The organism is Stenotrophomonas sp. P2112, assembly GCF_041897515.1.
In the GTDB taxonomy this organism is placed as follows: Bacteria; Pseudomonadota; Gammaproteobacteria; order Xanthomonadales; family Xanthomonadaceae; genus Stenotrophomonas; species Stenotrophomonas sepilia.
In genome coordinates this window covers 1,834,650-2,741,598 of the sequence record NZ_CP169216.1, presented here as the reverse complement: position 1 = coordinate 2,741,598, position 906,949 = coordinate 1,834,650, and the positions used below count along the sequence as shown (strand labels likewise).

Genomic DNA, 906,949 nt, shown 5'->3' with positions numbered 1-906,949 from the left:
TACCCGAGGACGCCCGCCTGGGCGACTGGGAGCAGGCCGTGCACCAGATCGACGCACGCATGCGCCGGCTGGAGCCGGTCAACCTGGCCGCCATCCACGAGTACGGGGAGGCTTCGCAGCGTTCGGACTACCTGGATTCGCAGCACGCCGACCTGACCACGGCGCTGGAAACACTTGAGGATGCCATCCGCAAGATCGATCGCGAGACCCGCGGGCGCTTCAAGGACACCTTCGACCGCGTCAACGCCGGCGTCCAGGCCCTGTATCCGCGCCTGTTCGGTGGCGGCCACGCCTACCTGGAACTGACGGGTGAAGACCTGCTCGACACGGGCGTGACCATCATGGCGCGCCCGCCGGGCAAGCGCGTGTCGAGCATCTCGCTGCTGTCCGGCGGCGAGAAAGCGATGACCGCGGTGGCGCTGGTGTTCGCCATCTTCCAGTTGAATCCCGCCCCGTTCTGCCTGCTGGACGAGGTGGACGCGCCGCTGGACGAAGCCAACGTCGGCCGCCTGGCCAACATGGTCAAGGAAATGAGCGAGAAGGTGCAGTTCCTGTTCGTCAGCCACAACAAGGCGACGATGGAGGCCGCGCACCAGCTGTCGGGCGTGACCATGCGTGAGCCGGGCGTCAGCCGCCTGGTCAGCGTGGACCTGGAAGAAGCCGCGCGATTGGCGGGCGCGGCCTGACGTGCCATCCTAGTTACCTGAATGAACTAGCCGGAGAACCTATCGAATGTCCGACACGGCACTGTTGCGCATCGGCATCCTGGCCGCCGGCCTGCTGTTGATCGCCGCGATCTTCCTGTTTGGCCGTCCGAAGAAAAAGCCCCAGGGGCGCCGCGTGGAAAACGCGGAACCGACCAGTGGCGAGCGCCGCGAACCGGTCCTGGGCGAGGACGGCGTCGTGGTGGCCGAGGGCCGCGTCGAACCGGGCATGGGCGGCGAAGGCGAGCAGGCCGAACTTGGCCTGGCCGACACCGATCCGGGCGCGGCCAACGACCTCGGCAAGCGCGCCACCCAGGATTTCGACAAGATCGTCTCGCTGTTCGTGGCCGCCCGTGCCGGCGAGCAGCTGCGCGGCGAAGACATCGTGGTGGCGGCGGAGAAGACCGGCCTGGTATTCGGCCACATGAACGTGTTCCACCGCCTGGTGGAAGGCCACCCCGAGCGCGGCCCGATCTTCTCGATGGCCAGCATCATGAAGCCGGGCAGCTTCGACATGGCCAACATCCGTGCCATGGAAACCCCGGCCATCGCCTTCTTCCTGACCCTGCCGGCGCCGCTGACCGCGCTTGATGCCTGGGAGAAGATGCTGCCGACCGTGCAGCGCATGGCCGAGCTGCTCGATGGCGTGGTGCTGGATGACAGCCGCAATGCCCTGGGCCGCCAGCGCATCGCGCACATCCGCGACGAGCTGCGTGCCTACGACCGCCAGCACCAGGCACCGCCGCTGACCAAGACCCCGCGCTGGTGAGCGCCATGGCGTGCCGACCAACGGTCGGCACCCACCCCGACCAACGGTCGGCATCCACCCCGACCAACGGTCGGCATCCACCCCGACCAACGGTCGGCATCCACAACAGCAGATCCACGCCATGCGTGGATGGGGCGAACCAAGTTCGCCCCCACCAACGGGGTCAGGCCGGTACGCCGGCCACCTTGGCGAACGCACGGCGGAATGCGGCCATCTCGTCTTCGGTGCCGACGGTCACGCGCACGCGCTGTGGCCAGATCGGCCAGATGCGGCCAATGATCACGCCGTTGTCTGCCATCGCCTTGGCAAAGGCGGCACCGTCGCGCTGCACATCCACCACGAAGCAGTTCGCTTCCGACGGGACGCAGCTGAAACCACGCTTGCCCAGCCACGCGATGGTGGTCTGCCGCACCTGGGCATTCTGCAGCCGCCGCTGCGCGATCAACTGGGGATCCTGCAGGCTGGCCAGTGCTGCGGCCAGTGCTGGCACGGGCAGTGGGTTGTCGCCCAGGCTGGCCAGTTCGCGCAGGCGGTCGGGATGTGCGGCCGCCACGCCCAGGCGCAGGCCGGCCATGCCGTACAGCTTGGAGAACGTGCGCAGCACGATCAGGTCATCGCGCTGCGCTACCTGCGCGATCAGGCTCGGCTGCTCGCTGTACTGCAGGTAGGCTTCGTCGACCAGCACGCGGGTCGATGCGGGCTTGTGCGCCAGCAGCCAGGCGAGCTCATCCGGTGGGCTGATCGAACCGGTCGGGTTGTTCGGATTGCACACATACACCAGCCCGGTCGGGCGCGCTTGCGCGGCGGCGACCATCGCACGCAGGTCATGCGCGCCGTCGTCGCGCAGCGGCACCTTCTGCACATGGGCGCCGCGAGCAGCGGCGACCTCGCCCAGGGTCTCGAAGGTCGGGTCGGCCACCACCAATCCCGCCTGCGGCCCGGTCCACAGCGTGGCGGCGCGGTTCAACGGCTCGCTTGAGCCGGGATAGAGGCGCACGTGGTCGGCCGGAATACGTGCCTGCTCGATGAAGGCATCGCGCACCTGTGCGGCCAGGGCGAAGCGGTAGCGGCCGCAACTGGCGATACTGTCGCGCGCGGCCTGCTGGGCCGCCGGCGAGGGGCCGTAGGGGCACTCGTTGAAGTTCAGCAGTACCACGCCTTCGGCAGGGGCCGGGGCGACGGCAGCCGCGGGTTGGGCCTGGCCAAGCCGCGGCAGTCCGCTGCCAGCGACGGCGAGGCCGGCACCGGCCAGTTGCAGGAAGCGTCTACGGGAAGCAGGCAGGGTCACGGGTGGGATTCCGAGGAGTAGCCTTCGCACGCTAGCGCTGGTTGCGGTGGGCGGCAAGCCCGCTTTTTGTAGTGCCGAGCCATGGTCGGCTGCAGGTGTGCCAACCAAGGTTGGGCACCTGCCGGGGCGGGGAGATGGTTGGCATCCACCAGGGCAGGGGGGCGCCCGTCGAGCATGGCTCGGCGCTGCGAAGGGGGGGCATTACAGGGCCTGACGGCCGGGCGCGGTAGAATCCCCGGCCATCCCAGAACCACCGGATTCCGATGAGCTCCAGCCCCGCCGAACGCGCCGAAGATCTCCGCCGGCAGATCGCCCAGGCCAACCGCGCCTACCATGAGCTGGACTCCCCGGAGATCCCCGACATCGACTACGACCGGATGGTGCGCGAGCTGGAAGCACTGGAGCGCGAACATCCGGAACTGGCCCGGGCCGACAGTCCGACCCAGCAGGTCGGCGCGCGTCCCTCCGGCCGTTTCCCCGAAGTCCGCCATGCGGTGCCGATGTTGTCGCTGTCCAACGCCTTCAGCGATGAGGAAGTGGCGGATTTCGTGCGCCGCATCGATGAACGCCTGGGCCGCCGCAGCCTGCAGTTTTCGGCCGAGCCGAAGATGGACGGCCTGGCGATCAGCCTGCGCTATGAGGATGGTCATTTCGTGCTCGGCGCGACCCGCGGCGATGGCAGCACCGGCGAGGACGTGACCGCCAACCTGCGCGAGATCGGCGATGTTCCCAAGCGGCTGCACGGCAAGGACTGGCCGGACGTGCTGGAGGTGCGCGGCGAAGTCTACATGGCGCGCGCCGATTTCGAGGCGTACAACGAACGTGCGCGCCTGCACGGCGGCAAGGTGCTGGCCAACCCGCGCAATGCGGCGGCCGGGTCGCTGCGCCAGCTCGACCCGAAGATCAGTGCGCAGCGCAGGTTGAGCTTCTTTGCCTACGGTACCGGTGAAGTGCAGGGCGGCGAGCTGCCCGATACCCATTCGGGCACGCTGGCGCAGCTCGGCGCCTGGGGTTTCCCGGTCAGCGCGCTGTGCAAGGTGGTGGAAGGCACCGACGGCCTGCTCGGCTACTACCGCGATATCGGCGAGCGCCGCGACGGCCTGCCGTTCGATATCGATGGCGTCGTCTACAAGCTCGATGACCGTGCCGGCCAGCAGGCGATGGGCTTTGTCTCGCGTGCGCCGCGCTGGGCCATCGCGCACAAGTTCCCGGCACAGGAACAGAGCACCACGGTGGAGGCGATCGAGATCCAGATCGGCCGCACCGGTGCGGCCACACCGGTCGCGCGGCTGGCACCGGTGGCCGTGGCCGGCGTGATCGTGTCCAACGCCACGCTGCACAACGCCGACCAGATCGCACGCCTCGACGTGCGCGTCGGCGACAGCGTGATCGTGCGCCGTGCCGGCGACGTGATCCCGGAAGTGGTCAGCGTCATCCTCGATCGCCGCCCGCAGGGCACCACGCCCTGGCAGATGCCGACGCGCTGCCCGGTGTGCGGCTCGGAGATCGTGCGCGAGGAAGGGGCGGCCGCATGGCGCTGCTCGGGCGAGCTGTCCTGCCCGGCGCAGCGCAAGGAAGCCATTGCCCATTTCGCTTCGCGCCGCGCGATGGACATCGACGGCCTGGGCGACAAGTACATTGAAACCCTGGTCGACGCTGGCATCGTCAAGAGCGTGGCCGACCTGTACCGGCTCAGTCGCGACCAGCTGCTGCACCTGAAGCTGGTGCTGGACGCTGAAGATCCCTCGGCGCTGGCCGCCGCACTGAAGCTGCACCTGCCGGCTGAAGGCAGTGGCGCGGTGCTCAATGCGGTGCTCAGGCTGGACGGCAACGATCCGGGCTGGCGCGCGCAGGCGCTGGCGCAGCCGGCCCGCTTCGAATGGAACACGAAGAAGATCGCGACCAAGTGGGCCGACAACCTGATCGCGGCCATCGACGCCAGTCGTGCCGCCACGCTGGAACGGCTGCTGTTCGCGCTGGGCATCGAGCACGTGGGCGAAAGCACGGCCAAGGCGCTGGCGCAGTGGTTCGGTGACCTGGAACTGATCCGCCACCTGCCGTGGCCATTGTTCAAGCGCGTGCCGGACATCGGTGGCGAAGTGGCGCGGTCGCTCGGCCACTTCTTCGAACAGCAGGGCAACCAGCAGGCCATCGATGACCTGCTGCAGGTCGGCCAGGTCCGCATCAGCGATGTGCACGCGCCCAGCGCCAGGCTGCGCGAGGGGCTGGACCTGGCGCAGCTGTTGGTCGAATCAGAGATTCCCGGCATCACCCGCCTGCGCGCGGAGAGACTGGTGGCCGCGTTGCCCGGTGCCCAGGCGGTGCTCGACGCCGAGCATGGGCAGTTCGTCAACGCAGGATTGCCGGACGACACCGCGCGTGGCCTGGCCCAGTGGCTGGACAGCGAGGGCCATGGCGCGATGCTGCTGGCAGCCGAGAAGGCGATGCAGCAGATCCTGGCCAAGGCACCGGCGCTGGCCGAGATCGTGGCCGGCCCGCTGGATGGGCAGACCGTGGTGCTGACCGGCACCCTGGCCCAGCTCACCCGCGATGCCGCCAAGGAGCGCCTGGAGGGCCTCGGTGCAAAGGTCTCCGGCAGCGTCTCGAAGAAGACCAGCTTCGTGGTCGCCGGTACCGAAGCGGGTTCCAAGCTGGACAAGGCGCAGTCGCTGGGCGTGCCGGTGTGGGACGAAGACCGCCTGCTGGCCTATCTGGCCGAACACGAGTGACGATCCCGCCGGGTGTCCCCGCGCCCGGCATGAAACACAAAGGAACACCGATGCAGACCGCCCCGCTGGATTACCGCCTGGCCACCCGTGCCGACGAGGAGCTGTTGATCGCGCTGATGCGCGAGTTCTACGCCGAAGACAGGATCGACTTCGATGACGCGCGCGTGCGTCGCGGCGTGGACGCGCTGCTGGCCGATCCGCGCAATGGCGAAGTGCTGTTGTGGATGGACGAGGTGGGCGAGGTAGTCGGCTATGCGGTGATCGCGATGGGCTTCAGCCTGGAGCAGGGCGGCCACTTCATGCTGCTGGACGAGCTGTACCTGAGCCATCGTGCGCGCGGTCGTGGCCGCGGCAAGCAGGCGCTGGCCATCTGCGAACAGCGCGCTCGCGGTCGTGGCGTCAGTCGCCTTCGCCTGGAAGTGAACCACCACAACGAACTGGCACGCCGCCTGTACCTGGCCAGCGGCTACATCGACGATACGCGCGATCTGCTGACCCTGCCGCTCGACCATCCGCGCCCGGAGGGCATCCTGTGAGCGAGGCCCTGCTGCGCGCGCTGCAGCAGCGTGCCGAGCTCAATGCGCTGGTGCGCCGCTTCTTCGCCGAGCGCGATGTGCTGGAGGTGGAAACGCCGATCCTGTCGGTGGCAGGCAACACCGAGCCGAACATCGACAGCTTCCACACCGATTTCACCGGCCATGTCGATGCCGGTGGCCGTCGTCGCTGGCTGCGCACTTCGCCGGAGTATCCGCTCAAGCGCCTGCTGGCGGCCGGTGTGGGCGACTGCTACGAGCTGGGTCGGGTATTCCGCAACGGTGAGGCCGGCGGCCGCCACAACCCCGAATTCACCATGCTGGAGTGGTATCGGGTCGGCTGGGACCACCATCGGTTGGTACAGGAGACCGCCGAGCTGATCGGACAGGCGCTGGCCCTGGTCGGACGCCGTGCAACGCTGCACGTGCTGAGTTACCGTGAGCTGTTCCAGCAGCACCTTGGCGTGGATCCGTTCGAGGCGGATGAGTCCACGCTGCGTGCCGCGTTGGGCGAGGTGCACATTGACCCGGTCGGATTGACCCGTGATGACTGGCTCGACCTGCTGATGACCCATCGTATCCAGCCGCATTTCGACGACGCGGTGATGACCGTAGTGCATGACTGGCCAGCCAGCCAGGCCGCGCTGGCACGCATCCGCGCCGGCACGCCGCCGCTGGCCGAGCGTTTCGAGCTCTACCTGGGTGCAGTGGAGCTGGCCAACGGCTATCACGAACTGAACGACGCCGACGAGCAGCGCGCCCGCTTCCGGCGCGACCAGCAGCGCCGCCACGAACGCGGGCAGGTGCAGCCGCCACTGGATGAGGCGCTGCTGGCGGCGTTGCCAGCGTTGCCGGCCTGTGCCGGCGTGGCGGTGGGTGTCGATCGCCTGCTGATGGCGATGAACCGCACGCCACGCATTGCCGATGTGCTGGCCTACGACTTTGCCCACGCGTGACGCCCGCGTGTTGCTGAACATCCCAGGCTGAACGAAACGCGGGTTCTGCGCGCTTGCGTCGGCAAGCGGGATGATGCTTTTATCACGGCCAATGCCGGACACTGGCATGCAGTTCATCCATTCCTGCTGGGGAAGGCTTTGGTCAAGTGGTTTGCGGTTGTCGCTGCACCGGTGTACTCCATCGCGCTCTGGGGTGCCTGGCTGCCGTCGCCGGCGTCGGCCCAGCAGGTGGGCTACGACGATGAAGTGGTGACCTGCGAGTCCCACGACATGGGCTGGGTGCACTGCGACATCGATGTGGCCAACGGCGTCGATCTGGTGCGCCAGCTGTCGAGCAACAGCTGCATCCGCGGCAGCGAGTGGGGCACCGACCGCAGCGGCGTGTGGGTCACCCTTGGCTGCCGCGCCGAGTTCCGTGCGCGCCGTGCGCAGGGTGTGGCACCTGCGGCAGCGGAAGGCAAGCGCCTGGTGCGCCGCGTGGTGCGCTGCGAATCCAATGGCCGTCCGCAGAGTTGCCCGGTACGCCTGGATGGCGCGCCGGTGCGCCTGCTTCGCCAGTTGTCGGTGCTGCCGTGCCGGGAAGGCCAGGGATGGGGCTACAAGCGCAATGAAGTCTGGACCAGCCGTGGCTGCCAGGGCGATTTCGAGGTGGCCGACGAGGATGGCCGCTTCGTCGATGTGCCGCGCCGCCTGACCTGCGAATCGAAGTCGAAGAAGCGCCGCTTCTGCGGCGCGAGCATCTCGGTGGGTGCTGTGGTCTCCGAGCAGCTGTCCAGCACGCCCTGCGAGGAAGGCAGCACCTGGGGCTGGAACCGCAACGGGATCTGGGTGGATGGCGGCTGCCGCGCCGAATTCTCGGTGAATTGAGCCGGGGCAGGCTCCAACCACGCGGGGCGTGGCCCTACAATGGGCCCATGAACACTGCCTCCGACATCGACTACGCCCGTTACGACCACATCCGCCCGATCCTGTGGACCGGCGATGCCTTGCAACTGCTGGACCAGCGCAAGCTGCCGTTCGTGGTCGAGCACGTGGTCTGCCATGACAGTGGCGAGGTTGCCAGCGCCATCCACGCACTGACCGTGCGTGGCGCGCCGGCAATCGGCATTGCCGCCGCCTGGGGCGTGGTGTTGGCCGCGCGCGAGGTGCAGGCCGCAGACGGTGCGCACGCGTTGCAGCAGCTGGAGCCGGCACTGCAGCGCCTGAACGCATCGCGCCCTACTGCGGTCAATCTGGCCTGGGCGCTGGCACGGATGCGCCGTTGCCTGAACGCTGCCGGCGCCGACTGGAAGGCGTTGCTGGAGTCCGAAGCGCAGGCGATCGCAGAGGAAGACCTGGCGGCCAACCGCCACATGGGCGCACTGGGCGCTGGCCTGATCGAGGCTGGCAGCGGTGTGCTGACCCACTGCAATACCGGCTCGCTGGCCACCGCCGGCTTCGGTACCGCGCTGGGCGTCATTCGCGCCGGCATGGCCCAGCACCGCATCGCGCGCGTGTTCGCCGGCGAGACCCGGCCGTGGCTGCAGGGTGCACGCCTGACCGTGTGGGAGCTGCAGCAGGACGGTATCGATGCCACCCTGATCGCCGACTCGGCGGCCTCGCACCTGATGAAGACCGGTGCCGTGCAGTGGGTGATCGTGGGCGCAGACCGCATCTGCGCCAATGGTGATACCGCCAACAAGATCGGCACCTACCAACTGGCCATTGCCGCACGCCACCACGGCGTGAAGTTCATGGTGGTGGCGCCGTCCTCGACCGTGGACATGGAGACCCTGGACGGCAGCCAGATCGAGATCGAGCAGCGCGACCCGGGTGAGCTGTATGGCGTGGGCGGTGCCCGCACCGTGGCCGAAGGCATTGCCGCCTGGAACCCGGTGTTCGATGTCACCCCGGGCGAGCTGATCGACGCCATCGTGACCGAGCGCGGGGTGATCCTGAACCCGACCGCCGAGAACATGCGCGCCGCCTTCGGCGGCTGACGCGCGGGGAGGGGCCGCGTGACCTCCGCCCCCGATGGTGCCGGCCGCGGGTCGGCAACCCCCTAAGTTCCTGATTTGTGCAGGTAAAATAGCCGTAAAGGGAGGCGGAAAACGGCCTGTTGTGGTAATATCCGCAGGTTGAATCGAGGTTCCGGCACGACCCCCTCCCGCAGGGGGCTGCGCCGGACTGGACCGCTACCAGACAACGGAACCCGAATGGCAGAAACCGCCAAGGAAATCATCCAGGTCAACCTGGAAGACGAGATGCGCAAGAGCTACCTCGATTACGCCATGAGCGTGATCGTGGGCCGCGCGCTCCCGGATGCGCGCGACGGCCTCAAGCCGGTGCATCGCCGCGTGCTGTTCGCGATGAATGAACTCAACGCGCACAGCAACAAGCCCTACTTCAAGTCGGCGCGTATCGTCGGTGACGTCATCGGTAAGTACCACCCGCATGGCGATCAGTCGGTATACGACACGCTGGTGCGCCTGGCACAGCCGTTCTCGCTGCGTTACATGCTGGTCGATGGCCAGGGTAACTTCGGCTCCATCGATGGCGACTCCGCCGCGGCAATGCGATACACCGAAGCGCGCATGTCGCGCCTGGCGCATGAGCTGATGGCGGACATCGACAAGGAAACGGTCGATTTCCAGCCCAACTACGACGAGAAGGAACTGGAGCCGACGGTCATGCCGACCCGGTTCCCGAACCTGCTGGTCAACGGTTCGGCCGGTATCGCGGTGGGCATGGCGACCAACATCCCGCCGCACAACCTGAGCGAATCGATCAACGCCTGCATCGCGCTGATCGACAACCCGGAAATCGACGTCGACGGCCTGATGGAGTACATCCCGGGCCCGGATTTCCCGACCGCCGGCATCATCAACGGCACCGCCGGCATCGTCGCCGGCTACCGCACCGGCCGTGGCCGCGTGCGCATCCGTGCCAAGGCCGATATCGAAGTGGCCGACAACGGCCGCGAATCGATCATCGTCACTGAAATTCCTTACCAGGTGAACAAGGCGCGTCTGATCGAGAAGATCGCCGAGCTGGTCAAGGAAAAGAAGATCGAAGGCATCAGCGAGCTGCGCGATGAGTCCGACAAGGACGGCATGCGCATCTACATCGAGATCAAGCGCGGTGAATCTGCCGAGGTTGTGCTGAACAACCTGTACCAGCAGACGCAGATGGAATCGGTGTTCGGCATCAACATGGTGGCGTTGGTCGATGGCCGCCCGCAGCTGATGAACCTCAAGCAGATGCTGGAGGCGTTCGTCCGCCACCGTCGCGAAGTGGTCACCCGCCGTACCGTGTTCGAGCTGCGCAAGGCGCGCGCCCGCGCCCACGTGCTGGAAGGCCTGACCGTCGCGCTGGCCAACATCGACGAGATGATCGAACTGATCAAGACCTCGCCGAACCCGAACGAAGCACGCGAGCGCATGCTGGCCCGCGTGTGGGAGCCGGGCCTGGTCGGTGCGATGCTGGGTGCCGCCGGCGCCGAAGCCTCGCGCCCGGAAGACCTGCCCAAGGGCGTGGGCCTGATCGAGGGCGGCTACCAGCTGACCGAGATCCAGGCCACCCAGATCCTGGAAATGCGCCTGCACCGCCTGACCGGGCTGGAGCAGGACCGCCTGACCGACGAGTACAAGCAGCTGCTGGAAGTGATCGCCGGGCTGATCCACATCCTGGAAGATCCCGACCGCCTGCTGCAGGTGATCCGCGAGGAGCTGGTCAACGTCAAGGCCGAGTTCGGCGACGAACGTCGCACCGAAATCCGCCACAGCGAAGAAGACCTGGACATCCTCGACCTGATCGCACCGGAAGACGTGGTGGTCACCGTGTCGCATGCAGGTTACGTGAAGCGGCAGCCGGTGAGCGTGTACCGCGCACAGCGCCGCGGTGGGCGTGGCCGCAGTGCGGCGGCGACCAAGGAAGAGGATTTCATCGAACAGCTGTGGCTGGTCAACACGCACGACACGCTGCTGACCTTCACCAGCTCGGGCAAGGTGTTCTGGCTGCCGGTCTACCAGCTGCCGGAAGCGGGTTCCAACGCCCGCGGCCGTCCGATCATCAACTGGATTCCGCTGGAACCGGGCGAACGCGTGCAGGCCGTGCTGCCGGTGCGCGAGTACGCCGATGGCCAGTTCGTGTTCTTCGCCACGAAGAACGGTACGGTCAAGAAGACCCCGCTGGGCGAGTTCGCCTTCCGTCTGGCCCGCGGCAAGATCGCGATCAACCTCGATGAGGGCGATGCGCTGGTCGGCGTCGGCCTGACCGACGGCCAGCGCGACATCCTGCTGTTCGCCTCCAACGGCAAGACCGTGCGCTTCGGCGAGGACAAAGTCCGCTCGATGGGCCGTACCGCAACCGGCGTGCGTGGCATCAGGATGCCGGCCGGCGAGGAAGTGGTCAGCCTGATCGTGGCCGAAAGTGCCGGTGGCATCGAGGACGAGAACGAGGACGACAACGGTGTCGAGGAAGCCGCCGCCACGGGTGATGCGGTGATCGATAGTGCCGACGACGCCAGCGTGCAGTACATCCTCACCGCCACCGAGAACGGCTACGGCAAGCGCACCCCGCTGCCGGACTACCCGCGCAAGGGCCGTGGCACGCAGGGCGTGATCGGCATCCAGACCACCGAGCGCAATGGCAAGCTGGTCGCCGCAGTGCTGATGGGCTCCCGCGACGAAGTCCTGCTGATCTCCGACGGCGGTACGCTGGTGCGTACGCGTGGCTCGGAAATCAGCCGCGTCGGCCGCAACACCCAGGGCGTGACCCTGATCCGCCTGTCCAAGGACGAGAAGCTGCAGGCGGTGGAGCGCATGGATGCCTCGATCGACGAGGACGAGGACGAGGTGGCAGTCGCCGCCCCGGCCACGACCGACAGCGCCCCGGCTGCGGCCAGCAGCGAGGACGCCGCACAGGACTGATCCTGCCGCGAGCCTGAGGCACCCGACGACGCCGGCCCTGTGCCGGCGTCGTCGTATCCGGATGCCACGCATACGCGCGCGCTTCACGCAGGCGGTGGGATAACGACGCATGCTGCCCCCGGAGATCGACGATGTCCGCCACGCCGCAGTCCGCTCCTGCTCCCGTCCGCGCTTCCCGGCACCCTCTCGTTACCGTGCTGTCGCTGCTGCTGGTCGTGCTCGGCCTGGTCATCGGCGGGCTCGGCGCGTGGCTGCTCAGCCTGGGCGGGTCTGCGTACTACGCCATCGCCGGGGCCGGCCTTCTGGCCAGTGGCCTGTTGTTGTTCGGCAATCGCCGCAGCGGCGCGCTGCTGTATGCGCTGGTGTTCGTCGGCACGCTGCTGTGGACCTGGTGGGAATCGGGCAGCGACTACTGGCGCTGGGTGCCGCGGCTGGGCCTGGTGACCGCGCTCGGCATCGTGCTGGCGCTGCTCGCGCCGACCCTTCGCGAACCGGTTTCAAAGCGCCTGTCGCGCAGCGTGGCGGGCGTCCTGATGCTGGTGTTCGTTGCGGCGTTCGGGTTGGCGTTCGCGCCGCACGGCGAAGTGGACGGCCACCAGCCGTTCCCGGAAGGCGCGGCCAGCGCCGGGCTGGAACCCATGCGGGATACCACCGGCCTGCAACCGGCCGACCTGCCTGCCGAAGGGGACTGGCCGGCGTGGGGCCGCAGCAATGCCGCCACCCGCTATTCGCCGCTGCAGCAGATCACCCCGGCCAACGTGGCCACGTTGCAGCTGGCCTGGCAGTTCCGCACCGGTGACCTGCCGAAGAAGCGCTGGGGTGCGGAAACCACGCCGCTGAAGATCGGCGGCCGTCTGTACCTGTGCACTGCCCGTAACCGCCTGATCGCGCTCGACGCCGCCAGTGGCAAGGAAGTGTGGCGCTTCGATCCGAAGGTGAAGGACGCCTCGATCCCGTACACCGCGGCCTGCCGTGGTGTGAGCTACTACGAGCAACCGGCAGCGCCGATCCTGGCCGATGCCACCCTGGCCGATGCCGCGGCCGATCTGGCGTTGCCCGAGCCGCCACCCAGCGTGAGCCGCAGCGCTGCACCGGGCAGTCGTCCGGCGTGCTGGGCGCGCATCATCGAAGGCACGCTGGACGGGCGCATCATTGCAGTGGATGCAGATAGCGGCCGTCCCTGCGCGAACTTCGGCAACAACGGCCAGGTCGACATCACCCTCGGCATGGGTGAGGTGCCACCCGGCTATGTGTCGATCACCTCGCCCCCGGCCATCGTGCGCGGCGTGATCGTCACCGGCCACCAGGTGCTGGATGGTCAGCGCCGCGACGCGCCATCGGGCGTGATCCAGGCCTACGACGCGATCACCGGCAAGCTGCGCTGGGCGTGGGACATGGACCAGCCCGAGCGCAGCGGCCTGCCGCCGCATGGGCAGACCTACACGCGCGGCACGCCGAACATGTGGACCACCGCGACCGGTGATGAGGCGCTGGGGCTGGTCTATCTGCCGCTGGGCAATTCTGCGGGCGATTACTGGAGTGGCTCGCGTACGGAAAACCAGAACCGCTATGCGACGTCGCTGGTGGCGATCGATGTGGCCACCGGCAAGCCGGCCTGGCATTTCCAGGCCGTGCGCAAGGACGTGTGGGATTACGACCTGGGTTCGCAGGCCAGCCTGATCGATTACCCGACGGCGGCAGGCAAGGTGCCGGCACTCCTGCTGCCGACCAAGCAAGGTGATCTCTACATCCTCGACCGCCGCAACGGCCAGCTGCTGACCGCTGCCGAAGAGCGCAAGGTGCCGGTCGGCGGTGTCGAACCGGAACAGCGCTCACCCACGCAGCTGTTCTCGCTGTACCACACGCTGCGCCGCGAGCATGACCTGACCGAGCGCGACATGTGGGGCATCACCCCGATCGACCAGCTGATCTGCCGCATCCAGTTCCGCAAGGCCTATTACGAAGGCTTCTACACGCCGCCGAGCAGTGATCGCCATTCCATCGAATACCCCGGCTACAACGGCGGTTCGGATTGGGGCAGTGTTTCCATCGATACGCGCCGCGGCGTGATCGTGGCCAACTACAACGATATGCCCAACTACAACCGGCTGGTGCCACGTGCCGAAGCCGATCGCTTGGGCTGGCTGCCGCGCGAGAAGATCCGTGCCGACAGGGGCGGTGGCGAGGGGGCCGGCGATCCGCAGGTGGGAACGCCGTATGGCATCCAGGTCAACGCTGGCTGGCGGCTGCCGTTCACGGGTCTGCTGTGCAAGCAGCCTCCCTACGGCGGCATCCGTGCCATCGACCTGCGCACCGGCAAGCTGTTGTGGGATCGTCCGTTTGGCAGTGCGCGCGGCAATGGGCCGTTCGGCATCCGTTCCGGCCTGCCGATCGAGATCGGCACGCCGAACAACGGCGGTTCGGTGGTAACCACCAGCGGGCTGATCTTCATCGCCGCCGCCACCGATGATCTGCTGCGCGCCATCGACCTGAAGACCGGCAAGGAGCTGTGGCACGCGGCGCTGCCCGCGGGCGGGCAGGCTACGCCGATGGTGTATGAACAGGACGGACGCCAGTTCGTGGTGATCATGGCCGGCGGCCACCATTTCATGGAAACCCCGAACGGCGATTACGTGATGGCGTTTGCCCTGCCGAACTAGCGGTTGCCGGCCTGAACACGCACGCGGGGCTGTGACCGCTGTAGCCGAAGTTGCGCTGGCGACCGGGCAGCATCCATCATCGGAACAGGACGGGGCCGGCCAACCCCCCCAGGGAAGGAAACGCATGCTGAACTCTGAACGCCTATCGGGGCGTGGCACCCGGTTGCTGGCAGGACTGCTTCTGCTTGGCCCCTGCCTGTGGGCAAGCGCTCAGGCGCAGCCCCAGCCCGCCGCACGCAAGGTGCCCAGTGGTGCCGAACTGATTGCCGGCGATGCACGCCTTCTGAGCCCTGCCTATGCGCCCTGCATGGCGGCCGCGGTCACCGCACTGGACGCCCGTCGTCGTTGTGTCGACGCTGAATTCAAGGTGCACGACGATGCGCTCAACGCCGCCTACAGTGCGGCGCGCTCCACGCTGACCGCCAGTGATCAGCAGGCGCTGCGCGATCTGCAGCGGCAATGGCTGCGCCAGCGCGACAGTCGTTGCCCGGAAGGCAGCACGGCCGTTGCCCAGCTGGATTCACAGCAATGCCGCACGCACATGACCCTGCTGCGTGCCCGCCAGCTGCAGGGCGGCGGTGCGGCGGCGCTGGTGGCGGAAGCCAGGGCGGCCCCGGCGCCGGCGCAGGCCGCTGTGCATACCGCCGATGCCGCGCCCGACAAACAGGGCAGGATCGTCCTGCGGCCCGGCGAGGGCAGGATCACGCCTGCATTGCAGGTGGTCTTCCAGGTGGCCGACTGCGGCGGCACCGACAACGTGACGACCTGCAGGGTGCGGAGCATGGGCGTGACCCGTGGCGGGCGCAACGTGGCGGTCACGGGCGTGCAGCCGCGCCTGACCCGCGCTGGCGCCGATGCCCAGGGTGCGGCGGCCGTGCTGCTGACCGTTTCGGATTTCAATGGCGATGGCGTGCCGGACCTGCAGGTGTGGCAGGACAACAACGGTGTCTACAACGTTCCGGCGCATGCGTTCTACCTGTTCGACGCCAAGGTCAACCGCTATGTGCGTGCCAAGGCATTGGAAGCGGCCATCGGCGGGCGCGACATCGACCATATCGACAATGGGCGGTTCGTGCTGCGCGCGAAGGTCAGCCCGTGCGAGCGCGAGGACAAGGTCATCCAGCTGCGCGGAACCGGGCCACGCACGCTGCTGCAGCGCCGCTATGACACCTGCAGGGGCGAGGCCCCTACCGAATCGGACCTGCTGAAGTAGGTCTTCCCCCGACGAACGGATGCGTTCCGGAACTGGCGAGCTGAAGGATGAGCGAAGGCTATGGAAAAGGTGGGGTGGGCTTCGGCCTGACCCGGGACCAGTCGGTCGAGATGATCGTGCGTACCAGCATCGACAACGGCATTACCGACCATCGGCAGATTGCCTATGTGCTGGCCACAGCGCAGCACGAATCGCGGGATTTCGCCGCGCCCGAGGAAGCGGTGCGGTACCAGATCGGCATGGGTGTGGAATCGCTGCCGTATGAGCGGATCGAATGGCATCGCATCGAGGCGTTCGCCGTCACGGTCGAGGTGTTGCGGCAGAGTCCCTAGCGTGGATGCAGCTGGGGTGACGACCGTCATGGACCTGGCCAATCTGCGGCAGGTGAAGCGGTTCCAGATCGTGGGCGCTGAAACGCCGGACAAGATGAAGCTCGCCCAGGCCTGCAAAGCGGAGCGCTGGTCTCACCTGCATTGCTGCAGCGGGCCACCACGGCGCAGAACCACAAGGGCTGGTATGGCTTGGTTTCGTGGTGCAGGGCGAGGGTAGGGAGCACCGGTACGGCCACGAAGACGGTGCGCCTGCTTCCCGCGAACGGCAGTCGACCAGCGGTCGACTCTACCCAATCAATGTTGCTCGGTTGGTGCCGGTACCCGCACCATCTTCGTCATCAGGTGGTCCACCACACCCGCCGGGTCGGCAGTGCGGCCGACATGCGTGCTCGACATCTGCACAACCGAGCTGCGCTTGGCGGTGAGGAAGTGGAAGCGCGCACGCGCGGGCAGCTGCGCGATGGGGCCGGCGCTGGCGTCGCCGCGGCAGATGGCCACGATCGCATCCAGCCACGGCTGCAGCGCCTCCTGATCAAGCGCTGGAGCGAACGCGTGCAGGCGTGCCGGATCGATCTCGATGGCCGCTTCCAGATGGCGCGCGCCGGGGCAGGAGACGATCACTCCGACGTTGATGAACTCCTCGCGTTCCACCCGCGGTACCACGCGGATGACCGCATAGTCATACGTGTGCAGCGTGGGCACGGACGGCCTCCTGCACGAACACCGCACGCACTTTCAGGCGATGCTTGAGATAGTCGATGTAGCCCTGGCGATAGGCCTGCGGACTGTCGAATGCCGGCTCGTTGACCAGCCAGCTGTCCGGCACCAGGCCGACGATGCGCTCGATCTCGGCATCGCTCAGGCGCGCGGCCAGTTCGGCATCCACCCCGGCGATGCGGCTGGCGAACGACAGCAGCACATGGTCGCGGATCAGCACGAACGGCTTTTCGCAGGCATCGCCGGCGTTGGCCCAGTCGTGATGGAAATACATGGCCGCACCGTGGTCGATCAGGTACAGCCTGCGGTGCCATACCATCAGGTTGGGGTTGCGCGTGGTGCGATCAACGTTGCTGGTGAATGCATCGAACCAGACGATGCGCGAGGCCAGGTCTGCATCCACCGGCATCGCCGCCGGATCGTAATTGATCGCACCCGGCAGGTAGTCCAGGCCCAGGTTCAGGCCCTCGCTGGCGCGGATCAGCTCCTGGATTTCCGGGTCGGGCTCGGTGCGGGCGAACTCGCGGTCCAGCTCGACGAACAGGATTTCCGGAATCGGCAGGCCCAGCGTGCGTGCCATCTCACCGGCAATCAGCTCGGCGATCAACGCCTTCGGGCCTTGGCCGGCGCCGCGGAACTTCAGCACGGCCATGCCGTCGTCGTCGGTCTCGACCACGGCGGGCAGGGAGCCGCCTTCCCGTAACGGGGTGATGTAGCGGAGGGCATGTACGGTGCGCATGGGCGCATTCTAGCGTGGGTGCAGGTACAACCCTCTGATCGGCGAGGACCGATTTCGGCCTTCACCTGTCCCTTCCGCCTGCGATGGCAGCATCGTGCTCCAGGAACCCTTGGGTTCATGGGCGCACTGGCACTCTCGATGCCGAGGCTTCGGGCTGGGCACCTGCTCGGCTGCCAGCGACGCGCACTGCGAAGCGGAAACCTCATCCACGATGTCCAGCAGGCTACGGAGGTGCACCGATGAGCGATGAATTCACTCCCATGCTGCCGCCCTTGGACGATGCCAAGGTCGAGGAAATGATCGGCAAGGTGGTGCTGGTGGGCGTCACCCGCTATGGCGGTGACGGCCAGGTGCAGGGGCTGGAACAATACGCCGGTACGGTGCTGCGCATCAGCGCCGACGAAGGCGTGGTGCTGGCGGACGAGAATGACGGCCATGAGCGCTATCTGCCGCCGATGCTCGACCAGTACCTGCCCGCCGAGCCCGGCGAGTACCGCATGCGGAACAGTGGCATGATCGTGGTCGACCCCGATTACCTGACTGCCTGGGACCTGCACGCCCAGCAGTGACGACAGACCACGCCTGGCAGATGCCGGTCCATTGCCGGCCTCTCCGGGCGTGTCCCACTTTGCCCCATCCGGCCACTAGCCCTTCCGGCCCATTCACGACAACCCCTGCGGTGCTAGATTCGGGACCTTGCCCGATTCCGGGTACCCATTCACACCCAGGGGATAAGGATGCTCATCCGTCGAACCTCTCTGGCGGCGGCCGTTGCCGTTGCCACCTTCGGCCTGCTGGCCGCTGGCCCGGCGCTTGCAGACTACGCGAAGCCGCCGGAGCACCTGCTCAAGGTGTTGAAGGCACCGCCGCCGCCGGCGCCGAACGTGGCCCCGGGTGGCCAGCGCCTGCTGCTGACCACTGCGCAGACCTACCCGTCGATCAGCCGTGTCGCCCAGCCGTACCTGAAGCTGGCTGGCGTGCGCCTGGAACCGAAGAACCGCAGCCGCCATGACACCCCCGGTGGCTATGGCATCCCGGCCTGCGTGGCCGACTTCACCCTGGTCGACATCGGCAGTGGCCAGCAGACCAAGGTCAATCTGCCGCAGGGCTGTGCCACCGGCGCGCTGTGGTCGGCCGATGGCAGCCACTTTGCGTTCCAGAACGCGGTCGATACCAGCGTGCAGCTGTGGGTGGGCGATGCCGCTACCGGCCAGGTGAAGCAGGTGCCGAATGTGCAGCTGAACCCGATTTTCGGCTATACCGTGCAGTGGCTGGGCGGCAGCCAGAACCTGCTGGTGAAGCTGGTGCCGGCCAACCAGGGCCCGGCGCCGTCCAACGGTGGCGTGCCGACCGGCCCGGATGCGCAGGAGTCGCTGGGCAGCAGCGGCGAGAGCAGCACCTACGAAGCCCGCGATACGCTGACCAGCGTGCATGACGAAAAGCTGTTCGCCTACTACGGTGCCTCGCAGCTGGCCGTGGTCGATACCGTCGCCAACAGCGTGCGTCCGGTCGGCCAGCCGGCACTGTTCAACGACGTCAGTGCCGCACCCGATGGCGTGCACGTGCTGACCGAATCGATCAAGGCACCGTATTCGCACGCGGTGACCTACCAGCGCTTCGCCAACGACGTGGCCGTGCTGGACATCGCCAGCGGCAAGTCCACGCCGATCGCCAGCCTGCCGTTGGCCGACCGCGTGCCGGTGCACGGCGTACCGGAAGGTCCGCGCGGTTTCGACTGGCGTGCCACCGATCCGGCCACCCTGGTCTATGCCGAAGCGCTGGACAAGGGTGACTGGAAGGTCAGCGTGCCGCATCGCGATCGCGTGCTGATGCTGAAGGCGCCGTTCAACGGCAAGCCGGTCGAGATCACCCGCACCGCACAGCGCTTCGAAGGCTTCGCATGGACTGCCGATCCGGCCGTGGCGTTCCAGTTCGAGAACGACGAGAACCGCCACTGGATGCAGACCCGCATCGTCGATGTGGACCAGCCGAAGAAGGAAGGCCGCCTGCTGTGGGACATGTCCAGCGATGAGCTGTACGGCAACCCCGGCAACCTGGTCTTCACCCGCCTGCCGAATGGCGCGCAGGTCGTGCGCCGGGAGGGCGATCACGTGTTCCTGAGCGGCCGTGGCGCCTCGCCGCAGGGCGACCGTCCGTTCCTCGACCGCCTCGACCTGGGCACGCTGAAGAGCGAGCGCCTGTTCCGCAGCAGCGCCGATGCCTACGAGCAGTTCCTTGGTTTCAGCAATACGCCTGGGCGCTACCTGACCTGGCACCAGTCGGTGATCGATCCGCCGAATGCCATCATCCGCCAGCAGGGTGAGGCGGTGGCCGATGCGAAGACCGGCGAGGCGCAGTTCGCGTCCACCGCCACCGCGCTGACCAAGCTGGTCGACCCGACTCCGGAAGTGCGCCAGATCAAGAAGCAGCTGGTGACCTACAAGCGTGCTGATGGCGTGGACCTGTCGTTCACCCTGTACACGCCGCCGGGCTACAAGGAAGGCCAGCGTGTGCCTGCGATCCTGTACGCCTACCCGGCCGACTTCGCCAACGCCGCGCAGGCGGGGCAGGTGTCCGGTTCGCAGCAGACCTTCACCCGCCTGCAGCCGTACCGCCTGATGCTGCTGGCCGGCTACGCGATCATCGACAACGCCTCGTTCCCGATCGTAGGTGACCCGAAGAACGCCTACGACACCTACCTGGAGCAGCTGGAAGCTGACGCCAAGGCGGCGGTGGACAAGGCGGTGGACATGGGCGTGGTCGATCGCAACCGCATCGGCGTGACCGGCCACAGCCATGGCGGCCTGATGACCGCCAACCTGATCGCCCATACCAACCTGTTCAAGGCTGGCGTGGCGACCAGCGGTTCGTACAACAAGACCTTCACCCCTTTCGGCTTCCAGAACGAACGCCGTTCGGTCTGGCAGGCGCAGGACGTGTACCTGAAGGCCTCTCCGTTCTTCTATGCCGACAAGATCAAGCTGCCGCTGCTGCTGGTCCACGGCGAGGACGACGCCAACCCGGGCACTGAGCCGTTCCAGTCGCGCAAGCTCTACCAGGCGATCCGAGGCAACGGCGGCATCACGCGGCTGGTGATGCTGCCGAACGAACCGCACTGGTACACCGCGCTGGAATCGAACGAGCAGCTGGTGGCGGAAATGCTGAACTGGTTCGACACCTACGTGAAGAACGCCAAGTAAAGAACGCCAAGGCCGCCTCCGGGCGGCCTTGGCGTATCGGAGGAGGGAGTCAGACCCTGCACGTTGAATTCATTGCACATTGACAGAGAGTCAGCTCCTTTCGGATGATCGCAGCGTCAGGCAGCATCCAGGAGCGGCATGCGGGATCGGGAGCGATGGATTGTCATGGACGGCCCGGCACGGAGGGCATTGATGGTCGTCCTGCTTGTGTCACTGGCCGGTTGCGGACGCAGTGAAGCCGAGCGGGCCAAGGAAAGGTTGACGGGGGTCATCGGTGGTACTGCACTGAATGCCAGAGCCCAGGCGGTCTGGATCTGGGAGCTCGATCGGGAAGCTGATAACCAAGGCATCACGCCATGCGGGCCGACCCTGCGCAGTGCAACCTTCCAGTTGCGCTGGCCCGAGATGGCTCCTCGTACGAAAGCCAACCGCGACGATTACAACACCCATCACTCCGGTGGAACGGGTGATTCACAGTGGATCGAGATTGGGATGTCTCAAGGGGGACCGGGGGAGATCGTCTCGTTGCAGGGAACGCGGGAGCGTGCGCTCGGTCGTGATCCGGCATGGGGGATGCCATACCAGGTTTCGCTCGAGTTCGGATGGGATGAGACCTTGGGACTTGAGATGGCACGGCCCAGCGTTTCCGAGCCCAAGAGCTACAATTGGAATCGGATCAATTATTCCGATACCTTCGCGATCGGGGCAACGCCCAACGTGCTGATTCGTTGCATGACCGGGCCGCAGTACCGACCTCCGCACTGGACGCCGCTCTGCGAGGCGACGCTGGAAGATGCCAATCTGAAGCAGGTCCACCTGAGCATCAGGTATCGTCAGAACCTGCTGCCACACTGGCGCGATATCGAGCGTGATGTCCGCCAGTTCCTGCGGAGCGTCCAGAGGGAATGCCCGATGCCGGGCCACGGGCCTGGCATCGCAGCTGGTACAGCGGCTTGATCGCCTGTTTCGGCCTGCCTGCATTGCGCGGCAGTCCGTGATGCGGCAGGAGCCGGGCAGGAAGGTGCAGAGGCTGCGCAGCTGGCCGCCTGGGTACCGGTGCGGCGGGTGGCACGCGAGGCCCCCGTGGCGGTTCTCAACAGTACCTGATGGATCCGGAGGGTGACCTCGTGTCATTGGCCGTTGCGATTGCGTAACCATATGTGATGCGGGTGCCATGGCGTGCGGAAGCTGCGATACGCTGCAGGCCTGTTGCTGTCTGCCATGGGTTTCACCTATGAAGTCCAAACGTGTTGTCGCAGTGTTGGCGCTGGTGATGACGCCGAGCCTGCATGGCCAATCACTCCCCTCCGAACTGGCGCAGCTGGGCATTGTCGCCGGCATGCCTTATGCCAAGGCCAAGCGCCTCATGGATGCGGCAGGGTGGCAGGTGAGTCCGGTTCAGGGCGCGCCTGAGTCACTCGAGGGCTTTCCGGAAGTCGGATGCCAAAGGGGCGCCAAGCAGTGCGCGACGACCTTCGAAAAGGAAGGTCAGCAGATCGCGGTGCGGCTGGGCACTACCCTGGCAGGGCAGCCGTTCGTGCAGGGCGTGGACTGAGCGCTCATTGCGTTCAGGCCAGCGGTAACCGGTCCTGCGCGTGCGACAGCCGATCGTGCAGCTCGCGCACATGCTCGGCCTTGGCATGCACCCGGGAGGTGTCGCCGAAGCTGCGCAGGTAGGTGCACGCGGCAAAGCCGGCACTCTTCTTTTCGTACTCGGCAATCCAGGCCAGTCGATCCGGATTGTTGGCCTGTTCGGCTGACCACGCGGCCACCGGCGGCCGGATGCGGTACTTCAGGCCGACGCGCCACGGCTTCGGTGTCAGTCGCGCACGGAAACAATGCTGCAGCCGGCACATGCGCGCGTACAGGGTGTCGGTGCCCAGTGCCTTGAAGAATGCCTGGAGCTGCTCGTCCTCGGGCGAGAAGGTGGCATGCATCGCCAGCACGCGCAGTCCGGCGGGTGTGCGGTAGGCACGCAGGTGCCAATCGGGATGCTGTTCGCTGAAGGCGTCCACGCGTTTCAGCGCAAGCCCTTCAGCACCGCCGGCGGCGGCCAGGCGCTGCTTCCGCCGCATCAACAGTGTCGCGTTGACCAGCAGCACTGCCGCCACGCCCAGTACCAGGCCCACCAGCCAGTGCCAGAGCAGGGTGCCGATGACGGCGCCGGCAAGCAGCACGATCGCAGCCACGATGGCCGGTATCACGCAGCCGGCCGGTGGCTGCGCATGGTCGATGTCGGCAAACAGCACGTCGGGGCTGTTGAGGCACAACGCACCATAGCTGTTGCGGGTGATGATGACGTCGCCGTCGCGCTGCACGATCTGCTCGCGGATAGGTACACCTTCCACACCGTAGTTGCTGCGCACTTCGCGTCGCGGCAGCACCTGGCCGGCAAGGATGGCATTGAGTGCTTCGTTGGCACGGCGGTCGGCGTGAGCCTGGGCCTCGGCAGGGCCCTCGTCAGACCAGCCGAAGCGGCGCACGACCACCGGCCGGCCACGGAAACGGGCCTGCAGGCGGGCTTCGGCCCAGTACGCGGGAACGATCATCATCGTGCGGTGCTCCATCATCCATGGCAGGTGCCTGAGTGAGTCTGGCACAGCCCCGAAGGGCCTGCATGTGCCCGCTGCGGTGGCCTGGGCGGAGTGATAGATTGCGCGCTTCGCATGCACTCCACCAAGGACGGAGCGATGTCCAGCTTCCTGCGTTGCCTGCTTGCCCTGGCCTGTGCCGGGGCGGTTGGCGTGGCGTCGGCGGGTACCCCGCCGGGGCCGCAGATCCTCACCACCGATGCCAGCCGCTTCTACGCGCTCTACGACAGCACCGGCGGCAAGCCCAGCGTCGCCCAGCTGGCCGGTTACCTGGCCGAAGGCAGTCCGGGCCTGAGTGAACTGGCGAAGGCGCGCCGGGTCACGCCCGAACGCATGGCCGAAGCCATTGCCAGCCAGCCCGGGGTGTATGCGCAGGGCCGCAGCTGCCTGGCGGAGCTGCCGGCGGTGAAGCAGCGCCTGGTGCAGGTGTTCGGCAACCTGCAGGCGATCTATCCGCAGGCCGCGTTTCCTCCGGTGACCCTCGCGGTCGGCCGTGGTCGGCCGGTCGGGTTGACCTCGAAGAGTGGGGTGATCATCGGCCTGGAAGCGCTGTGTGCAGCCGATTTCATGAATCCCAACGTGCAGGACCGTTTCGTGCACGTGATCGCGCACGAGTACGTGCACATCCAGCAGACCGGCCTGACCGATTTCGAGCCCGGCGACCCGCATGCGACGGTGCTGCGTGTTTCGCTGGGCGAAGGCATCGCCGAATTCATCGCCGAATTGATTTCCGGCAACGTCGGCAACAGTCGCCATGCGGCATGGACGCGCGGCCGCGAGGTCCACATTGAAAGCGCCTTTGCGCTGGATGTGGACAGTACCGATCTGTCGCCGTGGCTGTACAACTACAAGCCCGGTTCGCAGGAGCCCTATGACCTCGGGTATTGGGTGGGCTACCGCATCGCCAAGGCCTATTACCTGCAGGCCAAGGACAAGCGCGATGCGGTGCGTGCGCTGATCCAGCAGGACAACCCGAAGGCAATCCTGGCTGCCAGTGGCTGGACGCCCGGCATGTGGATGCCGGCCAAGGTGACCGGCGTGGCCGCGCGGTCGGCGGCGCGGTAAGCGCGGGGCCGCGCGCTAGACTGGCCCGGACATTCAAGGGAGAGACCCCATGCGTTCCTTGTCCGGCGGCCTGGCCGCAGTTGCCCTCGGTATCGCGCTGAGCGCCCACGGGGTGGCGGCCGAGATGCCCGCGATCAACCCTTTGCTGCTGGAGCCTGTCGAAAGCCTGCGCGCGGACGAAGTGCGCTTCATGCAGCAGCGCCTGGCCGATTGGCCGCAACTGCAGCGTTATCGCGACGCCAACGCGCGACTGCCTACCGCTGTACCGGGGCAACCACGCGTGGTGTTCTACGGTGATTCCATCACCGAAGGCTGGGGCAGGGAAGGCAGCGCATCGTTCTTTCCCGGCAAGGGCTGGCTCAACCGCGGCATCAGTGGCCAGACCACGGCGCAGATGCTGGTGCGGTTCCCGCAGGACGTGCTGGCCCTGAAGCCACAGGTGGTGGTGATCCTGGCCGGCACCAACGACATTGCCGGCAACACCGGCCCGTCCACGCAGGCGATGATCGAAGACAACCTGCACGCGATGGTGGACCTGGCACGTGCGCACGGCATTCGCGTGGTGCTGGCGTCGGTGCTGCCGGTCAGCGATTACCCTTGGATGCCGGGGATCACACCTGCTCCCAAGGTGCGCGCATTGAACGCGGCATTGAAGCGCTATGCCGATGCGAAGCAGCTGGTCTATCTGGACTACTACACGCCGATGACCAATGCCGCCGGAGGGCTGGATCCGCAGCTGGCCGAGGATGGCGTGCATCCCACGGCGAAGGGCTATGCGGTGATGGCGCCGCTGGCCGAGGCGGCGGTCAAGCGCGCGCTGCAGCAGAAGTAGCGTCAGCGGGCAGGCTCGCCAGCAACCACTCGCAGAAACTGATCACCAGCGGATCCGCCGCGCTGTCCTCGTGCACCAGCCAGCTCCAGCGCGGGCCGCGCACGCGTGCATCATGCAGGGGTTGCAGCAGCCCTTGTTCGCAGGCGCGTGCGGCCAGCAGCTCGCTGACCAGCGCGATGCCCAGCCCTTGGCACGCAGCATCCAGCAGCTGCCCGGGCTCGGAGAAATTCATGCCTTCGCGGCGCTGGCCAACATCGGCGCCACCCTGGACCTGCCACTGGCTCCAGTCCATTTCGCGCTCGCCATGCAGGGTCAGTCGTTCGTGCACCGGTGTGGCGAGCAGGGCCGGATGGCAGGCCGGATAGAGGCGGTCCTGCAGCAGCACGCGGTGCTGGCACTGCGCCTGTGAGTCGAGGTCATCGCGTACCGCTACGTCCAGCGTCTGCGTGGTCATGTCCGGCGCTTCCTCGCTGGTCAGCAGCCACAGATCGGCGTCGGGATGCAGCCGGTGGAAGCTGGCCAGGCGCGGCACCAGCCAATGGCGGGCGAAGGCCGGGCTGGTGTTGACGATCAGTTGATTCGGCTTGCGGTACTGATCGAGCCGGCGGATGCCGCTGGCCAGCTGCCGCAGCAGGGACTGGGTGGTTTCCAGCAGGTCGATGCCGGCGTCGGTAAGGGTGACGCTGCGGCCCTGCCGGAAGAACAACGGCTGTTGTAGCGACGCCTCCAGGCCCCGGATCTGCTGGCTGATGGCCGACTGGGTCAGGTGCAGTTCCTCAGCCGCACGGTGGAAGCTGCCGAGCCGGGCGGCAGCCTCGAAACCCCGCAGGGCGTTCAGCGGTGGCCAGTGCTTGAGCATTCCAATAAGTAAAACTGTTCAATTGTTGGCTGAATCTATCGTTTGTTCTTATGTGTCGGCAAGCGCAGCATGGCGCCCATCCCACACCGGCCATGGAGCCTGTCATGAGCAACCGTCGTCACTTCCTCACCCAGCTGGCGGGCGCCGCCGGTCTTGGTGGCCTGGCCGCTCTTGGCCTGGCCGGGCTGCCGGGCCGCGTGTCCGCAGCGGGGCCGGGTGCGGGCATCTGGCGCATGCCGGACGAGCACGGCCCGCAGGAGCGCGTTTTCCTGGCCTTCGCCGCGCAGCCTCGGGTCTGGGGCGCGCAGGCTGATGCGGTGAACACCGCCGTGGCGCGGCTGGCCCGTACCATCGCCCCCCACCAGCCGGTCAGCGTGCTGTGCCGCCCGGCGCAGTTGAAGCAGGCGCAGGACCGCTGCGGCCGCGACAACATCGAGTTCCTCGAGGTTCCGCTGGATGACATCTGGGTGCGCGATTACGGCGGCTGCTTCGTCACGGATGGTCATGGCGGGCTGGGCCTGGTCGACTTCAACTTCAATGGCTGGGGCGGCAAGCAGAGGGCGCGCAACGATGGCGCCGTGGCGCCGTGGCTGGCGCAGGTGACCGGCGCCACGCTGTTGGAAAGCGACCTGGTGGGCGAGGGCGGCGGCATCGAAGTTGATGGCCACGGTACCGCGATCCTCACCGAGAGCTGCTGGGTGAACCGCAACCGCAATCCGGACTGGTCGCGCGCGGATATCGAGGCGGAGCTGAAGCACCACCTCGGCCTGCGCAAGGTGATCTGGCTGCCCGGCATCGCCGGCGAGGACATCACCGATGCGCACGTGGATTTCTATGCGCGCTTCGCGCGCCCGGGCGTGGTGATCGCCAACCTGGACAATGATCCGGAGTCCTACGACTACGATCTGACCCGCGAGCACCTGGACATCCTGCGCGGGGCCACCGATGCCGATGGCCGTCGCCTGCAGGTGCACACGCTGCCGCCGCCGCTGGACGGGCGCGACAACGTGCATACCCGCGACAACGACGATCTGGCCATGGGCTACATCAACTACCTGCCGATCAACGGCGCCGTGGTCGCGCCGCAGTTCGGTGACGACGAAGCCGATGGTGTCTGCCGTGAACTGCTGGAAGACATGTATCCCGGCCGTGTGATCGAGCAGGTGGACATCGATGCGATTGCCGGCGGCGGTGGCGGCATCCATTGCGTGACCAAGAACATACCGAAGGTGTAGTCGGCCAAGGTACAGTGGCGCCGAAGCTGGCCACGCAGCGTGGCCGCCAGGGACGATGGGGTGGGTGATGCGGAAGGGAATCCAGGGATGGCTGCGCCGCAGCGGCGCAACGATGGCACTGCTGCTGGCGGCCGTGCCGGCGTTCAGTGCAGACACGGCGGCGTCTTCGCCGCTGACGCGTGAGCCGGTGGCCGGAGTTTCACTGGCCGAATGGACCGCCCGCTGGTGGCGCTGGGCCGACGCCCAGGGCGGCGCGCCCTATCTCGACCCGGATGGCCGTGTATGCGATGTGGGCCAGGAAGGCCCGGTCTGGAACCTGGCCGGCACCAATGGTCGTTTCCGGCCACATCGCGAATGCGTGGTGCCGGCGGGCAAGTACCTGTTGCTGCCGATCATCAACATGGCGCACTACCAGGTGGATGAGACTGTGCCCTGCAAGGAGCTGCAGGCGGGGGCGGCGGTCAACAACGATTATCTGATCAGTGCAGTGGTGCTGCTGGATGGCCAACCCCTGGGCGACATGCGCATGCATCGGGTGCGCAGTGAAGGCTGCTTCCGCATGGATGACGATGACGCAGACTCACGGCTGGCCGCCGCCGACGGCTACTGGGTGATGCTCAAGCCGTTGCCGCCAGGCCGGCATACCCTCAGCGTGGGCGCCAACTACGGCGTGCCGGAGGGTGGCGCGTACAGCCGCATGCGGCAGTCCTTCGAGTACGTGCTGCATGTGGGAGGGCGCACCCAGGTCGTATCGCGCAAACTGCACGCGGTGCCGCTGGCCGCCCCCTGAAGCTCAGGCATCGTCCTGCTTCAACGCTGCATCGGCCGCCAGCAACGCTTCGGCGGCCGCACTGAGCGGCGGCGAGGGCGGGGCAACCACGCCGATCGCTTCCATCATCTTCGGCATGCCCAGGAACTGGCGCGCGCGGCGGTCGTAGATGCCGGTGACCAGCAACGCGCGCGTGGCGATCTTCTGCTCGGCACCGATCAGCACGCGCTGCTCCATGATGCCGCGCGAGCCGACCCAGCCCACCAGTCGTGTTTCGAGGGTGAAGCGCTGGAATGGCTTCAATTCGCGGCGGAACTGGATGGTGCCAGCGCCGACGATCGGCGCCCATTTCTCGCGCAGCGCCACCCGGCCCAGACCCATGCGCAGGATCAGGTCCAGCCGGCCCAGGTCGAAGATGTTCCAGTAGCGGCCGTTGGTCATGTGCAGGTTGCTGTCCAGGTCGTTGGGCAGCACCCGGAACTGCAGCCGCGAGACCCCGAACGGGGCCTCCAGCTTCGGCCGGAACAGGCTGCACAGCAGCAGGTGGAGCAGACGGAACCAGAGATTCATGGCTATGACGACTGTTATAGAATCGCCGGTACGCTAATCTATGACGACTGTCTTAGCAAGGAGACCGCCGTGAGCCCGCGACCGTCCGATGCCCCACAGCGCGTGATCGATGCCGCGGCGCAGATGCTGGCGCGGGTGGGCCTCAATGCCACCAGCATCCGCGAAGTGACCAAGCTGGCCGAGGCGCCATTGGGCTCCACCTACCATCACTTTCCCGGCGGCAAGCAGGAGCTGCTGGCGCGCGCCACCCACATGGCCGGCGACAAGGTGGAGGCGCTGCTGGTGGAGCTGTTGAAGGATGGGGCGGTACAGGGCCTGCAGCAGTTCCTTGCGATGTGGCGCGAGCGTCTGCTGCGCTCCGGGTTCCGCGCTGGCTGCCCGGTGCTGGCCGCTGCCGTGGAGGAGCCGGTGGAGGCGACACCCAGCCAACCCCGCGCGGCGGCCGCCGAGGTGTTCGCACGCTGGCACGGCCACCTCGCCTCGGCATTCGTCGCCGAAGGACACGCCCCGCCAGCAGCGGCTGAGCTGGCCAGCCTGGTGATCGCCAGTGTGGAGGGGGCGGTGGCGATGTGCCGTGCGCTGCAGGACATCGCCCCGTTCGATCAGGTGGCCGCGCAGCTGCTGAAGGCGGCCACGCGGCCTTGATCGGCCGGTGCCGACAGGCCAGACTCGCCAGCAGCCCACGACTGGATGCCGCCATGGACGAATTGCACCATCGTCAGTTGATCGAGCACTACCTGCAGGCCTACAACCGCTTCGATATCGACGCCATGCTGGCGGTGCTGGCGCACAACGTACGCTTCGAGAACCACAGCGGCGGCCAGCTGACGATGGTCACCGAAGGCGTCGATGCCTTTGGCGAACTGGCACGCCAGTCTGCGCGCCTGTTCCGGGAGCGCGAACAGCGCTTGCTGGCGCTGGTGTTCGATGGTCATCGGGCGACGGCGACGATTGGCTGGCGCGGCGTGTTCGCACAGGATGTTCCCGATGGACCGCGTGCGGGCACTGAGCTGGAACTGCAGGGCCAGAGCGAGTTCGTATTCGCGGGTGACCGCATCGAACGGATCGTTGATCGCAGCTGAGGAACGGCCGCTTGGAACCGCCGTCTGGACAGCGGAGCTGCCCGCGGTAGAATCCGCCCAACACCGCCTACGCGTGCCCGGCAAGGATGTCCGCATGCAGCATCAGGTTCCCGAGGTCCCTGGCCGCGATGCCTCCTGCTCCCTGGCGGCGGCGTGAAGCGCTCGCGCCATTTTTCACGCAGTTCACTGACATTGCCGATGAACCGCGGCAGCGAAGTCGTGCGTGCGCGCCGGCACCTGCAGCAGCGTGGTTGGCCACGCCTGCAGATGGCGCTGATCGTCGCCCTGACCGGCGCTGCAGGTTTTCTTGCCTCGCACCTGCTGCGCCTGGCCGGTATCGACGCGATGTGGTTTCGCTACCCGATGGCCGTCGTGCTGGCCTACGGCGTGTTCCTGCTGCTGATGTGGATCTGGATCCGCTGGCGTTGGGACAACGTACTGGATGGCCTGTCGCCGGATGTGGGCGGTGGCAGCCCATCCCCTCGCGGCAGTGCCGTGGAATCACCGTGGAGCGGCGCCGGCGGCGGTACGTCGGCCTCGTGGAACGAGCCGGCATCGGTGAGCAGTGGCGACGCCGGAGAGCTGCCGTTGGCCGGGCTCGCTGAAGACGAAGCGGGCTTGCCGTTGCTGGCCATCCTCGGCATCGTCGCGCTGGTGGCGACCGTCCTGCTGGCCAGCGTGTGGGTGGTGTGGTCGGCGCCGGTGCTGATGGCCGAACTGCTGGTGGACGCGGCGATCGCCGGCGGCCTGTACCGGCGCATGCAGGGCATGCACGAGCAGGGATGGTGGCGGGTATGCGTGTCGCACACGGTCTGGCCGCTGATCGGCCTGTTGCTGTGCTTCGCGGTGCTGGGCTGGCTTGCTCAGGAACTCGTGCCGGGTGCGAGCCACCTGCTGCAGGTCATCCAGGGGCTGTAATGCGGTTGCTTCCTTCATATGGCCCGGTCCCGACCTGTTTTCAGCCGCCCTGAACAGTGGGCTATGATCGCGGTCGCCGAGGATTCGTGTCCTGGCGGTTTCACCTATCCGGAGCTTGTCGTACTGCATCGGGAACCGGGGCGCTGGATGGCCGAACGCCCACTGAGACACACAACCACTGACGAGGAAGAGCGCATGGATGTCGCTGCACGCAGGAACAGGACGTTGTTTCGTTGGATCATGGTGACGCTGCTGGCGGTGTTGTTGCCGTTTGCAGCACTGGCGCAGCCGGCAGCCGGGCAGGGCGATGGCGCTGAAGCCGGCACTGCCGCGGAAGAGGCGCAATGCCGCGCCTGCGCCTATGAGCGCATTGGACCGAAGGTTGATATCGGCCTGGTGGCACTGGTGTCGCTGCTGGTGGTGGGTCTGCTGGTAGCGGTGTCCCGCGAGTGGGGAACCACCTCGCAGCGCTGGACCTGCCGCACGCTGTCCCTGTTGCTGGTGGGCATCGGCCTGGCGTTGTCGTGGTGGGCTGGCAGCATCCTCTACCTGGGTTACAACCCTTGGCAGGAGCAGCTCGCACCCAGCGACGGCTCGCTAGGTTCCACGCTGCTGAGTACGTCGCCGAAGTGGCTGGCGGCACTGGTGCTGATCGGCTTGGCGCCTTCCATCTGGAAGCGCAGCGAGCGCCTGCCAGCGTGGCGTATCGGCTGACCCAGGAACGGCGGCGCCGGATCACGCCCGGCGCCGCCTTCTGCCATCAATCAAAGCGCCAGCGCACGCCTGCATAGAGGCCACGACCTTCGCCCGGGGTCGAGCGCGCAACATCCCTGCCGGCGTCGTCGTAGCCCGGCGTGACCGTGGCGGCATAGTGGCGGTTGCCGAGGTTGCGCATCTCCGCCCAGGCCTGCCAGCGACCGCCGGGGGCGTCGTAGCCGATGCGGCTGCCGAAGATCACATGGCTGTCGGCCCAGTAGCTGTTGGCATAGTCCACCGCGATGCGCGAGGCGTATTCGGTGTTCAGTGCCGCGTACAGGCCGGATGCATGATCGAAGCGCAGCTCGGCCTGGTAGGCGTGGCGCGGCAGGCCGGGCAGGCGGTTGCCGCCGAAGCGCGCATCGTGGAGGTAGCGGAAGTCGCTGAAGGTATACGCCTGGCGCAGCGACAGGCGGCCCGGTGCAGCCTGCCACAGCGTGCTGTCCAATCCGGCCTCGATACCGCGGTGCACGGTGGGGCTGGCATTGTTCTCGGCGATGAACAGGTTCGGCAGCGGTTGCAGTTCGACGCTCAGCAGTTCGTGGTTCACGTGGGCGTAGTAGCCGGTCAGTTCCCAGCGACCCAGCGCCGCATCACCGCGCGCGCCCAGTTCCAGCGTGGTGGCGGTCTGGTTCTGCATCGGCACCGGCGCGCGCTGGCGGCCGGTAGACGGGCCATTGCCCGGCCCGAAGTACTGGTTCGAGCCCCAGATCATCGACCATGGGTGCGGTGCCTCCACCGAACGGCTGAGGTTGCCGAACCACTGGGTCTGCGCGCTGTGCTGCCAGGTGAAGCCCAGTCGCGGCGCATAGTCCCAGTCCTGCTCGTGCAGGCGGCCGCCGCTGCTCGGCCAGGTCACCTGCACATCGCGGCGGGTGTTGATCAGCGCCAGCCCAGCCTGCATGCGCAGGCGGTCATTGAAGGCGAGGGTGTTGCTGACGTGCAGTGTGCTGTCGGTGCCGTGGTGGCGGAAGTCGCGCGTGCGCGTGCCGGCGGTATAGCCGTTGCTGGCAAAGCGCAGCGACTCGCGCACATCGGCATCCAGGTCATGTGTGACGCGCAGGCCGACCGTGGTCTCGCTGTCCAGCCCGAACAGCCGGTGGCGGCGGCGGTAGTTCAGTGTGGCGTTGAGGTTGGCGTAGTCCAGCTGCTGGCGGTACAGGCTCTCGTTCAAGTCCATCGGGTAGGTGTGGTAGACCAGCCCGGCCTGCAGCGACGAATCCTCATCGATCTGCAGCGTGGTGACATTGCCCACCCAGGTGCTGCCCGGCTGCGGGCGGCGCGCATCGATGGCCAGGTTGGCCGCATTCGCGGCATGTGGATCGTTGCGGATCTGGTCGCGGGTCAAGCGACCGGGCGTTTCGTGATTGGTTTCGCGGTAGCGCACGAAGAAGCGCGTCTGCAGATCGGGCGTGATCTGCCAGCCGATGTTGGCCATCGCGCCCTTGCCGTCGCCGTGCGCATGGCGCTGGTAACCGTCGAACTCGGTATCGGTGTAGGCCAGGAAGTAGTCGACATCGCCGTTGACGCCGCCCCAGCTGAGGCCGCGCTTCTGGTAGCCACGGCTGCCGGCTTCGTAGTGCAGCTGCACGCCCGCCGAATCACGGCCGCTGCGGCTGACGTAGTCGATGGCACCGCCCAGCGCGAGCGCGCCGCGCTCGAAGCCGTTGGCGCCGCGCAGGACTTCCACGCGCGACAGCCACAGGGGTTCCAGCAGTTCGTAAGGCGTGCCACCTGGGCCGGTCAGCGGCAGGCCGTCGATCGACACCGCAATGCCCGAGGCATGCGCGCCCGGGCCGCGATTGATGCCCGAGCCCCGGATCGAGACCTTGGTGCCTTCGTTGCCGGGCGATTGCGCGCTGATGCCGGGCTGGTAGGCCAGCACATCGGCATTGCTGGACAGTCGGCTGTCGGCTTTGGCCACGTCGATGACGTTGCTGGCGCCGGGTACGCGCTTCAGCGCCTCGCGCGCCTGCGCGCTGGCATCAGCAGCAGTGACCTGCACCGCATCCAGCGTGGTGGCCTGCGGGGCCGCGGCGGCGGTGGAAGAAAGGCCGAGGGAAACGGTCAGAGACAGCAGCGAGGGGATGGGGCGGTACGACGAGAGCGACATGCGGAAATGCTGTAAACCACGAAGGTGGAGCGCAAGTTAACAGGTCGACGGCGCCACGTCACCCATCGGCGGCGTATGGCCGCCCGCCGTGTTCCTGTAGAGCCGAGCCGACGCTCGGCTAATCGCGCGCAGCGCGGGTTGTCTGCCATCGCGACAAAGAGCAGCCAAGCATGGGCTCGGCTCTACAGCAGGGTTTACGGCGAAGGTTTCGTCAGCGTCTTCGACTTTGCGTAGAACTGATCAGCTGCTTCCTTCTCGCCCAATGCCGCATGACACTCGGCCAGGCTGTCCCACACATTGGCCGAATCCGGATACAGCTCGGTGTTGAGGGCGAATACCTTCAACGCCCTGCGTGCACCAAGGCTCTCGCGGATGGCATAGCCGCTGGCGTTGATCGCTCGTTCCAGCTCGCTGCCCGCCACCCGGTTGTTATCGCGCAACCAACTGCGTATCGCCTGGGCAGCGCCTGCATCATCATCCAGCGCATACGCGACCAGCCCCTCGGACAGCACCGCGTGCGGAAACGCCTGCGGCGCCGCGACCGCCATCGTGCTCTCCACCAGCGTGCTGGACCAGACATTGCGGGCGCTGCCGTTGGTCAGGTACACGAACACCCAGTAGCCGCTGGCCAGCGTGTCCTTGTACGCCAGCCGCGCACGTACACGGGTGCCGCCATCATGGCCGACCTGGGTGTAGCCGTCGCTGCGGGTGGTGTCCCATCCCGTGGAGAAGAAATTGCTGCCGCCACCGCTCAGTTTCTGCGGCTGCCAGAGCTTTTCCAGGGTCTTCGTACGCACCAGCGTGCCGGTCGCCAGCGCCTGCAGGAAGCGGTTCATGTCGCCCACGGTGGTCTGCAGATCGGCATGGCCCCAGCCGTAGTCCGGCCAGGGATCTTCATTGGCAGGCTGCAGTTGGCCATCCTTGCCGATGTACGGCACCGCCGCGCGCCGGGCCGGCACGCTGGCAACGCCCCACGAGGTGCTGGCCATCTTCAATGGCTGCAGGATGCGTTCGCGCGCGATGGCCGGGTAGGACTTGCGGTAGTGCGCTTCCAGCAACGCCGTCAGCACCAGGTAGTTGGCCTGGGTGTACTGCACGCGGCTGCCGGTGGCGAACTGCATCGGTACAGCGCCGGCCACCTTCAGCGCAGTGCCAAGGTCAGGCGCTACACCGGGGTAGCCCTTGCTCACCCAGCGGTTATCCACCCGGTTGTAGTACTCGCCGATACCCGAGCTGTGGTTGAGGAAGTCGCGCACGTGGATTGCCTGCCATGCAGTCGGCAGGTCCGGCACATAGCGGCTCGCCGGCGCATCCAGATCCACCTTGCCCTGATCGACCAGTTGCATCACCAGCGTGCTGGTCAGCAGCTTGGCCATCGACTGCGCGGCGAAGATGGAATCGACGGTGGCAGGTGTGTGCGTAGCGCGATCACGTTCGCCGCTGGCGCCCTGGTACAGCACCTGGCCGTTGTGGGCGACCAGTACCGCCTGACCGGCGATGCCGTAGCGTTCGAGGTTGGCCTGCAGTTGGGCGTCAAGCTGGGTAGAGAGGCCGGCGGAGAGGTCACTCGCTGATGCGGGCGGAGCAGCGAACAGGACGCAGAGCAATGCAGCAGCAAAGGTGCGGTACATCGCGGTGATCCATCAGCGGTGATGGCGCATCTTGGCATGTAGAGCCGAGCCCATGCTCGGCTGCCTTCGGGCCAGGCATCATGCACCCGGAAAAATGAGCCGAGCATGGCTCGGCTCTACAGGTGTTTCCGGGTAGTGCCGGCCGCTGGCCGGCACCCCTGCGATCAGCCCAGGATCCCCGGTAGATCCAGTCCCTTTTCCTTCGCGCAGTCGATCGCGATGTCATACCCCGCATCGGCGTGGCGCATGACGCCGGTGGCCGGGTCGTTCCACAGCACGCGGCCAATCCGCTTCGCCGCTGCCTCGGTACCGTCGCAGACGATCACCATGCCGGCATGCTGGGAGAAGCCCATGCCCACGCCGCCGCCATGGTGCAGCGAGACCCAGGTCGCGCCGCTGGCGGTGTTGAGCAGGGCGTTCAGCAGCGGCCAGTCGGACACCGCGTCGGAGCCATCGGCCATCGCTTCGGTTTCGCGGTTTGGCGAGGCCACGCTGCCGCTGTCCAGGTGGTCACGTCCGATCACCACCGGCGCCTTCAGTTCGCCGTTGGCGACCATCTCGTTGAACGCCAGTCCGAGTCGATCGCGATCACCCAGGCCGACCCAGCAGATGCGCGCCGGCAGGCCCTGGAACTTGATCTTCTCGGCGGCCATGTCCAGCCAGCGGTGCAGGTGGGGATTGTCCGGAATCAGTTCCTTCACCTTGGCATCGGTCTTGGCGATGTCTTCCGGGTCGCCACTCAGTGCTGCCCAGCGGAACGGGCCGATGCCGCGGCAGAACAGCGGGCGGATGTAGGCCGGCACGAAGCCGGGGAAGTCGAACGCGTTCTCCACGCCTTCTTCCAGCGCCATCTGCCGCAGGTTGTTGCCGTAGTCCACGGTCGGCACGCCGAGTGCGTGGAAGCCGAGCATGGCGCGGATATGGTTGGCCATCGACGCGCGCGCTGCTTTCTCCACTTCCTTCGGCGCGGACACGCGCTTTTCGTCCCATTGCTCGACGGTCCAGCCCTGCGGCAGGTAGCCGTTCACCGGGTCGTGCGCGGAGGTCTGGTCGGTCAGCAGGTCCGGCTTCACGCCGCGCTTGAGCAGTTCGGCCAGCACGTCGGCGACGTTGCCGAGCAGGCCCACCGACTTCGGCGTGCCGGCCTTGCAGGCTTCATCGATCAGGCGCAGCGCTTTGTCCAGGTTGTCGGTCCAGGTGTCCAGGTAGCCGGTGCGCAGGCGCATGTCGATGCTGCTCTTGCGGCACTCGACGGCCAGGCAGGAGGCGCCGGCCATCACGGCGGCCAGCGGCTGTGCGCCGCCCATGCCGCCGAGGCCACCGGTGAACAGCCACTTCCCGGTCAGGTCGCCACCGAAATGCTGGCGCCCCATCTCCACGAAGGTCTCGTAGGTGCCCTGCACGATGCCCTGCGCGCCGATGTAGATCCAGCTGCCTGCGGTCATCTGGCCGTACATGGCCAGGCCCTTCCTATCCAGCTCGTTGAAGTGGTCCCAGTTGGCCCAGCGCGGTACCAGGTTGGAATTGGCGATCAGCACGCGCGGCGCATCGACGTGGGTGCGGAACACGCCCACCGGCTTGCCCGACTGCACCAGCAGGGTCTGGTCGTCGTCCAGGCGCTTGAGCGTTTCGACGATGGCATCGAAGCTCTCCCAGTCGCGTGCGGCGCGGCCGATGCCGCCGTACACCACCAGTTCCTGCGGGCGCTCGGCCACATCGGGGTGCAGGTTGTTCATCAGCATGCGCAGCGGCGCTTCGGTCAGCCAGCTCTTGGCGTTGAGCGTGGTGCCGGTCGGCGCGGCGATGGTGCGGGACGGGTCGTTGCGGGTCATGCGGCGCTCCGGTTCGTAGCGAATTCAAGGCAGGCATTGAGCACCTGCGCCAGGGTGTGGCGCAGCGGTGCGGCGTGGTCGGGGTCGAGCGGCGTGGGCCAGCTGTGCTCGTCCACCTGGTCCGGCAGGGGTTCGTGCATGTAGCCGCGGCAGGCCAGCTCCATCTGCAGGCTGTGCACGCCGCCGGCGATGTTGCTGTAGTGGCGGGTGATCCAGCCACCCTTGAAACGGCCGTTGCGCACCTGGCTCATGCCACTGATCTTCAGCAGGTTCTCCACCACGTCGCTCAAGGCGTTGTCGCAGGACGTGTCAGGTGCGCCGGACGGGCCAGCGGTGCCCAGGTTGAACTGCGGCAGCTCCCCGTCGAACAGATGCGGGATGTGTGAGCGGATCGAGTGCGCGTCGTACACCACCACGGTGCCGTGGCGTGCACGCAGGCGCGTGATCTGCGAAGCCAGCGCATCGTGGTAAGGCAGGAAATACGTGTCGCGGCGACGGGCGATTTCTGCGTCGTCCGGTTCGCGCCCGGCGTGGTACAGCGGCTGGTTGTCGAAGGTCGTCAGCGGGCACAGGCCGGTGGTGTTCTGGCCCGGGTACAGCGACACGCCGCTGGGATCGCGGTTGAGGTCGATCACCGAACGCGAGATTGCCGAGCGCACCGTGGTCGCGCCCATGCCACGCACGAAGTCGTACAGCTCGTGCACCCACCAGTCGGCGTCGCGGCGTGCCAGCCACGGCGAGTGGTAGTCGCCGATCAGGTCGTGCGGCAGCTCGCTGCCGGTATGCGGGAAGCTGACGATGAGGGGGGCGTCGCCCTCGTGTACCGTCAGCCATTCGGGAAGGGTCGTCATGCCTGCGGTTCCACGGTCGGCAACAGATCGCCCAGGCCCTGCGCCAGCGCACCGCTGCGCACCAGATTCGTGGCGGTCACCATGTCCGGATGGAAGTAGCGGTCTTCTTCCAGTGTCGGCACCTGCGCACGCAGGCTGGCGCGCACGCTTTCCAGCGCGGCACTGGAGCGCAGCGGGGCGTGGAAGTCGCAGCCCTGTGCTGCGGCCAGCAGTTCGATACCGATCACGTTGGCGGCGTTCTCGGCCATCTGCATCAGGCGGCGTGCGCCGTGCGCGGCCATCGACACATGGTCTTCCTGGTTGGCCGAGGTCGGGATTGAATCAACGCTGGCCGGGTAGGCGCGCTGCTTGTTTTCCGAGACCAGTGCAGCCGCGGTCACCTGCGGAATCATGAAGCCGGAATTCAGGCCCGGGCGCGGGGTCAGGAACGCCGGCAGGCCGGACAGCGCCGGGTCCACCAGCATCGCCAGGCGGCGCTCGCTGATCGAGCCGATCTCGCACACCGCCATCGCCAGCATGTCGGCGGCGAAGGCGACCGGCTCGGCGTGGAAGTTGCCGCCGGACAGTGCTTCGCCGGTGTCGGTGAACACCAGCGGATTGTCGGAGACGCCGTTGGCTTCGATTTCCAGCGTGGTCGCGGCCTGGCGCAGGATGTCCAGCGCCGCGCCCATCACCTGCGGCTGGCAGCGCAGGCAGTACGGGTCCTGCACGCGCACATCGTTGTCGCGGTGCGATTCGCGGATGTCCGAGCCCTGCATCAGCGCGCGCAGCGTCGCGGCAGTGGCAATCTGCCCGCGCTGGCCGCGGATGGCGTGGATGCGCGGGTCGAACGGCGTGTCCGAGCCCTTGGCCGCTTCCACCGACAGCGCGCCGGTGACCAGTGCGGCCTGGAATACGGTCTCGATCTCGAACAGGCCGGCCAGCGCGTAGGCGGTGGAGAACTGCGTGCCATTGAGCAGCGCAAGGCCTTCCTTCGCTCCCAGTTCGATCGGCTGCAGGCCGGCACGTGCCAGGGCATCGACCGCCGGCAGGCGCTCGCCATCGATGAAGGCTTCGCCCACGCCCAGCATCACGCTGGCCAGGTGCGAGAGCGGCGCCAGATCGCCCGAGGCACCCACCGAGCCTTGTGCCGGCACCACGGGCAATACGCCCTTGACCAGCATCGCTTCGAGCAGCAGCAGGGTTTCCTCGCGAATGCCCGATGCGCCCTGCGCCAGGCTGACCAGCTTCAGCGCCATCATCAACCGCACCACGCTGGCCGGCATCGGCTCGCCCACCCCGGCGGCATGCGAGAGCACGATGTTCCGCTGCAGGGTGGCCAGGTCTTCGCGCTCGATGCGCACGCTGGCCAGCTTGCCGAAGCCGGTGTTGATGCCATACACCGGTGCGCCTTTGGCGACGATGGCGGCGACGGCTGCGGCACTGGCGCGCACCACCGGCAGCGCGGCCGGGTCCAGTGCAAGCGGCGCACCGCGATAGACCTGCCGCCATTGGGCGAGAGTGACATGGCCGGGGCGAAGAACCAGGGTGTTGCTCATGTGTTGCTCCAGGAGGCAGGCAGGTCGGGCTGGCCGCGCACCACGCGCGCGTGCAGCGGGTTGAATCCAATGCGATAGACCAGGTCGGCAGGGGCGTCGATGTCCCAGATCGCCAGGTCACAGTCCATGCCGACGGCGAGGCGGCCGATGCGCTCGCCATGGCCGAGCGCGCGCGCCGCTTCACGGGTGAAGCCGGCGATGCACTCGTCCACGGTCAGGCGGAACAGGGTGGCGCCCATGTTCATCGCCAGCAGCGGGCTGGTCAGCGGCGAAGTGCCCGGGTTGCTGTCGGTGGCCAGCGCCAGCGGCACGCCGGCCGCACGCAGCGCAGCGATCGGCGGCAGGGTGGTATCGCGGGTGAAATAGAAGGCGCCGGGCAGCAACACGGCGACGGTGCCGGCGGCAGCCATCGCGACGATGCCAGTGTCGTCCAGATGTTCGATATGGTCGGCGGAGAGCGCACCGAAACCGGCCGCCAGTTCGGCGCCATGCTGGTTGCTCAGCTGCTCGGCATGGATCTTCACCGCCAGCCCGTTGGCGCGCGCCGCTTCGAAGACCTGCCGCGCCTGCGCCGGCGAGAAGGCGATGTTCTCGCAGAACACGTCCACCGCTTCGGCCAGGCCTTCGGCGGCGATGGCCGGAATCATCACCTCGCACACCTCGTCGGTGTACTCCTGTGCCTCGCGGCCCGGCGGAATCGCGTGTGCACCGAGGAAGGTGGTCACCACGTTGACCCGGCATTGCTCGCCCAGCGTGCGTGCAACCTGCAGCTGCTTGCGTTCGTCGGGCAGGGTCAGGCCGTAGCCGGACTTGATCTCGATCGTGGTCACGCCTTCGGCGCGCATCGCCAGCAGGCGCGGGCGGCTCTCGCTGGCCAGTTGCTCGGGCGTGGCAGCGCGGGTGGCGCGCACGGTGGAGACGATGCCGCCGCCGGCGCGGGCGATCTCGGCATAGCTGACGCCCTGCAGGCGTTGCTCGAATTCGTTGGCGCGGTTGCCGGCGTAGACCAGGTGGGTGTGGCAGTCGATCAGGCCCGGCGAGATCCAGCGACCTTCGCCGTCGATGCGGGTGGTCGGCTGCAGGTGCGCATCGCTGCCGGCAGCGCCGACGTGGACGATGCGGCCCTCGGCGCAGGCCAGTACGCCATCGCGGATGACACCCAGGCCCTCGCCATCGAGGGTGATCAGGTGAACGTTGGACCAGAGGGTATCGACGTGCATGGCATCCACAACGCGGCTGTGCTTATATGTCTATACAATATAGGCGTCCATTTCGGGTTGTCCAGCCATGTACGATTCGCGTTCCCTGCTCAGTTTCCATGCCACCCACGCCCTGCTGGCCGAGGGCTGGGCCCGCGATGTCCGCCTGCAGGTGCGGGACGGCCGCATCACGGCAATCAGCAAGGGGCAGGCCGCGCAGGGCGGTGACACCCGCGTCGGCATCCTGGTGCCGGGCCTGCCCAACCTGCACAGCCACGCGTTCCAGCGCGGCATGGCCGGCCTGACCGAGATCGGCGGCGGTGACGGCGACAGCTTCTGGAGCTGGCGCGAGCTGATGTACCGCTTCCTGGCCCATCTGCGCCCGGATGCGGTGCAGGCCATCGCCGCCCAGGCCTACATGGAAATGCTGGAAAGCGGCTTCACCCGCGTCGGCGAGTTCCATTACCTGCACCACGACGCCGATGGCCATGCCTATGCCAATCGCGCCGAGATGAGCGCGCGGATTGCCGCTGCGGCCGATCAGACCGGCATCGGCCTGACCCTGCTGCCGGTGTTCTACGCGCATGCCGATTTCGGTGGCGCGCCGCCGAATCCGGCGCAGCGCCGCCTGATCCACGACGTGGACGGTTTCGCGCAGCTGCTGGACGGCGCCAAGCCGGCGTTGGCCGCGCTGCCCGATGCGGTGCTCGGCATTGCACCGCACAGCCTGCGTGCGGTCACCGGCGAGGAACTGGGCGCGTTGCTGCCGTTGACCGACGGCCCGGTGCACATCCATATCGCCGAGCAGGTGCGTGAAGTCGAGGCCTGCCTGGCCTGGAGCGGCCAGCGCCCGGTGCAGTGGCTGTACGACCATGCACCGGTCGATGCGCGCTGGTGCCTGGTGCATGCCACCCACATCACCGATGACGAGCGCGCGGCCATCGTCGCCAGCCAGGCTGTGGCCGGCCTGTGCCCGATCACCGAAGCCAATCTGGGCGACGGCCTGTTCCCGATGCAGGCGTTCGCCCGCGAGGGCGGGCGCTTCGGTGTCGGTTCCGATTCCAATGTGCTGATCGATGCAGCTGAAGAACTGCGCCTGCTTGAGTACGGCCAGCGGCTGACCCTGCGCGGACGCAACGTGCTGGCGCCGGATGGCACCCGCAGCACCGGTCGTTTCCTGTTTGAAGGTGCATTGCACGGTGGCGCACAGGCGCTGGGCGTGGCCGCTGGCCTGCAGGTGGGCGCCAGTGCCGATCTGGTCGAACTGGATGCCGCACACCCGGCGCTGCAGGCGCGACAGGATGACGCATGGCTTGACAGCTGGGTGTTCGCCGCACGTAATGGCGCGCTGCGATCGGTCTGGCGGCATGGCCGCCAGTGCGTGGCCGACGGCCGCCACCTGCAGCGCGAGGCGATCACCACCGCCTTCGCCGCCGCCCTGAAGGGCGTGCTGGGCTGATCGTCTCCGCCACCGGGATCCCATTACGTGAAGGCCAGCAAGTCCGCCACGCTCAACCAGCGTATCCGCAGCGATCTGGAAAGCCGCATCCTCAGTGGGGAGTGGGCGCCGGGCTTCCGGATTCCGTACGAGCACGAGCTGATGGAGCAGTACGGCTGCTCGCGGATGACGGTGAACAAGGTGCTGACCGCACTGGCCGAGAGCGGCATGATCGAACGCCGCCGTCGTGCGGGTTCATTCGTGGCGCGTCAGCCGCCGCACCTGGAGCAGGTAGCGCTGGAGATTCCCGATATCGCGATGGAGGTCGGTTCGCGCGGCCACCAGTACGCGTACCGCCTGCTGCAGCGCGAGCTGCGCCTGGCCGACGGCGGCAATGCCGGTGAAATGGAGCTGGCCGGCAGCGAGAAGCTGCTGGCGATGCGCTGCCTGCACCTGGCCGATGGCCGTCCGCTGGCGCTGGAGCATCGCCTGATCAGTCCGGTGGGCGTGCCCGAGGTACTGGAAGTCGATTTCAGTACCACCGCGCCGGGCAGCTGGTTGCTGCAGAACGTGTCCTGGACGCGCGCGCAGCATCGCATCAGTGCCTGGGGTGCGGACACCGCCACGGCCAGGCTGCTGGACGTGAAACCGGGCACCGCCTGCCTGGTGATCGAGCGCCTGACCTGGCGCGGTGAACAGCCGATCACCCGCGTGCGCCAGGTGTTCCTGGGGGATGCCTGGGACCTGGTTGCGCGCTTCGCGCCGGGCGCTCGCTAGGGATTCCATCCACGCATGGCGTGGATCTACTGGTCCGGTACGGCTGTCGTCTTGAACTCTGTTGGTGCGTGTGTGCGATGTGTATCGTCCCTGCATGAAGAGCAGGGACCTCATCCGGGGTCTGGAGGCGGCAGGTTGGACCTGTTGCAGGATTCGCGGATCCCATCATGTATTCGTGCACCTCGCAGTGGCCTCACATCATCACCGTGCCTCACCCCAGAAAGGATCTGGGCAAGGGGCTGGTTCAGGCGTTGCGGAAGCTCGCAGGACTGACGTAGGAGGTCCCATGCGCTATCCAGTCTTGATTGAGGCCGGCGATGAACGCACCGCGTGGGGGGTCATCGTTCCCGATCTGCCGGGGTGCTTCTCGGCAGCCGACACGCTTGACGATGCACTCAGCGCGGCCGAGGAGTCTGCGCTTGCCTGGATCGATGCGGCCCTGGATGAGGGGCGCTCGATTCCGAGTCCTTCTGCGCCACAGAAGATCGTCGCCGAGGCTCCCAGTGGTACGGCCTGGATTCTTGCCTACATCTGCATTGATACATCTCTGCTGGACGACACCATCGAACGGGTCAACATCAGCCTGCCGCGTCGCATCCTGGCCAGGCTGGATGCGCAGGCCAGGGCGGCCGGCGAATCCCGCTCCAGTTACATCGCCCATCTCGCAGCATTGGGCTGAGCGGGCGCCCTGTAGAGCCCAGCCCATGGTCGGCTGCTGTTCGCGCGTTGCGCGATGAGTCGAGCGTGGCTCGACTCTGCAAAGGCATCCACGCATCGCGTGGATCTACCAGAGATTCGTGTGTCGGGATTCAGTAGGTCCACGCCATGCGTGGATGTTGCCCCATCAATACGTAGCGCACTGCCGCCAGCGCACCGGCTCATCCACGCCGGGGCGGGCATTGAGCTGGATGCGCACGTTGCGCAGGGCAGGGTAGTGCAGCACTTCCTCACAGACCTGCGGCCAGACCTTTTCCAGTTCACCGGTGCGGTTGATCGCCAGCGTCTGCCGGGTCAGCCAGACACCGCTGGCGATGCCGGGCTTGCCAGCCAGGGCACGGGCCAGATCGGCCTGGTAGCGATCCAGCGTGGCTGCATCCGGATTGGGGTTGCTGCGCGGGTCGGCCGCCGGGGCGACGGCAGCCGCGGGTGAAGAGGCGGCCGGGAGCACTGCCGCGGTGCCAGCAGGTTCCGCCGCAGGCGCGGTTGAAGGCGTCGCCACCACCGACGCTGCAGCAACCGGCGCGGCCTCTTCCACACGCAGGCCCTGCAGGCCCAGGCCAACCAGCAGCCCCAGCGTTGCCGAACCCAGTGCGGCGATGGCGATGCGGCGCAGCGCTTCGTGCCGGGCGCTGGCGCGCACGCGCGCTTCGATGTCGCCGGGCAGGTAAGGCTGCAGCAATGGCCACAGGCGCGGGCCGTCCAGCACTTCAACCGCCTGCTTCTCGGCGGCGCTGCGGCCGTCGCGCTCGATGCGGCCTTCGGTCAGCAGCACGCCGCCCTTGGCGCCGGCCAGGCGCGCGGCCGCACCCAGCTCGTTCACTGCGGCGGTGCCGATGCGGTAGGCCAGGCCATGCTTGCACGACACCAGCCAGTGGTTGGGGCCATCGCTGAGCATGAAATCGCTGCTTGGCTCGCGGGCTTCTTCCGCCGGATCGATCAGTTCACGCAGGCCGCGCTGTTCGCGCAGCATGCGCTTGACCAGAACGGAGAATTCGCGCCAATGCATGCCCGCCAGGGCCTGCAGGCCGAGTTGCATCTCCTTCTGCCGCCGCTTGACCCACCACAGATAGATAACGGCCAGGAAACAGCTAAGCAGGGCCGACAGCAGGGCCAGGATCCAGGGGAGCATGCAGGAGTAGGGCGGAAGGGGCGAAAGCGGAGAACGACAGTGTAAAGGTCGCGGTGCCTGGCCGGGTCAGGATGTTCCTGACAGAAAGCGTGATGGAGCGCGCAGATCGGCGTACAGCGGGCACGAAAAACCCGCCAATCCTGAAGCCGTGAGGGGAGGGAACAAACGGCAGCCGAAGCGATTGGCGGGTTGCTCGCGATTGTCAATCAATTTTTATTGCATTGCAACAATCGTGGTCAGGGCACGCTGTCCGGTGACTGATGGCTGCCCGGAGCAGGGGCATCGGTGCCGGACGCGGCGCGGTTTTCCAGCTTGGCCAAGCGCGCGTGCAGGGCATCAATGCGCGCCTCCAGCGCGGTCACTTCGTCGGCGGTGGGTACATGCAGGCGCTTGAGTACGCCCTGCACCTGGTCATCGAAGGCCTTCTCGACCTTGTTCCAGGTGCCGGAGGCCTTCTCGCGGGCCTCGTCCAGCGAGGTCTCGACATTGTCACGCCAGCCCGGGCCCTGGTCGCCGTTGCGTTCACGGCGGCGGGCTTCCCAGGCTTCGCCTTCCTTCACAAGGCCGTCGAAGAAGCGGCTGCCCTCGGCCTGGGCGCGACCCAGCGCACCCAACCCGGCCAGCCAGACCTGCTGGGCCGAATCGCTCAGCTTGCGCGAGAAGCGCTCGGCCTGGTCACCGAAAGAGGCATCGTCGTTACGGCGGTCGTCGTTCTCGTAGTGGTTCATCGCACTTCCCGTGGGAGTTGGGCCTGCCCCCGAGAGTAGCGCGCACCGGCGTTGCACGGCCGTGACGGCCGCCGCCGGGGTTCAGCCCAGCTTTTCCTTCAGCACACGCTGGATCTCGCCTTCGACCATGCCCTTCATCGCCGACAGCAGGAAGCCCAGCTTGGCGGTTACGCGCACCGCGCCCGGCTGCAGTTCGATCGCACCGTCCACGCCGCTGCCGGAGAAGTTCAGTACGTCGGCGGTCCAGGACGACTTCAGGCCAAAGCGCTCGGACAGCTTGGCAGCGACCTGTTCGATCGCGGCGCGCGCCTGTGCATCGGGCAGGGCGTGGGCGTGGCGGACATCGATGGTGGACATGCAGGCTCCTGGCGCAGGGCGGGGATGGTCGAAGAGGGCAAGCATTGTGCGCATCAAGGGCCGCCGCGCCAAGCACTCATCGTGGGTTCTTCTTCGTTGGCGACCAACCTGCTAGGCTGCGCCGCGTGCAGAACCTGCTTGTTCACTTCAGTCAACAACAACAGCCCGACCAGCCCTTGCGGCCCGGGGTGCAGCGCATCGTGCGCCAGGCCAACGGCAGCGTGCGGCTCGGAGATCCTGGCCACGGCGCACTGCTGCTGGCCCAGTTCTGCATGGATGATCGCGGCCTCTGGCTGCAGGTCGGCAACGGCATCCGCGGCGTCCACGTCAACGGTCGCCCGGTACGCCGGATGGCCCTGCTGCGTGCAGGCGATGCGGTGTATGTGGATGGCGTGGAGATGGTCCTGCAGGGCGAGGTCGAAAGCCTGCTGCAGGCGCCTGCGCCGAAAGCCGAAGATGGCAGCGACGAGCAGCAGCGGCTGCTGCGCGGTGTCGGCGGTCTCCATCATGGCCGCAGCTTCACCCTGTCGCGGGCCCGCCTGATCGGGCGTGGCAACGAGGCCGACATCGCCATCGATGACCCGGCTTTTGCCGAGCAGCATGCCCGCGTGGAAGTGCACGGCGAACGCGTGCTGCTGCGCGATCTCGGCAGTGCCGACGGCACCCGCGTCAATGGCGTGGCCGTGCGCCATTGCTGGCTGCAGGCCGGCGACCAGGTGGTGTTCGATGGCCAGCACCGTTTCGTGCTGGAAGTGCCGCATGATCCGCGCCGACGGTCGTTGCCGGTCGAGGACGAGTCGGGCGAGGACGTGGAACAGGCGCCGGTGCTGCCGGCCGCGCCGCGCAGGGTGCGGCGCTGGCCGTGGCTGCTGGTCAGTGCGCTGCTGCTGGCCGCGCTGCTCAGCCTGCTGCTCTGGTTCGGCGCGCGCTGACGGTAGTGCCGGCCGCTGGCCGGCAACCGCCGCCCCGAATCCGTTAGGTTGCCGGCCAGCGGCCGGCACTACCTGGTCGCGTTGCCGATGGATTCCGATGAAACCAAATTTCCCTTGCCGCACAAGGCCGCAAGGCTGGTGCACTGCGGCATACTAGGGGTCTTGCCCCACAGGTGTGACATGACGCGCGCGTTCAACTTCAGTGCCGGCCCTGCGACCTTGCCGGAATCGGTCCTGCGCCAGGCGCAGGCGGAAATGCTGGACTGGCACGGGTCCGGCGCTTCGATCGTGGAAATGAGCCATCGCGGCGCGGAATTCATGTCCGTGGCCGCCGAGGCCGAGGCCGACCTGCGTCGCCTGCTCGATATCCCCGAAGACTACGCGGTGCTGTTCCTGTCCGGTGGTGCCACCACCCAGCAGGCGTTGATCCCGCTGAACTTCGCCGCCCCCGGCCAGCGTGCCGACTACGTGGTCAGTGGCCACTGGGGCAAGACCGCGGTCAGGCAGGCCGGTGTCTACGTGGACGTCAACATCGCCGCCAGCAGCGAGGCCGATGGCTATCGCACGCTGCCGCCGCGCGCCGACTGGCAGCTGTCACCCGATGCCGCCTACGTGCACATCACCGCCAACGAGACCATCCACGGCGTCGAGTTCCGTGATGTGCCCGACACCGGCAACGTTCCGCTGATCGCCGACTTCAGCTCGTCCATCGCCAGCGAGCCGCTGGACGTGCGCCGCTACGGCGTGATCTATGCCGGCGCGCAGAAGAACCTGGGCCCGGTCGGCATCGCGGTGATGATCATCCGCCGCGACCTGCTCGAGCGCAGTGGCCAGCCACGCGCGGACATCTTCGATTACCGCTCGCATGTCGCCCGCGATTCGATGCTCAATACCCCGCCAACCTGGAACTGGTACCTGGCCGGCCTGGTGTTCAAGTGGATGCTGGCCGAGGGCGGCGTGGCCGAGTTCGCCAGGCGCAATGCCGCCAAGGCCGCGCTGGTGTACGGCGCCATCGACGGTTCCGGCGGCTTCTACCGCAATGAGGTTGCACACGCGGCCCGTTCGCGGATGAACATCCCGTTCTTCCTGCCCGATGCCGATCTCGATGCCCGCTTCGTGGCCGAGGCCAAGGCCGCTGGCCTGCTGGCGCTGAAGGGGCACAAGGTCGTCGGTGGCATCCGTGCCTCGCTGTACAACGCCATGCCGCTGGCCGGGGCCGAGGCGCTGGTCGCCTTCATGGCCGATTTCCAGCAGCGTCACGGCTGAGCAATGAACGGCGCGCACCGTCGGGTGCGTGCCCCGCAACAAGGAATTCCGATGGCAAGCAGCAAATCCAGCAAGAAGGCGCCGAAGAAGGCCGAACCGGCCAAGGACAGCGTGCCCACCAAGGCGAAGGGCAAGGCCAAGGCCACCTCGAACCCGGCACCCACCCTGGCGCCGCTGGCGCTGGCCGATGTGCGCTCGAAGATCGACCAGATCGACCGCGACATCCAGAGCCTGATCGCCGAGCGCGCGCGCTTCGCCCACCAGGTCGGCAAGGCCAAGGGCAAGCTCGCCGCCGCCGTCGACTACTACCGCCCCGAGCGCGAAGCGCAGGTGCTGCGCATGGTGGTGGACCGCAACGAAGGCCCGCTCAGCGATGAACTGCTGGTGCACGTCTACCGCGAGATCATGTCGGCCTGCCTGGCCCAGCAGGAGCCGCTGAAGATCGGCTACCTCGGCCCGGAAGGTACTTTCAGCCAGCAGGCCGTGCTCAAGCACTTCGGCCGCTCCGCGCTGGGCCTGCCGATGGCCAGCATCGAAGAGGTGTTCCAGGAAGTGGAAGCGGGCAACGCCGATTTCGGCGTGGTGCCGGTGGAGAATTCGGGGCAGGGCACCATCCAGATCACCCTGGACATGTTCCTGACCTCCAACCTGAAGATCTGCGGCGAAGTGGAACTGCGCGTGCAGCAGTTCCTGATGTCGCGCAGCGGCCGCATCGAGGACATCGAGCGCATCTACGCGCATCCGCAGTCGTTCATGCAGACCTCGGCGTGGCTGCGCGCCAACCTGCCGAAGGCCGAGAAGATTCCGGTGTCGAGCAACGCCGAAGGCGCGCGTCGTGCGCGCAACGCCGACGACGCGGCGGCCATCGGCGGCGAGAGTGCAGGCCACGTGTACGGCCTGAAGAAGGTGGTCACCAAGCCGATCCAGAACGATGCCGACAACACCACCCGCTTCCTGGTGGTGGGTCGCAACATTTTCCCGACCTCCGGGCACGACCGCACCTCGGTGCTGGTGTTCATCCATGACAAGCCCGGTGCGCTGTTCGACGTGCTCAGCCCGTTCGCCCGCCACGGCATCAGCATGAACCGAATCGAGTCGCGGCCGTCACACCACGGCAAGTGGGAGTACGGCTTCTTCATCGACCTGGCCGGCCATATCGACGACGCGCCGATGCAGGCCGCGCTGGCCGAACTGGAAGCGCACTCGGCGCAGATCAAGGTGCTGGGCTCCTATCCGGTGGCCGTGCCCTGAGTGCTGCTGTGGCGGCAACAGCCGCCGCTCCCTGATGCATCGCCGGCGCTGCCGGTGTTTACGGAATGATCGAACGATGAGCAACGCGCAACACTGGATTGCCCGCAAGGGCCAGCCGCTGCAGGGCAGCCTGACCATTCCCGGCGACAAGTCGGTCTCGCACCGCTCGGTGATGTTTGCCGCGCTGGCCGATGGCACCTCGCACATCGAAGGCTTCCTGGAAGGCGAAGACACCCGCGCCACCGCGCGCATCTTCAGCCAGCTGGGGGTGCGCATCGAAACCCCCAGCCCGTCGCAGCGCATCGTGCATGGGGTGGGTATCGACGGCCTGAAAGCACCGCAGGCACCGCTGGACTGCGGCAATGCCGGTACCGGCATGCGCCTGCTGGCGGGCCTGCTGGCAGGCCAGGCCTTCGACTGCACGCTGATCGGCGATGAATCGCTGTCCGGCCGACCGATGCGCCGCGTGACCGGCCCGCTGTCGCAGATGGGCGCAAGGATCGACACCCAGGACGACGGCACGCCGCCGCTGCACGTGCATGGTGGCCAAGCGCTGCACGGCATCGATTTCGCCTCGCCGGTGGCCAGTGCGCAGGTCAAGTCGGCGGTGCTGCTGGCCGGGCTGTATGCGCAGGGCGAAACCAGCGTGACCGAACCGCACCCGACCCGCGACTACACCGAGCGCATGTTGTCCGCATTCGGCGTGGACATCGCGTTTTCGCCGGGCAAGGCCCGCCTGCGCGGTGGCCAGCGCCTGCGCGCCACGGATATCGTGGTACCCGCCGATTTCTCTTCGGCCGCGTTCTACCTGGTCGCCGCCAGCATCATTCCCGGTTCCGAGCTGCGCCTGAAGCAGGTCGGCCTGAATCCGCGTCGCACTGGCCTGCTGCATGCGCTGCGCCTGATGGGTGCGGACATCAGCGAAGAGAACCCGGCAGAACAGGGCGGTGAACCGGTGGCCGACCTGGTGGTGCGCTACGCCCCGCTGAAGGGCGCACGCATTCCGGAAGAACTGGTGCCGGACATGATCGACGAGTTCCCGGCGCTGTTCGTGGCCGCCGCGGCCGCCGAGGGCCAGACCGTGGTGAGCGGTGCGGCCGAACTGCGAGTGAAGGAATCCGACCGCCTTGCGGCGATGGCCACCGGCCTGCGTGCGCTGGGCATGCAGGTGGACGAGACCGAAGACGGCGCCACCCTGCACGGCGGCGTTCGGCTGGGGAGTGGCACCATCGAAAGCCACGGTGACCACCGTATTGCCATGGCGTTTGCCATTGCCGGCCAGATCAGCGACGGCGAAGTGCGCATCAACGACATCGCCAACGTCGCCACCTCCTTCCCGGACTTCGACGGCCTGGCACGCAGCGCCGGCTTCAACCTGGCCTGATCGGCCGATCAGGTTTTCCGGTAGGTGCCAACCATGGTTGGCACGCGCCCCCTGTCCGGTAGGTGCCGACCTTGGTCGGCACGCTTCTCCGCATAAAAGGACGGAGGCCGAAGCCTCCGTCTAAACATCACGAACCCCTCGTCCGCGATCAACGCTGTCCGGTACGGAAATCCACCGGGACCCGCACCACACTGGCCACTGCACGGCCTTCATGCATCGCCGGCTGGAACTTCCAGTTCTGCACGGCGCTCAGCACCGCACGATCCAGGTCACGGCTGCGCTCGCCGCTGCGCGAAACAATCGCAGCATTGGTGACCTGGCCGCGGGCATCGACATTCAGGCTGGCGATCACGCTGCCCTGCACGCCATTGCGCAGCGCGGCAGCGGGGTAGGTCGGCTTGCTGTTGCCTGCCAGCGGGCGCGCCTCGCGATTGCGTACGGCAGGGGTGGCCTTGCGCTGGTTGCCGGCCGCTGCGGCCTGGCGTGCCGCAGTCTGCTGTACGTCGGCGACCGGCGCCTGCTCGGGCGCGGGCAGCATGCGCTCGCCGACCGGTGCCGGCGCCACGTCTTCCTGGTTCGAGTGACGCAGCCAGAGCAGCGCGGCGGCAAACATCGCCACGATCAGCGCGATCCACATCCAGGGCGACGTGGGCTTGTGCTGTTCGCTGGCGTCCTGCTGCAGCTGCGGCGAATGAAGGTCTTCGTGGGTGGTGGCGGTCATCGCAAACTCCTTCCGTCAATGGACGACGGGGAGAGTGTTGCGCGGGCCAGTGGCGGGAAGTGTCAGCGTTGCGTCAACGCGACCGGCAGGGTTCAGTTTGCCTGCCGGGAAACGTTCAGTTACTGGGTCTTGAAGTCGAACGGCACTTCAATGCTGCCCGGTACGGCCTGGCCGTTGCTCTGCGCCGGGGTGAAGCGCCAGCGGCGCACCGCATCGGTCGCGGCACGGTCGAGCTCGCGTGAGCCGCTGCGCTGGATCACCGTGGCATTGTTCGGATAGCCGGTGGCATCCACGTCCACGCGCACCACCACGCTGCCGGTCTCGCCGGCGCGCAGCGCGGCGGCCGGGTAGGCCGGTGGAGGCGACTGGCCGGCAATCGGCATCGGCTGGCTGTTGCCTGTAGCAGCCGGCGCCGGGGCCGGTGCGACCGGGGCCGCTTCAGCGACGGGCGCCGGCGGTGGCGGCGGGGTTTCGACCAGCTTCGGGGCTTCCTCCTCGACCGGGGCCGGCTTGGCATCGGGCATGTCGCTGGAACCGGCGGCCGCAGCCAGCGGTTCGGGCAGCGGTTCCACCTGCGCCGTCTCCTGCGGGGTCTGTGCGGCCGGGTCGGCGCGGAAGAATTCCTTGTCGCGACCGGTGTACCAGACCAGCACGAACAGCAGCACGCCCACGCCGAAGGCGATGCCCGCGATCTTCAGGGCGTTGCGCGGGATATGCACGGTAAACGATTTGGCGGACGACGAGCGGGGTGCAGACATGGACCGGACCAGTACGGAATGCCCCGATTCTGCCACGGCGGGAATGAACCGGGCGGCAGAAATCCGTATAACAAGCGATAATCCCATCCCTGATACCCACCACGACACCTGCCATGCTTGATCCAGCCCTGCTCCGCCACCAGCCCGCCGACCTCGCCGAACGCCTGCGCACCAGCCGCGGCTTCGAGCTCGACGTGTCTGCCCTGGAGTCCCTGGAGGCCGATCGCAAGCGCATCCAGGTGCGTACCCAGGAGCTGCAGAGCCTGCGCAACAGCCGTTCCAAGGCCATCGGCCAGGCCAAGGCCAAGGGCGAGGACGTGTCGGCCATCATGGCCGAGGTCGCTGCATTCGCCGACGAGCTGAAGGCCTCGGAAGTGGCGCTGGACGAGCTGCGCGAGAAGATCGAAGCGATCTCTATGGGGATTCCGAACCTGCCGGCCGATGACGTGCCGGCCGGTGCCGACGAGAACGACAATGTCGAGCAGGCGCGCTGGGGTACTCCGCGCCAGTTCGACTTCAAGGTGCTCGACCACGTTGAGCTGGGTGCGCGCAACGGCTGGCTGGACGGCGAGACCGCGGCCAAGCTGTCCGGCTCGCGCTTCACCGTACTGCGCGGCCCGATCGCGCGCCTGCACCGTGCGCTGGCCCAGTTCATGGTCGACCTGCACACCGGTGAGCACGGCTATGAGGAAACCAACGTGCCGCTGCTGGTCAACGCCGATTCGCTGCGTGGCACCAGCCAGCTGCCGAAGTTCGAGGACGACCTGTTCAAGACCGCCGTGGGCGACTCCACGCGGTACCTGATCCCGACCTCGGAAGTGCCGCTGACCAACATCGTGCGCGACGAGATCGTCGACGCCGAGCGCCTGCCGCTGCGCATGACCGCCCACTCGATGTGCTTCCGTGCCGAGGCCGGCAGCGGTGGCCGCGACGTGCGCGGCATGATCCGCCAGCACCAGTTCGAGAAGGTCGAGCTGGTCTCGATCAGCCGCCCGGAAGACAGCGACGCCGAGCACCAGCGCATGACCCGCTGTGCCGAAGTGGTGCTGGAAAAGCTGGGCCTGCCGTACCGCAAGGTGCTGCTGTGCACCGGCGACATGGGCTTCTCGGCCATCAAGACCTACGACCTGGAAGTCTGGCTTCCGTCGCAGGAGACCTACCGCGAGATCTCCTCGTGCTCGAACTGTGGTGACTTCCAGGCCCGCCGCATGCAGGCGCGCTGGCGCAACCCGGCCACCGGCAAGCCTGAGCTGGTGCATACCCTGAACGGCTCGGGCGTGGCGGTTGGCCGCGCGATGATCGCGGTGATGGAGAACTACCAGAACGCCGACGGCAGCATCACCGTGCCGGAGGCCCTGCGCCCGTACATGGGCGGCCTGGAAACCATCGCCTGATTCTCTGGCTGGGTGGGTGCCATGCTTGCATGGCACCGTATCCACGCATGACGTGGATCTACTTGAGGATGTTGCACGCGCCGGGAATGAATTCAACGATGCCCCAGTAGATCCACGCCATGCGTGGATGAACCCCCGCGATCACTCCACAGCGCGCAGCTTCTCCAGCGGTACCCATCCCGGTTCGCCGGTCTCCGGCACGCACCACGCCCAGCCATTGAGGGGGCGCAGCCCGCGCAAGATCTGCCCGGGATCCACATCCAGCTCCCGCGCGCAGTAATCCTCCGTGGCATAGGCGTCACCCTGCGCATAGCGACCGATCACCGGCGCCGGCACGAAACCGGGCTGCTGCCCTTCGGCTTGGCACAGGAACCAGTCTTCCCAGCCCTCCGGGCCTTCATAACGTTCGCCCACCACCAGCGCCTGGCCACGGCGCAGGGTGATCGGGTGCGGAAATTCGCTGCGGTGCGCAGCCGTCACGATGTAGTTCATGCCCCCAGCCTAGCGCGTCGCAAAAGAAAACGGCCCCGCACAGCGGGGCCGCCAGGGTGGGCCGGGATGGGGGAGGGGATCCCGGCCCGCGTTCAGCGCCCAGACGAGGAGAAAGGGGCGCCGAACGTTGGAACGCGTTATGCGGCGACGGGTTCGGCCGCTTCGTGCGACGGCAGTGCTGCCAGCGCACCGGCGATGGCGTCTTCACGGTGCTGCGGCGAATAGGCGATGCCCTCGGCGCGCACGAATTCGACCTCGTTGATGCCCATGAAGGCGAACACCTGGCGCAGGAACGGCTCCTGGAAGTCGGCCGGCGAGTCGGTGTAGATGCCGCCACGGCTGCTGGCGATGATCACCCGCTTGCCACCGGCCAGTCCCACCGGGCCGTTCTCGGTGTACTTGAAGGTGCGGCCGGCCACGGCCACGCGGTCGATCCAGGCCTTCAGCGTGGACGGAATGCTGAAGTTGTACATCGGCGCGCCGATCACCACGATGTCGGCGTCCAGGAACTGCTGCATCACCTGTTCAGCATCGGTCGCCTCGGCCGCGTCGGTCCTGGCCAGCGAGCTGCTGCGCAGATGCGGTACCGGATTGGCGTCAAGATCGCGATAATCGACCTGCAGGCCATCAATCTGGCTGGCGAAGCGGGCGACCACGGCGGCCGACAGCTGGCGCGAGACGGAGTTGTCGCCAAGCACGCTGGCGTCGAGATGCAGAAGCTTCATGGCAGTCACCTGTGTTCTGGGAGGAAGGGGCGGGGGGCCCCGCCGACGGAGAGAACGATAGGTTGTTGCAAAGGCGGGATAAAGGTGATTGAATGCCACGTATTGTTCTAGATATGGAACTCGGGTATGCATGACCTGAATGACCTGTATTACTTCGCGATGGTGGTCGACCACGGCGGATTCGCCGCCGCCGAGCGCGCACTGGGTATTCCCAAGTCGCGCCTGAGCCGCCGCATCAGCCAGCTGGAAACCGACCTGGGCGTACGCCTGCTGCAGCGCTCCACGCGCCGTTTCGCGGTCACCGATGTCGGCACCAGCGTGCACCGCCATGCGCAGACGATGCTGGCCGAGGCCCAGGCCGCACGCGAAGTGGTGGACCGCCTCAGCGCGGAGCCGCGCGGTGTGGTGCGCGCCAGCGTGCCGGTGTCACTGGCGCAGATGCAGCTGCCCAAGCTGCTGCCCAAGTTCCTTGAGCAGTACCCGAAGGTGCGGCTGCAGCTGAACATCAGCAACCGCCGCGTGGATATCATCAATGAAGGCTACGACGTCGCCCTGCGCGTGCGTTCGCGCCTGGATGACGACGGCAGCCTGGTGATGCGCAGCTTCGGCCAGGTGCAGGAACTGCTGGTGGCCAGCCCCAAGTACCTGGACCGCGCCGGACGCCCCAAGGACCCGGAAGAGCTCACCCAGCACGTCACCCTCAGCATCAGCGAAGACGAAGCACGCCAGCGCTGGGAACTGCATGGCCCGGAAGGCGAAGTGCGCCGGGTCGACTTGCAGCCGCGCGTGGCCGGTTTCGACTTCCCGCTGCTGCAGAGCATGGTTAAGGACGGTTTCGGCATCACCATGCTGCCGGAGACCGTGTGCGCCGACGCCGTGCGCAACGGCGAGTTGGAAGTGGTGCTGCCGGACTGGTCGCTGCCGCAGGGCGTGTGTCACGCCGTGTTCGCTTCGCGCCGCGGCCTGCTGCCGGCGGTGCGCGTGTTCATCGACTTCCTGGCCGAGCACCTGCCGCCGCAGCTGGAGGCCTCGCGCCTGGATTGCGGTGGCGCCTGTGAAAAGGCCAAGGAGCGGATCAAGGCCAGTGCGCTGGGTGCGCTGGCGGTGGATGCGGGCTGAGAGGTCTTGAAGGCAGCGCCGGGCGATGTCCGGCGTTGCTGTTCTACGGCGAAGGCCCCACCGTGCCGGATGCGGAGGGCAGGGGCATGGTGGTCTTGGGCAAATGCCCGTCACGTGCGAGAATACGGCGCTGCCCGGGCGACCGGGACCCGATTGGAGAGATGGCCGAGCGGTTTAAGGCACCGGTCTTGAAAACCGGCGAAGGGTCAAACCTTCCGTGGGTTCGAATCCCACTCTCTCCGCCAGTTGATTCAAAGAGCCCCTGGATTCAGGGGCTTTTTCGTCTCGTCAGTCCACGCCATCGATCTGCACGCGAGCCGGGGTAGCACGGCGGCCTTGCATGAGGAGCCCGACGCCGGCCACGAGGCAGGCCGCCAGCGTTGCGATGGAGAGCGGAAGCAGGAACTCGTCACGACCGGCCGCGGCGAAGCCCACATGAATCATGGCGGTGCCGGCGCCAACTGTCCCGCACAGGCTGGCATACGCCCGCGCGGAGGGCTTGGCCAGCACAACCTGGCGATAGCCATGCAGCAGGGCGCCCACAGCGATCAGGTTGAAAGCCAGAAACCCCTGGATGCCGCCGGGAACGCCGAACAGGGCCCACTCGTGCCAGAACGCTGCATCAATCTGGTGCAGGACCAACGCCAGCAGTGTTGCCAGATACCACCGTTCCATGGGGTCGTCCATTTGAATGTCGGCAAAGTCTAGCAGCCGGAGTGAGTAGTCGATCTCCGCCTGGGCGAAGCTCACGGTGACGGTGAGGGCAGTGCGCACATCGCCAGGAAAGCGCAGAGAATACGCTCACCCACGACGCTCACCCTTCGGCTTGTTATGGCACAACGGGTAACTCGAGCACGACCGGAACGCCCCGTGCGGCCCATTGCGGTCCACGAACACGCCCACCTTGCACACCGGGCAGCGCTCTTCGTGGATGGCCGCGCCTGAAATCGCGGTCACTTCTACGGCCCCGTCCTTCACCAGCTCATCCAGGAATGGCGAGTGCCTGCCCTGCAGGGTGAACATCGCAACCGACCGTCGCGCACGCGTCAGCGCGACATAGAACAGGCGCCGTTCTTCGCTCAGCGGATAGGTATCGCCGTCCGGCATCGCCAGCGAAAGCACCGGGTCATCCGCGCGCAGGTTCGGGAAGCTGCGGTTGATCATGCCCGGCAGGATCACGTAGTCCGCCTCGCGCCCCTTCGATCGATGTGCGGTCAGGAACTCGACGTCCATCGTGCTGCCAAAGGCCGTCTTCCAATCCGAAGGCACTGCACCGCGATCCGCGCGATACCGCCCCAGAACAAAGACCGTCACGCGTCCATTGCGGCCCTGCGCCACCGCGCCTGACAACAGTTGCTGGTGCAGCTTCGAAAGGTACTGGCGAACGCCATCCTGCACCTCCTCACGCCGGTTCATCTGGAACGCCTGCAGCACCGGGCCGACTGCCGGCGCAGCAGAGCGGACCTTCTTGGCCATCTGCGCGGGGTTGCGGCTGATGAAGCGGCTGGAGACGTCGCACAGTGCCTGCGGGCAGCGGAACGTCTGCTCCAGTTTCAGCACCTGGCCATGCCCCATCCATTCACGGAATCCGGTCATCACCGAAACGTCGGCGCCAGCGAAGCGATTGATCGATTGCCAGTCATCGCCCACCGCAAACAGATAGCGGCCCGGTTGGCTGACCAGCGCACGGCAGAGGCGCGCACGGGCGCGCGAGGCATCCTGGAATTCGTCGGCCATCACCAGATCGTAGGGTGATTCATAGTGGCCCTGTTCCAGCAGCCCGGCGGCCATGTTGAGCATGTCCTCGAAGTCGATGCTGCGCTCGTCAGCCAGCGCGTTGTCCCAGGCCTGGAAAACCGGCCCGGCGATCTCCAGGAAGCGCCGGTAGCGTTCCTTGAACTGATCCTCGGGCATCTGCCGCAGGCGCGCCGCCATGTCATCCAGCGTCAGGCAGTTGCTCTTGGCATGCGCAATGAAGGTGCGCATCAGGCCAATCAGGTCTGCATCCGGCATCGGCTTGGCGCCCTGGTCAGGCAGCTCGCGGTCCGGGTGCGGGTCGAGTTCGACACCAGACGCACCCAGCCGCTCGGCAAGATGCTGCAGGGCCTGTCCACTGCGCAGGCCGAACGACGTCGTTTCGACCAGTGCGGTGCCGCGTGCCGCATGCTGCTGCCGCTTCCAGTGCATCCCTTCGCTGTAGTTGGCAAAGTGCTTCGGCGGATGGCCATCGGCATCCAGCGCAAAGTGCTCGTGATACAGCCGGGCGTCCGGATAGTAGAAGTCCGGACGATACTGGCGGTGGGTATCCGTCGCGGTATCGAACTCGTAGCGCCGCTCGTAGTCGTACGCCACTCCGTTGTAGAACAGCCAGTCGGCGATGACGCACTCTTCCAGGCTCTTCACCCGCTCACCCTGCAGTGTACGTATGTAGGGTGTGCCATCGCGGTCGTAACCATCGGCCATCATGTCGGCACCCAACGGCGGCAGATCGCGTCCGAACACCAGGCGGAACATGTCCCACTGGGTGCGGAAGTGGGTCGAACGGTCCTTCAGGTCGTCCACCAGTTCGGCCAGCTTGTTGAAGCCCAGCGTTGCGTCGACCGCCCATTCCGGGATATCGGGCTTGCGCCCTGTGGCCTTGGCGATGAGGGACAGGCCCAGGGCGTGGAAGGTCCGGGCTTCCACCACGGTGTCGCCCATGCCGAGCCGGTCGAAGCATCGCTGCGCGCGCTCTTCCAGCTCCTTGGCGGCGTCCTTGTTGAAGGCGAGCATCACGATCCGTTCGGGCTCCACGAAGCCGCGATCGATGGCATAGGCGGCCTTGGCAACCATCGTGGAGGTCTTGCCAGAGCCGGCCGCGGCCACGACCTGCACCCGGTTGTCGAAGCAGATGACGGCGCGGGCCTGCTCCGCGGTCAGCGGCCTGCTCTCGACCCGGTCCAGGAAGGGCTTGGCCAGACCCAGTTCACGGGTCGCCATTGCCTCATTGGCGTCCGCCCACATGGCGGGCCAATCCAGCTGCCAGTCGTGCAGTGCATCCAGTGCCATGCGGTGGCGGTCCGAGTGCAGGTCGTCATGCACCTCCTCGTCGAGGAACAGCTGCTCCAGCTCGGCTGACGGGAGGGGCAGGGACGGGCGTTCGGCCAGCAACGCCTGCTGCTGTTCGTACGTGATCCAGCGGCGGCCGGTGGTGCCTCGGTCGGTAAGCGCATCTGCCTCGGCCAGCCACGCCTGGATCTGCGCCAGAACGTGCTCAAACAGTGCCTTGCGCCCTCGTCTGGAGCGCGCGAAAAGCACGTGCTGAACGGCAGCGGCAAGCCGGGAGCCCTGGCTGTTCGGCAGCCCATCCACGGACAGTGCTTCACCGTGCTCGGTCGTCAGTTCGACCCGGGACCAGAGCACGCCGCGAACGACCCGCACGCTGTGTTCGTTCGCCACATGCTGGTGGTATTGCCTGCCGTCGATCAAAAGCGCGAGCTGTTCGCCATCCAGCCGCAACTGCCAGTCCGGCGAGCGGGTGACACGCTGGCCCCAGACCGAGGGGCGCCATTCCATAGACATCCAGATACTGCCTTGCGTACGTCACCGGGCGTAAAGCGCCCTTGCCGCCCCATGATAAGGCGGCTTGGCGTGGCACGCTGCGTTTTCCGGTCAGTCGCGCGCGTGAGCCAGCGATGGCATTGCACCCTCGCCAGCGCGACAGGCCTCAGGCGTTCACATCCACGACGATGCGGCCGCGCACCTTGCCGGGGATGATCTGCTCATAGACATCCAGCACCTCGGCGAGGCCGATCTGCTGCACGGTGCTTTCCAGCTTTTGCGGGTCCAGGTCGGTCGCAAGCCGATCCCAGGCGCGCTGGCGAACCTCTTGTGGGGCATTCACCGAATCCACGCCGGCCAGGGTCACGTTGCGCAGGATGAAGGGCAATACCGAGCCGTGCAGAGCGTCGCTCTGCGCCAGGCCGCACGCGGCCACGGCACCGCGATACTTCGTCTCGGCGATGGCGTTGACCAGGGTAGGGCCGCCGGCCACATCCACCACGCCGGCCCAGCGTTCGGCACTCACCGGCCGCTCGCGCGGCTCCGAAAGCTGCGCACGATCGATGATCTCGGCCGCACCCAGGTTGTGCAGATACTCAGCATGCTCCGGGCGTCCGGTGGCGGCTACCACGCGATAGCCCAGCTTCGACAGGATCGCCACCGCAATCGAGCCGACGCCACCGTTGGCGCCAGTCACCAGCACATCGCCCTTCTCGGGCGTCACCCCGGCATGTTCCAGGGCCAGCACGCACAGCATCGCGGTATAGCCAGCGGTGCCGATGGCCATGGCATCGCGGGTGCTCAGGTTGCCGGGAATCCGGTTGAGCCATTCGCCGCGTACGCGGGCGCGCTGTGCCAGGCCGCCGTGGTGGCCCATGCTCAGGTCCCAGCCATTGAGCACGACGCGGTCGCCTGGCTTGAAGTCGGCCCTGCTGGATTCCAGCACCACGCCTGCCAGATCGATGCCGGGAATGAGCGGGAATGTCCGGATGATCGGACTCTTGCCGGTGAGCGCAAGCGCATCCTTGTAGTTGAGCGTGGAGTACTCGACCTGCACCAGGACGTCGCCGTCCATCAGGTCCGCCTCGTCGAAATCGACCAGCTCGGTCGAAAGCTGGTTGTTCGTCTTGCCGGTCAGCAGGGCTTTGAACGTCATGGATGGCCTCACATTGATGGAATGGGGCCATGCTAGGCTCGTGCCACTATTGCAACAAGAACGATGATTTTCCGTAGGTACTATGGTTTTCCGGAGTATGCATGCGTAGCAAACGGTGGGACGGCAAAAGCGGTTGCGCGGTGGAAGTCACGCTGTCGGTGATCGGCGGCGTGTGGAAGCCGATCATTCTTTTTCACCTGATGACCGGCAAGCGGCGTTTCATGGAACTGACGCGGCGGGTGCCCAATGCCACCCAGTCCATGCTGACCAGCCAGTTGCGTGAACTGGAAGCCGATGGCGTGGTGATCCGCCACGTGTATCCGGAAGTGCCGCCGAAAGTGGAATACGAGCTGTCCGAGTTCGGCCGCACGCTGGCGCCGGTGCTGCTGGCGATGCGCGAGTGGGGCGAGACCTACCGCGGCTATCAGAGCACCCAAGGCGATAGCTGAAGGCTGCGCGGCGTTGCGCTTGCCGCATGCGGGTTTCGCGAATGCCTACAGCCATCGGCGGGTCTTTGGCACCGCGAGCGCGCATGTCGTATACGGCTGGATAGGGCGTCCGGAAAGTACGCGTCGATGGTAGTCGCCTGCTGGCGAAGAACGCCAGTCAATGGACAACTCGACATCCACTGACGCAACTAACGTAGCGACGTGATCGATCAGGATTTCCCTGCTTTCCACCGCCGGTTCAGGGCGGTAACCATGTCCGCGCCAAGGCATTCGCCGTGGCCGGGATTGGCGTCCCGAACTTACGTAGTACAAGGCGTCGTAGTTGCAACGTATGTTGCGATCACGACAATGCACCTTCTGTCAGTTCATGGCGGATGGTGCGTGGGGGTCTTAGGGCCCGTCGGCTTTCGTACTACGTATCCGGCACGCCAACCCGCACCGTCCGCCACCTTGCATCTGCAGGTGGCCACATCGTGAGGTTGCCGTCATGCCCGAACGTCTTCCCGACCATCCCCGCCTGCATGCGCTGCTGGGCGCCGCCGTGCGCGATCTTCCCGCTGCCTTGGCCGAGACGCTGGAGGACGCGCTCCGCGAATCCGCCGAGTTCGTCACGCCATCGGCATTCTTTGCACATCTGGCAGGCCACGGCAGGAACCTGCGCGCTGATGGCGAGGCCTGGAGTGAAATGTGCCTGAGCCCCGGCCGCGCCTTCGACATGGCCCTGGCGACCCGCAGCATTTCGGGCATCACGGCGTTGACCGCGGTGCTGCACGCTGCGCATGTGGCGCGGGAGAGCGACGATCCCGCCTGCTGTCCCTCCGCCGCCGTGGTCGAGGGCCTGTTCAACGCCTGCCAAGTGCTGTCACTGCAGGTAGAGCGCTGCCTGGTTCCATGAAGGGCTGCGATGCGGTTCCTGTTCGGTTGACGCCCGGCTCCTTATAGTGGCGCTGGAACCCTGCAATGGAATGCCCATGCACGTGATGTCCCCGAGCCGTTGCCTGACGCTTGCACTTGCCGTCGCGGTGAGCGCCAGCGCATGTGCACGGTCACCGTCCACCGAACACGAAAGGAATCCCGCCATGTCCGGCGCAACGCAGACCGGCCGCACGATCAACGGCCACACCTATACCGATGCGCCCGTGGACGTGAAGCTCGGGCCGAATACCTTCCGCATTCCGGCCAACTACCTGGACAGCCAGATCGCACCGTGGCCAGGCGAGGGCGTGACGCTGGTCATCGAGTGGCCGGACATGAAGCCGACGGCGCCGGGCGCCCGGGCCAATCCGCGTACGAATGATTTCCGGAAGGAGATTGCTGTGGCGATCGACTACATCGATCGTGCGCCAATCGAAACATCATTGGAGCGCTTGTCCTCCAACCAGGCATCCACCGAGGAGGGGTCGGTGGAGCGAAAGGATCCTCGGGATCGGCTCGATCTGCGGATTGCGCAGCCCGATGTCATGGGCCTGACGCCTTACGCCATCGATGAAACGAGGATGGCGGTTTTCTCGAAGGAGTACGAGGCACGCTATGGACAACCGCCCACCCGCAATCCTGCCTATGAAGATGACTGGTACATCGCGCGCGCTCCCAACGGCAACCTGACCACATTCATCAAATGCGAAAACACGGCGTTCCGGGGGGACGGCGTTCGACTGCAGGGCGATCAGGTCATCAGTGAGCAGGGACAAGCCGCCGCGGGGTGCTTCCACTATTTCTCGGATGTGGAGAACAAGCTTTCCATCTCGCTGAACTACAAGCGGGCCTTCCTGGCGGACTGGAAGCGGATGGAAGATGCGGTGCGGGATGTTCTCGCGCGCTCCCGGGTCCGGAAGTGAGTGCATTCAGGAGCAGGCGATGGGCGGATTGACGCAAGAAAATCTCAAGATTCTGGCCAGCTATGCCAAGGCTGGAAACCGCGAGTTGTACTGGAACTATCTGTCGCAGCTGCCGGACGCGGATGGCTATGGGACGCTTGCGCTGGGCGTGGTTCGCAACGACAGCTTGCCTGGCCGCGTTGCAAACAGCTATGCACAGGAGTATGCCCGGCATCAGGAAGGCAAGGGCTCCGGCTTTCCCGACGCGCAGCTGAGCGAGCGCCAATGGGAGATGTTTGGGCAGACGCTTCTGCGCCAGGACCTGGAGCGACGCCTGTTTTGGATGGAGCAGGGGCGATCCGACCTGGCACTGAATCTTCCCGGCAAAGACGTGATGCTGGCTCACGACCGCGCATTTGAACGGCATGAACTCGATCCCAACTGCTGGACGCCGCGCGTGTTGCTGCAGGCGGCTGAACAGAAGAGCGGCCCCGAGAAGCTGGAGCAGATCTGGACCAACATGCTCAACAACGACTACGCCGGCGGCCCGCGCGTAGGCAATACCAGTGTCGATGCCATCAGCCAGATGGGATGGGCGAAGGGCGGCCAGTACCTCACCCGGTTGAGCGTGCTGGAAGCCACTCAGGCATTGGAAGGGCGCTCGGCGGTCGATCCGAACGTCATCGGTGGCAACAGCTACTACGCAATGTACTTCGCAGCGGACAGGAAGTGGGCCAGTGTCAGCGCGGGCGGCGGCCACATGTCGATGCGGGAGATCACAGACCCCGCACGCATCGCCGAGCTCAACGACGCGCGCGAGGTTCGTCTGGAGCGCCAGGAAAAACGCACCCAGTTCCACCCGGACGACCCGTACCGGACCATCACCCGCAGCCCGCTGACCGCAGCTGTGGACGACGTGCCGGATTTCTCGCAGGCACCGACCCGCCTGGCCGACATTGGTCCGGGCCACCGCGACTACGCACTGATGCAACAGGTGCGCGAAGGCGTGGCCGCGATCGATGCCGGCGCCGGGCGTACCCACGACGAGAACAGCGAGCGCCTCGTAGCGAGCGTGATGGCATTGGCCCGTCGCAACCAGCTTGAACGGGCCGACCATGTGCTGCTGAGCGCGCAGACCGCCGAGCATCCGGCCGGCCGCAACGTGTTCGTGGTGCAGGGCGAGATGAGCGATCCCGCGCATCTGCGAGCGGTCATGCCTACGGACACGGCAGTGCAGACGCCGGTCGAACACTCGCTGCGGCAGATCGAGGCCGCCAGCCTGGAACGACAGCAGGCGGCCATGCAGCGCCAGCAGGACAACGACGTCCACGCGCGTGACAACCCTGCGATGCGGATGGGCTGAGGTTACGCAGCAGAGCCGAGCGGGCGCCCGGCTCTGCTGGAAGGCCTTCTCAGAAGCTGTAAGCCGCCTGCACATACACCCGCCGCGGCTCGCCCGGGAAATGCCCGTTGCGCTCGATGAAGCCGCTGGCCGCGTACACCTTGTCGAACAGGTTCTTGACGTTGGCCTGGAACTGCCACTGCTTCCACGTGGTCTTCCAGCTCATGTCGAATACCGTGTATGCCTTGACCGCCTGCCCATCCAGGCTGACACGCTCGCCCACATGGTCGGCGCCGAAGCCGATGGCCGAGTTGATTGACGGCAGGTCGTAGCGCGTCCACACGCCGAGCTTGTTGCGTGGCGCATTGGCGAAGCGGTCGCCGGAGGCATTGGTGATGCCGTTCGGTCCGGCATCCTTCACCCGTGCGTCGTTGTAGGCGTAGGTCAGGTTCACCACCCAGCGCTCGGTCACGTCGGCCAGCAGGTCCAGTTCCATGCCCGTGCTGCGTACCAGGCCCAGTGCAGCGAGTTGGTTTACCCCGCCGATCACCTCGCCGGTGGCCTGCACGATGTTGCTGCGGTCGATGCGGTAGGCCGCCATGTTCAGGGTCACACGGTCGGCCAGCAGGGATTTCAGGCCGATTTCCCATTGCCTGCTGCGCTCCGCGTCGAAGGGCCCACCGGCCGACGGATTCTGGTTGGCGGCACTCTGCGGCACGAAGCCACTGGCGACGTTGGCGTACAGGTTCACGCCGTCCCGGGCGGCAAAGGTGCTGCCCAGACGCCAGCTGAGCGCATTGCCATCGACGCTGCTGCGACCCATGCGGTCCTCATCCTTGAAGCCATCCCAGCGCAGTCCGGCCAGCACATGCCAGCGCGTGCCCAGTGCCAGCTCATCCTGCAGATAGCCGCCGTAGCGTTTGCTGCGGGTGGCGGTGCTGCGCCAGGGTAGTGCGGCCAGGTTGTAGTCGTGCCAGGTGCTCGCGCCATAGACCGGGTTGAACAGGTCGATGCCGCGCACAGGGCCGGCGCCGCGTGCCAGGTCGGCGCTGTTGGCGGTCTGCGCGGTGAAGTCGGCGTCGAGCTGATACACGTCGGCACCGAACAGCACCTTGTGTTCGATACGGCCGGTGTTGATCCGCCAGACGGCATTGCCGCTGGCGGTGAAGGCCTCGTTGTCGCGGATCTGGTTGCGCAGCTGGCGCGTCATCCACTCGGCCACGCCGTCGCGATCACGATCAATCAGCCCCATCGGCTCGTGGTACATCTGGTGCTCGTTGTTGCTGAACCAGCGCGCGGCAATGTCCACGTCCAGGTTGTCGCGCGGTGCGAAACGATACTGCGCCAGTGCGACCTTGGCGCGCATGTCGAGGAAGTCACTGGCCTCGTTGTGGTTCCATCGCCGGTCGGTCAGGAAGCTGCCGGCATCGTTCACCGGCACGCCGCGCAGGCGGTTGCCGCCCAGGTTCTGGGTGATGTCGGTGAACTGCAGCACCAGTTCGCCGGTCTGGCCGACATCGAAGGCCAGCGAGGCATCGCCGATCACGCTTTCGCTGTCGGCATTCCAGCGTACGCCCTGCTCGCTGTCGGCATACAGGCCGGCGCGATAGCGAATGCTGCCGCTGGCATTCAAGGGGCCGGTGCCTTCGATCGATCCGGCGCGGAAGTCCCTGTCGCCTGCCTGCAGCTCGATGCGGCGTTCGGCGCGCGCCTTGGGCTTGCGCGTTACATAGTTGATGACACCGCCCGCATCACCACCGCCGTACAGCGCACCGGCCGGACCTTTCAGCACTTCCACGCGTTCGATATTGAACAGTTGCGGCACCGAGAAGCCTGCATAGGGATCACCGCGCAGTCCGTCGTAGAGCACGTTCTCCTGGCGGAACCCGCGCAGGGTGACGCCGGCATAGCTGAAGAAGCTGATGCCGCTGATGCTGCGGTACAGATCGGTGACCTGGCGCGCCGCCTGGTCGTCGATCAGCTCGCGCGGCACGACCTGGATCGACTGCGGTACCAGTTCCAGCGGGGTATCGGTGCGGGTGCCGACGGCCGCATCGTTGGTGCGATACAGGGTCTGCGCGCGGCCGCGGACTTCCACTTTGTCCAGGTCCTTCGGGGTGTCAGCGAAGGCCTCGGAAGCCAGTGCAGGTGTAGCCAGGGAAAGGGGCAGCGCCAGGCAGAGGGCGCGCTTGAGCGGGGTTGGAAAGGGCATGAGGGACGAGGCTGGGCTGCAAATGAGAAAGATTAGCATTTGCAGTGCTTCGGGACCTATCCCCCGGATGCACTATGGACGCGGGCCCGGGTCGGTATACGGGGTGCCGGCCAGGGCCACCAGCACGCCGGTGCCGCCGCGTACGATCAGCTGCAGCACCGCCTGGCGCGGATCCTCACCCTCCTGCTGGCTGGCCAGGCCTCCCTGATAGGCCGCCACCATCGACGCCAGCAGCATCGCCGCACCCAGGCGTGCCTCGGCATCATCCGCTGGCCGCCCGACCGCGCTTGCCATCAACAGCGTGAGGTCGTCGGCCAGCAGTGCCTGCAGCCGTCGCGCGTGCGCGACCAGCACCGGACTGTCGGCCACGGTGGCCCAGAAGGCCGCTGCACCGGAGTTGATCCGCAACAGGGGATGGCCGCTGTCGAGCAGCTCCCTCACCAGAGACTGGAAGGCGGCCAGCGGCGTCATGCCGCGGCGCGCCGCCATGCCCTCGCGCAGCAACGCCCGCGCCTCCTCGTCGCGGTCGAATACCAGGTCCTCCTTGCTGGCGAAATAGTTGAAGACTGTCTTGCGCGAGACCCCGGCGGCCTTGGCGATCTCGGACATCGACACCGCCTCGAAGCCACGCCGGATGATCAGCGCGGTGGCGACATCGGAAATTGCCTGTCGGGTCTGTGCCTTGCGTTGCTCGCGACGGCCTTGGGGCGGGGTCATGGCGGTTGGCTTGTGTAAACGTACACCGAGTGTAACATTGTGCGCACCAGAGCGCCGGGCCGGCGCAGGCGGGGGAACCTGATGCTGTACGACGTTGTCATTGCCGGGGCCGGCCCGGTCGGCCTGTTCCTGTCCTGCGAGCTGGCCCAGGCCGGCTGTTCGGTCCTGCTGCTGGAGCAGGCTGAGTCGCCCGATTCAGCCCTGAAGCGCCTGCCCTTTGGCCTGCGCGGCTTGAACGCGCCCACGTTGGAAGCGCTGGATCGGCGCGGCCTGCTGGACGCGGTCGCAGCCCGCCAGGTGCTGAAGCCGGACAAGGGCGCACCGCCGCCCGGCACCGCCCATTGGTTGGCACAACCGCGGCCGCTGGGAGGCCACTTCGCCGGCATTCCGTTCGCGCTGGATGACGTGGACAGCGGGCGCTGGCGTGATCGCCTGCCGACCCCGGTACCCACCCAGATGGCGGTGGAGCTGCAGTCGCTGGAGACGGTGCTGGCCGAGCGCGCAGTGTCGCTGGGTGTGCAGATCGAGCGTGGCTGTTCGGTGCAGGCAGTGCAGGCACACGACGCACAGATGCAGGTGCAGACCGGTCGCGGGCTGATGCGGGGCCGATGGCTGGTCGGTTGCGATGGCGCCCGCAGCACGGTACGCAAGCACTCCGGCTTCGAGTTCGCAGGGACGGCGCCCGAGTTCACCGGGTACACGCTGCAGGTTGAACTGGCCGATCCGTCGGTGCTCACCCCGGGGCGTCGGTTCACCAAATACGGCATGTGCAATTTCAACCCGCCGGGCGTGCTGGCGCTGGCCGATTTCGACGGTGGCGCAGGCCACCGCGGGCCACTGGACCTGCACGCCGCCCAGGCGTTGCTGCGGCGGGTGTCCGGGCGCCAGGCAACGATCACCGCGTTGCATCTGGCCACCACATGGACCGATGCCGCGCGCCAGGCCACGGCCTATCGCAGCGGCCGCGTGCTGGTGGCTGGTGATGCGGCGCACATGCATTCGCCGCTGGGAGGGCAGGGCCTGAATCTCGGCATCGGCGATGCGATGAACCTGGGGTGGAAGCTGGCCGCCGTGGCGCGAGGCGACGCCGCCGAGACGCTGCTGGACAGCTATCAGGCGGAGCGCCATCCGATCGGCGCGCGGGTGCTCGACTGGTCGCGTGCGCAGGTGGCGTTGATGCGACCAGGCCCAGGGCAGCGCGCGCTGGCGGCGGTCTTCGCCGACCTGGCCGCGACCCGCGACGGTGCCACCTATCTCGCTGAGCGGTTGTGGGGCGTGGCACAACCACCGGTGTTCAACGGCGAGCATCCGTGGGTTGGCCAAAGCGTGCCTGACGTCCAGCTGGCCAATGGCGATCGCATGGGGGAGCTCCTGCGCGCAGGGAAGGGCGTGCTGCTGGGGCTCGATACCGGCGTTTCACTCGGCCCGGTCTTTGCGCGCTGGCAACGCTCGGTTCCCTGCGTGATATCCACGGCGCGCGATGCGATGGGACTGGGTGCGTTGCTGGTCCGCCCTGACGGTATTGTGGCCTGGGCCTGCGATGCTGGCGGCGACACGTCGGGGCTGGAGTCTTCGCTGGAACGCTGGTTCGGTTTGCCGTGGTGAACGGCGCGCTAGGGGGATGCCATCATGGCCTGGGCGCGGTGCCCGGTCTCGGTCATCACCGAGGCCAGCTGCTTCAATGAGTACGGCTTGCGCAGCAGGGTGAAGCCATGGCCAGGATCCCGCGCCAGCAATTCGCTGTAGCCGCTGGTGAGGATCACCGGAAGCTCCGGGAAGCGGGCGCGGATGGCACGGGCCAGATCCAGGCCGTTCATGCCTGGCATTACCACGTCGCTGAACACCACATGGAAGCGCGCGGCATCCCGTTCCAGCTCGGCCAGGGCCTCGTCCGCATTGCGTGCAAGGACCACGCTGTAGTCGAGTTCGCGCAGGGCGCCCACCGCAAATTCGGCCACGTCGACGTTGTCTTCCACCACCAGCACGCAGACGCCATGACCATGCTGCAGCCCCGATTGCGCCGCCGGCCGTTCCGCCGTTTCTCCTGCCTGCGCCAGTGGCAGATACAGCGTAAAGCGGGTACCGGCGCCGGCCTGGCTCTGCACGTCCACCTCGCCTTCTGACTGCTTGACGAAGCCGAATACCTGGCTGAGACCGAGTCCGGTCCCAGCGCCCACGCTCTTGGTGGTGAAGAACGGCTCGAAAATGCGGTCAACCACCGCAGGGTCGATGCCCGCTCCGGTGTCGGTCACACTGATCGCGGCAAAGTCGCCCTTCATCGGCGCGGCGAAGCGCACCGAAGGCACGGCGGTTACCCGTTCCACTTCGATGGTCACCCGGCCGTGTCCCTCGATCGCGTCGCGGGCATTGACCGCGATGTTGATCAATGCGGTGTCCAGCTGGGTCCGGTCCAGCAGTACCGGCATCGGTGTATCGGGCAATGTCAACGACACCTGGATGCGCGCGCCAAGTACCGTGGTGATGATATCCGAGAGCGCGTGCACGCTTTCGCAGAGGTCGAAGACCTCCGGCGACAGGCTCTGGCGACGCGAGAATGCAAGCAGTTGCGCGGTCAGCTTGGTGGCGCGGTCCGACGCTGTTGCAATGGCCTGGATGTAGCGGCGCCGGGTGTCGTCTGCCGGCCACGTGTGCAGGAGCATGTCTACCGAACCGGTGATGACCTGCAGCAGGTTGTTGAAGTCGTGGGCCACCCCGCCGGTGAGCTGGCCGATCGCCTCCAGCTTCTGCGACTGGCGCAGCTGCTCGCGGGCGCGCACCAGTTCCAGATGGGCCTCCCGCGCCTGCTCGGTGATCGCCGCGACCTGGCGGCTGTGCAGGTCGCGCTCGATCACCCGTTCGGTCTGTTCGCTGACCACGCACAGGATGCCGGCCACACTGCCGCAGCCGACGCGCAGCGGCGAATAGGAGAACGTCCAGAATGTTTCACGCAGCGTGCCGTCGCGATCCATCATCAACGGGAGGTTCTTGAAGCTGCGGCTGGTGCCGGCGAAGGCATCGTTGACGGCCTGCACCACGTCCGGCCATACGTCCTCCCAGACATCCTCCAGGCGGTTGCCCATCGCGCGGTGCAGTTTTTCCCCCAGCATGGGCAGGTACGCATCATTGAAGAAGAACGCCTTGTCTTCCTTGCCCCAGGCAAGCCACAGGGGTTCTGGCGAATCCAGGATCATCGCCAGTAACGTGCGAAGTTCGGCGGGTGCGCTTGCGGCAGTGGCCGAGCGGGCCCAGTCACTGTCCTGCAGCAGTCGGTAGGCGAGCTGATCAGGTGCAGAGACTGGCAGGGGAAAAGGATGCATGGCCGCCATTGGCGCAGGAAGGTGGCGCAGCATAGCCGAGCGCATGTCATGACGCTCTGCACACCGCCGACATGAAGGCCTCGCCACTTCGCCGCCGACGTGGCAGCGATGCACCCCTTGTTCCGCAGGTTGCCGCTATCGCGGCGCAGCGCGAAGGGAGGCGGAGCTGGCCTGAGCGGCGGGTCTAGCCCTCACGACCTGCCTGCGCGGTGAGCGCATCCCGGCCAGCCTCGGTGAGATCGATATCCCCGTCCTCTGCCTGTACAGCCCATCCGGCGGTCACCGCCCAGGTTGCGGCATCACCGCGCACCGGTTCTGCAGCGGCGATCGCTTGGAGTATTTTCCGCTGTTCCGCAGTCATTATCACGTCGCGGTCCTCAGATACCCAGCAACGACGCCGGTTGCCAGTCCGACAGCCGGGCATGGCTGACCGGCTGATGGCAGCCGCACCCGTCGCAGCGGAACAATGCTCCACCTGGCAAGTGCACCAGATTGTCCTCACTGGCCGAACTGGTCGATGTGCAATGCCGGCAGGTGACCGTGAGCGCGGTGATGCGCTGCACGCCCCCTGACAGATCGAACACGGCCTCGAACGCGCGAATGACAGGGTGGGCAGTGTCCGGCATCTGAATCTCGACAGGGTGGGGAGACCTCATCGTCGCGCGCCGGTTGTGATGGGCCAGTCAGCCAGGTGCATGGACATGATCAAGCCAGCTGCGGCAACCGGCAGCGCTCCATTTCAGAGATCCTTTTTCTTTCCGCTCAGGTCCAGCGGCTTGTCACTGCCGCCGCGCTCGCTCGACCACACTTCCACACCCTTGTTGCAACGGCTCTCGCGGGCAGCGACCTCGCGTGGCAGATCCTTCAGATGGGGTGACTCTTGGCAGGTCGGATGCATGGCGCTGTCGTCGTAGGTGGCGCAGGCGCTGAGCGACGCCAGAGCGATGGCAGTGAGGGTGGCGCGGAATGAAGGCTGCAGGTTCATGGGGTGGCCTCGGGTAATGCCAGGATGGTCATGGAATTCAAATCCGTGACGCCGGGCATGCACAATCGGACCCATTGCACTTGTTATTCTGTAACAAATGCGCGATAGTCCGGCCCCTGCTGGGTCAGGCGATGCAGATCATCAGCACCATGCACAGCGCCACCATCAGCACGAACACACGACGGCTCAGCGCCAGGCAGGCCAGATAGGCTGCGAGCGCCCAGGCAGCCAGCAGTGCGCAGGCCACCACCCACAGCCCGATCCCCATCATCGAATCGGCTGCCAACGCGGACAAGGCGATGGCCTTGGACAACGCCACCCCCAACACGCTGCCCAGCATGCCGGCCTGCAAGGCGATGGCATCGTGGCGGGCAGGGGCGCGAGGGTGGTGCATTGCGGGTCCGGTGCAGGCCGAGAAAACGGCGTCGGCTGCACTGTGCCCAAATGCACATCCACGAAATGTGTTCATCGCGCGTCAGGAGCGCGACGAAGCCGGCTCAGTCGAACGGTTGACCTGTGGATGCGGTCGTCCGTTCTTCAGTGGTTGCCGGCGGCGACGGTCTTGCGCTTCCTGTCCAGCATCACCGCCACGCACCACAGCAGCAGGCCGCCGATCGCGGTGGCTGCACCGACATAGCCGGTACTGGCCGGGCCGAAGCCGGCGCTGATCGCCATGCCGCCCAGCCACGGGCCGAGTGCGTTGGCGGTATTGAAGGCGGCGTGATTGGAGGCCGCCGCCAGCGTCTGCGCTTCGCCGGCCACGTCCATCAGGCGCGTCTGCAGCACCGCCGCCAGCGCACCCATGGTGCCGACCGTGATGATCATCGGGCCGATGGTCCACACCGACTGTGCGGCCAGCGGATACAGCAGCAGCATCACGATCGACCACAGCAGCACCACGGCGGCGGCCTTGAAGTGGAACTTGTCCACCAGCCAGCCACCGGCGATGTTGCCGATGATCGCGCCGATGCCGAACACGCCTACTGCCAGCGGCATCCACGATTCGGCCACACCGGTGACCTGCACGAGGGTGGGTGCGAGGTAGGTGAACACGCAGAACATGCCGGCGAAGCCGACCGCACCGATCGCCAGCGCCAGCCACACCTGGGGAGTGTTGAAGGCGCGCAGTTCGCGCATCGGCGAGGTACGCACTTCGTCCGGGTCCGGCAGCAGGAAGCGCGCGATCATCGCCACCGTGGCAATGGCCAGCACGCTGACCAGGGCAAAGGCGGTGCGCCAGCTCAACTGCTGGCCCAGCCAGGTGGTCAACGGATTGCCGACCAGGATCGCGATCGACAGGCCCAGCAGCACCCGCGACATCGCCTGGCCGCGCTGGCCGGCAGGGCTGATCGCAGCGGCCACCAGCATCGCAACGCCGAAGTAGGCGCCATGCGGCAGGCCGGCGACGAAGCGTGCCACCAGCATCGTGCCGTAATTCGGTGCCAGCGCGCTGGCCAGGTTGCCGATCGCGTAGAAGCCCATCAGCGCCAACAGCAGCTTGCGGCGCGGGAAGCTGGCACCCACGAAGGCGAGGATCGGGGCACCGACCACCACGCCGATGGCGTAGGCGCTGATCAGGTGCCCGACCTGGGTTTCGGAAATCGACAGGCCGCGGCTGATCTCCAGCATCAGGCCCATGCTGGCGAATTCGCTGGTGCCGATGGCGAAGCCACCCAGTGACAGAGCGAGGATGATCAGGGTGCGCTGGCGGGGCGTCAGCCGCGCAGCCAGGGAAGAGTTGGGGCTCATGCGGGGGCGCGATGGGGCGGGGGAGCCGTTCATTGTACTGCTGCACTGCAACAGGAGCAGCAGCACTCAGAGTAAATCAGCGTTTGATCGGTGACACGCCGGCCCTCCGCGCCGCCTCGCGGCGGGCTCAGATGCCCAGCGCCGCCCGGGCATGAGCGTATTTGTCGCGAAGGCGCCCTGCCGTGGTCCCGTCCAGCATCGCCAGCCGCTGTGGATCGGCGTTGTCATCCAGATCGGCGCGCTTCACTTTCAATGCAAGCGGGTGGGCGGCAATGCGCGCGTAGTAGCTGTCCGCGTCAGGAGCTGCATCGCGGTTGAGCAGTTGCACCGCCTCGCGCAGCGGCGCCGGAAATACCTCGATCCGCGCGGCAAACGCCGGGCAGTCCTCGGCCACGTCATGCAACCAGGCCACCACTTCGGCGTCATCGTCGCCGCGCACGGCGGCCGCCACCCGCGCCACATGGCCGATATAAGGCTGGCCGGCCTTGTCGATCTGCCCCGCGTGGGCCTCGGTGGCCAGCGTACGGGCAAGTGCTACCCAGTCCATTGCAGTCTCCTTGGATATCCGCGCACAGTTTCGCGCAAAAGCCGCAGCGGTTGTGGATGCGCCCATGACGCTGCCACGGGCATGATGGCGAGGCAGGGGACGCAGTGTTGCCCCGACAAGGAGGAGTGAGATGCAGGAATTCAGGCATGTGCTGGAAACCCGTGGGCGCTATCAGCTGGTAGCGGTGTCCTACGAGCCGGTGTACGCTCCCGGCGATGTGGTCGGCCATGCGGTCGTCGCCGACGATGGGGATCGTCTGACCGACCTGATATCACTGGCCGAAGCGCGCCAACGCTTGCTGCAACTGGTGCGTGAAGAGGGCGAGGAGCCCGGGCTGGAAAACGAGAACCACCTGCGGAAGAAGGCGTCGCGCTGGCGCCACCGCTAGGCCGTCGCGCCGCGTGCGCATCATGGAGGATTCGGGTGTTGCCCAGTAAGAAGTATCTGCTCATCGCCATCATCACGCTGGCGACCCTGCTGCTCGGTTTCGTGTTTTCCGGCTATCTGACCCTGCTGTTCCTGGGGCTGGACACCCAGCTGTTCACCTGGAACACCTACTACCAGTACGTCCACGCCATCGGCCAACCGCAGGTCGCGCCCTTCGTGGGCAAGATCAAATGGGCTGGCTACGTGGGCTTCGGCCTGCCCCTGCTGGTGCTGCTGGTGGCCGGCCTGGTGCTGCTGCTGAAGAAGGACAAGCGCTCGCTGCACGGCGACGCGCGCTTCGCCACCGGCGCCGACCTGGCCAAGCACGGCATGTTCAAGAAGACCGGCCAGAGCATCGTGGTCGGCAGCCATGGCGGCAAGCTGGTGCGCCTGGATGGCCAGCAGTTCGTGATCCTGGCCGCGCCGACCCGCTCGGGCAAGGGCGTGGGCGTGGTCATCCCGAACCTGCTGGAGTACGGCGAATCACTGGTCGTGCTGGACATCAAGCAGGAGAACTTCGACCTGACCAGCGGTTGGCGCGCCAGCCAGGGCCAGGAGATCTACCTGTTCAATCCCTTCGCCGAAGATCGGCGCACGCACCGCTGGAACCCGCTCAGCTACGTCTCCGATGATCCGGCCTTCCGCGTCTCGGACCTGATGAGCATCGCCGCGATGCTGTATCCGGACGGGGCCGAGGACCAGAAATTCTGGGTCAGCCAGGCGCGCAACGCGTTCATGGCCTTCACCCTGTACCTGTTCGAGAACTGGGACGACGAGCGCAGCAGCGGTTTCCCGGGCGGCGCCGGCACGCCCACGCTCGGTGCGGTGTACCGGCTGTCCTCCGGCGACGGCACCGACCTGAAGAAGTACCTCAAGACCCTGTCGGAGCGGCCGTTCCTCAGCGCCAACGCCCGTTCGGCGTTCGCCAACATGCTGTCGCAGGCCGATGAGACCTTCGCCTCGATCCTGGGCACCTTCAAGGAACCGCTCAATCCCTGGATCAATCCGGTGCTGGACAAGGCCACCAGCTGCAACGACTTCCTGCTGACCGATGTCCGCAAGAAGAAGATGACCATCTATATCGGCATCCAGCCGAACAAGCTGGCCGAGAGCCGGCTGATCATCAACCTGTTCTTCAGCCAGCTGATCAACCTCAACACCAAGGAACTGCCCAAGTCCAACCCGGACCTGAAGTATCAGTGCCTGCTGCTGATGGACGAATTCACCTCGATCGGCAAAGTGGAGATCATCGCCTCGGCGGTGTCGTACATGGCTGGCTACAACATCCGCCTGCTGCCGATCATCCAGAGCATGTCCCAGCTCGACGCCACCTACGGCCGGGAAGTGTCACGCACCATCATCACCAACCATGCCCTGCAGATCCTGTACGCGCCGCGTGAGCAACAGGATGCCAATGACTATTCGGACATGCTGGGCTACACCACGGTGCGCAAGAAGAACGTCACCCATGCCCGCGAGAAGACCCACAACTTCACCGAGGAACGGCGCGCGCTGATGCTGCCGCAGGAGCTGAAGGCAATGGGGCCGGACATGGAGGTGTTCCTGTATGAGGGCATACCGCATCCGGTGAAGTGCGACAAGATCCGCTACTACAAGGACCGCTACTTCACTTCGAGGCTGCTGCCGAAGGTGGACGTTCCGATGCTGAACGTCTAATTCACGACGCTTAATTTGTGAATTTGATTCGAAGTTAAGAATGTGAATTCGTGATTTCGGTCAAGAATTTGGCATTTGTTCATGGATTTTCAGACTTGTCTGACATGGAATTGACGCGTGGTTGTGCGACCCTGTGCATGTCGTCCAGAAGTGTGTGCTGGATGTCGAAGATGTAGCAGCAGGGTGGCCAGGAGTTTGTGCCATGGAAACAAGGATGGTTTCGACGTTGGTGAGGTATGCGGATGTGTTGTCGGCTGCGCCGATGGCCCCGCGACCTGGTTGGCAGCCTTTGGGCTGCAGGGGAGCCGGAGTGGGTGCGCTGCACACAGCGTGTCCCTCCGATTCCGGCGTGCGCGATGCAGCGCCGGACGACCAGGGGACCAATGCTCGGGACTGCTTTTTCGTACGTCAAAGTGAAGCCCGTATGAATCAGGCGTTTATCGCGAAAATGTCCATCGCCGCAGTGGCGGCGCTGATGGTGGCCGGTTGCGCCACCAAGTCCGCTCCGGATTTCGGAGGCCGCTGGAAGCCGGTCAACCGCTTTGCTGCGACGACGACCGAAATTCCGCTGTACTCCAGCTACGTCTACCAGGCCTCGCCGATGGATGGCACGCTCAAAGCCATGCTCGAGCGTTGGGCCAAGGATTCCGGGCGCACGCTGGACTACCGCCTCAGCTCGGATTTCACCCTGTATGGCGCGGTCTCGAACATCGACACCACCAACGCACAGCAGGCCGTGATCGATCTGACCGCAGCCTATGCGGCGCAGGGCATCTCCGTCTCCATCGTTGGCAACCAGATCGTTGTGCAGAGCGCTGGCTCGACGCCGACCGCGTCGGCGCAGGGCGCTGATTCCAACAGCGGCACCTGAGTCCACCTCGAAATCATCGAACGTGCCGCTCCCCGCGCCTGTCGCAGGGGTGCCACGCCCATTGATGTTTCAGCAGTACGGAAGAATCCATGTTCCGCAAGAAGGATCCCGGCAATAGTCCCAAGGTCGAGCAGTCGGTCGCCAAGGCGGTCAGCTACGAGATCACCGTGGCCGACATGGCGCGCCGCAGCGAGCGGCGCGCGTGGTGGGTCGCCACGGGCTCGTTGTTGATGTCGCTCGCCCTGGCGGGCGGCTACTACTACATGCTGCCGCTGAAGGAGAAGGTGCCGTTCCTGGTGATGGCCGATGCCTACACGGGTACCGCGACCGTCGCGCGCCTGAGTGGCACCTTCCAGGGCGAGACGATCACCACCAACGAAGCGATCAATCGCAGCAACGTCGCCCAGTACGTGCTCGCGCGCGAATCGTATGACTCGGCGGTGATGGGCCTGCGTGACTGGGAACTGGTGTTCGTGATGTCCACCGATCCGGTGGCGCAGTCCATGCGTGTCCGCTATGCCGGCAACAATCCGCAGAACCCGTTCGTGATGTATGGCCGCGAACGCGCCATCCGGGTCAAGATCCTCAGCATCACGCCACTGGGGGCCGAGCCGAACGGCAGCTTCCGCGGCGCTTCGGTGCGCATCCAGCGCAGCCTGCTGGACAAGCGCACCGGCGTCTCTACCTACCTGGACAACCAGCTGGTGACGATGCGCTTCGAGTACAACCAGAACCTGGCGTTGTCCGAGCAGGATCGCATCCTCAATCCGCTGGCGTTCCAGGTCACCGAGTACCGCGTCGACAACGACTACTCGCGTGGCGTGCCGGTGCCGGATGACGGCGCCATGCAGGCACAGGCGCAGCAGGCCGCGCAGGCCGCGCAGCAGGCGCAGGGTGTCTACGATCCCAACAATCCGGCCGCGGCCACCATGATCGACCCGGCCACCGGCCAGCCGGTCGCGGTGCCAGCCAACGGCCAGGTACCGGGTCAGGCAATGCCGGGACAGCCTGTACAGGGCCAACCGATGCCGGGTCAGCCGGTGCAGGGGCAAGCAATGCCGGGGCAGGCCATGCCCGGACAGCCGGCCATGAGGCCGGCGCAGAACAATTCCACCGGAACTGCTGATGGAGCAAGCAACCGATGAGTAGTCGAAATATCAGGGGAAGCGCGCTGGCGCTGCTGTCGATGTTGTCGTTGCTGTTCTCAGCAGCGGCGATGGCGCAGGCGGTTGACCACTACGAGTACGAGAAGGACCGCATCTATCCGGTTCGCACCGGCCTGGGCCTGACCACCCAGATCGAGTTGAGCCCTAACGAGAAGATCCTCGACTACAGCACCGGCTTCAGCAGCGGCTGGGAACTGACCCGCCGCGAGAACGTGTTCTACCTCAAGCCGAAGAACGTCGACGTCGACACCAACATGATGGTGCGCACCGAGACCCATTCCTACATCTTTGAACTGAAGGTGGTGGCCACCGACTGGCGCCAGCTGGAGCAGGCCCGCCGCGCAGGCGTGCAGTACAAGATCGCCTTCGTCTATCCCAATGACACGGTGTTCGGCGTCGCCCAGGAAGCGGTCGAAGAAGAGGCCAAGCCGTTGTTGAGCTCGGAACTGGCCAAGGACCGGCAGTACAACTTCAACTACTCCTATTCGACGAGCAAGGCGAAGAAGATGGGGTGGCTGATCCCGGTCAACGCCTACGACGATGGTCGTTTCACCTACCTGAAACTGCCGAATTCGCCGGAGTACAAGACCGGCATCTTCCCGGCGGTGTTCGGTCGTGAAACGGAATACGGTGAAGACTTCGTGGTCAACACCACGGTTGAAGGCAATACGCTGATCGTGCACGGGACGCACCCGTACCTGGTCATCCGCCACGGCGACTTCGTCGTCGGCCTGCGAAGGAACGTGAAGAAATGAGCCAGCAGAACACTCCCGGAAACGACCCGAACAACGGACGCGACGAGAGCCAGAGCCCGTACGGCGCACAGGGTGCGGCGGACGCGCCGTCGAATCCCTACTTCGGCACGACCCAGGCCGAGCCCGCGCCGGATCTGGATGCGGCCGCGCCGCAGCTGCGCTCGGCCGAAGAGCAGCGGTTGAACCGCAAGGCGCTGCTGTTCCTCGGCGGTATCGTGCTGCTGCTTGTGGCCATGGGCTTCCTGCTGTTCCGGAAGGGGCAGGATGACAAGAATGCCGTGCAGAAGGTGCCGGAAGTTGCGCGCGTGTCTACGCCGACGCTGCCGGACGCCGTGCAGACGGATCCGGTTCCGTCGCAGGCGATGCAGCCCGCTGACCCGATTCCGATGCTGCCACCGCTGCCGCCGCAGGAGAGCAATGCCATTTCGCCAGCGATGATGGGCACGCGTCAGGAGCGCGAGATCGAGCGTGGCCCCTCGCTGCTTGATCGCCGCATTGCCGGGTCTGGCGGTGGCGTGGGTGGCATGGGTGAAGGGCAGGGTCAGGCTGGGGGTCCTCCTTCATCCTACGAACAGGCCATGCTCGCCACGCTGCAGGCGCAGAACGGCAACACCGCTCCCGCAAAGGTTCGCCGCGGCCCGGACGTCGAGGATGTCTCCAGCGCCACCTACATCCAAAGCCCCGATGCGCTGCTGGTGCGTGGCACCTACCTGCGTTGCGTGCTGGAAACCCGCATCATCACCGACCTCGCCGGCTACACCTCGTGCCTGCTGACCGAGCCGGTGTACTCGATCAACGGTCGCAACCTGCTGCTGCCGAAGGGCTCCAAGATCTATGGCGCCTACGGCGGCGGTCCGATGGGCAAGCGCGTGGAAGTGATCTGGGATCGCATCACCACACCGAATGGCATCGACGTTGCGATGTCCAGCCCGGGCGTGGATCAGCTGGGTGGCGCCGGTCATCCGGGCCAGTACAGCGCGCACTGGGGTAGCCGTATCGCATCGGCGCTGATGATCAGCCTGATTTCCGACGCCTTCAAGTATGCGGCCGCCGAGCACGGTCCGGAGACCACGACCATCGCCAACAATGGCATGACGGTGCAGTCGCCCTACGAGAGTGCTACCGCACGCACGATGGAGCGCCTGGCCAACGAGGCACTCAGCAGCAACCGTCGTCCGCCAACCGTCACCATCAACCAAGGCACGATCGTGAACGTCTACGTCGCCAAGGACGTCGACTTCACCAACGTGCTGCATCCCCGCCGGTAACCCAACGAACGATCATGGACGCCGAAGTGTCACCCCTCGCCCTCGTCTCCAGCGATTTCCTGCGCTATCAGTACGAAGTGCTGGGCATCGCCGAGTACATGACCTCTCCGGAAGTGACGGAAATCTGCATCAACCGTCCCGGTGAGCTGTACCTGGAAACGCGGGCCGGGTGGCAGCGGGTGGACGTGCCGAGCCTGACCTTCGAGCGGGCCCGGCAGTTCTGCACGGCGGTGGTGAACGAGAGCAACACCGGCCAGCGCATCACCGATGCCGATCCGGTCGTGTCGCTCACGTTCCCCACTGGCCAGCGTGCGCAGTTCGTGATTCCGCCTGCATGTGATGCAGGCAAGGTGTCGATCACCATCCGTCTGCCGTCCAAGCACACCAAGTCGCTCAGCCAGTATCACGAAGACGGCTTCTTCAATCAGATCCTGGAAAGCGATGGCAGCATCAGCGAGCAGGATCGCGAGCTGCTGGAGCTGCGTCATTCGCGAGAGTACGCCGAGTTCTTCCGGCGTGCGGTGATGTACCGCAAGAACATCGTGGTATCCGGTGCGACCGGCAGCGGCAAGACCACCTTCATGAAGGCGCTGGTCAACCATATCCCGGACAACGAGCGCCTGGTCACCATCGAGGACGCACGCGAGCTGTTCCTGACCCAGCCCAACGTGGTGCACCTTTTGTATTCCAAGGGCGGGCAGAGCACCAGCAATGTGACGGCCAAGAGCTGCATGGAAGCCTGCCTGCGCATGAAGCCCGAGCGCATCATCCTGGCCGAGCTGCGCGGTGACGAAGCGTTCTACTTCATCCGCAACTGCGCGTCCGGCCATCCGGGTTCGATCACCAGCTGCCATGCGGGCAGCCCGGAGCAGACCTGGGACCAGCTTGCACTGATGGTTAAGGCTTCAGCCGAAGGTTCGGGCCTGGAGTTCAACGTGATCAAGCGGCTGTTGATGATGACCATCGACATCGTTGTGCATATCAAGGCGCATGCTGGCTCGCGCTACATCACCGGCATCGACTTCAATCCTGGGCGTGCCCAGGGGCAGGAGGGCTGAGGGATGCTGCCAGGACTGGAAATGATGGCGTGCCCGGAGATGGCCGTGTCGATGGATGTGATGCAGCACGTCATCAACGTCGAATCGTCGCGCAATCCCTACGCCATCGGCGTGGTCGGCGGTGCACTGGTGCGCCAGCCCAAGGCGTTGGATGAAGCGCTGGCGACGGTGCGCATGCTGGAAGAGAAGGGCTACAACTTCTCGATCGGGCTGGCCCAGGTCAATCGCTACAACCTGGGCAAATACGGGCTGGATTCGTACGAGAAGGCCTTCCAGCAGTGCCCGAACCTGCAGGCCGGTTCGCGCATTCTCGCCGAGTGCTACAAGCGCTCCGGTGGTGACTGGGGCAAGTCGTTCAGCTGTTACTACTCGGGCAACTTCGAGACCGGCTTCCGTCACGGCTACGTGCAGAAGATCTACGACTCGATCCGCCGCGGCCAGCAGGTTGCCAGCAATGGTGTTGCGCCGATCGACGTGGTGAGCCGCGGCGAGCGCCGCAGCGTGAAGGTCGAACATCATCCGCAGCTGGCCTCTCCGGCGCAGGCGCGCATCGTTGCTCAATCCAACGGCCCGGTGTACGTGCCGTCGGAAGATCCCGCACGCGCCTATGTCGTGTACCCGTCCACCGGGGCGATGGCGCGGGGTAGTTTGCTGAATCTCGCCGACCAGGCGCTGTCCAAGGTGGTGCTGGGTTCGGTGGACAGGATGATGCAGCCTCAGGCGCAACCCAGCCAAGGGGCCGCCTATCCGCAGCAACAGTCCGGTGGTATGCCGCAGCAGTTGCCTCAGCAGCGTGCTGCGCAGGCCATGGCCATGCCGCAGCAGTTGCCGGGCGCCGCCGGTGCCAGCAATGAGGGGCCCGTGATGCTGCGGCCCTGGAGCGAGCGTAACCAGCCTGTGGCGGGTGCCGACAATTCGTACAACGCGCCGGTGCAGGCCGCACCGGTGCAACAGATTCCCGCAGGGGATGCGGCCTTCGTGTTCTGACGAAGTCGTGGTGCGGCCAGTCCCCCGGCTGGCCGATTCAGTTGTGTTAGTCCATCAACAAGGAAATCAATCCATGAAGCGATCCAATCTCGACCTCGTCCAGGCCCAGCGCACGCTGAAGACCCTGCTGATGGCCACGATCTTCGTTGGCGCACTGTTCGCCCCGCAGGTGTTCGCCACCGGCACCGACTTCGGCGGCACCGACAAGAAGGTCTGCGGTTTCTTCTCCAACATCAACGGCCTGCTGAACATGGCCTCAATCGCCGTGGTGACCATTGCGGTGATCTTCGCCGGCTACCAGATCGCCTTCGCGCACAAGCGCATCGGTGACGTCGCGCCGATCCTGATCGGTGGCGTGCTGATCGGTGCCGCTGGCCAGATCGCACGCATGCTGCTGGGCGAAGGTAGTGATGGGAAGTGCGGTGCTGGTACCAGCACTGGCTACTACCTGATCAAAAACGCGATCCAGTACTACAGTGCATAAGAACGTCGTGTTCCGCGGCTGCACGCGCCCGGCCATGTTCCTGGGTGTGCCTTACCTGCCATTCTTCATGGTGGCAGGCGGGTTGCTGCTGCTCAGCATGTATACGAACTTCTGGTTCCTGCTCACCATTCCGGTGGCGGTCTTCATCATGCGACAGATGGCCAAGCGTGACGAAATGATCTTCCGCCTGTTGGGCCTGCGCCTGATGTTCAAGCTGAAAGTCCGCAACGTGCAGGAACACGATGGCATGTGGGTGTTCAACCCCAACCATTACCGCGACAAGCCGGCCCGAATGGATTGAGGTCCGGATCCGGCCCGGCGGGCGCAAGCGCCCGTCGGGTCTGTTGAAACTTCTTGGCAGTACCTCTTTGGAAGCAGTCGTATGTTCAGCCCAGACACCTCCATCAGCGAGTTCATTCCATTGTCGTCGCACGTCGCCCCGAACGTGGTCAAGACCACGGGCGGCGACTACCTGCTGACCTGGCATCTGGAAGGGCTGCCGTTCGTCGGCCGTGAGGAGTGGGAGCTGGAGCATCGCCACAACACGTTCAACCGCCTGCTGCAGACGCTGCGTGCTCCCGACTTCGTGAACGTGGCGTTCTGGGTGCATGACATCCGTCGTCGCCGCACGCTGAAGGGAAAGAGCAACTACAAGCAGCGCTTCAACCAGGACGTGTCCGACCAGTACATGGGCATGCTGTCCTCGCAGCGCATCATGCAGAACGAACTGTACCTGACCATGATCTACCGCCCGGTGGTGGCGGGTAAGCGCTTCGTCGAGAAGTCGGCGAACGTGGACAAGCTGCGCGCGGAGCAGGAGCAGGCAGTCGAAAAGCTGATGGAACTGGCCGGCAACGTCGAGGCCGTGATCCGCGACTACGCGCCGTATCGCCTGGGCATGTATGAGGCCAAGAATGGCGTGGTGTTCTCGGAAACGCTGGAGCTGTTCGGCTACCTGATCAATCGCATTGACGAGCCGGTCCCGGTGCTGTCGGCACCAATCAAGGACTACCTGCCGGTCAGCCGGCACATGTTCTCGTCCAAGACCGGTGACTTCGTCATCAATACCCCCAATGGTGCCAACCACTTCGGCGCCATCCTGAACATCAAGGAGTATGCCGAGGGAACTTACCCGGGCATCCTCAACGGCCTGAAGTACCTGGACTACGAGTACGTCATCACCCATTCGTTCAGCCCGATGGGGCGTCAGGACGCGCTCAAGGTGCTCGACCGCACCAAGGGCATGATGATCTCCTCCGGCGACAAGGCAGTCAGCCAGATCGTCGAGCTGGACCAGGCGATGGATCAGCTCTCGTCGGGTAATTTCGTGCTCGGCGAGTATCACTTCATCATGGCAGTCTACGGCGACAGCCAGGCCAAGCTGTCGCAGAACGTGGCCACGACGCGCGCCGAGCTGTCCAATGCCGGTTTTGTATCGACCAAGGAAGATCTGGCGGTTACCTCGTCTTTCTACTCCCAGCTGCCGGCCAACTGGCGCTACCGCACCCGCCTGGCCAATGTCAGCTCGCTGAACTTCCTGGGCCTGTCGCCGCTGCATAACTTCGCGACCGGCAAGCAGCACAACAACCCGTGGGGCGATTGCGTCACCACGCTGCAGACCACCAACGGCCAGCCGTACTACTTCAATTTCCACGCGACCCATCCGTCAGAGAACTCGCTGGGCGAGAAGGCGATCGCCAATACCATGGTGATCGGCAAGTCCGGTACCGGTAAGACCGCGCTGATCAACTTCCTGCTCAGCCAGGTTCAGAAGTACGAGCCGTCGCCGACCATCTTCTTCTTCGACAAGGACCGTGGTGCGGAGATTTTCGTGCGCGCCTGCGGTGGTAACTATCTGGCCCTGGAGAACGGTGCGCCAACCGGCTTCAACCCGTTCCAGTGCGAGAACAATGAAGCCAACGTCCAGTTCCTCGCCGACCTGATCAAGGTGCTGGCCGGCAAGCGTGAGTACAGTGCCCGCGAGGAAGAGGATATCTATCGCGCTGTAGAGAGCATGCTCGATACGCCGATGCACCTGCGCAGCATGACCAACTTCCAGAAGAGCCTGCCCAACATGGGTGACGATGGGCTGTACGCGCGCATGCGCCGCTGGACCTCGGGCAATTCGCTGGGCTGGGTCTTCGACAATCCGGTCGACACCGTTGATCTGAGCAAGGCCAACATCATCGGCTTCGACTACACCGACATCATCGACAACCCCGAAGTGCGCGTGCCGGTCATCAATTACCTGCTGCACCGCCTGGAGTCGCTGATCGATGGTCGTCCGCTGATCTACGTGATGGACGAATTCTGGAAGATCCTGGACGGCGAGGGTGGCCTGAAGGAATTCGCGAAGAACAAGCAGAAGACCATCCGTAAGCAGAACGGTCTGGGCATCTTCGCAACGCAGAGCCCGGAAGATGCACTGAAGAGTGACATCTCCGCCGCGCTGATTGAACAGACCGCCACGCTGATCCTTCTGCCCAACCCGAACGCCAGCAAGAGCGACTACATGGACGGCCTGAAGCTGACCGAGGCCGAGTTCAGGGTGGTTACCGCCCTGGACGAGCGCTCGCGCTGCTTCCTGGTCAAGCAGGGTCATGCCTCCAGCGTGTGCCAGCTCAACCTGCGTGGCATGGACGACATCCTGTCGGTGATCTCGGCCTCGACCGACAACATCGACATCATGCATCGGGTGTTGCAGACGGCTGCAGTCCGCAATCGGATCACCGTGGACGAGCTCACGCCGGAACAGTGGTTGGAAGATTTCTACAAGAATCGAAAGGGTTCGGGCAAGACGGCGAGTGCTGAGGCCGTGGCATGAGTCGGGTGTCCCGACGCTCTTGAACGACCGACTATGGAGACGATGATGAACAGTCTGAGCAAGAACAGGAAGAAGGCCGGTATGCCGCGCAGCACTCGACTGAGCGCGTTGGCATTGGGCGCCGTGATGTCGTTGGCAACCACGACGGCGAACGCAGGCTGGCCGGTGTTTGATTACTCGAACCTGATGCAGGCCATCTATGAGTACAAGAACTCGATCACCAGTTACGCGGCCGACGCTGCCGAGTATGCCGAGCAGGCAGAGCGTTGGAAAAGGACGCTGGACCAGTACGCTCAGGCGCTGGTGAAGGTGCAGGCTCAGATGCGCAAGATCGGCCTGCCGGAGGGGCAGCCGTTGGTACCCGTGCCTGCGGACTATCTGGTGGCGGAAACCTGTGGCAGCAAGAGCAGTTTCTCGCCCGGCGATCTTTTCAAGAGTCTTGTGTTCAATCCGACCGGTGACATGAAGGAGCAGCAGACCCAGATCTGCGTGAACATCCGCATGATGCAGAATCGCAAGTACAACGATTCGGTCATGTTCCTCGCGCAGTCCATTCCCCAGATGGAGTCGGGCCTGAAGGAAATATTCGATCTGCGCATCTTCAGCAATGATCAGGGCAACGTCCAGGGTTCGGACAGCGAAGCGACCCGCATGGCCAACAACCTGGAAGTGGCAGCGCAGAGCTGGGAAGGACGCATGCGTTCTTACGATGCCTACATTGAAGTCATGGAAGCCAACCAGAAGATTGTGGCACAGGCGGCGCTCAAGGGAGATCCCACCAAGACCCTTGCGAGCGATCTGGTGAAGACAGTCGCGCTGAAGGCTGCACTGTCCATCGATTGAGGCAGGCGGTGGGGTGGCCAGAGCAAGTGCAAGGGGCGGCCACCGGTGCAAAAGCGGTATTACCAAGGGATTGCAGGAATGACGATCAGGTCGATTGCCAACTTTGATTTTTCGGGCGGGTTCCAGGATCTGATGGAGCACGCTGTGCGTATCCAGTCGATCGGCGACTTCGTGTTCTTCAAGCTGATTCTTGACTACCTGCGCGACAGGATTGGCAAGTTCGGCTTCCATTTGATGGAGAACATGATGACGTGGGTCGGCGGCATCGCGCTGACCCTGATGACCCTGTGGGTGCTGGTACAGGGCTATCGGATCGTCACCGGCCGCAGCCGGGACTCGATGATGATCCTGGTGACCAACATGGCGCGCGCCGCCCTGATCGTGGCGGTGGCGACGAGCATGGGCATGTTCGGTCGCGACCTCCATGAATTCCTGACGGAAGACGTGAAGGGGCTGATCACGCACGTTGTGACCGGCAAGGACGAGAAGCCCGAGGCGCAGATCGACAAGAGCCTTGCCTGGATGCAGGTGGCGCTGTCCAGCATCGATGGGATCAAGATTCTCAATGATCCCGAGCTGCAGGCTGACAAGACCCGCGCGATGTGGTTCATCGGCCTGGGCACGGGTGGCCCTGCGGTGACGGCAGGTTCAATGCTGCTGCTGTATGAGGTCGCCATGGCCCTGTTCATCGGCTTGGGACCACTGTTCATTCTTTGCCTTCTGTTCGACCAGACCAAGCAGCTGTTCCAGCGATGGCTGTTCTACGGCATTGGAACCATGTTCTCCATGGCGGTACTGGCGGCGATGGTATCTATCGCGCTGGACATGGTGATCCGCGTGTCGGCCTCGTTCTGGATGACGGCGCTTGTGAACAAGTTCCCGCTCATGGGCGCGTCCAGTGACGGCATGACCAGTCAGGCGATGCAGCAGGGCGGCATGGGATTGATCCTGACTACCTTGATTCTGACTGCGCCCCCAATGGCGGCCATGTTCTTCCAGGGCACCTTGGGTAGCTTCATGGCATATTCGCAGATAGGTGGTAGCGCAGCCGCTACTCCGAGTGCGGATGGGCGTCCACCCGGCACCTATACACCAGCTGCTCCTTCGAAGCAGGATTCTGTCAATCCGGAAACCAGTAATTCAGCTGGGAATGGCAGGCTCACTGTTCCGCAAGGGGGGCTGCTGTCCCCCCAGGAGACTGGGCTCCGGGCTGCGAATAAGATCAGCGGCAATTGATGAAGAGGTAAATATGTCTTTGGCTTCGCGCGTGATTCTTCTGATGATTACGTTGGTAGCTGCCGGCCAAGCATTTGCAGAAGGGCGTTGCCCGCCAGGTCAGTACCCAATCGGTGGCCCGGGTGTCGGTGGGTGCGCCCCGATTCCAACTGGGGGGGAGAGCGGCACATCTGCGCCCAGGCCCGACGGCCGTTGGATCAAGACGTGGGGTGCCATCTCTCTGTCACCTGCGTCCGGTGACATGGGGGCATCCAAGGGTCATAAGGATAAGTCGGCAGCCGAGACAGAAGCCCAAGAGCGATGTGCGCAGTATGGGGCGACCGACTGCAAAGTCCTGACAACTTACAAGAACCAGTGCGTTGCCTACGCGACCGCGCAGGAAGGACGGAAGGTAAGGACGAACACGGGAGCATCGCGCGAAAGTGCAACCCAGAATGTGCTGGCTGCGTGCAGTAAGGAGAGCATTGGGCAATGCAAGGTGCTCTATACCGACTGCACTGAGCCGCTCTTCAAGTCTTACTGAGCGAAGTGCGACCGGGGCGTACAGGCATGAGTTGTTAGAGGTCGCATTACGGCTTGTTAGCGAGTATTGACCAAACCAACATTCAGAGCGTTTGCTGTACGAGGTCGCTTTGGGCCTCGTTCTTCGTCCTGCGGTCCCTGTGCATCTTCTGTCTGCTGTTTGCCTAGGCCAAGCAGCTGTTCAAAGGTAGTTGTTCTACGGCATAGGCACCATGTTCTCGATGGTGGTTCTTGCGGCGATGGTATCTATCGCGCTGGACATGGTGATCCGCGTGTCGGCCTCGTTCTGGATGACAGCGCTTGTGAACAAGTTCCCGCTCATGGTCGCGTCCAGTGACGGTATGACCAGTCAGGCGATGCAGCAGGGCGGCATGGGATTGATCCTGACGACCTTGATTCTGACTGCGCCCCCCAATGGCGGCCATGTTCTTCCAGGGCACCTTGGGTAGCTTCATGGCATATTCGCAGATAGGTGGCAGCCCGGTGGCACAGGCGCCTGGCCCGAGCGGGCAGCCGCCGGGTAGCTACTACACGCCGGATAAGCCTTCGACGAGCAAGGGAAGTGAAGGCGCTAATGAAGTTGGTGCTCCAACAAAGATGTTCACCGGTCCTTCTAACTCCACGCCCGAGCATGATCCAGGCAGGATGGGGATTGGCAATAAACCGAGATAGAGCCAAGGTGATTGTGATGCGTGCAGCGAATAAATTCAGGGCGAAGCAACTGGTAGCAGCGTACGCCTCGATGCTGTCTTTGCTGTTGATCCTCTTCTTGGTGGATGCTCCGTCCGCTAGCGCAGAAGGTCGTTGTCCACCCGGACAGTATCCCATTGGTGGGCAGGGCGTGGGGGGGGTGTACACCGATTCCGGGCGGGGACAGTGGGGCGAATGCAACGGCGGCGCCTAGGCCAACAGGCCGCTGGTTGAAAACTTGGGGAGCTATTGCCACTGCTCCGAGCGGTGATGCCGGTGCATCAACGGGTCAGAGTTCGAAAGGCGCTGCAGAAAAAGAAGCTATTTCGCAGTGTGCCCGCGGAGGCGCTAGTGATTGCCGAGTGACGATGTCCTACAAAAACCAATGCGCTGCAATGGTTACCCCTTCGAGTCTCGAAAGAGGAGGAGCGGTGACGTGGCGAGCCGAGACGGAGGCTCTCGCGACGAAACTTGCAATGGATGAATGCACAAAGCGGGGAAGCGCAGGGTGTAAAGTATTTTATTCCGCATGCTCTGATCCGATTTTTCAGGAGTACTAGTGGAACTTCAGCGTGAGCGAATTTTGAGACTGGCTTGCAAGTATGCCTGCTTGGCAGGTGGGGTCTGGGGCTGACGGGTGGTGCGCGTTGGCGCTAGATTTAAGTGGCGTCCGTTTAGTTGAGAAGGCTTAATTCAGTTGGGCTCCTCAATATGATGTCGCGAATCGCCTCCAAGTTCGTCAGGCCGTACCGCTATCCCGCGTGCAATCCTGTGGGTGTGTTTCTGATGATGCGCGTATACGCTGAGCGCGCATTGGATTGTTAAGCTTGGGCTCACTTCGTGGGAAGTGCTCAAGGGATATCGGCTCATCAATGATGGCCTTGGTGATTCAAGAGACGAACGCCAGCCCTGATCGTGGCGGTGGCGACGAGCATGGGCATGTTCGGTCGCGACCTCCATGAATTCCTGACGGAAGACGTGAAGGGGCTGATCACGCACGTTGTGACCGGCAAGGACGAGAAGCCCGAGGCGCAGATCGACAAGAGCCTTGCCTGGATGCAGGTGGCGCTGTCCAGCATCGATGGGATCAAGATTCTCAATGATCCCGAGCTGCAGGCTGACAAGACCCGCGCGATGTGGTTCATCGGCCTGGGCACGGGCGGACCTGCAGTGACGGCAGGTTCCATGTTGCTGCTGTATGAGGTCGCCATGGCCCTGTTCATCGGCTTGGGACCACTGTTCATTCTTTGCCTTCTGTTCGACCAGACCAAGCAGCTGTTCCAGCGATGGCTGTTCTACGGCATTGGAACCATGTTCTCCATGGCGGTACTGGCGGCGATGGTATCTATCGCGCTGGACATGGTGATCCGCGTGTCGGCCTCGTTCTGGATGACAGCGCTTGTGAACAAGTTCCCGCTCATGGGCGCGTCCAGTGACGGTATGACCAGTCAGGCGATGCAGCAGGGTGGCATGGGATTGATCCTGACGACCTTGATTCTGACTGCGCCCCCAATGGCGGCCATGTTCTTCCAGGGCACCTTGGGTAGCTTCATGGCATATTCGCAGATAGGCGGTAGCCCGGTGGCACAGGCGCCGGGCCCGAATGGGCAGCCGCCGGGTAGCTACTACACGCCCGCGCAGGAGAAGAATTCATCGCAGGGGTCCAGTGGTCCCTCTCCGCAACTTGAAGGGCGCTCGGTGATGGGTTCTGGTCAAAATCAGCATGTTGAATCCAAGTCGCCGGGTGCCTTGGGCAACGCGTTGGTGAAATGAAGACCCGTTTTTCGTTGAAGGTGAAGATGATGAAGACTCTGTTGCTCTTGGCGATTTTGTCGATTCCTGCAGCGGCATATGCCGAGGGCAGGTGTCCGCCAGGCCAGTATCCCGTGGGTGGTGCTCAGGGTGTTCTTGGGTGTGCCCCGATTCCGGGGGGAGCTGATTCTTCGTCATCGCCGACCGCACCCGCTCCATCTGGGAAGTGGGAAAAGCGATGGGGCGCGATTGCGGAAGACTCCAGCGCCAATGCTCGTAGGGTCGTCAGCGCTACAGGCGTTTCGGAATCTCGCAAAAGCAAGTCCGAGGCGATCTCTGTGGCTCTGGATCAATGCCGTTTGGGAGGAGGGCAGAAGTGCCAGGTTCTCATCGTTTACAACAATCAGTGCGTGGCGCTTGCGGATACTCCTAAAGGCGCGACTTCGGCAAGCTCGATAGCTGCCCGCGCGGAAACCTTGGAGCTTGCAAGGCGTAACGCATTGGAACAATGTAAGGCGGCTGCGAATGGTACCGAGTGCAGCGTCATCTACTCGGCCTGTAGTGAGTCTGAGTTCAAGTCTTTCCGTTGATGTGATTCCTGACACTGGCTGGGCTTGGTTGCATACTGAAGGTCTGCTTTTTTTATTTTAGGGGTGGCCCGCTAAGACGTGGGCCATTTCTATTTTCGCTTTCGCTTTCGCTTTCGCTTTCGCTTTCGCTTGAGATGGCGAAGTTGCGCCAAGGGTGGGCGCTGTTGTCCACGGGTTCGGTCAACGTGAGCGCGAGGTGATTACTCTTGGAGATAAAACGTCGTTCTGTAATTCATTTGTCTACTAGCTTCTGCCTTTGGCGCTGAGTTGATTGGTTCGGGGCGCAGTTCATCCTTAGTCTATTGTTCGATCAGACCAAGCAGTTGTTCCAGCGATGGCTGTTCTACGGTATTGGAACCATGTTCTCCATGGCGGTGCTGGCGGCGATGGTCTCGATCGCGCTGGACATGGTGATCCGCGTGTCGGCCTCGTTCTGGATGACGGCGCTTGTGAACAAGTTCCCGCTCATGGGCGCGTCCAGTGACGGCATGACCAGTCAGGCGATGCAGCAGGGCGGCATGGGATTGATCCTGACTACCTTGATTTTGACTGCGCCCCCAATGGCGGCCATGTTCTTCCAGGGCACGCTGGGTAGCTTCATGGCATATTCGCAGATAGGTGGCAGCCCGGTGGCGCAGGCGCCGGGCCCGAATGGGCAGCCGCCGGGTAGTTATACGCCGGCGCAGACGAAGGACGGCAGTAGTGCGAACACAGCAAGTGGAGCCTCAGGGGCTGGCGCTGGATATACGGTCATGGGCAGCCACAATGCGGGTCAAGGTGCGCAGCAGCAGGTAGGCAAATTCGGGAACGCTGGAATGAGCGCTGGAAGTTGAGTTGATTGTTTGGAGTTGACTGCCATGAAAAGAATGTTCCTTCTGGTCTATCTGCTTATCGCTCCCTCGTTCGCGTGGGCGGAAGGGCGCTGCCCTCCTGGTCAGTACCCCATTGGCGATGATCGACAGGGGGTTGGTGGATGTGCGCCGATTCCTGGCGGCCAGAGTCAAGGCAGTGCTCAGCCAAGTGCTCCTGTACCTACCGGGAGATGGGAGACTCGCTGGGGAGCGATTGCTCAGGATACCTCTCCTGCGCAAGGGGCGATGCTCGCAATCGGCGTCTCGGAGTCGAGGGCTTCGAAGCGAGAGGCGGCTTCGGTCGCAATTTCGCAGTGTGCTAAAGCTGGGGGCGCGAGTTGTAAAATCTTAATGGAGTACCACAATCAATGTGTTGCACTCGCTGGGCCAGAAGTAAGTGAGTTCAGGATGAAAGGGGGGGCAACATATTCGTCGAGAGCTCCATCGGAGAGTGAGGCAAAAACGAATTCGCTGCGTGAATGCCAAGCGCATGGTAATGCTGCGCGCTGTGAGTTGATCTATTCGGCATGTAGCATGTCTGAGTTCAAGTCATTCCGTTGATGTGAGTTCTAGCGGCAGTAGAGCTCTGTTGCTCGTTACAATTATGCTGTGATTTTTCGAGAAAAAGGGGCCTGATCAATGCCTTTTCCTTTTTCGGTTGCGCGCCTCGGACGCTAGCTTTCTGCCAACCGGAAATGTCGCCAATTGTCAGGTCAGACTGATTCTGCATGCAGCAAACGCCCTTGGGCATGAGGGCGATTCCTGTGGTCATGGTGTCGATGGTGCTGCACACGCTGACCCGCGTGTCTGCCCCGTTATGCGTGACAGCGATTGTGAAGAGGTTCCCGCGTACGGCCGCGTCCACCGGTAACATGACCAATCGACGATCTGGCAGGGCGGCATAGGTCCGATCTTAACGACGCGTTTCCCGACTGCGCCCCCAATGGCAGCCATGTTCTTCCAGGGCACCTCGGGTAGCTTCATGGCATATTCTCAGATAGGTGGCAGCCCTTTGGCGCCGGCGCCGGGCCCGAACGGGCAACCGCCAATGCTGGTGTTTCAACCGGTACTCAGGATGCGACCGCTGGAGTATCACGCATGGGTTTGCCGCAAAACTCGACGATTGGAGTACAGGAGACGGGTCTTCGGGGAGCAAATCGTTAGGTCCTCCTTCCTCCATGATGGCCGTTGCACCGAATTGTCTTGGTCGTTGAGTAGAGCTTATGAAAATTGAGAAAGTGATCCTGTTAGTTCTGCTGCTCGCGTTCTCTGCAAGTGCATATGCGGAGGGGCGTTGTCCGCCTGGACAGTACCCGATTGGCGGCCAAGGAGTAGGCGGCTGCGCTCCGATCCCTGGGGCGGGTGACGGATCGCTCAAGACGCCGCAACCGGCAGGGAAGTGGATCAAAACGTGGGGTGCGATCTCTGTTTCTCCTGAGGGCGCGTCTGGAGTGTCTACCGGGAGGCGTAGTAAGTCTGACGCAGAGGCAGAGGCTGTGATGCAATGCCGGCAATCAGGTGGTCGTGCCTGTCGAACTTCTTTCTCCTACGAGAATCAATGCGTTGCTGCGGTGGTCCCCAGTTCGGGTTCCGGCGGCACCAGCTTTGGTGGAAAGGCGACTGTTGATGAAGCAATTCAATTGGCAACTCGTCTTTGTATAAGGGATGGGGGTCAGGGATGCCATGTCGTGTACACCGCGTGCTCAGTTCCTGAGTATGTGCGGAATTGAAGCGAGGATAGCGCCGGGCTAGCGCGCTGGTTGTTTCGTTGGCCCGGCCGTAGTGCTTCAAGGCTTTGGAAATTTTCACCGCAAACGACTGATGCCGAGCGCCGCAATGGGGCTTGTGTTCGGGCGGGTTCGTTACGGCCCCTGATCTTTGAGTTGTCGTTACTTGGAACGAGCGTCAGTTTTGTTCAGAAGCGCTTTGCCCGCTTGAGCATGTTCAACTGGTGGTGAATGCGTCGGGAGACGGTGCTCTCCGGATTCAATCCATGGCTTAATCACCCGGCTTCTTGCCCGCCGGAAAATTGAAGACGCGTGCGGTTCTCAGCTACGGCTGGGCTCCGTTCCACATTGAAGCTCGGGCTCGCTTGCGGGGACGATGACTGCGTGGCGTGTGTCACCCGATCCGTGTTCGCCGCCCCCGTTCCGCTTGCGTCTGCACGAGTGTTAAGTGCCTGATCAGCGCTGCCGTCATCTCCAAGTGGGCATCCATTCACGTTAACCGCGCTTTTTCTGTGATCAAGTGCGCTTTTCATCCCAAGCCCCCTTCGACGAGCGCCGCCTCCTCGAAGTAAGCTGCGTGCGCGTCAAAATCCCGACGCGCCGGTGCCATCGAACGCAGGAGCTTTTCCGTCCATGAGGACTGTGTCCCCCCGCGATGCGGGTGACGCTTGCCACCATCGCGGTTGCCGTGGGCTCGGGGCTATCATCCGCCATGGCGGCCGCAGGGCACGTGCGAGGCATCGCCCCGTTTCCGGCCTCCGCTCGGGAACTGGCAAGACGGGATTGAAGGAGTTGCAGGGGATGGAGAAGGGGAGTGGCGTACACATGGACAATGCCTTGGCGTTCGTTCCGTCCGGCGCGAACCTGCTGGAAGCCGTGCGCGGTGATCTGACCGGCAATGGTTTCCAGGACCAGCTCCTGGTGATCGACCAACCTCCTCCGGAGGGCTTGCTGCCCGGCGAGCACGGTCCCAACCGGGTGCTGTTGCTGCTGCTGGGCGACGCCACGGGCCGATGGCAGTTGGCGGCGCGCAACGACAAGCTGGTGCCGTGTTCCACCCGGGGAGGCATTGCCGGCGATCCTTTCGCGTACGTGACCATCGAGGATGGTGCGTTCAGTGTGATCACCAACGGCGGCAGTCGCGAACGCTGGAGCAGCGTCTACACGTTCCGGTATGCACCTGCCGAGCAGGCGTGCTGGGTGCATGGCGTGCAGCGCAGGGTGGTCGACACCGAGACCGAGGCCACCCATACGCGTGACTTCTCGGCTGCCGAACTTGGCCGGGTGCGGTTCGAGGATTTCGATCCGTCCGTCGTCGCCGACGTCAGCTTGCCCTGAGTGCCATGCCGGTGAGGAGGCGGGAGTATCCAACGATGATCGAGCAGGAGTTTCACCGTGTCGCAGGATAGGGAGTCGCAGCTGTTGCGGCAGGCCACGGAGGCCGGCATGACCTCGTCCCGGGAACTGGCCAACTTCATGGCGCAGGCCGGGCACGAGTCCCGTGGCCTGAGCCGGCTCAATGAAAGTTTCAACTTCACCCGGGGTATCTCGCAGATCCCGGTGGAAGCGGCGTGGCGCAATGGCAATGGTGCGCTTGAGAGCGCGCGCCAGGAGGCGCTGCGTGGGCGGCCGGAGAACCTGGCCGAACTGATGTATGGCGGGCGTATGGGCAATGACGCGCCTGGCGATGCGCTGAAGTATCACGGCCGTGGCTATCTGCCTCTGGTCGGCAAGGAGAATTACGAGCGTGCCGGCAAGGCGCTGGATCTGGACTTGGTGAATCACCCGGAACTGGCCGCGCAGCCCGAGCAGGCAGGCCGCATTGCCGTGTGGCAGTGGCAGACGCGGGTGCCGGAAGCGGCGCGCGAGGACGTGCGCGAAGCGACGCGCGCGATCAATGGTGGCCTGAACGGCATCGAGGCCCGCCAGCAGCGATTCGAGGTGTGGCAGCAGAAGTTGACGCCTGATGTGATGGCGCGGCTGGAGCGGGGCGAAGTCGGGGCGCCGGCCCAGCAGGCCACCGTGCGCGACATGTCGCAGCCTGGCGCGCCGGGGCATGCCCTGTTCCAGGGCGCCCGCCACCATCTGCAGCAGATGGGACCACAAAGCGGTCTGCGCAGCGTGCAGGAACTGGACAATGCTGCCGGCGCACTGGCGCTGAGCGCGCAGAAGGCGGGGATGTCGCGCATCGATCATCTCCTGGCTGGCAACGACGGCCGCACGTTGTTTGCCGTGCAGGGCGCGCTGGGTGACCCGGCCATGCTGCGCGCTTCGGTCGAGCGCGAACAGGCGGCGCAGCAGCCGCTGGCGCAGAGCAGCCAGCAGTTGGCCGCCAGTGTCGCCCAGCAGGACCTCGCGGCCGCGCTCGCCCGCGAGCAGGAGCAGCGCTCTCGATCCCTGTAGCACCTGATGCCGGCGGGCAGAGTGCCCGCCGGCGCTTTACGTACGACGCGTGGCGCCCTTTGGCGCCGACATGGAAACCCACTCGTAAGGACACCACATGCGAATCGTTCCCTCGAATACCCGGCACGCCGCTGCCCGCTGCACTGCATCCGTGCGCCGCCTGCCGCCGCTCTGGCTGCTGTCACTTGGACTTGCCGCAGCGTCGGCACAGGCTCAGGAGGCAGCGGCACCTGTGGTGGGGACGCCCCCCGCTGCCGAGGCTACCGTTGAGGCGCCTGCAGAGGCGGCGCCCGTTGCAGCGCCCGCGGCGGCCAACGCCGTTGTCGCGGCGCCCGCTCCCGAAGTGCCGGCTGCCGTGACTCGCCCTGCGACACCGCGGGTGGACGCGCAGCCGGCGCCGGCTGCGGATCCGGCGCCGGCGCCCGTTGCGCCCGCAGCGGCGGCACCTGTGGCTGCACCGCCCGCCTCCGTCGAGCCAACCGTTCCCGCAGTAGCGCCCGCTCCGCCCGCATTGGCCATCGTGCCGTTGCCGCCAGAGCAGGCGACCGAGCGGGCGCTCGGTGCCCGCTGCCCGGTGGATCTGGCCGGGCGGCTGGCGACCCAGGGCGACCTGCTGATTGGCGCCTGCCAGGGCACCATGCCGGCGCATCTGGCCGCGTTGCTGGTCGCGCTGCCCGCGCAGGACATCCACCTGCCGCGCAGCTGGCGCGAGCGTGAGGTGCGGCAGAAGGCCTGGTTCAAGGCTGTGCCGGGCTATGGCCAGCGCCCGGACTTCATCGTGCGGATGGGCGACATCTGGGTGCGTTCGCTGGAAGGGCGCGACGCCGACAGCACGTTCTATCTGGTGTCGGCGCCGTTCACCTGCAGCGACCAGGTCGCCAACCGTGATGAGTACGGCGCGGAGCCGGTTCGTGTGCCAGCGGGTGATTGCCGCGAGGCTTATGTAGCCCAGCGTGTGTACCAGGTCCGCGGGGATGCGGCGCCGAGGGATGTGACCGCCGATGCCATGCCGACGATGCCCCCGGTCACGGAGGCCGATCGTGCGCGCCAGCTGTCGCGTGAGGGCCGGATCAGCCTGGACCACAGCAAGCTGCAGTACGGCCCGGCCATGCGTTGGTTCGTGCAATACCCGGAGTCGGCGCAGAAGGGTGGTCCGCGCGCCTACAGTGACTGGAACCGTGAGCACATCGCGTTCGTGGTCTGGACCGGTGATCGCTTCGAGCTGCGCGAGAAGGTCGCGCGCGCGCAGTGGCCCTGTGACCCGGTGGCACCCGGCGATCGCGCCTGTGGCGGATTCCCGGATTCCGGGCCCGATCTGTTCGTGACGGCCGCAGCATCCGTGCCAATGGCAGCGTCCGGCCCCTGAGCCGGAGTCTCGAAGTGATGCGGGAGCCGGGCTGACCGGCTCCCGCGCTGCATCAGGCCTGCAGGCTGGGGGTCTGGTTCCGCTGCTGTTCCAGCTGCTGGTCGCGCTCCAGCGTAACGCGCTGGTCGGCGGCCTGCTGGTCGATGCGCTGGCTGCTCTGTTCCAGCGGGGTGTTCATCGCCACTGCCGTATCGACCGATACGCGAAGGTGGGCGGGGTCGCCGCCCTGGCCCTGCACGGCGAAGCTGCGCGAGGCATCGGCATTCATGACCACTTCGTCGATGCGCTTGCCGCCTGCTGCGTGCATTTCGGCGGCCAGGCTGCCTGCCAGTTGCGTGCTCATCACGTCTGGTACCCGGCCGACGCGGACATCCTGCGCGTGCACGCCACGGATCGCGTCGTTGAACAGTGGGTTGCCCACATGGTTGGCATCGTCCATTCGCAGCATGCTGGTGTGATGGCCGTTCTTCTCCGCTTCGCGGCGTGCCGGCTCACCGGGCTGCAGCGGGCCGCGGATGTGGTCGTACAGGTCGACGGCGCCGCCTGGAATGCCCCGCGCCGCGCGGGTGACACCACGGCGCAGTGATTCAACGTCGTCGCGGTACTCCTCGATCATCCTGGCGTTGTCTTTTGCCAGCTTCTGCGTTTCCGGGTGCTGCAGCACCGAGCCGTCACCGAGGAAGTTGCCCAGCTTGTGCGCGCCGAACGAGCTGCCTGCGGCGATGATCGGCCGGTCGGGGATAAGGGCGCGCAACGAGTGATTGCTGAAACCGTTCGCGGCGAGCGTGCTGATTTCATTCGGCCTGGCGTAGATGCGCACCTGGCCGAAGTGCGGCGACGCCGCGCTGACCGGATCGGAGGCCATGACATGGTTGATCATGGTGTTGCCGCCTTCCGGGATGCGGTAGCTGAGGCTGACCGCGCCATAGGCGTTGAAGGTTTCGCCCTTGACGTTGAAATGGTGCGAGGTGATCTGGGCCAGAGCGCCACCGAGGGAGTGACCGGTGACGGTGACTTGAGGAGTTGGTCCGCCGCTCAAGCGGGACTGCGCCGCTGCGGCTTCGAGCGTTCTCTGCGTCAATGCGATCGCGTCAGGTGCCTGCACATTGGTGCGGGCGACGACCATGCCTCCATCCGTCAGGATGCCATCGCGCCCGATCTGCTCGGTGCCCCGATGTGCAATGACGATTTCCTTGCTGTCTACGCGTTGATAGACCGTACCTTGATAACCATTGAGCCGATTGTCGACATGCTCAAGGATCTTGTACTCATGGCCGTTCAGTATGACCTTCTCTTCTTGACCAGGGGCGCGTCGACCGACAGCGCGATCCTTATATGCGTCATTGGATAAGGCGGCGTAGTCTTGTGAGGTGATGGTCACGGGGCCACCTCACTTGCAGAAAGACTGATCGTGAACAAATTGTCCCGCAGATCGACGGCATAACCGCTGCGATCGGACTCGCCACTTGCCGGGAAATTGGGAACACGGTCTGTCCGCGGATAGACGAGATCAGGATAGAAAAGCGTGTGCGTTTTCCCTTCGATCAGCGGTTCCGCGTCAGCGAAGGTCAGGAAGCGGGTCTCCTCTTCAGCACCCGTTGCCTTCAGCATCGCGCCTGCACCGGTGAATTCCCATTTGCAGACACCACGACCGTAGTAGTCCTCGTCCAGCATGCGGTCCACATACAGCGTGCCCCGGTACTCGCCATCGGCGACCTTGCGCAGTTCCACCGGTTCCTGGCTGGTAATCCGTGCAGCCGTGCCGGTGGCCGGCTCGATGTGGCCGCACTGGTCTTCGTTGGTGACGTCGTACTGGGCCACGCCTTCAACCACAGCGAAATCACCCGGGGCGTCCTTCAGGCGCAGCACCAGTTCATAGGCCTTGCGCGGGCTGGGGTTGAGCTTTGCGAGCCCGCGCCCACCCTGGGCGACATCGGCTTCAGCAGCGGCACGTTCCTGGTTCATGGCGGTCTCCGGATGGCAGGCGGTCAACAGAAGCAGAGCAAGGCACGGAATCATCTTGTGGCGCAATGTCGGCCTCCTTGGGGGTAGGTGTAAATGTGACACTGGCAGTTCATGGCACAAGCTTCTGCACAGTGGTGGTAGATGAGAACAGCGCATTGCGTAGATCCTCCCTGTAGGCTGACGGATCTTCTTTACCGCTGGCAGGGAAGTTGGCAGCAAGCTCGGCGCGGGGATAGGCAGTCTTCGGGTAGTAGAGAGTCAGCGGCGATCCTGCGTCCATGCGCTCTTTATTGACGTAGGTCAGGAATCGCGTATCGGCTTCGCCGTTCGTCGCACGCAACATCGCGCCAACACCGGTCAGCGTCCAGTGGCACGTACCGCGATCGTAATAGTCCTGATCCTGCATGCGGTCGAGGTAGAACGTACCGCGGTATTCGTTCTCGCCAACCCTGCGCAGTTCCACCGGTTCCTGGCTGGTAATGCGGCTTGCCGTACCGGTGGACCATATGATCCGCCCGCAGTCTTCGTAGTTACTGACGTCGTACTGGGCCACGCCCTCCACGATCGCGAACGGGCCCGGCGCGTCCTTCAGTGTCAGCACCAGTTCGTAGGCCTGCTTCGGCGCCGGGTTGAGTTTGGCCAGGCCGCGTCCACCCGCGGCGACGTCACGCTCGGCGTCGGCGTAGGGCGAACATGCCGCCAGCGGGACGAGGGCGAGCAATGCCAGGAGCGGCCGCCCCCTGGGTTCGGGGCGAGCTACACCCATGGCGCGAGCCTGCATCGTGCGTCCATGTCCATCTATCCTTCCTGGGTGGCAGGTATCTCGATTATGGAACGTGCCGGGAGCGCTGTGCCACCCTTGGAGACGGATTTTTGACGCCCCGGGGAAGCATTGCCCGGGCGGATCGCTTGCCGCACAAGGCTCGCGATCATCACGTTGGCATTGCTGCCGGAGGCAGGTCTGCGGCTGAATCCGTGACTGAAATCAATCATTCACATGTCCATCACTTCATTGAAGGCGCCCTCCTTGAACTGCACGATCCGCCCTGAAATCCGCGAAGACCGCGCTGTCATCCACGCACTCACCGAGGCAGCCTTCCGCGAAGCCCCGCACAGCAGCCACACCGAGCAGTTTATTGTGGATGCACTGCGTTCGCGTGGAGAGCTGAGTCTCTCGCTGGTCGCCGAGAAGGACGGGCAGGTCGTCGGGCATGTTGCCTTGTCGCCGGTGACGATCAGCGATGGCAGTACGGGCTGGTTTGGCCTGGGACCAATCTCGGTGCTGCCCGGATGGCAGGGGCAGGGTGTCGGCGCGGCGCTGATGCATGCGGCGCTTGATGCACTGCGTGAGCAGGGGGCGCAGGGCTGCGTATTGCTGGGAGAACCCGCGTACTACGGTCGATTCGGATTCCGCGCCGAGCCCGGCCTGGTGCTACCGGGTGTGCCGCCAGAGTACTTCCAGGCGCTGCACCTGAGGCCGTCGATGGCGCAGGGAGAGGTGCAGTACTCACCGGCATTCGAAGCCACGGCCTGATGATCGGGGGCGGGCCTCGAATATCCGTCCAATGTCAGCCGTCGTGCCGGAGATGGATCAGAGGATACGGACGGCCCTGCGAATCTAGCGGTGAGCGGCCGGTTTCGACGAAGCCCATGCGCAGGTAGAAGCCAACGGCCTGTGCGTTCTGCTCATTGACGTCGGTACTCAGCTGCGGATGCCGGGCCAGCGCGTGCTGCAGCAGTTGCCGGCCGATACCAGTGCCGCGCACGTCCGGATCGATGAACAGCGCTTCCATGTGCGTGCCGTCGATCAGCATGAAGCCCAGTGGCCGATCCTGTGCATCGACCGCAACGGTCATCGGCGCCTGCGGCAGGAAGCTGGCGACTTCGGCATCGATGGCCTGCCGGTCTTCGGCGCTGAGGAAGTCGTGGGTGGCGTCGACGGCGCGGCGCCAGAGGTCGACGAGGGCGGCGCCGTCGTCGGCGCGCGAGGGGCGAAGGGTGGTCATGGGTTCACCAAGGTGCTTGCGGAAGGGCCCAGTATGAGGCCTGCAGCCTGGCTTCAGCGCGCTCGCTGCTTGGACCGCCGGTCGCGCGCAATGGCACCGCCTGTACGCGCGCCGCCTGCACGGCCGCGGGCGTACAATGCGGCCCCGGCGGCCGTCCTGGCCCTGCAGACACGCGAGAACCGCCATGACCGATGCCCTGGGTGTACCGGTGCACGACGCCGATGAACACTGGATGCGCCATGCGCTGGCGCTGGCCGAGCGTGCGCAGCGCGAGTTCGACGAGATTCCGGTCGGCGCGGTACTGGTGGGCGCCGATGGCCAGCTGCTGGGCGAGGGCTGGAACCTCAACATCGCCTCGCACGATCCCAGTGCGCATGCCGAGATCGTGGCCATGCGCGCCGGCGGCACGCGGCTGGCCAATCATCGGCTGCTCGGCAGCACCCTGTACGTGACCCTCGAACCCTGCGCGATGTGCGCGATGGCCATCGTGCATGCACGCGTCGCCCGCTTGGTCTACGGCGCCAGCGACCCCAAGACCGGCGCCTGCGGCAGCGTGTTCGACCTGCTGGGTGATGCCCGGCACAATCACCGGGTGGAAATCCACGGTGGGGTGCTGGCCAAGGAGGCCAGCATGCGCCTGACCAATTATTTCCGCGCCAAGCGCGGCAAGCCGCCGTTGCTGCTGGAAGACCATGCGGGCGAGGGCTGAGGGGCGAACGGGTATGATGGGCGCCTCTTTCCTTCACCGGTAGGCCGCGCGCCTGCCCAGCAACGAGGCGACACAATGGCGGACACCGGCGCGGCCAACGAGCGACTGATCTGGATCGACCTGGAGATGACCGGGTTGGATACCGACAACGATTCGATCATCGAGATCGCCACCGTGGTCACCGATGCCCAGCTCAATGTGCTGGCTGAAGGCCCCGAGTTTGCCATCCACCATCCGCTGGAAACGCTGGAAGCGATGGATGAGTGGAACCGCAACCAGCACCGTCGTTCCGGCCTGTGGCAGCGCGTGGTGGACAGCACCACCACCCTGGGCCAGGCCGAAGCGCAGACGGTGAACTTCCTGGCGCAGTGGATTCCGGCCGGTCTTTCGCCGATGTGCGGCAACTCGATCTGCCAGGATCGCCGCTTCCTGCACCGCCAGATGCCGAGGCTGGAGAAGTACTTCCACTACCGCAACCTGGACGTGTCCACGGTGAAGGAACTGGCCAAGCGCTGGGCGCCGAGCGTGGCCGCCGGCGTCGGCAAGAACAGCAACCATACCGCGTTGAGCGATGTGCACGATTCGATCGCCGAGCTGCGCCACTACCGTCAGTTCATGGGCGCGCTGTCGGGCCTGCCGGCTGCCTGAACGACGCCGCCGGGTGACACGCCCACGGGTAGTGCCGGCCGCTGGCCGGCAAGGCGCCGGATCCGCCCCTTCTGACGTGACCCACGACGAACCGTTCAACTTCCGGGCGCTAAGATCGGCGCCATGAACGAGCCCATCCTGCTTCCCCGCGACATCGCCCATGACGCCCGCGACTGGTCCGACCTGCAGCGCGCGGTGGCGCTGCTGGAAGCGCCGACCCTGACCGCGCGCATGGCGAACCTGGTCGGTACGCCGCTGGAGTTCGCGGTGAAGGCGCTGCCCAGTTCGGTCTCCAACCGCATCCACGGTGCGGTGCAGGCGGCACTGTCCAAGTCGGCGCAGGCAGCCCTGTGGAGCATGGACAACTCGCCCGGCAAGGGAGCGTCGACCCGCTGGCACAAATTGGCGGCAGCCACCTCCGGTGCGGTCGGCGGTGCCTTCGGCTTTGCCGCCCTGCTCATCGAGTTGCCGGTGTCGACCACGATCATGATGCGTGCGGTGGCCGACGTCGCCCGCAGCGAGGGGTTTGACCTGTCCGAGTTCAGCACCCGCCAGGCGTGCCTGGAAGTGTTCGCGCTGGGCGGCAACTCGCCGCGTGATGACGCCAGCGAGACGGGCTATTACCTGGCCCGCGGCTTCACCACCGATGTGATGCGCCACCTGTCGGCCGAGCTGGCCGGGCGGGTGGTGACCGGCCGCGACCTGACGCTGGGCGTGGCGCCGAAGGAAGCCGGCAAGCTGCTGGCGAAGATGGTGGAGAAGGTGGCGGCGCGCTTCGGCGTGGTCGTTACCGAGAAGTTCGCCGCGCAGGCGGTGCCGATCGTTGGTGCCGCCGCGGGTGCAACGCTGAACACCATGTTCACCGACTACTACCAGGACATGGCGCGTGGTCACTTCATCGTGCGCCGGCTGGAGTTGAAGTACGGGGAAGATGTGGTGCGCGCCTGCTATGACCGCGTGGCGCATGGCGGCGTGCTGATCGAACCCACGCTGTAACCGGCTTCGGGGTCGGAGCCCTTTGCGGTGCAAAGGGATCCGACCCCGGTTGCGCGCGGGGCCGGATCCCGTTCCGCAGGAAGGGGCTCTGCCCCCCGGCTGGCCATCCTTGCCTTCGGGGAACAACTGTTTTGCCAGTGCATGCCTGTTGCCTGGCAGTTGGCATCCCCATCCTTTGCGGCAGTCCCCCCGCAAGAGATCGCCGCCATGTTGTTCACTCCCCACCGCTTGGGCGCCTTGACCCTGCCCAACCGCATCGTGATGCCGCCGATGACCCGCTCGCGTGCCGCCGACGGCAACGTCGCCACCGCGGACATGGCCGCCTACTACGCCCAACGCGCCAGTGCCGGCCTGATCGTCAGCGAGGGCACCCAGATCAGCCCGCAGGGCCAGGGCTATGCCTGGACCCCGGGCATCCACAGCCCGGAACAGGTGCAGGGCTGGCGTCGGGTGACCGATGCGGTGCACGCTGCCGGTGGTCGCATCTACGCCCAGCTGTGGCATGTCGGCCGGGTCTCGCACGTGGCGCTGCAGCCGGGTGGCGCCGCGCCGGTGTCGTCGTCGGCGTTGTTGGCGGAAGGCGTGAAGGTGTTTGTCGACCCGACCGGGGCAGGTCCCGAAGCCGGGGTGGGCGAAATGATCCAGCATTCGATGCCGCGCGCGCTGCGCGAAGACGAGATTCCCGGCATCGTCGCCGACTACGCCCAGGCGGCACGCAGCGCGCTGGACGCAGGCTTCGATGGCGTGGAGTTGCACGGTGCCAATGGCTACCTGATCAACCAGTTCATCGACTCGCAGGCCAACCAGCGCACCGACGGCTATGGCGGCGCGTTGCAGAACCGCCTGCGGTTCCTGCGCGAGGTGGTGCAGGCGGTGGTTGCGGTGGTCGGTGGTGATCGCGTCGGCGTGCGCCTGGCGCCACTGACCACGTTGCAGGGTGCGGTGGACGATACGCCGCAGGCGACCTATCTGGCGGCAGCCCACCTGTTGGGTGAGCTCGGCGTCGGTTACCTGCACATCGCCGAGGCCGACTGGGATGATGCACCGCTGATGCCGGTGGCGTTCAAGCAGGCGCTGCGCATGGTCTACCCGGGCACGCTGATCTACGCCGGCAAGTACACCGCCGAGCGCGCCGAGCAGGCACTGGCTGAAGGCTGGGCCGACTTGATCGGCTTCGGTCGCCCGTTCATCGCCAACCCGGATTTGCCGGAGCGTCTGCGCCTGGGTGCGGAACTGAATCCGCCGGATCGTGCGACGTTCTTCGGTGGCGGGGCGGTCGGCTTCACCGATTACCCGACGCTGGAAGAGAGCGTCGCGGCCTGATCCTGAAGGCTGCCGGCCAGCGGCCGGCACTACCGGTGCATGGAGATGGGTGGGTGCCGGCCAGCGGCCGGCACTACCAGGGGGCGCGGGGCAGGGTAGTGCCGGCCGCTGGCCGGCATTTCTGTTTGGGATCAGGGCTTGTCGCGCACCAGCGCGTCCGCCTCGACCACACCGCCATCCTTCCCATGCAGGTACAGGTGCATGTCCTGCTGCGGGTACGGGATGTTGATGCCGGCCCTGTCAAAGCCCAGCTTCAGCTGCTCCAGCAGCGTGACCTTGGTGCCGAACCAGTCGGCTGACTTCACGTAGCAGCGGATGCCGAGGTTGATCGCGTGCGCCCCCAACTCGTACACCACCACGTCCGGTGCCGGCGTCTGCAGCACGCGCGGGTCGGCCTTCATCAACGCCAGCGCGGTATCGCGCGCCAGCTGGATGTTGTCCTCGTAGCCGATGCCGATCACCAGTTCGACGCGGCGGGTCGGCTCGGCGGTCAGGTTGATGATCGGTGCGGCGGTGATCAGCGTGTTCGGAATGGTGGTGTGCTGGTTGTCGGCACCGGTGATGACGGTCTGGAAAATGCGCACTTCGCGCACCGTGCCGGTCTGTCCGGCAACGGTGACCACGTCGCCGACGCGGAACGGCCGCAGTGTCACCAGCATCACGCCCGAGGCGATGTTGGACAGCGAATCCTTAAGGGCAAGGCCAACGGCCAGGCCGGCGGTGCCGAGCACGGCCAGCAGCGGCGTGATCTGCACGCCCAGCGTGCCGATGGCCAGCACCACCACGATCACCAGCGATGCGGCGTACACCACGTTGCGCAGGAAGCTGCCCAGCATCGGGTCCACGCCCATGCGCGCTGTGGCGCGCGGCATCGCGTTGGACAGGCGACGCGCCACCCACAGGCCCACCAGCAGCACCACGATGGCGGCCAGTAACGGCACACCGTAGGTTTCCAGCAGGCGCTCCCAGTTGAGCGAGTGGAACCAGGGCGTTGCGGCGGGGGCGGGGGTGGGAGGTGCGGCGGCGATCATGCGGAAGTCCTTTGCTGCGTAGCGATGTCTGCGTGGGGCCCGGCGTGCGTGGACGCCAGAAACAGCAAGCCCCGCAGAGGCGGGGCTTGCGTGCAGCAGCAGTATGGGCGGACGTCGATGAAAGCGACGTCAGCCCATCACGGCATCAGCCGTTGGCCTTCAGCTTGGCCAGGCGCAGCCAGGTATCCACCACGGTGTCCGGGTTCAGCGACACCGACTCGATGCCTTCCTGCATCAGCCATTCGGCCAGATCCGGGTGATCGGACGGGCCCTGGCCGCAGATGCCAACGTACTTGCCCTTGGCACGTGCCGACTTGATCGCCATCGACAGCAGTTTTTTCACCGCCGGGTTACGTTCGTCGAACAGGTGCGCGACGATCGACGAGTCGCGGTCCAGGCCCAGGCTCAGCTGGGTCAGGTCGTTGGAGCCGATCGAGAAGCCGTCGAAGATCTCCAGGAACTCATCGGCGAGCAGTGCGTTGGACGGCACTTCGCACATCATGATGATCTTCAGGCCGTTCTCGCCCTGCTTCAGGCCGTTCTGTTCCAGCACCTCGATTACCTTGCGGCCTTCTTCCAGGGTGCGCACGAACGGAATCATGACCCACAGGTTGTCCAGGCCCATTTCGTTGCGCACGCGCAGTACGGCCTTGCACTCCAGCGCGAAGGCGGCCGAGAAGCTCGGATCGACGTAACGGCTGGCGCCGCGGAAGCCGATCATCGGGTTCTCTTCGTGCGGCTCGTAGTTGCTGCCGCCGATCAGGTTGGCGTACTCGTTGGACTTGAAGTCCGACAGGCGCACGATCACGGCGTTCGGGGCGACCGAGGCGGTGAGGGTGGCGATGCCTTCGGCCAGGCGGTCGACGTAGAAGCTGACCGGATCACCGTAGCCGGCGATCTTCTCGTCGATCTTCTTCTTGGTCGCCGCATCCTGGCGGTCGTATTCCAGCAGCGCATTCGGATGGATGCCGATGTGGCTGGCGATGATCATTTCCAGGCGGGCCAGGCCGATGCCGGCGTTCGGCAGCTGGCCGAAGTCGAAGGCACGTTCCGGGTTGGCCACGTTCATCATGATCTTCAGCGGCGCCGGCGGCATGTTGCCCAGATCGGTGGTGGTGCGTTCAAAGCCGAGCTTGCCTTCGTAGATGAAGCCGGTATCGCCTTCAGCGCAGCTGACGGTGACCAGCTGGCCATCTTCGATGACCTGGGTCGCGTTGCCCGAACCAACCACGGCCGGCACGCCCAGCTCGCGCGCGATGATCGCGGCGTGGCAGGTGCGGCCACCGCGGTTGGTGACGATGGCCGAGGCGCGCTTCATCACCGGTTCCCAATCCGGATCGGTCATGTCGGCGATCAGCACGTCACCGGGCTGCACGCGGTTCATGTCGTCCAGCGTCTTCACCACGCGGGCCACGCCCGAACCGATCTTGGCGCCGACGGCACGGCCCTCGGCCAGCACCTTGCCGCCCTTCTCGGTCAGCGCGAAGCGCTCGATCTGGGTGGCGTGGCTGCGCGACTTCACCGTTTCCGGGCGCGCCTGCACGATGAACAGCTTGCCGCTGACACCGTCCTTGGCCCACTCGATGTCCATCGGGCGGCCGTAGTGCTTTTCGATGACCAGCGCCTGCTTGGCCAGTTCCTGCACGTCCTCGTCGCTGATCGAGAAGGTGGTGCGCAGTTCGGCCGGCGTGTCTTCGATACGGACGCGCTCACCGGGGACATCCGAATACACCATGCGGATCGCCTTGCTGCCGAGCGAGCGGCGCAGGATCGCCGGCTTGCCAGCCTGCAGGGTGGGCTTGTAGACGTAGTATTCGTCCGGATTGACCGCGCCCTGCACGACCATCTCGCCCAGGCCGAACGAGGAGGTGACGAACACCACGTCGCGGAAGCCGGACTCGGTGTCCAGGGTGAACAGCACGCCGGAGGAACCGACGCCCGAACGCACCATCAGCTGCACGCCGGCGGACAGGAACACGTCCTCATGCTTGAAGCCGTGGTGCACGCGGTAGGCGATGGCGCGGTCGTTGTACAGCGAGGCGAACACTTCCTTGACCTTGTGCACCACGTCGTCGGCACCGGTCACGTTGAGGAAGGTTTCCTGCTGGCCGGCGAAGGACGCATCCGGCAGATCCTCGGCAGTGGCAGACGAACGCACGGCCACGGCCACGTCGCCGCCGCCATTCTCGGCGCTCAGCTTGGCGTAGGCGGTGCGGATGTCCTGGTCCAGCTGCGGCTGCAGCGGGGCGTCGATTACCCAGCCGCGGATTTCCTTGCCGGCGGCGGTCAGCGCGTTGACGTCCTCGACGTCCAGCGTGGCCAGCCTGTCGAAGATGCGCTTGGACAGGTCGTTGTGCGCGATGAAGTCCTTGAAGGCTTCAGCGGTGGTGGCATAACCGCCCGGCACCGAAACGCCCAGACCGGCCAGGTTGCCGATCATCTCGCCCAGGGACGAATTCTTGCCGCCTACGCGGGCCAGATCGGCCAGACGCAGTTCGTGCAACCACAGGATGTTCTCGTTCAAGCGCGATGCTCCGTTTGGCCATCGCCCGAGGCGGGCTGAGTGGCCGCGTCCGTAGGAAGAAGCCGATATGATGCCGGGCAGAGCACCGTCGGCACAAGCTTGTGCTGGCGGCCTTTTTAAGCTTCGTAGGGGGTAAAAGCGCGCATGTCGACCATCCGTCCGGTGTTCTACGTTTCCGATGGAACCGGTATCACCGCTGAAACCATTGGGCATAGCCTGCTGACCCAGTTCTCCGGGTTCAGCTTCATTACCGATCGGATGTCGTTTGTCGACGACCCTGAAAAAGCGCGTGAAGCCTGCGCCCGGATCCAGGCGGCGGGGGAGCGGTACCAGGTCCGGCCGATCGTGGTGAACTCCTGCGTGGACCAGAGCCTGAGTCTGATCCTGGCCGACAGCGGTGCCCTGATGCTGGATGTGTTCGCGCCGTTCATCGAGCCACTGGAGCGCGAACTGGCCAGCCCTCGCCTGGCCCGGGTCGGCCAGGCCCACGGCATGGTCGATTTCGACACGTACCACCGCCGCATCAACGCGATGAACTTCGCCCTGACCCATGACGACGGCATCGCAGTGAACTATGACGATGCCGACGTGATCCTGGTGGCGGTGTCGCGCGCCGGCAAGACGCCCACCTGCATCTACCTGGCTCTGCATTACGGAGTGCGCGCGGCCAACTACCCGCTGACCGACGAGGACCTGGAAAGCGACCGCCTGCCGCCGCGCCTGCGCAACTACCGGCGCAAGCTGTTCGGGTTGACCATCGATCCGGACCGCCTGCAGCAGATCCGCCAGGAGCGCCGTCCGAACTCGCGCTACGCGAACCTGGACACCTGCAAGCGGGAGGTGGCCGCGGCCGAGACCATGTTCCGCATGGAGCGGATCCCGACCCTGAGCACCACCCACACCTCGATCGAGGAGATTTCCAGCAAGGTGCTGGCCACATTGGGTCTGCAGCGCGAGCTGTATTGATCCTTTCCGGCGCGCCTGGCTGCGCCCGTAGAGCCGAGCCCACGCTCGGCTGGGCCACCGGGTTCTGGCCGAAGCGCAGCCGAGCGTGGGCTCGGCCCTGCAGGGGGATCGTCGTCGTCGGGTTGGCTGTGGCTTGAGGCGCCCCCACGTTGAAGCACCAACGTGTAGGATCGACCCATGGCCCGAGCCTTGCCCCGTACCGAACGCATTCCCCGCCTGAGCCGGCTGAGCTGGCTGATGGGCCTGTACGCGGAGAACTACCGCCATCTGGTGCGCCTGTTCGAACCGGCGGGACTGGCGGCGGGCAGCTACATTTCCTCGATCGGCGACGGCCTGGATGTCCGCCTGGACGTGATCGAGTGCCACCGCTATACGGTGGAACTGCGGCTGACCTACGACATTGCCGACCCGGTCACCGGCGAGCCGGATCCCTCGGCCTATGTTCGCCTGTACCGTGACGCGCGCCAGGCCGAGACCACCCATTGCTACGTCGGCCGCCGCTGGCAGGACACCATGGGCCTGTACCCGCCGCCGGCGGAGTTGATCAGTCATCGCATGCGGATGAACACCTTCCTCGGCAAGTGGCTGGAATACCTGGCCGAGCGCGGCCACGGCGTCGCAACGCTGCGCCGTGATCCCGATGGCGCCGGTGCGCCTGCCGAGCGCCGCCTGTCGCTCGTGCGCTGATCGGCCATAATCCAGGGCTGACCTGCCGCTGGATGCCGCCCCATGCCGTACACCCCGATCGTCGCCACTCTGGGCTATGTGCTGTCGCCCGATCGTCGCCAGGTGCTGATGATCCATCGCAATACGCGCCCCGGTGACCATCACCTCGGCAAGTACAACGGCCTGGGTGGCAAGATCGAAGCGGACGAGGACGTGGCGGCCAGCATGCGCCGCGAGATTGCCGAGGAAGCCGGCATCGACTGCACCGGCATGCGCCTGCGCGGCACTCTCAGCTGGCCCGGTTTCGGCAAGCACGGCGAAGACTGGCTGGGCTTCGTGTTCGTCATCGACAGCTTCGAAGGTACCCCGCACGGCGGCAACCACGAAGGCACGCTGGAGTGGGTAGATCTGGACAAGCTGGACACGCTGCCGATGTGGGAAGGCGACCGCAACTTCCTGCCGCTGGTGTTCGACGCCGACCCGCGCCCGTTCCACGGCGTGATGCCGTACAAGGACGGGCGCATGGTCAGTTGGTCCTACAGCCGGCTGTGACCCGGTGAATCGGGGAGGTGCCAACCATTCCGGGGAGTGCCAATCTGGGTTGGCACGCTCTTTTGGTCGATTAATGCCCGGGCAATATTGACAGCCATAAATTACCCGGGCAATATTCGCGCATCACCTCTGATGCCATTGCCATGCCTGCGTCCCGACTCCCTCCCTTCAGTTGTTTCGACGGCCATCGCCTCGTTGCCTGCGGCAGCCCGGAAGTGGCGGCACTGGCGCTCAAGCGGCTGCGCGCCGACAACGCTGCCGGACCATTGCTGGTGTTCGACAACGCCACCGGTCGCACCCGCGATTTCGATACGCGCGGCAGTGACGAGGAACTGCTGGCGCGGGTAACCGAAGCGTTTCCCGCCTCTGACGAGGCGGATGCCGAAATCACTGCCGAAGACGCTGCGACCCCGCGTGGCCGTGGCCGCCCCAAGCTGGGCGTGGTCGCCCGTGAAGTGACCTTGCTGCCGCGCCATTGGGCCTGGCTGGCCGAGCAGCCGGGCGGCGCCTCGGTGGCATTGCGAAAACTGGTGGAGACGGCCAGCCGCGCCGGTGCGGACAAGGACCGCCGGCGTCGCGATGCCGAACGCGCCTATCACTTCCTGCAGACCATCGTCGGCGACCTGCCGGGCTTCGAGGAGGCCATCCGCGTGCTGTTCGCGCACGACCGTGCGGGCCTGGAAGCGGTGCTGCATTCCTGGCCCAGGGATGTGCGCGACCACGCCCTGCGTCTGGCGTTCGACAGCGCTGACGGCTGATCCATCGCGCCGTCGTTGAACGGCGGCGCCACCTGATCGCGGGCCACGGCCCGGTCCCCTGTGCTTGCTTTGCTGGTGGAAACGCCGGGCAGGGCAGCGCCTTGCCCAGAGAACCCCATGAACTCCCCTGTACATCCCACGCCCCTGGTCGCGCCGCCTCTGTGGCGCACCTACCTGGCCCTGCTGCTGCCGATGCTGCTGACCAATGCGCTGCAGCTGGCCGCAGGCACGCTGGACAACATCTACCTCGGCCATCTGCTCGGTACCCAGGCGGTGGCCGTGGCCGCCGCGTTCTTCCCGGTCTTCTTCCTGCTGCTGGCCCTGGTGATGGGCCTAGCGACCGGCGCGATGGTGCTGATCGGGCACGCCTGGGGTGCGGGTCGGCCGCAGCAGGTGCGCGCGGTGGCTGGCAGTGCGGTGGCGCTGATCCTTGTGCTGTCGGTGCTGGTGATGGCTCTGGGGAGCGGTTTCGCACCACAGCTTCTGATGTCACTGGGTACACCGGCACCGATCCTCGGTGAGTCCATCGTCTACGCGCGCGTGCTGCTGCTGGCGGCGCCGGCGTTCTTCCTCCTGTGGCTGGCCACTGCCGTGAGCCGCGCAGTAGGCGATGCGAAGACGCCGCTGCATGCGCTGCTGCTGGCCACGGCGGTCGGCCTGCTGTGCACGCCGCTGCTGATTCTGGGCTGGGCCGGCCTGCCGCGGCTGGGATCGGCCAGTGCGGCGGTGTCGGCGGCGTTTGCCTCGCTGTTGGCCCTGGGCTGGCTGTTGTTGCGTTGGCATCGGGCAGGACATCCCCTTGCACCGGGCCCTGAGTTGTTGCATGCCATTCGTTTCGATGGCGCGATCATCCGATCGATGCTGCGCATCGGCATACCCTCCTCGCTGCAGATGCTCAGCCTGGCCGTCGCCGAAATCGTGTTGCTGGGCTGGATCAACCGTTACGGCTACACCGCTACGGCCGCCTACGGTGCGGTCAACCAGCTGATGAACTGGGTGCAGTTGCCGGCAATGTCGTTGGGGATCACCGCCACCATCCTCGCGGCGCATGCGATGGGCGCCGGGCGTACAGCACGGCTGCCGGCCATCGCCCGGACTGGTGTGCTGGTGGCGCTGGCGACGCTGAGCGTGGTGGTGGTGCTGGTTGTGGCGCTGGCGCGCGGGCTGACCGGGCTGATCCTGGCGGCAGCCGACGTGCGCGAGCTGGCTGCGTTGCAGCTGCGCACTGTGGTGTGGGGCGTGCTGGCGATGGGAATCAGCGCGGTGCTTGTCGGGGTGATGCGCGGCAGCGGCACGGTATGGTTGCCAGCGTTGCTGGGTATGGCAGCGGTGCTGCTGGTGGAACTGCCGCTGGCGATGTGGATGCAGGCGCAGCACGGGCTGGCCGGCGTGTGGTGGGCGTGGCCGCTGGGGTTGCTGGCCATGCTGGTGCTGCAGGTGTTGTGCTTCGCGCGTTGGCGGCGGGTGCAGGCTGGGTAGTTGCCTGCCGCCGTCCGGCACCCCGGAATGGCAGGGGCAGCCGGCCAGCGGCCGGCTCTACCACTTCAGCGCCGCTGCGCCAGCAGCAGGCGGAAGTACAAGCACAGGGTGTTGACCGCCAGTGCGGCGCTGCGGCGGGGCCTTCGCAGCTGCGCGGCCAGGGTGGAAGCATCCGGCATCATCATCGCCCGTCACCAGGAATCGGGCGTGGCGGCGGCGGGCCCGCCGGTGACCATAGCGCCGACCTCGCGGCTTGGGAAGTAGGGAAACCCCGCGTCAGGGTGATGAGGAAATGTCCACCGTCGCAGTCGGTGAGATCTGGTTGTCCACAGGGGGTGTGGATTACGCGTGGGCAACTTTGTGGATAAGCCGCGACAGGCGCCACCCCCCTAGGCTGTCAAGATGGGTGGCGAAAAATTCACCGCCGGTGAGGGCGGGTGAGGGGGCGGTGAAGGGTGGACCCCGTCAGCGCTGTCACCAGCGACGGCGCTCGCGGTAACCTGTGGGCCTTGATGCTCCGTGAGTCCCCATGAAACGTCACTTCTCGATGCTGCGCGAGTTCCAGCTGGCCGACTGGTTCACCCTGGCCAATGCTTTCTGCGGCACCGGTGCGGTATTTGCCGCCATGCGCTTCCTGCAGGACGGCGAGCGTGGCTACCTGCTGTTCGGCATGGCGCTGATCCCGTTGGCCTTCATCTTCGACGCCCTTGATGGGCGCATCGCGCGCTGGCGCAAGTCCAGCTCCACCCTGGGCCGCGAGCTGGACTCGCTGTCCGACGTGATCTCCTTCGGGGTGGCCCCAGCGGCGCTGGCCTATGCCTGCGGCATGCAGGGTGGCTGGGACTGGCTGGTGCTGAGCTACTTCGTCTGCTGCGGCGTCAGCCGCCTGGCACGCTACAACGTCACAGCCGAGGCAATGACCGGCGATGAGGGCAAGGTCACGTATTTCGAGGGCACCCCGATCCCGACCAGCCTGGTGCTGGTGATCGTACTGGCGATCGCCGCGGGCACCGATGCCATCGGCCAGAACATCTGGTTCGGCCAGTGGCAGATCGGACCGTGGCAGCTGCACCCGATGGTGCTGTTGTTCGCCCTGTCCGGGTCGCTGATGATCAGCAAGACCCTGCGTATCCCCAAGCCATGAGCCAGCCCTGCGGAGGCCTGCGATGACCAGCTCGGCCCACGATGCCGGCAGTAGCGATTTCGAGACGCTGGCCCGGCAGTACTTCGGCGCCTGGGGTGATGCTCTGCGCCATGCGGGCGCGCCCGCTGCACCTGCCGGTGACGACCCCGGCAGCTGGCAACGGTTGTTTGACTGGTGGGGCCAATTGCTGCCCGAACAGGCGCCCGGCGCGCCGGAAGATGCCGTGCGCCGGTTCCGCGAACAGGCGGGCAGCTGGTACGGCACCATGCAGGAGGTCGCCGCACGGTTTGCCGGCCGCGACGCCAGCAGTGCCGACGTCGCCCAGGCCTGGCGCGAGGCGGTGCAGGGGCAGGGCGACGGCATGCTGCAATGGATGCTGCAGGGCGCCCGTGGCAGCACCCACGCCGGCGCCGCGGTTCCGGAGTTCGCCGCCTGGCTGCAGCAGTTCCAGCTGCAGGCGGGCCCGTGGCTGCAGAGCCCGGCATTCGGCCCCGGCCGCGAGCACCAGGCGCGTTGGCAGGCCCTGCTGCGTGCGCAGGAGGAATACCAGCAGCATTCGCGCGCCTATGTCGATCAGATCAAGCAGGCACTGGACGAGGCCTTCGCGCTGTTCGAGCAGCGCCTGGCCGAGCACGAGCAGCCCGGCAGCCAGCTGACCAGCGCCCGCGCGATGTTCGACCTGTGGATCGAAGTGGCCGAGGAGGCCTACGCCAAGGTCGCCATGTCCGAACCGTTCCAGCAGGTGTACGCCTCGCTGGGCAACGCGCAGATGCGTCTGCGCGCCGGCCTGCAGCGCGAGGTGGAACAGATGAGTGAACGTATCGGCCTGCCGACCCGCAGCGAGATGGATGCCGCACACCGCCGCATCGCCGAGCTGGAGCGCAGCCTGCGCCGGCTGCAGACACAAGTGGCGGTGCTGGCTGGAACCGCTGCGGTCGATCCGGTGGCGCAGCCGACGCCGGCGAAGGTGAAGCCAGCCGCCCGCAAGGCCGCGAAGAGGGCCGCGCCGGCAAAGAAGGCGGCTGCCAAAAAGTCCGAATCTCGCACCACCTCACGGGCACGTGACCGATGAAGGGACCGCTGGGCTTCAACGCCGATGACCTGATGCAGGAAACCATGGCGATGCAGCGCAAGCTGATGGAAGGGCTGAAGCTGCTGCCGCAGGTGGAAGACGTTGACTATGGCGTGACCGCCCGCGAGGAAGTGTGGCGCGACGGCAAGGTGGTGCTCTACCGCTTCGTCGGCGAACAGGCGCCGACCCGGCGCACGCCGCTGCTGATCGTCTACGCGCTGGTCAACCGGCCGTACATGGTCGACCTGCAGGCCGACCGCTCCCTGGTGCAGAAGCTGTTGGCGCTCGGGCAGGACGTGTACGTGCTGGACTGGGGCTACCCGGATCGTTCGGAGCGCTTCCAGACGCTGGAGGACTATCTGCTGCGCTATATCGATGGTGCGGTGGATGCACTGCGCGTGCGCAGTGGCGGCCCGATCGACCTGCTCGGCATCTGCCAGGGCGGTGTGTTCGCGCTGTGCTATGCCGCGCTGCGCCGGGAGAAGCTGGGCAAGCTGATCACCATGGTCACCCCGGTCGATTTCCAGACGGCCGACAACATGCTCTCGCACTGGGCGCGGCAGGTGGACGTGGATCTGCTGGTGGATACGCTGGGCAACATACCGGCTGACCTGATGAATGCCAGCTACCTGATGCTCAAGCCATTCCGCCTGAACGTGCAGAAGTACGTCGGTCTGCTCGATATCCTCGACGACAAGGCGGCGCTGGAGGATTTCCTGCGCATGGAAAAATGGATCTTCGATTCGCCGGACCTGGCGGGCGAGGCGTTCCGTGACTTCATCAAGCAGTTCTACCAGGGCAACGGCCTGGTGAACGGTACGGTGCGGATCGGCGAGGAAGCCGTGGATCTGTCGCAGGTGACCTTGCCGGTGCTGAACATCTATGCCGAGCAGGACCATCTGGTACCGCCGGACGCCTCGCGCGCGATGCGTGGGCGCCTGGGCACGGACGACTACACCGAGTCCAGTTTCCGCGGTGGCCACATTGGTATCTATGTGTCCGGCCGCGCCCAGCGCGAAGTGCCGGCCACGATTGATGGCTGGTTGAAGGCACGCGACCTGTAGAGTCGAGCCATGCTCGACTGACCTGGGGGGATGATGACGTACCGGACTTTGTTGATTCTTGCGCCACTGCTGGCAGCACCACTTGTCCACGCCGCACCCAGTGCCGATGCACGCCGGGAGATCGCCCAGCTGATCTCCAGCCTGGACGGCTCGCAGTGCCGGTTCCAGCGCAATGGCAGCTGGTACGACGGCAGCGATGCGCGCGCCCATCTGCAGCGCAAGTACGACTACCTGCTGAAGAAGGACATGGTGGACAGCGCCGAGCAGTTCATCGAGCGCGCCGCCAGCCAGAGCAGCATGAGCGGGAAGCCTTACCGCATCCAGTGCCCGGGGCAGCCTGAACAGACCGCGGCCGCCTGGTTCGGTGCGCGCCTGCAGGCGCTGCGTCTCCGCACGCCGTAGACACGGAGGCGGTGTAGAGTCGCGGCGTGCTCGACTGATTCTGCCCGCAAGCCGAGGAGACACCGCCGTGAACACCACGCCCAAGACGCTGTCGCGTTCATTGAACGACCGCATGATTGCCGGCGTGATGGGCGGCATTGCCCATCGCTTCGGCTGGAACCCCACCCTGGTGCGGATCGTGTTCGTGCTGGTATCGATCGGCTCGGCCGCCTTCCCCGGCATTCTGATCTACCTGATCCTGTGGCTGCTGATTCCGAACGAGGCGGATTGAACACCGCCGCTCGATCCTGGCCGCTCTGGCTGCGCGCGCTGCAGATGCTGGGCGCCGCATGGACGCTGCCCAACACACTGATCGGCCTGATCGGCGGCTTGGCCGGCATGCTTGGCGGCGCGACGCTGCGATGGAGCGGGCGGGACTGCGCCGTGGTGTTCGATCACTGGCCGTGGGGGCCGGGCGGTGCGATCACCCTGGGCAACGTGATCCTGCATACCGGCCATGACCTCGGCATCTGCTGCCGGACCTATGCGCATCAGGCGGGGTGGGGCGTGGAGCCGCTGATCCGGCTGGACGACCACGAGCGCGCGCACGTTTACCAGTACATGGTGCTGGGGCCGCTGTACCTGCCGGTGTACCTGCTGTGCGGCGGGGTGAGTGCACGCAATCCGTTCGAACGCGCGGCCGATCATTTCGCCCGGTTCGGGCGTGGTTGGTGGCCGTAGTTTCCAGCCAACGGCGCAGCCCCTCGTGGGTGGTGATGCCTGGTTGTCAAATGCAAAACCCTCGCGCTGGTCGGTCGGGTTGGGTTCACGGCGTCCCCGGCCTACCCACCCTCCCGGCCAGCCCACAGGAAACCGGCTTTCCGCGACCAACCAAACCACCCACGAGGGGCTGCGCCGTTGGCGGGAATCCCCCACCGATTCGTTAGCCGGAAGTTAAAGATCCGTAAGCATTCTGCTGCGATCCCGCAGTCATCTGCATGCAACCGATCGTCATTAGCCTTCGTGACGTTCCAGTCAGGTTCGACGCGGTAAGCTCTTCCTTGATGAGCTCGCAGCATCGCTCATCGAGCGCAGTACGCAGTAGCAATTTGGAGGAATACATCACATGGCAATCGTTCTTTATGTCGGTGGTAGCAAGGATGGCGAGAAGGGCGTGGTGCCCTACGGCTTCAGCAAATCCCGCGCCGACACCGCGCTGGGGCCGGAGTTCTACACGGAGCGGTTCATGGAACTGCAGGGTGTCGGCAAGGTCCGCCTGATGGCCCTGGAAGGCATGCGTGACGACATCGTCATGCAGCGCGCCGCCCGCCACTACCGCTGACCGTCGCAACACGCGGCAGGGCGCGCCCACCATCGCGCGCCCGCGCCGGCATCCCAGCCCCGGGCCAGTCCGAGCCCGCTCTTTGCCAGGATGCCGGCGTCCAATCCGGCTTCGCCGCTGAACCTCGCCCCCTGTCAATGCCTTGTCCGGCTCCGTCGCGGATTGCCAGAATGGGGGCTTCCCGAAACGCGGCACAGACCTGAAGCAATGCACGACGCCAAGAACGCCCAGAGCGCGCTCGCCCAGCAGATCGCCCAGACCATCGCCGACGAAATCGGTGCCCAGTCCGCCCAGGTACGCGCCGCAGTCGGCCTGCTCGACGAAGGCGCCAGCGTTCCGTTCATCGCGCGCTACCGCAAGGAAGTGACCGGTGGCCTGGACGACACCCAGCTGCGCAACCTGGAAACCCGGCTGACCTACCTGCGCGAGCTGGAGGACCGCCGTGCGGCGGTGCTGGCCAGCATCGGCGAGCAGGGCAAGCTCAGTGACGAGCTGCGCAATGACATCCTGGCGGCCGACACCAAGAGCCGGCTGGAAGACCTGTACCTGCCGTACAAGCCCAAGCGCCGCACCCGTGCGCAGATCGCCCGCGAGGCCGGCCTGGAGCCGTTGGCCGATGGCCTGCTGGCCGACCCGACGCAGGACCCGCAGACGTTCGCGGCCACCTTCGTCGACGCCGACAAGGGCGTAGCCGACACCAAGGCCGCGTTGGAAGGCGCGCGCGCGATCCTGATGGAGCGCTGGGGCGAAGACGCCGCGCTGGTCGGTGAACTGCGCACCTGGCTGGGCGAGAACGGGGTGATCCGTGCCCGCGTCGCCGAGGGCAAGGAAACCGAGGGCGCCAAGTACCGCGACTACTTCGAGCATGCCGAGGCGCTGGCGAAGATTCCGTCGCATCGCTTGCTGGCACTGTTCCGTGCGCGCCGCGAGGAGATCCTGCTCCTGGAACTGGACCCGGGCAGCGATGCCGAGGCTGGCCATCAGTACGCCGAAGGACGCGTGGCGCGCAAGGCCGGCATCGCCGACCAGGGCCGCGCCGCCGACCGCTGGCTGCTGGATGCGTGCCGGCTGACCTGGCGCGCCAAGCTGCACACCCATCTGCTGCTGGACCTGTTCAACCAGGCCCGCGAAAAGGCCGAAGCCGAAGCCATCGCGGTGTTCGGCGACAACCTGAAGGACCTGTTGCTGGCGGCACCCGCCGGCCCGAAGACCGTGCTCGGACTGGACCCGGGCATCCGCACCGGCTGCAAGATCGCCGTGGTCGATGCCACCGGCAAGCTGGTCGCCACCGACACCATCTACCCGCACGAGCCTCGTCGCCAGTGGGAGCAGTCGCTGCAGACGATCAAGCAGCTGTGCGCCAAGCACAACGTGGAACTGATCGCGATCGGCAACGGCACCGCCAGCCGCGAAACCGACAAGCTGGCTGGTGAAGCGATCAAGGCCGCTGCCAACCCGAAGCTGCAGAAGGCAGTGGTCAGCGAGGCCGGGGCGTCGGTGTATTCGGCGTCCGAGTTCGCGGCCAGGGAGTTCCCGGAGCTGGACGTGTCGCTACGTGGGGCGGTGTCGATCGCCCGCCGCCTGCAGGACCCGCTGGCCGAACTGGTGAAGATCGAACCCAAGGCGATCGGTGTCGGCCAGTACCAGCACGATGTGGACCAGTACCGCCTGGCGCGCGCGCTGGATGCCCGCGTGGAGGACTGCGTGAACGCGGTGGGCGTGTACGTGAACACCGCTTCGGCTGCACTGTTGTCGCGGGTGTCCGGCCTGTCGGCCACGGTGGCCGAGAACATCGTGCGCCACCGTGATGCGAACGGCCCGTTCAAGCGCCGCAAGGACCTGCTGAAGGTCGCGCGCCTGGGCGAGAAGACCTTTGAACAGTGCGCGGGCTTCCTGCGCATTGCCGACGGTGATGAGCCGCTGGATGCTTCGGCGGTACACCCGGAAGCCTACCCGGTGGTCGAGCGCATCGTGGCCAGCACCGCGCGCCCGATCAAGGCGCTGATCGGTGATGGCAGCTTCCTGCGCGGCCTGAAGGCCGAGCAGTTCACCGATGCCACCTTCGGCGTGCCGACCGTGCGTGACATCCTCAAGGAACTGGAGAAGCCGGGCCGAGACCCACGTCCCGAGTTCAAGGCGGCACGCTTCGCCGAGGGCGTCGAGGACATCAAGGACCTGCGCGAGGGCATGGTGCTCGAGGGTGTGGTCAGCAACGTGGCGGCCTTCGGTGCCTTCGTCGATATCGGTGTGCACCAGGACGGCCTGATCCACATCTCGGCGCTTTCCGATACGTTCGTGAAGGACCCGCGCGACGTGGTCAAGGCCGGTGATATCGTCAAGGTGAAGGTGCTGGAGGTGGACGTGGCGCGCAAGCGCATCGCCCTGACCCGGCGCCTGGACGATACCCCCGGGCAAGCGACCAGCCGCCCGGGCCAGCGTGATGAGCGCGGCCATGGGCAGGGTCCGCGCCGCGATGCAGGCGGCCAGAACCGCGGGCCGAACCGGGGCCAAGGCAATGGCAGCCGTCCCGCCGCGCCCGCGCCGCCGGCCAACAACGCCCTGGCCGAGGCCTTCGCCCGCGCCAAGCGCAGTTGAGGACCGCGTTCCCCGTCACACTTGATTCGTGGCGGGGGACTTGTCGATTTTCCCCGTGATTGCGCACACTTGCGCTTGAGGGGAGGCGTCCGGCCACCCCGCTGTTGCTGGGGAGGGCCATGACGCCAGCACGACCCGCCATCTTCGTTGCAGGCCGCAGCGTTCCGCTGCGGTCGGCGCCTGCCCGTGCCGGCAGGGGACCGGATTGATGCCGGGCCAGGGCACCCACGGCAATGGACTGCTGGAGCGCCGCCTGCAGGAGCTGGCGGAAGAGCGTCGCCGCCTGGCGATGATCATCGACGGTACCGCCGCGGGAACCTGGGAATGGAACGTGCAGACCGGCGAGATGCGGGTCAACGCGCGCTGGGCTGAGATCGTCGGCTACCGCCTGGAAGAGCTGCAACCCATCTGCCAGAAGACGTTCCTGAAGCTGGTCCATCCCGATGACATCGCGCTGTCCGATGCGGCGCTGGATGAGCATTTCGAAGGCCGCAGCGACAACTACGCCTGCCTGCTGCGCATGCGCCACAAGAACGGGCAGTGGATCTGGATCCAGGACCGCGGGCGGGTCTTCGAATGGGATGGGCAGGGCAAGCCGCTGTGGATGGCCGGCGCGCATGCTGACGTCACCGAGCTGCAGCAGGCGAGGCAGGACGCGGCCGAGACCCGGCAACGCCTGCAGGCCGTGGTCGATGCGTCCGATGAGGTAGCGGTGATCGCCACCGATACCGATGGCACCATCACCCTGTTCAACACGGGTGCGGAGCGCCTGCTGGGCTACAGCGCAGCGGAGGTGGTCGGCCAGCGCCGGCTCGATGCGTTCCACGATCCGGAGGAACTGAAAGCCTGGCTGGAGCCGTTGGCCGATGCCGAGGGCAACCTTCCCGACGTGTTCGAAGCGCTCAGTGCTCGCGCTGACGGGCAGACCTACTCGCGGCAGTGGACGTTGCTGCGCAAGGAGGGCCTGCCACGCCAGGTGCGCCTGTCGATCAGCCGCATGGAAGGTGCCGATGGCGCACGCATCGGCTACGTCGGCATGGCCATCGACATCACCGAGATCCTGCAGGCACGGGCTGAGGCGCGGCTGTCGGCGGAGAAGTTCGCCGGTGCATTCACGTCGGCGGCGTTGGGCATGGCGCTGGTGTCGCTGGAGGGGCGTTGGCTGGACGTCAATGATGCGCTGTGCCGGATCCTGGGTTACCCGCGCGAAGAGCTGCTGCAGGTCGACTTCCAGCGCCTGACCCATCCCGATGACCTGCAGACCGACCTGGCCCTGGTGCAGGACCTGCTGGCCGGACGGCGCAGCCATTACCACCTTGAAAAGCGCTATCTCGACCGCGACGGCCGCATCATCTGGGCGCGGCTGTCAGTGTCGCTGGTGCGCAGCGAGCATGGCCAGCCACTGCATTTCGTGTCGCAGATCCAGGACATCACCGCCCAGCGCAGCAGTGAGCAACGCCTGTTCGAGAGCGAACAGCGCAGTCGCATCACCCTGGATGCGGTGGCCGACCTGGTGCTCAGCGTCAACCTTGACGGCCGCATCGACTATGCCAACGCGGCCGCGGTACGCACCCTGGCCGGTGATGGCGCGCTGTCGCTGGCCGGGCACAGGGTGCAGGACGTGCTGGCGCTGACCACCGAGTACGCGCCCGGCTCGGTGCTGGATGTGCAGGTACTCCTGGACCCGGAAAGCAACGCGGTGGACCTGCATGCCGACCTGCTGCTGCGCCTGGGCACGGCAACGGTGCCGGTGGATCTGACGCGGGCCTGGCTGCGCGATGACGAAGGCCATGTGCGCGGCGCGGTGTGGGTGCTGCGCGACGACACCCAGCAGCGGGCGCGGCAGCGCGAAGCCCGCCACCTGGCCGAGATCGATCCACTCACCGAACTGAGCAACCGCCGCGGTTTCGAGGTGCACCTGCAGCAGGCGATCACCCGCGTCGAGCGCACCGGGCAGGCCGCCTCGCTGATGTACATCGATCTGGACCGCTTCAAGCCGGTCAACGACACCTGGGGCCACCTGGCCGGCGATGCCGTGCTGTGGGCGGTGGCCAGTGTGCTGCGACATGGTGTGCGTGATTCGGACGTGGTGGCGCGGCTGGGCGGCGACGAGTTCGCGGTGATCCTGTCCGGGTGTACGCCGCGTCGTGCCGCACGGATCGGCGGTGAGCTCCTGCAGACCCTGTCAGCGCTGTCCATTCCATGGGATCAGCACCGGCTGCGGGTCGGTGCCAGCATCGGCATCGCGCCCCTGGCGGGGGGCATGAGCGTGGACCAGGCAGTGGCCGCTGCCGATGCACAGTGCTACCGGGCCAAGGCGCTGGGGCGCAACAACGTGCAGGTGCAGGGCGAGCTGTCGGGGCTTCCAGGCGACGATGCCGATGCCGCCCAGGACTGATCTCAGCCTGTGAGAGGACGCGCGCGAATACTGCGCGCATCTCCACTCAAGCAGGTGAACCCATGAATGCCTGGAACCCGGTTGCGGTGCGCATGTTCATTCCGGCCCTGATCGGCTGGTGCCTGGCGCTGGCCACCTGCCTGCGCGCCGAACAGCTGCGCGGCGACCCGTACGCGCAGGCGTTGTTGCCCGTGCTGCAGCAAGGCGCGGTCGCGCTGCTGGTCCTGAGCCTGGCGTGCACGGTTGCAGCCTGCCTGTTGCTGTGGCGGCATGGCCGCAGCGTCGGCGGGCGTCTCGCTTCCGGCACTACACCCGTGCGGCGTCCATCAGCAGGACCCGGCACGGTGCGCGCTGGAACGCGTTGATCTGAGGCACCAGACGCTGGAAGTGCTCGCTGGCGCAATGGATATCCAGTGCGTCGCGGTCCGGCCATTGCTCGATGAAGACGAAATGCCCGGGGTCCCTCTGGTCGACGAACAGTTCATAGCCGAGGCAGAGCGGCTCTCGCTGCGTGCATGCGACCAGCTCGCGGTACAGGGGAAGCACGGTATCCACGGCATCGGGATGGATGAAATCCTCGGCGATCACTTTCAGCATGTCGGCACCTGCAGACGGGCCTTGCAGGATAGTGCCAGCGCATGGCCGGCACCTATCCTGGTCAACGCAGTACTGCGTCCGTACTGACCAGCTGCACGTCGTGCATCTGATTGAGGTAGGCCTCGTAGTAGCCCTTGTGCGAGGCACCGACGATGGCCAGCATTCGGCTGCCAGGGTGCAGGCCCAGCACGTCGCGGATGTTGGCGACCATGCGCAGGTTGCGGGTTTCCCAGTAACCGACATACATCCGGCCGAACGCCTTGGAGGACGGCTCGACGAGCGTCGCGCCGAAGTCGCTCTGGTACGCTGCCATCGCTGCCGCCGGGCTGTTGTAATCCCGATACAGCGCCATGACGCCACCGGGCTTGTCCAGATTGGCCACGAGGCGTTCATCGGCCTCCCGTCGCGCCCGCAAGTACGTATTGTTCCAGGCACCGGTGATGGCTGCACTGGCCGCCGCCTTATCCTCCGCCGGTGTGGGAGAATCGGCCGTGTGGTCGTCCACGGCCCACAGCCGTTCATGCCCGAGGCGGGCGGCAACGACGGCGGCGATCAGGCTGGTTTCATTGCGGCGGACCAGGCCTTTGCGGAGGATCTCGACCAGGGCCGGCGTCAGCCCATCGCCGGCTTTGCGCTCGGACGCAGGCAGGCGCAGCCATTGCACCTGCGCCGACCCGCGTTCGCCCGCAGCCAGGAACAATGCGGCGAGCCGACGACGCTGGGCGGGCGTCGGCTCGTCCGGCCAGGTCGCAAGCAGGCGCTCGGCCTGGGCGTTCGCTGAAGGCACGTCCAGGCCGGTGGCAGCCTGCGCAGCGGTGGTGTCGAAGCAGTAGGTGGCCACGCTCTCCGCATAGCGTTCCGGGTAGCGACGCATGGAATCGCACTGGAGGCCGGACAGGTCTTCGGTGGCGATCAGCCCGGGCTTCCAGGCGACCAGTCGCTGCAGCAACGGTTCAAGCAAGGCGGGCTGGAAGGACTTGGGCAGGCCGGACAGGTGGGCGGTGCCCAGTACCAGTACCTCGTTCGGTCGCCCTGCAGGCGGCCCCTTCAGCTGGTCCGGCTGGAAGGCGGGCCGATAGGTGGCATCGGCAGCGAGGGCGCCGGTACTGCACAGGCCCAGGATCAGGAAGCTGGCCAAGCGTGGGAACATGCGATCTCCGTGTCAGTGAGCGTCCTGCGGTTCGCTGCATGCTGGCCATTTTCACCTGCCATGGAATCGCCCGTTGGTCATGCAAACCTTTTGGGCTTGAACTGCATCGGCGTGCCGGGCAAGGCTATGCCCAGTGACGGCGGCAACGCGCGATATGTTCCGTGACGACACCCCGTGCCCCGCCGAGCGTGAGCAGAATGTGAAGTACATCGCGATTGTCTACCGCGTCCCTGCAGCCGCATCTGAAGTTGCGACGGACGTCGCGTAATCCGGCTAAAGCCACCGATCGCCTCGCCGATACTCCCTCTGGATCCCGCTCCAGTCACCCGCCTCAGTACCCCAGGCCGTCCCCGATGGGCGGCCCGCGCTGTGTGTTCCGCCGCTCCCAGATGCCGATCGCACCCGCAGCAGACGTTCGTGGCAGTCGCTCGAGAGGTGCCGGTTGGCACCTGTAGTCCCTGGCACCTGAAGTTGCCGCCGGGCATCCCGCCCGTCGGGTCGCAACCGCTTACCGGACACCGAGGATCAGACAATGCTCATTCCAGGCTTCACGGCGGGCGCGCAGGCGCCGGCCGAGCTGCATACCCGTTGGTCGCCGTGGCGTGCCCTGCTGGGCGCGCTGGCTCCCCAGCACCGCACCGGCGCCGAGGCCGTGTCCGATGGCCGTGCCGAGCTGGAAGCCCAGGTCGCGGCGCTGCACCGGGTCCAGGCGGTCATCGAGTTCGCCCTCGATGGCACCATCCTGCAGGCCAATGACAACTTCCTGCAGGCGATGGGCTACCGGCTGGAGGAGATCCAGGGAAAGCATCATTCCCTGTTCGTCGATCCCGAGCAGGCGCGCAGCGCCGAGTACCACGAGTTCTGGGCGCGGCTGGGGCGTGGCGAATATGACGCTGGCCAGTACCGGCGCTTCGGCAAGGGCCAGCGCGAGATCTGGATCCAGGCCTCGTACAACCCGGTGCTGGACCGGCAGGGGCGGCCATACAAGGTGGTCAAGTTCGCCACCGACATCACTGCGCAGAAGCTGCAGGCAGCCGACTCGGCCGGGCAGCTGGCGGCGATCGACAAGTCGCAGGCGGTGATCGAGTTCGGCATGGACGGCCGCATCCTTTCGGCCAACGACAACTTCCTGGCCGCCACCGGCTACAGCCTGGACGACGTGCGTGGCCAGCACCACTCGCTGTTCGTCGAGCCCGAGTATCGTGGCAGTGCCGAGTATCGCCAGTTCTGGGAGAAGCTCGGCCGTGGCGAATACGATGCCGGCCAGTACCGGCGCCTCGGCAAGGGCGGGCGCGAGGTCTGGATCCAGGCGTCCTACAACCCGATCCTGGATCTCAACGGAAAGCCGTTCAAGGTGGTCAAGTACGCCACCGACATCACCGCGCAGGTGCATGAGAACCAGGCCATGCAACGTGCCGTGGCGCAGACCCGTGAAGTGGTGGCGGCCGCGAAGGAGGGCGACCTGACCCGGCGCGTGGCCACTGCCGACAAGAACGGGCCGATCGCCGAGCTGTGCGAAGGCGTGAATTCGTTGGTGGAGGCGATGGCCGCGATCATCGCCCAGATCAAGTTCGCCGCCGACACCATCGCCGTCGGTGCCACCGAGATCGCGCAGGGCAACAGCGATCTGTCGCAGCGCACCGAGCAGCAGGCCGCGTCGCTGGAGGAGACCGCGGTGTCGATGAAGGGCCTGGCCGAGACCGTGCAGCGCACCGCGACCAACGCACGGCAGGCCAGTCAGCTGGCCGGTGGTGCTGCTGATGTCGCTGCCCGCGGTGGCAACGTGGTGCACGAAGTGGTCGAGACCATGGCCGTGATCAACGCGTCCTCGCGGCGCATCGTCGACATCATCGGCGTGATCGACGGCATTGCTTTCCAGACCAACATCCTTGCGTTGAACGCGGCGGTGGAAGCAGCGCGTGCGGGCGAACACGGGCGTGGCTTCGCCGTGGTCGCCACCGAGATCCGCGAACTGTCGCAGCGCTCGGCCAGTGCCGCGAAGGAGATCAAGCAGCTGATCGATGCGTCGGTGGCCAATGTCGGCGCCGGTACCGCGCAGGTTGAGAGCGCCGGACGCACCATGGACGAGATCGTGGTCAATGTGCGCCGTGTCAGTGATCTGATGTCCGAGATCAGCACGGCCGCGCAGCAGCAGAGCGACGACATTCAGCAGATGAATCATGCCGTCGATCTGATCGATCAGGGCACCCAGCAGAACGCCGCGCTGGTCGAGGAAGCCTCGGCCGCAGCGCGCAGCATGGAAGAGCAGTCGGCGCAGCTGCTGCAGACGGTGGCCAGCTTCCGGGTGCAGGGCGGGGCCGGGCACCTGCACGGTGGGGCGGTGCTGCGCGCGGTCTAGGCCCGGCGGTCGGAGTGCTGTTCCCCGGCCTTGTTGGGCGGCCTGCTCATGTGCAACCTGCCAGGCTACGCCGATGCTGATGGTCACATGGGCCTCAGCGGCGGGCAGCGCGGTGGCTTCCACGGCGGCGCGCAGGCGCTCGCAGGGCGGCGATGAATTCCTCGCCGCCGTCGCGGGCCAGCAGGTCATCACCGCGTTGCGGGCAGCCGTCGAGGACCGCGGCAGCCGCCTGCAGGTTGTTGGCGTCCCAGCGCCCGGCGCTGATCGGATACGTCAGGCAGATGGCGGGCGATCTGCAGCGCCATCGCCCGTTCGGAAACGTCGCCCCAGCTGGTGTGCTCGATCACGCCTGGCAGCGAGAAGTAGTGGGACCGGGCGACGGCGTCGGACGCCCGCAGGAGGGGCAGCGCGCGGGCAGGGCATGCTGGGGCATGCTTGCCAGTGTCGGGCGCTCGGACCCGGGAAATGCAAAAAGCCAGGTCATGGACCTGGCCTTTGATGCAGTGGTGCCGGTGAAAGGACTCGAACCTTCATGGGGTCACCCCCGGCTGATTTTGAGTCAGCTGCGTATACCATTCCGCCACACCGGCAGGCAGCGTGCGAGTGTAACCGAGGTCGGCAGGCGATGCATAGTAGGAGGGCCTATGAGGGCGGTTCCTGTCGGCATTGGCCCCTTGATAGCTATACTCCCAGCGTGCAATTGCCTCCAGGAGCGGTAGCCGATGACAGTGTTGCAGGACCTGAGGGTGCTGGTGGTCGAGAACGACGAAATGAGTGCGGCCCTGCTGCAGATGCAGTTGGTGCATGCCGGCGCGACTGTGGTCGGGCTTGCAGCGAGCGTGTCCGAAGCCCTGCAGCTGCTGGAGCAGAGCACCCCGGACGTGGCCCTGCTGGACTACCGGCTGGCCCGCAACGAGACCAGTGAACCGGTGGCTGCAGCGCTTTCGGCACGTGGCATTCCGTTCGTGCTGGCCACCGGAACGCTGGCCGAGCAGCTGCCAACACCGATGTTGGCCGGCCTGTTGCTGGTCAAGCCCTACCTGTCGGCCGATCTGTCACGCGCGCTGGCGCGTGCGGTGGGTCGCTCCAGCGTCAAGGCCTGAGCCGTCCGCCACGGACCTGCAGGGGATACTGCCGGGGGGTGAATGCTCGCGTCTGCGATGTTCGGCGGCAACCCCTGATCCAGGAACCCCGCCCAGGCGGGGTTTTTCAATTGCGTCCGGCGCTCAGCCCGCTTCCTTGTACACGTAACGGATCTCCTCGCGGTCGTCGAGGATGCGGTACTGGCGCGCCAGGTCATCCGGTTCGGGGTTGAGCCAGGCGTCGAGGTGTTCCTTGCGGATCGGCACTACGCCGCGGTCATGCCCGGCAGCGGCGACGTCGCTGGGCGGTGCGTCGGTGATCGTGGCAAACGACAGCAGGCGGCCTTCCGGTCCTTCCCATTCTGCCCAGAGGCAGGCCAGCAGCAGGTCGCGCGGCGGATCGGGACGGAATTCGAGTACCACGTCCTGTTCCTTTTCGTCGGCACCGAGGGTGCGGCCGGCGATGGCGTGGCGGGGCACGTGCTCGTAGAACGCCTGTACCACCACCACGCCATGGCGCAGTCCGAACGCACCCCGCCAGTAACCTTCCAGGCTGTCGCGCCGCGCATTGTAGGTGCCGGGGTAAAGCACGTCGTTGCGCGCCGGCTTGTCCGGCAGCCGGCACTGGTAGCGCATCGGCCTGATCACGCGCTGGCCGTTCTCGCTGACCATCACCGGTGCGTAGGTGCCGGGGAAAATGCGGTTGTCACGCGGCAGCAGCTGCACCCGATGCAGGTCTTCCAGCCGGGCCTGTGCGCGCTCGATGCGGTTGCCGGCCACGCGCAGGTCGTTGCGCGCCTTCTGCGTGGGCCGGGTGGCCAGCGTGGCATGGGCAATATCGCGTCGTTCGCGTTGCCGGGCCAGTTCGGCCTCCAGTGCCTGTTGCTCCTGCGCATGCCATTGCTGGATCTTCACCACGATGTCCCGCCCCTGTTCGGTACGCGCACCGGCGAATCCGTCATCCATCGCCTTCGGGGTCTTCGGCCGCTTCTTGCCCGGATCGTGTGCGTACAGCTCGGCGAAGTCCTCCAGCGACAGGATGGCGCCGAACTCGCGTACCAGCTTGGCGTAGTCAGCGCGGATCAGGGCGGAATAGCACATGGGACTTTTTGGGCCTGGGTCGCAGCGGCTGCGACGTGGATGCGGCAGGATAGCCCGACCCATCCGGAGATGCCGCATGAATGGTTCCATCACCTGCCAGTTCCGCGAAGCCGTACCCACGGTCGAGGACTACTGCCAGTTGCGCGTGCTCGCAGGCCTCAGCGCCAAGTCCCGCGAAGCAGCCGCCCGCGCGCTGCCCAATACGTTGTTCGGCGTGTGCGCTTACCAGGGTGCAGAACTTGTGGCGATGGGCCGTATCGTCGGCGATGGCGGCTGCCACCTGCAGGTCTGTGATATCGCGGTGCTGCCGCGTTTGCAGGGGCAGGGCCTGGGCAAGGAAGTGATGCGGCGGCTGGACGGCTGGATGCAGGCCAACCTGCCGCCGTCGGCTTACGTCAGCCTGCTGGCCGATGGCGAGGCGCATCGGCTGTATGCACAGTTTGGTTTCGCACCGACTGCGCCGGCATCGATCGGGATGTATCGGCGGTTCTGAGCCGTGGGCGGGGTGAAGTCATCTACGCGCAGGGCGGTTTGATGGCAGATCGCGGGCAAAGAAAAACCCCGGCCGAAGCCGGGGTTTTCAAGAATTGGCGTCCCCACGGGGATTCGAACCCCGGTCGCCACCGTGAAAGGGTGATGTCCTAGGCCTCTAGACGATGGGGACGCACGAAAACTTCAAGTTGTAGATCCTTCGACGGCCTAATGTCGAAGTGGTGGAGCCAAGCGGGATCGAACCGCTGACCTCCTGCATGCCATGCAGGCGCTCTCCCAGCTGAGCTATGGCCCCATGAAACTCTGGATATCTGCCAGGAGCAGAGTCCGTTTTGAAACTGGCGTCCCCACGGGGATTCGAACCCCGGTCGCCACCGTGAAAGGGTGATGTCCTAGGCCTCTAGACGATGGGGACGCACGAAAAACTTCAAGTTGTAGAACTTTCGACGGCCTAATGTCGAAAGTGGTGGAGCCAAGCGGGATCGAACCGCTGACCTCCTGCATGCCATGCAGGCGCTCTCCCAGCTGAGCTATGGCCCCGTGTTACCGAGCCGCCTATCATACCTGCGTGTTCACGTTTGTGGAAGCTTTTTTCGAACTTTTTTCGTCCCGGTTCAACCTTCGCCACCAAGGGCAGGGGAACCGCAACGCCACAACCTGAATGCCGGTAGGCGGTGAACAAAAAAGACCCGGTTATCGGCCGGGTCCTCGTTGTTCGTGATGAGTGGCGTCCCCACGGGGATTCGAACCCCGGTCGCCACCGTGAAAGGGTGATGTCCTAGGCCTCTAGACGATGGGGACGCAATTCTCATCAATGTTCTTTAGCGACCTTTCGACGGCCTAATGCCGAAAGATTGGTGGAGCCAAGCGGGATCGAACCGCTGACCTCCTGCATGCCATGCAGGCGCTCTCCCAGCTGAGCTATGGCCCCACGTCGCTGAGGAGCGAAATAATAGCCTTGCCCCAGAGGGTTGGCAAGCATTTGTTGCACTTTTCTTCACGTGCGTTGCGAGGGGGGCGACGATCGCACGTACTCAGTCGGCGCCGTCGGTCAGCGCCGCCAGGATCGGGCACTGATCCAGGGTGCCGTGGCCGGGGCAGGCGTCGACCAGCTGCGAGAGCGCGCTGTGCATGCGTTGCAGTTCAGCCATGCGCTGCGCGATGTCCTGCAGTCGGGCTTGCGCCGCGTCGCGCACGCTGCCCATGTCCTGCGGATGGCGATCACTGAGTGCCAGCAGTTCGGCGATTTGTTCCAGGCTGAAGCCCAGCGTCTTGGCGCGGCGGATGAAGCGCAGCCGGCGCAGGTCCTGCTCACCGAAGATGCGGTAGCCCCCGGCCGAGCGTGCCGCGGTGGGCAGCAACTGCTGGCGCTCGTAGTAGCGCACGGTATCGATCGGTACGCCGGCCTGGCGCGCCAGTTGACCAATGTTCATGGCGGATTCCTGCGGATGCTGCCGGTCATTCTGAAGCCTGGAGTCAGGTCCAGGGTCAAGCTCCCGTCGCTGACGGCGCATTCAGCGCACTTTGCAACTTTCTTCATAGCCCCGCCGTCGTGGCAGTTCCTACCCTGCGCCTGAACCGGCCGCTGGATGGCCTGCAACGAACCGAGGAGATGCTCTGTGGAAGGATTCAGGAACGAGGGATTCGTAGAGGTCGCGGTGGTCGAGTACCCGGGAGGGGACCCGTCGGCGGCCTCGGTGCTGACCGAAATGGCACACGTCGCCAACCGGCTTGCCCAGCAGCAGCGTCGCCCGTTCAAGCGTGTCCTGGTGACCCGCTGGGTCGTGCCAGCCAGCCAGACCGGCGTGCATCGCATTGCCGGCGCGGAGATGCTCGAGGCGGACATTCCCGCCGTGATCGCCGTGCCTGGCCAGATCAGTCAAGGCGTCTGCCTGCGCGCCGATGAGGTCCTGCTGGATTGGCTGCGCGCGCATTACGATGGCGGCAGTCTGCTGGCAGCTGCCAGCGATGGTGTCAGCATGCTGGCACGCGCGGGTCTGCTTGCCGGGCGCACCGTCAGTGGGCCGGACCTCGGGCGCCATCCGGGCCTGCAGGGGCAGTCGGCCAGCTGGGTGCCCAGTGAGCGCGCGCTGGTCGACGACGGTGATCTGCTGACAGTGGCCGGTTCCCAGGCCTGGCGCTTCCTCGCCCTGCGGCTGCTGTACCGGCTGCACGGCCAGGGCGTAGCGAGTTCCGTGGCGCAGCAGTTGGGGATCACGGTGCCCGCGGCGATCCAGCAGGATCTGGAGCGTTTCAGTGCCAACTTCGCCCACGGCGATCGCGACGTACTGAAGGCGCAACGCTGGCTGCATACCACCGCTGCGCGTGGGGCCACGCTCGGAGCGATCTGCGAGGTTTCCGGACTGGAACCGCGGACTCTGCAGCGGCGCTTCCTGAAGGCCACCGGCCTGCGTCCGATCGAGTATTGCCAGCGGTTGCGTATCGCCAAGGCGCAGACATTGCTGCAGCAGGGGGCGGGTATCGATGAAGTGGCCTGGGGCGTGGGCTATGCAGACCAGAGCGCATTCCGCCGCCTGTTCCTGCGCATTGTCGGAATGACGCCGGCCAACTATCGCCGGCAGGTCAACAACAATCGGCGCGAACGACCGCTGTTGTCGTCGGTGGCGGGCAGCCTGCGCGGGCTGCAACCGGCGCCTGGCATGCAGATGCCGCGCAGCGCGGCCTGAAGCCTGCGGTGGGCGTCGCACTTGCAACCTGGGCGCGACGCTTTGACCATGCAGGCAACGAGATGATGTGACAGGTGGGTTGATGTCGAGTGTTGGACCGGTGCCGATGCCGGTGGTGCTGATCCTGATGTGCGTGCTGCTGGCCATGGCGGTGGCACACCTGTGGCCGCGGCCGAAGGACGGGATGGCAGTGCCTTCCGGGGCCAGCCTGGTCCTGGACATGTTGCTGATCGGCCTGCTGTGTGGACGCATCAGCTTCGTGGCCTTGAACTTCGCGCTCTACCGTGAGGCCCCCTGGAGCATCCTGCAGATCGCCGACGGTGGGTATCACCTTGCAGTCGTGCTGGTTGCGGGCCTGGCGTGGGGCACCTGGCGGCTGCGGTTGTGGCGCGCGTTACGTGCGCCGGTGTTGGCGGGGGCGCTGGTGGGTGTGGTGCTGTGGGCGGCGGGCAGCCACCTGCTGGCAACATGGCAGGAGCAGCGGATGCCGCTGCCGGCGGCACAGGTGGCCGATCTGCAGGGGCGCAGGATCGATCTGCAGCAGTTCCGTGGCAAACCGGTAGTGCTGAATCTCTGGGCCAGCTGGTGTGGTCCCTGCCGTCGCGAGATGCCGGTACTGGCATCCGCACAGCAGACCCACACTGACGTGCAGTTCGTGTTCCTCAACCAGGGAGAAACCCTGGACGAAGTGAAGGGTTTCATCGCATCCGAACAGCTCCGGCTGGGCAATGTATTGCTGGACGATACCGCCTCGGCGTCAACCGTGCTGGGTGTACAGGCCTATCCATCGACGCTGTTCTTCGACGCCGAAGGCCGCCTGCGTGAACTGCACCTTGGCGAACTGACGGCGGCGGGTCTTGAACACAAACTGCGCCGGCTGCGGTAGCCTGCGCGGGCATCTCACTACGGAGTTCCCATGTTGTCGACTTCCCTGCGCATCGCTTCGGCGGTGCTGTTGCTGCCGGTCATGCTGGCATTGGCCGCCTGCAGTCAGGCCCAGACCCCGCCAGGCAAGGCAACGGCAGCGCCGGCAGCGAGCGCTCAGGCCCCAGCGGCCAAGGGCGAGCGCCCCGCAGTGCTGAAAGGCATCGAGAAGCACGGTTTTGAAGTCGTTGCCGAGTTCGATGCACCGGGTGGCCTGCGTGGATTCGCTGGCGTGGTGGGTGGGCAGCAACCGGCCGCAGCCTATGTCACCGCCGACGGCAAGCATGTGCTGGTAGGCAGCCTGTTCGATGCCGAGGGCAACGACGTGGCCGCCGAGGCGGTGGAGAAGCTGGTTTCAGCACCGATGTCGGCCAAGATGTGGACCAAGCTGGAGGCCAGTGCCTGGGTGCGTGACGGCAAGGCCGATGCGCCGCGCGTGGTCTATACCTTCAGTGATGCCAACTGCCCGTACTGCCACAAGTTCTGGGAAGCGGCGCGTCCGTGGGTCGACGCCGGCAAGGTGCAGTTGCGCCACATCATGGTCGGCGTGATTCGCGAGGACAGCCCGGCCAAGGCTGCGGCCATCCTGTCTGCGCGTGACCCGAGTGCGGCCTTGCTGGAAAACGAACACCAGTTCGACCGTGGTGGCATCAAGGCCCTGCCGAGCATCAGCCGCGAGATCGCCGCCAAGCTCGACGCCAACCAGGTGCTGATGATTGAAATGGGCTTCCAGGGCACGCCGGGCATCCTGTTCCAGGATGCACAGGGCCAGGTGCAGCGTCGCGCCGGCCTGCCACAGGGCGCTGACCTGCAGACGGTGCTGGGCCCACGCTGATCGGCACCCATGTCGTGATGCGACACCACAGGCCCGCATGGCAGCATGCGGGCCTGTTGCGTTTCGTCACTTGTGCGGGTGATGCAGGCTGCGCACCACCTGTTCGTCGTCACGTCTGAATCGTGACTGACATCAAGCATCGCGCCTTGATTCCAATCAAGGCCAAAAACGACAGGCGGACTAGCCTGTGACGCATGGAATACAGCGTCAACGCGCCAGGGATGCCGCGCCTGACACGCCCTGAACCGGGGCAGTCGGCACAGCCATTCACGACGTTCTCACTCCTTGGTTGTTACCCAGACTGCTGCGGTCGCCACCTCTCCGGCAGTGCGGCCCTGATGGCGTCGATATCGGTACGGGCGGGGCAGTGTCATCGTCCTGTTGCCTGCCACGCGCAGGCTGGCCGGTGTCGTCGACGCAGTACCCGCATTTCCAGCAACGGCAACGCAACGTCGGAGCTGCGCCTGCGCGCGCGCCGTCAGTGCGCTGCGAATGTTCGTCCAGGGAGGATGCAATGCGCTTTGCGGTACTGAGTCTGGCCTGCCTGACCGCGCTGGCGGTCACGCCAGCATCTGCGCAGCAGAATGGCCAGGAGGATGCGCACGCATTGCGCCAGGAAATCGCTGCCATGCGGCAGGCACTGGAGGGCATGCAGAAGCGCCTGGATCAGCTCGAACAACGCGAGGGCGCTGTCGCGGCCGCTGCGCAGGTAGCGGCGCCGGTGACACCACCTGGCAGCAGCGCCAACCTGCTGCATCCCACCCAGGTGCCGGGTGTGGCGCAACCGGTGCTGCCGCAGCGCGAATCGGTGGCCGATCCCTCAACGGCGGCCTCGCGTCCCGACAGCGCTGCTGGGCCGACCGACCCGGATCTGAAGGGCTTCTTTGCCATTCCAGGTACTGACACGGTGATCCGCATTGGCGGCTATGCCAAGCTCGATGCGATTGCAGATTCGCGTGCGGCCGGTGACGAGGATCAGTTCATCCCTTCGTCGATGCCGGTGGGCGGCAGCCATCGCGATGTTTCCAATTTCAACATCCACGCCAAGCAGACCCGCTTCAGCTTCGAGGCGCGGCGCCCGACCACGCACGGCAACCTGCGCTTCTACCTGGAGAATGATTTCTTCGGCAGCAGCGATGGCTACGCGTTCCGCCTGCGCCACGCGTATGGCCAGCTTGGCAATACCTATGCCGGCTACGGTTACTCCAGTTTCATGGACCCGGACAGCCTGCCCGACACGCTCGACTTCGCCGGTCCCGGCGGCGCCGGCTATCTGCTGGTGGCCGGCATCCACCACAGCTTCGCGATGGGCAAGGGCAACACCCTGACGCTGGCCGCCGAAGACCCCAAGACCGAACTGGCCGGTGCCAGTGATGAACGGGCCGCAGTGAACCGGCTGCCGGATGTGACCGTGACCGCACGCATGGAGCGTGACTGGGGCCATCTTCAGCTGGGCGCGGTGGCGCGCAGCCTGGCCTATGACGGTGAGGGCGAGCGCGACCGGCGCATGGCCGGCGGCCTGCAGTTCAGTGGCTCGGCATCGGTAGGCGAGCGCGATCTGTTGCTGTTCGGCGCGCTCGGCGGGCGCGGCCTCAGCCGCTACACCGCGGACCTGACCGGCTCCGGGCTGGACGCGGTGGTCGGTGCCGATGGCCGTCTCGACGCGCTGGACCTGCACGGCGGCTTCGTCGGCTACACGCATTACTGGTCCGAGCTATGGCGTTCGAACCTGATCTTCGGCCAGCTGACCCTGGAGCGGAACGCGGCACTCGCTGCCGACGCCTTCCGGCAGAGCCGATACGGCGTGTTCAACCTGATCTGGAGCCCGGCGCCGTCGTGGACGATGGGCATGGAGCTGCTGTACGGCCGCCTGGAACAGCAGGGCGGCGCGCGCGGCGACACGGTCCGGGTGCAGGGCAGCCTGCAATACAACTTCATCAAATAAGCGCCAGCGGCGTTACGCCAGCGCAACCGTCCCCACGCCCGGCCGCACCGGGCTCATGCCAGTACAGGAGATTGTCATGGCAGAAGCAAAGAAAATCGGGGTGGTCGGAGCCACCTTCCTCGTCGCCGGCAACATGATGGGCTCAGGCGTGTTCCTGTTGCCGTCCAGCCTGGCCAAGATCGGTACCGCATCGATCTGGGGCTGGCTGATCACCACGGCCGGTGCGCTGTTGCTGGCCTTCGTATTCGCCAAGCTGGGCAAGCTGGCGCCGAAGGCGGGCGGTCCGTATGCCTATGCGCGTGACTGGTTCGGGCCTTACATGGGCTTCCAGACCAATACCATCTACTGGTTCGCCAACTGGATCGGCAACGTTGCCATACCGATTGCCGCGGTGGGCTACTTCAGCTACTTCTTCCCGATCCTGTCCGAGCCGCTGGTGCGCTGCATCGCGGTGCTGATCCTGGTGTGGGCGCTGAGCTTTGCCAACGTGATCGGCCCGGCCTTCGTCAGCCGTGTGCAGACGGTCACCACCAGTTTCGCGCTGGTGCCGATCCTGGGCATCGCCATTTTCGGCTGGTTCTTCTTCGATGCCGACATTTTCAAGGGCGCCTACAACGTGTCCGGTGAGTCCAACTTCGGTGCGATCTCCAGTGCCGCGGCACTGACCCTGTGGGCTTTCATCGGTGTCGAATCGGCTTCGGTCACGGCTGGCGTGGTCGAGAACCCGGAGAAGAACGTGGCCCGTGCCACTCTGGCCGGTGTGTTCCTGGCTGCCATCGCCTACATCGCCAGTTCCTCAGTGATCATGGGCATGGTGCCCAATGGCGAGCTGCAGACCTCCGACGCGCCGTTCGCGCTGGCGGCGGCCAAGGCGGTCGGCGGCTGGGGCGGCGCGCTGGTCAGCCTGTGCGCCTTCATCGGCGCCGCCGGTTCGCTGGGTGGCTGGATCCTGCTGACCGCGCAGAGTGCCAAGGCGGCCTCGGATGATGGCCTGTTCCCGAGCATCTTCAGCAAGACCAACAAGGACGACGTGCCGGTCAAGGGCGTGCTGATCGTGGCGGTGCTGATGACCCTGGCGGTGCTGGTGACGTCCACCTCGGAAACCGCGTCGGCCCAGTTCGACGTGATCACGTCGGCGGCCGTGGTGCTGACCCTGCTGCCCTACATCTACTCGTGCGTGGCCTGCTACTTCGTGGTCGAGCGTTCGCACACCCTGGTCCATACCGGTGCGTTCTGGACCCTCACCAGCCTGACCGTCGTGTACTGCCTGTGGGCGATCTACGGCTCGTCGGGAACCATCGTGCAGTACGCCTTCCTGTTCGTGCTGTTCATCACCGTGTTCTATCCCTTCTTCAGCGAGGAGCGCCGTCAGCAGCGGCAGCGCGCCCGCGAGGCATCGGCCATCAGCGCCGGCGCCCAGCGTTCCTGAGTTCGACAAGGAGAATCAACGTGTACTTCAAGTCCCTGGACTACCCGGTCATTGTCATCGACAACGACTACGAGTCGCCGCGCATCGGCGGCATCCTGATCCGCGCCCTGGTGGAAGAGCTGCGCAGCAACGACCAGCGGGTGCTGTGCGGGCTGAACCTGGATGATGCGCGTGCCGGAGCCCGTACCTACGTGGCGGCCTCGGCGGTGCTGATCTCGATCGATGGCAGCGAAGAGGTGGATGGCGAGTTCCAACGCCTCACCGCCTTCCTGCGCGAGCAGAGTGCGCGCCGCGCCAACCTGCCGGTGTTCCTGTACGGCGAGCGCCGCACCATCGAAAAGGTGCCGAGCAAGCTGCTCAAGTACATCCACGGCTTCATCTTCCTGTTTGAAGACACCAAGAGCTTCATCTCGCGGCAGGTGATGCGCGCGGCCGAAGACTACATGAAGAATCTCTTGCCGCCGTTCTTCAAGGCGCTGATCCATCATGCGGCAGAGTCGAACTACTCCTGGCATACGCCGGGCCATGCAGGCGGCGTGGCATTCACCAAGTCGCCGGTCGGCCGTGCGTTCCACCAGTTCTACGGCGAGAACACCCTGCGCAGCGATCTGTCGATCTCGGTGCCGGAGCTGGGCTCACTGCTGGATCACACCGGCCCGATCAAGGATGCCGAGGAAGAGGCGGCGCGCAACTTCGGTGCCGACCATACCTTCTTCGTCACCAATGGCACCTCCACCGCCAACAAGATCGTCTGGCATGGCACGGTGGCCCGCGGCGACGTGGTGTTCGTCGACCGCAACTGCCACAAGTCGCTGCTGCACGCGCTGATCATGACCGGCGCGGTGCCGGTGTACTTCACCCCAAGCCGCAACGCACACGGCATCATCGGCCCGATCAGCCTGGATCAGTTCACACCGGAATCGCTGCAGCAGCGCATCGCCGTCAACCCGCTGGCCAGCCAGGCCTACAAGGCCGGTTCCAAGCCGCGCATTGCGGTGGTGACCAACTCGACCTACGACGGCCTGTGCTACAACGCCGAGAAGATCGCCGACGAAATCGGCAGCGCGGTCGACTTCCTGCACTTCGACGAAGCCTGGTACGCCTACGCCGCGTTCCATCCGTTCTATGAGAACCACTACGGCATGGCCAAGGGCAAGCCGCGCGAGCAGGATGCGATCATCTTCACCACGCATTCCACCCACAAGTTGCTGGCCGCGTTCTCGCAGGCGTCGATGATCCACGTACGCAACTCGGCGCAGCGCGACCTGGATGCCGAGCGCTTCAACGAGTCGTTCATGATGCACACCTCGACCAGCCCGCATTATGGGGTGATCGCGGCCTGTGACGTGGCCTCGAAGATGATGGAGGGCGAGGCCGGCCGTTCGCTGGTGCAGGAAATGCATGACGAGGCGATCGCCTTCCGCCGCGCGATGCTGCACGTGCGTGACGACCTCGGGCGCGACGATTGGTGGTTCAGTGTGTGGCAGCCGACCAAGGTCGAGCGCAGCCTGGACAAGGGCGATACGCCGGCTCCGCTGGTGGCCAAGCGCGAGGAGTGGTACCTGCAGCCGGATGCGCACTGGCACGGCTTCGAGAATCTGGTCGATGACTACGTGCTGATCGACCCGATCAAAGTGACCCTGCTGACCCCGGGCCTGGCGATGGACGGCAGCATGGGCAAGCTGGGCATTCCGGCGGCGGTGCTGAGCAAGTTCCTGTGGGGCCGCGGCATCACTGTGGAGAAGACCAACCTGTATTCGGTGCTGTTCCTGTTCTCGATGGGCATCACCAAGGGCAAGTGGAGCACGCTGGTCACCGAGCTGATGGCCTTCAAGGAGCTGTACGACTGCAACGCGCCGTTGAGCCAGGCATTGCCGACGCTGGCGGCGGACTATCCGATTGCCTACGCTGGCTGGGGACTGCGTGACCTGTGCGATGCATTGCACGCGTTCAACCAGGAATTCGAGGTCGCCAAGGTGATGCGCGAGATGTACGTGGATCTGCCAACGCCGGTGATGACCCCGGCCGATGCCTACAACCACCTGGTGAAGGGCGAGATCGAGCGGGTCGACATCGAGCAGCTCAGTGGTCGCGTCGCGGCGACCATGCTGGTGCCGTATCCGCCGGGCATTCCGACCATCATGCCGGGCGAGCGATTCGGCGACAGCGACGAGCCGATCATCCAGTCACTGCGTATTGCCCGTGAACAGAATGCGCGTTTCCCGGGCTTCGAGTCGGATGTGCACGGGCTCATCATCGAGCACGATGGCGATGTGACCTCGTACAGGGTGGAGGTGCTGAAGGCCTGACCGGCGACGGTCGGCCCTTCGGCGAGCGATGGATACCGCGCGCGAGCAACGCATCCTGAAGTTCTCCATCGGGGTGACCATCGCGGTGAGCGCGGTCGGCTTCATCGGTGGCCTGCTGGTGGGATCGCAGGCCATCCTGTTCGACGGCGTGTACAGCCTGGTCGACGTTGCCTTGACTCTGGTTTCGTTGTCGGTACTGCGGCTGGTGGCGCGGGAGCAGAGCCCGCGCTTCCAGTATGGCTATTGGCACCTGGAGCCGATGGTCGAGGCACTCGGTGGGGTGATCCTGTCGCTGGCCTGCGTGTACGCGCTGGCCAACGCGGTCATCGGCTTGACCACAGGCGGGCACGAAGTGAAATTCGGGCCCGCGCTGTGGTGGGCGGCGCTGCTGAGTGCCTGCAACCTGGCAATGGCGACGTTCGTCGCGCAGCGTGCGCGGCGCCTGCGCTCGGCGTTGTTGTGGCTGGATGTAAGAGGCTGGCTGCTGGGTGGATTGATGAGCCTGGCGGTGGTGCTGGCCTTCGTGCTGGCCCTTGTCCTGCATGGCGGCAAGTGGCACCACTGGGTCCCGTACCTGGATTCGATCGTGCTGGCGTTGATCAGCCTGGCGGTACTGCCAGTGCCGGCGCGCAGTGCATGGAAGGCCATGCGCGAAGTGCTGCAGGTGGCGCCGGATGACCTGGACCGGCGCGTGCAGCAGGTAATGCAGGCATTCGTGTCCGAGCGTGGCTATGCCGGTTTCACCAGCCACGTGGCGAAGATGGGGCGGATGCGCTTCATCGAGATCCATGTGCTGGCAGACCCCGGTACGCCATTGGGCTCGGTGGGCGAGGTCGATGCGATGCGCGATGAGATCGCCGTGCGGCTGGATGCGCGGGGCAGCACGTTCTGGTTGACCATCGATTTCACTGCGGATCCGGCGTGGACGTAGCCCTGCCTCTTTCGCGCCGGGGCCTCGCCCGGCCAGGTTCTGTTCCCCTGTAGAGCCGAGCCCATGCTCGGCTGCCGTTCGCATGGAGCAGCCGGGCATGGGCCCGGCGATACAGCACGCTGCGATCGTTGCACACGGCGGACTGCTCTGTTGCGCCGGATGTGTTTGACCTGAACCTGGGTTGAGGTTGCAGACTGCAGCACAGTTCCACAACGCCTAGCGCAGGTAGTACTCCACCGGCACCACCAGTTCCTGTGGTGCCTTCAGTTCATCGGGAATGGGCGGCAGCGGCTGCGCGCGGCGGAAGGTCTGCAGTGCGGCGCCGTCAAGCATCGGCTGGCCACTGGACTGCTCCAACCGCAGGGCCAGCAGGCGTCCCTGGCGATCGATGCTGGCCCTGACCCAGGCAGTGCCCTGCTGGCGCCGTGAGCGGGCCGCAGCAGGGTAGTAGCGATAGCGCTCCAGCCGCGCCATCAGGCGGGCTTCCCACTGATCGCTGGCGGCGCCGGCCTGGAAGTCCGCCGGTGGGGCGTCGGGAGCGGGCGGCGCGGCCGTGATCGATGCCGGTGCGGGACTTGCATCGGTCGCGGCCGCAGGCGGGGCGACCGGCAGGGCTTGCCGGCCAGCGCCACTGCGTTCGCTGGCGGCCACTTCGCCCTCGCGTGCGGCGGTGGGCTTCGGTGGAGGGGGCGACTTCGTGGGTTGGGATGCGCGCGCCTGCTGCGCCTGGCTGGGGGTGTCGGCCTGGCGTTCTTCCACTGGCTGCGGCGGCGTCGCCGGTGCCAGGAGGCGCAGGCTGATGCGCACGTCCTGCTCGGGCGGCGGCAGCAATGGCGGCGCGGCCACCCAGTGCACCAACAGCAGCAGGGGCAACAGGTGAAGCCCGATGCTGATGGCGATCGCCTGCCAGTGTTGGCCGCGCTCACTCATCGTCCAGCACCCATAGCAGGTCGGCGTCGGTCGCATCGACGGATGCACCGACTGAAGCGAGCGCGATCACCAGCGCTGGTGTGCCCGCTGGCAGGTAGCCCGGCATGCCAGTACCGCGCAGTACATGCCAGCGACCGGCCACCAGCAGCGCGGGTGCCGCGGCTCAGGTTGTGGGCGACGCGGTACAGGTAGGCGCGGCCATTGCTCAGCAGGCCACTGGCGGCGATTCTGACGACGCCCAGCCAGGTCTCCTGGACGACATCATCGGCGTCGCTGCGTTGCGGGAGCTTACGGCGGACATGGGCGTGCAGCGGCTGGTAGTGGGCCGCGCACAGCTGCGCGACATCCGTCGGTTCGACAGGCGTGGACACGGGGCGGGCGACAACTGGGAAAGGGAACAGCCCGCGGCGGCAAGGGCAGCGGCTACACCTTACGGCAAAAGAGAATCATTTGCATCCATGGACGCGAGTCGCGGCATGCGTGGCCGACTGCGAGGTCAGCGCGGACGAAAGTCGCAGTGGATCTGCAGGGCTTCGGTGGGGTTGTGATGCAGCTCGAAACCGCAGTGCTGGAGGCTGCGCTTCACCCGGGCGATCGCTTCGGCATGGCGGGCGGTGCGACGCTGCTGCCAGCGCGGCGGGGTGAACACGCCCAGTGGCAGCAGCCGCAGCCGCTTGCCGTGCAATACCACTGAGACATCGATATGACGGCCATCGATGTCGTGGCCGTTGGCGCCGAAGATGGCATCGACTTCATCATGGCGCTGCGGATAGCAGGCGCGGAACACCGCGATGCCGAGCCAACGCACGCCACGACGGAAGCCGCCGAGCCGGCTGTGGCTGGGTTCGAAGCCGCGCGTGACGAGCAGGCCCAGCCCGGCAGGCAGCAATGCCTGCGCGTCGAGCAAACGTTGCAGCACTTCTTCTTCCAGCTGGATGCGGGTAGAGGGCCAGCGCGGTGCGATGAGCAGTCCGTGGTGGCTGCCGCGTTGCAGGGTCAGCATGGGTGAAGCTTCGCACGCGGGCGAACAGCCGGGGTAGTGCCGGCCGCTGGCCGGCAAATCTGTTGCCCGTCAGGTGCCGGCCAGCGGCCGGCACTACCGTGACGATCGTCAGAGGTCGCGGTACTGGATCTGCGAAGCCAGTACGCGCAGGCCATCGGCATTGCTGGACAGGATGCGCTCTTCGCCGATGCCTTTCTGCCGTTTCAGCTGGAAGCCCTGGTCTGCAGGCAGCTGTGCGGCGATGGCGTCCATGCGTTGCATGGCATCGGGGCCGCTGCAGTCGAAGTGGCCCCAGTAGGCGCCATCGCGGTGGATCTGCAATCGGTAGTTCATCGCGGTAGCTCCGGCAGGTCCTGCAGCCAATGGTCGAACATCGCGGTGGCGGCCGCGGCCAGTGGCGCGCCATAGCGACGCGCCTGCGTGCGCAGGTCGTTCGGATCGATGCCGGCCTGCGCCAGTTCCAGGGTGTGACCGATCAGCCAGCGCTCGAACTGGCGCGCGTCCAGCTCCGGATGGCATTGCAGTGCCAACGCATGGTTACCGATGGCAAAGGCCTGGTGGCGGCAGGCCGGCGTGCTGGCCAGGCGGCGTGCACCCGCTGGGAGTTCGAACGCCTCGCCATGCCAATGCAGTACCGGAATGCCCTGCAGGGCCTGCAGTGGCGAGCGCTGACCGTCATCGGTGAGCAGCAGTGGCGCAAAGCCGATCTCCTTGCCACCACTGGCGGCGACATCGGCACCGAGTGCACGTGCCATCAGCTGCGCGCCCAGGCAGATGCCCAGCGTGGGCCGCTGCTGCTGCAAACGCCCTTGCAACAGCGCGATGCTATCGTTGAGGAACGGGTAAACATCAACATCGTTGACGCTGATCGGGCCACCCAGCACCACCAGCAGGTCAGCCGCTTCGGCCGGATCGAGTGCATCTACACCCGCCTGCAGCACCTGCAGCTGCCAGCTCTGGGCCAGCAGCAACGGTTGCAGGGTGCCAAGGTCCTCGAAGGCAACGTGTTGCAGGACAACCGCGTGCTTCATGCCGGGGCTCCATTGCTGGGCCAGTAGAAACTGTCCGGGGTGGCGCGTGCGCCGAAGATGGCCTGGCCGACACGGACCACGGTGGCGCCTTCCTCGATGGCCACTTCGAAGTCGCCGGACATGCCCATCGACAGCTGCGACAGGTCGATGCCGGGTGGGGCGGTACGCTGCAGCTGCTCGCGCAGTTCGCGCAGGCGCACGAAGCACGCGCGCACACGTTCGACTTCGGGAGTGAAGATGGCCAGAGTCATCAGGCCACGCACGCGTAGCCGGTCGAAGACTGGCAGCTGCTGCACGAATGCCTCGACGGCAGCGGGTTCCAGTCCGTACTTGCTGGGTTCGGCGGAGGTGTTGACCTGCACGAAAACATCCAGCGTGCGGTCTTCCAGCTGCAGGCGCTGCTGCAGCGCTTCGGCCACGCGCAGGCTGTCAAGCGCCTGGAACTCGCTGGCGAAGCGCGCCACGTAGCGCGCCTTGTTGGTCTGCAGATGCCCGATCACCGACCAGTGCACGCCCAGATCGGCCATCGTCTCGGCCTTGCGTTGCGCCTCCTGCACCTTGTTCTCGCCCAGCTCGCGGCAACCGGCGGCCACCGCCATGCGGATGCGGGCGTCATCGACGGTCTTGCTGACCGGCAGCAGGCGCACGCTGGCCGGGTCCCGGCCGACGCGGGCACACGCATCGGCGATGCGTTGGCGCACCGTGACCAGGTTGGCGGCGATCTGTTCAACAGACTGGGCGACGGGCCAGTCGGCGGCGGCAAGGGGCATGCGGGCACCTCCAATGCAGGGCGGCCAGGGTGGGATACACTGGCACAGGACAAGAATTATTTTGGCATAGGACAAAATGAAAATCACCGGGCATAGCGCCGAGTCGATCTTCGACAGCATCCGCGATGGCATCGGCAAAGGCCGTCTGCCGGCCGGCAGCGTGCTGCCGCCGGTTCGCGATCTGGCCGATCAGTTGGGGGTCAATCGCAACACCGTGGCCGCCGCCTACAAGCGATTGGACGCGGCCGGCCTGGCCAGCACCGCAGGCCGGCGCGGCACGGTGGTGCGTGGCCTGCCGCCGATGCTGGCGCGCGAGGGCAGTACGCCGGGGTTGGCGCTGCAGGACCTGGCCGGTGGCAACCCGGATCCGCGCCTGTTGCCCAGCCTGCGCCTGGCCGCGGCGGCACCGCGGTTGTATGGCGTGGGCACGGTCGACCCGAGGTTGCAGGCGTTGGCACGCGCCTCGCTGGATGCGGATTGCCCCGAGGGGTACGCGCTGGAGCTGACCCATGGCGCGGTCGATGGCATCGAGCGCCTGTTGGCGGCATGGCTGCTGCCGGGCGATCGCATCGCGGTGGAGGATCCATGCTTCCTCGGTAGCCTCAATGTGCTCAATGCCGTCGGCCATGCGCCGTTGCCGGTGACGATGGATGCGCATGGCATGCAGGTCGAATCGCTGCGACAGGCGCTGGAGGCCGGTGCACGCGCGGTGCTGTTGACACCACGGGCGCACAATCCGACCGGGGCCAGCCTGGATGCGAAGCGGGCACGGGCGTTGCGCCAGCTGCTGGCGGCCTATCCGCAGGTGGCGGTGCTGATCGATGACCACTACGCACTGCTCTCGCAGCAGGCCTACCACTCGGTACTGCCGCTGGATGGCCGGCGCTGGGCGCTGCTGCGTTCGCTGTCCAAGCCGCTCGGCCCCGACCTGCGCCTGGCCTGGCTGGCCTGTGATGACGAGACCGCGATGCGGTTGCGGTTGCGGTTGGCGTCCGGCATCGGTTGGGTCAGTCATCTGCTGCAGGATGCCGCCACTTCGGTGCTGGCATCAGCGCCGCAGCGGGCAAAGATCGCCTCGGCAGGCGAGCGGTACCAGCAGCGCCTGCAGTCGCTACAGGAACTGCTGCGCGTGCGTGGCGTGCCGACGCCGTTGCCGATGGAGGGATTGAACCTGTGGCTGCCGTTGCCGGCCGACAGCCATCCACAGGTGCTGGCGCTGGCTGCGCGCGGATGGCATGTGCGTGCTGGCGAAGTGTTTGCGGTGGCTGCACCAGCGCATGGCCTGCGCATCACCTGCGCGGCGCTGGGGGCGGCGCAGCTGCGGCAGCTGGCCGATGACCTGGCGGCGGTGTGTGGGGTATAGCGCCCAGCCATGCTCGACGCTAGAAGCAGATCAGGGCGCGGCGTTGGCGTTGGGGCGCACGTAGTAGGACTGGCCACTGTCATCGACGAACATCAGCTCCGGCTTGCCCTGCCAGGACGTGAGCATGGCGCCGGTATTGTTCTGGTGCTTGACCATCAGGCTGGCGCCACGGTCCGGATTGGCGACGACCTTGAAGACTTCGGTGGTGCCGGTGGCATCGTCCAGAGTGAGTAGGGCTTCGCCCCCGCGGTCGCTGGTGCCATAACCGCCGCGCTCGGAACCGTCGGGGCCAAGCAGGATCAGGCCGGACAGCGCGGTTGCACGCGGTCCTTGGGTGCGGCCCCTGCTGAGGGGGTCCGGCACCGGCGCACCGAGGATCAGCCGTGGTTGGCCAGTGCCATCGTGGATGACCAGGCCGCGCGCTTCGATGATCCGCTCAGGCGATTGGCTGCGATGCAGGCTCCAGGCGGTCCAGCCGGAAACGAGCAGGGCAAGGGTCGAGACCACCAGGGTGGTCAGCAGCAGCACACGGGGCATCGGGTCGTCCTTCCTTGGATAGGCCGACGATAGCGGATGCCAGCGGGCAAAGGCCAGTTCGTTGTGTGACGATCTGTATCGTCAGTGGAAATCGCGGCTGTGGCTGCGCAGTCCCTGCAGCAGCTCATCCAGGCAGTGCATGCGCTGCACGATGACATGCTGCACGCCATCAACGCGCTCCAGGCGGCCATCGATCTGCATCAGCTGGGTGTCGACCAGCACCCGGTGCTGGCGATCGGCCAGGTGGCGCCAGACCACGGCGTTGACCATCCCGGTCTCGTCTTCAAGGGTGAGGAAGGTAACGCCACTGGCGGTCTGCGGGCGCTGGCGCATGCGCACCAGTCCGGCGATGCGCACGCGGCGGCCATGGCCGTGCCCGGCCAGCTGCGCGGCATCCAGGCAGCCGCGGCTGCGCAGCTGCGCGCGCAGGAACGAGATCGGGTGGCGGCCGAGGGTGGTGCCGGTGCTGCGGTAGTCGGCCTGCATGTCCTCCCAGGCGCTGGGCAGTGGCAGGGGCACGCGGGCTTCGGCAGTGGCACGGGCCTGGTCGAACAGCGGCAGCCGGTTCTCTACGCCCGAGATATCCCAGCGTGCACGATGGCGATGGCCACTGAGCCCGCGCAGTGCGCCGGCATCGGCCAGCAGGCCCTGCTGGCGGCGGTCCAGCGCGGTGCGCTGGCACAGGTCGCCGACGTCGTCGAACGGGCGCCGCGCGCGCTCGCGCATGATGGCCTGCACGGCATCTTCGTTGCAGCCGTCGATCAGACGCAGGCCCAGACGGATCGCCGCCGGCCCCCTGCTGAAGTCCAGCGTGCAGTCCCAGTCGCTGTGGCGTACGTCCACGGGAAGAACGGTAATGCCATGCCGCCGCGCGTCCTGCAGCAGCTGGTCAGGGCTGTAGAAACCCAGCGGCTGGCTGTTGATCAGGCTGGCAGTGAACGCGGCGGGATGATGGCACTTCAGCCAGCAGCTGGCATAGGTCAGCAGGGCGAAGCTGGCGGCATGACTTTCCGGGAAACCGTAATCGCCGAATCCCTTGATCTGCTCGAACAGGTGCTCGCCGTATTCGCGGCTGAAGTTGTTTCTCAGCATGCCGGCCAGCAGTTTCTCGCGATGTGGTTCCAGCCCACCGCGGCGCTTCCAGGCCGCCATCGAACGGCGCAGGGCATCGGCCTCGCCCGGGGTGTAGCCGGCCGCATCCACCGCCAGCTGCATCACCTGCTCCTGGAACAATGGCACGCCCAGCGTACGCGCGAACACGCGTTCCAGCTGCGGTGGGTAGAGCGGGTTGTCCGGGTCGTTCAACGCGTCCGGGCCTTGTTCGCGCAGGATCCGGCGCCGCTCCAGGTAGGGATGCACCATGTCGCCCTGGATCGGGCCGGGACGCACGATCGCCACTTCGATCACCAGATCGTAGAAGTTGCGTGGCTGCATGCGCGGCAGCATCGCCATCTGTGCGCGCGACTCGATCTGGAACACGCCGATGGTGTCGGCGGCGCTGATCATGTCGTAGGTGGGGATGTCTTCGTCGGGGATCGCATCCATGCGCCCGCTGTGCAGGCCATGCTGTTTCAGCATCGCCAGGCATTTGCGGATGGCCGTGAGCATGCCCAATGCCAGGCAGTCGACCTTCATCAGGCCGGTGGCATCCAGGTCATCCTTGTCCCACTGGATGACGGTGCGGTCGGCCATCGCCGCGTTCTCCACCGGTACCAGGGTCGACAGTGGATGCTCGGAAATCACGAAACCGCCCGGGTGCTGCGACAGGTGGCGCGGAAAATCGATCAGCTCTGCGGTGAGTGCCAGCAGGCGCCGCATCAACGGCGTGTCCGGATCGAAGCCACGCTCGCGCAGGGTTTCCGGCAGCGGGATGTTGCCGCCCCAGTGGTCCATCGCCGCGCCCAGTTCGTTGACCTGGTCCATCGGCAGGCCCAGCGCGCGGGCCACGTCGCGGATCGCGCTGCGGCCACGGTAGCTGATCGCCACCGCGGTCAGTGCGGCGCGCTCGCGGCCGTAGCGCTTGAACACGTACTGCAGCACCTCCTCGCGCCGCTCGTGCTCGAAGTCGATGTCGATATCCGGTGGTTCGTCGCGCTCGGCGGAGATGAAGCGCTCGAACAGCAGGTTGCTGCGTGCCGGGTCGATCTCGGTCACGCCCAGCACGAAGCACACCGCTGAGTTGGCCGCTGAGCCACGGCCTTGGCAGAGGATGTCCTGGCTGCGCGCAAAGCGCACGATGTCCTGCACGGTGAGGAAGTAGGAGGCATAGTTCTTCTGCTTGATCAGCGCCAGTTCGTGCTCGATCTGCGTGCGTTGCTTCGCTTCGATGCCGCCTTTCCAGCGCCACTGGATGCCGCGCTCGACCAGCACGCGCAGCCAGCTGTCCGGATCGTGTCCTTCGGGCACCAGCTCGCGCGGATAGGTGTACTGCAGCTGTTCCAGGGTGAAGTGGCAGCGCTCGGCGATGCGCAGGGTTTCAGCCAGCAGTTCGGGCGGATACAGCTGGGCCAGCGCGGTACGCGGGCGCAGGTGGCGCTCGCCATTGGGAAACAGGCGCCAGCCGGCCTCGGCCACGCTGCAGCGGTGGCGGATCGCGGTCAGCGTATCCTGCAGGGCGCGGCGGCGTCGCACGTGCATGTGCACGTCGCCACTGGCGACCAGGGGCAGGCGGTGGCGTTCGCCGAAGGCCTGCAGCTGCTGCAGGCGGCGTGCGTCATCGTGTTCGCGGTGCAGTTCCACCGCCAGCCACAGCCGATCATTGAAGCCGGTGCGCAGCAGTTCCAGGTCGGTAGCGGCCGGTTGCCGGTCCAGCCATAGACAGAGCAGGCCGTTGGGCAGGCCGAGCAGGTCCTCGCGCAGGCAGAGGTACTCGCCCTTGGCAGCCCGCCGCCGGCAGGTCGTGATCAACTGGCAGAGCCCGGCATAGGCGGCCTGGTCGGTGCACAGCAGGGCCAGCTTCGGCCCGTCCTCGACCTGGAATTCGGCACCGACGATCAGCGCCACGCCATGCGCCTTCGCCGCTTGCCAGGCACGCACGATGCCGGCCAGCGAGCATTCGTCGGTGATCGCCAACGCGCGGTAGCCCTGGCCAGCGGCGCGCGCGAACAACTCTTCGGCGATCGAAGCACCGCGCTGGAAACTGAAGGCCGACAGGCAGTGCAGTTCGGCGTAGCCGGGCAGTTCGCTGCGCATGGCGGCTCAGCCGAACCAGCCGTGCAGCATCCACGGCGCATGCGGATCGTTGCGCGCGCGGAAGGCCCAGCCGCGCTGGCCATGCGCGGTTTCCACCACGTAGTAGTCGCGGCGCGCGTCAGCCTGGTCCCACCAGCCCGATTCGATCCGCTCCGGCCCGGCGATGATGCGCAGGCGCGGGTCACGCAGCGGCTGTGGAGCGTCCAGCAGCCAACCGGGGCGCAGTGGCCAGTATGCCGGTGGCCTGGCTGCTGGCTGGGTGCCGCTGGCGCGTTCGGGGCGATGGTCGGCCTGCACTGCCAGCGGCTGCACGGCGTCATCGCCGAGCCGCGCGCGCAGGCGCTCACGCAGCTGGTTCCACGGCATCGCCTGCGCCGGACGGGTATCGAACAGGTCACGCGCGGCGGGCACGAACGGCGGCAGCTGTTCGGCCTGCAGGCGCAGTGCGCGGCTGCCGGCCGGCAGGGCGAACGCTTCCATGCGGTTGCGCGCGATCTCGAACAGCAACGCGGGATCGCGTTCGGGCGCCAACAGGCCGATGGTCAGCACGCTGGCCGGCAACAGGTCATGCTCGAAATGCAGGTCGAAGCGCTGCACGCCGCCATCGCGCGAACACAGGAACGCGGCCAGGTCGAGCAGCAGGCGGCGCAGCGGGAACAGCAGGGCCTGGCTGGATTCGATCTCGTATTCGAATTCGATGCGCGCATCGAAACGGTCCGGTGGCTGGTAGTAGCGCAATGGCGCGGTGGGCAGCCCGCGCAATGCATCCAGCTGCTGCAGGACCTCGGGGGCGAAGCGCCGGGCCAGGCTGTCGCGCGGCAGCTTGAGCACCGCGCCCAACGTGCGCAGGCCGGAACGGCCAAGCACCGTCACCGCCTCGCTGGGCAGGCCGCAGCGCGCCAGGGGCAGCTGCGCCAGCGCCGCCGGCAGCTGCTGCGCATCAAGGCCGAGGCCATCGTGGACGTTGGCCAGCACGCGCGCGGCATGTGGGGTAGGCGCGGCCACCAGGCGGTGGCGGAAGCCGAGTTCGTGCAGTTCGTTGCGCAGGCGCTGCTGGATCGTCAGCCAGTCACCGAACAGGGCGCGGCTGGCACCGATTTCCAGCACCAGCGCATGCGGAAAATCGAGGCTGACCTGCGAGCTGTAGGCATAGGCCCAGCTGGCCAGCAGCTGCCGGGTGTGCTGTTCGGCATTGGGGTCGTAGTCGTGCAGGTGCATGTCCTGCACCAGTACCTGTGCAGCCGACAGCAGCATGCCCGGGCGCAACCCCGCGGCGCGTGCTGACGGGCTGACTGCACGCACTACGCGTCGCTGTGCCGGCCCCTGCAGCAGCACCAAGGGCCGCTGTGGGTCGGGCTGCAGGCGCAGCACGCTGTCCAGCGCCAACTGCGGCAACAACAGGCAGGCCCAGTGCATGGCGCGTCCTCAGTGGGCGATGGCCAGCGGCAACGGTTGTGCCGGCGGCAGGCCGCCACGGCACTTCAGCACCCGCACCTGGCCGTGGTCGAGCTGCAGGCGCAGGCTGGCCGGGGAGGGATTGCGCGCGGCCTGCGCCTCGCGGAACACGAAGCCCAGGCACTGGCCGCTGTCGGCGGCCACCTGCAGGCGGCGCAGGGCGCGGTCGTCGGCTTGATGCGGCCAGCACAGTACCGCCGCGCAGGCCGCAGAGCGCAGGCACTGTTCGGCGGCCCACAGTGCCTGCTTCGGCGTGGCCTGGATGACCTGCAGCTGGGCCAGTTCCAGCCCGGCCGCTGCCCAGGCCGGAGCGTGCGGGCGATAGGGCGGAGCGACCAGCACGATCGGGCGGTCGCGCTGGCTCAGCCTGGCCAGTGCCGGCCATACCAGCGCCAATTCGCCAACGCCGGGCACCGCCTGCAGTACCTCGCACAGTCCGCTGGCCGGCCAGCCGCCGCCGGGCAGGCGTGCATCCAGTGCCGGATGGCCGCTGGCCAGATGGTCGCTGGCTGGGCCCTGGCGGGCCGGGCCGCGCCACAGCTGGCGCCCGTCCAGCAGCCGGTCGAGGGCAACGACCGCACCCATCAGCCGATCCTCCAGGGGAGGCGCCGGGTGGGCTGGAAGCGGCAGGAACGGGCGGAAACGGCGGGCATGGCGCGAGTATCGACGAGCCGGTATCAGGGGCTGAGACCAGACATGCTACTCGCGTTGTAAGTAGAATTACTAATGAAATCGGAGGGTCCGGTTTCAGGTTGCTGAAGGGGGAAAGCATCCACGCATGGCGTGGATCTACTGGAGAGCCACGGCAAATCCATGCCGCAGCCTGGTAGATCCACGCCATGCGTGGATAGCGGTAAAGAGCGGTGCCGACCAAGGTCGGCACCCACCCGGCATGGCCCGTTGCTACCCGGGGATGCCCCTGGTTACGGGCGCACCGGCAGCGCCACCGGGCGCAGTGGCGCGGCATCGCCACCGCGGATCTTCAGCGGGCCGCCGATGAAGGCGAATTCGTAGACCTTGTCGCGGGCCAGTTCGTCCAGCGCCACCAGCTCGATGATCGGCGCACCCTGCTGTGCCAGCAGGTAGGTGTGCAGCGGCACGTAGTCGTCGGACACCTCCGAAGGGAAGGTCTCGAAGCTGAGGTTGTCGGCGCCGACGATCATCGCGCCGCCGTCCTCGACCAGGAAGCGTGCCGCGTCCAGGCCCATGCCCGGCGGGTTGGCCATGTAGGCCCTGGGCTGCTCGAACAGGCGCATGCGGCCGGTGCGGATCAGCACCACGTCACCCTGCTGCAGTTTCACCTTCTGGCGTGCCAGCGCATCCTTCAGGTCCTGGCGGGTGACGCGGTAGCTGTCCGGCAGCATGTCCACGCCCTTGGCGCCGGCCACGTCGATCAGCACGCCACGCGCGATCAGCGGCGGGAATTTCTCGATGCCGGTGACATTCCAGCCGCGGTCGCCGAGGTGCTTGTCGGCCTCGAAGCCGTTCCAGATCTTCCCGTGGATGCCGAAGTGGTTCAGCGCATCGATGTGGGTGCCGGTGTGGCTGTACATCGAGAACGCGGTGCCGGTGTAGCTGCGGGTGAGGTTCATGGCCTCGCCCACGCCCATCGGATCGTCCATCACTGTGCCGCGCGGGGTGTGGGTCATCCAGAACTGGTAGTGCGGGTCGCCGGCATCCTGCCAGCTGGGCATGCCGACGTAGTAGTCGGTGGCCAGGTCATAGGCCTTGCCGCCGCTGACCCGCGACAGGATCGCCGCACGCGAGGCTTCGGTGATCAGGTTGAGGCGGCCGATCTCGTCCTTCGGCCCCCACGGGCTGGTGCCGACCTGCTGGCCGGAGGGAACGCGTTCGTGCGCGGACACGGTGGTGGACGCGGCGGTGGCGGCCAGCAGCAGGGCCAGCGCGGTGGACAGGGTACGTGGGGTCATGGGGAAATCTCCTTGCAGGGTGGGGGAGGGGGCGGCTCAGGCCGCGACCAGGGGCGCCAGGGCCTGGCGCAGGTGTGGGAGCGGCAGGGTCTGCAGGCGCAGGCCGTTGCCGCCGATCACGGTGGGGATGGAGCGGATGCCGAGCGCGGCAGCTTCGGCGCGATCGGCCTGCACGCGCTGGCGCACCGCGTCGCTGCGCATGTGGTCAGCGAAGGCGCCACGTGGATGGCCCAGCGATTCGGCAATATCCAGCAGCACTTCGGCATCGCCGATGTTGCGGTGCTGGTGCAGGTGCGCCCATTGCACCGCGTCGAACATCGCGCCATGGGCATCATTGCCACCGATCAGCCCTGCGGTCTGGCAGGCCAGTGCGCCGAGCCAGCCGGACGGATACTCGAAGTCCTGTGCGCGCATGCCTTCGATATCGATGCGCGCGATGTCTTCATGCGCGGCGCAGTCGGTCCAGTGGCGCAGGATGATCGCCTTGGCGCGCGCCATCGAGCCGAACACCTCGACCATCTGCGCGCGCGAGTCCTGCAGCACGAAGCTGCGGTGGCGCACCTGGATGCCGAGTTCGGCGGAGACCTGCTGCAGGCGCGGGGCCAGCACGAAGCACCAGCCGCAGACCACGTCGTGGAAGAAATCGACCACCGGCGCTGCGGTGGCGGGGGAAGGAACGGGAGACATCTGCCTGCCATCGGTGAGAGGAGAGGCGGCAGAGTAGGCAGCGCGGCGTGGCCGAAACAGCACGCTGCGGACAGCTCAGTTTTCGCTGGCAGTTACGAATCCAGGCCGGCGCAGCCGGGCAGCTCGGCGTGCAGGAAGTCGATGAAGGCACGCACCTTGGGCTGCAGGTGGCGCGAGGTGGGGTAGACCGCATGCACGAAGCGCGGCGGATAGCGGTGGTCGGGCAGCACCTGCTGCAGTTCGCCCCGCGCCAATGCCGGCGCGGCCAGGAACGAAGGCAGGGCGCCGATGCCCATGCCCGCCACCAGCAGGTCACGCAGCAGCAGGCTGTTGTTGACGGTCACGCGTGCCGGAAGGGTGATCGTCACCTGGCCATCCGGGCCGAGCAGCGGCCAACTGCCCGGTGAGTCGGACAGGCTGTAGGCCAGCACGCTATGGGCCTGCAGATCCCCTACTGCCTGCGGTGCCGGATGCTGCCGCAGGTAGGAGGGCGCCGCGCACAGCACCTGCTGCAGCGAGGCCAGCCGGCGTGCCACCAAGCGTGAATCATCCAGCTCGGCACGCAGCCGCAGCGACACATCGAAACCCTCACCGACTGCATCGAGCAGGCGATCTTCCATCACCAGGTCCAGCGACAACTGTGGATGCTGCTGCAGGAAGCGCGGCAGCAGCGGCGACAGCGTGCTCAGTGCGAATGACTGCGGCGCGTTCACGCGCAGGCGCCCGGCCACCTCGCCGCGCTGTTCGGCGATGCCGCGTTCCAGCGCTTCCAGCTCGTCGAGCAGGCGGCAGCATTCGCGGTAATAGGCGTGGCCGGTTTCGGTCAGGCTCATGCGCCGCGTGGTCCGCTGCAGCAGCACCACGCCCAGATGCGTTTCCAGCGTGCGCAACTGCTTGCTCAGGCCGGCCGGCGACATGCCCAGGTCTTCGGCGGCACGAGCGAGCCCGCCGCGTTCGACGATGCGGCGGAAGGCGCGCATCAGGTTGAAGGAGTCCATGCCGGTCCCGGGCGCGATGAGAGCGTCATTGTAGATCCACGCCATGCGTGGATGTGGGAAGCGTGGTGCCCGCAGGGTTGCGCCGTTTGTTCAAGCCAGCAACCCACACGCCACGCCAGCATGCAGGCCCCTCACTTCCCGGGTTGCCCATGAAGCACTGGATGCTCCGCCTGTATGCCCCGCTGTTCCTGCTTGGATTCGTCGCCACTGCCGTCGTCTGGGTGGGCCACTGCCATGGCGATCCGTTGTGGCTGCTGACCCTGCTGGCGATCGCCATTGCGGTTTCGTTCGTCGCCGAGCGCGCCTGGCCGTATGACCCTGCGTTCAACCGTGACCACGGCGACCGTGTGCGTGACGCCCTGCACGCGCTGGTCAACGAAGGCCTGAACCTGTTGTCGATCGCGGCGGTGCCGCTGCTGGCGGCGATCATTCCGTGGCAGTTGTGGCCGCTGCAGTGGCCGTTCGCACTGCAGCTACTGGTGGCGATCATCGCTGCCGATCTCGGCATCACCCTGGTGCACTACGCCAGCCATCGCATCGGCTGGCTATGGCGCCTGCATGCCGTGCATCACAGCGTGACCCGCATGTATGGCTTCAACGGGCTGATGAAACACCCACTGCACCAGGCCGCCGAAGCGGTGGGCGGCGTGCTGCCGCTGCTGCTGTTGGGCCTGCCGATGCCGGTGGCGGCGGTGCTGGCGTTTGCCATCGCCATCCAGCTGCTGCTGCAGCACTCCAACGTGGACATGCGCCCGGGTGTGCTGGGCCGGGTGATGGCGTGGGCACCGCTGCATCGCTTCCATCACATACGTTACGGCACCGCCGGTGACGTGAACTTCGGCCTGTTCCTGACCGTCTGGGATCACCTGCTGGGGACCGCCTTCGATGCGCCGGGCTATCGACTGCAGCAACGCGACCTCGGCATCGGCAGCCAACCTGACTATCCACGCGATTACGCGGGGCAGCTGCTGGCGCCGTTTCGTGAACTGCCGCATGGCGAGGTGCCGGAGCTGCCCGAAGGCCTGCGCAGGCGTGGGTGATCGGCCGTGTCAGGTCGCGCGCAACTGCAGGCCCTGCAGCTGTGCGGCACCGATGCCGAACATGCGGCGCAGGCTGCGCGAGAGATGGGCCAGGTCGGCGAAGCCGGCGGCATGCGCGCTGGCGGTCAGACTGTGCCCCTGCAGGTGGTGCGCGAGCGCGGTACGCAAACGCTGCCACAGCACCCAGCCGCGCAGGGTCACCGCCAGGTCGGACTGGAAACGCCGGTGCAGCTGGCTGGTCGACAGGTGCGCGGCTCCGGCGATGTCGGCAGCCGGCACCGGGCCAGGCAGGTAGTGGCTGATGCGGGCCAGCGCCGCCTCTACCCGCCGGTCCAGTGGCTGCGCGCGGCTCAGCCGTGGCAGCCAGCGGTGCAGCCCGGCCGCAGTGCCGGGCAGCGAGTGCAGGTGCTGCTGGATCTGTTCGAGGTCGGCATGCGCCGGCTCAAGGAACACCGTGCAGCCCGCGTCCGGTGCCGACAGGATCGCGTGCGGCCGGAACGACGGCACCCACAGCCGTTGGCCCTGCTGGCGCACACCGTCGATCTCGACGTGCCAGGGAGTGGCTTCGCTCAACAGCAGCTGATGGGCATAGTGCGCGTGTACATCGCTGTCACCGGCACGCCCCTGCAACACGGCCACGTGAGCATCCAGCAGCAGCGTGCCATTCCAGGGCAGGGCGGGGGAGGGCATGGAGGGATTGTAGATCCACACCATGCGTGGATGAATCTCCATCGAAATCGAGTAATTCGACGATTGATCGAAGAGCATCCACGCATGGCGTGGATCTACTGCAGATTGCGACGAACTGTCGAAGGCGGGGTGGGTCCGGTTGCGGGGGCGTGAGCGCCATGGATGGCGCGACCGAGCCTCCAGGGACGGATTCACGGCGTCCCCCGCAACCGGACCCACCCCGCCATCCCACAGGAAGCCCGCTTTTGCTTCGGCTGTTGCTTCTGAGGTTGCCGGCCAGCGGCCGGCACTACCGCGGGGGCCGGGCGCAGCCTGGCCGTTCGCCCCCTCACCGCCCCTGCGGATCCGGCCGGTGATGCACGTACTCGACCACCGTGCCATCGGGATGCACCGCATTGAACGCCGCCCCGGTCGGGACCACCTGCAACGGGAAGATGATCTCGGCGCCGGCGGCAACCAGTTTGTCGTGATAAGGCCGAACGTCATCGACCAGCAGTGTCCCCGTGGTCGAGGTGAACGGCGCCAGCGCCGCCTCGCTGCCCTCGATCAACAGGAACGCACCGACCATGGCCAGGCGCAGCCCGGCCTCCGGAAACGGAAAGCCCGCATCGGCCACCACGCCCTGCAGCTGCTCGTAGAAGGACACGCTGCGTTCCAGCTCACCGGGGGCCACGAACACCCGGATCAGCACGCGCGGTGCGCGCTGGCTGGAGGTATCGCAGCGGTCGCGCCAGAGATGGTCGAAGTCGCGGTGGACGGTCATGGGCTCGGTTCGTGGCCAGGGACCTTCATTATCGGCAGCCTCGCACGGCGCGCTGATGACCGCCGGTGATGGCCTGATAACTGCAGGCTGGGATCGCCCCTGTGACTTAGGTCCTGTTGACAGGTGTGAACGCCCTCGCACAATCTTCACAGGATTGGGTCGCCCTGCGCGGCCCGGGCAGGCAGGTTGTCACGGCGGGAGGAGGGTCCCGCGCGCAGACCGGCCCGTCCTTCGGCCTGCGGGAGGTTGCCTGGCAACCCCTGCGCGGCATGAACGCTGCACCCTTCGGCGGCACTTTCCCTGGACCGATTGCCTTGGCAACGGAATTACGCCCGTCGATGAAAACGTTTACAAAGCAGCTTGTACTGTCCCTGGCCCTGTCCGCTGCACTGGCCGCTCCGGCCTGGGCCGACCCTGCCGCGTTCACCGTGCTGACCCTGGAACAGGCCCCGACCGCCGAGGCGATGCCGGCCCTGGCCGCCCAGCTGAAGACCCTGCAGGTGGACGCGGTGAGCGTGCGCCAGGTGCAGCGCGGCATCGGCCAGGTCGATCCGCTGCAGGTGCTGGCCGACGGACTGGGTTACGAATACCGCTTCATTGCCGCGGGCAGGGATGATGGCCAGACCCAGCGCGGCCAGGCCGTACTGACCCGGCTGCCGATCGCCGCTGAATCCGGCCCGGACCAGCCGGGCCTGAACTACCTGCGCCTGGACGATGGCCGCCACACCGTGGCGGTCTATACCGATGCCGGTGCAGGTGCCGCGCAGCTGCCAGCGCTGGTCACCCGTTCGCGGCTGGGTGCACCGGCGGTGCTGCTCGGCGCGGTGGCCGGTGAATCGGCCAAGGCCGCCGGCTTCGATCCGGCGCGTGTGGCGCTGGAAGCCGATGCCAGCTATTTCAGCGATGGTTTCCAGGCCGCCAGCAGCGCGCCGTTCAAGGTGGAAGGCAGCGCCTTGCGCGCCACCCTGCTGACACTGGCCTATGCCGCCGACACGCATGGCGACAGGCCGTGGATGGACACCACCCTCAACGCCGATGCGCGCGCCGCGCTGCTGCTGAAGGCGATGACCGAGGATGAGAAGTTCCAGATGCTGCACAGCTACTTCGGGCTGGGCAAGGATGGTGGCCCACTGCCGGAAGGCGCGGTCGGTTCGGCCGGTTTCGTGCCGGGCGTGGCGCGGCTGGGCATTCCGTCGCAGCAGTCGGCCGATGCCGGTGTCGGCGTGACCAATCCGGGCGGCATCCGCCCGGGTGATTTCGCCACGGCGATGCCATCGGGCCCATCCACCGCGTCCAGCTGGAACCGCGAAGTGGCTTTCGCCGGTGGCGCGACCATGGGCCGCGAGGCATGGCAGCAGCGCTTCAACATCCTGCTGTCGGGCAGCGTCAACCTGCAGCGCGATCCACGCAACGGCCGCAACTTCGAATATGCCGGTGAAGATCCGCTGCTGGCCGGTTCGATGGTCGGCGCGCTGATCCAGGGCGTGCAGAGCCAGCACGTGATCTCCTCGATGAAGCACTTCGCGCTGAACGACATGGAGACCCGCCGCAACTTCCACGACGTGCGCATCGGCGAGCAGGCCATGCACGAGTCGGACCTGCTGGCGTTCGAGATCGCGCTGGAAGCCGGCCGCCCGGGCGTGGCGATGTGCTCGTACAACAAGATCAACGGCACCTACGGCTGCGAGAACGGCTACCTGATGAACCAGGTGCTGAAGCAGGAATGGAAGTTCCCCGGTTTCGTGATGTCCGACTGGGGCGGCGTGCACAGCGGTTCGAAGGCGGCGCTGGCCGGCCTGGACCAGCAGTCGGCCGGTGAAGTGTTCGACGCAGCGGTGTTCTTCGACGAACCGCTGCGTCTGGCCGTGCATGGCGGCGTGGTGCCGCAGGCGCGCCTGAATGACATGGTCACGCGCATCCTGCGCACGATGTTCCTGCACGGCAACTTCGACAACCCGCCGCAGCACCAGAAGGTGGATGCCGAGGCCGGCTTCGCCGTGGCCCAGCGCACGGTGGAAGAGGGCAGCGTGCTGCTGCGCAATGAAGGCAACCTGCTGCCGCTGGCCGACAGCGTGAAGCGCATTGTCATCATCGGTGGCCACGCCGACAAGGGCGTGATCGGTGGCGGTGGTTCGTCGATGGTGGGCGTGACCGCCAAGGGCACCAACGCGGTGCCGGGCGTACTGCCGACCACCTGGCCGGGCCCGGTGATCTTCCACCCGTCCTCGCCGCTGGAATCGCTGCGTGCGGCGCGCCCTGACGCAACCATCGAGTATGTGGACGGGACCAATGCCGCCGCTGCGGCCAGGGCCGCCGCGCAGGCCGATGTGGCCATTGTGTTTGCCACGCAGTGGGCCGCCGAATCGGTGGACCTGCCGGACATGCAGCTGCCGGACAACCAGGACGCACTGATCTCGGCGGTGGCCGCGGCAAACCCGAAGACCGTGCTGGTGCTGGAAACCAACGGCCCGGTGCGCACCCCTTGGCTGGGGCAGGTGCCAGCGATGCTGCAGGCCTGGTACCCGGGCATCCGCGGCGGCGAAGGCATCGCCGCGCTGCTGACCGGTCAGGTCAATCCGTCGGGCCGCCTGCCGGTGACCTGGGTGACGGACGAATCGCAGCTGCCGCGCCCGCATATCGATGGCCTCGGCTTCAAGCCGGCCAAGCCGTTCGGTGATGTGTTCGATTTCGATATCGAAGGCGCCAACGTCGGCTACAAGTGGATGGCGGTCAAGGGCCTGACCCCGACCTTCGCCTTTGGTCATGGCCTGTCCTACACCTCGTTCGCCTATGACAACCTGAAGGTGAGCGTGGAAGGCTCGCGCCTGGTCGCCAGCGTCGATATCCGCAATACCGGCAAGCGCGCCGGCGCCGATGTGGCCCAGCTGTACCTGAAGCTGCCGGCAGGCAGCACCACGCCGATCCGCCTGATCGGCTACGACAAGGTGAACCTGCAGCCGGGCGAACAGCGCCGCATCCGCATCGAAGCCGAGCCGAAGACCCTGGCCCACTACGATGCACAGGCGCGCCAGTGGAAGATCGACGGTGGCACCTACCAGGTGCAGCTGGCGCGCAATGCCGCCGAGCCGCTGCAGACCGTGGACGTGCAGCTGGTGGAGCAGGTGCTGCGCTGATGCCTGACGACACGGCCCGCACAGGGCCGTGTCTGAAAAAGGGGACGGAGGGGATTAAGTCGTTTATGCATAAACGACTTAATCCCCTCCGTCCCCTTTTTATGTGGCGAACCGGTCGCGCAGGAAATCAATCAGCTGCCGTACCTTCGGTGAGGGCTGCGTGCTGTGCGGGTAGACCGCGTAGACACTCTGCTGCGGGAAGCGGTGCTGGCGCAGCACCGGGCGCAGCCGGTCCTGGGCCAGGTCGTCCTCGATCAGCCAGCGTGGCAGCACGGTGACCCCGGCGCCGGCCAGGGCGAACGCGCGCAGGCTGCTGGCACCATCCACGCGTACCACCGCGTTGCCCGGGTTGGTGGCAAACAGGGCGCCGCTGCCATCAGGCGCGATCACCGGCACATCGGCCAGGCGCGGATAGCCCAGGCGGGGCAGGGTGCCCAGCTGTGCCGGGTCATCGGCAGCCTCGGCAGAGGGCAGACGCGCCAGCAGCGAGGGAGCGGCCACCGCGCACAGTGGGTGGCGCTCCAGTTCACTGGCGTGAAGGCCCGAATCCGGCAGGCGGCCGAGGCGGATCGCCAGGTCGAAGCGTTCGGGAATGAGGTCCGCTGGCGCTGGAGAAGTTGATAGGTGCAGCTGCAGGGCCGGGTGCTGCGCGCGGAACGCCTCCAACGCGGGAATCAGGCGTAGCTGGGCGTACTCCGGTGTGGTGGTCAGGCGCAGCACGCCCTGCAGCTGGTGCTGGTCGCGGCGCGCGGCATCGATCGCCGCCTGCGCAGCATCCAATGCCTGCACGCAATGTTGCAGGAACTGCTCGCCGGCCTCGGTCAGGGCCAAGTGGCGGGTGCTGCGCAACAGCAGGGTCACGCCCAGCTCCTGCTCCAGCCGCTTCAGGTTGAAGCTGACCACCGCGCGGCTGAGGCCGAGCCGATCGGCCGCAGCGGTCAGGCTGCCGGCTTCGACCACGGCACGGAAAATATCGAAGCGATCGAGGCTGACCATGGCGATTCATTGTCAAAACAGTTTTGACAGTGTCGCAGGTGATGTCGTGTTTTTCCAACAACCCCCCGGGCGGCATGCTGATGGCTTCTCTGTTGGAGCGCCGCCGATGCCGTCCCCCCGCCTGCGCCATGAGGCGATTTTCCTGCTGGTATTCGCCCTGGATCTGGTCAACATGTTCATCGCCACGGTGGCCTATCCGGCATTGGCAGCGGAGCTGCACGCCGACGTCAGCACCCTGGCCTGGGTCGGCACGGCGTACATGCTGGGCCTGAGCGTGGTGATTCCGCTGGCGCCGTGGCTGGCCGCGCGCTGTGGCGAGCGTCGCTTGCTGCTGGTGGCGTTGCTGTTGTACGCGGTTGCCGCTGCGCTGGCAGGTTCCGCATCGGGGATCGGCTGGCTGCTCGGATGGCGCCTGCTGCAGGGGTTGGCCGGCGGTCTGCTGATTCCCGTGGCACAAGCCGCGGCGTACCGGCAATGCACGGCCGGGCAACGTGGCGCGCTGACCCGTCGCATCCTGCTGGTGGCGCTTCTGGTGCCGGCCCTGGCACCGGCACTGGGCGGGCTGCTGGTGCAGTGGCTGTCCTGGCGCGGCGTGCTCTGGGCCAGCCTGCCATTGGCGGTGGTGGCCATCGGTCTGGTGCTGGCCTGGATGCCGGCCGACTGCGCGCGCAGTGCGCCGCGCCTGCAGGCCTATGCCCTGTCCACCGCGATGCTGGCGCTGGGCGCGCTGCTGCTGGCGCTGACCTGGCTGGGCGAATCGGGACATCGCGGTGCAGGTGCCGTGTTGCTGCTGGCCGCGCTGTTGCTGGCGGCGACGCACCTGCGGCATGCACGTCGGCAGGCGCAGCCACTGCTGCGCTGGTCGTTGCTGTCCCATCGCGGGCTGCGGCTGGCGATGCTGGTGTATCTCGCCGTACCCGGTGTGTTCATCGGCAGCCAACTGGTCAGTACCCTGCAATTGCACCACGCCGGTTACAGCGCGGCACGCATCGGCGCGCTGATGCTGCCCTGGGCGCTGGCTGCGGCCATCGCGATCATGGCCAGCAAGCGCCTGCTGGCTCGCTTCGGTCCGGCCGCGGTACTGCGCGCCGGCATGCTCCTGCAGGCCAGCGGCCTGTTGTTGATGGCGCTGCTGCCGCAGCCGGCCTTCGTGCTGGCCGGATTGTTGTTCGCGTTGATGGGCGCCGGCGGCAGCCTGTGCAGCAGCACCGCGCAGACGCTGGCCTTCCATGGCGTGGAAGGTGAGGCGTTGGGCGATGCCAGTGCACTCTGGAACCTCAACCGCCAGCTCAGCTTCTGCCTCGGCACCGCCGCCATCGCACTGCTGCTGGCATTGGCCATGCAATGGCTGCCGGCACGCGCCACCAGCGTGGCGCTGGGTTTGGCCGCTGCAATGACGCTGCTGCCGATGGCGCTGCTGCGCCGTTCGCAATCGATCTCTCTTTCCCAACCCGAGACAATGCAATGACGATGACCGCAGAGAACGAGTTCCATGATCTGATCGCCAAGCTGCAGGCCTGGTTCCGTGCGGAAGCAGCCGCCAGTACGCTGGATGCGCTGATGGATCATTTCTGCACCGACTTCAGCATGGTCGGTATTGCTGGGCAGCGCCTGGACCGCGAAGCACTGGCCGGCATGTTCGCTGGCGGCCACGGTGCCCGCCCGGGCCTGTGTATCGAAATCGATGCCCTGCAGTTCATTGCGGTGCCGGCACCGTTGGCAATGCTGCGCTACCGTGAAGGGCAGGGCGTTGCTGAAGGTGGGATGGCCTGGCGTGAAGCACTGGCCGTGCTGCGGCAGGAAGACGGCCGTTGGCGTTGGCTGGCGTTGCATGAAGTAACGGCAGCCTGATCGGGTAGTGCCGGCCGCTGGCCGGCAACTTCATGATCCTGGGGCGCGTTACGCGGCTGCCGGCCAGCGGCCGGCACTACCTTTCGCCGACGAGCGCAGCGGCACCGCAGGCACATGTGCCATCAGTCCTGCCCGCATCCACCGAAGAATGCAAAGCCTGCGCACACTTCACGGCGCCAGGCAGGAGTAGGCTTGGGGCTTTCCTGCCGGGAGGGGTTGTCCATGCGTGTGCGTGCCGTCGCTGTAGCCATTGCCCTTTGCCTGTCCAGCACCGTGCTGGCCGCCGATACCCCGCCGATGACCCCGGATATCAGCGGCAAGCCGTTCGTTGCCCCGGATGTCGGTCGCGACTACGACAAGCGCGTGGTGATGGTGCCGATGCGTGATGGCACCAAGCTGTACACGGTGATCGTGGTGCCCAAGGGCGCCCACAATGCGCCGATTCTGCTGACCCGGACCCCCTATGATGCTGCCGGTCGCGCCAGCCGCAGTGATTCGCCGCGCATGCGCGACCTGTTGCCGCAGGGTGACGAGGTGTTTGTCGACGGCGGCTACATCCGCGTGTTCCAGGATATCCGCGGCAAGCATGGCTCCGAGGGCGATTACGTGATGACCCGGCCGCTGCGCGGGCCATTGAACAACACCCAGGTCGACCATTCCACCGACGCCTGGGACACCATCGACTGGTTGGTGAAGAACGTGCCGGAGAGCAATGGCAAGGTCGGCATGCTCGGCTCGTCGTACGAGGGCTTCACCGTGGTGATGGCGCTGACCGACCCGCACCCGGCACTGAAGGTGGCCGCACCACAGAGCCCGATGGTCGATGGTTGGATGGGCGACGACTGGCTCAATTACGGTACGTTCCGCCAGGTCAACTTCAACTACTTCGCCATGCAGACCGAGAAGCGCGGCAAGGGTACGCCGCTGCCCAGCCTCGGCTACGACGACTACAGCACCTTCCTGCGCATCGGTTCGGCCGGTGACTATGCGCGCTTCACCGGCGTGGACCAGCTGACCTGGTGGAAGAAGCTGGTCGAGCATCCGGCCTATGACGGCTTCTGGCAGGGCCAGGCGCTGGACGCGGTGATGGCAAGGACACCGCTGAAGGTGCCGACCATGTGGCTGCAGGGCCTGTGGGACCAGGAGGACATGTGGGGTGCCAACCACGCCTATCAGGCGATGGAAGGACGCGATAGCGGCAACAACCGCAATTACCTGGTGATGGGCCCGTGGCGACACAGCCAGGTGAACTACAGCGGCAGCGAACTGGGTGCGCTGAAGTTCGACGGCGATACCGCGCTGCAGTTCCGCCGCGACGTGCTCAAGCCCTTCTTCGACCAGTACCTGGTGGATGGCGCGCCGAAGGCCGATACGCCACCGGTGCTGATCTACAACACCGGCGAAAACCACTGGGACCGCTTGAAGGGTTGGCCGCGCAGCTGCGACAAGGGGTGTGCCGCCAGCAGCAAGCCGCTGTACCTGCGCGCCGGCGGCAAGCTGGCGTTCCAGGCACCGGCGGCGGGCGAGGGTGATTTCGAGGAATACGTGTCCGACCCGGCCAAGCCGGTGCCGTTCGTGCCGCGCCCGGTGCGCTTCGGTGACCGCGACATGTGGACCACCTGGCTGGTCAAGGACCAGCGCTTTGTCGATGGTCGCCCGGACGTGCTGACCTTCATCACCGAACCGCTGACCGCGCCGCTGCGCATCGGCGGCGCGCCGGTGGTGCACCTGCAGGCCTCGACCAGCGGCACCGACAGCGACTGGGTGGTGAAGCTGATCGACGTGTATCCGGACCAGGAAGCGTCGACGCCGGAAATGGGGGGCTATGAGTTGCCGGTGTCGCTGGCGATCTTCCGTGGCCGCTACCGCGAGAGCTTCAGCGATCCGAAGCCGCTGCCCGCCAACCAGGTGCTGCCGTACCGTTTTGACCTGCCCAACGCCAACCACACGTTCCAGAAGGGCCACCGGGTGATGGTGCAGGTGCAGTCCAGCCTGTTCCCGTTGTACGACCGCAACCCGCAGACCTACGTGCCGAACATCTACCTGGCCAAGCCGGGCGATTACCAGAAGGCCACGCAGCGCGTGTGGCACAGCGCGGCGCAGGCCAGCTACATCGATCTACCGGTGTATTGAGGCCCGCAGGGTGACGCCGGGCCGTGCCTGGTAGCACGTGGTAGTGCCGGTCGCTGGCCGGCATCGGCGATGGCGCGAGAGCGTGTCGACCAAGGTCGACACCTACCGGGGCTGAGTCATGGCAGGTTGATTCAGGCGGGTGTGGTAGTGCCGGCCGCTGGCCGGCATCGGCGATGGCGCAGGAGCGTGTCGACCAAGGTCGACACCTACCAAAGCTGGGCCATGGCATGCCGATCGACCAAGGTCGACACCTACCGGGCAGAGGCTTTCAGCCGACCTTCGAGGGGCCCGTACGCCAGCGGCTGGGGACCAGGCCGAAGCGCTTGCGGAACGCGGCGGCGAAGTTGCTGGGGTGGCGGTAGCCGCTGGCGGCGGCAGCCTGCTCGACGGTCCATCCGTTTTCGCGCAGGCCCTGTTCGGCATGGCGCATGCGCTGCTCATGCAGGTAGTCGAACACCGAGCTTCCATATTGCTGGGCAAAATGGCGGCGCAAGGAGCTGGGGCTCATGCAGGCCAGCTGGGCCAGTTCGATCAGGCTGTGGGCATGGCTGGGGTCGTCATGCAGATAGCTGCGCACTCGCTCCAGCCGCTCGCGCTGGCCGGCGCGCAGCGTGCGTATATGCTCGGTCTGCATATCCTCGGCCTGCAGGCCGACGGCCAACACCTGCAGGGCCACGCCTTCGCGCCACAGCGCATCGATGTCGTCCTGCCAGGGGCTGTCGAACAATTGGGCGAGCGTCGGCAGCAAGGCATGCGGAATGGCCCAGTGGCGGCACTGCAGAGGGGAATGAAGGACCCGTTGTAGTGCCGGCAGGCGCAGCATGTCCACGTCCAGATCGGCCGGTACGCTCAAGCTGACCCCGCGCAGGTGGCTGCCACCGGGATGCAGCCCGGCCATCGACACAGGTTCATGGTGGCTGGTGGTCATGCCTGTGCCGGCGCGCAGGGTGAACCCCTTGCGACGAGGAAACTGGACATCCACTTCGCCCTGAAGCATCAGGCGGATGGTCAGGCCGGCACCGTGCACAGCGGTGGCCGTGTAGGTGAACCGGTTGTGCACGTCAGAGGCGATCAGGCCCAGGCCACCGCGCAGTGACTGTTCGTGGACGTCGCCACGCCCTGCCCATTGGTCGTCGCGAAGTTCACTCCCTTCGATCCGGTAGTCGTAGCCATGGCGTTCGCCGAACTGGCGGTAATCAGCAAAAGTGAAATATCGGGACATCGCTCTGCGCAAACACAGGTTGAATTGAATGTGTCGAAGAATCTGGAAGCGTTTCCCATTGTCGCCGCGATTCGCGCGCTTTTGACTTCGATAAGGTCAAAACGATTGGCGATTACGGCCAAAGTGAAAATGCCGAAGAACATACGCCGGCGTTTTGCACGCATATCCGTACGTAGTTCCATACATAAACTGCGGTTGAGGTTTCATGGCTGGAACGATCTGGAGATGCGATGTCAGCCCGACCATCACGGGCGTGCGCGTAGGGTGGGTGGGTTGGCTGTTGCAGGCCACTTTGATACCCCCACCGATGGAGAATGAAGATGATTGATTACCAGTTGACCGGCAAGACCGCGATCGTGACCGGCGGCGTGTCGGGCATCGGCCTGGCCGTGGCCCAGACACTGGCCACATCCGGTGCCCGTATCTCGGTCTGGGACCTCAAGCAGGATGCAGTGGATGCCACCGTGGCGCAGTTGCGCAGCACCGGCACACAGGCCATCGGCATCGCGCTGGACGTCACCGACGACGCGGCGGTGGAGGCAGCGGTGCAGCGCACGATCAAGGAACTCGACGGCCTGCACGTGGCGGTCAACAACGCCGGCATCAGCGGGCCGGCGGCCAGCAGCGGCGACTATCCGATTGATGGCTGGCAGCGCGTGATCGATGTCAACCTCACCAGCGTGTTCCTGTGCCAGCGTGCGCAGATCCAGGCCATGCGCGCGGCCGGCACGGGCGGCAGCATCATCAACATGGCCTCGATCCTGGGCCAGGTGGGCTATGCCGGTTCCACTGCGTACGTGGCGGCCAAGCACGGCGTGGTCGGGCTGACCCAGACCGCCGCCTGGGAGCATGCGGCCGACGGCATTCGTGTCAACGCGGTCGGCCCGGGCTTCATCAGCACACCGCTGCTGGAGAAGATGGACCCGAAGGTGCGCGCCACGCTGGAAGGGCGGCACGCGTTGAAGCGGCTGGGTACGCCGGAGGAAGTGGCCGCATTGGTAGCCTGGCTGGCCAGCGACGATGCCTCGTTCGCGACCGGCACGTACTACGCCATCGATGGTGGCTACCTCGCGCAGTGATGCGCTGAACGCGGGTTGCGGCGTCGCCGGGCATCGCCCGGCGCTACCGGGTGAACGCACTGTGGGGTGGTCTTCACCTCTGTGCCACGCATGCCACGCGACGCTCGGGGAAATACCCGGAGCCTGCCCATGGAACTCACCCAGGATGTCTCGATCCTGCTGCGCGTAGCCGCAGCGATGCTGTTCGGCGGTGTGCTCGGTGTCGAGCGGGAAATGGGCAAGCACGCCGCCGGCCTGCGTACGCACATGCTCATTGCCGGAGCGGCGGCATTGATCGTCGGTCTCGGCGACTCGGTGGCCGAGCATTTCCAGCAGGAGCGTTACCGCGATCTGCTGCAGGTTGATCCGGTGCGCCTGATCGAAGCGGTGGTGGCCTGTGTCGGCTTCGTGGCCGCTGGCACCATTCTGCGCGGCTCACGCGAGGACCAGGTCAGCGGCTTGACCACGGCCAGTTCGCTGATCATGGCGGCGGCGATCGGGATTGCGGTGGGGATCAGCAAGTACGTGATCGCGATCGGGGTCAGCGTGCTGTGCGTGCTGGTGCTGGCGGTGATGCGGCGGTTGGAGAAACGGATCTCGTAGGGAAGGTCGAGTTGTCGGCCAGCGGCCGGCACCATAATGGCTCTAATGGTCTGACCAATATGAAGACTAGCCCTATGGTCTAATAGGCTCTTCGTCGGAGAGGCGGTTAAATCCGCTGCAAGTGGTCTGATCGCGATCATTAATGGTAATACCAATGATCGACGGCCACGGCGACCCACCGCCTGCGGTGGGCTCCTTCCGTTTCCAGTCGAGAGTCTTCATGCAGCCCTGGCAACACCTGTACGACCCCGCCGGCAACCTGTGGTTGTCGAGCCTGATCGCGCTGCTGCCGATCGCGTTCTTCTTCGTTGCCCTGGCAGTGCTGCGCATGAAGGGCTGGCTGGCCGGCACGATCACCGTGGCCATCGCACTCAGCGTGGCCCTGTTGTTCTACCGCATGCCGGTGCCCCAGGCGCTGGGCGCGGCCGGCTTCGGTTTCGTCTACGGCCTGTGGCCCATCGCGTGGATCATCATCGGTGCGGTGTTCCTCTACAAAGTTTCGGTCAAGACCGGGCAGTTCGACATCATCCGGGCCTCGATCCTCTCGGTGACCGAAGATCAGCGCCTGCAGATGCTGATGGTCGGCTTCGCTTTTGGCGCCTTCCTGGAAGGGGCGGCCGGTTTCGGTGCGCCGGTGGCGATCACCGCAGCGTTGCTGGTCGGGCTGGGCTTCAAGCCGCTGTATGCCGCCGGCCTGTGCCTGATCGTCAACACCGCGCCGGTAGCGTTCGGCGCGATGGGCATTCCGATCATCGTGGCCGGGCAGGTCACCGGCCTGGACGCATTCGAGATCGGCCAGATGGCCGGCCGCCAGTTGCCGTTCCTGACCATCATCGTGCTGTTCTGGATCATGGCGATCATGGATGGTTGGCGCGGTATCAAGGAGACCTGGCCGGCGGTGCTGGTTGCGGGTGGTTCGTTCGCCATCGCGCAGTACCTGACCTCCAATTTCATCGGCCCGGAACTACCGGACATCACCGCGTCGCTCGCGTCGCTGGTGTGCCTGACCCTGTTCCTGCGCCGCTGGAAGCCGGTGCGGATCTTCCGTTTCGACACCGAAACCAGCGCCGAGGCGGCCGCACAGGCACTGGAGGCACCGCGCCACAGCGTCGGCCAGATCGCCAGGGCATGGTCGCCGTTCCTGATCCTCACCGCGATGGTCACGCTGTGGAGCATCAAGCCGTTCAAGTCGCTGTTCGCGGCGGGCGGTCCGCTGGAAGGCTGGGTGCTGAAGATCCCAGTGCCGGGCCTGGACCAGCTGGTGCAGAAGATGCCACCGATCGTGGATGCGCCGCTGAGCTATGACGCCATCTACAGGTTCGACTGGTTCTCGGCCACCGGTACCTCGATCATCCTGGCCGGGGTGATTGCCATCATCGTGCTGCGCATGCCTGCACGTTCGGCGCTGCAGACCTTCGGCGAGACCGTGCGTGAGCTGCGCATGCCGATCTACTCGATTGGCATGGTGCTGGCGTTCGCCTTCATCGCCAACTACTCGGGACTGTCTGCCACGTTGGCCCTGGCGCTGGCGCATACCGGCGACGCGTTCCCGTTCTTCTCACCGTTCCTGGGCTGGCTGGGCGTGTTCCTGACCGGTTCGGACACCTCGTCCAATGCCTTGTTCTCGGCACTGCAGGCCACCACCGCACAGCAGATCGGCGTGTCCGACGTGCTGCTGGTAGCGGCCAACACCACCGGCGGTGTCACCGGCAAGATGATCTCACCGCAGTCGATCGCCATTGCCTGCGCGGCGGTCGGCCTGGCCGGCAAGGAGTCGGATCTGTTCCGCTTCACGGTCAAGCACAGCCTGATCTTCACCACGATGGTCGGCCTGATCACCCTGGCCCAGGCTTACTGGCTGACCTGGATGATTCCCTGAGCCATGCGCGGCTGGCCGACCACCCGCTGCGCGCTTCGGGCCACAATGGCGCCATGAGCACGCAACGTATTTCGGACAAGGTGGCTGCGCAGCTGCGCGGCCTGGTGCAGGAACAACAGCTGCGGCCGGGCGACCGGCTGCCGGCCGAGCGCACCCTGGCGGTGCAGCTGGGGGTCTCGCGCACCGCGCTGCGCGAGGCCATCGCGCAGCTGGCCAGCCAGGGCCTGTTGACCGCACGGGTCGGTGGCGGCACCTACGTGGCCGAGCCTGCGGCACGCGCGCGGCAGGCGCTGGATGAACCGCTGGCGCCGTACCTGCCGCTGTTCCAGGGCGACCCGGAATACCGCTTCGACGTGCTGGAGATCCGCCACGCGCTGGAAGGTGCCACCGCCTGGCATGCGGCGCTGCGTGCCACCGACGAGGACCGCGCGCGCATCGCACAGGCCTTCCAGACCATGATGGACGCGCACGGCAAGGACGACCCCACCGGCGAGGCGGAGGCCGACGCGGCCTTCCACCTGTCCATCGCCGAGGCCTCGCACAACCTGGTGCTGCTGCAGGTGATGCGCGGGCTGTTCGAACTGCTGCAGACCAACATCTCGCAGAGCCGCGAAAAGCTCTACACCTCGGCGAGGACCTTCTCGCCGCTGTCCGACCAGCACCGCGAGATGATGGATGCGGTGCTGGCCGGCGACCCCGAACGCGCGCGCGCCGCCGCGCATGCCCACCTCGAGTTCGTGCACACCACGCTGCGCACCCTCGATGACAACGAAGCCCGGCGTGCGCGGGCCTCGCGCCTGCCTTCCCCCCACGGTTGACCCCATGATCATCTCCGCCTCCACCGATTACCGTGCTGCTGCCGAACGCCGGCTGCCGCCGTTCCTGTTCCACTACATCGATGGCGGCGCGTATGCCGAGCACACGCTGAAGCGCAACGTTTCCGACCTGTCCGACATCGCGCTGCGCCAGCGCATCCTGCGCAACATGTCCGACCTGAGCCTGGAAACCCAGCTGTTCGGCGAAAAACTGGCGATGCCGGTGGCGCTCGCGCCGGTCGGCCTGACCGGAATGTATGCGCGGCGCGGCGAGGTACAGGCGGCGCGCGCGGCCGACAGCCGCGGCATCCCGTTCACCCTGTCCACGGTGTCGGTGTGCCCGATCGAGGAAGTGGCACCGGCCATCCAGCGGCCGATGTGGTTCCAGCTGTACGTGCTGCGTGACCGTGGCTTCATGCGCAACGCGCTGGAGCGGGCGCAGGCCGCCGGCGTGACCACGCTGGTGTTCACCGTGGACATGCCGGTGCCGGGCGCGCGCTACCGCGATGCACACTCGGGCATGAGCGGCCCGAATGCCTCGCTGCGCCGTATCGGCCAGGCCATCACCCATCCGCACTGGGCGTGGGACGTGGGCCTGTTCGGCCGCCCGCATGACCTCGGCAACATCTCCACCTACCGCGGCAACCCGACCGGGCTGGAGGATTACATCGGTTGGCTGGGCAGCAACTTCGATCCCTCCATTTCGTGGAAGGACCTGGAGTGGATCCGCGAATTCTGGAAGGGCCCGATGGTGATCAAGGGCATCCTCGACCCGGATGACGCGCGTGATGCGGTGAAGTTCGGTGCCGATGGCATCGTGGTCTCCAATCACGGTGGCCGCCAGCTGGACGGCGTGCTGTCCACCGCACGTGCGTTGCCGGCCATCGCCGATGCGGTGCAGGGCGACCTGAAGATCCTCGCCGATTCCGGCATCCGCACTGGCCTGGACGTGGTGCGCATGTTGGCGCTGGGGGCCGATACCGTGCTGCTGGGCCGCGCCTTCATCTATGCGCTGGCCGCGCAGGGCGAGGCCGGCGTGGCCAACCTGCTGGACCTGATCGCCAAGGAAATGCGCGTGGCGATGACCCTGACCGGTGCGCGCCGCATCGCCGACATCGGCCGCGACTCGCTGGTCAGCCTGCCATGAGCGGCCACGACGCCGTGCTGGCACAGTTGCGCGATGCGGTCGGCAATCGCCATGTAATGACCGGCGACAAGGCTACGCGCCGCTTCCGCCGCGGCTACCGTTTCGGCGATGGCCCAGTGCTGGCGGTGGTGCGCCCGGGGACGCTGCTGGAACTGTGGCGCGTGCTGCAGGCAGCGGTGCAGGGCGGCGCGGCGATCATCCTGCAGGCGGCCAACACCGGCCTGACCGGCGGCTCGACCCCGGACGGCGATGACTATGGCCGGCCGATCGTGCTGGTCAACACGCTGCGCCTGACCGGCATCCAGTTGTTGAACGAAGGCCGCCAGGTGCTGTGCCTGCCCGGTGCCACGCTGGACCGCCTGGAGCAGACGCTGGCCCCGCTGGGTCGCGAACCGCATTCGGTGATCGGCTCGTCCTGCATCGGTGCCTCGGTGCTGGGCGGCATCTGCAACAACTCCGGTGGCGCGCTGGTGCGACGTGGCCCGGCCTACACCGAGCTGGCGCTGTATGCGCAGGTCGATGCGCAGGGCCAGTTGCAGCTGGTCAACCATCTGGGCATCGCGCTGGGTGATACGCCCGAGCAGATCCTGCAGCGCCTGCAGGCCGGTGACTACACGGCCGCCGACGTGGGCGATGGCGACGGCCGTGCGGCTTCCGATCCACGCTATGCCGAGGAAGTACGCAAAGTCGGTGCCGATACTCCCGCACGCTTCAATGCGGATCCCAGCCGCCACTTCGAGGCAGCGGGATCTGCCGGCAAGCTGGCAGTGTTCGCGGTGCGCCTGGACACCTTCGAGAAGGAGGCTGCCGAGGTCTTCTATATCGGCAGCAATCGCACCGACAGCCTCACCGCGATCCGTCGCCAGCTGCTGACCGGCTTCGAGCGCCTGCCGATCGCGGGCGAGTACATTCACCGCGATGCCTATGACATCGGCGAGCGCTACGGCAAGGACAGCTTCCTGCTGATCGATCGCCTCGGTACCTCCCGTGTGCCCGCGGCGTTCGCATTGAAGAGCCGCGTTGATGGCTGGTTCGAACGGCTGGGCCTGCGCGGGGTGACCGACCGGGTGATGCAGGTGCTGACCGGCCTGCTGCCCTCGCACCTGCCAAAGCGCATGGGCGAGTTCCGGCAACGCTACGAGCATCACCTGTTGCTGAAGGTCTCTGCCCAGGACGCTGCGGAAACCGAGGCCTGGTTGCGCGGGTTCTTCGCCGGGCACGAAGGCGGCTATTTCCACTGCACGGCCGAGGAGGGACGCAAGGCGTTCCTGCATCGCTTCGCGGTGGCCGGTGCGGCAGTCCGCTATCGTGAAGTGCATCGTGAGCAGGTGCAGGACATCGTCGCGCTGGATATCGCATTGCGCCGCGACGATACGGATTGGTTCGAGCAGTTGCCGGCCGATATCGACGGCCGCCTGCTGCACAAGCTGTACTACGGCCACTTCCTGTGCCACGTGTTCCACCAGGACTACATCGCGCGCAAGGGCGAAGACCCGGTGGCGATCGAGCATGCGATGTGGGCGCTGCTGGACCAGCGTGGCGCCGAGTATCCGGCCGAGCACAACGTCGGCCACCTGTACCCGGCCAAGCCGGCGTTGGCAGGTTTCTACCGGCAGCTGGACCCGAGCAATACCTTCAACCCGGGTATTGGCCAGACGTCGAAGGCGAAGGGGTGGGGCAGCTGCGATTGCAGTGGGCATTGAGGACGGACAGGGCAGTCGAGCGTGGCTCGACGCTACAAGGGCGATGCCGGGCAGGTCCGCCGCCGTCCGGGTAACGGTTACCATCGGAATCCCAGCCACAGGAGCCGCCCATGCCTTCCATTCCCGTCCGCGCCGCCCTGTGCGCTGCATTGCTGGCGACCCCGCTGCTGGTGCTGGCGCAGTCTTCTATCCTGCCGCAGCAGCGCGATGCCGCCGGCAACGTGATGGAACCGCTGGGGCAGGTGCTGGAACAGGGCGGGCAGGGCGAAGTACGCACGCAGTACTGCACGCTTGATCGTGTCTGGTGCGTGCGTGTGCAACCGGTGGCCGAGGACGGTGATCGGCCAACGACGCTGGAAGTCTCTGAACGGGTGGCCGGCGAAAGCGAAGCGCATACCTACCACGTCAGCATCGACGTGCCGCAGGAAAGCGAGCTGTCGCTGTGGCCGTGGATCGTGCGTCTGGCTCCGGGTATCGGCAGCGATGAGCCGGTGACCGACCCGCAGCAGCGCGCCCACCAGAATGTGCTGGTAGGCGGCATCGTCAAGTTCAACACCATGTACTCCGGTGGAGGTGCCGACGCGTCCACGCTGCAGTTGGCACGCGTGCGCCACCTGCAGGACGACATCCAGGTGGACGACGACGTGCTGACGGTGCCATGGCTGGGCAATGCGATGATCCGTGCGTGTTTCAGCGAGCAGGACATGAAGCAGCGCGCAGGCGCCTGCCACGACGAATACGGGTTCTCGGCCAGGCTCGGGCTGGATCCGGTGGCCGAGGGCATGCCGGTGCTGCGCTACCAGACGGTGGCAACCCGCTTTCCGGCGGGCGTTTCGCGTTTCGAGGATTCGCTGGCCAAGGGCCCGCTGAAGAAGAAGGACCTGCGCACCGAGCAGGACCCGGCATGCAGCTACACGCGGCTGTTCCGCTTCAATGATGGGGTGTTCCACCCCGACCAGGCGCTGCCGGACTGCGCGGGGTATACCGAACCCTGAGCCCTAGAGAGCCGAGCCATGCTCGACTCGGGTTCTCGCATGGCCCGACCGCAGAGCAGCCGAGCGTGGGCTCGGCTCTACAAAAACTAAGGCGGCGCTTACTCGCAACGGGTAGCGGTGATGATGTTGTCCTTGTCCACGTACACGCGCAGGCGATCCTGGCGGATGTCCTTCGTGGTGATGGTGCTGGGGCCGATCGGGTTGACCAGGCCGGCGCCGCTCTCGCTGGACAGGCGGCGGATGTTGGGTTCGTTGGCCGGCTGGCCGATTGCCCAGCCCAGCTGGCTGGCATCGCAGTGGCCGGTACCCTTGACCTGCGGGCCAGGGGTGCTGACGCAGGCCGACAGCAGCAGGGCCGACGCAGGCAGTAACAGGGACAGACGGAAGGCGGACATGCGAGCGCTCCTGCGCAGGGAAGATGGCGGAACGATAGCACCCGTCGCGCGAAAGGCGTCAGCACTCCGGTCATTGCCGGCACAGCGTGGTCATTGCATAGTGGGAGGGATGGCTGGCAGCACGCCAGCGGGCAGGCCGGGCCATTCCGGTGCAGGTGTTGGATACGCTATGACGGCAGGCAGTTTGCGCGACAAGCGCAGGGCGAGAAGAGTACTGGCAGTGTCGGTGCTGGGCGTGGCGTTTGCCGCCTCTGCCATCGAGCCGACGCCGGACGCCGCTGCGGAAGCGCCGGTGTTCGGTGCCTGGCGCAACCTGCAGACCGAGGCAGGCTACGCACCCGCCCAGCGCAACCTGGCGTTCGCGATGCTGCCGCAGGCCGCCACCCGCGGCGATCGATTCGCCATTGTCGATCGTGAGGGCAAGCGCGCGGTGTGCTGCCTGCAGGTGGCCAGCCCGTCGCTGGGCGTGGCCGCACTGCGCGAGCAATACCACCTGCCACAGGCCTGGGTGACCGACCTCAGCAATGGCCGCAGCCCGGCACGCCCCTACCTGCCGCACGTCTATGCGATGCAGCGCGTGGATGAACTGGCTGACTATGGTTTCACCGATGTGCCGGGGGCCTACAGCGACCTGGGGGGCTGCTGATTCCCGAAGGTGCCGCGCTGGAGGCCGATGGCAGCGCCGTGCGCCTGGGTGATGACCGTTATCCCCTGCATTTCCAGCGCCAGCCGCACGCCGAAGATGATGGCGCACTGGACCGCTACACCCTGCAGGCGGGCGAGGGCGTGGCTCCGGTCGTGGTTGAAGTGCCGTTCGGCACCTACTGATTGCAGCACCGCGCTGGCTAGAATGCAGTGCGGCGCCGCCTGCCGTGCCTGTTCCGTGAGTCGCCGCCGTGTCCCTGCGCTCGTTGCTGCTGTCGCCCCTGCTGCTGTTGTCCGCCTGTGCGAGCGCGCCGCCTCCGCCGCCCGTCCATTCCGATGCGCTGTGGCGCCTGATCGAGCGTGACTGCCAGGCAGCTGACGGCCCGCGCGGCAGCTGCCTGCGGGTGGAGACGGCGGCCGGCCGCCGTGACGTGCTGGTCAAGGATGCACACGGTGACTACCAGTTCCTGCTGATGCCGCTGGACAAGGTAAGTGGCATCGAGAACCGCGGTCTTTACCAGCGTGGGGCGCCCAACTATTTCGCGGCCGCCTGGCAGGCGCGCGCGCACACCGAACAGGCCCTGGGCCAGCCATTACCGCGCAACGTAGCCAGCCTGGCGCTGAATTCACCGCACGGACGGTCGCAGCACCAGTTGCATATCCATGTCGATTGCCTGCGCACGGACGTGCTGCAGGCCCTGGATGCACACGCCGGCGCCCTGGGGCCACGCTGGTCACCGTTGCCGGTGCTTCTGCGCGGGCATCAGTACCAGGCCTATCTGTTGCCCGGTGCGGAAATGACCGCCAATCCGCTCAACCTGCTGGCCTATGGCCTGAGCGGCGTAGGCGATGTGGGCCAGTGGAGCCTGGTGGTGGCCGGACGCGATGACGTGCAGGGTGGCCCCGGCTTCATCCTGCTGGCCACCCGCGTGGATGCCGCCAGCGGCAACGATGCCAGCGGCGAAGAACTGCAGGATCACGCCTGCACGGTGCTGACCGGCGCGGGTGCGGCACTGGAGCGGGTGCGCTAGCCGATCCGCTGCAGGTGGCTGTGCCACGCTGGCGCGGTAAGCGCCAGCAACTGGCGGTCATGCCATCCCTCGGCGTCCAGGTGGAAGTCGCGCAGGATGCCTTCACGCATGAAGCCCAGGGCCTGCAGTGCCTGGGCGAAAGGGGTGGTGCAACCCGGTGGCAGCAGTACGAAGATGCGATGCAGGCCGACATTGTCGAACAGGAACGGGCACAGCGCGCGCAGTGCGGCCTGTGGATGGGCGTTGCGGTGCTGCAGCGACTGCAGTTCTGCGCAGCGCGAATGCAGTGACTGCAGGCGGACATGCAGTTGGTCGTGCAGGATGCCCTGCGCGTCGTCGAACACGCCCAGTACCAGTAGATCGTTGTCTTCCTGTAGGCGTGAACGATGGACGCTGGCGAGGAAGCGGGCCTCTTCATCAATGCCGTAGGAAGGCCGTTGGCCGCGCTGGCGACGGTCGTCGAAGGTGCGCCAGCGCGGCAGATCGGTGCGCTGGAAGGAACGCAGGGTGATGGGCGTTGCCTGGAGGTGCAGCAGGTGGCGACGCAGGACGGGGCGCAGCGGGGCGAGGTGAGTGTAGGTGGCGCGGTTGGTCATCCATGCACGATGCGTATCGGAAGCGCGCCAGACCATGCAATTCATTGCAAAAGTGTGGCGGTGCCGTGGGTCCGTCTGATTCGGTTCAGGCATAAGCCCATCAGGGCTGGTCATTTCCGTTGAAACCACCCATTCAGGACACTTTCGTTACGGGATCGTTATGTGCCGCACAGGCCACGGCTCCCCCGTACCACCCGCCCACTCCCCCAGGAAGCCCATGTCCGCCTCCCACAAGGCGTTGCGCCCGCGTCCGCTGGTGCTCGCGCTGTCGTCCCTGATGCTGGTCTCGCTGCCGGCCTTCGCGCAGGAAAGCGCACCCACCACATTGCAGGAAGTGAAGGTCACCGGCTCGCGCATTCCCCGTGCCAGTGTCGAGGGGCCCTCGCCAGTGACGGTGATCAGCCGCGAGCAGATCGATGCGCAGGGCTACCGCAATGCCTTCGACGCGCTGAGCGCGCTGACCGAGAACACCGGCAACGTGCAGGGCGAGGACTTCGGCAATACGTTCACGCCGGCCGCCAACACCATCAACCTGCGTGGACTGGGTCCGAACCGCACGCTGGTGCTGGTCAACGGCCGCCGCCAGGCCGACTACCCGCTGGCCTACGAGGGCTCGGTGAACGTGGTCAACCTCGCCAACATTCCCAGCGCCCTGATCGAGCGCATCGAGGTGCTCGCCGCGGGTGCGTCGGCGGTGTATGGCTCCGATGCCATCGCCGGCGTGGTCAACATCATCCTCAAGGACCGCTTTGAAGGCGTGGACGTGAACGTGCGCGCCGGCGGCACCCAGCAGGGCGGGGGGGACAACCAGCGCGCGCAGGTGGTCGGTGGCAGTTCCGGCGAGCGTTGGGATGCGCTGTTCGGCTTCGAGTTCGACGTGCGCAAGGCGATCCACGCGCGCCAACGCGACTTCATGGATTCACTGGACGATGATCCGGCCGGCAAGGCGCCGCAGGCGACCGCGATCGCCTATCGCCGCAATGCTGCCACCGGCCGCAACATCGATCCGGGCGTGAGCGGCTGCGACGCAGCGTCGGGCATTTATGGCGGCAGCGTGTTCCGTGCCAACAACCCGCGCCAGGGCTGGTACTGCGGCAGCAACGAGGCCGCCGCCAGCTACTGGACCGTGCAGACCCAGAAGCGCAACCTCAATGGCTATGGCCTGTTGACCTTCCACGTCAACGACACCACCGACCTGTTCGCCGATGTCGCCGTGGGCAGCGCGCGCATCTACAACAACACGCGCGCGCCGACCTGGACGTCCTCACGCAACTACTTCTACAACCAGAACAGCGGAAGCCTGGAGAGCTGGTACCGCCGCTTCGCGCCGGAAGAAATCGGTGGCCTGCCGCGCAATGCCAATCGGTTCCTGGAGAACTCGTGGTCGTTCAACGTGGGCGCACGCGGCCAGATCGGCGACAGCGGCTGGGACTACGAGGCGGTCTACAGCCGGTCGCGCTACGAGAACCGAACCCGTCGCCCGGTGCTGCTGGCCGGCATCAACGAGTACCTGCTGGGCCCGAAGCTGGGCGTGCGCAATGGCGTGGAGGTCTATGCGCCGGACCCGGTGCGCCTGTTCAAGCCTTTGACTCCGAACGAGTATGCGGGCCTGTCCGACTATCAGGAAAGTCGCAACGCGGCGTGGCTGCAGACCTTCAGTGCCAGTGTCAATGGCCGCCTGTTCGCACTGCCGGGCGGCGATGCTGCGCTGGCCGCAGTGGTCGAGGCCGGCAGCCAGGGCTACCGCAACCGCCCGGACCCGCGGCTGGGCACCGGCGAGTTCTGGAACACCAGCGCCGGTATCGGTGCCGGCGGTGATCGCGATCGCTATGCGGCCGGCGTTGAACTGCAGTTGCCGTTGCTGCAATCGCTGACCACCACGCTGGCCGGCCGCTACGACCAGTACCGCGCAGGCGGCGAGCACATCGGCAAGGCGACCTGGAGCTTCGGCGTCGAGTTCCGCCCGATCGAGAGCCTGTTGATCCGCGGCTCTGCCGCGACCAGCTTCCGTGCGCCGGACATGAACTACGTGTTCGCCACCGAGACCCGCGGCTACAACCCGGGCATGACCGATTACTGGCGCTGCCGTACTGCAGGCCAGTCGTACGACAACTGCGACTACAACGGCCTGTCGATCGACTACAGCAACCGCGCCAACGCACAGTTGCAGCCGGAAACCGCAAAGTCGTACGGCTTCGGCGTGGTCTGGTCGCCGCTGTCCGGGCTGGATTTCAGCGCCGACTACTACGACATCCGCATCGACAACGAGGTGACCAGCCTCGATACCAGCCGTATCCTGCGTGACGAGGCCGATTGCCGCCTGGGCCGCACGCTGGGCGGCGAAGCGCGCGATATCGGTTCACCGCTGTGCCAGGACGCACTGTCGCGGGTGATCCGCAATCCGTCCAACGCCACGGTGCAGCCGGACCAGGTGACCCGCGTGCTGATCAATCCGATCAACGCGGCCTCCGAATCGGTGCGCGGCCTGGACCTGAAGGGCAACTGGCGTTTCGATGCCGGCCGCTATGGCCGCTTCACCACGCGCCTGGCCTACACCGTGGTGCTGGAGCACAAGTACCGGCAGTTCTCCGATGATCCGGAGCGTGACATCCGCAATTCGCTGGATGATTACCAGTGGCGCAGCAAGGCCAATGGCAGCATCACCTGGAACCAGGGTGACTGGACCACCACGCTGTACGGCAATCGTTTCGGTTCACTGCCGAAGACCGATGGCAGTGGCCGCATCGCGCCGTACATGACCTACAACGCCAGCGTGTTCCGCCAGTTCGGCGAGAACCTGTCGGTGGGCGTGATCGTCAACAACCTGCGTGACAGCCGCCCGCCGGCAGACAGGAACGGGGGCGGCTGGCCGTTCTACCCGGTCGGCAACTACGACCCGTATGGCCGCCAATACTGGCTGCAGCTGGACTACCGGTTCCGCTGACCGGGCGGGCAGACAGAAGGCCCGGCAATGCCGGGCCTTCTGCTGTCTAGACACCGCGGTGATGGCGCGCGCGGTCGCCTAGGGCAGCGCCTGTTGCAGGTACGACTCGATGACGTAGCTGAAAGGCTGCTGCTGGCGGTCGCGCAACAAGGCACGCACCTCGAGGATCACGCCGTGATCGCCTTCGCCCCGCGGCGGCCAGAACGTCTGGTCAGCCAGGGTCTGGCGCTGGAAACCGAGCGGGCCGACCACGCGACCGAACGGTTCGTCGGTGCTGTCCAGCACCTGGTTCATGGCCGGGCTGAGGTGGCCAGGCAGGTACCAGTTGTCGGCCTCGGACAGCACGCGGCTGCCGCAGACCAGCTGTACGCGGCGATAGCGCAGTTCGGTACCCGGCGTCGCGCCCAGCGCCTGCAGAACGTCGGCGGGGGCAGGCTTGTCCTGGCCGTGCACGCGCACCGCGCGCACCCGGGCTTGTTCGGCCAGCCCATGTTCGGCGCACCAGTGTTCCAGCGTGGCGGTGGCGCTCTGCCCGGACAGCACGCGCTGGTGCAGGCGCTCGACCAGTGCAGCCGGTGCGATGCGCTGCTGGCCCGGCGGCGACTGCAGCGGTGCAGCGGCCGCAGCATCAGTGGCGGACAGGCTGGCGATCGGGGCGGCGGCAAGCAGGGATGCGGCCTGCCAGCGGCGGAGACGATCGTGGCGGTCGGACGGGCCCATGCGGCATCACAACGGAAACAGGCGCCTATGTTACCTGTTCAGGGGTGTGCACGGCGTGGCTGCGACCGGTTGTCGCAGGCGCAATCATCGTCCTGGTGAATGCGTGCCATCCAGATATTTCGTTGGTCGATGGGTGCAGCGGGGCGCACGATGGCGGCAGTCTTGGCATTCCAGGAGTTCCCGATGACCCTCCAGTTCGTCCATGGCGGTGTCGACCGCAACGGTGCGCCGCTGCATTTCCATATCCGTGATGGCCGCATCAGCGGCCTCAATGGCGAGGCCTCGCCGGCCGACGGGGCGGAATGCGTCGACCTGCAGGGCTTCGCGGTCCTGCCCGGGCTGGTCGACGGCCACATCCATCTGGACAAGAGTTTTGTCGGAGACCGCTGGCACCCGCATCAGCCGGTGAACAGCCTGCGTGAGCGGCTGGCGGTGGAGAAGGCCGCGGTAGCGGGTGCCGCGCCGATGGTGGACCGTGCCGAGGCATTGATCCGCCAGTGCAGCCGCTTCGGCACGGTGGCCATGCGCTGCCACGTCGACATCGACGGCAGCACGGGCCTGCGTCATCTCGAGGCGGTACGCGAGGCCTCGCTCCGCTGTGCCGGCCTCATGCGCATCCAGCTGGTAGCGTTCCCGCAGGCCGGGGTGATGTCCTGTCCGGGTACCGCCGCCGTGCTTGAGCAGGCCCTTGCAGCGGGCGTGGAGGTGCTGGGAGGCATCGACCCGACCACGCTGGATGGCGATGCCGAAGGCCAACTGGCACTGCTGTTCGGCCTGGCCGAGCGCTATGGCGTGCGCCTGGACATCCACCTGCACGAGCCCGGCGAAACCGGACTGGCCCAGTTGCTGCGCATTGCCGCGCGGACCCGGGCCGCTGGCCTGCAGGGGCGGGTGGCGGTCAGTCATGCCTACTCGCTGGGCGAAGTGCCGCTGGCGCGCGCGGTGCAGGTGGGCGAGGCGCTGGCGACGGCGGGCGTAGCGATCATGAGCAACGCGCCGGGGGATCATCCGTTCCCGCCGCTGCGTGCGCTGCATGATGCCGGCGTGCGCGTGTTCGCTGGCAATGACAACATCCGTGACTGCTGGTGGCCGTACGGCAACGGCGATCTGCTGCAGCGGGCGATGCTGCTGGGCTACCGCTCGGGCTTCTACACCGATGCCGACCTGATGCTGGCGCTGGACATGGTCACCACCCACGCCGCGCAGGTGATCGGGCTGCCGCAGCACGGCATTGCCGAAGGCCTGCCGGCCACCTTCGTGGCGGTGCGCGCCGATCACGGTCCGGCGGCCGTGGCCGCAGTGCCGGTGGAGCGACGCGTGGTGGTGGACGGCCGCTGGCTGTAGATCCAGGCCGCGCCAACCTCTGTAGCACCGAGCCATGCCCGGCGGCTTTCAGGCGTAATCGTCGGCGCCGGTAGCGACGAATTCTTCCAGCCACGCCAGCAGATGGGCGATGTCGATGACCTCGCCCTGCTCCACGCGCTTGAGCAGCAGGGTGCTGGCGCCGATCTGCAGGCTGCTGTCGGCATAGCGCAGCACCGCATCGATGCCCCAGGCATCGGTGACCTGCATCCAGGCCAGGCCCGGCACGCGCTGGGCCAGAATGTCACCGAACGCCACGCCCAGCGCTTCCCAGCCGCCGCAGTCGTCACGATCGATCAGTTCGGCATCGACCACGCGCTGCAATGTGCTGGCGGCCAGCGGCCATTGCACCGGCAACGTCGGGAAGCTGGCGGCCACGCGTGAGGCGATCCGTGCACGCTGGTGCTGCAGGTGCGTCTGCAGGGCTGCAGGCAGGGGATCGAATCGGGTCGGGGGTTGGTCGGACATGGCGAGGCGCCGTGGAGCACGGAAGCAGGGGGCACTGTACGAGGCGATGATTCCCGCCGTGCGGCAAGATTGATCAGATATCGATGATCAATGCGCGAAAGGCATCCACGCGTGGCGTGGATCTATCGTGGTCAGTCCGGTTCGCGCTGTACCTGCCGCCACAGCTCGCTGGCCAGTGCCCGCACCGCATCATCGGCATCGGCACGATGCAGCAGACCGATTTCGTAGTTGTCGATCACCGGCAGCCCGCGCTCGCCATCGATGATGCGGTGCTCGCGCGTGACCGCGCGGCGCGGCAGCAGGCTGACGCCGATGCCATCAGCCACCGCGCCCTGGATGCCACTCAGCGACGAACTGGTGAAGGCAATGCGCCAGCGCAGGCCCAGCGCTTCCACGGCGTGGGTCATCTCGTCGCGGTACAGCCCTCGCGGCGGGAAGGTGACCAGCGGCAGCGGGTCCTGCTGCAGGCAGCTGCTGCGCAGGCTGTCGATCCAGTGCATCGGCTCGTGCCGGCAATGCACCGCCTGGCGGCTGTTGCGGCGTTGCTTGACCAGCACCAGGTCCAGCTCGCCGTGGTCGAAGCCCTGGGCCAGGTCACGGCTCAGGCCGCTGCTGATCTCCAGCTTCACCTGCGGGTGGCGGCGGCTGAAGGCGGCCAGCATGCGGGTGGTCTGCGGGTTGACGAAGTCTTCGGGTACGCCGATGCGGACCGCAGTTTCCACCGTCGCGCCGGCCAGCGCCTGTGCCATTTCCTCGTTCAGGTCGAGCATGCGCCGCGCATAGCCGAGCAGGGTGTGGCCGGCGTCGGTGGGGTGTACATCGCGGTGGCCGCGCTCGAGCAGGCGATGCCCGGCCAGTTCCTCCAGCCGCCGTACCTTCTGGCTGACCGTGGACTGCGTCGAATGCAGGCGCGTGGCCGCCGTGGTGAAGCTGCCGCAGTCGGCCACCATCACCAGCGCCCGCAGCAGGTCCAGTTCGAACAGGGTTCTATTCGATTTGGCACTGTCTTGCATTTGAACATTTCACTTCTGGATACCCAGGCCGACTTCTACCATGCGGGGCAGGGGCCGGCAATGCGCGGCTCCTGCGACCATCGCCCTGCGGCGATGGAGAAAAGGAGACACCGTGATGCGCTTCCATTGCCCTGCTGGCTGGCCTGCACCGTTCACGCGCGTGCTGTTGTTGTGTCTGCTGGCCATGGTCACCCCTGCCTGCACTGCCACCTCCAGAGCCGACGCAGACGCGCGCCTGCGTGATGCCGCCAGCCGCGGCGACGCCGATGCGGTGCGACAGGCGATCGAGGATGGCGCCACGCTGGAGGCGCACGATGGCCAGGGCCGCACGGCGCTGCTGCTGGCCACGCAGGGCAACAACGTGGATGCCGCGCGCGAACTGATCGAGGCCGGGGCGGACGTCAATGCCAAGGATGCGCTGCAGGACAGTGCCTACCTGTATGCCGGCGCGCGCGGCCTGGATGAGATCCTGGCGATGACCCTGGCGCACGGCGCCGATCTGCGCAGCACCAACCGCTATGGGGGCACTGCGTTGATTCCGGCCGCCGAGCGCGGCCACGTCAGCACCGTGCGCATGCTGCTGCGTGCAGGTGTGGCGGTGGACCACGTCAACCGCCTGCACTGGACCGCGCTGCTGGAAGCGATCCTGCTTGGCGACGGTGGTGAACGCCATGTGCAGATCGTGCAGCTGCTGCTGGAGGCCGGTGCCGACCCGGAGCTGGCCGATGGCGATGGCGTAACGCCACTGGCGCACGCGCGCCAGCGTGGCTATGCCGGCATTGAAACCCTGCTGCGCCAGCACGGCGCGGCGCGCTGAACCGCTACTCCTTCCACCCGCACGCTGGCCGTGCCTACCAGGATGCTGTCCATCATGTTCCGTTCCCGCCCGTTGTCCCTTGCCATCCTTCTTGCGGTGGCGCCGCTGTCGGTATCTGCTGCCGAGCGCGCCGACCTGCTGATCCGCAATGCCATCGTGGTCGACGTCGAGCACGCCAGCACGCGGGCCGGGCAGAGCGTGGTGATCCGCGGCGAGGACATCGTCGCGGTGGGCCCGGACGCGCAGCTGCGCAGCCAGTGGAGCGCGGCCCGCCAGATCGATGCCAAGGGCAAATACCTGATCCCGGGCCTGTGGGACATGCATGTGCACTTCGGTGGTGGCCCGGCGCTGATCGAAGAGAACAAGGCACTGTTGCCGCTGTACATCGCGCACGGCATCACCACCGTGCGTGACTGCTCGGGCGACCTGCCCGAGCAGGTGCTGCAGTGGCGTGGCGAGATCGCCAGGGGCACGCTGTTCGGCCCGCGCCTGCTCAGTTCCGGCGCGAAGATCGAAGGCATCAAGCCGGTCTGGAAGGGCACGATCGAAGTGGGCAGCGAGGCCGACGTCGACAAGGCGATCACCCGACTGCAGCACGACAGGGTCGACTTCGTGAAGATCACCGACAGCACGCTGAAGCCGGATCTGTTCCTGTATTCGGCCAGCGCAGCGCGCAAGGCCGGCTTCAAGGCCTCGGGCCACATTCCGATGGCGCTGACGGTGGAGCAGGCGGTCGATGCCGGCCTGGCCTCGATCGAGCACCTGGACTACGCATTCAAGGCCGGCAGCAGGGACGAAGCGAAGATCGCCGCCGACTTCGGCGCCGGCCGCATCGACCGCGCGGAAGCCAATCGCCGCCTCGACGCCAGCTTCGACCGTGACACTGCGATGCACGCTTACCGTGATTTCGCCAAGCGCGGCGTATTCGTGACCCCGACCCTCAACGGTGGCCGTGTCCTCGATTTCCTGGACCAGGATGACCACGCCAACGATCCGTACCTGGCCTACATCGGCCCGGGCCTGCGCGCGACCTACCAGTGGCGCGTGGACCGCGCGGCGAAGGCGACGCCGGCACAGATCGAGGCGCGCCACGCGCAGTACCACCAGGTGGCTGCCGTGCTGCCGTTGCTGCAGGAGGCGGGCGTGACGATCATTGCCGGCACCGATGCGGGCTTCCTCAACTCGTTCAACTTCCCGGGCATCGCCCTGCACCAGGAACTGCAGCTGTTCGTGAAGGAGGGCCTGAGCGCGCCGCAGGCGCTGGCGGCCGCAACCCGTTCCGGCCCGGCCTGGTTTGGCCAGATGGACCGTTACGGTGATGTCGCGCGGGGCAAGGCCGCCGACCTGGTGCTGCTGACCGCCAACCCACTGCAGGACATCGCCGCCACCGAGAAGATCGACAGCGTGATCCTGCGCGGCAACGTGTATGACCGCGCCGCGCTGGACAAGATGCTGGCCGACACCAAGGCCAAGGTCGCGGCGTGGAATGCCGAGGCTGCGAAGGCGCAATGATCGACAGGGTCGGATCCCTTCTCAACGGGAAGGGCTCTGACCCTGTGGTCTTGAACAAAATCCACGCCATGCGTGGATGATGGGGCCGGTGACCTAGCGCGGTGCCGGCCGCATTCCGTGCAGCTGCGGCAACGCAGCCTTCATCGCATCGATGAAGGCGCGCAGCCGTGGCGGCTGCTGGCGCGCGGCAGGAAACACGACGTGTACCGGCAGTGCCGGTGCCTGCCAGTCCGGCAGCAGCTGCACCAGCCGCCCTTGTGCGAGGTCGTCGGCCACCAGCCAGGCCGAGACCACCGCTGCGCCCAGCCCGGCGCGTGCAGCCTGCTGTACCACGAACAGGTTGTCGCTGAGCAGGCGCGGGCTGATTGACAGCGTATGCGCCCGGCCCTGCGCATCATGCAGCAGCAGGCGTTCGCGGTAGTAGGTGACCAGCGAGATCCACGGCAGTGACTGTGCCTGTTCCGGCGTACTGACCGCCGTGGCGTCCACCAGCGAGGGCGCTGCCACGACGATGCGCGGCACTTCGGCGAGCGGCAGTGCAACCATGCGCGGTTCGTCGACAGGGCCCACCCGCACCGCGCAGTCGATGCCTTCTGCGATGAAATCCGGGCGACGATCTTCAAGGATCCACTCCAGGCTCAGCTGCGGGTGCTGGGCGAGGAATGCGAGCATGGTCGGCAGCAGCTGCGCCTGGCCAAAGGCGTGCGGCACCATCACCCGCAGGCGTCCGCGCAGCGTTTCCGGTTCGCCGTTCAGCTCGGCCTGCAGCGACTCCCATTCGTCGACCACGCGCTGCGCATGACGCTGGCAGCGCAGGCCGTCCTCGGTCAGTTGCAGGCCATGGGTGGAGCGCTGCAGCAGACGCAGGCCGAGCTGCCGCTCCAGTGCCTGCAGGCGTCGGCTGACCGTCGGCTGGGTGGTGCCCAGCTGCAGGGCCGCAGCAGACAGGCTGCCGGCATCGACGATGCGCAGGAAGGTGCGCAGCAGATCCAGGCGATCAGCGCCGGTGGCGAGGTCATTCATGCGTGTGGCGTATGAAATATATGTGCCAGAGCCTACTACAGACGTTTGGCGAATACAGGCAGGATACGCTCACTTCCTCTACGGGGCTCCCCCATGTCTACCCCCTCGCTGTCTGTTGCGGCCGCACCGGCGACCGTGCCTTCCGCCCCATTGGTGCTGGCAATGGCGGCCGGTGCCGGCTTCTCGGTCGCGTCGCTGTATTACAGCCAGCCCATGCTGGGCCTGATCGCCCAGGACCTTGGCGCCGGTGAGCGCGCCGCCGGCCTGGTGCCAACCTTGACCCAGCTCGGCTACGCACTGGGCATCCTGCTGCTGGCACCGCTGGGCGATCGCTTCGACCGCCGCCATCTGATCCTGTTGAAGTCCGCGCTGCTGGCGCTGGCACTGGGCGCCGCCGCGATGGCCGGGCACCTGCCGGGCCTGCTGATGGCCAGCCTGCTGGTCGGGCTGATGGCAACGCTGGCGCAGGACATCGTTCCCGCCGCTGCGGTGCTGGCACCGGATGCGCAGCGCGGCCAGATCGTCGGCCGGGTGATGACCGGCCTGCTGCTCGGCATCCTGTTGTCGCGGGTGGTCAGTGGCGTGGTGGCTGAAGCGTGGGGCTGGCGCACGCAGTTCGTGCTGGCGGCGGTATCCGTGGCGGCGATGGGCGCGGTGATGGCGCGTGCACTGCCGCGTTTCGCGCCGACCAGCACGCTGCGCTATCCGGCGTTGCTGGGTTCGTTGCTGGCGTTGTGGCGCGAGCAGCCGCAGCTGCGCCGTGCGGTGGCCAGCCAGTCGCTGCTGGCCGTGGGATTCAGCGCGTTCTGGTCGACCCTGGCGCTGATGCTGCATGCACGTCTGGGCCTCGGCAGTGCGGCGGCGGGTGCGTTCGGTATCGCCGGTGCGGCCGGTGCATTGGCCGCGCCGTTTGCCGGCCGTTTCGCTGATCGACTCGGGTGCCATGCGGTGGCACGGCTGGCGATTGCGGTGGCGCTGCTGGGCTTCGGCCTGCTGCTGGCCGAAGCCTGGTTGCCGGCCGCCGCGCTGTTGCCGTTGCTGGTGGTGAGTGCGCTGCTGTTCGACTTCGGCTTCCAGTCGGCGCTGGTGGCGCACCAGACCCTGGTCTACGGGCTGGTGCCGCCGGCACGCAGCCGGCTCAATGCGCTGTTGTTCACCGGCATGTTCATCGGCATGGCCGCCGGTGGTGCGCTGGGGAGCCTGGCGCTGGCGCAGTGGGGGTGGCACGGCGTGGCCTGGCTGGCGGTGGTGTGTGCGGGGGGCAGCCTGGCACTGCGTTTGAAGTAGGGGGTTGTTCGGCAGGGCTTGCAGCCCTGCACCTGCTGGAGGCAACAGCAACAGCAACAGCAACAGCGGGGTTCCTGTAGGGAGGCGGGGTGGGTCCGGTTGCGGGGGACGCCGTGAATCCCCAGTCCGGCCCAGCCGCTGGCGGCTGGGCGTTCGGGCGCTTGCGAAGCAATGCTTCGCAAGCGAAGCGCCCTCACCCATGGAGGCTCGGTCGCGCCATCCATGGCGCTCACGCCCCCGCAACCGGACCCACCCCGCCTTCTGTTGGAATGGCTCTTGGGGTCAGATCCGTTTTCCGGAGGAAAACGGATCTGACCCCAGATTGATTTCGATATCTGAGAGAAGTGTCGACCAAGGTCGACGCCTACCGACAGCCGCAGGAATCTGTCAGAGGTGGGGCGGTGTCGGAGTGCGGGGTGTCAGCCGCATGGATGCGGCTGCCAAGCTTACAGGGACGTACTTGCAGCGTCCCCGCACTCCGACACCGCCGCGCCATCCCACGGAGAGCGCGCTTTTGATTTTGCTGTTGAAGTTGCCGGCCAGCGGCCGGCACTACCGCGGGTGCAGGGCTGCAAGCCCTGCCGGACAACCCCCTAATCGTGACCGCTGTCGTCCAGGCTGATGATGCCGCGCCGCAGCGCCTGGGTTACCGCATGCGTGCGATCACCCACGCCGAGCTTGTCCATCAGGCTTTTCATGTGCGCCTTCACCGTCTGCTCGGAAATCTGCATGCGCTCGCCGATGCGCTTGTTCGACAGCCCTCCGGCCACGTGCCGCAGTACCTCGGTCTCGCGCGGCGACAAGCGATCTTCCACTACATGCGCGGCGATGCTGGCCGCCACGGCCGGGGGAATCGGTGCGCGCCGGCCGCCGGCGACCATGCGGATGGTGTCGACCAGTTCATGGCGCAGCATGTCCTTCAGCAGGTACGCGCTGGCGCCGGCCTGCAGCGCCCGCACCGCACGTACGTCACCACGGTAGGTGGTCAGCACGATGATGCGCGCGCGCGGATCCATCGTGCGGATCCGCACGATGGCTTCCACACCATCCAGGCGTGGCATCTGCAGGTCCATCAGTACCACGTCTGGCTGCAGCTGCTGATAGCGCGCGATGGCTTCCTCGCCATCGGCGGCCTCGCCGAGCAGGCGCAGGTCGGAATGGGCGCCCAGCAGCGCAGCCAGGCCGTCACGCAGCAACGGGTGATCATCGACCACCAGTACGCCGATCGGGGTAGGCGATTCAGTCATGGCTCGTTCTACTCCAGGGCCAGCGCCAACGCGATGGGCGGCGGTGATACAGGCGACGGGCGGGAACCGCCAGCGCGATCTCGGTGCCCAGCCCGGGGCGGGTCCACAGCTGCAGTTCCGCGCCGAGGCGCTGGGCGCGCTCACGCATGCCCTGCAGGCCCCAATGGCCATGGCCGGCGTTCTCGTCGGCAATGCCGGCGCCGTCGTCGCGCACGTGCAGCAGGAAACAACGCGTGCCATAGGACAGTTCCACTTCAATGGCACTGGCATTGGCATGGCGCAACGCATTGCGGATGGCCTCGCGCCCGATCAGGAACACCTCTTCGGCCGCGTCGGCCTGCAGCGGTGGCGTCGCGCCTTCCACGGTCAGGCGCAGGGGATTGATGCCATGCCCGGCGTATTCGGCGTGCACGTCGGCCAGCGCCGAAGCGAGGTCGCGGCCCGCGAACGGCGCCTCGCGCAGCGCATTGACCCGCTCGCGACCCTCGGCCAGGTTGCGCTCGGCCAGCTGCATCGCTGACTCAAGCTGACTGCGCACAGGCTCCGGTGTCTGCGCTGACTGGCTGATCGCGTGCAGGCGCAGGATCAGGCCCTGGCTACCCTGCAGCAGGGTGTCGTGCAGGTCGCGCGCGATGCGTTCGCGCTCGCCGTTGCGTTCCTGCAGTCGGGCGCGGAACAGTGCGGCCAGCTGCCCGCTGCGGATGCGTACCGCCAGCACCAGCAGTGCAAGCACGGCGGCGGTGCACAGCAGCTTGAACCACACTGTCTGCATGAAGGTGGGAGCGATGCGGAAGCTGCGGCTGGCCGGTGCGGTGCTCCAGATGCCGTCCTCGTTGGCGGCTTCCACCTCGAACCGGTAGCTGCCGGGCGCGAGGTTGGTGTAGTACGCACGTGTGCTGCTGCCAGCGTCCTGCCAGCCGTCATCCACGCCCGACAGGCGGTAGCGGTAGCGGTTGCGCTCCGGACGTGCCAACGACAGCGCCACGTACTCAATCTGCAGCTGGCTGGTGCCGGCCGGGAGGCGCAGGCCATCGCGTAGCGGCGCGTGCTCGCTGCCATACAGCACCTCGCCGATGCGCACGCTGGGAGCCATCGTATTGACGTGCGAGCGGGTGGTGTCCAGCCAGGCCAGGCCCTGGTTGGTGGCCAGCCACAGCAGGCCGTCGTCGGCCAGGGCGGCGGTAGCGATCGGTCCGCTCTGCAGGGCGATGCCGGGCATGCCGTCGATGGCATCGAACAGGCGTGGCGTCACTGGCAGACCGGTGCGCAGGGCACGGCGCAGCAACCCGCTTTCCATCCGTACCAGGCCACGGCTGCCGTTTAGCCACAGGTGCCCATTGGCATCGGCGACCATGCCGGTGATGCCCTCCAGGACACCGGCCATGTCGGTGCGCACCGGAACGAACCGGCCGTTGTCCAGCCGTGCCGCCAGCCCCGCTTCGCCGGCGACCAGCAGAAGGTCCCGGTGGTGCAGCATCGCGGTGATCGGCCCTACCGACAGGCCGTTCCCGGCGTCGAAGGTCTCGGTGCCATTCGTACCCAGGCGGCGCAGGCGGCCATCGGCATAGCCGAGCAGCAGCTGGCCATCGGCATCCAGCGCCAGCGATGAGCAGGCCTGCTCTGGCAGGCGGATTTCACGTTGCCACTGGTCATGCTGGTAGTGCAGCACCCCGCGTTCTCCGGCGCAGACCCAGGCCTGTCCGTCATCGGGGAACAACAGGGCATGCAGCGGCTGCCCGGTGAACGGCGCCGGCAGCGGGATCAATGTGGTGTGGCCGGCGACCGTGCGCGCGAGGTTGACCCAGTCGAACTGCCAGATCGGCGTGGGTGCCTGCCGAGCGGCGGCCTGCAGCTGCGTGGCGCTGCCATCCAGCAGGGGGCGCCGCAGGTCGTAGGGCTTGAGGTCTTCGCCATAGCCATACACGCGGCCATCACTGGCCCGCACCAGCGAGCGGTACGGATCGCTTGGGCCGACCACCAGGGCGTGCACGCTGCGTGCGCGGAAGCGGTTGAGGCCGAGATTGGTGCCAATCCAGAGATTGCCTTCGCGATCGACGATGATCGGCACTGCCGATGTGGCGGTCAGTCCTTGCGGCGAATCGAAGCGTTCCATGCGCACGGCCCGGGTGCCGTCGAAGGTGATGCGGGCGACGCCGCCGTGCGGGCTCATCGTGGCCCACAGCGCGCCATCGGCAGTGAACTGCAGGCGCGCAGCAACCAGTTCCGGCAACCGCCGCGCCTCACGTTCGCTGTCTGCCAGCAGACCCTGCGCGTTGGCCAGCGGCGAGGTGCCTCTCACCCGGTCGGCCAGCCACACTTCACCCTGCGGGCTTTCGGCCAGCGTCGCCATCTGCGAGACCGCGATGCCGGTGTCCTCGAACGCGGTCTGGCCCGCCGCACGCATCCAGATCTTCAGGTCGGCCAGCACCCAGAACCTGCCCCGGCTGTCGTGCAGCACCCACTGCACACGGCGCTCTGGCAGGCCGGCAGCGGCCGGCAGTGGCTGCCAGCGATGTCCGTCAAAGCGGCGCAGCCCGCCATTGATCGCCGCCCAGAGCTGGCCCTGGCGATCCTGGCTGAAGCGTGGGACCACGCCGACCGGCACCCCCTGCTCGCGGCCGTAGCTGCGCAGCTGCCCATGCGTGAACTGGCTGATGCCGGCCTGGAAGTAGCCGATCCACAGCGCACCGCCGGCGGCATGCGCCAGCGTGACCATGTTGGTGGACGGGAACTGGCTGCCGGCGGGCGCTGCCTGCCGTTCGAAGCGACGGCCATCGAAGCGGTACAGGCCCGAGCCGGTAGCCAGCCACAACAGGCCCTCACGGTCCTGGGCAATGTCCCAGATATCGCCCGGCGCGCCCTGGCCGACGCGCCAGGCGGTGTGTTCGTAATCGGGCAGCCCGCCGCTCACCGGCGGGCGCTGCACGGCAAAGGCGGGCAGGGAGGTCAACAGGAGCAGGCACGTCAGCAGCGTCGGCAGGCGACGCACGGACGGGAAGGGGCGGCCACGCATGGCGCGCATTCTGGCAGGTGTGGGGAAGTCCGGGGTGACCCGAACGGGGTAGGCGGCGTGCGCCGGCGTCGGCTATCACGCCGGCATGCCCTCCGGAGCCCCGCCATGCAGCGCCTGTTCGTGATGTTCCCCGACCGCGGTCCGGGCATCGGCCTGCTGTGGTTGCGGTTGTGCCTGTCCGCTGCGCTGTTCACGCCCGGCATGCAGGCGGGCGGGTGGTCGGCGTTGTGCCTGCTGGCAGTGCTGATGCTCGTGCTGGGTGCGTTGACGCCGTTGGCGGCGCTGATGGCGGCCGTGGGCATGTTCGCGCAGCAGGCGCCGTGGCCGCAGGCGGTGCTGCCATTGGCGCTGTTGATGCTGGGCCCTGGCGCCTATTCATTGGATGCGCGGTTGTTCGGGCGCCGCCTGCTCGGCCGTCGGCCTCCCCCATTCGGGTAGGTGCTGGCCTCGACCGACGGGGGTGGGGCATCACGCAGGGGTCACGCACCATGGGGCACCCCTTCGCGGCGTCCCGCATGGCCACCCTCTTCCCGCCTGATCCGCCCGCCGCTTCACTGGCACCGCAACAGGCCGCCGCGTTGCAGCGCGCCCTGCGCTATGTCGATGAGCATCTGTCGCAGCCGCTGCGGGTGACCGAGCTGGCGGCGGCCGCCTGCGTCAGCCGCTTCCATCTGGTACGCCTGTTCCGCGCCGGTACCGGCGCCAGCCCGCTGCGCTATGTCCGCCGCCGTCGCATCGAGCGCGCGCGCCAGCTGCTGCCGGGCGCGCAGCTGCCGATGGCCTGCCTGGCCCAGCAGCTGGGCTTCTTCGACCAGAGCCATTTCGTCCGCAGCTTCCGCGCGGAGACCGGCTGCAGCCCCGGCCAGTACGTTGCCGGCGATGCCGCCCTGTTGCATCCCCTTGATCGTGTTTCCAACGGAGTCCACCCATGAGCCTTGCCACCGCCACTCCCGCCCCGGCGCTGCTGTCGCCGACCGACCACGCCCTGGTGCTGATCGACTTCCAGTCGCAGATGGCGTTCGCCACCCACACCATCGACATTTCCGCGCTGCGCAACAACGTGTCGCTGATCGGCAAGGGCGCCAAGGGCTTCAATGTACCGGTCGTGCTGACCACGGTCGCCGAGGCATCGTTCTCCGGGCCGATGTTCCCGGAACTGCCGCAGATCTTTCCGGGCCAGACGGTGTTCGATCGCACCTCGATGAACACCTGGGAAGACCAGCCTGTGATCGATGAGATCAACCGCATCGGCAAGCGCCGTCTGGTCATCGCCGGCCTGTGGACCAGCGTCTGCATCGTCGGCCCGGCACTGTCGGCGCTGGCGCAGGGCTTTGAGGTGTATGTGATCACCGATGCCTGTGGCGATGTCAGCGAGGAAGCGCACGAGCGTGCGATCACCCGCATGGTGCAGGCCGGCGCGGTGCCGATGACCAGCGTGCAGTACCTGCTCGAACTGCAGCGCGACTGGGCACGGGGTGAAACCTACGACCTGACCACCGGCATTGCGCGCGATCACGCTGGCGGCTACGGCATCGGCATCCAGTACGCCAAGCGGATGTTCGGTGCGCAGGAAGGCGGGCACTGAGCATGGTTGCCGGCCATGGCCTCGACCTGGCCCTGCTGATGCTGCGCGTGGCGGCAGGAGGCTTCCTGCTGCCGCACGCGCTGGGCAAGCTGTTCGGCTGGTTCGGGGGGCCGGGGCTTTCCGGCTTCGCCACCGAGCTGCGCGGTTTCGGGCTGCCGGCAGTGGCACCGTTGCCATTGCTGTTGGCCTTGCTGCAGGTGTTGTCCGGGCTGGCCGTGCTGCTGGGGTGGCAGACCCGCATCGCCGCGCTTGCGGCGGCTGCCTTCATCGGCTTCACCGTGCTGTTGGCCCTGCCCAAGGGCTGGTTCTGGATGCGCGGCGGCAGTGAGTACCCGTTGATGTGGACCACGGTGCTGCTGGCCCTCGCGCTGGCCGGCCCCGGCGCCTGGGCGCTGGACGGCCAACGCCTTCCGGGAGAATTCGCATGAGTCACGATCCCCTCGATCACGGCCGCCGCAACGTGGTGCTGGCCAGCGGCGCCGCTGTTGCGCTCGGCCTGGCAGGTCGCGCCGGTGCCGCACTCGATTCCACTTCCAAGGAACGTCGCATGAGCACGCTGGTCATCCGCAATGCCCGCATTACCACCCTCGACCCGCAGCAGCCGCATGCGCAGGCGCTGGCTGTACAGGAAGGCCGCATCGTGGCCGTCGGCAGCGACGAGGAGATCATGCGCGGCTGGGGCAATGAAGCGACCTTGATCGACGCCCAGGGCCGGCGCCTGCTGCCCGGCCTCAACGACAGCCACACCCACCTGATCCGTGGTGGCCTGAACTACAACCTGGAACTGCGCTGGGACGGCCTGCGTTCGCTGGGCGATGCCCTGGACATGCTGAAGGTCCAGGTAGACCGTACTCCCGCGCCGCAGTGGGTCCGCGTGGTCGGTGGCTTTACCGCCGCGCAGTTCAACGAGAAGCGCCTGCCGACGCTGCAGGAGCTCAACGACATCTCACCGGATACGCCGGTGTTCCTGCTGCACCTGTATGACCGCGCACTGCTCAACCGCGCCGCGCTGCGCGCCTGCGGCTACAGCAAGGACACGCCGGATCCGCCGGGTGGCCAGATCGTGCGTGATTCGCTGGGCAACCCGACCGGGCTGCTGCTGGCCAAGCCCAATGCGCTGATCCTGTACGCCACGCTGGCCAAGGGCCCGCGCCTGCCGATCGAATACCAGGCCAACTCGACGCGCCATTTCATGCGCGAACTGAACCGGCTTGGCATCACTTCGGTGATCGACGCCGGCGGTGGCTTCCAGAACTACCCCGAGGACTACCAGGTCATCGAGCAGCTGCATCGCGATGACCAGCTGACGGTGCGCATCGCCTACAACCTGTTCACCCAGAACAAGGGCAGGGAAGTGCATGACTTCCGTGGCTGGAGCGAGATCCTGCAGCCGCGCCAGGGCGATGACCTGCTGCGCCACAACGGCGCGGGCGAGATGCTGGTGTTCTCCGCCGCCGACTTCGAACTGTTCAACGAGCCGCGCCCGGAACTGCCGCCGGAGCTGGAGCCCGAACTGCACGACGTGGTGAAGCTGCTGGTCGAGAAGCGCTGGCCGTTCCGCATCCACGCCACCTACGACGAGAGCATCACCCGCATCCTGGATGTATACGAACAGGTCAACCGCGAGGTGCCGTTCGATGGCCTGCACTGGTTCATTGACCACGCCGAGACCATCACTCCGCGCAATATCGAGCGCATCCGCGCGCTGGGTGGGGGTATCGCCGTGCAGCACCGCATGGCCTACCAGGGCGAAGCCTTCGTCGAGCGCTACGGCGTGCAGGCGGCACGGCACACGCCGCCGGTCAAGCGCATGTTGGCCGAGGGCGTGCCGGTGGGCGGAGGCACCGACGCCACCCGCGTGGCCAGCTACAACCCGTGGGTGGCGTTGTCCTGGCTGGTGACCGGGCGCACCGTGGGTGGGTTGGCCCTGTATGGCGAGGAAAACCTGCTCGAACGCGAGCAGGCGCTGCGCCTGTGGACCCAGGGCAGCGCCTGGTTCTCCGGCGACGAAGCAGTGAAGGGAACATTGAAGGCTGGTCAGCTGGCCGACTTCATCCTGCTCTCGGCCGATTTCTTCCGCGTCGACGACGCGCAGATCGCCGACATCACCAGCATGCTGACCGTGGTCGGCGGGCGCATCGTGCACGCCGACGGCGATTATGCTGGGCTGGCGCCGCAGCTGCCGCCGGCGATGCCGGACTGGTCGCCGGTCAACCGGTTCGGTGGTTACCACGTTGGTGGTGCCGCCACCGGATTGGCCGCCGCCCATCGCCACCATCACGGTGTGGCCTGCAGTACGCATGGTGCTCACGGTCATGCCGCGCATCACGCGGCGCCGACCGATGACCTGGCCGGGTTCTGGGGCGCGATGGGATGCTCGTGCTTCGCGTTCTGAGCCTGGCGCTGCTGTCCGTGCCCTCGCTGGCACTGGCCTGCGAGGGCGGCCGCTGCAGCGACGCGGGCAACGGCGAGCTGCAGCTGGACGCATCGCTGCGCCTGCGTGGCCTGTACTACGACCCGACCCGGTTTGGTATCGGCGGCAGCGAAGATGGCTATGGCCTGCTGCGCGCACTGGCTTCGGCCACCTATGTGGAGGACACCTGGCAGGCAAAACTGCAGCTGGGCGTGCATGCCGAGAATGGCAAGGCAGGCGGCCCGGGCCGCACCGACCGTGGTGCCTTGGACGTGCAGCAGGCGTACTGGCGCTGGCAGCGCGGTGGCTTCCATGTGCAGCTCGGCCGGCAGGAAGCCGGCTATGGCAGCTCGCGGCTGTTGTCGGTACGCGATGGGCCGAACATCCGCCTGGCCTTCGATGGTGCGCGCCTGGGCTGGAAGGGGCGGCTCGGCACGCTTGACCTGATGGCCCTGCGGCCGGTCGAGAACCGGCCGGGTGCCTTTGATGATCGCAGCGAACACAGTGCGCACCTGTGGGGTGCCTATGCCACCGCGGCACGCGGTCAGGGCGTGGGACAGTGGGATCTGTACCTGCTGGACTATCGTCGCGACGGTGCGCGCTTTGCGGCGGGCTCGGGAACCGAGCGCCGGCAGACACTCGGTGCGCGCTGGTTCGGCCAGTCAGGTCTGCTGGACTGGAACAGTGAGCTGGTGGCGCAGGGCGGTGAACTGCGTGCCGCCACCGGCCCACTCGACGTCCGTGCCTGGACGCTGGCGACCGACACGGGTTGGCGCTGGAGGGAGCGGCCACTGCAACCGCGGCTGGGGCTGAAGGCCGACATCGCCAGTGGCGATGGCAACCTGCACGACCGGCGACTGGGCACCTTCAATGCACTGTTCCCGAAATCGGCCTACTTCAGCGAGGCCAGCCTGCTGGCCCCGGCCAATCTGATGGACCTGCAGCCGACCCTGACCCTGCGCCTGCACGACGCGGTGACGACGGAACTGGGCGTACAGATGGCCTGGAAGCATCGTCGTGCCGATGCGGTCTACACCACGCCGGCGCCGCTGGTGGCGTTGCCGGGCAGCGCCGGTGGCGCGCGCCGCATCGGCACCCAGTACAAATCCGAAACCCGCTGGCAGGCCAGCGAACACTGGCAATGGCAGCTGCAGCTGGCCTGGGTCGACGCCGGTCCTGCACTGAAGCAGGCTGGAGGCCAGGACACGCTGTTCGCCTCGATCGTTGGAGCATGGCAATGGTGAACGCAACCGCGTCGCAACCCCCCGTACAGGACGCAGGTGCCTGGTCCCCGCTGAAGATCCAGATGTTCCGTTCGATCTGGCTGGCGATCCTGGCCAGCAACATCGGCACCTGGGTCAATGATGTGGCCGCCGCCTGGGTCATGGCCGAGCGCACCGGTTCGCCGCTGATGGTGGCCCTGGTGCAGTCGGCCACGACGGTGCCGATCGTGCTGCTGGCGCTCGCTGCCGGCACCCTGGCCGACATTGTCGATCGTCGGAAGTACCTGTTGGCGACCCAGGGCTGGATGCTGCTGGTGGCCGCAGCGATGGCTGCGTTGACCGCGATGGACCTGCTGACCCCGCAGTTGCTGGTGCTGCTGACCTTCTGCATGGGCTGCGGTGCGGCGATGGCAATGCCCGCGCAGGCCGCCATCGTCTCCGAACTGGTGCCACAGCCGATGCTGGCCTCGGCGGTGGCGCTGAACTCGATCGGCATCAATATCGCCCGTTCGATCGGCCCGGCCATCGGCGGCGTGATCGTCGCCCAGCTGGGTGCGGTCTGGGCGTTCGGCTTCAATGCCATCACCTTCGCCGCGATGCTGTTCGTGGTGTGGGGCTGGAAGCGCGACCCAAAGCAGTCGAGCTTGCCGCCGGAAGGCTTCGGTGCCGGATTGAAGGCGGGCCTGCGCTACGCGAGCCGTGCCGGACGGCTGCAGGCGGTGCTGATCAAGTCGGTCGGCTTCTTCTTCTTCGCCGCGGCAATGAACGCGCTGTTGCCGGTGGTAGTGCGTGGGCAGATGCAGGGTGGGGCGGGGCAGTACGGCATGCTGCTGGGCTGCATCGGCATCGGCGCAGTGGGTGGTGCGTTGCTGCTGCCGAAGCTGCGCGCACGGATGGATCGCGACCTGCTGGTGCTGCTGGCGACGTTGTCGCTGGCCCTGAGCCTGGTCGGGCTGGCGCTGACCCGCAGCTGGTACGTGCTTCCGGCGGTGATGCTGGTCAATGGTCTTGCGTGGATCACCGTGCTGTCGTCGCTGCAGATCGCTGCGCAGACTGCGGTTCCGGCATGGGTACGTGCGCGTGCGCTGGCGCTGTACATCATGGTGTTCTCTGCCGGCATGGCCGCCGGCGGCCTGAGCTGGGGCGCGCTCGCTCAGCGCACCTCGCCCGAACTGGCATTGCTGGTGGCAGCGGCCGGTGCGGTGATCGGTGGGTTGCTGGTGTGGCGCGTGCGCATCGCCGGCACCGAAGACCTGAACCTGCGCCCGGCCGGGCACTGGCCGGCACCCGAGCTGTCGGTGCCGGTGTCGAACGATCGAGGCCCGGTGCTGGTCACCATCGAGTACCGCATCGATGATGCTGATCGTGCCACGTTCCAGGCGCAGATGCGCGCGCTGGGCACGATCCGCCGCCGCGATGGCGCCGTGGTCTGGGGCGTGGTCGAGGACGTGGCCAGCCCGGGCATCCACCTGGAGTATTTCGTGACCCCGTCGTGGCTGGAGCACCTGCGCCAGCATGAGCGCATCACCGCCGACGACAAGGCGATCCAGGAAGTGCTGCGGGAACTGCATCGCGGTGAGCGCGCACCGGTGGTACGCCACTTCGTGGGTGGCCATGATCCGCTGCCGAAGACCGGGGTACCACACCATCACAGCGATATCTGACACAAAAAGGGGACGGAGGGGATTAAGTCGTTTGTGCACAAACGACTTAATCCCCTCCGTCCCCTTTTTTGCGGCGGCGCTGGGTAGCGCCGCCGCGATACCTCACTTGCGTGCGAACGCCAGCAGGTCGGCGTTGAACTGGTCGGCGTGGGTGATGGTCAGGCCATGCGGCGCACCGGCGTACACCTTCAGTTCGGCATCCTTGATGATCTGCGAGGACAGCTTGGCCGAGGCATCGAACGGCACGATCTGGTCGTCATCGCCGTGCACGACCAGCGCCGGCACGTCGATCTTCTTCAGGTCCTCGGTGTAGTCCACTTCCGAGAATTCGTGCACGCAGTCGTACTGGCCCTTGACGCCACCGAGCATGCCCTGCAGCCAGAACGCATCGCGCATGCCCTGGGTGACGTTGTTGCCATCCCGGTTGGCGCCGAAGAACGGGGTGGTCAGGTCCTTGAAGAACTGCGAACGGTCGCCGCCGGTGCCCTTGCGGATGCCGTCGAAGACCTCCAGCGGGGTGCCGGCGGGGTTGCCAGCGGTCTTCAGCATCAGCGGTGGCACGGCGCCGACCAGCACCACCTTGGCCACGCGCGCGCTGCCGTGGCGGCCGATGTAATGGGCCACTTCACCGCCGCCGGTGGAATGGCCGACCAGGATCGCGTCCTTCAGGTCCAGCGCTTCGATCACCGCGGCCAGGTCATCGGCATAGGTGTCCATGTTGTTGCCGTTCCAGGTCTGGCTGGAGCGTCCGTGGCTGCGGCGATCGTGGGCGACCACGCGGAAGCCGTTCTGGCCCATGAACAGCATCTGCGGATCCCAGGCATCGCAAGACAGCGGCCAACCGTGGGCGAACACGATCGGCTGGCCGGTGCCCCAATCCTTGTAGAAGATGCGGGCGCCATCGGCGACGGTGACGAAGTTGCTCATTGCAGGTTCCTTGGCGGAAGGGAGGGAAGGCTTCGGCAGGATGCCGGTGCCTTCGGCAGTACAGCGCAGGCGCAGGCGACCGACTTGCACGGCTGTGCTGGATTGCATCGGATGTGACGCGTATCGCTCTGGCAGGACGGGAGCCGTATGCCGAGGATGAGCGCAGCCCGCCACAGGAACGCACGGATGCCCGCCATGCGATGGTCGCTGATGCTGTGCCTGCTGCTGCCCATGGCAGCGCCGGCACAGACCCATGTCTACAAGTGCGTGGATGGACCGCACCCGGTCTACCAGCAGACACCCTGCCAGGGGCGTGCCGCATGGCGCTGGGACGTGCCCGCGGAGCAGTCATTGTCCCGCGGCGCTATGGCGCCAGCGGCCTCGACACCGAAGCCAACGCCGCGGCCACGGCGTGCGGCGCGGGCGCACGGTGCGCTGATCACGATCAGCACGGATGCGGCAGCCTGCGAGCGTGCCCGGCGTGATCGTGAGAAGGCGTTGCTCAAGCGTCGGCGCCTGGATTTCGTGCAGCGCCGGCAGCTGGATGACGCGGTCTACGACGCCTGCCAGTGATGCGGGACGCTGAAGTGTCGAAAACGACAACGGCGCCATAGGGCGCCGTCGCGTGAGTACCGTGAGTGCAGCTCTCAGCGACCGTCGCTTGCGGCGGCCGGTGCGGGCACACTGTCCGGCTTGGGCAGGCTCAACTCCGGGTTGCCCTGTTCGGCCTGCAGGATCTGGATGCGGCGCTGCAGGGCGTCCAGCTGGCTGTTGGTGCTCTGCACGTCGGTGCTGAGGCTCACGGCCTGCTGCTGGGCCTGCTGCAGGGCCGCGCTGACCTGTGCCGACTGCGCCTGCTGCTGTTCCATTTCCTGCTGCAGGGTGCGCAGGCGTTCTTCGTTGTAGGCCACCAGGCGCTCGGTGTAGCGCTTGCCGGCTTCAAGACGGGTGGTGTCGATGTAGACCTGGGCGAGCTGTTCGGACTGCTGCGCGAAGGTGCGGTAGACGCGCTCGGCGTTGTCCACCGCATCGGTCTTGATCACCCGCCAGAAGTTCTTCTCCTGGAACAGGGCGACGTAGTAGGTCAGGGTGTTGGCATTGAACAGCAGGCTGGCGCCGTAGTTGCCGTTGTAAGTGGTGCGCAGCTCGGTCAGCTGGCGCGAGTCCATCAACTGCTTGAGTTCGTCCACGGTATTGCGCACCACAGGCGCGCTGCGCGCCGGTTCGGCTGCCACCTCGCGGTCGCCACGTGCAGCCATCGCTGCCGGTGCCACCAGCATCATGACCACGGCCAGCACTGCCGCGCTGCGCGCGTGCCGGGCAAAGACCGCGCCCCCTGAAGTTTCTCGCATGTCTAGACCATCCACGGATGAGTGTGGGTTGAGATGAAGGTGGTTCCCCGCCGGGAGTCTAGCATGGGTGTGGGCGCCGCCAAGGGCGCCCGTCACCGGTCAGTAGACCAGCTGTGCGGCGCTGCACTGGATCGACTGCACATTGACGTCGGTCCGGCCCAGTTCAACGCCCAGCACGCTGGCCAGCAGGTTGGTCAGCAGGGTGCCAATACTGTTGAGCACCGGCCGCAGTGCGGCCAGGATCGGCTTCAGCAGGGTGCACAGCAGTCCGCTGCAGCTGACGCTGCCATCGGGGTTGGTGACACCCGTTCCCCCGGCACCATCGAGAAAGCCGGCCGGTGCGGTCTGGATGTAGGACGCCAGATTGTTGCGCACGCAGCCGTTGTAATCGATCAGGTTGCCGAGCAGGCTGTCGCAGCGGTTGATCAGCAGGCCGCCGACCAGCGAGCCGAGCAGGCCATCGAGCAGGCCCAGGCCCTGGCCGGTGACGGTCGTCCTGTAACCGGTCCACACCGAACCGTCTTCCCAGCAGGTGGTCAGGCCCAGCAGGCAAGGCTTGGGGACGCCATTCTTCACCGTCCAGTTGCCCAGCGGGGCGAGATTGCGCGCCGGATCGCCATCGCGCAGCAGCGGGATGACCTGGTCGACGTTGTAGCGTCCGCCAGTCGGAAAGGCCGCCTGCAGGTAGCGATCGGCCAGCGCCTTGGCGGTGTCGTTGGCGTTCATGCCCTGCTTGGGCGAATTGAGCATGCCCGACAGCACCCGTAGCAGTTCGTTGACCAGGCTCGACACTGCGTCACCAATTGCGAGCGGATTGAACCGGGTCGAGCCGGTCTCGCCGGCGGCCAGGGTCAGGGTCTGCGTGCTGGTCAGGGCGGGCAGGGTAATCCTGTCGTTGATCAATGGTTGGCCCAGCAGCTTCAGCAGCTGTTCGTCCTGCAGCGTGGCATCGCAGACATTGGCCTTGGAGAAGCGCTGTGCGGGGTCGACATTGCCGACGCAGGCGCGCAGCACCGACGAGTCCACCTGGATCGTGGCCTTGGGTGGACTGCCGCCGCACTGGATGCCGGTCAAGGTGCCCATACCGTTGGCCACGTCGACGTGCAACGGCAGGTGCAGGCGCGTGCCAAGCAGGTTCAGCAGCGGCCCCAGCGCGAACAGGTTGTTGCTGTCCACGTCCGCCATCAGCCGCACCTGCGCGTTGTAGGCACGGCTGCCGACGCCGCCGATGGCGATCGATGGCGGCTCGACCACGCCGGCCTGGATCCTGATGCCCAGCAGGTCCAGTCCCTTGACCGCCACGCCGTTGCCATCGTTGGCGATGGAGATCGCGGTGTTGATCAGGTTGAGCACGTTGATCTGTGACTCCAGTGCGCTGCCGACCGTGCCGTCGGGCGAGACAACTTCGGCAAATAGGCCACCGCCGCCGGACTGGCTGCCAAGCACGATGTTGAGCTTGTTGATGTCCAGCTGGGTGGCAACCAGATCGGACAGCGCGCGCAGCTGCACCCCCACTGCGGAGTCACGGCCGACTACGGTGGCGGTAGCATCGACCAGCTGTGCCAGCGAAATCTTGTTGACCGACAGCAGGCGATTGAAGTCGGCCACGCTGAGGTTGGCGCTTACCGGTATGTTGAGCGCTTTCAGCAGGCCGGACGGAGTCACGTTGGCCTGCGCCAGGCCGTCATAGGACAGCACCGTGGCATTGGTGACGTCCAGGCCAACCAGGCGCAGGGTGGACAGCAGCACTGAATCGCCATTGGTCCGCAGCAGCTGCGAGCCGACCGCAAACACCGCGGTGGGTTCGGCACGGCGCGCCACGGCCTGCACGCTCACGGTGGGCAGGCTGGAAGTCTGACCGAAGAAGGGCAGCACGCTGCGCTCGGCGATCACCTGAACCGCATTGCGGGGATTGCTGGCATCGACGCTGGTGACGAAGCGGGTGCCGGTGCCACGGCTGGCGCTCCAGTTGCCGCAGCGGATCTGCAGGGTGCCTGCGAACCCGTTCTGGACCACCGCATTCTGCCGGGCAGCGCTGTTGTCGCTGTTGTCCGGGCTGCACAGCTCCAGCCGCTGTGCGCCGGCCAGTGCGGCAAGGTCGGCCACCTTCTGCGCGTCACGCTTGGCCCAGAACAGATAGCCGATCTCGATCAGGCCCAGCATGGCCACCAGCGCCAGCATGACCAGCATCATCGTGACCGACATGCCGCCGCGTGCGCGGCTGAAACTGAACTGTCGTGGGCGTTTCATGGCCGACCTCAGCGTCCGGAGGAGGAGGCGTCCCTGGACCGGGAGACATCGGTCTCAAAGAAGTCCGGGATCTCGTGTTCAAAGCTCTTCAGGTAACGCGCATAGCTCAGCGTGGCCTGGTCACCCAGGATCGGCAGCCGTTGGCCGGCTTGCTGCCCGGAGGCCTGCAGGCGGAACAGGTTGCGGGTCGCCTCGCCGCTCTGCAGGCGTGCACGTGGTGCGGCGGGCGGTGCTGAAAGAGGTGCGACGTCGGTTGCGATGGTCGACGCTTGCGCTCCAGTCACCTCGGCGGATGCAGCCGGTGCGGCCAACTCCACGGTGGGGAGCGGTTCGGCCTGCATCGGCGCTGTAGCCGGTGCCGACAGTGAGGGGCCACCGAGCATCTGTCCGGTCAATGGCTGTTGCTGTGCCTGCACGGCACCGGCCACAAGCAGGCAGCACAGCACGGGCAACAGGCGTCGGATCTGGCGCATCGTGGTCATGGTGTGCTTCCGGTCGGGTGGTCGGTGGCGCTGAAGCGTTCCAGCATCGAGGGTGGCAGGCGCTGCGGATCGCGTTGGTCGCGCGGGTCGCGGCGGGGTTCGCTCGCCAGCCGTGCGCCGCCCGATGCACGAGCGCCACTCTCGACGCTCGCCGTGTGTGCAGGTGTGGCTGCGTTGGCGGCGGCAGCGGCCTGTCGTTGCTGCAGGCGCGTGCGGATCTGCTGGGCCTGCTGCTGGATGCTTCGGCGCGTTTCCTCGTTGAGGCTGGCCTGTGCCGATAGCCGCTCCGCCGTGGCCTGGTCGCCGCGCAGTACCGCCCAGAGTGCAAGGTTGGCCGTTGCCTTGGCGTTGCCCGGTGAAAGTTCCAGGGCCTTGGCCAGCGGCTCGCGGGCCTGATCGAACTGGCCGGCACGCAGCCGTGCATAGCCCAGGTCGCCCAGATAGTCGGTGTTCAAGGGCTGCAGCTGCGTGGCGCGCGCCAGCGCCTGTTCGCTTCCGGCGTCGTCGTCGCGGCGTGCAGCGATCAGGCCCAGGCCGTGGGCGGCCGCCGCGGCCTGCGGCCCGCTGGACAGCTCGCGATACAGCGTGACCGCCGCGTCGGCCTGGCCGGTCTCGCGCAGTGCGTCGGCCTGCAGCAGGCGCAGGGCAGGGCGATCACCATAGCGCTGGCGGAAGGCCTCCACGTGGGCCAGCGAGGCATACCAGGCGCCCTGCTGCTGCATGCGTTCGATCAGCTCCAGATAGGCGTTGCGGCTGTCCTGCGGATCGGGTTCCGACGGCGCAAGGCTGGGCGCCCGCACATATTTCGGTGTGGTCGAGGCGCAGCCACTGGCCAGGGCGGCGAGGGCGACGGCAAGCAGCAGGCAGGAGGTGCGCAGGGCAGGCATCAGGGAGATCCCATCTTGGACAGGGTGGTGGCCAGCGCGACCAGCGCCGGGCCGGCAAGCACCAGCATCAGTGCCGGCAACAGGGTCAGCATCATCACCACGGTCATCTTCACCGAGAGCTTGCCGACCTTTTCCTTCAACGCGTTGCGGCGCTGTTCGCGCAGGCGGATGCTGAACTGGCGCAACGGCTCCTGCACTGCGCCGCCGTGCGCATGCACCTGCAGGATCAACTGCATCAGGCTGGCCAGGTCATCATCGGCGTAGACCTCGCTCAGCCGCCGCAACGACTGCGCGCGCGTGCGGCCATGGGTATAGGCCACATTGGCTTCCTGCAGTTCGCCGCCGAGTACCGGCAATGCATCGCGCAGCTTGTCACCCAGGGTCTGCAGGCTCTGGTCCATGCTGAAGCCCACGCCCTGCAGCAGGCGCAGCAGGTCGATCAGCAGGGGCAGCTCGTTCTCGACCGCGCGGCGGCGGCGCTTGACCCACGACGACAGCACGAACTTGGGCAGCAGCAGCCCGGCCGCCAGCGCACCGATCACCACCATCACCTTGGCAAGCCCGTGCGCGCTGCTGAACGCCAGCGCCAGCGCCAGCACCAACAGGGCAAGCAGCAGGCGCAGGCCGAGATAGATCGCGGTGCCACGGCGCGTGTTCCAGCCAGCCAGGTCCAACAGCAGCTTGTCTTCGTTGGCAAGCAGCGCCGCCTCCAGGCGGCCGCCACTGAGCGAGCGCCCGAAGCGCTCGATCCAGCCCAGCGAGTCGCGGCGCGTGGCCCCGGTGTCGCGGCCTTCCTCACGCGGCTGCAGGGCGGTTTTCAGTGTGGCTGAGGTGCGGTGCTCGCGATGGCTGCGCACCCAGCCGGCGATACCGAGCAGGGCGACGCCGGCCGCCAGCACCAGCAGCGAAAGGGCGAACCAGGCGCTGGCGCTCATCGGGCACCTCCGGGGCGGCTGTGGGCGGTCATAGTGATTTGGCCAGGCGGTACAGCAGGAACGCCCCTAGCAGTTCCAGGCCCAGCGCGATCAACAGGATCCTGTGACCGAGCGGGTCGTGCAGCACCGGCTGGAAAAACGCCGGGCTGGAGATTGCCATCAGCACCGCACTGGCGGGCGGCAGCAGCCCCAGTACCCAGGCCGACATCCGTGTTTCCGAGGTGGTGGCCGCCAGTTCCTGCTGGGCCTGTTCCAGGTCGCGCATGAAATCGCCCATGCGTTGCAGGATCTGGTCGGCGCGGCCACCGATGCGCACGCTCACGCCGATCACCACTGCCAGCACCTTCAGTACGTCCATCCGGTACGGCTGCGCGGCCAGGCTCAATGCACGATCCAGGTCCATGCCGCTGCGCGCATAGCGCACCGTGGTGTCGAGCAGGCCGCGCAGTGGTGCGCTGGTCTGCATCGAAGACACCTGGAACGCGGCCTGCAGGCTGTTGCCCAGCGCGGTGAGGCGGACCAGGTTGTCGAGAAAGTCCGGCATCTGGTGCAGCAGCTGCGCGCGCAGCTTCGTGATCCGGCGCATCACCCACAGCCAGCAGCCCAGCAGGTACAGCAGCAGGGTCAGCGGAAACATCCAGGCCGTGCCCAGCCGCATCGCCGCCACGACCGCAAGCATCAGTCCCGGCACCAGCAGCATCAGTGGCAGCTTCCAGCCCGGCGGAAGGCCGGCGCGCTGCAGGACACCGTCCCACGGCAGTACACGGGTTCCGGTGCTGGCCGGGCGGGTCGAATCGTTGGCCGCCGCAACGGCAGGCCCGGCCGGTACCGCGCCGGCCGCGCTGCCGCGCGCCAGTTGTTGCTCGGCATGCTGCAGCGAGGCCTGGCGCTGCTCACGGCTGGCGGCGGTGCCCCATAGCCAGACGGCCAGCGCCAGCAGCACCGAGATGATGCTCAACACGCCCAGCAGCAGGCCGGTGCCCATGCTCAGAAGTCCCCGTAGAGCGATTCACGCAGTTGCTGGCGGAACGGCTCCAGCTTGTGCGAGTGCGGATGGAAGCCCAGGCCGATCCAGCGGTCGGTCTCGCGGCCGGTGGCGTCGATCTGCACCTCGTGGCGGAACATTTCCTGGGTGGTGATCAGGTTGTCGCTGACCCCGGTGATCTCGGTGATCGAGACCAGCACCCGGCGCCCGCTGCCCAGCCGCGAGATCTGCACGATGAAGTCGATGGCGCTGGCAATCTGCCGGCGCAGGCTGTCCTCGCTGCCCTGGAAGCCGGCAAAGCCTGCCAGCATCTCGATGCGGTACAGGCAGTCGCGTGGCGTGTTGGCGTGGATGGTGGCCATCGATCCGTCATGGCCGGTATTCATCGCCTGCAGCATTTCCAGCACTTCAGCGCCGCGCACTTCGCCGACCACGATGCGGTCCGGGCGCATGCGCAGACTGTTGCGCACCAGGTCGCGGATGCTGACCGCGCCCTGGCCCTCGGCGCCGCCGATGCGGCTTTCCAGGCGCACCACGTGCGGATGGTTCAGCGAAAGCTCGGCGGTGTCCTCCACGGTGATGACGCGCTCGCTGGGTGGCACGTAGCTGGCCAGTGCATTCAGCAGCGAGGTCTTGCCGGAACTGGTGCCGCCGGAGACCAGGATGTTGCAGCGGCCCAGCACCATCGCCTTCAGCAGGGCCTGCATCGGTGCGTCGAAGGTGCCCTTGGCAAGCAGCTCGTCGGGGGTGAACGGGTCCTTGCGGAACTTGCGGATGGACACCATCGGCCCGTCCACCGCCAGTGGCGAGATGATCGCGTTGAGGCGGCCGCCGTTGGGCAGGCGCGCATCGACCATCGGATTGGAATCATCCAGCCGGCGGCCAAGCGGCGCGAGGATGCGGCGCAGGATGCGCAGCAGGTGGGTGTCATCGGTGAAGCGCTGGGTGGCACGCCGGAGCTGGCCACCCTGCGAAACGTGCACGTCCTTGAAACCGTTGATCAGGATGTCTTCGATGGAGGGGTCGTGGAGCAGGTCGTCCAGCGGGCCGAAACCGGTCAGCTCCTTGACCAGGCCCTCGGCAACCACCTGCATCTCTTCTTCGTTGATCGGGATGCGCCATTCCTGGATGAAGCCCACGGTCTGTACCTGCACCCAGCGGGCGATGGTATCCGGGGCCCAGGAATCGATGTCGATGCGCTCGTCCTCGATGCTGTTGAGCAGGTGCTCATGCGCGGCCGACAGCACCTTCTGGTACTGCTCGGTCTGTGCGAACGGCAGGTGGCCCGGGCTTTCGTGCAGCAGCGGGCGGGCAACGGCATGCGGGAACGGGGTTACCTTGTCTTCCATTGCGATCCACCCAGGGCAAGGGAGAGTCTTTCCCGCAGGCCATGCGGCTGGACCGGGCAGGCAGCCGGGTCCAGCCGTGACACGAGCGGGGCGAGGGCACGCAGGTAGGGATCGCGCGGCGCATCCTGCAGCAGCAGGCGGCCCTGGCTGGCGGCAAGGCGCACACGCGGTCGTTCAGGCAATGTCGCCAGCAACGGCAGTTCGAAGCGGCGTGCGATCTGTTCCGGGCTCATGCCGCTGCTGTCGTCGTGGCGGTTGATCACCAGTTGCAGGCGCTTCTCGCGCTCGCGCTGGCCTGCAAGATGCTTCAGTGCCTGGTCCAGCGAGACCAGCGTGGCGATCGACGCATCGGTGACCAGCCAGATCTCGTCTGCCTGGTCCAGCAACAGCGGCGGCAGCTGCCGCAGCGGGCAGCCGCCGGCATCACACAGCACGCTGGCGAACACCCCGCGCAGGCGCTGCAGCAGCGCGCCAGGGTCGGACGGGGGCACGGCATCACTGCCGCCGGCACGGTCCAGCAGCACCAGCCCGGAGTCATGGCGCGCCATCGCGGTGCGTGCGAGGGTGGCGTCGATGCGGCTGGCGTTGCGCAGCGCATCCTCGTAGTGGAAGCGGCTGTCGAGATTGAGGTACAGCGCAAGGTCACCGGTGGGCTGTGCCAGTTCCATCAGGAGGCCGTCCTGTTGCACTGCATCGCCCTGGGCGAGGGCCCGCGTCTGTTGCGCCAGCACCGAAAGATGTGCGGCCAGGGTACTGGTGCCGACGCCTGCGCGCACGCCCAGCAGCACGATCAGGCGCGCCTTGTGCGCATGCTGCGCCACCGCGGCCGGGCGCGGTGACAGTGCGCGCCGCAGTGCCGCCTCGATGCCGGCGTTGTCACTGTCCAGGTCCAGCACATCGCGCAGGCCGGCGCGCAGCGCGATCACCACGCCTTCGACCTGGCCGGCGCTGGTGGCGCCGACCGCGACCAGCGCCAGGTCCGGTTGGGTCTGCTGCAGCTGCTGTGCCAGTACGCTCGAGGCAGCCGCGTGCTCGGGCCGGAAGTCAAGCAGCACCAGGCTCTGCGGGCCGCGTTGCAGGTCCTGCGCCGACGTCGGCGCACTGCTGTCCTGCCAGTGCAGGGTGGTGGTCGGCGGCAGCTTGGCGGCCAGCCGGGGCAGCAGTTCGCGGTCGATGCCGTACAGGACCAGGTTCATCGGCGGTCCTTGCGGATGCAGCGGCTGGGCGGTGGCGTAGGGCATGGGCGTGGTTCTACAGGCATCATGGAAGTCAGCGCGAGAAGCCGGGCACCGGGTCCTGGCTGACCGGCCCCAGCAACCACGATCCCCATTCGGGAAGATGCGGCTTGGCTTCGCGCTCGCCAGGCAGCGGCAGTTCGGTATTGCGTGCCAGCGGCTGCACAAGACGCGGGGTGACGATGATCACCAGCTCCTTGTCCTGGCGCTTGTAGTCGAAGTTGCGGAAGAACGAACCAATGATCGGCAGGTCGCCCAGCAGTGGAATCTTGTTGACGTTGGAGACGATGTTGGAACTGACCAGGCCACCGATGACGAAGCTCTCGCCATCGCCCAGCTCGACCGTGGTATCGGCGCGACGGGTGGTGATCGAGGGAATCTGCACGTTGTTGAGCACGATCGCGTTGCTGTAGTCCAGGTCGCTCGCCTCCGGCGCCACCTTCAGCGCGATCCGGTTCGGCGCCAGTACCGTTGGGGTCACGGTCAGGCCGATGCCGAAGGGCTTGTAGGTGATGGTGGTGGTGCCAAGCCCCTGCGGCTCCAGGATCGGCAGCTCGCCACCGGCCAGGAAGCTGGCGCTCTGGCCGGACAGTGCCACCAGCGTCGGCTCGGCCAGCACGCGGGCCATGCCATTGCTCTGCAGCAGTTCGACATCGGCGTTCCACAGTCCCTTGGTCGAGCCGAACACCAGCCGGAACGCCGAGGAAATCGGCGACACGGCCTCGTTGCTGCTGTTGCCTTCCTTCATGCCGGGCAGCAGGCCGGTATTGCCGGGCAGGCCAGTGCCGGGCCGCGCGAAGCCATAGGCGAAGCCGCCATTGCGGTTCTGGAAGTTGATGCCGATCTGCTTCATCGCGGTCTTGTTGAACTCGACCACCTTGACCTCGACCTGGACCACGCCCCCACTGTTGATGGTGGACGCATCGGCAAGCATGCCGTCCTTGCCCAGCGCCATCGCCGCAGTGCGCTGTTCCTGCATGTGCGTGAGCATGCTGTCGGTGCTTCCCTGCAGGAGGCCCTGCTGGTCCTGCTGGGTGAACACCAGCCCGGTACCGCTGGTGCTGGCAGCGCCCTGTACGGCGCTCTGCACCCGTACCGTCAACCGCTGTGGCTCGGCCTGTCTGCGGTGCCACAGCAGCAGGGTGGTGGTACCGGGCATCTTGCCGACCAGCAGCGCCTGGCGCTGCCCGCGCAGCATCACGATGTCGGCCACACCCGGGTCGGCAATGGCCACCCGCTCCAGGTCGGCCGGCAGGTTCCAGGGACGCTGCTCGCGCGCCTGCAGCACCAGGTCATCGGCGGCCACGCTCGTTGCCGGCGCCAGCAGCACCAGCAGCAGGGCCAGCCAGCGCTGGCGGAGGGAGAGGCGTGGACGGCGGCGACGTTCGGTCATGGATGCACTCGATGCAGGTCAAAGGGAGGCACGGGATGCGGAACTGTCGCCGCGGATGATCTCGATCCCCGGCGCGCGCGGTGCACTGCGACGTGGCGCCGGCGCGCGCGACGGTGAATCCGGGGTGCCGCGTTGCGGTGCACTGCCACGTCCGGCCAGCGCGTCGCTGTCGATACCGGCAAAAGCGTGGTTCTCCGGCCGTTGCAGGGCGAGCTGCTGTTCGGCGTCGAGCCCACGCAGCGGGTCGATCACTCCGCGCGATTGCGGGAACAACGCCAGGTCGGGCAGGCCGGTATCGGCGGGATTGCGCAGGGCCAGGAAAAGCTTGCCCTGCTGCGCACCCAGCAGCAGCCGGTTGGCGTCGGCCACCGGTACCGCAAGCACCGCGCTGCGTGCGGGTTGCGGCGCTTCATTGCTGTTGCTGTGCGTGCTGCCACTTCCGGTGATGTCGGCAGCGCGCGGGTCGTTGCGGGAGTCGGCCTCGCTGTTGGAAGTAGTCTCTGTGGCCACCGGCACGATGTCCTGCTGGCCGTAGCTCAGGACGCGCAGGCGCGACAGCAGCAGGCGCGTCTGCGCGGCTTCGCCAGGGCTGTTGATGTTGGGCTGGGCGTTGCGGAGGTTGAGGAAGACGTCGACGAAATCACCGGGAAGGATGCGGTTGCCGGCACCGACCAGTTCGTCCACGGGCACGGCCAGGGCACGCTCGCCCGGCCGCAGCTGCAGCGAGAAGCCCTGAGCCAACGCGCTGCCGTTGATCACACTGCCTTCGGCAATGTCCTGCACCGGCACCTTGCCGGTCACGGCGGCAATGCTGGTAGCGGCGCCGGGGACGGGTGAGGTGCGCTGGGCCAGGCGCAGGCCGTTGGCGCTGATCGGCTCGCCCGCAGGCAGGCGTGCCACGGCTTCGACCACGGTGATCGCCTGGGCCTCGTTGTGAGCGACTGGCGCGACCGTTGCAGGTGCGGCGGGTTTGCGCCCGATCATGAAGGCGATCAGCGCCAGCAGCACGGCCAGGCCGATCAGGGCGACGGCAGCGATGCGGGTCAACTTGAGCATGGAACCGTCTCCAAAGTACCGATCATCAATTGCCGCTGCCGAGATCGAGCTGCGCGACCGCGACGCTGCGGATGGGGGCCTGCATCACCCACTTGTAGAGCGTGGCGGTGCCGGGCAGGAAGGGATGGTTGGCGTAGTCGTAGCTGACCGTCACGGTCATGCATTGGGCCGTGGCCAGACCGGCGCAGGGCGCCTGTGCCGACACCACGATGGCGTTGCTGCCCCCCGCGCTGCAGTCCACGTTCTGCCTGGAAAACTGCAGCAACCATTGCATCGAGGTGCGTGCGGCGACGCAGGCGGCTGTGCGTCGTTCGCTGGCGGTGCCGTAGCGCAGCGAGGCACGCGCGCCTTCGGCCGAGGCGGTGGCCAGGGTCTGTTGCGCCGCCATGATCATCACCCCGGAGAAGGTGAACAGCAGCAGCGGCAACAGGCCGAGCATCAGCATCAGGGCGAACTCGATGCTGGCGACACCGCGTTGCAGGCGTGGGCTGCGGATGTTCATGGTGCACCTCCGTAGATGCTGGCCAGCACCCAGCCGATGGCGGCCAGTGCCAGGTAGGCTGCATAGGGAATGCCATGTCGTCCCTGGCGGGCGGCCTGCATGTCACGCAGCACCGGATGCGCTTGCCACTGCGTGCTGGTGCGATTGACCTGCATCTGCAGGTGACCGGGCAGCAGCACGCCCAGGCGGCGACCGGCCAGCACCAGCACGGCATGCAACCCAGCCGCGAGGCTCGCTACCAGCCAGACCGGCAGCAGCGCCTGCCAGCCCAGCATCAGGCCCACCACGGCGAAGAACTTCACGTCCCCGGCGCCCATCCAGCGCAGGGCATGGAACGGCAGCAGCGCCAACAGGCCGATCGCCGCGCCGGCCAGGTGGGGCAGCCACGGCTGGCGCGGCGCACTGAACTGGCCGACCACGATCACCGCAGTGGCGATCACGCATGCGGCGACCAGCCAGGTGTTGGGCACCCGACGGGCATACAGATCACTGATCGCGATCCGCAGGCAGACGCCGATGGCCAACAATCCCAGCACTGTCATCGCACACTCCATCGTCCGTCACTGGACGGTCTTCGCCTGGTTCCATGCGCCCCGCCGTCGCGGCCCTGCCGGCCGCGCGCGGTCGCCGCTCAGGTCGTCGAGCCCGACGCCTTGGTGGCCAGTGCGGAGAGGTTCTTGAACAGCGTTTCGAAGAACCCCTTGATCTGGTCGTTGCCGACCGCAATCAGGACGCCAGCGATGACGGCAGCCAGCAGCCCGTACTCGAGCGCGGTGACGCCGTCTTCTTCCTTCAGGAATTTGCGGATCGATGCGTTCATGACCAATGTCTCCCTCTACCTGTCTGCGGATGCAGTACACCTGCGTTGGGCGGTGGCCCGGCTCCGCCGGGATCGTCCGTGGGCCTCCGCGCGTCCTGGCGGAGGAGGCACGGCGGGACTGGCCCGCTGTGCTCAAGCAGGGTGATCGTTTCCAGGCGGGACATCGGCCGCACGGTCGCGACCGGACGGCCCGGGGCCGGTGGTCGAGGCATCCAGTGATGCGTGCGTGGTCATGCTGTCCCCCTGGGTGCGGCCAGATGGCCGGATCACCGTAATGTCGACTTTGCCTGAATGGCGGTTGGCTGCAACCGGAACCTATATGCAAATTCGGCAGAAACCCCGGAAGCCTGAAAATTTCAGATGGTTTCTGTGACGAAAATCCGTTCGCACGCAAAACGATTCATTGTCGTGCAGATAATGTGATTCGCTTTGTGGTCCATGCGAAAACCGTGCCAGCCGCTCCGACATTTTCTTCACTTGTGTATCCATTTTCATCATGCCGGGCCGCGGGTTTACCTTTGCCGATTATTGGGCATACTCGCATTCAAGCTCTTGCATTGATTTGTACGATCGCATCGACGCCGGTGCTGCCGGCGTGGCAACAGAAATGGATTCTGGATCGTTGCGCGCCCTGTCAGGCAGTGGGGGCCGCAGCGGATGGCGGATCAACGGGGGGACAACACTGTCATGGTCGATGGTGGGGTAGAGGACAGCGACGACAGCGGCCTTCGGTCCATAGACCTGGCCACGCTGAGCGGCGTGCTTCGCGTCTGTGATGTCGAACTGCTGCTGCTGGATGGCAACGGGCCACGGGCGGCGTTCGCTTCGCGCGTGCACGAGGAAGCCCTGTTCTGCAGCATCAGCTGCGGCTTCCATTGCCGTGGCCGTTTCATGCTGCCGCCGGACTGGGCGATGCTGGGGTACCTGCACGCCACCGATGAAACGATGAGCTGGTGCCACGGCGTGCCGCTCACGCCGGGCATGGCGCTGACGATCATGCCGGAGGGCATCAGTGAGTTCACCCTGAGCCCGGGCACGCACATGACCCTGATGCTGGTGCCGGTGGCCCGCGTCCAGCGCAAGCTGACCGAACTGAGCCTGCGCAGCACGCCACCTGCCGGCCAGGCACTTTCGCTGTTCAACCTGGCCAGCGACGCCACGCCGCTGGCGCGCCATTACCAGCAGCTGCACCTGCAGCTGGGACAGGGGGCAGGGCTGCAGCCGGATGAAACCGAGAACCTGCTGCATGAGCATGTGCAGGCCCTGCTGGGCGCCGGTGCGGCGGATCGCCCGGGCTGCACCCGTGCGCGGCGCACGCATTATCTGATCGCGCAGCGTGCAGAGAACTTCATGCGGCTCAACCTGCGTCGCAACATCTACATGAACGAGATCTGCGATGCCGCCGGCGTCAGCGAGCGCGGCCTGCGCTATGCGTTCGAGGACCTGTTTGGAACCTCGCCGAACCGCTACCTCTCAATGCTGCGCCTGTGCGCGGCCTGCCGCAGCCTGTCGATGGCAGACTCCAGCCGTCGCTCGGTGAAGGCGATCGCCCTGAGCTGCGGGCTGTGGGACCTGTCGCGCTTCGCTGACAACTACCGCAAGGTATTCGGCGAACTGCCGCGCGACACCCTGATGCGCGCACCCGCGCAGATCGGCCAACCGGCCTGATCCAGGCCCGGCAAGGGTTTTTGCGGTGTTTATGCCGGAATTGCGTATCCGCTTGCCGATCGTGTTGCCGCTTATGCATAGCCGGCTGCCGATTCCGGCCGTGGATTTGCCGGAATGCGCGATTGCCGTGCCGGATTGAAGTGCACCGCCCTCGTTGCAACCGCTGAAATGTCAGTCACCTGCCTAGCGGCAAGTCCACAGACATTCCAGTTGTTCGCCTACGGGGGAAATGCTCATGAACCGCATCTACCGGCGTGTATGGAACCGCCAGCTCAATGCTCTGGTTGTGGCCTCGGAACTGGCCACCGGCGACAGCGGCGGCAGCGCCGCACGCGATCCGCGCGCCTTCCTGCTGATGCCCACGGCCCTGGCGCTGGCACTGCTGTGTGCGCTGGCCAGCGGTCACGCTGGGGCCTCGGAAACCAATCAATCGCTGCGTGACCTGCAAGCACTCGCGGCAAAGTATGCGCAGCCGATGCCGGTCAAGGTTGACGCGGAAGTGGCCCTGGCTGCTGCCGCGCGGCAGGCGCAGAACAGCCCCGCAATCAGTGCGGATGCTCGTCTGGGCCTGCAGTTGAGTACCACGTCGCTGCCGTTGGTACCTGACGTGTTGCCGGCCACAGTGCAGGTGAAGCTGGCAGCGAACACCGTGCCGAAGCAAGTGGCCGTGCCGGCGCTGGCGGCTGATGTCCGCGCCAATGTTGGCGTGGGCAACGCTGCGGCCAGGGCGGCACAGGTGGATGCATCGCTGGCTGCGCACGTTGCGCCCGGCGCCCAGGCGCCGCTGGGCGTCGCTGCCGATGCGCGCGCCAGGGCCAAGGTCGGCATCGCTGGCCGCCAGGTCGCTTCGATCGATACGGGTGCCCGGGCGGCCGCCGGCCTCAGCGGTGCAGCCGCCGGATCACTGCCTGGGCTGAAAGCCACCGTCGACGGCAAGGCCGACACGCATCTGGCGGTCGCTGGCCATCACATCGAAGGGCAGGGCCAGGCCCGGGCGACGGCGGCAGTCACGCTGCCCGCCAAGGAGGAGCTGCCGGGTGAGACCCATGATCGTGCCATCAGCGCCGCCTTCGATGCCGGCGTCGCCGGCAAGGTGCGCGTGCAGGCGCCGGACGGCCAGGAGGTAGTGGCCGATCGCAACCTGAAGCTGGCCGGACAGGCGACCGTCGCGGCGCAGCACAGCGCACTGGGCGTCGGCAACCTGGTGGGTGGTGCGGTGGGTGCTGTCGGTGGGACGCTTCACAGTGCCGCGGGTGCAGTTGGTAGCGCAGTGGGTGGCGCGCTGAACGGCACAGTCAGCACGGTTGGCAGCGCCGTGGGTGGCACGCTCAACAACACGGTGGGCGCAGTCGGTGACGCAGTTGGCGGTGCTCTGAACGGTACTGTCGGTACCGTTGGAAGTGCAGTGGGCGGCGCACTGAACGGCACCGTCGGCCAGGTCGGCAGCGCCGTGGGCGGCACGCTCAACAACACGGTAGGCGCAGTCGGCGGCGCAGTGGACGGTGCTCTGAACGGCACTGTCGGTACCGTTGGAAGTGCAGTGGGCGGCGCACTGAACGGCACCGTCGGCCAGGTCGGCAGCGCCGTGGGTGGCACGCTCAACAACACGGTGGGCGCAGTCGGTGGCGCAGTTGGCGGTTCTCTGAACGGTACTGTCGGTACCGTTGGAAGTGCAGTGGGCGGCACGCTCCACAACGCGGTCGGCGCAGTCGGTGGCGCAGTTGGCGGTGCTCTGAACGGCACTGTCGGTACCGTTGGAAGTGCAGTGGGCGGCGCACTGAACGGCACCGTCGGCCAGGTTGGCGGCGCCGTGGGTGGCACGCTCAACAACACCGTCGGCCAGGTCGGCGGCGCCGTGGACGGTGCTCTGAACGGCACTGTCGGTACCGTTGGAAGTGCAGTGGGCGGCGCACTGAACGGCACCGTTGGCCAGGTCGGCAGCGCCGTGGGCGGCATTCTCAACGGCACCACCGGCAGCCCCACCGGCGGCCTGGGCGGCGTGCTGGGCAGCACGCTGGGCAGTGTCGGAAGCGCGGTGGGCAACCTGCTCAACGGCAATCTCAATGGCACCGTCGGCAACCTGGGCAGCGCCGTGGGTGGCCTGGTGGGAGGCACGCTGGGCAGCCTCGGCCTGACCCAACCCTCGGCGATTCCGCCAACCAGTCCGAAGGCGCCCGCGCCGGCCGACCCGAATGCTGGCCTGATCATCGGCACCGGTGGCCTGGTCGGCAATGTCGGCCAGCTGATCGGGCCGACCACCACCAGCCTGTTCGGCGGCAACGGCTACCTGAGCAACGGCAATCTCAAGCTCAGCAACGCCAACGTCATGCAGACCTATTCGACGGTCAATGTGCTGGGCCTGCCGGTGGTCAACCTGTCGCCGGTCGGCAGCACGCTCAATGGCCTGGGCGGCGCAGCCACGGGCGGCAGCTCGCACCTGACCCTGATCGGTGGCGTGACTTCCGACAGTTACATCTACAACATCAACAACGGCAATCCCGGTGGCCTGCTGGGCCTCCTTCTGCCAACCGACTCGCCGGCGTGGGCGGCCAAGTGCCTGGACATCGCGCTGGCCGATATTTCCTGCTGGGCGGTCAACGCGGCACAGGACTACCAAGTGTTGATGGGCGATGGCGCCTTCGCCAACGGGTCCAAGGAAGTGGTGATCGGTGCCAATGCACGCCATGAACTGCCGAAGGTCGATGCCAATGTCGCCTTCCCCGGCGATGGCGTGAACGATCCCAGCAATCCGACCGGCGTGCCGACGGCCGACTATGCCGCCCGCATGGGCCACTCGGTCGTCGTCGGTGACAGTGCCGTGGGCACCGCCAACGGACAGACCCTGCTGGGTGCCGAAGCCACTTCGAACCAGGCCAACTCGGTCGCGCTGGGTTACCGCTCCGCTGCACTGCGCGGCGCTCAGGCCAGCTACAGCGCGTACGGCCTCACCGCACCCCAGGTCTCGGCCGGCGAAGTGTCGGTGGGCACAGCCGGTGGCGGCGAGCGCCAGATCACCAACCTTGCCGCGGGCAGCGCCAATACCGATGCTGTCAACGTGGCCCAGCTGAAGGGCGCCATCAGTCTGATCGACGATGTGGCCTCCGCAGCGGTCACCTATGACCTGGACGGCTCGGGCAACCCGAACTATCGCCGGGTCACGCTCGGCGCAGGCACCGGCACCACCACCATCGGCAATCTTGCCGCCGGCGCGGTCACCGCCGGTAGCCTGGAGGCTGTCAACGGCGGCCAGCTGGCGGCTACCAACAGTGCCATCGCCAGTTTCTTCGGTGGTCATGCGGCTTTCGATCCGGCCAGCGGCATCTTTACTGCACCGTTGTTCGAGATCAGCACGATCTCCACTGGTGGTGCCATCGCCAAGGGCCTGTATGAGAATGCCACCGATGCCTTCGCCGCAGTCGATGGCTCGCTGGTCAACCTCAATACGCAGATCACCGACATCCGCAACGGTGGCACCAAGTACCTGCGGGTGAACTCGACCGGTACCGAGGCGGTGGCCAGCGGCGCCGACTCGATCGCGGTGGGTACCAATGCCCGCGCCACTGCCGCCAACAGCATCGCGGTCGGCGCCGGCAGCCTGGCCGACCGTGCCAACAGTGTCTCCATCGGTGCGGCCGGTGCCGAGCGCCAGGTCACCAACATGGCGGCCGGTACTGCTGCGACCGACGCGGTCAATGTTGGCCAGCTGCAGGCATCGGAACAGGGCGCGCTGCGCTATGACCTCAACGCCGATGGCAGTGTCAACTACGCCAGCGCCACGCTGGGCCAGACCGGCACGGCAACCACGCTGCGCAACCTTGGCCCGGGCCAGGTCAGTGCCACCAGCAGTGAGGCCATCAATGGTGCCCAGCTGTTTGCCGCCAACCAGGCGGTAGCCACCCATCTGGGCGGTGGTGCCGCGGTCGATGCCAACGGCGTACTGACCGCACCGACCTACTCGATCAACAACGTCGCCGCCAACGGCACCGTGACCAAGGGCAGCTACAACGATGTTGGCACCGCGTTCGATGCCGTCAGCAACTCGCTGGCCAACGTTGCCGACCAGACCGGCGAGATCGACAAGCTGGCCGTGAAGTACGACGTCGATGGCAGTGGCAACGTGCTCAACAGCGTGACGCTGACGGGTACCGGCACCGGCGCGGTGAAGATCACCAACGTCGCCGCCGGCAGCATCCTGGCTGGCAGCAGTGATGCCATCACCGGCGACCAGCTGTTCAGCACGAACAGCACCATCGCCACCTACTTCGGCGGCACCACCGCCTACAACGGCACCACCAACGTGTGGACCGCGCCGACGTTCAGCATCTCCAGCATCGCCACCGATGGCACCTTCACCAGCGGCGACTACAACAACGTCACCGCCGCCTTCACCGCTGTCGACGGCTCGCTGAAGGTCCTAAACCAGCGCATCACCAATGGCGGTGGTGGCAGTGCGTACCTGGCGGTCAACTCAACGGCGGCCGCAGCCACCGCGGCAGGTGCGGAAGCGGTGGCGGTCGGCCCGCAGGCCAGCGCAGCCGGTGCGAACAGCGTGGCGGTCGGCAACGGTGCCAGCAGCAGTGCCGGCAACAGCGTGGCGCTGGGTGCCGGTTCGGTCGCCAGCGTCGGTGCACAGAGCGGCTACACCGGCGCCTACGGGCAGACCGGTGCCAGCAATTCGGCCGGTGAGGTCTCGGTCGGCAGCAGTGGCAGCGAACGCAAGATCACCCACGTAGCCGATGGCTCGGACACCTATGACGCGACCAATGTCGGCCAACTGAAGAACGGCGTGAACTACGCCATCGACGAGTCGAAGAAGTACACCGACCAGAAGATCCAGAACATCACCAACGTGGCGGGCAGCTTCCGCGCCAACAACACCAACAACCTGGCCGATCCGTCCGCCAGCGGCGCCAACTCGGCCGCCGGCGGCGCAGGCTCCACCGCCGCCGGTGCCAACTCGACCGCGCTGGGCAATGGTTCGCAGGCGCAGGCCGACAACTCGGTGGCGCTGGGTGCGGGTTCGGTGGCGAACCGGGCCAACACGGTCTCTGTCGGTGCCGCCGGTGCCGAACGCCAGGTGGTCAACGTGGCAGACGGCTCGCAGGCCACCGATGCGGTCAACGTGCGCCAGCTGCAGGCTTCGCAGCAGGGCACGATCCGCTACGACACCACGGTGAACGGCGCGACCAACTACAACAGTGTCACCCTGGGCAGCACCAGCAGCGGCCCGACCACGGTGCGCAACGTCGCCGCCGGTACTGCTGGCACCGATGCCGTCAACGTCGACCAGCTGAAGTCGGGCATGGCGCAGACCCTGGACTGGTCCAAGGCCTACACCGACGAGCGCATGGGCGGCTTCGAGCGCGACCTGCGCAAGACCGACAATCGTGCTTCGGCCGGTATCGCGTCGGCGATGGCCACCGCAGCGCTGCCGCAGCCGAGCGAGGCGGGCCGCAGCATGGCCTCGATCGCGGCTGGCAGCTACAACGGCGAATCGGGCGTGGCGGTCGGTATCTCCGGTGTCTCCGAAGGCGGCCGCTGGATCTACAAGTTCAGCGGTTCGACCAACAGCCGTGGCGAGGCCGGTGTGGCCGTCGGTGCCGGCATCCAGTGGTGATCCCCGCCGCCGGGCCGCACCCGCGGCCCGGTATCGCGGAAACGTCTACAGGGGGAACGACATGAAACAGCATCGCATCGCCCGCGCCGGCCAATGTGCCGCCACGCTGGGCCTGATCCTGGGGATGGGCCTGCTGGCCGCCTGCCGCAGCCATGCGCCGGCCGCCGACGGTCCTGCCGAAGCCACCGCCGTGCACTTCCCGGAGGCCTCCAAGGCCTCGCTGAAGGAAGGCATCTATCCCGACGTCGCCGACCTGCGCCGCTTCGCGCCGGGAATGAGCAAGCGGCAGCTGTACACGCTGCTGGGCACGCCGCACTTCAATGAAGGCATGTGGGGCGTGCGCGAGTGGAACTACCTGTTCAACTTCCGCACCGCGCAGGGCGCGGAGTACTTCACCTGCCAGTTCCAGGTGCGCTTCGACAGCAAGGGCATCGCGCAGGGCGGTTATTGGAAGCCGGAGTCGTGCGCGGCCGTGCTCGAACCGCCGCGGCCACCAGCGCCGCTGGCACCGGCACCGCTGCCGGAGCAGCCCCTGCGGCTGTCGGCCGACGCGCTGTTCGGATTCGACAGCGCGGTACTCAGCGCCGAAGGCCAGCAGGCGGTGCAGGGCATCCTGGCGCAGGTACGCGAGGCCGCGCAGGTGCAGTCGATCAAGGTAACCGGCTACACCGACCGCATTGGCAGCGCCAGCTACAACCAGGCACTGTCGCAGCGCCGCGCCGATGCCGTGCGCAACGCCCTGGTGCAGGGGGGCGTGCCTGCAGCCAGCATCAGTGCCGAAGGACGCGGTGCGGCCGAGCCGATCGTGCAGTGCGAGCAGCGCAACCGGCGCGAGCTGATTGCCTGCCTGGCGCCGAACCGGCGCGTGCAGATCGCCGGGATGGCACAGCCACGTTGACCTTCCTGCGCCGGGGCGATGCCCCGGCATCCCGAGTCCCCCCTGACCGCCGGCAGGCGTGGCAACGTCTCCCCCGTCGTCCACGCCTGCCTGCGGCTCAGGTTTCCAAACGGTGCACGCGATGAATGCCCAATTCCTGCCCCTCTCCATGAAGACGGAAGCTACGCTCAGCGTGTACGGCCAGCTCGGCAACCATGCCGTGGTGCGCATCCCCGGGCGGCGCCTGCCGGGCCTGATCCTGCAGGCCGATACCGTGGCCGGGTTCCTGGCCCAGCTGCAGGAAGCCCAGGCCTGCCTGCGCAGTGGCCGCGCACAGCGCACCGATGCCGAGCTGGACATGCTGATCGACGTGCTGCAGCAGTGGTACGCACTGATCGAATCGCGCCTGGCCGACGCCGGCGAGGCCCTCTAGCAGAAAAAGGGACGGAGGGGATTAAGTCGTTTCCGGCACAACCGGGGCATATGCGACTTAATCCCCTCCGTCCCCTTTTTTCAAGCGTGGGCGCGGATCAACCAACATGCGGCATCCACGCGAACGCGGTCACCTTCGATGAACGGCGCGAATGCGGCCAGTGCTTTTTCGCGAAGCACTGCGGCGCGGGCTTCCGGCATCGATCGCAGGGCCAGTCCCAACGGTCCCAGGTGACCGACATAGGTCGGCAGGTCTTCGCGGGCGAGCGAACAGGGCAGGTCCACCGCAACCACTTCCACGTCATTCCAGCCGGCGGCCTGCAACAGGCGCTGCACGCGCTCGCCATCGGCAAAAGCGAACTGTCCCGGTGCGCCGGGTACGCGGGGCGGAAGATCCAGTTCATCGCCAATGGCGCGCTCGGCGGTGGTCATGAACGGATTCTCCCCGGCACTGCGCCACGCGATGAAGCGCAGCCCAGCGCCCGGTGTCCTGGCACGATGCAGGTTGGCGAACGCGGCCTGGCTGTCCTCGAAGAACATGACGCCCAGCCGCGACTGGATCCAGTCGAAGTGCGCGGGCGGCAGCGGATGGCGCTGCGCGTCTGCCACGATGAAGTCCGCGTCCAGTCCTGCCGCCTTGGCGCGCTGATGGGCCAGCGCCAGCATCGGCGCGGAGATGTCCAGGCCGGTGCAATGTGCCGCGGGACGCGCTGCGGCCGCGGCCAGCAGGCTGGCGCCGGTGCCGCAGCCGATGTCGAGCAGTTCGGTAACGGTCTCAGGAAGTTCGGTGACCAGCAGGTCAGCCATCGGCTGGAACAGGCCGTCAAGAACAGCCTGTTGCGCAACCCACGCCTGGCCGCCAGGGCCGTTCCACAGGGCGTTCTGATCAATGGGAGATGTGCTTGCCATGGCCTTGCCTCGCCGGGTAGTTGCCCATAGCTTGGTGCTTGAAGGTCACTTGAGGTCAAGCCCGTGCGCGAACTGGATATCGGCGAGGTGGTCAAGCGCAGTGGCGTGCCGGCCTCGACCCTGCGCTACTACGAACAGCTGGGGTTGCTGCAGGCGCTGGGGCGCCGCGGCCTGCGCCGGCAGTACGACGCGCAGGTGCTGGAACGGCTGGCGCTGATCGGCCTGGGCCAGGCGGCCGGGCTGTCGCTGCAGCAGATCGGTGCAGCGCTGCCGTCGCAGCAGGGGTGCATCTCACTCGACCGCGAGGCACTGCTGGCACAAGCCGAGGTGCTGCAGCGGCAGATCACCCGGTTGCAGCGGGTGCGCCGGCACCTGCAGCGCGCAGCGGCCTGCCCGCAGGCGGAGGATGCCCGCAAGTGCGGTTCGTTCCGGAAACTGTTGCGCGCGCAGCAGCGGATGAGGGGATGAGAGAAGAGCCTCCACGCCCCGCGTGGATCATCAATCGCGGGTGCTGACTTCCCACGTGGCATGCAGCACGCCCGGCACCTGCTCCATCCGTGCCAGCACCACGTCCAGTTCATCGGCACTCACGGCCGTACTGACCAGCACCGCGATCACATCGGTAGGCGCGTCGGCATGCTCGACCACCTGCACATCGCCCACCGGATACTGCGCCGCTTCCAGCGCATCGACCAGGCGCTCGCGCACCCGCGGCACGGCGTCGGCATCCACGCTCAGGCGCACCTCGTAGGTGGCTTCGGTCGCTGCCTCGTTGATCGGAATGCGGTTGATGGCATTCACCAACGGCCGCAGCAGGGTGTTGCCGGCGATGATCAACACGGTCAGCAGCACGCCTTCGGCCAGCATGTCCGCGCCGGTGCAGCTGCCGACCGCTGCAGAGCACCACAGGGTGGCGGCGGTGTTCAGGCCACGCACGTTCATGCCTTCCTTCATGATCACGCCGGCGCCGAGGAAGCCGACACCGGAGACCACGTAGGAGATCACCCGCACCGCCTCGGCACTGCCGGCGATGCGCATGCCCAGGTCGACGAAGGCGGCGGCGCCGACTGCCACAAGCACGTTGGTGCGCAGGCCGGCGGTGCGTTGCCGGTACTGGCGCTCGGCACCGATCAACGTACCCAGCACGAAGGCGGCCAGCAGGCTGACCACGGTGTCGGCGAAGGGACCTGCCTGGAAAGTCTCAATGAAGCGCATGGCCGGAGTCTACCCGGTCGAGGTGACAGTAGATCCACGCCATGCGTGGATTTCGAAAGTGCCAGAAGCGACTTAATCCCCTCCGTCCCCTTTTTGTCGGGTCAGTCGGTGTCGTCGACGCGCTCGCCCATCAGTTCGCGCTGGCGCTTGTCCAGCTCCTCAGCGTAGCGCTTGCGTACGAAGGCTTCGGACACTACGCCCAGCACCTGGCCGTCGGCGCCGACCACGGCCAGTTCATCGGCCTGGGTCTGGTCGAAGCGCTGCATCACGCTGACCACGTCCGCGGACGGCGACAGCGACACGTCACGGTTCTCGGCCAGCTCGCCAATCGCCGTCTCCGGTTTCACGCCGTCGCCGTAGACGCGCGGAATCTGCACGATGCCGGCGTAGTGGCCCTCGCTGTCGATCAGGATCACCCGGCTGCCCGAGCCCAGCGGGAAGCGCTGGCGGAACGTGGCGGCGTCAAGGTCGGACGGGGCGGTGGCCACGCCCTTGCGCATCAGTCGGCCGGCGTTGAGGTTCTGTACCCAGCCCACGTCGCGGGCACTCTTGATGGTCTCCCCGCGCAGGTGCATGCGCCAGGTCGAGAACGAATAACCAAACCACTGCCGTACCAGCGTGCTGGACACCAGCACCGCACTCATCACCACGCTGGTCAGCAGGAAGTCGTGGGTGCCTTCCAGTACCAGCATGGCCATGGTCATCGGCGCGCCGACCACGGCTGCGGCCAGCGCTGCCATGCCGGCCAGCGCGGCGGAGGTGGCGTCGACCACCGGCACGCCGGTGGCCATGGCCAGCAGGCCGGCGAACAGCGCGCCGACCAGGGTGCCCATGAACAGCGAGGCGAAGAACAGGCCGCCACGGAAGCCGAAGCCCAGCGAGATGCCCGAGGCCAGGCACTTCAGGGTCAGCAGGCCGCCGATCCAGATCAGCGGCAGGTGCGTGGTCAGGTCCAGGTGCAGGGCGCCATGTCCGGACGACAGCACCTGCGGGCTGGCCAGGGCCAGCGGTATCAGCAGCAGTCCACCGACCACCGGCCGACCCCAGGCAGGCAGCGGGCTGCGCTTGACCGTGCCCTCGATCGAGGCGATCAGCCGCATGATGGCAATGCCGACCATCGCGCAGCAGCAGCCGAGCAGACCGTAGATGGCGTAGTCGGCGGCGCGAACGTCGATGGTCGAGGCAGCGGGCAGCAGGTAGGCCTCGATGCCAGCCTGGTCGGCCACGAACGCGCCGGCCAGTGCAGCCACCGCCACCGGCGCCAGTGCGGCCGGGGTGTAGGCGCCGATGACGATCTCGAACGCATAGAACGCGCCCGCCAGTGGCGCACCGAAGGCGGCGGCGATGGCGCCGGCGGCACCGGCGCCGACCAGGATGCGCACGTCATTGCGGCGCAGGCGCATCACCCGGCCCAGCTGCGAACCACTGCCGGCGCCCATCTGCGTATACGAAGCCTCCAGACCCACCGAGGCGCCGCAGCCATTGGACAGCAGGGTCTGGGTCAGCACGATCAGGTTGTCGCGCATCGACATGCGGCCGCCATGCAGGGCATTGGCTTCCACCGCATCGAGCAGGGGCCGCTTGAGCCGGGTCGCGGCCAGGCTGACCAGGCCGACCAGCAGGCCACCCAGCGGAAGCACCAGCAGCGCGGTCCAGGTCAGCGAGGGCAGGGAGCTCAGGCGCATACCGTCGTCCAGGCCATACAGCGTGCCCTGCAGCCAGCGCGCGATGCCCGACTGCAGCAGGGTCAGGTAGCCGGCGATCAAGCCGACCAGCAACGCCAGCGCGATGAACCACAGGTCGCTGCCACGCAGGCGCAGGCGCAGGCCCTGGAAGGCCAGATGCAGGCGCGATGGCGAAACAGGCAGTGACATGGTGGCGGCATGATACGCCGCCACCGTGAGCGCCACCGTCACCGCATCGGGTGGCTACCGCCTCAGAAGCGGTAGCGGCCCTGCACGTAGAACGTGCGCGGCGCGGCCACCATGCGGCCGGCGTTGCCATCAACGTTGCGGGTGTACCAGCGCTTGTCGGCCAGGTTGTTCACGCCCAGCGCAATCTCGCTGTCGCCCAGGCCCGGCACCTGCCAGGCCACCTGCGCGTTCCACAGGCGCACGCCCGGCACGCGGCCCACGCGCGCATCGGCGGTTTCTTCCCAGGTGTTGGCGGCATCGGAGAACTGGCCGCTCTGGTGGGTGCTGGAGACATTGAAGGTCCAGCCGGCCAGCGCGTAGCGGGCGCCGACGCTGTCGGTGTCGCGCGAGTAGAACGGCACGTCCAGGCCACGGTTGTCGCCCGACTGCTGGATCGCCTTGGTCCAGGTGTAGTTGGCGTACAGCTCCAACCCGGCCAGCGCACTGTCCTCGGCGAAGTGGTACTCCAGTGCACTCTCCACGCCCTTGTGGTCGGTGGCGCCGATGTTCTGGAAGGTCGGCGGGGTGATTCCCGGCACCTGCAGGATCTGGTTGTCGAAGCGCATCTTGAACACGGTCACTTCCGCGCGCAGGGCGCCGTCCTGCCAGCGCGCGCCCAGCTCGGTGGTCCTGGCGATTTCCGGGTTCAGCGGGTTGTTGGCCGTCTGCGAATTGAGCTGGATGTTCTGCACCGGCCCGAACGAGGTGGTGTAGTTGCCGAACACGGTCAGCTGCGGAGTCAGCAGATAAGCGATGTTGAGCGAGGGCAGAGCCTTGTCGTTGCGGCTGCTGAAGGTCGCCGCGCCACCGGTCTGGCGGCGGTCCATGTCGATCCACTCCATGCGCACGCCCGGGGTGATCCGCCACTGGCCGATCGCGATGCGGTCGTCGATGTAGAAGGCGTGCGCGTCGGTGGCGTTGTCGAAGCGGGTGGTGGCACTGGCCGCGCCGGTGCGGCGGGCGACGGTGTAGCTGCGGTCGTTGCCGCGCTCGCGCAGGAAGCGGTAGCCGGCGGTGATGTCATGCATCGCGCTGCCCCAGTGCAGGCGCTGGGTATAGCGCGGCTCGATGCCGAGCACGCGGTAGTCGCGCGGCTGCACGGTCAGCTGGGTGTTGGCGGCGTTGATCAGCGAGCTGGCTCGGCTGCTTTCGTTGTAATAGGCCAGTACCTCGAACTCGCTGTTGGCCGACAGCGTGTTGGTGTAGCCCAGGTCGACGCCGGTGCGGTGGCCCTTCCAGAAATCGGTGGGGCGGGTGTTCTGGAACGGATCGGCCTCGTACTGGGTGCGGGTCAGGCCGCCCGGGGTCAGCGAGCGCACATCGTAGTAGGACAGCTTGGCGCGCAGTTCCTGCTGCGCATCGATGGCGTAGGCGAACTTCAGCGCGAGATCATTGAAGCGGTCATCGCTGCCCCGGCGCCAGCCGCGACCATCCTGGCCGGAGTACAGCAGGGCCGCGCCCAGGCCATTGTCGCCGGTACCGCCGAGGAAGGCGTTGTACTGGGTGCTGTCACCGCCGCCATGGTCGTAGGCGGTGTAGCGCATGCCGGCTTCGCCGTGCAGGCCGGCCTCGGTGGGAATGGAGCGGGTGCTGAAGTTGATGATGCCGCCCACGTTCTGCGGCCCGTAGCGCACCGCGCCGCCGCCGCGCACCACGTCGATCGACTCGATGTTGGACAGGCTGGTCGGCGCGAACGACAGCTGTGGCTGGCCATACGGCGCCACCGCTAGCGGCACGCCGTCCAACAGTACGGTCGAGCGCGGCGAGTAGCGCCCGGTGAGGCCGCGCACGCCGATGTTCAGCGACACCGAACTGCCCGCGGTGCCGGAGTTGTCGGTGACCTGCACGCCGGGGATGCGGCGCATCGCATCGCCGAGGCTGGCCGCGCCGCTGGCCTCGATGCGCTGGCGGTCGACCACGGTGCGCGCGCCGGCGAAGCTCTTCACGCTGTCATGCAGGCCGGTGCCCAGCCAGCTGCCCGAGACCTGGATGCTGTCCAGCGTGGTGGCGCCGTCCTGGGCGAAGGCGGTGGCGGCCGGGAGCAGGCACAGGGTAAGGGCGGCGGCCAGCGGCAGGCGGGCCGGTTGCAGGGCAGGGATGGGCATCGGTGCGGGCTGTGGAAGGCGGTAAATGAGAATTATTGCTGATTCCATTCGCGAATGGAATGCGCCGCCGGTTCACACTGTTCCCCCAGTGGTAGAGTGGGCGATCGCTTCCTGACTCGCTGAGATCTGCCATGTCCCAAGCCGCCTTCTACCCCGTCGGAACCCCTGGCCAGCCGTGGGGAGCGGCGGAACGGGAGACGTGGCGTGGCCGCCAGCAGCGCCTGCGTCGCTATGACGAGGAAGTGCTGCCGCGCATCGAGGCGCTGGCCTCGCGCTTCGACAAGGTGGCCTACGGCCAGCTCGACTACGCTGGCGAGACCTACACCCTGTTCGCTCTGCGCAGCCGCGATTGGAACCCGGTGCTGCCGGCTGCCCTGGTTACCGGTGGCGTGCACGGTTATGAGACCAGCGGCGTGATGGGCGCGCTGGAATTCCTCGAAAAGCACGCCGCCGACTACGCCGGCAAGGCCAATCTGCTGGTGGCACCGTGCGTGAATCCGTGGGGCTTCGAGCGCATCAACCGCTGGAACTTCGATGCGATCGACCCGAACCGCAACTTCCGCGCCGGCGGCCCGGCGCGTGAATCAACGGCGGTGATCGATCTGATCGCGCCGTACAAGGGCCAGTTCGTGCTGCACATCGACCTGCACGAGACCACCGACAGCGACGAGAGCGAGTTCCGCCCGGCGTTGGCCGCGCGTGACGGCAGGCCGTTCGAACCGGGCCTGATCCCCGATGGCTTCTACCTGGTGGATGACAGCGAGAACCCGCAGCCGGCCTTCCAGCAGGCGGTGATCGCCGCGGTGGAGAAGGTCACCCACATCGCGCCGGCTGACGACAAGGGCGAGATCATCGGTTCGCCGCTGGTGGCCCACGGCGTGATCGAATATCCGCTGGTGAAGCTGGGACTGTGCGCGGGCATCACCGGTGCGAAGTTCACTACCACCACCGAGGTCTACCCGGACAGCCCACGGGCGACCCCGCAGCAGTGCAACGACGCGCAGGTGGCCGCGGTGTGCGCGGCACTGGATTACGCGCTCGCCCATCGTTGACCGGTAGTGCCGGCCGCTGGCCGGCAACTCGTATCACCCCAACGCGTCGGCCCACCACAGTGCGGCCGGTCCCGGCGGCGCGTCGCGGCGCCAGAGCAGGTCGCTGTGGATGCGCCGCGGCCAGCCGGGCAGCGTCAGTTCCACCAGTCGCCCGCGGTCATAACGTTGCACCAGTGCCCGCGGCAGCTCGGCCCAGCCGATGCCGTCCTCGGCCATCTCCATCACCATCAGATAGTCGGTGGCGGTCCAGGCCAGGCCGGTGACGATGTGGGATTGATCGACCTCCGCACTCAATCGCACCTGCCGGTGCCGCGCCAGCTGTGCGGCGCTGCGACGGCCGGCGCTGGCCAGTGGGTGCTCGCGCGCCACGTACACCGACAGTTCGCTGTGATGGGCCAACGGCCGGGCCATCAGGCCATCCGGATAGCTTTCCTGTTGCGGCAGCAGGCCCAGCGCGGCGCGGCCACTGCCGACCAGCTCCAGCACGTCATCGCCTTCGGCATCCAGCCATTCCAGTTCGATCTCCGGGAATGCTTCGGCAAAGCGCTGCAGCACGCGCTGCTCCGGATCGAGCTGGTACACGTCGGAGAACACCACGGTCAGCCGCGCTTCGACCGGCGCGGCCAGGCGCACACTCAACTGCTGCAGGCGGGCATCGGCGGCGAGGATTTCCTGGGCATGGCCGAGCACCTGGCGCCCGGCCTCGGTCAACCGGGGGTAGCGCCCGCTGCGGTCGAACAGGCTCACGCCCAGGTCGGCCTCCAGATGGGCAATGGCGGTACTGACCGTTGACTGGGTCTTGCGCAGGCGGCGCGCCGCCGCCGAGAACGAGCCCAGCGCGGCCGCTTCCACGAAGGCCTGCAGGGATTCGGGGGAATAGGGCATTGATCCATCGCTCCTGTCGATGGGATCCATTTTGGTGCCACCGTAAAAGGCGATGATACTGGCCGCCGTCGCCCCTGTCTGCGGGCGTTCCGGACCCTCCACGCATGCCGTGGACCCATTGAAGAGGCGGCGCGGTCCCCGCCTGCAAGGAGCTTCACATGTCCCGTACTGTTCCCGCCCGTGGCGCGCTGGCCGCCTGGGCCTGCCTGACCGTGGCGATCATCGCCGAGGTGGTCGGCACCTCGTTCATGGCCCATGCCGCCCGCGACGGCGGCTGGAGCGGCTATCTGATCATGGCCGGCGCGTTGGCGCTGTCCTACTTCTTCCTGGCGCAGTCGGTGCGCCGCATTGCTGTAGGCGTGGCCTACGCGGTGTGGGAAGGCCTTGGCCTGACCCTGCTGACCGTGGTCGGCCTCACTGTGTTCGGCGAGAGCCTGTCGCTGCAGCAGCTGGCCGGCCTGATGCTGGCCGTGGCCGGCATCGTCTGCGTCACCCTCGGGGAGGCGCACTGATGAACACCCTGGCCCTGTTTTTCGTGATCTGCTCGGCGCTGATCGACGTCGCCGCCAACATGATGGTGGCCAAGTCGGAAGGTTTCCGTCGTTGGCGCTGGGGCGTCGGTGCGATCGTCCTGGTCTGGATCGCCTTCGCCCTGCTGGGCCAGGCCGTGCGCTACATGGATCTGGCCACGGCCTATGCGATGTGGGGGGCGATCGGCGTGATCGGCACCGCCAGCTGCGGCCGCCTGTTGTTCGGCAACCGCCTGCGGCCGATCGGCTGGGTCGGCATCGGTCTGGTCACGGCGGCGGTACTGCTGCTCAGCACCGCCAAGTAGCAGCACGCCCGGACGCGAGCGGGGCGGCGATGGTGCAGCGATTTGCGAAGTCGCCCGCGCTCATCGACACTGCGGTTTTCCACATGGAGTGCCCGCATGTTCAGCCACATCACCGTAGGGACGAACGACATGGATGCCGCACATCGCTTCTACGACGCCCTGTTCGCCGCGATGGACGCGCGTGCGGGCGTATTCGACGAGAAGGGACGGCTGCTGTACTTCAAGGATGGACGGATGTTCGGTGTAACCGCGCCGATCGATGGGCAGCCAGCGTGCCATGCCAACGGCGGCACCATCGGTTTCAGTCTGGGCAGTGCAGAGGCCGTGCGTGCCTGGCAGGAAGCTGGAGTGGCTCACGGTGGCAGCGCCATCGAAGATCCGCCCGGCGTCCGCAACATGTCCGGTCGGCAGGTGTTCCTGGCCTATCTGCGTGACCCGGATGGCAACAAGCTGTGTGCGGTGCATGTAATGTCGTGATCGGACAGGATGCGCGTGGCCGCGCCGCAGGCGGTGCGCGCGGCCCGCGCAAGCAAGGGTGCGTCGCAGCGCGCGCGTGATACCACGGAATGAGCGGACGGGCCTGCGACCACAGGCCGCAACTTCATGCTCTGTCCACTGCGGTTCAGCCAGAATCGGTCGGCTAACCCTTTGATCTTCCGGAGAACGCCGCCCCATGGAAGTACTGGAGCCGCAACAATCCCCGGTGCGCACCCTTCGGCCTGTGTTCGCCTTCGCGGCGATCGTTGTCGTGGCGTTCGCGCTGTTCGTCAGCCTGTTCCCGCTCGGCGCGGGCCGCCTTCTGCTCAAGGCACAGGACTGGGCCGCCCTCAACGTCGGCTGGTACTACCTGCTGGCCATGACCCTGTACCTGGTGTTCGTGGTGGGCGTGGCGTTGTCCAAGTACGGTGGCATCAAGCTGGGTGCCGACCATGACGAGCCGGAGTTCAGTTACCTCTCATGGGCCGGCATGCTGTTCGCCGCCGGCATCAGCATCACCCTGTTCTTCTTCTGCGTATCCGAACCGCTGACCCACTACCTGCAGCCGCCGCAGGGCGATCCGGCCGCAGGCGAGGCTGGCGCGCGCCAGGCCATGCAGCTGCTGTTCCTGCACTGGGGCCTGCACGGCTGGGGCGTGTTCGCGCTGGCGGCGATGGCGATGGCCTACTTCGCCTATCGCCACAACCTGCCACTGGCCCTGCGCTCTGCGCTGTACCCACTGATCGGCAAGCGCATCAATGGCCCGATCGGCTACACCGTGGATGCGCTGGGCATCGTCGCCACCGTATTCGGCATCGGTGCCGACATGGGCTTCGGCGTGCTGCACCTCAATGCCGGCCTCTCGCACCTGTTCGACATTCCGCACTCCAACCTGGTGCAGATCATCCTGGTGGTCAGCATGATGGGCGCGGCCGTGGCCGTGGCCGTGTCCGGCGTCGAGAAGGGCGTGCGCTGGATGGCCAACATCAACATGCTGCTGGCGATCGCGCTGGTGCTGTTCATGCTGTTCGCCGGGCCGACGCAGTACCTGTTCAGCACGCTGATGCAGAACCTGGGCGACTACCTGGGCAGCGTGGTCGGCAAGAGTTTCGATGTGTACGCCTATGGCGGCCGACCGGAATGGCTGGGCGGCTGGACGGTGTTCTACTGGGCCTGGTGGATCGGCTGGGCACCGTTCGTCGGCCTGTTCATCGCGCGCATCTCACGTGGCCGTACCATCCGCGAATTCGTGTTCGGGGTGCTGCTGATCCCGCTCGGCTTCACCCTGGCCTGGCTGTCGATCTTCGGCAACAGCGCGCTGGACCAGGTGCTCCACCACGGCCAGCAGCAACTGGCGCAGCTGGCGGTGGATGACCCACCGACCGTGTTGTATGCACTGCTGGATGGCTACCCGTGGAGCCGCACGGTGATCGCGGTGACGGTGCTGGTGAGCTTCATCTTCTTCGTGACCTCCGCTGATTCGGGAGCGGTGGTGTTGTCCACGCTGTCGTCGCATGGTGGATCACCCGAAGACGATGGTCCGCGCTGGCTGCGCGTGTTCTGGGGCACAGTGATTGCGGTGCTGACCGCAGGGTTGTTGCTGGCCGGCAGCATCGATGCATTGAAATCGGCGGTGGTGCTGGCATCGCTGCCGTTCTCGGCGATCCTGCTGCTGATGATGTGGGGCCTGACCCGCGCGTTCAGTGACGAGTCGCACCGCAAGCGCGCGCTGCAGTACCGGCCGTCGCCGTTGATCGGAGACGATCGCCATCATCAGGGCTGGCGCCAGCGCCTGAGCCAGGCCATGCACTTCCCGGTGCGCGACCAGGTCTACCGCTTCATGGATGACACCGTGAAGCCGGCGATGGAGGCGGTGGCCGAACAGCTGCGCGGGCAGGGTTGGGATGTATCCACCCGCTTCGAGGCCGGCGACATGGAGCTGACGGTGAACCACGGCGAGCAGCAGGACTTCCTGTACCGGGTGATCCTGAGCGGCTACCTGACCCCGTCGTTTGCCGCGCAGCAACTGCGCAACCAGCGCTACTACCGCGCCGAGGTGCATCTGTTCGAAGGCAGCCAGGACTACGACCTGGTGGGCTACAGCCGCAAGCAGATCATCAACGACATCATCAGCCAGTACGAACGGCACCTGCAGTTCCTGCACCTGAGCCGGTGATGGTAGTGCCGGCCGCTGGCCGGCAACGCGAACGGGGCGGCGCATCATCGCCGCCCCGTTGGCGCATCAGAACCGGTAGCGCGCACCCAGCGAGACGAACTGTCCGCGCAGGTTGTACTGGCTGATGTCGAAGCCGTTGGAACCGCCAGCCGGATCGAACGGCGGATCCTTGTCGGTCAGGTTCAGCACCGACAGCGACAGCGTGGTATTCGGAATTCCCTCGTACGCCACGTAAAGGTCCAGCTGGTGATACGGCTTGACGCGGTTACGCAGCCCCGGATTGCTGGTCGCCGTCGCCACGCGCTGGTCGTAGCCGCTCACGTACTGCAGGCTCAGCGTGCTGCTCCAGTCGCCCACCGCCCAGTTCAATGAGGTGGTGCCGCGCGTACGCGGCAGTGCGCCGTGGCGGTTGTTGCCGGCGCCTTCGTACGGCGACTGGCCAGCCACCAGCGGCTGCTTGAAGCTCAGCAGGTGGGTCCAGCTGCCGGCCACGGTGAAGTTGCCCCAGCCGTGGGTACGGAAGGTGCGGCTGGCGTCCAGGTCCAGCCCCGAGGTGGTCAACTCGCCCTGGTTGGCATACTGGTTGGAGATGAACTGGATGCGTCCCTGCGCATCACGTTGCACGCGGCCCGGGAACAGGGTCGGGTTGTCGACGATGAACTGCGCGCTGTCCGGCTTGACCAGGTTGTCCTGCTCGATGCGGTACCAGTCCAGGCCGATGCTGGTATCACCATCCGGAGACCACACCGCACCCACGTTGAAGTTGCGCGAGCGTTCGGCCTTCAGGTCGGGGTTGCCGGTGCGGATGTTGGTGACGCCACGGCTGCCGCCGGGCTGCAGCGGATCCAGCGGATCGATCACCGAGCCGTAGCTGACGGTCTGGCCCGGCGCGATCTCCGGCAGCGAGGGGGCGCGGAAGCCACGCGAGAACGAACCACGCAGCAGCAGGCTGTCCAGCGGCTGCCAGCGCAGCGCCACCTTCGGCGAGAACGCCTTGCCGAAGTCGTCATAGTGATCGCCGCGGCCGGCCACCTGCAGCTCCAACGTGCGGTGCAGTGGCACGCTCAGTTCGGCATAGGCGGCACTGACCTGGCGCTCGCCGTTGACCACGTTGATGGCCGGGCGCAGTTCGGTGCCCGACAGCACCTGCGCGCTGGTGCGCGCGTCAAGCGATTCCTTGCGGAACTCGGCACCCCAGGCAAAGCCGACCGTACCGGCCGGCATCTGCCACAGCGAGGTCGAGGCCTTCAGGTTCAACGCGTGCAGCTTGTACCAGCCTGGCCGCTTGGTCTGCAGACGCAGTGCATCCAGCGCGCCCGGCGTGGCGGACGGGTTGAGGAAGTTGTAGCTTCCGTCGCGCAGGATCTGTTCGAACGCATAGCGGTTGACGAAATTGTCGACGTACTCGCGCTGCGCGCTCTGCGAGGTCAGCGCCGCGACTTCCCAGTCCCAGCGTTCACCGCTGCCGCGCACGCCGGCCAGGGCACGGTAGAACACCTGCGTGTTGTCCTTCAGGCGCGGGCCGAGATCGAAGAAGGTGTACTCGAACGGCAGCGGCGTGCTGCCCGGGTTGTTCGGGTGGCCGACCGGCAGCACCGCCGGCACGTCAATCAGCGTGCCGGTGGCCGGGTTGTACGCGCGCAGGCCGGGGCCGACGGTCAGCGGCGCGCTGAAGATCTGGTCGGCCTTGTTGTGGCTGTACAGCATATCGGCGAAGGCCTCGACGCTGTCATTGAAGCGGTAGGTTGCACTCAACGAGGCCTGCAGGCGCTCGGCGCCGGGTTGCAGGGTCTTGAACGGCTGCGCATTGAAGGCGCAGGCCTGGCCGGGCAGGGTACTGCCGAAGTCGCTGTACGGGCGCAGCTGGCTGCCCTCGGGGCAGTTGGCGAACGGCTGAGGTGCACGTGGGTTGGACAGCCAGTTGCCACCGGCGGTGGACCAGCCGGCCAGGCGTCCGCCGGGCTTGTCGCGGAAATCGCCGCTGCGGGTATAGGCGCGCTGGTCGGCGTCGAGGCGATCACGCTTGAGCAGGTCCAAGCCGAACAGCACGTTCCAGCCCTGCTGTTCGAGGTCGCCGAAGCCGGCCAGCAGGTTGGCCTTGCGTTCGTTCAGGCCGCCCTGGGTGGCGGTACCGAAGCCGCCACCCACTTCCACGCCCTGGAAGTTCCTGCGCAGGATGATGTTGATGACACCTGCGATGGCATCGGAGCCATACACCGCCGAAGCACCATCCTTGAGCACTTCGATGCGCTCGACTGCGCTGATCGGCAGCGCGTTGAGGTCGACGAACGTGTCCTGGGTATTGAGCGCGAAGCCGAAGTTGGATACGCGGTAGCCGTTGACCAGCACCAGCGTGTTCTTCGGCGACAGGCCACGCAGGCCGATCGATGCAGAGCCGGCGGCGAAGCTGCCCGTGTACTGCTCGTCGAAGCTGTTGCCGGCATTGGCCGACAGATTGCGCAGCACGTCGGTGAGGGTGGAGCGGCCGGTCTGCTCGATCTGTTCACGGCTGACGATCTGCACCGGGTTGGGCCCGGCGGTATCGCTGCGCTTGATGTTGGAGCCGGTCACCAGCACGGCGCCGAGGGTGGTGCTGTCCTTGCCGGCATCGGTGGTTTCAGAGGCGCTGGCGGTGCCAGCAGTGAGGCCCAGCGCGATCGCGCCGGCAAGCAGGTTCAGGGTGGTGCGGTACATGGAAGCGGCAACGCCGAACGGGGGGGAGCCGTCAGTACCGCATGCAGGTACCTGCGCCTTCCAATGACGAAAGCGCATTCAGTTATACATCACAGGTTCTTAACGAGCCGACTCGGTGGGTGCGGACCGTTGGTCCGCACTCCTCCTGGGGGTCACTCCTCCTGGGGGTCAGATCCCATTCCGTTGGAAAAGGATCTGACCCCGGTTGTCCGGCCATCACGGCCGCAGCAGCACCTTGCCGTTACGGCCCGAACCGGCGCCCGCCTTCGCCGCTTGGGCGATATCGTCCAGCGCGAAGATCTGCTCCACCGGCAAGGTCAGTTCGCCGCTGGCCGCGCGCTTGAGCAGCTCGCCGACCAGCCGGCGCTTGTCCTCCACCGCCATCGCCTGGCTGACCTTGCTGCCCCAGAAGCCCTTCACCGTGGCCTCCTTGTAGATCAGGCCGCCGGCGGGAATGTGCATCGGTTCGCCACTCATCACACCGAACGACACCAGCGTGCCGTGGTGGCCGAGCAGGTCGACGAGATCGCCACTGGCGTCGCCGCCGATGGAATCCACTGCGGCCGCGGCCTGTGCTTCGCCGGTCGCCTCACGCACGCGATCCTTCCAGCCGTCCACCGAGGTGTCGAATACATGATCGATGCCCAGCGCCTGCAACTGCGCTACGGCCGCGGCATTGCGCACCAGGTTGGCCACGTGCACGCCGCGCGCCTTTGCCAGCATCGCCAGCGACTTGCCGACCGCGCCGTTGGCGGTGTTCTGCACGATCCACTGGCCTGCTTGGACGTGCAGGAATTCCAGCAGCATCAGCGCGCTCAGCGGCATCGCGATCAACTGTGCGGCCATCTCGTCCGGGATCGCCTCCGGCATCGGAATCACCATGCGTGCCGGTGCGACGAAGGCCTCGGCCCAGGTGCCGTGCACCGAGGCGGCGGCTACCCGCTGGCCGATCTGCAGGCCGTCCACGCCATCGCCGAGTGCATCGACCAGGCCCAGTGCTTCACTGCCACCGATCGCCGGCAATGTCGGCTTGTACCCGTAGAGGCCACGCACGGTCAGCAGGTCGTGGTTGTGGATCGAGGCCAGCACGGTGCGGATGCGCACCTCGCCGGGGCCGGGCTCGGGCAGGGCGGCATCGGCAATGGCGAGGACGTCGGCCGGGTTGCCGAAGGAGGAGTACTGGGCAGCGCGCATGGGGCGGTGTTCCGGGGAAAGTGGATGTTGTACCGAACTGGGGACGCAGGGCATGTCGACAAGGCGTCACCGCTGCAACACGGCATCCTGCGACTGATCGTCGCGGCATGTCGTGATTACCGCATCTTGTGTTGACGGTGCGCGTCATCCCCACTATGTTGTGGCTGTCACTCCCGGTCAGCCGCCGCCGCCGGACATGCAGCAAACGTCCCGCGGCCCGCCCCTGAAGGCTTGCCGTGTCGACGCGGCCGCCATCGTGCGGACGCAGGTCGCCCCCCACGGCCCGGATACCGGCCGCAGGCGCAGGCAGATGCCGACGACCTACGTTCCCGCACCCTGGCAATCCACCCGTTCGCCCCGTGCGCCGGTATCGCGTCCAGGGCCGCCATGGCATCGAGCGCCAATGCGCGTGCGAGCCTGGAGTTTCACCACCATGACCGACAGTACCTTCCGCGTGGCCGATCCGGCCGGCGCTGGCGACGCCTTGCGCGCCGGTGGCGAGCGCGTACCGACCTGGATCACCAAGGAGGCCGGCAACCGCCGCCTGCCGTTCGACGCCGAGCGCCTGCAGCGCAGCATCGATGCCGTGCATGCCGAGTTCCCGCAGCTGGATGTGAGCGACTACCGCCGCGTGGTGCAGGCAATGGTCGAGCGCAAGCCCAGCATCAGCGCCGATGACCTGGTCGATCTGTTGATCCGCGAGGCCGAATCGCGGGTGGACCTGGTCGCGCCCGAGTGGGAACAGTTCGCCGCGCGCATCTACCTGCGCCGCCTGTACAAGCGTGCCAGCCGCAACCGCTTCTACGATGTCAGCCTGAAGTACGGCTCTTACGTGGGCCTGCAGGAAAGCCTGGCTGACCGCGGCATCTACAGCAACGACATCCTGCGCTGCTATTCGAAGGAAGAGCTGCAGCAGGCCGGTGAGATGATCGATCCGGAACGCGACCGCCTGTTCGCCTACAACGGCCTGTACCTGCTGGCCACCCGCTATCTGGCCAGCGACCGCAGCCGCGAGGTCTATGAACTGCCGCAGGAGCGCTGGCTGACCATTGCGCTGTACCTGATGCAGGAGGAAAAGCCGCGCGAACGCCGCATGCAGCTGGTTGGCGAGGCGTACTGGGCGCTGTCCAACCTGTACATGACCGTGGCCACGCCGACGCTGGCAAATGCCGGCAAGGTGGGCGGCCAGCTGTCCAGCTGCTTCATCGACACGGTGGACGACAGCCTGCAGGGCATCTATGACTCCAACACCGATATCGCGCGCGTGTCCAAGCACGGCGGCGGCGTCGGTGCCTACCTGGGCTACGTGCGCAGCAGCGGCGCACCGATCCGTGGCGTGGCCAACTCCTCCGGCGGCGTGGTGCCGTGGATCAAGCAGCTCAACAACACGGCGGTGTCGGTTGATCAGCTTGGCCAGCGCAAGGGCGCAGTGGCGGTGTACCTGGACATCTGGCATCGCGACATCGAAGCCTTCATGGACCTGCGCCTGAACAACGGCGACCAGCGCCTGCGCGCGCACGATGTGTTCACCTCGGTGTGCGTACCCGACCTGTTCATGGAAGCGGTGGAACGCCGCGCCGACTGGTACCTGTTCGACCCGCACGAGGTGAAGCAGGCCAAGGGCTGGTACCTGCAGGACTTCTACGATGAGAAGCGCGGTTCGGGCAGCTTCCGCGACCGCTATGCCGAGCTGGTGGCCGATGAGCGCATCAGCCGCCGAACGGTGAAGGCCATCGATCTGTTCAAGCGGATCATGCTCAGCCAGCTGGAAACCGGCAACCCGTTCCTGTTCTACCGCGACGAGGTCAATCGCAGGAACCCGAACAAGCACGCGGGCATGATCTATTCCAGCAACCTGTGCACCGAGATCCTGCAGAACATGAGCCCGACGCGGATGATCCAGGAGATCGTCAGCGGCGACCAGATCGTCACCACGCGCCGTGCGGGCGACTTCGTGGTCTGCAACCTGTCCTCGATCAACCTCGGCCGGGCGATCAGTGCGCCGGATGACCTGCTGGCCACCGATGTGCTGGAGCGCCTGATCCCGATCCAGGTGCGCATGCTCGACAACGTGATCGACCTCAATGCGTTGCCAGTGCCGCAGGCCACGATCACCAACCGCAAGTACCGCGCCATCGGCCTGGGCACGTTCGGTTGGCACCACCTGCTGGCGCAGCAGGCGATCCAGTGGGAATCTCCGGATGCCGAAGAATTGGCCGACCGTCTCTACGAACGCATCAACTTCCTGACCATCCAGGCCAGCGCGCAACTGGCGCAGGAGAAGGGCAGCTACCCGATGTTCGCGGGCAGCGACTGGCACAACGGGCGCTACTTCCGTGACCGCGACTACACTGGCGCCGCATGGGACAGCCTGGCCCGCGAGGTCGCCACGCACGGCCTGCGCAACGGATGGCTGCTGGCCGTGGCGCCGAACATGAGCACCGCGCAGATTGCCGGTTCCACCGCTTCGATCGACCCGATCTACAGCGCGCTCTACTACGAGGAGAAGAAGGACTTCCGGCGGCCGGTGGCAGCACCGGGACTGTCGCTGGAGACCTGGCCGTACTACGAGAAGGGCGCCTACAAGGTCGACCAGTTCGCCAGCGTGCGCCAGAACGCGCGCCGCCAGCGGCATGTCGACCAGTCGATCAGTTTCAACCTGTACGTGCCCAGCACCATCCGTGCGAGCACGCTGCTGGAGCTGCACCTGAGCGCCTGGCGCGAAGGCCTGAAGACCACCTATTACGTGCGCTCCAACGACATCGACATCAGCGAATGCGAGTGGTGCGCCAGCTGACCACCGGCGACCCACGGTAGTGCCGGCCGCTGGCCGGCAACACGATAGAAAGAGAACGAAGGCAGAAGCCCATGGCAACCCCCCTCGACCGCATCAAGATCCTCGAACCGCGCCATCCCAACCGCAGCACCGGCATCATCAACGGCCAGACCAGCGGCATCCTCAACTGGAACGATATCCCGTACCCGTCGTTCTATCGGGCCTACAAGGAGCTGTCGACCAACTTCTGGATTCCCGACGAAGTGGACATGAAGCTGGATGCGCGCCAGTACGGCGAGCTGTCAGGGCGCGAAAAGAACGCCTACGATTCAATCATCGGCCTGCTGGCCACGCTGGATTCACCGCAGACGCGCTTCATCTACAACGTGGCCGAGTACATCACCGACCCGGCCGCGCATGCCAACGCAGCCATCATCGGCCAGCAGGAAGTGATCCACAACGAGAGCTACAGCTACGTGCTGGCCTCGATCACCGACCTGCCGAACCAGAACCGGATCTTCGAGATCGCCCGCACCCACCCGACCATCATCAAGCGCAATGCCCCGATCATGGGTGCGTACGACGACTTCATGCGCGAGAAGACCGCCGAGACCCTGCTCAAGTCGTTGATCCAGTCCTCGATCCTGGAGGGCATCAATTTCTATTCCGGGTTCGCGTACTTCTACAACATGGTGCGGCAGAACCGCATGAACGGCACCGGCAAGATCATCAGCTTCATCAATCGCGACGAGCTGGCCCATACCAAGTTCATCAGCGAGCTGATCCGCGCCATCATCGGCGAGAACCCGGAGCTGCAGACCAACGAGCTGACCGCCTATGTGCACCAGTCATTCGAACATGCCATCGAACTTGAGACGCAGTGGTCGTCAGAGGTGCTGGATGGCATCGATGGCATCGACGTGGACGAGATGGTGCGCTACGTGAAGTACCGCGCCAACAAGATGGCCGGCATGCTCGGCATCGAGCGCCTGTACAGCGACACCACCGACAACGTGATGCCTTGGATCAGGGCCTACGCCGACAACTTCACCGAGACCAAGACCGACTTTTTCGAGATGCGCAATGCAAGTTACAAGAAGACCAACGTCGACAACGGCTTCGACGACCTCTGAGCCCGGCACCGCGCTGAGCATCCTGATGGTGGTCGCCTCCTTGAGCGGCAACACCCGCGAGCTCGGCCGGCAGATCGCCGAGCGCTGCCGCGCCGCAGGTCATGCGGTGCACTGGCAGGAGGCCGACGACCTGCGGCAGGCGCCGCCGCTGGCTGCCGGCGAGGCCGACCTGGTGCTGCTGGGCTGCTGGACCGACAACGCCGGGCGCACGCCAGCGGAGATGAAGGCGTGGGTGGCTGGCATTGCCGAGCGCGATCAGCAGCCACGCCAGCTGGCGGTGTTCGGCACCGGCGAAACGCAGTGGGGGCAGGAGTACTACTGTGGTGCCGTGCACCGGCTGATCCGCTATTTCCGCAGCGACTACCCGCCGCTGGAGATCGAACAGATGCCGCATGGCGAGCGTCATGCCGAAGCCATCGACGCCTGGACCGATGCGGTCCTGGCCCACTACTGGAGCAACCACGATGCAGATCATCGACGCCACCACGCCTGAGCAGTTCCAGCAGCTGCTGGCCGAGCACCCGCGGGTGCTGGTGGATTTCCACAAGGACCAGTGCCCCGGGTGCCGGATGCTGGAAGTGTCGCTGCACCGCGTGGCCAACAGCGTGGCGGGGCAGGGCACCACCTTGCTTCGCGTGCAGCTGGAAGTGCTGGGTGAGGCGTTCTTCAGGGAACTGGGGCTGCGGCAGACGCCGACGCTGTCCCTGTTCCGTGATGGTAACGAACGCACGCGCCTGGCCGGGTTCCAGTCGCCGCAGCAGATCGAGGCCGCGATCGCGTTACATTTGTAGAGCCGAGCCATGCTCGGCTGCTGTTCGTGCCGGGTGCGATGAGTCGAGCATGGCTCGACTCTTCAACGGCGCCTTGGCATTTCACGCTATGCGCCGTTGAAGGTATCCACCAGCAGCTTCACGTTCAACACCACGATCACCAGCGCGATCACCCAGGCGATCGCGCCCAGCCAGCGCGGGGCCACCAGCGCCCCCATCGTCACCTTGTCGGTCACGATCCGCACCAGCGGGATGATCGCGAACGGCAGCTGCATCGACAGCACCACCTGGCTCAGCACCAGCAGCTTCACCGCGCCCTGGTCGCCGAACAGCAGGATCACCACCACCACCGGAATGATCGCCAGTGCGCGGGTGATCAGCCGTCGCAGCCACGGCGGCATTCGCAGGTGCAGGAAACCTTCCATCACGATCTGGCCGGCCAGCGTCGCGGTCACCGTCGAGTTCAGGCCGGAGGCCAGCAACGCGATCGCAAACAACGTCGCCGCCGCGCCCACGCCCAGCATCGGCGCCAGCAGCTGGTGCGCCTGCTCGATGTCTTCCACGTCGAAACGACCATTGGCATGGAACACCGCCGCCGCCAGGATCAGGATGCTGGCGTTGATGAACAATGCGAGTGTCAACGCGAGAGTGCTATCGGTAACCGCCCAGCGCAGCGCACTGCGGCGGCCTTCATTGGTACGCGGGTAGGCGCGGGTCTGCACGATGGACGAATGCAGGTAGAGATTGTGCGGCATCACCGTGGCACCGATGATGCCGATCGCGATGTACAGCGCGTGCGGATCGGTCACCACCTGCGCGCGCGGAATGAAGCCTCCCAGCACCGCCATCACTGGCGGCGCAGCCATCGCGATCTGCACCACGAAGCAGGCGAAGATCACCATCAGCAGCGCGATCACGAAGGCTTCCAGCGCGCGGAAGCCGCGGTTCATCAGCAGCAGCACCAGCAGCGTATCCAGCGCAGTGATCACCGCGCCCCAGAGCAGTGGCAGGTCGAACAGCAGCTTCAGCGCGATCGCGGTGCCGATCACCTCGGCCAGGTCGCAGGCGATGATCGCCGCCTCGCACAGCGCCCACAGCGCCAGGTTCACCGGCTTCGGGTAGCGGGCGCGGCAGGCCTGCGCGAGGTCCATGCCGGTGGCGATGCCGAGCCGTGCCGACAGCGCCTGCAGGATCACCGCCATCAGGTTGGAAATGAGGATGACCGACAGCAACAGGTAGCCGAAGCGCGAACCGCCGGCGAGGTCGGTGGCCCAGTTGCCTGGGTCCATGTATCCGACCGAGATCATGTAGCCCGGACCAAGGAAGGCCAGCAGGCGGAACCACCAATGGCCCTTGTCGGGCACCGCGACCGAGGCGTTGAGCGCACCCAGGCTGGCCGGAGTGGAGGCCGAAGGGTCGCGGGGTGCCAGGGTGTTCATGGGTCCGAATATAGCTCCTGCTATAGTCATTAGCAATGTGAAACAATCGTCTTTATCGCGTTACTGGTCCAGAATTCAGGTTCAACACTGGATCACCCCGGAAGGACAGGCGCAGGCGTGGGCAAGACCGACGATTCGACATCGCTGAAAAGCACCCCCTTGATCGAGGCCGAGCGCCAGGTCGAGAGCTTCCGGCAAGTGCGCGAGGCGCACCGGATGGAACTGGTGGAGGACTATGTCGAGCTGATTTCGGACCTGCTGGCCGATGGCGGCGAGGCCCGCCAGGTCGACATTGCCACGCGCCTGGGTGTGGCCCAGCCCACCGTGGCGAAGATGCTGCGGCGCCTGGCCCGTGATGGTTGGGTGGTGCAGCGGCCGTACCGCGGCGTGTTCCTGACCCCGGAAGGCGAGGCGCTGGCCCATGCCAGCCGCCAGCGGCACCAGACCGTGGAGCGTTTCCTGCTGGCGCTGGGCGTGGACGCAGACACCGCGCGGCGCGATGCGGAGGGCATCGAGCACCATGTCAGCGAACAGACGCTGGCGTTGTTCGAGGCATTCGTGCGCAGGGCCGAGGGCGGCTGAGCCACGTTTCCTGTAGAGCCGAGCCATGCTCGGCTGCTGTTCGCGCGATGACAGGGAGCATCCACGCATGGCGTGGATCTACAATCCAGGCGGGCAGCGCGCCTGCTGTTGCGCGCACGCGCGTTTCGTCCATTCCTTCAACACTGGCTGCAGGCCTTCATAGCGCCGGCCCTGCCATCCGTTGGCCAGCACCTTCCCATCCGCATCGATCAGCACCAGGTTCGGTGGTCCCAGCCGGGCCAGTGCCTGCAGTGCGGGCATGCGCGCGGCGCGGCGCGGGTCCAGTACCGGCCACGGCATGTCCTGCGCGTGCATGTAGCGCCGCAATGCAGCCTCGCTCTCATCCAGGCTGACGTACACCACTTCGGTATCGGCGCCGGTCTCGCGCAACGCGTCGCGCACACTGCGCAGCGTGGGTACGAAGGCATGGCACGGTGCACACCAGTCGGCGCCGAAGTACAGCGCCACCAGCTTCGGTGGCGGCGACCATTGCATGGGCCGCAGTGACCGCTGTTCTGGCCGCATCAACGAGGCGGCGACCTGCGCGTGCAGGTCTGCCGCCATCGCCGGTACGGCCAGCAGGAGCGCGCCGGTCAGCAACAGCGTCCGCAGTGCTTCAGAACGCATAGCGCAGGTTGAGGTACCACGAGCGCGCGAAGCGCGGCCCGTAGACATAGTCGCTGTCCCGCAGCGCGCCCACTTCGAGGTCCTTCTGGCGCTGGTCGAATACGTTCTTGACGCCCGCAGCTACCGACACTTCCTGCTGCGCCTGTGCGCCCAGATGCCGGTGCCAGCGCGCACCAAGGTCGGTGACCAGGAACGAACGTGTGCGGTGCAGCTCGCCCAGCCGGTTGTTCAGCACCGACATCGGCCCGGTATGGCGCAGCGCGACGAAGGTCTCCCACGGTTCGGCCGGAATCCAGCTGAGCTGTGCCAGGCCGGTCCAGCGCGGTGTCTTCAGGTAGTCGCGGCTTTCGATCACGGTGTCACCGCCGTCGCCGGTGTCATCGAAGATGCGCTGCGGTTCGCGGAAGCGTGAGCGGTACCACGAGGCACCGGCGGTCAGGCGCCACTGCGGCGACGGCTGCCAGCCGAGGTTGGTTTCCGCGCCCAGCACGTTGGAGCCGGAAGCGTTGTAGCGCAGCTGGCTCAGCTGGCCGTCATCGCCGCGCTGGATCTCGCCCAGCGCGAAGGTGTCGCGGATGCGTGCATAGGAGGCGGTGGCATCCCAGCTCCACACCGGATTGGCCGGGTCCGAACGCCAGTCGAAGCCGAACAGGGTGGTCAACGCGCGTTCCTCTTTCAGACCGTCCGTGTTGCGCACGCGCACCTGCTCGCCACCCAGCGTATCGACATGCACGTCCTCGACGAAGATCTCCGGGGCACGGAAGCCGGTGGCGATGCCGGCGCGCCACTTCAGGTTCGGGGTCGCCTGCCAGGCCAGCGCGATACGCGGCGAGAACACTGCGCTGTCCAGTTCCGAGCTCTTGTCCACGCGCGCACCCAATACCAGGTCGACGTTGTCGCGCAGGCTCCACTCGTCCTGGATGAAGGCGCCGATGTTGTGGAAGGTGGCGTCTTCCAGCACCGCCAGGCGCTGGCCATCACCGGTACGATTGTCGTCGCCCAGCGCCTCGTGCTTGTACTGCACACCGAAGGCCAGTGCATGCGCGCCCAGCCGCCAGTTCAACTGGCTGTCGATGTAGTGCAGCGGGTTGTGGGTGTGGCCGTACTGGCGCCATGAACGCGAGGCCGCGCTGCCGGCCAGGTTGCGGTCAAGCTGCAACGGGTCATGGCCGGGCGCCGAGGGATCGGTGACCACGTCGCCCAGGCCGCCGTAGAAGCTGTCGCGGTCGATGTCGGCGAAGGCGTAGGCCAGGCGGAAATCGACGTCGGCGGTGATCTCCTGGTCCCACGACACACTGCCGCGGCGGTATTTCGTATCCAGCGATTCGGCGATGTTGGCCAGGTACTCTGGCTGGTCCAGGCGATTGCCGCCGCGGCGGGTTTCATCGGTCACCTGCAGGTCCAGGCGCAGCCGCGTGCCCGGCGTGGGCGCGTACCAGGCCTGCAGCCCGCCGACCTTGAGGTTCTTGCGGGTGATCTCGGTGTAGCCGTCACCGTTGTAGTCGATGCCGTTGTTCCAGTTGCGCTGGGCAATCACCGACAGACCGGCGTCTGCGTCCTTGGCGACCAGGTCCAGTCGAACGTCGGCGTTCTTCTGAGGTGTACCCTCCAGCACATCCACGCCGGCCTGCACATGGCCGCCGCTGCGCGCCGGCAGCGGCGGAATCAGGTTGATCACACCGGCAACCGCGCCCGGTCCGTACAGCGCCGATCCACCGCCCTTGACCACTTCGATGCGGTCGACGAACCCGGCCGGGATCTGTTCCAGGCCGTACACGCTGCCCAGCGTGGACAGCAGCGGGATGCCATCGAACAGGAGCTGGTTGTAGGCGCCGGGCAGGCCCAGCAGCTGTACTTCGCTGGTGTTGCAGTTCTGGCAGTTGCTCTCCACGCGCAGGCCGTTGATCAGCTCGGCGGCGCGCGAGAAGTCGGTGGCCGCGCGCAGCGCGATGTCTTCCTTGCGCAGCACTTCCGTGCGGATCGGCACGTCCGACAGCAGGCGTTCACTGCGCGTGGCGGTGCTGACCTTGACCTGCACACGGTCCAGTTCGGTCGGTTTCGGAGTGTCAGCCAGTGCAGGCAGCGGCAGGGCCAGGGTAATGGCGGCGGCCAGCGGCAACCTTCGGAAGCGGTGGGGGATAGAGCACATGAGGGCGTCGTCCTTGGGGGAAGAAAGGCGGCGAGGGCGACCTGGCTGATGCATATGGAAGTAGCGGCTTATCAATATAGCAAGTGCTATATAACGAAGCCGCAGCAATTCCGAGTGGAGCGCCGGCCGGGTCAGATCATGAGAGTGTTATAACATTACATATGGCAGCTGCAACCCTGCCGGTGGTCATGTCCGGAGGATGGAGTTGCCGTGTGGGCAGTGAGGTTGGGGTCAGAGCCCTTTCCTTTGGAAAGGGATCCGACCCCAGGGCGCGATCGTCAGCCGCGGCGGAATGCGGCGGGCGTGCGGGCGCCGACGATGATCATGCGGATCATCGTGGAGATCTGTTCGACCAGCTCCGGATCCTTCTCCGGCGGCAGGTCCATGGCGGTGGCGCCCATCGCGAACACCAGCCGGGTGATGGCCTTGGCTACCAGTTCCGGAGCGTGCAGCACCGCGCCATCCAGTGCGGCCAGGCGCACCAGGTCGTGCTGCAGCTCTTCCTCGAAATAATGCAGCTCGCGCTCGACTGCGTGCTTGAAGTCGTCCGAGCCGACCGCGCCTTCGCGCAACAGCACGTGCAGCAGCTTGTCGTCGGCGCGCAGCTGTTCCATGAAGGTCTCCACCGAAACCCGCACCACGCTGGTGGCGGTGGAGGTGGCGCGCTGGCGGGCCTCGCCGATGATGGTGCGCAGCGAGCGGCCGGCTGCGTCGATCAGCGCTACGGCCAGTTCGTCCATGTCGCGGAACTGCCGGTAGAAGCTGTTCGGCGCGATGCCGGCCTCGCGTGCCACTTCGCGCAGGCTGAGCGTGGACAGGCTGCGGTGCGGCCCGATCAGCTTCAGGGCGGCGGCCAGCAGATCTTCGCGGCTCACCGTACGGCGGGCCGGGCTGTTGGCATCTTCAGGCGTCGACAAGACGGTGGCGGCGGCCATGACGGTTCCGGTGGGGCGAGGCTGAATCATACCCAATCCGGTTCAATATACACATGTATACACAGGTGTATGTGCGCCCGTATAGTGCGCCCATGAGCGCTGTCGTCCGTCCATCCCTGTTCTCTCCGTACCGCTGGCTCTCGCCGTCGCTGTTCGATTTCTGGGCGGGCCAGCTCAATCCCCTGTGGACCCTGCGCGAGCCGGTGGCCCGCCTGGTCCGGCGCGAGCCGGCCGGCGAGGGCGCGGCGACCCTGGTCCTGCGCACCAACCGGCACTGGGCCGGCATGCGCGCGGGCCAGCACGTCACCCTCGGCGTGGAGATTGAAGGACGCCTGTGGCAGCGCAGCTACAGCCCCACCGCACTGGGACCGCGCGAACTGGCGATCACCGTCAAGGCGGTCGAGGGCGGCCGGGTCAGCCAGCATCTGGTCAACCATGCGCAGCCGGGCGAGCTGTTCCGCGTGGAGGCTGCGTTCGGAGAATTCCAGTTGCCGGCCGCGGCTCCGGTATTGCTGCTGGCGGCCGGTAGTGGCATCACGCCGATGCGCAGCCTGCTGCGCGACGCCTGCCAGCGCCCGCTGGCCGCGCCGGTGGACCTGTTCTACTGGGAGCGCAGTGCCGCCCAGCTGCAGTTCCGTGATGAGCTGCAGGCGCTGGCCGCGCGCCAGCCGAACCTGCGTGTGCACCTGCTGACCACCCGCGAGGGTGATGTGCCTGCCGCACGCATCGATACTCACGATCTGCAGGTCGCCGGCGATGACACCCCGTTGGCGCAGCGCCACGTGCTGGCCTGTGGCCCGGATGGATTCGTTGCCGCTGCGCGCGAACGCCTGGCGCACCAGGTCGCGGGTTTCCAGGCGGAAGCGTTTACTCCGCCGGCGCCGTTGCGCGACGCCAGCAGCGAAGGCGAAGTGTCGCTGACCCTTGCCCGCAGTGGCCGCCAGCTGAGCGTGCCGCGCGGCCGCTCGTTGCTGGAAAGCCTCGAAGCCCATGGCATCAAGCCCAAGCATGGCTGCCGCATGGGCATCTGCAATACCTGTAGCTGTGACCGCGTCAGTGGCGCCACCCGCCACCTGCGCACCGGCGACCTGCAGTCCGAATCGGCACAGCCGGTGCGGATCTGCGTGAGCGCACCGACCACCGACCTGACCCTGGATCTCTGAGGACGCCTGCCATGACCCGCGCCACCGACCGTGCCCTGAGTACTGCCGAGATGCATGCCTTCGGCGAGGAACTCGACGCGATCCGCGACCGTGTGATCGGCAGCCTCGGCGCCTCCGATACCCGCTACATCCGCCGCGTGGCCGCCGCCGTGCGCTGGTTCGGCGTGGGTGGCCGTGGCCTGCTGTTCCTGGCAGCGTTTTCGCCGCTGTTCTGGATGCCGCTGCTGTGGCCGGCCGCGATCACCGGCACGCTGCTGCTGGCGCTGTCGAAGATCCTGGAGAACATGGAGCTGGGCCACAACGTGATGCACGGCCAGTTCGACTGGACCGGTGATCCCAAGCTCAATGGCAACACCTACGAGTGGGACATCGTTGCCACCGCCGACAACTGGCGCAAGACCCACAATTTCCGCCACCACACCTACACCAATGTGCGTGGCATGGACGATGACATCGGCTATGGCCTGCTGCGCATCTTCCCCGAACAGCGCTGGAAGCCGTTCTACCTGCTGCAGCCGATCATCGCGCCGATCTTCGCACTGCTGTTCCAGTGGGGTGTGGCCGCGCAGGACCTTCGCCTTGGCCGCTGGCTGAAGGGCCGCATGAGTGCCCGTGCGATGTGGCTGCAGACCCGGCCGGTGGCGCGCAAGATGCTGCGCCAGGTGCTGAAGGACTACGTGTTCTTCCCGCTGCTGGCGGGTCCGTTCTTCCTCACCGTGATGCTGGGCAACCTGGTCGCCAACGGCCTGCGCAACATCTGGACCTACGTGATCATCTTCTGCGGGCACTTCACCGCCGAATCGGAAACCTTCCCCAAGGAGTGCCTGCGCAATGAGTCGCGCGGCCACTGGTACCTGCGCCAGCTGCGCGGTTCGTCCAACATCAGCGGCGGCTTCCTGATCAACGTGCTGTCGGGCAACCTCAGCCACCAGATCGAGCACCACTTCTACCCGGATCTGCCGGCCAACCGCTACGCGGCCATCGCCAAGGAAGTGAAGGACATCTGCCGCCGCTACGGCCAGCACTACAACAACGGCTCGCTGCCGCGCCAGTTCGGCCAGGTGGTCTGGCGCATCCTGCGCCACGCGTTCCCGAGCAAGCCGCGCCGCCTGCCGATGCCGGACATCATGTCCGCACCGGCATCGGCCAACGCGGGCTGATCGACTCAGCCCGCCTTCGCCAGGGCCGCCTGTTCGCGGTCCAGGCGGCGCAGGAACACCTGCATTTCCTTGCGTGCCTGCTGGTCGCCCTTGCTGCCGGCCACGCTCAAGCCGCGCTGCCACGCCTCACGGGCCGCCTGTGGCTGGCCACTGGCCAGCCAGGCTTTGCCCAGCAGCTTCCAGGCCGCCGAGTACTGCGGATCAAGCACCACGCAACGGCCCAGGTGGGTTGCCGCGCGTACCGGGTTGCCGGCATCCAGCCAGCCCTTGCCCAGGCCGAAGCGCAGCAGCGCGCCGTCCTTGCCGGCGGCAAGCATGCATTCCAGAGCTTCGATGTTCATCCGCGTACCTCCGCCAGCAGTTCGGCCGGACCCGGCTGGAACCGACCGCGATGGAACAGCAGCGGCGCGCCGCCGTTCTCGTGCACTTCGATGATGCGACCGGCCAGCAGCAGGTGATCGCCCACCGGCCACTGCGCGTGGCGGGTACAGGTGAGATGGGCGACCGCACCGGTGATGCGGGGTGGGGCGTCCTCATCGTCATCCAGCAATGCCAGGCCGTCGAAGCGGTTGCGGACCTGCGGATCGGCGAAGCGCCGGGCCAGCGCTTCCTGGTCGGCCGCCAGCACGCTGAGCGCAAAGCGCGTGGCGCGCTGGAAGGTGGACAGGCTCTGTGCGTGCAACGCCAGGTTCCACAGCACCAACGGTGGCTGCAGTGAGACCGGCACGAACGAGTTGATGGTCAGGCCGACCGGCTTGCCCTGTGCATCGCGCGCGCAGACGATGGCCACGCCGGTCGGGAAATGGCCGAGCAGCCGCCGCAGGGCACGCGGCGGCATCTCGACCGATGGCACCGGGGCCGGGGCGGGGAACACCCCGGCCCACGGCCCGGCGTAGGGCAGTGTCTCGCCGCTCATGAGGCCCGGGCCTGGTGGTAGCGCCGGCCGACTTCGGCCCAGTTGATGATGTTGAAGAAGGCGCCGATGTAGTCCGGGCGGCGGTTCTGGTAGTGCAGGTAGTAGGCGTGTTCCCAGACATCCAGTGCGAGGATCGGGGTGTGGCCGGACAGGCCTACGGCTGCACCCATCAGCGGGCTGTCCTGGTTGGCGCTGCTTTCCACCTGCAGGCGACCATCGCGATCGCTGGTCAGCCAGGCCCAGCCACTGCCGAAGCGGGTCTGCGCGGCCTTGGTGAAGGCCTCCTTGAAAGCATCGAAACCGCCGAGGTCACGGTCGATGGCGGCGGCCAGTTCGTCATCGGGTGCACCACCGGTGGTGCTGAGCACGGTCCAGAACAGGCTGTGGTTGGCGTGGCCGCCGCCGTTGTTGCGGACCGCGCCACGCTGGGCCTCGGGCACGGCATCGAGGTTGGCGATCAGCGCCTCGACCGGCTGCTCGGCGATGCCGGCCTGCTCGATGGCGGCGTTGAGATTGTTGACGTAGGTCTGGTGGTGCTTGCTGTGGTGGATCTCCATCGTGCGCGCATCGAAATGCGGCTCAAGGGCGTCGTAGGCGTAGGGGAGCGGGGGAAGCGAGTACGACATCGAAGCAATCTCCGTGGGAAGGCCAGGGGGCTGGCCGTGGGGAGATCGTTATCGCACCTCAACATTGGTTGAGGTCAAGGGGCGGGATTGAGGTGCGTGCGCGTTCATCGCTTTGATTCTTCCTGCAGGACAGCACTACCAGAACCCGCTTTTCTAACCTCACCGGCGCGCTGAAGTGCTGCCCGCGCTCGCAGGAAACCGTCCGGTGGCGGGGGGAGGGGCTGGCCGGGACCGTTGGCGCCATGGATGGCGCCATCGAGCCCCCAAGGATGGGTTTACGGCGTGTCCCGGCCAGCCCCTCCCCCGGCCACAACCGGCATCAACAAAGGCGCCGGCAGGCGAACCAGCCGCCCGCGTTTTCATCAACTCAACTCAACCAGTCCTTGCACGCGCCATCCACCTGTTCACCGCACGCCTGCTGCATCCTCTGCTGCAATCGCGCCAGCGTCTCGGCACCCTGGTGCTTCCCGCTCCACGCCTTCAGCTGCCCGGCCAGGCGCTCGAAACGCTGGCGGGTGCGCTGGTGGTAACCCGACGGCTGCGCCTCCAGTTCGGCGATCAGCGAGGCGGTGGCCTGCTCGATGCGCGGCGCGTCGTTCGGCGCCAGCTTCAGCAACCCTTCCACGTACAGCACGCCCCATTGCACGCGGGTGGCCGGGCCCTGCGCACCGTCGTAGGCACGCTTCAACCACTCCAGCGCACCGGCAGTGTCGCCGCGCTGCTCGGCCAGTTCGGCCAGCTCGGGCATGTAGTAGTAGGGCTGCTCGCTGCGCTTCAGCTCCGCCAGCAACAACGCCTCGGCACCGGCGTCGTCACCGACCTGGCGCAGTGCGTAGACCGCGCTGCTGATCGTGGCCTGGCGTGCATGCGCATCAGTGGCGGTGGCGTCGGCCGCGGCCACGCGCTGCTTGACCCGATCAACCAGCGGCGCGGGCAGTGCGCCCTTCGGCTGCTGCTGGCGGGCCAGCGATACTTCCGTCAGTGCGCGCGACAATGCGTCGTCGGCGCGGTCGCCGCGCTCGGCATCTGCGCGTTCCAGCGCGACCAGCAGCTGCTGGCCCAGCGTGTTGCGGGTGGCCGGCCCAGTACTGGCCTGCGTGACCAGCTGTGCGCCTGCATAGCCCAGCAACTCACGGTTGCGGCGGACTTCGGCCGGCTGCGCCAGCACGGCCTGCAGCAGCTCGCGTACTTCGGTAGGCGAGCTGGCGGGCGTGTCGGCGGTGGCCAAGGCCAGCAGGGCGAAGCGGCGCTGCAGGGCGGCATCCGGTGCCGCCTTGGACAGCTGGCGCAGTACATCCTGACTCCTGCGCTCGCCGGCCAGGCGGTTGGCGTCGACTTCCCAGCCGTAGTCGCCCAGTACCTGCCAGTCTTCTGCAGCCAACTTCTCCGGCGTGGCCAGGGCGGTGGCCAGAGTGGCAGCGATTGCACTGCGGCGCCCGGCGGCAACGGTCAACGCCCGGGTCAGTTCGGCGGCGTCGTTGCCACCGGCCACGCGGGTAAGTTCATTGCGCTGTGGGTCCAGTACGATCAGGGTCGGGTAGCCGCGCACCCCGAAGCGTTCGCCCCAGGCCTGCGCACCTTCCTCGTCGCCATCCAGATAGACCGGCACGAACTTGCCGGTCAAGGCGATGAAGGCCGGGTCCTTGAACAGGCCGGCCTTGAGCTGGTTGCACGGCGGGCACCAGACCGCGCCCCAGTACAGCAGCACCGGCTTGCCGCTGTCTGCGGCTTCGGCGAAGGCATCATCGACGTCACCCTGGCGCCACGCGATTCCCTTGGCCGGCGCAGGTGCCTCGGCGGAGTTGGCGGTGGAAACCGGGGCCGGGGCGCAGGCACTCAGCGCCGAAGCCAGCAGCAACACGGAAAGCGCGACGCGCATCGGCAGGATCTCGAAGGGCAGGGTGACAGGGCATTGTAGGAACGCGCAGGGAACCCGCTGATTCAGTTTGCTCATGACGGACATGCGCCGGGGCATGACGCCCCGGGCATTGGCCGGGGCCCGTGCCTTCAGGCGGCTGCCCGCACCATCTGCTGGTAGACCAGCCCGTTGAACTCGCCGGCCTCACCGTCAATCACGAAGCCATAGCGCAGATAGGTCGGCACAGCGTTGAGCGATGCGCGTACGGTCAGGGCCGGCTCGCGTACCTGAGGCAGCACCGCCTCGAACAGTGCATGGCCGATGCCCTGTCCCTGGCAGCCGGGATCGACGAACAGCATCGCCAGGTGGCGACCTTCCTTCAGCTCGACCACGCCGACGACACGGCCGTCCTGCTCGGCCACCAGGATGTGGTTGTCGCCGTGCAGGCGTTCACCGAACGCATCGGCGGCGGCGACATTGCCGAACGTGGCGATGCCGGTTGCGCTGAGCGAGGGCGCCACCGCCGCAGTGAACGCGGCCAGGCACACCGCGCTGATCGCGGGCAGGTCATCGACGCGGGCAGGGCGGATCGTCGGCATGCAGTGTTCTTCCCGTGGCGGGCTGCGCGTCATCGCTGCCCCGTGCCTGCACGCTAAGCTGCAGGCATGAGTGATTTCAATCCCGCGTACGCTGCGTTGTTTCCAGGGCAGGGCTTGAGCCTGGGCCTGATGACGCCGGTGGCGTCGCAGGGGCTGGCCGATCCGCATCAGGCGCGGCGCATCGCGCGGTTGGCCGACGATCTTGGTTTCGCCGCGTTGTGGGCGCGCGATGTGCCGCTGATGGTGCCGCAGGGTCCGGACGCGACAGCAAGTGCGCTGGACGATCCGTTCCTGTGGCTGGGCATGCTGGCGGCCGCGACGGGGCACATCGTGGTCGGCAGCGCGGCCATCGTGCTGCCATTGCGCCAGCCGCTGCAGGTGGCGAAGTCGGCGTTGAGCCTGGACCGGATCAGCGGCGGACGCTTCGTACTGGGCCTGGGTTCGGGTGACCGCCCGGAAGAGTTCGCCGCATTCGGCGAGGATCTGGAGGGCAGGGCGGCGACCTTCCGTGAGCGTTGGACGTTGTTGCGGGCGGCGCTGTCACCGGCCGCCGATGAGCGCACCGCCGCATTGCAGGCCACTGGTGGCTTCGACGTGCTGCCAGCGCCGGCAACCCGCATTCCGATGCTGGTGGTGGGTACCGCGCGGCAGAGCCTGCAGTGGATAGCGCGTGAGGCCGAAGGCTGGGCCACCTATCACCGCGAAGAGGCCGCGCAGGAAGGGCGCATCGGCCTGTGGCAGCAGGCGCTGGCGCAGCGCGGCGGGCCAGGCAAGCCGTTCGTGCAGTCGATGCTGCTGGACCTGCAGGCAGATCCGCAGGCGCCGCCCGAGCCGCTGCCGCTGGGCCTGAAGGTCGGCCGCGAAGGCCTGCGTGAGTATCTGCTGCGCGTGCATGCGCAGGGCGTGGCGCATGTGATGTTCAACCTGATCGATAACGGGCGGACGATGGATGACGTGCTGCGCGAGATCGGGGAGCAGGTTCTGCCGGATATGCCCGGGTAGGTGTCCACCTTGGTGGACACGCTCTCGCCGCTGCGCCCGCTGAACTGCTGAGCGTTTCCTTCAGTAGCCGAGGCAGAAGCAGTCGAGCACCGCTCGACTCTACATGCAGCAGGCATCTGCGTATCATTCGCATTTGATATCCCGATGCCGGAGCCCCGCGTGACCCAACGTTGCCCCATGCACCCGACCGGACGCCTGTTCGCCGCGGTCGCTTTCATCGAGGCCGTGACCTGGGCCGGCCTGCTCATCGGCATGTGGATGAAGTACGGCCCGATGGCCAACGTGGCGCTGGTGAAGCTGTTCGGGCCGCTGCACGGCGTGGCCTTCCTGGTCTATGTGGCAGTCACCCTGTTTGCTGCCGTGCGCCTGCGTTGGCCGTGGTGGGCCAGTGCCCTGGCCCTGCTGGCAGCGATCCCGCCGCTGGTGACGCTGCCCCTGGAGTGGTGGTTCAAGCGCCGTGGCCTGCTCGGCCTGCGTGCAATGCGCTGAACCCAGTGTTGCGCGCCCATTCAAGAGAATGGGTATCAAATGCAAATACGAGCCGTTATCATTTGAGGGTGGCATCTGGCCCTGAGCAGAGTCGGTGCCGGGTGGGGCGTGCAGGCGCGCCCGGCCAATCCTTTCCTGTTACGGCTGGTGTTTCATGCACGCACGTCCCGTCGTTCCCGGCTTGCCGGCGCTGGTGTTGGCTGCCCTGATTGGCACCATGGCGATGATGTCCTTCGTCGCCGTGATCGGCCCGGTGGTCCGCATGCTCGGTTTGTCCGAGTGGCATGCCGGGCTGTCAGTCACCGCCGCAGGCGTGTTGTGGATGCTGGCCGCGCGCCCCTGGGGCCAGCTCAGCGACCGCATCGGCCGCAAGCGCGTGCTGATGCTGGCGATGAGTGCCTACACCGTGGTCTACATCGCGCTGGCGGTGTTCATCGACGTGGCCCTGCAGGCGGTGCCGCCGGTGCTGGTGTCAGTGCTGGTGCTGGTCGCTGCGCGCGGCCTGATCGGCCTGTTCTACGCAGCGGTGCCTCCTACCGCAGCTGCGCTGATCGCCGACAAGGCACCGACCGGGCAGCGTGCGAAGTTCCTCGCCCGCCTGGGCAGCGCCAACGCATTGGGCATGGTGCTGGGCCCGGCTGCCGCGGGTTGGCTGGCCTATACGAACCTGTCGCTGGCGCTGTACGTGGCCGCACTGTTGCCACTGCTGGCGTTGGCGCTGCTGGCCTGGCGACTGCCGGCGACGCCGCCCGTGGTGGGCGTTTCCGCCCAGCGCCGCGCGCCGATGAGCTGCCTCGACCCGCGCCTGCGCCTGCCGCAGCTGGCGGCGTTCATCGCCATGGTCTCGGTGACCATCGCGCAGGTGACGGTGGGCTTTTTCGCGATTGATCGGCTGGGCCTGGATGCGGCGGCCGGTGCGCGCATGGCCGGCATCGCGCTGACGGCGGTCGGCGTTGGCCTGATCCTGGCGCAGGCGCTGGTGATGAAGCTGGAGGTTCATCCGCGCCGCTGGATCGCCCTCGGCGCCGTGATCTCAGGCATTGGCTTTGCTTCGGTGGCGGGCGTGCAGCAGGGCTGGCAGCTGCCGGCGGCGTACGCGCTGGCCGCGTTCGGCATGGGCTGCGTGTTCCCTTCGTTCCAGGCGCTGGCCGCCGACGCGGTGGAAGCGCATGAGCAGGGCGCTTCGGCAGGCACGGTCGCTGCCGCGCAGGGGCTGGGCATGGTGGCCGGGCCGATGCTCGGCACGCTGTTGTATCGCGGCGGGCCCAGCCTGCCATACCTGCTGGTCGGCGCGTTGCTGCTGTTGCTGTGCGCGCTGGCTGCAGCGCATCGGATGAAGGAGACCCCATGAACGATTCCCTGATGCAGGGCGCGTGGCCGGAGGCTGCGCCAGCGCCGCAGGAGAGCAGCGACGACGCGACGCTGTTCCTCCTGCGGCACGCTGGCCAGCACGTGCACGCACGCGGTTGCCGCGCCACGCTGCCGGCCGGTGCGCTGGCGACGTTGGCGGAACGCGTTTCGGTGTTCTTTGCCCAGCAGCGCGGCGGCCCGGGCCTGCTGGTTGGCGCAGTCCCATTCGAACCCCGTGCCGACGACGCGTTGTACCAGCCCGAGCGCCTGCTGCCAGCGCTGGCACTACAGCCACAGGCCGCGCCAGCGCTGGAGGGTGCCCTGCAGGCCGAGCCTTCGGCGCAGGCGTACGCGGCGTCGGTGGCTGCGGCGGTGCAGGCACTGCGCGCGCCCGAACTGGACCTTCAGAAGGTGGTGCTGGCGCGCAGCCTGGTGGCACGCACCCACCGGGTGCTGTCTCCGGACGTGCTGCTGGCACGGCTGGGCGCGGATCCTTCGGTGGCGACCTATGCGGTTCCGCTGCCGGTGGAAGTGGGTCAGGCGCCAGCGTGGCTGGTGGGCGCGACCCCGGAATTGCTGCTGCGCAAGCGTGGTGCTGAGCTGTTGTCGCACCCGCTGGCGGGGTCTGCGCGGCGCTGCGCCGATGCTGCCGAGGACGAGCGCGCCGCGCAGAACCTGCTGGCCTCGACCAAGGACCATGACGAGCACCGTCATGTGGTCGAGGCGATCGTCGAGGGTCTGGCGCCGTATTGCAGCCACATCGATGCACAGCCGCGGCCGGCGCTGCATGCCACCGCCAGCATGTGGCATCTGGGCACACGCATCCATGCCACGCTGAAGGATCCGCACACGTCGGCCGCCGAGCTGCTGGCGCAACTGCACCCTACGCCGGCGGTCTGCGGTACGCCGCGGTTGGCGGCGCTGCAGCGCATCCGCGAGCTGGAACCGGTGCCGCGCGGCTTCTATGCCGGCGCCGTGGGCTGGTTGGACGCGCAGGGTGACGGCGACTGGTATGTGGCAATCCGCTGCGCACGCCTGCAGGGAATGCAGCTGCGCCTGTTCGCCGGCGCCGGCATCGTTGCCGACTCGCAGCCCGAGGCCGAGGTGGCCGAGACCGCTGCGAAGTTCGCCGCCCTGCTGAATGCGCTGGGTGTCCATGAATCCGCGCCTGCGATCGAGCCTGCCGCATGACTACCTCCACTGACGCTTCCCGCCTGCCACTGCAGCAGGTGTGGCCGGATGACCTGATGGCGCGCTATCGCGAGGCTGGGCATTGGCGTGGCGAGACCTTCCCGGGGTTCCTGCGCGAACGTGCAGAACGCTATGCCGATGACATTGCGGTGGTCGCCGGCGACGTGCGCCTGAGCTATGCGCAGCTGTGGCACGAGGCCGGGCGGATCGGTGCCGGCCTGCTGACGCTCGGCCTGCAGCCAGGGGAGCGGGTGCTGGTGCAGCTGGGCAACACGGCAGGCTTCGTCACAACGGTCTGTGGCCTGTTCCGCGCCGGACTGGTGCCGGTGTACGCGTTGCCGGCACACCGCATCACCGAGCTGGTGCACTTCGCCAACAAGGCCGAAGCCAGTGCCTACATCACCACCGGGCTGCATGATGGCTTCGACCATCGCGGACTGGCGCGGGCGCTGCAGGCCGACGTGCCGGCGGTTCGCCATGTAGTGATCGACGGCGATGCGGCGGAGTTCATTGGGGTGGAGGCACTGCAGGGCGATCGCAGCCGGTTGCCGGCCGATCCGGACCCGCAGTCTGTGGCGTTCCTGCAGATTTCCGGTGGGAGCACCGGGCTGTCCAAGCTGATTCCACGCACGCATGACGACTACATCTATTCGTTCCGTGCCAGCAATGAAATCTGCGGCATCGACCGCGACAGCGTCTACCTGGTCGCGCTGCCGGCCGCGCACAATTTCCCGATGAGCTCGCCCGGCTTCTTCGGCGCGTTGTATGCCGGTGCCCGCGTGGTGCTCAGCCCCGGCCCCGGGCCGGACGCCGCATTCCCGCTGATCGCACGGGAGCGGGTGACCTGCTGCGGCCTGGTGCCGCCGCTGGCGCTGCTGTGGGCGCAGGCCGCCGCCACCAGCAAGTATGACGTGTCGAGCCTGCAGGTGCTGCAGGTGGGCGGTGCCAAACTGGTGCCGGAAGCCGCACGGCGAGTGATCGACGGCCTTGGCTGCACGCTGCAGCAGGTGTTTGGCATGGCCGAAGGCCTGGTCAACTACACGCGGCTGGATGATCCGGAGGACCTGATCGTGGCTTGCCAGGGTCGGCCGATCAGTCCGGACGACGAAGTGCGCGTGGTCGATGACCATGACCAGCCGGTGGCCGAAGGCGAGGTGGGGCATCTGCTCACCCGTGGCCCGTACACCATCCGTGGCTACCACAACGATGCGGTGGCCAATGCGCGCTCGTTCACCGATGACGGCTTCTACCGTACCGGTGACCGTGTGCAGCAGCTGCCCGGAGGCTACCTGGTGGTGCAGGGGCGTGCGGGTGACCACATCAACCGGGCGGGCGAGAAGATCTCTGCTGAAGAGATAGAGGACCACCTGCTGGCACATCCGGGCGTGTTCGATGCGGCCGTGGTCTCGATTCCCGACGAGTACCTGGGCGAGCGCAGCTGCGCCTTTGTGATCCCGCAGGGCGAACCGTTCAAGGCGCCGGCACTGAAGGCCTGGATGCGCGGGCGCGGCCTGGCGGCGTTCAAGGTGCCCGACCAGATCGTGTTCGTCGACAGTTTCAATACCACGGCGGTCGGCAAGATCAGCCGCCGCGAATTGCGCGCGCAGCTGCGTGCGCGTCATCTGCAACAGACAGGAGGAACGCGCTGATGGCGCTGCCCCGTATCACCGACTATCCCTTGCCGACCGCCGCCGAACTGCCGCAGGCGCGTGGCCCGTGGCGCCCGCAGCGCGATCGTGTGGCTTTGCTGGTGCACGACATGCAACGCTACTTCCTGGCGGCATTCGACGCCGGCAGCACGCCCTTGCGGCCGGCGGTGGACAACATCGTGCGCCTGCTGGCGCACTGCCGCGCGCAGGGCATTCCGGTGTTCTACACCGCCCAGCACGGTGACCAGGACCGTCGCGACCGCGGCCTTCAGGCCGACCTGTGGGGACCGGGCATGCGTCGCAGCGCCGATCATGAGCCGATCATCGAGGCGCTGGCGCCGCAGCCGGGCGAGCATGTGCTGGTCAAGCATCGCTATAGCGCCTTCCAGCGCAGCAACCTGGAGACGCTGATGCGGGTACGTGGGCGTGATCAGCTGCTGGTGACCGGCGTGTACGCCCATATCGGCTGTACCGCGACCGTGGTCGATGCCTTCCAGCGTGATATCGAGGCCTTCATCGCCGCTGATGCGGTGGCCGACTTCTCGCGTGCCGATCACGATCAGGCGCTGCACTGGATCGCGCGCACCTGTGGTGTGCCGATGACCACCGATCAGCTGCTGGAGGTGCTGTGATGGCTGCCATGGGTGAGGCGCTGGATCTGGAGCGGATGCGTGCCGACGTGGCGCGTGTCCTGGAGTGCACGCCGGCCGAGATCGGTGACGACGACAACCTGATCGACCTGGACCTGGACTCGATGCGCATGCTCGGCCTGGTCCTGGCCTGGGGCAACAATGGCCTTCCGCTGGAGTTCTCGCAGTTGGCCGAGCACACCACGCTGCGCCAGTGGTGGGGTGTGGTGCAGCAACTGCAGGCCGCGCAGAACGCATGAACGCCGCAGCGCTGGCCACGCCGGTGGCGTTGACCGAGGCCCAGGCGGGGCTGTGGTTTGCACAGCGGCTGGCACCGGACAATCCGTCATTCAATACCGCGCACGCGGTATGGATCGACGGCCCGCTGGACGTGGCCGCGTTCGTCGCAGCGGCAGACCGGGCTGCGCGCGAGGCCGAGGCTTTCGCATTGCGCTTTGCCGAAGGTGCCGATGGCCAGCCACTACAGTGGCATGACCCGGTACACGTACCGCTGCTTTCCGTACGCGATGTGTCCGCCGAGGCGGATCCCGCCGCTGCGGCACGCAGCCTGATGCACGCCGACCGGCTGAGCCCGGTCGATCCCACCCGCGACCGGATCAGCCAGCAGGTGCTGCTTGAACTGGGTGGGCAGCGCTGGGTCTGGTACCTGCGGGTGCATCATCTGGCTGCCGATGGCTACGGCATGGCGCTGTTCACCGATCGCGTGTGCGCGTTGTACGCCGGCCGCAAGGGTGAGCCACTGCCAGGACTGTCCGCTGTGCTGGCCGATGATGCCGCCTACCGTGCCGATCCGCGCCGCGTGCAGGCCGGGCAGTGGTGGCGTGAGCACATGCAGGGCGCACCGGCAGGCGCAGGCCTGGCCGGCACGCTCGCGGCCAGTGACGACGCGCTGCGCTGGGTGCAGCCGCTCGATGCGGCATTCCGTGAGCTGTTGCTGCAGGCTTCGGTGCGTTGGCTGCAGCCTTGGCCGGATGTGCTGGTCGCACTGGCGGCCGAGTACCTGCGGCGGATGAGTGGCGCCGATGAAGTGGTGCTGGGCGTGCCCTACATGGGGCGGTTGGGCAACGCGTCGGCGCGGGTGCCGGCGATGGTGATGAATGTGTTGCCGCTGCGCGTGGCGGCCGGCGAGGGCAGCGTCGAGGCCTTTGCCCGGGGCCTGGGTCGCCAGCTCAGTCAAGGCCGCAGGCACGGCCGCTACCGGGGCGAGCAGCTGCGCCGGGACCTGGGCCTGGTCGGCACGCAGCAGCGCCTGCACGGCCCGCTGGTGAATGTGCAGCCGTTCTACAGGCCGCCGGCCCTGCCCGGCGTGCAGGCGGCGCTGGAGGTGCTGTGCACCGGGCCGGTGGATGACCTGGCGCTGGGTTTCCGTGGCGATGGCCAGCACCTGCTGGATCTGGAGATCGAGGCCAATCCCGCGCTGTACAGTCGCGAGGATGTCGAGGCGCACGCGGCGCGGCTGCTGAATTTCGTGTCGGCGGCGCTGCAGGCTGACGATATCGAAGCCGTACCCTTGGCCACGCCCATGGAGGCGCAAGAGGTGCTGCAGGGTTTCAACGCCACCGCGCACGCGCTTCCTGAGACCACCCTGGTTGAATTGCTGCAGCAGGGCATGGATCGGGACCCGCACGCGCCTGCGCTGGTGTTCGGCGATGCTGCCATGGATTACGCAACGCTGGAAGCGCGCAGTTTCGCGCTGGCGGCACAGCTGCGGGCGATGGGTGTCGGCCCGGGCAGCGTGGTGGCGGTGGCATTGCCGCGCTCGCTGGCGCTGGTGATCGCGCTGGTGGCCGTGCTGCGCGCAGGCGCGGCCTACCTGCCGCTGGACCTTGCCCATCCCGACGAGCGGCTGGCGCGGATCTTCGCCTCGGCGCAGCCGGTGTGCGTTCTGGCTGCGGCGGAGGTTTCGGCGCGCATGGCCGGCGTACCGGTGCTCGCGCCGGAGCAGTGGACCGCGCTGAGCTTCGCCGCGCCGTGGGCCGATCCGGCGCCCAGCGATGCGGCCTATGTGATCTATACCTCCGGTTCGACCGGGGAACCGAAGGGCGTGGTCGTCGAACACCGTGCCATCGTCAACCGCCTGCTGTGGATGCGCGAGCACTACGGCATCCGCGCCGATGACCGCGTGCTGCAGAAAACCCCGGCCACCTTCGATGTCTCGGTCTGGGAGTTCTTCCTGCCGTTGCTGTGCGGAGCCACGCTGGTGGTTGCCGGGCCCGATGCGCATCGCGACCCCACCGAACTGGCGCGGCTGATCCGCGGGCATGGCATCACCACGGCGCATTTCGTGCCGTCGATGCTCGATGCCTTCCTCGCTGCACCGGCCTCCGAAGGCCTGCAGCTGCGACGGGTATTCACCAGTGGCGAGGCGCTGGACGCCGCGTTGCGCGACCGCTTCCACGCGCGCATGCACGCCGAGCTGCACAACCTGTACGGCCCGACCGAAGCCGCGGTGGACGTCAGCTACTGGCCGGCGTCGGCGCAGGATCGATCGCGGCCGGTGCCGATCGGCTTCCCGGTCTGGAATACCCGCCTTTACGTGCTGGACGCGCGGATGCAGCCGGTGCCGGTCGGTGTGGCCGGTGACCTTTATCTGGGCGGTGTGCAGCTGGCGCGTGGCTATCTCGGTCGCGAGGACCTGACTGCCGAACGCTTCCTTGCCGATCCTTTCCTGGCGGGCGAGCGCATCTACCGCACCGGCGACATAGCGCGCTGGCGCAGCGATGGCGCGGTGGAGTACCTGGGCCGCAGCGACCATCAGGTGAAACTGCGCGGCCTGCGCATCGAGTTGGGCGAGATCGAGGCGGCTTTGCGCGAACTGCCGGGCATGGAGCGGGTGGAAGTGCTCCTGCGCCACGACGCACCCGGCGATGCCCGGCTGGTAGCCTATGTGCCGTCGGCACTGGCCGACGCCAGCATGCTGCGTAGTCATCTGGCCACACGCGTGCCGGATTACATGGTGCCGTCCGCCTTCGTTGGCGTGGATCACTGGCCGGTGACCGCCAACGGCAAGTTGGATCGCAACGCGCTGCCCGTACCACCGCGGCAGGAGATCGCCGGGCTGGCGCCGCGCACGCCGTTGGAACAGGAGCTGGCTTCGCTGTTTGCCCAGGCACTCGGGCGAGATGCGCCGGTGGCGGTGGATGCGGATTTCTTCAGTCTCGGCGGTGACTCACTGTCGGCGGTGCACCTGCTGCTGGCGATCGAACAGCGCTGGCGCTGCGATCTCGGTCTGGGGGCCTTGTTTGCCCAGCCCACCGTGGCTGCGCTGGCGGTTCGCATTGCCGAGCCGCCCGCGCTGGCCGATCACGCACTGGGGCCGGTGATTGCGCTGGCCGCGACCGAACCGGCCGGGCCTACGCCGCTGTTCGTGCTGCACCCGGCCGGCGGCATCGCCTGGAACTACCGCGCCCTGGCCCGGGCACTGCAGCCGGCACGCCCGGTATATGGCCTGCAGTCGCCGGCACTGGACGCGCGGCAGCCGCTGCCGAGCAGTATCGAGGCGATGGCCAACGACTACGTACAGCGTGTGGTCGCATTGCAGCCGACGGGGGCGGTGCATCTGCTGGGCTGGTCGGTGGGTGGCATCCTCGCCCAGGCGATGGCGGTGCGACTGCATGAGATCGGGCGCGAGGTCGGCGAACTTGTACTGCTGGACGCCTATCCCAGCGAGTGCTGGCGGGCCGAGCCGGAGCCCGATGCCATCGCCGCATTGCGGGCACTGCTGGCGATTGCCGGTCATGACCCGGATGCGCATCCGGAACTGGACAGCCGGGAACGCATTCTCGCGTTCCTGCGTCGTGGCGGCAGTGCGCTGGGTAGCCTGCCGGATGTCGTGCTGGATGGCGTGGTGCGCGCCGTGACCGGCACCAATCGACTGATCCGTGAACATATCCACCGGCCGTTCGATGGCACGCTGGTGCATGTGCGTGCCGGTCGAGATCACCAGGCGCGGCCACAGTTGCGGTCGGCGTTGTGGCGGGCACACGCGCGCAGGGTGCAGTCGTTGGAACTGCCATTCCTGCACGCAGAGCTGACCGGACGCGATGCAGTGGCGCAGCTGGCGCCGTGGTTGTCGGCACGCTTGCGCCAATGGGACGAACAACAGGAGATCGCAACATGCAGTTGACCGGTTTCAAAGGCCGCGTGGCGTTGGTGACCGGCGCCGCCGGTGGCATCGGCGAGGCACTGGTACGGTTGCTGGCCGAGGCCGGTTGCACCGTGGTGGCGACCGATCGCGAGGCGCCTGTTACGGCAGATGTGCGTGTGCATACCTTCGCACTCGACGTGACCGACAGTGCCGCCGTGGACGGCTTGGTGGATCAGGTCGAGTCCAGCATCGGGCCGATCATGCTGGCCGCCAGCGTGGCCGGTGTGCTGCATGTGGGCGGCGTGACCGAGACCGGCGATGACGACTGGCGCCGGGTGTTCGCGGTGAACACCGACGGGGTGTTCCATGTCGGGCGTGCCCTGGCGCGGGTGATGTCGCCGCGCGGGCAGGGCGCGATGGTTACCGTCAGCTCGAATGCGGCCGGTGTGCCGAGGCATGGCATGGCCGCCTATGCGGCATCCAAGGCCGCCGCCACGATGTTCACCCGCTGCCTCGGGCTGGAGCTGGCGCCGTTGGGCATCCGCTGCAACATCGTCGCCCCGGGGTCCACGCTGACCCCGATGCAGACCGGCATGTGGCAGGACGAGCACGGAGCCGAACGGGTGATCGTCGGCAGCCTTGAGACCTACAAGGCCGGCATCCCACTGCGCAAGCTGGCCACCCCGGAAGACATCGCGCACTCGGCGATGTTCCTGCTCTCCGAGCAGGCCGGGCACGTAGCGATGAGCGACCTGTACGTGGACGGCGGCGCCACCCTGCGCGGCTGAGGTCTGGTAGTGCCGGCCGCTGGCCGGCAACCTCATTCAACTTCAGACATCTCCCAACCCCCATCGAGGCTTGGCCTGACAGCCAACGCCCAATGATCGACCCACCATGGCGCATGAGCAGCCATCGCCTCCGCCTGGGCCGTCACTCGATCATCGGCCAGGCCTATGTCCTGACAACCACGACCCACCAGCGCCGCCGGCTCTTTGAAAGCGAAGCTGCAGCAGCATGTGTAATCGACCAGTTCCATTACGTCGAACAGCGCGGGCTCGTATGGTCACACGCATGGGTTGTCATGCCGGATCACGTCCACTGGATGTTCGAGCTGCGTGCAGTTCACCTTCCAGACGTCGCGCGCCGGATGAAATCGTCGAGCGCACTTGCCCTGAATCGCCTGGCGGGCCGTCGAGGTACGGTGTGGCAGCCCGGCTACTTCGATCATGCAGTAAGGACCGAAGAGTCGCTGGCGCGGCAGGCCCTGTACATCCTGGGCAATCCGGTGCGCGCCGGTCTTGCTGGGCAGATTGGCGAGTATCCGTATGCGTGGTCGGCCTGGGGGTGATGCCGGCCAGCGGCCGACACTACCACAGCGCAGATCCCGTTCCGGTGCACAGGGCATCCGTAAGGGTAGTGCCGGCCGCTGGCCGGCAACCGCAGGAACCCGCAGATGCGTAGCTGCCGGCCAGCGGCCGGCACTACCATTCAACGGTCAGCGCGGCTTGCGTGTCCGTTTCGGCTTTGCGGTATCACCGCCGCTGGCGGCGCCATCCTGCAGCGCCTGTAGCCAGGACAATGTGTCCACATAGTCGATGAAGTGGCGCAGGTAGCCGGGGCTGGCGGCCTGCATCATGTCGAGCATGCGCTGCACCAGCACCGCTGAGTTCAGCGGGCCGCCGTCAGCCGGGGCCTCGGCGCGCAGCGAGCGGCGCACCTGAAGTTCGCTGCGCAGCTCCGACCATTCGCGCTGCACCTGCTGCAGCATCGGCACCTGTGGGTAATGCGGCAGCGAGCGCGACCCCGCATCAAGGTCACGCACCAATGCGCGCAGGCCTTCCAGCGCGGGCGGCTTACTTGCCATCCGCCGCCTTGGGCTTGGGGATCGGCGCGATTTCCACACGGCGATTGCGCGCGCGGCCTTCCTCATTGGCGTTGGAACTGACCGGCTGCTCGCTGCCGAACGCGGCGGCGAACACGGCGTCAGCCGGTACGCCATCGGCGATCAGGGTGCGGGTCACGGTCAGCGACCGCTGCGCGGACAGCTCCCAGTTGTCGGCGAAGCGGCGGTTGCCTTCGCGCACCGGCGCATCATCGGTAAAGCCGCTGACCATCAGGATCTCTTCGCGGCTGCCCAGATAGGCGGCCAGCGGTGCGGCCAGGCTGCGCAGCAGCTCCTGGCCCTCCGGCTGCAGCTGGTCCGAGTTCAGTGCGAACAGCACGCTGCCGCTGATGCCGATGCGGCCATCGACCAGGGTCACGCGACCGGCGGCCAGTGGGCCGGCCAGCGCCTGTTCCAGGGTCTGCAGGCGCTTGGCTTCGGCCTGGCGCTGCTTCATTTCCTGGTCCAGCCGCTGCGACAGCTCCAGCTGCACCGCGACCACACCCACCAGGATCAGCACGAACGCACCCAGCAGCACCGACATCAGGTCGCCGAAGGCGGCCCAGATCGGTGCGTGCGAGCCGCCATCGACCTCCAGCTCGTCGCTCATGCGCTACCGGCCTTGCCGCGGCGCGTGGCCAGCTGCTGCAGTTCTTCCATCACCTGCTTCTGCGACAGCAGGCTGAGGTCGACCACCTCGCGCGCCTGCGCCACGTAATAAGCCAGCTGCTCATCGCTACGGGCCAGCGAGGCATCCAGTGCGCCACCGATCTGTTCCAGGCGGCCGGAAAGCGCGGTGGCGGCACTGCCGAACTGCGCGACCGCTTCACCGAAGGCGCCGGCCAGCTGGCCGACGTCACCCGCGCTGCCGGTGAGTGCTGCCGCAATGCCATCCAGCTTGCCGGTCTCGGCCGCGATATGGTCGGTAAAGCGGTTGCCAACACGCTCCAGCAGCTCGGCCGAACCGCCAACCAGTGCGTCCACCGCGGTGCGCTGTTCGTGCGATGCGTGGTTGATTGCATCCAGCAGGGTCTGCACGGTGGCCAGCAGGCGACCGCGCTCTTCCAGCATCGCGTTGTCACGCACCAGGCTTTCAGAGAGCGTGCTGCGCAGCTCGTTGATGACGTCGGCAGCAGCTTTCGGTGCCGCTGCCGCGGTCTGCAGCAGGGTGGACACTTCGGCCAGCGTGGCGCTGGCCTGCGCGCGACCGTTCTCGCCGATCTGCTGCGCGGTCGCCGCCAGCGTGTCGCAGACCTGTTGCTGCTGCGCAGCCAGGCGTTCGCCATTGGCCTGCAGGCGCTCGGCCAGCTCGGTGGAAACGTGCTGCAGGGCATCACTCCAGCGCTGCAGGCGCTGTTCGTCGCCAGCCTGCAGTTGCGCCTGCAGGGCGGCGTGGGCCTGCTGCAACTCGGCGCTGACCGCGTCCCAGCGCGCTTGGCGCTGCTGCTCGCGGCTGTCCAGGCTGGCCTGCAGTTCGGCGTGCGCAGTCGCGGCGGCGGCCTGCGCGGCCTGCCACTGCTGCGAGCGCTGCGCTTCATGATCCTGCAGCAGTGACTGGTTGGCGCTGTGCTGCTGTTCCAGTGCCTGCAGCAGCGCCTGCGCACGCGCATCCAGATGTTCGCTGGCGGCGATCAACGCCTGCTGCTGGCGCTCGACCAGCGCGCTGTTGAGGGCCTGCTGCTGCTCGGCGGCGGCACGCAAGGCGTCTGCATTGCTCTGTGCATCGGCCTGCAGGCGCTCGCCGAGGCGCGCGATCAACGCTTCGGCATGCGTGCCCTGGCCATCGCTGAAGGCCTGCAGGTGCTGGCGCAGATCACTCACCAGCGCCTGCTGCGCCTGGGTCTGTTCACTCACCACCTTGGCCCAGCTGGCTTCGGTGGCGACCCGGCTGCGTTCGAAACCGTCGCTCAGGCCGGCCAGCTGCTGCTGCACGGCCTGCTCGACGCGGGCATGCAGTGCTTCGCCGTGATGGGCCAGGCCAGCCAGGGTGGTCTCGGCCATCGGCTGCAGCGCGCCACCGATGGCCGCGGCGCTGGCTTCAGCACCTTCGCGCAGCGACTGCTGCAGCGACAGGGCCAGGCGTTCCTGCAGCGCTTGGCTCTGGGTCAGGAACTCGGCCTGGCCAGCCAGCAGGCGCTCATTGGCGGCGGCACTGTGCTGTTCAAAGGTGCTGGTCATCGCCTGCAGGCGGTCGACCAGCGCCGGCAGCGCTGCGGACTGCGCCTGCAGCAGGCGCAGCGATTCGGCACGCTGCCAGGCCTGCGAGTACGGATGCAGGTCGCTGGAAATGGCGCGGTCCAGCTGCTGCACGGCCAGCAGACGGTCACGACGCAGCAGCGCCGCCAGCAGGCCGAGCATGGCCGAGCTGGCCACACCGGCGATCGAGGTACCGAAGGCCACCGCCAGGCCCTGCACCGGCGAGGCCAGCGAGCCGCGGATCGCGGCCATGTCGGTCGCGCTCTGCAGGGCCAGGCCGGTGCCACGCAGCGTGTCCATCATGCCCAGCAGGGTACCGAGCATGCCCAGCAGCACCAGCAGGCCGACCAGGTACGGGGTCAGCACCGGTGCGGGCAGGGCGGTGCGCTCGCCTTCCACGCGCAGGCGCACGGCGTTGCGCAGGCCTACCGGCACGCGCTCCAGCCATGGGGCGAGGCTTTCCTTCGCGCTGGACAGGTCATTCAGTGCGGCGCGCAGGCCGTTGCTGGCCTGGCGGTAGCGGTACAGCTCCACGCCGCCGGCGATGTAGCAGGCCGCAATGATCGCCGCCACCGCTGCACCCAGCGGATGCACCGAAACGTAGCCAATGCCGATCCAGCACACGGCCAGCAGGCCGACAAGGAAAACAACGACATGGAGAGCAGTTCTGGACATGGTGTTCCGGTCAGTGGGAGCGCAGGGCGTCTTGCAGCCCTTCGATCGGGTGGAAGCGCAGCTGCAGCTCGGCGAGCAGCAGCGTGCGCATGTCATGGCGGAAGGCCGCGCGCCAGCCGGGCTGGCCATGCACGCGTTCAAAACGGGCGCCGAGCACCGCCGGCGCGGTGGCCAGCAGGCTGTGCTCGCGCGGGGTGAGTGTCTGTTCCATCACCGCATCAACCTCGGCCAGTCGCGCCAGCTCCGGCGAGACCTGTACCAGCTGGTCGCGCAGGCGGCCGCGCAGGCGCCCGGTGGCGGTCTGGATGGCCTGCTGCAGCACCCGGTAGCGCTGACGCAGCGAAGCGAAGTTGGGTGCGGCAGCGGCCTCGGCCAGGTCCAGCAGGCGCTCGGCCTCGGCGTCCTCGCGGATCGAGGCCAGCAGGCTGGCATGGGCCTGGGCGCAGTCGGCCAGTACATCCTCGGCCCCCTCGGCAGCTTCGCCGGGCTCGGGCAGGCGTCCGCCCAACGCGCCGGACAGGGCCACGGCACGGCTCCAGTCCACCCACTGGCCGAGGCGATCGGTCAGGGCGGGACTGCTGGCCGGCATCGCGCCGTCGCTGAGACGGGCGAGCAGGCGGAGGAACTCCGGTCCACCCAGGACCGGCTGCGCTGCGTTCGCCATCAAGGGGTGAGGGGCCAAAAACCGTTGATTTTACAACCAGATGACCCCGGCTGGATGAAGGCGGGGCCTGGGTGGCGGTACCCACAGGCGCGACAAGGCTTAGAATGTCCGGCTGCATCCCCCCGTTCGACCCCTGGAGTACCCCCATGACTGTTGCGCAGTTCTACCCGATCGGCACCCCCGGACAGCCCTGGGGCGACGCGGAACGCGCACAGTGGCGGGCCCGCCAGCAGCGCCAGCGCAGCTACCACGATGACGTGGTGGCCGCCCTTGAGCGCCTGGACGACAGCGTTTTCGACGTGATCCAGTACGGCCAGCTGGACTATGCACCGGACCATTACCCGCTGTTCGCCGTGGTCAACCACGACTGGAACCCGGCGCTGCCGACCGCGCTGATCACCGGCGGCGTGCATGGCTACGAAACCAGCGGCGTGCACGGCGCCCTGCAGTTCCTGGAACAGCAGGCCGAGCGTTACCTGGGCCGGCTGAACCTGATCGTCGCGCCATGCGTCAGCCCGTGGGGCTACGAGCGCATCCAGCGCTGGAACCCGGATGCGATCGATCCGAACCGTAGCTTCCGTGACGGCGGCCAGATCAAGGAAGCCGCCGCACTGATGGCCTGGGTGGGCGAGCGCAAGGCGAACCTGCTGGTGCACCTGGACCTGCACGAGACCACCGACAGCGACCTGAACGAGTTCGATCCGGCGCGCTGCGCGCGCGACGGCAAGCTGTTCGAGCGCGACACGATTCCCGATGGCTTCTATGTGATCGGCAACAGCGAAGATCCGCAGGCCGAGTTCCAGAAGGCCCTGATTGCCGCAGTGGCGCCCATCACCCACATCGCCCCGGCCGATGCCGACGGCAACCTGGTCGGCCTGCCGCTGCAGTCGCCGGGCGTGGTCTGGGGCGAGTCGCGTTCGATCGGCGCCTGCGCCGGCTTCACCGACGCACGCTTTGCGACCACCACCGAGGTCTACCCGGACAGCCCGCGCACCAACCCGCAGGAATGCAACGACGCCCAGGTGGCGGCGGTGTGTGCGGGCCTGGATTTCGCCCTGGCGGCGCAGTAGCGCGCCACGTTGCGGGCGGTGACCGGCATCAGCCGGTGCCGCTTCTTCGCCGGCGCGGCGGCCACAGCCGGCGAACCCGACGGGCGGCATCCGGCAAACACATCCAGATTACGCTGGTACACCGTGCTGCTGACCCCGAACAGGCCCAGCAGCGAGTGGAAGATGTTGTCGTGGCTGTGCGCCCGTTGCAGCGCATTCCCACGCAGGCAGGCCATGTCGAGGCCCGCGTTGCGGCCGAAGTCCGATGAGAACCACATCACCATCGGCACCTGGGTCTGTTCGCGCGGGGCGATGAAGTAGGGCGTGCCATGCAGGTACATGCCGCGTTCGCCGAGCGACTCGCCGTGGTCGGACACATAGATCAGCGCAACGTCGCGCCGGTCCGAATAGCCTTGCAGCAGGTCGATGGTCTCCGCCAGCACCCGGTCGGTATGCACCAGGGTGTTGTCATAGGTGTTGACCAGCGCCTCGTTGCTGCAATGCTGGATCTGGTTGCTGTCGCAGGTCGGGCTGAAGGCCCGCGAGGCAGCCGGATAGCGCTCGAAGTAGGTCGGGCCGTGGCTGCCCAGCTGATGCAGCACGACCAGGCCGTCGCCGTTGATCGCGTCGATGCGTGTGCCAAGCTGGTGCAGCAGCACGTCGTCGTAGCAGGTGCCGTCGGTGTTGACGCACTGGCCCGCCACCTTCAGCGCAGGCATGTCCTCGGTCGGCACGCGCTCGCACACGCCCTTGCAGCCGCCATTGTTGTTGTTGCGCCAGAGCACGCTGACGCCGGTACGCTGCAGGATGTCGAGCACGTTCTCCTCGGTCGCCGCGCGAACGTTGTCGTATTGCTGGCGGGTCATCTGCGAGAACATGCACGGCACCGAGATGGCCGTTGCGGTTCCGCACGAGGAGACATCACTGAAGCTGATGACGCCTTCCGTGCGTGAGAGCCGGGGATTGGTTGCGCGTGGGTAGCCGTTGAGCTGGAAGTTCTGTGACCGCGCGGTCTCGCCGACGACCATGACCACCAGCTTCGGGCGCGGGCCGGGTATGCGCCGCGCGTCCATGCCGATCGGGCGCAGCGGTTGCTGGCGGGTGCTATGGAGGCTTTTCAGGTAACCGTGGGTATGGCGCATCACGTTCAACGGCAGTACCTGGTCGCGGATGTAGCGGTTATTGCGCAGCAGCGAGGAGTAGTCCTTGTAGAACGCAAAGCCGATCACCAGCAGCATCACCAGTGACGCCAGAACGTTGGCCGGCCACACCAGCAGCGACCGTATCGAACCCGCTCCGCTGGCGGTGCGCACCAGGGCAAGCGCTGCAGCGGGCATCGCGCCCAGCGCCAGCAGGGTCAACAGCAGCGGCAGCGAGAGATAGGCGTTCAGTTCGGCCTGATTGGTCTCGAACACGTTCTGCACCATGCTGCGATCGATCAGCACGTTGTAGTGCAGCATGAAATAGCTGCAGGCGGCGCTGGTGACGATGAGTACGGCCAGCAGCGGCTTGCGCACGAAGGGTAGTGCCAGCAATGGCGTCAGCAGCAGATTGAACAGGCAGAACAACACCAGCGGCAGGCTGGCCAGGAACAGGATGCTGCGCACACCGTTGAGATCGGTCAGTTCCCACAGCGACTTCCAGAGGGCGATGTTTCCAATCGTGGTGAAGAAAAACGCTGCGGCCCAGACCAGGATGATCGGATGGGGCCGTGGAAAACGGAGGCATTGACGCACGAGCAGGGTCCGCGGAACAGGAGTGCGCGCAGTATCGAAACGGCCTTATCAGGAAGTTGTCAGGATTGCCGGCCTAGCCCAGCAGGATCACGCCCCACACCGCGCCGACCATCAACAACGCGGTGGTCTGTGCGGCGCTGCCCATGTCCTTGGCGTTCTTCGACAGCGGGTGCTGCTCCAGCGAGATGCGATCAACCACGGCCTCGATTGCCGAGTTGAGCAGTTCCACCACCAGGCTGATGAAGCAGACCGCCAGCACCAATGCGCGCTCGACCGCGCTGATGTCCAGTACGAACGCTGCAGTGATCAACAGCGCGTGCAGGAGCAGCAGCTGGCGAAAAGCAGCCTCGCCACGAAAGGTAGCGATGAATCCGTCTCGCGAATGGATCAGGGTGTGGAAGATGCGGCCCAGGCCGGTCTTGCCATGCGGGTACTTGCCGCTGTCCTTGGGGTGCTGCATGCCGTTTCCGCCGTGAAGTGAGCAATCCCCAGCATGTGCACGCACGTGTCAGGAAACCGTCAGGCGGGCCATTCCAGGCTGAACCGGCATCCCTGCTGCGAGGAGTGCACCGTCATCCTCCAACCCAGGTGCTCGACGATGCGCTGCACGATGGACAGCCCCAGTCCCTCGCCACTGTGCGGGCTGCCGGGCACGAAGCGCTGGAACTGCTGTGGGTCGATACTGGAGGGCAGGCCGGGTCCGGTGTCGGCGAAGGTGAGTGCGGTGTCGTGGAGGGTGATCCTCACTTCGCCCCTTTCGGTGTACTGGCAGGCGTTGCGCAGCAGGTTCCAGATCACGCTGTGTGCCAGATCTGCGTTGGTGTCCAGCACGGCGTCATGCCGGGCATCAAACGCAACGATCACCGGCTTGCCGGAAATCCACAGTTGGCAGCGCTCCATGCAGGATTCGATCAATGGGCGCAGGGCCACCTTGTTGCGCGGCACGGAGCCGGGGGTACGTGAGAGCAGCAGCAGGCAGGACAGCTGGCGCTGCATCTCCTGGGTAGTGCGCAGGATACGCTCCGCGCTGGGGACCAGGTGGCTGTCGGACGGAAGCTGGCAGGCAAGGGTTTCCGCAGCGCCGCCGATGATGGCCAAGGGCGTGCGCAGCTCATGGCTGGCATCGCCGCTGAAGCATTGCTCGCGATGCAGGAACCGTTCGAGCTCATCACTGTGCCGGGCGAAGGCACGGGCGAGTACACCGATCTCGTCGCGGGCGTCCTGACAGGGAAAGGGCTTCCGCCCGCTCTGCACGGCATCGGCCAACTGCGTGATGGGCGCGATGACGTGCGATGCCACCCTGCGACCGATCAGGAAGGCGCCGAGCACGCAGATCGAAATGACCACCGCGGCAAAGGCATTGATCAGGTGTTCCAGGTAGCCATAGGGTGCAGCGTCCTGCAGCAGGTAGTAGCGCTGGCCGCCACTGTCGAACACACGCAGGTGCCACTCGTCGGGTCCCGCTTCGCCGTGGTAGCCCAGGCCGTACTGGCGCAGCACCATCGGCACGCTATGGCTGTCGTACAGGTGGCTGCCCGGGGGCAGGGCGGGGCGCTCGCCACGGGCCAGTGCCGCCTGCAGCTTGTGCACGGCACTGTCCTGGGTCCGGGCGATGACCGCGGCCCTGACCTGGTCGTAGTCCACCTGTTCGGCCAGGACGATGAAGCCCATCGCGCCGGCCATCAGCAGCACGAACGAAATCGTGATGCGGGTACGCAGGGCCAGGCGGCGGTAGAGAGCGGCAGGGGTCACGCCGGCATGCGCCAGCCGACGCTGTGCACCGTGGCGATCAACGTGGTGTCGAAGCTGCGGTCCACCTGCAGGCGCAGTTCATGGATGTGGGTACGCAGCGCGCCGCTGTCCGGTGGCTCGTCGCCCCAGACCAGGTATTCCATCTCCTGCTTGCGCACCACGGCCGGGGCCGCGCGTACCAGGCACATCAGCAGTTTGTGCGACGTAGGCGTCAGCGCGATGCAGCGTCCCTGCCGCCAGGCCTGCGGCGACCGCGTATCGACCTGCAGGTCCTTCCACGCCAGTACGCTGTCGACCTGGCGGCCCTGGGCGCGTCGCACCAGGGCCTTGATCCGCGCATCCAGCTCCTTCAGCGAGAAGGGCTTGACCAGATAGTCATCCGCGCCCAGCGCCAGGCCCTGCACGCGGTCTTCGACCGGATCGCGCGCCGTCAGCATCAGGATCGGCACCGGATTCTGGAACTCCTGGCGCAGCTTCCGGCACAGCGCCATCCCGTCCAGGCGTGGCAGCATCAGGTCCAGCAGGATGGCATCGTAGTCGTTCTGCGTGGCCCGACGCAGGCCGCTGGCACCGTCGCGGGCGTCGTCCAGCACGTAGCCGATAGGCTCAAAGAAAGCGTACAGGTTGGCTACGAGCTCGGGGTTGTCTTCGATGATCAGCAGGCGGGTCATGGCGTGCGTCCTTGCGCGTGGCCGAACTGTGCCCGATCCCTGACTGATTGCCAATGCGCATGCTGAATGGATCGCGGCCTGGGTTCGGCCGCGTCAAGCGACGTTTAATGGGCCGGCATCTTCGGAAACGAACTGCCAGCCGATATCTTCCGGTTTGTCCGAAAAGAACAGGCTCATGTAGGTCGGCTTGTCCTTGTTGATCAACGAGGTGCGGAACGATTCGACCACCTGTTCGATGGCATTCACATCAGCCGATGATGGGCGCTGGCTTGCGTGTGCCGGCAGGCCTGCGGCGAGGCACGCAGCGAGAAGCGCGTTCTGGATTCCGGTGGTTCGCATCGTTCATGACGGCCTTCGTAGGGTGGAAGCGCCGCCGGGGCCACGGCTACAGGGCCCCGGCGCGCTCCGCATTCAACGATGCAGCGCGTCGATGATCAAGCCGGTCGCGATCTCCACCAACAGGTACTCGGTGTCGGACTGGCGCACCCAACGCTGGCCGCGACCCGGATTGCGCAGGTCATAACGCGCGTAATCGTCCACCCAGTAGCGGCGGTCCACTTCGGCCCAGGGCAGGCGGTCGCCACGACGCCAGGCCTTCTTCTGCCAGCCGGGCGGCGGCGCATCACGGTTGTGCGGGCCGCCAGCATGCGGCGGCGGGCCGTTGCCGCGGGCGTGATGCGGCGGGTCAGCGAAGGCGGGGGCCGCAGCCAACGCGGTGGCGGTGGTCAAAGCGATGGCAAGCAAACGTGTGGTCTTCATGGAAGTGCCTCCGTCATGGCCGCAGCATGCGCCGCTGTGGCGGGAATATAGGGCAGTCAGTGTGAATGAATACGGGTTTGGGCGGCACTTTTCTGAACAGACGGCGCGGCCTGCAGCCGCTGCCAGTCAACGGGTCACTGGACCCCGCCCGGGGCTGAATCTGTTGCAGCCCAGCCTCCACCCAACGACAGGAAAAGATCCATCTGCCGGTCAATGCGCTCCGCGCGCGAGACGGCCAATGCGGACTCCGCATCTGCCAGCGCGGCCTGGGCCGAAAGCAGGTCGAGAAAATCGATCCTGCCGAAACGGTAGAGCTGCTGCGCCTGTCCCGCGGCCCGCGCTGCGTCCCCATGCGCCTGTGCCAGGCTGCGCTCGCGTTCAAGCGCCTGCGTGCAGGCAGAAAGCGCAGTCTCGGTCTGGCGAAGTGCCTGCAGCACCGCGCCGTCAAAGGAAGCAAGAGCCGTATCTGCATTGGCACCGGCCGCTGCGATGCGGGCCTTGGCCACGCGGCGGTTGGGCCAGTGCCATGACAGCAGCGGCCCGACGCTCGCCCCGAAACTGTCGGCGGAAAGCAGATGCGCCGGTGTGCCAGCCACGCCCGAAGAGGCGCCCAAGGTGATCTGCGGATAGAGACCCGCCGTCTCGACACCGATCATTGCAGTCGCGGCGGCCAGGCTGCGTTCGGCTGCGCGTACGTCAGGGCGCCGCTGGAGCAGCTGCCAGCCGTCACCGACCGGCAATGCCTGCTGCAGCTCAGGGGGCTGTGGGCACCCTTCGGCCTCCCTGGGATAGTCTGCCGGGACTTTGCCCATCAGTGCGGCCAGTTCGAACAGTGAGGCCTGCCGTTCCGCCAGCAGGTGCGGTACCGCCGCCGCGCTGCGATTGACGGCTGCACCGGCACGGCTGACATCGAAGTCCGTTCCGCGTCCGCCCGCAGCCAGGCGTCGGGTTGCCTCCAGCGTGGCGCGCTGTATCGCCAGCACCTGCCGGGTTGCAGCGAGCGTGTGATTGCTTGTGCACACCTGGAGATAGGCACGGGTGACGGCCGCAGCGACGACCACGCGGACCTGGTCGCGTGCCGCAGCAACCGCCTCCGCGTCCGCGTTGGCGGCTTCGATGCCGCGGCGGATGCCACCTGCAAGATCCAGTGGATAGGAGAGGTGGAGGCCCAGCGCGTACGACTGCGGCGCGGCCGACGCCTGGGTGTAGCCACCGGCATGGACGAGCGTGCCCGATGCATCCACGTCGGCCTGCACGGCACCGCGCGCGCGATACTCCAGCACGGCAGCGCTGGCGCGCCGAAGGTTGGCATCGGCGGCGCGCAGGTCGGTATTGGCCGCCAGTGCATCGCGTACGTAGGCGTCAAGCTGGGGGTCGCCATACAGTTCCCACCACCGATCCGGTGGTGGGTCGTGGCTGAACGATGCCTCTTTGCCCGAGACGAACGCCTGCGCCGCGCGTGTGGAGGCAGCGACGGCATTCGCAGGCAGGTGATAGTCGGGGCCGGAGACGCAGGCCGTCATCGGCAGCAGCAGGGCAAGCAGCCCACCGCGTAGTGTTCGCAGGCTCACTTGCAGGTTCCCTGTGCCGAGGGCGTGATGGTCACACTCGCAGTGCGACCGACGATCAGGCGGGTATCCGGCCGCGCATCATCAATGCGGATGCGTACCGGGATCCGCTGTGCCAGCCTCACCCAGGTGTAGGTCGGCGCCACCGCCGGCAGCAGGTTGTGGGTGCTTGAGCGCTGATCGTCGGCAATGCCGGCGGCGATGGTATCCACGTGCCCGCGCACGTCGTGGTCGTCGCCCATCAGCCGGGCCACGGCGGCATCGCCCTCGGTGATGCAGGCCAGCTTGGTTTCCTCGAAATAGCCCTCGATGCGCAGGCTGCGGGTGTCGATCAGCGCCAGCGCCTGTGCCCCCGGCTGCAGGTAGTCGCCCGCGTGCAGGTCCAGGTTGGTGACGATGCCATCGGTGGTCGCACGCACCTCGGTGCGTTGCACATTGAGCCGGGCAACGCGCTGTTCGGCCCGCGCCTGCGCCAGGGCGGCCAGCTCGGTATCGACCTTGGCGGCATTGCGTTCGCGGGTTTCCGAAGCGACCAGGTTGCCCAGTGCGTTGTCCCGCGTCGATTCGCGGCGGGCCAGTGCCAGCGTGGCGCGTGCGCTGCTGGCCGCTGCGTCGGCCTTCTCAAGTGCGGCAGCGAAGCGCGGCTGGTCCAGCACCAGCAGCAGCTGTCCGGCGCTGACCCGCTGGTTGTCGTGCACCAGCACCTGGGTGACCAGCCCGCCCATGTCTGACGCAACGCGCACCACATCGGCGCGTACCCGTCCATCGCGCGTCCACGGGCGTGTTTCGTAACGCTTCCAGATGGACAGTGCGGCAACGACAGCAATCGCGAATACAACCAGCGTAGTGCTCCAGCGCCCGATGACGGCAAGCAGGTGTTTCATTTCATTTCTCGAACAGGGGCGCGAGCCGGATCATCAGCTCCGCCAGGATCACGAACAGGGACAGGCCCACCAGTGGCCACGCGGCGAACAACCGGTACAGACCGAGGCTGGCGAGGAAACGTGAGGTCAGTACCGACAGCGCCAGCGCGGCGACGGCCACCGCAAGCAGGCCGGGAATCAGCACGCCGTCAATCGAAAGATCAGGAAGCATGAGGTCAGCGCCGGTGGGTGAACAAAGGTACGAGAAGGTCGCGGCGCAACCCGCAGAGCAGGTGCGACAGATGCTCCCGATCAGCCCCACTGCTGGTAACCACTGCTTCGCGCATTCGGTCCAGCACTTCCAGAAGATGGGTGTCGATACGGCGCGGCGGGTGGGCACGAACCCTGAAATGCTCGGCGATGCGTTCGATCAGCAGTGCATGAAGCGCCCGGACCTGCGGATTGTCCAGGCACCTTTCCAGTGCGCGGAGTTGGCTGGATGCACGTGCCGCACGAACATCCGCAAACAATGCCCGCAGGTCGTGTCCTGCGCTGGAACGGCTCTGCAGCCTGGGAGCGAGCAGCCCGATTCGATCCAGCATGCGGCTGAGCCAGGCGCGTGTCACATCACCTTGTCCGGCGGCGTGTCGTGCGATATCCCGGCGGATCGAACGCTCCAGCCGTGCGCGGTTGCGGCCCGCATCGGCGGTCTGGAACAGCTGCATGCTGCACAGTGCCACCGTCGTACCGATGAACAACGCAACGCTGTTGTTGAGTGCGCCGACGATGTTGACCGTATTGGTCGCGCCCAGTCCCGCGATGAGCGGAAACGTCAGCACCACGCCCAGCGCAGCCATGATGAAGGGAGGCCGGGCCAGGAACGATCCGCACAGCAGCAGCGCAGGCGCCAGCGCGGCAATCAGGCCGACGAAATCGGACAGCGCGGGGAAGATCAGCAGACCGTAGAGCAGGCCGACGGCAACGCCGATCAACGACCCCACCAGATAGCGCATGACATGCGGCGCAGGCGCTTCGATCGTGCCGAACAGCACGCACGCCGTGCCGATGATGGACACCGCCGTGGCGCCGTCCGACCAGCCGGTAACGATCCACAGAACGCAGCTCAGCAGGATGCCGACGAACGCGCCCAGCGCGCTGCGCAGGGCAAGCCGATGATCCCGGTGAAGTACCGCACCCTGCACATGTCGCGCAAGGCGGGCAGGTACATGCCGACGCCAGTCGGGGCGGGCAATGTGCAGTTGTGCCTGCAGCACGCGGCAGTCGGCGTGGGCCAGGTCGAGCTCGGCCTGTTGCACGGCAAGGCCGGTCTGCATCAGCTCGCGCCAGCCAGGCGAATCCATCACGCGGGCCTGGGGTGAGCGCAGCCGGTCGATGGAATCTTCCACCGCGCTGGACAGCATCAGGACGTCCAGCATCCGGTCGTGCAGGGCGCGCAGGATCTGCACCTGCGCCACGCCGTGGGCGCTGTCGAAGGGCAGGTGGATCGACAGTACATGCAACTCGAGCAGGTCGGCGGCCACTTTCGAGCGGTCCGTCGCCAGCACCGTGTCCGATGCGCCGGCGCGCAGGTCCCGTGTCCATCGTTCCGCGTCATCCAGCACGGCAGCAACCCGTGCGTGCACGCGCGACGAAACCCGGCGCGGCAGCACCAGCCCATGGACCAGCGTTGCGGCCAGGATGCCGATGGCGATTTCCTGCACCCGCGTGATGGCAATGGTGAACACGTCTGCCGGCACCATCACCGCAGGAAACCCGATCAGGCTGGTGGTATAGCCGGCCAGCAGGAACGCATAGGCACGTGGCGTGCGGTCGAGCATCGCCAGATACAGGCAAAGCGACATCCAGGTGGCGAGCGCGGCGCTCAGCACCAGGGGTGCATTGGCGAAACGCGGCACCAGCACGACGGTGGCGACGGCCCCGCCCACGGTACCGAGCAGGCGGAACAGGCCGCGGCTGAGTGTCGCCCCGGACAGAGGCTGCGATACCAGATAGACCGTGCCGATCACCCAGAACGGGCGATTCAGGCCGATCCTTAGAGAGACATACAGCCCCAGCGACGCGGCGAGCAGGCATTTGAGCGAGAAGAGCACCGCCTCCTGGTCGGTCCTGAGGGCAGGGCTTTTCAATCGGGCAATTGCCTGGAGCACGTGGGGGCGGAACGGGGAGGGGGAGTGCATGCGGCTCATGCTAGTGATCGGCCGCACTGGCGAATTTCGCTACAATGACAATCAATCGCTAAAACCGGTCAATGTGAGAATGGCTCGCATTTCGCTCCCCGGCTTTGACCTGGACCCGGACGAGACCGATCGCCCGGCGGTCGCCAGCCGCCTGCAGGTGGCCGAGCACGACGCGGAAATTCCGGTGCATGAGCATCGAAAGGGCCAGCTCATTCTTGCGCTGCATGGGGCGGTGACCTGCGAAGTGGCCAATGCGCTGTGGATCGTGCCGCCCCAGTGTGGCGTCTGGATTCCGGGCGGCATGCCGCACAGCAACCGCGCCACCGCAAACGCGCGCCTGTGCTACCTGTTCGTCGAGCCCGGCATCGTCGACCTGCCGGCGCAGTGCGTGACGCTGGCCATCTCGCCGATGCTGCGCGAGATGATCCTGCACCTGGCCGACGCGCCGCTGGACTATCCGCATGGCAGCCACACCGACCGGCTGGCGCGGGTGTTGCTGGACGAGCTGGTACAGATGCCGGCTGAGCATCTGTCGCTGCCGGTCAGCCATCACCCGAAGGTGCGTGCGCTGGCTGCGGCGCTTTCTGCGGATCCGACAGACCGCAGCACCATCGGCCAGTGGGCCGTGCGCCTGGCCCTGGGCGAGCGCACGTTGACCCGCCTCATCGAACGGGAAACGGGACTGTCTTTCGGGCGCTGGCGGCAGCAGCTGCACCTGCTCATCGCCATTCGGGAACTCGCCGCCGGTGCACCCGTACAACGCGTTTCCGAGACGCTGGGCTATGAGTCGGTGACGGCCTTCATCACGATGTTCAAGAAGGCGCTTGGCCTTTCCCCGGCGCGGTACTTTGCGGTGCGCCTGCGTGGGCAGTAGCAGGGAACAGCGGGGGAAGCCCCTGCCTGGAACAGCTACTTTAAAGTGCCTGAGACAGATTGAATCGCGGCCACCACCGCAGCAGGATCCTCGCGCTGGAGGGTGTGCCCGGTCGCCAGGTAGCGATGCGAGCCGCGCGTGAATCCCGAGAAGAGCAGGGCGTGCTGTGCTTTCCAGAGCGCCTTGCCCGCTGCGGTCTCTTCGAAGAACAGCGGTTCGGCAGCCAGCTGGGTTGCAGTCAGCAGCGCTACCGGCACGTCCGGCATTGTGCGCGGGGTTTCCGCACCGGGTGCATCCAGCTGTTCGGTCAGCACGGCATAGTCGGCGGCCATGGCCGGCGGCAGCATTGCCTGCAGCTGGGCATCGTCTGCCTGCACGCGTGCACTGTCGGCCTGCTTGAACGCATGGCGCTGCCCCATCGTGGCCGGGTCCACCAGCACCAGGCCCTGCAGCCGCTCCGGATGGCGGCGTGCAAACTCCGTGGCCAGCAGGCCGCCATAGGAGTGACCCACCAGCACCACGCGGCGACCGGGAGCGAGCGTATCGATCACGGCCGTGAGGTCGGCCAGATGCGCATCGATGCGCTTGGGGTGACCGTCGCTGCCGGACTTGCCGAGTCCCGCACGGGCGTAGGTGATGCTGTGATAGTCGCGCCCCAGACCCGCGACCACCTCCTTCCAGGCGCCCGCGCCCTGGCCGAAACCGGATTCAAAGACCACGGTGATCGGGCCTGACCCCGTTTCTTCGGCCTGCAGTGCGTAAGCGCCTCGATCCACCTGGATTTCCCCTGCGTGCGCGGTGCCCACTGCGGCCATCATCGCGGCCAGCGCCCACAACGTCACTCGGCTGCTCTTCATTGCCGTTCCCCTGGGCCGTGCGCGTGCCAGTCCTTCCGATGGGTCAGGTCTGCAGCGGAGTGCCACAGCCTGGCGACCTCGCGACGGGTCGTGCTGGTAATGTAGTGAGGTATAACACCTGCTCCCTGTGCAGGAAGTCATGGTGCATGAGGTCGCTGCGCCTGCGCTGCGGGTTCTTCCGCCCCCCTATCAACGCGGCTGACCTTGCCGGCATCTGGTGCGTCGGATCTGACGCTGCTTTTGCCCTTTGTCGCCGGCGTTGCAGCAGTTGGAGGAAGGGATGCCGGCAATCTATTGGGTTGCATTGGGTATCGTCTGCGCTATGGTTGGAATTCAAACTGTGTATTGAGCCCTATGAAGCTGACGCGCGGATGGTTTCTTGCACTATCTGTAATGTGGCTGGCCATTTTCACTTTGATGCTGTGGCTTGACCGAATCTGGGATGCGTGTGGCGCGTTGCTAGCTGCGACAGCCTTCTTTCTCGTTGCCTTGAGGAGAAAGCAGCATTTGGCTGGTGGATCACAAGAGTAGCGTGCCTTCTCAGCCCCCTCTTCGAAGGGGGGGGCTTGAGAATCTTGACTCCACCGGTAATCGCACCCCGCTGACCACTTCGGCAGGCACCGCCAGCTACACCTATCCCCCAACCAGCCATCGCCTGGCTGCGGTGGATGGCGAGGTACGCAACCATGACGCAGCGGGGAATACCACCAGCATCGGCAGCAAGACGTTCATCTACAACGATGCGAACCGCATGAACGCGGTGAGGCAGGGTGATGCCGTGCTGGAAAGCTACGGTTACAACCATCGCGGTGAGCGCGTGCTGCGCACCCCGGCCGGTGGCGCGGCGCAGATCACGCTGTACGACGAGGCAAGACAGTGGCTGGGCAACTACTCGGCCACGGGCCAGGCGCAGCAGCAGGCCATCTGGCTGGATAACTTCCCGGTGGCGCTGATCAATGTGCCGGCTACCGGCGTGCCGGCGTTGGCCTACGTCCAACCAGATCATCTGGGTACGCCGCGCGTGGTGATCGATCCGGTGCGGAATGTTGCAATCTGGGGGTGGAGCAACAAGAGCGAGGTATTCGGCAACCAGATTCCGAGTGCAGACCCGGACGGGGATGGTGTGGCGTTCGAACTGGCACTGCGCTTCCCGGGTCAGCAGGCAACGAGTGCGAGTAGGTTGTTCTACAACTATCAGCGCGAGTACGACCCATCCGTGGGGCGCTACTCTCAGAGTGATCCCATCGGGCTGGATGGCGGCATCTCCACATTCTCTTACGCTGAAAGCAATCCTCTGTCCTATGTTGATCCTCTAGGGGAAATGTCGCGACGCAAAGGTGAGCGCAATTTGACTCGCTCGCCAGATGGCACAGGCAACCCGGATAAGCATTGGAAGGATGATCCCAAGCGGCCAGGATGGGGTTGGCAGCTGGATGGCCATTCAGGCAAGCCGAAGTACAAAAAGAGACCGCACTACCTGCTTCCCCCAAAGGCAATCGGGCCGGGTCTGGTCCTCCGGGTTGCCCTTCAGGTAGCCTGTGAGAATGGCGACCTTGCCTCCTGCAAGACGCTCTGTACTCTGTTCCCTGAGGTCTGTGGCAATGTTGACTTCGCCGGACCCAATGTAGCGATGTGTTCAACTGAGGGGCCGTCGTTGAATTTGCAGTGATAGGCAGTGATCCGTCGATCTTCATGGTTCCAGGCACAATGCGGCCTGGATTCCGTGATGGTTCGCAGCATGCCTGTAGATGACAGGACGTGGAGTTGATAGTGAAGTCATTGCATTCGCGAGCGAAGATTGACTTGGCGCCCTTGACCGCAAGGGCTCTAAGAAAAATAGTGGGGAGTCTGTTCCATCGCCGGCACGACTATGGTGATTTCGAGCCCGAAGAACTGCTGGATGAGCTTGCGCGGCTAGGTGTTACAACGGCCAAGCAGTTCAGGCTGCTTATGAAAAAACATCGTCGCGCAATTCTTCGGGACGAGAGGGCGAAGATGTCTAGAAGAAAGATGCTCTACCTCTTGGACGAGTTCGGCCCTGAAGGTCTTGACATGCATACCAATACCTCTTGGTTCGCGACTTCGGGATTGGTGCGGCAAGCCATTGAGAAGGAATTCGGCTGGGAGGCATTTATCGCTTTGTACGATCGCCGGCCAGGCGCCGCCTCTGGTTCTTCTGAACAGTCGGCGCCCTAGCATGAAGTCCATTGCGCTTTGGAGAATGAAGCGCGAGGCCAAGAGGAGCGGTCTGCGAGTCGTTGGCAATTTTTTGATTGCGTTACATACGCGCGATGTTATCTCAGGTTTCACGTTGGATCCTGCGCCATCCTCTACCTATGTATGGACCTTCGTAATTCCGACATATGATGATTTGCCCTACCTGCACATGTCTCTAGGTCAGAGGATTGCAAGCGCGGAAGTGGATAAAGGTTTTTTCTGTGGAATGCATGAGGCGCATGCCAAAAAGCTTGAGACAGTGAGAACGGCGGCAGACTTGTTGCTCTATGTCGACAGTCTTGACTTCACAAGCGACTATTCGGAATGGGTAAAATACATATCCGCCATCCGGCTTGGCGATTTCGTGGCGGCGGACGCGACGCTGAAGACGCTTTTGAAGTTGCCAATGTCCAATGCTATTAAAAGTAGATTAGATGCGATTCTTTCTGTACTGAAGAATGGTGGTGAATCCGGCGCGCAGCATCTTTTGGAGGCGTGGTCTGTTCAGACGGATCGATTAGTGGGTGGCAGCTCCTGGGGCAGCGGACGGTAGCGAATCGTCGCGCTGCACGCAGCCCTAATGCAGCAGGGAATACCACGCTCTGACAGCAGATCGTTTACCTGCAGCGATACCAACCGCATGAACGCGGTGAAGCAGGGTAATGCCGTGCAGGAAAGCAACGCCTACAACCATCGCGGCGTGCGCGTGCTGCCTACCTCGGGTAGTGGCGTAGCGCAGATCACCCTGTACGACGAAGCAGGGCAGTGGCTGGGCAACTACTCGGCCACCGGCCAGGCGGAGCAGCTGGCCATCTGGCTGGACAACTACCCGGTGGCGCTGATCAATGTGCCGGCTACCGGCGTGCCGGAGCTGGCCTACGTGCAGCCGGATCATCTGGGCACACCGCACGTGGTGATCGATCCGGTGCGCGATGTGGCGATCTGGGAGTGGAGCAACAAGAGCGAGGTATTCGGCAACCAGCTTCCGAGTGCCGATCCGGATGGCGATGGTGTGGTGTTCGAGCTGGCGTTGCGCTTCCCGGGCCAGCAGGCCACGGATGCGAGCGGGTGGTTCTACAACTATAGTGGTTCGATAACTATAGTGGTTCGATCAAAACATCAAGGGCGACTCCACCGCTGACTCCGCTGCGGATCAGCTGGCAAACCGCCTCGGACGATCATCTGGACAAATGAGCCGTACGCGGAGTTGCTCGCAGATGTGCGGGAGCTATCGACCCGGTGGAAACTTCCCTTGCTGATGACTCGGATGCCTCAGATGTACGCCCCCAAGCTGCTCCCAATCGTGACGCTGTCAATCGCACTTTCTGGTTGCATGGAAGTTGCCAGCACCGAGTATGCAGACCGCAATCAAGCCGTCTCAAGGCAAGCAATCGGTGAATCGAAATGGTTGCCTTCATGGTTGCCTGAGGACGCAGTCAACATGCGCGAGTCGCACGACATGGACACAAATGAATCGTGGCTGGTTTTCCGCCTGACCAGTGGGGTTCTTGCTTTGCCCGAAGAATGTAGGCTGGTGAGCAGACCGGAGATGTCCAGCGCGCGAGTCATGCGGAGATTTCCACAGTTTGCTCGCAGCGCGTGGTCACGAGCATCAAGCTACTCCGGGAAGTTCTATCTGTGCCCGGAGGGTGATGCTGGTCGCTGGGTCATGCGCGATGAAGAACTGGGCCTTGTTTACAGCGGAGTAGCGCTATAAGTGGCTGGGCGGTCTCGCCTGGGAAGCGAAATGCGTGGCTGGCACTTTGCGATCTCCTTTCCCGGTGCCTGATTCGCTAATCCGGCCGAGCGTCGAGGTCGGGCATGGGTCACATCGACCTCGCCAGTGGCCATGTTCGCGAATGGGAAGGCGCTGTCAGAGAATCGCAGATTCCGGCACGTCCTGGGGCGCGTGGCCGTGGTGACGACTGTATGGGAGGGGTTCTGTGATATCGGCTCCATGCTCTATTGTGGCTGCAGCGCAGGCGGTGGATGGAGGCGAATGGAAATGAAAGACAAACTGAGAGAAAGAGAGGCGCTGTCGCCAACTGGCTTCTATGACCAATACTATGCGGACAGTGGCCTGGATCAGGAAACCGTAGTGGAGCTGCTGGAGCATGTTGCAGACGAGCTTCGTTTGCCCTCCGGGAAGCTCCGTCCTGGAGATCGATTTTCGAAGGAACTGTCGCCTGGTGAAGCTGATGGCTGGGACTCGGGGTATGGAGTTTTAATATTCGAGCTTCAATCGCTCGCGAAAGAACGGGGTATTGCAGTCAATCGGCGGGTGGATTCGCTCGACGACTACATTCGTATCATGGCGGGTATCTATTGATGAGGTTGATGCGTACCTGAATGGTTGTATGCGTGAGACGTCGCAGTGCGTACTGAGGATCCGAGGATGCCAAAGGTGAGGTGTGCCGCAGCTGTCATGGCCGGTCTGGTTCTGGCCGGCTGTGCAACATTGGGTGGCGATATGATCGTGCGCGTCTCGGGAAGCGTGCCGCCAGGTCAGGGTGACGTTCGCGCTCTGGATTGTGAGCTGAGCATGCTCGGGGAGGGCGAAGGTGTAGTTTCGTCGAAACCGGTTGGAAGCACATTCTCGGTCCCCATGATGGTCGTTGCAGGGCCGGAACCCCAGAGCTACCAATTCGCCGTTGAATGCACGGACGGCCGGAGGTTCGCATCCAAGCCGGTGCTGATCAGTAGTCGGCGCTCCTATGCTCGGGATCTCAACCTTGGGGAGCTTCAGGAGTGGTGAGAGAGAGGAAGGGGCGGACGAGGTCGCACCACCGTGGTATGCATCTGGTGGATTCCAGTAGATGAACCAAGATTTCAACTCCCTCGAATGGTGTGACGCCACGTTGCTGGCCATCAACATTGATAGGAGCAAACCTGGCGTATGCGACGAGGTAAAGGTCCACGTGCGCTGGCCGGACGGCCGGCAGGCAACCGTCTGCTTCTCGGAAGCCTACGGGTGCTCGGCGCTCATGAACTTCGGCGTACTGGGGGAGGAGGGAATAGAGTTCGCCAGGGTCGAGGACGACGAGCCGGGGCTTGCTCATCTTCTTGATCGTTGGAAGGCGGTCGGCTATCCGTTGTCCGGCCTGAAGTGTTTCCGTATCGAGACCACCTCGACCGGAAGCGTAATTCTCATCTACGCCAGGACATGGCGGATCGAGCATCTGCCGATGGCAGGTGCAGTGCCCTGAAGGACATTCCGTGTCCAGATTCTTCACCCCCGACAAGGTCTCCCTCATCCAGGGGAAGCGGCCTGTGAAGAACGAGCGGAGATGTGCTTGGGGTCATGATTCTTGGCCCTGCGGCGACGTTGTCCGCCACACTCTGCAAACTGGGGTCTTGATGATGGTGAGGATCCTGACAGCACTACTTCTGATTGGATTCGGACTTGGATTCTCTGGCGGTGCATGGGCTGTAGGAAAGCGGCCCTTCAAGATGATCCAGTTCTGCGTGCATGACCAAGAGGGCGTGAATCGGTTCAAGCAGACCCTCAGCTCTATCGCCAAGGACGAAGGAATGCAGTACTTCGATTGCAGCGCTGAATCGGATCACCAGCTTGCCAGGGCAAAGGTGGACGTGAAACGCCCTGTCGTCTACGTCGGAGTGAAGCGGGAAGATGGCTCAGGACTGGAGGCGGGGAACCTCGGATTGGATCGCTTCGAGATAGCTATCGGCTTCTCTGAAGGGAAGATGCCCGCCGAGGCACGGTCATTTTCTGTTCGCGTCGAACGCACCTTGGCCGAGCGCTGGAATGTACTCGCGATTCCCTCGGCGAAGGGCGCTACGCCGCTGGCATGTCGGGTGGAAGGCGGTTCTCGCTGAAGGGCGTTGCACATGACATTCACCCTTCGGGCTGCAAGCGCCCCACCGCCTGCGCGCACAACGACTGGCAGGCCATGACCAACCCCTCCATCACCCGGTCGCCCACGTACTGCCCGGGTTCGCCATTCTGCCGGGTGCGCTCCGCCGCCAGCAGCATTTCCAGCACCACCCGCAACCCGCTCAGCGCGCAATCGGCATCGGCGAGGGCCAGGCAGCGACCGGGCAGCTGGTGACGCTCCGGCCAGGGTTGCCCGTCGGCCGCCGCACCGGAGCCGATGCGGTGGAGGTTGGCAATGAAGGTATTCCTGTCCACTGGCGGCGCGGCTTGTGGCGAACCGTCGTCGCCGGCGGTGCTGCGGTAGGCGTGCAGATGCGGGAAGTCCGACTCGTTCATGGCAAGGCTCCGTGCAGGGCAATCGGCAGCCGCCACTCATAAAAGTGGCGGACGGTACGTGGTTCGAATCCGGGTTGGTCCCAAGCCGGTGGGCGCGAACGCCCCCACGCACCGCCCGCCATAGCCGGCAGACGGATTGCCAGCCGGCGCCACGGAATGTGGACGCCGACTGGCAAGCGCAATCACTCAGGACCAACTCGGGATTCGAAACCCGGCCACCCTTTTCCGGTGGCACGCCATCTGAGCCCCTGGCGCTGTGCAATGCCAATCAGAAGAGTTGTAAACAACACTCGATTGGAGACGCTTTCGGCATTCTCCCATGCTGTTAAGCACTGCCAGCGCTGGCTGGCGCGGCGGTCCGCCCGCACCGTGCAATCTGCGACAGATGTCGAGGTTGGGGGGCGTTAGGGAACAAGGGGGGGAGGGGCGATGACGACAGGCTCTGCGGGGAGCGACCTGTGTCGAGCACGGCCCGCGTCTACAGGCGCCAAAGCGTGACGTGCGACTCGGGTTGACGTTCCCAGCCACCAAGCGCAGGCTTGCTCAGCACGTTTCCTAAAACAGAAGGAGACTTATGACCGCCACCGCTTCGCTGCACCCCACCCCCGACACCCAAGGCCGTTCCCGCCTGTGGAGTGTGTTCTGGCTGCAGGGCGTCATTCCCAGCAACATTCTGTGGGCGGTGGCCCTCTGGGCGCTGGCCAACCAGCGCACCACGCTGCTGCTGGGGCTATTTGCCGTGCTGCTGCTCTATACCGGCTGGATCATCCCGGCGGTCTGGCGGGCGGCGCCCACCGCGCACAACCCCAACCTGGGCGTGGCGGCGCGCGGGCTGACCGTGGCCTGGGGGCTGAACACCGTGCTGGTGATCTTCTTCCTGACCCTGCAGCTGGTGGCTCAATAGAACTGAACGGGCTCGCCGCCACGGTCGAAGGCGGCGAAGCGGCCGATCTGACCGTCATGGATGGCGTTGACCATCAGCCGCAACGGGCGCGCGGCTTCGTCGCTGTTCGGCGCGAAACCGCCACGGCCATCCAGCGCCGCTACGAACACCAGGTCCCAGTCGATGCCGGTGGTGGTCGATTCGGCCGCCAGCGCCTGGAAGCTGGGCACCTCGGCCGGCAGCTTGTCCACGCACAGCACCGGCGACAGGGTGCCGCCCTCGCGGCGGTCATGCCGGTCGCGCTGGTCGCTGGTGGGCGATTCGGGCAGCTCGGCGCGCACGAATACGAACAGCAGGCGTTGCGGTTCAGCCTGCACGCCGGCGGCGTGCAGCAGTTGCTGGAAATCGTTCATCATCATGAGGGTTGTCACACGCCCGCTGCACGGAAAGCCGCATGCTGCCACAACGCCTTCCGCGCGGGGCCGAACGCGATTGATTTAAGTCATGCCGATGGAACTGAAGGCCGCGTACTCTGGCAATCGTTCCAGCAGGCGAGGGTATCCGGGCCGTTCCGGGCACAGGCAAGACGGTGGAGCAACAAGGTGGACCAGCCATGAGCCAACTCACCGACGGTTTCGGACGCAGCTTTCCGTACCTGCGCCTGTCGTTGACCGAAGTCTGCAACTTCCGTTGCAGCTACTGCCTGCCCGACGGTTACCAGGCCGATGGCCGCCCGCGCTTCCTGCAGGTGGATGAAATCGCAAGGCTGGTGCGTGCGTTTGCCGCGCTGGGCATGAGCAAGATCCGCCTGACCGGCGGTGAGCCCAGCCTGCGCAAGGACCTGGACGAGATCATCGCCACCGTGGCGGCGGTGCCGGGCATCCGCAAGGTGGCCATCACCACCAACGGCACGCTGCTGCCGCGGCGCCTGCCGGGCTGGCACCGGGCAGGCCTGACTGCGCTGAACGTGAGCATGGACAGCCTGCAGCGCGAACGCTTCAAGACCATCACCGGCCATGACCGCCTGCCGGAGATCCAGCAGGGCCTGGCCCTGGCGCAGGCGTTGGGCCTGCCGGCGATCAAGCTCAACGCGGTGCTGCTGCGTGGCCTGAACGACGACGAGCTGCCGCAGTGGATGGACTACCTGCGCAACCGCCCCTTCAGCGTGCGCTTCATCGAGCTGATGCGCACCGGCGACAACGAAGCCTATTTCCAGCGCCACCACCTGCGCGCCGATCGGGTGATCGAGCAGCTGCTGGCCGCGGGCTGGCACGAGCGCCCGCGCGCGGCCGATGCCGGCCCGGCGCGCGAGTTCGGCCACCCCGACCATCGCGGCAGCATCGGCATCATCGCGCCGTATTCGCGTGACTTCTGCAAGGGCTGCAACCGCCTGCGGGTGACCGCCAAGGGCGACCTGCGGCTGTGCCTGTTTGGCGAGTTCGGCGTTCCGCTGCGCCCGCTGCTGCAGCGCGACGAGGACCGCGACGCGCTGCTGGCACGCATCACCACCCAGCTTGGCCTGAAAGCGGCCGGGCATGGACTGCACCAGGGCCAGACCGGGCTGACCCCGCACCTGGCCTCCATCGGAGGATGAGCAACACGATGAGTGGGGAATTGAATGCGGCCTTCCATATGGCCGATGTCCGTGACAAGCGCATCACCCGCCGCCGTGCGGTGGCGGTGGGCGAGTTGCATGCCGGTCCAGTGGCGTATCCGCTGATCGTCGAGCGCCGCCTGCCCAAAGGCGATGCGCTGGTGATGGCCGAGATTGCCGGCCTGCAGGGCGCCAAGATGGCGTCGATGCTGATGCCGTTATGCCATCCGCTGCCGCTGGAACTGGTGCAGGTGTTCTGCGCGCCGGTGCCGGAGCGGCAGGCGATCCGCGTGTGGTGCGAGTGCGCCAGCGAGGCCCGCACCGGCGTGGAGATGGAGGCACTGGCCGGCGTCAACGCGGCGCTGCTGACCCTGTACGACCTGAGCAAGCCGGTGGAACCGGCGCTGCGCATCGAAGGTATCCGCCTGCTGTTCAAGGAAGGCGGCAAGCGCGGTGTCTGGCTGCACCCGGATGGCATGGACGAGGCCGAGCGTGAGCGGTTCAAGCCGCGTGCGCCGAAGGGGCTGCAGGGCGCGGCCTGCGCGGTGATCACGCTGAGCGATCGCGCCAGCGAAGGCACCTATGAGGATATCTCTGGCCCGACCCTGGTGACCGGGCTGAAGAAGCTGGGGGGCGAGGTGGTAGCCGCCGAGGTACTGCCCGATGGCATCGAGCCGTTGGCGGGCCGCCTGCAGGCCTTGGCCGCCGAGGGCGTGCGCCTGTGCCTGTGTACCGGCGGGACCGGGCTGGGCCCGCGAGACCTGACCCCGGAGGCGTTGCGTTCCTTGAACGCGCGGCCGGTGCATGGCCTGGCGCAGATGGTGCGGGCACTCAGCGCACAGCACACGCCGATGGCCTGGCTGAGCCGCGCCGAGGTGGTGCAGCTGGGCAACATGCTGGTGTTTGCATTGCCGGGCAGCCCGAAGGCGGCGGCGCAGTGCCTGGACATCCTGGCGCCGGTACTGGGCCACGCCCTGGCGATGGTCGAGGGTGGTGGCCACGGATGATTGCCTATAGTGAAGCCTTGCAGCACCTGCTGGACGCGGCCACGCCGCTGCCGGCCGAACGCCTGCCGCTGCACGAGGCCGCGGGCCGCACGCTGGCCCGTGACATCCACAGCGCACAGTCGCTGCCGCCGTTCGACAATTCGGCGATGGACGGCTTCGCGCTGCGCGCCAACGGCGTGGCATTCGAAGCCGGTACCGAATTCGGGGTACAGGGCTGGCAGGCGGCCGGCGATGCCGGTGCCGAAGGCGGCGAGGGTGCCTGGGAAATCATGACCGGCGCGCGCATGCCGGTCGGGCTGGACACGGTGGTGCCGGTCGAGAATGTGGAGATCCTCGCCAGCGAAGGCGGTCGCCCGATCCGCATTGCCCTGAAGGGCACGGTAAAGCCCGGCCAAAATGTGCGCATGCGTGGCGAGGACGTGAGCGACGGCGAGCGCGTGCTGCAGGCCGGGCAGGTGCTGGATATCAATGCGCGCACCCTGCTGCATGCGATCGGCGTGGGCGAGGTGGCGGTGGTGGCGCGGCCGAAGGCGGCAGTGATCGCTACCGGCAAGGAGTTGGTGACCGAGGCGGCGCAGACGCTGGAATCCGGCCAGATCCGTGACAGCAACCGGCCATACCTGGTCGGCCGCCTGCAGGCCGGCGGTGCCGAGGTGGTGTGGCAGGGCACGGTGGGCGACGAAGTGGCCGCGTTCAATGCGGTGCTGGATGAAGCGCTGGCTGCGGGTGCGCAGCTGTTGATCAGCACCGGCGCGGTGTCGACCGGCCGGTACGATTTCGTTCCCGACGCGCTGCGCGGACGGGGTGCGCGCATCGTGTTCCACAAGGTGGCGATCCGCCCCGGCAAGCCGTTGCTGTTTGCGGTGCTGCCCAATGGCGCGCTGTATTTCGGTCTGCCGGGCAACCCGGTCTCGGCGGCCGTGGGCCAGCGTTTCTTCGTCGAGCCGGTGCTGCGCCGCCTGCTGGGGCTGGCGCCGGAGCCGGTGCTGACGCTGCCGCTGCAGGCCGACGTGCGCACGCCGCCGGGCCTGCGTTTCCATGCGCGGGCGCGGGTGGAAGTGGACGCGCAGGGGCGCCTGAGTGCGCGCGTGCTGTCCGGGCAGGAATCATTCCGTTTGATGTCCATGCTGCAGGCCAACGCCTGGGTGGTGTTGGAGTCCGAGGGAGACCTGGCCAGCGCGGGCACCTATGTGCGGGTGCAGGGCTGGGGTCACCACGAACCGGTGCAGCTGGTGAGCCAGGAGTCATGATGAAACAGGTGAATCTGCAGTTGTTCGGTGCGTTTTCCGATCTGGATGCCAGCCGTGAAATCGCGGTGGAGGTGGCCGGTGGCACCGTGGCCGATCTGCGCCAGGCGCTGCGCGAGCTGCTGCCACTGCGTTGGCCGGGTTTCCGTGCCGGCCTGCTGGATTACTCGGCATTCGCCGATCAGCAACGCGTGCTGCGCGACGACGAGGCGCTGCCCGACGATGGCCGGGTGGCGATCCTGCCGCCGGTGAGCGGGGGCTGAGCGATGAGCGAGACGATCATTGCCAAGGTGGTGGACCGCGCGCAGGCGGCGATCGATCCGGCCGAGGGCATCGCGGCGGTCTCCGATCCGGGCTTCGGCGGCATCGATGTGTTCATCGGCAAGGTGCGCGACGTCAACATCGGCCGGCCGGTGACCGGGATCACCTACGACCTGTTCGAGCCGCTGGTGTTGAACGAGTTCAAGCGGTTGGCCGCCGAGGTCGAGGCGACGTTTGGCCCGAAGCTGAAGCTGTATGTGGCCCATGCCAAGGGCCGGCTCGGCATCGGCGATGTGGCGGTGGTGGTGGCCGCCGGCAGCCCGCACCGTGACGAGGCGTTCCGCGCCTGCCGGCAATTGATCGAGGTGGTCAAGCATCAGTGCCCGATCTGGAAGCAGGAACATTACGAAGACGGCGACAGCGCGTGGAGCGAGGGCTGCAGCCTCTGCCACGCGGACAGTGAACCTGCACATGCCCATGACCATGCGCACGATCATCAACATTGATGCCGGCGCAGCCACGCATGGCGTGGCTCTACTGCGATGAGCATCACCGGCATCGTGCTGGCCGGTGGCCTGTCCACCCGGATGGGCCGCGACAAGGCGCTGCTGCCGTGGCAGGGGCGCACGCTGCTGGAACACATGCGGGGCCTGTTGATGCAGGCTGGCGCACGCGAGGTCTGGGTCAGCGGAAATTACCCGGCGTTCGGCGGCATACCGGACCGCCTGGCACGTTGCGGGCCGCTGGGCGGGCTCTACAGCGTGGCGATGCGCATGCCCGATGGCCCGGCCTGGGTGGTGCCGGTGGATACACCGCTGCTGCCGCCGCGATTGCTACAGCAATTGCGTGACGGCCATCGCGGTCCATGCACGATCTTTGCGGGCCACCCCCTGCCCATGCTGGTGGATATAGACGATGCTTGCCGCAACGTACTTGGATCGATGCTGGATGACCCGGACGGCCCGCGCTCGCTGCAGGCCCTGCAGCGCCGTCTTGGCGTGAATTCCGTGGCCCTGGCGCCGGTTGACGAGGCCGGGCTGGTCAACTGCAATACCCCCGAACAATGGGAGGATGTTGCGTCATGAAAGTGCAGTTGCAGGACCAATCGGTACGGCTTCGCCTGGACGAGGCCGAACTGGCGCGCCTGCTGGCCGGTGAATCGGTCGAGAACATGACCCGCTTCGGCGGTATCGAGGGCTGGGGCATGGCGGTGTCGCTGCATGGCGGCGAGCGGCCGGTGCTGCTCGATGGTGGCACCTTCTGCCGCCTGGTGCTGCCGCGCCCGGCGGTTGAGGCCTTGGCGGCGCGGCTGCCGTGCCGGGATGGCCTGCCATTCGACATTGCCCTGGAAGATGGCAGCCGGCTTCAGCTGCAGTTCGATGTGGACGTGCGCGACAGCGTGCGCCAGCGCGGAGTCACGCGCCGCAATACCGCTTCATCGGTTTGACATTTGTCAGGGGCAGGGTGAAAACCGGCCCCTGATTGATCCAGATCAACCCCGTCGTAGTTGCCGCACGGCCTAATGGCTGCACGACGACGGGTCACAACTTGAAAGCAATACCCACGTCATTCCACAGCCTTGGAGCCATGTATGACCGTCGGTAGCGATCCTGTTGTCCGCAGCACTGCCCGTCCGGGTCGCGTCATCAGCGACTGGACGCCGGAGGACCCCGGCTATTGGGAGCGCACCGGCAAGCGGGTTGCCACCCGCAACCTGGTCATCTCGATCCCCTCGCTGCTGCTGGCCTTCTCGGTCTGGGTGCTGTTCTCGGCGGTGTCGATCAGCCTGCCGAAGATCGGCTTCAACTTCAGCACCGACCAGCTGTTCTGGCTGGTGGCGCTGCCCAGCCTGTCCGGCGCGACCCTGCGCATCTTCTATTCGTTCGTGATCCCGATCTTCGGCGGCCGCCGCTGGACCGCGCTGTCGACCGCCTCGCTGCTGGCGCCGACGCTCTGGCTCGGCTTTGCGGTGCAGGACCCGGCCACGCCGTACTGGGTGTTCGTGGCCATCGCGATCCTGTGCGGCTTCGGTGGCGCTAACTTCTCATCGTCGATGTCCAACATCTCCTTCTTCTATCCCAAGCAGAAGCAGGGCCTGGCGCTGGGCCTGAACGCTGGCCTGGGCAATGTGGGCGTGTCGGTGGCGCAGGCGGTGATCCCGCTGGTCATCACTGTAGGCGTGTTCGGTGCGCTGGGTGGTGCACCGCAGCCCACGGTGGAGGGTGGGGCACCGCTGTTCCTGCAGAACGCCGGCTTCATCTGGGTGCCGGCCATCGCGCTGTGCGCCATCGCGGCCTGGTTCGGCATGAACGACCTGACCAGCGCCCGCTCGTCGTTCTCCGAGCAGGCGGTGATCTTCCGCCGCAAGCACAACTGGCTGATGTGCTGGTTGTACATCGGTACCTTCGGTTCCTACATCGGTTTCTCGGCCGGCTTCCCGATGCTGGTGAAGAGCCAGTTCCCGGACGTGAACCCGCTGGCCTACGCCTTCATCGGCCCGCTGCTGGGCGCACTGATGCGCTCGGTGGGTGGCAGCATGGCCGACCGCTGGGGTGGCGCACGCCTGACCTTCTGGGTGTTCGCGCTGATGATCGCCGCGGTGTTCGGTGTGTTGCACTTCCTGCCCAGCGATGGCCAGGGCGGCAACTTCCATGGCTTCCTGCTCAGCTTCATGGCGCTGTTCGTGCTCAGTGGCATCGGCAACGGCACGACCTTCCGCATGATCCCGGTGATCTTCCGCACGCTGCATGAGCGCTGGTCGGCCAACGACAACGCCGAGGGCAAGGCTACCGCCGCGCACCAGGCCAGCATCGAGTCGGCTGCGGTGGTCGGCTTTTCCGGTGCGATCGGCGCCTACGGCGGTTTCTTCATTCCCAAGAGCTACGGCTCGTCCATTACGTTGACCGGCAGCCCCGACATGGCGCTGTACGGATTCGTTGTTTTCTATGTCACCTGCCTGGCCGTGACCTGGTGGTGGTACTACCGGCGCGGTGCCGAGACACCCTGCTGACGACATGAAAACGCACCGCAGCCAGATGACACACACAGCCACGATGCCGATGTCCGCAAAGGGAGATCCCCGATGAGTTATTTCCTCGATCGCTTGCAGTTCTTCAAGCGTGACCCCCAGACCTTTGCTGATGGCCATGGATTTGCCAAGAGCGAGGGCCGCGACTGGGAAAACAGTTACCGCGCCCGCTGGCAGTACGACAAGATCGTGCGGTCCACCCATGGGGTGAACTGCACCGGCTCCTGCAGCTGGAAGATCTACGTCAAGAACGGCCTGGTCACCTGGGAAACCCAGCAGACCGATTACCCGCGCACGCGTCCGGACCTGCCCAACCATGAACCGCGTGGCTGCCCGCGTGGCGCCAGCTACTCCTGGTACCTGTACAGCGCCAACCGGCTGAAGTACCCGCTGATCCGCGGCACGCTGCTGCGCCTGTGGCGCGAAGCGCGCAGGAGCAAGGCCCCGGTCGATGCCTGGGCCAGCATTGTTGAAGACAAGGAGAAGGCGCGTTCGTACAAGACCCGCCGCGGCATGGGCGGCTTCGTGCGCCTGCAGTGGGAAGAGGCCAACGAGATCATCGCCGCTTCCAATCTGTACACGGTGAAGCAGTACGGCCCGGACCGCGTGGTCGGCTTCTCGCCGATTCCGGCGATGTCGATGGTGTCCTACGCCGCCGGCGCGCGTTACCTGTCGCTGCTGGGCGGCGCCTGCCTGTCGTTCTACGACTGGTACTGCGATCTGCCGCCGGCCTCGCCGCAGATCTGGGGCGAGCAGACCGACGTGCCCGAATCGGCCGACTGGTACAACAGCCGCTACATCATCGCCTGGGGCTCGAACGTGCCTCAGACGCGTACGCCCGATGCGCACTTCTTCACCGAAGCGCGCTACAACGGCACCAAGACGGTGGCGATCTGCCCGGACTATTCCGAGCTGGCCAAGCTGACCGACCACTGGCTGCACCCCAAGCAGGGCACCGACGCTGCGCTGGCGTTTGCGTTCGGCCATGTGATCCTGCGTGAGTTCCATGTCGATTCGCCCTCGCAGTATTTCCAGGACTACTGCCGCCAGTACTCGGACATGCCGATGCTGGTGCGCCTGGAGCGCCGCGACGATGGCCGCCTGGTGGCGGGCCGCTTCCTGCGCGCCAGTGAGCTGGGCGGGCTGGGTGAAGCCAACAACCCGGACTGGAAGACCCTGGCCTACGACGAGAACAGCGGCCAGATCGTGGTGCCCAATGGCTCGATCGGTTTCCGCTGGGGTGAAAAGGGCCGCTGGAACATCGAAGAGAAGGCCAGCAATGGCGCCGACACGCGCCTGCGCCTGAGCTTGTCCGACGCCAATGACGGCATCGAGGCGGTGAGCTTCCCGTACTTCGGTGGCATTGAAAGCGACGGCTGGACCGCCGCACCGGCCGAAGACGTACTGGACCGCAACATTCCGGTGCGCCGCCTGGCCACGGTCGACGGCGGCGAGACGCTGGTGGCCACGGTCTACGATCTGCTGCTGGCCCAGTACGGCGTGGACCGTGGCTTTGGCGGCGGCAACGTGGCATCGAGCTTCGATGACAGGGTGCCGGGCACGCCGGCGTGGCAGGAGCGCATCACCGGCGTGTCGCGCGCCGAGGTGATCGAGATCGCCCGCGAGTTCGCGCGTACCGCCGACAAGACCCACGGCCGCTCGATGATCATCGTCGGCGCGGGCATGAACCACTGGTTCCACAACGACATGAACTACCGCGGCCTGATCAACATGCTGATCATGTGTGGTTGCGTGGGCCAGACCGGCGGCGGCTGGGCGCATTACGTGGGCCAGGAGAAGCTGCGCCCGCAGACCGGCTGGCAGCCGCTCGCGTTCGGCCTGGACTGGAGCAAGCCGCCGCGCCACATGAACGGCACCTCGTTCTTCTATTTCAACACCGGGCAGTGGCGTTACGAGAAGCTGCAGGTGGACGAGCTGCTGTCGCCGCTGGCCGATGCCCGCAAGTACAGCGGCAGCCTGGCTGACCTGAACCTGCGCGCGGTGCGCATGGGCTGGCTGCCGAGCACCCCGCAGCTGGACCGCAACCCGCTGCAGCTGGTGCGCGAGGCCGAAGCGGCCGGCGTGGCCCCGGCGGACTACGCGCTGGGCAAGTTCAAGGATGGCTCGCTGGACTTCGCCTTCGCCGACCCGGACGCCAGTCAGAACCACCCGCGCATGATGTTCATCTGGCGCTCGAACCTGCTCGGTTCCTCGGGCAAGGGCCACGAGTACATGCTGCGGCACCTGCTGGGTACGCGCCACGGGCTGCAGGGCAAGGACCTGGGCGAAATGGGCGCAGTGAAGCCGCAGGAGGTGAAGTGGCGCGACGAGGCGCCGGAAGGCAAGCTGGACCTGCTGGTCACGCTCGACTTCCGCATGTGCACCACCGCGCTGTACTCGGACATCGTGCTGCCGACGGCAACCTGGTACGAGAAGGACGACCTCAACACCTCGGACATGCACCCGTTCATCCACCCGCTGTCCAAGGCGGTGGACCCTGCGTGGGAATCGCGCAGCGACTGGGACATCTTCAAGGAGGTGGCCCGCACCGTGAGCGAGATGGCGCCGGGCGTGCTGGGCGTGGAGAAGGACCTGGTGCTGGTGCCGACCCTGCACGACACCCCCAACGAGCTGGGCATGCCGTTCGGCGTAGCCGACTGGAAGAAGGGCGAGTGCGAGGCCATTCCGGGCCAGACCATGCCGTCGATGACGGTGGTGGAGCGTGACTACCCGAACCTGTACCGCAAGTTCACCTCGCTCGGCCCACTGCTGGACAAGCAGGGCAACGGCGGCAAGGGCATGAGCTGGGACACGAAGCACGAGGTCGAGTTCCTCGGCAAGTTGAACCACACCGTGCACGAAGAAGGCATAAGCCAGGGGCGCCCGGCCATCTCGACCGCGATCGACGCGGCCGAAGTAATCCTGCACCTGGCGCCGGAAACCAACGGCCACGTGGCGGTGAAGGCCTGGGAATCGCTGGGCGCCTTCACCGGTCGCGAGCATACGCATCTGGCGGTGGGCAAGGAGCACGAGGCGATCCGCTTCCGTGACATCCAGGCGCAGCCGCGCAAGATCATCTCTTCGCCGATCTGGTCGGGACTGGAAGACGACAACGTCAGCTACAACGCCGGCTATACCAACGTGCACGAGCTGATTCCGTGGCGCACGGTGACCGGTCGCCAGCAGTTCTACCAGGACCACGAATGGATGATCGACTTCGGCGAGGCCTTCATGAGCTATCGCCCGCCCGTCAACACGCGCACGGTGGAGCCGCTGCTGAACCAGCGCCCGAACGGCAACAAGGAGATCGTGCTGAACTGGATCACCCCGCACCAGAAGTGGGGCATCCACAGCACCTACAGCGACAACCTGATCATGCAGACGCTGTCGCGCGGTGGTCCGATCGTGTGGATCAGCGAGGACGACGCGCGCAGTGCCGGCATCGTCGACAACGACTGGATCGAGCTGTTCAACGTCAACGGTGCGATCGCCGCGCGTGCGGTGGTCAGCCAGCGCGTGATGCCGGGCATGGCGATGATGTACCACGCGCAGGAACGCATCATCAACGTGCCGGGCTCGGAGATTTCCGGCACCCGCGGCGGCATCCACAACTCGGTGACCCGCATCGTGCTCAAGCCGACCCACATGATCGGCGGCTACGCGCAGCTGGCCTATGGCTTCAACTACTACGGCACCTGCGGAACCAACCGCGACGAGTTCGTGATCGTGCGAAAGATGGACAAGATCGATTGGCTGGACGATGAGGCAGTACCTGCAGCTGTAAAGGAGGTGGTGTGATGAAGGTCCGTGCACAGATCGCGATGGTGCTGAACCTGGACAAGTGCATCGGCTGCCATACCTGCTCGATCACCTGCAAGAACGTCTGGACCTCGCGCGAGGGCGTCGAGTACGCTTGGTTCAACAACGTGGAAACCAAGCCGGGCATCGGCTACCCGAAGGAATGGGAGAACCAGGACAAGTGGAACGGCGGCTGGGTGCGCAGCCGCGCCGGCAAGCTGGTGCCACGCGCAGGTGGCCGCTGGCGCATGCTGGCCAAGATCTTCGCCAACCCGGACCTGCCGCAGATCGACGACTACTACGAGCCGTTCGATTTCGACTACCAGAACCTGCACACCGCCAAGGACAGCCAGCACCAGCCCACCGCACGCCCGCGTTCGCTGATCAGTGGCGAGCGCATGCAGAAGATCGAGTGGGGCCCGAACTGGGAGGAGATCCTCGGTTCGGAGTTCAGCAAGCGCTCACGCGACTACAACTTCGACCAGGTGCAGAAGGAGATCTACGGCGCCTTCGAAAAGACCTTCATGATGTACCTGCCGCGCCTGTGCGAGCACTGCCTGAACCCGGCGTGCGTCTCGGCGTGCCCCTCGGGCGCGATCTACAAGCGCGAGGAAGACGGCATCGTGCTGATCGACCAGGACAAGTGTCGCGGCTGGCGCATGTGCGTGTCGGCGTGCCCGTACAAGAAGATCTACTACAACTGGAAGAGCGGCAAGTCGGAGAAGTGCATCTTCTGCTACCCGCGCATCGAGATGGGTGAGCCAACCGTGTGCTCGGAAACCTGCGTGGGCCGCATCCGCTACCTGGGCGTGATGCTGTACGACGCCGACCGCATCGCCGAGGCCGCTTCGGTAGCCGCCGAGAAGGACCTGTACCAGGCCCACCTGGACATCTTCCTGGACCCGAACGATCCGGCAGTGATCGCCGCCGCGCGCAAGGAAGGCATCCCGGACAGCTGGCTGGATGCGGCCAAGCAGTCGCCGGTGTACAAGCTGGCGATCGACTGGAAGCTGGCGCTGCCGCTGCACCCGGAATACCGCACGCTGCCGATGGTCTGGTATGTGCCGCCGCTGTCGCCGATCCAGTCCGCCGCCGAGCGTGGCCGCGTGGGCATGAGCGGCGAGCTGCCGGACGTGGCGTCGCTGCGCATCCCGATGCGCTATTTGGCCAACCTGCTGACGGCCGGTGACGAGGCGCCGGTGGTACGCGCGCTGGAGCGGCTGATGGCGATGCGTGCCTGGCGCCGGGCCAAGAACGTGGACGGCGTGGAAGACACCGCCGTGCTGGAACAGACCGGGCTGAGCATCGCCCAGGTGGAAGAGATGTACCGCTATCTGGCCATTGCCAACTACGAGGACCGTTTCGTGATTCCGACCGGCCACCGCGAGTACGCCAACGACGCCTTCGGTGAGCGCGGCGGCTGCGGCTTCAGCTTCGGAAACGGCTGCAATGGTGACAGCCCGGCGGACCTGTTCGGGCAGCGCAAGACCACCACCTTCGTGGTGGACAAAGGCCCGAACCAGCGCCGCAAGGAGGTGGTGTGATGAGCGTGCTCAAGCTGGTCGGGGTGTTGCTGGACTACCCCCGCGAGGAACTGTGGGAGCACGGCGAGGAGCTGCTCGCCGCCTGTGACGACCCGGCGCTGAACCCCGCCCGCCGCCAGCAGCTGCGCAGCTTCGTGCAGCAGCTGCTGGCCACCGATGCGCTGGATGCACAGGCGGCGTGGCTGGCCAGTTTCGACCGCGGCCGTTCGATGAGCCTGTTGCTTTTCGAACACATCCATGGCGAGTCGCGCGACCGCGGCCAGGCCATGGTCGATCTGGTCGAAACCTACCGCCGCAACGGCTTCGAACTGGATGCCCGCGAGCTGCCGGATTACCTGCCGTTGCTGCTGGAGTTCCTGGCCCACCGCCCCGGTAGCGAGGCCCGCGAGTGGCTGCACCACATCGGCCATATCGCCGGCATGCTGGCCGCGCGTGCCGCCGAGCGTGAGCTGCCGCACCGGGTGCTGTTCGAGATCCTGGTCGAAGCCGGTGACGGCAAGGCCGATCTGCAGGCGCTGCGCCAGCGTGCCAGCGAGGAAGTCCGCGACGATACCGCCGAGGCCATGGACCGCTTGTGGGAGGAGGAGGCGGTGCGCTTCGGCGCCGAAGCCCCTGCCGAAGACTGCAAGCCGCCCGTGCGTTCGCCGGCCCGTCCTTCGCATCGTGAGGTCCAGCCATGAGTTACTCCCTGCATCAATTCGCCTTCCAGTACTACCCGTACATCGCCGTGGCAGTGCTGCTGATCGGCAGCTGGGCCCGCTATGACAAGGCCATGTACACCTGGCGCACCGGCTCCAGTCAGATGCTGTCGGACAAGGGCATGCGGCTCGGCAGCAACTGCTTCCACATCGGCATCCTGGCCATCCTCGGCGGCCACCTGGTCGGGCTGCTGACGCCGCACGCGGTGTACGAGCACTTCATCACCTCCTCGCAGAAGCAGATGCTGGCGATGGTGGTCGGTGGTGTGTTCGGCGCACTGTGCTTCATCGGCATCAGCATCCTGCTGGTACGCCGCCTGTTCAATGCGCGTGTTCGGGCTACCGGCAGCTTCGGTGACACCCTGGTGCTGGTGCTGCTGTTCGCGCAGCTGTGCCTGGGCCTGTACAGCATCCGCGTCTCGTCCGGTCACCTGGACGGTGGGGTGATGGTGCAGCTGGCCGAGTGGGCGCAGCACATCGTGACCTTCCGTGCCGGAGCCGCTGATTACATCGAGGGCGTCAGCTGGGTCTACAAGATGCATATCTTCCTGGGCCTGACCCTGTTCCTGATCGCGCCGTTCACCCGCCTGGTGCACGTATGGAGCATTCCGATCAGTTACCTGTGGCGGCCCTACCAGGTGGTGCGCCGCCGTCAGGCCACGCTGCGCTATGGGCCGCGGGAGTAAACCATGCGCAGCCTGCCGAAATTCCTGCCGATTACCGTGATCGACTCCGCCGCACCGGTTCCCGCCGAGGCGCATTCGCACCACCATGACGCGGCGGCGCAGGGGCCGCGTTCGCTCGGGCAGCCGGCACCGTGCCGGCTGTTCGTGGACGAGACCGCGATCAGCGAGGCCGACATCGCCCGCGAGATGCAGCACCACCGGGCGATGCGCCCGCAACAGTCACGTGCCGAAGCGGCACGCGCACTGGTGGTGCGCGAACTGCTGCGCCTGGAAGCGCAGCGGCTGGGCCTGCAGGCGCCGGAGGGTAACCGGGTAAGTGACGAGGAAGTGCTGATCCAGCAGCTGCTGGAAGACGCGATCGAAGACCGCGTGCCGACCGATGAAGACTGCCGGCGCTACTTCGAGCAGAACCCGGAGCGCTTCCGCTCCCCCGACCGTGTGCGCCTACGCCATATCCTGCTGGCCGCACCGGCCGACGACGTGGCCGGGCGCTTCGCTGCACGCACCGAGGGCGAGCGGCTGCTCGGACTGCTGAAGGAGTCGCCGCACCTGTTCGCCGATTTCGCTCTGCGTCATTCACGCTGCCCGTCCAGCAGCGAAGGCGGTGACCTGGGCTGGCTGCAGCGTGGGCAGACCACGCCGGAGTTCGACCGACAGGTGTTCCGCCTGCGCGAAGGCCTGGCCGGTTTCCCGGTGGAATCGCGCTGGGGCTACCACGTGGTCTGCGTCGATGCCCGCGAGGAAGGCCAGCCGCAGCCGTTCGAGGCCGTGCTGCCGCAGCTGCGTGACTACCTGGAGTTGCAGGTGCGGCAGCGCGAGGTGCAGGCCTACCTGCTGCAGTTGCAGGAACGCTACCCGGTGCGCGGGCTGGATGAGATCGAAGCCGAAGCGGATATCGGCTGAACCCCTTTGAACGAGGAAAATTCATGAACCAGGCCCTTGCCCCCGCCAGTGCCGGGCAGCAGCAACGTGCGCTGTGGCTGAGCACGTTCGCCTTCACCGTGTGCTTTGCGGTGTGGATGATCTTCTCGATCATTGGTATCCAGATCAGTCAACAGCTCGGCTTGAATGACACCCAGTTCGGTCTGTTGATCGCCACGCCGGTGCTGACCGGCTCGGTCAGCCGCGTCTTCCTCGGCATCTGGTCCGACCAGTTCGGTGGCCGCAAGGTGATGGTGCTGGTGATGCTGTGTGGTGCAGTCGCTACCTGGATGCTGACCTACGCACAGACCTACAGCCAGTTCCTGGTTGCCGCGCTGTGCGTGGGTATCGCCGGCGGCAACTTCTCGGTGGGCGTGGCCTACGTCTCGAAGTGGTTCCCGGCCAGCAAGCAGGGCACTGCGCTGGGCATCTTCGGTGCCGGCAACATCGGTTCGGCGGTGACCAAGCTGCTGGCGCCGCTGGTGATGGTGGCGGCCGGCTGGACCATGGTTGCCAAGGTCTGGGCCGTCGCGCTGGCGGTCACTGCGGTGCTGTTCTTCCTCTTCAGCAAGGAAGACCCGTCTCTGGAACAGCGCCGCCGCGAAGGCGTGAAGCCGGTGCCGTTCGCCGAGCAGATGGCACCACTGAAGAACCTGCAGGTATGGCGGTTCTCGCTGTACTACTTCTTCGTCTTCGGCGGCTTCGTGGCGCTGGCGTTGTGGCTGCCGCACTACCTGGTTGGCGCCTATGGCATGGACGTGGGCCACGCCGGCATGCTGGCGGCGTGCTATTCGATCCCGGCCAGCCTGTTCCGCGTGGTCGGTGGCTGGATGTCGGACCGGATGGGCGCGCGCCGGGTGATGTACTGGACCTTCGGCGTGTCGGCCATCTGCACCTTCCTGCTGGCCTACTCGGATACCGAGTATGTGGTGAAGGGTATCCACGGGCCGCTCCATTTCCATCTGGCCATCGGCGTGGTGATGTTCACCGTGCTGGTGTTCGTGCTGGGCTTCTTCATGTCGCTGGGCAAGGCCGCGGTCTACAAGCACATTCCGGTGTATTACCCCAGGCATGTGGGCGCGGTGGGCGGCGTGGTCGGCATGATCGGCGGCCTGGGTGGCTTCGTCCTGCCGATCGTGTTTGGCGCGTTGAACGATGCGGTGGGCATCTGGAGCAGCTGCTTCATGCTGCTGTTCGTGCTGGTGGCGGCTGCACTGGCGTGGATGCATTTCGCGATCCGCCGCATGGAACGTCGCCACTTCCCGCAGATCGACCGCGAAACCGACCTGCCCGAAGCCATCGACGCGGCTGCCGCCGAGCGGGTGCGCGGCGGGTGAAGGGTGCTGCCGGCCAGCGGCCGGCACTACCAGGACGATACGCGGCGGGTGAAGGGGTGATGCCGGCCAGCGGCCGGCACGACCGAGTGGTGGGTGAAAGGGTAGTATCGGCCGCTGGCCGGCAGGAACCATCAGATGCGCCACGCTTGATTTCAATCAGGGCCACGCGAAGAGGAACGCCCGAAGATGTCTGCCATGAGCTTCCACGTTGACGAGAGCGAGGACACTGCGCTGCAGGCGGCATTGCTGCGGCAGCCACGGCACGTGCTGTTTCCGCCGGCTGACCAGTTCAGTACCGGCTTTGGCGAAAGCGGGTGGCGCGCCGCCGTGCGCGCCAGCAACGAGCACCTGATCCCGCGTGGTTTGACGCTCGGCTTCCAGGCGGGTCGTGGCGGGCGCGACGTGCCACCGCAGGCGTATCTGGACACCCTGCTGCTGGCGCTGCGCCTGCAGGCCGGCGCGCTGGCTGAAGATCGCGAGGTGGTGGCAATGGTGCTGCAGTTGGGGCTGGCCGAGACGCTGCCGCCACCACAGCTGGGCCAGCTGCTGGATGCCGTGCCGCAGTACTTGCGCACCGTGGCGCGGCCACAGGTGGAGGTGCGGCTGGACGCGGGCAGCGCGCTGGCGCCGGCACAACTGCGTGCGGTGGGCTGCACCCGCCTGAACGTGATTGATCGCGCCGATGCACCCGGGCCGACGCTGCTGGCGCATGCGCGACAGGTGGGCTTTACCGCGCGATACTACCAGTTGCGGGTGCCCGGCAGCGCGGATACCGGCTTCATCGAACGACTGCATGAGGTGCTGGCCGAAGCGCCCGAGCGCATCCTGCTGCCGGCGCCTTGCGCGCTGCCAGAGCATCCCTCGGCGGCACGATGGCTGCAGAGTTGGCGCCTGCTGCGCGCAGCAGGCTACGAACCGATCGGTGGTGACCACTACCAGCGCGGCGACCTGCCGATCCCGCATGGCCCGGGCGATGGCCAGCGTCATTGTGACCTGGCCGGCGTGCCACGCCGCGACCGCAGCGATTTCATCGGGCTTGGGCTGTCCGCCTGCAGCCAGATCGGCGAGGTGTTCTACCGCCTGGAGGACGAACTGGGCGAATGGCATGCGCGGCTGCAGGCCGGGAATATGGGCGTGTCTGCCGGATTGATCCTGTCCGAAGACGAGCGACTGGCGGCCGAGGTGGCGCAGAGTATCGCCTGCGATCACGCGCTCGATGCGGCTGCCTTCGAATGGCGCAACGATGAACCGTTCGAAGAATGCTTCGCCGGGCAGCTGCCAGCATTGGCACCGTTGCTCGCGCGCGGCTGGGCGCACTGGGATGCGCGCGTGCTGCGGCTGGCCGAAGAAGGGCGCCTGCTGTGGCGTATGATGGCCGCATGCTTCCGGCCGGCGGCCGCCATCGCTTGAGTCTTGCCCAGATGTCTTCGAATCCGCCTTCGCACGGCCGCCTTGGACAGGCCACCCCGAACCCCGCCGCCGCCGATGACGGCGACGCGCTGCACTTCTGCAGCACCTGCGCGTTTTCCGACGCCTGCATGTCGCAGGGCTACGACAAGACCGCACTGGGCGATCTGCACGTGCTGGTCGACCACGTCGGTCCGTTCCATGCGGGTGACTACATCTTCCGCGCTGGCGAGTCGTTTGATTCGATTGCTGCGGTGCGCGCCGGCATGGTCAAGACCTTCGTCGACGACAGCCAGGGCAACGAGCAGGTGCTGGGCTTCAGCCTGCCGGGCGAAGTGATCGGCCTGAATGCGATCCACGGTTCGCGCTTCCCCTGCAATGCGGTGGCGCTGGATACGGTGCATCTGTGCCGCATCTCGTTCCCAAAGCTGAGCTCGCTGGCCACGCGCATGCCCGGGCTGCAGGCCAAGCTGTTCAGCCTGCTCAGTGCGGAGATCGGCAAGGTCGCCACGCTGGCCGCCAACCACCGTACCGAAGAGCGCATGGCCGCATTCCTGCTGGACATGTCCGAGCGCTACGCGCGGCGCGGTTTTTCTGCCACGCGCTTCAACCTGACGATGGCGCGTACCGAGATCGCCAACTACCTGCGGATGGCGCCGGAAACCGCCAGCCGCGTGCTGCGCCGCCTGAGCGATGATGGGATCATCGCGGTGAAGCAGCGTGAGATCCTGCTGCTGCAGCCCGAGCGCCTGGCCGCGCTGGCGGTGGCCGACGAATCCGATCCGAACTGAACCTGGCCGGGAGCCGACGATGAAGCGAGCTGGACTGTTGTTGCTGGGCCTGCTGGCCACGGTGCCGGCCTGGGCGGCCACGCTGACCGTTTCGGCCGCATCGAGCCTGACCGAGAGCTTCCGCGAACTGGGCAATGCCTATGAGAAGGCGCACCCGGGCACCAAGGTCGATTTCAACTTCGCCGCGTCCGGCGTGTTGCTGCAACAGATCAGCCGCGGTGCGCCGGTGGATGTGTTCGCCTCGGCCGACGAAACCACGATGGACCAGGCCCAGCAGCAGGATCTGCTGGCGGCCGGCACCCGCGAGGTGTTCGCGGTGAACGCGCTGTGGGTGGTGGTGCCACCGCAGGCCAAGGCGGCGCCGCGTACCTTGAAGGACCTGGCCGGTGCCGGTGTGCAGCGCATCGCACTGGGCAACCCGGACAGCGTGCCGGTCGGCCGCTATGCCAAGGGCGCACTGGAAGTGGCGCGCCTGTGGTCGTCGGTGCAGGGCAAGACCATCACCACGCAGAACGTGCGTCAGTCGCTGGATTACGTGGCGCGTGGTGAAGTGGATGCCGGCTTCGTCTATGCCACCGATGCGCAGGCGATGCCCGACCGGGTGCGCCGTGCGTTCGCGGTGCCGGTGTCCGGGCGCATTGCGTATCCGCTGGCGGTGACCAGGGCCAGTACGCAGCCGGCAGAGGCACGGCGCTTCGCTGCCTTCGTGCGTTCGGCACAGGGCCAGGCGATTCTGGCCAAGCACGGGTTCGGCAAGCCCTGAGGCATGGATCTGGACTGGACCGCGCTGGGGTTGTCGCTGAAGGTGGCCGGCTGGGCCACCGCGATCAATCTGGTGCTGGGCGTGGCGCTGGGCGCGTTGCTGGCCCGCCGTCGCTTCCCCGGGCGCGAGCTGCTGGATTCGCTGCTGACCCTGCCGATGGTGCTGCCACCGACGGTGCTGGGGTACTACCTGCTGGTGTTGATCGGTCGCAATGGTCCGATCGGTGCGTGGCTGCAGTCGTGGTTCGGCATCAACCTGGTGTTCACCTGGCAGGCGGCCGTGATTGCTGCGGCGGTGGCCTCGCTGCCGCTGGTGTTCAAGCCGGCACGCGCGGCGTTCGAGGAAGTGGACGGGCAGCTGGAGCAGGCCGCACGCACGCTGGGTGTGTCCGAAGTGGCGGTGTTTTTCCGCATCACGCTGCCACTGGCGTGGCGCGGCATCCTCGCCGGCCTGCTGCTGGCGTTTGCGCGCGCAATGGGCGAGTTCGGCGCGACGCTGATGGTGGCCGGCAGCATTCCGGGCCGGACGCAGACGTTGTCGATCGCCATCTACGAGGCGGTACAGGCCGGCCAGGACGGCAAGGCCAATGCGCTGGTGATTCTCACCTCGGTGGTCTGCATCGTGATCCTGTTGCTGGCCGCGCGGCTGGTGGGCGGGCGTCGCCGGGAGCTGCGCGATGTGGCTTGACCTGCAGGTGCAGCGTCGCCTGCAGGCGGCCGGCCAGGAGTTCGTGTTGGACGTATCGCTGCAGTGCACGCAGCGGCAGGTGGTGTTGTTCGGGCCTTCGGGCGCGGGCAAGAGCCTGACCTTGAAGGCGGTGGCCGGGCTGCTGCGGCCGGGCCAGGGTCATGTGCGCGTGCAGGGGCAGACCCTGTTCGATGCGGCCACCGGCGTGGATCTGCCGCCGCAGCGCCGCCGGCTGGGCTATGTGTTCCAGGATTACGCGTTGTTCCCGCATCTGAGCGTGCGCCAGAACGTGGCGTTCGGGCTGGAGAAGGGGTGGTTGAATCCACGGAACCGCCAGCGCTTCGGTGCGGTGGAGCAGTGGTTGCACGCCTTCCGCATCGACACCGTGGGTGATCTGCTGCCCTCGCAGATTTCCGGCGGGCAGCGCCAGCGCACCGCACTGGCGCGGGCGCTGGTGACGCAACCGCAGGCGCTGCTGTTGGATGAACCGTTCTCCGCACTGGACCACGACCTGCGCCAGCACCTGCGCCAGGAGCTGGAAACCGTGCTGGACCGGACCGGGATCCCGTTGTTGTTGATCAGCCACGACCCGCAGGACGTGGCCATGTTCGGCCAGCAGGTGGCGCGCATGGTGGACGGCCGCATTGTCGGCAATTGACCCGTGATGGACGCACCGGCGATGGTTGGTCACATCTGATGGTAGTGCCGGCCGCTGGCCGGCAGCCACGGAATCCTGAGCAGCCGGCCAGCGGCCGGCTCTACCGGTTCAAGGTCCGTGCGGTCCGGTGGTCATGGATCAGTACAACTCGCAGTGGGTGCGGCCTTCGCCCCGCAACGCGTCCCAGTGCCCTTCACCACCGATGGCATCGATGGCCTTGCGCACCGCGCCTTCCAGGTGGCTCTTGTTGCCGCACAGGTACAGGTGCCCACCGCGGGCCAGGACATCACGCACCTCGCTGGCGCGCTGCTGCAGCACGTGCTGCACATAGACCTTTTCGGCGCCATCGCGCGAGAACGCGGTATGCAGGCCGGCCAGCACGCCTCGCGTGTGCCAGTCCTGCAGCTGGTCGCGGTACAGGTAGTCGTGCTGGCGGTGCTTCTCGCCGAACACCAGGTGCACTTCACGTTCGCAGGCGTTGGCCTGCAGTTCCTGCATCAGGCCCATCAACGGTGCGATGCCGGTGCCGGTACCGACCAGCAGCAGCGGTGCCTGGCCGGTATCGGGCAGGTGGAAGCCGGGGTTGGAACGGCAGTACACCCGGGCGTGGTCGCCGCCGTGCAGCAGGCTGCCGGTGGCGGTGCCGAAGCGCTCGCGGTCGCGCAGGGTGTAGCGCACTTCGCGCACGCACAGGCTCAGCTGGTCGTCGCAAGGGTGAGAGGCGATGGAATAAGCGCGAGGCAGCCGCGGTGACAGCAGCCCGCGCAGCCGGGCCAGAGGAACGCTGTGCGGGGTGGCGTGGTCCTGCAGCACGTCCAGCAGGTCCAGGCCGTGCAGGTAGGCGTCCAGCTCGCGCTTCTGGCTGACCTTCAACAGACCCTTCAGTACCTCGCTACCGCCGAGCCTGGCCAGTTCGCGCAGTACGCCCTTGCTCAGCAGGCGCAGCTCGCGGTCGTGCAGGGCGGCCACGGCGGCGGTGTCGCCATACCAGGCAGCCAATGCCTGCAGCAGGGCGGGATCGTTCTCGGGTACCACGTGCAGGGTGTCACCTGCGCGGTAGGCCATGCCACTGCCGGCAATGTCCAGCTGCAGGTGCCAGGCAGCGGGGTCGCTGCTGTTCAGGCGGCGACGTTCGAGAATGGGGGCGGCAAACGCATTGTCTTCGCCATAGGCGGTGACCTGCAGGCGCAGGTCCTGGCCAGCGTTGAGGTCGCCCTCCAGCACCTGGCCGAGCACCGGCCGCCATTGCTGGAAGAACTGCTCGTAGCCCAGGTCGGCGTCCACCCGATGCAGCAGCGGCTGCGCCTGGCGCTCGCTCAGTGCAGCATCCAGCGCCTTGGTGAAGCCGCAGAAGCTAGGGTAGCCGGTGTCACCGAGGCCGAACACTGCATAGCGCAGCCCAGCCAGCGTCGGGGTCTGGCGCAGTGTTTCGAAGAACTGTTCGCCATTGGCCGGCGGTTCGCCATCGCCGAACGAGCTGGAAATCGCCAGCAGCACGTCGCCGTGACCGAGACTGGCCACCTCGATGTCGTTGAAAGGGAGCACCTGCGGCGCGTGCGGCTGCAGGTCCGCGCCCAGGCGCTGGGCCAGGGCGCGGGCATTGCCCGACTCGGACGCGAAACCCACCAGCAGGCGGCTGAAGGGCGTACTGGTCGGGAGGGCGTTCACGCGGCCTCGTAGAAGTCGTCGAACTTTTCCTTGCTGAACTCGACCAGGTCGTAGTTCTGCATCAGGTCGTTCACCACGCGGCGGATGCTGATGTAGGAGGTGATGTTGCCGTCGGCGTCGAACAGCGGTTGCACGGTGGTGTCGACCACGTAGAGCACGCCGCCCTTGCCGAGGTTGGGCACGATGCCGGTCCAGGTCTTGCCGGCCTTGATGGTGTCCCACATGTCCTTGTAGACCGCCTTGGGCACATCCGGGTGGCGCACGATGCTGTGCGGCTGGCCGATCAGTTCCTCGCGGGCGAAGCCGGTGAGGGTGCAGAACAGGTCGTTGGCATAGGTGATGTTGCCCTGCAGGTCGGTGGTGGAGATCACCATGACGTTCTGCATGGCGTTCAGCAGCTGGGCGTTGTCGGGGGTGTAGCTCATCGCAGGGTCCTTGTGGATGCCGGTAACGCCGGCGTGTTCGGGTCCTGCATAGAGATACGCCCGCACCGCAGCGGGCGGTTTGACATTGGTCAAGCGGGTGGCGCGAAGGGCTGCGACCGGGTGTCGCAGGGAGCGTTCACTGCTGCAGGGGAAAGCCGATCGTCTCGTGGCAATGCTGCACGAGGTGGCGACCTCCCTCATTGATGTGCAAGGTGTCTGCGTCACCGAAGAACCGCAGCAGTGCTGCCCCGGTCGTACTGCCCGCGTGCGCGGAGCGTCTGGCTGCAGATGGCAGGAACGGATCAGCTCGCGGATCGTGTCCGCCCGGGAGGTTCGCGCGCGCAAGGGTGCCTTCGATCAGCAACTGCGCACATGCGCCAGCCAGATAGGCGACTGGTTCCCGTTGCCGGCCGCGCCGAGGCTGCCCTGACAATGCGGTGGCGATATGCTGGAACTCATGAGCGGTGGTGGCGATCACGCGCCTGCGCAGCGAATCAGCGTCCGGGCCGGAGGGAAACCAGAAGCTGACCACCTGGCCCGGCCGCTCTGGTCCTGGCAGTTGTCGCCAGATGCCGCCTCCGTCATTTACGATCGTGAGCTGATAATGCACAGGCGTCCGTTCCTGCCCATTGGCCTCGAGCGGCAGTCCAGCGGATCGTGCAGCGGACTCGCAGAGCTGTGATGCTTGCATGGCCGAAAGCGCTCCATCTGCCCAGAGAAGTCGAGTTGCGACGGATGACCACCCGCACTCGATGGACCGATTGGGATACTCCGAGCTTTCCGGGCCGGGTAGCACCGACACTGTGCTGATCTTCAGATGTGAGGATGGGCCTCGCAGCAGGGTGGCATACCCTCCATCGGGACTGACCAGGTCCCGGGGAGGCAGTTGGATGGATTGGCACGCACTTGTGGCCAGAAGGATTGCCGCCAGCCCAGCATAGAGCCCGAGGGCGGAGCCCGATTGGGTACGCTTGGGCTGACGGCGCTGCATCAGGGGGTCAGCCCGCCAGCAGAGATGAGGGCGATACCGATTGCTGCCACGATAGCTCGTAGATTGCTCATTGGTACTCTCCAGGTTTGACGTCGATTGACCGATCAGTTCAACTCGCTGGCTCGGTACTCAATGCGTATCGACTCTGGCTCGATCAGGCAATCGGAATTGTTTCAAACACCTGCAGTAGTTGGCTCCGGGTCACATTCGATGCACCAGAGACATGCGCAGGTCGCGCCAATGGCGACACTTGCGCATCCAGTCACACCCTGTGGGGAAGTCGCGGGCGCGTCAGCCCATCAGATAGCGCAGCACACCCGCCGAGACCACGCCGATCAGCACCGTCGGCAGCATCGACAGCCGCGTGGCGGCCAGCAGGGTGATCGCCAGTGCGGCCAGGTCGGCCGGCTTGTCGGCGACGAAGTCCGGGGCGATCACCGAGATCAGCACGCAGCCCGGCGCGGCTTCCATCACCGTCACGGCGCGTTTGCTCAACGTGCGGTTGCGCAGCGCGAGGAAGCCGACGATGCGGGTCAGGTAGGTGGCGGCAGCCATCAGCACGATGGTCAACACCGAGGTCCAGTGGATCAGTCCATTGAAGATCATGCCGGGTCCTCCGCCAGCAGCCAGGCGGCGGCCAGGCCGGCCAATGCGCCGCTGGCCACGTACCACGCGCCCGGGATCAGCAGGTAGGTGGCGGCGGCGACGACCAGGCTGACCAGCCACGGTCTAGCCGCCTTCATGCCCTGCCACATGCCGCGCAGCAGTACCAGGAACACGGCGGGGAAAGCCATGTCGAAGCCATAGGCGTGGATGTCGCCCAACATCGGCCCGACGATCGCACCGAGTGCGGTGCAGGCCACCCAGACGGTGTACAGGCCTGCCGACACGCCCAGGTAGTAGGCCAGGCTGAAGCCCAGCGCGCGTCGACGCGCATCGGCCACGCCCATTGCCCAGCTTTCGTCGCACATGAAGAACAGCGCCGGCAGCACGCGGCGGCGCGGCAGGTGCTGCAGCAGCGGGGCCAGGCTGGCGCCCATCAGCAGGTGGCGGCTGTTGACCAGCGCGGTGATCGCCACGATCAGTGCGATGTGCGGTGGCGAGGTCCACAGTTCGACGGCGGCGAACTCCGAACCGCCAGCGAAGTTGAGGCCGGTCATCAGCGGTACTTCCAGTGCGCTCAGGCCCTTCTGGGCCGCCTGCGCGCCGAGCACCAGGGCGAACGGAATGAAGCCGATCATCACCGGTACGGCGGCGCGCAGGCCGCGCAGGAATTCGGCACGCGGCGCGGTATCGCAGGTGTCTGGCAGGGGGAGGGTGGTACGGGCGTCCATGGAACGGCACGACGAGGTGGGGGTGGCCCATGCTAGCGGTCCGATCACGAAATCGGGTTGCGTTGATGCCACTGGATTCTGGATGATTGATATTCCATGCGGCCAGAGTCGACTAGGACGAAATTTCATGCAGTACCAGCTCGACAACCTTGATCGCCGCATCCTCGACGCCCTGCAGCGCGACGGCCGCCTGCAGAACCTGGAGCTGGCCCGTCTGGTCGGGCTGTCGCCGTCGGCCTGCCTGCGCCGGGTGCGGCTGCTGGAGGAGGGCGGTTACATCGACCGCTACGTGGCGCTGTTGAACGAGGCCAAGGTGGGCCGCGGCTTCACCGTGTTCGTGCGGGTGTGGCTGCGCGGGCAGGACGAGGACACCACCAATCACTTCATCAACAGCATCAAGTCTTTCCCGGAAGTGCTGGAATGCCATCTGATGGCCGGTGACTGCGACTTTCTGCTGCGGGTGGCGGTGGCCGACCTCGACGCCTACCGGCAGTTCCAGATGCAGCACCTGAACCGGATCGCCGGAGTGCAGAACACCAAGACCGAGATTCCGATGCAGCGGATCAAGCAGACGACCCAGCTGCCGCTTTGAGGGATGGGGTTTGCGGCCGGGTTGCACCCGGCACCCGCCGGTAGTGCCGGCCGCTGGCCGGCAACCTCAGAAGCAACGGCCGAAGCAACAGCGTGCATTCCGTGGGATGGCGGGGTGGGTCCGGTTGCAGGGGACGCCGTAAACCCTTCCATGGGGGCTTGGCCGCGGCATCCATGCCGCGGACACCCCTGCAACCAGACCCACCCCGCCTTCGACAGTTTCCCACGACCTGTCGGGGTCGGATCCCGTTGCTGCGCAACGGGCTCTGACCCCAGGGGCAGATGATCATGTCTGTTCGATTCATTGATTCCTGATGCGTGACTGGCCCCACGGAGCCTGCCTCGGCGTCAGCCGTGGCGGCGGTCATCGCAATGACATGTGCCCTCGGTACGGTTTGAGCCCGCTTGCGGGTCGCGCGTGGGCCGGGGTTCCGGTTGTGGTGCGCGACCGTTGCAGCTGCTGTCGCTGCCGAGGGTCATGTGTTCTACGTCAGGGGGCTGAATGGACACCATGCGGTCAGAACTTGGAAGGTGGCCATCGCCGCATGGCTGCTGCTGTCCTTTGCCGCTGCCGCACAGGACGCGGTTCACGCCTACGACATCCCTGCGCAGCCGCTGGAACAGGCGGTCGAGCGCTTCAGTGTCATCAGTGGGTGGTCGGTGATGTACCCCGGCGACCTTGCTTCGGGCCGCAGCAGCCATGCGCTGCGCGGGAGCCTGGCGCCGCTTGTGGCGCTGGAGTCGCTGCTGCAGGACACCGGGATCGAGGCCGAGGTGATCGGCGAGCAGCGTGTGGTGCTGCGCCGGGGCAAGCCCTCGGCCGCGGAACCCGATGTTGGCGCGGGGCTGCCCGAGGCCGAACGCCGGCGTCGCTACGGCGGGTTGCAGCAGCGGCTGCGTGCGGCGTTCTGTGACGACCCGGAGATTGCGCCCGGCCGCTATGCCGCAACGCTGCGCTTCCGCATCGACAGCGCGGGCCAGGTGAGCGAGCCCGAGCTGCTGTCCGGCAGTGGCAGTGATCGCCGCGACGCACGCCTGCTGCAGGCGCTGCACGGCCTGGTGCTGGCGGCCGAGGCCGCCGCGCTGCCACAGCCGGTGACGCTGCAGATCCGTCCTTCCGGCACCGACCACGACTGCGGCCGGCGCGCGCCCCTTCCATGACTTCAAGGATTCGAACATGAGCAACGGTACGGCTGGGGCGGTTGATCTGATGGACCACCTCCTGGGTGCCTACGACGAGCTGAAACGCCGGTTGGTGCGCAAGCTCGGATCGGAAGAGCTGGCCGGCGACGCGCTGCAGGACACGTGGGTGCGCCTGAGTGCGCGCCGTGACCGCCTGGACGCGGTGCAGAACCCTGCGGCCTACCTGCTGCGGATGGCGATGAACACCGTGATCGACCGCCAACGGGCAGATCACCGCCTGCTGAGCCTGGAGGAGGTGGATACGCTGATGGACATGGCCGACCCGGGGCCGGGGCCGGCGCAGGCGGCCGAGCTGGACTTCGCGCTGGAAGACATGGTCGGCCTGCTGCAGCGCATGCCCGAGCGCCGTCGTCGCATCCTGCTGGCAATCCGCGTCGATGGCCTGCAGCAGCGCGACGTGGCCGACCACCTCGGTGTGTCGCTGCGGTTGGTGCAGCGGGAGCTGAAGGCAGCCCAGGACTACCTGGCCGAACGCAGCGGGCAGGGGCGCCAGGTGCGGTTCTGAGCGACGGCATCCGTCTACACTTTGACGCCGAGCAGAACCCCGCAGCGTGCGGGTCCGGCATGAGACCCATGGATCCTGACGACCGCCCGCAACGCCCGCTGGATGCCGTTGAGCGTCAGGCCCATGCGTGGGTGGTGCGGCTGACCTCGGGCGAGGCGACCGCTGCCGATGGGCGCCGGTTCCGTGCATGGTGCGAGTCCGACCCGCGTCATCGTGAAGCGTTTGGCCGTGCGCGCCGGCAGTGGGAGCAGGTGCGGCTGGCCGGCGAGCGACTGCCCGCCGGCGCGCGCGAACCGGTCGCGCCGACGCCGGCCCAGCGCTGGAGCCGGCGCGCCTTCCTGGGCGCTGCGGTGGCAGCGCCAGCCAGTCTGGTGGTGGCGGCGGCGCTCCGCCCGCCGCTGGGATTGTGGCCCTCGGTGACGGCGATGGCGGCCGATTTCCACACCGGCACAGGTGAACGACTACAGATCGCGCCCTTGCCGCAGCTCAAGATCGAACTGGATACGCAGAGCAGCCTGCGTCGCCGCGCGCACGCGCAGGGCGAAGGCTTCGAGCTGGTGCAGGGCCAGGCCTCGATCGAAACCGGCGCTGGCCTTCGCCTGGCGCTGTTCGCGGGCCCGGGTTGCGTGATTACCGATGAAGGTGCGGTGCGCCTGGACGTGCGCAACACCCACGGCCAGGTACGGGTGACCTGCCTGCAGGGTAGCGCCCGTATCGAGCACCCGCAGGGCCGCCTGCAGCTGCAGGCTGGCCAGCAGACCCGGTTCGACGAGCGCCTCAGTGGCGTCGTGGCCGAGGCCGTAGCTTCGGAAGTGAGTGCCTGGACCGAAGGCATGCTTGTGTTCCGCCGCGCACCGCTGGGCGAGGTGGTGGACGAGATCAACCGTTACCGGCGGGGCAAGGTACTGCTGGGTGAATCGGCATTGGCGCGCGCGCCGGTCAGTGGCCGCTTCCGCATCGATGATCCGGACGCGGCGCTGGAGCAGCTGCGACTGACGATGTCGCTGGATCTGCGTCGCTTTCCGGGTGGCATCGCCGTCCTTGGATAGATGAAGGCGCTGGCCGTGCGCGCCGCGCAGGGCTGTTGCAAGCGAGGAGAAGCCAAGGATGCGCAACGAGACCATCGGTGTGCTCGATCTGCGTCGCAATCTGTCTGCATTGCTGGAAACCACCCAGCGAAGGCCCTTGATGGTGCATCGCTATGGTTCGCCCTGGGTGTGCGTGGTGTCTGACGCGCAGTGGCAGCAGCAGGCGGTGCTGCTGGACTTCAATCCGCAGTCACACCCATTGGCGATGCTGCTGCGGCTGCAGCAGCAGGAGATGCCCTTGGTCGAATCCGGGGCGCTGCCGCCTGCGGCGCTTGCACGCGCACTGCTGTTGGCGGACATCCATGGCATCGACGATCTCACGCAGCTGCATGAGCAGGTGCTGCATCATCGGCTCTGGCACTGGTTCGTGGCGGGCGCCCATGGGGTGATGGACGGGTGGCAGCTGCCCGCACTGCGCGTCGCGCTGGCGTCATGGTGCGATGACGTGGACATGACCGATGCACTGGTCGCATTCGCTGCCCGCAGCGACGTGGCGGTACTGGCCCGCCGTTGTGGGGGTGACGCACCGCGGCTGCAGCGCGAAGCCTGCAGGCGGATGACGCTGCGATGACGTTGCCGATGAAGCGCCACCCCGTGCACAGAGTTGCATTCGCGGTGTCGCTTCACCTGCCTTGCTGACGTCTTCTCCAGAGTACGACGCACCACGCGTCGCGGAGCACGGGCGGCGCAGATGGAAGACAGTCGCAGGATCAGCATGCTGGAGCTGGATCGCCACCTGAGCCAGTCACTGGAACAGGCACGGCACACGCCACTGAACGTGCAGCGCTACGGGCGCTCGTGGGTCTGGGTGCTGTCCAGTGACGCCTGGGTGGATGCGGCACGCTGGGCGGCACTGGACAGCAGTGCGCATCCACTGGCGGCACTTCGAAAGGCCCTCGACCTGCGGCTGTGGCCCTGGCCCGACGCGGCCATGAGCGCGCTGCCGCTTGGCGCAGCCGATGCGCGGCTGCTGCAACGTGCAGCGCTGCTGGTGGTCGTGCGTGATCTCAACAGTGCACAGCGTGTGTACGACGACCTGCGCTACCACCAGGCCTACCGGATGTTCATTGGCCTCGACCACGGCACCGCGTGGTCGCCGACGCAGTGCGTGCGCCTGTTGCAGGCATGCGTGCATCCGTTGCTGCGCGAATGCATCGACGAAACACTGGCCAGCGTGCCGCCTCACCTGTTCGAGGCGGCACGCGCGCCGGCTGCACGAGCGGCCGCACAGGCGACCGCGCAGCGAATCGCAGGCGGATGTTTATCGTACTGACACATGCACCGCTGACCATGGTGCAGCGGTCTCTTCCAGGATGACGAGGGCGGAACAATGGCAAGGCAGGCAGGTGGTCGCAGGGCTCGGCAGCAGGGCTTCAGCCTGATCGAGATCATGGTGGTGGTGGTGATCATCGGCATCCTTGCCGCGCTGATCGTGCCGCGGTTGATGGACCGTCCGGACCAGGCGCGTGTGGTGGCGGCGCGCCAGGACATCGCGGCGCTGATGCAGGCGCTGAAGTTGTTCAAGCTGGACAATGGGCGCTATCCCAGTGCCGAACAGGGCCTGCAGGCGCTGGTGAAGCCGCCGCAGGGCAGCGGTGCGTTGCCGGTGACGCCGTATCTGGATCGCCTGCCGAATGATCCGTGGGGCCATCCGTACCAGTACCAGGTTCCAGGCACTCATGGCGACATCGATGTGTTCTCGCTGGGTGCGGACAGCAAGCCCGGTGGCGACGCCGGGAACGCAGACATCGGCTCCTGGCAGCTGTGAGGCGTGCTGATGGCAGCCCGGACGCGTTCGATTTCATGCATCCACCAGCGTGGCGTGGCGGTGATCGTCGCCTTGCTGGTGGTGGCATTGGTGGCCGTGATTGCCACTGCGCTGCTGACCCGGCAGTCGGCGCAGCTGCGCGCGCTTCGCGGCGACCAGTTGCGCGCACAGGTACGCATGGCGGTGGATGCGACGCTGGAGCGTGCGGCGCAGCAGCTGCGTGAGGATGTCAAGGAACAGCTGACCACGGTGCGCAGCGGGCGCTGGGCGCGCCCGTTGGAACTGCAGGCGCCATTGCCGGTGCAGCTGCAACTGGTCGATGCGCAGTCGATGTTCAACCTGCGCAACCTGCTGGCACAGGGCAGACCGGACCCCGAGGCGCGGGGCGCGTTCGTCGCGTTGTGCGCCGGGCAGGGGCTGGGCCAGGGCACCTGCGCATCCGCGGTGGACCACATCCAGGCGCGCCTGCGCGACGGCGATGTGCAGGCGCAGGCACCGCTGCCGCGCGAATCACTGATCGAACAGGCGCTGGTCGGCGCTGACCCGGTGGCGTTGCAGGCGTTGGTGCGGCGCACAGTGGTGTTGCCGGCGCAGACCCTGGTCAACGCCAACACCTGCGACCTGAGCGTCCTGCAGGCGGTGGCGCCTGCGGTGGAACCGGCAAGGCTGCAGGCGCTGCTCGCTGAGCGCGACGCCGGCCACTGGCTGCTCAACCGCGGTGACATCGCCAACCGACTCCAACTGAGCAACGAACAGATGGCCGTGCTTCCGCTGGGTATCCATAGCGAGTGGTTCCTGGCCGTGGGCCGGGTGCAGGCTGACGGCAGCGCGGTTGATTTTCGCGCGCTGCTCTGGCGCGAGTACCGCGACGACGGGGTACGTGTACAACGGGTGTGGACGAGGATCGGCGCATGACGGTGCAGCTTCGGGTGCGCCTGCCGCCGTTGGCGCACCTGCGCGCCGACAGCGCGGTGGACTGGGCGCAGCTGCACAAGGACGAGGTAGTGGCACACGGCCGCGAAACGCTGGCCGCGCTGGGTCTGCGGCATCCGCGGGCCACAGTGCATGCCTGCCTTGACCCGAACGACCTGATCCTGCTGGAACTGCAGCTGCCGCCGCTGTCCGGGCGCCGCCTGCAGGCGGCGTTGCAGGGTGAGGTTGAGGCCATGCTGCTGGATGACCTGCAGGACGTGGCGCTGGCCCACGGTCCGCAGGCGGCAGACGGTACGGTTCCGGTGGCCTGGCTCGGCCAGCAGGTCATCTCGCAGGTGCAGCAGCTGCTGGCCTCGTGTGCGCTGCAGCTGCAGGCGTTGTATCCGACGCCACTGCTGTTGCCCTGGCAGCGCGGCCACGCCACGCTGCAGGTCAGCGGCGAGCATCTGCTGGTGCGCAGCGGGCGCGATCGGGGACTTGTCCAATGGTATGGCGGACGTGACGCGTCCGCGGTGATGCAGGCGTTGGCCCCCCGCCTGCAACAGGCCGGGGTGCGGGCCGTGCAATGGATCGACAGCGTACCGCCGGCGTGGCCGGACAGCCTGCCGGCCAGCGCCGTTGCACATGAGCAGCAGGCCTGTGGTCCGTTGCCGGGTTGGTCATTGCCGCTGCCCGGCGCAGGCCGTCAAGCGCCGCGATTGGCGATCGGCCTGGCACTGGCGGCGGTGCTGCTGGCTGCACTTGGCCTGCAGTGGCAGGTCTCGCGTTGGCGGATCGAGGGTGAGGCGCTGCAGCAGGGCATGGCACGGCAGTTCAGCGCACGCTTTCCGGAGGTCACCGATGTGGTGGACCCGGTGTTGCAGGCAAGGCGAGCCCTTGCGGTTCCACCGCCGACGCCGCCGTTGCCGGCGCTGCAACGTCAGATCGCCAGCACGCTGCACGCGGTTCCGGAGCTGGCGGGTCAGGTGCACAGCCTGCACTACCAACCCGGGCAGGTGTACCTGGAGCTGGACGCCGATGCCCAGGCATTGGCCGACGATCCACAGCGGCTTGAGCGCTGGCAGCAAGCGATGCAGGCGCAGGGACTGCAGCTGGCGCGCGATACCGGTGGACGCCTGCGGGTGAGCGGAGCGGGACAGTGACGACCCGAACCCTGCGGCTGGGTCAGGGGCTGGTGGGCCTGCAGCAGCGCTGGCAACGCCTGCCACCGCGCGACCGGCTGATGCTGTGGGTGATGGTGGTGGCGCTGCTGGTAGCGGGCCTGTGGTCGTTATGGCTGGAGCCCCTGCTGAAGCAGCGCACGCACTGGCAGGCCGAACTGCCACGGCTGCAGGCGCAGTCCCGCGCACTGGCGCCGCTGCTGCGCGCGCGTGAGCGCCAGCAGCTGGCGCAGGGCCAGCATCCGACCCTGGCCGGGCTGCGTGACCAGATCAAGGCTGCCGGTCTGGCCGACGGCCTGCATATCGAAGCGCGCGACGGGCGCTGGCACCTGCAGGTACGGGCCGTACCCGCCGATGCGCTATGGAACTGGCTGCTGCCGCTGCTGGCCGACCCGGCCATCGAGTTGCAGCAGCTGCAATTGACACGCACAGGGGATGCGAACATGCCGGCGGCACGGATTTCAGGACACATCGTGATGGTGGCAACTGCGGGTGCCCATCCATGAGGGCGATGCGCAGCCTTGCCTGCAGTGCCGCATTGGCGCTGATCGTGTGCATGGGCCACGCGCCGGCACCCGTGCTGGCGCAGGAGACCCGCGATGAACCGGTGCAGTTGAACCTGGTCGACACCGACATCGGCGGCGTGCTGCGCATGGCCGCGCGCTTCACCGGGCGCCAGTTCCTGGTCGACCCACGCGTGACCGGCAAGATGACGGTGGTTTCCGATGGCCCGGTCAGCCGTACCCAGGCCTACCAGTTGCTGCTGGGCGCATTGCGCATGCGTGGCTTCGCCGTGGTCGAGAACGGCGGCGTCAGCCGGGTGGTGCCGCAGGCCGATGCCAAGTTGCTCGGTGGACGGGTGGGCAGCGGTGGTGCAGGGGGCGAGATCGCCACGCGCACCTTTGCGCTGCGCTATGAGAATGCGGCGGCGCTGGTGGCTGTGCTGCGGCCGATGATCAGCCCGGACAATCCGATCACCGCCAATCCAGGCAACAACACCCTGGTGATCACCGACTACGCCGACAACCTGGATCGCATCGCGCGGGTGATCGCCAGCGTCGACACGCCCGCCGGCATGGACACCGATGTGGTGAAGCTGCAGCAGGGCATTGCGGTGGACGTGGCGGCAATGGTCGCACCGCTGCTGGATGCGCAGGGTGCCGAGCCGGGCCAGAAGGTGGTGGTGATGGCCGACCCGCGCAGCAACAGCGTGCTGCTGCGTTCCAGCAGCCCGGGCCGCACCCGCCTGGCGCGGCAGCTGGTGGAAAAGCTGGACCGTGCCCAGGACGAGTCCGGCAACCTGCATGTGGTCTACCTGCGCAACGCCCAGGCCAACCAGCTGGCCGGTGTGCTGCGTGGCGTGGTAGCCGGACAGAGCGATGCACCGGCAATGGGCAGCAACCAAGGAATCACCCCGCTGCCGGGTGACGCCAACCGTCCCACGCCCACCCAGACGTCGCAGCCGCAGCAGGCCAAGCCCGGGGGCAATGCGCTGGAATCGCAGCGGCTGGACCCGAGCCGGGGCGACCCGATCGATGCAGGAAGCACCGGCTTCAGCCAGAACGGCATTTCGGTACAGGCGGACGTGGCCACCAACACCCTGCTGATTTCGGCGCCGGAGCCGGTGTACCGCAACCTTCGGCGGGTGATCGACCAGCTCGACCAGCGCCGTGCGCAGGTGCTGGTGGAAAGCCTGATCGTGGAGGTCAACCAGACCGACGCGGCCGAGCTGGGCGTGCAGTGGATGCTGGGCAACGGCCGTACGTTTGGCGGCACCCATTTCGGGGGCGCTACCGGCGGTAGCGGGCTCAATACCGGTGCGCGTACCACGCTGGACGTGCTGCCCAAGGATGGCCTGAAGATCGGCGTGATCGACGGCACCATCAATCTGCCCGGTGTCGGCCAGATCCTCAACATGAAGGCGCTGGCCACTGCGCTGCAGAGCAAGGGCGGCGCCAACATCCTGTCGACGCCGAACCTGATGACGCTGGACAACGAGGCAGCCAGCATCATGGTCGGCCAGACCGTGCCGTTCGTCAGTGGCCGCTACGTGACCGACGGTGGCGGCGGCAGCAACAACCCCTTCCAGACCATCGTGCGCGAAGACGTGGGCCTGAAGCTGCGGGTGCGCCCACAGATTTCCGAGGGCGGTACGGTGAAGCTGGACATCTACCAGGAAGTCAGCAGCATCGACGCGCAGAGCGCGAACAGCACGGCCGGCATCATCACCAACAAGCGCGCACTCGATACCAGCGTGCTGCTGGACGATGGCCAGATCATGGTGCTCGGTGGCCTGCTGGAAGACAGCGTCAGCCACGGCCGTGATGCGGTGCCGGGGCTGGGGAAGATCCCGGTGCTGGGTGCCTTGTTCCGCAGCGACTCGCGCAAGCGCGCCAAGACCAACCTGATGGTGTTCCTGCGTCCGCACGTGGTACGCGACCCGGCCGCAGGACAGCGCCTGACCCGCGACCGCTACGACTACATGCGCAATGCGCAGGCCGGCGCGCAGCCCGTACAGAGCTGGGCCTTGCCCGCGCTGTCGGCGCCGCAGCTGCCACCGCAGGACCTGTCGGTACTCGGCCAGGGCAATGCGCGCGATGGCCACGGCCAGCCGTTGCAGAACACCAGCCTGGCAGCGTTGTATCCGGCCGGTGACGGCGATGCGCAGCTGGTGCAGTTCGCACAGGGGCTGGAGCCGAGCCGTGCCAGCCAGGGCGTGGCGCAGGTGCGGGCGCTGGGCCTGCAGGCCTACGCGGAGGCGACGCCGGGCGAGAGTGGGCAACGCCTGCGCGTGCGGCTGCCGCGTGATCCGGTGAAGTTGGACCCGGCATTGCAGCAGCTGCGCGGGCTGGGCTACACGCCGGAACTGGTGATCGGGCCGTGAGCGCCGTTGTGCCGCTGCCGTACGCGTGGGTGCGCAGCCACGGCGTGATGCTGACCGAAGCCGGTGGCGAGCCGGTGCTGCTGGGAACGGACGATACCGCAGCGTGGGCCGTGGCCGAGCTGCGCCGGCGGCATGGCCCGCTTCCGTTCCAGGCATTGGATGCCGCGACCTGGCAGCAGCGGTTGGGTGAGCAGTACCGTGACGGCGGTGATGCCGCTGCCGTGGTCGGTGCCGCCGAAAGCGAAGTCGATCTGGACCGGCTGATGCAGGACATGCCGGAGGTCACCGACCTGCTGGATGCGCAGGACGATGCACCGGTGATCCGCATGATCAATGCGCTGCTGGCACAGGCCGCGCGCGATGGCGCCAGCGATCTGCATATCGAGCCATTCGAGACCCATTCAGTAGTGCGCTACCGGGTGGACGGCACCCTGCGCGACATGGTGCAGCCACGGCGCGCATTGCACGCGGCGCTGGTGTCGCGCATCAAGATCATGGCCCACCTGGACATCGCCGAGAAGCGGTTGCCGCAGGACGGGCGCATCGCGATCCGCGTGGGCGGGCGGCCGCTGGACATCCGTGTTTCCACTGTACCGACCGGGCATGGCGAGCGCGCCGTGCTGCGATTGCTGGAAAAGGATGCCGGCCGCCTGCAGCTGCAGCGCCTGGGCATGGCCGATGACACCTTGGCCACGTTCACCGGATTGATCCGCCAGCCGCATGGGATCGTGCTGGTGACCGGGCCGACCGGCAGCGGCAAGACCACGTCGCTGTACGCCGCGTTGGGCCAGCTCGACAGCAGCACCAGCAACATCCTCACCGTGGAAGATCCGGTGGAGTACGACTTTGCCGGCATCGGCCAGATCCAGGTCAATGCGCGCATCGGCATGAGCTTCGGCACCGCACTGCGCGCGATCCTGCGCCAGGATCCGGACACCATCATGATCGGCGAGATCCGTGACCTGGAGACCGCACAGATCGCGGTGCAGTCGTCGCTGACCGGGCACGGTGTGCTGGCTTCGCTGCACACCAACGATGCGGTCTCGGCGGTGACCCGCCTGGCCGACATGGGCGTGGAACCGTTCCTGCTGGCCTCGTCGCTGCGCGGTGTGCTGGCGCAGCGGCTGGTGCGGCGGCTGTGCACGCAGTGCCGGCGTGCCGAGCTGGATGGCGAAGGCCGGACCGTATGGCGCGCAGTGGGCTGCACGGCCTGTGCCAACAGTGGCTATCGCGGACGCACGGGCATCCATGAGCTGTTCGTGGTGGACGACCGGGTACGCGCACTGATCCATGAAGGGCAGGGTGAGCCTGCGCTACGCGAGGCGGCGCGGCGGGCCGGCATGCGGACCCTTCGGCAGGACGGCCAGCGCTGGGTCGACAGCGGGGTGACCACGCTGGAAGAGATCCTGCGCGTCACCGGCGACGATTGAGGCCTGCATGGCACTGTTCGACTACCAGGCTGCCAACGCGCAGGGCCGCATCAAGAAGGGTCAATTGGACGCCGACAGCCCGCGCGGTGCTCGCCAGCTGCTGCGTGGGCGCGGTCTGACACCCGTGCAGGTCAGCGCGGCACGGAGTGCAGGCACTGGCTGGGGCGCTCGCCGCCTGTCGGCCAGCGAGCTGGCCTGGGCCACGCGCCAGCTGGCCAGCCTGCTGGCGGCCAGCCTGCCGTTGGAAGCTGCATTGAGTGCGGTGATCGAACAGGCCGAGCGCCCGCACGTGGCCCAGGCACTCACCGCTGTGCGCGCCGACGTGCGCGCCGGCCAGCGCCTGACCGTGGCACTGGCCGCGCGGCCACGCGATTTCCCGCCGATCTATCGGGCGCTGGTGGGTGCAGGTGAGGATTCCGGCGATCTGGCGCGGGTGATGGAGCGTCTGGCCGACTACATCGAGGAACGCAATGCGCTGCAGGCCAAGGTACTGACCGCCTTCATCTACCCGGCGGCGATCAGCCTGGTATCGGTGGCGATCGTGATCTTCCTGCTCAGCTACGTGGTGCCGCAGGTGGTGACCGCATTCGTGCAGGCGCGGCAGACGCTGCCGATGCTGACCCAGGTAATGCTGGCCGCCAGCGCGTTCGTGCGCAGCTGGGGCATGTGGGTGGGGCTCGGCATCGCTGCACTGGTGGTGGCATGGCGGTTGGCGTTGCGCCGGCCGGAACTGCGCCTGCGCTGGGACGCGATGCTGCTGCGGCTGCCGATGGTCGGGCGCTTCGTGCTGGGCGTGAACAGTGCGCGTTTCGCCTCGACGCTGGCGATCCTGCTCGATGCCGGCGTGCCGCTTCTCCGTGCACTGGAGGCGGCGCGGCAGACCCTGGGCAACGCGTTGCTGGCGCGCTGCGCCGATGATGTGTCCGCGCGCGTACGCGAAGGCGCTGCGTTGGGTTCTGCATTGAAAATACAGAAAGTGTATCCGCCGATCCTGGTGCATCTCGTGGCCAGCGGAGAGAAGACTGGCTCGCTGGCGCCGCTGCTGGATCGCGCCGCGCAGACCATCTCGCGCGAGATCGAGCGTCGCACGATGGCGCTGACCGCCCTGCTGGAACCGACCATGATCCTGGTGATGGGTGGCGTGGTGCTGACGATCGTGCTGGCCGTGCTGATGCCGATCATGGAAATGAATCAGCTGGTGCAGTGATGCGCAACGCGCAGCGCGGCACGCTTTCGATTCTCCACACAATCCTCCACACCTTTTTCCGATCTTCCACAGGTTTCTTAAGCGGCCTGTCATCGGCGCGGACCAGCATGGACCCGTCGCCGCAGAGTGGGCTGGGAGGCCCTCGGCGGCAGCAGGCGTGTAGTGACCGTTCCTCCCTTGGTGTTTCCCTTCGCAGTAAACCCTTCAGGAGAAGATCATGACCAAGTACAAGACCCTGGCCGCGCTGGTTGCCACCGCGCTGCTCGCTACCGTGGGCGCCGCTTCGGCGCAGACCGTTACCGGCGGCGGTGCCTCGCTGCCGGCCGACCTCTACAAGGGTTCGGCCGACAGCATCCTGCCGGCGAACTTCACCTACGCCGTGACCGGTTCGGGTACCGGCAAGAAGGCCTTCCTGGAAAACAACTCGGCGCTGTTCTCGACCACCGGCACCGTGCATTTCGCCGGCAGCGATTCGGTGCTGAGCAGCACCGAGCTGAGTAGCTACACCACCAACTTCAACCAGCCGACCAACGCCAACCGCTACGGCGCGCTGATCCAGGTGCCGTCGGTGGCCACCTCGGTCACCATCCCGTTCAACAAGGCCGGTTCGGCAGTGGACCTGAGCGTGGCGCAGATCTGCGGCGTGTTCTCGGGTGCGATCAGCGACTGGTCGACCATCGATGCCAACCGCAGTGGCCCGATCCAGGTGGTGTACCGCGCGGAAAGCAGCGGTACCAGCGAAATGTTCAGCCGCTTCCTGACCGCGGCCTGTGCCGCTGAGAACGCTGAAACCTCGAAGCTGGTGGGCGGCAAGTTCGCCATCAAGTCGACCTTCGCCGACCTGTACAAGCGCGATGCCAACGGCAACCTGCCGGCGTTCCTGGTGGCCGCCCCGGCCACCGGTGGCACCTCGCTGTACAACACGGTCTACGCTGCTGAAGGCCGTATCGGCTACGTCGGCCCGGACGTGATCCCGAGCCTGACCGATGCGACCAAGGTCGCCAAGGTCAAGGGCTTCTCGCCGGACCAGGTGAGCGTGCAGGCCACCCTGGACACCGTCGCTCCGCCGACCGGCACCGATGCTGAGAACCCCGCCAACTGGGTGCCGGTGTTCGGCAACCCGTCGGCTGGCTATCCGATCGCCGGCTACACCAACCTGGTGATCGGCCAGTGCTACAAGGATTCGAGCGTTGCCACCAGCCTGCGCGGCTTCCTGGCCCGCCACTATCCGGCCACCTACACCGTCACGTATGAGAAGTCGATCACCGACCACGGCTTCATTCCGCTGACCAAGGCGTGGCGCGATGCGATCCGCAACCGCTTCGTGCTGGCCAGCAGCACGGCCGGCCTGAACAACCCCAGCACCTGCGCCGGCATCGGTCGTCCGCTGTAATCCGCAGCACCGGTTGAATCCTGCTTGACGCGACGCCGGCCTCTGGGCCGGCGTCGCCATTTCCGCGACGGTGCCGCCACCGCAGTGTTTCGCTGTCGGTTTCGTGCCACGTGAACCGTCTATCAGTGGCAGGGCATGCGTTGCGCGTGCCTCCCCGATCGTCGCCGCAGCCGCGGCCCACCAGGTTGATGAGGTTCCGATGTCGCACCCGCTCCCGTCCGTTGTTCGTCCGGCCGCGTCGATGCGCCGCAATCATCCGATGGCGTGGGCCATCGCAGTCGCACTGGGGAGCATGGTGGCCCCGGCCAGCCAAGCGCAGCAGGCGTTCAGTCCGGGCTGGTTCGCCGAACGAGGCGCGGCCCAGGGCAGCGCGGCACAGAGTGGCCGGATGCCCAACGGCGTGCCGATCCAGTTCCAGTTGCCGGCCCAGCAGCAGGACGCAGCACGGCAGAAGCTGCAGCAGTCGATCGACAATCTTGGCACGGCGGCGCAGGCGATTGCCCTGCAGCAGCGCCTGCAGGAACAGGCGCGGCAGGCGCGCCGCGAAGCTGGCTTCATCGTTGCCGATGGCCTCGGCAAGGACGGCCTGAGCGTCGACCAGAATCCGCTGACCCGTGGCTGGCTCAATGCGCGCGAGGCGATCCAGTCGCAGGGCAGCGACGGGCGGGTGCAGGTCACGGTCGAGCAGACCGCGGACAAGGCGATCCTGAACTGGGAGACCTTCAACATCGGCGGCAACACAACGCTGAACTTCCTGCAGCACCCTGACTGGGCAGTACTGAACCGCGTCAACGATCCGCAGGCGCGTCCCAGCCAGATCCTGGGCCAGCTGAAGGCCAATGGCACGGTGTTCGTCGCCAACCGCAACGGCGTGGTGTTCGGCAACAACAGCCAGGTCAATGTACGCAATCTGCTGGCGGCTGCAGCACGGATCAGCGATGCGCAGTTCCGCGACAATGGCCTGTACAGCCCCGACGCCAGCAGCAGCACGCTCAGCGATGCATTCGGCAAGGTGATGGTGGAGCAGGGTGCCCGCATCGCGACCCATGAGCCGACCAGTGCGACGCGCGGCGGTGGCTACGTGCTGCTGGCCGGGCACAGAGTGGAGAATGCTGGCCATATCGAGGCGCGCAAGGGCCAGGTGCAGCTCGCTGCGGGAGACAGTTTCGTGATCCGGCGCGGCGTGGGTACGGCCACCAACACCAGCTCCACCACCCGGGGCACTGAGATCGCGCCGCGCTTCATCGCCGGCAGCACGGCTGGCAGCGTGCGCAACACCGGCCTGCTGCGCGCGCTTGAGGGTGACGTGACTCTGGCCGGGCGCAGCGTCGAGCAGGCCGGTGTGGCCGTGGCCAGCACCACGCTCGCACAGCGCGGCACCGTGCATCTTCTGGCCTCGGCCAGTGATGCCGGCAGCAGCGTCACGCTGGCCGATGGCGCCACTACGGCGGTGCTGATCGAGGACGATGGCAAGGCCACGGTGCTGGATACGCAGCGCGACAGCCTCATCAAGGAGTCGGCAGAGCAGGACGCGATCCGCGCTGGCGCGCGCTCGGCAACCTTCGACAATCTGTCCCAGCACAATGATCGCCGGGACCAGTCGCGGGTGGAGATCGTCTCGGGTGGCAACATCCATTTCAGCAGGGATTCGCTGACGGTTGCCACGGGCGGCCAGATCATCGCCGATGCGGTGGCCCGCAGCTACGTAGACGACGCCGCGCGCGTGGACGTGTCCGGCGCAGTGGGCGTGCAGGTGTCGATGGAAAGCAACAATGTCCAGGTCAAGGTGCAGGGCAACGAACTGCGCGATGCCCTGGACAACCGCGACAGCGGCAAGCTGACCAGCAGTGAAGTCTGGGTCGATCGCCGCAGGCTGGTCCACGTTCCGGCCGGTACCGGGGGCTACGAGGGGGAGCGCTGGTACGCTGCAGGCGGCCTGCTGGAGGTGGGTGGCTACCTCGACAACCAGGGGCACTCGATCGGCGAGTGGGCTGCGCAGGGAGGCACCGTCCTGTTGGGCGGCAGGGAAGTGATCACGAACGGTGGCTCACGCATCAACCTTGCCGGCGGCAGCCTGGATGTGCAGAGCGGCGTGGTCCGGCAGAGCTGGGTGCGCGGCGTCGACGGCCAGGTCTACCGCCTTGATGAGGCGCCGGCGGAGATGCTGTTCGATGGCCTGTACAGCGGCCATGAAGTAAAGCAGGAGCGCTGGGGCATCACTGAGACCTTCCGTGATCCGATCGTATTCGCGGCGCAGCGTGTCGATAACGGATACACCGTCGGCCGCGATGCAGGTCGGCTGATCGTCTCCGCACCGACCGCAGTGCTGGATGGGAAGGTTGAGACGACCACCTTCCAGGGCGCGCAGCAGAACCGCAGGCCGGAGGCCGCGCTGGATGGCTATGCGCAGGCGCAGACGGCAGTGGCGCGCAATGCGCAGCTGTACCTGGGGCGCTACGACGGCCAGGGCCGCAGTGGTGTGTTCGGCTCGGATGTGCGCCTGGATGACAAGGCTCCGGCGAAGGCGGCGTGGTCGCTGCTGGCTCCGGTCAACGAGGAGCGGCGTGACACGGTGTGGTTGGATATCGCAGCGCTGAGTGCCCAGCAGTGGGGACGGATCGACCTGGCGACCGCCGATCGCATCCGCATCGACGGCAGCCTTCGGCTTCAGGCAGGTGGACAGCTCAACCTGACCGGCAGCGAGGTGGAACTGGCAGGCGACATCGGCATTGCCGGCGGCCAGCTGTCGGCGGGCAACCTGCTGGATGTCCAGGGGCGGCCGACGGCGCTGCTGCACGATGGCCGCGCCCGCACCGCCATTGCCGGCGGCACGCGGATCGATCTCTCCGGTGAATGGAGCAACGCGTCACTGGCGATGCCGCTCGACGCCAGCGGTGCCTGGACGGATGGCGGCCGCCTGAGCCTGAGCAACAGTCATGACGTGGTCGTGGGCGCCGAGGCAACGGTGGACGTCGAGGCCGGCGCCGCGCTGGACCTGCGCGGCAAGGGCCGCATCGGCAAAGGGGGCAGCGTCAGCCTGCAGGCCAACAGCAGCACGGTTACGACGGACGGCAGTGGCCGGGTGCAACTGGGCGAGGGGAGCCGGTTCAGTGGCCGAGGACAGGGCAGTGGTGCCTTCTCGCTGGGAACCGGTGGCCGCGTTCGAGTGGGCGATGCGGACCCGGCGGACGCGTCGCTGCGACTGGATCCCGGCCTGTTCGGCAGTGGCTTCGCACAGTACGACATCAACGGCCACCGAGGCGTGGCGGTGGCCGACGGCGCGCGGCTGGTCGCTGCCCTGCCAGGCCTGCGCCTGACCCAGGACGCGCAGATGGCAACCGATCGGGCGTCCGCACTGGCGGCGTGGGATGTGCCGCTGTACAGCGCCGATCCGTCGAACGGGCGCGTCAGCCAGCGCGCCGGTGCGAGTATCAGCCTGCGTTCGGACCGCAACAGCGTGGGCGGTGACCTGCGGGTCGGCAAGGATGCGCTGGTGGCGGTCGATCCAGGGCAGACGATCTCGCTGCTGGGTGCAGGCAACATCGATGTTGAAGGCACACTGCTTGCGAAGGGCGGCCGTATCGTGATCGACGATGTGCGTCCGCAGAATGCGCTGTACGCCGGGCAGCGCACCGAACGCACCTGGCGTTTCGCCGAAGGCGCGCTGCTGGATGCCGATGCAGACGCAATCTCGTTGCCCGATCCCAGCGGCCGTCTGCGTGGGCAGGTGCGCGCGGGTGGACGCATCGAGATCGGCGGGGCGCTGGACTGGGAGACCGCAGCATTCGTCGACAACCGACCACCGGAAGCGTTCGTAGTGGTCGAACGCGGCGCGCGCCTGCAGGCGCGGGGGGCGTCGGCCGAGCTGGATATCGACGGCCAAGGCCGTGTACGCGTGGACAGCGACGGCGGGCAGATCGTGCTGCGCTCGGCCAATGCGCTGTATCTGGAGGGCGGAATGGACGCGGCCGCCGGTGGTGCCGGCGCACGCGGTGGCACGCTTGGGCTGGCCTTCGGCGGCAGCATCCATGCACGTGGCGCCAGCGAGGAGGTACTGCGGGCACGTGCGATCACCCTCAGCCAGCACAGCGCACCGGTGCAGCCACTGCCGGCCGCATTGGAGTATGGCCACGCCGCGTTGTCGGTCGAGCAGCTGCAGGCGGGCGGCTTCGACAACCTGTCCGTGTTCGGTGACATCCGCGCCGTTGGCGATGTCGACCTGCGCCTGGCCCAGAGCCTGCGCATCCATGGCCAGGGCACTTCGAGCCTGGGCATGGCCGTGGCTGCCGGGCCGTCGTCGGCGTTGCGGCTGAGTGCGCCCTACGTCCGCCTGGCGCAGGCGCGCTGGGGCCAGCTGGCGGGCGAGAACCTGCAGGGCACTGCGGCGGTCGCTTCGGCCGGGCCGGACGATCACGCGCTGGCGGTGCAGGCCGCGCTGATCGACATCCGCGACGTCACCTGGCTGCCCGGGTTCGACCACGTGGCGCTGGAAAGCCGCAGTGACGTGCGCCTGACCAACGGCATTGCCAGCAGTGGCAACACCAGCGCGTTGATGACGGCCGGTTCGATGGACGTCACCGCTGCGCGCCTGTACCCCACCACAGGCGCGGTCGGCACACTGGTGGCCGGCGCTTCGGCGCAGACCGTGCAGACCGCTGATTACTGGGCCGATCCAGCTGCCGTGCTGCGAATCCACGGCACAGGTGCGGCCACGCAGCCGGCGCCGGAATCGGCGCTGGGCACGCTTCGCCTGGTGGCCGCCACGGTGCAGCAGGGCGGCAACGTGCAGGCGCCGATGGGCACGCTGCAGCTGGGCGGCCTGATCCAGAACGGAACCATCGGCAGCCGGGTGGAACTGCTGCCAGGCAGCGTTACCTCCACCAGCGGTGCCGGCCTGTCGCTGCCCTATGGTGGCACCGTCGATGGTGTCGACTGGCGGGTAGGCACGCGCAGCCTGAGCTCGCTGGCGCCGGCCGGCATCTCCTCGATGGGGGTGACCCTGAAGGCCAACGAGATCGAGGTGGCGTCGGGGGCACTGCTGGACATGTCCGGCGGTGGTGAGTTGACCGGTGCCGCCTTCGTGTCCGGGCGCGGCGGCTCCGTCGACGTGCTGCGCACGGCGTTGGCCGACGCCAATCCGCGCTACGCGTTCAGTGCGTCGGGCAACCCGGTGTACGCGATCGTACCGGGACGCGCCGAGGCGTTCGCCCCCAGCGGCGAGGAAGGATTCGCAGCTCCGGCGGTGGGCCAGCAGATCACCGTGCCGGCTGGCGTGCCCGGCCTGGCGGCCGGCACCTACACGCTGATGCCGGCAAGCTATGCGCTGCAGCCCGGTGCATTCCGGGTGGAGCTGGGCGCTACCGGCACCTCTGGCATCGTGCAACCGATTGCGACCGGCACCGGCACCTGGCGTGTGTCCGGGCAGCAGCGCACGGCGCTGGGCGCGGCAATCTCGCCGTTGCTCACCGACATCCTGCTGACGCCCGCCGCAGTGGTACGCCGGCACTCGGGCTACAACGAAACCTCCTACAACAGCTTCGCGCAGTCGGTGGCCGACCGCCGCGGCGAGTCGCGTGGCTGGCAGACCATCGATGCGCTCGGGTTGACCCTAGCGCTGGGCGAAGGTGCAGGTCGTGCAGACACGCCTGCCATCCGCTTCGCCGGCACCGCGCGGTTCGGCGCCGCCACCGACAATGGGCGCGGCGGCACGCTGGCAGCCACGTTGGCGAGCCCGGCGGTCGGTTCACTGGAGATCGTTGACGGTAGCGCGCAATCGCAGGCCCGTGATCGCGGCGCCACCTTCAGCGACGACGCGCTCAATGCCTTCCTGCCTGCGCGGATGATCATCGGCGGGCAGTTCAGCCAGGAGGCCTCGCAGGTGGCGGTGACCGGCCAGGCGCGCAGTGTGGCGATCCGTTCCGGCGTCACCCTGAACGCACCGGAAGTGCTGGTGGCAGCGGCCTCCGGTGGCAGCGGCGTGCTGGTCGAGGCCGGTGCGACCCTCGATACACTGCCGTTCGCAACCGCCAACGCGGGTGCCAGCGCGACGCTGCCTTACCAGGTCTCCGGCGGCCTGCTGGCGGTGTCCAACCAGCGCCTGAACCTGATCACCGGCACCACGGGCGTGGAGGCCGGTCCGGTGGCGATCGACATCGGGGGGTGCCAGGCGGCGTGCGACGGCCAGGCCCGGCTGGTTTCCGATGGCAGCATCGCGGTAGCGACCGATGGCACGCTGCAGATGCGCGACTCGGTCAGCTATGGCACCCGTCAGCTCGGCCTGAGCATGGCGGCGCTGAACCTCGGCAGTGCCGAAGCGATCGCACAGGCCGCTGCGTCAGGGGCACTGCCCAGTGGCATGACCATGAACCAGTCCGTGCTGCAGCAACTGCTGCGCGGCAATGATGCCACCGGCGCGCCGGCGCTGGACACGCTGAGCCTGGTCGCGCGGGAGTCTGTCAACGTGTTCGGCAGCGTCGACCTGGACGCGCGCGACAGTGCCACCGGCCGCAGTGGCCTGCAGACGCTTGTGCTGGGTGCGCAGGCCATCCGCGGCTACGGCTCGGCGACCGACCGTGCGCGCATCCTGGTGGACACGCTGGTCTGGGACGGCGCATTGGCGGCGAGCCAGGCGCCGGGCAGCGACGCGTCGGTGCCGCCGGCCGATCCGATGGTGGACCGGCTCGGCGCCGGGCAGCTGGACCTCGTCACCCGCCAGCTGCAGCTCGGGCGGGCACCATTCAGCCGTCCCAGCTCTGAAGTACCTGCGAACCGGCAGGTGCTCGGATTCAGTGCGCTGAGCCTGAGTGCTTCGGAGCAGCTGTCGTTCTCCGCGCAGGGCACGCTGGACGTGTTCCAGCAGCGCGGCGACTATCTGGCCGACAAGGGCTGGCAGTACAGCGGAGGCAGCCTCGGCATCGATGTCCCGTTGTTGACCGCCGATCCCGCCGCGCAGCTGCGCGTGCGCACTGGCGGCGAGTTCCGCCTGCAGGGGGGCACCGGCAAGGCGGGCGGCGATGCACTGGGCAGTGAGCTGAGCATCGACGCCAACCGGATCACGCTGGACAGCACGATCGCGCTGGCGTCAGGACGGCTGTCGGCGAGCGCACGCCAGGGCATCACGCTTGGCGGCCGGGCGGTGCTGGACCTGGCCGGGCGCAAGGTCCCGCTGTACGACGTGGACAAGTTCAGCTGGGGCGGTGATGTCCTGCTGTCCAGCGACACGGGTGACATCCGCACCGATGCTGCCTCCCGCATCGATGTTTCTGCCCGCAACAACCGCGCCGGGCGCATGACGGTCACCGCAGTGGCCGGCCAAGCCGATCTGGCCGGTGTTCTGCAGGGTGCCGCCAGTGGCCGCTACGATGCCGGCGGCACGCTGGTGCCCTACGACGGTGGCGAACTGGTGGTGCGGGCACGCCAGCTGCAGGACTTCGCCGGCCTCAACCAGCGATTGACCGCCGGCGGTGTCGTCGGCGGCCGCAGCTTCCAGATCGGTGAAGGCGATCTTCGGATCGGCGACGAAGTGAAGGCGCGCCGGGTCGACATCAGTGTCGACGCGGGCAGCCTGACCGTGGCCGGCCGCATCGATGCCAGCGGCGAGCAGGTCGGCAGCATCCGCCTGTACGCCCGCGACCAGTTGCAGCTGGACGGCACGCTGGACGCGCACGGTACCGGCCTGCGCGTGGACAGCCATGGCAAGATCATCGACAGTCCGAACCGGGCCACCATCACGCTGGGCAGCGCCGAAGGCGCCGTGGGTCTGGGCAGCGCGGCGCACCTGGACCTGCGTGCCGGCAGCGGCGTGGCCGTCGGCGACGGCGCTGGACAGAACGACGGCATGGCGCGGGGCTCGCTGAAGATCGATGTGCCGCGGGTGGGCAGCAACGACGCGGCGATTGCCGCGGCCAATGGCCTGCGCATCGATGGCGCGGCCGACATCCAGCTCAATGGTGTCCGCCGCTACGACGATGCGCCCCTGGCCAGCACCGCTGATGTGCGCGGCAATCGCGCGCAGCTGGTTACCCAGCAGTGGCTGGACCAGGTGGTCGATCCGCACAGCGTGGCGTGGATCGATGGTGCGCTGGGCAACCCGGACCTGCAGCAGCGCACGCGCGCGCTGGGTGACGTCCGCCTTCGTCCCGGCGTGCAGGTGGTGGCGCGGCGCAGCGACGCCAACCCGGACGGCGACCTGACCATTGCCGGCGACATCGATCTGTCCGGCTACCGCTACGGACCCGAAGCCAACCGCGCCGATCCATCGCGGCGTGGCTTCGGCGAATCGGCCTCGCTGGTGCTGCGGGCCGAAGGCAACATCAACGTCTACGGCAGCATCAACGATGGCTTCGCACCGCCGCCGTCCACGCCGGATGAGGGGGGCTGGCAGCTGTATGAGGGTCGCAATGGCAGCGCGGGGCACACCCCCTTCGGCAGCGGCCTGGTGGTGCCGGTGGACGGAGTGAAGCTGCAGCCCGGCACCGAGTTCCAGGCCGGCACCCGCCTGAACTACGACGTGCCGGTCGAATCGGTAACGCTTCCGGTTGGTACCGTGCTGCCCGCGCCGATGGTGATCTCGCAGAATCTGCGCCTGCCCGCGGGTACTGTACTGGGTGCGGCAGTGACCACCGACTCCGGGCAGACGCTGGCCGCGGGCACCGTGCTGCAGGAGCCGCTGGTGCTGGCGGCAGGTGCGCGGCTGGGAGCCGGCTTCCGCCTGCGCAGTGCGGTACAGGTGGCGGCACAGGAGTGGCCCGCCGGCGCGGTGTTGCCGGTTGCGCTGCGCCTGGCACGGGAAGTCGCGCTCAAGGTGGGCGCGTACATTCCTTCGTTGACCAAGGTGGAACTGCCCGGCGACGCGCCAGTGAATCTGCGGCCGGCCGATGCCAACGGCAACCAGGGGCGCAACTGGGCGCTGGCGCCGATGCTGGCCGAGGGCACCACCTCCTGGGACTTGACCGTGGTTGCCGGTGCCGATGTCGGGGCGGCCGATCCACGCAGCCGGCGCTGGGGCAGCGAAGGCAGCGTGGTGCTGGCCGATACCCACCAGGGCTCGATCGGTACGGTCAAGACCGAGATCATCTGGGTGGGTGATCGTGCGTTGACCGAGCGGGCATCGCTGGACTGGATCGGCGACACGTCCTATGCGGGCCGCCCGATCGCAGAGCTGGCCGACATGTTCGGCTTCACCGAAGATGAGTTCTGCGCGATGTCGGCCGACTACTGCGGCCCGGCACCCCGCCAGGTGGCCGCGCAGGGCTCGCTGGATTACTGGGGTGACGAGTCCTACGTGGGCACCCCTGCGAAGGACTTCGCCGCGATGTTCGGCATGACCGAAGACGAGTTCTGCAGTACCGCGCCCACCTACTGCGCCGGCGGCGGCACGCAGACCGAAGTGACCACCTACGGCAAGCGCGCGGGCACGCCGGCGTGGAGCGTGCTGCGCACCGGCAAGGGGGACATGGAACTGCTCGCTGCCGGTGACGTCGTGATGAAGTCAGGCTTCGGTGTCTACACCGCCGGCACTCCCACCGCGCTGGGTGGGGGCCACGACGCTGCCTTCAATTCGCCCCGTGCAGCGGCTCCCTGGAACACCGCACTGCTGGGGCCGAACCTGGTGCCGGGCAGCTATGACGCAGCGATCGCAGGCTACCAGGCCTGGTATCCCGATCATGGTGGCAACCTGCGGGTCGAAGCCGGGCGCGATATCGTCGGCGACGCCTGGACCGCGCGCGCGGAGTCGGGCACCAGCGAGCGCGACTGGGCGCTGTACTCCAGTGCCGCGGTCGGCAATTGGCTGTGGCGGCAGGGAACCGGCAGCACCACCGGCGTGGAGCCGGTGCCGACCAGCTGGTGGGTGAACTTTGGTACCTACACCAACGTGTCCGCTGCCGCTGGCGCCTCTCCGCGGATGGTCGGCTTCACCGGCTTCGGCACCTTGGGTGGCGGCGACCTGACGCTTGAGGCCGGGCGCAATGCCGGCGTCCGCGATCCGATGGGCGACGCGCTGGGCTCGCTGAGCGCACCACGCTCGGGCGCGATCATCGCGGCGGTGGGATCGACCGGCCGCGTCAGCAATGGCCAGCTGCACCTGACCGGTGGCGGCGACCTGCGGTTGCGCATCGGTGGCGCACTGAATCCGAATCTGCAGGCGACGATCTCCAGCCTCAATCCCTCCAGGGCGGGACAGAATCTCGACCTCAACGGTACCTTCAGCAATCTGCGTGGCAGCCTGAAGCTCGATGCCGGGCGCATCGGTGCAATGGGCGTCACCCTGGAAAACTACGCGACGCTGCGTCAGCAGCGCGCGGCAGACCTGTTTGCGCCCGACGCCGCCCGCGCAATGGGCGGACCGGTGCTGGTGCTGGGCGATGCGGTCGCGCAGCTACAGGCACGGGGCGATGTGGTGCTTGGCGGGGTCGCCGATGCAGGCCGGGTTCCGCTGGCCAACTACAGCGCGGTGCTGCAGGATGATGGCGCGCGCGCTGCAGGCAGCACGTGGTTTTCCCTGTGGACCGCCAGCACGGCCGTGGATCTGTTCAGTGCCGGTGGTGACCTCGCGCCAGGCCTCGCCGGGCCGGATAACGTGACCGGCAGCAATCTGTGGCGCGAGCAGGTCCAGCTTGATGTGCGTGGTGGTGATGATCTGCTGAATTACTGGCTCTATCCTTCGCGCTTCAGCGCCATTGCTGCGCAGGGCGACATCAAGCTGGACCGGATCAGCGCCACGCCGGGGACGCAGGATGTGATCCTGCTGGCACCCTCGGCAACGGGACGGTTGGACGTGCTGGCCGGTGGCAGCATCTTCGCCCAACGTGGCGCGACCCAGATCGCGCGCTCGGGCGCGGATGCGCGCCTGCCGGGACCCTTCGACCCCGCATTCCTGGCCCAGCTGGGGGATTCCGGCGGCAATGTGACCCGCTCGCGGCACAACCTGTCGGTCGACGGCAACATTGCATCGCCGGACGCGTCGCTTCCGCTGTTTGCGTTCGGTCCGAATACTCCGCTGTCCTCCGTGTCTGCGGCCCTGGCGCCGAGCCGTTTCTACGCGGTGCAGGGCGACATCATCGGTCTGGCCACCGGCGCCCGGCGCACGCTGGATCCCAACGTGGGGCAGCGCACCCAGCTGAACTGGTTCGAGGCCGCCGGCGCCGTGCAACTGCGGGCAGGCCGGGACATCCTCGGGGTGTCGATGACCGCGTTGAACACCGCGCCCACCGATATCACGGTGGCAGCGGCGGGCCGCGACATCGTGCATCTGAACGCGACCATCGCCGGCCCCGGCAACGCCGAGATCAGTGCCGGCCGCCAGCTGCGCCAGGAGGATGCGGGCAGCATCGTCAGCCTCGGTGGCATCGTGCAGGGCGACACCCGTCCCGGCGCCAGCATCGCGCTGACGGCCGGCAACCAGCAGATCGATTTCGCGGCCCTGCGTGCCCGCTATCTGGACCCCGTCAACCTTGCCGATCCCGCGCAATCGCTTGCGTCGCAGCCGGGCAAGGCAGTCAAGGTCTACGACCAGGAACTGAAGCAGTGGCTGCAGCAGCGCTTCGGCGTGGCTGCCGACGGCGACGGGGCGCTGGCTGCCTTCGATGCGCTGCCGCAGGAACAGCAGCACATCTTCCTGCGCCAGATCTATTACGCCGAGCTGCGCGAAGGTGGACGGGAATATACCGATGCAGAAGGACCCCGCTTCGGCTCCTACCTGCGTGGGCGAGAGGCCATCGCTACGCTGATGCCAGACAAGGCTGCGACCGGCGCGACGATCGACCGTACCGGCGACATCGTGATGTACGGCGGCTCCGGCGTGCGCACCGAAGCGGGTGGCAACATCGAGCTGATGGCGCCGGGTGGGCAGATCGTGATCGGTGTGCAGGGCGTGGTGCCCCCGGCCAGTGCCGGACTGGTGACCCAAGGGCAGGGCGATATCCGGCTGTTCGGCCAGGACAGCGTGCTGCTGGGCCTGTCGCGGGTGATGACCACGTTCGGCGGCGACATCCTGGCGTGGTCGGAGCAGGGTGACATCAATGCCGGTCGTGGTTCGCGCACGACCCTGCTGTACACGCCACCGCGCCGCGTCTATGACGGTTGGGGCAATGTGATCCTGTCGCCTCAGGCCCCGGCCAGCGGTGCTGGCATCGCGACCTTGAACCCCATCGCCGAAGTGCCGCCGGGCGACGTCGATCTGATCGCACCGCTGGGCACCATCGATGCGGGCGAGGCCGGTATACGCGTCTCCGGCAACATCAATCTGGCCGCGCTGCAGGTGCTCAACGCGGCCAACATCCAGGTGCAGGGCGAGAGCAAGGGTCTGCCGGTGCTGGCATCGGTCAACGTCAATGCGCTGGCCGCGGCCAGTGCGGCAGCCAACAGCGCCAGCCAGGCGGCACAGGACGTGATGCGCAAGAGCCAGGACGACGCACGGCGCAACCAGCCGTCAGTGATCAGCGTGCAGATTCTGGGCTTCGGCAGCGGAACCAGCAGCGTAGCGCCGCCGGCCCGTGGCACTACCGCCAACAGCGGCTACGACGCCGACAGCGCATTCCAGTTCCCGCAGGCCAGCCGCGACGACGGCACGCAGCGCCGCTAGGTGCCGACCCTGATCGGCACGATCGCGGCCGGCAGTAGATCCACGCCATGCGTGGATGGGACTGACCAGGAAGAACGGACGGCATCGGGCCAGCCGCCAGGGAATGGTGGCGGCCCCAGCCAGGACGGCACGGAGGGCAGGGAGCGGCCATCGGCGGTGAGGACCACCGACACGGCGCCGCCGGGCGCAGGATGGCACCCGGCGGCAGGCTCGGCAGTAGATCCACGCCATGCGTGGATGGCTGGGCCAGCATCAGTGCCGACCAACGGTCGGCACCCACCAGGGCAGGCCGGGCAGTAGAAGCCGCTCGGCAGTAGATCCACGCCATGCGTGGATGGCTGGGCCAGCATCAGTGCCGACCAAGGTCGGCACCCACCAAAGCAGGCCGGGCAGTAGAAGCCGCTCGGCAGTAGATCCACGCCATGCGTGGATGCTTTGCCTGGGAGGAATCCTAAAGCTCCAGCACCCGCCGGTAGCTCAGCGGCCCACGCCCATCGCGCAGGCCCAACCGCAGTTCCAGCCCGGTGGCCGGCAGCACCTCGCCTTCGCTCGGCAACAGCGCCCACCCCGCGCCCGGCTGCCAGGCGCGTATCTCGAACCGCTGCACATCCCTGGCCACCGCAATGCCTTTCGACGGCTCAGGCGCGGGCAGGGGGTATCGATCCGTCGCCGCGCCACTGGCCCGCCACAGCGTATTGCCCTGCCGCCACCAGCGCACCCGCTGCCAGCGTAGTCCATCACTGCCGACACTGCGGGTGATCTCCAGCGCGAAGCTGCCATCCGGGTGCCGTTCGCTTACCAGGGACGGAGGCAGCAGCCGCTGCGGTTGATCGGCCGGACGCACTGCACCATTCATCAGCGCGTCGTCGGCACGCATCTCGATATCGCGCTGGAACTGCTGCAGGATGCGCAGCGCCGTCGTGGTTTCGGCATCGGCCCGGCGCAGGCGCTGGTCGCTGCTGGCCACGCTGTCCAGCGCACGCCAGCAGATCAGCGCCAGCACACCCATGATGGTGATCGCGATCATCACTTCGATCAGGGTGAAGCCACGCGCGACCCGCTTCATTGCATGGTGGTCCATGGCAGCTGCATCCGCGCCAGGGACTGCTGCGGTGCATCTTCGGCCACCACGCTCAGTTCCAGTTGCGGCTGGCTGTCGCTGCCGGTGCCGAGATGTTGCAGCACCAGGAACGTGCTGCGCCCCTGCACGCAGCGCTGCCGTGCATCCTGCGGCGGCTGCCCAGCCAGGCGCAGCTCCTGCCAGCGGTCCTGCGCGCACATCAGTGCCAGCCGACGGTCGCGCAGGCGCGATTGATCGTCGGTAGCCACCGCCACCGAACGCATCACCGCCGCCAGTGCGATTGAAACGATCGCCAATGCGATCAGCACTTCGATCAGGGTGAACCCGTGCCTGTTCCGCTTCACTGCACGACCTGCAACTGTCCGCTGCCATCATCACGAAGACGCAGCTGGCGGCCCTGCAACGACAGCGTCAACTCCCACGCCACGCCAATCCATTCGGGGCTCAGTTCAATCGGCGTGGTCGGCTGCACCGCGATGCCCGCCAGCTGCCATGGTTGTGGGCGCAGCAGGTCGTCGCGCTGCACATCCACCCAACGGGTGCCTTCGCGGCGGCTGAAGCGGTAGCCGGCGGCGTCGGCCTGCCAGCGCAGGGGGCGGCCATCGATCCGGGCCTCGTCGCGCGCCACCTGCAGGCGCTGCGCCAACTGTTCGGCTTCCTGTCGCAGCTGCCGGCCCGGGTCGAGCAGGCTGCCCAGGCCCAGCCCGATACCCGCCGTGCAGATACCGATGATCACCAGCACCACCATCAGTTCCAGCAGGGTGAAACCACGCGGCACGCGCTGCATCGACGTTGCCTCCTGTCCGGGTCGATGCCTGCCAGCGTAGGCCCGCATGATGAAACAAAAGCGTCAGCCGCACCTGCTAGCGTGGGCAGACATGAACGTGGCGATGGTGCGGAACATGGACGGCAGGCGCTGGGATCGCAATCGCATGTTGGCCCTGCTGGCGGCGGCGCTGCTGCTGGCGGTGGTGGCCTACTGGAGCGTCACCCTGTCTGCGGTGGCGCCGGCGGCCGTGGCCAGCGAGGCGAAAGCCGAGGCGCCGGTGCGGCCGATGTTCGATGCAGTGGCCAGCCTGCCGCTGGTGCGCCTGTTGTCCCCCGGCGCAGTGCAGACCGAGGTGGTGGTGCTGGGCGTGTTGGCCGGCGACCACGCACCGCTGGCGCTGCTTTCGGTGGATGGGCGTCCTGCCGAAGCGTACGCGCCGGGTCAGCGGTTGGGGCCCTGCACGGTTCTCGCCAGCATCAGCGCCAACGCGGTGGAGCTGAACCAGGCGGGGCAGTTGCGCAGCCTGCCGGTTCCCGAGCTGCCGCCGGTACCAAGCGATGGCATCGTGCCGGCCGGTCGGCAGAGCGGCACGCAGTAGCGCCGAGCCTGCGCTCGGCGGCTTTCGCGCCGTGGCATCGCCGATGAATGCAAAGACAGCCGAGCGCGCGCTCAGCCCCACAGCTGCGGAGGCTCAGCGCGCAGGTCGCTGCGGCACCACCGAGCGACCGAACGCATCGCCCATGCGCTGCCGCGTGCCTTCCAGGTTGTACTGCATCAGCTGGTTGCCGGGCTGCTGCATCAGGCGTTCGGCTTCGGGGAGCGCCGCCGACTTCGCCGGCCTTGTCGCAGGCGCCAGCTTGCGTTGCAGACAGTCCCAGGCCGGAATCCGCTCGCCGTTGACCAGTACTTCGATGCAGGGCGCAGCTTCTTCCTGCTTCTTCGCCTCGTCGGCGCGACCCGATGGCAGCGCCAGCAGCAGGGCGAGGGCGAGGGCAGCGCGCAGGTCCGGCATCAACGATTCACACATCTCGAATCTCCCGCAGCAATCGATGTCCTGCAATGAAGACGGGTGGCCAAGGCAGGGTCCGCCTGCGTGCGTTGCGGCGCTTTCAAAAGATGACAGTGCTGTCACAAAACTGTTGGCGGCTTTGACGCGATGTACACGTCCTGTTGGTAGATCCACGCGCCGCTCCCTGGCCCCTCCCTTCGATACGACGCGATGCCTTCAATGAATCCTGTTCCGTGCCGAGCCGTTCGCCTTCCGCTGTGCCTGCATCCGCTGGTGCTGGCCCTGGCCGCGATGCCGCTGCCGCTGTTCGCGCAGGAGGCAGCACCCGCGCCCAGCGTGAACATCAACGAATACGTCGTGCGCGGCAACACGGTGCTCGATCCGCGGCAGATTGAACGTGCGGTGGAACCGTTCCTCGGCCCGGGCAAGACCCTGGCCGATGTTGAGAAGGCGCGCGATGCGGTCCATGCGCTCTACCAGCAGGCCGGCTACCAGTCGGTCTACGTCGAGCTACCCGAGCAGCAGGTCAGTGGGGGCGTGGTGCTGCTGAAGGTGCAGCAGACGCCGATCGGCCAGCTGCGCGTGGTCGGCACCCGCCACGAGTCGCCCGAACGCATTCGGGAACGTGTACCGGCGCTGGCCGAGGGCAAGGTGCCTGACTTCGACCAGGTCCAGAAGGAATTGACCGCACTGAACGAAGGCGGACGTCGCCAGGTGATGCCACTGGTGCGCGAAGGCCAGGTGCCGGGCACGATGGATGTGGACCTGCAGGTCGAGGAGAAGTCGCCGTGGCGTGCCAGTGCGTCACTCAACAACGACCATAGCGCCGACACCGAGAAGCTGCGCCTGAGTGCATCGCTGGCCTACGACAACCTGTGGAAGCGTGGGCACAGCGCCAACCTCGGCGTGTATCTGGCGCCGGAAGACACGAAGCAGGCCGAGGTGTTCTCGGCCTCGTACACGATGCCGTTCGAAGGTACGCCGTGGAGCGTGGAAGCCTCCGGCTACAGATCCGACAGCCGCGTGTTGAATGCAGGTGGGCAGGTCGGTACCGGCACCGGCACCAATGTGATCGGCAACGGCCATTCGATCGGCCTCAAGCTCAACTACCGCCTGCCGGGCAGCAGCCAGTGGTGGCGCCAGCTCAGCCTCGGCGTGGATTTCAAGGACACCGAGGAAGACACGCAGATGGGCAAGGAGAGCCTGAAGACGCCGCTGAGGTACGCGCCGATCACTCTGGCGTTTGTCGGTGTACGCCAGGGCGAGCAGGATCAGTTGAGCATCAACACCCAGCTGGTGGCCGGTACGCGTCGCTTGTTCGGCTACGGCAGTGACGCCACCGCGTTCGGGCAGAAGCGCTACTGGGCCGACCCGAGTTTCGTGGCGTTCAAGGCCGACGTGGCCAACACGCATACCTTCGGCAGCGACTGGCAATGGTATGCGCGCGGCTCGCTGCAGGTAACCGATGCGCCACTGGTGTCGGCCGAGCAGTTCGCCGCAGGTGGAATGTACACCGTGCGCGGCTACCTGTCGGCCGAGGCGATCGGCGACTACGGCGGCCTGGCCAGCCTGGAATGGCGCACGCCTGCGTGGTCACTGTGGCGCGGCACCGACCTGCGCGTCTACAGCTTTGCCGACGCGGCCTATCTGCGCCTGCGCCAGCCGCTGCCCGAACAGCGCGACAAGTACAACCTGGCCTCGGTCGGCCTGGGCGCGCAGCTGCGCCTGGGTCAACACCTGCAACTGCGCCTGGACTACGCCTGGCCGTATGCCGATGGCCCGGTCACGCGCAAGGACGACCCGCGCCTGCATTTCAACATCAGCACCAGTTACTGACCCTTCCCTTGAACATGCGTTCTCCGGAGACCCTTCGCATGGACCGTTTGCTTTCCCGAGTGTTGTTGCTGCTGGCCGCGCTGGTTGCGCTGCCGGTGGCTGCGGCCGATTCCAATTGGTGGCAGGCCGAATGGAAGTACCGCAAGCCGATCACCATCGACGCCGGCCCGCAGGGCGCGGGCCTGGCCGGTGACCCGGGCCGCACGCCGCTGCTGCTGCGCCTGCATACCGGCAACTTCGGCTTCGACGGAACCCAGGATGCGGGCAACGACCTGCGCTTCGTCTCGGGTGATGGCCGTACCGTGCTGGCCCACCAGATCGAACAGTTCGATCCCAGGATGGGCCTGGCCCTGGTCTGGGTCGACGTACCGGCAGTCAGCGCTGCCGCGCCGCAGACGATCTGGATGTACTACGGCAATGAGAAGGCACCGGCCAGCGGCAACGGCCAGCAGGTGTTCGATCCGGACTACACGCTGGTCTACCACTTTGCCGAGGCCAATGCGCCGGCACGCGACACCACCGCCTATGGCAACAATGCCGGTGCGGTGGTGCCGCCGTCGGAAGGCTCGGTGATCGGCCGTGGCGTGCAGCTGGGCGCCGGTCCGCTGCCGCTGCCGGCCAGCGCATCGCTGGCTCAGGAAGCGGGCGCGCCGCTCACCGTTTCAGCCTGGATCAAGCCGGGCGGCAACACTGCGGCGCAGGCGATCTATGCGCGTCGCGACGGCGCATCCGAGCTGGTGCTGGGCATCGAGAACCGCGTGCCGTTCGTGCAGCTCAATGGCCAGCGCAGCACGCCCGCGCAGCCGGTTCCGGAAGGACAGTGGGCACACGTTGCACTGACGGCAGAGAAGGGCGCGTTGCAGCTGTACCTCAACGGGCGCGTCGTTGCCCAGCTGAGCGGTGCGCTGCCGGCGCTGGGCACGGCTCCGGTGGTGGGTGCCGATGCGCCGGGGGCGGTGCAGCCACTGGCCAACTTCGAAGGTGCGCTGGATGAACTGCGCGTCTCGCGCGTGGCACGGCCGGCCGCGCTGCTGCTGGCCGATGCCACCGCACAGGGTGCCGATTCGCGGCTGATCAGCTACGGCGCGGACGAGCAGTCAGCCGGGCAGAGCCACTTCGCCTTCATCCTCAAGGCGATGCCGTTCGATGCCTGGGTGGTGGTCGCGATCCTCGGCCTGATGATGCTGCTGTCGTGGGCGATCATGATCGCCAAGGGGCGGCACTTCGGCCGTACCAGCAAGGCCAATGCGGTGTTCACCGAGAGCTTCGGCAAGCTGTCCGGCGTGCCGCTGCGCACCCTGTCCGACATGGACCGCCAGGGCAAGGCGCCGGCCGCGATGCACGATGGCTCGTTGTGGCGCATCTACCAGGTGGCCATCGATGAAATGCAGCAGCGCCACCAGCGCGATGGCAACAGCGGTTACCTCAGTGGTGCCACCATCGCGGCGATCCGTGCCTCGATGGATGCGGTGATGGTGCGTGAGCAGGAGGCGATGGCACGGCGCATGAACTGGCTGTCGACCACCATCGAGGGGGCCCCGTATGTGGGCCTGTTCGGCACCGTGATCGGCATCATGCTGGTGTTCGTGGTGGCGGCGATGGCTGGCGCGGTCGACATCAACTCGGTGGCACCCGGCATGGCAGCAGCGTTGCTGTGTACTGCGGCTGGCCTCGGCGTCGCGATCCCGGCGCTGTTCGGCTACAACTACCTGGGCGCGCGTGCCGAAGCGATCGGCGCGGACATGGCGGTGTTCATCGACGAGTTCGCCGCGCGCCTGGCTGAAGAGCAGGACGGGCGCGGCCCGGCCGCGATCCAGGGCTGAGGAGCGCGCCATGGGCCAGAAGGCGAAGTTCGGCATCAAGAAGCGCGAGAAGGGCATCAACGTGACGCCCTTCGTCGACGTGCTGCTGGTGGTGCTGGTGATCTTCATCCTGACCAGCAACGCCTCCATCCCCGGTATCGAGGTCAACCTGCCGAAGGCGAGCAACAGCGTCGCGCTGGAGAAGCCGAAGACCAAGGCGATCACCATCGACCCCAGCGGCCAGGTGTTCCTGGATGCCTACCCGGTGACGATGGCCGAGCTGGAAGATCGCCTGCGTACCGAACGCGCGACCACGCCGGATTTCCCGGTGATCGTGCGCGGAGACGCACAGGTGCAGTATGCCCGCGTGGTCGAGGTGCTGGACCTGCTGCGGCGCCTGGAGCTGGCCCAGGTGGGCCTGGTCACCGGCAAGGCGCAGGGCTGAGGCATGACCGCCCATCACCCCCCCCGGCCGGAGCCCGGCATGCGTGGTCGCCCGTTGCTGGTGACCGCCGCGCTGGTGCTGGTCGCGTTGCTGGTGCTCGGCGTCGCGCTGTGGTGGCTGTTGTTCAAGGACACCGCCAGCACCCGCCGGCCGGTGGTGCAGCCGCCGATGCTGGCGTTGCCGCCACCGCCTCCGCCACCCCCGCCGCCACCGGAAGAACCGCCGGAACCGGAAACGCCGCCGGAAGAGACGATGCCCGAACCGGAGCCGCTGGATCAGCCGACGCCGGCCGAAGAGCCGACGCCGACCCCGGACAACAGCGATCCGGTGACGATGAACGCCGACGCGCAGGCCGGTGGCGACAACTTCGGCATCCAGTCCGGCAGTGGTGGCGGTTCGTCCGGTGTCGGTCGTGGCGGTGCCGGCAACGCCACCTATGGGCGCTACCTCGGCTACCTGATGCAGCAGGCGATCTCGCGCGACGACAAGGTCAAGCGCCTGGCGTTCCAGTTGCAGGTGAATGTGTGGCTGGCCAGCGATGGTCGCCTGGAAAAGGTCGAGCTGGTGCGTGGCAGTGGCAACGAGGAGGCCGACGCGGCCGTGCTCGATGCACTGCGTCGCATCGGCAAGGTCGACCAGGCACCGCCGCCGTCGCTTGATTTCCCCGCCCGCGTCCTGATCCAGGGCCGCCGGCCCGGGGCCTGATTCCCCGACCTCCATGATTTCCCTTCATTCGATGAGAACCGTGATGAACGACCACGTCCGCGCACGAACCGATTCCCGCCGCCCGCGGCCGGCCCGACGGGCGCTGCTGTGCTGCGCCGTGCTGCTCAACCTGGCCGCCCCGGCCGGCGCGATGGCCGCCGAAACCACCATGGTCAAGCTGATCAAGGGGTTGATCGCCAGCGGTGCACTGAAACCCGAAGACGGCCAGGCATTGCTGGTGCAGGCGCAGGCCGAAGCAGCAGCGTTGCAGCACACCGCGGCCGCCGGGACACCGGCCGCCAGTGGTGGCGTGGCCCTGGAGGCCGGTGACGTGCGCGTGCCGTACGTACCGCAGAGCGTGCGCGACGGCATTCGTGACGAAGTGCGCCAGGAGGTGATGACGCAGGCCAGGTCCGAGGGCTGGGCGGCGCCGAACGAAGTGGCTGAGTGGACCAAGCGCATCAAGGTCACCGGTGACATGCGCGTGCGGAGCGAGTCGCGCTTCTTCTCCGAACGCAACAGCGACATCGTCAGCAACTGGTCGTCGATCAATTCCGGCAACGGCTTCGACACCAATACCAACACCAACCTGCAGCTGCCACCGCTGCTGAACACCCGCCAGGACCGCCGCAACCTGTGGCGCATCCGCGCCCGCCTCGGCATCGAGGCGACCATCGGCCAGCACACCACGGCTGGCGTGCGCCTGGCCAGCGGCAGCAGCAATGGCCCGGTGTCAACCACCGAGCAGCTGGGTGGTGGCCTGAGCAAGAAGGACGTGTGGCTGGACCAGGCCTGGCTGGCCTATAGCCCGGCCGACTGGGTGACGGTGCGCGGCGGCCGCTTCGGCAATCCGTTCTGGACCAGCGATACGCTGTTCTCCAACGACCTGAACTTCGATGGCCTGGCCGCCAACCTGCAGTACGACTTCGACGGCGGTGACCTTGGCCTGTTCGGCAATCTGGCGGTGGTACCGCTGGAGTACACCTCCGACAGCGCGCCCAGCCAGAGCCGGGTCAAGACCCCGAACGAGAACAAGTGGCTGTCCGGTGCACAGGTCGGCGTGAACTGGCGTTTCAACGATGACAACGCGCTGCGCGCGGCGCTGGGTTACTACGACTTCAAGAACATCAGCGGCCGCCTGTCCTCGCCGTGCGCGCTGTATGCGGGCGCGGTGGGCTGCGATACCGACTGGTCGCGCCCGGCGTTCATGCAGAAGGGCAACACCCTGATGCTGATCCGCGACATCGCACGCAACCCGCTGGATCCAGCCAACACGCCCACCCCGCAGTACGTCGGCCTGGCCTCGGCATTCCGCCTGGCCACGCTGAACCTGCGCTGGGATACGCAGCTGGCCCAGGGCATCGGCCTGCGCCTAGACGGCGACTACATCCGCAACCTGGCCTACGACAAGCAGGCGATGTTCAGCCGCGCCAACAACGGCATCGTCAACAACTACGGCGCCGGTGGTACCGCCAGCATCGACACCTTCCGCAGCGGCGACACCGCCTGGATGGTGCAGGCCACCTTCGGTGCCACCGACCTGAAGGAGAAGGGCCAGTGGCAGGCGCTGCTGGGCTACAAGCGCATCGAGGCCGATGCGCTGCCGGACGCCTACAACGACCCGAACTTCCACCTCGGAGGCACCAATGCCCGCGGCTACTACGTGGGCGGCGCCTACGCGCTGGACGCGCGCAGCTGGATCAGCGGCAAGTGGATGGCGGCCAAGGAAGTGTCCGGTGCTCCACTGTCGATCGATGTGTTCCAGCTGGAGTTCAATACCGGGTTCTGAGTGACGGCGTGATGTGGATCACGTAGTGCGTGGCGGGGGCGCAGCGATGCGCCCGTCTAAGGAAAGGAGACCACGCGCTGCACATAAGGAGGAGTGGATGAGCCGTCGCAAGCTGTTCGAGAGTTCCGAACCGTCCAGCCGATCGCTGGGCATCGGCCCGGCCTATGTCTCGGTGGAGGGGCTGCGCCAGCACCTGGCGGAGTTCCTGCTGTACGCAGGCCGGCCGGTGGTGATCATGCGCGGGCGCAGCGAAGTGGGGTATTTCCTGCCAGCGCGCTGCTGGCGCCAGCGTGACGATGATCCGCTGGCCGCCGCCGCCGCCGACGAACTGCTGGACGCGGCCGGGTTCCAGGCCGAGGATATCCAGCAGGTAGAGCAGGAATTCAACGCGATGCGCCAGCGCACCGTACTGCATTCACGGCGCTGAGCCTTTTGCAGAGCCGGGCATGGGTTTGGCTCTACAGTAGATCCACGCCATGCGTGGATGGGGTTACGCAGCACCCCCGTGCTCACTGGTGATGCGTGCACCCTCGCGCATCACCAGGGTCACCGGGGTCTTCTCCACCACCTCCAGCAACCGCTGCCACTGCGCATCACTCAGCTCGGCGCTGGCATGCAGCACGCGGTGCACGTGGAAACGTCCATCCTCGTCACGTTCCGAGCGCAGCTCGGCATGGAACTCGCCCAGATCCCAGCCCTTGCGCTGCGCATACATGCGCAGGGTGATGGCGGTACACGCCGCCAGCGAGGCCAGGTACAGGTCGAACGGCGCAAAGCCCTTGCCCTGGCCACCCAGCGAGGCAGGCTCGTCCGCATCGACATCAAAGCTGCCGTTGCTGATGTGGTGCAGATAGTCGTCGGCGGTCGAAACAATGTGTGCGTAGGCCATCACGTTCTCCATCTGTCTGTGGCGTCGAGCCACGCTCGACTGCGCCAAAAAGGGCGGCCCCAGCCAGGACCGGGGCCGCCACCCCATCACTCGGTACGATCGTACGAGAACTGGATGCCCGCGGTACCACCGGTTGCGATGAAGAGGTTCATGAAATCCGGGACCGTTGCCGAGCGGGCCCAGTCGCGCTGCAGTTCGCAGAGCACCTGCCATGCGTGGATGAACGAGCCCGCGGCTTGCCGCCCACGGCCGCGCAGCCCACAATCCACGTCCGGACCGTCGCCATCACGCCCATCATTCCCCGGTCCGGCCTTGGCACCTATGTCTCCCAATGCCCTGGCGCTGGTCGAGCTGCTGATCCGCGAGCGCCGCGCGTTGTCCCGCTTCATCGCACGCTATCTCGACCCGGCCAGTACCGAGGACACCCTGCAGAACCTGTACCTGAAGGCCAGCAGCGTGCCCGGCGATCCGCCCATCCTGGAGCCGCGCGGCTATCTGTACCGGATGGCCTACCATCATGCGCTCAACCGCAGCCAGGCCGACGCCCGCGAGCGACGTGCCATGGCCGAGTACGCCGTCGACATGGCCGAGGCCAGTCGCGATGGCGAGGCACAGGCGCTGGACCAGGCGCAGCTACGCGAGATCACCCAGACCATCCTCGCCCTGCCGGTCCAGGTGCGCGAGTGCTTTGTCCTCAATCGATACCTGGGCCTGAGCGAGCGTGAGATCGCTGCGCGCCTCGGCATTTCCAAGAGTCTGGTCGGCAAGCATGTGCTGCGTGCAGCGTTGCTGATCCAACAGCATCAGCAGGGGGCGCGGCGATGAGCGGCGATTACCGTGGGCAGATCGCGCCCGCCGTTGTCACAACAGGAAAGCGCACCCGTTCGTGGTGCGGCAGGCCACAATCATGACCACCTCCGAACCCTCGCCGCGTCAGGCCAGGCAGGCGTTGCGCTGGGTGATACTGCGCAGTGCAGGCCCGCTGCCGGAACGCCAGCAACGAGCCCTGCAGCGCTGGCTGCAGGCCGATCCCCGCCACGCGCGGGCCTGGCGCCAGCAGCAGGCCTTCTGGCAGCGGTTGGACGCTGCCGGGCCGGAGGTGCTGGCAGCGCTGCCCGAGCTGACCGCAGATCGGCAGGGGCTGCGCCCGATCGCACCGCGCCGCCGTCTGCCCTGGCTGCTCGCCAGTGCTGCGGCCGCAGTGCTGATGGTCGCGGCCGCACCACACGCGTTGCTGCTGGCGCGCAGCGATGTGCGCAGCAGTGATGCGCCGCGCGTGGTGCGGCTGGACGACGGCAGCACGGCGGTACTCGATGCCTGCACCGCACTGGCATTCACGTTCGATGGCCAGCAGCGGCGCGTGCAGCTGCTGCGCGGGCAGGCCTGGTTCCAGGTGGCGCATGAGCAGCGACCGTTCCAGGTCGAGGCCGGCGGTGGCCAGATCCGCGATATCGGTACGGCGTTCAGCGTGTCGATGCAGGGCGCCACCATCACCACCGACGTCAGCGAGGGCGTGGTCGATGTGCGCCCGGGCGATGGCAGCGTGCAGCGCCTGCGCGCCGGGCAGGTGCGCGCGTTCCGTGACGGGCGCTGGTTGCAGCCGCTGCGGGAGGCCGCGCCGGAGGCGATGGCGCCGTGGCGCCGTGGTGAGGTGGTGATCGACGGTCTGCCTGCCGCGCAGGCCATCGCCGATCTCGGCCGCTACCGGCGTGCCCCGGTCTGGGTGGTGGCCGGGCAGGGCACACGCGTGCGGGTCAGTGGCCTGTTCCATCTGCAGCAACCGGACACGGCCATCGACGCCGTGGCCGCGCAGGCGGGACTGCGGGTGCAGCGCTTGCCCGGTGGTGCGTTGCTGGTGTGGTGAGGCGCCCGCGGAGCACGCATGAACAGGCTGCATGAAAAAACATGAAAAAACCGTGGGCAGTCGTCGTACCCCGCTGTCTATAGAGGTATAGCCAGAGCGAAACCGCGTTTCTTCTCAAGCCAGACACACCACCGGGCACCGGTCGTGACCGTGGTCCCGCCCCGCTTGAGGAGTTCCTGTCCATGCCGTCCACGGCATCCGCCTGTCATCGTCGCGCTACCGTCCTGTCCTTGGCGATCTCCACCGCATTGTTGCCGTTGGCCTGGGTGCCGGTGGTGCAGGCGCAAGCAGCGGTGGCCGCACCGCTGCGCACTTACGCCATTCCGGAACAACCGTTGGCCGATGCCGTGCGCAGCTTTGGCCGCCAGGCCGATGTGCAGGTGGTCTTCCGCAGTGACCTGGTGGAGGGCCGTCGATCCAGCGCGGTGAGCGGCGAGTACAGCCAGATGCAGGCCCTGCAGCAGCTGCTGCGCGGCAGTGGGGTGCGTGCCCAGCGCGGCATGGATGGCACCTGGAGCCTGCGCGCCGCAGCGGAGGCGGGGGAAGGGGACGGGGAAGGGGTGCGGGTGACCGAAACACTGGACGTGGCCGGTCGCCTGCAGTCGGAAGGGGGCGAGGCCCGCGATCGGCGCGGCTACGACGATGTCTTCGCGCTGGATCTGACCACGGCGTACTCGGGGCGCGACCGGGTGGAGCGCTACCGCGGCTCCAATCCGGCCGACGTGGTCAAGGATCTGGTCGGTGTGTTCAGCGGTGATGCGCGCAACAGCGGCGCGCTGGACATCAACATCCGCGGCATCCAGGGGCCGGGGCGGGTGCCGGTCAGCATCGACGGTGGCGAGCAGGCGCTCACGGTCTGGCGCGGCTACAACGGCGTCAGCAACCGCAACTACATCGATCCCAACCTGATCGGTGGCATCCAGGTCATCAAGGGGCCAGGGCTGGTGCGCGATGTGCACAGCGGGATTGGTGGTGCGCTGGTGATCAAGACCATCGACGTTGACGACATTGTTGCTGCCGGCGAGCGCTTCGGCGGGGAGCTGAAGATCGAAGGCAGCAGCAATGCGGTGGCGCCACGCCTGCCGCGGCTGCATACCGGCGAGGATTACCGCACGGTGGCGGGGTTCCCGCAGGGCTCGCCCTCGGCACCTTATGCCGACAGCACGCTGCTGGTGCCGGTGAAGTCGCGCGGTTCTGAAACCAATGTGTTCGCCGGGGAAGACCAGGCCTGGCGGCTGGCGTTGGGCCTGCGTGGCGAACACGTGGACCTGATGGCGGCCTATGCCTGGCGCAAGCGGGGCAACTACTTTTCCGGCACCCGGGGCGCGGCGTACTACGACCGGGATCCGCGCGAGCAGTTCGAGTACAAGGGCCTGGACTACATCACCACGCTGGCGCGCTACTTCAAGCCCGGCGACGAGGTGCCCAACACCTCCAGCGAGCAGGAGTCGTGGTTGCTGAAGGCGACCTGGCAGATCAGCGACGACCAGCAGCTGCGCGCGACCTGGCGGCGCACGCTCTCGCACTACGGCGAGATCATGCCCTCGCGTATCCTGTCCGCGCCCGACTACGGTCGCATCCAGTGGCCGCTCAGCCGCGTCGATGCCGATGCCTGGAACCTGGAATACCACTGGCAGCCTGCCGGCAGCCGCTGGCTGGACCTGCGTGCCAACCTGTGGCGCACCGAAACCACCAGCGATACGTACACCGCTGGCGGCTTCCCCAATTTTGCCAGCAACCCCGACTGGAACCCCGGCAGCAGCCCGATCCTGCGCAATACCGCGCTGGCCAATGCCCGCAACGACCGCACCGGCCTGACCCTGAGCAACCGCTTCGCGTTGCATTCCACCCTGGACCTGACCGTGGGCGGCAACTGGCAGTTCGAGAAACTGCGCTCGGCGGACCCGTACTTCGGCGTCAGCGATGGCTGGCGCATGTATCCGCGCGCGGGGCGCCGCCAGGAAGGCGAGGGCTACCTGGTGCTGGACTGGCGGCCGGTGGATTTCCTCTCCCTGAGTGCCGGCGTGCGCTACGCGCGCTATTGGGCCTTCGATGATTTCCTGCAGGACCACCCGGAGCTGATGACCACCTCGGTGTTCCCCAAGGAGGCCCGCTACCGCGTCAACGAACTGCCCGAACGCCCGGCCAGCCTGCAGGGCGAGATCGACGCCATCGAGTCGCAGCGCGCGTTCTGGGACAGCATCGGCATGGGCTTCATCGTTGATGATCTGCTGAAGGGCCTGCTGGGCAGGTATGAGACGCCGGTTGCGGTGGACCACACCATTCCTTGGCTGCCGGATGCGGACGGCAACTACAGCCGTGCCAGCAACCCTTGCCTGAATGGCGAGGTGGCGGCCATTCCCGGGCTGTTGCCGGTGCAGGGGTCGCAGATCCTGTGCAGTATCCAGAGCGGACGGCCGCAGACGGTGTCCGGGCGCAATGAGCGCAGGCGCGACCATACCTGGCTGCCGACCTTCTCGGCCACCGCGCATTTCTCGCCCAATGCGCGCGCCTACGTCCGTTATAGCGAGGCGGTGCGTTTCCCCAGCATGTTCGAGAGCACCATCGCGTTCTCCAGCAGCCTGAACCCGCTGTACCCGCTCAAGCCCGAGCACGCCTACAACTACGAAGTGGGCTATGTGCACAACCTGTCGGCGCTGTTCGGCAACACCGCTGATGCCGACGTGAAGCTGGCCTACTACGTGCACAAGACCCGCAACGTGATCGAGCGCGACGGCAATTTCCTGTTCGACAACCTGGACAAGCAGCGCATCCGCGGCGTGGAGCTGCAGGCGCGCTTCGACAACCGCCGCTTCTTCACCGACCTGGGCATCACCCGCACGCTGGAAAACAAGGTCTGTGATGAAAGCATGGCGGTGCAGCTCGACGCACTCGCCGGCAAGGTGCCCAACTGCGTGCAGGACGGCTTCGTCAGCGGCTACCTGCTGACCCAGGCCATTCCCCGCTTGTCGGTGAACGCGTCGCTGGGCACCCGGCTGTTCGATGAGCGCCTGGAGCTGGGCAGCCGCATCGTGCATTACCAGCGCCACCAGAACCCGGACCTGCAGGCCTACCGTGACCGCCTGTACGCCGGCAGTGGTGGCCTGATCTGGCAGAACGTGCCGTTCACCTGGGGAAACATCACCACCGTCGATGCCTACGCGCGCTGGCGCATCAACGACCATGCCAGCGTCGAGCTGGTCGGCACCAACCTCGGCAACCGCTACTACGTCGACCCGGCCACGCGCTCCACGCTGCCGGCGCCAGGGCGCACGCTGAAGCTCGGTGTCACCGCACGCTTCTGATGACCTGCCTCGTTGTTGTACCCGTTGTTCCCTCAACCCAAGGAGTAGTTCCATGAAGATGATCTCCCGTTCCGTACTGGCCATGGCCGCCACCTTCGCCCTGGCCGGTGCCGCCCAGGCCGCCGACATCGTCGGTGCGGCCAGCCCGGCCACCGATTCGCAGCTGTACGTCAAGGTCGGTGCCTCCGAAGTCAATGGCGGCCCGCACAGCGCAGGCAAGGCCGGCATCGGTGTCGGCACCGTCTCCAACGCCAAGCCGGTCGATTTCCAGGGCCTGGCCGCATACTCGGCCCCCACCACCGTGGGCAACGTGACCGTACGTACGCTGGCCATGCCGATCACCGGCACCCCGGGCAATCATGCCGGCATGGGCCACTTCAACTTCGTCAAGGTGGGCAGTGGCGATGTCTGGTTCGGTGAATGGTCCAAGGATGGCGCCGCAGGCGGCTTCAACAATCGCCAGGTGTACTTCGCTGGCGACCGTGCGGGCACCACGTTGCCCAGCGGCACCGCCACGTACGCGGTGGCTGGCCTGAACAAGTTCAACGGCAGCAACCTGCTCAGCGGCACCTTCGCCGCGAACTTCGGTACCGGCAAGCTGACCGGCGGCCTGACCGGTGGTGGCCAGACCCTGGCGATCAGCGCCAACATCAACAGCGCCGATGCGTCCTTCGCCGGCACCGCTGTGGCCAACGGTTCGGTCACCGGCAACAGCCAGGGCCAGTTCTTCGGCGCCAACGCCGCCACCCTGGCCGGTATCGCTACGTTCGCCGGCAACAGCCAGTACGACACCGCCTTCGGCGGCAGCAAGAACTGATTGCCACGCCCTTGACGGGGCAGGGCAGGGACAAGCCGCGATCCGCCAGTCCCTGCTTCGGCCCGCTGCATGCACCACCACAGATCGCCCATGCGCCCCCCCATTTTCCTTGTGTTCCTGCTGCTTGTTGCCGCCGACGTGCGCGCCCAGCAGGACGATCTGCGCCGCGTGCTCGAACAGGGCAGTGAACTGCGCCACCAGCAGCAGGACCAGCAGCGCCTGCAGCAGGCCGAATCGCAACGGCCGACGCTCACCATCGATGGCCAGACCGTGCGGGTGGAGCGCACCGTCGATGATCTCGGCCAGGCCCTCTACCTGTCATTGCAGCATCAGCAGTGGCCGGCCGCTGCGGCGTTCCTGGCCGAATACCTCGAGCTTCCGGGGCACGATCCGCTGCTGCGCCACTACGCGCAAGGTGCGTTGGCCCGCGTGGCCGGTGACCATTCGCGCGCCGCACAGGAGTACGAAGCACTGCTGGCAGCGCAGCCGGACTTCCTGCCCGCCCGCCTTGAACTGGCGCGCGTCTATGCCGAAGACCAGCGCGACCGCGAGGCGGTGGCATTGTTCGGTGCAATCAAGGCCGGTATCGACAGCAACGATCCGGCCACCGCGGGTGTGCGCGCACGCGTGGACAGCTATCTGGACGCGTTGCAGGCACGCGGGCGCTGGAAGGGTGCGGTCGCCGCCGGGCCTGCATGGAGCGACAACATCAACCGCAGTTCGGCCAGCCGCACCTGCCTGTTCGGTGTCGGCGACACCTGCCTGATCGAACGCACGCTGCCCGAAGCGCAGCGCGCCACCGGCCTGGACTACGACGCCAGCCTGGAACGGCGCTGGGCGTTGGCAGGCCATCATGGCCTGTACGTGCGTGGGCTGGCGTTCGGCCAGGCCTGGCGTGGCTACAGCGCATACAACGAGCTCAACGCCAGCGTGCAGGCCGGCTACAGCTGGCGCAGTGCACGGCACACCCTGCAGCTGGCGCCGAGCCATGACTACCAGGCGCTGGGCAACCACGCCCTGCAGGGCGGCAGTGGTGTGCACGGCGAATGGCAGTACGCCCTGGACGCGCGCAGCCTGCTCAAGCTGGAGGCCGACTGGAAACGCCAGCGCTACCGGCAGCCGGGCCTGGCCGACAACTACGATGGCGAACTGGCCGCGCTGTATGCCACCTGGTTCCGCGCGCTCAACCCGCGCTGGACCCTGTTCGCGGGCGTGGACCTGACCGACAGCAGCGCAGCCGACCCGGCCAACGGCTACCGCCAGCACGGCCTGCGGCTGGGCGCGGCACGGCAGTGGAGTGGCACCACGGCCACGGTGTTCGTGTCGTTGCGTCACCGTGACTATGGTGCCTGGAGTCCTTTGCTGGAGGCGCGCAGGCAGGACGACGAACAGAACCTGATCGCCATCGTGCGCAGCGAGCGGCTGGCGGTGGGCGGGCTGGTGCCCAGCCTGAGCCTGCGCTACGCCTGCATCGACAGCAACGTCGGTTGGCTGTACAGCCATGACCGCAGCCTGCTCAGCCTGAAATGGGAGCGTGCGTTCTGAACGCACCGCTGCCATGCCGGAGTGAATGCGCCGCGGCTGCGATCTTCATCGATCATCACGCGCCCTTGTAGCCCGGTTCGCGCATCCTACGGCCGTTGCGGCGGAGGTGGGCCGCGTGTATCGAGGAGCGCCGGTCGTGCTGGAAGCGGGCAACAAACCAGAAGGCCTGAAAGGGTTGAGAGTACTGGTGGCGGAAGATGAATTCGCCATCGCGATGTTCCTGGTGGACTACCTGGAGCTGAAGGGCGCGCAGGTGGTGGGGCCGGCCGGGGACCTGCAGGCACTCGGCCGGCTGCTGGATGACAACCCCATCGATGTGGCCCTGCTGGACATCAACCTGGGCGGTGAACAGGTGTATCCGCTGGCCGACCGGTTGGCCGAAGCGGGTACGCCGTTCATGCTGACCTCTGGCTACGATGACAACCTGCCCAGCCGCTTCGCGGATGCGCCACGCTGCACCAAGCCCTATCACATCGAGGCCCTGGTCCAGCAGCTGGCGGGACTGGTGGCGACGCCGCAGGCCCCTGCGGGCATCGCCTGATTGCGCGGCATGTCGCGCCACACCGAAGGCCTCCGGGCCGTTGAGCGCCCGGCGGGCATGCCGCCGTCGCTGCAGGCGCATGCGCGCCATGACGGCATGGCCGCCCGTATTGCCCGGCACGACTGGTCAGGCACGCCACTGGGTGCGATCGAGCAATGGCCGCCGCACCTGCGCGCCACCGTCGACCTGATGCTTGCGCACGGCTTTCCGATGATCGTGCTGTGGGGCGAGCAGCTGGTGCAGCTCTACAACGATGGCTATGCCGAGATCCTGGCTGACAAGCATCCTGGCGGACTGGGCCAGCCGACGCGCGAGTGCTGGCCCGAGGTCTGGCACATCAACGGCCCGATCTACCAGCGTGTGTGGCAGGGCGAGACCATCACCTATGAGGACAAGCTCTATCCGCTGGCGCGGCGTGGGCGCTTGGAGGATGTCTGGTTCACCATCACCTACAGCCCCATACGCGGAGAGGACGGGTGCATCAACGGCGTGCTGGTGACCATGTTCGAAACGACCGCTGCGCACGTCGCGCAGGCGGCCCGCGAACGCGAGGAACAGAAGCGCCGTGAGAGCGACCGCCGGTTGGCGCTGGCCTTCAAGGTGCTGCCGGTGGGTGTCTGCATTGTCGACGCCGACGGCAACCTGCAGCTGTCCAACGACCAGATGCGGACCTATCTTCCCACCGGCAAGGTGCCCTCCACGGATCGCCCCAACCACTACCGGTGGCAGGGGGTGCATCCCGATGGCTCGCGCATCGAACCCCACGATTTCGCCATCGCCCGCGCCCTGCGGGGGGAGACGATGGTCCCGGGCCTGGAGTTCCAGTTCATCCATGACGACGGGCGCGCGCGCTGGACACGCGTCGCCGCCGCACCGCTGCGTGATGCCGATGGCGCGGTGAGTGGCGTGTTCGCGATCGCAGTGGACATCGACGATCTCAAGCGTGCCACCGAGCGCCAGTCGGTGCTGCTGGCCGAACTGCAGCATCGGGTGCGCAACATCATGTCGACCATCCATGCCATTGCCTGGCGGACCCGCGTATCGGTCGGCAGCGTGGACGAGTATGCCGAGCGCCTGTGCGCGCGGCTGATGTCACTGGCGCGCACGCAGAGCCTGTTGACCCGCGGCGCCAATGTAGGGGTCTGCCTGCGCGGCATGCTCGAGGAGGAGATCGCGGCGCAGGCACCGGCGGCCGCCGCCTGTCACCTGCAGGGCGAGGATGTGCTGTTGCCACCGAAGGCGGCCGAAGTACTGTCGCTGGCCATCCATGAGCTGGCCGCCAATGCGCTCCGGCACGGCGCGTTGGCCCACGAGGACGGGCGGGTTGATGTCTGCTGGCACCTGCAGGTGCAGGACGGGCAGCCGTGGCTGGGCCTGCACTGGTGCGAGCGCCATGCCGAGGTGGAGGGGTGGGAGATGCCACGCCAGCGTGGCCTGGGCCGGGTCCTGATCGAGCAGCGGGTGCCCTATGAACTGGCCGGCAGCGGCGAGCTGCGCTTTACCCCGCAAGGCCTGGATGCCTGGATCCGCTTCCCGCTGCGCGATCGCGACAGCCTGCTGCAGACCGACGCCCCGGACACCGGGCTGCCTGGGTAAAAGGGCATTTATCTCCAATTTGGCCAAATTGGGTATAGTGGTTCCCATCCGCCCCGCCTGGAGCCGTGCCATGACCCTGCCGCTGGATCTGCCTGGCCTCGAAAAGGCCCCGGCCTCGTCGGTGAAGACCCGCGGCTGGCCGAGCCTGATGCGCACCGTGCGCGAAAAGCAGGCGCTGGTCATCACCAACCACAATCACCCGGAAGCGGTGATCGTGGACATCCGCACCTACCAGGAACTGCTGGCCAAGGCCGCTGGCGGCGATGCCGGTGAGCGCAACGAGGAACTGCAGCGCCTGCGCAACGAGTTCGACCAGACCCTGGCCGGGCTGCAGCGCGGTGAAGGGCTTGGCAAGGTGCTGGGCCAGCCGATCCGGCGCGGCCGCAAGGTCACCCTCGGCCGCCCGCTCTGATCGATGGGACGCATCCTGGCGCTGGCCGGTGTCAATGGCGCCGGCAAGAGTTCGCTGCTGGGCACCTGGCTGGACGCCGAAGGGCTGAGCTGGTTCAACCCGGACGCGTTCACCCGTCGCCTGGTCGACGCCGGCTGGTCGCTGCCGGAGGCCAACGCCGAGGCATGGCAGGAAGGCACCCGCCGCCTGCGCCAGACCATGGCCGATGGCACCGACTTCGCCTTCGAGACGACGCTCGGCGGCAACACCATTGCGCGCCTGCTGCGTGAGGCCTGCGAACGGCATCAGGTGGCGATCTGGTTCTGTGGGCTGGCCGATGTTGAGCTGCATATCGCCCGTGTTGCTGCGCGGGTGGCCGCCGGTGGCCATGACATTCCAGTCGAGAAGATCCGCGCGCGTTTCGATTCCGCGCGCGCGAACCTGCTGGAGCTGCTGCCGCACCTGGCCGAGTTGCACGTCTACGACAACAGCGCACCGGCCGACGCGCAGGGTTGCGTGGTGCCGCTGCCGGTATTGGCCATGGCTGCAGGCGAACTGCAGTACCCGATTGCCGTAGCCGACCTGCTGCACACGCCCGGCTGGGCCAAGCCCATCGTGATGCGTGCAATGGAATCGAACACCCCGCGCTAGATCCACGCCATGCGGGGATGCCTTGGCTGTGGTTAGACTGGCCGCACACCCAAGGAGGATGACATGCACGGACCTGCGATGTTCCGCTCCACTTCGACCTGCCTTGCGCTTGCTGCGCTGGCGCTGTCCAGCCTGACGGCGATGGCCGCGCCGGCCGCGTCCAAGCGGGTGGTGGCGCCGCCCAGCCTGGTACAGGCGTATCGGGCCGCCGAAGCCAATCTGCGGCTGATTCCCGGCGATGACATCGAATCCGAGTTCCGTCCGGTGTGGACCGCTGTTGCCGATCTCGATGGCGATGGCCGTGCCGAGGTCGTGTATTTCTACACGTCCACCTACACCGGCGGCAGCTTCGCGCAGAGCAATGTGGTGGCGGTGATGACGGCGCTGACAGCGAACGATCCGCGTGGCCAGGAGAACCCGAAGAGCCTGTCGCCGGTGGAGGCAGAGGACTATGCCGCCATCCGCAGGTATGGCTATGGCGATGATGCCGGCATCCAGATTCCGGGCGCGGTGCAGTCGATCCGAATCGAAGGCAACCGGATCATCGTTGCCTTCACCGTTACCGCAGGCGCAACGGTCTGCGAAATTCCCCGCGATTTCCGCCACGTCTGTCCGCCGGACGGAAACTACACCTGGACGCTGCGTTGGACGCCGGGGAAGCTGACCCGCATCAAGACGTAGCGCCATGCAGCGCCGGGCGTATCCACCCGGCGCCACTTGGCCCATCGATCCACGCCATGCGTGGATCGCATTCTGCACCCGGCCTCAGGCAGGCTTCACCTGCTCGGGCTCGGCAACATCCGGCAGCGGCGGCAAGGTCGGGTCCACCGTCACCGGCACATCGCTCTTCAACAGCGCGGCCGCTTCCTTGTCGCTGCCGACGGCCGGCGGTGAACCGCGCAGCGGCAGGCCGGCGGTTTCCTTCACGAACAGCATGGTCACCAGGCCGATCACCGCCGCGCCCATCAGGTAATAGGCCGGCACCAGCGGGTCGCCGGTACGCTCCACCAGCCACGCGGTCACCAGCGGCGTGGTGCCACCGAACAGCGACACCGACACATTGAAGGCGATCGACAGCGCGCTGTAGCGCACCGGGGTGTAGAACAGCGCCGGCAGCGTGGACGGCATCGAGCTGGTGAAGCACACCAGCGCCAGCCCCAGCAGCATCAGGCCCAGGAAGATCAGTCCGTCATTGCCGCTGCCCACCAGCAGCAGGCAGGGCACCGCCAGCACCAGCAGCGCGATGCAGGCGCCAATGATCATCGGCCGGCGGCCCAGCCGGTCACTGAACAATCCGCCGACGATGTTCAGCGGCATCATCACCAGCATCACGATGATGATCAGCAGCAGGCCCTTGCTCTCGGCATAGCCCATGGTGACGCTGAGGTAGCTGGGCATGTAGGTCAGCAGCATGTAGTCGGTCACGTTGAACACCAGTACCAGGCCCATGCACACCAGCAGCTGGCGGCCATGCACATGGAACAGCGCGCCCAGCCCGGGCCGGTCGTGCTCGCGCTTCTCGGCTTCCTCGGCGAAGGCGCGGAACGCCGGGGTTTCCTCCAGCTTCATGCGCATGTACAGGCCGAGCAGGCCCAGCGGGCCGGCCACCAGGAACGGAATGCGCCAGCCCCAGTCCAGCATCTGTTCGCTGCTCAACACCATGTGCAGCGCGGTCACGGTACCGGCGCCGGCGATATAGCCGCCCAGCGTGCCGAACTCCAGCCAGCTGCCCATCAGGCCGCGGTTGCGGTCGGTGGAGTATTCGGCGATGAAGGTCGCCGCGCCGCCATATTCACCGCCGGTGGAAAAGCCCTGCACCACGCGTGCGAGCAGCAACAGCACCGGTGCCCAGATGCCGATGCGCTCGTAGGCGGGAATCAGGCCGATCGAAAAGGTGCCCAGCGCCATCAGGACCATGGTGAACGCCAGCACTTTCTGGCGGCCGTAGCGATCACCCAGCGGGCCGAACACCAGGCCGCCCAGCGGCCGTACCAGGAACGCTACGGTGAACGTGGCGAACGCGGCGATCACCTGCGCGGTGGGATTGCTGGAGGGGAAGAACACCTGGCCGATGGTGACCGCCAGATAGCCGTAGACACCGAAGTCGAACCACTCCATGGCATTGCCAAGTGCGGCCGCGCCGACGGCGCGCTTGAGCATGGGCTTGTCGACGACGGTGATCTCATCGACCTTCAGGTGGCGGCGGCGTTTGAACCAGCCGAAGTGGGCGTGTGCATCGGGGGTGTCCTGCATGGGGCTCCCTTGTAAGTGGAAGAGGTGAATAGACGGTGGGCTAGGTCCCGGAAATCGGAAACGGCGATGCAGGCGCAGGTGGCGCAGGGGCATCGGTGAGTGGCGTGGGGGCCGGGGAATGTGTGCAGGCACGACGCCACGCGCACGGCAACGCACCGCCGCAACGGCGGAAACGCAGCAACAGGATCACTGCGGTCGCGCAGTCAGCGGCCGGAGGTCACAGCAGCGTAGGGAGGGCAGGCCAGAGCGCCTGCGGGCGTCATCCGCCAGGATCCAGCGCGAGGCGGTGGAAGGGCAGGGCGGGAGCCATCGTGGCAAGCGAAGCGCCGGTCGGCAGTGCTTTCCACGTAACAGGTGCGCCCGTCACGTAGTGGGTCATGTCGATCATCCGTTCATCATAACGGCATCGGCGTGAGCATGCAGAGAAGCGGCCTGATCTGCACGCTGTGTTCCATCACGCCTGTTCATCCGCGCAGCGTGCAATGACATGCGTTGAACGAACTCTGGCCGCAGCGCTCACGCAACGCTGTCTACGGTAGCGCTGAACGCAATCGAGAAGGAGCATCGCATGACCCGTCGCATTCCCGAAGGTACGCTGATCATCGTCGCCGATGGTGGTTCGGCCCGCGTGTTCACCAACGTCGGCAACGAACATCAACTGGCGTTGAAGCAGGAAGGCGAACTGCGCCTGCAGGACATCAGCGAGCAGGGTGTCTCCGGGCAGGGGCCGGCCGGTGCGGTGCCGAAAGACATGTCCATTTCGCAGCTCAACGAGGCGACGTTCGCCAAGCAGGTGGCGGAGCAGTTGAACGAAGATGCGCTCAACAACCGCTTTGCACACCTGGTGCTGGTGGCAGACCCCACCACCCTGGGCCGTATCCGCCCGCTGCTGCACAAGGAGGTCCAGGCCCGCCTGCTGGGCGACATTGCCAAGGACCTGACAAACGCCCCGCTGGCGGATATCCAGAAAGCGTTGGCGGCGTAACCGGCATGCCGTTCATGCGTGACTACCTGGCGGCGGAGCCCGCTGGCGCGGACGTGGACGCGCAGGCGGGCTGGCTGCTGCTCGAGTTCGGTGCACCCTGGTGTGGTCACTGCCAGGCCGCGCAGCCCGCACTCCAGGCGTTTGTCGACGCCCACGATCCGGTGCATTGGAAGATCGAGGATGGCAAGGGAAAGCCGCTGGGGCGTGCTTTCAAGGTAAAACTGTGGCCCACCGTGGTGCTGTTGCATGACGGCCAGGAGGTGGCGCGGGTGGTGAGGCCGATCGACAGCGCCGACCTCGCCACCTTGCAGGGCGCATTGCCGGGCTGAGGGCAGCAATCGCTGCGTGCGGTGCGCACGGCGCCGAGCAGGTTCGGCTGCGTCGCGGTCTAGTGATAGGTCACCTTTTCCGCTTCCGCACGCGGCTTCTGCAGCAACGACCGACCATGCTGGCTCAGCATGACCATCGCGTCGGCGATCTCTTTGGCGTTGTAGCCCATCGGTGCGGGTGGCTTCGGCTCGGGGCCGTACTGCTCGCCGATGAGGATGGCCATGCCTTCGGCACTGTTGAGGGCATGTTCGATACGCTGGAACAGCGATTCCATGGCCGGGCTGAGCGGACGCGTGTGTTTCATGCGGAAACTCCTTGGGAAGCGAGGGCCACCGCAAGGGTGGCGGGCGATGCGTGCTTGGAACTCCCGGAAGGAACAGAGAAAACCGGAGGGCCTGACGGCCACACGCAGCGCCCGCCGCAGTTACGACGAGCTATCTCTGTCCTTCTTTTCGGGGGTTCCAATCCCGGCAGCGGGATGTCCGCTGCGGCGCCATTCTGGGCAGATCGAGGCGCTGCGCACCAATTGATGGTTCGTCTCGCTTTGTCCCGCTCCGAAGGCGCGGTCTTTCAGAAGTGCATGTGTGGACATCCACTGCCGTATTGGCACCGATCTGGAAGCGGGAAGCCGGAAGCCTATGAGGCGATTCGTCGTCCGGCCATGCAATTATGTGCAAATCATCGTGCCGGTTCCGGCGGCCGCACTGCAGCATGCGACAGGGCAGGGCCGGTGCTACTCTCTGACCACCATCTGAATCGATCCAAATGCCGATGCCCACGCTGGACCGTCGTCTCCTGATCGCTGTCGCCGCCACGGCGATGTTCGCTTCCGGCCTGGCCAGTGCGGCCCCAGCCAGAACCGCCGCCGACAAGGCATACGCCTCGGTCGATCCGTTCATCGGCACCGGTGGCGAGGGCCATACCTACCCGGGGGCCACGGTGCCGTTCGGCATGGTCCAGCTCAGCCCGGACACGCGTATCCAGCCGCGTGAAAAGGCCTATGGCTGGGCGGCGGGCTACCGCTATGACGACAGCAGCATCGTCGGCTTCTCGCATACGCATTTCTCCGGCACCGGTCATTCAGACCTGGGCGACATTCTGCTGATGCCGTTCACCGGCAATCCGGGCCTGGAGCGCGGCGATCCGGAGAAGCCGCGCAGCGGCTATGCCTCACGCTTTCGCCACGCTGACGAGAAGGCCGAGCCGGGCTACTACGCGGTCACCCTGGATGACTACAAGGTGCGCGCCGAACTGACCACCAGTGCGCGCGTGGGCGTGCACCGCTATGCCTTCCCCAAGGGCACCGACGCCAAGGTGCTGCTGGACATGCGTACCAGCATGTACGACTACCCGGGCAAGGTGCTGTGGTCGCGGGTGCGGGTGCGCGCCGATGGCACGGTGACCGGCTTCCGCGAAACCCGAGGCTGGGCGCCGGGCCGCCAGCTGTACTTTGCGATGCGCTTCTCACGCCCGCTGGCCGGGCATGAGCTGCACAACACCGAGCAGGACATCGTCTACAAGGGCTTTCCGCCGCCGGGCGAAAAGGACCCGGCACAGCGCGCCCAGATCGAGGGTCGTCAGCTGGTTGGTACGTTCGCTTTCGGCAAGCTCGATGCACCGCTGGTGGTGAAGGTGGCGATCTCGCCGGTCAGTGAAGCCGGTGCCATCGCCAACCTCGACGCGGAAGTGGCCGACTTCGATTTCGACCGCGTGCGTGCACAGGCGAAGCAGGAGTGGACGCAGGCACTGTCCGTGCTGGACATTGACGCGCCGGAACATGCGCGGCGCAGTGCCTATACCGCGCTGTACCACACGATGCTGGGGCCGACGCTGTTCATGGATGCCGATGGCCAGTACCGCGGCGCGGACAATGCCGTGCACAAGGCCGATGGCTTCACGCACTATTCGACGTTCTCGCTGTGGGACACCTACCGCGCGCTGCACCCGCTGCTGACCTTGGTGCAGCCGGGAAAGCGCAACAGCGACTTCATCAACTCCATGCTGGCCCACCACGAGCACAGCCCCTACGGCATGCTGCCGGTGTGGTCGTTCCACGGCCTGGAGGACTGGTGCATGATCGGCTACCACGCCGTGCCGGTGATCGCCGATGCCTACGTGAAGGGCATTCGTGGCTTCGATGCGGACAAGGCTTTGAACGCGATGGTCGAGACCGCGAACTACGGCCCGTATGATGGCATCGCGCAGTACCGCGAGCTGGGCTATGTGCCGATCGACGAGGAAGGTGAAGCGGCCAGCAAGACGCTGGAGTACGCCTTCGACGACTGGACCATCGCACGCATGGCGCAGGCCATGGGCAAGGCCGATATCGCGGCGACCTTCGACAAGCGCGCAGGCAACTGGCGCAATGCCTTCGACAAGGACACCGGCTTCATGCGCGCGCGCAAGCGCGATGGCAGCTTCCGCACGCCGTTCGACCCCAGCGCCAGCGGCTACGGCACCGACTACACCGAAGGCAACGCCTGGCAGTACTCGTGGTACGTGCCGCAGGACGTCGCCGGCCTGGCCGCCGCGCACGGGGGCAGCGACAAGCTGCTCGCGCGCCTGGACGAGGTGTTCAACGCCAAGGTGGATCCATCGATCTTCGAGCACATGGAAGACATCACCGGCCTGATCGGCTGGTATGCGCACGGCAACGAGCCCAGCCACCACGTGGCCTACCTGTATTCGTATGCCGGCCAGCCGTGGCGCACGCAGGCGCGGCTGAAGCAGATCATGGATACCCAGTATGCCGACCGTCCCGATGGCCTGGCCGGCAATGATGACGTTGGCCAGATGTCGGCCTGGTATGTGTTCACCGCGCTGGGCTTCTACCCAGTGGCGCCGGGCTCGGGCGAGTACATCCTGGGCCGTCCGTTCCTGCCGAAGACCGCGATGCGTCTTCCGAACGGCAAGACGTTCACCATCGTGGCCGAGGGTCTGGATGACAAGCACACCTATGTGGGCAGCGTGACGTTGAATGGCAAGCCGCTGCAGCGTGCCTTCCTGCGCCACGACGAGATCCTGGCCGGTGGCGAACTGCGCTTCAGCATGCAGGCCGAGCCGAACAAGGACTGGCCGGGGCAGGGCGCGCAGGCGCCGTATTCGATGAGCCGGTGATGCGCACGTGGTAGGTACCGACCTTGGTCGGCACGCTTCACGGGTGACCTGATACCTGTAGAGCCGAGCCCATGCTCGGCTCAGGCACCGTGCCAAAAGCAGCCGAGCATGGGCTCGGCTCTACAAGGGCAATTCGACAAAGGTCAACGAAACCGCAACCCCACCCGCGCACCGCCGATCGGGGCGGTATCAATCATCAAGGTCGCGCCATGTCGCTGCGCGATCTCGGCCACAATCGCCAGCCCCAGCCCGCAACCGTCGCCCTCGCTGCTGGCCCGGTAGAAGCGTTCTGTGACGCGCGCGCGTTCGGCTTCGGCGATGCCGGCGCCGTCATCGTCCACCCATACCTGCACGCCGTCGGTTCCCTGCCGAACGCCGAGGGTGATGACTCCGGGCGTGGCGCCGTAGCGCAGCGCGTTGTCCAGCAGGTTGCCCAGCGCCTCGCGCAGCAACTGCGCATCGCCCTGTAGCTGCACGCCGTCGTCGGGTCCGTCGTAACCCAGGTCCACGCCCGCAGCCAACGCACGGTCAGCGTAGCGCTCGACCACGCCACGCGCCAGCGCGGCCAGATCCAGAGGCTGCAGCGGCAGTGCGCTGCCCTGTGGATCTTCCGAGCGGCTGAGCATCAGCAGCTGGTTGACCAGGTGCTGCAGCCGTGCCAGCCCGGCCAGCGTGCCGGACAACGCCAGCTGCTGGGCCTGCGGATCCTGTTGGCGGAGTGAGCTCTCCAGCTCCACCTGCATTGCCGCCAGCGGCGTGCGCAGCTGGTGCGCGGCATTGCTGACGAAGCGCCGTTGCGCGGCCTGCATGGCGTCCAGTCGTTGCAACAGCGCGTTGTAGGCCTCCACCGCCGGCCACAGCTCGCGTGGCGCCTCCTGCGCGGGTTCCAGGGGCGCCAGTGGGTCCGGGCGGGGGCTGGCCAAGCGCCGCGCCACCTGGTTGGCATGGCCTGCGGCCGCGCCGGTCCCGGACCAGGCCAGCCACGCGGCAAGCGTGAGGATCGCAGCCTGGAACGGGATGCTGGTCAGCAGCAGCTTGCGCTCCAGCCGGTGGCGCTTGCGCAGCGTCTCGGCTACGCGCAGCCGGATATCGTGGCCCGGTCCGGCACTGACGAGGACTTCGACCATGCGCACCGGCTGCCCGCGCAGGCGCGCATCGTAATAAACCGCGTCGTCGCTTGATGCGGCGGTGGCCGGGCGCGGCAGCGCTTCGGCCAAGTCGCCATACAAGCGTCCACCCGCAGCATCGACCACTTCGCCATGCACTTCGTCGGCGGTGTCCCAGCTGAACATACGTGACACCGCGGGCGTGATCTCGATTGATGCATGACCCTCCTGTACCGTCACCAGCTCGGACAGGGACATCGCCGAGTCCAGCAGCCAGCGGTCATAGACCTGACCGGCGTAGAAGCGCGCCAGCGCGAAGGAACCCACCGCGCTGCACATCAGCAGCACCAGCAGCGGCAGCCACAGGCGGCGCAGCAGCAGGCTCCGCAGGCTGTGCACGCGCTCAGTCACCGCTGGCCTCCAGGCGATAACCCAGGCCACGCAGCATGCGGATGCCGACGCCGGCACGCGCGTGTTCCAGCTTGCGGCGCAGGCGACTGACATGCACTTCGATCACCGACAAGCTGGCCTCGTGGTCCCAGCTGTACAAAGCGTCGAACAGGCGCTGCTTGGTGACGGTGCGGCCGGGATGCTGCATCAGTGCTTCGACCAGCGACAGCTCGCGGGCGGTCAGTTCGATGCGCTGGCCGTCCACCTGCGCCTCATTGCGGATGCTGTCGAAGCACAAACGGCCCAACCGCTTCTGCGCCGGTGCATCGCTGCGGCGACGCGACAGCGCACGCAGGCGGGCTTCCAGTTCCCCCAGTGCAAATGGCTTGGCGAGATAGTCGTCGCCACCCCGGTCGAGGCCGAGGATGCGGTCCTCCACGCCATCGCGCGCCGTGAGGATCAGCACCGGCAGGGTGACACCGTCGTTGCGCAGGCGCGAGAGCAGGTCGAGGCCATCGACGTCGGGCAATGAAAGGTCGAGCACCATCACGTCATATGGCGCGCTGGCCAGTGCAGCGGGTGCATGCAGCCCGCGCGAGAGGTGGTCGCACAGATGACCCGCGCCCTGCAGGGCACGGATCAGTCCATCGGCCAGGGCGGCGTCGTCTTCGATCAGCAGGATTCGCATTGCAAGCTTCGTGCAAGGTTGGGGCAAGTTTGGCGCAAGTGCGTCACCTTACCGTGACGCGCATGAACTTCTTCCCTTGCCTTGCGGCTGTGTTGGCCGCCCTCCTGTGCGCACCTGCGGCGTCGGCACTTTCCCTGCAGGAGGCGCAGCGCGCCATGGAAGCACACAACCCGGACCTGCGTGTGGCGGCACTGGCGCTGCGTGGCGTGCAGGGCGACGCGCAGACGGCGGCGCTGCGTCCAGCGACCGAGCTGTCGATCGGCACCAGCAAGCTCAGCCCCAGGCACGGCGTCGGCCCGGGCCGCTGGCAGGACAAGCGGATGGACAGCACCGTGGGCCTGGGCTGGACCTGGGAACGCGGTGGCAAGCGCGCGTTGCGTATCCGCCAGGCCGATGCGCTGCTGGAGGTGGCCGGGCTGGAGATGCTCGATGCGCGGCGTCGCCAGCAGGTGGCGCTGCATGAGGCCTACTTCGGCCTGAAGCGCGCGCAGGAGCGGGTGCAGATTGCCGAGGCCAACCGCCAGAGTTCGGCCGAACAGATGGCGGCAGCCGACAAGCAGGTTGCCACCGGGGCGATGGCGCCGGTCGACCGCGCGCGGCTGGCGGTGGACGACCTGGCGGTGGCCGACGCGGCGCGCGAGGCGGCCCTGGATCTGCGCGATGCACGGCATGCGCTGGGCCTCCTGCTCGGGCGTGACGACAGCGGTGACCTCAGCGCCGATGATCCCTGGCCGGACCTCGCAGGCGTTGCCGCAACGCGCGCGTTCGATCCGCAGCAGCGTGCCGATCTGCGCGCAGCGCGTTCGCGCCTGGCCGCGGCCGATGCCGGTGTAGCACTGGCGCGCAGCGAGCGCCATCGCGATGTCCAGCTGGGTGTGGAAGCCGAACGCGAGCCGACCGACATCAGCGGTGTGACCTGGGGCGTGTCGTTGACCATTCCACTCGGTGGCCCATCGCGTGCACGCGGCGCGATGCAGCGTGCAGAGGCCGACCGTGATAGTGCGGCGCTGGAACTGCAGGTGCTGCAGCGCGAAGCGCGCGCCGAACTTGACCTGCTGCAGGCCAGCGCGCAGTCCGCCGCGCAGCGCCGCAGCGACTACGAAGGACTGCAGTCCGACGCCGCGCGCAAGGCGGTGCAGGGCATCGAACTGGCCTACCGGCGCGGCGCCGCCAGCCTGACCGATCTGCTGGATGCGCGCCGCAGCTGGCGCGAATTCGAGGCCGCGTTGATCGAAGCGCGTGCCGACCATGCCATTGCCCTGGCGCGCTGGGAAGCGGCCACATCCGTTGTTGAAGGAGAGTCCCGATGAAGTCCACCGTCGCCCGTCGCCTGCGTGCGCGACATGCCGTGCTGCCGGCCCTGCTGGCGCTGGCCCTGCTGGGCGGCTGCGGCCGCGAACCGGCGTCGTATACCGAGGACGCGCCGCAGGTCAGTGCCGGCCAGATCCAGTTTCCAGCCGGCAGCCGCCAGCTGGACGTGCTGCGCAGCGAGGCGGTGACCGCCGGCGCCAGCGCCAGCCTGCAGCTGCCGGGCCGGGTGGCCTGGGACGAGACACGCTCCAGTGCACTGCGCACGCCGTTGCCGGGTCAGGTGGCGCGCATCGAGGCGCAGCCGGGGCAGAGAGTGAAGGCAGGGCAGGTGATCGCCTGGATCACCTCGCCGGAGTTCGGCCAGGCCCAGGCCGAGGGCGCGCGTGGCCGTGCCGAACTGCAGCAGGCACGCAAGGAGCTGGAGCGCACCCGCGAGCTGCACGCCGCGGGTGTGGCGTCGGGCCGTGAACTGGATGAAGCCGAAGCGAGCTTTGCCGGCAGCCAGGCCGATCATGCGCGCGCGACTGCATTCGCCCGGGCCTATGGCAATGGCCAGCGCGTGGACCAGCTCCTGCCGCTGCGCGCCCCCATCGATGGCGTGCTGGTGGAGCGGCGGATGAATCCGGGCATGTCGGTCAGTCCCGACAGCGAGCAGCCATTGGCAGTGATCGGCGATCCGGACCGCCTGTGGCTGCTGCTGGATGTTCCTGAAAGCCTGGCAGGGCGGTTGAAGGCCGGCATGCAGGTGAGCGTGCCCGGCGCCGATGGACAGCCGCTGCAGGCGACCCTGCAGCACGTGGATGACTTCATCGACAGCGAACGCCGGGTAGTGCAGGCGCGTGCCGAGCTGGACAACCGCGCACGTGGCTTCAAGGCCGGGCAGTACGTGCGCGCCCAGGTGGCGTTGCCGTCCGAGGGCGGTGTCTCGCTGCCCGACGCCGCGGTGTTGCTGATCGACGGAAAGCAGGTGGTGTTCGTGGAGGAAGGCAAGGGCCGCTTCGTGCGCCACGCGGTGCACGCCGAGGAGCTGGGTGACGGCCGCCTGTGGGTGCGTGAAGGCCTGGCGCCGGGCAGCAGAGTGGTCGTCGAGGGTGGCCTGCTGCTGCAACAGCTGGTGGACAGCGCGCCGGCAGCCGTCAGCACCGGCACGGGGCGCGCCGCGCCATGATCGATCGCCTGATTGCCTATTGCCTGCGCCAGCCGCTGATGGTGATGCTGGCGCTGCTGCTGTTCATCGGCGCTGGCATCGCCGCGTTCCGCGTGCTGCCGGTGGAAGCCTTCCCGGATGTGTCCGACACCCAGGTGACGGTGGTGTCGCTGCACCCGGGCCGTGCCGCCGAAGAGGTCGAGCGCGAGGTGACGATGCCGCTGGAAGTGGCGCTGTCTGGCATTCCGCATTCGGTGCGGGTGTTCTCGCACACCCAGTTCGGCCTGTCGATGATCATCCTGACCTTCGACGACAAGGCCGATGACTACTTCGCACGCCAGCAGGTGCTGGAGCGCCTGCAGGGCGTGGAGCTGCCAGAAGGGGTGACCCCGGAGCTGGAGGCGATGAGCTCGGCGGTGGGCGAGATCTACCGCTATGTGCTGAAAGGCCCGCACCTGACCCCGACCCAGCTGCGCACCGTGCAGGAATGGACGATGGAGCGTAGCCTGCGCACCGTTCCTGGAGTGGCCGATGTGATCAGCTTCGGTGGCTTTGCGCGCACCTTCCAGGTCAAACCGGATTTGGACAAGCTGCGTGACCGCGGCATCAGCCTCGGTGAGTTCGCCGAGGCGCTGGAGAAGGGGAGTTCGAACGCGGGCGGCGGCTATGTGGAACGCGGCCAGCAGCAGTTCCTGATCCGCGGCGTCGGTCTGATGCGTTCGCCGGCCGACATCGGCAACGTGGTGGTCGCGCAGCGCAGTGGCACGCCGATCCTGGTGCGCGACCTGGCCGGCATCGCCGATACCGGCCTGCCCCGGCAGGGCCTGGTCGGCCAGGATGACAACGACGATGCGGTGTTCGGCATGGTGCTGATGCGCAAGGGCGAGAACCCGTCCGACGTGCTCGATGCCCTGCATGCGCGCATCGCCGAGATCGAAGCGAACCAGCTTCCGGCCGGTGTCAGCATCGAGCCGTTCTACGACCGCTCGTGGCTGGTCTCGACCACGCTGAAAACCGTCTTCCGCAACCTGCTGGAAGGCGCAGTGCTGGTGTTCCTGGTGCTGTGGCTGTTCCTGTACAACGCCCGCGCCGCGCTGATCGTGGCGGCGATGATGCCGCTGGCCCTGCTGTCGACCTTCCTTGGCCTGCATCTGTGGGGCGTACCGGCCAACCTGTTGTCGCTGGGTGCGATGGACTTCGGCATCATCATCGATGGCGCGGTGATCGTGACCGAACACATCGTGTCGCGGCTGTCGAAGCTGCCGCCGAACGCTGACAGGAAGACGCGCTTCTCTACCGTACTCTCGGCAGCCTCCGAAGTGGGGCGCCCAACGTTCTTCTCGATGCTGATCATCATCGCCGCACACATCCCGATCTTCACCCTGCAGCGCCAGGAGGGCCGAATGTTCGCGCCGATGGCGTACTCGGTGACCTCGGCGTTGATCGGTGCGTTGATCCTCGCACTGACCGTGGTGCCACTGTTCTGCTACTGGTGGCTGCGCCGCGACCGCATGCGCGATGGCAATCCGCTGATGGACCGCCTGACCGGCTGGTACAAGCCGATCCTGGAGCGTGCATTGGCCCGCCCGCGTGCGGTGGTACTGACCGCAGTTGCGCTGCTGGTCGGCACGCTGGCATTGGGCACCCGGTTGGGTTCGGAGTTCCTGCCCGAGCTGGACGAAGGCTCGATCTGGTTGACCGCCACGCTCGACCCGAGCACCAGCCTGGCCGAGGCGCAGCAGCAGTCGCGGCGCATCCGTGAGCTGGTCGGCACTTTCCCGCAGGTATCGACCGTGGTGGCCAAGTTGGGGCGCCCGGAAGACGGATCCGATGCCAAGGGCGCCAACCAGATCGAGGCGCTGGTGGCGTTGAAGCCTGAGAAGGAATGGCCGAAGGGCGTGGACAAGCGCCAGCTGGTGAGCGATCTGCAGCGCACCTTGGAGCAGCGGATTCCCGGGCCGGAGTTCTCGATCTCGCAGCCGGTGCGCGACAACATCCTGGAGAGCATCTCGCAGATCAAGGGCCAGGTGGTGATCAAGGTCAGCGGCTCGGACCTGGATGTACTGAACCAGCACGCGCAGGCGATCCTGGGGCAGGTGCGTGGCGTGGAGGGCGTAGAGAGTGCCTTCATTGATCGTGACGGCTCATTGCCGCAGCTGCAGATCGAGATCGACCGCGATCGTGCGGCACGCTATGGACTGAATGTGCGCGACATCGACGAGGTGATCGAGACCGCACTGGGCGGGCGCCAGGTTGGTGAACTGTGGGAAGGTGACCGCAGGTTCCCGATCACGCTGCGCCTGGACGACGCCGACCGTGACCTGCAACGGTTGCGCACGGTGCCGGTGGGCATTGGCGATGGCCACACCGTGACGCTGTCCGACGTGGCCGAGTTCCGCATGGCCAGTGGCGCGATCAACATCTCGCGTGAGAACGCACAGCGGGTGAAGGCGGTGAGCATCTTCATCGCCGGCCGCGACATGGGCAGCGTGGTGGCCGACATGCGCAAGCGCGTGGACGCCAGCGTGCAGCTGCCGGACGGCTACCGGCTGGAGTGGTCTGGCGAGTTCGAGAACCAGCAGCGTGCGATGGAGCGGCTGGGCTGGGTGATTCCGCTGTCGGTGCTGATCATCTTCGTGCTGCTGTTCGATGCCTTCAAGGACATCAGCAGCGCTGCGCTGATCCTGGCCAACGTGCCACTGGCGATGATCGGCGGCATCCTGGCCCTGTGGCTGACCGGCATTCCGCTGTCGGTGTCGGCGGCGATCGGTTTCATCGCGTTGTTCGGGCAAGCAGTGCTGAACGGGGTGGTGATGCTCAGTCGCTTCGCCCAGCTGCGCGAGCAGGGCATGGACCTGCTGCAGTCGGTGGTGCAAGGTTCGCTGCAGCGCCTGCGCACGGTGCTGATGACCGCACTACTGGCGATGTTCGGCCTGCTGCCGATGGCCACCTCGCATGCGATCGGTGCTGAGACCCAGAAGCCGCTGGCGGTGGTGGTGATCGGTGGTCTGCTGTCGGCGATGCTGCTGACCCTGCTGGTGCTGCCGACACTGTACTACTGGGTGCATCGCCGCCGCGAGGCGCGCATCGCCTGACCTACCTGTAGAGCCGAGCCCACGCTCGGCTGCTTCTGGCCTTCGCGCGAAGAGCAGCCGAGCATGGGCTCGGCTCTACACCGGCTTCGCGTCCTGCGTGGATTCGATCAACCGCCACGGGTTCCCAAGCAGATCCACGCCATGCGTGGATGCCGTCCGCGCGACCTAGACCATCCCACCGTTGGCGCGCAGCACCTGGCCGTTGATCCATCCTCCATCGGCACTGGCCAGGAACGCCACCGCGCCGGCGATGTCTTCCGGCGTACCCAGCCGCTCCAGAGGATTCATCTTCGCCAACCGCTCGATCAGTTCCGGTGACTTGCCGTCCAGGAACAGGTCGGTGGCGGTCGGGCCCGGCGCCACCGCGTTGACGGTGATGTTGCGCCCGCGCAGCTCCTTGCTGAGGATCGCGCCCATCGTTTCCACCGCCGCCTTGCTGGCCGCGTACACGCTGTAGTTCTCCAGCCGGATGACGACCACGCTGGTGGACAGGGTGATCAACCGGCCACCGTCGCGCACCCGTCGTGCACTTTCGCGCAGCACATTGAAGGCGCCCTTGAGGTTGATGCCGATCACCCGATCGAACAGGGCGTCGTCGGTGTCGGCCAGCGGCGCCAGCTGCAGTACGCCCGCGCTGTTGACCACCACGTCGATGCCGCCGAAGCGGTCTTCGATGGCATCGAACAGCTGCCGCACCGCCTGCGGATCGGCGACATCGGCCTGCAGCGCGATGGCCTGTGCGCCGGCCGCGTTGAGTTCGGCCGCCAGCGCTTCGGCGTCGTCGCGGCGCCCTGCATAGTTGATGGCGATAGCGTGGCCATCGGCGGCGAGCCGGCGGGAAATGGCGGCGCCGATGCCACGGGAGCCGCCGGTGACCAGGGCGACAGGGCGGGCGGGGGAGAGGGTCATGGTGGCTTCCAGTCGGGCACGCCGGAGTGGCGCAGGACTATCTTCGCGACATTGCCCGTTCGGATAATCCTGCATAATCCGCCAACATCATCCGGATCACCGAACAATGGATCGCTTCACGGCCATGCGCGCCTTCGTCCGTATCGTCGAGCGCCGCAGCTTCACCCGGGCCTCCGAAGACCTCGGCCTGCCACGGGCCACGGTGACCGACGCGATCAAGGCACTGGAACAGCGGCTGGGCGTGCGCCTGCTGCACCGGACCACGCGGCGGGTGGTGCCAACGCTGGAAGGCGAGGCCTTCTATGGCCGTTGCCTGCGCCTGATCGCCGACATGGATGATGCGGAGGCCGCGTTCCGTGACGCGCCGCCGCGCGGCCCGTTGCGCATTGAAGTGCATGGCACGCTGGGCCGGCACCTGCTGTTCCCGCACTTGCCGGAATTCCTGCAGCGCTACCCCGAGATCGAACTGGAGGTCAGCGAAGGCGACCGCTATGTCGATCTGCTGCGCGAAGGCGTGGATGCGGCGTTGCGGGTCGGGACGCTGGCCGACAGCGATCTGGCGGCGCGCCGGTTGACGATGCTGCGCGAGGTGACGGTCGCCTCGCCTGGCTACGTGCAGGCCAGGGGCGTGCCGGGCAGCATCGATGCCCTGCAGGACGGCCACCAGATGGTCGGCTTCCGCTCCAGCGCCAGCGGCCAGCTGATTCCGCTGGAGTTCCAGCAGGGCGGGCAGGTGCGCTACCTGCCGCTGCCGGCGCGGGTGCGTGTGTCGGGTGCGGATGCGTTCCTCGGCGCTGCGCTGGCGGGCCTGGGCATCATCCAGGCACCGCGCTACCGGATGGACCCGTATATCGCGCGCCGGCAGCTGGTGGAGCTGCTGCCGGAGGCGCCGCCGACGCCGAGTCCGTTGAGCCTGGTCTACCCGCGCAATCGCACGCCGTCGCCCCGGTTTCGGGTGTTCATCGACTGGGTGGCCGGAGTGTTCGACTCGTTCGAGGATGCCGGCCAGCGGCCGGCTCTACCGACACAGCACGCGAAGCTGTCCGACCGGAGGGGGTAGTGCCGGCCGCTGGCCGGCATCACAGCGCTGCCAACGGCCCCTGCATGCGATGGAAGCTGCCATCGGTGGCGGTGAACCAGGCCAGCGAACGCCCGCCCACGAAATCGTCGACATGCACGACCGTAGCGCCATCGGCTTCCTGCCACGAAATGGCATAGACCCCGTCGCTGATCCGCTGCCACTCGCAGGCGGCCTCGCCCTGCGCACCGGCATGGGCGCCGGAGACGATGGCGTACTGCACGTGGCGGCCATCGGCGCTGTAGACATTGTCGGCGGCCAGGCCGTCATAGCTGACGCGGAAGCGGCGGCCGGCGAACACGGGAAGGTCAGCGGCGGTGTTCATCGGATCGCCACCGGGTTGATGTTCACCTGGGTCGAGCCGACGTACAGCGGCTGGCCGAGCACGAACAGGAATTCCCAGGCCTTGTCGCGCACCAGCGCCCGGCTGTCGATCAGCTCCAGGTTGTAGATGCCGCGCTTGGCCAGCATGTACTGGTTGATCGGAAACTCCTCGGCACCGTCCGGGTTCGGGTAGACCTCCGAGGCCCAGGTGTCGCCACCGAAGGCGACGATGCCCTGGTCGGCCAGCCACTTCGCCGCCTCCATGCCGATGCCCGGTTCCACTTCCAGGAACTGTTTGTCGTCCTTGCCGATCAGTTCCAGCCAGCCGGTGTTGAACAGCACCACGTCGCCCTTGCGCAGGCTCAGGCCCTGCTTCTTCAGCACGGCCTGGATGTCGGCCACGGTGAACTCGGTGCCACCGGGCACGATCGCCTTGCCGTAGTACGCGGTCATGTCCAGCACGACGCCGCGGGTGACCATTGGCGGCACCTTCTCGACGCCGAGCTTGCGCACACCGTCCACGGTGACGAAGTCGGCGGCCTTGTTGCCGTTGTAGTAGACGTTGTCGATGCCGATATGGCCGATACCGTTGAGCTGGGTGCCAACGCCGGTCCAGGCGTTCACCAGTTCATCGTTGAAGGTGAACCTGTTGGGGCCCAGCGATTTGCCGGCCTGCTGGCCGACCTGAACGTTGTACAGGCGGAAGCTGCGGTGGCGGAACGCGGGCAGGTTCTTGTCCACCGGCACCGCCAGCGGATAGGTCTTGCCGGTCCTGACCAGCGAGACCGCGTGCTTGACCACGTCCGCGGTCAGCAGGTTGGCCGCGCCGATCTCGTCGTCGGCGCCGTAGGCGGAGGGATACCAGTCCTCGGCGGTGGCCTGGAAGGACAGCGGCAGGGTGGCCAGCGCAAGCGCGGCCAGGGTCTTCATCTTCATGGCAAAGCTCCGGTAACTGTCAGGCCGTCGCGGCGGCGGCAAGCGGGGCATGCGGCGCAGCGGCGCCGGCATGGGCCGGGAAGTGCGGCAGCACGTACTCGGCGATTTCGTGGAAGGTTTCGGCCAACGGCCGTTCATTGCGGCGGAACTGCAGGCCGATGTGGTCGACACCGGCTGCCTGCATGGCGTGCAGCTCGGCCAAAAGGGCGTTGCGGCCGCCACGCAGGCCGAAGCGCCAGCGCTGCAAGGGGGCATCAGCATCGGCCACCAGGTCCAGGTGGATGAAGCTGGCATACGGCTTGTTGCCGGCCACGGCGCGCCAGGCCGCCACGCGCTGCGCATGGTCCTGTGGCGTGCCCGGGTAGGCCAGGCAACCCTCCATGTGCTGGCCGATCCATGCCGGTTGCTGCTGGGCCAGGCCGGCCACGAACAACGGCAGGGCCGGGCCACCTGCGGGCAGCACGTCCAAGCCCTGCGGCAGGTGCGCAGCGGCGCCTTCGCGCAGCAGTGCGATCTGCTCGCGGAAGCGGCGGCCACGGCTGTCGAAGTCGCGGCCGAACAGCGGGTACTCCACCGGGCGGTCGCCACTGGCTACGCCCAGCAGCAGGCGGTCGCCGCTGAGCCGCTGCACGCTGCGCGCCGACTTCAGGGTCAGCAACGGCTCCCGGATCGGCAACACCACCGCACCGGTGCCCAGCAGGATGTGCTCGGTGATGCCGGCCAGGTAGCCGAGGTAACTGAATACCTCGAACACCTGCGCCGCATCACCGAAGGCCGGGTCGTACACCGGCACGTCGCGTACCCAGAGCGCACGGAAGCCGAGGCGGTCGGCCAGCCGTGCCAGTTCCGCATGGCGCTGCAGGTCCGGTTCGCCGGGCAGGCGTCGCGCGGCGCGTCGTGCCTGTTCGCCCAGCGGCGTCCAGTCATTGTCCAGCGGTGCCTCGATGCCGATGCTGAAGCCACCGGCCTGCAGACGCGTCAACGCACTGCCCATGGCGAGGCGCCTCAGTCCCAGTCCGGGGCCAGGCCCGGCGGATCGACTTCGCGGCCGTTGCGGTCAAGCGCGGCGATCGCGGCCATGTCATCGGCATCCAGGTGCAGGTCCTGGGCGAGCAGGTTGCTGGCCAGGTTCTCGCGCTTGGTCGAGGACGGAATGACCGAGTAACCCCGCTGCAGGGCCCACGCCAGCGCGACCTGGGCCACGGTGGCCTGGTGCTTGTCGGCGATGCCGGCCAGCACCGGGTCCTTCAGCACCTTGCCGTAGGCCAGGGTCATGTAGGAGGTGACCGCGATGCCCTGCTCCTGCAGGAAGGCGGTCAGCGCCGGGTTCTGCAGGTAGGGGCTCAGTTCGATCTGGTTGGTGGCGATCTCGCCGGTGCCGACCACCTCGATGGCCTGCCGTGTCAGTTCGATGTTGAAGTTGGACACACCGATCTGGCGGGTCAGGCCCAGCGTCTTGGCTTCAGCCAGTGCGGTCATGTATTCGCGCAGCTCAACGCCATTGCCCGGCGCCGGCCAGTGGATCAGCAGCAGGTCGACGTACTCGGTGCGCAGCTTGGCCAGGCTGTCGCGCAGGCTCGGGATCAGTTTGTCGGCAGCGTAGTTGTCGACCCAGATCTTGGTGGTCAGGAACAGCTGGTCGCGTGGCACGCCGGATTCGGCGATGGCCTGGCCGACCTCGGCTTCGTTGCCGTAGATCTGCGCCGTGTCGACGGCACGGTAGCCGACGTCAAGCGCGTTGCGTACCGAGTCGATGACGGTCTGGCCGCTCAGGCGGAAGGTGCCGACGCCAAAGGAAGGAACGCTCATGATGGACTCCAGGGATTTCGTTGCGAGCCGGCGGCTCGGGACAGGGCGAAGTGTGGGCGCTTTACATTTGTTGATTAAGCCGTGTATATGGGAAATGCTTTTGCGGCGAGGTAAATAATGAAAACCACCCTGGATGAGCTGAAGGCCTTCGTGGCGGTGGTCGATGGTGGCTCCATCACGGCGGCGGCCGAGGCGCTGGAGCTGACCATCTCGGCCACCAGCCGCACCCTGGCGCGGCTGGAAGACAAGCTGCAGACCACCCTGCTGCGGCGGACCACGCGGCGGCTGGAACTGACCGAGGAGGGCGCGGCGTTCCTGGAGTACGCGCGCACGATCCTGGCCACGGTGGACGAGGCCGAGGAACAGATGGCGGCGCGGCGGCTGCAGCCGGTCGGGCGCCTGCGCGTGGACGCGGCCACGCCGTTCATGCTGCACGTGATCGTGCCGCTGCTGGAGGGCTTCCGTGATCGCTACCCGCAGGTGGAGCTGGAGTTGAATTCCAACGAGGGCATCACCGACCTGATCGAAAAGCGCACCGATGTGGCGTTCCGCATCGGCGTGCTGCGCGATTCCACCCTGCATGCGCGACCGATCGGTCACAGCCGCATCCGCGTGGTGGCCAGCCCCGAGTACCTGCGACGGCACGGCACGCCGACGCGCGTGGAGCAGTTGCGCGAGCACGACCTGCTGGGTTTTACCCAGCCCAGTTCGTTGAACGAATGGCCACTACACGATGCCGATGGCGGGCCTTTCGTGATCGAGCCGGCGATCGCTTCATCCAGCGGCGAGACGCTGCGGCAGATGGCGGTGGCCGGGTTGGGCATCGCCTGCCTGTCCGACTTCCTGACCCGTCAGGACCGGCGTGATGGCCGCCTGGTGCAGCTGTTGGCCAGGCAGATGCAGGAGGTGCGGCAGCCAATCAACGCGGTGTACTACCGCAACACCGCGCTGGCTGCGCGCATCACCTGCTTCGTCGACCATGTGACGCAGACGCTGGGGCAGCGTCCGTTTGACGAATAAGGAGGGGTAGAGCCGGCCGCTGGCCGGCTGCCGGGAGTGCATCAGTAGATCCACGCCATGCGTGGATGGTGTTTTCCGTCCGGCCAGCGGCCGGCACTACCGTTGGCTGTGTTGCATGTTTCAGTAGATCCACGCCATGCGTGGATGGCGTGTTCCAACCGACCCGCAGCCGGTGTTAGCGGTTGTGCAGCGCCCGCCGATTGCCGATGTGTGCTGCCGCCAGCATCATGCCGCCGCACGCGGTGGTGACGCCATGCCAGAGCAGTGATTCCTTCAGCGGCAGGTACAGCGAGGCTGACAGTAGAAGGATCGCGCCGACGCACGCCAGCCGCAGAGGCCGCCCGCGCCCGTGCCGGTGCAGCCCGGCCGAGGTGCTCGCCAAGGCCAGCGACGAGGCCAGCAGCGCGAACAGCCATTCCCAGCGCGACATCATCAGCAGCACGGTCATCGCGCCATGGCCGGGGTGCTGGAACGAACGCAGCGCCATCATCGCTGCCGGCACGAAGGCCAGCAGCAGGGGCAGGGCGATGCAATGGGCGGCGCAGGCCAGGGACAGCCAGGCACCGGCAAGATCGAAGCGGGGGTGCCAGCGTGCCGAAGTTGGCGGCTGGGCCAGGGCCCTTGCGGGCGTCGTGGGGATGTGGTCCATAATGTTACATAGTAACAATTGGAGTGTCCCCCATGAAGCTTTCTGCTGCTCTTTTCCTGCTGCTGGCCGCCAGCGCCGCGCAGGCCCACGATATCCGCCAGCACGCACCGCACGTGCACGGCCAGGCCAGCGTCGATGTTGCGCTTGACCAGCAGACGCTGGAATTCGCCCTGCAGGCCCCCGGCATCGGCATCCTTGATTTCGAGCGGCCGCCGGCCAATGCGGCCGAGCAGTCCGCGCTGGCGCGTGCGACTGCGCTGCTGCAGGGCGGCAGCTGGGTCACCTTGCCTACCGCCGCGGGCTGCCGCCTTTCAGGCAACGATGCCAAGGCCGAGGGATTCGATGCGACGGCTGCCGCACCGCCATCAGGTCAGCATCGGCACGCGGGGTTCAGCGCAACGCTGCAGTACCACTGCGCCAAGCCTGCCGAGCTGCGGGCCATTGTCGTGCGCCTGCCCGCATTGTTCCCGGGCCTGCACGAAGTAATCGTCAACAGTGCCACCGCCCATGGCCAGAACCGCAGCGTGCTGACCCCGGACAACCTGCGCGTGGTGCTGGCTCCGTGAGCATGCGACCGGTGATCGCGCTGGATGGCGTGCAGTTCGGCTACGGCCGGCAGCTGGTGCTGGACGTGCCGCGGCTGTGGATCGAGCAGGGCAGCAGCGTGCTGCTGCGCGGGATCAGTGGCGGTGGCAAGAGCACGCTGCTGGGCCTGCTCGCGGGCGTGCTGCTGCCCTGCAAGGGCAGCATCGAGGTCGCCGGTCACGCGCTGCAGGCGATGCGTGGTGCCGCGCGGGACCGCTTCCGCGCCGACCACCTGGGTGTGATCTTCCAGCAGTTCAACCTGCTGCCGTTCCTCACCGTGCGCGACAACATCGCGCTGGGCCTGCGCTTCTCGCGCCTGCGCAGCGCACGCATCAGTGGCCCGTTGGATGCCGAGATCGCCCGTCTGCTGCAGGCCCTGCAGCTGGACCCGGCGCTGATGCAGCGGCGCGCAGGCACGCTCAGTGTCGGCCAGCAACAACGCGTGGCGGCAGCACGCGCCCTGATCGGTCGTCCGGCATTGCTGCTGGCCGATGAGCCCACCTCGGCGCTTGACCGCGACGCGGCAACCGCGTTCCTGAAGCTGATGTCCGCGCAGTGCCAGGCGGCCGGCACCACGGTGCTGGTGGTCAGCCATGACGACAGCCTGCAGCCCTTGTTCGACCGCACGATTTCACTGTCCGAGATCAACCAGGCAGGTGCCGGCCATGCTTGAGCTTGCCTGGGCCAGCCTGCGCAGCCGTGCGTTGAGTGTGGGACTGACCGTGCTGGTCATCACCCTCAGCGTGGTGTTGCTGTTGGGCGTCGAGCGTGTACGCACGCAGGCGCACGAGGGGTTCGCCAGCACCGTATCGGGCACCGACCTGATCGTCGGTGCGCGTTCGGGGCCGGTGAACCTGCTGCTGTATTCGGTGTTCCATATCGGCGACCCGACCAACAACGTGTCCTGGCAGTCCTACCAGGAGCTGTCCGCCTTGCCGCAGGTGAAGTGGGCGCTGCCGCTTTCGCTGGGCGATTCCTGGCGCGGCTACCGCGTGGTCGGTACCAGCGATGGCTATTTCGAGCACTACCGCTACGGCGCCGGGCACGCGCTTGCGTTCGCGGACGGACGGCCGTTCGATGATCTGTACGACGCGGTGATCGGCGCGGAGGTGGCACGCGCGCAGAAGGTCGGCCTCGGCGATGAGATCGTGCTGGCGCACGGCACGGGCGCGGTCACGCTGGCCACGCATGCCGACAAGCCATTCCGTGTTGCCGGCATCCTGCAGCGCACCGGCACGCCGGTGGATTCGTCGCTGCTGGTTTCGCTGCCGGCGATCGAAGCGATCCATGTCGACTGGCGATCGGGCGTGCAGCTGCGCAGCCAGCGCGTCAGCGCCGAGCAGGCGCGTCATCTGGATCTGACCCCGACCAGCATCACCGCCTTCATGCTCGGCCTGAACTCGCGCATTGCCACGTTTTCGGTGCAGCGCAGGATCAACGAGTATCCCGACGAGGCGATGCTGGCGATCCTGCCCGGCGTCACGCTGCAGCAGTTGTGGCAGTCGCTGGGCATGGCCGAACGGGCGCTGCAGCTGATCAGCGCGATGGTGGTGGCACTGGGCATGGTCTCGCTGGTGGCGCTGCTGGTCTCGACCCTGCAGGAGCGGCGGCGCGAGATGGCGATCCTGCGTGCCACCGGGGCACGGCCGGGTTACATCGCTGCCCTGCTGGTGGTGGAGGCGGTGGCGACCAGCGCGGTGGCCTGCGCGCTGGCGCTGGTGCTTCTGGTTGCCGCCAGCATTGCCGGGCGCGGCTGGGCGCTGGCCAACTTTGGCCTGTCGATCACCCATGTCTGGCCGGACGGCCGCGAGCTGGCCTGGGTGGCAGGCGTGCTGGCGATCAGCGCTGTGGCCGGGCTGGTGCCGGCGTTGCTGGCCTACCGGCGCACGCTGGCCGATGGCCTGTCGCCGGGAGGCTGAGCATGCGCTGGATGCTGTCGCTGCCGATGGTGTTGGCCCTGGCCGCCTGCGAGCGGCCGGTGGATACCGGTGTGCAGGCCTTGCCACCCTCGCCGGTTGTCGACCGCGCTGACGCTGCGGATGCGGCAGAGCAGGAACTGGACTGGTTGCAGATGATGCCGAAGGACGAGCTGGCCGCGCTGGAGCGGGGCGAGGGCCCGGAGGTCGAGCACAACGGCAACCGGCGCATGCCGCAGTTCGGTACGTTCCGTACGGTGGATACGGTGCTGCAGCGACCGGTTCGCCTGCCGGGTTACGTGGTACCGCTGGCCAACGCGCAGGACGGGCGGCTGACTGAATTCCTGTTCGTGCCGTACTACGGCGCCTGCATCCACGTGCCACCCCCGCCGCCGAACCAGATCGTGCACGTGGTGCTGCCACGCCCGATCGACATGCCCGACATGTACTCGCCGTTCTTCCTGGCCGGCACACTGCGTGCCGAACGGTTGGATGACGATCTGGCCGGTTCGGCCTACACCATGCGTGATGCACAGCTGAGGCCCTATGAACCGTAGCCACCTGCTGCTCATGCTGGGATGCCTGTGGCTGGCGGGCTGTACGGCGCCGGGCAGCGACGCCGTGGTGGTCACGCCGCAGGACAGAGCGGCACCCTCGGCCACGGGCGAAGCCCCCATCGACCGTTGGGACGCGTTGCGGCCCGACGAAGTGACCTACCAGCGACCGCCCCCTCAGATCGGCCTGTCACGCAATGGGATGGAGGGCGTGGGTGGCCTGATCGACGACACCGGCTCGGGCACGCCGCCGGGGCAGGAGATCGACCATTCCAGCCCGGATCGCGCCAAGCAGTTCGGCTCTTCGCGGGTGGTCGATGCTGTCGATGGTCGCGCGGTGGATCTGGATGGCTACGTGGTGCCGCTCGGCACCAACGATGCAGGATTGGTGGATGAACTGCTGTTCGTACCGTTCTATGGCGCGTGCATCCACGTGCCGCCGCCACCACCGAACCAGATCATCCACGTGACCCTGGCCACGCCGATCGCGCTGGGCGATCTGTGGGATCCGTACCGGCTTGCCGGCCGCCTGCAGGTGAAGCGTTTCGACGCGGACATCGCCAGCGCGTCCTACGATGCCGCGGCGGCCACGCTGACGGCGATCCGCAACTGATGCGCAGGCGATGGATCATGGCTGCCGGGGTGCTGCTGGGCGCGGGGGTGCTGCTGTGGTGGCAGCGGCAGCGCGCACCCATCGCGCCGCCTGCGGTCGCGTTTCCGGCGCCGACGTCCAATGCCAGCCAGCGCATCGAACAGCGCCTGGGTGACGACCACGCATTCCGCAACGACGTGCTGTTCCTGCTCGCGGCAACATTGCGCGACCGCTGCCAGCCGGCGCAGGCGGGAGTGTTGGCGCGCATGGCCAATCGTGCATCGCTGCCTGTGCTGGCGGCAGTCAGCGCGGTGACCCAGCAGGATCCATCGCTGGACCGGCCGATCTACCAGTACATCCAGCATCGCGCCGACGCGACGCCGTGCGGGCAGACGCTGCAGATGCCGTTGGCCGGTGGACGCCGCATGGCCGTGGACATCGAACAGTACGCGCGCACGTTCCCGGACAGCTACTTCGACCCGCAACGCAGCAGCGAACCGCGGGATTTCGGCGGGCTGTCGTTGCAGCAGCGCGCCGGCAATGCCTGCAACAGCGTGGTGTACTCGGTGTTGCCTTTGGGCGGCACCGATTGGCGGTGCAGCAGCCTGCGCGCACAGGCCCGTGCGCGGGTGCGCGGGCTGTGCGAGGACGAACTGCGGCGCCAGCATGGCGGAACTAGCGGGGAACTGGACATGGCTGTGGGGAAGGGCATGCAGGCGGCGGTGGTATCGGCGGTTGCCGCGCTGCCGGAAGACTGTCGGTGATGATCCCTGACACCGGGCACGACCCGGCATGAGGGCACGACAACATGAACATTGCCCGGGCCCCAATCTGAATCGGCGGCGCTGTTTTCATAACTATACAGGACATCCTGTATAGTTATGGCCGTTTTCCGCTCCCCATCAGGTTTCCCCATGGCTTTGTCCCAGCCCCTGGCCGGTGCTCCGGCCCTGTCGCGTGCCCGTCGCTGGGCGCTGTTGTTTACCGTCGCCGCCGGCCTGCTGCTGGTCACGCTCGACAACTCCGTGCTCTACACCGCACTGCCTACGCTGACCGAGGAACTCTCGGCCAGTGCCGGCCAGGCGCTGTGGATCGTCAACGCCTATCCGCTGGTGATGGCCGGCCTGCTGCTGGGTGCGGGCACGCTGGGCGACCGCATCGGTCATCGCCGCATGTTCCTGATCGGCCTGGTGGTGTTCGGCGTCGCCTCGCTGGCCGCGGCGTTCGCCGACACCGCAGCTCAGCTGATTGCCGCACGAGCCCTCCTGGCAGTCGGTGCCGCAGCGATGATGCCAGCCACGTTGGCGCTGATCGGCCTGAGCTTCCACGAAGAGCGCGAACGCAACATCGCCATCGCGATCTGGGGTTCGGTGGCCATCATCGGTGCGGCGCTCGGCCCGATCATCGGCGGCTGGCTGCTGCAGCACTTCTGGTGGGGCTCGGTGTTCCTGATCAACGTGCCGGTGGTGGTGGTCGCGTTCGTGGCCACGCTGCTGCTGGCGCCGGAAGGACAGCGTGACACCTCGCGGCCATGGGACCTTGTGTCCTCGGTGCTGGCATTGGCCGCACTGTCCGGCCTGGTGCTGGCGATCAAGTCGCTGATCGCTACGCCGCCGTCGTACGCGCTGGGCGCAGGCGCGCTGCTGTTGGCCGTCATCAGCGGTGCGGCGTTCGCGCGCCGCCAGCAACAGCTGCCGTACCCGCTGCTGGACTTTGCGATTTTCCGCAATCCTGCGTTCCTGGCCGGCACGCTGTCGGCAGTGTTCACCCTGTTCGCGATGGCCGGCCTGCAGCTGGTCACCACCCAGCGCTTCCAGCTGGTGGCAGGCTTCACGCCGCTGCAGGCGGGTCTGCTGGTCTCGGTGGCGGCAATGGGCAGCCTTCCGAGCGCGCTGCTGGGCGGCAGCATCCTGCACCGGGTGGGCCTGCGCCCGCTGATCTGTGGTGGCCTGGCCGCAGGTGCGCTGGGCGTCGGCATGGTGGCGTTCGGCTTCCCGCACGGCCTTGGCTGGGTGGTGGCTGGTATGGCCATCACCGGCTTCGGCATGGGCTCGGCCATCTCGGTGGCATCCACCGCCATCCTCAACAATGTGCCGGCACACCGCGCAGGCATGGCCTCGTCGGTCGAAGAGGTATCCTACGAATTCGGTGGCCTGCTGGCGGTGGCGATGCTGGGCAGCTTGAGCGCGGCGATGTACAGCGCGTTCCTGCCGGTCTCGGCCGATATGCCGGTGCTTGCCCGCGAGGGTTTCACCCAGGCGCTGCATGTCGCGCGCGAGAGCGGGCAGGGTGAGTGGTTCGCACTGGCTGCGGCCGCGTATGACCGTGGCTACCAGATCGTGCTGCTGGTGATCACGACGGTATTGGCAGTGGGCGCGGCGATCATCGCGCGCCTGCTGCGCGGCCGCATCGGCGGCCGCGAGGGCGCGGCCGATCGCGTAAAATGACGCGATGAGAACCAGCAAGCGCGACCGCATCCTCGACGCCGCCGTCAACGTGATCAATCGTGACGGCGTGCGCGCGGTGACCTTCGAGTCGGTGGCGGCCGAGGCCAAGCTGACCCGTGGCGGCCTGCTCTACCACTTCCCGTCGCGCGAGGCGCTGCTGCGCGGCATCGACGAGCACCTGGTGCAGGCCTGGGAGTCGTCGATGGAAACGCTGCTGGGCAAGCGTGCGGACGAAGCCTCGGCGCTGGAACGTTACCAGACCTTCGTGCGCGTCTCGGCGCAGAGCGCTACCCGTGCCGAGCTGATGTTCATGCTCGAATCGGCCGACCCGGACGCCGATGAGCGCCCGTGGGGCCCGGCGGTACGCCGCTGGGCGCCGTTGCCGCCGTCGGCCGGGCAGAATGACCCGGCCGCGCTCGACAATTTCGTAGCACGGCTGGCCGCCGACGGCCTGTGGATCTACGAGGCGATGTACGAAGGGCAGCTGGATGAAGGCGTGCGCGCCCAGGTGGCCGAGCGCATCGCCGGGCTGCTGGCGAAGTCTGACGGCACGTCCAGTTGAGCGGCCGGTCGGCGCGCAGACATCGCCCGTGGTAGAGCCGACCGCTGGTCGGCTGCTCTGCGGCCAAGCCATGAAAACCCCGCGCTTTGCGCGATGGTCGGCCAGCGGCCGACCCTACCCTGACGCAATTACCGAGCCTGGGCGGCGCTCGCGGCCAACCAGGCCCTGGGCGACGCCCCCAACCGTTTGCGGAACGCCTTCGACAACGACGCGGTATCGGCAAACCCCACCTCGACCGCCACCTGCTTGACTGCCACGCCGGCCCGCAGCTGCGCGCAGGCCAGGCTCAGCCGCCAGTCCAGCAGATAGGCGGCCGGCGTCGCCTGCATCACCTCCTTGAACACTGCCGCGAATGCGCTGCGCGACATGCCGGCGGTCGCCGCCATCCGGGGCAGCGTCCATTCGTCCTGCGGTGCCTTGTGCATCGCCACCAGCGTGCGTGCCAGCCTCGCGTCGGACAGCCCGCGCATCAGTCCATGACTGACACCCGCTGCATCCGGGTGGTCGACCACCCAGCGCAGGATCTGGATCAGCGCCACCTCGAACAGGCGATTGGTCAGCAGCCGTGAACCGCAGCGCTGGCGATCGGCCTCGGCAAACAGCAGCTGCAGGGTGTCATCCAGTTCGCCGATGGCCGCCAGCGGTACTACCATTACCGGTGGCAGCGACTGCACGATCGGATTGCGCGCACCGCCATCGAAATCCAGCGTGGCGCAGGTGAAATCCGGGCCATCCAGCGGCGCGTTGAAGAACACATGGTGCAGCGGCTGCGGGTACAGCAGCAGGCTGGGTGTGTCGATCTTCAGCCGGGGCAGCGCGCTATCGCCGTCGGGATGGCGGACTTCCATTTCACCCTGGCGCAGGATGTGCAGGAACGCACGGCCGGGTTGCGGCTCGAAGACATGCTGCCCGCACAGCGGGCCACTGTGGAACAGCGCCGCCTGCACCCGGAAGCGTTCCAGCAGGCAGGAGAGTCGATCTGGCGCAGGGGCGGCGGCGGGCATGCTCATGGACGTATGGACAACATGTATGGCGAATTACGACTGATGCGTCCTGCGAGTCTACCTAGGATGAGCGGGTCGTCCAATCCCGGGCGCTTTCCCAAGGAGATCCACCATGTCCCGTGTCCCCCTGATCGATGCCGCCAACGCCACCGCCGACCGCCAGGCCCTGCTGGGCCAGGTCCACGCCGCCTTCGGCGCCACCCCGGCCATGTTCCGCGCCGTGGCCAACTCGCCAGCCGCCCTGCAGAGCATGTGGGGTTCGTTCGGCGCGCTGGGCGGCGGTCGCCTGTCGCCGCTGCTGGGCGAGCAGATCGCCGTGGCCATCGCCAACCGCAACGCCTGCGAGTACTGCCTGGCCGCGCACACGGCATTGGGCCGCAAGGCCGGCGCCAGCAGCGAGCAGATGACCGCCGCGCAGATCGGCCAGTCCAGCGACCCGGCCACTGCGGCGGCGCTCGACTTCGCATTGAAGGTGGTCGAGCAGCGTGCGCAGATCGCCGACGGCGACGTGCAGGCGCTGCGCGCGGCTGGCTTCGATGATGAGCAGATCGTGGAGATCCTCGCGCATGTGGCGCTCAACCTGTTCACCAACTACGTCAACGTAGCGTTCGACGTGCCGGTGGACTTCCCGAAGGTCGCGCTGCGCTGAGTGCAATTGCTCCGGGCAGCAGAGTGCTGCCCGGACTCAGGCCCGCAGCTCAGTGGCTACGCCGGCTGGAAGCTGAAACCGCGTTCGCGCAGCGCTCTGATGTAGCCGTTCCCGTCGAACGCATCTGCAATATCGAGCATCGCAAGCGTGGTTGATCTTCCCGCAGTTACGGTTTCCACTGCGCTGAGCCAGGCCTCGCGTCGAAGCGTGTCCAGCTCGTTGCTGCCAGTCGCTGTCACGTGCACATCCATAGGCACGTCATGCCCACACATGCCAAGGGCATCGCCCTGCGCCCAGGCCTTGGACTGAACACGGGCGGTATCGTGAAGGCGACGGAGTCGTTCGACCTGCACCGCAAACCGTGTCGTGTCATCCAGTGCAGGATGCGGTTTACCGCAGTCGTCAGCTGCCGCGATGTCGATAGCCAGTTCAGTGCGCGGCACGAAGTAGCGGGCTCCACCCGCGCGTCCTATCCTGCGCAGCTCCTTGCAGAATGCCTTCGGCGACTCCAGCTGATGCCTGGCCATGACGGCCTTGCGCAGCGCTCTGGCCGCGAAGTGGGGACGCAGGCGTTCCAGCTCGATTGGATCGATTCCGCACTCATTCAATGCCGCTTGCCATTCTGCATGGACGTCCGCCGGCAGAACATTCTTCAGGGTCAGGTTGTCGGGATTGTGGTGGATGGTTTCGGCTTCAGACACCGCACGGGCCAGTGTGAACAACGCGCTCAGTCCCGAGCCCTCCCATCTGCCGGTGATGTCCACCTTCGGCCGGCCCAGAATGGTGTGCGCAACCGCGGCAATGCGTCCTGCTTCGCCCGTCACGCATCGCATCGATCCGGGTAGCGCGGTGGGGACGGGCAGGATCCACAGGTGGGCCTCTTCACGCCTTGCCTGCCAGAGCGCCGGACCTTCTGCACGGATCGTGGGGGGGGGGCAGGGCATCCGTTACCTTGGTTCCGCGGCTTCCGGAAGCCGGCGCACCTGCCAACGTACGGTGCACGGAAACATCAAGGGAAACCGACAGCAGTGAACGTGGTTGCCGGGCAGCCGACATGGGAACTCCAGAAAGGACCATGATGAGTGTCCTCGATGGTGCGTGGCGCGCCGATTGCTGGCTATCGGACTACGATGATTTCGCCTTGGCTGGGCGAGGGGCCCGGAAGCCGTTGCGGTAGAGTCGACAGTTAATCGACTGCTCGTCCTTGTGCCCGGAAACCTCGCGCCACGAGTGATAGTCGACCCTACGCAGCGGAGATTACCGGTCGTCCGCCTGCAACCGGTCCGGATGGGTATACACATTGAACCCGCTCTCCCGCGCGAACCCGACCAGGCACAGGCCGGCACTGCGGGCCAGGTCGATCGCCAGCGCGGTCGGTGCCGAGACTGCAGCCAGTACGCTGGCACCGGCGCGCACCGCCTTGCTGACCATTTCGTAGCTGGCCCGGCTGGAAATCACCAGCAGGCCGCCTTCGATGGCGTGTTCGTTGTGGTGCAGCGCACCGATCAGCTTGTCCAGTGCATTGTGGCGTCCGACATCCTCCCGCAGCCAGCCGATGCGCCCACTGGCATCGGCCCAGGCCGCGGCGTGGGTGGAGCCGCTTGCCGCATTCATCGGCTGGTGCTGCGTCAGCGTGGCCAGCGCGCGCTGCAGAGCGGCGGGCGAGTAGCTGCGTCGCTCGCGGATCTGCGGCAGTGGGCGCAGCACTTCTTCCAGCTGGCGCGTGCCGCACAGGCCACAGCCACCACGACCGGGCAGCAGGCGTCCATTGGACGGGTCCAGGTCGGCACCGGGTGCCTCCTCAGCCACGGTCATCTGTAACTCGATGCCTTCCAGCTGCGGGCGGATGTCGATCGACAGCAGCTGCGAGGGGGTGTCGATCAGGCCTTCGCTGAGCGAGAAGCCGAGCGCGAAGTCTTCCAGGTCGCACGGTGTGGCCATCATCACCGCAAAGGCGGCGCCGTTGTAGCGCAGCGCCACCGGCACTTCTTCGGCCACCACATCGACCTGCTGCTGTTGCCCCTCGTTGCGCCAGCGCTGCAGCGGGCGTTGGGCGGTGCCGGCAGGTGGGGTGTGCGGCGGGATCGAATCAGGCATGCAGCGCGTCCGGACAAGGGAGAAACGCGGGCGGGCCACCGCCTGCGGTTTCGAGGATAGCGCAGTGGTCGCGCGCAGACGCGGCTGTAACCGTTGCCATGGCAGGTTGTGCTGAAAACCGCCTGTACCCTCTGGCGAAGCCGCGCAGGCCGTGCTTGACTGTGCGGCTGGTCGTGCCATTGACTGCGCCGCCGGACCGCGTTGTGCCGATTGTTGCTGCGTTCCTTCCGTAAGGTTCCCGAACATGTCCGAGCAGAAACCGCCGCGTTACAAGCCCTACAACCAGCCTGCCGGCGGCTGGGGTGCCGCCGGTGCCACCGCCAAGGTGCTGCTGCAGCAGAGTGTGATCGGCAAGGGGTCGAAGGCGCTGCTGGCGATGAACCAGCCCGGTGGCTTCAAGTGCCCCAGCTGCGCGTTCCCCGATGCCGACGAACGCAGGAAGCTGGAGTTCTGCGAGAACGGCGCGAAGGCACTGGCCTGGGAGGCTACGGAGTTCCGGGCCGGCCGCGAGTTGTTCGCCCGCCACACCGTCACGGAGCTGATGGCGCAGACCGACTACTGGTTGGAGATGCAGGGCCGGCTGACCGAGCCGATGCGCTACGACGCAGCCACCGACCACTACGTGCCGTGCAGCTGGGACGATGCCTTTGCACTGATCGGTCGCCACCTGCAGGCGCTGGACAGCCCACACCAGGCCGAGTTCTACACCTCCGGGCGCACGCCCAACGAAGCGGCGTTCCTGTATTCGATCTTCGTGCGCGAGTTTGGTACCAACAACTTCCCGGACTGCTCGAACATGTGCCACGAGCCGACCAGCCGCGGGCTGCCGCCGGCCATCGGGGTGGGCAAGGGCACCATCGTGCTGCAGGATTTCGAGCACGCCGAGGCGATCTTCGTGATCGGCCAGAACACCGGCACCAATTCACCGCGGATGATGAGCAACCTGGTCGATGCGCGCAAACGCGGCATCCCGATTGTGGCGGTCAATCCGATGCCCGAGCGCGCGCTGATCCGCTTTGCCGAGCCGCAGGACGTGGTGCAGATGGCCACGTTCGGTTCGACCGAGATCACCAGCGAGTTCGTGCACATCCGCATCGGCGGCGACCTGGCCCTGATCAAGGGCATGATGAAGGTGATGTTCGAGCGCGAGGCGCAGGGCGAGCGCGTGCTCGACCATGATTTCCTGTCAGAACACACAGTGGGCCTGGAGGCGCTGCGCGAGGATGTGTTGGCGCAGGACTGGGACCAGATCGTGCAGGTATCCGGCATCTCGCAGGCGCAGATACACCGCTGTGCGGAGATCTACATCCGCTCCAAGGCCACCGTGATCTGCTACGGCATGGGCCTGACCCAGCATCAGTACGGCTCGCGCCTGCTGCAGCAGGTCGCCAACCTGCTGATGCTGCGTGGCAACTTCGGCAAGCCCGGTGCTGGCATAGGGCCGATCCGTGGTCATTCCAATGTGCAGGGCGACCGCACCGTCGGCATCGACGAGAAGCCCAAGCCGGCCTACCTGGACCGCGTGCAGCAGGTGTTCGGCTTCGATCCGCCGCGTGAGCATGGCCACCATGTGGTCGAGTCCATCGAGGCGATGCTGGACGGCAGCGCCAAGGTGTTCATCGGCCTGGGGGGCAACTTCATCCATGCGGTGCCCGATACGCCTCGCGCGTATGAAGCGATGCGTGGGCTGGACCTGACCGTGGGCATCGCCACCAAGCTCAATCGAGGTCATCTGGTTCATGGCCGCGATGCGCTGATCCTGCCGGTAGTGGCGCGCTCGGAGCGCATCGTCACGCCGGCCGGCGAGCAGTTCGTCACCATCGAAGACGCGATGTCGAACGTGACCGCCTCGCGCGGCGTGCTCGAACCGGTCAGCACGGAGGTGCTGCCCGAGGTCGAGATCGTCTGCCGCATGGCGATGGCTGCGCTGCCGCACAGCAAGGTCGACTGGGCCCGCTGCATGCACGACTATGCACCTATTCGCGAACTGATCGCTGCCGTGTACCCGGAGATCTACACCGGCTTCAACGCGCGCATCCAGCAGCCGCACGGTTTCCATCTGGACATTCCGCCGCGCCGCCGCGTGTGGCCCACGCCCAATGGCAAGGCCAACATCCTGGTGATGCCCGGCCTGGACGTGGACGATCCGGTGCACGATCCGGACATGTTGCGGTTGGCCACCGTGCGCTCGCATGATCAGTACAACACCACCATCTACAGCTACAACGATCGCTATCGCGGCGTGTACAACGATCGCATGGTGCTGTTCATGAACATCGAGGACCGGCTGGCGCGCGGTCTGGAGAAGGAGGCGCTGGTCAGCCTGGAGACGATCAGCCGCGATGGCGTGCAGCGGCGCGTCGAGGGCCTGACCGTACTGGACTACCCGATGCCGCGCGGCGCGCTGGCCGGGTACTACCCGGAACTGAACCCGTTGTTGCCACTGGACTACTACGACCGCATCAGCGGCACGCCCGCTGCCAAGTCGATTCCGGTGCGGATGAGTGCAATGGCGGCGGCGACTGCGTGACACGCGCATCGGCTATCATCGGCAGGTGAACCTGCCTGGCCTGCTGCTGCGATGGATGCTGCTTGTCGCCCTGGTGCTGAATGCACCGGCGCTCGCGCTTGCCTCATCTTCGTACAGCGGGTCGGCCAACCAGGATCACTGCGCTGCACCGCACTCGGCCGCGATGGCGGCAGCCGGCTGCTGCGATGATGCGGCCCCGGCGGCCTGCCAGAGTGGTGAGTGTGAATGCCCGCCGGCCTGCCTTGGCATGCTGGCCATGTCGAGCGGTATGCCCGCCTCGCCGTGGCGCGAGGCGCCGGTAGCCGCCAGTACCCGGCAACGCGCACCGCCGCCGATGCCGGACCCGTTGCGGCCCCCTATCGCGTGATTCCCTGCAGGCCTCAAGCGCCTGCCGTAGTTGCTCGACTTTTCTCGACTCTGCCTGTGCCTTCGATGCGCGGGCGACGGGCCGCGTTGCCCGCCTCTGCAAAGGAATCACGCAATGAACCGTACTCTCTCCCTCGGCCTGCTGCTGGGTACCGTGTTGGCCACGACCGCCTGTGCACGTGCCGCCGAAGAATCCGCCGCCGCACCGATCGCCAGCGCAGCACCGGTGGCACCGATCCAGGCCAGCCCGGCCAAGGTCGATCCGGCCTTGCCGGTGGCCATCGTGCACAAGACCGCCAGCTGCGGCTGCTGTGGCATCTGGGTCGACCACCTGAAGGCCGCCGGCTTCCAGGTGGAGGTGCATGACACCGACGACATGAACCCGATCAAGGTTCGCCTGGGCGTGCCGGTCGGCAAGGCGTCCTGCCATACCGCCGAGATCGGCGGGTATGTGGTCGAGGGCCACGTTCCGGCCGAGGACATCAAGCGCCTGCTGGCCGAACGCCCGGCCGCGCGCGGGCTGGTGCTGCCCGGCATGCCGGCCGGTTCGCCGGGCATGGAAATGCCGGATGGCTACGTGCAGCCGTACACCGTCGAGCTGGTGCGCACCGACGGCAGCACCGAGCCGTTCGCCCAGCACGGACAGGGTGGCTGATGGACGGCGGGTGCCGGTCGTTCTGACCGGCACTCTTCGACGCATCCTGTGTAGAGCCGAGCCCACGCTCGGCTGTGTTTGGCCGGCAAGCCGAGCATGGGCTCGGCTCTACGGGATCAGCGTGCTGCGGCCGTTTCCTTGGCCAACTGCGCGTCGAACTTCTTCTCGGCCGCATCCGCGTAGGCCTTGCAGTTCAGTGCCTTGTCGCTGGCCTTGCTGCCAGCGGCATAGTTCCAGTTGCTGGCGCCCGGATGCGGGGTCAGCAACAGGTCGCAGGGCAGGCCGCGCACCGTAGCGAAGCTGCGCCGGTAGTCCTCGACCAGGTGGGGATAGCGGGCGTTGCCCTGCAGCTGGTAGCCCGGCGCACTCAGGCTGTCGGCGTAGGCGATGCGCACCGGCTTGCCATCGCGGGTATCGGTCCAGGTCCAGGCGGTGCTGCCCGGGGTGTGCCCCGGCATGAAGTGTGCAGTGAACGCGATGCCACCCACCGTGACCACTTCGCCATCCATGATGATGCGGTCGGTGCTGGCCGGCGGAAAGGTGATGCTGTCGCCAAAGTGCAGGTCGTTGCTGCCGCCGCGCGCCAGCAGCACCGCTGATTCGGCGTTGGCTACCACCATCGCACCGGTACGGCGCTTCAGTTCTGCCACCGGGCCCGCTTGGTCGGCATGCGCATGGCTGAGCAGGATCAAGCGCAGGTCCTGCGGCGCCACGTCGCGCACCTTCATGTTGCTGATGAGGTGGCTGGCCATCTGCGGCATGCCGCCGTCGAGCAGCACCGCGCCGTCGGCGGTCTGCACCAGTAGCGCGGTCAGGTCCTCAGTGCCGATCTGCCAGGTATGGTCGGCGATCTGCAGCGGCGCCATCGGCTGCAGCCAGGATGGGTCTACGGTGTAGGCCTGCAGCTGTGGCAGCGGTGTGTCGGCGGCAGTGACATCGAAGGCAAGTGTGGCAGTCAGGGCAAGGGTCGTCAGGCAACGGCGCATGGCGGAGAGGGGTCTGGATAGGGTCGGATGAAGCTAGCACGTACCCTGGACGGCCCGTTTCGCGAATAACTCATGGCTGCCATAAGGTTCGCCGCAGCCGATGCCGGGATTGTTCGCTTGCTCTGGACTGTGAATCCATCTCCACGGGCTGTTGCGCACAATCGGCCGGGGCTAGCCTGTTCCCGGGCTTAAGGAGGTGGACCATGCATGTGCTCATGGTGATGCTCGGCGGCGTGCTCCTGCTGGGCGTGTTCCTGCTGTTTGGCCGTCTCTGGAGCGTGGGCACCTCGCAGCTGCCCACGGCACTGATCGCCTTCATCGCTACCTGGCTGCTGGTGGCCGTTGCCAACATGTGGGTGGGGGTCAGCAAGGCCGGTTACGCGGTACGCGAGGAGTTGCCGATCCTGTTGCTGGTGTTTGCCGCGCCGGCGTTGCTGGCCGGTTTCCTGTACTGGCGCCTGGCGCGCTGAAGGAGTTCCATGCGTACCCGACTGCGCTTGCCCGCGCTGCGCCACCGCGACGGCCACCATGCCCGCGTGACCTACGAAGAACTGTTCTTCGATCTGGTCTACGTATTCGCGGTCACCCAGCTCAGCCACCATCTGCTGCACCACCTGGACCTGGCCGGTGTACTGCAGACGCTGGTGCTGTGGTTCGCGGTCTGGCTCGGCTGGCAGTACGCGTGCTGGGTCAGCAACTGGTTCGACCCGGAGGTGCCGCGCATCCGCGGCCTGCTGTTCGCCACCATGCTGCTGGCGTTGTTGATGTCCTCGTCCATTCCCGAGGCGTTTGCCGATCGTGCGTGGATCTTCGCCGGGGCGTACGCCACGATGCAGGTCGGACGCACCGCGTTCGTGCTGCTGGAGGTCGGCCGGAGCCATCCGTTGGCACCGAACTTCCGCCGCATGCTGGCCTGGGTCAGCGTGTCGGCCTGCTTCTGGCTGGCCGGCGCGGCGGCCGAGGGCAACCTCCGCCTGGCATTGTGGGCGGTGGCGGTGGCCTGCGAATACATCTCGCCGATGTTCGGCTTCGCGTTCCCGGGCATGGGCCGTTCGCACACCCGCGACTGGACCATCGAGGGCGGACACCTGGCCGAACGCTGCCAGCTGTTCGTCATCGTCGCACTGGGCGAGACGTTGCTGGCAACCGGGGGCGTGCTCAGCGACGTCGAGCATTGGAGCCTGGAAGTGGTTTCAGCGGTGTTGGCCACCTTCGCCGGCACGATTGCCATGTGGTGGCTGTACTTCGGCATCTCCAGCCGCGATGCCACAGAGGCCATCACCCACGCCGAAGACCCCGGGCGGATGGGCGCCAACTTCCACTACGTGCATGCATTGCTGATCGCCGGCATCATCGCCACGGCGGTGGGCAATGATCTGGTCATGGACCATCCGGGGGTGGCCGTCACCCCGGTTTACGTGACCGTGATGGTGGCAGGCCCGCTGATCTATCTGCTGGGCAGTGCCCTGTACAAGCGCGTGGTCTATGGGCACGCGCCGCGCTCGCATCTGCTGGGCGCTGCCGCGCTGCTGGTGCTGTGCCTGGTGTTGCCATGGACGCACCTGCTGGCCGCCGGATGGCTGACCAGCCTGGTGCTGCTGGGCGTGGGCGTGCTGGATGCGCGGCTGAAGCGGCGCACCCGGTCGTTGCCGGGCTAGAACCCGCCGCCGGTCTTGAAGCCACCGCCGCCGCTGATACCGCCGCCGCTGTGGAAGCTGCTGCCGCTGGAACTGGAACCGGAACTGGAGCTTGAGCTGGAACTCGAACGCGAGCTTGACCTCGAGCTGGAACTGCTGGAACCGCCCGAAAGCAGGTCGAACAGGCTGCCAGAGGAGCGGGTGGTGCTTTGGCCGCGGGTGGTGCTGAAGAAGGATGCGGCGACGGTGGCCGGCGCGGCGGACCGGTAGCTCGGCGCCTCGTAGGCCTGGCGTTCGATGTCTGCTGCTGCCTGGTAGCTCCTGCGCGCAGCCTGCAGGCTGTCCAGGCGCTTCTTCAGCACGGCCATTTCACGGGTGTGCTCAGCCACCATGCCGTCGATCTCGCCCAGGCGCAGGCGACTGCCATGGATGCGTTCGAGCACGGCATCGTCCTCGCCGGAGGCGGTGGCGGCGACGCGGCGGTACAGGTCGTCCATGCTCTTGGCAGACAGCGTGCGCGCCAGCGCGGTGAGCAGGGCGCCGCCTTCGGCATCGGTCCAGCTGCGGAAGCCATCGATCTGTGCCTGCTTGGCATCCACGGTCTGCCGATGCAGCTGCTCGGCCAACAGTGCCTGCGCCACTGCGCTCTGTGCCGCCTGCAGTTGCTGGCGCAGCGGGTCGCCACCGGCATGGGCGAGAGCGGCGTCGCGGGCCTGCTGTACCGGCTGGCGGGCCGCCTCGATGTCGGCACGGGCCTGTCCGGCATGTTCCTGCAGATAGGGCGGAAGCTCCACCAGCGTGGCGTACTCGCGGCGGGCACGGTCGAAGCCGCACAGCTCGGCCAACCAGCCATCGACGGTGCGCACCAGCGGCCAACCGCGATAGGCCGTGCTGCCGAAGCCGCGTCGATGCAGGTACATGAAGATCGGGTCGGCCTGGTAGGCGCCGGCCTTGGCGTCACGCTCCGACTGCGCGGAGGCGGCCATCCGCTCCACCGTGTCAGCGCGCGCCACGGCCAGCTGCAGATCGTCCTGCAGGGCCCTGTAGGTGGGTTCCGCTTGCAGCGCGGTGTCCACCTGATCCTGCAGGGCCTGCCAGCGTCCACCGGCGGCGTCGCGCGCGGTAACGGCCTCCTGCGACCGCTGCTGCAGCGACTGCTCGATGTCCAGCAGCGCCTGCAGTTCGTCGGCCAGCACCGCCGCTTTGCGGTCACGGCGCTGCAGATCGGCGCTGGACTGCTGCAGCAGGTCCCGGGCCAGCATCGGCGGCGCATCGGTAGCGGCCTCGGCCTGCAGGCGGGCCAAGGTGTTGAAGTCGTCGCGGACCCCGCCGTGCAGCGCTTCCTGTTCCTTGATCAGTTCCCGGCACTGGTCGCCACGCGCGGCCAGTTGTGCCTGCACCTGGCCGATATCGGCTTCGACATCAGCAATGGCCTCGTTCAGATCTCTCATGTCAGTTCCTTACCCATCACCATTCGGTGATGTAGCCGCCGGTGGTGGGCATGCGGAACCGCGGCGACAGGCTGCCGCGCGGCTTGCTGCCGATCTGGTCGTCTTCGATGATGCCGTTGTCCTGCTTGTCGGCGGCAACGCGGTTGTAGGTGGCCTCGGGCACGCGCACGGCGAACAGCGAGGTCCATTCGTCCTTGCCGGTTTCCTCGTTGCGGATCAGCAGTTCGGTGGCCTTGCCGGCCTCGTCCAGTGCTTCGGTCACCAGGTAGTAATTGCGGCCACCGTTGGCCTTTTCGTTGTAGCGCCAGACGCCGGTGCGTTCATCGTCGCGGTTGACGATGCGGTAGACCAGGGTCTGCGACAGCAGCGCCACCAGCTGGCTGGCCTCGTCCAGGGCCGGCCCGGCTTCGGCCAGCGTCTCGACCCGGATCAGGTGGGCGGCCTGCTCCAGCGCACGCTCGAAGCGCTTGCGGTCTTCGCCGGTGACGCCGGTGGAGAGGCCATCGGCCTTGAGCTGGGCCAGGCGCTCGCTGAGCGCGGCCAGTTTGTCGGCGCTGCCGATCAGGTCCTTCAGGGTCGCTACCGCCTGCCCGGCTGCGGCGATGTCGCCCGCGCGCAGTGCCACGTCGCCGCCGGTGTAGGCGCGTGCGCGCACCTGCTCGGCATCCGGCGCGAGGCGTGCTGCCTTTGCAGCGGCGTTGGTGGTATCCAGCAGCTCGCTGGCCTCGATCGCCTGGCCGAGGGTGTTCACCCGCTCGGTCAGCGGAGGCAGGGTGTCCTTGGCCTGCGCCAGCAGTTGCGCCGCTGCCAGTCGGTGCTGTTCCACCTGCGCGGCCGCCTGCTCGCCGGTGGCGCTGCCACCGCTGCTGAGCCGGGTGAGCTTGTCTTTGCGCACAAGGGTCGGCAGCGTTGCCATCGCGGCGGGAACGTCGGCAAAGCGCCGCTGTGCTTCGGCCAGCGCGGTCTGTGCACCTTCGGTCAGCGGCTGCAGGCGCTCGCCGCTGGCGGTGGCACGTGGCAGCAGTCCCTGCAGGGCCTGTTCCTGTGAGGCCAGCAGGGCGCGCGCTGCGGCAGCCTCCTGTTGCTGCGCGGCCACCTTGTCGTTCAGCAGCTGCACGTTCTTCTGCACGTTGCTCTCGTGCACGAACGCGCCGAAGCTGCGCGCCATCACCAGCAGGACACCGAGCATCAGCAGCACCAAGGCTACCATCAGCGCCCATTTCAGCAGCCGGCTGCGGTCGATCCAGCGCCGCGCCAGCCAGGCCTTCCAGCCTCGCGGCGCGGTGTAGAGGTAGCGCTGCTCACGCTGGGCCTGGATGCCGGCCTCGAGGATCTCGTCGGAGACCTCGATGCCCTGCGAGCGGTACAACTCAAGCAGGCGCTGCTTCAGCGTCGCCTTGTCATGGCCGCTGTCGGCCAGCGCCTTCATTTCGGCATTGCGGTAACGCAGCTGGTCGACCACATCCATGGTCAGCAGCGCATCCTGCAGCTCGGCAGGGGCCATCGTCGCACTCACCTCAGCGCGACTCCGGGCTCGGCGGTGCCTGCAGCAGGGCAGCGAAACGCTGCTTGCCCTGTTCGACATACTCGGCGATCTCCGCCGAATCGCGCGTGGCCTGTCCACGCAGCTGCTCGATCTCCTGCAGCGAGGTCTCCTGGAAGCGCACCACCGCATCGACCAGCTTGCGCACCGAATCGACGCCGATGGTGGCGCCGTAGCCGGCCTTCAGGCCCTCGTGCAGCACGTCGTCGCCAATGTTGGCCACCGCTTCCAGGCCCTTTGAGGTGCCCTCGGTCATCGCATTGAGCGCCTGCGTGGACTCATGCAGGCCCATCTGCGTGGTGAATGCCAGGTTCAAGGCGGTGAAGCTGGTCTCATTGGTGGAGAAGAACACCACCGAGCGCTCGTTGACGCGGCGCTTGACCTCATGCGACTGGTCCACGCGCAGCATGATCGCCTCGGAGGTGGCGTAGTTCACCTGCAGGTTCTCGGCCAGGTCCTTGGCCAGCTGGTAGCGCGACTCCTCGGCCTGGTTGTTGCGCAGGGCCTCGTCGCGGGCCATGACCAGGCGGCCGGTGTCGGCGGCATCGGCGGACGGGTCGGCCGATTCCACGCGCTGCTGCGCCTGCTTCAGCGCCTCGCGCGCATCGGCCAGCGCCTGCTCCTGCAGCTTCAACAGCTCATGGGCCTGGATCTCGGCATCCTTGATCGACAGGCGGAAGTCGCCGTACATCTCCAGCACTCGCGACTCACGCTGCAGCTGCTCGGCCGAATCGCGGCTGACGTCCAGGAACGTACGGCGGATCTTCTCGAACCGACTCGGAATGTCGCCGCGGGTGACCTTCATCCACAGGTTCTGCAGGCGCTCGCCCATGTCGATCTTGCCGTCACGCACCTGCTCGACCATGGTGCTGGCGTCATCACGGATGCTGTCGAAGGCGCGGATGATCTCGGTATAGCGGTCGGACACCTTGGCCGAGCTGATTTCATCACGCATCACGGCATTGAAATGGCCGGACTGCTGCAGCACGCGGGCAATGGCCACCACGCGGCCCTGGTCGAGGGTGGACAGCTGCGAGACCAGCGCGATGGCCGGTGCGTTGTTGTCCTGGGGGGCGGCCAGGCCCAGGCTGCGCAGCGTGGCCATGGCGCGGTCGAGGTACTTGATCGGCGCGGTGACGGCCGGCGTGGCAAGGAGGGTGTTCTCGGGCATTTCGACGGCTCCGGTCAGGGCAAGCGATGAGGAACCTGCCATGCGGAACGGGCAGGTTGCTGCGAAACGAAGGGGAGGGGAAGCAGCAGCCGTGCGGTGCACGGCAGGCGGGCCCGGTCAAGGGACGACGGCCCGGCAAGGGCGAGGGTGGTGTCCTGTTCACGCATGGCGCATTCCCTGCAGATCGCCCCCCTGGCGATTCCTCACCCATTGTAGCGGTGGTGATGGGCAGGTGAAGCCCCACCGATGGCAGGGTGGAGTAGCGTTGGCGCACGCTCATCCGTTCCGGCAAGCGAGGGCTTCGTGCAGAACGTACCGCAGTGGTTGATATGGGCTGGACTGTCTGCCGCCTTCGCGGCGATGACCGCGCTGTTCGCCAAAGTCGGCGTCAAGGGCGTCGACTCGGACCTGGCCATGGCCATGCGCACCCTGGTGGTGGCAGCGGTAGTCCTGCCGCTGGTGGTGGTCACCGGCAAATGGTCCAACCCGTTGCTGCTGCCGGGGCGCACCCGGCTGTTCCTGGTGCTGTCGGCGCTGGCCACCGGAGCGTCGTGGCTGTTCTACTTCCGCGCATTGCAGAGCGGTGAGCTGGCCAAGGTGGCGGTGGTGGACAAGTTCAGCGTGGTACTGGTGATCGTGCTGGCCTATCTTCTGCTGGGCGAGCGGCCCAGCCTGCGGGAGTGGAGCGGCATCGGCCTGGTGCTGACCGGGGTGATCGTGCTGGCCACGAAGAAGTAGCAGCGTTCAAGCGACCAGAGGGGAGAGCAGGATGCAGGGTGAAGCACACGGTACGTTTGAAGTGGATCTGCGAGCGATCGGTGGCAATGACGGCCCGATCGCGGTGATGTCGATCAACAAGACCTTTGCCGGCGACCTGCACGGCAGCAGCGTCGGCCAGATGCTGGCCTTCCGCACACCGGTGCAGGGCTCGGCCGGCTACGTGGGGATGGAGCGGGTGACGGCCACGCTGGCCGGGCGCCACGGCGCGTTCACCCTGCAGCACAATGGGTTGATGACCCGTGGCACGCCACAGCTGAGCGTGGTGGTGGTGCCTGATTCCGGCAGTGACGGCTTGCTGGGCCTGGTCGGCACGCTGGAGATCACCATCAGCGAGGGTCGCCATGACTACCGGCTCCTGTACAGCCTGCCGGAAGAGCGCTAGCGCAGTTCCGCTGCCATCGCCGCGAGCCGGGCGACGGTGTTGAGATTGCGTGCCGTGCCCTGTGCCGAACCGGGAATACGCAAGCGCGAGTCGGCCATGCCGGCACCGTAGTGGATGAAGATCTCGCGCGTGCCGAGTGCGAGCTGTTCATCGCGCCGGCCGGTCACGCCGTCCAGCGGATCGGCAGGCAGGCTGCCGTCGAGGAACAGCGCGACCACACGGTTGCCGGCGGCCTGCGCAAACGGGTTGCGTGCCACCACGCCTACGATCTCGTTGGCCGAGCGCACCAGCACGCCCACCGGCTTGCCGGCGTACGCCTGCAGCCGTTGGGCGAGGGCCTCCCGTACGGTGGATTCATCAAGCCCGCTGCGGAACACCACATTGCCGCTGGCGATGTAGGTGCGGACATCGGCGAAGCCTGCGTCCTCGCACATCGCCACCAGTTCGCGCATCGGCAGCTTGCCGGTGCCGCCGACGTTGACCGCGCGCAGCAGCGCGACGTGGACGTTCATGGCGTACCCGCCTGCAGGCGGTCGTACATGCGCACCAGGTCAACCAGGGTGCGTGCGCCCATCTTGCGCATCACCTGCGCACGGCGCACCTTCACCGTGATCTCGCTGACGCCCAGGTCACCGGCGATCTGCTTGTTGAGGCGGCCGCGCACCACGCCATCGACCACCTCGCGCTCGCCGGCATTGAGGGTGTCCCAGCGCAGCTGCAGCGCGCCGAGTGCCTCGCCCTCGCGGCGGCGCTGGCGGTCGATCTCGATGCCCTTGTGGATGGCATCGAGCAGTTCCTGATCACGGAAGGGCTTGGTGAGGAATTCGATGGCGCCGTCCTTGATCGCGTTGACGCCCATCGCGATGTCGCCGTGGCCGGTGATGAACACCACCGGCAGCTGCAGGCCGTGGCTGCCCATCGTGCGATGGAATTCAAGACCGCTCTGGCCGGGCATGCGCACGTCCAGCACGAGACATGCCGGTGCGTCTTCCAGCGCGTGTTCGAGGAAGGCCTGGGTGGAGGCGAAGGCCCGCACCTGCAGGCCCATCGAGGCCAGCAGGTCTTCCAGTGCCGCGCGCACCGACGGATCGTCGTCGACCACATAGACGATGGGTGCCGGATCGGGGTTGGCGGCAGTGGGCTTACGCATGGTGGGCGTCCGTGGCAATGGGCAGGTCGAACACAAAGCAGGCACCGCCGCCTGCCGGTCGTTCGGCACGGATCTGGCCGTCGTTGGCTTCGATCATCGAGCGGCTCAGGCTGAGACCCAGCCCCAGACCGTGCGACTTGGTGGTCCAGAAGGCATCGAAGACGCGTTCGGGATGGTCGGCGGGCAGGCCGACACCGCGATCACGGACGCTGAGGCTGACCCGCTGGCCGTCGCGCCGGGTCAGCAGGGACAAGCGCCGGTCGGCGGTGGGCACGGTCTCCATCGCGTCCACCGCATTGAGGATCAGGTTGCCGATCACCTGCTGCACCTGCACGCGGTCGGCCTGCACCGGTGGCAGTTCGGCGTCCAGCAGCAGCGCCACGGCCACGCCATGCCGGTCCAGCTCGCTGCGCGACAGCGCCAGCATTTCCGCCACCGCCTCGTTCAGATCGAAGGCGCGTCGCTGCGGTGCCGCGCCCTGGGTCAGGCCGCGGATGCGGGCGATCACGTCACCGGCACGATGTGCATCGGCCAGGATGCGGGCCACGGTCTGCCGGGCCTTGTCCACGTTCGGTGGGTCCTGCGCGAGCCAACGCTGGCAGGCTTCGGCGCTGCTGGCGATGGCCGCCAGCGGCTGGTTCACTTCATGCGCGATGGAGGTGGTGAGCTCGCCCACGGTGGAGGCGCGCGCCACGCGCAGCAGGCGGCCCTGTGCTTCCTGCACGGCGGCCTTGGCCGCTTCCATGTTCAGGGCAAGGTAGGTGGTGATGCCGATCACCAGCATGCCAATGACCGAATTGACCAGGCCGATGCGATAGGTGCCGAAGCGGGTCAGGAAGAAGCTCAGCCCGGTCAGCGCGATGCAGGTAATGGCCAGGGTGATCAACCCGCGTGCGCCCAGCACGCGCGATGCGGCCAGGATGACCGCCGCGTAGAAGCAGGCAGCGGCAACTGCGTAATCGGTGACGGTGTCGATCAGGAAGATCGCCGCCATCACGACGATCAGGGCCAGCAGCACCAGTGGGCGGCGGGGCGACAGCGATGGCATCGGGGAAGCTCCCTGGCGTGGGGTGAAAGGATAGCAAAGCCGCCATCGGTGGATACCGGCCTTGGTCGGCACCGGTCAAAGCGATGCCTGGTAGTGCCGGCCGCTGGCCGGCATCTGCAGGGTGCTTCCGGAGATCATCAGGTTGCCGGCCAGCCGCCGGCACTACTCCTCCAGGCTGGCGTTCCAGAACCCCTGCAGCACGCCGGGCGTGGTCGCCAGCGTCGCCAGTACCGCATCCAGTTCGCCGGCATCCACCGTGGTGGCATACAGCACCGCTTCGATTTCCACGTCGCGCTCGCCGAACGGGCGCTGGTTCACCGCGCGCACCGGGTACTGCGCCTGCTCAAGCAGCAGCAACAGCTGGTCCAGTACCTCGGCCTGCTGCTCGCGCTGGCAGACCACGTTGATCGCATAGGTTGCCTCGCTGAACGCTTCCGGCAGCGGCTGCCGCTGGATGCGGTTCACCACCGGCCGCAGCAGGGTGTTGGCGGCCAGCACGAACACCGCGGCAAGCACTGCTTCGGGCAGCAGCTTGATACCGGCACATGCTCCCACCGCCGCCGATCCCCACAGGGTGGCGGCGGTGTTCAGGCCGGACACTTGCGCGCCGTCCTTCATGATCGCGCCGGCACCAAGGAAGCCGACGCCGGAGATCACATAGGCCACCACATGCAGCGGTGACGGTGGACCGCCGTACAGGTCATGGAAGCGCACGGCCAGATCGACGAACACCGCCGCTCCCACCGCCACCAGCGTGTTGGTACGCAGGCCCGCGGTGCGTTGCCGCAGCTGGCGTTCCAGGCCGATGACCGTGCCCAGCACGAACGCCACCGACAGGCTGATCAGCGAGCTGAGCGTGGCACCGGCGTCGAACGCCGGCAGGTTCGGATTGATGTCCATTGTGTTTCTCCCTGGACAAAGCGGCGGGCGCTTACTGCCAGCCGTAACGACGGATGTAGAACCGCTTCAGCGCAGTGGTCAGCACCGCGTAGCCGAACAGGATCGCCACCAGGAACGGCCAGTAGCCGGCCGGCAGCGCCTGCAGCTTGAAGTAGCCGGCCAGCGGGCTCATCGGCAGGGCCACGCCAATGGCCATGATCAGGCCGGTCATCAGCAGCAGTGGCGGCGCGGCGATGCTCTGCAGGAACGGCAGCTTCGGCGTGCGGATCATGTGCACGATTAGGGTCTGGGTCAGCAGGCCGACCACGAACCAGCCGGACTGGAACAGGCCCTGGTCGGCCGGCGTGCGTGCATCGAACACGTACCACATCAGCGCGAAGCAGCTCAGGTCGAAGATCGAGCTGATCGGCCCGAAGAACACCATGAAGCGGCCGATGTCCGCCGGGTTCCACTTCAGCGGCTTGCGCACCAGCTCCTCGTCCACGTTGTCGAACGGAATGGCGATCTGCGAGATGTCGTACAGCAGGTTCTGCACCAGCAGCTGCAGCGGCAGCATCGGCAGGAACGGCAGGAAGGCCGAGGCCACCAGCACCGAGAACACATTGCCGAAGTTGGAGCTGGCGGTCATGCGGATGTACTTCAGCATGTTGTTGAACGTGCGCCGGCCCTGGATGACGCCTTCCTCCAGCACCATCAGGTTCTTTTCCAGCAGGATGATGTCGGCGGCCTCCTTGGCGATGTCCACCGCACTGTCCACGCTGATGCCGATATCGGCTGCGCGCAGCGCCGGTGCATCATTGATGCCGTCGCCGAGGAAGCCGACCACCTTGCCCTGAGCACGCAGCTCGCGCACCAGGCGCTCCTTGTGCAGCGGCGTCAGCCGGGCGAACACGCAATGGTGGTGCAGCGCCCGCGACAGCGCGCCGTCATCCATGCGCTCGATCTGCGGCCCGGTCAGGATGGTGTCGGCGTCCAGCCCCACCTGCGCGCAGACACGCGCGGTCACCAGTTCGTTGTCGCCGGTGAAGACCTTGACCTCCACGCCATGCGCGGCAAGCGCCTGCAGCGCCTGCGCGGCCGATTCCTTCGGCGGGTCGAGGAACGCCACGTAGCCGATCAGGGTCAGGCTACATTCGTCGGCCTGCGAATAGGTGGTCTGGCTGGCCGCGGTCTCCTTCATCGCCACCGCAACCACGCGCAGGCCCTGTTCGTTCAGTTCCTCGGTGGTCTGCCGCACCCGCGCCAGGCGACGCTCGTCCAGCGGCATGTCCTGGCCGTTCTCACGCACGGTGCTGCAGACTGCCAGCATCTCTTCCACGGCTCCCTTGCAGATCAGCTCGTGGTGGTCCTCGCGCTCGGAGACCACCACCGACATGCGGCGGCGCTCGAAGTCGAACGGGATCTCATCCACCTTGTGGTAGTCCTGCGACAGCCGCAGCGAGCTCTGCAGCTCCACGTGCTCCAGTACCGCACGGTCCAGCAGGTTGATCAGCCCGGTCTGGAAGTGGCTGTTGAGGTAAGCGAACTTCAGTACGTCTTCCGAATCGTGGCCGAACACATCGGTGTGGCGCTCCAGCGCGATCCTGTCCTGGGTGAGGGTGCCGGTCTTGTCGGTGCACAGCACTTCCATCGCGCCGAAGTTCTGGATGGCATCCAGGCGCTTGACGATCACCTTGCGCCGCGACAGCAGCACCGCGCCCTTGGCCAGGGTGGAAGTGACGATCATCGGCAGCATTTCCGGCGTCAGGCCCACCGCCACCGACAGCGCGAACAGGAACGCCTCGGTCCAGTCGCCCTTGGTCCAGCCGTTGATCAGCAGCACGAACGGCACCATCACCAGCGCGAAGCGGATCAGCAGCCAGCTGACACTGTTGACGCCGGCCTGGAATGCGGTGGGCGCACGGTCGGTGGCGGTGCTGCGCTGGGCCAGGGTGCCGAAGTAGGTGCGGTTACCGGTGGCCAGCACAATGGCGGTGGCCGTACCGGACACCACGTTGGTACCCATGAACAGCAGGTTGTGCTGTTCCAGCAGGCCGGCCAGGCCATCGCCCGGGTGCGCGAATTTCTCCACCGGCAGCGACTCGCCGGTCATCGCCGCCTGCGCCACGAACAGGTCCTTGGCGTTCAGCACGCGGCAATCGGCCGGAATCATGTCGCCTGCCGACAGCACGATGTGGTCGCCGGGCACCAGTTCACGGATCGGCAGGTCCAGCAGGCGTGCAGGGCGACGGCTGTGCAGGCGCGCGCCGAAGTACTGGTCTGCCACATCCGCAGCTTCGGTGCCGGGATTGCGGCGCAGCACGCGCGCAGTGTTGCCGACCAGTGCCTTCAGCCGCTCGGCCGCTCGGTTCGAACGACCCTCCTGCACGAAGCGGATCAGCGTGGACAGCAGCACCATCGCACCGATGACGATCGTCGCCTTGATGTCCTCGGTCAGCCAGGACACCGCCGCCAGCACGGTCAGCAGCAGGTTGAACGGATTGCGGTAGCACTGCCACAGGTGGCGCCACCACGGCAGCGGCTTCTCGTGATCCACCTCATTGGGGCCGAGCGTGGACAGTCGCTCCTCGGCCTCATGGGGACTGAGGCCATCGGCATGCGAGCCCAGCGTGGCCAGCAGCTCGGCTTCGTCCTGCTGGGCGAGCGTGACCAGGCCGGTGGTGAGCGCGAACGGCGCCGCTTCGGCGCTGCCCGGACCAAACCCGACTTCGGGCATCGCGCGGCGGCGGAACAGGTTGCCTGCGCGACGGCTGCGCAGGAAGGCGTTGAACCAGGCGTTGAGCAGGCTCATGGGACGCTCCTCGAATGTCAGAGCCGGCCGCAGCCGGAACACGAACGGAATGGGTGACACAGATCAGGCGTGGCGCATCGCCAGCACCGCCGGTGACCATGGCTGCATGTGCAGCCGCTGGCTGCCACCGATGCACAGCGGCTTCATCGCATCGCGCAGGGGATAGGGCAGATGACGCAGCACAGTGATGCGCTCGCTGATCGGCAGCAGCGACAAGGCGTCGGCCACCACGCGCGGCGAACCGAGCGACAGCGAACGGGCAAACATGACCGGGCCGTATTGCAGCAGCTGGCTGCGCAGGGCGGCAACATCGCGCTCGCCGATCAGGCGGCGCAGGGTGATGTAGAGGATCTTGTAGGACATGGGGGCGATCTCCAGGCAGGCGGCGCCTGGCGGTCCCCCGTCACTCAGGCAGGCAGGGACCGGCGGGCAGGCGCCAGGAACAGGCAACAGGCGGTGATCCGGGGTGCGGCGCACCCGGCAGGGTCGGGGTCCATCTGCGTCTCCATGAGGGGAAGTTGGCAGCCAGGGTTGCCCTGGCCAGTGGTGCTATTGTCCGCCCCTGAATGGGACAGGCCTAGAGACTCGTGGGTTAGCCCGGCTATACCTTGGTATAGCCGGGCATGCACAGCGCCAATCGAGGGTTCAGTGATGGATCAATGCGAAGCGCTGGTCTGCTTGCACACGTCGTACTCGCCACGGGTCAACGTCTTGTCACGGTCGGTATCGCAGGCATGCAGCCGTTCGGCCCAGTCCGGTGCTACCGCATCGACTTCCGCCAGGGTGACGATGCCGTCCTTGTCCTTGTCCAGCGATTCGTAGGCAGGGATGAGCCTTACTTCTGTCACGTCCTCGGCGGCGGTGGCCTTGCTGGCCTCCTGGGGATTGGAACAGGCGCCCAGCAGCAGGCCCGCAGATAGCGAGAGAGCGATGGGAAGGCAGCGATAACCGGTCATGGCGTGCTCCTGGGGAAAGGGCGAACCACCGGTGCGGTGGTCACCGCCGGATCTTCTGCGCGGAGCTGTAAGCGGGCTGCGAAGAATGGGGCCGTGGACCGTTGCCGGTGGGTCGCCATTCACCTGGCCGCGCAGCAGCGATTGCGCGGAGTCGAAGCTACCCTCGAACGGTGGGATGCCGGCCAGCGGCCGGCACTACCATCTGCTCAGAAACGGTCGGCAAAGGCGTCCGTGGCCCGCACCAGCGCATCCACCGTGGCCGGCTCGTTCGCGCTGTGGCCGGAGGTCACCATCTCCAGCCGGGCTTCCGGCCAGGCCTTGGCCAGATCCCACGCACTGCGCGGCGGGCAGATGATGTCGTAGCGCCCCTGCACGATCACGCAGGGCAGGTGGCGGATGTGATCGATATCGCGCAGCAGCTGGTCCGGCTCCAGGAAGATGCTGTTGCGGAAGTAATGCGCTTCAATGCGGGCCTTTGCCAATGTGTCCAGCGGGTCGTCGGTGGATTGCGCATCCACGTCGTGCTGCAGGGTGGCCGCGTTGTCCTCCCAGCCCAGCCAGGCCTGCGCGGCTTCGATCCGGATCGCCACATCCGGGCTGTCCATGCGGCTCCAGTAGGCTGCGATCATGTCGCCGCGCTCGGCTTCCGGAATGTAGGCCTCATAGCGGTCCCAGCGCTCCGGGAAGATCCAGCGCGCACCGCCGTTGGCTTCGGCGAACCAGCGGTTTTCCATTTCGCGGCCGAGGAATACGCCGCGCACGATCAGGCCGGTGGCGCGCTCGGGATGTGCCTGTGCGTAGGCCAGTGACAGGGTCGACCCCCAGGAGCCGCCATAGACCAGCCAACGCTCGATGCCCAGGTGCTCACGCACCTTCTCGATGTCGGCCACCAGGTCCTGCGTGGTGTTGTCGCGCAGCTCGCCGAACGGGGTGGAGCGGCCGCTGCCACGCTGGTCGATCAACACAATGCGGTAGCGTGCCGGATCGAAGAAACGGCGATGGGTGGGTGAAATGCCCGCGCCTGGGCCGCCGTGCAGGTACACCACCGGAATTCCGTCCGGTGTGCCGCACTCTTCGACATGCAGCGTGTGCAGATCGCTCACCGGCAGGGTGAACTCGCGGTAGGGTTCGATGGCGGGGTACAGGGTACGCATGGCAGGTGTCTCACAAGCTGGGGCGGCCAGCATAGCGCCGCCACCTGCGGGCTGCAGCGACGGACTCCTGCGCGGCGCTGGAAATGGGTTGGCCGATGCGCATAAGCTTCCGCGATGCAAGCGACCACGACCGGGACGTCAACCTTCAACTTCACCCTTGGCAGCGGCGCGCGCGAGCTGCTGAAGTGGATCGCACTGCTGGCCATGACCGGTGATCACGTGGCCAAGGTGGTCTTTGGCGGCTACGTACCGGTGGTCAGCGAACTGGGGCGCATTGCCTTCCCGCTGTTCGCGCTGGTGATGGCCTGCAACCTGGCCCAGCCCGGGGCCGACCTGCGCAAGTCGATGCGTCGGCTCGCGCTGTGGGGGCTGATCGCGCAGCCAGTGCACGCATTCGCGTTTGGTTCCTGGCTGCCGCTCAACATCCTGCTGACCTTTGCCCTGGCTGCGGTGGCCGTTCATGCGCTGGCGAACCATCGGCCCGTTCAGCTGTTGCTGGCTGCCGGCGTGCTGCCGATGTTCGTGGATTACCAGTGGGCGGGTGTCGGCTGCGTGCTGCTGGGATGGATCGCGTTCCGGCATCGCGCGTGGTGGCTGCTGCTGGTCGGGCTCGCAGCGGTGTGCTGGGCGAACCACAACGGCTGGGCATTGCTGGCCGTACCGGTGGTGCTGCTGGCCGCGCGGGTGACATGGCCACTGCCGCGCTGGCGGTGGGTGTTCTACGGGTACTACGTGGGACATCTGGCGGTGCTGGCGTTGATTGCACATCTGCTTGCGTAATGTCGGAACTGGCGTGTCGCGCGTCTTGAAAGCCGGATGCGGTCAAGGAACGCATGGTGCCGATGCAGGTGAAGCCAGGCGCCATCGGCATGGTGCAAGTTGTTGAATTTCGGCTCGATTGTCGATATGCGACAATGCTGCCACTGCGTGAACGTTGCTGTCTTTGCACGTGGGTTGTTGGCGCCTGCCACCCCGTTGTGCACATGATGGGGTGCCGCCGGAAAAGGGTGGCCGGGGCCTGGAAACCCCGTTGGTCGCGTGTAGTTTGCGCACGCCAGCCGGCGCCGCTTTGTGCGGTGCCGGCTGGCAATTCGCCCGTGCTTTATGGCGGGCGGTGCGTGGAGGTGGGCGATAGCCCACCTGCCGGTTAGTGCTTACGCGACCGCCGGATTTCCAGCCACGTACCGTCCGCCGCCTTTGTTAAGGGCGGTGGCACCGTAGCCTTGTACGGAGACTTGCCATGAACCCTTCGGACATTCCCCCTCTGCGCACCCAGTACGCCCCGGCCAACGCCGATGAAGGCGAGGAAGCGAGCGCAACGCCCGACCCCAACAACCTGATCGCGCTGCTGCACCAGATCGGCCGCGGCGTGGCCGCGGACGGCCAGCCTTGGCCCGAGCGTCACCAGCTGCCGGGCCGTTGCCTGGCGCTGGCCGACAGCGATGGCGCCCTGGCCGGCCTGCGCATCATCAACGAGATCCTGCTGGCCGCCGAGCGCGCCCGCCAGAACGGCGGCCCGGAGCACTACGTGGGCGACCGCGTGATGGAAGGGCTGAAGCTGGCCGCGCTGGCGCTGACCAACCACGCCATCTTCCGGCTGCACCCCGAGTAGATCCACGCCATGCGCGGATGCTGTTCATATAGAGCCGGACAAAACGCAGCCGAGCATGGCTCGGCGCCATGCGTGGACGCTACCGCGGGTACCTCAGCGGCCACCACGCGGCAGCCGCACTGGCACCCCACGCCACCCACGCGCCCAGCCCCACGTAGTCCAGCGCCTGCAGGCCGGCCGCAAGCACGAACGGTTCGGCGCGCTGTGCCATCGGCAGGCATACGCCACCCAGCACCAGCAGGCCGGCCAGCAGCCATGCTGCCGAGCCCATCGACGCTCGCTCCCGGGTTGCACGCGGCAGCACCGCGCAGGCGGCTGCTACGCAGAACGGCAATAGCAGCGGCAGGGCCTGCCAGGCCACACCCACGGCCAGGCTGACGCAGGCAATGGCAGCCCAGCAGATCCGCTCGCGCACCGCCGGGTGTTCGTGGCGTGCCAGCGATGTCCCCAGCGCATGGATTCCCGCCGCGATCGCACTACCCAACAGCAACCCTGCAGCAACATCGCTCCAATAGTGAACCCCCAGCCAGACCCGGGCCATTCCAGCGATCACCCCGGCCAGCAGCGCGATACCCAGCACTGCCGAGCGTTTGAACCTTCCGGTGATGTGTTGGCGTGCCAACAACCACAGCGCGACCAGCACGAAGAAGCAGGTGGCGCTGGTGGTGTGTCCGCTGGGCAGGGAAGGGCCGGCGGCACCGGCCAGGCTGAGCGTGGCGTCGAAGCTGAAGGGGCGTGGCACCGGTGCGAAGACCTTGATGCTCTGCACGGCCAGCGTGACCACCATCAACGCCATCAGCATCAGGCGGGATGCCTGCGCGCCGAACGCAACCCACAACACGGGCATTGCCAGCAGATAGAACCAGAATTCGCCCAGGACGTTGCCAATCATCGCCAGCCCGCGCACCGGCCACTGCTGGGTGCGCTGCACGCAATCCAGTTCCGCTTGGCGGAAGGCCGAGGCGGCCCCGAAGCGCGCGACGGGGCGTACTTCACTCTCGGCTACTGCGTGCAGCCGCTGATACGCGCGCTCCAACTGCTGCGGGAAACGCGTGCGCAGTGTACGCACCTCGTCGCGGCTGACCCAGCGCGCCTGGATGATCTCCCGCCCGAGGTGCGGCGCATCCAGCACATTCACCGCATTGCCGTGCACCTGGACGGGTTCGAGGGCACGGCAGGCGAATACATGCACACCCAACTTGTCGTCCAGCAGGTCGGTGGTGGCGACGGCAAGCCCGGTTTCTTCCAGCGCTTCGCGGGCAGCGGTCTGTTGCGGCAATTCACCGTGTTCTGCCGTTCCGCCAGGCAGCTGCCAGCGCGAGGTGACATCCTGCACCAGCAGCAGGCGCTCACCCGAGCGCATGACACAGATCGAGGCGGCGGTTGCCAGCGAGGGTACGAGAAGGAGTGTTGCGAGCAGCACATGTCGCAACGACGTGGTGAACGAAGGAAAGGCTGGAAGGCGCATGGCACCACCGCGTGAGGAGGGTCACGCCGATGGTGGAGTCCGGCCGGGAAGGACACTATCGGATTCGTACGAACCCGACAGTGCGCTTTTGTAGATCTACGCCCTGCGTGGATGCCGATCGCGGATTGCCTGACGATCCGTAGAGCCGTGCCCGCGCTCGGCTCCTCGGACCAGACGGAACCTTGCATGGCTCAGCGCTACAGGAACAGCGCTGTGCGGGCGTACTGCGAGAAAAGACAATCGCGATGGCGCATGTCTTGTTTGGCTGGTTGCAGCTTTCGTACTGCGGATGGATTTGCAACAAGTTGCATGGCATTCGGTGGCGTACGGGGCGAAAGTTCCTGCCTATACCACCTTTCGATTCCTGGACGCCATGAACAACCTCACCCGACAGCCTCTGGCGGCAGCATTGATGCTGGCCCTGGTTCTACCCGCAGCATCGGTTGCCGCCGCTCCTCCCGGCGTGCCCTGCCCGAGCATTCCGCGCCCGGCTGATCCGGGTGATCCTGCTGTAGAGGTGTCCTACCTGTGTGGCGTTGAAATCGCGGCCCACGATCTCTGGTTCGATCGGTCGCTGGAGGTCTACGACGCCACCGTGATCGGCAGTCGCGATCGCTGGCCAGGCGTGGAGATGGATATCAATCAGCGTGGTTATCTGGTGATGGAAGACAGCCTGGTCGAGACTGCAGGGACGATGTCCGACGCCTTGGTGATGACCAGCAACCATGTGGACGGCGCAAGGATCAGCCGGTCGCACCTGCGGACCTCCGGCGAGGCTTCGACGGGGCTGTACGTAGGCAATATTTCGCCGGACGCGTCAGGATTCATCGCCAAGGCGAATACGACCACCGTGATCGACAGCTCGATCTTCACGCAGGGCCAGGATAGTGCGGGCGTCGCGCTCAATCCCAGTGCGTGGCTGCAGCTGCGCAACGTGGACATCGCGACCCAGGGTGACAGGGCGTTCGGCCTCTGGAACTATCGATCGGATGTGGCCATGCAGGGCGGCAGCATTCGCACAGCGGGGGAAGACAGTACGGGGCTCTACGTCGAGTCGGGTCACATTGGTTTCGGAGGCCCGTCGTACGCCTACGTGGGTCGTGCCCAGCTGTACGGTGTGCAGGTTCGCGTTGAGGGCAATGGTAGCAATGGCATCGTTGCAGGCTATCGCGGCGCTGACGCGGGCCGTGCAGGCATGGGCGCCGAACTGATGCTGCAGGACAGCCAGGTACAGGCGCTGCAGGGCGATGCAGTGCGCTTCCTCGATGGCGATGCCAATCGATTGGAGATGGTCAACAGCGTGGCAGAGGGCAGCGACGCGGCGCTGCGCATGGCGGTTGGGCATGGTCAGGTGCGGGTGAACCTGCACGCATCCAAGCTGCTTGGCGGAGGGGCTGCGGCGATCGTCCTGGAGGCACCCGATACCCGGGTGCAGCTGCGCGCGCAGGCGGGCAGCGTACTTGCGAACGAGCGCGGTGCACTGTTCGATATCGGCCGCTTCGCCGCGGCCGATGTCCAGCTGCAGGGCAGCCTGATGCGGGGGGGCGCCCGCGTCGCGGATGTTGGCCGGCTCGATGTCGCATTGCGCGAGCGCAGCGTCTGGCAGGTGGACGGCAACGCCATGGTCGATCAGTTGAGTGTGCAGCGCAGCGAGGTGTCGCTGGCCAACGGCCATGCAGGTGATCGCTTCGTCGTGCGCGGCGATCTGCTTCTTGATGACGGTCACCTGCGCCTGGATACGGTGCTTGGCGGTGACGCCGCGGCCAGTGATCGCTTCGACGTCCAGGGCGATTTCCTGGGCAACGGCACGGTCTCGGTGGTCGGCGTTGGCGACGGGGCCGCAACCGACAAGGGGATCCCCTTGATCACCGTGGGCGGGCAGTCGCTGGCGACGCTGGCCCTGTCCGGTCGTGCGGTCGGCGGCATGTATGAGTACTTCCTGCATCGCGATAACGCCGATGGTGACTGGTACCTGCGCTCGCAGTTGACCGCCGTTGACCCATGCGATGACGATCCGGCTCTGCCCGGCTGCGGCGTCGATCCAGTTCCTGGTCCCGATCCGGCACCGGAGCCGACACCGGAGCCGGGGCCTGATCCAACCCCGGAAGTTCCATCGCTGCCTGACCCGGCAGGCGTGCTGCGACCGGAAGCGGGTGCCTATCTGGCCAACCGGTGGGTGCGACAGGCGCTGCTGCAGCCACGCCAGCCTCTGGCCACGAATGAGGGGCGGGAGGGCGTACGCGGGTGGACCCGGGTCGAGAGTGGTCAGGCGCAGCTGCCGGGACTGGTGGATCAGCTGCAGCAATCCGCGCAGTGGAACAGCCTGCAGCTGGGCGCCGACCTGGGCGTGTTCGACGCCGGGCGTGGCCGCGCTGGCGTGCTGCTGTCGTCCGGGCGTGCCGATGCGCAGTCGCGCTCGTCCCTGACCGGCTATGCCGCCCGCGGCCGGGTGCAGTCCAATGCCCTCGGCGTGTACGCCGGTTGGCAGGGTGAGGCCGCTTATGTGGATGCTGCAGTTGTGCATGCGCGCTTCCGCAATCGCGTGCAGGGTGATGCGCTGGCACCCGAGCACTACCGGTCGCGTGCACGCCAGGCATCGCTTCAGGCCGGCTACCGCCTGCCGCTGGGCACGCTTGGCGGCACCGTGCTGACCTTGCAACCGGATGTACAGATCGTCCAGTTCCGCGATCGCGGCAACCTGCACGTGGAGGCAACCGGCACCCCGATCGCACATCCAACCAGTACCGCGTGGTCACGGCGCCTGGGGTTGCGCCTGGAGGGGCAGGGTGCCGGAGGACAGGGCGCAGTGGTCAGTCCATGGCTGGCCGCCCACGGGTATCGCGATACTGGCCGAACCGAGCTCGGTTTCGGCAACGAGACAATCGCCGGTATTGCACCGCGCAGTCGCTACGAAGTGGGAAGTGGGGTACGCATCCAGTTCCGGAGCGGCCTGTCCGCCTGGGGTGGCCTCAACGTCTCGCGTGGTGATCACGGCTACCGCCAGACGAGCGCACAGCTGGGCGTGGCACGGCGCTGGTAGCAACAGCATCGTTGTAGCGCCGGGCCTACGCCCGGCGGCGTTCCTGGCTGCCAGCGCGGGTCTGCAATGCGGGCCGCGCAACGCCAGATGAACCCGCCGACCCCTGTACTGCCTGATTGCAACAAGTTGCATGGATGGCCTCCGCGACAGAAAGGACCATTTGCGACATTGCCTTTCGTCGGAGTGCTTTCATGTGTCGCAATCAACGTGTCGTCCCCTCTTTGGGGCTGCTTGCTGGCGTGCTCGCCGGCTTCCCGGTGCTGGCGCAGCAGGTCATCGCCGATGGCGATGAGCAGACGCCTGCAGCCGGTGACTATCGAGCCTCCAGCCGTCCACTCTTCCACGCGCTCAACGGCGGTTCCATCGTCCCCGCAGGCGCGGTGAACCTGTACCAGTCGGGCAGCGGCCGTCCAGCGGTCCTGGCGGAAGGCGACGGCAGCCGGATCGTGCTGGATGGCGGCAGCATCCAGACCAATGGCAGCGATGCACACGGCATTTCCGCGAGGTCCGCGGCATCGGTGCATGTCTCGAACATGGACATTTCGGTAGGAGGTTTGCGAAGCACCGGAGTTTCGGTGGACGGAGGGGACGTTATCCTCGAGAACGTCGGTATCACGACGGCCGAAAGCAGTGGCGCTGGTATCTCGGTACAGGACGGCAGCCTGCAGATGCGGGGCGGGAAGATCACCTCGAACAGCGACACGGCCTTCGTAGCGACCGGTGGAACGTCGCTGCTGGAGGGCGTGCAGGTGGACCTGCAGGGGAATTCGGGCACCGGCATCCTGGCCACGGGTACATCGGAGGTCGTGCTGCGGAATGTCCGCATCGTTGAAAAACCGGCTGCACCGGGGTCGTTCTTCGAACCCCGGGGCATTGTTGTGCGCGAAAGTGCGCGGCTGGCGCTGCATGGCGTTGAGATCGTCTTGAGTGACCAGGAGAAATTCTTCAGTCCGGCGGGCCTGTCGCTGGCCGACGGAGGGATGGCACAGGTCTACGCCAGCCGGATTCATGCTGGAGGCGGCGTGGCGGCACGTATCTACAAGGGGCAGCTGGATATCGCCGGCAGCGAGCTGAGCGGGGTCATCGCGTTGGACCTGAACAGTGGCATGGGCACGGTATCCGGCAGCCAGCTGAGCGCTACCTACATAGCGGTCGACGTCCGCGGCGACGGAAGCCAGCTCACCCTTGGAAACAGCATTGTTTCTTCCAGCGGGAGCAATGCAGTATCAATAACGGGTAGTGACCATACCGTCCTGGTCGGCGAGAGCCGGCTTGAGGCTGCTGCAGGCGTAGAAGGCGCCAGATCCGGCACAGGCCTCTCCATCACCGGAGAGCGCAATACGGCCAAGGTTGAATCGAGTTTCATCAGTGGCGGGAACGGTATTCGCTCGTCGGGCAACAACGCGCTGGAGGTGCGCGGTTCCAGCCTCAGCGCGCTGGCCGATTCCGGTGTGGCCCTGTGGTTGGAAGGTGGCAAGGCCACGGTCCACGAGAGTGCGTTGCAGGCATCGGGCCACGGAGCAACGGCCCTCCTGGCTGATGGCAGCCGTGTCGGCGCAACGCCTCCCACGGTAGACATGGTGGGTTCCTGGATCACGACCGAGGGCGACCAGGCTTCGGCGGTGGTTGCGCGACAGGGCGGTACTATCCGTTTGGACGGCTCGGTGGTGCGTACCACCGGTACAGACGCGACCGGCGTGATGGCCGGTGGCACCGGCGACGTTGTGCTGCACGACACCCACGTATTGACCGAAGGCGAGGGCTCGTGGGCGACAGTGGTCAACGATGGCGGCCGCCTGCAGATCGATGGCGGATCGCTGGTAAGCCAGCAGCACGGCGGCGCCTGGATCCGTTCCACGCGTGATGCCGGACTGGCGCTGGGCAAGGGCGCGGTGCTGTACGGTGGCAACGGCATCGCCGTGCAGCTGGATGCGGCCGTGGCCGGTCGCTTCGACGTGGCCTTGGCGGAGGGCGCGCGGATGCAGGGCGACATCGTCATTAATCCCGACGATCTGGCGGCGGGCCGGGTGCCGCAGTCGGAACTGCACGTGCACTTGACGGAGGGCTCGCTGTGGGTGGGCCGCTCGGATCGGTTGCACGGCGTCTCGCTGGACAGTGGCAGCCAATGGACGTTGACCGGTGATACTGCGGTCGAATCGCTGCAGGTCAACGGCAGTGGCCTTGCACTGTCCGACGGGCGCGGTTTCAACACGTTGACCGTGGCCGGTGATCTGGATACGACCGCTGCGACGTTCCTGTTCAACGGTGCATTGCAGGGGGACGATTCGGCCATCGACCGCCTTTACGTGCATGGCGACGCGCGGGGCGATGCGCAGGTGGTGGTAAACAACGTCGGTGGCCTCGGTGCGCAAACGCTGGACGGGATCGAACTGATCCGGGTTGATGGCGCGTCGCTGGCCCGCTACACGCTGGCCGGACGTGCCGTGGCCGGTACGTATGAGTACTTCCTGCACAAGGGTGGTGTGGCTGGTGGCGAGGGCAACTGGTACCTGCGTTCCGAACTGCCGACGACGCCCGACCCGTGCCAGGTCGATCCGTCGCTGCCGGGCTGTGCGCCGATTGACCCGATCGATCCGGTTGACCCCATCACTCCGCCTCGGCTGCTGCGCCCGGAAGCCGGTGCGTACTTGGCAAACCAGTCGGCAGCCATCAACATGTTTTCCCATCGTATGAACGACCGCATCGGTACCGTCCCGCTGGATGAAGGCCGTGCCGCGTGGGCGCTCGTGGGCCGGCAGCAGGCGGACTTCAGCGCGGTCGGCGGTCAGCTGTCGATCGATGGCAACACCTCGGTGCTGCAGATCGGCAGTGACCTTGTTCGCCGAGGCAACGCTGCATTCGGCGTGATGTTGGGTACGGGGCGTGCCGACAGCAGCGCAGTGTCCGATCTGACCGGCTACAGCGCCAAGGGTCGGGTGCGTGGCAGCGCGCTAGGTGTGTACGGCACCTGGTTGCAGGCGGCTGACGGCACGCAGGGTGCATACATCGATGCGGCCCTGCAGTACGGCCGTTTCGATAACCGCGTGCAGGGCGTGGGCCTGGCGCCGGAGCACTACGACTCCCGCATGGCCAGTGCGTCGCTGGAGACCGGCTACACCTTCAACGTGTGGCAGGGCAACGCCAGCGCGCTGTACGTGCAGCCGCAGCTGCAGCTGGGCCATGTCGATTTCCGCGCTGATCGCCACGTGGAGAGCAATGGCACGGTGATTGACCATGCCGATGCCGGTGGCCTGAGCGGGCGCCTGGGCGTGCGCGTGTTTGGTCATGCGACTGCAGCGGGCAACACGGTGCAGCCCTACCTCAGCGTAAACTGGCTGCGTGACAGCGGCGCCAGCACGTTGCAGTTCAACGGTGACACGCCGGGTGCGGACGTGCCGCGCAACCGCTACGAGGTGCAGGCCGGTGCCGAGCTGAAGCTGGGCCAGCGCTGGGGTGCGTGGGGTGGCGTGAGCGTGCAGCGCGGTGACCGCGGCTATCGGAACGTGGGTGGCCAAGTGGGCTTGCGCATGGCCTGGTAGGTGAGCCTGCATCGGGGTCTCATCCTCTTGGCTCGGCAACGGAATCCGGCCCCAACTTCTGCTGTGGAGCCGAGCCTATGCTCGGCTCCACATTAGATCCACGCCATGCGTGGATGCCTTCTCAGAAATCCATCGTTGCCGACAGCAGCACCGTCCTCGGTGCACCCAGTGCCAGGCTGGACAGTAACGGCATGCCCCAATAAGACTTGTTGGTCACGTTGTTCACGGTGGCCCGCAGCGCAAGGGGCCGCCCGGCTAGCGTGGTGCTGTAGCGCGCGCCCACGTCGAACAACGTGCGCCCCGGCACCGACAGGCGGTTGTCGGCACTGATGTACTGCTTCGACATCGACGTGGCATTACCTGTCAGGGTCAGGCCTTCCAGCGCAGGCACATCCCACTCCACGCCCAGCTTGGCCTGCCGCTGCGCCACGGCGGTGGCGATGCGTCCTTCATTCACGCCGCCTGCCGTGCGGGTCAGCTTCGGCTGCACGTAGGCCACGCCACCCAGCAGACGCACGCCGTCGATGGGTGTGCCGAAGAAGCCCCATTCCACACCGCGGTTACGTTGCTCGCCGCCAAACGAGAAGATATTCGTGACCGGGTCGGTGTAGCTGCTCGGCCGCTTGATCTCGTACACGCTGAAGGTGTGCGCGAAGCGGCCCAGGTCCAGCTTCAGGCCCAGCTCCTTCTGCCTGGTGCGGAACGGTGCGAACACTTCACCGGCATTGGCAGCGGTCATCGGCGCGGTGGCGCCCTGGCTGAGGCCTTCGATGTAGTTGGTGTAGAGGGAGACCGTGTCGGTCGCCTTCACCAGCAGCGCCGCTGCCGGGGTAGTGGCGCTCTCGTCGTAGCGTGAGGTGCGTGCACCCGTGGCCACGTTGAAGGTCTCGCTGACCACCTGCTGGCGGCGCACACCCAGCGTCAGCTGCACACGTTCATCGGCAAAGGACAAGGTGTCGGCGAAGCCGATGCTGTCCAGCCGCAGTTCGGTATGCGAGATGTGTGGTGCTACGAACGGCGCGGCCGGGCCCCACACCGGGTTGTACAGGTTGGTGGTCCAGTCCCAGCCCGGCACGCTGCGGCGGCCGTAGTCGTTCTGGGTATGCTGATAGTGGGTCACGTTGGCGGCCCATTGGTGGCCCACGCTGCCGGTACGGAAGCTGCCGCGCAGGCCGGCGTCACCGGATTGCTTCTTGATGTCGAACGCGAGCTGGCCGATCACGGTGGTGAAGTCACCCGCCGGGTTGAGGATCTGCGCGCTGATCGAGCCGTTGTAGCGGTAGTCGGTCCTGCTGGTGCCGTACGCGAGGTAGGCCATCAGGCTATCGTTGATGTCCAGTTCGCCGCGCAGCATCGCGCCCTTGTCCTGGCTGTCCACGTAGGCCCAGTCCGGGTTGATCAGCGTATCGCCACGCGGCGGCCGCGGAATGGCGACGCCGGGCGCCAGGCCGACGCCACGTGCAGGGCCATCAACACGGTCATCGGCGCTGTACAGATCGGCCGACAGCCGCGCACGCTCGGCGCGCCAGTCCAGTGCCAGCGAACCGAGCTGCACCTTCTTGCGCTGCTTGCCGACCGCGCCATCGCCATCACGGTACGCGCCGTTGAAGCGGATGCCGAACTGTTTGTCGGCGCCGAGCCGACGGCCCATGTCCACATGGGTGCCGAACTGCGCATCGGAGGCGAAGTTGGCGCTGACCCGCAACAGCGGCTGCTCGCCAGCGCGCTTGGGCACCAGGTTCACCGCGCCGCCCACCGAGCCGCCCGGCGGCATGCCATTGAGCAGCGCGGAGGGGCCTTTCAGCACCTCGATGCGTTCGAACATCTCCGGCGAGGTACGGTAGTACGGCGCCATGCCGCTGAGGCCGTTGAAGGTGGTGTCGCTGGTGCTGGAGGCGAAGCCGCGGATCGCGTAGTTCTCGCTCCATGCGCCGGTGACGCCGTTGCTGAAGACGGTGGGGTCGGTGGCGGCGATGACGTCGGTCAGGTCCTTGGCCTGGCGGTCGCGGATGAAGGACTCGGTATAGCTGACCGTACTGAACGGCGTGTCCATGAAATCCTTGTCGCCGAGCAGGCCCATACGGCCGCCGGCGGCCACCTGACCGCCGGCATAGTCTGCGGTGACCCGGCGCTGTTCCTGCACCTGCACCGAGGGCAGGGTGGACGGCGCGGTTTCGGCCAGCGCGGCGCACGATGCCATCAGGCCAAGCGCGAGCGCCGATGCGCGGTAGCGCCGGGCCAGGCCGTGTGGGAGTGGCTGGCTGCAGGACGCGGCGGCAGCTCGGGTTTGTGGAGAGGAGAAGGGGTACACGGTCATGCCAGAGTCCTGTGAATCGCGAGGGCGAGCGCGCCTGGCGCGCTGCCTTCGGCAAGCACGGGAAGAGCGCGCAGCGCAGGGTTGTCGGCTGGGTGGGGACCTGGCGGGAAGTGAGCCTGGGGCTCGGTTCGGGCGGCGCCATGAGTGCGAACCAGACGCATTCCGAATTAGTTGAGTAAATTAAACTAAATAGACCGAAGCGGACAAGAGGGTCCCTTTGCTGGCACCCTCGGCAGGGTATGAACACGCACCGTATGAGCCCGCACCCCGATCCAACGGCGCCGACCCGTGGCCGCCCGCCCACCATCACCCCCGAGCGCCTGGCCGACATCGGCATCCGCCTGGGCCTGCCCAACCTGACCATGGCCAACGTGGCCGCCGAACTGGCGGTGACCCAGGCCGCGCTGTACAAGCGCGTGGCCAACCTGGAGGCGCTGAAGCGCCTGGTGGCCGAGGCGGTGTTCCAGCGCTGGCAGATTCCGCGCGCCTCGGCCGATGCGGCGGGCGGCCTGCAGGGCTATCTGATGGTGTTCGTGGAATCGTTGTGCGAGGTGGTGAAGGCGCATCCCGGGCTGCCGCCGTACCTGCTGCGGCGCACGGTGGCGACCGCGCCGATGCTGGAGAAGATCGCCTCCCACCAGGCGCACGTGGCCGAAGTCTTCGGCCTGCCGATGGACAAGGCACGCTGGCTGCTGGCCACAATCGCGTTCTACTGCATCGCCGGCGCCGACACCATCTACGCGATTGCGGATGACGAAGAGGGCCAGGTGATCACCGAGTTCAAACAGGGCATGCGGGCGCTGGTGATCGGGTCGTTGCAGATGCTGGATGCGGACGGCGCGCTGTAACGTCGAGCCAGGCCGGACAGCCCTCCGGATGGGCACTTCATGCGCCCAGGGAGGACATCTGGAATTTGTCCTATGCATGGCCCAGAGCCGTACGTCTAGGCTGGGGGCTGGACCCTTCCATCATCTTCCGGAGCCCTCAATGCATGCCCCTTCCCGCGCGCCGTTGCCCCAGCGAGCGCTGCTGTGGCTGAAGAAGGAGGCTTTGCCGCTGCTGATGCTGCTGAGCCTGTTCCTGGCTGCACGCGACACCTTGGCAAATCACTACGTGGTGCCAACCGGTTCAATGCAGCCGACCCTGCAGCCGGGTGATCGTGTGGTTGTCGACATGCGGGCGCACGGCCTGCGCCTGCCTTTCACCGGGCTGAAGCTGATGGGCGACAACGTGCCGCAACGCGGGGAGGTGGTGGTGTTCGCTTCCCCGGCCGATGGCGTGCGCATGATCAAGCGCGTGGTCGCAGTAGCCGGGGACCGCGTGCGCTTGCAGGAGGGACGATTGACCATCAATGGCCAGCCTTTGCAGATGACTGTCATGACTGACGTGGAACGGTTCGGCAAGCGGCAGGCCCGACTGGATCTAACGCATGGCGGAGGCCCGGACATTGCCGATCTGCGGGTACCTGCCGGCAAGGTGCTGGTGCTGGGCGATCACCGTGGCAACAGCCTGGACGGCCGCTTCTTCGGCTGGGTCGATGCGGACCGGATCTACGGCCGCGCCGTGGCGGTGTACTTTCGCCGCGGTGAAGGCGTGGTCTGGCAGCGCCTGTAGTTGGGCCCGGTGAAGTGTCCGGGTGCGATGAGCGCTAGCCCTCGGGGGAATTGCCGTGTTCCCATCCACGCATGGCGTGGATCTACAATGCGGCCATGCCAGCTACGCCCACCCTCGATGACCTTCGCCGCTATGCAGTGGCGCGCACCCTGTTCAGGCCGACCACGCTGCTGACCGCGATTCGGCGGTTGGGCTTCGTGCAGGCCGACCCGATCCGGGCACCGGCACGCGCGCAGGACCTGACCCTGCGGCACCGGGTGAAGGACTACCGCGCAGGTGATCTTGAACGTCGTTATGCGCGCCTGCCGGTGGAAGAGGACTGCCTGGTGAACTACGGCTTCCTGCCGCGCGAGCATCTGGCGTTGATGCACCCACGCGCGGCCAAGCGCGAGTGGGACGCCGAGACCCATCGCCGCGCTGCCGAGGTGCTGGCGTTCGTGCGAGAGCGCGGCAGTGTGCACCCCCGCGAGGTTGACCAGGCGTTTGCGCATGGCCGGGTGACCAACTACTGGGGCGGCACCAGCAATGCCAGCACGCACCTGCTGGACGGCATGCACTACCGCGGCCTGCTGCGCGTACAGCGGCGCGACAGTGGCACCCGCATCTATGCAGTGGCCGCGCATGCCGAGCCAGATGCCAGCGAACAAGCGCAGGTTGAGCGCGCGGCCGCGCTGATCGACCTGGTGGTGCGCAAGTACGCGCCGCTGCCATCGGCCAGCCTGACCTATCTGGTGCGCCTGCTGGGCTATGGTGCACCGCATCTGGCCGAGCAGACCCGCAAGGCACTGGCGCTGGCCAAGCAGCAGCTGGCCAGCTGCACGCTGGAGGGCACCACCTGGTACTGGCCGGCGGACGAGAATCCGCGTTCGCGCAGGCACGCGCCAGACGATCAGGTGCGCCTGCTGGCGCCGTTCGACCCGGTGGTGTGGGACCGGCGCCGTTTCGAGTTGCTGTGGGATTGGGTCTACAGGTTCGAAGCGTACACGCCTGCGCCGAAACGCCAGTACGGCTACTACGCACTGCCGGTGTTGTGGCACGACCAGGTGGTGGGCTGGGCCAATCTCAGCGTGCGCGAGGGTGAGTTGGTGTCCAGCGTGGGCTATGCCGGCAAGTCGCTGGCCCGCGACAAGGTGTTTCGTGGCGCGCTTGAAGACGAACTGCAGCGCATGGCGGAGTTCCTGTAGCGCCAAGCGGCGCATGGGCGCCTATCGCTCCTGTCAGCCGCCAACCTTGGTTGGCGCTGGCTTCCACCGGTATCCACCAAGGTGGGCATCTACCGGTCAAGCGGCGTCCTTGCGCTCCGCATCCTCCATGCCGGGGCTGACGCGGCGGCCGATGTCCTTCAACCGTGCCAGCTGATCCACCATCGACGGTGCATCATCCAGGCTGCCGACGAACGTCCAAAGGTAGGTCATCACCGCGTACACATGGCCCGGGGTAACTCCGTCGGTGGTGGCAAGGCGGCCGATGGTCAGCGCGAACAATGCCGCAGCAGCCAGCCCGATCACCACATAGGCGCCGGCTTCGCGATCGGACAGCAGGATGCGCAGGCGCGACAGCGTGGTGTAGTGGCGGCGCAGTACCGAGGGGCTGACCCGGTCGACCAGGCGGATCTCGTGTTCCAGGCGGTTGTTCAGCCGGCCATGCAATTGCTCGTTGCGGCGTGCGAACGACGGCAGTACCAGCAGGGCCCCGAGCAGGGTGACCAGGCCAGCGGCACCGACCATCGGTTCGATCGCCAGCAGCATGGCCACCGCACCGAACATGGATGCCAGCGCGGTGGCGATGATCGGGACGTGCTTTTCAAAGAAGTCGACGAACTCGCGGGCCAGCACCACGCGTGCCGCCGAGGTGGACGTGGCCTGGCCCAGGCGGCGCTGTGCCTGCACCACGCTCACTGCCAGATCGGCATAGATGCGGGTGAAGGTGCGGGTATCGACCGCTCGACGGGCGGCGCCGACCAACCAGAACAACAGCACCACGCCGGCATAGGAAACGGCATGGCCGATGTTGCCGCTGATGATCGCGTCCACCGCGAAGCCGGCGAACAACGGATAGGCCAGCAGCAGGGTGTTCTCCAGCGCCACCAGCGAGAACGTGCCGGTGAGCTGCCAGGGATAGGTGCGCAGGATCGCCTTCAGAGTGGCGGCCGCATTCTGCTGCCCGATGCTGCCGGCGGCTGCCGCTGGATCGTTGGGGTGTTTCATGGGATGCCTGGGTGGGTCGGGGACAGGGCAGGGGACGGATGCCTGCCATCTCCCGGGTTGCGCCCAGTATCTGCGGCCCTTTGGAGCGGGCATGGAGGATCGATGGAGATTGCGTGGAGAAACCGGCGCCGTTCAGCGAAGCGAATGCCCATCAAAGGTGGGCCGCTACCAGGGCAGCGTCTGCCGCGTCCTCAACGACGCGCATGCACCGGCCAACGGAGCTCGAACGCGCTGCCGCCGCGTTCGGTCGGGCGGCACTGCGCCGTTCCGTGATGGGCCACGGCAATCGCCCGCACCACGGCCAGGCCTAGGCCGGAGCCTCCGCTCTGTCGCGATCGCGAGACATCGGTGCGCTGGAACGCCTCGAAGATGCTGTCGCGAAGCTCGTCGGGCACGCCGGGGCCGCCGTCTTCCACTGTCACGGTGCAATGGCCTTCAGCCAGCGTGACACGAACCCGCAGTGGGCAGGGGACGGCATGGCGTCGTGCGTTTTCCAGCAGCGCCAGCACCGCCTGGCGGATGCGGGCCGGATCGCAGTCCGCCAGTGACGGCCGTGCCTCCAGGGTCACCGAAAACCCGCTTTCGGCCAGTGCGTCGGACATTGCTTCCACCACCGCGGCCACCTGCACGCTGACGTCGCTGCGCTGCAGGCGCAGATCGAGGTGACCGCTCTCGGCCAGGCTGACCACGCGCAGGTCTTCGATGATGCGGGTGAGTCCTTCGAGCTGGGTGAGCATGCTGTTGAACTGCTCGGGGCCCGGCTCGAACACACCCTCGGCAATACCCTGCAGGCGGCCGCGCAGGATGGTCATCGGCGTGCGCAGTTCGTGCGCGATCGCCGCGTTCCAGAACACACGGTTCTCGGACATCCGGCTGAGCCGTTCGGCCATCGAGTTGAAATCACTGACCAGCGTGGCCGCTTCGGCCATCGTGGTGTTGCCGCCACGTGCACGCGCTTCCAGATCCCCGCTGGCCACCCGGCGCAGGCTCTCGGCCACCGAGTTCAACGGGGTGATGATGCGCCGGGTCAGGCGCGAGGCGACCAGCGTGGCAAAGATGACCACCACGGTGGCGGTCAAGCCGATCCACAGCCATTCCAGCCCGGACGGCATGATCGTTTCCGGCGCGTCGTACCAGCGCGTATAGAACACCTCCAGCAGGTAATAGAACAGGTAGAAGCCACTGATCGAGAGCACCGTCGAACACAACGAGGCGACCGTGATGGAGAGGGTGATCTGGCGGCCGATGCTCTTGCCTTTGGGATTCATCGATCAGTCCAGGAAACGGTAGCCGACGCCACGGATGGTGGCGGGAATGCCGATCACGCCCACCTCTTCAAGCTTGCGCCGCAGCTTGCTGACGTGGCTGTCGACGGTACGTTCCTGCGCATCACCTTCGGGCAGGCAGGCATGCAGCAGGTCCGCGCGCGCATGCACCTGGCGCGGCGCGCGCGCCATATGCACCAGCAGCCGGAACTCGGTGAGGGTGACGCTCAGTGCGTGCACCTGCTCGCCGGTGCGCACCGTCACCTCGTGGCTGCGCAGATCGATCTCGAACGGCCCCTGGCGGATCAACCCGTTGGGTTCTTCGGCGGCGGTGGGGGCACTGCGGCGCAGCACGGCCTGGATGCGTGCAACGATCTCAGCGGGATTGAATGGTTTGGCCACGTAGTCGTCGGCACCCACGCGCAGGCCGGTCAGCCTGTCCACGTCCTGGTCGAGCGCGGTGAGCATGATCACTGGCGTGTTGCCGCGCCGCCGCAGTTCGCTTAATACCTGCCAGCCATCGAGCCTGGGCATCTGCACGTCCAGCAGCACCAGGTCCGGGCGCAGCTGGCGATGGCTGGCGAGCGCCGCCTCGCCGTCGGCGGCGCGTGCGCTGCGCAGGCCGGAACGGGCCAGGTAGGCACCGAGGATATCGGCGATTTCGCCTTCATCTTCGGCAATCAGGACCAGGGGCGCGGGTCGGCTACGGAGTTCATGTCTCATTGCGTGCTGCGGGTTCGAGGGCAGGGCGGGAAGGGGCTGGGTCATCGGCGGCGCTCCATGGCCTGTGCTTCCTCGTTGGCTGCCCAGGCCAGTGTGGCCAGCACCAGCGTGCGCTGCAGGCTGGGTTCCACCGCAGCCGCGCCGCGCAGCTGCTGCTGCATCAGGGTGGACACCGCCGAGGGTAGCTTGCTCCAGCGCGAGGCCATCGGGGTGGCGTCCACCCGGGCCTGCAGCCGTGCAGCCATGCGCGCGATGGTGTGCAGGCGCGCTGCCAGCAGGGCGGACACCACGGTGGTGGCAAGGGCAAGCAGCAGATGCAGGTTGACGTTGGCGGCCGGGTGCATTGCCGCCCAGACCGCCAGGCCGATCAAGGCCAGCGATGCGAGGGACCCGGTGCGGCGGGTGCGGCCGGGCCCATCACTGCCGAACCCCACCAGTGCGGCGGCCCCGAAGCCGGCCAGCAATGGCAGGCCCGGATACGGCGTGACCCACATCCACGTGCTGGTCGATGCCAGCACCAGTGCTATCAACCATGGCGAAGGCGCACACCATGCCAGGTAGGCACGGCGCACATCGATGGGTGGCAGGTCCGGGTAGGAAAGGGACACGGCAAACAGGCGGTCGGCGAGGCCGACGAGGCTAGCGACCGTTGATGGAGATTCGGTCGAGATTGTGTCGAGATTGCGTGGACGCGGAGCTATCGCGTTCAGGCGTGGCGCTGGTGCCTGAACGGCCGCGGCGCCTCCATGCAATCTCCACGGTGGCTCCAAGAAACGTCCATCAGTGTCTTCCAGACTGCGGCTCCGGCGGTCGCATTGGGTGACTGCCCGCAACCGGGCGTTTCGATGAGCAACCGCAGGACCTGGATGATTGCTGCCGCCGTGGCCACGCTGGCCGCCGGTGCTGGATGGTGGACGTTTGCAGGCGGCGATGATGCCGCGCTGATCACCGCGCCGGCAAGGGTGGCGGATCTGGAGAAGACCGTACAGGCGGTCGGCCGGGTCCATCCGAAGGAGCTGGTGGCGGTGGGCGCGCAGGTGTCCGGCCAGGTCAAGCGCCTGCATGTGGTGCTGGGCCAGCGCGTGCGGGCCGGCGATCTGATCGCCGAGGTCGATTCACAACCGCAGCGGATCGCGCTGCGAAGCGCCGAGGCGGCCACCAATACGCTGCGTGCCCAGCATGCGGCCAGCCTGGCGCGCTATGCGCAGGCCAGTCGTGCTTACCAGCGCCAGTCGCAGCTGGTGGCATCGCGCCTGGTGTCGCAGGAAGGCTTCGAAGCCGCGCGCGTGGCACGCGATGCGGCGCGTTCGGAGGTGGCCTCGTTGCAGGCGCAGATCGACCAGGCTGTGACCCAGGTCGAAACTGCACGGATCAATCTGGGCTATACCCGCATCGTCTCGCCCAGCGACGGCTACATCGTGGCCATCGTCACCAAGGCCGGGCAGACGTTGAACTCGATGCAGACCACGCCAACCATCGTGATGCTGGCGCAGATGGATACGATGACCGTGCGTGCCGAGATCGCCGAGGCGGATGTGGAACTGGTCGCACCCGGCCAGCGGTTGTGGTTCTCGACGCTGGGGCCGAGCGGGCGCCGTTATGAATCCCATCTGCAGCAGCTGGAGCCAGCGCCGACCTCGATTGCCGAGGCCGCTTCCGGCAATGCGGGCGGCTCTGCGCAGACGCCGAAAGCGGTGTACTACGCCGGGCTGTTCGATGTAGCCAATCCTGGCCTGAAGCTGAAGCCTTCGATGACGGTGAAAGTGACCCTGCAGCTGGCGCGGGTCGCCAACGCGCTGCAGGTGCCATTGACGGCACTGGCCGAGCCGGATGACAAGGATGGCAACCGCGGCACCGTGCGCGTGGTCGATGCCAAGGGCCGCGCTGAGGAACGTGCGGTGACGACCGGCCTGCGCACCGCCACCGCCGTGCAGATCCTGTCTGGCCTGAAAGCGGGCGATAACGTGGTGGTTGGCCAGGCGCCCAGCGGTGGCGACGCCGAACCCGCCAGCCTGCTGGGGATGTGAGCATGGCCCATGCACTGCTGGAACTGGAGGGCGTATCGCGCGCCTATCGCTCGGCCGCCGGCGAGGTGGTGGTGCTGAAGGAGGTCTCGCTGCGCATCAACGCCGGCGAGTTCATCGCCATCATTGGCCCCTCGGGTTCGGGCAAGTCCACGCTGATGAACATCCTGGGCTGCCTGGACCGGCCGACCGAGGGCAGCTATCGCGTGAACGGCGAGGCCAGCGAACAGATGGCGCCGGACGCGCTGGCACGCCTGCGCCGTGAGCATTTCGGCTTCATCTTCCAGCGCTACAACCTGATGGAGAACCTGAGTGCCACCGAGAACGTAGCGCTGCCGGCAGTCTATGCGGGCGTGGACGCACAGACGCGCACTGCGCGCGCACGCACGCTGCTGGAAGCGCTGGGGCTGGGCGAACGCACCGGGAACCGGCCGGGTCAGCTGTCCGGTGGCCAGCAGCAGCGCGTGTCCATTGCCCGCTCGCTGATGAACGGCGGCGCGATCGTGCTGGCCGACGAGCCGACCGGTGCGCTCGATCACGCCAGTGGCCAGCAGGTGATGGCCGAGCTGAAGCGCCTGCACGCGCAGGGCCACACGGTGATCCTGGTGACGCATGATGCGGCGATCGCCGCCAACGCGGCGCGGGTGATCGAGATCGCCGACGGCCGGGTGGTGGCCGACCGCGCCGAGCCGGGATTGCTGGCTGCGGCCGCAGGATGCGGGACCGAACGCGGCGCGTCGCCGGTCGCCGAGCGCCGCGCACGCAGGGATGCGGTCCGCGAAGCGGCACGCATGGCGGCGCGTTCGATGCTGGCCCATCGCCTGCGCACGCTGTTGACCATGCTCGGCATCATCATCGGCGTGGCCGCGGTGGTGACCGTGGTTGCGCTGGGCAAGGGCGCACAAGCGCAGGTTGAATCCCAGATCAACGCGCTGGGCGCCAGCACCCTGGAGATCTTCCCGGGCGCAGATTTCGGTGACCCGCGCTCGGCGGAAGTCGAAACGCTGGTGGTGGCCGACGCGGACCATCTTGCGGCGTTGAGTTATGTGGACAGCGCCAGTCCGAACCTGACGGGATCGGTGGCGGCACTGCAGGGCAGCCGTCGTGCCAACACCCAGGTGCTGGGCGTAGGGGCCGACATGCCGCGCGTGCGGGGGCTGCGGCTGAAGGCCGGCCGCTTCTTCACCGACGCCGAAGTCGATGCGCACCGCGCAGTGGGCGTGGTCGACCAGAAGGCGGCGAAGGCGCTGTTCACTGGCAATCCCATCGGCAGCACGGTGCTGCTGGGTGGCATGCCGGTCGAGGTGATCGGCGCGGTCGGTCCCAATGCGTTCGCCGGTGGTGCAACCCCCACGATCTACGTGCCGTACACCTCGGCGGCTTCCCGGCTGCTGGGCAGCCAACGCCTGGAGAGCATCACCGTGCGCGTACGCGACAACGTACCCACCAATGCCGCCGAAGCCTCGCTGGGCGCCGAGCTGGAGCGCCTGCATGGCCGTCGTGACTTCTTCATCTACAACGCCGACCAGATCCGCAAGGCGGTGATGAAGTCCAGCCAGACCCTGGCCGCGTTGGTTTCGGCGATCGCGGCGGTGGCGCTGGTGGTGGGCGGCGTAGGCGTAATGAACATCATGCTGGTGTCGGTGAAGGAGCGCGTGCGCGAGATTGGCGTGCGACTGGCGGTGGGGGCGCGGCAGAACGACATCCTGCGCCAGTTCCTGATCGAGGCGGTGCTGATCTGCCTGTTCGGCGGTGTGCTGGGGGTGTTGCTCGCGTTCGCTGTGGGTGCGCTGTCGAGCCTGTTGTCGCTGGGCGTGCCGTTCCTGTTCTCGCCGGGGCCGGTGCTCGCCGCACTGGCGTGCTCTTCGGCCATCGGGCTGGGCTTTGGCTACTTTCCGGCACGCACTGCCGCGCAGCTGGACCCGATCCAGGCATTGGCGGCGGAGTAGGGGCGCACCCGGTGACATCGTAGCCGCCATCACGGCCGGCGTTGCGGTAGAACGGCAGCAGCCACAGGCGGCTGATGCCGGGTTCACGGTGACCAGCCTGCTGCGCGGCAAGGCAGCGGTCGGTGAACCGGATTGCACCGCATCATTACGCGGCATCCACGGTCCTTGGATGCCTGGGCGCGCACACTGAACGCTCACCCGATGCGCCGAGGAGACTTCCCGCATGGCCCGTCGCAAGATGCTTCGCATTGCCACGTTCAACGTCAACGGCATCGGCACACGCCTGCCGCAGCTGTTGGACTGGCTGCACAGGGAATCGCCGGATGTGGTTGCCCTGCAGGAACTGAAGGCGACCGACGCCGCGTTTCCGGCTTCGGCATTGGAAGAGGCTGGCTACGGCGCGCTCTGGCAGGGCGAGGCGCGGTGGAACGGCGTGGCGCTGCTGGCACGAGGGACCACGCCGGTCGAGAGCCGCCGCCGATTGCCGGGCGAGCCCAAGGACACCCAGAGCCGCTACCTGGAGGCGGCGGCGCATGGCATTGTGGTGGGTGCACTCTACCTGCCCAACGGCAACCCGCAGCCCGGGCCCAGGTTCGACTACAAGCTACGCTGGATGGAGCGCCTGATCCGGCATGCGCGCAGCCTGGTCGAGCAGCCGCACCCTGCGCTGCTGCTGGGTGATTTCAACGTGATTCCCACCGACGCCGACGTCTACGACCCCAAGGCCTGGCGCCGCGATGCGCTGTTCCAGCCAGAGGTGCGCGAGGCCTTTGAACGACTGCTGGCGCAGGGCTGGACCGATGCGGTGCGGAAGGTGCACGGCGACGCCACGATCTACACCTTCTGGGACTATTTCCGCCAGCATGCCGAGCGCGACCGTGGGTTACGCATCGATCATCTGCTGTTGAACCCCATACTGGCGGGGCGACTGAAGGACGCTGGCGTCGACCGCTGGGTACGCCTGCAGGAAAAGGCCAGCGACCACGCGCCGGCCTGGGTGACGGTAAGCGCGTGATCAACGCGCGGCTGGGTCCTCGCGTCGCTCGCGGCGTACCCGTGCGCGGGTGCGGTACAGGCGGCTGTCCGCTTTCTGGATGGTGTCGGCCACCGGCTCGCCGGGCGTGTTGATGGCCGCACCCATCGAGAACGCGCTGGGCGCGAGCGCGGCGTGGTCCTGGTACCAATGCTCCAGTTCGCTCAACCGGCCGTCCACAGGCGCGACCAGTACCACCATGAATTCGTCGCCGCCCAGTCGCACCACCGTCTCATCTTTGCCCAGTGGTGAGCGCAGGAACGTGGCGAACTCGACCAGGACGGCGTCGCCACGCCGGTGGCCCTGGGTGTCGTTGATGTGCTTGAAGTGGTCCAGGTCGAACATCACGCAGGCCCAGCGCTCGTCAATGAGTTCATCCAGCCGGTGCAGGTAGCGCCGGTTGTAGCACTGGGTGAGGGGATCCTTGAAGGACATTTCGCGCAGCTGCTGCTCCTGCATCCGCAGCGCGGTGACGTCCTGAGCATGTCCCAGCACGTAGGGCGGGCTGGCTTCGTTGTCGAGCACGTTGTGATACGCCCAGTAGTGGCGCGTTCCGTCCGCGGCGATCAGCTCGATCACACCAGCGTCGGTGTGGTTTGCCTGGATCCGAGCGAGGTAGGCATTGAAGCCCGCGCGTTTTTCCGGCGGCATCAGTTCACACAGGCTGCGCCCGATCATCTGGCTTTCCTCGAAACCCAGTGATTGCACGGCCGCCGGATTCACCGAGGTCAATGTTCCGTCCAGCGTGTGCGTGCAGATCAGGCCCAGGCTGTAGTGGAACAGTCGCCGATAGCGGGTTTCGCTCGCTTCCAGCGCATCGAGCGCGGCTCGCTCGTCCGTGATGTCCTGGATCGCCCCGACCAGGCGCGGATGCCCGTCGATCTGTTGCCGGCTGCCAACGACGCGCGTCCAGATCGAGCGACCGTCGGCCGTGGTCATCGGCAGCTGCACTTCCCAGGACGTGCCTTCGTCGATGCAACGCTGCACTGCTGCCCGGATGATGTTGCGGCTGTCTTCGCGATAGAACGACAGCGCGGTGTCGAGCGTCGGTTCAAAGTTGCCGCGCACGCCGTGCAACTGCTTGGTCTCGCGGGTCCAGCGCACTTCGTTGGTGACCAGGTCCATCTCCCAGCCGCCCACCCGGGCGGCACGGTTGGTGCGCTCCAGGAAGTCCTCGCTGCGTTTGAGCTCACGATGCAGCGCCTTGGCCTGGCCCACCTGCGCCATCAGCGTGCTGCGCTGCTCCAGCACCTGGGTGGTGACCCGGGCAAGGTGCACCATCAGCTCGCGCTGGGACGGAGACAGCACGCCGGGCATCGGATCGAGCAGGCACAGCGTGCCGATACGTGCCCCGTGCGCCGAGCCCAGAGGGATGCCAGCGTAGTGCCGGATGCGCGGCCCACCCGTCACCAGTGGATTGGTGGAAAAACGCGGGTCCTGGCGCGCATCGGGTATCTCGAACAGCTCGTCCTGGCGTATGGCATGGGTGCAGAAGGAAATTTCGCGGGCCGTTTCGCTGACGCCTTCAAGGCCGATGTTGGCCTTGAACCACTGGCGGTCTTCGGCCACCACGCTGATCAGGCCCATGGTCATGCCGGTTGCGGCGCGGGCGGCGGCGACGATGGCATCGAACACCGGCTCCGGGGGCGTATCCAACAGGTGCAGTCGTTCGATTTCGAGCAGTCGTTCGGCTTCGTCCATGGCGCTTTTCAGGGCTGGGTGGCGAGGGCGGTTGCGGCGGCTGTCTGAGACCACGGTAATGCATGCGGCGTTATGTATCGCCATGGCAGGGTGATGCCGGCGTGACGCATCGCGGTCAGAGTTTGCGGGGCCCGCGCGAGGGCCGCACTGAAACGTGACGGTGGTGGCGAACATGCCAGCGCCAGGGGAAGTCCACCGCGCGGGTGATGCCGATGCGGGGCCCGATCACCGGATCTGCCGGAGGCGGCACGCCATCGCTGGCGATGACAATGCCGTGGCTGCCTGTCACCAGATCGGCGCCGTCGAAACTGCGGTCCAGCCCGAAGGCCTGCGAGAGCTTGCCGGGGCCGCTGGCCAGATCGTGGTCGCGGCGTGCGGCGGGACGCCGCGCCCGCATCTGGTCCAGCCCCTCGAGAGGTTCGATGGCGCGAAGCAGTACGGCGACGCCTTCGCCGATCTCTCCGCAGACAACGTTGCTGCCCCAGTGCATACCGTACGTGAAGTAGACATAGAGATGGCCCGCCTCACCGAACATGCTGACCGTGCGCGGCGTTGCCCCGCGATAAGAGTGCGCGGCCGGATCGTCGCTGCCGGCATAGGCTTCAACCTCGACGATGCGGCCGACGCGACCATCGTTGCGCACCAGCAGCTTGTTGAGCAGCTCCGGGGCGAGCTCGGTTGGCGGGCGCCGGTAGAAGCCGCGCGGGAGGCTCTGCAGGGAAACGGGCAACCAGTCCGGCACGAGAGTGGCAGGTTCGGGCGAGAGAGCTTGGCACTGTGGCACTGGCGAGGTGAAACGTGCGCAGACGCCACGTCATTCCGGTGCAGGCGGAGCGGCCAGTGCCGCGCGGCGGGAGGCATAGATCTCGGGCGTCTGCGGCTTGATGAACAGTGCCACCAGTTCCGGATGCTCGCGCTTCACCGCCATTTCGATGCGGGTGATGCAGGCTTCGATCTGCGGGGTCCGCCGATCGTCCTCGAACTCGGCGCTGAGCATGGCCACCACCTGTTCCGGGCCCATCTGCATGGTGGTCACCCCGTTCGCGCGGCGCAGATCCGGATCGGTTTCGGCCACCGCCATGATCCGCTCGGCTACTGCCGGATGTGCAGGCTCTCCGACCAGCAGGCCCTTGGTTTCACGGGCCAGGAGGAAGGCGGTGGCGGCCAGCACGCCGGCGATGCAAAGGGAGGCGACCCCATCAAGCACCGGCATGTCCAGCACCTGCGCGGCCACCAGGCCGATCAACGCGAAGCCCAGCCCGAGCAATGCAGCGCTGTCTTCCAGCAGTACGGTGAAGGTGGAAGGATCCTTGCTGCGGCGGAAGGCTTCGAAGTAGCCAAGCTTGCCTTTGGTACGCCGGAACTCGCGCAGCGCCACCCACCAGGAAGCACCCTCGAACAGGATGGAAATGCCCAGCACGCTGTAGCTCAACGCATGGTTGGTGGCCGGCTCCGGCCGGCGGATGTGCTGGATGCCCTCGTAGGCCGAGACGCCGGCACCAGCGGCGAACACCAGCAGGGCGACGATGAAGCTCCAGAAGTACAGCTCGCGGCCATAGCCGAAGGGATGTACCGGGTCCGGCGCCTTGCCGGCGCGGCGCAGGCCGTACAGCAGCAGGAGTTCATTCAATGTGTCGACCAGAGAATGCACGCCTTCGCTGAGCATGGCCGAGCTGCCGGAGATGCCGGCAGCGACGAACTTGGCGATGGCAATGGCGAGGTTACCCGCGAGGGCGGCATAGATGACCAGACGGGAACCGGTGGGAGCGGACATTTCGGCGGCGGGGCGGGGCGGACGCCTGATCTTCCCGATCAGCGCGTGCCCATTGCGTGCACGGCGCGATCAGTGCCCCTTGGGATTGAGGTACAAACGCGCCCCATCCGATTCACGGTAGCCCGTCCAGCGCCCACCGCCTGACGCGCGGAAGCGCCCGAACACGGTGTTGCTGGTGTCGGTAAGCAGCAGCTGATTGCCCGACAGTACCCAACGGTTGGCCGAGAAGAAGCCATCCGGGCAGCCGGCGGGCACGTAAGCACTGTAGCTGCCGAACCACTCGATACTCTTCAGCTCGATGGAGCAGGTGTTGCCGTTCTCCTGGCCCAGCGTCCAGCTGCCGAACAGATCGCTGTCGCGCACATCGCGGCCGCCACGGTGGCGGTCGTGGCCCCAGTCGTCGTTGTCGTCGTGGAAACCGAAGCCCACGTCGATCTCTTTGCTTTCGCTGCGTGACCCGGACTGCGAGCTGCCGCTGGTGGTGGCCTGGGTGGTCACCGAGCCACTGGTCCGGGTCTGGGTGCTGCTCGATTGGGTGGTCTGGTCGGTGCGGGTGGTCTGTTCGCCGAAGCCGGACGAGGCGTCCTGGGCAAGGGCGGGCAGGGCCAGGAAGTACAGCGCCGACAGGCAGCTACGGGCAAGCAGGGCAGCCATCGCAGGATCCTCGGAAGGGTGGATCGCGCGAGTATCGAACCGGTGGGGTGGGAGACGGTGTGAGGGCGCGCCCTGAGGCAAGCCAGCCAAGAACAGGTGCTGTCCGCTGAAGGATCGTGCCGGCCGCTGGCCGTCTCCCCTTTGACGCCCAGAGACCGAAGGAATGCCGGCCCGCGGCCGGCACTTCCCGCAGCCAGGCATCGCCTGGCGCTACTGATCCGGCTTCACCCTTGCCACCCGTTTCCGGTACTCATACACGTTGTCACCGCGGATACGCTTGTCCTCGGTGCCGGTGATCCGGCCGACCTGCTGGTCCGAGCCGGTGACCGGTTTGGCCTCGATCTCGGTCTCGTGTTCGAAGGAGTGCGATTTGTCGGTGTTGCGGTAATAGCGGTACAGCGCCCAGTACAGCGCGGCTGCGCCGGCCGGACCTGCCGCCAACAGCCAGAGGCCACTGTCGTCGCTCATGTCGATGCCACCAGGAAGGCAATTGCGAGGGCTTCAATGACGGTGCCGGTGGCCAGGGCCGCCAGCAGCATCTTCCATTGCTGCACGGGCACGCTGCCCATGGTTTCGCCGGTACGGCCGTTCACTGCGATGTAGTGCAGCATGCCGCCGTTCTTTCCGGGCTGGTGATACGAGTACAGCCACACCGGCAGGTACATCGACACCCAGCGCGTTCCATGCACCTCCAGCTGCTCCTGTTCCCAACGCACCCCACGGTTGTAGCGCCTCACCGAACCTTCCACCTGCGCGCGGGCGATCGACAGCAGCTGGTCTTCCAGCCGCGGCCGCAGCTTCTCCACGTCGAGGTTGCGCTTCTCAGAGGTGAAGCCGGCCAGGTATGAGGCGTTCCATTTCACCGCGTTCTTGGTGTCGAACGGCAAGATGGTGTTGATGATGTTGTTGGTGTTGGCGCGGGTATCCAGATTGCCGCGCTCGGCCGAGGATTCCAGGGGCAGGTCATCAACCGTGAAATCCACCTGGCGTTCGACCTGGTAGACATCTGCGTCGTACAGGGTGCGTTTGTTCTTCTCGCTGCCGACCGTGTATTGCCGGGTCTGGATCTCGCCCTTGCCGGCCACGGCCGCGCTGACATTGCTGTCCACGATCATGTAGGGCAGGAACACGCCCACCACGTTTTCCGGGGTGAACTGCTCCTTGAACGCCTTCAGCGCGAACATGCGGCGCTTGTCGACGAACTGGCGGATGCGCGCGACCGCATCGTCCTTCTTGATGTGGAAGGGCAGCACCGCATCGGGCACCGCACCATTGCTGATCTGTTCGTTGACGCCGAAGACGTGGCGGCACCAGTGGCAGCGCGCCGTCATCGTGCTTTCGGTATTGACCGTGACTTCGGCACCGCAGCCCGTGCACTTGAACGTCATCAGCGCCGAGGTGTCGGCGTCGATGTCACGCGCGCCGGAGGCGATGACCGTACCGCGCAGCTGGTCGATGGCCTCGCCCAGCCCGAATTCCTCCTCGACGCGCGCGCCATGCCATTCGTGACGGCAGTACAGGCAGACGAGGATATCGGTGCCGGCCTTGGGCCGGATGTCGGTGGCGCCGCACTTCGGGCAGCGGTTAAGGCCGTCCTTCAGCTCGCTGGCTGAGGTATCGATGGCTACAGGATCGGGCGCTTCCACTTCATCGCGGATGGCCTGGGGCAGCTTCGAGGTGTCCAGCGGGAAGCTGCCGGGCAGGGGAGGGACGTCCTGCGGCGAACCGGGCCCATCCAACGACGCCGCCGGCAAGGGCGGCGGCGTCGCGGGCGCGGATCCGGGCAGCGGCGGTGGGCCGTTTCGGGGATCGGACATGTTCGTTGTGCGTCCTGCTGTTACAGGCCCAGTGCCTTTGCTTTCAGGGCGTCGTAGTCGCCCTGGGTGATCAGGCCCAGGTCCAGCATTTCCTTGGCCTTCTTCAGCTTGGCCACCGGATCGTCGGCAGCCGGCGTGACCGGCTGCTGCATGCCGCCGACACCGAACATGCCCGAGGCCATGCCGACACCGACCAGGCCAGCCGCACCGCCGTTCTCGCCGGCCGCCTGGATGCCCTGGGCGACGCTCGCCTGCAGGTTGGAATTACCGCGCGAGCCGGACAGCGCATCTGCGCGCTGGACGGTCTTCAGCAGTTCGCGGGTGTTGGCGTCGTACTCGATCGAGACAATGGCGGTCTTGACGATGGCCAGGCCGCGATCGGACTTCCACTGGTAGCCCTGCTCGACGGCGGCCGACAGGCTCTGTGCAAAGCCCAGCGAGTCCTGCTGCAGCTTGGTGATGCGGTTGCCCTTGCCCGGATCGTTCGTGTACAGGCTGAAGGCCGGTGCCAGCGAACCGACCACTTCATTGAACAGCTGGCTGGCGGCGGCGTTGTCCAGGTCGGTGAAGTCGAACACCTGGCCCGGCTGCAGGTAGCTGGCCGGCACGAAGTTCTTCACGAACAGGATCGGGTCGACGATCTTCAGCGTGTACGAGCCGCGCGTGACCGCGCCCACCTGGGTATTGAGGAAGCCATCGTCCCAGTAGATTTCCGACTGGGTACCGAAGCGGTTGTCCGGCAGCTCCTTCAGCGAGACGAAATAAGCCGCCTGCTGCGAACCGGGCTGGCCGCCGAACTTGAAGCGTTCCCAGCTCTGCTTGATGAAGGTGCTGACCAGACCGTCGCCGGCGAAGATCGACTGCGAGTTGGGATCGTCCGAACGCCACTCGTAGCCGCCCGGTTCGGCGACGAACGCGGTGATCGCGCCGTCCTGGAACAGCAGCAGGCCGTAGCCCTCCGGCACGATGATCTTCGAGCCGTTGGTGATGATGTTGGACGAGCCACTGGTGTTGGAGCCGCGGCCGGCGTTGGTGCCGCGCGGCACCGCGGCGAACAGGGCCGCCGTCGAGGGCAGGCCTGTGGGCACGGTGTAGAAGTCCTTCCACTGGTCGGCCAGCACACCACCGACTGCACCCTTCACCGCCTGTACCAGACCCATGTCCAACTCCCTGTGATTCGAGGGCAGGCACCATGCCTGCCGAGCTGGACTGAATATAGCAGCGGGCAGGGACCGCTGTGGTGCCGGAAGATGAATCCAGGCCCTGCCCGGGGCGCAGAGCCGTGCCTGGCGCTGTCTCTACAACATGTACGGGATCTTGAAGGCGAGAGTGAAGTCCGGTGCATCCGGGGTCAGCCCGATGCCGAGCAGGGTCACCAGTGTGGTGTGCTGGTTGAGCGCGTAGGTCACGCCCAGATTCAGTGATGCCGCGTTGGCGTCGCTGCCGATCACTTTCATCCACTTCCCGCCTTGGAAACGGGTGGAAGCGCGGGCGCTGATGCGGTCGCTGAAGGACAGGCTGAGGCTGGTGCGCTCGTTGAACGCAAAGGCCACGCCAGCGCCGAAGTAGACCGCGCCGCCGAGCTTCACGTCACCCGGGTTGACCGTGTCGGGGTTGCTGTCGATATCACTGAAACCACGCGGGAACGAATGCACATAGCCAACGTTGGCGAACAGGATTGCCGGATCGGCGGTCTTGACCATCGACAGGCCCACATTGGCCTGCCACACGCCATTGCCGGTGGGCTGTTCCCTGGGTACGGCGAAGCGGATGTAGTCATCGTCATCGCGCTCGATCACCTTCCAGTCCAGACCGTAGGGTGCGCGCCCGGTAGGGGCGGTGACTCCGGCGGTGAGCACCGTTTCCGGGCGCCAGCCGCGTTCGCCGAACAAGCGGTAGTTCGCACTCAAACCGATATCGCCCAGCCCGTTGCCATTGGTTTCTTCCTGCGCGATCGCGGCCGCCGCGCCGCCGGCGCCGCCCTTCTGGTAGACGGTGCGCCGCGCCAGGTAAGGCACGTCCAGGTTGAGCGTCAGGCTCGGGCTGACACCCCAACGTGCGGCCAGGTTGTAGGTGAGCGAATCGGATTCAACGTTCTCGATGGCGATGTTGCCGAGGAAGATCGCGTCCAGCGCCAGGAAACCATTGAGGGTGAGCTGCTTGCGGTCGTAGCGGGCGTAGGTGAGGCTGTTCTCGACGGTGAAGCGGCGCGAGAACAGGGCCGACTGCTGTTGTTTCACATCATCCACGCTGCGCCGCGATTCCTGCTTCGCCTGCTGTGCCTCGGCCGCCGTGCTGGCGTAGCCCTCGCTACCCTGCGACGTCTGTAGCGTCGAGCCATGCTCGACTGCGGCGCCCGTTGCCGCCGCCGTTCCCGGCCCGGTGGGCCCGGTGCGTCCACTCAATCGCGCCTGCATCGCCTGCACCTGCATGTCCAGTTCGCGCAGCCGCCGCACTTCCTGTGCATAGTTGGATTTGAGCTGCTCCAGCTGGCTGGCCAGTGCCTGCACGTCGGCGCCATCGTCCGCCGCTGGCGGCGCGGCGAAGGCGGTGCCCGCCAGCGCCGCCAGCGCCAACGGGGTGATCCTCATCAAGGTGTGCATGTTCGTGTCCTGCGTTGTGGAACACTTCCCCCAACGCCGTGCCGTGGTGCTAGCGGCCCGGCCCCATGCCGCGGTTCATCGCAATCGCCTGGGCCACGTTCTGGCTCAACGGCAGGTTGCCGCCCGCGGTATCCCGCACCAGTTCCAGCCGCAGCTGGTTGCTGGCGATCTGGCCGTCACCGGCCAGGGCGATGCCCTGGCCGACGCTGCCGTTACGTATCCATTGCTGGACCATGCCCTGGCCCTCCACCTGCAGCTGCAGGCGCGCCTGGTTGCCGTCCAGCACTGCGGAGGCCGAGACGCCTGCACCCTGCGCACTGAGCGAATGAGCACCGTCATCCGAAAGGCCCGGCACCGTGCCGTTGCGCACCACCAGCGTGGTCGAATTGCGGGCAACGTTGCCATCGCCGGCCACCTGCACGCTCTGCACCAGGCCATTGGCGTTCGCCAGGCCGGTGCTGTCGATATGGCGGCCCTGCGTGTCCGGCAGCGGCGCATCTGCAGCAGTCACGTGCACGCTGGGCTGGAAGCTCAGTTTCGGGCTGCCGCCGCCGCGGAAGTCCATGCCCAGAGTCAACGCACCCTGCAATACGTTTCCGTTGCCGGCCTGCCAATGCGAGACCATCGTCACCCCGAACCACGCGACGGTATTGCCGCCCACGGTGTAGCGGCCGCGCATCAGGTTCAGTTCGGGATCCGGAATTTCCTTCAGGCCGCGTCCCGGCGCAGCATCCGCCGCCTGCAGGGGCAGGGCGGGGCTCGCCAGCAGCAGGAGCATCAACAGACGGTGGCGGAACATGGCGGAACCTCCTTCAGAACAGGTCGGCGTGGCTGAAGCCGAAATCGACCAGTTCGGCATCGGTGATCGGCCCCTGTCGCGCGTAGAGCGCGCGGGCACTGGGTCGTTCGCTGGGTTGCAGCAGGACTGTGTTGCGATCGAAATCGCTGCCGATCACCACGAATACGGCGCGCGATGGCCAGGCAGCGAGAAATTCAGGCAGCGCCAGGCTGCGGTTGCCAAGGATGGGATCGGCCACCTCGACCACGCCGTCGCGTACCTGCTTGAGCACCACGAAGTGGCGGAATCCGCGCACGTCCATCAGGACAAGACCGGGAACGCGAAGCGTGCGCAGGCGTGCCTCATCGATGCGATAGCCGCGCCCACGCATGCCCAGCGATTCCACATAGCGCTTGATGTCGAGCAGTGAAAAGCCGCGCTCGGCCACCAGCGCCGGGTCGGACACCCCCATCATCCCTTCGATCACCGTCGCCTCGTCGGTGTCCAGGTGGTAGGCATGGCGCAGGATGGTCGCCAGTGCGGCCGCTCCGCAGCTGTAATCGGTGTGCTGGCGTACCACGTTGCGGTAGCGCCGTTCCTGCATGCTCTCCACCTTCTGCTGCAGCAGCGCGCCATTGGGCAGTACGCCGGCGAAGCCGACGTCGCCCGCCCGCGCAGACGCGCCGCCCAGCAGCAGCAGGCAGGCCAGCAGGCGTATCGAGAGACGGTGGCCGAACATCGCATTCTCCGGCAGCAAGGGGGAGCCCCTGTCCCAAGGGGGAGGAGGAACAGGAGCTCCCGGGAACCCGACCATTGGCGGACGGCCGGGGTGTTGCGCTTACTCGCCGCTGCCACCACCGCCGCCGGTGCTGGGCTGGGCGACTGCCAGGGCCAGGCTGTTGGCCTGCAGGTTGCCGGTGCCCGCGGCCACGTTCACGCCGATGTTGCCCGAGGCGCCGGAGAAGGCGCTGCCCGACAAGGCCGAGGTGTTGGTCGCGTTGACGTTCACCCAGCGCGTGGTGCTGACCGTGCCGCTGAGGCTGGCATACAGGTCGGCCACGCCCAGCTCGACGAACTGGCTGGTGCCACTCTCACGCGTATCGAAGCCCAGGCCACCCACCCCCGGCCGGTTGGGGTTCATCGTGGCGTTCTGGATTTCGTCGTCCAGGTCGATGTGGCCGGTGCTGCTGCCACCCGGGTGTGGCAGCTCGCCACTCCAGGTATCCAGATAGTAGTTGGCCATCTGGTAGGCGTTGCCGGTACCGCGGTAGGTGCCGGCGCCATAGGCCAGGGTCAGGCCGCTGACGCTGCCACGCATGCCGACCTGCACGGTATCGGTGTAGGACTGCACGAAGCCGGCGTTGCTGACCGTGTTGCCGGTGGAGACCTGGTTGGAGCTGATGCTCGACTGCGCCACTGCGGTGGTCGCGACCGAGGCGGCGAGCGCATTCTTCTGCTCGTTGTTGTTGCCCGAGGCGATGTTGACGCCGATGTTGCCGGACGCACCGCCGAAGGCATTGCCACCGAGACCTGCGGCATTGGTCACGCCGGAGTTCATGGTCGCGTTGCCGAAGCCGGCCTGGTTGACGAACACCTCGGCGTCGGCCATGCCGAAGCTGAAGGACGCGTCGGCGGCGGACAACGAGGCGGCATTGTCCTGGGCGTTGTTGTCGCCCGATACCACGTTGAAGCCCAGGTTGCCGGAGGCACCTGCACCCACGCTGTCACCGATGGAGGCACTGTTGGTGACCAGGCTGTTGCTGGTGGCGTTGTTGCTGATCGACTGGCGGTTGTCGATCACGGCGATGGCCGCCGAGTCGAGGTCGATGTCGCCGGTGATGTTCGGGTCGCCGGAGAAATTGATGTCGGTGCTCAGTCGCAGGTCCTTCTCCAGGTTCACGTCGACGCCGTGGTTGTTCTTTTCCTTGCGTTCGTCGGCCTGGATGGTGCTGTGCTTCTGCACATTGACGTTGACGGTGCGGTTGCGCACGTCGTTGTCGGTGTGGTTGTGCGTCTCGTTGCGGGTTTCGCTGACGGTGTGGGTGTGGTTGATGTTCGCGTTGGCGTTCTGGTTGTCCCAGCCATTGGCCGCAGCGGCGGTCGAGGCAGTGGCAATCGCCATGGCGAGCATGGTCCGTTTGACGGTCGCTTTCATGGTGCCCTCTCTCTCATCAGGTGGTGCATCGGTTGGGTGGTTGTCACGGGCGGTCCTGCACGACCAGGCCCAGCACATTGGCCGTGTCATTGCCGCTGCCCGCGATCTGATTGAGTTGCAGGACCCCGTCGAATCCCCGCAGCGCGGTGCTGGTGACACCGGCGCTGCGGGTGCCCGCCGCGACGCCGCGACCGGCGTCGTCCCGCCCCCCTGCCAACGCGGAACCCTCGGCGGCCAAGGCCGTATCGTCGGTTTCGCGTATGCCCTGTCGGGCCAGCGTCGCGCTGACGACGTTGAGCGTCGTGTTGGCGATGCCGCTGGCCTGGTTGATGGATGCGATGCCGCTGGCACCGGCCAGCGCCTTGCCATCGATGACGGCAGTGGCGTGCATCGGTGCACCCAGCACGCGGTTGCCACCGCGCAGTTGTCGGTTGCCGATCGAGACGTCGGCATGTTCGCCCGTGGCGATGCCGCGCAGGTTGGCCTGCAGATTGAGGTCGCCGGCCGCCTGGTTGACCGCGATGGCGCCGTTCGCGCCGGCCAGTGCACGGCCGTCGATGCGGGCAACGTCGAGGTAGGCGAGCATGCCGCTGTAGTCATCGGCCTGCGCGATCAACGGCGTGGCAGGCAGGATCAGCAGCAGCCAGTGCGCCCGCCTCACTTGCCACCTGCCGGGGCCATGCCCTGCAGCGGGAACTGGCCGAGCGCGCCGCGCACGGTCTCGCCGATGCCGCGGGTACTGTTGCCGACCGCGCCGAGCGGCCCGCTCATGGCGCCACCGAGACTGCTGCCGACCATGCCGTCACCGTTGCGGCCGAGCGTACCGCGCAATGCCTGCTGCGTCACACGTTCGACCGTGGTGCCTGCGGGTGCGGTGGCTGTGGTGGCCTGACCTGCCCCCATGTCTGCGTAGTCCTCATCGCTCAGCTCGTCCATCCCGTTTGCCGGGGCACCCGCACCGAGGGCCGCCGCGATCTCGCGCTGGGGTTTCGGGTCGGCGATCAGCGCCATGCCGGGCGGCGCCATGCGATAGGCCGGGCGTGCGGACACATCACGCAACAGGACGATTTCGCCCGGTTGAGCCTTCACGCCCTGGCGTGCACCGGAGGCAGAGGCGCTCGCGCCAACCGACAGCAGGGCCACAGCCAGCGTTGCCAGCAGGCCGCGAATGGGGGTGATGCCGTCCATGCCGATCTCCCGTGGTGGGTGCGGCGGAAGCACGCATCAACCGTGCCAACCCTGCAAGGCTTGGCTGCCCTGGCGCCAGGCGCTGGCAGGCGCAGGGGGCTGCTGCCGCGCTGTTACAGCGGCGTCGGAAAAATGTTGGGATCGCGCTGTACCACGCGCCGCAGGGCAAGGCGGGCGCCCGACTGTCACACGGGTGTTACAGGTGCCGTCGCGGACTGTAACGATGCCGCTTCAGCCGGTGGTCTCTTGACGCGGCGCTTATTGCGCCGCCGTTTAGCGCAGCGCTAGGATCCGCCCATCAAAGGCCGCTGCGGTGGCCGTAGAGGGTCCCGGCGGAGGGCGGCACGCCGGTGATTGCCTGACAGTCCGCCGACGGTGTCCGGATGCTGGGGGAAGCATGGCGGCGGTCCCGGAGGCTTCTACATCACGTTGCGTGCTCTGGTTCGGCGAGCCGCTGGCGAACGAGCGCAGCGCGCTGGCGGCCGCAGGCTGGTACGTGCGCCGCATCCATCCCGACCCGGCGATGGCGATCGGGCTGCGCGGGCGTGATCGGCTGGTCGCTGTGCTGGATCTTCGCCATCTGGATACGCCCGCGCTGCAGTTGCTGGCGCCATGGATCGAACAGCACGTGCATCTGCCCTGGCTTGCGGTGCTGCCACCCGGCGCAGGGCCCACGCCTGCAGCGTGGCTGCCCTTGCTGCAGCGTTGCATCTCGCGGTTCACGCTGCCTTTCGGCCTGCAGGACCTGGTGGCTGCGATGCGCCAGCAGTTCGACGCGGATGATCCTTCTGCCAGCGAGGTATGCGGCGGCCAGGGACCACGCGCACTGATCGGCGAGAGTACTGCGTTGCATGCGGTGCGCACCGTGCTGCACAAGTTCGCGCCGGTCGAACTGCCGGTGCTGGTCACCGGCGAAACCGGTACCGGCAAGGAGCTGGCGGCTCACGCGCTGCATGCGTTGTCTGGCCGTGCGGGCAAGCCGTTCATCGCGATCAACTGCGGTGCCATTCCGGCCAGCCTGGTGCAGTCGGAGCTGTTCGGCCACGAGCGTGGCTCGTTCACCGGCGCCGACAAGCGCCAGATAGGCGTATTCGAAGCCGCACACGGCGGCACCGTGTTCCTCGACGAGGTGGGCGACCTGCCGGCGGAGGCGCAGACCAGCCTGCTGCGCGTGCTGCAGGAAGGCACCTTCGAGCGCGTCGGCAGCAGCCAGCCGTTGCGGGCCGACGTGCGTGTACTCGCGGCCACCCACGTCGAACTGGAGCACGCGGTGGCGCAGGGGCAGTTCCGCAGCGATCTTTACTATCGGCTCAATGTGCTGCGCCTGCTGATGCCGCCCTTGCGCGAGCGTGGCGCCGATGTGCAGCTGCTGGCCGAGCACTTCCTGCGCTGCTTCCGCCTGCGCCACAGCGTGCGTGCACGTGGCTTTGCGCCCGCTGCGCTGCAGGCGATGCGGCGCTTCGGTTGGCCCGGCAACGTGCGTGAACTGCTCAACCGGGTGCAGCGGGCGGCGATCATGGCCGAAGGCGAGCTGATCAGCGAGCGCGACCTTGAACTGGGTGGGGCCGAGCATGCGCCGCCGGGCGCGATGCTGCAGGATGCCCGCGGCCAGGCCGAGCGCGATGTGCTGCTGCAGACCCTGCGCCAGACCGGCTACAACGTCTCCGAGTGCGCACGGCAGATGCAGATCTCGCGGGTGACCGTGTACCGGCTGTGCCGCAAGCATCGGCTGGAACTGCCGGCGCAGCGCTGAGCGCGGATCATGGTTCGCCCGAACGGTAGCGGATGCGGTACAGGTCCAACCCCGCACCGTCTGCGCGCCGCGCCGAATAGGTCAAAGTGTCAGGTTGCGAGCCATCCAGCATCGCACCGTAGCTGTCGCCCAAGGCTTCGTTCACCGGGGAGGGCAATGCATGGCCCGCGTCATAACGGCCTCCACGCTCGTAGGCAATGAACTGGCGGACCGGTGCACTGCCGAAGTCCAGGGCGCGGGCAAACACCACCGTTCGGCCGTCACCGAGGAAAGTGGCGTCGAACTCCTGCGCGGCGGTATTGATGCCACCGACCAGCGGCCGCGCCAGCTGCGCCACGCCGCCGATCATCGTGGCGCTGTAGAGGTCATGGCCGCCGGCACCGCCCGCGCGATCGCTGGAGAACAACAGCGTACGACCGTCCGGGGAGAGCATCGGTGCGAACTCGTCGGCCGCACTGTTCACCGCGGGGCCCAGATTCTCCGGTTCGCCGAATCGACCGTCGCGTCCAATGCTGACCCGGTACAGATCGTCGCCGCCCTGGCCGCCTGCGCGGTCCGAGCAGAAATACACGACGCGCCCATCTGCGGAGAACGCGGGATCGAAGTCGCGCCCGGCCGTGTTGAACGGTATCGGCGTCGCCGGCCGCCAGCGCTGCCCATCGTGGCGGGAGACCCAGATGTCATACCCGCCCGGACCGCCGGGACGGTTGCGGCTGAACCACAGTGCGGTGTTTCCGTCCGGGCTCAGGGTCAGTCGAATCTCGTCGTGCTGCGTGGATGCAACGCCCGGCGCAAAGCGTTCGGCGGGGCCGACGATCTGCAGCACCCTTGAGGGAGTCGCGGGGGGCGACGCAGCAACCAGCAGCATCACGGCCAGCCGCGCTTTCATGCCTGCCGCTCGAAGTCGCTGACCCAGTTGGTTTCCCAGCTGCGCCCGCCATCGGTCGATGCCGCCTGTTCCCAGCGCGCCGAGCGCGGGGTAATGCGTGACCAGATCACCCGCGTCTGGATTGATCGACCGTCGTGCTGGTCTTCGCCGAAGAAGCGGCCGACGCCGGCCTCGAAACCACCGCGCAGCGGCGCGCCGATCCGGGTCGGCTCCCGGCCATCCAGCCACCAGATCAGCCAATGCCGCTCAGCCGCACTCCAGGCGCGGATACCCATGCCGCGCAGCGGTGCTCCCGGCACGTCCATCAGGTTGTCGCCCACGTTGCCGAATCCTCCCAGTACCGGCCAGTTGTGCAGGGTGCCGTTGAACGCGTCCCACGCATCACTGCCTGCCAGCCGAGCGCGCAGGCGACGATGGCGCACGTTCCAATGGCCCACCAGGAAATCGAAATCGCGCGGTGCATCCGGCAGCTTCGGAAGCGGAGAGGGGGCTGCCGCAGTGCGGCGGAACCAGTTGCGCCAGTTCACTTCCCAGTGCGCGCCGGCATCGTCGGAGAACGCCTGCTCCCACCACGGCTCCTCGCCATGGATGTCATGCCAGCGGAACCAGACGTCGATGGGGCGTCCCTTGAAGTGATCACGACCACGGAAGCTGCCGCCATCGCCTTCGAAGACGCCGCGCACGGGCGCTTCGATATGGGCAGGGTTGCGTCCATCGATCCACCAGATCGACCACGTGGAAGACACCGGATCAAACGCACGCACGCCCAGGCCCCTGTAGGGACCCGAAGGCAGCGCCATGACGTTGTCATCGATGGTGCCGAGTCCGCCCAGGGTGAGCCAGACCGCGCTGGCGCCGCTGAAGGCTTCCCAGCGGGTATCGCCCAGCAGGCGCTCCTTCAGCCGTTGGTGCCGGACCCGCCAGTTGCCCTGTAACCATTTCCAGTCTTCGCTGTGGCTGACCAGGGGCCGCCCCGAGGGCAGGGCGCTTGAGGCTGCCGCCGCGGCCAAGGTGGCCAGGAACTGCCGTCGATCCATGTGCGTGACCCCTTGCCGGACGTGCCTCCATCGTTGCGGGTGCGAGGGGGATTGACCACGCAGATATCGGGGCTCAGGCTAAGCCACACTTATGGTGACCCAACGCCAGCTTCCATCGCTTGTCGCCATCCGCGCCTTCGAAGCGGCGGCGCGGCTGGGCAGTTTCGCCCGTGCTGCCGAGGAGCTCGACACCAGTGCGGCATCGGTGAGTTACCACGTGCGCCGGCTGGAGGCCCAGACCGGTACCTGCCTGTTCCTGCGCCATGCACAGCATGTGGAACTGACGGCAGCGGGTGCCAGCGTCGCGCAGGAGGCCACCCGGGCCTTCGACGCGCTTCGTGCCAGTTTCATGCGTGCCGCTGACATGGATGCGGCGCGATTGCGCCTGTCCGTATTGCCCACGCTGGGTACCAGCTGGTTGACGCCGCGGCTGGGCAGCTTCCGTGCCCGCCATAGGAACATCGTGCTGGAACTGGACCTGTCGGCAGAGCCCCAGGACCTGGCCGCCGGGCGTTTCGATGCCGCCATCCGCAATGGGCATGGCGGGTGGCCCGGGCTGCAGGCCACGCCCCTGTTCCCCAGCATTTTCACCCCGTTGTGCGCGCCAGCGCTGCTGCCGGCGGCAGACGGGCTCGGGCGCCGGGCCTTGGAGGTTCCGCTGCTCGGCAGGCCCGACTGGTGGGCACTGTGGTTTTCCGCACATGGCGCGGTTCCGCCGCCGGCCGAGGAGAGCCTGGTCAGCCCCTTTGCGGTAGAGCATCTGGACGTCGGCGCGGCCATTGCCGGGCAGGGCATCGCCATTGCTTCGCCAATCCTGTTCCAGGCCGAACTGGACAGCGGGCGCCTGGTGCAGGCACATCCCGGTGTGGCCAGCGACGGGCGGGGTTTCTGGTTCGTCGCACCGACGGCGCGCAGCCGGAGCGCCAAGGTCATTGCATTCGGTGACTGGCTGGGCGAGCAGGCCGCGCAGGCCAGGCATGCGGCGCGACATCATCTGGCGCGCATGGTGGCGGCATGAGCCAGAGCCCCGAACTGCTGCGACGCCTGCTGCGTGCCAAGGACCGGATGGACCATGCCAGCCACGAGGACTGGCCGGTGGCCCGCCTGGCCGAAGTGAGTGCCGTATCCGCGGCGCATTTCGCGCGTTCGTTCAAGCAGGCATTCGGGCTGCCGCCGCACCGCTACCTGCTCAGCCGCCGCATTGAACGGGCCGTGGCGATGTTGCGTGACACCGACCTGCCGGTCACCGAGATCGCCGCGCAGACCGGCTGGAGCAGCCTGGGCACCTTCGGCCGCGTCTTCCGTGACATCACCGGCGACAGCCCCGGCAACGTGCGCGAGCGCGAGCGCGCTGGCCAGGTGACCCCGGCCAGCGTGCCGGAATGCCATGCGCGTGCCGCGCAGCGACCGGACCTGAACATCGCAGTTTTGGAGAAGCGCCGTCGCCAGGCGGTTGCTAACGTGGACCCCACCTGAGGGAGGTCCCATGACAAACACTGTGAACACGGTCGGCCTGTATGTGCGCGACCAGGATGAGGCGCTCGCGTTCTACGTCGGCATGCTCGGTTTCGAAGTGCACACCGATGTGCGCAATGGCAGCTACCGTTGGCTGACGGTACGCAGCCCCGGCCAGGACGGATTCCAGCTGGGGCTGTTCGTTCCGGGCCCGCCCACCCACGATGCGGCCACCGCGCAGGCACTGCAGCAGCTGGTGGCGAAAGGCGCAATGCCGCCGCTGGTGCTGGCCGTCGATGACTGTCGGGCGCGCTATACGCAATGGCTGGCACGGGGCGTCGAGTTCACCCAGGAGCCGGTCGAACGCTACGGCGCCGTCGATGCCGGATTCCGTGACCCGTCCGGCAATGGCTGGAAGATGATCGAAGCCCGCTCCGAAGCGAGGCGCCGTCAATGAGCCGGGGTGGCTGGGCACGGCCCGTGCATCGCTGGACCTCGATCCTCTTCACCCTGGCGGTGATCGCCAATTTCGCCGCTCGCGGGCTGGGGCAGGGCGAGCCGGCAGCGTGGATCACCTATTCGCCGCTGCCGCCATTGTTCCTGCAGCTGTTCACTGGCCTGTACCTGTTCGTGCTGCATTACACCGGGAAACGCCGCAGCGCCGCACTGGGCGCTGCAGGCTGAGGCCGCCTCAGGCGGCAGCGTCGGCGGCGTAGGCCGCCAGCAATGCCGGCAGCTGGTCCATGCGCTGGAAGATCACCTTCGCACCCGCAGCGCGCAGGGCCTCCGGCGTGCTGTGGTGCGGGCCGCCCTCGCTGAAGCCAAACACGGTGGCACCCGCCGCGACGCCGGCGGTCGCTCCGGTCACGGTGTCTTCAATGACCGCGCAGCGCTTCGGATCCACACCCAGCGCGGCAGCGGCCGCCAGGTAGACGTCCGGGTGCGGCTTGGTGTTCGGCATGTCCTGGCCGCTGTAGACGTGGTCGCCGAAGGCATCGAGGATGCCGACCTTGCCCAGCTGCAGTTTCACTTTGATCAGGTCGGCACCGGACGCGCAGGCAATGCGGCCACCGGTCGCTGCGGCGATCGCACGCACGGCCTCGGGCGCCCCCCGGATCGGCTCCAGATCCCGTTCCAGCGCCCGGTTGCGCTGCTGGCGGAACTCCTCCAGCCATTCCTCGGTGAACGGCTTGCCGGTGCGCTCTGCGATCAGCCCGGCCAGATGGGCCACGGATTGGCCCAGGAAGACCTCGCCGGCCTGCGCCGGGGTCAGCGGCCAGCCGCGTGCGGTCAGCATTTCCGAGAGCACGCGGGCCACCAGCGGCTCGGAATCGACCAGTACGCCGTCGCAGTCGAACAGCACGGCATCGAAGGGGAAACGGGACATCTACTACTCCGGGAACAGCCAAAAGGGCGAAGCGCCCGCCATTTTCCCATAGCGGGACGGGCAGGGCACGTTGGCCACAGGAACGCTAGACTGCCGGGCCACCCCACCCAGCGCCTGCACGGGAATACCCCTTGAACCGAGTGCGATCCCAGGCCCGGCACCATCGCCTCATCAGTGCCGGCATCGCCGGCGCGGTGACGCTGGCCGGCAGCTGCCTGCTCCCCGTCCTGGTGTTGCTGCTGCCTGCGGGATTCTCGCCAGGCGAGTTCATCATGCCCGTCGCCGACGGCGCCGCGCAGTTGCAGATTGCCAGCCTGGTCCTGCTGGGGTCTTGCGCACTGGCCACGTTTGCCGGCCTGTGGGCCAGCGCGCCGTCGCCAGAACCCGCATCGACGGCGCGCAGGATGGTGGCGTCGCTGATCCTGCTTGCCACGACGCTGCTGATCATCCTGGCCAGCATGGCCTACCTGATGCGAATGCTGTCCGGCGGGGCGCCAACGACAGGGCGCGGGCTTGTCGTTGCCACCGTCGTCGGCGCCGCAGTGCAGTTCCTGTTTGCCAGAGTGCTGGCGTCACGATGGCTGCGCGTGCAGGCATCGTGATTCCTCCGCCTGCCGATCAGCCCAGGTCACACCCTGCAGGCTGTGGCCAGGTGGTGGCCGGCAGCATGCTTTTCAGCGAGGCCGGTGCGTTGATCGCCACATAGCTGGCGCCCAGCAGCTCCTCCAGATCGGCAATCGTCACCAGGTAGTTGTCCAGGCTGGCGAGGTTGGCCTCGTTGGGAATGATCCAGCTGATCGCCTTGGCGGTTCCGGTGTTCGGGTCACGGGTGATGATCGTCTTCCAGAAGAACTCCGGGGTCGGGATGCCATGGCTGGCGAGGAAGTAATCGTTGGCGGCGTCGCCGTAGACCACACCACCGTAGACGTCCACCGGTGCGATGTCGCGGTAGCACTCGGCCACGTTTTCGGCCTTCACCCAGATGCCCTGGTTGAAGCTGGACACCTGCGGCACGATGTTGGTCATGTAGTTGGCGCGACGGATGTAGGTCGCGTCGTAGTCCATGTGGTTGGACGTGACCAGATGGCCACGGTCATAGCCGGATCTGATGCTGGCGTAGGACGCGGTGCTGGTCTGGCCCAGGCAGCCGGCCGGCAGGTCCGGGTCCTTGTAGAAGCTGGACGGCCGTGCGGCCGAACCGGTATCGGCGGTAAGCGTGTACTCGTAGCGGGTGGCGCTGTGGATGCTGCAGTCGTAGGTCAGCACGAAGCCGCCCTTGTTGAGGGTGACCACCTGGGCCTGTGCAGCACCGGCAAAAGCACTGAGTACGATGGCAAAGACAAAGCCTGCAAGGCGCATTTCGATTCTCCAGCAGAAGATTCAGGGCGCAGCCGCCCGTCACGACCTGGCCGGGGCGAGGACATGCGGAGATGCTGCGGAGACGGATGCTGCGGATTGCGGTGGAGCCTGGCCGCGTTGTTGGGCCATCAGCCCTGCGGTGTCATAAGCGTCACAAGCTGGCGCCTTGTGGTCAATGACGAAAGGGCGAAGCTGTGATCATGCGCAAGCACTGGTGATATGTCAGATCACGCGGCGCGTGGATGACACGCGCGCGTGCTAGGCGCCTGGCAGGCCTGCCAGCTGCGCGCCAGGGCCTGCGGCGGCGGGCGCTACAGGAATGCTTCCTGTTCTTCGTCCGGCGCCAGGCATGCGGCCTTGCTTTGCTCGGTCGAGCTCGCAATGGCCGCCTCGTCGAAACCGCTGCGGCTCAACCACAAACGATTCCAGCGGACCAGTGCGTCGCTGTCGCGTGCCAGGCAGGCATAGCGGACGATCGATTCCAGGTTGTCGATGGTCGGGTACTGCTGAGCGATTTCGTCCAGTCCCTGGCGCATCAGCGGCCAATCGGGCTTCGCCGCGCGGAAGTGATCGGGCGAATACTCGGTGGCCGACCAGTACAGCCGTGCGTAGCGCATGGCCCGCTTCTTCTTTGGTGCGCTGGCCATCGAGTGCCGCGCGAAGGCTTCCATCTTCTGCGCGCTGCCGCCCCAGGCCGGCGTGAAGTACTCCATGGCAATGAGGTGCAGTGGTTCGTAGTCGGGGAAGGCCTTCGCTGCTCGATCAACGAGCGCCAGCATTTCGTCGTCATCCGCGCTTTCGCGCAGCGCGATCAGCACGTTCATCTCGTGCCAGAACGGGTCGCCGCCGGCAACATCCTCATGCGATTGCAGGTAGGCCCGCGAAACCGCGTTGTAGTCATGGAACTGTGCCCAGTCTTCGTCGTTGACGGTGTTGGCGTATCCGTTGCCGCGGTAGCTCCAGGCCAGGTTGAGTGGAATCCGTGCGGTGATCAGGTGGGCCGCCGCAGACTTCGGCGCGTGCTGAACCCAGCGCGCCGCCCACGCAGACCAGTCGTTCCAGGCTTGAACGTCCTGCCGCGACGTGCCGATTGCACGCGACATGCAGATGTAGAAACGGCCGAGCCGGGATTGGCCGGCGGCGTTGAGCTCGCCCTTGCGGAAACGCGCGGCCATCGCGTCGAGTGCCGCAAAGTCGTCGTTGGCCATCAGCCGCGCAATCTCCGCGCAGTCGTTGGCGGGTTCGGGGGCATCTTCTGCCAACACTGAAGGGGCGAACAGGCAGGCAACGCTGGAGAGCGTGCCTGCGACGAGCATCCTGTGCATCGGGGGCGTCCTTGCTTTGATGGGAGACTGCGGAGGGCCCGCAGTGCCTCGAAGCATAGCAAGGCGCGCTTTGCGGCATGTTGCGTCGCAAGGTGCCAGCCACCATTCGCACTGGTACGGTCCGACCCGTTGCACCACCACCGACGGGGAGAGACAACGATGCGCAAGGTTCTGCTGCTGTTGATCCTGCTGACCGGGCTGGCGCCCACGGCCCTGGCGACCACGGTCAAGACCACTCATCGCACCATCCCCAGCTGGGATGGCACGCCCCTCGGGGCCTTCGTCATCGAACCCCAGGAGGCCGGCAGTGGCCGCTATCCGCTGCTGGTGATGCCCAGCAGCTGGGCAGTGCCCAGCGTGGAGTACGTGGGCGTGGCACAGTCGCTGGCGCAGCGCGGCTATGTGGTCATCAGCTACAGCTCGCGCGGCTTCTGGGAGTCGGGCGGCAGCATCGACATCGCCGGGCCGGCCACGGTCGAGGACGTCAGTGCACTGATTGACTGGGCGCTGGACAACACCCGTGCCGACCCCTCACGAATCGGTGTATCGGGCATCTCCTATGGGGCCGGCACCAGCCTGCTGGCGGCAGCACGCGACCCGCGCATCAAGGCCGTTGCCGCGTTGAGCGGCTGGGCCGACCTGCAGGCGTCGCTCTACAGCCATGACACGCCCAGCGCGCAAGGTATTGCCCTGCTGGTGGCAGCCGGCCTGGCCACTGGCCGCCCCGGGGCGGAGCTGGCCACCATCAACGGCAATGTGCTGGTCGGCAACTACCAGGGGGCGGTGGACTCGCTGCTGCCGGTGGCGGCACAGCGCAGCCCGGCCAGCAGCCTTGATGAGATCAATGCCAACCAACCCGCGGTATTCCTCGCCAACGCCTTCAACGACAGCCTGTTTCCGCCGGGCCAGCTGGTCGACTTCTTCACCCGCCTGAAGGGACCCAAGCAGTTGCAGCTGCGCCATGGCGACCACGCCCTCAACGAAGCCTTCGGTGCGCTCGGCATTCCCAATGAGGTCTATGCCACGGTGGGCGACTGGTTCGACCACTACCTCAAGGGCGTCGCCAATGGCATCGATCGCCAGCCGGCGGTGCAGTTGAAGTCGCAGAAGGGCAGCTGGAGCCGTTATCCGGACTGGCAGGCCACCTCTACCGGCGCCGTAAGCTACGGGCTGACCGCGCCGACCGGGCTTCTGCTGCCCACCGGAGGGCTGGCCGAGAGCGGTGGCGGCACCGGTTGGAACTACCGGATCGGCAGCGGCCTGCTGACTGCCGCCAACTCCGGCGTGGTGATGGCGTCCGGCGCGCTGCAGATGTTCAACCTGCCGCCCGGTGCCTATGTACCATTCGTTGGCCGCAACGCCGCAGGCGTCTGGCAGGGCCCGATCTACTGGAGTGCACGCCGCCTGGATGGCGCACCGGAAGTGCGGTTGACGGTGACGCCCACTCGCGCCAACACCACGCTGTATGCCTACCTGTATGCCGAGGATATGCTGGGCAACGGCCAGCTGATCAGCCACAAGCCGTACACCCTGCGCGGTGCCACGCCCGGCCAGCCGAGAACCATCGATCTTCGCCTGGAAGCCAGCAGCTGGAACCTCCCGACCGGCAGCCGGCTGACCCTGGTGGTCGATACCGTGGACCTGCGCTATGCGGGCATCAGCCAGCTGGGGGGGGCGGTGACCTTCAGCTCGCCGGCCAACGCGCCTTCGGTGCTGAAGGTGCCGCTGCATTGATTCAAAGCCACACGGCCTTCGCTCGACGCCATGCCGGGCGAAGGCGTTTCCCGGTGGATCAGTTGCTCCGCACCTGTGCTGCGGCGGAGTGTGCGCGATTGATGCGATCCAGGTGCAGGGCAGGGGGGGCGCGGCTCACTCCCCCTACGGCAGCAACACTCGGATCATCTCGTGCTGCCTGGACAGGTTCGCCCGTTGCACGAAGCCCTGGATGATCGAGGCCGCCACCTTGCGCTGGTTGTCCATGTCCAGCAACGGTGCGATGGCCTGCCCGGAACCGTCGGGGCTGTCCCGGAACGGGCAACCGGCCGGGCCAGCCGTGGTGAATGTCAGGATCGCCTTGGCCACGCGCGCCGACGGCGAATGCGGCGCATCGAAGATCACCAGCGTCCGCTCGTAGCTGACACCTGTGGCGCGTACGGTCGAGTGCAGGGAATCCTCGATGGTCATGTGCGCGCTGAGATCCTGGGCAAGCGCAAGGAAGCAGTTGGCCGCCGTCGCCTTGCGCAGCGTTGCAGGGTCGGTGCGGATGATCATCGCGCAGTCGACGCCGGAGATCGGCACCTGGGTGACATCCAGGTACGGGTTCTGTGCCAGTGTCTCAATCAAGGCGAGATCGTCGCTGTAGCCGCACGAAGCGGCAGGTGCACCCAGGCGTTGCAGCAGCGCTGCGACCCGTTGCACGCCCCATTGCCGCCCGTGCGCCAGACGCTGCGCGTGGGTGGCCGACAGCGCGCCGTGATCGAATCCCGAGGCTGACGCCTGCATGTGCGCCTTGACCATACGCATGCAGGCATCGACCTGCTGCATGCAGTCCGTGTCATCGGCGAACACCGGCGCCGCCGCGATGCCATCGATCACCCGGCCGAACGTCGCCAGGTCGCCCTGCTGGTCGCGGTACCAGTCGTGGATGCGCTGCACGTTGCGGCGACGTTTCTGCAGTTTGTCCGCGCCTGGCCAGCCGGGATAGGCAGCGATCTCGCACAGCATGGTCAGGCCTTCCCACAGGTGGTACTCCATGCTGGGCAGGGGCAGCCGCCAGCGCTCTTCAGAACCGGCATCCTCGGCAATCACCAAGTGGTTGCGGATGATGTCCGACCACACTGTCACGGCCTCCACGGTATCGCGGCGCGGCGTGGTGACATCGATCAGTTCCATCAGGATCGGCCGCGGCGTCACCGGGTCATCGCCGGCAGGCGCCTTCGGATCCTTCACCCATCGCGCGTGCCAGGTGTAGCCCATGCGGTACAGCACGAACGGTTTGATGCCGTCGTTGAGGATGATGCCGGGTGGCGGCGGAGGGACAGGCGGCGGCTGGACGGGCTGCGGCAACGGTGGCTGCGGAGGGGGCAGCACGGACGGGCTTGTCACCGGCGCGGACGTGCCGATGCCCTTCAATGGCTCGCTGGTGAACAGGTGCAGGCCCGCACGGTCACGTTCGTACACCTTCCGGAACGTCTGCGGGTTGTCACATGTCACCAGGCACTGCTGGCCGGGCGGCACATGGATGTCCACAGATGCAAGATCCACCACTTGGCCGGCCAGCGGATTCTGGTTGGGTGGGAAGACGCTGATCTCCAGCGCGATGTTGAGGCCGGCACCCTGCATCACGTCGATCACGATGTCTTCAACACCGCCGTGCAGGGCGTCCTGTGCCGGGATCGGGATCCAGGGGTTGATCACCACCTGCGTGTCCCAGTCGGACCGGCCGAAATCGAACAGCGTCGGCGGCGGGTCTACCGGGCGTTCAAGCAGTGCGTCCAGCGCATTGCCGCCCTTGACGTAGAAGAACATCAACGGCTCACCGGGTTTCAGGCTGTAATCCCGCCGTATCTTGCTGGACAGGCTGCGCAGCTGGTCCTTGATGTCGGCCAGGGCCTTCACCACGACCGAGCGGACGTCGGGATACACCTGCGCGTTGTTGATCTGCGCGGTGAGCTGCTTGCTGATGTGGCGCCGGGCCTCGCGTTCGGGCGTGCTCTCTTTCATGGTGGGCCTCGCTGGGGTGCAGGGGCGGGCAGGGGGGCGAAGGGCCCTCTCAGCTGGAAGACAGCGATGCGGCCATCGCGGCGTACCAGTCAATCGACTGGCTGTAGGGCCTGGACATCTGCTGCAGCATGGTGGCGAAATCCTGCGTGCTGGGTGGCGTGACCGCCGCGCGTGCGCCCAGGTAGTTGCCAAGATCGGCGGCCGCCACCAGCTGTGCATGATCGATTTCCCAATCGGTCACCTCACTGGCGGTCGGGCGCATCACACTGGGCCTTGCCCGCACGTTGGCGCAGACTGCATCGGCGATGTTCTGCAGATCCCGGGCAACCGTCCTGAAGCGGACCAATGCATAGCGTCGATTAGGCTTGAGCAGATCCCGCGGGAAGTTGACGGTGTCGAGGGAGATGCCGGTTTCCTCCATGAACTCCCGGCGGGCAGCATCTTCCTCGGTCTCGTTGTCATGCCTGCGGCCGCCAGGGAGCGTCCATTGCCCAGCCTGGTTGACGACAACCATGGGAACCTGCGCCGCCCATGCGCGGGTGTCCCGGGCCAGGTTCTGTGCCGTCAGCAGCGCGGGCCCCCATGAATCCGGCGAGAACACCGGCAACGTGTTTGCCAGGTTCCTGATGCGCTCTGGCAGCGTGGATTGACGGAACAATCTGCGGGTGAGGTGGGTGACAGCAGATCCAACCTGGTCCGGATTCGGCGGTGACGCCTGCATCGCCTGGACGGCATTGCTGAGATTCACCAGGATGCTCTGGCCTTGGGTCGTCTCTGCGTAGCCGGCGGATGTGGCAGCGACCTGGGCACTCTGGAGCAACGCAAGCGCAGGCTGCCAGTCCTCGTCCCGCGGCAATGCGGGTGATGCGGCGACTGTCAGGGCAGCGTCCAGTGCTTCTGCAGTCAGCACCATCACCGAATTGGACGCCCACCAGTTGTTGATGACCCGCTTGCGGGTGATCAGGTAATGGGTTCCGTTCCAGAGCGCAGCATAGACCTGGGGCATGATTCAGTCCTCCATCAAGCGCGGGGCGGGCGCGGTGGATCCACTGTAGAAGCGGGAGGCGAGGGAGAATCGGCGGTAGCGATGATGTATGCGGTGGAACCGACGGAGCAGGAGGGCAGGGGGCGTTGATTTCCCCGCATTGGTGCCAAGCCCGTGGCCGCCCGGGCGTCAACAACTCCCGGCGCCTTCCTCCGGGTCATGCAGTCCACGCAGCTTCTTCCTGCCACGGACAGATGCGCCTACACGGTCGATACCTATGCCCACGGCGGCAGGACGCTGGTGCAGCACTATGTGGTGCAGGGGATGGGGCATGCATGGAGCGGCAGTCAGTCGGGCCTGCCGTTCACCGATCCCAAGGGGCCGGATGCAGGCGCAGGTCAGTTGCGCAGAACCATGCACGCCACCGCCCCACGAACCGCCTCGCAGGGCGGTCGGAGGGCTCAAGAAGTACTGCCGATGGTCGCTAATGCGCAGGGGTGGGCATGGTGCCCGCTCGATTGGGTACTTCTCGCCCACATATAAGGATGTAGTTCTGTGAGAGTTATTGTTGTTCTGGCGCTGGCGTTGTCCATCAGTGGGTGCGGGATGCTTCCGAAGAAGGAAACGCCCGAGCAGGCGGTGGCGGCATCCCGCTTCTATCCCGGGAAATCGATCGACCAGGTCAGGGCTGCTTCAATCGAGGTCTTGAACCTGCTGGCGCCCGGAAAGATGGAATTCGATGCTGTCGCGCCCGGTATCGCGGCGAAGCGCACCTATGGGTATGTCGAACGCCGCATGGGCTACCAGGGCACCATGACGACGTTCTACAACGTCAACATGACGGCGGTCAGCTGGTACACCGTTGCGCTTTCTGAAGAGGCCGGTGGTACGCGGGCCCGGTTTGCGCTGCAGACGCGTGCCGACGATCAGGCTTCGTACTGGGCCAACCCTGCTGTCCCGGCCATTCACAGCAGCTTCCGTCACGATCTTCCGCTGGACGGACGCCAGGGCACGGCCGATCTGAAGCTGTTCCATGATCGCGTCGAGCATGTGCTGGGGCTGCGTCCGAACTGGGTGTCATGCGGCGAAGTGAAGGAGCCAGGCAAGGTTCTTGAGCTCTGCGATCGCAGCGGCATCAGCGACGTCGGTCCGATCCGATCCTGACCGCTCCCGGGCCGCTCCTGTGTTGATGCGCAGGGCGGCTCGTGCAGCATCGTGGGTTTCATGGCCCGATTCTGCCGCTTCATCGACCCGTGCCAGGGTCTGGTCGTACGACATCCCCATGCTGGATCTGTTCGGCTAGGCTGGTCTGATCGAAGACGAGGATGAAGGTCATCATGAACCGCTGGATTCTCCTGGCATTGGCCACGCTCCCGTTCGCTGCCGGTGCCGTGGTCATCCGCGATGATGTTGACGATGCCAGGTACCAGATCGACGCATCGGTGTTCCCGGCACTGGCGGACATGCCAGGCGAGGGGCACGGCGTCCTGATCGCACCGCGCTGGGTGCTGACCGCAGCGCATGCCGCACCGATGGAGGGGATGGGCGCCACCATCACCCTCGATGGGAAGAGCTACGGCGTCGAGCGTGTCTTCCTGCATCCCGGCTACCGCAGGATGCCCGAGGCGCTGGGCGAGGAAGCCATGGCAACGGGGAGTGCGTCGAAAATCCACGCGTTTCTGGCGGCGTCCGATGACATTGCATTGATCAAACTTGCCGCACCGGTGAGCGATGTTCCGCCGGTCGCACTCTACCGTGGCGCCGACGAGGTCACGCAGGTCGCCGCCCTGATAGGGAAGGGCGCCACCGGCAACGGTGCGACTGGACTGGTACCCGGCGGGTCACATCGTACGACCCTGCGTCGGGCCTGCAACGCGATCACCGGCGGCAACGCGCGTTATCTCTGGTACCGTTTCGATCCGCCTCCGCAGGGCCTTCCCCTTGAAGGCGTGCTCGGCAACGGCGATAGCGGTGGCCCGCTGGTGATCAGGAAAGATGGGGCCTGGCAGCTGGTGGGCCTCGGTTCCTGGATCACCGCCGTTCCCGAGCATGCGCTGGAGGCGGGTTTCTACGGGCAGGTGGTCTACAACGTGCGCGTGTCCCGCTACATCGATTGGATCGAAAGCATCATCGATGCGTGACGCGAAACTTCAGTTCTTGTTCCCCTGGCGCGACGGCGCGGAGCAGGCGTAGCGGAAGGAAGCGCGCCTTAACGATTCATGGTCAAGAACAAGCACACGGCGCGGATCTCAGCCGGTGCGACGGGCGCTCGTATCCTTCCCGGCATGAGTTCTCCCTTCGATCTTCCAGAGTTCATGACGGTCACCCGGCCCTCCGGCTGGGTGCAGAGCGGCGAGCGTTGGGACCTGTGGTGGAACGGGCGTTCCGTGGCCAACATCGTGCCGCATGCCGTGCTCGGGTTCCGGGTGTACCTGGACGCACGCAAGATGTCCCAGACCAAGGTGGTGGCCGCCACGAATGTGCGACAGGCCAGGCGCTACGCCGAGCGCTGGTGTGCCGCGCGGCTCTGCCCACAGCTGCGGCTGCGCGAGGCGGTGGCACGACTGGTGGACGTGGTGCCGGAAACAAGCGCTGCGCCGTCGCCCGCACTTTCGCGGGAACAACGGCAGCAGGCCCGCCGCCTGGCCGAGGCCGGGGCGGGTGAGGTGGTACGGATCAAACAGGCACTGGCGCCGCGACAGCCCGCGATGAAGACCCGGCCGGAGCTGCAGGGGCGAGGTGGAGCCTGGTCGATACCCGGGCAGGCTCGGTCAAGCCGGAATTCCAACGGCAATGCCTCCCCGGCCAGGCTTATGCCGAGAGTTCCTCGCGCACGATCCTCGCCCCCGCGCTGAGCGCGCGCAGCTTGCCCCTGGCCACATCGCGCGCCAGCGGCGCCATGCCGCAGTTGGTGCTCGGGTAGAGCTTGTCGGCGTCCACGAACTGCAGCGCCTTGCGCAGGGTGCTGGCTACTTCATCGGCGGTCTCCACCGTGCTGGAGGCCACGTCGATGGCACCCACCATCACTTTCTTGCCGCGCACCAGCTCGATCAGGTCGATCGGCACGTGGGAGTTGTGGCATTCCAGCGAGATGATGTCGAGGTTGGAGGCCTTCAGCTTCGGGAACGACTCCTCGTACTGGCGCCATTCCGAACCCAGCGTCTGCTTCCAGTCGGTGTTGGCCTTGATGCCGTAGCCGTAGCAAATGTGCACCGCCGTCTCGCACTTCAGCCCTTCGATCGCACGCTCCAGGGCGGCCACGCCCCAGTCGTTCACCTCGTCGAAGAACACATTGAAGGCCGGCTCATCGAACTGGATGATGTCAACGCCGGCGGCCTCCAGCTCCTTCGCTTCCTCGTTGAGGATCTTCGCGAACTCCCAGGCCAGCTTTTCGCGGCTCTTGTAGTGCGCGTCGTACAGCGTGTCGATCATCGTCATCGGGCCGGGCAGCGCCCACTTGATCGGCTGCGTGGTCTGGCGGCGCAGGAACTTCGCATCCTCGACGAATACCGGCCTGGGGCGGCTCACGGCGCCAACCACGGTCGGCACGCTGGCATCGTAGCGGTTGCGGATGCGCACGGTTTCGCGCTTCTCGAAGTCGACGCCGCTGAGATGCTCGATGAAGGTGGTGACGAAGTGCTGGCGGGTCTGCTCGCCGTCACTGACGATATCAATGCCGGCATGCTGCTGTTCCTGCAGGGACAGGCGCAGGGCGTCCTGCTTGCCCTCGATCAGGCCTTCGTCCTGCAGCTTCCAGGGTGACCAGAGCTTCTCGGGCTCTGCCAGCCAGGAGGGTTTGGGCAGGCTGCCTGCGGTGGAGGTGGGGAGCAGCGTCTTCGTCGGCATCGTGTGGTGTGTCCTGGGGGCGAATGGGAAATCGATGGATCAGCGGGCGGCCCACTGCTCAAGCACGGCGCGGTACGGCTTGATGAAGTGTTCTTCGGTGAACCGGCCCTGCTTGACCGCCAGCTGGCTGCGCTCTTCGCGGTCGTAGACGATGCGGGTGGAGGAGTAATCCTGGTGCTTCAGGCTGGGCTGGTAGACCTTGCCGGCCACGGAATTGGCGTTGTAGATCTCCGGGCGGTAGATCTTCTGGAAGGCCTCCATCGTGCTGATGGTGCCGATCAGCTCCAGGTTCGAGTAATCGCCCAGCAGGTCGCCCTGGAAGTAGAACGCCAGCGGTGCGACGCTGCCCGGCGGCATGAAATAGCGTACCCGCAGGCCCATCTTGTCGAAGTACTGGTCAGTGGGGGAGAACTCACCCTGGCGGTATTCCACGCCCAGGATCGGGTGATGGTTCTCGGTGCGGTGGTAGGTCCTGCTGCTGGAAACACTGATGCAGATCACCGGCCCCTTGCTGAAGTTGGCGCGGTAGGCGTCCGAGCGCAGGAAGTGCTGGAACAGCTTGCCGTGCAGGTCGCCAAAGCCCTCCGGAAGGCCGAAGGTGGCCTTGCCCTCGTTGCTGGCCGGCAGCACGACGCTGAAGTCGTAGTCGCGCACGTAGGACGAGAAGTTGTTGCCAACGATGCCTTCGGTGCGCGCGCCGGTCTGCGTGTCAACGATGGTCGGCCGCAGCACTTCGATCAACGGGAACGGATCGCTGCCGTCGGCGCCGTCGATGTGCATCTCCACCGAGATGATGTCCAGCTCGACCGCGTAGCGATCGGCGCTTGGGTTGTCCCAATGCGCCAGATCATTGAAGCGGTTGTTGATCATGCTGATCGTGTTGCGCAGGTTCTCCTGCCGGGATGCGCCGCGCGCCAGGTTGGCGAAGTTGGTGGTGATGCGCGTGCCTTCGGCCGGCTGGTAATCCTCGTTGAAGGGGATGCGCGTGATGCTGAAGGTGAAGGCGTCGTTCGTCATGGGCGGCGTTCCGTTTGCGGGGTGACATCCAGATGCAGGTCGGCGGCATCTGGCTTCAAAGGGCTTCGATGGCCTCGGCGGCGGCGACTGGCGCGCCGCGATGGGACAGCGCAAGCAGCGGCATTGCGCGCTGCACCGCCAGTCGTGCGCGCTGGATCAGCGCTTCGTTGTGCACGTGCCCCTCGGTGAAATCGCGGTCGGTGGCATACACGCCCAGGGGCAGGGTGCGGGCCTGGAAGAAGCTGAAGAGCGGCCGCAGCTGGTGATCGATCACCAGTGCATGGCGGTCACTGCCGCCGGTCGCGGCCAGCAGGATGGGGGTATCGACCAGCGCGTCCTGGTCGATGAAGTCGAAGAAGTGCTTGAACAGCCCTGTGTAGGAGCCGCGATAGACCGGCGTGCTCACCACGAGGACATCGGCCCGTTCGACGGCCACCAGCTGGCGCTCGACAACCTCCGGGAGCTGCGAACGCCACAGCGCACCGGCCAGCTGCGGCGCCAGTTCGCCGAGTTCGATCAGCTGCTGTTCGCTGCGCATGTTCTCGCCGATCAGGCCCAGCAGGTGCTCGGCGAGGGTGGCGGCCCGGGAGGGGCGCTGCAGTCCACCGGAAACGGCGACGATACGGAGGGGGCGTTGGGATGAAGGCATGACCCGATCCTAGTCATGCCTTTCCATGACGTAAAATGGTATTACTTCACCTATCCATGAGTGAGATTCATCTTAATGTTGGAGCGGATCCACCTCAGCATCGTGCAGCAGGTCGAGCAGCAGGGCTCGCTCACCGCTGCTGCCGGCGTGCTCAACCTGACCCAGTCGGCGCTCAGCCACAGCATGAAGAAGCTGGAGCAGCAGCTGGGTACCGATGTCTGGCTGCGCGAAGGCCGCAGCCTGCGGCTGACCCAGGCCGGGCAATATCTGCTGGCAGTCGCCAACCGGGTGCTGCCGCAGCTGGACCTGGCCGAGGAGCGCCTGCGCCAGTTTGCCCAGGGCGAGCGCGGCGCGCTGCGCATCGGCATGGAATGCCACCCCTGTTACCAGTGGCTGCTGAAGATCGTCTCGCCGTACCTGGCCGCGTGGCCGGACGTGGATGTGGACGTCAAGCAGAAGTTCCAGTTCGGCGGCATCGGCGCGCTGTTCGGCTACGAGATCGACCTGCTGGTCACGCCCGATCCACTGCTGAAGCCGGGCCTGAAGTTCATCCCGGTGTTCGACTACGAGCAGGTGCTGGTGGTGGCCAGCAACCACGCCCTGGCCAAGGTCGACCACGTAAAGCCGCGCCAGCTCAGCCAGGAAGTGCTGATCAGCTACCCGGTGCCGTTCGAGCGCCTGGACATCTACAACCAGTTCCTGCTGCCGGCCGGCATCACCCCGCGGCGCCACAAGGCCATTGAAACCACCGACATCATGATGCAGATGGTGGCCAGCGGCCGCGGCGTGGCTGCCATGCCGCGCTGGCTGGTGGAGGAGTACGCCACGCGCATGGACGTGGTGCCCGTACGGCTGGGCGCCAAGGGCATCCCCAAGCAGATCTACCTGGGCGCGCGCGAGGCCGATACCGGCATCGACTACCTGCAGGCCTTCATCGAACTGGCCCGCAACAGCTCGCCGCTTGCCGGCAATGTGGGCGGAGCACGTTGATGCCGGCAGGCCTGTCACTGCGGGCGGACGCCTTCATCAGCGCTTTTTCACTGGAAGTCAGCGCGAAGGCCATGCCCGCGCTGTGCGCCGAGGCGGATCGGATCCCGCGCGGTACGGTCATCTCCATTCCCTACCTGGCCAGCGAGGATGACGACACCCGCCTGGCCGCCGCGCACACGGTGCGCGCGCTCGGATTCGAACCGATGCCGCATCTCTCTGCCCGCCGCATCGGCTCGAACGCAGCGCTTGAGCGCTTCCTGGAGCGTGCCGCCGGCGAAGCCGGGGTCGCGCGTTGCCTGCTGGTCGCGGGTGACCTGGCCACACCTGCCGGACCGTTTGCCGACAGTGCTTCGATCATCCAGACCGGTGTTCTGGAGCAATGCGGCATCAAGGTCGTTGCTATCGGCGGGCACCCGGAAGGGCATCCGGCAATGCGCAGTGAAGAACGCTGGCAGGCGCTGGAGGGTAAATGCCAGGCCATCGAAGCACGTGGCATGGCCCCCTTGGTCGTCACCCAGTTCGCCTTCGATGCCGATACCGTGCTGACCTGGCTGGATGCACTGCGCACGCGTGGCATCGCGGTTCCGGTGCTGGTCGGTGTGCCGGGTCCAGCCAGCATCACCCGGCTGCTGCGATACGCCGCGATGTGCGGCGTAGGCGCCAGTGCATCGATGCTGGCCCGGTATGGCATCTCGATCGGCCGGCTGCTCGGCACGGCGGGGCCGGAGGTGTTCGTCGATCGACTGGTGAAGGGGCTGACCAGCGCCCATGGCCCGGTCAGCCCGCATTTCTTCCCGTTCGGCGGTGTTGCGCCGTCGCTGGAGTGGATGGCGCGGTACCGGCGGCGCATTTCCAGTGCCCGCAGCGTAATCCCCGAAGGCTGACAGCTGTCACTGGCTGCAACCCGGGCGGAAGCGAATAGTGAGCGCCAAGGCGAGGGCGCCTCGCCACCACTCACCAAGGGGACCGCTCATGAACATGCTCCAGCACCTCGCCTCGCAGACGCCAATCTGGGTGTGGCTGCTCCTGGCCTTCCTGATCACCCGTGGCATCGCCGCCATGAAGCCGGCCGAGACCTCGCTGCAGAAGCTTGCGATCGTACCCGCCTTGTTCGCCGTCTTGGGTGCGTGGTCGGTCAGTCATCGCTTCGGCGCTTCGCTGAGCGCCTGGAGCGAATGGCTGGCCGGCATCGCCACGGGCGCGACGCTTGCCTGGCTGCTGTTGAATCGATTGAAGCTGACGCTGGACCGCAGCACCGGCAAGCTCTGGCGCGGCGCGGACTTCAGCCTGCTGCCGCTGCTGCTGGCCACCTTCCTGGTGAAGTACGGCTTCGAAGTCGCATTTGCGGTGTCGCCGTCGCTGTCCGCCCATGTCGGCTTCAGTGCCGCCTACCTGCTGCTGACGGGCGGGTTCACTGGCATCTTCGTGGGCAAATACTGCCGGTACCTGGGCTCGCTGCGGATGGATGCGGCGGGCAAGGGGCTGGAAACCGCAGGCTGATTGTCCGAGGCGTGCCGGCTGCTGGCCCGCGTCGCCAGGCAGGGTTGTGCGGCGCTGGCGCAGGCGTCACGATGCCCGCCACTGGCCACCACCGGAAACGCTGACGTCATGAAGACCACATCCTGGTTCTGGATCAACGTGGTCAGTCACTTCAGCATTGTCGCCGCCCTGGCCTGGCTGCCCGCACGGTGGACGGGGCAACTTGTGGAGGCGCTGGCCGGGACGCAGCCGGCTATCGGTGATACCCGGTATTTGGCCTTCATCGGCGCCATGTTCGGCTTCTGCGTAACCGCGCTGATCCTGATGAGGGCGCTGACAGTCACTGGCGAACTGCTGGGTTTCTCCAGGCCCTATGCGCGGCGGCCGGAGTCCCGGAACGAAGCGCATGTCGTCCACCGGAAGGTGTTGCTGGTTGCATTCGCCACGCTCTCGTGGGTGGCCGTGGGATCGCTCGCGGGTATTGCGTCGATCTTCGTGGCTTCGTGACGAGGGCGTTCTGTAGGCGCGGCAACGCACGGAAGCTGCTGTCCACCGGCTGGGGCGGAAGGTTGCGAATCCGCAAAGTCCAAGGGTCAGACAGGTTAAATGAAGGCTCCAAGATGAAGATTCTGATCTCTTCCCTCATGTTCCTGGGCCTGGTGGTTGCGGCAGGAATCGTTTGGATAACGTATCCAACCTCTCTCGAATCTGAGCTCAGAACATTCCGCTCACTTCCACCAGAAGCATTCAAGATGCTTCGCGACGATGCGATCGCCTTCGCTCGGGCGAACGCATCGAAGGGCATTACCATCGAAGCAGGCCCCCCGCAATCGAGCGTGTTCGAACTTCGGTGCAGAGAGGTTCCATTACTCCTGGTCGAGAACGGGCATGACCTGCTCACCCTCGATATCTTTGGATACGCAGACCGACGTGCGCCAGGCATTGCCAAGCTTCAGGATCAGACGACATCGAGACTGATCCCGGAGGGTCAGCCCGGCAAGCCCGGCCCGATTTCTGGAGAGCCCTCGGGACTGGAGGCGCTCATCATGAAGCATCGAGACGGCATCGATGTCGCGCAGCAGTGCCATTGAATCCAGGGGCGATTGAAGTGCGCCAAACGCATTGATCTCCTGACTTCGAATCCGCCGCACCTTATGCACGCCGCCTGTTCGACCAGGTGGGCGTGCCCGACGTCGATGCCACAGATGGGCCGCCACCGGCGGTGGCTCTGCAGCAACAGCGCGGTGCCAGCAATGCGCGATCATCGGTGGGTAGCGTGACCACGCTGTCCAGCCTGGTGCGCATGATGTACTCGCGCGCAGGCGCCTACCCGGCCAACCAGTTCCACCAACATGGCCACTTCACGCGAAAGCGGCTGTCGCTAGAGAGCGGGTATCGTGATCCTCTGCAGATCAAGCTTGGCCCTGAGCGCATAGTGCTTGCGGGTGACCGGCACGGTGCAGGTCAGGCGGGGATCCAGGTAGTCCTTGAACAGCGGTGGCCGCCAAGCACCCAGATAGAACAGCCGATCCTGTTTGACCGCCGCGGGCAACGGCACGTCGGACAGGTCGCTGTCCGACACATCGGTGATCAGGCAGGGTGCATGGCGGAAGCCCAGCCTGCGCAGCAGCCCAGCCAGATGTCCAGCGCCTTAGACGGTCCCGCGCCACTGGCTCATCAGCATCTGCAGAAAGCGCTCCGCCGTGGGCGAGAGCAGGGCGCCCCGGCGACGGACGATCCCGATCGTGCGCGATACCACAGGATTGCCGATCGCGCGTGTCACCAGGGTGGGGTGATCCCCGTCCGGCGTGGCCATCTTCGGTAGCACCGACACGCCGATACCGGCCTCGACCATGCCCAGTGACGTCGACAGGTGCGTCACCTCGTAGTGCCAGCTCAACTTGAGGTTCTCGCGCGCCAGCGCGCCGTCCAGCAGCGTGCGGTTGCCGCTGGTGCGATGCACGGTGATCAGCTGGTGCTCGGCCAGATCAGCCCATTCCACCTTGCGCTTGCGGGCCAGCGGATGATCACGTCGGCAGGCGAGGACGAAGGGGTCCTCAGCCAGTACGTCGAAGTCGAGATTGGGATCGTTGGCGCCCATGAAGTTGATGCCGAACTCGACTTCGCCACGTTCCACTGCCTGCAGACCCTCCGTCGCCGGGATATCCAGGATGCGGAAGCGCACGTTGGGGTGCGCTTCGTGGAAACGCGCCATCACGCTGGGCAGGAAGTAGAACGCCGCCGTCGGCAGGCACGCGATGGTCACGGTGGCGCCGCGGGTGTCCTCCCGGCCGCGCAGTGAGAACAGCGAGCCATCGAATTCCTCCAGCATGCGGCGTACCAGCGGCAGCAGGTTCTCGCCGACAGCGGTGGTACTGACGCTGCGCGTGGTGCGCTCCAGCAGTGGCGAACCCACGGCCTGCTCCAGCTTCTGGATCCGCCGGCTGAGTGCTGGCTGGGAGACGTGCAGGATTTCCGCGGCGCGATGGAAGCTGCGGGTCTCCGAGACCAGCAGGAACGCACGCAGATCCAGGATTTCGCAATTGATGCTCAGTGGGTATCAATCATCCGAAAATCAGCAATTCACAGATCAATTGGGGTCATGCCAGTATCGAATCACAGAGGGGTCATTCATCCCCTATACGCATCAATCTAGCACACGTATGTCCAACGATCTGCTCAGCATTCCCTGCGTGCTCATGCGCGGCGGTACCTCCAAGGGCCCGTTCTTCCTTGCCAGCGACCTTCCGATGGACATCGCTGAACGCGATCGCCTGCTGCTGGAAGTGATGGGCTCGGGCCATCCGTTGCAGATCGACGGCATCGGCGGTGGCAACGCGCTGACCAGCAAGGTGGCGATCATCGACCGCTCCAGCCGTCCGGACGCCGATGTCGACTACCTGTTCGCCCAGGTACGGGTAGAGCAGCAGGTGGTGGATACCTCGCCGAACTGCGGCAACATGCTGGCGGCCGTAGGCCCGTATGCCATCGAGCGTGGGCTGGTGCAGGCGCAGGATCCGCAGACCGAGGTGCGCATCCACAACGTCAACACCGGCAAGCTGATCATCGCCACGGTGGAAACGCCGGGCGGCAATGTGGTCTACCGCGGTGATACGCGCATTGCCGGCGCGCCGGGCTCGGCCTCGCCGGTCAGGCTCTCCTTCCTTGATGCGGCAGGTGCCCGCACCGGCAAGCTGCTGCCCAGCGGGCACGCGCAGGAGACCATCGATGGCGTGCCGGTCAGCCTGGTGGACTGCGCGATGCCGATGATGCTGGTACGTGCCGAAGACCTGGGCGTGCGCGGCGATGCCCCGCCCGCCGAACTGAACGCGGACGCGGTATTCATGCGCCGGCTGGAAGCGCTGCGCATCGAGGCAGGCGCCCGCATGGGCATCGCCGACGCCGGCAACAAGGTCATTCCGAAGCCGGTGCTGCTGTCGGCGCCGCAACATGGGGGCGATCTGCAGGTGCGCTATTTCATGCCGCATCAATGCCACACCGCGCTGGCCATTACCGGCGCGGTTGGCCTGGCCACCGCCGCCGTTACGCCGGGCACGCTGGCCCACACTTTGGTCGGATGCCTGTCCGTTCCCGGCAGCATTACCCTCGAACATCCGGGCGGGGCCCTGGAGGTGGGCCTCAGTCGCAGCTCGCAGGATGCGCCGGTCGTTGCCAGCGTCGTGCGCACCGCACGCCGCCTGTTCGAGGGCCGCGTGTTTGCCACCACGCCAGCACTTGCCGTGGCCGGTTCCACCCAAGCCCGCCAATGGACGTCAGCGGCATGATCTGAACCCGGACGGGCCGGCGCAGGTGCGCATGCCCGCCATTACAACGTAGATGCTTCACTCCTGGGAGGGATGATGTACAAGCAGTTCTTGATGGCCGCGCTGTGCGCGGCTGGTCTGGCCGCGGCCGGATGCAGCAACAGCGGGCGCACCGAAGGCGCATCCGCCGGCGGTGGTGACAATGCACCGGTACGCATCAGCGTCGGCTCCTACAACCTCAACAACCTGCCGTTCTTCATCGCCGACGCCAAGGGGTACTTCAAGGACGTCGGCCTGCAGGTGAAGACCGAGAACTTCGCCCAGGGCGGCTCCAAGGTATTGCAGGCGCTGGTGGCCAATTCCACCGACGTGGCCGTCGGCTTCTACGACCACACCATCCAGATGCAGGCCAAGGGCAAGGATGTGGTGGCCTTCGTGCTGCTCTCGCGCAACTCCGGCCTGGTGATGGCCGGCCGCGAGGATGCCACCTTCGATCCGGCCCGCCCGGAGACCATCAAGGGCCAGAAGGTCGGCATTACCGCACCGGGCTCATCGTCGGATTTCTTCGTCCGTCACTTCCTCGCCCAGCACGATATTCCGGCTGACAGCATCTCGTTGATCGGCGTCGGCTCGGGCGCCGCAGCGGTAGCCGCGCTGGAGCAGGGCAAGATCGACCTGCTGGTCAACTACGATCCTGCCGCCACCCTGATCACCGAACGCAAGGTCGGCAGGATCCTCCTCGACGCGCGCAGCGACGACGGCGCCCGCCAGGTCTATGGCGGCCTCTATCCAACCTCGGTGATGTACGCCAACCAGAGCTTCCTGGACAAGCGCCCCGAAGCGGCCGAGAAGATCGCCCGCGCCGAGCAGATGGCGTTGAAGTTCATCGCCGACAACAGTGCTGAAGACATCGTTGCGGCGCTGCCGGACAGCTACGTTTCTGGCGACCGCGCCACCTATGCGCGCGCGGTGGAGAACGCCCGCGCGATCTTCACCCGCGACGGTCATTTCACGCCGGCTGATCTGGAAACGCCGTTGAAGGTGCTGCGCGAGTTCAATACGGATGTGTCCAAGGCCAACATCGATCTGTCCCGCACCTACACCAATGCTTTCGTCGAGCGTGCCAACGCTGCGGCGCCGGCTGCCCAACCGTAAGCGGAGGTAACCCCATGGCCCTCAATGCCACCGTGCGCCACCTCAATGGCGCACCGCAGCTCGAGCCTGCACAGACCATGGTCGCGCTCAACAAGGTGACCATGTCCTTCGGCGAATTCACCGCCGTTCGTGATGTCGACATCCAGGTAGGTGACGGCGAGTTCCTTGCCATCGTTGGGCCAACCGGCTGCGGCAAGAGCACCATCCTCAATTCCGTGGCGGGCCTGCTGAAGCCGTCGTCCGGCCAGGTCAGCATCGACGGCCGTGCGGTCAGCGGCGTCCAGGAGTCGGTGGGCTACCTGTTCCAGCAGGACGCGCTGCTGCCGTGGAAGACCGCATACCAGAACGTTGAGCTCGGCCTGCGTTTCCGTGGCGTGCCCGAAGCCGAACGCAAGGCCAAGGCCAACGCGTGGCTGGCCAAGGTCGGCCTGGCCGGTTTCGAGCATCGCTACCCCCACCAGCTGTCCGGTGGCCAGCGCAAGCGCGTGCAGATGGCGCAGGCGTTGATCGTCGAGCCGAAGGTGATCCTGATGGATGAGCCGTTCTCGGCGCTGGACATCCACACCCGGCACCTGATGCAGAACGAGCTGCTGCGCCTGTGGCAGGAGGACCGGCGCTCGGTGATCCTGATCACCCACGATCTGGAAGAAGCGATCGCCCTGGGCGACCGCGTGGTGGTGCTGTCCTCCGGCCCGGCCAGCCGTGTCGTGCGCAGTTTCGACGTGGATCTGGAACGGCCGCGGAACGTGGCCGAAATCAAGCTGGATGACCGTTTCACCGACCTGTACCGCGACATCTGGGCCTGCCTGCGCGGCGAAGTGGAGAAGAGCTATGCACGCCAAGACTGACAAGTTCATCCAACTGGCCCTGGTTGTGGCCGTGTTCGGCGGCTGGGAGGGCGGCATCGCGCTGGGCGTGATCGATCCGTTCTTCTTCCCATCGCCAACGGCGATCGTGCAGCAGGCCTGGACCTGGCTGTCCGATACCTCGTTCTACCAGCACGTCTACATCACGCTGACCGAAACCGCGCTGGGCTACATCATCGGCACCGGCCTCGGCGTGGCCGGCGGTGTCTGGCTGGGCCTGAGCCGCCGCTCGGCGCGCATCCTCGATCCCTTCATCAAAGGCTTCAACGCAATTCCGCGCGTGGTGCTGGCCCCGATTTTCGTGTTGTGGCTGGGGCTGGGCCTGTGGTCGAAGGTGGCGCTGGCGGTCACCCTGGTGTTCTTCACCACGTTCTTCAATGCCATGCAGGGCGTACGCGAGGTGAATCCGGTGGTGCTGGCCAATGCCCGCATCCTGGGCGCAAGCCGCAGCGACCTGCTACGCCATGTCTACTTCCCGGCAGCGGCCAGCTGGATCCTGTCCTCGCTGCGCACCTCGGTGGGCTTCGCCGTGGTCGGCGCGATCATCGGTGAGTACCTCGGCGCCTCGGCGGGCCTGGGCTACCTGATCGCGCAGGCAGAAGGCAACTTCAACGCCGTCGGTGTGTTCGCCGGCATCATCATCCTGGCCGCCTTCGTGCTGGTCATCGACGCGCTGCTGGACGTGGTCGAGAACAAGCTGATCACCTGGCGTCCCAACGCCCAGGCCCAGGCCACCAGCTGACCGGGCCGGGCTGAGCCCGCCTGCCGCGCCGCCGGGCCGATCCGGCGGCGCGCGCTTCCTCCCCCGATCTTCCCCCGCACCACCGCAACAGGCCAGCGCCGGGCCAGGGGGCCGGCTGGCCGGAGAGAGTCCATGAACCATTCCACCGTGCTGCCGCTGGCAGCGCTGTCGGTCGCGCTCGGCCTGCTGTTGGCCAGTGGCCATGCTGGCGCCCAGGCTGTTTCGTCCCCACCCGCACCACTGAGCCAGGCCGAACTCTCACGCCTGGTGCAGCAGCAGGCGCTGCAGATCCAGCAGTTGGAGGCGCGCCTGCGTGCCGTGGAGGGCGGGCACAGCACCGCCGGTGCTGTGCCCGCAACGCAGGGCCCCGCGCTGGACACCCGCGTCGCCGCACTGGAATCCAGCCAGGCCAAGGCGCCCAAGGTCACCTGGTCCAAGGGCGCACCGGAGTTCAGCAGTGCCGATGGCAGCGTGGCGTTCCGTCCGCGCGGGCGCCTGTTCGTCGACGCGTCCAGCACAGACGGATCGTCAGTGAGTGACCGCAACATATCCGGTACCGAGATCCGCTCGGTGCGGCTGGGCGCCGAAGGCCGCTATGGCATCCTCGGCTGGGCGGTGGAAGGTGACTTCGCCGACAACGCGGTGGCGTGGAAGTCGGTCTACGCCACCGTGGACCACCGCCTGTTCGGGCTGCCGGCCGACCTGACCGTGGGCAACCGCCTCAACGACCGGGGTATCGACGGCTCCAGCAGCACTTCCAACACGCCGTTCCAGGACCGCAACGTGGTCGGCACGCTGATGCTGCCGCAGCGCGGCCTGTTCGGTGTCGGCCTGACCGAGCGCGTGTACGGCAAGAACTGGTATGCCAGCCTGTCGGTGGCCGGCAACGATCTCAACAACGCCGGCACCGACAACGACAGCCAGACCTGGGCCACGCGCGTGCATTGGAACCCGGTGGCCAATGATACGGTCACGGTGCACCTGGGGGCCTGGGCCTTCCACGAGGAGATCGCCGCAGGCGCCAGCGGCGTCGTCCGCAGTTCGGCCATCGCCGGGCACTTCAACGACCTGGTCAAGATCGCGCCGGGCACACCGCTGGGCGCCGAGCGCAGCACGGCCTATGGCGCGGAACTGGCAGGCTTCTTCGGGCCGGCCTGGGCGACCGGCGAATGGGGTACGCGCAACCTGCGCGGGGCCGACGCCAGCGGGCGCTACGATCTGGACCACCAGGCCTGGGCGATTTCGGCTGGCTGGTTCCTGGCCGGTGCAAGGCCGGCCTATTCGGGCAAGGCCGGCACCTGGGGCCGGGTGAAAGTGGCCGATCCTGTCACCCGCGGCGGCGCCGGGGCATGGGAACTGAAAGGGCGCTACGAAGACGTGGACTATGCCGAGCTGCCCAGTGGCGGTACCGGCCACGCGTGGACGCTGGGTGCGAACTGGTATCTCAACGACTTCAGCCGCGTGATGTTCGAGGCGATCCGTTGGCAGACCCGCAACCGCAGCGGCACCGGCCAGGGCAGGGATGAAGGCACCACCTTCAACACCCGCCTGCAGGTGGCCTTCTAGAAGTGCATGCCGCACGCGCGCCGGTCAGAGCAGCAGCAGCGCTCCGATCAACGCCGGCGGCATCACCAGCGCGCCGACGCGCAGGAAGTCGAGCGCGCTGACATGCTCGCCCTCGCGACGCAGGGCCACCAGCCACAGCATCGTCGCCAGCGAACCGGTGACCGACAGGTTGGGCCCCAGATCCACGCCGACCAGCAATGCGGCACGGGTCTGCGCCGGCAGGTCGGCCATCTGCCCGAGCGAACCGGCGGCCAGGCCGACCGGCAGATTGTTGGCCACGTTGCTCAGCAGCGCAGCCGCGCCACCGGCCAGCCAGCTGGCCTGGCGTGGAGACGCCTGCGCCACGGCCTGCAGCGCGCTGGCCGCGCTCTGGATGACACCGGTCTGCGCCACCGCTTCCACCAGCACGAACAGTCCCGCCACCAGCGGCAGCACGCCCCAGGACACGTGTCGCAGCAGTGGCAGCGGGCTGCGCCTCTGGCGGATCGCCACCACGGCCACACTCAGCGTGCCCGCACAGAACGTGGTCAGGCCCAATGGCCCGTTCAAGGCGGACGTGACCAGCAACACGGTGCCGGTGAACAGCACGCCCAGTGCGCTCAGTCGGCCGCCGTCGGTCAACGGGCGATGCGCCGGCGCGGCAACCAGCGGCTGGGCGATCTCGCGCCGGTGCACCCAGCGCAGGACCAGATAGGTGGCACCGATCGCCGCCGCCGACGGCAGCGCGAACTGCGCCAGCCACTGCAGCAGCGGCGGCAGGTGCTGGCCGTACACCACCAGGTTGGCCGGATTGGAAATGGGCAGCACGAAGCTGGCCGCATTGGCAATGAATGCACAGACGAACAGGTAGGGCAGGGGATTGGCGCGCGCCGCCTTGCAGGCAGCGTAGACCGCCGGCGTCAGCACTACGGCCGTTGCATCGTTGGACAGGAACACCGTCACCAGCGTGCCGACCAGGAACACCAGGTCGAACAGGCGTCGCCCGGATCCGCCCGCATGCCGCACCGCGTACAACGCGACCCAATCGAACAGGCCTTCGCGCCGCGCCAGTTCGGCCAGCATCATCATGCCGACCAGGAACAGGTAGACGTCGCGGCCTTCGGCCACCGCACCCCATGCGGTATGCAGCGACACCGCGCCCAGCAACGGCAACAGGGCGGCAGCGCCCAACGCCCACACATATTCGGGGATGCGCAAAGGACGGAACAGCAGACCGAGGGTGGCAACGGCGACCGCTGCCCAGATCACGAGGGGGGCTTGGGGGGCGAGCATGGAGTGGGGCTTCAGCGGCACTTGCAGCGACCCCGGCGCAGGTGGGGCCTGGCGCGCGCGATCAGCGGATGGGCGGCCGCTGCAAATCATCGCAGGTTCCGGGTCGCCGCATCATACCGTGCGGCGCGGCTTGGCGACCGCTGCCGTCGACCGCGTTGCAGGTGGGCCGGGGGGCGGCGCCCAGCCCACGTTCAGCACTCAAGCGCGCCATGACTTCAGGCACTGCAGCGTGACTACACATGTAGTCAATCTACGCACACACCCATTGGACGAGATTGCGATGCCAAGATCCTGCTGGTTGTCCTGCGCCCTGGCCCTGGTGTTCGGCATCGCCGGGCCCAGCCAAGCGGCGACACGTGCCGATGCCCTTGCCGCGATTGAGCGCAATGCACGCGCCGCGCATTCCGATGCGGTCCTGGTGATGCATGAGCGGGAGACGCTGCTTGAGCTGAAGCCCGCCGCCGGGCAGGAATCCGTTCACCTGATGTCGGCCACCAAGTCGGTCGTCGCGCTGGCCATTGCATTGCTGCTGGACGAAGGAAAGCTGGCTTCGATCGATACGCCGGTCAGCCGGATCTATCCCGAATGGAAGCAGGGCAGGAAGAGCGCCATTACCGTGCGCATGCTGCTGGACCATACCTCGGGCCTGCAGAACGTGGCGAACGCGGGCGAAGAGCTGGAAGGGGCCCCGGACCTGGTCAAGCTGGCACTGGCTGCCGAGCTGAGCGATGACCCGGGCAACGTGTTCTCCTACAACAACAAGGCTACCAACCTGCTGCCCGGCATTGTCGAGCGCCTGGCAGGCGAGCCTGTGGACGCGTATCTGGACGCGCGGCTGTTCAAGCCCCTGGGCATTGCCCACTACACCTGGATGAAGGATGAGGCAGGCACCCCGCTGGGCATGGCCGGGCTGTCCCTGCGCGCGGCCGATCTTGCCGCCATCGGGCAACTGTTGCTGGACGGAGGCGTGGCACCGGATGGCAGGCGTCTCCTGAGTGAGCAGTCGGTCGCGTTGATGACGACCGAAAGCGCCCGTGCGCCAGATGTTGGGCTGCTGTGGTGGCGGATACCGGCCTGGGAACGGTACCAGCTCAAGCCCCGGCTACGGGATCTGCTGGTGAAAAGGGGCGTGGATGACGACGTACAGCGCGCACTGCAGGCCAGCGCAGGGCGAGTATTCGAAAGCCGCAGCGCACTGGTCGCCTTCCTCGCCAATCAGCTGGGCGCGGACTGGTCCCAGCGCTACGGCAGCCAGATCTCCGCGCGCGGCCTGAAGCTCGCCGATCTCTACGACATCTCACGGGGACCGGTCGTCGGCTTTGCCGCCAACGGCTACCTGGGCCAATACCTGATGATCGTCCCGGAACAGCGCGTGGTCGCCGTGCGTCTGGTTCACCGGCGCGAGACCCACAGCGCTCCACAGGACGACTATCCCTCCTTCTTCGCCGATGTCCTGCAGTTGGCGCGGACACTGCAATAGGCCCTGTCGTCATCATGTCCACGCGCTCTGAACATCCTCCTGGAGCGTTCTTCACTGCCGTGCCGCTAAAAGTGGGATGACATCTTGGCCGCACACCTACTGAAGCATGTTTGATTATCAGGACTGGACCTTCCACGCCAATGGCCGCACGGTAGTGGCGCGGGTAGCGCTGGACGGCGACGGTGGCGGTACCATCAACCGCTACCAGCTGGTGCCGGGGCCGGCGCAGTCGGGGCTGAGCATCAAGGTCGCCTCCCAGGATGAGGCCGCGCAGAAACTGGAGGCCGAGGTGACCAAGCTGCTCGGGCCGGAGTGGTAGCCACGACGCCATCCGGGCAGGGATCCGCATGGTGACGTCGGGATGACCGGCCCGGGCAACGGGCATCGCGCCGGATGCCCGTTGCGTGAGGCCGCTTACTTGGGCATCAGCACGGTGTCGACCACGTGGATGACGCCGTTGGACTGGCCGACATCTGCAATGCTGATGCCTGCCTTTCCACCCTTTGCGTCGATGACCCAGAGCTTGCCATCGTGGAGCGCCACGGTGAGAGGCTCACCCTGCACGGTCTTCAGGGTGGCCTTGCCGCTGTGCTTGCGGGCATCGGCCAGAAGCTGGGCGGAACTGTAGTTGCCCGGGACGACGTGGTAGGTCAGGATCCGGGTCAGCTGTGCCTTGTTTTCAGGCTTCACCAGTGTCTCGACAGTGCCTGCAGGCAGCTTTTCGAAGGCCGCATTGGTGGGCGCGAAAACAGTGAAGGGCCCGGCGCCGTTGAGGGTGTCGACCAGGCCGGCTGCTTTGACCGCTGCAACCAGCGTGGTGTGATCCTTGGAATTGACGGCGTTCTCGACGATGGTCCTGGTGGGGTACATTTCTGCCCCGCCCACGATGACGGTGTTGGCGGCGAAAACCGAGGAGCCGGACGAAACGAGTACGGCGAAGCCAACTGCGGCGGCGATGCGCTGAAGAGCGTTCACGGTGCGTTCCTTTCTGGATGACCCGCAAGTGCGGGCATTTTTCCTACGTCGGGTGAGCGTGACCGGATGCAGCAACGGCCGAGTCATCAGCTGTTTGGCCCGCAGGCGGTTTTGCTGCGCTGCATGGTGACAACGGCGAACCGCGGTGATTACTCTCCGCTGCAACGCGATGGTAGCGCTACCAGTCGGACGGAGATCCAGGGTCCGGGAGGCTGCCTTCTTTGCCGCGTGTTTGTCCTGGCAGGCTTGAAAAGCAAGTGTAAGTCGCGGCGTGCCCGAGCACCCGTGCTGTTCGGTTTGGAATGCGGGCCACGCCCGTGCGTGCCCCTGGGAGGGGGCGGTACATCCATTCGATCGTATGTCAGAGGGGACTTTCATGAGCACTTGCAGTTTCCGCGGCACCCTGGCCCCGAGGTCCGGTTCATGAGCCGCGCATTGGCGAAGTTCCGGTCCCGGGCCATGTTCACCTTCGTGGGTGGCGCCCTGGTCATCAATCCTGCCTTTGCGCAGGACGCAGCACCGGCGACCGGGCAGCAGCCGCAGAGCCAGTCGCAGCCCACCCAGCTCGATGCAGTGCAGGTCACGGGCATACGCAACAGCCTGAGCCAGGCCATGGACATCAAGCGCGACTCGGCGGGCGTGGTCGACGCGATCAGCGCTGAGGACATCGGCAAGTTCCCCGATACCAATCTTGCCGAGTCGTTGCAGCGCATCACCGGCATCTCCATCGAGCGCCGTGACGGCGAGGGTGCGCAGGTGACCGCGCGTGGCTTCGGCCCCCAGTTCAACATGGTCACGCTCAACGGTCGGCAGATGCCGGGTGCCGATGCATTCGGTGCCTCTGGACAGGTCGCCATCGGCGGTGTCGACGGCGGCACCCGCGCCTTCAACTTCGCGCAGCTGGCCGCCGAGGCCATCAATGGTATCGAGGTCTACAAGACCAGCCAGGCACAGGTGCCCAGCGGCGGCATCGGTGCGACGATCAACATCCTGACCTCGCGCCCGCTCGATCACGCCGGCATCGTGGCCAACGCCGGGGCGAAGCTGGTGTCCGACCAGAGCCAGCCGTTCGACAATGACCTGACACCGGAGCTGTCGGGCATCTTCAGCTACAGCAATCCGGAAAAGACCTTTGGCGTCAGCCTCAGCGCGAGCCAGCAGAAGCGCAAGGGTGGCTCGGTGCAGGCCACGGAGAACTACTGGAACGTGCAGCCGTGGACAGGGTCGATGCCGGGCAATCCGACCGTGGTCAATGCCCCGGCCGTCGGCCAGCTTTACGCGCGGCCCAACGACCTGCGCTACGCGTTCTCCGAATTCGAGCGCGAACGCGTCAATGGCCAGGCCGTGCTGCAGTTCGCACCGACGGACAGCCTGACCCTGACCGTGGATTACACCTACTCGACCAACGAGATCACCGAGAATCGCGGCGAGCAGGGCATGTGGTTGCAGAACAGCAACTACACCAACGTCGAGTTCGACACCAGTGGCGCCGTCGCGACGCCGGTCTACATCCGTGAAATCGCCGGCACCAAGGATTTCGGCCTGGAACAGCAGCGCAGCATGCAGGAATACAAGCTGGGTTCGCTGGGTTTCAATGCCGTCTGGAATGTCAGCGACCGCTTCAAGCTCAGTTTCGATGCGCACAACTCGAAGAACGAGAGCCGCCCGAATGACCCGCTCACCGGCGGTGGTTCGATCTTCATGAGCATCGCCGGCACCAACAACTGCACCCGTGGCCCGCATTGCGGTGGCTCCTGGGTGCAGGAGTTGAACTTCAACAATGGCCTGCCGGTTGGCACCCAGGTCTGGTATCCCAGCACCGCCGATGCGCTCGCCGGGACCAATGGCGTGGTCAATCCGGGCTTCCAGGAAGGCGAGGTCGGCACGCAGGTGCTGCGCGTCAACGCGCAGACCCAGATCAGCGAGATCAAGCAGGCCCGCGTCGATGGCGAATGGAACTTCGACCACGGGCGCTTCCAGTTCGGCGTGGACACCAACAAGTCCACCACCCACCGCATCCAGGCCGCCGAGGCCTACTCGACCCTGGGCGACTGGGGCGTGGCCAACGTGGACCGGGATACCGCCGCAGGCCTGATGGACCTGCTGCAGCCGGTCAGCATCGTCGGCCTGTTCGACGACTACAGTGCCAACAGCTGGCCCGCCTGGCGCGGCAATGCCGGGCAGCTCGCGCAATGGGCATCGCGCGAGTACGGCGTCGGCCTGGGTGTGAACCCGCAACGCGCGGCCGACAACTTCGTGGAAGAGAAGACCAAGGCGGCGTACTTCCAGGTGGAGCTGGACGGGGAGCTGGGTGGCATGCGCACCAACACCCGCCTGGGCGTGCGCTATGAAACCACTGACGTGGTGTCGACCTCGGTCATTGCCGTCCCCGAGTCCATCGAGTGGCAGGCCAACAACGATTTCCGCATCGTGCTGTCCGATGAGCAGCAGCCCTTCACGGAGAAGGCGCGCTACAGCTACATCCTGCCCAACCTTGATTTCAGCATCGACCTCACCGAGGAGCTGAAGGGCCGCGTTTCGTTCGGCAAAAGCATCGCCCGCGCGCCGTATGGCAATCTCTATGCGGGACCCGGGGCCCAGCAGCCGTTCGGCTCGGTGCTGATCGATCCCTCGTCGCGCGCCAGCGGCAACTCGCAGAACCCGAGCCTGAAGCCGCTGGAATCGGACAACCTCGACCTGGGGCTGGAGTGGTACTTCGCCGACGCCAGCTATGTGTCATTGACTTACTGGAACAAGTCGGTCAGCAACTTCATCGGCAACACCGTCGTGCAGGAAAGCCTGTACGGCCTCACCGACCCGACCTCCGGGCCGGATGCGCGGGCGGCGTTGGACTTCCTGACCAGTGGCGCCTGCGTCGCCCAGGTCGGGCCGGCCAATGCCGCTGCCTGCTCGGCCAACGACACCTCGCTGTTCACCGCACTGGCATTGCTGCGCAACAATCCTGCCGGCCTGGGCGCCTACAACGGCACTGATGCGCAGGTGCTGGCCACCGAAGCGGCCTACGATCTGTATGGGCAGCCCAACGACCCGCTGTACCAGTTCAACGTCAATCGCCCGATCAACCAGAACAAATCCAAGCTGCATGGCTGGGAGCTGGGCGGACAGTACTTCTTCGGCGACACCGGCTTCGGCGTGCTGGCCAACTACACCGTGGTCAAAGGCGATGTCGGCTACAACAATGGCGGTGACCCGGGCATCGACCAGTTCTCGCTCACCGGCCTGAGCGACACCGCCAACGCCATGCTGATGTACGAGAAGTACGGGTGGTCGGTGCGCCTGGCATGGAACTGGCGCGACCAGTACCTGATCCTGGCCAACCAGGGCTCCAGCCGCAATCCCTACTATGTGGAGCCGTACGAGCAGTGGGATCTCAGCGTCAACTACGCGCTGGATGACCACTGGTCCTTCAGCCTGGAGGCGATCAACCTGACCGGCGAGGATGTGCGCTGGCGCTCGCGCACCTCGCAGATGATCGTCAAGCTGGCAGACCAGAGCCCGCGCTACATGCTGGGCGTCCGCTACAAGTTCTGAGCCTGGTTGCCGATGCGTCCGGCATGGCACCACTGCCCTCCAGCGGTGCCCTGCCGGGACGGTGTCGCCGCACCTGTCGCGCCTGCGCTACGCTGCCGGCCAGCCACCCCGCACTGGACTGGATACCCTGATGGCCCGCTACGAAATGCTCAACAACATCGCGCATCGGGACCTGAGGGTCGCCACCGGATTCGGGCCGCAGTTCGGCGATGCCGTGGGCATGGTGCCGGCCTATCCCAGCGAGTTCGCCGAACTGCAGCGTGAGTATCCGATCTTCCTGCGCAGGGATACCGGGACGAAGGCGTGGCAGTCCGTGGCCCTGCTGGGTTTCGAACAACACGAGAACCTGTTCCTGCAGGACGGGCGCTGGAATGCTTCCTACCTGCCAGGCGCGGCGGCCAAAGGGCCGTTCCTGATCGGCTTCCAGGAGCACTACGTGGATGGCGTGCTCACCCAGGATTCGGTGATGCACGTGGACCTGGACCATCCGCGCGTCACCGCCGGCGCCGGTGAGCCGGTGTTCCTGCCGCAGGGCGGCAACACGCCCTACCTGGACCACATCGCCAGCGTTCTGCGCGGCATCCACGAGGGCAGTGCCTTCGCGGCCAGTATGTTCACGATGCTCGACGACTGCGGGCTCATCCAGCCGGTCACGCTCGATGTGCAGCTCGCGCCGCACCACCGGGTGAGCGTGAGCGGATTGCACGGCATCGACCGCGAGCGCCTGGCTGCGCTGGACAGTCCACGCCTGGCTGCGTTGAACCGCGCCGGTTACCTGGAAGGTGCGTACCTGATGCTTGCCTCGCTGCATAACATGCGCCACCTGATCGCCGAGAAGCAGCGCCGTCTCCGCGTCCAGGACGGCACCGCGCAGGCGGCCAGGAACTGACCGGTGCAGGCCACCCTGCCGATGGGGATGCTGGAAGGCATCGATCCTGCCGCCTTGCCACTGGCTGACCTGGTGGAGGCCGGTGAGCCGGTCGTACTGCGTGGCATCGCCACCGATTGGCCACTGGTCCAGGCCGGGCTGGGCGGGGTGCAGGATGCAATGGCGTACCTGTGCAGCGTCGATGCGGGTGCACCCATCCAGTACTCGTTCGGCGGCGCCGAGATCGGGGGGCGCCCGTTCTACAGCACGGACTTCACCCGGTTGAACTTCGAAGTGCGGCGCGGCGTGCTGGCCCAGGTGCTGGAAGAGATCGCCATGACGCTGCATGCACCGCAACCGCCCACTTACTACGTGGCCTCGCTGCCGATTGCGCGGGCGCTGCTGCCGGCATTCGCGCAGGCCAACGACGCCGGTCTGGCGAAGCAGGGCATCGACGCCACCGCCAGCATCTGGATTGGCAACCGGGTGACGGCCTCGTGCCATTTCGACACACCCGACAACCTCGCCTGCTGCGCGGTGGGGCGGCGCGAGTTCACCCTGTTCCCGCCCGCCCAGATCGACAACCTCTATCCGGGCCCGCTCGATCCCACGCCGGGCGGACAGGTGGTCAGCGTGGTGGACTTCGAACAGCCAGACTTCGATCGGCATCCACGTTTCCGCGAGGCGCTGGCGCACGCGCGCAGTGCGGTGCTTGGGCCCGGCGATGCGATCTTCATTCCCAGCATGTGGTGGCACCATGTACGCAGCCTGGAACCGTTCAACGTGCTGGTGAACTACTGGTGGCGAAGCTCGCCGGCCTGGCTGGGATCCGCGCTGGCGGCGCTGCACCACGCGATGTGGGCCGTGCGTGATCTGCCGGCGCGCGAAAAGCAGGCCTGGGAAGGGCTCTTCCGCTACTACGCATTCGGCCCTGGCGAGCGCGCGGGGCAGCACCTGCCTGACGCCGCGCGCGGGGATCTGGCACCGTTTGACGAGCAGCGCGCCCGCCGCATGCGCGCGATGCTGCTGGGCAGGCTCAACCGTTGAGAGAGGGGCACCATGTTGGATACCCAGAGCACGCCCTCAGGGCGCATCCGCAAGGTGGTCATTGCCGGTGGCGGTACGGCGGGTTGGCTGGCCGGCTGCGCGCTTGCGCACCAGTTCCGTGACCAGCTGCAGATCACGCTGGTCGAGTCCGAGCAGATCGGCACGGTCGGTGTCGGTGAGTCCACTGTGCCGCCGATCCGCACCTTCCACCGCTTCCTGCAGATCGACGAGCAGGAGTTCCTGCGCGCGGTGGCCGGCACCTTCAAGCTGTCGATCTCGTTCGAGAACTGGCGCCTGCCGGGCGATCGCTTCTTCCATCCGTTCGGCACCATCGGCCATGGCACCTGGGCGGCCCCCTTCCATCACTTCTGGCTGGACAGCCTGCGCCGCGGCATGCCCTCGGACCTGGGCGACTTCTGCCTCGAGAGCATCGCCTCGCGTGGCGACCGCTTCTCGCTGCACACCCAGCCGCAGGCCAGCTATGCGTATCACTTCGATGCCGGGCTGTATGCGAGGTTCCTGCGCGGCAGGGCCGAGGCCCACGGCCTGCGCCGGATCGAAGGCCGGATCGCCCAGGTCAGGCAGCACGCGCACGACGGGTCGGTGCAGGCGCTGGTGCTGGACGACGGCCAGGTGATCGAGGGCGATCTGTTCATCGACTGCACCGGCTTCCGCGGCCTGCTGATCGAGCAGGCACTGGGCACCGGCTACGAGGACTGGCACGAATGGCTGCCATGCGACCGGGCCGTGGCGGTGCAGACCGAAGCGGTGGCGCCGCCGGTACCCTATACCCGGGCGATCGCCCACGAGGCGGGGTGGCGCTGGCACATCGCGCTGCAGCACCGCGTTGGCTGCGGGCTGGTGTATGACAGCCGCCATCTGTCCGATGACGAGGCCGCCGCGAAACTGTTGCGCGATGCCGGGGCTCCACCCTTGCGCGATCCATGGAAGGTGCCGTTCCGCAGTGGACGCCGGCTGAAGGCCTGGAACAGGAACGTGGTGTCGCTCGGGCTGGCCAGCGGCTTCATCGAACCGCTGGAGTCGACCAGCATCCATCTGACGATCAGCGCGGTAGTGCGCCTGATCCAGCTGTTCCCGTTCGACGGCATCAGTGCGTCGCTGGTGCAGCTGTACAACGATGTCAGCCGCCAGGAAATGGAGCACGTGCGCGACTTCATCATCCTGCACTACCACGCCACGCAGCGCAGCGAACCGATGTGGAAGGCCTGTCGCGAGATGCGCGTGCCCGAGTCCCTGCAGCAGCGGCTGCAGGCGTGGCGCGAGCGTGCGCATGCGTGGCAGGACCCCGGCGAGCTGTTCCGCGTCGAATCCTGGACCAGCGTGCTGCTCGGGCAGGGCATCGCGCCCGGTCCTGCGCACCCGCTGGCGCAGGCCGTGAGTGATGTCGATCTGCGCACCTTGTTGAAGGGCATCCAACGGCCTGTGCAGCAGGCCGCCGCGCAGATGCCGGCGCAGGCGGAGTTCATCGCGCAGTACTGCAGGTCCGGCGTGGACGTGTGGCGTTCGACGGCAGCAAGCGCGTAGCAGGCTTTTGCGTTGCTGCACGCTTTTTCCGCTGCAGCTGGTTACAGTGCGGCAACACCGCTGGCGATGACGCGCGCGGTGGCAACGAGGGGGCCGGACACCACGCCCCCTTTTTGAGTCCACGAAATGTTAGCGCTACCTTTTTGTTGATCGGAGGCGGTTTCGATGGGTCTGGTTGCAGGGATCGATGCAGGGACGCAGAGCCTGAAGGTGCTGGTCTATGACCCGCGGAAGCAGGCGGTGGTGGCCTCGGCCAGCGCGCCGCTCGCGCTGGACAGCGGTGCCGACGGCAGCCGCGAACAGGCGCCGGCCGACTGGGTGTCGGCCCTGCGCGACTGTTTTGCCCGGATCGATCCCTCGCTGCGCGCACGCATCGTCGCGCTGGCGGTATCGGGGCAGCAGCATGGGTTCGTGCCGGTCGATGATGCTGGCGAGGTACTGGCGCCGGCCAAGCTGTGGTGCGACACCAGCACCTCGGTCGAATGCATCCAGATCATGGACGCCGTGGGTGGGTTCCAACGGACCATCGCGCTGGCGGGCAATCCGATCCTGGCCGGCTACACGGCCTCCAAGCTGCCCTGGACCCGGACCCACCGTGCCGACGCCTATGCGCGGCTGGCGACCATCCTGCTGCCACACGACTACCTGAATTTCGTGTTGACCGGGCAGCGGTTCTGCGAGCTTGGCGATGCGTCCGGCACCGGCTGGCTGGACGTGCGCACACGCACATGGTCGCAGGAACTGCTGCGCGCAACCGATCCTGATCGTGATCTTGCTGCCTGCCTGCCGCCGATCGCTGCGCCCGATGCCCTGTTCGATATCGCGCCGAAGGCAGCCGCCGAGTTCGGGCTGCCGGCGGCCGTGAAGATTGCCGTGGGCGGCGGCGACAACATGATGGCAGCGATCGGCACCGGCTGCGTCACGGAAGGGCGGCTGGCGATGAGCCTGGGAACCTCCGGAACGCTGTTTGCGTATTCCGGCTCGCCGGTGATCGATCCGGATGGCGCGTGGGCGGCGTTCTGCTCGTCCACGGGGGGCTGGCTGCCGCTGATCTGCACCATGAACTGCACCGTGGCCACCGAACGCGTGGCCACCGCCTTCGGTTTCAGCAGCCGCGACGGTGACGCGCATCTTCGCGCAACGCCGTCCGGGGCAGGGGGCCTGGTGATGCTGCCGTTCCTCAATGGCGAACGTACCCCTGACCTGCCGCTGGGCAAGGGCGTGCTGGCTGGCCTGGACATTGCCAATTTCACCCCGGCGCATGTGTACCGCGCCGCCATGGAGGGCGCGACCTACAGCCTGAAGTACGGCTACGACGCCTTCGTCCGCGCGGGCATGCAGTTCGATCGCATCGTGCTCACCGGCGGTGGCAGCAACAGCGCTGCCTGGCGTCAGCTGGTGGCCGATGTGTTCGGCCTGCCGGTGGAGGTCCCGATGCAGGCCGAAGGCGCGGCGTTTGGTGCGGCACTGCAGGCGTTGTGGGCGCTCGCCCGGGCGCAGGGAGAGGCCACGTCGATCTGCGACATCACCGCGCGCCACGTCACCGTCGATCCCGCGCTGTCCGCACGGCCGGATCCGGCCCGCAGCGATGCCTATGCACGGGCCTACGCACGCTTCCTCAGTCATCTCGATGCCATCACGCCGCTGCAGCGCGGCTGATGACTCCTCCACGACATCCCGCACAACGACAGGAGCACGCACCATGAGCACGCAGCCCTTCATCGGCGCCAAGGAATACTTCCCCGGCGTCGGCCGCATTCCGTTCGAGGGCAAGGGCTCGGACAATCCGCTTGCCTTCAAGGTCTACGATGCCAACCGGGTCATCGGTGGCAAGACCATGCAGGAGCATCTGCGCTTCGCCGTGTGCTACTGGCACACCTTCTGCAATGCCGGGCACGATCCGTTCGGCCCGGGCACCCGGCAGTTCCCGTGGGAGGCCGCCTCGCCACTGGCCACGGCCGAAGCAAAGGTGGACGCGGCGTTCGAGTTCTTCACCAAGCTGGGGGTGCCGTACTGGTGCTTCCACGATATCGACCTGGCGCCGGATGCCGACGACATCGCCCAGTACCAGAAAAACCTCTCGCATATGGTGGGCCTGGCCAAGGCGCGCCAGGAGGCCACCGGCGTCAAGCTGCTGTGGGGCACGGCCAACCTGTTCTCGCACCCGCGCTACATGAACGGCGCATCGACCAATCCCGACTTCGCGGTGGTCGCGCGTGCAGCCGTACAGGTCAAGGCCGCCCTGGAGGCCACGGTCGAACTCGGTGGCGAGCACTATGTGTTCTGGGGCGGGCGCGAAGGCTATGCGTCGCTGGCCAATACCCAGATGAAGCGGGAGATCGAGCATTTCGCGCGCTTCCTGACCATGGCACGCGACTATGGCCGCGGCATCGGGCTGAAGGGCAACTTCCTGATCGAGCCCAAGCCGATGGAGCCGATGAAGCACCAGTACGACTTCGACAGTGCCACGGTGGTGGGCTTCCTGAAGGAACACGGGCTGGACAAGGACTTCAAGCTCAACATCGAGGCCAACCACGCCACGTTGTCCGGCCATACCTTCGAGCACGACCTGCAGGTCGCGTCCGATCATGGCCTGCTCGGCAGCATCGATGCCAACCGCGGCAACGCACAGAACGGCTGGGACACCGACCAGTTCCCCAGCGATCTGTACGACACCGTGGGCGCAATGCTGGTCGTGCTGCGCCAGGGCGGGCTGGAGGGCGGGTTGAACTTCGATGCGAAGGTGCGCCGTGAGTCGACCGACCTGGAGGATCTGTTCATTGCCCACATTGGCGGCATGGATGCGTTCGCACGCGGGCTGGAGGTTGCCCATGCACTGCTGACCGAGTCGCCGTGGGAGCAATGGCGTGCGCAGCGCTACGCAAGCTTCGATTCCGGCGCCGGCCAGGATTTCGAGCGTGGCACGCTCAGCCTGCCGGACCTTGCGGCACTGGCCGCCCGCCTCGGCGAACCGCGCCAGGCCAGCGGCAAGCAGGAGCGTTACGAAAACCTGCTCAACCAGTACCTGCTGCGCTGAGCGCGGCCACGGTGCACTCAAGGGGATGGGGATGAACCAGGCAGCAGGCAGCGGTGAGAACACGCGGCTGATCGTACTGATCAGCGTGGTGGCGACGATTGGCGGTTTTCTGTTCGGCTTCGACAGCGGCGTGATCAACGGTACCCAGGATGGCCTGCACCAGGCGTTCCGGTCCGGTGAATGGATGCAGGGGTTCGAGATCGCGTCGATGCTGCTGGGCTGTGCGGTGGGCGCGTTCAGTGCAGGCCGGCTGGCCGATCGCCTGGGCCGCCGCAACGTGCTGATCCTGTCGGCAGTGATGTTCCTGCTGTCGGCACTCGGTGCCGGGGCGGCGGTCTCGTCGGCCTGGTTCATTGCCGCGCGGGTGGTGGGTGGATTCGCGGTCGGCGCGGCCAGCGTGATCTCGCCGGCCTACATTGCGGAGGTCGCTCCGGCCCGTTACCGCGGACGCCTGGCTACCGTGCAGCAGATCGCGATCATCACCGGCCTCACCGCCGCGTTCCTGTCCAACTACCTGCTGGCGGCCGCAGCGGGCGCGTCGACCGAACCGCTGTGGGGCGGGCAGGCCGCCTGGCGCTGGATGTTCTGGATGCAGGCCGCGCCATCACTGGTGTTCCTGCTGCTGTTGCTGACCATTCCGGAGAGCCCGCGCTACCTGGTGGTGAAACGACGCAAGGACGACGCCCTGCGGGTACTGACCCGGCTGCTGGGCAGCGACAAGGCCAGGGCCACGCTCGAGGAGATCGATGCCTCGCTGTCCAACGACCATCATCGCCCGCGACTGTCGGACCTGAAGAGCACGCTGACCGGGCGGATCCGCCCGATCGTGTGGGTCGGCGTCGGGCTGGCCTGCTTCCAGCAGCTGGTCGGCATCAACGTGGTGTTCTATTACGGCGCCGTGCTGTGGCAGGCGGTCGGCTTTTCCGAGAACGACGCACTGCTGATCAACGTGCTGTCCGGCGCACTGAGCATCGGCGCCTGCGTGGTCACCGTGCTGCTGATTGACCGGATCGGCCGCAAGCCCCTGCTGTGGTTCGGCTCGGCCGGGATGTCGCTGTCGCTTGCACTGGTGGTGGTGGCGTTTGCCAGCGGTTCGCTGGCCGACGGGCATCTGCAGCTGCCCGGCCGCATGGGCACGCTGGCGCTGGTGGCGGCCAATGCCTACGTCGTGTTCTTCAATCTGTCCTGGGGGCCGGTGATGTGGGTGATGCTGGGCGAGATGTTCCCGAACCAGATCCGGGGTTCGGCACTGGCGGTCGCCGGCGCGGCGCAGTGGACCTCCAACTTCGTGGTCACGGTGACGTTCCCGATGCTGCTGGCCGCGGCAGGGCTGGCAGCCACCTACGGCATCTACCTGGCCGCTGCCGTGATCTCGGTGATCTTCGTCGTCCGGCATGTGCACGAGACCAAGGGCAAGGAACTGGAGCAGATGGAAGGATGAGCGCCATGACATCGCAGACCTTCGTAAACCGCAGCGGCGCGCTGGTCGCCGCACTGATGCTGGGATTGCTCGGCTGCCGCGGCCAGGACCGGGCTGCCGCCGCCGCAGCCAACGACAACGATCCCTGGCCGGAGGTCACCTGGCCGCTGGCTGCGGACCCGGCACTGGAGAAGCGCATCACCGACCTGATGGCCGGCATGACGGTGGAGGACAAGGTCGGCCAGCTGGTGCAGGGTGACATCGCCAGCGTCACCCCCGACGATGTGCGCCGCTACCGGCTCGGCTCGATCCTGGCCGGTGGCAACTCCGATCCCGATGGCCGCTATGACGCGTCGCCGGCCGAATGGCTGGCGCTGGCCGACGCCTTCTACGACGCCTCGATGGACACTTCGAAAGGCGGCAAGGCCATTCCGCTGCTGTTCGGCATCGATGCCGTGCACGGGCAGAGCAACATCATTGGCGCCACGTTGTTCCCGCACAACATCGGGCTGGGCGCCACGCGCAATCCGGGGCTGCTGCGGCAGATCGGTGGCATCACCGCGCTGGAGACCCGCGTCACCGGCATGGAATGGACGTTCGCGCCGACCGTTGCCGTACCCCAGGATGATCGCTGGGGACGCACCTACGAAGGCTACTCCGAATCACCGGACGTGGTGGCCAGCTATGCCGCCGCCATGGTGGAGGGATTGCAGGGCAGGGTGGGAACGCCGGAGTTCCTCGATGGCCGCCATGTGATCGCCTCGGTGAAGCACTTCCTGGGCGATGGGGGCACCACTGACGGCAAGGACCAGGGCGACACCCGCATCAGCGAGTCAGATCTGGTGCGCATCCACGCCGCCGGATATCCGCCGGCAATCGCCGCCGGCGCGCAGACCGCGATGGCGTCGTTCAACAGTGTCAACGGCGAAAAGATGCATGGGCACCGGCATTACCTCACCGATGTGCTCAAGGGCCGCATGAACTTCGGTGGCTTCGTGGTGGGTGACTGGAATGGTCATGGACAGGTCAAGGGCTGCACCACCACAGACTGCCCGGCCACGATCAACGCGGGCCTGGACATGGCGATGGCCTCGGACAGCTGGAAGGGGTTCTACGAGACGACGCTGGCTGCGGTGAAGGATGGGCGGATCACGCCGCAACGCCTGGACGATGCGGTGCGCCGGATCCTGCGCGTCAAGTTCCGCCTTGGGCTGTTCGAGGCCGGCAGGCCATCCACGCGGGCCGTCGGCGGGCAGTTCGCATTGATCGGCGCGCCGGCACATCGCGCGGTTGCCCGGCAGGCCGTGCGCGAGTCGCTGGTCCTGCTGAAGAACCAGAACGGCCTCCTGCCGCTGTCGCCGAAGCAGCGGATCCTCGTGGCCGGCGACGGTGCCGACGATGTCGGCAAGCAGGCCGGCGGCTGGACGCTCAACTGGCAGGGCACCGGCACCACCCGCAAGGACTTCCCCAATGCGGACACGATCTACGAGGGCATCGCGCGCCAGGCCAGCGCGGCTGGTGGTGAAGCCGTGCTTTCCGTCGACGGTCGCTATGCAGTGAAGCCCGATGTGGCGGTGGTGGTGTTTGGCGAGGACCCCTATGCCGAGTTCCAGGGAGACCGGCCGACGCTGGCCTACAAGCCCGGCAACGAAACGGACCTGGCGCTGCTCAAGCGGCTCAAGGCCGATGGCATACCGGTTGTCGCGGTCTTCCTGAGCGGGCGGCCGCTCTGGGTGAACCGGGAAATCAATGCCGCCGATGCCTTCGTGGCTGCATGGCTGCCGGGCTCGGAAGGCGCCGGAATTGCCGACGTACTGCTGCGCGGAAGCGATGGCCGCGTGCAGCACGATTTCAAGGGCAAGCTCAGTTTCAGCTGGCCGCGCACCGCCACCCAGTACGCCAACAACGTCGGCCAGAAGGACTACGATCCGTTGTTTGCGTTCGGCTTCGGCCTGACCTACGCCGACAACGGCGACCTGGCCGCGCTGCCGGAGGCATCGGGCGTGACCGGCAACGAAGGCGCGACCGGCGTCTTCTTCGCGCGTGGTGACGCAGGCCCTGGCATGGCACTGCGGCTCGAGGATGCCGCTGGCCAGGGCCTGACCGTGACCCGCGTACCGGACGCATTGCCCGATGACCGGCTGAAGATCACCGGCGTGGATCATCTGGCGCAGGAGGATGGGCGACGCCTGGCCTGGTCGGGCAAGGGCGAGGCCGTCGCTGCACTGCAGTCGCACACGGCGCTGGACCTGCAGCGCGAATCCAACGGCGACCTGATGCTGCTGACCACGCTACGGGTGGACGCAGCCCCGAAGGGTGAGGCGTGGCTGTCGGTGGGCTGCAGTGCGGGCTGCTCGGCGCGCGTCGCCATCGGGCCGGCGTTGGCGGCGCTTCCACAGGGCCAGTGGAAGCGTGTCGGCGTGCCGCTGAAGTGCCTGGCCAGGGCGGGTGCAAGGATGGACGCGATCGACCGACCGTGGTCGGTGGTGACGGGCGATGCGATGACGATCTCGGTGTCACGCGTCGCGCTGGGTGCGCTGAACGAAGCCGAGGTCACCCTCGGATGCGGAGCATGATGCCTGCGCTACCGCCGCCGGGGCGGCGCGGCGACCGAATCGCGTGCGATCAGCCGATGCGGCATCACATGATCGCGCAGCACCGTTGCGTCCGCCGCCGGACGGCGGATGGTGCGCAGCAGGATGTCGACGGCCGCGTTGGCCATCGAGGCGATGGGCTGGTGGATCGTGGTCAGTTCCGGCCACACGGTGGTGGCGGCCGAGGTGTCATCGAAACCCACGACCGACAGGTCGCGCGGCACTTCCAGCCCGCGCCGGTGCGCGACGGAGATGGCGGCAGCGCCCATGTCGTCGTTGCTGGCGAAAATCGCGGTCGGTGGGCGGCGTTGGGACAACAGCTTTTCGGCGGCAGCCAGGCCGGACCGGTAGGTGTAGTCACCGTGCTGGACCAAGCCAGGATCCACCGCCAGCCCGGCCTCGCGCAGGGCGGTGACGAAGCCGTCGTAGCGGAGCGCACTTGCGCTCAGGTCATCGCGCCCACGGATGAAACCGATGCGGGTGTGTCCCTGCCGAAGCAGGTGATCGGTCATTTCCTTGCCGGCACTGAAATCGTCGATGCGGACGCAGGACAGGGCCTCGCTCAGGCGCCCCGATGCGATGGCCACGACCGGAATGCCTGCCTTGACCAGTTCGCTTACGGCGGCCTGCGATTCGCACAGGGGTGGCGGCAGGATCACCCCGTCGACGCGTCCGGCGAGCGCACGCGCCGCCCTGCGTTCGGATTCGGCATCCAGGTTGTCCCAGTAGTCGATGACCAGCTGGATGGCGGAACTGGAGGCGACGCGCAGCAGGCCCACCAGCAGTTCGCGCAGGTAGGCGCCGCTGGGGTTGGTGTAGATCAGCGCAATGCGCGTGTGCTGTGCGGCGGCCAGCGAACTGGCGGCAAGATTGGGTGTATAGCCGAGCTCACGCACGGCGCGCAGCACGCGCTCGCGGGTGACGTCGCGCACCTTGCCCTGGTTGATCACCCGCGATACGGTCATCGGCGAAACGCCGGCAAGGGTCGCAACCTCGTCGATCGTCACGCCTGCGGTTCTGCGGCGAACCGATTTCTTCGGCTTGTCCAATGCACGATCCCTTTGTTCTTGGTGGCGCTGCCGCGCGGGTGCGAAGGACGATGATGCGCTGCCCCGGGCCCGAACGTAGTTTACAAAGGCGCATGTTAACGCCGTTGTTGCGTGCTGTCGGCACGCGCCTGTGCGCCGTGCTCGCACTGCTGGCCTGTGCTGGCGGGGCACGGGCGGAAGATGGCTACAGGCTGTGGATGCGCTACCAGCCGGTTGCCACAACGGTCGCTGCCGTCTACCGGCGGCAGCTGGCCGAAGTGGTGGCCCCGGATCGCACGCCGATGCAGCGCGCCACCCGCGACGAGCTTGCGCGCAGCCTCCCTGGATTGCTCGGAGCGGCGCCGCCAATGCGAACGGCAATCACTACTGACCATGCCCTGGTGCTGGGTACGCCGCAGTCTTCGGCGCTGGTTGCCGCGTTCGGCAACGAGATCGCCACATTGGGCGACGAGGGCTTCCTGATCCGGCAGGTCCGGACCGGGGGGCGCGATGTGCTGCTGGTGGCGGCACGCCGGGATGTCGGCGTGCTGTATGGCATGTTCCACCTGCTGCGCCTGTTGCAGCGTGGCATGCCGCTGCAGGGCCTGGACGTGCGGGAGTCGCCGCGGGTCGCACTGCGCGTGCTCGACCATTGGGACAACCTGGACCGCTACGTCGAGCGTGGCTATGCGGGCAGCTCGCTATGGGACTGGCAGACGTTGCCGCAATGGCGTGACCCGCGCTACACCGACTACGCCCGTGCCAACGCTTCGCTCGGCATCAACGGCACCGTCCTCAACAACGTCAACGCCAGTGCGCTGAGCCTGTCGCCGGGCTATCTGGCCAAGGCCGCCGCGCTGGCTGACCTGTTCCGCCCCTATGGCATCCGCGTCTACCTGAGCGCACGCTTCAGTGCGCCCATCGAGCTCGGCGGCCTGGCGACGGCTGACCCGATGGATCCCGACGTGCGGCGCTGGTGGCGCGACAAGGTCGATGAGATCCATGCGCGCATTCCGGATTTCGGCGGTTTCCTGGTCAAGGCGAACTCGGAGGGGCAACCCGGCCCGCAGGATTACGGTCGTTCCCATGCCGACGGCGCCAACCTGCTGGCCGACGCGCTGGCGCCCTACAACGGCGTGGTGATGTGGCGGGCCTTCGTGTATTCGCACGAGGTCCCCGAGGATCGCGCCAAGCAGGCGTACAGCGAGTTTGTCGGGCTGGACGGCGCCTTCCGGCCCAACGTGATCGTGCAGGTGAAGAACGGCCCCATCGACTTCCAGCCGCGCGAGCCGTTCCATCCGCTGTTCGGCGCGATGCCACGCACGCCGCTGATGATGGAACTGCAGATCACCAAGGAATACCTGGGTTTTGCGACGCACCTGGTCTACCTGGGAACGCTCTACGAGGAAGTGCTGCAGGCCGACACGCATGCCCGTGGCGAAGGCTCCACGGTTGCCCGCGTGGTCGATGGTTCGCTGGAGGGCCACGCACTGACCGGTATCGCCGGCGTCGCCAACATCGGCATGGACCGTACCTGGAGTGGCTCGCACTTCGACCAGGCCAACTGGTACGCCTTCGGCCGGCTGGCCTGGAACCCGCAGCAATCCGCGCGCGCGATTGCCGAAGACTGGGCAGCGTTGACGTTCTCGCCCGACCCGCAGGTGACCGGCCCGATCGTGCGGATGATGATGGACTCGCGCGAGGCGGCAGTGGATTACATGACGCCGCTGGGCCTGCACCACCTGATGGCACGCGGCCATCACTACGGCCCCGGCCCCTGGGTGGACGGAGGCCCACGTGCGGACTGGACGTCGGTGTACTACCACCGCGCAGACAGCCAGGGCATCGGTTTTGACCGCAGCGCCGGCGGAAGCAACGCAGTAGGCCAGTACGCCCCGCAGGTCGCCGAGATCTACGGCGATTCCGCGCGGGTGCCCGAGTCGCTGCTGCTGTGGTTCCATCATGTGCCGTGGGACCGCCGCATGCGCTCGGGCAGGACGCTCTGGGATGAGCTGGTCGGGCGCTATTCGCGCGGTGTGCGCCAGGTGCGCTCGATGCAGGACACCTGGGCAGCCCTGCGCGACCGGATCGATCCGCAGCGGCATCGGCACGTCGCGGCGTTCCTGCAGATCCAGCACGATGAAGCGCAATGGTGGCGTGACGCCAGCGTGGCGTACTTCCAGTCGCTCAGTGGCCGCCCGCTGCCCGCCGGCGAACAGCCACCGCCGCAGCCATTGTCGTACTACCAGGCCTTGCAGTTTCCGTCCGCACCGGGGGATGGCCGATGAGCAGGTTCGGAGCAGTCGGGTGTGCGCTGTTGATGATGGCTGCGGCAGTGGTGGCGATGCCGGCCGCGGCGCGGGAAACGACGGGATTGCTGCATCCGCTGTTCAGCGATCACGCCGTCCTGCAGCGTGACCGGCCCATTGTGGTCTGGGGGCACGCAGGCCCTCGGCAGCCGGTTTCCGTGACGTTTGCCGGGCAGGCGGTAAGCACCCGGGCGGACGCCGCAGGCGGCTGGCAGGCAACGCTGCCCCCGGTGGCCGCGGGCGGTCCGCACACGCTGGAAGTAAGCGCCGGGACACGTCGGGAGATGGCGCGCGATGTGCTGGTCGGCGACGTATGGCTGTGTTCGGGCCAGTCGAACATGGAGTTGCCGGTGTGGCGCTCGCTCAACGCAGCCAGCGAGATCGCCGCAGCCACGATGCCACGGATCCGGCTGTTCACCGTGCCGCAGCACGCCGCCGTGCAGGCACAGGAGAGCTTCAACGGCAGCACTGCCTGGACATCGGCAACGCCTGATACGGCGCGCGATTTCTCCGCCACCTGCTTCTACTTCGCGCGCGAACTGCAGCGCACGGTCGACGTGCCGATGGGGCTGATCGAGGCAGCGTGGGGTGGCTCGCGGATCGAGGCCTGGACCAGCGTTGGTGCGCTGCGCGGGCAGGGCGGCCTGGACGAGGCCCTCGATATCCTCGCGCGGTCTGCGCGTGATCCGCTGGAGGCACGCGCAGCCTGGGGCCGCTACTGGCAGCACTGGTGGGCCACACGCGAGGGCACGCTGCCCGGCGACGCCCCATGGCGCGCGGATGCCGATGACCGAGGATGGTCGCGCGCACCGGCCACACTGGGCGCATGGGAGCGTTGGAACGTGCCCGCGCTTGCCGATTACAACGGTATGGTCTGGTATCGCACGCAGGTGGTGCTGAGCGCTGAACAGGCTGCACGCGGCGCCACCCTGGAGCTGGGATCGGCCGACGAGGCGGACGTGACCTGGGTGAACGGCGTCTCCGTGGGCAGCCAGTACGGCACCGGCGAGAGGCGCTACCCGTTGCCCAGCGGCCTGCTGAAGGCAGGGTCCAACAGCATTGCGGTCAACGTGCTCGACACCTACGGTGAAGGCGGCCTGGCTGGCCCCGCCACGGCATACGGCCTGCAGTTCGACAACGGCGATCGGGTGGCACTGCAGGGTCCGTGGAAGTACCGGGTGGCGCCGGGCCAACAGGCGCCGCCATTCGCCCCCTGGCAGGCCGCCACCGGGTTGTCGACGCTGTACAACGGAATGATCGCACCGCTCGGCGCTTTCGGGCTGCGCGGCATGCTGTGGTACCAGGGTGAATCGAACACCGGTGATGGCGCGGCGTACGCGGCGCGGTTGCGTGCGCTGCGCGACGATTGGCGGCGTCAGTTCGGTGCGCGCACGCCACTGCTGCTCGCGCAGCTGGCCAGCTATGGCCAGGCACCGGTTTCGCCCGCCGATAGCGGTTGGGCGCAGGTGCGCGAGGCGCAGCGGCGCGTCGCAGCCGAGGATGCGCAGAGCGGGCTCGCCATCGCCATCGACATCGGCGATGCCTACGACATCCACCCGCCGAACAAGCAGGAGCTCGGGCGCCGCCTGGCGCGCGTGGCCCGCCACGTGGTGTACGGCGAGCAGGATCTGGCACCGTCAGGTCCGCGGGCGGTAACGGCCGTGCGGACGCCCACGGCCGTGGCCATTGCGTTCGAGGATGTCGAAGGCGCGCTCACCGCAAGCGGTTCGCTGCGTCCGATCGGCTTTGAACTGTGCGAGGCCAAGGGCCATGCGCGCCACTGCGAGTACGCCGACGCCGAACTGGATGCGCGCCGGATCCTGCTGCGCGGCCCACGGTCGACGCACGCAACGCACGTCCGCTACTGCTGGGCCGATGGCCCGGTGTGCACGCTGCGCGATCGCAGCGGGGCGCCGGCCGGCCCGTTCGAACTTCCCATTGCCGAAGCCGAGGCCCGACGATGATGACGTTGTCCACGCAGTCCCCTCTGGCCCGCGACAGGGCCGGCCTGAGGTCGATGGCGCGCCGCCTGCTGGGGGCGTTGTTCCTGCTGTCGGCCGCTGCCACCCGGGCCAGCGCGCCGCCGGACGCTCCGCCGGTGTACTTCGACTGGTTCGAGTACCGCGGCGATGACCAGGCGTTTGAAGTGCCGCTGCCGGCCGGCCATTACCGCAATCCCGTCCTGGCCGGCTTCCATGCCGATCCCAGCATCGTGCGCGCGAACGCCCGGTTCTATCTGGTCAATTCCAGCTTCACCTACTTCCCGGGCATTCCGGTGTTCGAGAGTGCTGACCTGGTGCACTGGAAGCAGATCGGCAATGTGATTGACCGCCCCACGCAGCTGGATTTCGACGGGCTGAGCGTCTCGCGCGGCATCTTTGCCCCCACAATCGAGTACCACGACGGGGTCTTCTACGTGGTGACCACGGCCACCGACAGCGGCGGCAACTTCATTGCCACTGCGCGCGACCCGGCCGGGCCGTGGTCCGATCCGCACTGGCTGCCCGGCATCGATGGCATCGATCCATCACTGTTTTTCGACGACGACGGCAAGGTGTACCTGATCAACAACGATGCACCGCCCGGTCCGCCGCGCTACGACGGGCACCGCGCCATCTGGATGCAGCAGATCGATCTGGCGGCATTCAAGCCGGTCGGGCCACGCCGGGTGCTGGTTGATGGAGGCGTGGAGCCAGCGAAGAATCCGATCTGGATCGAGGGACCGCACATCTACAAGCGGGAGGGCTGGTATTACCTGTCCGACGCTGAAGGGGGTACCGGGCCGCAGCATTCGCAGGTGGTGCTGCGCAGCCGCACGGTGTGGGGACCCTACGTTGCCTATGCGGGCAATCCGATCCTGACCCAGCGCGAACTGCCGGACGACCGTCCGCTTCCGATCACCAATGCCGGCCACGCCGACCTGGTCGAAGGCCCGGATGGCTCGTGGTGGGCGGTGTTCCTGGCCAGCCGCAACTATCAGAAGCGCCACTACAACACCGGGCGCGAGACCTACCTGTTGCCGGTGCGCTGGCAGGATGGCTGGCCGCAGATCCTGCCGACCGACCAGGCCATTCCCTACGTGGCCGAGGCGCCGTCATGGATGCAGGGCGAGGCATCGCAGGCCCCGTCGACCGGCAATTTCGTGGCGCGCGACAATTTTGATGGCCCAGCGCTCGATCGCCAGTGGCTGCGCGTGCGCGTGCCCAGGCATGCCTGGGCTGACCTGCACAAGCGCCCCGGCATGCTGGCCGTGCACCCGCTTGCCGAGGATCTGGACACGTTGCGCAATCCGGCATTTCTTGGCCGGCGCCAGCAGCACCTGCGCTTCGAGGCGAGCACCGCGATGACCCCGCCAGCCCCCGGTGTCGCCGCCGGTCTGGCGGCGTTCCAGAGCGAGGCGTACTGGTACTTCCTCGGCGTTCGTGACCTTGGCGGGGGGCGCCTCTCGCTCTTCCTCGAAGCGCGTGACGGGGGTGGCAGCACGCGGACGCTGGCCAGCCATGACGTGCCGGCGTCTGCAGCGCTGCGCCTGAAGATTGCCGGCAACGAGGGCGACTACGCGTTCTCGTTCGACACCGGCGACGGGCAGGGCTGGCAACTGCTCGCAGGCGACGTGGACGGCACCGTTCTGAGTACGGACCGGGCAGGCGGCTTCGTGGGCGCACTGCTGGGTCCCTTCGCGCGCGACGAGCGCACCGGGAGAAGCAAATGAGACTGTCGATTTCGTCCAGGGCCCGCCGCCGTACGTGGCGTGGACGGGCCACCGTGTTCGTCCTGAGCTGCGTGGCGGCCGCCGCATCCGCGGCCGCGCCACGGCCCTGGCTGGATGTCTCGGCAAGCTTCGAGCAACGGGCCGCCGCACTCGTCGCGCAGATGACCCTGGAAGAGAAGGCCGCGCAGATGCAGAATGCCGCGCCGGCAATCGAACGGCTGGGTGTGCCCGCCTACGACTGGTGGAATGAGGGGTTGCATGGCGTGGCACGGGCAGGGCAGGCCACGGTGTTTCCGCAGGCAATCGGCCTGGCCGCGACCTTCGATGTACCGTTGATGGGGCAGGTGGCCACGACCATCAGCGACGAGGCCCGCGCAAAGCACCACCAGTTCCTCCGCGAAGGCGCGCATGGCCGTTACCAGGGCCTGACCTTCTGGTCGCCGAACGTCAACATCTTCCGCGACCCGCGCTGGGGTCGCGGACAGGAGACCTACGGCGAGGATCCCTACCTCACCGCGCGCATGGGCGTGGCCTTCGTACGCGGCCTGCAGGGCGACGACCCCGTCTACCGCAAGCTGGACGCCACCGCCAAGCACCTGGCCGTGCACAGCGGACCGGAGGCCGACCGCCATCACTTCGATGCACGCCCCAGCCGGCGCGACCTCTACGACACCTACCTGCCGGCGTTCGAGGCGCTGGTGAAGGAAGGCGAAGTGGATGCGATCATGGGCGCCTACAACCGCGTTTACGGCGAGTCCGCCAGCGCCAGCCGCTTCCTGCTGCGTGATCTGCTGCGACGCGACTGGGGCTTCGAGGGCTACGTGGTCTCGGACTGCTGGGCCATCGTCGACATCTGGAAGCACCACCGTATCGTCGCCACGCGCGAAGCCGCCGCGGCGCTGGCGGTCAGGAACGGCACGGAGCTGGAATGCGGCCAGGAGTACGCAACGCTGCCTGCGGCAGTGCGCCAGGGGCTGATCAGCGAAGCGGAGATCGACGATGCGGTGACCCGCCTGTTCACCGCACGGATGCGCCTGGGCATGTTCGATCCGCCGGAGCGGGTGCGCTGGGCGCGCATTCCGGCCTCGGTGAACCAGGCGCCGGCCCATGATGCGCTTGCCCTGAAGGCAGCGCAGGCCTCGCTGGTGCTGCTGAAGAACAATGGCATCCTGCCGCTGTCGCGCGACACCAGGCGCATTGCCGTGGTTGGACCCACCGCCGACGACACCATGGCGCTGCTCGGCAACTACTTCGGCACACCGGCCGCGCCGGTCACGATCCTGCAGGGCATACGCGAGGCGGCCAAGGGCGCTGAGGTGCGGTATGCGCGTGGCGTGGACCTGGTGGAAGGGCGCGACGATCCCGGTGCAACGCCGTTGATCGAGCCGACCTTCCTGCGGCCCTCGGCGGACTCGCCCGAGCGCGGCCTGCGCGGCGAGTACTTCCGCACGCCCGACCTGTCTGGCACTCCGGCCCTGGTGCGTACCGACGCGCAGATCGGCTTCCGCTGGGACCGGGGCTCGCCGACCGACAACCTGCTGGCACGCGGCGAAGCGGCACCGGGGCAGGGGATTCCCAACGACCGCTTCAGCATCCGCTGGAGCGGCCAACTGCTGCCCCGCGTGTCCGGTCGCTACCGGCTGGAGGTGGCCGGCGATGATGGTTACCGCCTGTACCTTGACGGCAAGCGTGTGATCGATCACTGGGTGAACACGGATCGCCTGCATGCCGAGGGTGTCGAACTCGATCTGCAGGCGGGGCGTGCCTATGACCTGAAGCTGGAATACTACGACGACCAGCGCGATGCCGGCGTGCGCCTGGGCTGGCGCATGCCCGGCGCCAAGGCGCCGTTCGATGAAGCGCTCGATGCCGCACGCGATGCCGACGTGGTGGTGTTCGTCGGTGGCCTTACCGGCGATGTCGAAGGCGAGGAGATGACGGTCAACTATCCGGGCTTTGCCGGTGGCGACCGCACCGACCTGCGGTTGCCCGCGCCGCAGCGCACCCTGCTGGAGGCCCTGCACGCTACCGGCAAGCCGGTGGTGATGGTACTCACCGGCGGCTCGGCCATCGCGGTGGACTGGGCGCAGGCGCATCTGCCGGCGATCCTGATGAGCTGGTACCCCGGGCAGCGCGGCGGCACCGCCGTCGGCCAGGCGCTGTTCGGCGATGTCAATCCCGCTGGCCGTTTGCCGGTCACGTTCTACCAGGCCGGCGAAGCAATGCCGGCATTCGAAGACTACGCCATGGAGGGCCGCACCTACCGCTACTTCCGCGGTACGCCGCTGTATCCGTTCGGTCACGGTCTGTCGTATACGCGATTCGACTATGGAACGCTTCGCCTCGATGCAGACAGCCTCCGCGCCGATGGCCGCCTGGGCGTGGCGGTGGATGTGGCCAACGCAGGCACGCGCAGCGGTGACGAAGTGGTACAGCTGTACGTGCGGCGCGAACACGCCGGTGGCGGTGATGCCGTGCAGGAACTGCGCGGCTTCCAGCGGGTCCATCTGGCTCCGGGCGAACGCCGCACGGTGACGTTCACCCTGGAGGCAGCGCAGGCCCTGCGCCACTATGACGAAGCGCGTGCGGCGTACGCGGTGCAGCCCGGTGCCTACGAGGTCAGGGTAGGGGCGTCCAGTGCCGATATTCGTGCGCAGGGCAGGTTCACCGTGGTGCCCGCGCATGACTGATCGCCCTCGTTGGCATCGATTCCCCTTCGACCAGATCCCTTTTCCAGGACGTCCGCTGCATGGCAAGCACTGAACACGCGCTGTCGGTTCGCGAGAAGCTCGGCTACAGCCTGGGCGATCTCGCTGCCAACCTGATCTTCCAGACCCTGATCACCTACCTGGCATTCTTCTACACCGACGTCTACCGCCTGCCAGCGGCGACCGCGGCCACGATCATCTTTGTGGTCGGCCTGCTGGGCGCGTTCGTGTTCACGCCGTTGATCGGCATCGCGGCTGACCGAACGTCCACCCGTTGGGGCCGCTTCCGCCCGTGGATCCTGTGGACGGCCATCCCCTTTGGCGTACTGTCCCTGCTGGCGTTCAGCACCCCGGACCTGGGCGAGCGCGGAAAGGTGATCTATGCACTGGGCACCTACGCGCTGCTGGTCTGTGTTTACGCCGCGAACAACCTGCCGTACTCGGCGCTGAGCGGCGTGCTGACCGGCAGCATGGCCCAGCGCAACAGCCTTTCGGCTTACCGCTTCGTGGCCGTGATGATCGCGCAGTTCATCATCCAGGTGCTGCTGATGCCGCTGGTGCTGATTCTGGGTGACGGCGACCGGGTGCGCGGCTTCGAACAGGTCATGACCGCCTTCGCACTGATCGGAACAGTGTTCTTCCTGATCACCTTCGCCACCACCCGCGAACGCATCGTACCGACGCGCGAGCAGACCGGCGGCATAGTGCAGGACCTGTCGGACCTGCTGCACAACCGCCCGTGGCAGGTGATGCTGGCGCTGACCGTGCTGGTGTTCATCAACCTGGCGTTGAAAGGCGGCACCTACATCTATTACTTCCAGTACTACATGAGCGAAGCGGCGCTGGCCGGCTTTCTGGAAAACTCAGGCTTCAACGGCCTGATCCGTGCATTGAATGGCGCCCTCGCCAGCGCCGGTTTCGCGGCGTTCACCTGGCCGAAGGACGCGGCCACCTCGGCGTTCAGCCTGTTCAACGCGTGCGGCATCCTCTGCATGATCCTGGGTATTGGTGCATCACGGCGGCTGGCGGATCGCTTCGGCAAGCGCGATGTCTTCGGTGGCGCCTTGTTTGTCTCGACCCTGTTCCTGCTGGCCTTCTACCTGTTCCCACCCACGGCGGTGGCGGTGGCGTTCGCAGCCTTCATGCTGCATGGCTTCTGCTATGGCATCACCATCCCGCTGCTGTGGGCGATGATCGCCGACGTCGCGGACTACTCCGAGTGGAAGAACCATCGCCGGGCCACTGCGATCATCTTCTCGGCGATGCTGTGTGGCCTGAAGATCGGCCTCAGCGTGGGCGGCGCACTGGTCGCCGCGATCCTTGCCCACTACGGCTACCAGGCAGGCCTGGTGCAGCAGCCTGAGGCCGTGGTGCAGGGCATCCGCCTGACCGTAAGCGTCTATTGCTCCCTTCCGTTCCTGCTCGCCGTGGCGCTGCTGTTCTTCTACCGGATCGACAAGCGCGCGGAAACGCGCATCGAGCAGGATCTCCACCTGCGTCGCCGTTCCGCCGACGCCTCCGCGTAACGCCAAAATGACAACCATGATCGACCTCTCTGCCGGTGAAGACGGCCAGGCCAGCGAAGCCCGTCTTGCGCAGCTCAGCGCACACGCCATTTCGCAACCGCTGGTGACCCACATCTACACGGCCGACCCTTCGGCGCACGTGTTCGAGGGACGCCTGTACATCTATCCGTCGCACGACATCGACGGTGGCCAGCCCTTCGACGATGAAGGCGGCCATTTCGGCATGCAGGATTACCATGTGCTGAAGATGGATACGCCCAACGGCACTGCCGTCGATTGCGGCATGGCGTTGCACGTGCGCGACGTGCCCTGGGCGCGGAAACAGATGTGGGCCCCCGACGCTGCCTGCCGCGATGGCCGCTACTACCTCTACTTCCCGGCCAAGGACGCCGAGGGCCGGTTCCGCATCGGCGTGGCAATCGGTGCGCGACCGGAGGGCCCGTTCGTGCCCCAGCCGGAGCCGATCAAGGGCGCGTACTCGATCGACCCGGCCGTGTTCGAGGACGACGATGGCAGCCACTACCTGTACTTCGGCGGCATCTGGGGCGGGCAGCTGCAGAAGTATCGTGACAACCAGTACAGCGAAGCGCACGAGGAACCCGAGGGCAGCGCGCCGGCCCTGGGGCCGCGCGTGGGCCGCCTGGATGCCGGCATGACCGAACTGGCCGAGCCCACCCGCGAAGTGCAGATCCTGGATGAGCATGGCCAGCCGCTGCGTGCGGACGACCATGCGCGCCGCTTCTTCGAAGGCCCGTGGCTGCACAGGTACCAGGGTCGCTACTATCTGTCGTACTCCACTGGCAACACCCACCAGCTGTGCTACGCCGTGGGTGACAGCCCGTACGGGCCGTTCACCTATGCTGGCGTGATCCTCACCCCCGTGGTCGGTTGGACCACCCACCACTCCATCTGCCAGTTCCAGGGACAGTGGTACCTGTTCTATCACGATGCGCTGATGTCCGGCGGCATTACCCACCTGCGCTCGGCCAAGTGCACGCCGCTGCACATGGAGCCGGACGGAAGCATCCGCACGATCAATCCCTATGGGGCCTGAGCGCATGTTGCCGAGGGATGATGCGCTGGCCCCGCTGGCGGCCGGTGAGCTGCACTGGCTGAGGTGCGGGGAACTGGAGGTTGCGCTCGCCGCAGCGGCGGGCGGGCGCGTGGCGCACCTGCGTTACCGGGGCGTGGAATGGCTGGTGGACGCGCAGGAGACCGGGGCGGCGGCGATCGCCTGGGGCTGCTACCCGATGGTGCCGTGGGCCGGGCGCATCCGCCGTGGACAGTTCCGTTTTGACGGCAGGCCGCATCGGCTGCCGCTCAACTTCGACGGGCATGCCATCCATGGGGTGGGCTTCTCGCGACCCTGGCAGATCGACCGGCTGGATGCGGCCGCAGCCGAGGTGTCGCTGCAGCTGCCGCGCGACAGCTACTGGCCCTTCGGTGGCATTGCCATGCTGGAACTGCGGTTGCAGGGGCACACCCTGCAGCTGCGCCTTTCGGTCCAGGCCGGCGAGCAAGCGATGCCGGCGGTGCTGGGCTGGCACCCCTGGTTCAGGAAGCCGGACCGGTTGCTGTTCAATCCTCGCGCGATGTATCCGCGGGACAGGGAAGGTATTGCCACGCTGCCCCACGTGGAGCCCACCACCGGCCCCTGGGATGACTGCTTCGTTGCCGACGGTGACATCACGCTGGTACGCGAAGGCCAACGCCTGCGGCTGAGGTCGGACCACGACCACTGGGTGGTCTACGACGCTGCGCCGCACGCCACCTGTGTCGAACCGCAGAGTGGCCCGCCGGACGGCTTCACGCTGGCGCCGCACCGGCTGGAGCCTGGCCAGCGCCTCGCGTTGACGTTCGAACTGGCGTGGGTGGCGGACAGCAGCTGAAGCCCGGCCGGAGTGTCGGTACGCCGCCCGGAGCGGGTGTGGACCCTGGTGCCTGGCACGGGCTGCGCCTCACCACCACGTGCGATCTGCTACAGGTTCCAGTCAACCCGCATGCCCGCGATCAGTGCATTCGGCAGGTCCCGCTGCCGCGCAGGTTCGTTGAACGGGTCCGGATGCACGATGTAGTGCAGGTTCGGTGCAATCCTGAGCTGCGGGGTGAGCTGGATGCCATAGCTCAGCTCCATCATCACCTGGCTTCCGTGCGGGGTGCCGCTGCCGCCGGCGGCAGCGCGGGCCAGGCGGAGGTTCTCCAGCGCGATGCCGCTGTACTTCTGCCGGGTGACGACGAAGCCGATGCTGTCCTGCGGCCGGCGGGCGAACGTGCCTTTCTGCACAAGCCCGGCCTGCAGGAAGTGATCCTCGATCAGCTGCCCGGAGGTACCCTTGAGCGCGGCGCCGAAAAGGGTCAGGCCGCGACCATTGCCATCGCCGGTAAGCTGCTGCTCGAAGCGCGCGAACGCACCGGAGCGACCGTGGCGTGCCGCGTACTCCTGGCCACTGAGCAGCGCGGGAATGCCGTTGGCATCGCGCAGCGGATCGCGATAGGTCGAGTTGTCCTGCCAGCCACCGAGTTCGTAGCGGGCATTCAGTCGTGCCGAAGCCGGGCTGCGCCAGCCGATCGTGTAGGGCACGATCCACCCGGTGGCCTGGTTCGTATTCCACTTCAGGCCATGCTGGCCATCCTCGGCCTGGCTGGGATCGACCTGGTAGGCACCGATGCGGACATAGACATCGGGCGTCACCCAGGCCGTGGCGTCGGCCATCCAGCTCGACACCGGCCACCAGGTGAAGTTGCTGGTGCGGAAAACGTAGGTCGGGTTGCCGCACGCCGAGTTGCCCTGGAAGTACTGGCACAGCTCCGACCCGAGGTGGTGGATGTTGGCGACGCTGCGACCGGCCTCCAGCACCAGCCGGTCGTTGAACAGCTTCTGTTCCAGGGTCAGGTTGGCCAGGCGGGTCCCCTGGCCGCCGTAGATTTCCTGCACCGAGGTGCTGTTGCCGGTGCTGCTGTTGGCGAGGTTGGTGCCGTGGCGATTGATGCCATAGGCCTTGATCGTGGCCCCCCGCCAGCCGAACGCAGCGTCGAGGTCAACATCGGCGCCGAACATCAGCTGGCCGGCGTAAGCGGTGCCGCTGTGCTTGCCGCCATCGAGCGTGGCGGCCGCCTCGCCGGTGTAAGCCAGCTTGGGAGTGAGGACATCACTCGCGTTGGCAGCTACGGTCAGTGAGGGCAGGGTCAGCAGGATCGCTACCGGCACCAGGCGGCAGGAAGGGCAGGTCATGGGCGGGGTTCCTTTTACAGGGTGGGGGCCGTGACCGGCTTCTTGAGGATGCGCAGTGCAATCGCGGTGACCGCCACGCCGGCCAACAGCGCCAGCAGGTAGACACCAAGATGGGTGACCGCGTTCGGGATCGGCAGCACGAACACACCGCCGTGCGGCACCTTCAACTCGACGCCTGCGGCCATCGAGATCGCACCGGCCACGGCCGAGCCGAGGATCAGCGCAGGAATGGTGCGCAGCGGATCGCGTGCCGCGTAGGGAATAGCCCCCTCGGTCACGAAGCTCAGGCCGAGCACGCCGGCGGCACCGGCAGTGCCGCGCTCCTCGGCAGTGAAGCGGTTGCTGAACAACCACGTCGCCAGCGCGATGCCCAGCGGTGGCGTCATGCCGCCGATCATGGTCGCCGCCATCGGCGTGTAGACCTGGCTGGAAATCAGGGCGGTGGAGAAGGCGTAGGACGCCTTGTTGACCGGTCCACCCATGTCAACGGCCATCATGCCGCCCAGCAGCAAACCGAGCAGGATCGCGCTGCTGCCCTCCATGCCGCGCAGCCAGTCGGTCAGCCAGGCCAGCAGTGCGGCCACCGGCGTGCCGATCACGTACATCATCAGCAGGCCGACCAGCAGCGTGCCCAGCACCGGCAGGATCAGCACCGGCTTGAGGCCTTCCAGGCTGCGCGGCAGGCGCAGCGCACGGTTGATCCAGTGCACGCCATAGCCGGCGATGAAGCCCGCCAGGATGCCGCCGATGAAACCTGCGTCCATGTTGACCGCAACCAGCCCGCCGATCATGCCGGGCGCGATGCCGGGGCGGTCGGCGATGGAGTAGGCGATGTAGCCGGCAAGCGCCGGCACCATCAGCATGAAACCGGACTTGGCGCCGATCTGGAACAGCGACCAGGCCAGCGTCCCCTTGTGTGCGTCGTCGAAGGCATAGATGCCGCCGAGTGCGAACGCCAGGGCGATCAACAGGCCGCCGGCTGTCACGAACGGCAGCATGAACGACACGCCGGTCATCAGGTGCTTGTAAGGACCGGTGCTCTTGTTCCTTTCTGCGGTACGGCCCGAAGCCGCTGTCCCCGCGTGCACGCCGGCCTCGGCCAGCGCCTTGCGGATCAGGTTCTGGCCGTCATTGATCGCCGGCTTGGTACCACTCTTGAACAGGCGCTTGCCAGCGAAACGCGCCAGATCGACTTCGCGGTCGGCGGCGATCAGCACCACATCGGCAGCGGCGATTTCCGCATCGCTCAACGCATCCTGCGCGCCGACCGAGCCCTGTGTTTCCACCCGGATCGCATGGCCCAGCGCTTTGGCAGCCTGTTGCAGGCCTTCTGCCGCCATGAAGGTGTGAGCGATGCCGGTGGGGCAGGAGGTGACGGCAACGATGCGCTTGCCAGCCCCGGTGGCGGGGACACTGGCCGGCGCGGCTGCGAGCGGTGCAAGCGCGGCGACCGGATCGCCCAATACCTCGCCCAGGCTGGCATGCACGATCCGGGCATTGCCGAAGCGTGCGATGTCTGCCTCGCCATCGCCCACCAGCAGCAGTTGGGTCGCGGTGGCGGCGTCCGAGGCGGGCAGCGCGCCGGTCACGCCCTGGTCGCTGCGGATTTCGATCATCAGCTCAAGCCCGCGCTGGCGGGCCGCGCGACGCAGGGCCTCGGCGGCAAGTACCGCCTCGATGCTGCGTTCGCCAGCGGCGATGACTACGGTGGAAGCGTGCATGGGAACTCCTGGAATGCTTCGGGTTCGTCCTTGCCGGAGGCATCGCGGGTGGCCCGAAGCCAACCGCTGCTCCTCCGGAAGGTGTTTCAATCCAACCGCTCGATCAGTACATCGCCGGCCCCGGCGCGCACCTGCGCCGGATCGAGCCGCCGCGCGTCTCCGCTGTCCAGCCGGCTCATCGAGAACGCCGTGGCCAGTCGTGCACAGGCGGCCAGGTCGAGGGAGCGCTCCAACAGCGCGGCGGCGATGCCGGCGACCATGGCATCACCGGCGCCCACCGTGCTGCCCTGGGCCAGACGCGGCGGTCGCGCGACCAGGGCGCCGGCGCGATCAATGAACAGCGCGCCGTCGGTCCCCATGGAGATGGCGACGAGTGCGACACCGCGTTCGACCAAGGCCTGGCCTGCAGCGCGCAGTGCGCTGCGATCCGGCAGCGACGTGCCGGTCCAGGCCTCCAGTTCGTGGCGGTTGGGCTTGATGGCGTAGGGCAGCGCGCCCCGCGCGCCGTCCAGCGCAGCTGCAAGCGCATCGCCGCTGGTGTCCAGCAGCACGCGCGCACCGGCCGTTCCGGCCTGCGCCTGCAACCGCGCCCATGCATCGGCCGGTAGTCCGTGCGGCAGGCTGCCGGACAGCACGACCGGCAGGCCGGGCGCGAGCAGGGCGCCGAGCTGGCGCGACACCGCGTCCAGATCGGCAGCGTCCACGGCCAGGCCTGGCAGGTTGATGTCCGTCGTTTCGCCGTTGGCCTCTTCGACCAGCTTGATGTTGGTGCGGGTATGGCCCGGAACGCGCAGGCAGCCGTCAATGATGCCCCGCTCACGGAACAGCGTGCGGAACACGCCGTCGTTGCCGTCGCCCAGCACGCCCAGCGCGGTGATCGGCACGCCCCAGTCGGCCAGGCAGGCCGCCACGTTGATGCCCTTGCCGCCTGCGTCGTCGCGGGAGCTGCCGGCGCGATGCACGCGGCCTGGCTGCAGGCGGGCCAGGCGCACGGTCTGGTCGATGGCCGGGTTCAGGGTCACGGTGACGGCGCGGGCAGTCATGCGCGCGCTCCATCGAGGCCGCGCACCTGCTCGGCGGTTTCGCACCCCAGTGCGGTGCTGGCCAGCGCTTGCAGTTCGGTCATCGCGGTGCCACGCAGGCGCGCCTTCACCGCCGGGATGTCGTTCGGGGTCATCGACAGTTCGTCCACGCCCAGGCCAGCCAGCAACATGGCGCCGAAGGGATCGCCGGCCAGGCCGCCACAGACGCCGACCCAGCGCCCATGCAGCCGTGCGCCTTCAACCGTGGCGCGGACCGCGCGCAGCACCGCCGGATGCAGGCTGTCGGCCTCGGCGGCGAGTTCCGGGTTCTGGCGGTCGATCGCCAGCACGTACTGGGTCAGATCATTGGTGCCGATCGAGAAGAAGTCGGCATGGCGCGCCAGTACGTCGCTCTGAGCGGCGGCAGCCGGCACTTCGATCATGATGCCGATCGGCACCACCGGCGCCTCCAGCTCGGCACGCAGGCGCTCACAGATGGCGCGCAGTGCGACCAGCTCGGTCACCGACGTGATCATCGGGAACATGATGGACAGGCGTGCACCGTCCTTGGCGGCGCGATACAGCGCACGCAGTTGCGGCTCCAGCAGGTCAGGGCGGCGCAGCAGCAGGCGCGCGCCGCGCACGCCGAGGAACGGGTTCTCCTCGCGTGGCAGTTCCAGGTGCGCCACCTGCTTGTCGCCGCCGATGTCGAGCGCGCGCACGATCAGCGGGCGGCCGTTGAGTGCCTTGGCCATCGCCAGATAGGTGGTGTACTGCTCCTCCTCGCTGGGCGTACTGCCACGTTCGAGGAACAGGAACTCGGTGCGCATCAGGCCGACGCCTTCCGCACCCTGTTCCAGTGCCAGTGGCACCTGGTCGGGCAGGTTGACGTTGGCGCCGATGTCGATGCGGTGGCCGTCGAGGGTCTGGGCGGGTTGCGCGCGTTGCGCGGCTTCGCGCTCGCGGATCTGCTGCTGTTCGGCGATCCATTCGCGTGCCGAGGCGAGATCGGCTTCGGAGGGGGACAGGTAGAGCCGTCCGCTGCTGCCGTCCAGGATCGCTTCGCGGCCTGGCTGGATCGCCAACAGCCCGGCGCCGCCGGCCACCAGCGCCGGCAGGCCCAGCGTGCGCGAGAGGATGGCGGTGTGCGAGGTCGGCCCGCCCTGCGCGGTGGCCAGGCCGAGCACGCGACCGGTGTCGAGATTGGCGGTATCCGAAGGCGACAGATCTGTGGCGATCAGGATGCACGGTTGCGACGGCAGATCCGCCAGGCCACCACCTTCAGCAGAAGGGTCAAGCTGCGCCAGCACGCGTCGGCCGACATCACGCAGGTCCGCCGCGCGCCCGGCCAGCACCGGATTGCCCAGCGCCGCCAGCCCGGAGGCGATCTGCTCGATGGCCTGGTGCCATGACCACGCCACACCATGGCCTTCGACCATCAGCTGGCAGGTGCGGGTGATCAGGTCGGTGTCGTCGAGCAGCGCGGCCTGCGCCTTGAAGATCGCCGCATCCGAAGCGCCAAGGCGGCGCTGGGTGTCGTCCTGCAGGGCGGCCAGCTGCTGGCGGGTGCGGCCGAGTGCATCCTGCAGGCGTGCGCCGCCCTCGCCAAGCGGGGCAGGACGGTCGGTGACTTCCGCCTGCGTGCTGGCCAGCACATGCACCGGGCCGATCGCCAATCCGGGGCTGGCGCCGATGCCAATGATCGTCGCCTGCGCTTCGGGCGGTTTCCACCCGGCGACAGGGGCTGCTGCCTTGCGCTGGGCTGCACGCTCGGCATCAGCCCTTTCCTGTGCGACCAATCCATCCATGACCTTGCGCAGCGCAGCCAGCAGCGCGGGGGCATCGGCGCCCTCGGCAGAAACACGCACGGCATCGCCCTCACGCAGCCCGAGCTGAAGCAGCGCTACCAGACTCTTGGCATCGGCCGCCTGATCGCCTGCGCGGACCTGCGCGCGGGCTGCGAAGCCGCGCGCCGTCTCGGCCCAGCGCGTGGCAGGACGGGCGTGCAGTCCGTTGGGGTAGGCGATGGTCCATTCGAAGCGCTCGGCCAGATCCACCGCTGGCGCGTGGGTGGCGGCAATCGCAACATCGCCGGCCAGCGCGTTCACGATCTCGCCCGCCTCGGTGGTGGTGAACAGCCGCTGCAGCGTGGACTCGTCCTGGATCAGCCGGGTCAAGCGGCGCAGCACCGTGATGTGGGTATCCGACTGGGCAGCGATGCCGACCACCAGACGGGTGATCTGTCCCGGGTTCCATTCCACGCCTTGCGGCAACTGCAGCACGGCGATGCCATCGCGGAGCACCAGATGGCGGTCCTCGCCAAGCCCGTGCGGGATTGCTACGCCGTGTCCAAGGAAGGTGTTCGCCAGCGTTTCGCGCCGCCCCATGCTGGCTTCGTAACCCGGCGCCACGCAGCCGGACGCGACCAGCATCTGGGCGACCTGCGCAATGGCATCGGTCTTGTCCTGCGCCCGCGCGTCCAGGCGGATCAGTTCTCGGCTGGCCGGGGAAGGGGAGGTCTGGGGCGACAAAGGGGGCTCCGCGGAAGGGGTGGCTGAGATGTATTGGGAACGTTCCCACTCGCCATTTCAATGTGCAGTGCACAAAAATCCAATAGTCCTTTGGCGTTAACATGGTCCTGGACGGCCGTCCGGCCCAGAAAAGCGCTCGATTCCGGGAACGATACCAGTGAGCATCAGCATCAATGACGTCGCACGCGTGGCGGGGGTATCCAAGTCCACGGTGTCGCGGGTGCTCGGCGGCGGCCCGGTCAGCGAGGCCGTGCGCGGCCGGGTGGAGGCGGCGATCCGCCAGACCGGATATCACCCCAACCTGCAGGCAAGACGCCTGCGCGCCCGGCATACCGGCATCATCGGCCTGATCGTGGCCGATATCCGCAACCCGTTCTTTACCGCGCTGATCCGCGCCGTGGAGGAAGTCGCGTACCGGGAAGGCCTTCGCGTCACGCTCTGCAACACCGATGAGGACCCCGAGCGCGAGGCGCTGTATCTGCAGTTGATGCATGAGGAACGCATCAGTGGGCTGATTTTTGCGCCCACCCGGACCACGGTGGGGCGGCTGGACCGGCTCACGCTGGATTACCCGACGGTACTGGTCGATCGTGCCGCACCCGGTGGCTCGATCGACAGCGTGGTCCTCGACAACGCAGCGGCGATGGCGGGCCTGGTCGAACACCTGGCCGAGCGCGGCTATTGCCGCATCGGTGGCCTGTTCGGCAGCACCAGTACCACGGCGGCCGAACGCCGCGACGGCTATATCGCTGCAATGCGCAGGCACGGGCTGGAACCGGACTACCGCGAGGTAGAGCCCACGGCCGAGGCCGCCATCGCAACGGTCGAGCAGTGGTTGACCAGTCCTTCGCGTCCCGATGCGCTGGTCGCCAGCAACAGCCTGCTGCTCATGGGCGCATTGAAAGCGGCCCGCAGCGCTGGGCTTGCGATTCCAGGAGAGCTGGCGCTGGCAGGCTTCGACAACGAGCGATGGACCGAGCTGGTCGAACCGGGTATTACCGTGGTCGAGCAGCCGGTTGAAGAGATGGGGCGAGCTGCGATGTCGTTGTTGCTGGAGCGCCTGCGCATGCCGGAGCTGCCGGTACGCAGACTGGTGATGACGGGAAGATGCATGGTGAGAGGGTCAACGGCTGCGCGATAGTCCGGCGCAGCGTCTGCGGCAGTCGCAGTCGCAGTCGCAGTCCATGAGGCTGGCACTGGGGTGTTGGCGGGGCGCGCGTTGTCTGCTAAAAGCCATCTGGACACGCAGACCGGATGGGTCATCGCCTTGTCAGAGCCTTATTCAGCGCTGTTGCGCCTGCAGTTGCGCCACGAAGATCTCTCCAGATGGCTGGCGGCGCCCCTGCCTTCGCCATCCCGATGGTCCGACTGGCGATGCATCGCCGGGCCGTGGCGCTTGGGCAACGGTGAATGCCTGGCGTCTTCAAGCGACGAGGCGTTGGATGAACTGCTCATAGCCTGCCAGGCCCTGCTGGCCCGCTACCCCGACAATCGCGCCGCATTGAAGGCCTTCCTTGCATCCGCGCAGGCCGAGAATATCCAGGTTGCCGCCTATGACCGCACTGGTACGCACTTTGTTGCGGGATCGCTGACGTATTCGGAAAGCCTCTACGATCTCATCGCGTTTCTGGCTGTGGCACGGGGCGCGGCCGATTTCCTGAAGGCGGGCGACCATGGGGTGGCACTGGTCCACGACTATCTCTGGGCAGAGGAAGGTGAGCGCGAGACCGTTGCCGCGATTGCCCTGGCCGGCCAGGGGGAATCCGGATTCCTTTCTTCCACGGACCTGGATACCGCTGCCGCGCCCTTCGACGCCTTGGTGGAAGCCATGCTGGAAGCTGAGGACGACCCGGCGTTTCAACCACGCAACCAGCTTGATCAACTCTGACCGGCGCCGCGTGGAATCCAGAATAACGACAGCCAGGACCCCGATATGAAAGGACATCACGCCCGCCTCGCGCACCGCCGCATGCGTTGGCTCCTGACACTGTGCCTCGGCGCCCTGGTGGGACCCGCCGTGGCAGGCACAACGCAACCGGAACGCACTTGGCTTGTCAGTGGGGCCGAGCTCATCACGCTGCTGCAGGGCAAAGGCGCTGACGGGTTCTGCGATGGCGAACACTGCCGGGGGCTGTCCAGCGCCCGGGCCAGCAGCTATATCCTGGGTGTCGCCGATGCCAGCCGCGGTCAGTGGTGTGGGCAGGGCCGGATCCTTCCGCATGAACTGGTCGATCAGGTGTCTTCCCATCTCCGGCAGCTGCCCCGCGAGCGATTGCAACAGGATGCGTCTCCCCTGGTTGTCGAAGGGCTGCGCGCGGCGTTTCCCTGTGGTCGCGGCACATCGCCTGGTGGCAGTGCCGAGCCCGGCAAGGCACGCTGAGACGCGTGGACTGGGCGTTGGCAACGCGGGCTGCAGCCTGCGTAATGAACACATCGGTGTTCTGCACGCTGGCGACACGATGCATTCACGACCGCCGACACCCGCGCCCGCGACACTGCATGCTCCTTTCTCCGCATGAGGTGCCCCATGGCTACCTGTGATGTCTGCGGCAATGACTACGACAAGAGCTTCACCCTCCAGCAGGGTGGACGCAGCGGCACCTTCGATTCGTTCGAGTGCGCCATCCATGCGTTCGCACCGCGCTGCGCACATTGCGACTGCGCGATCATCGGGCATGGCGTTGAAGGAAACGGTCATATCTTCTGCTGCGCACATTGCGCCGGTCACGCCGGTGTAAAGGGAATCGCAGACCGGGCCTGAGCCCGCTCCGGCCGGTCATGCCGGGACAAGCGAGGCGAGCCGCGCGACCCGGGCCGCGCCCGAATCGGCGAGCAGCGCCATCGCACGCTGTTTCCGGGCCGGCGTCCCCGCCACAGCCTCCCGTGCCACCACTACGTCGAATTCCCTGGCGTTGGCGTCCAGCGCGGTAGCCAGGACACATGAATCGGCCGTCATCCCGCTGAGCCAAAGGCTGCGCACGCCAAGCTTCGCCAGCAGAATCGGCAACGGGCTGGCCAGGAACGCCGAATGCTTGGGCTTGAGCACGAAGTAGTGGCCGGGTAGGGGAGAGAGGAGGTCGGCAATTCGCCCGGCCGGTCCTCCATCCCGCTGGCACTGTGCTACCTGCTGGCGGAAGTCACGCTTCCAGTCGGAGAAGTTGTCATTGGCGTAGATGACCGGCCATCCGTGGCCATCAAAGTGGTCTCTCAAGCGTCGGATCTGTGCGGCCGCCCGCTCCGCTGCTGGTGCCAGCGCCTGCGCGCCCGGGAAGTCGAAGCGACTGAACATGTCGATGATCAGCAAGGCGGTTGACGGAGCATTTCCCATGGTTCAATCCCCTGTCTGCGCGTGCGGAGCTTCGACCGGCTTGGATTGCGGTGAGTCCTTCTGCCGCAGGAAGATCGTAAGTACAACCAGGGACAGCACCGCAAGAAACTCACTCTGCCAGTTCTGCATCGACTCGAACCAGAACGTGCTGCTGCCCAGATGCTCCAGGAAACCCGGCACCGGCAACCCTTGCAACTGCTGCTCGACCTGATCGGCGCGCCAGCTACCCAAGGCGTGCAATGTAAAACTGAGCAGGAACAACAGCCCGAAGGCGATCGCAAGCGAGTGAGCGTAGAGCACCTTCCATGCGCCGCCGCGACGAACCGGCCACGGCGCAGGTCCCGGCTCCACGCGGTTCTGCTCCTGCGCGGGGTCCAGCGGCCGGGATTCGGCTGATCCACGCTGGCGCAGGGTGACGGTCAGAAGAACGTACATCCCCATCTGCAGGAACTCGCTCTCCCAGTTTTCGAATGTAGCGCTGACAAAATGCCCGGTCGCCAGGTAGTGCCACAGGTCGACCGGCGCGCGTCCGTGCTGGGTCAACTCCTGGTTGTGCACGTGATGTCCCGCAACTGCCTGCCCGGCAATGAAGACGACAGTGAGTGCAAGCAGTACCAGCGAGAGACCGTTGCGTTTCCACATGCAACACCTCGTTCAGGCCGACCAGAAATCGTGCATGCAGCTTGCGCCGGCAGCGCACCATGACGCGTGAATCCGGCGCATCCAGGATGTGAGGCGGCCTCAACGCTTGCCCGTCGGATCGGGGTCGGGACGTTCGTAGTCCTCGGGTACGGCCTTGGGGCCATCGCCGTCGTCCGGCATGTCGTGCGCCTTCCACTTCGCTCGATCATTGCGCCGCTCGTCCGGGGTGTGCGCCTTCGATTGATCGTCCACGTCTGTTGTTGGATTGAAAGGCAGCTCGTCGTTCATGCTGGGCTCCTGTGGCGGGTGTTCGCAGCGTGACCCGGTCGGGGTTAACGCTACGACGCCGCGGAATGAACGCTGTGCACACCTGGATGTCACCGGGGCGGGAGGACGTCCCTGCGATGCTGTCGTTCCGATCTTCTGGAGAAGCACGATGCAGGCATTGACCTATCACGGCCGCAAGGATGTGCGCGTCGAGACCGTGCCGGACCCGGTGCTGGCGGCTGAGGACGATCTGATCCTGAGGGTTACCGCCACCGCCATCTGTGGTTCGGACCTGCACCTGTATCGGGGCAAGATTCCCGATCTGCACGACGGCGATGTGCTGGGCCACGAATTCATGGGCGTGGTGGAAGAGGTCGGCAGCGGCGTAACGCAGGTGAGGCCGGGTGATCGCGTGGTGATCCCCTTCGTGATCGCCTGTGGCGAGTGCTTTCACTGCCGGCTGGCCGAGTATGCCGCCTGCGAGACCACCAACCCGGGCAAGGGCGCTGCGCTGAACCAGAAGGGCCTCCTGCCTCCGGCGGCGTTGTTCGGGTACAGCCATCTGTATGGCGGCGTGGCAGGCGGACAGGCCGAATTCGTGCGCGTGCCCAAGGCGAATGTGGGCCCACTGCGCATTCCGGAAGGCGTGGCCGACGAACAGGTTCTGTTCCTGTCGGACATTCTGCCCACCGGCTATCAGGCCGCGCTGAACGCTGGGGTCAAGCCGGGCTCGACAGTAGCCATCTTCGGTGCCGGTCCGGTGGGACTGATGAGCGCGGCCTGCTGCCGGCTGCTGGGTGCGGAGACCATCTTCATGGTCGACCATCTTCGCTACCGCCTGGACTACGCGCGCCGTGCCTATGGTGTGACGCCGATCGACTTCAAGGAGATCGAGGACCCAGCCGACTACATCCTGACCCAGACCAGTGGGCGCGGCGTGGATGCCTGCATCGAGGCCGTCGGTTTCGAGGCCGAGGGCAGTGCCCTGGAGTCAGCGCTGACCGCCGTGAAACTGGAAGGCAGCAGCGGCGTGGCCATCCGTCAGTGCATCGCAGCCGCCCGCCGCGGCGGCGTGGTCAGCATTCCCGGTGTCTATGCCGGTTTCATCCACGGGTTCCTGCTGGGCGATGCGTTCGACAAGGGGCTGACATTCAAGATGGGACAGACCCACGTGCAGGGACTGATGCCGGAACTGCTGGACGCAATCATCGAAGGAAAGCTGGATCCGGGGGACATCATCTCGCACCGGATGCGCCTGGCCGATGCAGCGCAAGGCTATGCGATGTTCGATGCCAAGGACGACGACTGCCGCAAGATCGTATTGACACCCTGAGCGAGCCGTCATGAGCGGGATTGTCATGGCCTGTGTCTACGCAGTCTGGTTGACCGCCGGTGCGCTGGACTTCCACTTTCACCGGCGTACCGATCTGCCGCACACGTCCGCGATGCGCGAGAGCCTGCTGCATGGGCTGCAGCTGCTGCTCATCGGCAGCGGCGTGCTGGCGTGGCTCGTGCTGGAAAGCACGTGGTTGCTCGTCACGCTGCTGGCAGTCCTGGTCATCGCGCATGCAATCGCCGGCTACCTCGACACCGTCAGCGCGGACGGGCGGCGACGCATCAGCCCGGCCGAGCAGCACGTGCACAGTGTGCTCGACGCCGCTCCCTGGGTGCTGCTGGGCGGAGTGGCGTGGCAGGCCGAGCCTCGTTGGGCAGTCAATGTGGCACCGGCAGCACCGGCGCTGTGGGGGTTTGTATTGCTGCCGGCGCTTGGCCTGGTGGTGTTGCCATGGCTATGGGAACTGCGCCAGTGCGTGCGTGCAAGCGAACAGCGCCAGCGGTGACCGCGTGAGGAACACTGCGCCAGGTATTCATGTGGCCGCCACATCGCCAAGACAGTGATGTGACCGCAGGGCGCCTACGTTCATGACCTATCTTCATTGCAGACCGGCCATGCAGGATGTGACGTCGCCTTCTTCGCTGTTCAACCGCGCGCGCCAGGTTCTCGCCCAGCAGCCCGCGCTGCCTTTGCCCGGAAGTGGCCACACGCTGCAGCGTTGGCGGGCGCTGGCGGCGTGGGGGGCAGAGGACCTCTGCTTGGCCAAGGTACTGGAAGCGCATTACGACGCCCAGGCGATCATTGCCGAGCTGAACGCGCCTAGGGTTGCTGAAGGGCAGCTGCTGGCGGTGTGGGCCGCAGAAGGCCCAGCCAACACCCTGCGCATCGACGCCGGCGGTGGACTGTATGGTGACAAGCCCTGGTGTTCAGGCAGCGCGTGGGTGGATGCGGCACTGGTAACCGTGCGGAACACACACGGCGTGTGGCTGTGCCATGTGCCGGCGGAGCATTGGTGCACGCTTTCGGGTGAGCCCTGGCCGGCGGCTGGCATGGCCGGCATTCCGTCCACGACGGTGCGCTTCGACGGCGCACCGATGACGATTCTGGGACCGCGCGACGCCTACCTGCAACGGCCGGGCTTCTGGCATGGCGGAGCCGGTATCGCGGCGGTCTGGTTTGGCGCAGCGGTGGCACTGGCTCAACGCATGCGGCCGGCCTGCAGCGACGGCAACCGCGCACGGCTGCTGGGTGCAGCGGACCTTGTGCTGGGGCCGGCTGCGGCGCTGCTTCGCGAAGTGGCCGCACGCATCGACGACGCGCCTCAATCGGCGCATCGGGAAGACGTAGTGCGCCTGCGCTGCGTGGTCGAACGGGCGGCGACGCGCGTCATGGACCTTGCAGGCCGGGCGCTCGGTCCGGCGCCGATGTGCCTGGAAGACGGTCACGCCCGCCGCTGGGCGGACCTGACGGTGTTCCTCAGGCAGTGCCATGCCGATCGCGATTGGCAGTGGCTGGGTGAGCAGCGGGCAGCCGAGGAGACCGCATGGGCGCTGTAGCCAGCACACCCCTGCAAGGACAGGGAACTCAGGAACAGGCCTGGCTGCGCTGCGATTGGCTCTGGCAGCAACCGTCCACGCCCGCCCGTTCACTGTGCGCCGGCCACGACCGCCTTGTGGTCGTTGCGCCGCATCCCGACGACGAGATTCTTGGCTGTGGTGGGCTGCTCCATCATGCCGCGGCACAGGGCATGGAAGTTGGCGTCATTGCCGTGACCGATGGTGAAGCCTGTTATCCGGGTGAACCGTGGTGGACACCAGAGCGCCTGCGGTCGGCGCGTCGGGCAGAGCTTGCTGCGGCATTGGCGGAACTTGGGATTGCGGCCGACGCGACGTTTCATCTCGGCATCGGCGATGGCGCGGTCAGCAAGCACGAACAGGGCCTGCAGGACTGGCTGCAGCAGCACCTGCAGCCGGGCGATCTGGTACTGACGCCCTGGCGCTTCGATGGGCACCCCGATCACGAAGCGGCAGGGCGTGCAGCCTGCCGCGCCGCGCGCGCAGTGGGTTGCCGTCGCCTGGAGTACCCGGTATGGGGCTGGCACTGGCTGGATCCGGCCTGCGCGCATATGGCGTGGGAGTTCCCGCAGCTTGTCGACATTTCCGCAGTGGCGTCGGTGAAACGAAGTGCGATCGCCCGGTTCCGGACGCAGACGGGCAACGTGCCGGGCCTGAACAGCCCGCCGGTGCTGCCTTCCCATGTACTGGCCCGATTTTTCCGCGATTACGAGGTATTTCTGGCATGAGCGCGCAACCGTACTTCGATGAACTGCATGAGCAGGAAGACCCTTTTGGCTACCGCAGTCGGTGGTATGAAGAACGCAAGCGTGCGTTGCTGCTGGCCAGCCTGAGCCAGCGCCAGTTCAATCGTGGCTGGGAGCTGGGATGCTCCAACGGCGTGCTGACCGAGGCCCTGGCGGCCCGCTGTGAGCGCCTGCTGGCCACCGATATCAGCCCGCGCGCAGCGTTCCGGGCCCGCCGCAACCTGGCCCACCTGCCGCACGTGCAGGTCCACTGCGCCAGCCACCCCGAGCAATGGCCGCCGGGGCGCTTCGACCTGATCGTCTGCGGTGAGATGGGCTACTACCTGGGGACGAGCGCCCTTCGCGAGCTGCGTGCCGGAATCGATCAAGCACTTCGTGACGACGGATTGCTGGTCGCCTGCCATTGGTTGCCCTCGTTCCCCGGGCGGGTGAGCCGGACCGAAGTCGTGCATCGGTGCCTGGGCCACGGCCTGCACGAAGCCTTCCACTATCGCGATGCGGACTTCGTGCTGCAGGGCTGGACGCGCGGCACGCTGTCACTGGCCCGCAACGAGGGCCTGCGGTGATAGGCGTTCTGGTCCCCGCGCACAACGAGGCAGCCAGCATGGCGCGCTGCCTGCAATCGATCCGAAGGGCGGCCCTGCACCCGGGCCTGGGCGGGGAAGCGGTCGAAGTGGTGGTTGCACTGGACGCTTGCTCGGATGCGACGGCGTCCATCTGCCACCAACAGCGCGTCGGCATTGTGCGGCTGGATGCACGCTGCGTGGGGATTGCCCGCGCAGCGGCCGCCGTCGAGCTGCTGGGTCGCGGCGCTAGGTGGTTGGCCAGCACCGACGCTGATAGCGAGGTCCCTGGCGACTGGTTGGTTGGACAACTGGAGCAGCCGTGTGACGCCTTCTGCGGACTGGTGGACATTGCGGCGCGCTGCCCGTCCGAACATCGCCTGCGCAGGGTATTCCAGGGGCGGCAGCAGTGGGGGGAAGGTCACGGGCGCATCCATGGTGCCAACCTGGGTGTCTCTGCCCATTTCTATCGTGCGGTCGGCGGCTTTCCTGCCTTGCGCTGCGGGGAAGACGTTCAGATGGTGAGGGCGCTGCAGGCCTGCGGCGCGGATGTACGCTGGGCCGGTGCTCCCGTCGTCTTCACCAGTGCGCGTCTGGAAGGGCGCGCCGCAGGGGGATTTTCAGCCTATCTGGCGGAAATGGGGGCGGCGGGTGCCCCTGCCGTGCTGACCGGGCCGGCCATTGCGTAAACACCGGCCATTTCGCCGCACCGCAGCAGGGGGGCGCGCCGTCAGGCGTCTCCGATTCAGGCCGAATCCCATGAAACCCGGGCACATCGGCCGATATGTGACGCGCTCCCTGTACGCGTTTACGGCGCGTGAACGCTGCCGACCTTAGATTGATCGGCTCGGAGAGCAGGAGCGGCCGATGCCGAACAGCGCGATTGTCTACGCCAGCCGGGCTGCCCCCGGGTTCACGCCGGAACGCCTGGCTGCACTGATGGAAGATGCGGCCCGCTTCAATCGATCAGCGGGCGTGACCGGGGTCCTGTTGTTCGACGGGCAGCGCTTCCTGCAATACATGGAAGGCCCCGCGGACGGGCTGGATGTTGCCTTCTCCCGCGTAAGCGGCGCCCGCAGCCACACCGAACTGACCGAACTCGGGCGTGGCCGTGTCGGGCAGCGGCGGTTGCCGTTCTGGCCGATGCGCTGCCTGTCGGTCAGCGCGGGCGAGCTGCAGAGGATCGCCCTTGCTGACTGGAGCCGTTTCATCCAGCGGGCGGTAACGAGCCAGGGCGAAGCCGAAGCGATGGAGAAGCTGCTTGCAGTCGTTGAGCCCTACGCGAACGCCGCCTGAAGTGCGGGACGGGTGCTAGCATGTTGTGCAGCTGATCACACGCCGCACAGTGTCCTGCAACTGATCGATGTGGAATGGCTTGGTCACGAAGGCGGCGCGGCGGTGGCGCTGTGGCACCAGCTGGTCATAGACCGCAGAGACGAACAGAAAGGGGATGCCAAGTTCCGCCAGGCGATCAGCGACTGGAAATACCACGCCGTCTCGAAGCTCGACGTCCAGCACGGCGCCGTCGAACCGCTGGGTATCCAGCAGTCCCAGCGCGTCGAACACGCTGTAGGCGTGTGTCACCTGGTCGCCAGCGTCCTCAAGTGCATGTTCCATCAGTGCTGCCAGGTCGAGCTGGTCTTCCACCAGCAGCAGGTTGCATCTGCGCTGGCTCAATCCGGATTGCATGTGTGCAGCCTGTGTTGCTTCGGGAACGCCAGTCTGTGCTGTGAAGCATCAATACGGTGCGTGCGGCTTGTCAGCCCGGCGCGAAGCCCGTGAAGCGCGCTTCCAGCACCGTATAGGCAGCGTGCAGGGCCGGATGGAGTTTGTTGACGGCGCCTTGGCACGTGCCATGGATACTGCCGCCGTCCCCCGCATCGGAGCTTTTCTCATGCCGCTATCCGGAACCGATTCTGCTTCCCCCCGCGTGCTGCGTGTCGAGTGCATGCCGCTGGACTGCGGTGGCACGGCCGTCGTAGTGGAACTGGACCGCATGCCTGAACGGACGTGGATGAAGTCGCTCAAGCGGGCGCTGCAGGCCGACGATGTCCTGGAGGACGCGCACGCCAAGTTCGATGGGCGCTTCGTGTATGTCGTGGGCGTGGAAGGCGGCGCTCACCGTATGCAACATCGTGTGGTACAGGCGCTGGTGGCAGCGGACGCTCCGCGCGCTCCGGCTGGCAGCCTGCGAAGTCGAGCCGGCGGCACGGCACTGTCCAGCCCGATGCCCTGAGCGCAGACCAGGGCCATCCCGAAGTCCGTAGATGCTATCGCTGCATCAGGGCTGCGTGCAGCGCACACCTTGGGCGGTTCACACCTCCCGACGAGGCGGTCCCCTGCTGAGGTGGCTGCGTACCGGTCGCGCCGGACATTGCGGTGGTCTGCGGCTTGTGCCCGATCAGCGCGTCATGCCCAAGCGGCGTGGACGCGCCGCAACTCGACGCAGCCTCCACACCGGACTCACCGCGCGTACGACCGGCATCGCTAAGGTAAAGCGGTCCGCAACCATCGGTGGTGCCATGCCTCTTCGTGCGATTGCCTACGTGAGTGAAGCCTCCCGCAACCTGACCGCAGCGCGGCTGCAGCAGCTTGTGGCCGAAGCGGTGCAGTTCAACGAATCCGTCGATGTCACCGGCACGCTGCTGTTCGATGGCTCGCGCTTCCTGCAGTATCTGGAGGGCCCGGAGGCCGGGATCAATGCGGCGTACACGCGCATTCTCGCGGCCTGCAGCCACAGTGGGATCGTCGAGCTGAACCGGGGCAGGGTGGGGCGCCGACAGTTTCCGCACTGGCGGATGCGTAGCGTGCGGGTGGACGAGCTGGCGCTGGGAAAGATCGCCATCTCCGACTGGACCGGCTTCGTGCGCAGCGCGTCGGCGCTCGACTCGGGCAAGAGTGCACTGGATCGTCTGCTGTCGATTTCGCAGTCGCACACGGAGGCAGGTGCGGGCGGCATCACCGAACCGGACGGGCAGCTGGCACGATGAATGCCACAGCCGCCCCGGTTGCGCCCGCCCCACCACGCGTCGGTTGTGCGGGCTGGTCGCTGCCGCGGGCGGTTCACGAAGCGTTCGGCGCGGGCGACAGCGCACTGCAGCGCTATGCCACACGCCTGCCGATGGTGGAGATCAACTCGTCCTTCTATCGACCGCACCAGCCCAGCACCTACGCGCGATGGGCGGTGAGCGTTCCGGAGGGCTTCCGGTTCGCGGTGAAACTGCCGCGGGAGATCAGCCATGAGCGCCGGCTGCGCGATGCGATGCAGCCGTTCGAGCAGTTCCTGGATGGCGTGCTGGAGCTGGGTGGAAAGCTGGGGCCGCTACTGCTGCAGTTGCCGCCAAGCCTGGTGTACGACGCGGCCACGACTAGGGAATTCCTGCGGGGCCTGCGTTCACGCACCCAGGCCGATGTGGCGTGCGAGCCGCGCCACCCGAGCTGGTTCACGCCGGAAGTGGATGCACTTCTGAGTGCGCATGGCGTGGCACGGGTCGCTGCGGATCCGGCACGTGTGCCGGTTGCAGCGATTCCCGGCGGTGACCGCACGTGGAGCTACTGGCGCTGGCACGGCCAGCCGCAGATGTATCGCAGTGCGTACAGCGAGCAGAGCCTGGCGGAGCTGGTGCAGCCGCTGCGGCGCGAAGCCGATGCGCAACGGCCGGCCTGGTGCGTACTGGACAATACCGCACTGGGCCATGCCACCGGCAACGCGCTGCGCCTGCAGGCGCTGCTGCAGGAGAACGCACATGCCTGAAGGCCCTTCGATCGTGCTGTTGCGCGAAGCCGCAAGCCATTTCAAGGGGCACGTGGTCCGCACCGTGTCCGGTAACAGCCGCATCGACCTGTCACCGCTGCAGGGCCGCAGGGTCAAGGCGGTCCGCAGTTGGGGCAAGCACTTCCTGCTGGAGTTCAGCCGCCACACGCTGCGCATCCACCTGATGATGTTCGGCAGCTGGCGCATCGACGAACGGAAGCCAGGCCCGGCGCGGGTATCGCTGGTATTCGACAACGGTGAGCTGAACTTCTACGCGTGCTCCGTGCGCCTGATCGACCAGCCGCTGGACGACATCTACGATTGGCGTGACGTGATGAACGAGGCCTGGGATCCAAAGCTGGCCCGGCGCAAGCTGAAGGCCATGCCGGATGTCATGGTCTGTGATGCGCTTCTGGACCAGACCGTCTTCGCCGGCGTGGGCAACATCATCAAGAACGAGGTGCTGTTCCGGATAGGCGTGCATCCGGCCACCCGGCTGGGCGACCTGCCACCACGCAGGCTTACCGCCATAATCGAGCAGGCCCCCGCCTACAGCTTTGATTTCCTGGAGTGGAAGCGCCGTTTCGAGCTGAAGAAGCATTGGCAGGTGCACACGAAAAAGGTCTGTCCCCTGTGTGGTGGCCCGATCAGCAAGCTCTATCTGGGGACCACGCGGCGACGCACGTTCTTCTGTCCCAATGATCAGGTACTGTACGGGACCTGAGGCTGCCGTCCGTGGCAGCCGGGTTCCGCGGCGCGCCGATCAGGCGGCCTGTGCAGCCTTGGCATTGCCGCCGCCCTTGGCCAGCAGGGTCAGCTTCTCGTCGGTGGCCTTCTCTTCCTCCAGCGTCTCCAGCAGCAGCGGAAGGGCATCCTTGTAGCCCAGTTGCTTGGCCAGCGCGGCGATGGTGCCGTAGGACGCAATCTCGTAATGCTCGACCTTCTGCGCGCCGCCGATCAGGGCCGCATCCCGCACCGGCCCCTTGTCGATGCTGTCGATCACTTCCTTGCCTTCCTCCACCAGGCCCTCCATCGCCGCACACTTGATGCGCTTCAGGCGAATGCCAAGCACCTCCACCACCTGATCGATGCGTTCGATCTGGCCCTGCGTTTCTTCCAGGTGCGTTTCGAACGCTGCGGCCAGGTCCGGGTTCTCGGCCGCACGGGCCAGGCGCGGGAGGGCCTTGGTCAGCTGCTTCTCGGCACTGTAGATATCCGAGAGTTCGTGGATGAACAGGTCTTCCGCCGTCTTGATAGCCATACTGGGCTCCGCAGTGAGTGGAGTGCTCAGCGTAGGTCCTGCCCGGTTGCGATCGGGCAGGGGCCAGGTGAAGGCGGCATGTGAGCGCCCGCAGGATTACTGCGCAGGGTCTTTACGAGAGTGCGCCAGAACCGTACGGCATGCAGCGGCCTCCTCATCCCTGTGACGGTCCGGCCCCATCAACGGTGGGGGAAAGTAATGTCAAACCTTCAGGCAACGCGCATCAACAATCAGCAGGGCGGGGGAGCCCGGCGTCGGCCGCGGCGGCGCCACGCCATCACCTGGCCCACCACCGCCGTCAACAGCAGCATCGCATTGGTCACCACGAAGACCACGCTGCCCAGCATCGCGCTGTACACCGTGAACAGCGCAGATGCGGTCATCTGGCCTGCGAACAGCCACCTGGATACGGCTTCCGGGTTGGACGACTGCCACTGCTTCACCATCTGCCGGATCAAGGTTGCCATCAGTACCGCCGTGGCGGCCCAGCCAAGTATGTCGGGGTGCATGAGGGCCTCCGGTGTGTGGGCAGCCCCACGCTAGCCCTTGGCTGGGCAACGCCGTACGAACGAGAGGTGAAGACAGCATCCCGCCTCCGGCGCCCTCGCGCCATTCACTCCGGACCGGTGACAATGGCCGCTCGGGCGCACCATGCGCGACGCGATCCGCCCACCGAATGCAGGAATGCTGAGATGTCCAACACCCCCTTTGGCGAATCGTCATGTGCTGCCGCAGCCAGCGGCTGCATCGAGGTCCGCGGTGCGCGCGAGCACAACCTGAAGAATGTCGATGTCTCCATTCCACGCAATGCACTGGTGGTGTTCTCCGGCGTGTCGGGGTCCGGCAAGTCCTCGCTGGCCTTCGGCACGGTCTTCGCCGAGGCGCAGCGGCGCTACTTCGAATCCGTCGCGCCGTACGCGCGTCGCCTGATCGATCAGGCCGGCGTGCCCGACGTGGATGCCATTGACGGGCTGCCACCGGCGGTCGCCCTGCAGCAGCAACGCGGTGCCAGCAATGCGCGCTCATCGGTGGGCAGCGTGACGACGTTGTCCAGCCTGGTGCGCATGATGTACTCGCGGGCAGGGGCCTACCCGGCCCACCAGCCCATGCTGTACGCCGAAGACTTCTCGCCCAACACCCCACAGGGTGCCTGCAGCACCTGCCACGGCCTGGGGCACGTCTACGAGGTGACCGAAGCGCTGATGGTGCCGGACCCGTCGTTGAGCATCCGCGAGCGCGCCATCGCCTCCTGGCCACCGGCATGGCATGGCCAGAACCTGCGCGACATCCTGGTCACGCTGGGCTATGACGTCGATGTGCCGTGGAAGAAGCTGCCGAAGAAGGACCGGGACTGGATCCTGTTCACCGAGGAAACGCCCACGGTGCCGGTCTATGCCGGCTTCACGCCGGCCGAGACCCGCGCCGCGCTCAAGCGCAAGCTGGAGCCCAGCTACATGGGCACGTACACCGGCGCACGCCGCTACGTGCTGCACACCTTTGCCAACACCCAGAGCGCGCTGATGCGCAAGCGTGTTTCCCGCTACATGGAAGGCCGGCTGTGCCCCGCTTGCCAGGGAAAGCGCCTGAAGCCGGAAGCGCTTTCGGTCACCTTCGCCGGCGTGGACATCGGCGAGTTCATGCGGCTGCCGCTGGACCAGCTGGCGGCCTTGCTCGAGCCCATCGCGCAGGGCGATTTCAGTGCACACAGCCACGGCGCGCGTACCAGCAGGCGTGCAACGCCCAGCGATCGCGCCAAGCGGGCAGCAAGTGGCCGCGCGACCCACGCCGGCGCACCCGACGTGCGTCTGACCTCAGCCTTGTCCGAGGAAAAGCGCCTGGCGGCACAACGGCTGGCGGGTGGGGTCATGGCGCGGGTACGACAACTTCGCGAGCTCGGCCTGGGCTATCTCTCACTGGACCGCGCCACGCCCACACTGTCGGCCGGCGAACTGCAGCGCCTGCGCCTGGCCACGCAGCTCAGCTCGTTGCTGTTCGGCGTGCTGTACGTGCTCGACGAACCCTCGGCCGGCCTGCATCCGGCCGACAGCCAGGCGCTGTACGACGCACTGGAACGGCTGCGCGACGGCGGTAACTCGGTGTTCGTTGTTGAACATGATCTGGAGCTGATGCGCCGCGCGCAGTGGCTGGTGGATGTGGGCCCGCAGGCAGGAGAGCATGGCGGACGCGTTCTCTACAGTGGCGAGCCCGACGGCCTGCGCAACGTTCAGGATTCGCGCACGGCGCAGTACCTGTTCGACCGGGTGCCCGCGCCGGCCAGCCGGCAGCGCAGTGCCAACAGCTGGCTGGCGCTGCAAGGCATCCATCGCCACAACCTGCACGGCGTGGATGCGCAGGTGCCGTTGGGGTTGCTGACTGCAGTGACCGGCATTTCCGGATCGGGCAAGTCCAGTCTGATGGCGCAGGCGCTGCCTGAGCTGATGCTGCTGCACCTCGGGCATGAGACAGCAGACGACGGCGCCGACAGCGCGCCCACGGATGGACCCGCCGTGATCGAACCCACTCGGGGCCAGCTGGCCGGCGACGTAGACGCCATTCAACGCGTGGTACAGGTAGACCAGAAGCCCATCGGGCGTACGCCACGCTCCAACCTGGCTACCTACACGGGCTTGTTCGACCACGTGCGCAAGCTGTTCGCCGCGACACCCGACGCGCGCCGCCGCCGTTTCGACGCGGGCCGCTTTTCGTTCAACGTGGCCAAGGGCCGATGCGAAACCTGCGAAGGCGAGGGTTTCGTCAGCGTCGAACTGCTGTTCATGCCCAGCGTCTATGCGCCGTGCCCCACCTGTCACGGCGCCCGCTACAACGAGGCCACGCTGAAGGTGCAGTGGAACGGCCGCAACATTGCCGAGGTCCTGCAGATGACGGTGGACCAGGCCCATGCGTTCTTCGCCGAAGAAGAGGCCATCGCCCGCCCGCTGCAGTTGCTGCAGGAGATCGGCCTGGGCTACCTGCGGCTGGGCCAGCCGGCCACGGAGCTTTCAGGGGGTGAGGCGCAACGCATCAAGCTGGCCACAGAGCTGCAGCGCAGCCAGCGCGGGCGCACGCTGTACGTGCTGGACGAACCCACCACCGGGCTGCATGCAGCAGACGCGGACAGGCTGCTGGTGCAGCTTCAGCGGCTGGTGGACGCAGGCAACACGGTGGTGATGATCGAGCACGACATGCGTTCTGTCGCACAGGCCGACTGGGTGATCGACGTCGGCCCGGGCGCTGGCAGCGCGGGCGGCACCATCGTGGCGAAGGGCACGCCGCAACAGGTGGCCCACGCCAAGGGCAGCAGGACTGCGCCGTTCCTTGCGCGCGAGCTGGGGCAGGCCAGCTGACGCCATCTCATCTGGGGCTGCATGCATTCTGTTGTACTGTGGGAGTACTCACAGCGCCCATCAGCGAGAGGATGGTCAGGTGAACGCTTCCATGCTCCCAAGAATCGTCGGCTTCGATGTCCCGTTGTTGCATGAGCGTGTAGACGCATCCACCGACGAAGCCATCACCGCGCTGCTGGATCTGGCGCCGGGCGCTCGCTGGACAGAGATGTTCCTCATCAAGTGCAGGGCCCTGGCGTCCCAGCTCCAGCTGGCGGATGTTCGCATTGAAGGCGCCAGGATCTACTTCTACGGATCCATCAGCGATTCTCGTGGACTTGCCGACGCGGTGATGTCCATTGTCAACGTACTGAATGATGAGTTGATGCGCGAGCGGAATCACGCAGCCAGCCGCGCCTAGGCGCAGCCAAGCAGGGACCAGCAACGATCGGCAATCTCTGCCGCGCCAGGGTTGCCGCGCAGGCTTGATCGTTTCGCAAGGCGGCACTGCAGATCGTCGATCCATGCCGACCGGGTGCCATGCGGATCTCTCACATAGATATCGCAGGCAAGCCGGATGACCGGCGCCACTTCGTGCCGGAAACTCATCGCGGGCAGCGCACCCAGATTGAACGCGGTTTCCCAGTGGGCCAGCTCGCGCTCCACATCGACAACGTGCTTGCTTCTTCCGTGGCTCACGGCGCCTACCCCTGTTCGAAACCTCACTGTACACGCTCGCTGCCGGGAGCCTGTTCATCACAACCATTCATACAACGCGCTTGCCGGCACGTTCCCGTAACGGCGACACGCCCACAGTCAATCGGCAGCAGACTTGCTGCGGCGGAGAATCGAAATGAACAGCGTCCCCGAACAGAACAGGAATGACCGCTCCAACGCGTCCGCTGAAGCAGAGCAGCCTGCACCGCAGGGGCGGGGCGAGGGGGGCGAACCCGGCGGGGAGGAGCCCGGCAAGCAAGGACAGCAACAGCAGCAGGACAACAAGGATATCGAGAGCCCGAAGCCAGCGGATGAAAAGAAGGGCGGTCTCGGCGGCGATACCCGCCGCTGAGGAACAGGAGGAGCCGCGCGCCGCGCGGCTGCTTCCGCGCAGCAGACAGGGAGCGCGCATGTCCTCGCAAAGCCAGGCGATCAGCCTGATGACCAAGATCATGTACCAGTGCCGCCCGGAGAGAACGACGACGATGGCGCAATGCCGTTGCTGCGATGCGCCCAGTCCTGGCGGGATGGAGTGCGCACGGTGCCTGACCGGAAGGCTTGGCGAAACGATTCACAATCGTGGCGCAGCGTTCGGCTGGCTGGAGTCGTTCCGCAGGGTCCAGCAGGACGAAGCACACGTATTCGAATGCGCAAAGCGCGCCGATGCGGCATCTTCCTAGGCGTCGCATCCAGACCTGACATCGCGCAGGCGTATGCTCGGGTCATCCAGGAGCAACGCCATGACTTTTCCGATCTGCATCTACGATAGAACGGGCACGGGGCTCCGGCTGCCCACGGGGTGGTGGATCGACCTTCAGTCCGATCTGCCCGCACTGGTGAACGGCGCCGCACGTATCGACCTTCCGCGCTCTTCGAAAGACGAGCATCCACGCTTGGATCCAGAGGTCCTGAGGGACCTTTTCCGGCGCATCGGGGGTTCGCAGTGGCTAGGTTGAATCCGGTGCGTTCCCTGGGAGTGCGCTGGCTGTTCTTCCGTCTTCGCAACGGCCAATCCATCAGTCCCGCCAGGTTGATGTCCGTCTGGTCCGAGGCTGCCGAATCCCATGAGTGCGCCGTGCGCCGCGAGATCATCGACGGCGCAGGCTACGTCTATGCCCTGTACGCGCCCAACAGCCTGCTTTCCCCCCGGCGTGTGGAGCTGCGCATGAGAGCGCTGCTGGAGGAGGCGGGCTACGCCTTCACGATGGGTAGCCTGGCAGGGCGTCACCCCGGCGACGGTTGAGGCGCGGCGCTGGGGCGCCGGCCGGACAGTCCATGTGTCGCTCTCATTCGGGGCCATCAGGCTCCAGAGGTTCGTCAGGTGCGGGATCGAAGAGCGCCAGCATCCGTTCCCGCCGGCACTGTTCGAGCCAGTGGTGCCATATCTCCACCTCGTCCATCAGCCCCGTGGCACCGCACGCGGGGCACGTGAGCGTCGTGCCCAATGGACTCGTCTTGAGGCCCTCGTCCTGAGTCATTAATGAGCGCAAGCCGCAGCTCTTGCAGGTCGATCGCAACTGATCGAGGCGAACGATGGCGCCATTGCGCGCAAGAAGGGGCTGGATCGCGTGGATCCGGAAGGCATTGGGAGGATGCATGGCCGTGTCGTCTGGGGCTGGACACGGGAGCAAAGGATTCTGCGCCGGAGAAGAGCCGTGAGAGCGCAGTGTGCTTTGTTGGAGGTTAACCCTTCATCAAGGTGCACACCGCGCGCCATGACTGGCCTGAAATCCCACGGCTGCAATCGTGCACTGACGTGGACGCCGGCGCTCGTCCGGTGCCGGCCCTGCCTCTGGGCAGGAAGGGCTCCGCCATCACAACGGAGCCCCGTACACTCACTTTTCCTGCAGGAACGTCAGCAGGTCCTGGTTGACCTTGTCCTTGTGGGTGTCGGTAAGGCCGTGCGGCGCACCCGGGTAGACAATCAGCTTTGCGCCCTTGATGAGCTTCGCCGATTGGCGGCCTGAGATATCGATCGGCACGATCTGGTCGTCGTCACCGTGGATGACCAGGGTGGGCACATCGAATTTCTTCAGGTCTGCGCGGAAATCGGTGGCCGAGAACGCGGCGATCGAGTCGTAGGTGTTCTTGTGGCCGCCCTGCATGCCCTGTGCCCACCACGCATCGATCAGCCCCTGCGACACCTTCGCGCCCGGGCGGTTGAAGCCATAGAACGGGCCCGACGGAATGTCCTTGTACAGCTGCGCGCGGTTATCCATCTGTGCCTTGCGGATGCCATCGAACACTTCGATCGGCAGGCCGTTCGGGTTGTCGGCGGTCTTCAGCATGAACGGCGGCACCGAGCTGATCAGCACGGCCTTCTTCACCCGCCCGGTGCCATGCCGGCCGATGTAGCGCGCCACTTCGCCGCCACCGGTGGAGAAGCCCACCAGGGTCACATCGTGCAGGTCCAGCGTATTGATCACCGTGGCCAGGTCATCGGCGTAGTGATCCATGTCGTTGCCATCCCACGGCTGGCTGGAACGGCCGTGGCCGCGACGGTCATGGGCAATGACGCGGTAGCCGTGGTTGGCCAGGAAGATCATCTGCGATTCCCAGCTGTCCGAGTTCAACGGCCAGCCGTGGCTGAAGGTCACGACCGGGCCATTCTTCGGGCCCCAGTCCTTGTAGTACAGCTGCACGCCATCGGCGGTGGTGATGTAGCTGGCGGTGCGCGCGATGCTGGTGACTGCCGCCGGCGTGGCCGGTTCGGCGGCCTGCGCGGACAGGCCGGCCTGGACCGAGAGGGCGAGGGTGGCAACGGCCAGGGTACGGGCGAAGGTGTTCATGCGGGAACTCTCATGGGTGGGTGGTGAGACGTACTTTGCGCCAGCAATCAGGCATCTGGGATATGACAAGTCCGAATTTCTTGATAGATCGTCCTGCTTGCGCGGACCCACAGTGGGGTCGACTGGATGATCATCCGAAGCTGCCCGACCTGGACCTGCGCACTACCGAACGAGCCAGAGGCGCTTGCGATGGTGACATTGCAGCCGGTTCTGCATTGCTTCCCGGAACGCAACATGACGTACCCCTTCACGGAGCTACCGCACCTGCGGCGTGCTGCCTAGGCTGATCCCACACGGCACCTGCCGTGTTCCGGGCCCATTGCCCGCGCAGTGGCCCGTCTTCCCATGAACTCCGCAGCGCTGGCCTGCCAGGCAACCGTGCCCTGGCAATGTCACTGCCTGCGCCATGGGCAAGCGCCCGGATTCGTTCGCGCCAGCCTTGCATTGCTGCCCGCCAAATGGCTCTTCGTGGAGATCCCTCATGTTCAGTATGGAAAACACCGCCGCGCCCATTGCTCCCGCCCTCGATGAACTGGTGCCCTCGCGCTACGCCCTGAAAGTGGGCGACGTCGAGGTGCTGGTGATCAGCGATGGCGTCCTGCCGTTGCCCACCCAGATGCTCGGCCACAACGTGCCGGCCGCCGACCGTGCCGAATGGTTCGAAGAGATGTACCTGCCGCAGGATGCCTTCGACTGGGCATTGAACGTGATGGTGGTGCACAGCGGTGATCGCACCATCCTCATCGATGCCGGCCTGGGCATGGACCCGGACCTGCAGCTGCCGCGCGCCGGCCAGCTGATCCGCCGCCTCGGTGCCGCCGGCATCAACCTGGGCGAAATCACCGACGTGGTGATTACCCACATGCACATGGACCACGTCGGCGGCCTGCTGGTTGAAGGCGTAAAGGAACGGCTGCGCCCGGACCTGAAAATCCACGTCGCAGCCGCGGAAGTGGAGTTCTGGAAGTCGCCGGACTTCAGCCGTACCAACATGCCGCAGGGCTTCCCCGATGCACTGCGCGCCACGGCCAAGCACTTCTGGGCCGAGTACAGCAGCTATGTGCACACCTTCCAGGACGAACAGCAGATCGCGCCGGGCGTGACGGCCCGCCGTACCGGTGGGCATACCCCGGGCCACTGCGTGGTGCGCGTAGCGTCCGCGGGGCAGGCCCTGACCTTTGCCGGTGACGCGGTGTTCGCGGTCGGCTTCGACCAGCCGAACTGGCACAACGGCTTCGAGCACGACCCGGAGGAATCCGCACGCGTTCGCATTGCTCTGCTGAAGGAACTGGCCGGCACCGGTGAAATGCTGGTGGCCACGCATCTTCCGTTCCCGTCAGTGGGCCGGGTGTCGCTGGAGGGCGAGACTTTCCGCTGGGTGCCGGTGTTCTGGGACTTCTGATCGGATCCTGCGGATACAGCGCAAGCAGAAGTTTTCGACGGGGCGCATCGGCGCCCCGCTCGAATCCCGCAAGGGCGGCCGGCAACGGACGCCATCCCTGGCTGGCGTGGAACTACTGGATGGCGATAGGGCGAGCCAACCGCTGCAGCTTGCGCGGGTTGCGCTGCACCAGAACCTGCGTGATCCGCTCGCCATCGGTCTCGAAGGCCATCGCCGCCTCCAGCTCGCCATCGAAATAGCGCAGCAGTCCCAGCCGTCCGTTGAGCATGGCCGGTACCATCCGCAACTGCGCGCTGCGCCGCAGGTGCGGGGCATACAGCAGCTGGGCAATGCGTGCGCCCCCGACCATCGGCCCTGGGAAGCTGGTGACGATACCGCCGCCGTCACCCACCAGCTCGGCCGATTCGGCCATCAACGCCTTCATCGTGCGGAAATCGCCACTGGATGCAGCCTCGGCGAAGCGGCGCAGCAGTTTCTGGTGCACGTCCTGCGGGACGTTGTAGCGCGGGCGCTCCTGCCTGAGCTGCTGGCGCGCGCGATGCACGATCTGCCGGCAGGCGGCCTCTGTCTTGTCCAGGGTGCGCGCAACCACCGCGTAATCCTGATCGAACACATCGTGCAGCAGGAAAGCCGCACGCGCATCCGGGGCCAACCGTTCCAGCACACTGAGGAAGGCGACCGACAGATCGCTGGCGGTTTCCAGCACGTACTCGGGCGTGGCGGTGTCATCGGTCAGCAGCGGCTCGGGCAACCACATGCCCACATAGTGTTCGCGCGCATGCCGGGCCAGGCGCAGGCCATCAATGGCGCGACGGGTGGTGGTCGCCACCAGCCAGGCTTCCGGATTCTCGATCTGTGACTGGTCGGTGCCATGCCAGCGCAGCCAGACATCCTGCACCACGTCTTCGGCTTCGTGCGAAGACCCAAGCATGCGGTAGGCCACGCCGAACAGGCGTGGGCGGAGGCGTGAGAACAGCGCAGTGGATTCGTCCATGCCAGCGTAGACGGGACAGGTCCCCGGATTGTGACACCCGGGAACCTGTCGTTGGTGCCAGCGCCGGACGTGCGATCAGTGCGGCGGCAGCACCGCCGGCTTGCCGATGTCCTTGATCAGGAACACCACGAACTTCGCCGGCTCGGTGGCGCTGGCGTTGCGGCCTACGGTGTGCAGATCGGCCGGGCCTTCATGGAAGGCCTCGCCCGGGCCAAGGGTGACTTCCTTGCCGCCGGCCACACCCATCACGATCCGCCCTTCCAGGACATAGACGAAGCCATGGGCATCGTGGCGGTGGACAGGATCGGCGCCACCCGGCGGATACTCCACGGTAAGGATCAGCGCTTCCTTGCCGGGCTGCTCCGGCAGGGCGCGGGTCATCACCTCGCGCACCAGGGGCTCGGGCGCAGCAGAGGGCGGGGTGGCGGCAGCGCCGCACAGTGGCAGCAGCGCAAACAGGGCCAGAACAGAACGACGCATGGCAGGTCTCCAAAGCGGTAGAGCAGGGCCGCAGCATGGGGCAGCGGCGGAAGGATCAGGCCAGGCCGGCCTTCTCCAGGCCAAAGACTGCGTCCAGGGTGCCGGGCGTGGTACGGAAGGCAACGTTGGCGCGGTTCCAGGCGTTGATCGCCATCACCGCGTGGGTCAGGTCGACAATTTCCTGATCGGACAGCTGGCCGCGCACGCGTGCGTACAGCTCGTCGGGCACGCCCTGCGCCGGCAGCTGGGTCAGTACTTCGGTCCAGGCCAGGCAGGCGCGCTCGCGCGGGCTGAACAGCGTTGATTCACGCCATGCCGCCAGGTGATGCAGGCGCAGCGGACGCTCGCCGCGCAGGGTGGCTTCCTTCACGTGCATGTCCAGGCAGAAGCCACAGCCGTTGAGCTGCGATGCACGGATGTTGACCAGATCGATGATGGCCGCTTCGATCGAGGCGGTGTGGGCGGCATGCGAGTACAGGCCGAGCTTCTTGAACAGTTCGGGGGATTGCGCGGCGTAATCCAGGCGTGCGGTCATGGTGTGTTCCTGTAGCGTGTGAAGGGCACGGCGAGGCTAGGCCTGCATTCGCAATGCCGGTAGGCGGGGGCCGGGCCGCACGCTGTTGCATGAAAAGCACCAATGTCCTGTCACAGCGGCCGATGCTCGGCCGTCTGCCGGGCATGGACACCTCATCGCACCTGCGCACCGCATCGCGCCCTGCCAGCGAACAGGTCTGGCAGGCCTTCCTCACCGCATTGCGCGAACTGCCGCCCGATGCACGTGCGGTACTGTTGCTGCACGACGTGCTGGGTGCCGGATTCGAGGACATCGTGCCCCTGCTGGGGCTCGATCTTGCCGCGTGCAGGCAACGGTTGAAGCTGGCGCGGAGCCACCTGCACGCACAACGTGCCCGCCCGGAGCCAGGCCACCCATGAACGCCTCAACGCCCCGCCTGGCCAGCGACGGCCACGATGCGCTCAATGCGTCCTTCTCCACCAGCTACGCCGGCGTGCTGGCCTTCATTGCAGTGGCGTCCGAGGGCAGCTTCGCGCGCGCGGCCGACCGCCTCGGCATCGGCCGCTCGGCCGTCAGCCGCAGCGTGCAGAAGCTGGAAAGCCAGCTGGGCGTGCGGTTGTTCCTGCGCACCACGCGCTCGACCACGCTCACCCGCGAAGGCGAGCTGTTCCTGGAGGGCTGCAACCCGGGCGTGACCTGCATCCTGCAGGCGCTGGAGGAAATGCGCGACCTGCGCGAGGGCCCGCCGCGCGGGCACCTGCGCATCAGTGCCAGCCACGGCTTCGGCCGTCGGGTGATTGCGCCCTTGCTGGCAGCCTTCCGTGCCGAGTACCCGCAGGTATCCGTGGAGCTGCTGCTGGACGAGCAGGCCCCCGACCTGGCCGGTGATCGCATCGACGTGGCGTTTCGCGACGGCCTACTGGAAGACAGCCAAGTGATTGCCAAGCAGCTGGTGCCGATGCAGCTGGTCGTATGTGCATCACCGGCGTACGCGCAGGTGCACGGCCTTCCCGCGTCGGTGGACACGCTGCCCACGCATGCCTGCATCGGGCGGCGCCTGCCGGGCGGACGCATGCAGCCCTGGGAATTCCGTGTCGACGGTGCCGAAGTACACCTTCAGCCGCCTGCTGCACTGGTGTTCAACGATGCCGACCTGGCCCTGCAGGCCGTCATCGACGGGCTGGGCATCGCCCAGCTGCCCAGCTATCAGGTGCGTGAAGCGCTGTGGGCGGGCAGGGTGGTGACCTGCCTGGATCGGCATGCGCCGCTCGATCGCGGCCACTACCTGTGCTACCTCAGCCGCCGCCAGCTGCCCAAGCGCGTGCGTGCCTTCATCGACTTCAGCACGCAGCGGGTGCGCGCGCTCGAACTGGATGTGATCTCGCACTGGGAAGCACGCCAGCAGGCCACCCCTCTGAAGCCAGGCGCACAGCCTGCCTTGGCCTGAGCGTACTGGTGCGTGCCGGGCAACAGTGCGCGGCCGGTCACGGACCTACTGCCTCGCGCCCGCGCCACCTACGATGCCTGCGCCCGGCCACACCCGGCAGCCCCTCTACATACCAGGAGACACGCAATGAAGTTCCTCGTCATCGGTGGTACCGGCCGCATCGGCAGCAAGGTGGTGGAGCGCCTGCGTGTCGCCGGGCATGCGGTCGTGGTGGCAGCGCCCTCCACCGGGGTGGATGTACTGACCGGCGAGGGCCTGGATGCCGCCATGGACGGCGTCGACGTGGTGGTGGACCTGGCCAACTCGCCCTCGTTCGAAGACGCAGCAGTGCTTTCGTTCTTCGTGACCGCCGGCCACAACATACTTGCGGCCGCCACCCGTGCCGGCGTGCGCCACCATGTCGCGCTTTCTGTTGTGGGCACCGACAAGCTTGCCGCCAGTGGCTACTTCCGCGGCAAGATCGCCCAGGAGCGGCTGATCCGCGACTCGGGCCTGCCGTACACCATCATCCATTCCACGCAGTTCTTCGAGTTCCTGCCGGGCATCATCCAGTCCGCCGGCGACGGGACGGCCGTGCGGCTGCCGGCCGCCGACGTGCAGCCGATTGCCGCCGAGGATGTTGCCGAAGCGGTGGCACGCATCGCGCAGCAGGCGCCAGCCAATGGAGTGCTGGAGATCGCCGGGCCGCAGCGCAGCGCGATGGCGGATCTGGCCAGGCGCTATCTGCAACTGACGGGTGATTCCCGGCAGGTGGTGGCGGACGCCGATGCACTGTACTTCGGCGCGCCGCTGCAGACCGAGACGCTGGTGCCCGCGGGCCACGCGTGGCTGGGGCAGGTCGATTTCGAAGCCTGGCTGCAGCAGTCCGGTCTGTTGCAGCGGCAGCCTGCCTGAGCGGCGAATCGATCGCCTGCCGCAGCTGCGTTTGATGGAGCCGTGCAATGACCGAGCTGAAGCCGCCTTCGCCTGCCATGCTGGACCGCTACCAGGGCGACGACGTGAAGCCGCTGTACACCGGCCGCGTGCGGGTGAGCGGAGGCCAGGCCCAGCATGGGCGGGCGTCCGGCGTCGTGCGATCGGACGACGGTGCACTGGCGGTGGACCTGCGCCTGCCGCCGGAGCTCGGCGGGCCTGGCGGCGGCGCCAATCCCGAGCAGCTGCTGGCTGCGGGCTATGCCGGCTGCTTCCACGGCGCCATGGTGCTGGTGGCCGCGCGCGCCGGCCTGCTGCTGCACAACCCCAGCATCGAAGTGGCGGTCACCTTCGCCCGTGATCCAGCAGATGGGCTGTACCTGCTGTCGGCCGAGATCGTGGTACATCTTCCCGGCATGGATGAGAACCTGGCCTGCGAACTCGTTCGCAACACCGAACGCGTCTGCCCATACGCCAAGATGTTCCATCGTGGCGTCAGCCATGCGGTGCATGTGCGGGTCGGCCCGCAGGCTTCGCCTCTGTAGAGTCGAGCCATGCTCGACCATGGGAAGTGGCAACTCAGACAAGCCCGCCGTAGTTGGCCTGCAGGCTGGGAATGAGTCCGGGTGTCTTTGAAAGGGCTGGATGCAGTCGATTTCTTCGGACTTGCTACAACATGTTCTTCTGGCACTCAGGCTGGTTGCCTGCCTCGGTAGGGTCGTACATTTCGCCGACTTCACAGATCTGTACCCCGCAGATGGGCATAGTGGCCCTTCGGTAGTGTGAGCGCGTCCATCCAGCCACGGGGTTTCCCCGAACGCCAGGAGGTCACTGTGCCAAGTTGTGATGAAGGAATGAAGTTGACGCGTCGCCAGGTGATCGCCGGCGGCGTCACGACCGTGGCAATGTCCGCCGCACCGGGGGCATCATCGCTCGCCGCCGAACTGGCCGCGCCCCCGCCGCCCAGGCCGCCGGTCATCAGCACGGTGGCCTTCACCGTCAACGGCAAGCGGCGGGAGCTTGAACTCGACACCCGGACCACGCTGCTCGATGCCCTGCGCGAACATCTGAAGCTGACCGGGACCAAGAAGGGCTGCGATCACGGTCAATGCGGTGCCTGTACCGTGCTGGTCAACGGTGAGCGCATCAATGCCTGCCTCAGCCTGGCGGTGCAGCACCAGGGCGATGCCATCACCACCATCGAAGGCCTCGGAACTCCCGATGACCTGCATCCGATGCAGGCCGCCTTCATCAAGCATGATGGCTACCAGTGCGGGTATTGCACGCCGGGGCAGATCTGTTCGGCGGTGGCGGTACTGGACGAGATCAAGCGGGGTGTCCCCAGCCATGTGCAGGCGGATGTCAGCGCACGGCCCCGGGCCACCAACATGGAAATGCGCGAACGCATGAGCGGCAACCTCTGCCGCTGCGGCGCCTATTCCAATATTGCCGAGGCGATGGCAGAGGTCGCTGGCGTCACCTCTGCAGGGAGGCGCTCATGAGGGCCTTCAGTTACGAACGCGCCAAATCCCCGGCCGAGGCCGCCAGGGCCGTCGCCGGTACCGAGGGCGCGAAGTTCCTGGCCGGAGGGACCAATCTGCTCGACCTGATGAAGCTGGAGGTCGAGACGCCAGCGCACCTGGTCGATGTGCAGGACATCGGCCTGGACAGGATCGAACCCACCGACGAAGGCGGCCTGCGCATCGGCACGCTGGTCACCAATACCGCACTGGCGTCGCATGAACGCGTGCGCCGCGACTACGCGGTGCTGACCCGCGCGATCGTGGCAGGTGCCTCCGGGCAGTTGCGCAACAAAGCCACCACCGGCGGCAACCTGCTGCAGCGCACGCGTTGCCCGTATTTCTACGATCCCAATCTGCCCTGCAACAAGCGCCTGCCCGGATCCGGCTGCGGCGCACTCGAGGGGTTCTCCCGGCAGATGGGCGTGATCGGCACCTCGGACAGCTGCATCGCGACCTATCCGGGCGACATGGCGGTGGCCCTGCGGGTGCTGGACGCCTCGATCCAGACCGTCAGGGGTGACGGCAGTACGCGCAGCATCCCAATTGCCGATTTCCATCGTTCCCCCGGCGACAAGCCGCAGCAGGACAACGTGCTGCAGCGCGGTGAGCTGATCACCCACGTCACGCTGCCACAACCCCTGGGCGGTCGGCACGTGTACCACAAGGTACGTGACCGCGCGTCCTATGCGTTCGCACTGGTGTCGGTCGCCGCGGTCGTGCGGCGTGACGGCTCGGCGCGGTTCGCCTTCGGTGGGGTCGCGCCGAAACCGTGGCGCGTCGAGGCAGCCGAACCGCTGCTGCGCGATGGCGTAAAGGCCGCGACCCGGCAGGTGTTCGCCGGTGCCCGTCCGACGCCGGAGAACGCGTTCAAGATCGCGCTCGCCGAGCGCACTCTCGCAGCCGTGCTGGTGGAAGGAGAGCGCTGATGCCCCTTGAATTCAACGCCCCCGCCGGCGACAACCTGTTCGACAAGGCCAAGGTCGTCGGCAAGTCGACGCCGCGCATCGACGGTCCACGCAAGACCACCGGTACCGCCCCCTATGCCTACGAGCGCTATGACGTGGCGCCGAACCAGGCCTACGGCTACATTGTCGGTGCGGGCATCGGCAAGGGGCGCATCATTTCGATGGATGCCTCCCGCGCACGCGCCGCGCCCGGCGTACTGGCGGTCATCACCGCACCGGAAACCAAGCCGGTCGGCAAATCGAACTGGAACAATGCACCGTTGTTCGGCGGAGCCGAGGTGGCCCACTACCACCAGGCCATCGCCTGCGTGGTGGCAGAGACCTTCGAGCAGGCCCGCGCCGCCGCGGCGTTGATCCGTACCCGCTACGAGCGCAGCAAGGGCCGCTTCGATTTTCCCGCACTGGCACCGTCCGCGCCGCTGGCAAAGGGGCGTGACGGCAAGCCCGATCGGCAGGCGCTGGGCGATTTCGACACTGCCTACGCGAGCGCCGCGGTCAAGCTCGACGAGACTTACCACACCTCCGACGAAAGTCATTCGATGATGGAGCCGCACGCCACCATCGCCGCCTGGGAGGGTGACACGCTCACGCTGTGGACGGCGAACCAGATGATCGACTGGGCCAGGCAGGGCATGGCGGCGATCCTCGGCATCGATCCTGCCAAGGTGCGCGTGGACTCGCCCTATATCGGCGGCGGCTTCGGCGGCAAGCTGTTCATCCGTGCCGACGCGGTGCTGGCCGCGCTGGCGGCCAAGCAGGTCGGGCGACCGGTGAAGATCGCGCTGCAACGCCCGTTGATGCCCAACAACACCACGCACCGGCACGCCACCCTCCAGCGCGTGCGGATCGGCTGCGGAAAGGATGGCCGGATCTCCGCCATCGCCCATGAGAACTGGTCGGGCAACATCAACGGCGAGGACGGCGAGAACGGCACCCTGCAGACGCCCAAGCTCTATGCAGGCGCCAACCGCCTGGTGGCCAATTACATCGCCACGCTCGACATGCCCGAAGGCAATGCGATGCGCGCACCGGGCGAAGCACCGGGCCACATGGCGCTGGAAGTGGCGATGGACGAAATGGCCGAGAAGCTGGGCCTCGACCCGATCGCGTTCCGCATCCTCAACGAGCCCGAGGTGGTACCAGGCGATCCGTCCAAGAAGTTCTCCGACCGCAACCTGGTGCGCTGCCTGCGCGAAGGCGCGGAGCGCTTCAACTGGAACAAGCGCAACCCCAGGCCGGCGCAGGTCAGGGAAGGGGACTGGCTGATCGGCATGGGCGTGTCTGCGGGCTATCGCGGCGCACCGACAATGAAGTCGGCGGCGCGGGTCCGGCTTGACGGCCAGGGCGGGGTGATTGTCGAGACCGACATGACCGACATCGGCACCGGCTCCTACACAATCATCGCGCAGACGGCAGCCGAGACCATGGGCGTGCCGCTGGAGCGGGTCCAGGTGACCCTTGGCGACTCCCGTCATCCCGCCTCCGCTGGTTCCGGCGGCCAGTGGGGCGCGGCAAGCTCCACCGCAGGCGTGTACGCGGCGTGCGTCAGCCTGCGCCGCAAGGTGGGCGAGAAACTGGGCTTCGACGGCGACACCGCAGACTTCGCCAACGGCCGCATCCAGGCGGGTGGGCGGACCATCAAGCTGGCGGAGGCGGGGACACTGTCGGCGGAGGACGGCATTGCCTTCGGCAACTTCAAGCAAGGCTACGACGTCGGCACCTATGCAGGGCACTTCTGCGAGGTTGCCGTGCATGCCTACACGGGAGAGACGCGCATCCGCCGCATGCTTGCCGTATGCGATGGCGGCCGGATCCTCAATCCGCTCTCCGCACGCAGCCAGGTCATCGGCGGGATGGTGATGGGTGCGGGCGCGACCCTGATGGAGGAGCTGGTGGTCGACAAACGGCTGGGCTTGTTCATCAACCATGACCTGGCCGGCTACGAGGTTCCCGTGCACGCCGACATCCCGTACCAGGAAGTGGTCTTCCTCGACACGCTGGATCCGGTGATCTCGCCGATGAAGGCCAAGGGTGTGGGTGAACTGGGCATCTGCGGGGTCGGCGCCGCGATCGCCAATGCGGTCTACAACGCAACCGGCGTGCGCGTGCGCAACTATCCCATCACCCTGGACAAGCTGCTGCCCGGCTTGCCCGACGTGAGCTAACGTTGCGCGTGGACCGTCCCGCAGCCTCGACCACTCTGGAGGCCTCCGCCGCGGGCGGAGGGGAGCCCGGCGATCTTGCCGAGCACCTGTCCGCAGCGCCGGGCTTCCTCACCGAAGGCAACCCGCGCGGCGTACTCGAGGCGGCAGTGACGCACCTGCGCGCACGGCAGCACGCCGTGCTCGCGCTGGTGCTGGAAACCGATGGCTCCACTTACGCCGGTGCCGGCGACATGGTGCTGTTCTGCAACGGCAGCCAGGTCGGCTGGCTGAGCGGCGGATGCCTGGAGCCCGAGCTCGCGCGACGCGCGGAGCAGGTGAGCGCTGCAGGCCGGGTCGACTGGATCGAGATCGACACCCGCAGTGACGACGACCTGTTGAGTGGGTCTGCGCTCGGGTGCCGCGGCCGGCTGCGGATTGCGCTCCTGCCATTGCGTGCCATGGCCGGCATCGACGACGTCATTGAGGCTTGGTTCCGCGAGGGTGTGTCACTCCAGCGCGACCTTCGCACGTCGGGGCAGGTCGTTTTCCGCGCCGGCCATCGCGAGCAGGCGTGGCAGCTGCATCCGATGGAGGGTACGCAGCCCTTTGGCGAGGGCGCATGGCATTTGCCGTTGCCCCGGCTTCCGCGGGCCCTGGTGTTGGGGGGCGGTCCCGAAACGCCCTCCCTGGTTCCGTTGCTGCGGGGCCTGGGGTGGCGGGTCAGCGTGGCCGAACGGCGAGCGCGCTGGGCCTCAGCCGGGCAGTGCGCAGATACGCATCTTCAGACCAGCCCGGCCGAGGCCCTTCATGGCGACCGGTGCGACGCGGTACTGGTGATGCATCACGATTTCGAACTGGACCGGGAGGCGCTGGTGGCCCTGGCTGATACCAAAGTTATGTTCATTGGACTGCTGGGTCCGCGGCGAAGGCGCGAGGACCTGTTCAAGTTGCTGACACCGGATCAGCGCCACCGCCTTTCCCCGAGACTTCGATCACCTGTCGGCTTGGACATCGGCGGCCGAGGGCCAGAGGCGATTTCGCTCAGCATCGCCGCGCAGCTGCAGCAATGGCGAAGCGCGCACGGCAGGTGACTGGCGCGCATGCGGTCGTCGTGCTGGCTGCCGGCGGGAGCACCCGGCTCGGCCAGCCCAAGCAGCTTCTCACCCGTCAGGGCGAAACCCTGGTACATCGCGTGGTGCGGTTGGCGCGCGAGGTCGCGCCAGCGCAGGTGCTGGTCGTGGTCGGCGCGAACGCACAGGCCGTGACATCCAGCATTGCCGGGCTGGAGGCCACTTCGGTAACCAACCACCACTGGGAACGCGGCCTGGCGAGCAGTCTGCAGGTTGCCGGCGCACAGCTGCTGCCCACGGTGACCGCGGTGATGGTCGTGGCATGCGACCAGCCCGCAATCGAGCGCTCCCATCTGCAGGCGCTGCTTTTCGGTGCCCGCGCCTCGGCGTCAGGGTGCGCGGCTACCCGTCATGGAGACGCGCTTGGCATTCCTGCAGTAGTGCCGCGTGCATGGTTCAACGCTGCGGGTGCAACCGGTGACCGCGGCTTTGGAGCGCGCCTGCGGCAACTTCCCGTCGATACGGTGCATGTCCTGCAGGCACCGGAACTGGGCCTGGATATCGATACGCCAGAAGATCTTGCGCGTGTGCGCGATGCGGGCTGGATCGATGCAGGGAGGTGACTCGCATGATCACTGGGCCAATGCCTGTCGCGCAGGTGACGAGCGGCAGGGCCGCAGCCCGAACCCTCGCTGCCCGCAGCCCTGTAGAGTGAAGCCACGCTCGACTACGGCACGCCACATCGCGCCCCATCAGGCACATCACCAGCAAGAATCTGCAGCACCCGATCCAACAGAACAGGTTCCGGCACGCCAGCCAGTACCTGCTCCAGGTAATCCAACGGCTCCAACTGCCATTGGAGGAGCGCCCGCAACCGCATAACGGCAGGCGCCCGCTGCTTCGCGTCCAGTGAGGCTTGCAACAGCAGATGGTGCGAGCGCCTCTCCAGCCACAGCACGGGTATGCCTCGGCAATGAACCTGGAACTCGGCATCTCGATGCCGCTCAACGAACTGGAAGCCCTGTCGTGGCCGAGTCTCCACGAACTGCATGGCTTGGCGGCGCAACTGCAGAAAGCGATCGCCGGGGATGCCGTGGAAACCGATAGGCGAGGGCTTGGGCGGTGCCAGCCACTGCGTCTGTGCCGCAACCACCACCACAAGACAGAGCGCGGTGGCCGCCCAGCGCCACCAGGCCACTCAGCCCTCCGGATGCAGTCGGGTACTGGCGTGTGCGGTAAGGCCGATTCCGGCCATGATTAGCCCCTCCATCACGCGCGGGCCAACGTACTGCTCCAGCTCGCCGTTCTCGCGGGCGCGCTGCGCGGCCAGCAGGATCTCCAGCACCACGCGAAGGCCGGCCAAGGAGCAGTCGGTATCCGCCAGGGCGATGCGTCGACCGGGCATCTGATGGCGTTCAGGCCACGGCTGGCCATCGGAGGCGGCACCGGCGCCGATGCTGTGCAGCAGGGCGATGAGGGTGTTCGGGTCCAGCGCCGGGCCGTTGGCAGGCGCGTCGTGAATGGGGTGCGGGGCAGGGGAGTGGGGCTGGCTCATGGCAGGGCTCCTTGCGTGCATGCAGAAGCCGCCACCGATAAAGGTGGCGGACGATGCGTGGCTCGAAATCCGGTACGCGACTAGGCCCGGTGGGCACGAGGCCCCCACGCACCGCCCGCCAGAGCCGGCCGACGGATTGCCAGCCGGCACCACAAAGCGTGGTGCCGACTGGCAAGCGCAAACTACAGTCGCGTTACCGGGATTTCGAGCCCCGACCACCGATGTATTGGCGGCGCGAAAAGGAATACGCCCGGTTGCGTGCGATGCCAATGCAGTAGGGCTGATGACGTCACTACTTTCAACATTTTCAGAATCGTTGCATACGACGCAACCAAGCTGGAGCCTTGCGCTACAACGCTATCGGCGATGTCGGTGGTGCAAGCCTAGCGAGTGTCGGCATCCGCCCGGCGAGGCTGTGAGCAAGGCGAATGCGACATGCCTGTCCAGCAATGCGCTTCCGATTGCGTGTGACGCGTCACGTTAATACGTGAAATCTGCGAAGTAAGGCGCTGCATGTCACCATGTGGCGGGGCGAATCATCTGCACAATGCCCCTTGGTACCTCATGGACGCATCCGCCCAAAAAGGTTTTCATGTCTGGCGTGACTGACGGGCAGCAACTACGCAACGCGCAATGGGGCAAGGTGTCGCGCCTGTTCAAGCCTGCGATGATCATTAGCGCGGCGCTGGCGGCAAGCGCAGAAACGCTCTATCGCACAGGGGTATACCCGCGAGCCATCTTCGAGGCGGGCAGCGCTGATGCTCGAACCTGGTTGTATGTGGCATTGATGTACCTGATCGCCTTTCCAGTACTGTTTCTTTGGATGAGGCGACTGCTCGCAGGCTATCCCATGCCATGGAACCCGCCACTCAAGCGCTGGTTGCTGGGCGCGTTCTCCCTGATCCTCTGCAGCGGAATGATCATGCTGCCGGTCATCGTGCTGACTGTTGGAGGCAGCGCTGCAGGTCGCGGCAAAGGGCTGTATCAGCTGTTCACCGGCAGCCTATTCGGCACATTCCTTGTGGGAACTGTGCTCGCCTACGGAGCGGCCCTGGGTGCATGGCTGCTGTTTATCGGAACCCCCAAGCTGCTCTTCCCCAGGCCGGGCTCGCGCTAGGCCCGCTGCGATAGTTTCCTGGAAGTGCAGGTGTTCGAGCCCGCCACCTGCTGCCGGGTCGTCAGTGGCCCTTCAACGCCGCCTTGGTTCGCTCCAGCCATGCGGCATTGTGGCTGCGCGCGTGGCGCGACCAGTGCTGGGCATCGTCGATGATGCTGGCGAACAGGCTGCGGGCTTGCTCGCGATCGTCGGGTTGCGGCTGCGCCATCAGCCATTCGGCGTAGAGGCAGCGGGCGGCCGCGTCGTTCCCGCATTCCACGGCGCGCTCGAACGCGGCGCGAGTGCCGGGCGCCTGGGTAGCTGCCAGTGCCCGCGCGTACAGCAGGGTCTGTTCCGGCTTGCGGCGCACGTCCGGATGGCGGGCGAACAGGCCGTCCAGCGTCTCCACCGCAAGCGCAGCGTACCCGGACTCGAGGCGGGCACGGGCAAGGCCGGTCAGGATGTAGGGGTCGTCGCCCAGCGGCGAGCTGGCTGCCTGCTCCAGCAGGGTTCTGGCTTCCTCGGCCTGGCCGGCATCCAGCAGCGTCATGCCCAGCCGAACCCGATTCTGCACGGTGGGCGTGCGCGCCAGTTCGGCACGGGCGTTGCGAAGGTCCTGGCCCGGGTCCATGAGCTGCTTGGCGGAACGGACGACCTGCCGGGCGCCGCGCGAGTGGCGGACTTCAGGGAAGTAGATCGCCAGGAAGTAGACGACGCTGCCGAGCAGCGGGAACGAGAAGAGCAGGATGAGCCAGTAGAGGCTCTGGCCCGAGCGGATGGCGTGCACCGCGAAGTAGATGGCGGCCAGTACGTGGAGTCCGATTCCGATATAGGGCATGTGTGCCGCCTCGTCCTTGTGAGGGTTGGCACTATAGTGGGGGAGGGGTGGGGCGCCAATGGAGTGGCAGCGATCGAGCGTGACGCGTCACGTTAATAGGATGAGTTCTGCAGGGTCGAGCGCTGCATGCCACTATGTGGCGGGGCTGCATTGACGGAAGGGGATACATGGAACGTACGCAGAAGACGCTAACCATGGCCGATGTTGCGGGGTGGGGTTCGGCGCTGGTTACGTTTGGCTTGGTGCAAGGGGCTTTCTATCTGAAGGCTTACTGGGGTCACTTCGGCCTGGATCCTTTTCAGTTTGTTGCGGTGAGTGAGCTTGCACTGGCAGGGCTTGCGGGGATCGGCATGGTGTTGTTCCTTATTCTGATTGCGCTGCTGTTTGGAGGGTGGGTTGAGGGGAAGGTGACAGCGACGCCGTCCCAAGCCAATCTGCTGATGTGGCTGACCCTGGCTCTTTGTCTTGTTGGAATGGGTGCCTTGCTTTGGTGGACCAATGCCTGGCCCGTTTTGATAGGTGTGGCGCTGACGGGCATATGTGCAATGGCAGTACGCCTGTCCCCAGTGTTGCCGGCCGCCGTGAAGGACTCGCCGTGGCTGGTCTATGCGCTCGTGATGATTGTCTATGTCCCGATCTCGTCAAACTGGCTTGGCTTCGAGCGCGCCAAGGCGATCACTTCTGGCGCCAGCAAGTACACGGTCAATGTGACTATTGATGAGAAGGTGCAAGGCGGCCTGGGCCTAGTGGGGCGTTTGGGTGATAGCTATGTACTTTGGGACCCGGTACAGAAAGCTGCAGTTCTTATGCCAGTGGACGACGTGAGTAGGCTGGAGATTGCGCAAAAATCCGTTCTGCCTGCCAAACCAGTTCAGTCGCGATAAGGGCTCGTTATCACGGCTACAACCGTACCCCTGTCGTGGACCTGTGCCGTACGGGAGCCAGTCCACGTGTTTCGTGGTTGGCCCTTAACAATCATGCGCGGCAAATCTAGGCGCAGTCCGATAGAGCGCTCCGGGGGCCTTACCTAGGATTCTCTCCGCCAGCCGTGCACCGGCTGGCCGGACAGGACCTTCTCCCCAAGTGTCCGATCCGTCCCCGGCCACCGCCGCTTCGGCGGCGGTGGTTTCTTGCCGCCCGCGTGCGGATCACATCTGTGAAGAAGAACACCACCATCATGAAGCTCATTCCGATCGCTTCCGCTGCAAGCCTGCTGCTGGCCGCTTCGGCGGCCAGCGCCCAGTCCTATGGCTCGGGCACCATCGAGTTCACCGGCGAAGTCACCGACCTGACCTGCACCATTTCCGGTGGCGCCGGCGCCATCGGCACCACCAACGTCACCGTTCCGATGAGCGCGGTGCAGGCCAACCAGCTGGCAGCAGCCGGCGACGTTGCCGGTGAACACCCGTTCCAGCTGATCATCGGTGGCCCCGGCCAGGGCACGTGCCTGGACGGCAAGGTCGCCGAGCTGTACTTCGACCCGGCTGCCGGCCAGGTCGACGCCAGCAACGGCAACCTGCGCAACCAGGAAGCCAACGCGCCGGCAGCCAACACCCAGATCCAGGTGAAGTACAAGAATGCCGTGGTCGACCTGCGCGATCCGTCGTTCAAGACCGATCCGGTGACCATCACCAACAACACCGCCACGATCGACATGGCCAGCCAGTACGTCGCCAACGGTGGCGCTGCGGCCCCGGGCTTCGTGCAGTCGTACGTCAACTACAAGGTTGTCTACAACTGATCGCGGGAGGTCGCCGGCAGGCGCTGGCGGCCTCCTTCCTTCCCCGTTCCGAGGTGACCCATGAACGCCCTCCATCGCATCATCGCTGCTGCATTGCTGTCGCTCGTCGCGCTGGCTTCGCCGGCGGCCCATGCGTCGGTCGTGATCGGCGGTACCCGCGTGGTCTATCCCGCGCAGGACAAGGAAGTCACGCTCAAGTTCATCAATGAAGGCGAGCGCGCGACGCTGGTCCAGGTCTGGCTGGATGATGGCGATGACCAGTCCACGCCGGATACCGCCAAAGCCCCCTTCGTGGTCGCGCCACCGGTGTTCCGCCTGGACCCGAAGAAGCAGCAGACCACCCGCATCATGTTCACCGGCGCGGGCCTGCCGGCCGACCGGGAAACGCTGTACTGGCTGAACATGCTGGAAATCCCCCCGAAGAATGGCACTGCCAGCGCCAACATCCTGCAGTTCGCCTTCCGCACCCGCATCAAGGTGTTCTACCGGCCGTCGAACCTGGCAGGGGAGCCGGTGCTGGCTTACCAGAAGCTGCGCTGGACCCTGCACGCCGGTAAGGACGGCCTGGTTCTGCGTGCCGACAATCCGACCCCGTTCCACGTCAACTTTGCCAACGTCAGCCTCAATGTCGGCGGCCAGGAACAGGGCGGGCAGGGCGGCGGCATGGTCGCGCCGTTCTCACAGGCCGAGTTCCCGCTGAAGGATCTACGCGCGCGCCCGTCGGGCCAGCTGAAGGCTGCCGTTACGGTCATCAATGACTTCGGCGCGCTGGTTCCCACCGAGGCCGTATTGCAGCCCTGAGCCGCGCACCGCACCGCACCGCCGGAGAATCCATCATGAACGCCCGTTCCCGGGCGCCGGCCGCCGGCGCCCGCCGGTTCCAGCGCGCCCGCCTGCCGGGTGTGGTGGCCGCCATCCTGTTTGCCCCGGCCGTCGCGAGCGCCGGCAACGAAAGCCCGGACGATGTCGAGTTCGACGCCGCGTTCCTGCCGGTGGGGGCGTCCTCGCGCCTGGACCTGCAGCGGTTCTCGCAGGAAGACTACGTTGCGCCCGGTACCTACCGGGGGGACGTGCGTCTGAACGGCCAGTGGCAAGCGCGTGCGGACGTTGTCTACCGCGAGGTGGACGGCGTCTCGCGGCTGTGCCTGGACCCGGCCGCGCTGAAGCGCTACGGCATTGCGCCGGAGCGCCTGCACGCCGACCAGGCCCGGCAGCCGGCCCTGGCCTGGCCGGACGAACCCTTCTGTGGTGACCTGGGCGAGCGCGTGCCCGGTGCCACGGCGTCCTTCGATGCAGGCAGCCAGACCCTGGATCTGCAGGTGCCGCAGCTGTACCTGCGCAGCGAGGCGCGCGGCCATGTCGACCCCAGCGAGTGGGATGCCGGCGTGGCGGCGCTGTCGCTGGGCTACAACGCCAACGTCTATCGCTACAGCAATGGCGCTGCCCCGACCTACTCCGGGTTCCTTGGCCTGAACGCCTCGGGCCGCGTGGCGGGCTGGCAGCTGGTGCACCAGGGCGCGATGACGCGCGGTGGCAGCCAGTCGCAGCGCTACCGGTCAGCGGCCGCCTACCTGACGCACGACATCGTGCCGTGGAAGGCGCAGCTGATGGTCGGCGACACGTCCACTGCGGGCGACCTGTTCGAGAGCGTGCGCCTGCGTGGCGCCCGCCTGGGCAGCGACGACCGCATGCTGCCGCAGTCACAGCGCGGTTTCGCACCGGTAGTGCGTGGCATCGCCGAGACCAACGCCCGGGTGATCGTGCGCCAGCGTGGCAACGTCCTGCTGGAAACCAGCGTTGCACCTGGACCGTTCGAGATCAACGACCTGTTCCCGACCGGGTATGCCGGCGATCTCGACGTGGAAGTCGTCGAAGCCGACGGCCGCTCACGGCGGTTCACGCTACCGTACTCGGCGGTGCCGCAACTGCTGCGTCCGGGCCAGTCACGGTGGTCGGTAGCGGCCGGTCGTGTTGCCGAGGCCTCGCTGCTCGATGCGCCGGACGTCCTGCAGCTGCAGTACCAGCGCGGCCTGTCCAATGTGGTCAGTGCCTACGGCGGCGCCGTGGTGGGCGACAACTACCACTCGGTGCTGGCCGGTAGTGCGGTCAATACACGATTCGGCGCGCTGGCAATGGATGCGTCGTTGTCACAGGCCCGTGTACGCGGCCTGCCTGAGCTGTCCGGCAGCAGCTTCCGCGTGGCCTACAATCGAAGCATCGCCAGCACCGGCACCTCGTTTGCCATCGCGGCCTACCGCTATGCAACGGGTGGCTACGTGAGCGTGCGCGACTGGGCCAGCCTGCGTGACGCACAGGCACGTGATCTTGGCATCGATGCGGTGGCGCGCCAGCGCAACCGCATGGACCTGAGCGTCAACCAGCGCCTGGGGGAGCGCGGTGGCCAGTTGTTCGTCATCGGGACGCGGCGCGACTTCTGGAACACGGCAGGCCGCCAGCTTGACCTGAGCGTGGGCTACAGCAACCAGTGGAAGTCGCTGAGCTACAGCCTGAACTTCCAGCGCACGCGCGATTCGATCGATTTCATGCCGGGCTTCCTGCAGGATCGCATTCCCGGCGCGGATGCCGCGCCGCGTCCACAGTTGGCGCGGGCTGACAATCGCCTGATGCTGATGCTGTCGGTGCCCCTGGGGCGCACGCCCCGTGCGCCACAGCTCAATGTCACCCAGACCCGCAGCGACAACGCCGATCCTTCCACGCAGCTGTCGGCCAGCGGGCTGTGGGTCCGCGACGACCGAGTCAATTACGGCGTGTCTCTGGCGCGTATCGGTGGTGGCAACGCCCTGGACGTCAACGGCGGCTATCGCGGCGGCCGCGGCCAGGTGGCGGCCAATCTCAGCCGGGGCCCCGGCTATACCCAAATGGGCCTTGGCGCGTCGGGCGGGCTGGTGCTCCACGCGGGTGGGCTGACCCTGTCGCCGCCGCTGGGCGACACGGTCGCGCTGGTGCACGCGCCCGGCGCGGCGGGAATGCGGGTGGAGAATAGCGGCGGATCGCGCGTGGACAGTCGCGGGTTTGCGGTGGTGCCGTACCTGACGCCGTACCAGCTGAACACGATTTCGCTCGACCCCAAGGGGGCCGGCTACAGCTTGGAGCTGCAGGAAACCGCACGCGCGGTGGCGCCGCGTGCCGGTGCGCTGGTGAAGCTCGATTTCAGTACGCGCGCCAGCCGTGGGCTGATGGTCGACACGCAGACCGAAGATGGGCGCCCGCTGCCGTTCGGCGCGCAGGCCACCGATGCCAGCGGCGCCACGGTCGGCGTGGTGGGGCAGGGTAGCCGCCTGCTGCTCAGTGGCCTTCAGTCGTCCGGGCCGGTGCAGGTGCAATGGGGCGAGGGCGCCGACCACCAGTGCGTGGTGGACGTGCAGATTCCCGACGGCCCTGTCAGCGGCCAGTACGCCGTGCTCAGCGCGCAATGCCGATCGCCGGTCGTCCATGCCAACGGTGACGCGCCGCCCGCGCGCCGGATTACCACCACCTTCCAGGAGAACGCACCGTGATTCGCTTGCCTCTGGTCGCGCGATTGATCGCGCTTGTCCTGTTGATTGCCGCAGCGCCTGCGCTTGCGCAGAACTGTCGCTTCAACGCCGGCACCACCACGCTCACCAACATCGCCAACCTCAGTGGCAGCATCACCGTCGGTCCGGATGTGCAGGTCGGCACCGAAATCTATCGGGCCACGTATTACGCCGGGCCCACCAACGAGATCTACTGCACACCGGGCAGGGCCGATCGCATCCGCCAGTACACCGCGCTCCCGTACGGGCCTTCGGGCTACGCAGACGCGCGCTACGGAACCGTATACAACACGAACCTCCCCGGCGTCGGCGTGGCAGTCTGGTTCAACGGTAGCCCTTTCCCGATATCTACGTCCGTAGAGGTCGTTACGGGCACGGTGATCTGGCCCGTTCAATCCTTTGACGTCAGCCTGATCAAGACCGGACCGATAACGGCCGGCACGGTCACAGGTGCGAACCTGCCGCGCTTCGAATACCGCATGACCGGCGCCAACAGCGCACTCCAGCTCTGGAACGGCCTGGTGCAGGGCTCGCTGTCCATCGTTGCCCGCACCTGCACCACTGCAGATGTATCCGTGAATCTAGGCGATCACCGCGTGACGGAGATTCCCACCGTGGGCAGCGGGACACAATGGGTCAACGTACCAGTAATGCTGAGCAATTGCCCGGCGTTCTATGGCCGCTACCGCGGCAACCTCACCACCGGAACGGTACAGACGGCCAATGGGCGCGTCGACAACACCGTCCGCTTCCGCGTGGATCCGGTCACGGCCGTGGCGGATAGCGCGCGCTCGGTGATGATGCTGCAGAGCGACGGCGTGAATACCACGGCGACCGGCATCGGTATCCAGATCGGGACCGCGGCCGACGAGTCGGTAGGCTTTGGCAACATGCGTGATTCCGGGCTGGCGTTAAGCGAAACCAACAACGCGTCCTACACGCTGATGCTGCGTGCGCGCTATACCCGCTACGCCGCTGCCGCGTCATCGGGACAGGCGAACGGTGCCGCCACCATTACCCTGGAGTACTACTGACATGCGCGCACGATGGCTGCTGCTGGCGCTGCTGTGCGGGGCCGCCATGCCGGTGGCGGCGGCGGACCTTACCGTCCGCTTCACCGGCAGGTTCCTGGCCGGGACCTGCCAGCTGAACGTGCCGGACGTCGATCTGGGCACGTTCCAGGCAACGTACTTCGCCACCAGCACGCAGTCACCCGCGGTGGCCTTCGTGCTGGAGCGCAAGAACTGCAGCGACGACCTGCGAACGCTGCACGTCCGCTTCGTGGGCACCGCTGACAGCAGCAATGCCAGCTACTTCGCCATCCCGGCCACCGGCGGTGTGCGGGGATTGGCCATCCGACTGCAGAGTGCCACCGGCACGCTGTATGCACCCAACCAGCCCGCGTTTGACTGGCCCACCAGCGGCGATGCCGCAGGCCAGCGCGCACTTGGCGCCCTACTGGTACGCACTGGCAATGTCACCGCAGGTGCAATCCGTACCCCCATCACTGTCCAGGTCACATACAACTGAGGTCTTCCATGTTCCGTCCGCTTCTCTCACTGAGCCTGCTGCTTTGCGCTGCCACGGTGCACGGGCAGGACAGCCAGGCCTTCACGATGTCCGGCGAAATTCTGCCAGGCGTCTGCAAGGTCGCGTTCCCCGATGTGGATCTGGGGTCCCATCAGGCGTCATTGTTCACCGGCAGCTATGCCACGGCCTATATTGATTTCAGTGGCACCGTCAGCGACTGCGACGCGCAGGTGCTGCGTGTGGCCATGACCTTTACCGGTGCAGCCGACAGCGGCAACGCGTCACTGTTCCAGGGGGTTTCCGGCGTGGGCATCGAACTGGTACGCGTGGTCGGTGCCGTCAACGTGCCGATTGCACCGGGTGGAAATACCCAGTATGCGACCGCCGCCGGTGTGTATCCCTTCCGTGCGCGCTTCCGGCAGTCCGCCACGACGGTTGGCGCAGGCCGCGTGACGCGTCCCATCACCGTTTCGCTCACCTACAACTGAGGCTGCAGCTGATGTGCACTGTCGCCCTCCGCCTGCGTCCCATCCTACTGGCGCTGACCTCAATGTTCGCTGCTGGCCACGCGGCCGCGCAGACGACCACCACCTTCAACGTCACCGGCACCATTCTGCCGGGTGTCTGCCGCATCGCTGTGGCCGACGTCAGTCTTGGCACCTATCAGGCAACACTGTTTACCGGCGCATATGCCTCGCCCTTCCAGCCAGTGAATGTTGTGGTCAGCCAGTGTGACCCGCTGGTGACCCGGGTCGCGTTGCGTTTCGATGGCAACGCCGACACCAGCAATGCCCAGCTGTTCCAGGGTGTGCCTGGCATCGGCATCGAGCTGCAGTACACCAGCAGCGGGGCCCGCGTCGCACCTGGCGGAACGGCCCAGATGGCCACGGCTGCGGCGACGCACGCATTCCGCGCACGCTTCGTGCAGAGCCGGGCAACGGTATCGGCCGGTACGGTCAGCCGACCAATCACGGTAACAATGACGTACAACTGACTACGCGGGTAGGGGACGGCACCAAGGGTCGTCCCCCTCGCGTTTCTGGCGCAGGACAGGGCTGCTGCGCGCAGCGGCGCCTCGCTAGCGGAGACTGTCCGCGCTGTGCGATCCTTGGCCCTGCTCCTGCGCAGCGCTCTCCTCGCGCAGCACGCGTGAGCGTTCCGCCACGATCTCATCCATCTCGACACGAAGCGCCCTGGTCTCGGCGGACAGGCTGGCAACGTTGAGCCGCAGGCCATCGATATCTGCCCGGTTGCGCAGTTCGTCCTCGTTGGCCTCCAGGGTCTGTCTGACGCGAAGGGATACCGGAGCCGCCAGCCGCGCGGACAGCCGTCCTTCCAGATTGGTCTGGGCATTGTTGATATAGGCCGGGACCAGCGCCACCACCTCGATGACATAGCGATGCTCGGCACGCACTACGGACATGTGTTCAATCGACGCACGGCGATCGCCCAGGTACCCGGTAACCACGGCGCGGGCCTGGTTTGCAGCCCAAGTCTGCTGCCCGATCTCGCGCAGGGCCAGTCCCAGTGGCAGCGCTAGCAGAATGAACGTGGTGGCGATCACCCCCGCCTGCCAGGCGGTGTGGCGAGGTGAGTTCTCCATCCCGAACCTGTACCACTTGGCAATCAGTGTCACGCTGAGGGCAATCGCCAGCAGGTTGGTCATGAAAAGGAACATCGCGCCCCCGGCCACGCGCACGTCGCCCGTCGCCAGCCCAAACGCGACCACTGCCAACGGCGGCATCAGGGCGGTAGCAATCGCAACGCCCACAATGGCCTCTCCCTTTCGGGTAATCACTGCGTAGCCGCCGGCCAGCCCTGACAGCAGCGCCACCAGCAGGTCGAACAGGGTGGGTTGCGTGCGTGCAAGGATCTCACTGGTCGCCTCGCGTAGCGGCGACAGCCATACGATGCACATGGCGGTCAGCAGCGCCAGCGCCATGCCCACAAGCAGCGCAAGCAGTGCACGGCCCATCATCCGGAAATCGACCACGCACAGCGAAAAACCCAGCTGCACGATGGGGCCCATCAGCGGCGAGATCAGCATCGCACCGATCACGACGGCCCCGGAGGACTGAAGCAGCCCCAGGATCGCGATACCGCAGGACATCACTGCCATGAACGTGAAGCGCGGGCTGAGCCCGCCACCGTCACTCACGTTGGCGATGACGGCATCGTGGTCGACGGCGGCAAGCATGCGGTTGCGCCACCGGCTCCAGCCATGGTGGGCGGATGCCAGGACACTCACCAGCAGCGTTGGCACGGCACTCATCGATCCGCTCCCGGCTGCGCGACTGAATCCAGCGCATCGGCTCGATGGAGTCGGCTGAAGTAGTAGATGAGCGCAAGTGCCTCTGCAAGGCAAGTGCGGCCGCCGAGCAGCTGCCGGCCGCGCATGACATTCCAGCAGCCGTACTCGGTGTAAATGAGGGTGTGTTGGGAGAGGTCGGTCATGAAACTGTCTGGGAACGAAGAGGGTCGAACGCCTATGGTCAACCAACGTGTTGCAGCAGCCCATCGGACGACGCCCATTCCTGGCGGATCCGACGTGTGGCGCGCACGTCCACGCACTCACGCCAGCCTTGCGGCCGCGTTGCGCCGTGGCGCAGCTGAAAGTCAGCCGCGTCCTATGTGGCTGTCTGCCAGGGGCCGATAGGGTGGCCGCTCCCTTTCACTTTCTCCGGTATGGCCCGCATGTTCCTTGGCGGGCGCATCCACAGCAACAATGTTCCGTTTCTTCCGCTCCGCACACCTGCGCCAGGACGCCTCGCCTGATGCTACCGACGATTGCGACCTCGCTGCGCTCCGCAAGTACCAGCGCGGCGTGCTGCTGGGCGGCGGCTGCCTGCTCAGCATCGCTATCGTGGCCGGGCTGATCGCGCTGGCGCTGTTCCACGCAGATGGCTTCGCGGCGCGGCGGTCGGAAGCGCTGCAGCGCAGCCGTGCCATCGTCGAGGCCCACTTGGCGGCGTCGGATGCGGCCCACCTTCGGCTGTTGAGCATGGCCGAGTACGCCTGGCGGCATCGCCCGGACAATGATGCGCGGACGCTGGAAGTGGACCGTGCCAACTATCTGCGTGCCGGACAGCGGGCCGTCATGACCGCTGGCACCGAGAGCGTGCCGCAGACGGTGCTGGGTGCCGGCACCGATGCCTGGCCCGTTGACCGTCTGGATCGCTATCTCATGCTGGCGCACTCGCTGTCGATCATCCGCCGGCTGGGCGGCGCCGGCGGCCGGTCCAGCGAATCGGAGTCGAGCTTCTTTCTTGATCCGCGCGGCCAGCTGCTGGTACTGGGCGAGGGCATGAGCGAACAGCATCTTCTGTCGGCCACGGGAGAAAAGGACCGTGCGCAGCTCATCGGTCGGCTCGCGGCGCTGTCCCGCACCGGCGTCGACGACGCGGAGGCGTATGGCACGCACGCCACCCGGATGGAACTGGTGCGCCATCCGGTGTCGGGGGCTCCGGCGATCGCCAGTGCCCTGGTGGCGCGTGACAGTGCCACGGTGATCGGTACGTTCGTCACGCTGGAATCAACGGCACCGCTGTCCCGGGCAATGCGCATCGCCGACGGTGGCGTGTCGTTCGTGCTGACTGGCGACGGCCGCGTGGTGGCGGGCACCGGCAGCCCCAAAGCGCTGGATCTGGGCGAGGTGACCCGGCATCTTCTGGACGCGGAGCAGAAGGGGCGCACGCTGGCCACCTTCCGCCAAGGGCTGCGCTTCTTCCAGGTGGTCCGTATCGAGGAGGCTGACTGGGCACTGGTCAGCACGTACTGCATCGCCGATGTCATTGCCGATGGGCAACGCCTGTACATCGCCGCCGCGTCGTTGGCGTTCGGCCTGTTGCTGGGTCTTTGGACGCTGCTGGCCTGGCTGCATTGGCGCGCCTTCGGGCCCGCGCTGGCACGCGCCGCGCGCGTTTACCAGGGCGAACAGCTCAGCCGCGCGTTGATCCAGCTGTCACCGGTGGGACTGTGCCTGCTCGATCGCCACAGCGGTGACCCGGTGGTGCAGAACGACATGATGCGTCAGCTCGCCGCCGCCGCCGAGCGACGCGGCGCCATGCTCTATGCCCGCATGGTCGACCAGGCCTCGGCGATCCTGCTGCTGCCTGATACCACCATCGCCGAGTTCGAGGTGTCGGTGCCGGATCCCCAGGGCCAGGCGCCTGTCGTGCTGCTGGTGGGGGCGACCAGTGCCAGCTATCAAGGGCGCATGGTACTGCTGTGCGCCGTGCGCGACTTGAGTGCGCGAATCGAACTGGAGCAGCAGCAGAAGCAGGCGCGCGAGTCGGCGGAGGCCGCCAGCCGCGCAAAGAGCCGCTTCCTGGCGGCCATGAGCCACGAGATCCGCACGCCGTTGCATGGCATCCTGGGTCACCTGGAGTTGCTCGGCCGCTCTGCGCTGGACGACAACCAGCAGGCACGGCTTCGGCGGATTACCCAGGCTGCGGACTCGCTGCTGCAGATCATCAACGACGTGCTGGATTTCTCCCGCGCGGAATCCGGGCACCTGGACCTGGTTGCGGAGACCTTCGAACCGGTGACGCTGCTGGAGCGGGTCGCGCTGCTGTTCTCGCCACTGGCCGAAGCAAAGGGCCTGGTATTGGACGTCATGGTCGATGATGCAGTGCCGGCCAGGCTGGTCGGGCCGCAGGCACGCGTCGAGCAGGTCCTGCGCAACCTGGTCAGCAATGCAGTGAAGTTCACCCCGTCCGGTCGTGTCGAACTGAGGGCTGACTGGGTGCCCGATACGGACGGTTCCCAGCTGCAGCTGCAGGTCATCGACTCCGGCATCGGCATGACGGAGACGCAGATGGCAAGGCTCTTCCAGCCCTATGTGCAGGCGGACGCCAGCATCATCACCCGTTTTGGCGGGTCTGGGCTGGGGCTTTCACTGTGCCGTGAACTGAGCAGCTGCATGGGGGGCACCATCCATGCCAGCAGCACGCCCGGCGTCGGCAGTGTCTTCACCTTCTGCATTCCGGTCCAGGCGGTTCCGGCTGCCGGGACGCTGCCCTTGGCTGACCGCTCGGTGCTCCTGAGTTCCTCGGCCAGCGGGTGGCGGGACGAGCTGCGGCGCCGGCTTGAACGCTGGGGCGCCACCGTGATCATCGTGAGCGAGGCCGACGCCTGGCCCGCCGAACACTGGGAGGCGCACGTTCCGCTCGTTGCATTCGAGAGAAGTCCCGCGCGGACGGAAGTGGCGTCGCGGGCGGGACGGCGGCGGGTGATCCTGGTATCTGCCGACGGTCCGCTGAAGCCGCAGGTGCGGGGAAATGCGTGGCGCGTGTCCTGCTATTCCAGTGATGGCCTGCTGCAGGCCCTGCTGGTTTCCTCGCAGCGGGGCGTGCCGACACTGGCGGTGGAAAGGGGCATGCACTAGATTCATGGCCACCCCCTTGCCCGTGCGCGGGAATGCCATGCCTCCGGCCTCGCCTGACTTGCCTTCCGCCCCGTTGCAGGCACTCCACCGTTCACAGCGCCGGCTGCTGTTAGGGGGAGGGGGGCTGATCACGTTGCTGGTGCTGTTGACCACAGCGGTGAGCATTTTTGCCGGCGTGGGCGAATTCCATGACCGCGAGCGCCAGAAGTTCTTCGAGGCCCGCGGCGCGATCGATTACTTCCTGGTGCAACGTGACCGTGCCTATGCAGGAAGCGTGAACGCCAACGACGTGATGTGGAGCGGGCAGCGGGAAGAACTGCGGCGCCTGGGTCGGCCGATGGTGGCCAACTACCTGTCGCAGGACATGCGAACGGTGGTCCGGGCAGAAGGTCCGGCATCGGTGCCGTGGCTGGTGCTGGGCGATCCCGAGCGGCCGATGCCACAGCCTGAGCTGGAAGCCTATCTGGGCATGATCTATCAGTACTCGCTGTACACGACTGCGGCGATCAGTTCGATGCAGGGGAGCAGCCCGGCCATGGTGTATGGCTATGACCCGCAGGCGCGGCTGATGGCACTGCCCGGCGTGGTTGACGAGGCGCAGCTGCTGCGGGGGCTGCGCGCAGATTCGCGGGCACAGGCGTTCGCACTGTTGAAGGGCATCGAGCGCCAAGCACCGCTGCAATCTCCAGACCCCGGTCCGATGGAAAGCGCCGCTAGGGGCCATCGCCTGGCCTCGCTGTTCGGCCGCAACCCGCTGGATGGCCGGCCCTCGCTGGTGGGCATTCTCACCCTGGCCGAGGGCACCACGCCCTATTTCCGGCGGGTCACCTTCGAGCCGATCAGCAGCATCGGCTCGCGCCTGGAGGCGACCGCCGCCGGCAGCTATCTCCTGACCGGGCCCACCGGTGAAGTGGTGCTGGCAAAGGGCCCCCTCAGCCGGGAGGCCAATGCGCTCGGCCCGCTGCTGGCGCAGCAGGACACACGCAACGTGACACGGCTGTCCTTCCAGCATCTGTTTGCGGTAAGCGGGGGGCTGTCAGGGACGGACTGGCGCTTCACGCGTCTTTACGACTGGAGCGCGCTGTGGCGCGACCAGGGGATGGCCATCGTTGCGCGGCTGCTGACGGCACTGTCGATCATCGCAGCGCTCTGGCTGCTGCTCTGGCGGGTGGAGCGCAAGGTCATGGCGCCGGCCCTGGCCGAGGCATCGCGCGTCTACGAAAGCGAAGCGCTCAGCCAGACCATCATCGGCACGGCGCCGGTGGGCTTGGCACTGCTCAGCTGCGATGATGGTGCTCCCCTTCTGCAGAACCAGGTCGCACGCGAACTGGCGACGCAGCCGGCGGGCTATTCGACGACCCCGGCGCTCTATGCCGCGCTGGTAGAGCAGGCGCATGCCTTGCCCGGTGCGCGCAAGGAGTTCAACTGGACGCTGCACGACGCGGGTGCAGCGCCGATCCAGCTTCAGGTGGCGTTGGCCATCGCACGCTATCGCGACCAGACCGTGTGGGTCTGCGCGCTGCGTGATGTCACGGCGCAGATGGAACTGCAGCAGACCCTGGAGCGCGCGAGTCGCGATTCCGAGGATGCCCGCGCCGCTGCGGAGGCGGCCAACCGGGCGAAGAGCGCCTTCGTCGCCACCATGAGTCACGAAATCCGCACACCGCTCAACGGCATCCTCGGCCATCTGGAACTACTGGCACGCTCACCGTTGCAGCCTGCGCAGCAGGAGCGCGTGCAGCGCATCCGGCTGTCGGCGGACTCACTGATGGCGATCATCAGTGATGTGCTCGATTTCTCGAAGATCGAGGCCGGGCAGTTGGATATCGACCCGGCTCACTTCAACGTTCGTGAACTGATCGAGCAGGCCACGCTGCTGTATGCGCCCGAGGCGCACAAGAAGGGCGTGAAGCTGTTCTATATGATCGATGGCGAGCTTGAGGATGCCTACCAGGCAGATGCGCATCGCATCCGGCAGATCATCAACAACCTGCTGAGCAACGCGGTGAAGTTCACCGAGTCCGGACGCATCACGCTGCACGCCGGGCTCGGGAACTGCCTGCAGCCGAACCAGAGCGTGCTGCGGCTGCGGGTCGTGGACTCCGGCATTGGCATGTCCGACGAGCAGCTTGCGCATCTGTTCCGTCCCTTCGAGCAGGGCGATGCCAGCGTGTCCCGGCGTTACGGTGGCAGCGGGCTGGGGTTGGCGCTGTGCAGGCAACTTGCGCATCTGCTGGGCGGCAGCATCCAGGCCGAAAGTACGCTGGGTGTCGGCACCGTGTTCACCCTGGAGGTGCCGGTTCACCCTGTCGATGCGCCGCATGGCGGTGACCAGCCGCTGTCGGGCACCACCGTGACGCTGCTTTCCGCAGCGCCGGAGTGGCGGCAGGAAATCGGGCAGGTCCTGCAGCGCTGGGGCGCGGGGTTGACCGTCCTTGATCGTCCGGCCGCGCTGCCCACCGATGCCGCAACGACAACGCTGTTGATTTTCGGCGAGCGCCGCGCATGGCCGGAGGAGGATGAGCAGGCGCTGTGCAGCCTCCACGCCCGGTTGGTGCGCGCGTACCCGAGCGGCCCCCTGGCCCCCGAACGCCGTCCTGATGGCGTGCACGTCACCAGCTATTCCAGCCGGGCGCTGCTGCGCGCGTTGCTGCAGGATGCGATGGGAGCGGAAGCGCCATCGCCGGTCGCCGCGCAGGCACGGCCGCCGGCGGGACGGGGAAGGGTGCTGCTGGTGGAGGACAATCCGGTGAACCGCGAGCTGATCCAGCAGCAGCTGGAGGAGCTCGGCTGGCATGTGGGCACCGCCGAGGATGGCCAGGCCGCGCTGAGCCTGTGGCCGTCAGCCAGCTGGGACGTCGTGCTGACCGACATCAACATGCCGGTGATGGACGGCTACGAGCTGGCCCAGGCGCTGCGTGCACGCGGGGATAAGGTGCCGATCCTGGCGATCACCGCAACCGCACTGGCCAGCGAGCGGGAGCGCTGCCGGCAGGCGGGCATCGATGGGCTGCTGCTCAAGCCCCTGGATCTGGAACGGCTGTCGGCGGCGTTGTCCCGCTATGTTCCCCCCAGCAACCGCAGGGCGTCCCCGTCGGCCGCGGGGGAGGGGCTGCCGCTGAAACTTCGGGCCCTGTTCGTGGAAAGCGGCGCGCGTGATCTTGACGTCCTTGCCGCCGCGCTGCGGGAAGGGCAGCAGGCCGCGCTGCTGGACAAGGTCCATTCCCTGAAGGGCGTGCTGTTGATGATGGGGGAGCGTCCGCTAGGTGAGCGCTTTGGTGCTGTGGAGCACCGCCTGCGCGAGCACGACACGGTGGATGAAGCCGAGCTGCAGGCGCTTCTCGCGTCCCTGTCCGCGCTCATCGACAGCTATCGGGAGGGCCTGCCGGACGGCTCGTGAGCGAACGCCGATCAGTCCGGATCGGGGCCGTTTGAACGCAGGCCGAGTTCCGTCGCGAACTTGAAGAGATCGGCTTCCTTGTCGATGCCCAGCTTGGCCATCCCGATCCGCTTTTGCGTGCTGATGGTCTGCTTGCGCCTGTCCAGGCGCTCGGCAATTTCGTTGATGCCAAGCCCCGACACGAACAGCGTCAGCACTTCACGTTCCCGTGGCGAGAGCGCTATCTTCCTTGACCCTGCGGCATGGTGTGGCAAGATCTGCGCGACCGACGGCGAGAGGTAGCGCCGGTTGGCCCACGCCGCAGCGATGGCCGCCGGAACATGGCTGGTGTCATCGGCCTTGCTGAGGATATGGGTGATGCCGCGCTGATAAAGTGACTGGATGACCACCGGCTGGTCCATGCCCGTCATCACGATCACACGCAGGTCGGGGTAGCGTTCGCGGAGTGTATCCAGCAGGGCGAGGCCGTCGCCGTGCGTGCCGCCCGGCATGGCGTAGTCGGTCACCACGACATCACATGCGGTACTGTCCAGCAGCGCCACCAGCTCCGAGGAGTCGGACGCCGTTCCAATGCACTGCAGCGTGGGAACCGCATCGATTGCGGCCTCGATTCCCATGCGGATGACCGGGTGGTCGTCTGCAATGGCTACACGAATGATCGGATGAGACATGCAACAGCCCCGCGCTGAAGTTGGCCCGCCACACCGGCGACCCGCCGCCGCAACTATAGGCCAGGCGACCGCGTGTTGGCATGCCTGGCGATACCTGCAACCAAGAGGATGACTGTATGGCCTTGAACCTGGTCGTTGCCGACGACCATCCCGTGATGCTGGCCGGCATGGAAATGCTGCTGCGCTCCGAACCCGGCATCGCGGTCGCTGGCCTGGCCAGCGACTCGACCGGACTGGTTGCGCTGCTGAGCGCCGCATCGGTGGACGTGGCCGTCTGTGACTTTTCGATGCCGAACGGACGCTACGGCGACGGAGTGACCCTGCTCAGATTCCTCCAGCGGCGGTTTCCCAACCTGAAGCTGGTGGTGCTCACCGGCATGGAGAGTCCGCTGGTCCTGCGCTCCATCCAGGCCGCCGGGGTGACGTGCATCGTGAGCAAGAGCGATTCGCTGGAGCACGTGGTTCCTGCGGTGCATGCGGCGTGGTCCGGCCTGCCGTTCGTCTCTCCGGCCATTGAACGATTGCTCGCGGGCGTGGCCGAAGCACCTGCCAGTGGTGCGTCTGCACTGTCAAAGCGGGAAACAGAAGTGCTGCGCATGTTCGCCGAAGGACTGACCATCCGGGAAATCGCCGAGCGGGTAGGGCGGAGCAGCAAGACCGTCAGCACGCAGAAAATGGCGGCCATGCGCAAGCTTGGGCTGAAGCGCGACGCGGACGTGTTCGAGTACGCGCTGGCGCATGGGCTGGTCCAGGCATCACAGAGCGCCCGTGCAGGCGCCGGTGGAGAATCGGACTGATTCAGGCATCGTCCGATGGTCTTGCGGTGCAGCGTTCGTATTCTCGGCGGGGCGCAACCCTGTAACCGGTGACCACGTGCCTGACCCCAATTTTCTGGTAACGCTGCTGCTGCTTCGATTCAGCGAGCTTTCGGCCAGCTCGCAGGCGAGCTTCCTGGACGGCCTCAATCAGTATCTGTTTGCCTCGCCGCAGTTGCGCCGGGCGCTGCGCCGCCAATGGAAGGACCGATGCAGTGACGGGGAAGCGGGCCAAGAAGCGAGCCCGGCACGGGGCACTACAAAGCAGAACGCTTCTCAACACGATTCTTGACGTCCGCGAGCACGCATGACCGCTGCAACGCACCCAGAGGGCATCTGCCGGGGCGGGCGGCGCATGCCCGCAGTGCTTCGGGGAGGCCAGCAACGCCGCGCCCCCGCCCCCCACTTTTGGGACGAGTCCGATTCGACTCCCGGGTGGCCCTCACTAACCTCGCAAGTGTCCGCTGAGTGTTTCCCTTCCGTTCCTTCGAACGCGCCGGGAAGCCCTCCAGCCATCATCTCACTTCGAGGAGAGCCTCATGAACAAGATTCATTCAATCGTCTGGAATGCGGCCACCGGTCGATGGGTCGTCGCCTCCGAAATCGCCACCCGTCGCCGTCGCGCCCACGCGGCCAGCCGTACCGTGCTCCGCCCGCTGCAGCTGGCTATCGCTGTCGCCCTGGCGTGGGGCGGTGCCGCTGGTGCAGAGACGCTGCAGTTCCCCGGCGCCCCGGTTGACGTTGCCGATGGCACGCGAGTCGTCGAGGACATCATTGTAGCCAATGGCGCGACGGGCGTCGTCGTTGGCAACGGCGGCACGCTGATCCAGCAGGGAAATTCCTTCCGCATCGGCGGCACAGCGAACCGCGCCACCCAGAATCTGGACCTCAGCGGGCTATCTCACTACGTCTACGACAATGCCAGCCTCAACTTCAGCGTCGGTGGCCGCGTCATAGGCGGCACACGGGATCAGACCGGGGCTACCACCGGTACGGTTGTTTTGGCTTCGGATACCAACCTCATCCGCGCATCGCATATTGGCATAGGCGATGTTGGCCGTAGCATCAGCGCAGCGGCCACCAATCAAGGTACCGTGCGTCTGGGCCAGAACAATACGATCAATGCCGACAGCATCACGCTCGGCGGCAACCAGAGCACCGGCACCCTGGTTTTCCAGGACTCAGTCACGGACGGGACTCTTATCCTGCGTGGGTCGGACGGGGAAAGCGCCGTGGGCACCTGGAACATTGGCACGGGAAACAGCAGCAATTACAGCGGCACCACTGGCAATGTCGACCTGCGCCGAGGTGTGCTTGACGCAAAGGTGGACGCCCTGAACATCGCCGGCGCGCTCTATGGCGATGCCACCGCAACGGGCACCCTCAGCCTGGGCCGGGGCGCGCTCGAAGCCAACACCATCATGATCGGCGAACGCAGCAGCACCGCTGGCAACGGCGGTTCGAACGGGCGCCTCACCATTGGCGAGGGCGGCACCGTGCTTGCCAATGCCATCACCCTGGGCAACCGTACCGGCACCGGAGGGACCGTGTCCTCGAACATCACCCTCGACGGGGGTGCGCTGCATGCTGGCAGCATCCTGGCCGGCGCCGGCCCCGGCACGCGCGTGATCACCTTCAACGATGGCGTGCTGGGCAACCGTGCCGCAGGCCAGGACATGCGGGTTGATGTTCCGGTGGTGCTGGCCGCAAGCGGCGAGCATGCGTTCCGCGTCGATGGCGATGATGCCGTGATGACCGTCAGTGGTCAGATCAGCGGCAATGCAGGCACCCTGACCAAGACCGGCGAGGGCGTGCTGGCCCTGACCGGTGCCAACACCTACAGCGGCTCGACGCGCGTCGATCAGGGCCTGATCCGATTCCAGTCCGGCAGCAACCTGGGCACCGGCAGCATTGTCTTGGATGGCGGCGGCCTGCAGTGGGCCGCAGGCAGCAACGAAGACATCTCCGCGCGACTGGAGGCGCTGGGGACTGCGGGCGCGGTGCTGGACACCAACGGCAACGCTGTCACCCTGGCCACGGCGCTGCACGGCGAAGGTGGCCAGCTGATCAAGCGCGGCAACGGCGCGCTCACCCTGACCGCAGACAACACCCACACCGGCGTGACCCGCATCGAACACGGTGAACTGGTGCTGGGCGATGGAAGCGCAGCCGGCAATGTGGCGGGAGACATCGTGAACAACGCGCGGCTGACCCTCAACCGCGGTGACCGCATGTCCCTGTCCGCCAACATCGCCGGCAGCGGCGAGCTGCTGCAGGCAGGCAGCGGCACTGTCGTGCTGTCCGGCGACGTCGCGCACAGCGGCGGCACCCGGGTGGCGGCCGGCACCCTGCAGATCGGTGACGGCGGCTCGCGCGGCACGCTGGGCGGCGATGTCAGCCTGGCCGGTGGCACCTACCTGGACGTGGACCGCAACGACACGTTCCTGCTCTCGGCGCGTGTCGCCGGCGATGGCGCGCTGCGCCAGATCGGATCGGGCACCACCGTGCTGGACGCTGACCACCGCTACGCCGGCGGCACGTTCATCGCGGCCGGTGCGTTGCGCCTGGGCAACGGTGGCACCAGCGGCAGCGTGACCGGTGCAATCGACAACCAGGGCTGGCTGGAATTCAACCGCAGCGACGACGTGCTGCTGGACAATGCGGTGAGCGGAACGGGCGGCCTGGTGCAGATGGGCACGGGTACCCTGCGCATCGCCGATGACCAGGCCTACACCGGTGCCACCCGCGTGCTTGCCGGTGCACTTCAGGTTGATGGCAGCATCCGGTCGGCAACCGAAGTGGCCAGCAATGCCACCCTGAGCGGCAACGGCGCCATTCACGGTGACGTGGTCAACGCCGGCGTGATCCGTCCGGGCAGCGGGAATGACTACGGTCGCCTGACCATCCAGGGCAACTACGTGGGCCAGCAGGGGCAGCTGGAACTGAACACCTGGCTGGGCGACGACGCATCGCCCAGCAGCCAGCTGGTGATCGATGGCGGCAGCGCCAGCGGCAGCACCACCGTGCGCGTTCACAACACCAGCGGCACCGAAGGCCACACCGTCGGGGACGGCATCCTGGTGGTTGCCGCCATCAATGGCGCCACCACGTCGGCCGATGCCTTCAAGCTCGGAAACTACGCACGAAACGGCGCATTCGGGTTTGGACTCTTCCGCGGCGACCTGGAAGGCAAGTCGGCCGAAAACTGGTACCTGCGCAACGCCTTCGTCGTGCAGCCGCCGGTCGATCCGACTGACCCGATCAAGCCGACTGACCCGGTCAATCCGGTCGACCCCATCAACCCGGTCGATCCGACCAACCCGGTGCCTCCGGTGGCCCTGCCCATCTTCGGCCGCGAGCTGGCGACCTACGGTACGGTCCAGCCGCTGGCGCGCGAACTGGGTGCACTGGCGATGGGCAACCGGCGTGACAGGGCGCAGGCCGCCGCTGCGGGCGACAGGCCGCATGCTGCCTGGGTGCGTGTGGCAACCCGCGACCTGCACAACCGGTACGAATCCATGGTTGCGCCGGAAGCCAAGGGCAGGCTCAACGCGCTGCAGGTCGGAAGTGATTTCTGGCAGGCCGCCCCGTCGGCAGGCGCCCGCTGGCAGGCGGGCGGCTACTTGTCGCACGCGAGCAGCAATGTGCAGGTCGACGGCATCTATACCAATGATGAGCGGACCCGCTATGTGCGTGGGGCGACCGGCAACGTCGAACTGCAGGCCACCAGCGCTGGCTTGACCCTGACCGGCGTTGGCAGCCGAGGCGGCTATCTTGACGCCGTCGTCCAGCTGACCCGCTACGGCGGTTCCGCCAATGCGGGCCCGGTTCGTCTCAACACCCGTGGCGGCGGCTACCTGGCATCGCTCGAGGCCGGCTATCCGTTTGTCACGCAGGCCGGCACCGGGCAGTTCACGCTGCAGCCTGAGGTCCAGCTGGTCTGGCAGAAGGTGCGTTTCGATGCAGGGCAGGACGTTGCAGGGCAGGTGTCGCTTGGGAGCACGCAGGGGCTGAGCGGGCGATTGGGCATCAACGGCAGTTGGCAGTTCCAGAGCGCGGGCGGCGTGCAGTGGGCGCCGTACCTCGCCGCCGATGTGTGGCACGAATCGGATGCGCGCTCGGCAGTGACGTACGCCGGCAAGGACCAGATTCCCCTGGCGGCGGGTGGAAACCGAGCTTCGTTGAGCGCTGGCGTCAACGTCCGGTTGAATGAGCGCTTCAACCTGCAGATCTCCGGTGGGTGCGAGCGCTCGATGGGCAACAGCAGTGGTGCCAGCCGGGAAGGCTCGTTCGGCAACCTCAGCCTGCAGGTGCGCTGGTAAGGGCGAGCCGCCGGTGTCGTCCATCAGATGCGGCGATCCCGCATCTGATGGCGCCCCAGCGATCACCGCAGTCGAGCAGGGCATCCAGGGGCGTGCCTGCTGCCCAGGCTGATTCGTGGGATGATCCTGCCATGACAACACCATCGGAGCGGAATCGGCTGTTGTCTGCGGCAACGGAATCGGCGATGGACGCCAAGCTGGGCCAGAAGCTGACGTCAGCGGAGAGCGACAAGATCTGGAACACATGGGACTTCATTGGCAGGGAAGGGGAGGGGCTGGAGCTGTCGGTCGTCAACCCCACAGCGGTCCTGGGGCCGGTACTGGGCGCGGACTATTCCCACTCCATCCGGTTGATCAAGCACATGCTGGAAGGACAGCCAGGATGCCCGAAGATCAATTGTGGATTCGTGGATGTGCGTGACGTGGCCGACCTGCATCTACGCGCGATGACCCACCCAGCTGCCAGCGGCCAGCGCTTCCTCGCCATCGCGGGCGAAAGCCTATGGCTGAGCGAAGTCGCCAAAGTTCTGCAGCAGCGACTCGGCACGTCCGCAGCCCGGAAATCGAGCGCTCAGCGATGTTGATCGAGCCCGCCAGGAGGCGAAGGAACTCCAGGCGCAGCTAAGCAAGGCATCCGAACAGCACAGGGCACTTGAGAAGCAGCTGCGTCAGGAAATCCAGGCCGCCCAATCAGCGGCCGCCACGGCCAGTCAGTCTGCCGATCTCCTGCGCGGCAGATGTGATGCGCTCGAGGGGCAACTTTCAGGGCTTCGAGATTTGCCAGCTCAACTGGAAGTAGCGCTCAAGCAATCCAAAGAAGTTCGCGTCGCTGCTAATGTCAGACCGAAACGCAAGCCGCCGAAGCAATGACCACCTGGCCGCAATCCCGGCCAGTGACACGAATAGGGATCAAATCTGGCTATTTGGCCGGCCCCATTGCCACGAACTCGGGTCGAATTTGAAGCAAATTTGGCCCTAGTTGCCGCACGTGCCACTCCAGACACGATGGCCTCCAAAGGGCGAACCGAATCGCCCGAGCTCCTCCAGCTAATCCATTTGCCCGCCAATCCGCCGTTAGGCCAGATCTGGGGCAACAGTTTCGCGGTTTCGTCGAATTAGGGGCGCCTTGATGGAAGTTCCACCAAATGTGTGGCGACTTTTCGTAGCAAATGGGGCGACTTTCCGTAGTAGGTGGGGCAACTTCTCCCCGTCAATCAGCCGAGCCAGAGGCCCAGCCATTGCCACGCCGAGGACACGAACGCGGCCGTAGCCCGATACAGCATTTCGCATAATGTATATCGTGCAAGGCATTACCAGCCTGCGGCATAGCCTGTACGTCGCGGGGTAGGGCGAACCCAACCGCCAGGCACAGCGCCATTGCGGTAGCGGCGAGCTTCCGCCAGACGGCCTTCTCTTCCCGACTGATCGCGCGAGCTTCGCCAATAACCCCAAGCACTCGCGCCAAGGGCACGCCGGTCAAGCCCGCCAAAGTTGCGCAAACCACGGCATCCGGGTGAGAAACACCCTTCCGATAGTTGCTGATCGCGGACGGCCGAACGCCAAGACGCGGCGCTAAGTCCTTGTCGTAGCTCACTCCGCACGCCTCTTTCGCTTGATCGAGCAGCGAGTTGACGTCCATATGATCCAAGGCCCTTGATTTTTGGAATTCAAGGGTATTGAATCACGTCCGCGATACAAGGACCTTGAATCGCACCCGCCACCGGCACCCCAAGGCCGCTGGCGGGTTCTCTTGGGGCTTGGGGTGGGGGATAGGGGTATGGATCACCTTGAGTACGCGGGGCACTGCGAGCAGCACGCGCAGTTCGCGCGCGATCTGGCCGTGTATTTCCGGTCGATCAACGAAACCGGCATGGCAAGGAGCTGTGATCTCGATGCGGAGCATTGGGACTACATGGCATCCGTACACCGCAAGCGGGGTGAATCGTGATCGATCCGCTCATTGCCTTCGTGCTGCTGGCGGCCATCGTTGCCGTATCCATTGGCAGCGCCAAACTCGTTTCGTGGTGCCTCGACCAGCGTGAGTACGCCGCCGCGCAGCAGCTGCGCGAAGCCCAGGTCATCGCACTCGCGCGGGCCGAGATTGCGGCCACGAAGCGCGGTGATCTGCTCGCTGCCGCTGAGCTGGCCGAAGCTCAGGAGCGAGTCGCATGAGCATCCATACCTTCGCCGCCGAACTTGCGGAGGCCGATATGGGCCTTTTCGCATGCGCTGCGCTGATTGTCGTCTGGCTCGGCAGCGCAATAGCTTCAATCGTGATTGAGCAGTCATGGCTTGCGATCCGTCGCCTGTGGAAGCTCTGGAAGGGCCGCGCCAATGGTCGGTGATCGCGCAGTGCTGGCCGGGTCGGGACTCCCCTCGTCTAACAGGGGAGTCAGTGAATTCAGGAACCCCGGGGGAACCCTGACGGTCGGCATTGACTGGTTCTCCGCTTCCATCGATCTGCGCGCAGCGCTGGACGAGATTGCGTTCCGTGATGGCGACAGCTTCGAAGAGGTCCGCCAGTGGATCGAGTTCTCCCCGGACAACGCCCGCATTGCGGCCTTGCAGGTGTTCTGCTGGTTCTTCGCCGGTCTGGGTCTTGAACTGGATGAAACGGCCGGCGGCGGCCGCTTCTACACGTGGCGAATCAAGATCATCGACGCGGCCAAGAAGTTCGTCGGGATGATCGAACTCGGTGGCGAAGAGTGCCGCCGCGCAGATGGTACGTATACCGCCCGCATCGAACTTACCGGCGATGGATGCAAGGCGATTAGCGCAGCGCGCTGCGGCCATGCGCAGCGGTGGCTGGAGCTTCGAGCGAAGCTCGAAAGCTGCGCCGGGAGGATCACCCGTGTCGATGTGTGCGCCGATGACCTGGTGGGCGATTACCCATTGCGCATGGCACAGAAGTGGTACGCCAATGGCGACTTCGACAACCGTGGTCAGCGCCCCAAGGCGCAGCTGGTGGACGACTACGACAGCGGCGACGGCAAGACGTTCTATGTGGGCGGAAAGAAGTCGGAAAAGCAGCTGCGGGTCTACGAGAAGGGCAGGGAGCAGGGCGATAAGAGTTCGCCGTGGGTGCGCTATGAGGCGCAGTTCCGCAACTCCAATCGCAAGGAACTGCCGCTCGACATTCTGCGCGATCCGGCCTCCTACCTGCTCGGGGCTTATCCGGTCCTGTCCTTTCTGCGCTGTGTCGCCACGCGCATCGAAATCACGAAAGCCGCCGTTGAAGCGACTTGGAAGAGCGTTCGCCGCCACATCCGCCGCCAGTACGGCGCGGCCCTCAATTTCATCGCCAAGAACTGCCCGGACGATCAGTCCCTGCGGTCGGTAATCGAATCCTGCACTTCGCCATCGCTGCCGAAGTGGGTCACAGGTGACACAGCAGCGCACTGGCCCGAAATCGCGGCCGTACAACCAACCTCAAAGGGGTAACGAAATGATCAAGGTCACCGTACTGGATTCGCAGATCAACGAGCGTGGCGGAAGCTTCACCAACGACCGCAACGAGAACGTTGAATTCACCACCCGCAAGCAGCGCGCCAAGCTGGAGGCGGACGGTTTCGCCTATCCGTTCGATGTGCGCCTGGACAAGGGTCAGCCGGGCTATCAGGCGGGCGAGTACGAGCTCGACGTCCCGGCCATGCTGCAGGTCAACAAGGGCGTTGCAACCCTGAGCAAGTTCACGGTTCTGCGCCCGCTGCAGAAGGCTGCACCGCGCCCGGCAGCGCAGGCCTAAGTCATGGCGCGGTACGTCTACGAATGCCTGCAATTCAACCAGCAGACCGGCACCTGTGAGCAGGCTGGATTCGTGCCGCGCACCGAGATTCCCGACCTTTCCACTGCCGAAGTGTCGGGAATTCTGTCCATGGTCGCAGTGTGTTTCGCCGTGGCGTGGGCATACAAGCAGTTAGGCAGAACCATCCGCAACTAACGACAAGGGGTAGCAATATGAATCTCGACGCAACTGCAGCACTGGAAATTCTTGGCACTCTGGCGGCCACCATCGGCCTGATCGGTGCTGCCAAACTGGCACCGGCCGCGATCTCGGTCGGCTTCAAGTGGATCAAGGGCGCGATCTTCGGTTGATCGCTGTAACACGGGGCCGGGCAATCCGGCCCCTTTTCATCGGGGGCTGTCATGCTCGGTCTATTCGTTCTCTGCGTAGGTAGTGCTGCGCTCTACATCGCGTTTGGTGATTGAGGTGCGCTGGCTCGTCATCATCCTCGCATGGGCTTCGTCCATGGGCATTGCCCCAGTGGCTCACGCACAGTCGTCGGGGTACGGCATGTGCGGTACCAATGCCACCTGGGAGACGGGGCAGATTCCAGCTGGTTGCGATCAGGGCATTGCCTTCTCTGAGTGCAAGGCTAAGGAAGACGAAGCGGCTTCATCGCTTGAGCAGCGCTACGGAATGCCGGGCAAGGCGGAGAAGCTCGGTTGTCCGGCTGTGGGTCAGAATCCAACCTACTTTCGCTGCTATGCCCGCATTCCCGGAATTGGCGACACTGAGTGCGGCAAGTACTACTTCGGTGAGCGCTGTAGCGCCCGACCTTACGAGCTTGGCTGGCAAGGTGGTGGCACTGCTGCCACTGTGAACGTTTGCCACAAGGGCTGTATGTATTCCAGTTCGCTCGATGCTGAGGCCACCTCCGGAATCGGATATTCACCGACAGGTGGGACCTGTACTGAGTCGGATGCTCCGGAGCCGAAACCTGTAGGGGACGGCGGTGGAGATGATGGTGGCGGTACTGGTGGCGAGACTGGTGGCGGGGATGGTGATGGCGGTAGTGATGGCGGAGGCGACGGTGGCGGCGACGGTGGTTCAGGTGGTGGTGACGGCGGCGGTGACGGAGAAGGGGACGGTGACGGTGAAGGTGACGGTGATGGCGATGGGGACGGCGATGGCGGGCCCGGTGATGGCGGTGAGAACCCCAGCCTTCCGGGCGATCCGCAGTATCCGGGTGACGTTCCGATGCCTTACATGGACCCTCCCATCCCGAGCAGCTACTTGGGCCAGTGGTCCAGCGGTCTAGGCAATGGGTCTTGCCCAGCCACCAAGGTCGTGACAGTCGCATTGGGAGGCATCAGCACCAGTGTCAATTTTGAGTTCAAGCCGCTCTGTGACTTCGCGCTGATGATTCGAGGTCTTGTCATCGCCTGCGCTGGCATCGCAGCGGCTTACATCGTCGCGGGAGTGCGCAAATAATGCCCTGGTTAGCAGCGTTCCTTGTCCAACTGTTGGGCAACTCTCTTGCTCGTGTACTCACCGGCGCCGGCCTTGGCCTCGCGACGGGTGCAGCATTGCTCCCGCTGGTGAAAGGCGCACTTAATCTGATTACGCAGAAATGGTCGGGCATCGCCGCCGACCTGGCTAACGTCATGCTGATGGCGGGAGCAGGGGAGGCGATCACCCTCATTGGCTCTGCCATCGTCACCCGCGTTGTGATTGACGCAGGCAAGGTGGCTGTACAGAAGGCGGCTTCCAAATGATGTATCTCATTTCCGGACAACCGGGCAACGGTAAAACCCTGCGTGCCATGTCGATGGCTCACGAGTTCTATGAGCAGAACCAGCAGCAGGTCAAAGAGGGCAAGGCGCAGCCGCGGCGCTTCTTTACCAACATCGCGGGGGCTACGACCGACGAGAATCCGCAAGCCTTCCCATGGCTTGAAAAGCTTCCAGAACACAACGACTGGACCCAGCTTCCGGATGGTTCGTTCGTGCTGTACGACGAAGCTCATTCTGATGGCAACACGCAGGGGCTGGAGCGTTACGGGAGGCTGTTCCCATCCACCGGCAAGCCCGGTGAATCCGACGATCCTCGAATTCGCTCAATGTCCACGCATCGCCACCGTGGTTTCGACTTGGTTTTCATCACCCAGTGGCCGAGCAAGATTCACCACCAGGTGCGGAGCCTGATTGGCTCGCATACTCACATGAACCGTACGTTTGGTATGCAACGCGCAGGCGTGCTTACGTGGTCGCGTGTCCAGCCAGATCCGTATGACGAGCGTGTGCGCGATAAGGCTGAGGAAGAAATATGGTCTTACCCGAAGGCACTGTATGAGCGCTATCGCAGCGCCACGCTCCATACAGCCAGCCACAAGTTCAAAGTGCCCAAGCGTGTTTGGCAGGGCCTATCTATGGCAGTAACGCTGATTGTCTGCCTGTGGCTGATCTGGATTTTCGTCGTCAAGCCTTCCACCGCATCACCCAAGAAGGAAGAGCAGGGGGCCGGTGCTTTGCCGACCGCCGCTGCCCTGGCGCCCTTGGGCGCGGGCATGGCGGCGGCACGGCCCCTCTCCCGCGAAGAATACGTGGCGAAGCACAAGCCGCGAGTCGAGTTTCAGCCTTGGTCGGCGCCCGCCTTCGATGAGCGCACAGTGCAGTCGCAGCCTGAGCTGTACTGCATGGCATCCGGCACGACTGAGCAGGACACCACCTGCACGTGCGTGACCGAGCAGGGCACCAAGGCCAGTATTTCGGTCCCAGTGTGCGTGGCGATCGCGCGCGATGGCCCGGCCTACAATCCCTATCGGGCACCCCGACAGGAGGCTGACCCGCGTCGGGATGATCCGGCCCGGAGTGTCGCTCAGTCCGAACCATCCAGCACGCGTGAACCGTCTCCGCACGCGCTCGTTGAGGTTGGCAAGCGCCCAATGGGCACGTTCCCCGAATCGCCGCCTTATCCGGCGAGCTTCTGATTTTCGCAATGAGATACCATGCCTCCGAACCTTGGGGGCGAAATGGACATTCGATCAGGCCTAATTCTGGCTCTACTGCTTCTGTGGGCACCTGCGCATGCGCAACAACTACGTTCGGCCACCGGCCCACAGCCACTGCCCAGGTACACGCCGCCAACACCGAAGGCGAGCAACCTTGGCGCTGAGCCGCTGAAATGCCAACAACACCTAGATCCGCGCGTCCGGCTCTATTGCGCGGAAATTGAGCGATCCCTGATACAGGGCGAGGCGCGCCGTCAAGGGCTACCAACGCCATCGAGCGAGATTGTTCGCATGCCGGCTTACGGGAGCGATGAGGCAAAGCAGCTGGGCGCTGCCTGTATGGGGGGCACCGCAATGCGCCGCCTGAACAACGGCTGGGAACAGTTGCGAAATGCGAAGGGCGAATGGCTGCGCTGCCGCGAGCAATGAACCGGGGTGTAGGGGCAGCGCCCCTACGGAAACGCTTCACACGCGCTCGCGGCGCCTTGGCCCCGGTGCCGGTAGGTCTGCTGCGGGTGGCTCGGCGCCAGGACCAGCCATCGCCACCGCCGACCGCTGTTTACGCCGGCTCACCACGTCCCGCAGATTGACGACAGTGGCAGGATGATCCCACGCGACTGCAGCACGATTGTTCCCACGTATTGAGCAATGGGAATCTGGCGCCGAACGTGCAGCTTCCATCATCCGGCGCCATTCCTGCGCTTGGCAGGCGGTGAGCGACAGCCAGGCCAGATCTTCCGGCAGCAGCTCGCGTCCTTCAGGCGTGATCAGGCGATCACCGAGGAAAGAAAAACCGGCCCAAGGGCCGGTCAAGTCAATACGGTGGTGCGGGTCGAACTCAATCATGCCGCGATCTCATCCTTGGCCGGGGACTGAGGACGCAGGCAAGAGCCGAGCCAGAGGCCCAGCCATTGCCATGCGGAGGAGACGAAGGCCCGGATTCGGTCGATCCATGATTTCGCATAATGTATATTATGTTCATTACGCCATTGCCCGATCCAGGCTTCACCAGTCACGCCCCTGATCCACTCCAGGCGCCGGCCTGATTGTCAGTGATTCGATCACTGCCAACCGCCCTTTGGGCTTCCCTCAACCTCTGCAGGAATGGCAAAGGATCTTGCGGATCTGACAGTGGCGAGTAAAGACGGCTTTGCGGGCGTAGTTTTGCCGCTGATCTTGCCGTGGCTGCACGCCAGCCTGGCAAGAGCGCTTTCGCCGATTCGGCACCAACAACCGAGGCCTCAGGAGCGCGTTCTGGCACCCCAGCCGTAGCCACTCACTGGTCGTGACGCGTCACGCTATTGGGCCGTTCCATGCCGGCGAGCTCCATGCCATCTAGGCGCGGGACCGCGTCGATGCGCTGAGGATGAGCGCCACATACGCAATCAACGTGCCGGCCGGCAAACCCCAAACCTCCATCTCCCAGTTCCTCCGGTACGGGGATGGGCCTGTCACCGCCCAAACCAACAGCAAGGCGGCCGTCACCAGCACCGTCCTGTTGGCGATGGAAATGAGCTTGTCTGCAGATTCATGGCCCAGATTGGGATCCCATCCGAAGAGCCAACGCAGGCGCTTCCAGTAGTCGTGCCCCACAGCCAACAGAAAGAGGAACGCGCCCGCCAGCAGACTCAGCAAAAACTGTACCAATGGATTCAAGGGACATCCTCAGGAATTGTGCAGCCAGCTCGGCTGGATATCGCCGACCACGCGCGGCGGACGCATCGCATCACAGGAACCTGTGCATCACAAAGACATCCACCAGACCCAGCGTCCCATGCCGGAACGCCTTGGGTAACGTACCGACCACCTCGAACCCCAGCTTCCTGTACAGCGCCACCGCCGGGGCATTGGTACTGACCACGTAATTGAACTGCATGGCGAGGAATCCTTCCGCCCTCGCCCGTTCCAGACTGTGTTCCACCAAGGCCCGGCCCACGCCCTGCCCCTGTGCGAAAACATCCACCACATACGTGGCGCTCGCCACATGCGCCCCCAGATCAGGGAAGTTCGGGCCCATCTTGTACATGCCCACCACCCGGCCCTGCAGAACGGCCACATAAGGTGTCTGCGACAGGAACCAATGCGCGCGAAAGGTTTCGACCTCAAAAGAGGAGGCAAAAGGCAGCGCATCCTGCGCCGCAATGGCCGCCTTGAACATGCCCCACATCGCGTCGAAATCGCCTGCACGGGCGGGCCGGATCTCCATGCGTCTCCTGCAGATCTGTGGTGGTGACCAGGCCGGACACTACCAGAATCCAGCGCCTGCCCCGTAGCTGCTTCACGCGCCACCGCCATCGGCTCCGCAATAGTTGTGGAAATTCCGGCCCTCAGAGCAGTAGATGTCTCCTGTTTCCGTGCACATCCCGCAGCGGCTTCGACGGTGGCGCGTTCCCGCGTACGTCCTGCTGGGCATCTACCTGCTGTACCTGCTGGCCGGCAACATCTTCCTCAATACCCCGCTGTTCGATCAGGTCACCAACCGCAAGCCGCACAAGTTCGTGATGACCACCGGCCCGGCCATCACGCTGCTGCCCGGCCATGTCATCGCCTGGAACGTGCACATGCGCGGCCACGTGAACCACACGGTCTACGTGCTGCATGCCGAGCGCGCCAGCGCCCGGTTGGCGGTGCTGCCCCTGTTCCAGCGCGAGGTGCGGGTTCCGCGCTTGCAGGCGACGGGGGTTTCCGCCGAGATCAGCCGCGTCGAAGAAGCCATCCCGCCACCACCGCGCAGCGACCGCGGCTGGACGCTCCGTTTCGACGCCATCCACAGCGACAGCATCCGCAGCGCACGCTTTGGCAAGTTGCTGATCATTGGCAAGGGCCGGGGTACGGTGGGCTTTCTCAAGCAGCTGCGCGGCGGGCCGTCGGAGCTCTTCGAATCCGAGGTGGCGTTCAGCGATGCGGACACCAGTTTTGACGGCGTGCAGCTGTTGGGCGACATGGATCTCACCGCGCGCTTCAGCTATCCGCGCCACTATCGGGACCAGGCGCCCGGTCTGGCCAAGTTGAAGTTGCTGCATGCCCAGCTTGAGGTCGACGCCCGCAGCCAGGGCCTGCGCATGGACACGGATGCCACAACGCCGAAGATCTCCAGCGCCCCCGTGCCCGGACGCCTGCAGCTGGCGCTGCACCTGATCGACGGCCAGCTGCAGCCCGGGGACCGCGCCATCTGGCAGGTGCCGCTCTACCTGGGTGATGGTGCCCCCAATCGCGGCGTGCTGGCGCTGCAGCTCAATGTGTCCAACGACCTGCGCCTGCAGGCCCGCCTGCCGCCCAAACCCGGCTCAGGCAGTGAAGTGGATGCGGATCTGCACGTCCGTGGCCGGGACATCCCCTTCCAGCAGCCCGCCCAGCTGCTGGAACGCAGCTCTGGTACCGTGCGCGGCGAATGGACGTTCACTTCGCTCAACTGGATCCCTGCCCTGTTCGTTCGCAAGCCGTGGCTGCAGCTGGACGGCGGTGGCACGCTGAAAGCGGATCTGCGCGTGCGCAACGGCGAACTGATCGAAGGCAGCACTGTGGACATTCCGGCCGCCGAAGCCGTGGCCGAAGTCGCCGGCGTACGACTGGCGGGCACGGCCAGCGCCCATGGCGAACTGAAGGCCGGCAGCCCCAGCCAGGCACAGCTGGCTGTCCGGCTGCCACGATTCACTGCACGGCCAACCGATGCCAAGGATGTGCGCCTGTTCGACGGCCGTGATCTGGCCCTGGACCTGAGCGGCGATGGTCGCCTGCAGGAGCTGCGCAAGGGTGTCCGCGCGCACCTGCGATTCAGCCAGGCAACCATTCCCGACCTGGCCGCCTACAACCGTTACCTGGGCTCGCCGCAGGTGCGGCTGCTCCGTGGCACCGGCAGCCTGAGCGGCGATGCCACGCTCGACACCGATGGACGCGTCGGCCATGGCACTGCCCGGCTGCTGGGGCGCAATGCCAGCGCCAAGGTGGCAGGGCTGGACATGGGCGGCGACGTCGACGTGAAGGCAACACTGCGCCGCGGTGACTTCAATCAGCGTCATTTCGATCTGTCCGGCACCACCGTCGAACTTCGCAATGTGCAGGTGGCGGGCGCAGAGCGGGCAAGCGCATGGAAAGGCCGCGTGGCCTTCAAGCGTGGCCGCATCGACGCGCAGTCGCCTTTCCAGGTCGATGCCACCACGGATCTGGATCTCAGCGATGCCCGCCCGTTGCTTGCACTGTTCGCAGAGCGTACCGACTACCCGCGCTGGACCCTGTCGCTGTTGGATTCCGGCCAGGTGCAGGCACGGGCGACGCTGCGCTGGCGCCCGGGCCATCTGATCATCGATGGACTGCAGGCCGAGAACGATCGGCTTTCGGTACGCGCGCGGCTGGATCTGCTCGACCAGCGCAAGCGCGGTGATCTCTACCTGCGCTGGGGGCTGCTGGGTGCGGGCATCGAGCTGGACGGTGACCAGCGCCAATGGCACCTCGCGAAAGCAAGGGAGTGGTTTGACCAGCGACCTTCCCTGCTGCCAGCGAGCCAGGGAGCGGGTGCCGTCGGTTCTTCAGATTGAAGGCCGACAGCCTGCATCCATTCGCTGCCTCTGTGCGTAGACAGGCAGCACAAGCATCAGGGAGCTGCACGCTATGAAGCGGAGTTCACAGGTTTCCGGATTTCTGGGATGGGTGGCAATCACTTTCGTCGCGGCCACGCTGGGGGCATGGGCGTCCACGTCCGCGGCAAGCTTCTACGCTACCCTCACGCTTCCGGCATGGGCGCCACCGGCCAGCGTCTTTGGTCCGGTGTGGACGCTGCTCTACGCCATGATGGCGGTTGCCGCGTGGCTGGCCTGGCGCGAACGTGGCTGGCGCGGAGCACGACCCGCGCTGCTGCTCTATCTGGTGCAGTTGGCCGTCAACGCACTGTGGAGCTGGCTGTTCTTCGGCTGGAAGCTGGGCGCGCTTGCCTTCGCCGACATTCTTGTATTGATCGTGTTGGTGTGCGCGACGATCGTCGCGTTTGCGCGTACCCGCCCGGCCGCGGCAGTGCTGCTGCTTCCCTACCTCGCCTGGATCCTGTTCGCCTCGGCGCTCAACTTCGCCGTCTGGCGGGCCAATCCAGGGCTGCTGTGACACGCGGATCCAGCGTTCAGGCCTGGGCCACGGCCTGTGGGCACCAGGTCCGCAGCAGGGCCGGCTTGAACGCCTGCTGCCCGCAACCGGTGGGGCACCGCACCACTCGCGCTGCAGTATGGCTGACCAGGCCCTGCCCTTCTTCTGCCTTGAAGATCGTCTCGCAGGAAAGGCAACGCGCTACCAGCGAGTACAGGTGCAGCAGCCGGCCACTGGCTGGATCCTGCAGTGCATCCACATCCAGCAATTCAAATTGGCAGCTGTCAGGGAGCATACGGTACTGGGGCGCGGGTGCGGTCTGCAGGTTCACGGGCGTGGCATCTGTTGGAATTGCAGTCACCGTAGGGCAGCCGCTGTCTAGCCGGCGTGCAGCGCAGATGTGCTGGCCGCGAAACCTGCACCGGCCTCCGCATCGAAATCTGCTAGGGTGCGCGCCGATGCCTACATCCATATTGCCAGCACAGCCCGATCACCCCATGGCCCTCAGCGCTGCCCTGAAAGCGCACACTCGAGCGGCCCACGATCGCCTCGACCAGCACCTGTTGCAGCAACACATCTTCGCGTCGCGCCAGCGTTACCTCTGCTTCCTGCGCGTGCAATGGCACTTCCATAGCGCTGTTGCGCCGCTGTACCGGATGCAGGATCCGGGCGCGACCCGCTTGCCGCTGATCGAGGAGGATCTTCGCGACCTCGGCGCTTCCATGCCGGCACCCCATGCCTGGCAACCGCAGCCGCATGTGTTCTCGAACGCGACCGTTCTGGGCTGGCGCTACGTAGCGGAGGGCTCGACGCTGGGGGCGGCCGTGCTGTTGAAGATGGCCGCTGCGTTGCAGCTTCATGCCGGGTACGGAGCGCGCCACCTGCGCCCTTCCAACCTCGGTGTGGCCGAATACTGGAGACGCGAGCGGGAGGAACTGGATGCCCTCGTTTTAAGTGGCCAGGAGCGCGCGCAGGCATGCAGGGGCGCGACAGACGCCTTCCAGTTCATCCGTCGCTGCGTAGATGAAGAATTCAGGTTTGAATGAAAGGCCCTTCACATTCACGTGGTGGTATGCGGCGGCACGCTTTTGCTTCACCATCCATGCACACCGGATGCAGTGCTGGGCCGTTCCAGCCATCCACGAATCATGAGTCCCGCCCTTGACGCCTCTTGCCGAATCCGCGCACGACACTGCCCTGTCCCGTTGCGCGCGCGAACCGATCCACACCCCCGGCGCGATCCAGCCCTACGGTGTGCTTCTGGTCGTTGAACCGCAGTCCCTGCAGGTACGCGAGCGCGCCATCAGCCACCCCGGGCTGCTGAAACAGTTCGGCGAACCGTTGATGCAGCACGTCAGTGAAGTGCTGGGCGGCGTGCTGGCACCGTTCCAGGGCGTGTTGCAACAGGCGACGGTGGGCAGCAGCGCGCATGTCGGTGCCGTGCACCTGGATGGGCACGGCCGCCATCAGCTGCTGGTGCACCGCTCCGCCACGGATCTTCTGGTCGAGCTGGAGGCGCCGGTTCCCGGCCAGCCCGGTTCGCTGGAAGAACTGTATCCAGCCATCCGCGAGCTGATGACCGGCATTGAATCGGCAGCGACGGTGGAAGACCTGTGCAGGCTTGCGGCCGCGCACATGCGGCGGCTCACCGGCTTTGACCGCACCCTGGTCTATCAATTCGATGCTGGCTGGAATGGCATCGTGGTGGCCGAAGATGGCAATGGCCTGTTGCCGTCCTACCTGGACCTGCGCTTTCCCGAGTCGGACATTCCCGCACAGGCCCGCGAACTGTACCGCCGGAACCGGGTGCGCCTGATCGCGGACAACAACTATACCCCTACCCCGCTGATGCGGGCCGAAGACCACCGCGAGGCGCCACCGACCGACCTGAGCCTGGCCGTGCTGCGCAGCGTGTCCCCCGTGCATCTTCAGTACATGCGCAACATGGGGACCGGGGCGTCGATGTCGGTGTCACTGGTACATGAGGGGCGGTTATGGGGCCTGGTGTCCTGCCACACCGTGCAGCCACGCCGCCTGCCCTACCACGTGCGTACCGCCTGCGAGTTCATGGGCCAGATCCTGTCGCTGCAGATTGCACTGAAGGAGCGCGCGCTCGCGATTGAAGAACGCGTCGCGCGTCGCTCGATACTGGTCAAGCTGCTGGGCCGCATGGCCGGCGACGAAGAATTCATGGCGGCCCTGCGCCAGGACGAAGGCAGCCTGCTGTCGCTGACCGGCGCGGCCGGGGCTGCCATCGTGCACAAGGGCGACTGCATGCGCGTGGGTGAGTGCCCACCGGCCAGCGACGTGCTGGCCCTGGCCGATTGGCTGGCTACCCGGCAGGCCGGGCAGGAAACCTACTGCACCGACCACCTTGCCGCCGACTGGTCGCCTGCCGCGCACCTGGCCGATGTAGCCAGCGGCCTGCTGGCAGTGTCCATTTCGCAGCTGCATGACAGCTACCTGATGTGGTTCCGGCCGGAGGTGGTGCGAACCGTGCGCTGGGGGGGAGACCCCCGCAAGACCGCAGCGCCCGGCGTCGCACTCTCCCCGCGGAGCTCCTTCGACGCCTGGAAAGAGACCGTGCGGCAGCGCAGCCTGCCGTGGACCGACGCCGACTGCGATGCGGCACACGAGATGCGCACGGCCATCGTCGATATCGTGCTGCGCAAGGCCGAGGAGATGGCGGAACTGAACGAGCAGCTCCTGCGCAGCAACAAGGAACTGGAAGCCTTTTCCTATTCGGTCAGCCACGACCTGCGCGCCCCCTTCCGCCACATCGTGGGCTATTCGGAGCTGCTTGGCAGCTCGGCGGGCGACCGCCTCAACGAGACCGAGCGCCGCTTCCTGGATACGATCGTCGATTCGGCAAAGTCCGCCGGCACACTGGTGGATGACCTGCTCAGCTTCTCGCAGATGGGACGCTCCACGCTGGGGCGGGTGCGGCTGGACATGGCTGCGCTGGCCGAGGACGTGCGCCGGAGCCTGGCGCTGGATTACGCCGGCCGCGACGTGCAGTGGACGCTCGCGCCGCTGCCGGAGGTGGAAGCCGACCCGACGATGCTTCGCCTGGTATGGCAGAACCTGCTGGCCAACGCGATCAAGTTCACCCGCGAGCGTGAGCACGCGATGATCGAGATTGGGCACGACCGCAGCGACGACGAAGATCACTTCTTCGTGCGCGACAACGGCTGCGGCTTCGACATGCGTTACGTCGACAAGCTGTTCGGTGTGTTCCAGCGCCTGCACCATGTGGAAGAATTCGAAGGCACCGGCATCGGCCTGGCCAACGTACGCCGCATCATCGGCCGCCATGGCGGCCGTACCTGGGCCGAGGGCGAGCCCGGCAAGGGCGCGACCATTCACTTCACCCTACCCCGCTCCACAGGAGAACACCCATGAGGGACCTGCGGCCGATCCTCCTGGTAGAGGACAGCCCCAAGGATGCAGAGCTGACGATGGCCGCGCTTGAGCGCTGCCAGCTGTTGAACGATGTCATCCATGTACGCGACGGCGCCGAAGCGCTGGATTACCTGCGCTGCGAAGGCAAGTTCGCCGGTGCCATGCACGGCGGCCCGGTGGTCGTGCTGCTGGACCTGAAGCTGCCCAAAGTCAATGGCTTGGAGGTACTGGAGCAGGTCCGTGGCGACCCGTACCTGAGCAGCACGCCGGTGGTGATGCTGACCTCCTCGCGCGAAGAGCAGGACCTGGTGCGCAGTTACGAACTGGGCGTCAACGCATTCGTGGTCAAGCCGGTCGACTTCAAGGAATTCTTCGACGCCATCCAGGGCCTGGGCATGTTCTGGGGCATCACCAACCAGCCGCCACCGCATCGGCCCAACGGTTCGGGGCAGCGCAATGCGTGATGGATCGCGCCGCAGCGAGCGCCTGCGCATCCTCATGCTGGAGGACAGCGCGCTTGATGCGGAGCTGATCAGCGCCCAGCTGCAGCGTGCCGGCCTCGATTTCGAGGCCGAGCGCCTGTGGACCCGCAACGCGTTCATCGAGGCCATCGAAAACCGCCCGTTCGACGTGATCCTCGCCGATCATGTCCTGCCAGGCTTCGATGGTGACGCAGCACTTGCCCTGGCGCGCGAGCGCGTGCCGCAGACGCCTTTCATCTTTGTTTCCGGCACCCTGACCGAGGAACTGGCGGTACAGGCACTCACGCGCGGCGCCCGCGACTACGTGGTGAAGCAACGCCTGCAACGCTTGCCCGACGCCATCCGCCGCGCTCGCCAGGAGGCGCACGAGCGCACCCAGCTGGCCAATGCGCAGGCCGCGCTGAACGAAAGCCAGGCCCAGCTGCAGAAGGTGACCGATGCCGTCCCGGCGCTGATCGCCCAGTTGGACAAGGACCATCGCTACCGGTTTGCCAACAAGGCGTTCCTGGACTGGCATGGATTCAGCCTTGCAGAACTGCTGGGTCGGCCGGCTCGGGATGTCAGCGGCATTTCCGCCTTCGAGCACGCCCTGCCCAGCCTGGAACGCGTACTGCAGGGCGAGCGCACCCGCTTCCAGGTCGAACTGATCCATCGCAGTGGCGAATCACGATTCGTGCAGATGGACTGCGTGCCTGAGCATGCCGCCGATGGCAGCGTGGCCGGGTATATCTGCCTGGGCAGCGACGTCTCGCTGCTGAAACAGGCCGAGCTGGCCCTGCGCGAAGACAACCAGCTGCTCGAGCAGCAGGTACAGGCACGCACGGCCGAGTTGCGCGCCAGCAAGCGGCGCCTGCAGGCGATCTTCGAATCCAGTTTCCAGCACCAGGTGCTGCTGGATCTGTCCGGACGCGTGGTCGATGCCAATGACGCGTCACTGGCCGCGGTGCTGGCAGACAAGAAGGACGTCGTTGGCCAACGCTTCGCCGAATCGGTCTGGTTCGGCACCACCGAGGGCATCAGCGCGCTGATCGATCGGGCCGTGGCCGCAGCCGTACAGGGCCGCAGTTCACTGCATGCGCTGGAACTGGAACTCCCGACCGGGCGGCGCAGCTTCGATTTCTCGTTCCGTCCACTGCTCGATACGGAAGGGGTGGTCACCGCTCTGGTCTCCGAGGCCGTGGAAACCACCGCGCGCGTGCAGGCTGAGCATGCGCTGCGCCAGTCACAGAAAATCGAGGCGGTCGGCCAGCTCACCGGCGGCATCGCACATGATTTCAACAACATCCTGACCGTCATTTCCGGCAATGTCGAGCACGCCATGCTGCTCAGTGAAAGGGCTGGCGAGGCCGGTGCGCTGGTGGGCCGTGCGCTGGACAATGCGCTGAAGGGGGTGGGCCGTGCCGCCAGCCTGACCCAGCGCCTACTGGCGTTTGCCCGCCGCCAGCCGCTGCGCAGCCAGGCCGCCAACCTCAACGAGCGCCTGCTGGACATGCACGACATGCTGCAGCGTGCGCTGGGTGAGCTGGTGCAGTTGGAGATCCGCAGCGCCGAGGACATCTGGTGTGTCGAGATCGACGTCAGCCAGCTGGAGGCCTCTGTACTGAACCTGGCGGTGAATGCCCGCGATGCGATGCCGCACGGCGGCCGACTGGTGATCGAGGTCGACAACAGCCACCTCGACCACGACTACGCCGCACTGTTCCCGGATGCAACGCCGGGCGAGTACGTGATGCTGCGGGTGCGCGACAACGGCCACGGCATGGATGCGGCGACGCTCGCCCGGGTCTTCGAACCCTTCTTCACCACCAAGCAGGTTGGCCGTGGCACCGGCCTGGGCCTGTCGATGGTGCACGGGTTCGTCAAGCAGTCAGGCGGCCACGTACTGATCGATTCGGTGGAAGGCGGCGGCACCAGTATCACCATGATGTTCCCGCGCTCACCGCTGGCCCTGCCCTCCGAAGCGCGTCCCCCGCAGACCGGCCTGGCGGGCTACTCGCCGCGCGAGGAAACCATCCTGGTGACCGAGGACAACGACGATGTCCGCGCCCACACGGTGGATGCACTGCGGCTGCTGGGCTACCGGGTATTGGAAGCCCACGACGGCCCCTCCGCACTGCGGCTGCTGGAACGCCCTGATACCAAAGTGGACCTGCTGTTCTCTGACGTAGTGATGCCCGGCATGTCGGGCTGGGAGCTGGTGCGTGAAGTCCGTGAACGCTGGCCGGAAGTCGCCGTCCTGTTCACGTCGGGCTATCCGCGCGACCACGACCAGGTGGGCAGCCAGGGACGGGCCGTTGCACTGCTGCCGAAGCCGTTTACCCGCAGTGACCTGGCGACTGCGGTGCGCACCGCGCTGGAGACGGTGCCACTCTGAGATCAGGACGCCGGATCGCGCGCGCCAGCAGCGATCCGGTTGATGTCCGCGCATTCCACCGTGCCCGGCGGATGCTCCCGCCCGGCCAGTGCGATCATCGCCTGGCCCAGCGCCAGATTGCTGGTCATCAACGACGGCGCAACGGCGCCGGCCAGCTTCATCAACGGCGCGCCACCCCAGTACAGGGGCTTGAGCAAGCCGTGACGCGTGCCGGTTCCCGGCACCGGCCGGACGCCCCCCGGGCGCAGCATCACCGAGCGCATCGGCAGGGCCTGCAATGCCACCTCGGTCTCGCCCTTGATCCTCAACGGCATCAATCTGCTCTGTGGATCCGCGCCGGCACCGGATACATACAGGAAACATCCCTCGGGATTCGCAGTTGCCCAGGCGCGGGCCACCGCCAGCGTGATGTCCCGGGTCACGCGTCGATACTCGGCCTCAGCCGTGCCGACCGGTGGCGCACCGGCACAGTAGAAGCATGCGTCGAACCCGGCCAGTTCATCCGAGCGCCCCTGGATATGCAGGAAGTCAGGAACAACCAGCTCCCTACCCGCTCCGCTGAGGCTGCCCGGGCGCCGCACCAGCGCGGCCAGATGGCCGACCTGCGGCGAGCGCTGGCAGGCCAACGCCACGCCCTGCCCGACCAGGCCCGAGGCACCGGTCAACAGAATCCTCAACGCACCTTTCCCGGCCATGGTCGCACCCACGCTAGAGTTTCACGAAACGCTGGATCTTCCGCGCCAGCCAGCCACTGAACACCAACGGCGCGTCCAGCGCTGAAACGCAGATGCAGGGAACACCCGGGGCAGTTACCGGTTGATGCTCCACCTCCTCGTCCAGGTCCGCCATGTCGCCCGGCGCGAACAGCCCCAGCGCGTCGTTGTACGAGCCCCGCAGGATGTGGGTCAGTTCGCTGCGGCCATGGCTGTGCATAGGCAGGCACTTGCCCGGGGCAATCTTCAGCATGATCAGCGAGGGCATCTGCTCAGCCCTGATGCAGTGCACGCCGGGCGCCATCCAGCGCCAGCGCAGGGCACTGAGCGAAGCGCCGAAGTAAGGATGCAACGAGGCTGGCAGATGGTCCGGATCGGCCTCGGGCCGCTCCCTCGGCACCGGGCGCCTGGCTCCGGCGATGGCGCTCGGCGCGTCCGAGGCCAGCTGCACCAGCATGGCCTCGCGCAACTGCTCGCGACGCGCGTCGGCCGCGGGCGGTTGGGTCTGCTCCAGCAGCACCGAGCCGATCGCCTCGGCATCGCGCAGGCGCTGCCGGCAGTGGGGGCACTGCTCGAGGTGGGCACCGGCCACGATGCTCAACGGCGCCGGCAGCGCGCCGGCGGCATAGCTCATCAGCGTGGATTCGTGCAGGTGGTGATGCGGATTCACAGCGCACCTCCCACTTTGGCCTGCAGTTGCAGGAACGCACGTCGCAGGTGTGACTTTACCGTTCCCAGCGGCATGCCCAGCGCCTGGGCAATCTCGCTGTGGCTCTTCGCCTCGAAATAGGACATCCGCACCAGCCTCGCCTGCACGGCGGGCAGCTCGTTGATGCGCTGGCGAAGGCGCGCCTGGTCGGCGAACTGCTCGGCGCTGCTGCGCTCGATCATGTCCACGGCCGCGGCGTCTTCCACCGCTGCCTGCACCTGCATCCAGCTGCGCTCTCGACGGATGCGGTCGATATGCAGGTTGCGCGCGATCCGGTACAGCCAGGTACTCAGCGCGCCTTGGGCCGCATCATACTCGGCCGCCCGCAACCACAGGCGCAGCAGGCACTCCTGCGCCATTTCCTCGGCCACGGCGTCGGGTGCCCCCAGGCCACGCAGATACACGCACAGCCGCGGCATGAAGTAGTCATAGATCCGCATGAAACAGTCGCGGTCGCGCAGCCGCGCCACACTGTCCATGTCATCGGCCCAGTTCGTCGGCTCGCTGCTGGGCTGCTGGGAACTGGACACGGTGCGTGCGGTATCGAAGTTGAGGAGGGTGCTGGCAGCGTCAGGGTACATCTGCGTGAGCGGCGGGCAGGTGAAGGTCTGTCCTCTCTACGCGCAGGGGCGGCCATTGGATGCAGCAGGCACTGTGCATCCAAGCAGCCGCGCCCGCCGTATGACCTGAGCCTCCCGACCGGATGAACACCATGCGCACTGCCTGGCTGCTGCTGTGCCTGCCCCATGCCGCGCTGGCGGCGCCCTGGCTGCGCAACGAGGGCGTGGCCACCTCGGCGCAGGGCGATCTGCTCTATCGTGAAGTGCACTGGCGGCGCGGCCCATCGGAGGGTGCCGAGCGCTGGGTGCTCTATCAGTGCCCGGATGGCCGCCCCTTCGCCCGCAAGCATCTGCCGGCCAGCGCCCGCCCGCAGGCCCGGGGCTATTCGCTGCAGGACAGCCGTAGTGGGCAAACCGCTGACGTCGACGCCAGTGGCGAGTCGGTGTCCATCGCCTGGAAAGAAGATGCCGCCAGTGAGCTGCGTCATCGTCGGCTTGAGCTGGCTCCGGATGCGGTGATCGACACGGGCTTCGACGCCGCGGTGCGCCAGCATTGGCCAGCGCTGCTGCGAGGTGAACGCATCAGTCTGCCTTTCCTGGTGCCGGGGCGGCAGCGCTTCTTCCCGGTGCAGGTGCGGCACACCGGCCCGGTTCGCTGGCAGGGCATCGACGCCCAGGCCATCGAGGTCAGTCTGGACACCTGGTACGGCGGCATCGCGCCGCGCCTGTCGCTGGTCTATGCCAGCACCGACCGCCGCCTGCTGGAATTCCGCGGAACCAGCAACCTGCGCGATACCCGCGGCACCTACCCACAGGTCACGGTGCGCTTCAGCTCGCCGGTGGCCGAGCGGTCCGCCAACGAATGGCAACAGGCCTGGACGCAACCCCTGGTCGGGCGCTGCAGCGTGATGCCCAAGTGAAGCCGAAATTCTCCACAGCCGGCCGCATCCATTGCGCGCACTGCTGCGTAGAGGAAGACACGACACCCGCCGAGATCCGCCATGGCCTCTGTAGCGCCCCTCCCCCGCCGACGCTGGCGCCTGCTGCGCACCCTGAAGCGCTGGGTCGACACCGGCAGCGCTGCAGACCACGCCGCTGGCGAGCCCGGACGCATCGACTGGCTGCGCGCCGTACCGTTCGCGTTGATGCACCTGGCTTGCATCGCGGTGATCTGGGTAGGTATCTCGTGGACCGCAGTGATCGTCGCCGCAGCCCTCTACGCAGTACGCATGTTTGCGATCACCGCCTTTTACCACCGCTACTTCTCGCACCGGACGTTCCAGGCATCGCGAACGGTGCAATTCGTGTTCGCGGTGATCGGCGCGTCCAGCGTGCAACGTGGGCCGCTGTGGTGGGCGGCCCACCATCGCCATCACCATCGGCATGCCGACCAACCGCTGGACCCGCACTCGCCGCGCGAAGGCGGCTTCTGGCGCAGCCACATGGGCTGGTTCCTCACCCGCGAGGCATTCGCCACGGATCTATCGCGCGTGCCTGACCTGGCGCGCTTCCCGGAACTGCGCTGGCTGGACCGTTTTGATACGGCGGTGCCGGTACTGCTGGCTGCCGCGCTGTACGCACTCGGCGCCGGCCTGGAGCGCTGGGCGCCCGGACTGCACACCTCTGGCCCGCAGTTGCTGGTGTGGGGCTTCTTCATTTCCACCGTGGTGCTGTTCCACGCCACCGTTACCATCAACTCGCTGGCCCATCGTTTTGGCCGGCGGCGCTTCGAGACCCGTGACGACAGCCGCAACAACCTCTGGCTGGCGCTGCTTACCTTCGGTGAAGGCTGGCACAACAACCACCATTTCTTCCCTGGGACCGTCCGCCAGGGGTTCCGCTGGTGGGAGATCGACCTGACCTGGTACGGGCTGCGCGCAATGGCGGCCATGGGCCTGGTAAGGGGACTCAAGCCCATCCCCGAGTGGGTACTGGTCAAGGCGAGGTACTGACATGCGCATCGCGATCATCGGCTCCGGCATTGCCGGCCTGGCCAGTGCCTGGTGGCTGGACGGCGAACACGAAGTGACGCTGTTCGAGGCCAACGATTACCTGGGCGGGCATACCCACACCCATGACGTGCAGGTGGACGGCACGCGCATGGCGGTGGATACCGGTTTCATCGTCTTCAATCCCCTGCACTACCCACTGCTGACGGCACTGTTCGAAGAACTGGGTGTGGCCTCGCAGCCGACCACCATGAGCTTCTCGATGCACAGCGAGCGCAGTGGCGTCGAGTACAACGCCACTTCGCTGGATGGCCTGTTCTGCCAACGTCGCAATCTGGTTTCGCCGCGCTTCTGGGGAATGCTGGCCGACCTGCGCCGGTTCTACCGGGATGCGCCGCTGCTGCTGGCGGAAGACGAAGGCCCGACACTGGGCCAGTACCTGCGCAGCCAGCGCTACGGCACCGCTTTCATCGACGAGCACCTGCTGCCGATGGCTTCGGCACTGTGGTCGTCACCGACCGCCACGGTCATGCAGTTCCCGGCCCGCTACCTGGCCCAGTTCATGGCCAACCACCAGATGCTGCAGATGACCGGGCGCGCACCCTGGCGGGTAGTCAGCGGTGGCTCGGCACGGTATGTCGATGCCCTTCGCGCCCGCTGGCGGGTGCGCGAGCGGCTGGAATGCCCGGTTCACTCGGTCGAACGCATGCCGTGGGGCGCGCGCGTGCACAGCGCGGCGGGCGTGGAGGGTTTCGACGAGGTCATCCTGGCATGCCACAGCGACCAGGCGCTTGCCCTGCTGCGTGACGCCGATCCGGCCGAACGCGAAGTGCTCGGCGCCATCCGCTACCAGCCCAACGAAGCAGTACTGCATACCGATGCATCGTTGCTGCCGCGCAACCGCAAGGCATGGGCTGCATGGAATGCACACGTTCCCAGGGATCCAGGCGCGCCCTGTACGGTCAGCTATTGCATGAACCTCCTGCAGGGCCTGCCCGGTGACACCCCGCTGGTCGTGACCCTCAACCGCAGCGAGGCGATCGATCCGGCCAAGGTGCTGCGCAGGCTGCACTATGCCCACCCGGTGCACGATCATGCCGCTATCCGTGCCCAGCAGCGCTGGGCAGAGCTGCAGGGCCGCCGCCACACCTGGTTCGCGGGCGCATACTGGGGCTGGGGCTTCCACGAAGACGGCATCCGCAGCGCCCGCCGCGTGGTGGACGCGATGCGCGAGTGCACCGCGCACCGTGACAGCGTTGTGCCCGGCGAGGTGGCAGCGTGAGTGCCAGCGCACTCTACTTCGGGCAGGTGATGCACCGACGGCATCATCCGCAGCCCCACGCATTCCGCTATCCGATCGCGCAGCTGCTGCTCGATCTGGACGAGCTGGAGACCGTGTTCGCCGGGCGCTGGCTGTGGTCGGTCAATCGCCGCAACCTGGCCGAGTTCCGCCGCAGCGACTACTTCGGCAATCCCGCACAACCACTGGCCGATGCGGTGCGCGACCGTGCCGCGGCCACCCTGGGCTATCGGCCTACCGGCCCGGTACGCCTGCTCACCCATCTTCGCTTCGCCGGGCACGTATTCAACCCGGTCAGCTTCTACTACTGCTACCAGTCCGATGGCAGCACCCTGGACTGCATCGTCGCCGAGATCACCAATACGCCCTGGAAGGAACGGCACGCCTATGTGCTGCCAGTCGCCACGGCCACCCACGAAGGCGCCTCGCTGCGCTGGCGGTTCGACAAGCGCTTCCATGTCTCACCGTTCATGCCGATGGATTGCCACTACGACTGGCGGTTCAACTGCCCGGATGATGATCTGCGCGTGCACATGCAGGTCTGGCGCCAAGGCGTTCGCCAGTTTGATGCCACCCAGACCATGCAGCGGCACGCGCTGGATGGCCGCGGGCTGGCCCGGGTCCTGGCCTGCTATCCCTTGATGACCCTGCAGGTGATGGCCGCCATCCACTGGCACGCGCTGCGGCTGTGGCTGAAGCGCAACCCCGTGCATGACCACCCTGCCCTTGCCGAGAAACCGCGATGAACTCGATGACTCCCCTGGTCGCCCTGCCGCGTCCCGGCGCCTTGGATGCCTTCCTGCGCCGCCGCCTGCTGGAACAGCTTGCCCCCATGCGCGACGGCCGCCTGTGCGTGCGTGATGCTCTCGGCGAAGTCTGGCTGGGCGAAGCCCATGGCGAACTGCAGGTGACCGTCACCATCGATGACCCGGCGTTCTACCGCAAGGTTGCAGCGCAAGGCAGCGTGGGCGCAGGTGAAAGCTACATCCAGGGCGAATGGCACTGCGATGACCTGGTGGCGCTGATCCGGCTGCTGGTGCGCAATCGCGACCTGCTCGACGGCATGGAGCGCGGCCCGGCCCGCGTGGGTGGCTGGCTGCTGCGCGGCTGGAACCGGCTGCGCCGCAACAGCCGTGAAGGCAGCCGCCGCAACATTGCCGCGCACTACGACCTCGGCAACGACTTCTTTGCCCTGTTCCTGTCGCCCGACCTGATGTATTCCTCCGCCCTGTTCGACACAGAAGACGAGTCGCTGGAATCCGCCTCCCGGCGCAAGCTGGACCGCATCTGCCAGCAGCTCCAGCTCAAGCCGGGCGATCGCGTGGTGGAGATCGGCACGGGCTGGGGTGGTTTTGCGCTGCACGCGGCGCAGCACTACGGCTGCCACGTCACCACCACCACCATCTCCGCCGAGCAGCACGCGCTGGCTGCCCAGCGCGTGCAGGCGGCCGGCCTGCAGGACCAGGTCACGCTGCTGATGCAGGACTACCGCGACCTGCAGGGCCAGTTCGACAAGCTGGTGTCGATCGAGATGATCGAAGCCATCGGCGCAGAATACCTGGACACCTACATGGCCACGCTGCAGCGCCTGCTCAAGCCTGATGGCGTTGCCCTGCTGCAGGCCATCACCATCGAGGACCATCGCTACGAGCAGGCCCGGCGCAGCGTCGACTACATCAAGCGCTATGTGTTCCCCGGCAGCTTCATTCCGTCGATCAACGCGATCATGGCCGCCAAAACGCGGTCCAGCGACCTGCAGCTGATCGCCCAGCAGGACTTCGGCCACTCCTACGCGCTGACACTGCGCGCCTGGCGCCAGCGCTTCCTTGACCGATTGCCCGACGTGCAGGCGCAAGGCTTCGATACGCGCTTCTGCCGCCTTTGGGAGTTCTACCTGGCCTACTGCGAGGGCGGCTTCCTGGAGCGCTCGATCGGGGTCTCCCATCTGCTGATGGCGCGCCCGGGGCATCGCCCGGGCGCCTCATCGGGCCAAGGCAGCTGAGATGCGCAGATTCTGGCCCAATCTGCTCGGCAACCAACTGGTCTGGGTGTGCGCCGTGGCCGGCGCCGGGCGCGGCTGGCAGTGGCCGGCGTTGCTGGCAGCCTCTCTCTACATCGGCAGCCAGCTGCTGACGTCGCCGCAACCACGGCTGGATCTTCGGTTGATGGTGTTGGCACTGGCCTGCGCATGGCTGGTCGACGCCAGTGCTGCCGCCAGCGGCACCGTGCGCTACGCCGCCGCCCCGCTGGGCTGGGTGCCGCCTCCCTGGATCATGGCGCTGTGGGCCGCGTTCGCGATGACGCTGACCACCTCGATGCGCTTCCTGCTGCGCCACCCTGCCTTGCCGGCCCTGTTCGGCCTGCTGTTGGCACCGCTGGCCTACCTCTCCGCAGCGCGCGGTTTCGATGCGGTCCGTTTCGCCGCACCCACGTGGCAGGGCCTGCTGGTGTTGGGTGCGGGCTGGAGCATCGCGCTTTCGCTGCTGTGCGTCACCGCGCGTCGCGGCTCTCGCACCACCCCGCCCTCCCTGGCCGGAGCATCGTCATGATCAATCTGCTGTGGGTACTGCTGTATGCCGTGCTGGTGATGAGCTGGGGCTGGGCCTGGCAGCGCCGCCACCAGAACATCGGCGTTGTCGACGTGCTCTGGGCCAAGTGCGTGGGTGCCTCGGCCCTGCTGCTGGCGCTGCTCGGCGATGGCGCGATGTTGCCTCGGGTTGCGTTGGGCCTGCTCGGCGGCCTGTGGGGCGGCCGGTTGGCGCTGCACCTGTGGCGCCGGGTCCGTAGTGAACCCGAAGACGGGCGCTACCGCTATCTGCGCGAACACTGGCAGAGCCACCAGGGCAAGATCTTTGGCTTCTTCATGGCGCAGGCGCTGCTGGTCGTGCTGTTCGCCCTGCCCTTCGTTGCGGTGGCAGCCAATCCCCATGCTGGCCTGACACCGTGGACAGTCGCCGCAGCCCTGGCCTGGCTGCTGAGCGTCGGCGGCGAGAGCCTGGCCGACCGCCAACTCGCACGTTTCCGCGCCGACCCGGCGAACAAGGGCCTCACTTGCCGCGAAGGGCTCTGGCGTTATTCACGCCACCCCAACTACTTCTTCGAGTGGCTGCACTGGTTCACCTATGTGCTGCTTGCCGTCGGCTCCCCCCTGTGGTGGCTGGCGTGGGCCGGGCCGCTGCTGATGTATCTGTTCCTGCGCTATCTCAGCGGTATCCCCTTCACCGAGAAGCAGGCGTTGCGCAGCCGCGGCGACGACTACCGTGCCTACCAGCGCAGCACGCCCATGTTCTTTCCCTGGTTCCCCCGTTCTTCCAAGGAGCATTCCGCATGAGCGCGATCCCGTCACTGAATCCGGCCGAAGATGCGGAAACCGGGCTGATCGCCTGGGCCGAACGCGGGCTGGTTCCCGATGCGGCGCTGCGTGCCGGCATCCGGCGCCTGTGCGCGCAACGCCTGCATGAGGAATCGGCGGGAGGTATCGAGGCACAGTCCGCGCGCTTCAGCCGTCGCATCGCAGAACTGACCGACAGTCCGCTCGCATTGCATACCGACGCGGCCAACCGCCAGCACTACGAAGTTCCCGCGGCATTCTTCCAGGCCTGCCTGGGCAAGCGGCTGAAGTACAGCAGCTGCTACTACCCCACCGGGCGCGAAACGCTGGACCAGGCCGAGGAGGCGATGCTGGAACTGTATGGCCAGCGCGCCGGACTTGCCGACGGCCAGCAGATTCTCGAACTGGGCTGTGGCTGGGGTTCGCTGACCCTGTGGATGGCCGAACGCTATCGGCAGGCCAACATCACTGCGGTGTCCAACTCGCACAGCCAACGCCAGCACATCATGGCGCAGTGCCAGGCCAGGGGCCTGCACAACGTCGAGGTGCTGACCTGCGACGTCAACCAGCTTGAGCTGCCCACGGCACGCTTCGATCGCTGTGTCTCGGTGGAAATGTTCGAACATGTGCGCAACTACCAGCGACTGCTGGCGCACATCGCGCAGTGGCTGAAGCCCGACGGCGCGCTGTTCGTGCACATCTTCGCCCATCGCACGCTGATGTACCCGTTCGAGACCGAGGGCGGCGACAACTGGATGGGCCGTCATTTCTTCACCGGTGGACTGATGCCGGCCGCCGACACGCTGCTGCATTTCCAGCGCGACCTGCGACTCGATCAGCGCTGGCTGCTGGACGGCACCCACTACCAGCGCACCGCCGACCATTGGCTGGCCAACCAGGATGCGGCCCGCCAGGCGGTGATGCCGGTACTGGTCGCAACCTACGGCCAGGCCGCGGCGAAGATCTGGTGGCAGCGCTGGCGCATGTTCTGGATGGCCTGCGCCGAGCTGTTCGGCTACGACGATGGCCAGCAGTGGCTGGTTGCCCACTATCTGTTCCGTCCCCGTTGAGGTGTGACATGCGCATGCGCTCCCTGCTTCCCCTGCTGGCCTTGAGCCTGTTCGGTTCCGGCTGCAGTTCCAGCGATACCCGTCCCCTGCCCCGCCCGCCCTCGGTGGACGTGCCGCGCTTCATGGGCGACTGGTATGTGATCGCCCACATACCCTCATGGCCGGAGCGCGAGGCCTTCGACGCGGTTGAGAGCTATGCACTGCGGCCGGACGGGCGCATCCAGACGACCTTCACCTATCGCAAGGGCAGTTTCGACGCCCCGCAGAAGTCGATGCACCCGGTTGGCCGGGTGGAGAAGAACGGCAATGGCGCGATCTGGGGCATGCAGTTCGTCTGGCCGATCCAGGCTGAGTATGTGATTGCCTGGCTGGACGACGACTATGGCCAGACCATCGTCGCACGCAGCAAGCGCGACTATGTCTGGTACATGGCGCGTACCCCGCACGTGTCGGACAGCGACTACCAGCACGCCGTGGAGCGCATCGCGGCCATGGGCTACGACACCGGCAGGCTCAGGCGCGTACCTCAGTCGGTGCGATAGATCGCCAACCGCCCACCACTCGGCTCGCGGGTGACCAGGCACTTCGGCGTGACGCGTCACATTAATACCCCCCTCGAAGGGTGCCGGCAGCCCTGCAACCCAGGCCACCTGTACCCAGCGAGAGCGCGCCAGGACACTGCGTCCACACGGCTTTCAACCTGACGATACGTCCAGCCCATGGATCAGCTCTTATCGATGGAGCTCATACATCGATCTTTAGGAATAGTCGTAAAAACGCAACAAATTCGATGTTCGACGCGACAGCGGCGCCAGAATGGCGGCCACGCCCACGGGCGCTGACCACCTCCCGCGCATGAATGGATTTCCTGCACCGCGCCGGCTTCGCCTGGCGCTCCTGGACGATCATGAAGTCGTCCGTCGCGGCACCGCCCTGCACCTGTCAGGCGATCTCCGGTTCGACATCGTCGCCAGCCATGGTTGCAGCAGTGCGCTGATCGACAGCCTGCACCGCTTGCCCGTGGATGTGGCCATCATCGATCTCACGCTCGCCCGTGGCGACCTGGGCGGCATCGAGCTGGTTACGCTGCTCTGTCGCGAATTCCCGCGCACACCAATGCTGGCCTTCGCCACGCTCTCTCCCACCACGAATCTCAACAGCCTGATCGATGCCGGACTCGGTGGGTTCGTCAGCAAGGCCGAACCCCTTGCGGCATTGTCCGACGCCATCGTGCGCGTCTTCCAGGGCCTGATCCGGATTCCGCCGGACGTCAGGCTGGCCGGTGATCGTGGCGAGCTCAGCCGCAACGAGCGGGAGGTACTGGAGCTGCTGCTGGAAGGCCTGACCGTATCGGAGATCGCGCTGCGCCGGCACCGCAGCATCAAGACCGTCAGCACACAGAAGGTCGCGGTGCTGCGCAAGCTGGGCTTGCGCAGCGATGTGGAGATCTATGCGCTGCGTGAACGGTTGGAGTCGCCGTGAGGCGCCATGCGCCATTGCGTCCGTGCCTGCTGATCCGGGGGTTGCTGGTACTGCTTCTCCTTCCCGCCGCGTCGGCGGAAGATATCCGGTCACCACGCTGGCTACCGGGCAGCAGCGTGCGGGTCTCCACCGCTCCGTCCCTACGCCCCGTGCCCGCGGCGATAGCCGATCCGTCATCACCGCCGACGCTCGCCCATGGCTACGCCAACCTGGTGGCGCGTCACGCCCAACTCAGCTTCCTGGAACACCCCTATCCGACAACCGCCGCATCAATCCTCGCTGTATGTCATCACGAGGCCGACCTGGTCATGGTGTTTGGCGGCGCGAGACACCAGAAGCTGCCCTGCCCCGACCTCGCCGCGTCCAGCCGCTTCCGGGGTGGCGCCACCCTGCTGGCAGGGCGCGCCGGTGAATGGCTGCCACGGGAGATACGCGAGCTCGACGGCCGGGTGGTGGCCGTCGTTGAAGGCGGGCCCTACGCCGGCTGGCTGCGCGCGCATCATCCTCAGATCCGGCTGCAGCACCTGCCTGATCGGTACGCAGCATTGACGGCAGTTCAATCCGGCCTGGCCGACGTGGCGATTGGCCTGGAATCCACGCTGCGCCCGCTGGTTCGACGCCATTTCAACGGCAGCCTGCGCCTGCAGCCATTCGACAGCGACTTCTCCACCGACCTCTACCTGCTCGTCCGCCAGGAAGACCAGCAGCTGCTTGAACGCATCGGACAGGCGTTGCGGGAGATCACGCTGGAGGAGCATGCGAGCCTGCTCCACCTGTGGGCAGGCCAGACCCTGCCAGCGGCGGCGGGAAACGCACTGGACTGGATGCAGGCCTCGCCCCCGCGCGGCTGGCTGCTGCTGCCCCCTCTGCTGGTCGCGCTGTTGCTGTGGCCCATGACCCGTCACCTGCGGGTACGCGGCGACCGCCGCAGCGCGCAGGCCATCGGGATGATCAGTCACGAGATGCGCAATTCGGCACAGGCCGTACTGGCCTCGATCGAGCTGCTTGGACGATCGACACTGCCGAAAGGCGAGCGCGATCTGCTCGCCGCTGCCAGCAGCGCCGGCCAATCCCTGCGCGGCCTGTTGAATCGCGCACTGGACTTTTCGCGCCTCGCCAGCGGCTCTTTCAGGCCGCATGCACAAGCCTGTGATGCGACCCAGCTTTGCCGGCAGGCACTGGAGGCCATTCGGCCACAGGCGCAACGGAAAGGGCTGCAACTGCATCTTGATGCCCCGGCCGAACCTTCGCCGATCATTCTGGTAGACAGTGATGCGCTACGCCAGATTGCCAGCAATCTGCTGGCCAATGCGGTGAAGTTCAGTGATATCGGCGGCATCGAGCTGCGCCTGCAACTGCTTCCAGCAGCGCGGCCGCAGGAGCTGCTGATGGAGGTGATCGACAGCGGGATCGGGATCGCGCCCGCACAGGTAGCCGAACTGTTCCAGCCTTTCCGTCAAGGCAGCGAGGGGCATCAGCGTGGCGGTAGTGGCCTCGGGCTTTCCATTGCACGCGAGCTGGCGCGTGCGATGGGAGGCGATCTGACCGTGCACAGCGTCCTCGGTCGCGGCAGCCGCTTCATCCTGCGCCTGCCGGTGTGCGCAGCTGACTCTGCCGAGAGTGTCCGGGACATGCCCGTGGAGGGCACGCCATTGGCCGGGCTGCAACTGCTGCTGGTGGAGGACCACGCACTCAATCGCCACGTCATTGCCGAACAGTTGCGGCGCTGGGGCGCCGAGGTATGTGCCCTGGAAGATGCGGCCAGCGCGCTGGCCGAACAGATACGCCACCCCCGCCCTGCCGCGTTGATCGACATCGGGCTGCGTGGCATCGATGGCTACGCATTGGCACGCGAACTGCGCGCCCGTAACGGGCATCCGCTCCGCCTGATCGCCTTGTCCGCCCGCACCGGGCGAGGTCACCACGCACGTTGCCGTCGCTCGGGCTTCGATGCGGTGCTGGCCAAGCCGTTGCGCGCCGCCGAACTGCTCGCTGCTCTGGGCATTCCGGCGCTGGGGAGCCTGGACGCGCTTGAGCCGGCGACTGAAATGGACGCGGCCTACAGCGCCGACATCTGCGATGAACTCAGCAGGATCGAGCGGATTGTCGATCGTGCAGACGCATCGGCGCTCGGTCATCACGCGCACCGATTGCAGGGCGCGCTACAGATGCTGGGTCAATGCGAGCACGCCGCCGTCGCGGCCGAGCTGGTCGACCTGGCGCAGGACGCCACGCCGGACTGGACCGACGCACGTCGCCTGCTGTGCGTACTGCAGGCCGGACAGGGCGCCCGCGTCGCGGGAACCCTGCCCAACCCCTTGATCACGCGGCCAGACGCTCGACCTGGCGACGGGTCAGGTCATTGAAGCGACCCAGCGACATCAGGTGCTGGTGGATCAGTGCCAGCCAGCCACTGCGGTGCCACTCGACCACGGTTGCTTCCGGCAGCGCCACGAACTTCTCGACGTCCACGACCAGGAAGCCGTTGAGGTTGAACTCCCGGCCATCCGGGATACGCACGGTGGCGTTGCGCTCCACCAGCAGGCCGTTGTCGACCAGGGCCTTGGAGAAAGCCTGGGTCTGTTCGTGTTCGCGGGTGTACTGGCCGCAGAATTCCAGGGCCTGCTGCACCATCTCGGTCGCCTTGCCGTCAACGAACAGCGGCTGGCCTTCCTCGCCCCCCTTGACCACGCGCGGGCTCTCTTCGTCGATGCCCAGCAGGAAATCATTCTCCGCACCGGTGTCGATGAAGATGAAGGGGTGGCGGCGCAGGTAGGCGGGAATGTAGGCCTCGTCTTCCCACAGGCCATCCTTGATGAACAGGTTCTGGTCGGACACGCCCACGGCAGCCATCGGAACCGCGCTCGGGCCGGCAAACAGGATCGGGAAGTGGTGCAGGGCCAGCGAGAACTCGCCCAGCACCAGCGGAATGGCATTGTTGCCGGCGGCGAACTCCAGCTTGCCCGGCAGGATGCGCAGATCGGCATGCACATCGGCCTGCAGCGGCACCGGGCGGGTATAGAACAGGGGGGCGCCGCTCGGCGCCGCTTCGGTGGTGGTGTCGCTGGTGGTGGTCATGTTGGGAACCGTTCGATCATGCGCGCCTGCCATCCCGGGCACGCCAGCGGGAACAACCTGAATCCCGCATTATCAACAAGCTCGATGACAACGGCCACCCCACCGGCGAACTATTTCAGCTGCAGGGGGTAGCGCTGCCAGAGTACGTGGACCAGGAAACCGGCCAGCTCGGTGTCGCGGGCACTGACCGCCGCACGGATCTTGTCCAGCAGCACCATGTCGCTGCAGGAACGCACGTCGGCATGGTTGGCCTGCCCTGCCCTGCGCGCACGATAGCGCGCCGCCCGCTGCGCATCGCTCATCGCGTACCCGAACTTGGGCGGACGACCGCGCTTGCGCGGCAGGGTCAGCTCCAGGGTTCCGGGGTCTTTGTCATCACGCATGAGAGGGGTGCGGGCGGCGGCGAGCAACGGGGGGTGCGCAATTTATCGTGAGGCATCACTTTAATCCAGCTTTTTCTACAGATTTGGTGCGATGCAGCGCCAATGTTGCCGTGTCGGTGCGGATCCATCCACGCATGGCGTGGATCTACTGCAGAGCTCGCGACCCGGTCACCCGGTAGATCCACGCCATGCGTGGATACGGAAACCCGGACAAAAAAAATGGGAGCCCGCGAACGGGCTCCCCTCACCTTGCCTATGCCGCGCGTACTGGCTCATAGCCGTGCAGGTGCGCCTCACTGCTGGCCCGCCCCTGGCTGAGCGAACGCAGCGAGGTGGTGTAACCCACCAACTGCGCCAGTGGCGCGAAACCACTGACCTCGGCACGACCGTCCTGGTCCTCGATGCGGGCGATGCGGCCATGGCGCCGGTTGAGGTCGCCGACCACATCACCCACCGATGCCGACGGCGAATGCACCGTCACCGCCATCACCGGCTCCAGCAGCTGCGTGCCACCCTCGGCCAGCGCCGCCTTGATCGCCTCGGCGCCTGCGCGATGGAATGCCATCTCCGAAGAGTCCTTGGCATGGGTCTGGCCATCGACAAGACTGACCTCGATGCCGACCACCGGATGTCCCTGCGGACCTTCCGACAGCGCAGCACGCACGCCCTTTTCCACCGCCGCGATGAAGCTGCGCGGCACCACGCCACCGACGATGCGGTCGTTGAACACGACAAGGTCGTCGTCGCGCGGCGTCACATCCAGCACCACGTGCGCGAACTGGCCCTGGCCACCGGTCTGCTTGACCAGCCGCCCGACGACACCGGTCATCGGGCGCATCGGCGTCTCCTGGTAGGCCACGCGTGGCGCACCTACGGCCACGTCGACCTTCCATTCGCTGCGCAGGCGCTCGACCATCACTTCCAAGTGCAGCTCGCCCATGCCCCAGACCAGGGTTTCACCCGTTTCCCGGTCCGTTTCCACACGGAACGAGGGGTCTTCCTGGGCCAGGCTGGCCAGTCCCTGCGCCATCCGGATCAGATCCGCCGCACGCGCCGGCTCCAACCGCCAGGCCAGCACCGGCGCCTGGGCCTGGATGTTCTCCAGCCGCAGCGGCTGCGCACGGCTGCTCAGCGTCTCGCCACTGACCGCATCCTTCCAGCCCAGTACCGCGACAATGTCACCGGCCACGGCCTGCTCGATGTCATGGGTCTGGTCGGCCTGCACCCGCACCAGGCGACTGACACGCCGCCCTTGAGGATGCTGCGAACTGGCCACCGCGTCGCCCACCTTCAAGGTGCCCGAGTACAGCCGCACGAAGCTCAGCGCGCCGTGCTGCTGGTGGGTGATCTTGAACAGCAGGCCTGCCAGTGGACCGTCCGGATCCGGCGGCAGCATCACCTCGCCCTCATCGCTTTCGGCGCTGACAGCAGGGCGATCCAGCGGCGACGGCAGGTAATCGACCACGGCATCCAGCAGCGTCTCGATGCCCTTGTCCTTGAACGCAGCACCGGCCAGCACAGGCACGCCTGCACCTGCCAGCGTCGCCCGGCGGATTGCCGCGCGCAGCGCCCCGGCATCGATCACGCGACCTTCCAGCCAGGCATCGGCCAGTTCTTCGTCATGATCGGCCACAGCTTCGACCAGCGCATCGCGCTGGGCCTGCCATTGGGCGCGCGCCGCTTCGTCCCAGGGGGTCACCGTGGTTGCGCCGCCTTCCTGCCACTGCAGCATGCGCTCATCGACCAGATCGACCCAGCCATTGAAGCCGCTTTCGCTGCCCAACGGCACGCCCAGCGCCCACGGCCGCGCGCGCAGCTTGTCCTGCAGCTGCTCCAGCACGCGCTCAAACGAAGCGCCTACGCGGTCCATCTTGTTGACGAAAGCGATCAGCGGCACGCGATGGCGACGCGCCTGGCGCCACACCGTCTCGGACTGCGGCTGCACGCCGTCCACGGCCGAGAAGACGGCCACGGCACCGTCGAGCACGCGCAGTGAACGTTCGACTTCGATGGCGAAATCGATGTGGCCGGGAGTATCGATCAGGGTCAATCGATGCGCCGGCAGGTCGCGCGGTGCCCACTGCGCCTGCACGGCGGCCGCGCCAATGGTGATGCCACGTTCGCGCTCGATCGCCGAGAAGTCGGTGGTCGCATTGCCGTCGTGCACTTCGCCGACGCGATGGATCTCGCCGCTTTTCCACAGCAGGCGTTCGGTCAGCGTGGTCTTGCCGGCGTCGATGTGGGCAATGATGCCAAGGTTGCGACGGCGGGAAAGGACTTGGGTGTTCATGAGATAGGTTCCTGCAAAGCCAACGATGGGGGCCGCGCACCCCGGTTGGCGACAGGGTGCGCGGCTAGCGTTCGGTCTCGGCGATCTGGTGCATGGCACGTTCTCCTTGCGGTACGTCGGGTTAGGGAAATGAAACTGCAGAAACGAAAAGAGCGCCCCGAAGGGCGCTCTGTGGATGATCCAGCGATAGCCGCTTCAGCGGCCCTGTGGAGCTCCAGGCAGACACGCCCATTCCGCGCTTGCGCGGGTCAGGGTGAAAAACTTCAGGAGCGGCATCCGGTTCATGGGGCGCATTCTAGACCTGCCAATCTGGCGCGCAAGTGAATATTGCGCACATAAATGGAACGATGAGGCCGACAACGATAGGGGTCAGATCCCTTTGCCCCTCGCAAAGGGATCTGACCCCTGGCAGCCCTCACTTGCAGCCGTGCAGCTTGCGCGCCTCGGCCACTGTTGCAGGCTGGTCATCCCCCATCGACATCCAGCCCTTCAACGAAATCGCCGGGTCCACGTGCGGCAGCCGTGGGCCACCATGAATCACGACCTCGATCCAGCTCCCCACCGGCGCCAGCTCGGACAGGCGTGCCGCCTGATCATCTTCGGTGCTGAATGTGTCGTCCGGGCCCGCCGGCGGCGTGGTATTCACGGTTTCCGTCTTACGGGTCCGGACCCGAAGAGCACCATCCGGCAGCCGCTGACTGATCACGTCGTAGCGCTCGATACCGTATGCCCAGCTGTTCTCGCCAACACTGCGGGTCTCGCTACCGTCATCCGCCACGGTTACCACCTCGCCGGCCGGCCCGACAACGCCCGCGACAGCCCCCAAGCCGGACATCAGTGCCTGATAGACGATCATCTGCCGCTGCTCGGTAGTCAGCGCTCCGGCCTTGAGCTTGGCGGCAGGAATCTGCAGGTATGCCGCTTCACTGCAAAGCACAAGTACCTGCTGGCCGTCCCAGCTCACCGACATTTCCTCGTTGGCAAAGTACCGCGTCTTCATCGACGTCACTGCGGCACCGTCGCCACTGGAATGCCGGGTTTCGATCAGCGAGGCATTCTCGGCCGCGTTGGTCAGCGAAACCTGGGAGGTCGACGCTGCATGGGCTGCGCAAACGGAAGCAATCATCGCGGCAAGCAGCACGCTGCGGGTAACCGTGCGGAACATGGCGTCAGTCCATTGAAGAAAACGAAGCCGCCATGATACCCGGAGCAACCTGGCGGACGTTCGCTCAGGTCACCACCACCAGCGGCACCCCACGACGCGGATGCTCCAGCACCACTACATCCTGCTGGTACACGCGCTGCAGGTTGTCTTCGGTGAGCACCTGCAATGGCGTGCCATCGGCCGCCACCGTGCCCTGCTCCAGCAGCACGATGCGGTCGGCATAGCCTGCGGCCAGATTGAGGTCGTGCAGGACCACGATCACGCACGCACCGGCTTGTGCACAGGCACGCACACTGCGCAGCGTGCGCTCCTGATGGCGCAGATCCAGCGCAGCAGTGGGCTCATCCAGCAGCAGCAATGGCGTGTCCTGTGCCAGCACGCGCGCGAACGTGGTCCGGGCGGACTCACCACCGGACAGCTGCTGCACCTCGCGCAGGCGCAGGGCCTGCAGTTCGGCGGCATCGATGGCAGCTTCCACCTGCGCGTCGTCCACACGCGGATCCGGCGGATGCGGCAATCGCCCCATCACCACCACCTCTTCGACGCTGAAAGCAAAACGCACGCCGTGCTCCTGCGGCATTACCGCGCGCTCGCGCGCCAGCGGCCCTGCCTTGTAGCTGGCTAGCGGCCTGCCCAACAGGCTCACCTCGCCCGCATCGGCGCGCAGGTCGCCGGCCGCGACCGCCAACAGCGTGGACTTGCCCGCACCGTTCGGGCCCACCAGCGCGGTCACCGTACCCGGTTCGAACGCCAAGGAAATGCCGTGCAGGATCTCACGTTGCTGGCGGCGCACCACCACCTCGTGCAGCTTCAACAGCACACTCATGGCACCGCCTTGCGGCGCTGCTGCAGCACCAGCCAGAGGAAGAACGGCGCACCCAGCGCCGCCGAGAACAGGCCCAGCGGAATCTCAGCGGGTGGATCCAGCGTGCGCGCCGCGGTATCCGCCACTACGATCAGCACTGCACCCAGCAGGCCGGACAACGGCAGCAACCAGCGATGACCCGGGCCGACCAGCAGGCGTGCCACGTGCGGCACTACCAGGCCAACGAAACTGATCGAACCGGCAAACGCCACCGCCGCGCCCACCAGCAGCGCGCTGAACGCCACCAGGCGACGCCGCGTGCGGGTGACATCCAGCCCGAGGTGCTGTGCCTGGCGCTCCCCCAGCGCCAGCATGTCCAGCGGCGTTGCCAGTCGCTGCAACGCGAACACGCCAATCGCAAACAGCGGCACCACCGCCACCACATCGGCCCAGTTGGCACGTGCCAGCGAGCCCATCTGCCAGAATACCAGCGACTGCAGTTCGCTTTCGCTTGCGATGTAAGTGAGGAAACCAATCAGCGCCGAGCAGAACGCGGCCATCGCGATACCGACCAGCAGCAGCGTGGCGTTACCCGCGCCTTTGCCGGGCCGTGCCAACGCATACGTCAGGCCGATCGCCAGCGCACCGCCGACGAACGCGGCCACAGGCACCAGCCAGCCCGCCGCACCGGCGGCGCCCAGCACGATGGCGGCCACCGCACCCAGTGCAGCACCCTGGCTGACACCGACGATGCCGGGGTCGGCCAACGGATTGCCGAACAGGCCCTGCAGGCTGGCACCGGCCATCGCCAACGACGCACCGACCATCGCGCCCAACAGGGCACGCGGAATACGCAGCTGCCAGACCACCGCCAGATCGCGGCTGCTGACCGCCTGCGGATCAAGCAGGCCCAGCTTCACCGCCAGCGCCTGCATCACCTCCAGCGGTGGCAACCGCAGCGGGCCCACGGCGAACGACGCCAGCACCGCCCCCAGCAGGGCCAGCAAGGCCATCATCAACATCGCCCGCCCGCGACGGCGGCGCCGATCCGCCGGACTCATGCCTTCGGCAACGCTGCTAGGGCCTTGGCCAGCGCCAGCGCGCCCGCACCAGAACCCACGCTGGTGTACTTCAGCTGCACATCCGGCATCACCCAGACCCGGTTGGCCTGCCCGGCCGGGGTCTGCTTCAGCGTCGGGTACGCCTTCCACAGGCCATCGGCACCGCCGAACAGCTGCAGGTCGTGCTCGGTCACCAGGATCACTTCCGGTGCCGCCGCGACCACGCCCTCGTTGCTCAGCTGCGAGTAGTTCTTCACCCCGGCCTCGGTGCCGATGTTGATGCCGCCGGCCAGGGCGATCAGCTGCGCCGAGGCGCTGTCGGCACCCGCAACGGTGGGCGAGCCGCCAGCGCCGGTCGCCGATACGTGGATCAGTCGTGGCGCATGGCCCAGGCCCTTGCCAATCGCTGCAGCCTCGTCGAGCTGGCGCTGCACCTGCGTGGCCAGTGTTTGCCCCGCTTCGGCCAGCCCTAGTGCCGCAGCGACCTTGCGCACCTTGTCCGGCGCCGGCTGCAGGTCATCGATGACCACCGCCGGCTCGCCCACCTCGCGCAGCTTTTTCGCCAGCTCGGTGTGGCGGCGTAGGCTGTTGCCGAGGAACAGCGAGCCCTGCAGGCTCAGCACGCCTTCCACGCCCGTGGTGCGGTTGAACAGGAACTGGTGCGGGGCAGCCAGGCCGGCCTGGGTGGTGGTGTTGGTTGGCGCAGCGAATACCTGCTTGCCCAGCCCCAGCGCATCGATCACCGCGATGACGTCGTCACCACCGGCAATGATCCGGCTGGTGTCGGACACTTCAATGTCAGCACCGTCATCGGAATGCACTTTGGCCGGCAGCACGGCCCTCTGTTCATGCACCGCTGGCATCTCGGCACCGGCCACGCGCTGCCAGCCTGCCGGCAACGCGGTTTCGGCAGCAGCTGTTGCGGCAGGCGGCTCGGCAGTCTTGTGGCCATCAGACGGCGTTGACGAGCCACTGCAGGCGGCCAGCGCCAGCGAAACAGCCAACGGAAGCGCACACGGGCGCAGACGGGACGCGATGTTCATGGACGTTCTCCTTGCTGGCAGGGCGACGCGCACGCCGCCCTGCCCTGTGACTTACTGCTTCGGGGTGATGCGGGTGATGCGGTCACCCTTCGGATCTTCGGTGCCACGTGACTTGTTCACCGCAAACACGTTGCCCTTGCCGTCGGCACGCACATGGTTCGGAAGGGTGCCGCCATCGAGGTTGGCCACCACCTTGCCGTCACCATTCACCACGGTGACCGTGCCAGCGCCACGGTTGCTGACATAGGCCAGGCCGGAGGCATCATCGAAGGCGACGTTCAGCGCGCCGGCGCCGACCGGCACGTCATGCAGCACCTTGCCGGCGGCCACGTCAACGATCAGCAGGTTGTCGGTGCCCTGCGAGGCCACATAGAGCCGGTTGCGTGCTGCGTCGAAGGCCACGCCAGAGGCGCTGATCGAATTGCCCAGGTCGATGACCTTGTCGACCTTGCCGCTGGCCACATCGATCACCGCCGCTTCCGGGGTACCGATGCTGACGGTGAACAGCTTGCCGCCCTTCTCGTCCAGCACCAGGCTCATCGGGGTGAACTTGCCATCATCCACGCCGGACTCCAGCGTCACCTGCGGCAGTTCCTTGAACGTGTTCGCATCGAACACCGACAGGTGGTCTTCACCCGTGGCCGAGGCGAACACCTTGCCGTGGGTGCCGTCGACCACCACGTCGCGCGCATGCGGCACGGTGTCGACGGGGAACTGGTGGACCAGCGAGAGGTCCTTCTGGCGGTAGACCGCAATCGAGTTCTGCCGGGTATTGGTGACCCAGACATTGCCATTGGCGTCATCCACGCCCACACCGTAGACCGCATAGACCGCGCCGTTGGTGCTGCCCGGCACCTGCGCCGGGGTGATCGCCTTGATCACCTTCAGCGACTTCGGATCCAGCTTCAGCAGCTGCGACTGGGTCACCGGCGGACGGCCCACCGCCGAGGTCACGAACACGGCATTGCTGGCGGCGCTGTAAGCGGACTGATACAGCCCCGGCACCAGCTTGTTGGACTGGGTGGCGAACTGCGCCTGGCCGGACAGCGGCAGCTGCGGCGACACGCGCAGCTTCAGCACGGTGGCTGCAGCCGGCTGGCTGGCGCGCACCACCACCGGGTGGGTGCCCGGCACCGCGTCGGTCGGAATGCTCAGCTGGGTCTTGAAGTTGCCATCGGCATCGACCACCACCGGCTGTGCGTTGAGCACGCTGTCGCCACGCAGCAGGCTGACCTTCTGGCCCGGCACGAAGCCACGGCCGACCACGTCGGCGGTGCTGCCGGGAACCACGTTCTCACCGCGCGAGACGACCTCACCCTTGAAGGTGGCGTTGGCCGGCTGATCGAACACCGGCTGCGCGGTGGCGGTCACCGCGAGCAAAAGGCCGGCGGCGAGAGAGGTGAGACGGAAAGACGGACGGAACGACATGGCAGGCTCCTTGCACACGTAGGCCGCGCCACGTGGCGCGGGATTCATCGGTTGCCTGGGCCGCTGCACGCCGGCAGCCTCGCCTGGGTAGTGGGGTCGCACGGCATGGCGCGCGAAGGCATTCATTCGGCGGCGCTGTCCCCGCCATTGGGCGCGCCATCGCCGGCGCTGCGGTCGGTCACGCCGTACAACTCATGCAGCGCGGCATGGAACGACGCGGGCAGCATCGGGCCGTGGCCGAGGCCATCGAACTCGCGGTACTGCACGCTCAGGCCCGGCACCTTGCCCAGCCGCTCGGACAATTGCATCGCCGCATCGGGGGTGGCGCCGCCGATGCGACGCAGGTGCGCGACCACGCGCGGGTTGCTCATATCGCGCTTGCCGCGATCACCGACGCGCTCGGCGCCGCCCAGCATCAGCCAGAGCTTGGCCGGCTGGCCGTGCACGTTCTGCACGAACTGCTGCTCCGGATCACCCAGCGCCGCGCCCTGGCTCCACCACAGCGACGGACTGGCTGCCAGATAGGACTGGAACGCGGCAGGTCGCGTGTACAGCGCATTGAGCACGAACAACCCGCCCAGCGAATGGCCCCACAGCGCCTGCTGCCGCGTATCGATGCGTGCGCGACGCTCGACTTCCGGCTTGATGCGGCGCTCGATCACATCCAGGAAAGCCGCAGCGCCGCCGCCGACGGCCTGGGCCGTGCCGCTCTCGTCGTCGGCACGGTCGATCCACGCGGTGTAGTCGCGGGTACGCGCCCTGGAATCGATGCGCAGGTCGTTGTCGTAGCCGATCAGCACCAGTACCGGCGGTGCCTTGCGCGCAGCCAGCTCGGCCAGCAGCGGCTGGTCCAGCACCATGGCCACGGCATTGCCATCCAGCGCGTACAGCACCGGGGACGGGGTCTTGCCGGCCCTGGCCGGAATCGCCAGGTTCACCCGCCAACGGCGCTGCTGGTCCGGGCTGTCCACCACGAAACGCTCGAAGCGATAGCTGGCCGCCGGCTCGTCGAGCACGGTGTGGCCGATCTTCTGCAGCGGATTACGCTGCTGCGCATGGGCGTAAGGAGTGGCCAGGAGTAGACCCATCATCATGGCAGCCAGGCCGCGGGCCAATGGGCCACGGCGCGAAGGCAGGACGAAAAGCTTCATCAGTGGCGGCAGGAGCGGCCAAGGCCGCCGGTTCTCAGGGGACCGCAGTCTACCTTAAACGCGAATGATTATCACATCGATCAAACGTCACGCTGTGTATCACGCGCGCGATGCATTCATTTTCCCGGTTGCGCCGGAAACACCGGATCCACTATTTTGCCGGGCAGCGGGGCGCAGGAGCGCCCTTCCCTCGCAGGGCTGCGGATGGATGGGCAATCGAGTCGCCGGCCGCGCCCTGTCCTTTGCCAAACCCATCCACGCATGGCGTGGATCTACTGACCACCATCCACGGGAATGAATCCCGTGACTGCGAGAACACCTTGAAGCGCACCGCCTTGATCGCCCTTTCCCTCGGCCTGCTTGCACCGCTGGCCGCCCATGCCGCACAGGATCTGCCAACGCTCTACCAGGCCTTTGAAGAGGCCGGCAATTCGTCACTGGGCATGGAAGAACTCAACCAGACGGTGACATTCACTGCCGTTGCCCTGGGCGTCTCCAGCAACCTGGCGGGCGAGCCGCTGATCGAGGCCGGCGACGACCAGGGCAATGTCCTGGCCCGGCTGACCAGCGACGACGAGCACCAGGCGGCCAAGCTGGGCGCGCTGGAAGAAGGCGCGACTTTCACCGCAAGCTGCACGCTGCAGTTCAGCTCGGGAACGGACTACCTTTCCTTCGGCGACTGCAGCATCAAGTAAGAAAGAAGCCGGCGAAACGCCGGCTTCGTTTTCCCGCCCTGTAGAAGTCGAGCCATGCTCGACTCACGCAGTCTCACGGCCCCGCAGGCACCGGGCCGTAGACGTTCTCCTGCGGTGTACCTGGCAGCAGCGCGAACACGAAGATCACCAGGCCACCGAACGGAACGAAGGCCAGCAGGTACATCCAGCCCGACTGGTTGCAGTCGTGCAGTCGGCGCACGGTGACGGCGATGACCGGCACGAACGTGGCCAGCCAGAACACGACGAACAGGATGATCGACGCGATGCCCAGCACGTCGGACTGCATCACCAGCCCGGCGATGAGCGGCACCATCAGCACGGCGGAGACGATCAACAGGAACAGCTGGAACATCCAGTACTCGCGACGGTTGGCACGACCCTCGAACTGGGCATAACGCTTCAACGGCAGAATCATTTCCTGCACGGCATCAATCCTTGAAAAAGCAGCCGCGCAGTGTGCCAAAGGAGCGCCCGCAGGACAATGTGGTGACGAACCACACTCGACTGCCATTACCCCTGTAGCGCCGAGCCATGCCCGGCTGCTGCTTCCGCAGGTGCTGCTGGGTCGGTCCAGAGCGGAGTCGAGCATCGCTCGATGCTACATAAGCCAGCTCAACGGCCGTTCGCGGCCCTCGCCGCCTCACGTTCGGCGCGCAGCCGATCAAGCTTTTCCTTCAGCTTGATTTCCAGGCCACGCGGCACCGGGTTGTAGTACACGCGCTCGCCCATCGCATCCGGGAAACCGGTCTGGTCCAGCGCGATGCCGCCTTCGGCGTCGTGGTCGTACTGGTACTCGGCGCCGTAGCCGAGCTCCTTCATCAGCTTGGTCGGCGCATTGCGCAGGTGCAGCGGCACTTCTTCGGTGCCGCTTTCGCGCACGTCGGCCTTGGCCTGGTTGAACGCGGCATAGCCCGCGTTCGACTTGGCGGTGCTGGCCAGGTACAGCACCAGCTGGGCGAACGCGAGCTCGCCTTCCGGGCTGCCGAGCCGCTCGTAGATGTCCCAGGCTTCCAGCGCCATGCTCTGCGCGCGCGGATCGGCCAGGCCGATGTCCTCGATCGCCATGCGGGTCAGTCGACGTGCCAGGTAGGATGGATCGCAACCGCCATCGAGCATGCGGGTCAGCCAGTACAGCGCGGCATCCGGATTGGAACTACGTACCGACTTGTGCAGCGCTGAGATCTGGTCGTAGAACTGCTCGCCGCCCTTGTCGAAGCGGCGGGTACGATCGGCCAGCACCTGGGTCAGGGTCTGCGGGGTGATGCGACCCCCTTCCCCACCCGCCAGTTCGGCGGCGATTTCAAGAAGGGTCAGTGCGCGGCGCACGTCACCATCAGCGGCAGTGGCGATTTCCAGCAGCAGCTCGGGCGCAACCTCGATACCCTCCTCGCCCAGGCCGCGTTCGCGGTCGCCCAGCGCGCGTTCCAGCGCCTCGACGATATCGGTTGGCGATACCGCTTCCAGCACATGTACGCGGCAACGCGACAGCAGCGCCGAGTTCAGCTCGAACGACGGATTCTCGGTGGTGGCACCGACGAACAGGATCGTGCCGCGCTCGATGTGCGGCAGGAAGGCATCCTGCTGCGCCTTGTTGAAGCGATGCACCTCGTCCACGAACAGCACGGTGCGCCTGCCCTCGGCGAACCGTTGCGCAGCCTCGGCCAGCACCTGGCGCACTTCCGGCAAGCCGGACAGCACGGCGGAGATGGCACGGAACTCGGCATCGGAGTACTCGGCCAGCAGCAGTGACAGCGTGGTCTTGCCGCAGCCCGGCGGGCCCCACAGGATCATCGAATGCACGCGCCCGGATTCGACCGCGCGACGCAGCGCGCTGTCCGGCGCCAGCAGGCGCTTTTGCCCGACCATTTCGTCGAGGGTGCGCGGGCGCATGCGCTCGGCCAGCGGGCGCAGATGTTCCCGATCAACGCTCAGCAGATCGGGGCCGGGGAAGGAAGTTGAACGATGTCTTGCCACCCGCACATTGTACCGCGACAAGGTGACGACGATTCCGGTAGTGCCGGCCGCTGGCCGGCAGATCAAAATTGCGTCAACCAAGGTTGACACCCACCAAGGCGGTGCTGGTTGACACCCACCGGAGCAGGTAGCGCCGGGTCATGCCCGGCATCCTCGATCAATTACCGATGACGTCCGTGCCCTTCGGCGGGGTGAAGCTGAAGGTGCCGGCGGCGAAGCCCGGATTGCGCTTCCAGCCACTGAAGCTGATCACGGTGCGCTGTCCGACCGCGTCGGTGATCTCCATCTTGGCCAGGCCCTGGGCATTGAAGCCCAGCGCGGCGTACTGGAAGCTGGCTTCGGTCTCGCGCTTCGGCGACAGCGACAGCCATTGCAGGCCATCACGCTGCGCAGCCTCTTCACTGACGTCGTACTGCTGTTCCAGCAGCGCCGGGTTGATCAGCGCAGTCAGCGGGCTGTTCTGCTCTTCCTTGCCCTGCTCGCGCACGGTGACCTGCTCCAGGTCCGGCTCGTACATCCAGACTTTTTTACCGTCGGCCACGATCAGCTGTTCGTGCGGGCGCACGTATTCCCAGCGGAACAGGCGCGGCGCCGACAGGGCCACCCGGCCACTGGTCGATTCCTTCACCTTGCCGCGGCTGTCGAACACCTGCTGGCTGAACTGGCCATCCAGGCCCTTCAGGCCACTGGTGAAGGTCTTCAGGTCATCGCGGGCACCGGCCCAGGCACTGCCGGCAGCGGCACAGGCGACGGCCAGGGTAGTCGTGGCAAGGAAATGGCGGAAGCGGAAGTTCATGCGGAAATCCTGTGGGCGCGGGCGCCAGGAAAGGTGGTTGCCAGTGTGCCCGGGGGAAGATGAATGGGCGATCAGGGCGACATTATGCCGCCCTGAACGTCCATCGGCGATTCAGCCGCCCGAGCCGGGCAGCTTGCCGTACAGCACCTGCCCACGGAAGCCGCGCCGCACCTCGCGATACAGCGCGCGGAACGCCGGATAGTCCTGCGGCTGGCACAGCGCCTCGGGGCCACGCACCGCGTTCTGCTGCAAGCGGTGGTGCACGATCACCTCCTGGCCCTCGCGGCTCCAGTCCACCCGGTATTCGCCAGCGGCATTGGTAAAGCGCTGGCTGGCCGGAATGGCGATGATCGGCGCGTTGGCCGGGAACTGCAGGCGATAGGTTTCCTCGCGCAGGCTGGCATTGCAGTAGAACGGCGTCTCGTTGGCCGGCGCCGAGGCGGTGGCGTACAAGCCACGCACCGACTCGCCACCCGGCGGGTCCGGCACGGCCATGCCGCCGGCCACGCTGAAGTCGGCGTAGTCCTCGGCCTGGAAGGCCATGCGGTAGCCGAACGGCCGGGTCAGGTCGACCGGTACGCCCTGGATCTGCAGCTGCCCTCGCCCATCGAAACCTGAGGCGGCCATGATCTGCTCCTCAGCGCGCGCACGGTTCTGCGCGTTGAGCTGGGAGAACTGCGCGCGCATGCCGATCTCGGCGTTCTCGCCCAGCTTCGGAATCGTTTCGCCGCGCAGGTTGCCGTTGGCATCAAACGTAAAACGCACTTCCATCGACGTCGCATTGCGCTCCGGCGTATTGGCCGGGGTACGCGCCAGCGTAGCGTCCCGGGTACGCATCACCGGCGCACCCAGGTCACCTTCCGGCAGCTGCCCGAAGCGTGCCCACGCGGTGGTCGAATCCAGGTAAAGATCAAACTCGGGGATATAGGTGATGGCGTGGTTGAAGCGGCCCAGCACCGGAATCCTCGGCAGCGTCGGGCCGCCCCCCGCACCGATCAGCACCGGCGAGCTGGCGATACCCTTGGCCGCCAGCAGCGCCTCGAGGATCGTCACGTGGTCCTTGCAGTCACCATAGTGATTGTCGAGGATGCTCTGCGCGCTGTTCGGCTCCAGGCCGCCGTTGCCCAGGTACACCGCCACATAGCGGATGTTCTGCGCGACCCAGCGATACAGCGCATCAGCCTGTTCGCGGCGATCGCTGATGCCGGCGGTGATCTCATCAGCGAGCGCCTGCAGCGCCGGGGTCACCTGGGCCGCCGGGCCCGCCTTGAGCTGGTAGGCGCGCCCCATCTGTGACCAGTCACGATACGTGCTGGCCATGATGTTCGGGCCGAACTCCCAGCCCGCCGCCGACCAGTTCTGCGCCGGCATCGCCTCGCGGCGCTGGTAGCGCCAGCGCCATTGCGCCTGGCCATTCTTCACTGTCGGCCGGTCACTGCCCTGCACGCCGCGGCTGTCGACGAACATCGGCAGGTTGGCCGGCGCACTCAGGGTGACCTCGGCGTCCTCGTACTCGGTGAAGACGTTGAAGGTCTCCCACAGGCCGAAATAGCCCGGGAAGTACGGCGTAGCCTGGGTGCGGCGCACCTGGTAGTACAGGCGCGTGCCCGGCGCCAGGTTCGGGAACACGATCACCCGCACCTTGCGGTCGGCATACATCGCCGCCGAAGCGCTGGAGTAGCTCTCCTGCGTGTAGATACGGTCGGCCGGAACGTCGCGGCGCTGGCCGTCGGCAGTGATGGTGTAGGCGCCGAGCACTTCCAGCGTTTCCATCTTCTCGCTGTAGCTCAGCCGCACCTGGCTGAACTGCTCGACGGAGGCCTTGGTCTTGAGCAGGACTTCGTAGGTTTCGGTCTGCACATTGCCCGCATCGGGCCGCACCTGGTAGTCGGCGCGGTAACGGACAATGCTGAAATTATTGCTGGCTTCGGTATCGCCGCTGGTGGATGGCGGCGCCGTGGCGGGCGCGGAGGTGGCGGTTTCTGCCAGTGCCGGGCCGGCAGCCATCAGGGCAGCCAGCGCCAGCGCCAGCGCGCTTGGTACGGGGTGAAGCATGCGTCGGTTCCTTGGACGTCGTGGGGGATACGTCGGGTCTTACTTCGGCGGCGGCGGTGCCAGCACCGTGCGGTCGCCGTTGTGCTCGGGCGGGCTGACCACGCCGGCCGCTTCCATGGCCTCGATCAGTCGCGCTGCACGGTTGTAGCCGATCTTCAGCCGGCGCTGCACGCCGGAAATCGAGGCACGGCGGGTCTCGGTGACCACCCGCAGCGCTTCGTCATACAGCGGGTCGGACTCGTCGCCGGCCGCACTGGTCTCGGGCAGGCCAGTGGCGCCGACGACCACGCCGTCGCCCATCGTCTGCACTTCGTCCAGCACGCCGTCGACATAGTCGGCCGGGCCCATCGCCTTGAGGTGCTCGACCACGCGATGTACTTCGTCGTCGGACACGAACGCACCATGCACGCGCTCGGGCAGCGCGGTGCCCGGCGGCAGGTACAGCATGTCGCCGTGGCCCAGCAGGGTCTCCGCGCCAGACTGGTCGAGAATGGTGCGCGAGTCGATCTTGGAGCTGACCTGGAAGGCGATGCGGGTCGGGATGTTGGCCTTGATCAGGCCGGTGATCACATCCACCGACGGGCGCTGCGTGGCCAGGATCAGGTGGATGCCAGCCGCACGCGCCTTCTGTGCCAGGCGCGCGATCAGCTCTTCCACCTTCTTGCCGACGATCATCATCATGTCGGCGAATTCGTCGATGAAGATGACGATGAACGGCAGCGTTTCCAGCGGACGCGGCGCCTCGCCCAGCTCCGGGTTCGGCTTGAACAGCGGATCCATCAGCGGCTGGCCGGCGTCCTGGGCTTCCTTCACCTTCTTGTTGAAGCCGGCCAGGTTGCGCACGCCCACCGCGCTCATCAGCTTGTAGCGGCGCTCCATCTCGGCCACGCACCAGCGCAGGCCGTTGGCGGCCTCCTTCATGTCGGTGACCACCGGCGCCAGCAGGTGTGGAATGCCCTGGTAGACGCTCAGCTCGAGCATCTTCGGGTCGATCATCAGCATCCGCAGGTCTTTCGGCGAGGCCTTGAACAACAGGCTCAGCACCATCGCGTTGACCGCCACCGACTTGCCCGAACCGGTCGTACCGGCCACCAGCAGGTGCGGCATGCGCGCCAGGTCGGCCACGGTCGGGCGGCCGGCGATGTCCTTGCCCAGCGCCAGGGTCAGCACGCTGGCCGATTTGTCATATTCCTTCGAGCGCAGCAGCTCGGACAGGAAGATCATCTCACGGGTGACGTTGGGAATTTCCAGGCCGATCACCGACTTGCCCGGGATGACGTCGACCACGCGCACCGACTTCACCGACAGGCCGCGCGCGATGTCCTTGTCCAGCGAACTGATCTGGCTGACCTTGATGCCCGGTGCCGGCTCGATCTCGAAGCGGGTGATGACCGGGCCAGGGTTGGCGCCGACCACCTGCGCATCGATGCGGAAGTCCTTCAGCTTGAACTCGATCTGCCGCGACAGCGTTTCCAGCGTTTCTTCGTCGTAGCCCTTCGGCTGCGGCTTGGGATCATCCAGCAGCGCCAGCGGCGGCAGGTCGGAACCATCGCCGTTGACGCCACGGAACATCGGAATCTGGGTATCGCGCTTGGCGCGATCACTCTTCTCGATCACCGGCTCAGGGCGCGGTTCGATCTTTACCGGCTCGCGCTTGGCGCGCACCTCGGCGTCGGCCTTGCGCACTTCCTGGCGCTCCTCGCGCATCACCCGGGTCTGCTTCCACTCGCTGACTTCTTCCTTCTTGCGCTCCAGCAGCGGTGCCAGCGACATTACGCCACGGCCGATCTTCTCCATCACCGTGAACCAGGACAGCCCGGTGGCCAGGGTGATCGAGGCCAGCAGCAATACCAGCACGAACAGGTTCGCCCCCAGCGCACCGAAGCCCACCGTGAGCGAATTGCCCACCAGCTTGCCGAGAATGCCGCCGGCACTGGCGACATCGCCACTGAACAGGCGCACGTGCAGGAAGCCGGTGCCGGCGATCAGGAAACCGACCAGACCGACCAGGCGCAGCGCCGGGTCCAGATCGTTCTCGCCCTTGCTCTCGCGCTTGAGGCCGAACATGGCGATCCACGCCAGTGCGCCGAGCACCACCGGCAACAGGAAAGCGATGTAGCCGAACAGCTGCAGCAGCACGTCGGCAATCCAGGCCCCGGCGCGGCCGCCGAGGTTATGCACCGGCGCGACCACGCTGCCGGTATGCGACCAGCCCGGATCCGTGGCTGAATAGGTGAACAGACTGGCCGCCAGGTACAGCAGGGCCGGCGCGATGGCGATCAGGCCCAGATCGCGCCAGAGGCGCTGGCGGCGTGGATTGTCGGTCGTCGCCGCCGCGGCCGTGCGACGTGACGCCTTGCTGTCGTCCGACTTGGAGCGTTCAGGGACCTGCTTCGCCACCTTAGACCATACCTTTGGAATGCGCTGTTAGTGATTGATAATAAATGAGACGGCGTCAGTTTTCAGTTATGCGACGTCGAGCAAGGCAATCCGAGGCCCGGAACCACCGCTGGATGACGGCGTTCTGTTCATCGGCTTGAATCGCCCTGCCCCAGCCGCCACTCTATGAGCAGCCATGGATGCTGCGCAAACATCGCCAGCGCCTTGTCCCATCTACCTTTTCGCGAGTTTACATGAGCACCAGCCTGCCCTCCCGCCACCAGCGCCTCGTCATCCTCGGTTCCGGCCCGGCCGGTTGGACCGCCGCCGTCTACGCCGCCCGTGCCAACCTGAAGCCGGTCGTCATCACCGGCCTGCAGCAGGGTGGCCAGCTGATGACCACCACCGAGGTGGACAACTGGCCGGGTGACGCCCACGGCCTGATGGGCCCGGACCTGATGGCGCGCATGCAGGCGCACGCCGAGCGCTTCGAGACCGAGGTCATCTTCGACCATATCCACACCGCCGACCTGTCGCAGCGCCCGTTCAAGCTGATCGGCGACAGTCACGAGTACACCTGCGACGCACTGATCATCGCCACTGGCGCCACCGCCAAATACCTGGGCATCCCGACCGAAGAGACCTTCAAGGGCCGCGGCGTCTCCGCCTGCGCCACCTGTGACGGCTTCTTCTACCGCGACCAGGACGTGGTCGTGGTCGGTGGCGGCAACACCGCCGTGGAAGAGGCGCTGTACCTGTCCAACATCGCCCGCAAGGTCTACCTGGTCCACCGCCGCGACACCCTGAAGGCGGAGAAGATCATGCAGGACAAGCTGTTCAGGAAGGTCGCCGAAGGCAAGATCGAGACCGTCTGGCACCACCAGGTGGAGGAAGTGCTGGGCAACGATGCCGGCGTGACCGGCGTTCGCGTGAAGTCCACCCTGGACGGCAGCACCCGCGACATCGACGCACACGGTTTCTTCGTGGCCATCGGCCACCATCCGAACACGACCCTGTTCGACGGCCAGCTGGCGATGAACAACGGCTACCTGGAAATCCGCTCGGGCCTGGGCGGCAACGCCACCCAGACCTCGGTGGAAGGCGTGTTCGCCGCCGGCGACGTAGCCGACCAGCACTACCGCCAGGCGATCACCTCGGCCGGCTTCGGCTGCATGGCCGCACTGGACGCCGAGCGCTACCTGGACGCACAGGGCAAGGCCAGCTGAGTCGAGCCATGCTCAACTCAGGCAAATGGCCGACGCGAAAGCGTCGGCCTTTCTCGTTACATCCCTGCGGCAGCCGTATTCTCAGGCAAGCCATTTCGATCAGGGCCGCCCGCATCGGCAACACAACGAACGGTGTGAGGCACGGGCTGCGACTTGACCCCGTCCGCATCCAACACGTGCGTCTCCCAGCCGAGCGCCCCCACGCTGTTGCGACCGCAGCTGAGTTGCATCCTGCTGGGCTGGTCAGGCGAATCGATGACCACCGTCCGTCCGCTGCAGCTCCACCCTGATGGGCACAGCGTATTGCGGGTGATCAGGCTGATCGGGAATTGCGGATGGCCCGCAAACGCCACGTCCACCTCACGCGAGTCGCCGGATGGAACGTCGACATCTGCGATCGGCTGCCCGGACAGCGGCTCACACGACTTTCCCGTTGCCCACAGGCGATAGCCCTTCTCCACCCCTTTCATCGATGCCGAGCGGAAGACGGGGTCCTGCAGCGCCTTGGCATCATCCGGATTCGTGTGGAACGCCGTCTCTACGATGATCGATGGCATGTGCGCCTCTCGGTTCTCCCCCTTGTTCAGCGCGTGCGGAGCGGGAGCGACGGTGAATGCCGCATACTCAGGTAGCGAGTGAATCAGCTCCTTCATAGAGCACAGGACACTCTGTGCAAGGGCAGCATCCATCGGCCTACCAGGTTGCACGATCACACGAGTACCGCGCGCGGCCCCCGTGGGTTCTCCATTGCTGTGCAGATGAATCGCCACTTCAGCGCCGTGGTGGTTTGCAAGAAGCGGCCGACTGTTGATGTCTTCACGCTCCTCCCGATCCCAAAGCGTACTGCCGGCGTACGTATTCCATATCTTTGTCTCGGCCGGATACTGCTCCGCAATTGCGTAGCGCGCAGCAATGGTCCACCACTCCTCACCACTCGGCGGATGAGTCGTCCCCGTGATCTGAACGCGCGGCCGGACGACAGGCATTTGGCTCCTTTGCTCGATCATTGCCTTCAGGTTCGCGGCGTACGACGGAGTCAACAGCCCCTCGGAGACGCCATTCCATTCATCCCTTGAGGTCACCCACCGGTTGTCCTTGTAGCTGTAGAAATACCCATGCCCGGCTGCGACAAATGCCATCCCGGACCCAGGCGTTCCACGCATCCGCCGCAGCGCCTCCCCCGCTTCCCGCGCCGCATCGTCCGCAGCCTTTATCTCAGGAAAGTAGTATTCGATCTCTTTCCCGTCATACAGAAAAACGACACGACTGAACGGCGCCATCTGCTCGGCCCAATGCAGTAGTCCAAAGCTGATCTCGCTTCGCTGATCCTCGAACGACGGCCCGTAATCGGCAGGAAGGAAGTCCCGATCCAGCGCCACGGTCAGTACACCGTTGGCGATATCTGCTGATACCTCAACCCGGCGACTGCGCGCCTGGCCATCCACAAGACGAACGCGCTCCAGAATGTCGCGCGCCTTCTGGGTCAAGAGGATGTCGAGCCCAGTGTCCTGCTCCACCGCACGAGGAGCGTCAACGGCCTGCGCGGGGCTGATCAACAGTCCGCCGCCAACAAGAGACAGCAGAACAGAGAGGGATCCAAGGCTAAGCTTCTGGTTCATTTTGGCTACTCCATGCAGAGAGTGAATGCACCGCTCCAGCGGCGCAGCTCACTCTGTCCTTTCGCATTCAGGCATTCCGCAACACAGCGCACACGGATGGAGAATTCAAATTTTCCTCACCTCCAACCGAAACAAACCAACCCAGCCCCGCCAACACCATTCGTGATCCACCTGGCCTATCCTTGCCAACCATGCCCTCCCCCCGCTTCCTCGACTCCCTGCAGTCCATTCCCGCCACCGACTGGGACGCCCTGCACGACGGCCAGAATCCGTTCGTCAGCCACGCCTTCCTCTCAGGCCTGGAACAGCACGGCTGCCTGCGCGAGGACTGGGGCTGGCAGCCCCGGCACTGCACGCTGTGGGAGGGCAAGCGCCTGATCGGCGCCATTCCGGGCTACCTGAAGACCAACTCCCACGGCGAATTCGTGTTCGACCATGCCTGGGCCAACGCCTATGCCCGCCATGGCCGCGACTACTACCCGAAGTGGCTGGGCGCGGTGCCGTACTCGCCGGTCACCGGGCCGCGCCTGCTGGCCCGTCACGATTCAGATCGCACCGCGTTGCTTTCGGTGTTGCGTGATGCACTGCCAGCACTGGAGGTGTCATCGGCCCATATCAATTTCCACACCGCAGCGGACGAGGCGCTGTTCGGCGATGACTGGCTGCTGCGCGAGGACGTGCAGTTCCAGTGGCAGAACCCGGGTGACTGGGCGACATTCGACCAGTTCCTCGGCGCGATGAACCACAAGCACCGCAAGAACATCCGCCAGGAACGGGCCAAGGTCACCCGCCAGGGCATCACGTTCCGCGTGGTGCATGGCGACGAGGCCAGCCGCGCCGACCTGCAGGCGATGTATCGCTTCTACCTGCAGACCTTCCTTGAGTACGGCAATGCCCCGGCGCTGACCGAGGCTTTCCTGCGCCATCTGGCCATTTCATTGGGACGTGGGCTGGTGCTGTTCCTGGCCGAGCAGGAAGGCCAGCCAATCGCCGGCGCACTTTGCCTGCGCGGTGGTGACACGCTGTACGGTCGCTACTGGGGTGGCGCCACATTGCCCGGCCTGCATTTCGAAGCCTGCTACTACCAGGGCATCGAATACTGCCTGCGCGAAGGGCTGAGCCGTTTCGAGCCGGGCGCACAGGGCGAGCACAAACTGGCGCGAGGCTTCCTGCCGACGCTGGTACGCAGCCGGCACTGGGTGGCCGACGCGGATTTCGCCGAGGCGCTGCAGGAGTGGTGCCGGCAGGAGCGGCGCGATGTGCGGCGGTACCGGCAGGAGCTGTTGGGGCACAGCCCATTTCGCGCGGACGGGTGACCAGCCAACCAGCGTTGGCATCTACCACGGCATTCGCGCGGGGCCGCGACGACTACAATGCCGGCATGACCCGCCAGCTGCCCTGGCGCCTGGCCGATGCGCCGGACGCTCCCTTCCCTCCTGCCGAGACCGCCCTGCGCCAGCCCGACGGCCTGCTCGCGGTGGGTGGTGACCTGCATCCAGCGCGTCTGCTCAACGCCTACGCAGGCGGCATCTTTCCGTGGTTCAGCGAGGGCGAGCCGATCCTGTGGTGGTCGCCTGATCCGCGCATGGTGTTCCGCACCGACGGCGTGCACCTGTCCAGCCGCTTCCGCCGGCAGCTGCGCAGCAGTACATGGGAGGTCAGCGCGGACACCGCCTTCAGCCAGGTGATGCGCGCCTGTGCGGCGGCACCTCGGCCCGGCCAGGACGGCACCTGGATCAGCCCGGCCATGGTCGAGGCCTACAGCCAGTTGCACGACCTCGGCTTCGCCCATTCCTTCGAAGTCTGGGACCGTCAGTCGCTGGTCGGCGGCATCTACGGGGTGGCCATCGGGTCAATGTTCTTCGGCGAGAGCATGTTCAGTGGCGCCAGCGGTGGTTCCAAGATCGCGCTGGCGGCACTGGCGTCCACGCTTCACGGCTGGGGTTGGGAGCTGATCGACGCCCAGGTGGAAAATCCGCACCTGCTGCGGATGGGCGCCGAACACCTGCCGCGCGCGGAATTCCTGCAGCACGTGCGCCAGGCCGTGCGCCGTGACAGCCGTGAAGGCTCGTGGACACAGGCCGTCGGACGCTTGCCAGCCCGGCATTTGGCCGGCGGTTAACACAAACTTTGCAAGCTGGGCCGGTCACGCGTAAAATACCGCGCCTTAGGCCCAGCGTGGCCGTTTTCTGAACCGCACAGGACTACATGTCGAAAGACGATTCCATCGAGTTCGAGGGCACCGTCAGCGAGACGCTGCCGAACACCACTTTCCGCGTTCGTCTGGAAAATGGGCACGAAATCATCGCCCACATCTCCGGCCGCATGCGCAAGAACTACATCCGCATCCTCACCGGTGACCGGGTCAAGGTTGAAATGACCCCGTACGACCTGACCAAGGGTCGTATCACCTACCGCATGAAGTAAGCGGTCGGCGCGCTGCGCCACTTCGACAAGGCCAGCCCTGGTTGCTGGCCTTTTGTCATGCCTGCAATCCGGCCCTGCCGGAGGTCATCGTGACCGAACTCACCGTGACGTCGGTCAGCCCTGCTTGCGGCAGATTCGCATCTGCATCCGTAGCAGCATCGTGGGACCCGGTCCAGTCCGGACCGCCACCCCCCTGCCCCGCCATGAACATGCTCCCGCTGACCGCTCTGCTCGTCGCCCTTGCCGTGTCCGCCAGCGCAGCGCCCGTGCACGCCGCCGACACTCTTTCCACCTCCAGTGACTGCGTCCAGCTGGGCAGCGACCAGCAACTGGTGCGCGCCGGCGCCTCGCGCAACATCCTGCTGCGCAATGGCCAGGACCACTACGTCGTGCATTTCCAGGACGACTGCTCGGCGGCAGGCTACTCGCGGAAACTGAGCTTCGCCACGGACGGCCAGCAGGGTCTGCTGTGCGCTGCCGGCCGCAGCCAGCTGCTCACCGATTCCAGTCGCTGCATCGTGTCGCAGATCGAGCCAGTCGACGAGGCAACCTTCAAGAAGAAAGCCCGCCAGCGCAGCCGCTGACGGCGCACATGACAAGGGCGGCCGAAGCCGCCCTTGTCATTTCAGGTCCGCCGAAACCGGCCGGGGGTCAGTTCATTCCACCGTGACCGGCAGCAGGCGCTCCGGTTCGGCCTGGGTTTCGACCACCAGCTCGTCGTCGCGCACATCGATGCTCACCTTGCCGCCGTTGACCAGCTTGCCGAACAGCAGCTCGTCGGCCAGCGGACGCTTGATCCTGTCCTGGATCACCCGGGCCATCGGACGCGCACCCATCAGCGGGTCGAAGCCGTGGTGGGCCAGCCAGTCGCGCGCGGTCGGCGTGGCCGACAGGCTGACGTGCTTGTCCTGCAGCAGCATCTCCAGCTCGATCAGGAACTTGTCGACCACGCGCAGGATGTGCTCGAAGCCCAGCGCCTGGAACTGCACCACCGCGTCGAGGCGGTTGCGGAATTCCGGGGTGAAGCTGCGCCGGATGGTCTCCATCGCATCGGTGGCATGGTCCTGCTTGGTGAAGCCGATCGAGCGCCGCGAGGCCTGCGCCGCGCCGGCATTGGTGGTCATCACCAGCACCACGTTCTTGAAGTTGGCCTCTCGACCGTTGGTATCGGTCAGCACGCCGCGATCCATCACCTGCAACAGGATGTTGAAGATGTCCGGGTGCGCCTTCTCGATTTCGTCCAGCAGCAGCACGCAGTGCGGCGTCTTCACGATCTTCTCGGTCAGCAGGCCGCCCTGATCGAAGCCGACGTAGCCCGGAGGGGCACCGATCAGGCGGCTGATCGAATGCGGCTCCATGTATTCGGACATGTCGAAGCGGACCAGCTCGATGCCCAGCTGCAGCGCCAGCTGCTTGGTCACCTCGGTCTTGCCGACACCGGTCGGGCCGGCGAACAGGAAGTTGCCGATCGGCTTTTCCGGATTGCCCAGGCCCGAGCGGGCCAGCTTGATCGCCGAGGACAGCGTCTCGATGGCCGGGTCCTGGCCGAAGATCACCATCTTCAGGTTGCGCTCCAGATGCTGCAGCACATCCTTGTCGGTGGCACTGACCTGCTTGGTCGGGATCCGCGCCATCTTGGCCACGATCGCCTCCACTTCCTCGACGTCGATCAGCTCCTTGCGCTGCCCTTCCGGCAGCAGGCGCTGGCGGGCACCGGCCTCGTCGATCACATCTATGGCCTTGTCCGGCAGCAGGCGGTCGCCGATGTGCTTCACCGACAGGTCCACCGCCGCCTGCAGCGCTTCATCCGAATAGGTCACGCTGTGGTGCAGCTCGTACTTGGACTTCAGGCCCTGCAGGATCTCGTAGGTCTCGCCAACGGTCGGCTCGACGATGTCGATCTTCTGGAAGCGGCGGGCCAGTGCCCGGTCCTTCTCGAAGATGCCGCGGTATTCCTGGAAAGTGGTCGAACCGATGCAGCGCAGCTCGCCGGAGGCCAGGGCCGGCTTGATGAGGTTGGACGCATCCATGGTGCCGCCCGACGCCGAGCCGGCGCCGATGATGGTGTGGATCTCGTCGATGAACAGCACTGCGTTGGGCACCTTCTTCAGCGCGGTCAACACACCCTTCAGGCGCTTCTCGAAGTCGCCACGGTACTTGGTGCCGGCCACCAGCGCGCCCAGGTCGAGCGAATAGATCACCGCGTCGGCAAGCACGTCGGGCACCGAGCCCTCGACGATGCGGCGGGCCAGGCCCTCGGCGATGGCGGTCTTTCCCACGCCGGCCTCGCCCACGTACAGCGGATTGTTCTTGCGGCGACGGCACAGGACCTGGATGGTGCGCTCGATCTCGTCACCACGACCGACCAGGGGATCGATGCGGCCGGACCGGGCCTGTTCGTTGAGGTTGCTGGCGAACTCGGTCAGGGCATCACCCTTCGGCTCACCCTCCCCGCCTTCCATGCGGCCCTCGCCGTCGGAGGAGGAGGACGGCTGCTCGCCTTCCTCGCCCAGCTTGGCGATGCCGTGGGACAGGTAATTGACCACATCCAGCCGGGTCACATCCTGCTGGTTGAGGTAGTAGACGGCGTGGGAGTCCTTCTCGCCGAAGATGGCGACCAGCACGTTGGCGCCGGTGACCTCCTTCTTGCCCGAGGACTGCACGTGGTACACGGCCCGCTGCAGCACGCGCTGGAAGCCCAGGGTCGGCTGTGTATCGCGGCCGTCATCTTCGGCCAGGCGCGACACGGAGGCCTCGATGGCCTGCTCCAGCTCCTGGCGCAGGCGTTCGGCGTCGGCACCACAGGCCTTCAGTACGGCCTGGGCGGACGGGTTGTCGAGCAGTGCCAACAGCAGGTGTTCGACCGTCATGAACTCATGCCGGGCCTCACGGGCGCGCTTGTAGCACTGGCCGATGGTGTGTTCGAGGTCTTTGCTGAACATGGATTACTCCGGCGGCAGATGGGAACAATATGCGGCCTGACTACGCGATTTCCATCACCCTAGCGGATTGCTGCGTTCAGATGGCGTTAGCACTGCAGAACGCTTGATCTTCGTTCACTCCAGAAGACCTCAACCGGCATGAGCGAACCCTACCTGAGCCGCTGGCGATTGCGGCGTGATGGCCCGGCCATCGAAACGGCCCATGCCCGGCTCTGGCCGGTGCTGACCGCTGCCGGCACGCCGGCAATGCTGAAGATCAGCAGCGAAACCGAGGAACAGAACAGCCACCGCCTCCTGCGCTGGTGGGACGGCGACGGCGCTGCCCGCCTGCTGGCCCACGCCGGGCCGGCGATCCTGATCGAGCGTGCCGGCGGCGACTCGCTGCGGCAACGCTCGATCGAGGGCGACGATGAGGCCTGCACCACGATCCTGTGCCAGGTCCTGCAACGGCTGCACCGGCCACGGAGCGCGCCGCCAGCGGAACTGGTCTGCCTGCGTACATGGTTCGCCGATCTGCTGCAGCCAAGGGCTGCGCTGCCGCCACTGCTGGAACAGTGCAGATCACTGGCGGAGGGGTTGCTGCAGGAAGAGCGCGAGGTCCGGCCCCTGCATGGCGACCTGCACCACGACAACGTGCTCGATTTCGGCGCGCGCGGCTGGCTGGCGATCGACCCGAAGCGGTTGCTGGGCGACCGTGCGTTCGACTACACGACGATGTTCAGCAATCCGGATCTCTGTGGCCCGGGCATCCACGTGGCCACGCGGCCGGAGCGGTTTGCTGCCCGGCTGGAACAGGTCAGCGCACTGGCCGGCCTGGAACGCACGCGCCTGCTGCGCTGGATCGCAGCCAGCGCGGGGCTGTCGGCAGTCTGGTTCCGGGATGACGGCGACCCGGCCGACGTGGACGAGGCGGTGGCGCGGATGGCGCTGGAGGCGCTGGCGGAGAGCTGAGACCCGCGCTTGGCAGGTGCCTACCTTGCTGGGGGCGCTCCATCCACGATCGATACAGGCCTCTGCTTTGGTAGGTGCCCACCTTGGTGGGCACACTGGGTCCGGGATCGTTGTGCCCGGACGCGAATCGGCAGCCGGTCAGGCCTTTTCCATCGTGCACAGCAGCGGATGCTGGTTCATCCGCGAGTACTCGTTGACCTGGGCAACCTTGGTCTCGGCTACTTCGCGGGTGAAGACACCGCAGACGCCGCGGCCGCGGGTATGAACGTGCAGCATCACCTGGGTGGCCTTGTCCAGGTCCATGCTGAAGAACTGCTGCAGCACATCCACCACGAAATCCATCGGGGTGTAGTCGTCGTTGAGCAGCATCACCTGGTAGAACGGCGGCGGCGCCACTTCCGGGCGCGCGGGCTCTACGGCAACGCCGTGCTCGTGCTGGGAATCGGGGGAGGACTCATGGGGCATCCATCCATTATAGGGGCTCGGGCAGGCCTGCGTCGGCCCGCCGCAGATTGGACGGCACGCACGCCCACCGTCACAATTGCACCCTCTCCCAACACTGTTTCACAGGATCTTCATGAAAAGGACCCTTCTTCCCGCCCTGCTGATCGCGCTGGCCGCTGCCGGCTCTGCCACTGCCGCAACCAGCGCCGACAAGTCCGTGGCCCGCCATCTGGACAAGCTGGGCTATACCTACGAAGTCGACGAGGATGGCGACTACCGCATGGTGTTCGACGTCGAGGGTGACCGCACCCAGATGGTCTACGTGCGCTCGGCGGTGGAGGATTTCGGCAGCCACAACATCCGTGAGATCTGGTCGCCGGCCTACAACGCCAAGACCAAGCAGTTCCCGGTGGCCGTGGCCAACCGCCTGCTGGAGGATTCGCAGGACGCCAAGATGGGGGGCTGGGTAAAGCAGGACACCACCGCCATGTTCGTGGTCAAGATCGACGCCGATGCCACCCCGGACCAGCTCAGCGACGCCATCGATGCGGCCATCCGCACCGCCGACGCGATGGAGCTGGAGCTGACCAAGAAGGACGAGTTCTGAGTTGAACGCCACGCCGGACCCGCGCTGGGCACCGCACGCCACCGTCGCCACGGTAGTGGTTGACGGCGGCCGCGTGCTGCTGGTCGAAGAGACCATTGAAGGCCGCCAGGTGCTGAACCAGCCGGCCGGCCACCTCGAGCCAGGCGAAAGCCTGGCCGAGGCAGCCCTGCGCGAGACCCGGGAGGAAACCGGCTGGACCGTGCAGCTGACCCATTTCATCGGCTGCTACCAGTGGACTGCCGGCGACGGCACCGCCTTCCTGCGCTTCTGCTACGCAGCACACCCGGTCTCGCACGACCCGGCCCAACCGCTGGACACCGGCATCGACCGCGCGCTGTGGCTGACCCCGGCCGAGCTGCAGGCCGCCGGCGAGCGCCAGCGCAGCCCGCTGGTCTGGCAGGTGGTGGCGGATTACCTGGGTGGCCAGCGCCATCCGCTTTCGCTGGTCCGGGAGGTCGCATGAGCACGCCGCGCGTGATGGTGGGCGTATCGGGTGGTGTCGACTCTTCGGTCGCCGCCTGGCGCCTGGTCCAGCAGGGCGAGGCCGTGGCCGGCCTGTTCATGCAGAACTGGGCCGACGACGGCAGCGGTGACTGCCGTGCCGAGGATGACCGCCGCGATGCGGTCGCCGTATGCGGCCTGCTCGGTATCCCGTTCCACTTCCGGGACTTTTCCAGCGAGTACTGGCAGGGCGTGTTCGAGCACTTCCTGGCCGAATACGCCGCTGGCCGCACGCCGAACCCGGACGTGCTGTGCAACCGTGAAGTGAAGTTCAAGCATTTCCTGGATGCCGCCCGCGAGCTGGGCGCCGAGCGCATCGCCACCGGCCACTATGCGCGGGTGACCCAGCGCGGCCACCAGTGGCTGCTGCTGCGCGGTGCCGACCGCTCCAAGGACCAGAGCTACTTCCTGCACCAGCTGGGCCAGGAGCAGCTGGCGGCCACCCTGTTCCCGATCGGCGACCTGGAGAAGACCGACCTGCGACGGATTGCGCGCGACGTCGGCCTGCCGACCCACGCCAAGAAGGATTCCACCGGCATCTGCTTCATCGGCGAGCGGGATTTCCGCGACTTCCTCGGCCGCTACCTGCCGGCCAGGCCCGGCCAGATCCTTGACCCGGCCGACGGCAGCGTGATCGCCGAACATCCGGGCGTGTTCTATTTCACCCTGGGCCAGCGCGAGGGCCTGAACATCGGCGGCGTACGCGGCCGCCCGGCCGCACCGTGGTACGTGGTCGGCAAGGATGTGGCCAGCAACGTGCTGTACGTCGACCAGGACCGCGACAGCCCATGGATGCTGTCCGATCGCCTGCGATCGGAGCCGGCGCATTGGATCTCGGGCTCGCCACCCGCGCGACGCTTCGAATGCACCGCCCAGACCCGCTACCGCCAGCCCGATGAGCCGTGTACGGTCGACGTGCTGGACGATGGCAGCGTGCTGGTCACCTTCGCGCGCCCGCAGCGTGCCGTTACCCCCGGTCAATCGCTGGTGCTGTATGACGGTGATGTGTGCCTGGGTGGCGCGGTGATCGCCGCCACCGATGCGCCGCTGGAACAGCGCCTGCGCACCACTCCCTCCCCTTTTGAGGTAACCGCTGCATGAGTTTCACTGTCGACGACCGCGTCCTGGCCTTGGCCGGCATTGCCCAGGCCCTGCAGCAGGTACGCCGCATCGCCGATACCGGCCATTCCGACGCCGCCGCCGTGCGCACCGCCGTGGACAGCGTGTTCCGTGTCGATGCGTCCTCGCCGCAGGCGGTGTTCGGTGACCGCCATGCACTGAAGGCCGGGCTGCGCCTGCTGCACAACTATTTCCGCAACCAGGGCCAGGATCCGATCCTGCCGAAACTGGCGCTGTCGGTGCTGCAGCTGGAGCGCCGCTTTGTTCAGGATGGCGCCACCGTGAACAAGGTTGCTTCGGGCATCGAGCGTGCCCAGCGCCAGGCCACCGAACTGGGCGACAGCGGCCACCCGGATGTGCTGGCCAGCCTGGGAAGCCTGTACGCGGACACCATCAGCCACCTCAAGCCGCGGGTGATGGTGCAAGGCAACCCGCACTACCTGGGCCAGGCCGGCGTGGTGGCCGAGATCCGTGCCCTGCTGTTGGCCGCGGTGCGCTCGGCAGTGCTGTGGCGCCAGCTGGGCGGCAGCTACTGGGACTTCCTGTTCGGCCGCAAGGCGATGATCGAGGCCGTGGACCGGCAGCTGGCGTAAGGGTGTGCGGTCAGAGCCCTTTTCCATGAAAAGGGATCCGACCCCGCCGCTGCCTACCCAGGGGTCGGATCCCTTTCCGGCACGGAAAGGGCTCAGACCCCGAAGCCGCCAAGCGCCGGAAAACCGGCGCATTCAGAATGCACTTCCAAGCACATCGACGTTAAAGAGAAAGGGGGTACGGCCGATACATCCTCCGTGCACCTCCCGAGAACGTCCATGTACTCACGCATTTTCATCCGTCTGGCCGCCCCCCTGGCTCTGACCCTGCTGCTCCCCTTCGCCATCGGTTTCGAATGGCCGGCCGCCCTGCGCTGGGCGATCCTGACCACGATGACGCTGAGCTGGCTCGGCTTTGCGTGGTGGACCACCCGCGCCCAGGCGCATCGTTCCCCGGAACATGCCCGTGTCCTGCGTGAGCAGGACCAGCTGCTGACCGAACTGCGCAACTTCGTCGGCAACGAAATCGACGGTTCGCGTGGTGAAGTGGAACGCGCCCGCGACCTGATCCGCCAGGCGGTCTCCAGCCTGGGCGGCAGCTTCGATGCGATGAACCGCAAGTCGCGCCAGCAGAGCCAGGCGCTGTCGCGCATCGTCGACCGCGCCGGCGATGAAGGCAATGCCGGCCTCGACGTTGCCCGTTTCGCCCAGCACGCCAGCCACCGCATGGAACAGCTGGTGGAAGCGCTGGAACAGGTGAGCGGCCAGAGCAGCACCACCGTGCAGCACATCGACCAGATGGCACAGCACCTGGATGGCATCTTCGCGCTGCTGGAAGACGTCAAGTCGATCGCCGACCAGACCAACCTGCTGGCGCTGAACGCCGCCATCGAAGCGGCGCGTGCCGGTGAAGCCGGCCGAGGCTTCGCGGTGGTCGCCGACGAAGTGCGCAACCTGTCCGAGCGCTCGACCACCTTCAACGAGCAGATCCGCAAGCTGGCACACAGCTCCAAGGACGCCATCGCCAAGGTGCGCGAGACGGTCTCGCACATGGCCTCGCGTGACATGGACCGTTCCCGCGAAGCGCGCCAGGAAGCGGCGGCAATGCTCGACAACGTCGCGCAGATCAATGCCTCGCTGGGCGACGGCATGCGCGAAGTGTCCGAGTGCGCCCGCGCGATCGATGGCAGCGTGGCTGAAGCCGTGCGCGCCCTGCAGTTCGAAGACATCGCCACCCAGGCGCTGGGCGGCGTGCACACCCACCTGGACCGCCTGACCGCGATCAACCGCGAAGCGGTGGCCCTGCAGGAGCTGCTGCACCGCAATGGCGGCGTGTTCGACGAGGAGATCGCCAGCGCCCTGCAGCGCACCGGCAACCGCCTGCGCGAACTGCGCAGCGAATGGGAACGCCCGCCGCACAAGCCGGTTGCCCAGCAGAGCATGGGTGCCGGCACGGTAGAGCTGTTCTGATCCTGATGTCCGCTGCCATCGCCGGCAGCCCGCAAGGCCCCGGTTCGTCCGGGGCCTTTGCCTGTAACCCGCCGCTGGATGCATCCTGTACGCGCACCATGACCCTGATCCGCGCCCTGCCCGCCCTCACCGACACCGAGCGCCCGCGCAACGCGAGCGTGCGTGAGCAGCTGCAAAAGCTGGAAGAGGTCGCCCGCGAGGAAATCTGCGAGCTGCAGCAGCTGGCGGACGCGCGCCCGGCGCCATCGCCGGCGGACGACGAGCTGTTGGGGCTGGCGTGGGACCTGGGGTTGGATGGCGAAGCCCTGAAGTAGATCCACGCCCTGCGTGGGTGGGGCATCCCGCATGGCATGATTGCCCGGTCCCGTCCATGGAAGACCTATGGCCATCACCCTGATCGCACTCGTGCTGTTGGAGACCGTCCTCCTGATGGCCTGGGTGGCCGGCTATTTCAGCTGCGGCATCACCCTGTTCAACGAACGCATCGCGGCGCCGCCGGCCATGCAGGCCCGGCTCTCGCTGGGCAGCCTGGAGCGTGACCTGCCGCAGGACAAGTGGCTGCGGCTGGCCTTCCATGCGCTGCCCGATGGCAGCATGGCGTTCCGCGAGAGCTTCGCGCCGAGCTTCGGCCTGCGCTACTTCCCGGTGATGCGTGGACGCATCGTGCTCAACGCACGGCGGCACGAGGTGCGGGTGATCGGCCTGTGCAGCTGGTTCGTGGCGATGCTGTCGCTGCTGCTGTTGCCACTGGTGGCGATGCGCCCGATGGTGGCGCCGATGCTGCTGGTACTGCCACTGTTCCTGGCCAGCTATCTGGTGCAGAAGCGGCGCTATGCGGCCATTGTCGAGGCGCTGCGCATGCAGTTGAAGGCGGAGTTTCCAAGGTAGATCCACGCCGTGCGTGGATGATGCCCCGCGATGCCAGCATTTCCGACTGTTTGCATGGACCGTGAACCATGCGCCCTTCATCGTGAAGGGGCCGATTGCGGTTCAGATCAAGCCAGCCCGATGACCAGCGCCCTTCTCTGCCTCTCAGTTGCTTTGCAGCTTCCGGCACCCCCTTGTCCCATTGACCGTGGGTCCCGATTCCCTTGGGGCGCTTCAGCAGGCGCTGAAGACGTTTGGAGCGTTCCAGCAGCCCTACTCCGCTCCGATCGATGCGTACGATCCTGAAGCGGGTGTGATCGATGCAGCAGTTGAAGTGTCCGCGGGGTGCGTGCAAGACGGCCCGCCAGTCATCATCCTTGACGATGATGCCGAACAGGCGCCGCGACGTTATCTGATCCTTGAAGCCCCGTGGCATGAGCTTCCAACGGGCGCCTTGTTGCTTGTCTCCGGAAGCAAGGCAAGCGCCATTCCGGGCGAGGAATCGAACCTGGAGCTTGCACGGGCCGAGAGCATGCTGACATTTCTCAACCTGCTGCCGGAAGGTCCGGAGGACCGGGACCACCCGGAGAACGTCTCGGCAGTCGTGGATACCGATACTTCCGCCCTCTTCACGACGAGCCTTCTGGATCAACTGCAAACCAGTACTCCAGGCTCGCCTGTTGCTGACACCATGCTGACGCTCTGGAAAGGCAGGTTCCCGGACGCATTGTTGGCACTGTGGCAGCGCGACGGTCTTGCGCGCTATCACGATGATCGACTGGCTTTGGTGAACCCTGCGGGGTACGAATCGGTGCTCGCCGCCCTTCTGGCGGGCAGTCCTCTATGGGGCAAAGATGATTTCCATGTCTATGCGATCTCGCCATTCGGCCAGATGCTGATCTGTGGCGAGCGAACCGGAGTCGAACTCACGCTTGAACCCCACGAAGGTTACCTATGCGCGCCTGCAACACTGACTCTTCCAGCAAGCAACATCGACCGCGACAGACGCCTGCACGACTTCCTGCTTGCATTGGATGCTGCCGAACTGGATGTTCTGGCCGAGGACGGGGAGCCAATGTTCTGGCGAGCCCGTGAGATGTTGGGGCCGCTGGGCGACGGAGAGATTTACAGCTCGAAGGAGCCGGTGTCAGAGCACGGCTGGCGGGCTAGGCAGCCTGGTAAAACGCAAGGCGCTGGATGTGCTCGCAGAGCTTGCGCAGCGTCGCTGACGGCGGACACATCAACGGGCGAACCAGCGTGCACGCCGACCAAGGTCGGCAACTACCAGATGCTGGCTCTTTGAGTAGATCCACGCCATGCGGCAACCGTGCCGACCAACGGTCGGCACCCACCAAAGTATGGCTGTCAGCGCACCAGCACCGCTTCGCTGCTGGCGTCGGTGCGCATCGGTAACGGACGCTGCTGGCGCAGCCACTGCGCCAGGTCGCGCGGGCTGAGCGGGCGCGAGTACAGGTAGCCCTGGATCTCGTCGCAGCCCTGGCGGCGCAGCATGTCTTCCTCCTGGTGCGTCTCCACGCCCTCGGCCACCACCTTCATGCCCAGCGCGTGGCCCAGGTGCACGATGGCCTGGGTCACTTCGGCCGTGCCCGAATCGTGCAGCATGCCCTGCACGAAACTACGGTCGATCTTCAGGCGACCCACCGGGAAGCGGTTGAGGTAGTTGAGGTTGGAGAAGCCGGTACCGAAGTCGTCCACCGCCAGCGGCACGCCGTGTCGTTCGAGCACGTCGAAGCAGTGGCGCAGGATGTCGGTGTCACGGATCAGCGCCGATTCGGTCAGCTCCAGCTCCAGCCGCTGCGGCGGCCAGCCGTGGGCATGGCAGATCTCGATCACACGTTCGGCGAAGCCACGGTCGCGCAGCTGCACCGCCGATACGTTGACCGCGATGCGGTCGAAGTGCAGTCCAGCCCGGTCCCAGGCGGTTGCCTGACGGCAGGCTTCGTTCAGTACCCAGTCGCCGATGCGTACGATCTCGCCGCATTTCTCGGCGATGGGAATGAACTCGGCCGGGCTGCAATAGCCGATGCCGGGGCGATGCCAGCGCAGCAGTGCTTCAATTGCCGGCGGCTCGCCCTGGTGGGCATGCAGCAGCGGCTGATAGGCCAGGCTGAACTCCTCGCGCTCGATCGCACCGTGCAGCGCGTGCTCAAGCTCCAGCCTGCGCTGGATGCGGGCCAGTGCGTCCTGGCTGTAATACTGGTAGGTGTTGCGTCCGGCTTCCTTGGCCGCGTACATCGCGGCGTCGGCAGCGCGCAGCAGTGAATCGAAATCGGTCTGCGCATCGCCCAGCATCGCGATGCCGACACTGGCACCGACCTTCAGCGTGGTCTCGCCACGGCGCAGCGGCTCGGCCAGCGAGGCGATCAGCTTGCGGGCGACATGTCCCGCATCCTCGGGCTCAGCCAGGTCGCGCAGTACGACGATGAACTCGTCGCCGCTGAAACGGCCAAACAGATCATTGTTGCGCAGGTTCTGGTGCAGGCGGGTCGCGGCAGCCTTCAGCAGCGCATCACCCGTGGCGTGGCCGAAGCTGTCGTTGATGGTCTTGAAGCCGTCCAGGTCGATGAACAGCATCGCCAATGAGGTGCCGCGATCACGCGCCTCCTCGATGGCCTCGGCGGTCTGTTCGCCGAGCAGCACGCGATTGGGCAGGCCGGTCAGCAGGTCGTAGTGGGCCAGCAGTTCAATGCGCTCGTTGGCCTCGCGCTCGCGGGTGATATCACGGAACAGCACCACGAAGCGCGGCGGCAGTCCGTCACGACGATCCAGTTCGATCAGCACCTGCACCCAGACACGCAGGCCGGACTGGCGGTAGAAGCACAGGTCCAGCTGCTCGGGCAGGCCGCCGTTGGCGATACGGGCGAGCGCCGCCTCGAACGCGTTGCGCGAGTCCTCCGTGTACAGCGCCAGCGCCTGGTCGAGGGTGATCGGTTCCTTGCGCAGGCCATGGATGCGGTAGCACTCCTCGGTCCATTGCATGCTGCGGGTCTGCACTTCGATCTCGCAGCCGCCGATGCGGCCCAGCGCGGAAACCCGGTTCAGCAGTTCGGTGCGCCAGCGAATCAACGCGTCGGTCTGGTGCTGTTCGGTGATGTTCTGCACCTGGCCGAGCAGGCGCTTGGGCTGCCCGTCCATGTCCAGCAGCGGCTGCATCCACAGCCGCAGGTGCTGTGATGGCTCATGGCCACGGGTCAGCTCCAGCTCGAGATTGGCGGCACGACCATCGCGCCACAGGCGCCGCCATGCCGCACGCAACGCGCCACGCGAGCGCGGATGCAGCTGCTTCAGCCAGCGCCGCTGGCCGGGCACGGCGCCGTGCTCCAGCGCCAGCAGCGAGCGCAGTTCCGGCGACCACCAGAAGTGCCCGCTGTTGGGGTCGAACGACCAGCTGCCCATGCTGGCGATGCGCTGGGCCTCGCTCAGGTGCAGCTGCTGTTCCTGCAGCAGCGATTCGAGCTGCTTCTGCTGCTCGATATCGGTATGCGTGCCGACCATGCGCAGCGGCTGGCCATCGGCGGTGCGCGCGACCACGCGGCCGCGATCCAGCACCCAACGCCACTGGCCATCGGCCTGGCGGAAGCGGAACTGTGCGCTGTACTGCTCGCTGCGCCCGCGCAGGTGCTCGTCGAGCGCGGCACGCACCTGGTCGATGTCCTCGCTGTGCACGCGCGACAGCAGTTCGGTGGCCGTCTCGTCGCCCAGCGCCGGCGTGCGCGCCACCCGGTCACTGGGGATGTCCCAGTCCCACAGGCTATGGCCGGCGCTGTCCAGTGCCAGTTCCCAGCGCCCACCCCCATCGACCGGCACCGGCTCGGGAATGCTCAGGGTGAACGCCAGCAGGTTGCCGGCACCGTCATGCACGGCGCGCAGGTAGCCGTCGTAGTGGCCGCGCGGGCCGCCTGGCAGCGTGCAGGGCACGATGCCGCCATCGGCGGCCATCAGGCGCAGATCTTCCAGCATTGGCGCATAGGCAGCCACGGTGGCCGGCAGGCCATGCTCGCGCGCGGCCGGATTGGCCGCCAGCGGGCGCCCGGTACGGTCGACGATGACCAGCGCCGACGCAAGCGGGTGCTGCAGCAGGCTGGCGATGATCCCTTGGTCCACGCGATCTTGCTCCGGATGACTCGCCCGTCAGCGGGGCACGCAGTGGTTAACGGCGCCTGCGGCGGATAATTGAGTGGTGACGGCACGCTGCGGGGTAAGATGACCGGCGCCCCTTTCACCCACCCCGTCCATGCCCGCAGAACCGACCGGCAACGCCCCAGTTCCCGACCCGCGGATGGCGCAGGCACTGAGCCGTGACCGGCGGCGGGTGGTGTTGAGCTACCTGGTGATGGCGCTGGCCTGGATGATCTCCACCGACAGCGTGGTGCAGGCGCTGGTGCCCGATCCGCAGCAGGCGGCCCTGTGGCAGGGCCTGAAGGGCTCGTTCTTCGCCCTGGCCAGCGCGGGCCTGCTGTACCTGCTGCTGCGCCCGCTGGCCGAGCACGTGCTGCATACCCACGCCCGCCAGCAGGCCTCGGAGCTGCGCCTGCGGCAGATGTTCGAGGGCAACCCCGGCCCGATCCTCGTCTATGACCTGGACACATTGGCGATCCTCGACGCCAACCCAGCCGCCTGCACCGCTTTCGGCTGGGAGCGCGATGAGCTGCTGGAACAGACCATCGACGCCTTGTGGCCACCCGGCCAGGGCCAGGCGCTGCAGGCCAAGCTGGAGGCGATCCGCGAGGCGCCCGACGAGCTGTGCATCCTGCGCGCGCAGCTGCAGCTGCGCGATGGCGCGCTGCGGCAGATGGAACTGCGCTCCAACGCGATCAGTTACGACGGTCACAATGCGCGCCTGCTGATCGCCATCGATCGCACTGCCGAGGACCTGGCCCAGCTGCGTCGCGACCAGGCGCTGGCACGGGTGGAAGAAGCCCACGAACTGGCCCGCATCGGCGCCTGGGAGCTGGACCCGTCCACCGGGCTGGGCCGCTATTCCAACCAGGTCTATCGCCTGCTCGGCCGCCGCCCGCCCGAAGCCCGCCGCTGGCACCGCTTCGACGAACTGCTGGTGCCGGCCGACCCGGCCACCGCCACCCAGACCGAGCAGCTGCTGGCCGAGCTATGCTCCGGCGAGCCGGTACAGGTGGACGTGCTGCTGCCGCTGCTGTCGATGGACGGGCGCGCGCTGATGGTGCACCTGCGCGCCGCCAGCGGTCTCGATGAGGCTGGCCGCAACCGCGTGCTGGGCACCCTGCAGGACGTGACCGAACGCGAGCAGTCGCGGCGACTGCTGCGCGAGCGCGAGGAGCAGTTCCGCGAGCTGGTGCGGGTACTGCCCGACGGCGTGGTGATCCTCTCCGACGAACATGTGTTGTACGCCAACGCCTGGGCCGCCGGCCTGTTCGGCTACGGCAGCCATACCCTGCTGGGCGAGCCCTTGTCGGCGCTGGTCGCTGCCGCAGACCTGCCGCGGGTGCGCAGCCAGCTGCGTGCCGGCCAGCCGCACCTGGGACCGGGCCACAGCAGCGTGGTGGCCATGCGGCGCGGCGACGGCCGCAGCTTCCATGCCGGCCTGGCGGTGGGCGACGTGCGCTACGGTGGCCGCGACTGCAAGCTGCTGATCGTGCGCGACCTCAGTGATTCCGAGCGCATCCGCAGCGCGCTGGAAACCAGCAACCGCGAACTGCAGGCGATGGCCGGGCGGCTGTTCTCGCTGCAGGAGGACGAGCGTCGTGCGATTTCGCGCGACCTGCACGATGACATCGGCCAGGCCATTACCGCGATCAAGCTGTCGGCGCACGCCGCGCTGGAAGAGGACGATCCGCAGCGGCGTGGGCAGGATCTGGCGCAGATCGTCAGCCTGGCCGACACCACCGTGGCCAAACTGCGCGACATCTCCACCCTGCTGCGCCCCCCGCAGCTGGATGCACTGGGCCTGGAGGCAGCGCTCAGCTGGCAGGCGCGGGTTCTGTTCCGCTCCTCGCCGGTGGAGCTGCTGGCCGAGATCGAGCCGTTGCCGCATCGCCCCGACAACAGCATCGAACAGGCCTGCTTCCGCATCGCACAGGAAAGCCTGACCAATGCGCTGCGCCATGCGCGCGCCAGCCAGGTCCTGCTGCAGCTGCGCGATGTCGGCCAGCGCGGCCTGCACCTGCAGATCCGCGATGACGGCGAAGGCTTCGATCCGGACGGCCCGCGCGGCCTGGGCCTCATCGTGATGCGCGAGCGCGCACAGAGCGTCGGTGGCCACGTGCGGATTGAATCCGCGCATGGCGAAGGCACCCTGGTCGATGTCCACCTCCCCTACCAGGCGGCCAGCAGGGCTGCCGTCGATTCACCGGAATACTGAACCATGTGGAATCCCAACCTGCCCCCGGTCAGCATCGATGACGCTCCCGACCGCCTTGGCGCCGGCAACCCCGAGCTGCAGGCAATGGTTGCCGAGGCAGCCTCAGGCGGCATCGCACTGATGCTGATGCACGTGGACATCGACCATTTCGCATCGGTCAATGAAAACATGAGTGCCGAAGTGGGCGACCAGGCGCTGGTGCTGGTGGCACAGCGCCTGCAGTCCTACCTGCGCGGGCGCGGCAAGTTGTGGCGACATGGCAGCGACGAGTTCCTGATCGCGGTGCCGCGCACCGCCGATCTGCCGTTGCCGGAGGATTTCGCCGAGGAGATCCGCCAACAGATGGAGCTGCCACTGTCGGTGCTGCCGTACACGTTGTTCATGACCGGCAAGCTGGGCGTGAGCCTGTGCCCGGAACATGCCAGCAGCACCTCGCGCCTGCTCGACCATGCCGAGGATGCGCTGTACCAGGCCGCCCGCGAAGGCGGCAATGCCGTGCGCATCCATGCGGTGGACACCCCGCCAAGCGCGCACAGCGAGAGCATCATCGCGCGCCAGATCGTCGATGCCATTCCCAATGGCGAGCTGAAGCTGCGCTACCAGCCACTGGTAAGCGCGCGCGACGGCCACGTGGTGGGCATGGAAGCGCTGCTGCGTTGGCAGTCGCCGACCCTGGGCATGCTGGTGCCGGAGCGCTTCATGCGCACCGCCGAACGCCTGGGGATCATCGTGCAGATCGGCACCTGGGTGCTGGAAGGCGCCTTGAAGCAGGCGCGGCTGTGGCGCGACCAGGGCTTCGATGACTTCACCATCGCAGTGAACGTGTCCACCCTGCAGCTGCTGCGGCCGAACTTCTTCGCCGAAGTGATGTCACTGCTGCAGGCGGCGGGCGTACCGGCGCACATGCTGACGCTGGAGATCAACGAGAGTGCGCTGACCAACAACGTCAATTTCGTCCACGAAACGCTGGCCAACCTGCGCAACGAAGGCATCAGCCTGAGCCTGGACAACTTCGGTACCGGCGACTCCAGCCTCAGCGCGCTAGTGCGCTACCCGGTGGACAAGCTGAAGATCGACCGCAGTTTCATCAAGAGCGCGCCGGCCGGCAATCGTGAAGCGGCCATCGCCCGCGCGATCATCGCCATGGGCCACCAGCTGGGCATGACCGTGATTGCCAACGGCGTGGAATCGCAGGCGCAGCTGGGCTTCCTGCGCCGCAACGACTGCGACGTGTTCCAGGGCTACCTGTTCGGCGAACCGATGTCGGCCGATGCCGCCGGCATGACCCTGCGCCGCCGCTACCTGCGCCCGGAAGCCTTCGCCGAGACACGTCCGGACCGGACGCTGCTGCTGCTGGATGATGAGGAAAACGTGCTGCGCTCACTGGTGCGCCTGTTCCGCCGCGACGGCTACCGCATCCTGGCCGCCGGCAACGTGCGCGATGCGTTCGACCTGCTGGCGATCAACGACGTGCAGGTGATCCTGTCCGACCAGCGAATGAGCGACATGAGCGGCACCGAGTTCCTCGGCCGGGTGAAGATGCTGTACCCGGATACGATCCGCCTGGTGCTGTCGGGCTACACCGATCTGAACACGGTGACCGATGCAATCAACCGCGGCGCGATCTATCGCTTCCTGACCAAGCCGTGGAACGACGACGAGCTGCGCAAGCACATCCACCAGGCGTTCCGCACGTACGAGGAACAGCGCCGCAGCAATGCCGGCCCGGCGCCGGTGGAGAGCGGAGATGGCGGCGAGGATCGCCCATTGCGGTAACCATCCCCTCTGGTAGAGCCGGCCGCTGGCCGGCTGCTCTGGAAATCGGGTTCAATGAGGTTGCCGGCCAGCGGCCGGCACTGCCAGAAGCGGTCAGCGCGGCTGCTTGACCGGCAGCACCACGCGGAAGCGCGAGCCCACGCCGGGCGTGCTGTCCAGGTCGATGCGGCCGTGGTGCTTGTTGATGATGCTGTAGGAGATCGACAGGCCCAGGCCGGTGCCACTGCCCACCGGCTTGGTGGTGAAGAACGGATCGAAGATGCGCTGGCGCAGTTCCGGCGAGATGCCACCGCCGGTATCTTCGAACTCGACCCAAACGTGATCGCCATCAACGCCGGTACGCACCGTGATCGTGCCGCGCTCGGCGATGGCATGGCCGGCGTTGAGCAGCAGGTTCATGTAGACCTGGTTCAACTCCGATGGCAGGCACTCCACCAGGGGCAACTGGCCGAACTCGCGCACCAGGGTGACCTTGTACTTGAGTTCGTTCCAGATGATGTTGATGGTCGATTCCAGGCCCGCGTGCAGGTCGACCAGCTTCCACGACTCGTCGCGGCCGGAATACGAGAAATCCTTCAGGTCGCGCACGATGCGGGTGACCCGCTCGATGCCTTCGCGCGATTCCGCCATCAGCTGCGGCAGGTCGCGGCTGATGAAATCGATATCCAGACGGTCACGGATATCATCGATTTCCGGAATCAGCGCTTTCGGGTCCGGCGCGCGCAGGGCGCGCTCGTAGGCTTCGATCACGGTGAACAGGCTGCGCAGGTATTCCTGCAGGCTGCCCAGGTTGGAGTGCACGTAACCGATCGGGTTGTTGATCTCGTGCGCGACGCCGGCGGCCAGCTGGCCGATCGACGCCATCTTCTCCGACTGCAGCAGCTTTTCCTGGGTGCCATTGAGGCGCAGGTAGGCCTGGCGCAGTTCGGCATGGCGCTGCTGCAGCTCGCGTTCGTAGTCTTCCTGCCCTTCGATGTGGCGGAACAGGGCGAGGAAATGCCCCTGGCCGACCGGACCATGGTGGTACAGATGGGCGATGACCACGCCCTCGCCCAGCGGCAGGCTGCCATTCCAGTGACCATGCTGGCGAGCCTGTTCCAGCGCATCGGGTGGCAGCAGTTCGCGCAGGCGCTGCGGCGGCGGCAACCCGCCGTCCTCGCCACTGGCCAGCAGGTTCTGTGCGGCCGGATTGGCCAGGGCCACCCGCCCGTCATCGGTGAACAGCAGCAGGCCTTCGCGCAGGCGCTCAAGCAGGGCCTGCAGCACCGGCTGCGGCGGAAGGGGGGCGGTAACCAGGGCGTTGGCAGCGGACACGGCGACTCGGGACGTTCGAACAGGCGCCCAATATACGCGGTCATGCAGCGGGCTTCAGCCCGCCGGGAGGGGTTATGCGACCGCCGTCGCCTCAGGCGACGGCGAGGGGCCGGCCGATGCTGACCGTGTGCGACTGGCCCTTGGCATCGTAGGCCGAGGCGTCTTCGGTGCGGCCGAGCTGGCGCAGCGCCCAGTTCACCTCGCGGCGGCGGCGCGACAGCAGCACGCCGTTGGCCCGGTTGCGCTCGGCCAGTTCCTGCAGCTGTTCGCCCTCGCCCACCGGTGGCGCGCCTTCCAGCGCACGCAACGCTTCCAGCTTGGCGCCGGTAGCCCGGATCAGGGCGTGCACGTCGTGCTCGACCAGGGCCTGGCGTTCAACGTCCAGGGCCTGGGCGAGACGCTGCAGCGGCTCGCTCATCGCCGCAGTCATCCGTGCAGCTGCTGGTCCAGATCGAGCATGCGCGATGCGATCGCGTCCGGATTGATCTTGTAGGTGCCGTTCTGCAGCGACTCGCGCACGGCGGCCACGCGCTGGGCGTCGATCGCCGGGGCGGTGGTCAGCTCGCGCTCGATGGCCTGCAGATTGGTGGCCTCGCCGGTCAGGCGCAGGCTGTCGGCCGCCTCGACCGGGCGCGCCGCCGCATCGGTGCTGACACCGGGCTTGTTGGCCGGGGTCGTCACGCTGCGCAGTGCCTGGGGGACCTGCAGGTTGCCGTCGATTTTCTGGCTCATGGGGTGTCCTGGAGTTGCCGTTCACAAGGGATAACGGCCGCAGGGCCGTGATCTTTAGGGATATTTTGCGGTAATTCAACGCGCCACGATTACGTCACCTGCGGCATCGACCGTGCCTTGCACGATCCGCCGCGAGGACAGGTTCTCGACCGAGACCCGTTCGTTCTCACCGGCATCACCCATCGCACGGCCGGCAATGCGGACCTCGACCGAGCCGCGACGCGACACCAGGGCCACATTGTCTCCTCGCTTGATGAGACGCTGCACCACCAGATCGTTGTTCGACAGCAGGGCTCCGGCCTGCAACGGACGGCGGGCGACGCGGCCGATCGCTGCATTGGGATCGGACAGCACCGCGCCGGCAATCCGGGCAGCGTCACGCTGGGCAGTGGTGATATCGGCGGCAGTGAGGGTTTCTCCAGTGCCGATTCCGCGGTTGAGCACCAGTACGGTCTGGTTGCGCCGCACCTTTACCGGCACGAACAGGCGCCAGCCGCCCGCATCCGGACAGCTGACCTCCACCGTGGTGTTGGCGGTGGGCTGCACCTGTAACGCCCCCCCGCACTTCGGCAGGCGCAGCGCATCGGCCACCTGGGCCTCGCCCTCGCTGCCCGCCGGCAGCGTCGACAAGGCCGCCGCGCGGATGCTTGCCACCGGCTGCCAGTCGGCGGCAGCCGCCCACGGCGAGGCCACGGCCAGCGCGATGGCGAATAGAGATGTGACCCGGCACATGGCGCCTCCTTCAATCGGCAAGAGCTGGCCCAGGTGCGTGCAAGGGGTGTGCCAGAGGGGCACTTGTAGAGTCAGGCCATGCTCGACCGCTTTGCGCCCAACAGCCAGCCGAGCATCGCTCGACGCTACATAGAGCCCCGGTCGAACATGGGGCGACGCCACAATTGCGGTGCGGAGCGCGCAGTGGCAGAGCGCCCTCAAGTTTGGCGCCCAACGCGCCGATACAGCAGCCATGTCCCATGACCTGCTCAACCGGATCGACCAGCGGACCCGCCTGGCCGGCCACAACCGCCTGGCGCTGCTGCTGTTCCGTCTCGGCGGACGTCAGCTTTTTGGCGTCAATGTCTTCAAGGTGCAGGAAGTCCTGCGGCGCCCGGAGCTGTTCCAGGTACCCGGCCTGCCCAGCCAGTTCGCCGGCGTGGCCGACGTGCGCGGCCGCTCGGTGCCGGTGCTGGACCTGGGCCTGGCCATCGGCCACCCCGAACGTGAGCCCGATGCCGATACCTCGCCGGGTTACCTGGTCGTCACCGAGTTCAACCGCTCGATCCAGGGGTTCCTGGTCAGCGGCGTCGAACGCATCGTCAACATCGCGGTGGAAGACATCCACCCGCCGCCGGAGCTTGGCGCCGAGTCGAGCTACCTGACCGCGGTAACCCGCTTCCAGGGTGAGCTGATCCAGGTGATCGACGTTGAAAGCGTGCTGGCCGATATCGCCCAGGTCCGCGGTGACGCCGTACTCGATCCGGCGATGGCAATGCCCGCCGATGGCCCCCAGCTGCAGGTGCTGGTGGTGGACGACTCGCGCGTGGCCCGCCAGCAGATCCGCAGCGTGCTGGATCAGCTGGGCGTGGGTGCCACCCTGCTTTCCGATGGCAAGCAGGCTCTCGACCACCTCTTGCAGATCCAAGCCTCGGGCGAAAACCCCGCCGAACGCTATGCCATGGTCATCTCCGACATCGAGATGCCGGCCATGGACGGGTACACGCTGACGACGGAAATCCGGCGCCATCCGGGCCTGGCCGGCCTCTACGTGCTGCTGCACACCTCGCTGTCGGGTGTCTTCAACAACGCCATGGTCGAGCGTGTCGGCGCCAACGCCTTCGTCGCCAAGTACTCGCCGCACGAGCTGGCTGACTTCGTGCTGGACCGCCTGCGCAAGGTGGCGATGGCGGCCTGACGGCCACTGATCCGGTAGTGCCGGCCGCTGGCCGGCAACCGCAGATCCATCGGGGAGCCGGCCAGCGGCCGGCACTACCCTCTCGAATTTGGCACACCCCTTGCAGCTTCCCGGGCAACGTTCCCGTGGGAGTGCACCGTGCGCAACCTGATTACCGACTACCTGGGCGTCCACGCCCAGGCCATGCCGTTGCGCGAACAGCGGATGAAGCTGATCGCCAGCAACCTCGGCAATGCCGACACGCCCGGCTACAAGGCCCAGGACCTGGACTTCGATGCCGCCCTGCGCCATGCCCAGGGGCAGGATGCCAACGGCCTGATGGCCACCACCCATGAGCAGCACTACGAAATCAGTAGTGGCCTGAACCCGTTCCAGATCGCGCGCGAGGGCGTGCAGCCCAGCCTGGACGGCAACACCGTCGATCCCGATGCCGAGCGTGCCGCCTATGGCCGAGCCGCGCTCGAGTACCGCGCCTCGCTCAGCTTCGTCGAGAGCAAGGTGCGTTCCATGCTGACCGCGATCACGGGGCAATAAGCCATGAGCAACCTGCCGATCTTCGATATCGCCGGCTCCGCGCTGCAGGCGCAGTCGGTGCGCATGAGCACCATCGCCTCCAACCTCTCCAATGCCGACACCGTCGCCGGTTCTGCCGACGCCGTGTACAAGCCGCTGGAGCCGATCTTCCAGGCCGTCACCAGCAAGAACGATCCCAACATCACCTCGGTGAAGGTGAAGGAGATCACCCAGAGCGAGGCGGCGCCGATCAAGCGCTACGAGCCGGGCCACCCGCTGGCAGACGCCGATGGCTACATCTACCAGCCCGACGTCGATCCGGTGGCGCAGATGGTCAACCTGATCTCGACCTCGCGCAATTACCAGGCCGGCGTGGAGATGTTGACCACCGCCAAGGAACTGGCCCTGGCCACCTTGACCATGGGCCGCTGAGGCCCGCAGCACCGGATACCGCCATGACCACCGCCGTCAACAACCAGACCAGCCAGGACGTCTATTCCGCGCTGGGCCTGAACGCCCCCAACAGCAACGCCACGAAAAAGAAGAACACGCTCGACCAGGCCGACTTCCTGCGCCTGATGACCGAGCAGCTGCAGCACCAGGATCCGCTGAAGCCGATGGACAACACGCAGATGGTCGCGCAGATGGCGCAGATGTCCACCGTGCAGGGCATCACCGATCTGAACAAGACGGTGAAGGGCTTCCAGGAATCGATGGCCAGCGACCAGGTGCTGCGTGGCGCGGCGCTGGTCGGCCACCAGGTGCTGGTGCCATCGGAAAAGCTGGTGCTGGAGAAGGAAGGCAGCGTCGAGGGCACGGTGGCCGCGCCGTCGGCCGGCATCATCACCGTGGATATCACCGATGCCACCGGCGCCAAGGTCACCTCGCTGAGCGTGGAAGCCAAGGCAGCAGGCGAAACCGCCTTCCAGTGGGACGGCAAGGACGCCAACGGCAAGCGCATGGAGCCGGGCAAGTATTCCATCGTTGCCAACCATGTCGATACCGCCGGCAAGAGCACCAAGCTGTCCACCTATGTGCAGGCGCCGGTGGAAAGCGTGACCGTCGGATCCGACGGCCTGTACCTGAACCTCAAGGGCCTGGGCACGGCCCCGATCGACTACGTGCTCCGCGTCAGCTGAGCCGCACATCCCGCATCAACCAGGAGCATCCCATGGGCTTCAATGTCTCGCTGTCCGGCATCAATGCCGCCAACACCGACCTGAGCGTCACCGCCAACAACGTCGCCAACGTCAACACCACCGGCTTCAAGCAGTCGCGCGCCGAGTTCGCCGATCTGTTCGCCTCCACCAGCTATGGCCTGTCGAAGAACCAGACCGGCTCGGGCGTGCGCGTCTCCAACGTCGCCCAGCAGTTCATCCAGGGCCACAACGAGCAGACCGGGCGCAGCCTGGACATGGCCATTTCCGGTGAGGGCTTCTTCACCATGAACATGAACGGTTCGCGTGTGTATTCGCGTGCCGGCAACTTCCAGACCGATTCGGCCGGCTACGTGGTCAATCCGCAGGGCGCGCGCCTGCAGGTGTTCGCGCCGAATGCCGATGGCACCAACTTCGACGCCGGCCGCCTGGTCGACCTGCAGCTGTTGACCACCGACAGCCCGCCGAAGCAGACCAGCGAAGTGAAGGTGGGCTTCACCCTGCCGGCCAACGCCAAGCAGCCGACCGTGGCCACGTTCGACCCGACCGACTCCAACAGCTACAACCACTCCAGCGGCGGCATCACCGTGTACGACTCGCTGGGCGTGAGCCACATCCAGGTCTCGTACTTCGTGAAGGGCGCCAACCCCAACGAATGGACCGTGCACAACTATGTCGATGGCCAGCCCGCTGGCACCCCGACCGCGGTCACCTTCGACAACAGCGGCAAGTTGACCGCCCCGGCCAACGGCAAGGTTGGCCTCGGCACCTTCACCCCGACCACGGGCGCTGGCCAGCTGAACATGACGCTGGACATCAGCGGTTCGACCCAGTACGGCGAGAAGTTCGCCCTGCGCAACACCCAGCAGGACGGCTATGCCGCCGGCAAGCTCAACGAGATCACTGTGTCCGAGTCGGGCGTGGTCTATGCGCGCTACTCCAACGGCGACGACAAGCCGCTGGGCCAGGTCGCACTGACCACCTTCAACAACACCCAGGGACTGGAATCGAAGGGCAACAACCTGTGGGTGGAGACCTTCGAGTCAGGCACGCCGCGCACCGGAATGCCGGACACCTCCAATCTCGGCAAGATCCAGGCCGGCTCGCTGGAAGCGTCCACCGTCGATCTCACCGAGCAGCTGGTCAACATGATCACCGCGCAGCGCAACTTCCAGGCCAACGCGCAGATGATCACCACGCAGGACCAGATCACCCAGACCGTCATCAACATCCGTTGATGAGCTGCTGACCCTGTCACGGAACTCCCCCCATGGATAAAGCCCTTTACGTGGCGATGACCGGTGCCCGCGCCTCCCTGCAGGCGCAGGGAACGCTCAGCCACAACCTCGCCAACTCGGACACTCCTGGCTTCAAGGAAGCGCTGGCCAACACCGAAGCCTTCCCGATCAAGGGTCCGGGCTTTGCCTCGCGGGTGGATGCGCTGCACGTCGACGCCGGCTTCAACCGCCGGCCCGGCGCGCAGCACATCACCGGCAAACCGCTGGACCTTGCACTGCAGAGCGGCACCTGGCTGGCGGTGCAGGCGAGCGATGGCAGCGAAGCGTATACGCGTGGCGCAGCCCTGTCGGTGACGCCGAACGGCCAGCTGGTGACCTCCAGCGGCCGCACGGTGCTGGATGACAACAACAACCCGATCGCCATTCCGCCCTACCAGGCGATGGAGATCGGCGCCGACGGCACGATCTCGATCATCCCGCAGGGCGAAGGCCCGCAGACGATGGCGCAGATCGGCCGGATCAAGGTGGTGCAGGCGCCGGACGAGCGCCTCGAGCGCGGCCTGGATGGCCTGTTCCGCAACACCGACCCGCGCCAGCCGTTCGCACCGGCACAGGGCACCGCCGTGCACAGCGGGCAACTGGAGGGCAGCAACGTCGATGCCGCCGGTGCGCTGGTGCAGATGATCCAGCTGCAGCGCCAGTACGAAATGCAGGTTCAGGTGATCAAGCACGGCGACGACAACGCGCGCAGCGCCAACAGCCTGCTCCGCCTGGGCAGCTGACGGGTTTCCGGCGCCGCCCGGGCGCGGCGCTGGCACACCGCTTGCACACCCGCTACCAAGGGCCGCATTGCGCGGCCGGCTTCACCCAGACAGGACTCCGAAGATGAACCAGGCATTGTGGATCGCGAAAACCGGACTGGATGCGCAGCAGATGCGCATGTCGGTGGTTTCCAACAACCTCGCCAACACCAACACCACCGGCTTCAAGCAGGACCGCGCCAGCTTCGAGGACCTGCTGTACCAGCAGGTGCGGCAGCCGGGCGGCTCTTCGTCGGCGCAGACGCAGCTGCCGACCGGCCTGCAGCTGGGTACCGGCGTGCGCGTGGTCGCCACCGCCAAGAACTTCGAGCAGGGTGGACAGCAGCAGACCGGCCGCGCACTGGACGTGATGGTCAACGGACGCGGCTTCTTCGAAGTGCAGATGCCCGACGGCAGCTCGGCCTACACCCGTGATGGCTCGTTCAAGATCAACCAGGACAGCGAGCTGGTCACCAACAGCGGCTACCCGGTGCAGCCGGGCATCCAGATTCCCGAGGGCGCGCAGTCGGTCACCATCGGCAGCGACGGCACCATCAGCGTAAAGATGGCCGACAACGCCGCGTCGGTGGAAGTCGGTGCGCTGACCCTGACCGACTTCGTCAATCCGGCCGGCCTGCAGGCGCGCGGCGAGAACCTGTTCCTGGAAACCACGGCCTCGGGCCCGGCCCAGAACGGCAATCCCGGCCTGAACGGTCTCGGCACCGTGGTGCAGGGTGCGCTGGAAGGCAGCAACGTCAATGTGGTGGAAGAGCTGGTGTCGATGATCGAAACCCAGCGCGCCTACGAAATGAATGCCAAGGCGATCTCCACCACCGACTCGATGCTCGGCTATCTCAACAACAAGATCTGACCGGCCCAACCGGGAAACCGCCATGTCGCCCATTTCCAACCTCGCCCGTACTGCCCTCGCCTGCACCGTGGTCGCCCTGCTCGGTGGCTGCGTGATCGCGGGCGACGTGCGCCCCTATCCGGCGATGGCACCGATCCAGCCGATCATGCCGCCGCAGGCCGCGCCCACCGCCGGTGCGATCTACGCCGCTGGCCCGACCCTGCAGCTGTATTCGGACCGCCGCGCACGCGATGTCGGCGACCTGCTGACGATCACCCTGCTGGAAAACACCACCGCGCAGACCAGCGCCAACACAGCCACCAACAAGGAATCCAACCTGAGCCTGGGCACGCCGTCCATCCTTGGTGCGCCGGTCACCCTGGGCGGCAAGGACATCCTCAGTGCCACCGCCAAGGGCGCGCGTGACTTCACCGGCAAGGGCAACAGCGCGCAGAGCAACCGCCTGCAGGGCAGCGTCACGGTCACGGTGATCCAGCGCCTGCCCAACGGCAACCTGGTGGTGCAGGGGCAGAAGAACCTGCGGCTGAACCAGGGTGATGAACTGGTGCAGGTGCAGGGCATCGTGCGCCCGGGCGACATCAGCCAGGACAACACCATCCCTTCCAGCCGCGTGGCCGAGGCCCGCATCGTCTACGGCGGCCGCGGCCCGGTCGCGCAGTCCAACGCGATGGGCTGGCTGAGCCGCTTCTTCAATTCCGGCCTGACGCCGTTCTGAGTATGGCCATGAAAGCTCTCTTCTCTTCTACGTGGCAGCGACGCATGGCGTCGCTCTACGGATCATTCTTCCTTCTGCTGGCAATGGCTGCGCCTGCCAGCGCCGAGCGCATCAAGGACCTGGCCCAGGTCGGCGGCGTGCGCGGCAATGCGCTGGTGGGCTATGGCCTGGTGGTCGGCCTGGATGGCAGCGGCGACCGTACCAGCCAGGCGCCCTTTACCGTGCAGAGCCTGAAAAACCTGCTTGGCGAGCTGGGCGTGAACGTGCCGCCGAACGTCAATCCGCAGCTGAAGAACGTGGCCGCCGTGGCGATCCACGCCGAACTGCCGCCGTTCGCCAAGCCGGGCCAGCCGATCGACATCACGGTGTCTTCGATCGGCAACGCGGTGTCGCTGCGCGGCGGCTCGCTGCTGATGGCCCCGCTGCGCGGCGCCGATGGCCAGATCTATGCCATCGCCCAGGGCAATCTGATCGTGGGTGGCTTTGGCGCGCAGGGCAAGGACGGCTCCCGTGTCTCGGTGAACGTGCCCAGCGTCGGCCGTATTCCCAACGGCGCCACCGTGGAGCGTGCCCTGCCCGATCCGCTGGCCAACGGCGGCGACATCACCCTGAACCTGCACAACAACGATTTCACCACGGTCTCGCGCATGGTCGCCGCGCTCAACAACGCATTCGGCGAAGGCGCGGCACGCGCGATCGATGGCGTGACCGTCGCCGTCACCGCACCGACCGATCCGGGCGCACGCATCGGCCTGCTGGCGCGCATCGAGAACCTGGAACTGACCCCGGGCAGCGCCCCGGCCAAGGTGGTGGTCAATTCACGCACCGGCACCGTGGTCATCGGCCAGCAGGTGCGCGTGGGGCCGGCCGCGATATCGCATGGTTCGCTGACCGTGACCATCCAGGAAAACACCAACGTCAGCCAGCCCAATGCGCTGTCGGGCGGCCGTACCGTTGCCAGCCCGCAGTCCACCATCACCGCCACCAACGACGGCAGCCGCATGTTCAAGTTCAGCGGCGGCACCACCCTGGACGAAATCGTGCATGCGGTGAACGCCGTAGGCGCGGCACCGGGCGACCTGATCGCGATCCTGGAAGCCCTGAAGCAGGCCGGCGCACTGAGTGCCGAGCTTGAGGTGATCTGACATGCGCATCAATCCCGCATTCGACCTGCACCCGGCGCAGCAGAACGATCCGTCGAAGATCGACAAGGTCGCTCGCCAGCTGGAAGGCCAGTTCGCACAGATGCTGGTCAAGAGCATGCGCGATGCCAGCTTCGGCGACTCGCTGTTTCCCGGCGAGAACAAGATGTTCCGCGACATGTACGACCAGAAGATTGCCGAGGCGATGACCCGCGGCAAGGGCCTGGGCCTGTCCGGCATGATCACCCGCCAGCTGTCCGGCCAGGCCGCCGAAGGTCCGGCACTGGATACCCGCGTGGATCCGGCCAAGGCCAGCCGCGCTTACCAGCTCAACGCGCCGGCCAGGCCGGCACCGTCGCTGCCCCTGGAAGATGGCAGCCAGGCCGTGCGCATGCTGCAGCAGATGGCCGCAGGCGCGCAGCAAGGTGCGCAGGCCGCGCTGGCACCGATGGAGCAGGCACTGGACCTGATCGCCGGCCGTGAGAGCAGCGGCCTGCACCGCTCGCTGGGCACCGAGGATCCGTACATCGGCAGCCTGCAGGGCGAGGACTGGGCCGCCAACAGCGACCAGTGGACGGCGACGGCCAGCAATCGCGGCACGGCCGTGAGCCCGGCCGATGCCCTGGCCACGCGCACCGCGGTCGCCCAGCTCGGCGAGCATACCCCGGAGGGCTTCGTCGCCAGTATCTGGCAGCACGCACAGAGCGCGGCCAGGGAACTGGGCGTGGATGCCCGCGCCCTGGTCGCCCAGGCCGCGCTGGAGACCGGCTGGGGCAAGCGCCACATCAAGCATGCCGATGGCAGCACCTCGCACAACCTGTTCGGCATCAAGGCCACTGGCTGGAACGGCCAGCGCGCCACGGCCGGCACCCATGAATATGTCGATGGCGTGCGCCGCAACGAAACCGCCAGCTTCCGCGCCTACAGTTCACCGGCCGAGAGCTTTGCCGACTACGTGCGCCTGCTGAAGACAAGCCCGCGCTACCAGCAGGCCCTGCAGGCCGGCACCGACGTGCAGGGCTTCGCCCGTGGCCTCCAGCGCGCCGGTTACGCCACCGATCCGCGCTACGCCGCCAAGATCGCTGCGATCGCCGGCGGCCCGACCATCGAGCGCGCCGTAGCCGCCGTGGCCGACGCCGGCTCGCGCCTTGGCCAGACCTTCGCCAGCACCGCGACCGCGGCGCTGGGTATCACCCGTCGTTGAGGAACACCATGTCCAGCGTACTTTCCACCGGTACCGGTGCCCTGCTCGCCTTCCAGCGAGCGTTGGCGACCACCAGCCACAACGTGGCCAACCTCAATACACCCGGCTACAGCCGGCAGAAGGTCAACTTCGCCACCGCCGATCCACAGAACTATGGCTACGGCACGGTCGGCAACGGCACCCGCATCACCGACATCCGTCGCACGGCCGACCAGCTGGCGATCTCGCGCCTGCTCGACAGCAGCGGTGAGCTGGCGCGCCTGAAGCAGCTTTCGGGCATGGCCGACCGGGTCAACGCCCTGTTCTCCGATGCCGCCACCAACGTGGCCGGCGTCTGGTCGAACTTCTTCGACTCGGTCAGTGGCCTGTCGTCCAACGCGGCCGGCACCGCCGACCGCCAGAACATGCTCGACGGTGGCAAGGCGCTGGCCAACCGCTTCGTGCAGCTCAACACGCACCTGAACAATCTCAACAGCGAGGTCAACAACGGCCTGCTGGCCGGTGCGACCGAGGTCAACCGCCTTGCGCAGGAGATCGCGCAGATCAACGGTGCCATCGGCACCAACATTGCCTCGGCTGCACCGGACCTGCTCGACCGCCGCGACCAGCTGATCACCCAGCTGATCGGCTACACCGGTGGCACCGCGGTGATCCAGGACGGCGGCATCATGAATGTCTACACTGCCGGCGGCAACGCGCTGGTGGTGGGTACCACGGCGACCAAGGTCACCACCGTGGCCGATCCTTACCAGCCCGAGCGCCTGCAGTTGGCACTGGAGACCCAGGGCAACACCATCCGTCTCGACCCGAAGGCGGTCGGTGGCCAGATCGGTGGCCTGCTGGAATTCCGCGACACCGTGCTGACGCCTGCGCAGGCCGAACTGGGCAAGCTGGCGGTGGGCCTGGCCGAGAGCTTCAACCAGGTCCACCACCAGGGTGTGGATCTGTATGGCCAGATGGGCGGGGACTTCTTCAACATCGGCAGCCCGCGCGTGACCGGCAACAACAGCAATACCGGAACCGCCAGCCTCAGCGCCACCTATGGCGACCTGGGCAAACTGGACGCGCAGAACGTGGTGCTGCAGTTCGATGGCACCACCTGGAAGGCCAGTCGCGCCGACACCGGCGCCAGCATTCCCCTGACCGGTACCGGCACCGCCGCCGATCCGCTGGTGATCAACGGCGTGAACCTGGTCGTCGGCGGCACCCCGGCGGCCAATGACCGCTTCCTGCTGCAGCCCACCGCCGGCGTGGCCGGCAGCCTGGAGATGGCCATCACCGATCCGTCGCGCATTGCCGCGGCCGCCGCAGTCAAGGGCGCAGCCGCCACCGCCAACACCGGTACCGGCAAGCTGAGCGGCGTCACCGTCACCGATTCGGCCAACGCGAACCTGCGCAATCCGTCGGCGATCGTGTTCACCTCGGCGACCACCTACACCATCGACGGTGGCCCGCCCCAGACCTATACGCCTGGCCAGACCATCAGTGCCAACGGCTGGAGCTTCGTACTGGACGGTGCGCCGAAGGTGGGCGATACCTTCAACATCACCCCGACCCCGGCCGGTTCGTCGGACAACAGCAATGCCTCCAGGCTGGCCAAGGTGGAAAGCACGAAGGCCTTCAACGCCGGAACGGTGACACTGAACGGTGCACTGGGTGGCCTGACCACCCAGGTCGGCGCCGCCGCCCGCTCGGCCGAGTACTCGCTCGATGCGCAGCTGGTGATCAATGACAAGGCACAGGAAGCCCGCGACGAGGTCTCCGGCGTGAATCTGGACGAAGAGGCCGCCGACATGCTGCGCCTGCAGCAGGCCTACCAGGCTGCCTCACAGCTGATTTCCACCGCCGACAGCATGTTCCAGACCATCCTGGGGGCCGTCCGCCGATGAGCAGCCGCATCTCCACCAGCATGATGTTCAACCAGTCGGTGTCGCTGATGATGGCCAAGCAGGCCAAGCTCAGCCACCTGGAGCAGCAGATTGCTACTGGCAGCAAGATCGTCAGCGCCAAGGACGATCCGGTTGCCGCCGGCACTGCAGTCGGCCTTGACCGCAGCCTGGCCGCACTGGACCGCATGAAGCTCAACGCCGGCAATGTGCAGAACCGCCTGGGCGTGCAGGAAAACACCCTGGCGCAGGTCAACGACCTGATGGCGCGCGTCAATGATCTGACCATCCAGGCCAGCAATCCGGCGCTGAGCGCGGCCGACAAGAAGACGCTGATCACCGAGGTCAACCAGATCCGCGATGGCCTGCTGTCGCTGGCCAACGCCGACGATGGTACCGGCCGCTACGTGTTCGGTGGCACCAACGACGGTGACCCGCCGTTTGCCAAGATCAACGGCAAGGTCGTCTATCGCGGCGACCAGACCCAGCGCCAGGTTGAAGTCGGCCCCGATACCTATGTGCGCGACGCCCTGCCCGGCAGCGAGATCTTCATGCGTATTCCCACCGGCGACGGCTTCGTTGACGGCAGCGCCGCGGCCGGCAACACCGGCAACGGCGTGCTGACCAACATCACCCGCGACGGCAGCGACAGCTGGAACGGCCAGGGCTTCAGCGTGCGCTTCACCACCGGCACCCAGTACGAGGTGGTGGATGGTGCGGGCAACGTGACCGGCACCGGCACCTACAAGGCTGGCGACGACCTGGAAGTGAACGGTGTGCGCCTGCGCATCACCGGCGCACCCGCAGCGGGCGACAGCTTCAGCGTACAGGCCGCCAGCAGCCGCGACATCTTCGCCACCATGGACAACCTGGTCGCCGCGCTGGGTGCCGACACCGGTACCACCGCGCAGATGACTGCGCAGCAGAATCAGCTGCAGAGCGCACTGCGCGACGTGGCGCGCGCCTCGGAGCGGATGATCGATTCGCGCGCTGCGGGAGGCGCGCAGCTGAAGGCGCTGGACAACGCGGCGGAGATGCGCGAGGCCAATGGCGTGACCCTGAAGACCACGCTGTCGCAGATGCGCGACCTGGATTACGCCGATGCACTGAGCCAGTACCAGCTGCAGAGCACCGCACTGCAGGCGGCGCAGACGATCTTCTCGCAGATGCAGTCGATGTCGCTGTTCAACAAGCTGCGCTGACGCCTCTCCTGCGTCACCCCTGAAAGGCCGCGATGCCCTGCATCGCGGCCTTTTTCGTTTGCGCGCCTGCCCGCCGCCACGCGGCCCTCTGGCCATCTCCGGCCGATTTTCCGTGATTGCCCATCAAGCCGGGTCGCACCCCGCCGATACCTTCATCAGCGCTGGTCAGGCCCTGCCCGACCGCCCCGCCCGGGGTCGCTTCCATCCTGGCAACAGGGCTGAAAACCCCGGGAAAACAGCTTCAGGCAACGAATTCCGGCTTCAGCGGAATTCACGGCTAAAGGTTGTTGACAAAGCGCCGTTATTCATTTGGCAACGGCGAAGCACACAGCCACACAAAAAAACAGGCGGCGCTTCGTTTCATTCACCAACGGGTTCCATATAAGAGGAGACGACCCCATGGCACAGGTAATCAACACCAATACGATGTCGCTCAACGCTCAGCGCAACCTGAGCACCAGCGGCAGCTCGCTCGCTACCACCATCCAGCGCCTCTCGTCCGGCCTGCGCATCAACAGCGCGAAGGACGACGCGGCCGGCCTGGCCATCAGCGAGCGCTTCACCACCCAGATCCGCGGTCTGGACGTGGCCATCCGCAACGCCAACGACGGCATCTCGCTGGCCCAGGTCGCCGAGGGTTCGCTGAACGAAGTCGGCAACAACCTGCAGCGCATCCGCGAACTGGGTGTGCAGGCCTCCAACGCCACCAACTCGGCCAGCGACCGCAAGGCCCTGCAGGCGGAAGTGACCCAGCTGGTCTCGGAAATCGATCGTGTGGCCAAGCAGGCCGACTTCAACGGTACCAAGCTGCTGGACGGCAGCTTCACCAGCCAGCTGTTCCAGGTGGGCGCCAACGCCGGCCAGGCCATTGCCATCAACAGCGTGGTCAACGCCAAGGCCGATTCGCTGGGGGCTGCCACCTTCGCCAACGGCTACACCGGCACCGCGCTGGCGGTGGACAAGGCCACGGCCGACACCACCTACTCCGGCCTGCAGGTCTCGGTCACCCCGCCGGGCGGCACCGCCACCACGGTCACCATCAGCGACTTCACCGTGAAGGCCGGCGAGTCGATCACCTCGGCCACCGCTGCGGCGATCAACAACAAGCTGGGTGAAACCGGCGTGGTGGCCTCGGTCAATGCCGGCGTCATCAGCCTGGCTTCGGTCAAGGATGGCCAGACCTTCGCCCTGGGCGTCAGCGCGGCAACCCCGCCGGCCGGCGTCACCGCCGCGACCATCGCCGGCCTGGGCCTGACCGAGACCAGCACCAACGGCGGCACCCTGACCGGTGCAGCGGCCAGCTTCGTCAAGGACCTGAACGTCACCACCGCCGAAGGCGCACAGAAGGCGATGTCGATCGTCGACAAGGCCCTGGAATCGGTCAACAGCGTCCGCGCCGACCTCGGCGCGATCCAGAACCGCTTCACCTCGGTGGTGGCCAACCTGCAGACCTCCTCGGAGAACCTGTCCGCATCGCGCAGCCGCATCCGCGATACCGACTTCGCCAAGGAAACCGCCGAACTGACCCGCACCCAGATCCTGCAGCAGGCCGGTACGGCCATGCTGGCCCAGGCCAACCAGGTACCGCAGAACGTGCTCAGCCTGTTGCAGCGCTGACATGAGCCGCCCCCGGGGCACGTCGGGGGCGTCTGACCCAACTCACGTGCAACCGCTCAAGGACCTCTCCTCATGGCACAAGTCATCAACACCAATACGATGTCGTTGAATGCTCAGCGTAACCTGAGCACCAGCGGCAGCTCGCTGGCTACCACCATCCAGCGCCTGTCCTCCGGTTCGCGCATCAACAGCGCCAAGGACGACGCCGCCGGCCTGGCGATCTCCGAGCGCTTCGGCACGCAGATCCGCGGTACCGACGTCGCCATCCGCAATGCCAACGACGGCATCTCGCTGGCCCAGGTCGCCGAAGGCTCGCTGACCGAGATCGGCAACAACCTGCAGCGTGTCCGCGAGCTGTCGGTGCAGGCCGCCAACGCCACCAACTCGGCCAGCGACCGCAAGGCCCTGCAGGCCGAAGTGACCCAGCTGGTCTCGGAAATCGACCGCGTCGCCAAGCAGTCGGACTTCAACGGCACCAAGCTGCTGGACGGTTCGTTCTCCAGCCAGCTGTTCCAGGTCGGTGCCAACGCCGGCCAGGCCATCGCCATCGACAAGACCATCGATGCCAAGGCCAACGCCCTGGGCGGCGCCAAGTTCGACACCAACTCGCTGGCCCTGGCCGACCCGGGCACCAACGCCGACTTCAAGGTCACTGGCCTGCAGATCAATGGCGTCACCATCGCCGACGTCGATGTCAAGCAGGGTGCCGACGCCGCTGCTACCGGCAAGGCCTCCCGCGAGGCGCTGGTGACTGCCATCAACGCCAAGATCGGTGAGACCGGTGTCTACGCCGAAGTGAACGGCACCGCTGGCGTCACCCTGACCTCGGTCAAGGACAGCGTCAACGCCGATGGCTCGTTCAAGGCCATCACCGCTTCGGTGGGCACCTGGACCGGCGCCACCGCCCCGACCTTCACCGCCACCACTGCTGCTGCAGCGCCAGCCGCGAAGTACGCCAGCAACCTGGACGTCAGCACCGTGAAGGGCGCCCAGCAGGCGATGGAAATCGTCGACAAGGCCCTGGGTGCGATCAACAGCACTCGTGCCGACCTGGGCGCCGTGCAGAACCGCTTCACCTCGGTGGTGGCCAACCTGCAGACCTCGTCGGAGAACCTGTCGGCTTCGCGTAGCCGCATCAAGGACACCGACTTCGCCAAGGAAACCGCAGAACTGACCCGCACCCAGATCCTGCAGCAGGCCGGTACGGCCATGCTGGCCCAGGCCAACCAGGTGCCGCAGGGCGTGCTCAGCCTGCTGCGCTGATCCGCTTACTGATCGACCTCCGGGCGCTGCATGACGCCGCGCCCGGATCCTGAAACACGTTCCACCTTCGCCAAAGGAAATGCACCATGGCACAAGTCATCAACACCAACACCATGTCCCTGAATGCTCAGCGCAACCTGAGCACCAGCGGCAGCTCGCTGGCCACCACCATCCAGCGCCTGTCCTCCGGTTCGCGCATCAACAGTGCCAAGGACGACGCCGCCGGCCTGGCGATCTCCGAGCGCTTCGGCACGCAGATCCGCGGTACCGACGTCGCCATCCGCAACGCCAACGACGGTATTTCGCTGGCCCAGGTCGCCGAAGGTTCGCTGACCGAAATCGGCAACAATCTGCAGCGCGTCCGCGAGCTGTCGGTGCAGGCCTCCAACGCCACCAACTCGGCCAGCGACCGCAAGGCGCTGCAGGCCGAAGTGACCCAGCTGGTCTCGGAAATCGACCGCGTCGCCAAGCAGTCGGACTTCAACGGCACGAAGCTGCTGGACGGCACCTTCTCCAGCCAGCTGTTCCAGGTCGGCGCCAATGCCGGCCAGGCCATCGCCATCGACAAGACCATCGATGCCAAGGCCGGCTCGCTGGGCACCTCGACCTTCGCCACCGGCGCGACCGCCGCCCTGGCCGCCAGCACCGACGGCGCACGCTTCTCCGGCACCGTCATGGGCGTGGACATCGGCACGGTTGAAGTGAAGGCCGGCGCCACCACGGCGGATGCCTCCAAGGCCGTCGCCACCGCCATCAACGCCAAGATCGGCGAGGCCGGCATCTACGCCGAAGCCAATGCCGACGGCTCCCTGAAGCTGAGCTCGGTGAAGGAAGGCAAGGCCGTTGCCGCTGCCGATATCGCCCTGATGCGCAGCGACTACGACGCCACCGCCAAGACCTGGGGCGCCGCAGCGGCTGCCGGCGCCTACACTGCTGGCACCGACACCTCGGCCAACGTGCAGAAGCTGGACGTGAGCACCGTGCTCGGTGCCCAGCAGGCCCTGGAAGTGGTCGACAAGGCCCTGGGTGCGATCAACAGCACCCGCGCCGACCTCGGTGCGATCCAGAACCGCTTCACCTCGGTCGTGGCCAACCTGCAGACCTCGTCGGAAAACCTGTCGGCTTCGCGCAGCCGCATCAAGGACACCGACTTTGCCAAGGAAACCGCAGAGCTGACCCGCACCCAGATCCTGCAGCAGGCCGGTACGGCCATGCTGGCCCAGGCCAACCAGGTGCCGCAGGGCGTGCTCAGCCTGCTGCGCTGATCCACGGCAAGAAGGCGCCGCTACCGTCGGGTCGAACCGACGGTAGCGGCAACCGGGAAGCCACGATGCACGAAGGCGCGGGCCATGCCCGGCCCGGGATGAGTCCCGAACCGGCTTGGCATCGCCCGCTCCTGCGGACCTCTCTTTCAGCGCTGTACCTTTGACTGTACGTACCGGGCGGCTTCGTCTCCCCCCGATTGTCAGTAGTCTGATCCCTCCCCTGCATTGGGGGAGGGCTTTTTGCAGACTCCCGGCAGCCCGCGGTGAACCCACCCGCACCCTGCCCCAGCCCTCCTGCAACCCGCGTGCCAGAACCTGCGCCAGGCGATTGGCACGGCACGTGCATCAACGAAGTCCTCAAGACCCAGCGGCGCAGGCCGCTATTTTCGTTGACGACGGGCCACCGCACGACGGCCGGGCCCGGATACCAGGAGAAACGACGTGGCAGACTTTGGATACGGTGGCATTGGCTCGGGGCTCAACATCTCGGACATCGTCAACCAGCTGGTCGCAGCCGACCGCAAGCCCGCCGACAATGCGCTGAACCTGCAGCAGTCCAAGGCCAAGATGCAGCTGTCGTCGATCGGCACCATCACCTCGGCCTTCGACAAGCTGAAGACGGCGCTGACCGCACTGAAGGCCACCACGGCGTTCGACACGCGCACCGTGACCGCAAGCAAAGGCGGCGACAAGGGCACCGACGAGATCCTGACGGCGTCGGTCGCGCTGTATGACGTCGGCACAACCAAGGCTGCCGCCTCCAATGGCACGCACGTGGTCAATGTCACCTCGCTGGCCACCGCGCACAAACTGATCGCCGATACCTCGGTACCCAAGACCGACACGTTTGCTGCCGGAACCTTGACGCTGACCGTTGGCGTGGGCGACAAGGCCAAGACCATGAACGTGGAGGTGGAGGACGGCGACACGCTGACCACCATCCGCAACAAGATCGATGCGGCTGGCCGCAAGGAAGGCGTGCAGGCCACCCTGATCAGCTCCGGCGACAACCAGTACCTGTCGATCGCCCAGGAGAAGACCGGTGCCGCCAACGCGATCAAGCTCGAATACGCAGGCAGCGACGCCAAGCTGGGGGGACTGGTCAACAGCCTCAAGCAGAACACCGCCGCCGCCGACGCCGAGCTGACCATCGATGGCGTGAAGGTCGTAAGCGCCAGCAATACGGTGGCCGATGCGGTTCCGGGCCTGACCCTGAACCTGAAGATGCCGGGCACCAGCACGGTGACCATCAGCACCGACACTGCGGCAGCCACCAAGGTGATGCAGGAGTTCGTCACCGCCTACAACGCCGCACTGGCGGCGATCAACACCGAAACCAAGTACGACGCCAAGACCAAGGAAGCCTCCACGCTGACCGGTGATGCGCAGATGCGCGGCGCCACCAGCCAGCTGCGCTCGGTGATGTCGAGCGTGCTCAAGGACCTGGCTGGTGACAAGCTCGATGCCAAGGCGATCGGTCTGGATACCCGCGGCTACCCCAATGCCGACGGCACGCTGATCCTGGACACCACCAAGTTCGCCGCCGCACTGGCCAGCCAGCCGGAGAAGATGCGCCAGGCGATCACCGGAGATACCGGCGGTGCCGGCAAGCTGTACACGCTGGTCGACGGCTATGTCAGCACCACGGTCGGCAAGGAAGGCGCGTTCGTCGCGCGGACCAAGGGACTGAACACCACGCTGGACAACATCGACAAGCGCCGCAAGGATCTCGACACGCGGATGAAGAGCGTGGAAGAGCGCTACAAGAAGCAGTTCATCGCGCTGGACAGCCTGATGGGCAAGTTGCAGCAGAGCAACACGGCGCTGCAGCAGCAGCTGGCACAGTTGAACCGCTGACGATGCGTGCGTGGCACTCAAGTTTGCCGCGCAATGCACCGATAACGGACGCAACAGCAATCATCGCCGCGCCGCCGGCACCGATCCCCACGATCGCCCGGCGGCACCCCGCGCAAGGAGAATCACGAATGTACGGTTCCAGCCGTCAATATGCCGAGCAGTACCGCCAGGTGGGAGTGACCAGTGCGGTCGCCGATGCCGATCCGCACAAGCTGGTGGCGATGCTGCTGGCCGGCGCGCTGGAGCGCGTGCGTCGCGCCCTGGCCAGCCTCGAGCGCGGCGACCAGGCCGGCAAGGGCAAGGCGATCGGCGAAGTCTGCGCGATCGTCGGCCACCTCAACGGCTCGCTGGACCATGAGGCCGGCGGCGAGATCGCCGGCAACCTGTCGGCCCTGTACGATTACGTGCTGCAGCGCCTGACCGAAGCCAACCTGCACAACGACCGCGCCGCGCTGGATGAATCGCTGCAGCTGCTGGGCGAGATCGACAGCGCCTGGAACGCGATCCCGCACGAACAGCGCCGCCCGGCCGCGGTGGCGCCATGAGCCTGCCCGAACTGCACGCGCAGCTGGATGCCTTCGAGAAGGCACTGGGCGATGACGCCCTGGACCAGGCCGACAGCCTGCTCGACGGGCACGACAGCACCCTGCATGCCCTGCTCAGCCAGCCGCTGACCGCTGCGGACCACGCGCCGCTGAGCGCCCTGTTCGAGCGCCAGCAGAGCCTTCTGGGCCTGCTGCGCCAGCGCCGCGATGCAGCAGCCGCACTGATGAATGACGGTCAGCGCTCTCTTCGCGCCGCCCATGCCTACCTGCAGGCAGAATCGCTGGCATGACCCAGCTGCCGACCACGTCGCTGCACCATCCTGCCGAAAGCGAGCTGTTCGACGAAACGCTCAGCTGCGAGCTGGCCCTGCCGGCCGAGTTCCAGGCGGGCAGCGCGGCCGGACGCACCAGCGGTGCCGAAGGCCTGCTGCGCAGCTTGGCACTGGTCGAAGACAGCCGTGTTGACGAGCACGACGAGCGCAACGAGGCCACCCTGCAGCTGCAACGCCTTGAAGCCAAGCTGGACCTGGCGATGGTGCTGCTCGGCCGCTTGGTGCGCCAGCAGGGCCTGGAACTGCCCCTGCGCCCGGTGCGCTGGTCGCGCCGTGGCATCCGCCTGCAGCTGGGCCCGCGCAGTGGTGCCAGCCCCGGACAGGCCGGCGTGGTGCGCCTGCAGCCCAGCGACTGGCTGCCCGACCACATCGACCTGCCGGTGGAAGTGATCGCCGAGGCAGCCGACGGCAGCGGCGGCCACTTCCTGTGGCTGCGCTTCCAGCGCCTCGGCGACGGCCTGGAAATGGCAATGGAACGGCACCTGTTCCGACTGCACCGCCGCCAGGTGGCCGAGGCGCGCCGGGCGCGCTGAAAGCTGCCACCATCACGCTTGGCGGGCAAGCCTTGGCGCGCCCGTTCAGCTAAGTTAAGGTGGACTCCCCTACACGGATCTGTTGCGTGCCTGTGCGAGTTCTCATCGTCGACGATCACACCCTCGTCCGCGCCGGCCTGGCGCGGCTGCTGCAGGGGTTTGCCGACGTGCAGCTCGTCGCCGAGGCCAGCAACGCCGAACAGGCACTGCAGCTGGCGCTGCAGCATGCGCCGGATGTGGTGCTGATGGATCTCTCGTTGCCGGGCCGCACCGGCCTGGAAGCGCTCAGCGACATCCGCCTGCGCGCCCCGGGCACCCGGGTGGTGATGATGACCATGCACGACGATGCCGCCCATGTGCGCGACGCCCTGGATCGCGGTGCGGTCGGGTTCGTGGTGAAGGATGCAGCACCGCAGGAGCTGGAACTGGCGCTGCGCGCCGCGCATGCCGGCCAGGTGTTCCTGAGTCCCCAGATCTCGGCCAAGATGCTGGCACCCATGCTGGGCCGCGAGAAGCCTACCGGCATTGCCGCGCTGTCGCCGCGTCAGCGCGAGATCCTGCGCCGCATCGGCAAGGGCGAAAGCAACAAGGAAATCGCCGCGGACCTCGGCATCAGCGTGAAGACGGTGGAAACCCATCGCGCACGCATGATGGAGTCGTTGGGCTGCCGCCGCGCCAATGACCTGTTGCTGCTGGCCGCGCGCCACCAGCACGAGCTGGAGTGATTGCCTGCGAATGGGGTCAGATCCCTTTCCGCAGGAAAGGGATCTGACCCCTGCCCGGCACTGCACCGGCGACGAATTCCCGTCACCCCGACATTCCCTGACAGGAATCCGTACACCGGCCGCTGCAAAACCCGCTGCGTCGGCACGACGAATCAATGACTTGGCGGCCCGTTTCGTCAATATCCCGAGCCAATGTAGGGATAACCCCTACATCCTGTCGGGACAACCACGAATCCCCTCAGGAACCCCCCGATTCCGCCCACGCCGGATCAAAAGCAAGATGCGTTCCACAAGGCGCCGGGGAGCGGCGCCGGGGAACCACGATGAAGGCTGCACTCTCGACCCAGCTGGGCCAACAACTTCACCTCACCCCGCAGCTGCTGCAGTCGATACGGCTGTTGCAGCTTGATGGCCTGCACCTGGAACAGGAAATCCAGCGCCTGCTGGACTCCAACCCGCTGCTGGAGATCGAAGAGGCCGAAGCGCCGGCCGCTGATGCCACCGAGGTCAGCGCCACCACGCTGGAAACCGCCGCGTTCGACGAGCTGCCGGAGTCTTCGATGTGGGACGTGGCCGGCGCCAGCTGGCAGGACGGCGACGACGACCGCATGGCGCGCATTGCCGCCGGTGAGTCGACCGACCCTCAGCTGCGCGTGCTGCAGCGCCTGGCGCTGGACATGGACGACAGCGAACTGGCGGTGGCCGCGTTCTGGCTCGACCACTGCGACGAGGCAGGCTACCTGCAGGCGCCACTGGCGCAGCTGCAGCTGCTGGCCAGCGCCCAGTTCGACATCGCCGCCGAAGGCGTCGAGGCCATCCGCCAGCAGCTGCTGCACGGTGAACCGGCTGGCATGGCTGCGCAGGACCTGCGCGAAGGCCTGCAGGCACAACTGCGCAGCCTGCACGGCGTGGTCCCCGCGCGTCACCTGGCCGCCCGCATCCTCGCTGGCGCGCTCGAGGCACTGGCCGCGCACGACTACCCCGCCCTCGCCCGCCAGCACGACGCCGAGATCGACGACGTGCGCGAGGCGGTGCGCCTGATCCTCTCGCTGCAGCCGCGCCCCGGCGACAGCCTGCTGCCCGAACGCAACGCTGTGGTAGTGCCGGACGTCGTCGCCTGGCACGCCGATGGGCAATGGAAGGTGGCACTGAACCCGGCCACCAGCCGCCGCGTCTCGATCAACAGCCAGTACGAACAGGCGCTGGCCGAAACCAGCGAAGCCGCGCCGGCACTGCGCGAGATGCTGCAGGAGGCGCGCTGGTTCAGCCGCGGCCTGTCGATGCGCTACGACACCCTGCTGCGCACCGCGCGCGTGATCGTCGAGCGCCAGGCCGCCTTCCTGGTGAGTGGCGAAGAGGCGATGGCGCCGCTGACCCTGAAGGAAGTGGCCGAGGAAATCGGCATGCACGAGTCCACCGTCTCGCGCATCACCACCGGCAAGTTCCTGCAGACCCCGCGCGGCACCTTCGAACTGAAGCACTTCTTCGCCGTGCGCCTGGAAGGCGCCAGCGTCTCCGGCCAGGCGGTGAAAGCCATGGTCCGCCGCCTGATCGACGCCGAACCCGCCGGCCGTCCGCTGGCCGACGAGGCCATTGCCGGCCTGCTGTCACGCCAGGGGGTGAACATTGCCCGCCGAACCGTCGCAAAATACCGAGAACAACTGGATATCGCCCCGGCCCGCGAACGGCGCCGGCTCAGCGCCAGGCAACCGCAGCTGGCCCGGGTGGGCTGAAAAGGATGTTGGACATGAACAAGCTCACGGTCCTGCTGGTCGATGACCACGAGGGCTTCATCAACGCGGCGATGCGCCATTTCCGCAAGATCGACTGGCTGCAGATCGTCGGCAGTGCCGGCAACGGCCTGGAAGCGATCGAGCGCTCGGAAACGCTGCGCCCGCAGGTGGTGCTGATGGACCTGGCCATGCCGGAGATGGGCGGCCTGCAGGCCACCCGCCTGATCAAGTCGCAGGACGATGCACCGTACATCGTGATCGCCAGCCACTTCGACGACGCCGAGCACCGCGAACACGCGCTGCGTGCCGGTGCCGACAACTTTGTCAGCAAGCTGTCCTACATCCAGGAAGTCATGCCGATCCTGGAAGGCCTCAGGGAGGAACAGTCGTGAGTGAATCGCGCATCCTGGTGCTGGACAACGACGCCGTGCGCGCAGAGCGCACCGTTGCCCTGCTGGAATTCATGGACTTCAATCCGCGCTGGGTGTCCGACGCGGCCGACTTCGACCTGGGCCGGCAGCGCCAGAACGACTGGATGGCGGTGATCGTCGGCAGCCTGGACGACAGCCCCGCCAGCACCGCGCTGTACAACTGGCTGGGCGGCAGCAGCCTGCCGCCTCCGGTGCTGCTGGCCGATGGTGATGCCGCAGTGTTTGCCCAGCAGCACGGGCTGCATGAAGCGAATATCTGGCCGCTGGAAACGCCGCTGCGCCACGCGCAGATGGAAGCCCTGCTGCGCCGCGCCAGCCTCAAGCGCCTGGATGCCGAGCATCAGGCCGGCGCCGCGCAGGACCAGGGACCCACCGGCAACGGCCCGGCAGTGAGCGCCCTGCGCACCATGATCGAGCAGGTGGCCGCATTCGATACTACCGTGCTGGTGCTGGGTGAATCCGGTACCGGCAAGGAAGTGGTGTCGCGCGCCATCCACCAGCGTTCGCCACGCCGTGACGGACCGTTTGTGGCGATCAACTGCGGCGCCATTCCGGCCGACCTGCTGGAAAGCGAACTGTTCGGCCATGAGAAGGGCGCCTTCACCGGCGCGCTCACCGCGCGCAAGGGCCGTTTCGAAATGGCCGAGGGCGGCACCCTGCTGCTCGACGAAATCGGCGACATGAGCCTGCCGATGCAGGTGAAGCTGCTGCGCGTGCTGCAGGAGCGCAGTTTCGAGCGCGTGGGTGGCAACCAGACCATCCGCTGCAACGTGCGCGTGGTGGCCGCGACCCATCGCGACCTGGAGACCCGCATCGCTGAGGGCAAGTTCCGCGAGGATCTGTTCTACCGCCTCAACGTGTTCCCGATTGAAGTACCCGCGCTGCGCGAGCGTCGCGAAGACCTGCCGGCACTGGTGGAAACCATCGCCGCGCAGCTGGCCCGCACTGGCCGTGGCGAAGTGCGCTTCACCCCGGAAGCCCTGCAGGCGCTGGCCGGCTACGAATGGCCGGGCAACGTGCGCGAGCTGACCAACCTGGTCGAACGACTGGCCGTACTGCATCCGGGTGGCTCGGTGCGCGTACAGGACCTGCCGGCCCGTTATCGTGGCGATGCGGCACTGGCCGCCGTCGCTGCGCTGGCGCCGGCACCGCCCGCCGCCAGCGAAGAGCGACTGGACCTGCGCAGCTTCTCCTTCCACACACCCGGCAGCGGCAACCAGCCGGCGCTGGAACACGGTATCGCCGTCAATCGCCCGGCGGCACCGGCCGCACTGCCCGACGAGGGCATGGACCTGCGCAACCACATGGCCAGCATCGAACTGGGCCTGATCAACGAAGCACTGGAACGCACCCAGGGCGTGGTCGCCCACGCCGCCCAGCTGCTTGGCCTGCGCCGCACCACCCTGGTGGAAAAGCTGCGCAAGTACGGCATCGAACGCGAGCAGGCCGAACTGGCCGGCTGAACCGCGCCACCAGCATGAAGGGGGCACGAACGCCTGGGCTCGCCCGGGCGTTGGTGTTTTGGGCGCCTGGGCTCACATCCCCTTGCTGCGGAGCGGGATCTGAGCCCATTGCTTTTGCACGTTTTCCTAGAGACAACACCGCCGCAGTGCGGAGCATGGCGAGGACACCCCCAAGGAGGTTCCACCATGCATCGCCTTGCCCTGCTCGCCACCCTGCTCTGCCCGGCCCTGGCCACCGCGGCCAACTGCACGCTACCTGTCACGCTGGACCAGCGCCACTTCACCAACCTCAGCGATCCGTTGTATGCGCCGGACAATCCGAACGCCGGACGCATGGTGCAGGTCAGCTTCACCGGCAACCAGTACGTGCTGGATATCCTCGGCACCGACCTGCGCATCGGCGGCAGCTACCGCTACCAGCGCCTGGCCCCGCATATCGCGGAGATCCAGATGAGCGAAAGCCACCCGGCCGGCCCCGCACGCTACACCCTGCTGCTGACCTGCCTGAGCGACCGCCAGGGCCGCTTCATCTACACCCAGCACGACGGCCCCATCGCCCCGCGCCAGCGCCAGAATTCCGGCCACTGGACCCTGCAGCCGTAGGCCAGAAAACCGACGCCGGTTAAATGGCGCCTTCAATGGGGTCAGAGCCCGTTGCGTTGCAACGGGATCCGACCCCGTGCCGACCAACGGTCGGCACCCACCATCAGTAGCAGGTTTCAACAGATCGCGGCCACCTGTCGCCGGACCCAGCCCGCCACCCCACGGATAGCCCGATTTTGACGTTGACGTTGACGTTGATTCGGCGAGTGCAGGGCGCAGCCCTGCCAGCACACACACACCAGACCCTCACGTCACTGAATCGAAAACCGGTTTCGGCACGGCACTTGCACCTGCTCCAGCAGACAACCCCATCCCTGTTTCTGGAACCGTTGCAGATGTCCCACTCCGTCACTTCGATCCTTTCGCAGATCCGCTCCTATCAGACCCAGATGGGGCAGCCGGCGCTCAACCCGCTGGGCGAAACGCCGCGCAGCAATGCCCTGCCGGGCACGGTGCTGGAAGCACCGCAGGCCCAGCCGGCCAGCTTCACCGAAACCCTGCGTGGTGCGATTGCCGGCGTCAACGATGCGCAGCAGAAGTCCGGCGCCCTCGCCAAGGCCTTTGAAATGGGCGACCCCAGCGCCGACCTGGCCAAGGTGATGGTCGCCTCGCAGCAGTCCCAGATCGCCTTCCGCGCCACCGTGGAAGTCCGCAACCGTCTCGTCCAGGCCTACCAGGACGTGATGAACATGCCGCTGTAAGGAATAGAGACGCATGGCACTGACGCTCTCCAAGGACAGCCTGAACGCCGAAAAGGCCGGGCAATGGTTCGACCGCCTGCAGAGTCTGCAGATCACCCGTCGGCTGGGCCTGATGGCGATGATCGCGGTGGCGGTGGCGGCAGGCCTGTCCGTGTTCTTCTGGTCACAGAAGCCGGGCATGGTCCCGCTTTACACCGGCCTGGACCAGAAGGCGACCGCTGAAGCGACCGACCTGCTGCGCGCCGCGCAGATTCCGTTCGCGCTCGATCCGGCCACCGGTGGCATCACCGTGCCGGAAAAGAACCTGCACGACGCCCGCCTGAAGCTGGCCGGCTCCGGCCTGACCGACAGTGGCAAGCTCGGCTTCGAGCTGATGGAACGCGACCCGGGCTTCGGCGTCAGCCAGTTCGTGGAAAGCGCGCGCTACCAGCACGCGCTGGAAACCGAACTGTCGCGCACCATCAACACGCTGCGCCCGGTACGTGATTCACGCGTGCATCTGGCCATTCCCAAGCCCAGCGCCTTCACCCGCCAGCGTGACGTGGCCAGCGCCTCGGTCACCCTGGAACTGCGGGGCGGCCAGCAGCTGGAACGCAGCCAGGTGGACGCCATCGTGCACATGGTCGCGGCCAGCATTCCGGACCTGGCGCCGGAACGGGTGACCGTGGTCGACCAGAGCGGGCGCATGCTCAGCATCACCGACCCGAACAGCGAGGCGGCGGTCAACGCCGCGCAGTTCGAGCAGGTGCGGCGCCAGGAAACCTCGTTCAACCAGCGCATCCGCGAGCTGCTGGAGCCGATGACCGGCCCCGGCCGCGTCAACCCGGAAGTGAGCGTGGACATGGACTTCTCGGTGACCGAGGAAGCCCGTGAGCTCTACAACGGTGAACCGCAGAAGCTGCGCAGCGAGCAGATGAGCGAGAACACCACCAGCACGCCGGGTCCGCAGGGCGTGCCGGGTGCCACCAGCAACAGTCCGCCGGGCCAGCAGGCCGCGCCGGCCACCGCGCAGACCCCGACCGAAAGCAGCAAGAACGCCACCCGCAACTACGAGCTGGACCGCACCCTGCAGCACACCCGCCAGCCGGCCGGCCGCATCAAGCGCGTGTCGGTGGCGGTGCTGGTGGACAACGTGCCGCGCGCCGGCGCCAACGGCAAGATGAGCCCGCAGCCGCTGTCGGCCGCCGAACTGACCCGCGTCGAGGCGCTGGTCAAGCAGGCCGTCGGCTTCAACGCCGAGCGTGGCGACACCGTGTCGGTGATGAATGCCCCGTTCGTGCGCGAGACCACGCCCGAACAAGGCCCGGCCTGGTGGGAGCTGCCGTGGGTGCACGATGCAGGCCGCATGCTGCTGGGCGCGGTGGTGGTGCTGGCGCTGCTGTTCGGCGTGCTGCGCCCGGCGCTGCGCGCGATCACCGGCCAGAGCAAGAAGAATGACGAACAGGCCCTGGAACCGCACACCGCGGATGTGCAGCTGGTCGATGACGATGGCATTGCGCTGCCAGCGCTGGGCACCGACCGGGCAAGCCTGGGCGGACCGGATGCGCTCGCACTGCCGGTGGATTCATATGAGGAACGACTGCGGATGGCGCGTGAAGCCGTGAAGACCGACTCCAAGCGCGTGGCCCAGGTGGTCAAAGGCTGGGTGGCCAATGACTGAGGCACAACTGACCGGAGTACAGCGCGCGGCCGTGCTGCTGCTTTCGCTGGGTGAGCTGGATGCGGCCGAAGTGCTGCGCCACATGGAACCCAAGGAAGTACAGAAGATCGGCATCGCCATGGCCACCATGACCGACATCACCCGCGAGCAGGTGGAGCGGGTGATGGACCAGTTCGGCCAGGAACTGGGCTCGAAGACCTCGCTGGGCGTGGGCTCGGATGACTACATCCGCAACATGCTGGTGCAGGCGCTGGGCAGCGAGAAGGCCGGCAACCTGATCGACCGCATCCTGCTCGGCCGCAACACCACCGGCCTGGACGCGCTGAAGTGGATGGACCCGCGTGCGGTGGCCGACCTGGTGCGCAACGAGCACCCGCAGATCATCGCCATCGTGATGGCGCACCTGGAAACCGACCAGGCCGCCGACGCGCTGAAGCTGCTGCCGGACCGTACCCGCGTGGATGTGCTGCTGCGCATCGCCACCCTCGACGGTATTCCGCCGAACGCGCTCAATGAACTCAACGAGATCATGGAGCGCCAGTTCGCGGGCAACCAGAACCTGAAGTCATCGAACATCGGCGGCGTGCAGTGCGCGGCCAACATCCTGAACTTCATGGACAGCGGCCAGGACCAGGCAATCCTGGGCGAAATCGCGCGCATCGATGCGCCGTTGAGCAACCGCATCCAGGACCTGATGTTCGTGTTCGACGACCTGGTCGACCTGGACGATCGCGAGATGCAGCTGGTGCTGCGCGAGGTGAGCGGCGAGCGCCTGGGCCTGGCCCTGCGCGGCGCCGACATCAAGGTGCGCGACAAGATCACCCGCAACATGTCGCAGCGCGCGGCCGAGATCCTGCTGGAGGACATGGAAGCCCGCGGCCCGGTGCGCCTGTCCGACGTGGAAGGCGCACAGCGCGAGATCCTGGCGATCGTCAAGCGCATGGCCGATGAAGGCACCGTCACCATCGGTGGCAGCGCGGAGGCCATGCTGTGAGCAACGTCGTGCGCTGGCTTGCCCCGGACCTGCTGGCCCAGCCCGAACCAGTGCTGGAGCAGGAGGATGCGTTCGAACTCACCGAGCCGGATCCGGAACACGAACCGGAGCCGCCGCTGCAGCTGCCGACCCTTGAAGAGATCCAGGCGATCCAGGACAACGCCGAGAAGGAAGGGTTCGAACAGGGCCATGCCGACGGCTACGGCCAGGGCCAGGCCGAAGTACGTCGCCTCGCCGCGCAGATCGAAGGGATCCTGGACAACTTCAGCCGGCCGCTGGTGCGGCTGGAGAACGAAGTGGTCGGTGCACTCGGCGAACTGGCGGTGCGCATCGCCGGCGCACTGGTCGGCCGCGCCTACGAAGCCGAGCCGGCACTGCTGGCGCAGCTGGTCGGCGAAGCGATCGACGCCGTGGGGGGCAGCACCCGCGAGGTTGAAGTGCGGCTGCACCCGGATGACATCGCTGCCCTCGCCCCGCTGCTGAACCTTTCACCGGTGCAGCGCCTGGTACCGGATACCAGCCTCAGCCGTGGCGACCTGCGCGTGCACGCCGAAGCCGTGCGCATCGACGGCACCCTGGAAGCCCGCCTGCGCGGGGCCCTGGATGCGGTGATCCGCCAGACCGGAGCCACCGCATGAGCGTCGGACCGCAAACCACTCCGCCGCCGGCCGACTGGGCCGTAGCCCGCAACCTGCGCCTGGCGCGGCGCCTGGATGGCCTGCGCGTGGACACCGCGCATGGTCGTGGCCTGATCCGCGAGGGCGTGTTGCGCCGTGCGGTCGGGCTCACCCTGGAGGCGGTCGGCTGCGAAGCGCCGCTGGGTGCCAGCTGCAAGGTGGAAGTGGTCGATGGTGGCTGGGTCGACGCCGAAGTGGTCGGCTTCGCCGGCGAGCGCACCTACCTGATGCCCAGCGCCGAACTGCATGGCCTGCTGCCCAATGCCCGGGTGGTGCCATCGGCGCGCCGGGGCGGCGTGGAAGTGGGCGAAGGCCTGCTCGGCCGCGTCATCGACAGCGACGGCGTGCCGCTGGATGGCAAGGGCCCGATCCGCGCCGAAGGCCATGTTGGCATGGCCGGCGTGTCGATCAATCCGCTGGCGCGTGAACCGATCACCCAGCCGCTGGACGTGGGCGTGCGCGCGATCAACGCGCTGCTGCCGATCGGCCGCGGCCAGCGTGTCGGCCTGTTCGCCGGCTCCGGCGTCGGCAAGTCGACGCTGCTGGGCATGATGACCCGCTACACCGCCGCCGACGTGATCGTGGTCGGCCTGATCGGTGAACGTGGCCGCGAAGTACGCGATTTCGTCGAAACCACGCTGGGCGAAGAAGGCCTGCGCCGCGCCGTGGTGGTGGCCAGCCCCGCCGACCGACCGCCACTGGCGCGCCTGCACGGCGCCTACCGTGCCACCGCCATCGCCGAATGGTTCCGCGACCAGGGCCTGAACGTGCTGCTGCTGATGGACTCACTGACCCGCTTCGCCCAGGCGCAGCGCGAGATCGGCCTGTCGGTCGGCGAGCCGCCGACCACCCGCGGTTACCCACCGTCGGTGTTCGCCAAGCTGCCGGCACTGGTCGAACGCGCCGGCAACGGCGCCAAGGGACGTGGCTCGATCACCGCGTTCTACACGGTGCTGACCGAAGGCGATGATCCGCAGGATCCGATCGCCGATGCCGCGCGCGCGATCCTCGACGGCCACATCCTGCTCTCGCGCCGCGTGGCCGACAGCGGCTTGTACCCGGCCATCGACGTCGAGTCGTCGGTCAGCCGCGTGGTCACGGAAATCGCCGACGAACCGTGGCGCCTGCGCATCCGCAAGTTGAAGCGACTGGTCTCGGCCTACTCGGCCAACCGGGACCTGATCGCGATCGGTGCTTACCAGCGCGGCAACGACGCGGCCACCGACGAAGCCCTGGAACGCTGGCCGGAAATCATGGAGTTCCTCGGCCAGGACGTTGCCAAGGCCGCAGATCTCCCGCACAGCCAGGCGGCGCTGCAGCGCCTGGTGGAACAAGAGAGTTAAGCCATGAACCAGTCCAAGCGCATCGATCCCCTGCTCAAGCGGGCCCAGGAACATGAGGACGCGGTCGCCCGCGACCTGGCCGAACGCCAGCGCGTGCTCGACACCCATCTGTCGCGACTGGACGAACTGCGCCGCTATGCCGAGGAGTACGCCAACGCACAGATGGCGGCGACCAGCCCGGCACAGTTGCTCAACCGCCGCGCCTTCCTCGATCGACTGGACAGCGCGGTCGAGCAGCAGCAGGCCACGGTCAATGGCAACCGCGAGAAAGTGGAGGCCGAGCGCGCGCGCCTGATCCTGGCCAGCCGTGACAAGGCGGTGCTGGAGCAGCTGGCCGCCAGCTACCGGGCGCAGGAAAAGGTGGTGACCGACCGCCGCGACCAGCGCGAGATGGACGACATTGGTGCACGGCGTGCACGCCTGGTGCAGGCCGAAGACCAGGACGGCGCCGAGCAGGGAGGCCGCTCGTGATGCCCGCCCCGCTCGCCAGCAGCGCCAACACGGCCACGCCCGCCACCAGCAACAGTGCCGCACGCGCCTCGCGCAGCGAAGGCGGAAAGGACTTCAGCCAGCTGCTGCAGGGCGGCGCACCGTCTGCACCCACGCCAGCCGGGAGCGCCACGACGCCGACGCCATCCACGCCGAGCCCGCCATCGACTGCCGACAGCAATGGCCAGGCACCGGATGAACGCAATGCGGGCGCCGAACCGGCAACTGCTGAAACGCCGTCGCTGCCACCCGTTGCCGCGACCCCAGCGGGACCCGGCACCGAGAAGGACAAGCCCGCCGCGACCGAGGACGCCCCGTGGCCACCGCCCGGCCTGGCCGGCCTGGTGCTGGCGATGCCGATGCCTGCCGATCCGGCCGCTGCTCTGCCGACCACCGCGGCACCGTCGCTGGCCAGCGACGGTAGCGCGCTGCCTGCTGCTGCCCCCGCCACGAACCCGACACTGCCTGCAGACGCGCCGGCAGCGGCAACCGCAGCCCCAGTGGCGGCTGACGCCAAACCGGCGGCGACCAGTGCGGACGATGCCACGGCGCTGCCACTGCCGGAGATGATCCTGCCCGGCAAGCGCAGCGAGCACGGCGAAGGCAGTGACGTGGCCGCCGTTGGCGACCGCGCCAGCACACCCCTGCTGCACGCCCCGGCAGCAGCCGCCGTACAGGACCTCAAGGCGGCGCTCGCCGCCGGCAATGCGATCTTCAATGGCGAGCCGACGCCGAAACCCGTGCTGGGTGACGATGGCTTCGACCAGGCCATCGGCGCACGCCTGGGTTGGCTGGCCGACCAGAAGATCGGCCACGCCCACATCCGCCTGAGCCCGGACGACATGGGCCCGGTCGACGTGCGCCTGCAGTTGAACGGCGACAAGGTGCATGCCAGCTTCAGCAGCCCGCACGTGGACGTGCGGCAAGCGCTGGAAAGCAGCCTGCCGCGCCTGCGCGAGCTGCTGGGCGAACAGGGCTTCCAGCTGGCCCACGCCGATGTCGGCCACCAGTCACCGGGTGGTGAGGGCAATGCGCCGGGCCAGCCCGGTGGCAGCGGCATCATCGGCGACGGAGAACCGACGCCGGGCGAGGCCAGCGTGTCGTCGGCGCAGTTGATCCGCCAGCGCGGACTGCTGGACGCTTACGCCTGACAGGCGTGCCGACCAAGGTTGGCACCTACCGGCACAGGTTTCCGACGGAATTCCGTCGCATCCCGCTGCCCGGCCTTCGGCACGCCCCTTGCATATCCCGGTGAAGCAACCCTCAGGAGCTTCACCCGTGGCCGCAGCCGCTGACAAAACCAAGAAGACCGCAGAGAAGGACAAGGCCGCCAAGCCGCGTAGTCCGATCCTGATCACCGCGCTGGTGGCCGTACTGGCCGCCGCTGCCGCCGGTGGCGGCGTGTGGTTCTTCACCCAGTCCAAGCACGAAGAGAAGACCGCGCAGGCGCCGAAGAAGAGCGCGACCCCAGCCCCGGCACAGTACTTCGCGCTGGACCCGGCCTTCGTGGTCAACCTCAATGGCCCGGTCGACGGCCCGCGTTACCTGCAGCTGGAGGTCCAGCTGATGACCCGCGACCCGGCCGCGCTGGAAGCGATCAAGACCCACGCCCCGGCCATCCGTGCGCGCCTGCTGATGCTGTTCTCGCAGGTCAGCCCGGACCAGATCGCCGATGTCGCCGGCAAGCAGAAGCTGCAGGCCGCCTCATTGGCCGAGGTGCAGAAGGTACTCAAGGCCGAGACCGGCAGCAACGGCGCCGACGATCTGCTGTTCACCAGCTTCGTGACCCAGTAAGGGCCCACCGATGAATGATCTGCTGTCCCAGGACGAGATCGATGCCCTGCTCCACGGCGTGGACAGTGGCGCGGTCGAGACCGATGCGGAACCCCCGTCAGGCGAAGCGCGCTCGTACGACTTCGCCAGCCAGGACCGCATCATCCGTGGTCGCATGCCGACCCTGGAAATGGTCCATGAGCGCTTCGCGCGCCTGTGGCGGATCGGCCTGTTCAACCTGATCCGCCGCTCGGCCGAACTGTCGGTGCGCGGCATCGAACTGATCAAGTTCAACGACTACATGCACTCGCTGTATGTACCGACCAACCTGAACCTGATCCGCTTCAAGCCGCTGCGCGGCACCGGCCTGATCGTGTTCGAGCCGACCCTGGTGTTCGCCATCGTCGACAATTTCTTCGGCGGCGACGGGCGCTACCCCACCCGCATCGAGGGCCGCGAGTTCACGGCTACTGAAATGCGGGTGATCCACCTGCTGTTGAAGCAGACCTTCGCCGATCTGCGCGAAGCGTGGGCACCGGTGATGGATGTCGACTTCGAGTACATCAACTCAGAGATCAACCCGCATTTCGCCAACATCGTGACCCCGCGCGAATATGTGGTGGTGTGCCGCCTGCACGTCGAGCTCGACGGTGGTGGCGGCGACATCCACGTCACCCTGCCCTACTCGATGCTGGAACCGATCCGCGAACTGCTCGACGCCGGCATCCAGAGCGACCGCAACGACCGCGACGAGAGCTGGGGCAAGACCCTGCGTGAGCAGCTCAACGTCGCCGAAGTCACCCTGTCCAGCGTGCTGGCCAGCAAGCGCATGACCCTGCGCGACCTGACCCAGCTGAAGGTCGGCGACATCCTGCCGATCGAGCTCAGCCCGCAGGTGCCGCTATGCGTGGAGAACATCCCCGTGTTCACCGGCGAGTTCGGCATCGCCAACGGCATGAACGCCGTGAAGATCACCGCTACCCATCCGCCGGGCACCCGCCCGCGCGTACCCGTCATCCAGGAAGACCCGCAATGAACGATATCGACGCCCTCGAACCGACCCCGGCCCAGTTCAGCAGCCTGCAGGCCGATGAGGCGAATGGTCCGGACCTGAACCTGGACGTGATCCTCGATGTGCCGGTGACCCTGTCGCTGGAAGTCGGTCGTGCCCGCCTGCCGATCCGCAACCTGCTGCAGCTCAACCAGGGGTCGGTGGTGGAACTGGAGCGCGGTGCTGGCGAATCGCTGGACGTGTTCGTCAACGGCACCCTGATCGCCCACGGCGAAGTAGTAGTGATCAATGACCGCTTCGGCGTGCGCCTGACCGACGTGGTCAGCCCCAGCGAGCGTATCCGGAGACTGCGTTGAGCCTGCTGGCCTCCACCCTGCTGGCGGTCGGCAAGGCCGCCGCGCCGATCGGCCCGCAGGTCGGCCAGCATGCGGCCGCCGCACCCAGCCTGTTCGGTGCGGTGCTGGCGCTGCTGGCGGTGCTGGCGCTGGTGATCGGCCTGGGCTGGCTGCTCAAGCGCATGCCTGGCAGCGGCTTCCGCCCGGCCGAAGGCATGAAGCTGGTAGCCAGCCTCAGTGTCGGCGCCAAGGAGCGCGTGGTGGTGGTGGAGGTCAACGGCCAGCAGCTGCTGCTGGGCGTCACCGCCGGCGGCATCAACACCCTGCACACCCTGCCCGAACCGCTGCCCCCCCCTGCACCGGTGCGCGTGCCGGACTTCAAGAATCTTCCGAATTTCGCCCAGCTGCTGCAGCAGCGGCTGCGCAAGGATCCCTGACATGCGTGTCACCCGTACCCGTCCCGCCACCCTGATGCCGTGGCTGCTGTTGCTTGCCCTGTGCCTGTTGCCGGCACTGGCGTTCGCCGCGCCCGGCGCACCGACCACGCCGCTGCCGGACATCAATGTCGGCAAGATCGGCGGTGCACCGGTCAGCCTGCCGCTGCAGACCCTGCTGCTGATGACCGCGATCACCCTGATCCCGTCGATGCTGCTGGTGCTGACCTCGTTCACCCGCATCATCATCGTGCTGGGCCTGCTGCGCCAGGCGCTGGGCACCGGCCAGACGCCGTCCAACCAGGTGCTGCTGGGTCTGGCCCTGTTCCTCACCGCAATGGTGATGATGCCGACCTGGGACAAGGCGTGGAGCGCGGGCATGGCGCCCTACCTCAACGGCGACATCGACTTCCAGACCGCATGGACGCTGACCACGCAGCCACTGCGCGGCTTCATGCTGGCGCAGATCCGCGAGACCGACCTGATGACCTTTGCCGGCATCGCCGGGCATGGCACCTACGCCAGCCCCGACGCGATCCCGTTCCCGGTGCTGGTCGCTTCGTTCGTCACCAGTGAACTGAAGACCGCCTTCGAGATCGGATTCCTGATCTTCATCCCGTTCGTGATCATCGACCTGGTCGTTGCCAGCGTGCTGATGTCGATGGGCATGATGATGCTGTCGCCGATGCTGGTCTCGGCGCCCTTCAAGATCCTGCTGTTCGTGCTGGTCGATGGCTGGGTGCTGACCGTGGGTACGTTGGCGGCGAGCTTCAATCCGGCCTGATATCCCCCGTAACGCGCAGTCGAGCAGGGCTCGACTCTACATGAGCAGATGGAATCCGAATGTCTCCCGAACTTGCCTTGACTGAACTGCGTGGCGGCCTGATCACCGTGTTGTGGGTGGCCGGCCCGCTGCTGCTCACCGTACTGGTGGTGGGCGTGGTGGTTGGTGTCGTGCAGGCCGCGACCCAGCTCAATGAACCGACCATCGCCTTCGTCGCCAAAGCTGCAGCACTGACCGCGGTGCTGTTCGCACTGGGCAGCCTGCTGATCGGCCACCTGGTTGAATTCACCACGCTGCTGTTCCAGCGCATCCCACACCTGATCGGCTAGGGCACGCGCTTCGATGGACGCCGCGACACAGATGGCGGCCGACGGCCTGCAGGCCTTCGGCATGATCGGCACGGTGCTGTGGACCATGCTGCGCATCGGCGCAGTGGCCATGGCCATGCCCATGGTCGGCACGCGTGCGGTGCCATCGCGGGTGCGCGTGGTGCTGGCCGGCACCCTGGCCATCGCACTGGCCCCGCTGCTGCCCCCGGTGCCGGACTGGACCGGCTTCGACGCCGCCACGGTGCTGACCATCGCGCGCGAGCTGGCCATCGGCGTATCCATCGGCTTCCTGCTGCGGCTGGTGTTCGAAGCCGGTGCGATGGCGGGCGAACTGATCGCGCAGGGCACCGGCCTGGCCTTCGCGCAGATGAGCGACCCGCTGCGCGGTGGTACCTCCGGCGTGATCGGACAGTGGTTCTATCTGCTGTTCGGACTGCTGTTCTTCACCGCCAACGGCCACCTGGCGCTGATCTCGCTGCTGGTGGACAGCTATCGCGCGCTGCCGATTGGCACCCCGCTGCCTGATCCCCATGCCTTCTTCAGCATCGCTCCGACCTTCCTGCTGACCGTACTGCGCGGTGCGCTGACCCTGGCCATCCCGCTGACCGTGGCGATGTTGGCGGTGAACCTGGCCTTCGGTGTCCTGGCGCGTGCCGCCCCTGCGCTGAACCCGATCCAGCTGGGCCTGCCGGTCTCGCTGCTGCTGGGCCTGTTCCTCCTGGCGCTGCTGGCCGGGGAAATGGGGCCGCCGGTACAGCGCCTGTTCGACGCCGCCTTCCAGGCCGCGGACGCGGTCACACGCTGACCCGGTCATCACGTATTGCCGCTTGAAGTCCCCCCCGGTCTGCGCGTTAGAGTGAATGCGCGGCAACCGGGGGGATGCCGCACCTGGCCGGCGCCCGTTCGCGTTGGCCTGCCTCATGCATGCCCCACCGTGGTTTCCGTCGACAGGCAGGTCCGGGAGACTGACGAATGCTGGTAGGCACGTACAACCCGTGGCTGGTGGCGATCTCACTGCTGGTCGCCGTGATGGCGTCGTACACGGCGCTGGCCATGGCAGGGCGCACGGTCACCGCCCCGGGCAGGGCAGCCGCCTGGTGGTGGCGCCTGGGGGGCGGATTCGCCATGGGCCTGGGTGTCTGGTCGATGCACTTCATCGGCATGCTGGCCTTCGATCTGCCCATTGCACTGGGCTACGACCTGCCCATCACCCTGCTCTCGCTGGCCCTGGCGATCGCCTCGTCGGTGTTCGCACTGTGGCTGGTCTCACTGCGTACCCTGCCCCATCCTCGATTGGCCGGTGGTGCCCTGCTGATGGGCACCGGCATTGCCGGCATGCACTACGTCGGCATGGCAGCGATGCGCATGCAGCCCGGGATCGACTACGACCCGGGCTGGCTGCTGCTCTCCCTGGTGGTGGCGGTGGCCGCTTCGTGGACCGCGCTGTACGTGGCGTTCCGCCTGCGCGCGCAGCGCACCCGCGTCGGTGACCGGTTGGCGGCCGCCGGCCTGCTCGGCCTGGCCATCGTCGGCATGCACTACACCGGCATGGCCGCCGCGCGTTTCCCGGAAGGCAGCATCTGCGGCGCCGCGGTCGGTGATGGCCTGCAGAGCGAGTGGCTGGCGATGCTGGTGGTGGTGTTGACGGTTGCGATCCTGGCGGTGGTGCTGGTGGTCTCGTGGCTGGACCAGCGTGTGGAGGCGCAGCTGCTGCGGCTTCGCAACTCGATGCTGAGCACCTCGTTGACCGATGCCCAGCAGGAATTGACCCAGGCCGCACTGCACGACCCGCTGACCCGCCTGCCGAACCGCCTGCTGCTGCAGCGGCGCATCGTGCAGGCGCTGGCCGAAGCCGAACAGGGCGGCAGCCGTTTCGCGGTGATGTTCATGGACCTGGACGGATTCAAGCAGGTCAATGATGCCTACGGCCATCAGGCCGGCGACGCACTGCTGGTGGCGGTGGCCGAGCGTACCCGCCAGCTGCTCCGGCCCAACGACATGCTGGCCCGTCTGGGCGGTGACGAATTCGTGCTGGTGGTGCGCATCGAGCACGACGAGGACCTGCCCACCCTCGCCCGGCGCATCCTGCAGGCGGTGGGCAGCGGCCCGTTGCTGCCGGACAACGAACTTCAAGTGACCGCCAGCATCGGCGTGGCGATCTGCCCCGACCACGCTGCCAGCGAGCGCCAGCTGATGGCCTTCGCCGACGCGGCGATGTACCAGGCCAAGGAATCCGGACGCAACGCCTTCGTGCTGTTCGCCGACTGGATGAACGACAGTGCCGAGCAGCAGTTCCGGCTGCTGGCCGACCTGCGCCGTGCGATCGGCAGCGAGCAGCTGTTCCTGCACTATCAGCCGAAGATCCGCGTGGCCACCCAGAAGGTGGCCGGTGCCGAAGCGCTGATCCGCTGGAAACACCCGGAGCACGGACTGATCCCACCGGACCGCTTCATCCGCCTGGCCGAACGCAGCGGCGCGATCAACGAGATCGGTCGCTGGGCACTGGACCAGGCCTGCCAGCAGCTGCGGCGCTGGCGCGAGGCCGGGCATGAAGGCTGGTCGATGTCGGTGAACCTGTCGCCGGTGCAGTTCAGTTCGCCACACCTGCTGCAGGATGTGCGTGAAGTGATCGAACGCTATGGCATTGCCCCGCGCCACCTCGTGCTGGAGATCACCGAAAGCACGGTCATGCGCGATACCGATACCAGCCTTCGCCTGCTGCAGGCGCTGTCGGCGCTGGGCGTGGGCATCTCCATCGATGATTTCGGAACCGGCTATTCCAGCCTGCTGTACCTGAAGCGGCTGCCCGCCACGGAGATCAAGATCGACCACGCGTTCGTGCGTGACCTGGAACACAGTGCGGAGGACGTGGTGATCGTCTCGGCGATCGTGGCGCTGGGCCATGCACTGGACATGGACATCGTCGCCGAGGGCGTGGAAACCGCCGCGCAGCGCGCCTACCTGGAGCGCCTGGGCTGCGACTTCCTGCAGGGGTACCTGCTCGGCCGCCCGGTCGACGCGGCGCGCTTCATGCAACTGCACGACCTGCCCCGGCCGCGGGTGGAACTGGCGCAGAGCCCACCGCCGCAACACCCGCCCGGCTGACACCGGGCCGCGCGCGCCCCATCACGCAACAGTTCCTGCGACACGTTCCTGTAGAGCCGAGCCGACGCTCGGCTGCGCTTCTCGCCTGGACCCAACCGCAGCCGAGCGTGGGCTCGACCCTACAACACCGGCGGTCGGCAGCAGCACGCCACGCGTGGAACAGTTCTTGCACGCACCTGGGCAACCCCAGCCGCAGTGCCCGTGATGTCCGAGAACGAATCCGCCGGCGAAAAGACCGAACAACCGACCGAAAAACGCCTGCGCGACGCCCGTGAACAGGGCAACCTGCCGCGCTCGCGCGAACTCGGCACCGCCGCCGTGTTCGGCGCCGGTGTGCTGGCGGTGATGGCCATGAGCGGCTCGATCGGCCGTGGCGCCACGGCCTGGATGAAGCAGGCGCTCAGCCCGGAACAGAGCCTGCGGCAGAACCCGAAGGAACTGTTCGGCCACTTTGGCGACCTGCTGTTGCAGTTCATGCTGGTGATCGCACCGCTGGTGCTGGTCTGCCTGCTGGCCAGCTTCGTCGCCCCGCTGGTGATGGGCGGCCTGCGCTGGTCGCAGAAGGCGTTGCTGCCTGACATCAACCGCATGAACCCGATGAGCGGGCTCAAGCGCCTGTATGGCCCCGAGGCAATTGCCGAGTTCACCAAGTCGCTGCTGCGCGTGGCCTTCGTCGGTGTGGCCGCCGGGCTGGTGGTCTGGACCGGCTTTGACACCCTGCGCGGGCTGATCCACCACCCGCTGGAGACCGCCATCACCGACGGCCTCGGCTTCACCCTGCGCCTGCTGCTGGCCACCGCCGGCGCCATGCTGGTGCTGGCCGCCATCGATGCCCCATACCAGCGCTGGAACTGGATGCGCAAGCTGAAGATGACCCGTGAAGAGCTGCGCCGGGAAATGAAGGAAAGCGAAGGCAGCCCCGAGGTGAAGGGCCGCATCCGCCAGCTGCAGCAGCAGATGGCCAACCGCCGGATGATGGAAGCGGTGCCCACCGCCGACGTAGTGGTGGTCAACCCCACCCACTACGCGGTGGCCCTGAAGTACGAAGGCGGCGCCATGAACGCTCCCACCGTGGTCGCGCTGGGCGTGGACGAGACCGCCCTGCGCATCCGTGAAGTGGCCGACGGCAACAAGGTCGCGATCGTCTCCGCCCCGCCTTTGGCACGCGCCTTGTATCGGGAAGGCCAACTCGGAAAGGAAATTCCCGTGAGACTGTATTCGGCCGTCGCCCAGGTCCTGTCCTACGTCTACCAGCTGCGCGCCTGGCGCACTGGCCCGATGCCGGACGCCCCGCACATCCAGGTGGATGAATTCGGCAAGGGAGGCCGCCCGTGAGCGCCCAGCCCGCCACCGGATTCAACACCCGCCGCGCCCTGGAAATGATCCGCCAGGGCCTTGGCGCGCCGCTGATCGTGCTGGCCCTGCTGGCCATGGTCGTGGTGCCACTGGCCGCGCCTGTCCTCGATGCGCTGTTCACCTTCAACATCGCCATCTCGCTGATGGTGCTGCTGGCGGTGGTCTACGTGAAGCGCCCGCTGGATTTCACCATCTTCCCGATCGTGCTGTTGATCACGACCATGCTGCGGCTGGCGCTGAACGTGGCCTCCACCCGCGTGATCCTGCTCAATGGCCAGAACGGGCACGATGCCGCGGGCAAGGTCATCGCCGCCTTCGGTGAATTCGTGATCGGCGGCAACTACGCGGTCGGCATCGTGGTGTTCGCGATCCTGACCATCATCAACTTCGTGGTCATCACCAAGGGCGCCGGCCGCGTCTCGGAAGTGACCGCGCGCTTCATCCTCGACGCGATGCCCGGCAAGCAGATGGCGATCGACGCCGACCTCAACGCCGGTTTGCTGACGCGTGAAGAAGCCAAGCTGCGCCGCGAGGAAGTCCGCGAGGAAGCCGACTTCTACGGTGCGATGGACGGTGCCAGCAAGTTCATCCGCGGCGACGCCATCGCCGGCATCCTGATCCTGTTCATCAACATGCTCGGCGGCCTGGCCGTGGGCGTGCTGCAGCATGGCATGCCGTTCGGCGAAGCCGCCGCCACCTATACCCTGCTGTCGATCGGTGACGGCCTGGTGGCACAGCTGCCGGCGCTGCTGGTCTCCAGCGCGGTGGCGATGCTGGTCACCCGCGCCTCGCGCTCGCAGGACATGGCCCAGGCCATGACCGGCCAGGTGTTCGGCCAGTACCGGGCGCTGGCGATCACCGCCGGCATCATCGGCCTGGTCGGCCTGGTGCCGGGCATGCCCAACGTCGCTTTCCTGACGCTGGCCTCGATCCTCGGCTTCATCGCCTGGAAGCTGTATCGCAAGACCAAGGCACCGGCTGCCGATGCGACAGGCAGTGGCACCGATGCCGCCGCGCTCACTGCGCTCGGCCGCCCGGCCGCCGCGGCCCCCACCGCCGAACTGAGCTGGGACGAACTGCGCCCGGTCGATCCGCTGGGCCTGGAGGTCGGCTATCGGCTGATTCCGCTGGTGGACAGCAACCAGGGCGGCGAACTGATGGCGCGCATCAAGGGCGTGCGTCGCAAGCTGACCCAGGATGTCGGCTTCCTGATCCCGTCGGTGCACATCCGCGACAACCTGGAACTTCCCGCCAACGGCTACCGCGTGCTGGTGCACGGCGTACCGGTGGCCACCGCCGAGATCCACCCCGACCGCGAGCTGGCCCTGGATCCAGGCAGCGCGCTCGGCGCACTGGAGGGCATTGCCGGCAAGGATCCCGCGTTCGGCCTGGATGCCACCTGGATCCAGCCGCACCAGCGCGCCCAGGCCGAAACGCTGGGCTACACGGTGGTCGACCCGGCCACCGTGGTCGCCACCCATCTGTCGCACCTGATCCGCGAACACGCGCCGGAACTGCTCGGCCACGAAGAAGTGCAGCACCTGCTGGCCAACCTGGCCAAGAGCGCGCCCAAGCTCGTCGAAGATCTGACGCCCAAGGCGCTGCCGCTGTCGGCGGTGGTGCGCGTGCTGCAGAACCTGTTGGTGGAGCGCATTCCGATCCGCCAGCTGCGCAAGATCGCCGAAGCGCTGGTCGAACATGCGCCCGCCAGCCAGGACCCGGCCGTGCTGACCGCCGCGGTGCGCACCGCACTGGGCCGCTTCATCGTGCAGGAGATCGCCGGAATGTCGGCGGAGCTGCCGGTGTTCACCCTCAACCCGCAATTGGAACGTGTCTTGCAGGAGTCCACGCAGGGCAACGGCGCCGCGCTGGAACCCGGACTCGCTGAGCGACTGCACCAGAGCCTGGCCGAATGTGTCAGCAAGCAGGAAGCCCGCAACGAGCCCGCGGTCGTGCTGGTACCTGGCCCGGTGCGCGCCGCGCTGGCCCGCCTGGTCCGCCACAGCGTTCCGTCGCTGTCGGTGCTGGCCTACAGCGAGGTGCCGGAGGACAAGCGCCTGAAGCTGGTCGGAACGATCAGCTGACGCCCGCCCGCCGATGCGCCAGAAAACAGACACCGCTTTCGAACCAACGCAACTGACAGACACCAAGGGGAACCCGCACCGTGCAAACCACCGACCACCCGAGTTCCCCGACCGCCACCCCGCCGTCTTCGCCCCGTGACCACAGCATGAAAATCAAACGATTCGTCGCCGCCGACATGCGCTCGGCCATGAACCTGGTGCGCAAGGAACATGGTCCTGACGCCGTGATCCTGTCCAACCGCCGGATCGAGGAAGGCATCGAGATCGTCGCCGCCGCCAACTACGACGAGAGCGCGGTGCAGCGTGCGCTGGAAGCCTCGCGCCGTGACGTCGCACCGCCGCCGGCACCCAAGCCGCGTACCGCCGCCGACGCGGTGATCGCCGCCGTCACCCGCCGCCGCAGCAGCACCCCGGCACCGGAACCGGTTGCCGCGACCACCTCGGCGGTGGCCGCCCTCGCCCGTGCGGCAGTGGGCGCTACCGGCCGCACCCTGGACAGCGCCGACGAGATCGTGCCGACCCGCGGCAGCACCGGCTTCGCCGCCACGCTGGCACGCGCCGCCGTCAATGAGCCGGCGCTGCCGGACCAGATCTTCGCCCCGTTCGCCGAAGCCATCGTCGCACCGGCACCCGCCAGCGCCACGCCGGCCAACCGCGCCCGTTTCCAGATCGATCCGCCGCACCAGGCACATCACGAAAGCGTGGCGCCGGCGGTGCAGCCGCCGCCGCTGCCGACCGCAGCCCTGTCTGAAACGCAGCCGGAGGTCGCCGTCAGCGAACCGGCGTTGGCCGATGCCACCGTCGAAGCCGCGCCGACGCCGACGCTCGCCCCAGCCCCGGTGCTGACTGTGGTCGCCCAGGACGACGCCGAGATCCGCCAGCTGCGCCAGGAAGTGGCCGGCATGCGCCAGGTGATCGAGCGCGAAATGAACCGCTTCACCGACGAGCGCCTGCGCGGCTGCCCGGTGCGCGCCACCGCGCTGGACCTGATGGACGAGTACGGCTTCGATGCTGGCCTGGCCCGCGACGTCGCCATGCAGATTCCGCTGGAGACCGAGGCGCACCGAGGCCGCGGCCTGATGCTGGGGCTGATCTCGCGCAAGCTGCCGATTGCCCCGGTCGACCCGCTGGAGGAAGGCGGCGTGATCGCGCTGGTGGGCCCGACCGGCGCCGGCAAGACCACCACCATCGCCAAGCTGGCCTCGCGGTTCGCCGAGAGGCACGCGCCGCGTGACGTCGCCCTGGTCACCACCGACACCACCCGCATCGGCGCCCGCGAGCAGCTGTATGGCTACGGCCGGCAGCTCGGCATCGCCGTCCACGAGGCCAACAGCGGCACCGACCTGGACCAGCTGCTGGAACGCCTGAAGGACTACAAGCTGGTACTGATCGACACCGCCGGGCTGGGCCCGCGCGACCGCGCGCTGGCCGCCCAGCTGCAGTGGCTGCGCGCCGCCCGCCAGGTGCGCACCCTGCTGGTGCTGCCGGCCAACACCAGCTTCGGCGACATGGACGAGGTGGTCCGCCGCTTCGGTGCCGCCAACCTGCAGGGCCTGGTGCTGAGCAAGCTGGACGAAACCGGCCGCTTCGGCAACGCCCTGTCGGTGGCCGTGGACCATGCCCTGCCGATCACCTGGGTGACCGATGGCCAGGACGTTCCGGACGACCTGCACCGGGCCAGTGCGGCCAATCTCGTACTTCGCCTTGAAGATTTGCGCCGAGCGGCCGATATGCCCTGCAACCCGGAGTTGAACCATGCCGTCGCGTGAGTACGCCAAGCTGACCAAGACCTTCCCGCTGTCGGCCACCCGCAGCGAGCCGCTCGGCCCTGTGCGCACCATCGCCGTGACCGGCGGCAAGGGCGGCGTGGGCAAGACCAACGTGTCGGCCAACCTGGCCGTGGCGCTGGCCGGCATGGGCAAGCGCACGCTGCTGCTGGACGCCGACCTCGGCCTGGCCAACATCGACGTGATCCTGGGCTTGAACCCCACCTTTACGCTGGCCGACCTGGTTGCCGGCCGCTGCTCGCTGGACGATGTCATCGTCGAAGGCCCGAACGGCGTGCTGGTGGTCCCGGCCGCGTCCGGCCGCCGGCACATGGCCGAGCTGGCCCCGGCCGAGCACGTCGGCCTGGTCAACGTGTTCTCCGAGCTGGAGCGCGAGCTGGACATCATGGTGGTGGACACCGCCGCGGGCATCACCGACGGCGTGCTGACCTTCTGCCAGGCCGCGCAGGACACCGTGGTGGTGGTCTGTGACGAGCCGGCTTCAATCACCGACGCCTACGCGCTGATCAAGGTGCTGTCGCGTGAACGGGGCGTGGACCGCGTCCAGGTGGTGGCCAACATGGTGCGCGACCCCAACGAGGGCCGCGTGCTGTACGAGAAGCTGACCCGCGTCTGCGAGAAGTTCCTCGCCGATGTCTCGCTGAACTACCTGGGCTGCGTGCCGCAGGATGACTGGCTGCGCCTGTCGGTGCAGCGCCAGCAGCCGGTGGTGAAGGCCTACCCGTCCAGCCCGTCCGCACTGGCGATCACCGAGATCGCGCGCCGCACGGCCCGCTGGCAGGCGCCGACCGAACCACGCGGCGGCGTCGAGTTCTTCCTCGAACGCATCCTCAAGCAGCGCGGGGTGGCGGCATGAAAGGCGCGGCCCAGTACAGGGAAGTCCAACGCTCGGCGGCCAACGACGTCATCGCCCAGCACTCGGACCTGGTGCGGCGCATCGCCCACCATCTGGCCGCGCGCCTGCCGGCCAGCGTCGAAGTCGACGACCTGATCCAGGCTGGCATGATGGGCCTGATCGAGGCTTCGCGCAGCTACGACGCCGACCAGGGCGCCTCGTTCGAGACCTATGCCTCGATCCGTATCCGTGGCTCGATGATTGACGAGATCCGTCGTGGCGACTGGGTGCCGCGCTCGGTGCACCGCCGTGCACGCGATGCTGCGGCCACCATCCGCCGCCTGGAACAGAGCAGCGGCCGAGCCGCCAGCGCCACCGAAGTGGCCGCCGCGATGGAGATGCCACTGCCCGAGTACCTGCGCCTGATGGAAGACGCCGCGCGTGGTCAAGTGCTGAGCCTGGAGTCGCGCATCGAGGACCAGGGCGAGCTGGACACGGTCGCACAGGGTGGCCCGACCCCGCAGCAGGTGCTGGAGCGCAGCGAGTTCGGCCGCGAGCTGGGCAAGGCCATCGGCCATCTGCCCGAGCGCGAACAGCTGGTGCTCTCGCTCTACTACGAGCAGGAACTCAACCTGAAGGAGATCGGCGCGGTGCTCGGCGTGAGCGAGTCGCGGGTCTGCCAGATCCACGGCCAGGCCGTGCTGCGCCTGCGCGGCCGGCTGAAGGTATTCGAGGCCGTCGACGCCGGCCTCGAAGAATGAACATCCCCGAGGCAGCTGCCCCCGGCCGCCCGGAATGAACAACAAAGGAACTCTGCTTTGAACAAGAACATGCGCATCCTGATCGTCGACGACTTCTCGACCATGCGTCGCATCGTCAAGAACCTGCTGGGCGATCTGGGCTTCACCAACACCGCCGAAGCCGAGGACGGGCATGCCGCGCTGTCGCTGCTGCAGAGCCAGCCGTTCGATTTCGTGGTCACCGACTGGAACATGCCGGTCATGACCGGCATCGAGCTGCTCAAGGCGATCCGTGCCGACGCCAAGCTGAAGACCCTGCCGGTGCTGATGGTCACCGCCGAAGCCAAGCGCGAGCAGATCATCGAAGCGGCCCAGAACGGCGTGAACGGCTACATCATCAAGCCGTTCACCGCGCAGACGCTGGAAGAGAAGCTCGGCAAGATCTTCGAACGCCTGGCGGCCAGTGCCTGATGGATACCACGGTCGACAGGAATGCCCTCGCCCTGCGCCTGCAGGAAGCACTGGACGCACTGGAGTCCGGTGACGAAACCGCCTGGCGGCAACGCATCGACGGACTGGTCGCGCTGCGCACGCAGCCGATGATGAGCGGCCTCTCGCGGCTGGCCCGCGAGCTCGGGCAGGCCCTGGGTGAACTGCCGACCGTGCCCAGCGAGGCCGGCGAACTGGACGATGCCTGCGCACGCCTGGACCACGTGGTGGCGATGACCGAACAGGCGACGCACCGCACCCTGGACCTGGCCGAGGAATGCCGCAGCCTGACCGAACAGCTGCGCGCCGAAGGCCTGCAGCCGGGCCAGGATGCACAGCTCGAGCGCATCCGCCACAACCTCACCGAGATCGCCCTGACCCAGAGCTACCAGGACCTGACGGGGCAGATCATCCGTCGCGTGGTCGGCATCGTCCGCCGTGTGCATGAGGGCTTCGGCGCGCTCGGCCTGCCGCCGGAACAGCATCGCACCGATCCGGAACTGGCCGGGCCGGCACTGAAGGGACTGGACCGCCACGCGGTCTCGCAGAACGACGCCGACGACCTGCTGTCGGACCTGGGGCTGTAAGCATGAGCGCGGTATCCGACGACATCACTGCCGATTTCATCATCGAGGCGCAGGAAATCCTGGATCGCCTGGGCGAACAGCTGGTGTCGCTGGAGCAGGCACCACAGGACACCGAGCAACTCAACGCGGTGTTCCGGGGCTACCACACGCTCAAGGGCGGCGCCGGCTTCCTCGGCGTCACCGCCATGGTCGAGTTGTGCCACGCCGCCGAAGAAGCGCTGGGCATCGCGCGCGCGGGCCAGGCCGTGCTGCAGGCCCATCACTTCGATGCCGCCCAGCAATCGCTGGACTACCTGCAAGCGATGCTGGATGCAGTTTCCTCCGGCACCGAGCCGGGCTATGCGCCGCCGGAGCTGATCGCCCAGTTCGACATGCATGGCGGTGCCGTGGCTGCACCCGCCGCCGCAGCAGCTCCCGCTGCGGGTGGCAGCGACCTGATCACCGACGACGAGTTCGAGGCCCTGCTCGACCAGCTGCACGGCGGCAACGCACCGACTGCGGTGGCGCCGGCAAGGAAGGCCGACGACGGCCTGATCAGCGAAGACGAGTTCGAAGCCCTGCTCGACCAGCTGCACGGTGGCGCCGCACCCGGCGCCAAGCCCATCGCTGCGGCAGCGCCCGCACCGATCGCGGCACCACGCCCACTGGCCGCACCGGCCGCACCGGCACCTGCAGCGGCGACCAAGCCGGCCGCCAAGCCGCTGGCCGAGGCCGAACACACCGTGCGCGTGGACACCAAGCGCCTGGACGCGATCGTCAATCTGATCGGCGAACTGGTGCTGTCACGCAACCGGCTCAAGACCCTGCGTGCGCGCCTGCGCGACGAGGAACTGGACCGCGCCGTGTCCACCCTGGACATCGCCACCGCACGCCTGCAGTCGGCGGTGATGCGTACCCGCATGCAGCCGGTAGGCAAGGTCTTCTCGCGCTTCCCCAAGGTCGCCCGAGACGTTGCCCGCTCGCTGAAGAAGGAAGTGGACCTGGAGCTGATCGGCGCCGAGACCGAGCTCGACCGCAACCTGGTCGAAGCGCTGGCCGACCCGCTGGTGCACCTGGTCCGCAACGCCATCGACCATGGCGTGGAAATGCCCGACCTGCGCGAAGCACAGGGCAAGCCGCGGATGGGCCATGTGCGGTTGTCGGCGCAGCAGGAAGGTGACTACGTCAGCATCGAGGTGCAGGACGATGGCGCCGGCATCGACCCGGAAAAGCTGCGCGCGAAGGCACGCGAGAAGGGCCTGATCGATCCGGAGGCCGCCGCCCGCCTGAGCAGCGAGGAGTGCCTGCACCTGGTGTTCCTGCCCGGCTTCTCGACCAAGCAGCAGGTCACGGATATCTCCGGCCGCGGCGTTGGCATGGACGTGGTGCAGTCGCGCATCCGCGAACTGAGTGGCCAGATCCAGATCCAGTCGGAGCTGGGCCGCGGCAGCCGCTTCCTGATCCGCGTGCCGCTCACCCTGGCGATCCTGCCGACCCTGCTGGTGCAGGCCGGCGAAGACGTCTATGCGCTGCCGCTGGCGCGCGTGATGGAAGTGCTGCACGCACCGCGCACCTCGCTGGGCTGGTTCGATGGCCGCGCCGTGCTCGACCGCCGTTCGCACACGCTGCCACTGGTCGATCTGCGCCAGTGGCTGGATGTGACGCCCGCCGCGTCGACCCTGCTGACCATCGTGGTGCTGCAGGCCGGCGAAGCGCGCTTCGGCCTGGTCGTGGACCAGGTCCGTGGGCGCGAGGAAGTGGTCATCAAGCCACTGCCGAAAGCCCTGCGCGGCCTGCGCGGTTACGCCGGTGCAACCCTGATCGGCGATGGTCGCATGGCGCTGATCCTGGATGTGGACGGCCTGCGCAGCCCGCACGACTGACCCGCTTGCTGAACCCGTAAAACCGTGAAGTCGCACCAGTAGCCTGTACCGGTGTCTCAAGTCCCATTCATACAAGCCGATACCGGATCCATGGATAGACTCAGCCTCATTGGACTCTTTCTCGCCCTGGCCTCGCTGGTCGGCGGCAGCATCCTCAAGGGCGCCGGCCTGGCGTCGCTGTGGTCGCCTGCGGCGTTCGTGATCGTCATCGTCGGCACCGTCGCCGCGATCCTGCTGCACACCTCCCCGGCGGTGTTCAAGCACGCGTTCAGCATCGTGCGCTGGGTCGTGCGTCCACCGCACAGCGACCGCCGCGAGCTGATCCAGCAGATCGTCGAGTGGAGCAACATCGCCCGCCGCCAGGGCCTGCTGGGCCTGGAATCGCAGGTGGAAGCACAGCAGGACCCGTTCCTGCGCAAGGGCCTGCAGCTACTGGTGGACGGCGTCGAGCCCGAATCCATGCGGCACATGCTGGAAATCGAACTGGGCAGCCAGGAGCACCAGGACCAGGCCGGCGCCAAGGTGTTCGAGGCGATGGGCATCTATGCACCGACGCTCGGCATCATCGGTGCCGTGCTGGGCCTGATCGCGGTGATGAAGAACCTGGCCGACCCGAGCAAGCTCGGCCACGGCATCGCCGCCGCGTTCACCGCCACCATCTACGGCATCGCTTCGGCCAACCTGCTGTTCCTGCCGATCGCCGCCAAGCTCAAGAGTGTGATCTCGCACAACACGCGCGACCGCGAGATGGTCATCGAAGGCCTGATCTCGATCGCCCAGGGCGAGAACCCGCGCAACATCGAAACCAACCTCTCCGGCTTCCTGCACTGACATGGCCCGCCGCAAGCACCACGAAGAGCACGCCAACCACGAAGCATGGGCGATCCCCTATGCCGACCTGATGACGCTGCTGCTCGCCTTCTTCGTGGTCATGTACGCGATCTCCTCGGTGAACGAGGGCAAGTACCGGATCATGGCCGACGCGCTGACCGATGCCTTCGGTGGCGCACCGCGCACCATCAACCCGGTGCAGGTGGGCAACAAGCAGGTGCAGGGCGGCGGCTGGGACAGCCCCTCGGTGATCAAGTCCGGCACCAAGATCGGTCCCTCCGCGCCGGCGCCCTCGCACGACCCGACCCTGCTGCCGTCGATGGCCTCGCAGATGCGCATGCCGGTGTCGGTGCACAACCAGGAGCAGATCGCCCGTGCCGAGCGCCAGCTCAACACGATTGCCGATCGCCTCACCGCCGCACTGGCGCCGCTGATCGACCGCGGCATGATCAGCGTGCGCCGCACCGAACTGTGGATCGAAGTCGAGATCAACAGCGACATCCTGTTCCCTACCGGCTCGGCCGCGCTGGACGTGCATGCGCGGCAGACCCTGGCCAGCCTGGCCGAGGTGCTGCGCGACGTGCCCAACAGCGTGCGCGTGGAAGGCCACACCGACAACGTGCCGATCGCCACCGCCACTTTCCCGTCGAACTGGGAACTGTCGGCCGGGCGCGCAGCCAGCGTAGTGCACCTGTTCGCCGACCAGGGCGTGCAGCCGTCGCGGCTGGCGATGGTCGGCTATGGCCAGTTCCGCCCGCGCGAAGAGAACGACAGCGCGCAGGGCCGCAACCGCAACCGCCGGGTGATGGTCATCATCCTGGCCGACACGTCGCACTCGGTGGATCCGCTCGGCCAACGCCTGAACGCAGCCACCGGCGCCACCGACAGCACCGTCACCGAACAGGCCGACGCAACTCCGGCCAGCGCCCCCACCTCCCCCATCGCACCGGTGAAGTTGCCGCCGGTGCCGGCTGGCAGCCGCGTCGGCGCCGCCGTTCCCCCGGCAATGAAGGAGTAATCCGATGCGCATCTGGGCAGTCGCCAACCAGAAGGGCGGAGTCGGCAAGACCACCACCACCCTCGCCCTCGGCCGCGGCCTGGCCGCGCTCGGCCATCGCGTGCTGCTGATCGACCTCGATCCGCATGCCTCGCTCAGCCGCGCCTTCGGCGTGCCGGTGGACCCGCCGCCGGCCGGCGTACTGGAGCTGTTCGGCACACCGCCGGCGGACCTGTCCAGCCTGTGCCATGCCAGCAACATCCAGGGCCTGGACTACGTCTGCGCACAGTCGGCGCTGGCCACGCTGGAACGCCGCAGCGCCAACCAGCCCGGCCTCGGCCTGGCCCTGCAGAACGCGCTGGCGCGCCACCAGGGCCAGCACGACTACATCCTGCTGGACTGCGCACCCACCCTCGGCCTGCTGATGATCAACGCACTGGCTGCCGCCGATCGCCTGATCATCCCGACCCAGGCCGAGCCCCTGGCCCTGCACGGCCTGGATGGCATGGTCCGCACCGGCGAGATGGTCGAGCGTTCGCGCCGCCGCCCGCTGCCGATCTCGATCCTGCCGACCCTGTTCGACCGACGCACCCGCGCCGGCAACGAGTCGCTGCGCACCATGCAGGACCGCCATGGCAGCCGCGTGTGGGAAGACGCCATTCCGATCGATACCCGCATCAGCAACGCCGCCGGGCTGACCCTGCCGAGCGCCGGCGAGGACTACCCGGGCCGTGGCCTGGCCGCCTACCGGCGCGCCTTGAACTGGATCCTCGGCGAGGATGCCCGCGCCCTGGAGCAGGCCGCATGAACAGCACCGGCATCCTCGACGATTACCTGGACGAACTGCTGGGCGAAGCGATGGTCGCGCCGCCGCCTGCCGTGCTGCCGCACGCAGGCGCCGGGCAAGGCCCGGCGATCGAAGCAGTCGCCGAACGCGAACCGACCTGGGACGACCTGCCGGCCGAAGTGATCTACGAAACCGAAACCATCGCCGCCACGCCGAGCGGGGACAGCGCTGCGCTGGAAGCCGCCTTCGAGAGCGCCGCACCACCCACGCGCGAACCCACCTGGGATGACCTGCCCGCCGAGGTGATCTACGAAACAGAATCCGTCGCCGCCGCGCAAAGCCGGGACGACGCAGCACTGGAAGCGGCCTTCGAGAGCGCTGCCGCTTCCGGTAGCGCTGGGCAGGGTCCGGCGGGAGAAGCGGTTTCCGAACGCGAGCCGACCTGGGATGACCTGCCTGAGGAGGTCATCCACGAAACCGCGCCGGCACCCGCCGTCGTTGCAAACGCCGGTCCGGAACCTACCTGGGACGACCTGCCGGACGAGGTGATCTACGAGACCGATCCGGCCGACAGCCATCGCCTCGCCCACACCGACAGCCCCGGCCTGCAGGCCGCGTTCGAAGCGGCCGCCGGTGGCGAAGACGTAGCCACGCCACCGCCCGCCGTGGTCGCAGCTCCGGTGGCCCCGACGGTTGCACCTGCAGCCCCGGCCCCGGCCGCGCGCACCGCCACTCCGCCGCCGCGCGCCGCCGTCGATGCCCTGGCAGGCAACCGTCCCGGCACCTGGCAGGAGCTGCAGGCGCAGGCCCACCAACCGGCTCGCAGCCCGCATCCGCAGAACCGACGCGCCGGCGAACGCACTTCACGCTGGCTGCGCCTTCGCTGCGGCACCCAGGCCTATGCGCTGGAACTGCTGAAGGTGCAGGAAGTGGTGCTGCCGGTGCCGCTGCTGCCACTGCGTGGCACTGCAGCGGCCATGCTCGGCATCATGAACCTGCGCGGCCAGGTGGTACCGGTGATGGATCTGGGCCTGCACCTTGGCGCCGCGGCCGCCGAAGACGACGCACAGACCCGCATCGTGGTCCTGGAGGAGGACGGCGAAACCATCGGCCTGCGCGTGTCAGCGGTCGAAGATGTCGCCAACCTCACCGATTCGCAGATCGAACCGCCCGATACCGCGCGCATCTGCCAGATCTCAAACGACCTGTTCCGCGGCGTGGCCCGGGTCAGCCAGCGGCCGATGATCCTGCTCGACGCCACCCGACTGTTGAGCTGAGCCGCCAAGAAAAAGGGGACGGAGGGGATTAAGTCGCGACTGACCCGGCGCTTTGCGCCGAAGGGGTGCCTGTCGGGGACGCAAGGAGTTGATCCGTTGGATCAACACCTTACGTCCCCACTGCGCGGTCGCCGTTGCCGAGGGAACTGCAGTAGTGCCAGGTCGATTGCCACTTAATTCCCTCCGTCCCCTTTTAAGCAGCGACCGCATCGACGTACCGCGTCGATTCTTCTAAAGAACCCCACCGGGGTGCCGTTATGGATCACGGAACCGTTTGTCCGGAGCAACGATGAGCACTGTCGAACTGGGTGGGGATCTCGGCATCGAGAGCACTACCGAGCTCAAGAACCGCCTCGCCCCACTCGTGGACCAGGCTGGCGAGCTGACCCTGGATGCCAGCCAGGTCGCCCGCATCCACACGGCCGCCGTGCAGGTGCTGTGTGCGTTCGTGCAGGCCCGCCGCGAGGCAGGCCTGGGCACCGGCTTCCACGGTTGCACTGCAACCTTCAGTGACGCCGCGCGCCTGCTGGGCGTCACCCAGGCCCTGGGCCTGGACGTAACCCATGACAACCTGAAATCTGTGGAGAACGCTGCATGAGCGCACGTATCTTGGTGGTGGACGATTCGGCGTCGATGCGCCAGATGGTGTCCTTCGCCCTCACCTCGGCCGGTTTTGCCGTCGAAGAAGCTGAAGACGGCGCGGTCGCGCTCGGTCGTGCCAAGGGCCAGCGCTTCAATGCGGTGGTGACCGACGTCAACATGCCGAACATGGACGGCATCGCGCTGATCCGCGAACTGCGCCAGCTGCCGGACTACAAGTTCACCCCGCTGCTGATGCTGACCACCGAATCGGCCGCCGACAAGAAGTCCGAAGGCAAGGCCGCCGGTGCCACCGGCTGGCTGGTCAAGCCGTTCAATCCCGAACAGCTGGTCGCCACCGTGCAGAAAGTGCTGGGCTGATCGCCCGGCGCCGCTCCCCCTCTTCGCTTCCGGATCACCACTGCCATGAGCATGGACCTGCAACGCTTCCACGCCACCTTCTTCGAGGAGAGCCGCGAAGGCCTCGATGCGATGGAGGCTGGCCTGCTGGCCCTGGAATCGGGGCAGCAGGACGCGGAGATCATCAATTCGGTATTCCGCGCCGCCCACTCGATCAAGGGCGGCGCCGGCACCTTCGGCTTCGACGCGATCGCCGGCCTGACCCACGCGCTGGAAACGCTGCTCGATGAGCTGCGCGCCGGCAAGCGGGCCCTGGAAGGCCACGCCGTCGACGCCATGCTGTCCTCGGTGGACGTGCTGCGCGCCCTGCTGCGCGAAGCCGAACACGGCCAGGCTGCCGATCCGGCTGCAGTCGCTGCGGTGAAGGCGCGCCTGGAAGCGGTTCTTTCCGGCCAGGCCGCAGCGAGCGCCCCGTCGGCCGCCGCAGCCAAGGTGGACGATACGCCGGAAGCCTGGCAGATCGGTTTCACTCCAGCGCCGTCGCTGTTCATGAGCGGCAACGACCCGCTGCGCATCATCCGCGAACTGGAACACCTCGGTTCGCTGCAGGTCGCCGCGCGCATGGAGCGCCTGCCGGGCTTCGCCCAGCTTGATCCGCTCGAAGCGCATCTTGCGTGGGACCTGGGCCTGGTTGGCAAGGTGCCGCGCAGCAAGATCGAAGACACCTTCGCCTGGGTGCTGGACGATTGCGAGCTGGACATCCGTCCCGCCGCGCCGCCGAGCCTGGCCACCCAGGCGCCGGCCGCAGCGGCTCCCGCTCCGGTCGCAGTGGCCCCGTCTGCACCTGCCACGCCTGCTGCCAACGGTGGTGCCAGCCAGGAAGCGGAAACCTCGATCCGCGTCAGCGTCGACAAGGTCGATGCGCTGATCAACCTGGTTGGCGAACTGGTCATCACCCAGGCCATGCTCAAGCAGGTCTCGCACGCACTGGACCCGGTCCACGCCGAGAGCCTGTTCGCTGGCCTGGACCAGCTTGAACGCAACACCCGCGACCTGCAGGAAGCGGTGATCGGCGTGCGCATGCTACCCGTCGATGCGGTGTTCCGCCGCTTCCCGCGCCTGGTTCGTGACCTGTCCAGCCGCCTCGGCAAGCAGGTGCGCCTGCGCACCGTCGGCGAAGGCACCGAACTGGACAAGGGTCTGATCGAAAAGATCGCCGATCCGCTGGTGCACCTGGTGCGCAACTCGATCGACCACGGCCTGGAAATGCCCGACGTCCGCCGCGGTGCGGGCAAGGACGAGACCGGCACGATCACGCTGGCAGCTTCGCATCAGGGCGGCCATATCGTCATCGAAGTCAGCGACGACGGTCGCGGCCTGGACCGCGCCAAGATCCTGGCCAAGGCTCACGAACGCGGCCTGGCCGTGCCGGACAACCCGACCGATTCGCAGGTCTGGGACCTGATCTTCCAACCTGGCTTCTCCACGGCCGATGCGGTCACCGACCTGTCCGGGCGTGGCGTCGGCATGGACGTGGTCCGCCGCAACATCCAGGCACTGGGCGGCGAGGTGCAGATCGAAAGCAGCCTCGGTACCGGCACCCGCACGCTGATCCGCCTGCCGCTGACCCTGGCCATCCTCGATGGCATGACGGTGGCCGTGGCCGGCGAAACCCTGATCCTGCCGCTTGCCTATGTGCTTGAGGCGTTGCAACCGCAGCCCGAGGATATCCGCAGCATGGCCGGCGAAGGCCGCGTGCTGCGCGTGCGCGGCGAGTACCTGCCGATCCTGTCGTTGAGCGAGTACTACGGCTACGGCAACCGCGCACCGGGCAGCGAATCGCTGGTGGTGGTGGTGGAAGGCGATGGCCAGAAAATCGCGCTGGAAGTGGACGAACTGGTCGGCCAGCAGCAGGTGGTGGTGAAGAACATCGAGAACAACTACCGCCGTATCGGCGGGGTGTCCGGTGCCACCATCCTTGGCGACGGCCGCGTCGCGTTGATCGTCGACATCGGCGGACTGGTGCGCTCGCTGCGGATGCCGCAGGCCGCCTGATCCACGCCGCATGCGGGTAATGGACCGCCGCCCTTCGGGGCGGCGGTTTTGTTTGTGTGCTCCATTCCAGCCGGGGTCAGATCCCTTTTCAGGGAAAAGGGATCTGACCCCATCCCTTCTGTGAACTCCGTCGAGGCGATGGTTTCGCGCGCAACCACGTCATCCGAGCGCAAGCCCCGCCAGACCAGCACTTTTGCGCCGTCATCCCTACGCAACCGAATGTGATCTGCGTCCATAAAGTCCGCGCGGACGGCGCCGTTATTTCGCTTTGACGGTCGTCACCGAACCCCACCGGGCACCCCCGTTCGCTCTGCAACCACCCCCGAACCGGCGCACAGACGCCGGCACTCTGCCCACCTGGAGCACCCTGCATGAAGTGGTTCCAAGATCTGCCCATCGCCCGCAAGCTGGCCGTGGGGTTCACCCTCACCACCTTGATGACCCTGATCCTCGGCGCCTTCGCACTGGTGCGCCTGAGCGAGGCCAACGCGCAGTTGCGCGAGATGGCTGGCAACGATATCCCCTCGGTCCAGCACCTGGGCGAGGCACGCTCGCAGCTGGGCGAGTTCCGCACCTACGAACTGGCCCAGCTGAGCATGCTCGACCAGCCGGACAAGGTCGCCGACTACAACAAGCGCATGGACGACACCGCCAAGGCCGTGCATGACGAGTTGGCGGCGTACGCGGCGCTGCCGGCGCTGGACAAGGAGCGTGAACTGTATCGCGCGGCCAGCGCGCAGCTGGACCGCTACTTCGCCGCAAACAAGGCGATGCGCGACGCCGTGGCCGCCGGTGATGGCACACAGGCCCAGCAGATCTCCGACGAGCAGTCGCGCCCGGCGCGTCGCGACCTCTTCGCTGCAATGAAGGCACTGGGAACCCACATCGCCGGCCAGATGGACGGCAAGATTGCCGACGCCAACGCCACCCACCGCACCAGCATGATTGCCATCATCGGCTGCATCGTGCTGCTGTCGCTGGTCGCTGCCGCGCTGGCCATCGTCATCTCGCGGGCAGTGACCGGCCCACTCGGCAAGGCCGTGCATGCCATCCAGGCCGTTGCCCGCGGTGATCTCAGCGTCAGCACCCAAGCCACCAGCAAGGATGAAGCCGGCAGGATGCTCGCTGCCACCGCCGAGATGACGGCGATGCTGCGACGCTTCAGCGAGCAGACACAGCTGATGGCACAGATGCACGCTGGCCCGGACATCAGCCATCGCATCCCGGAAGATTTCCCGGGTGTCTACGGCCAGCTGGCCAACGGCATCAACACGGTGATCTTCGAGCACCTCGATGCGATCGTCGATGCCATTGAAGTACTCAACCAGTACGCCATCGGCAACCTGAGCCCTGACGCACGCCGCCTGCCCGGCAGCCGCGCGATCCTGCACGAATCCATGGACGCGGCCAAGGCCAGCCTGCTGGCCATCAATTCGCAGATCCAGCACCTGGCTGCGGCGGCCGCCGCCGGTGACTTCAGCCAGCGCGGCGACGCACAGCGGTTCCAGCACGACTTCAAGCTGATGATCGAGCACCTCAACACCATGATGCAGGTGGCTGACGGCAACCTGGGCCAGCTCTCGCAGCTGCTGCAGTCGATCGCCACCGGCGACCTGACCGCGCGCATGGAAGGTCAGTTCAATGGCGTGTTCGCCCGCATGCGTGATGATGCCAACACCACGGTCGCGCAGCTGACCCAGATCGTCGGCCAGATCCAGGCCAGCGCCTCCAGCATCACCCTGGCCGCCGGCGAGATCGCCTCGGGCAACAGCGACCTGTCACGCCGCACCGAGCAGCAGGCCGCCAACCTGGAGGAAACCGCGGCCTCGATGGAGGAACTGACCTCCACCGTGCGCCAGAACGCCGAGCACGCCCGCCAGGCCAACCAGCTCGCCATCGGCGCCCATGGCGTCGCCTCGCAGGGCGGCGAGGTCGTCGGCCAGGTGGTCACCACCATGTCGGCCATCGAAGCCTCGTCGAAGAAGATCGCCGAGATCATCAGCGTCATCGACGGCATTGCGTTCCAGACCAACATCCTGGCGCTGAATGCCGCCGTGGAAGCCGCGCGTGCCGGTGAACAGGGCCGCGGCTTCGCCGTGGTTGCCAGTGAAGTACGCACCCTCGCCCAGCGCTCGGCCGCTGCCGCCAAGGAAATCAAGGGCCTGATCGACGACTCGGTCGGCAAGGTCGCCGAGGGCTCCAGCCTGGTGCACCAGGCCGGCAGCACCATGGGCGAGATCGTCGCCTCGGTGCAGCGTGTGACCGACATCATGGCCGAGATCTCCGCCGCCTCGCAGGAACAGAGCGCGGGCATCGAGCAGGTCAACCAGACCGTGGTGCAGATGGACGAAACCACCCAGCAGAATGCCGCGCTGGTGGAGGAAGCCACCGCTGCCGCACGTGCGATGGAGGACCAGGCCGTGCAGCTGGGTGAAGCCGTGGCCCGCTTCCGGCTGGCATCGCACGGCACGACGGCCATTCCGGCACGCCCGCTGGCGGCACCGGTACCGCGCCAGGTCGCCGCCGCCGCACCGGCGGCAAGAACGGTCCCGGCACGTGCGCTGCGCACCGCGACAGCCCAGCCGGCACTGGCTGCCGACGGCGACTGGCAGGAGTTCTGACAGAACCACGGGGTCAGATCCCTTTCCCGCAGGAAAGGGATCTGACCCCTTACGCGTAGAAAGTGATGCAAATCCCACTTCATAATCCGGTGCAGAGGCCGATATCCCCATCGAGCCTCGCACCAACGCGTGCTGGCGCCCGCCCCTGACCGTAGATTCCATGTCCGACGGCAACGACACTGCAGTGCATGATGTCCACGCGGCCGACGCCGCTGACGAGCGCTTCCTGGTCCGCAACCCGCGCCAGCTGCGGCAGCTGCTGCGCTCGCTGATCGACCAGCGATCACTGATCAACGCGCACATCGACGGCCGTGACCGTTCGTTCCCCACTGCGTTGCTCGACCTCGACGAGGACGAGGACTACCTGCTGCTCGATGGCAGCCCGCAGGAAGCCTCCAACCGCGCCGCCGAGCAGGCCGATCACCTGCTGTGCTTCGCCCAGCTCGAACGGGTGCTGGTGCGTTTCCGCCTGCACGAACTGCAGCGCGTGGACAACGACGGCCACGTGGCCTTCCGCGCCCCGCTTCCGGAAGAACTGGTGCACCTGCAGCGCCGCGAGCTGTATCGGCTGGAGACCCCGGTCACCGACTCACCGCAGCTGCTGCTGCCCCCCGGCGAAGCGCGCGCCGAAGCGTTGTCGATGCGCGTGGTGGACATCAGTGGCGGTGGCCTGGCCGTGGTGGTTCCCAATGACTGCGCGGTGTTCGGCCTGCAGAAGCGCTATCCGGCGCAGCTGTCGCTGCCGGACGGCCCCGACCTGGACATCGCGCTGGTGGTCTGCAACCTGTTGCCCCAGCGCCAGCCCAACGGCATCGAGGTCAAGCGCGTGGGCATGCGCTTCGACAGCCTGCCGCGCGGCGCCGACAGCGCCATCCAGCGCTACATCTTCCGCATCGACCGCCAACGCAAGGCACGCCGCAACGGCGAGCTCTGAGGCCGCCCGACCGGTAGTGCCGGCCGATGGCCGGCAACCCTGGAACGCATGCCGGGGTCAGATCCCTTTTCCCTGAAAAGGGATCTGACCCCATCCACTGCCCGGGCACCTAAAGTCCCCCCCAGCGGGGCCGATATCGAGCCTGACACCGGGACTTCCGGCAGAACCAGGACCCCTCGATGAACGACAAGACCAGCTCCGCCGCCAGCACCGGTGGCGAATTCCTCAGCTTCACCCTTGGTGACGAGCACTACGGCGTGGACATCCTCAAGGTGCAGGAAATCCGTGGCTACGACGCGGTTACCCGCGTGCCGGATGCCCCGGACTACATCAAGGGCGTGATCAACCTGCGTGGCACCATCGTCCCGGTGATCGACCTGCGCCTGAAGCTGCGCCTGGACAACGCCCGCTACGACGCCTTCACCGTGATGATCGTGCTGAACGTCGAAGACCGCGTGGTCGGCATCGTCGTCGACAGCGTCTCCGACGTGATCCCGCTGTCGGCCGAGCAGATCCGACCGACCCCGGAATTCGGTGCCGCTGTCGATACCCGCTTCATCTCCGGCATCGGTACCCACGACGATCGCATGCTGATCCTGCTGGACATCGAGACCCTGCTCGACAGCGCCGACATGGGCCAGGCCAGCCTCACCGAAGACGTCGCCGCCTGAGTAAACGGAACTGCTTCACGTTCCGGTCACAAAACCCTTCAGTTCCCCCCGGCGATGCCGATAGGGGGACAGAAGCCGGCCGCGCAGGAGCGCGCAGGGCCGGCCCGACCGTTACCATCCCCGGAGATACCCCTCGATGAAGTCCCTGCTTGCGTTCGTTTCGGCCGCTGTCCTGGCCACCACCGCCGCCTCCGCTTTCGCCCAGTCGGCTGACATGATCCCGCCGGAACTGGCCCCGCGTTCGGTCGGCAAGGACGGCATGGTCTGTGGCAAGGTTGAAAAGGCCCGCTACGCAGAAGGTTCCGAAGGCCAGCCGACCTTCCTGTACATGGGCGGCGCCTTCCCGCGCCACACCTTCTCGGCCCGCATCGCCGGCGAGAACCGCGGCAAGTTCTCCTTCCCGCTGGAAACCCTGGAAGGCAAGACCGTCTGCGTGATCGGCAAGATCCAGCGCGACGCCTCGCGCGCGGAAATCGAAGTCAGCTCGCCGGCTGGGCTGAAGCTGGCCAACATCAAGTAATCCGCTGTCCGTCGAACCACGCCGGACCTGGTGCCGGCGTGGTTTCTGCTGCAACCGGGCCCGATGCCCGGGCGCGTCTGCCTTAGGAGCTCGCAACGCCCATGCCGTGGATCAACAACCTGAAACTGATGCCGAAGCTGCTGCTGACCTTCGGCGTCCTCCTGCTGGTGATGCTGCTGCAGGGCATCGTCGCCTATCGCGGCCTGCATTCGCTGAACAACGTCACCACCGAGCTGGCCGGTTCACGCATGGAAAGCATCCGCCTCGCCGGCGAGATGCGCGGCATGCTGGGCGAATACCGCAATGCCGCCTACCAGCAGTTGATCCGCGCCAGCGACGACGTCAAGTCCGATGCGCGCAAGCAGGCCGTCGACCTGCGCACCAGCATGGACAAGTCGATCAAGGACTATCCGAAGCTGGTCGACAACGCACAACAGAAGAAGCTGTTCGACACCTTCGCCAAGGAATGGAAGGATGCGCTGGCGTCCTATGACAGCGTCACCGAGATGCTGGAACTTGACCTGCCAGACGATGCCATCGATACCTTCGTCGGCGAAACCCGTACCAAGCACCGCAAGGCTGCATCGGCGCTGGAAGCGCTGATCGCCGAAGACAACCGCCTCGCCCGCGCCTCGCGCGAAGAGGCCGCCTCCACCTATTCCGCCTCGGCCGTGCTGACCGTGATCGCCCTGCTGGGTGGCGCCGCACTCGGCCTGGTGCTGGTGTGGCTGTTCGCCCGCGCACTGGTCGGCAGCGTGCGTGGCGCCGTCTCGGTCGCCAACGACGTCGCCGGTGGCAAGCTCGATGGTCATATCGACGTCAGCCGCCAGGACGAAGTGGGCGAACTGATGCAGGCCATGCAGCGCATGCAGCGCGACCTCCGCGAGCGCATCGAGACCGACCAGGCCGTGGCCCGCGAGAATCTGCGCATCCGTACCGCGCTGGACTACAGCTCGACCGGCGTGTACCTGACCGACACCAGCAACACCATCGTCTACAGCAACCGCGCCCTGCAGCAGACCCTGAGCCAGTACCAGGACGAAGTTCGCCGCGACCTGCCGGACTTCGATGCCCAGGCCTCGCTGATCGGCAAGCCGGTCACCGTGCTTGAACACCGCGGCGAGATGGACCAGACCCTGCTGGGTAACCTGAAGGCACACGGCGTCGCCCGTCGCCCGATGCAGTATGGCGATGCCCAGTTCGCCCAGGTGGTCTCGACCATCCGCAATGAAGGCGGCGACACCGTCGGCTACGTGGTGGAATGGCGCGACCGTACCCAGGAAGCGCAGGTCGAAGCCGAAGTGGCCCGCGTGATCGCCCAGGCTGCCGCCGGCGACCTGTCCGGCCGCATCGACGCGACCGACAAGGAAGGCTTCTTCCTGCAGCTGGCCCAGCAGATCAACGGCCTGCTGGATGCCAACGCTGGCAGCATCGAACAGATCTCCGGCCTGCTTGCGGCACTGTCGCAGGGTGACCTGACCGTGCGCATGCACGGCGACTACCAGGGCGTGTTCGCCCGCATGCGTGACGATGCCAACGCCACCGCCGCGCAGCTGAGCGAGATCGTCACCCGCATCAAGCAGTCCAGCCGCGCGATCAGTTCGGCCGCCGGCGAGATCGCCTCGGGCAACAGCGACCTGTCGCGCCGCACCGAGCAGCAGGCTGCCAACCTCGAGGAAACCGCGGCCTCGATGGAGGAACTGACCTCCACCGTGCGCCAGAACGCCGAGCACGCCCGCCAGGCCAACCAGCTCGCCATCGGCGCGCATGGCGTCGCCTCGCAGGGTGGCGAGGTCGTCGGCCAGGTGGTCACCACCATGTCCGCCATCGAAGCCTCGTCGAAGAAGATCGCCGAGATCATCAGCGTCATCGACGGCATTGCGTTCCAGACCAACATCCTGGCACTGAACGCCGCCGTGGAAGCCGCGCGTGCCGGTGAACAGGGCCGCGGCTTTGCCGTGGTTGCCAGCGAAGTGCGCACCCTCGCCCAGCGCTCGGCCGCCGCCGCCAAGGAGATCAAGGGCCTGATCGACGACTCGGTCGGCAAGGTCAACGATGGCTCGGCGCTGGTGCACAAGGCCGGCGCCACCATGGGCGAGATTGTCGCCTCGGTGCAGCGCGTGACCGACATCATGGCCGAGATCTCCGCCGCCTCGCAGGAACAGTCGGCCGGCATCGAGCAGGTCAACCAGACCGTGGTGCAGATGGACGAAACCACCCAGCAGAATGCCGCGCTGGTGGAGGAAGCCACCGCTGCCGCACGTGCGATGGAAGAACAGGCCGGCCATCTCAGCGAAGCGGTGTCGATCTTCGTGGTCGATGAGGCCGAGGTCGTCGCCGCCCCGCGCGTCGCCGCAGCCCCGGCCCCGCGAGCCACCGCGCCGGCCGCCCCGGCACCGGTCGCACCGCCGGCCCGCCGCACCGCCGGCGGTCGCCCGATGGCCACCGAACTGGCCGACGGAGACTGGCAGGAATTCTGATGCCGGCCTGACCTGATCCACGAACACGCCCTGGCCCTGTGCTGGGGCGTTTTTGTTTACGGGGTATCTGGATATCCAGCCAACGGCGAAGCCCCTCGGGGTGGTCACGGAAAGCTGCGGATTTCCTTCGCTCGGGCCGGGAGGGTGGGTCGCGCAGGGGACGCCGTGAACCCGTCCATGGGGGCTTGGCCGCGGCATCCATGCCGCGGACACCCCTGCGCAACCCACCCTCCCGGCCACGGACAGTTTCCGTGCGCGTCCACCCCGGATTGAAGAAAGAAGAGCAAAAAACAAAAGCCAGGTCACTTCCGGGGTCAGATCCGTTTTCCTGCGGAAAACGGATCTGCCCCCTCTTTCCACCTGGAACCCCAACGCTCTTTCCGTCCGACACCGAAATGCCGAGAGGGCTGGGCCGGGGTGGGTAGGCAGGACCGTTGGCGCCATGGATGGCGCCATCGAGCCCCCATGGACGGGTTTACGGCGTGTCCTGGCTGCCCACCCCGGCCCAGCCACCTACTGACAATCCAGCGCCGACCAACTGCTGTTGCTGTTGCTGTTGCTTCAAAACCAGCCTGCCGCAGGCAGCGCCGCAGCCGCCGCTGCACGGAAACCTGAATACGTTCGGACACCGCACCTCAATCCCCCGCCCTGACGGCCGATAACGGGGTTGTCACCGCTTGTCCCGCCGTGACCGGCACGGCGCCGCCCGCCCGCTTCGACCTGGTCCTGCTCGATGAATCTCCTGCATCGCTGGCAACACTACTTCAGCAATCTTTCCGTCCGGCGCAAGCTCAACCTGCTGACGCTGCTCATCGCGCTCGGCGTGATCGCGCTCTCGGTGATCGCCGCCCGCATGCAGTACCTGGATCTCACCGAGACCCGCAAGACCGCACTGAAGACCCAGGTCGAACTGAGCTACGGCATCCTGCAGCACTACCACCGCCTGGCCGGTACCGGCGAACTCAGCGAAGAGGCTGCCAAGCGCGCCGCGCTGCAGGCATTGGAAGTGATGCGTGCAGAGAGCGATACCTACTATTTCAACGTCTACGACACCGGCTACCGGCTGCTGATGCACCCGTTCCGCAAGGACCTGGTCGGCAAGGACATGAAGGACTTCCACACCGACGACGGCGTACGGATCTACTACGACCAGGTCGAAGCGGCTCGCGCCGGCGGCGGCTTCGTCAACTACCGCTGGGCCAAGCCGGGCAGCAAGGGCGACGTCGAGAAGGTCGCCTACGCCGGCCTGTTTGCGCCGTGGAACTGGGTGGTCAGCAGTGGCGTCTACATGGACGACGTGCAGAAGCAGGCGCTGGTGTTCACTGCCATCATGACAGTCTCCGGCGGCGTCCTGGTGCTGATCGTACTGGCCCTGAGCTGGGTCATCGGCAATCGCATCGCCGTGCCGTTGAAGCAGGCCACGGCCGTCGCCGAGGGCATCGCCGCCGGCAAGCTCGACAGCCATATCGGCCCGCAGCCGCACGATGAAACCGGCCGCCTGCTGGACGCCATGGCCGGCATGCAGCAGCAGTTGCATGCCGTAATCACCGGCCAGCGCGAAATGGCCCGCCGCCACGACGGTGGCGAACTCAGCTACCGCATCGACGCCAGCGCCTTCCCCGGCGAGTACGGGCTGATGGTCCAGGAAACCAACGCCCTGGTGGGTAGCCACGTGCAGACCCTGCACGATGTGCTGGACGTGGTGCAGCAGTACGCGGTTGGTGACCTGAGCCGCGACATCGCCCGCTACCCGGGCGAGAAGGCGGCGATGACCACCACCGTCGACACCGTCAAGGCCAACCTCGGCCGCATCAACGCCGAGATCAAGCAGTTGGCCAGCGCCGCTGCTGCCGGCGACTTCAGCCGCCGAGGCGATGCGCAGCGCTTCGACCACGATTTCCGCCTGATGCTGGAAAACCTCAACGCGATGATGGCGGTCAGCGATGACAACCTCGGCAAGCTGTCGCAGCTGCTGTCGGCCATCGCCGAGGGCGACCTGACCGCGCGCATGCACGGCGATTACCAGGGCGTGTTCGCCCGCATGCGCGACGATGCCAACGCCACGGTCGCGCAGCTGACCCAGATCGTCGGCCAGATCCAGGCCAGCGCCTCCAGCATCACCCTGGCCGCCGGCGAGATCGCCTCGGGCAACAGCGACCTGTCGCGCCGTACCGAGCAGCAGGCCGCCAACCTGGAGGAAACCGCGGCCTCGATGGAGGAACTGACCTCCACCGTGCGCCAGAACGCCGAGCACGCCCGCCAGGCCAACCAGCTCGCCATCGGCGCCCATGGCGTCGCCTCGCAGGGCGGTGAAGTCGTCGGCCAAGTGGTCACCACCATGTCGGCCATCGAAGCCTCGTCGAAGAAGATCGCCGAGATCATCAGCGTCATCGACGGCATTGCGTTCCAGACCAACATCCTGGCGCTGAATGCCGCCGTGGAAGCCGCGCGTGCCGGTGAACAGGGCCGCGGCTTCGCCGTGGTCGCCAGCGAAGTGCGCACCCTCGCCCAGCGCTCGGCGGCTGCCGCCAAAGAGATCAAGGGCCTGATCGACGACTCCGTCGGCAAGGTTGCCGAGGGCTCCAGCCTGGTCCACCAGGCCGGCAGCACCATGGGCGAGATCGTCGCCTCGGTGCAGCGCGTGACCGACATCATGGCCGAGATTTCCGCCGCCTCGCAGGAGCAGAGCGCGGGCATCGAGCAGGTCAACCAGACCGTGGTGCAGATGGACGAAACCACCCAGCAGAACGCCGCGCTGGTGGAGGAAGCCACCGCTGCCGCACGTGCGATGGAAGACCAGGCCGCACAGCTTGCAGATGCCGTGGCGATCTTCCGGCTCGACAACCAGGTCTCGGCCGCGATGCAGGCCGTTGCCGCGCGGGTCGAGCCGGCGAGAGTCACCACCGTGGCACCTCCGCAGCCAAGCCGCGCGGCAGCACCTGCACCGATATCGCCACGTCGTAGCAGCAACGCCGGCACCTTCGTCGCCAGCGACAGCGACTGGCAGGAATTCTGAGACCCACCCGTAGCGGCTTCGGCCGCTGCCCCCGCCGATGGACACGTCCCCCGTGCAAAGTCCTACTCCCATCGTTACCGGCCCACGCGAATTCGAGTTCGCCGACCGTGATTTCCGCCGCGTCTGCGACCTGATCTACCAGCGCGTGGGCATTGCGCTTGCGCCGGCAAAGCGCGACATGGTCTATGGCCGCCTTTCGCGCCGCCTGCGCACGCTGGGCATGCGCAGCTTCCAGCAGTACCTGGACCATCTGGAGCAGGAAGATGGTGACGAGTGGCAGGCGTTCACCAACGCCCTGACCACCAATCTGACCTCGTTCTTCCGCGAACCGCACCACTTCGACAAGCTGCGCGAAGAACTGCAGCAGCGCTCCAGCCGCACGCCGTTGCTGCTGTGGTCGTGCGCGGCGTCCACCGGCGAAGAGCCCTATTCGATGGCGATCACCGCGTGCGAGGCCTTTGGCACCCTGAAGCCGCCGGTACGCATCATCGCCACTGACGTCGACACCCAGGTGCTGGCCACCGCCGGCCGTGGCGTCTACAACATCGATCGCGTCGCCAGCCTCGATCCGGACCTGCGCCGCCGCTACTTCCAGCGTGGCAGCGGCCCCAACGAGGGCCAGTGCCGCGTGCTGCCTGCGCTGCGCGAGCTGATCGAATTCCGCCCGTTGAACCTGCTCGCCCCGCGCTACGACGTCGGTGGCCCGTTCGACGCACTGTTCTGCCGCAACGTGATGATCTACTTCGACAAGCCGACCCAGCGCGCGATCCTCGGCCGCCTGGTGCAGCACCTGGCCGATGACGGTCTGCTCTACACCGGCCATTCGGAGAACTATCTGCACGCCGCCGACCTGATCCAGCCCTGCGGCCGCACCCTGTACCGCCGTGCGGCGAAGGCCGGCGCATGAATGCCTCGCTGCGTACCGACGATGTCATGCGCTACCAGGATGCGCGCTTCCAGACCGTCGCCGCCAAGCTGCTGCCGACCCAGTACCTGGTGGTCGATGACACCACCGCGCTGACCACCACGCTGGGCTCGTGCGTAGCCGCCTGCCTGCGCGACCCGGTGCTGAAGATCGGCGGCATGAACCACTTCCTGCTGCCCGAGGGCAACGCCGGTGACGGCGCGCCCGCGCGCTACGGCAGCTACGCGATGGAACTGCTGATCAACGACATGCTCAAGCGTGGTGCCCACCGCAAGCGCATCGAGGCCAAGGTGTTCGGTGGCGCCAACGTGCTGAAGGGCTTCACCAGCAACCCGGTTGGCACCCGCAACGCCGAGTTTGTCCGCCAGTACCTTCAGGCCGAGCACATTCCGATCATTGCCGAGGACCTGTGCGGCATCCATCCGCGCAAGATCTGGTTCTTCGCCGATACCGGCCGCGTGGTGGTGCAGCGCCTGCCGCATGCCCATGAGGCCGAAGTGGCCGCGACCGAATCGGCGGTACGTGCACGCCTGTCCAAGGCGCCGGTCACCGGCGGCGTGGAGCTGTTCGAATGACCCTGACCGGCAACGCCCCCTGCCGGGTCCTGATCGTCGACGACTCCGCCGTCGTGCGGCAGATGCTCACGGAAATCCTGTCCAGCGACCCGGCCATCGACGTGGTCGGCACCGCGGCTGACCCGCTGTTGGCACGCGAGAAGATCAAGCGCCTGCTCCCGGACGTGATCACCCTGGACGTGGAAATGCCGCGCATGGACGGGCTGGCGTTCCTGGAAAACCTGATGCGCCTGCATCCGCTGCCGGTGGTGATGATTTCTTCGCTGACCGAGCGAGGCGCCGACACCACCCTGCAGGCACTGGCGCTGGGCGCCGTGGATTTCGTCTCCAAGCCCAAGCTGGACGTGGCCCGCGGCCTGCAGGGCTATGCCGAGGAGATCATCGCCAAGGTCAAGATGGCGGCCCGCTCGCGCGTGCGTCCGCTGGTGCGTGCCAGCGCCCCCAAGCTCACGCTGGACGCAGCGCCGGCGACGCGTGCTGCCTCGCCGCAGTTCCGTACCACCGACCGCCTGATCGCGATCGGCTCGTCAGCCGGTGGCACCGAAGCGCTGCGCGTGGTGCTGGAAGGCATGCCTGCCGATGCACCCGCCGTGGTGATGACCCAGCACCTGCCGGCCAGCTTCAGCAGCGCCTTTGCCGAACGCCTGGACCGACACTCGGCAATGGCCGTGCGCGAGGCCAGCGACGGCGAAGCGGTGCTGCCCGGCCACGCCTACCTCCCGCCCGGCGGCAAGCACCTGCGCATCATCCGCGACGGTGCGCGCTGGCGCTGCCGCGTCGACGACGGCCCGGCAGTGAACCGGCACAAGCCCGCGGTGGACGTGCTGTTCCGCTCGGTCGCGCAGAGCGCCGGTGGCAATGCCATCGGTGCCATCCTCACCGGCATGGGTGACGACGGCGCGCGCGGCCTGCTGGAAATGCGCCAGGCCGGCGCCCCAACGCTGGTGCAGGACGAAGCGACCAGCGTGGTCTGGGGCATGCCCGGTGCCGCGTTCAAACTCGGCGCCGCTGAGGAACAGGTGCCACTGGAACGGATTGCCGAGCGGCTGCTGGCGCTCGCTCGCGGCTGATAGCGCGCCCCGGCTCAAGGACACCGCGGGCAGTAGATCCACGCCATGCGTGGATGCCTTTGTAGAGTCGAGCCGCGCTCGACTCATCGCGCATCGCACGAACAGCAGCCAAGCATGGACTCGGCGCTACAGGCCATCAGGCAACAAGAAAAGGTGCCGGCTTTCATCGGGGTTCTTCGTTTCAACGCGCTACCCGCATGTGTGCTTTGATAGCGGTATTGCACAAGGAATGCTGCACATGATCAAAGGCATATGGAAGGCCGCCCTGGCGGCCGTACTGCTTTCATTGCCACTGGCACCCGCCAGCGCCAGTGGCGATCTGTTCTACTTCGAGGCCAAGCAGGGTGATGTGTTCTTCATGCTGATGCTGGTGGGTCGCGAAGATCCCGGCGCGGTAAGCGTCAGCTGGAAAGGCCCGTCTATCCCGCCGTACCCCAACGTGCATCGCCGCTACTACATCGAATTCAACCGTGCAAAGCGCCAGGCCTACGTGCGTCCACTTGACCGAGATGGACTGCCTTGGTTCGAGATGGATGTCTCCGGTAAGAGCGGCAACGTGCTGATCGGCGGCCGTCGGCTGGAAGGCAGCGCAGACTGGACCGTGCAGTAGCGCCGGAAGCCTGAGCGTTGCGTTGTTTCCAACACGCCCAGATCTTTCATTTGGATCGCACCAGGCTCCAGCCATACCAAGCAGTCAATGGTCCGACTATTGGCTGGGACGAGGATGCAGACGCCCCAGAACGGTCCCGTCGAGCTTGATCAGCTCCAAGGTCTGATCTGTCTTCAACGTCTCAAACAGACCATCCGGTCGAGAATGAATCGATAGAAATCCCTGTTCGAACAGCGTCGTTTCTGTGTCCGGGTCAAGAAAATTAACCGTAATATCACCGGCACTGTTTCGCTCACGCACTGAAACCAGGCCTTTCGAAACATTCACGTAGCCGTAGCGGGGCGCCAGCCTCCACCGCCCCGACTCATCCAGAAGACCCCAACGGCCACGTAGTGAGAGCGCATAGACTCTTGTTCCATCCGCCAAAAAATCCGGCAAGGGATCATGCAGCGTGAAATCGGCCACCGCATTGCCACGCAGATCGAGTATGTGATACCCGGGGTCATATCCCGGCCGTTCGAATGCCGCGACCAGATTCGGACCCAATGGTCTTATTCGACGGTAGCGAGGAGGAATCAGCCAAGCACCCGTAGCATCTATTACACCCCATCCTCCATCGGCTTGGGCCAACAGCAGTTGGTCATCCAGCCCTTCCGCGGTTTGAAAAGGCGCAAGTCGGTAGTACAGGGAAGACGAGATGCTGCCATCTTCCAGCATCATGAAACGCACCCCCGCTTCGCCGGGCTTTTGATACTCGACGATCCTGCGGTTCAACGGATGCAGGCCTGCAGCGCGTTGCAGGGAGCGCAGCGACCCATCCAGGCCTACAACGTATTCATCATCTTCCGAACTGAAGATTACATACCCCACTCGTTCAGCGAACTCATCTGTCTTCATACAGTGGCCTGCAGGCGTCGGAAACATCAAACCCGCGCGCGTGAAATGCAGGCACTGGCCGTCTTCGGCTACCGCAGAAAGCAGGTACCCACCCCGACCAAACTTGAACCGATATCGACCCATGGGCGCCACTTGCACCCCGTGGGGATCCAGCACCGTGTCGTTCCCGCCCTGGGTGGCGAGCGCGAAACCCGAACTGTTGAAGGTCATCTGATCGTAGTCCTGGCGCCCTATGCCTGCCAGTGATCGATCAACCAGGCCAAAGTGGACACCATCGCGCGAAGCGATGGCCACTTCCCCCTCATGACCCACGGGACCAAAGCTACCAAAGACACTGAAAACGGGACCGGACCTGCCCTTTGCGTCAAGGAAGTGGGTCGTGCAGCGCCGCTTTTCACTGTTGCAGAGTTCTACAGCCGGGTTTCCTGCCCAGGACGCCGAGCGCAGGAGATCGATCTCGCCTTTCTCCTCAAACCGACGCACCAATCGGCCTCGTGCATTGAAGAAGTCGATTCGCGTGTACGCCTTGGGCGGGCTCCGCAGCAATACCTTGGCTTCGATCATCCCGTTGCCATGTACCTCAACCGAGTCGTAATGCGCTTCAAGGACGATACGCCCTTCTGAATTCATGACGCCCCTGTTCTCCCCCCTTTCGAAGACCGCCACCCCATTTTTGAAGGGGCGGAGGTATTGCATTCCCCGATGCTCGGCAAGTTGCCGACCGGTGCCATCCAGCACCACGCAGCGGCCCTCATGACAGAGGCCGTGGCGTGTAGTCCTGTCGAAACGTGGCGGCGGCTCGGTGGGCTGTAGCATTGCAGGCGCCGACGTTGCCCCTGCCGATGGCGCAATGGTCAGAAGTGCAGAGGCCAGCAGAATGCCCAACGCCTGGGTGGTGACGGTGCGGCGATGGGTAGGACTGGGAGGCAGCAGGAATGAGCGGCGCATCTTGCGCAGGACCGAAATTGTGGGCATCCACGGTAGGCGCGATGCATCTCTACTGAAATGCAACTTCTACGAAAGTGGCCCGTCCACAAAAAACCCCCGGTTCTCACCGGGGGTTCTTCCTTTCAACGGGATGCCGGCCAGCGGCCGGCACTACCGCATCAGGCAGCGACCGTGCTGGCCACGTCCTGGTATTCCTCGATCTGGTCGAAGTTCATGTAGCGGTAGATCTCCGCACCATTGGCGTTGATCACGCCGATGTCCGCCATGTACTCCTCCTTGGTCGGGATGCGGCCCAGGCGCGAGCAGATCGCCGCCAGTTCCGCCGAACCCAGGTACACGTTGGTGTTGCGGCCCAGACGGTTCGGGAAGTTGCGGGTCGAGGTCGACATCGCGGTGGAGCCTTCGCGGATCTGCGCCTGGTTGCCCATGCACAGCGAGCAGCCCGGCATTTCCATGCGTGCGCCGGTAGCGCCGAAGGTGCCGTACACGCCTTCCTTGGTCAGCTCCGAGGCGTCCATCTTGGTCGGCGGGGCCACCCACAGGCGGGTCGGCAGGTCACGCTTGCCTTCCAGCAGCTTGGCGGCGGCGCGGAAGTGACCGATGTTGGTCATGCACGAACCGATGAACACCTCGTCGATCTTGGCACCGGCCACTTCGGACAGGGTCTTCACGTCGTCCGGGTCGTTCGGGCAGGCCACGATCGGCTCGTGGATGTCGGCCAGGTCGATCTCGATGACGGCGGCATACTCGGCGTCCGCGTCCGGCTCCAGCAGCTGCGGGTTGGCCAGCCACGCTTCCATCTTCTCGATGCGACGCTGCAGCGAGCGCGGATCCTGGTAACCCTCGGCAATCATCCACTTCAGCAGGGTGATGTTGCTGGTCAGGTACTCGATGATCGGTTCCTTGTTCAGGCGCACCGAGCAACCGGCCGCCGAACGCTCGGCCGAGGCGTCGGACAGTTCGAACGCCTGTTCGACCTTCAGCTCCGGCAGGCCTTCGATTTCCAGGATACGGCCGGAGAAGATGTTCTTCTTGCCCGCCTTGGCCACGGTCAGCAGGCCCGACTTGATCGCGTACAGCGGGATCGCGTTGACCAGGTCACGCAGGGTCACGCCCGGCTGCATCTTGCCCTTGAAGCGCACCAGCACCGACTCCGGCATGTCCAGCGGCATCACGCCGGTGGCAGCGGCGAAGGCGACCAGGCCCGAGCCGGCCGGGAACGAAATACCCACCGGGAAACGGGTGTGCGAGTCACCGCCGGTGCCGACCGTGTCCGGCAGCAGCATGCGGTTGAGCCAGCTGTGGATCACGCCGTCGCCCGGGCGCAGGGAAACGCCGCCACGGGTGGAGATGAACTCCGGCAGAGTGTGGTGCGTCTTCACGTCCACCGGCTTCGGGTAAGCGGCGGTGTGGCAGAACGACTGCATCACCAGGTCGGCCGAGAAGCCCAGGCAGGCCAGGTCCTTCAGCTCGTCACGGGTCATCGGGCCGGTGGTGTCCTGCGAGCCGACCGAGGTCATCTTCGGTTCGCAGTAGGTGCCCGGGCGCATGCCCTGGCCTTCCGGCAGGCCACAGGCGCGACCAACCATCTTCTGCGCCAGCGAGAAGCCCTTGCCGGTATCGGCCGGCTGCACCGGCAGGCGGAACAGGTCGGTCGGGGCCAGGCCCAGCGCTTCGCGCGCCTTGCCGGTCAGGCCACGGCCGATGATCAGCGGGATGCGGCCACCGGCACGCACTTCGTCGAACAGCACGTCGGACTTGACCTGGAACTCGGCGATCACTTCGCCGTTCTTCAGCGCCTTGCCTTCGTACGGACGCAGCTCGATGACATCGCCGTGCTCCATCTTCGACACGTCCAGCTCGATCGGCAGCGCACCGGCATCTTCCATGGTGTTGTAGAAGATCGGGGCGATCTTGCCGCCCAGGCACACGCCGCCAGCGCGCTTGTTCGGGATGTACGGAATGTCATCGCCGGTCCACCACAGCACGCTGTTGGTGGCCGACTTGCGCGAGGAGCCGGTGCCGACCACGTCGCCGACGTAGGCGACCAGGTGGCCCTTGTCCTTCAGCGACAGGATCTGCTGGATCGGGCCGCGCTTGCCGTCTTCTTCCGGGGTGAACGGCGCGTCGTCGCGCTTGTTCTTCAGCATCGCCAGCGCGTGCATCGGAATGTCCGGGCGGGTGGTCGCGTCCGGTGCTGGCGACAGGTCATCGGTGTTGGTTTCGCCCGGCACCTTGAACACGGTGACGGTCAGGCTCTGCGGCACTTCCGGGTTGCTGGTGAACCACTCGGCATCGGCCCAGCTCTGCAGCACGGCCTGGGCGTTGGCGTTGCCGGCCTTGGCCTTCTCCTGCACGTCATGGAACGCATCGAACACCAGCAGGGTCTTCTTCAGGCCGTTGGCGGCGATGGTGCCGACGCTGGCGTCGTCCAGCAGCTGCACCAGCGGTGCAACGTTGTAGCCGCCGAGCATGGTACCCAGCAGTTCGGTGGCGCGCTCGCGGCTGATCAGCCGGTTCTGCTCGCTGCCCAGCGCGATCGCCGCCAGGTACGAAGCCTTGACCTTGGCCGCGTCATCGACGCCGGCCGGCACGCGGTGGGTCAGCAGGTCGAGCAGGAACTCGGCCTCGCCCTGCGGCGGGTTCTTCAGCAGTTCGATGACATCGGCCGTCTGCTGCGCGCTCAGCGGCAGCGGCGGGATGCCAAGCGCAGCGCGCTCGGCGACGTGGTGGCGGTAGGCTTCCAACATGACAACTCCCGGGTAATGCGTAGGTTGAAAAATCAAAAGTGGGCTCAGGCGTGCGGCACGATCAGCTTCAGGCCCTTGAAGTAGTCGCGGTAAAACGTGTCGTTCCAGGTGATCAGGCCGTCGCACTGCAGCAGTGCGTGGGCGCCGACCATGAATTCGTCCAGGCTGCGACGGCTACCGCCGCGCTGGCGGTGACGGCGGTGCATCTCGCCGGCGCGCAGCGCCGACTTGGCTTCCATCGGGTTGAAGTGCACGCCCATCTCTTCCAGCGCTTCGAGCACCTCGGCACCACCGCGCAGCGATGCGCACACTTCGGCGAGGGTTGCGCCACAGACCACCACGCGGCCACCGACCAGGCTCTGCCGGAGGATGGCTTCCACGGCATCGGCCTGCGGGCCATTGCTGAGCAGCTCGACCAGCACCGGCGAATCGACGGCGATCATCACGGCTTACTCCTCGTCACGCACCGCGCGCACGGCCGCCTCGGATGACTCGAAGCCGTCCAGCGCGAACTTGCCGCGCGCCCGTGAAATGGCATCGTCAACACTCTTGCGCAGGATGATGCGGCTGCCGTCCAGCTCGACCTTCAGCAGCGTGCCCTTGGTCAGGCCGAGGGCATCACGCACCGCCTTGGGCAGGGTGATCTGTCCGCGTTCTGCAACGGTGGCTTCCATGGGTAGGCCTCAAAAAGTATGTATGAATTATACATACCTGACGTAAACACCTCAAATCGGGCGAACTGTGACCTTGAACCAGAATCAGTCGCATTCGACCGCTAGACTGGCCGGGCAGCACTCGCTGTACCGGGCCGGGACACTCCGGCACCGCACGCCCCCTTCGTCATAAAAGGACGTTCAATGCGCGCATTCATCCTGACCCTGGCTCTGGCCACCCCCCTGGCCCTGGCCGCAGGCCCGGCCCACGCCAATCCGTTCGCGGCCCACACCACCGGCACTGAGATCACCCAGAAGCAACTGGACGAGCTGGAGGTGGGCAAGGCGACCCAGGACCAGGTCCGCGAGAAGTTTGGAGCGCCGACGCGTCGTGAGCAGCTTGGCGACATCCAGGTCTGGTACTACGACTACGCCAAGATCAAGCACTTCGGAAAGAACGTGCAGGAATCGACCGTCTTTGAGTTCGGCAAGGACAACGTACTCAAGGTGAAATCCAAGGGCGCGGCTCCCGCCAAGACCGGCAATCCGTTCCTGGGTGGCTGATCGCCACTGACTGGCGCGCTGCCCGTCGGCGGCGCGCCCCCCGTGCCCGGTCAAGAACGCCTCGACCGCCACGATGACCATCGCTCAGCACGGCTCCGCCCCCAGCGCCTGCAGCCCCCCCATGCTGTCGTCCTCCTGTCCCCCGGCGCCATACGGCACTGCCTCGAGCCTGTCAGCCCGCACTAGGTTCGGCGGCGCCATGACACGAAAACTACATACGAATTTATAACCTTGCGTTCTGAGCCCGCAGTTCTGCGGCCCCGACGGCATCGGCGATACTGGCCTTCTGCCCGGCGGCACGGACTGCCGGCCACCGCAAGCAGGCCTGCCCATGCGCGGGCCACTGCAAGCCATCCGCAAGAAGGAGTTAACCCGCATGAGCGATTCGTTCTCCACCCGCAGCCAGCTGAACGTCGGTGGCAAGACCTACGACTACTTCAGCCTGCCCACGCTGGGCCAGCGCTTCGATATCTCCCACCTGCCCTACTCGATGAAGATCCTGCTGGAGAACCTGCTCCGGCACGAGGACGGCGGCATCACTGTCGGCAAGGACCACATCGAAGCCGTGGCCCGCTGGAACCCGGCGGCCGAGCCGGACACCGAGATCGCGTTCATGCCGGCGCGCGTGGTCCTGCAGGACTTCACCGGCGTGCCCTGCGTGGTCGACCTGGCCGCGATGCGCGATGCGGTGGTCAAGCTCGGCGGCAAGCCGGAGCAGATCAATCCGCAGATTCCCTCCGAACTGGTCATCGACCACTCGGTGCAGGTCGATGTGTTCGGCAAGCCCGACGCGCTGGACCTCAACGGCAAGATCGAGTTCCAGCGCAACCAGGAACGCTATGGCTTCCTGCGCTGGGGCCAGAAGGCCTTCGACAACTTCAAGGTGGTGCCACCCAACACCGGTATCGTCCACCAGGTGAACCTGGAAAACCTGGCCCGCGTGGTGATGACCGCGCAGAAGGATGGCAAGGACATTGCCTACCCCGACACCGTGTTCGGTACCGACAGCCATACCACCATGATCAACGGCATCGGCGTGCTCGGCTGGGGCGTGGGTGGCATCGAAGCGGAGGCCGCCATGCTCGGCCAGCCGTCGTCGATGCTGATCCCGCAGGTGGTCGGCTTCAAGCTGACCGGCAAGCTGCCCGAGGGCGCCACCGCCACCGACCTGGTGCTGACCGTCACCCAGATGCTGCGCAAGCTGGGCGTGGTGGGCAAGTTCGTCGAGTTCTACGGTGACGGCCTGCAGCACCTGCCGCTGGCCGACCGCGCCACCATCGGCAACATGGCCCCGGAGTACGGCGCCACCTGCGGCATCTTCCCGATCGACGCGGAATCGCTGAACTACCTGCGCCTGTCGGGCCGCAGCGAAGAGCAGATCAACCTGGTCGAGGCCTACGCCAAGGCGCAGGGCCTGTGGCACGAACCCGGCAGCCCGCACGCCCAATACAGCAGCACGCTGGAACTGGACATGGGCACGGTGAAGCCGTCGCTCGCCGGCCCGAAGCGCCCGCAGGACCGCGTGCTGCTGGAAGACGTGCAGAAGAACTACCGCGAAGCGCTGGTCGGCATGACCGCCAACCGTGACAAGCGCAGCGAGGACGTTGCCACCTTCGTCAACGAAGGCGGCGGCGCCGCGGTCGGCAACGAGCAGCTGACCAAGGGCTTCGCCGACATCGAGATCGAAGGCCGCAAGGTGCGGCTGAAGGATGGCGCGGTGGTGATCGCGGCCATCACCTCCTGCACCAACACCTCCAACCCGGCGGTGATGATCGGTGCCGGCCTGCTGGCCCGCAACGCGGCCGCCAAGGGCCTGAACCGCCAGCCGTGGGTCAAGACCTCGCTCGGCCCAGGCTCGCGCGTGGTGACCGATTACCTGGAAAAGGCCGGCGTGCTGAAGGAGCTGGAGAAGATCGGCTTCTACGTGGTCGGCTACGGCTGCACCACCTGCATCGGCAACTCCGGCCCGCTGCCGACCGAAGTCAGCGCCGGCATTGCCGCCGGCGACCTGGTGGTCACCTCGGTGCTGTCGGGCAACCGCAACTTCGAGGGCCGCGTGCACCCCGAAGTGAAGATGAACTACCTGGCCAGCCCGCCGCTGGTGGTGGCCTATGCCATCGCCGGCACCACCGACATCGACCTGACCACCCAGCCGCTCGGCACCGGCAGCGACGGCCAGCCGGTGTTCCTGCGCGACATCTGGCCGAGCAACAAGGAAATCGGCGACGTCATCGCCGCCACCATTGGCCCGGAGATGTTCAAGCAGAACTACGCCGATGTGTTCAAGGGTGACACCCGCTGGAACACCATCGCCTCGCCGGACGGCAACCTGTACGCGTGGAGCGACGCCTCCACCTACATCAAGAACCCGCCCTACTTCGATGGCATGACCATGCAGACCGGCAGCATCGACGACGTGCACGGCGCACGCGTGATGGGCCTGTTCGGCGACTCGATCACCACCGACCACATTTCCCCGGCCGGCAACATCAAGAAGGACTCGCCGGCAGGCCGCTTCCTGCAGGAGCGCGGCGTGCAGCCGGCCGACTTCAACAGCTACGGCAGCCGTCGCGGCAACGATGACGTGATGGTCCGCGGCACCTTCGCCAACATCCGCATCAAGAACCTGATGTTCGGTGGCGAGGAAGGCGGCAACACCCTGTACTACCCGACCGGTGGTGGCCAGCCGGAAAAGCTGGCGATCTACGACGCGGCCATGAAGTACAAGGCCGACAAGGTGCCGCTGGTGGTGCTGGCCGGCAAGGAATACGGCACCGGATCGTCGCGTGACTGGGCGGCCAAGGGCACCCTGCTGCTGGGGGTGAAGGCGGTCATCGCCGAGAGCTTCGAGCGCATCCACCGCTCCAACCTGGTCGGCATGGGCGTGCTGCCGCTGCAGTTCCGCAACGGCGAGAACGCACAGACGCTGGGCCTGGACGGCTCGGAAGTGATCGACATCACCGGCCTGCAGGACGGTGCCAGCAAGCGCGCCACGGTCACCGCGACCAAGGCCGATGGCACGAAGAAGACCTTTGAGGTCTCGGTAATGCTGCTGACCCCGAAGGAAGTCGAGTACTTCCGTCATGGCGGCCTGCTGCAGTACGTGCTTCGCCAGCTGGCAGCCAAGTAATGGGTAACGCCGGGCCATGCCCGGCGAATCCCGGGAGCAAACAGCAAGGGCCGGATCCTCACGGATCCGGCCCTTGCTGTTTCACCGCAGCCAGGCATGGCCTGGCTCTACTGCCTCATCGGCGGCATCGGGATGGATGCCGGATGCCCGCTCAGCGGCGCGGCGCATCCGGGTCGGTGCGCAGGGCCTTCAACAGGCCCCACATGTAGAACGCCAGGGTGAACGAGAACGGCAGGCCGCACAGCACCACCGCCGTCTGCATCGCGCTGAAATTGCCAGCCAGCAGCAGGCCGACGCTGGCCACAGTGATGCCGGCGGCCCAGAACACGCGCAGCCAGATCGGCGCGTCATGGCCATCTTCCACGCCATCGTCAACGCGACGGGTGCACAGGTTGGCGATCATCAGCGTGCCCGAGTCGACCGGGGTCAGGAACAGCACGAAGCCGATCACCACCGCAGCACCGGCCACGTACGGCGCCGCAGGCAGGTATTCCAGCAGCTTGAACAAGGTCATCGCTGCATCGTGCTGGGCCACGTCACCCAGGATCGCCTGGCCATGGTTGAGCACCAGGTCGATGGCGGTGTTGCCGAAGATCGACAGCCAGGCCAGGGTGAAGCCGAGCGGGATCAGCAACACGCCCAAGATCACTTCGCGGATGGTGCGGCCGCGCGAGATGCGCGCCACGAAAAGGCCGACGAACGGCGCCCAGGCGATCCACCACGCCCAGTAGAACAGCGTCCACGAACCCATCCACTCACGGCCCTTGGGGTCGTTGAGGTACATGTCGAAGCTCTTGCGCACGAACGCGCCGAGGTAATCGCCGGTGTTCTGGATCAGGCCATCGAACAGGTGCAGGGTCGGGCCGGTGACCAGCACGAACAGCAGCAGGCCACACAGCAGGCGCACGTTGAGGTTGGACAGCCAGGCAATGCCCTTTTCCACGCCAGCGACCACGCCGATGGTGGCCACGACCATCATCACCAGCACGATCACCACCAGCACCTGCGGCGTATCCGGGATGTGGAACAGGTAGACCAGGCCGGACTGCACCACCAGGGCGCCGATGCCGAGGTTGGTCACCATCGAGATCAGCGTGGCCAGAATGCCGAAGCCATCGACCATGTCGCCGATGCGGCCATGAATTCGCTCACCGAAGACCGGGTACAACGCAGAGCGCAGCGCCAGCGGCAGGTCCCGGCGATAGGCGAAATAGCCCAGTGCCACGCCGACCAGCGCATACAACGCCCAGCCATGCAGGCCCCAGTGCAGGAAGGTCAGCACCATCGCCTCGCGGCCGGCGGCCACGGTGCCGCCGGGCTGCCCGGGCGGGTGCAGGAAATGGTCCAGCGGCTCATAGGCGCCGTAGTACAGCAGCGCGATGCCGATGCCGGCCGAGAACAGCATCGAGACCCAGGCAACATAGCCAAAGGCCGGTGACTCTTCGTTGTGGCCCAGGCGGATGCGGCCGTACGGCGAGAACGCCAGCCACAGCACGAAGCCCAGGCACAGCACGATCAGCAGCATGTACCACCAGCCGAACGCGGCCGAGACCTCGGCCTGCGCCCATTGCAGCCAGTGCTCGCTGCCTTCGGGATAGAGCACGGTGAGCAGCCCGAGGATGCCGATCGACACTGAGGAGCTGAGGAAGACAAAACGGTTCAAGCGCAGGGGCGAACGCTTGGGATGAGCCAGGGAAGACATGGGGTCGTCTCATCAAGTCCGAGGGAGCACATGGGCGGGGCCGGACCGGTAAACCGGGCCCATGGCGTGGGGCGCGAGCGCATCCTATGGTTTATTGATTGAACGTTCAATCAATAAAAAGCATAATGGCGGGCAGCCCGATCCTTCGGGTCGCAAACCGTGGAGAGACAATGCCGAAGAAAGGCGTGGAACCGGTACGGCGCGAACAGCTGATCCGGGCCACTTTCCAGACCATCGACGAGATCGGCATGGCCGATGCCACCGTCGCCACCATCGCGAAGAAGGCGGGGTTGTCCAGCGGCATCGTCGCCCACTACTTCGGCGACAAGGACGGCCTGCTCAATGCTGCAATGCGGCAGATCCTGCGCGAACTGAAGGACGCCGTCGCCCGCTATCGCGCAGACGCCAGCGACAACCCGCGCGAGCAGCTGCGCGCCATCGTCGATGGCAACTTCGACGACAGCCAGATCAACGGCACCGCGATGCGCGTCTGGCTCACCTTCTGGGCCGCCAGCATGCACCAGCCGGAACTGGCCCGGCTGCAGCGCGCCAACGACCAGCGCCTGTTCTCCAACCTGTGCCACCAGTTCAACCGCCTGCTGCCCCACCCGCAGGCCCGCCTGGCCGCCCGCGGCCTGGCCGCGATGATCGATGGCCTGTGGCTGCGCGGCAGCCTGGTCGGCGGCCAGTTCAACGCCGAGAAGTCCCGGCGCATCGCTTACGGCTACATCGACTTCCAGTTGCAGGCTGCCGCGCTATAAGCGCTTCAGCGCCCGCCCCCTTCCAAGGAGTACGCCCCATGACCACCCTGCCCGTCCAACAGCTCTACATCCACGGCCAGCGCGTCGATGCCACCAGCGGCAAGACCTTCAAGACCGTCAACCCGGCCACCGGCGAGGTGATCGCCGAGGTGCAGGTCGCCAGCCAGGCCGACGTCGAACGTGCCGTGCAGAGCGCAGCCGAAGGCCAGAAGGTGTGGGCCGCGATGACCGCCATGGAGCGCTCGCGCATCCTGCGCCGCGCCGTCGAGCTCCTGCGCGAGCGCAATGACGAACTGGCCCACCTGGAAACCCTGGACACCGGCAAGGCGCTGGCCGAGACCACCACCGTGGACATCGTCACCGGTGCCGACGTGGTCGAGTACTACGCCGGCCTGGCCACCGCCATCGAAGGCATCCAGCTGCCGCTGCGCGAATCGAGCTTCTTCTACACCCGTCGCGAGCCGCTGGGCGTGGTCGCCGGCATCGGCGCATGGAACTACCCGATCCAGATCGCCATGTGGAAGTCGGCGCCGGCGCTGGCTGCCGGCAACGCGATGGTGTTCAAGCCGTCGGAAGTGACGCCGCTGACCGCGATCCGGCTGGCCGAAATCTACACCGAAGCCGGCGTGCCGGCCGGCGTGTTCAACGTCGTGCAGGGCCCGGGCCGCGAGATCGGCCAGTGGCTGACCGAGCACCCGGTGATCGAGAAGATCTCCTTCACCGGTGGCGTCGCCACCGGCAAGAAGGTCATGGCCAGCGCGGCGTCCTCGTCGCTGAAGGAAGTGACCATGGAGCTGGGCGGCAAGTCACCGCTGGTGATCTGCGATGACGCCGATCTGGACCGCGCCGCCGACATTGCGGTGATGGCCAACTTCTTCAGCTCCGGCCAGGTCTGCACCAACGGCACCCGCGTGTTCGTGCCGCGCAGCATGCTGGCCGCATTCGAGGTGGCCGTCGTCGAGCGCGTCAAGCGCATCCGCATCGGCGACCCGATGGCCGCCGACACCAACTTCGGCCCGTTGACCAGCTTCCCGCACATGGAAAACGTGCTGCGCTACATCGAGAGCGGCAAGGCCGAAGGTGCCCGCCTGCTGACGGGTGGCGGCCGTGCCACCGAAGGTGCGCTGGCCCAGGGCGCCTACGTGCTGCCGACCGTGTTCTCCGACTGCCGCGATGACATGACCATCGTCAAGGAAGAGATCTTCGGGCCGGTGATGAGCATCCTCGCCTATGACGACGAAGACGAAGTGGTGCGTCGTGCCAACGACACCACCTTCGGCCTCGCTGCCGGCGTGGTCAGCAAGGACATCAGCCGCGCCCACCGCATCATCCATCGCCTGGAAGCCGGCATCTGCTGGATCAACACCTGGGGTGAATCGCCGGCCGAAATGCCGGTCGGTGGCTACAAGGAATCCGGCGTCGGCCGCGAGAACGGTATCTCCACCCTCGGCCACTACACCCGCATCAAGTCGGTGCAGGTCGAGCTGGGCGACTACGCCAGCGTGTTCTGACCGGCGCGCCCCGAGCACGCCCCATCGTCCGGCCACCGCGCCGATCCGACATTCCGCCGGGACGCCTGCATGCAGCGCGCCCCGGCCTGCAGGAGACACCCATGAGCACCCATAACGAGTACGACTACATCATCATCGGCGCCGGTTCAGCCGGCAACGTGCTGGCCACCCGCCTCACCGAAGATGCCGATGTCAGCGTGCTGCTGCTGGAAGCCGGTGGCCCGGACTACCGGCTCGACTTCCGTACCCAGATGCCGGCTGCACTGGCCTTCCCGCTGCAGGGCAAGCGCTACAACTGGGCGTACAAGACCGATCCGGAGCCCTTCATGAACAACCGCCGCATGGACTGCGGCCGCGGCAAGGGCCTGGGTGGCTCGTCGCTGATCAACGGCATGTGCTACATCCGCGGCAACGCGATGGACTACGACAACTGGGCCAGCATGCCGGGCCTGGAAGACTGGACCTATCTGGACTGCCTGCCCTACTTCCGCAAGGCCGAAACCCGCGACATCGGCCCCAACGACTACCACGGTGGTGATGGCCCGCTGCGGGTGACCACGCCGAAGGCCGGCAACAACGAACTGTTCGCTGCGATGGTCGAAGCCGGCGTGCAGGCCGGCTACCCGCGCACCGACGACCTCAACGGCTATCAGCAGGAAGGCTTCGGCCCGATGGACCGCACGGTGACCCCGAACGGCCGTCGTTCCAGCACCGCCCGCGGCTACCTGGACCTGGCCAAGCCACGCCCGAACCTGACCATCGTCACCCACGCGCTGACCGACCGCATCCTGTTCTCGGGCAAGCGCGCGGTGGGCGTGCAGTGGCTGCACAACGACCAGCCGCAGCGCGCCACCGCCCGCCGCGAAGTGCTGCTGTGCGGCGGCGCCATCGCCTCGCCGCAGATCCTGCAGCGCTCGGGTGTCGGCCCGGCCGACCTGCTGCGCAGCCTGGACATCGACCTGGTGCACCACCTGCCCGGCGTCGGCGCCAACCTGCAGGATCACCTTGAGATGTACCTGCAGTACGAATGCAAGAAGCCGGTGTCGCTGGCGCCGGCGCTGAAGCTGTACAACCAGCCGGCGATCGGTGCCGAGTGGCTGTTCCTGGGCACCGGCATCGGCGCCAGCAACCAGTTCGAGGCCGGTGGCTTCATCCGCAGCGACGCCGAGTTCGACTGGCCGAACCTGCAGTACCACTTCCTGCCGGTGGCGATCAACTACAACGGCTCCAACCCGATCAAGGCGCACAGCTTCCAGATGCACGTCGGCTCGATGCGCTCGCCCAGCCGTGGCCGCATCCATGTGCGCTCGAAGGACCCGCGCGAACATCCGAGCATTCTGTTCAACTACATGTCGCACGAGCAGGACTGGCGCGAATTCCGCGCGGCGATCCGCATCACCCGCGAGATCTTCGCGCAGCCGGCGCTGGCCCCGTACAGCGGCCGCGAGATCTCGCCGGGCAGTGCACTGCAGACCGACGCGCAGATCGATGCATTCGTGCGCGAGCATGCCGAAACCGCCTACCACCCGTCGTGCTCGAACAAGATGGGCCATGCTGATGACCCGATGGCGGTGGTCGATGGCCAGGGTCGCGTGCACGGCCTGGAAGGCCTCCGCATCGTCGATGCCTCGATCATGCCGCAGGTGGTGACCGGCAACCTCAACGCGCCGACCATCATGATGGCCGAGAAGCTGGCCGACGTGATCCGCGGCCGCACCCCGCTGGCCCGCAGCACTGCGCCGTACTACAAGGCCAACGGCGCACCGGTGCGCAAGCAGGGCTGACGCAAGCGGCCCGGTTGGCGCCACGGTAGTGCCGGCCGCTGGCCGGCACCAACCGGAATCCCGATCGAGCACAGATGCCGGCCAGCGGCCGGCACTACCCAGCAAAGAGGCCCTTCGGGGCCTCTTCGCGTTTTCCCTACGGCGGGGTATGCTGCAATGACCGGCCATTGTCGATACGCTCAGGGCCGGAACCTAATACATCACGATTCCTGGAGGGGGAATATGAGTCTGGATCGTCCCTGGCTGCAGAGCTATCCGAAAGGCGTTCCCGCCGAGATCGACGTCAACGAGTTCCATTCGGTAGCTTCGGTCTTCGACGCTTCCGTCGCGAAATTCCGCGACCGTCCCGCCTACTCCAGCTTCGGCAAGGTCCTCACCTATGGCGAGACCGACGCGCTGGTCAATCAGTTCGCGGCCTACCTGCTGGGAGAGCTCAAGCTCAAGAAGGGTGACCGCGTCGCCCTGATGATGCCCAACTGCCTGCAGTACCCGGTGGCCACCTTCGGCGTGCTGCGCGCCGGCCTGACCGTGGTCAATGTCAATCCGTTGTACACCGCGCGCGAGCTCAAGCACCAGCTGATCGATGCCGGCGTGACCGCACTGGTGGTGGTCGACAACTTCGGCGACACCGTCGAGCAGGTCATCGCCGATACGCCGGTCAAGCACGTGATCACCACCGGCCTGGGCGACCTGCTTGGCGCCAAGGGCGTGATCGTCAACTTCGTGCTGAAGTACATCAAGAAGATGGTGCCCAACTACCATCTCAAGGGCGCGGTGCGCTTCCGCCAGGCGCTGAAGATCGGCAGCCGCCACAGCCTGCCCCAGGTCGAGATCGACCACGACGACATTGCGTTCCTGCAGTACACCGGCGGCACCACCGGCGTGGCCAAGGGCGCGATGCTGACCAACCGCAACCTGATCGCCAACATGCAGCAGGCCTCGGCCTGGATCAGTGCGTCGGGCATCGAGATGGGCAAGGAGTGGATCATCACCGCCCTGCCGCTGTACCACATCTTCGCACTGACCGCGAACGGGCTGGTCTTCATGAAGTTCGGTGGCTGCAACCACCTGATCACCAATCCGCGTGACATGAAGGGCTTCGTCAAGGAGCTCAAGTCGGTGCGCTTCACCGCCATCACCGGCGTCAACACGCTGTTCAATGGCCTGCTCAACACCCCCGGCTTCGACACGGTCGACTTTTCCTCGCTGAAGGTCACCCTGGGCGGCGGCATGGCGGTGCAACGCGCCGTGGCCGAGCGTTGGAAGAAGGTCACCGGGGTGACCCTGGTCGAGGCGTATGGCCTGACCGAGACCTCGCCGGCGGCCTGCATCAACCCGCTCACCCTGACCGAATACAACGGCTCGATCGGCTTGCCGATCCCGTCCACCGATGCCTGCATCAAGGACGACAACAGCGCCATCCTGCCGCTGGGCGAGGTCGGCGAGCTCTGCATCAAGGGCCCGCAGGTGATGAAGGGCTACTGGCAGCGCCCGGAGGAAACCGCCAAGGCGATCGATGCCGACGGCTGGCTGCATACCGGCGACATGGCGAAGATGGACGAACACGGCTTCTTCTACATCGTCGACCGCAAGAAGGACATGATCCTGGTGTCCGGCTTCAACGTGTACCCAAATGAAGTCGAGGACGTGATCGCGATGATGCCGGGCGTGCTGGAAGTGGCCGCGGTCGGCGTGCCGGACGAAAAGTCCGGGGAAGTGGTCAAGGTGGTCATCGTGAAGAAGGACGCGAACCTGACCGCCGAAATGGTCAAGGAGCATGCCCGGGCCAACCTGACCGGCTACAAGCACCCCAAAATCGTTGAATTCCGAAAGGAGCTGCCGAAGACCAATGTCGGCAAGATCCTCCGCCGCGAACTCCGCGATACGCCCGCCCAGTAAGGGTTTGCGGCAATTTGAACGATGCAGGGCCCGGGGCGGAAACGTCCCGGGCCCTTTCGCATGCGACGCCCCTGGGGCGGTGTAGCATCGCCGCGTGTGTGGACCGTTCGGCCCGCCGGCCACCCACCTGACACTGCGGGCCGCATGCCGAGGACCCTTCCATGAGTACCATCGAAAAGCTGCCTTCAAGCGGCTCACCGTTCGCCACCATCCGCACCGAAGACAGCGCCGGCGGCGCTGCCCACTGGCTGTTCATGCACGCCGATGCCGCCACCGGGATCCGCCCCTGCTGCCGCAAGGACATGCTCGACGAGATGTGGAGCTACATGGCGGCCATCACCCGCAGCCCTGCCGAACGCCACAGCGGAACATTGCGGCATTTCGTGCTGGCCTCCGATGCCGTCGCCTACAATCTGGGCGGCGACCTGGACCTGTTCACACGCCTGATCCGCGAAGGCAACCGCGACCTCCTGCTGAACTATGCCCAGCGCTGCGTGGAGGGCGTGCACCACCTGCACACCGGGTTCGGCGGCGACGTCCGTTCGATCGCCCTGATCCAGGGTGACGCCCTCGGCGGCGGGCTGGAAATGGCCCTGGCCTGCCACACCATCGTCGCCGAGGAAGGCAGCGGACTGGGCCTGCCGGAGGTGCTGTTCGGCCTGTTCCCGGGCATGGGTGCGTACTCCTTCCTGTGCCGGCGCGTGTCCCCCCACCTCGCCGAGAAGATCATCCTCGACGGCCGGGTCTACAGCGCCGAGGAGATGCACGCGATGGGCGTGGTCGACGTGCTGGTGAAGAAGGGCGAAGGCCGGGCGGCGGTGGAAGAACTGATCCGCCAGCAGCAGCGCACACCGCAGTCCTATCTGGCGATGAACGCCGCACGCGCCATCGCCCAGCCGGTCAGCTACGACGAACTGCTGGAGATCACCAAGGTTTGGGTCGATTCCGCCCTGGCCCTCGGCGACCGTTCGCTGCGCACCATGGACCGCCTGATCAAGGCCCAGACCCGTCGCGCCAGCCTCGACGCGGCCTGATTCATCCCTCCCCCAGGATGGGTTCAAGCCCGGTTGGCCACCGGGCTTTTTTTATGCACCCTGCCGTGGTTCAACGCGCCTCGCCATCGTCGGCAGCGCCGCGCAGCCGGCGTTCGGCCCGTGCCTCCAGCGCGCGCCGGCCTTCCTTGATCGCCTCCTGCAGGATGCCCAGGCGCTGGCGCCATTCGGTCTTCAGCTGCCAGTCGGCCATCCGCATCAGCTCGCCGGCACGGTTGGACGCGCGCATCAGGCCAAGGTTGCTGGCCACGCCCTTGATCGCGTGGGATTGTTCGCGGAACACATCCCACTGCGTGGCCTCACCGGCCTGCTCGGCCTTGCCCATGCAGCCCGCCACGTCCTCCAGGCATTGGCGGATGAACTCACGTTCGAAGCCCTCGCCCATGCCCAGCGAGGCCAGCTCGTCCAGCACGCTGCTGTCGAGCACCCCATCCTGCAGCGCCATCGGTCGCACCACCGGTGCGGCCATGGTCTTCAGCTGGGCGTTGCTGGCGATCTCGGCCAGGGTATCGAGCAGGCGCACCGCCACCACGGGCTTGGCCAGGAACGCATGCGCCCCAGCCTGGGTACAGCGCTGGATCGCCTCGGGCGTGACATCGGCGCTGAGCACCAGCACCGGCGTGCGCGGTCCGCCGCCGGCCTGCATCACCCGCAACTCCTTCAGCATGTCCAGCCCGCTCATGCCCGGCATGTGCAGGTCGACGATGACCGCGTCGAACTCACTGTCGGCCAGCGCATCCAGCACCGCCTCACCGCCATCCACGCACAGCACGCGATGCCCGGCCTTCTGCAGCAGGCGCTGCAGGACCATGCGGTTGGCCTCGTGGTCGTCGGCCACCAGGATCTGCATGCTGCGCACGCGGGCGCGATGGCGCAGGAACGGGTCGGCAAATGCGATCACGTTGCCGCCCGGCCCCACGTCGTCGTCGCCGGTCAGGCTCGGCACCGCACCCGGCACCTGCGGCTGCGGCGGCGCGAACGGCAACTCGACCCAGAAGTGGCTGCCGCGCGGCGGGTTTTCCAGATAACCGATATCGCCGTCCATTGCTTCGACCAGGCCCTTGGCGATGGTCGTGCCCAGCCCGGTGCCCTCGTGGCGACGCGCCATGCTGACGTCAGCCTGCTCGAAGGCATCGAACAGCCGCGCACGCATGGCCGGCGCTACACCGATGCCGGTGTCGAGGATGTCGAAGCGCAGCCGCACCGCGCCACTGGTATCGGCCTGCACCACGCTGACACGGATTTCGACCCGGCCGTGATCGGTGAACTTGACCGCGTTGCCGGCCAGGTTCAGCAGGATCTGCCGCAGGTGCCCGACGTCCCCGCGCACGCGTGGCGGTACACCGTCAGCCACCTTCACCCGGTAATCCAGGCGCTTGGCCTTGGCCTGCGGCAACAGGATCAGCCCGATCGCCTGGATCACGTCGGCCACGGCGAAGTCTTCGGCCACCACGCGCAGCTTGCCGGCCTCGATGGCCGAGATGTCCAGCACTTCCTCCACCAGCGCCAGCAGGCTGCGCGAAGACGCCTGGATGGTGTTGAGGCACTCGCGCTGCTCATCGTCCAGGCGCGTGGTCGCCAGTACTTCGGTCATGCCGTTGAGGCCGTTCAACGGCGTGCGGAACTCGTGGCTCATGTTGGCCAGGAAACGGCTCTTGGCCTCGCTGGCACGGCGCGCCTCGGCCATCGCTTCGGTCAGCTGCCGCAGCAGCGTCGAGAAGTACAGCGGCACCGCCGCCAGGCCGAGCCAGAGGCCGATGGCCAGACGGAAATTCTGTTGCCAGTAAGGCGTCAGCAGCACCGTGCAACCGAAGCTCACCATCGCCATCGCCACCGCCACGTACAGGTAGTGGTTGCCGAAGCGCATGCCGTTGCCGACTGTCACCCACATCACCACGATGTAGACCCAGGCCAGCGGCTCCCCCATCTGCACCATGCCGGCAGCGATCAGGCCATAGTCGGCGAGCATGCCCAGCACGCGGCGGGGATCGGAACGCGCCGGCCGCCACAGCAGCCAGCCGAACAGCAGCAGCGACAGGCTCAGGCCGGTCAAGACGATCGCCAGCACGCCCACGTACTGCGTGTGCGGCAGATCGTGGCGCGGCGCCGGCAACAGCACGTAGGCCAGGATCAGGCTGATCAGGACAATACGGACGATCTGCTGGCCGTGTTCGCTGTCCTGGCGCTGGGACAGGCGCAGCCGCAGCTGCGACAACAGCCGTTTCACGCGCCCAGCCCCGGGCGCGCGGACGCCATCGAATGCTCGGCGCAGATCTGGTCCAGCTGTTCGCGGCCGCGCAGCAGCGCGTCCACACATCGGGGATCGAACAGCCGGCCACGCTGGGCGTAGAGATAAGCCAGGGTGGCTTCCATGGTCCATGCTTCCTTGTACGGACGGGGCGAAATCAGGGCGTCGAAGACATCGGCGACAGCCACGATGCGCGCTTCCAGCGGAATCGCATCGCCGACCAGCCCATCGGGATAGCCGCTGCCATCGTAGCGCTCATGATGACGCAGTGCGATCAAGGCGCCAACCTGGATGAAACGATTCTGGCTGCCGCTCAGCAGTTCATGGCCAATCCGCGGGTGCCGGCGCATGATCGCCAGCTCCTCCTCGTTGAGCTTGCCCTGCTTGAGCAGCACCGCATCGGGAATGGCAATCTTGCCCATGTCATGCAGCGGCGCAGCCATTTCGATCAGGCGCACGTCCTCCTCGGGCAGCCCGAGCTGGTCGGCGATCAGGCCGGCCACGCGCGCCATGCGCTCCAGATAGGCACTGGTGCCTGCATCACGGAACTCGATCGCCCGCGCCAGCCGCGACAGCGTTTCGCGCTCCCGCTCTTCGACCTCATGCATGCTGGCCAGCAGGCGCTGCTCCAGCGACAGCGCCCGTTGCTTCACGTTCTCGGTCTGTTGGCGCAGCTGCAGCAGGTTGTAGCAGCGCGCACGCAGTTCGCGCGGGCGGATCGGCTTGACCAGGAAGTCGATGACGCCGGCTTCCAGTGCCGCCTGGCGGATCGGCTCGTCACCGACCACGGTGATCAGGATCACCGGAATGTCGCGGTGCTTGGGCAGCCGACGGAAACGGCGAGCGAATTCCAGCCCGTCCATCTCCGGCATGCGGTAATCGAGCAGCAGCAGGTCGACCGGATGGGCTTCACACCAGGCCAATGCGGTCAGCGGATCGCCGAAGTCATACACGCTCAGTTCCGGCGCGATGTCTTCGATGACGTGACGCAGCATCGTCCGGGCGGAAGTCTGGTCATCAACGATGACGATATTCAACGCGTACTCTGCCTGGTTTTTCGACCACGCTGGATCATCAGCAGGCGAGGATACTCTGCCGCTGCGAACGCTCGCACCCTGCATCGGCCTGACTCCCGTGTCGTGCATCCCGATTCATGATCGTCATCACAATGTGAAGCGGACTCCCCACACCGTGCCCTCCCCTAACGCCGATCAAGCCATAGCAGGCGTCAAGGTAGTGCAATTACGATACGCCGAGTGCGGGACGCGTCAATCGCGCCGTCTCGTTTCGGGACGGCGCGCACAATCGGGAGTCAAAAAGGTGACTTACTGCTCCGGACGCATGTACGGGAACAGCAGCACATCGCGGATCGAGCTGCTGCCGGTCAGCAGCATCACCAGACGATCGACGCCGATACCCAGGCCGCCGGTCGGGGCCATGCCGTACTCCAGCGCACGGATGTAGTCGGCGTCGTAGTGCATGGCCTCGTCGTCGCCACCTTCCTTCGCGGCCACCTGGGCCTGGAAGCGCTGGGCCTGGTCTTCCGGGTCGTTCAACTCGGAGAAGCCATTGGCCAGCTCCTTGCCGTTGACGAACAGCTCGAAGCGGTCGGTGTAGCCCGGATCATTGTCGTTGGCACGGGCCAGCGGCGAGACTTCCACCGGATGGTCGGTGATGAAGGTCGGCTGGATCAGGGTGTGCTCGACGGTGGCCTCGAAGATCTCAAGCAGCAGCTTGCCCCAGCCGTAGGACGGCTTGACGCGGATGTTCAAGCGCTCGCAATGGCGCAGTAGCGCGTCACGGTCGGTGCAGTCGGCAACCGAGATTTCCGGGTTGTGGTGGCGCACGGCTTCGTCCATGCGCCAGCGGCGGAACGCCGGGCCCAGGTCGATCTTCGCCCCGTCCCACTCGACCTCGGTGCTGCCGTTGACTGTCCTGGCCACGTCACGGATCACGCCTTCGGTCAGGTCCATGATCTCGTTGTACGTGGCATAGGCCTCGTACAGCTCCATCATGGTGAATTCTGGATTGTGGCGGGTGCTGACGCCTTCGTTGCGGAAGTTGCGGTTGATCTCGTACACGCGCTCCAGGCCGCCCACCGTCAGGCGCTTGAGGTACAGCTCCGGCGCCACGCGCAGGTACAGGTCCAGGTCCAGCGCGTTGTGGTGGGTGGTGAACGGCTTGGCCGCCGCGCCGCCGGGGATGTAATGCATCATCGGCGTCTCGACTTCCAGGAAGTCGCGGTTGTCCAGCCACGCACGCATGGCGCGGATGATCTTCGAGCGCTTGATGAAGACCGCGCGCGACTCCGGGGTGACGATCAGGTCGACGTAACGCTGGCGGTAACGCTGCTCGACGTCGGCCAGGCCATGCCACTTGTCCGGCAACGGACGCAGCGACTTGGTCAGCAGGCGGATCGACTCGGCCTTGACCGACAGCTCGCCGGTCTTGGTGCGGGTCAGGCCACCTTCTACGGCGATGATGTCGCCCACGTCCCAGCCCTTGAACGCGGTGTAGGCATCGCCCAGCACGGCCCCCTGCAGGAACAGCTGGATGCGGCCGGACTCGTCCTGGATCTGCGCGAAGCTCGCCTTGCCCATGATGCGCTTGGCCATCAGGCGGCCGGCCATCTTCACCTGGCGGCCGTTGCCTTCCAGCGCCTCGGCGGTCCACTGTTCGGCATCGGCGAATTCGTCCTGCAGGCGGCCGGCGAAGTCCTCACGACGGAAATCGTTCGGGTACGCGATGCCCTGCCCACGCAGCGCTTTGAGTTTCTCACGGCGCTCGGCGATCAACTTGTTCTCGTCGACGGGGGGGGTATCGGTAGCTTCGCTCATGGATCTGCGGGAATCGTGTAGTGAGGGGGGATGCTGCGCCCGGCACAGCCGGTTGCCCAGCATACCAAAACCGCCCTGCCCAAGCCGGGAGAGGGGTCAGATCCCTTTGCGCAGCAAAGGGATCTGACCCCATCCGGGACCCTACCTGGCCCCTGGATATCTACCTGTTCCCGGGGAACGCCTGGCGCAGCTCGTCCACCAGCACCCGCTGGTTTTCCGAGTAATCGATCGGTACCGACACCAGGTGCACCCCGCCCTCGTTGAAGGCCGCCTGCAGGGTCGGGATGAACTGCTCGATGGCGGTCACCTCATGCCCCTTGCAGCCATAGGCCTCGGCGTACTTCACGAAGTCGGGGTTGCTGAAGGTCATGCCGTAGTCGGTGAAGCCATCCACCGCCTGCTTCCAGCGGATCATGCCGTAGGCGCCGTCATTGAGGATCAGCACCACCAGGTTGAGCCCCAGCCGGCGCGCTGTCTCCAGCTCCTGGCTGTTCATCATGAAACCACCATCACCACACACCGCCAGCACCCGCCGCTGTGGATACAGGATCGAGGCCATGATCGCCGATGGCAGGCCCGCGCCCATGGTCGCCAGCGCGTTGTCCAGCAGCAATGTGTTGGCGACCTGGGTACGGTAGTTGCGGGCGAACCAGATCTTGTACATGCCGTTGTCCAGCGCCACGATGCCGTCCGGCGGCATCACCTGGCGCACGTCGTGCACCAGCCGCTGCGGTGTGAACCCGGCCTCTTCGGCGCGGTCGGCCAGATGCTCGAGGATGGTCGCGCGCAGCGGCAGCAAAGCATAGGCGTTCGGCACCGCGCCTTCGATGCGGTCGGCCAGTTGGGTGAGCGAACGGCCGATGTCGCCGATCACCTCCACCTGCGGGAAGTACACCTGTTCCACCGCCGCCTGCGAGTAGCCGATATGGATCACGGTCGGGCCACCCGGGCGCATCACGAACGGCGGCTTTTCGGTCACCTCGTGGCCGATGGTCACGATCACGTCAGCCTGGTCGATCGCCATGTGCACGTAGTCACGCTCGGTCAGCGCGGCGGTGCCCATGTACAGGCCCGAACCTCCGGCCACCGCGCCCTTGCCCATCTGCGTGGTGAAGAACGGGATGCCGGCGCGCAACACAAAGGCCGACAGCGCTTCACTGGACTGCGGTCGCGACGCCGCCGATGCGATCATCAACAACGGCCGCTTGGCATTGCGGATGATCTCAGCCGCCCGATCCAGCGCCTCCGGGCTGGCAATGGGACGGTCCACCGCATGCGGCGGAATCAGCGCCACGCCCTCGACCTCATCGGCCGCGATGTCTTCGGGCAGCTCCAGCAGCACCGGGCCCGGGCGCTCCTCCTGAGCGACACGGAACGCCTCGCGGACGATGGTCGGGATCGTGCGCGCCGAGACGATCTGCCGCGCCTGCTTGGTCAGCGGCTTCATCGTGCCGACGATGTCGACAATCTGGAAGCGCGCCTGCTTGCTGGCGACGATGCCCTTCTGGCCGGTGATCATGATCACCGGCCACGCACCCAGCAGCGCATAGGCGGCGCCGGTGGTGAAGTTGAGCGCGCCGGGGCCGAGCGTGGCCAGGCACACGCCGGGCTTGCCGGTCAGGCGGCCATAGGTTGCAGCCATGAACACCGCTGCCTGTTCGTGGCGGGTGATGACCAGCTCGATGCTGGAATGACGAAGCGACTCGACCACGTCGAGGTTCTCTTCGCCGGGAATACCGAAAATGCGCTCGACGCCTTCGTTCTCAAGCGCGGCGACGAGCAGGTCTGAACCCTTGGTCATTGGAATGCCGTCCTTTTCGCTGGACTGGTGGTGGATCGTTGCAGGAAGGATGAGAGCCGCGCGTCAACGCTTGTCGAACCACACCGTCTGCGCGTTGACGAATTCGCGGATGCCGAAGTGCGAGAGCTCACGACCGAAGCCACTCTTTTTCACGCCGCCGATCGGCACGCGCGGGTCTGAAGCGGAGAAGCCGTTGACGAACACGCCGCCGGTCTGCAGCCGGCGCGCCAGCTGCATGGCCCGTGCGCGGTCGCCGGTCCACAGGTTGCCGCTCAGGCCGAATTCGCTCTGGTTGGCCAGTTCCACCGCATGGTCGGCGTCGCGGGCGCGACTGATTGAGGCCACCGGCCCGAAGGTCTCGGTATCGAAGGCCTGCATGCCAGGCTCTACGTCGGCCAGCACGGTGGGTGCATAGAAGGCTCCAGGGCGATCCAGCGGGTGGCCGCCAACCAGCAGCCGCGCACCGGCCTCCACCGAAGCCCGTACCTGCGCATCGAGCTGCTCCAGCAGGTCCTGGCGCGCCATCGGGCCGATGCGGTTGGCCGGGTCGCGGCCATCGCCGATGGTCAGTGCCTGCACCTTCTGGCAGAACTGCGCCACGAAACGATCGTAGACCGCGTCTTCGACGATGATGCGCTTTCCGGCGATGCAGACCTGCCCGGTGTTCTGGAAGCGCGAGGCCACCGCCGCATCAACGGCGGCGTCCAGATCGGCGTCGGCCAGCACGATGAACGGATCCGAGCCCCCCAGCTCCAGCACCACCTTCTTCAGCGCCTGCCCGGCCTGGGCGGCGATGCTGCGGCCTGCGGCCACGCTGCCGGTCAGGGTCACTGCGGCGATGCGATCATCGGCGATCGCGCGGCTGGTGCCCTCGCGGCTGATGTTGGCGGCGATGAAGGTGCCTTCCGGCAGCCCGGCATCGCGCCAGGCCGCGTCGAGCAGCTGCGCGGTACCGACGATGTTCTCGGCCGGCTTCAGCAGGAAGCCGTTGCCGCCCATCAGGATCGGCACCGCCGCACGCATCACCTGCCAGTACGGGAAGTTCCACGGCATGATGCCCAGCACCACGCCCAGCGGCAGGTAGGCCACAAAGGCCTTGTCGTCGGGCACCTGGGTCGGCTCGTCGCGCAGGAACTGCGCACCGTGGTCGGCGTACCAGTCGCACAGCACGGCGCACTTCTCGATCTCGGCCAGCGATTCGGCCTGCACCTTGCCCATCTCGGCGGTAGCCAGCGCGGCCAGCTTCTCACGGTCACGCCGCAGTACGGCGGCCATTGCACGCAGTACGTCTGCGCGCTGTTCGAGGCTCTTGACGCTCCAGGCCGCAAAGCCGACCTGGCCGCGATCGAGGATGGCTTCCAGTTCGGCGTCGGTAGCGAAGGGGTGGCTGGCGATCTGCTGGCCGGTGGCCGGATCACGGGAAATGGCGGTGGTGGGGGCAGCGGACATGCAGGGCTCCTGTTGTCTCGGCAACGGGCAGCGGCCCGTCTTCTGCACAGGAATGTGAACCCGATTGGCGGAGGCAACAAGGCGTCTGCTTATCCTGTGACCTGCACTTACCTGTCTGAATGGGGCTGTTTGCAGGGCTGCGCCCTGCACCCGCAGAGGCCAGGGCAACGTCAAGGTCAAAGGCCTGCATTCCGTGGGATGGCGGGGTGGGTCCGGTTGCGGGGGACGGCGTGAATCCCCCTCCGGGGTCCGGCCCAGCCGCCGGCGGCTGGGCGTTCGGGCGCTTGCGAAGCAGTGCTTCGCAAGCAAAGCGCCCTCACCCATGTAGCCTCGGTCGCGCCATCCATGGCGCTCACGCCCCCGCAACCGGGCCCACCCCGCCTTCGACAGTTTTCCGCGATCTGTTGGAAATACTCTTGGGGTCAGATCCGTTTTCCCTGGGAAAACGGATCTGACCCCGGAATTTCTTTCGATATCTGACAGATGTGTCGACCAAGGTCGACACCTGCCAACAGCCGCGGGAAATTGTCAGAGGTGGGGCGGTGTGGGTTGGCAGGACCGTTGGCGCCATGGATGGCGCCATCGAGCCCCCATGGACGGGTTTACGGCGTGTCCTGCCAACCCACACCGCCCCGCCATCCAACGGAATGCCCGCTGTTGCTGTTGCTGTTGCTCGGCCTCTGCGGGTGCAGGGCTGCAAGCCCTGCCGAACACCCCTACTTTCGCGGCAGGTAGGTCACCAGGGAAAGGTCGTGCCGGCTCTCCGGCACCAGCGCCACGTACTGCAGGTCCAGCAATCCCCGCGTGGGATGGTTGAGCTTCTTCGCACCTTCATCGAACCGCCGCACGTCGTGCTCCGGCCACCACCGCCGGAACGCCTCGCTGTGCGCGGCGATGTCCTCCACCAGCGCCAGGAACGGCGCCTTGTCCGGCGCCTGCGCCATCGCCGCGCGGAAGCCGGCCAGCAGGCCGCGGGTCATTTCTTCCCAGTTGAGGATCAGCGTGCGGTACGGCGGGTACAGGAACATCAGCCGCAGCGTGTTGCGCTCATGCGGCGCCAGCTGGCTGTAGTCCACGAACAGATCGGCGATGGCCGGGTTCCAGGCCAGGATATCGAACCGGGTGTTGCGCACATAGGCCGGGATCGGCTGCATCGCTTCGACCAGCTGGCGCAGGCCGTCGGTCACGCTCTCGTCCGGCGATTCCAGCGGTACGCCATAGCCGGACAGCGCGAATGCATAGGCGCGTTCGTCGTCGCTCATGCGCAGCACCTTGGCCAGGCGCTCGAGCACTTCGGGCGAGGCGCGCACTTCACGGCCCTGCTCGATCCAGGTGTACCAGCTGACACTGACCCCGATGGCCAGCGCCACTTCCTCGCGCTTCAGGCCCGGGGTGCGCCGCCGCCCGGCCGGGAGGCCGAGCGTGGCGGGGTCGACACGGGCGCGGCAGGCCTTCAGGAAGCTACCGAGTTCCTTGCGTTCACTTTCGCTGCGCATCATCGCCCTCCGCTGCGGAAGGCGATGATATCCGCGCAGGCGCGTCGATCAGGCATCGGCGCGCTTGGAGCCCACGGCCAAACCGGCCTTCAGGCTGGCCTCGACGAACTCGTCCAGGTCGCCGTCCAGCACCTTCTGCGTATCCGAACGCTCGATGCCGGTACGCAGGTCCTTGATACGGCTCTGGTCCAGCACGTAGTTGCGGATCTGGCTGCCCCAGCCGATGTCGGACTTGGTGGCTTCCACCGCGTCCTTCTCGGCGTTGCGCTTCTGGATCTCCAGCTCGTACAGCTTGGCGGCCAGCATCTTCATCGCGTTGTCGCGGTTCTGGTGCTGGCTGCGGCCGGTCTGGCACGCCACAACGATGTTGGTCGGGATGTGGGTGATACGCACCGCCGACTCGGTCTTGTTCACGTGCTGGCCACCGGCACCGGACGAGCGGTACACGTCGGTACGCAGGTCGGCCGGGTTGATGGTGATGTCGATGTTGTCATCGATTTCCGGCGACACGAACACCGAGGTGAAGCTGGTGTGGCGGCGGTTGTCGGAGTCGAACGGCGACTTGCGCACCAGGCGGTGCACGCCGGTCTCGGTCTTCAGCCAGCCATAGGCATAGTCGCCTTCCACGCGCAGCGTGGCCGACTTGATGCCGGCGACGTCGCCACCGGAGACTTCCATCAGCTCGGTCTTCCAGCCGCGCGATTCGCACCAGCGCAGGTACATGCGCAGCAGGATCTCGGCCCAGTCCTGGGCTTCGGTACCACCGGCACCGGCCTGGATGTCGACGAACGCCGCCGCATTGTCCATCTCGCCGGAGAACATGCGCTGGAACTCCAGCTTCTCCACGTGCGCCTGGTGCTTGTCGAGGTCGGCGACCACCGCCAGTGCGGTCTCCTCGTCCTGCTCGGACTCGGCCAGCTCCAGCAGTTCAGTGGCGTCGTTCAGGCCATCGAGCACCGAGGCGATCCCGCCCACGGTCTTTTCCAGGCTGGAACGCTCGCGGCCCAGGTTCTGGGCGTACTCGGCGTTGTTCCAGACGTCGGGGCTTTCCAGCTCCCGCGTTACTTCTTCAAGACGCTCTTTCTTGGCGTCGTAGTCAAAGATACCCCCGAAGCGACAGCACGCGATCGGTCAGATCGGTGATGCGCTGGCGGACAGGATTCAGTTCGATCATGTCGGCGGTTATGCATTCAAAAGATGACTGGTAATGATACCGCAGGCCGTGGGCGCCCGGAATGAGGGCCTGGGCCTGCGCCGGGGAGGCGCGAGCGTGATGCGTCGGCGCTGCATTCAGGCAGGCGGTACCCGCCTTGGCGCGGGGAGCCAGCCAGGCTGCAGCCGCCCCCACACAGGGCCTCCTTGCCCCAGAGCGGCGTCGACGAGGGTCTTCCTTGGCCCACCCTCGGACGGCCATTTGGGGCAGTTGACTATTTAACCTCGAACTCGCCCACCAGCACGGTCTCGGCACGGTCCTTCAGTCGCATCGTCACCATCTGATCCTTCTGCTTGGCCGTGCCCCAATGAGTGGTCAGACGCAGCATCAGTGTCGTCGCGCCGGTGACCTGTTGCTGGCGGCTGCCAAAGTAGTTCGCCTCCACCTTGTACTTGCCCGGCTTGGCGTTGCGCAGCGAGAACTGTTCGGGGCCATAGCCGCCGGTGAAGTCCTGCGACATCTGCCCGCCCTGGTAGGTCAGCCGGTTGCCGTAGTAGGCGCGCTCGCCGTTCGGGTCGGTTACCCACAGGTCCATGTCGCTGTTGTCGGCGTCCCACGACAGCACCACGCGCAGGTCCAGCGGCATCGCCTGCAACAGGCGCGGGTCGATGCCGGTGGTATCCAGCCGGGGCGTGCTGCCGGCCACCAGGTTGGTCAGCTCATCCAGCGCGATCAGGGCGATGCCATCGAAGCGGCTGTCCCACGGCCGCACCACCACCTGGTACAGCGGCGCCAGTGCCTGCTGTGGCTTGCCGGCCGCTGCCAGCGCCAGGCCCAGGTCGCGGAAGCTCTGCGGTTCTTCCTGGCCCATCGCCAGCACCTGCTCGAACACCGGCACCGCCAGTGCGGGAGCATCGGCCTGCATCAGTCGGTAACCGAGCACGCGCAGCAGGTGGCGGTTATTCAGATCCATTTCGGCCAGGTTCGACAGCACCCGCAGTGCCAGCTCGCGCTGGCCCTGCTCCAGCAGCAGGTCGGCCACATCGAGGAAGAAGGCGCTGCTGTCGGCGTGGGCATCGCGCTCGGCCAGATAGCGGTCATAGAGCTGCGACGGCGGGCCCTGGCGCAGGCGCCGGGCGATGGCCGAGTCCGGCTGCCAGGCCGCCAGCTGGATGCCGAGCTGGCCATCGTTGGCGGCCGCAGCGGCATCGACCGTGCCGCCGGTGACCACAATCGCATCCAGTGCATTCTCCGACGCGGGCGCCGGACGACGCGCGCGTGCGCTGGCGGCCTGCATACGCTGCTCGGCCGCTGCTGCCGTCGGTGCAGGGGCGGGCGGAGCAGCAGGTGCAGGGGCTGCCAGCATCGCCACGGGTGCGGATTCGGTTGCGTAGTCTGCGGATGCAACGTCCAGCGCCATTTCCTTGGCCTGCGGCGGCGCATCCTTCGGCCAGCTACGGCTCCACCACTGCTGGCGCTCCTTCCAGCGGGCGGCCACTTCATCCAGGCGCTGGCGATCCCCAGCGGCGCGATCCCTGACCTGCACTGCAAACCTGGCGTCGTACTCCGCGCGCAGCGTGCCCGAAGGACGGATCGCATAGCGCAGGTAGTCCTCCAACGTCTCCAGCACGATCAGCGAGGTATCCGGCCCCACCAGGCCAAACCGTTGTGACAGGCGCTGCATCGCCTCGCGGTTGCCACGACGGTCGGCGGCCAGCTGCTGCAGGCGCGCCTGCGCCCACAAACCGGCCAGCAGTTCACCGTCCTTGCTCTTCTGCGTCGCTGGCAGCGCTTCCCACTCGCCGTCGCCCACGCGCACCCGCATCGGCACACCGTCGGCTGCCAGTCGTGCGTGCAGCCACAGCCAGCCGTGGGCTTCACTGCGGCGATCGATCACTACATCCTGCACGCCGCGTCCCGCATCGACCTGCACATCCATCGGCGACGCCAGCAACGCGTGCGCCGCCGCATCGACATCCTTGCCCAGCGCGATGAAGCGACCGCCATGCGCCTCACTCCAACCACGCAGTCGCACGGCATCGGTGCGCGCACCCGCACTGCTGACCGCAAACAGGCGCTGATCGGATGCCATCGCCGGTAGCTGTTCCGGGCCATAGGTCAGCAGGCCATCGCTGACCAGCAGGTATTCCTTCACGCCCGGCTGCGGCTGCCACTGTGCCAGCGCGCTGGCACCGTCCGGGAGCACGGCCTGCAGGGCTGCGCGCAGTTCACTCCAGTTGCCGGCGCGGATGCGGAAGCGACGCACCGGCTCGGCGCGATCGCGCAGCACGGTCAAGGCCACGGTGCCGTCGCGCAGCGCAGCGAAATAGCGATCCAGCAGGGCGAACTCACGTGTGTGATCGCGCTGGCCCGCCGAACCGGAGCCATCCCACAGCAGGCCGATTTCGCTCGGCAGTTTGCGCGGCGTGCTGCTGGCCGCCACCGGCAGCTGCGCCAGCAGATAGTGGCCATCCTGCCAGGGCGCCACCTGCACCTGTGCCTGGCGGGTCGCCGGCAGATCCCACTGCAGCTGCTTCGGCAGCTGCGCCCCCTTGCCCTGCCACTGCAGCTGGCCCGCGCTGATGCGGAATGGCGCCGTACCTGCGGTGGTCGTGCCAGGTGCCTGCAGTTTCAGTTCAACCGAGGCTGCACCGGCGGCAAACTGCAGCGGCAGCGTCCACTGCCAGCCTTGGCCGGCGAAGGCCAACGGCTCGCGGATCACCAGCTGCACGCGCCGGCTGCCGCCGGCCGGCAGCGGATAGATGCGCAGGCGGAACTGGTTGCCGGCGGTCTGTTCCAGCAGGCCCGGGTCAACGCTGCGGCGGGCAATCTCCTCGAACACCTGGCGGCCGCGGTCCTTCGGCACCGGCACCGCGTCACGCATCTCGCCGTTGATATCCAGCGCGAAGCCGCTGATCTGCTGGCCATCGGCCAGGGGGAACTGCAGCTCGCCCTCCAGCACGCGCCGGTTCGGGTTGTGGAATTCCAGGATGATCCGGGTCTGGGCGATGCCCGCCTGGACCCCGCCCTCGATGCGGGCGTGTCGCAGTTGGACCGCCTGCTCAGCCGCCGGTGCGATCAGCAGCGGCGTGGCGGCCTGCGGCCGGGAGATCGGCGGCGACTGCGCGCCAGCGGGCCAGGCCGCAAGGGCCAGCAACAACACAATGCAGCAACGGGCGAAGACCATGACCGGACTCCAGTGGGATCGTGGACCCTTGAACGCACCAGCAGCCGTAACGGGGTTGGGAGACCCAAAAAGGGGACGGAGGGAATTAAGTCGCTTATGCCCTGTTTGCCAGTTGCGACTTAATCCCCTCCGTCCCCTTTTTCTCAGGCGGGCAGGCAGTGCTCCACGATCAGCTGGATGGCGCTGCCGCCGCGATAGTCGTCGCAGGCCAGCCGGTAGGCGAGGTGCACGTGTCGGCCGGGCGCATTGCCGTGCCAGCCGCCGAAGTGGATCGCGTTGATCGTGCCAGGCACGCCCGGCAGGCGCAGTTCCAGCTTCAGGTGGCGCTCCTTCAGCACGCGCCAGTTGGCCACTTCGAAGTGGCCGTCGAACAGGGGTTCGGGGAAGCCCTGGCCCCATGGGCCGGCCAACCGCAGCGCATCGGCGTGGCGATGATCGAGCTCGTCCGCGGCCAGTTCGCCGTCGCTGAGCACCTGCTGCTGCAGTGCCGCCGGGTCGAGCATTTCCAGCACCACGGCGACGAAGGCGGCCTTGAAGTCATCAACGTGGTCAAGCCGCAGGCTGAGGCCGGCCGCCATGGCGTGACCGCCGAAGCGGTCGATCAGGCCCGGATGGCGCGCATCGACCAGCGCCAGCGCGTCACGGATGTGCAGCCCGGGAATCGAGCGCGCAGAGCCACGCAGCGTGTCGGCGCCCGGTTCGGCCGGAGCGAAGGCAATTACCGGGCGATGCAGGCGATCCTTCATCTTCGAAGCGACCAGGCCGACCACACCGGGATGCCAGTCGGCATCAAACAGGCAGGCGGCCACCGGCCGTTGCCCGGCCATGTCCAGCACCACGCGGGTCAGGGCCTGCTCGGCATCGTCGGTCATCGACTGCTGCACCGCGCGGCGTTCTGCGTTGATCTGCTCCAGCGTCTGCGCGATCTCGCGCGCCTGGCGCGGATCTTCGGTGAGCAGCAGCGCGATGCCCAGCGCCATGTCTTCCAGCCGGCCCGCCGCGTTCAGGCGCGGGCCGAGTGCGAAGCCGATGTCGGTGGCGGTCAGTCGCGCGGCATCCCGGCCACTGGCTTCGATCAGTGCTCGCAGGCCGACACAGCCCTGCCCTGCGCGCAGACGGCGCAGGCCTGCGCTGACCAGCGCACGGTTGTTCGGGTCCAGCGCTACCAGGTCCGCAACGGTGCCCACCGCCACCAGATCCAGCAGCGTGGTCAGGTCCGGCCCCTTGCCATCTGCGAAGACGCCGGCCTCGCGCATATGCCGGCGCAGCGCCATCAGCACATAGAAGATCACACCAACACCGGCCAGCGATTTGCTGGGGAAGGCATCGCCATCCAGGTTGGGATCGACGATCACGTCGGCCGGCGGCAGCTGCGGCCCCGGCAGATGGTGGTCGGTGACCAGCACCTGCCAGCCGCGCGCCTTGGCCGCGGTGACACCGGCATGGCAGGCAATACCGTGGTCGACCGTGACCAGCAGGTCCGGCTGCAGCGCGGCCAACTCTTCCACCAGCGACGGTGACAGGCCATAGCCATGCACCATGCGGTTCGGCACCGCGTGGAAGACGTGTTGCGCGCCGAGCATGCGCAGGCCACGCACGCCGACCGCACAGGCGGTGGCGCCATCGCAATCGAAATCGCCGACCACCAGGATGCGCTTGTCGTTGGCGATGGCTTCGATCAGCAGGCCCACTGCATCATCGATACCGGTCAGCAGCTCGGGCGCGTGTAGGCTGCCCAGTTTCGGCAGCGCCAGCTCTGGCGTTCCCGCACCACGGCTGGCATAGAGTCTGGCCAGCAATGGCAGCGTGCCCTCTGGCCAGCTGCCGGGCACGACCGCATCGCGGCGGCGGATCAGCGGTGTATCAGAGGGCGGCTGCGCAGCATCGGCGGCAAGGGACATCGGCATCGCCGGTTACGAAAGACCCGCACATCATAACGTGCACCGCTCCCCCGGTCGGCTGCCGCTGCTGACGAGGCAACCTGGCTCTTCGGCCAGCAGCATTTGGATTTCACGACCGCATCTTCCATGCTTGCCTGCCCTGGAACGGACTTCCATCCATGACCCGCACCCTGCTGACCGCGCTGATGGCACTCACCGTGGCCCCGGCCGCCCACTCCGCGACGCCTGAGCCCAGGCCCGGGGTCGAATTCGAACACAACGACTGGTCGCTGGCCTGTGACAACACCCGCACCTGCCGCGCCGCCGGCTACAGTCCGGAAGAACCCGGCAACCTGCTCAGCCTGATGCTTGAGCGCGCCGGCGGCCCGGGTGCGAAGGTGATCGCGCGGCTGCGCAATGGCGAGGATGGCGAAAGCCCGACGCCGACCGGGGCACTGCGCCTGCGCCTGAACGGCAAGGACCTGGGCCCGGTGCGCGACACCGGCGACGGGGACAAAGTGTTGTTGCAGCAGGCACAGACCGATGCACTGGTCGCCGCACTGCCGCGCCAGGCACGCATCGAGATCATCGACGGCAAGGGCAAGGCCTGGCCGATCTCCGACCGCGGTGCAGCGGCCGTACTGCTGAAGATGGACGAGGCACAGGGCCGGCTGGGCACCCCCGGTGCGCTGGTGCGGCGTGGCGACAAGCCCGAAGCAAGCGTGCCTGCGGCGTTGCCGGTGCCAGTGATCGTGCGCGGCACGCTGGTGGCACCGCGCGCCTCGGACGCGGCACTGGCGAAAGCACCGGGCCTGCGCAAGGCACTGATCGCCAGCCTGCCCAAGCCGGATGAGTGCGGCCACCTGAGCGAGGGCGGGACAGATGAAATCGAGATCCAGCGACTGGACACCCAACATGTGCTGGCAAGCACCAGCTGCTTCGTGGGTGCCTACAACTTCAGCAGCGGCTACTGGGTAGTGCAGGACAAGCCGCCGTACGAAGCACGCTTCGTCACGTCCGATGCAGAAGACTTCGATCGCGACGACGCTACGTTGAGCGGTCGCTTCCGTGGGCGCGGCGTCGGTGACTGCTTCTCCGGCCACGACTGGGCTTGGGATGGCGCGCGATTCGTGAAGAGCAGCGAGTTCACCACCGGGCAGTGCCGGGGCGTTGCGGGTGGGCACTGGACGCTGCCGACGGTGGTCAGCGAGGTCCGTTGAGGCGCCGCTACCTGCGGTAGTGCCGACCGCTGGCCGGCAACCCCGACAAACCCTGGGGGGTCAGAGCCGTTTTCCGATGGAAAACGGATCCGACCCCGGTCAGTCGTGCAGCTGGCGCGGCTTCTTCCAGAACTGCCAGCGCTGGCCACGGTCCAGCTGGAACTGCAGGCCGTCCTCGAAGTCCAGTACCAGCCGCTGCAGTTCGCCACGCTTGAGCGCGGCCAGCAGCGGCCGGATCGCATCATTGCCGAGCTGCTGCAAAGAGCGCAGCTGGCGCAGGTCGACCAGCGCATCCACCGCCTGCTCGCCATCCACGGCCACACCAGCCGCCAGGGCCAGGCCCTGCAGCAGCGCGTCCCGGCTGCGCACCTGCGCGTGCGGCGTGCTGACCGACACCGGCATCACGCCACCGCCCCAGAACCACAGCGAATTGATCGGCTGTTGTCCCTGTGCGGCACGCTGCTGGTTCCAGGAATGGTTGTGCAGCAGCACCTGCGCCTCGGTCATCAGCGCCCGCCAGCGACGACCGCCCTCGCCTTCGGGCAGATGCGAGAACAGGTCATCGCCGAGGACCTCGTCGGGGCTGTCGAAGTCCGGCAGCTCGCTGTCGATCGGCAGCCGCAGGTACCAGCGCGAGGGATCGGGTGCGTCGAGCACGAAGCCGGCATCGGCGAACAATGGCTGCAGCACCGGCAGCAACGCGAGGCTGTCGGCCAGCGTCGGCCGCAGTGTTTCGCCGTAGGCCATCATCCGCGCGCCGTGCATGTCCGGCACCATGCAGGCCGGATCGGCACGCAGCCAGCTGGCGCCGGCGGCATCGCCGACGTCGCGCTGGCGGGTCAACGCGGCCACCGGCCAGTGCGGCGCGGCAACCGAGAAATGGCGTGTCAGCTGCGCGCGCTCGCCCGGCACGACCTGCACCGTCGTGGCACGGCCGAGCGCGCGTGCCACATCGTCCGGCAGCGCAGCCGCGGCAAAGCGGCTGCGTGCAGGCAACAGCAGGGTCGCCGTCGCCACGCGGTCAGTCCACGTAGCTGACGCTGACGATCTCGTACTCGCGCTGGCCGGCCGGGGCGTCGATCACGATCGAATCGCCTTCCAGCTTGCCGATCATCGCCCGCGCCACCGGCGAGGAAATCGCGATCAGGCCCAGCTTGATGTCCGCTTCCAGGTCACCGACGATCTGGTACTTCTTCTCTTCGTCGGTTTCCACGTCGGCCAGCGTCACGCTGGCGCCGAACACCACCTTGGAGCCGGCATTGAGCTTGCTCACGTCGATGATCTCGGCGTGCGACAGCTCGCCCTCCAGCTGCTTGATGCGGCCTTCGATGAAGCCCTGTTCCTCGCGCGCGGCGTGGTACTCGGCATTCTCCTTCAGGTCACCGTGCTCACGCGCTTCGGCAATGGCGGCGATGACCTTCGGGCGCTTGACCGACTTCAGGTGATCCAGTTCGTCGCGCAGCTTCTGCGCGCCCTTCATGGTGATGGGGGCTCTCATGCATTCAACTCCTTGTGCAGCTCCTGCAGCGACCAGACGGGGCCGGTGCCGCGGAATTCCAGTGAATCCACCAGCGCCTTGGCGCCGGCAATGGTGGTCGAGTAGGTGACGCGATGCTGCAGCGCCTCGCGGCGGATCGAGAACGAGTCGTTGATCGCCGAACGACCTTCGGTCGTGTTGACGATGTAGACGATCTCGCCGTTCTTGATCGAGTCGACGATGTGCGGACGGCCTTCGACCACCTTGTTGATGATCTCGCAGTCCATGCCGTGCTGCTGCAGCCACGCGGCGGTGCCACGGGTGGCGACCAGGCTGTAGCCACGCGCCAGCAGCGCCTTGGCCACCGGCAGCACGCGCTTCTTGTCCGGGTCGCGGACCGAGACGAAGGCCTTGCCGACCGGCGGTGCCTTGATGCCACCGGCTTCCTGCGCACGCGCAAAGGCGGCGTTGAAGGTGCGGCCGACGCCCATCACCTCGCCGGTGGAGCGCATCTCCGGCCCGAGGATCGGATCGACGCCCTGGAACTTGGCGAACGGGAAGATCGCTTCCTTCACCGAGTAGTAGTCCGGCACGATTTCCTTGGTCGCGCCCTGCTCGGCCAGGCTCTTGCCAGCCATGCAACGGGCGGCGATCTTCGCCAGCGCCATGCCGGTGGCCTTGGACACGAACGGCACGGTGCGCGAGGCACGCGGGTTCACTTCCAGCAGGTAGATGGTGTCGGCACCCTCGTCGCTGGTCTGGATCGCGAACTGGGTGTTCATCAGGCCGACCACGTTCAGGGCCTTGGCCAGCTCCACCACCTGGCGGCGCAGTTCGGCCTGGGTTTCAGCCGACAGCGAATACGGCGGCAGCGAGCACGAGGAATCGCCCGAGTGCACGCCAGCTTCTTCGATGTGCTCCATCACGCCACCGATCAGGACGTTGCCATCCTTGTCGGCAATGATGTCGACGTCGCACTCGACAGCATTGTCGAGGAAGCGGTCCAGCAGCACCGGCGAATCGTTGGACACCTTCACAGCGTCGCGCACGTAACGGGCCAGGTCGGCTTCGCCGTAGACGATTTCCATGGCACGGCCGCCCAGCACGTAGCTCGGGCGCACCACCAGCGGGTAGCCGATCTCGCGGGCCAGCAGCAGGGCTTCCTGATCATTGCGGGCGATGCGGTTCGGCGGCTGCTTCAGGCCCAGCTTGTCCACCAGCTGCTGGAAGCGCTCGCGGTCTTCGGCCAGGTCGATCGAGTCCGGGCTGGTGCCAATCACCGGCACGCCGTTGGCTTCCAGCGCGCGCGCCAGCTTCAGCGGGGTCTGGCCGCCGTACTGCACGATCACGCCCTTCGGCTGTTCCAGTTCGACGATTTCCAGCACGTCTTCCAGGGTCAGCGGCTCGAAGTACAGGCGGTCGGAGGTGTCGTAGTCGGTCGACACGGTTTCCGGGTTGCAGTTGACCATGATGGTTTCATAGCCATCCTCGCGCAGCGCCAGTGCCGCGTGCACGCAGCAGTAGTCGAACTCGATGCCCTGGCCGATGCGGTTCGGGCCACCGCCCAGGATCATGATCTTGTCGCGGTTGCTCGGCGCGGCCTCGCACTCGTCCTCGTAGGTCGAGTACAGGTAGGCGGTACCGGTGGAGAACTCACCGGCACAGGAGTCCACGCGCTTGTAGACCGGGCGCACCTTGTGCGCACGACGCAGCGCGCGGATGGCGGCTTCGTTGGTGCCGGTCAGCTGCGCCAGGCGCGCGTCGGAGAAGCCAGCGCGCTTCAGCTTGCGCAGGCGTGCGGCATCCAGCGCATCGATGCCGCCGGCAGCGACTTCGGCTTCGGCCGCGATGATTTCCTCGATCTGGTCCAGGAACCAGTGATCGATGAACGACAGTGCGTAGATCTCTTCCACGCTCATGCCGGCGCGGAACGCATCGGCCACATAGAACAGGCGCTCCGGGCCCGGCGCCTTCAGCTCGCGACGCAGGGTCTGCAGGTCGTCTTCGTTGCCCAGGTCCAGGCCGGTCGGGTCGAAGCCGACCTTGCCGGTTTCCAGGCCACGCAGGGCCTTCTGCACCGACTCCTGGAAGGTGCGGCCCATCGCCATCACCTCGCCCACCGACTTCATCTGGGTGGTCAGGCGGGCATCGGCGGCCGGGAACTTCTCGAAGGCGAAGCGCGGGATCTTGGTGACGACGTAGTCGATGGACGGCTCGAACGAGGCCGGGGTCAGGCCGCCGGTGATTTCGTTCTTCAGTTCGTCCAGGGTGTAGCCCACGGCCAGCTTGGCGGCGACCTTGGCGATCGGGAAGCCGGTGGCCTTGGAAGCCAGCGCCGAGGAACGCGACACGCGCGGGTTCATCTCGATGACGACCACGCGGCCGGTCTTCGGGTTGATGCCGAACTGCACGTTCGAGCCACCGGTATCGACGCCGATCTTGCGCAGCACGGCGATGGAGGCATCGCGCAGGCGCTGGTATTCCTTGTCGGTCAGGGTCTGGGCCGGAGCCACGGTGATCGAGTCACCGGTGTGCACGCCCATCGGGTCCAGGTTTTCGATCGAGCAGACGATGATGCAGTTGTCCGCGGTATCGCGGACCACTTCCATCTCGAATTCCTTCCAGCCCAGCACCGACTCTTCCACCAGCACTTCGGTGGTCGGCGACAGTTCCAGGCCGCGGCTGACGATCTCGACCAGCTCTTCGCGGTTGTAGGCGATGCCGCCACCGCTGCCGCCCAGGGTGAAGCTGGGGCGGATGATGGTCGGATAGCCGACGCGGGTCTGGATTTCCAGCGCTTCGTCCAGGGTGTGGGCGACGGCGGCGGTCGGGCACTCCAGGCCGATCTCACCCATGGCCACGCGGAACAGCTCGCGGTCTTCGGCCATGCGGATCGCTTCGCGCTTGGCGCCGATCAGTTCGACGTTGTACTTCTCCAGCACGCCGTGGTCGGCCAGGTCCAGCGCGCAGTTCAGCGCGGTCTGGCCACCCATGGTCGGCAGCAGCGCATCGGGCTTTTCCTTGGCGATGATCTTCTCGACCGTCTGCCAGTTGATCGGCTCGATGTAGACGGCGTCGGCCATCTCCGGGTCGGTCATGATCGTGGCCGGGTTGCTGTTGACCAGCACCACGCGGTAACCCTCGTCACGCAGGGCCTTGCAGGCCTGGGCACCGGAGTAGTCGAACTCGCAGGCCTGGCCGATGACGATCGGGCCAGCACCGATGATGAGGATGGTCTTGAGGTCAGTGCGCTTGGGCATTTTCTTCTCTAAGTCAGTACAGCGTGACAAGGGGGGTGATCGCACGCTGTCGATCAGGAATCTTGATCCGCAGCACCGCGCCGGGGGCAGCAGCGATGCGGGGTTTACGGTCCATCGCGACGCCACCGGCAGGCCGGCGGCGTACTGATCACGCCTTGGCCTGCTCCATCAGCACCACGAAGCGGTCGAACAGCGGGCCGACGTCGTGCGGGCCCGGCGACGCTTCCGGATGGCCCTGGAACGAGAACGCCGGCACGTCGGTGCGGGCCACGCCCTGGTTGGTGCCGTCGAACAGCGAACGGTGGGTCACGCGCAGGGTCGGCGGCAGGGTTGCTTCATCGATCGCGAAACCGTGGTTCTGCGAGGTGATCATCACCCGGCCGCTGTCCAGGTCCTGCACCGGATGGTTGGCACCGTGGTGGCCGTGGCCCATCTTCATGGTCTGCGCGCCCGAGGCCAGGCCGAGCAGCTGGTGGCCCAGGCAGATGCCGAAGGTCGGGATCTTCACATCGATGAAGGTCTTGATCGCTTCGATGGCGTAGTCGCACGGTTCCGGGTCACCCGGGCCGTTGGACAGGAACACGCCGTCCGGCTTCAGTGCCAGCACCTCGGCGGCCGGGGTCTGCGCCGGCACCACGGTCACTTCGCAGCCGCGCTCGGCCAGCATGCGCAGGATGTTGGTCTTCACGCCGAAGTCGTAGGCCACGACCTTGTACTTGGCCGGCACGCTGACGAAGGCGTTGGCATCCAGGTCCAGCTGGCCCTCGGTCCAGGTGTAGGTCTTCTCGGTAGTGACGACCTTGGCCAGATCCATGCCCTTCAGCCCCGGGAACTTGCGGGCGGCTTCCAGTGCCTTTTCCACGTCGATGTCGCCGGCCATCAGCGCACCGTTCTGCGCACCCTTCTCGCGCAGGATGCGGGTCAGCTTGCGGGTGTCGATGCCGGCGATGGCGACCACGCCACGCTGGATCAGCCAGTCCTGCAGCGACACCTGGCTGCGCCAGTTGCTGGGGCGGCGCGGAACGTCGCGCACGATCAGGCCGGCCGACCACACCTTGGACGCTTCGTCGTCCTGGTCGGTCATGCCGGTGTTGCCGATATGCGGATAGGTCAGCGTGACCATCTGCCGGGCGTAGGACGGGTCGGTCAACACTTCCTGATAGCCGGTCATGGCGGTGTTGAACACCACTTCACCGACGGACAGGCCGGGCGCGCCTACGGATTCGCCCTCGAATACGGTGCCGTCTTCGAGGACGAGGATTGCGGCTTGGGTCACGGGAATCTCACTTTGGCTACCGAGGGGGCTGCCGAAGTCACGCCTGCGCTTCACGGAAATCCGGTTGCAAAAAAGCGCGGACGTACGGTCTGGGACCGGTCCGGCTTTCGTGATTCGGCGAGTGCGAATTGTAGCGCTGCCGGGGCGCTCACGCCAGCGGTTATCGCGCATTGTGAACAGGCGATTGCGCATTCATTTCAATCCGGCGGCGTATGCGGGCCGGAGGCGGGGTCGGATCCATTCCCGAATGGGAAAGGCTCTGACCCCAGGCGCCCTCGGATGGGGTCAGAGCCCTCTCCGCTGGAAAGGGATCCAGCCCCAGGAATCAGCCCGCCTTACTGCAGCAGGTCCCGCACGCGGTAGCTGCCCGGGGCCCGGCCCTGCAGCTGGCGGGCGGCAAACAGGGCGCCGCGGGCGAAGATGTCGCGATTGGTGGCCCGGTGTACCAGCTCGATGCGCTCGCCCAGCCCGGTGAACTGCACCAGATGCTCGCCTACGATGTCGCCGGCGCGCAGGCTGGCGTAGTGCGGCTCCGCCCCGCCCCGCTGCGCGGCCGCGCCCAGGGTCAATGCAGTGCCCGATGGCGCGTCCTTCTTCTGGGTGTGGTGCGATTCGACGATGTCGCAGTCCCAGCCGGCCAGCGCCTGCGCCGCGCGCTCCACCAGTTCGTCCAGTACCGCCACGCCCAGGCTGAAGTTCGAGGCCCATACCAGCGGGATCTTCGCCGCCGCGGCGTCCAGCGCCTGGCGCTGTGTGCTGGAGATACCGGTGGTACCCGACACCAGCCCGGCACCCCGCTCCACGCACAGCGCCAGCATCGGGTCGAAACCCTCCGGCAGGCTGAAGTCGATCGCCACATCGAACACCGGCGCACCGGGCAGCTCACTGGCGCCGAAGAACGGCACGCCATCGACCACGCGCTGCGCCGGCGCACGGCCGGTCACTGCAGCCACGATCCGCAGGGTTTCGGGATGTTCGGCGGCCAGCCGCAGCAGGGCCTGGCCCATGCGCCCGGAGGCACCGTGAATGAGCAATCGCAGAGGAGTCTGGTTCATGCCTGCAGGCTAGCGGCAGGACGCCCGCTCCGGCAAGCGCCATCGCTGCGATGCTGCATGCCCCTGCGGTGACGGGTTTGCCACTGGACGCGGCAACGCTCCCCTTCAAGTCTGTGGCCCTTCCCTCAGCCCGGGCAAAACCCATGAAATCCTCGACCGTCTTCAGCAAATGCGCCAGGAAGACCGGTTATGCCGGGACGTCGACCACGCGCTACCGCTTGCTGGATGCCGCCCTGCTTGTCGTTAATCACCAGCGCGCCAGCGAAAGCCGGGGCTTCTATGTGAATGCTGGACTCTACTTTCCAGAGCTGCTCGCGTATCCCCTCGCGCCTGACGATCTTGAAACGGCTTTCCGGTACCGCTCCAGCATTCCCACGCCCCATGTCGACTGGCGGATCGAAGAAACGCCGGGCCTGCGCCGGACCTTCATCCAGCAGGATCTTGATGACCTGCTGGAGGCCGGCAACCGCGACGCGCTGAAGGCCCTGCTGCTCGATGCCCTGGCCGACGTGGCGGGTTTCGCAGCAGCCCATGGAAACCGCGAATCGGTGCGGCGATTGAATCAGGGCGGGAACTTCCGCGCGATCATCCGCAGAGAGGTCTGAACCCGGCGCGTGCGAACCAAGCTTCGCATCGACAGGTCGAAAGTTCGCACCCTCCGGACAGCCGCCGTCGAGCATGGCTGGACGCTACTTCTTGGTCGGCCCGCAGCTGTCGCACCCCCCACAGGCACCGCCCCCACCGCTGGCCGGCGGTGCGATCTTCCGCCCCAGCGCCTGCAGCCAGGCCGCGCGACCCGGCTTCAGCAGGGCCAGCGCCAAGGCCCCGCGCAGCGTGCGCACGGTGCCCGGGAACTGCTTCTTCAGCACCACCCAGGCACTGACCAGCACGGCCACCGCGATGATCAGGTACTGGATCAGCAGCCCGGTATCCATCAGCCGCCTCCCAGCGCCTTGGTCACCTGGTAGGTGATCAGCGCGGCCACGTAAGCCGCGGCAAACAGGTAGAACGCGGCAAAGCCCATCTGCTTCCACGAATTGGTCTCACGCTTGATGGTGGCCAGCGTCGAGATGCACATCGGGGCGTAGATGTACCAGACCAGCAGCGACAGCGCGGTCGCCAGCGACCAGCCATCGCTGATCAGCGGGGTCAGCGCCTGGCTGGCGGCATCGTCATCGGCGGCCGACAGCGCATACACGGTGGCCAGCGAAGACACCGCCACCTCACGCGCGGCCAGGCCCGGAATCAGCGCGATGCAGATCTGCCAGTTGAAGCCCAGCGGTGCGAAGAACACCGCCATCGCATGGCCGATCCGGCCGGCGTAGCTGTAGTCGATGGCCGGCATCGTGGCATCGGCCGGGGCCGCCGGGAACGACAGCAACACCCACAGCAGGATGGTCAGCGCCAGGATGATGCCGCCGACGCGCTTTAGGAAGATCATGCCGCGCTCGTACAGGCCGACCGCCAGGTCACGCACATGTGGCAGGCGGTACGACGGCAGCTCCAGCATCAGCGGATGCTCGCTCTTGTCGCGGCGCCACTTCTTCATGATCCAGGACATCGCCAGCGCACTGAGGATGCCGGCGGCGTACAGGCCGAACAGGACCAGGCCCTGCTGGTTGAACACCCCCCACACCGTCTTCTGCGGAATGAACGCACCGATCAGCAGGGCGTACACCGGCAGGCGCGCCGAGCAGGTCATCAGCGGTGCGACCAGGATGGTGGCCAGGCGGTCACGCGGGTCCTGGATGCTGCGCGTGGACATGATGCCCGGCACCGCGCAGGCGAAGCTGGACAGCAGCGGGATGAACGAGCGGCCGGACAGGCCGGCGGCGGCCATCATGCGGTCGAGCAGGAACGCCGCACGTGGCAGGTAGCCGGATTCCTCCAGCACGAGGATGAAGAAGAACAGGATCAGGATCTGGGGCAGGAACACCACCACGCCACCGACGCCGGCGATGATGCCATCGGTCAGCAGGCTGGCCAGCGGACCCTCTGGCAACACGCTGCCAACGAGAGCACCGAGCCAGGCGAAGCCAGCCTCGATGCCATCCATCAACGGCGTCGCCCAGGCGTACACCGCCTGGAAGATCAGGAACATCACCACTGCAAGGCTGATCAGCCCGAACACCGGGTGCAGCAGCCAGCGGTCCAGCGCGTCGTCGATCTTCGCGGTCCGCGCCGGCATCCGCACGGCGACCGACAGGATCTCGCGCACCTTGGCGTGGTAGTCGATGCCACCTTCCGGGGCCGGCACCGGTGCATCCAGATGCGGCACCATCGCATCAAGGCGTTCGACCAGGGCCTTGGCACCCTGCTTGCGCACCGCTACGGTCTCCACCACCGGTACGCCCAGCTCGCGCTCCAGCGCGGCCACGTCCACCTGGATGCCACGGCGCTGGGCCGCATCGACCATGTTCAGGGCGACCACCATCGGCTTGCCCAGCTCACGCAGCTCCAGCGCGAAGCGCAGGTGCAGGCGCAGGTTGGTGGCGTCGATCACGCACAGCAGCACGTCCGGCGCAGCTTCGCCCGGGTAGAAGCCCCGGCACAGGTCACGGGTGATCGCCTCATCCAGGCTGGCCGGATGCAGGCTGTAGGCACCCGGCAGGTCGAGCACGGCGAATTCGCGGCCGGACGGCGCGCGCAGGCGACCTTCCTTGCGCTCTACGGTGACGCCGGTGTAGTTGGCGACCTTCTGCCGGCTGCCGGTCAGCTGGTTGAACAGCGCGGTCTTGCCGCTGTTGGGGTTCCCGACCAGCGCGATGCGCAGCGGTGAGGCGGAGACAGTGGCGGTCATGCACGTCGTTCCTGGCTGGCAGCGTCGACCACGACGCGCTTGGCTTCACTGATCCGCAGCGCGAACCGGGTGAACCCGACCTGCACCAGCAGCGGCTCGCCCCCCACCGGGCCCTTGGCCACCAAGCGTACTTCCTCGCCATTCACGAAACCCAGCTCGCGCAGGCGACGGGCAATGGCATCGTTGGCATGCAGGTCCTGCACGGACTCGACCACGGCCGAGGTGTGCAGCGGCAGTTCGGACAGCGTCATCTAGCGTGTTCTCTGCTGGATGTAAATGGTTCTCGATTCTAACATTCCCGCGTCGCGTCATGGCCCATGACCAATGGCCCGCTATGATCCATACAGGTATGGAGTGACCCTGGAATCCCATGAACGATGCTTTGCAGATCGAGCGCCGTGGCGCTGTCCTCACCCTCTGGCTGAACCGGCCGGAGCTGCACAACGCCTTTGACGCCAGCCTGATCGCCCGGCTGACTGCCGCACTGGAAGCCGCCGGCGGCGATGATTCGGTCCGGGCCGTGGTGGTCGCCGGTCACGGCGCTTCCTTCTCGGCCGGTGCCGACATGCAGTGGATGCGCGGCATGGCCGCCGCCAGCGAGGCCGACAACCGCGAGGACTCGCTGGCCCTGGCGCGGCTGATGCGCACCCTGGACGAGCTGCCCAAGCCGACCCTGGCCCGGGTCCATGGCGCCGCCTTCGGGGGCGGCGTCGGCCTGGTCGCCTGCTGCGACATCGCCATCGCCAGCACCTCGGCCCGCTTCGGCCTGACCGAAAGCCGCCTCGGCCTGCTGCCGGCGGTGATCTCGCCCTACGTGATCGAGGCCATCGGCCCGCGCCAGGCGCGGCGCTGGTTCGCCACCGGCGAGCACTTCGATGCCGACACCGCGCTGCGCATCGGCCTGGTCCACCAGCTGGTCGAGCCCGAACGCCTGGACGAAGCCCTGGAACGCCAGCTGGCCCTGCTCGACAAGGCCGGCCCGATCGCCTCGTCCACCGCCAAGCAGCTGGTGCGGCAGGTCCGCGACAGCCATGACCGCGACGCGCTGGATCGGGATAATGCCGCCCTGATCGCGCGCCTGCGGGTCTCCGCCGAGGGCCAGGAGGGCCTGGGCGCCTTCCTCGACAAGCGCGCCCCCCACTGGGTCACGGAAGCCTGAACATGCTCGATCATCTTGGTTTGACCAGCGCCGACCTGGCGCGCAGCAGGACCTTCTTCCTGCAGGCACTGGCGCCGCTGCAGATCGGCGTCGTGATGGAAGTGAGCGCCGAAGAAACCGGTGACCACGACCACATCGGCTTCGGCAGCGACGGCAAGCCGTTCTTCTGGCTCGGCAATGGCGGCACCACCAGTCACGGCGTGCACGTGGCCTTCGCCTGCGCCAGCCGTGCGCAGGTGGATGCCTTCCATGCCGCCGCGCTCGCCGCCGGCGGCCGCGACAACGGCGCCCCGGGCCTGCGCCCGTGGTACCACCCGGATTACTACGCCGCCTTCGTGCTCGACCCGGACGGCAACAACATCGAAGCGGTCTGCCACCGTCCGTCCGATGGGGCAGCCGCATGAGCGATTACGTCCGCATCGTCGAGGTCGGCCCGCGTGATGGGCTGCAGAACGAAAAGCAGTCGGTGTCCACCTCCGACAAGATCGAACTGATCAACCGCCTGTCGGCCACCGGCCTGCGCAGCATCGAGGCGACCAGCTTCGTCAGCCCGAAGTGGATCCCGCAACTGGCCGACGCCGCCGAGGTCTATGCCGGCATCCAGCGCAGGCCGGGCGTGCACTACCCGGTGCTGGTGCCGAACGAACAGGGCTACGACCGCGCCCGCGCGGTGGGCGTGGAGGAAGTGGCGGTGTTCACCGCTGCGTCCGAGGCCTTCAACCGCACCAACACCAATGCCGGCATCGACGAATCGCTGGCCCGGTTCGAGCCGATCCTGCGCCGCGCCGCCGCCGATGGCGTGCGCGTGCGCGGCTACGTCTCCACCGTGCTCGGCTGCCCTTACCAGGGCGAGGTGCCGCTGGCCTACGTGGTGCGGGTGGCGCGCGCGCTGCACCAGATGGGTTGTTACGAAATCTCACTGGGCGACACCATCGGCGTCGGCACCCCGCGCAAGGCACGGGCGATGCTGCAGGCGGTTGCCGCCGAGATTCCGATGACGGCACTGGCCGTGCACTTCCACGACACCTACGGCCAGGCCATCGCCAACATCGCCACCTGCCTGGAAGAAGGCGTGCGCGTGGTCGACAGCGCGGTCTCCGGCGCCGGTGGCTGCCCGTATGCCAAGGGCGCCAGCGGCAACGTCGCCAGCGAGGATGTGGTCTACCTGCTGCAGGGCCTGGGCCTGGACAGCGGCGTGGACCTGCCGGCACTGGCCGAGACCGGCCGCTGGCTGGCCGGCCTGCTCGGTCGCGCCACCGCCAGCCGCACCGGCCAGGCGCTGGCCGCCGCCGGCTGACCGCTGCAGTGCGCCGCCCTGCACCGGCGGCGCAGTGCACAACAGCGGCGGTCACGGCTTCCGTTAGAATCGGCGGTTCTCGAACCTGCAGGACCGTTCAATGCAGCTGTCTTCCGTACGTGCCGTGATCACTGGCGGCGTCTCCGGCCTCGGCCTGGCCGTGGCCCAGCACCTCGTCGCCCAGGGCGGCAAGGTGGCCCTGTTCGACCTCAACGACGTCAAGGGCGCCGCCGCCGTTGCCGATCTGGGTGCCGACAAGGCCCGCTATTTCAACGTCAACGTCAGCGATGAAGCGGCCGTCTCGGCAGCCATCGACCAGGCCCACGATTTCCTCGGCGGCCTGAACGTGGCGATGAACTGCGCCGGCATCCTCGGCGCCGGCCGCGTGCTGGGCAAAGAAGGCCCGATGCCGCTGGCCGGCTTCCAGGGCACGGTGATGGTCAACCTGGTCGGCAGCTTCAACGTGGCCAAGGCCGCGGCCAACCGCATGCAGCACAACGAGGCCGGCACCGATGGCGAGCGCGGCGTCATCATCAACACCGCCAGCATCGCTGCCTATGAAGGCCAGATCGGCCAGGCCGCCTATGCCGCCAGCAAGGGCGGCGTGGTCTCGATGACGCTGCCGATGGCGCGCGAACTGTCGCGCTTCGGCATCCGCGTCAATACCATCGCCCCGGGCGTGTTCTGGACGCCGATGGTCGATGGCATGCCCGAAGCCGTGCAGCAGTCGCTGGCCGCCTCGATCCCGTTCCCGCCGCGGCTGGGCAAGCCGGAAGACTTCGCCAGCCTGGTCGGCTTCATCCTTGGCAACACCTACCTCAACGGCGAGACCATCCGCCTGGACGGCGCTACCCGCCTCGCTCCGAAGTGATTCCCCCGGGCGCCGGGACGGCGCCCTCCCCCAACGACCTAGATCACCATGAAAGCCAACGACATCAAGAAGGGCAACGTCGTCGAGTACAACAACGGCGTGTACCAGATCCGCGACATCGAGCGCAGCTCGCCTCAGGGTCGCGGCGGCAACGTCCGCTTCCGCTTCATCATGTACAGCGTGCCGGGCGGCAACAAGCTCGACGCCAGCTTCGATGCCGACGACAACCTGGTCGAGGTCGAACTGCTGCGCCGCCAGTCCACCTATTCGTACAAGGACGGCGATGCCTTCGTGTTCCTGGATGACGAGGACTACACCCCGTACACCCTGGATGCGGACGTGATCGGCGATGACGCCGGTTACATCACCGACGGCCTGGCCGGCATCTACGTGCAGGTGATCGACGAGCAGCCGGTGGCGATCCAGCTGCCGGCCTCCGTGGTGCTGGAAGTGATCGAGACGCCGCCGGAACTGAAGGGTGGCACCGCCACCAAGCGCCCGAAGCCGGCCAAGCTCAACACCGGCATCGAGATCATGGTGCCGGAGTACATCGTCAACGGCGAGCGCGTGCTGGTGAACACCGCCACCGGCGAATTCGCCGGCCGTGCCGACTAAGCACCCTGCGCCGATCGCCTGCCGATCGCTGCCTGCGGCAAGTTCGCCGCAGGCAGCAAGCAGCGCATCGCTGACATTAGTTGTGTAGAGCCGAGCCCGTGCTCGGCTGCGGTGGGTTGGACAGGTACTGCAGCCGAGCGTGGGCTCGGCTCTACAGGTAACTTACGGCTGCTTCGCGCCGAAATTGCCGCAGCCGTGGTACTGGCGGGTACCTACGGTCAGCATCACCTTGGCCTCGAACGCCTCCCCGCTCATATCGTCCTGGCAGGTGGTGCGCTGGAAGCTGAGCTTGACGTCGGTGCCGTCGGACGCCTTGCCGCTCCATCCATCAGCGCCCTGGGTGGGCCTGGCCACGTCAAAGCGGCGCTCGCCGTAGTCAACTTCCACCTGCAGGCCCGGCATATCGCCATCGACGACTGCTAGCCATCCAGGTTCATTGCCGGTGGCACGGAACGCGGCATTGCCGGCGCTGCCATCGCCTTCGGTGGCTTCCACCGCATGGCACTCGCGATCCGGCTCGCCCTTCAGGCTCAGCAGGCCATCATCGCTACCCTTGGTCCAGAAGCTGTTGCCAAGGCCATCGTTGTATTTGGCGCCCGATGCCGCGCGCTCGGAGGTCATGGCGAAGCCACGCTCGCCGATCACCAGCGTGGCAGCATCCTCGCCATTGAAGGTCGCGACCACACTCAGATCACCACACTGGTAGGCGGTCTCGCTGCCACCTTCCGTGTTGGCGCTCGGCTGCGGCGTGGCAGGCGGGGCGTCATTGCTGCCCGCCGCGGGTGCCTGGGCCGGCTGGCACGCGGCCAGGACCAACCCCAGGGAGGCTGCCAACAGACTGGGTACTACACGCATGGCTCGACTCCTTGTCGACACTACAGGAATGCTCGACCCTACCACCTCGGGGTGAGCGGGGCCTGAAAACGGCCTGACCGCACTCATGCGGCCAGCACCGCCATCGACAGCAGCTGCGCGCCACTGCCGCCGGAACTGCAGGTCCAGACCCGCAACAGGCGCAGCTTCAGTTCGCGCTCCAAGCCCTGCCGCCACACCGACATCCGCACGTCGCTGGACAGCAACGCCAGACGGCCACACAGCAGCGTTTCCACCGCGTGCAGCTGCAGGCTTCGTACCTGCAGGTCTCCGGCCAACCAATCACCCAGCCACGGCAGATCGAGCATGCGGCCACCGTGGCCGTCCATCAGGAACAGGGCCGGCGATACCAGCGCGTTCAACGCATCGTGATTGTTCTCCAGCAGCGCTGCGCACAGGCGCTGTTCCAGCGCCAGCAACTGCTGCTCATGCAGATCTTCAACGATGTTCCGTTCCATCCACGGTTCCTCCCGGCATCGGCCGGCGCCTGCGCAGGCGCTGCGCGATCCACTGCCGCGCGCCCTGCACCACTACATAGAAGACCGGCACGAAGAACACCGCCAGCACGGTCGCACTGACCATGCCGCCGAACACACCGGTTCCAATCGCCTGCTGGGTTTCCTTCGACGCGCCCTGCGCCAGCATCAGCGGCACAACGCCCAGCGCGAACGCCAGCGAGGTCATCACGATCGGGCGCAGGCGCAGCCGCGCCGCCTCCAGCGCTGCTTCAACCAGACCGCGCCCCTGCTGCTGCAGCTGGCGCGCGAATTCGACGATGAGGATCGCGTTCTTCGCCGACAGCCCGATCACGGTGATCATGCCGACCTTGAAGAACACGTCGTTGGGCATGCCGCGCAACAGCACCGCGGCGACCGCGCCAAGCAGGCCCAGTGGCACCACCAGCAGCACCGCCAACGGAATCGACCAGCTCTCGTACAGCGCGGCAAGCACCAGGAACACCACCAGCATCGACAACAACAGCAGCCACGGCGCCTGCGCCCCCGACTCACGCTCCTGCAGCGACTGGCTGGTCCACTGCAGGGCGAAGCCGGACGGCAGTTTTGCGGCCAACCGCTCCATCTCCGCCATGGCTTGGCCGGTGGACACGCCAGAGGCCGGGGCGCCGGACAGGTTCAGCGCGGGGAAACCAAGATAGCGTTGCAGCTGCAACGGCGCTTCGGTCCAGTGCGGGGTGACCAGCTCGGACAACGCCACCATGCCGCCCTCGCTGTTGCGCACGTACAGCTTCAGCACGTCTTCCAGCTCCATCCGGTGCGGCGCATCGGCCTGCAGGATCACCTGCTGCAGCCGTCCCTTGTTGGGGAAGTCGTTGACGTACTGCGAGCCCATGGCTGCCGACAGCGTGCTGCTGATCTGCTCGAAGCCCACGCCCATTGCCTCGGCCTTGGCCCGGTCGATGTCCAGCCGCACGCTGGTGCCGGCCGGCAGGCCATCGGCATGCACCTCCGACAGCAGCGGGCTGGCTTCGGCCAGCTTCAGCAGCTGCTGCAGGGCCGCGCGCAGTTCGGCCTGGCCCTGCCCGGTGCGCGCCTGCAGCGCCAGCGAGAAGCCGGACGAACGTCCCAGGCTGTCGATGGCCGGCGGCATCACGCTCATCACCTCGCCCTCGGCAATCGTGGCCATCGCCTGCTGCGCGGCCTCCACCTCACCGGCCGCGGTTGCGCCTGCGCGCTCACCCCAGTCCTTCAGCATGGTGTAGGTCAGCGCCGCACTCGGGCCGGAACCGGAAAAGCTGTAGCCGAGGATCGACTGGTTGGAGCCGATGCCCGGACGCGAGGCCACGTGCCGTTCGTAGGCTTCGACCACGGCCAGCGTACGCTCGGCCGTCGCCTCGGCCGGCAGCTGGATCGAGGTCATGAAATAGCCCTGGTCTTCTTCCGGCAGGAATGCGCCCGGCAGCCAGTGCAGGCCCAGCAGCAACGCCGCCACCAGTGCGGCGAACACGCCCATCACCCGCCCGCTCCGCTGCAGCACCGTCGCCACACCACGCTGGTAACGCCCGGTCATCCGCTCGAAGCCTTGGTTGAAGGCGCCGAACAGCCCGCCGCGACCGTGATGGCCGTGGTTGGCCTGGCGCAGCAGGGTCGCGCACAGCGCCGGCGTCAGGCTCAGGGCCAGCAGCGCCGAGAACAGGATCGACACCGCCATCGCCACGGTGAACTGACGGTAGATCGCGCCCACCGAACCGCTGGCGAACGCCATCGGGATGAACACCGCGGTCAGCACCAGGGTAATGCCGATCACTGCGCCGGTCAGTTCACGCATCGCCTTGATGGTGGCCTCGCGCGGCGGCAGGCCCTCCTCGGCCATGATCCGCTCCACGCCCTCGACCACCACGATCGCGTCGTCGACGATGATGCCGATGGCCAGCACCATGCCGAACATGGTCAGCACGTTGATCGAGAAGCCCAGCGCCAGCATCACCGCGAACGTACCCAGCAGCGCGATCGGTGCGACCAGCGCCGGGATCAGCGTGTAACGCCAGTTCTGCAGGAACAGGTACATCACCGCGAACACCAGCAGCATCGCCTCCAGCAGGGTCTGCACCACCTTCTGGATCGATATCTCCACGAACGGCGCGGTGTCGAACGGGATGCTCGCTTCCACCCCGCGCGGCAGCAGCGGCGCCAGCTCAGCCATGCGCTCACGCACCGCCGCAGCGGTACGCACCGCGTTCGCGCCCGGGCGCAGCTGCACGCCGGTGGCGGTGGCTGGATGGCCGTCCTCGCGGGTGCCCCAGGCATAGCTCTGCGCGCCCAGCTCGACGCGGGCGACATCACCCAGCACCACCCGTGAACCGTCGGCGCCGGCACGCAGTACGATCGCCGCGAACTGTTCCGGCGTGGACAACTGGCCGTCGGCACTGAGCGGCACGGTGATGCGCTGGCCTGGAACACCCGGCGAATCACCAATGCGTCCTGGCGAAATCTCCAGGTTCTGCTGCTCGATCGCGGTTGCCACATCGCCCATGGTCAGGCCGTAGCCGGTCAACCGGGTCGGGTCCAGCCACACGCGCATCGCCTGCTCGGCACCGAACAACTGCACGCGGCCGACGCCATCGATACGGCGCAGCTCTTCGATGATGTTGCGCGCCATGAAATCGCCCAGCGCCGCCTCGCTGACGCTGGCATCGGGCGAACGCAGGCCGACCAGCATCAGGAAGCCGGAATCAGCGGCCTCCACGAACAGCCCGTTCTGGCGCACGCTGCGCGGCAGCCGCGGTTCGATCGCCTTGATCCGGTTCTGCACGTCCACCTGCGCCAGCTCCGGATTGGTGCCGGGCTTGAAGGTGGCAGTGATCGACGCTTCGCCGGACGCGTCCACCGACGACTCGAAGTACAGCAGGTGCTTGACGCTGGACAGCTCGCGCTCGATCAGGCCAACCACGGCATCATTCAGCGTCTGCGGGCTGGCACCCGGGTAGCTGGCATAGATGCTGACGCTGGGCGGGGCGACTGCTGGATAGCGCTCCACCGCCAGCCGCGGGATCGCCAGCACGCCGGCCAGGATGATGAAGATCGCCAGCACCCAGGCGAACACCGGGCGATCGATGAAGAAACGTGCCATGTTGGATTTCCCTGGAGGGACCGGCCCCGGAAGGGCTCAGCCCTTGCTGCCGGCCTGCACTGCACCGGCGCTGGCGACCGGCATCTGCCAGTCGCGCGCATCGACCACCACGCCTTCCTGCAGGCGCTCCTGGCCCTCGACCACCACCTTCTCGCCGGCCTTCAGGCCCGTGCGCACCAGCCACTGGCGATCGACACTGCCGTCCACTTCCAGCGTGCGGATCACCGCCTTGCCGTCGGCGCCGATCACCCAGGCATAGGCCTGGCCACCGGCGCTGCGCAGCACCGCCTGCTGTGGCACGGTCAATGCACTGGCCGGCGCGCCACGTGGCACCCTCGCGCGCACGTACATGCCGGGCAGCAGCTGTCGCTGCGGGTTGTCGACCAGGATGCGCAGGATGACATCACCGGTTCGCGCATCGACATTGATGCCGGAGAACAGCAGTTGGCCGCGTTCGGGCAGTGGCTTGCCGCTGGCACCGATGATCGTCACCGGCAGCTCGCCGCCACCGGCGGCACTGCGCTGCAGAGACTCCAGCTGCGCCGCCGGTTGGCGCACATCGACGTAGACCTGGTCGATCTGCTGCACCACTGCCATCGGCTCGGCATCGGCCACGCCCACCAGTGCGCCTTCGGTCACCAGCGCCTGGTCGATGCGGCCGGCAATCGGCGCGCTGACCGTGGCATAGCGCAGGTCAAGCTGGCGACGGGCCAGGATCGCGCGCGCTTCGTTCACCGCGGCACGGGCCTGTTCGTACTCGGCACTGGCATCGTCGCGATGCTGTTGGCTGACCGCCTGTGCGGCGGCCAGCGCATGCAGGCGCTGCGACTGCACGCGGCTGCGGCCCAGCGCCGCTTCGCTGCGCTGAAGGGCTGCCAGTGCCGAATCAACATCTGCACGGAACGCCGCCGGATCGATCTGGAACAGGGCCTGGCCGGCGCTCACTTCTGCGCCTTGGTCGAACAGGCGGCGCTGCACGATGCCGCCCACCTGGGCACGGATCTGTGCGGTGCGCACGGCAGCCACGCGGCCGGGCAGTTCGTCATCGCGCTGTACCACCTGCGGGCCGACGGTGACCACGCTGACACGCGGTGCGGCTTCGGGAGTGGCTTCGGGGGTTGAGCAGGCCGTCATGGCCAGGGCGAGGGCCGCGATCAACGCGACCGGAGTCCTGAAGGTTCTCATTGCTGTGCACAATGCCGCGCAGGCGGCGGATAGGTTCTGAAGCGCGCAGTGTGCGTGGCAATGATGGGGTTTCGATGGAGGAACTGTGGAGATACGATGGAGGCAAGCACCTTACGGCCCCGCCCCTGCATGCATGCCTCCCCCGCCCTCGCCGCCCTGGTCCTGATCGTCGAGGATGAGGCCGAGATCGCCGATATTCTCAGCGCCTACCTGGAACGCGAAGGACTGCGCACGCTGCGCGCGGCCGATGGCCATAGCGCACTGGACCTGCATCGCAGCGCCCGCCCCGACCTGGTCCTGCTCGATGTACAGCTGCCACGCCTGGATGGCTGGAGCGTGCTGACCCAGCTGCGCCAGCGTGGTGAGACGCCGGTGATCATGCTGACCGCGCTGGACCAGGACCTGGACAAGCTGACCGCGCTGCGCATGGGTGCCGACGACTACGTGGTCAAGCCGTTCAACCCGGCCGAGGTGGCGGCGCGCGTGCGCGCGGTGCTGCGGCGTACGCTGCGCGCCTCGCGCGTGGACGCGCCCACTGCGCTGCGCGTCGGCCCGCTGCTGATCGACTCGGCCACCCACGCCGTGCACGTGGAGGGCGAAGGCTATAGTCACGAAGTGCTGCTCACGCTCACCGAGTTCAAGCTGCTGCACTGCATGGCGCTGGCACCGACCCGCATCTTCAGCCGCAGCGAGCTGATGCACGAATGCCTGCCGGAAAGCGAAGCGCTGGAGCGCACTGTCGACAGCCATGTCAGCAAGCTGCGCCGCAAGCTGGACGAAGTGGGCATGGTCAATGTTCCGGCCAGTGTGCGCGGCGTCGGCTACCGGTTGATGGCTGACCGCTGATGGCCCGACTGCGCCGTTCCGGGCTCAGCCGCCACATCATCGTCTCGATGTCGCTGATGGTGATCGGCGTCATCGTGATGATGATCCTGTCGTCGTGGCTGCTGTACGCGGTGCTGGTCGAGTTCTTCCCCGGAAGTACCGAAGAGCCGGAAAGTTGGCTGCCGACCGGGCCGGAGCTTGCATGGATGGTGGGCGTGATCCTGACCGGCCTGGCGCTGGCCATCGCCGCCTCGTTCCGCCTCGCCCACCGCATCCTGTCGCCGTTGAATTCGCTGGTGGACAGCGTGCGTGCGCTCGCCAGCGGTGACCTTGGGGCGCGCGCCAACGTCGAGGAGAATTCGCCGGGCGAAGTGGCAACCCTGGTTGAGGACTTCAATGCGATGGCGCGCCGCCTGCAGCACATGGAGAGCGAGCGCGCGATGTGGCATGCGGCCATCGCACATGAGCTGCGTACTCCGGTGACGATCCTGCGCGGCCGCCTGCAGGGACTGGCCGAGGGCGTGTTCCAGCCGGACGAGTCGCAGTTCCGCAGCCTGCTCGCCCAGGTCGAAGGGCTGTCGCGACTGATTGAAGATCTGCGCGTGCTGAGCCTGTCCGACAATGCGCGGCTGGACGTGCGTCGCGCACGCACCGACGTGGTGGCCGAGGTGCATTCGGTGATGACGCTGGTCGACCCGCAGTTCCGCGCTGCGGGCTTCGTGCTGGAACTGGAAACCAGCCGCGAGGAACACAACGCGCACTGTGATCCCACGCGCCTGCGCCAGGCGCTGCTGGCGCTGCTGGAGAACGCGCGTCGCTATGCCAGCCCAGGCAAGGTGCGCATCGCCGTGCATGACACGCCGGGCCATGTGCAGGTGGCCATCGAGGATGAAGGCCCGGGGATCGATCCCGGACTGCATGCCGACATCTTCACTCCGTTCATGCGCGCCGACGGCTCACGTTCGCGCCAGGGCGGTGGCAGCGGGCTTGGCCTGGCGGTGGTCAAGGCCATCGCCGATGCACATGGTGGCCGTGCCTGCTGCACGCCCGGCAGCTGCGGCGGCAGCCGTTTCGTCATCGAACTGCCGCGCCAGTAGCCGGACCAGCGGCCTGCGTGCGCAGGTGTGCTCCCAGCGCGGCCAGATTGGCGTCGATCGCATCCATTTCCTCACGCTGCTGCGCCGGCAACTGCTGGCGAAGCTGCACACGCAATGCCTGCCATGCCGGTACCGCCTGCGCACTGGCAGTGGCCACGGCCGCAGACAGCAGTACCTGCTCGTCGCCCAGCGGCAACCCATAGCCGCCGTCCTGCAGCAGCGTCCCCGGGCGCAACCACTGCCCACTCTGCGCCAGCAGGCCGCGCAGGCTGCGGGTTTCCGCGCTGTCCGCAGCAGCCAGCAGCTGCCGCTTGAGCACATCGCGTGCCCGCAGCTCGGCACGCCGCTGTGCGGCCTGTTCCAGCAACAGCAGGCCGGCACTGGCGCGCAGGTCGCCCTTCAGCAGCCACGGTGCCCGTTGTTCCGCCGGCAGCTTCAACCAGCCGCGCACATCGCGGGCAGGCAGGCTCAGCTGGGTCGCCGCCACTGTGAACAACTGCTGGTAGTGGTCGCGCGCGGAAGCGAAGTAATACCCCTGTGCCTGCGCGGCGTTGCGGTCCGTGAGTACCCGCTCGTCGAGCATGCCCAGCCGCGCCAGCCGGCGCTTGAGACCACGCGGACTCAGCTGGGCCAGCCCGGCCTCGCCCAGCCGCGGCACTCCGGCCTGCAGCAGCTTGGCGGTCTCCACCGCACAGTTGTTGCTGACGAAGTAATAGCGCCCGTCATAGCTCCAGTGCACCTGGGCGGTGCGCTCGAGCAGGCTGGCGATCTCATCGCGCTGCAGCCGCAATGGCAGCGACTGCAGGCCGCGCAGTTCGACCTTGGTGTACTCGTCCACCACCTGCTGCAGCGGCAGCACGAACAGCCGCGACGGGTAGCCGCCGGTCAAGCCGCGCCAGTTGGATATCTGTACGTCGCCCACGAACGCGCGGAAGGACAGCACGCGATGGTATTCAAGATCCAGCCGGCAGTCCGGTCCCGGCGCGCGCCCGGGCCTGCAGATCACCAATCGCAGCATGCTGTGGCCCCAGCGGCTCATCGGCTGCGCGCTGCCTTCGGCGAACAGGTAATCCACGGCGTAGACACGCGCGGGGTCGAGCTGCAGCAGCGATGCCGCCCCCTCTTCCGATTCGGCCTGCAGCAAGGGCAACGCGGTCGCGCAGTGCGACTGCGGCAGCGATGGCGGGGTTCCGAAATGGGCCTGGTACCACCGCGCCAGTGCCGGGCGCCGGCAGGCGAACTCGCTGTCGAGCACGAAATGCTCGGCGTTCACTGCCAGGTACTCGGCCGGGTCCTTCAGTTCATACGCATCGGGGCTGCGGTCACGGAAGTCGTTGTCGCCACGGCCGAGATGCCAGGGCTTGCGCTGCCAACCCGCGAGGTCACGCCATCGCATGCTCTGCGACCAGTTCGCACCGCCACGGTCGGCGACGTGCGTCAGTTCGTGTACCAGCGCGCTGCGGCGTGCGCGCCGGGCGCCCGGCGCACTGTCGCCCAGCAGACTCCGGCGCAACGCGATACGGCCAGCGAAGGTGCGGCCATGCACATCGACCGGCAGGTCATCCGTCCAGCGCACCCGTACCTGCGCCGGCAACGCAGCCAGCAGGCCGTCCGGCAATAGTGACTGCACGTCGGCCAGGGTCTGGCTGGCGAGCCGCTGCTGCGCCGGATCGAGACCGGACGGATCAAGCTGCAGGCGATCAGCTGCAGACGCGACGTGGGCGGTCAGCAGTAGAGCCACGCCAAGCGTGGCGGCGTTCCGTGCAGATGTCATGGAATTGCCGGCCAGCGGCCGGCACTACCCGAAGGCCGGATCAACGCGCCAGCAGTGTGCGGGCCAGTTCCAGGTCGCTCTGCTGCTGCGCGGCGGCGCTCTGCTCACGCAGGTGGGCCAGTGCGGCCTGCAGGCGGGCGCCACGGATCTGGCCGTCGCTGGCAACGAACGCAGCGGCATCGTCGCGCGCGGCCAGCACCACCTTGTCGTCACCCGAGCTGCTGCCCGAGGAGCCGGAGGAAGCACCGGTGGCAGAACCGGCCGAGGTGCCGGCGAAGCTGGAAGCAAAGCCGGCCAGCGGCAGGGACAGCAGGGCGAGCAGCAGAAGCGGACGGGTCATCGGTTCGAAGCCGGTTGTGAGGATGGGTGGAGCGTAACGGGTGCGTGAAGGATTTGCCCGGCTCAGGCGTCAAACAGCTTGCCGGGATTCAGCCGCGCTTGGGGATCGAACGCGCGTTTGACCGCCTTCATCAGCGCGATTTCGGCCGGGCCGCGGGTGCTGTCCAGGTAGCCCTTCTTGACCAGGCCGATGCCATGCTCGGCCGAGATGCTGCCATCGAAACGCGCCAGCACCTGCGCCAGCAGCTTGGTGACGTGCTCGCACTGCGCCACGAAATCGGCGTCACTGGTGTCGTCGGGCTTGATCACGTTGATATGCAGGTTGCCGTCGCCGATGTGGCCGAACCAGACCACGTCGAAGTGCGGGTAGGCTTGCCCGATCAGCGCCTGGGTCTCGGCCAGGAACGCCGGCATCGCCGAGATCCGTACCGAGACGTCGTTCTTGTAGGGTTTGTAGCGCGCCAGCGATTCGGTGATGCCTTCGCGCAGGCGCCACAGCTGGGCGGCCTGGGCGTCGCTGGCACTGATCACCCCGTCGCTGACCCAGCCGTTGCCCATGCAGTCCTCGAAGGCCGCCATCGCCGCCGCTTCCTTCGCTTCGTCGTTGGCGGCGAACTCGGTGACCACGTAGTACGGGTGCACCTCGTCGAACGGCGCCTGCGCGCCGTGCGCCAGCACATGTTCCAGCGCGCGGTCGGTGAAGAACTCGAAGGCCTGCAGTTGCAGGCGCGCGCGGAACGCGGCGAACACCTGCATCAGCACTTCGAAGCTGGGTACTGCCAGCAGCATCACGTTGCTGGCCGGCGGCGGGTCAGTCAGCTTAACGGTGGCTTCGACGATCACGCCCAGCGTGCCCTCCGAACCGATCAACAGCTGGCGGAAGTCATAGCCGCTGGAGTTCTTGATCAGGCCCTTGTTGAGCTCGAGCAGTTCGCCACTGGCGGTGACCACCTTCAGCCCGGCGATCCACTCGCGGGTGTTGCCGTAGCGGATCACGCGGATGCCGCCGGCATTGGTGGCAATGTTGCCGCCGATCGTGCACGAGCCGCGCGCGGCGAAATCCACCGGGTAGATCAGGCCGTGGTCCAGCGCGGCGTTGTGCACGGCCTCCAGCGGCATGCCGGCCTGCACCACCAGGGTGCGATCGACCGCGTCGTAGTCCAGCGCCCTGTTCATCCTCTCCAGGCTGAGCACCAGCTCGCCGTTGGCCGCCACCGCGCCACCCGAGAGGCCGGTGCGGCCGCCCGACGGCACCACCGCCACGCCCTCGGCGGCACTCCAGCGCATCACCGCCTGTACCTCCTCGACCGTGGCCGGCAGTGCGATCGCCAGCGGCGCCGGCGTCCAGCGCCGGGTCCAGTCGCGCCCGTAATGCTCCAGGTCGGCCGGGTCGGTCTTCAGCTTCAGGCCGGGACAGGCCTGCTGCAGCGAGGCAATGCGGGAATCGGTCATGACGGTCCAGCGCGGGGCGTGAAGAACGGGCAAGCGTGCCAGCGGCACGCGCCAGCGTCCAGCCCTGCAGACAGGCAGATAGCTACGGATGCAACCAATTGCGCACTGCACCATGAGCGCCGTGATCTGGCATAGTGGTTGGCCCCTGTCCCACTGGCCGTGTTGCCCCATGTCGCCGAAGAAGACCTCGTTCCCGAAGCAGGATATCCGCGTGCTGTTGCTGGAGGGGGTCAGCCAGACCGCCGTGGAGGTGTTCAGCGCCGCCGGCTACAGCCAGATCGAGGCACACACCAAGGCGCTGCCCGAGGACGAATTGAAGGCGCGCATCGCCGAGGCACATATTGTCGGCATCCGTTCGCGCACCCAGCTCAGCGCCGAGGTGCTGGCCGAGGCGAAGCGCCTGATCGCAGTGGGCTGCTTCTGCATCGGCACCAACCAGGTCGACCTGGATGCGGCCGAACTGGCCGGCATTCCGGTGTTCAATGCGCCCTATTCCAATACCCGCAGCGTGGCCGAGCTGGTGATCGCCGAGGCGATCATGCTGACCCGCGGCATCCCGCAGAAGAACGCCGAATGCCATCGCGGCGGCTGGTCGAAGTCGGCCAGCGGCAGCCATGAAGTGCGTGGCAAGACGCTGGGCATCATCGGTTATGGCCACATCGGCACCCAGGTCGGCGTGCTGGCCGAATCGCTGGGCATGCAGGTGATCTTCCACGACGTGGAAACCAAGCTGGCGCTGGGCAATGCGCGTGCCGCGGCCAGCCTGGACGACCTGCTGGCGCGCGCCGACATCGTCACCCTGCACGTGCCGGAGACGCCGGCCACGCAGTGGATGATCGGCAGCACCGAGCTGGCGAAGATGCGCAAGGGTGCGCACCTGATCAACGCCGCGCGCGGCACCGTGGTCGACATCGATGCGCTGGATGCTGCGCTGGCCTGCGGCCACGTCGGCGGTGCCGCGCTGGACGTGTTCCCGGTCGAACCGAAGGGCAACGGCGATATCTTCGAGTCGCCGCTGACCCGCCACGACAACGTGATCCTGACCCCGCACGTCGGCGGCAGCACGCTGGAAGCGCAGGACAACATCGGCGTGGAAGTGGCAGCCAAGCTGGTGCGCTACAGCGACAACGGCAGCACCCTGTCGGCGGTCAACTTCCCGGAAGTGACCCTGCCCGAACACGAAGACAGCCTGCGCCTGCTGCACATCCACCAGAACGTGCCGGGCGTACTGTCCAAGGTCAACGAGATCTTCTCGCGCCACAACGTCAACATCGACGGCCAGTTCCTGCGTACCGACCCGAAGGTGGGCTACGTGGTGATCGACATCACCGCCAGCGAGGCACAGGCCGCCGCCGTGCGCGACGAGCTGGCCGCGATTCCGGGCACGCTGCGGACGCGCATTCTGTATTGAGCAAGGCGTCGCCGGGCATACCCCGGCGGAGTGCTTCCGGCATCGCGCCATCCACGCATGGCGTGGATCTACTGGCGTTTCGCGCGATCCCGCAGTAGATCCACGCCATGCGTGGATGGAACACCTCAGAACCTTACGGCGTGGAGGTTCTTGTAAAAGTCCCAATGGATCAGAACCCTGTCTTCCATCGACAGGAACAGCGTATCGACGAAATCCAGCTCCTCGGAATGAACCAGCCAGTCCTGCAGGCGGCTGCCCAGCGAAGGTACCGCCCCATCCACCTGGACAACCGTCAACGCAGCCTCGCTTGGCAAGCCAACAGCATCTGCAATGTCGCTCAACTCCTGCGCCAGCCGCTCCCGCCCCACCCCGGGGACCTCCAGGCGTGATGGCACGCGCTCCCAGTCGATGGATGTGATGACTGGCAATGCAGCCTTGATCATCGCAAGGGCAGCATCCTGCTTCGCCTCGCCACACGCATGAGCCGCAACAAACGCGGCACAGCCGTCCGAGAGCATCAACGTGCCAGCCAGCGGCGCGCCATGCGCTGCATGGATTCATCCGATTCGGGGTCGGCCGCGACTTCGGTCACCTGCCGCCAGGCCAGGTCGAGCGATTCCTCGCTGAGCACGAAGGCCTCGCCACCCAGCGCCCGGATCACGAAACGCACGTCGTAGTGCCAGTGCCCCGGCACGTCCTTGCGCTCCGGAATCCAATGCTTGTCCAGATCGAAGATGGCCGGGTCTTCCAGTACCAGGCCGCTCAGCCCGGACTCCTCCTCGGCTTCCTTCAGCGCCACCTGCGCCAGATCACGGTCGCCGTCGGCGTGACCGCCCAGCTGCAGCCAGCGCTGCAGCTTTCGGTGATGGGTGAGCAGCAGGCGCTGGCCGTCGGCACTGACCAGCCAGCAGCTGGCGGTGAAATGCCCGGCCAGCCGTTCGCGACGGAACGGATCTTCTGGATCGTCCAGCAATGTGCCGAATTCGGCAGCCAGTGCGTCGTGGGCGGGCTCGCGGCGGGCATAGTCCCGCAACAGACCGCGCAGGCGATCATCAAGCACGGCAAGGGTTTCGGCGATCTGGCGCATGAATGGGGGCGGTTCGGAAAAATACTGCTCATTATCGCCGTTCATTGTTGCGATTGCGCTTGTGCGTTGGCTTCAGCTTTGGCTAAGGTACAGCGGGCCGTTCGCACGGCCTTCACCATTCAAGGTTGCCGGCAACGTATCGGCGGCCCACCCCATCCGATCATTAGGAAGTACTGCATGCTGAAAGCTCTGTTGAGGGTCAAGCCGGTCCAGCCGGCCGGGCACGTCGATGCCGGCGAACCCATCGAAGGCAGCCTGGACGGCGAAGCCACGTTGAAACGGACCCTCACGGCTAAACACCTCATCCTGCTGGGCGTGGGTGCGGTGATCGGCGCTGGTATCTTCGTGCTGACCGGCCAGGCCGCGGCCAACCACGCCGGCCCGGCGGTGATGCTGTCCTTCGTGCTGGCCGGTTTCGCCTGTGCCCTGGCGGGCCTGTGCTACGCCGAGTTCGCGGCGATGATGCCGGTCTCCGGCAGTGCCTACTCCTACTCCTACGCCACCCTCGGCGAGGGCATGGCCTGGTTCATCGGCTGGTGCCTGGTGCTGGAGTACCTGTTCGCCTCGGCGTCGGTCGCGGTGGGTTGGTCGGCCTACCTGATCAGCTTCATCACCACCACGCTGCACATGCCCTTCCCGGACCTGCTCAGCGCCGCGCCCATCGCCTGGACCGGCAGCGAGTTCGTCTCTTCCGGCAAGCTGTTCAACCTGCCGGCGGTGCTGATCGTGGCGGCGGTGTCCGGCCTGCTGTACGTGGGCGTGACCCAGTCGGCGTTCGTCAACGCCATCATCGTGGCGATCAAGGTCACCGTCATCTGCCTGTTCATCGGCATCGGCGCGGCCCACATCGATCCGGCCAACTGGCAGCCCTTCATTCCGGAAAACACCGGCGTGCCGGGTGAGTTCGGCTGGAGCGGCATCTTCCGCGCCGCCACCATCGTGTTCTTCGCCTACATCGGCTTCGACGCGGTCTCCACCGCCGCCGGCGAAACCAAGGATCCCCAGCGCAACATGCCGATCGGCCTGCTCGGCTCGCTGGCCGTGTGCACCATCGTCTACATCATCGTCTGCGCGGTGCTGACCGGCATGATGCCGTACCACCTGCTGGGCACCGACAAGCCGGTGGCCACCGCGCTGGAGCCCTACCCGACCCTGTCCTGGCTGAAGACCCTGGTCGAGATCGGCGCCATCGCCGGCCTGTCCTCGGTGGTGCTGGTGATGATGATGGGCCAGACCCGCATCGCCTACACCATTTCCCGCGACGGCCTGCTGCCGAAGTTCTTCGGCAAGGTCCACGCTCGTTTCCGCACCCCCTATTGGGCCACGATCGTGGTCGGCGTGATCGCCGCCGCACTGGCCGGCCTGGTGCCGCTGAACGTGCTGGGCGAACTGGTGTCGATGGGCACCCTGTTGGCTTTCGCCACGGTCTGCATCGGCGTGCTGGTGCTGCGCTATACCAAGCCGGAGATCCACCGCCCGTTCCGCGTGCCGGCGGTGTGGATCATCTGCCCGCTTGGCGCTGCGGCCTGCCTGTTCCTGTTCTGGCAGGCGTTCGTGGTGCACTGGCACCTGTTCGTCGGCTGGACCGTGCTGGGCATGCTGATCTATCTCGGCTATGGCATGCGCAACAGCAAGCTGGCCAAGTCACCCTGATCCGCCTACGGGCCGGCCCTGTGCCGGCCCGTCCGTTTTCCCCGCGCGCCAGACACGGCGCGCTTCGACAAGACCACCAGACATGTTCAAGCAACTGTGGGCCACCAAGCACCCGCATGCCGCCCATGAAGACGCCAACGGCCTGAGCCTGCGCCGCCACCTCGGCCCCTGGGGCCTGACCGCCCTCGGCATCGGTGCCGTGATCGGCGGCGGCATCTTCGTCATCACCGGCCAGGCCGCCGCCAATCACGCCGGCCCCGCGATCATGCTGTCGTTCGTGCTGGCCGCCATCTGCTGCGCCTTCTGCGCGCTGGCCTACGCCGAGTTCGCCTCGATGGTGCCGGTTTCCGGCAGCGCCTATACCTATACCTACGCCACCTTCGGCGAACTGTCGGCCTGGTTCATCGGCTGGATGCTGGTGCTTGAGTACGGCGTCTCTGCGTCGGCGGTGGCGGTCAGCTGGACCGGCTATTTCCTCAGCCTGCTCAGCCAGTTCGACATCCATCTACCGGCGGCGCTGGTCAGTGCGCCACTCGATGCACAGCTGCGCCCCACCGGCGCGATCGCCAACCTGCCGGCCGCTGCGCTGGTACTGCTGCTGACCTGGCTGTGCTACGTCGGCATCAGCAAGTCATCGGCAATGAACATGGCGATGGTCGTGCTCAAGACCGGCCTGATCCTGCTGGTCATCGTGGTCGGCTGGAAGTACGTGGACACCAGCAACTGGACGCCGTTCATCCCAGCCAATGAAGGCCCCGGCAAGTACGGCATGGAAGGCGTGCTGCGTGGCGCGGCGATGGTGTTCTTCGCCTACATCGGCTTCGAGGCGGTGTCGGTGGCGGCGCAGGAATCGAAGAATCCGCAGCGCGACATGCCGATCGGCATGATGCTGTCGCTGGTGGTCTGCACCGTGCTCTACATCGCGATGGCGGCGGTGATGACCGGCCTGGTGCCGTTCCAGCTGCTGGGCACCGACGAACCGGTGGTGACCGCGGTGGCCGCGCATCCGCAGCTGGGTTGGCTGCGCTGGGTGGTCGAGGTCGGCGCGCTGGTCGGCCTGTCCTCGGTGGTACTGGTGATGATCATCGGCCAGCCGCGCATCTTCATGATCATGGGGCGCGACGGCCTGCTGCCGCCGGTGTTCACCAGGATCCACCCGAAGTACCGCACCCCGCACATCAACACGGTGATCACCGGCATCGGCATCGCGCTGCTGGCGGCGCTGTTCCCACTGGACATCCTTGGCGAGCTGACCTCGATGGGCACGCTGATCGCGTTCGCGGCGGTGTGTGCCGGCGTGCTGATCCTGCGCCGCACCCAGCCGGACCTGCCGCGCCCGTTCCGCATGCCGATGGCCTGGCTGATCTGCAGCCTGGGCGTGCTGAGTTGCGTTGCCCTGCTGTCGGCGATGACGATGCACAACTGGATGCTGATGGGCGTCTGGACCTTCGTCGGTTTCGTGATCTATTTCTGCTACGGCTTCAGGCACAGCCGGCTGCGTGTGAAGTAGGGTTTTTTGCATTGCAGGGCCTGCGGCCCTGCACCCGCTGGAGCAACGTCAACAGCAACAGCTGGACTGAGGGTTTGGCGAGGAGGGGGGAGATTGCGGGGGACGCTGCAAGTACATCCCTGTAAGCTCGGTCGCCGCATCCATGCGGCTCACGCCCCCGCAACCTCCCCCCTCCCCGCCTCCGACAGTCTCCTGGCACGTCCGGTAGATCCACGCCATGCGTGGATGAATTGCGTCTGAGAGATGAATTCTCTCCGGTCGATGAATTCCCTGTAGAGCCGAGCCATGCTCGGCTCCGAGCAAGCGCAGCGCCGCGACCCGCTTTTCGCTTTTCCTTCTTCACTCCGTGGCCGGCCGTACACCGGAACCTGTCAGAGGCGGGGCGGGTGGGCCGTGTAGGGGCGCTGGCGCCATGGATGGCGCCATCGAGCTTACAGGGACGTACTTGCAGCGTCCCCTGCACGGCCCACCTGCCCCGCCCCGCCCATGAACCGCTCTATACGACCCGCCACGAGGGGCTCAGCCGTTGGCCGAATCCAGTAAAATCGTCGGCATGAACGCCCCCACCTTCCCCTACGACACCGCGCGCCTGAGCGAACTGGCCCAGCTGCTGATCGACAACGTCCGCGAACTGGCCCATGCCGGCTGGACCCCGGCCACCAGCAGCAACTTCTCCCACCGCCTGGACGATCGCCACGCGGCGATCACGGTGTCCGGCAAGGACAAGGGCCGCCTGATCGAGGACGACATCATGGTGGTGGACTTCGACGGCCAGGCCGTCGGCCGTCCGCTGCGCCCGTCCGCCGAGACCCTGCTGCACACCCAGTTGTACCGCCGCTTCCCGGAGGTCGGCTGCGTGCTGCATACGCACTCTCCGGTGCAGACCATCGCCTCGCGCCTGTACGCGCCGCAGGGTCATATCCGCCTGGAAGGCTACGAGCTGTTGAAGGCCTTCGCCGGCAACAGTACCCACGAAATGGCCATCGATGTGCCGGTGTTCGCCAACACCCAGGACATGAACGTGCTGTCGAAGCAGGTCGATGACCTGCTCGACCGGCAGAACCTGTGGGGCTATCTGATCGATGGCCACGGCCTGTACGCCTGGGGCCGCGACATGGCCGAGGCACGCCGCCACCTGGAAGCGTTCGAGTTCCTGTTCCACTGCGAACTGGAGCTGCGCAGGCTGCGCGGCTGAACCGGCGCGCAGGTGCAGATGCCGATCCGGAATCTGCGCCCTACACCCACCCTGCTACCCTGTCTTCCCCCCGAGACGTTCAAGCTGCCGCCATGAGCCGACTGCGCATCTACGACGACACCCGCCCCGATTCGCCGCTGCTGGACACCCAGGACGGCGCGGTCATCACTGCCGAGCTGCAGAAGATCGGCGTCACCTTCGAGCGCTGGCAGGCCACCGCGCCCGTCGCACCGGGCGCCAGCCAGGAGGAAGTATTCGCCGCCTACCGCGCTGACATCGACCGCCTGGTCGCCGAGCGCGGCTTCAAGAGCGTGGACGTAGCCTCGATCGCCCCGGACAACCCGAATCGCGCCGAGCTGCGCAAGAAGTTCCTCGACGAGCACTTCCACAAGGAAGACGAAGTGCGCTTCTTCGTTGCTGGCTCGGGCCTGTTCACCCTGCACGTGGGTGACAAGGTCTATGAGATCGAATGCGTGAAGGACGACCTGATCGCCGTGCCCGATGGCACCACCCACTGGTTCGACATGGGCGAGGAACCCAGCTTCGTGGCGATCCGCTTCTTCACCGAGCCGGACGGCTGGGTCGGCCATTTCACCGGCACCGACATCGCGCAGAAGTTCCCTCGTTACGTACCCACCCAGGCGTCCTGATCCATGCAAGCCCGCGTCATCCTGACCGACATCGAAGGCACCACCAGCAGCATCTCGTTCGTCAAGAACGTGCTGTTCCCCTATGCGCGCAAGGCGTTGCCCGCGTTTGTCGCCGAGCATGGCCAGCAGCCTGAAGTCCGCCGCTGGCTGGACGCGGTGGCTACCGAGATCGGCGGTGCCTGCAAGGACAATCTGGTAGCCGAGACGCTGCAGGGCTGGATCGACCAGGACCGCAAGCACACCGCCCTGAAGGCGCTGCAGGGGCTGATCTGGGACGAAGGATACCGCCGTGGCGACTACACCGCGCACTTCTACCCGGAAGTGGCGCCGGTGCTGAAGGGCTGGCACGCTTCCGGCCTGCCGCTGTACGTGTACTCCTCCGGTTCGGTGCCGGCGCAGAAGCTGTTCTTCGGGTTCAGCGACGCCGGCGACCTCAGCCCGCTGGTGTCGGGCTGGTTCGATACCGAAGTCGGCGGCAAGCGCGAGGCCGACAGCTACCGCCGCATCGTGCAGGCCATCGGCGTACCGGCCGGCGAGATCCTGTTCCTGTCCGATGTGGTGGAAGAACTGGATGCCGCCCGCGAAGCCGGGTTGCAGACCCGCCTGATCGATCGCCTGGATGATTACCCGATGCCGCGTACCGGCCAGGCCGCCAACGGCCACGAACGAGTCGAGAATTTCCAGCAGATCCAGCTGTAAGCAAAATGGTAGGTGCCAACCTTGGTTGGCATGCTGCTGGTGTGCCAACCAAGGTTGGCACCTACCAAAGCGGGAAACCCCTCAACGGTCGTTGAGGGTCTTCACCTTCAGCGCTTCGCGCAGGGTAACCAGATCCACCGGGCCGCGCACCGCGATATCACGTGTTTCGCCCGGCAGCAGGTCCAGCAGGTTGTCTTCGACCTGCACATCCAGCGCGCCGAAGTCGATCCACGCCGCGCGCACGTACGCCGCGCTTTCCAGCCGCAGACGATAGTGGTCCCCTTCGATGGACAACGTGGCCTTGGGTTTCTGCCGCGGCAACAGCTGGTCCTTGGCCTCAACGAAACCGACCACCTGCCGCGCGCTCACGTCGCCTTGCTGCAGCAACTCGAACACCGCCACCGTACGCGTCGGGTCGGCACCGGCCAGCAGCTCTGCATCGCTGAAATCGCCCATCGAGGTGACACCCGCCGCCACCAACGTCACCGTTTCCTCGCGACGACGCAGCACCTTCCCCTCCACGTCCATCACCCGCAGACGCCAGCGCGCTTCCAGTGAGGCGCCATCATTGATCAGGCGCACCCGCGTGCTGCCCTCGTCGCGCAGCGCTGCCACCGTCACTGGCGCGAAGAAACGCCGCGCGGCGAAGTGCAGCGCCTTCCAGCGGCCGAAATAGTCCACGCTGGACCACGAGGCGCCGGGCCAGACATCGTTGAGCTGCCAGTACAGCGAACCCATCGTGTATGGCCGCGAGGCGCGATGATGCAGCGCCGCCAGTGCGATGCCATCGGCCTGCATCACTTGGCTGAGATAGACGAAGTCCTCGAAGTCCTTCGGCGTGCCGTAACCCAGTTCGATGTAGTGCAGCAGGCGGCTGTTGCCCTCGCCGGCCATGAATTTCTGGTGCGCGCGGATCACCGGGCTGTCGATGCGCTGTTCGGCGCGGGTGGCGATCTGGTCCACCGTCGCCACCGACGGCCACGCCTGCAGCCCGTACTCGGACATGAAGCGCGGCGTCTCACGCAGGTAGGCCTGCACCGGCAGCGCCGGATTGCCCCAGACCTGCCAGTAGTGCTTGTCGCCACGCGTTGAATCGTTGGCGTTCTCGTCAAGGTCGTTGCTGGGCGAGCTGGACCAGTACGGCACGCCCAGCCCCTCCTCGCCCACAACCTGGCGCAGGTCGTTGCCGAACAGGTCGACGTAGCCCTGCCAGACCTTCGCCGCAAATGCCGGGTCGGCCGCCTTCAGGTCGCGGCCGTGGCCCCAGTCCTTCCAGGCGGTTTCTTCCTCGTTGTTGCCACACCACAGCACGATGCTGGGGTGATGGCGCAGACGACGTACGTTGTCGCGTGCTTCGGCCACCACGTTGGCACGAAACGCCGGATCGTAGCCCGGCTGCATGCCGCCGCCGAACATGAAGTCCTGCCACACCAGCAGGCCCAGTTCGTCGGCGATGTCGAAGAACGCGTCCTCCTCGTAGTAGCCGCCGCCCCAGTTGCGCAGCATGTTCATGTTGGCGTCGCGCGCGGCCGTCAGCACCTGGCGCAGGCGTGCGGTATCGACGCGCGCGGGGAAGGCATCGAACGGAATGACGTTGGCGCCCTTGGCGAAGATCTCCACGCCGTTGATGACGAAGGCAAAGCCCTGCCCGCCCTTGCGGTCTTCCTCGCGGCGCAGTTCGACCGTGCGCAGGCCGATGCGCTGTTCGCGCGCCAGCTCCGGCGTGCCACCTTGGTCCAGGCGGGCCTGCACCATGTAGCGGTCCTGCGCACCGTGGCCGGCTGGCCACCAGCGCCGCGGATCGGCCAGTTCAACCGGAACCTCGATGCTGTTCTGGCCGGGCTTCAGCAGCACCGTGCGCTGCACCTGGGCCACGTTGCGGCCCTGCGGATCGCGCACATCCACAGTCACCACGGCCGAGCCCGCCGCCGCGCCCTGCTCCACCTGCAGCAGCACGGCCAGCTTCGCCTGCTCCGCGCTCAATGCATCCGTGCGCACCGCAAGATCGGTCAGGCGGTACGCGTCCCAAGCCTGCAGATCGATTCCGCGCCAGACGCCGGCGGTGACATAGCGCGGACCCCAGTCCCAGCCGAAGTGGTAGGCCGGCTTGCGCGCGAAGTTGCCGACCATCGCGTCCTTCGGCTCATCGCCATACGGCGACGGGTAGTTGCCAGCGATCTTGTGCGGCATTGCCCGCACGCCCGGCAGCAGGGTGCGGATCGGCGAACGGAACACGATCTGCAGTTCATTGTCCCTGGCCCGCAGGCGCCCATTCACGCGCGCGCGCCAGGTCCGGTGCGCGTTGTCCGCGCGCAGCAGCGGCTTGCCGTTGAGGCTGACGTCGGCGTAGGTATCCAGACCGTCGAAGCGCAGCTCGGCATTGGGCTTGGCCAGCGTCGCCGCATCCACGTCGAAGCGGGCGCGGTACTCCCAGGCGGCCAGGCCGATCCATTGCAGTTCGGCCTCTGGTGCGCCGACATACGGATCACGGATCAGTTCGTGAGCCAGCAGGTCGGTGTGCACGCTGCCCGGCACCGTCGCCGCCCGCCATTGCTGCAGACCTGGATGAGCGGCGCCCTGCGCGTCGCCGGGCAGCATACGGAACTCCCACTGTGCCTGCAGCGGCGTGGCAGCGACCGGGAAGGCGGACGCCGCGATCAGCAGCAGGAGCAGGCGGACAACGAGGGGAAGGCGATGCACGGGATGCTCCTGTCTTTCCGCCGGGCATGGTCCGGCGCTACCTGCAAGTCCAGTTCACGGCAGCGCCGGGCCATGCCCGGCGCGCCAACCTCAACGCACCACGTTCAACACTTCGTAGCACGCACCCATGGTGTGGTAATCCACCTTGCCGGCCGGGCTCTTCTCGTCGCTGTACTTGCGATTGTCGGCATCGAGGATGCGGAACCAGGCGCCGTACCGGTGATCGACGAAGTGTTCCCACGAATACGCCCAGATACGCTCGTACCACTGCCAATAGCGGTCATCGCCGGTACGCTTGGCCATCAGTGCGGCGGTCGCAAGCGTCTCCGCCTGCACCCAGAAATACTTGTCGTCGTCGCAGACGAAACTGTCGCCACCGATCGGGGCGCCATCCATGCCCGGCTGCCGGCGCGACTCCGGCGCGAAACCGTAGTACAGGCCACCCCGCGTCTCGTCCCAGCTGCGCGCCACGGCCACGTCGAACAGGTGCTGCGCGGTCGGCACCAGCCAGTCGACCTGCACATGGCGGTCCAGGATCAACAACAGCTTGGCCCATTCGGTCTGGTGGCCCGGCTGGAAGCCCCACGGGCGGAACAGGTGCTTGGGGTCGTCCAGGTTGTAGTCCCAGTCGATCTCCCAGTTGGAATCGTAGTGCTCCCACACCAGGCCACCGGCCTTGGCGGCCTGGCGACGGGTCATGTTGTCGGCCAGCTGCAGCGCGCGCTCCACATAGCGCTGTTCGCCGCTGGCCTCGAAGGCGGCCAGCATCGCCTCGCACATGTGCATGTTGGCGTTCTGGCCACGGTAGCCGGTGAAGTTCCACTGCCCATCGGCTTCGTCCTTGTAGAGGCCGTGCTGGGGCTCCCAGAAGCGCGCTTCCAGCAGCTGCCAGGTCTCGTCCATCCATGCGCGGGCCTGTTCGAGACCGGCCTTCAGTGCGCAGCTGTAGGCCAACAGCACGAACGCCACGCCGTAGCAGTGGTTCATGTCGTCCTCGACCTTGCCGTCGCGCAGGGTCCAGGCGTAACCGCCGGTGGCCGGGTTGCGGTGCACCTCGCGCAGGTAGCGCACGCCGTGCTCGACCGCCTCACGGTACTCGGCGTTGCCGAATTCGCGGTAGGCCATCGCGTAGTTGAAGACGAAACGCGTGCTGCTCACCAGATGGCGATGGTTGGCGTCGTAGATGCTGCCGTCGTCACGGAAGTAGTGGAAGAAGCCACCGTTCGGATCGATGCACCGCGGGTGGTAGAACGCCATCGTATCGGCGATGTGCGCGCGCAGGAACGCGGGTGAACGGAAGTCGGGGGAGGTGCTCATGCGGTAATGTCCTGGGCCTGCAGCAGCTGCTGCACTTCATCGAGCGAGGGCATCGCGGCGAACGCGCCCTTGCGGGTAACAGCCAGCGCACCGACCGCAGCACCGAAGCGCAGCGTGGCGGTGATCGCCTCCGGGTCCTTGCAGAAGGCGGCAAAACCGGCACCGGCGCCGCCGCGCTCCAGCAGCCCAACCAGCACGCCACCGACGAAAGCATCGCCAGCCGCCGTGGTGTCGACGGTAGCCACGCGGAAGCTTGTGATCGTGCCGTGGTTGTCGCGCGTGTACCAGTGCAGCGTGGCCGCACCGTCGGTGACGATCACCCAGCGCGCGCGCGCAGCGAGCAGGCGCCGCAGTACCGCTGCCTCGCCATCGGCACCCAGCGGCGCGGCCAGGTAGTCCAGCTCCTCGCGCGACAGCTTGACCAGGTCGGCGCGTTCCAGCGCCTGCCACAGGCGCGGTGTCGGGTCCTCGTTCGCCGGCCACAGCGCCGGACGCAGATTGAGGTCGAGGCTGACCACCGCGCCAGCCGCGCGCGCGCGATCCATGCCGGCGAAGGTCGCCTCGGCGATGGCCGCTTCGGTCAGGCTGTTGGAACAGACATGGAAGCACTGTGCGCTGTCGAAGCACGCCGCCTGGAAGTCGCTGTCACGGAACAGCAGGTCGGCTGCCGGCGGGCGATAGAAGCTGAAGCTGCGCTCGCCGCTGGCATCCAGTGCGACGAAGGCCAGTGCGGTCTTGGCCGCATCGGTACGCACGATGTAATCCGTGCCCACGCCGTGCTCGACCAGGCTGTCGGCCAGGAAGTCGCCGAACATGTCGCGGCCCAGCGTGCCGACGAACTGCGTCTTCGCACCCAACCGTGCGGCCGCAACGGCAACGTTGGCCGGTGCACCACCGGCGTACTGCAGGAAGGCGCGCGGCGTGTCGGCCGAGGCCGGCGGCTGCGCTAGTAGATCGATCAAAATTTCGCCGAAGCAAACGATGCCACCCATTCCGGACTCAGCCTCCCTGCGTTTCGGAGGCCGGCGTACGCGCGCCGACCAGTCCGTAGAAAATGATGTAGCCGTAGCACAGCAGCGGCAGGATGAAGCTGGCCTGCACACCGATGTGGTCGGCCAGGACGCCCTGCAGGTACGGCACCACGGCACCGCCGACGATGGCCATGATCAGCAGGCTGGAGCCCTTGTTGGTCAGTGGCCCCAGGCGCTCGATGCTCAGCGCGAAGATGGTCGGGAACATGATCGAGTTGAACAGGCCGATCGCCACCACCGAGTACAGCGCGATGTTGCCGGAGCTCAGCATGGTCGTGACCAGCAGCGCCACGTTGACCAGCGCGAAGATCGCCAGCAGGCGGCTGGGCGAGAAGCGCGCCAGCAGCGCTGAACCCGCGAAGCGGCCGATCATCGCCATCGTCCAGTAGGCCGACACGTAGTGCGTGGCTTCCTGTTCGCTGAAGCCACCGATGTTGGGCATCGACAGGTAGTTGACCAGGAAGCTGCCGATCGACACCTCAGCGCCGACGTAGAAGAAGATGCCCAGCACGCCCAGCAGCAGGTGGCGCTTGCGCAGCGCATCCAGGTAGCTGTGGTGGTGGCCCTGGTCGGCCTGCTCGGTGGCGTCGCTCAGCGCCGGCAGGCGGAACAGGAACACGAACAGCGCCAGCAGCACCAGCGCCACGGCCAGGCCCACGTACGGTCCCTGCACGGCCTGCGCCTCGGCGGCACGGTAGGCCAGCTGCTCGGCCGCCGGCAGCGCCGCGATGTCGTCAGCGCTCTTGACAGTGTTGGACAGGATCAGCATGCCGCCGAAGATCGGCGCGATGGCCGTGCCCAGCGAGTTCAGCGCCTGCGCCAGGGTCAGGCGGCTGGAACTGGTCTGTTCCGGGCCCAGCAGCGCGACGTACGGGTTGGCGGCGACCTGCAGCACGGTAATGCCCGTGGCCAGTACGAACAACGCACCGAGGAAGGCGCCGTACACGCGCAGTTCGGCCGCCGGCCAGAAGCCCAGCGCGCCAATGCCGGCGATCACCAGTCCAGCCACGATGCCCTTCTTGTAGCCCAGCGCCGCCACCAGGCGGCCCGCCGGCAGCGACATCAGGAAGTAAGTACCGAAGAAGGTGAACTGCACCAGCATCGCCTTGGCGTAGTTCAGTTCGAACACCGCCTTCAGGTGCGGGATCAGGATGTCATTGAGGCAGGTCAGGAAGCCCCACATGAAGAAGATCGTGGTCACGACAGCCAACGCCTTGCCGTTGGTGACGGCGGGTGCGTTGCCCGAAGAACCCGATGGACGGGGCGTTGCGGAGATCGGCATGCGGTACGCGCCTCGATGCGCGGAAGGTCGTTGTTGCGTGGAAGGGGTATGCGGAAGGAATCAGTTCGGTCGTGCGGCACTGCTTTCGCGGATGCGCAACTGCACCGGCGCGACCGTGCGCCGAGGCGGCGCGTCGGGTTCGTCCAGCCGCTGCAGCAGCAGCGCCGCAGCCTGGCGGCCACGCTCGCGCGGGTCGGCGGTGAGCGTGGTCAACGGCGGTACGGCCACCGCCGCCTCGGAAATATCATCGAAGCCGGTGACGGCGAAATCGCCGCCCGGACGGATGCCGCGCGAGTTCAAGCCCAGCATCAGGCCCAGCGCGACGGTGTCGTTGTAGCAGACCGCCGCACTCGGCCGATGACCGTCGGCGAAGAGTTCATCGGTGCGCGCTGCCGCTTCCAGGCGGTTCGGGGCCGACTCGATCATCCAGCCCGGCGGCAGCGAAAGACCGGCCTCGGCCAGCGCCTGCTGGAAACCCGCGCGGCGCTGGTGGCAGGAACTGGATGCGGCGTGGCCCCCGAAGAACGCGATCTGGCGGTGGCCGCGCTCAATCAGGTGGCGCGTGGCCAGATAGGCGCCGTGCTGGTTGTCCAGGGTCAGGAAGTCCCAGTCGGCCCCGGCCAGTTCGCGGTTGAACAGCAGCACGTTGGCATTGGCACCCAGTGCCTGCCGCAGCTGTGCGGTATCGCTGCCCTCGGCCGGCGACAGGATCAGGCCGGCCGGGGTGTGCTCCATCAGCGTGGACAGCACCGCCTGCTGCCGCTCCGGCGATTCACCCGTGCTGCCGAGCAGGGTCACGTAGCCACGCCCGCCCAACGCCTCGTCCACACCCGATGCGAACTCGGCGAAGAACGGGTTGGAGAGATCGTTGATCACCAGCGCGATGCTCGACGAGGTACGACGGCGCAGGTTGGCCGCCGCGCGGTTGTAGACGTAACGCTGGCGGCGCAGTTCGGCCTCGACCTTGGCGCGGGTATCGACGTTGACCAGCGGGCTGCCACGCAGCACCAGCGACACGGTTGCCCGTGACACGCCGATCGCGCGCGCGATGTCGGTCACCGTCACCGCCTTGCCGGCGCGCTTGCTGGGACTGTTGCCGTTGTCGTTCATCGTCTTCCCGGACTCCGCTGGAGGCTCAAGCCTAATGGATCAGGGCCGTGTCGTGCCGTGCCGTTCGCTGGGTCAGCGCGAACGGCACAGTCCGGCTCAGCGCAGCTGGCTGCCCGGTGCCGCGCACCAGGACACCGGCAGGTCCTTCACCGCGGTGCCCCAGCCCTGCTCCGGCGCCTTCGCGTCGAGCGCGAACTGCAGGCGCGGGCCCTGCTGCAGGCGGTCCCAGTCCAACCACACCGGTGCATGCGCCTGGCCGTCGACCCGCACACCCTGCACGTATTGCAGGCGGCGGCCATCGGCTCCCTGCGCGTCGATGCGCAGGGTTCGGCCATTGCCCATATCCACTTCGACCTTGCTGAAGCGCGGCGCGTGCAGCAGGAACTGGCCGCTGCCCGGCACCGCCGGGTACACGCCGATGGCGCTGAACAGGTACCAGGCCGACATCGTGCCGAGGTCATCGTTGCCGGTCACGCCATTAGGGGCATTGGTGAACAACTGCTGCGCGGCACGCACCACGGCGGCGGTCTTCCACGGCTGGCCGATCAGCGTGTACAGCCACGGCGAGTGCAGGTCCGGCTCGTTGTTCGGGTTGTAGCGGAACTGGTTGTAGTAGCTGTACGGCCCCACCACCCACGCCTTGCGGGCGGCATTGAGCGGATCGGCCTGCAGCGCGTCCATCGCGAAGAACGCATCCAGGCGGCGACCGGCCTGTTCGCGGCCGTCCATCGCTTCGACCAGGCCGGGCACGTCCTGCTGCGCCAGCCACTGGTACTGCCACGCCGTGCCCTCATGGAAACCGTGGTGCGAACGCGGGCTGTAGTGGCCATCGGCCGGCGTGTACCACTGGCCATCCTCGGTGCGCGGGCGCGGGAAGCCGGTGAAACCCGTCTCGGCATCCCGCACCTGCGGGTCCCACACCTTGCGCCAGTTGCGGCCACGCTCACGCAGCGTCGCCGCATCCTGCGCATGGCCCAGGCCATCGGCCATCTGCGAGAGCGCGCAGTCGGCCAACGCATACTCCAGCGTGGCCGAACCACCATGGTGTGGATCGACATCCATGCCCTTGGACGGGAACGCGCGGTCGTAGGCCACATAGCCCTTGTCCAGGTAGGTCGGGTTGCCGGAGCGTCCGGCCATGCGCGAGTTCAGTGGCGGCGTGCCGAAGGCATTGCGGCGCAGTGCATCCCAGGCCTGTGATTCACGGCCCTTGAGCGCGCCGAAGCGCCACAGGTCGACCATGAACGGCGTGACCGGATCGCCGGTCATGATGTTGGTCTCGAAGTTGGCATAACCCCAGCGCGGCAGCCAACCGACCTGTTCGTCGATCGCCAGCAGGGTACGGCCGATGTCGCGCGCCACGTCCGGGCGGGTCAGCGCCAGCCACTGGTTCTGCGCGCGGTAGGTATCCCACAGCGAGAAGTACTCGTAATAGGTCCAGCCATCGGCGCGGTGGATACCGTCGTCATAACCGCGGTAGCGGCCGTCGGCGTCGTTGCCGGTCATCGGCTGCAGCAGTGCGTGATAGACCGCGCTGTAGAACACCGCGCGGTCGTCGGCAGTGCCGCCCTGAACACGCACCCGGCCCAGCTGCTCGCGCCAGGACTGCTGGGACAGCGCACGCATGCGGTCGAAGCCGAGCAGCACCCCATTCTGCATGCCTTCTGCGCGCAGGTTGGTGCGCGCGCCTTCGGCATCCACGTGCGAGATCGCGCTGACCGCCGTCACCGACTGGCCCTTGGCCAGGTCGAAGCTGAGCCAGGCGCCGTTCGGCTTCTGCTCGCCTTCCATGCTGTGGCGCGCGCCCGGCAGGCCACCGCCCTCACCCCAGGTGCCATGCGCCTTGAACGGACGGTCAAACTCGATGCGGAACCAGGTGGTGTACTGGTGGCCGCCACAGAAGCTCTTGGTGACCAGTTTGCCTTCCACCACACGATCGCCGACCACATCGACCACGCTGCCGATCACCGAATGGCGCTCGTTGGCCTGGCCGACATTGACGAGCACGTGGCCATCGCCGCTGCGCTGGCTGAAGGTGTAGCGCTCGGCGGCGGCACGGGTGCGCGCGGTGGCTTCCGCATCGATGCCGCCGTAGCTGGTCAGGCGCACCTTGTAGTAGCCGGCCTGGCCGACCTCGCCATCGTGGGTGTAGGTCGATGCGTAGGCCTTGTGGTCGAACTGCTTGGCATTGCCGGTATCGAAATCGCCGCCCGGACCGATCGAACCGGTCACCGGCAGCACCGACACCTGCCCGCCCTGTTCCCAGCAACCCGCGCCGGACAGGAAGGAGTGGCCGAACCCGCGGATCTTCTCGTCGTCATAGCGCCAGCCCGAGTAGTGGCTGCCGATCGGACTGACCTGGATCAGGCCGAACGGTGCCGACGCACCCGGGAACGTGTTGCCGTCGTCCTTGCTGCCGATGAAGGTATTGACCTCGCGTTCCAGCGCGGCCGGTGCGGCCTGCAGCAGCACCGGCACTGACGACAGCGCGAGCAGGCAGGCCAGGCGCACCAGCGGGCGCGAGGACAATGGGACGGCGGGAGCGGACGGCACTGGACGCATGTCGGGTTCCTGTAGTCGATGACGCGGAGGCAGACGGCCGGGGCCGTCCGGCACCGTTCCGCTGAGCCCTGCCCTGACCTGCAGAGAGCTCCCCCTGGAATGACGCCCGACCCACCAGACCGTGAATTTAGATCGATTCAAGTAGAGCATGCAGGTTCAGCCGAATGCATTCTGCGGCGCAGCATGAGATGGGGTGTTCGGCAGGGCTGCGCCCTGCACCTGCTACGAGCTGGAGCAACAGCAACAGCAACAGCAACAGCAACAGCAACAGCAACAGCAACAGCAGAAGCCAGTTTCCTGCGGGGAGTCGGGGTGGGTCCGGTTGCGGGGGACGCTGCAAGTACGTCCATGTAAGCTCGGTCGCCGCATCCATGCGGCTCACGCCCCCGCAACCGGACCCACCCCGCCTTCGACAGATTTCCGCGATCTGTGGATCCACGCCATGCGTGGATGAATCTGTGTCGGATAACGAAATCAATCGGGGTCAGATCCGTTTTCCAACGGAAAACGGATCTGACCCCATGCCGTTCCACATTCCGTCGCCAGGACAATCCAACCGTCACCGGGAAACTGTCGAAGGTGGGGCGGTGTCGGATTGCGGGGTGTCCGCGGCATGGATGCCGCGGCCAAGCCCCCATGGACGGGTTTACGGCGTCCCCGCAATCCGACACCGCCCCGCCAAGCCACAGACAACCCAGAGCCGCTTTGGCTTTGGCTTTGGCTGTTGCCGGCCAGCGGCCGGCACTACCGAAGGTGCAGGGCGCAGCCCTGCCAACTCCCCCTCCCCTGCGCACGAAAACGATTTCACTGATTTCAGCAAACCGTCATCCCTTCGCCACGCCAGTACCATATTGCGCAGCAGCATGCGCCTGCGGGCGACCCGTGCTAAAAAACGCCCGCCCATCGCTTAGATCGATCCAAGACGACGCTGCGATGGCCGGGAGTTGGGGGAGCAGCAACAGGACGTACCAGGCCACGCGCGCGGCGCCACTGGCAGTTGCTTGGCGACAGCGACAAAGTCACTTCAAATTAGATCGATTCAAGTTGTCCGTGCCACGTCACCGGATCAATCCATGAGAGAGGGAGAGATGGGAATGAAGCATTCAACACGTACGCATGGCCAGGACGCATTGTCGTTGGCCATCGCGCTGGCCTTGGCCGCCGCCGTCATTCCGGGTGGCGCCGCCGCGCAACAGGCCGCTTCCACCGGCTCGCAGGACGCCACCACTCTGGACAGCGTCCAGGTCACCGGCTACCGCTACGCCATTGAAAAGAGCCTCGAGCAGAAGCGCGACGCCAACGCGGTGGTCGAGGTGATCACCGCCGAGGACGTCGGCAAGTTCCCCGACAAGAACGTCGCCGACGCACTGCAGCGCGTGCCCGGCGTGGTCATCACCCGCAGCGGTGGCGAAGGCAAGAGTGTCAGTGTGCGCGGCCTCGCGCCGGACCTGACCCTGACCCAGTTGAACGGCAACTTCGTCGCCTCGTCGGAGACCAACAACGAAGCGACGCGCTCCTTCAACTACACCCTGCTGCCATCGAACATGTTGTCCAGCGCGGAGCTGTTCAAGTCGCCGGAAGCACGCATCGACGAAGGCGGCATCGGCGGCACGGTCATCCTGCATACCCGCCGCCCGCTGGACATGGAATCCAACTCCGGCTACGTGAACCTGGAGGGCACCACCTCCGATACCAGCCACGATGTCGATCCGCAGGCGTCCGCGCTGTACTCGTGGCACAGCAAGGATGAGCGCTTCGGCGTCCTCGTCGGCGTGACCCAGCAGAAGCGCACCACCCGCACCATGGAAGCCAGCACCGAGGACTACCAGTGGTACGGCAATGGCACCACGGCCCGCGATGCCAACGGCAACCTGCTGGAGCAGGATGGCATCCACTACTGGTGGGGCCAGTCCGGCTTCAACAACCAGGCTGGCAAGAACTACAGCGAATTCTTCATGCCGACCTCGGTGAACTTCGCGGTGAAGGAAGAAAAGCGCGAGCGCAAGGGCGGCCAGCTGACCTTCCAGTTCAAGCCGGTCGACAACGTCACGATGACCGCGAACTACTTCCGCTTCGAGCTGCAGGGTGACTACACCCAGAACATGCTGAAGGTGCCGGAGTGGAACCTGGCCCGCTACAACCAGGACGGCAACTGGGCCGGCGGCCGCCTGCTCAACGGCCTGGATTTCGACCCGAGTGGCAGCATCGTCACGGGTGCGCAGTACCAGAAGCTGGCCGGAAAGACCTATTACTGCAGTGAGGAAGAAGCAGCGGCAGCCGGCCTGGAACCCGGTGGCTGGGGCCCGGACGACTGCACCATCCCCACTCCGCAGCTCACCGGTGGATACAGCAAGGAAAAGGCACTGTCGCAGACCGCCGACCTGACCATCGACTGGGATATCAGCCCGCTGTGGAAGGCCTCGTTCACCGGCGGCCGCACCTGGTCCGAAGGTGGTCCGTCGATGAATTTCCGCATGTCGGCCAAGCCGCGCCGCAAGGTTGGCAACCAGTGGCAGTCCGGCAACCAGTACACCGCCTGGGACCTGACCGGCACGCCGTCGGTGCAGTTCTCGCCGGACCTGCAGCAGCAGTTGATGGCGGGCGTGGCCGAAGTCGATACCGGCTCGACCGATTCGTCGTGGATGCAGACCGAGGTCAAGCAGAACTACTTCCAGGCCGACGTCACCAAGCTGTTCGAGGCCGGCTGGCTGGATTCGATCCAGTTCGGCGCCAAGTACCGCGATGGCAAGGTCCACCGCAACACCGGCAACACCTATTGGGTGTGCCCGGGCCTGGATCCGTCCGACTATGACAACAACCGCTACCAGGCCGGTTGCGATCCGACCGCAGGCGATGCGCAGCCGGGCTTCTTCCTGTCCAACCCGATCAGCAACATCACCGGCGCGTTCAACGCCAACGTGTTCCCGGGCATCAACTACCCGGCCTACATCGACTACCTGAACAAGACCTACGGTGGCTCGCACAACCGCACCGAAGAAGACTTCGTCTACGACGTCAACGAGAAGATTTATTCCGGCTACTTCCAGGCCAACTTCCGCACTGAGCGGGTACGCGGCAACATCGGCGTGCGCGTGGTGCGGACCAAGCAGTTCGCCCAGTCCAGCGATTCGGTCGAGCGCTTCAACGACTATTTCGTCGACAACGCCAGCGGCGCGCCGATGAGCTGCGATGATCCGGCCGCCGACCCGAACCTGCGCTGCCAGGGTGGCTTCGTCCGCCTGCCCGACCCGCAGGTGCGCGACAAGGTGTATGCCCTGTCGTCGCTGGAAAAGACCTATACCGACGTGCTGCCCAGCTTCAACATTGCCTGGGACATCACCGACAACCTGGTGCTGCGTGGCGCGGCGTCGAAGGTGGTCGCGCGCCCGAGCTACACCAGCATCGCCTATCCCGGTGGCCTGCGCTACATCAGCGAAGAGTACGCCAACGACCGCCGCGTCACCGGCGGCACCGACACGCCCGGCTGGTACGGCTCGGGCAGCAACAAGGCGCTGGAACCGTTCAAGGCGGTCCAGTTCGACCTGGGCCTGGAGTGGTACTTCAAGCCGGGCGCGGTCGCAGGTGTTTCGCTGTTCCGCAAGAACGTGGACAACTTCACCGTGCCGGTGGTGCGCGACCAGCAGATGAACGTCGGCGGGCAGTCGGTCACCGTGCAGAAGTACGAGACCCAGGCCAATGGCCGCGATGGCGTGTCGCAGGGCGTGGAACTGTATGGCCAGTACACGTTCGACTTCGGACTGGGCGTGCAGGCCAACTACACCTACAACGACACCAACCTGGCCTCGATCGTGCTGGATGGCGAGGAAATCGGCTCCTCGCCGCTGGTCGGCAGTGCCAAGAACCAGGCCAACGTTACGGTGTTCTACGAGAACGAAAAGTTCCTGGCGCGCGCCTCGTACAACCGTCGAGGTGAAGTGGTCGGCGGCCTGAACAATGGCATGACCACCTACACCAAGCCTTACAGCCAGCTTGACCTGAACGTGGCCTACAACCTCACCCCGGACTGGACGGTGACCGCGGCCGTACTGAACGCCACCAAGTCCGAGCTGCGCAGCTACATCGGCAACGACAGCCAGGCCCGCCTGCTGTCCAATCTGTACGCCGGGCGCCAGCTGTATTTCGGCGTGAACTGGAAGTTCTGAGGCAGCGCCGGGCCTGGCCCGGCGCAGTCTTGCCCGCCCCGACGGGAATGGTCCTCCACGGCAGCCGCGCTGGTACAGGCGGCTGCCGTTTTCATTTGCCTGCACCGCCGTTCAGCCACCTGCTTGACCCTGCCATCGTTGGAAGGTGCACACTGGTTTCACCTCACGAGCACCGAAGGAGCTACAGATGGAATTCCATGTTGACCGCATGACCTGCGGCGGCTGCGCGCGCAGCGTGACCCGCGCGATCCAGCAGATCGATCCGAGCGCCAGTGTGGTGGCCGATCCGCCGACCGGCCTGGTCAAGGTGCAGACCACCGCATCACAGGAGCAGGTGTTCGCCGCGCTGAAGGATGCGGGGTTCCCGCCGCGCACTGCCTGATCCCCTGCTTTCTGCCACAGCGGAGCCCGCCCCCTGCACTGTCACTGGGCGGGCTTTTCAGCGCATGCGAACATGAAAACTCAGTGCTTGCGTGCGCGGCGGCGCACCGCGCCGGTCTTGGCCGCTTCCACCGGCAGCGGAGCCTCATCGTCTTCACCCAGCCGCTGCAGGATCGGGCATTCCGGGCGCTCATCGCCGGCACAGCAGCGGATCAGCGATTTCAGCGTGTCGGCCATCTGCCGCATGTGCTCGATGCGCTGTTCCAGGTCGGCGATGTGCTGCTCGGCCAGCTGCTTGACGTCGGCACTGTGGCGCGACGTGTCGTTCCACAGGCCCAGCAGGTCGCCGATTTCGGCCACCTGGAAGCCGAGATCGCGCGCGCGGCGGATGAAGCGCAGGCGATGGATGTCGGCCTGCGAATACGCCCGATAGCCCGACTCCGTTCTATCCGCCGCAGGAATCAGGCCGATCTGTTCGTAGTAGCGGATCATTTTCGCCGACACGCTGGAGGCCTTGGCGGCGTCACCGATATTCATGCGATTCTCCTTCAGTGGGTCGCAACGGCGGCATCCGCCATCGGCGGCTGGAAGCGGCGCAGGCGCAGTGCGTTGCCCAGCACGAACACACTGGACAGCGCCATCGCACCGGCCGCGAACACCGGCGACAGCAGCACGCCCCAGGCCGGGTACAGCACGCCGGCGGCCACCGGAATCAACGCGGTGTTGTAGGCGAAGGCCCAGAACAGGTTCTGCCGGATGTTGCCCAACGTCGCCTTCGATAGCGCAATGGCGTTCGGTACGCCCTGCAGGTTGCCCGACATCAGCACCACGTCGGCCGACTCCACCGCGATATCGGTGCCGGTACCAATGGCAAGGCCGACATCGGCTTCAGCCAACGCAGGGGCATCGTTGATGCCGTCACCAACGAAGGCGACGTGGCCGTGCGTGGCCTTCAGCCGGCGCACTGCCTCGACCTTGCCTTCCGGCAGCACCTCGGCCACCACTTCATCGATGCCGAGCTGGCGCGCGATCGCCTGCGCGGTCCCGGCGTTGTCGCCGGTGATCATCGCCACCTTCAGGCCCAACCGATGCAGTGCCGCGATCGCTGCCGGGGTGCTCGGCTTGATCGGATCGGATACCGCGATGATCGCGGCCAGGCGACCGTCGATGGCGGCATACAGCGGCGACTTGCCCTGCGTGCCGAGTTCCGCCGCCAATGCTGCGAATGCAGTGATGTCCACGCCCAGGTCGCGCATGAAGCGATCGGCACCGACCTCCACGCGTGCACCCTCGACACTGGCCCGCACGCCCATGCCGGTGACCGATTCGAAGTCGACCATGCCCGGCAACGTGATGCCCTGCCCGGTCGCGGCATCAACAATCGCGCGGGCGATGGGATGCTCCGAGCGCGACTCCACCGCGGCCACTGCCGCCAGAACCCTGTTGCGATCGAAGCCGGCAGCAATCTCCAGGTCGGTCAGGCGCGGGCGGCCTTCGGTCAGCGTGCCGGTCTTGTCCACCGCCACCACCTGCGCGTCCTTCAGCAGCTGCAGTGCTTCGCCCTTGCGGAACAGCACGCCCATTTCGGCGCCACGACCGGTTCCGACCATGATCGAGGTCGGCGTGGCCAGGCCCATCGCGCACGGGCAGGCAATGATCAGCACCGCCACCGCATTGACCAGTGCAAAGCTCAGTGCCGGCGATGGACCGAAGATCAACCAGACCGCGAAGGTCGCCAGCGCGGCCAGCATCACCGCCGGCACAAACCACAACGTGACCTTGTCGACCACCGCCTGGATCGGCAGCTTCGAGCCCTGCGCCTGTTCGACCATGCGGATGATCTGCGCCAGCAGGGTCTGCGCGCCCACGGCCGTGGCCCGCACCGTCAGTGCGCCCTTCTGGTTGACCGTGCCACCCACCACGCTGCTGCCCGGCAGCTTCTCGACCGGAATCGGCTCGCCGCTGATCATCGATTCATCGATGTAGCTGCGGCCTTCAACCACCTCGCCATCCACCGGCACGCGCTCGCCGGGGCGCACTTCCACCAGGTCGCCGCTCTGCACTTCATTGATCGGGATGTCGACCGCGCGGCCGTCACGGATCACATGGGCCACCTTGGCCTGCAGGTTGACCAGGCGCTTGATCGCTTCAGAGGTGCGGCCCTTGGCCCGGGCCTCCAGGAAGCGGCCGAGCAGGATCAGCGCGACGATCACCGCCGCCGCTTCGTAGTAGACGTTCACCGTGCCCGGCGGCAGCAGCCGCGGTGCAAAGGTCGCTACCACCGAATAGCCGAACGCCGCGGCGGTGCCCACCGCCACCAGCGAATTCATGTCCGGCGCCAACCGCAGCAGCGCCGGGAACCCCTTCTGGTAGAAACGGCGGCCCGGAATGGCCAGCACCAGCGCGGTCAGCACGAACTGCAGGTACCAGCTGGCCTGCATGCCGAGGGTGGACATCACCCATGCGTGCATGCCGGGAATCAGGTGCGAGCCCATTTCCAGTACGAACACCGGCAGTGCCAGCGCGGCCGCCACGATCAGGTCGCGCTTCAGTTCGGCGCGCTCGGCATCCTTCTTTTCCGCAGCCTGGTCATCGGACTGCACACCCGCCTCGATCACACGTGCGTCATAGCCGGCCTTGTCGATCGCGGCGACCAGCGCAGCCACGTCCGCCATGCCACGCACCGTGGCGCGCTCGGTGGCCAGGTTGACGCTGGCCTGGCTGACGCCGGGCACGGCCAACAGCGCGCGTTCGACACGGCCCACGCAGGAAGCGCAGGTCATGCCTTCGACCGCCAGTTCGGTGGTCGCTGCGGGCACGTCATAGCCCACCCGCTCCACTGCCTGGACAAGCGCCGCGCGATCCACCGGGCCCGACGGACGAATGTCCGCCCGCTCGGTGGCCAGGTTCACCGAGACACTGCCCACGCCCTCGACCTTGGACAGTGCTGCCTCGACCCGGCCTACGCAGCTGGCGCAGGTCATGCCCTCGATGGGCAGGCTGATGGTGGAGGGGCTGGCGGGGGCGGCAGCGGCGCGCGGCGTGCTCATGATCGGATTCCCGGGTTTCCTTCTGGATGCGGACAGGCTAAACCTTGCCATCGTGGGAAGGTCAAATCCAGCCTGTCCGCATGCCTGAAGGGGGCGCCGCCCCCGGTGTTCCGTTTCCGCATCCATGCATGGCGTGGATCTACCGGCGGAGGCCGGTCTCCTCAGAAGGTGAACACATACTCCAATGCGAACTCGCGGCCGACCGCGCTCAGCAACCGGGTCGGGGCGAAGTCATAGTCCAGCTTGTACGGGTCCTTGTGGTTCCAGCTGGCCGAATTGAACACGTTGTTGACGTAGACATTGACCTTGGCGTGCTCGGTCACCTGGTAACCCACGTTGACGTTCCAGGTGATGAACGGCCCGACCCGGCCGAAGTAGCGCGAGGTCTGCTGGCCCGCGTTGGGGTTCGGGTTCACCGAGCCATCCGGCAGCTGTGCCGGTTCCAGGCAGTTCAGCGACGGACTGTCACTGGGCACGTAGCCGTCGGCGAACGGCAGGCAACCGCCGGGATTGTCCAGGCGATCGGTGCCCCAGTGATAGCGCACGCCCGGCACCGAACCCACGCGGTCGGCATAGACGTTGGCGTTCCAGTTGCCGCGCTGCCAGGCCAGGCTCGCGCGCAGCTTGCTGCGCAGGTCTCGGTCGCGCCGTTCCGGGTTCGGGTCGTTGGCGTAGCGCTGTTCCTTGGTCGAGATCTGGTTGGTGTAGTTCAGGCCCAGCTGGAAGCTGCCCCACTGCGCGGTTTCCAGGCGATAGCGTGCAGTCAGGTCGATACCGCGCACTTCCCGGCTGGCCAGGTTGAACGGGCCGCGCTCGATCGACACCAGCCGGCCGCTGCTGTCACGGTTCACGCGGGCCAGGATGCCGGCGCAATAATCGCCACCGGCCGGATTGGCCCACGGCGTGCCATCGATGTTCTTGCCGGTCAGGCAGCCGGCCTCGCTGGCCAGCACCTCGTCGGCGCCGACATCGACGATCATGTCTTCCAGCTTGATCGCCCAGTAGTCGGCGCTGACCGACAGGTTCGGCATCACGTCCCAGACGAAGCCGACCGTCCACGAATCGCCGGTTTCCGAACGCAGCAGCGGCGTGCCACGCCGGTTCACGTCGAAGGTGTACCAGACATCGGTGTTGCCCACGCCACAGTTGTTGACCAGGTAGGCACCGCTCTGGATGCAGCGCAGGCGGTCATAGGTCTGCACTTCGGAACTGCTCGGCTGGCCCAGCAGATAGTGCATGTCCGGCGCGTGGAAACTGGTGGCGTACGAGCCACGCACCAGCAGCGATTCGACCGGGCGCCATTCCAGGCCGACGTTCCAGGTGGTCTCCTTCTGGCTGCCGATATCCAGCGTTTCACTGCTGTCATCGGCCTTGTAGTTGCCATAGCGGTCGTAGCGGGCGGCCGCGGTGGCCGTCACGCTCTCCAGCAGCGGGATCTTGAACTCGACGCCGGCCGAGTAACGGGTGCGCTCGCCGCCACCGCGATCGACGTTCTGCAGATCGAAGTCGATGCCGGCGCGCGGGTCCGGGCTGAGGTGATAGCCCTGCTGCGCGACTTCGGCCACGGCGGCGAACGAGATCGGGCCGGCCCAGCCCTGGAACAGTTCGCCGGTGATATCCGCCGAGGCCTGGTTGACCCACGATGACGCGCGGTTCCTGGCCACCGCACCCATCTGCCAGTACTGGTCCGGCGTGAGCGGATTCCACCAGCGCGATTCGTTCAGCGCGTAGATCGCCTCGCCGTTGGCGGTGGTGCCCAGGCGCGGGCCGAGGAAGTAGTCGTACGACTTCTGCTTGTCGACCACGTTCTGCCGTTCTTCCACGCGATAGTAGGAACGGCCCACCGTGGCGCTCCAGTCGAAGCGGTCGGCAAGGCGTCCACGCAGGCCCGCGCTCCAGTCCCATGACAGCTCGCGGTTGGTGTTGCGCAGGGTGTCCAAGCCGCCGACTTCGTTCGGGGTGAACTGGCGCACGCCCAGGATCGGGCGGTTGCGGTTGGCATCCCAGTAGTAGCCGTTGTCATCGTCGATCAGCGAGACGCTGGGTGGATTGGTGCCCCAGATCGCTTCGGAGCGGTACGCCGCCAGGTTGGTCCAGGCCTGCAGGTCGCTGCTGAAATCGAAGGTGGCATACAGGTTGCCGGACACGTTCTCGGCACCACCGGTCAGCAGCCAGTTGGCGTAGTCGGCGCTCATGCCGCACAGGCTGCCGGTGTTGGTGATGCGGTTGGCGGCGTAGTTGTAGACCAGTCGATCGGCCGTGTAGTACTCACCGTCGAACTTCTCGCAGGTACCGGTGGGCGGCGCCAGGCGCTGGCCCGTCGTCGGATCGATCAACGCCAGGCCCGAGGTGGGGCGGAAACCGACCTTGCGCTGCTCCATGTTCCAGGACGCATACGGCGCATCATCGGCATCGTCCATCTGCGGGCGGTCGCGGCCGAACAGGGGATCGCGCTTGGTGTACTGCAGCGCGTAGGTCACGCTCCAGTTGTCACCGGTCCTGCCGCCGGCCCATGACAGGTCCCAGGTGTCGCGCCCGCCTTCGGTGGAGGTACCGCCACGCACGCGCACTTCGTCGCCGTCGTAGTTGGTCTTGAGGATGACGTTGACCACGCCGGCGATCGCGTCCGAACCATAGATGGCCGAGGCGCCGCCGGTCAGTACTTCGATGCGTTCCACCGCTGCGGCCGGAATGTTGCCGTAGTTGGAGAAATTGGTTTCACCGCCATACGGCAGCGGGTAATCGGCCACGCGACGGCCGTTGACCAACAGCAGCGAGCGATTCGGGCCCATCCCGCGCAGGTTCAGCCCGCTGGCATTTGGCGTGTGCGAACCCCACTGCGAGGCGGCTTCGACGGTACCGGTCGCTTCGGTGAGCGTCTTCAGCGCGTCGTACACGCTGACGAAGCCCTCTTTCTGGATCTGCTGCGCGGTGATCACGTTGACCGGGGCCGGACCTTCGACCGCGGCGCGCTTGATGCGCGAACCGGTAACGGTGACCGCGTCCAAGTCCTTGGTGGACGAACTGGCCGCTTCCTGTGCACCAGCGGCCAGGGGAAACAGGACCAGGACCAGTGCCTGGGACAGCAGGTGACGACGCTTGCGAACGGACTGAGCCATGGGTGATTGCTCTTGGAAAGGGTGGACGCACGGACGGGTGGTGGCGTAGCACGACGGCTGATCCGGGTACCGGGATCGGTTCACGACCGTCCCAGCCCCTCCCCTGTGGATCGATCCAAACTAAAGCACAGCTGAACAGCGCCGGGCATGCGGCGATGCAGCAACCGCTGGCGGAATGCCGCTATCGGCTGCCGGTATCCAGAACAATCAAAGGGTTGCGCAACATCGCTGAGAGAACGGCGCACACGACAATGACACGAACGCGACAATCGCGCGCGGAACGGTTTTGTCCGCGTTGTCGCGTGCGGCGGCAGCGGGGCGTTGTAGAGCCGAGCCCGTGCCCGGTTGCTGTCGTTTGTCGCAAAGCGCAGCCGAGCGTTGGCTCGGCTCTACAGGAGAAGCGGGTTACCTTGCGCCGTCCAGCGCCTGCCGCAGTGCGGCCACGGTGGCGGTGGCGGTCTGGCTCCAGTCCGGGTCCAGGCCGCGCAGCGCCGGGTTCTGGAACTGCATGGCCGAGCGCCGCAGGCCCTTGGCCGAGGCGTGCAGTTCGGTGCAGCCGCTCCGTCGCGCAACGGCCGCGATGTTGGCCGGTCCCAGCCCGGCGCCGGCCATCACCGTGATACGTCCCGCCGCCTGGGTGACCAGACCCGCCAGCACATCCGCGCCGGCCTCGGCGCTGACCTGGCCGCCCGAGGTCAGCACGCGCTGGCAACCCAGCTCAACCACCTGCTCAAGTGCCGCCGGCAGATCGCGGGCAGCATCGAAGGCGCGATGGAAGGTCACCTGCAGCGGCCCGGCGGCCTGCACCAGTTCACGGCACAGCGCCAGATCGATCCCGCCCTGCACATCCAGCGCACCGATCACCACGCCATCGCAGCCGAGCGCGCGGCACTGCGCGATGTCACGCAGCATCAGTTCGGTTTCCAATGCGTCGTAGTGGAAATCACCCGGGCGCGGGCGCACCAGCACGAACAGCGGAATCGACAGGCGTTCCCGGGCAATCGCGATGGTGGCAAACGACGGCGTGGTGCCACCCTCGGCCAGGTTCTCGAACAGTTCGATGCGGTCGGCACCGCCGGCCTGCGCGGCCAGCGCCGAGGCCAGCGAGTTGCTGGCGATCTCCAGGGTCAGCCGCGTGCTCACGCCTGAGTGCTCGTGTAGATCGACGGCGAGTCGTGCAGGTCGTCCTGGCGCTGTCCATCGCACACGGCGTAGACGAAGCCGCGGTGCAACGCGTAGGCACCCACCTCGCCCTGCTTGTTCATGGCCAGGAAGCACACCTGCAATGTTCTGCTCGCTTCGGGGCGCTTGCGCACCACGCGGTCGATGGCTTCGCGGCAGGCCTGCGCGGGCGAGCGCCCTTGGCGCATCAGCTCAACCACCAGGAACGAGGCGGCGTTGCGGATCATCTCCTCACCCACGCCCGAAGCAGTGGCCGCGCCCACTTCGTTGTCGACATACAGGCCGGCACCGATGATCGGGCTGTCGCCGACCCGGCCGTGCAGCTTCCAGGCCATGCCGCTGGTGGTGCAGGCGCCGGCCAGCTTACCGCGGGCATCCAGCGCCAGCATGCCGATGGTGTCGTGGTTGTCGCTGTTGCCAGGAATACTACGACGCTCGGCATTGATCTGCGGCTGGTACTTCTCGGTCTTCAGCCACTCGCGCCAGGCCGCTTCGGCCTGCGGCGTCAGCAGGTGCCTGCGTTCAAAACCCTGCTGCACCGCGAACTGCTGCGCGCCCTCGCCCACCAGCAGCACGTGCGGGCTGTTTTCCATCACTTTGCGGGCCACCGACACCGGATGCAGGATGTCCACCAGCGCGGCCACTGCGCCACAACGGCCATCACCATCCATGATGCTCGCATCCAGGCTCAGCACCCCGTCGCGATCCGGGTTACCGCAATGGCCGACGGTGGGGTTGCACAGCTCGCTCTCGGCCCAGCGTGCACCGGCTTCAACTGCATCCAGTGCGCTGCCACCCTGCGCCAGCACCTTCCACGCGGCCTGGTTGGCCGGCACGCCGAAGTCCCAGGTCGAAACCACCCTGGCCCCACCCTGCGTGCGCGCCTGCACGCCCGGCAAGGCCACCATGCCTGCGGCCAGTGCGCCGGCCTGCAGGAACTGCCTGCGATCCACCATCTTCCCCTCCCAGTCTGCAATGCACGGCCGGCCCGATGCCGGCCACGCCGATCAGTCGTGCGTGGGCTGCCGTGCGGCGTACCAGACCGCTGCGCCGAGAACGCCCAGCTGGCCATGCTCCACGCGCCATACCGGCACCTGGCGCAGCACCTCGGTCAGCACGCCCTTGTTGAGGAAGCGCTCACGGAAGCGACCATCGGCCAGGAAATCCTGCACATGCGCGGAAATACCCCCGGCCAGGTACACCGAACGCGCACCCACCGCGATCGCTGCGTCGCCGGCCAGGCTGCCCAGCCAGGCACAGAACACCTGCAGCGTTTCCACCGCCAGCGCATCCTCACCGCTGCGCGCGGCACCGATCAGTGCCTCGGTACTGCTCCACACCGGAGTGACGCCACGCAGTTCGCACAGGCACGGATACAGGTTCATCAGGCCACTGCCGGACAGCACGCGCTCGTTGTCCACGTGCGGCCAGCGCTGCAGCAGCTTGTCCAGCACCTGCAGTTCCAGCGCGTTGCCGGCGCCGAGCGCGGCATGGCCGATCTCGCTGGCCAGCACCGGACGCTCGCCGTCGGCAAAGCGCAATGCTGCACCCAGGCCGGTTCCGGCGCCCAGCACCAGCGCCGGGAACGCCTGCGCCGGGTCAGCATCGCCATTGAGCGGCACCAGGGTGTCAGGCTGCAGGTAGGGAATGGCCAACGCCACCGCTTCAAAATCATTGATCAGCTGCAGCTCATACAGCCCGGACTGCACCCGCGTGGCCGACAGCGAGACCGTCCACGGCAGGTTGGAATTGATCAACACATCGCCATCGAGCAGGCCGGCGATGGCGACCACCGCGGCCTGTACCGGCTGGCCGAGGCCAGCGGTGAAATCGGCCAGGATCGCGGCCAGGCTGGGGTGCTCGGCGCAGGCGTAGGTGCGATGGCTGCCCAGCAGTGGTGCCTGGCCGGCTTGCGTTTCAGCCAGCGCCAAACGGGCGAAGGTGCCGCCGACATCGGCGACAACGAGACTGCGCGGAAGACCGCCGCGGGCGGAGTCGGTGGAAACCGGAGACGCTGCTGCGATGGTCACGCTGGCCTGCTTGGATCGATTGAATCGCCCCGATTCTCAGGCATCGGGGCGGCTTTGCCTAGCGCGCCGGCGGTTCAGGTTGGACTACATGCCTTCCTGTTCGGCCACCTGCACACCATCCACCAGCACGCGCAGGCGCTGCGGGCGGAAGCCGGCGAACAACAGCGGCCGGGTGCGCTCGACCAGCACCTCATGGCCGGCGATGTGGCGCAGCCACGACTGTACCAGCGAGAACGAGAAGTGGGTGCCCGGATGCAGCGGATGCTGCACCCAGACCTTCTCGGTGGCGCTCTGCAGCAGCATCGCGCCGGTGAACCAGTGGCGGCTGAGGGTGACTGGCGTGGTGCCGGCCATGAAGCGGATATCCATGCGGGGTCCTTTCGCTGGAGCGGAGATGCGGGGGATCAGGGCTGTGCCGTCTGCAGGCTGTAGCGGGTGGTGGCGGTGAATACTGCACCATCAGGCTGGGTAGAGCGTACTTCGACCTTGTGACTGCCCACTGCCAGGTCGGTCGGCAGCGCGCCACGCCACAGGTGCGGCGACGCGGTGGCCTCCGGCGAACGGTCGTAGCCGCGCAGGCTGTCAGCCAGATCGTCAGCCACGTTCTCCACCATCAGGCGCGGATCGGGCTGACTGACCTGCTTCATCGGCTGCCAGGCACCGCCATCGACGCGGTACTCGACCACGCTGGCGTCCTCGCCCATGTAGACGTTGGCGTAGACACCCCACGCCGGATAGGCCCCCTGGCGCAGCACCTTCGGCGCATGCAGGCCGATCTGCTCGCTGGCCGGCTTGCCGGCCACGCGGTACTGCAGTTTGTAGCTGCCATTGCCGGCGACGTCCAGCAACGCGTAGCCCTTTGGCGTGCCATCACTCATGGCGCTGTCCGGCACGCCGGCGGCATCCTTCACCCCGGACCAGAATGCGCCGCAGTTGGCACCGACGTTGTATTCGTGCAGCGGCTTGTCACCGTTCCAGCCGTCGGCCTTGCCGTGGTAGACGTGCTGCTGGGTGTGGCTGTGCCCGCTGAGCACCAGCACGTTGCGGAAGTCCTTCAGCAGGTCGAACAGGCGCTGGCGGTCAGCATGACGGAAGGTCTCGCGCCCCGGCGCGGCGTCGAACAGCGGGATGTGCATGCCCAGCACCAGCAGGCGGTCCTTGTGCAGGCCTTTCAGGTAGCTGGCAAGGAAAGCGAACTGGTCTTCGCGCAGGCCACCGACATACTTCGGCCTTGCGTTGGGGTCATACACCACGTCGTCGAGGAACACGAAACTGGCACCGCCCTCTTCCACCGCGTAGGTGTCCGGGCCGTAGATGTTGCGCCAGCTGTCCAGCGAATGCTCGTCGCTGGCTGCATCGAAATCGAGGTCGTGATTGCCCGGCACATGGAACCACGGCACGCCCAGCGACGTGGTGACCTTGTTGATTGCCGGATACAGGGTCAGATCGTCGTTGACGATGTCACCCAGGGTGGTGCCCATGCGCGCCTTGGTCTGGCCGACCAGCGGCGACACGATCGACTGCTGGTAGTAGCCGATGTCCTTCAGGCTGGCGGTCTGGGAGTCGGTGAAGACCAGCATCTGGAAGCCGCGACGGCTGTCATGGCGATCCGACTGCAGCGCGAAATCCCAGTTGCGGGTGACATCGCTGGTGGCGGCGATGCCGCCGTACTTCAGCGCCGGCGAGCCGTTCGGGCGGAAGTGGCGCCAGAACGAAGGCAGGCCGTCTGTCGCCTTCGGGAACGAATACGCATCGGGCTTGATCACGAACACGGTCTGGCCGTCACGCACCGGAAGGCTGTAGCTGCCATCGGCGGCGGTCTTGACGATCGTCTCGCCGTTGGAGACCTGCACCCCGGCCAGGCCCGGATCGGTCGCACCGCGGCCCGGCTTGCCGTCACGCTCCAGATAGACCTTGCCGGTGACCACGGTGTCCGCAGCCCAGGCCGGCGAGGTCAGCAACAGGCAGCACAGCCAGGCAGCAGGCAGTTTCATGGGAGGCATCCGGCAGAAAGAGACGCGGTATTGTAGAGCCGAGCCACGCTCGGCTGCATTGCCGGCGGGTAGTGCCGGCCGCTGGCCGGCAACCCTTGGATGTCCGACGATCAGGAGGTTGCCGGCCAGCGGCCGGCACTACCACGCTTCAACGATGGCGTTTTTCCAGCACCGCCCGCGCATCGTCCAGCGACAGACCGCGCGCGCGCAGCAGTACCAGCAGGTGGTACAGCAGGTCCGAAGCCTCACCGAGCAGCGCCTCGTCATCCTGCGCAACCGCAGCCAGAGCGGTCTCCACCCCCTCCTCACCCACCTTCTGTGCGATGCGGCGGATGCCGCCCTCGAACAGGCTGGTCGTATAGCTGCCCGGCGGGCGCTGCGCCTCACGCATCGCGACCAACTGGTCCAGCCCGCCCAGGAAGTCCTTCGGCGCCTGGTCGAAACAGCTCTCCGCACCCGTGTGGCAGGTTGGCCCCGCCGGGCGTGCCGTCACCAGCAGCGTGTCGGCATCGCAGTCGACACTGATCGATTGCACCGCCAGGACGTTGCCGGACTGCTCGCCCTTGGTCCACAACCGCTGCTTGCTGCGGCTGAAGAAGGTCATGTGGCCGATGGCCAGCGTGGCCGCCAGCGATTCGGCGCTGACATAGCCCAGCATCAGCACCTGCAGCGTATCGGCATCCTGCACCACGGCCGGCAGCAAGCCGTCACCCTTGCCCCAGTCCAGTGCCTGCAATGCGTCCAACGAAGGCCTGACTTCAATAGACATCCCGCACCTCGATCTGCTGTCCGCGCAGGTAGCGCTTCAATTCTGGAATGGCGATGGCGCCGCTGTGGAACACGCTCGCCGCCAGCGCACCATCGACGTCGGCCTGATCAAAGGCTTCGGCGAAGTGCTCCATCGCACCGGCGCCACCGGAGGCGATCAGTGGCACCTGGCACAGTGCCCGCGCCTGCTGCAGCTGCACGACATCGTAGCCACGGCGCACACCGTCGCTGTCCATGCAGTTCAGCACGATCTCGCCAGCGCCACGCCGTTGAGCTTCGACGATCCAGTCCAGGGTACGCAGCGGTACCGCCTGGGTCTTGTCCGGGTCGCCACTGAAACGGCGCACACGCCACTGGCCGTCCGCTTCACGTACCGAGTCGACGCCCACCACCACGCACTGCACGCCGAACTCGTCGGCCAGTTCAGTGATCAGTTCCGGGCGGCCCAGCGCGGGAGAGTTGATCGACACCTTGTCGGCACCGGCGAACAACACGCGACGCGCGGCTTCCACGCTGTCGATGCCACCGGCCACGCAGAACGGAATGTCGATCAGGCGCGCGATGCGCTCGATCCACGCCACGTCCACCGAACGCGCCTCGGGGCTGGCGCCGATGTCATAGAACACCAACTCGTCGGCACCTTGGTCGCGGTAGCGCTGCGCCAGCTCGGCGATGTCGCCCATGTCGACGTGATCGCGGAAGCGCACGCCCTTCACCACGCGGCCATCGCGCACGTCAAGGCAGGGAATGATGCGGCGGCTCAACATGCCAGCGCCTCCGCCAGGTCCATGCGCTGCTCCAGCAGTGCCTTGCCGAGAATCGCACCACCGCAGCCAGCGGCACGCGCCTCGGCCACATCGGCCACGTCACGGATGCCGCCGGACGCCTGCACCGCCACCCCCGGCAGCAATGCCGACAGGTGCTGGTAGAGGCCGATATTGGGCCCGGCCAGCATGCCGTCGCGGGCGATGTCGGTGCACAAGAGGTGGCGCATGCCGGCGCGCGCGTAGCGCTGGGCCAGGTCATCCAGGGTCACCCCGGCGTTCTCGGTCCAGCCGTGCACCGGCAGCTGCCACTGCCCCTGTGCGTCCTGGCGCGCGTCCAGCGCAATCGTGATGCGCTCGGCGCCAAATTCCTCCAGCCAGCCGACCACTTCATCGGGGCGGCGCACCGCCAGCGAGCCGACCACCACGCGGCCGGCGCCAGCATCAAGCATGCGCGCCACATCGTCGCGGCCACGCACGCCACCACCGGTCTGCACCTGCAGCGGCGTCTGCGCGCGGATCGCCGCCAGCAGCGGTGCCAGCGTATAGCCACCTGCGCGTGCAGCATCCAGGTCGACCAGATGCATCCACTGCGCGCCCTGTGCGGCGAAGGCCTGCGCGCGCGGCAGCGGATCGTCGCCGTAGGAGGTTTCCTGCGCGTAGTCGCCCTGGCGCAGCCGCACCACGCGGTCATCGCGGATATCCAGCGCGGGGTAGACGATGAAACTCATGCAGCAGTGCCCTCAAGGAAGTTGCGCAGCATCAGCGAGCCGGTCTCGCCGGAGCGCTCGGGATGGAACTGCGCGCCGTAGTAGCGCCCCTGCTCCACCACGGCAGTGAACAGCCCACCGTGGTCGCACGCCGCGACGGTGTGGGCATTCAGCGGCGCCGCATAGCTGTGCACGAAGTAGGCGCTGGCGCGCTCCGGCACACCCTGCAACAGCACCGACTCACGTAGCGGCAGCAGGCGGTTCCAGCCCATGTGCGGCACGCGGATGCCACAGGCCGGCACCAGCTTGCGCACCACGCCCGGAATCAGTCCCAGTGTCTCCACACCCGCTTCCTCGGAGCGTTCGAACAGCAGCTGCATGCCAAGGCAGATGCCCATCAGCGGCACCTCCAGCCGCTGCAACGGCTCCACCAGGCCCTGCGCGTGCAGGCGCTGCATGCCGGGACCGGCGGCGCCGACACCGGGCAGGATCACCCGCTGCGCACCCACCAGTTCGTCCGCATCGCGCACCAGCCGCACCGTCGCGCCGAGGCGCTCCAGTGCGTAGCGCACCGAGCCCAGGTTGGCACCACCGGCATCGATCAGCGCGACGTCGCTCACAATGCCCCCTTGGTGCTCGGCAGTGCCGTGCCCTGCCGGGCCAGCGCCGGGCGCAGTGCGCGCGCCAGCGCCTTGAAGCAGGCCTCCACCTTGTGGTGATCGTTGTCGCCGCGTACCTGCAGGTTGAGGTTCAGGCCACTGGCATCGCACAGCGAACGGAAGAAGTGCGGCACCAGCTCGGTCGGCATGTCGCCCACCCGCTCGCGCTTGAACTCGCCCTCGAACACGAAGTACGGGCGGCCGCTGAAGTCCAGCGCAGCGCTGGCCAGGGTCTCGTCCATCGGCAGGGTGAAGCCGTAGCGGCCGATGCCGCGCTTGTCGCCCAGCGCCTCGCGCAGGGCCTGACCCAGCGCCAGCCCGGTGTCCTCGATGGTGTGGTGCTCGTCGATGTGCAGGTCGCCCTCGGCCTGGATGTCCAGCGCGAACCCGCCGTGCTTGCCGATCTGTTCCAGCATGTGGTCGAAGAAGGGCAGTCCGGTGGCGATGCGCGCATCACCGGCACGGTCCAGATCGAGTTCAACGCGGATCTTCGTCTCCTTGGTGTTGCGCTGGACCACGGCAGTACGCGGCGCGTCGGCCAGCGCATGGGCGATGCCCGGCCAGTTCCACTCGCCACCGAACTGTTCGGTGCGCAGCTGGAAGCCACGGATGTTGAGGTTGTCGGCGAACTGCAGGTCGGTGATACGGTCCCCCACCATGCCCGAACGCGCCCAGTCGATGCTGCGGTCCTGCAGGTAGGCGGTCATCAGGCCGATGCCCGGCTTGCGCGTGGGCGCGTTGTCCTGCGGCCAACTGCAGTCGATCAGCACGTCACGGAAGGTGATGCCCTGGCTCTCGAAGATCTGCAGCATCAGGTCGTTGGGGCCATCGAAGCTGGCGCGTGGGTAGCTGTCGCTGCCCAGGCCATCCTGGTTGGTGACGATCACGAACTGGTAGCCGGCATCACGCAGCTTCAGCAGCGCCGGGATCACCTGCGGCACGAAGCGCAGCTTCTCGTAGGCGTCGATCTGGAAGTCGGACGGCTCCTCGATGAGGGTACCGTCGCGGTCGATGAACAGGATCGGGGTCATGCTGCGGCCCTCCGCGCCGACAGGGCCGCAAGCACGCGGTCGTTCTCTTCGGGACTGCCGATACTGATGCGCAGTGCATCACCCAACTGCGGCGCGGCGCGCTGGTCGCGCACCACCACGCCCACAGCCAGCAGCGTATCGAACGCGGCCTGGGCATCGGCGAAGCGAACCAGCAGGTAGTTGCCGGATGAGCGGTAGACGCGACGCACGCCGGGCAGGCCCGGCAGCGCCTCGCGCAGGCGTTCGCGCTCGGCAATCACCGTGGCTACGCGCTCGGCGGTGATGGTCAGCGCGGCGGGTTGCAGCGCCTGCACCGCCAGTTCCGTGCATGGCGTCGGCACCGGGTACGGCGCCTGGCAGCGGCGCAGCACGGCAATCAGCTCCGGGGCGGCGATCAGGGTGCCAACGCGGGCGGCGGCAAGAGCGTGCGCCTTCGACAGCGTGCGCAGCACCGCCAGATTCGGGTTCGCGGCCAGCAGCGTGGTCGCCGACGGACGCTGCGCGTACTCGACATAGGCCTCGTCCACCACCACCAGTGCTTGCCCGCGCAGCGCAACCACCACCCGCTCGACTTCGTCCAGGGCGATGTCACTGCCGGCCGGGTTCGACGGGGCGCACAGGAACACCAGCTTGGCACCTTGCGCCTTGGCCGCGTCGACCACCGCATCCAGATCGGCACGCAGGCCATCTTCGCTGTCCACCAGCGGCACTTCAATCAATGCGGCGCCCTGCAGGCGTGCGCAGACGGCGTACATGCCGAACACCGGCGGCGTGACCACCACGCCGTCGCGGCCCGGCACGCACAGCGCGCGCACCAGCAGATCAATGGCCTCGTCGCTGCCGCGGCCGACCAGCAGCTGCTGTGGCGTCACGCCGTACAGCGCCGCCAAGCCTTCGCGCAACGCCAACGGTTGCGGCTCCGGATAGCGCCGGCTGCTGCCAGCCGCGTCGGCCGTATTGGCCCAGGCGGACTCGTTGGCGTTCAACCAGACCTCGCCCTGCACCGCTGCGCTGCGTGCCGAGCTGTAGCCGGCGAACGCCTGCAGATCCGGACGCACCAGCGCCAGCACCTCCTCGACAGCCGCGCTCATGCCGCCACCTCCATGCGCAATGCCACCGCACGCTCGTGGGCATCCAGGCCTTCGGCGCTGGCGATGATGCGCGCGCAGCCGCCGATCGCGGCCAGGCCGGCGGCACTGGCGCTCTGCACGCTGATCAGGTTCTGGAAGCTGGCAACGCTCACGCCGCTGTAAGCACGCGCGGCGCCGGCGGTGGGCAGCACGTGGTTGGTGCCGCTGCAGTAGTCACCCAGTGCTTCGGGGGTGTAGTCGCCGAGGAACACCGAGCCGGCCGCCTGCACCTTGTCCAGCCAATCGCGCGGTTCACGCAGCGCCAGGATCAGGTGTTCGGGCGCATAGCGGTTGCTGATCGCGAAGGCCTCGTCCAACGAATCAACCTGGATCAGGCGCGACGCTGACAGCGCCTGCCGCGCAATCTGCTGGCGCGGCAGCAGGGCCACCTGGCGCTCGACCTCAACCTCGACCGCGGCCAGCATCGCGGCATCGTCGGTCAACAGCAGCACCTGTGAATCCGGGCCGTGCTCGGCCTGCGACAGCAGGTCGGCGGCGACGAACGCCGGATTGGCGCCAGCATCGGCAATCACCAGCACTTCGGAGGGACCGGCCGGCATATCGATGGCGGCGACGCCATCCTGCGCGACCTGCTGCTTGGCTTCGGTGACGAAGCTGTTGCCGGGCCCGAACAGCTTGTCGCAGGCCGGAACGCTGGCGGTGCCATAGGCCATCGCGGCGATCGCCTGCGCGCCGCCCAACTTGAACGCGCGCTGCACGCCGGTCAGGCGCGCGGCTACCAGCACTGCCGGATCGGCGCTGCCGTCGGCGCGCGGCGGCGTGCACAGCACCACCTGCGGGCAACCGGCCAACTGCGCCGGAACGCCCAGCATCAACGCGGTGGACGGCAATGGCGCGCTGCCAGCAGGTACGTACAGGCCCACCCGGCCGATCGGGCGCAGCATGCGTTCGCAGACCACGCCCGGCGCGGTTTCAACTGCATAGCCTTTACCCATGCCGGCGGCGTGGAAGCGCGCGATGCGCTCGGCGGCGTCCACCATCGCCTGGCGCAGTTCGGCGGGCACGGCCGCTTCAGCAGCGGCGAATTCGGCTTCGGAGACTTCAAACGAGGCCAGCTCGACACCATCGAAGCGCGCGGTGATCGCACGCAGCGCACCGTCGCCCTGTGCACGCACCTGCGCGATCAGGGCCGTCACGGCATCGCGGGTCTGCTGCGCCACGGTCTGCACCGGGCGGGTCAATGCCGCGCTGCGCGCGGCCTCATCAAGTTGGGACCAGATCAGACGGTTCATGCCAGCGACCGCTCCACGCTCAGTACCATGAGGCCCTGCGCACCCGCGCGCTCGAGTTCTTCCATGCGCTGCCAGCTCAGCGGGCCGGGGCACATGGTCTGCAGGCGCAGCGCACCGCCATCGGCCGGCAACCGCACCAGCGGCTCGGCATCGGCCAGCAACTGCGCCAGCGCGTCGACGCGATCCTCGCTGGCGCGGAACATCAGCAGCTTGCGGTCCTGGCGCTGCACCACGCCATCGAGGCGGCGCAGCAGCATCGCGCGCAGCGATGCACGTGCATCATCGGGCACCCGTACTGCACCGGCCAGCACCGCCTCGCTGTCGAGCAGGTTGTGCACCGGGGTCAGCTGATTGGCGCGCAGGGTGGCGCCGCTGGACACCAGATCGCAGATCAGGTCGGCGGTGCCCAGGCGCGGGGCGATTTCCACCGAACCGGACAGCTCGACCACCTGTGCGTCCACTCCCTGCTCGGCCAGCCACTGCGTGAGGATGGCCGGGTAGCTGGTGGCGATGCGGGTGCCGGCCAGCTGCGCCGGACCCTGCCACTGCCATTCCTCCGGCACCGCCAGCATCAGCCGGCACTGGCCGAAGCCCAGCCCGCGCAGCGCCTGATAGGCGTCCGGCAGGCCGACCTGGCGGCGTGCCGCGGCCTGTTCGTCCAGCTCGTTGCGGCCGACGATGCCGAGGTCGCAGACGCCGTCGGCGATCAGGCCGGGGATGTCGTCGTCGCGCACCAGCAGCAGGTCCACCGGCAGCGATTCGCCGTAGCAGAACAGCTTGTCGCGGCTTTCGCGCCAGCTCAGGCCACAGGCGCTGAGCAGGTTACGGGCGGGCTCGGCCAGCCGGCCACTCTTCTGGATGGCGATACGCAGCCGGTCTCGTGCCGGCGCTGCCTGGGTTGCACTCATGGGGGAGGTCTCGAAGTTCGGAACGGGGCGCGGATCAGCGCGAAGCAAGGCGGTCGATGGCAGCGGCATAGCCTCGATGGCCGTGCTCGAGCGTGCGCGCCACCCGTCCGGTGGTGGTCACGCTGACCCCGGTGCGCTCGTGGATCTCGCGGTACGGCACGCCCTGCTGCAGCAACGGCACCACCTTCCAGCGGTCGGCCATGGCTTCCAGTTCGGCCGGAGTGCACAGGTCGCGCAGGAAGGCTTCCACCTCCTCCGGCTCGCGCAGGGCGGCAAAGGCCAGGGCCAAGGCTTCCAGGTCGGCCTTCGGGTCTTTGGCGGCAATCTCGGGGCGGGCTTTCACGGGGTCGTTTCCATGCATCAATGTAATAGCGCGTTAGTACATTAGCGCATTCTTGCGCAGTGCGTCAAATCGGGGGTTGAGGGGGCGGCAAGGCTGCTGCCCTGCACCCGCTAGATGCCGAAGCGACGTCAAATGCTGGATGGCTGAGGGTTGGCGGGGTGGGTCCGGTGGCAGGGGACGCCGTAAATCCGTCCATGGGGGCTTGGCCGCGGCATCCATGCCGCGGACACCCCTGCCTCCGGACCCACCCCGCCGTCGACAGTTTCCTGCGAGCTGTTGGAACAGCAAGGGGTCGGATCCGTTTTCTGAAGGAAAACGGCTCTGACCCCGGAACGCGGCCCGGAAACGAAAACGCCCACCGGGTGGTGGGCGTTTTCGTGGCGTGTTGGCATGCGGCCAACCGGCCGTTACATCACCTTCGACTGCTCCAGCTCCACCTGCAGGGTGCTCGCCAGCTCATCGCGCGACACTTCGAACTGCTGCTCGCGCAGCAGGTCCTTCACCGCCACCACGCCCCGCGCCAGCTCGTCCTCACCGGCCAGCACCACGAAGCGGATGCCCGCCTTGGCCGCGTACTGGAACTGCTTGCCGATCTTCTTCGGCTCCATCTGCACTTCGGTGTTGATGCCACCGGCGCGCAGGCGGCGCGCGATGTCCAGCGACTGCGGCATGCCCTGCTCGTCCATCAGCGCCACCAGCGCCTGCACGCTGCTGGCCTCGATGCCATCGATCAGGCCGGCCTCGCGCAGCTGCCAGAACAGGCGCGACAGGCCGATGGAAATGCCCACGCCCGGCAACTTGGACTTGCTGTAGTGGCTGGCCAGGTCTTCGTAGCGGCCGCCCGAGCAGATCGAGCCGATCTGCGGGTGGTCGGTCAACGTTGTCTCGTAGACGGTGCCGGTGTAGTAGTCCAGGCCGCGCGCAATGGAGAAGTTCAGGCAGTACGCGGTTTCCGGCACGCCCAGCGCCTGCACCAGCTGCAGCACTTCGCGCAGTTCGGCCACGCCGGTACGCAGGATCTCCGAAGAACCGGCGTCGGCTTCAAGCGTTGCCAGCTGCGCCAGCGCATCGGCATGGCCCTGCGAACGCACGGCCACAAAGGCCAGGATCTTCTCGACCTGCTCGCCCGGGATGTTGAAGCCCTCGCCCACCAGCGTCTCGCGCACGTAATCGGCGCCGCGCTTGTCCAGCTTATCCACTTCACGCAGCACCGCCAGCTGGCGCTCGCCTTCGGCCACGCCCAGGCTCTCGAAGAAGCCGCGCATGAGCTTGCGGTTGTTCAGCTGGATGCTGAAGTCACCGATGCGCAGTTCCGAGAACACGGCGTGGATGACCGCCAGAACTTCGGCATCATAGCGAACGCTCAGGCTGTCCTTGCCGATCACGTCGATGTCGCACTGGTAGAACTCGCGGAAACGGCCGCGCTGGGCACGCTCGCCGCGGTACACGCGCTGCATCTGGTAGCGACGGAACGGGAAGGTGAGTTCGTGTTCGTGCTCGGCCACGTAGCGTGCCAGCGGCACGGTCAGGTCGAAGCGCAGCGCCATTTCCGGCAGCGAACGGTCGCCCGATTCGGCCGCATTGGCCAGCGCACCGGTGGATTGCACGAAGTACACCTGGCGCTCGGTCTCGCCGCCGGACTTGGTCAGCAGCACGTCGGACAGCTCGAACACCGGCGTCTCCACCGGCAGGAACCCGAAGCGCTCGTAGTTGCGGCGGATCACGTCCAGCATGCGCTGGAACGCAATCTGCTCGCGCGGCAGCAGTTCAAGGGTGCCGGGCGGGGTACGGGGCTTGATCACGGGCGGAACTCCTGCTGGAACGGGACGTGGGAGGGGGCGACATTCTAGCGCCCCCGCCTCGGGCAGGGTCGAACGGCCGCTTGAAGTATCATAAGGCCCTCCCCCGCCCGCGATACGCCCCCGCAACATGTCACGGCCTTCCGGCGCTCCGCCCGCCACCAACGATCCCGCCTCGCCGTCCTGCACCACGCTGGACTGCCTGCACTGCTCGGTTCGCCACCTTGCGGTGTGCTCGGCGCTGTCGCCCGATGAAGTGCAGGCGCTGGAACAGGTCACCGTTTCGCAGCAGGTCAGCATGGGCAGCACGCTGGCCCGCACGGGTGAAGAACGCGACCATGTCTATACATTGACTGCCGGCGCACTGCGCCTGGTACGCACCCTGGCCGACGGCCGCCGCCAGATCAACGGCTTCGTGCTGCCCGGCGACTACCTGGGCCTGAGCGGCAGCGACCATCACCGCTACGACATCGAAGCCATCGCCGACAGCCGTGTCTGCCGCGTCGCGCTGCCACAGATGAAGGCGCTCCGCAGCCGCTTCCCGCACCTGGAGCGCAAGCTGCTGCAGCGTGCCTGCCAGGAACTGGATGCCGCGCAGGACGCTGCACTGGCGCTGGCACGCCTGCAGCCGGCCGAGAAGCTGGCTGATTTCCTGCTGCGCCTGGCCGCGCGTGAAGCCAGGCTGGGCGGCGACGGCCTGCGCGTGTCGCTGCCGATGGGCCGAGGCGACATCGCCGACCATCTGGGTCTGACCATGGAAACGGTCAGCCGCACCTTCACCAAGCTGCGCCAGCAAGGGCTGATTGCCCTGCCCCACCTGAACGTAGTGGAGATCCTCGACGAGGACGGGCTGCGCACGCTGGCCGGTGAAGGGTTGATCTGACCGCACTGCGGTTGCTGGGATTGCCGGCCAGCGGCCGGCAATCCCATCCATCTCCGATCAACGCAACAACACCTCGCGCAACGCCGCGTAATCGGCGGCCAACGGTTCGGCGTGCGCCGCCCGTTGCAACAACGCATCCAATGCCGGTGGCACGGCCACAGGTTCGCCGATCAACGGCTCGACCACGGCCTCGAACTTGGCCGGATGCGCGGTGGCCACCACCGCCCAGTCGCCCTTGGCACCACGTGCGCGCAGGTCCTGCAGCACCTTCACCGCCGTAGCCGTATGCGGGCAGAACAGCTCGCCACTGCTGGCATGGGCCGCCGCAATCGTCGCGCGGATGGTCACATCATCCACCGCGAACGCACGCAGTGCAGCGCGCAGCTCCGCATCATCTCCCCGGTAAAGCCAGCGCAGGCGTTCGAAGTTGCTTGGCGCACCCACGTCCATTGCATTGGCCACGGTCGCCACGCTGGCCTGCGGGTGGTACTCGCCACCGTTGAAGTACGCCGGCAATACGGCGTTGGCATTGGTGGCCAGCACGATCTGTCCGATCGGCACGCCCAGCGCGCGCGCCAGCACTGCGGCCATTGCGTTGCCCAGGTTGCCGGTCGGTACCACCAGGTTGAGCCGGCGACGATGCAACGCGTAGTGGCTCAGTGCCGTATGTGCGTAGTAGCTCATCTGCGGCAGCAGGCGACCGAGGCTGATGCTGTTGGCCGAGCTCAGCGGCACCTGTGCCTGCAGTTCGCGGTCGGCCAGCGCCTGCTTGACCATGGCCTGGCAGTCGTCGAAGGCACCGGCCACGCGCAGCGCCTGGATGTTGTCACCGAAGCAGCCGAGCTGGTGCGCCTGGCGCGGTGACACGCGGCCATCCGGATACAGCACCACCACGCGTACGCCTGGCTGGCGATGGAAGGCCGCGGCAACGGCGGCGCCGGTATCGCCAGAGGTGGCGACGACGATGGTCAGGTCACGGTCCTTGCCGGCCTGCAGCCGCGACAGCGTACCGGCCAGGAAACGCGCACCAATGTCCTTGAACGCCGCCGTCGGCCCATGGAACAGTTCCAGCACGTGGTCACCGTCGCCGAGCGCACGCAGCGGCACCGGGAAGTCGAACGCCTCGCGGCAGATCGACGGTAATCCGGCCTCCAGCGCATCTCCGGCGAAGAACGGTGCCAGCAGGTCTGCAGCGGTATCGGCCAGGGTCGCACCGGCTTCCAGCTCACGTGGCGCCGGCAGTACCTGGGGCACGTACAGGCCACCATCGGGCGCCAAGCCTGCAGCGATGGCCGCACTGAGGCCAACGGCCGGGGACCGGCCGCGGGTCGAAACGAATTGCATGGGTTCAGTATCCAAAGAGGGAGAAGGATTCAGCACAGCCGGGCTCCGGGCGCATCCAGCGGCGACACCCAGGCATCGCTGTCGAAGCCGGCAGCAGCGAATGCCGCCTGCACCGGCGCCGCGGCAGCGTGGGCCTGGTCGGCATCTTCGAACCAGGCGAACACGCTGGGGCCGGCACCGGAGATGCCTGCGCCCATTGCACGGGCTGACAACGCCGCATCACGAGCCGCCTCGAAGCCGCCGATCAGTCCCGCCCGTCGCGGCTCCACCAGCACATCGCGCAGGCCAGCGCGGACCAGCGCCGCGTCGCTGCGATGGCAGCCGCTGAGCACCAGCGCAAGATTCGCACTCTGCGCTACGAATTCACCCAGCGCATAGCTGCCTTGCAGCGCCTGGCGTGCCAGACGGGTTTCCAGCACCGCGTGCGGGTGCACCAGCAGGCTGTGCCAACTGGCTGGCACAGGGATCGGCAGCAGGCGGTCGGCCGTGCACAACGCCAGCCCGCCGAGCAGCAGCGGCCCCACGTTGTCACCATGGCGGCCCCCACTGGCCACGGCCTCGCCGTCCAGCGCAAACGGGTACAGCGCCTCGCGCGCGAGTGGCGCATCCAGCAATGCGTTGGCAGCAACCAGCGCAGCGACGCACGACGCTGCCGAGCCGCCCATGCCGGAGCCGAATGGAATGCCCTTGTCGATCTCCACCGCGAAGCCGAAGTCCAGGTCCAGCCCTGCGCGCAGCGACATCAACGCCGCACCTGCCGTGTTTCCGGCCGCCTCCAGCGGAAGTTCGACCGCACTGCCACGGATCGCCTCGATGCGCACCACCGGCTCATCGATACGCCGCACGCTCACCGTATCGCCAACGCCTGCAATGGCATGCCCCAGAATGTCGAAGCCCACCGCCACATTGGCCACCGAGGCGGGCGCAAATGCACGTGCGATCACAGGCGTGCTCCCTCGCCAGCGGCTACCCGCAGCAGGTCGGCGAACACGCCCGCCGCCGTCACTTCCGGTCCAGCGCCCGGTCCCTGCACCACCAGCGGGTTGTCGCAGTAGCGGCGGGTACGGAACTGCACCACGTTGTCGGTCAGCCGCAGGTTGGCGAAGGCATGGTCGGCCGGCAGTTCCTGCAGGCCCACCGAGGCGCCGTCGGTGCCCAGCCGTGCCACGTAGCGCAGCACCGCGCCACGCGCCCGCGCATCCTGCAGGCGCAGCAGCAAGCTGGCGTCGGACTCGCCCAGCCGCGCCATGAAGTCATCCACGCTGCCGTCGCGCAGCAGTGCCGGCACCAGGCTTTCCACCTGTACCTGTTCCAGGCTGAGCGCGTGACCGGCCTCGCGTGCAAGGATCACCAGCTTGCGTGCCACGTCCACACCGGACAGATCATCGCGCGGGTCCGGCTCGGTATAGCCCATTGACCGCGCCTGCGCGACCAGCTGCGAGAACGGCTGGCTGCCATCGAAGCGGTTGAACAGCCAGGCCAGCGTGCCGGAGAAGATGCCCTCGATGGTCAGCACCTCGTCACCGGTATCGACCAGATCGCGCAGCGTGGTGATCACCGGCAGGCCCGCGCCCACCGTGGCCTCGTAGCGGAAGCGCGCACCACTGGCCGCTGCGGCGGCGCGGATGCGCTGGTAGCGCGGCAGCGGCCCGGCGCCCGCCTGTTTGTTCGGGGTGACCACATGGATGCCTGCCGCCAGCCAGCCCTCGTAGCGTTCGGCCACCTCGGCACTGCCACTGCAGTCGATCACCACCGCATGCGGCAGGTGCGCAGCCAGCAGGTGCTCGGTGAAACGATCAAGATCGCTGGATTCACCCGCGTCCCGCAGGGCCTCGCGCCAGTCCGCGTGCAGGCCGTCCACTTCCAGGCGCATGCGCGAACGCGAGGCCAGCGCACGCAGGCGAAGATCCACATTGGCCTTGGCCAGCAGCTGCGGGCGCGCGGCCAGCAACTGGTCCAGCAGTGCGGCGCCAACGTTGCCGGGCCCGATCACACCGACCGCGAAGGTCTGCGGCGACAGCCAGAAGCCTGCATGCGCCGCGCGCAGCGCACGGGTGGCATCGGCGCTATCCACGGCGACCGAGATGTTGCGCTCGGACGAGCCCTGCGCAATCGCCAGGATGTTCACCTGCGCACGCCCCAGTGCCTCGAACAGGCGCGCCGCCACACCTGGCTGCCCGGCCATGCCGTCACCGACCGCGGCCAGTACGCTGACGCCCTCACTGACCTGTACGCGCTGCACCTGTCCCGCTGACAACTCGTGCGCAAATGCGTGCAGCAGTGCATCACGGCCACGGCCGGCTTCGGCAGCACGCACCACGCAGCAGATTGAATGTTCCGAGGAACCCTGCGAGATCATCACCACCGACACCTGCGCCTGGCGCAGCGCGGCAAACACGCGCTCGGCGGTACCCGGCACGCCGATCAGGCCGGTGCCTTCCAGGTTCAGCAGGGCCAGCCCGGGACTCAGGGTCAGGCCCTTCACCGGCCCGCGCGGCGAGCGCTCGGCGCTGATCCGCGTCCCCGGATGCGCCGGCTGGAACGTATTGCGGATGAAGATCGGCAGGCCGAGGCGGATCGCCGGCGACATCGTCTGCGGGTGCACCACCTTGGCGCCGAAGTACGCCAGTTCGCAGGCCTCGTCGTAGCTCAGCGCTTCCAGCTGCACCGCCTCGGGCACCAGCCGTGGGTCCGCCGACAGCACGCCATCGACATCGGTCCAGATGTGCAGCTCGTCAGCGTTGAACAGCGCGGCAAAGATCGCACCGGAATAGTCGCTGCCGTTGCGGCCGAGGGTGGTGATGCGGTCATCGCGATCGCGTGCGACGAATCCGGTGGCAACCAGGCGCGACTGCGGATGCTGCAGGCGCCACTTGGCCAGGCGGTCGGCACTGGCTTCCCAGTCGACATCCACGCCGAGTTCGCCATGCCCGACCACCAGCACATCGCGCGCGTCGAGTACCGCGCAGTCTTCGCCCAGCGCGCGCAGATGCGTGCCGAGCAGCTGTGCGGAAAACACTTCGCCCAAGCCCTGCACACGGTCCAGCACCTCGCGCGGCAGCTCGCCGATCACCGCCAGCGCGGCCAGCACTTCGGCCAACTGATCGAAGCGGGCGTCGATCCATTCGACCGTCTCGCCCACCTGCTCGCCCAGCAGCGCCACGGCAGCGCCGCGATGGCGTGCGCGCAGGGCATGCCAGGCCTCACGCCAGCCTTGATCGCCCTTGGCCGCCAGCTGGGCCAGTTCGATCAGCGCGTCGGTGACGCCCTTCATCGCCGAGACGACAGTGACCTGCAGCGATTCAGGACGGGCCAGCAGCAGGCCGCCCACATGGCGATAGCGTTCGGCATCGGCCACCGAGGTGCCGCCGAACTTGTGCACGACGGTGAACGGGGCAGCCAGGTCGGCCGGGGCAACGGAATGAGCGGGAGCGTGGGAAGACATGCAGACCTCGGCAGGAGGCCCCGTCGCATGCAGGTGTCGAGTTTCCCCGCCACCTGTAGGGTGCGGGGCCGTGGTTTTCGGGAGTTACACGAAGACGACGGGCCGCACCAGGGCAGTGGTGACGGTGGTGGTGGTAATGGTGGTGATGGTCGCGACCGGCGCAGTCGAACGGCCCGCAATGGCGGGGGCGATCAGGCTGGCGTGGGCGGCATCAAGGACCATGGCGCACAGAAAACACCGTGCGCCCTGCCGCTGTCAAGTGCTGCGATGCAAAAAACCGATGCAGCGATCATCGGCCAACGTGCCGACATTTGGTTGCAACTGAGACAAAGCCGGCATCAGCACGCTTGACGACTGCATTCAGCCGGCATGTTCGGCAATCGCCCGTGGTGTGCGATGCGCATGCGCGCACAGCATCACGCCAGCCACCAGGAACACGATTGCCAGCGCTTCCAGCAGCGAGGGCCAGCGCTGCTGCCATGCAAAGGCGTACAGCAGCGCGAACAGGGTCTCGAACACGATCATCTGGCCAGTCAGGGTCAGTGGCAGCAGGCGGCTGGCACGGTTCCAGAATGCGTTGCCGAGGATCGAGGCCACCACTGCCACGCCGGCGCTGATCGCCCAGAACCCGCTCCATTGCGCCGCCGTATGGCTGCCGGTGTGCCCGATGAAGGCCATCGGCACCAGCAGCAGGGCCAGGCCGCCGGTGGTGACGCCGGTCAGCAGCGACCAGTCATGGCTGGACAGGTCCGGCCTGCGCGCCAGCCAGCGGCTGTTGCCGATCGAATACAGCGCCCACGAGAACAGCGCACCGAACGCGCACAGCAGCCCGATCAGGCGCTGCCGCCACGGGGTGGCCAGGTGCTCGGACATCAGCGCTTCCCACCCCACCAGGGCGACCCCCAGCACGCACAGCCCCAGTGCCGGCAGCAGCTGTTTCAGTGGTACAGCGCCCTGCTCGCGCACGCCAACGAGGGTGACCACCACCGGAATCAGGCCGACGATCAGCGATGCTGCAGCGCCACCGGCCCACTGCACGGCGGTCGCCAGCAGCAGGAAATACACCAGGTTGCCTGCCAGGCTCAGCCACAGCAGGCCGATCCATTCGGCACGGCCCAGCCGCGGTGCCAGCCGCTTCCATCGCGGCAGCAGCAGGGCGACTGCCATCAGGCCATAGACCAGGTAGCGGCCGGCGGACAGTTGCAACGCATTGAACGACTGAAGCACGGCAGGCGCGAGAAAGACCACGCCCCACAGTGCGCCAGCGGCCACGCCATTGGCGATGCCCACGGCCATCGGGTTGTTGCGCATTCGGATTGTCCGGGCGGATGGAACGGGCCGCGCAGTGTAAGCGCTGGCCGCTGGGCGCTCTTGACCCAGGCTGCTGCCTTGTCACCTCTGTAGAGCCGAGCCAATGCTCGGCTGCGATTCACCGTTGTGCAGATAAGGGCAACCGAGCGTGGGCTCGGCTCTACAGATCAGCCGGCCCCCTGCGCCACGCAGCGGGGGTCTGGCCACATTCGCGGCGCAGCGCACGGGTCAGTGCACTCTGTTCGGAATAGCCTGCGGCCAGTGCGATATCGCTGATCGGCGCGGCAGTGGTGCGCAGCTGATGCTTGGCCCAACGCAAGCGGCACGCGCTGAGCCAGGCCTGCGGGCTCAGCCCGAACTCGCGCTGGAACAATGTGTGCAACCGGCTCTCGCTGACACCGACAACTCCGGCCATCCGGGCAACCGGCCAGGCCCGGCCGGGATCGGCCTGCACCGCCGCGCACAGGCCCTGCATGCGCGCGCCACTGCCCGCCGGTGCAAATACCTGCAGCAACTGCGGCAGCAACGCCGGCATCGGCTGCCCTGCCTGCACGGCGGCCAGGCGCTGCCGCAACGCCAGCGGCAGATGCAGCCAGCGCTGGCGGCACAGATGCTCCTGCGTGCCGTCATCCAGCACGCCTGGAGGACAATCAACGATCACGAAACCATTGGGGCCGTCCGCCATCTGGTCATGTGCTTCGCCGGCGGCGACAAATGCCCCCTGCAGCAGGTCCAGCCGGCCGCCGCGCCCTTCCATCTCGAACTGCAGTTCCCCCTGCAGCGGCAGCACCCACTGCGCGTAGTCATGGCGGTCCAGGCCGGTGGCCTGCCCGTAGTGCCGCAGATGGAAGATGGCGCCCATCCGGGCAGTGTGCGCGTGTAACAACGGCCGTGCAAACCGCTGCTATAGTCGATCCGTCATCCAACGCAGGGAGTGCAGGTCATGACCCATCAGCAGCTGTCCCTGGTGCTTGCCACCAGCCTCGGCCTGGCGCTCACCGCCTCGGCCTCCGCGCAGGAACGTACGCCACCGGCCCCGCACTGCATGGACGCGGTCGGCGTCCAGGAAGTGGAGCAGGCTTCATCGCGTTCAATCGCTCTGCGAGCCGCCTCGGGCCAGGCCTATCGGATCGACTTCAGCGAAGAGTGCCCCGGCGTCCGCGGTGCCACCACGCTGAAACTTGAAGCACCCGCCGGCTGGGCCTGCGGTCGCCCCAGCGAGCGTGTGGTGGTCGATGGCCGCAGCTGCGCGATCAGCGCGGTGACCCCCGTGCAGGATCGCGACTACGCCAGCGTGGCCCGCGACAGCGACCGCCTGCGCATGGCCACCCTGCCCGCCCTGACCATCCGCGAGCGCAGGGACATCCGCCGCAGTTTCGGTGGTTCGCCGTCATACTGCTTTGCCACGCGCAACGTGCGCGCGTGGTCGTCCGACCCGCAGGGCATGCTGGTGGAGACCAATCCGCATCGCAATGGGGGTCACCGCTACTATCGCGTGGAGCTTGGCAGCCACTGCCGCCAGCTCGACCGTGCGCCACAGCTGAGCTTCCACTCCGGCATGCAGAACGGCCTGATCTGTGGCAATCCGGGCGATCGCATCCTCACCGCCGGATTCGAGAATGGTGACCTGCGCAACGACGCCCTGGCGCCGCTGCCGCAGTACACCCGCGGCGGCTGCACGATCCAGGCGGTCTATCCGGCTTCCAGCCAGGCGTCGAACTAACCGTCGACGCCGAGGAACGCGAACGGTGCGCTGGGCACGAAGTGGCCCAGCGCGTCGCCGGAAAAGGTATTGCGCTGGTCCGGACCGAGATCGAGCTTGAGCACCTTGCCGCCGAAATCCACTTTGTTGAGGTCGACCCAGAACGTGTTCGGGGTCAATGCCGATTCGAAGAAGTACAAGCGCCGCTTGTGGTCGGCCACGGTACGCCAGCGCGTGGAGGAGATGTTCGGCTCGCCCGGCGTGGTAATGCCGTAGGGCACCGACGTATTGCGGATCACGCTGAACACGCTGGCCAGCGCCACCACCGGGTCTTCGGACTTGGGAATGGCGTTGATGTAGAACGAGGCGCGCGCGAAACGGTCGGCTGAGCGGTTGGTACCCGGCAGCATCACCGTGCCGCCGATCTGCTGCCAGTAGCTGTTGAGTGCCAGCTGCTGCTCGAAGATCGGTGAATTGGTCATCACCTGGTAGCGCCGGTCATGGTGGATCACCTGGCGACCGCCGATGTATTCGACGATGGCACTGTCGCCACTGGCATCTGACAGCGACAGGTGCAGCGTGGCCTGGCGGTCTTCGCCCGGCACCTTGTCGGTGACGATCGAGTACGGCTCGCGCTGCAGCGCCGCGACCGCTTCGTCTACGGTGGCGAAGTTGTCCAGCACATACTGCGCCCATAGTGAGATGGCCAGGCCCGGCTTGTTGCCGCGCTGCTTCGGATACTCCGATTCGACCAGCCACAGCAGGTTGGCCACCAGGCCCTTCTCGTTCATGCCATCGGTGGTCGATACGTCATAACCGGTGGCCACCACCGAGCCGTAGCGCGCCGTCCAGGCCAGCGACTTCGGCCCGGCCTGGCCAGTGCGCGCGATGCCGCGCGGCAGCACGTAGAGGTTGGTCGCCACATCGACCTTCCAGTCCATCGAGCGCGCGGTGATCACATCACCGTTGTCGCCCAGGTAGACCGCGCGCGTGCAGGCCAGCGCGGGTGCCACTGCGGCGGCCAGCGCGACCGCCAGCAGTGCCCTTTCCTTCCACTTCATCCGTGCCATGTCGTTGCACTCCTTTCCCCGTGATCCGTGGATATGACCCGATTCAGGGTGACACAGCGGTGAAGCCCCGGCGAACCAGGCGATCGTGCAGCCAGAAACCTGCAAGCATGGCCGGCACGAACCAAAGCGCTTCGCGCGATCCCACCGCCAGCCCGGCGATGGCAGGGCCCGGGCAATAGCCTGCCCAACCCCAACCCATTCCGAACAATGCCGCGCCCAGCACCAGGCGTACATCGACACCGCGCACAGCGGGCAGTTGGAAGCGCGTTGCGCATGACGGCCGCGGGCGCCGCAGCACCCAGCGCTGGCCGACCGCGCTGACCAGCAGTGCCGAGGCCAGCACCCAGGCCAAGGTGGGATCGAAATCGCCGGCGATGTCGAGGAAACCGAGGATGCGGCGCGGATCGGTCATGCCGGCCAGCGCCAGGCCCGCGCCGAACAGCGCCCCTGCCGCGCCGGCGGCCACCATCATGCGGCTCATGCGAAGCCCCCGCCATGACGGATCAGGAATGTAGTCAGCATTGCGCAGGCCATGAATACCAGCACCGCCAGCAGCGACCGCATTGAGCCGCGGGCCACGCCGCACACTCCATGACCACTGGTGCAGCCGTTGCCCAACCGCGTACCGAATCCGACCAGCAGGCCGGCGCCAACCAGCTGCCACGCCGGCAAGGCGTCACGCAACAGGTCGCGGGGCGCTTGATCTGGCACGGCCTGCCAGCACAGCACACCCCCTGCAGCGGCAAGCAGGCCGAGCAGGAATGCCCAGCGCCAACCTCGATCGCCGGGCGTTGCGCGCACGCTGCCAGCGGCGATGCCGCTGATGCCGGCTACCCGGCCCGTGGTTGCCAGCAAGACCACCGCCGCCGCACCGATCAACGCGCCCCCCGCGACGGCGGCCCACGGCACGGTCATGACCTGCCTCCAGTTGTCGCGTTCATTCGCTTGCCTTTTGAATTAGCTTTTTCTAAATTAGCGTCTTCTAAAGCAAAAGGTCAACCATGGCCCGAATCGAGCTCGACAGTGCCGCGATGGCCGAGCATGCCGCCCAGGCCGCGGCGCTGCTCAAAAGCCTGGCCCATCCTGCACGGCTGCGCGTGCTGTGCCGGCTGGTCGAAGGCGAGGCGCCAGTACCGGAACTTCAGGCACTGACCGGGCTCAGCGCATCAGCGCTGTCCCAGCATCTGGCGGTGCTGCGCGGACTTGGCATCGTCTCGACCCGGCGCGAAGCGCAGTCGATCCACTACCGGGTAGTGGAAGGGCCGGCGCTGGGCGTATTGCAGGCGTTGCACGCGGCGTACTGCGGAAGTGCAGCGCGCTGAACCTTCCACGCAGGTTCAACCTGCGTGCAGCACCGGTTGCACGACCTGATCGAGCAGATCCACCGGGGTCGGCGCCGACAGGTCACCATGCAACGCGCGGGTGAAACCTGACCAGTCGCTGGAAGACAGTTGCCGCAGCAGCGCCTCCTCCACCGGCAACGCGCGCATCGACCAGTACGGAAACTGGCGCTGGCCAAGGCGGCCACGCGCCAGTTCGATGATGTCGATATGGCTACCGGCCTGCAGGATCCGTTCGTACACCGAATCGATACCATCCGGCGGCCCTTCGATGTACTGCAGGAATCGCCCGCCGTCATGCAGCAGCACACCGGTCACGCCCGCCATCTTGTTGAAACGGGCTGCATCATCGACCAGCGCCCGCAGCCGTTCAGCGGAAAGATCCGGCAGCGCCTGGCTGACGTAGGCGATGGCACGCAGTGGCATGGCGCTTCCTTGACAAGATGTACACCCACGGTAGCAGCTGCGGACGAGTCCGTCTCGGTGCCCGCAGGTGTTCCCTGAAGAATTCAGGTAGCGGCCGCCGGCAGCCCCTCTGTGCGCCTCGGCAACCGGGCTTCGAACACCACCTGACCGGCTTCATTGCGCGCTGCGATGTGCCCGCCGTGCGCGCGCACGAACTGATCGACGATATACAGGCCCAACCCCAGGCCATTGCTGGGATGGAAGCTGGCCTTGAACGGCTCGAACAGGCGCGGCAGCAGCGCGTCGTCGATCCGTCCCGCGTTGCTCACCCGCAGCAGCACGCTGCGCGGATCACGGCCGTCCACCTCCACCCTCGCCTCACCGCCATGGGTGAGCGCATTGCCGATCAGGTTGGCGGCAACCTGTCCCAGCCGATCCAGATCACCCTGCAGGCGGGTATCGCCCAGCATATCCAGGTGCACCCGTGCGTGGCCGTGGGCGCTGCCCGCTTCGGCCACCACCGCACGCGTGACCTCGGCAAGATCACAGGCGCTGGCCTGCAGGCGCAGCCCGCCGCTGCGGATCCGCGAAAAGTCCAGCAGCTGCTCGACCATGCGCGCCATGCGCAGCGTGCTGGCCTCCAGGTGCTTCAGGGTCTGCTGCGCGCCGTCATTGCCCGCAGGAAGCTCCAGCGCCAGCTTGTCGGCACACAGCAGGATCGCCGACAGCGGCGTGCGCAGATCATGGGTGAGCACCGCCGCCATCGTCTCGTTGAGCTTGAGCGAGCGCTCCAGCGCCTCGTTGCGCGCCTTCAGCAGCTGCCGCTGCTGGTACAGCTCGATGAAGACATTGACCTTGCTCAGGATCACCTGCGGCGCCACCGGCTTGTGCAGGAAGTCGACCGCGCCGGTTTCGTAGCCCTTGAACGCGCGCAGCGGGTCGTCCGGCGAGGCGGTCAGGAAGATGATCGGCACATCCCGGCTGCGGTGTGATCCGCGCATCAGCTCGGCCAGGGTGAAGCCATCGATCTCCGGCATGTGCACGTCCAGCAGCGCCAGCGCCACCTCATGCTCGAGCAGCAGTTCCAGCGCCTGCGCGCCCGAGCCCGCCAGCAGCAGGTTCACGCCTTCGCGCTGCAGCAGCGCCTGCATGGCCACCAGGTTCTGCGGCACGTCATCGACGATCAGCAGGTTGACCGGGGTCTGCGACTGCGCAGGGTCCGGTGGCAGCAGGTTCATGCAAACAACTCCTTCAGGCGACGGCACATCAGTTCGAGGGGCAGCACGGCATCGGCGCCGGCGTGCTGCAGGGCGGAGGCCGGCATCATCGATGCCTCGGCCTCCTCGGGACATTGCAGCCAGGCGCGGCCACCGGCGGCGCGCACCGCGGCCACCCCTTCACTACCATCGCTGCTGGCACCGGTCAGCAGCAGGGCCAGCACCTGCGCGCCGAACACGGCCGCAGCCGACTCGAACAATGGATCGATGGCCGGGCGCGAAAACAGCACCGGCGCGTCCACCGACAACGCCAGCGAACCGGCGTCTTCCACCAGCAGGTGATAGTCCGGTGGCGCAAAGGTCACCGTGCCTGGCTGCAGCGGCTGCTTGTCTTCGGCCTCGCGCACCGGCAGCGCGCAGTACGGCGCCAGCACTTCGGCGATGCGGCTGCTGCGGTCGCGCGGAAGGTGCAGCACGGCCAGCACCGGCGCCGGTAGAGCCGCGGGCAGCGCGCCGAGCACCGCCTGCAGCGCCGCAACCCCACCCGCAGAGGCCCCGATCACCAGCACGGCCGGTCGTGTCGGCAGTGCCATCAGGCAACCTTCCGGTACAGGCGATGCTCCCGCGAGCAGGTCTCGAATGCGCCGTGGTGGCGCCCGAACTGCAGCGACTCCTTGCTGCCCAGGCCAAGGAAGCCGCGATGCACCAGCGCTTCACGGAACAGGCCCACCGCGCGGTCCTGCAGATCGCGGTTGAAATAGATCAGCACATTGCGGCACGACACCAGATGCACCTCGGAGAACACGGTGTCGGTGGCCAGGCTGTGGTCGGCGAACACCACGTTGCGGCGCAGCTGGCGATCGAACACCGCGCCATCGTAGGCCGTGGCGTAGTAGTCGGACAGCGAGGCGGTGCCACCGGCCGCCAGGTAGTTCCGGCTGAACTGGGCCATTCGGTCGATGCCATAGGCGCCGGCCTCGGCGGTGGCCAGGGCTGCCGGATTGATGTCGGTGGCGTAGACGATGCTGCGCTCCAGCAGGCCTTCCTCGTGCAACAGGATCGCCAGCGACCACACTTCCTCGCCGGTACTGCAACCGGCCACCCACAGCTTCACCGACGGGTAGGTGCGCAGCACCGGCACCACCTGCTCGCGCAGCTCGCGGAAATAGGCCGGGTCACGGAACATCTCCGAGACCTGCACGGTGAAGAACTGCATCGCCTGCGCGAACAGGTCCGGCTCGTGCAGCAGGCGGTGCTGCAGGTCGGCCAGCCGCTCGCACTCATAGCGCTGCATGGCCTGGCGGATCCGCCGGCGCAGCGACGACACCGCATAACTGCGGAAATCGTAGTGGTAGCGCTGGTAAAGCGCTTCCAGCAGCACCTTCAGCTCCAGGTCGAACAGGGCCTGCTCGTTCATTGCCGCGAGCACCAGACCCGGCACAGCGAGACCAGCTTGTCGACGTCGATGGGTTTGGCGATGTAGTCGTTGGCGCCGGCCTGCAGGCAGCGCTCACGGTCGTCCGGCATGGCCTTGGCGGTCAGCGCGATGATCGGCAGGTCCTGCAGGTGGCGCTGCGCGCGGATTTCGCGCATCGCAGCAAGGCCATCCTTCTCCGGCATCATGATGTCCATCAGCACCAGGTCGACCTCGCGCTCGGCCAGGCGATCCACCGCTTCCTGGCCATTGCGCGCGATCTCCAGCGTGACGCCGAGGGGTTCGAGCACGCTGGACAGTGCGAAGATGTTGCGAACGTCGTCCTCGGCCAGCAGCACCGTCCGACCGTCGAGCACGGTGTCGCGACGGCGGGCCTCGCGCAGCAGGCGCTGCTGGTCGCTGGGCAGGCTGGCCTCCACGCTGTGCAGGAACAGGGTCACCTCGTCCAGCAGGCGCTCGGGCGAACGCGCGCCCTTGATGATGATGCTCTTGGAATAGCGGCGCAGTCGCTGCTCTTCCTCGCGACTGAGTGCGCGGCCGGTATAGACGATCACCGGCGGGAAACCGACATCGTCGTTGCCGGCCATGTGCTCGAGCAGGTCGTAGCCGCTCCCGTCGGGCAGCGACAGGTCCATCACCATGCAGTCGAACGTGACCGTACTGAGCTGTTCCAGTGCGCTGGCCAGGGTGCCTACAGCGACGATCTGCAGCTGGTCGCGGCCCAGCAACAGTTCCAGGTTGTGGCGCAGCTCGTTGTCGTCCTCCACGATCAGCAGCCGCCGCATGTCGCGCTGGCTGGTCTGTTCCAGCTGTTCGATCGCCGTCACCAGCCGCTCGCGCGTGGTCGGCTTGATCGCGAAACCGATCGCGCCCAGCTCGCGCGCCACCTGGCTGCGGTCCGTGGCCGAGACCACATGCACCGGGATGTGGCGGGTGTCCGGGTTGCGCTTCAGGCGTTCCAGCACGCTCAGGCCCGACACGTCCGGCAGGCCGATATCGAGCAGGATGCCGTTCGGGCGCAGTTCACTGGCCAGGGCCAGCGCCTCTTCCGCCGTGCCCGCTACCACGCAGTCGAAGTCCAGTTCATGGGCCAGCGCCACCAGTGCTTCGGCGAACGTGGCATCGTCCTCGACCGCCAGGATCAGGCGCCCGGCGCGCTGGCGGCGACCGCGGTCGTCGGCTACGCCGGCCATCGCAGTAACCGGCGCTGCTGCGGTCGCAGCGCGTACGGGCGCGGCCGGCAGCACGGCCGGCGCCGTCGGCGGCGCTGCCACGGGGACATCGGCAGCGACGGCTGCGCTCGCCGCGGGCGCTCCCTGCAGCGGCAGCTCCAGGATGAAGCAGCTGCCGCGCCCGGGCTCACTGTCGACCTGGATGCCGCCGCCCATGCGCTCGGCCAGATCGCGCGAGATCGACAGGCCCAGGCCGGTACCGCCGTAGCGACGGCGGGTGCTGCCATCGGCCTGGCGGAACGCTTCGAAGATGACATCCAGCTGCTCGCGGGCAATGCCGATGCCGGTGTCACAGACCTCGAACCGGATGCGGCCGTTGCCGCCGGCACGCACGTGCAGGCTGACCTTGCCATGCTCGGTGAACTTCACCGCGTTGGCCAGCAGGTTCTTCAGGATCTGCTGCAGCCGCTGGCTGTCAACCACCATCTGGGTCGGTGCCAGGGCGTCGGCTTCGATCTGCAGGGCCAGGCCCTTCTGCCGCGCCATCGGCTCGAAGGTCTCGCGCAGGCGCTGCAGCGCGCTCTCGACCACCACCACTTCATCGGACAGTTCGACATGGCCGGCCTCGATGCGCGACAGGTCGAGGATGTCGTTGATCAGCGCGAGCAGGTCGTTGTTGGACGACAGGATCGCTCGCGCGTACTTCACCTGTTCCTCGGTCAGCGTGCCGTCCTTGTTGTCGGCCAGCAGCTTGGCCAGGATCAGCGAGCTGTTCAGCGGCGTGCGCAGCTCATGCGACATGTTGGCCAGGAACTCGGACTTGTAGCGCGAGGTCGCCGCCAGCTCGTTGCTGTTGCGCACCAGCTGGCTCTGCGCAACCAGCAGTGCCTGCTTCTGCGCCTCCAGCTCGTGGGTGCGCTCTTCCAGCTGCACGTTGCTCTGTTCCAGCTCAGCCTGCTGTTCTTCCAGGTGGCTCTGCGACTGCAACAGGCTGCGGCTCTGCTCTTCCAGTTCCTCGTTGGCCACGCGCAGCTCTTCCTGCTGGGCCTGCAGCTCCTCGCCCTGGCGCTGCGACTCTTCCAGCAGAACCACCAGCTGCGCACGCAGCAGCGATGCGCGCAGTGCCATGCCGATGGTGTCGGCGCAGCGCTCCAGCAGCTCGCGATCCAGGTCACGCTGTTCACCCGCCCGCGCGCGGCCCAGCTCGATGACACCGACCACCGCACCATCGCTGCTGATCGGCGCCAGGATGCGCTCGCGCACCGGCAGCCGGCCCAGGCTGGTCTGCAGTTCGAGCACGGCAGCATCTTCGCCGTGCAGGTGGCGGATGCGTTCGTCCCGGGCAACCTGCCCGGCCAGTCCTTCGTGCAGGGCCAGCGAGGCCGGCGTCCCAGAGGGCAGCGCCACGCCACCGGTCAGCTGCAGCCGGCCGCCGTCCAGGCGATAGACCGCACCGACCTCTGCATCCAGCTGCCCGGCCAGGCTTACTGCTGCCGCCTCGGCGATCTGCTCCGGCCCGAGGTCACCGCGCAGGCTCATCGCCACCGCGTTCTCGGCCTCCTGCAGCCAGAGCGCGCGCATCGCCTGGCGCCGGGCCTGGATCGCGCGCGACACGATCAGTGCGATCATCAGGAAGGCGCAGCCACCGACGGTACGGTTGACAAGCGAGAAGGACGAATTGTTGCTGGCTGGCGCAACGTTGAAGCCGATCACCAGCAGGACACAGGCGATCACCGCGACCACGAACGGCGCGCGTGCACTGCGCTGGAACACCGTCACGCCGACCGCGAGGAAGTAGGCCAGCCATACCGCGTAGCCGAGCGGCACGACCAGTTCCAACGCGATGGTCGCGGCCAGCAGCACGGCGGACGTCATCCAGATCCAGCGGTCACGCGTAGTCGCACCAGGACGCATGCAGGTCGGTTCCAGAAGGCAAAGGGTGGAAGATGGTACTCCGTGTCGCATTCAGCCGCACAGGACAAATGGCACGTGTCAGGTGTGCACGCATCCTTCACACTTGAGTGCCTAGCTTCACGTCCCTCACAGGGGTAACACTTATTTACACTTGGACGCAGCCGCCTCTACTACGTCCGTGCTGACGGACCCTTCCCGACAACTGCGACTGCTGATCGACAGCGTGCGCGACCATGCGCTGTACCTGCTTGATCCTGAAGGCATCGTGTGCAGCTGGAACCCGGGCGCCGAACGTATCAAAGGCTATTCAGCCGATGAAGTGGTGGGAACGCACTTCAGCCGCTTCTACCTGGCCGCCGACCGCGAGGCCGGTGAACCGAAGCGCCTGCTTCGCGTGGCAGCGCAGCAGGGTCATGCCGCCAGTGAGGGCTGGCGCGTTCGCCGCGATGGCTCGTCGTTCCGCGCCAGCGTGGTCATCGAACCGGTCGTGGAAGCCGGCGAACTGCTCGGCTTCGTCAAGATCACCCGTGACATCACCGAGCAGTGGCAGGCGCAGCGGCTGCTGCGCGATGCCCAGCGTGCGCTGCGCAATACGCAGCAGTTCGAGACGGTCGGCCGGCTCACTCGCGGCCTCTCACATGAGTTCAACAACCTGCTGACCACCATCGGCAACGCCCTTGACCTGCTGTCGCTGCGTGTCAGCAGTGACGATGCACGCGCAGCCGAGCTGCTGGATGCCGCGCAGGCAGCCACCGACCGCGGCGCGCTGCTGACCCGCCAGCTGCTGGCCTTCAGCACCGGCCAGACCCTGATCCGGGAATCGGTGGACATCAATGCGCTGGTACGACAGTGGCTGCCGGGCCTGCAACGCGCCTGCCCGCCCACGGTGGTACTGGAAGCCCATCTCACCCCGGGCCTGCCGCTGGTGAGCACCGATGCGATGCAGCTCCAGACCGCCCTGGCGAACCTGGTGGCCAATGCCGTGGAGGCCACCGCCGATGGCGGCCGCATCCTGATCGGCACCGCGTTGGAACATCGCCTCGACCCGGATGCGGACACCACGCTGCAACGCGGCTATGTCACCCTCAGCGTCTGCGACGAAGGCCACGGCATGGCCGCCGACATCGCCGAGCGGGCCAGCGAGCCCTTCTTCACCACCAAGGACATCGGCAAGGGCAGCGGCCTGGGCCTGAGCCAGGTGTTCGGATTCACTACCCAGAGCGGCGGCTTCGTCGATGTGTCCACCACGCCCGGTGTCGGCACCACGGTCAGCCTGCTGCTCCCCGCAACCGAGGATGCAACCCATGACCGATGACCCGATCCGCGTACTGATGGTGGAGGACCAGAACGATCTGCGCGAGATGATCGGCATGGCCCTGCGCGATTTCGGCATCGAGGTGTCCACCACCGCCGACGGGCATGAAGCCGCTGCGTTGCTGAAGGGCGACGCACGCTTCGACGTGGTGTTCAGCGATGTCAGCATGCCCAATGGCATGTCCGGCATCGAGCTCAGCGAGCACGTCGCGCGTGAGCAGCCGCATGCACGCATGATCCTGTCCTCCGGCTATGCGCGTTCGCAGCTGCCGCCGCTTCCTGAGCAGGTGGAGTTCCTGCCCAAGCCCTATCGCTTGCGCCAGCTGGTTGAACTGCTCAAGCAGGACTGAAGGCGTACCGGCCTGCGTGGCCATGCTCAGCGCCGGGCCCGCTGCATGAACAGCAGCGCCGGCGTGGATGCAGTGTCCACCGGCTCGAAGCCGAGGGACCGGTACAACGCAACTGCGGCGGCATTGTCCCGATAGACCCGCAAGGTCAGCCGTTCAACGGCATCAGACTGGAACGCCTGCTCGATCAGCGCGTGTACCAACCTCCGCCCGAGACCGCAGCCCCGTGCCTGCGGGGCAACCACCAGACGGCCCAGATGCATCGTACCCGGCTCGGTGCACCAGGCCTGGCCGAAACCCACGCGCATGCCGTTTTCTGCCAGCAGCAGCCATCCCGGGCGTTCGCGCAGCTGCAATACCTGCTCGAACTGCTCGGGTCGCAGTGGATAGGACACGCCCGGTCCGGCCCAGCGCCGCGTGGCTGCGGCCGAATCCAGCCACCCGGCGATGAGCGCGTAGTCCTGGGGTTGCACGGGCTGCAGGCGGTGGTCCATGGCGGGCGGATCGCGTGGCGAGGCGCCAGCATATCCGAGTGGCCTCGCGGGCAGCGTGCGGACGTGGCGCCGCAAACAGGGGGACCCCGGCCCGATTCGGACGGGCGACCTTCCCCTTAGGAAAGCTTCCATTGCGACCTAAGATCAGTGATTTGCAGGTTTGATGGGGTCGCTGCTGGCGTTCGACCTGCGAAAGGACCCTGACCCTCTACTGCCCGGGGACAACGTGGGTGACTTGCACATTTTCACCATCATCGTCCGTCCGCGACGCCAGAAAATCGGGGCAGAGCTCACTACGCAGCTGACCCAACAGACATTCATGTACTGCGGTTCGCTACCAGCAGGATCGCCATAGCCTCTTCGGCGTTCGCTTGAAGAATCACCGCCGCGATCTCTTGGAGGCAGTCGCGACTGCCTCCTTATCTGACAGTGGCGCAGATCATCGATAAATCAGAGCCAGATGTAGCCCATGATTCCTTCGTTTACCGGATACTTCACGCCTTCGCAGTTGGCATCCAATGTATCGAAGTGATCTGCCCAGTTGTTCGGCTTCAGACCACCGCGCATGCAGCGGTACAAGGGGACAGTGCCCGGGAGCTGCGTAGCAGCGATGTAACCCGTAATCGGCATGCCGTTCGTGGTCTTCATATGGCCTTCGCAATTCGGATCCATCGAAGAGAAGCTATCCAGCCAGTTGTTGTTGAGGCATGCGTACATTGTCACACTGCCTTCGAATGGATAGTAGGAAATGAAGCCCAAAGTGCCTTCCTTCCTGCCTGGATGCTGCATTCCACCCGGAGTGTTCAGCGGCCGCGCCGAGAAGGTATCATCCCTACTGCGCCAACGCTCAAGTTCAACCAGCTGAACACCCGCCGGCAAGTCCGCCGCCTGCGCATTGGCTTCTGCCAAGAGCTTGGGCGAGGCTCCCAGGTAATCCACCTCTTGGGCGGACGCGTTCACGGCCAGAGCTCCGGCCAATACGGCTGCTACAACGATCATCTTCTTCACATCTACTCCTTAGAGAATGGACATACAGATTTCCAGCGGGCGTCTTGCCCGCTCCTCGATTCTAGGACATGGAAATTTGCGTTACCGAGACCCGTGTCGAATTTGAGGTGCAAAAGAGCGGAGTTTTAGCGGTCGCTCGGCAATACCTCTAAGTGCACCAGCCAGTTCGGCACCTGTCGCAGGAACAGCAGTAGCGAGCAACATGCTTCGGCCAGGGCCTTGATAAAGATCGCAGTGTTCTGCGGCCATATCGGCGCATGGCAGGCGGAGGCGTCTTAATGGTCAAAGTCTGCTGCTTAATGGTCAAAGTCTGCTGCGCCATGCAACCCAGAAACGAGCATCCAGTTTTGGCTCATCCTCTGAAGGCATTCGGCAGGCATCGTGCCTCGGTCCTGAGATGGCGAGTTGTGGTGGACGGGAAGATGCCGCACCACATGCGCGATCTCTTTCCCGGGACGGTCATCTACGGCATGTAGTCCGATAGCAGGCGCCGCATCATCCGCCATAAGAGGTGCCGACCATGACTGAGCGCCTGCGCACCGTTCAGCTGGTGCCCCAACCGACACGGGAGAGGTCATTTTCGCGCTCGGCATACTGCCATCCCGCCTCCAGGAAGTTCCTGGCCGCCTGCAACAATCGCGGCATTGAGTCCACCGTGTTCGCGGAGTCAGGCAAGTGGCGCGGGGTGTTGCCGAACCAGTACGCCCGCTGGGCGCTTCGCCGCCTACCCCATCTGCTATTGTCGCGCACAACGACATGCTTTCCGACTGGTTCGCCTCGGATGCCAAGCGTGTGGGAATCGGCGGTAGCCTCAACCGGCTGCGGCACACCTTCTGCGCCCACATGGTGATGGCCGGAGTTCCGTTGCGAAGGGTGCAGATTCTGGCCGGGCACGCTGATTACGCCACGACAGAGAAGTTCTATGCCCACCTGACGCCTGAGGGCGACGACGGTACTGTGGCGAAGCTCAGGTACTGATCCGCGCGGCTAAGAGCGCTGGGACCACTGGGACCAAATCCTGTGAATATGCAGAAAACAGTGGGAAATGCTCACCACTGAGTCCGCCTAAGTTATTGATTCTGGTGACCCCGGCCCGATTCGAACGGGCGACCTTCCCCTTAGGAGGGGGACGCTCTATCCAGCTGAGCTACGGGGCCATGCAGCCGGGAAGTTTACAGCCAACGTGCCCTGCCCTCCAAGCATTCATGTCCAGCCCGGTTCCGCTGGCGCGTTGCACCATGGCCGGTCGGGGCGCTCTGCTACCATCGGCGATTCAGTTCATCGCGTCCCCCACCTGCCCGCGATGGCACCAAACAACGTAACGAAACACAGGAGTCTGCATGTCTTCCGAGCTGCTCAAGTCCCTTGGCCTGGACGCGATCAACGCTGGCACGTACCTGGGCAACGGGGAGTGGTCGAGCGCGACCAGCGGTGAGCTGATCACCCCGGTCAACCCGACCACCGGCGAGCCGATCGCGCAGGTCCGCGCCACCACCGAGGCCGAGTACGAGACCGTCGTCGCCCGCGCCCAGGAAGCCTTCAAGGTCTGGCGTACCACGCCGGCGCCGCGCCGCGGTGAAGCCGTGCGCCTGTGCGGTGAAGCACTGCGCAGGCACAAGGACGCCCTGGGTTCGCTGGTTGCCCTGGAAATGGGCAAGAGCAAGCCGGAAGGCGATGGCGAGGTGCAGGAGATGATCGACATCGCCGATTTCGCCGTGGGCCAGAGCCGCATGCTGTACGGCTACACCATGCATTCCGAGCGCCCCGGCCACCGCATGTACGAGCAGTACCACCCGCTGGGCCTGGTCGGCATCATCTCGGCCTTCAACTTCCCGGTCGCGGTGTGGAGCTGGAACTCGTTCCTGGCGGCGATCTGTGGCGACGTGTGCATCTGGAAGCCGTCCAACAAGACGCCGCTGACCGCCATCGCCTCGCTGAAGATCTGCAACGACGCCCTGCGCGAAGCGGGCTTCCCGGACATCTTCTTCCTGATCAACGATGCCGGCACCGCGCTGTCGGAAAAGATGGTCGATGACCGCCGCGTGCCGCTGATCAGCTTCACCGGCTCGACCCAGGTCGGCCGCACCGTCAACGAGAAGGTCGCACGCCGCCTCGGCCGCTGCCTGCTGGAACTGGGCGGCAACAACGCGATCATCCTGGACGAAACCGCCGACCTCAAGCTGGCCGTGCCGGGCATCGTGTTCGGTGCGGTCGGCACTGCCGGCCAGCGTTGCACCACCACCCGCCGCCTGATCGTGCACCGCTCGATCTACGCCGACGTGCTGGCCACCCTGGTCAAGGCCTACAAGCAGGTGGAAGGCAAGATCGGCGATCCGACCGATGCCGCCAACCTGATGGGCCCGCTGAACAGCGAAGGCGCCGTGCAGCAGTTCCTCGATGCCATTGCCCAGGCCAAGGCGGCCGGCGGCACCATCGAGACCGGCGGCACCCGCATCGACCGCGCCGGCAACTTCGTGCTGCCTGCAATCGTCACGGGCCTGAAGAACAGCGACGCCGTGGTCCAGCACGAGACCTTCGCACCGATCCTGTACGTGATGCCGTATGACACCCTCGACGAAGCCATCGACATGCAGAACGGCGTGCCCCAGGGCCTGTCGTCCTCGATCTTCACCCAGAACCTGAAGACCGCCGAGAAGTTCCTGTCGGCCGCCGGCAGCGACTGCGGCATCGCCAACATCAACATCGGCACGTCCGGTGCGGAGATCGGCGGCGCCTTCGGTGGCGAGAAGGACACCGGCGGTGGCCGCGAGTCCGGTTCGGATGCCTGGAAGGTCTACATGCGCCGCCAGACCAACACCATCAACTATTCGGATTCGCTGCCGCTGGCGCAGGGCATCAAGTTCGACCTGTGATGGCAAGCGACGCAGACACGTCTGTGGGTCAGAGCCCCTCCGGGGATCTGAGCCATGCCCAGGGTCGGATCCCCGCAGGGGCTCCGATCCTCGATTTCAGCGGCCGCCGCGTGCTCATTGCCGGCGGCAGCAAGGGCATTGGTCGTGAAATGGCACTGGCCTTTGCGGGTGCCGGTGCGCAGGTCTCGGTCTGCGCGCGCGGCCAGGCCGGCCTGGAGGCCCTGTGCGCCGATGCACAGGCGCAGGGCACGCCATTGCATGCGTTTTCCACCGATCTGGCCGATCCTGGCCAGATCCAGGCCTGGCTGCAGGCCGCCGCCGATGCCTTCGGCGGCATCGATGTGCTGGTCAACAATGCCACCGGCTACGGCATGGCCGACAATGAGGAGGGCTGGGCCGCGAGCCTGCAGATCGACCTGATGGCGGCGGTGCGTGCCTCACGCCTGGCCCTGCCCTGGCTGCGCGCATCCAGCGATGCCTGCATCCTCAATCTGTCGTCGATTGCCGCGCAGCAGCCGCGCCCCGGTGGCGCGCCCTACGCCGCTGCCAAGGCCGCGCTTTCGCACTACACCACCTCGCAGGCGCTGGCGCTGGCCAAGGACCGGATCCGGGTCAACGCCATCGCACCGGGCTCGATCGAGTTCGATGACGGGCTCTGGGACCGTCGCCGCATCGAGGATCCAGCGCTGTACCACGGCACCCTGGCGAAGATCCCGTTTGGTCGCTTTGGCCACCCGCGTGAGATCGCCGACGCCGCCCTGTTCCTGTGCTCGCCACTGGCGCGCTGGGTTACCGGCAGCGTGCTCAACGTGGATGGCGGCCAGGTGTTGATGGGCTGAATCTGTAGAGCCGAGCCCATGCTCGGCTTGCACGCAAGACGCGGTCGATCCCGCATCAGCCCAAGGGGGCAGCCGAGCATGGGCTCGGCTCTACAGGGCACTGCCCATGGGATTGCCCGGGCAGAGGCACTATCATGTGCATACTGCCAAGGAGGACCCGATGAGCGTGGCACCCCGACAGACAAGCGCCCTGGCCGTGGTCAGCCTGGTCATGGGCATCGCCAGCTGGACCGTCCTGCCCTTCGTGGCCAGCATCGTCGCCATCATCACCGGCCACATGGCCCGCGCCGAGATCCGCCGCCGCCCGCATGAACTGGAAGGCGATGGCCTGGCCGTTACCGGCCTGGTGCTGGGCTGGGTCATGGTCGGCGCCGTGCTTGCCGCCATCCTGGTCTTCATCCTGTTCTTCGGCGGCCTGGCATGGCTGGCGGCGGTGTCGAACTGACGCCATGACCGCCTCCGACAGCACTGAACGCTTCAGCAGCCGCGTCGCCGACTACGTCCGCTACCGGCCCGACTACCCGCCCGCACTGCTGGACTGGCTGCACGGCCCGATGGGCGTCAGCCACCAGGCCCGTGTCGCCGACATCGGCGCCGGCACCGGCATCTCCAGCCGTCCGTTTCTCGCCAGCGGTCATCCGCTGGTGGCGGTCGAGCCCAACGCTGCGATGCGCGCCGCCGCCGAACAGTGGCTGGCACCGCAGTACCCGCAGTTCCGTGCGGTGGACGGCCGCGCCGAGGCCACCACACTGGACGATGCCAGCATCGATCTGGTCAGCGTCGCGCAGGCCTTTCACTGGTTCGACACCGTGGCGGTGCGCGCCGAGTGGCAGCGCATCCTGCGCCCCGGTGGCCAGGCACTGATCTACTGGAATTCGCGCCTGCTCGATGCCAGCCCGTTCCTGATCGGTTACGAACAGTTGCTGCTGGACTATGGCACCGACTACACCGCTGTGGCCGAGCGCTACCAGGACGATGCCACCATGCAGGCCTGGTTCGGCCCCGGCCTGCGCGGCAGGGTAGAGCTGCCAAACGTGCAGCATCTGGACTTCGACGCCTTGCGCGGGCGCCTGCTGTCCTCCTCCTATGCACCCCAATCCGGTCATCCCCGCCACGCGGCGATGATCGACGCTCTGCATGACCTGTTCGCCGCCCATGCGGTGGACGGCCAGGTCGCTTTTGAATATCGAACCCGAGCCTTCCTCGGCACGCTGGACTGAACCGACGCATGTATTCGCTTGCCCGCCCCTTCCTGTTCTCGCTCGACGCCGAGCGCGCCCACGGCCTCGGCCTGTCCGCACTGGACCTGGCCTATCGCACCGGCACCACGCCGCTGCTGGCCGCACGCATCGCGCCGATGCCCAGCACGGTGTTCGGGCTGACCTTCCCCAATCCGGTCGGCCTGGCCGCCGGCCTGGACAAGAACGGCGAGCACATCGATGCACTGTTCGCGCTCGGCTTCGGCTTCGTCGAAATCGGCACCATCACCCCGCGCCCGCAGGCCGGCAATCCGCAACCGCGCCTGTTCCGCCTGCCGGAACACAACGCCATCATCAACCGCATGGGCTTCAACAATGCGGGCGTGGATGCGCTGGTGCGCAACGTCGAGCGCGCGCGCAACCGCCGCGGCCTGCTCGGCATCAACATCGGCAAGAACAAGGACACCCCCAACGAACAGGCCGTGGACGATTACATTGCCTGCCTGGACAAGGTGTACCCGCTGGCCGATTACATCACCGTCAACATCTCCTCGCCCAACACCGCAGGCCTGCGTGAGCTGCAGGAAGAGACCGCGCTGCGCCAGCTGGTCAGCCAGCTGCGCGACCGCCAGGAAGACCTTGCTGCCCGGCACGGCCGACGCGTGCCGATGCTGGTGAAGGTGGCGCCGGACCTCAGCGAACGCGATATCGACGCCGCCGCCCGCGTGCTGGGCGAACTGCAGGTGGACGGCGTGATCGCCACCAACACCACCATCGACCACAGCAGGGTGGCCGGCGATCCGCTGGCCAATGAGGCCGGTGGCCTGTCCGGTGCACCGGTGCTGGAGCAGTCCACGCTGGTGCTGCGCCGCCTGCGTTCGCGCCTGCCCGAATCGGTGCCGCTGATCGGCGTCGGCGGCATCCTGTCCGGCGCCGATGCGGTGGCCAAGATGGCGGCCGGTGCCGCGCTGGTGCAGTGCTACAGCGGCCTGATCTTCCGTGGCCCGGCGCTGGTTTCCGAATGCGTGGAAGCCATCCGTCGCCGCCGTGAAGCGCCGAGCCGCGGCGCGGTGGCCCCGCTGTGAGCGCGCCGATGGACACCGTCGACGGCAACGCGCCCCTGCGCTGGACGCTCACCCGCAATGCCCCGCTGCAGGCGCTCAATACCTTCCACGTGCAGGCCAGCGCCGCACAGCTGCTGGAGCTGCACGACGCCGCGCTGCTGCCGGACGTGCTGGCGCTGCCCGAGGTGGCCAAGGGTCCGCTGCTGGTGCTGGGCAGCGGCAGCAACGTGCTGATCGCCGAGGACCTGCCCGGCACCGTGCTGGTGTTCGGCAACCGTGACATCAGCTTCCTTGAACACCGTGCCGACCATGCCGTGATCCGCGCCGGCGCCGGCGTGCCGTGGCATGGCCTGGTGATGTGGTCGTTGCAGGAAGGCCTGTCCGGGCTGGAGAACCTGGCGCTGATTCCCGGCACTGCCGGCGCCGCGCCGATCCAGAACATCGGTGCCTATGGCGCGCAGGTCGGCGAGTTCATCCAGGCCGTGGAGGCCTGGGACTGCCAGGAACAGGCCTGGGTACGGCTGGACAACGAGCAATGTGGCTTCGCCTACCGCGACAGCGTGTTCAAGCAGCAGCCCGATCGCTACCTGATCACTGCCATCGAACTGAAGCTGCCGCTGCTGCATGACCTGCGCATGGACTACGCCGGTATCCGCGAGGAACTGCAGGCGCAGGGCGTGGAACTGCCCAGCGCCGTGGACGTGGCCAATGCGGTGATCGCGATCCGCCGCCGCAAGCTGCCCGACCCGGATGTACTGGGCAACGCCGGCAGTTTCTTCAAGAACCCGGTGCTGCCACTGGAGCAGGTCGACGTGCTGCTGCAGCACTTCCCCGAGCTGCCGGTGTTCCCGGCCGAGCAGGATGACAAGCGCAAGGTCTCTGCGGCCTGGATGATCGAGTCCTGCGGCTGGAAGGGCTTCCGCGAGGGCGATGCCGGCGTGGCCCCCAGCCACGCGCTGGTACTGGTCAACCACGGCAACGCCAGCGGTGCTGAACTGCTGGCGCTGGCGCGCCGTATCTCGGCGTCGGTGCTGGAGAAGTTCGGCGTGCCGATCGAACCGGAGCCCCGCCTGCTCGGCGCACAGTGGTGAACACTCCCGCCCTCTCCCCCAGCGCCGCCCCGATGCGGGCGGCGCTGTTGATGCTCGGCAGTACGATGGCGTTCGGCCTGATGGCGGTCGCGATCCGCTACGCCACCCGGTACGTGCCAACCCAGGAAGTCGCGTTCTTCCGCAATGCCTTCGGCTTGCTGGCGTTGCTGCCGATGCTGCTGCGGCCGGGCCGTGCTCCGCTGAAGACGCAACAGCTGCCGCGCTATTTCGTGCGCAGTGCGATTGGCCTGGGCTCGATGCTGTGCGCGTTCTGGGCACTGGGCCACCTGCCGTTGGCGCAGGCGGTGTCGCTCTCATACTCCACGCCGCTGTTCGTCACCATCGCCGCCGTGCTGTGGCTGGGTGAAACCGTGCGCGTGCGCCGCTGGGCCGCGGTCGTGGTCGGCTTCATCGGTGTGCTGGTGATCGTGCGACCCGGTACCGCCGGCTTCACCGCGGGCAGCCTGGTCGCCGTGGCCGCCGCAGTGCTCAGTTCGCTGGTGGCGATCCAGATCAAGCAGCTCACCCGCGTCGACAGCGCCGATACCGTGGTGCTCTACACCTACGTGTTCTGGGTGCCGCTGTCGCTGGTTCCGGCGCTGTTCGTCTGGGTCTGGCCGAGCGGCATGGCCTGGCTGTGGCTGCTGGCCACCGGCGTGCTCGGCACCATCGGCCAGCTGTTGTGGACGCGGGCGCTGCGCCTGGGTGAAGTCTCGGCGCTGACCCCGATCAGCTTCCTGCAGCTGCCGCTGGTGACGCTGTTCGGCTGGCTGCTGTTCAACGAAAGCGTGGACCGCTGGACGATCATCGGCGCCGGCATCATCCTCGCCGCCAACGCCTACATTGCCCACCGCGAGGCCGTGCTGTCGCGCCGCGCCGCCAGCGCAGCCGCCTCATCAGCGGCGAAGCCCGCCGAGTAAATCCGCGCCACGCGTGGATGACGCTGCACTCCTCTGTAGAGCCGAGCCTACGCTCGGCTGCTCTTCGCGCCTCCACCGTTGACTGAGCGCGCAGGGTTCATCCACGCATGGCGTGGATCTACAGCGCGCGATACACCCGCTCGGCCGCGTCGAACACATTGCCCGGTGCGAACTGTTCGCTGAGGAAATGCAGCGACTGCCGGCGCAGCTGCGGCGACCGGTCCTCTCCATCGCTGCCCAGCAGGACCTGCTGGAACTCGATCAGGTCCTGCAGGATGCGCCAGTGACGGTACCAGGCGATCCAGCGAGGGTCGCCGCGGTCACTGCCATAGCCTTCCTCGAATCCCAACGGGTTCTCGCGGCCCCAGCGCCCGCCGACAGCGCCACCGATGAACATCAGGTCGCGCTCGCGCGGTGCCAGCGACAGGCCATCCCAGTCGATCAGGTGCAGGCCGCCGTCATTGCCCATCAGCAGATTGCCGGCATGAAGGTCGGTGTGGCACAGGTGCAGCCGCACCGGCACATCCTGCAACGCCGCGTGCAGCTGCAGTGCCTGCGCGTGCAGCGCCGCGATGCGCGCGTGCTGCTGGTCCCAGACGGAAACGAAGGCACGGCCCAGCCCATCCTTGGCAGCCGCCAGGCCTTCGCCGGCCAGCCACTGCCCGACGGTATCAAGCGCCGCGGTTTCCATCCGGATGCTTGGCAGCGCTTCCTGCAGCGCCGGTGGCGGGCACGCCTCGTGCAGGCGCCGCAGCACCTCGCCCAACCGTTGCCATTGCGTGCGGCTCAATGCCGCCTCGAAACCGGACTGGCCTTCCACATACGGGAACAGGGTGAACTGCAGGCCCCAGCGCTGCACCGATGCCCCGCCGGTCAACGCCGGCCAGGGCGCAACGATCTCCTCGATACCCAGCGTGCCGCGCAGCCAATGCAGGGTGTCCCAGACGGCAGGGGCCACCTGATAACTGCGGCATTTCAACCACCACTGCCCGCGCCGTGCATCGATGCGATACACGCTGGCGTTGGCATCGGCGCCAACCGGGCGTGGCACAACGGCGGTCGCGGTGATGCCATAGGATTGCTGGAGGACTTCGCCGAGATGCTGCGCCGAAGCGGATGACATGGATGCAAGCGGAAAGTGTTATCTGCGACAACTATCGCAGATGTGCCCGCCACGACACAGACATGTCCGTCACAACATCGTGCCTGCGCGACCAACGTGCTAGCCGGCGACGCGACGCATCACCGCTTCCAATGGCCCCCGCGTGAACCGCCACGACCACAGCCACGCTGCGCCCGTGGCCAGCATCAGGAACAACAGCGCCCACAGCAGCACGGTCGGTAGCGACGCGCTGCCATCGAGCAGCCCCAACCATTCCAGCGTACCCATGCCCAGCAGGATGTGGCCGACGTAGAGGGTCAGGGTCATTCGCCCTGCTGCAGTCAGCGGTTCCAGCCAATCCCCCGGATAACGGCGGCTGATCCAGAGGCACGCGGCAATCGCACTGCAGGCTGCGCCCGCACCGGTCAACACGTAGGCCGGTCCCGGCGGCATCGGCTGCGTTCCCAGCCACGGCTGCCAGGGCGTTCCCTGCGCAAGGTGCTGCACGGCCTGGCCTGCGCCGATCAGCAGCAGGCCCACCAGCAGCAACGCACGCTGCACCCGCGGTTGTGACAACGGCAGGCGCGCCAGCAGCATGCCCAGCAGGAAGAAGCACATCCAGGGCAGCAAGGGATGGAAGCCGTTGAACAGCAGGTTGCGCGCGGCACCCGGCCACTGCCAGAGACCGGCATACTCCAGCGTCTGCCAGTTCCAGCCCTGGCTGTAATTCCAGTGCAGCAGTGCCCAGAACGACCCGGCCGCCAGGCCGGCGATGCTGGCCAGCAGCACCCGTGACGACGCACGCAGCCACAGCACCGCCAGCGCGAAATACACCGCGTAGTAGTGCAGGATGTCGGCCGGGAACAGGGTCAGGTTGAGCAGGCCCAGTACCAGCAGGAACAGCGCGCGCCGCCAGGTCTGCGCGCCGGCCGGCATCCAGCCAAGGCGCTGTGTGGCCAGTACCAGGCCAAGTCCGGCCAGGGTGACGAAGGTCGCAGAGGCCTTGCCTTCCAGCAGATGGAAGAAGCCGGCCAGCCAACCCTGACCCTCTGCCGGCACGGCCATCGCCAGGCGGAAATTGACCAGCACCATGCCTGCCAGCGCCAGATACCGTGCCAGATCGAGGCCGTGCAATCGCCGCTCAACCGCGCTCATGCGCGTGCACCGAGCAGCAGCGCGAGCAGGCCAGGGTCCAGCGGAGCCTCATCGGTGCCACCGGCTTCGCCCAGCCCGCGACGCAGCGCATCGCTTTCGATGGCATCCAGCAGCACCTGCGCCTGCAGTGCCGGGGCCAGCACGGGACGCCGACGTTCACGCTGTGCCACCTGCTGCAGCGCTTCGGCCAGCACAGCCTGCAACTGCCTGCGATTGGCCGCAAATGCCTCGGCCACGGCCCGATTGCGTGCGCTCTCGGCCAGCACTTCGACGGCGAGCGTCGCCCATTCCGGATGGCTGCACAGCGTGTGGAAGTCCTGCAGGAACGCCAGCACCTGCGTGCGATCACCGTCGGCCACGGCCAGCCGCTGCAGCAACGGCGCCAATTCCTCGCTCTCGGCCACGGCCACTGCAAGGATGATCGCTTCCTTGCCAGGGAAGTGGTTGTAGAGATTGCCCAGGCTGACGTCGGCCGCCTGCGCGATGTCACGCATGCTGGTCTGGTGGAATCCCTTGGCGAGGAAGCACTGCAGGGCGGCCTGCAGGATCTGCGCGTTGCGTTGCGCGTTGCGGTCGGCTCGGTTCATGGCGCCAATAATGAACGAACGTTCGTCCACATGGAAGATGGCAACCCGGCCAACCAGCGAGTTCCGTTCAGCCGGCCCTTGACCTCAACTGCGGTTGAGGCCCGATGCTGCGCGGCCCGTTCCAAGCCCAACCCGGAGAGACTTCATGCCGCGGATGATCACCGCCCTGCTCGACAGCCGCGTGCTGTGGTTCCTGGCCCGACTGCTGCTGGCCGTGGTGTTCCTGTCATCGGGTCTGGCCAAGCTGCTGGCGTGGGACAACAGCGTGGCCGAAATGCAGGCGGCCGGGCTGCAACCGCCTGTGCTGTTCAACCTCGCCAGCGCCGTGGTACTGCTGGGTGGCTCACTGTGCCTGCTACTTGATCGCCTGCTCTGGCTGGGCAGCGGCGCGCTGGCGGTGTTCATGCTGCTGACCATCGCCATCGTGCATGCCTTCTGGACCAAGCACGGCGCGGAACAGCAGCTGGCCCTGTTCTTCGCACTGGAACACCTGAGCGTGATCGGTGGGCTGATCTGCGCGGCCATCGCCAGCCGCGCGCGGGCTCAGAAGAACTCGTCGAGCAGCCGGTAGAACGCCAACCGGCGCTCGTCGGCTACAGCGCCGTAGCGTTGGAACAACGGCGTGACCCAACGCGTATCACCGAAGTTGTGGACCAGGCTGCGCGCGGCCAGCGCCAGGTCCTGGTAACGGTCGGCCACGCCCAGCCGCCCACAGTCGATGAAACCGCTGAAACGCCCCTCGGCCACCATCAGATTCGGAAGGCAGGCATCGCCATGACTGACCACCAGATCTTCATGATCGGGACGGGTGCTGCACAGTTGGGCGAAGACCTGCTGTGGACTCTGTCCCAGGCGTTCGTCATCGAAGTCATCGGCGTCCACGCGCCCTGCCTCGACCCGTGCCTGCGCGGCCGGCAGGCGCGAGGCCAGCCGCTGATCGAACGGACAGGCTGCTACCGGCAACGCATGCAGCCCGCGCAGCGCGTCGGCCAGTATCTCCACCCGTTGCTGCGGCGCGAGTTCCGGCGACGAAGCCAGATCGCGGCCAGGCAGCGCGCTCATCAGCAACCAGTGCCGGCCCGCTTCTTCGGCCGTGGCAATCACCGTTGGCGCCGGTTGTCCCTGTGCCTGGAGCCAGCGCAGGCGTGCGATCTCATCGCCCAGCTCACTGAAGGCATCGATCAGTTCCGACTTGAGGAAGGCGTCGGGTCTACCTGGCCGCAGCACGCGGGCAACGTCGGCCCGCGAAACACCCATCGACTGCCGCTCGATGCGCGCGTCGGCCAACGCTTTCTGCCACGCCAACGGCAGCGGCATGCCATCAGTGGTGGCGTTGTGCTCGTCCATGCCAGGAGATTCCTGTTGCCGGTGACCCTACGCATTCTCGCTCATCCTGGCGCACATCGCCCCCCGTGCGGGAGGCAGCCTGAGCGAGCTGACCGGGCCGTCGGCGGCCACTGCGTCCCAGCGCCTGCAGCAGCGACGGCTGCTGCCACGGTACCGGTGCCAGTTCGACGACACGGCCTCGACCCTTACCGCCGAACGCGGCGGCCTGCGCGCGTTCGCCAAGTGGAGCACCGTTCTGGCAGCCGATCGTGGCTGCCGCAGTACAACGAGGAAGCAACATGAAACTGATGGTCATCGGCGCCAGCAAGGGCCTGGGCCGCGCGTTCGTGGAAGGCCTCTGTGCCACGGGTGACACTGTGATTGGTGTCTCGCGCAACCGCCCGTGCGGCATCGCCTGCGCTGACGGCGTCACCCTGCAATGGATCGAAGCAGACCTGTCCCGGCCGACCGTGGCTGCCGACCACATCGCAGCGCAGGCACCGGCCGATATCGATGTGCTGATCCACAACCTGGGTATCTGGGAAGACAAGGCCTTCAGCGGCGAGTACGCCTTCCTCGATGAAAGCGACGCTGCACTCACGACGCTGGTCGACGTCAACATCACCGCGACCCTTGTACTGCTGCAACGCCTGCTGCCCCGCGTACTGGGCGCAGCGCGCCCGCAGCTGGTGCTGACCGGTTCGACCTCGGCCCTGCCTCGCAGTGGCCGCCCGGAAGTGGCGTTCGGCGCCTCGAAGTTCGCCCTCAACGGCATCGCCGATGCGCTGCGCGAAGGCTTCCGCGATCGCCGGCTGGCGGTGACCAGCCTGCAGTTGGGCTACCTCAACACCGACGACGCCTTGTCGGTGCCGGTGGCCGAGGCCGCAGCGCGCGGCGACGGTGAGCAGGTGCCGGTCCACGATGTCGTGGCCATGGTAAGCGCCCTGTTGCAGCTGTCATCCTCCGGCTTCGTGCGCGAACTGGTGCTGCCCGCCATCGCCGACCCGCGCTACTGACCTTGCCGGCCGCGGCAGAGCACCCTCAGTGGCCGCGCGCGCGGTCGTGGTTTACCCTGCTCGTCACTGGCCGTCGGTCACAGGCGGGAACCTGCTATGGATGCGCTTTCACGGGTCTCGGCCCAGGTCCTGGACAGCGCCCTGCCCAGCCTGCCGCTGTATCTGCTGCAGGCCACGGCAGTGATCGGCATGATCGGCGTGCTGCTGATCGCCACCCGTCGCGCCGGGCACGCCATAGAAGGCCGTCGCCTGTATGTCGGCGTAGCGCTGGGCCTGATCTACCTGTTCAATTCCTGGTTCGTGGCCCGTTATTCCCAGGGTGTCGTCAAACTGCACCTGGGCTTCGACATCCTACTGGTCAGTGGCCTGCTGGGCGGCTGGCGCGGCGGCTTGGCCTGCCTGGCTGCCGCCCTCCTGGCCCGCTACCAGTTCGTCGGTATCCCGTTCTTCCTGCCTGCCAGCCTTGAGGCCGTGTTGCAGATGGTGGCCGGCGTCTGGCTGCGCAGGCACCTGTACCCGCGCATGCTCAACGAGCTCTCGCCGCGCATGATCCTGCAGGCATGGTCCGTGCGCATCGGGGTAACCGCTCTGGGTTTGGCGCTGGGTGTGGCGATCATTGGCGCCGATCAACTGCCGGTGGCCGAGCTGGCGATCCAGCGCGCGCTGGCACTGCCGGTCTCGCTGCTCGTGCTCGGCGCCGTGTTCGCGCTGGTCTACAACGATGCCCAGATCGATGCGCAACGCCAGCGCGAACAGGCCTGGCTCCGCATCGATCCGATCAGCGGGCTGCCCAACATGCGTGCGCTCGGTGAATGCCTGCAGCAGTACTGGCGGGATAACGACGGCACCGGCAAGGCCTGCCTGATCGTGGCCGAGATGGGCAACCTGCGCGATCTGCGCCTGCGCTACGGGCCGTTGCAGGACAACGGCCTGTGGCAGCGCGACAGCACCGAGGAGGTGCATCGGTTGCTGCCCTCGCTGTCGGCTGCGCAGCTGGAGATCTACCAGTTCGGGGATGCCGCGCTGGCGATCCTGGTGCGCGGCCTGACCTTGTCCACACTGCGCACGCAACCGCAGATCACCGAGCTGGCCAGCAACCTGGCCGATCGGGTCGCCCGCGATTGGCCGGGCTTCCGGCCGCTGTTCCGCTGTGCAGTGGTTGAATTGAAGCCCCCTGCTGATGCCGACGAAGGACATCTTCCGTTCCGCGCCATCACCGTGGCACTGAGCGCGATCGAGTCGGGCGTGGTGTTCTTCGATGACCCGATCCAGCGCGACAGCGAGATCGACGCCCTGATCGAGGCTGCGCTTGAGCACTGGCTGCAGCAGGGCAATGCGCCGCTGTGCTACCAGCCCAAGCATCGTCTGCAGGACCGCCAACTGGTCGGCGCCGAAGCACTGCTGCGCATGCGCGACGGCGAAGGCCGGCCGATTGCCCCGATGCGGGTGATCTCGCTGCTGCGCCGGCAGGGGCGGCTGGCAGACCTGGAATGGGCCACGCTGCGGTCGGCGGTGCACTTCCTGCAGCACTGCCGGCGGGACGGCGCGGCGCTGACAATTGCAGTCAATGTTTCAGCCGAATCGCTGCGCCTGCCCGACTTCGGCCTGCGCCTGCAGGAGCTGCTTCAGCTGCATGACATCCCCGGTGCGATGCTGCGCCTGGAGATCGTCGAATGGACCGAAATCGTCGAGCGCGACGTGGTCGATGCCAACATCGCACAGCTGCTGGCAGCCGGGGTCACCCTGTCGCTGGATGATTTCGGCGCCGGCTATTCAACCCTGATCCTGCTTTCGCAGCTGGCCATCGCCGAGGTCAAGATCGAGCAGGCGCTGATCGCCACGCTGTCCGACGCCAAGTCGCAGTCGATCGTGCGCTTCATCGTCGAGGTCGCGCACCGCTGCGGCGCGATCGTGGTGGCCGAGGGTACCGAGACCCTGGCCCAGGAACAGAAGCTGCGCGCACTCGGGGTGGATGTCGGCCAGGGCTACCTGTACTCGGCGGCGCTGCCGGCCGACGAGTTCCGTCGCTTCGCAGCCGGCTAGACCGCGTAGAACCCCAGGAACATCGCCACCGCCGATTCGGCCACGCGCGCACGTTCCTGCGCGGTCAACGGTGGCTGCCCCATCGTGACCTGCGGCCAGAACGCGAAGCTCTTCACCAGCCCATGCAACTGGTGGCCGGCAAAGTCCGGATCCACCTCGCGCAGGCGGCCATCGGCAATTGCTGCGCGGATCCAGGCACTCTCGCCACTTTCCTTCTCGCCCATGCGGCAGACGATGGCCTGCGCGCGCTCCGGTGAATGGATGATCTCGGCCATCGCGACCCGCGCCAGATCGATGAAATTCCCATCGCTGAGCAGGTCCAGCTTCTGGCCCAGCAACTGCAGCAGCTGCGTCTGCAGCGGCTGGTCGGCGCGGTACGGCAGTGCGTCGCTGGCCACGCTGCGCTCCCACAGCTCCTCCAGGATCATCGAGAACAGTGCTTCCTTGCTCGGGAAATGGTTGTAGACGGTGCGCTTGGAGACCCCCGCCGCCTCGGCGATGCGGTCCATGCTGGTCGCCTCGTAGCCCGATGCACGGAACTCCTCCACCGCCGCGCGCACGATGGCGTCACGTTTGCGGTCGGTCAGGCGTTGCGGGGGACGGGACATGGCGGGAACCGGATAACTGAACGGATGCCTCCATTTTACACTCGACAGTGTACTTTTAAAAAACACGAAACTACACTGTGCAGTGTACCCAGCATACGTCACCCATGAAGCGCCTGCTCCTTGTCCTCCTGCTCGGAATCCTCGCCGTGACCACCTACACCTTCTGCAAGTCCTGGTCCCTTCCCGACTTCCCCGATTCGCCGCAGTACCGTGATGGCAAGTTCCGCAATGCCCTGCCCCGTCCGGCGATGGGCCTGCGCGACGGCGCGGAGATCTGGTGGACGTTCCTGTTCAACAAGCCCAAGGGCACCGTGCCCGCGCACCCGATTCCGGTGAAGCCGCTGGACCGCGCCACGCTGGACGCCGCACCGGATCGCAGCCTGTTCCGGCTGGGGCACTCCACGATCCTGCTGAAGCTGCGTGGCCAGTACTGGCTGACCGATCCGGTGTTCTCCGAGCGCGCCTCGCCGGTGCAGTGGATGGGGCCCGCACGCTTCCATGCACCGCCGATCAGCATCGACGCGCTGCCGCCGATCGCCGGTGTGATCCTCTCGCACAACCACTATGACCACCTGGACCATGCCGCGGTCATGCAGCTGGCCGGCAAGACCGCGTGCTTCATTGCACCGCTCGGCGTCGGCGACCAGCTGGTCGCGTGGGGGGTGGATGCGCGCAAGGTCGAGCAGCTGGACTGGTGGCAATCCACCGAAGCCAACGGCCTGCGCCTGACCGCGACCCCGGGCCAGCACTTCTCCGGCCGCGGGCTGGGTGACAGCGACCGCAGCCTGTGGGCTTCATGGGTGATCCAGGACGGTGACTTCCGCATTTTCTTCAGCGGCGACACCGGCTACTTCGACGGCTTCAAGGCCATCGGCGAGAAATACGGTCCGTTCGACCTGACCATGATCGAGACCGGCGCCTATGATCCGCGCTGGGCATTCGTGCACATGCAACCGGAACAGACGCTGCAGGCGCACCTGGACCTGCGCGGCAAGTGGCTGCTGCCGATCCACAACGGCACCTTCGACCTGGCCCTGCACGCATGGCAGCAGCCATTCGAACGCATCACCGCGCTGGCCGTTGCAAACAATGTTGCAGTGGCTACGCCGATGATGGGCGAAGCACTGGACATGCAGGCGCCGCAGGCAGGTACGCGCTGGTGGGAGACGGTGGAGCTGTAATGCGGTGGGCTACAATTCTGGCCGCCGCTACGTCTTCGGGTGAAGCCTGCGCCCTTCCCGGGCCAGATTGATCTGTAGCGCAGCGGCGGCGAGCTCGGTCATTTCCGTCGTGACTTTCCCGCTGCCGCGCGCTCGCAGCCAACCGAGAATGTCGACGAGATGCCAGATCGAGGTTGAGCCGTCATGCACGGGGGATGGAAACGACTGCGGGTTGGCCAGCATGAGCTTCCGCATGTTCTGGCGCGACATTCCGAGCAGGTCTGCGACGTCAGTGAGCCCAACCAGATCGGGGCTCACTTCAACCAGTTCGGCACCGGGCACGGCCCGCTGCACATCGTCCAGCGCCGAACGCAGGGCAGCCCCTGCGCTATCTGCTTCGCGGCAGAACGCCAAGGCCAGCCGTCCCGGCAGCCCAAGGCCCACAAGCGCGTCGTCACAGCCGCCTTCGGCCAGGCGCTGCTCGAGGACACCGATTTCAATACCTGTGTCCGGCAAGCGGTACTTCAGGGTGAAGTTGAATTCCATGATTGACCCCTTCGCTTCTGACGAAGCGAGATCTCATTGCTCACGACTGCAGTTCTCGACCACACGCCGCAAGGCCCTTGCATGATGGCTGCCGCTACGCGGTGTGCTCCAGATGCTGACGATGCAGAACTCCCCGCATCGGCAATCGGTGTCGTTGTAAGGGCAATACATCCGGCCCCACGCATGGCCGCCCGCCATACGGAGCCTCCACCCACGATCCTCCGCGAACTGCAACGCCGCTTCGATGTCCTTGTCTGGATGACGCGCTCGAGACATTCCTTGTTCTCCATAGTCTGCACACGGCTCACATTGGTTGTCAAATGACAACCACGTGGACGGACTTTCGACGTGCCCTAGCCAATCCGCGCTACACGTCCAGAGCCACATCCGTCAGCCCTCCCGTGATGGCAGCGCCAGCGTCCAGCGGCGCTGCAGTGCGTCATGTAACCGTTTACATCCCTTGCTAGCGTAGCGCTCGCCCGATTCCGGTCGAACCTGCGAGGCTGTCCGTAATGACATTGCGCGCCGAACGCTACAAGGTTTCCACACCGTTCTTCCCATTGCGCCCTGCCGCTGCCCTGCTGTTGGCCGCCCTGGCCTCCAGCGCACAGGCACAGACCCTTCCCCCGCGCAGCCAATGGCAGGCCAGCAGTTCCTCGCAGCAAGTGCCGGCGATGGCGATCAGCCACCTGATCGACGGCAACCCGAAGACCGTTACCGGCGGCGCGTTCAGTCCGGGCCACTGGTTCCAGATCGACCTGGGCGCGCCCACCCTGCTGGCCGGCGCACGCCTCACCTGGGACGTATCGAACCCGGAAGGCTATTCACTGCAGACCTCAATGGATGGCAGGCAGTGGCAGACCGCGTACACGATGGCCGATTCGCTGGGCGATGTGGAAACGCTGTACTTCGCGCCGCGCCAGGCGCGCTACCTGCGGCTGGCCAGCCCGCAGCGCACTTCCGATTGGGGCGTGTCGATCTTCGAGATGGAGCCGCTGGACAGCACGCTCAGCGCACGCATCAGCGGTATCGATGCAACGCAGGCAGCGGCGCTCTGGCAAGGCGGCGGCACCGTCGCGATGCCGGCCGGGGCAAATGGATCCCATACGTTCGAGATCACGCTGCCGCAGGCCCAATCAACGGCTGGCCTGGTGGTCGACTGGGCCGATGGCGCACGAGGCGCCGCCCGACTACAGGCGCAGGATGCACAGGGCCGTTGGCAGGACCTCGCACACGATGCACAGGCGGCCAGTCACCGGCAAAGCTGGCTGGCCGCCACTGCAGCACAGCCATTGCGTGCTTTCCGCCTGAGCGTGGACGGCGCTGCGCCACGGATCGCACGCCTGCGCCTGCTCGGTCCTAAAGCCGTGATGACGCCGATGAAGCAGTATCAGATCGTTGCCAGCGGCGCCCAGCGCGCGTTGTTCCCGGCCTCGCTGCAGATGCAGCAGACCTACTGGACGGCCGTGGGTGTGCATGCAGGACGACAGAAATCGATCTTCGACGAGTACGGCAACCTGGAAGCCTTCAAGGGCGCGCCACTGGTGCAGCCGATCTGGCGTAGCGCTGACGGGCGCGCCGCAGGTGCCGCCGGGCAGGCAATGCAGCATGCCCTGCGCGACGGCTGGAAGCCGATGCCCTCTGCCACCTGGTCACCGCAACCCGGCCTGCAGCTGCGCAGTGAAGTATTCGCCATCGAGCGCGATGGCCAGCCGGTGACCTTCCTGCGGCATCGGCTGCAGAACACGGGAAGCACCAAGATCGAAGGCACGCTCAGCCTGGTGGTGCGCCCGATGCAGATGAATCCACCGTGGCAGAACGGCGGGCTGTCCCCGGTCCGCGAGGTCACCATCGACGGGCAAGCCCTGCGTATCAATGGCCGCACGCTGCTGCAGTCGCTCACGCCGGTGGCTGCGTCGGGTGCGGCGCCATTCGGCAAGGATGGCGCAACGGAGATCACCGCGACCCTCGCTGCCGGCCAGCTGCCTTCCACGCAACAGGTGCGTGATGATCAGGGGCTTGCCTCGGCTGCATTGAACTACCGCGTCTCGTTGGCGCCGGGAACCAGTGATGCCGTCGTGGTCGCGTTCCCGTTGGGCACCGCCGCCGCCGATGCCAATGGCGTGCTGCCCGAAGCGCCTGCGCTGGATCTGGCCACGCTGCCCCACGATGCCAATGCGGCGTTTGATTCACTGGCCACGCAGGCGTCTGCGGACTGGCAGGCACGGCTGGGCCAGGTCGGCCTGCGCCTGCCCGATCCGTCGCTGGTGGACATGCTGCGCGCGCAGGCCGCCTACATGCTGATCAACCAGACCGGTCCAGCCATGCAGCCCGGCCCGCGCAACTACAACCGTTCCTTCATCCGCGACGGCATGGCCACCTCGGCGGTGCTGCTGCGCATGGGGGAAGCCCGCGTGGCGCGCGCCTACCTGGCCTGGTACAGCGAGCACGGCGTGCATCCCAACGGCCTGGTCTCACCGATCCTCAACGACGATGGTAGCGTCAACACCGGCTTTGGATCAGACATCGAGTACGACAGTCAGGGCCAGTACGTCGCGCTGGTGGCCGATGTCGCGCGCTTGGACGGCGGCCCCGAGTCTGTGCGTGGCTATCTGCCGAAGGTGAAAGCGGCGCTGCGCTTCCTGCAGGAGCTGCGCGAGCGCACGCTGGTGCCCGGTTACAAGGCTGACCAGCCTTCGCCGGAACGGTTCGCAGGCATTCTTGCGCCGTCGATCAGCCATGAGGGCTACCCGTCGCCCACCCACAGCTATTGGGACGACTATTGGGGCCTGAAGGGCTGGCACGACGGTGCCTGGCTGGCCGAATCGCTGGGCGACCACGAGACCGCAGCCTGGGCGCGCGAACAATACAAGCTGCTCTACGACGCACTGCATGCCTCGATCCGGGCGACGATGGCGTGGAAGGGCATCGACTTCATTCCCTCCTCGGCCGACCTGGGCGATGGCGATCCCACCGGCGTTTCGATCGCACTGGACCCGACCGGCGCACAGAGCGTGTTGCCCGCCGACGCGCTGCGGACAACCTTTGCGCGCTATCTGGAGGACGTGCGCAAGCGCAGCCAGCCCGGTGCGCTGTACGCGTACACACCGTACGAGATCCGCAACGTGCTGAGTTACGTACACCTGGGCCAGCCGCAGGTCGCCGATGAGCTGCTGCAGGGGCTGCTGCATGACCGGCGCCCGCTTCAGTGGCAGGTGCTGGCCGAGGTCGTGCACTCACGCCTGCGCTTTCCTCGCTACCTGGGCGACATGCCGCACACCTGGATCGGTGCCGAATACGGCCGCACGCTGTTCGGCATGCTGATGCGCGAAGACGATGATGCGCTCTCACTGCTGCCGGGCACGCCCCCCTCGTGGGTGGCGGGCGATGGATTGGCGGTGGAACGCCTGCCCACCGCGTATGGCACGTTGCAGATGCAGGCACGGCAACGCGACGGCACGCTATCGATCACGCTGGGCAAGGGCCTGCGCAGTGGGACGGCGGTGAAGGTCTGGTGGCCGGCGCGGACGATGCCGAAGACCGTGCGTGTGGATGGGCGCGACGTTACCGCGTTCGATGCGGAGGGCGTGCGCCTGGCAAGACCATTCAGAACGCTGGAGGCGCGTTGGTAGAGCAGCCGAGCATGGCTCGGCTCTACGGAAAGCAGACTCCACCAGTAGATCCACGCGATGGGTGGATGCTCCTGCAGAGTCGAGCCATGCTCGACTCATCGCGCACCGCGCGAACTGCAGCCGAGCATGGCTCGGCTTTACAGAAGCAGCGGTAGCGCCGGGCCACGCCCGGTGTCATTGCAGCGTCGGCAACCCCGGCGGATTGGTCTGCGATTGCGGCACCGCCTCCTCGGCCAGGTTCCAGCGCGCCAATGCCTGCGCATAGGTGCCGCTGCCGATCTGGGTGTTCAACGCCTGCGTCACCGCATCGGCCAGGCCGCTGCCCTTGCGCGTGGTCACCGAGATCGCCGCAGCGTTCGGCCAGCCACCGGGGAACAGGCCCACGCGCCGCACCTTGCCATCGCGTGCCGAGTAGGCGCCGGTGGCATTGGGCTCGAACGAGACATCGGCGCGGCCAGTGATCACCGCCAAGCGGCCGACCACGGCGTCGTCGAAGTACTGGTACTCCACCGGCTTCAGCCCGGCCGCAATGTTCTGCCGGTCCCACTGCCGCAGGATCTGGTCCTGGTTGGTGCTGGCACCCACCACCACTTTCAGCCCGGCCACATCAGCGGGCTTTTCGATCTTCTGGATGGGCCCGTCGCTGCGCGTATAGATGCCCAGAAGATCGTAGCGGTAGCTGGAGAAGTCGAACTTCTTCTTGCGCTCTTCGGTCACCGTCACGTTCGACAGCACCGCATCGTACTTGCCCGATTCCAGCCCCAGCGGCCAGTCCGCCCACGCGACCGGCACGATCACCAGCTTCAGGCCCAACGCATCGGCGATCAGCCGCGCGATGTCCGGCTCGATGCCGACCACGTCCTTGCTGTCGGCGCCGTAGTCGGCCAGCGGCAGCTGCCCCGGATGGGTGGCCACGGTAAACGCCCCAGGGGTGACGAACTGATAACCGGCGGGGATCAACGCCTTCGCCTTCGAGTCGAAGGTGCCCTTCAGGACGGCCGTGTTCGCGCCGGCCAGGCTGGTCGCTACCACGGCGCCTGCATCCGGTGCCTGGCGCACGCGCGAGTAGACGATACCGGCAATGCCGATGACCAGCACCGCCACGATCAACAGGGTGCTGCGCGAGGGACGACGCGATGCTGCACGACTCATGGTGCTCCTTCCGGGGTTATAGGGTCTTGGCCAGGAAATCGGCCGTGCGTTGCTGGCGCGGCTGCTCGAACACTGCGTCGGGCGTGCCCTGCTCGATCACCCGGCCCTGGTCCATCATCACCACGTGGTCGGCCACGCGGCGGGCGAAGCTCAGCTCATGGGTGACGATCACCAGCGTGGTACCGGAACGGGCCAGTTCTTCGATCACGCTCAGCACCTCGGCCACCAGTTCCGGATCCAGCGCCGACGTGGGTTCGTCGAACAGCAGCACCTTCGGCTGCAGCGCCAGCGCGCGGGCAATCGCGATGCGCTGCTGCTGGCCACCGGACAGCTGGCGCGGGAAGGCATCGGCCCTGTCGGCCAGGCCGACCCGCTCCAGCAGCGTGCGCGCCTGTTGTTCGGCCTTCGCACGTGGCACGCCACGTACCGCGATCGGTGCCTCGATGATGTTCTCCAGCGCGGTCAGGTGCGGGAACAGATTGAAGCCCTGGAACACCATGGCCACCTCGGCACGCCGACGGCGGATCTCACGCTCGGGCAGTTCGTACAGGGTGTCACCGTCACGGCGGTAGCCGATCAACTGGCCGCCGACGGTCACGTAGCCGCTGTCGGCACGCTCCAGGTGGTTGATCAGCCGCAGCAGCGTGGACTTGCCGGCGCCCGATGGGCCGATCAGCACCGTCACGCTGCCGGCGCGCAGGTCCAGGTTCACATCCTCCAGCACCGGCTGGTCGCCAAACACCTTGCCTACGCCGTGCAGCGACACCGCCGCGCCCTCGCCGGCATCCACCTGCGCGGCGATGCGCGGGCGGTTGGCCACGCGCGGCGCAGCATCACTGGGTGTCCGCACCGGTGACGACACCTGCGACACCGAGCGCTCGCGCTGCAGCTGGCCGCGCGCGAAGCGTTGTTCCACGCGCCGCTGCAGCAGCGACAACACGGTCAGGATCACCAGGTACCAGACCGTGGCCACCATCAGCAGCGGCACCACTTCCAGGTTGCGCCGATAGATCACCTGCACGGTGTAGAACAGCTCCGGCAGCGCCAGCACGTAGACCACCGAGGTGCTCTTGGCCAGGCCGATCACATCGTTGAACGCCGCCGGCAGGATCGAACGCATCGCCTGCGGCAGGATGATGCGGCGCACCTGGCGGCCACGCGGCAGGCCGAGCGCGGCCGCGGCCTCGTACTGGCCGTGGTCGACCGAGAGGATGCCACCGCGGATCACCTCGGCCGAGAACGCTGCCTGGTTCAGGGTCAGGCCCAGCACCGCGGCGGTGAACACGCCGATCAGCTGCGTGGTCGGGTACGAGAACAGGCTGATGCCGGTGAACGGCACGCCCAGCTCGATGGTGCTGTATAGATAGCCCAGGTTGTTCAGCAGCAGCAACAGCACCAGCAGCGGGATCGAGCGGAACAGCCACACATAGCCCCACGACACCGCCGACAGCAGCGGCGAACCGGAGACGCGTGCCAGCGCGAGCAGCGTACCCAGCGCGAAACCGAGGCCGGTGCCAAGCGCGGTCAGCAGCAGCGTGCGACCCAGGCCTTCCAGCACCGGGCGTGCGAAGAACCACTCGGCGAAGGTGCCCCAACCCCAGCGCGGATTGCCCAGCACGGACTGCAGCCCGATCAGGATCAGCGCCAGTGCCAGCACCGTGCCGAAGACCTGCAGCGGATGCCGGGCCGGCACGATCTTCAGTGCCTGTCCGGGCGCCGGACGAGCGGCGATGCCCTCCAGCGCGGTCGACGGTGTGCTCATGCGTGGGCTCCGTGCAGCAGTGCCTGTGCAGGGGTAACGACAGGCGTCGTCGCCCGCAGGTGCTTCTCGAAGGGCAGGTGCGCGACGGTTTCCGGATCTGCATCCAGATCGAACAGCGCGGTGTAGCCATGGCTGAGGTACAGGCCGACAGCTTCGGGCTGGCGGAAGCCGGTGGTCAGGAACACACGCCGATAGCCTTGGCGTGCCGCCTGTTCTTCCAGTTCCTGCAGCACGCGCCGCGCGATGCCCTGGCGTCGCAACCCCGGCAGCGTCCAGATGCGCTTGAATTCGGCGGTGTCTGGATCGCGGTGCGGCATGAAGGCGCCGCCAGAGATCGCCACACCGTCGCGCAGCAACAGTACGAAGGCCCCTACCGGCGCCGCGAAGGCCTGCGCCGGATAGCGCTGCAGCTCCTCGCGGGCGCTGCCACCGATGCGTCGGCGCACGTCGGCGTAACGGCGGTCGTACTCCTGTTCCAGGCCAGCGAACAGCGGCCGCGCCAGCGGGTCATCGACCGAGGTATAGAGGAAGCGTTCGTTGTTGCTCATGCCACGTCCTTCACCAGGTAGTCTTCGGCCAGCCGCGCCCACAGGCTGGCAGCGGGTGCAATGGCGGCGTCGTTGAACACATAGCGCGGGCTGTGCAACGGTGGACTGTCGCCGTTGCCGACGAACACGAAGCTGCCGGGCCGCGCCTGCAGCAGGAAGGCAAAGTCCTCGCTGGCGGTGCGCGGTGCGAAGCCGGGCACCACCTGTTCGGCGCCGAAGCACTGCACCGCCACCTTGCGGACATAGGCCGTCTGTTGCGGGTGGTTGATCACGCTGGGGAAGCCGCGCGGGAACTCGATCTCGGCGCGCGCGCCGAACGCGGCGGCGGTCTGCTCGGCAAGTTCCGTGACCCGGCGTCGCAGCGTGTCGCGCACCTCGGGCAGGTAGGCGCGCACGGTCAGCTTCAGCTCGACCACATCCGGAATCACATTGGCAGCCTGCCCACCGTGGATTGAGCCGACGGTGACCACGCCCATCTGCCGCGGATCGACATTGCGCGACACCACGCTCTGCAGCGCGGTGACGATGTGCGCTGCCGCCAGGATCGGATCCACGCTGCCCTGCGGCTCGGCACCGTGGCCGCCCTTGCCGATCACCTTCAGCCGCGCCCAGTCCACCGACGCCATCGCCGGGCCATCGACGAAGCCGAAGTGGCCGACTGGTACGCCGGGCCAATTGTGCAGCCCATAGATCGCATCCACCGGGAAGCGCTCGAACAGGCCGTCGGCAAGCATCTTCGATGCACCCGAACCGGTTTCTTCCGCAGGCTGGAACACCAGCTGCAGGGTGCCGTCGATATTGCCGTGATGGGCCAGATAGTGCGCAGCGGACAGCAGGATCGCGGTATGCCCATCGTGGCCGCAGGCATGCATCAGGCCCTCGGTCTGGCTGGCGTAGGCCAGGCCGGAGTCCTCGCGGATCGGCAGCGCATCGATGTCGGCACGCAGGCCCAGGCGACGGCTTCCCTGCCCGCGCTGCAGCGTGCCGACTACGCCGGTGCCACCGAGGCCGGTGGTCACCTCATAGCCCCATTGCTGCAGCAGCTCGGCCACGCGGGCACTGGTGCGGTGCTCCTCGAAGGCCAGCTCCGGGTGCTGGTGCAGGTCATGGCGGATCGCGATGGCGGCCTCGGCGCGTGCTGCAATTTCCGGCAGCACGCCGATGGACGCGGGATTCCGCCGGGCGTGGCCCGGTGCTGCCGCAGTTTCTCCGCTCATCGCCCTACCCCACCTTCCGCGCCGGTTCGGCGTCGGTCGAATAGCGGCTGGCCTTGTACGGCAGACCCAGATGCTCGCGCAGGGTCTGTCCTTCCAGCCCGCGCTGGTGGTAGCCGCGCGCCTGCAGGATCGGCAGCACCTGGGTCACGAAATCGTCCAGGCCCTCGCGCTGCGCGGCGAAGCCGAGAATGAAGCCATCGCTGGCACCGGCATCGAACCAGCGGATCAGCTCATCGGCCACGTGCTCCGGTGTGCCGATGAAGTTCGGCCGTGGGCTCACTGCTTCCAGTGCCACCTGGCGCAGGCTCAGCCCCTTTTCTCGCGCATCCTGCTTGATGCGATCGGTGGTGGAACGGAACGAGTTGCTGCCAATGTCACCCAACTCCGGGAAGGGCGCGTCCGGATCGTACTGGCTGAAATCATGGTGATCGAAGAAGCGCCCCAGGTACGCCAGCGCATCCTCAAGCGTGGCCAGTGCGGCAATCGCCTGGTACTTGGCTTCGGCCTCTTCGGCCGTGCGGCCGACGATGGGGCCGATGCCCGGGAAGATTTTCACATCGTTGGCGCTGCGGCCATGCGCGATCGCCGAGTTCTTCACCTTCTGGGTGAACGCGCGGGTTTCTTCCAGCGACGGCGAATGAGTGAACACCGCGTCGGCATACTTGCCGGCCAGCGCGATGCCGTCGTCGGACGAACCGGCCTGGAAGATCACCGGCTGGCCCTGTGGCGAACGCTGGATGTTGAGCGGCCCTTCCACCTGGAAGAAGCGGCCCTTGTGGTCGAGGCGGCGGAACTTTTCCGGCGCGAAGAATGTACCGCTGTCGCGCTCGCGCACGAAGGCGTCGTCGTCCCACGAATCCCACAGCCCCTGCACGACGTCCAGGTACTCATCGGCGATCTGGTAGCGCAGCGCATGTTCCGGGTGTGGCCGGCCATAGTTGCGGCCCGAACCCTCCAACGGCGAGGTCACCACGTTCCAGCCGGCGCGGCCGCCGCTGAGCAGATCCAGCGAGGCGAACTGGCGAGCCACGGTGAACGGGTCGCTGTAGGAGGTCGACAGCGTGCCGGCCAGGCCGATCTTCTTCGTTGCCGTGGCCAGTGCCGACAGCAGCGAGATCGGCTCGAAGCGGTTGAGGAAGTGCGGGATCGACTTCTCGTTGATGTACAGGCCGTCGGCCACGAAGCCGAAGGCGATGCCGTTGTCCTCGGCGGTGCGCGCGATGTCGATGTAGAACTGCAGGTTGACGCTGGCATCAGCCGGATTGGACGGATGCTTCCAGGCATGCATGTGGCTGCCGGGGCCCTGCAGCATGATGCCGAACGGAATGTGGCGCGCGGTCGTGCTCATTGGGGATCGCTCCTGCAGGTCAGGCCACCGCCGCGCGCGGCGCGGGCGACAGCAGTTCGAGGGATGTCAGGCGTGCGTCGAGGTCGGCCACCGGCGCGTCGAGGATGAACTCACCCACGCCGAAGCGTCGGTGCAGCGCATCCAGTTCGCCGCGTACCTGTTGCGCATCGCCGGACAGCACGCTTGGCCGTGTTTCCTCGATGCGGAAGTCCGCCACACCTACCTGGCGTGCATACTCGGCAGCTGCCTCGGGGCTGGGCAGGTTCACTGTCTGCCCCGGGCCAAGATGCAGCTTGTAGACGCGCAGCGCACCGATATGGCGTGCGGCTGCTTCGGCAGTCGGCGCGGCGAAGGCCACCGTGGCCAGCAACGGCGGTTGCGTGGAGACACCGCGGTAGGCGTCGAACGCGGCCTCGATGTGTTTCGGGTCGCCATCAAAGTGCGCGGCATACACGAAGCGCCAGCCGAGCTCGGCCGCCTGCTGCGCACTCTGCGGGCTGGCACCGAGCAGGAAGCGCTCCGGCGCCTGCTGTGGAATCGGGCGCGCCAGCGCCTCGGTTGCGGCACCGGACAGATAGCCCTCCAGGTCGCGCAGCTGCTGGTCGAAATCGGCGAATGCCGGGCGTCCCGCCGCCAGCGCGGCGGTCGATGCTGGCAGGCCACCGGGCGCCTTGCCCACGCCCAGATCCACGCGCCCCGGTGCCAACGCCGCCAGCAGGTTGAAGCTCTCGGCCACCTTGTACGGCGCATAGTGGCGCAGCATCACTCCGCCACTGCCGATGCGGATGCGACGGGTCTGCGCCAGCACCCAGGCGGCCAGCACTTCCGGCGCCGGGCTGGCAAGCGCCGGCGCGGCATGATGCTCGGCAAACCAGTACCGGTGATAGCCCAGCTGCTCGGCACGCTGCGCCAACTGCAGGCTGTTGCGCAGCGCCTGCTCTGGCGAGGCGCCTTCGGCCACCGGGCTCTTGTCCAAGACGCTGATCAGATAGCTCAAGGTCGTGTCCTCGCTCAGGGGTGGGCCACGGGAATGCCAAGCAATCCGTTCAGCGCAGCCAGGATCGGCTCGGCACCGGAGATGTACTGGCGGTCCTGATGCGCGCCACTGGCCAGCTCGCTGCGCACGCCCTGCGGCAGCACCAGCTTGGGCAACGACTGGTCCTGCTCGCCGATCTCGGCGATCACCTCGCGGCGTGGCCGCGCGAAACCAATGCGACGTACGTCCAGCTGCGCGTCGAGGCCGTCGATGCTCGACAGCGCCCCTTCCAGCAGCAGGCTGTGCCGGCAGAAGAAGCGCTGGCCAGGAATCTGGCCATCCTCGAACTCGCGGTCGAGCAGGAACAGGATGGGTTTGCTTGCTGCGTCCAACGCCACGGGAGTGTCCTCATCAGGGCCGGCAATGCGATGCCGCTTCGATTTCGATGCTAGGGATGCCGGTGCTTGCGGTGGCGGTGCCAGGCGACAATCGGCGGTCAGATCCGGCCACGCAGATGCGCCTTGGCCATATGCAAAGCGCCGCCGGTTATGGCATCAGGCGATGCGTCGCAGTGGCGCCGCTACCGCCAGCGCCTGCGTAGCCAGATGCCCGGCCGCACGCTCGGTCGCCAGCGCGATGCGGGCCTGCAACGCTGCACTGTTGAGGTGCTCGCCATCAAAGTCGGCCGGCGTGGCATACACCCCGATCGGCAGCGTGTGCGCCTGCAGGAAGCTGAACAACGGCCGCAACTGGTGGTCGATCACCAGTGCATGGCGCTCGCTGCCACCGGTCGCCGCCAGCAGCACCGGTGTATCCACCAGCGCCTCCAGCCCGATGAAGTCGACCAGGTGCTTGAACAGCCCCGGATACGACCCCCGATACACCGGCGCGGCCACCACCAGCAGCTCGGCCGCCTCGATCGTCTGCAGCGCCTGCTCCACCGCAGGCTCCGCCTCATCGCGCGACAACGACTGCCCCAGCGAGCGCGCGATCGGCGCCAGCTCCACCACCTCCACGCTGGCGTGCACCCGCTGCTGCAGCGACGCCAACAGGTGCCGCACCAGTAGCAACGTACGCGACGTCGCCGAACTGGTCGGCGACCCCACCACTGCAACCACCCTAAATGCAGAAGACATGAACTGCTCCTCGATGATGCCGAACTACCGCCGGCCGCCTTTCGCCTTGTGTAGAGCCGAGCCATGCTCGGCTGCTTTCGCCTTTGTGGAGTCGAGCCATGCTCGACTGCTCCAGATCAGAACCGGTAATTGATCCGCCCGTACCAGAACGTCCCGATCCGGCTCAGCACATCGCCCGAATCCCACGTCGTCTCGATGCTGGCCACATCGGTAGCACTGCGCGCGTACTCCGGCACCCTGCGCGTGCGCTTGTCAAACACGTTGTTGACGCCCAGCGCCGCGCTCCAGCCCGCACCCAGCTCCACCGCACCTGAAAGGTTGGTCACCAGCACCGGCGGCTGCCTGTATTCCACGCCGTTGTTCAGGCGCTTGATCGGGCCGTAGTAGGTGAAGTCGACATTCGAACGCCAGCGCCCGTTCTGCCAGCCCAAGCCCGCCACCTGGGTGTAGCTGGGCGTGCGGAAGCGCAGTGCGTACTCGCTGGATTTGGTCAGCAGGTTGATATTGGGCAGCCCCTGCAGCGCCGCCGGAATATCACTGACCTTCCGGATCGTGGTGCGGCCGACGTTGGCCGCATAGCTCCAGCGCAGCTTGCCCCACGCCGTTTCCTGGTTCGCTTCCAGGGTCAGCTCGACACCGCGTGTGCGGGTATTGCCCACATTGGTGAAGTAGCTGGCATAGAACGCATCACCCGGCAGGATGCTGATGCCGGCCGACCCCAGCAGTGCATCGATGGTGTTCTTCTGCGCTGCGCTCAGCACCGTGCCGCTGTTGTCGGTGATGCGCGCCGGATCCTGTGCGTTGTAGCCGATCTGGCTGGACTGACCGAGCTGGCCACGGATGTCGATCTGGTAGGCATCCACGGCCAGGTGGAACGCCGGGCTCGGGTCCCAGGTCACGCCCAGGCTGTAGTTGGTGGCCTTTTCCGGCTTCAGCGGTGTGGCACCCAACGCATTCGCCGCCGGCGAAGACACCTGTGCCACCAGCGTGGTGCCGCACGGGCAGCTGCCGGTGGCCTGGTAGAACTGCGCGCCCAGGCTGGGCGCATGGAAGCCGTTGCTGACCGTAGCGCGCACACCCAGCGCATCGGTGAAATCGAAGCGGGTGGTCAGGCGGCCGGTCGAGACACTGCCGAAGTCGGAATGGTCCTCCCAGCGCGCGGCCGCATCCAGATACCAACGTGAGGTGATGTTGGCGGCCGCACCCACATAGACCGCCTTGCTGTTGCGGGTGGCCTTCACTGCATCGGCGGTGGAGTAGCCCACGAACGCGGCGGCACCGAAGCCGATGTAGGACTCCCACTGCCCGGCGCCGCGTTCGTACTGTTCGTGCTGGTACTCGGCGCCGGCGCTCACTTCCAGCGGCGAAGCGAATGCCGCCACCTCGAAGCCACGGCGCAGGTCCAGGTTGGCGATGCCCTGCTGGTAGTCCAGCTTGCCATCATAGAAGTCAGTGGGCGAACCGGGGTACGGCAGCGAGTAGTTCACCGAATTGCGGGTATAGGTGCGTACCGTGCTGCGGTTGCCGGTCAGGCTGGCGTCGTAGTCCCAACCCGCGATCTGGCCTTTCACACCTGCGGTGCCGGTGTACTGCTTCTCCTTGGTTTCCAGCACTGGCAGGAAGCCATCGGGAAACACGCTCAGCACACCCGGCGCCTTGTAGGTGGTGAAGATGGTCGCCGGCAGGCGGAAATTCTGGATCGCCTGCGCGGTGCGATCACTGGCGGTGGCATTGGCGTAGAACTGCGCGCTCTCGCCCAGGCCATGGCCCACGTTCACCGCAAACGCCTTCAGCACATACGATGGCGAACTGAGGATGGTGTTGGCCTCGGCATCGCGGTTGGCCTCGGCCGGGTTCGGCGATGCGCCGGCCGGCAACCGGTTGTTCGGTCGCAGCGCGACCAGATTGCCGTTGGCATCTACCGCCGGATAGCTCAGGTAGCCATCGATGTAACGGCGGGTACGGATCGCGTGGTGCTGCCGCGTGGTCTCACCGGACAGGTTGACGAAGCCATCGGCGCCCCACGGCAGGCCCACGTTGGCACGCACGCTGGTGCGCGAGCCATCGCCATCAATGCTCTGCCCGCTTTCCACGGAAAGCTCGCCACCGTGTGCCTGCGATTTCAGGATCACGTTGACCACGCCGGTGATCGCGTCCGAACCATAGATGGCCGACGCGCCATCGCGCAGCACTTCCACATGGTCGATCGCCGAGACTGGAATCAACGCCAGGTCAGCCCAGGCATGGCCGGGGAAACCGCCGCCGTTGGCACCGCTCACATAGGCACTGGCATTGCGGCGCTTGCCGTTCACCAGCACCAGCGTGTAACCCGGCGAGAGATTGCGCAGCTGGTAGCCACGGATCAGGCTCTCCTGGTCGCTCTGGTAGCCACCGATCTGGCTCAGCGACGGCAGGCTGCGCTGCAACGCTTCCAGCAGGTTGGCCTGGCCGGTCGCAGCAAGGTCCTCTGCGGAAATCACATCGATCGGGGTGGAACTGTTCTTCACCGTGCGCGTGCTGGTGCGCGACCCGGTAACGACCACCGCATCCAGCGTGGACGCTGCCACGTTGGCCGTTGCAGCGGTGGCAGCAGGATCCGCATCGGCGTCAGCCGCATGGCCAGGCGATGCGGCCAGAACGCTGGCGATCAGGACGGCGAGAGTGTTCAGCACAGGGGCGTGGGCAGCAGGCATGGGGGCTCGTGGGGGTGGGCCGGAAACACGCTTCCATTCAAGGGCCTGTTCACCCACCGCGACAGGCGCGATCGCGTCACCCAGCCGTAACATCCGGCCACCCACATGACCGCTGGTAATGACGTTAGGTGGCCGCAACGGTGCGCTGCTGCCTGTAGAGCCGAGCCCACGTTCGGCTGCTCTTCGCGACGGCGTCAGATGCATCCACCCCGCCGGCACTGAACCGAGTGTGGGCGCGGGCCTACAGGAAGGGAGCGACCGCTCCATATGCCTGCCCGGCATCACCTCATGCCCTCGCACCACGCAGCGCCACGCGTCTGCATCCGTAGCATCAAGCCATGCCCAGCCCACCCGCCGATCCCACCGCACCGCTCGTCGCCATCGTTGCCTGCCACGGCCAGGGGCTGTTCGAATTCGGCTGCGCGGTAGGCCTGTTCGCGCCTGTGCGGCCGGAACTCGGCGTGGCCTGGTACCGCACCCAGCTGTGCGCGGGTGAACCCGGTGCACTGCGCATGCTCGGCAATGCACAGGTGCAGCTGCCCTACGATCTCAGCACTGTTGATGACGCCGACATCATCGTCATTCCCGGATGGCGCGAACCCAGCGAACGCCCGCCGCAGGCACTGCTCGATGCACTCGTCCGCGCCCACGCCCGTGGCGCACGCATCGCCTCGATCTGCTCTGGCGCCTTCGTGCTGGCCTGGGCCGGGCTGCTCGATGGCCTCCCGGCCACCACCCACTGGCGTCTCACCGAAGCGCTGGCACGCGACTTTCCGCGCATCGATGTGCGCGAAGACGTGCTGTACGTCGACACCGGCAACGTCATCACCTCGGCCGGCTCGGCCACCGGCATGGACATGATGCTGCACATGGTGCGCAAGGACTACGGCGCGCGCGTGGCCAACCTGGTGGCCGAGCGGCTGGTACTGGCGCCATGGCGTGATGCCGAACGCAGCCAGCGTGTCAGCCGCGCCATTCCGAATGGCGAGCCCTCGCGTCTGGCAAAACTGATGGAATGGATGCGCCGCAACCTGCGCGAGCCGCACTCGCTGGGCAGTCTTGCCGAGCAGGCCGCGCTCAGCCAGCGCACGCTGCAGCGGCAGTTCCTGGAAGCCACCGGCCTGTCACCCATCGACTGGCTGATCCGCGAGCGCGTGGCATTCGCCCGCGAGCTGCTGGAAACCACCGACCGGCCGCTGCAGTGGATTGCCGAGCAGGCCGGCTTTGGTTCGCAGGAGTCGTTCCGCCGGCACTTCCGCGGCCAGGTGGACGCCAGTCCTACCCAATACCGCAGCCAGCATCGCGGCGGAATTGGCGCGGATCGGTTGGTGGGCTGCTGATCCAACGCATCACTCCCCGGTGATGCGTGAGGAAAGGCTCACGGCAGGCTATGGCGACCCACGTATAGTGACGGGCGTCACAAGAAGCCCCTTCCATGCTCCACGCATTTGCCTACTCCAGCCACATGTCGGCTGGGCTTTCCGATGAAATGCTCCGGCAGATCGTGTCCCGCTCTGCCACGTTCAACCGTCGCGTGGACGTTACCGGAGCGCTGCTCGTCGACGGGCAGCGGTTTTTCCAGTACGTCGAAGGCCCGCCCGACGGCCTGGAGGCGGTCAAGCGCCGCATCCATGACAGTCGCTCGCATGCTGCCGTCGTGCCGGTACTGGACATGGCCATCAGCGCGCGTGCGGTTCCCTATTGGGCCATGACCCGCATCGAGACCGGGCAGGTCGTGGTGTCCGGCCTGGTCAATGCGCGATGGGACGAATTTGGCCATGCCGTTCCGGGCATGGATCAGCTCGTCGGCCTGCTGCGTCCGCACATTCCGCGCATCGGCCCGCTCAGTGCGCACCATGCGTCCGTCGGATCCAGCTGAACCGCCGCCCTGCGCGCGTAGTCCCACGCGGCCGCGTGCTCCCTGCGCACGTCATCATTCAAGCCGCGTTACCCATCGTTCCTGCCAGATCCACAGCATGCCTGTACCTGCTCAACCTTCAACGGAAACACGTGCCTCGCCCGCCGAGTTGTTCGAGGTTGTCGTCCTGCGCGCAGGCACGACCCTGTTCGCGATCGACGTACAGGTGGCCGTGGAAATACGCGGCCCCGAGACCTTCGGCCCTGCAGATCAGCATGGCAGGCGGAACCTGGAGGTACGAGGGCAGCCATTGCCGGTGGCCGACCTGCGCAGGCTCAGCGGGCAACCGGCATTCGATGGCGGCAGCCCAGCCATGCTGTTGATCAGCGCCGGCACCGCAACCCTGGCGCTGGCGGTAGATGAAGTGCTGGAAATCGAAACATCGGACGCATCTCCAGACGCAGCCCCGCCGGCGCAGGGTCGACCGTTCAACTTCTGCAGCCGACACGTTCGGGTGGATGCCACACGTTCGGCTGCGCTGATCGAACCGCAGTCGCTGCTGGCCGCGCTCGCGGTGCGGGACTGAGGCGCCTCTGCTCAAGGGCGCCTGCGAACCGGTTGAAACCGCATGCGCCAGCACTGCGCGGCAAAGCCGATCACAAACACCACCGTCAATCCCAGCAGCGTGTGCAGCACCACCGGGGCCATCGGCGCGGCAGCAATCGGATGCGCTGCCGGCACGCGGGTCAGCGTTTCGTTGACGCCGGGCACCAACGACAGCAGTAAGCTGAAAGACAGCGCAAACGTCGATGCATAAGGTGCTGCGCGCCCCAGCCAGCGCAGCCGCGCGGCCAGCACGCCGCCGAATGCCACCAGCAGCACGATCACCCCGAATGCGTGGCCGGGGTTGATCCCGCCCGTGCTGGACACGGTGAACGAGGTGGCCACCGACAGCACCAGCCCCACCAGGTACAGCTTGCCCGCGCGCGTGGCGGGATCGATTGCGCGATGGCAAATGAAGGCATACAGGCCACTCAACACCGGGATCAGGCTGACAGCGGTATGGATCACGCCAAGCGTGGACAGAGGGTGGGACATGGGACATCTCCAGGGATAGAATGAACCTACTAGTAGGTAGGCATTGGACTCAAAAAGAAGGCCCGCGTCGCGGCAGGCCCACCACACATCTCTCAGAGCGCCGCACTCACCCGCGCGATCGCCAACCGTGCCAGTGCCGCGAAGGTCGCCGCGTCACCAAAACCGCGCGCGGCCAGCATCGCGCCGTGCACCGAGGACATGAACGCCCTGGCCTCGTCCGCAGGGGAACCCTGCAGGCGCAACTGGCCCAGCGCCGCGCCCTTCTCCAGCGTCACCGTCAGCCACCCGCTCAGATCCTCGAAATGCCCGCGCACTTCATCGGCAATCTCCGCAGGGATCATCGGCGCCTCCGCTGCCAGCATCGCGCAGATGCAGAACGACGACGTCCCCCCTGCAATGCAGCTGGACCAGTACTCCACATAGGCGTTGAGCTCCTGCAGCGGGTCGCCCAGCTGCCGGTCCAGCAGCGCCAGGCCTTCGCGCGCCTCGGCCCGGTACAGCTCAACCACCGTGCGCACCAGGTCCACCTTGCTGGGGAAATGGTGATGGATGCTGGCCTTGCTGATGTTCACCCGCGCCGACACGTCGGCGTAGCTGAAACCGTTGTAGCCACCGGCCTCCAGCAGCGAACGGGCGTGGGCCAGGATCTCCTGGGCTTTGGGCGAGAGCGACTCTTTCATGCCGCCAACCTACTAGTAGGTTGAATCGCTGTCAACTCCCCGCAGCCGGGTGGGCAGCATCTGCTAGTGCCGGCCGCTGGCCGGCAACTGCACGCACCCAACTCCACCGGGATGCCGGCCAGCGGCCGGCACTACCACATCCGGGCGTTCGTGGCCGGTTTTGACATGCAGGTATTTACCTGCATATAGTCCACTCAAGGGCGGCGCCTGCCGGCCCATGCGAGGAACCTGCAATGGTGGATATCACACACCGCGTCGGCATCAAGGCCCCCGCTAGCCAGGTGTACCAGGCCTTGGCCACCCCCGAAGGAGTTGCCGGATGGTGGGCTGAGGATACCCATGGCGACCGCGAGGTTGGCGGCACCGTCAAGGTGCGTTTCACCAACAACGGCCAGGAAATCGGCGCCATGGAAATGAAGCTGGAACAGCTCATTCCCGGCGAGCTCGTGCTCTGGCAGTTCCTGGCCGGCCCCGCCGAATGGATCGGCACGCATGCGCGTTTCGCACTGAAACAGGAAGGCGACTACTGCATCGTCCTGTTCACCCATGAAGGCTGGAAAGAGCGCGTCGAATTCACCTCCCACTGCAGCACCAAGTGGGCGGTGTTCCTGATGAGCCTGAAAGCCCTGCTGGAAACCGGCAAGGGTCAGCCCAATCCACGAGACATCAGGATCGACAACTGGAACTGAAGACGCCCCGCATGAATGCAGACAAGGTGTTCAAGGCACTGGCCGACCCCACGCGTAGAACGCTGCTGGACCTGCTTTGCGAAGACAACGGCCAGACCCTGGGCCAGCTCTGCGAACACCTGGACATGGCACGGCAATCGGTCACCCAGCACCTTGGCCTGCTGGAAGACGCCAACCTGATCAGCACGGTGCGCCGTGGCCGCGAGAAGCTGCACTTCATCAACCCGGTGCCGCTGCATGAAGTCTACGAGCGCTGGGTACGCAAGTTCGAGCAGCAGCGCCTGAGCCTGCTGCATGACCTGAAACGCGAACTGGAAGGAGAATGACGATGTCCGCAGAGACCACCCGCTTCATCCACGTGATCTACATCGCGTCCACGCCACAGAAGGTGTTCGAGGCCATCACCCGCCCCGAGATCGCCAGTCGCTACTGGGGCCACGAGAACGTCTCGGACTGGAAACCCGGCTCGCGCTGGCAGCACGTGCGCGCCGACGAAACGCGCTCGGTCGAGCTGGTCGGCGAAGTGGTGGAAAGCACCCCGCCCTCGCGGCTGGTCATCACCTGGGCCGCCGCCTCGCAGGCCGACAATCCCGATGCCTACAGCCGGGTCACCTTCGAGATCGTGCCCTACCAGGACATGGTGCGGCTGACCGTCACCCACGACGAATTGGAACCCGGCAGCGGCATGGATACCGGCATCCGCCAGGGCTGGCCGATCGTGCTGTCGAGCCTGAAGTCGCTGCTGGAGACCGGCAAGGGATTGGATGTGTTTGCGAAGCCGAGCTGAGTCGTGCCGCTATCGGCGGCGGAGCGCCATCCGCCGCCTGCGCCACCATCCGCTCAATCGCTCACTGTGCGCGCGCGCCCGTATTGTCCGTGCACATCCTGCTTGATCCAATCCGCCAGCAGGCGCAGATAGCCGTCGGTGATCCGCGTCGACACGCGGTTGCCCTCGGCATCGGTGCGGAACTCGACCATGCCATGGTCGGTGTCGGGGAACAGGTAGGTCTCGATCGGCTGTCCTGACGCGCGCAGGCGCGACAGGATCGAACGCGTGGCGGCAATCGGCGCGGCGCGGTCCTGCTCGGCCAGCACCCATAGCAACGGCCCCTTCAGGCGGCGCAGCGCAGCCTCGGCGTCGTAGTCCCAGATCAGCTCCAGGTTATCGAAGCGCGCGCGACCGATCCGGCGCAGGTCGGCGTCGCTCATGCGCAGCATGTCACCGCTGTATTCGCCACTGATGGTCTTTGCCCACGGCGCGGCACCCACCTGCGCACGCACCTTCGCAAGCGCCTCGAAACCTTCACTGAAATGCGTGCGCATCAGCTGCGCGGTGGCCTCTGACAGCTGCCCGACCTGCGCCAACGCCGCCGCATCCAGCTGCATGCGCCGTGCCTCATCGAACAGCTGCTCGCGGTCCTCCTCGATGGGCGAGACCACCAGCCCGAAACCGATCGCCACGAAATCCGCCTGCGAACGCGTGGCCGCCAGCGGCGCGATCCAACCGCCCTGGCTGCCACCGAAGTACCCGGCACGGCCGAAGCGACCTTTTGCCAGTTCCCGCGCCTTAGCAAGCGCCGCCGCTGCGTCGTCAGCGAGCAGCTCGAAGTTCTGCGTGTACTCGCCTTCCGAATCGCCGGTGCCGCGCTTCTGGTAGGCGAACACCGAGATTCCCTGCGCCACCAGCATGCGTTGGTAGATCGCCGCCACCGCCATCGTGCGTTCCGAGCCATGGACCAGCACCACCAGCGGCCGCTTGGGATCGGCCGGACCGGCGGGTTCGATCAACTGCCCGACCAGCTTGGTTCCTGCACTGGTGAAAGTAGCATCGGTATCGCGGGTCGGCAGTCGCTGCCAGCGCTGCGTGGCCTCCGCAGGCGACCTGAAGCTGACCACATCGCCGCTGCAGCTCACCGGCGCGTTGGCATCGCCGGTGGCGCCACGTCGCCCGTCCAGCATCAGATAACGCTGCCCCGTGGCCGGTGCCGCGGCGGGTGCGCCCAGCACCACGATGTTGCCCTGCCCGTCACCGTAGGCACTGACCGTGCACAGCTCGGCGGCTGCAACCGGCAGGCCCGAACACACCAGCACCGCGCTCAACAACGAACGACTCTTCCACCCTGCCATGCCCGTCCCCATTACAGTAAACCCGCGTCGCGCAGGCGCCGGGCGCAGCCTAGCGCGTTCGTTCGCCAGATTCATGCTGCACCCGCTCGCCGTCGCCTTCTGCCATGGCCATACTGGAAGGACGATACGGACTTCAGAGCGCCATGCACCCACACTTGCAACACATCGGCACCACCCGCATCCTGCGCGTCGGCCCGCAGGGCACGACGCTCGATGCCACCGCCCTGCGCGACCTGGTCGGCGATGCCCTTGGGCACCAGGCCGAGTGGATCGCCGTACCGGTGCAACGCCTGTCGGCAGACTTTTTCGAACTGCGCTCCGGCATGGCCGGGCAATGGCTGCAGATGCTGGTGAACTACCGCCTGCGCTTCGCCGTACTGGGCGACGTCAGCGCCTACCGCGCACAAAGCCCGTCGCTGGATGCATGGATCACCGAGTGCAACCGCGGCCGCGACGGCTGCTTTGTCGCCGATTGGGACGCCCTGCTGGCACGTCTTCCCGTGTCGGCCAGCTAGCGCGCCGTCCAGCCCCCATCCACCGGCAGCGCCGTGCCGGTGATCTGTGCCGCCGCGTCCGAAGCCAGGAACACCACCATCCCGCCCAATTGCTCGGGCGTCACGAACTGCAGCGAAGGCTGCTTCTCGGCCAGCAGCGCGCGGGCGGCGGTTTCCTGATCCGTGCCTTCCTTCTCCGCCAACGCGGTGATCTGCTGCTCGACCAGCGCCGTTCGCACCCAGCCTGGGCAGATCGCGTTTGCGGTAATGCCGGTGCCCGCATTCTCCAGCGCGGTCACCTTGGTGAACCCCGCCACGCCATGCTTGGCCGCTACATAGGCGGACTTGTTCACCGAACCCACCAGCCCGTGTACCGATGCGATGTTGATGATGCGGCCAGCGCCCTGCTGCTTCATGTGCGGCAAGGCTGCTGCCGTTGCATGGAACACCGCCGACAGATTCAGCGCCAGGATCGCATCCCACTTGTCGACCGGGAATTCCTCGATCGACGCGGTGTACTGGATGCCAGCATTATTCACCAGGATGTCGATGCGGCCCATCTTCGCAACGGCGTGGTCGATCATGCCGCGCACTGCCTCGCCACGGGACAGGTCGGCACCGTCATGCGCCACCCGTACACCGAAATCAGTTTCCAGTTGGGTACGGATGCGCTCGATTTCCGCTGCGTCGCCGAAGCCATTCAGCACGATATCGGCGCCCTTCCGCGCCAGCGCCGTGGCAATGCCAAGGCCAATACCGCTGGTGGAGCCGGTGACCACCGCAACCTTTCCAGAGAACATGGGCGAGCTTCCGTTGGGGGTGGGCCGCCAGTGTAGCGTTACCGGCCTCCGCACCCTCCTCCTACGTGCCCACGTCCAACGAATACGCCAACAGGAACTCCCTGGCGTACTCATTCCCACCCTGCGCCGAAGCGCGAATCAGGTCCACCGCACGCGGCACGTCCCTGGCAATACCCTTGCCATGGAACAACGCCAAGCCAAACTCGAATATGGCCGACGGATAGCCGGCCTCCGATGCCCGCTCAAAACACGCGGCCGCCCGCATGACGTCCTGCTCGACGCGGTCGCCGGTCAGCAGGCACAGTCCTACCGCATGGATTGCCGGGATATAACCCTTCTCTGCGGCCTGCTTGAGGGTCGCGAAGCTGTCCGCCTCGGCATGTGCGTCGTCCTCCCCAACGGGCATCGAAGAAGAGAGGAACAACGCTTCGGCACAGCTGCTTGCAAGCTGTGGAGTCAACAGCCGCCGCGCCTCGGCAATGTCACCACGGTCGAGCACCGCATCGAAGTCGGTCGTGAGCTGGGTTGGCATGTTCGTCATGGCGCAGGCGTCCTTCCTGTTTGCGGGCATCCTTTCGTCCCGTTGGCATTTTGCCAGCACCATCCCAGGGCATCCCGCCAGACCCCCACAAGACCGGGTGCCCAGAAGACCCTCCGCGTCCATCGGTGTTGGCCCTACAGTCAGCGCAATCCACCCATGGATGGCCCGACGGAGGCCGCTCAGGCACTCCGCCCGATGTCGCAAATGACATTGGACCCGCCACGGAATGTGCGGATACCCTTGAATCCGCATGGATCTGCCGAAAGGGTGATAGTCATGGCTTTTGCTTCCCCTCCGCCTGTCCCGGCGAACCTCGGGGAAATGCTCAAGGACTATCCGGAGCATATCGAACAGCTACAGAAGGCTCTCATTTCAGTGAGCCATAGGCGACAGAGTTACGCCCCCCCTTGAGGCCGCAGTATGGAGGACTGTCTCACCAGCTTTGTCGCCGAAGCGCGAGCTGAACTAGCAATTGCCGAAGCTTCAGACGCCCCCAAGGCAGTCGCACAGTCTCAAACAAAGGAAAGGCTCATGTCCTTTGCGAGATCCAGCAACTTTGGCATGGCCAGACTCGGCGATCTCAGGAAGTACTTCGAGCTTCATTCAAGGCCCGACTAGCGACGGCTTCTGTTAGTCGGCTGGCTATTGAGGGGGCATTGAACTCGCCATTACAAGTACAGATACTCATGAAAACGCGTCAGACAGCTGAACAGGTACCCACCATGCCTCAATCCTCCCCCCCGGTTCCGGCTAAGCTCCAGGAAATGCTCAAAGACTATCCGGAGTATATCGAACGACTGCAGAAGGCTCTCAACTCGGTGAAGGACAGGAGGATAAAGTCCACCCCTCCTTTTGAGGCCGCAGTCTGGCTATTGGAAGACCACCTCAGTGGCTTTATCGCTGAAGCGCGAGCTGAACTAGCCACCGCCGAAACGTCAGGCAATCCGCAGGCCATTGCACAGGCAAATGAGAAGCTCGAACTGATGTTCATGGCACGAAGCGGTGGCGGCGGGATGCTGAACATCAGTGATCTTGCGGCCTACTTTGAAACTCATAAAGAGCACTACTGATGCCAGCTCCCAGTGCCGTTCTTGCCCCCGCGACTCATGCAGAATACCTGGAGCGGCACGTCATCCCTCGGAGTGGATTCAATTCCGCAAACCATCATGAAGTACCGCGCGCCATCGTCTTGGCCGGGCAACCAGGTGCTGGCAAGAGAAAACTGAATGATGCGGCAAAGATCGACCTGGGGTATGACGTAGTGCCCATCGATCCTGACGATCTACGCGATACACATCCGGACGTCGAACGCCTGCGTCAGCAGCACCCATACACTTGGGCCGGCCACACCCACGAAGACGCCAGCCAATGGGCAAAAGAGCTGCGATCGGCAGCAATCGGTGGGCGTAGAAATCTCATCCTCGATACCACGCTCGGCAACGGTGATAGTGCGGTCACACTGATCAAGGACCTTCAGGCCAAAGGCTACGAGGTAGAGATTCGGGGCGTCGTCGCGCATCGGCTGGAAAGCGAACTTGGTGTGGATGCGCGCTTTGCGGACTCTTTGAATAGCGCCGGTTTCGGCCGCTACGTCCCCGAAGACGTGCGCAAACACGTTTACGATGCCCTGCCCGGCAATCTGGACAAGGTTCAGGCCGAGACCGGCATCCAGATTCGACTCTACGGACGCGAAGGCGCTCAAGTCTACGACAGCCATAGCGATGCCCGCCTACCGGGCGCAGCGCTGGAAGCCGAACGCGAGGCCCGGCTGAAAAACCCTCGAATCACCCAATCATTGCGCGACGGCTGGCGCGCACAAGGCCGCTGGCATGCCGAGCTTGGGGACACCCTGCCCCTCAATGACAAGGTCAGCCCACATACAGCCGCAGCCGTTCTCGATGAGCGCGCAACGCTCAAAGTTGTAGAAGGCATTACGCCCAACATCCAGGAAGCACGCGGCATCGACCACACCATCCGCGTGCGTCCAAACATGGTGCGGGGTGCCATCATCGGTGGCGCCGCAGCGACGGTCGTTGAAGCCGCGACGGAAGGAACAAAGATTGCCGACCTCTACGCGCGCGACAACCGGACGGGCGCGGAAGCCGCGCTGCTGGACTTCGGAGCACGCAGCGTCGGCGGTTGGACCGGCGCGGCAGTGGGCGCCAAGGTCGGTACGCTGCTGGGCATCGAGTCCGGCCCCGGTGCCATTGTTACCGGCATCGTCGGTGGCGGGTTAGGCGCCTGGGGCGGCAGTGAGATCGTCGATTGGATCGAGAAGTACCAGATCAACAATCAGGCCGACAGCACCGGCAGGGTCTGGACGTTTGACCCGGCGCATCCCGAAAATGGCTGGACACACAGCGAGCGGGAGATCGTAGGCACCGTCGGCACGCTGGCCGATCGCCCGATCTACGGCGCGACCACGCTGCTGACCGCCGATGCCGAACTGACCCAGCAGCTGAACTACCAGGCCTCAAGCCGGGCCGTCGGGCTGCGGCTGTCCGAGCCGGATCAGCCAATCAATCCCTTCAGCATCGCCGGCGATGCCAGCGATACGCCCAGCGCCCTTCCACGTTCCTGGGAGCGCAACCCGGAGAACGGTGAATGGCGACGCGAGGTCGTCCATCAGGTCCTCGAACATGGCATCAAGAGCACCACGGTCGAAGTTGCCGACGCCACCAAGGCTGCGCAGCTTGATGAAGCCGCACAGGGCATCATGGCCTTCAACGCCGCCCGAAGCTCGGCGGCCTTTGCCAAGCAGTATGAGGAGGCCTACACCGCACAGGGCTGGTCCCAGTATGGGGCCATTCCTGACGAAGTGATCTGGGCCCGCGAGCATCCCGATCACGTACTCGCCTCCGACGGACGCACCTATCAGCATCAAGGCGATGGTGAGTGGCTGCATGACGGCTGGATCTACGACTCGCTGGCCGAGGGCAACATCCGCGACGAGTTGAACAGTACCTACCCGCAGATCCGGGCCATCCAACAGATGGAGGCGCCCGTACCCAGCGCCCACGAACGCAGTATCGAGGCATTGACCGCCAACGAGCGCGATGCCCACGAACAGGCCATGCAGGAAGCCAATCGACTTGGCGTCGCCGCACCGCAGGTGCAGCAGATGGCCGCCGCTGCCGTGGCCGAGGTTCGCGGACAGCACGCCGAAGAACGCCTGACGCCACAAGCCGTGATCGATGCGCACACCGTTGAACGCGCTGCACTGGCGCCCAACACATCACCCTTGGTACAGGAGCATCACGCTCCTACGCCTGCAGTGCCGACGCCATCGAATCGTGCGGAACCCGTGCACGAACCGGCTCGCCGCGAAGTACCCCAACAGGAGCCGATCGCTGCCTCTGCAACGCAACCTGCACGGGATGAGTCAAGCGAGCGACAAGCGCATGCCGAGGCAAACCCTCCTGTACACCCGATGCCGGCAGCCCCTGTGCCGTCGTCACCCGGCATTCCCTCCCCTGAGCGATCTCCCGCGCAGCCAGAAGTGAGTGTGCTACCTACGCCGGATGTCGGGCACCCGGCTCCTGCGCAGGAGCCCGTTACAACTCACATCCACTCCCCGGCCCCGTTGATCCAGACCGAAGTGGCTGAAGCCGTGCCGGCTACTGACCGCCCCCACGAAGCCGAAGCGAAGCCGGCGCCGGTCCAGCCGGAGTCAGACGTTCCAGTCACCCTCGCAGCAGCCGAGCCAGCTACGCCCGCGCCGATGACAGACGCGGCAACCCAAGTCTCGGAGCACGAGCCTTTCTACACGCCACCACCCGTGGGGGCACCGGCGGCATCACCCTCAAGCGCAACGGCCCAGGAACCCGAAGCGCCGCCCGTGCCCCTGCTGCCTACCCAGCCCGAGCATCCCGATCATGCCCTCTACCAACAGGTGCGCGAAGGCGTAGCGGCACTGGATGCCAAGCACGGTCGGACCTTCGACGAAGCCAGCGAGCGCATGACCGCCAGCCTGCTGGTGCTGGCCAAGGACAACGACCTGGCCCGCGTCGACCACATACTGCTGAGCAACGCCACGGCAGACAAACCGGCCGGTCACACCCTGTTCGTGGTCCAGGGCGAGCCCAGCGACCCCGCCCACCAGCGCGCAGCCATGCCGACCGAGCTGGCCGCACAGACCTCGGTCGAAGAATCAATGCAGCAGTTCGACGCAGTGAGCCGCGAAGCGCAGCAGCGTGCCATCGCCAACCAGCTTGAGCAGCAGCTGGAAGATCAGCGCGTGCAGCAGGATATCCAGATCCGCGCCGCCAGCATGGGCTGATGGATTCCCGCAACACGCGAGGCACGGTTCAGCCTCAACAGAATCGAACGTTGCAGAATTTGGACCGTTTCAATCAATCATCGAGCTGGCCGACCTCAAAATGAGGTGTCGTTTCTCTTCACCATCCGCCCTAACATCACATCTTCTTCGAAGACGACTCGTTTCATTCGACAAACTAGAAACAACACTCATGACCGATCTACCCGCCGAATCAATTTCCAGCGCCCAGCCTTCCCCGACTTCATTGCGAGCATCCCACCTTGCCAACCTTCTTCCACCCCTGGCCGGCGGTGTAGTAACCGTTGCAACCATTGTTGGCTTTGCGCTGCACTTTGCAGGTGAAGTTGCCTACTCTACTTACCTCACCCACATGGGAATACAGCCTTCCTCATTTTCCCAAGCGGCAGACTGGAAGATCATCCACGGTCTTTTTGTGGTCCTCGACCAAAGCACATGGTTCGTGGAACATGCGCCACTGAAACGCATCGCGGTGGGGCTGATGATCGCAACGTTCCCACTTGTTATCGCCGGAGCATCCGCAAAGCAGAATCCCCGCCCAAGGCATTTGCTTATGCAAATTCCCTACTGGGTCCGCCAACCGTTCGTCGTCTACTTCTTCTTGGTGGCCATCTTCGCCAGCGCGGTGGCTTTTGGTTCACTGCTCCTGCTCGGCAGCACGATGCCAGGTGTTGTGGGCGAGCGATTCGGCGCTTCGGAGGCGGCCAAACACGCCGAGCGCCTAGAACGTGGCGAATTCAAAGCCATTTCAGAGCTATGGAAGGACGATCAGCGACAGATGCGAGGCGAGATCATTGTTACGAGTGCAGATCTCATCGCTCTCTACGACATGGACAGCAAGGTCATGCGCACAATTTCCAGGGACGGCATTGAGATTCGCGCGCTGCTTGGACTGGCCGCAGACGCGGGTGCTGGCTCAACGCTTGGGTCGCAGTAATGGGACAAGCAATGCCTGACGGTGAAGCGGACTTGCGTTTGACGGCGAAGACTACTCCGACATGCCTCTACGCCTCGGCTTTCTGGGAGGCTGACGATGATGGAACGACAAGGGCTTCTTTTGAAGGTCATTGTTCGTTCTGCGTAAGCAGAATCCAAGAGTGATCGGACCGCGATAGCAAGCGGACAACACCATCGGCTGACCACTGGCAGCAATAGAAGCCTTGAGGCGAACGTACCCGGCAGCGGCGGAGCTACTGTGATGCTCCCTGACCCGAGAGATTCAGCCCCGCCGAAGCCCGGAGGGCACTTCATCTCCTTCGCATTTTGCAATGCACCCTGGCTTCTGTACCCAGCCAGAGCTGCGCCCGCGATCTACAAGATTCCAGCCGCCTTGGCATCGGCGGTTTGTTGCGACAGAACATCAACTGCAGCGCGCATAGCCTCCTCCAAGGATCTGCGGCGAGCCATCGCGGCCTGTCGCATTTGTAGAATGGCCAATCGGCCAGCCACCAGATCAGACTCGATTTGAGCCCGCCGTCCTTGAATGGTTCGATCGAGATCTGCGACCTGCCGGGGATCGATCGCCGAGTTCGGGTCAAAACGGAATCGCGCCTCTATGTCCTGCCGCCACTTCATCAAGCGATCCGTCAACGCGGGCCCAAACCCCGGAACGTTCAGGACTGCATGACGACTGACATCCGCTGCCGTTTCGATGCCGAAGGACTCCAGCATGGCCTTCTTGGTTGCGCCGATTCCAGGTATGGAGGCGCGCTCGATCTCGAACTTATCCAAGAACTGCTTCAGCGCGCTCTGATGGCGGTTGCTGAAAAGCGCGCGGTAACGCTTTTCTCGCTCTGCGGGCAGCCCGGCATGCTCGTCGCGCAATGGGCGAAGGTGGTTTTGCTTCGCCTGTAACTGTGTGTCGGCTTGCTCTTGAGCCCATCGCGCCGCAAGGCCGTCGTAGTGGGCCTTCGCCTTCTGGTAGCTGACAGCCAAGGGCGCCGAGTCCGGGCGTCCACGGCTGTTAACCCACGCCCCCATTGCCCACCCGATGCAAGCCCACAGAGGCGCGAGCACGGCCGAGAGCGAAATACCCAGCACCGAGATTGCCAGGCCCACAAGCCATCCCGAGGTTTGCCACAAAGCGCGACGTCGGCCCCACGCTTGCATCTGGGGAGCGGCCGGCACGATCTTCAGCTGAGGGATGGCCTGTATCGGGGGCAGCGTCGCCGTCATGATATCTCGCCAAACAGCTTCAAGGTCGAACGGACCAGAGGCGAGCTTGGGAATAACTACTGCAGCACCACCAAATAACGCAATACCGGCGCGCTCAATCGGACACCAAGGGCACTCGGCCAGCCCATTGAAATGGAAATGGGAAGGCCTCGAAGTACACCTTTTGAAGTTCTGCTCTAGCTTGGTCAGGGCTTGAACCCAATCTTCTGCCTTGGGACGCCCGTTCGGCCTAGCCCCCTCAGTGCCGAACGCTTTTTCCCACAGGTCTGCAACCCAAGGCGACGCCGCAGCCGGATGAGCGCTCAGCGGCGGCGGGCTCATTCGGGCCCGTGCAGTGTCTTTGCCGTAAGCGTAGCGGAACTCCGGGATTGCCTTTTCGATTGGCATGTCTCCCGGGCCACTGTAGCGTCCGGCAAACGGGTGACGACCATTCATGAGCATCTGGAAAATCAGGACGGCCAATCCGAAGTTGTCATGATTGGCCGTTCGCGCAACTTGCTTGAACGCCTTCCCGTGGAGCTCAGGGGGAGTGAAATCCTGGACACCAACCTCGCAAAGGAAAGTCCGCCCTTGATGCGTGATCTGGAAGCTGTCGGTATCGATCAGTTTCACCGTCGCATCAGGCGACACCCGTACGCCACCATGGTTGACGTCCCCAACCAAGTGGCCGGCCTGGTGAAGAACGGAAAACGCCCTGGCCGTGTTCAGCGCTGCGCGGACCATCAGCCGCCAGTCGGCTTGCGGGAAGTCCGCCAACCGGCTCTTGGGACTGTAGAGCTTATGGATGTCCTTAGATGCGCGAAGGTTGGCCATGACAAAGCCGCAGACCTTGCCATCGGATTGTCGCAGCACATCGGTGGGCCAGGCCGTGAGTTGATCCAGTGCTGTGGTCCGGAGAGCGGCCATGGCCAGCAGTTTGTCCGCTCTCTCACTGCTGATCGCCGTCGAATAGATCTTGGCGGCCGAATCGGGCTTGCCTTCGACCTCGAAGACTGTTCCTTCACCGCCTTTGCCCAGCTGCTTTCCTAGGCGGACCGGTCCGGATTTGCCAACCAGAACAGGCAGAGCCACTTAGGCCTCCTCTGGTGACGCCGATGCCTCAGGCACCTTCCCCAGCCGACTGGCAAGCAGGAGCGTCTTGTCGTCGTCCGTCCGGTCGCAGATCAGGGGGGAATCGAGGTATGCCTCCAGCTTGGAAGACAACTCTTCGCTGTAACCCAGACTTGTTAGCGCTCGCACCGGTGAGAATATCTTGTCGAAAAAAGGCGAATGCACGCTTTGCGTGGCTTGATGAAGCACTAGCGCTTCAATGCCGTCAGTGAACACAGCGACCTCATCGACGGGGCCTGCACTACAAGAAAACTCGGCGTTCAAGACGGCCACTGGATCCGTGACAAAGACTGTGGTGTTGATGTATTCCCCGTGTTGGGGCCAGAACACGTAGGCCCAATCGTCGCCACGGGGGCGGATAACAATGGCGCCGTCGCCCACTTGGAAGAAACAAGCATGGGTTGGGGACACGATAGCGGCCACCACGGTGCACGCATACTCCCTGACCTCCAGCCCATCGGAAGCTGCCCTGTGGGCAATGCGGGCAGCTACGCCGGTAAGCCAGTTCAGTGCGACGTCCCGGGTGACCTGTTCAATGCCTTGGCCGTCGTCAAAATGATTGCGTACGCAGTCCCGAATCTCCGCCGTCGCCAGCTTCGCTCCTGTCGCCGATCGCAAAGCGCTGCCGGCACCGTCCGACGCCACCAGGAGCACGGCACCGTGCTCTTGGAAGACCTCCTGCTCACAGGCATCCTGACAATCCGTCCCAGACTTGATGTGGGACGTTCCAATCGAGGACGCTGCGGCGACGCGCCAGTCCAGCAACTCCATTACACGCTGGCCCAGCCATCTGGCGCCGTGGGGTTTACCAAAGTCACATTGTCACCTGGGGTCGAATGGGAAACCGCGCCCATGGAGTTAGAGAGCCACTTGAACAACTCCCTGAACTGAAGGCCCTTGAGGTTGAGCGGCGCACGCGTGGAGATCTGGCTGAGGATATCCATGTCCGCGCCTTTCACGCCAACTGCGAAGAACTGGAAGTTCTTCGTCGCCTCCCCCTCTCGAACCAAAGCAGCTGCGCGCTGCCAGGAGTCGGTCGGCGCTCCATCGGTGATCAGAAACACCCAAGGCCGATAGTAGGAGACACCATTGGCTTTGTAGACTTCTTTGCGCTGCCGAACCATCTCCAGCCCCTGCTCGATCGCCGCGCCCATCGGGGTGTCCCCCGTGCATGACAGGACCGGCGGATAGAAGCTATCAGCCGTAACGAAGTCTGTGACCGTTTGAACGGGTCCGAACGTGACGATGGCCACCTCAACCCGCTTAGCTGCGAGCGAGTCGGAGTTCAGCTCTTCCTGGAACTGCAGCAGTCCGGCGTTGAGCTCCTCAATCGGCTTGCCTCCCATCGACCCAGAGGTATCCAACAGAAGCAAACAAGCACAGCGGTTTTCCGGGTTCTCGGCAAAATCGCTGGCCCCGAAAGGCACTTGATCAAAATCATTCATGACGCTGGATTTCCCTGTCCACTAACTGGAAGTGCCATCATAGCTCCGCCGTCCAACTCAATCTATGATGGGCCATGGTCACGCACTCCTCCCCCGCTTCATTACCAGTTTGGGCGCCGCGAGGATTCGCGGATTGGGCCCCTTTGGCCGTTTCTGCCGCCGTGATCCTGATTTTGGTGACCTCTTTGCTCGCGCGCACCGCAAGTGATGCAAAGTCCATGCCAAATTATGCGATCCGGAAAGAAAGTGCAGTAGCAGCATCGGCACCGCCGACGTTGAATGGGGCAACACCCGCTGTCTCGACGGTTCGGGTGGGCACCCTGCGCTTGGTGCCCACCGTTCAACTGCCGTCGGCAAAGCAGCCGACTCAAGCAGACACGCAGTGCCCTCGCCCCGTATTGGGCTCGCTCTCGCCTCAAGCCAATGCAGCGAACTCAGCGGGCTGGCATGTCAGCGCGGACGAGACGGTCAACGGCTTTCAGTTTGTCATGGTAGACGCAGGCGCCGAGAAGGGGCCAACCGGTTGCGCGGCCATCGGAGCCAGCGCACTGGTGTTCAATGCCCACGGCCTGATTGCCATCGCCTACGATCGAAACACTAAGCCATCTTCGAGGCTGGGTTCGCTTACCGTCAACCAATCAAGTTCTGTGCGTCTCGGGTCGCTCAGAGGGCCTCTCGCCGCAATCATGGTCAGCGATCAGGAGATCGGCCTTAAGCCTCTGGCAACGAGCAGGCAGCGCAGATCATCGAAATGATATCCGGCCTAGATTGGTCAGTTGATCGGCAAAGGCGATCCCGTGATCCAGAAGACTCAGTATGTGCCTTCTTCTCGTTGGTGACGCCGAGCCTCCAAATCCCGGGAGAGCAGTGCGGAGATGTCTTGGTTCAGCGCCGCCTAAGCCAGCTCGCTGAGGGCCTAGTCCATTTGCTGTCCAAGAGACTGCACCGATATCGCCTTGGTCCGACCATGAAGAATTCTTACAGGGACAAAGAGCTAGTCGCCTTTCACGTAAGCACGCGCGAAGGGATCTGAACTTGTTCATTTTTGGCAAACTGCACTTGGTGGACGATCACATCCAGCCACCCGGCCCGCCATCCCGATCACGCCATCTATCAGCAGGTGCGCGCTATCGCCAACGAACTTGAGTAGTATCTCGAAGATCAACGCGTTCAACAGGATATTCAGATCTGTGCAGCCACCATGGGTTGAGTGGGCGGCAACCCGCCCTCCCATCCCCTCTGTTTACCAATCGGCGCCACTGATATCGCCGCACAATCAGAAGAACAGACCCGCCCGCTCAACGGTCGCCAGCGGATTGGCCTTCCGCACCGCCTCCAGGAACAGCAGGAAATCCCGATTGAACAGCGTCAGGTTGTTGGTGAACGTCACGCACTTCCTGCCCGATGCTTTGCTGAAGCACACCTGCCAGACATAGCGCCCGTAGATCCTGTCGGACGTTCGTGTGACTGAGGCGATCTGCGAAAGCGGAACAGCCGTAGGCACCGGCCCACGCTGCAGGTAAAAGGACGCCGCATCGAAGAAGTAGTGCTCGCGATCCTCTTTGCCATCCACCATCACCAAGGTCATGGACCTGCCGGAAATCCGGCGCGGAGCATGCAAACGCAGCCCCGATTTCACGGACGAGCGAGCAGTTGCTGCCATTCGCCGAAGGGTGAACCAGAGGATCACCAACGGAAGCGCCGCAAGGACAATGAAACCTACGGTCTTCAAAACAGTTTCCAGCGTGCTGGGCACACAGATCTCCAGGATGAACGTTCAGGCGATGCCCAAGTAGATCCACGCCATGCGTGGATGCTCTCCCTCAGCGCCCCATCACTTCCAATGATCCGGCCCCAGGAACGGCAGGCTCAACACAAACACCGGAACCGCCACAGGAATCAGCGCCGCCCCCAGCACCTTGCCCGCCGACGAACCCACACCCGGCTTGTCCTCCCTCTCCGGCAGGATCCGCTGCGCCCGCGCATTGATCGGCTGTGCCAGCTTTCCCTTCTCCGCCAGCGCCGCAGCATCCGGCAACTTCACCCGCTCGCCGTCGCCCTCGAACAGCGCGCTGTAATAGCTGCCGCCCTTCCTTGAAAGATTGCAGGCCCGGTCAAACGCCAGCGCGTAACGGGTCCGGTCCATCGGCAGGTAGTAGCGTGCCCGCTCCTCCACGGCCTTGGCCTCACGCGAGGGGACCTCAATCCGCTCCAGCTTGAACTGCGCGGCCTGCTCCGCCGTCACCTGCTCCGGCCGCAGCAGCAGCGCATAGCTGCCGTGCACCTTGGCCTTGTTGGCCGGGTCGCGCCAGTCCTCATGGAAGTACATCTGCGCGCAGGCCACCGCCTCGCGCAGCGGGCTGTCCATCAGCGCGCGGTACTCACGGAACGGCGCGGCATTGAAACGCATCGGCTCGTCATAGCGCGGCAGCAGGTACAGCTGGCCGTCGTCGGCCACGAACGCACTGGTGATCTCGCGGCTTGAGGCGTGCTCCTCCGGGCCACTGGCACAGCCGGACAGCAGGCCAAGGCACAGGGCGGAGAGAATGAAGAAGGACGTTCGCATGTCGTTTTCGAGGGCTTCCCTGGGAAAACGGCCCCGCCCGGAGGGACGAGGCCAGCCCGTCATGGTGCCATGCCGGGCTTGCCATGCCCAATCAGTGCGACTCCACCACACCCACGACGCGGTCAAACCTGCAGTTGCGCAGGTCCTCACGACTCAACCAGAACGTGGCCTGGCCACAATCACCAAAGACCAGGTCAATCGCCGGGTCACACGCCAACTGCAGCAGGCAGACCGCGTCGCCCTCGCCTTCCACGTCGGGCACGATGCCGTGCAAGCGCGGTACGTGCCCCAGCATCTGGTGCACCCGCGTCTCGGCGCAGCGCTTGCGGCCATCAGGCAACGTGCCCAGGCTTTCATCAAACGGCAGATGTTCGTCCTGCAGGTGGCGGTACATCAGTGCAGGTATGCGCGCGGCCGCAGCCGGCGAGCCCGCCGCGTAGGCAACTGCCGCCAGCAGTCCCTTGGTGAACGCCCGGCCCATGCCCAGGTCGGTCAGCGTCATACGCTCGAAGTCGTCGCTGATCTGTCCGATAATCCACTCACGGAATGCCTCCCGCGTTGCATCATCCGGGGCTTCATCCAGACCAACGGCGGCGGCGCGCTTCACCCACGCGCGTACGTCGGCGTAATCGATTTTCCCGCGCTTGCCTGCACGCCGTTCATTACCGATCACCCGCGAAAGGCGGTCAATGATGATGCCTACCTGGGGAAAATCGGTCTGGTAACGCAGCCATTGCACCGGGAACGTCCACGCAGGTGACTGCGGGCGCTCCCATTCCGTGGCGGCGTCCGCGCGCGGAAACAGGCCCGTGGCCGCCACCACCGCACCCAGCCGCATTTCGTCCCGGCGCGAGGGGTAGATCTCGTAATACGGCCGATCCTCCTCACCCGGCGGCAGCTCCAGCTCATCCGGCCAGGTATCCATGTGCCGCGCCACCAAGGGCCATTGAACATGCACGCACGGCCCATCTTCCTCAGGCAGCAGCCATCCAGGATTGCGGTGCGCATGGTCCGAGGGACCTTCATCCAGAATCGGCCGCATGCCGTCCGGCAGCGCACGCACGTGCTGATCGGCCGCGACCTCGGGCGCGTACAGCACACGCACGCGTTGCTGCGGTTCGTCCGTGTCCCATATCTGCTCTTCGTCGTTCATGGCGAAGAAGAACAGCATGCCTTGCGAGGGCATATCGGGATCCACGCGTGGCAGCTCGGCGCAATCGATCTGCGCCAGGAAGTGCATCGGCGCCGCTTCGCCGTAGCTCTCGCCAACCGGCCAATCCATCCCATCGGGCAATTGCGGCAGACCGCCTAGACGGCTGCGAACCCTGGGGAATGCCGCCGGCGGGTAGAAACGCTGCAGCACCAGGGCCGAGGTTCGGTGCTTGGCGAAGAACGCCTCAAGCACGGCTTCGGCATGGTGGTCGCGCTGGTCGGCGTGGTACATTGAAGCTGCCTGAGCATCCATTTCAGTGACGTCCTTTTGAGTCTGGATCGAGCACCACAGGTATATCACTACCCGGCCTGCCTGTAGCGCCCGGCGATGATCCAACCACCAGCGCACCAGATTGCTCCTTGGTTGGCGAAATGAGCCAGCGGCTGCGGGCCGTGCGTCTTGGCCAAGGGCCAGGTCAGCCACCCGGCAGGCCTTTGAAGAAGCGCCGCGACATAAGCCGCATTTCCAGCATGCCGATTGCGGCATCCGTGGGTCCCCGCCCCCTTCAGCCGTGCCGGCGCAGTCGGCATCGCGATTGCCGCCATGTTTGTCGCAATCGCCAAACACTTCGCCCCGCTACTGGGGAACCGATGAAGAAGAAAGCCCACTCTTGAGAGGAGAACGCGCAAATGAACGCTGATGATGTGAAGACAATGCCGGTGATGGACCCGCTCGCGAACCGGCACACAGGTGGATCGAGTGCATCCAGACGCACCATCTACGTAGATCTTGATGGCGTAATGGCCGACTTCGACGCGGCATTTCCCGCCCTGTTTGGTCTGGACCACCGCGCGCTTGCCGATGATGAAATGTGGGGGCACATCAACAACCACCCATCATTCTTCCGCGACCTTCCGCCGATGCGCGGTGCAGTGGAGTTCTTCCACAGCATCCACCACTTGAACCCAGTGATTCTCACGGCCTGCCCGAAATCGAACTATCCACTCGCGGCCATGCAGAAGCGGCAGTGGGTCCGCGAACACCTGTCAGCAACTTGCCTGGTGTTGCCTGTGCTTGGCGGCAGGCACAAGCCTCTTTTCATGCACCAGCCGGGCGATGTTCTGATCGACGATTTCGAAGCGAACTGTGATGCCTGGACAGCGGCCGGAGGCGTGGCGATCAGGCACGCCGGCGATTGGACTGCGACGCGTCACGCGCTTTCCCAGATTGAAGATCTGTCAGGGGCAGCGCTGGCGAAGGGCTGATGCCCTCTCTTCCGACCACGTTGGCACTTCCATAGACAGGCCGAGGCGCTGGCCCCTCGGCCCCCAAGGCTGGCAACCTGCTGCGCAGCCCCGCCCTACTTCAACCGCTCCACCAGCCGCTGCCCCACCTCCAGCGCCGACGCCGGGTTCTGACCGGTAATCAGCTCGCGGTCCACCACCACATGCCCGGTCCACGGCGTGGTGTTACTGCTGAACGTCGCACCCGCCCGCTGCAGCGCGGTCTGCGGGTAGAACTTCATCTCACCGCCGCCCAGCAGCGGCTTGGCCTGTTCTTCTTCCTGGTTGCTGATCACCGTCATCTGGTAGCCGCTGTAGATCCACTTCGGCGTGGCCGGCGTGGCACCCGCCTCCAGCTTCGCCACGAAACCTGCCGCATCCGGCAGCGTGGACAGCAGCGCGATCGGCCCGTGGCAGACCAGCGCGGTAGTCTTGTCGCGCTGGTGGAAGTCGGCCAGCAACCGGCCCAGCGCCGGGCTCTTCAGCAGGTCCTGCATGGGCGCGTGGCCACCGGGAATGTAGACCGCATCGAAGCGCGCGTAGCCCTGCTGCTCCACACGCGCCAGGCTTACCACTGGCGAGGCCGTCGGCGAGGTGAGCGCCAGTTTCTCCAGCAGGTCCTTGTGCAGTTTCAACTGCGCGGCATCGTTGCCGAAGTACGCCGGCGTCACCGAGGACGCATCCACCGTCGGTGCCCGCCCCTGCGGCGTGGCGAAGGTCACCTCATGACCTGCGTCCAGCAGCAGCTTGACCGGCTGCATCAGCTCGTTGAGATAGAAGCCGGTGGACAGCACCTTGCCGTCCTTCAGGTCCAGGTGGTTTTCATCGGACAGCACCACCAGCACGTTGGCGGCATGCGCGCCGGTCGCGCCCAGGGTCAGGGCCAGCGCTGCGGCCAGCCGGGTCATCAGGTTCATGGGGAGCTCCTATCGGGGAATGGCGGCCACTTTATTCATCGCCTCAGCGGCGATAAATTGGCCCCATCGCAAAACATCTGTTCCCCGGAGAGCCAAATGAGCCGCAAGTTCGACTACCTGGGCGATGTGGAGGTGTTCCTGGCGGTGGTCGAGCACGGCTCGTTCACCGCTGGCGCCGTGGCGCTGTCCACCACGCCCTCGGTGCTGAGCCGCGCGGTCACCCGCCTGGAAGCGCGGCTGGGCCGGCAGCTGCTGCAGCGGACCACCCGCCGCGTGGGCCTGACCGACGCCGGGCGGCTCTATCTGGAACAGGTGCGCACCGCCTTTGGCCTGCTGGACGACGCCGAGCGCGACGTACTGGCCCAGGACGGTGCGCTGGCCGGCCGCGTGCGCCTGAGCGTGCCCACCACCTATGGCCACTACCGGCTGCCGCCCGTGCTGGCGCGCTTTGCGCAGCAGTACCCGCAGGTGCAGGTGGAACTGAACATCACCAACCGCAACGTGGACCTGGTGGCCGAAGGCTTCGACCTGGCCATCCGCCTGGGCCAGCTGCCGGACAGCGGGCTGGTGGGGCGGAAGCTGGAAGATGCGCCTTTGGTGCTGGTGGCCGCGCCGGACTACCTGCAGCGCCGCGGCACGCCGCAGACGCTGGACGACCTGCAGCAGCACCTGTGCCTGCCCTTCGTGATGCCGCGTACCGGGCGGCTGGCGCCGTGGATCTTCCGCGACGACGGTCGCGACGTGGACTGGCTGCCGCGTTCGTCCATCGAGACCTCCGACGATGTGCTGGGCGTAGTGTCGCTGGCCGAACAGGGCATCGGCATCTGCCAGAGCTATGAATTCATCGTGCGCGAGCGGTTGCAGCGTGGGGAGCTGGTGGAGGTGCTGCCGCAGCTGCGTGGGCGGTCGCGGCCGTTCTCGGTGATCTATGCGCCGCATCGGCGGCAGTCTGCGGCGGCAAGGGCGATGATTGAGTTGCTGGTGGGGAATGCGGCTGAGGCTGGCGTCGGCTGAAGCCGGGGGCTTGTTAACGGTGTCGGGATTGAACCGTTTTTCGGGGGTGTGCGGCTGATCGCGCGCCGTTGCGTGGCGAAGCTGACTAAGAACTGTTGCAAAGTAAGCTGTCGCGCTATTCGCTTGTGGCTACAGCGGCTCAAGGGACCAGCTGGCGCAGTTGGGCGCGCTGCCAGAAGCAACGGTGAATCGCTTCCGCAGCGCGGGCCAAAGTAGCCGGGCATGCTCCGGCCGCGGGCCGGCAGCGCGTGATTCACACGAATCTATTGCGGAGTAACCACTGAGCGGGCGCCAATTCATCAAGAGCGTAGACCGCGGGATCACCCTCTTTCCAGAACGCATCGGCGATCGAACGCCGTTGCGCTTGGTCCACGCCAGCGATCAACACCGGGTCGACCATGTCGAATTGCTGCAGCAACGGCTCCTCCTCGATCTTGACCTGCAGTCGCTTGGCGTAAGGCTCGGCGGTGTCCAGTGCCCCAACAAAGGGCGAGGCAAGAATCCTGGGAGGCTGGGCAGGCAGTTGCGCAGATAGCGCGCCTGCCTGCTTGCGCGCCCCGCCTCTGTCAGTGGAATCAAAGCATGGGGCATAGTGATGCCTCCGGCGTTGGAGACACTTCCTCCGTGGCGTACCAGATAGATGGAGCGAAGCATCAATGCGGATTCCTATCAGCTTGGCCTGATACTAGATGGGAATTCCCAGCCTCTTGCAGGAATGAGTGATTCGCTCCCATGCCCCGTTAGTCTGCCTCCAGTACCTGCGGCACATAGATGCGGCGCAACGGCAGCAGGCCCTTGTGTCGCGAATCAAACTGCTCGTAGTGGGCGAAGACCAGGTCCACCAGTTCATCGCCGTCGATCAGGCGCAGGTTGGCCTTGCCCTGTTCGAAATTGCGGCAGGCAGGGCTGTAGCTGCCCAAGGTCACGAACAGCCCGTATTCGCCGTGGGACAGCTTGCCGTACAACGCCGACACGTCCTTGTCGGTCACGGTGTTGGGGCTGCTCTTGACCTGCACCTTGATGATGGGCGGTTCGATGCCCAGGTGGTCCTTGTGGGCAATCACGTCCACGCTGGGTTCGTTCACCCGGGTCTTGCGCGCGTGGTAGCCCATGCATTGCAGCAGGTGCACCACAAAGTCCTCCAGCGGGAGGCCCTTCAATTCCAGCGCCAAACGCTTGAGCACGAAGTCGCGGGTGGTGTCTTCCATGTCATCGGTAACCAGGCCCACCGAATGGTCCTGGTCCACCGGCAACGCAGGTGCATACTTGCCGCCCACCGCCGCGCGGAACTCGTCCGCATAGCTCTTGACCTGGAACAGGCTGAGCGCCGAGCCGATTTCGTACAGCGCGCCCTGAATGAACTGCAGGCGTGGCACGTGGCTCAGCCATTGCACGCTGCGGCGGTGCGGATAGCCTTGGATGGCATCGGCCACGTACTGGTACGAGCCAGTGACGCGGCCAATGTGCACTTGCTTGTCCTGCTTGGAGGGGTAAACCACCAAGTCGCCGGCCTTCATCTCGTGGAGGAACCGGTAGGGAATACCCGAAACGGTGGCAATCCCGCCCTTCTTCGCCTCCGGGTAGGCCTGCACATAGCACTGCCGGAAGGCGTCGCGGTCGGCTGCCAGCCGCGACAAGTCGCCCATGGCATCCCAGCCAATGGCAATGCAGCCTTGTTTGAGGAACAAGGCGTCGGCATCGCCGGTGCGGCCTGCATGGATGCCCCACACTACTTCATTCATCTGTATGGCCTTGTGTCTGCATGTGGGAGTCAGCCGTCTTCACGGATATCCAGCGGTGGCAACGCAGCGACGATCTTCTGGGTTTCGAGGCTGACGGTGACCACGCGCTGGAACAGTTCCAGCGGGTACTTCGGATCGTGCATGGTCTCGATGGCCCAGTCGTTGGCGTCGTTGACGATGCCGCTGGCCTTGTCCACGCGCACGGCTTGGCGTTCCATCACCCAGTCGAGCGCAGCCTTGCCATTGACCACGTACTCCCAAGCCGCCTCCGGAATGTCACGCAGGGTGATCTTGTTGTTGTAGATCACGGTGCCGCGGTCGTTGACCGACTTGCCGGTGTCCGGGTCCTTCTTCTTTCCGAACTTCATCTTCTCGACGCGGTAGTCGGCGTCCGTCAGCTTGCCCTTGGTCTCAACCGTGAGCGGGTATTTCTCAACCGTTTCGTAGTTCAAGTGCAACGCGGCGAGATAACGCCCAGCTTTGCTGAAACGCCAGAAGTCCTGCGCGGTGCGCACGCGCGGGATGCGCGGCAGTTCCTTGCTCAGGTTGTCGGCATAACGTTCGCGGTAGTCGGGCGAATGCAGCAGGCCGTAGATATAGTAGAAGAGGTCTTCCTTGCTGATAGCCTTTTCGGGGTAGGCAGACTGGAAGTGAGCCAGGCCAGCGTCGGTGATGGCGTCGCGGCGGCGCGGGCCATCGCCGGTCCCGCCGGCGAACAGGCCGTTATCGATTTGCTGGACGGCTTCGTCGTAGAGGTAGAGGGGGAAGCATTGCGAGCCAGCGACAAAATGGAAGTTTGGAACGCTGTCGGCAATCAAGCTGCTGAATCCGGCGGACTCCCCCAGTCCGGTTACACAAATGACCATATTTGCGGCATCAGGACGTGGGAAAATTCGCGGCATCTGCAGGACGCGCTCATTGAGCGTGCGATTGAAGTAGAACCACTGACGAGCAAACGGGCGGTACAATCCCTGTGTCGCGCAACTGGCATCAAACTCCAGTGTCCGTCCCCTCACCAGTTCCTGTTTCAGATTGACCGACCAACTGATGCGCGTTTGATCCGTCTCGACGAACCCGTCCACCAGCGACTGCCGTTCCTTGTGGTTCAAATCCCCATGGACGGCATTGAAACGGGCAAGCTCAGCACTGTAAACATCAATCATTCTGGAAACGTTGGCCGCGAGCTTGGATTGGAGGGCGTTGTAGGCCCAAGCGTCACGTGACGTGACGACACCTTGCGAATAATTGTCGAACAGCTTTGGCGAATCTCCTCTCTTGTCGCCCAGCACAATGAAGCGATTGAAGCTGTCGTCACGCTGCTTGAGCCAGTCTCCGTGCTCGTCCGGGGTGATGACCTGCCATGCGTCGGCGGGGATGCCGGCGACGCTTGCATAGGTTTCGATCTTCTCCAGCTTATCCTCGCGACTGAGGTGATCGCCAATGTCGTGGAAGTAGATCTGTCCGCTCTGTGCGGCATCCGGGTTCTTGACCAGCAGGGAGATAGCGATGGGGGCGCGGCTGCCACTGCCGAAGATCTTGCCGCCCTCCCTGCGCGAGGTTTCGCCGCTGGTGCGCTGGTTGCCACGTAGGTGGAAGACGTACAGACTGGAAAACTCGTCGGCCAAGCACTTGCGCAGGCCATCGGCGGTATTGGCCTCCACAAAGCCCGCGTTGGTCACGAAGCCAATGACTCCCGCATCCCCGATGCGATCACTCGCCCAGCGGATGGCGCGGATGTAGCTGTCGTACAGGCCTTTGGAGAGCGCGGCATCAGAACGGGCCGCATAGGTCTCCGCAATGCGTTGATCCAGCGTCGGATAGCTGACGTTCTGGTTGTTGTCGTTTTGGCTGCCCTGGCCGATGGAATACGGGGGATTACCCACGATCACCCGAAGCTCCAGCTTCTTCTGTCGCCTGCGGCGCTTGCTGTTGTCCACCAGCAGCGCGTCCACCAGATCCTCCTTCTCATACATCTGGAAGGTGTCGGTCAGGCAGATGCCCTCGAAGGGCACGTAGTCGCCGCCGGCGATGCCGTGGTAGGTCGCCTCGATATTGATGGCGGCGATGTAGTAGGCCAGCAGAACCAGTTCGTTGGCGTGGATCTCGTGCCTGTATTTGTGCGCCAGCTGCTCCGGTCTGATCAGACCGGACTGCAACAGGCGGGTGATGAAGGTGCCGGTGCCGGTGAACGGGTCCAAGATGTGCACGCCCTGGCTGCCGAGGGTCTGCCCGAATTCCTGCCGCAGCAGGTGGTCCACGCTGTGCAGGATGAAGTCCACCACCTCCACCGGGGTGTAGACGATGCCCAGGCGCTCGGTCATCTTCGGGAAGGCGTTGCGGAAGAACTTGTCGTACAGCTCGACCACGATCTTTTGCTTGCCGGTGGCGCTGTCGATGCCTTCGGCCCGTAGCTTCACGCTATCGTAGAATGCCTGCAGGGTGTCGGCCTCCTTCTCCAGGTGCAGTTCGTCGAGCACATCGAGCACTGCCTGCATGGCCTTGGACATGGGGTTGTGGCTGGCGAAGCTGTAGTCGGCGAACAGCGCGTCGAACACCGGCCTGGTGATCAGGTGCTGGGCCAGCATCTCGATGATCTCGGCATCGGAGACCTTGTCGTTGAGGTCGTCGCGCAGTTCGCTTGCAAAGGCGCTGAAGGCGTCGCGGGCCTTGGCCTGCGTCTCGTCCTCCAGTAGGGCCTTGATCCGGTCGATGTGGGTCTGGGCGATCTTCGCGATATCGTTGGCCCAGTCTTCCCAGTGGTGGCGGTTGCCGCACTTCTCCACCACCTTGGCGTATAGGGCGCGCTCGACTTCGCCGATCTCGAACTCGAATTCGCTTTGCACTTCGGCTTCGTAGCCAGGCTGGGCTTCACCGATAGTGTGCTTGCCCTTGGCATTGGCCGCCTTGCGGGCATTGCCGTCCACCAGCCGCGCGGTCTTGCGCTGCACGGTTTCCGCGACGGCGATGACTTCCATCCGGCTGCGGTCCGGGCCGACCAGGTCGAGCTTGTTGACCATCGCGTCGAAGCGGTCGTCATGGCTGCGCAGCGCCTGCAGCACCTGCCAGACCACGGCATAGGTGCGGTTGTCGTTCAGCGCCTCGTGCGGCTCGATGCCTGCGGGGATCACCACCGGCAGCACCACGTAGCCGCGCTGCTTGCCCGGGGCGTTGCGCATCACCCGGCCGACCGACTGCACCACGTCCACCTGCGAATTACGCGGCGTCAGGAACAGCACGGCGTCCAGCGACGGCACGTCCACGCCTTCGGACAGGCAGCGCACGTTACTGAGCACGCGGCAAGTGTCGGGCGGCGTGGCTGCCTTGAGCCAGTCGAGCTTCGCTTCCTTCTCGCCGGCGGTCATGCTGCCGTCGACGTGCTTTGCCTCGCAGGTCATGCGCACGGCGTCCTCGATGTCCTCGGCGTCCTGGTAGGCGTCCACGACCGCCTTGAACATGTCGGCGATTTCCTTCGAGCTGACCTTGTGGGTCTTGCCACCCCGGCTGGGCTCGATGACCTGACAGAACGCGACCGCGCGCTTCATCGGTTCGGCGCTTTCGCCGGCACCCTCGTGGATGCCGAGCTTGGCCAGCGCCTTCCAGCAGCCGACGATCTTGGCGGCATCATCCACTCGCAAGCTGTTGTTCTCGTCCTTCAGCAAAGTCTGGAGGCGGCGATTGATGTGGCTTTCCTCGACTGCCAGCACGATGACCTTGTAGTCGACCAGCAGGCCACGCTTGACGGCCTCCGAGAAGGTGATGACGAACAACTGCTTGCCGTACCAGGCCTCGTTGTCCATCGAGTACAGGGCCACGTTGTCGCGCTCGGCTACGGCCTTGGCCTCGTTGCCGTAGATTCGCGGGGTGGCGGTCATGTACAGGCGCTTGGCCGCGCGGATGTACCCTGCGTCGTGCACGCGCACGAAGGCGGATTCGTCATCGCCTTCAAAGGTGGCGCCAGTGGTGCGGTGGGCCTCGTCGCAGACGATCAGGTCGAACTCGGCCAGGCCCTGCTGCTGGGCCTCGTGGATGACGGCGATGGAGTGGTAGGTGCTGAACACCACGGTCATGTGGTCGCCGTCGCTGCGCGCGGCCACGCCCTTGGCCAATGCGCGGGCATCGGTGGTGGCCGGGTAACGCAGTTCGTGGGCCAGGGTCTGGATGGCGTCGTCCTGCTTGCGGCCCTTCTTCTTGCCCACGTCGCTGTCCGAGCACACGGCAAAGCTATGCAGCGGGATGGCGCTTTCCTGGGTCCATTCGGTCAAGGTCTGCTGCAGCAGCGACAGGCTAGGCACCAAGAACAGCACGCACCTGCCTTTGCCGGCTAGGCTTTCGGCAATCTTGAGACTGGTGAAGGTCTTGCCGGTGCCACAGGCCATGATCAGCTTGCCGCGGTCGGCATCCGCCAAGCCGGCGGTGACAGCCTTGAGCGCGGATTCCTGGTGCGGGCGCAGCGATTTCTTCGGCTTCAGCGCGACGGCGGCCTTCGGCTGGAATTTCGCCCAGTTGATCTGGCTGGCTTCCAGGTCATGCAGGGTGATCTTGCTGACAGGCGGCTGTTGGTCGATCAGCGCGTTCTCGGCGTTGTCGCTCCAGTGATCGGTGCTGCTGACGATGACGCGGTGGGCGAAGGGCTTGCGGCCCGAGGCGGTGAAGAAGCTGTCGATGTCCTTCTTCTGCAGCCGGTAATCGGGGTCGTAGAACTTGCACTGGATGGCGTGGAGCGCGCCGGTGCCGACTTCCTCGGCGACCAGGTCGATGCCGTCGTCCTTGGCGCTGAAGCCGTGCGTGGGCGCCCATTCGGCCCAGGTCCACACCTGGCGATAGAGGTCCTTATAGGTGGCCTCATTGCGCAGGTAGGCGAGAATCAGGTCCTCGAAGTAGGTGCCCTTTTCGCGCTCGGTCATCGAGCTCTTGCGGAGGGTGTCGAGTAGGGTCTCAAGTGCAGTCACGAATCCGGATCCTGAAAAGCGGAAAATCGAAGAAAAAAATGGACGCTACAAGACTCCAACGCCATCTGAAATCAATGACATGCTCGGCATCGCGTGCCCCGTCCAGCCCTCGATTGTAGGGGCCACCGGCTTAAAGGGCGACTAGCGCGGACGATCGGCAGCCGGGATTATTGCCCGGATCCACGTAGACCCGCGGGAACCAGCCTGCGGGGTCGGCGGAAGGACTTCGCACTCGCCCCTGGACGCCGTCAGCTGCCGGATGACCCGGGCGGACTCCAGCCTGTCGACAAAATCATTGACGGGGGGTGTAGAAGTTCGGAATCCGCTCGTTCCCTTCGTCGGTGAATACCCAGTAGGCAAGTCTCCTCTTGGCGAATCCCTCACGTTGAGCTTCGTCACGGGCGGCGTACTGGGTGATGAAGAGCCTGTACAGCGCCCGCTCCTGGCGGACGCTCCGACGCACCCAGTTGGTTGTAGAAGGCGGTCCAGTCAGCGATCACCCGTGTGGCATGTACCTGGCTCTCGAATCTATGCCGGTGCAGGCATTGCTCTTCCATTGTCCGCATCACGTGTCGACGTACTGGCCCAGGACGGTGCGCTGGCCGGCCGCGTGCGCCTGAGCGTGCCCACCACCTATGGCCACTACCGGCTGCCGCCCGTGCTGGCGCGCTTTGCGCAGCAGTACCCGCAGGTGCAGGTGGAACTGAACATCACCAACCGCAACGTGGACTTGGTGGCCGAAGGCTTCGACCTGGCCATCCGCCTGGGCCAGCTGCCGGACAGCGGGCTGGTGGGGCGAAAGCTGGAAGATGCCCCACTGCTGCTGGTGGCTGCGCCGGACTACCTGCAGCGCCGCGGTACGCCGCAGACGCTGGAGGATCTGCAGCAGCACCTGTGCCTACCCTTCGTGATGCCGCGCACCGGGCGGCTGGCGCCGTGGATCTTCCGCGACGGCGGGCGTGACGTGGACTGGCTGCCGCGCTCTTCCATCGAGACCTCCGACGATGTGCTGGGCGTGGTGTCGCTGGCCGAACAGGGCATCGGCATCTGCCAGAGCTATGCGTTCATCGTGCGCGAGCGGTTGCAGCGCGGACAGCTGGTGGAAGTGCTGCCGCAGCTACGGGGGCGGTCGCGGCCGTTCTCGGTGATCTATGCGCCGCATCGGCGACAGTCAGCGGCGGCGCGGGCGATGATTGAGTTGCTGGTGGGAAATGCGGCTGAGGCTGGCGTTGCTTGAAGCCGCGAGGCTCGCTGGCGTTGTCGGGTTTGAACCGCTTTTCAGGGTATGCGGTTGATTGGGCGCCATTGCCATCCGGCTCGGACTAAGAACTGTTGCAAAGCAGGCCGTCGCGCTATTCGCTTGTGCGGTGGGCGATTGCGCCAGTTTGATTCGCCATCAGCAGAGCAGCTGCGCAAATGCGTCTGCTGGCGTCGCGTGCTGCGCGAAGGGTGCGTGCAACAATAGTTCTTCGCTCTCGGATTCCGCGATTCCTTCGCGAATTTCTATTGGCATTCGAAGCGGCTGCGTAACCAACATGACGCGCCACCGACAACGGGTGGCCGGGCCTGCAAACCCGAACTGTTAGTTGTTTACGCTTACCCGCCGGCACCGTCCTTAACCGGTGCCGGCGGGTAATCCGTCGGCCTTTCTGGCGGGCGGTGCGTGGGGGTCTTCGGACCCGCCGGGTACTGACAACTATCGTCCGGTTTGCAGCCACGCATCGTCCGCCACCCTCTTCGCGGTGGCGCTGTTAAGCACAGCCACGGAAGCCGACGCCATGAACGAATCCGACACCTTCTCTTCGTACACCGTTGTTGAGCCCATCAATGACGACACTCCCCTGCCCGACCTGAACTCCCTGCTCGGCATCCTCAAGCGCATGCGCGGCTGCGAGGGAGCAGATGGACACCCTTGGCCAGAAACCGATGTGTCACCCGGCCGCCGCGTGAGCCTGGCTAGAACCGAGCGCGCAATGGTGGGAGCGCTGACGGTGCTGGAGTTGCTGCACGCGGCGGACCGCTGCCGGGTGGCAGCGGACCCGGAGCGGCATTTGGATGAGGGGGTGGTTGATGGGCTGTTTCTGGCTTGCCGGGGGTTGGTTGAGTGGGCTTGTCATGAGGTAAGGCCGGAGTGACCTGCCTGACCGGAGCGACGTACAGCAGATTTGATTGGGCGTCACATTGATTAACACGCGCCTCCTGACAGACGCGAACATAGCAGCTCCACCCGGCTGAAGAGCATCGGAGCAAATTCCTACATCAATGAGCGATCACGGTCGAGAGCGGCGAGCCCCAGCAAGCCCGTTCGATCATCCTCCGGAAAGGACGATGCATGCAAACGAGACCGAATGAGCTGCAGTCTTTTACCGTGGCGATGTCCTAAGGCCATCCTCCGGCATTTGGCCAGCGCTACCCCAACGCGAACTCGAGCTGATCGAAGAAGCGCGGGATACTCTCGTACTGGTACATCCTCCAGTAGGCGCGCGCCTGCTGGTCTACCTTCACATGTCCGAGCAGGCGAAAATCGCGCATAGATGGAAAAGTACGCGACGCTGCCGCCAGGGATGCCGCGTCGGTATCATTGAAGTATTCGCTACCCATTGAGGGCGCATCGAAGCTTCGAATCACCTCCCCCACGATCACAAGCGCAGCTACCACATGCATCACATCGAGAAGTTCGAGCTCGTACTCCTGTAAAGAAAGATGCGCTGCCGCGCGATCGGCGTGTTGCTTTAGAAGGCCGATCCGCTTGTGGAGTCGACCGGGAGCCTTGAGTAGGTCAGTATCTGTCCGCGCGTATTCACGAAAGAATTCCCTTAAAAAGACGAGGGCGCGATGAGCATCTTCGAAAGTATTGCTTCCTCGCTCGGACCAGTAGTGCGCATGCTCTTCGAGCACTCCGTCGGGCAAGCGGCCGAAATTACCTCCAGTAAGGTCTGGCTTGGTGGCATGATCAAAGACTTTCCGGCAGTTCAGGGACAGCGAGTTCAGCGTTGAGAACTCTAGGTACGACTGCGATACGCGAAAGGGCAAGTCGCCCGAGGCATCCATATCTTCAGCAGCCTGCGCGGTGCCAAGAAAATAGTAGAACGCCGGAAGGCTCATGCTTGCGCGTGACATAACGCCTCGCAGAAAGTGGACTGATCGCAGCTTCCCGTGGAGACGAAACGGCTCTTCCTTCCGCCGCATCCTCTCTGCACGCGCATCGAGATCAAATTTTCGGCTCATTGCTTCGCGCCTGCCTGGCTACGCCGCTCAAGAGTCAGAAGTCGCCGCCTGACTGGACCAAGAACACCGACGCTAGCACCTTTACAATTAGTACTCATTATTGTCATCTTCCCACATATTTCGCGCAAGCCTATCAACATCAATGCCAAAGTACTCTATCGCATCATAATGACTAGTCGAAACATAACTATCACCTAATCCGCAAGCAAGAAGCTTTGAGTATCCTGAAATCTTCAATCCGCATGCAACGCAGAAGAACTCCTCTGGCCGCATTGCTTGACGTTCAATAACACCATCTTCCGCAGTTGATGTTTTGGCTACGCCCATTGCGCGCCCCTGCACGAGCGCAGTGGCGGTACAGGAGGGACAATTAACTCGATGACCATAGTGGCGCAAAGACGCAGCCGCAGCCTGGTCCAGAGCCGTCTTCCTGTCCTCGTCTGACTTCGAATCCCAAACAACCTTATGGGCATTGATAGCACCAAGGACGCTCTTCGCGGCGCCGTCATTAAGTGCTGATATATCTTCCCTCGCCTCTTTTGCCCCAGCATCTCCGAAAAGATTTTCCAAGGAAGACCCACAATGACTCAAGAGCACATCGCAGACAGCAAAGAAGTGCGGCCGCCAGGACGACGAGCTAGAGCTTTCAAAGTTCAGGTTTCCAGAATGAAGCTCCGAGTTTCTCTTTGAGAAATGCGCCAAGCAAAAGTTG

General features: G+C 66.5%; 818 protein-coding genes, 9 tRNA genes and 12 pseudogenes (2 of these 839 only partly in view). 492 read left to right on the top strand and 347 right to left on the bottom strand.

Features of this window, described 5'->3' with window-relative positions; all coding sequences use genetic code 11:
- Together smc and zipA are read left to right on the top strand one after the other, a co-directional pair.
- Nucleotides 1–686 carry the final stretch of a chromosome segregation protein SMC gene (gene smc / locus ACEPA4_RS12770; RefSeq protein WP_262090931.1) on the top strand. It extends 2,818 nt beyond the left edge of the window, so the window shows 686 of its 3,504 coding nt (coding positions 2,819–3,504); the start codon falls outside the window, past its left edge; its stop codon occupies nt 684–686.
- Nucleotides 687–732: 46 nt separating this feature from the next.
- Nucleotides 733–1,473 (top strand): cell division protein ZipA, encoded by a 741-nt coding sequence (zipA, locus tag ACEPA4_RS12765; RefSeq protein WP_262090930.1) that lies wholly within the window; start codon nt 733–735, stop codon nt 1,471–1,473.
- A gap of 163 nt (nt 1,474–1,636) precedes the next feature.
- Here zipA and ACEPA4_RS12760 read toward each other — a convergent pair whose 3' ends face one another.
- Nucleotides 1,637–2,761 (bottom strand): pyridoxal phosphate-dependent aminotransferase, encoded by a 1,125-nt coding sequence (locus tag ACEPA4_RS12760; RefSeq protein ID WP_262090929.1) that lies wholly within the window; start codon nt 2,759–2,761, stop codon nt 1,637–1,639.
- Nucleotides 2,762–3,018: 257 nt separating this feature from the next.
- Between ACEPA4_RS12760 and ligA the strand changes: the two genes are divergently transcribed.
- From ligA to ACEPA4_RS12715, 9 genes are all read left to right on the top strand, one after another.
- The gene (ligA, locus tag ACEPA4_RS12755) at nt 3,019–5,490 is read left to right on the top strand and encodes an NAD-dependent DNA ligase LigA (RefSeq protein WP_374083049.1); all 2,472 of its coding nucleotides are present in this window, start codon (nt 3,019–3,021) and stop codon (nt 5,488–5,490) included.
- Nucleotides 5,491–5,540: 50 nt separating this feature from the next.
- Entirely contained in the window at nt 5,541–6,026 is a 486-nt protein-coding gene (locus ACEPA4_RS12750; protein ID WP_262090927.1) for a GNAT family N-acetyltransferase, read from the top strand.
- Nucleotides 6,023–6,979 (top strand): EF-P lysine aminoacylase EpmA, encoded by a 957-nt coding sequence (gene epmA, locus ACEPA4_RS12745; RefSeq protein WP_070489070.1) that lies wholly within the window; start codon nt 6,023–6,025, stop codon nt 6,977–6,979. The genes ACEPA4_RS12750 and epmA overlap by 4 nt, the downstream gene beginning before the upstream one ends.
- A 138-nt stretch (nt 6,980–7,117) precedes the next feature.
- Nucleotides 7,118–7,846, top strand: a complete 729-nt coding sequence (locus ACEPA4_RS12740) for a DUF3011 domain-containing protein (protein WP_262090926.1) — start codon at nt 7,118–7,120, stop codon at nt 7,844–7,846.
- A gap of 47 nt (nt 7,847–7,893) precedes the next feature.
- Entirely contained in the window at nt 7,894–8,958 is a 1,065-nt protein-coding gene (mtnA, locus tag ACEPA4_RS12735; protein ID WP_262090925.1) for an S-methyl-5-thioribose-1-phosphate isomerase, read from the top strand.
- Between the two features lie 216 nt (nt 8,959–9,174).
- Complete coding sequence (gyrA, locus tag ACEPA4_RS12730; protein WP_139727334.1) at nt 9,175–11,889, top strand: DNA gyrase subunit A; 2,715 nt, start codon at nt 9,175–9,177, stop codon at nt 11,887–11,889.
- Nucleotides 11,890–12,020: 131 nt separating this feature from the next.
- A complete protein-coding gene (locus tag ACEPA4_RS12725; protein ID WP_374082869.1) occupies nt 12,021–14,549 on the top strand; it encodes a membrane-bound PQQ-dependent dehydrogenase, glucose/quinate/shikimate family in 2,529 nt (842 codons plus the stop codon).
- Nucleotides 14,550–14,673: 124 nt separating this feature from the next.
- On the top strand, nt 14,674–15,762 hold the full coding sequence (locus ACEPA4_RS12720) for a lysozyme inhibitor LprI family protein (protein WP_065196064.1): 1,089 nt from the start codon (nt 14,674–14,676) through the stop codon (nt 15,760–15,762).
- Between the two features lie 47 nt (nt 15,763–15,809).
- Nucleotides 15,810–16,094 carry a hypothetical protein gene (locus ACEPA4_RS12715; protein ID WP_081275806.1) on the top strand — a complete coding sequence of 95 codons (285 nt, stop codon included), beginning with the start codon at nt 15,810–15,812 and terminating at the stop codon, nt 16,092–16,094.
- Nucleotides 16,095–16,388: 294 nt separating this feature from the next.
- Here ACEPA4_RS12715 and ACEPA4_RS12710 read toward each other — a convergent pair whose 3' ends face one another.
- Nucleotides 16,389–16,796, bottom strand: a complete 408-nt coding sequence (locus tag ACEPA4_RS12710) for a DUF3037 domain-containing protein (protein ID WP_065186185.1) — start codon at nt 16,794–16,796, stop codon at nt 16,389–16,391.
- Nucleotides 16,774–17,550 (bottom strand): HipA family kinase, encoded by a 777-nt coding sequence (locus ACEPA4_RS12705; protein WP_065186184.1) that lies wholly within the window; start codon nt 17,548–17,550, stop codon nt 16,774–16,776. Before ACEPA4_RS12705 ends, ACEPA4_RS12710 begins: the two co-directional genes overlap by 23 nt.
- A 239-nt stretch (nt 17,551–17,789) precedes the next feature.
- On the opposite strand from ACEPA4_RS12705, the gene ACEPA4_RS12700 reads away from it, so the two are divergent.
- The 4 genes from ACEPA4_RS12700 to ACEPA4_RS12685 all read left to right on the top strand — a co-directional run bounded on the left by ACEPA4_RS12700 (nt 17,790) and on the right by ACEPA4_RS12685 (nt 22,305).
- Entirely contained in the window at nt 17,790–18,119 is a 330-nt protein-coding gene (locus ACEPA4_RS12700) for a hypothetical protein (protein WP_061480047.1), read from the top strand.
- Between the two features lie 168 nt (nt 18,120–18,287).
- Nucleotides 18,288–20,750 (top strand): prolyl oligopeptidase family serine peptidase, encoded by a 2,463-nt coding sequence (locus ACEPA4_RS12695; protein ID WP_139727330.1) that lies wholly within the window; start codon nt 18,288–18,290, stop codon nt 20,748–20,750.
- 192 nt (nt 20,751–20,942) lie between these two features.
- The gene (locus ACEPA4_RS12690; protein WP_235646232.1) at nt 20,943–21,707 is read left to right on the top strand and encodes a hypothetical protein; all 765 of its coding nucleotides are present in this window, start codon (nt 20,943–20,945) and stop codon (nt 21,705–21,707) included.
- 277 nt (nt 21,708–21,984) lie between these two features.
- Complete coding sequence (locus ACEPA4_RS12685) at nt 21,985–22,305, top strand: hypothetical protein (protein WP_005417358.1); 321 nt, start codon at nt 21,985–21,987, stop codon at nt 22,303–22,305.
- A gap of 13 nt (nt 22,306–22,318) precedes the next feature.
- Here ACEPA4_RS12685 and ACEPA4_RS12680 read toward each other — a convergent pair whose 3' ends face one another.
- Nucleotides 22,319–23,302, bottom strand: coding sequence for a hypothetical protein (locus ACEPA4_RS12680; RefSeq protein WP_164092723.1), 984 nt, complete (start codon nt 23,300–23,302; stop codon nt 22,319–22,321).
- Nucleotides 23,303–23,440: 138 nt separating this feature from the next.
- Here ACEPA4_RS12680 and ACEPA4_RS12675 point away from each other — a divergent pair, with 138 nt between their 5' ends.
- A complete protein-coding gene (locus ACEPA4_RS12675) occupies nt 23,441–24,406 on the top strand; it encodes a DUF2268 domain-containing putative Zn-dependent protease (RefSeq protein WP_053497308.1) in 966 nt (321 codons plus the stop codon).
- A gap of 49 nt (nt 24,407–24,455) precedes the next feature.
- Complete coding sequence (locus ACEPA4_RS12670) at nt 24,456–25,238, top strand: SGNH/GDSL hydrolase family protein (RefSeq protein ID WP_262090924.1); 783 nt, start codon at nt 24,456–24,458, stop codon at nt 25,236–25,238.
- Here the strand turns inward: ACEPA4_RS12670 and ACEPA4_RS12665 are convergent.
- Complete coding sequence (locus tag ACEPA4_RS12665; protein ID WP_053497304.1) at nt 25,213–26,097, bottom strand: LysR family transcriptional regulator; 885 nt, start codon at nt 26,095–26,097, stop codon at nt 25,213–25,215. The genes ACEPA4_RS12670 and ACEPA4_RS12665 overlap by 26 nt on opposite strands.
- 104 nt (nt 26,098–26,201) lie before the next feature.
- Between ACEPA4_RS12665 and ACEPA4_RS12660 the strand changes: the two genes are divergently transcribed.
- Nucleotides 26,202–27,332, top strand: coding sequence for an agmatine/peptidylarginine deiminase (locus ACEPA4_RS12660; RefSeq protein ID WP_262090923.1), 1,131 nt, complete (start codon nt 26,202–26,204; stop codon nt 27,330–27,332).
- Nucleotides 27,333–27,399: 67 nt separating this feature from the next.
- Entirely contained in the window at nt 27,400–28,122 is a 723-nt protein-coding gene (locus tag ACEPA4_RS12655; RefSeq protein ID WP_262090922.1) for a hypothetical protein, read from the top strand.
- A gap of 3 nt (nt 28,123–28,125) precedes the next feature.
- Here the strand turns inward: ACEPA4_RS12655 and ACEPA4_RS12650 are convergent, their stop codons facing one another.
- On the bottom strand, nt 28,126–28,671 hold the full coding sequence (locus ACEPA4_RS12650) for a thioesterase family protein (RefSeq protein ID WP_012511531.1): 546 nt from the start codon (nt 28,669–28,671) through the stop codon (nt 28,126–28,128).
- 69 nt (nt 28,672–28,740) lie between these two features.
- Between ACEPA4_RS12650 and ACEPA4_RS12645 the strand changes: the two genes are divergently transcribed.
- The 4 genes from ACEPA4_RS12645 (at nt 28,741) to ACEPA4_RS12630 (ending at nt 31,385) form a co-directional block, all read left to right on the top strand.
- On the top strand, nt 28,741–29,316 hold the full coding sequence (locus ACEPA4_RS12645; protein ID WP_005417331.1) for a TetR/AcrR family transcriptional regulator: 576 nt from the start codon (nt 28,741–28,743) through the stop codon (nt 29,314–29,316).
- Nucleotides 29,317–29,369: 53 nt separating this feature from the next.
- On the top strand, nt 29,370–29,753 hold the full coding sequence (locus ACEPA4_RS12640) for a nuclear transport factor 2 family protein (protein ID WP_262090921.1): 384 nt from the start codon (nt 29,370–29,372) through the stop codon (nt 29,751–29,753).
- 198 nt (nt 29,754–29,951) lie between these two features.
- Nucleotides 29,952–30,671 (top strand): hypothetical protein, encoded by a 720-nt coding sequence (locus tag ACEPA4_RS12635; RefSeq protein WP_262090920.1) that lies wholly within the window; start codon nt 29,952–29,954, stop codon nt 30,669–30,671.
- A gap of 195 nt (nt 30,672–30,866) precedes the next feature.
- Nucleotides 30,867–31,385, top strand: a complete 519-nt coding sequence (locus ACEPA4_RS12630) for a hypothetical protein (protein ID WP_315974270.1) — start codon at nt 30,867–30,869, stop codon at nt 31,383–31,385.
- Nucleotides 31,386–31,431: 46 nt separating this feature from the next.
- Here ACEPA4_RS12630 and ACEPA4_RS12625 read toward each other — a convergent pair whose 3' ends face one another.
- The 6 genes from ACEPA4_RS12625 to hutI all read right to left on the bottom strand — a co-directional run bounded on the left by ACEPA4_RS12625 (nt 31,432) and on the right by hutI (nt 40,612).
- Entirely contained in the window at nt 31,432–33,540 is a 2,109-nt protein-coding gene (locus ACEPA4_RS12625) for a TonB-dependent receptor domain-containing protein (RefSeq protein ID WP_262090918.1), read from the bottom strand.
- 194 nt (nt 33,541–33,734) lie between these two features.
- Entirely contained in the window at nt 33,735–35,171 is a 1,437-nt protein-coding gene (locus ACEPA4_RS12620; RefSeq protein WP_262090917.1) for a serine hydrolase, read from the bottom strand.
- Between the two features lie 164 nt (nt 35,172–35,335).
- A complete protein-coding gene (hutU, locus tag ACEPA4_RS12615; protein WP_262090916.1) occupies nt 35,336–37,003 on the bottom strand; it encodes a urocanate hydratase in 1,668 nt (555 codons plus the stop codon).
- On the bottom strand, nt 37,000–37,854 hold the full coding sequence (gene hutG / locus ACEPA4_RS12610; protein ID WP_005417319.1) for an N-formylglutamate deformylase: 855 nt from the start codon (nt 37,852–37,854) through the stop codon (nt 37,000–37,002). Before hutG ends, hutU begins: the two co-directional genes overlap by 4 nt.
- Nucleotides 37,851–39,392 (bottom strand): histidine ammonia-lyase, encoded by a 1,542-nt coding sequence (gene hutH / locus ACEPA4_RS12605; RefSeq protein ID WP_005417317.1) that lies wholly within the window; start codon nt 39,390–39,392, stop codon nt 37,851–37,853. The genes hutG and hutH overlap by 4 nt, the downstream gene beginning before the upstream one ends.
- Nucleotides 39,389–40,612 (bottom strand): imidazolonepropionase, encoded by a 1,224-nt coding sequence (gene hutI, locus ACEPA4_RS12600; protein WP_262090915.1) that lies wholly within the window; start codon nt 40,610–40,612, stop codon nt 39,389–39,391. Before hutI ends, hutH begins: the two co-directional genes overlap by 4 nt.
- Before the next feature lie 67 nt (nt 40,613–40,679).
- On the opposite strand from hutI, the gene ACEPA4_RS12595 reads away from it, so the two are divergent.
- From ACEPA4_RS12595 to ACEPA4_RS12585, 3 genes are all read left to right on the top strand, one after another.
- Nucleotides 40,680–42,050: a formimidoylglutamate deiminase gene (locus ACEPA4_RS12595; protein WP_262090914.1), complete on the top strand. Its 1,371-nt coding sequence runs from the start codon at nt 40,680–40,682 to the stop codon at nt 42,048–42,050.
- A 27-nt stretch (nt 42,051–42,077) separates the two neighbouring features.
- Complete coding sequence (gene hutC / locus ACEPA4_RS12590; protein ID WP_065178642.1) at nt 42,078–42,806, top strand: histidine utilization repressor; 729 nt, start codon at nt 42,078–42,080, stop codon at nt 42,804–42,806.
- Nucleotides 42,807–43,092: 286 nt separating this feature from the next.
- Nucleotides 43,093–43,485, top strand: a complete 393-nt coding sequence (locus ACEPA4_RS12585; RefSeq protein WP_262090913.1) for a type II toxin-antitoxin system HicB family antitoxin — start codon at nt 43,093–43,095, stop codon at nt 43,483–43,485.
- A 165-nt stretch (nt 43,486–43,650) separates the two neighbouring features.
- Here ACEPA4_RS12585 and ACEPA4_RS12580 read toward each other — a convergent pair whose 3' ends face one another.
- The 3 genes from ACEPA4_RS12580 to ACEPA4_RS12570 form a co-directional block, all read right to left on the bottom strand.
- Complete coding sequence (locus ACEPA4_RS12580; RefSeq protein WP_065186168.1) at nt 43,651–44,655, bottom strand: restriction endonuclease; 1,005 nt, start codon at nt 44,653–44,655, stop codon at nt 43,651–43,653.
- Nucleotides 44,656–44,891: 236 nt separating this feature from the next.
- Nucleotides 44,892–45,383 (bottom strand): phasin family protein, encoded by a 492-nt coding sequence (locus ACEPA4_RS12575; RefSeq protein ID WP_053497278.1) that lies wholly within the window; start codon nt 45,381–45,383, stop codon nt 44,892–44,894.
- An 81-nt stretch (nt 45,384–45,464) separates the two neighbouring features.
- On the bottom strand, nt 45,465–45,740 hold the full coding sequence (locus ACEPA4_RS12570; RefSeq protein WP_005417302.1) for a polyhydroxyalkanoic acid system family protein: 276 nt from the start codon (nt 45,738–45,740) through the stop codon (nt 45,465–45,467).
- A 125-nt stretch (nt 45,741–45,865) separates the two neighbouring features.
- On the opposite strand from ACEPA4_RS12570, the gene ACEPA4_RS12565 reads away from it, so the two are divergent.
- The 4 genes from ACEPA4_RS12565 (at nt 45,866) to aroA (ending at nt 50,573) form a co-directional block, all read left to right on the top strand.
- A complete protein-coding gene (locus ACEPA4_RS12565; protein ID WP_032954286.1) occupies nt 45,866–46,672 on the top strand; it encodes an FHA domain-containing protein in 807 nt (268 codons plus the stop codon).
- A gap of 180 nt (nt 46,673–46,852) precedes the next feature.
- Nucleotides 46,853–47,938 (top strand): 3-phosphoserine/phosphohydroxythreonine transaminase, encoded by a 1,086-nt coding sequence (serC, locus tag ACEPA4_RS12560; RefSeq protein ID WP_005417298.1) that lies wholly within the window; start codon nt 46,853–46,855, stop codon nt 47,936–47,938.
- Nucleotides 47,939–47,989: 51 nt separating this feature from the next.
- Nucleotides 47,990–49,189, top strand: coding sequence for a prephenate dehydratase (gene pheA / locus ACEPA4_RS12555; RefSeq protein WP_049414995.1), 1,200 nt, complete (start codon nt 47,990–47,992; stop codon nt 49,187–49,189).
- A gap of 76 nt (nt 49,190–49,265) precedes the next feature.
- A complete protein-coding gene (gene aroA, locus ACEPA4_RS12550; RefSeq protein WP_005417295.1) occupies nt 49,266–50,573 on the top strand; it encodes a 3-phosphoshikimate 1-carboxyvinyltransferase in 1,308 nt (435 codons plus the stop codon).
- A 148-nt stretch (nt 50,574–50,721) separates the two neighbouring features.
- On the opposite strand, the gene ACEPA4_RS12545 is transcribed toward aroA, so the two are convergent.
- On the bottom strand, nt 50,722–51,294 hold the full coding sequence (locus ACEPA4_RS12545) for an energy transducer TonB (RefSeq protein WP_164092729.1): 573 nt from the start codon (nt 51,292–51,294) through the stop codon (nt 50,722–50,724).
- A 119-nt stretch (nt 51,295–51,413) separates the two neighbouring features.
- Complete coding sequence (locus ACEPA4_RS12540) at nt 51,414–52,052, bottom strand: energy transducer TonB (RefSeq protein WP_005417291.1); 639 nt, start codon at nt 52,050–52,052, stop codon at nt 51,414–51,416.
- A gap of 113 nt (nt 52,053–52,165) precedes the next feature.
- Here ACEPA4_RS12540 and serS point away from each other — a divergent pair, with 113 nt between their 5' ends.
- Nucleotides 52,166–53,446, top strand: coding sequence for a serine--tRNA ligase (gene serS / locus ACEPA4_RS12535; RefSeq protein ID WP_164092730.1), 1,281 nt, complete (start codon nt 52,166–52,168; stop codon nt 53,444–53,446).
- A 141-nt stretch (nt 53,447–53,587) separates the two neighbouring features.
- Here serS and ACEPA4_RS12530 read toward each other — a convergent pair whose 3' ends face one another.
- Together ACEPA4_RS12530 and ACEPA4_RS12525 are read right to left on the bottom strand one after the other, a co-directional pair.
- Complete coding sequence (locus ACEPA4_RS12530; RefSeq protein WP_139727317.1) at nt 53,588–53,938, bottom strand: ligand-binding protein SH3; 351 nt, start codon at nt 53,936–53,938, stop codon at nt 53,588–53,590.
- Nucleotides 53,939–54,075: 137 nt separating this feature from the next.
- Complete coding sequence (locus ACEPA4_RS12525) at nt 54,076–54,663, bottom strand: FMN-dependent NADH-azoreductase (RefSeq protein ID WP_061478956.1); 588 nt, start codon at nt 54,661–54,663, stop codon at nt 54,076–54,078.
- Between the two features lie 126 nt (nt 54,664–54,789).
- On the opposite strand from ACEPA4_RS12525, the gene ACEPA4_RS12520 reads away from it, so the two are divergent.
- The gene (locus tag ACEPA4_RS12520; protein ID WP_005410175.1) at nt 54,790–55,782 is read left to right on the top strand and encodes a LysR family transcriptional regulator; all 993 of its coding nucleotides are present in this window, start codon (nt 54,790–54,792) and stop codon (nt 55,780–55,782) included.
- A gap of 155 nt (nt 55,783–55,937) precedes the next feature.
- Nucleotides 55,938–56,027 (top strand) — tRNA-Ser (locus ACEPA4_RS12515).
- Nucleotides 56,028–56,070: 43 nt separating this feature from the next.
- Here the strand turns inward: ACEPA4_RS12515 and ACEPA4_RS12510 are convergent.
- The 3 genes from ACEPA4_RS12510 to ACEPA4_RS12500 all read right to left on the bottom strand — a co-directional run bounded on the left by ACEPA4_RS12510 (nt 56,071) and on the right by ACEPA4_RS12500 (nt 60,478).
- Nucleotides 56,071–56,556 carry a DUF6713 family protein gene (locus ACEPA4_RS12510; protein WP_229298463.1) on the bottom strand — a complete coding sequence of 162 codons (486 nt, stop codon included), beginning with the start codon at nt 56,554–56,556 and terminating at the stop codon, nt 56,071–56,073.
- 27 nt (nt 56,557–56,583) lie between these two features.
- The gene (locus ACEPA4_RS12505) at nt 56,584–59,337 is read right to left on the bottom strand and encodes a UvrD-helicase domain-containing protein (protein ID WP_065186164.1); all 2,754 of its coding nucleotides are present in this window, start codon (nt 59,335–59,337) and stop codon (nt 56,584–56,586) included.
- Between the two features lie 151 nt (nt 59,338–59,488).
- Nucleotides 59,489–60,478: an MDR family oxidoreductase gene (locus ACEPA4_RS12500; RefSeq protein WP_065186163.1), complete on the bottom strand. Its 990-nt coding sequence runs from the start codon at nt 60,476–60,478 to the stop codon at nt 59,489–59,491.
- A gap of 101 nt (nt 60,479–60,579) precedes the next feature.
- Between ACEPA4_RS12500 and ACEPA4_RS12495 the strand changes: the two genes are divergently transcribed.
- The 4 genes from ACEPA4_RS12495 (at nt 60,580) to ACEPA4_RS12480 (ending at nt 64,107) form a co-directional block, all read left to right on the top strand.
- Nucleotides 60,580–60,927, top strand: a complete 348-nt coding sequence (locus tag ACEPA4_RS12495) for a helix-turn-helix domain-containing protein (RefSeq protein ID WP_049471387.1) — start codon at nt 60,580–60,582, stop codon at nt 60,925–60,927.
- A 487-nt stretch (nt 60,928–61,414) separates the two neighbouring features.
- Nucleotides 61,415–61,822, top strand: coding sequence for a hypothetical protein (locus ACEPA4_RS12490; protein WP_065179543.1), 408 nt, complete (start codon nt 61,415–61,417; stop codon nt 61,820–61,822).
- A gap of 76 nt (nt 61,823–61,898) precedes the next feature.
- A complete protein-coding gene (locus ACEPA4_RS12485; RefSeq protein WP_065179542.1) occupies nt 61,899–62,765 on the top strand; it encodes a hypothetical protein in 867 nt (288 codons plus the stop codon).
- Nucleotides 62,766–62,784: 19 nt separating this feature from the next.
- Nucleotides 62,785–64,107, top strand: a complete 1,323-nt coding sequence (locus ACEPA4_RS12480; protein WP_065186161.1) for an XVIPCD domain-containing protein — start codon at nt 62,785–62,787, stop codon at nt 64,105–64,107.
- Nucleotides 64,108–64,156: 49 nt separating this feature from the next.
- Here ACEPA4_RS12480 and ACEPA4_RS12475 read toward each other — a convergent pair whose 3' ends face one another.
- Nucleotides 64,157–66,298, bottom strand: coding sequence for a TonB-dependent siderophore receptor (locus ACEPA4_RS12475; protein WP_164229467.1), 2,142 nt, complete (start codon nt 66,296–66,298; stop codon nt 64,157–64,159).
- A 72-nt stretch (nt 66,299–66,370) separates the two neighbouring features.
- On the bottom strand, nt 66,371–67,015 hold the full coding sequence (locus ACEPA4_RS12470; protein ID WP_065179539.1) for a TetR/AcrR family transcriptional regulator: 645 nt from the start codon (nt 67,013–67,015) through the stop codon (nt 66,371–66,373).
- 81 nt (nt 67,016–67,096) lie between these two features.
- Here ACEPA4_RS12470 and ACEPA4_RS12465 point away from each other — a divergent pair, with 81 nt between their 5' ends.
- Complete coding sequence (locus ACEPA4_RS12465) at nt 67,097–68,620, top strand: FAD-dependent monooxygenase (RefSeq protein WP_262090912.1); 1,524 nt, start codon at nt 67,097–67,099, stop codon at nt 68,618–68,620.
- A gap of 8 nt (nt 68,621–68,628) precedes the next feature.
- Here ACEPA4_RS12465 and ACEPA4_RS12460 read toward each other — a convergent pair whose 3' ends face one another.
- The 6 genes from ACEPA4_RS12460 to ACEPA4_RS12435 form a co-directional block, all read right to left on the bottom strand.
- Nucleotides 68,629–70,332, bottom strand: a complete 1,704-nt coding sequence (locus tag ACEPA4_RS12460) for a PAS domain-containing sensor histidine kinase (protein WP_065196159.1) — start codon at nt 70,330–70,332, stop codon at nt 68,629–68,631.
- Nucleotides 70,333–70,709: 377 nt separating this feature from the next.
- Nucleotides 70,710–70,958, bottom strand: a complete 249-nt coding sequence (locus ACEPA4_RS12455; RefSeq protein WP_005417258.1) for a hypothetical protein — start codon at nt 70,956–70,958, stop codon at nt 70,710–70,712.
- A 113-nt stretch (nt 70,959–71,071) separates the two neighbouring features.
- A complete protein-coding gene (locus tag ACEPA4_RS12450) occupies nt 71,072–71,317 on the bottom strand; it encodes a hypothetical protein (protein ID WP_005417256.1) in 246 nt (81 codons plus the stop codon).
- 124 nt (nt 71,318–71,441) lie between these two features.
- Nucleotides 71,442–71,711: a hypothetical protein gene (locus ACEPA4_RS12445; RefSeq protein ID WP_005417254.1), complete on the bottom strand. Its 270-nt coding sequence runs from the start codon at nt 71,709–71,711 to the stop codon at nt 71,442–71,444.
- A gap of 143 nt (nt 71,712–71,854) precedes the next feature.
- Nucleotides 71,855–73,066 carry an MFS transporter gene (locus tag ACEPA4_RS12440; protein ID WP_262090910.1) on the bottom strand — a complete coding sequence of 404 codons (1,212 nt, stop codon included), beginning with the start codon at nt 73,064–73,066 and terminating at the stop codon, nt 71,855–71,857.
- 127 nt (nt 73,067–73,193) lie between these two features.
- Nucleotides 73,194–73,613: an HD domain-containing protein gene (locus ACEPA4_RS12435; RefSeq protein ID WP_049415052.1), complete on the bottom strand. Its 420-nt coding sequence runs from the start codon at nt 73,611–73,613 to the stop codon at nt 73,194–73,196.
- A gap of 130 nt (nt 73,614–73,743) precedes the next feature.
- Here ACEPA4_RS12435 and ACEPA4_RS12430 point away from each other — a divergent pair, with 130 nt between their 5' ends.
- The 24 genes and pseudogenes from ACEPA4_RS12430 (at nt 73,744) to ACEPA4_RS12315 (ending at nt 97,109) form a co-directional block, all read left to right on the top strand.
- Nucleotides 73,744–74,001, top strand: coding sequence for a hypothetical protein (locus ACEPA4_RS12430; protein ID WP_005417248.1), 258 nt, complete (start codon nt 73,744–73,746; stop codon nt 73,999–74,001).
- A gap of 35 nt (nt 74,002–74,036) precedes the next feature.
- The gene (locus ACEPA4_RS12425; protein WP_061480696.1) at nt 74,037–75,716 is read left to right on the top strand and encodes a type IV secretory system conjugative DNA transfer family protein; all 1,680 of its coding nucleotides are present in this window, start codon (nt 74,037–74,039) and stop codon (nt 75,714–75,716) included.
- Nucleotides 75,717–76,140: 424 nt separating this feature from the next.
- The gene (locus tag ACEPA4_RS12420) at nt 76,141–76,587 is read left to right on the top strand and encodes a hypothetical protein (protein WP_032954281.1); all 447 of its coding nucleotides are present in this window, start codon (nt 76,141–76,143) and stop codon (nt 76,585–76,587) included.
- Between the two features lie 89 nt (nt 76,588–76,676).
- Nucleotides 76,677–77,732 (top strand): virB8 family protein, encoded by a 1,056-nt coding sequence (locus ACEPA4_RS12415; RefSeq protein ID WP_019660295.1) that lies wholly within the window; start codon nt 76,677–76,679, stop codon nt 77,730–77,732.
- A complete protein-coding gene (locus tag ACEPA4_RS12410) occupies nt 77,729–78,508 on the top strand; it encodes a TrbG/VirB9 family P-type conjugative transfer protein (RefSeq protein ID WP_014037652.1) in 780 nt (259 codons plus the stop codon). Before ACEPA4_RS12415 ends, ACEPA4_RS12410 begins: the two co-directional genes overlap by 4 nt.
- Nucleotides 78,505–79,776 carry a TrbI/VirB10 family protein gene (locus ACEPA4_RS12405; protein WP_053500185.1) on the top strand — a complete coding sequence of 424 codons (1,272 nt, stop codon included), beginning with the start codon at nt 78,505–78,507 and terminating at the stop codon, nt 79,774–79,776. The genes ACEPA4_RS12410 and ACEPA4_RS12405 overlap by 4 nt, the downstream gene beginning before the upstream one ends.
- A gap of 14 nt (nt 79,777–79,790) precedes the next feature.
- Nucleotides 79,791–80,834: a P-type DNA transfer ATPase VirB11 gene (gene virB11, locus ACEPA4_RS12400; RefSeq protein ID WP_049415061.1), complete on the top strand. Its 1,044-nt coding sequence runs from the start codon at nt 79,791–79,793 to the stop codon at nt 80,832–80,834.
- A 3-nt stretch (nt 80,835–80,837) separates the two neighbouring features.
- The gene (locus ACEPA4_RS12395; RefSeq protein ID WP_065186158.1) at nt 80,838–81,821 is read left to right on the top strand and encodes a lytic transglycosylase domain-containing protein; all 984 of its coding nucleotides are present in this window, start codon (nt 80,838–80,840) and stop codon (nt 81,819–81,821) included.
- 73 nt (nt 81,822–81,894) lie between these two features.
- Complete coding sequence (locus tag ACEPA4_RS12390; RefSeq protein WP_065186157.1) at nt 81,895–82,305, top strand: TrbC/VirB2 family protein; 411 nt, start codon at nt 81,895–81,897, stop codon at nt 82,303–82,305.
- Nucleotides 82,298–82,606 carry a type IV secretion system protein VirB3 gene (locus ACEPA4_RS12385; protein WP_019660289.1) on the top strand — a complete coding sequence of 103 codons (309 nt, stop codon included), beginning with the start codon at nt 82,298–82,300 and terminating at the stop codon, nt 82,604–82,606. The genes ACEPA4_RS12390 and ACEPA4_RS12385 overlap by 8 nt, the downstream gene beginning before the upstream one ends.
- A gap of 81 nt (nt 82,607–82,687) precedes the next feature.
- Nucleotides 82,688–85,129, top strand: coding sequence for a VirB4 family type IV secretion/conjugal transfer ATPase (locus ACEPA4_RS12380; RefSeq protein WP_235649336.1), 2,442 nt, complete (start codon nt 82,688–82,690; stop codon nt 85,127–85,129).
- A 45-nt stretch (nt 85,130–85,174) separates the two neighbouring features.
- Nucleotides 85,175–85,972, top strand: a complete 798-nt coding sequence (locus ACEPA4_RS12375; RefSeq protein WP_231109098.1) for a hypothetical protein — start codon at nt 85,175–85,177, stop codon at nt 85,970–85,972.
- A 78-nt stretch (nt 85,973–86,050) separates the two neighbouring features.
- Nucleotides 86,051–87,208 carry a type IV secretion system protein gene (locus ACEPA4_RS12370; protein WP_065186154.1) on the top strand — a complete coding sequence of 386 codons (1,158 nt, stop codon included), beginning with the start codon at nt 86,051–86,053 and terminating at the stop codon, nt 87,206–87,208.
- Nucleotides 87,123–87,731, top strand: a complete 609-nt coding sequence (locus ACEPA4_RS12365; RefSeq protein WP_315974269.1) for a DUF4189 domain-containing protein — start codon at nt 87,123–87,125, stop codon at nt 87,729–87,731. Before ACEPA4_RS12370 ends, ACEPA4_RS12365 begins: the two co-directional genes overlap by 86 nt.
- Nucleotides 87,732–87,942: 211 nt before the next feature.
- A complete protein-coding gene (locus ACEPA4_RS12360) occupies nt 87,943–88,179 on the top strand; it encodes a hypothetical protein (protein ID WP_231109097.1) in 237 nt (78 codons plus the stop codon).
- A 327-nt stretch (nt 88,180–88,506) separates the two neighbouring features.
- Nucleotides 88,507–88,980, top strand: a complete 474-nt coding sequence (locus tag ACEPA4_RS12355) for a DUF4189 domain-containing protein (RefSeq protein WP_231109096.1) — start codon at nt 88,507–88,509, stop codon at nt 88,978–88,980.
- A 287-nt stretch (nt 88,981–89,267) separates the two neighbouring features.
- Nucleotides 89,268–90,193, top strand: a pseudogene (locus tag ACEPA4_RS12350) (type IV secretion system protein).
- Nucleotides 90,190–90,762 (top strand): DUF4189 domain-containing protein, encoded by a 573-nt coding sequence (locus ACEPA4_RS12345; RefSeq protein ID WP_081275804.1) that lies wholly within the window; start codon nt 90,190–90,192, stop codon nt 90,760–90,762. Before ACEPA4_RS12350 ends, ACEPA4_RS12345 begins: the two are co-directional and overlap by 4 nt.
- A 278-nt stretch (nt 90,763–91,040) precedes the next feature.
- Nucleotides 91,041–91,595: pseudogene (locus ACEPA4_RS12340) on the top strand (type IV secretion system protein); the annotation flags it as partial.
- A gap of 24 nt (nt 91,596–91,619) precedes the next feature.
- A complete protein-coding gene (locus ACEPA4_RS12335; RefSeq protein WP_321573200.1) occupies nt 91,620–92,174 on the top strand; it encodes a DUF4189 domain-containing protein in 555 nt (184 codons plus the stop codon).
- A 662-nt stretch (nt 92,175–92,836) separates the two neighbouring features.
- Nucleotides 92,837–93,343: a DUF4189 domain-containing protein gene (locus ACEPA4_RS12330; protein ID WP_081275803.1), complete on the top strand. Its 507-nt coding sequence runs from the start codon at nt 92,837–92,839 to the stop codon at nt 93,341–93,343.
- Between the two features lie 798 nt (nt 93,344–94,141).
- Nucleotides 94,142–94,678, top strand: a complete 537-nt coding sequence (locus ACEPA4_RS12325; protein ID WP_032954278.1) for a hypothetical protein — start codon at nt 94,142–94,144, stop codon at nt 94,676–94,678.
- A gap of 57 nt (nt 94,679–94,735) precedes the next feature.
- On the top strand, nt 94,736–95,743 hold the full coding sequence (locus ACEPA4_RS12320) for an XVIPCD domain-containing protein (RefSeq protein ID WP_065186153.1): 1,008 nt from the start codon (nt 94,736–94,738) through the stop codon (nt 95,741–95,743).
- A 97-nt stretch (nt 95,744–95,840) separates the two neighbouring features.
- The gene (locus ACEPA4_RS12315) at nt 95,841–97,109 is read left to right on the top strand and encodes a hypothetical protein (protein ID WP_374082868.1); all 1,269 of its coding nucleotides are present in this window, start codon (nt 95,841–95,843) and stop codon (nt 97,107–97,109) included.
- Nucleotides 97,110–97,161: 52 nt separating this feature from the next.
- On the opposite strand, the gene ACEPA4_RS12310 is transcribed toward ACEPA4_RS12315, so the two are convergent.
- The 3 genes from ACEPA4_RS12310 to ACEPA4_RS12300 are packed head-to-tail and all read right to left on the bottom strand — an operon-like array spanning nt 97,162 to nt 99,855.
- Nucleotides 97,162–98,490 carry an XVIPCD domain-containing protein gene (locus ACEPA4_RS12310; RefSeq protein ID WP_262089762.1) on the bottom strand — a complete coding sequence of 443 codons (1,329 nt, stop codon included), beginning with the start codon at nt 98,488–98,490 and terminating at the stop codon, nt 97,162–97,164.
- Nucleotides 98,487–99,140, bottom strand: coding sequence for a hypothetical protein (locus tag ACEPA4_RS12305; protein ID WP_065186150.1), 654 nt, complete (start codon nt 99,138–99,140; stop codon nt 98,487–98,489). Before ACEPA4_RS12305 ends, ACEPA4_RS12310 begins: the two co-directional genes overlap by 4 nt.
- Nucleotides 99,141–99,183: 43 nt before the next feature.
- A complete protein-coding gene (locus tag ACEPA4_RS12300) occupies nt 99,184–99,855 on the bottom strand; it encodes a hypothetical protein (protein ID WP_164093640.1) in 672 nt (223 codons plus the stop codon).
- A 246-nt stretch (nt 99,856–100,101) separates the two neighbouring features.
- On the opposite strand from ACEPA4_RS12300, the gene ACEPA4_RS12295 reads away from it, so the two are divergent.
- Complete coding sequence (locus ACEPA4_RS12295; RefSeq protein WP_005417179.1) at nt 100,102–100,608, top strand: GNAT family N-acetyltransferase; 507 nt, start codon at nt 100,102–100,104, stop codon at nt 100,606–100,608.
- A gap of 34 nt (nt 100,609–100,642) precedes the next feature.
- Here ACEPA4_RS12295 and ACEPA4_RS12290 read toward each other — a convergent pair whose 3' ends face one another.
- Nucleotides 100,643–101,080, bottom strand: a complete 438-nt coding sequence (locus ACEPA4_RS12290) for an acetyltransferase (protein WP_065186149.1) — start codon at nt 101,078–101,080, stop codon at nt 100,643–100,645.
- Nucleotides 101,081–101,264: 184 nt separating this feature from the next.
- Here ACEPA4_RS12290 and tadA point away from each other — a divergent pair, with 184 nt between their 5' ends.
- The 4 genes from tadA to ACEPA4_RS12270 all read left to right on the top strand — a co-directional run bounded on the left by tadA (nt 101,265) and on the right by ACEPA4_RS12270 (nt 104,756).
- Entirely contained in the window at nt 101,265–101,789 is a 525-nt protein-coding gene (gene tadA / locus ACEPA4_RS12285; RefSeq protein ID WP_005417177.1) for a tRNA adenosine(34) deaminase TadA, read from the top strand.
- Nucleotides 101,790–101,864: 75 nt separating this feature from the next.
- Nucleotides 101,865–102,437 (top strand): oligoribonuclease, encoded by a 573-nt coding sequence (gene orn / locus ACEPA4_RS12280; protein WP_053499815.1) that lies wholly within the window; start codon nt 101,865–101,867, stop codon nt 102,435–102,437.
- A gap of 123 nt (nt 102,438–102,560) precedes the next feature.
- Nucleotides 102,561–103,433 carry an EcsC family protein gene (locus tag ACEPA4_RS12275; protein ID WP_005417175.1) on the top strand — a complete coding sequence of 291 codons (873 nt, stop codon included), beginning with the start codon at nt 102,561–102,563 and terminating at the stop codon, nt 103,431–103,433.
- Between the two features lie 207 nt (nt 103,434–103,640).
- Nucleotides 103,641–104,756, top strand: coding sequence for an alkene reductase (locus tag ACEPA4_RS12270; RefSeq protein ID WP_065186148.1), 1,116 nt, complete (start codon nt 103,641–103,643; stop codon nt 104,754–104,756).
- 131 nt (nt 104,757–104,887) lie between these two features.
- Here ACEPA4_RS12270 and ACEPA4_RS12265 read toward each other — a convergent pair whose 3' ends face one another.
- Nucleotides 104,888–105,787, bottom strand: a complete 900-nt coding sequence (locus tag ACEPA4_RS12265) for a mechanosensitive ion channel family protein (protein WP_065186198.1) — start codon at nt 105,785–105,787, stop codon at nt 104,888–104,890.
- Nucleotides 105,788–105,932: 145 nt separating this feature from the next.
- Nucleotides 105,933–108,311 carry a phosphoenolpyruvate synthase gene (ppsA, locus tag ACEPA4_RS12260; RefSeq protein WP_053499806.1) on the bottom strand — a complete coding sequence of 793 codons (2,379 nt, stop codon included), beginning with the start codon at nt 108,309–108,311 and terminating at the stop codon, nt 105,933–105,935.
- Nucleotides 108,312–108,455: 144 nt separating this feature from the next.
- Here ppsA and ACEPA4_RS12255 point away from each other — a divergent pair, with 144 nt between their 5' ends.
- The 15 genes from ACEPA4_RS12255 to ACEPA4_RS12185 all read left to right on the top strand — a co-directional run bounded on the left by ACEPA4_RS12255 (nt 108,456) and on the right by ACEPA4_RS12185 (nt 123,093).
- On the top strand, nt 108,456–109,277 hold the full coding sequence (locus ACEPA4_RS12255) for a pyruvate, water dikinase regulatory protein (protein ID WP_005417170.1): 822 nt from the start codon (nt 108,456–108,458) through the stop codon (nt 109,275–109,277).
- 177 nt (nt 109,278–109,454) lie between these two features.
- On the top strand, nt 109,455–109,964 hold the full coding sequence (locus ACEPA4_RS12250) for a DUF1249 domain-containing protein (RefSeq protein WP_032954273.1): 510 nt from the start codon (nt 109,455–109,457) through the stop codon (nt 109,962–109,964).
- A gap of 42 nt (nt 109,965–110,006) precedes the next feature.
- A complete protein-coding gene (locus ACEPA4_RS12245; protein ID WP_005417168.1) occupies nt 110,007–110,495 on the top strand; it encodes an 8-oxo-dGTP diphosphatase in 489 nt (162 codons plus the stop codon).
- A 143-nt stretch (nt 110,496–110,638) separates the two neighbouring features.
- Nucleotides 110,639–111,253, top strand: coding sequence for a DUF2239 family protein (locus ACEPA4_RS12240; protein WP_139727288.1), 615 nt, complete (start codon nt 110,639–110,641; stop codon nt 111,251–111,253).
- Between the two features lie 117 nt (nt 111,254–111,370).
- Complete coding sequence (locus tag ACEPA4_RS12235) at nt 111,371–112,732, top strand: MATE family efflux transporter (protein ID WP_065178522.1); 1,362 nt, start codon at nt 111,371–111,373, stop codon at nt 112,730–112,732.
- 529 nt (nt 112,733–113,261) lie between these two features.
- Nucleotides 113,262–113,876 (top strand): phosphatidylcholine/phosphatidylserine synthase, encoded by a 615-nt coding sequence (locus tag ACEPA4_RS12230; protein ID WP_019660264.1) that lies wholly within the window; start codon nt 113,262–113,264, stop codon nt 113,874–113,876.
- A gap of 22 nt (nt 113,877–113,898) precedes the next feature.
- Entirely contained in the window at nt 113,899–114,948 is a 1,050-nt protein-coding gene (phaE, locus tag ACEPA4_RS12225; RefSeq protein ID WP_139727285.1) for a class III poly(R)-hydroxyalkanoic acid synthase subunit PhaE, read from the top strand.
- On the top strand, nt 114,945–116,012 hold the full coding sequence (gene phaC, locus ACEPA4_RS12220) for a class III poly(R)-hydroxyalkanoic acid synthase subunit PhaC (protein ID WP_065196101.1): 1,068 nt from the start codon (nt 114,945–114,947) through the stop codon (nt 116,010–116,012). Before phaE ends, phaC begins: the two co-directional genes overlap by 4 nt.
- A gap of 33 nt (nt 116,013–116,045) precedes the next feature.
- Nucleotides 116,046–116,414 carry a YfeK family protein gene (locus tag ACEPA4_RS12215; RefSeq protein WP_139727283.1) on the top strand — a complete coding sequence of 123 codons (369 nt, stop codon included), beginning with the start codon at nt 116,046–116,048 and terminating at the stop codon, nt 116,412–116,414.
- Between the two features lie 112 nt (nt 116,415–116,526).
- Nucleotides 116,527–116,685 (top strand): PspC domain-containing protein, encoded by a 159-nt coding sequence (locus ACEPA4_RS12210; protein ID WP_194430536.1) that lies wholly within the window; start codon nt 116,527–116,529, stop codon nt 116,683–116,685.
- Nucleotides 116,686–116,729: 44 nt separating this feature from the next.
- Nucleotides 116,730–117,134 carry a hypothetical protein gene (locus tag ACEPA4_RS12205; protein ID WP_088123871.1) on the top strand — a complete coding sequence of 135 codons (405 nt, stop codon included), beginning with the start codon at nt 116,730–116,732 and terminating at the stop codon, nt 117,132–117,134.
- 385 nt (nt 117,135–117,519) lie between these two features.
- Complete coding sequence (locus tag ACEPA4_RS12200; RefSeq protein WP_005417149.1) at nt 117,520–117,735, top strand: hypothetical protein; 216 nt, start codon at nt 117,520–117,522, stop codon at nt 117,733–117,735.
- Nucleotides 117,736–117,942: 207 nt separating this feature from the next.
- Complete coding sequence (locus ACEPA4_RS12195) at nt 117,943–120,330, top strand: Tex family protein (protein WP_164093401.1); 2,388 nt, start codon at nt 117,943–117,945, stop codon at nt 120,328–120,330.
- Between the two features lie 208 nt (nt 120,331–120,538).
- Nucleotides 120,539–122,728: a PAS domain S-box protein gene (locus tag ACEPA4_RS12190; RefSeq protein ID WP_065178518.1), complete on the top strand. Its 2,190-nt coding sequence runs from the start codon at nt 120,539–120,541 to the stop codon at nt 122,726–122,728.
- 62 nt (nt 122,729–122,790) lie between these two features.
- A complete protein-coding gene (locus ACEPA4_RS12185; protein WP_032954271.1) occupies nt 122,791–123,093 on the top strand; it encodes a hypothetical protein in 303 nt (100 codons plus the stop codon).
- On the opposite strand, the gene ACEPA4_RS12180 is transcribed toward ACEPA4_RS12185, so the two are convergent.
- Together ACEPA4_RS12180 and ACEPA4_RS12175 are read right to left on the bottom strand one after the other, a co-directional pair.
- A complete protein-coding gene (locus tag ACEPA4_RS12180) occupies nt 123,035–123,325 on the bottom strand; it encodes a putative quinol monooxygenase (RefSeq protein ID WP_053500696.1) in 291 nt (96 codons plus the stop codon). The two genes, ACEPA4_RS12185 and ACEPA4_RS12180, sit on opposite strands and share 59 nt — an antisense overlap.
- A 61-nt stretch (nt 123,326–123,386) precedes the next feature.
- A complete protein-coding gene (locus tag ACEPA4_RS12175) occupies nt 123,387–124,475 on the bottom strand; it encodes a DUF5694 domain-containing protein (protein ID WP_139727279.1) in 1,089 nt (362 codons plus the stop codon).
- Nucleotides 124,476–125,007: 532 nt separating this feature from the next.
- Between ACEPA4_RS12175 and ACEPA4_RS12170 the strand changes: the two genes are divergently transcribed.
- Nucleotides 125,008–126,834: a methyl-accepting chemotaxis protein gene (locus ACEPA4_RS12170; RefSeq protein WP_164230176.1), complete on the top strand. Its 1,827-nt coding sequence runs from the start codon at nt 125,008–125,010 to the stop codon at nt 126,832–126,834.
- A gap of 27 nt (nt 126,835–126,861) precedes the next feature.
- Here ACEPA4_RS12170 and ACEPA4_RS12165 read toward each other — a convergent pair.
- Both ACEPA4_RS12165 and ACEPA4_RS12160 read right to left on the bottom strand, forming a co-directional pair.
- A pseudogene (locus ACEPA4_RS12165) lies at nt 126,862–127,069 on the bottom strand (GGDEF domain-containing protein); the annotation flags it as partial.
- Nucleotides 127,070–127,338: 269 nt separating this feature from the next.
- A tRNA-Leu gene (locus tag ACEPA4_RS12160) sits at nt 127,339–127,424 on the bottom strand.
- 132 nt (nt 127,425–127,556) lie between these two features.
- Here ACEPA4_RS12160 and ACEPA4_RS12155 point away from each other — a divergent pair.
- Nucleotides 127,557–127,937, top strand: coding sequence for a response regulator (locus ACEPA4_RS12155; protein ID WP_005417125.1), 381 nt, complete (start codon nt 127,557–127,559; stop codon nt 127,935–127,937).
- 123 nt (nt 127,938–128,060) lie between these two features.
- Here the strand turns inward: ACEPA4_RS12155 and ACEPA4_RS12150 are convergent, their stop codons facing one another.
- The gene (locus tag ACEPA4_RS12150; RefSeq protein ID WP_164230174.1) at nt 128,061–129,017 is read right to left on the bottom strand and encodes an SOS response-associated peptidase family protein; all 957 of its coding nucleotides are present in this window, start codon (nt 129,015–129,017) and stop codon (nt 128,061–128,063) included.
- A 76-nt stretch (nt 129,018–129,093) separates the two neighbouring features.
- On the opposite strand from ACEPA4_RS12150, the gene ACEPA4_RS12145 reads away from it, so the two are divergent.
- Nucleotides 129,094–129,510, top strand: coding sequence for a GNAT family N-acetyltransferase (locus ACEPA4_RS12145; RefSeq protein WP_053500686.1), 417 nt, complete (start codon nt 129,094–129,096; stop codon nt 129,508–129,510).
- Between the two features lie 95 nt (nt 129,511–129,605).
- Here the strand turns inward: ACEPA4_RS12145 and ACEPA4_RS12140 are convergent.
- From ACEPA4_RS12140 to ACEPA4_RS12110, 7 genes are all read right to left on the bottom strand, one after another.
- Nucleotides 129,606–129,681 (bottom strand) — tRNA-Glu (locus ACEPA4_RS12140).
- A gap of 47 nt (nt 129,682–129,728) precedes the next feature.
- Nucleotides 129,729–129,804 (bottom strand) — tRNA-Ala (locus ACEPA4_RS12135).
- A gap of 44 nt (nt 129,805–129,848) precedes the next feature.
- Nucleotides 129,849–129,924 (bottom strand) — tRNA-Glu (locus ACEPA4_RS12130).
- A gap of 49 nt (nt 129,925–129,973) precedes the next feature.
- Nucleotides 129,974–130,049, bottom strand: a tRNA-Ala gene (locus ACEPA4_RS12125).
- A gap of 185 nt (nt 130,050–130,234) precedes the next feature.
- Nucleotides 130,235–130,310: transfer RNA gene (locus tag ACEPA4_RS12120), tRNA-Glu, on the bottom strand.
- Between the two features lie 54 nt (nt 130,311–130,364).
- A tRNA-Ala gene (locus tag ACEPA4_RS12115) sits at nt 130,365–130,440 on the bottom strand.
- Between the two features lie 103 nt (nt 130,441–130,543).
- Complete coding sequence (locus tag ACEPA4_RS12110) at nt 130,544–130,942, bottom strand: heavy metal-responsive transcriptional regulator (protein WP_049415383.1); 399 nt, start codon at nt 130,940–130,942, stop codon at nt 130,544–130,546.
- Nucleotides 130,943–131,128: 186 nt separating this feature from the next.
- Between ACEPA4_RS12110 and ACEPA4_RS12105 the strand changes: the two genes are divergently transcribed.
- The 7 genes from ACEPA4_RS12105 to ACEPA4_RS12075 all read left to right on the top strand — a co-directional run bounded on the left by ACEPA4_RS12105 (nt 131,129) and on the right by ACEPA4_RS12075 (nt 140,569).
- Nucleotides 131,129–132,196 carry a GlxA family transcriptional regulator gene (locus ACEPA4_RS12105; RefSeq protein ID WP_049415382.1) on the top strand — a complete coding sequence of 356 codons (1,068 nt, stop codon included), beginning with the start codon at nt 131,129–131,131 and terminating at the stop codon, nt 132,194–132,196.
- Nucleotides 132,197–132,278: 82 nt separating this feature from the next.
- Complete coding sequence (locus ACEPA4_RS12100; protein ID WP_164093404.1) at nt 132,279–133,082, top strand: redoxin family protein; 804 nt, start codon at nt 132,279–132,281, stop codon at nt 133,080–133,082.
- A gap of 30 nt (nt 133,083–133,112) precedes the next feature.
- Nucleotides 133,113–133,955 carry a thiol:disulfide interchange protein DsbG gene (gene dsbG / locus ACEPA4_RS12095; RefSeq protein ID WP_065185758.1) on the top strand — a complete coding sequence of 281 codons (843 nt, stop codon included), beginning with the start codon at nt 133,113–133,115 and terminating at the stop codon, nt 133,953–133,955.
- Between the two features lie 514 nt (nt 133,956–134,469).
- Nucleotides 134,470–135,900 (top strand): DcaP family trimeric outer membrane transporter, encoded by a 1,431-nt coding sequence (locus tag ACEPA4_RS12090; protein WP_065185757.1) that lies wholly within the window; start codon nt 134,470–134,472, stop codon nt 135,898–135,900.
- 76 nt (nt 135,901–135,976) lie between these two features.
- Nucleotides 135,977–137,329, top strand: coding sequence for an arginine/agmatine antiporter (gene adiC, locus ACEPA4_RS12085; protein ID WP_005410068.1), 1,353 nt, complete (start codon nt 135,977–135,979; stop codon nt 137,327–137,329).
- A 20-nt stretch (nt 137,330–137,349) separates the two neighbouring features.
- Entirely contained in the window at nt 137,350–139,638 is a 2,289-nt protein-coding gene (locus tag ACEPA4_RS12080; RefSeq protein WP_065178511.1) for an Orn/Lys/Arg decarboxylase N-terminal domain-containing protein, read from the top strand.
- Nucleotides 139,639–139,666: 28 nt separating this feature from the next.
- Nucleotides 139,667–140,569: a cation diffusion facilitator family transporter gene (locus tag ACEPA4_RS12075; protein WP_005417104.1), complete on the top strand. Its 903-nt coding sequence runs from the start codon at nt 139,667–139,669 to the stop codon at nt 140,567–140,569.
- A gap of 216 nt (nt 140,570–140,785) precedes the next feature.
- Here the strand turns inward: ACEPA4_RS12075 and ACEPA4_RS12070 are convergent, their stop codons facing one another.
- From ACEPA4_RS12070 to ACEPA4_RS12040, 7 genes and pseudogenes are all read right to left on the bottom strand, one after another.
- Nucleotides 140,786–141,499: an energy transducer TonB gene (locus ACEPA4_RS12070; RefSeq protein WP_005417103.1), complete on the bottom strand. Its 714-nt coding sequence runs from the start codon at nt 141,497–141,499 to the stop codon at nt 140,786–140,788.
- The gene (locus tag ACEPA4_RS12065; protein WP_164093399.1) at nt 141,492–141,641 is read right to left on the bottom strand and encodes a hypothetical protein; all 150 of its coding nucleotides are present in this window, start codon (nt 141,639–141,641) and stop codon (nt 141,492–141,494) included. Before ACEPA4_RS12065 ends, ACEPA4_RS12070 begins: the two co-directional genes overlap by 8 nt.
- A 22-nt stretch (nt 141,642–141,663) precedes the next feature.
- Nucleotides 141,664–141,870, bottom strand: a pseudogene (locus ACEPA4_RS12060) (RNA polymerase sigma factor); the annotation flags it as partial.
- Between the two features lie 125 nt (nt 141,871–141,995).
- A complete protein-coding gene (locus ACEPA4_RS12055; protein ID WP_005417100.1) occupies nt 141,996–142,502 on the bottom strand; it encodes a hypothetical protein in 507 nt (168 codons plus the stop codon).
- Between the two features lie 108 nt (nt 142,503–142,610).
- Nucleotides 142,611–142,835, bottom strand: coding sequence for a hypothetical protein (locus ACEPA4_RS12050; RefSeq protein WP_005417095.1), 225 nt, complete (start codon nt 142,833–142,835; stop codon nt 142,611–142,613).
- Nucleotides 142,832–143,533, bottom strand: coding sequence for a glutamine amidotransferase (locus ACEPA4_RS12045; RefSeq protein WP_005417093.1), 702 nt, complete (start codon nt 143,531–143,533; stop codon nt 142,832–142,834). Before ACEPA4_RS12045 ends, ACEPA4_RS12050 begins: the two co-directional genes overlap by 4 nt.
- Entirely contained in the window at nt 143,530–144,303 is a 774-nt protein-coding gene (locus tag ACEPA4_RS12040) for a YggS family pyridoxal phosphate-dependent enzyme (protein WP_065185754.1), read from the bottom strand. Before ACEPA4_RS12040 ends, ACEPA4_RS12045 begins: the two co-directional genes overlap by 4 nt.
- 76 nt (nt 144,304–144,379) lie before the next feature.
- Between ACEPA4_RS12040 and ptsJ the strand changes: the two genes are divergently transcribed.
- The gene (gene ptsJ, locus ACEPA4_RS12035; RefSeq protein WP_053499651.1) at nt 144,380–145,666 is read left to right on the top strand and encodes a transcriptional regulator PtsJ; all 1,287 of its coding nucleotides are present in this window, start codon (nt 144,380–144,382) and stop codon (nt 145,664–145,666) included.
- Nucleotides 145,667–145,696: 30 nt separating this feature from the next.
- On the opposite strand, the gene ACEPA4_RS12030 is transcribed toward ptsJ, so the two are convergent.
- The 7 genes from ACEPA4_RS12030 to ACEPA4_RS12000 form a co-directional block, all read right to left on the bottom strand.
- Nucleotides 145,697–146,203: a hypothetical protein gene (locus ACEPA4_RS12030; RefSeq protein ID WP_005417089.1), complete on the bottom strand. Its 507-nt coding sequence runs from the start codon at nt 146,201–146,203 to the stop codon at nt 145,697–145,699.
- An 81-nt stretch (nt 146,204–146,284) separates the two neighbouring features.
- Nucleotides 146,285–149,395 (bottom strand): error-prone DNA polymerase, encoded by a 3,111-nt coding sequence (locus tag ACEPA4_RS12025; protein ID WP_139727271.1) that lies wholly within the window; start codon nt 149,393–149,395, stop codon nt 146,285–146,287.
- Nucleotides 149,396–149,401: 6 nt separating this feature from the next.
- Nucleotides 149,402–150,811 (bottom strand): DNA polymerase Y family protein, encoded by a 1,410-nt coding sequence (locus tag ACEPA4_RS12020; RefSeq protein ID WP_005417086.1) that lies wholly within the window; start codon nt 150,809–150,811, stop codon nt 149,402–149,404.
- Nucleotides 150,812–150,820: 9 nt separating this feature from the next.
- Complete coding sequence (gene imuA / locus ACEPA4_RS12015; RefSeq protein ID WP_139727269.1) at nt 150,821–151,435, bottom strand: translesion DNA synthesis-associated protein ImuA; 615 nt, start codon at nt 151,433–151,435, stop codon at nt 150,821–150,823.
- A 338-nt stretch (nt 151,436–151,773) separates the two neighbouring features.
- On the bottom strand, nt 151,774–152,781 hold the full coding sequence (locus tag ACEPA4_RS12010; protein WP_065196109.1) for a cyclase family protein: 1,008 nt from the start codon (nt 152,779–152,781) through the stop codon (nt 151,774–151,776).
- 36 nt (nt 152,782–152,817) lie between these two features.
- Nucleotides 152,818–153,468, bottom strand: coding sequence for a DsbA family protein (locus ACEPA4_RS12005; protein WP_053499638.1), 651 nt, complete (start codon nt 153,466–153,468; stop codon nt 152,818–152,820).
- 92 nt (nt 153,469–153,560) lie between these two features.
- Complete coding sequence (locus tag ACEPA4_RS12000) at nt 153,561–154,511, bottom strand: LysR family transcriptional regulator (RefSeq protein ID WP_176556926.1); 951 nt, start codon at nt 154,509–154,511, stop codon at nt 153,561–153,563.
- Nucleotides 154,512–154,627: 116 nt separating this feature from the next.
- Between ACEPA4_RS12000 and ACEPA4_RS11995 the strand changes: the two genes are divergently transcribed.
- Nucleotides 154,628–155,506: a sterol desaturase family protein gene (locus tag ACEPA4_RS11995; RefSeq protein WP_005417061.1), complete on the top strand. Its 879-nt coding sequence runs from the start codon at nt 154,628–154,630 to the stop codon at nt 155,504–155,506.
- 9 nt (nt 155,507–155,515) lie between these two features.
- On the opposite strand, the gene ACEPA4_RS11990 is transcribed toward ACEPA4_RS11995, so the two are convergent.
- Nucleotides 155,516–156,220 (bottom strand): helix-turn-helix domain-containing protein, encoded by a 705-nt coding sequence (locus ACEPA4_RS11990; RefSeq protein ID WP_065178503.1) that lies wholly within the window; start codon nt 156,218–156,220, stop codon nt 155,516–155,518.
- A gap of 304 nt (nt 156,221–156,524) precedes the next feature.
- Nucleotides 156,525–156,959 carry a VOC family protein gene (locus tag ACEPA4_RS11985; protein WP_005417059.1) on the bottom strand — a complete coding sequence of 145 codons (435 nt, stop codon included), beginning with the start codon at nt 156,957–156,959 and terminating at the stop codon, nt 156,525–156,527.
- Nucleotides 156,960–157,297: 338 nt separating this feature from the next.
- On the opposite strand from ACEPA4_RS11985, the gene ACEPA4_RS11980 reads away from it, so the two are divergent.
- On the top strand, nt 157,298–160,093 hold the full coding sequence (locus tag ACEPA4_RS11980; protein ID WP_081275781.1) for a beta-glucosidase: 2,796 nt from the start codon (nt 157,298–157,300) through the stop codon (nt 160,091–160,093).
- Between the two features lie 99 nt (nt 160,094–160,192).
- Here the strand turns inward: ACEPA4_RS11980 and ACEPA4_RS11975 are convergent, their stop codons facing one another.
- Nucleotides 160,193–161,089: a LysR family transcriptional regulator gene (locus tag ACEPA4_RS11975; protein WP_065178502.1), complete on the bottom strand. Its 897-nt coding sequence runs from the start codon at nt 161,087–161,089 to the stop codon at nt 160,193–160,195.
- Between the two features lie 106 nt (nt 161,090–161,195).
- Between ACEPA4_RS11975 and ACEPA4_RS11970 the strand changes: the two genes are divergently transcribed.
- From ACEPA4_RS11970 to ACEPA4_RS11960, 3 genes are all read left to right on the top strand, one after another.
- Complete coding sequence (locus ACEPA4_RS11970; RefSeq protein ID WP_279946358.1) at nt 161,196–162,557, top strand: MFS transporter; 1,362 nt, start codon at nt 161,196–161,198, stop codon at nt 162,555–162,557.
- The gene (locus ACEPA4_RS11965) at nt 162,554–162,940 is read left to right on the top strand and encodes a DUF4440 domain-containing protein (RefSeq protein ID WP_005417047.1); all 387 of its coding nucleotides are present in this window, start codon (nt 162,554–162,556) and stop codon (nt 162,938–162,940) included. Before ACEPA4_RS11970 ends, ACEPA4_RS11965 begins: the two co-directional genes overlap by 4 nt.
- A gap of 222 nt (nt 162,941–163,162) precedes the next feature.
- The gene (locus tag ACEPA4_RS11960) at nt 163,163–165,073 is read left to right on the top strand and encodes a CocE/NonD family hydrolase (protein ID WP_374082867.1); all 1,911 of its coding nucleotides are present in this window, start codon (nt 163,163–163,165) and stop codon (nt 165,071–165,073) included.
- A 268-nt stretch (nt 165,074–165,341) separates the two neighbouring features.
- Here the strand turns inward: ACEPA4_RS11960 and ACEPA4_RS11955 are convergent, their stop codons facing one another.
- Nucleotides 165,342–166,295, bottom strand: coding sequence for an AraC family transcriptional regulator (locus ACEPA4_RS11955; protein WP_053499560.1), 954 nt, complete (start codon nt 166,293–166,295; stop codon nt 165,342–165,344).
- A gap of 320 nt (nt 166,296–166,615) precedes the next feature.
- Here ACEPA4_RS11955 and ACEPA4_RS11950 point away from each other — a divergent pair, with 320 nt between their 5' ends.
- The 7 genes from ACEPA4_RS11950 to ACEPA4_RS11920 all read left to right on the top strand — a co-directional run bounded on the left by ACEPA4_RS11950 (nt 166,616) and on the right by ACEPA4_RS11920 (nt 174,495).
- Complete coding sequence (locus tag ACEPA4_RS11950) at nt 166,616–167,374, top strand: SDR family NAD(P)-dependent oxidoreductase (RefSeq protein ID WP_065185748.1); 759 nt, start codon at nt 166,616–166,618, stop codon at nt 167,372–167,374.
- A 129-nt stretch (nt 167,375–167,503) separates the two neighbouring features.
- On the top strand, nt 167,504–167,956 hold the full coding sequence (locus tag ACEPA4_RS11945; protein WP_005413774.1) for an MgtC/SapB family protein: 453 nt from the start codon (nt 167,504–167,506) through the stop codon (nt 167,954–167,956).
- 220 nt (nt 167,957–168,176) lie between these two features.
- Complete coding sequence (lldP, locus tag ACEPA4_RS11940) at nt 168,177–169,835, top strand: L-lactate permease (RefSeq protein ID WP_065185779.1); 1,659 nt, start codon at nt 168,177–168,179, stop codon at nt 169,833–169,835.
- 53 nt (nt 169,836–169,888) lie between these two features.
- Nucleotides 169,889–170,653 (top strand): transcriptional regulator LldR, encoded by a 765-nt coding sequence (gene lldR / locus ACEPA4_RS11935; RefSeq protein WP_005417039.1) that lies wholly within the window; start codon nt 169,889–169,891, stop codon nt 170,651–170,653.
- A 4-nt stretch (nt 170,654–170,657) separates the two neighbouring features.
- Complete coding sequence (lldD, locus tag ACEPA4_RS11930; RefSeq protein WP_065178497.1) at nt 170,658–171,797, top strand: FMN-dependent L-lactate dehydrogenase LldD; 1,140 nt, start codon at nt 170,658–170,660, stop codon at nt 171,795–171,797.
- Entirely contained in the window at nt 171,794–173,500 is a 1,707-nt protein-coding gene (gene dld, locus ACEPA4_RS11925) for a D-lactate dehydrogenase (RefSeq protein WP_005417037.1), read from the top strand. The genes lldD and dld overlap by 4 nt, the downstream gene beginning before the upstream one ends.
- Nucleotides 173,501–173,610: 110 nt before the next feature.
- Nucleotides 173,611–174,495, top strand: a complete 885-nt coding sequence (locus ACEPA4_RS11920; protein WP_164093510.1) for a hypothetical protein — start codon at nt 173,611–173,613, stop codon at nt 174,493–174,495.
- Between the two features lie 98 nt (nt 174,496–174,593).
- On the opposite strand, the gene ACEPA4_RS11915 is transcribed toward ACEPA4_RS11920, so the two are convergent.
- Entirely contained in the window at nt 174,594–174,890 is a 297-nt protein-coding gene (locus tag ACEPA4_RS11915; protein WP_005417035.1) for a hypothetical protein, read from the bottom strand.
- A 169-nt stretch (nt 174,891–175,059) separates the two neighbouring features.
- Between ACEPA4_RS11915 and ACEPA4_RS11910 the strand changes: the two are divergent.
- Together ACEPA4_RS11910 and ACEPA4_RS11905 are read left to right on the top strand one after the other, a co-directional pair.
- A pseudogene (locus tag ACEPA4_RS11910) lies at nt 175,060–175,718 on the top strand (decarboxylase).
- A 68-nt stretch (nt 175,719–175,786) separates the two neighbouring features.
- Nucleotides 175,787–176,566, top strand: coding sequence for a CDP-diacylglycerol diphosphatase (locus ACEPA4_RS11905; RefSeq protein WP_053499550.1), 780 nt, complete (start codon nt 175,787–175,789; stop codon nt 176,564–176,566).
- On the opposite strand, the gene ACEPA4_RS11900 is transcribed toward ACEPA4_RS11905, so the two are convergent.
- Nucleotides 176,563–177,198, bottom strand: coding sequence for a GNAT family N-acetyltransferase (locus ACEPA4_RS11900; RefSeq protein ID WP_005417030.1), 636 nt, complete (start codon nt 177,196–177,198; stop codon nt 176,563–176,565). The genes ACEPA4_RS11905 and ACEPA4_RS11900 overlap by 4 nt on opposite strands.
- A 181-nt stretch (nt 177,199–177,379) precedes the next feature.
- Here ACEPA4_RS11900 and ACEPA4_RS11895 point away from each other — a divergent pair, with 181 nt between their 5' ends.
- Nucleotides 177,380–180,106, top strand: coding sequence for a TonB-dependent receptor plug domain-containing protein (locus ACEPA4_RS11895; protein ID WP_374082866.1), 2,727 nt, complete (start codon nt 177,380–177,382; stop codon nt 180,104–180,106).
- A gap of 78 nt (nt 180,107–180,184) precedes the next feature.
- Here ACEPA4_RS11895 and ACEPA4_RS11890 read toward each other — a convergent pair whose 3' ends face one another.
- The gene (locus ACEPA4_RS11890) at nt 180,185–180,826 is read right to left on the bottom strand and encodes a hypothetical protein (protein WP_005417028.1); all 642 of its coding nucleotides are present in this window, start codon (nt 180,824–180,826) and stop codon (nt 180,185–180,187) included.
- A 183-nt stretch (nt 180,827–181,009) separates the two neighbouring features.
- Between ACEPA4_RS11890 and ACEPA4_RS11885 the strand changes: the two genes are divergently transcribed.
- Nucleotides 181,010–182,170 (top strand): amidohydrolase family protein, encoded by a 1,161-nt coding sequence (locus ACEPA4_RS11885; protein WP_005417027.1) that lies wholly within the window; start codon nt 181,010–181,012, stop codon nt 182,168–182,170.
- Nucleotides 182,171–182,218: 48 nt separating this feature from the next.
- On the opposite strand, the gene ACEPA4_RS11880 is transcribed toward ACEPA4_RS11885, so the two are convergent.
- Entirely contained in the window at nt 182,219–182,656 is a 438-nt protein-coding gene (locus ACEPA4_RS11880) for a DUF3806 domain-containing protein (protein WP_374082865.1), read from the bottom strand.
- A 131-nt stretch (nt 182,657–182,787) separates the two neighbouring features.
- Nucleotides 182,788–183,669, bottom strand: coding sequence for a LysR substrate-binding domain-containing protein (locus ACEPA4_RS11875; RefSeq protein WP_374082864.1), 882 nt, complete (start codon nt 183,667–183,669; stop codon nt 182,788–182,790).
- Nucleotides 183,670–183,784: 115 nt separating this feature from the next.
- On the opposite strand from ACEPA4_RS11875, the gene ACEPA4_RS11870 reads away from it, so the two are divergent.
- Together ACEPA4_RS11870 and ACEPA4_RS11865 are read left to right on the top strand one after the other, a co-directional pair.
- Complete coding sequence (locus ACEPA4_RS11870) at nt 183,785–184,486, top strand: ankyrin repeat domain-containing protein (RefSeq protein ID WP_065185738.1); 702 nt, start codon at nt 183,785–183,787, stop codon at nt 184,484–184,486.
- Between the two features lie 54 nt (nt 184,487–184,540).
- On the top strand, nt 184,541–185,998 hold the full coding sequence (locus ACEPA4_RS11865; protein WP_374082863.1) for an amidohydrolase family protein: 1,458 nt from the start codon (nt 184,541–184,543) through the stop codon (nt 185,996–185,998).
- A gap of 93 nt (nt 185,999–186,091) precedes the next feature.
- On the opposite strand, the gene ACEPA4_RS11860 is transcribed toward ACEPA4_RS11865, so the two are convergent.
- Nucleotides 186,092–187,021, bottom strand: coding sequence for a LysR family transcriptional regulator (locus tag ACEPA4_RS11860; protein WP_005417015.1), 930 nt, complete (start codon nt 187,019–187,021; stop codon nt 186,092–186,094).
- 93 nt (nt 187,022–187,114) lie between these two features.
- On the opposite strand from ACEPA4_RS11860, the gene ACEPA4_RS11855 reads away from it, so the two are divergent.
- A complete protein-coding gene (locus tag ACEPA4_RS11855) occupies nt 187,115–188,308 on the top strand; it encodes an MFS transporter (RefSeq protein WP_032954258.1) in 1,194 nt (397 codons plus the stop codon).
- Nucleotides 188,309–188,901: 593 nt separating this feature from the next.
- Here the strand turns inward: ACEPA4_RS11855 and ACEPA4_RS11850 are convergent.
- Nucleotides 188,902–189,555: a response regulator transcription factor gene (locus ACEPA4_RS11850; RefSeq protein ID WP_065196123.1), complete on the bottom strand. Its 654-nt coding sequence runs from the start codon at nt 189,553–189,555 to the stop codon at nt 188,902–188,904.
- Nucleotides 189,548–192,577: a sensor histidine kinase gene (locus tag ACEPA4_RS11845; protein ID WP_164230004.1), complete on the bottom strand. Its 3,030-nt coding sequence runs from the start codon at nt 192,575–192,577 to the stop codon at nt 189,548–189,550. Before ACEPA4_RS11845 ends, ACEPA4_RS11850 begins: the two co-directional genes overlap by 8 nt.
- Nucleotides 192,578–192,673: 96 nt before the next feature.
- Between ACEPA4_RS11845 and ACEPA4_RS11840 the strand changes: the two genes are divergently transcribed.
- The 7 genes from ACEPA4_RS11840 (at nt 192,674) to ACEPA4_RS11810 (ending at nt 199,453) form a co-directional block, all read left to right on the top strand.
- Nucleotides 192,674–193,006, top strand: coding sequence for a hypothetical protein (locus ACEPA4_RS11840; RefSeq protein ID WP_005417009.1), 333 nt, complete (start codon nt 192,674–192,676; stop codon nt 193,004–193,006).
- A 50-nt stretch (nt 193,007–193,056) separates the two neighbouring features.
- Nucleotides 193,057–193,500: a helix-turn-helix transcriptional regulator gene (locus ACEPA4_RS11835; protein WP_050562701.1), complete on the top strand. Its 444-nt coding sequence runs from the start codon at nt 193,057–193,059 to the stop codon at nt 193,498–193,500.
- Nucleotides 193,497–194,153 carry a hydrolase gene (locus tag ACEPA4_RS11830; RefSeq protein WP_005417006.1) on the top strand — a complete coding sequence of 219 codons (657 nt, stop codon included), beginning with the start codon at nt 193,497–193,499 and terminating at the stop codon, nt 194,151–194,153. Before ACEPA4_RS11835 ends, ACEPA4_RS11830 begins: the two co-directional genes overlap by 4 nt.
- A gap of 2 nt (nt 194,154–194,155) precedes the next feature.
- Complete coding sequence (locus ACEPA4_RS11825; protein WP_065185735.1) at nt 194,156–194,581, top strand: DoxX family protein; 426 nt, start codon at nt 194,156–194,158, stop codon at nt 194,579–194,581.
- Nucleotides 194,582–194,700: 119 nt separating this feature from the next.
- The gene (locus ACEPA4_RS11820) at nt 194,701–196,548 is read left to right on the top strand and encodes an amidohydrolase (RefSeq protein WP_196769528.1); all 1,848 of its coding nucleotides are present in this window, start codon (nt 194,701–194,703) and stop codon (nt 196,546–196,548) included.
- On the top strand, nt 196,527–197,810 hold the full coding sequence (locus ACEPA4_RS11815) for an alginate export family protein (RefSeq protein ID WP_065185733.1): 1,284 nt from the start codon (nt 196,527–196,529) through the stop codon (nt 197,808–197,810). Before ACEPA4_RS11820 ends, ACEPA4_RS11815 begins: the two co-directional genes overlap by 22 nt.
- A complete protein-coding gene (locus ACEPA4_RS11810) occupies nt 197,804–199,453 on the top strand; it encodes an MFS transporter (RefSeq protein WP_005416997.1) in 1,650 nt (549 codons plus the stop codon). Before ACEPA4_RS11815 ends, ACEPA4_RS11810 begins: the two co-directional genes overlap by 7 nt.
- A 102-nt stretch (nt 199,454–199,555) precedes the next feature.
- Here the strand turns inward: ACEPA4_RS11810 and ACEPA4_RS11805 are convergent, their stop codons facing one another.
- On the bottom strand, nt 199,556–200,380 hold the full coding sequence (locus tag ACEPA4_RS11805; RefSeq protein ID WP_005416996.1) for an alpha/beta fold hydrolase: 825 nt from the start codon (nt 200,378–200,380) through the stop codon (nt 199,556–199,558).
- Between the two features lie 186 nt (nt 200,381–200,566).
- Between ACEPA4_RS11805 and ACEPA4_RS11800 the strand changes: the two genes are divergently transcribed.
- The gene (locus ACEPA4_RS11800; protein WP_374082862.1) at nt 200,567–200,953 is read left to right on the top strand and encodes a hypothetical protein; all 387 of its coding nucleotides are present in this window, start codon (nt 200,567–200,569) and stop codon (nt 200,951–200,953) included.
- Nucleotides 200,954–201,027: 74 nt separating this feature from the next.
- Here ACEPA4_RS11800 and ACEPA4_RS11795 read toward each other — a convergent pair whose 3' ends face one another.
- From ACEPA4_RS11795 to ACEPA4_RS11735, 13 genes are all read right to left on the bottom strand, one after another.
- Nucleotides 201,028–201,732: a DUF2968 domain-containing protein gene (locus tag ACEPA4_RS11795; protein WP_374082861.1), complete on the bottom strand. Its 705-nt coding sequence runs from the start codon at nt 201,730–201,732 to the stop codon at nt 201,028–201,030.
- Nucleotides 201,733–201,831: 99 nt separating this feature from the next.
- Entirely contained in the window at nt 201,832–203,982 is a 2,151-nt protein-coding gene (locus ACEPA4_RS11790; protein WP_005416993.1) for a TadG family pilus assembly protein, read from the bottom strand.
- A gap of 8 nt (nt 203,983–203,990) precedes the next feature.
- Nucleotides 203,991–204,464, bottom strand: a complete 474-nt coding sequence (locus ACEPA4_RS11785) for a DUF3613 domain-containing protein (protein WP_065178480.1) — start codon at nt 204,462–204,464, stop codon at nt 203,991–203,993.
- The gene (locus tag ACEPA4_RS11780) at nt 204,461–205,351 is read right to left on the bottom strand and encodes a Flp pilus assembly protein TadD (RefSeq protein ID WP_374082860.1); all 891 of its coding nucleotides are present in this window, start codon (nt 205,349–205,351) and stop codon (nt 204,461–204,463) included. The genes ACEPA4_RS11785 and ACEPA4_RS11780 overlap by 4 nt, the downstream gene beginning before the upstream one ends.
- On the bottom strand, nt 205,351–206,286 hold the full coding sequence (locus tag ACEPA4_RS11775; RefSeq protein WP_374082859.1) for a type II secretion system F family protein: 936 nt from the start codon (nt 206,284–206,286) through the stop codon (nt 205,351–205,353). The genes ACEPA4_RS11780 and ACEPA4_RS11775 overlap by 1 nt, the downstream gene beginning before the upstream one ends.
- A gap of 28 nt (nt 206,287–206,314) precedes the next feature.
- Nucleotides 206,315–207,271, bottom strand: a complete 957-nt coding sequence (locus ACEPA4_RS11770; RefSeq protein WP_005416988.1) for a type II secretion system F family protein — start codon at nt 207,269–207,271, stop codon at nt 206,315–206,317.
- 2 nt (nt 207,272–207,273) lie between these two features.
- Nucleotides 207,274–208,620: a CpaF family protein gene (locus ACEPA4_RS11765; protein WP_053500164.1), complete on the bottom strand. Its 1,347-nt coding sequence runs from the start codon at nt 208,618–208,620 to the stop codon at nt 207,274–207,276.
- Nucleotides 208,605–209,861, bottom strand: coding sequence for a fimbrial protein (locus ACEPA4_RS11760; RefSeq protein ID WP_065185731.1), 1,257 nt, complete (start codon nt 209,859–209,861; stop codon nt 208,605–208,607). The genes ACEPA4_RS11765 and ACEPA4_RS11760 overlap by 16 nt, the downstream gene beginning before the upstream one ends.
- A gap of 28 nt (nt 209,862–209,889) precedes the next feature.
- Nucleotides 209,890–211,248, bottom strand: a complete 1,359-nt coding sequence (locus tag ACEPA4_RS11755; RefSeq protein ID WP_374082858.1) for a type II and III secretion system protein family protein — start codon at nt 211,246–211,248, stop codon at nt 209,890–209,892.
- A gap of 18 nt (nt 211,249–211,266) precedes the next feature.
- The gene (gene cpaB / locus ACEPA4_RS11750) at nt 211,267–212,304 is read right to left on the bottom strand and encodes a Flp pilus assembly protein CpaB (RefSeq protein WP_374082857.1); all 1,038 of its coding nucleotides are present in this window, start codon (nt 212,302–212,304) and stop codon (nt 211,267–211,269) included.
- Between the two features lie 25 nt (nt 212,305–212,329).
- Complete coding sequence (locus tag ACEPA4_RS11745) at nt 212,330–212,806, bottom strand: TadE/TadG family type IV pilus assembly protein (RefSeq protein ID WP_005416981.1); 477 nt, start codon at nt 212,804–212,806, stop codon at nt 212,330–212,332.
- Nucleotides 212,803–213,348: a prepilin peptidase gene (locus tag ACEPA4_RS11740; protein ID WP_065178475.1), complete on the bottom strand. Its 546-nt coding sequence runs from the start codon at nt 213,346–213,348 to the stop codon at nt 212,803–212,805. Before ACEPA4_RS11740 ends, ACEPA4_RS11745 begins: the two co-directional genes overlap by 4 nt.
- An 89-nt stretch (nt 213,349–213,437) precedes the next feature.
- On the bottom strand, nt 213,438–213,626 hold the full coding sequence (locus ACEPA4_RS11735; protein WP_005416979.1) for a Flp family type IVb pilin: 189 nt from the start codon (nt 213,624–213,626) through the stop codon (nt 213,438–213,440).
- 687 nt (nt 213,627–214,313) lie between these two features.
- On the opposite strand from ACEPA4_RS11735, the gene ACEPA4_RS11730 reads away from it, so the two are divergent.
- The 4 genes from ACEPA4_RS11730 (at nt 214,314) to ACEPA4_RS11715 (ending at nt 222,221) form a co-directional block, all read left to right on the top strand.
- Nucleotides 214,314–215,294, top strand: coding sequence for a helix-turn-helix domain-containing protein (locus ACEPA4_RS11730; RefSeq protein WP_053500175.1), 981 nt, complete (start codon nt 214,314–214,316; stop codon nt 215,292–215,294).
- 235 nt (nt 215,295–215,529) lie between these two features.
- Nucleotides 215,530–220,911 carry an ESPR-type extended signal peptide-containing protein gene (locus ACEPA4_RS11725; RefSeq protein WP_374082856.1) on the top strand — a complete coding sequence of 1,794 codons (5,382 nt, stop codon included), beginning with the start codon at nt 215,530–215,532 and terminating at the stop codon, nt 220,909–220,911.
- A 61-nt stretch (nt 220,912–220,972) separates the two neighbouring features.
- Complete coding sequence (locus tag ACEPA4_RS11720) at nt 220,973–221,809, top strand: OmpA family protein (protein WP_005416976.1); 837 nt, start codon at nt 220,973–220,975, stop codon at nt 221,807–221,809.
- A 148-nt stretch (nt 221,810–221,957) separates the two neighbouring features.
- A complete protein-coding gene (locus tag ACEPA4_RS11715; RefSeq protein WP_223224455.1) occupies nt 221,958–222,221 on the top strand; it encodes a hypothetical protein in 264 nt (87 codons plus the stop codon).
- Between the two features lie 80 nt (nt 222,222–222,301).
- Here ACEPA4_RS11715 and ACEPA4_RS11710 read toward each other — a convergent pair whose 3' ends face one another.
- On the bottom strand, nt 222,302–223,129 hold the full coding sequence (locus ACEPA4_RS11710) for a class I SAM-dependent methyltransferase (RefSeq protein ID WP_005416972.1): 828 nt from the start codon (nt 223,127–223,129) through the stop codon (nt 222,302–222,304).
- Nucleotides 223,130–223,192: 63 nt separating this feature from the next.
- On the opposite strand from ACEPA4_RS11710, the gene ACEPA4_RS11705 reads away from it, so the two are divergent.
- Nucleotides 223,193–223,597: a MerR family transcriptional regulator gene (locus tag ACEPA4_RS11705; RefSeq protein ID WP_065185728.1), complete on the top strand. Its 405-nt coding sequence runs from the start codon at nt 223,193–223,195 to the stop codon at nt 223,595–223,597.
- A 30-nt stretch (nt 223,598–223,627) separates the two neighbouring features.
- Here ACEPA4_RS11705 and ACEPA4_RS11700 read toward each other — a convergent pair whose 3' ends face one another.
- From ACEPA4_RS11700 to ACEPA4_RS11690, 3 genes are all read right to left on the bottom strand, one after another.
- A complete protein-coding gene (locus tag ACEPA4_RS11700; protein ID WP_005416969.1) occupies nt 223,628–224,344 on the bottom strand; it encodes an MgtC/SapB family protein in 717 nt (238 codons plus the stop codon).
- A 101-nt stretch (nt 224,345–224,445) separates the two neighbouring features.
- The gene (locus ACEPA4_RS11695) at nt 224,446–226,218 is read right to left on the bottom strand and encodes a chloride channel protein (protein WP_050562703.1); all 1,773 of its coding nucleotides are present in this window, start codon (nt 226,216–226,218) and stop codon (nt 224,446–224,448) included.
- Nucleotides 226,219–226,280: 62 nt separating this feature from the next.
- Nucleotides 226,281–228,362 carry a TonB-dependent receptor family protein gene (locus tag ACEPA4_RS11690; RefSeq protein ID WP_374082855.1) on the bottom strand — a complete coding sequence of 694 codons (2,082 nt, stop codon included), beginning with the start codon at nt 228,360–228,362 and terminating at the stop codon, nt 226,281–226,283.
- A 131-nt stretch (nt 228,363–228,493) separates the two neighbouring features.
- Between ACEPA4_RS11690 and ACEPA4_RS11685 the strand changes: the two genes are divergently transcribed.
- Nucleotides 228,494–229,414, top strand: coding sequence for a M14 family metallocarboxypeptidase (locus ACEPA4_RS11685; RefSeq protein WP_374082854.1), 921 nt, complete (start codon nt 228,494–228,496; stop codon nt 229,412–229,414).
- 33 nt (nt 229,415–229,447) lie between these two features.
- Here ACEPA4_RS11685 and ACEPA4_RS11680 read toward each other — a convergent pair whose 3' ends face one another.
- On the bottom strand, nt 229,448–230,299 hold the full coding sequence (locus tag ACEPA4_RS11680) for a LysR family transcriptional regulator (protein ID WP_005416961.1): 852 nt from the start codon (nt 230,297–230,299) through the stop codon (nt 229,448–229,450).
- A gap of 158 nt (nt 230,300–230,457) precedes the next feature.
- On the opposite strand from ACEPA4_RS11680, the gene ACEPA4_RS11675 reads away from it, so the two are divergent.
- The 4 genes from ACEPA4_RS11675 (at nt 230,458) to betT (ending at nt 233,787) form a co-directional block, all read left to right on the top strand.
- Entirely contained in the window at nt 230,458–230,811 is a 354-nt protein-coding gene (locus tag ACEPA4_RS11675; RefSeq protein ID WP_005416959.1) for an SMR family transporter, read from the top strand.
- Nucleotides 230,811–231,134 (top strand): multidrug efflux SMR transporter, encoded by a 324-nt coding sequence (locus tag ACEPA4_RS11670; protein WP_065179190.1) that lies wholly within the window; start codon nt 230,811–230,813, stop codon nt 231,132–231,134. The genes ACEPA4_RS11675 and ACEPA4_RS11670 overlap by 1 nt, the downstream gene beginning before the upstream one ends.
- 96 nt (nt 231,135–231,230) lie before the next feature.
- A complete protein-coding gene (locus ACEPA4_RS11665; RefSeq protein WP_374082853.1) occupies nt 231,231–231,611 on the top strand; it encodes a VOC family protein in 381 nt (126 codons plus the stop codon).
- A gap of 196 nt (nt 231,612–231,807) precedes the next feature.
- The gene (betT, locus tag ACEPA4_RS11660; protein WP_005416952.1) at nt 231,808–233,787 is read left to right on the top strand and encodes a choline BCCT transporter BetT; all 1,980 of its coding nucleotides are present in this window, start codon (nt 231,808–231,810) and stop codon (nt 233,785–233,787) included.
- Between the two features lie 66 nt (nt 233,788–233,853).
- Here the strand turns inward: betT and ACEPA4_RS11655 are convergent, their stop codons facing one another.
- Nucleotides 233,854–236,481 carry a TonB-dependent receptor gene (locus tag ACEPA4_RS11655; protein ID WP_164229992.1) on the bottom strand — a complete coding sequence of 876 codons (2,628 nt, stop codon included), beginning with the start codon at nt 236,479–236,481 and terminating at the stop codon, nt 233,854–233,856.
- A 216-nt stretch (nt 236,482–236,697) separates the two neighbouring features.
- Nucleotides 236,698–237,675 carry a zinc-binding dehydrogenase gene (locus ACEPA4_RS11650; protein ID WP_374082852.1) on the bottom strand — a complete coding sequence of 326 codons (978 nt, stop codon included), beginning with the start codon at nt 237,673–237,675 and terminating at the stop codon, nt 236,698–236,700.
- A gap of 433 nt (nt 237,676–238,108) precedes the next feature.
- Between ACEPA4_RS11650 and ACEPA4_RS11645 the strand changes: the two genes are divergently transcribed.
- From ACEPA4_RS11645 to ACEPA4_RS11630, 4 genes are all read left to right on the top strand, one after another.
- On the top strand, nt 238,109–240,472 hold the full coding sequence (locus tag ACEPA4_RS11645; protein WP_065185720.1) for a ribonucleoside-diphosphate reductase subunit alpha: 2,364 nt from the start codon (nt 238,109–238,111) through the stop codon (nt 240,470–240,472).
- 71 nt (nt 240,473–240,543) lie between these two features.
- Nucleotides 240,544–241,584: a ribonucleotide-diphosphate reductase subunit beta gene (locus ACEPA4_RS11640; RefSeq protein WP_005416944.1), complete on the top strand. Its 1,041-nt coding sequence runs from the start codon at nt 240,544–240,546 to the stop codon at nt 241,582–241,584.
- Between the two features lie 25 nt (nt 241,585–241,609).
- Entirely contained in the window at nt 241,610–242,077 is a 468-nt protein-coding gene (locus ACEPA4_RS11635; RefSeq protein WP_081275779.1) for a flavodoxin, read from the top strand.
- A complete protein-coding gene (locus ACEPA4_RS11630; RefSeq protein ID WP_005416939.1) occupies nt 242,049–242,375 on the top strand; it encodes a thioredoxin family protein in 327 nt (108 codons plus the stop codon). The genes ACEPA4_RS11635 and ACEPA4_RS11630 overlap by 29 nt, the downstream gene beginning before the upstream one ends.
- An 86-nt stretch (nt 242,376–242,461) precedes the next feature.
- On the opposite strand, the gene ACEPA4_RS11625 is transcribed toward ACEPA4_RS11630, so the two are convergent.
- On the bottom strand, nt 242,462–243,793 hold the full coding sequence (locus ACEPA4_RS11625; protein ID WP_053500922.1) for an Nramp family divalent metal transporter: 1,332 nt from the start codon (nt 243,791–243,793) through the stop codon (nt 242,462–242,464).
- A gap of 117 nt (nt 243,794–243,910) precedes the next feature.
- On the opposite strand from ACEPA4_RS11625, the gene mntR reads away from it, so the two are divergent.
- Complete coding sequence (gene mntR / locus ACEPA4_RS11620; protein WP_005416934.1) at nt 243,911–244,375, top strand: manganese-binding transcriptional regulator MntR; 465 nt, start codon at nt 243,911–243,913, stop codon at nt 244,373–244,375.
- 78 nt (nt 244,376–244,453) lie between these two features.
- On the opposite strand, the gene ACEPA4_RS11615 is transcribed toward mntR, so the two are convergent.
- From ACEPA4_RS11615 to fabR, 3 genes are all read right to left on the bottom strand, one after another.
- Nucleotides 244,454–245,002, bottom strand: coding sequence for a thioredoxin-like domain-containing protein (locus tag ACEPA4_RS11615; protein ID WP_065185719.1), 549 nt, complete (start codon nt 245,000–245,002; stop codon nt 244,454–244,456).
- A complete protein-coding gene (locus tag ACEPA4_RS11610; protein WP_374082851.1) occupies nt 244,992–247,151 on the bottom strand; it encodes a TonB-dependent receptor plug domain-containing protein in 2,160 nt (719 codons plus the stop codon). Before ACEPA4_RS11610 ends, ACEPA4_RS11615 begins: the two co-directional genes overlap by 11 nt.
- Nucleotides 247,152–247,429: 278 nt before the next feature.
- Nucleotides 247,430–248,086, bottom strand: coding sequence for an HTH-type transcriptional repressor FabR (gene fabR, locus ACEPA4_RS11605; protein ID WP_005416927.1), 657 nt, complete (start codon nt 248,084–248,086; stop codon nt 247,430–247,432).
- Between the two features lie 92 nt (nt 248,087–248,178).
- Here fabR and ACEPA4_RS11600 point away from each other — a divergent pair, with 92 nt between their 5' ends.
- The gene (locus ACEPA4_RS11600; protein WP_065179194.1) at nt 248,179–249,249 is read left to right on the top strand and encodes a ferredoxin reductase; all 1,071 of its coding nucleotides are present in this window, start codon (nt 248,179–248,181) and stop codon (nt 249,247–249,249) included.
- 11 nt (nt 249,250–249,260) lie between these two features.
- Nucleotides 249,261–250,409 (top strand): acyl-CoA desaturase, encoded by a 1,149-nt coding sequence (locus ACEPA4_RS11595; RefSeq protein WP_005416924.1) that lies wholly within the window; start codon nt 249,261–249,263, stop codon nt 250,407–250,409.
- Between the two features lie 5 nt (nt 250,410–250,414).
- On the opposite strand, the gene ACEPA4_RS11590 is transcribed toward ACEPA4_RS11595, so the two are convergent.
- The 5 genes from ACEPA4_RS11590 to ACEPA4_RS11570 form a co-directional block, all read right to left on the bottom strand.
- Entirely contained in the window at nt 250,415–250,750 is a 336-nt protein-coding gene (locus ACEPA4_RS11590) for a lipopolysaccharide assembly protein LapB (RefSeq protein ID WP_053498539.1), read from the bottom strand.
- The gene (locus ACEPA4_RS11585) at nt 250,747–251,325 is read right to left on the bottom strand and encodes a flavin reductase family protein (protein ID WP_053498541.1); all 579 of its coding nucleotides are present in this window, start codon (nt 251,323–251,325) and stop codon (nt 250,747–250,749) included. The genes ACEPA4_RS11590 and ACEPA4_RS11585 overlap by 4 nt, the downstream gene beginning before the upstream one ends.
- The gene (locus ACEPA4_RS11580; protein ID WP_065179196.1) at nt 251,322–251,951 is read right to left on the bottom strand and encodes a superoxide dismutase; all 630 of its coding nucleotides are present in this window, start codon (nt 251,949–251,951) and stop codon (nt 251,322–251,324) included. The genes ACEPA4_RS11585 and ACEPA4_RS11580 overlap by 4 nt, the downstream gene beginning before the upstream one ends.
- A 367-nt stretch (nt 251,952–252,318) precedes the next feature.
- The gene (locus ACEPA4_RS11575; RefSeq protein ID WP_065179197.1) at nt 252,319–253,830 is read right to left on the bottom strand and encodes a thioredoxin family protein; all 1,512 of its coding nucleotides are present in this window, start codon (nt 253,828–253,830) and stop codon (nt 252,319–252,321) included.
- 128 nt (nt 253,831–253,958) lie between these two features.
- Nucleotides 253,959–254,408: a GNAT family N-acetyltransferase gene (locus ACEPA4_RS11570; protein ID WP_262090767.1), complete on the bottom strand. Its 450-nt coding sequence runs from the start codon at nt 254,406–254,408 to the stop codon at nt 253,959–253,961.
- A gap of 66 nt (nt 254,409–254,474) precedes the next feature.
- Between ACEPA4_RS11570 and ACEPA4_RS11565 the strand changes: the two genes are divergently transcribed.
- From ACEPA4_RS11565 to ACEPA4_RS11520, 10 genes are all read left to right on the top strand, one after another.
- On the top strand, nt 254,475–255,410 hold the full coding sequence (locus ACEPA4_RS11565) for a TIGR03571 family LLM class oxidoreductase (RefSeq protein WP_262090766.1): 936 nt from the start codon (nt 254,475–254,477) through the stop codon (nt 255,408–255,410).
- A gap of 177 nt (nt 255,411–255,587) precedes the next feature.
- Nucleotides 255,588–255,899: a DUF3817 domain-containing protein gene (locus tag ACEPA4_RS11560; protein ID WP_032129991.1), complete on the top strand. Its 312-nt coding sequence runs from the start codon at nt 255,588–255,590 to the stop codon at nt 255,897–255,899.
- Between the two features lie 154 nt (nt 255,900–256,053).
- Nucleotides 256,054–257,250, top strand: a complete 1,197-nt coding sequence (locus ACEPA4_RS11555; protein WP_262090765.1) for an MFS transporter — start codon at nt 256,054–256,056, stop codon at nt 257,248–257,250.
- Nucleotides 257,247–258,440, top strand: a complete 1,194-nt coding sequence (locus tag ACEPA4_RS11550) for an isochorismate synthase MenF (RefSeq protein WP_262090764.1) — start codon at nt 257,247–257,249, stop codon at nt 258,438–258,440. Before ACEPA4_RS11555 ends, ACEPA4_RS11550 begins: the two co-directional genes overlap by 4 nt.
- The gene (locus tag ACEPA4_RS11545) at nt 258,437–260,089 is read left to right on the top strand and encodes a (2,3-dihydroxybenzoyl)adenylate synthase (protein ID WP_139727226.1); all 1,653 of its coding nucleotides are present in this window, start codon (nt 258,437–258,439) and stop codon (nt 260,087–260,089) included. Before ACEPA4_RS11550 ends, ACEPA4_RS11545 begins: the two co-directional genes overlap by 4 nt.
- Entirely contained in the window at nt 260,089–260,721 is a 633-nt protein-coding gene (locus tag ACEPA4_RS11540; RefSeq protein WP_139727224.1) for an isochorismatase family protein, read from the top strand. Before ACEPA4_RS11545 ends, ACEPA4_RS11540 begins: the two co-directional genes overlap by 1 nt.
- A complete protein-coding gene (locus ACEPA4_RS11535; RefSeq protein ID WP_065179204.1) occupies nt 260,721–260,978 on the top strand; it encodes a phosphopantetheine-binding protein in 258 nt (85 codons plus the stop codon). The genes ACEPA4_RS11540 and ACEPA4_RS11535 overlap by 1 nt, the downstream gene beginning before the upstream one ends.
- Nucleotides 260,975–264,865, top strand: coding sequence for a non-ribosomal peptide synthetase (locus ACEPA4_RS11530; RefSeq protein ID WP_164093416.1), 3,891 nt, complete (start codon nt 260,975–260,977; stop codon nt 264,863–264,865). The genes ACEPA4_RS11535 and ACEPA4_RS11530 overlap by 4 nt, the downstream gene beginning before the upstream one ends.
- Entirely contained in the window at nt 264,856–265,614 is a 759-nt protein-coding gene (locus ACEPA4_RS11525) for a 2,3-dihydro-2,3-dihydroxybenzoate dehydrogenase (protein ID WP_139727222.1), read from the top strand. Before ACEPA4_RS11530 ends, ACEPA4_RS11525 begins: the two co-directional genes overlap by 10 nt.
- 113 nt (nt 265,615–265,727) lie before the next feature.
- Nucleotides 265,728–266,174, top strand: coding sequence for a transposase (locus tag ACEPA4_RS11520; protein WP_065179207.1), 447 nt, complete (start codon nt 265,728–265,730; stop codon nt 266,172–266,174).
- A 147-nt stretch (nt 266,175–266,321) separates the two neighbouring features.
- Here the strand turns inward: ACEPA4_RS11520 and ACEPA4_RS11515 are convergent, their stop codons facing one another.
- From ACEPA4_RS11515 to ACEPA4_RS11500, 4 genes are read right to left on the bottom strand one after another with little or no spacing between them, the layout of a single operon-like run.
- Nucleotides 266,322–266,690, bottom strand: a complete 369-nt coding sequence (locus ACEPA4_RS11515; protein WP_065179208.1) for a DUF2894 domain-containing protein — start codon at nt 266,688–266,690, stop codon at nt 266,322–266,324.
- Nucleotides 266,680–267,318: an OmpA family protein gene (locus ACEPA4_RS11510; protein WP_065179209.1), complete on the bottom strand. Its 639-nt coding sequence runs from the start codon at nt 267,316–267,318 to the stop codon at nt 266,680–266,682. Before ACEPA4_RS11510 ends, ACEPA4_RS11515 begins: the two co-directional genes overlap by 11 nt.
- Entirely contained in the window at nt 267,315–269,579 is a 2,265-nt protein-coding gene (locus ACEPA4_RS11505; RefSeq protein ID WP_139727220.1) for a DUF802 domain-containing protein, read from the bottom strand. The genes ACEPA4_RS11510 and ACEPA4_RS11505 overlap by 4 nt, the downstream gene beginning before the upstream one ends.
- A 10-nt stretch (nt 269,580–269,589) precedes the next feature.
- On the bottom strand, nt 269,590–270,243 hold the full coding sequence (locus tag ACEPA4_RS11500) for a DUF3348 family protein (RefSeq protein ID WP_005416902.1): 654 nt from the start codon (nt 270,241–270,243) through the stop codon (nt 269,590–269,592).
- Nucleotides 270,244–270,389: 146 nt separating this feature from the next.
- On the opposite strand from ACEPA4_RS11500, the gene ACEPA4_RS11495 reads away from it, so the two are divergent.
- Entirely contained in the window at nt 270,390–271,313 is a 924-nt protein-coding gene (locus ACEPA4_RS11495; protein WP_032954249.1) for a M14 family metallocarboxypeptidase, read from the top strand.
- Here ACEPA4_RS11495 and ACEPA4_RS11490 read toward each other — a convergent pair.
- The 10 genes and pseudogenes from ACEPA4_RS11490 to ACEPA4_RS11445 all read right to left on the bottom strand — a co-directional run bounded on the left by ACEPA4_RS11490 (nt 271,217) and on the right by ACEPA4_RS11445 (nt 280,848).
- Complete coding sequence (locus ACEPA4_RS11490; RefSeq protein ID WP_065185704.1) at nt 271,217–273,028, bottom strand: phosphoethanolamine transferase; 1,812 nt, start codon at nt 273,026–273,028, stop codon at nt 271,217–271,219. The genes ACEPA4_RS11495 and ACEPA4_RS11490 overlap by 97 nt on opposite strands.
- Nucleotides 273,029–273,101: 73 nt before the next feature.
- Nucleotides 273,102–273,488 carry a diacylglycerol kinase gene (locus ACEPA4_RS11485; protein WP_139727218.1) on the bottom strand — a complete coding sequence of 129 codons (387 nt, stop codon included), beginning with the start codon at nt 273,486–273,488 and terminating at the stop codon, nt 273,102–273,104.
- Nucleotides 273,489–273,547: 59 nt separating this feature from the next.
- Nucleotides 273,548–274,780, bottom strand: coding sequence for a HAMP domain-containing sensor histidine kinase (locus tag ACEPA4_RS11480; RefSeq protein ID WP_164093419.1), 1,233 nt, complete (start codon nt 274,778–274,780; stop codon nt 273,548–273,550).
- Nucleotides 274,777–275,451: a response regulator transcription factor gene (locus tag ACEPA4_RS11475; protein WP_139727216.1), complete on the bottom strand. Its 675-nt coding sequence runs from the start codon at nt 275,449–275,451 to the stop codon at nt 274,777–274,779. The genes ACEPA4_RS11480 and ACEPA4_RS11475 overlap by 4 nt, the downstream gene beginning before the upstream one ends.
- 117 nt (nt 275,452–275,568) lie before the next feature.
- Nucleotides 275,569–275,790, bottom strand: a pseudogene (locus tag ACEPA4_RS11470) (nuclear transport factor 2 family protein); the annotation flags it as partial.
- 72 nt (nt 275,791–275,862) lie between these two features.
- Nucleotides 275,863–276,210, bottom strand: a complete 348-nt coding sequence (locus tag ACEPA4_RS11465) for an RcnB family protein (RefSeq protein ID WP_021204235.1) — start codon at nt 276,208–276,210, stop codon at nt 275,863–275,865.
- 134 nt (nt 276,211–276,344) lie between these two features.
- Nucleotides 276,345–277,781: an efflux transporter outer membrane subunit gene (locus ACEPA4_RS11460; RefSeq protein ID WP_164093420.1), complete on the bottom strand. Its 1,437-nt coding sequence runs from the start codon at nt 277,779–277,781 to the stop codon at nt 276,345–276,347.
- Nucleotides 277,778–278,662 carry a biotin/lipoyl-binding protein gene (locus ACEPA4_RS11455; RefSeq protein WP_164093421.1) on the bottom strand — a complete coding sequence of 295 codons (885 nt, stop codon included), beginning with the start codon at nt 278,660–278,662 and terminating at the stop codon, nt 277,778–277,780. Before ACEPA4_RS11455 ends, ACEPA4_RS11460 begins: the two co-directional genes overlap by 4 nt.
- A 1-nt stretch (nt 278,663) precedes the next feature.
- Entirely contained in the window at nt 278,664–278,873 is a 210-nt protein-coding gene (locus ACEPA4_RS11450) for a DUF1656 domain-containing protein (protein ID WP_005416886.1), read from the bottom strand.
- 4 nt (nt 278,874–278,877) lie between these two features.
- On the bottom strand, nt 278,878–280,848 hold the full coding sequence (locus ACEPA4_RS11445; RefSeq protein ID WP_262090762.1) for an FUSC family protein: 1,971 nt from the start codon (nt 280,846–280,848) through the stop codon (nt 278,878–278,880).
- 70 nt (nt 280,849–280,918) lie between these two features.
- Here ACEPA4_RS11445 and ACEPA4_RS11440 point away from each other — a divergent pair, with 70 nt between their 5' ends.
- Nucleotides 280,919–281,713, top strand: a complete 795-nt coding sequence (locus ACEPA4_RS11440) for a helix-turn-helix domain-containing protein (protein ID WP_058981714.1) — start codon at nt 280,919–280,921, stop codon at nt 281,711–281,713.
- 35 nt (nt 281,714–281,748) lie between these two features.
- Here the strand turns inward: ACEPA4_RS11440 and ACEPA4_RS11435 are convergent, their stop codons facing one another.
- Nucleotides 281,749–282,570: an alpha/beta fold hydrolase gene (locus ACEPA4_RS11435; RefSeq protein ID WP_065185697.1), complete on the bottom strand. Its 822-nt coding sequence runs from the start codon at nt 282,568–282,570 to the stop codon at nt 281,749–281,751.
- Between the two features lie 577 nt (nt 282,571–283,147).
- Here ACEPA4_RS11435 and ACEPA4_RS11430 point away from each other — a divergent pair.
- The 8 genes and pseudogenes from ACEPA4_RS11430 to ACEPA4_RS11395 form a co-directional block, all read left to right on the top strand.
- Nucleotides 283,148–283,888, top strand: a pseudogene (locus tag ACEPA4_RS11430) (RHS repeat-associated core domain-containing protein); the annotation flags it as partial.
- 452 nt (nt 283,889–284,340) lie between these two features.
- Nucleotides 284,341–284,766 (top strand): hypothetical protein, encoded by a 426-nt coding sequence (locus tag ACEPA4_RS11425; protein ID WP_204325523.1) that lies wholly within the window; start codon nt 284,341–284,343, stop codon nt 284,764–284,766.
- Nucleotide 284,767: 1 nt separating this feature from the next.
- Entirely contained in the window at nt 284,768–285,340 is a 573-nt protein-coding gene (locus ACEPA4_RS11420) for a hypothetical protein (protein WP_141750807.1), read from the top strand.
- Nucleotides 285,341–285,354: 14 nt separating this feature from the next.
- Nucleotides 285,355–285,871 (top strand): annotated as a pseudogene (locus ACEPA4_RS11415) (RHS repeat protein); the annotation flags it as partial.
- Nucleotides 285,872–286,063: 192 nt separating this feature from the next.
- Entirely contained in the window at nt 286,064–286,504 is a 441-nt protein-coding gene (locus ACEPA4_RS11410) for a hypothetical protein (RefSeq protein WP_262090761.1), read from the top strand.
- Between the two features lie 288 nt (nt 286,505–286,792).
- On the top strand, nt 286,793–287,116 hold the full coding sequence (locus ACEPA4_RS11405) for a hypothetical protein (protein ID WP_262090760.1): 324 nt from the start codon (nt 286,793–286,795) through the stop codon (nt 287,114–287,116).
- A 487-nt stretch (nt 287,117–287,603) separates the two neighbouring features.
- Entirely contained in the window at nt 287,604–287,993 is a 390-nt protein-coding gene (locus ACEPA4_RS11400; RefSeq protein ID WP_070489794.1) for a hypothetical protein, read from the top strand.
- A gap of 10 nt (nt 287,994–288,003) precedes the next feature.
- Nucleotides 288,004–288,624, top strand: coding sequence for a hypothetical protein (locus ACEPA4_RS11395; protein ID WP_374082850.1), 621 nt, complete (start codon nt 288,004–288,006; stop codon nt 288,622–288,624).
- Nucleotides 288,625–288,643: 19 nt separating this feature from the next.
- Here the strand turns inward: ACEPA4_RS11395 and ACEPA4_RS11390 are convergent, their stop codons facing one another.
- Complete coding sequence (locus tag ACEPA4_RS11390; protein ID WP_262090758.1) at nt 288,644–289,018, bottom strand: hypothetical protein; 375 nt, start codon at nt 289,016–289,018, stop codon at nt 288,644–288,646.
- A 574-nt stretch (nt 289,019–289,592) separates the two neighbouring features.
- Here ACEPA4_RS11390 and ACEPA4_RS11385 point away from each other — a divergent pair.
- Nucleotides 289,593–289,922, top strand: coding sequence for a hypothetical protein (locus ACEPA4_RS11385; protein WP_262090757.1), 330 nt, complete (start codon nt 289,593–289,595; stop codon nt 289,920–289,922).
- Here ACEPA4_RS11385 and ACEPA4_RS11380 read toward each other — a convergent pair.
- Nucleotides 289,916–290,320: a ribonucleotide reductase subunit alpha gene (locus tag ACEPA4_RS11380; protein ID WP_065177643.1), complete on the bottom strand. Its 405-nt coding sequence runs from the start codon at nt 290,318–290,320 to the stop codon at nt 289,916–289,918. The genes ACEPA4_RS11385 and ACEPA4_RS11380 overlap by 7 nt on opposite strands.
- 194 nt (nt 290,321–290,514) lie before the next feature.
- On the opposite strand from ACEPA4_RS11380, the gene moaA reads away from it, so the two are divergent.
- The 19 genes from moaA to ACEPA4_RS11285 all read left to right on the top strand — a co-directional run bounded on the left by moaA (nt 290,515) and on the right by ACEPA4_RS11285 (nt 310,328).
- Nucleotides 290,515–291,495: a GTP 3',8-cyclase MoaA gene (gene moaA, locus ACEPA4_RS11375; RefSeq protein WP_262090756.1), complete on the top strand. Its 981-nt coding sequence runs from the start codon at nt 290,515–290,517 to the stop codon at nt 291,493–291,495.
- Between the two features lie 8 nt (nt 291,496–291,503).
- A complete protein-coding gene (gene moaCB, locus ACEPA4_RS11370; protein WP_171956504.1) occupies nt 291,504–292,502 on the top strand; it encodes a bifunctional molybdenum cofactor biosynthesis protein MoaC/MoaB in 999 nt (332 codons plus the stop codon).
- Nucleotides 292,499–293,752 (top strand): gephyrin-like molybdotransferase Glp, encoded by a 1,254-nt coding sequence (glp, locus tag ACEPA4_RS11365; RefSeq protein WP_262090755.1) that lies wholly within the window; start codon nt 292,499–292,501, stop codon nt 293,750–293,752. Before moaCB ends, glp begins: the two co-directional genes overlap by 4 nt.
- Nucleotides 293,752–294,012 carry a MoaD/ThiS family protein gene (locus ACEPA4_RS11360; protein WP_111128615.1) on the top strand — a complete coding sequence of 87 codons (261 nt, stop codon included), beginning with the start codon at nt 293,752–293,754 and terminating at the stop codon, nt 294,010–294,012. The genes glp and ACEPA4_RS11360 overlap by 1 nt, the downstream gene beginning before the upstream one ends.
- A gap of 3 nt (nt 294,013–294,015) precedes the next feature.
- On the top strand, nt 294,016–294,516 hold the full coding sequence (locus tag ACEPA4_RS11355; RefSeq protein ID WP_005416853.1) for a molybdenum cofactor biosynthesis protein MoaE: 501 nt from the start codon (nt 294,016–294,018) through the stop codon (nt 294,514–294,516).
- A 36-nt stretch (nt 294,517–294,552) separates the two neighbouring features.
- The gene (locus ACEPA4_RS11350; protein ID WP_065177648.1) at nt 294,553–295,095 is read left to right on the top strand and encodes a molybdenum cofactor guanylyltransferase; all 543 of its coding nucleotides are present in this window, start codon (nt 294,553–294,555) and stop codon (nt 295,093–295,095) included.
- Nucleotides 295,092–295,457, top strand: a complete 366-nt coding sequence (locus tag ACEPA4_RS11345) for a hypothetical protein (RefSeq protein WP_053499740.1) — start codon at nt 295,092–295,094, stop codon at nt 295,455–295,457. The genes ACEPA4_RS11350 and ACEPA4_RS11345 overlap by 4 nt, the downstream gene beginning before the upstream one ends.
- Before the next feature lie 144 nt (nt 295,458–295,601).
- Nucleotides 295,602–297,020, top strand: coding sequence for a NarK family nitrate/nitrite MFS transporter (locus tag ACEPA4_RS11340; RefSeq protein WP_053499738.1), 1,419 nt, complete (start codon nt 295,602–295,604; stop codon nt 297,018–297,020).
- 72 nt (nt 297,021–297,092) lie between these two features.
- A complete protein-coding gene (locus tag ACEPA4_RS11335; RefSeq protein WP_235648679.1) occupies nt 297,093–300,836 on the top strand; it encodes a nitrate reductase subunit alpha in 3,744 nt (1,247 codons plus the stop codon).
- Nucleotides 300,836–302,380, top strand: coding sequence for a nitrate reductase subunit beta (gene narH, locus ACEPA4_RS11330; RefSeq protein WP_065177652.1), 1,545 nt, complete (start codon nt 300,836–300,838; stop codon nt 302,378–302,380). The genes ACEPA4_RS11335 and narH overlap by 1 nt, the downstream gene beginning before the upstream one ends.
- The gene (narJ, locus tag ACEPA4_RS11325) at nt 302,380–303,060 is read left to right on the top strand and encodes a nitrate reductase molybdenum cofactor assembly chaperone (protein WP_005416842.1); all 681 of its coding nucleotides are present in this window, start codon (nt 302,380–302,382) and stop codon (nt 303,058–303,060) included. The genes narH and narJ overlap by 1 nt, the downstream gene beginning before the upstream one ends.
- The gene (gene narI, locus ACEPA4_RS11320) at nt 303,057–303,764 is read left to right on the top strand and encodes a respiratory nitrate reductase subunit gamma (RefSeq protein WP_005416840.1); all 708 of its coding nucleotides are present in this window, start codon (nt 303,057–303,059) and stop codon (nt 303,762–303,764) included. Before narJ ends, narI begins: the two co-directional genes overlap by 4 nt.
- A 3-nt stretch (nt 303,765–303,767) precedes the next feature.
- Complete coding sequence (locus tag ACEPA4_RS11315; protein ID WP_065185686.1) at nt 303,768–304,667, top strand: peptidylprolyl isomerase; 900 nt, start codon at nt 303,768–303,770, stop codon at nt 304,665–304,667.
- Between the two features lie 23 nt (nt 304,668–304,690).
- Complete coding sequence (locus ACEPA4_RS11310) at nt 304,691–306,022, top strand: nitrate/nitrite transporter (protein WP_262090753.1); 1,332 nt, start codon at nt 304,691–304,693, stop codon at nt 306,020–306,022.
- 195 nt (nt 306,023–306,217) lie between these two features.
- On the top strand, nt 306,218–307,432 hold the full coding sequence (locus tag ACEPA4_RS11305) for a coproporphyrinogen III oxidase (RefSeq protein ID WP_164229621.1): 1,215 nt from the start codon (nt 306,218–306,220) through the stop codon (nt 307,430–307,432).
- An 11-nt stretch (nt 307,433–307,443) separates the two neighbouring features.
- Complete coding sequence (locus tag ACEPA4_RS11300) at nt 307,444–308,220, top strand: helix-turn-helix domain-containing protein (protein ID WP_005416832.1); 777 nt, start codon at nt 307,444–307,446, stop codon at nt 308,218–308,220.
- Between the two features lie 19 nt (nt 308,221–308,239).
- A complete protein-coding gene (gene modA / locus ACEPA4_RS11295; RefSeq protein WP_065185684.1) occupies nt 308,240–308,983 on the top strand; it encodes a molybdate ABC transporter substrate-binding protein in 744 nt (247 codons plus the stop codon).
- 3 nt (nt 308,984–308,986) lie between these two features.
- Nucleotides 308,987–309,670, top strand: a complete 684-nt coding sequence (modB, locus tag ACEPA4_RS11290; RefSeq protein ID WP_065177657.1) for a molybdate ABC transporter permease subunit — start codon at nt 308,987–308,989, stop codon at nt 309,668–309,670.
- The gene (locus tag ACEPA4_RS11285) at nt 309,660–310,328 is read left to right on the top strand and encodes a sulfate/molybdate ABC transporter ATP-binding protein (protein WP_065185683.1); all 669 of its coding nucleotides are present in this window, start codon (nt 309,660–309,662) and stop codon (nt 310,326–310,328) included. Before modB ends, ACEPA4_RS11285 begins: the two co-directional genes overlap by 11 nt.
- A 138-nt stretch (nt 310,329–310,466) precedes the next feature.
- On the opposite strand, the gene ACEPA4_RS11280 is transcribed toward ACEPA4_RS11285, so the two are convergent.
- The 5 genes from ACEPA4_RS11280 to ACEPA4_RS11260 form a co-directional block, all read right to left on the bottom strand.
- Nucleotides 310,467–311,996, bottom strand: coding sequence for a sulfite reductase flavoprotein subunit alpha (locus ACEPA4_RS11280; protein ID WP_065185682.1), 1,530 nt, complete (start codon nt 311,994–311,996; stop codon nt 310,467–310,469).
- The gene (locus ACEPA4_RS11275) at nt 311,993–312,421 is read right to left on the bottom strand and encodes a PAS domain-containing protein (protein ID WP_005409905.1); all 429 of its coding nucleotides are present in this window, start codon (nt 312,419–312,421) and stop codon (nt 311,993–311,995) included. The genes ACEPA4_RS11280 and ACEPA4_RS11275 overlap by 4 nt, the downstream gene beginning before the upstream one ends.
- Before the next feature lie 136 nt (nt 312,422–312,557).
- On the bottom strand, nt 312,558–313,112 hold the full coding sequence (locus ACEPA4_RS11270) for a hypothetical protein (protein ID WP_262090751.1): 555 nt from the start codon (nt 313,110–313,112) through the stop codon (nt 312,558–312,560).
- A 591-nt stretch (nt 313,113–313,703) separates the two neighbouring features.
- Entirely contained in the window at nt 313,704–314,018 is a 315-nt protein-coding gene (locus ACEPA4_RS11265; protein WP_005409898.1) for an AzlD family protein, read from the bottom strand.
- Entirely contained in the window at nt 314,015–314,746 is a 732-nt protein-coding gene (locus ACEPA4_RS11260) for an AzlC family ABC transporter permease (protein ID WP_005416820.1), read from the bottom strand. Before ACEPA4_RS11260 ends, ACEPA4_RS11265 begins: the two co-directional genes overlap by 4 nt.
- Nucleotides 314,747–314,873: 127 nt before the next feature.
- On the opposite strand from ACEPA4_RS11260, the gene ACEPA4_RS11255 reads away from it, so the two are divergent.
- The 15 genes from ACEPA4_RS11255 (at nt 314,874) to ACEPA4_RS11185 (ending at nt 341,491) form a co-directional block, all read left to right on the top strand.
- Nucleotides 314,874–315,338: an Lrp/AsnC family transcriptional regulator gene (locus ACEPA4_RS11255; RefSeq protein WP_005413654.1), complete on the top strand. Its 465-nt coding sequence runs from the start codon at nt 314,874–314,876 to the stop codon at nt 315,336–315,338.
- 479 nt (nt 315,339–315,817) lie between these two features.
- The gene (locus ACEPA4_RS11250; RefSeq protein WP_065177663.1) at nt 315,818–316,498 is read left to right on the top strand and encodes an STN domain-containing protein; all 681 of its coding nucleotides are present in this window, start codon (nt 315,818–315,820) and stop codon (nt 316,496–316,498) included.
- Between the two features lie 16 nt (nt 316,499–316,514).
- The gene (locus tag ACEPA4_RS11245) at nt 316,515–317,045 is read left to right on the top strand and encodes an RNA polymerase sigma factor (RefSeq protein ID WP_065177664.1); all 531 of its coding nucleotides are present in this window, start codon (nt 316,515–316,517) and stop codon (nt 317,043–317,045) included.
- Between the two features lie 68 nt (nt 317,046–317,113).
- Nucleotides 317,114–318,094 carry a DUF4880 domain-containing protein gene (locus tag ACEPA4_RS11240; protein WP_065185681.1) on the top strand — a complete coding sequence of 327 codons (981 nt, stop codon included), beginning with the start codon at nt 317,114–317,116 and terminating at the stop codon, nt 318,092–318,094.
- A 58-nt stretch (nt 318,095–318,152) separates the two neighbouring features.
- On the top strand, nt 318,153–318,704 hold the full coding sequence (locus ACEPA4_RS11235; protein ID WP_005416804.1) for a hypothetical protein: 552 nt from the start codon (nt 318,153–318,155) through the stop codon (nt 318,702–318,704).
- A 144-nt stretch (nt 318,705–318,848) separates the two neighbouring features.
- Nucleotides 318,849–319,406, top strand: a complete 558-nt coding sequence (locus ACEPA4_RS11230) for a hypothetical protein (RefSeq protein ID WP_231109059.1) — start codon at nt 318,849–318,851, stop codon at nt 319,404–319,406.
- A gap of 57 nt (nt 319,407–319,463) precedes the next feature.
- Nucleotides 319,464–319,901, top strand: a complete 438-nt coding sequence (gene gspG, locus ACEPA4_RS11225; protein WP_005416799.1) for a type II secretion system major pseudopilin GspG — start codon at nt 319,464–319,466, stop codon at nt 319,899–319,901.
- Between the two features lie 9 nt (nt 319,902–319,910).
- Nucleotides 319,911–320,816, top strand: a complete 906-nt coding sequence (gspK, locus tag ACEPA4_RS11220) for a type II secretion system minor pseudopilin GspK (protein WP_032954238.1) — start codon at nt 319,911–319,913, stop codon at nt 320,814–320,816.
- On the top strand, nt 320,813–321,976 hold the full coding sequence (gspL, locus tag ACEPA4_RS11215; RefSeq protein WP_065185680.1) for a type II secretion system protein GspL: 1,164 nt from the start codon (nt 320,813–320,815) through the stop codon (nt 321,974–321,976). Before gspK ends, gspL begins: the two co-directional genes overlap by 4 nt.
- Nucleotides 321,973–322,500 carry a type II secretion system protein GspM gene (gspM, locus tag ACEPA4_RS11210; protein ID WP_021203914.1) on the top strand — a complete coding sequence of 176 codons (528 nt, stop codon included), beginning with the start codon at nt 321,973–321,975 and terminating at the stop codon, nt 322,498–322,500. Before gspL ends, gspM begins: the two co-directional genes overlap by 4 nt.
- Complete coding sequence (gspD, locus tag ACEPA4_RS11205; RefSeq protein WP_315974267.1) at nt 322,497–324,878, top strand: type II secretion system secretin GspD; 2,382 nt, start codon at nt 322,497–322,499, stop codon at nt 324,876–324,878. Before gspM ends, gspD begins: the two co-directional genes overlap by 4 nt.
- Nucleotides 324,875–326,308 (top strand): type II secretion system ATPase GspE, encoded by a 1,434-nt coding sequence (gene gspE, locus ACEPA4_RS11200; protein WP_053499838.1) that lies wholly within the window; start codon nt 324,875–324,877, stop codon nt 326,306–326,308. The genes gspD and gspE overlap by 4 nt, the downstream gene beginning before the upstream one ends.
- Before the next feature lie 7 nt (nt 326,309–326,315).
- Nucleotides 326,316–327,515, top strand: coding sequence for a type II secretion system inner membrane protein GspF (gspF, locus tag ACEPA4_RS11195; RefSeq protein ID WP_262090745.1), 1,200 nt, complete (start codon nt 326,316–326,318; stop codon nt 327,513–327,515).
- 217 nt (nt 327,516–327,732) lie between these two features.
- Entirely contained in the window at nt 327,733–328,908 is a 1,176-nt protein-coding gene (locus ACEPA4_RS11190) for a substrate-binding domain-containing protein (RefSeq protein ID WP_139727184.1), read from the top strand.
- A 199-nt stretch (nt 328,909–329,107) separates the two neighbouring features.
- The gene (locus ACEPA4_RS11185; RefSeq protein WP_262090744.1) at nt 329,108–341,491 is read left to right on the top strand and encodes a filamentous haemagglutinin family protein; all 12,384 of its coding nucleotides are present in this window, start codon (nt 329,108–329,110) and stop codon (nt 341,489–341,491) included.
- Between the two features lie 451 nt (nt 341,492–341,942).
- On the opposite strand, the gene ACEPA4_RS11180 is transcribed toward ACEPA4_RS11185, so the two are convergent.
- The 3 genes from ACEPA4_RS11180 to gspH are packed head-to-tail and all read right to left on the bottom strand — an operon-like array spanning nt 341,943 to nt 343,359.
- Nucleotides 341,943–342,557, bottom strand: a complete 615-nt coding sequence (locus tag ACEPA4_RS11180) for a prepilin-type N-terminal cleavage/methylation domain-containing protein (RefSeq protein WP_065185675.1) — start codon at nt 342,555–342,557, stop codon at nt 341,943–341,945.
- Nucleotides 342,554–342,916 carry a type II secretion system minor pseudopilin GspI gene (gene gspI, locus ACEPA4_RS11175; RefSeq protein WP_005416768.1) on the bottom strand — a complete coding sequence of 121 codons (363 nt, stop codon included), beginning with the start codon at nt 342,914–342,916 and terminating at the stop codon, nt 342,554–342,556. Before gspI ends, ACEPA4_RS11180 begins: the two co-directional genes overlap by 4 nt.
- Complete coding sequence (gene gspH, locus ACEPA4_RS11170; protein ID WP_065196397.1) at nt 342,913–343,359, bottom strand: type II secretion system minor pseudopilin GspH; 447 nt, start codon at nt 343,357–343,359, stop codon at nt 342,913–342,915. The genes gspI and gspH overlap by 4 nt, the downstream gene beginning before the upstream one ends.
- Before the next feature lie 103 nt (nt 343,360–343,462).
- On the opposite strand from gspH, the gene ACEPA4_RS11165 reads away from it, so the two are divergent.
- Nucleotides 343,463–343,939: a general secretion pathway protein gene (locus ACEPA4_RS11165; protein WP_176556922.1), complete on the top strand. Its 477-nt coding sequence runs from the start codon at nt 343,463–343,465 to the stop codon at nt 343,937–343,939.
- Between the two features lie 93 nt (nt 343,940–344,032).
- On the opposite strand, the gene ACEPA4_RS11160 is transcribed toward ACEPA4_RS11165, so the two are convergent.
- On the bottom strand, nt 344,033–344,368 hold the full coding sequence (locus tag ACEPA4_RS11160; protein ID WP_053500982.1) for a hypothetical protein: 336 nt from the start codon (nt 344,366–344,368) through the stop codon (nt 344,033–344,035).
- Nucleotides 344,369–344,569: 201 nt separating this feature from the next.
- On the opposite strand from ACEPA4_RS11160, the gene ACEPA4_RS11155 reads away from it, so the two are divergent.
- The 6 genes from ACEPA4_RS11155 (at nt 344,570) to ACEPA4_RS11130 (ending at nt 351,354) form a co-directional block, all read left to right on the top strand.
- Nucleotides 344,570–346,186 (top strand): ShlB/FhaC/HecB family hemolysin secretion/activation protein, encoded by a 1,617-nt coding sequence (locus ACEPA4_RS11155; protein WP_262090740.1) that lies wholly within the window; start codon nt 344,570–344,572, stop codon nt 346,184–346,186.
- A 38-nt stretch (nt 346,187–346,224) separates the two neighbouring features.
- Complete coding sequence (locus tag ACEPA4_RS11150) at nt 346,225–348,009, top strand: DUF2341 domain-containing protein (protein ID WP_262090738.1); 1,785 nt, start codon at nt 346,225–346,227, stop codon at nt 348,007–348,009.
- A gap of 10 nt (nt 348,010–348,019) precedes the next feature.
- Nucleotides 348,020–348,433, top strand: a complete 414-nt coding sequence (locus tag ACEPA4_RS11145) for a biopolymer transporter ExbD (RefSeq protein WP_005409874.1) — start codon at nt 348,020–348,022, stop codon at nt 348,431–348,433.
- Nucleotides 348,434–348,472: 39 nt separating this feature from the next.
- Entirely contained in the window at nt 348,473–349,138 is a 666-nt protein-coding gene (locus tag ACEPA4_RS11140) for a cell envelope integrity protein TolA (protein WP_164092802.1), read from the top strand.
- 43 nt (nt 349,139–349,181) lie between these two features.
- A complete protein-coding gene (locus ACEPA4_RS11135) occupies nt 349,182–350,927 on the top strand; it encodes a putative porin (protein WP_139727178.1) in 1,746 nt (581 codons plus the stop codon).
- Between the two features lie 97 nt (nt 350,928–351,024).
- Complete coding sequence (locus ACEPA4_RS11130; RefSeq protein WP_053500994.1) at nt 351,025–351,354, top strand: hypothetical protein; 330 nt, start codon at nt 351,025–351,027, stop codon at nt 351,352–351,354.
- Nucleotides 351,355–351,417: 63 nt separating this feature from the next.
- Here the strand turns inward: ACEPA4_RS11130 and ACEPA4_RS11125 are convergent, their stop codons facing one another.
- Nucleotides 351,418–351,816, bottom strand: coding sequence for an OsmC family protein (locus ACEPA4_RS11125; protein ID WP_235646147.1), 399 nt, complete (start codon nt 351,814–351,816; stop codon nt 351,418–351,420).
- A gap of 321 nt (nt 351,817–352,137) precedes the next feature.
- On the opposite strand from ACEPA4_RS11125, the gene ACEPA4_RS11120 reads away from it, so the two are divergent.
- From ACEPA4_RS11120 to ACEPA4_RS11075, 10 genes are all read left to right on the top strand, one after another.
- A complete protein-coding gene (locus ACEPA4_RS11120; RefSeq protein ID WP_005416753.1) occupies nt 352,138–352,641 on the top strand; it encodes an RNA polymerase sigma factor in 504 nt (167 codons plus the stop codon).
- Nucleotides 352,642–352,723: 82 nt separating this feature from the next.
- Nucleotides 352,724–353,680, top strand: coding sequence for a FecR domain-containing protein (locus ACEPA4_RS11115; protein WP_065186513.1), 957 nt, complete (start codon nt 352,724–352,726; stop codon nt 353,678–353,680).
- 182 nt (nt 353,681–353,862) lie between these two features.
- A complete protein-coding gene (locus ACEPA4_RS11110; RefSeq protein WP_262090735.1) occupies nt 353,863–356,985 on the top strand; it encodes a TonB-dependent receptor in 3,123 nt (1,040 codons plus the stop codon).
- Between the two features lie 52 nt (nt 356,986–357,037).
- Nucleotides 357,038–357,802 (top strand): Slam-dependent surface lipoprotein, encoded by a 765-nt coding sequence (locus tag ACEPA4_RS11105; RefSeq protein ID WP_065186511.1) that lies wholly within the window; start codon nt 357,038–357,040, stop codon nt 357,800–357,802.
- 90 nt (nt 357,803–357,892) lie between these two features.
- Nucleotides 357,893–359,347 (top strand): porin family protein, encoded by a 1,455-nt coding sequence (locus tag ACEPA4_RS11100; protein ID WP_164092807.1) that lies wholly within the window; start codon nt 357,893–357,895, stop codon nt 359,345–359,347.
- A gap of 136 nt (nt 359,348–359,483) precedes the next feature.
- Entirely contained in the window at nt 359,484–359,888 is a 405-nt protein-coding gene (locus ACEPA4_RS11095; RefSeq protein WP_005416747.1) for a response regulator, read from the top strand.
- A 9-nt stretch (nt 359,889–359,897) separates the two neighbouring features.
- Nucleotides 359,898–361,484, top strand: a complete 1,587-nt coding sequence (locus ACEPA4_RS11090) for a sensor histidine kinase (RefSeq protein WP_065177687.1) — start codon at nt 359,898–359,900, stop codon at nt 361,482–361,484.
- 70 nt (nt 361,485–361,554) lie between these two features.
- The gene (locus ACEPA4_RS11085) at nt 361,555–361,896 is read left to right on the top strand and encodes a type II toxin-antitoxin system prevent-host-death family antitoxin (protein WP_065177688.1); all 342 of its coding nucleotides are present in this window, start codon (nt 361,555–361,557) and stop codon (nt 361,894–361,896) included.
- Between the two features lie 3 nt (nt 361,897–361,899).
- Nucleotides 361,900–362,526, top strand: coding sequence for an AAA family ATPase (locus ACEPA4_RS11080; RefSeq protein ID WP_065196383.1), 627 nt, complete (start codon nt 361,900–361,902; stop codon nt 362,524–362,526).
- A gap of 63 nt (nt 362,527–362,589) precedes the next feature.
- Complete coding sequence (locus tag ACEPA4_RS11075; protein ID WP_069138412.1) at nt 362,590–363,207, top strand: hypothetical protein; 618 nt, start codon at nt 362,590–362,592, stop codon at nt 363,205–363,207.
- An 84-nt stretch (nt 363,208–363,291) separates the two neighbouring features.
- Here ACEPA4_RS11075 and proP read toward each other — a convergent pair whose 3' ends face one another.
- Nucleotides 363,292–364,779: a glycine betaine/L-proline transporter ProP gene (gene proP / locus ACEPA4_RS11070; RefSeq protein WP_164092808.1), complete on the bottom strand. Its 1,488-nt coding sequence runs from the start codon at nt 364,777–364,779 to the stop codon at nt 363,292–363,294.
- A 568-nt stretch (nt 364,780–365,347) separates the two neighbouring features.
- On the opposite strand from proP, the gene ACEPA4_RS11065 reads away from it, so the two are divergent.
- Both ACEPA4_RS11065 and ACEPA4_RS11060 read left to right on the top strand, forming a co-directional pair.
- Entirely contained in the window at nt 365,348–365,764 is a 417-nt protein-coding gene (locus tag ACEPA4_RS11065; RefSeq protein WP_065177692.1) for a host attachment family protein, read from the top strand.
- Between the two features lie 5 nt (nt 365,765–365,769).
- A complete protein-coding gene (locus tag ACEPA4_RS11060) occupies nt 365,770–366,093 on the top strand; it encodes a thioredoxin family protein (protein ID WP_065186506.1) in 324 nt (107 codons plus the stop codon).
- Nucleotides 366,094–366,152: 59 nt separating this feature from the next.
- On the opposite strand, the gene ACEPA4_RS11055 is transcribed toward ACEPA4_RS11060, so the two are convergent.
- Entirely contained in the window at nt 366,153–366,398 is a 246-nt protein-coding gene (locus ACEPA4_RS11055) for a hypothetical protein (protein WP_065177694.1), read from the bottom strand.
- A gap of 461 nt (nt 366,399–366,859) precedes the next feature.
- Here ACEPA4_RS11055 and ACEPA4_RS11050 point away from each other — a divergent pair, with 461 nt between their 5' ends.
- A complete protein-coding gene (locus ACEPA4_RS11050) occupies nt 366,860–369,211 on the top strand; it encodes a GH92 family glycosyl hydrolase (protein WP_164092809.1) in 2,352 nt (783 codons plus the stop codon).
- Between the two features lie 143 nt (nt 369,212–369,354).
- Here ACEPA4_RS11050 and ACEPA4_RS11045 read toward each other — a convergent pair whose 3' ends face one another.
- On the bottom strand, nt 369,355–370,728 hold the full coding sequence (locus tag ACEPA4_RS11045) for a sensor histidine kinase (protein WP_262090733.1): 1,374 nt from the start codon (nt 370,726–370,728) through the stop codon (nt 369,355–369,357).
- Nucleotides 370,721–371,395 carry a response regulator gene (locus ACEPA4_RS11040; protein ID WP_065177697.1) on the bottom strand — a complete coding sequence of 225 codons (675 nt, stop codon included), beginning with the start codon at nt 371,393–371,395 and terminating at the stop codon, nt 370,721–370,723. The genes ACEPA4_RS11045 and ACEPA4_RS11040 overlap by 8 nt, the downstream gene beginning before the upstream one ends.
- Before the next feature lie 62 nt (nt 371,396–371,457).
- On the opposite strand from ACEPA4_RS11040, the gene ACEPA4_RS11035 reads away from it, so the two are divergent.
- Genes ACEPA4_RS11035 through ACEPA4_RS11025 form a run of 3 tightly spaced genes read left to right on the top strand, consistent with a single transcriptional unit; the run spans nt 371,458 to nt 376,948 of the window.
- Nucleotides 371,458–372,705 (top strand): TolC family protein, encoded by a 1,248-nt coding sequence (locus ACEPA4_RS11035; RefSeq protein ID WP_065177698.1) that lies wholly within the window; start codon nt 371,458–371,460, stop codon nt 372,703–372,705.
- The gene (locus ACEPA4_RS11030; RefSeq protein ID WP_164092811.1) at nt 372,702–373,874 is read left to right on the top strand and encodes an efflux RND transporter periplasmic adaptor subunit; all 1,173 of its coding nucleotides are present in this window, start codon (nt 372,702–372,704) and stop codon (nt 373,872–373,874) included. The genes ACEPA4_RS11035 and ACEPA4_RS11030 overlap by 4 nt, the downstream gene beginning before the upstream one ends.
- On the top strand, nt 373,871–376,948 hold the full coding sequence (locus ACEPA4_RS11025) for an efflux RND transporter permease subunit (protein WP_262090731.1): 3,078 nt from the start codon (nt 373,871–373,873) through the stop codon (nt 376,946–376,948). Before ACEPA4_RS11030 ends, ACEPA4_RS11025 begins: the two co-directional genes overlap by 4 nt.
- A gap of 165 nt (nt 376,949–377,113) precedes the next feature.
- Here the strand turns inward: ACEPA4_RS11025 and ACEPA4_RS11020 are convergent, their stop codons facing one another.
- Nucleotides 377,114–377,857 carry an SDR family oxidoreductase gene (locus ACEPA4_RS11020; protein ID WP_262090716.1) on the bottom strand — a complete coding sequence of 248 codons (744 nt, stop codon included), beginning with the start codon at nt 377,855–377,857 and terminating at the stop codon, nt 377,114–377,116.
- 106 nt (nt 377,858–377,963) lie between these two features.
- Here ACEPA4_RS11020 and ACEPA4_RS11015 point away from each other — a divergent pair, with 106 nt between their 5' ends.
- On the top strand, nt 377,964–378,917 hold the full coding sequence (locus ACEPA4_RS11015) for a LysR family transcriptional regulator (RefSeq protein WP_164229105.1): 954 nt from the start codon (nt 377,964–377,966) through the stop codon (nt 378,915–378,917).
- Between the two features lie 19 nt (nt 378,918–378,936).
- Here the strand turns inward: ACEPA4_RS11015 and ACEPA4_RS11010 are convergent, their stop codons facing one another.
- The 4 genes from ACEPA4_RS11010 to dkgB are packed head-to-tail and all read right to left on the bottom strand — an operon-like array spanning nt 378,937 to nt 382,004.
- A complete protein-coding gene (locus ACEPA4_RS11010; RefSeq protein WP_065177703.1) occupies nt 378,937–379,260 on the bottom strand; it encodes an adenylate cyclase in 324 nt (107 codons plus the stop codon).
- Entirely contained in the window at nt 379,257–380,195 is a 939-nt protein-coding gene (locus tag ACEPA4_RS11005; RefSeq protein ID WP_111176457.1) for a cyclase family protein, read from the bottom strand. The genes ACEPA4_RS11010 and ACEPA4_RS11005 overlap by 4 nt, the downstream gene beginning before the upstream one ends.
- A gap of 19 nt (nt 380,196–380,214) precedes the next feature.
- Nucleotides 380,215–381,189 (bottom strand): TIGR03571 family LLM class oxidoreductase, encoded by a 975-nt coding sequence (locus ACEPA4_RS11000; protein WP_065177704.1) that lies wholly within the window; start codon nt 381,187–381,189, stop codon nt 380,215–380,217.
- A gap of 11 nt (nt 381,190–381,200) precedes the next feature.
- Nucleotides 381,201–382,004 (bottom strand): 2,5-didehydrogluconate reductase DkgB, encoded by an 804-nt coding sequence (gene dkgB, locus ACEPA4_RS10995; RefSeq protein ID WP_065177705.1) that lies wholly within the window; start codon nt 382,002–382,004, stop codon nt 381,201–381,203.
- 117 nt (nt 382,005–382,121) lie between these two features.
- Between dkgB and ACEPA4_RS10990 the strand changes: the two genes are divergently transcribed.
- Entirely contained in the window at nt 382,122–383,024 is a 903-nt protein-coding gene (locus ACEPA4_RS10990) for a LysR family transcriptional regulator (RefSeq protein ID WP_262090714.1), read from the top strand.
- Nucleotides 383,025–383,199: 175 nt separating this feature from the next.
- On the opposite strand, the gene ACEPA4_RS10985 is transcribed toward ACEPA4_RS10990, so the two are convergent.
- A complete protein-coding gene (locus ACEPA4_RS10985; protein ID WP_005416722.1) occupies nt 383,200–383,673 on the bottom strand; it encodes a MerC domain-containing protein in 474 nt (157 codons plus the stop codon).
- Between the two features lie 32 nt (nt 383,674–383,705).
- Between ACEPA4_RS10985 and ACEPA4_RS10980 the strand changes: the two genes are divergently transcribed.
- From ACEPA4_RS10980 to ACEPA4_RS10945, 8 genes are all read left to right on the top strand, one after another.
- Nucleotides 383,706–384,239 carry a DUF2796 domain-containing protein gene (locus tag ACEPA4_RS10980; RefSeq protein WP_095377519.1) on the top strand — a complete coding sequence of 178 codons (534 nt, stop codon included), beginning with the start codon at nt 383,706–383,708 and terminating at the stop codon, nt 384,237–384,239.
- Nucleotides 384,236–384,931: an ATP-binding cassette domain-containing protein gene (locus ACEPA4_RS10975; RefSeq protein ID WP_065177707.1), complete on the top strand. Its 696-nt coding sequence runs from the start codon at nt 384,236–384,238 to the stop codon at nt 384,929–384,931. Before ACEPA4_RS10980 ends, ACEPA4_RS10975 begins: the two co-directional genes overlap by 4 nt.
- Nucleotides 384,924–386,177: an ABC transporter permease gene (locus ACEPA4_RS10970; RefSeq protein WP_262090709.1), complete on the top strand. Its 1,254-nt coding sequence runs from the start codon at nt 384,924–384,926 to the stop codon at nt 386,175–386,177. Before ACEPA4_RS10975 ends, ACEPA4_RS10970 begins: the two co-directional genes overlap by 8 nt.
- A 2-nt stretch (nt 386,178–386,179) precedes the next feature.
- Complete coding sequence (locus tag ACEPA4_RS10965) at nt 386,180–386,731, top strand: DUF3299 domain-containing protein (RefSeq protein ID WP_065177709.1); 552 nt, start codon at nt 386,180–386,182, stop codon at nt 386,729–386,731.
- Nucleotides 386,721–387,341, top strand: coding sequence for a DUF3299 domain-containing protein (locus tag ACEPA4_RS10960; protein WP_065177710.1), 621 nt, complete (start codon nt 386,721–386,723; stop codon nt 387,339–387,341). Before ACEPA4_RS10965 ends, ACEPA4_RS10960 begins: the two co-directional genes overlap by 11 nt.
- The gene (locus ACEPA4_RS10955; RefSeq protein ID WP_065186498.1) at nt 387,341–388,084 is read left to right on the top strand and encodes a hypothetical protein; all 744 of its coding nucleotides are present in this window, start codon (nt 387,341–387,343) and stop codon (nt 388,082–388,084) included. The genes ACEPA4_RS10960 and ACEPA4_RS10955 overlap by 1 nt, the downstream gene beginning before the upstream one ends.
- 150 nt (nt 388,085–388,234) lie before the next feature.
- Nucleotides 388,235–389,767 (top strand): MFS transporter, encoded by a 1,533-nt coding sequence (locus tag ACEPA4_RS10950; RefSeq protein ID WP_262090707.1) that lies wholly within the window; start codon nt 388,235–388,237, stop codon nt 389,765–389,767.
- A 4-nt stretch (nt 389,768–389,771) separates the two neighbouring features.
- Nucleotides 389,772–390,329, top strand: coding sequence for a TetR/AcrR family transcriptional regulator (locus tag ACEPA4_RS10945; RefSeq protein ID WP_005416714.1), 558 nt, complete (start codon nt 389,772–389,774; stop codon nt 390,327–390,329).
- 128 nt (nt 390,330–390,457) lie between these two features.
- Here the strand turns inward: ACEPA4_RS10945 and ACEPA4_RS10940 are convergent, their stop codons facing one another.
- A complete protein-coding gene (locus ACEPA4_RS10940) occupies nt 390,458–391,339 on the bottom strand; it encodes an AraC family transcriptional regulator (protein WP_262090705.1) in 882 nt (293 codons plus the stop codon).
- Between the two features lie 106 nt (nt 391,340–391,445).
- Between ACEPA4_RS10940 and ACEPA4_RS10935 the strand changes: the two genes are divergently transcribed.
- The gene (locus ACEPA4_RS10935; protein ID WP_005416712.1) at nt 391,446–391,982 is read left to right on the top strand and encodes a carboxymuconolactone decarboxylase family protein; all 537 of its coding nucleotides are present in this window, start codon (nt 391,446–391,448) and stop codon (nt 391,980–391,982) included.
- A gap of 56 nt (nt 391,983–392,038) precedes the next feature.
- On the opposite strand, the gene ACEPA4_RS10930 is transcribed toward ACEPA4_RS10935, so the two are convergent.
- Together ACEPA4_RS10930 and fdhD are read right to left on the bottom strand one after the other, a co-directional pair.
- Nucleotides 392,039–392,806 carry a TraB/GumN family protein gene (locus ACEPA4_RS10930; protein ID WP_262090704.1) on the bottom strand — a complete coding sequence of 256 codons (768 nt, stop codon included), beginning with the start codon at nt 392,804–392,806 and terminating at the stop codon, nt 392,039–392,041.
- Between the two features lie 433 nt (nt 392,807–393,239).
- Nucleotides 393,240–394,079: a formate dehydrogenase accessory sulfurtransferase FdhD gene (gene fdhD, locus ACEPA4_RS10925; RefSeq protein ID WP_164092822.1), complete on the bottom strand. Its 840-nt coding sequence runs from the start codon at nt 394,077–394,079 to the stop codon at nt 393,240–393,242.
- 244 nt (nt 394,080–394,323) lie between these two features.
- On the opposite strand from fdhD, the gene ACEPA4_RS10920 reads away from it, so the two are divergent.
- Nucleotides 394,324–396,609 (top strand): FdhF/YdeP family oxidoreductase, encoded by a 2,286-nt coding sequence (locus ACEPA4_RS10920; protein WP_065186494.1) that lies wholly within the window; start codon nt 394,324–394,326, stop codon nt 396,607–396,609.
- 481 nt (nt 396,610–397,090) lie between these two features.
- A complete protein-coding gene (locus ACEPA4_RS10915; RefSeq protein WP_081275831.1) occupies nt 397,091–397,630 on the top strand; it encodes a DUF411 domain-containing protein in 540 nt (179 codons plus the stop codon).
- A 116-nt stretch (nt 397,631–397,746) separates the two neighbouring features.
- Here the strand turns inward: ACEPA4_RS10915 and blaL1 are convergent, their stop codons facing one another.
- Nucleotides 397,747–398,616, bottom strand: a complete 870-nt coding sequence (blaL1, locus tag ACEPA4_RS10910; RefSeq protein WP_262090702.1) for a L1 family subclass B3 metallo-beta-lactamase — start codon at nt 398,614–398,616, stop codon at nt 397,747–397,749.
- Between the two features lie 203 nt (nt 398,617–398,819).
- On the opposite strand from blaL1, the gene ACEPA4_RS10905 reads away from it, so the two are divergent.
- A complete protein-coding gene (locus tag ACEPA4_RS10905; RefSeq protein ID WP_005416705.1) occupies nt 398,820–399,086 on the top strand; it encodes a hypothetical protein in 267 nt (88 codons plus the stop codon).
- A 9-nt stretch (nt 399,087–399,095) separates the two neighbouring features.
- Nucleotides 399,096–400,274, top strand: a complete 1,179-nt coding sequence (locus ACEPA4_RS10900; RefSeq protein WP_139727163.1) for a low temperature requirement protein A — start codon at nt 399,096–399,098, stop codon at nt 400,272–400,274.
- Here ACEPA4_RS10900 and ACEPA4_RS10895 read toward each other — a convergent pair.
- From ACEPA4_RS10895 to ACEPA4_RS10885, 3 genes are read right to left on the bottom strand one after another with little or no spacing between them, the layout of a single operon-like run.
- Entirely contained in the window at nt 400,271–401,704 is a 1,434-nt protein-coding gene (locus ACEPA4_RS10895) for a hypothetical protein (protein ID WP_262090700.1), read from the bottom strand. The two genes, ACEPA4_RS10900 and ACEPA4_RS10895, sit on opposite strands and share 4 nt — an antisense overlap.
- A 16-nt stretch (nt 401,705–401,720) precedes the next feature.
- The gene (locus ACEPA4_RS10890) at nt 401,721–403,208 is read right to left on the bottom strand and encodes a DUF6384 family protein (RefSeq protein ID WP_374082849.1); all 1,488 of its coding nucleotides are present in this window, start codon (nt 403,206–403,208) and stop codon (nt 401,721–401,723) included.
- Between the two features lie 13 nt (nt 403,209–403,221).
- Nucleotides 403,222–404,418, bottom strand: a complete 1,197-nt coding sequence (locus tag ACEPA4_RS10885; protein WP_262090698.1) for a cell surface protein — start codon at nt 404,416–404,418, stop codon at nt 403,222–403,224.
- Between the two features lie 303 nt (nt 404,419–404,721).
- Between ACEPA4_RS10885 and ACEPA4_RS10880 the strand changes: the two genes are divergently transcribed.
- Complete coding sequence (locus ACEPA4_RS10880) at nt 404,722–405,156, top strand: EamA family transporter (RefSeq protein WP_374083048.1); 435 nt, start codon at nt 404,722–404,724, stop codon at nt 405,154–405,156.
- 31 nt (nt 405,157–405,187) lie between these two features.
- Nucleotides 405,188–405,580 (top strand): DUF3224 domain-containing protein, encoded by a 393-nt coding sequence (locus ACEPA4_RS10875; protein WP_262090696.1) that lies wholly within the window; start codon nt 405,188–405,190, stop codon nt 405,578–405,580.
- On the opposite strand, the gene ACEPA4_RS10870 is transcribed toward ACEPA4_RS10875, so the two are convergent.
- The 8 genes from ACEPA4_RS10870 to pip all read right to left on the bottom strand — a co-directional run bounded on the left by ACEPA4_RS10870 (nt 405,577) and on the right by pip (nt 413,579).
- A complete protein-coding gene (locus ACEPA4_RS10870; protein ID WP_235649203.1) occupies nt 405,577–406,092 on the bottom strand; it encodes a DUF1697 domain-containing protein in 516 nt (171 codons plus the stop codon). The two genes, ACEPA4_RS10875 and ACEPA4_RS10870, sit on opposite strands and share 4 nt — an antisense overlap.
- A complete protein-coding gene (locus ACEPA4_RS10865) occupies nt 406,089–406,730 on the bottom strand; it encodes a response regulator transcription factor (protein WP_065186490.1) in 642 nt (213 codons plus the stop codon). The genes ACEPA4_RS10870 and ACEPA4_RS10865 overlap by 4 nt, the downstream gene beginning before the upstream one ends.
- Nucleotides 406,723–407,778, bottom strand: coding sequence for a sensor histidine kinase (locus ACEPA4_RS10860; protein WP_262090695.1), 1,056 nt, complete (start codon nt 407,776–407,778; stop codon nt 406,723–406,725). Before ACEPA4_RS10860 ends, ACEPA4_RS10865 begins: the two co-directional genes overlap by 8 nt.
- 162 nt (nt 407,779–407,940) lie before the next feature.
- Nucleotides 407,941–408,678, bottom strand: coding sequence for an MgtC/SapB family protein (locus ACEPA4_RS10855; protein ID WP_262090694.1), 738 nt, complete (start codon nt 408,676–408,678; stop codon nt 407,941–407,943).
- A 31-nt stretch (nt 408,679–408,709) separates the two neighbouring features.
- On the bottom strand, nt 408,710–411,469 hold the full coding sequence (gene mgtA / locus ACEPA4_RS10850; RefSeq protein ID WP_111200965.1) for a magnesium-translocating P-type ATPase: 2,760 nt from the start codon (nt 411,467–411,469) through the stop codon (nt 408,710–408,712).
- Between the two features lie 63 nt (nt 411,470–411,532).
- Nucleotides 411,533–411,832: a hypothetical protein gene (locus ACEPA4_RS10845; RefSeq protein WP_005416698.1), complete on the bottom strand. Its 300-nt coding sequence runs from the start codon at nt 411,830–411,832 to the stop codon at nt 411,533–411,535.
- A 293-nt stretch (nt 411,833–412,125) separates the two neighbouring features.
- Nucleotides 412,126–412,425, bottom strand: coding sequence for a hypothetical protein (locus tag ACEPA4_RS10840; protein WP_065177732.1), 300 nt, complete (start codon nt 412,423–412,425; stop codon nt 412,126–412,128).
- Between the two features lie 206 nt (nt 412,426–412,631).
- Nucleotides 412,632–413,579, bottom strand: coding sequence for a prolyl aminopeptidase (gene pip, locus ACEPA4_RS10835; RefSeq protein WP_065177733.1), 948 nt, complete (start codon nt 413,577–413,579; stop codon nt 412,632–412,634).
- Between the two features lie 114 nt (nt 413,580–413,693).
- Between pip and ACEPA4_RS10830 the strand changes: the two genes are divergently transcribed.
- Entirely contained in the window at nt 413,694–414,359 is a 666-nt protein-coding gene (locus ACEPA4_RS10830) for a TraX family protein (protein ID WP_139727156.1), read from the top strand.
- A 460-nt stretch (nt 414,360–414,819) separates the two neighbouring features.
- On the top strand, nt 414,820–415,191 hold the full coding sequence (locus ACEPA4_RS10825; RefSeq protein WP_069138447.1) for a hypothetical protein: 372 nt from the start codon (nt 414,820–414,822) through the stop codon (nt 415,189–415,191).
- Between the two features lie 79 nt (nt 415,192–415,270).
- Here ACEPA4_RS10825 and ACEPA4_RS10820 read toward each other — a convergent pair whose 3' ends face one another.
- Nucleotides 415,271–416,659, bottom strand: coding sequence for an NUDIX domain-containing protein (locus ACEPA4_RS10820; RefSeq protein WP_139727154.1), 1,389 nt, complete (start codon nt 416,657–416,659; stop codon nt 415,271–415,273).
- 289 nt (nt 416,660–416,948) lie between these two features.
- On the opposite strand from ACEPA4_RS10820, the gene ACEPA4_RS10815 reads away from it, so the two are divergent.
- Together ACEPA4_RS10815 and ACEPA4_RS10810 are read left to right on the top strand one after the other, a co-directional pair.
- Nucleotides 416,949–419,699, top strand: a complete 2,751-nt coding sequence (locus tag ACEPA4_RS10815; protein WP_374082848.1) for an autotransporter outer membrane beta-barrel domain-containing protein — start codon at nt 416,949–416,951, stop codon at nt 419,697–419,699.
- A 191-nt stretch (nt 419,700–419,890) separates the two neighbouring features.
- Nucleotides 419,891–423,238, top strand: coding sequence for an autotransporter outer membrane beta-barrel domain-containing protein (locus ACEPA4_RS10810; RefSeq protein ID WP_262090691.1), 3,348 nt, complete (start codon nt 419,891–419,893; stop codon nt 423,236–423,238).
- A gap of 121 nt (nt 423,239–423,359) precedes the next feature.
- Here the strand turns inward: ACEPA4_RS10810 and ACEPA4_RS10805 are convergent, their stop codons facing one another.
- On the bottom strand, nt 423,360–425,555 hold the full coding sequence (locus ACEPA4_RS10805; protein WP_262090690.1) for a TonB-dependent siderophore receptor: 2,196 nt from the start codon (nt 425,553–425,555) through the stop codon (nt 423,360–423,362).
- Between the two features lie 254 nt (nt 425,556–425,809).
- Between ACEPA4_RS10805 and ACEPA4_RS10800 the strand changes: the two genes are divergently transcribed.
- From ACEPA4_RS10800 to ACEPA4_RS10790, 3 genes are all read left to right on the top strand, one after another.
- The gene (locus ACEPA4_RS10800) at nt 425,810–426,403 is read left to right on the top strand and encodes a TetR/AcrR family transcriptional regulator (RefSeq protein ID WP_139727151.1); all 594 of its coding nucleotides are present in this window, start codon (nt 425,810–425,812) and stop codon (nt 426,401–426,403) included.
- Nucleotides 426,404–426,542: 139 nt separating this feature from the next.
- Nucleotides 426,543–427,169 carry a signal peptidase I gene (gene lepB, locus ACEPA4_RS10795; RefSeq protein ID WP_164092833.1) on the top strand — a complete coding sequence of 209 codons (627 nt, stop codon included), beginning with the start codon at nt 426,543–426,545 and terminating at the stop codon, nt 427,167–427,169.
- A 71-nt stretch (nt 427,170–427,240) separates the two neighbouring features.
- Entirely contained in the window at nt 427,241–428,353 is a 1,113-nt protein-coding gene (locus ACEPA4_RS10790; RefSeq protein WP_239499486.1) for a DNA glycosylase AlkZ-like family protein, read from the top strand.
- Nucleotides 428,354–428,449: 96 nt separating this feature from the next.
- On the opposite strand, the gene ACEPA4_RS10785 is transcribed toward ACEPA4_RS10790, so the two are convergent.
- The 4 genes from ACEPA4_RS10785 to ACEPA4_RS10770 all read right to left on the bottom strand — a co-directional run bounded on the left by ACEPA4_RS10785 (nt 428,450) and on the right by ACEPA4_RS10770 (nt 431,972).
- On the bottom strand, nt 428,450–429,376 hold the full coding sequence (locus ACEPA4_RS10785) for an ABC transporter six-transmembrane domain-containing protein (protein WP_065186450.1): 927 nt from the start codon (nt 429,374–429,376) through the stop codon (nt 428,450–428,452).
- A gap of 191 nt (nt 429,377–429,567) precedes the next feature.
- On the bottom strand, nt 429,568–430,644 hold the full coding sequence (locus ACEPA4_RS10780) for an ATP-binding protein (protein WP_374082847.1): 1,077 nt from the start codon (nt 430,642–430,644) through the stop codon (nt 429,568–429,570).
- Between the two features lie 3 nt (nt 430,645–430,647).
- The gene (locus ACEPA4_RS10775) at nt 430,648–431,364 is read right to left on the bottom strand and encodes a response regulator (protein ID WP_032954218.1); all 717 of its coding nucleotides are present in this window, start codon (nt 431,362–431,364) and stop codon (nt 430,648–430,650) included.
- 41 nt (nt 431,365–431,405) lie between these two features.
- Nucleotides 431,406–431,972 (bottom strand): hypothetical protein, encoded by a 567-nt coding sequence (locus tag ACEPA4_RS10770; protein ID WP_239499487.1) that lies wholly within the window; start codon nt 431,970–431,972, stop codon nt 431,406–431,408.
- A 237-nt stretch (nt 431,973–432,209) separates the two neighbouring features.
- Here ACEPA4_RS10770 and ACEPA4_RS10765 point away from each other — a divergent pair, with 237 nt between their 5' ends.
- From ACEPA4_RS10765 to xth, 3 genes are all read left to right on the top strand, one after another.
- The gene (locus ACEPA4_RS10765) at nt 432,210–433,391 is read left to right on the top strand and encodes an efflux RND transporter periplasmic adaptor subunit (RefSeq protein WP_262090687.1); all 1,182 of its coding nucleotides are present in this window, start codon (nt 432,210–432,212) and stop codon (nt 433,389–433,391) included.
- A 2-nt stretch (nt 433,392–433,393) separates the two neighbouring features.
- The gene (locus ACEPA4_RS10760; protein ID WP_164092835.1) at nt 433,394–435,337 is read left to right on the top strand and encodes a MacB family efflux pump subunit; all 1,944 of its coding nucleotides are present in this window, start codon (nt 433,394–433,396) and stop codon (nt 435,335–435,337) included.
- 223 nt (nt 435,338–435,560) lie between these two features.
- Nucleotides 435,561–436,352: an exodeoxyribonuclease III gene (xth, locus tag ACEPA4_RS10755; protein WP_095377540.1), complete on the top strand. Its 792-nt coding sequence runs from the start codon at nt 435,561–435,563 to the stop codon at nt 436,350–436,352.
- On the opposite strand, the gene ACEPA4_RS10750 is transcribed toward xth, so the two are convergent.
- The 13 genes from ACEPA4_RS10750 to ACEPA4_RS10690 form a co-directional block, all read right to left on the bottom strand.
- Nucleotides 436,353–438,071: a diguanylate cyclase gene (locus ACEPA4_RS10750; protein WP_164092848.1), complete on the bottom strand. Its 1,719-nt coding sequence runs from the start codon at nt 438,069–438,071 to the stop codon at nt 436,353–436,355.
- 115 nt (nt 438,072–438,186) lie between these two features.
- Nucleotides 438,187–438,813, bottom strand: a complete 627-nt coding sequence (locus tag ACEPA4_RS10745) for a DNA-3-methyladenine glycosylase (protein WP_095377542.1) — start codon at nt 438,811–438,813, stop codon at nt 438,187–438,189.
- Between the two features lie 72 nt (nt 438,814–438,885).
- Nucleotides 438,886–439,845, bottom strand: a complete 960-nt coding sequence (locus tag ACEPA4_RS10740; RefSeq protein WP_095377543.1) for a cation diffusion facilitator family transporter — start codon at nt 439,843–439,845, stop codon at nt 438,886–438,888.
- 69 nt (nt 439,846–439,914) lie between these two features.
- Complete coding sequence (locus ACEPA4_RS10735; RefSeq protein ID WP_262090685.1) at nt 439,915–440,499, bottom strand: protease inhibitor Inh/omp19 family protein; 585 nt, start codon at nt 440,497–440,499, stop codon at nt 439,915–439,917.
- Nucleotides 440,500–440,709: 210 nt separating this feature from the next.
- On the bottom strand, nt 440,710–440,967 hold the full coding sequence (locus tag ACEPA4_RS10730) for a hypothetical protein (protein WP_262090684.1): 258 nt from the start codon (nt 440,965–440,967) through the stop codon (nt 440,710–440,712).
- Nucleotides 440,964–442,316: a membrane protein gene (locus tag ACEPA4_RS10725; protein ID WP_032954186.1), complete on the bottom strand. Its 1,353-nt coding sequence runs from the start codon at nt 442,314–442,316 to the stop codon at nt 440,964–440,966. Before ACEPA4_RS10725 ends, ACEPA4_RS10730 begins: the two co-directional genes overlap by 4 nt.
- Before the next feature lie 20 nt (nt 442,317–442,336).
- Nucleotides 442,337–443,476, bottom strand: a complete 1,140-nt coding sequence (locus ACEPA4_RS10720) for an SPFH domain-containing protein (RefSeq protein WP_065196336.1) — start codon at nt 443,474–443,476, stop codon at nt 442,337–442,339.
- Between the two features lie 138 nt (nt 443,477–443,614).
- Nucleotides 443,615–444,919, bottom strand: coding sequence for a transporter (locus ACEPA4_RS10715; protein WP_065186439.1), 1,305 nt, complete (start codon nt 444,917–444,919; stop codon nt 443,615–443,617).
- Between the two features lie 49 nt (nt 444,920–444,968).
- On the bottom strand, nt 444,969–445,718 hold the full coding sequence (locus tag ACEPA4_RS10710; protein ID WP_262090680.1) for a hypothetical protein: 750 nt from the start codon (nt 445,716–445,718) through the stop codon (nt 444,969–444,971).
- A 13-nt stretch (nt 445,719–445,731) separates the two neighbouring features.
- A complete protein-coding gene (locus ACEPA4_RS10705) occupies nt 445,732–446,436 on the bottom strand; it encodes a C39 family peptidase (RefSeq protein WP_005416645.1) in 705 nt (234 codons plus the stop codon).
- Between the two features lie 99 nt (nt 446,437–446,535).
- A complete protein-coding gene (locus ACEPA4_RS10700; protein WP_262090679.1) occupies nt 446,536–447,852 on the bottom strand; it encodes an adhesin in 1,317 nt (438 codons plus the stop codon).
- Nucleotides 447,853–447,895: 43 nt separating this feature from the next.
- A complete protein-coding gene (locus ACEPA4_RS10695; RefSeq protein ID WP_095377550.1) occupies nt 447,896–448,513 on the bottom strand; it encodes a hypothetical protein in 618 nt (205 codons plus the stop codon).
- Nucleotides 448,510–449,040, bottom strand: a complete 531-nt coding sequence (locus ACEPA4_RS10690; protein ID WP_262090678.1) for a hypothetical protein — start codon at nt 449,038–449,040, stop codon at nt 448,510–448,512. The genes ACEPA4_RS10695 and ACEPA4_RS10690 overlap by 4 nt, the downstream gene beginning before the upstream one ends.
- Nucleotides 449,041–449,437: 397 nt before the next feature.
- Here ACEPA4_RS10690 and ACEPA4_RS10685 point away from each other — a divergent pair, with 397 nt between their 5' ends.
- A complete protein-coding gene (locus ACEPA4_RS10685) occupies nt 449,438–450,793 on the top strand; it encodes a sigma-54-dependent Fis family transcriptional regulator (RefSeq protein WP_262090677.1) in 1,356 nt (451 codons plus the stop codon).
- 7 nt (nt 450,794–450,800) lie between these two features.
- Here the strand turns inward: ACEPA4_RS10685 and ACEPA4_RS10680 are convergent, their stop codons facing one another.
- Both ACEPA4_RS10680 and ACEPA4_RS10675 read right to left on the bottom strand, forming a co-directional pair.
- Nucleotides 450,801–451,682: a hypothetical protein gene (locus ACEPA4_RS10680; protein ID WP_262090676.1), complete on the bottom strand. Its 882-nt coding sequence runs from the start codon at nt 451,680–451,682 to the stop codon at nt 450,801–450,803.
- Nucleotides 451,679–452,719: a hypothetical protein gene (locus ACEPA4_RS10675; protein WP_262090675.1), complete on the bottom strand. Its 1,041-nt coding sequence runs from the start codon at nt 452,717–452,719 to the stop codon at nt 451,679–451,681. Before ACEPA4_RS10675 ends, ACEPA4_RS10680 begins: the two co-directional genes overlap by 4 nt.
- A gap of 91 nt (nt 452,720–452,810) precedes the next feature.
- On the opposite strand from ACEPA4_RS10675, the gene ACEPA4_RS10670 reads away from it, so the two are divergent.
- The 4 genes from ACEPA4_RS10670 to ACEPA4_RS10655 are packed head-to-tail and all read left to right on the top strand — an operon-like array spanning nt 452,811 to nt 454,858.
- The gene (locus tag ACEPA4_RS10670) at nt 452,811–453,737 is read left to right on the top strand and encodes a LysR substrate-binding domain-containing protein (RefSeq protein WP_262090674.1); all 927 of its coding nucleotides are present in this window, start codon (nt 452,811–452,813) and stop codon (nt 453,735–453,737) included.
- Nucleotides 453,734–454,195 (top strand): helix-turn-helix domain-containing protein, encoded by a 462-nt coding sequence (locus ACEPA4_RS10665; protein ID WP_065196323.1) that lies wholly within the window; start codon nt 453,734–453,736, stop codon nt 454,193–454,195. Before ACEPA4_RS10670 ends, ACEPA4_RS10665 begins: the two co-directional genes overlap by 4 nt.
- Nucleotides 454,196–454,205: 10 nt before the next feature.
- Nucleotides 454,206–454,631 (top strand): VOC family protein, encoded by a 426-nt coding sequence (locus ACEPA4_RS10660; RefSeq protein ID WP_235649624.1) that lies wholly within the window; start codon nt 454,206–454,208, stop codon nt 454,629–454,631.
- On the top strand, nt 454,628–454,858 hold the full coding sequence (locus ACEPA4_RS10655; protein ID WP_235649623.1) for a hypothetical protein: 231 nt from the start codon (nt 454,628–454,630) through the stop codon (nt 454,856–454,858). The genes ACEPA4_RS10660 and ACEPA4_RS10655 overlap by 4 nt, the downstream gene beginning before the upstream one ends.
- Before the next feature lie 7 nt (nt 454,859–454,865).
- On the opposite strand, the gene ACEPA4_RS10650 is transcribed toward ACEPA4_RS10655, so the two are convergent.
- Entirely contained in the window at nt 454,866–455,561 is a 696-nt protein-coding gene (locus tag ACEPA4_RS10650) for an HAD family phosphatase (protein WP_005416634.1), read from the bottom strand.
- 131 nt (nt 455,562–455,692) lie between these two features.
- Here ACEPA4_RS10650 and ACEPA4_RS10645 point away from each other — a divergent pair, with 131 nt between their 5' ends.
- On the top strand, nt 455,693–456,163 hold the full coding sequence (locus tag ACEPA4_RS10645; RefSeq protein WP_235649622.1) for a hypothetical protein: 471 nt from the start codon (nt 455,693–455,695) through the stop codon (nt 456,161–456,163).
- 16 nt (nt 456,164–456,179) lie between these two features.
- Here ACEPA4_RS10645 and ACEPA4_RS10640 read toward each other — a convergent pair whose 3' ends face one another.
- Both ACEPA4_RS10640 and ACEPA4_RS10635 read right to left on the bottom strand, forming a co-directional pair.
- The gene (locus ACEPA4_RS10640) at nt 456,180–456,920 is read right to left on the bottom strand and encodes a DNA/RNA non-specific endonuclease (RefSeq protein WP_262090670.1); all 741 of its coding nucleotides are present in this window, start codon (nt 456,918–456,920) and stop codon (nt 456,180–456,182) included.
- 311 nt (nt 456,921–457,231) lie between these two features.
- On the bottom strand, nt 457,232–458,245 hold the full coding sequence (locus ACEPA4_RS10635) for a hypothetical protein (RefSeq protein ID WP_262090669.1): 1,014 nt from the start codon (nt 458,243–458,245) through the stop codon (nt 457,232–457,234).
- Between the two features lie 159 nt (nt 458,246–458,404).
- Here ACEPA4_RS10635 and ACEPA4_RS10630 point away from each other — a divergent pair, with 159 nt between their 5' ends.
- Complete coding sequence (locus ACEPA4_RS10630) at nt 458,405–459,979, top strand: CocE/NonD family hydrolase (protein ID WP_065186424.1); 1,575 nt, start codon at nt 458,405–458,407, stop codon at nt 459,977–459,979.
- A gap of 144 nt (nt 459,980–460,123) precedes the next feature.
- Here the strand turns inward: ACEPA4_RS10630 and ACEPA4_RS10625 are convergent, their stop codons facing one another.
- Nucleotides 460,124–461,968, bottom strand: coding sequence for a hypothetical protein (locus ACEPA4_RS10625; RefSeq protein ID WP_262090667.1), 1,845 nt, complete (start codon nt 461,966–461,968; stop codon nt 460,124–460,126).
- 49 nt (nt 461,969–462,017) lie between these two features.
- Nucleotides 462,018–462,974, bottom strand: coding sequence for an NUDIX domain-containing protein (locus tag ACEPA4_RS10620; RefSeq protein WP_065177780.1), 957 nt, complete (start codon nt 462,972–462,974; stop codon nt 462,018–462,020).
- A 237-nt stretch (nt 462,975–463,211) separates the two neighbouring features.
- Here ACEPA4_RS10620 and ACEPA4_RS10615 point away from each other — a divergent pair.
- The 4 genes and pseudogenes from ACEPA4_RS10615 to ACEPA4_RS10600 all read left to right on the top strand — a co-directional run.
- Nucleotides 463,212–463,343: pseudogene (locus ACEPA4_RS10615) on the top strand (PHB depolymerase esterase); the annotation flags it as partial.
- Nucleotides 463,344–463,508: 165 nt separating this feature from the next.
- Nucleotides 463,509–464,117, top strand: coding sequence for a hypothetical protein (locus tag ACEPA4_RS10610; RefSeq protein WP_262090665.1), 609 nt, complete (start codon nt 463,509–463,511; stop codon nt 464,115–464,117).
- 173 nt (nt 464,118–464,290) lie between these two features.
- A complete protein-coding gene (locus ACEPA4_RS10605) occupies nt 464,291–465,094 on the top strand; it encodes a trypsin-like serine protease (RefSeq protein ID WP_164229174.1) in 804 nt (267 codons plus the stop codon).
- A 78-nt stretch (nt 465,095–465,172) separates the two neighbouring features.
- A complete protein-coding gene (locus tag ACEPA4_RS10600) occupies nt 465,173–465,808 on the top strand; it encodes a hypothetical protein (RefSeq protein WP_065186419.1) in 636 nt (211 codons plus the stop codon).
- Here the strand turns inward: ACEPA4_RS10600 and ACEPA4_RS10595 are convergent.
- From ACEPA4_RS10595 to msuE (ACEPA4_RS10585), 3 genes are read right to left on the bottom strand one after another with little or no spacing between them, the layout of a single operon-like run.
- Nucleotides 465,765–466,799 (bottom strand): methionine synthase, encoded by a 1,035-nt coding sequence (locus tag ACEPA4_RS10595; RefSeq protein ID WP_065177783.1) that lies wholly within the window; start codon nt 466,797–466,799, stop codon nt 465,765–465,767. The genes ACEPA4_RS10600 and ACEPA4_RS10595 overlap by 44 nt on opposite strands.
- A 39-nt stretch (nt 466,800–466,838) precedes the next feature.
- Nucleotides 466,839–467,816 carry a DUF1852 domain-containing protein gene (locus ACEPA4_RS10590; protein ID WP_262090664.1) on the bottom strand — a complete coding sequence of 326 codons (978 nt, stop codon included), beginning with the start codon at nt 467,814–467,816 and terminating at the stop codon, nt 466,839–466,841.
- Between the two features lie 55 nt (nt 467,817–467,871).
- Complete coding sequence (msuE, locus tag ACEPA4_RS10585) at nt 467,872–468,465, bottom strand: FMN reductase (protein WP_065177785.1); 594 nt, start codon at nt 468,463–468,465, stop codon at nt 467,872–467,874.
- Between the two features lie 75 nt (nt 468,466–468,540).
- Here msuE (ACEPA4_RS10585) and ACEPA4_RS10580 point away from each other — a divergent pair, with 75 nt between their 5' ends.
- The 6 genes and pseudogenes from ACEPA4_RS10580 to ACEPA4_RS10555 form a co-directional block, all read left to right on the top strand.
- The gene (locus ACEPA4_RS10580; protein WP_005416621.1) at nt 468,541–469,455 is read left to right on the top strand and encodes a LysR family transcriptional regulator; all 915 of its coding nucleotides are present in this window, start codon (nt 468,541–468,543) and stop codon (nt 469,453–469,455) included.
- Entirely contained in the window at nt 469,455–470,339 is an 885-nt protein-coding gene (locus tag ACEPA4_RS10575; protein ID WP_065177787.1) for a methylenetetrahydrofolate reductase, read from the top strand. Before ACEPA4_RS10580 ends, ACEPA4_RS10575 begins: the two co-directional genes overlap by 1 nt.
- A gap of 88 nt (nt 470,340–470,427) precedes the next feature.
- Nucleotides 470,428–470,955 (top strand): DUF6622 family protein, encoded by a 528-nt coding sequence (locus tag ACEPA4_RS10570; protein ID WP_262090663.1) that lies wholly within the window; start codon nt 470,428–470,430, stop codon nt 470,953–470,955.
- Nucleotides 470,956–471,063: 108 nt separating this feature from the next.
- Nucleotides 471,064–471,441 (top strand): hypothetical protein, encoded by a 378-nt coding sequence (locus ACEPA4_RS10565; RefSeq protein ID WP_262090662.1) that lies wholly within the window; start codon nt 471,064–471,066, stop codon nt 471,439–471,441.
- Between the two features lie 113 nt (nt 471,442–471,554).
- Nucleotides 471,555–472,025, top strand: a complete 471-nt coding sequence (locus ACEPA4_RS10560; protein ID WP_262090660.1) for a hypothetical protein — start codon at nt 471,555–471,557, stop codon at nt 472,023–472,025.
- Nucleotides 472,026–472,069: 44 nt separating this feature from the next.
- A pseudogene (locus tag ACEPA4_RS10555) lies at nt 472,070–472,276 on the top strand (hypothetical protein); the annotation flags it as partial.
- Between the two features lie 39 nt (nt 472,277–472,315).
- On the opposite strand, the gene ACEPA4_RS10550 reads toward ACEPA4_RS10555, so the two are convergent.
- On the bottom strand, nt 472,316–472,516 hold the full coding sequence (locus ACEPA4_RS10550; protein ID WP_239502781.1) for a hypothetical protein: 201 nt from the start codon (nt 472,514–472,516) through the stop codon (nt 472,316–472,318).
- Between the two features lie 69 nt (nt 472,517–472,585).
- Complete coding sequence (locus ACEPA4_RS10545; RefSeq protein WP_053496567.1) at nt 472,586–473,488, bottom strand: LysR family transcriptional regulator; 903 nt, start codon at nt 473,486–473,488, stop codon at nt 472,586–472,588.
- 109 nt (nt 473,489–473,597) lie between these two features.
- Here ACEPA4_RS10545 and ACEPA4_RS10540 point away from each other — a divergent pair, with 109 nt between their 5' ends.
- From ACEPA4_RS10540 to ACEPA4_RS10520, 5 genes are all read left to right on the top strand, one after another.
- A complete protein-coding gene (locus tag ACEPA4_RS10540) occupies nt 473,598–474,719 on the top strand; it encodes a 4-oxalomesaconate tautomerase (RefSeq protein ID WP_095377567.1) in 1,122 nt (373 codons plus the stop codon).
- A 75-nt stretch (nt 474,720–474,794) separates the two neighbouring features.
- Complete coding sequence (locus ACEPA4_RS10535) at nt 474,795–475,853, top strand: ABC transporter substrate-binding protein (protein ID WP_134955791.1); 1,059 nt, start codon at nt 474,795–474,797, stop codon at nt 475,851–475,853.
- A gap of 14 nt (nt 475,854–475,867) precedes the next feature.
- Nucleotides 475,868–476,701, top strand: coding sequence for an ABC transporter ATP-binding protein (locus tag ACEPA4_RS10530; RefSeq protein ID WP_053496569.1), 834 nt, complete (start codon nt 475,868–475,870; stop codon nt 476,699–476,701).
- Nucleotides 476,685–477,461, top strand: coding sequence for an ABC transporter permease (locus ACEPA4_RS10525; RefSeq protein ID WP_005409726.1), 777 nt, complete (start codon nt 476,685–476,687; stop codon nt 477,459–477,461). Before ACEPA4_RS10530 ends, ACEPA4_RS10525 begins: the two co-directional genes overlap by 17 nt.
- Nucleotides 477,462–477,593: 132 nt before the next feature.
- Nucleotides 477,594–479,027: an OprO/OprP family phosphate-selective porin gene (locus tag ACEPA4_RS10520; RefSeq protein ID WP_262090657.1), complete on the top strand. Its 1,434-nt coding sequence runs from the start codon at nt 477,594–477,596 to the stop codon at nt 479,025–479,027.
- Nucleotides 479,028–479,051: 24 nt separating this feature from the next.
- Here ACEPA4_RS10520 and ACEPA4_RS10515 read toward each other — a convergent pair whose 3' ends face one another.
- Entirely contained in the window at nt 479,052–480,299 is a 1,248-nt protein-coding gene (locus ACEPA4_RS10515) for an arsenic transporter (RefSeq protein WP_065186459.1), read from the bottom strand.
- Between the two features lie 298 nt (nt 480,300–480,597).
- Here ACEPA4_RS10515 and ACEPA4_RS10510 point away from each other — a divergent pair, with 298 nt between their 5' ends.
- A complete protein-coding gene (locus ACEPA4_RS10510; protein WP_005416610.1) occupies nt 480,598–481,779 on the top strand; it encodes a serine hydrolase in 1,182 nt (393 codons plus the stop codon).
- Nucleotides 481,780–481,885: 106 nt separating this feature from the next.
- Complete coding sequence (locus tag ACEPA4_RS10505) at nt 481,886–482,098, top strand: hypothetical protein (RefSeq protein WP_005416609.1); 213 nt, start codon at nt 481,886–481,888, stop codon at nt 482,096–482,098.
- A gap of 95 nt (nt 482,099–482,193) precedes the next feature.
- Here the strand turns inward: ACEPA4_RS10505 and ACEPA4_RS10500 are convergent, their stop codons facing one another.
- Nucleotides 482,194–482,754, bottom strand: a complete 561-nt coding sequence (locus ACEPA4_RS10500) for a fasciclin domain-containing protein (RefSeq protein WP_053496573.1) — start codon at nt 482,752–482,754, stop codon at nt 482,194–482,196.
- 423 nt (nt 482,755–483,177) lie between these two features.
- Between ACEPA4_RS10500 and ACEPA4_RS10495 the strand changes: the two genes are divergently transcribed.
- The 8 genes from ACEPA4_RS10495 (at nt 483,178) to ACEPA4_RS10460 (ending at nt 496,799) form a co-directional block, all read left to right on the top strand.
- A complete protein-coding gene (locus ACEPA4_RS10495; protein ID WP_069138494.1) occupies nt 483,178–486,306 on the top strand; it encodes a TonB-dependent receptor in 3,129 nt (1,042 codons plus the stop codon).
- Nucleotides 486,307–486,436: 130 nt separating this feature from the next.
- Nucleotides 486,437–487,195, top strand: a complete 759-nt coding sequence (locus ACEPA4_RS10490; protein WP_262090652.1) for a SapC family protein — start codon at nt 486,437–486,439, stop codon at nt 487,193–487,195.
- Nucleotides 487,196–487,198: 3 nt separating this feature from the next.
- Nucleotides 487,199–488,221: a cupin-like domain-containing protein gene (locus ACEPA4_RS10485; protein WP_262090651.1), complete on the top strand. Its 1,023-nt coding sequence runs from the start codon at nt 487,199–487,201 to the stop codon at nt 488,219–488,221.
- Between the two features lie 12 nt (nt 488,222–488,233).
- Nucleotides 488,234–489,766, top strand: coding sequence for a tryptophan halogenase family protein (locus ACEPA4_RS10480; protein WP_139727121.1), 1,533 nt, complete (start codon nt 488,234–488,236; stop codon nt 489,764–489,766).
- Between the two features lie 165 nt (nt 489,767–489,931).
- A complete protein-coding gene (xylB, locus tag ACEPA4_RS10475; RefSeq protein WP_262090650.1) occupies nt 489,932–491,425 on the top strand; it encodes a xylulokinase in 1,494 nt (497 codons plus the stop codon).
- 43 nt (nt 491,426–491,468) lie between these two features.
- Nucleotides 491,469–492,803 carry a xylose isomerase gene (xylA, locus tag ACEPA4_RS10470; protein WP_262090648.1) on the top strand — a complete coding sequence of 445 codons (1,335 nt, stop codon included), beginning with the start codon at nt 491,469–491,471 and terminating at the stop codon, nt 492,801–492,803.
- Between the two features lie 31 nt (nt 492,804–492,834).
- On the top strand, nt 492,835–494,244 hold the full coding sequence (locus ACEPA4_RS10465) for a sugar porter family MFS transporter (protein WP_005416600.1): 1,410 nt from the start codon (nt 492,835–492,837) through the stop codon (nt 494,242–494,244).
- Nucleotides 494,241–496,799: an exo 1,3/1,4-beta-D-glucan glucohydrolase gene (locus ACEPA4_RS10460; protein WP_262090646.1), complete on the top strand. Its 2,559-nt coding sequence runs from the start codon at nt 494,241–494,243 to the stop codon at nt 496,797–496,799. Before ACEPA4_RS10465 ends, ACEPA4_RS10460 begins: the two co-directional genes overlap by 4 nt.
- An 8-nt stretch (nt 496,800–496,807) precedes the next feature.
- On the opposite strand, the gene ACEPA4_RS10455 is transcribed toward ACEPA4_RS10460, so the two are convergent.
- Nucleotides 496,808–497,866, bottom strand: coding sequence for a LacI family DNA-binding transcriptional regulator (locus tag ACEPA4_RS10455; RefSeq protein ID WP_262090645.1), 1,059 nt, complete (start codon nt 497,864–497,866; stop codon nt 496,808–496,810).
- Between the two features lie 92 nt (nt 497,867–497,958).
- On the opposite strand from ACEPA4_RS10455, the gene ACEPA4_RS10450 reads away from it, so the two are divergent.
- The 7 genes from ACEPA4_RS10450 to ACEPA4_RS10420 all read left to right on the top strand — a co-directional run bounded on the left by ACEPA4_RS10450 (nt 497,959) and on the right by ACEPA4_RS10420 (nt 509,989).
- On the top strand, nt 497,959–500,133 hold the full coding sequence (locus ACEPA4_RS10450; RefSeq protein ID WP_262090644.1) for an alpha-glucuronidase family glycosyl hydrolase: 2,175 nt from the start codon (nt 497,959–497,961) through the stop codon (nt 500,131–500,133).
- 32 nt (nt 500,134–500,165) lie between these two features.
- Nucleotides 500,166–502,118 carry a sialate O-acetylesterase gene (locus tag ACEPA4_RS10445; RefSeq protein ID WP_235646174.1) on the top strand — a complete coding sequence of 651 codons (1,953 nt, stop codon included), beginning with the start codon at nt 500,166–500,168 and terminating at the stop codon, nt 502,116–502,118.
- 53 nt (nt 502,119–502,171) lie between these two features.
- Nucleotides 502,172–503,866: a glycoside hydrolase family 43 protein gene (locus tag ACEPA4_RS10440; protein ID WP_262090786.1), complete on the top strand. Its 1,695-nt coding sequence runs from the start codon at nt 502,172–502,174 to the stop codon at nt 503,864–503,866.
- Between the two features lie 62 nt (nt 503,867–503,928).
- The gene (locus ACEPA4_RS10435) at nt 503,929–506,556 is read left to right on the top strand and encodes a glycoside hydrolase family 3 C-terminal domain-containing protein (protein WP_374083047.1); all 2,628 of its coding nucleotides are present in this window, start codon (nt 503,929–503,931) and stop codon (nt 506,554–506,556) included.
- 59 nt (nt 506,557–506,615) lie between these two features.
- The gene (locus ACEPA4_RS10430; RefSeq protein WP_065186401.1) at nt 506,616–508,100 is read left to right on the top strand and encodes an MFS transporter; all 1,485 of its coding nucleotides are present in this window, start codon (nt 506,616–506,618) and stop codon (nt 508,098–508,100) included.
- 16 nt (nt 508,101–508,116) lie between these two features.
- Nucleotides 508,117–509,154, top strand: a complete 1,038-nt coding sequence (locus ACEPA4_RS10425; RefSeq protein WP_262090641.1) for a glycoside hydrolase family 43 protein — start codon at nt 508,117–508,119, stop codon at nt 509,152–509,154.
- A complete protein-coding gene (locus ACEPA4_RS10420) occupies nt 509,144–509,989 on the top strand; it encodes an aldose epimerase (protein ID WP_262090640.1) in 846 nt (281 codons plus the stop codon). Before ACEPA4_RS10425 ends, ACEPA4_RS10420 begins: the two co-directional genes overlap by 11 nt.
- Before the next feature lie 89 nt (nt 509,990–510,078).
- Here the strand turns inward: ACEPA4_RS10420 and ACEPA4_RS10415 are convergent, their stop codons facing one another.
- The 4 genes from ACEPA4_RS10415 to ptsP all read right to left on the bottom strand — a co-directional run bounded on the left by ACEPA4_RS10415 (nt 510,079) and on the right by ptsP (nt 516,606).
- Complete coding sequence (locus ACEPA4_RS10415) at nt 510,079–511,332, bottom strand: carbohydrate porin (protein ID WP_065186398.1); 1,254 nt, start codon at nt 511,330–511,332, stop codon at nt 510,079–510,081.
- Nucleotides 511,333–511,346: 14 nt separating this feature from the next.
- The gene (locus ACEPA4_RS10410; RefSeq protein ID WP_262090638.1) at nt 511,347–513,053 is read right to left on the bottom strand and encodes a PTS fructose transporter subunit IIC; all 1,707 of its coding nucleotides are present in this window, start codon (nt 513,051–513,053) and stop codon (nt 511,347–511,349) included.
- 86 nt (nt 513,054–513,139) lie between these two features.
- Nucleotides 513,140–514,096, bottom strand: coding sequence for a 1-phosphofructokinase family hexose kinase (locus ACEPA4_RS10405; protein ID WP_065186396.1), 957 nt, complete (start codon nt 514,094–514,096; stop codon nt 513,140–513,142).
- On the bottom strand, nt 514,093–516,606 hold the full coding sequence (ptsP, locus tag ACEPA4_RS10400; protein WP_374082846.1) for a phosphoenolpyruvate--protein phosphotransferase: 2,514 nt from the start codon (nt 516,604–516,606) through the stop codon (nt 514,093–514,095). The genes ACEPA4_RS10405 and ptsP overlap by 4 nt, the downstream gene beginning before the upstream one ends.
- A 157-nt stretch (nt 516,607–516,763) precedes the next feature.
- On the opposite strand from ptsP, the gene ACEPA4_RS10395 reads away from it, so the two are divergent.
- From ACEPA4_RS10395 to ACEPA4_RS10380, 4 genes are all read left to right on the top strand, one after another.
- Nucleotides 516,764–517,747 (top strand): LacI family DNA-binding transcriptional regulator, encoded by a 984-nt coding sequence (locus ACEPA4_RS10395; protein ID WP_374082845.1) that lies wholly within the window; start codon nt 516,764–516,766, stop codon nt 517,745–517,747.
- A gap of 60 nt (nt 517,748–517,807) precedes the next feature.
- Entirely contained in the window at nt 517,808–518,494 is a 687-nt protein-coding gene (locus ACEPA4_RS10390) for a hypothetical protein (protein ID WP_095377586.1), read from the top strand.
- 45 nt (nt 518,495–518,539) lie between these two features.
- A complete protein-coding gene (locus ACEPA4_RS10385) occupies nt 518,540–518,986 on the top strand; it encodes a Rap1a/Tai family immunity protein (RefSeq protein ID WP_231114029.1) in 447 nt (148 codons plus the stop codon).
- 147 nt (nt 518,987–519,133) lie between these two features.
- Nucleotides 519,134–519,367: a hypothetical protein gene (locus tag ACEPA4_RS10380; RefSeq protein WP_061478271.1), complete on the top strand. Its 234-nt coding sequence runs from the start codon at nt 519,134–519,136 to the stop codon at nt 519,365–519,367.
- Between the two features lie 15 nt (nt 519,368–519,382).
- Here the strand turns inward: ACEPA4_RS10380 and ACEPA4_RS10375 are convergent, their stop codons facing one another.
- From ACEPA4_RS10375 to ACEPA4_RS10365, 3 genes are all read right to left on the bottom strand, one after another.
- Nucleotides 519,383–519,934: a cysteine hydrolase family protein gene (locus ACEPA4_RS10375; RefSeq protein WP_005416582.1), complete on the bottom strand. Its 552-nt coding sequence runs from the start codon at nt 519,932–519,934 to the stop codon at nt 519,383–519,385.
- A gap of 3 nt (nt 519,935–519,937) precedes the next feature.
- Nucleotides 519,938–520,576, bottom strand: a complete 639-nt coding sequence (locus ACEPA4_RS10370) for a DUF6766 family protein (RefSeq protein WP_065196298.1) — start codon at nt 520,574–520,576, stop codon at nt 519,938–519,940.
- 99 nt (nt 520,577–520,675) lie between these two features.
- Nucleotides 520,676–520,864 carry a hypothetical protein gene (locus ACEPA4_RS10365; RefSeq protein WP_065196297.1) on the bottom strand — a complete coding sequence of 63 codons (189 nt, stop codon included), beginning with the start codon at nt 520,862–520,864 and terminating at the stop codon, nt 520,676–520,678.
- 148 nt (nt 520,865–521,012) lie between these two features.
- Between ACEPA4_RS10365 and ACEPA4_RS10360 the strand changes: the two genes are divergently transcribed.
- The 7 genes from ACEPA4_RS10360 (at nt 521,013) to ACEPA4_RS10330 (ending at nt 526,358) form a co-directional block, all read left to right on the top strand.
- The gene (locus ACEPA4_RS10360; protein ID WP_065186753.1) at nt 521,013–522,176 is read left to right on the top strand and encodes a zinc-dependent alcohol dehydrogenase; all 1,164 of its coding nucleotides are present in this window, start codon (nt 521,013–521,015) and stop codon (nt 522,174–522,176) included.
- 10 nt (nt 522,177–522,186) lie between these two features.
- Nucleotides 522,187–522,684, top strand: a complete 498-nt coding sequence (locus ACEPA4_RS10355; RefSeq protein ID WP_065186752.1) for a hypothetical protein — start codon at nt 522,187–522,189, stop codon at nt 522,682–522,684.
- A 109-nt stretch (nt 522,685–522,793) separates the two neighbouring features.
- Entirely contained in the window at nt 522,794–523,735 is a 942-nt protein-coding gene (locus ACEPA4_RS10350) for an acyl-CoA dehydrogenase (RefSeq protein WP_374082844.1), read from the top strand.
- Complete coding sequence (locus ACEPA4_RS10345) at nt 523,723–524,481, top strand: PIG-L deacetylase family protein (protein WP_374082843.1); 759 nt, start codon at nt 523,723–523,725, stop codon at nt 524,479–524,481. The genes ACEPA4_RS10350 and ACEPA4_RS10345 overlap by 13 nt, the downstream gene beginning before the upstream one ends.
- Nucleotides 524,478–525,065: a class I SAM-dependent methyltransferase gene (locus ACEPA4_RS10340; protein ID WP_065196295.1), complete on the top strand. Its 588-nt coding sequence runs from the start codon at nt 524,478–524,480 to the stop codon at nt 525,063–525,065. The genes ACEPA4_RS10345 and ACEPA4_RS10340 overlap by 4 nt, the downstream gene beginning before the upstream one ends.
- Nucleotides 525,062–525,751: a glycosyltransferase family 2 protein gene (locus ACEPA4_RS10335; protein ID WP_005416574.1), complete on the top strand. Its 690-nt coding sequence runs from the start codon at nt 525,062–525,064 to the stop codon at nt 525,749–525,751. Before ACEPA4_RS10340 ends, ACEPA4_RS10335 begins: the two co-directional genes overlap by 4 nt.
- Before the next feature lie 178 nt (nt 525,752–525,929).
- Nucleotides 525,930–526,358 (top strand): BLUF domain-containing protein, encoded by a 429-nt coding sequence (locus ACEPA4_RS10330; protein WP_374082842.1) that lies wholly within the window; start codon nt 525,930–525,932, stop codon nt 526,356–526,358.
- Between the two features lie 15 nt (nt 526,359–526,373).
- Here ACEPA4_RS10330 and ACEPA4_RS10325 read toward each other — a convergent pair whose 3' ends face one another.
- Nucleotides 526,374–526,751 carry a response regulator gene (locus ACEPA4_RS10325; protein ID WP_032954170.1) on the bottom strand — a complete coding sequence of 126 codons (378 nt, stop codon included), beginning with the start codon at nt 526,749–526,751 and terminating at the stop codon, nt 526,374–526,376.
- 166 nt (nt 526,752–526,917) lie between these two features.
- Between ACEPA4_RS10325 and ACEPA4_RS10320 the strand changes: the two genes are divergently transcribed.
- The 4 genes from ACEPA4_RS10320 (at nt 526,918) to ACEPA4_RS10305 (ending at nt 529,540) form a co-directional block, all read left to right on the top strand.
- Entirely contained in the window at nt 526,918–527,298 is a 381-nt protein-coding gene (locus ACEPA4_RS10320; protein ID WP_229765966.1) for a hypothetical protein, read from the top strand.
- 286 nt (nt 527,299–527,584) lie between these two features.
- On the top strand, nt 527,585–528,052 hold the full coding sequence (locus ACEPA4_RS10315) for a BLUF domain-containing protein (RefSeq protein WP_005416570.1): 468 nt from the start codon (nt 527,585–527,587) through the stop codon (nt 528,050–528,052).
- A complete protein-coding gene (locus tag ACEPA4_RS10310) occupies nt 528,049–528,816 on the top strand; it encodes a DUF72 domain-containing protein (protein WP_164230088.1) in 768 nt (255 codons plus the stop codon). The genes ACEPA4_RS10315 and ACEPA4_RS10310 overlap by 4 nt, the downstream gene beginning before the upstream one ends.
- Entirely contained in the window at nt 528,809–529,540 is a 732-nt protein-coding gene (locus ACEPA4_RS10305) for a DNA-formamidopyrimidine glycosylase family protein (protein ID WP_374082841.1), read from the top strand. Before ACEPA4_RS10310 ends, ACEPA4_RS10305 begins: the two co-directional genes overlap by 8 nt.
- A 39-nt stretch (nt 529,541–529,579) precedes the next feature.
- Here the strand turns inward: ACEPA4_RS10305 and ACEPA4_RS10300 are convergent, their stop codons facing one another.
- Both ACEPA4_RS10300 and ACEPA4_RS10295 read right to left on the bottom strand, forming a co-directional pair.
- A complete protein-coding gene (locus ACEPA4_RS10300; RefSeq protein ID WP_005416567.1) occupies nt 529,580–530,077 on the bottom strand; it encodes a ferritin-like domain-containing protein in 498 nt (165 codons plus the stop codon).
- A 230-nt stretch (nt 530,078–530,307) separates the two neighbouring features.
- Nucleotides 530,308–530,586 (bottom strand): hypothetical protein, encoded by a 279-nt coding sequence (locus ACEPA4_RS10295; protein ID WP_139727112.1) that lies wholly within the window; start codon nt 530,584–530,586, stop codon nt 530,308–530,310.
- A 183-nt stretch (nt 530,587–530,769) separates the two neighbouring features.
- Between ACEPA4_RS10295 and ACEPA4_RS10290 the strand changes: the two genes are divergently transcribed.
- Entirely contained in the window at nt 530,770–533,421 is a 2,652-nt protein-coding gene (locus tag ACEPA4_RS10290; RefSeq protein WP_374082840.1) for an excinuclease ABC subunit A, read from the top strand.
- A gap of 79 nt (nt 533,422–533,500) precedes the next feature.
- Nucleotides 533,501–533,821 carry a hypothetical protein gene (locus ACEPA4_RS10285; protein WP_231109146.1) on the top strand — a complete coding sequence of 107 codons (321 nt, stop codon included), beginning with the start codon at nt 533,501–533,503 and terminating at the stop codon, nt 533,819–533,821.
- Here ACEPA4_RS10285 and ACEPA4_RS10280 read toward each other — a convergent pair.
- Nucleotides 533,818–534,099, bottom strand: a complete 282-nt coding sequence (locus tag ACEPA4_RS10280) for a hypothetical protein (RefSeq protein ID WP_065186746.1) — start codon at nt 534,097–534,099, stop codon at nt 533,818–533,820. The genes ACEPA4_RS10285 and ACEPA4_RS10280 overlap by 4 nt on opposite strands.
- 154 nt (nt 534,100–534,253) lie before the next feature.
- On the opposite strand from ACEPA4_RS10280, the gene ACEPA4_RS10275 reads away from it, so the two are divergent.
- The 3 genes from ACEPA4_RS10275 to ACEPA4_RS10265 all read left to right on the top strand — a co-directional run bounded on the left by ACEPA4_RS10275 (nt 534,254) and on the right by ACEPA4_RS10265 (nt 535,360).
- Nucleotides 534,254–534,469: a hypothetical protein gene (locus ACEPA4_RS10275; protein ID WP_139727110.1), complete on the top strand. Its 216-nt coding sequence runs from the start codon at nt 534,254–534,256 to the stop codon at nt 534,467–534,469.
- A 58-nt stretch (nt 534,470–534,527) separates the two neighbouring features.
- Complete coding sequence (locus tag ACEPA4_RS10270) at nt 534,528–534,797, top strand: hypothetical protein (protein ID WP_005416562.1); 270 nt, start codon at nt 534,528–534,530, stop codon at nt 534,795–534,797.
- Nucleotides 534,798–535,060: 263 nt separating this feature from the next.
- Complete coding sequence (locus tag ACEPA4_RS10265; protein WP_188238593.1) at nt 535,061–535,360, top strand: hypothetical protein; 300 nt, start codon at nt 535,061–535,063, stop codon at nt 535,358–535,360.
- A gap of 43 nt (nt 535,361–535,403) precedes the next feature.
- Here ACEPA4_RS10265 and ACEPA4_RS10260 read toward each other — a convergent pair whose 3' ends face one another.
- Together ACEPA4_RS10260 and ACEPA4_RS10255 are read right to left on the bottom strand one after the other, a co-directional pair.
- Nucleotides 535,404–535,715 (bottom strand): hypothetical protein, encoded by a 312-nt coding sequence (locus tag ACEPA4_RS10260; RefSeq protein WP_065186741.1) that lies wholly within the window; start codon nt 535,713–535,715, stop codon nt 535,404–535,406.
- A 237-nt stretch (nt 535,716–535,952) separates the two neighbouring features.
- The gene (locus ACEPA4_RS10255; protein ID WP_065186740.1) at nt 535,953–536,906 is read right to left on the bottom strand and encodes an alpha/beta fold hydrolase; all 954 of its coding nucleotides are present in this window, start codon (nt 536,904–536,906) and stop codon (nt 535,953–535,955) included.
- 481 nt (nt 536,907–537,387) lie between these two features.
- Here ACEPA4_RS10255 and ACEPA4_RS10250 point away from each other — a divergent pair, with 481 nt between their 5' ends.
- Nucleotides 537,388–538,308, top strand: a complete 921-nt coding sequence (locus ACEPA4_RS10250) for an MBL fold metallo-hydrolase (RefSeq protein WP_065186739.1) — start codon at nt 537,388–537,390, stop codon at nt 538,306–538,308.
- A gap of 112 nt (nt 538,309–538,420) precedes the next feature.
- On the opposite strand, the gene ACEPA4_RS10245 is transcribed toward ACEPA4_RS10250, so the two are convergent.
- The 3 genes from ACEPA4_RS10245 to ACEPA4_RS10235 form a co-directional block, all read right to left on the bottom strand.
- Nucleotides 538,421–539,302, bottom strand: a complete 882-nt coding sequence (locus tag ACEPA4_RS10245) for an RNA polymerase sigma-70 factor (protein WP_065186738.1) — start codon at nt 539,300–539,302, stop codon at nt 538,421–538,423.
- Nucleotides 539,303–539,377: 75 nt separating this feature from the next.
- Nucleotides 539,378–539,782, bottom strand: coding sequence for a cupin domain-containing protein (locus ACEPA4_RS10240; RefSeq protein ID WP_065186737.1), 405 nt, complete (start codon nt 539,780–539,782; stop codon nt 539,378–539,380).
- A gap of 55 nt (nt 539,783–539,837) precedes the next feature.
- Nucleotides 539,838–540,317 (bottom strand): carboxymuconolactone decarboxylase family protein, encoded by a 480-nt coding sequence (locus ACEPA4_RS10235; RefSeq protein ID WP_065196282.1) that lies wholly within the window; start codon nt 540,315–540,317, stop codon nt 539,838–539,840.
- An 89-nt stretch (nt 540,318–540,406) separates the two neighbouring features.
- On the opposite strand from ACEPA4_RS10235, the gene ACEPA4_RS10230 reads away from it, so the two are divergent.
- From ACEPA4_RS10230 to ACEPA4_RS10190, 9 genes are all read left to right on the top strand, one after another.
- Nucleotides 540,407–540,715 (top strand): sigma factor-like helix-turn-helix DNA-binding protein, encoded by a 309-nt coding sequence (locus ACEPA4_RS10230; protein WP_065186736.1) that lies wholly within the window; start codon nt 540,407–540,409, stop codon nt 540,713–540,715.
- Nucleotides 540,712–541,743, top strand: a complete 1,032-nt coding sequence (locus ACEPA4_RS10225; RefSeq protein ID WP_065186735.1) for a LysR family transcriptional regulator — start codon at nt 540,712–540,714, stop codon at nt 541,741–541,743. Before ACEPA4_RS10230 ends, ACEPA4_RS10225 begins: the two co-directional genes overlap by 4 nt.
- Nucleotides 541,744–541,869: 126 nt before the next feature.
- Nucleotides 541,870–542,637, top strand: a complete 768-nt coding sequence (locus ACEPA4_RS10220; protein WP_005416551.1) for an SDR family oxidoreductase — start codon at nt 541,870–541,872, stop codon at nt 542,635–542,637.
- 47 nt (nt 542,638–542,684) lie between these two features.
- On the top strand, nt 542,685–543,200 hold the full coding sequence (locus tag ACEPA4_RS10215) for an Ohr family peroxiredoxin (RefSeq protein WP_065186733.1): 516 nt from the start codon (nt 542,685–542,687) through the stop codon (nt 543,198–543,200).
- Between the two features lie 309 nt (nt 543,201–543,509).
- Nucleotides 543,510–544,157, top strand: coding sequence for an aldehyde dehydrogenase iron-sulfur subunit PaoA (gene paoA, locus ACEPA4_RS10210; protein WP_188238594.1), 648 nt, complete (start codon nt 543,510–543,512; stop codon nt 544,155–544,157).
- On the top strand, nt 544,154–545,104 hold the full coding sequence (locus ACEPA4_RS10205; protein WP_374082839.1) for a xanthine dehydrogenase family protein subunit M: 951 nt from the start codon (nt 544,154–544,156) through the stop codon (nt 545,102–545,104). Before paoA ends, ACEPA4_RS10205 begins: the two co-directional genes overlap by 4 nt.
- Nucleotides 545,104–547,308, top strand: a complete 2,205-nt coding sequence (gene paoC / locus ACEPA4_RS10200) for an aldehyde oxidoreductase molybdenum-binding subunit PaoC (RefSeq protein ID WP_374082838.1) — start codon at nt 545,104–545,106, stop codon at nt 547,306–547,308. Before ACEPA4_RS10205 ends, paoC begins: the two co-directional genes overlap by 1 nt.
- An 8-nt stretch (nt 547,309–547,316) precedes the next feature.
- Nucleotides 547,317–548,378, top strand: a complete 1,062-nt coding sequence (locus ACEPA4_RS10195) for an XdhC family protein (RefSeq protein WP_329888888.1) — start codon at nt 547,317–547,319, stop codon at nt 548,376–548,378.
- A complete protein-coding gene (locus ACEPA4_RS10190; protein ID WP_329888889.1) occupies nt 548,354–548,980 on the top strand; it encodes a nucleotidyltransferase family protein in 627 nt (208 codons plus the stop codon). The genes ACEPA4_RS10195 and ACEPA4_RS10190 overlap by 25 nt, the downstream gene beginning before the upstream one ends.
- A 104-nt stretch (nt 548,981–549,084) precedes the next feature.
- Here the strand turns inward: ACEPA4_RS10190 and ACEPA4_RS10185 are convergent, their stop codons facing one another.
- Nucleotides 549,085–549,555 carry a hypothetical protein gene (locus ACEPA4_RS10185; protein ID WP_329888890.1) on the bottom strand — a complete coding sequence of 157 codons (471 nt, stop codon included), beginning with the start codon at nt 549,553–549,555 and terminating at the stop codon, nt 549,085–549,087.
- Nucleotides 549,556–549,912, bottom strand: a complete 357-nt coding sequence (locus tag ACEPA4_RS10180) for a hypothetical protein (RefSeq protein WP_329888891.1) — start codon at nt 549,910–549,912, stop codon at nt 549,556–549,558. It abuts the gene before it with no gap.
- 592 nt (nt 549,913–550,504) lie between these two features.
- Between ACEPA4_RS10180 and ACEPA4_RS10175 the strand changes: the two genes are divergently transcribed.
- Nucleotides 550,505–551,029, top strand: a complete 525-nt coding sequence (locus tag ACEPA4_RS10175; protein ID WP_262090607.1) for a transporter — start codon at nt 550,505–550,507, stop codon at nt 551,027–551,029.
- Nucleotides 551,030–551,090: 61 nt separating this feature from the next.
- On the opposite strand, the gene ACEPA4_RS10170 is transcribed toward ACEPA4_RS10175, so the two are convergent.
- Nucleotides 551,091–551,846, bottom strand: a complete 756-nt coding sequence (locus tag ACEPA4_RS10170) for a hypothetical protein (RefSeq protein ID WP_262090606.1) — start codon at nt 551,844–551,846, stop codon at nt 551,091–551,093.
- Nucleotides 551,847–552,013: 167 nt separating this feature from the next.
- Here ACEPA4_RS10170 and ACEPA4_RS10165 point away from each other — a divergent pair, with 167 nt between their 5' ends.
- The 8 genes from ACEPA4_RS10165 (at nt 552,014) to ACEPA4_RS10130 (ending at nt 559,647) form a co-directional block, all read left to right on the top strand.
- A complete protein-coding gene (locus tag ACEPA4_RS10165) occupies nt 552,014–552,730 on the top strand; it encodes a hypothetical protein (protein ID WP_252744706.1) in 717 nt (238 codons plus the stop codon).
- 272 nt (nt 552,731–553,002) lie between these two features.
- Entirely contained in the window at nt 553,003–553,587 is a 585-nt protein-coding gene (locus ACEPA4_RS10160; RefSeq protein ID WP_088476134.1) for a fimbrial protein, read from the top strand.
- A gap of 60 nt (nt 553,588–553,647) precedes the next feature.
- Complete coding sequence (locus ACEPA4_RS10155) at nt 553,648–554,388, top strand: molecular chaperone (RefSeq protein ID WP_197638671.1); 741 nt, start codon at nt 553,648–553,650, stop codon at nt 554,386–554,388.
- 35 nt (nt 554,389–554,423) lie between these two features.
- Nucleotides 554,424–557,105 carry a fimbria/pilus outer membrane usher protein gene (locus ACEPA4_RS10150; protein WP_262090602.1) on the top strand — a complete coding sequence of 894 codons (2,682 nt, stop codon included), beginning with the start codon at nt 554,424–554,426 and terminating at the stop codon, nt 557,103–557,105.
- Nucleotides 557,102–558,157 (top strand): fimbrial protein, encoded by a 1,056-nt coding sequence (locus ACEPA4_RS10145; RefSeq protein ID WP_143592547.1) that lies wholly within the window; start codon nt 557,102–557,104, stop codon nt 558,155–558,157. Before ACEPA4_RS10150 ends, ACEPA4_RS10145 begins: the two co-directional genes overlap by 4 nt.
- A gap of 1 nt (nt 558,158) precedes the next feature.
- Entirely contained in the window at nt 558,159–558,653 is a 495-nt protein-coding gene (locus ACEPA4_RS10140; RefSeq protein WP_262090599.1) for a fimbrial protein, read from the top strand.
- A gap of 8 nt (nt 558,654–558,661) precedes the next feature.
- Entirely contained in the window at nt 558,662–559,141 is a 480-nt protein-coding gene (locus ACEPA4_RS10135; protein WP_262090597.1) for a fimbrial protein, read from the top strand.
- A gap of 62 nt (nt 559,142–559,203) precedes the next feature.
- Nucleotides 559,204–559,647 (top strand): fimbrial protein, encoded by a 444-nt coding sequence (locus ACEPA4_RS10130; RefSeq protein ID WP_088497467.1) that lies wholly within the window; start codon nt 559,204–559,206, stop codon nt 559,645–559,647.
- A gap of 84 nt (nt 559,648–559,731) precedes the next feature.
- Here ACEPA4_RS10130 and ACEPA4_RS10125 read toward each other — a convergent pair whose 3' ends face one another.
- Nucleotides 559,732–560,925, bottom strand: coding sequence for a TIGR00341 family protein (locus ACEPA4_RS10125; RefSeq protein WP_262090594.1), 1,194 nt, complete (start codon nt 560,923–560,925; stop codon nt 559,732–559,734).
- Nucleotides 560,922–561,107 (bottom strand): hypothetical protein, encoded by a 186-nt coding sequence (locus ACEPA4_RS10120; RefSeq protein ID WP_262090593.1) that lies wholly within the window; start codon nt 561,105–561,107, stop codon nt 560,922–560,924. Before ACEPA4_RS10120 ends, ACEPA4_RS10125 begins: the two co-directional genes overlap by 4 nt.
- 271 nt (nt 561,108–561,378) lie before the next feature.
- On the opposite strand from ACEPA4_RS10120, the gene ACEPA4_RS10115 reads away from it, so the two are divergent.
- Together ACEPA4_RS10115 and ACEPA4_RS10110 are read left to right on the top strand one after the other, a co-directional pair.
- Nucleotides 561,379–564,039, top strand: coding sequence for an ATP-binding protein (locus tag ACEPA4_RS10115; RefSeq protein WP_262090591.1), 2,661 nt, complete (start codon nt 561,379–561,381; stop codon nt 564,037–564,039).
- Nucleotides 563,963–567,439 (top strand): hybrid sensor histidine kinase/response regulator, encoded by a 3,477-nt coding sequence (locus ACEPA4_RS10110; RefSeq protein ID WP_262090590.1) that lies wholly within the window; start codon nt 563,963–563,965, stop codon nt 567,437–567,439. Before ACEPA4_RS10115 ends, ACEPA4_RS10110 begins: the two co-directional genes overlap by 77 nt.
- Before the next feature lie 11 nt (nt 567,440–567,450).
- Here ACEPA4_RS10110 and ACEPA4_RS10105 read toward each other — a convergent pair whose 3' ends face one another.
- Entirely contained in the window at nt 567,451–568,110 is a 660-nt protein-coding gene (locus ACEPA4_RS10105; RefSeq protein WP_262090589.1) for a response regulator transcription factor, read from the bottom strand.
- Between the two features lie 116 nt (nt 568,111–568,226).
- Between ACEPA4_RS10105 and ACEPA4_RS10100 the strand changes: the two genes are divergently transcribed.
- The 4 genes from ACEPA4_RS10100 (at nt 568,227) to ACEPA4_RS10085 (ending at nt 573,831) form a co-directional block, all read left to right on the top strand.
- On the top strand, nt 568,227–568,907 hold the full coding sequence (locus tag ACEPA4_RS10100; protein WP_262090587.1) for a response regulator transcription factor: 681 nt from the start codon (nt 568,227–568,229) through the stop codon (nt 568,905–568,907).
- Nucleotides 568,908–568,983: 76 nt separating this feature from the next.
- Nucleotides 568,984–569,217 carry a hypothetical protein gene (locus ACEPA4_RS10095; protein ID WP_252744715.1) on the top strand — a complete coding sequence of 78 codons (234 nt, stop codon included), beginning with the start codon at nt 568,984–568,986 and terminating at the stop codon, nt 569,215–569,217.
- 247 nt (nt 569,218–569,464) lie between these two features.
- Complete coding sequence (locus ACEPA4_RS10090; RefSeq protein WP_262090584.1) at nt 569,465–573,247, top strand: autotransporter outer membrane beta-barrel domain-containing protein; 3,783 nt, start codon at nt 569,465–569,467, stop codon at nt 573,245–573,247.
- A gap of 185 nt (nt 573,248–573,432) precedes the next feature.
- Nucleotides 573,433–573,831 carry a hypothetical protein gene (locus tag ACEPA4_RS10085; protein WP_262090582.1) on the top strand — a complete coding sequence of 133 codons (399 nt, stop codon included), beginning with the start codon at nt 573,433–573,435 and terminating at the stop codon, nt 573,829–573,831.
- 626 nt (nt 573,832–574,457) lie between these two features.
- Here the strand turns inward: ACEPA4_RS10085 and ACEPA4_RS10080 are convergent.
- Nucleotides 574,458–574,886 (bottom strand): DUF3693 domain-containing protein, encoded by a 429-nt coding sequence (locus ACEPA4_RS10080; RefSeq protein ID WP_374083046.1) that lies wholly within the window; start codon nt 574,884–574,886, stop codon nt 574,458–574,460.
- Between the two features lie 138 nt (nt 574,887–575,024).
- Between ACEPA4_RS10080 and ACEPA4_RS10075 the strand changes: the two genes are divergently transcribed.
- The 10 genes from ACEPA4_RS10075 to ACEPA4_RS10030 all read left to right on the top strand — a co-directional run bounded on the left by ACEPA4_RS10075 (nt 575,025) and on the right by ACEPA4_RS10030 (nt 579,960).
- Nucleotides 575,025–575,195, top strand: a complete 171-nt coding sequence (locus ACEPA4_RS10075) for a hypothetical protein (RefSeq protein WP_374083041.1) — start codon at nt 575,025–575,027, stop codon at nt 575,193–575,195.
- Complete coding sequence (locus tag ACEPA4_RS10070; protein WP_374083040.1) at nt 575,192–575,419, top strand: hypothetical protein; 228 nt, start codon at nt 575,192–575,194, stop codon at nt 575,417–575,419. Before ACEPA4_RS10075 ends, ACEPA4_RS10070 begins: the two co-directional genes overlap by 4 nt.
- Nucleotides 575,416–575,592, top strand: coding sequence for a hypothetical protein (locus ACEPA4_RS10065; protein ID WP_374083039.1), 177 nt, complete (start codon nt 575,416–575,418; stop codon nt 575,590–575,592). The genes ACEPA4_RS10070 and ACEPA4_RS10065 overlap by 4 nt, the downstream gene beginning before the upstream one ends.
- Nucleotides 575,582–576,688, top strand: a complete 1,107-nt coding sequence (locus ACEPA4_RS10060; RefSeq protein ID WP_374083038.1) for a replication initiation factor domain-containing protein — start codon at nt 575,582–575,584, stop codon at nt 576,686–576,688. Before ACEPA4_RS10065 ends, ACEPA4_RS10060 begins: the two co-directional genes overlap by 11 nt.
- Before the next feature lie 4 nt (nt 576,689–576,692).
- Nucleotides 576,693–576,992, top strand: a complete 300-nt coding sequence (locus tag ACEPA4_RS10055) for a single-stranded DNA-binding protein (protein WP_164072161.1) — start codon at nt 576,693–576,695, stop codon at nt 576,990–576,992.
- 3 nt (nt 576,993–576,995) lie between these two features.
- Nucleotides 576,996–577,187, top strand: a complete 192-nt coding sequence (locus ACEPA4_RS10050) for a hypothetical protein (protein WP_374083037.1) — start codon at nt 576,996–576,998, stop codon at nt 577,185–577,187.
- A gap of 17 nt (nt 577,188–577,204) precedes the next feature.
- Nucleotides 577,205–577,342 carry a major capsid protein gene (locus ACEPA4_RS10045; protein WP_374083036.1) on the top strand — a complete coding sequence of 46 codons (138 nt, stop codon included), beginning with the start codon at nt 577,205–577,207 and terminating at the stop codon, nt 577,340–577,342.
- Between the two features lie 115 nt (nt 577,343–577,457).
- A complete protein-coding gene (locus ACEPA4_RS10040; RefSeq protein ID WP_374083035.1) occupies nt 577,458–578,462 on the top strand; it encodes a virulence factor TspB C-terminal domain-related protein in 1,005 nt (334 codons plus the stop codon).
- Entirely contained in the window at nt 578,462–578,746 is a 285-nt protein-coding gene (locus tag ACEPA4_RS10035; RefSeq protein ID WP_024957393.1) for a DUF2523 domain-containing protein, read from the top strand. The genes ACEPA4_RS10040 and ACEPA4_RS10035 overlap by 1 nt, the downstream gene beginning before the upstream one ends.
- A complete protein-coding gene (locus ACEPA4_RS10030) occupies nt 578,743–579,960 on the top strand; it encodes a zonular occludens toxin domain-containing protein (protein WP_374083034.1) in 1,218 nt (405 codons plus the stop codon). The genes ACEPA4_RS10035 and ACEPA4_RS10030 overlap by 4 nt, the downstream gene beginning before the upstream one ends.
- 486 nt (nt 579,961–580,446) lie before the next feature.
- Here the strand turns inward: ACEPA4_RS10030 and ACEPA4_RS10025 are convergent, their stop codons facing one another.
- The 3 genes from ACEPA4_RS10025 to ACEPA4_RS10015 all read right to left on the bottom strand — a co-directional run bounded on the left by ACEPA4_RS10025 (nt 580,447) and on the right by ACEPA4_RS10015 (nt 582,187).
- Entirely contained in the window at nt 580,447–580,827 is a 381-nt protein-coding gene (locus ACEPA4_RS10025; RefSeq protein ID WP_374083033.1) for a DUF3653 domain-containing protein, read from the bottom strand.
- A 489-nt stretch (nt 580,828–581,316) separates the two neighbouring features.
- The gene (locus ACEPA4_RS10020; RefSeq protein ID WP_235649588.1) at nt 581,317–581,637 is read right to left on the bottom strand and encodes a hypothetical protein; all 321 of its coding nucleotides are present in this window, start codon (nt 581,635–581,637) and stop codon (nt 581,317–581,319) included.
- Between the two features lie 70 nt (nt 581,638–581,707).
- Nucleotides 581,708–582,187: a GNAT family N-acetyltransferase gene (locus tag ACEPA4_RS10015; RefSeq protein WP_139727082.1), complete on the bottom strand. Its 480-nt coding sequence runs from the start codon at nt 582,185–582,187 to the stop codon at nt 581,708–581,710.
- A gap of 133 nt (nt 582,188–582,320) precedes the next feature.
- Between ACEPA4_RS10015 and ACEPA4_RS10010 the strand changes: the two genes are divergently transcribed.
- Nucleotides 582,321–584,516 carry a hypothetical protein gene (locus tag ACEPA4_RS10010; RefSeq protein ID WP_139727081.1) on the top strand — a complete coding sequence of 732 codons (2,196 nt, stop codon included), beginning with the start codon at nt 582,321–582,323 and terminating at the stop codon, nt 584,514–584,516.
- 73 nt (nt 584,517–584,589) lie between these two features.
- Nucleotides 584,590–585,075: a TspO/MBR family protein gene (locus tag ACEPA4_RS10005; protein WP_262090579.1), complete on the top strand. Its 486-nt coding sequence runs from the start codon at nt 584,590–584,592 to the stop codon at nt 585,073–585,075.
- A 16-nt stretch (nt 585,076–585,091) separates the two neighbouring features.
- Here ACEPA4_RS10005 and ACEPA4_RS10000 read toward each other — a convergent pair whose 3' ends face one another.
- On the bottom strand, nt 585,092–585,385 hold the full coding sequence (locus ACEPA4_RS10000) for a hypothetical protein (RefSeq protein ID WP_088497482.1): 294 nt from the start codon (nt 585,383–585,385) through the stop codon (nt 585,092–585,094).
- 166 nt (nt 585,386–585,551) lie between these two features.
- Here ACEPA4_RS10000 and ACEPA4_RS09995 point away from each other — a divergent pair, with 166 nt between their 5' ends.
- From ACEPA4_RS09995 to ACEPA4_RS09980, 4 genes are all read left to right on the top strand, one after another.
- Nucleotides 585,552–586,100: a biliverdin-producing heme oxygenase gene (locus ACEPA4_RS09995; RefSeq protein WP_262090578.1), complete on the top strand. Its 549-nt coding sequence runs from the start codon at nt 585,552–585,554 to the stop codon at nt 586,098–586,100.
- A 115-nt stretch (nt 586,101–586,215) separates the two neighbouring features.
- Nucleotides 586,216–588,456, top strand: a complete 2,241-nt coding sequence (locus ACEPA4_RS09990) for an ATP-binding protein (protein WP_262090577.1) — start codon at nt 586,216–586,218, stop codon at nt 588,454–588,456.
- A complete protein-coding gene (locus ACEPA4_RS09985; RefSeq protein ID WP_005416517.1) occupies nt 588,453–588,920 on the top strand; it encodes a response regulator in 468 nt (155 codons plus the stop codon). The genes ACEPA4_RS09990 and ACEPA4_RS09985 overlap by 4 nt, the downstream gene beginning before the upstream one ends.
- Complete coding sequence (locus tag ACEPA4_RS09980; protein ID WP_262090575.1) at nt 588,913–591,312, top strand: hybrid sensor histidine kinase/response regulator; 2,400 nt, start codon at nt 588,913–588,915, stop codon at nt 591,310–591,312. The genes ACEPA4_RS09985 and ACEPA4_RS09980 overlap by 8 nt, the downstream gene beginning before the upstream one ends.
- Nucleotides 591,313–591,314: 2 nt before the next feature.
- Here ACEPA4_RS09980 and ACEPA4_RS09975 read toward each other — a convergent pair whose 3' ends face one another.
- Genes ACEPA4_RS09975 through ACEPA4_RS09965 form a run of 3 tightly spaced genes read right to left on the bottom strand, consistent with a single transcriptional unit; the run spans nt 591,315 to nt 593,315 of the window.
- Nucleotides 591,315–592,007, bottom strand: coding sequence for an oxidoreductase (locus ACEPA4_RS09975; RefSeq protein WP_065178597.1), 693 nt, complete (start codon nt 592,005–592,007; stop codon nt 591,315–591,317).
- Between the two features lie 13 nt (nt 592,008–592,020).
- Nucleotides 592,021–592,695 carry a ChrR family anti-sigma-E factor gene (locus ACEPA4_RS09970; RefSeq protein WP_188238609.1) on the bottom strand — a complete coding sequence of 225 codons (675 nt, stop codon included), beginning with the start codon at nt 592,693–592,695 and terminating at the stop codon, nt 592,021–592,023.
- A complete protein-coding gene (locus ACEPA4_RS09965; RefSeq protein ID WP_049414756.1) occupies nt 592,692–593,315 on the bottom strand; it encodes a sigma-70 family RNA polymerase sigma factor in 624 nt (207 codons plus the stop codon). The genes ACEPA4_RS09970 and ACEPA4_RS09965 overlap by 4 nt, the downstream gene beginning before the upstream one ends.
- 131 nt (nt 593,316–593,446) lie before the next feature.
- Between ACEPA4_RS09965 and ACEPA4_RS09960 the strand changes: the two genes are divergently transcribed.
- The 11 genes from ACEPA4_RS09960 to ACEPA4_RS09910 all read left to right on the top strand — a co-directional run bounded on the left by ACEPA4_RS09960 (nt 593,447) and on the right by ACEPA4_RS09910 (nt 604,792).
- The gene (locus tag ACEPA4_RS09960) at nt 593,447–594,214 is read left to right on the top strand and encodes a hypothetical protein (protein ID WP_065178596.1); all 768 of its coding nucleotides are present in this window, start codon (nt 593,447–593,449) and stop codon (nt 594,212–594,214) included.
- Nucleotides 594,215–594,295: 81 nt separating this feature from the next.
- Nucleotides 594,296–595,246, top strand: a complete 951-nt coding sequence (locus ACEPA4_RS09955) for an acyl-CoA desaturase (RefSeq protein WP_139727078.1) — start codon at nt 594,296–594,298, stop codon at nt 595,244–595,246.
- Nucleotide 595,247: 1 nt separating this feature from the next.
- Nucleotides 595,248–596,525 (top strand): NAD(P)/FAD-dependent oxidoreductase, encoded by a 1,278-nt coding sequence (locus ACEPA4_RS09950; RefSeq protein ID WP_053496656.1) that lies wholly within the window; start codon nt 595,248–595,250, stop codon nt 596,523–596,525.
- Nucleotides 596,522–597,289, top strand: a complete 768-nt coding sequence (locus ACEPA4_RS09945) for a DUF1365 domain-containing protein (protein WP_065178582.1) — start codon at nt 596,522–596,524, stop codon at nt 597,287–597,289. The genes ACEPA4_RS09950 and ACEPA4_RS09945 overlap by 4 nt, the downstream gene beginning before the upstream one ends.
- On the top strand, nt 597,286–598,545 hold the full coding sequence (locus tag ACEPA4_RS09940) for a cyclopropane-fatty-acyl-phospholipid synthase family protein (protein WP_164093171.1): 1,260 nt from the start codon (nt 597,286–597,288) through the stop codon (nt 598,543–598,545). The genes ACEPA4_RS09945 and ACEPA4_RS09940 overlap by 4 nt, the downstream gene beginning before the upstream one ends.
- 1 nt (nt 598,546) lies before the next feature.
- The gene (locus ACEPA4_RS09935; RefSeq protein WP_139727076.1) at nt 598,547–599,092 is read left to right on the top strand and encodes a DUF2878 domain-containing protein; all 546 of its coding nucleotides are present in this window, start codon (nt 598,547–598,549) and stop codon (nt 599,090–599,092) included.
- Nucleotides 599,089–599,874 (top strand): DUF1295 domain-containing protein, encoded by a 786-nt coding sequence (locus ACEPA4_RS09930; RefSeq protein ID WP_139727075.1) that lies wholly within the window; start codon nt 599,089–599,091, stop codon nt 599,872–599,874. The genes ACEPA4_RS09935 and ACEPA4_RS09930 overlap by 4 nt, the downstream gene beginning before the upstream one ends.
- The gene (locus ACEPA4_RS09925) at nt 599,871–600,944 is read left to right on the top strand and encodes a cyclopropane-fatty-acyl-phospholipid synthase family protein (RefSeq protein WP_262090574.1); all 1,074 of its coding nucleotides are present in this window, start codon (nt 599,871–599,873) and stop codon (nt 600,942–600,944) included. The genes ACEPA4_RS09930 and ACEPA4_RS09925 overlap by 4 nt, the downstream gene beginning before the upstream one ends.
- Nucleotides 600,945–600,952: 8 nt before the next feature.
- Nucleotides 600,953–601,486 carry a lipocalin family protein gene (locus ACEPA4_RS09920; protein ID WP_005416504.1) on the top strand — a complete coding sequence of 178 codons (534 nt, stop codon included), beginning with the start codon at nt 600,953–600,955 and terminating at the stop codon, nt 601,484–601,486.
- 313 nt (nt 601,487–601,799) lie between these two features.
- On the top strand, nt 601,800–602,426 hold the full coding sequence (locus ACEPA4_RS09915; protein ID WP_072166996.1) for a response regulator transcription factor: 627 nt from the start codon (nt 601,800–601,802) through the stop codon (nt 602,424–602,426).
- Nucleotides 602,423–604,792 (top strand): ATP-binding protein, encoded by a 2,370-nt coding sequence (locus ACEPA4_RS09910; protein WP_262090573.1) that lies wholly within the window; start codon nt 602,423–602,425, stop codon nt 604,790–604,792. The genes ACEPA4_RS09915 and ACEPA4_RS09910 overlap by 4 nt, the downstream gene beginning before the upstream one ends.
- On the opposite strand, the gene ACEPA4_RS09905 is transcribed toward ACEPA4_RS09910, so the two are convergent.
- The 9 genes from ACEPA4_RS09905 to ACEPA4_RS09865 form a co-directional block, all read right to left on the bottom strand.
- Nucleotides 604,749–605,504 carry a SapC family protein gene (locus ACEPA4_RS09905; protein WP_053496662.1) on the bottom strand — a complete coding sequence of 252 codons (756 nt, stop codon included), beginning with the start codon at nt 605,502–605,504 and terminating at the stop codon, nt 604,749–604,751. The genes ACEPA4_RS09910 and ACEPA4_RS09905 overlap by 44 nt on opposite strands.
- Before the next feature lie 110 nt (nt 605,505–605,614).
- On the bottom strand, nt 605,615–605,887 hold the full coding sequence (locus ACEPA4_RS09900) for a hypothetical protein (protein ID WP_005409616.1): 273 nt from the start codon (nt 605,885–605,887) through the stop codon (nt 605,615–605,617).
- 253 nt (nt 605,888–606,140) lie between these two features.
- Nucleotides 606,141–608,177, bottom strand: a complete 2,037-nt coding sequence (fusA, locus tag ACEPA4_RS09895; RefSeq protein ID WP_005416500.1) for an elongation factor G — start codon at nt 608,175–608,177, stop codon at nt 606,141–606,143.
- 415 nt (nt 608,178–608,592) lie between these two features.
- Nucleotides 608,593–609,342 (bottom strand): hypothetical protein, encoded by a 750-nt coding sequence (locus ACEPA4_RS09890; protein ID WP_139727073.1) that lies wholly within the window; start codon nt 609,340–609,342, stop codon nt 608,593–608,595.
- Nucleotides 609,343–609,406: 64 nt separating this feature from the next.
- On the bottom strand, nt 609,407–610,168 hold the full coding sequence (locus ACEPA4_RS09885; protein ID WP_262090571.1) for a heme ABC transporter ATP-binding protein: 762 nt from the start codon (nt 610,166–610,168) through the stop codon (nt 609,407–609,409).
- Nucleotides 610,165–611,208: an iron ABC transporter permease gene (locus ACEPA4_RS09880; RefSeq protein WP_235645915.1), complete on the bottom strand. Its 1,044-nt coding sequence runs from the start codon at nt 611,206–611,208 to the stop codon at nt 610,165–610,167. The genes ACEPA4_RS09885 and ACEPA4_RS09880 overlap by 4 nt, the downstream gene beginning before the upstream one ends.
- Entirely contained in the window at nt 611,205–612,251 is a 1,047-nt protein-coding gene (locus tag ACEPA4_RS09875; RefSeq protein ID WP_262090570.1) for a hemin ABC transporter substrate-binding protein, read from the bottom strand. The genes ACEPA4_RS09880 and ACEPA4_RS09875 overlap by 4 nt, the downstream gene beginning before the upstream one ends.
- 51 nt (nt 612,252–612,302) lie before the next feature.
- Nucleotides 612,303–613,679 carry a YncE family protein gene (locus ACEPA4_RS09870; RefSeq protein WP_139727070.1) on the bottom strand — a complete coding sequence of 459 codons (1,377 nt, stop codon included), beginning with the start codon at nt 613,677–613,679 and terminating at the stop codon, nt 612,303–612,305.
- Nucleotides 613,680–613,801: 122 nt separating this feature from the next.
- Nucleotides 613,802–614,830 (bottom strand): alpha/beta hydrolase, encoded by a 1,029-nt coding sequence (locus tag ACEPA4_RS09865; protein ID WP_262090569.1) that lies wholly within the window; start codon nt 614,828–614,830, stop codon nt 613,802–613,804.
- Between the two features lie 320 nt (nt 614,831–615,150).
- Between ACEPA4_RS09865 and ACEPA4_RS09860 the strand changes: the two genes are divergently transcribed.
- Entirely contained in the window at nt 615,151–615,525 is a 375-nt protein-coding gene (locus ACEPA4_RS09860; protein ID WP_005416493.1) for a hypothetical protein, read from the top strand.
- 73 nt (nt 615,526–615,598) lie between these two features.
- Here ACEPA4_RS09860 and ACEPA4_RS09855 read toward each other — a convergent pair whose 3' ends face one another.
- From ACEPA4_RS09855 to ACEPA4_RS09835, 5 genes are all read right to left on the bottom strand, one after another.
- Nucleotides 615,599–615,970: a DUF805 domain-containing protein gene (locus tag ACEPA4_RS09855; RefSeq protein ID WP_026346975.1), complete on the bottom strand. Its 372-nt coding sequence runs from the start codon at nt 615,968–615,970 to the stop codon at nt 615,599–615,601.
- 188 nt (nt 615,971–616,158) lie between these two features.
- Nucleotides 616,159–617,436: a replication-associated recombination protein A gene (locus ACEPA4_RS09850; RefSeq protein WP_231114053.1), complete on the bottom strand. Its 1,278-nt coding sequence runs from the start codon at nt 617,434–617,436 to the stop codon at nt 616,159–616,161.
- A 241-nt stretch (nt 617,437–617,677) separates the two neighbouring features.
- Complete coding sequence (gene lolA / locus ACEPA4_RS09845) at nt 617,678–618,316, bottom strand: outer membrane lipoprotein chaperone LolA (RefSeq protein WP_111127699.1); 639 nt, start codon at nt 618,314–618,316, stop codon at nt 617,678–617,680.
- 111 nt (nt 618,317–618,427) lie between these two features.
- Nucleotides 618,428–620,371, bottom strand: coding sequence for a DUF3857 domain-containing protein (locus ACEPA4_RS09840; RefSeq protein ID WP_235645917.1), 1,944 nt, complete (start codon nt 620,369–620,371; stop codon nt 618,428–618,430).
- Nucleotides 620,372–620,410: 39 nt separating this feature from the next.
- Complete coding sequence (locus ACEPA4_RS09835; protein ID WP_005416487.1) at nt 620,411–622,771, bottom strand: DNA translocase FtsK; 2,361 nt, start codon at nt 622,769–622,771, stop codon at nt 620,411–620,413.
- 233 nt (nt 622,772–623,004) lie between these two features.
- On the opposite strand from ACEPA4_RS09835, the gene trxB reads away from it, so the two are divergent.
- The gene (gene trxB / locus ACEPA4_RS09830) at nt 623,005–623,976 is read left to right on the top strand and encodes a thioredoxin-disulfide reductase (protein WP_005416486.1); all 972 of its coding nucleotides are present in this window, start codon (nt 623,005–623,007) and stop codon (nt 623,974–623,976) included.
- A gap of 56 nt (nt 623,977–624,032) precedes the next feature.
- Here the strand turns inward: trxB and ACEPA4_RS09825 are convergent, their stop codons facing one another.
- Nucleotides 624,033–625,595 carry an N-acetylmuramoyl-L-alanine amidase gene (locus tag ACEPA4_RS09825; protein WP_188238616.1) on the bottom strand — a complete coding sequence of 521 codons (1,563 nt, stop codon included), beginning with the start codon at nt 625,593–625,595 and terminating at the stop codon, nt 624,033–624,035.
- A gap of 191 nt (nt 625,596–625,786) precedes the next feature.
- Here ACEPA4_RS09825 and ACEPA4_RS09820 point away from each other — a divergent pair, with 191 nt between their 5' ends.
- The 4 genes from ACEPA4_RS09820 to ACEPA4_RS09805 all read left to right on the top strand — a co-directional run bounded on the left by ACEPA4_RS09820 (nt 625,787) and on the right by ACEPA4_RS09805 (nt 628,606).
- Complete coding sequence (locus ACEPA4_RS09820) at nt 625,787–626,911, top strand: GNAT family N-acetyltransferase (protein WP_171956035.1); 1,125 nt, start codon at nt 625,787–625,789, stop codon at nt 626,909–626,911.
- Nucleotides 626,912–626,976: 65 nt separating this feature from the next.
- Nucleotides 626,977–627,717: a leucyl/phenylalanyl-tRNA--protein transferase gene (gene aat / locus ACEPA4_RS09815; RefSeq protein ID WP_049460792.1), complete on the top strand. Its 741-nt coding sequence runs from the start codon at nt 626,977–626,979 to the stop codon at nt 627,715–627,717.
- Between the two features lie 86 nt (nt 627,718–627,803).
- Complete coding sequence (gene infA / locus ACEPA4_RS09810) at nt 627,804–628,022, top strand: translation initiation factor IF-1 (RefSeq protein WP_005409596.1); 219 nt, start codon at nt 627,804–627,806, stop codon at nt 628,020–628,022.
- 203 nt (nt 628,023–628,225) lie between these two features.
- The gene (locus ACEPA4_RS09805; RefSeq protein WP_065178565.1) at nt 628,226–628,606 is read left to right on the top strand and encodes a hypothetical protein; all 381 of its coding nucleotides are present in this window, start codon (nt 628,226–628,228) and stop codon (nt 628,604–628,606) included.
- A 72-nt stretch (nt 628,607–628,678) separates the two neighbouring features.
- Here ACEPA4_RS09805 and clpA read toward each other — a convergent pair whose 3' ends face one another.
- A complete protein-coding gene (gene clpA, locus ACEPA4_RS09800; protein ID WP_061478688.1) occupies nt 628,679–630,964 on the bottom strand; it encodes an ATP-dependent Clp protease ATP-binding subunit ClpA in 2,286 nt (761 codons plus the stop codon).
- 138 nt (nt 630,965–631,102) lie between these two features.
- On the opposite strand from clpA, the gene ACEPA4_RS09795 reads away from it, so the two are divergent.
- Nucleotides 631,103–631,915, top strand: coding sequence for an APH(6) family putative aminoglycoside O-phosphotransferase (locus tag ACEPA4_RS09795; protein WP_065184884.1), 813 nt, complete (start codon nt 631,103–631,105; stop codon nt 631,913–631,915).
- 138 nt (nt 631,916–632,053) lie between these two features.
- Here ACEPA4_RS09795 and clpS read toward each other — a convergent pair whose 3' ends face one another.
- A complete protein-coding gene (gene clpS, locus ACEPA4_RS09790) occupies nt 632,054–632,380 on the bottom strand; it encodes an ATP-dependent Clp protease adapter ClpS (protein ID WP_005416477.1) in 327 nt (108 codons plus the stop codon).
- Nucleotides 632,381–632,492: 112 nt separating this feature from the next.
- Between clpS and ACEPA4_RS09785 the strand changes: the two genes are divergently transcribed.
- The 8 genes from ACEPA4_RS09785 to ACEPA4_RS09750 all read left to right on the top strand — a co-directional run bounded on the left by ACEPA4_RS09785 (nt 632,493) and on the right by ACEPA4_RS09750 (nt 638,756).
- Nucleotides 632,493–632,966, top strand: coding sequence for a hypothetical protein (locus ACEPA4_RS09785; protein ID WP_005416476.1), 474 nt, complete (start codon nt 632,493–632,495; stop codon nt 632,964–632,966).
- A gap of 1 nt (nt 632,967) precedes the next feature.
- A complete protein-coding gene (locus ACEPA4_RS09780; RefSeq protein ID WP_049460786.1) occupies nt 632,968–633,429 on the top strand; it encodes an NUDIX hydrolase in 462 nt (153 codons plus the stop codon).
- Nucleotides 633,426–634,568 (top strand): tRNA 2-thiouridine(34) synthase MnmA, encoded by a 1,143-nt coding sequence (gene mnmA / locus ACEPA4_RS09775; protein WP_164093159.1) that lies wholly within the window; start codon nt 633,426–633,428, stop codon nt 634,566–634,568. The genes ACEPA4_RS09780 and mnmA overlap by 4 nt, the downstream gene beginning before the upstream one ends.
- Entirely contained in the window at nt 634,565–635,179 is a 615-nt protein-coding gene (gene hflD, locus ACEPA4_RS09770) for a high frequency lysogenization protein HflD (RefSeq protein ID WP_005416473.1), read from the top strand. Before mnmA ends, hflD begins: the two co-directional genes overlap by 4 nt.
- 216 nt (nt 635,180–635,395) lie before the next feature.
- Nucleotides 635,396–636,586, top strand: a complete 1,191-nt coding sequence (locus ACEPA4_RS09765; protein WP_014647075.1) for a methyl-accepting chemotaxis protein — start codon at nt 635,396–635,398, stop codon at nt 636,584–636,586.
- Between the two features lie 98 nt (nt 636,587–636,684).
- Nucleotides 636,685–636,900 carry a hypothetical protein gene (locus ACEPA4_RS09760; protein ID WP_049461083.1) on the top strand — a complete coding sequence of 72 codons (216 nt, stop codon included), beginning with the start codon at nt 636,685–636,687 and terminating at the stop codon, nt 636,898–636,900.
- A gap of 67 nt (nt 636,901–636,967) precedes the next feature.
- Entirely contained in the window at nt 636,968–637,474 is a 507-nt protein-coding gene (locus tag ACEPA4_RS09755; RefSeq protein WP_171956034.1) for a hypothetical protein, read from the top strand.
- Nucleotides 637,475–637,661: 187 nt separating this feature from the next.
- Nucleotides 637,662–638,756, top strand: coding sequence for a GAD-like domain-containing protein (locus ACEPA4_RS09750; RefSeq protein ID WP_171956033.1), 1,095 nt, complete (start codon nt 637,662–637,664; stop codon nt 638,754–638,756).
- Nucleotides 638,757–638,818: 62 nt separating this feature from the next.
- On the opposite strand, the gene ACEPA4_RS09745 is transcribed toward ACEPA4_RS09750, so the two are convergent.
- A complete protein-coding gene (locus ACEPA4_RS09745) occupies nt 638,819–641,578 on the bottom strand; it encodes an EAL domain-containing protein (protein WP_262090563.1) in 2,760 nt (919 codons plus the stop codon).
- 130 nt (nt 641,579–641,708) lie between these two features.
- Between ACEPA4_RS09745 and ACEPA4_RS09740 the strand changes: the two genes are divergently transcribed.
- Nucleotides 641,709–643,811, top strand: coding sequence for a PAS domain S-box protein (locus ACEPA4_RS09740; protein ID WP_262090562.1), 2,103 nt, complete (start codon nt 641,709–641,711; stop codon nt 643,809–643,811).
- 3 nt (nt 643,812–643,814) lie between these two features.
- Nucleotides 643,815–645,587, top strand: a complete 1,773-nt coding sequence (locus ACEPA4_RS09735; protein WP_005416466.1) for an EAL domain-containing protein — start codon at nt 643,815–643,817, stop codon at nt 645,585–645,587.
- A 93-nt stretch (nt 645,588–645,680) separates the two neighbouring features.
- On the opposite strand, the gene ACEPA4_RS09730 is transcribed toward ACEPA4_RS09735, so the two are convergent.
- From ACEPA4_RS09730 to flgA, 4 genes are all read right to left on the bottom strand, one after another.
- The gene (locus tag ACEPA4_RS09730) at nt 645,681–646,901 is read right to left on the bottom strand and encodes an ATP-binding protein (protein ID WP_053496680.1); all 1,221 of its coding nucleotides are present in this window, start codon (nt 646,899–646,901) and stop codon (nt 645,681–645,683) included.
- Nucleotides 646,902–646,992: 91 nt separating this feature from the next.
- Nucleotides 646,993–647,331, bottom strand: coding sequence for a FlgN family protein (locus tag ACEPA4_RS09725; protein WP_014037132.1), 339 nt, complete (start codon nt 647,329–647,331; stop codon nt 646,993–646,995).
- A complete protein-coding gene (flgM, locus tag ACEPA4_RS09720; protein WP_005409579.1) occupies nt 647,328–647,633 on the bottom strand; it encodes a flagellar biosynthesis anti-sigma factor FlgM in 306 nt (101 codons plus the stop codon). Before flgM ends, ACEPA4_RS09725 begins: the two co-directional genes overlap by 4 nt.
- Nucleotides 647,634–647,708: 75 nt before the next feature.
- Nucleotides 647,709–648,365: a flagellar basal body P-ring formation chaperone FlgA gene (gene flgA, locus ACEPA4_RS09715; protein ID WP_005416463.1), complete on the bottom strand. Its 657-nt coding sequence runs from the start codon at nt 648,363–648,365 to the stop codon at nt 647,709–647,711.
- 232 nt (nt 648,366–648,597) lie between these two features.
- Here flgA and ACEPA4_RS09710 point away from each other — a divergent pair, with 232 nt between their 5' ends.
- The 64 genes from ACEPA4_RS09710 (at nt 648,598) to ACEPA4_RS09395 (ending at nt 716,321) form a co-directional block, all read left to right on the top strand.
- Nucleotides 648,598–649,542, top strand: a complete 945-nt coding sequence (locus tag ACEPA4_RS09710; protein ID WP_005416462.1) for a chemotaxis protein — start codon at nt 648,598–648,600, stop codon at nt 649,540–649,542.
- 138 nt (nt 649,543–649,680) lie between these two features.
- A complete protein-coding gene (gene flgB / locus ACEPA4_RS09705) occupies nt 649,681–650,076 on the top strand; it encodes a flagellar basal body rod protein FlgB (RefSeq protein WP_005409576.1) in 396 nt (131 codons plus the stop codon).
- A gap of 3 nt (nt 650,077–650,079) precedes the next feature.
- On the top strand, nt 650,080–650,487 hold the full coding sequence (gene flgC, locus ACEPA4_RS09700) for a flagellar basal body rod protein FlgC (RefSeq protein ID WP_005416461.1): 408 nt from the start codon (nt 650,080–650,082) through the stop codon (nt 650,485–650,487).
- A 23-nt stretch (nt 650,488–650,510) separates the two neighbouring features.
- Nucleotides 650,511–651,194 carry a flagellar hook capping FlgD N-terminal domain-containing protein gene (locus ACEPA4_RS09695; protein WP_005416460.1) on the top strand — a complete coding sequence of 228 codons (684 nt, stop codon included), beginning with the start codon at nt 650,511–650,513 and terminating at the stop codon, nt 651,192–651,194.
- A 32-nt stretch (nt 651,195–651,226) separates the two neighbouring features.
- Complete coding sequence (gene flgE / locus ACEPA4_RS09690) at nt 651,227–652,450, top strand: flagellar hook protein FlgE (protein WP_005416459.1); 1,224 nt, start codon at nt 651,227–651,229, stop codon at nt 652,448–652,450.
- Nucleotides 652,451–652,482: 32 nt separating this feature from the next.
- Complete coding sequence (locus ACEPA4_RS09685; protein ID WP_188238623.1) at nt 652,483–653,232, top strand: flagellar basal body rod protein FlgF; 750 nt, start codon at nt 652,483–652,485, stop codon at nt 653,230–653,232.
- A gap of 103 nt (nt 653,233–653,335) precedes the next feature.
- Nucleotides 653,336–654,121 carry a flagellar basal-body rod protein FlgG gene (gene flgG, locus ACEPA4_RS09680; protein ID WP_005416457.1) on the top strand — a complete coding sequence of 262 codons (786 nt, stop codon included), beginning with the start codon at nt 653,336–653,338 and terminating at the stop codon, nt 654,119–654,121.
- A gap of 22 nt (nt 654,122–654,143) precedes the next feature.
- Entirely contained in the window at nt 654,144–654,836 is a 693-nt protein-coding gene (gene flgH / locus ACEPA4_RS09675; RefSeq protein ID WP_005416456.1) for a flagellar basal body L-ring protein FlgH, read from the top strand.
- 2 nt (nt 654,837–654,838) lie between these two features.
- Entirely contained in the window at nt 654,839–655,981 is a 1,143-nt protein-coding gene (locus ACEPA4_RS09670) for a flagellar basal body P-ring protein FlgI (protein ID WP_032954158.1), read from the top strand.
- 1 nt (nt 655,982) lies between these two features.
- Entirely contained in the window at nt 655,983–657,182 is a 1,200-nt protein-coding gene (gene flgJ, locus ACEPA4_RS09665) for a flagellar assembly peptidoglycan hydrolase FlgJ (protein ID WP_262090558.1), read from the top strand.
- Nucleotides 657,183–657,190: 8 nt separating this feature from the next.
- On the top strand, nt 657,191–659,071 hold the full coding sequence (gene flgK / locus ACEPA4_RS09660) for a flagellar hook-associated protein FlgK (RefSeq protein WP_053496686.1): 1,881 nt from the start codon (nt 657,191–657,193) through the stop codon (nt 659,069–659,071).
- A complete protein-coding gene (gene flgL / locus ACEPA4_RS09655) occupies nt 659,068–660,270 on the top strand; it encodes a flagellar hook-associated protein FlgL (RefSeq protein WP_053496687.1) in 1,203 nt (400 codons plus the stop codon). Before flgK ends, flgL begins: the two co-directional genes overlap by 4 nt.
- 399 nt (nt 660,271–660,669) lie before the next feature.
- Entirely contained in the window at nt 660,670–661,887 is a 1,218-nt protein-coding gene (locus ACEPA4_RS09650; protein ID WP_005416451.1) for a flagellin, read from the top strand.
- A gap of 72 nt (nt 661,888–661,959) precedes the next feature.
- On the top strand, nt 661,960–663,150 hold the full coding sequence (locus tag ACEPA4_RS09645; RefSeq protein WP_095377991.1) for a flagellin: 1,191 nt from the start codon (nt 661,960–661,962) through the stop codon (nt 663,148–663,150).
- An 86-nt stretch (nt 663,151–663,236) separates the two neighbouring features.
- On the top strand, nt 663,237–664,415 hold the full coding sequence (locus ACEPA4_RS09640; RefSeq protein ID WP_111127724.1) for a flagellin: 1,179 nt from the start codon (nt 663,237–663,239) through the stop codon (nt 664,413–664,415).
- Nucleotides 664,416–664,856: 441 nt separating this feature from the next.
- On the top strand, nt 664,857–666,272 hold the full coding sequence (gene fliD / locus ACEPA4_RS09635) for a flagellar filament capping protein FliD (protein WP_005416448.1): 1,416 nt from the start codon (nt 664,857–664,859) through the stop codon (nt 666,270–666,272).
- 128 nt (nt 666,273–666,400) lie between these two features.
- On the top strand, nt 666,401–666,817 hold the full coding sequence (gene fliS / locus ACEPA4_RS09630) for a flagellar export chaperone FliS (RefSeq protein ID WP_005416447.1): 417 nt from the start codon (nt 666,401–666,403) through the stop codon (nt 666,815–666,817).
- Nucleotides 666,814–667,107, top strand: coding sequence for a hypothetical protein (locus ACEPA4_RS09625; protein WP_005416446.1), 294 nt, complete (start codon nt 666,814–666,816; stop codon nt 667,105–667,107). The genes fliS and ACEPA4_RS09625 overlap by 4 nt, the downstream gene beginning before the upstream one ends.
- Complete coding sequence (locus ACEPA4_RS09620; RefSeq protein ID WP_069138606.1) at nt 667,104–667,682, top strand: PilZ domain-containing protein; 579 nt, start codon at nt 667,104–667,106, stop codon at nt 667,680–667,682. The genes ACEPA4_RS09625 and ACEPA4_RS09620 overlap by 4 nt, the downstream gene beginning before the upstream one ends.
- A gap of 92 nt (nt 667,683–667,774) precedes the next feature.
- A complete protein-coding gene (locus ACEPA4_RS09615; protein WP_005413261.1) occupies nt 667,775–668,407 on the top strand; it encodes a response regulator transcription factor in 633 nt (210 codons plus the stop codon).
- 323 nt (nt 668,408–668,730) lie between these two features.
- The gene (gene rpoN, locus ACEPA4_RS09610; protein ID WP_164093465.1) at nt 668,731–670,140 is read left to right on the top strand and encodes an RNA polymerase factor sigma-54; all 1,410 of its coding nucleotides are present in this window, start codon (nt 668,731–668,733) and stop codon (nt 670,138–670,140) included.
- 14 nt (nt 670,141–670,154) lie between these two features.
- Nucleotides 670,155–670,532 carry a response regulator transcription factor gene (locus ACEPA4_RS09605; RefSeq protein WP_005409556.1) on the top strand — a complete coding sequence of 126 codons (378 nt, stop codon included), beginning with the start codon at nt 670,155–670,157 and terminating at the stop codon, nt 670,530–670,532.
- Nucleotides 670,529–672,034, top strand: a complete 1,506-nt coding sequence (locus ACEPA4_RS09600) for a sigma-54 dependent transcriptional regulator (protein ID WP_262090554.1) — start codon at nt 670,529–670,531, stop codon at nt 672,032–672,034. Before ACEPA4_RS09605 ends, ACEPA4_RS09600 begins: the two co-directional genes overlap by 4 nt.
- A 186-nt stretch (nt 672,035–672,220) precedes the next feature.
- On the top strand, nt 672,221–672,637 hold the full coding sequence (locus tag ACEPA4_RS09595) for a hypothetical protein (RefSeq protein WP_049460596.1): 417 nt from the start codon (nt 672,221–672,223) through the stop codon (nt 672,635–672,637).
- Between the two features lie 335 nt (nt 672,638–672,972).
- Nucleotides 672,973–673,338 carry a flagellar hook-basal body complex protein FliE gene (fliE, locus tag ACEPA4_RS09590; protein WP_005416441.1) on the top strand — a complete coding sequence of 122 codons (366 nt, stop codon included), beginning with the start codon at nt 672,973–672,975 and terminating at the stop codon, nt 673,336–673,338.
- A 13-nt stretch (nt 673,339–673,351) separates the two neighbouring features.
- Nucleotides 673,352–674,998 (top strand): flagellar basal-body MS-ring/collar protein FliF, encoded by a 1,647-nt coding sequence (gene fliF / locus ACEPA4_RS09585; RefSeq protein WP_005416440.1) that lies wholly within the window; start codon nt 673,352–673,354, stop codon nt 674,996–674,998.
- 7 nt (nt 674,999–675,005) lie between these two features.
- The gene (fliG, locus tag ACEPA4_RS09580) at nt 675,006–675,992 is read left to right on the top strand and encodes a flagellar motor switch protein FliG (protein WP_024958226.1); all 987 of its coding nucleotides are present in this window, start codon (nt 675,006–675,008) and stop codon (nt 675,990–675,992) included.
- On the top strand, nt 675,989–676,630 hold the full coding sequence (locus tag ACEPA4_RS09575; RefSeq protein ID WP_111178516.1) for a FliH/SctL family protein: 642 nt from the start codon (nt 675,989–675,991) through the stop codon (nt 676,628–676,630). The genes fliG and ACEPA4_RS09575 overlap by 4 nt, the downstream gene beginning before the upstream one ends.
- The gene (locus tag ACEPA4_RS09570; RefSeq protein WP_049412897.1) at nt 676,627–678,012 is read left to right on the top strand and encodes a FliI/YscN family ATPase; all 1,386 of its coding nucleotides are present in this window, start codon (nt 676,627–676,629) and stop codon (nt 678,010–678,012) included. Before ACEPA4_RS09575 ends, ACEPA4_RS09570 begins: the two co-directional genes overlap by 4 nt.
- Before the next feature lie 3 nt (nt 678,013–678,015).
- On the top strand, nt 678,016–678,483 hold the full coding sequence (gene fliJ, locus ACEPA4_RS09565) for a flagellar export protein FliJ (protein ID WP_005416437.1): 468 nt from the start codon (nt 678,016–678,018) through the stop codon (nt 678,481–678,483).
- Nucleotides 678,483–679,652, top strand: a complete 1,170-nt coding sequence (locus tag ACEPA4_RS09560) for a flagellar hook-length control protein FliK (protein ID WP_262090551.1) — start codon at nt 678,483–678,485, stop codon at nt 679,650–679,652. Before fliJ ends, ACEPA4_RS09560 begins: the two co-directional genes overlap by 1 nt.
- Before the next feature lie 127 nt (nt 679,653–679,779).
- Nucleotides 679,780–680,295, top strand: a complete 516-nt coding sequence (fliL, locus tag ACEPA4_RS09555; RefSeq protein WP_005416435.1) for a flagellar basal body-associated protein FliL — start codon at nt 679,780–679,782, stop codon at nt 680,293–680,295.
- A 10-nt stretch (nt 680,296–680,305) separates the two neighbouring features.
- The gene (gene fliM / locus ACEPA4_RS09550) at nt 680,306–681,310 is read left to right on the top strand and encodes a flagellar motor switch protein FliM (RefSeq protein WP_005416434.1); all 1,005 of its coding nucleotides are present in this window, start codon (nt 680,306–680,308) and stop codon (nt 681,308–681,310) included.
- Complete coding sequence (gene fliN / locus ACEPA4_RS09545) at nt 681,307–681,642, top strand: flagellar motor switch protein FliN (protein ID WP_005409543.1); 336 nt, start codon at nt 681,307–681,309, stop codon at nt 681,640–681,642. Before fliM ends, fliN begins: the two co-directional genes overlap by 4 nt.
- Before the next feature lie 17 nt (nt 681,643–681,659).
- The gene (gene fliO / locus ACEPA4_RS09540; RefSeq protein WP_171956126.1) at nt 681,660–682,058 is read left to right on the top strand and encodes a flagellar biosynthetic protein FliO; all 399 of its coding nucleotides are present in this window, start codon (nt 681,660–681,662) and stop codon (nt 682,056–682,058) included.
- A 1-nt stretch (nt 682,059) separates the two neighbouring features.
- Nucleotides 682,060–682,839: a flagellar type III secretion system pore protein FliP gene (gene fliP / locus ACEPA4_RS09535; protein ID WP_005416432.1), complete on the top strand. Its 780-nt coding sequence runs from the start codon at nt 682,060–682,062 to the stop codon at nt 682,837–682,839.
- A 59-nt stretch (nt 682,840–682,898) separates the two neighbouring features.
- The gene (locus ACEPA4_RS09530; protein WP_005413254.1) at nt 682,899–683,168 is read left to right on the top strand and encodes a flagellar biosynthetic protein FliQ; all 270 of its coding nucleotides are present in this window, start codon (nt 682,899–682,901) and stop codon (nt 683,166–683,168) included.
- Between the two features lie 13 nt (nt 683,169–683,181).
- On the top strand, nt 683,182–683,973 hold the full coding sequence (gene fliR / locus ACEPA4_RS09525; RefSeq protein ID WP_164093468.1) for a flagellar biosynthetic protein FliR: 792 nt from the start codon (nt 683,182–683,184) through the stop codon (nt 683,971–683,973).
- 167 nt (nt 683,974–684,140) lie between these two features.
- On the top strand, nt 684,141–686,273 hold the full coding sequence (locus tag ACEPA4_RS09520; RefSeq protein WP_262090549.1) for a bifunctional diguanylate cyclase/phosphodiesterase: 2,133 nt from the start codon (nt 684,141–684,143) through the stop codon (nt 686,271–686,273).
- Nucleotides 686,274–686,477: 204 nt separating this feature from the next.
- On the top strand, nt 686,478–687,608 hold the full coding sequence (gene flhB / locus ACEPA4_RS09515) for a flagellar biosynthesis protein FlhB (RefSeq protein WP_005416428.1): 1,131 nt from the start codon (nt 686,478–686,480) through the stop codon (nt 687,606–687,608).
- A 44-nt stretch (nt 687,609–687,652) separates the two neighbouring features.
- The gene (gene flhA / locus ACEPA4_RS09510) at nt 687,653–689,713 is read left to right on the top strand and encodes a flagellar biosynthesis protein FlhA (protein ID WP_171974417.1); all 2,061 of its coding nucleotides are present in this window, start codon (nt 687,653–687,655) and stop codon (nt 689,711–689,713) included.
- Between the two features lie 146 nt (nt 689,714–689,859).
- Nucleotides 689,860–691,482: a flagellar biosynthesis protein FlhF gene (gene flhF / locus ACEPA4_RS09505; protein ID WP_164093470.1), complete on the top strand. Its 1,623-nt coding sequence runs from the start codon at nt 689,860–689,862 to the stop codon at nt 691,480–691,482.
- Nucleotides 691,469–692,356, top strand: coding sequence for a P-loop NTPase (locus ACEPA4_RS09500; RefSeq protein ID WP_032959426.1), 888 nt, complete (start codon nt 691,469–691,471; stop codon nt 692,354–692,356). The genes flhF and ACEPA4_RS09500 overlap by 14 nt, the downstream gene beginning before the upstream one ends.
- Nucleotides 692,353–693,096 carry an RNA polymerase sigma factor FliA gene (locus ACEPA4_RS09495; RefSeq protein ID WP_053498623.1) on the top strand — a complete coding sequence of 248 codons (744 nt, stop codon included), beginning with the start codon at nt 692,353–692,355 and terminating at the stop codon, nt 693,094–693,096. Before ACEPA4_RS09500 ends, ACEPA4_RS09495 begins: the two co-directional genes overlap by 4 nt.
- Nucleotides 693,097–693,153: 57 nt before the next feature.
- The gene (cheY, locus tag ACEPA4_RS09490; RefSeq protein WP_005413247.1) at nt 693,154–693,546 is read left to right on the top strand and encodes a chemotaxis response regulator CheY; all 393 of its coding nucleotides are present in this window, start codon (nt 693,154–693,156) and stop codon (nt 693,544–693,546) included.
- The gene (locus tag ACEPA4_RS09485) at nt 693,546–694,151 is read left to right on the top strand and encodes a protein phosphatase CheZ (RefSeq protein ID WP_005416422.1); all 606 of its coding nucleotides are present in this window, start codon (nt 693,546–693,548) and stop codon (nt 694,149–694,151) included. The genes cheY and ACEPA4_RS09485 overlap by 1 nt, the downstream gene beginning before the upstream one ends.
- Before the next feature lie 2 nt (nt 694,152–694,153).
- Nucleotides 694,154–696,013, top strand: a complete 1,860-nt coding sequence (locus tag ACEPA4_RS09480) for a chemotaxis protein CheA (RefSeq protein WP_005416421.1) — start codon at nt 694,154–694,156, stop codon at nt 696,011–696,013.
- Between the two features lie 90 nt (nt 696,014–696,103).
- A complete protein-coding gene (locus ACEPA4_RS09475; RefSeq protein ID WP_049413360.1) occupies nt 696,104–696,844 on the top strand; it encodes a flagellar motor protein in 741 nt (246 codons plus the stop codon).
- Between the two features lies 1 nt (nt 696,845).
- Nucleotides 696,846–697,862: a flagellar motor protein MotD gene (gene motD / locus ACEPA4_RS09470; RefSeq protein WP_065178540.1), complete on the top strand. Its 1,017-nt coding sequence runs from the start codon at nt 696,846–696,848 to the stop codon at nt 697,860–697,862.
- Nucleotides 697,863–697,866: 4 nt separating this feature from the next.
- On the top strand, nt 697,867–698,649 hold the full coding sequence (locus tag ACEPA4_RS09465) for a ParA family protein (protein WP_262090546.1): 783 nt from the start codon (nt 697,867–697,869) through the stop codon (nt 698,647–698,649).
- A complete protein-coding gene (locus tag ACEPA4_RS09460; RefSeq protein WP_262090544.1) occupies nt 698,646–699,905 on the top strand; it encodes a chemotaxis protein CheW in 1,260 nt (419 codons plus the stop codon). The genes ACEPA4_RS09465 and ACEPA4_RS09460 overlap by 4 nt, the downstream gene beginning before the upstream one ends.
- Before the next feature lie 289 nt (nt 699,906–700,194).
- Nucleotides 700,195–700,503, top strand: coding sequence for a lipid asymmetry maintenance protein MlaB (locus tag ACEPA4_RS09455; RefSeq protein ID WP_065184917.1), 309 nt, complete (start codon nt 700,195–700,197; stop codon nt 700,501–700,503).
- Nucleotides 700,500–700,865: a response regulator gene (locus ACEPA4_RS09450; protein ID WP_005409521.1), complete on the top strand. Its 366-nt coding sequence runs from the start codon at nt 700,500–700,502 to the stop codon at nt 700,863–700,865. Before ACEPA4_RS09455 ends, ACEPA4_RS09450 begins: the two co-directional genes overlap by 4 nt.
- Before the next feature lie 45 nt (nt 700,866–700,910).
- Complete coding sequence (locus ACEPA4_RS09445; RefSeq protein ID WP_374083032.1) at nt 700,911–702,899, top strand: chemotaxis protein CheA; 1,989 nt, start codon at nt 700,911–700,913, stop codon at nt 702,897–702,899.
- Between the two features lie 371 nt (nt 702,900–703,270).
- Nucleotides 703,271–705,520, top strand: coding sequence for a methyl-accepting chemotaxis protein (locus ACEPA4_RS09440; protein ID WP_329843960.1), 2,250 nt, complete (start codon nt 703,271–703,273; stop codon nt 705,518–705,520).
- A 160-nt stretch (nt 705,521–705,680) separates the two neighbouring features.
- Nucleotides 705,681–706,454: a flagellar brake protein gene (locus ACEPA4_RS09435; protein WP_005416413.1), complete on the top strand. Its 774-nt coding sequence runs from the start codon at nt 705,681–705,683 to the stop codon at nt 706,452–706,454.
- A 179-nt stretch (nt 706,455–706,633) separates the two neighbouring features.
- Nucleotides 706,634–707,125, top strand: coding sequence for a chemotaxis protein CheW (locus ACEPA4_RS09430; RefSeq protein ID WP_005416412.1), 492 nt, complete (start codon nt 706,634–706,636; stop codon nt 707,123–707,125).
- 136 nt (nt 707,126–707,261) lie between these two features.
- Complete coding sequence (locus tag ACEPA4_RS09425) at nt 707,262–707,645, top strand: hypothetical protein (protein WP_005416411.1); 384 nt, start codon at nt 707,262–707,264, stop codon at nt 707,643–707,645.
- Nucleotides 707,646–707,746: 101 nt separating this feature from the next.
- Entirely contained in the window at nt 707,747–710,125 is a 2,379-nt protein-coding gene (locus ACEPA4_RS09420) for a methyl-accepting chemotaxis protein (RefSeq protein ID WP_138953772.1), read from the top strand.
- Between the two features lie 733 nt (nt 710,126–710,858).
- The gene (locus ACEPA4_RS09415) at nt 710,859–713,141 is read left to right on the top strand and encodes a methyl-accepting chemotaxis protein (protein ID WP_374083031.1); all 2,283 of its coding nucleotides are present in this window, start codon (nt 710,859–710,861) and stop codon (nt 713,139–713,141) included.
- A gap of 37 nt (nt 713,142–713,178) precedes the next feature.
- Nucleotides 713,179–714,048, top strand: a complete 870-nt coding sequence (locus ACEPA4_RS09410) for a CheR family methyltransferase (protein WP_049416359.1) — start codon at nt 713,179–713,181, stop codon at nt 714,046–714,048.
- Nucleotides 714,045–714,641: a chemoreceptor glutamine deamidase CheD gene (gene cheD, locus ACEPA4_RS09405; RefSeq protein ID WP_065177632.1), complete on the top strand. Its 597-nt coding sequence runs from the start codon at nt 714,045–714,047 to the stop codon at nt 714,639–714,641. Before ACEPA4_RS09410 ends, cheD begins: the two co-directional genes overlap by 4 nt.
- A complete protein-coding gene (locus ACEPA4_RS09400; protein WP_155760296.1) occupies nt 714,638–715,711 on the top strand; it encodes a chemotaxis response regulator protein-glutamate methylesterase in 1,074 nt (357 codons plus the stop codon). Before cheD ends, ACEPA4_RS09400 begins: the two co-directional genes overlap by 4 nt.
- A 238-nt stretch (nt 715,712–715,949) precedes the next feature.
- On the top strand, nt 715,950–716,321 hold the full coding sequence (locus ACEPA4_RS09395) for a hypothetical protein (protein WP_134731698.1): 372 nt from the start codon (nt 715,950–715,952) through the stop codon (nt 716,319–716,321).
- Nucleotides 716,322–716,417: 96 nt separating this feature from the next.
- Here the strand turns inward: ACEPA4_RS09395 and ACEPA4_RS09390 are convergent, their stop codons facing one another.
- From ACEPA4_RS09390 to ACEPA4_RS09375, 4 genes are all read right to left on the bottom strand, one after another.
- Nucleotides 716,418–718,166, bottom strand: a complete 1,749-nt coding sequence (locus ACEPA4_RS09390) for a WG repeat-containing protein (RefSeq protein WP_262089621.1) — start codon at nt 718,164–718,166, stop codon at nt 716,418–716,420.
- Between the two features lie 158 nt (nt 718,167–718,324).
- Entirely contained in the window at nt 718,325–720,916 is a 2,592-nt protein-coding gene (acnB, locus tag ACEPA4_RS09385) for a bifunctional aconitate hydratase 2/2-methylisocitrate dehydratase (protein ID WP_065177630.1), read from the bottom strand.
- A gap of 44 nt (nt 720,917–720,960) precedes the next feature.
- Nucleotides 720,961–721,359: a type II toxin-antitoxin system VapC family toxin gene (locus ACEPA4_RS09380; RefSeq protein WP_005416402.1), complete on the bottom strand. Its 399-nt coding sequence runs from the start codon at nt 721,357–721,359 to the stop codon at nt 720,961–720,963.
- A 6-nt stretch (nt 721,360–721,365) separates the two neighbouring features.
- Nucleotides 721,366–721,590 (bottom strand): AbrB/MazE/SpoVT family DNA-binding domain-containing protein, encoded by a 225-nt coding sequence (locus tag ACEPA4_RS09375; protein ID WP_099554759.1) that lies wholly within the window; start codon nt 721,588–721,590, stop codon nt 721,366–721,368.
- Between the two features lie 183 nt (nt 721,591–721,773).
- Between ACEPA4_RS09375 and bamE the strand changes: the two genes are divergently transcribed.
- Together bamE and acnA are read left to right on the top strand one after the other, a co-directional pair.
- Nucleotides 721,774–722,133: an outer membrane protein assembly factor BamE gene (gene bamE, locus ACEPA4_RS09370; RefSeq protein ID WP_065177629.1), complete on the top strand. Its 360-nt coding sequence runs from the start codon at nt 721,774–721,776 to the stop codon at nt 722,131–722,133.
- Between the two features lie 376 nt (nt 722,134–722,509).
- Nucleotides 722,510–725,263 (top strand): aconitate hydratase AcnA, encoded by a 2,754-nt coding sequence (gene acnA, locus ACEPA4_RS09365; protein ID WP_065184926.1) that lies wholly within the window; start codon nt 722,510–722,512, stop codon nt 725,261–725,263.
- A 151-nt stretch (nt 725,264–725,414) separates the two neighbouring features.
- On the opposite strand, the gene ACEPA4_RS09360 is transcribed toward acnA, so the two are convergent.
- Complete coding sequence (locus ACEPA4_RS09360) at nt 725,415–726,965, bottom strand: BCCT family transporter (RefSeq protein WP_065184928.1); 1,551 nt, start codon at nt 726,963–726,965, stop codon at nt 725,415–725,417.
- 170 nt (nt 726,966–727,135) lie between these two features.
- Between ACEPA4_RS09360 and betI the strand changes: the two genes are divergently transcribed.
- The 5 genes from betI to ACEPA4_RS09335 all read left to right on the top strand — a co-directional run bounded on the left by betI (nt 727,136) and on the right by ACEPA4_RS09335 (nt 733,954).
- Nucleotides 727,136–727,726, top strand: coding sequence for a transcriptional regulator BetI (gene betI, locus ACEPA4_RS09355; RefSeq protein WP_065177626.1), 591 nt, complete (start codon nt 727,136–727,138; stop codon nt 727,724–727,726).
- Nucleotides 727,727–727,764: 38 nt separating this feature from the next.
- Nucleotides 727,765–729,237 carry a betaine-aldehyde dehydrogenase gene (gene betB / locus ACEPA4_RS09350; protein ID WP_005416393.1) on the top strand — a complete coding sequence of 491 codons (1,473 nt, stop codon included), beginning with the start codon at nt 727,765–727,767 and terminating at the stop codon, nt 729,235–729,237.
- A 101-nt stretch (nt 729,238–729,338) separates the two neighbouring features.
- Entirely contained in the window at nt 729,339–731,021 is a 1,683-nt protein-coding gene (betA, locus tag ACEPA4_RS09345) for a choline dehydrogenase (protein ID WP_005416392.1), read from the top strand.
- A 222-nt stretch (nt 731,022–731,243) separates the two neighbouring features.
- A complete protein-coding gene (locus ACEPA4_RS09340) occupies nt 731,244–732,920 on the top strand; it encodes a long-chain fatty acid--CoA ligase (RefSeq protein ID WP_262089622.1) in 1,677 nt (558 codons plus the stop codon).
- Nucleotides 732,921–733,081: 161 nt separating this feature from the next.
- A complete protein-coding gene (locus tag ACEPA4_RS09335) occupies nt 733,082–733,954 on the top strand; it encodes a crotonase/enoyl-CoA hydratase family protein (protein WP_065184932.1) in 873 nt (290 codons plus the stop codon).
- 70 nt (nt 733,955–734,024) lie between these two features.
- Here ACEPA4_RS09335 and ACEPA4_RS09330 read toward each other — a convergent pair whose 3' ends face one another.
- The 10 genes from ACEPA4_RS09330 to recJ all read right to left on the bottom strand — a co-directional run bounded on the left by ACEPA4_RS09330 (nt 734,025) and on the right by recJ (nt 750,044).
- Complete coding sequence (locus ACEPA4_RS09330) at nt 734,025–736,199, bottom strand: response regulator (protein ID WP_065177622.1); 2,175 nt, start codon at nt 736,197–736,199, stop codon at nt 734,025–734,027.
- The gene (locus ACEPA4_RS09325) at nt 736,196–737,341 is read right to left on the bottom strand and encodes a two-component system response regulator (RefSeq protein WP_032954148.1); all 1,146 of its coding nucleotides are present in this window, start codon (nt 737,339–737,341) and stop codon (nt 736,196–736,198) included. The genes ACEPA4_RS09330 and ACEPA4_RS09325 overlap by 4 nt, the downstream gene beginning before the upstream one ends.
- Before the next feature lie 204 nt (nt 737,342–737,545).
- Nucleotides 737,546–739,057, bottom strand: coding sequence for a lysine--tRNA ligase (gene lysS / locus ACEPA4_RS09320; protein WP_053499438.1), 1,512 nt, complete (start codon nt 739,055–739,057; stop codon nt 737,546–737,548).
- A 160-nt stretch (nt 739,058–739,217) separates the two neighbouring features.
- Nucleotides 739,218–740,858 (bottom strand): acetolactate synthase large subunit, encoded by a 1,641-nt coding sequence (locus ACEPA4_RS09315; RefSeq protein WP_065184933.1) that lies wholly within the window; start codon nt 740,856–740,858, stop codon nt 739,218–739,220.
- Nucleotides 740,859–740,921: 63 nt separating this feature from the next.
- A complete protein-coding gene (locus ACEPA4_RS09310; RefSeq protein ID WP_262089626.1) occupies nt 740,922–742,307 on the bottom strand; it encodes an NAD-dependent succinate-semialdehyde dehydrogenase in 1,386 nt (461 codons plus the stop codon).
- A 716-nt stretch (nt 742,308–743,023) separates the two neighbouring features.
- Nucleotides 743,024–743,806: a helix-turn-helix transcriptional regulator gene (locus ACEPA4_RS09305; RefSeq protein ID WP_065177619.1), complete on the bottom strand. Its 783-nt coding sequence runs from the start codon at nt 743,804–743,806 to the stop codon at nt 743,024–743,026.
- A gap of 45 nt (nt 743,807–743,851) precedes the next feature.
- A protein-coding gene (gene prfB, locus ACEPA4_RS09300; RefSeq protein WP_111008336.1) for a peptide chain release factor 2 occupies nt 743,852–744,977 on the bottom strand; the annotation gives its coding sequence in 2 pieces (ribosomal slippage) (nt 743,852–744,901 and nt 744,903–744,977; 1,125 coding nt in all).
- Nucleotides 744,900–745,151: a hypothetical protein gene (locus ACEPA4_RS09295; RefSeq protein ID WP_065177618.1), complete on the bottom strand. Its 252-nt coding sequence runs from the start codon at nt 745,149–745,151 to the stop codon at nt 744,900–744,902. The genes prfB and ACEPA4_RS09295 overlap by 78 nt, the downstream gene beginning before the upstream one ends.
- 79 nt (nt 745,152–745,230) lie before the next feature.
- Nucleotides 745,231–748,143 carry a DUF2135 domain-containing protein gene (locus ACEPA4_RS09290; RefSeq protein ID WP_262089629.1) on the bottom strand — a complete coding sequence of 971 codons (2,913 nt, stop codon included), beginning with the start codon at nt 748,141–748,143 and terminating at the stop codon, nt 745,231–745,233.
- Between the two features lie 143 nt (nt 748,144–748,286).
- On the bottom strand, nt 748,287–750,044 hold the full coding sequence (recJ, locus tag ACEPA4_RS09285) for a single-stranded-DNA-specific exonuclease RecJ (protein ID WP_065185237.1): 1,758 nt from the start codon (nt 750,042–750,044) through the stop codon (nt 748,287–748,289).
- 158 nt (nt 750,045–750,202) lie between these two features.
- Here recJ and ACEPA4_RS09280 point away from each other — a divergent pair, with 158 nt between their 5' ends.
- On the top strand, nt 750,203–751,243 hold the full coding sequence (locus ACEPA4_RS09280; protein WP_164093550.1) for a DUF1176 domain-containing protein: 1,041 nt from the start codon (nt 750,203–750,205) through the stop codon (nt 751,241–751,243).
- A 99-nt stretch (nt 751,244–751,342) separates the two neighbouring features.
- Here the strand turns inward: ACEPA4_RS09280 and ACEPA4_RS09275 are convergent, their stop codons facing one another.
- The 5 genes from ACEPA4_RS09275 to ACEPA4_RS09255 form a co-directional block, all read right to left on the bottom strand.
- The gene (locus ACEPA4_RS09275; RefSeq protein WP_065184938.1) at nt 751,343–752,260 is read right to left on the bottom strand and encodes a phosphoglycerate mutase; all 918 of its coding nucleotides are present in this window, start codon (nt 752,258–752,260) and stop codon (nt 751,343–751,345) included.
- Between the two features lie 4 nt (nt 752,261–752,264).
- Complete coding sequence (gene greA / locus ACEPA4_RS09270) at nt 752,265–752,729, bottom strand: transcription elongation factor GreA (protein WP_026347191.1); 465 nt, start codon at nt 752,727–752,729, stop codon at nt 752,265–752,267.
- 8 nt (nt 752,730–752,737) lie between these two features.
- Nucleotides 752,738–755,980 (bottom strand): carbamoyl-phosphate synthase large subunit, encoded by a 3,243-nt coding sequence (gene carB / locus ACEPA4_RS09265; protein WP_065177614.1) that lies wholly within the window; start codon nt 755,978–755,980, stop codon nt 752,738–752,740.
- Nucleotides 755,981–756,128: 148 nt separating this feature from the next.
- Nucleotides 756,129–757,256, bottom strand: a complete 1,128-nt coding sequence (carA, locus tag ACEPA4_RS09260) for a glutamine-hydrolyzing carbamoyl-phosphate synthase small subunit (RefSeq protein ID WP_005416375.1) — start codon at nt 757,254–757,256, stop codon at nt 756,129–756,131.
- Between the two features lie 335 nt (nt 757,257–757,591).
- Nucleotides 757,592–758,263 carry a 4-hydroxy-tetrahydrodipicolinate reductase gene (locus tag ACEPA4_RS09255; RefSeq protein ID WP_065177613.1) on the bottom strand — a complete coding sequence of 224 codons (672 nt, stop codon included), beginning with the start codon at nt 758,261–758,263 and terminating at the stop codon, nt 757,592–757,594.
- A 191-nt stretch (nt 758,264–758,454) separates the two neighbouring features.
- Here ACEPA4_RS09255 and ACEPA4_RS09250 point away from each other — a divergent pair, with 191 nt between their 5' ends.
- Nucleotides 758,455–758,916 carry a DUF4304 domain-containing protein gene (locus ACEPA4_RS09250; protein ID WP_065177640.1) on the top strand — a complete coding sequence of 154 codons (462 nt, stop codon included), beginning with the start codon at nt 758,455–758,457 and terminating at the stop codon, nt 758,914–758,916.
- An 84-nt stretch (nt 758,917–759,000) separates the two neighbouring features.
- Here the strand turns inward: ACEPA4_RS09250 and ACEPA4_RS09245 are convergent, their stop codons facing one another.
- From ACEPA4_RS09245 to ACEPA4_RS09235, 3 genes are read right to left on the bottom strand one after another with little or no spacing between them, the layout of a single operon-like run.
- Nucleotides 759,001–759,246 carry a DUF6587 family protein gene (locus tag ACEPA4_RS09245; protein ID WP_065177612.1) on the bottom strand — a complete coding sequence of 82 codons (246 nt, stop codon included), beginning with the start codon at nt 759,244–759,246 and terminating at the stop codon, nt 759,001–759,003.
- Nucleotides 759,246–761,111, bottom strand: a complete 1,866-nt coding sequence (locus tag ACEPA4_RS09240) for a ferrous iron transporter B (protein ID WP_164230309.1) — start codon at nt 761,109–761,111, stop codon at nt 759,246–759,248. The genes ACEPA4_RS09245 and ACEPA4_RS09240 overlap by 1 nt, the downstream gene beginning before the upstream one ends.
- Complete coding sequence (locus ACEPA4_RS09235; RefSeq protein WP_005416370.1) at nt 761,108–761,362, bottom strand: FeoA family protein; 255 nt, start codon at nt 761,360–761,362, stop codon at nt 761,108–761,110. Before ACEPA4_RS09235 ends, ACEPA4_RS09240 begins: the two co-directional genes overlap by 4 nt.
- A gap of 119 nt (nt 761,363–761,481) precedes the next feature.
- Here ACEPA4_RS09235 and ACEPA4_RS09230 point away from each other — a divergent pair, with 119 nt between their 5' ends.
- From ACEPA4_RS09230 to yeiP, 5 genes are all read left to right on the top strand, one after another.
- Entirely contained in the window at nt 761,482–762,270 is a 789-nt protein-coding gene (locus ACEPA4_RS09230; protein ID WP_005416369.1) for an enoyl-CoA hydratase/isomerase family protein, read from the top strand.
- 2 nt (nt 762,271–762,272) lie between these two features.
- Complete coding sequence (locus ACEPA4_RS09225; RefSeq protein ID WP_005416368.1) at nt 762,273–762,674, top strand: VOC family protein; 402 nt, start codon at nt 762,273–762,275, stop codon at nt 762,672–762,674.
- The gene (locus ACEPA4_RS09220) at nt 762,671–763,567 is read left to right on the top strand and encodes a hydroxymethylglutaryl-CoA lyase (protein WP_262089632.1); all 897 of its coding nucleotides are present in this window, start codon (nt 762,671–762,673) and stop codon (nt 763,565–763,567) included. Before ACEPA4_RS09225 ends, ACEPA4_RS09220 begins: the two co-directional genes overlap by 4 nt.
- Before the next feature lie 100 nt (nt 763,568–763,667).
- On the top strand, nt 763,668–764,438 hold the full coding sequence (locus tag ACEPA4_RS09215) for an SDR family oxidoreductase (protein WP_164093552.1): 771 nt from the start codon (nt 763,668–763,670) through the stop codon (nt 764,436–764,438).
- A gap of 48 nt (nt 764,439–764,486) precedes the next feature.
- Nucleotides 764,487–765,053 carry an elongation factor P-like protein YeiP gene (yeiP, locus tag ACEPA4_RS09210; RefSeq protein ID WP_088436798.1) on the top strand — a complete coding sequence of 189 codons (567 nt, stop codon included), beginning with the start codon at nt 764,487–764,489 and terminating at the stop codon, nt 765,051–765,053.
- A 162-nt stretch (nt 765,054–765,215) separates the two neighbouring features.
- Here the strand turns inward: yeiP and ACEPA4_RS09205 are convergent, their stop codons facing one another.
- The 4 genes from ACEPA4_RS09205 to ACEPA4_RS09190 all read right to left on the bottom strand — a co-directional run bounded on the left by ACEPA4_RS09205 (nt 765,216) and on the right by ACEPA4_RS09190 (nt 770,699).
- Nucleotides 765,216–765,908, bottom strand: coding sequence for a COG3650 family protein (locus ACEPA4_RS09205; RefSeq protein WP_065184946.1), 693 nt, complete (start codon nt 765,906–765,908; stop codon nt 765,216–765,218).
- 83 nt (nt 765,909–765,991) lie between these two features.
- Nucleotides 765,992–766,384, bottom strand: a complete 393-nt coding sequence (locus ACEPA4_RS09200; RefSeq protein WP_065184948.1) for a nuclear transport factor 2 family protein — start codon at nt 766,382–766,384, stop codon at nt 765,992–765,994.
- Complete coding sequence (locus ACEPA4_RS09195) at nt 766,365–769,514, bottom strand: multidrug efflux RND transporter permease subunit (protein ID WP_164093553.1); 3,150 nt, start codon at nt 769,512–769,514, stop codon at nt 766,365–766,367. The genes ACEPA4_RS09200 and ACEPA4_RS09195 overlap by 20 nt, the downstream gene beginning before the upstream one ends.
- Before the next feature lie 36 nt (nt 769,515–769,550).
- On the bottom strand, nt 769,551–770,699 hold the full coding sequence (locus ACEPA4_RS09190; RefSeq protein ID WP_065196766.1) for an efflux RND transporter periplasmic adaptor subunit: 1,149 nt from the start codon (nt 770,697–770,699) through the stop codon (nt 769,551–769,553).
- Nucleotides 770,700–770,828: 129 nt separating this feature from the next.
- Between ACEPA4_RS09190 and ACEPA4_RS09185 the strand changes: the two genes are divergently transcribed.
- Both ACEPA4_RS09185 and ACEPA4_RS09180 read left to right on the top strand, forming a co-directional pair.
- Nucleotides 770,829–771,545: a response regulator gene (locus tag ACEPA4_RS09185; RefSeq protein WP_005416361.1), complete on the top strand. Its 717-nt coding sequence runs from the start codon at nt 770,829–770,831 to the stop codon at nt 771,543–771,545.
- Nucleotides 771,545–772,621: an ATP-binding protein gene (locus ACEPA4_RS09180; protein ID WP_065177603.1), complete on the top strand. Its 1,077-nt coding sequence runs from the start codon at nt 771,545–771,547 to the stop codon at nt 772,619–772,621. The genes ACEPA4_RS09185 and ACEPA4_RS09180 overlap by 1 nt, the downstream gene beginning before the upstream one ends.
- On the opposite strand, the gene ACEPA4_RS09175 is transcribed toward ACEPA4_RS09180, so the two are convergent.
- From ACEPA4_RS09175 to ACEPA4_RS09165, 3 genes are all read right to left on the bottom strand, one after another.
- A complete protein-coding gene (locus tag ACEPA4_RS09175; RefSeq protein ID WP_164092852.1) occupies nt 772,599–774,395 on the bottom strand; it encodes a DUF4105 domain-containing protein in 1,797 nt (598 codons plus the stop codon). The genes ACEPA4_RS09180 and ACEPA4_RS09175 overlap by 23 nt on opposite strands.
- Before the next feature lie 40 nt (nt 774,396–774,435).
- A complete protein-coding gene (locus ACEPA4_RS09170; protein ID WP_065196996.1) occupies nt 774,436–774,735 on the bottom strand; it encodes a DUF2388 domain-containing protein in 300 nt (99 codons plus the stop codon).
- A gap of 62 nt (nt 774,736–774,797) precedes the next feature.
- Nucleotides 774,798–776,186: an FAD-binding oxidoreductase gene (locus tag ACEPA4_RS09165; RefSeq protein ID WP_164092853.1), complete on the bottom strand. Its 1,389-nt coding sequence runs from the start codon at nt 776,184–776,186 to the stop codon at nt 774,798–774,800.
- Between the two features lie 169 nt (nt 776,187–776,355).
- On the opposite strand from ACEPA4_RS09165, the gene serA reads away from it, so the two are divergent.
- Nucleotides 776,356–777,597, top strand: a complete 1,242-nt coding sequence (serA, locus tag ACEPA4_RS09160; RefSeq protein ID WP_164092854.1) for a phosphoglycerate dehydrogenase — start codon at nt 776,356–776,358, stop codon at nt 777,595–777,597.
- A 125-nt stretch (nt 777,598–777,722) separates the two neighbouring features.
- Here the strand turns inward: serA and ACEPA4_RS09155 are convergent, their stop codons facing one another.
- Both ACEPA4_RS09155 and ACEPA4_RS09150 read right to left on the bottom strand, forming a co-directional pair.
- Nucleotides 777,723–778,040 (bottom strand): hypothetical protein, encoded by a 318-nt coding sequence (locus ACEPA4_RS09155; protein WP_353088777.1) that lies wholly within the window; start codon nt 778,038–778,040, stop codon nt 777,723–777,725.
- Nucleotides 778,041–778,114: 74 nt separating this feature from the next.
- Nucleotides 778,115–778,729 carry an NUDIX hydrolase gene (locus ACEPA4_RS09150; protein WP_081275722.1) on the bottom strand — a complete coding sequence of 205 codons (615 nt, stop codon included), beginning with the start codon at nt 778,727–778,729 and terminating at the stop codon, nt 778,115–778,117.
- 132 nt (nt 778,730–778,861) lie between these two features.
- Between ACEPA4_RS09150 and ACEPA4_RS09145 the strand changes: the two genes are divergently transcribed.
- From ACEPA4_RS09145 to mtnC, 5 genes are all read left to right on the top strand, one after another.
- Complete coding sequence (locus tag ACEPA4_RS09145) at nt 778,862–780,337, top strand: amino acid permease (RefSeq protein WP_005416354.1); 1,476 nt, start codon at nt 778,862–778,864, stop codon at nt 780,335–780,337.
- An 82-nt stretch (nt 780,338–780,419) separates the two neighbouring features.
- Nucleotides 780,420–781,847, top strand: coding sequence for an amino acid permease (locus ACEPA4_RS09140; RefSeq protein ID WP_005416353.1), 1,428 nt, complete (start codon nt 780,420–780,422; stop codon nt 781,845–781,847).
- Between the two features lie 553 nt (nt 781,848–782,400).
- Complete coding sequence (locus tag ACEPA4_RS09135; RefSeq protein WP_057497058.1) at nt 782,401–783,042, top strand: methylthioribulose 1-phosphate dehydratase; 642 nt, start codon at nt 782,401–782,403, stop codon at nt 783,040–783,042.
- Between the two features lie 92 nt (nt 783,043–783,134).
- On the top strand, nt 783,135–783,692 hold the full coding sequence (locus ACEPA4_RS09130) for an acireductone dioxygenase (protein ID WP_065177596.1): 558 nt from the start codon (nt 783,135–783,137) through the stop codon (nt 783,690–783,692).
- Between the two features lie 3 nt (nt 783,693–783,695).
- Nucleotides 783,696–784,391 carry an acireductone synthase gene (mtnC, locus tag ACEPA4_RS09125; RefSeq protein WP_134955628.1) on the top strand — a complete coding sequence of 232 codons (696 nt, stop codon included), beginning with the start codon at nt 783,696–783,698 and terminating at the stop codon, nt 784,389–784,391.
- Nucleotides 784,392–784,472: 81 nt separating this feature from the next.
- Here mtnC and ACEPA4_RS09120 read toward each other — a convergent pair whose 3' ends face one another.
- From ACEPA4_RS09120 to ACEPA4_RS09095, 6 genes are all read right to left on the bottom strand, one after another.
- A complete protein-coding gene (locus ACEPA4_RS09120) occupies nt 784,473–787,091 on the bottom strand; it encodes a glycoside hydrolase family 2 protein (protein ID WP_262089640.1) in 2,619 nt (872 codons plus the stop codon).
- Nucleotides 787,092–787,181: 90 nt separating this feature from the next.
- Entirely contained in the window at nt 787,182–788,408 is a 1,227-nt protein-coding gene (locus ACEPA4_RS09115) for an AGE family epimerase/isomerase (protein ID WP_005416348.1), read from the bottom strand.
- The gene (locus ACEPA4_RS09110) at nt 788,405–789,400 is read right to left on the bottom strand and encodes a carbohydrate kinase (RefSeq protein ID WP_164093669.1); all 996 of its coding nucleotides are present in this window, start codon (nt 789,398–789,400) and stop codon (nt 788,405–788,407) included. Before ACEPA4_RS09110 ends, ACEPA4_RS09115 begins: the two co-directional genes overlap by 4 nt.
- A 7-nt stretch (nt 789,401–789,407) precedes the next feature.
- Entirely contained in the window at nt 789,408–790,721 is a 1,314-nt protein-coding gene (gene fucP / locus ACEPA4_RS09105; protein WP_164093668.1) for an L-fucose:H+ symporter permease, read from the bottom strand.
- 60 nt (nt 790,722–790,781) lie between these two features.
- Entirely contained in the window at nt 790,782–791,831 is a 1,050-nt protein-coding gene (locus ACEPA4_RS09100; RefSeq protein ID WP_005416345.1) for a LacI family DNA-binding transcriptional regulator, read from the bottom strand.
- Nucleotides 791,832–791,927: 96 nt separating this feature from the next.
- Nucleotides 791,928–794,393, bottom strand: a complete 2,466-nt coding sequence (locus ACEPA4_RS09095; protein ID WP_235649550.1) for a GH92 family glycosyl hydrolase — start codon at nt 794,391–794,393, stop codon at nt 791,928–791,930.
- 1,088 nt (nt 794,394–795,481) lie between these two features.
- On the opposite strand from ACEPA4_RS09095, the gene ACEPA4_RS09090 reads away from it, so the two are divergent.
- Nucleotides 795,482–798,556, top strand: coding sequence for a TonB-dependent receptor (locus ACEPA4_RS09090; protein ID WP_065177591.1), 3,075 nt, complete (start codon nt 795,482–795,484; stop codon nt 798,554–798,556).
- 187 nt (nt 798,557–798,743) lie between these two features.
- Nucleotides 798,744–798,938 (top strand): heavy-metal-associated domain-containing protein, encoded by a 195-nt coding sequence (locus ACEPA4_RS09085; protein WP_065177590.1) that lies wholly within the window; start codon nt 798,744–798,746, stop codon nt 798,936–798,938.
- An 80-nt stretch (nt 798,939–799,018) separates the two neighbouring features.
- Here ACEPA4_RS09085 and cueR read toward each other — a convergent pair whose 3' ends face one another.
- The 18 genes from cueR to hisS all read right to left on the bottom strand — a co-directional run bounded on the left by cueR (nt 799,019) and on the right by hisS (nt 819,680).
- Nucleotides 799,019–799,474 carry a Cu(I)-responsive transcriptional regulator gene (gene cueR, locus ACEPA4_RS09080; RefSeq protein WP_065177589.1) on the bottom strand — a complete coding sequence of 152 codons (456 nt, stop codon included), beginning with the start codon at nt 799,472–799,474 and terminating at the stop codon, nt 799,019–799,021.
- Nucleotides 799,475–799,485: 11 nt separating this feature from the next.
- The gene (locus ACEPA4_RS09075) at nt 799,486–801,987 is read right to left on the bottom strand and encodes a heavy metal translocating P-type ATPase (protein WP_329845212.1); all 2,502 of its coding nucleotides are present in this window, start codon (nt 801,985–801,987) and stop codon (nt 799,486–799,488) included.
- 161 nt (nt 801,988–802,148) lie between these two features.
- Nucleotides 802,149–805,106, bottom strand: a complete 2,958-nt coding sequence (locus ACEPA4_RS09070) for a TonB-dependent siderophore receptor (protein WP_262089645.1) — start codon at nt 805,104–805,106, stop codon at nt 802,149–802,151.
- 405 nt (nt 805,107–805,511) lie between these two features.
- A complete protein-coding gene (locus ACEPA4_RS09065) occupies nt 805,512–806,249 on the bottom strand; it encodes a copper homeostasis protein CutC (RefSeq protein ID WP_065197006.1) in 738 nt (245 codons plus the stop codon).
- On the bottom strand, nt 806,246–807,244 hold the full coding sequence (locus ACEPA4_RS09060; RefSeq protein ID WP_262089647.1) for a N(4)-(beta-N-acetylglucosaminyl)-L-asparaginase: 999 nt from the start codon (nt 807,242–807,244) through the stop codon (nt 806,246–806,248). The genes ACEPA4_RS09065 and ACEPA4_RS09060 overlap by 4 nt, the downstream gene beginning before the upstream one ends.
- 51 nt (nt 807,245–807,295) lie before the next feature.
- A complete protein-coding gene (locus tag ACEPA4_RS09055) occupies nt 807,296–808,318 on the bottom strand; it encodes a glucokinase (RefSeq protein WP_065197007.1) in 1,023 nt (340 codons plus the stop codon).
- Between the two features lie 84 nt (nt 808,319–808,402).
- Nucleotides 808,403–808,687 carry a hypothetical protein gene (locus tag ACEPA4_RS09050; protein WP_005409434.1) on the bottom strand — a complete coding sequence of 95 codons (285 nt, stop codon included), beginning with the start codon at nt 808,685–808,687 and terminating at the stop codon, nt 808,403–808,405.
- Nucleotides 808,688–808,722: 35 nt separating this feature from the next.
- Complete coding sequence (locus ACEPA4_RS09045; RefSeq protein WP_065177583.1) at nt 808,723–810,312, bottom strand: calcineurin-like phosphoesterase family protein; 1,590 nt, start codon at nt 810,310–810,312, stop codon at nt 808,723–808,725.
- Nucleotides 810,313–810,460: 148 nt separating this feature from the next.
- Complete coding sequence (gene hisIE / locus ACEPA4_RS09040) at nt 810,461–811,081, bottom strand: bifunctional phosphoribosyl-AMP cyclohydrolase/phosphoribosyl-ATP diphosphatase HisIE (RefSeq protein ID WP_065184989.1); 621 nt, start codon at nt 811,079–811,081, stop codon at nt 810,461–810,463.
- Complete coding sequence (hisF, locus tag ACEPA4_RS09035; protein WP_065184991.1) at nt 811,071–811,847, bottom strand: imidazole glycerol phosphate synthase subunit HisF; 777 nt, start codon at nt 811,845–811,847, stop codon at nt 811,071–811,073. The genes hisIE and hisF overlap by 11 nt, the downstream gene beginning before the upstream one ends.
- Nucleotides 811,841–812,575, bottom strand: coding sequence for a 1-(5-phosphoribosyl)-5-[(5-phosphoribosylamino)methylideneamino]imidazole-4-carboxamide isomerase (hisA, locus tag ACEPA4_RS09030; protein ID WP_065177580.1), 735 nt, complete (start codon nt 812,573–812,575; stop codon nt 811,841–811,843). The genes hisF and hisA overlap by 7 nt, the downstream gene beginning before the upstream one ends.
- Nucleotides 812,572–813,174, bottom strand: a complete 603-nt coding sequence (gene hisH / locus ACEPA4_RS09025) for an imidazole glycerol phosphate synthase subunit HisH (RefSeq protein WP_139727031.1) — start codon at nt 813,172–813,174, stop codon at nt 812,572–812,574. The genes hisA and hisH overlap by 4 nt, the downstream gene beginning before the upstream one ends.
- The gene (hisB, locus tag ACEPA4_RS09020; RefSeq protein ID WP_053499882.1) at nt 813,171–814,244 is read right to left on the bottom strand and encodes a bifunctional histidinol-phosphatase/imidazoleglycerol-phosphate dehydratase HisB; all 1,074 of its coding nucleotides are present in this window, start codon (nt 814,242–814,244) and stop codon (nt 813,171–813,173) included. Before hisB ends, hisH begins: the two co-directional genes overlap by 4 nt.
- Nucleotides 814,241–815,335 (bottom strand): histidinol-phosphate transaminase, encoded by a 1,095-nt coding sequence (hisC, locus tag ACEPA4_RS09015; RefSeq protein ID WP_065184993.1) that lies wholly within the window; start codon nt 815,333–815,335, stop codon nt 814,241–814,243. The genes hisB and hisC overlap by 4 nt, the downstream gene beginning before the upstream one ends.
- Nucleotides 815,332–816,627, bottom strand: coding sequence for a histidinol dehydrogenase (gene hisD / locus ACEPA4_RS09010; RefSeq protein ID WP_235649546.1), 1,296 nt, complete (start codon nt 816,625–816,627; stop codon nt 815,332–815,334). The genes hisC and hisD overlap by 4 nt, the downstream gene beginning before the upstream one ends.
- Nucleotides 816,624–817,535, bottom strand: a complete 912-nt coding sequence (gene hisG, locus ACEPA4_RS09005; protein ID WP_053499888.1) for an ATP phosphoribosyltransferase — start codon at nt 817,533–817,535, stop codon at nt 816,624–816,626. Before hisG ends, hisD begins: the two co-directional genes overlap by 4 nt.
- Before the next feature lie 34 nt (nt 817,536–817,569).
- Nucleotides 817,570–817,878, bottom strand: a complete 309-nt coding sequence (locus ACEPA4_RS09000; protein WP_111173367.1) for a YerC/YecD family TrpR-related protein — start codon at nt 817,876–817,878, stop codon at nt 817,570–817,572.
- A 407-nt stretch (nt 817,879–818,285) separates the two neighbouring features.
- Complete coding sequence (hisS, locus tag ACEPA4_RS08995) at nt 818,286–819,680, bottom strand: histidine--tRNA ligase (protein ID WP_065177574.1); 1,395 nt, start codon at nt 819,678–819,680, stop codon at nt 818,286–818,288.
- A 127-nt stretch (nt 819,681–819,807) separates the two neighbouring features.
- On the opposite strand from hisS, the gene ACEPA4_RS08990 reads away from it, so the two are divergent.
- Nucleotides 819,808–820,560, top strand: coding sequence for a Crp/Fnr family transcriptional regulator (locus tag ACEPA4_RS08990; RefSeq protein ID WP_005416324.1), 753 nt, complete (start codon nt 819,808–819,810; stop codon nt 820,558–820,560).
- Nucleotides 820,561–820,617: 57 nt separating this feature from the next.
- On the opposite strand, the gene thrC is transcribed toward ACEPA4_RS08990, so the two are convergent.
- The 3 genes from thrC to thrA are packed head-to-tail and all read right to left on the bottom strand — an operon-like array spanning nt 820,618 to nt 825,349.
- The gene (gene thrC / locus ACEPA4_RS08985) at nt 820,618–821,904 is read right to left on the bottom strand and encodes a threonine synthase (protein WP_171956011.1); all 1,287 of its coding nucleotides are present in this window, start codon (nt 821,902–821,904) and stop codon (nt 820,618–820,620) included.
- Nucleotides 821,905–821,933: 29 nt separating this feature from the next.
- Nucleotides 821,934–822,848, bottom strand: coding sequence for a homoserine kinase (locus ACEPA4_RS08980; RefSeq protein ID WP_065184999.1), 915 nt, complete (start codon nt 822,846–822,848; stop codon nt 821,934–821,936).
- On the bottom strand, nt 822,845–825,349 hold the full coding sequence (gene thrA / locus ACEPA4_RS08975; protein ID WP_262089651.1) for a bifunctional aspartate kinase/homoserine dehydrogenase I: 2,505 nt from the start codon (nt 825,347–825,349) through the stop codon (nt 822,845–822,847). The genes ACEPA4_RS08980 and thrA overlap by 4 nt, the downstream gene beginning before the upstream one ends.
- A 27-nt stretch (nt 825,350–825,376) precedes the next feature.
- Between thrA and ACEPA4_RS08970 the strand changes: the two genes are divergently transcribed.
- Nucleotides 825,377–825,700 carry a hypothetical protein gene (locus tag ACEPA4_RS08970; RefSeq protein ID WP_204324508.1) on the top strand — a complete coding sequence of 108 codons (324 nt, stop codon included), beginning with the start codon at nt 825,377–825,379 and terminating at the stop codon, nt 825,698–825,700.
- Between the two features lie 9 nt (nt 825,701–825,709).
- On the opposite strand, the gene ACEPA4_RS08965 is transcribed toward ACEPA4_RS08970, so the two are convergent.
- Both ACEPA4_RS08965 and ACEPA4_RS08960 read right to left on the bottom strand, forming a co-directional pair.
- Nucleotides 825,710–826,660, bottom strand: a complete 951-nt coding sequence (locus ACEPA4_RS08965) for a DMT family transporter (RefSeq protein WP_005416320.1) — start codon at nt 826,658–826,660, stop codon at nt 825,710–825,712.
- Between the two features lie 160 nt (nt 826,661–826,820).
- Nucleotides 826,821–827,522, bottom strand: coding sequence for an AraC family transcriptional regulator (locus ACEPA4_RS08960; RefSeq protein WP_065185003.1), 702 nt, complete (start codon nt 827,520–827,522; stop codon nt 826,821–826,823).
- An 81-nt stretch (nt 827,523–827,603) separates the two neighbouring features.
- Here ACEPA4_RS08960 and ACEPA4_RS08955 point away from each other — a divergent pair, with 81 nt between their 5' ends.
- A complete protein-coding gene (locus tag ACEPA4_RS08955) occupies nt 827,604–828,383 on the top strand; it encodes a DUF6491 family protein (protein ID WP_005416318.1) in 780 nt (259 codons plus the stop codon).
- Here the strand turns inward: ACEPA4_RS08955 and ACEPA4_RS08950 are convergent.
- The 3 genes and pseudogenes from ACEPA4_RS08950 to ACEPA4_RS08940 form a co-directional block, all read right to left on the bottom strand.
- Nucleotides 828,380–829,432, bottom strand: coding sequence for a linear amide C-N hydrolase (locus ACEPA4_RS08950; protein ID WP_053499905.1), 1,053 nt, complete (start codon nt 829,430–829,432; stop codon nt 828,380–828,382). The two genes, ACEPA4_RS08955 and ACEPA4_RS08950, sit on opposite strands and share 4 nt — an antisense overlap.
- 43 nt (nt 829,433–829,475) lie before the next feature.
- Nucleotides 829,476–829,913 carry a DUF6691 family protein gene (locus ACEPA4_RS08945; RefSeq protein WP_065185005.1) on the bottom strand — a complete coding sequence of 146 codons (438 nt, stop codon included), beginning with the start codon at nt 829,911–829,913 and terminating at the stop codon, nt 829,476–829,478.
- Nucleotides 829,910–830,350, bottom strand: a pseudogene (locus tag ACEPA4_RS08940) (YeeE/YedE family protein); the annotation flags it as partial. The pseudogene ACEPA4_RS08940 and the gene ACEPA4_RS08945, both read right to left, overlap by 4 nt.
- Before the next feature lie 83 nt (nt 830,351–830,433).
- Between ACEPA4_RS08940 and ACEPA4_RS08935 the strand changes: the two are divergent.
- Complete coding sequence (locus tag ACEPA4_RS08935) at nt 830,434–830,754, top strand: helix-turn-helix transcriptional regulator (RefSeq protein ID WP_005416314.1); 321 nt, start codon at nt 830,434–830,436, stop codon at nt 830,752–830,754.
- Nucleotides 830,755–830,769: 15 nt separating this feature from the next.
- On the opposite strand, the gene ACEPA4_RS08930 is transcribed toward ACEPA4_RS08935, so the two are convergent.
- From ACEPA4_RS08930 to ACEPA4_RS08910, 5 genes are all read right to left on the bottom strand, one after another.
- Nucleotides 830,770–831,198 carry a BLUF domain-containing protein gene (locus tag ACEPA4_RS08930; protein WP_005416313.1) on the bottom strand — a complete coding sequence of 143 codons (429 nt, stop codon included), beginning with the start codon at nt 831,196–831,198 and terminating at the stop codon, nt 830,770–830,772.
- A gap of 83 nt (nt 831,199–831,281) precedes the next feature.
- Nucleotides 831,282–832,415 carry a hybrid sensor histidine kinase/response regulator gene (locus ACEPA4_RS08925; protein ID WP_005416312.1) on the bottom strand — a complete coding sequence of 378 codons (1,134 nt, stop codon included), beginning with the start codon at nt 832,413–832,415 and terminating at the stop codon, nt 831,282–831,284.
- Nucleotides 832,412–832,987, bottom strand: coding sequence for a chemotaxis protein CheB (locus ACEPA4_RS08920; protein ID WP_049413816.1), 576 nt, complete (start codon nt 832,985–832,987; stop codon nt 832,412–832,414). The genes ACEPA4_RS08925 and ACEPA4_RS08920 overlap by 4 nt, the downstream gene beginning before the upstream one ends.
- The gene (locus tag ACEPA4_RS08915) at nt 832,987–833,811 is read right to left on the bottom strand and encodes a protein-glutamate O-methyltransferase CheR (protein WP_005416310.1); all 825 of its coding nucleotides are present in this window, start codon (nt 833,809–833,811) and stop codon (nt 832,987–832,989) included. Before ACEPA4_RS08915 ends, ACEPA4_RS08920 begins: the two co-directional genes overlap by 1 nt.
- Nucleotides 833,808–836,915 (bottom strand): response regulator, encoded by a 3,108-nt coding sequence (locus ACEPA4_RS08910; RefSeq protein ID WP_065185011.1) that lies wholly within the window; start codon nt 836,913–836,915, stop codon nt 833,808–833,810. The genes ACEPA4_RS08915 and ACEPA4_RS08910 overlap by 4 nt, the downstream gene beginning before the upstream one ends.
- 178 nt (nt 836,916–837,093) lie before the next feature.
- Here ACEPA4_RS08910 and ACEPA4_RS08905 point away from each other — a divergent pair, with 178 nt between their 5' ends.
- Nucleotides 837,094–838,230 (top strand): nitrogen regulation protein NR(II), encoded by a 1,137-nt coding sequence (locus tag ACEPA4_RS08905; RefSeq protein ID WP_262089660.1) that lies wholly within the window; start codon nt 837,094–837,096, stop codon nt 838,228–838,230.
- Nucleotides 838,220–838,579, top strand: a complete 360-nt coding sequence (locus ACEPA4_RS08900) for a response regulator (RefSeq protein WP_049413819.1) — start codon at nt 838,220–838,222, stop codon at nt 838,577–838,579. Before ACEPA4_RS08905 ends, ACEPA4_RS08900 begins: the two co-directional genes overlap by 11 nt.
- Nucleotides 838,580–838,605: 26 nt before the next feature.
- Here ACEPA4_RS08900 and ACEPA4_RS08895 read toward each other — a convergent pair whose 3' ends face one another.
- Both ACEPA4_RS08895 and ACEPA4_RS08890 read right to left on the bottom strand, forming a co-directional pair.
- Nucleotides 838,606–839,070: a GNAT family N-acetyltransferase gene (locus ACEPA4_RS08895; protein ID WP_139727024.1), complete on the bottom strand. Its 465-nt coding sequence runs from the start codon at nt 839,068–839,070 to the stop codon at nt 838,606–838,608.
- Between the two features lie 450 nt (nt 839,071–839,520).
- Complete coding sequence (locus ACEPA4_RS08890; protein ID WP_139727023.1) at nt 839,521–840,078, bottom strand: hypothetical protein; 558 nt, start codon at nt 840,076–840,078, stop codon at nt 839,521–839,523.
- A 756-nt stretch (nt 840,079–840,834) separates the two neighbouring features.
- Here ACEPA4_RS08890 and ACEPA4_RS08885 point away from each other — a divergent pair.
- Nucleotides 840,835–841,056 (top strand): tyrosine-type recombinase/integrase, encoded by a 222-nt coding sequence (locus ACEPA4_RS08885; RefSeq protein WP_235645937.1) that lies wholly within the window; start codon nt 840,835–840,837, stop codon nt 841,054–841,056.
- A 102-nt stretch (nt 841,057–841,158) separates the two neighbouring features.
- On the opposite strand, the gene ACEPA4_RS08880 is transcribed toward ACEPA4_RS08885, so the two are convergent.
- Nucleotides 841,159–841,235: transfer RNA gene (locus ACEPA4_RS08880), tRNA-Arg, on the bottom strand.
- Nucleotides 841,236–841,418: 183 nt separating this feature from the next.
- Between ACEPA4_RS08880 and ACEPA4_RS08875 the strand changes: the two genes are divergently transcribed.
- From ACEPA4_RS08875 to ACEPA4_RS08845, 7 genes are all read left to right on the top strand, one after another.
- On the top strand, nt 841,419–842,951 hold the full coding sequence (locus ACEPA4_RS08875; RefSeq protein WP_005416301.1) for an aldehyde dehydrogenase family protein: 1,533 nt from the start codon (nt 841,419–841,421) through the stop codon (nt 842,949–842,951).
- Nucleotides 842,951–843,790, top strand: coding sequence for an SDR family NAD(P)-dependent oxidoreductase (locus ACEPA4_RS08870; protein ID WP_262089662.1), 840 nt, complete (start codon nt 842,951–842,953; stop codon nt 843,788–843,790). The genes ACEPA4_RS08875 and ACEPA4_RS08870 overlap by 1 nt, the downstream gene beginning before the upstream one ends.
- Before the next feature lie 160 nt (nt 843,791–843,950).
- Nucleotides 843,951–844,235: a DUF4190 domain-containing protein gene (locus ACEPA4_RS08865; RefSeq protein WP_005413144.1), complete on the top strand. Its 285-nt coding sequence runs from the start codon at nt 843,951–843,953 to the stop codon at nt 844,233–844,235.
- Nucleotides 844,236–844,239: 4 nt separating this feature from the next.
- On the top strand, nt 844,240–845,010 hold the full coding sequence (locus tag ACEPA4_RS08860; RefSeq protein WP_262089664.1) for a class I SAM-dependent methyltransferase: 771 nt from the start codon (nt 844,240–844,242) through the stop codon (nt 845,008–845,010).
- Between the two features lie 8 nt (nt 845,011–845,018).
- A complete protein-coding gene (locus tag ACEPA4_RS08855; RefSeq protein WP_053500023.1) occupies nt 845,019–846,074 on the top strand; it encodes a quinone-dependent dihydroorotate dehydrogenase in 1,056 nt (351 codons plus the stop codon).
- Nucleotides 846,075–846,082: 8 nt separating this feature from the next.
- The gene (gene murB, locus ACEPA4_RS08850; RefSeq protein ID WP_374083030.1) at nt 846,083–847,144 is read left to right on the top strand and encodes a UDP-N-acetylmuramate dehydrogenase; all 1,062 of its coding nucleotides are present in this window, start codon (nt 846,083–846,085) and stop codon (nt 847,142–847,144) included.
- Between the two features lie 32 nt (nt 847,145–847,176).
- A complete protein-coding gene (locus ACEPA4_RS08845) occupies nt 847,177–848,064 on the top strand; it encodes a DMT family transporter (protein ID WP_005416295.1) in 888 nt (295 codons plus the stop codon).
- Nucleotides 848,065–848,182: 118 nt separating this feature from the next.
- On the opposite strand, the gene ACEPA4_RS08840 is transcribed toward ACEPA4_RS08845, so the two are convergent.
- The 3 genes from ACEPA4_RS08840 to ACEPA4_RS08830 form a co-directional block, all read right to left on the bottom strand.
- Entirely contained in the window at nt 848,183–849,187 is a 1,005-nt protein-coding gene (locus tag ACEPA4_RS08840) for an aminoglycoside phosphotransferase family protein (RefSeq protein ID WP_005416294.1), read from the bottom strand.
- Nucleotides 849,188–849,286: 99 nt separating this feature from the next.
- Nucleotides 849,287–850,321 (bottom strand): heparan-alpha-glucosaminide N-acetyltransferase domain-containing protein, encoded by a 1,035-nt coding sequence (locus ACEPA4_RS08835; protein WP_053500027.1) that lies wholly within the window; start codon nt 850,319–850,321, stop codon nt 849,287–849,289.
- Nucleotides 850,318–850,908, bottom strand: coding sequence for a TetR/AcrR family transcriptional regulator (locus ACEPA4_RS08830; protein ID WP_111129081.1), 591 nt, complete (start codon nt 850,906–850,908; stop codon nt 850,318–850,320). The genes ACEPA4_RS08835 and ACEPA4_RS08830 overlap by 4 nt, the downstream gene beginning before the upstream one ends.
- 145 nt (nt 850,909–851,053) lie before the next feature.
- Here ACEPA4_RS08830 and ACEPA4_RS08825 point away from each other — a divergent pair, with 145 nt between their 5' ends.
- Nucleotides 851,054–851,479 (top strand): DoxX family protein, encoded by a 426-nt coding sequence (locus ACEPA4_RS08825; RefSeq protein ID WP_005416291.1) that lies wholly within the window; start codon nt 851,054–851,056, stop codon nt 851,477–851,479.
- Here the strand turns inward: ACEPA4_RS08825 and ACEPA4_RS08820 are convergent.
- Nucleotides 851,452–852,255 carry an APH(3')-II family aminoglycoside O-phosphotransferase gene (locus ACEPA4_RS08820; RefSeq protein WP_065177500.1) on the bottom strand — a complete coding sequence of 268 codons (804 nt, stop codon included), beginning with the start codon at nt 852,253–852,255 and terminating at the stop codon, nt 851,452–851,454. The two genes, ACEPA4_RS08825 and ACEPA4_RS08820, sit on opposite strands and share 28 nt — an antisense overlap.
- A 278-nt stretch (nt 852,256–852,533) precedes the next feature.
- Here ACEPA4_RS08820 and ACEPA4_RS08815 point away from each other — a divergent pair, with 278 nt between their 5' ends.
- Nucleotides 852,534–853,250 (top strand): SDR family oxidoreductase, encoded by a 717-nt coding sequence (locus ACEPA4_RS08815; protein ID WP_095377703.1) that lies wholly within the window; start codon nt 852,534–852,536, stop codon nt 853,248–853,250.
- 96 nt (nt 853,251–853,346) lie between these two features.
- Nucleotides 853,347–855,293: a GGDEF domain-containing phosphodiesterase gene (locus tag ACEPA4_RS08810; RefSeq protein ID WP_262089677.1), complete on the top strand. Its 1,947-nt coding sequence runs from the start codon at nt 853,347–853,349 to the stop codon at nt 855,291–855,293.
- Here ACEPA4_RS08810 and ACEPA4_RS08805 read toward each other — a convergent pair.
- Entirely contained in the window at nt 855,290–855,901 is a 612-nt protein-coding gene (locus tag ACEPA4_RS08805) for a TetR/AcrR family transcriptional regulator (RefSeq protein WP_005416287.1), read from the bottom strand. The two genes, ACEPA4_RS08810 and ACEPA4_RS08805, sit on opposite strands and share 4 nt — an antisense overlap.
- A 104-nt stretch (nt 855,902–856,005) precedes the next feature.
- Here ACEPA4_RS08805 and ACEPA4_RS08800 point away from each other — a divergent pair, with 104 nt between their 5' ends.
- Nucleotides 856,006–857,082: an MBL fold metallo-hydrolase gene (locus ACEPA4_RS08800; protein WP_262089678.1), complete on the top strand. Its 1,077-nt coding sequence runs from the start codon at nt 856,006–856,008 to the stop codon at nt 857,080–857,082.
- A 27-nt stretch (nt 857,083–857,109) separates the two neighbouring features.
- Here ACEPA4_RS08800 and ACEPA4_RS08795 read toward each other — a convergent pair whose 3' ends face one another.
- Together ACEPA4_RS08795 and ACEPA4_RS08790 are read right to left on the bottom strand one after the other, a co-directional pair.
- The gene (locus ACEPA4_RS08795; RefSeq protein ID WP_005416285.1) at nt 857,110–857,607 is read right to left on the bottom strand and encodes an AlpA family transcriptional regulator; all 498 of its coding nucleotides are present in this window, start codon (nt 857,605–857,607) and stop codon (nt 857,110–857,112) included.
- 33 nt (nt 857,608–857,640) lie between these two features.
- The gene (locus ACEPA4_RS08790) at nt 857,641–857,883 is read right to left on the bottom strand and encodes a hypothetical protein (protein ID WP_080104304.1); all 243 of its coding nucleotides are present in this window, start codon (nt 857,881–857,883) and stop codon (nt 857,641–857,643) included.
- Nucleotides 857,884–858,119: 236 nt separating this feature from the next.
- Between ACEPA4_RS08790 and ACEPA4_RS08785 the strand changes: the two genes are divergently transcribed.
- The gene (locus ACEPA4_RS08785; RefSeq protein ID WP_374083029.1) at nt 858,120–861,239 is read left to right on the top strand and encodes a discoidin domain-containing protein; all 3,120 of its coding nucleotides are present in this window, start codon (nt 858,120–858,122) and stop codon (nt 861,237–861,239) included.
- Nucleotides 861,240–861,413: 174 nt separating this feature from the next.
- Here ACEPA4_RS08785 and ACEPA4_RS08780 read toward each other — a convergent pair whose 3' ends face one another.
- The 9 genes from ACEPA4_RS08780 to ACEPA4_RS08740 form a co-directional block, all read right to left on the bottom strand.
- Complete coding sequence (locus ACEPA4_RS08780) at nt 861,414–862,391, bottom strand: ABC transporter substrate-binding protein (protein ID WP_262089680.1); 978 nt, start codon at nt 862,389–862,391, stop codon at nt 861,414–861,416.
- Nucleotides 862,392–862,407: 16 nt separating this feature from the next.
- Nucleotides 862,408–864,153, bottom strand: a complete 1,746-nt coding sequence (locus tag ACEPA4_RS08775) for an amino acid ABC transporter permease/ATP-binding protein (protein WP_315973889.1) — start codon at nt 864,151–864,153, stop codon at nt 862,408–862,410.
- Nucleotides 864,150–864,701: a GNAT family N-acetyltransferase gene (locus ACEPA4_RS08770; protein ID WP_065177493.1), complete on the bottom strand. Its 552-nt coding sequence runs from the start codon at nt 864,699–864,701 to the stop codon at nt 864,150–864,152. The genes ACEPA4_RS08775 and ACEPA4_RS08770 overlap by 4 nt, the downstream gene beginning before the upstream one ends.
- Complete coding sequence (locus ACEPA4_RS08765; protein WP_081280856.1) at nt 864,698–865,918, bottom strand: M20 aminoacylase family protein; 1,221 nt, start codon at nt 865,916–865,918, stop codon at nt 864,698–864,700. Before ACEPA4_RS08765 ends, ACEPA4_RS08770 begins: the two co-directional genes overlap by 4 nt.
- A gap of 4 nt (nt 865,919–865,922) precedes the next feature.
- Nucleotides 865,923–867,266 carry an LLM class flavin-dependent oxidoreductase gene (locus ACEPA4_RS08760; RefSeq protein ID WP_262219617.1) on the bottom strand — a complete coding sequence of 448 codons (1,344 nt, stop codon included), beginning with the start codon at nt 867,264–867,266 and terminating at the stop codon, nt 865,923–865,925.
- Between the two features lie 19 nt (nt 867,267–867,285).
- Nucleotides 867,286–868,263 carry an MsnO8 family LLM class oxidoreductase gene (locus ACEPA4_RS08755; protein ID WP_005416278.1) on the bottom strand — a complete coding sequence of 326 codons (978 nt, stop codon included), beginning with the start codon at nt 868,261–868,263 and terminating at the stop codon, nt 867,286–867,288.
- A gap of 14 nt (nt 868,264–868,277) precedes the next feature.
- The gene (locus ACEPA4_RS08750; RefSeq protein ID WP_065197036.1) at nt 868,278–868,640 is read right to left on the bottom strand and encodes a DUF3088 family protein; all 363 of its coding nucleotides are present in this window, start codon (nt 868,638–868,640) and stop codon (nt 868,278–868,280) included.
- A gap of 156 nt (nt 868,641–868,796) precedes the next feature.
- Complete coding sequence (gene msuE, locus ACEPA4_RS08745; protein ID WP_065177488.1) at nt 868,797–869,378, bottom strand: FMN reductase; 582 nt, start codon at nt 869,376–869,378, stop codon at nt 868,797–868,799.
- Nucleotides 869,379–869,494: 116 nt separating this feature from the next.
- A complete protein-coding gene (locus tag ACEPA4_RS08740) occupies nt 869,495–872,071 on the bottom strand; it encodes a TonB-dependent siderophore receptor (protein WP_262089684.1) in 2,577 nt (858 codons plus the stop codon).
- 338 nt (nt 872,072–872,409) lie between these two features.
- Between ACEPA4_RS08740 and ACEPA4_RS08735 the strand changes: the two genes are divergently transcribed.
- The 3 genes from ACEPA4_RS08735 (at nt 872,410) to ACEPA4_RS08725 (ending at nt 874,515) form a co-directional block, all read left to right on the top strand.
- Nucleotides 872,410–873,411, top strand: coding sequence for a helix-turn-helix domain-containing protein (locus ACEPA4_RS08735; RefSeq protein ID WP_262089685.1), 1,002 nt, complete (start codon nt 872,410–872,412; stop codon nt 873,409–873,411).
- 95 nt (nt 873,412–873,506) lie between these two features.
- Nucleotides 873,507–873,950 carry a BLUF domain-containing protein gene (locus ACEPA4_RS08730; RefSeq protein ID WP_065195955.1) on the top strand — a complete coding sequence of 148 codons (444 nt, stop codon included), beginning with the start codon at nt 873,507–873,509 and terminating at the stop codon, nt 873,948–873,950.
- Nucleotides 873,850–874,515, top strand: coding sequence for a chemotaxis protein CheW (locus ACEPA4_RS08725; protein WP_374083028.1), 666 nt, complete (start codon nt 873,850–873,852; stop codon nt 874,513–874,515). Before ACEPA4_RS08730 ends, ACEPA4_RS08725 begins: the two co-directional genes overlap by 101 nt.
- Nucleotides 874,516–874,526: 11 nt before the next feature.
- On the opposite strand, the gene ACEPA4_RS08720 is transcribed toward ACEPA4_RS08725, so the two are convergent.
- A complete protein-coding gene (locus ACEPA4_RS08720) occupies nt 874,527–875,027 on the bottom strand; it encodes a hypothetical protein (protein ID WP_262089687.1) in 501 nt (166 codons plus the stop codon).
- Between the two features lie 92 nt (nt 875,028–875,119).
- Nucleotides 875,120–875,707: a TetR/AcrR family transcriptional regulator gene (locus tag ACEPA4_RS08715; protein ID WP_262089688.1), complete on the bottom strand. Its 588-nt coding sequence runs from the start codon at nt 875,705–875,707 to the stop codon at nt 875,120–875,122.
- A 233-nt stretch (nt 875,708–875,940) separates the two neighbouring features.
- Between ACEPA4_RS08715 and ACEPA4_RS08710 the strand changes: the two genes are divergently transcribed.
- From ACEPA4_RS08710 to ACEPA4_RS08700, 3 genes are read left to right on the top strand one after another with little or no spacing between them, the layout of a single operon-like run.
- A complete protein-coding gene (locus ACEPA4_RS08710) occupies nt 875,941–876,396 on the top strand; it encodes an SRPBCC domain-containing protein (RefSeq protein WP_262089689.1) in 456 nt (151 codons plus the stop codon).
- Nucleotides 876,397–876,407: 11 nt separating this feature from the next.
- Nucleotides 876,408–876,722, top strand: a complete 315-nt coding sequence (locus ACEPA4_RS08705) for a helix-turn-helix transcriptional regulator (protein ID WP_005416268.1) — start codon at nt 876,408–876,410, stop codon at nt 876,720–876,722.
- 2 nt (nt 876,723–876,724) lie between these two features.
- On the top strand, nt 876,725–877,183 hold the full coding sequence (locus ACEPA4_RS08700) for an SRPBCC family protein (RefSeq protein WP_262089690.1): 459 nt from the start codon (nt 876,725–876,727) through the stop codon (nt 877,181–877,183).
- A gap of 53 nt (nt 877,184–877,236) precedes the next feature.
- Here the strand turns inward: ACEPA4_RS08700 and ACEPA4_RS08695 are convergent, their stop codons facing one another.
- Nucleotides 877,237–878,523: a S9 family peptidase gene (locus ACEPA4_RS08695; RefSeq protein WP_065177482.1), complete on the bottom strand. Its 1,287-nt coding sequence runs from the start codon at nt 878,521–878,523 to the stop codon at nt 877,237–877,239.
- A gap of 143 nt (nt 878,524–878,666) precedes the next feature.
- On the opposite strand from ACEPA4_RS08695, the gene ACEPA4_RS08690 reads away from it, so the two are divergent.
- Complete coding sequence (locus tag ACEPA4_RS08690; protein WP_065195948.1) at nt 878,667–879,038, top strand: DUF4180 domain-containing protein; 372 nt, start codon at nt 878,667–878,669, stop codon at nt 879,036–879,038.
- Here ACEPA4_RS08690 and ACEPA4_RS08685 read toward each other — a convergent pair.
- Both ACEPA4_RS08685 and ACEPA4_RS08680 read right to left on the bottom strand, forming a co-directional pair.
- Nucleotides 879,035–879,817, bottom strand: coding sequence for a 3-hydroxybutyrate dehydrogenase (locus tag ACEPA4_RS08685; protein WP_262089691.1), 783 nt, complete (start codon nt 879,815–879,817; stop codon nt 879,035–879,037). The genes ACEPA4_RS08690 and ACEPA4_RS08685 overlap by 4 nt on opposite strands.
- A 61-nt stretch (nt 879,818–879,878) precedes the next feature.
- Nucleotides 879,879–880,358, bottom strand: a complete 480-nt coding sequence (locus tag ACEPA4_RS08680; protein ID WP_262089693.1) for a tetratricopeptide repeat protein — start codon at nt 880,356–880,358, stop codon at nt 879,879–879,881.
- 686 nt (nt 880,359–881,044) lie between these two features.
- On the opposite strand from ACEPA4_RS08680, the gene ACEPA4_RS08675 reads away from it, so the two are divergent.
- The 3 genes from ACEPA4_RS08675 (at nt 881,045) to ACEPA4_RS08665 (ending at nt 885,592) form a co-directional block, all read left to right on the top strand.
- A complete protein-coding gene (locus ACEPA4_RS08675; RefSeq protein ID WP_231298579.1) occupies nt 881,045–881,428 on the top strand; it encodes a hypothetical protein in 384 nt (127 codons plus the stop codon).
- The gene (locus ACEPA4_RS08670; protein WP_262089694.1) at nt 881,428–884,637 is read left to right on the top strand and encodes a zeta toxin family protein; all 3,210 of its coding nucleotides are present in this window, start codon (nt 881,428–881,430) and stop codon (nt 884,635–884,637) included. Before ACEPA4_RS08675 ends, ACEPA4_RS08670 begins: the two co-directional genes overlap by 1 nt.
- Before the next feature lie 190 nt (nt 884,638–884,827).
- Entirely contained in the window at nt 884,828–885,592 is a 765-nt protein-coding gene (locus ACEPA4_RS08665) for a hypothetical protein (protein ID WP_262089695.1), read from the top strand.
- A 374-nt stretch (nt 885,593–885,966) separates the two neighbouring features.
- Here ACEPA4_RS08665 and ACEPA4_RS08660 read toward each other — a convergent pair whose 3' ends face one another.
- The 3 genes from ACEPA4_RS08660 to ACEPA4_RS08650 are packed head-to-tail and all read right to left on the bottom strand — an operon-like array spanning nt 885,967 to nt 889,385.
- Nucleotides 885,967–887,901, bottom strand: a complete 1,935-nt coding sequence (locus ACEPA4_RS08660; protein WP_262089696.1) for a helix-hairpin-helix domain-containing protein — start codon at nt 887,899–887,901, stop codon at nt 885,967–885,969.
- The gene (locus ACEPA4_RS08655) at nt 887,902–888,711 is read right to left on the bottom strand and encodes a PP2C family serine/threonine-protein phosphatase (RefSeq protein WP_125437515.1); all 810 of its coding nucleotides are present in this window, start codon (nt 888,709–888,711) and stop codon (nt 887,902–887,904) included.
- Nucleotides 888,711–889,385, bottom strand: a complete 675-nt coding sequence (locus ACEPA4_RS08650) for a VWA domain-containing protein (RefSeq protein WP_262089698.1) — start codon at nt 889,383–889,385, stop codon at nt 888,711–888,713. Before ACEPA4_RS08650 ends, ACEPA4_RS08655 begins: the two co-directional genes overlap by 1 nt.
- Before the next feature lie 143 nt (nt 889,386–889,528).
- Between ACEPA4_RS08650 and ACEPA4_RS08645 the strand changes: the two genes are divergently transcribed.
- Nucleotides 889,529–890,140 carry a hypothetical protein gene (locus ACEPA4_RS08645; RefSeq protein ID WP_262089699.1) on the top strand — a complete coding sequence of 204 codons (612 nt, stop codon included), beginning with the start codon at nt 889,529–889,531 and terminating at the stop codon, nt 890,138–890,140.
- 521 nt (nt 890,141–890,661) lie between these two features.
- Here the strand turns inward: ACEPA4_RS08645 and ACEPA4_RS08640 are convergent.
- The 3 genes from ACEPA4_RS08640 to ACEPA4_RS08630 all read right to left on the bottom strand — a co-directional run bounded on the left by ACEPA4_RS08640 (nt 890,662) and on the right by ACEPA4_RS08630 (nt 893,512).
- A complete protein-coding gene (locus ACEPA4_RS08640; RefSeq protein WP_262089701.1) occupies nt 890,662–891,141 on the bottom strand; it encodes a hypothetical protein in 480 nt (159 codons plus the stop codon).
- Between the two features lie 78 nt (nt 891,142–891,219).
- Nucleotides 891,220–891,951, bottom strand: a complete 732-nt coding sequence (locus ACEPA4_RS08635; protein WP_262089702.1) for a hypothetical protein — start codon at nt 891,949–891,951, stop codon at nt 891,220–891,222.
- 91 nt (nt 891,952–892,042) lie between these two features.
- Nucleotides 892,043–893,512 (bottom strand): DUF1963 domain-containing protein, encoded by a 1,470-nt coding sequence (locus ACEPA4_RS08630; protein ID WP_262089703.1) that lies wholly within the window; start codon nt 893,510–893,512, stop codon nt 892,043–892,045.
- A 281-nt stretch (nt 893,513–893,793) separates the two neighbouring features.
- Here ACEPA4_RS08630 and ACEPA4_RS08625 point away from each other — a divergent pair, with 281 nt between their 5' ends.
- Nucleotides 893,794–894,369: a hypothetical protein gene (locus tag ACEPA4_RS08625; RefSeq protein WP_262089704.1), complete on the top strand. Its 576-nt coding sequence runs from the start codon at nt 893,794–893,796 to the stop codon at nt 894,367–894,369.
- A 95-nt stretch (nt 894,370–894,464) separates the two neighbouring features.
- Here the strand turns inward: ACEPA4_RS08625 and ACEPA4_RS08620 are convergent, their stop codons facing one another.
- Entirely contained in the window at nt 894,465–895,304 is an 840-nt protein-coding gene (locus tag ACEPA4_RS08620; RefSeq protein ID WP_262089705.1) for a type 1 glutamine amidotransferase domain-containing protein, read from the bottom strand.
- Between the two features lie 96 nt (nt 895,305–895,400).
- Here ACEPA4_RS08620 and ACEPA4_RS08615 point away from each other — a divergent pair, with 96 nt between their 5' ends.
- Nucleotides 895,401–896,318 carry a LysR family transcriptional regulator gene (locus ACEPA4_RS08615; protein WP_262089706.1) on the top strand — a complete coding sequence of 306 codons (918 nt, stop codon included), beginning with the start codon at nt 895,401–895,403 and terminating at the stop codon, nt 896,316–896,318.
- 253 nt (nt 896,319–896,571) lie between these two features.
- On the opposite strand, the gene ACEPA4_RS08610 is transcribed toward ACEPA4_RS08615, so the two are convergent.
- The 3 genes from ACEPA4_RS08610 to ACEPA4_RS08600 form a co-directional block, all read right to left on the bottom strand.
- A complete protein-coding gene (locus tag ACEPA4_RS08610; RefSeq protein WP_262089707.1) occupies nt 896,572–896,736 on the bottom strand; it encodes a hypothetical protein in 165 nt (54 codons plus the stop codon).
- A gap of 322 nt (nt 896,737–897,058) precedes the next feature.
- Nucleotides 897,059–898,060, bottom strand: a complete 1,002-nt coding sequence (locus tag ACEPA4_RS08605; protein ID WP_262089708.1) for a restriction endonuclease — start codon at nt 898,058–898,060, stop codon at nt 897,059–897,061.
- A gap of 29 nt (nt 898,061–898,089) precedes the next feature.
- Nucleotides 898,090–903,009: a DEAD/DEAH box helicase gene (locus ACEPA4_RS08600; RefSeq protein ID WP_374083027.1), complete on the bottom strand. Its 4,920-nt coding sequence runs from the start codon at nt 903,007–903,009 to the stop codon at nt 898,090–898,092.
- Nucleotides 903,010–903,583: 574 nt separating this feature from the next.
- Between ACEPA4_RS08600 and ACEPA4_RS08595 the strand changes: the two are divergent.
- Nucleotides 903,584–904,246, top strand: a pseudogene (locus ACEPA4_RS08595) (substrate binding domain-containing protein); the annotation flags it as partial.
- 541 nt (nt 904,247–904,787) lie between these two features.
- The gene (locus ACEPA4_RS08590) at nt 904,788–905,144 is read left to right on the top strand and encodes a hypothetical protein (protein WP_154329374.1); all 357 of its coding nucleotides are present in this window, start codon (nt 904,788–904,790) and stop codon (nt 905,142–905,144) included.
- 274 nt (nt 905,145–905,418) lie between these two features.
- On the opposite strand, the gene ACEPA4_RS08585 is transcribed toward ACEPA4_RS08590, so the two are convergent.
- Both ACEPA4_RS08585 and ACEPA4_RS08580 read right to left on the bottom strand, forming a co-directional pair.
- Nucleotides 905,419–906,237 carry a hypothetical protein gene (locus tag ACEPA4_RS08585; protein WP_164227460.1) on the bottom strand — a complete coding sequence of 273 codons (819 nt, stop codon included), beginning with the start codon at nt 906,235–906,237 and terminating at the stop codon, nt 905,419–905,421.
- Between the two features lie 87 nt (nt 906,238–906,324).
- Nucleotides 906,325–906,949 carry the 3' portion of a hypothetical protein gene (locus ACEPA4_RS08580; RefSeq protein WP_164227461.1) on the bottom strand. The gene runs 317 nt beyond the window's last position, so only the last 625 of its 942 coding nucleotides appear in the window; its start codon lies off the right edge, out of view — the gene reads right to left on this strand; it ends in the stop codon at nt 906,325–906,327.

Coding starts and splice junctions, on each gene's coding strand:
- ACEPA4_RS09115 (WP_005416348.1), bottom strand. CDS start 788,408: ATGAGCACCTCCCCCGACTTCCGTTCACCCGCGTTCCTGCGCGCGCAC.
- fliM (WP_005416434.1), top strand. CDS start 680,306: ATGAATGATCTGCTGTCCCAGGACGAGATCGATGCCCTGCTCCACGGC.
- glp (WP_262090755.1), top strand. CDS start 292,499: ATGATTGCCTATAGTGAAGCCTTGCAGCACCTGCTGGACGCGGCCACG.
- ACEPA4_RS10690 (WP_262090678.1), bottom strand. CDS start 449,040: ATGGACGGCATCACCCCCATTCGCGGCCTGCTGGCAACGCTGGCTGTG.
- ACEPA4_RS11965 (WP_005417047.1), top strand. CDS start 162,554: ATGACGATGACCGCAGAGAACGAGTTCCATGATCTGATCGCCAAGCTG.
- ACEPA4_RS09620 (WP_069138606.1), top strand. CDS start 667,104: ATGACCCAGCTGCCGACCACGTCGCTGCACCATCCTGCCGAAAGCGAG.
- modA (WP_065185684.1), top strand. CDS start 308,240: ATGAAGCGAGCTGGACTGTTGTTGCTGGGCCTGCTGGCCACGGTGCCG.
- ACEPA4_RS09460 (WP_262090544.1), top strand. CDS start 698,646: ATGAACAGCACCGGCATCCTCGACGATTACCTGGACGAACTGCTGGGC.
- ACEPA4_RS08620 (WP_262089705.1), bottom strand. CDS start 895,304: ATGAACCTGATGACCCGGCTGGCCGCAGCGCTGGCCCTGACCCTGGGC.
- dkgB (WP_065177705.1), bottom strand. CDS start 382,004: ATGAGCGTTCCTTCCTTTGGCGTCGGCACCTTCCGCCTGAGCGGCCAG.
- ACEPA4_RS11185 (WP_262090744.1), top strand. CDS start 329,108: ATGTCGCACCCGCTCCCGTCCGTTGTTCGTCCGGCCGCGTCGATGCGC.
- hflD (WP_005416473.1), top strand. CDS start 634,565: ATGAGTTTCACTGTCGACGACCGCGTCCTGGCCTTGGCCGGCATTGCC.
- ACEPA4_RS11625 (WP_053500922.1), bottom strand. CDS start 243,793: ATGAACACCCTGGCACCCCGCGACCCTTCGGCCTCCACTCCGGCCAGC.
- ACEPA4_RS11150 (WP_262090738.1), top strand. CDS start 346,225: ATGGACCGTTTGCTTTCCCGAGTGTTGTTGCTGCTGGCCGCGCTGGTT.
- fliP (WP_005416432.1), top strand. CDS start 682,060: ATGCGTGTCACCCGTACCCGTCCCGCCACCCTGATGCCGTGGCTGCTG.
- ACEPA4_RS08670 (WP_262089694.1), top strand. CDS start 881,428: ATGCCAGCTCCCAGTGCCGTTCTTGCCCCCGCGACTCATGCAGAATAC.
- ACEPA4_RS11785 (WP_065178480.1), bottom strand. CDS start 204,464: ATGACCACGATGCGCCAGATCCGACGCCTGTTGCCCGTGCTGTGCTGC.
- ACEPA4_RS08960 (WP_065185003.1), bottom strand. CDS start 827,522: ATGGGCGCCATCTTCCATCTGCGGCACTACGGGCAGGCCACCGGCCTG.
- ACEPA4_RS11315 (WP_065185686.1), top strand. CDS start 303,768: ATGCGCAGCCTGCCGAAATTCCTGCCGATTACCGTGATCGACTCCGCC.
- ACEPA4_RS11920 (WP_164093510.1), top strand. CDS start 173,611: ATGCCTTCCATTCCCGTCCGCGCCGCCCTGTGCGCTGCATTGCTGGCG.
- ACEPA4_RS12430 (WP_005417248.1), top strand. CDS start 73,744: ATGCAGGAATTCAGGCATGTGCTGGAAACCCGTGGGCGCTATCAGCTG.
- ACEPA4_RS08795 (WP_005416285.1), bottom strand. CDS start 857,607: ATGGAATTCAACTTCACCCTGAAGTACCGCTTGCCGGACACAGGTATT.
- betT (WP_005416952.1), top strand. CDS start 231,808: ATGGAAGTACTGGAGCCGCAACAATCCCCGGTGCGCACCCTTCGGCCT.
- ACEPA4_RS11780 (WP_374082860.1), bottom strand. CDS start 205,351: ATGCCTGCCCTGCGCACCTCCTGCCTGCTGCTTGCCGTCGCCCTCGCC.
- ACEPA4_RS11555 (WP_262090765.1), top strand. CDS start 256,054: ATGCACGCACGTCCCGTCGTTCCCGGCTTGCCGGCGCTGGTGTTGGCT.
- ACEPA4_RS08845 (WP_005416295.1), top strand. CDS start 847,177: ATGCGGGCGGCGCTGTTGATGCTCGGCAGTACGATGGCGTTCGGCCTG.
- gspF (WP_262090745.1), top strand. CDS start 326,316: ATGGCACTGTTCGACTACCAGGCTGCCAACGCGCAGGGCCGCATCAAG.
- ACEPA4_RS09110 (WP_164093669.1), bottom strand. CDS start 789,400: ATGGGTGGCATCGTTTGCTTCGGCGAAATTTTGATCGATCTACTAGCG.
- ACEPA4_RS11765 (WP_053500164.1), bottom strand. CDS start 208,620: ATGGAAGACAAGGTAACCCCGTTCCCGCATGCCGTTGCCCGCCCGCTG.
- ACEPA4_RS11805 (WP_005416996.1), bottom strand. CDS start 200,380: ATGAGCAACTTCGTCACCGTCGCCGATGGCGCCCGCATCTTCTACAAG.
- ACEPA4_RS10630 (WP_065186424.1), top strand. CDS start 458,405: ATGCGCAAGGTTCTGCTGCTGTTGATCCTGCTGACCGGGCTGGCGCCC.
- ACEPA4_RS11610 (WP_374082851.1), bottom strand. CDS start 247,151: ATGTGCTCTATCCCCCACCGCTTCCGAAGGTTGCCGCTGGCCGCCGCC.
- ACEPA4_RS08585 (WP_164227460.1), bottom strand. CDS start 906,237: ATGAGCCGAAAATTTGATCTCGATGCGCGTGCAGAGAGGATGCGGCGG.
- ACEPA4_RS11110 (WP_262090735.1), top strand. CDS start 353,863: ATGCCGTCCACGGCATCCGCCTGTCATCGTCGCGCTACCGTCCTGTCC.
- ACEPA4_RS10375 (WP_005416582.1), bottom strand. CDS start 519,934: ATGGGAAATGCTCCGTCAACCGCCTTGCTGATCATCGACATGTTCAGT.
- lldD (WP_065178497.1), top strand. CDS start 170,658: ATGATCATCTCCGCCTCCACCGATTACCGTGCTGCTGCCGAACGCCGG.
- ACEPA4_RS09805 (WP_065178565.1), top strand. CDS start 628,226: ATGAACATGCTCCCGCTGACCGCTCTGCTCGTCGCCCTTGCCGTGTCC.
- ACEPA4_RS11850 (WP_065196123.1), bottom strand. CDS start 189,555: ATGACTGAATCGCCTACCCCGATCGGCGTACTGGTGGTCGATGATCAC.
- ACEPA4_RS10275 (WP_139727110.1), top strand. CDS start 534,254: ATGAACAGCGTCCCCGAACAGAACAGGAATGACCGCTCCAACGCGTCC.
- gspH (WP_065196397.1), bottom strand. CDS start 343,359: ATGCAGCGCGTGCCGCGTGGTTTCACCCTGCTGGAACTGATGGTGGTG.
- hutI (WP_262090915.1), bottom strand. CDS start 40,612: ATGCACGTCGATACCCTCTGGTCCAACGTTCACCTGATCACCCTCGAT.
- ACEPA4_RS09240 (WP_164230309.1), bottom strand. CDS start 761,111: ATGACCGCCACTGTCTCCGCCTCACCGCTGCGCATCGCGCTGGTCGGG.
- ACEPA4_RS09170 (WP_065196996.1), bottom strand. CDS start 774,735: ATGACCCGTCCGCTTCTGCTGCTCGCCCTGCTGTCCCTGCCGCTGGCC.
- ACEPA4_RS08840 (WP_005416294.1), bottom strand. CDS start 849,187: ATGTCATCCGCTTCGGCGCAGCATCTCGGCGAAGTCCTCCAGCAATCC.
- ACEPA4_RS10215 (WP_065186733.1), top strand. CDS start 542,685: ATGACCGAGCTGAAGCCGCCTTCGCCTGCCATGCTGGACCGCTACCAG.
- ACEPA4_RS10815 (WP_374082848.1), top strand. CDS start 416,949: ATGGATTTGCAACAAGTTGCATGGCATTCGGTGGCGTACGGGGCGAAA.
- ACEPA4_RS12020 (WP_005417086.1), bottom strand. CDS start 150,811: ATGCACTGGGCCTGCCTGTTGTTGCCGCAGTTGGCGCTGGACAGCGTG.
- ACEPA4_RS10240 (WP_065186737.1), bottom strand. CDS start 539,782: ATGCGTCGTTCTGTTCTGGCCCTGTTTGCGCTGCTGCCACTGTGCGGC.
- ACEPA4_RS11350 (WP_065177648.1), top strand. CDS start 294,553: ATGAGCATCACCGGCATCGTGCTGGCCGGTGGCCTGTCCACCCGGATG.
- ACEPA4_RS10450 (WP_262090644.1), top strand. CDS start 497,959: ATGTTAACGCCGTTGTTGCGTGCTGTCGGCACGCGCCTGTGCGCCGTG.
- ACEPA4_RS10005 (WP_262090579.1), top strand. CDS start 584,590: ATGAAGCGGAGTTCACAGGTTTCCGGATTTCTGGGATGGGTGGCAATC.
- ACEPA4_RS11810 (WP_005416997.1), top strand. CDS start 197,804: ATGGTGAACGCAACCGCGTCGCAACCCCCCGTACAGGACGCAGGTGCC.
- ACEPA4_RS12355 (WP_231109096.1), top strand. CDS start 88,507: ATGCTCCGTCCGCTAGCGCAGAAGGTCGTTGTCCACCCGGACAGTATC.
- ACEPA4_RS11020 (WP_262090716.1), bottom strand. CDS start 377,857: ATGACCCTCTCCCCCGCCCGCCCTGTCGCCCTGGTCACCGGCGGCTCC.
- ACEPA4_RS11305 (WP_164229621.1), top strand. CDS start 306,218: ATGAGCTTCCACGTTGACGAGAGCGAGGACACTGCGCTGCAGGCGGCA.
- ACEPA4_RS10065 (WP_374083039.1), top strand. CDS start 575,416: ATGAGCATCCATACCTTCGCCGCCGAACTTGCGGAGGCCGATATGGGC.
- serA (WP_164092854.1), top strand. CDS start 776,356: ATGTCGCCGAAGAAGACCTCGTTCCCGAAGCAGGATATCCGCGTGCTG.
- ACEPA4_RS11585 (WP_053498541.1), bottom strand. CDS start 251,325: ATGAGCGGCGAGACACTGCCCTACGCCGGGCCGTGGGCCGGGGTGTTC.
- ACEPA4_RS11950 (WP_065185748.1), top strand. CDS start 166,616: ATGATTGATTACCAGTTGACCGGCAAGACCGCGATCGTGACCGGCGGC.
- ACEPA4_RS09975 (WP_065178597.1), bottom strand. CDS start 592,007: ATGGCCGGGAAAGGTGCGTTGAGGATTCTGTTGACCGGTGCCTCGGGC.
- gspL (WP_065185680.1), top strand. CDS start 320,813: ATGACGGTGCAGCTTCGGGTGCGCCTGCCGCCGTTGGCGCACCTGCGC.
- ACEPA4_RS11855 (WP_032954258.1), top strand. CDS start 187,115: ATGTCTACCCCCTCGCTGTCTGTTGCGGCCGCACCGGCGACCGTGCCT.
- ACEPA4_RS10790 (WP_239499486.1), top strand. CDS start 427,241: ATGGCGTGGATCTACAATGCGGCCATGCCAGCTACGCCCACCCTCGAT.
- ACEPA4_RS08705 (WP_005416268.1), top strand. CDS start 876,408: ATGAATGCAGACAAGGTGTTCAAGGCACTGGCCGACCCCACGCGTAGA.
- ACEPA4_RS10740 (WP_095377543.1), bottom strand. CDS start 439,845: ATGTCCGCTCCCACCGGTTCCCGTCTGGTCATCTATGCCGCCCTCGCG.
- ACEPA4_RS10965 (WP_065177709.1), top strand. CDS start 386,180: ATGCGCTGGATGCTGTCGCTGCCGATGGTGTTGGCCCTGGCCGCCTGC.
- ACEPA4_RS10180 (WP_329888891.1), bottom strand. CDS start 549,912: ATGAGCCAGCCCCACTCCCCTGCCCCGCACCCCATTCACGACGCGCCT.
- ACEPA4_RS08920 (WP_049413816.1), bottom strand. CDS start 832,987: ATGGCACTGCCGACACGACCGGCCGTGCTGGTGATCGGGGCCTCTGCG.
- ACEPA4_RS12010 (WP_065196109.1), bottom strand. CDS start 152,781: ATGACCCCACGTACCCTGTCCACCGCGCTGGCCCTGCTGCTGGCCGCC.
- ACEPA4_RS09155 (WP_353088777.1), bottom strand. CDS start 778,040: ATGATCAAGGCTGCATTGCCAGTCATCACATCCATCGACTGGGAGCGC.
- ACEPA4_RS11635 (WP_081275779.1), top strand. CDS start 241,610: ATGGTGGTCGCCTCCTTGAGCGGCAACACCCGCGAGCTCGGCCGGCAG.
- ACEPA4_RS10225 (WP_065186735.1), top strand. CDS start 540,712: ATGAACGCCTCAACGCCCCGCCTGGCCAGCGACGGCCACGATGCGCTC.
- clpS (WP_005416477.1), bottom strand. CDS start 632,380: ATGCCCCATGAGTCCTCCCCCGATTCCCAGCACGAGCACGGCGTTGCC.
- ACEPA4_RS11025 (WP_262090731.1), top strand. CDS start 373,871: ATGATCGATCGCCTGATTGCCTATTGCCTGCGCCAGCCGCTGATGGTG.
- ACEPA4_RS09415 (WP_374083031.1), top strand. CDS start 710,859: ATGAATCTCCTGCATCGCTGGCAACACTACTTCAGCAATCTTTCCGTC.
- ACEPA4_RS10305 (WP_374082841.1), top strand. CDS start 528,809: ATGCCTGAAGGCCCTTCGATCGTGCTGTTGCGCGAAGCCGCAAGCCAT.
- ACEPA4_RS09140 (WP_005416353.1), top strand. CDS start 780,420: ATGTTCAAGCAACTGTGGGCCACCAAGCACCCGCATGCCGCCCATGAA.
- ACEPA4_RS09625 (WP_005416446.1), top strand. CDS start 666,814: ATGAGCCTGCCCGAACTGCACGCGCAGCTGGATGCCTTCGAGAAGGCA.
- ACEPA4_RS12435 (WP_049415052.1), bottom strand. CDS start 73,613: ATGGACTGGGTAGCACTTGCCCGTACGCTGGCCACCGAGGCCCACGCG.
- ACEPA4_RS12190 (WP_065178518.1), top strand. CDS start 120,539: ATGCCGGGCCAGGGCACCCACGGCAATGGACTGCTGGAGCGCCGCCTG.
- ACEPA4_RS09255 (WP_065177613.1), bottom strand. CDS start 758,263: ATGGGCCAGGCCCTGCTGCGGCTGGCCGCCGAACATCCCGAAACCCTG.
- ACEPA4_RS12410 (WP_014037652.1), top strand. CDS start 77,729: ATGAGTAGTCGAAATATCAGGGGAAGCGCGCTGGCGCTGCTGTCGATG.
- ACEPA4_RS10310 (WP_164230088.1), top strand. CDS start 528,049: ATGAATGCCACAGCCGCCCCGGTTGCGCCCGCCCCACCACGCGTCGGT.
- ACEPA4_RS12325 (WP_032954278.1), top strand. CDS start 94,142: ATGGAGAAGGGGAGTGGCGTACACATGGACAATGCCTTGGCGTTCGTT.
- ACEPA4_RS12265 (WP_065186198.1), bottom strand. CDS start 105,787: ATGATCGCCGCCGCACCTCCCACCCCCGCCCCCGCCGCAACGCCCTGG.
- pip (WP_065177733.1), bottom strand. CDS start 413,579: ATGCGTACCCTGTACCCCGCCATCGAACCCTACCGCGAGTTCACCCTG.
- ACEPA4_RS09050 (WP_005409434.1), bottom strand. CDS start 808,687: ATGGATATCCGCTTCATGGCCGGCACCACGCCAGTCACCCTCAGCCGC.
- ACEPA4_RS08605 (WP_262089708.1), bottom strand. CDS start 898,060: ATGAATGAAGTAGTGTGGGGCATCCATGCAGGCCGCACCGGCGATGCC.
- ACEPA4_RS09095 (WP_235649550.1), bottom strand. CDS start 794,393: ATGCGTCCAGTGCCGTCCGCTCCCGCCGTCCCATTGTCCTCGCGCCCG.
- fliE (WP_005416441.1), top strand. CDS start 672,973: ATGTCCCACTCCGTCACTTCGATCCTTTCGCAGATCCGCTCCTATCAG.
- ACEPA4_RS10670 (WP_262090674.1), top strand. CDS start 452,811: ATGGTGACCCAACGCCAGCTTCCATCGCTTGTCGCCATCCGCGCCTTC.
- ACEPA4_RS12290 (WP_065186149.1), bottom strand. CDS start 101,080: ATGACCACCCTTCGCCCCTCGCGCGCCGACGACGGCGCCGCCCTCGTC.
- ACEPA4_RS11645 (WP_065185720.1), top strand. CDS start 238,109: ATGACCGACAGTACCTTCCGCGTGGCCGATCCGGCCGGCGCTGGCGAC.
- ACEPA4_RS11105 (WP_065186511.1), top strand. CDS start 357,038: ATGAAGATGATCTCCCGTTCCGTACTGGCCATGGCCGCCACCTTCGCC.
- gspD (WP_315974267.1), top strand. CDS start 322,497: ATGAGGGCGATGCGCAGCCTTGCCTGCAGTGCCGCATTGGCGCTGATC.
- ACEPA4_RS12455 (WP_005417258.1), bottom strand. CDS start 70,958: ATGCCGGACACTGCCCACCCTGTCATTCGCGCGTTCGAGGCCGTGTTC.
- ACEPA4_RS09950 (WP_053496656.1), top strand. CDS start 595,248: ATGCGCATCGCGATCATCGGCTCCGGCATTGCCGGCCTGGCCAGTGCC.
- ACEPA4_RS11820 (WP_196769528.1), top strand. CDS start 194,701: ATGAGCACGCTGGTCATCCGCAATGCCCGCATTACCACCCTCGACCCG.
- ACEPA4_RS11445 (WP_262090762.1), bottom strand. CDS start 280,848: ATGAGCCGCATGCACTCCCCCTCCCCGTTCCGCCCCCACGTGCTCCAG.
- aat (WP_049460792.1), top strand. CDS start 626,977: ATGACCCGCCAGCTGCCCTGGCGCCTGGCCGATGCGCCGGACGCTCCC.
- ACEPA4_RS12620 (WP_262090917.1), bottom strand. CDS start 35,171: ATGTACCGCACCTTTGCTGCTGCATTGCTCTGCGTCCTGTTCGCTGCT.
- hisC (WP_065184993.1), bottom strand. CDS start 815,335: ATGAGCGCGGCTGTCGAGGAGGTGCTGGCGCTGGTGCGTCCGGATCTG.
- ACEPA4_RS11455 (WP_164093421.1), bottom strand. CDS start 278,662: ATGAAACACCTGCTTGCCGTCATCGGGCGCTGGAGCACTACGCTGGTT.
- ACEPA4_RS11670 (WP_065179190.1), top strand. CDS start 230,811: ATGAACACCCTGGCCCTGTTTTTCGTGATCTGCTCGGCGCTGATCGAC.
- aroA (WP_005417295.1), top strand. CDS start 49,266: ATGAGCAACGCGCAACACTGGATTGCCCGCAAGGGCCAGCCGCTGCAG.
- ACEPA4_RS11265 (WP_005409898.1), bottom strand. CDS start 314,018: ATGATCTTCAATGGACTGATCCACTGGACCTCGGTGTTGACCATCGTG.
- ACEPA4_RS10955 (WP_065186498.1), top strand. CDS start 387,341: ATGCGCAGGCGATGGATCATGGCTGCCGGGGTGCTGCTGGGCGCGGGG.
- lepB (WP_164092833.1), top strand. CDS start 426,543: ATGCATGCCCCTTCCCGCGCGCCGTTGCCCCAGCGAGCGCTGCTGTGG.
- ACEPA4_RS11240 (WP_065185681.1), top strand. CDS start 317,114: ATGGATCCTGACGACCGCCCGCAACGCCCGCTGGATGCCGTTGAGCGT.
- ACEPA4_RS12045 (WP_005417093.1), bottom strand. CDS start 143,533: ATGAAGCACGCGGTTGTCCTGCAACACGTTGCCTTCGAGGACCTTGGC.
- ACEPA4_RS09175 (WP_164092852.1), bottom strand. CDS start 774,395: ATGACATCTGCACGGAACGCCGCCACGCTTGGCGTGGCTCTACTGCTG.
- ACEPA4_RS10060 (WP_374083038.1), top strand. CDS start 575,582: ATGGTCGGTGATCGCGCAGTGCTGGCCGGGTCGGGACTCCCCTCGTCT.
- ACEPA4_RS09795 (WP_065184884.1), top strand. CDS start 631,103: ATGAGCGAACCCTACCTGAGCCGCTGGCGATTGCGGCGTGATGGCCCG.
- ACEPA4_RS12690 (WP_235646232.1), top strand. CDS start 20,943: ATGGTCGTCCTGCTTGTGTCACTGGCCGGTTGCGGACGCAGTGAAGCC.
- ACEPA4_RS10990 (WP_262090714.1), top strand. CDS start 382,122: ATGAAAACCACCCTGGATGAGCTGAAGGCCTTCGTGGCGGTGGTCGAT.
- ACEPA4_RS09755 (WP_171956034.1), top strand. CDS start 636,968: ATGGCCATCACCCTGATCGCACTCGTGCTGTTGGAGACCGTCCTCCTG.
- ACEPA4_RS10540 (WP_095377567.1), top strand. CDS start 473,598: ATGTCCAACGATCTGCTCAGCATTCCCTGCGTGCTCATGCGCGGCGGT.
- ACEPA4_RS12195 (WP_164093401.1), top strand. CDS start 117,943: ATGCACGACGCCAAGAACGCCCAGAGCGCGCTCGCCCAGCAGATCGCC.
- ACEPA4_RS11100 (WP_164092807.1), top strand. CDS start 357,893: ATGCGCCCCCCCATTTTCCTTGTGTTCCTGCTGCTTGTTGCCGCCGAC.
- ACEPA4_RS08770 (WP_065177493.1), bottom strand. CDS start 864,701: ATGAGCAACAACGAACGCTTCCTCTATACCTCGGTCGATGACCCGCTG.
- ACEPA4_RS10295 (WP_139727112.1), bottom strand. CDS start 530,586: ATGCACCCCGACATACTTGGCTGGGCCGCCACGGCGGTACTGATGGCA.
- ACEPA4_RS11155 (WP_262090740.1), top strand. CDS start 344,570: ATGAATCCTGTTCCGTGCCGAGCCGTTCGCCTTCCGCTGTGCCTGCAT.
- ACEPA4_RS11230 (WP_231109059.1), top strand. CDS start 318,849: ATGCTGGAGCTGGATCGCCACCTGAGCCAGTCACTGGAACAGGCACGG.
- ACEPA4_RS08830 (WP_111129081.1), bottom strand. CDS start 850,908: ATGAACCGAGCCGACCGCAACGCGCAACGCAACGCGCAGATCCTGCAG.
- ACEPA4_RS11075 (WP_069138412.1), top strand. CDS start 362,590: ATGCACGGACCTGCGATGTTCCGCTCCACTTCGACCTGCCTTGCGCTT.
- ACEPA4_RS11840 (WP_005417009.1), top strand. CDS start 192,674: ATGCAGCGCCTGTTCGTGATGTTCCCCGACCGCGGTCCGGGCATCGGC.
- ACEPA4_RS11700 (WP_005416969.1), bottom strand. CDS start 224,344: ATGCGCTTCATTGAGACTTTCCAGGCAGGTCCCTTCGCCGACACCGTG.
- ACEPA4_RS09465 (WP_262090546.1), top strand. CDS start 697,867: ATGCGCATCTGGGCAGTCGCCAACCAGAAGGGCGGAGTCGGCAAGACC.
- hutH (WP_005417317.1), bottom strand. CDS start 39,392: ATGAGCAACACCCTGGTTCTTCGCCCCGGCCATGTCACTCTCGCCCAA.
- ACEPA4_RS09235 (WP_005416370.1), bottom strand. CDS start 761,362: ATGACGCTGTCCGAACTGCCGCTGCACACCTCGGCCGTGGTCGAGTCC.
- ACEPA4_RS10730 (WP_262090684.1), bottom strand. CDS start 440,967: ATGAGCGACGACAGTGGCCTCTGGCTGTTGGCGGCAGGTCCGGCCGGC.
- ACEPA4_RS09955 (WP_139727078.1), top strand. CDS start 594,296: ATGGCCTCTGTAGCGCCCCTCCCCCGCCGACGCTGGCGCCTGCTGCGC.
- ACEPA4_RS11140 (WP_164092802.1), top strand. CDS start 348,473: ATGCGTGGTCGCCCGTTGCTGGTGACCGCCGCGCTGGTGCTGGTCGCG.
- ACEPA4_RS12345 (WP_081275804.1), top strand. CDS start 90,190: ATGAAGACCCGTTTTTCGTTGAAGGTGAAGATGATGAAGACTCTGTTG.
- ACEPA4_RS12185 (WP_032954271.1), top strand. CDS start 122,791: ATGAATGCCTGGAACCCGGTTGCGGTGCGCATGTTCATTCCGGCCCTG.
- ACEPA4_RS09150 (WP_081275722.1), bottom strand. CDS start 778,729: ATGAACGGCGATAATGAGCAGTATTTTTCCGAACCGCCCCCATTCATG.
- ACEPA4_RS12375 (WP_231109098.1), top strand. CDS start 85,175: ATGAACAGTCTGAGCAAGAACAGGAAGAAGGCCGGTATGCCGCGCAGC.
- ACEPA4_RS08725 (WP_374083028.1), top strand. CDS start 873,850: ATGCCGTTCCGGGCATGGATCAGCTCGTCGGCCTGCTGCGTCCGCACA.
- ACEPA4_RS09500 (WP_032959426.1), top strand. CDS start 691,469: ATGCCGTCGCGTGAGTACGCCAAGCTGACCAAGACCTTCCCGCTGTCG.
- flgE (WP_005416459.1), top strand. CDS start 651,227: ATGGGCTTCAATGTCTCGCTGTCCGGCATCAATGCCGCCAACACCGAC.
- ACEPA4_RS12530 (WP_139727317.1), bottom strand. CDS start 53,938: ATGAACTACATCGTGACGGCTGCGCACCGCAGCGAATTTCCGCACCCG.
- paoA (WP_188238594.1), top strand. CDS start 543,510: ATGAAGTTGACGCGTCGCCAGGTGATCGCCGGCGGCGTCACGACCGTG.
- ACEPA4_RS10130 (WP_088497467.1), top strand. CDS start 559,204: ATGTTCGCTGCTGGCCACGCGGCCGCGCAGACGACCACCACCTTCAAC.
- ACEPA4_RS11440 (WP_058981714.1), top strand. CDS start 280,919: ATGGCTCGCATTTCGCTCCCCGGCTTTGACCTGGACCCGGACGAGACC.
- ACEPA4_RS10735 (WP_262090685.1), bottom strand. CDS start 440,499: ATGGCTGCCCTGCTTGCCCGTAGCTGCCTGTCGGCGCTGTACTTCCTG.
- ACEPA4_RS10290 (WP_374082840.1), top strand. CDS start 530,770: ATGTCCAACACCCCCTTTGGCGAATCGTCATGTGCTGCCGCAGCCAGC.
- ACEPA4_RS09485 (WP_005416422.1), top strand. CDS start 693,546: ATGGATACCACGGTCGACAGGAATGCCCTCGCCCTGCGCCTGCAGGAA.
- ACEPA4_RS08925 (WP_005416312.1), bottom strand. CDS start 832,415: ATGAACCTGCTGCCACCGGACCCTGCGCAGTCGCAGACCCCGGTCAAC.
- ACEPA4_RS11125 (WP_235646147.1), bottom strand. CDS start 351,816: ATGGCCTACGCACACATTGTTTCGACCGCCGACGACTATCTGCACCAC.
- ACEPA4_RS08930 (WP_005416313.1), bottom strand. CDS start 831,198: ATGCCACTGCGTGCCATCGCCTACGTCAGCCAGGCGCTGCCGGATCTT.
- ACEPA4_RS08590 (WP_154329374.1), top strand. CDS start 904,788: ATGAACGAATCCGACACCTTCTCTTCGTACACCGTTGTTGAGCCCATC.
- ACEPA4_RS12155 (WP_005417125.1), top strand. CDS start 127,557: ATGACAGTGTTGCAGGACCTGAGGGTGCTGGTGGTCGAGAACGACGAA.
- ACEPA4_RS12525 (WP_061478956.1), bottom strand. CDS start 54,663: ATGAAGCTTCTGCATCTCGACGCCAGCGTGCTTGGCGACAACTCCGTC.
- ACEPA4_RS12100 (WP_164093404.1), top strand. CDS start 132,279: ATGTCGAGTGTTGGACCGGTGCCGATGCCGGTGGTGCTGATCCTGATG.
- ACEPA4_RS12210 (WP_194430536.1), top strand. CDS start 116,527: ATGATTGCCGGCGTGATGGGCGGCATTGCCCATCGCTTCGGCTGGAAC.
- ACEPA4_RS12270 (WP_065186148.1), top strand. CDS start 103,641: ATGTTGTTCACTCCCCACCGCTTGGGCGCCTTGACCCTGCCCAACCGC.
- rpoN (WP_164093465.1), top strand. CDS start 668,731: ATGAAGGCTGCACTCTCGACCCAGCTGGGCCAACAACTTCACCTCACC.
- ACEPA4_RS11340 (WP_053499738.1), top strand. CDS start 295,602: ATGACCGTCGGTAGCGATCCTGTTGTCCGCAGCACTGCCCGTCCGGGT.
- ACEPA4_RS11050 (WP_164092809.1), top strand. CDS start 366,860: ATGCCGATGCCCACGCTGGACCGTCGTCTCCTGATCGCTGTCGCCGCC.
- ACEPA4_RS09395 (WP_134731698.1), top strand. CDS start 715,950: ATGATCAAAGGCATATGGAAGGCCGCCCTGGCGGCCGTACTGCTTTCA.
- ACEPA4_RS12170 (WP_164230176.1), top strand. CDS start 125,008: ATGCTCATTCCAGGCTTCACGGCGGGCGCGCAGGCGCCGGCCGAGCTG.
- ACEPA4_RS10415 (WP_065186398.1), bottom strand. CDS start 511,332: ATGACCTGCCCTTCCTGCCGCCTGGTGCCGGTAGCGATCCTGCTGACC.
- ACEPA4_RS08685 (WP_262089691.1), bottom strand. CDS start 879,817: ATGTTCTCTGGAAAGGTTGCGGTGGTCACCGGCTCCACCAGCGGTATT.
- ACEPA4_RS08820 (WP_065177500.1), bottom strand. CDS start 852,255: ATGGACGAGCACAACGCCACCACTGATGGCATGCCGCTGCCGTTGGCG.
- ACEPA4_RS12145 (WP_053500686.1), top strand. CDS start 129,094: ATGAATGGTTCCATCACCTGCCAGTTCCGCGAAGCCGTACCCACGGTC.
- ACEPA4_RS10085 (WP_262090582.1), top strand. CDS start 573,433: ATGGACGCCAAGCTGGGCCAGAAGCTGACGTCAGCGGAGAGCGACAAG.
- ACEPA4_RS12500 (WP_065186163.1), bottom strand. CDS start 60,478: ATGACGTTCAAAGCCCTGCTGACCGGCAAGACGAACAACCAGCTTTCG.
- ACEPA4_RS09450 (WP_005409521.1), top strand. CDS start 700,500: ATGAGCGCACGTATCTTGGTGGTGGACGATTCGGCGTCGATGCGCCAG.
- ACEPA4_RS12750 (WP_262090927.1), top strand. CDS start 5,541: ATGCAGACCGCCCCGCTGGATTACCGCCTGGCCACCCGTGCCGACGAG.
- ACEPA4_RS10190 (WP_329888889.1), top strand. CDS start 548,354: ATGGCGAAGCGCGCACGGCAGGTGACTGGCGCGCATGCGGTCGTCGTG.
- ACEPA4_RS09220 (WP_262089632.1), top strand. CDS start 762,671: ATGAGCGATTACGTCCGCATCGTCGAGGTCGGCCCGCGTGATGGGCTG.
- ACEPA4_RS10360 (WP_065186753.1), top strand. CDS start 521,013: ATGCAGGCATTGACCTATCACGGCCGCAAGGATGTGCGCGTCGAGACC.
- mtnC (WP_134955628.1), top strand. CDS start 783,696: ATGCAAGCCCGCGTCATCCTGACCGACATCGAAGGCACCACCAGCAGC.
- ACEPA4_RS11065 (WP_065177692.1), top strand. CDS start 365,348: ATGACCCGTCGCATTCCCGAAGGTACGCTGATCATCGTCGCCGATGGT.
- ACEPA4_RS09410 (WP_049416359.1), top strand. CDS start 713,179: ATGGACACGTCCCCCGTGCAAAGTCCTACTCCCATCGTTACCGGCCCA.
- ACEPA4_RS08730 (WP_065195955.1), top strand. CDS start 873,507: ATGCTCCACGCATTTGCCTACTCCAGCCACATGTCGGCTGGGCTTTCC.
- ACEPA4_RS11310 (WP_262090753.1), top strand. CDS start 304,691: ATGAACCAGGCCCTTGCCCCCGCCAGTGCCGGGCAGCAGCAACGTGCG.
- acnA (WP_065184926.1), top strand. CDS start 722,510: ATGAGCGATTCGTTCTCCACCCGCAGCCAGCTGAACGTCGGTGGCAAG.
- ACEPA4_RS12055 (WP_005417100.1), bottom strand. CDS start 142,502: ATGCTGACCCTGCAACGCGGCAGCCACCACGGACTGCTCATCGCACCG.
- ACEPA4_RS09130 (WP_065177596.1), top strand. CDS start 783,135: ATGAGCCGACTGCGCATCTACGACGACACCCGCCCCGATTCGCCGCTG.
- ACEPA4_RS09090 (WP_065177591.1), top strand. CDS start 795,482: ATGGGAATGAAGCATTCAACACGTACGCATGGCCAGGACGCATTGTCG.
- ACEPA4_RS08910 (WP_065185011.1), bottom strand. CDS start 836,915: ATGCGTCCTGGTGCGACTACGCGTGACCGCTGGATCTGGATGACGTCC.
- ACEPA4_RS10820 (WP_139727154.1), bottom strand. CDS start 416,659: ATGCGCCTTCCAGCCTTTCCTTCGTTCACCACGTCGTTGCGACATGTG.
- ACEPA4_RS11915 (WP_005417035.1), bottom strand. CDS start 174,890: ATGTCCGCCTTCCGTCTGTCCCTGTTACTGCCTGCGTCGGCCCTGCTG.
- ACEPA4_RS10800 (WP_139727151.1), top strand. CDS start 425,810: ATGAGCCCGCACCCCGATCCAACGGCGCCGACCCGTGGCCGCCCGCCC.
- ACEPA4_RS09695 (WP_005416460.1), top strand. CDS start 650,511: ATGACCACCGCCGTCAACAACCAGACCAGCCAGGACGTCTATTCCGCG.
- recJ (WP_065185237.1), bottom strand. CDS start 750,044: ATGTCCCTTGCCGCCGATGCTGCGCAGCCGCCCTCTGATACACCGCTG.
- ACEPA4_RS11235 (WP_005416804.1), top strand. CDS start 318,153: ATGCGCAACGAGACCATCGGTGTGCTCGATCTGCGTCGCAATCTGTCT.
- trxB (WP_005416486.1), top strand. CDS start 623,005: ATGAGCACCAGCCTGCCCTCCCGCCACCAGCGCCTCGTCATCCTCGGT.
- ACEPA4_RS11830 (WP_005417006.1), top strand. CDS start 193,497: ATGAGCCTTGCCACCGCCACTCCCGCCCCGGCGCTGCTGTCGCCGACC.
- ACEPA4_RS08955 (WP_005416318.1), top strand. CDS start 827,604: ATGACCCATCAGCAGCTGTCCCTGGTGCTTGCCACCAGCCTCGGCCTG.
- ACEPA4_RS11245 (WP_065177664.1), top strand. CDS start 316,515: ATGAGCAACGGTACGGCTGGGGCGGTTGATCTGATGGACCACCTCCTG.
- ACEPA4_RS10035 (WP_024957393.1), top strand. CDS start 578,462: ATGCCCTGGTTAGCAGCGTTCCTTGTCCAACTGTTGGGCAACTCTCTT.
- ACEPA4_RS09880 (WP_235645915.1), bottom strand. CDS start 611,208: ATGAGTCCGGCGGATCGGCGCCGCCGTCGCGGGCGGGCGATGTTGATG.
- ACEPA4_RS11680 (WP_005416961.1), bottom strand. CDS start 230,299: ATGCCCTATTCCCCCGAATCCCTGCAGGCCTTCGTGGAAGCGGCCGCG.
- ACEPA4_RS11990 (WP_065178503.1), bottom strand. CDS start 156,220: ATGGTGTGGATCTACAATCCCTCCATGCCCTCCCCCGCCCTGCCCTGG.
- ACEPA4_RS10115 (WP_262090591.1), top strand. CDS start 561,379: ATGTTCCGTTTCTTCCGCTCCGCACACCTGCGCCAGGACGCCTCGCCT.
- ACEPA4_RS08950 (WP_053499905.1), bottom strand. CDS start 829,432: ATGGCACGGATGAAGTGGAAGGAAAGGGCACTGCTGGCGGTCGCGCTG.
- ACEPA4_RS08675 (WP_231298579.1), top strand. CDS start 881,045: ATGAAAACGCGTCAGACAGCTGAACAGGTACCCACCATGCCTCAATCC.
- ACEPA4_RS11975 (WP_065178502.1), bottom strand. CDS start 161,089: ATGGTCAGCCTCGATCGCTTCGATATTTTCCGTGCCGTGGTCGAAGCC.
- motD (WP_065178540.1), top strand. CDS start 696,846: ATGGCCCGCCGCAAGCACCACGAAGAGCACGCCAACCACGAAGCATGG.
- ACEPA4_RS09935 (WP_139727076.1), top strand. CDS start 598,547: ATGCGCAGATTCTGGCCCAATCTGCTCGGCAACCAACTGGTCTGGGTG.
- ACEPA4_RS12705 (WP_065186184.1), bottom strand. CDS start 17,550: ATGCGCACCGTACATGCCCTCCGCTACATCACCCCGTTACGGGAAGGC.
- ACEPA4_RS12700 (WP_061480047.1), top strand. CDS start 17,790: ATGAGCGATGAATTCACTCCCATGCTGCCGCCCTTGGACGATGCCAAG.
- ACEPA4_RS09335 (WP_065184932.1), top strand. CDS start 733,082: ATGAGTACCATCGAAAAGCTGCCTTCAAGCGGCTCACCGTTCGCCACC.
- ACEPA4_RS10350 (WP_374082844.1), top strand. CDS start 522,794: ATGCAGGATGTGACGTCGCCTTCTTCGCTGTTCAACCGCGCGCGCCAG.
- ACEPA4_RS12390 (WP_065186157.1), top strand. CDS start 81,895: ATGAAGCGATCCAATCTCGACCTCGTCCAGGCCCAGCGCACGCTGAAG.
- ACEPA4_RS11550 (WP_262090764.1), top strand. CDS start 257,247: ATGAACGATTCCCTGATGCAGGGCGCGTGGCCGGAGGCTGCGCCAGCG.
- flgM (WP_005409579.1), bottom strand. CDS start 647,633: ATGAGCCAGAAAATCGACGGCAACCTGCAGGTCCCCCAGGCACTGCGC.
- ACEPA4_RS11970 (WP_279946358.1), top strand. CDS start 161,196: ATGCCGTCCCCCCGCCTGCGCCATGAGGCGATTTTCCTGCTGGTATTC.
- ACEPA4_RS10765 (WP_262090687.1), top strand. CDS start 432,210: ATGAGCAACCGCAGGACCTGGATGATTGCTGCCGCCGTGGCCACGCTG.
- ACEPA4_RS12245 (WP_005417168.1), top strand. CDS start 110,007: ATGCCGTACACCCCGATCGTCGCCACTCTGGGCTATGTGCTGTCGCCC.
- ACEPA4_RS11995 (WP_005417061.1), top strand. CDS start 154,628: ATGCTCCGCCTGTATGCCCCGCTGTTCCTGCTTGGATTCGTCGCCACT.
- ACEPA4_RS12660 (WP_262090923.1), top strand. CDS start 26,202: ATGAGCAACCGTCGTCACTTCCTCACCCAGCTGGCGGGCGCCGCCGGT.
- ACEPA4_RS11505 (WP_139727220.1), bottom strand. CDS start 269,579: ATGTCCAGAACTGCTCTCCATGTCGTTGTTTTCCTTGTCGGCCTGCTG.
- ACEPA4_RS10425 (WP_262090641.1), top strand. CDS start 508,117: ATGATCGACCTCTCTGCCGGTGAAGACGGCCAGGCCAGCGAAGCCCGT.
- tadA (WP_005417177.1), top strand. CDS start 101,265: ATGACCGATGCCCTGGGTGTACCGGTGCACGACGCCGATGAACACTGG.
- ACEPA4_RS12720 (WP_065196064.1), top strand. CDS start 14,674: ATGCTGAACTCTGAACGCCTATCGGGGCGTGGCACCCGGTTGCTGGCA.
- ACEPA4_RS08885 (WP_235645937.1), top strand. CDS start 840,835: ATGCTTTCCGACTGGTTCGCCTCGGATGCCAAGCGTGTGGGAATCGGC.
- ACEPA4_RS12075 (WP_005417104.1), top strand. CDS start 139,667: ATGGATACCGCGCGCGAGCAACGCATCCTGAAGTTCTCCATCGGGGTG.
- ACEPA4_RS10905 (WP_005416705.1), top strand. CDS start 398,820: ATGCATGTGCTCATGGTGATGCTCGGCGGCGTGCTCCTGCTGGGCGTG.
- clpA (WP_061478688.1), bottom strand. CDS start 630,964: ATGTTCAGCAAAGACCTCGAACACACCATCGGCCAGTGCTACAAGCGC.
- ACEPA4_RS11190 (WP_139727184.1), top strand. CDS start 327,733: ATGACCAAGTACAAGACCCTGGCCGCGCTGGTTGCCACCGCGCTGCTC.
- ACEPA4_RS09200 (WP_065184948.1), bottom strand. CDS start 766,384: ATGGAACGGAACATCGTTGAAGATCTGCATGAGCAGCAGTTGCTGGCG.
- ACEPA4_RS10055 (WP_164072161.1), top strand. CDS start 576,693: ATGATCAAGGTCACCGTACTGGATTCGCAGATCAACGAGCGTGGCGGA.
- ACEPA4_RS10685 (WP_262090677.1), top strand. CDS start 449,438: ATGGCGGCGGTCCCGGAGGCTTCTACATCACGTTGCGTGCTCTGGTTC.
- ACEPA4_RS11165 (WP_176556922.1), top strand. CDS start 343,463: ATGGTGCGGAACATGGACGGCAGGCGCTGGGATCGCAATCGCATGTTG.
- ACEPA4_RS10710 (WP_262090680.1), bottom strand. CDS start 445,718: ATGTTCCGCCACCGTCTGTTGATGCTCCTGCTGCTGGCGAGCCCCGCC.
- ACEPA4_RS11880 (WP_374082865.1), bottom strand. CDS start 182,656: ATGTCCGACCAACCCCCGACCCGATTCGATCCCCTGCCTGCAGCCCTG.
- ACEPA4_RS09180 (WP_065177603.1), top strand. CDS start 771,545: ATGGCCCGACTGCGCCGTTCCGGGCTCAGCCGCCACATCATCGTCTCG.
- ACEPA4_RS08775 (WP_315973889.1), bottom strand. CDS start 864,153: ATGAGCACACCGTCGACCGCGCTGGAGGGCATCGCCGCTCGTCCGGCG.
- ACEPA4_RS09400 (WP_155760296.1), top strand. CDS start 714,638: ATGACCCTGACCGGCAACGCCCCCTGCCGGGTCCTGATCGTCGACGAC.
- ACEPA4_RS08740 (WP_262089684.1), bottom strand. CDS start 872,071: ATGCCTGCTGCCCACGCCCCTGTGCTGAACACTCTCGCCGTCCTGATC.
- flhB (WP_005416428.1), top strand. CDS start 686,478: ATGTCCGAGAACGAATCCGCCGGCGAAAAGACCGAACAACCGACCGAA.
- thrA (WP_262089651.1), bottom strand. CDS start 825,349: ATGTCTTCCCACGCTCCCGCTCATTCCGTTGCCCCGGCCGACCTGGCT.
- ACEPA4_RS12670 (WP_262090924.1), top strand. CDS start 24,456: ATGCGTTCCTTGTCCGGCGGCCTGGCCGCAGTTGCCCTCGGTATCGCG.
- moaA (WP_262090756.1), top strand. CDS start 290,515: ATGAGCCAACTCACCGACGGTTTCGGACGCAGCTTTCCGTACCTGCGC.
- ACEPA4_RS12685 (WP_005417358.1), top strand. CDS start 21,985: ATGAAGTCCAAACGTGTTGTCGCAGTGTTGGCGCTGGTGATGACGCCG.
- orn (WP_053499815.1), top strand. CDS start 101,865: ATGGCGGACACCGGCGCGGCCAACGAGCGACTGATCTGGATCGACCTG.
- ACEPA4_RS11755 (WP_374082858.1), bottom strand. CDS start 211,248: ATGACCGAACGTCGCCGCCGTCCACGCCTCTCCCTCCGCCAGCGCTGG.
- ACEPA4_RS09060 (WP_262089647.1), bottom strand. CDS start 807,244: ATGGTGGATCGCAGGCAGTTCCTGCAGGCCGGCGCACTGGCCGCAGGC.
- ACEPA4_RS09920 (WP_005416504.1), top strand. CDS start 600,953: ATGCGCATGCGCTCCCTGCTTCCCCTGCTGGCCTTGAGCCTGTTCGGT.
- ACEPA4_RS11085 (WP_065177688.1), top strand. CDS start 361,555: ATGACCCTGCCGCTGGATCTGCCTGGCCTCGAAAAGGCCCCGGCCTCG.
- ACEPA4_RS12360 (WP_231109097.1), top strand. CDS start 87,943: ATGTTCTCGATGGTGGTTCTTGCGGCGATGGTATCTATCGCGCTGGAC.
- ACEPA4_RS11040 (WP_065177697.1), bottom strand. CDS start 371,395: ATGCGAATCCTGCTGATCGAAGACGACGCCGCCCTGGCCGATGGACTG.
- ACEPA4_RS10165 (WP_252744706.1), top strand. CDS start 552,014: ATGGAACGTACGCAGAAGACGCTAACCATGGCCGATGTTGCGGGGTGG.
- ACEPA4_RS11980 (WP_081275781.1), top strand. CDS start 157,298: ATGAAAACGTTTACAAAGCAGCTTGTACTGTCCCTGGCCCTGTCCGCT.
- ACEPA4_RS11875 (WP_374082864.1), bottom strand. CDS start 183,669: ATGCAAGACAGTGCCAAATCGAATAGAACCCTGTTCGAACTGGACCTG.
- ACEPA4_RS12365 (WP_315974269.1), top strand. CDS start 87,123: ATGGCAGGCTCACTGTTCCGCAAGGGGGGCTGCTGTCCCCCCAGGAGA.
- hisB (WP_053499882.1), bottom strand. CDS start 814,244: ATGACCCCGATCCTGTTCATCGACCGCGACGGTACCCTCATCGAGGAG.
- ACEPA4_RS10885 (WP_262090698.1), bottom strand. CDS start 404,418: ATGCCCGAGAACACCCTCCTTGCCACGCCGGCCGTCACCGCGCCGATC.
- hisG (WP_053499888.1), bottom strand. CDS start 817,535: ATGAGTGCAACCCAGGCAGCGCCGGCACGAGACCGGCTGCGTATCGCC.
- ACEPA4_RS09430 (WP_005416412.1), top strand. CDS start 706,634: ATGAACGACAAGACCAGCTCCGCCGCCAGCACCGGTGGCGAATTCCTC.
- ACEPA4_RS10935 (WP_005416712.1), top strand. CDS start 391,446: ATGTCCCGTGTCCCCCTGATCGATGCCGCCAACGCCACCGCCGACCGC.
- ACEPA4_RS12440 (WP_262090910.1), bottom strand. CDS start 73,066: ATGAGCCCCAACTCTTCCCTGGCTGCGCGGCTGACGCCCCGCCAGCGC.
- ACEPA4_RS11090 (WP_065177687.1), top strand. CDS start 359,898: ATGTCGCGCCACACCGAAGGCCTCCGGGCCGTTGAGCGCCCGGCGGGC.
- ACEPA4_RS12650 (WP_012511531.1), bottom strand. CDS start 28,671: ATGAATCTCTGGTTCCGTCTGCTCCACCTGCTGCTGTGCAGCCTGTTC.
- ACEPA4_RS12405 (WP_053500185.1), top strand. CDS start 78,505: ATGAGCCAGCAGAACACTCCCGGAAACGACCCGAACAACGGACGCGAC.
- ACEPA4_RS08990 (WP_005416324.1), top strand. CDS start 819,808: ATGTCACGGCCTTCCGGCGCTCCGCCCGCCACCAACGATCCCGCCTCG.
- flhA (WP_171974417.1), top strand. CDS start 687,653: ATGATCCGCCAGGGCCTTGGCGCGCCGCTGATCGTGCTGGCCCTGCTG.
- ACEPA4_RS11160 (WP_053500982.1), bottom strand. CDS start 344,368: ATGTGTGAATCGTTGATGCCGGACCTGCGCGCTGCCCTCGCCCTCGCC.
- ACEPA4_RS10940 (WP_262090705.1), bottom strand. CDS start 391,339: ATGAGCATGCCCGCCGCCGCCCCTGCGCCAGATCGACTCTCCTGCCTG.
- ACEPA4_RS11760 (WP_065185731.1), bottom strand. CDS start 209,861: ATGCCCTACGCCACCGCCCAGCCGCTGCATCCGCAAGGACCGCCGATG.
- ACEPA4_RS08805 (WP_005416287.1), bottom strand. CDS start 855,901: ATGTCCCGTCCCCCGCAACGCCTGACCGACCGCAAACGTGACGCCATC.
- ACEPA4_RS10640 (WP_262090670.1), bottom strand. CDS start 456,920: ATGCGCCTTGCAGGCTTTGTCTTTGCCATCGTACTCAGTGCTTTTGCC.
- ACEPA4_RS10875 (WP_262090696.1), top strand. CDS start 405,188: ATGCAGGGTGAAGCACACGGTACGTTTGAAGTGGATCTGCGAGCGATC.
- ACEPA4_RS12240 (WP_139727288.1), top strand. CDS start 110,639: ATGCCTGCGTCCCGACTCCCTCCCTTCAGTTGTTTCGACGGCCATCGC.
- ACEPA4_RS10230 (WP_065186736.1), top strand. CDS start 540,407: ATGAAAAGCACCAATGTCCTGTCACAGCGGCCGATGCTCGGCCGTCTG.
- ACEPA4_RS12695 (WP_139727330.1), top strand. CDS start 18,288: ATGCTCATCCGTCGAACCTCTCTGGCGGCGGCCGTTGCCGTTGCCACC.
- acnB (WP_065177630.1), bottom strand. CDS start 720,916: ATGTTGGAAGCCTACCGCCACCACGTCGCCGAGCGCGCTGCGCTTGGC.
- ACEPA4_RS09765 (WP_014647075.1), top strand. CDS start 635,396: ATGTACTCACGCATTTTCATCCGTCTGGCCGCCCCCCTGGCTCTGACC.
- ACEPA4_RS10050 (WP_374083037.1), top strand. CDS start 576,996: ATGGCGCGGTACGTCTACGAATGCCTGCAATTCAACCAGCAGACCGGC.
- ACEPA4_RS11600 (WP_065179194.1), top strand. CDS start 248,179: ATGAGCGCTGTCGTCCGTCCATCCCTGTTCTCTCCGTACCGCTGGCTC.
- ACEPA4_RS09905 (WP_053496662.1), bottom strand. CDS start 605,504: ATGACCACCACCAGCGACACCACCACCGAAGCGGCGCCGAGCGGCGCC.
- lldP (WP_065185779.1), top strand. CDS start 168,177: ATGCAGCCCTGGCAACACCTGTACGACCCCGCCGGCAACCTGTGGTTG.
- ACEPA4_RS10760 (WP_164092835.1), top strand. CDS start 433,394: ATGGCCCATGCACTGCTGGAACTGGAGGGCGTATCGCGCGCCTATCGC.
- ACEPA4_RS10405 (WP_065186396.1), bottom strand. CDS start 514,096: ATGACTGCCCGCGCCGTCACCGTGACCCTGAACCCGGCCATCGACCAG.
- ACEPA4_RS09560 (WP_262090551.1), top strand. CDS start 678,483: ATGCCCGCCCCGCTCGCCAGCAGCGCCAACACGGCCACGCCCGCCACC.
- adiC (WP_005410068.1), top strand. CDS start 135,977: ATGGCAGAAGCAAAGAAAATCGGGGTGGTCGGAGCCACCTTCCTCGTC.
- ACEPA4_RS08720 (WP_262089687.1), bottom strand. CDS start 875,027: ATGTCCCACCCTCTGTCCACGCTTGGCGTGATCCATACCGCTGTCAGC.
- ACEPA4_RS11710 (WP_005416972.1), bottom strand. CDS start 223,129: ATGGCAAGCACATCTCCCATTGATCAGAACGCCCTGTGGAACGGCCCT.
- ACEPA4_RS08650 (WP_262089698.1), bottom strand. CDS start 889,385: ATGAATGATTTTGATCAAGTGCCTTTCGGGGCCAGCGATTTTGCCGAG.
- gspK (WP_032954238.1), top strand. CDS start 319,911: ATGGCAGCCCGGACGCGTTCGATTTCATGCATCCACCAGCGTGGCGTG.
- hisIE (WP_065184989.1), bottom strand. CDS start 811,081: ATGTCTATTGAAGTCAGGCCTTCGTTGGACGCATTGCAGGCACTGGAC.
- ACEPA4_RS11500 (WP_005416902.1), bottom strand. CDS start 270,243: ATGGCGAACGCAGCGCAGCCGGTCCTGGGTGGACCGGAGTTCCTCCGC.
- ACEPA4_RS12250 (WP_032954273.1), top strand. CDS start 109,455: ATGGCCCGAGCCTTGCCCCGTACCGAACGCATTCCCCGCCTGAGCCGG.
- ACEPA4_RS11985 (WP_005417059.1), bottom strand. CDS start 156,959: ATGACCGTCCACCGCGACTTCGACCATCTCTGGCGCGACCGCTGCGAT.
- ACEPA4_RS11300 (WP_005416832.1), top strand. CDS start 307,444: ATGTCTTCGAATCCGCCTTCGCACGGCCGCCTTGGACAGGCCACCCCG.
- ACEPA4_RS11485 (WP_139727218.1), bottom strand. CDS start 273,488: ATGCAGCACCCCAAGGACAGCGGCAAGTACCCGCATGGCAAGACCGGC.
- ACEPA4_RS10045 (WP_374083036.1), top strand. CDS start 577,205: ATGAATCTCGACGCAACTGCAGCACTGGAAATTCTTGGCACTCTGGCG.
- ACEPA4_RS09375 (WP_099554759.1), bottom strand. CDS start 721,590: ATGGAAGCCACCGTTGCAGAACGCGGACAGATCACCCTGCCCAAGGCG.
- hutU (WP_262090916.1), bottom strand. CDS start 37,003: ATGACCCGCAACGACCCGTCCCGCACCATCGCCGCGCCGACCGGCACC.
- lysS (WP_053499438.1), bottom strand. CDS start 739,057: ATGAGCGAAGCTACCGATACCCCCCCCGTCGACGAGAACAAGTTGATC.
- ACEPA4_RS10985 (WP_005416722.1), bottom strand. CDS start 383,673: ATGGACCACATCCCCACGACGCCCGCAAGGGCCCTGGCCCAGCCGCCA.
- ACEPA4_RS08790 (WP_080104304.1), bottom strand. CDS start 857,883: ATGTCTCGAGCGCGTCATCCAGACAAGGACATCGAAGCGGCGTTGCAG.
- ACEPA4_RS11360 (WP_111128615.1), top strand. CDS start 293,752: ATGAAACAGGTGAATCTGCAGTTGTTCGGTGCGTTTTCCGATCTGGAT.
- ACEPA4_RS12090 (WP_065185757.1), top strand. CDS start 134,470: ATGCGCTTTGCGGTACTGAGTCTGGCCTGCCTGACCGCGCTGGCGGTC.
- ACEPA4_RS10575 (WP_065177787.1), top strand. CDS start 469,455: ATGCCGGCAGGCCTGTCACTGCGGGCGGACGCCTTCATCAGCGCTTTT.
- ACEPA4_RS11435 (WP_065185697.1), bottom strand. CDS start 282,570: ATGAAGAGCAGCCGAGTGACGTTGTGGGCGCTGGCCGCGATGATGGCC.
- ACEPA4_RS10150 (WP_262090602.1), top strand. CDS start 554,424: ATGAACGCCCGTTCCCGGGCGCCGGCCGCCGGCGCCCGCCGGTTCCAG.
- ACEPA4_RS08935 (WP_005416314.1), top strand. CDS start 830,434: ATGGCCCGAATCGAGCTCGACAGTGCCGCGATGGCCGAGCATGCCGCC.
- ACEPA4_RS10235 (WP_065196282.1), bottom strand. CDS start 540,317: ATGACCGCACGCCTGGATTACGCCGCGCAATCCCCCGAACTGTTCAAG.
- ACEPA4_RS09380 (WP_005416402.1), bottom strand. CDS start 721,359: ATGATCGCCGTCGATTCGCCGGTGCTGGTCGAGCTGCTCAGCAATGGC.
- ACEPA4_RS08815 (WP_095377703.1), top strand. CDS start 852,534: ATGAAACTGATGGTCATCGGCGCCAGCAAGGGCCTGGGCCGCGCGTTC.
- ACEPA4_RS10570 (WP_262090663.1), top strand. CDS start 470,428: ATGAACATGCTCCAGCACCTCGCCTCGCAGACGCCAATCTGGGTGTGG.
- ACEPA4_RS09915 (WP_072166996.1), top strand. CDS start 601,800: ATGAATGGATTTCCTGCACCGCGCCGGCTTCGCCTGGCGCTCCTGGAC.
- ACEPA4_RS08860 (WP_262089664.1), top strand. CDS start 844,240: ATGACCGCCTCCGACAGCACTGAACGCTTCAGCAGCCGCGTCGCCGAC.
- ACEPA4_RS10845 (WP_005416698.1), bottom strand. CDS start 411,832: ATGTCCTACAAGATCCTCTACATCACCCTGCGCCGCCTGATCGGCGAG.
- narJ (WP_005416842.1), top strand. CDS start 302,380: ATGAGCGTGCTCAAGCTGGTCGGGGTGTTGCTGGACTACCCCCGCGAG.
- ACEPA4_RS11390 (WP_262090758.1), bottom strand. CDS start 289,018: ATGAACGAGTCGGACTTCCCGCATCTGCACGCCTACCGCAGCACCGCC.
- ACEPA4_RS11410 (WP_262090761.1), top strand. CDS start 286,064: ATGTACGCCCCCAAGCTGCTCCCAATCGTGACGCTGTCAATCGCACTT.
- ACEPA4_RS12200 (WP_005417149.1), top strand. CDS start 117,520: ATGGCAATCGTTCTTTATGTCGGTGGTAGCAAGGATGGCGAGAAGGGC.
- ACEPA4_RS12230 (WP_019660264.1), top strand. CDS start 113,262: ATGAAACGTCACTTCTCGATGCTGCGCGAGTTCCAGCTGGCCGACTGG.
- ACEPA4_RS11745 (WP_005416981.1), bottom strand. CDS start 212,806: ATGAACATCCGCAGCCCACGCCTGCAACGCGGTGTCGCCAGCATCGAG.
- ACEPA4_RS11180 (WP_065185675.1), bottom strand. CDS start 342,557: ATGAAGCGGGTCGCGCGTGGCTTCACCCTGATCGAAGTGATGATCGCG.
- ACEPA4_RS11260 (WP_005416820.1), bottom strand. CDS start 314,746: ATGGACGCCCGTACCACCCTCCCCCTGCCAGACACCTGCGATACCGCG.
- ACEPA4_RS10345 (WP_374082843.1), top strand. CDS start 523,723: ATGGGCGCTGTAGCCAGCACACCCCTGCAAGGACAGGGAACTCAGGAA.
- ACEPA4_RS10625 (WP_262090667.1), bottom strand. CDS start 461,968: ATGAAAGAGAGCACGCCCGAACGCGAGGCCCGGCGCCACATCAGCAAG.
- ACEPA4_RS09475 (WP_049413360.1), top strand. CDS start 696,104: ATGGATAGACTCAGCCTCATTGGACTCTTTCTCGCCCTGGCCTCGCTG.
- ACEPA4_RS09570 (WP_049412897.1), top strand. CDS start 676,627: ATGAGCGTCGGACCGCAAACCACTCCGCCGCCGGCCGACTGGGCCGTA.
- ACEPA4_RS10535 (WP_134955791.1), top strand. CDS start 474,795: ATGTACAAGCAGTTCTTGATGGCCGCGCTGTGCGCGGCTGGTCTGGCC.
- ACEPA4_RS11010 (WP_065177703.1), bottom strand. CDS start 379,260: ATGAACACCGCCGCTGACCTTCCCGTGTTCGCCGGCCGCCGCTTCCGC.
- ACEPA4_RS10520 (WP_262090657.1), top strand. CDS start 477,594: ATGAACCATTCCACCGTGCTGCCGCTGGCAGCGCTGTCGGTCGCGCTC.
- phaC (WP_065196101.1), top strand. CDS start 114,945: ATGAAGGGACCGCTGGGCTTCAACGCCGATGACCTGATGCAGGAAACC.
- ACEPA4_RS11960 (WP_374082867.1), top strand. CDS start 163,163: ATGCGTGTGCGTGCCGTCGCTGTAGCCATTGCCCTTTGCCTGTCCAGC.
- ACEPA4_RS12585 (WP_262090913.1), top strand. CDS start 43,093: ATGCGCTATCCAGTCTTGATTGAGGCCGGCGATGAACGCACCGCGTGG.
- ACEPA4_RS11015 (WP_164229105.1), top strand. CDS start 377,964: ATGGATCGCTTCACGGCCATGCGCGCCTTCGTCCGTATCGTCGAGCGC.
- yeiP (WP_088436798.1), top strand. CDS start 764,487: ATGAAAGCCAACGACATCAAGAAGGGCAACGTCGTCGAGTACAACAAC.
- ACEPA4_RS09875 (WP_262090570.1), bottom strand. CDS start 612,251: ATGAACATCGCGTCCCGTCTGCGCCCGTGTGCGCTTCCGTTGGCTGTT.
- ACEPA4_RS09960 (WP_065178596.1), top strand. CDS start 593,447: ATGCGCACTGCCTGGCTGCTGCTGTGCCTGCCCCATGCCGCGCTGGCG.
- ACEPA4_RS10830 (WP_139727156.1), top strand. CDS start 413,694: ATGCAAGCGACCACGACCGGGACGTCAACCTTCAACTTCACCCTTGGC.
- ACEPA4_RS11955 (WP_053499560.1), bottom strand. CDS start 166,295: ATGTCCCGATATTTCACTTTTGCTGATTACCGCCAGTTCGGCGAACGC.
- ACEPA4_RS11565 (WP_262090766.1), top strand. CDS start 254,475: ATGAGTGATTTCAATCCCGCGTACGCTGCGTTGTTTCCAGGGCAGGGC.
- ACEPA4_RS12595 (WP_262090914.1), top strand. CDS start 40,680: ATGTACGATTCGCGTTCCCTGCTCAGTTTCCATGCCACCCACGCCCTG.
- ACEPA4_RS09670 (WP_032954158.1), top strand. CDS start 654,839: ATGGCCATGAAAGCTCTCTTCTCTTCTACGTGGCAGCGACGCATGGCG.
- ACEPA4_RS09340 (WP_262089622.1), top strand. CDS start 731,244: ATGAGTCTGGATCGTCCCTGGCTGCAGAGCTATCCGAAAGGCGTTCCC.
- ACEPA4_RS12715 (WP_081275806.1), top strand. CDS start 15,810: ATGAGCGAAGGCTATGGAAAAGGTGGGGTGGGCTTCGGCCTGACCCGG.
- ACEPA4_RS09925 (WP_262090574.1), top strand. CDS start 599,871: ATGAGCGCGATCCCGTCACTGAATCCGGCCGAAGATGCGGAAACCGGG.
- ACEPA4_RS08900 (WP_049413819.1), top strand. CDS start 838,220: ATGACCGATGACCCGATCCGCGTACTGATGGTGGAGGACCAGAACGAT.
- ACEPA4_RS09390 (WP_262089621.1), bottom strand. CDS start 718,166: ATGCGCCGCTCATTCCTGCTGCCTCCCAGTCCTACCCATCGCCGCACC.
- ACEPA4_RS09940 (WP_164093171.1), top strand. CDS start 597,286: ATGAACTCGATGACTCCCCTGGTCGCCCTGCCGCGTCCCGGCGCCTTG.
- ACEPA4_RS12370 (WP_065186154.1), top strand. CDS start 86,051: ATGACGATCAGGTCGATTGCCAACTTTGATTTTTCGGGCGGGTTCCAG.
- ACEPA4_RS09640 (WP_111127724.1), top strand. CDS start 663,237: ATGGCACAAGTCATCAACACCAACACCATGTCCCTGAATGCTCAGCGC.
- lldR (WP_005417039.1), top strand. CDS start 169,889: ATGAGCACGCAACGTATTTCGGACAAGGTGGCTGCGCAGCTGCGCGGC.
- ACEPA4_RS09185 (WP_005416361.1), top strand. CDS start 770,829: ATGCATGCCTCCCCCGCCCTCGCCGCCCTGGTCCTGATCGTCGAGGAT.
- ACEPA4_RS11865 (WP_374082863.1), top strand. CDS start 184,541: ATGTTCCGTTCCCGCCCGTTGTCCCTTGCCATCCTTCTTGCGGTGGCG.
- ACEPA4_RS11055 (WP_065177694.1), bottom strand. CDS start 366,398: ATGAAACACACGCGTCCGCTCAGCCCGGCCATGGAATCGCTGTTCCAG.
- ACEPA4_RS11145 (WP_005409874.1), top strand. CDS start 348,020: ATGGGCCAGAAGGCGAAGTTCGGCATCAAGAAGCGCGAGAAGGGCATC.
- ACEPA4_RS09325 (WP_032954148.1), bottom strand. CDS start 737,341: ATGCAGGGTGCGAGCGTTCGCAGCGGCAGAGTATCCTCGCCTGCTGAT.
- ACEPA4_RS09445 (WP_374083032.1), top strand. CDS start 700,911: ATGAGCATGGACCTGCAACGCTTCCACGCCACCTTCTTCGAGGAGAGC.
- ACEPA4_RS09190 (WP_065196766.1), bottom strand. CDS start 770,699: ATGAGAACCTTCAGGACTCCGGTCGCGTTGATCGCGGCCCTCGCCCTG.
- ACEPA4_RS12470 (WP_065179539.1), bottom strand. CDS start 67,015: ATGACCCCGCCCCAAGGCCGTCGCGAGCAACGCAAGGCACAGACCCGA.
- ACEPA4_RS10620 (WP_065177780.1), bottom strand. CDS start 462,974: ATGCCCCAGGTCTATGCTGCGCTCTGGAACGGAACCCATTACCTGATC.
- ACEPA4_RS08635 (WP_262089702.1), bottom strand. CDS start 891,951: ATGCGAACGTCCTTCTTCATTCTCTCCGCCCTGTGCCTTGGCCTGCTG.
- ACEPA4_RS12630 (WP_315974270.1), top strand. CDS start 30,867: ATGGATGTCGCTGCACGCAGGAACAGGACGTTGTTTCGTTGGATCATG.
- ACEPA4_RS08965 (WP_005416320.1), bottom strand. CDS start 826,660: ATGCGCAACAACCCGATGGCCGTGGGCATCGCCAATGGCGTGGCCGCT.
- imuA (WP_139727269.1), bottom strand. CDS start 151,435: ATGGGTGCGGTCGTTGCCCTCGACCGGCTGCTGGACGGGCGCCAGCTG.
- ACEPA4_RS11385 (WP_262090757.1), top strand. CDS start 289,593: ATGACCGCCACCGCTTCGCTGCACCCCACCCCCGACACCCAAGGCCGT.
- ACEPA4_RS10205 (WP_374082839.1), top strand. CDS start 544,154: ATGAGGGCCTTCAGTTACGAACGCGCCAAATCCCCGGCCGAGGCCGCC.
- ACEPA4_RS11570 (WP_262090767.1), bottom strand. CDS start 254,408: ATGCCGACGATCCGCCCTGCCCGCGTCGATGACCTGCCCGCGATCAGC.
- ACEPA4_RS11495 (WP_032954249.1), top strand. CDS start 270,390: ATGACTGTTGCGCAGTTCTACCCGATCGGCACCCCCGGACAGCCCTGG.
- ACEPA4_RS10825 (WP_069138447.1), top strand. CDS start 414,820: ATGAACCCTTCGGACATTCCCCCTCTGCGCACCCAGTACGCCCCGGCC.
- ACEPA4_RS12175 (WP_139727279.1), bottom strand. CDS start 124,475: ATGTTCCCACGCTTGGCCAGCTTCCTGATCCTGGGCCTGTGCAGTACC.
- ACEPA4_RS11650 (WP_374082852.1), bottom strand. CDS start 237,675: ATGCGCGCTGCCCAGTACTCCTCCTTCGGCAACCCGGCCGACGTCCTC.
- ACEPA4_RS11675 (WP_005416959.1), top strand. CDS start 230,458: ATGTCCCGTACTGTTCCCGCCCGTGGCGCGCTGGCCGCCTGGGCCTGC.
- ACEPA4_RS11475 (WP_139727216.1), bottom strand. CDS start 275,451: ATGACCCGCCTGCTGATCATCGAAGACAACCCCGAGCTCGTAGCCAAC.
- infA (WP_005409596.1), top strand. CDS start 627,804: ATGTCGAAAGACGATTCCATCGAGTTCGAGGGCACCGTCAGCGAGACG.
- ACEPA4_RS12540 (WP_005417291.1), bottom strand. CDS start 52,052: ATGTCTGCACCCCGCTCGTCGTCCGCCAAATCGTTTACCGTGCATATC.
- ACEPA4_RS12005 (WP_053499638.1), bottom strand. CDS start 153,468: ATGTCTCCCGTTCCTTCCCCCGCCACCGCAGCGCCGGTGGTCGATTTC.
- ACEPA4_RS12640 (WP_262090921.1), top strand. CDS start 29,370: ATGGACGAATTGCACCATCGTCAGTTGATCGAGCACTACCTGCAGGCC.
- hisD (WP_235649546.1), bottom strand. CDS start 816,627: ATGAACCGTCTGATCTGGTCCCAACTTGATGAGGCCGCGCGCAGCGCG.
- ACEPA4_RS09145 (WP_005416354.1), top strand. CDS start 778,862: ATGCTGAAAGCTCTGTTGAGGGTCAAGCCGGTCCAGCCGGCCGGGCAC.
- ACEPA4_RS11270 (WP_262090751.1), bottom strand. CDS start 313,112: ATGCAAGCATCACAGCTCTGCGAGTCCGCTGCACGATCCGCTGGACTG.
- ACEPA4_RS08875 (WP_005416301.1), top strand. CDS start 841,419: ATGTCTTCCGAGCTGCTCAAGTCCCTTGGCCTGGACGCGATCAACGCT.
- fliS (WP_005416447.1), top strand. CDS start 666,401: ATGTACGGTTCCAGCCGTCAATATGCCGAGCAGTACCGCCAGGTGGGA.
- msuE (WP_065177488.1), bottom strand. CDS start 869,378: ATGTCTTCTGCATTTAGGGTGGTTGCAGTGGTGGGGTCGCCGACCAGT.
- ACEPA4_RS11900 (WP_005417030.1), bottom strand. CDS start 177,198: ATGGTCTGGCGCGCTTCCGATACGCATCGTGCATGGATGACCAACCGC.
- ACEPA4_RS10655 (WP_235649623.1), top strand. CDS start 454,628: ATGAGCCGGGGTGGCTGGGCACGGCCCGTGCATCGCTGGACCTCGATC.
- fdhD (WP_164092822.1), bottom strand. CDS start 394,079: ATGCCTGATTCGATCCCGCCGCACACCCCACCTGCCGGCACCGCCCAA.
- ACEPA4_RS10460 (WP_262090646.1), top strand. CDS start 494,241: ATGAGCGCCATGACATCGCAGACCTTCGTAAACCGCAGCGGCGCGCTG.
- ACEPA4_RS10420 (WP_262090640.1), top strand. CDS start 509,144: ATGGGGCCTGAGCGCATGTTGCCGAGGGATGATGCGCTGGCCCCGCTG.
- fliJ (WP_005416437.1), top strand. CDS start 678,016: ATGAACCAGTCCAAGCGCATCGATCCCCTGCTCAAGCGGGCCCAGGAA.
- ACEPA4_RS09100 (WP_005416345.1), bottom strand. CDS start 791,831: ATGAACGACAACGGCAACAGTCCCAGCAAGCGCGCCGGCAAGGCGGTG.
- ACEPA4_RS11715 (WP_223224455.1), top strand. CDS start 221,958: ATGAAGACGGAAGCTACGCTCAGCGTGTACGGCCAGCTCGGCAACCAT.
- ACEPA4_RS11825 (WP_065185735.1), top strand. CDS start 194,156: ATGGTTGCCGGCCATGGCCTCGACCTGGCCCTGCTGATGCTGCGCGTG.
- ACEPA4_RS11130 (WP_053500994.1), top strand. CDS start 351,025: ATGAGCCGTCGCAAGCTGTTCGAGAGTTCCGAACCGTCCAGCCGATCG.
- dsbG (WP_065185758.1), top strand. CDS start 133,113: ATGTTGTCGACTTCCCTGCGCATCGCTTCGGCGGTGCTGTTGCTGCCG.
- ACEPA4_RS12575 (WP_053497278.1), bottom strand. CDS start 45,383: ATGAACCACTACGAGAACGACGACCGCCGTAACGACGATGCCTCTTTC.
- ACEPA4_RS09165 (WP_164092853.1), bottom strand. CDS start 776,186: ATGACCGATTCCCGCATTGCCTCGCTGCAGCAGGCCTGTCCCGGCCTG.
- narI (WP_005416840.1), top strand. CDS start 303,057: ATGAGTTACTCCCTGCATCAATTCGCCTTCCAGTACTACCCGTACATC.
- ACEPA4_RS11335 (WP_235648679.1), top strand. CDS start 297,093: ATGAGTTATTTCCTCGATCGCTTGCAGTTCTTCAAGCGTGACCCCCAG.
- ACEPA4_RS08700 (WP_262089690.1), top strand. CDS start 876,725: ATGTCCGCAGAGACCACCCGCTTCATCCACGTGATCTACATCGCGTCC.
- ACEPA4_RS08690 (WP_065195948.1), top strand. CDS start 878,667: ATGCACCCACACTTGCAACACATCGGCACCACCCGCATCCTGCGCGTC.
- ACEPA4_RS10385 (WP_231114029.1), top strand. CDS start 518,540: ATGAAAGGACATCACGCCCGCCTCGCGCACCGCCGCATGCGTTGGCTC.
- ACEPA4_RS10175 (WP_262090607.1), top strand. CDS start 550,505: ATGTCTGGCGTGACTGACGGGCAGCAACTACGCAACGCGCAATGGGGC.
- xylA (WP_262090648.1), top strand. CDS start 491,469: ATGAGCACGCAGCCCTTCATCGGCGCCAAGGAATACTTCCCCGGCGTC.
- ACEPA4_RS09710 (WP_005416462.1), top strand. CDS start 648,598: ATGTCCCATGACCTGCTCAACCGGATCGACCAGCGGACCCGCCTGGCC.
- ACEPA4_RS11895 (WP_374082866.1), top strand. CDS start 177,380: ATGTCCGCCTCCCACAAGGCGTTGCGCCCGCGTCCGCTGGTGCTCGCG.
- ACEPA4_RS10125 (WP_262090594.1), bottom strand. CDS start 560,925: ATGAGTGCCGTGCCAACGCTGCTGGTGAGTGTCCTGGCATCCGCCCAC.
- ACEPA4_RS12675 (WP_053497308.1), top strand. CDS start 23,441: ATGTCCAGCTTCCTGCGTTGCCTGCTTGCCCTGGCCTGTGCCGGGGCG.
- ACEPA4_RS09900 (WP_005409616.1), bottom strand. CDS start 605,887: ATGCGTGATGACAAAGACCCCGGAACCCTGGAGCTGACCCTGCCGCGC.
- ACEPA4_RS11615 (WP_065185719.1), bottom strand. CDS start 245,002: ATGCGTTCTGAAGCACTGCGGACGCTGTTGCTGACCGGCGCGCTCCTG.
- ACEPA4_RS08715 (WP_262089688.1), bottom strand. CDS start 875,707: ATGAAAGAGTCGCTCTCGCCCAAAGCCCAGGAGATCCTGGCCCACGCC.
- ACEPA4_RS08835 (WP_053500027.1), bottom strand. CDS start 850,321: ATGAGCGCGGTTGAGCGGCGATTGCACGGCCTCGATCTGGCACGGTAT.
- ACEPA4_RS09075 (WP_329845212.1), bottom strand. CDS start 801,987: ATGAGCACGCCGCGCGCCGCTGCCGCCCCCGCCAGCCCCTCCACCATC.
- betA (WP_005416392.1), top strand. CDS start 729,339: ATGAGCACCCATAACGAGTACGACTACATCATCATCGGCGCCGGTTCA.
- ACEPA4_RS09885 (WP_262090571.1), bottom strand. CDS start 610,168: ATGAGTGTGCTGTTGAAGCTGCACGAGGTGGTGGTGCGCCGCCAGCAA.
- ACEPA4_RS09425 (WP_005416411.1), top strand. CDS start 707,262: ATGAAGTCCCTGCTTGCGTTCGTTTCGGCCGCTGTCCTGGCCACCACC.
- ACEPA4_RS12050 (WP_005417095.1), bottom strand. CDS start 142,835: ATGAACTACCGATTGCAGATCCACCGCGATGGCGCCTACTGGGGCCAC.
- fucP (WP_164093668.1), bottom strand. CDS start 790,721: ATGCCGATCTCCGCAACGCCCCGTCCATCGGGTTCTTCGGGCAACGCA.
- ACEPA4_RS09985 (WP_005416517.1), top strand. CDS start 588,453: ATGAGGGACCTGCGGCCGATCCTCCTGGTAGAGGACAGCCCCAAGGAT.
- ACEPA4_RS10675 (WP_262090675.1), bottom strand. CDS start 452,719: ATGGATCGACGGCAGTTCCTGGCCACCTTGGCCGCGGCGGCAGCCTCA.
- ACEPA4_RS11590 (WP_053498539.1), bottom strand. CDS start 250,750: ATGAACATCGAAGCTCTGGAATGCATGCTTGCCGCCGGCAAGGACGGC.
- ACEPA4_RS11725 (WP_374082856.1), top strand. CDS start 215,530: ATGAACCGCATCTACCGGCGTGTATGGAACCGCCAGCTCAATGCTCTG.
- ACEPA4_RS08855 (WP_053500023.1), top strand. CDS start 845,019: ATGTATTCGCTTGCCCGCCCCTTCCTGTTCTCGCTCGACGCCGAGCGC.
- ACEPA4_RS09205 (WP_065184946.1), bottom strand. CDS start 765,908: ATGCGTGTAGTACCCAGTCTGTTGGCAGCCTCCCTGGGGTTGGTCCTG.
- ACEPA4_RS10330 (WP_374082842.1), top strand. CDS start 525,930: ATGCCGAACAGCGCGATTGTCTACGCCAGCCGGGCTGCCCCCGGGTTC.
- ACEPA4_RS10805 (WP_262090690.1), bottom strand. CDS start 425,555: ATGACCGTGTACCCCTTCTCCTCTCCACAAACCCGAGCTGCCGCCGCG.
- ACEPA4_RS09480 (WP_005416421.1), top strand. CDS start 694,154: ATGAGCGCGGTATCCGACGACATCACTGCCGATTTCATCATCGAGGCG.
- ACEPA4_RS10635 (WP_262090669.1), bottom strand. CDS start 458,245: ATGCACAGGATGCTCGTCGCAGGCACGCTCTCCAGCGTTGCCTGCCTG.
- ACEPA4_RS10785 (WP_065186450.1), bottom strand. CDS start 429,376: ATGAAACACCCCAACGATCCAGCGGCAGCCGCCGGCAGCATCGGGCAG.
- ACEPA4_RS10110 (WP_262090590.1), top strand. CDS start 563,963: ATGGCCTGCTGCAGGCCCTGCTGGTTTCCTCGCAGCGGGGCGTGCCGA.
- ACEPA4_RS11535 (WP_065179204.1), top strand. CDS start 260,721: ATGGCTGCCATGGGTGAGGCGCTGGATCTGGAGCGGATGCGTGCCGAC.
- ACEPA4_RS11465 (WP_021204235.1), bottom strand. CDS start 276,210: ATGAAGACCACACGTTTGCTTGCCATCGCTTTGACCACCGCCACCGCG.
- ACEPA4_RS09195 (WP_164093553.1), bottom strand. CDS start 769,514: ATGGCACGTTTCTTCATCGATCGCCCGGTGTTCGCCTGGGTGCTGGCG.
- proP (WP_164092808.1), bottom strand. CDS start 364,779: ATGCAGGACACCCCCGATGCACACGCCCACTTCGGCTGGTTCAAACGC.
- ACEPA4_RS10945 (WP_005416714.1), top strand. CDS start 389,772: ATGAGAACCAGCAAGCGCGACCGCATCCTCGACGCCGCCGTCAACGTG.
- paoC (WP_374082838.1), top strand. CDS start 545,104: ATGCCCCTTGAATTCAACGCCCCCGCCGGCGACAACCTGTTCGACAAG.
- cheD (WP_065177632.1), top strand. CDS start 714,045: ATGAATGCCTCGCTGCGTACCGACGATGTCATGCGCTACCAGGATGCG.
- ACEPA4_RS09645 (WP_095377991.1), top strand. CDS start 661,960: ATGGCACAAGTCATCAACACCAATACGATGTCGTTGAATGCTCAGCGT.
- ACEPA4_RS11420 (WP_141750807.1), top strand. CDS start 284,768: ATGAAGTCCATTGCGCTTTGGAGAATGAAGCGCGAGGCCAAGAGGAGC.
- flgH (WP_005416456.1), top strand. CDS start 654,144: ATGTCGCCCATTTCCAACCTCGCCCGTACTGCCCTCGCCTGCACCGTG.
- fliN (WP_005409543.1), top strand. CDS start 681,307: ATGAACGATATCGACGCCCTCGAACCGACCCCGGCCCAGTTCAGCAGC.
- ACEPA4_RS10580 (WP_005416621.1), top strand. CDS start 468,541: ATGTTGGAGCGGATCCACCTCAGCATCGTGCAGCAGGTCGAGCAGCAG.
- ACEPA4_RS09825 (WP_188238616.1), bottom strand. CDS start 625,595: ATGAACCAGAAGCTTAGCCTTGGATCCCTCTCTGTTCTGCTGTCTCTT.
- ACEPA4_RS09280 (WP_164093550.1), top strand. CDS start 750,203: ATGACCCGCACCCTGCTGACCGCGCTGATGGCACTCACCGTGGCCCCG.
- ACEPA4_RS11815 (WP_065185733.1), top strand. CDS start 196,527: ATGCTCGTGCTTCGCGTTCTGAGCCTGGCGCTGCTGTCCGTGCCCTCG.
- ACEPA4_RS11595 (WP_005416924.1), top strand. CDS start 249,261: ATGACCCGCGCCACCGACCGTGCCCTGAGTACTGCCGAGATGCATGCC.
- ACEPA4_RS11345 (WP_053499740.1), top strand. CDS start 295,092: ATGAAAGTGCAGTTGCAGGACCAATCGGTACGGCTTCGCCTGGACGAG.
- ACEPA4_RS09785 (WP_005416476.1), top strand. CDS start 632,493: ATGAAAAGGACCCTTCTTCCCGCCCTGCTGATCGCGCTGGCCGCTGCC.
- ACEPA4_RS10030 (WP_374083034.1), top strand. CDS start 578,743: ATGATGTATCTCATTTCCGGACAACCGGGCAACGGTAAAACCCTGCGT.
- ACEPA4_RS09650 (WP_005416451.1), top strand. CDS start 660,670: ATGGCACAGGTAATCAACACCAATACGATGTCGCTCAACGCTCAGCGC.
- ACEPA4_RS12490 (WP_065179543.1), top strand. CDS start 61,415: ATGCCCGAACGTCTTCCCGACCATCCCCGCCTGCATGCGCTGCTGGGC.
- ACEPA4_RS10445 (WP_235646174.1), top strand. CDS start 500,166: ATGATGGCTGCGGCAGTGGTGGCGATGCCGGCCGCGGCGCGGGAAACG.
- ACEPA4_RS12580 (WP_065186168.1), bottom strand. CDS start 44,655: ATGCTCCCCTGGATCCTGGCCCTGCTGTCGGCCCTGCTTAGCTGTTTC.
- carB (WP_065177614.1), bottom strand. CDS start 755,980: ATGCCCAAGCGCACTGACCTCAAGACCATCCTCATCATCGGTGCTGGC.
- ACEPA4_RS10505 (WP_005416609.1), top strand. CDS start 481,886: ATGTTTGATTATCAGGACTGGACCTTCCACGCCAATGGCCGCACGGTA.
- ACEPA4_RS09520 (WP_262090549.1), top strand. CDS start 684,141: ATGCTGGTAGGCACGTACAACCCGTGGCTGGTGGCGATCTCACTGCTG.
- ACEPA4_RS10750 (WP_164092848.1), bottom strand. CDS start 438,071: ATGGACGAAGCCGAACGACTGCTCGAAATCGAACGACTGCACCTGTTG.
- ACEPA4_RS12335 (WP_321573200.1), top strand. CDS start 91,620: ATGAAAAGAATGTTCCTTCTGGTCTATCTGCTTATCGCTCCCTCGTTC.
- ACEPA4_RS12180 (WP_053500696.1), bottom strand. CDS start 123,325: ATGCTGAAAGTGATCGCCGAGGATTTCATCCATCCCGATGCCGTGGAT.
- ACEPA4_RS12725 (WP_374082869.1), top strand. CDS start 12,021: ATGTCCGCCACGCCGCAGTCCGCTCCTGCTCCCGTCCGCGCTTCCCGG.
- ACEPA4_RS08810 (WP_262089677.1), top strand. CDS start 853,347: ATGGATGCGCTTTCACGGGTCTCGGCCCAGGTCCTGGACAGCGCCCTG.
- ACEPA4_RS08825 (WP_005416291.1), top strand. CDS start 851,054: ATGCCGCGGATGATCACCGCCCTGCTCGACAGCCGCGTGCTGTGGTTC.
- blaL1 (WP_262090702.1), bottom strand. CDS start 398,616: ATGCGCCGTTGCCTGACGACCCTTGCCCTGACTGCCACACTTGCCTTC.
- ACEPA4_RS12235 (WP_065178522.1), top strand. CDS start 111,371: ATGAACTCCCCTGTACATCCCACGCCCCTGGTCGCGCCGCCTCTGTGG.
- moaCB (WP_171956504.1), top strand. CDS start 291,504: ATGAGTGGGGAATTGAATGCGGCCTTCCATATGGCCGATGTCCGTGAC.
- ACEPA4_RS09735 (WP_005416466.1), top strand. CDS start 643,815: ATGTGGAATCCCAACCTGCCCCCGGTCAGCATCGATGACGCTCCCGAC.
- ACEPA4_RS09980 (WP_262090575.1), top strand. CDS start 588,913: ATGCGTGATGGATCGCGCCGCAGCGAGCGCCTGCGCATCCTCATGCTG.
- ACEPA4_RS08800 (WP_262089678.1), top strand. CDS start 856,006: ATGAAGCGCCTGCTCCTTGTCCTCCTGCTCGGAATCCTCGCCGTGACC.
- ACEPA4_RS10650 (WP_005416634.1), bottom strand. CDS start 455,561: ATGTCCCGTTTCCCCTTCGATGCCGTGCTGTTCGACTGCGACGGCGTA.
- ACEPA4_RS10595 (WP_065177783.1), bottom strand. CDS start 466,799: ATGCCGACGAAGACGCTGCTCCCCACCTCCACCGCAGGCAGCCTGCCC.
- ACEPA4_RS11795 (WP_374082861.1), bottom strand. CDS start 201,732: ATGCGAGAAACTTCAGGGGGCGCGGTCTTTGCCCGGCACGCGCGCAGC.
- ACEPA4_RS10465 (WP_005416600.1), top strand. CDS start 492,835: ATGAACCAGGCAGCAGGCAGCGGTGAGAACACGCGGCTGATCGTACTG.
- ACEPA4_RS09725 (WP_014037132.1), bottom strand. CDS start 647,331: ATGACTGCGGCGATGAGCGAGCCGCTGCAGCGTCTCGCCCAGGCCCTG.
- ACEPA4_RS10525 (WP_005409726.1), top strand. CDS start 476,685: ATGCACGCCAAGACTGACAAGTTCATCCAACTGGCCCTGGTTGTGGCC.
- ACEPA4_RS10370 (WP_065196298.1), bottom strand. CDS start 520,576: ATGTGGAAACGCAACGGTCTCTCGCTGGTACTGCTTGCACTCACTGTC.
- ACEPA4_RS11640 (WP_005416944.1), top strand. CDS start 240,544: ATGGCAACCCCCCTCGACCGCATCAAGATCCTCGAACCGCGCCATCCC.
- ACEPA4_RS10365 (WP_065196297.1), bottom strand. CDS start 520,864: ATGAACGACGAGCTGCCTTTCAATCCAACAACAGACGTGGACGATCAA.
- ACEPA4_RS11515 (WP_065179208.1), bottom strand. CDS start 266,690: ATGGCAAGTAAGCCGCCCGCGCTGGAAGGCCTGCGCGCATTGGTGCGT.
- virB11 (WP_049415061.1), top strand. CDS start 79,791: ATGGACGCCGAAGTGTCACCCCTCGCCCTCGTCTCCAGCGATTTCCTG.
- ACEPA4_RS09070 (WP_262089645.1), bottom strand. CDS start 805,106: ATGGCTCAGTCCGTTCGCAAGCGTCGTCACCTGCTGTCCCAGGCACTG.
- ACEPA4_RS11845 (WP_164230004.1), bottom strand. CDS start 192,577: ATGCGCGCCATGCGTGGCCGCCCCTTCCCGTCCGTGCGTCGCCTGCCG.
- ACEPA4_RS11060 (WP_065186506.1), top strand. CDS start 365,770: ATGCCGTTCATGCGTGACTACCTGGCGGCGGAGCCCGCTGGCGCGGAC.
- ACEPA4_RS09865 (WP_262090569.1), bottom strand. CDS start 614,830: ATGAAGCTTTTCGTCCTGCCTTCGCGCCGTGGCCCATTGGCCCGCGGC.
- ACEPA4_RS12255 (WP_005417170.1), top strand. CDS start 108,456: ATGTCGACCATCCGTCCGGTGTTCTACGTTTCCGATGGAACCGGTATC.
- ACEPA4_RS10320 (WP_229765966.1), top strand. CDS start 526,918: ATGGATACTGCCGCCGTCCCCCGCATCGGAGCTTTTCTCATGCCGCTA.
- flhF (WP_164093470.1), top strand. CDS start 689,860: ATGAAAATCAAACGATTCGTCGCCGCCGACATGCGCTCGGCCATGAAC.
- ACEPA4_RS10490 (WP_262090652.1), top strand. CDS start 486,437: ATGGCCCGCTACGAAATGCTCAACAACATCGCGCATCGGGACCTGAGG.
- serS (WP_164092730.1), top strand. CDS start 52,166: ATGCTTGATCCAGCCCTGCTCCGCCACCAGCCCGCCGACCTCGCCGAA.
- ACEPA4_RS10270 (WP_005416562.1), top strand. CDS start 534,528: ATGTCCTCGCAAAGCCAGGCGATCAGCCTGATGACCAAGATCATGTAC.
- ACEPA4_RS11890 (WP_005417028.1), bottom strand. CDS start 180,826: ATGGGCCCGTCCGACCGCCACGATCGTCTCCGCCGCTGGCAGGCCGCA.
- ACEPA4_RS12420 (WP_032954281.1), top strand. CDS start 76,141: ATGAATCAGGCGTTTATCGCGAAAATGTCCATCGCCGCAGTGGCGGCG.
- ACEPA4_RS11380 (WP_065177643.1), bottom strand. CDS start 290,320: ATGATGATGAACGATTTCCAGCAACTGCTGCACGCCGCCGGCGTGCAG.
- ACEPA4_RS10860 (WP_262090695.1), bottom strand. CDS start 407,778: ATGCCATCGCTGTCGCCCCGCCGCCCACTGGTGCTGCTGGCCCTGATC.
- ACEPA4_RS09930 (WP_139727075.1), top strand. CDS start 599,089: ATGATCAATCTGCTGTGGGTACTGCTGTATGCCGTGCTGGTGATGAGC.
- fabR (WP_005416927.1), bottom strand. CDS start 248,086: ATGGCCGCCGCCACCGTCTTGTCGACGCCTGAAGATGCCAACAGCCCG.
- ACEPA4_RS11035 (WP_065177698.1), top strand. CDS start 371,458: ATGAACTTCTTCCCTTGCCTTGCGGCTGTGTTGGCCGCCCTCCTGTGC.
- ptsJ (WP_053499651.1), top strand. CDS start 144,380: ATGAAAATCACCGGGCATAGCGCCGAGTCGATCTTCGACAGCATCCGC.
- ACEPA4_RS10515 (WP_065186459.1), bottom strand. CDS start 480,299: ATGCTCGCCCCCCAAGCCCCCCTCGTGATCTGGGCAGCGGTCGCCGTT.
- ACEPA4_RS10340 (WP_065196295.1), top strand. CDS start 524,478: ATGAGCGCGCAACCGTACTTCGATGAACTGCATGAGCAGGAAGACCCT.
- ACEPA4_RS10560 (WP_262090660.1), top strand. CDS start 471,555: ATGAAGATTCTGATCTCTTCCCTCATGTTCCTGGGCCTGGTGGTTGCG.
- ACEPA4_RS08710 (WP_262089689.1), top strand. CDS start 875,941: ATGGTGGATATCACACACCGCGTCGGCATCAAGGCCCCCGCTAGCCAG.
- ACEPA4_RS09455 (WP_065184917.1), top strand. CDS start 700,195: ATGAGCACTGTCGAACTGGGTGGGGATCTCGGCATCGAGAGCACTACC.
- ACEPA4_RS12415 (WP_019660295.1), top strand. CDS start 76,677: ATGTTCCGCAAGAAGGATCCCGGCAATAGTCCCAAGGTCGAGCAGTCG.
- pheA (WP_049414995.1), top strand. CDS start 47,990: ATGGCAAGCAGCAAATCCAGCAAGAAGGCGCCGAAGAAGGCCGAACCG.
- ACEPA4_RS10105 (WP_262090589.1), bottom strand. CDS start 568,110: ATGTCTCATCCGATCATTCGTGTAGCCATTGCAGACGACCACCCGGTC.
- ACEPA4_RS11005 (WP_111176457.1), bottom strand. CDS start 380,195: ATGAAGATGAAGACCCTGGCCGCGCTTGCGCTGGCCACCCTGCCGCTG.
- ACEPA4_RS10010 (WP_139727081.1), top strand. CDS start 582,321: ATGTCTCCTGTTTCCGTGCACATCCCGCAGCGGCTTCGACGGTGGCGC.
- ACEPA4_RS12520 (WP_005410175.1), top strand. CDS start 54,790: ATGCATGACCTGAATGACCTGTATTACTTCGCGATGGTGGTCGACCAC.
- ACEPA4_RS11450 (WP_005416886.1), bottom strand. CDS start 278,873: ATGCTTCCTGATCTTTCGATTGACGGCGTGCTGATTCCCGGCCTGCTT.
- ACEPA4_RS11835 (WP_050562701.1), top strand. CDS start 193,057: ATGGGGCACCCCTTCGCGGCGTCCCGCATGGCCACCCTCTTCCCGCCT.
- flgG (WP_005416457.1), top strand. CDS start 653,336: ATGAACCAGGCATTGTGGATCGCGAAAACCGGACTGGATGCGCAGCAG.
- ACEPA4_RS09495 (WP_053498623.1), top strand. CDS start 692,353: ATGAAAGGCGCGGCCCAGTACAGGGAAGTCCAACGCTCGGCGGCCAAC.
- ACEPA4_RS12315 (WP_374082868.1), top strand. CDS start 95,841: ATGCGAATCGTTCCCTCGAATACCCGGCACGCCGCTGCCCGCTGCACT.
- ACEPA4_RS11000 (WP_065177704.1), bottom strand. CDS start 381,189: ATGGGCAGTGCGTTGACGCGTCTGCAGGCCGGTGGCTTCAGCATCGGC.
- ACEPA4_RS09230 (WP_005416369.1), top strand. CDS start 761,482: ATGAACGATGCTTTGCAGATCGAGCGCCGTGGCGCTGTCCTCACCCTC.
- ACEPA4_RS09965 (WP_049414756.1), bottom strand. CDS start 593,315: ATGTACCCTGACGCTGCCAGCACCCTCCTCAACTTCGATACCGCACGC.
- ACEPA4_RS12110 (WP_049415383.1), bottom strand. CDS start 130,942: ATGAACATTGGTCAACTGGCGCGCCAGGCCGGCGTACCGATCGATACC.
- ACEPA4_RS09820 (WP_171956035.1), top strand. CDS start 625,787: ATGCCCTCCCCCCGCTTCCTCGACTCCCTGCAGTCCATTCCCGCCACC.
- ACEPA4_RS10135 (WP_262090597.1), top strand. CDS start 558,662: ATGTTCCGTCCGCTTCTCTCACTGAGCCTGCTGCTTTGCGCTGCCACG.
- ACEPA4_RS09420 (WP_138953772.1), top strand. CDS start 707,747: ATGCCGTGGATCAACAACCTGAAACTGATGCCGAAGCTGCTGCTGACC.
- ACEPA4_RS11400 (WP_070489794.1), top strand. CDS start 287,604: ATGAACCAAGATTTCAACTCCCTCGAATGGTGTGACGCCACGTTGCTG.
- ACEPA4_RS11510 (WP_065179209.1), bottom strand. CDS start 267,318: ATGAGCGACGAGCTGGAGGTCGATGGCGGCTCGCACGCACCGATCTGG.
- ACEPA4_RS11790 (WP_005416993.1), bottom strand. CDS start 203,982: ATGAAACGCCCACGACAGTTCAGTTTCAGCCGCGCACGCGGCGGCATG.
- ACEPA4_RS11735 (WP_005416979.1), bottom strand. CDS start 213,626: ATGAACGCATCGATCCGCAAATTCCTGAAGGAAGAAGACGGCGTCACC.
- ACEPA4_RS08895 (WP_139727024.1), bottom strand. CDS start 839,070: ATGGACCACCGCCTGCAGCCCGTGCAACCCCAGGACTACGCGCTCATC.
- ACEPA4_RS09245 (WP_065177612.1), bottom strand. CDS start 759,246: ATGGATACCGGGCTGCTGATCCAGTACCTGATCATCGCGGTGGCCGTG.
- phaE (WP_139727285.1), top strand. CDS start 113,899: ATGACCAGCTCGGCCCACGATGCCGGCAGTAGCGATTTCGAGACGCTG.
- gspG (WP_005416799.1), top strand. CDS start 319,464: ATGGCAAGGCAGGCAGGTGGTCGCAGGGCTCGGCAGCAGGGCTTCAGC.
- ACEPA4_RS12040 (WP_065185754.1), bottom strand. CDS start 144,303: ATGCCCCTTGCCGCCGCCGACTGGCCCGTCGCCCAGTCTGTTGAACAG.
- ACEPA4_RS09085 (WP_065177590.1), top strand. CDS start 798,744: ATGGAATTCCATGTTGACCGCATGACCTGCGGCGGCTGCGCGCGCAGC.
- ACEPA4_RS10260 (WP_065186741.1), bottom strand. CDS start 535,715: ATGCATCCTCCCAATGCCTTCCGGATCCACGCGATCCAGCCCCTTCTT.
- ACEPA4_RS10325 (WP_032954170.1), bottom strand. CDS start 526,751: ATGCAATCCGGATTGAGCCAGCGCAGATGCAACCTGCTGCTGGTGGAA.
- ACEPA4_RS11525 (WP_139727222.1), top strand. CDS start 264,856: ATGCAGTTGACCGGTTTCAAAGGCCGCGTGGCGTTGGTGACCGGCGCC.
- ACEPA4_RS12460 (WP_065196159.1), bottom strand. CDS start 70,332: ATGCATCCTTTTCCCCTGCCAGTCTCTGCACCTGATCAGCTCGCCTAC.
- ACEPA4_RS12150 (WP_164230174.1), bottom strand. CDS start 129,017: ATGTGCTATTCCGCCCTGATCCGCGCTGACTACGCCAAGCTGGTACGC.
- ACEPA4_RS12665 (WP_053497304.1), bottom strand. CDS start 26,097: ATGCTCAAGCACTGGCCACCGCTGAACGCCCTGCGGGGTTTCGAGGCT.
- ACEPA4_RS12275 (WP_005417175.1), top strand. CDS start 102,561: ATGAACGAGCCCATCCTGCTTCCCCGCGACATCGCCCATGACGCCCGC.
- ACEPA4_RS11520 (WP_065179207.1), top strand. CDS start 265,728: ATGAGCAGCCATCGCCTCCGCCTGGGCCGTCACTCGATCATCGGCCAG.
- hutG (WP_005417319.1), bottom strand. CDS start 37,854: ATGACGACCCTTCCCGAATGGCTGACGGTACACGAGGGCGACGCCCCC.
- ACEPA4_RS10410 (WP_262090638.1), bottom strand. CDS start 513,053: ATGCACGCTTCCACCGTAGTCATCGCCGCTGGCGAACGCAGCATCGAG.
- xylB (WP_262090650.1), top strand. CDS start 489,932: ATGGGTCTGGTTGCAGGGATCGATGCAGGGACGCAGAGCCTGAAGGTG.
- ACEPA4_RS11730 (WP_053500175.1), top strand. CDS start 214,314: ATGGTCGATGGTGGGGTAGAGGACAGCGACGACAGCGGCCTTCGGTCC.
- ACEPA4_RS11135 (WP_139727178.1), top strand. CDS start 349,182: ATGAACGACCACGTCCGCGCACGAACCGATTCCCGCCGCCCGCGGCCG.
- ACEPA4_RS12680 (WP_164092723.1), bottom strand. CDS start 23,302: ATGATGATCGTTCCCGCGTACTGGGCCGAAGCCCGCCTGCAGGCCCGT.
- ACEPA4_RS12625 (WP_262090918.1), bottom strand. CDS start 33,540: ATGTCGCTCTCGTCGTACCGCCCCATCCCCTCGCTGCTGTCTCTGACC.
- ACEPA4_RS10120 (WP_262090593.1), bottom strand. CDS start 561,107: ATGACCGACCTCTCCCAACACACCCTCATTTACACCGAGTACGGCTGC.
- ACEPA4_RS08780 (WP_262089680.1), bottom strand. CDS start 862,391: ATGAGTCGTGCAGCATCGCGTCGTCCCTCGCGCAGCACCCTGTTGATC.
- ACEPA4_RS11665 (WP_374082853.1), top strand. CDS start 231,231: ATGTTCAGCCACATCACCGTAGGGACGAACGACATGGATGCCGCACAT.
- ACEPA4_RS08765 (WP_081280856.1), bottom strand. CDS start 865,918: ATGAGCGGAGAAACTGCGGCAGCACCGGGCCACGCCCGGCGGAATCCC.
- ACEPA4_RS11740 (WP_065178475.1), bottom strand. CDS start 213,348: ATGACAGTGCTGGGATTGTTGGCCATCGGCGTCTGCCTGCGGATCGCG.
- ACEPA4_RS10865 (WP_065186490.1), bottom strand. CDS start 406,730: ATGCGTAAGCCCACTGCCGCCAACCCCGATCCGGCACCCATCGTCTAT.
- ACEPA4_RS11885 (WP_005417027.1), top strand. CDS start 181,010: ATGACCCTCCAGTTCGTCCATGGCGGTGTCGACCGCAACGGTGCGCCG.
- ACEPA4_RS10700 (WP_262090679.1), bottom strand. CDS start 447,852: ATGAAAGCGACCGTCAAACGGACCATGCTCGCCATGGCGATTGCCACT.
- ACEPA4_RS10140 (WP_262090599.1), top strand. CDS start 558,159: ATGCGCGCACGATGGCTGCTGCTGGCGCTGCTGTGCGGGGCCGCCATG.
- ACEPA4_RS08735 (WP_262089685.1), top strand. CDS start 872,410: ATGCCCAGCCCACCCGCCGATCCCACCGCACCGCTCGTCGCCATCGTT.
- ACEPA4_RS10660 (WP_235649624.1), top strand. CDS start 454,206: ATGACAAACACTGTGAACACGGTCGGCCTGTATGTGCGCGACCAGGAT.
- flgJ (WP_262090558.1), top strand. CDS start 655,983: ATGCGCATCAATCCCGCATTCGACCTGCACCCGGCGCAGCAGAACGAT.
- ACEPA4_RS12445 (WP_005417254.1), bottom strand. CDS start 71,711: ATGCACCACCCTCGCGCCCCTGCCCGCCACGATGCCATCGCCTTGCAG.
- ACEPA4_RS11545 (WP_139727226.1), top strand. CDS start 258,437: ATGACTACCTCCACTGACGCTTCCCGCCTGCCACTGCAGCAGGTGTGG.
- ACEPA4_RS08970 (WP_204324508.1), top strand. CDS start 825,377: ATGCAGGTGTCGAGTTTCCCCGCCACCTGTAGGGTGCGGGGCCGTGGT.
- ACEPA4_RS09850 (WP_231114053.1), bottom strand. CDS start 617,436: ATGCGCCCGCGCACCCTCGACGAAATGGTCGGGCAAAAGCGCCTGCTG.
- ACEPA4_RS10300 (WP_005416567.1), bottom strand. CDS start 530,077: ATGGCTATCAAGACGGCGGAAGACCTGTTCATCCACGAACTCTCGGAT.
- fliR (WP_164093468.1), top strand. CDS start 683,182: ATGGACGCCGCGACACAGATGGCGGCCGACGGCCTGCAGGCCTTCGGC.
- ACEPA4_RS10900 (WP_139727163.1), top strand. CDS start 399,096: ATGCGTACCCGACTGCGCTTGCCCGCGCTGCGCCACCGCGACGGCCAC.
- ACEPA4_RS10810 (WP_262090691.1), top strand. CDS start 419,891: ATGTGTCGCAATCAACGTGTCGTCCCCTCTTTGGGGCTGCTTGCTGGC.
- ACEPA4_RS10430 (WP_065186401.1), top strand. CDS start 506,616: ATGGCAAGCACTGAACACGCGCTGTCGGTTCGCGAGAAGCTCGGCTAC.
- ACEPA4_RS09225 (WP_005416368.1), top strand. CDS start 762,273: ATGCTCGATCATCTTGGTTTGACCAGCGCCGACCTGGCGCGCAGCAGG.
- ACEPA4_RS11720 (WP_005416976.1), top strand. CDS start 220,973: ATGAAACAGCATCGCATCGCCCGCGCCGGCCAATGTGCCGCCACGCTG.
- xth (WP_095377540.1), top strand. CDS start 435,561: ATGGCCCGTCGCAAGATGCTTCGCATTGCCACGTTCAACGTCAACGGC.
- ACEPA4_RS11655 (WP_164229992.1), bottom strand. CDS start 236,481: ATGTACCGCACCACCCTGAACCTGCTTGCCGGCGCGATCGCGCTGGGC.
- flgL (WP_053496687.1), top strand. CDS start 659,068: ATGAGCAGCCGCATCTCCACCAGCATGATGTTCAACCAGTCGGTGTCG.
- ACEPA4_RS11945 (WP_005413774.1), top strand. CDS start 167,504: ATGGAACTCACCCAGGATGTCTCGATCCTGCTGCGCGTAGCCGCAGCG.
- ACEPA4_RS12330 (WP_081275803.1), top strand. CDS start 92,837: ATGAAAATTGAGAAAGTGATCCTGTTAGTTCTGCTGCTCGCGTTCTCT.
- ACEPA4_RS10720 (WP_065196336.1), bottom strand. CDS start 443,476: ATGGGTCTGGTACAGGCGGTGAAGGGTGCAGTCGGTGGTGTGCTGGCC.
- ACEPA4_RS10960 (WP_065177710.1), top strand. CDS start 386,721: ATGAACCGTAGCCACCTGCTGCTCATGCTGGGATGCCTGTGGCTGGCG.
- ACEPA4_RS09250 (WP_065177640.1), top strand. CDS start 758,455: ATGAAATCCTCGACCGTCTTCAGCAAATGCGCCAGGAAGACCGGTTAT.
- flgC (WP_005416461.1), top strand. CDS start 650,080: ATGAGCAACCTGCCGATCTTCGATATCGCCGGCTCCGCGCTGCAGGCG.
- ACEPA4_RS11540 (WP_139727224.1), top strand. CDS start 260,089: ATGGCGCTGCCCCGTATCACCGACTATCCCTTGCCGACCGCCGCCGAA.
- ACEPA4_RS10355 (WP_065186752.1), top strand. CDS start 522,187: ATGAGCGGGATTGTCATGGCCTGTGTCTACGCAGTCTGGTTGACCGCC.
- ACEPA4_RS12450 (WP_005417256.1), bottom strand. CDS start 71,317: ATGAACCTGCAGCCTTCATTCCGCGCCACCCTCACTGCCATCGCTCTG.
- ACEPA4_RS10780 (WP_374082847.1), bottom strand. CDS start 430,644: ATGAATCCCAAAGGCAAGAGCATCGGCCGCCAGATCACCCTCTCCATC.
- mtnA (WP_262090925.1), top strand. CDS start 7,894: ATGAACACTGCCTCCGACATCGACTACGCCCGTTACGACCACATCCGC.
- ACEPA4_RS11770 (WP_005416988.1), bottom strand. CDS start 207,271: ATGGGCACCGGCCTGCTGCTGGGCGTGTTGAGCATCATCTCGGTGCTG.
- betI (WP_065177626.1), top strand. CDS start 727,136: ATGCCGAAGAAAGGCGTGGAACCGGTACGGCGCGAACAGCTGATCCGG.
- ACEPA4_RS12025 (WP_139727271.1), bottom strand. CDS start 149,395: ATGCGCAGCGAACTGCCCGGCTACGCCGAACTGCACTGCCTGTCGGCC.
- zipA (WP_262090930.1), top strand. CDS start 733: ATGTCCGACACGGCACTGTTGCGCATCGGCATCCTGGCCGCCGGCCTG.
- ACEPA4_RS12475 (WP_164229467.1), bottom strand. CDS start 66,298: ATGCCCTTTCCAACCCCGCTCAAGCGCGCCCTCTGCCTGGCGCTGCCC.
- modB (WP_065177657.1), top strand. CDS start 308,987: ATGGATCTGGACTGGACCGCGCTGGGGTTGTCGCTGAAGGTGGCCGGC.
- ACEPA4_RS12070 (WP_005417103.1), bottom strand. CDS start 141,499: ATGAGTGAGCGCGGCCAACACTGGCAGGCGATCGCCATCAGCATCGGG.
- ACEPA4_RS09890 (WP_139727073.1), bottom strand. CDS start 609,342: ATGTTCCGCACGGTTACCCGCAGCGTGCTGCTTGCCGCGATGATTGCT.
- ACEPA4_RS11690 (WP_374082855.1), bottom strand. CDS start 228,362: ATGCCCATCCCTGCCCTGCAACCGGCCCGCCTGCCGCTGGCCGCCGCC.
- gyrA (WP_139727334.1), top strand. CDS start 9,175: ATGGCAGAAACCGCCAAGGAAATCATCCAGGTCAACCTGGAAGACGAG.
- ACEPA4_RS11580 (WP_065179196.1), bottom strand. CDS start 251,951: ATGTCGTACTCGCTTCCCCCGCTCCCCTACGCCTACGACGCCCTTGAG.
- ACEPA4_RS11870 (WP_065185738.1), top strand. CDS start 183,785: ATGCGCTTCCATTGCCCTGCTGGCTGGCCTGCACCGTTCACGCGCGTG.
- ACEPA4_RS11575 (WP_065179197.1), bottom strand. CDS start 253,830: ATGCGCGTCGCGCTTTCCGTGTTGCTGCTGGCTTCGGCGCTGAGTGCC.
- ACEPA4_RS10250 (WP_065186739.1), top strand. CDS start 537,388: ATGTTCAGTATGGAAAACACCGCCGCGCCCATTGCTCCCGCCCTCGAT.
- ACEPA4_RS10080 (WP_374083046.1), bottom strand. CDS start 574,886: ATGGACGTCAACTCGCTGCTCGATCAAGCGAAAGAGGCGTGCGGAGTG.
- ACEPA4_RS10100 (WP_262090587.1), top strand. CDS start 568,227: ATGGCCTTGAACCTGGTCGTTGCCGACGACCATCCCGTGATGCTGGCC.
- ACEPA4_RS12480 (WP_065186161.1), top strand. CDS start 62,785: ATGGGCGGATTGACGCAAGAAAATCTCAAGATTCTGGCCAGCTATGCC.
- ACEPA4_RS12570 (WP_005417302.1), bottom strand. CDS start 45,740: ATGTCCACCATCGATGTCCGCCACGCCCACGCCCTGCCCGATGCACAG.
- ACEPA4_RS11560 (WP_032129991.1), top strand. CDS start 255,588: ATGCACCCGACCGGACGCCTGTTCGCCGCGGTCGCTTTCATCGAGGCC.
- ACEPA4_RS10315 (WP_005416570.1), top strand. CDS start 527,585: ATGCCTCTTCGTGCGATTGCCTACGTGAGTGAAGCCTCCCGCAACCTG.
- ACEPA4_RS10565 (WP_262090662.1), top strand. CDS start 471,064: ATGAAGACCACATCCTGGTTCTGGATCAACGTGGTCAGTCACTTCAGC.
- flgK (WP_053496686.1), top strand. CDS start 657,191: ATGTCCAGCGTACTTTCCACCGGTACCGGTGCCCTGCTCGCCTTCCAG.
- ACEPA4_RS10605 (WP_164229174.1), top strand. CDS start 464,291: ATGAACCGCTGGATTCTCCTGGCATTGGCCACGCTCCCGTTCGCTGCC.
- ACEPA4_RS10665 (WP_065196323.1), top strand. CDS start 453,734: ATGAGCCAGAGCCCCGAACTGCTGCGACGCCTGCTGCGTGCCAAGGAC.
- ACEPA4_RS10590 (WP_262090664.1), bottom strand. CDS start 467,816: ATGACGAACGACGCCTTCACCTTCAGCATCACGCGCATCCCCTTCAAC.
- ACEPA4_RS10155 (WP_197638671.1), top strand. CDS start 553,648: ATGAACGCCCTCCATCGCATCATCGCTGCTGCATTGCTGTCGCTCGTC.
- dld (WP_005417037.1), top strand. CDS start 171,794: ATGAGCGGCCACGACGCCGTGCTGGCACAGTTGCGCGATGCGGTCGGC.
- ACEPA4_RS08615 (WP_262089706.1), top strand. CDS start 895,401: ATGAGCCGCAAGTTCGACTACCTGGGCGATGTGGAGGTGTTCCTGGCG.
- betB (WP_005416393.1), top strand. CDS start 727,765: ATGACCACCCTGCCCGTCCAACAGCTCTACATCCACGGCCAGCGCGTC.
- cueR (WP_065177589.1), bottom strand. CDS start 799,474: ATGAATATCGGTGACGCCGCCAAGGCCTCCAGCGTGTCGGCGAAAATG.
- ACEPA4_RS12030 (WP_005417089.1), bottom strand. CDS start 146,203: ATGCCCCGTGTGCTGCTGCTGACCACCCTGGTGGTCTCGACCCTTGCC.
- ACEPA4_RS10950 (WP_262090707.1), top strand. CDS start 388,235: ATGGCTTTGTCCCAGCCCCTGGCCGGTGCTCCGGCCCTGTCGCGTGCC.
- ACEPA4_RS11255 (WP_005413654.1), top strand. CDS start 314,874: ATGCAGTACCAGCTCGACAACCTTGATCGCCGCATCCTCGACGCCCTG.
- serC (WP_005417298.1), top strand. CDS start 46,853: ATGACGCGCGCGTTCAACTTCAGTGCCGGCCCTGCGACCTTGCCGGAA.
- ACEPA4_RS09435 (WP_005416413.1), top strand. CDS start 705,681: ATGTCCGACGGCAACGACACTGCAGTGCATGATGTCCACGCGGCCGAC.
- hisA (WP_065177580.1), bottom strand. CDS start 812,575: ATGAGTTTCATCGTCTACCCCGCGCTGGATATCCGCGATGACCGCGTG.
- ACEPA4_RS08915 (WP_005416310.1), bottom strand. CDS start 833,811: ATGAACGAGCAGGCCCTGTTCGACCTGGAGCTGAAGGTGCTGCTGGAA.
- ACEPA4_RS11030 (WP_164092811.1), top strand. CDS start 372,702: ATGAAGTCCACCGTCGCCCGTCGCCTGCGTGCGCGACATGCCGTGCTG.
- flgA (WP_005416463.1), bottom strand. CDS start 648,365: ATGTGCCGGGTCACATCTCTATTCGCCATCGCGCTGGCCGTGGCCTCG.
- ACEPA4_RS08945 (WP_065185005.1), bottom strand. CDS start 829,913: ATGAGCCGCATGATGGTGGCCGCCGGCGCGGCAGGGGCGCTGTTCGGC.
- ACEPA4_RS09740 (WP_262090562.1), top strand. CDS start 641,709: ATGCCCGCAGAACCGACCGGCAACGCCCCAGTTCCCGACCCGCGGATG.
- ACEPA4_RS09685 (WP_188238623.1), top strand. CDS start 652,483: ATGGATAAAGCCCTTTACGTGGCGATGACCGGTGCCCGCGCCTCCCTG.
- ACEPA4_RS11860 (WP_005417015.1), bottom strand. CDS start 187,021: ATGAATGACCTCGCCACCGGCGCTGATCGCCTGGATCTGCTGCGCACC.
- ACEPA4_RS12545 (WP_164092729.1), bottom strand. CDS start 51,294: ATGACCGCCACCACCCACGAAGACCTTCATTCGCCGCAGCTGCAGCAG.
- ACEPA4_RS10015 (WP_139727082.1), bottom strand. CDS start 582,187: ATGGAGATCCGGCCCGCCCGTGCAGGCGATTTCGACGCGATGTGGGGC.
- ACEPA4_RS12485 (WP_065179542.1), top strand. CDS start 61,899: ATGCACGTGATGTCCCCGAGCCGTTGCCTGACGCTTGCACTTGCCGTC.
- ACEPA4_RS10255 (WP_065186740.1), bottom strand. CDS start 536,906: ATGAACACCTTCGCCCGTACCCTGGCCGTTGCCACCCTCGCCCTCTCG.
- ACEPA4_RS12395 (WP_065186158.1), top strand. CDS start 80,838: ATGCTGCCAGGACTGGAAATGATGGCGTGCCCGGAGATGGCCGTGTCG.
- ACEPA4_RS11695 (WP_050562703.1), bottom strand. CDS start 226,218: ATGTCACTGCCTGTTTCGCCATCGCGCCTGCATCTGGCCTTCCAGGGC.
- mnmA (WP_164093159.1), top strand. CDS start 633,426: ATGAGCACGCCGCGCGTGATGGTGGGCGTATCGGGTGGTGTCGACTCT.
- ACEPA4_RS10715 (WP_065186439.1), bottom strand. CDS start 444,919: ATGCACACCTTGATGAGGATCACCCCGTTGGCGCTGGCGGCGCTGGCG.
- ACEPA4_RS12205 (WP_088123871.1), top strand. CDS start 116,730: ATGCTGGGCGCCGCATGGACGCTGCCCAACACACTGATCGGCCTGATC.
- ACEPA4_RS10170 (WP_262090606.1), bottom strand. CDS start 551,846: ATGCCCTATATCGGAATCGGACTCCACGTACTGGCCGCCATCTACTTC.
- ACEPA4_RS12380 (WP_235649336.1), top strand. CDS start 82,688: ATGTTCAGCCCAGACACCTCCATCAGCGAGTTCATTCCATTGTCGTCG.
- fusA (WP_005416500.1), bottom strand. CDS start 608,177: ATGAACACCCAAGTCCTTTCCCGCCGTCGCAACCTTGGCATCATTGCC.
- ACEPA4_RS09530 (WP_005413254.1), top strand. CDS start 682,899: ATGTCTCCCGAACTTGCCTTGACTGAACTGCGTGGCGGCCTGATCACC.
- ACEPA4_RS12655 (WP_262090922.1), top strand. CDS start 27,400: ATGCGGAAGGGAATCCAGGGATGGCTGCGCCGCAGCGGCGCAACGATG.
- ACEPA4_RS09290 (WP_262089629.1), bottom strand. CDS start 748,143: ATGGTCTTCGCCCGTTGCTGCATTGTGTTGTTGCTGGCCCTTGCGGCC.
- ACEPA4_RS11355 (WP_005416853.1), top strand. CDS start 294,016: ATGAGCGAGACGATCATTGCCAAGGTGGTGGACCGCGCGCAGGCGGCG.
- ACEPA4_RS10025 (WP_374083033.1), bottom strand. CDS start 580,827: ATGATTGAGTTCGACCCGCACCACCGTATTGACTTGACCGGCCCTTGG.
- ACEPA4_RS10855 (WP_262090694.1), bottom strand. CDS start 408,678: ATGGACATCAATCCGAACCTGCCGGCGTTCGACGCCGGTGCCACGCTC.
- ACEPA4_RS12635 (WP_262090920.1), top strand. CDS start 29,952: ATGAACCGCGGCAGCGAAGTCGTGCGTGCGCGCCGGCACCTGCAGCAG.
- ACEPA4_RS10495 (WP_069138494.1), top strand. CDS start 483,178: ATGAGCCGCGCATTGGCGAAGTTCCGGTCCCGGGCCATGTTCACCTTC.
- ACEPA4_RS10440 (WP_262090786.1), top strand. CDS start 502,172: ATGGCGCGCCGCCTGCTGGGGGCGTTGTTCCTGCTGTCGGCCGCTGCC.
- ACEPA4_RS11120 (WP_005416753.1), top strand. CDS start 352,138: ATGTCTCCCAATGCCCTGGCGCTGGTCGAGCTGCTGATCCGCGAGCGC.
- ACEPA4_RS10380 (WP_061478271.1), top strand. CDS start 519,134: ATGGCTACCTGTGATGTCTGCGGCAATGACTACGACAAGAGCTTCACC.
- ACEPA4_RS10075 (WP_374083041.1), top strand. CDS start 575,025: ATGGATCACCTTGAGTACGCGGGGCACTGCGAGCAGCACGCGCAGTTC.
- ACEPA4_RS08695 (WP_065177482.1), bottom strand. CDS start 878,523: ATGGCAGGGTGGAAGAGTCGTTCGTTGTTGAGCGCGGTGCTGGTGTGT.
- ACEPA4_RS11080 (WP_065196383.1), top strand. CDS start 361,900: ATGGGACGCATCCTGGCGCTGGCCGGTGTCAATGGCGCCGGCAAGAGT.
- ACEPA4_RS09595 (WP_049460596.1), top strand. CDS start 672,221: ATGCATCGCCTTGCCCTGCTCGCCACCCTGCTCTGCCCGGCCCTGGCC.
- ACEPA4_RS11630 (WP_005416939.1), top strand. CDS start 242,049: ATGCAGATCATCGACGCCACCACGCCTGAGCAGTTCCAGCAGCTGCTG.
- ACEPA4_RS09305 (WP_065177619.1), bottom strand. CDS start 743,806: ATGATGCGCAGCGAAAGTGAACGCAAGGAACTCGGTAGCTTCCTGAAG.
- ACEPA4_RS09135 (WP_057497058.1), top strand. CDS start 782,401: ATGAACGCCCCCACCTTCCCCTACGACACCGCGCGCCTGAGCGAACTG.
- ACEPA4_RS10915 (WP_081275831.1), top strand. CDS start 397,091: ATGAACCGTACTCTCTCCCTCGGCCTGCTGCTGGGTACCGTGTTGGCC.
- ACEPA4_RS10775 (WP_032954218.1), bottom strand. CDS start 431,364: ATGAGACATGAACTCCGTAGCCGACCCGCGCCCCTGGTCCTGATTGCC.
- ACEPA4_RS10920 (WP_065186494.1), top strand. CDS start 394,324: ATGTCCGAGCAGAAACCGCCGCGTTACAAGCCCTACAACCAGCCTGCC.
- ACEPA4_RS09605 (WP_005409556.1), top strand. CDS start 670,155: ATGAACAAGCTCACGGTCCTGCTGGTCGATGACCACGAGGGCTTCATC.
- ACEPA4_RS12300 (WP_164093640.1), bottom strand. CDS start 99,855: ATGCAGGCTCGCGCCATGGGTGTAGCTCGCCCCGAACCCAGGGGGCGG.
- ACEPA4_RS11800 (WP_374082862.1), top strand. CDS start 200,567: ATGCCCGCCATGCGATGGTCGCTGATGCTGTGCCTGCTGCTGCCCATG.
- ACEPA4_RS11530 (WP_164093416.1), top strand. CDS start 260,975: ATGAACGCCGCAGCGCTGGCCACGCCGGTGGCGTTGACCGAGGCCCAG.
- ACEPA4_RS08665 (WP_262089695.1), top strand. CDS start 884,828: ATGACCGATCTACCCGCCGAATCAATTTCCAGCGCCCAGCCTTCCCCG.
- ACEPA4_RS10705 (WP_005416645.1), bottom strand. CDS start 446,436: ATGTTCGGCCACCGTCTCTCGATACGCCTGCTGGCCTGCCTGCTGCTG.
- lolA (WP_111127699.1), bottom strand. CDS start 618,316: ATGAACTTCCGCTTCCGCCATTTCCTTGCCACGACTACCCTGGCCGTC.
- ACEPA4_RS11115 (WP_065186513.1), top strand. CDS start 352,724: ATGACCACCTCCGAACCCTCGCCGCGTCAGGCCAGGCAGGCGTTGCGC.
- ACEPA4_RS09840 (WP_235645917.1), bottom strand. CDS start 620,371: ATGCTTCACCCCGTACCAAGCGCGCTGGCGCTGGCGCTGGCTGCCCTG.
- ACEPA4_RS08760 (WP_262219617.1), bottom strand. CDS start 867,266: ATGAGCACGACCGCGCGCCACATTCCGTTCGGCATCATGCTGCAGGGC.
- ACEPA4_RS12215 (WP_139727283.1), top strand. CDS start 116,046: ATGACGTACCGGACTTTGTTGATTCTTGCGCCACTGCTGGCAGCACCA.
- fliF (WP_005416440.1), top strand. CDS start 673,352: ATGGCACTGACGCTCTCCAAGGACAGCCTGAACGCCGAAAAGGCCGGG.
- ACEPA4_RS12505 (WP_065186164.1), bottom strand. CDS start 59,337: ATGGAATGGCGCCCCTCGGTCTGGGGCCAGCGTGTCACCCGCTCGCCG.
- ACEPA4_RS09215 (WP_164093552.1), top strand. CDS start 763,668: ATGCAGCTGTCTTCCGTACGTGCCGTGATCACTGGCGGCGTCTCCGGC.
- ACEPA4_RS10895 (WP_262090700.1), bottom strand. CDS start 401,704: ATGAGAGATCTGAACGAGGCCATTGCTGATGTCGAAGCCGATATCGGC.
- ACEPA4_RS11405 (WP_262090760.1), top strand. CDS start 286,793: ATGAAAGACAAACTGAGAGAAAGAGAGGCGCTGTCGCCAACTGGCTTC.
- ACEPA4_RS10220 (WP_005416551.1), top strand. CDS start 541,870: ATGAAGTTCCTCGTCATCGGTGGTACCGGCCGCATCGGCAGCAAGGTG.
- ACEPA4_RS12465 (WP_262090912.1), top strand. CDS start 67,097: ATGCTGTACGACGTTGTCATTGCCGGGGCCGGCCCGGTCGGCCTGTTC.
- ACEPA4_RS10090 (WP_262090584.1), top strand. CDS start 569,465: ATGAACAAGATTCATTCAATCGTCTGGAATGCGGCCACCGGTCGATGG.
- ACEPA4_RS11775 (WP_374082859.1), bottom strand. CDS start 206,286: ATGAGCGCCAGCGCCTGGTTCGCCCTTTCGCTGCTGGTGCTGGCGGCC.
- ACEPA4_RS10680 (WP_262090676.1), bottom strand. CDS start 451,682: ATGAAAGCGCGGCTGGCCGTGATGCTGCTGGTTGCTGCGTCGCCCCCC.
- ACEPA4_RS08785 (WP_374083029.1), top strand. CDS start 858,120: ATGACATTGCGCGCCGAACGCTACAAGGTTTCCACACCGTTCTTCCCA.
- ACEPA4_RS08865 (WP_005413144.1), top strand. CDS start 843,951: ATGAGCGTGGCACCCCGACAGACAAGCGCCCTGGCCGTGGTCAGCCTG.
- ACEPA4_RS10725 (WP_032954186.1), bottom strand. CDS start 442,316: ATGTCCGATCCCCGAAACGGCCCACCGCCGCTGCCCGGATCCGCGCCC.
- ACEPA4_RS11685 (WP_374082854.1), top strand. CDS start 228,494: ATGTCCCAAGCCGCCTTCTACCCCGTCGGAACCCCTGGCCAGCCGTGG.
- ACEPA4_RS12495 (WP_049471387.1), top strand. CDS start 60,580: ATGCGTAGCAAACGGTGGGACGGCAAAAGCGGTTGCGCGGTGGAAGTC.
- ACEPA4_RS09440 (WP_329843960.1), top strand. CDS start 703,271: ATGAAGTGGTTCCAAGATCTGCCCATCGCCCGCAAGCTGGCCGTGGGG.
- msuE (WP_065177785.1), bottom strand. CDS start 468,465: ATGCCTTCATCCCAACGCCCCCTCCGTATCGTCGCCGTTTCCGGTGGA.
- ACEPA4_RS10890 (WP_374082849.1), bottom strand. CDS start 403,208: ATGGCCCCTGCCGAGCTGCAGGATGCGCTGCTGACCATGGATGTGGTC.
- thrC (WP_171956011.1), bottom strand. CDS start 821,904: ATGCAATTCGTTTCGACCCGCGGCCGGTCCCCGGCCGTTGGCCTCAGT.
- ACEPA4_RS10600 (WP_065186419.1), top strand. CDS start 465,173: ATGGTCAAGAACAAGCACACGGCGCGGATCTCAGCCGGTGCGACGGGC.
- ACEPA4_RS10840 (WP_065177732.1), bottom strand. CDS start 412,425: ATGACCGGTTATCGCTGCCTTCCCATCGCTCTCTCGCTATCTGCGGGC.
- ACEPA4_RS11275 (WP_005409905.1), bottom strand. CDS start 312,421: ATGAGCTACACCCCCGACAACGCCCAGCTGCTGAACGCCATGCAGAAC.
- ACEPA4_RS09360 (WP_065184928.1), bottom strand. CDS start 726,965: ATGTCTTCCCTGGCTCATCCCAAGCGTTCGCCCCTGCGCTTGAACCGT.
- ACEPA4_RS09760 (WP_049461083.1), top strand. CDS start 636,685: ATGACCCTGATCCGCGCCCTGCCCGCCCTCACCGACACCGAGCGCCCG.
- ACEPA4_RS10245 (WP_065186738.1), bottom strand. CDS start 539,302: ATGGACGAATCCACTGCGCTGTTCTCACGCCTCCGCCCACGCCTGTTC.
- narH (WP_065177652.1), top strand. CDS start 300,836: ATGAAGGTCCGTGCACAGATCGCGATGGTGCTGAACCTGGACAAGTGC.
- mgtA (WP_111200965.1), bottom strand. CDS start 411,469: ATGAGCCTGCTCAACGCCTGGTTCAACGCCTTCCTGCGCAGCCGTCGC.
- ACEPA4_RS10870 (WP_235649203.1), bottom strand. CDS start 406,092: ATGAACGTCCACGTCGCGCTGCTGCGCGCGGTCAACGTCGGCGGCACC.
- ACEPA4_RS11285 (WP_065185683.1), top strand. CDS start 309,660: ATGTGGCTTGACCTGCAGGTGCAGCGTCGCCTGCAGGCGGCCGGCCAG.
- ACEPA4_RS09045 (WP_065177583.1), bottom strand. CDS start 810,312: ATGAAACTGCCTGCTGCCTGGCTGTGCTGCCTGTTGCTGACCTCGCCG.
- ACEPA4_RS10970 (WP_262090709.1), top strand. CDS start 384,924: ATGCTTGAGCTTGCCTGGGCCAGCCTGCGCAGCCGTGCGTTGAGTGTG.
- ACEPA4_RS08680 (WP_262089693.1), bottom strand. CDS start 880,358: ATGACGAACATGCCAACCCAGCTCACGACCGACTTCGATGCGGTGCTC.
- ACEPA4_RS08625 (WP_262089704.1), top strand. CDS start 893,794: ATGAACGCTGATGATGTGAAGACAATGCCGGTGATGGACCCGCTCGCG.
- ACEPA4_RS10980 (WP_095377519.1), top strand. CDS start 383,706: ATGAAGCTTTCTGCTGCTCTTTTCCTGCTGCTGGCCGCCAGCGCCGCG.
- bamE (WP_065177629.1), top strand. CDS start 721,774: ATGCGCGCATTCATCCTGACCCTGGCTCTGGCCACCCCCCTGGCCCTG.
- ACEPA4_RS09870 (WP_139727070.1), bottom strand. CDS start 613,679: ATGTCGTTCCGTCCGTCTTTCCGTCTCACCTCTCTCGCCGCCGGCCTT.
- hisF (WP_065184991.1), bottom strand. CDS start 811,847: ATGTTGAGCCGCCGCATCATTCCCTGCCTTGACGTGCGCGATGGCCGC.
- ACEPA4_RS08655 (WP_125437515.1), bottom strand. CDS start 888,711: ATGGAGTTGCTGGACTGGCGCGTCGCCGCAGCGTCCTCGATTGGAACG.
- ACEPA4_RS12000 (WP_176556926.1), bottom strand. CDS start 154,511: ATGGCGTGGATCTACAATGACGCTCTCATCGCGCCCGGGACCGGCATG.
- ACEPA4_RS09310 (WP_262089626.1), bottom strand. CDS start 742,307: ATGTCCGCTGCCCCCACCACCGCCATTTCCCGTGATCCGGCCACCGGC.
- ACEPA4_RS08870 (WP_262089662.1), top strand. CDS start 842,951: ATGGCAAGCGACGCAGACACGTCTGTGGGTCAGAGCCCCTCCGGGGAT.
- ACEPA4_RS10480 (WP_139727121.1), top strand. CDS start 488,234: ATGTTGGATACCCAGAGCACGCCCTCAGGGCGCATCCGCAAGGTGGTC.
- ACEPA4_RS10530 (WP_053496569.1), top strand. CDS start 475,868: ATGGCCCTCAATGCCACCGTGCGCCACCTCAATGGCGCACCGCAGCTC.
- ACEPA4_RS09315 (WP_065184933.1), bottom strand. CDS start 740,858: ATGACCAAGGGTTCAGACCTGCTCGTCGCCGCGCTTGAGAACGAAGGC.
- ACEPA4_RS09995 (WP_262090578.1), top strand. CDS start 585,552: ATGGCCCTCAGCGCTGCCCTGAAAGCGCACACTCGAGCGGCCCACGAT.
- murB (WP_374083030.1), top strand. CDS start 846,083: ATGGACACCGTCGACGGCAACGCGCCCCTGCGCTGGACGCTCACCCGC.
- cpaB (WP_374082857.1), bottom strand. CDS start 212,304: ATGCTCAAGTTGACCCGCATCGCTGCCGTCGCCCTGATCGGCCTGGCC.